772 protein-coding genes, 11 pseudogenes and 4 riboswitches (2 of these 787 only partly in view) are annotated in these 922,746 nt (G+C 64.5%); of the genes and pseudogenes, 377 read left to right on the top strand and 406 right to left on the bottom strand.

What is annotated here, in order from left to right:
• Positions 1-472, bottom strand: the 5' portion of a protein-coding gene (gene lhpI, locus E1956_RS39885; protein ID WP_134758806.1) for a bifunctional Delta(1)-pyrroline-2-carboxylate/Delta(1)-piperideine-2-carboxylate reductase. Its footprint begins 443 nt before the window's first position; 472 of the gene's 915 nt are visible here — the first part of the coding sequence; it begins with the start codon at positions 470-472; the stop codon falls past the left edge of the window.
• Between the two features lie 208 nt (positions 473-680).
• Here lhpI and E1956_RS39880 point away from each other — a divergent pair, with 208 nt between their 5' ends.
• Positions 681-1,430, top strand: a complete 750-nt coding sequence (locus E1956_RS39880; RefSeq protein ID WP_134758805.1) for a FadR/GntR family transcriptional regulator — start codon at positions 681-683, stop codon at positions 1,428-1,430.
• A gap of 3 nt (positions 1,431-1,433) precedes the next feature.
• On the opposite strand, the gene E1956_RS39875 is transcribed toward E1956_RS39880, so the two are convergent.
• Positions 1,434-2,204, bottom strand: coding sequence for an alpha/beta hydrolase (locus tag E1956_RS39875; protein WP_134758804.1), 771 nt, complete (start codon positions 2,202-2,204; stop codon positions 1,434-1,436).
• A gap of 206 nt (positions 2,205-2,410) precedes the next feature.
• Here E1956_RS39875 and E1956_RS39870 point away from each other — a divergent pair, with 206 nt between their 5' ends.
• Positions 2,411-2,980: a TetR/AcrR family transcriptional regulator gene (locus E1956_RS39870; RefSeq protein WP_232072230.1), complete on the top strand. Its 570-nt coding sequence runs from the start codon at positions 2,411-2,413 to the stop codon at positions 2,978-2,980.
• Between the two features lie 119 nt (positions 2,981-3,099).
• On the opposite strand, the gene lhpH is transcribed toward E1956_RS39870, so the two are convergent.
• From lhpH to E1956_RS39815, 11 genes are all read right to left on the bottom strand, one after another.
• The gene (lhpH, locus tag E1956_RS39865; protein WP_134758802.1) at positions 3,100-4,107 is read right to left on the bottom strand and encodes a trans-3-hydroxy-L-proline dehydratase; all 1,008 of its coding nucleotides are present in this window, start codon (positions 4,105-4,107) and stop codon (positions 3,100-3,102) included.
• A 30-nt stretch (positions 4,108-4,137) separates the two neighbouring features.
• Positions 4,138-5,256 carry a branched-chain amino acid ABC transporter substrate-binding protein gene (locus E1956_RS39860; protein WP_134758801.1) on the bottom strand — a complete coding sequence of 373 codons (1,119 nt, stop codon included), beginning with the start codon at positions 5,254-5,256 and terminating at the stop codon, positions 4,138-4,140.
• A gap of 285 nt (positions 5,257-5,541) precedes the next feature.
• The gene (locus E1956_RS39855; RefSeq protein WP_134758800.1) at positions 5,542-7,785 is read right to left on the bottom strand and encodes an NADP-dependent isocitrate dehydrogenase; all 2,244 of its coding nucleotides are present in this window, start codon (positions 7,783-7,785) and stop codon (positions 5,542-5,544) included.
• Between the two features lie 1,249 nt (positions 7,786-9,034).
• A complete protein-coding gene (locus E1956_RS39850) occupies positions 9,035-10,483 on the bottom strand; it encodes a coniferyl aldehyde dehydrogenase (RefSeq protein ID WP_232072228.1) in 1,449 nt (482 codons plus the stop codon).
• Between the two features lie 85 nt (positions 10,484-10,568).
• On the bottom strand, positions 10,569-11,069 hold the full coding sequence (locus E1956_RS39845) for a c-type cytochrome (RefSeq protein ID WP_232072226.1): 501 nt from the start codon (positions 11,067-11,069) through the stop codon (positions 10,569-10,571).
• The gene (locus E1956_RS39840; protein WP_197733026.1) at positions 11,066-11,527 is read right to left on the bottom strand and encodes a c-type cytochrome; all 462 of its coding nucleotides are present in this window, start codon (positions 11,525-11,527) and stop codon (positions 11,066-11,068) included. The genes E1956_RS39845 and E1956_RS39840 overlap by 4 nt, the downstream gene beginning before the upstream one ends.
• Positions 11,528-11,544: 17 nt before the next feature.
• Positions 11,545-12,066, bottom strand: a complete 522-nt coding sequence (locus E1956_RS39835) for a methylamine dehydrogenase light chain (protein ID WP_134758798.1) — start codon at positions 12,064-12,066, stop codon at positions 11,545-11,547.
• A 38-nt stretch (positions 12,067-12,104) separates the two neighbouring features.
• Entirely contained in the window at positions 12,105-12,710 is a 606-nt protein-coding gene (gene mauD / locus E1956_RS39830; RefSeq protein WP_134758797.1) for a methylamine dehydrogenase accessory protein MauD, read from the bottom strand.
• Entirely contained in the window at positions 12,707-13,270 is a 564-nt protein-coding gene (locus E1956_RS39825) for a MauE/DoxX family redox-associated membrane protein (RefSeq protein ID WP_134758796.1), read from the bottom strand. The genes mauD and E1956_RS39825 overlap by 4 nt, the downstream gene beginning before the upstream one ends.
• A 7-nt stretch (positions 13,271-13,277) precedes the next feature.
• Positions 13,278-14,423, bottom strand: coding sequence for an amine dehydrogenase large subunit (locus E1956_RS39820; protein WP_134758795.1), 1,146 nt, complete (start codon positions 14,421-14,423; stop codon positions 13,278-13,280).
• 137 nt (positions 14,424-14,560) lie between these two features.
• A complete protein-coding gene (locus E1956_RS39815; RefSeq protein ID WP_134758794.1) occupies positions 14,561-15,508 on the bottom strand; it encodes a helix-turn-helix domain-containing protein in 948 nt (315 codons plus the stop codon).
• Positions 15,509-16,032: 524 nt separating this feature from the next.
• Between E1956_RS39815 and E1956_RS39810 the strand changes: the two genes are divergently transcribed.
• The 11 genes from E1956_RS39810 to E1956_RS39760 all read left to right on the top strand — a co-directional run bounded on the left by E1956_RS39810 (position 16,033) and on the right by E1956_RS39760 (position 32,368).
• Positions 16,033-17,394: a DUF1329 domain-containing protein gene (locus tag E1956_RS39810; protein WP_134758793.1), complete on the top strand. Its 1,362-nt coding sequence runs from the start codon at positions 16,033-16,035 to the stop codon at positions 17,392-17,394.
• 77 nt (positions 17,395-17,471) lie between these two features.
• Entirely contained in the window at positions 17,472-19,301 is a 1,830-nt protein-coding gene (locus tag E1956_RS39805; RefSeq protein WP_134758792.1) for a DUF1302 domain-containing protein, read from the top strand.
• A gap of 64 nt (positions 19,302-19,365) precedes the next feature.
• The gene (locus tag E1956_RS39800; RefSeq protein WP_134758791.1) at positions 19,366-21,726 is read left to right on the top strand and encodes an efflux RND transporter permease subunit; all 2,361 of its coding nucleotides are present in this window, start codon (positions 19,366-19,368) and stop codon (positions 21,724-21,726) included.
• A 17-nt stretch (positions 21,727-21,743) separates the two neighbouring features.
• A complete protein-coding gene (locus tag E1956_RS39795) occupies positions 21,744-22,709 on the top strand; it encodes a WD40/YVTN/BNR-like repeat-containing protein (RefSeq protein WP_134758790.1) in 966 nt (321 codons plus the stop codon).
• Between the two features lie 330 nt (positions 22,710-23,039).
• Positions 23,040-24,068, top strand: a complete 1,029-nt coding sequence (locus E1956_RS39790) for a helix-turn-helix domain-containing protein (protein WP_134758789.1) — start codon at positions 23,040-23,042, stop codon at positions 24,066-24,068.
• Positions 24,069-24,246: 178 nt separating this feature from the next.
• Positions 24,247-24,546 (top strand): hypothetical protein, encoded by a 300-nt coding sequence (locus E1956_RS39785; protein WP_134758788.1) that lies wholly within the window; start codon positions 24,247-24,249, stop codon positions 24,544-24,546.
• 452 nt (positions 24,547-24,998) lie between these two features.
• The gene (locus E1956_RS39780) at positions 24,999-26,324 is read left to right on the top strand and encodes an MFS transporter (protein ID WP_418789368.1); all 1,326 of its coding nucleotides are present in this window, start codon (positions 24,999-25,001) and stop codon (positions 26,322-26,324) included.
• Positions 26,325-26,753: 429 nt separating this feature from the next.
• Positions 26,754-28,307, top strand: a complete 1,554-nt coding sequence (locus tag E1956_RS39775; protein WP_197733025.1) for an ABC transporter substrate-binding protein — start codon at positions 26,754-26,756, stop codon at positions 28,305-28,307.
• A 71-nt stretch (positions 28,308-28,378) separates the two neighbouring features.
• Positions 28,379-29,578 (top strand): M24 family metallopeptidase, encoded by a 1,200-nt coding sequence (locus E1956_RS39770; protein WP_335930026.1) that lies wholly within the window; start codon positions 28,379-28,381, stop codon positions 29,576-29,578.
• Between the two features lie 499 nt (positions 29,579-30,077).
• On the top strand, positions 30,078-31,901 hold the full coding sequence (locus E1956_RS39765) for a S10 family serine carboxypeptidase-like protein (protein WP_134758784.1): 1,824 nt from the start codon (positions 30,078-30,080) through the stop codon (positions 31,899-31,901).
• A gap of 74 nt (positions 31,902-31,975) precedes the next feature.
• A complete protein-coding gene (locus E1956_RS39760; RefSeq protein ID WP_134758783.1) occupies positions 31,976-32,368 on the top strand; it encodes a 2-oxoglutarate dehydrogenase in 393 nt (130 codons plus the stop codon).
• Positions 32,369-32,415: 47 nt separating this feature from the next.
• Here the strand turns inward: E1956_RS39760 and E1956_RS39755 are convergent, their stop codons facing one another.
• The 5 genes from E1956_RS39755 to E1956_RS39735 all read right to left on the bottom strand — a co-directional run bounded on the left by E1956_RS39755 (position 32,416) and on the right by E1956_RS39735 (position 37,497).
• On the bottom strand, positions 32,416-33,195 hold the full coding sequence (locus E1956_RS39755) for an ABC transporter substrate-binding protein (RefSeq protein ID WP_134758782.1): 780 nt from the start codon (positions 33,193-33,195) through the stop codon (positions 32,416-32,418).
• 66 nt (positions 33,196-33,261) lie between these two features.
• A complete protein-coding gene (locus E1956_RS39750; protein ID WP_134758781.1) occupies positions 33,262-34,416 on the bottom strand; it encodes a pyridoxal phosphate-dependent aminotransferase in 1,155 nt (384 codons plus the stop codon).
• Between the two features lie 175 nt (positions 34,417-34,591).
• Positions 34,592-35,479 (bottom strand): transcriptional regulator GcvA, encoded by an 888-nt coding sequence (gene gcvA / locus E1956_RS39745; RefSeq protein WP_134758780.1) that lies wholly within the window; start codon positions 35,477-35,479, stop codon positions 34,592-34,594.
• Entirely contained in the window at positions 35,476-36,453 is a 978-nt protein-coding gene (locus E1956_RS39740; RefSeq protein WP_134758779.1) for a substrate-binding domain-containing protein, read from the bottom strand. Before E1956_RS39740 ends, gcvA begins: the two co-directional genes overlap by 4 nt.
• A 105-nt stretch (positions 36,454-36,558) precedes the next feature.
• Entirely contained in the window at positions 36,559-37,497 is a 939-nt protein-coding gene (locus tag E1956_RS39735) for a LysR family transcriptional regulator (RefSeq protein WP_134758778.1), read from the bottom strand.
• Between the two features lie 185 nt (positions 37,498-37,682).
• Between E1956_RS39735 and E1956_RS39730 the strand changes: the two genes are divergently transcribed.
• The 4 genes from E1956_RS39730 (at position 37,683) to E1956_RS39715 (ending at position 41,595) form a co-directional block, all read left to right on the top strand.
• On the top strand, positions 37,683-38,618 hold the full coding sequence (locus tag E1956_RS39730) for a hydroxymethylglutaryl-CoA lyase (RefSeq protein WP_134758777.1): 936 nt from the start codon (positions 37,683-37,685) through the stop codon (positions 38,616-38,618).
• 29 nt (positions 38,619-38,647) lie between these two features.
• Entirely contained in the window at positions 38,648-39,805 is a 1,158-nt protein-coding gene (locus E1956_RS39725; protein ID WP_134758776.1) for a CaiB/BaiF CoA transferase family protein, read from the top strand.
• Between the two features lie 109 nt (positions 39,806-39,914).
• A complete protein-coding gene (locus E1956_RS39720; RefSeq protein ID WP_134758775.1) occupies positions 39,915-41,357 on the top strand; it encodes an MFS transporter in 1,443 nt (480 codons plus the stop codon).
• A 100-nt stretch (positions 41,358-41,457) separates the two neighbouring features.
• A complete protein-coding gene (locus E1956_RS39715; protein ID WP_134758774.1) occupies positions 41,458-41,595 on the top strand; it encodes a DUF3079 domain-containing protein in 138 nt (45 codons plus the stop codon).
• A 113-nt stretch (positions 41,596-41,708) separates the two neighbouring features.
• On the opposite strand, the gene E1956_RS39710 is transcribed toward E1956_RS39715, so the two are convergent.
• From E1956_RS39710 to E1956_RS39700, 3 genes are all read right to left on the bottom strand, one after another.
• A complete protein-coding gene (locus tag E1956_RS39710; protein WP_134758773.1) occupies positions 41,709-42,098 on the bottom strand; it encodes an SRPBCC family protein in 390 nt (129 codons plus the stop codon).
• A 141-nt stretch (positions 42,099-42,239) separates the two neighbouring features.
• The gene (locus tag E1956_RS39705; protein ID WP_134758772.1) at positions 42,240-43,301 is read right to left on the bottom strand and encodes a DMT family transporter; all 1,062 of its coding nucleotides are present in this window, start codon (positions 43,299-43,301) and stop codon (positions 42,240-42,242) included.
• A 569-nt stretch (positions 43,302-43,870) separates the two neighbouring features.
• On the bottom strand, positions 43,871-45,502 hold the full coding sequence (locus E1956_RS39700; RefSeq protein WP_134758771.1) for an AMP-binding protein: 1,632 nt from the start codon (positions 45,500-45,502) through the stop codon (positions 43,871-43,873).
• Between the two features lie 51 nt (positions 45,503-45,553).
• Between E1956_RS39700 and E1956_RS39695 the strand changes: the two genes are divergently transcribed.
• Entirely contained in the window at positions 45,554-46,144 is a 591-nt protein-coding gene (locus tag E1956_RS39695; protein WP_134758770.1) for a PadR family transcriptional regulator, read from the top strand.
• Positions 46,145-46,325: 181 nt separating this feature from the next.
• Positions 46,326-48,068, top strand: a complete 1,743-nt coding sequence (locus tag E1956_RS39690; RefSeq protein ID WP_232072222.1) for an FAD-dependent oxidoreductase — start codon at positions 46,326-46,328, stop codon at positions 48,066-48,068.
• A gap of 111 nt (positions 48,069-48,179) precedes the next feature.
• Here the strand turns inward: E1956_RS39690 and E1956_RS39685 are convergent, their stop codons facing one another.
• The 4 genes from E1956_RS39685 to E1956_RS39670 all read right to left on the bottom strand — a co-directional run bounded on the left by E1956_RS39685 (position 48,180) and on the right by E1956_RS39670 (position 53,320).
• Entirely contained in the window at positions 48,180-48,977 is a 798-nt protein-coding gene (locus tag E1956_RS39685) for a transporter substrate-binding domain-containing protein (protein ID WP_134758769.1), read from the bottom strand.
• Positions 48,978-49,030: 53 nt separating this feature from the next.
• The gene (locus tag E1956_RS39680) at positions 49,031-50,194 is read right to left on the bottom strand and encodes an NAD(P)/FAD-dependent oxidoreductase (RefSeq protein WP_134758768.1); all 1,164 of its coding nucleotides are present in this window, start codon (positions 50,192-50,194) and stop codon (positions 49,031-49,033) included.
• A gap of 4 nt (positions 50,195-50,198) precedes the next feature.
• Entirely contained in the window at positions 50,199-51,860 is a 1,662-nt protein-coding gene (locus E1956_RS39675; RefSeq protein WP_134758767.1) for an FAD-dependent oxidoreductase, read from the bottom strand.
• 113 nt (positions 51,861-51,973) lie between these two features.
• Positions 51,974-53,320, bottom strand: a complete 1,347-nt coding sequence (locus tag E1956_RS39670) for an NAD(P)/FAD-dependent oxidoreductase (protein ID WP_134758766.1) — start codon at positions 53,318-53,320, stop codon at positions 51,974-51,976.
• Positions 53,321-53,447: 127 nt separating this feature from the next.
• Between E1956_RS39670 and E1956_RS39665 the strand changes: the two genes are divergently transcribed.
• Complete coding sequence (locus E1956_RS39665) at positions 53,448-54,350, top strand: LysR family transcriptional regulator (protein WP_167760272.1); 903 nt, start codon at positions 53,448-53,450, stop codon at positions 54,348-54,350.
• A gap of 124 nt (positions 54,351-54,474) precedes the next feature.
• Here the strand turns inward: E1956_RS39665 and E1956_RS39660 are convergent, their stop codons facing one another.
• Positions 54,475-55,383 carry a helix-turn-helix domain-containing protein gene (locus tag E1956_RS39660; RefSeq protein WP_134758764.1) on the bottom strand — a complete coding sequence of 303 codons (909 nt, stop codon included), beginning with the start codon at positions 55,381-55,383 and terminating at the stop codon, positions 54,475-54,477.
• Between the two features lie 164 nt (positions 55,384-55,547).
• Between E1956_RS39660 and E1956_RS39655 the strand changes: the two genes are divergently transcribed.
• The 11 genes and pseudogenes from E1956_RS39655 to E1956_RS39605 all read left to right on the top strand — a co-directional run bounded on the left by E1956_RS39655 (position 55,548) and on the right by E1956_RS39605 (position 67,240).
• Positions 55,548-56,408, top strand: a complete 861-nt coding sequence (locus tag E1956_RS39655; RefSeq protein ID WP_134758763.1) for an SDR family NAD(P)-dependent oxidoreductase — start codon at positions 55,548-55,550, stop codon at positions 56,406-56,408.
• Positions 56,409-56,508: 100 nt separating this feature from the next.
• Positions 56,509-58,266 carry an FAD-dependent oxidoreductase gene (locus E1956_RS39650; protein WP_134758762.1) on the top strand — a complete coding sequence of 586 codons (1,758 nt, stop codon included), beginning with the start codon at positions 56,509-56,511 and terminating at the stop codon, positions 58,264-58,266.
• Positions 58,263-58,616: an NIPSNAP family protein gene (locus E1956_RS39645; RefSeq protein ID WP_256377816.1), complete on the top strand. Its 354-nt coding sequence runs from the start codon at positions 58,263-58,265 to the stop codon at positions 58,614-58,616. The genes E1956_RS39650 and E1956_RS39645 overlap by 4 nt, the downstream gene beginning before the upstream one ends.
• A 191-nt stretch (positions 58,617-58,807) precedes the next feature.
• Positions 58,808-60,166 (top strand): MFS transporter, encoded by a 1,359-nt coding sequence (locus E1956_RS39640; protein ID WP_134758761.1) that lies wholly within the window; start codon positions 58,808-58,810, stop codon positions 60,164-60,166.
• 123 nt (positions 60,167-60,289) lie between these two features.
• Entirely contained in the window at positions 60,290-61,462 is a 1,173-nt protein-coding gene (locus E1956_RS39635) for a porin (RefSeq protein ID WP_134758760.1), read from the top strand.
• A gap of 529 nt (positions 61,463-61,991) precedes the next feature.
• Positions 61,992-62,585 carry a sigma-70 family RNA polymerase sigma factor gene (locus tag E1956_RS39630; protein ID WP_232072220.1) on the top strand — a complete coding sequence of 198 codons (594 nt, stop codon included), beginning with the start codon at positions 61,992-61,994 and terminating at the stop codon, positions 62,583-62,585.
• Positions 62,582-63,304, top strand: a complete 723-nt coding sequence (locus tag E1956_RS39625) for an anti-sigma factor (RefSeq protein ID WP_134758758.1) — start codon at positions 62,582-62,584, stop codon at positions 63,302-63,304. Before E1956_RS39630 ends, E1956_RS39625 begins: the two co-directional genes overlap by 4 nt.
• Before the next feature lie 106 nt (positions 63,305-63,410).
• On the top strand, positions 63,411-63,992 hold the full coding sequence (locus E1956_RS39620) for a fasciclin domain-containing protein (RefSeq protein ID WP_134758757.1): 582 nt from the start codon (positions 63,411-63,413) through the stop codon (positions 63,990-63,992).
• A gap of 554 nt (positions 63,993-64,546) precedes the next feature.
• On the top strand, positions 64,547-65,533 hold the full coding sequence (locus E1956_RS39615) for a zinc-dependent alcohol dehydrogenase family protein (RefSeq protein WP_134758756.1): 987 nt from the start codon (positions 64,547-64,549) through the stop codon (positions 65,531-65,533).
• Positions 65,534-65,773: pseudogene (locus E1956_RS39610) on the top strand (NAD(P)(+) transhydrogenase (Re/Si-specific) subunit beta); the annotation flags it as partial.
• 342 nt (positions 65,774-66,115) lie between these two features.
• Positions 66,116-67,240, top strand: a complete 1,125-nt coding sequence (locus E1956_RS39605; RefSeq protein WP_134758755.1) for a methyl-accepting chemotaxis protein — start codon at positions 66,116-66,118, stop codon at positions 67,238-67,240.
• 173 nt (positions 67,241-67,413) lie between these two features.
• Here E1956_RS39605 and E1956_RS39600 read toward each other — a convergent pair whose 3' ends face one another.
• Positions 67,414-68,247, bottom strand: a complete 834-nt coding sequence (locus tag E1956_RS39600; protein WP_134758754.1) for an MBL fold metallo-hydrolase — start codon at positions 68,245-68,247, stop codon at positions 67,414-67,416.
• 124 nt (positions 68,248-68,371) lie between these two features.
• On the bottom strand, positions 68,372-69,373 hold the full coding sequence (locus tag E1956_RS39595) for an ABC transporter substrate-binding protein (RefSeq protein WP_134758753.1): 1,002 nt from the start codon (positions 69,371-69,373) through the stop codon (positions 68,372-68,374).
• Positions 69,374-69,779: 406 nt separating this feature from the next.
• Positions 69,780-69,904: riboswitch (guanidine-I (ykkC/yxkD leader) on the bottom strand.
• A gap of 425 nt (positions 69,905-70,329) precedes the next feature.
• Here E1956_RS39595 and E1956_RS39590 point away from each other — a divergent pair.
• The 3 genes from E1956_RS39590 (at position 70,330) to E1956_RS39580 (ending at position 72,637) form a co-directional block, all read left to right on the top strand.
• Positions 70,330-70,872: a 2,4'-dihydroxyacetophenone dioxygenase family protein gene (locus E1956_RS39590; RefSeq protein WP_134758752.1), complete on the top strand. Its 543-nt coding sequence runs from the start codon at positions 70,330-70,332 to the stop codon at positions 70,870-70,872.
• Between the two features lie 55 nt (positions 70,873-70,927).
• On the top strand, positions 70,928-71,743 hold the full coding sequence (locus E1956_RS39585) for an alpha/beta fold hydrolase (protein ID WP_134758751.1): 816 nt from the start codon (positions 70,928-70,930) through the stop codon (positions 71,741-71,743).
• Positions 71,744-71,860: 117 nt separating this feature from the next.
• Entirely contained in the window at positions 71,861-72,637 is a 777-nt protein-coding gene (locus E1956_RS39580; protein WP_134758750.1) for an enoyl-CoA hydratase/isomerase family protein, read from the top strand.
• A 96-nt stretch (positions 72,638-72,733) separates the two neighbouring features.
• Here E1956_RS39580 and E1956_RS39575 read toward each other — a convergent pair whose 3' ends face one another.
• Together E1956_RS39575 and E1956_RS39570 are read right to left on the bottom strand one after the other, a co-directional pair.
• Complete coding sequence (locus E1956_RS39575) at positions 72,734-73,795, bottom strand: serine hydrolase domain-containing protein (protein ID WP_134758749.1); 1,062 nt, start codon at positions 73,793-73,795, stop codon at positions 72,734-72,736.
• Positions 73,796-73,836: 41 nt separating this feature from the next.
• On the bottom strand, positions 73,837-75,147 hold the full coding sequence (locus E1956_RS39570) for an MFS transporter (protein ID WP_134758748.1): 1,311 nt from the start codon (positions 75,145-75,147) through the stop codon (positions 73,837-73,839).
• Positions 75,148-75,401: 254 nt separating this feature from the next.
• Here E1956_RS39570 and E1956_RS39565 point away from each other — a divergent pair, with 254 nt between their 5' ends.
• Positions 75,402-76,310, top strand: coding sequence for a LysR family transcriptional regulator (locus E1956_RS39565; protein WP_134758747.1), 909 nt, complete (start codon positions 75,402-75,404; stop codon positions 76,308-76,310).
• Positions 76,311-76,520: 210 nt separating this feature from the next.
• Here E1956_RS39565 and E1956_RS39555 read toward each other — a convergent pair whose 3' ends face one another.
• A complete protein-coding gene (locus E1956_RS39555) occupies positions 76,521-77,168 on the bottom strand; it encodes a LysE family translocator (protein WP_134758746.1) in 648 nt (215 codons plus the stop codon).
• Positions 77,169-77,645: 477 nt separating this feature from the next.
• Here E1956_RS39555 and E1956_RS39550 point away from each other — a divergent pair, with 477 nt between their 5' ends.
• On the top strand, positions 77,646-77,879 hold the full coding sequence (locus E1956_RS39550; protein WP_028220657.1) for a hypothetical protein: 234 nt from the start codon (positions 77,646-77,648) through the stop codon (positions 77,877-77,879).
• 164 nt (positions 77,880-78,043) lie between these two features.
• Here E1956_RS39550 and E1956_RS39545 read toward each other — a convergent pair whose 3' ends face one another.
• Complete coding sequence (locus E1956_RS39545; RefSeq protein ID WP_134758745.1) at positions 78,044-78,949, bottom strand: aldo/keto reductase family oxidoreductase; 906 nt, start codon at positions 78,947-78,949, stop codon at positions 78,044-78,046.
• 133 nt (positions 78,950-79,082) lie between these two features.
• On the opposite strand from E1956_RS39545, the gene E1956_RS39540 reads away from it, so the two are divergent.
• Positions 79,083-80,036, top strand: a complete 954-nt coding sequence (locus E1956_RS39540) for a LysR family transcriptional regulator (protein WP_134759686.1) — start codon at positions 79,083-79,085, stop codon at positions 80,034-80,036.
• A 58-nt stretch (positions 80,037-80,094) separates the two neighbouring features.
• Here E1956_RS39540 and E1956_RS39535 read toward each other — a convergent pair whose 3' ends face one another.
• The 8 genes from E1956_RS39535 to E1956_RS39500 form a co-directional block, all read right to left on the bottom strand.
• Positions 80,095-80,601, bottom strand: coding sequence for a GAF domain-containing protein (locus E1956_RS39535; RefSeq protein WP_134758744.1), 507 nt, complete (start codon positions 80,599-80,601; stop codon positions 80,095-80,097).
• 115 nt (positions 80,602-80,716) lie between these two features.
• Entirely contained in the window at positions 80,717-81,859 is a 1,143-nt protein-coding gene (locus tag E1956_RS39530; RefSeq protein ID WP_134758743.1) for a porin, read from the bottom strand.
• Positions 81,860-82,733: 874 nt separating this feature from the next.
• Positions 82,734-84,050 (bottom strand): flavin-dependent monooxygenase QhpG, encoded by a 1,317-nt coding sequence (qhpG, locus tag E1956_RS39525; protein ID WP_134758742.1) that lies wholly within the window; start codon positions 84,048-84,050, stop codon positions 82,734-82,736.
• Positions 84,047-84,760 carry a subtilisin-like serine protease QhpE gene (gene qhpE / locus E1956_RS39520; protein ID WP_134758741.1) on the bottom strand — a complete coding sequence of 238 codons (714 nt, stop codon included), beginning with the start codon at positions 84,758-84,760 and terminating at the stop codon, positions 84,047-84,049. The genes qhpG and qhpE overlap by 4 nt, the downstream gene beginning before the upstream one ends.
• Positions 84,750-86,489 carry an ABC transporter ATP-binding protein gene (locus tag E1956_RS39515; protein WP_134759684.1) on the bottom strand — a complete coding sequence of 580 codons (1,740 nt, stop codon included), beginning with the start codon at positions 86,487-86,489 and terminating at the stop codon, positions 84,750-84,752. The genes qhpE and E1956_RS39515 overlap by 11 nt, the downstream gene beginning before the upstream one ends.
• A gap of 34 nt (positions 86,490-86,523) precedes the next feature.
• Positions 86,524-88,470, bottom strand: coding sequence for a sigma-54-dependent Fis family transcriptional regulator (locus E1956_RS39510; protein ID WP_197732990.1), 1,947 nt, complete (start codon positions 88,468-88,470; stop codon positions 86,524-86,526).
• A gap of 314 nt (positions 88,471-88,784) precedes the next feature.
• A complete protein-coding gene (locus E1956_RS47795; RefSeq protein ID WP_418789342.1) occupies positions 88,785-88,949 on the bottom strand; it encodes a high-potential iron-sulfur protein in 165 nt (54 codons plus the stop codon).
• A gap of 214 nt (positions 88,950-89,163) precedes the next feature.
• Positions 89,164-90,657: an aldehyde dehydrogenase family protein gene (locus E1956_RS39500; protein ID WP_134758739.1), complete on the bottom strand. Its 1,494-nt coding sequence runs from the start codon at positions 90,655-90,657 to the stop codon at positions 89,164-89,166.
• Positions 90,658-91,068: 411 nt separating this feature from the next.
• On the opposite strand from E1956_RS39500, the gene peaA reads away from it, so the two are divergent.
• The 4 genes from peaA (at position 91,069) to peaD (ending at position 95,670) form a co-directional block, all read left to right on the top strand.
• A complete protein-coding gene (gene peaA, locus E1956_RS39495; protein WP_197732989.1) occupies positions 91,069-92,664 on the top strand; it encodes a quinohemoprotein amine dehydrogenase subunit alpha in 1,596 nt (531 codons plus the stop codon).
• Between the two features lie 72 nt (positions 92,665-92,736).
• On the top strand, positions 92,737-94,185 hold the full coding sequence (gene peaB / locus E1956_RS39490; protein WP_134758738.1) for a quinohemoprotein amine dehydrogenase maturation protein: 1,449 nt from the start codon (positions 92,737-92,739) through the stop codon (positions 94,183-94,185).
• A gap of 1 nt (position 94,186) precedes the next feature.
• On the top strand, positions 94,187-94,510 hold the full coding sequence (gene qhpC / locus E1956_RS39485) for a quinohemoprotein amine dehydrogenase subunit gamma (protein ID WP_028221350.1): 324 nt from the start codon (positions 94,187-94,189) through the stop codon (positions 94,508-94,510).
• Between the two features lie 29 nt (positions 94,511-94,539).
• Positions 94,540-95,670, top strand: coding sequence for a quinohemoprotein amine dehydrogenase subunit beta (peaD, locus tag E1956_RS39480; protein ID WP_134758737.1), 1,131 nt, complete (start codon positions 94,540-94,542; stop codon positions 95,668-95,670).
• A gap of 80 nt (positions 95,671-95,750) precedes the next feature.
• Here the strand turns inward: peaD and E1956_RS39475 are convergent, their stop codons facing one another.
• Positions 95,751-96,029, bottom strand: a complete 279-nt coding sequence (locus tag E1956_RS39475; RefSeq protein ID WP_134758736.1) for a hypothetical protein — start codon at positions 96,027-96,029, stop codon at positions 95,751-95,753.
• A 182-nt stretch (positions 96,030-96,211) separates the two neighbouring features.
• Between E1956_RS39475 and E1956_RS39470 the strand changes: the two genes are divergently transcribed.
• Together E1956_RS39470 and E1956_RS39465 are read left to right on the top strand one after the other, a co-directional pair.
• Positions 96,212-96,850 carry an HAD family hydrolase gene (locus tag E1956_RS39470; protein WP_134758735.1) on the top strand — a complete coding sequence of 213 codons (639 nt, stop codon included), beginning with the start codon at positions 96,212-96,214 and terminating at the stop codon, positions 96,848-96,850.
• A gap of 159 nt (positions 96,851-97,009) precedes the next feature.
• Complete coding sequence (locus tag E1956_RS39465) at positions 97,010-97,669, top strand: DUF4410 domain-containing protein (RefSeq protein ID WP_167760271.1); 660 nt, start codon at positions 97,010-97,012, stop codon at positions 97,667-97,669.
• Between the two features lie 97 nt (positions 97,670-97,766).
• Here the strand turns inward: E1956_RS39465 and E1956_RS39460 are convergent, their stop codons facing one another.
• From E1956_RS39460 to E1956_RS39445, 4 genes are all read right to left on the bottom strand, one after another.
• Positions 97,767-98,471: a glutathione S-transferase N-terminal domain-containing protein gene (locus tag E1956_RS39460; protein WP_134758733.1), complete on the bottom strand. Its 705-nt coding sequence runs from the start codon at positions 98,469-98,471 to the stop codon at positions 97,767-97,769.
• Between the two features lie 301 nt (positions 98,472-98,772).
• A complete protein-coding gene (locus tag E1956_RS39455) occupies positions 98,773-100,071 on the bottom strand; it encodes a TAXI family TRAP transporter solute-binding subunit (RefSeq protein ID WP_134759680.1) in 1,299 nt (432 codons plus the stop codon).
• A gap of 217 nt (positions 100,072-100,288) precedes the next feature.
• Entirely contained in the window at positions 100,289-101,002 is a 714-nt protein-coding gene (locus E1956_RS39450) for a dienelactone hydrolase family protein (RefSeq protein ID WP_134758732.1), read from the bottom strand.
• Positions 101,003-101,172: 170 nt separating this feature from the next.
• On the bottom strand, positions 101,173-101,592 hold the full coding sequence (locus E1956_RS39445; protein ID WP_134758731.1) for a secondary thiamine-phosphate synthase enzyme YjbQ: 420 nt from the start codon (positions 101,590-101,592) through the stop codon (positions 101,173-101,175).
• 217 nt (positions 101,593-101,809) lie between these two features.
• Between E1956_RS39445 and nfsB the strand changes: the two genes are divergently transcribed.
• Positions 101,810-102,463, top strand: coding sequence for an oxygen-insensitive NAD(P)H nitroreductase (nfsB, locus tag E1956_RS39440; protein WP_134758730.1), 654 nt, complete (start codon positions 101,810-101,812; stop codon positions 102,461-102,463).
• 79 nt (positions 102,464-102,542) lie between these two features.
• On the opposite strand, the gene E1956_RS39435 is transcribed toward nfsB, so the two are convergent.
• From E1956_RS39435 to E1956_RS39400, 8 genes are all read right to left on the bottom strand, one after another.
• Positions 102,543-104,003 (bottom strand): BamA/TamA family outer membrane protein, encoded by a 1,461-nt coding sequence (locus E1956_RS39435; RefSeq protein ID WP_335930025.1) that lies wholly within the window; start codon positions 104,001-104,003, stop codon positions 102,543-102,545.
• Positions 104,004-104,063: 60 nt separating this feature from the next.
• Positions 104,064-105,692, bottom strand: a complete 1,629-nt coding sequence (locus E1956_RS39430) for an efflux transporter outer membrane subunit (RefSeq protein ID WP_134758729.1) — start codon at positions 105,690-105,692, stop codon at positions 104,064-104,066.
• Complete coding sequence (locus tag E1956_RS39425; protein WP_134758728.1) at positions 105,689-109,003, bottom strand: efflux RND transporter permease subunit; 3,315 nt, start codon at positions 109,001-109,003, stop codon at positions 105,689-105,691. The genes E1956_RS39430 and E1956_RS39425 overlap by 4 nt, the downstream gene beginning before the upstream one ends.
• On the bottom strand, positions 109,000-112,164 hold the full coding sequence (locus E1956_RS39420; protein ID WP_134758727.1) for an efflux RND transporter permease subunit: 3,165 nt from the start codon (positions 112,162-112,164) through the stop codon (positions 109,000-109,002). The genes E1956_RS39425 and E1956_RS39420 overlap by 4 nt, the downstream gene beginning before the upstream one ends.
• Positions 112,165-112,182: 18 nt before the next feature.
• A complete protein-coding gene (locus E1956_RS39415; protein WP_134758726.1) occupies positions 112,183-113,514 on the bottom strand; it encodes an efflux RND transporter periplasmic adaptor subunit in 1,332 nt (443 codons plus the stop codon).
• Between the two features lie 630 nt (positions 113,515-114,144).
• Positions 114,145-115,788 carry a methyl-accepting chemotaxis protein gene (locus E1956_RS39410; protein ID WP_134758725.1) on the bottom strand — a complete coding sequence of 548 codons (1,644 nt, stop codon included), beginning with the start codon at positions 115,786-115,788 and terminating at the stop codon, positions 114,145-114,147.
• 268 nt (positions 115,789-116,056) lie between these two features.
• Positions 116,057-116,530 (bottom strand): VOC family protein, encoded by a 474-nt coding sequence (locus E1956_RS39405; RefSeq protein WP_134758724.1) that lies wholly within the window; start codon positions 116,528-116,530, stop codon positions 116,057-116,059.
• Positions 116,531-116,726: 196 nt separating this feature from the next.
• On the bottom strand, positions 116,727-117,644 hold the full coding sequence (locus E1956_RS39400; protein WP_134758723.1) for a LysR family transcriptional regulator: 918 nt from the start codon (positions 117,642-117,644) through the stop codon (positions 116,727-116,729).
• Positions 117,645-117,824: 180 nt separating this feature from the next.
• On the opposite strand from E1956_RS39400, the gene E1956_RS39395 reads away from it, so the two are divergent.
• Positions 117,825-118,598, top strand: coding sequence for an SDR family oxidoreductase (locus E1956_RS39395; protein WP_134758722.1), 774 nt, complete (start codon positions 117,825-117,827; stop codon positions 118,596-118,598).
• A gap of 14 nt (positions 118,599-118,612) precedes the next feature.
• Here the strand turns inward: E1956_RS39395 and E1956_RS39390 are convergent, their stop codons facing one another.
• Positions 118,613-119,497, bottom strand: a complete 885-nt coding sequence (locus E1956_RS39390; protein ID WP_134758721.1) for an AraC family transcriptional regulator — start codon at positions 119,495-119,497, stop codon at positions 118,613-118,615.
• 70 nt (positions 119,498-119,567) lie between these two features.
• Between E1956_RS39390 and E1956_RS39385 the strand changes: the two genes are divergently transcribed.
• The gene (locus tag E1956_RS39385) at positions 119,568-121,355 is read left to right on the top strand and encodes a BCCT family transporter (protein ID WP_269467647.1); all 1,788 of its coding nucleotides are present in this window, start codon (positions 119,568-119,570) and stop codon (positions 121,353-121,355) included.
• 11 nt (positions 121,356-121,366) lie between these two features.
• Entirely contained in the window at positions 121,367-122,323 is a 957-nt protein-coding gene (locus E1956_RS39380; RefSeq protein ID WP_134758720.1) for an alpha/beta hydrolase, read from the top strand.
• A gap of 53 nt (positions 122,324-122,376) precedes the next feature.
• On the opposite strand, the gene E1956_RS39375 is transcribed toward E1956_RS39380, so the two are convergent.
• From E1956_RS39375 to E1956_RS39350, 6 genes are all read right to left on the bottom strand, one after another.
• Complete coding sequence (locus E1956_RS39375; RefSeq protein ID WP_167760270.1) at positions 122,377-122,946, bottom strand: cytochrome b; 570 nt, start codon at positions 122,944-122,946, stop codon at positions 122,377-122,379.
• 230 nt (positions 122,947-123,176) lie between these two features.
• Complete coding sequence (locus E1956_RS39370; protein ID WP_167760269.1) at positions 123,177-124,460, bottom strand: MFS transporter; 1,284 nt, start codon at positions 124,458-124,460, stop codon at positions 123,177-123,179.
• A gap of 16 nt (positions 124,461-124,476) precedes the next feature.
• The gene (locus tag E1956_RS39365) at positions 124,477-125,226 is read right to left on the bottom strand and encodes an SDR family NAD(P)-dependent oxidoreductase (RefSeq protein WP_134758717.1); all 750 of its coding nucleotides are present in this window, start codon (positions 125,224-125,226) and stop codon (positions 124,477-124,479) included.
• A gap of 53 nt (positions 125,227-125,279) precedes the next feature.
• A complete protein-coding gene (locus tag E1956_RS39360) occupies positions 125,280-126,125 on the bottom strand; it encodes an alpha/beta fold hydrolase (protein WP_134758716.1) in 846 nt (281 codons plus the stop codon).
• A gap of 210 nt (positions 126,126-126,335) precedes the next feature.
• Entirely contained in the window at positions 126,336-127,082 is a 747-nt protein-coding gene (locus E1956_RS39355; RefSeq protein ID WP_134758715.1) for an SDR family NAD(P)-dependent oxidoreductase, read from the bottom strand.
• A gap of 64 nt (positions 127,083-127,146) precedes the next feature.
• Positions 127,147-127,893, bottom strand: a complete 747-nt coding sequence (locus E1956_RS39350) for an SDR family NAD(P)-dependent oxidoreductase (RefSeq protein WP_134758714.1) — start codon at positions 127,891-127,893, stop codon at positions 127,147-127,149.
• A 169-nt stretch (positions 127,894-128,062) separates the two neighbouring features.
• Between E1956_RS39350 and E1956_RS39345 the strand changes: the two genes are divergently transcribed.
• The 8 genes from E1956_RS39345 (at position 128,063) to E1956_RS39315 (ending at position 136,384) form a co-directional block, all read left to right on the top strand.
• Complete coding sequence (locus tag E1956_RS39345) at positions 128,063-128,944, top strand: LysR family transcriptional regulator (protein WP_134758713.1); 882 nt, start codon at positions 128,063-128,065, stop codon at positions 128,942-128,944.
• A 466-nt stretch (positions 128,945-129,410) separates the two neighbouring features.
• On the top strand, positions 129,411-130,478 hold the full coding sequence (locus E1956_RS39340) for a porin (protein WP_134758712.1): 1,068 nt from the start codon (positions 129,411-129,413) through the stop codon (positions 130,476-130,478).
• An 821-nt stretch (positions 130,479-131,299) separates the two neighbouring features.
• Complete coding sequence (locus E1956_RS47450) at positions 131,300-131,428, top strand: hypothetical protein (RefSeq protein WP_256377815.1); 129 nt, start codon at positions 131,300-131,302, stop codon at positions 131,426-131,428.
• A gap of 170 nt (positions 131,429-131,598) precedes the next feature.
• A complete protein-coding gene (locus E1956_RS39335; RefSeq protein WP_134758711.1) occupies positions 131,599-132,534 on the top strand; it encodes a fumarylacetoacetate hydrolase family protein in 936 nt (311 codons plus the stop codon).
• A gap of 81 nt (positions 132,535-132,615) precedes the next feature.
• The gene (locus E1956_RS39330; RefSeq protein ID WP_134758710.1) at positions 132,616-133,647 is read left to right on the top strand and encodes a Rieske (2Fe-2S) protein; all 1,032 of its coding nucleotides are present in this window, start codon (positions 132,616-132,618) and stop codon (positions 133,645-133,647) included.
• Positions 133,648-133,723: 76 nt separating this feature from the next.
• The gene (locus E1956_RS39325) at positions 133,724-134,578 is read left to right on the top strand and encodes an IclR family transcriptional regulator domain-containing protein (protein WP_167760268.1); all 855 of its coding nucleotides are present in this window, start codon (positions 133,724-133,726) and stop codon (positions 134,576-134,578) included.
• 37 nt (positions 134,579-134,615) lie between these two features.
• The gene (locus E1956_RS39320) at positions 134,616-135,941 is read left to right on the top strand and encodes an MFS transporter (protein ID WP_167760267.1); all 1,326 of its coding nucleotides are present in this window, start codon (positions 134,616-134,618) and stop codon (positions 135,939-135,941) included.
• Entirely contained in the window at positions 135,938-136,384 is a 447-nt protein-coding gene (locus E1956_RS39315) for a VOC family protein (protein WP_134758707.1), read from the top strand. Before E1956_RS39320 ends, E1956_RS39315 begins: the two co-directional genes overlap by 4 nt.
• A gap of 515 nt (positions 136,385-136,899) precedes the next feature.
• Here the strand turns inward: E1956_RS39315 and E1956_RS39310 are convergent.
• From E1956_RS39310 to E1956_RS39295, 3 genes are all read right to left on the bottom strand, one after another.
• Positions 136,900-138,792 (bottom strand): S53 family peptidase, encoded by a 1,893-nt coding sequence (locus tag E1956_RS39310; RefSeq protein WP_134758706.1) that lies wholly within the window; start codon positions 138,790-138,792, stop codon positions 136,900-136,902.
• Between the two features lie 231 nt (positions 138,793-139,023).
• Positions 139,024-139,305, bottom strand: a complete 282-nt coding sequence (locus E1956_RS39305; RefSeq protein WP_134758705.1) for a hypothetical protein — start codon at positions 139,303-139,305, stop codon at positions 139,024-139,026.
• 693 nt (positions 139,306-139,998) lie between these two features.
• Positions 139,999-140,361 (bottom strand): translation initiation factor Sui1, encoded by a 363-nt coding sequence (locus tag E1956_RS39295; protein ID WP_134758704.1) that lies wholly within the window; start codon positions 140,359-140,361, stop codon positions 139,999-140,001.
• Positions 140,362-140,942: 581 nt separating this feature from the next.
• Here E1956_RS39295 and E1956_RS39290 point away from each other — a divergent pair.
• On the top strand, positions 140,943-141,971 hold the full coding sequence (locus tag E1956_RS39290; protein WP_134758703.1) for a hypothetical protein: 1,029 nt from the start codon (positions 140,943-140,945) through the stop codon (positions 141,969-141,971).
• Positions 141,972-142,272: 301 nt separating this feature from the next.
• Here E1956_RS39290 and E1956_RS39285 read toward each other — a convergent pair whose 3' ends face one another.
• Positions 142,273-144,330, bottom strand: coding sequence for an FUSC family protein (locus E1956_RS39285; protein ID WP_134758702.1), 2,058 nt, complete (start codon positions 144,328-144,330; stop codon positions 142,273-142,275).
• A gap of 595 nt (positions 144,331-144,925) precedes the next feature.
• On the opposite strand from E1956_RS39285, the gene E1956_RS39280 reads away from it, so the two are divergent.
• Positions 144,926-145,372, top strand: a complete 447-nt coding sequence (locus E1956_RS39280) for a GNAT family N-acetyltransferase (protein ID WP_134758701.1) — start codon at positions 144,926-144,928, stop codon at positions 145,370-145,372.
• Positions 145,373-145,527: 155 nt separating this feature from the next.
• Positions 145,528-145,715: pseudogene (locus E1956_RS39275) on the top strand (LysR family transcriptional regulator); the annotation flags it as partial.
• 76 nt (positions 145,716-145,791) lie between these two features.
• Here E1956_RS39275 and E1956_RS39270 read toward each other — a convergent pair.
• The 4 genes from E1956_RS39270 to E1956_RS39255 form a co-directional block, all read right to left on the bottom strand.
• Complete coding sequence (locus E1956_RS39270) at positions 145,792-147,411, bottom strand: efflux transporter outer membrane subunit (RefSeq protein WP_134758700.1); 1,620 nt, start codon at positions 147,409-147,411, stop codon at positions 145,792-145,794.
• On the bottom strand, positions 147,408-148,484 hold the full coding sequence (locus E1956_RS39265) for an HlyD family secretion protein (RefSeq protein WP_134758699.1): 1,077 nt from the start codon (positions 148,482-148,484) through the stop codon (positions 147,408-147,410). Before E1956_RS39265 ends, E1956_RS39270 begins: the two co-directional genes overlap by 4 nt.
• 12 nt (positions 148,485-148,496) lie before the next feature.
• Complete coding sequence (locus E1956_RS39260; RefSeq protein WP_134758698.1) at positions 148,497-150,122, bottom strand: MFS transporter; 1,626 nt, start codon at positions 150,120-150,122, stop codon at positions 148,497-148,499.
• A gap of 81 nt (positions 150,123-150,203) precedes the next feature.
• Positions 150,204-150,878, bottom strand: a complete 675-nt coding sequence (locus tag E1956_RS39255; protein WP_134759675.1) for an antibiotic biosynthesis monooxygenase family protein — start codon at positions 150,876-150,878, stop codon at positions 150,204-150,206.
• A gap of 220 nt (positions 150,879-151,098) precedes the next feature.
• On the opposite strand from E1956_RS39255, the gene E1956_RS39250 reads away from it, so the two are divergent.
• Entirely contained in the window at positions 151,099-152,031 is a 933-nt protein-coding gene (locus E1956_RS39250) for a LysR family transcriptional regulator (protein WP_134758697.1), read from the top strand.
• Here the strand turns inward: E1956_RS39250 and mug are convergent.
• Both mug and E1956_RS39240 read right to left on the bottom strand, forming a co-directional pair.
• The gene (gene mug / locus E1956_RS39245) at positions 151,992-152,537 is read right to left on the bottom strand and encodes a G/U mismatch-specific DNA glycosylase (RefSeq protein ID WP_134758696.1); all 546 of its coding nucleotides are present in this window, start codon (positions 152,535-152,537) and stop codon (positions 151,992-151,994) included. The genes E1956_RS39250 and mug overlap by 40 nt on opposite strands.
• On the bottom strand, positions 152,534-153,514 hold the full coding sequence (locus E1956_RS39240) for a GlxA family transcriptional regulator (RefSeq protein WP_134758695.1): 981 nt from the start codon (positions 153,512-153,514) through the stop codon (positions 152,534-152,536). Before E1956_RS39240 ends, mug begins: the two co-directional genes overlap by 4 nt.
• Positions 153,515-154,024: 510 nt before the next feature.
• Between E1956_RS39240 and E1956_RS39235 the strand changes: the two genes are divergently transcribed.
• Both E1956_RS39235 and E1956_RS39230 read left to right on the top strand, forming a co-directional pair.
• Positions 154,025-154,618, top strand: coding sequence for an AraC family transcriptional regulator (locus tag E1956_RS39235; RefSeq protein WP_134758694.1), 594 nt, complete (start codon positions 154,025-154,027; stop codon positions 154,616-154,618).
• Positions 154,619-154,807: 189 nt separating this feature from the next.
• Entirely contained in the window at positions 154,808-155,107 is a 300-nt protein-coding gene (locus E1956_RS39230; RefSeq protein WP_134759673.1) for an ArsR/SmtB family transcription factor, read from the top strand.
• A gap of 9 nt (positions 155,108-155,116) precedes the next feature.
• Here E1956_RS39230 and E1956_RS39225 read toward each other — a convergent pair whose 3' ends face one another.
• On the bottom strand, positions 155,117-155,344 hold the full coding sequence (locus E1956_RS39225) for a hypothetical protein (RefSeq protein WP_134758693.1): 228 nt from the start codon (positions 155,342-155,344) through the stop codon (positions 155,117-155,119).
• 135 nt (positions 155,345-155,479) lie between these two features.
• On the opposite strand from E1956_RS39225, the gene E1956_RS39220 reads away from it, so the two are divergent.
• Positions 155,480-156,904, top strand: a complete 1,425-nt coding sequence (locus E1956_RS39220; protein ID WP_232072218.1) for a phospholipase D-like domain-containing protein — start codon at positions 155,480-155,482, stop codon at positions 156,902-156,904.
• 377 nt (positions 156,905-157,281) lie between these two features.
• Here the strand turns inward: E1956_RS39220 and E1956_RS39215 are convergent, their stop codons facing one another.
• A complete protein-coding gene (locus tag E1956_RS39215; protein ID WP_134758691.1) occupies positions 157,282-157,644 on the bottom strand; it encodes a BON domain-containing protein in 363 nt (120 codons plus the stop codon).
• A 438-nt stretch (positions 157,645-158,082) separates the two neighbouring features.
• On the opposite strand from E1956_RS39215, the gene E1956_RS39210 reads away from it, so the two are divergent.
• A complete protein-coding gene (locus tag E1956_RS39210; RefSeq protein WP_134758690.1) occupies positions 158,083-158,862 on the top strand; it encodes an alpha/beta hydrolase family protein in 780 nt (259 codons plus the stop codon).
• Between the two features lie 293 nt (positions 158,863-159,155).
• Here E1956_RS39210 and E1956_RS39205 read toward each other — a convergent pair whose 3' ends face one another.
• Positions 159,156-159,788 (bottom strand): malonic semialdehyde reductase, encoded by a 633-nt coding sequence (locus E1956_RS39205; RefSeq protein ID WP_134758689.1) that lies wholly within the window; start codon positions 159,786-159,788, stop codon positions 159,156-159,158.
• Between the two features lie 509 nt (positions 159,789-160,297).
• On the opposite strand from E1956_RS39205, the gene E1956_RS39200 reads away from it, so the two are divergent.
• Together E1956_RS39200 and E1956_RS39195 are read left to right on the top strand one after the other, a co-directional pair.
• Positions 160,298-163,120, top strand: coding sequence for a CHAT domain-containing protein (locus tag E1956_RS39200; protein WP_134758688.1), 2,823 nt, complete (start codon positions 160,298-160,300; stop codon positions 163,118-163,120).
• 906 nt (positions 163,121-164,026) lie between these two features.
• Entirely contained in the window at positions 164,027-164,767 is a 741-nt protein-coding gene (locus E1956_RS39195; protein WP_232072216.1) for a dienelactone hydrolase family protein, read from the top strand.
• 449 nt (positions 164,768-165,216) lie between these two features.
• On the opposite strand, the gene E1956_RS39190 is transcribed toward E1956_RS39195, so the two are convergent.
• The 5 genes from E1956_RS39190 to E1956_RS39170 form a co-directional block, all read right to left on the bottom strand.
• Positions 165,217-166,449: a type II toxin-antitoxin system HipA family toxin gene (locus E1956_RS39190; RefSeq protein WP_134758687.1), complete on the bottom strand. Its 1,233-nt coding sequence runs from the start codon at positions 166,447-166,449 to the stop codon at positions 165,217-165,219.
• On the bottom strand, positions 166,449-166,877 hold the full coding sequence (locus E1956_RS39185; RefSeq protein WP_232072213.1) for a helix-turn-helix domain-containing protein: 429 nt from the start codon (positions 166,875-166,877) through the stop codon (positions 166,449-166,451). The genes E1956_RS39190 and E1956_RS39185 overlap by 1 nt, the downstream gene beginning before the upstream one ends.
• Before the next feature lie 205 nt (positions 166,878-167,082).
• The gene (ilvD, locus tag E1956_RS39180; RefSeq protein WP_134758686.1) at positions 167,083-168,942 is read right to left on the bottom strand and encodes a dihydroxy-acid dehydratase; all 1,860 of its coding nucleotides are present in this window, start codon (positions 168,940-168,942) and stop codon (positions 167,083-167,085) included.
• Between the two features lie 122 nt (positions 168,943-169,064).
• Positions 169,065-169,256: a hypothetical protein gene (locus tag E1956_RS39175; protein WP_134758685.1), complete on the bottom strand. Its 192-nt coding sequence runs from the start codon at positions 169,254-169,256 to the stop codon at positions 169,065-169,067.
• Between the two features lie 16 nt (positions 169,257-169,272).
• A complete protein-coding gene (locus tag E1956_RS39170) occupies positions 169,273-170,373 on the bottom strand; it encodes a porin (RefSeq protein WP_134758684.1) in 1,101 nt (366 codons plus the stop codon).
• Positions 170,374-170,676: 303 nt separating this feature from the next.
• Here E1956_RS39170 and E1956_RS39165 point away from each other — a divergent pair, with 303 nt between their 5' ends.
• From E1956_RS39165 to E1956_RS39155, 3 genes are all read left to right on the top strand, one after another.
• Complete coding sequence (locus tag E1956_RS39165) at positions 170,677-171,975, top strand: AAA family ATPase (RefSeq protein WP_134758683.1); 1,299 nt, start codon at positions 170,677-170,679, stop codon at positions 171,973-171,975.
• Positions 171,976-171,991: 16 nt separating this feature from the next.
• Positions 171,992-173,860 (top strand): cobaltochelatase CobT-related protein, encoded by a 1,869-nt coding sequence (locus E1956_RS39160; protein WP_134758682.1) that lies wholly within the window; start codon positions 171,992-171,994, stop codon positions 173,858-173,860.
• Between the two features lie 116 nt (positions 173,861-173,976).
• Positions 173,977-175,179 carry a J domain-containing protein gene (locus tag E1956_RS39155; RefSeq protein WP_134758681.1) on the top strand — a complete coding sequence of 401 codons (1,203 nt, stop codon included), beginning with the start codon at positions 173,977-173,979 and terminating at the stop codon, positions 175,177-175,179.
• A 36-nt stretch (positions 175,180-175,215) separates the two neighbouring features.
• On the opposite strand, the gene E1956_RS39150 is transcribed toward E1956_RS39155, so the two are convergent.
• Both E1956_RS39150 and E1956_RS39145 read right to left on the bottom strand, forming a co-directional pair.
• Positions 175,216-175,557 carry a DHCW motif cupin fold protein gene (locus tag E1956_RS39150; protein ID WP_134758680.1) on the bottom strand — a complete coding sequence of 114 codons (342 nt, stop codon included), beginning with the start codon at positions 175,555-175,557 and terminating at the stop codon, positions 175,216-175,218.
• Positions 175,558-175,615: 58 nt separating this feature from the next.
• The gene (locus E1956_RS39145) at positions 175,616-176,032 is read right to left on the bottom strand and encodes a MarR family winged helix-turn-helix transcriptional regulator (RefSeq protein ID WP_134759669.1); all 417 of its coding nucleotides are present in this window, start codon (positions 176,030-176,032) and stop codon (positions 175,616-175,618) included.
• A gap of 240 nt (positions 176,033-176,272) precedes the next feature.
• Here E1956_RS39145 and badH point away from each other — a divergent pair, with 240 nt between their 5' ends.
• From badH to E1956_RS39120, 5 genes are all read left to right on the top strand, one after another.
• A complete protein-coding gene (gene badH, locus E1956_RS39140; RefSeq protein ID WP_134758679.1) occupies positions 176,273-177,040 on the top strand; it encodes a 2-hydroxycyclohexanecarboxyl-CoA dehydrogenase in 768 nt (255 codons plus the stop codon).
• A 30-nt stretch (positions 177,041-177,070) separates the two neighbouring features.
• Complete coding sequence (gene badI / locus E1956_RS39135) at positions 177,071-177,853, top strand: 2-ketocyclohexanecarboxyl-CoA hydrolase (RefSeq protein WP_134758678.1); 783 nt, start codon at positions 177,071-177,073, stop codon at positions 177,851-177,853.
• Between the two features lie 61 nt (positions 177,854-177,914).
• A complete protein-coding gene (gene aliB, locus E1956_RS39130; protein WP_134758677.1) occupies positions 177,915-179,066 on the top strand; it encodes a cyclohexanecarboxyl-CoA dehydrogenase in 1,152 nt (383 codons plus the stop codon).
• A 29-nt stretch (positions 179,067-179,095) separates the two neighbouring features.
• Entirely contained in the window at positions 179,096-180,751 is a 1,656-nt protein-coding gene (gene aliA / locus E1956_RS39125) for a cyclohexanecarboxylate-CoA ligase (protein WP_134758676.1), read from the top strand.
• A gap of 30 nt (positions 180,752-180,781) precedes the next feature.
• On the top strand, positions 180,782-181,558 hold the full coding sequence (locus tag E1956_RS39120; protein WP_134758675.1) for an enoyl-CoA hydratase: 777 nt from the start codon (positions 180,782-180,784) through the stop codon (positions 181,556-181,558).
• 30 nt (positions 181,559-181,588) lie between these two features.
• Here the strand turns inward: E1956_RS39120 and E1956_RS39115 are convergent, their stop codons facing one another.
• The 3 genes from E1956_RS39115 to E1956_RS39105 all read right to left on the bottom strand — a co-directional run bounded on the left by E1956_RS39115 (position 181,589) and on the right by E1956_RS39105 (position 186,754).
• Positions 181,589-183,172, bottom strand: coding sequence for an inorganic phosphate transporter (locus E1956_RS39115; RefSeq protein ID WP_134758674.1), 1,584 nt, complete (start codon positions 183,170-183,172; stop codon positions 181,589-181,591).
• Positions 183,173-183,478: 306 nt separating this feature from the next.
• Entirely contained in the window at positions 183,479-184,657 is a 1,179-nt protein-coding gene (locus E1956_RS39110; RefSeq protein WP_134758673.1) for a porin, read from the bottom strand.
• Between the two features lie 159 nt (positions 184,658-184,816).
• Positions 184,817-186,754, bottom strand: a complete 1,938-nt coding sequence (locus E1956_RS39105; RefSeq protein WP_134759667.1) for a bifunctional sugar phosphate isomerase/epimerase/4-hydroxyphenylpyruvate dioxygenase family protein — start codon at positions 186,752-186,754, stop codon at positions 184,817-184,819.
• 355 nt (positions 186,755-187,109) lie between these two features.
• Here E1956_RS39105 and aroQ point away from each other — a divergent pair, with 355 nt between their 5' ends.
• From aroQ to E1956_RS39045, 13 genes and pseudogenes are all read left to right on the top strand, one after another.
• The gene (gene aroQ, locus E1956_RS39100) at positions 187,110-187,565 is read left to right on the top strand and encodes a type II 3-dehydroquinate dehydratase (protein WP_134758672.1); all 456 of its coding nucleotides are present in this window, start codon (positions 187,110-187,112) and stop codon (positions 187,563-187,565) included.
• Positions 187,562-188,449: a shikimate dehydrogenase gene (locus tag E1956_RS39095; protein ID WP_134758671.1), complete on the top strand. Its 888-nt coding sequence runs from the start codon at positions 187,562-187,564 to the stop codon at positions 188,447-188,449. The genes aroQ and E1956_RS39095 overlap by 4 nt, the downstream gene beginning before the upstream one ends.
• A gap of 47 nt (positions 188,450-188,496) precedes the next feature.
• Complete coding sequence (locus E1956_RS39090; protein ID WP_134758670.1) at positions 188,497-189,861, top strand: MFS transporter; 1,365 nt, start codon at positions 188,497-188,499, stop codon at positions 189,859-189,861.
• A 187-nt stretch (positions 189,862-190,048) separates the two neighbouring features.
• On the top strand, positions 190,049-190,723 hold the full coding sequence (locus E1956_RS39085) for a TetR/AcrR family transcriptional regulator (protein ID WP_134758669.1): 675 nt from the start codon (positions 190,049-190,051) through the stop codon (positions 190,721-190,723).
• Between the two features lie 213 nt (positions 190,724-190,936).
• Positions 190,937-191,455 (top strand): annotated as a pseudogene (locus E1956_RS47790) (MCP four helix bundle domain-containing protein); the annotation flags it as partial.
• A gap of 6 nt (positions 191,456-191,461) precedes the next feature.
• Positions 191,462-192,610, top strand: a pseudogene (locus E1956_RS39080) (methyl-accepting chemotaxis protein); the annotation flags it as partial.
• Between the two features lie 97 nt (positions 192,611-192,707).
• Complete coding sequence (locus tag E1956_RS39075; protein ID WP_134758667.1) at positions 192,708-193,304, top strand: chemotaxis protein CheW; 597 nt, start codon at positions 192,708-192,710, stop codon at positions 193,302-193,304.
• Complete coding sequence (locus E1956_RS39070) at positions 193,301-195,046, top strand: CheR family methyltransferase (protein ID WP_232072211.1); 1,746 nt, start codon at positions 193,301-193,303, stop codon at positions 195,044-195,046. The genes E1956_RS39075 and E1956_RS39070 overlap by 4 nt, the downstream gene beginning before the upstream one ends.
• Positions 195,047-195,071: 25 nt before the next feature.
• The gene (locus E1956_RS39065; protein ID WP_134759663.1) at positions 195,072-195,842 is read left to right on the top strand and encodes a chemotaxis protein CheW; all 771 of its coding nucleotides are present in this window, start codon (positions 195,072-195,074) and stop codon (positions 195,840-195,842) included.
• On the top strand, positions 195,839-198,319 hold the full coding sequence (locus tag E1956_RS39060; RefSeq protein ID WP_134758666.1) for a hybrid sensor histidine kinase/response regulator: 2,481 nt from the start codon (positions 195,839-195,841) through the stop codon (positions 198,317-198,319). Before E1956_RS39065 ends, E1956_RS39060 begins: the two co-directional genes overlap by 4 nt.
• Positions 198,319-199,371: a chemotaxis response regulator protein-glutamate methylesterase gene (gene cheB / locus E1956_RS39055; RefSeq protein ID WP_134758665.1), complete on the top strand. Its 1,053-nt coding sequence runs from the start codon at positions 198,319-198,321 to the stop codon at positions 199,369-199,371. Before E1956_RS39060 ends, cheB begins: the two co-directional genes overlap by 1 nt.
• Positions 199,372-199,466: 95 nt before the next feature.
• Positions 199,467-200,582 carry a diguanylate cyclase gene (locus E1956_RS39050; protein WP_418789341.1) on the top strand — a complete coding sequence of 372 codons (1,116 nt, stop codon included), beginning with the start codon at positions 199,467-199,469 and terminating at the stop codon, positions 200,580-200,582.
• Positions 200,583-200,717: 135 nt separating this feature from the next.
• Positions 200,718-203,615, top strand: a complete 2,898-nt coding sequence (locus E1956_RS39045; protein WP_134758664.1) for a CHAT domain-containing protein — start codon at positions 200,718-200,720, stop codon at positions 203,613-203,615.
• Positions 203,616-203,740: 125 nt separating this feature from the next.
• On the opposite strand, the gene E1956_RS39040 is transcribed toward E1956_RS39045, so the two are convergent.
• From E1956_RS39040 to E1956_RS39030, 3 genes are read right to left on the bottom strand one after another with little or no spacing between them, the layout of a single operon-like run.
• The gene (locus E1956_RS39040; RefSeq protein WP_134758663.1) at positions 203,741-204,391 is read right to left on the bottom strand and encodes a hypothetical protein; all 651 of its coding nucleotides are present in this window, start codon (positions 204,389-204,391) and stop codon (positions 203,741-203,743) included.
• Positions 204,384-208,283, bottom strand: a complete 3,900-nt coding sequence (locus tag E1956_RS39035; protein WP_167760266.1) for a type VI secretion system Vgr family protein — start codon at positions 208,281-208,283, stop codon at positions 204,384-204,386. The genes E1956_RS39040 and E1956_RS39035 overlap by 8 nt, the downstream gene beginning before the upstream one ends.
• A 2-nt stretch (positions 208,284-208,285) precedes the next feature.
• A complete protein-coding gene (locus E1956_RS39030; RefSeq protein ID WP_134758661.1) occupies positions 208,286-208,543 on the bottom strand; it encodes a PAAR domain-containing protein in 258 nt (85 codons plus the stop codon).
• Between the two features lie 362 nt (positions 208,544-208,905).
• On the opposite strand from E1956_RS39030, the gene E1956_RS39025 reads away from it, so the two are divergent.
• From E1956_RS39025 to E1956_RS39015, 3 genes are read left to right on the top strand one after another with little or no spacing between them, the layout of a single operon-like run.
• Complete coding sequence (locus E1956_RS39025) at positions 208,906-209,742, top strand: anti-sigma factor (RefSeq protein ID WP_134758660.1); 837 nt, start codon at positions 208,906-208,908, stop codon at positions 209,740-209,742.
• A gap of 30 nt (positions 209,743-209,772) precedes the next feature.
• Complete coding sequence (locus tag E1956_RS39020) at positions 209,773-210,291, top strand: sigma-70 family RNA polymerase sigma factor (protein WP_134758659.1); 519 nt, start codon at positions 209,773-209,775, stop codon at positions 210,289-210,291.
• Positions 210,288-211,148, top strand: coding sequence for an anti-sigma factor family protein (locus E1956_RS39015; RefSeq protein WP_134758658.1), 861 nt, complete (start codon positions 210,288-210,290; stop codon positions 211,146-211,148). Before E1956_RS39020 ends, E1956_RS39015 begins: the two co-directional genes overlap by 4 nt.
• 134 nt (positions 211,149-211,282) lie before the next feature.
• On the opposite strand, the gene E1956_RS39010 is transcribed toward E1956_RS39015, so the two are convergent.
• Both E1956_RS39010 and E1956_RS39005 read right to left on the bottom strand, forming a co-directional pair.
• Complete coding sequence (locus tag E1956_RS39010; protein ID WP_134758657.1) at positions 211,283-211,603, bottom strand: DUF4148 domain-containing protein; 321 nt, start codon at positions 211,601-211,603, stop codon at positions 211,283-211,285.
• Between the two features lie 161 nt (positions 211,604-211,764).
• Positions 211,765-213,663 carry a trypsin-like peptidase domain-containing protein gene (locus E1956_RS39005; RefSeq protein WP_232072209.1) on the bottom strand — a complete coding sequence of 633 codons (1,899 nt, stop codon included), beginning with the start codon at positions 213,661-213,663 and terminating at the stop codon, positions 211,765-211,767.
• Positions 213,664-214,088: 425 nt separating this feature from the next.
• Between E1956_RS39005 and E1956_RS39000 the strand changes: the two genes are divergently transcribed.
• From E1956_RS39000 to E1956_RS38990, 3 genes are all read left to right on the top strand, one after another.
• Positions 214,089-216,122: a sensor domain-containing diguanylate cyclase gene (locus E1956_RS39000; protein ID WP_232072207.1), complete on the top strand. Its 2,034-nt coding sequence runs from the start codon at positions 214,089-214,091 to the stop codon at positions 216,120-216,122.
• A 274-nt stretch (positions 216,123-216,396) separates the two neighbouring features.
• A complete protein-coding gene (locus tag E1956_RS38995; RefSeq protein WP_167760265.1) occupies positions 216,397-217,971 on the top strand; it encodes an EAL domain-containing protein in 1,575 nt (524 codons plus the stop codon).
• Between the two features lie 151 nt (positions 217,972-218,122).
• Positions 218,123-219,097: a sulfonate ABC transporter substrate-binding protein gene (locus E1956_RS38990; protein ID WP_134758655.1), complete on the top strand. Its 975-nt coding sequence runs from the start codon at positions 218,123-218,125 to the stop codon at positions 219,095-219,097.
• Between the two features lie 66 nt (positions 219,098-219,163).
• On the opposite strand, the gene E1956_RS38985 is transcribed toward E1956_RS38990, so the two are convergent.
• The 4 genes from E1956_RS38985 to E1956_RS38970 all read right to left on the bottom strand — a co-directional run bounded on the left by E1956_RS38985 (position 219,164) and on the right by E1956_RS38970 (position 224,103).
• Positions 219,164-220,117 (bottom strand): ABC transporter substrate-binding protein, encoded by a 954-nt coding sequence (locus E1956_RS38985; protein ID WP_134758654.1) that lies wholly within the window; start codon positions 220,115-220,117, stop codon positions 219,164-219,166.
• 118 nt (positions 220,118-220,235) lie between these two features.
• Complete coding sequence (locus E1956_RS38980) at positions 220,236-221,270, bottom strand: ABC transporter permease subunit (RefSeq protein WP_134758653.1); 1,035 nt, start codon at positions 221,268-221,270, stop codon at positions 220,236-220,238.
• 42 nt (positions 221,271-221,312) lie between these two features.
• Positions 221,313-222,866, bottom strand: coding sequence for a sugar ABC transporter ATP-binding protein (locus E1956_RS38975; protein WP_134758652.1), 1,554 nt, complete (start codon positions 222,864-222,866; stop codon positions 221,313-221,315).
• Positions 222,853-224,103, bottom strand: coding sequence for an ROK family transcriptional regulator (locus E1956_RS38970; RefSeq protein WP_134758651.1), 1,251 nt, complete (start codon positions 224,101-224,103; stop codon positions 222,853-222,855). The genes E1956_RS38975 and E1956_RS38970 overlap by 14 nt, the downstream gene beginning before the upstream one ends.
• Before the next feature lie 274 nt (positions 224,104-224,377).
• On the opposite strand from E1956_RS38970, the gene E1956_RS38965 reads away from it, so the two are divergent.
• From E1956_RS38965 to E1956_RS38950, 4 genes are all read left to right on the top strand, one after another.
• Positions 224,378-224,731 (top strand): YciI family protein, encoded by a 354-nt coding sequence (locus tag E1956_RS38965; protein ID WP_134758650.1) that lies wholly within the window; start codon positions 224,378-224,380, stop codon positions 224,729-224,731.
• Between the two features lie 173 nt (positions 224,732-224,904).
• Positions 224,905-225,327 (top strand): YciI family protein, encoded by a 423-nt coding sequence (locus E1956_RS38960; RefSeq protein WP_134758649.1) that lies wholly within the window; start codon positions 224,905-224,907, stop codon positions 225,325-225,327.
• A gap of 59 nt (positions 225,328-225,386) precedes the next feature.
• The gene (locus tag E1956_RS38955; RefSeq protein ID WP_028217525.1) at positions 225,387-225,809 is read left to right on the top strand and encodes a VOC family protein; all 423 of its coding nucleotides are present in this window, start codon (positions 225,387-225,389) and stop codon (positions 225,807-225,809) included.
• Positions 225,809-227,230, top strand: a complete 1,422-nt coding sequence (locus E1956_RS38950) for an RNA polymerase sigma factor (protein ID WP_134759654.1) — start codon at positions 225,809-225,811, stop codon at positions 227,228-227,230. Before E1956_RS38955 ends, E1956_RS38950 begins: the two co-directional genes overlap by 1 nt.
• Before the next feature lie 86 nt (positions 227,231-227,316).
• Here E1956_RS38950 and E1956_RS38945 read toward each other — a convergent pair whose 3' ends face one another.
• Entirely contained in the window at positions 227,317-228,225 is a 909-nt protein-coding gene (locus E1956_RS38945) for a LysR family transcriptional regulator (RefSeq protein WP_134758648.1), read from the bottom strand.
• Positions 228,226-228,329: 104 nt separating this feature from the next.
• On the opposite strand from E1956_RS38945, the gene mdlC reads away from it, so the two are divergent.
• The 4 genes from mdlC (at position 228,330) to E1956_RS38925 (ending at position 233,972) form a co-directional block, all read left to right on the top strand.
• Positions 228,330-229,991, top strand: coding sequence for a benzoylformate decarboxylase (mdlC, locus tag E1956_RS38940; RefSeq protein ID WP_134758647.1), 1,662 nt, complete (start codon positions 228,330-228,332; stop codon positions 229,989-229,991).
• A gap of 56 nt (positions 229,992-230,047) precedes the next feature.
• Positions 230,048-231,502, top strand: coding sequence for an aldehyde dehydrogenase (locus E1956_RS38935; RefSeq protein ID WP_134758646.1), 1,455 nt, complete (start codon positions 230,048-230,050; stop codon positions 231,500-231,502).
• Positions 231,503-231,527: 25 nt separating this feature from the next.
• The gene (locus E1956_RS38930; protein WP_134759652.1) at positions 231,528-232,460 is read left to right on the top strand and encodes a ketopantoate reductase family protein; all 933 of its coding nucleotides are present in this window, start codon (positions 231,528-231,530) and stop codon (positions 232,458-232,460) included.
• Positions 232,461-232,559: 99 nt separating this feature from the next.
• Positions 232,560-233,972: an MFS transporter gene (locus E1956_RS38925; protein WP_134758645.1), complete on the top strand. Its 1,413-nt coding sequence runs from the start codon at positions 232,560-232,562 to the stop codon at positions 233,970-233,972.
• A 61-nt stretch (positions 233,973-234,033) separates the two neighbouring features.
• On the opposite strand, the gene E1956_RS38920 is transcribed toward E1956_RS38925, so the two are convergent.
• Positions 234,034-235,818 (bottom strand): cytochrome c biogenesis protein DipZ, encoded by a 1,785-nt coding sequence (locus E1956_RS38920; RefSeq protein WP_134758644.1) that lies wholly within the window; start codon positions 235,816-235,818, stop codon positions 234,034-234,036.
• Between the two features lie 376 nt (positions 235,819-236,194).
• Between E1956_RS38920 and E1956_RS38915 the strand changes: the two genes are divergently transcribed.
• Genes E1956_RS38915 through E1956_RS38900 form a run of 4 tightly spaced genes read left to right on the top strand, consistent with a single transcriptional unit; the run spans position 236,195 to position 240,368 of the window.
• The gene (locus tag E1956_RS38915) at positions 236,195-238,546 is read left to right on the top strand and encodes a TonB-dependent receptor (protein WP_134758643.1); all 2,352 of its coding nucleotides are present in this window, start codon (positions 236,195-236,197) and stop codon (positions 238,544-238,546) included.
• Positions 238,547-238,583: 37 nt separating this feature from the next.
• A complete protein-coding gene (locus E1956_RS38910; RefSeq protein ID WP_134758642.1) occupies positions 238,584-239,177 on the top strand; it encodes a MotA/TolQ/ExbB proton channel family protein in 594 nt (197 codons plus the stop codon).
• Positions 239,174-239,572, top strand: a complete 399-nt coding sequence (locus E1956_RS38905; protein ID WP_133196616.1) for an ExbD/TolR family protein — start codon at positions 239,174-239,176, stop codon at positions 239,570-239,572. Before E1956_RS38910 ends, E1956_RS38905 begins: the two co-directional genes overlap by 4 nt.
• A 7-nt stretch (positions 239,573-239,579) precedes the next feature.
• A complete protein-coding gene (locus tag E1956_RS38900) occupies positions 239,580-240,368 on the top strand; it encodes an energy transducer TonB (RefSeq protein WP_232072205.1) in 789 nt (262 codons plus the stop codon).
• A gap of 67 nt (positions 240,369-240,435) precedes the next feature.
• Here E1956_RS38900 and E1956_RS38895 read toward each other — a convergent pair whose 3' ends face one another.
• Complete coding sequence (locus tag E1956_RS38895; protein WP_134758641.1) at positions 240,436-241,776, bottom strand: MFS transporter; 1,341 nt, start codon at positions 241,774-241,776, stop codon at positions 240,436-240,438.
• A gap of 282 nt (positions 241,777-242,058) precedes the next feature.
• Here E1956_RS38895 and E1956_RS38890 point away from each other — a divergent pair, with 282 nt between their 5' ends.
• On the top strand, positions 242,059-243,117 hold the full coding sequence (locus tag E1956_RS38890) for a lactonase family protein (RefSeq protein WP_134758640.1): 1,059 nt from the start codon (positions 242,059-242,061) through the stop codon (positions 243,115-243,117).
• A 63-nt stretch (positions 243,118-243,180) separates the two neighbouring features.
• On the opposite strand, the gene E1956_RS38885 is transcribed toward E1956_RS38890, so the two are convergent.
• Positions 243,181-244,365 carry a serine hydrolase gene (locus tag E1956_RS38885; RefSeq protein WP_418789367.1) on the bottom strand — a complete coding sequence of 395 codons (1,185 nt, stop codon included), beginning with the start codon at positions 244,363-244,365 and terminating at the stop codon, positions 243,181-243,183.
• A gap of 459 nt (positions 244,366-244,824) precedes the next feature.
• Here E1956_RS38885 and denD point away from each other — a divergent pair, with 459 nt between their 5' ends.
• Complete coding sequence (denD, locus tag E1956_RS38880; RefSeq protein WP_134758639.1) at positions 244,825-245,865, top strand: D-erythronate dehydrogenase; 1,041 nt, start codon at positions 244,825-244,827, stop codon at positions 245,863-245,865.
• 58 nt (positions 245,866-245,923) lie between these two features.
• Here the strand turns inward: denD and E1956_RS38875 are convergent, their stop codons facing one another.
• From E1956_RS38875 to E1956_RS38865, 3 genes are all read right to left on the bottom strand, one after another.
• Complete coding sequence (locus tag E1956_RS38875; protein ID WP_134758638.1) at positions 245,924-246,799, bottom strand: LytR/AlgR family response regulator transcription factor; 876 nt, start codon at positions 246,797-246,799, stop codon at positions 245,924-245,926.
• Positions 246,800-246,880: 81 nt separating this feature from the next.
• Positions 246,881-247,987, bottom strand: a complete 1,107-nt coding sequence (locus E1956_RS38870; RefSeq protein ID WP_134758637.1) for a sensor histidine kinase — start codon at positions 247,985-247,987, stop codon at positions 246,881-246,883.
• A gap of 156 nt (positions 247,988-248,143) precedes the next feature.
• On the bottom strand, positions 248,144-248,659 hold the full coding sequence (locus tag E1956_RS38865; RefSeq protein ID WP_134758636.1) for a DUF6622 family protein: 516 nt from the start codon (positions 248,657-248,659) through the stop codon (positions 248,144-248,146).
• A 312-nt stretch (positions 248,660-248,971) separates the two neighbouring features.
• Here E1956_RS38865 and E1956_RS38860 point away from each other — a divergent pair, with 312 nt between their 5' ends.
• The 6 genes from E1956_RS38860 to E1956_RS38835 all read left to right on the top strand — a co-directional run bounded on the left by E1956_RS38860 (position 248,972) and on the right by E1956_RS38835 (position 257,532).
• A complete protein-coding gene (locus tag E1956_RS38860) occupies positions 248,972-249,976 on the top strand; it encodes an AraC family transcriptional regulator (protein ID WP_134758635.1) in 1,005 nt (334 codons plus the stop codon).
• Positions 249,977-250,347: 371 nt separating this feature from the next.
• A complete protein-coding gene (locus E1956_RS38855) occupies positions 250,348-252,138 on the top strand; it encodes an acyl-CoA dehydrogenase (protein WP_134758634.1) in 1,791 nt (596 codons plus the stop codon).
• 36 nt (positions 252,139-252,174) lie between these two features.
• On the top strand, positions 252,175-253,848 hold the full coding sequence (locus E1956_RS38850) for an electron transfer flavoprotein-ubiquinone oxidoreductase (RefSeq protein WP_134758633.1): 1,674 nt from the start codon (positions 252,175-252,177) through the stop codon (positions 253,846-253,848).
• A gap of 45 nt (positions 253,849-253,893) precedes the next feature.
• Positions 253,894-255,081, top strand: a complete 1,188-nt coding sequence (gene bktB / locus E1956_RS38845; RefSeq protein WP_134758632.1) for a beta-ketothiolase BktB — start codon at positions 253,894-253,896, stop codon at positions 255,079-255,081.
• Positions 255,082-255,170: 89 nt separating this feature from the next.
• The gene (locus tag E1956_RS38840; protein WP_134758631.1) at positions 255,171-256,820 is read left to right on the top strand and encodes a fatty acid--CoA ligase; all 1,650 of its coding nucleotides are present in this window, start codon (positions 255,171-255,173) and stop codon (positions 256,818-256,820) included.
• A 217-nt stretch (positions 256,821-257,037) separates the two neighbouring features.
• A complete protein-coding gene (locus E1956_RS38835; protein ID WP_134758630.1) occupies positions 257,038-257,532 on the top strand; it encodes a 2-thiouracil desulfurase family protein in 495 nt (164 codons plus the stop codon).
• A gap of 398 nt (positions 257,533-257,930) precedes the next feature.
• Here the strand turns inward: E1956_RS38835 and E1956_RS46445 are convergent, their stop codons facing one another.
• Both E1956_RS46445 and E1956_RS38825 read right to left on the bottom strand, forming a co-directional pair.
• Positions 257,931-258,164 carry a type VI secretion IcmF C-terminal domain-containing protein gene (locus tag E1956_RS46445; protein WP_167760264.1) on the bottom strand — a complete coding sequence of 78 codons (234 nt, stop codon included), beginning with the start codon at positions 258,162-258,164 and terminating at the stop codon, positions 257,931-257,933.
• Positions 258,165-258,259: 95 nt separating this feature from the next.
• Positions 258,260-259,000, bottom strand: a pseudogene (locus tag E1956_RS38825) (AAA family ATPase); the annotation flags it as partial.
• On the opposite strand from E1956_RS38825, the pseudogene tssF reads away from it, so the two are divergent.
• From tssF to E1956_RS38805, 4 genes and pseudogenes are all read left to right on the top strand, one after another.
• Positions 258,993-260,036 (top strand): annotated as a pseudogene (gene tssF / locus E1956_RS38820) (type VI secretion system baseplate subunit TssF); the annotation flags it as partial. The pseudogenes E1956_RS38825 and tssF overlap by 8 nt on opposite strands.
• Positions 260,037-260,047: 11 nt before the next feature.
• On the top strand, positions 260,048-261,139 hold the full coding sequence (tssG, locus tag E1956_RS38815; RefSeq protein ID WP_197733023.1) for a type VI secretion system baseplate subunit TssG: 1,092 nt from the start codon (positions 260,048-260,050) through the stop codon (positions 261,137-261,139).
• Positions 261,140-261,167: 28 nt separating this feature from the next.
• Positions 261,168-261,776, top strand: coding sequence for a type VI secretion system lipoprotein TssJ (gene tssJ / locus E1956_RS38810; RefSeq protein ID WP_134758627.1), 609 nt, complete (start codon positions 261,168-261,170; stop codon positions 261,774-261,776).
• Positions 261,777-261,847: 71 nt separating this feature from the next.
• Entirely contained in the window at positions 261,848-262,606 is a 759-nt protein-coding gene (locus E1956_RS38805; RefSeq protein WP_134758626.1) for an alpha/beta fold hydrolase, read from the top strand.
• A gap of 54 nt (positions 262,607-262,660) precedes the next feature.
• Here E1956_RS38805 and E1956_RS38800 read toward each other — a convergent pair whose 3' ends face one another.
• A complete protein-coding gene (locus tag E1956_RS38800; RefSeq protein ID WP_134758625.1) occupies positions 262,661-263,188 on the bottom strand; it encodes a GNAT family N-acetyltransferase in 528 nt (175 codons plus the stop codon).
• A 463-nt stretch (positions 263,189-263,651) separates the two neighbouring features.
• On the opposite strand from E1956_RS38800, the gene E1956_RS38795 reads away from it, so the two are divergent.
• Positions 263,652-263,897, top strand: coding sequence for a hypothetical protein (locus E1956_RS38795; protein ID WP_134758624.1), 246 nt, complete (start codon positions 263,652-263,654; stop codon positions 263,895-263,897).
• A 200-nt stretch (positions 263,898-264,097) separates the two neighbouring features.
• Complete coding sequence (locus E1956_RS38790; protein WP_167760263.1) at positions 264,098-264,505, top strand: Lcl C-terminal domain-containing protein; 408 nt, start codon at positions 264,098-264,100, stop codon at positions 264,503-264,505.
• 175 nt (positions 264,506-264,680) lie between these two features.
• Here the strand turns inward: E1956_RS38790 and E1956_RS38785 are convergent, their stop codons facing one another.
• The gene (locus tag E1956_RS38785) at positions 264,681-267,026 is read right to left on the bottom strand and encodes a S53 family peptidase (protein WP_134758622.1); all 2,346 of its coding nucleotides are present in this window, start codon (positions 267,024-267,026) and stop codon (positions 264,681-264,683) included.
• 688 nt (positions 267,027-267,714) lie between these two features.
• On the opposite strand from E1956_RS38785, the gene E1956_RS38780 reads away from it, so the two are divergent.
• Both E1956_RS38780 and E1956_RS38775 read left to right on the top strand, forming a co-directional pair.
• Positions 267,715-268,746, top strand: coding sequence for a DNA-binding protein (locus E1956_RS38780; protein WP_134758621.1), 1,032 nt, complete (start codon positions 267,715-267,717; stop codon positions 268,744-268,746).
• A 178-nt stretch (positions 268,747-268,924) separates the two neighbouring features.
• Positions 268,925-269,614: a pyridoxamine 5'-phosphate oxidase family protein gene (locus tag E1956_RS38775; protein WP_134758620.1), complete on the top strand. Its 690-nt coding sequence runs from the start codon at positions 268,925-268,927 to the stop codon at positions 269,612-269,614.
• Positions 269,615-270,047: 433 nt separating this feature from the next.
• On the opposite strand, the gene E1956_RS38770 is transcribed toward E1956_RS38775, so the two are convergent.
• On the bottom strand, positions 270,048-270,533 hold the full coding sequence (locus E1956_RS38770) for a winged helix DNA-binding protein (RefSeq protein ID WP_134758619.1): 486 nt from the start codon (positions 270,531-270,533) through the stop codon (positions 270,048-270,050).
• A gap of 171 nt (positions 270,534-270,704) precedes the next feature.
• Between E1956_RS38770 and E1956_RS38765 the strand changes: the two genes are divergently transcribed.
• The 4 genes from E1956_RS38765 (at position 270,705) to bfr (ending at position 274,230) form a co-directional block, all read left to right on the top strand.
• A complete protein-coding gene (locus tag E1956_RS38765; protein WP_134758618.1) occupies positions 270,705-271,820 on the top strand; it encodes an LLM class flavin-dependent oxidoreductase in 1,116 nt (371 codons plus the stop codon).
• 4 nt (positions 271,821-271,824) lie between these two features.
• Positions 271,825-272,346, top strand: a complete 522-nt coding sequence (locus E1956_RS38760) for a flavin reductase family protein (protein WP_167760262.1) — start codon at positions 271,825-271,827, stop codon at positions 272,344-272,346.
• A gap of 97 nt (positions 272,347-272,443) precedes the next feature.
• On the top strand, positions 272,444-273,559 hold the full coding sequence (locus tag E1956_RS38755; RefSeq protein ID WP_167760261.1) for a porin: 1,116 nt from the start codon (positions 272,444-272,446) through the stop codon (positions 273,557-273,559).
• 194 nt (positions 273,560-273,753) lie between these two features.
• Entirely contained in the window at positions 273,754-274,230 is a 477-nt protein-coding gene (bfr, locus tag E1956_RS38750) for a bacterioferritin (protein ID WP_134758616.1), read from the top strand.
• 57 nt (positions 274,231-274,287) lie between these two features.
• Here bfr and E1956_RS38745 read toward each other — a convergent pair whose 3' ends face one another.
• Complete coding sequence (locus E1956_RS38745) at positions 274,288-276,540, bottom strand: TonB-dependent siderophore receptor (protein WP_134758615.1); 2,253 nt, start codon at positions 276,538-276,540, stop codon at positions 274,288-274,290.
• Positions 276,541-276,757: 217 nt separating this feature from the next.
• On the opposite strand from E1956_RS38745, the gene E1956_RS38740 reads away from it, so the two are divergent.
• The 6 genes from E1956_RS38740 (at position 276,758) to E1956_RS38715 (ending at position 281,840) form a co-directional block, all read left to right on the top strand.
• Positions 276,758-277,120 carry a hypothetical protein gene (locus E1956_RS38740; RefSeq protein ID WP_134758614.1) on the top strand — a complete coding sequence of 121 codons (363 nt, stop codon included), beginning with the start codon at positions 276,758-276,760 and terminating at the stop codon, positions 277,118-277,120.
• Entirely contained in the window at positions 277,101-277,922 is an 822-nt protein-coding gene (locus E1956_RS38735; RefSeq protein ID WP_134758613.1) for an AraC family transcriptional regulator, read from the top strand. The genes E1956_RS38740 and E1956_RS38735 overlap by 20 nt, the downstream gene beginning before the upstream one ends.
• A 134-nt stretch (positions 277,923-278,056) precedes the next feature.
• Positions 278,057-279,346 (top strand): NAD(P)/FAD-dependent oxidoreductase, encoded by a 1,290-nt coding sequence (locus E1956_RS38730; RefSeq protein ID WP_134758612.1) that lies wholly within the window; start codon positions 278,057-278,059, stop codon positions 279,344-279,346.
• A gap of 14 nt (positions 279,347-279,360) precedes the next feature.
• Complete coding sequence (locus E1956_RS38725) at positions 279,361-279,918, top strand: helix-turn-helix domain-containing protein (RefSeq protein ID WP_028217479.1); 558 nt, start codon at positions 279,361-279,363, stop codon at positions 279,916-279,918.
• 122 nt (positions 279,919-280,040) lie between these two features.
• Complete coding sequence (locus E1956_RS38720; RefSeq protein WP_134758611.1) at positions 280,041-281,387, top strand: glutamine synthetase family protein; 1,347 nt, start codon at positions 280,041-280,043, stop codon at positions 281,385-281,387.
• Positions 281,388-281,561: 174 nt separating this feature from the next.
• Positions 281,562-281,840, top strand: a complete 279-nt coding sequence (locus E1956_RS38715) for an HU family DNA-binding protein (RefSeq protein WP_028217477.1) — start codon at positions 281,562-281,564, stop codon at positions 281,838-281,840.
• Positions 281,841-282,177: 337 nt separating this feature from the next.
• Here the strand turns inward: E1956_RS38715 and E1956_RS38710 are convergent, their stop codons facing one another.
• The 4 genes and pseudogenes from E1956_RS38710 to E1956_RS38695 form a co-directional block, all read right to left on the bottom strand.
• Positions 282,178-283,698, bottom strand: a complete 1,521-nt coding sequence (locus E1956_RS38710; protein ID WP_418789363.1) for a sensor domain-containing diguanylate cyclase — start codon at positions 283,696-283,698, stop codon at positions 282,178-282,180.
• Between the two features lie 59 nt (positions 283,699-283,757).
• Entirely contained in the window at positions 283,758-284,063 is a 306-nt protein-coding gene (locus E1956_RS38705; RefSeq protein WP_133196637.1) for an NIPSNAP family protein, read from the bottom strand.
• A 95-nt stretch (positions 284,064-284,158) separates the two neighbouring features.
• Positions 284,159-284,341, bottom strand: a pseudogene (locus E1956_RS38700) (rhodanese-like domain-containing protein); the annotation flags it as partial.
• A 28-nt stretch (positions 284,342-284,369) separates the two neighbouring features.
• Positions 284,370-285,377: a zinc-dependent alcohol dehydrogenase family protein gene (locus E1956_RS38695; protein WP_134758610.1), complete on the bottom strand. Its 1,008-nt coding sequence runs from the start codon at positions 285,375-285,377 to the stop codon at positions 284,370-284,372.
• A gap of 473 nt (positions 285,378-285,850) precedes the next feature.
• On the opposite strand from E1956_RS38695, the gene E1956_RS38690 reads away from it, so the two are divergent.
• Positions 285,851-287,179: an MFS transporter gene (locus tag E1956_RS38690; protein WP_134759640.1), complete on the top strand. Its 1,329-nt coding sequence runs from the start codon at positions 285,851-285,853 to the stop codon at positions 287,177-287,179.
• A 29-nt stretch (positions 287,180-287,208) separates the two neighbouring features.
• On the opposite strand, the gene E1956_RS38685 is transcribed toward E1956_RS38690, so the two are convergent.
• Together E1956_RS38685 and E1956_RS38680 are read right to left on the bottom strand one after the other, a co-directional pair.
• Complete coding sequence (locus E1956_RS38685; RefSeq protein WP_134758609.1) at positions 287,209-287,589, bottom strand: DUF427 domain-containing protein; 381 nt, start codon at positions 287,587-287,589, stop codon at positions 287,209-287,211.
• A 131-nt stretch (positions 287,590-287,720) separates the two neighbouring features.
• Complete coding sequence (locus E1956_RS38680; protein ID WP_134758608.1) at positions 287,721-288,551, bottom strand: MetQ/NlpA family ABC transporter substrate-binding protein; 831 nt, start codon at positions 288,549-288,551, stop codon at positions 287,721-287,723.
• Between the two features lie 250 nt (positions 288,552-288,801).
• On the opposite strand from E1956_RS38680, the gene E1956_RS38675 reads away from it, so the two are divergent.
• The 6 genes from E1956_RS38675 to E1956_RS38650 all read left to right on the top strand — a co-directional run bounded on the left by E1956_RS38675 (position 288,802) and on the right by E1956_RS38650 (position 296,214).
• A complete protein-coding gene (locus E1956_RS38675) occupies positions 288,802-290,355 on the top strand; it encodes an MFS transporter (RefSeq protein ID WP_134758607.1) in 1,554 nt (517 codons plus the stop codon).
• 130 nt (positions 290,356-290,485) lie between these two features.
• Positions 290,486-291,748, top strand: a complete 1,263-nt coding sequence (locus E1956_RS38670; RefSeq protein WP_134758606.1) for an SfnB family sulfur acquisition oxidoreductase — start codon at positions 290,486-290,488, stop codon at positions 291,746-291,748.
• A gap of 35 nt (positions 291,749-291,783) precedes the next feature.
• The gene (locus E1956_RS38665) at positions 291,784-293,049 is read left to right on the top strand and encodes an SfnB family sulfur acquisition oxidoreductase (RefSeq protein ID WP_134758605.1); all 1,266 of its coding nucleotides are present in this window, start codon (positions 291,784-291,786) and stop codon (positions 293,047-293,049) included.
• The gene (locus E1956_RS38660) at positions 293,049-294,425 is read left to right on the top strand and encodes an LLM class flavin-dependent oxidoreductase (protein WP_134758604.1); all 1,377 of its coding nucleotides are present in this window, start codon (positions 293,049-293,051) and stop codon (positions 294,423-294,425) included. The genes E1956_RS38665 and E1956_RS38660 overlap by 1 nt, the downstream gene beginning before the upstream one ends.
• 196 nt (positions 294,426-294,621) lie before the next feature.
• Positions 294,622-294,885, top strand: coding sequence for a helix-turn-helix domain-containing protein (locus E1956_RS38655; RefSeq protein WP_134758603.1), 264 nt, complete (start codon positions 294,622-294,624; stop codon positions 294,883-294,885).
• Positions 294,886-294,888: 3 nt separating this feature from the next.
• Entirely contained in the window at positions 294,889-296,214 is a 1,326-nt protein-coding gene (locus E1956_RS38650) for a type II toxin-antitoxin system HipA family toxin (RefSeq protein WP_134758602.1), read from the top strand.
• Between the two features lie 48 nt (positions 296,215-296,262).
• Here the strand turns inward: E1956_RS38650 and catC are convergent, their stop codons facing one another.
• The 3 genes from catC to E1956_RS38635 all read right to left on the bottom strand — a co-directional run bounded on the left by catC (position 296,263) and on the right by E1956_RS38635 (position 298,759).
• Entirely contained in the window at positions 296,263-296,541 is a 279-nt protein-coding gene (gene catC, locus E1956_RS38645) for a muconolactone Delta-isomerase (RefSeq protein WP_028217466.1), read from the bottom strand.
• Between the two features lie 27 nt (positions 296,542-296,568).
• Entirely contained in the window at positions 296,569-297,714 is a 1,146-nt protein-coding gene (locus E1956_RS38640) for a muconate/chloromuconate family cycloisomerase (RefSeq protein WP_134758601.1), read from the bottom strand.
• 127 nt (positions 297,715-297,841) lie between these two features.
• Positions 297,842-298,759 carry a LysR family transcriptional regulator gene (locus E1956_RS38635; RefSeq protein WP_134758600.1) on the bottom strand — a complete coding sequence of 306 codons (918 nt, stop codon included), beginning with the start codon at positions 298,757-298,759 and terminating at the stop codon, positions 297,842-297,844.
• 189 nt (positions 298,760-298,948) lie between these two features.
• On the opposite strand from E1956_RS38635, the gene catA reads away from it, so the two are divergent.
• The 9 genes from catA to E1956_RS38590 all read left to right on the top strand — a co-directional run bounded on the left by catA (position 298,949) and on the right by E1956_RS38590 (position 307,641).
• Positions 298,949-299,884 (top strand): catechol 1,2-dioxygenase, encoded by a 936-nt coding sequence (gene catA / locus E1956_RS38630; RefSeq protein WP_134758599.1) that lies wholly within the window; start codon positions 298,949-298,951, stop codon positions 299,882-299,884.
• 138 nt (positions 299,885-300,022) lie between these two features.
• Positions 300,023-301,381, top strand: a complete 1,359-nt coding sequence (locus tag E1956_RS38625; protein WP_134758598.1) for a Rieske 2Fe-2S domain-containing protein — start codon at positions 300,023-300,025, stop codon at positions 301,379-301,381.
• Entirely contained in the window at positions 301,378-301,866 is a 489-nt protein-coding gene (gene benB, locus E1956_RS38620; RefSeq protein ID WP_134758597.1) for a benzoate 1,2-dioxygenase small subunit, read from the top strand. Before E1956_RS38625 ends, benB begins: the two co-directional genes overlap by 4 nt.
• A 42-nt stretch (positions 301,867-301,908) precedes the next feature.
• The gene (gene benC / locus E1956_RS38615) at positions 301,909-302,931 is read left to right on the top strand and encodes a benzoate 1,2-dioxygenase electron transfer component BenC (RefSeq protein ID WP_028217460.1); all 1,023 of its coding nucleotides are present in this window, start codon (positions 301,909-301,911) and stop codon (positions 302,929-302,931) included.
• Positions 302,932-302,933: 2 nt separating this feature from the next.
• Positions 302,934-303,704, top strand: a complete 771-nt coding sequence (gene benD, locus E1956_RS38610; protein ID WP_197733016.1) for a benzoate diol dehydrogenase BenD — start codon at positions 302,934-302,936, stop codon at positions 303,702-303,704.
• A gap of 3 nt (positions 303,705-303,707) precedes the next feature.
• Positions 303,708-304,913: a benzoate/H(+) symporter BenE family transporter gene (locus E1956_RS38605; RefSeq protein ID WP_134758595.1), complete on the top strand. Its 1,206-nt coding sequence runs from the start codon at positions 303,708-303,710 to the stop codon at positions 304,911-304,913.
• A 142-nt stretch (positions 304,914-305,055) separates the two neighbouring features.
• Entirely contained in the window at positions 305,056-305,508 is a 453-nt protein-coding gene (locus tag E1956_RS38600; protein WP_134758594.1) for a MarR family winged helix-turn-helix transcriptional regulator, read from the top strand.
• 103 nt (positions 305,509-305,611) lie between these two features.
• Positions 305,612-306,931: a M20 family metallopeptidase gene (locus tag E1956_RS38595; protein ID WP_134758593.1), complete on the top strand. Its 1,320-nt coding sequence runs from the start codon at positions 305,612-305,614 to the stop codon at positions 306,929-306,931.
• Positions 306,932-306,963: 32 nt separating this feature from the next.
• Positions 306,964-307,641: a trimeric intracellular cation channel family protein gene (locus E1956_RS38590; protein WP_134759638.1), complete on the top strand. Its 678-nt coding sequence runs from the start codon at positions 306,964-306,966 to the stop codon at positions 307,639-307,641.
• A gap of 82 nt (positions 307,642-307,723) precedes the next feature.
• Here the strand turns inward: E1956_RS38590 and E1956_RS38585 are convergent, their stop codons facing one another.
• Positions 307,724-308,257: a cysteine hydrolase family protein gene (locus E1956_RS38585; protein WP_134758592.1), complete on the bottom strand. Its 534-nt coding sequence runs from the start codon at positions 308,255-308,257 to the stop codon at positions 307,724-307,726.
• 305 nt (positions 308,258-308,562) lie between these two features.
• On the opposite strand from E1956_RS38585, the gene E1956_RS38580 reads away from it, so the two are divergent.
• The 4 genes from E1956_RS38580 to E1956_RS38565 all read left to right on the top strand — a co-directional run bounded on the left by E1956_RS38580 (position 308,563) and on the right by E1956_RS38565 (position 315,426).
• On the top strand, positions 308,563-310,359 hold the full coding sequence (locus E1956_RS38580; RefSeq protein ID WP_134758591.1) for a hypothetical protein: 1,797 nt from the start codon (positions 308,563-308,565) through the stop codon (positions 310,357-310,359).
• Between the two features lie 293 nt (positions 310,360-310,652).
• Positions 310,653-311,756 carry a porin gene (locus tag E1956_RS38575; protein ID WP_134758590.1) on the top strand — a complete coding sequence of 368 codons (1,104 nt, stop codon included), beginning with the start codon at positions 310,653-310,655 and terminating at the stop codon, positions 311,754-311,756.
• Positions 311,757-311,802: 46 nt separating this feature from the next.
• Entirely contained in the window at positions 311,803-314,364 is a 2,562-nt protein-coding gene (locus E1956_RS38570; RefSeq protein ID WP_134758589.1) for a glucose/quinate/shikimate family membrane-bound PQQ-dependent dehydrogenase, read from the top strand.
• A 66-nt stretch (positions 314,365-314,430) separates the two neighbouring features.
• On the top strand, positions 314,431-315,426 hold the full coding sequence (locus tag E1956_RS38565; protein ID WP_134758588.1) for a porin: 996 nt from the start codon (positions 314,431-314,433) through the stop codon (positions 315,424-315,426).
• A gap of 55 nt (positions 315,427-315,481) precedes the next feature.
• Here E1956_RS38565 and E1956_RS38560 read toward each other — a convergent pair whose 3' ends face one another.
• A complete protein-coding gene (locus E1956_RS38560) occupies positions 315,482-315,877 on the bottom strand; it encodes a hypothetical protein (RefSeq protein WP_134758587.1) in 396 nt (131 codons plus the stop codon).
• 288 nt (positions 315,878-316,165) lie between these two features.
• Between E1956_RS38560 and E1956_RS38555 the strand changes: the two genes are divergently transcribed.
• A complete protein-coding gene (locus tag E1956_RS38555; RefSeq protein ID WP_134758586.1) occupies positions 316,166-321,010 on the top strand; it encodes an NAD-glutamate dehydrogenase in 4,845 nt (1,614 codons plus the stop codon).
• Positions 321,011-321,185: 175 nt separating this feature from the next.
• Positions 321,186-322,898 carry a Na/Pi cotransporter family protein gene (locus E1956_RS38550; RefSeq protein ID WP_134758585.1) on the top strand — a complete coding sequence of 571 codons (1,713 nt, stop codon included), beginning with the start codon at positions 321,186-321,188 and terminating at the stop codon, positions 322,896-322,898.
• A gap of 84 nt (positions 322,899-322,982) precedes the next feature.
• Here the strand turns inward: E1956_RS38550 and E1956_RS38545 are convergent, their stop codons facing one another.
• A complete protein-coding gene (locus E1956_RS38545) occupies positions 322,983-323,642 on the bottom strand; it encodes a hypothetical protein (RefSeq protein WP_134758584.1) in 660 nt (219 codons plus the stop codon).
• Between the two features lie 659 nt (positions 323,643-324,301).
• Positions 324,302-326,053, bottom strand: coding sequence for a hybrid sensor histidine kinase/response regulator (locus E1956_RS38540; protein ID WP_134758583.1), 1,752 nt, complete (start codon positions 326,051-326,053; stop codon positions 324,302-324,304).
• A gap of 149 nt (positions 326,054-326,202) precedes the next feature.
• On the opposite strand from E1956_RS38540, the gene E1956_RS38535 reads away from it, so the two are divergent.
• Together E1956_RS38535 and E1956_RS38530 are read left to right on the top strand one after the other, a co-directional pair.
• The gene (locus tag E1956_RS38535; RefSeq protein WP_134758582.1) at positions 326,203-326,586 is read left to right on the top strand and encodes a response regulator; all 384 of its coding nucleotides are present in this window, start codon (positions 326,203-326,205) and stop codon (positions 326,584-326,586) included.
• Positions 326,587-326,869: 283 nt separating this feature from the next.
• A complete protein-coding gene (locus E1956_RS38530) occupies positions 326,870-327,025 on the top strand; it encodes a DUF3309 family protein (RefSeq protein ID WP_134758581.1) in 156 nt (51 codons plus the stop codon).
• Positions 327,026-327,187: 162 nt separating this feature from the next.
• Here E1956_RS38530 and E1956_RS38525 read toward each other — a convergent pair whose 3' ends face one another.
• Positions 327,188-327,955 carry a hypothetical protein gene (locus tag E1956_RS38525; protein ID WP_232072410.1) on the bottom strand — a complete coding sequence of 256 codons (768 nt, stop codon included), beginning with the start codon at positions 327,953-327,955 and terminating at the stop codon, positions 327,188-327,190.
• A gap of 258 nt (positions 327,956-328,213) precedes the next feature.
• On the opposite strand from E1956_RS38525, the gene E1956_RS38520 reads away from it, so the two are divergent.
• A complete protein-coding gene (locus E1956_RS38520; protein WP_134758580.1) occupies positions 328,214-328,504 on the top strand; it encodes a hypothetical protein in 291 nt (96 codons plus the stop codon).
• A gap of 174 nt (positions 328,505-328,678) precedes the next feature.
• Here the strand turns inward: E1956_RS38520 and E1956_RS38515 are convergent, their stop codons facing one another.
• Positions 328,679-328,933 carry a glycine zipper domain-containing protein gene (locus E1956_RS38515; RefSeq protein WP_134758579.1) on the bottom strand — a complete coding sequence of 85 codons (255 nt, stop codon included), beginning with the start codon at positions 328,931-328,933 and terminating at the stop codon, positions 328,679-328,681.
• Positions 328,934-329,268: 335 nt separating this feature from the next.
• Positions 329,269-329,919 (bottom strand): DUF2459 domain-containing protein, encoded by a 651-nt coding sequence (locus tag E1956_RS38510; RefSeq protein WP_232072408.1) that lies wholly within the window; start codon positions 329,917-329,919, stop codon positions 329,269-329,271.
• Positions 329,920-330,202: 283 nt separating this feature from the next.
• Between E1956_RS38510 and E1956_RS38505 the strand changes: the two genes are divergently transcribed.
• Positions 330,203-330,532: a hypothetical protein gene (locus E1956_RS38505; protein WP_134758577.1), complete on the top strand. Its 330-nt coding sequence runs from the start codon at positions 330,203-330,205 to the stop codon at positions 330,530-330,532.
• A 390-nt stretch (positions 330,533-330,922) separates the two neighbouring features.
• Positions 330,923-331,054 carry a hypothetical protein gene (locus E1956_RS47590; RefSeq protein WP_335930042.1) on the top strand — a complete coding sequence of 44 codons (132 nt, stop codon included), beginning with the start codon at positions 330,923-330,925 and terminating at the stop codon, positions 331,052-331,054.
• 41 nt (positions 331,055-331,095) lie between these two features.
• Here E1956_RS47590 and E1956_RS38495 read toward each other — a convergent pair whose 3' ends face one another.
• The 7 genes from E1956_RS38495 to E1956_RS38465 all read right to left on the bottom strand — a co-directional run bounded on the left by E1956_RS38495 (position 331,096) and on the right by E1956_RS38465 (position 339,160).
• Positions 331,096-332,562, bottom strand: a complete 1,467-nt coding sequence (locus tag E1956_RS38495; RefSeq protein WP_134758576.1) for a UvrD-helicase domain-containing protein — start codon at positions 332,560-332,562, stop codon at positions 331,096-331,098.
• A 159-nt stretch (positions 332,563-332,721) separates the two neighbouring features.
• A complete protein-coding gene (locus E1956_RS38490; RefSeq protein ID WP_134758575.1) occupies positions 332,722-333,648 on the bottom strand; it encodes a LysR family transcriptional regulator in 927 nt (308 codons plus the stop codon).
• A gap of 83 nt (positions 333,649-333,731) precedes the next feature.
• A complete protein-coding gene (locus E1956_RS38485) occupies positions 333,732-335,018 on the bottom strand; it encodes an HlyD/EmrA/EmrK family protein (protein WP_134758574.1) in 1,287 nt (428 codons plus the stop codon).
• A gap of 34 nt (positions 335,019-335,052) precedes the next feature.
• The gene (locus E1956_RS38480; protein WP_134758573.1) at positions 335,053-336,555 is read right to left on the bottom strand and encodes an efflux transporter outer membrane subunit; all 1,503 of its coding nucleotides are present in this window, start codon (positions 336,553-336,555) and stop codon (positions 335,053-335,055) included.
• A 50-nt stretch (positions 336,556-336,605) separates the two neighbouring features.
• On the bottom strand, positions 336,606-337,043 hold the full coding sequence (locus tag E1956_RS38475) for a MarR family winged helix-turn-helix transcriptional regulator (RefSeq protein ID WP_134758572.1): 438 nt from the start codon (positions 337,041-337,043) through the stop codon (positions 336,606-336,608).
• A gap of 9 nt (positions 337,044-337,052) precedes the next feature.
• The gene (locus E1956_RS38470) at positions 337,053-338,615 is read right to left on the bottom strand and encodes a DHA2 family efflux MFS transporter permease subunit (protein WP_134758571.1); all 1,563 of its coding nucleotides are present in this window, start codon (positions 338,613-338,615) and stop codon (positions 337,053-337,055) included.
• A gap of 107 nt (positions 338,616-338,722) precedes the next feature.
• Positions 338,723-339,160 carry a MarR family winged helix-turn-helix transcriptional regulator gene (locus E1956_RS38465; protein WP_134758570.1) on the bottom strand — a complete coding sequence of 146 codons (438 nt, stop codon included), beginning with the start codon at positions 339,158-339,160 and terminating at the stop codon, positions 338,723-338,725.
• Between the two features lie 214 nt (positions 339,161-339,374).
• Between E1956_RS38465 and E1956_RS38460 the strand changes: the two genes are divergently transcribed.
• Entirely contained in the window at positions 339,375-340,052 is a 678-nt protein-coding gene (locus tag E1956_RS38460; RefSeq protein WP_134758569.1) for a TetR/AcrR family transcriptional regulator, read from the top strand.
• A 62-nt stretch (positions 340,053-340,114) separates the two neighbouring features.
• Here the strand turns inward: E1956_RS38460 and E1956_RS38455 are convergent, their stop codons facing one another.
• Together E1956_RS38455 and E1956_RS38450 are read right to left on the bottom strand one after the other, a co-directional pair.
• Positions 340,115-341,206 carry a porin gene (locus E1956_RS38455; RefSeq protein WP_134759634.1) on the bottom strand — a complete coding sequence of 364 codons (1,092 nt, stop codon included), beginning with the start codon at positions 341,204-341,206 and terminating at the stop codon, positions 340,115-340,117.
• Between the two features lie 194 nt (positions 341,207-341,400).
• A complete protein-coding gene (locus tag E1956_RS38450) occupies positions 341,401-342,465 on the bottom strand; it encodes a maleylacetate reductase (protein ID WP_134758568.1) in 1,065 nt (354 codons plus the stop codon).
• Positions 342,466-342,641: 176 nt separating this feature from the next.
• On the opposite strand from E1956_RS38450, the gene E1956_RS38445 reads away from it, so the two are divergent.
• Entirely contained in the window at positions 342,642-343,556 is a 915-nt protein-coding gene (locus E1956_RS38445; RefSeq protein ID WP_134759632.1) for a LysR family transcriptional regulator, read from the top strand.
• A gap of 112 nt (positions 343,557-343,668) precedes the next feature.
• Here E1956_RS38445 and E1956_RS38440 read toward each other — a convergent pair whose 3' ends face one another.
• The 6 genes from E1956_RS38440 to E1956_RS38415 form a co-directional block, all read right to left on the bottom strand.
• The gene (locus E1956_RS38440) at positions 343,669-344,367 is read right to left on the bottom strand and encodes a fumarylacetoacetate hydrolase family protein (RefSeq protein ID WP_134758567.1); all 699 of its coding nucleotides are present in this window, start codon (positions 344,365-344,367) and stop codon (positions 343,669-343,671) included.
• A gap of 83 nt (positions 344,368-344,450) precedes the next feature.
• Positions 344,451-345,497 carry a gentisate 1,2-dioxygenase gene (gene gtdA, locus E1956_RS38435; RefSeq protein WP_134758566.1) on the bottom strand — a complete coding sequence of 349 codons (1,047 nt, stop codon included), beginning with the start codon at positions 345,495-345,497 and terminating at the stop codon, positions 344,451-344,453.
• 21 nt (positions 345,498-345,518) lie between these two features.
• Complete coding sequence (locus tag E1956_RS38430; protein ID WP_133196736.1) at positions 345,519-345,830, bottom strand: non-heme iron oxygenase ferredoxin subunit; 312 nt, start codon at positions 345,828-345,830, stop codon at positions 345,519-345,521.
• 9 nt (positions 345,831-345,839) lie between these two features.
• Positions 345,840-346,313, bottom strand: coding sequence for an aromatic-ring-hydroxylating dioxygenase subunit beta (locus E1956_RS38425; protein ID WP_134758565.1), 474 nt, complete (start codon positions 346,311-346,313; stop codon positions 345,840-345,842).
• Between the two features lies 1 nt (position 346,314).
• Positions 346,315-347,571: an aromatic ring-hydroxylating dioxygenase subunit alpha gene (locus E1956_RS38420; protein ID WP_134758564.1), complete on the bottom strand. Its 1,257-nt coding sequence runs from the start codon at positions 347,569-347,571 to the stop codon at positions 346,315-346,317.
• 39 nt (positions 347,572-347,610) lie between these two features.
• The gene (locus tag E1956_RS38415; protein WP_134758563.1) at positions 347,611-348,600 is read right to left on the bottom strand and encodes a 2Fe-2S iron-sulfur cluster-binding protein; all 990 of its coding nucleotides are present in this window, start codon (positions 348,598-348,600) and stop codon (positions 347,611-347,613) included.
• 133 nt (positions 348,601-348,733) lie between these two features.
• Here E1956_RS38415 and E1956_RS38410 point away from each other — a divergent pair, with 133 nt between their 5' ends.
• Entirely contained in the window at positions 348,734-349,636 is a 903-nt protein-coding gene (locus E1956_RS38410; protein ID WP_134758562.1) for a LysR family transcriptional regulator, read from the top strand.
• Between the two features lie 20 nt (positions 349,637-349,656).
• Here the strand turns inward: E1956_RS38410 and E1956_RS38405 are convergent, their stop codons facing one another.
• Positions 349,657-350,379, bottom strand: coding sequence for a dienelactone hydrolase family protein (locus tag E1956_RS38405; RefSeq protein ID WP_134758561.1), 723 nt, complete (start codon positions 350,377-350,379; stop codon positions 349,657-349,659).
• Positions 350,376-351,473, bottom strand: a complete 1,098-nt coding sequence (locus E1956_RS38400; RefSeq protein ID WP_134758560.1) for a cupin domain-containing protein — start codon at positions 351,471-351,473, stop codon at positions 350,376-350,378. The genes E1956_RS38405 and E1956_RS38400 overlap by 4 nt, the downstream gene beginning before the upstream one ends.
• Positions 351,474-351,664: 191 nt before the next feature.
• Here E1956_RS38400 and E1956_RS38395 point away from each other — a divergent pair, with 191 nt between their 5' ends.
• Positions 351,665-352,504, top strand: coding sequence for an IclR family transcriptional regulator (locus E1956_RS38395; protein WP_167760260.1), 840 nt, complete (start codon positions 351,665-351,667; stop codon positions 352,502-352,504).
• 92 nt (positions 352,505-352,596) lie between these two features.
• Here E1956_RS38395 and E1956_RS38390 read toward each other — a convergent pair whose 3' ends face one another.
• Positions 352,597-353,508, bottom strand: a complete 912-nt coding sequence (locus E1956_RS38390) for a LysR substrate-binding domain-containing protein (protein WP_256377825.1) — start codon at positions 353,506-353,508, stop codon at positions 352,597-352,599.
• A 149-nt stretch (positions 353,509-353,657) separates the two neighbouring features.
• Between E1956_RS38390 and speB (E1956_RS38385) the strand changes: the two genes are divergently transcribed.
• The gene (speB, locus tag E1956_RS38385; RefSeq protein ID WP_134758557.1) at positions 353,658-354,644 is read left to right on the top strand and encodes an agmatinase; all 987 of its coding nucleotides are present in this window, start codon (positions 353,658-353,660) and stop codon (positions 354,642-354,644) included.
• Positions 354,645-354,689: 45 nt separating this feature from the next.
• Positions 354,690-355,790, top strand: coding sequence for a polyamine ABC transporter substrate-binding protein (locus E1956_RS38380; protein WP_134758556.1), 1,101 nt, complete (start codon positions 354,690-354,692; stop codon positions 355,788-355,790).
• 114 nt (positions 355,791-355,904) lie between these two features.
• Here the strand turns inward: E1956_RS38380 and E1956_RS38375 are convergent, their stop codons facing one another.
• Positions 355,905-356,966, bottom strand: a complete 1,062-nt coding sequence (locus tag E1956_RS38375) for a porin (RefSeq protein WP_134758555.1) — start codon at positions 356,964-356,966, stop codon at positions 355,905-355,907.
• Positions 356,967-357,398: 432 nt separating this feature from the next.
• Between E1956_RS38375 and E1956_RS38370 the strand changes: the two genes are divergently transcribed.
• Positions 357,399-359,117, top strand: coding sequence for a GMC family oxidoreductase (locus tag E1956_RS38370; protein WP_134758554.1), 1,719 nt, complete (start codon positions 357,399-357,401; stop codon positions 359,115-359,117).
• Positions 359,118-359,165: 48 nt separating this feature from the next.
• Positions 359,166-359,921 (top strand): SDR family NAD(P)-dependent oxidoreductase, encoded by a 756-nt coding sequence (locus E1956_RS38365; RefSeq protein WP_134759630.1) that lies wholly within the window; start codon positions 359,166-359,168, stop codon positions 359,919-359,921.
• An 11-nt stretch (positions 359,922-359,932) separates the two neighbouring features.
• On the opposite strand, the gene E1956_RS38360 is transcribed toward E1956_RS38365, so the two are convergent.
• Positions 359,933-360,478 carry a VOC family protein gene (locus E1956_RS38360; protein ID WP_232072404.1) on the bottom strand — a complete coding sequence of 182 codons (546 nt, stop codon included), beginning with the start codon at positions 360,476-360,478 and terminating at the stop codon, positions 359,933-359,935.
• A 190-nt stretch (positions 360,479-360,668) separates the two neighbouring features.
• Between E1956_RS38360 and acnB the strand changes: the two genes are divergently transcribed.
• A complete protein-coding gene (gene acnB, locus E1956_RS38355) occupies positions 360,669-363,254 on the top strand; it encodes a bifunctional aconitate hydratase 2/2-methylisocitrate dehydratase (RefSeq protein WP_134758553.1) in 2,586 nt (861 codons plus the stop codon).
• 150 nt (positions 363,255-363,404) lie between these two features.
• Here acnB and E1956_RS38350 read toward each other — a convergent pair whose 3' ends face one another.
• Complete coding sequence (locus tag E1956_RS38350) at positions 363,405-365,639, bottom strand: SulP family inorganic anion transporter (protein WP_134758552.1); 2,235 nt, start codon at positions 365,637-365,639, stop codon at positions 363,405-363,407.
• A 263-nt stretch (positions 365,640-365,902) separates the two neighbouring features.
• Here E1956_RS38350 and E1956_RS38345 point away from each other — a divergent pair, with 263 nt between their 5' ends.
• Complete coding sequence (locus E1956_RS38345) at positions 365,903-369,211, top strand: adenylate/guanylate cyclase domain-containing protein (protein ID WP_134758551.1); 3,309 nt, start codon at positions 365,903-365,905, stop codon at positions 369,209-369,211.
• A gap of 2 nt (positions 369,212-369,213) precedes the next feature.
• Here E1956_RS38345 and E1956_RS38340 read toward each other — a convergent pair whose 3' ends face one another.
• Positions 369,214-369,558: a hypothetical protein gene (locus tag E1956_RS38340; RefSeq protein WP_134758550.1), complete on the bottom strand. Its 345-nt coding sequence runs from the start codon at positions 369,556-369,558 to the stop codon at positions 369,214-369,216.
• A 100-nt stretch (positions 369,559-369,658) separates the two neighbouring features.
• Between E1956_RS38340 and E1956_RS38335 the strand changes: the two genes are divergently transcribed.
• Positions 369,659-370,588: a pseudouridine-5'-phosphate glycosidase gene (locus E1956_RS38335; protein ID WP_134758549.1), complete on the top strand. Its 930-nt coding sequence runs from the start codon at positions 369,659-369,661 to the stop codon at positions 370,586-370,588.
• A gap of 282 nt (positions 370,589-370,870) precedes the next feature.
• Here the strand turns inward: E1956_RS38335 and E1956_RS38330 are convergent.
• Positions 370,871-371,814, bottom strand: a pseudogene (locus E1956_RS38330) (IS110 family RNA-guided transposase).
• A gap of 1,105 nt (positions 371,815-372,919) precedes the next feature.
• Between E1956_RS38330 and E1956_RS38325 the strand changes: the two are divergent.
• Positions 372,920-373,936 carry an ABC transporter ATP-binding protein gene (locus E1956_RS38325; RefSeq protein WP_134758548.1) on the top strand — a complete coding sequence of 339 codons (1,017 nt, stop codon included), beginning with the start codon at positions 372,920-372,922 and terminating at the stop codon, positions 373,934-373,936.
• Positions 373,933-374,694, top strand: coding sequence for an ABC transporter permease (locus E1956_RS38320; protein WP_134758547.1), 762 nt, complete (start codon positions 373,933-373,935; stop codon positions 374,692-374,694). Before E1956_RS38325 ends, E1956_RS38320 begins: the two co-directional genes overlap by 4 nt.
• A gap of 6 nt (positions 374,695-374,700) precedes the next feature.
• Here the strand turns inward: E1956_RS38320 and E1956_RS38315 are convergent, their stop codons facing one another.
• Complete coding sequence (locus tag E1956_RS38315) at positions 374,701-375,438, bottom strand: BON domain-containing protein (RefSeq protein WP_134758546.1); 738 nt, start codon at positions 375,436-375,438, stop codon at positions 374,701-374,703.
• Between the two features lie 138 nt (positions 375,439-375,576).
• Positions 375,577-375,795, bottom strand: a complete 219-nt coding sequence (locus E1956_RS38310; RefSeq protein ID WP_134758545.1) for a hypothetical protein — start codon at positions 375,793-375,795, stop codon at positions 375,577-375,579.
• Positions 375,796-376,089: 294 nt separating this feature from the next.
• On the opposite strand from E1956_RS38310, the gene yfiR reads away from it, so the two are divergent.
• The 7 genes from yfiR to E1956_RS38275 all read left to right on the top strand — a co-directional run bounded on the left by yfiR (position 376,090) and on the right by E1956_RS38275 (position 384,955).
• Positions 376,090-376,803, top strand: a complete 714-nt coding sequence (yfiR, locus tag E1956_RS38305) for a regulatory sequestration protein YfiR (protein WP_134758544.1) — start codon at positions 376,090-376,092, stop codon at positions 376,801-376,803.
• Positions 376,800-378,068: a diguanylate cyclase DgcN/YfiN gene (gene dgcN, locus E1956_RS38300; RefSeq protein WP_134758543.1), complete on the top strand. Its 1,269-nt coding sequence runs from the start codon at positions 376,800-376,802 to the stop codon at positions 378,066-378,068. Before yfiR ends, dgcN begins: the two co-directional genes overlap by 4 nt.
• Positions 378,069-378,161: 93 nt before the next feature.
• Positions 378,162-378,674: an outer membrane lipoprotein YfiB gene (gene yfiB, locus E1956_RS38295; protein WP_232072400.1), complete on the top strand. Its 513-nt coding sequence runs from the start codon at positions 378,162-378,164 to the stop codon at positions 378,672-378,674.
• 273 nt (positions 378,675-378,947) lie between these two features.
• The gene (gene zwf, locus E1956_RS38290) at positions 378,948-380,429 is read left to right on the top strand and encodes a glucose-6-phosphate dehydrogenase (RefSeq protein WP_134758542.1); all 1,482 of its coding nucleotides are present in this window, start codon (positions 378,948-378,950) and stop codon (positions 380,427-380,429) included.
• Between the two features lie 59 nt (positions 380,430-380,488).
• The gene (locus tag E1956_RS38285; RefSeq protein ID WP_418789362.1) at positions 380,489-382,126 is read left to right on the top strand and encodes an NADP-dependent glyceraldehyde-3-phosphate dehydrogenase; all 1,638 of its coding nucleotides are present in this window, start codon (positions 380,489-380,491) and stop codon (positions 382,124-382,126) included.
• 143 nt (positions 382,127-382,269) lie between these two features.
• Positions 382,270-383,199, top strand: coding sequence for a LysR substrate-binding domain-containing protein (locus tag E1956_RS38280; protein WP_134758541.1), 930 nt, complete (start codon positions 382,270-382,272; stop codon positions 383,197-383,199).
• A gap of 187 nt (positions 383,200-383,386) precedes the next feature.
• The gene (locus E1956_RS38275; protein WP_134758540.1) at positions 383,387-384,955 is read left to right on the top strand and encodes an HAL/PAL/TAL family ammonia-lyase; all 1,569 of its coding nucleotides are present in this window, start codon (positions 383,387-383,389) and stop codon (positions 384,953-384,955) included.
• A gap of 206 nt (positions 384,956-385,161) precedes the next feature.
• Here E1956_RS38275 and E1956_RS38270 read toward each other — a convergent pair whose 3' ends face one another.
• The 3 genes from E1956_RS38270 to E1956_RS38260 are packed head-to-tail and all read right to left on the bottom strand — an operon-like array spanning position 385,162 to position 388,119.
• Positions 385,162-386,016, bottom strand: coding sequence for a transporter substrate-binding domain-containing protein (locus E1956_RS38270; RefSeq protein ID WP_197733022.1), 855 nt, complete (start codon positions 386,014-386,016; stop codon positions 385,162-385,164).
• Positions 386,017-386,072: 56 nt separating this feature from the next.
• Complete coding sequence (locus E1956_RS38265) at positions 386,073-387,047, bottom strand: PDR/VanB family oxidoreductase (protein WP_134758539.1); 975 nt, start codon at positions 387,045-387,047, stop codon at positions 386,073-386,075.
• Between the two features lie 19 nt (positions 387,048-387,066).
• Positions 387,067-388,119 (bottom strand): aromatic ring-hydroxylating dioxygenase subunit alpha, encoded by a 1,053-nt coding sequence (locus tag E1956_RS38260; RefSeq protein ID WP_232072398.1) that lies wholly within the window; start codon positions 388,117-388,119, stop codon positions 387,067-387,069.
• 232 nt (positions 388,120-388,351) lie between these two features.
• Here E1956_RS38260 and E1956_RS38255 point away from each other — a divergent pair, with 232 nt between their 5' ends.
• The 3 genes from E1956_RS38255 to E1956_RS38245 are packed head-to-tail and all read left to right on the top strand — an operon-like array spanning position 388,352 to position 390,674.
• Positions 388,352-389,074 carry an ABC transporter permease gene (locus E1956_RS38255; RefSeq protein ID WP_134758538.1) on the top strand — a complete coding sequence of 241 codons (723 nt, stop codon included), beginning with the start codon at positions 388,352-388,354 and terminating at the stop codon, positions 389,072-389,074.
• Positions 389,075-389,088: 14 nt separating this feature from the next.
• Entirely contained in the window at positions 389,089-389,856 is a 768-nt protein-coding gene (locus E1956_RS38250; protein WP_134758537.1) for an ABC transporter permease, read from the top strand.
• A gap of 26 nt (positions 389,857-389,882) precedes the next feature.
• Entirely contained in the window at positions 389,883-390,674 is a 792-nt protein-coding gene (locus tag E1956_RS38245) for an ABC transporter ATP-binding protein (protein ID WP_134758536.1), read from the top strand.
• Between the two features lie 816 nt (positions 390,675-391,490).
• Here E1956_RS38245 and E1956_RS38240 read toward each other — a convergent pair.
• From E1956_RS38240 to acnA, 3 genes are read right to left on the bottom strand one after another with little or no spacing between them, the layout of a single operon-like run.
• A complete protein-coding gene (locus E1956_RS38240; RefSeq protein ID WP_134758535.1) occupies positions 391,491-392,225 on the bottom strand; it encodes an ABC transporter substrate-binding protein in 735 nt (244 codons plus the stop codon).
• Positions 392,226-392,272: 47 nt separating this feature from the next.
• Entirely contained in the window at positions 392,273-393,166 is an 894-nt protein-coding gene (locus tag E1956_RS38235) for a GntR family transcriptional regulator (RefSeq protein ID WP_134758534.1), read from the bottom strand.
• A gap of 35 nt (positions 393,167-393,201) precedes the next feature.
• On the bottom strand, positions 393,202-395,826 hold the full coding sequence (gene acnA, locus E1956_RS38230) for an aconitate hydratase AcnA (RefSeq protein WP_134758533.1): 2,625 nt from the start codon (positions 395,824-395,826) through the stop codon (positions 393,202-393,204).
• A gap of 268 nt (positions 395,827-396,094) precedes the next feature.
• Here acnA and E1956_RS38225 point away from each other — a divergent pair, with 268 nt between their 5' ends.
• The 3 genes from E1956_RS38225 to E1956_RS38215 all read left to right on the top strand — a co-directional run bounded on the left by E1956_RS38225 (position 396,095) and on the right by E1956_RS38215 (position 399,871).
• Positions 396,095-397,156: a lactonase family protein gene (locus tag E1956_RS38225; protein ID WP_232072434.1), complete on the top strand. Its 1,062-nt coding sequence runs from the start codon at positions 396,095-396,097 to the stop codon at positions 397,154-397,156.
• Between the two features lie 56 nt (positions 397,157-397,212).
• Positions 397,213-398,538 (top strand): MFS transporter, encoded by a 1,326-nt coding sequence (locus tag E1956_RS38220; protein ID WP_134758532.1) that lies wholly within the window; start codon positions 397,213-397,215, stop codon positions 398,536-398,538.
• Between the two features lie 106 nt (positions 398,539-398,644).
• Positions 398,645-399,871: a porin gene (locus tag E1956_RS38215; RefSeq protein ID WP_134758531.1), complete on the top strand. Its 1,227-nt coding sequence runs from the start codon at positions 398,645-398,647 to the stop codon at positions 399,869-399,871.
• A 322-nt stretch (positions 399,872-400,193) separates the two neighbouring features.
• On the opposite strand, the gene E1956_RS38205 is transcribed toward E1956_RS38215, so the two are convergent.
• The gene (locus tag E1956_RS38205; RefSeq protein ID WP_134758530.1) at positions 400,194-400,712 is read right to left on the bottom strand and encodes an aminoacyl-tRNA deacylase; all 519 of its coding nucleotides are present in this window, start codon (positions 400,710-400,712) and stop codon (positions 400,194-400,196) included.
• A gap of 162 nt (positions 400,713-400,874) precedes the next feature.
• Positions 400,875-403,355, bottom strand: a complete 2,481-nt coding sequence (locus E1956_RS38200) for a GcvT family protein (protein ID WP_134758529.1) — start codon at positions 403,353-403,355, stop codon at positions 400,875-400,877.
• Positions 403,356-403,758: 403 nt separating this feature from the next.
• On the opposite strand from E1956_RS38200, the gene E1956_RS38195 reads away from it, so the two are divergent.
• From E1956_RS38195 to E1956_RS38155, 9 genes are all read left to right on the top strand, one after another.
• Positions 403,759-404,583, top strand: coding sequence for a DeoR/GlpR family DNA-binding transcription regulator (locus tag E1956_RS38195; protein WP_134758528.1), 825 nt, complete (start codon positions 403,759-403,761; stop codon positions 404,581-404,583).
• 283 nt (positions 404,584-404,866) lie between these two features.
• Complete coding sequence (locus E1956_RS38190) at positions 404,867-406,027, top strand: 2-aminoethylphosphonate--pyruvate transaminase (RefSeq protein ID WP_134758527.1); 1,161 nt, start codon at positions 404,867-404,869, stop codon at positions 406,025-406,027.
• 11 nt (positions 406,028-406,038) lie between these two features.
• A complete protein-coding gene (gene phnA, locus E1956_RS38185; RefSeq protein ID WP_134758526.1) occupies positions 406,039-407,301 on the top strand; it encodes a phosphonoacetate hydrolase in 1,263 nt (420 codons plus the stop codon).
• A 159-nt stretch (positions 407,302-407,460) separates the two neighbouring features.
• The gene (gene phnY / locus E1956_RS38180; protein ID WP_134758525.1) at positions 407,461-408,909 is read left to right on the top strand and encodes a phosphonoacetaldehyde dehydrogenase; all 1,449 of its coding nucleotides are present in this window, start codon (positions 407,461-407,463) and stop codon (positions 408,907-408,909) included.
• Positions 408,910-409,106: 197 nt separating this feature from the next.
• Complete coding sequence (locus E1956_RS38175) at positions 409,107-410,138, top strand: 2-aminoethylphosphonate ABC transporter substrate-binding protein (RefSeq protein WP_134758524.1); 1,032 nt, start codon at positions 409,107-409,109, stop codon at positions 410,136-410,138.
• An 11-nt stretch (positions 410,139-410,149) separates the two neighbouring features.
• Positions 410,150-411,304, top strand: a complete 1,155-nt coding sequence (locus tag E1956_RS38170) for an ABC transporter ATP-binding protein (protein WP_134758523.1) — start codon at positions 410,150-410,152, stop codon at positions 411,302-411,304.
• Positions 411,297-412,193: a 2-aminoethylphosphonate ABC transporter permease subunit gene (locus E1956_RS38165; protein WP_134758522.1), complete on the top strand. Its 897-nt coding sequence runs from the start codon at positions 411,297-411,299 to the stop codon at positions 412,191-412,193. Before E1956_RS38170 ends, E1956_RS38165 begins: the two co-directional genes overlap by 8 nt.
• Complete coding sequence (locus tag E1956_RS38160; protein ID WP_134758521.1) at positions 412,177-412,974, top strand: ABC transporter permease subunit; 798 nt, start codon at positions 412,177-412,179, stop codon at positions 412,972-412,974. Before E1956_RS38165 ends, E1956_RS38160 begins: the two co-directional genes overlap by 17 nt.
• 97 nt (positions 412,975-413,071) lie before the next feature.
• Positions 413,072-414,736, top strand: coding sequence for a Na/Pi cotransporter family protein (locus E1956_RS38155; protein ID WP_134758520.1), 1,665 nt, complete (start codon positions 413,072-413,074; stop codon positions 414,734-414,736).
• A gap of 798 nt (positions 414,737-415,534) precedes the next feature.
• On the opposite strand, the gene E1956_RS38150 is transcribed toward E1956_RS38155, so the two are convergent.
• Positions 415,535-416,566: an NAD(P)H-quinone oxidoreductase gene (locus E1956_RS38150; RefSeq protein ID WP_232072396.1), complete on the bottom strand. Its 1,032-nt coding sequence runs from the start codon at positions 416,564-416,566 to the stop codon at positions 415,535-415,537.
• A gap of 164 nt (positions 416,567-416,730) precedes the next feature.
• On the opposite strand from E1956_RS38150, the gene E1956_RS38145 reads away from it, so the two are divergent.
• From E1956_RS38145 to E1956_RS38120, 6 genes are all read left to right on the top strand, one after another.
• Positions 416,731-417,600 carry a LysR family transcriptional regulator gene (locus tag E1956_RS38145; protein WP_134758519.1) on the top strand — a complete coding sequence of 290 codons (870 nt, stop codon included), beginning with the start codon at positions 416,731-416,733 and terminating at the stop codon, positions 417,598-417,600.
• 129 nt (positions 417,601-417,729) lie between these two features.
• Positions 417,730-418,404 (top strand): histidine phosphatase family protein, encoded by a 675-nt coding sequence (locus E1956_RS38140; protein WP_134758518.1) that lies wholly within the window; start codon positions 417,730-417,732, stop codon positions 418,402-418,404.
• Positions 418,405-418,458: 54 nt separating this feature from the next.
• Entirely contained in the window at positions 418,459-419,487 is a 1,029-nt protein-coding gene (locus E1956_RS38135; protein WP_134758517.1) for a phosphotransferase, read from the top strand.
• A 62-nt stretch (positions 419,488-419,549) separates the two neighbouring features.
• A complete protein-coding gene (locus tag E1956_RS38130; RefSeq protein WP_134758516.1) occupies positions 419,550-420,314 on the top strand; it encodes an SDR family oxidoreductase in 765 nt (254 codons plus the stop codon).
• 31 nt (positions 420,315-420,345) lie between these two features.
• Positions 420,346-421,596, top strand: a complete 1,251-nt coding sequence (locus E1956_RS38125) for an acyl-CoA dehydrogenase family protein (protein ID WP_134758515.1) — start codon at positions 420,346-420,348, stop codon at positions 421,594-421,596.
• 83 nt (positions 421,597-421,679) lie between these two features.
• Positions 421,680-422,594 carry a LysR family transcriptional regulator gene (locus E1956_RS38120; protein WP_134758514.1) on the top strand — a complete coding sequence of 305 codons (915 nt, stop codon included), beginning with the start codon at positions 421,680-421,682 and terminating at the stop codon, positions 422,592-422,594.
• Between the two features lie 64 nt (positions 422,595-422,658).
• Here E1956_RS38120 and E1956_RS38115 read toward each other — a convergent pair whose 3' ends face one another.
• The 3 genes from E1956_RS38115 to E1956_RS38105 form a co-directional block, all read right to left on the bottom strand.
• Positions 422,659-424,137 (bottom strand): YncE family protein, encoded by a 1,479-nt coding sequence (locus E1956_RS38115; RefSeq protein ID WP_134759614.1) that lies wholly within the window; start codon positions 424,135-424,137, stop codon positions 422,659-422,661.
• Positions 424,137-424,631: a DUF305 domain-containing protein gene (locus tag E1956_RS38110; protein WP_134758513.1), complete on the bottom strand. Its 495-nt coding sequence runs from the start codon at positions 424,629-424,631 to the stop codon at positions 424,137-424,139. The genes E1956_RS38115 and E1956_RS38110 overlap by 1 nt, the downstream gene beginning before the upstream one ends.
• Before the next feature lie 147 nt (positions 424,632-424,778).
• Positions 424,779-425,324: a MarR family winged helix-turn-helix transcriptional regulator gene (locus E1956_RS38105; RefSeq protein WP_232072394.1), complete on the bottom strand. Its 546-nt coding sequence runs from the start codon at positions 425,322-425,324 to the stop codon at positions 424,779-424,781.
• Positions 425,325-425,573: 249 nt separating this feature from the next.
• Here E1956_RS38105 and E1956_RS38100 point away from each other — a divergent pair, with 249 nt between their 5' ends.
• A complete protein-coding gene (locus tag E1956_RS38100) occupies positions 425,574-427,145 on the top strand; it encodes a sulfatase-like hydrolase/transferase (RefSeq protein ID WP_134758512.1) in 1,572 nt (523 codons plus the stop codon).
• A gap of 104 nt (positions 427,146-427,249) precedes the next feature.
• Positions 427,250-428,584 (top strand): MFS transporter, encoded by a 1,335-nt coding sequence (locus tag E1956_RS38095; RefSeq protein WP_134758511.1) that lies wholly within the window; start codon positions 427,250-427,252, stop codon positions 428,582-428,584.
• 121 nt (positions 428,585-428,705) lie between these two features.
• Here E1956_RS38095 and E1956_RS38090 read toward each other — a convergent pair whose 3' ends face one another.
• The 5 genes from E1956_RS38090 to E1956_RS38070 all read right to left on the bottom strand — a co-directional run bounded on the left by E1956_RS38090 (position 428,706) and on the right by E1956_RS38070 (position 437,804).
• A complete protein-coding gene (locus E1956_RS38090) occupies positions 428,706-430,526 on the bottom strand; it encodes a chloride channel protein (protein WP_134758510.1) in 1,821 nt (606 codons plus the stop codon).
• A 194-nt stretch (positions 430,527-430,720) separates the two neighbouring features.
• Positions 430,721-431,476 carry a class II aldolase/adducin family protein gene (locus E1956_RS38085; RefSeq protein WP_134758509.1) on the bottom strand — a complete coding sequence of 252 codons (756 nt, stop codon included), beginning with the start codon at positions 431,474-431,476 and terminating at the stop codon, positions 430,721-430,723.
• Positions 431,473-432,549, bottom strand: coding sequence for an S-methyl-5-thioribose-1-phosphate isomerase (gene mtnA, locus E1956_RS38080; RefSeq protein ID WP_134758508.1), 1,077 nt, complete (start codon positions 432,547-432,549; stop codon positions 431,473-431,475). Before mtnA ends, E1956_RS38085 begins: the two co-directional genes overlap by 4 nt.
• A 94-nt stretch (positions 432,550-432,643) precedes the next feature.
• A complete protein-coding gene (gene mtnK, locus E1956_RS38075; RefSeq protein ID WP_134758507.1) occupies positions 432,644-433,909 on the bottom strand; it encodes an S-methyl-5-thioribose kinase in 1,266 nt (421 codons plus the stop codon).
• Between the two features lie 322 nt (positions 433,910-434,231).
• Positions 434,232-437,804: an indolepyruvate ferredoxin oxidoreductase family protein gene (locus E1956_RS38070; RefSeq protein WP_134758506.1), complete on the bottom strand. Its 3,573-nt coding sequence runs from the start codon at positions 437,802-437,804 to the stop codon at positions 434,232-434,234.
• Between the two features lie 99 nt (positions 437,805-437,903).
• Here E1956_RS38070 and E1956_RS38065 point away from each other — a divergent pair, with 99 nt between their 5' ends.
• On the top strand, positions 437,904-438,809 hold the full coding sequence (locus E1956_RS38065; protein WP_134758505.1) for a LysR family transcriptional regulator: 906 nt from the start codon (positions 437,904-437,906) through the stop codon (positions 438,807-438,809).
• A gap of 31 nt (positions 438,810-438,840) precedes the next feature.
• Here E1956_RS38065 and E1956_RS38060 read toward each other — a convergent pair whose 3' ends face one another.
• The 7 genes from E1956_RS38060 to E1956_RS38035 all read right to left on the bottom strand — a co-directional run bounded on the left by E1956_RS38060 (position 438,841) and on the right by E1956_RS38035 (position 445,261).
• Entirely contained in the window at positions 438,841-440,283 is a 1,443-nt protein-coding gene (locus E1956_RS38060; protein ID WP_134758504.1) for an MFS transporter, read from the bottom strand.
• A 50-nt stretch (positions 440,284-440,333) separates the two neighbouring features.
• Positions 440,334-442,322 (bottom strand): aconitase family protein, encoded by a 1,989-nt coding sequence (locus tag E1956_RS38055; RefSeq protein ID WP_134758503.1) that lies wholly within the window; start codon positions 442,320-442,322, stop codon positions 440,334-440,336.
• Positions 442,323-442,415: 93 nt separating this feature from the next.
• Positions 442,416-443,309 carry a LysR family transcriptional regulator gene (locus E1956_RS38050; protein WP_134758502.1) on the bottom strand — a complete coding sequence of 298 codons (894 nt, stop codon included), beginning with the start codon at positions 443,307-443,309 and terminating at the stop codon, positions 442,416-442,418.
• Between the two features lie 56 nt (positions 443,310-443,365).
• Complete coding sequence (locus E1956_RS38045; protein ID WP_134758501.1) at positions 443,366-443,614, bottom strand: hypothetical protein; 249 nt, start codon at positions 443,612-443,614, stop codon at positions 443,366-443,368.
• A gap of 117 nt (positions 443,615-443,731) precedes the next feature.
• Complete coding sequence (locus E1956_RS46435; protein WP_167338397.1) at positions 443,732-443,896, bottom strand: hypothetical protein; 165 nt, start codon at positions 443,894-443,896, stop codon at positions 443,732-443,734.
• 125 nt (positions 443,897-444,021) lie between these two features.
• On the bottom strand, positions 444,022-444,219 hold the full coding sequence (locus tag E1956_RS38040) for a hypothetical protein (RefSeq protein ID WP_028220360.1): 198 nt from the start codon (positions 444,217-444,219) through the stop codon (positions 444,022-444,024).
• Between the two features lie 805 nt (positions 444,220-445,024).
• Positions 445,025-445,261, bottom strand: coding sequence for a hypothetical protein (locus E1956_RS38035; RefSeq protein WP_134758500.1), 237 nt, complete (start codon positions 445,259-445,261; stop codon positions 445,025-445,027).
• A gap of 34 nt (positions 445,262-445,295) precedes the next feature.
• Between E1956_RS38035 and E1956_RS38030 the strand changes: the two genes are divergently transcribed.
• Entirely contained in the window at positions 445,296-446,450 is a 1,155-nt protein-coding gene (locus tag E1956_RS38030) for a branched-chain amino acid ABC transporter substrate-binding protein (protein WP_134758499.1), read from the top strand.
• 101 nt (positions 446,451-446,551) lie between these two features.
• On the opposite strand, the gene E1956_RS38025 is transcribed toward E1956_RS38030, so the two are convergent.
• The 4 genes from E1956_RS38025 to E1956_RS38005 form a co-directional block, all read right to left on the bottom strand.
• Positions 446,552-447,871, bottom strand: a complete 1,320-nt coding sequence (locus tag E1956_RS38025) for an MFS transporter (RefSeq protein WP_134758498.1) — start codon at positions 447,869-447,871, stop codon at positions 446,552-446,554.
• A gap of 31 nt (positions 447,872-447,902) precedes the next feature.
• Positions 447,903-448,910, bottom strand: coding sequence for a fumarylacetoacetate hydrolase family protein (locus E1956_RS38020; protein ID WP_134758497.1), 1,008 nt, complete (start codon positions 448,908-448,910; stop codon positions 447,903-447,905).
• Positions 448,907-449,485, bottom strand: coding sequence for a VOC family protein (locus E1956_RS38015; protein WP_134758496.1), 579 nt, complete (start codon positions 449,483-449,485; stop codon positions 448,907-448,909). The genes E1956_RS38020 and E1956_RS38015 overlap by 4 nt, the downstream gene beginning before the upstream one ends.
• A 252-nt stretch (positions 449,486-449,737) precedes the next feature.
• A complete protein-coding gene (locus E1956_RS38005; protein ID WP_134758494.1) occupies positions 449,738-451,465 on the bottom strand; it encodes an FAD-dependent monooxygenase in 1,728 nt (575 codons plus the stop codon).
• Positions 451,466-451,656: 191 nt separating this feature from the next.
• Here E1956_RS38005 and E1956_RS38000 point away from each other — a divergent pair, with 191 nt between their 5' ends.
• Positions 451,657-452,424 (top strand): response regulator transcription factor, encoded by a 768-nt coding sequence (locus tag E1956_RS38000; RefSeq protein WP_232072392.1) that lies wholly within the window; start codon positions 451,657-451,659, stop codon positions 452,422-452,424.
• Positions 452,425-452,515: 91 nt separating this feature from the next.
• On the opposite strand, the gene E1956_RS37995 is transcribed toward E1956_RS38000, so the two are convergent.
• From E1956_RS37995 to E1956_RS37955, 9 genes are all read right to left on the bottom strand, one after another.
• Complete coding sequence (locus tag E1956_RS37995) at positions 452,516-454,624, bottom strand: HlyD family efflux transporter periplasmic adaptor subunit (RefSeq protein ID WP_134758493.1); 2,109 nt, start codon at positions 454,622-454,624, stop codon at positions 452,516-452,518.
• A 40-nt stretch (positions 454,625-454,664) separates the two neighbouring features.
• On the bottom strand, positions 454,665-456,164 hold the full coding sequence (locus E1956_RS37990) for an efflux RND transporter periplasmic adaptor subunit (protein ID WP_134758492.1): 1,500 nt from the start codon (positions 456,162-456,164) through the stop codon (positions 454,665-454,667).
• A gap of 7 nt (positions 456,165-456,171) precedes the next feature.
• The gene (locus tag E1956_RS37985) at positions 456,172-457,041 is read right to left on the bottom strand and encodes an efflux RND transporter periplasmic adaptor subunit (protein WP_232072390.1); all 870 of its coding nucleotides are present in this window, start codon (positions 457,039-457,041) and stop codon (positions 456,172-456,174) included.
• Positions 457,038-458,594, bottom strand: coding sequence for a TolC family protein (locus E1956_RS37980; protein WP_134759607.1), 1,557 nt, complete (start codon positions 458,592-458,594; stop codon positions 457,038-457,040). The genes E1956_RS37985 and E1956_RS37980 overlap by 4 nt, the downstream gene beginning before the upstream one ends.
• Positions 458,595-458,647: 53 nt before the next feature.
• A complete protein-coding gene (locus E1956_RS37975; RefSeq protein WP_134758491.1) occupies positions 458,648-467,572 on the bottom strand; it encodes a DUF4347 domain-containing protein in 8,925 nt (2,974 codons plus the stop codon).
• A 45-nt stretch (positions 467,573-467,617) separates the two neighbouring features.
• Positions 467,618-468,229 carry a phage tail protein gene (locus E1956_RS37970; protein ID WP_134758490.1) on the bottom strand — a complete coding sequence of 204 codons (612 nt, stop codon included), beginning with the start codon at positions 468,227-468,229 and terminating at the stop codon, positions 467,618-467,620.
• A 35-nt stretch (positions 468,230-468,264) separates the two neighbouring features.
• Positions 468,265-468,606, bottom strand: coding sequence for a DUF6916 family protein (locus E1956_RS37965; protein ID WP_134758489.1), 342 nt, complete (start codon positions 468,604-468,606; stop codon positions 468,265-468,267).
• A gap of 129 nt (positions 468,607-468,735) precedes the next feature.
• Complete coding sequence (locus E1956_RS37960; RefSeq protein WP_167760258.1) at positions 468,736-469,308, bottom strand: GNAT family N-acetyltransferase; 573 nt, start codon at positions 469,306-469,308, stop codon at positions 468,736-468,738.
• 252 nt (positions 469,309-469,560) lie between these two features.
• Positions 469,561-471,744, bottom strand: coding sequence for a serine/threonine protein kinase (locus E1956_RS37955; RefSeq protein WP_134758487.1), 2,184 nt, complete (start codon positions 471,742-471,744; stop codon positions 469,561-469,563).
• 447 nt (positions 471,745-472,191) lie between these two features.
• Here E1956_RS37955 and E1956_RS37950 point away from each other — a divergent pair, with 447 nt between their 5' ends.
• The 3 genes from E1956_RS37950 to E1956_RS37940 all read left to right on the top strand — a co-directional run bounded on the left by E1956_RS37950 (position 472,192) and on the right by E1956_RS37940 (position 473,209).
• Positions 472,192-472,461: a hypothetical protein gene (locus E1956_RS37950; protein ID WP_134758486.1), complete on the top strand. Its 270-nt coding sequence runs from the start codon at positions 472,192-472,194 to the stop codon at positions 472,459-472,461.
• 82 nt (positions 472,462-472,543) lie between these two features.
• Positions 472,544-472,816 carry a hypothetical protein gene (locus tag E1956_RS37945; RefSeq protein ID WP_134758485.1) on the top strand — a complete coding sequence of 91 codons (273 nt, stop codon included), beginning with the start codon at positions 472,544-472,546 and terminating at the stop codon, positions 472,814-472,816.
• 177 nt (positions 472,817-472,993) lie between these two features.
• On the top strand, positions 472,994-473,209 hold the full coding sequence (locus E1956_RS37940) for a hypothetical protein (protein WP_232072386.1): 216 nt from the start codon (positions 472,994-472,996) through the stop codon (positions 473,207-473,209).
• A 65-nt stretch (positions 473,210-473,274) separates the two neighbouring features.
• On the opposite strand, the gene E1956_RS37935 is transcribed toward E1956_RS37940, so the two are convergent.
• Together E1956_RS37935 and E1956_RS37930 are read right to left on the bottom strand one after the other, a co-directional pair.
• On the bottom strand, positions 473,275-473,520 hold the full coding sequence (locus tag E1956_RS37935; RefSeq protein WP_028220350.1) for a hypothetical protein: 246 nt from the start codon (positions 473,518-473,520) through the stop codon (positions 473,275-473,277).
• Positions 473,521-473,566: 46 nt separating this feature from the next.
• Entirely contained in the window at positions 473,567-474,097 is a 531-nt protein-coding gene (locus E1956_RS37930) for a lecithin retinol acyltransferase family protein (RefSeq protein WP_134758483.1), read from the bottom strand.
• Between the two features lie 465 nt (positions 474,098-474,562).
• On the opposite strand from E1956_RS37930, the gene E1956_RS37925 reads away from it, so the two are divergent.
• Both E1956_RS37925 and E1956_RS37920 read left to right on the top strand, forming a co-directional pair.
• Positions 474,563-474,850, top strand: coding sequence for a hypothetical protein (locus E1956_RS37925; RefSeq protein WP_134758482.1), 288 nt, complete (start codon positions 474,563-474,565; stop codon positions 474,848-474,850).
• Positions 474,851-474,912: 62 nt separating this feature from the next.
• Complete coding sequence (locus tag E1956_RS37920) at positions 474,913-475,707, top strand: PP2C family protein-serine/threonine phosphatase (protein WP_134758481.1); 795 nt, start codon at positions 474,913-474,915, stop codon at positions 475,705-475,707.
• Positions 475,708-475,715: 8 nt separating this feature from the next.
• Here the strand turns inward: E1956_RS37920 and E1956_RS37915 are convergent, their stop codons facing one another.
• From E1956_RS37915 to E1956_RS37875, 9 genes are all read right to left on the bottom strand, one after another.
• Positions 475,716-477,035, bottom strand: a complete 1,320-nt coding sequence (locus E1956_RS37915; RefSeq protein ID WP_134758480.1) for a sigma-54 interaction domain-containing protein — start codon at positions 477,033-477,035, stop codon at positions 475,716-475,718.
• Positions 477,032-480,103, bottom strand: a complete 3,072-nt coding sequence (locus E1956_RS37910) for a peptidase domain-containing ABC transporter (protein ID WP_134758479.1) — start codon at positions 480,101-480,103, stop codon at positions 477,032-477,034. Before E1956_RS37910 ends, E1956_RS37915 begins: the two co-directional genes overlap by 4 nt.
• 18 nt (positions 480,104-480,121) lie before the next feature.
• Positions 480,122-480,874 carry a peptidylprolyl isomerase gene (locus E1956_RS37905; protein WP_134758478.1) on the bottom strand — a complete coding sequence of 251 codons (753 nt, stop codon included), beginning with the start codon at positions 480,872-480,874 and terminating at the stop codon, positions 480,122-480,124.
• Between the two features lie 43 nt (positions 480,875-480,917).
• Entirely contained in the window at positions 480,918-482,315 is a 1,398-nt protein-coding gene (locus E1956_RS37900; RefSeq protein ID WP_232072428.1) for a beta-barrel domain-containing protein, read from the bottom strand.
• Positions 482,316-482,319: 4 nt separating this feature from the next.
• Complete coding sequence (locus E1956_RS37895) at positions 482,320-484,251, bottom strand: FHA domain-containing protein (RefSeq protein WP_232072382.1); 1,932 nt, start codon at positions 484,249-484,251, stop codon at positions 482,320-482,322.
• 114 nt (positions 484,252-484,365) lie between these two features.
• Positions 484,366-485,802, bottom strand: a complete 1,437-nt coding sequence (locus E1956_RS37890) for an efflux transporter outer membrane subunit (protein WP_134759603.1) — start codon at positions 485,800-485,802, stop codon at positions 484,366-484,368.
• Between the two features lie 167 nt (positions 485,803-485,969).
• Positions 485,970-486,245 (bottom strand): hypothetical protein, encoded by a 276-nt coding sequence (locus tag E1956_RS37885; protein ID WP_134758476.1) that lies wholly within the window; start codon positions 486,243-486,245, stop codon positions 485,970-485,972.
• A gap of 1,040 nt (positions 486,246-487,285) precedes the next feature.
• On the bottom strand, positions 487,286-487,735 hold the full coding sequence (locus E1956_RS37880) for a DUF4399 domain-containing protein (RefSeq protein ID WP_134758475.1): 450 nt from the start codon (positions 487,733-487,735) through the stop codon (positions 487,286-487,288).
• A 49-nt stretch (positions 487,736-487,784) separates the two neighbouring features.
• Positions 487,785-488,210, bottom strand: coding sequence for a DUF4399 domain-containing protein (locus E1956_RS37875; RefSeq protein WP_134758474.1), 426 nt, complete (start codon positions 488,208-488,210; stop codon positions 487,785-487,787).
• Positions 488,211-488,524: 314 nt separating this feature from the next.
• On the opposite strand from E1956_RS37875, the gene E1956_RS37870 reads away from it, so the two are divergent.
• From E1956_RS37870 to E1956_RS37855, 4 genes are all read left to right on the top strand, one after another.
• Positions 488,525-489,874: a formylglycine-generating enzyme family protein gene (locus E1956_RS37870; RefSeq protein ID WP_134758473.1), complete on the top strand. Its 1,350-nt coding sequence runs from the start codon at positions 488,525-488,527 to the stop codon at positions 489,872-489,874.
• Positions 489,875-490,190: 316 nt separating this feature from the next.
• Positions 490,191-492,332, top strand: a complete 2,142-nt coding sequence (locus E1956_RS37865; protein WP_134758472.1) for a penicillin-binding protein 1A — start codon at positions 490,191-490,193, stop codon at positions 492,330-492,332.
• 482 nt (positions 492,333-492,814) lie between these two features.
• Positions 492,815-494,377, top strand: a complete 1,563-nt coding sequence (hutH, locus tag E1956_RS37860) for a histidine ammonia-lyase (RefSeq protein WP_232072380.1) — start codon at positions 492,815-492,817, stop codon at positions 494,375-494,377.
• A gap of 182 nt (positions 494,378-494,559) precedes the next feature.
• Positions 494,560-495,957, top strand: coding sequence for an amino acid permease (locus tag E1956_RS37855; protein ID WP_134758471.1), 1,398 nt, complete (start codon positions 494,560-494,562; stop codon positions 495,955-495,957).
• 299 nt (positions 495,958-496,256) lie between these two features.
• Here the strand turns inward: E1956_RS37855 and E1956_RS37850 are convergent, their stop codons facing one another.
• From E1956_RS37850 to E1956_RS37840, 3 genes are all read right to left on the bottom strand, one after another.
• The gene (locus E1956_RS37850; RefSeq protein ID WP_197733015.1) at positions 496,257-497,063 is read right to left on the bottom strand and encodes a hypothetical protein; all 807 of its coding nucleotides are present in this window, start codon (positions 497,061-497,063) and stop codon (positions 496,257-496,259) included.
• An 857-nt stretch (positions 497,064-497,920) separates the two neighbouring features.
• Positions 497,921-498,352, bottom strand: coding sequence for a M15 family metallopeptidase domain-containing protein (locus E1956_RS37845; protein WP_134758470.1), 432 nt, complete (start codon positions 498,350-498,352; stop codon positions 497,921-497,923).
• 429 nt (positions 498,353-498,781) lie between these two features.
• The gene (locus E1956_RS37840; RefSeq protein ID WP_232072426.1) at positions 498,782-499,237 is read right to left on the bottom strand and encodes a LysR family substrate-binding domain-containing protein; all 456 of its coding nucleotides are present in this window, start codon (positions 499,235-499,237) and stop codon (positions 498,782-498,784) included.
• A gap of 649 nt (positions 499,238-499,886) precedes the next feature.
• Here E1956_RS37840 and E1956_RS37835 point away from each other — a divergent pair.
• The gene (locus E1956_RS37835; protein WP_167760257.1) at positions 499,887-500,984 is read left to right on the top strand and encodes a zinc ribbon domain-containing protein; all 1,098 of its coding nucleotides are present in this window, start codon (positions 499,887-499,889) and stop codon (positions 500,982-500,984) included.
• A 60-nt stretch (positions 500,985-501,044) separates the two neighbouring features.
• Entirely contained in the window at positions 501,045-502,142 is a 1,098-nt protein-coding gene (locus E1956_RS37830; protein WP_134758468.1) for a TAXI family TRAP transporter solute-binding subunit, read from the top strand.
• A gap of 56 nt (positions 502,143-502,198) precedes the next feature.
• Here the strand turns inward: E1956_RS37830 and E1956_RS37825 are convergent, their stop codons facing one another.
• Positions 502,199-503,125: a sigma-54 interaction domain-containing protein gene (locus E1956_RS37825; protein WP_134758467.1), complete on the bottom strand. Its 927-nt coding sequence runs from the start codon at positions 503,123-503,125 to the stop codon at positions 502,199-502,201.
• On the opposite strand from E1956_RS37825, the gene E1956_RS37820 reads away from it, so the two are divergent.
• Together E1956_RS37820 and E1956_RS37815 are read left to right on the top strand one after the other, a co-directional pair.
• On the top strand, positions 503,093-503,935 hold the full coding sequence (locus E1956_RS37820) for a porin (RefSeq protein WP_134758466.1): 843 nt from the start codon (positions 503,093-503,095) through the stop codon (positions 503,933-503,935). The genes E1956_RS37825 and E1956_RS37820 overlap by 33 nt on opposite strands.
• A 598-nt stretch (positions 503,936-504,533) precedes the next feature.
• A complete protein-coding gene (locus E1956_RS37815) occupies positions 504,534-505,568 on the top strand; it encodes an HAF repeat-containing protein (RefSeq protein ID WP_232072378.1) in 1,035 nt (344 codons plus the stop codon).
• A 25-nt stretch (positions 505,569-505,593) separates the two neighbouring features.
• On the opposite strand, the gene E1956_RS37810 is transcribed toward E1956_RS37815, so the two are convergent.
• Both E1956_RS37810 and E1956_RS37805 read right to left on the bottom strand, forming a co-directional pair.
• Positions 505,594-507,183 (bottom strand): MFS transporter, encoded by a 1,590-nt coding sequence (locus tag E1956_RS37810; protein ID WP_134758465.1) that lies wholly within the window; start codon positions 507,181-507,183, stop codon positions 505,594-505,596.
• A 67-nt stretch (positions 507,184-507,250) separates the two neighbouring features.
• Complete coding sequence (locus E1956_RS37805) at positions 507,251-508,003, bottom strand: hypothetical protein (protein WP_134758464.1); 753 nt, start codon at positions 508,001-508,003, stop codon at positions 507,251-507,253.
• Between the two features lie 322 nt (positions 508,004-508,325).
• Here E1956_RS37805 and E1956_RS37800 point away from each other — a divergent pair, with 322 nt between their 5' ends.
• Positions 508,326-508,952: a hypothetical protein gene (locus E1956_RS37800; protein WP_134758463.1), complete on the top strand. Its 627-nt coding sequence runs from the start codon at positions 508,326-508,328 to the stop codon at positions 508,950-508,952.
• Positions 508,953-509,214: 262 nt separating this feature from the next.
• On the opposite strand, the gene E1956_RS37790 is transcribed toward E1956_RS37800, so the two are convergent.
• The 5 genes from E1956_RS37790 to E1956_RS37770 form a co-directional block, all read right to left on the bottom strand.
• A complete protein-coding gene (locus tag E1956_RS37790) occupies positions 509,215-509,832 on the bottom strand; it encodes a LysE family translocator (protein ID WP_134759597.1) in 618 nt (205 codons plus the stop codon).
• Positions 509,833-509,991: 159 nt separating this feature from the next.
• On the bottom strand, positions 509,992-510,765 hold the full coding sequence (locus E1956_RS37785) for an SDR family oxidoreductase (protein ID WP_134758461.1): 774 nt from the start codon (positions 510,763-510,765) through the stop codon (positions 509,992-509,994).
• Positions 510,766-510,841: 76 nt separating this feature from the next.
• On the bottom strand, positions 510,842-511,438 hold the full coding sequence (locus E1956_RS37780; RefSeq protein WP_134758460.1) for an NADPH-dependent F420 reductase: 597 nt from the start codon (positions 511,436-511,438) through the stop codon (positions 510,842-510,844).
• Between the two features lie 28 nt (positions 511,439-511,466).
• A complete protein-coding gene (locus tag E1956_RS37775) occupies positions 511,467-512,234 on the bottom strand; it encodes an SDR family NAD(P)-dependent oxidoreductase (RefSeq protein WP_134758459.1) in 768 nt (255 codons plus the stop codon).
• 13 nt (positions 512,235-512,247) lie between these two features.
• Positions 512,248-512,982 carry an SDR family NAD(P)-dependent oxidoreductase gene (locus E1956_RS37770; RefSeq protein WP_134758458.1) on the bottom strand — a complete coding sequence of 245 codons (735 nt, stop codon included), beginning with the start codon at positions 512,980-512,982 and terminating at the stop codon, positions 512,248-512,250.
• Between the two features lie 110 nt (positions 512,983-513,092).
• Between E1956_RS37770 and E1956_RS37765 the strand changes: the two genes are divergently transcribed.
• Entirely contained in the window at positions 513,093-514,085 is a 993-nt protein-coding gene (locus E1956_RS37765) for a LysR family transcriptional regulator (RefSeq protein WP_134758457.1), read from the top strand.
• Here E1956_RS37765 and E1956_RS37760 read toward each other — a convergent pair.
• The gene (locus tag E1956_RS37760; protein ID WP_134759595.1) at positions 514,080-514,382 is read right to left on the bottom strand and encodes a DUF4148 domain-containing protein; all 303 of its coding nucleotides are present in this window, start codon (positions 514,380-514,382) and stop codon (positions 514,080-514,082) included. The two genes, E1956_RS37765 and E1956_RS37760, sit on opposite strands and share 6 nt — an antisense overlap.
• 275 nt (positions 514,383-514,657) lie before the next feature.
• Positions 514,658-515,263, bottom strand: coding sequence for a GNAT family N-acetyltransferase (locus E1956_RS37755; RefSeq protein WP_134758456.1), 606 nt, complete (start codon positions 515,261-515,263; stop codon positions 514,658-514,660).
• Between the two features lie 187 nt (positions 515,264-515,450).
• On the opposite strand from E1956_RS37755, the gene E1956_RS37750 reads away from it, so the two are divergent.
• Entirely contained in the window at positions 515,451-516,668 is a 1,218-nt protein-coding gene (locus E1956_RS37750) for an NAD(P)/FAD-dependent oxidoreductase (protein WP_134758455.1), read from the top strand.
• Positions 516,669-516,738: 70 nt separating this feature from the next.
• Here E1956_RS37750 and E1956_RS37745 read toward each other — a convergent pair whose 3' ends face one another.
• The 3 genes from E1956_RS37745 to E1956_RS37735 form a co-directional block, all read right to left on the bottom strand.
• On the bottom strand, positions 516,739-518,241 hold the full coding sequence (locus E1956_RS37745; RefSeq protein WP_197733014.1) for an eCIS core domain-containing protein: 1,503 nt from the start codon (positions 518,239-518,241) through the stop codon (positions 516,739-516,741).
• A gap of 194 nt (positions 518,242-518,435) precedes the next feature.
• Positions 518,436-521,387: a bifunctional diguanylate cyclase/phosphodiesterase gene (locus tag E1956_RS37740; protein ID WP_134758453.1), complete on the bottom strand. Its 2,952-nt coding sequence runs from the start codon at positions 521,385-521,387 to the stop codon at positions 518,436-518,438.
• The gene (locus E1956_RS37735) at positions 521,384-522,517 is read right to left on the bottom strand and encodes an extracellular solute-binding protein (protein WP_134759593.1); all 1,134 of its coding nucleotides are present in this window, start codon (positions 522,515-522,517) and stop codon (positions 521,384-521,386) included. Before E1956_RS37735 ends, E1956_RS37740 begins: the two co-directional genes overlap by 4 nt.
• A gap of 520 nt (positions 522,518-523,037) precedes the next feature.
• Here E1956_RS37735 and E1956_RS37730 point away from each other — a divergent pair.
• A complete protein-coding gene (locus E1956_RS37730; protein WP_134758452.1) occupies positions 523,038-526,511 on the top strand; it encodes an adenylate/guanylate cyclase domain-containing protein in 3,474 nt (1,157 codons plus the stop codon).
• 57 nt (positions 526,512-526,568) lie between these two features.
• On the opposite strand, the gene E1956_RS37725 is transcribed toward E1956_RS37730, so the two are convergent.
• From E1956_RS37725 to E1956_RS37705, 5 genes are all read right to left on the bottom strand, one after another.
• Complete coding sequence (locus E1956_RS37725) at positions 526,569-527,900, bottom strand: leucine-rich repeat-containing protein kinase family protein (RefSeq protein ID WP_167760256.1); 1,332 nt, start codon at positions 527,898-527,900, stop codon at positions 526,569-526,571.
• 100 nt (positions 527,901-528,000) lie between these two features.
• Positions 528,001-529,125, bottom strand: coding sequence for a dihydrolipoamide acetyltransferase family protein (locus E1956_RS37720; protein ID WP_134758451.1), 1,125 nt, complete (start codon positions 529,123-529,125; stop codon positions 528,001-528,003).
• A 4-nt stretch (positions 529,126-529,129) separates the two neighbouring features.
• Positions 529,130-530,110 carry an alpha-ketoacid dehydrogenase subunit beta gene (locus E1956_RS37715; RefSeq protein WP_134758450.1) on the bottom strand — a complete coding sequence of 327 codons (981 nt, stop codon included), beginning with the start codon at positions 530,108-530,110 and terminating at the stop codon, positions 529,130-529,132.
• Complete coding sequence (pdhA, locus tag E1956_RS37710; RefSeq protein ID WP_134758449.1) at positions 530,103-531,200, bottom strand: pyruvate dehydrogenase (acetyl-transferring) E1 component subunit alpha; 1,098 nt, start codon at positions 531,198-531,200, stop codon at positions 530,103-530,105. The genes E1956_RS37715 and pdhA overlap by 8 nt, the downstream gene beginning before the upstream one ends.
• A gap of 68 nt (positions 531,201-531,268) precedes the next feature.
• Entirely contained in the window at positions 531,269-531,598 is a 330-nt protein-coding gene (locus tag E1956_RS37705) for a hypothetical protein (RefSeq protein WP_134758448.1), read from the bottom strand.
• A 207-nt stretch (positions 531,599-531,805) separates the two neighbouring features.
• Between E1956_RS37705 and E1956_RS37700 the strand changes: the two genes are divergently transcribed.
• Positions 531,806-532,315: a DUF1269 domain-containing protein gene (locus E1956_RS37700; RefSeq protein WP_134758447.1), complete on the top strand. Its 510-nt coding sequence runs from the start codon at positions 531,806-531,808 to the stop codon at positions 532,313-532,315.
• A gap of 101 nt (positions 532,316-532,416) precedes the next feature.
• On the opposite strand, the gene glnA is transcribed toward E1956_RS37700, so the two are convergent.
• A complete protein-coding gene (glnA, locus tag E1956_RS37695) occupies positions 532,417-533,916 on the bottom strand; it encodes a type I glutamate--ammonia ligase (RefSeq protein WP_134758446.1) in 1,500 nt (499 codons plus the stop codon).
• An 18-nt stretch (positions 533,917-533,934) separates the two neighbouring features.
• On the bottom strand, positions 533,935-534,138 hold the full coding sequence (locus E1956_RS37690) for a hypothetical protein (RefSeq protein ID WP_134758445.1): 204 nt from the start codon (positions 534,136-534,138) through the stop codon (positions 533,935-533,937).
• A 244-nt stretch (positions 534,139-534,382) separates the two neighbouring features.
• On the opposite strand from E1956_RS37690, the gene E1956_RS37685 reads away from it, so the two are divergent.
• Complete coding sequence (locus tag E1956_RS37685; RefSeq protein ID WP_134758444.1) at positions 534,383-534,787, top strand: hypothetical protein; 405 nt, start codon at positions 534,383-534,385, stop codon at positions 534,785-534,787.
• A gap of 20 nt (positions 534,788-534,807) precedes the next feature.
• On the opposite strand, the gene E1956_RS37680 is transcribed toward E1956_RS37685, so the two are convergent.
• Both E1956_RS37680 and E1956_RS37675 read right to left on the bottom strand, forming a co-directional pair.
• Positions 534,808-535,020, bottom strand: coding sequence for a DUF1059 domain-containing protein (locus E1956_RS37680; RefSeq protein ID WP_134758443.1), 213 nt, complete (start codon positions 535,018-535,020; stop codon positions 534,808-534,810).
• 65 nt (positions 535,021-535,085) lie between these two features.
• On the bottom strand, positions 535,086-535,487 hold the full coding sequence (locus E1956_RS37675; protein WP_134758442.1) for a hypothetical protein: 402 nt from the start codon (positions 535,485-535,487) through the stop codon (positions 535,086-535,088).
• Here E1956_RS37675 and E1956_RS37670 point away from each other — a divergent pair.
• Together E1956_RS37670 and E1956_RS37665 are read left to right on the top strand one after the other, a co-directional pair.
• Positions 535,462-536,856 carry an FAD-binding oxidoreductase gene (locus E1956_RS37670; RefSeq protein WP_134758441.1) on the top strand — a complete coding sequence of 465 codons (1,395 nt, stop codon included), beginning with the start codon at positions 535,462-535,464 and terminating at the stop codon, positions 536,854-536,856. The two genes, E1956_RS37675 and E1956_RS37670, sit on opposite strands and share 26 nt — an antisense overlap.
• Before the next feature lie 49 nt (positions 536,857-536,905).
• A complete protein-coding gene (locus E1956_RS37665; RefSeq protein ID WP_134758440.1) occupies positions 536,906-537,199 on the top strand; it encodes a GYD domain-containing protein in 294 nt (97 codons plus the stop codon).
• An 8-nt stretch (positions 537,200-537,207) separates the two neighbouring features.
• On the opposite strand, the gene E1956_RS37660 is transcribed toward E1956_RS37665, so the two are convergent.
• The 5 genes from E1956_RS37660 to E1956_RS37640 all read right to left on the bottom strand — a co-directional run bounded on the left by E1956_RS37660 (position 537,208) and on the right by E1956_RS37640 (position 540,488).
• The gene (locus tag E1956_RS37660) at positions 537,208-537,585 is read right to left on the bottom strand and encodes a hypothetical protein (protein ID WP_134758439.1); all 378 of its coding nucleotides are present in this window, start codon (positions 537,583-537,585) and stop codon (positions 537,208-537,210) included.
• Between the two features lie 129 nt (positions 537,586-537,714).
• Entirely contained in the window at positions 537,715-538,461 is a 747-nt protein-coding gene (locus tag E1956_RS37655) for a carbonic anhydrase family protein (protein WP_134758438.1), read from the bottom strand.
• A gap of 139 nt (positions 538,462-538,600) precedes the next feature.
• Positions 538,601-539,215 carry a J domain-containing protein gene (locus tag E1956_RS37650; RefSeq protein WP_134758437.1) on the bottom strand — a complete coding sequence of 205 codons (615 nt, stop codon included), beginning with the start codon at positions 539,213-539,215 and terminating at the stop codon, positions 538,601-538,603.
• A gap of 90 nt (positions 539,216-539,305) precedes the next feature.
• Complete coding sequence (locus E1956_RS37645) at positions 539,306-539,569, bottom strand: hypothetical protein (protein ID WP_134758436.1); 264 nt, start codon at positions 539,567-539,569, stop codon at positions 539,306-539,308.
• 256 nt (positions 539,570-539,825) lie between these two features.
• Positions 539,826-540,488, bottom strand: coding sequence for a response regulator (locus E1956_RS37640; RefSeq protein WP_134758435.1), 663 nt, complete (start codon positions 540,486-540,488; stop codon positions 539,826-539,828).
• Between the two features lie 118 nt (positions 540,489-540,606).
• Here E1956_RS37640 and E1956_RS37635 point away from each other — a divergent pair, with 118 nt between their 5' ends.
• The 6 genes from E1956_RS37635 to E1956_RS37610 all read left to right on the top strand — a co-directional run bounded on the left by E1956_RS37635 (position 540,607) and on the right by E1956_RS37610 (position 546,486).
• Positions 540,607-540,882: a hypothetical protein gene (locus E1956_RS37635; RefSeq protein ID WP_134758434.1), complete on the top strand. Its 276-nt coding sequence runs from the start codon at positions 540,607-540,609 to the stop codon at positions 540,880-540,882.
• 432 nt (positions 540,883-541,314) lie between these two features.
• On the top strand, positions 541,315-542,463 hold the full coding sequence (locus E1956_RS37630; protein WP_232072373.1) for a porin: 1,149 nt from the start codon (positions 541,315-541,317) through the stop codon (positions 542,461-542,463).
• Between the two features lie 64 nt (positions 542,464-542,527).
• Positions 542,528-543,520 carry a YncE family protein gene (locus E1956_RS37625; protein ID WP_134758432.1) on the top strand — a complete coding sequence of 331 codons (993 nt, stop codon included), beginning with the start codon at positions 542,528-542,530 and terminating at the stop codon, positions 543,518-543,520.
• A 155-nt stretch (positions 543,521-543,675) separates the two neighbouring features.
• On the top strand, positions 543,676-544,968 hold the full coding sequence (gene oxlT / locus E1956_RS37620; RefSeq protein WP_134758431.1) for an oxalate/formate MFS antiporter: 1,293 nt from the start codon (positions 543,676-543,678) through the stop codon (positions 544,966-544,968).
• A 218-nt stretch (positions 544,969-545,186) separates the two neighbouring features.
• Positions 545,187-545,468, top strand: coding sequence for a DUF4148 domain-containing protein (locus E1956_RS37615; RefSeq protein WP_134758430.1), 282 nt, complete (start codon positions 545,187-545,189; stop codon positions 545,466-545,468).
• A 97-nt stretch (positions 545,469-545,565) separates the two neighbouring features.
• Positions 545,566-546,486 (top strand): 3-hydroxyacyl-CoA dehydrogenase family protein, encoded by a 921-nt coding sequence (locus E1956_RS37610; RefSeq protein WP_134758429.1) that lies wholly within the window; start codon positions 545,566-545,568, stop codon positions 546,484-546,486.
• 31 nt (positions 546,487-546,517) lie between these two features.
• Here the strand turns inward: E1956_RS37610 and E1956_RS37605 are convergent, their stop codons facing one another.
• Together E1956_RS37605 and E1956_RS37600 are read right to left on the bottom strand one after the other, a co-directional pair.
• Entirely contained in the window at positions 546,518-547,135 is a 618-nt protein-coding gene (locus tag E1956_RS37605) for a glutathione S-transferase family protein (RefSeq protein WP_134758428.1), read from the bottom strand.
• A gap of 91 nt (positions 547,136-547,226) precedes the next feature.
• A complete protein-coding gene (locus E1956_RS37600; protein ID WP_028218155.1) occupies positions 547,227-547,592 on the bottom strand; it encodes a YciI family protein in 366 nt (121 codons plus the stop codon).
• An 83-nt stretch (positions 547,593-547,675) separates the two neighbouring features.
• On the opposite strand from E1956_RS37600, the gene E1956_RS37595 reads away from it, so the two are divergent.
• A complete protein-coding gene (locus E1956_RS37595; protein WP_134758427.1) occupies positions 547,676-548,122 on the top strand; it encodes a MarR family winged helix-turn-helix transcriptional regulator in 447 nt (148 codons plus the stop codon).
• Positions 548,123-548,314: 192 nt separating this feature from the next.
• Positions 548,315-548,929 carry a LysE family translocator gene (locus tag E1956_RS37590; RefSeq protein ID WP_134758426.1) on the top strand — a complete coding sequence of 205 codons (615 nt, stop codon included), beginning with the start codon at positions 548,315-548,317 and terminating at the stop codon, positions 548,927-548,929.
• 27 nt (positions 548,930-548,956) lie between these two features.
• Here E1956_RS37590 and E1956_RS37585 read toward each other — a convergent pair whose 3' ends face one another.
• Entirely contained in the window at positions 548,957-549,121 is a 165-nt protein-coding gene (locus E1956_RS37585) for an FmdB family zinc ribbon protein (RefSeq protein WP_028218158.1), read from the bottom strand.
• Between the two features lie 112 nt (positions 549,122-549,233).
• A riboswitch (Fluoride riboswitch) is annotated at positions 549,234-549,297 on the top strand.
• 64 nt (positions 549,298-549,361) lie between these two features.
• Here E1956_RS37585 and crcB point away from each other — a divergent pair.
• A complete protein-coding gene (gene crcB / locus E1956_RS37580) occupies positions 549,362-549,760 on the top strand; it encodes a fluoride efflux transporter CrcB (RefSeq protein ID WP_134758425.1) in 399 nt (132 codons plus the stop codon).
• Between the two features lie 44 nt (positions 549,761-549,804).
• Here crcB and E1956_RS37575 read toward each other — a convergent pair whose 3' ends face one another.
• Together E1956_RS37575 and E1956_RS37570 are read right to left on the bottom strand one after the other, a co-directional pair.
• Complete coding sequence (locus E1956_RS37575; RefSeq protein ID WP_134758424.1) at positions 549,805-550,173, bottom strand: DUF190 domain-containing protein; 369 nt, start codon at positions 550,171-550,173, stop codon at positions 549,805-549,807.
• Positions 550,170-550,529, bottom strand: a complete 360-nt coding sequence (locus E1956_RS37570) for a DUF190 domain-containing protein (RefSeq protein ID WP_134758423.1) — start codon at positions 550,527-550,529, stop codon at positions 550,170-550,172. The genes E1956_RS37575 and E1956_RS37570 overlap by 4 nt, the downstream gene beginning before the upstream one ends.
• A 306-nt stretch (positions 550,530-550,835) precedes the next feature.
• Between E1956_RS37570 and E1956_RS37565 the strand changes: the two genes are divergently transcribed.
• The 3 genes from E1956_RS37565 (at position 550,836) to E1956_RS37555 (ending at position 555,071) form a co-directional block, all read left to right on the top strand.
• On the top strand, positions 550,836-551,930 hold the full coding sequence (locus tag E1956_RS37565) for an SDR family oxidoreductase (protein WP_134758422.1): 1,095 nt from the start codon (positions 550,836-550,838) through the stop codon (positions 551,928-551,930).
• 329 nt (positions 551,931-552,259) lie between these two features.
• Positions 552,260-553,441, top strand: coding sequence for a GGDEF domain-containing protein (locus tag E1956_RS37560; protein ID WP_167760255.1), 1,182 nt, complete (start codon positions 552,260-552,262; stop codon positions 553,439-553,441).
• A 217-nt stretch (positions 553,442-553,658) separates the two neighbouring features.
• Entirely contained in the window at positions 553,659-555,071 is a 1,413-nt protein-coding gene (locus tag E1956_RS37555) for a discoidin domain-containing protein (RefSeq protein WP_134758420.1), read from the top strand.
• Positions 555,072-555,126: 55 nt separating this feature from the next.
• Here E1956_RS37555 and E1956_RS37550 read toward each other — a convergent pair whose 3' ends face one another.
• On the bottom strand, positions 555,127-556,578 hold the full coding sequence (locus E1956_RS37550; RefSeq protein ID WP_134758419.1) for an MFS transporter: 1,452 nt from the start codon (positions 556,576-556,578) through the stop codon (positions 555,127-555,129).
• A gap of 254 nt (positions 556,579-556,832) precedes the next feature.
• Between E1956_RS37550 and E1956_RS37545 the strand changes: the two genes are divergently transcribed.
• Genes E1956_RS37545 through E1956_RS37535 form a run of 3 tightly spaced genes read left to right on the top strand, consistent with a single transcriptional unit; the run spans position 556,833 to position 558,186 of the window.
• Complete coding sequence (locus tag E1956_RS37545; protein WP_134758418.1) at positions 556,833-557,333, top strand: PRC-barrel domain-containing protein; 501 nt, start codon at positions 556,833-556,835, stop codon at positions 557,331-557,333.
• Positions 557,334-557,388: 55 nt separating this feature from the next.
• On the top strand, positions 557,389-557,784 hold the full coding sequence (locus tag E1956_RS37540) for a hypothetical protein (protein WP_134758417.1): 396 nt from the start codon (positions 557,389-557,391) through the stop codon (positions 557,782-557,784).
• A gap of 33 nt (positions 557,785-557,817) precedes the next feature.
• Entirely contained in the window at positions 557,818-558,186 is a 369-nt protein-coding gene (locus E1956_RS37535; protein ID WP_134758416.1) for a DUF2784 domain-containing protein, read from the top strand.
• A gap of 54 nt (positions 558,187-558,240) precedes the next feature.
• On the opposite strand, the gene E1956_RS37530 is transcribed toward E1956_RS37535, so the two are convergent.
• On the bottom strand, positions 558,241-559,542 hold the full coding sequence (locus tag E1956_RS37530) for an aspartate aminotransferase family protein (protein ID WP_134758415.1): 1,302 nt from the start codon (positions 559,540-559,542) through the stop codon (positions 558,241-558,243).
• 416 nt (positions 559,543-559,958) lie between these two features.
• Here E1956_RS37530 and E1956_RS37525 point away from each other — a divergent pair, with 416 nt between their 5' ends.
• The 3 genes from E1956_RS37525 (at position 559,959) to E1956_RS37515 (ending at position 562,843) form a co-directional block, all read left to right on the top strand.
• Positions 559,959-560,825 carry a DMT family transporter gene (locus E1956_RS37525; protein WP_134758414.1) on the top strand — a complete coding sequence of 289 codons (867 nt, stop codon included), beginning with the start codon at positions 559,959-559,961 and terminating at the stop codon, positions 560,823-560,825.
• Between the two features lie 69 nt (positions 560,826-560,894).
• Complete coding sequence (locus E1956_RS37520; protein WP_232072371.1) at positions 560,895-561,770, top strand: hypothetical protein; 876 nt, start codon at positions 560,895-560,897, stop codon at positions 561,768-561,770.
• A 197-nt stretch (positions 561,771-561,967) separates the two neighbouring features.
• Positions 561,968-562,843, top strand: coding sequence for a LysR family transcriptional regulator (locus E1956_RS37515; protein ID WP_134758413.1), 876 nt, complete (start codon positions 561,968-561,970; stop codon positions 562,841-562,843).
• A gap of 27 nt (positions 562,844-562,870) precedes the next feature.
• Here E1956_RS37515 and pyk read toward each other — a convergent pair whose 3' ends face one another.
• Positions 562,871-564,289 (bottom strand): pyruvate kinase, encoded by a 1,419-nt coding sequence (pyk, locus tag E1956_RS37510; RefSeq protein ID WP_134758412.1) that lies wholly within the window; start codon positions 564,287-564,289, stop codon positions 562,871-562,873.
• 699 nt (positions 564,290-564,988) lie between these two features.
• Here pyk and E1956_RS37505 point away from each other — a divergent pair.
• Together E1956_RS37505 and E1956_RS37500 are read left to right on the top strand one after the other, a co-directional pair.
• The gene (locus E1956_RS37505) at positions 564,989-566,740 is read left to right on the top strand and encodes an ABC transporter permease (RefSeq protein WP_134758411.1); all 1,752 of its coding nucleotides are present in this window, start codon (positions 564,989-564,991) and stop codon (positions 566,738-566,740) included.
• 11 nt (positions 566,741-566,751) lie between these two features.
• A complete protein-coding gene (locus E1956_RS37500; protein ID WP_134758410.1) occupies positions 566,752-568,086 on the top strand; it encodes an ABC transporter ATP-binding protein in 1,335 nt (444 codons plus the stop codon).
• Between the two features lie 161 nt (positions 568,087-568,247).
• Here E1956_RS37500 and E1956_RS37495 read toward each other — a convergent pair whose 3' ends face one another.
• From E1956_RS37495 to E1956_RS37485, 3 genes are read right to left on the bottom strand one after another with little or no spacing between them, the layout of a single operon-like run.
• A complete protein-coding gene (locus tag E1956_RS37495; RefSeq protein WP_232072369.1) occupies positions 568,248-569,204 on the bottom strand; it encodes a 3-hydroxyacyl-CoA dehydrogenase in 957 nt (318 codons plus the stop codon).
• Positions 569,201-570,454, bottom strand: coding sequence for an iron-containing alcohol dehydrogenase (locus E1956_RS37490; protein ID WP_134758409.1), 1,254 nt, complete (start codon positions 570,452-570,454; stop codon positions 569,201-569,203). Before E1956_RS37490 ends, E1956_RS37495 begins: the two co-directional genes overlap by 4 nt.
• Positions 570,451-571,932: an NAD-dependent succinate-semialdehyde dehydrogenase gene (locus E1956_RS37485; protein WP_134758408.1), complete on the bottom strand. Its 1,482-nt coding sequence runs from the start codon at positions 571,930-571,932 to the stop codon at positions 570,451-570,453. The genes E1956_RS37490 and E1956_RS37485 overlap by 4 nt, the downstream gene beginning before the upstream one ends.
• A 197-nt stretch (positions 571,933-572,129) precedes the next feature.
• On the opposite strand from E1956_RS37485, the gene E1956_RS37480 reads away from it, so the two are divergent.
• Entirely contained in the window at positions 572,130-572,786 is a 657-nt protein-coding gene (locus E1956_RS37480; protein ID WP_197733013.1) for a GntR family transcriptional regulator, read from the top strand.
• Here E1956_RS37480 and E1956_RS37475 read toward each other — a convergent pair.
• The 3 genes from E1956_RS37475 to E1956_RS37465 all read right to left on the bottom strand — a co-directional run bounded on the left by E1956_RS37475 (position 572,783) and on the right by E1956_RS37465 (position 576,325).
• Positions 572,783-573,514 carry an SDR family NAD(P)-dependent oxidoreductase gene (locus E1956_RS37475; RefSeq protein ID WP_134758406.1) on the bottom strand — a complete coding sequence of 244 codons (732 nt, stop codon included), beginning with the start codon at positions 573,512-573,514 and terminating at the stop codon, positions 572,783-572,785. The genes E1956_RS37480 and E1956_RS37475 overlap by 4 nt on opposite strands.
• Before the next feature lie 162 nt (positions 573,515-573,676).
• A complete protein-coding gene (locus tag E1956_RS37470) occupies positions 573,677-575,332 on the bottom strand; it encodes a flavin-containing monooxygenase (RefSeq protein ID WP_134758405.1) in 1,656 nt (551 codons plus the stop codon).
• A gap of 72 nt (positions 575,333-575,404) precedes the next feature.
• Positions 575,405-576,325 (bottom strand): alpha/beta hydrolase, encoded by a 921-nt coding sequence (locus E1956_RS37465; protein WP_134758404.1) that lies wholly within the window; start codon positions 576,323-576,325, stop codon positions 575,405-575,407.
• A 367-nt stretch (positions 576,326-576,692) separates the two neighbouring features.
• On the opposite strand from E1956_RS37465, the gene E1956_RS37460 reads away from it, so the two are divergent.
• Both E1956_RS37460 and E1956_RS37455 read left to right on the top strand, forming a co-directional pair.
• Entirely contained in the window at positions 576,693-577,568 is an 876-nt protein-coding gene (locus E1956_RS37460) for a helix-turn-helix domain-containing protein (protein ID WP_134758403.1), read from the top strand.
• 386 nt (positions 577,569-577,954) lie between these two features.
• Positions 577,955-578,359, top strand: coding sequence for an OsmC family protein (locus E1956_RS37455; RefSeq protein ID WP_134758402.1), 405 nt, complete (start codon positions 577,955-577,957; stop codon positions 578,357-578,359).
• Positions 578,360-578,601: 242 nt separating this feature from the next.
• Here the strand turns inward: E1956_RS37455 and E1956_RS46430 are convergent, their stop codons facing one another.
• Complete coding sequence (locus E1956_RS46430) at positions 578,602-578,895, bottom strand: hypothetical protein (RefSeq protein ID WP_167760222.1); 294 nt, start codon at positions 578,893-578,895, stop codon at positions 578,602-578,604.
• On the opposite strand from E1956_RS46430, the gene E1956_RS37450 reads away from it, so the two are divergent.
• Positions 578,894-580,048: a lytic transglycosylase domain-containing protein gene (locus E1956_RS37450; protein ID WP_232072367.1), complete on the top strand. Its 1,155-nt coding sequence runs from the start codon at positions 578,894-578,896 to the stop codon at positions 580,046-580,048. The two genes, E1956_RS46430 and E1956_RS37450, sit on opposite strands and share 2 nt — an antisense overlap.
• Before the next feature lie 78 nt (positions 580,049-580,126).
• On the opposite strand, the gene E1956_RS37445 is transcribed toward E1956_RS37450, so the two are convergent.
• Positions 580,127-580,675: a DUF488 domain-containing protein gene (locus tag E1956_RS37445; protein ID WP_134758400.1), complete on the bottom strand. Its 549-nt coding sequence runs from the start codon at positions 580,673-580,675 to the stop codon at positions 580,127-580,129.
• A 219-nt stretch (positions 580,676-580,894) separates the two neighbouring features.
• On the opposite strand from E1956_RS37445, the gene E1956_RS37440 reads away from it, so the two are divergent.
• Positions 580,895-582,298 carry a uracil-xanthine permease family protein gene (locus tag E1956_RS37440; RefSeq protein WP_134758399.1) on the top strand — a complete coding sequence of 468 codons (1,404 nt, stop codon included), beginning with the start codon at positions 580,895-580,897 and terminating at the stop codon, positions 582,296-582,298.
• Positions 582,299-582,413: 115 nt separating this feature from the next.
• Positions 582,414-582,797, top strand: a complete 384-nt coding sequence (locus E1956_RS37435; RefSeq protein WP_134758398.1) for a YybH family protein — start codon at positions 582,414-582,416, stop codon at positions 582,795-582,797.
• A gap of 42 nt (positions 582,798-582,839) precedes the next feature.
• Here the strand turns inward: E1956_RS37435 and E1956_RS37430 are convergent, their stop codons facing one another.
• Complete coding sequence (locus E1956_RS37430) at positions 582,840-583,247, bottom strand: SRPBCC family protein (RefSeq protein ID WP_134758397.1); 408 nt, start codon at positions 583,245-583,247, stop codon at positions 582,840-582,842.
• Between the two features lie 258 nt (positions 583,248-583,505).
• Here E1956_RS37430 and E1956_RS37425 point away from each other — a divergent pair, with 258 nt between their 5' ends.
• The 6 genes from E1956_RS37425 (at position 583,506) to E1956_RS37400 (ending at position 591,976) form a co-directional block, all read left to right on the top strand.
• A complete protein-coding gene (locus E1956_RS37425) occupies positions 583,506-584,906 on the top strand; it encodes an NAD(P)-binding protein (protein ID WP_134758396.1) in 1,401 nt (466 codons plus the stop codon).
• 39 nt (positions 584,907-584,945) lie between these two features.
• Entirely contained in the window at positions 584,946-587,708 is a 2,763-nt protein-coding gene (locus E1956_RS37420) for a UPF0182 family membrane protein (protein WP_134758395.1), read from the top strand.
• A 336-nt stretch (positions 587,709-588,044) separates the two neighbouring features.
• Complete coding sequence (locus tag E1956_RS37415) at positions 588,045-588,281, top strand: hypothetical protein (protein WP_134758394.1); 237 nt, start codon at positions 588,045-588,047, stop codon at positions 588,279-588,281.
• An 8-nt stretch (positions 588,282-588,289) separates the two neighbouring features.
• A complete protein-coding gene (locus tag E1956_RS37410) occupies positions 588,290-588,673 on the top strand; it encodes a GNAT family N-acetyltransferase (RefSeq protein ID WP_232072365.1) in 384 nt (127 codons plus the stop codon).
• A 37-nt stretch (positions 588,674-588,710) separates the two neighbouring features.
• Positions 588,711-589,367 carry an iron-containing redox enzyme family protein gene (locus E1956_RS37405; RefSeq protein ID WP_134758393.1) on the top strand — a complete coding sequence of 219 codons (657 nt, stop codon included), beginning with the start codon at positions 588,711-588,713 and terminating at the stop codon, positions 589,365-589,367.
• A gap of 293 nt (positions 589,368-589,660) precedes the next feature.
• Positions 589,661-591,976: an ATP-binding response regulator gene (locus E1956_RS37400; protein WP_232072363.1), complete on the top strand. Its 2,316-nt coding sequence runs from the start codon at positions 589,661-589,663 to the stop codon at positions 591,974-591,976.
• A 91-nt stretch (positions 591,977-592,067) separates the two neighbouring features.
• On the opposite strand, the gene E1956_RS37395 is transcribed toward E1956_RS37400, so the two are convergent.
• The gene (locus E1956_RS37395) at positions 592,068-594,224 is read right to left on the bottom strand and encodes a xanthine dehydrogenase family protein molybdopterin-binding subunit (protein WP_232072422.1); all 2,157 of its coding nucleotides are present in this window, start codon (positions 594,222-594,224) and stop codon (positions 592,068-592,070) included.
• Positions 594,225-594,333: 109 nt separating this feature from the next.
• A complete protein-coding gene (locus tag E1956_RS37390) occupies positions 594,334-594,798 on the bottom strand; it encodes a (2Fe-2S)-binding protein (protein ID WP_133198001.1) in 465 nt (154 codons plus the stop codon).
• 451 nt (positions 594,799-595,249) lie between these two features.
• Between E1956_RS37390 and E1956_RS37385 the strand changes: the two genes are divergently transcribed.
• Positions 595,250-596,851 carry an APC family permease gene (locus E1956_RS37385; RefSeq protein WP_134758390.1) on the top strand — a complete coding sequence of 534 codons (1,602 nt, stop codon included), beginning with the start codon at positions 595,250-595,252 and terminating at the stop codon, positions 596,849-596,851.
• A gap of 145 nt (positions 596,852-596,996) precedes the next feature.
• Here E1956_RS37385 and E1956_RS37380 read toward each other — a convergent pair whose 3' ends face one another.
• Complete coding sequence (locus E1956_RS37380) at positions 596,997-598,118, bottom strand: helix-turn-helix transcriptional regulator (RefSeq protein WP_134758389.1); 1,122 nt, start codon at positions 598,116-598,118, stop codon at positions 596,997-596,999.
• A 92-nt stretch (positions 598,119-598,210) separates the two neighbouring features.
• A complete protein-coding gene (locus E1956_RS37375; RefSeq protein ID WP_134758388.1) occupies positions 598,211-599,239 on the bottom strand; it encodes a C-terminal binding protein in 1,029 nt (342 codons plus the stop codon).
• 196 nt (positions 599,240-599,435) lie between these two features.
• On the opposite strand from E1956_RS37375, the gene E1956_RS37370 reads away from it, so the two are divergent.
• The 10 genes from E1956_RS37370 (at position 599,436) to E1956_RS37325 (ending at position 611,008) form a co-directional block, all read left to right on the top strand.
• Positions 599,436-601,052, top strand: coding sequence for a thiamine pyrophosphate-binding protein (locus E1956_RS37370; RefSeq protein ID WP_167760253.1), 1,617 nt, complete (start codon positions 599,436-599,438; stop codon positions 601,050-601,052).
• A 37-nt stretch (positions 601,053-601,089) separates the two neighbouring features.
• Positions 601,090-602,316, top strand: a complete 1,227-nt coding sequence (locus E1956_RS37365; protein WP_134758386.1) for an alpha-hydroxy acid oxidase — start codon at positions 601,090-601,092, stop codon at positions 602,314-602,316.
• On the top strand, positions 602,316-603,797 hold the full coding sequence (locus E1956_RS37360; protein WP_134758385.1) for an acyl-CoA reductase: 1,482 nt from the start codon (positions 602,316-602,318) through the stop codon (positions 603,795-603,797). The genes E1956_RS37365 and E1956_RS37360 overlap by 1 nt, the downstream gene beginning before the upstream one ends.
• Positions 603,797-605,218 (top strand): long-chain-fatty-acid--protein ligase, encoded by a 1,422-nt coding sequence (locus E1956_RS37355; RefSeq protein ID WP_134758384.1) that lies wholly within the window; start codon positions 603,797-603,799, stop codon positions 605,216-605,218. The genes E1956_RS37360 and E1956_RS37355 overlap by 1 nt, the downstream gene beginning before the upstream one ends.
• 34 nt (positions 605,219-605,252) lie before the next feature.
• The gene (locus E1956_RS37350) at positions 605,253-606,746 is read left to right on the top strand and encodes a flavin-containing monooxygenase (RefSeq protein WP_134758383.1); all 1,494 of its coding nucleotides are present in this window, start codon (positions 605,253-605,255) and stop codon (positions 606,744-606,746) included.
• Positions 606,747-606,817: 71 nt separating this feature from the next.
• Complete coding sequence (locus tag E1956_RS37345; RefSeq protein ID WP_134758382.1) at positions 606,818-607,600, top strand: GntR family transcriptional regulator; 783 nt, start codon at positions 606,818-606,820, stop codon at positions 607,598-607,600.
• Positions 607,597-609,342 carry a fumarate reductase/succinate dehydrogenase flavoprotein subunit gene (locus E1956_RS37340; RefSeq protein ID WP_134758381.1) on the top strand — a complete coding sequence of 582 codons (1,746 nt, stop codon included), beginning with the start codon at positions 607,597-607,599 and terminating at the stop codon, positions 609,340-609,342. The genes E1956_RS37345 and E1956_RS37340 overlap by 4 nt, the downstream gene beginning before the upstream one ends.
• Before the next feature lie 47 nt (positions 609,343-609,389).
• Positions 609,390-609,635 carry a 4Fe-4S dicluster domain-containing protein gene (locus tag E1956_RS37335; protein ID WP_028218191.1) on the top strand — a complete coding sequence of 82 codons (246 nt, stop codon included), beginning with the start codon at positions 609,390-609,392 and terminating at the stop codon, positions 609,633-609,635.
• A gap of 69 nt (positions 609,636-609,704) precedes the next feature.
• Positions 609,705-610,700 (top strand): HEAT repeat domain-containing protein, encoded by a 996-nt coding sequence (locus tag E1956_RS37330; RefSeq protein ID WP_134758380.1) that lies wholly within the window; start codon positions 609,705-609,707, stop codon positions 610,698-610,700.
• Entirely contained in the window at positions 610,697-611,008 is a 312-nt protein-coding gene (locus E1956_RS37325; protein ID WP_134758379.1) for a DUF971 domain-containing protein, read from the top strand. The genes E1956_RS37330 and E1956_RS37325 overlap by 4 nt, the downstream gene beginning before the upstream one ends.
• A 63-nt stretch (positions 611,009-611,071) precedes the next feature.
• Here E1956_RS37325 and E1956_RS37320 read toward each other — a convergent pair whose 3' ends face one another.
• Entirely contained in the window at positions 611,072-611,413 is a 342-nt protein-coding gene (locus E1956_RS37320) for a hypothetical protein (protein WP_134758378.1), read from the bottom strand.
• 525 nt (positions 611,414-611,938) lie between these two features.
• Here E1956_RS37320 and E1956_RS37315 point away from each other — a divergent pair.
• The 5 genes from E1956_RS37315 (at position 611,939) to E1956_RS37295 (ending at position 618,132) form a co-directional block, all read left to right on the top strand.
• Positions 611,939-613,915: an NHL repeat-containing protein gene (locus E1956_RS37315; protein WP_134758377.1), complete on the top strand. Its 1,977-nt coding sequence runs from the start codon at positions 611,939-611,941 to the stop codon at positions 613,913-613,915.
• 47 nt (positions 613,916-613,962) lie between these two features.
• Positions 613,963-614,601: an acrylate utilization transcriptional regulator AcuR gene (gene acuR / locus E1956_RS37310; RefSeq protein ID WP_134758376.1), complete on the top strand. Its 639-nt coding sequence runs from the start codon at positions 613,963-613,965 to the stop codon at positions 614,599-614,601.
• Positions 614,602-614,655: 54 nt separating this feature from the next.
• Entirely contained in the window at positions 614,656-615,639 is a 984-nt protein-coding gene (gene acuI / locus E1956_RS37305) for an acrylyl-CoA reductase (NADPH) (protein WP_134758375.1), read from the top strand.
• A gap of 163 nt (positions 615,640-615,802) precedes the next feature.
• Positions 615,803-616,444: a DsbA family oxidoreductase gene (locus tag E1956_RS37300; RefSeq protein WP_134758374.1), complete on the top strand. Its 642-nt coding sequence runs from the start codon at positions 615,803-615,805 to the stop codon at positions 616,442-616,444.
• A gap of 101 nt (positions 616,445-616,545) precedes the next feature.
• The gene (locus E1956_RS37295) at positions 616,546-618,132 is read left to right on the top strand and encodes a Na+/H+ antiporter (protein WP_134758373.1); all 1,587 of its coding nucleotides are present in this window, start codon (positions 616,546-616,548) and stop codon (positions 618,130-618,132) included.
• A gap of 33 nt (positions 618,133-618,165) precedes the next feature.
• On the opposite strand, the gene E1956_RS37290 is transcribed toward E1956_RS37295, so the two are convergent.
• From E1956_RS37290 to E1956_RS47125, 3 genes are all read right to left on the bottom strand, one after another.
• Positions 618,166-619,311, bottom strand: a complete 1,146-nt coding sequence (locus tag E1956_RS37290) for a hypothetical protein (protein WP_134758372.1) — start codon at positions 619,309-619,311, stop codon at positions 618,166-618,168.
• Positions 619,312-619,373: 62 nt separating this feature from the next.
• Positions 619,374-623,138 (bottom strand): type VI secretion system Vgr family protein, encoded by a 3,765-nt coding sequence (locus E1956_RS37285; protein ID WP_167760252.1) that lies wholly within the window; start codon positions 623,136-623,138, stop codon positions 619,374-619,376.
• Between the two features lie 2 nt (positions 623,139-623,140).
• A complete protein-coding gene (locus tag E1956_RS47125; RefSeq protein WP_335930040.1) occupies positions 623,141-623,314 on the bottom strand; it encodes a PAAR domain-containing protein in 174 nt (57 codons plus the stop codon).
• Positions 623,315-623,633: 319 nt separating this feature from the next.
• Here E1956_RS47125 and dbpA point away from each other — a divergent pair, with 319 nt between their 5' ends.
• Positions 623,634-625,031: an ATP-dependent RNA helicase DbpA gene (dbpA, locus tag E1956_RS37275; RefSeq protein WP_134758370.1), complete on the top strand. Its 1,398-nt coding sequence runs from the start codon at positions 623,634-623,636 to the stop codon at positions 625,029-625,031.
• A 79-nt stretch (positions 625,032-625,110) separates the two neighbouring features.
• Here dbpA and E1956_RS37270 read toward each other — a convergent pair whose 3' ends face one another.
• Genes E1956_RS37270 through E1956_RS37260 form a run of 3 tightly spaced genes read right to left on the bottom strand, consistent with a single transcriptional unit; the run spans position 625,111 to position 627,211 of the window.
• Positions 625,111-625,500 (bottom strand): nuclear transport factor 2 family protein, encoded by a 390-nt coding sequence (locus tag E1956_RS37270; protein WP_232072361.1) that lies wholly within the window; start codon positions 625,498-625,500, stop codon positions 625,111-625,113.
• Positions 625,501-625,508: 8 nt separating this feature from the next.
• Entirely contained in the window at positions 625,509-626,315 is an 807-nt protein-coding gene (locus E1956_RS37265) for an SDR family NAD(P)-dependent oxidoreductase (protein ID WP_134758369.1), read from the bottom strand.
• On the bottom strand, positions 626,312-627,211 hold the full coding sequence (locus E1956_RS37260) for an alpha/beta fold hydrolase (RefSeq protein ID WP_043289175.1): 900 nt from the start codon (positions 627,209-627,211) through the stop codon (positions 626,312-626,314). The genes E1956_RS37265 and E1956_RS37260 overlap by 4 nt, the downstream gene beginning before the upstream one ends.
• 204 nt (positions 627,212-627,415) lie before the next feature.
• On the opposite strand from E1956_RS37260, the gene E1956_RS37255 reads away from it, so the two are divergent.
• The 7 genes from E1956_RS37255 (at position 627,416) to E1956_RS37225 (ending at position 636,160) form a co-directional block, all read left to right on the top strand.
• On the top strand, positions 627,416-628,279 hold the full coding sequence (locus tag E1956_RS37255) for an SDR family oxidoreductase (protein ID WP_134758368.1): 864 nt from the start codon (positions 627,416-627,418) through the stop codon (positions 628,277-628,279).
• Positions 628,280-628,528: 249 nt separating this feature from the next.
• Entirely contained in the window at positions 628,529-630,091 is a 1,563-nt protein-coding gene (locus E1956_RS37250) for a DUF1302 domain-containing protein (RefSeq protein ID WP_134758367.1), read from the top strand.
• 87 nt (positions 630,092-630,178) lie between these two features.
• Positions 630,179-631,558: a DUF1329 domain-containing protein gene (locus tag E1956_RS37245; protein ID WP_134758366.1), complete on the top strand. Its 1,380-nt coding sequence runs from the start codon at positions 630,179-630,181 to the stop codon at positions 631,556-631,558.
• A 701-nt stretch (positions 631,559-632,259) separates the two neighbouring features.
• Positions 632,260-633,042: a 2-oxopent-4-enoate hydratase gene (gene dmpE / locus E1956_RS37240; RefSeq protein WP_134758365.1), complete on the top strand. Its 783-nt coding sequence runs from the start codon at positions 632,260-632,262 to the stop codon at positions 633,040-633,042.
• Positions 633,043-633,114: 72 nt separating this feature from the next.
• Positions 633,115-634,005 (top strand): acetaldehyde dehydrogenase (acetylating), encoded by an 891-nt coding sequence (locus tag E1956_RS37235; protein WP_134758364.1) that lies wholly within the window; start codon positions 633,115-633,117, stop codon positions 634,003-634,005.
• 22 nt (positions 634,006-634,027) lie between these two features.
• The gene (gene dmpG / locus E1956_RS37230; protein ID WP_134758363.1) at positions 634,028-635,104 is read left to right on the top strand and encodes a 4-hydroxy-2-oxovalerate aldolase; all 1,077 of its coding nucleotides are present in this window, start codon (positions 634,028-634,030) and stop codon (positions 635,102-635,104) included.
• 129 nt (positions 635,105-635,233) lie between these two features.
• Positions 635,234-636,160: a tyrosine-protein phosphatase gene (locus E1956_RS37225; RefSeq protein WP_232072359.1), complete on the top strand. Its 927-nt coding sequence runs from the start codon at positions 635,234-635,236 to the stop codon at positions 636,158-636,160.
• A 76-nt stretch (positions 636,161-636,236) separates the two neighbouring features.
• On the opposite strand, the gene E1956_RS37220 is transcribed toward E1956_RS37225, so the two are convergent.
• Both E1956_RS37220 and speB (E1956_RS37215) read right to left on the bottom strand, forming a co-directional pair.
• Positions 636,237-637,751 (bottom strand): purine-cytosine permease family protein, encoded by a 1,515-nt coding sequence (locus E1956_RS37220; RefSeq protein ID WP_134758362.1) that lies wholly within the window; start codon positions 637,749-637,751, stop codon positions 636,237-636,239.
• Positions 637,752-637,904: 153 nt separating this feature from the next.
• The gene (gene speB, locus E1956_RS37215) at positions 637,905-638,858 is read right to left on the bottom strand and encodes an agmatinase (protein ID WP_134758361.1); all 954 of its coding nucleotides are present in this window, start codon (positions 638,856-638,858) and stop codon (positions 637,905-637,907) included.
• A gap of 150 nt (positions 638,859-639,008) precedes the next feature.
• Here speB (E1956_RS37215) and E1956_RS37210 point away from each other — a divergent pair, with 150 nt between their 5' ends.
• Positions 639,009-639,926, top strand: a complete 918-nt coding sequence (locus tag E1956_RS37210) for a LysR family transcriptional regulator (protein ID WP_134758360.1) — start codon at positions 639,009-639,011, stop codon at positions 639,924-639,926.
• Between the two features lie 113 nt (positions 639,927-640,039).
• Here the strand turns inward: E1956_RS37210 and E1956_RS37205 are convergent, their stop codons facing one another.
• From E1956_RS37205 to E1956_RS37080, 26 genes are all read right to left on the bottom strand, one after another.
• Positions 640,040-641,116: a Rieske 2Fe-2S domain-containing protein gene (locus tag E1956_RS37205; protein WP_134758359.1), complete on the bottom strand. Its 1,077-nt coding sequence runs from the start codon at positions 641,114-641,116 to the stop codon at positions 640,040-640,042.
• Between the two features lie 748 nt (positions 641,117-641,864).
• The gene (locus E1956_RS37200) at positions 641,865-644,288 is read right to left on the bottom strand and encodes an efflux RND transporter permease subunit (protein WP_134758358.1); all 2,424 of its coding nucleotides are present in this window, start codon (positions 644,286-644,288) and stop codon (positions 641,865-641,867) included.
• An 89-nt stretch (positions 644,289-644,377) separates the two neighbouring features.
• Entirely contained in the window at positions 644,378-645,460 is a 1,083-nt protein-coding gene (locus E1956_RS37195) for a WD40/YVTN/BNR-like repeat-containing protein (protein WP_134758357.1), read from the bottom strand.
• Positions 645,461-645,576: 116 nt separating this feature from the next.
• Positions 645,577-646,782 carry an acetyl-CoA C-acyltransferase gene (locus E1956_RS37190; RefSeq protein WP_134758356.1) on the bottom strand — a complete coding sequence of 402 codons (1,206 nt, stop codon included), beginning with the start codon at positions 646,780-646,782 and terminating at the stop codon, positions 645,577-645,579.
• 55 nt (positions 646,783-646,837) lie between these two features.
• Complete coding sequence (locus E1956_RS37185; RefSeq protein WP_134758355.1) at positions 646,838-647,329, bottom strand: MaoC family dehydratase; 492 nt, start codon at positions 647,327-647,329, stop codon at positions 646,838-646,840.
• Positions 647,326-648,129 (bottom strand): SDR family oxidoreductase, encoded by an 804-nt coding sequence (locus E1956_RS37180; protein ID WP_028222528.1) that lies wholly within the window; start codon positions 648,127-648,129, stop codon positions 647,326-647,328. The genes E1956_RS37185 and E1956_RS37180 overlap by 4 nt, the downstream gene beginning before the upstream one ends.
• Positions 648,126-649,355 carry an acyl-CoA dehydrogenase family protein gene (locus E1956_RS37175; protein WP_134758354.1) on the bottom strand — a complete coding sequence of 410 codons (1,230 nt, stop codon included), beginning with the start codon at positions 649,353-649,355 and terminating at the stop codon, positions 648,126-648,128. Before E1956_RS37175 ends, E1956_RS37180 begins: the two co-directional genes overlap by 4 nt.
• A complete protein-coding gene (locus E1956_RS37170; RefSeq protein WP_134758353.1) occupies positions 649,352-650,620 on the bottom strand; it encodes an acyl-CoA dehydrogenase family protein in 1,269 nt (422 codons plus the stop codon). Before E1956_RS37170 ends, E1956_RS37175 begins: the two co-directional genes overlap by 4 nt.
• Before the next feature lie 4 nt (positions 650,621-650,624).
• Positions 650,625-651,503, bottom strand: a complete 879-nt coding sequence (locus E1956_RS37165; RefSeq protein ID WP_134758352.1) for an SDR family oxidoreductase — start codon at positions 651,501-651,503, stop codon at positions 650,625-650,627.
• A 108-nt stretch (positions 651,504-651,611) separates the two neighbouring features.
• Entirely contained in the window at positions 651,612-652,763 is a 1,152-nt protein-coding gene (locus E1956_RS37160; RefSeq protein ID WP_134758351.1) for an acetyl-CoA C-acetyltransferase, read from the bottom strand.
• Positions 652,764-652,765: 2 nt separating this feature from the next.
• A complete protein-coding gene (locus tag E1956_RS37155) occupies positions 652,766-653,824 on the bottom strand; it encodes an acyl-CoA dehydrogenase family protein (protein ID WP_134758350.1) in 1,059 nt (352 codons plus the stop codon).
• A gap of 137 nt (positions 653,825-653,961) precedes the next feature.
• Positions 653,962-655,131, bottom strand: a complete 1,170-nt coding sequence (locus E1956_RS37150) for an acyl-CoA dehydrogenase family protein (protein WP_134758349.1) — start codon at positions 655,129-655,131, stop codon at positions 653,962-653,964.
• A complete protein-coding gene (locus tag E1956_RS37145; protein WP_134758348.1) occupies positions 655,128-655,985 on the bottom strand; it encodes an enoyl-CoA hydratase family protein in 858 nt (285 codons plus the stop codon). Before E1956_RS37145 ends, E1956_RS37150 begins: the two co-directional genes overlap by 4 nt.
• A gap of 85 nt (positions 655,986-656,070) precedes the next feature.
• Positions 656,071-657,195: an NAD(P)H-dependent flavin oxidoreductase gene (locus E1956_RS37140; RefSeq protein WP_134758347.1), complete on the bottom strand. Its 1,125-nt coding sequence runs from the start codon at positions 657,193-657,195 to the stop codon at positions 656,071-656,073.
• Positions 657,192-658,112, bottom strand: a complete 921-nt coding sequence (locus E1956_RS37135; RefSeq protein WP_418789359.1) for an enoyl-CoA hydratase — start codon at positions 658,110-658,112, stop codon at positions 657,192-657,194. Before E1956_RS37135 ends, E1956_RS37140 begins: the two co-directional genes overlap by 4 nt.
• Positions 658,109-658,870: a CoA-transferase subunit beta gene (locus E1956_RS37130; protein ID WP_418789366.1), complete on the bottom strand. Its 762-nt coding sequence runs from the start codon at positions 658,868-658,870 to the stop codon at positions 658,109-658,111. The genes E1956_RS37135 and E1956_RS37130 overlap by 4 nt, the downstream gene beginning before the upstream one ends.
• A gap of 47 nt (positions 658,871-658,917) precedes the next feature.
• A complete protein-coding gene (locus E1956_RS37125) occupies positions 658,918-659,805 on the bottom strand; it encodes a CoA transferase subunit A (protein WP_134758345.1) in 888 nt (295 codons plus the stop codon).
• A 9-nt stretch (positions 659,806-659,814) separates the two neighbouring features.
• The gene (locus tag E1956_RS37120) at positions 659,815-660,708 is read right to left on the bottom strand and encodes a VOC family protein (protein ID WP_134758344.1); all 894 of its coding nucleotides are present in this window, start codon (positions 660,706-660,708) and stop codon (positions 659,815-659,817) included.
• Between the two features lie 839 nt (positions 660,709-661,547).
• Positions 661,548-663,140 (bottom strand): FadD3 family acyl-CoA ligase, encoded by a 1,593-nt coding sequence (locus E1956_RS37115; protein WP_197733012.1) that lies wholly within the window; start codon positions 663,138-663,140, stop codon positions 661,548-661,550.
• A 110-nt stretch (positions 663,141-663,250) separates the two neighbouring features.
• Complete coding sequence (locus E1956_RS37110) at positions 663,251-664,351, bottom strand: ferredoxin--NADP reductase (protein ID WP_134758342.1); 1,101 nt, start codon at positions 664,349-664,351, stop codon at positions 663,251-663,253.
• Between the two features lie 8 nt (positions 664,352-664,359).
• Positions 664,360-665,124 (bottom strand): SDR family oxidoreductase, encoded by a 765-nt coding sequence (locus E1956_RS37105; protein WP_134758341.1) that lies wholly within the window; start codon positions 665,122-665,124, stop codon positions 664,360-664,362.
• A 24-nt stretch (positions 665,125-665,148) separates the two neighbouring features.
• Positions 665,149-666,957: an FAD-binding protein gene (locus tag E1956_RS37100; protein ID WP_232072357.1), complete on the bottom strand. Its 1,809-nt coding sequence runs from the start codon at positions 666,955-666,957 to the stop codon at positions 665,149-665,151.
• The gene (locus E1956_RS37095) at positions 666,954-667,499 is read right to left on the bottom strand and encodes a flavin reductase family protein (protein WP_134758340.1); all 546 of its coding nucleotides are present in this window, start codon (positions 667,497-667,499) and stop codon (positions 666,954-666,956) included. The genes E1956_RS37100 and E1956_RS37095 overlap by 4 nt, the downstream gene beginning before the upstream one ends.
• Positions 667,496-669,289: an FAD-dependent oxidoreductase gene (locus E1956_RS37090; RefSeq protein ID WP_134758339.1), complete on the bottom strand. Its 1,794-nt coding sequence runs from the start codon at positions 669,287-669,289 to the stop codon at positions 667,496-667,498. The genes E1956_RS37095 and E1956_RS37090 overlap by 4 nt, the downstream gene beginning before the upstream one ends.
• A 10-nt stretch (positions 669,290-669,299) precedes the next feature.
• Positions 669,300-670,493 carry an acyl-CoA dehydrogenase family protein gene (locus E1956_RS37085; protein ID WP_134758338.1) on the bottom strand — a complete coding sequence of 398 codons (1,194 nt, stop codon included), beginning with the start codon at positions 670,491-670,493 and terminating at the stop codon, positions 669,300-669,302.
• A gap of 141 nt (positions 670,494-670,634) precedes the next feature.
• Positions 670,635-671,774 carry an LLM class flavin-dependent oxidoreductase gene (locus E1956_RS37080; protein ID WP_028222546.1) on the bottom strand — a complete coding sequence of 380 codons (1,140 nt, stop codon included), beginning with the start codon at positions 671,772-671,774 and terminating at the stop codon, positions 670,635-670,637.
• A gap of 931 nt (positions 671,775-672,705) precedes the next feature.
• Here E1956_RS37080 and E1956_RS37075 point away from each other — a divergent pair.
• On the top strand, positions 672,706-673,119 hold the full coding sequence (locus tag E1956_RS37075; RefSeq protein ID WP_232072355.1) for a VOC family protein: 414 nt from the start codon (positions 672,706-672,708) through the stop codon (positions 673,117-673,119).
• A gap of 111 nt (positions 673,120-673,230) precedes the next feature.
• On the opposite strand, the gene E1956_RS37070 is transcribed toward E1956_RS37075, so the two are convergent.
• Positions 673,231-674,406 carry a helix-turn-helix transcriptional regulator gene (locus E1956_RS37070; protein ID WP_134758337.1) on the bottom strand — a complete coding sequence of 392 codons (1,176 nt, stop codon included), beginning with the start codon at positions 674,404-674,406 and terminating at the stop codon, positions 673,231-673,233.
• A gap of 370 nt (positions 674,407-674,776) precedes the next feature.
• Here E1956_RS37070 and E1956_RS37065 point away from each other — a divergent pair, with 370 nt between their 5' ends.
• The 4 genes from E1956_RS37065 (at position 674,777) to E1956_RS37050 (ending at position 679,418) form a co-directional block, all read left to right on the top strand.
• Positions 674,777-675,727 carry an alpha/beta hydrolase gene (locus tag E1956_RS37065; protein ID WP_134758336.1) on the top strand — a complete coding sequence of 317 codons (951 nt, stop codon included), beginning with the start codon at positions 674,777-674,779 and terminating at the stop codon, positions 675,725-675,727.
• Between the two features lie 20 nt (positions 675,728-675,747).
• A complete protein-coding gene (locus E1956_RS37060) occupies positions 675,748-676,578 on the top strand; it encodes an enoyl-CoA hydratase/isomerase family protein (protein ID WP_134758335.1) in 831 nt (276 codons plus the stop codon).
• On the top strand, positions 676,575-677,753 hold the full coding sequence (ribBA, locus tag E1956_RS37055) for a bifunctional 3,4-dihydroxy-2-butanone-4-phosphate synthase/GTP cyclohydrolase II (RefSeq protein WP_134758334.1): 1,179 nt from the start codon (positions 676,575-676,577) through the stop codon (positions 677,751-677,753). The genes E1956_RS37060 and ribBA overlap by 4 nt, the downstream gene beginning before the upstream one ends.
• A 798-nt stretch (positions 677,754-678,551) precedes the next feature.
• Positions 678,552-679,418: an SDR family NAD(P)-dependent oxidoreductase gene (locus E1956_RS37050; RefSeq protein ID WP_134758333.1), complete on the top strand. Its 867-nt coding sequence runs from the start codon at positions 678,552-678,554 to the stop codon at positions 679,416-679,418.
• A 15-nt stretch (positions 679,419-679,433) separates the two neighbouring features.
• On the opposite strand, the gene E1956_RS37045 is transcribed toward E1956_RS37050, so the two are convergent.
• The 7 genes from E1956_RS37045 to E1956_RS37015 form a co-directional block, all read right to left on the bottom strand.
• Positions 679,434-681,647, bottom strand: coding sequence for a tetratricopeptide repeat protein (locus E1956_RS37045; RefSeq protein ID WP_167760250.1), 2,214 nt, complete (start codon positions 681,645-681,647; stop codon positions 679,434-679,436).
• Positions 681,648-682,041: 394 nt separating this feature from the next.
• A complete protein-coding gene (locus tag E1956_RS37040) occupies positions 682,042-683,052 on the bottom strand; it encodes an aldo/keto reductase (RefSeq protein WP_134758331.1) in 1,011 nt (336 codons plus the stop codon).
• Between the two features lie 176 nt (positions 683,053-683,228).
• Positions 683,229-684,467 carry a CaiB/BaiF CoA transferase family protein gene (locus E1956_RS37035; RefSeq protein WP_232072353.1) on the bottom strand — a complete coding sequence of 413 codons (1,239 nt, stop codon included), beginning with the start codon at positions 684,465-684,467 and terminating at the stop codon, positions 683,229-683,231.
• 3 nt (positions 684,468-684,470) lie between these two features.
• On the bottom strand, positions 684,471-685,277 hold the full coding sequence (locus E1956_RS37030; RefSeq protein ID WP_134758330.1) for an enoyl-CoA hydratase/isomerase family protein: 807 nt from the start codon (positions 685,275-685,277) through the stop codon (positions 684,471-684,473).
• A gap of 81 nt (positions 685,278-685,358) precedes the next feature.
• Entirely contained in the window at positions 685,359-686,648 is a 1,290-nt protein-coding gene (locus tag E1956_RS37025) for an MFS transporter (protein ID WP_134758329.1), read from the bottom strand.
• A 148-nt stretch (positions 686,649-686,796) separates the two neighbouring features.
• Positions 686,797-689,880, bottom strand: a complete 3,084-nt coding sequence (locus E1956_RS37020) for an FAD-binding and (Fe-S)-binding domain-containing protein (protein ID WP_134758328.1) — start codon at positions 689,878-689,880, stop codon at positions 686,797-686,799.
• A gap of 89 nt (positions 689,881-689,969) precedes the next feature.
• Positions 689,970-691,190 carry a pyridoxal-phosphate-dependent aminotransferase family protein gene (locus E1956_RS37015; RefSeq protein ID WP_134758327.1) on the bottom strand — a complete coding sequence of 407 codons (1,221 nt, stop codon included), beginning with the start codon at positions 691,188-691,190 and terminating at the stop codon, positions 689,970-689,972.
• Positions 691,191-691,410: 220 nt separating this feature from the next.
• On the opposite strand from E1956_RS37015, the gene E1956_RS37010 reads away from it, so the two are divergent.
• Entirely contained in the window at positions 691,411-692,154 is a 744-nt protein-coding gene (locus E1956_RS37010) for a GntR family transcriptional regulator (RefSeq protein ID WP_134758326.1), read from the top strand.
• Positions 692,155-692,627: 473 nt separating this feature from the next.
• On the opposite strand, the gene E1956_RS37005 is transcribed toward E1956_RS37010, so the two are convergent.
• Positions 692,628-692,792, bottom strand: a complete 165-nt coding sequence (locus E1956_RS37005; protein ID WP_232072351.1) for a hypothetical protein — start codon at positions 692,790-692,792, stop codon at positions 692,628-692,630.
• On the opposite strand from E1956_RS37005, the gene E1956_RS37000 reads away from it, so the two are divergent.
• The 5 genes from E1956_RS37000 (at position 692,791) to E1956_RS36980 (ending at position 696,721) form a co-directional block, all read left to right on the top strand.
• On the top strand, positions 692,791-693,507 hold the full coding sequence (locus tag E1956_RS37000) for an ABC transporter permease (protein WP_134758325.1): 717 nt from the start codon (positions 692,791-692,793) through the stop codon (positions 693,505-693,507). The genes E1956_RS37005 and E1956_RS37000 overlap by 2 nt on opposite strands.
• Positions 693,504-694,439 (top strand): glycine betaine ABC transporter substrate-binding protein, encoded by a 936-nt coding sequence (locus E1956_RS36995; protein ID WP_134758324.1) that lies wholly within the window; start codon positions 693,504-693,506, stop codon positions 694,437-694,439. The genes E1956_RS37000 and E1956_RS36995 overlap by 4 nt, the downstream gene beginning before the upstream one ends.
• 10 nt (positions 694,440-694,449) lie before the next feature.
• The gene (locus E1956_RS36990) at positions 694,450-695,103 is read left to right on the top strand and encodes an ABC transporter permease (RefSeq protein ID WP_134758323.1); all 654 of its coding nucleotides are present in this window, start codon (positions 694,450-694,452) and stop codon (positions 695,101-695,103) included.
• Positions 695,100-696,275, top strand: a complete 1,176-nt coding sequence (locus E1956_RS36985; RefSeq protein ID WP_134758322.1) for an osmoprotectant ABC transporter ATP-binding protein OsmV — start codon at positions 695,100-695,102, stop codon at positions 696,273-696,275. The genes E1956_RS36990 and E1956_RS36985 overlap by 4 nt, the downstream gene beginning before the upstream one ends.
• Positions 696,276-696,430: 155 nt before the next feature.
• Positions 696,431-696,721: a hypothetical protein gene (locus E1956_RS36980; protein ID WP_134758321.1), complete on the top strand. Its 291-nt coding sequence runs from the start codon at positions 696,431-696,433 to the stop codon at positions 696,719-696,721.
• A gap of 49 nt (positions 696,722-696,770) precedes the next feature.
• Here the strand turns inward: E1956_RS36980 and E1956_RS36975 are convergent, their stop codons facing one another.
• The 3 genes from E1956_RS36975 to E1956_RS36965 form a co-directional block, all read right to left on the bottom strand.
• On the bottom strand, positions 696,771-697,010 hold the full coding sequence (locus E1956_RS36975) for a hypothetical protein (RefSeq protein ID WP_134758320.1): 240 nt from the start codon (positions 697,008-697,010) through the stop codon (positions 696,771-696,773).
• A gap of 236 nt (positions 697,011-697,246) precedes the next feature.
• Entirely contained in the window at positions 697,247-698,458 is a 1,212-nt protein-coding gene (locus E1956_RS36970) for a M20 aminoacylase family protein (RefSeq protein WP_134758319.1), read from the bottom strand.
• Between the two features lie 61 nt (positions 698,459-698,519).
• Positions 698,520-699,839 (bottom strand): MFS transporter, encoded by a 1,320-nt coding sequence (locus E1956_RS36965; protein ID WP_134758318.1) that lies wholly within the window; start codon positions 699,837-699,839, stop codon positions 698,520-698,522.
• 292 nt (positions 699,840-700,131) lie between these two features.
• Here E1956_RS36965 and E1956_RS36960 point away from each other — a divergent pair, with 292 nt between their 5' ends.
• Positions 700,132-701,103 carry a LysR family transcriptional regulator gene (locus tag E1956_RS36960; protein WP_134758317.1) on the top strand — a complete coding sequence of 324 codons (972 nt, stop codon included), beginning with the start codon at positions 700,132-700,134 and terminating at the stop codon, positions 701,101-701,103.
• Between the two features lie 78 nt (positions 701,104-701,181).
• Here the strand turns inward: E1956_RS36960 and E1956_RS36955 are convergent, their stop codons facing one another.
• From E1956_RS36955 to E1956_RS36940, 4 genes are read right to left on the bottom strand one after another with little or no spacing between them, the layout of a single operon-like run.
• Entirely contained in the window at positions 701,182-702,558 is a 1,377-nt protein-coding gene (locus E1956_RS36955; protein WP_134758316.1) for a sensor histidine kinase, read from the bottom strand.
• Positions 702,555-703,295, bottom strand: a complete 741-nt coding sequence (locus tag E1956_RS36950) for a response regulator (protein ID WP_134758315.1) — start codon at positions 703,293-703,295, stop codon at positions 702,555-702,557. The genes E1956_RS36955 and E1956_RS36950 overlap by 4 nt, the downstream gene beginning before the upstream one ends.
• A gap of 7 nt (positions 703,296-703,302) precedes the next feature.
• The gene (locus E1956_RS36945) at positions 703,303-703,506 is read right to left on the bottom strand and encodes a hypothetical protein (protein WP_134758314.1); all 204 of its coding nucleotides are present in this window, start codon (positions 703,504-703,506) and stop codon (positions 703,303-703,305) included.
• Positions 703,503-703,874, bottom strand: a complete 372-nt coding sequence (locus E1956_RS36940; RefSeq protein WP_134758313.1) for a GFA family protein — start codon at positions 703,872-703,874, stop codon at positions 703,503-703,505. Before E1956_RS36940 ends, E1956_RS36945 begins: the two co-directional genes overlap by 4 nt.
• 228 nt (positions 703,875-704,102) lie before the next feature.
• Between E1956_RS36940 and E1956_RS36935 the strand changes: the two genes are divergently transcribed.
• From E1956_RS36935 to E1956_RS36925, 3 genes and pseudogenes are all read left to right on the top strand, one after another.
• Positions 704,103-704,837 carry a metallophosphoesterase family protein gene (locus E1956_RS36935; RefSeq protein WP_134758312.1) on the top strand — a complete coding sequence of 245 codons (735 nt, stop codon included), beginning with the start codon at positions 704,103-704,105 and terminating at the stop codon, positions 704,835-704,837.
• A 9-nt stretch (positions 704,838-704,846) separates the two neighbouring features.
• The gene (locus E1956_RS36930) at positions 704,847-704,987 is read left to right on the top strand and encodes a hypothetical protein (protein WP_232072349.1); all 141 of its coding nucleotides are present in this window, start codon (positions 704,847-704,849) and stop codon (positions 704,985-704,987) included.
• Between the two features lie 2 nt (positions 704,988-704,989).
• Positions 704,990-705,187 (top strand): annotated as a pseudogene (locus E1956_RS36925) (toxin-antitoxin system HicB family antitoxin); the annotation flags it as partial.
• A 9-nt stretch (positions 705,188-705,196) separates the two neighbouring features.
• Here the strand turns inward: E1956_RS36925 and E1956_RS36920 are convergent.
• The 3 genes from E1956_RS36920 to E1956_RS36910 form a co-directional block, all read right to left on the bottom strand.
• A complete protein-coding gene (locus E1956_RS36920) occupies positions 705,197-706,417 on the bottom strand; it encodes an MFS transporter (protein WP_134758311.1) in 1,221 nt (406 codons plus the stop codon).
• Between the two features lie 258 nt (positions 706,418-706,675).
• Positions 706,676-707,170 (bottom strand): nuclear transport factor 2 family protein, encoded by a 495-nt coding sequence (locus E1956_RS36915; protein WP_134758310.1) that lies wholly within the window; start codon positions 707,168-707,170, stop codon positions 706,676-706,678.
• Between the two features lie 163 nt (positions 707,171-707,333).
• Positions 707,334-707,861, bottom strand: coding sequence for an acyltransferase (locus E1956_RS36910; RefSeq protein ID WP_134758309.1), 528 nt, complete (start codon positions 707,859-707,861; stop codon positions 707,334-707,336).
• Positions 707,862-708,155: 294 nt separating this feature from the next.
• On the opposite strand from E1956_RS36910, the gene E1956_RS36905 reads away from it, so the two are divergent.
• Both E1956_RS36905 and E1956_RS36900 read left to right on the top strand, forming a co-directional pair.
• Complete coding sequence (locus E1956_RS36905) at positions 708,156-709,118, top strand: helix-turn-helix domain-containing protein (RefSeq protein WP_232072347.1); 963 nt, start codon at positions 708,156-708,158, stop codon at positions 709,116-709,118.
• 157 nt (positions 709,119-709,275) lie between these two features.
• Positions 709,276-709,710 (top strand): MarR family winged helix-turn-helix transcriptional regulator, encoded by a 435-nt coding sequence (locus tag E1956_RS36900; protein ID WP_134758308.1) that lies wholly within the window; start codon positions 709,276-709,278, stop codon positions 709,708-709,710.
• A 53-nt stretch (positions 709,711-709,763) separates the two neighbouring features.
• Here the strand turns inward: E1956_RS36900 and E1956_RS36895 are convergent, their stop codons facing one another.
• The gene (locus E1956_RS36895; RefSeq protein ID WP_134758307.1) at positions 709,764-710,540 is read right to left on the bottom strand and encodes an enoyl-CoA hydratase-related protein; all 777 of its coding nucleotides are present in this window, start codon (positions 710,538-710,540) and stop codon (positions 709,764-709,766) included.
• A gap of 256 nt (positions 710,541-710,796) precedes the next feature.
• Here E1956_RS36895 and E1956_RS36890 point away from each other — a divergent pair, with 256 nt between their 5' ends.
• The 3 genes from E1956_RS36890 (at position 710,797) to E1956_RS36880 (ending at position 714,736) form a co-directional block, all read left to right on the top strand.
• The gene (locus E1956_RS36890; RefSeq protein WP_134758306.1) at positions 710,797-711,690 is read left to right on the top strand and encodes a class I SAM-dependent methyltransferase; all 894 of its coding nucleotides are present in this window, start codon (positions 710,797-710,799) and stop codon (positions 711,688-711,690) included.
• Positions 711,691-711,908: 218 nt separating this feature from the next.
• The gene (locus tag E1956_RS36885; protein WP_167760249.1) at positions 711,909-712,850 is read left to right on the top strand and encodes a helix-turn-helix domain-containing protein; all 942 of its coding nucleotides are present in this window, start codon (positions 711,909-711,911) and stop codon (positions 712,848-712,850) included.
• 275 nt (positions 712,851-713,125) lie between these two features.
• The gene (locus E1956_RS36880; protein WP_134758304.1) at positions 713,126-714,736 is read left to right on the top strand and encodes a GMC family oxidoreductase; all 1,611 of its coding nucleotides are present in this window, start codon (positions 713,126-713,128) and stop codon (positions 714,734-714,736) included.
• Between the two features lie 135 nt (positions 714,737-714,871).
• Here E1956_RS36880 and E1956_RS36875 read toward each other — a convergent pair whose 3' ends face one another.
• Complete coding sequence (locus E1956_RS36875) at positions 714,872-715,459, bottom strand: TMEM165/GDT1 family protein (protein ID WP_134758303.1); 588 nt, start codon at positions 715,457-715,459, stop codon at positions 714,872-714,874.
• A gap of 15 nt (positions 715,460-715,474) precedes the next feature.
• Positions 715,475-715,653, bottom strand: a riboswitch (yybP-ykoY riboswitch).
• Positions 715,654-715,750: 97 nt separating this feature from the next.
• On the opposite strand from E1956_RS36875, the gene E1956_RS36870 reads away from it, so the two are divergent.
• The 3 genes from E1956_RS36870 to E1956_RS36860 are packed head-to-tail and all read left to right on the top strand — an operon-like array spanning position 715,751 to position 717,496.
• Entirely contained in the window at positions 715,751-716,023 is a 273-nt protein-coding gene (locus E1956_RS36870) for a metal/formaldehyde-sensitive transcriptional repressor (RefSeq protein ID WP_028224360.1), read from the top strand.
• A 7-nt stretch (positions 716,024-716,030) separates the two neighbouring features.
• Positions 716,031-717,323: a CDF family Co(II)/Ni(II) efflux transporter DmeF gene (dmeF, locus tag E1956_RS36865; protein ID WP_134758302.1), complete on the top strand. Its 1,293-nt coding sequence runs from the start codon at positions 716,031-716,033 to the stop codon at positions 717,321-717,323.
• Positions 717,323-717,496, top strand: coding sequence for a DUF1289 domain-containing protein (locus E1956_RS36860; RefSeq protein ID WP_134758301.1), 174 nt, complete (start codon positions 717,323-717,325; stop codon positions 717,494-717,496). Before dmeF ends, E1956_RS36860 begins: the two co-directional genes overlap by 1 nt.
• 169 nt (positions 717,497-717,665) lie before the next feature.
• On the opposite strand, the gene E1956_RS36855 is transcribed toward E1956_RS36860, so the two are convergent.
• Positions 717,666-718,841 (bottom strand): TIGR03118 family protein, encoded by a 1,176-nt coding sequence (locus E1956_RS36855; protein WP_134758300.1) that lies wholly within the window; start codon positions 718,839-718,841, stop codon positions 717,666-717,668.
• Positions 718,842-719,275: 434 nt separating this feature from the next.
• Here E1956_RS36855 and E1956_RS36850 point away from each other — a divergent pair, with 434 nt between their 5' ends.
• From E1956_RS36850 to E1956_RS47120, 4 genes and pseudogenes are all read left to right on the top strand, one after another.
• Positions 719,276-719,692: a plastocyanin/azurin family copper-binding protein gene (locus E1956_RS36850; protein WP_134758299.1), complete on the top strand. Its 417-nt coding sequence runs from the start codon at positions 719,276-719,278 to the stop codon at positions 719,690-719,692.
• A 344-nt stretch (positions 719,693-720,036) separates the two neighbouring features.
• Complete coding sequence (locus tag E1956_RS36845) at positions 720,037-720,837, top strand: anti-sigma factor family protein (protein WP_134758298.1); 801 nt, start codon at positions 720,037-720,039, stop codon at positions 720,835-720,837.
• Positions 720,838-720,949: 112 nt separating this feature from the next.
• Positions 720,950-721,501, top strand: coding sequence for a YceI family protein (locus E1956_RS36840; protein WP_232072345.1), 552 nt, complete (start codon positions 720,950-720,952; stop codon positions 721,499-721,501).
• 59 nt (positions 721,502-721,560) lie between these two features.
• A pseudogene (locus E1956_RS47120) lies at positions 721,561-721,755 on the top strand (AtzH-like domain-containing protein); the annotation flags it as partial.
• A gap of 25 nt (positions 721,756-721,780) precedes the next feature.
• Here E1956_RS47120 and E1956_RS36830 read toward each other — a convergent pair.
• From E1956_RS36830 to E1956_RS36765, 14 genes are all read right to left on the bottom strand, one after another.
• Entirely contained in the window at positions 721,781-722,707 is a 927-nt protein-coding gene (locus E1956_RS36830) for an ABC transporter ATP-binding protein (protein ID WP_134758296.1), read from the bottom strand.
• Positions 722,708-722,758: 51 nt separating this feature from the next.
• Entirely contained in the window at positions 722,759-723,730 is a 972-nt protein-coding gene (locus E1956_RS36825) for an ABC transporter permease (protein ID WP_134758295.1), read from the bottom strand.
• Between the two features lie 20 nt (positions 723,731-723,750).
• Positions 723,751-724,797, bottom strand: coding sequence for an ABC transporter substrate-binding protein (locus E1956_RS36820; RefSeq protein WP_134758294.1), 1,047 nt, complete (start codon positions 724,795-724,797; stop codon positions 723,751-723,753).
• Between the two features lie 56 nt (positions 724,798-724,853).
• On the bottom strand, positions 724,854-726,701 hold the full coding sequence (atzF, locus tag E1956_RS36815; protein WP_134758293.1) for an allophanate hydrolase: 1,848 nt from the start codon (positions 726,699-726,701) through the stop codon (positions 724,854-724,856).
• Complete coding sequence (gene uca / locus E1956_RS36810; RefSeq protein WP_134759568.1) at positions 726,692-730,348, bottom strand: urea carboxylase; 3,657 nt, start codon at positions 730,346-730,348, stop codon at positions 726,692-726,694. The genes atzF and uca overlap by 10 nt, the downstream gene beginning before the upstream one ends.
• Positions 730,348-731,001 carry an urea amidolyase associated protein UAAP2 gene (locus tag E1956_RS36805; RefSeq protein WP_134758292.1) on the bottom strand — a complete coding sequence of 218 codons (654 nt, stop codon included), beginning with the start codon at positions 730,999-731,001 and terminating at the stop codon, positions 730,348-730,350. Before E1956_RS36805 ends, uca begins: the two co-directional genes overlap by 1 nt.
• Before the next feature lie 10 nt (positions 731,002-731,011).
• Positions 731,012-731,776: an urea amidolyase associated protein UAAP1 gene (locus E1956_RS36800; RefSeq protein ID WP_134758291.1), complete on the bottom strand. Its 765-nt coding sequence runs from the start codon at positions 731,774-731,776 to the stop codon at positions 731,012-731,014.
• Between the two features lie 56 nt (positions 731,777-731,832).
• Positions 731,833-731,967: riboswitch (guanidine-I (ykkC/yxkD leader) on the bottom strand.
• A gap of 449 nt (positions 731,968-732,416) precedes the next feature.
• Positions 732,417-733,112 (bottom strand): energy transducer TonB, encoded by a 696-nt coding sequence (locus E1956_RS36795; protein ID WP_167760248.1) that lies wholly within the window; start codon positions 733,110-733,112, stop codon positions 732,417-732,419.
• Positions 733,099-733,527 (bottom strand): ExbD/TolR family protein, encoded by a 429-nt coding sequence (locus E1956_RS36790; RefSeq protein ID WP_197733011.1) that lies wholly within the window; start codon positions 733,525-733,527, stop codon positions 733,099-733,101. Before E1956_RS36790 ends, E1956_RS36795 begins: the two co-directional genes overlap by 14 nt.
• Positions 733,528-733,532: 5 nt before the next feature.
• Complete coding sequence (gene exbB, locus E1956_RS36785; protein WP_134758289.1) at positions 733,533-734,306, bottom strand: tonB-system energizer ExbB; 774 nt, start codon at positions 734,304-734,306, stop codon at positions 733,533-733,535.
• Entirely contained in the window at positions 734,303-735,181 is an 879-nt protein-coding gene (locus E1956_RS36780; RefSeq protein WP_167760247.1) for a metallophosphoesterase, read from the bottom strand. Before E1956_RS36780 ends, exbB begins: the two co-directional genes overlap by 4 nt.
• Positions 735,182-735,209: 28 nt before the next feature.
• A complete protein-coding gene (locus tag E1956_RS36775; protein WP_134758287.1) occupies positions 735,210-736,559 on the bottom strand; it encodes an MFS transporter in 1,350 nt (449 codons plus the stop codon).
• Positions 736,560-736,562: 3 nt separating this feature from the next.
• Positions 736,563-737,357, bottom strand: coding sequence for a tyrosine-protein phosphatase (locus tag E1956_RS36770; protein WP_134758286.1), 795 nt, complete (start codon positions 737,355-737,357; stop codon positions 736,563-736,565).
• Between the two features lie 14 nt (positions 737,358-737,371).
• The gene (locus tag E1956_RS36765; protein ID WP_134758285.1) at positions 737,372-739,828 is read right to left on the bottom strand and encodes a TonB-dependent receptor; all 2,457 of its coding nucleotides are present in this window, start codon (positions 739,826-739,828) and stop codon (positions 737,372-737,374) included.
• Between the two features lie 221 nt (positions 739,829-740,049).
• On the opposite strand from E1956_RS36765, the gene E1956_RS36760 reads away from it, so the two are divergent.
• Positions 740,050-741,282 carry a TetR/AcrR family transcriptional regulator gene (locus tag E1956_RS36760; protein WP_134758284.1) on the top strand — a complete coding sequence of 411 codons (1,233 nt, stop codon included), beginning with the start codon at positions 740,050-740,052 and terminating at the stop codon, positions 741,280-741,282.
• Between the two features lie 119 nt (positions 741,283-741,401).
• Positions 741,402-742,307 carry a LysR family transcriptional regulator gene (locus E1956_RS36755; RefSeq protein ID WP_134758283.1) on the top strand — a complete coding sequence of 302 codons (906 nt, stop codon included), beginning with the start codon at positions 741,402-741,404 and terminating at the stop codon, positions 742,305-742,307.
• Between the two features lie 9 nt (positions 742,308-742,316).
• On the opposite strand, the gene E1956_RS36750 is transcribed toward E1956_RS36755, so the two are convergent.
• Together E1956_RS36750 and glaH are read right to left on the bottom strand one after the other, a co-directional pair.
• Positions 742,317-743,555, bottom strand: a complete 1,239-nt coding sequence (locus tag E1956_RS36750) for an alpha-hydroxy acid oxidase (RefSeq protein ID WP_134759566.1) — start codon at positions 743,553-743,555, stop codon at positions 742,317-742,319.
• A 92-nt stretch (positions 743,556-743,647) separates the two neighbouring features.
• Positions 743,648-744,577, bottom strand: a complete 930-nt coding sequence (gene glaH, locus E1956_RS36745; RefSeq protein WP_134758282.1) for a glutarate dioxygenase GlaH — start codon at positions 744,575-744,577, stop codon at positions 743,648-743,650.
• A 264-nt stretch (positions 744,578-744,841) separates the two neighbouring features.
• Here glaH and E1956_RS36740 point away from each other — a divergent pair, with 264 nt between their 5' ends.
• The 15 genes and pseudogenes from E1956_RS36740 to E1956_RS36665 all read left to right on the top strand — a co-directional run bounded on the left by E1956_RS36740 (position 744,842) and on the right by E1956_RS36665 (position 762,243).
• On the top strand, positions 744,842-745,822 hold the full coding sequence (locus E1956_RS36740) for a LysR family transcriptional regulator (RefSeq protein ID WP_134758281.1): 981 nt from the start codon (positions 744,842-744,844) through the stop codon (positions 745,820-745,822).
• On the top strand, positions 745,819-747,372 hold the full coding sequence (locus E1956_RS36735) for a flavin-containing monooxygenase (RefSeq protein WP_134758280.1): 1,554 nt from the start codon (positions 745,819-745,821) through the stop codon (positions 747,370-747,372). The genes E1956_RS36740 and E1956_RS36735 overlap by 4 nt, the downstream gene beginning before the upstream one ends.
• A complete protein-coding gene (locus E1956_RS36730) occupies positions 747,369-748,343 on the top strand; it encodes an ABC transporter permease (protein ID WP_134758279.1) in 975 nt (324 codons plus the stop codon). Before E1956_RS36735 ends, E1956_RS36730 begins: the two co-directional genes overlap by 4 nt.
• On the top strand, positions 748,340-749,278 hold the full coding sequence (locus tag E1956_RS36725) for an ABC transporter permease (protein WP_134758278.1): 939 nt from the start codon (positions 748,340-748,342) through the stop codon (positions 749,276-749,278). Before E1956_RS36730 ends, E1956_RS36725 begins: the two co-directional genes overlap by 4 nt.
• A complete protein-coding gene (locus tag E1956_RS36720; protein ID WP_134758277.1) occupies positions 749,275-750,303 on the top strand; it encodes an ABC transporter ATP-binding protein in 1,029 nt (342 codons plus the stop codon). Before E1956_RS36725 ends, E1956_RS36720 begins: the two co-directional genes overlap by 4 nt.
• Positions 750,300-751,388 (top strand): ABC transporter ATP-binding protein, encoded by a 1,089-nt coding sequence (locus E1956_RS36715; RefSeq protein WP_134758276.1) that lies wholly within the window; start codon positions 750,300-750,302, stop codon positions 751,386-751,388. The genes E1956_RS36720 and E1956_RS36715 overlap by 4 nt, the downstream gene beginning before the upstream one ends.
• A 50-nt stretch (positions 751,389-751,438) precedes the next feature.
• Positions 751,439-753,007, top strand: a complete 1,569-nt coding sequence (locus E1956_RS36710; protein ID WP_134758275.1) for an ABC transporter substrate-binding protein — start codon at positions 751,439-751,441, stop codon at positions 753,005-753,007.
• Positions 753,004-754,870: pseudogene (locus E1956_RS36705) on the top strand (acyl-CoA thioester hydrolase/BAAT C-terminal domain-containing protein). The gene E1956_RS36710 and the pseudogene E1956_RS36705 overlap by 4 nt, the downstream one beginning before the upstream one ends.
• Positions 754,867-755,457: a peroxidase-related enzyme gene (locus E1956_RS36695; RefSeq protein ID WP_134758272.1), complete on the top strand. Its 591-nt coding sequence runs from the start codon at positions 754,867-754,869 to the stop codon at positions 755,455-755,457. Before E1956_RS36705 ends, E1956_RS36695 begins: the two are co-directional and overlap by 4 nt.
• Before the next feature lie 597 nt (positions 755,458-756,054).
• Positions 756,055-757,146 (top strand): porin, encoded by a 1,092-nt coding sequence (locus tag E1956_RS36690; RefSeq protein ID WP_418789356.1) that lies wholly within the window; start codon positions 756,055-756,057, stop codon positions 757,144-757,146.
• Between the two features lie 477 nt (positions 757,147-757,623).
• Positions 757,624-758,493, top strand: coding sequence for a branched-chain amino acid ABC transporter permease (locus E1956_RS36685; RefSeq protein WP_134758271.1), 870 nt, complete (start codon positions 757,624-757,626; stop codon positions 758,491-758,493).
• Positions 758,490-759,503 carry a branched-chain amino acid ABC transporter permease gene (locus E1956_RS36680; RefSeq protein WP_134758270.1) on the top strand — a complete coding sequence of 338 codons (1,014 nt, stop codon included), beginning with the start codon at positions 758,490-758,492 and terminating at the stop codon, positions 759,501-759,503. Before E1956_RS36685 ends, E1956_RS36680 begins: the two co-directional genes overlap by 4 nt.
• A complete protein-coding gene (locus tag E1956_RS36675) occupies positions 759,496-760,263 on the top strand; it encodes an ABC transporter ATP-binding protein (protein ID WP_134758269.1) in 768 nt (255 codons plus the stop codon). The genes E1956_RS36680 and E1956_RS36675 overlap by 8 nt, the downstream gene beginning before the upstream one ends.
• The gene (locus E1956_RS36670) at positions 760,247-760,954 is read left to right on the top strand and encodes an ABC transporter ATP-binding protein (RefSeq protein ID WP_134758268.1); all 708 of its coding nucleotides are present in this window, start codon (positions 760,247-760,249) and stop codon (positions 760,952-760,954) included. Before E1956_RS36675 ends, E1956_RS36670 begins: the two co-directional genes overlap by 17 nt.
• 122 nt (positions 760,955-761,076) lie before the next feature.
• Positions 761,077-762,243, top strand: coding sequence for an ABC transporter substrate-binding protein (locus E1956_RS36665; RefSeq protein ID WP_134758267.1), 1,167 nt, complete (start codon positions 761,077-761,079; stop codon positions 762,241-762,243).
• Positions 762,244-762,297: 54 nt separating this feature from the next.
• Here E1956_RS36665 and E1956_RS36660 read toward each other — a convergent pair whose 3' ends face one another.
• The 4 genes from E1956_RS36660 to E1956_RS36640 form a co-directional block, all read right to left on the bottom strand.
• Complete coding sequence (locus E1956_RS36660) at positions 762,298-763,863, bottom strand: class I adenylate-forming enzyme family protein (RefSeq protein WP_134758266.1); 1,566 nt, start codon at positions 763,861-763,863, stop codon at positions 762,298-762,300.
• 18 nt (positions 763,864-763,881) lie between these two features.
• Positions 763,882-765,099 carry an acyl-CoA dehydrogenase family protein gene (locus tag E1956_RS36655; RefSeq protein WP_134758265.1) on the bottom strand — a complete coding sequence of 406 codons (1,218 nt, stop codon included), beginning with the start codon at positions 765,097-765,099 and terminating at the stop codon, positions 763,882-763,884.
• Positions 765,100-765,162: 63 nt separating this feature from the next.
• Positions 765,163-766,251 (bottom strand): phosphotransferase, encoded by a 1,089-nt coding sequence (locus E1956_RS36650; protein ID WP_134758264.1) that lies wholly within the window; start codon positions 766,249-766,251, stop codon positions 765,163-765,165.
• A 496-nt stretch (positions 766,252-766,747) separates the two neighbouring features.
• Positions 766,748-767,560, bottom strand: coding sequence for an IclR family transcriptional regulator (locus tag E1956_RS36640; RefSeq protein ID WP_134758262.1), 813 nt, complete (start codon positions 767,558-767,560; stop codon positions 766,748-766,750).
• Positions 767,561-767,896: 336 nt separating this feature from the next.
• On the opposite strand from E1956_RS36640, the gene E1956_RS36635 reads away from it, so the two are divergent.
• Entirely contained in the window at positions 767,897-769,141 is a 1,245-nt protein-coding gene (locus tag E1956_RS36635) for an MFS transporter (protein WP_134758261.1), read from the top strand.
• A gap of 100 nt (positions 769,142-769,241) precedes the next feature.
• Here E1956_RS36635 and E1956_RS36630 read toward each other — a convergent pair whose 3' ends face one another.
• The 3 genes from E1956_RS36630 to E1956_RS36620 form a co-directional block, all read right to left on the bottom strand.
• Complete coding sequence (locus tag E1956_RS36630) at positions 769,242-770,660, bottom strand: MFS transporter (protein ID WP_134758260.1); 1,419 nt, start codon at positions 770,658-770,660, stop codon at positions 769,242-769,244.
• A 199-nt stretch (positions 770,661-770,859) separates the two neighbouring features.
• A complete protein-coding gene (gene aroE, locus E1956_RS36625) occupies positions 770,860-771,807 on the bottom strand; it encodes a shikimate dehydrogenase (RefSeq protein WP_232072343.1) in 948 nt (315 codons plus the stop codon).
• Positions 771,804-772,607, bottom strand: coding sequence for a glucose 1-dehydrogenase (locus E1956_RS36620; protein ID WP_134758259.1), 804 nt, complete (start codon positions 772,605-772,607; stop codon positions 771,804-771,806). Before E1956_RS36620 ends, aroE begins: the two co-directional genes overlap by 4 nt.
• Positions 772,608-772,759: 152 nt before the next feature.
• On the opposite strand from E1956_RS36620, the gene E1956_RS36615 reads away from it, so the two are divergent.
• Positions 772,760-773,644: a LysR family transcriptional regulator gene (locus tag E1956_RS36615; RefSeq protein ID WP_134758258.1), complete on the top strand. Its 885-nt coding sequence runs from the start codon at positions 772,760-772,762 to the stop codon at positions 773,642-773,644.
• 33 nt (positions 773,645-773,677) lie between these two features.
• Positions 773,678-774,322 carry a glutathione transferase gene (yfcF, locus tag E1956_RS36610; protein ID WP_232072341.1) on the top strand — a complete coding sequence of 215 codons (645 nt, stop codon included), beginning with the start codon at positions 773,678-773,680 and terminating at the stop codon, positions 774,320-774,322.
• An 814-nt stretch (positions 774,323-775,136) separates the two neighbouring features.
• On the opposite strand, the gene E1956_RS36605 is transcribed toward yfcF, so the two are convergent.
• The 9 genes from E1956_RS36605 to E1956_RS36565 all read right to left on the bottom strand — a co-directional run bounded on the left by E1956_RS36605 (position 775,137) and on the right by E1956_RS36565 (position 784,638).
• Positions 775,137-776,159 carry an Ldh family oxidoreductase gene (locus E1956_RS36605; protein WP_134758257.1) on the bottom strand — a complete coding sequence of 341 codons (1,023 nt, stop codon included), beginning with the start codon at positions 776,157-776,159 and terminating at the stop codon, positions 775,137-775,139.
• Positions 776,152-777,744, bottom strand: a complete 1,593-nt coding sequence (locus tag E1956_RS36600) for an aldehyde dehydrogenase (NADP(+)) (RefSeq protein WP_134758256.1) — start codon at positions 777,742-777,744, stop codon at positions 776,152-776,154. Before E1956_RS36600 ends, E1956_RS36605 begins: the two co-directional genes overlap by 8 nt.
• Before the next feature lie 66 nt (positions 777,745-777,810).
• On the bottom strand, positions 777,811-778,731 hold the full coding sequence (locus E1956_RS36595; RefSeq protein WP_028219825.1) for a dihydrodipicolinate synthase family protein: 921 nt from the start codon (positions 778,729-778,731) through the stop codon (positions 777,811-777,813).
• Between the two features lie 253 nt (positions 778,732-778,984).
• Positions 778,985-779,758 carry an AraC family transcriptional regulator gene (locus E1956_RS36590; protein ID WP_134758255.1) on the bottom strand — a complete coding sequence of 258 codons (774 nt, stop codon included), beginning with the start codon at positions 779,756-779,758 and terminating at the stop codon, positions 778,985-778,987.
• A 135-nt stretch (positions 779,759-779,893) separates the two neighbouring features.
• A complete protein-coding gene (locus tag E1956_RS36585) occupies positions 779,894-781,162 on the bottom strand; it encodes an NAD(P)/FAD-dependent oxidoreductase (protein ID WP_134758254.1) in 1,269 nt (422 codons plus the stop codon).
• Positions 781,159-781,425, bottom strand: a complete 267-nt coding sequence (locus E1956_RS36580; protein ID WP_134758253.1) for a (2Fe-2S)-binding protein — start codon at positions 781,423-781,425, stop codon at positions 781,159-781,161. Before E1956_RS36580 ends, E1956_RS36585 begins: the two co-directional genes overlap by 4 nt.
• Entirely contained in the window at positions 781,418-782,608 is a 1,191-nt protein-coding gene (locus E1956_RS36575) for an NAD(P)/FAD-dependent oxidoreductase (protein WP_134758252.1), read from the bottom strand. The genes E1956_RS36580 and E1956_RS36575 overlap by 8 nt, the downstream gene beginning before the upstream one ends.
• Before the next feature lie 8 nt (positions 782,609-782,616).
• Positions 782,617-783,576 (bottom strand): 4-hydroxyproline epimerase, encoded by a 960-nt coding sequence (locus E1956_RS36570; protein WP_134759559.1) that lies wholly within the window; start codon positions 783,574-783,576, stop codon positions 782,617-782,619.
• Between the two features lie 114 nt (positions 783,577-783,690).
• On the bottom strand, positions 783,691-784,638 hold the full coding sequence (locus E1956_RS36565) for a DMT family transporter (protein ID WP_134758251.1): 948 nt from the start codon (positions 784,636-784,638) through the stop codon (positions 783,691-783,693).
• A 304-nt stretch (positions 784,639-784,942) separates the two neighbouring features.
• On the opposite strand from E1956_RS36565, the gene E1956_RS36560 reads away from it, so the two are divergent.
• Positions 784,943-785,461, top strand: coding sequence for a hypothetical protein (locus E1956_RS36560; RefSeq protein WP_134758250.1), 519 nt, complete (start codon positions 784,943-784,945; stop codon positions 785,459-785,461).
• Between the two features lie 827 nt (positions 785,462-786,288).
• Here the strand turns inward: E1956_RS36560 and E1956_RS36555 are convergent.
• Complete coding sequence (locus tag E1956_RS36555; protein WP_418789355.1) at positions 786,289-788,529, bottom strand: TonB-dependent siderophore receptor; 2,241 nt, start codon at positions 788,527-788,529, stop codon at positions 786,289-786,291.
• 549 nt (positions 788,530-789,078) lie between these two features.
• Between E1956_RS36555 and E1956_RS36550 the strand changes: the two genes are divergently transcribed.
• The 7 genes from E1956_RS36550 (at position 789,079) to E1956_RS36520 (ending at position 796,963) form a co-directional block, all read left to right on the top strand.
• Positions 789,079-790,470: a lysine N(6)-hydroxylase/L-ornithine N(5)-oxygenase family protein gene (locus E1956_RS36550; protein ID WP_134758249.1), complete on the top strand. Its 1,392-nt coding sequence runs from the start codon at positions 789,079-789,081 to the stop codon at positions 790,468-790,470.
• The gene (locus E1956_RS36545; protein ID WP_134758248.1) at positions 790,467-791,738 is read left to right on the top strand and encodes an MFS transporter; all 1,272 of its coding nucleotides are present in this window, start codon (positions 790,467-790,469) and stop codon (positions 791,736-791,738) included. Before E1956_RS36550 ends, E1956_RS36545 begins: the two co-directional genes overlap by 4 nt.
• Positions 791,728-792,372, top strand: coding sequence for a GNAT family N-acetyltransferase (locus E1956_RS36540; RefSeq protein WP_134758247.1), 645 nt, complete (start codon positions 791,728-791,730; stop codon positions 792,370-792,372). The genes E1956_RS36545 and E1956_RS36540 overlap by 11 nt, the downstream gene beginning before the upstream one ends.
• A 14-nt stretch (positions 792,373-792,386) precedes the next feature.
• Entirely contained in the window at positions 792,387-794,282 is a 1,896-nt protein-coding gene (locus E1956_RS36535) for an IucA/IucC family protein (RefSeq protein WP_134758246.1), read from the top strand.
• Positions 794,283-794,284: 2 nt separating this feature from the next.
• On the top strand, positions 794,285-795,088 hold the full coding sequence (locus tag E1956_RS36530; protein WP_134758245.1) for a siderophore ferric iron reductase: 804 nt from the start codon (positions 794,285-794,287) through the stop codon (positions 795,086-795,088).
• Between the two features lie 40 nt (positions 795,089-795,128).
• Positions 795,129-796,322, top strand: a complete 1,194-nt coding sequence (locus tag E1956_RS36525) for an aromatic ring-hydroxylating oxygenase subunit alpha (protein WP_134758244.1) — start codon at positions 795,129-795,131, stop codon at positions 796,320-796,322.
• Between the two features lie 104 nt (positions 796,323-796,426).
• On the top strand, positions 796,427-796,963 hold the full coding sequence (locus tag E1956_RS36520; protein ID WP_134758243.1) for a hypothetical protein: 537 nt from the start codon (positions 796,427-796,429) through the stop codon (positions 796,961-796,963).
• Between the two features lie 165 nt (positions 796,964-797,128).
• Here E1956_RS36520 and E1956_RS36515 read toward each other — a convergent pair whose 3' ends face one another.
• The gene (locus E1956_RS36515; RefSeq protein ID WP_134758242.1) at positions 797,129-798,256 is read right to left on the bottom strand and encodes an MBL fold metallo-hydrolase; all 1,128 of its coding nucleotides are present in this window, start codon (positions 798,254-798,256) and stop codon (positions 797,129-797,131) included.
• An 81-nt stretch (positions 798,257-798,337) separates the two neighbouring features.
• On the opposite strand from E1956_RS36515, the gene E1956_RS36510 reads away from it, so the two are divergent.
• From E1956_RS36510 to E1956_RS36495, 4 genes are all read left to right on the top strand, one after another.
• The gene (locus E1956_RS36510; protein ID WP_134758241.1) at positions 798,338-798,952 is read left to right on the top strand and encodes a TetR/AcrR family transcriptional regulator; all 615 of its coding nucleotides are present in this window, start codon (positions 798,338-798,340) and stop codon (positions 798,950-798,952) included.
• 429 nt (positions 798,953-799,381) lie between these two features.
• Entirely contained in the window at positions 799,382-800,785 is a 1,404-nt protein-coding gene (gene gabP / locus E1956_RS36505) for a GABA permease (RefSeq protein ID WP_134758240.1), read from the top strand.
• A gap of 192 nt (positions 800,786-800,977) precedes the next feature.
• Entirely contained in the window at positions 800,978-801,715 is a 738-nt protein-coding gene (locus E1956_RS36500) for an aldolase (protein WP_134758239.1), read from the top strand.
• Positions 801,716-801,822: 107 nt separating this feature from the next.
• Entirely contained in the window at positions 801,823-802,668 is an 846-nt protein-coding gene (locus E1956_RS36495) for an AraC family transcriptional regulator (RefSeq protein WP_134758238.1), read from the top strand.
• An 80-nt stretch (positions 802,669-802,748) separates the two neighbouring features.
• Here E1956_RS36495 and E1956_RS36490 read toward each other — a convergent pair whose 3' ends face one another.
• The 4 genes from E1956_RS36490 to eat form a co-directional block, all read right to left on the bottom strand.
• On the bottom strand, positions 802,749-803,774 hold the full coding sequence (locus E1956_RS36490; protein ID WP_134759555.1) for a helix-turn-helix domain-containing protein: 1,026 nt from the start codon (positions 803,772-803,774) through the stop codon (positions 802,749-802,751).
• A 378-nt stretch (positions 803,775-804,152) separates the two neighbouring features.
• Entirely contained in the window at positions 804,153-804,971 is an 819-nt protein-coding gene (gene eutC / locus E1956_RS36485) for an ethanolamine ammonia-lyase subunit EutC (RefSeq protein WP_134758237.1), read from the bottom strand.
• Positions 804,968-806,365, bottom strand: a complete 1,398-nt coding sequence (locus tag E1956_RS36480; RefSeq protein ID WP_134758236.1) for an ethanolamine ammonia-lyase subunit EutB — start codon at positions 806,363-806,365, stop codon at positions 804,968-804,970. Before E1956_RS36480 ends, eutC begins: the two co-directional genes overlap by 4 nt.
• 33 nt (positions 806,366-806,398) lie before the next feature.
• On the bottom strand, positions 806,399-807,832 hold the full coding sequence (gene eat / locus E1956_RS36475) for an ethanolamine permease (protein ID WP_134758235.1): 1,434 nt from the start codon (positions 807,830-807,832) through the stop codon (positions 806,399-806,401).
• 307 nt (positions 807,833-808,139) lie between these two features.
• On the opposite strand from eat, the gene E1956_RS36470 reads away from it, so the two are divergent.
• From E1956_RS36470 to E1956_RS36440, 7 genes are all read left to right on the top strand, one after another.
• On the top strand, positions 808,140-808,688 hold the full coding sequence (locus E1956_RS36470) for a PAAR domain-containing protein (protein ID WP_167760245.1): 549 nt from the start codon (positions 808,140-808,142) through the stop codon (positions 808,686-808,688).
• A complete protein-coding gene (locus E1956_RS36465) occupies positions 808,688-809,317 on the top strand; it encodes a type VI secretion system amidase effector protein Tae4 (protein WP_134758233.1) in 630 nt (209 codons plus the stop codon). The genes E1956_RS36470 and E1956_RS36465 overlap by 1 nt, the downstream gene beginning before the upstream one ends.
• Positions 809,318-809,866: 549 nt before the next feature.
• Positions 809,867-811,393: a TolC family protein gene (locus E1956_RS36460; protein ID WP_335930039.1), complete on the top strand. Its 1,527-nt coding sequence runs from the start codon at positions 809,867-809,869 to the stop codon at positions 811,391-811,393.
• Positions 811,394-811,398: 5 nt separating this feature from the next.
• On the top strand, positions 811,399-812,529 hold the full coding sequence (locus E1956_RS36455; RefSeq protein ID WP_167760244.1) for an efflux RND transporter periplasmic adaptor subunit: 1,131 nt from the start codon (positions 811,399-811,401) through the stop codon (positions 812,527-812,529).
• Complete coding sequence (locus E1956_RS36450; RefSeq protein ID WP_134758231.1) at positions 812,526-815,636, top strand: efflux RND transporter permease subunit; 3,111 nt, start codon at positions 812,526-812,528, stop codon at positions 815,634-815,636. The genes E1956_RS36455 and E1956_RS36450 overlap by 4 nt, the downstream gene beginning before the upstream one ends.
• Positions 815,637-815,718: 82 nt before the next feature.
• Entirely contained in the window at positions 815,719-816,381 is a 663-nt protein-coding gene (locus E1956_RS36445) for a response regulator (protein WP_134759550.1), read from the top strand.
• The gene (locus tag E1956_RS36440) at positions 816,378-817,736 is read left to right on the top strand and encodes an ATP-binding protein (RefSeq protein WP_134758230.1); all 1,359 of its coding nucleotides are present in this window, start codon (positions 816,378-816,380) and stop codon (positions 817,734-817,736) included. Before E1956_RS36445 ends, E1956_RS36440 begins: the two co-directional genes overlap by 4 nt.
• A 1,250-nt stretch (positions 817,737-818,986) precedes the next feature.
• Here E1956_RS36440 and E1956_RS36435 read toward each other — a convergent pair.
• The 4 genes from E1956_RS36435 to E1956_RS36420 all read right to left on the bottom strand — a co-directional run bounded on the left by E1956_RS36435 (position 818,987) and on the right by E1956_RS36420 (position 823,758).
• A complete protein-coding gene (locus tag E1956_RS36435; RefSeq protein WP_134758229.1) occupies positions 818,987-819,946 on the bottom strand; it encodes a Csu type fimbrial protein in 960 nt (319 codons plus the stop codon).
• Between the two features lie 8 nt (positions 819,947-819,954).
• Positions 819,955-822,264 (bottom strand): fimbria/pilus outer membrane usher protein, encoded by a 2,310-nt coding sequence (locus tag E1956_RS36430; RefSeq protein ID WP_418789365.1) that lies wholly within the window; start codon positions 822,262-822,264, stop codon positions 819,955-819,957.
• A 202-nt stretch (positions 822,265-822,466) separates the two neighbouring features.
• The gene (locus E1956_RS36425) at positions 822,467-823,276 is read right to left on the bottom strand and encodes a fimbrial biogenesis chaperone (RefSeq protein ID WP_418789354.1); all 810 of its coding nucleotides are present in this window, start codon (positions 823,274-823,276) and stop codon (positions 822,467-822,469) included.
• On the bottom strand, positions 823,273-823,758 hold the full coding sequence (locus tag E1956_RS36420; RefSeq protein WP_134759546.1) for a Csu type fimbrial protein: 486 nt from the start codon (positions 823,756-823,758) through the stop codon (positions 823,273-823,275). The genes E1956_RS36425 and E1956_RS36420 overlap by 4 nt, the downstream gene beginning before the upstream one ends.
• A 470-nt stretch (positions 823,759-824,228) precedes the next feature.
• On the opposite strand from E1956_RS36420, the gene hmuQ reads away from it, so the two are divergent.
• Both hmuQ and glgX read left to right on the top strand, forming a co-directional pair.
• Positions 824,229-824,549, top strand: coding sequence for a heme-degrading protein HmuQ (hmuQ, locus tag E1956_RS36415; RefSeq protein ID WP_134758227.1), 321 nt, complete (start codon positions 824,229-824,231; stop codon positions 824,547-824,549).
• 25 nt (positions 824,550-824,574) lie between these two features.
• Complete coding sequence (glgX, locus tag E1956_RS36410; RefSeq protein WP_134758226.1) at positions 824,575-826,755, top strand: glycogen debranching protein GlgX; 2,181 nt, start codon at positions 824,575-824,577, stop codon at positions 826,753-826,755.
• A gap of 22 nt (positions 826,756-826,777) precedes the next feature.
• Here glgX and E1956_RS36405 read toward each other — a convergent pair whose 3' ends face one another.
• Together E1956_RS36405 and E1956_RS36400 are read right to left on the bottom strand one after the other, a co-directional pair.
• Positions 826,778-827,527, bottom strand: coding sequence for a glycosyltransferase family A protein (locus E1956_RS36405; RefSeq protein ID WP_134758225.1), 750 nt, complete (start codon positions 827,525-827,527; stop codon positions 826,778-826,780).
• 135 nt (positions 827,528-827,662) lie between these two features.
• Positions 827,663-828,046 carry a nucleotide pyrophosphohydrolase gene (locus tag E1956_RS36400; RefSeq protein ID WP_134758224.1) on the bottom strand — a complete coding sequence of 128 codons (384 nt, stop codon included), beginning with the start codon at positions 828,044-828,046 and terminating at the stop codon, positions 827,663-827,665.
• Positions 828,047-828,912: 866 nt separating this feature from the next.
• Between E1956_RS36400 and motA the strand changes: the two genes are divergently transcribed.
• Entirely contained in the window at positions 828,913-829,779 is an 867-nt protein-coding gene (motA, locus tag E1956_RS36395; protein WP_134758223.1) for a flagellar motor stator protein MotA, read from the top strand.
• 19 nt (positions 829,780-829,798) lie between these two features.
• The gene (motB, locus tag E1956_RS36390; RefSeq protein ID WP_134758222.1) at positions 829,799-830,761 is read left to right on the top strand and encodes a flagellar motor protein MotB; all 963 of its coding nucleotides are present in this window, start codon (positions 829,799-829,801) and stop codon (positions 830,759-830,761) included.
• A 394-nt stretch (positions 830,762-831,155) separates the two neighbouring features.
• Here motB and E1956_RS36385 read toward each other — a convergent pair whose 3' ends face one another.
• The 5 genes from E1956_RS36385 to E1956_RS36365 form a co-directional block, all read right to left on the bottom strand.
• A complete protein-coding gene (locus tag E1956_RS36385; protein WP_134758221.1) occupies positions 831,156-831,572 on the bottom strand; it encodes a VOC family protein in 417 nt (138 codons plus the stop codon).
• Between the two features lie 137 nt (positions 831,573-831,709).
• Positions 831,710-832,408 carry a fumarylacetoacetate hydrolase family protein gene (locus tag E1956_RS36380; RefSeq protein ID WP_134758220.1) on the bottom strand — a complete coding sequence of 233 codons (699 nt, stop codon included), beginning with the start codon at positions 832,406-832,408 and terminating at the stop codon, positions 831,710-831,712.
• 98 nt (positions 832,409-832,506) lie between these two features.
• Positions 832,507-833,553: a gentisate 1,2-dioxygenase gene (gene gtdA, locus E1956_RS36375; RefSeq protein WP_134758219.1), complete on the bottom strand. Its 1,047-nt coding sequence runs from the start codon at positions 833,551-833,553 to the stop codon at positions 832,507-832,509.
• Positions 833,554-833,668: 115 nt separating this feature from the next.
• Positions 833,669-834,925 carry a flavin-dependent oxidoreductase gene (locus tag E1956_RS36370; protein ID WP_134758218.1) on the bottom strand — a complete coding sequence of 419 codons (1,257 nt, stop codon included), beginning with the start codon at positions 834,923-834,925 and terminating at the stop codon, positions 833,669-833,671.
• A 141-nt stretch (positions 834,926-835,066) separates the two neighbouring features.
• Positions 835,067-836,653 (bottom strand): ABC transporter substrate-binding protein, encoded by a 1,587-nt coding sequence (locus tag E1956_RS36365; RefSeq protein WP_167760242.1) that lies wholly within the window; start codon positions 836,651-836,653, stop codon positions 835,067-835,069.
• A 333-nt stretch (positions 836,654-836,986) separates the two neighbouring features.
• Here E1956_RS36365 and E1956_RS36360 point away from each other — a divergent pair, with 333 nt between their 5' ends.
• A complete protein-coding gene (locus E1956_RS36360) occupies positions 836,987-838,063 on the top strand; it encodes a porin (protein ID WP_134758216.1) in 1,077 nt (358 codons plus the stop codon).
• Between the two features lie 108 nt (positions 838,064-838,171).
• Here E1956_RS36360 and E1956_RS36355 read toward each other — a convergent pair whose 3' ends face one another.
• The 16 genes from E1956_RS36355 to E1956_RS36275 form a co-directional block, all read right to left on the bottom strand.
• The gene (locus tag E1956_RS36355; RefSeq protein ID WP_134758215.1) at positions 838,172-838,555 is read right to left on the bottom strand and encodes a nuclear transport factor 2-like protein; all 384 of its coding nucleotides are present in this window, start codon (positions 838,553-838,555) and stop codon (positions 838,172-838,174) included.
• A 273-nt stretch (positions 838,556-838,828) separates the two neighbouring features.
• Entirely contained in the window at positions 838,829-839,395 is a 567-nt protein-coding gene (locus E1956_RS36350) for a hypothetical protein (RefSeq protein WP_134758214.1), read from the bottom strand.
• 431 nt (positions 839,396-839,826) lie between these two features.
• A complete protein-coding gene (locus E1956_RS36345; RefSeq protein ID WP_134758213.1) occupies positions 839,827-840,816 on the bottom strand; it encodes an ABC transporter ATP-binding protein in 990 nt (329 codons plus the stop codon).
• On the bottom strand, positions 840,813-841,799 hold the full coding sequence (locus E1956_RS36340; RefSeq protein ID WP_134758212.1) for an ABC transporter ATP-binding protein: 987 nt from the start codon (positions 841,797-841,799) through the stop codon (positions 840,813-840,815). The genes E1956_RS36345 and E1956_RS36340 overlap by 4 nt, the downstream gene beginning before the upstream one ends.
• Positions 841,796-842,728, bottom strand: coding sequence for an ABC transporter permease (locus E1956_RS36335; RefSeq protein WP_134759544.1), 933 nt, complete (start codon positions 842,726-842,728; stop codon positions 841,796-841,798). The genes E1956_RS36340 and E1956_RS36335 overlap by 4 nt, the downstream gene beginning before the upstream one ends.
• 25 nt (positions 842,729-842,753) lie before the next feature.
• A complete protein-coding gene (locus E1956_RS36330; protein WP_134758211.1) occupies positions 842,754-843,731 on the bottom strand; it encodes an ABC transporter permease in 978 nt (325 codons plus the stop codon).
• Positions 843,732-843,954: 223 nt separating this feature from the next.
• A complete protein-coding gene (gene hisC, locus E1956_RS36325; RefSeq protein ID WP_134758210.1) occupies positions 843,955-845,082 on the bottom strand; it encodes a histidinol-phosphate transaminase in 1,128 nt (375 codons plus the stop codon).
• A 91-nt stretch (positions 845,083-845,173) separates the two neighbouring features.
• Positions 845,174-845,938 carry an HD domain-containing protein gene (locus E1956_RS36320; protein WP_134758209.1) on the bottom strand — a complete coding sequence of 255 codons (765 nt, stop codon included), beginning with the start codon at positions 845,936-845,938 and terminating at the stop codon, positions 845,174-845,176.
• Positions 845,939-846,180: 242 nt separating this feature from the next.
• Entirely contained in the window at positions 846,181-846,849 is a 669-nt protein-coding gene (locus E1956_RS36310; protein WP_134758207.1) for a 4-carboxy-4-hydroxy-2-oxoadipate aldolase/oxaloacetate decarboxylase, read from the bottom strand.
• Positions 846,850-846,953: 104 nt separating this feature from the next.
• Positions 846,954-847,637, bottom strand: coding sequence for an RraA family protein (locus tag E1956_RS36305; protein WP_134758206.1), 684 nt, complete (start codon positions 847,635-847,637; stop codon positions 846,954-846,956).
• Positions 847,638-847,645: 8 nt separating this feature from the next.
• Positions 847,646-848,329 (bottom strand): RraA family protein, encoded by a 684-nt coding sequence (locus E1956_RS36300; protein WP_134758205.1) that lies wholly within the window; start codon positions 848,327-848,329, stop codon positions 847,646-847,648.
• A gap of 30 nt (positions 848,330-848,359) precedes the next feature.
• Complete coding sequence (locus tag E1956_RS36295) at positions 848,360-849,376, bottom strand: DODA-type extradiol aromatic ring-opening family dioxygenase (RefSeq protein WP_134758204.1); 1,017 nt, start codon at positions 849,374-849,376, stop codon at positions 848,360-848,362.
• A 44-nt stretch (positions 849,377-849,420) separates the two neighbouring features.
• Positions 849,421-850,449 (bottom strand): amidohydrolase family protein, encoded by a 1,029-nt coding sequence (locus tag E1956_RS36290; protein WP_134758203.1) that lies wholly within the window; start codon positions 850,447-850,449, stop codon positions 849,421-849,423.
• Entirely contained in the window at positions 850,446-851,297 is an 852-nt protein-coding gene (locus E1956_RS36285) for a FadR/GntR family transcriptional regulator (RefSeq protein ID WP_134758202.1), read from the bottom strand. The genes E1956_RS36290 and E1956_RS36285 overlap by 4 nt, the downstream gene beginning before the upstream one ends.
• 93 nt (positions 851,298-851,390) lie before the next feature.
• On the bottom strand, positions 851,391-852,839 hold the full coding sequence (locus E1956_RS36280) for an NAD-dependent succinate-semialdehyde dehydrogenase (protein WP_134758201.1): 1,449 nt from the start codon (positions 852,837-852,839) through the stop codon (positions 851,391-851,393).
• Positions 852,840-852,901: 62 nt separating this feature from the next.
• Positions 852,902-854,161: an aromatic ring-hydroxylating dioxygenase subunit alpha gene (locus E1956_RS36275; protein WP_134758200.1), complete on the bottom strand. Its 1,260-nt coding sequence runs from the start codon at positions 854,159-854,161 to the stop codon at positions 852,902-852,904.
• 258 nt (positions 854,162-854,419) lie between these two features.
• Here E1956_RS36275 and E1956_RS36270 point away from each other — a divergent pair, with 258 nt between their 5' ends.
• Both E1956_RS36270 and E1956_RS36265 read left to right on the top strand, forming a co-directional pair.
• Positions 854,420-855,379, top strand: coding sequence for a PDR/VanB family oxidoreductase (locus E1956_RS36270; RefSeq protein WP_134758199.1), 960 nt, complete (start codon positions 854,420-854,422; stop codon positions 855,377-855,379).
• Between the two features lie 165 nt (positions 855,380-855,544).
• Positions 855,545-856,291 (top strand): FadR/GntR family transcriptional regulator, encoded by a 747-nt coding sequence (locus tag E1956_RS36265; RefSeq protein WP_167760241.1) that lies wholly within the window; start codon positions 855,545-855,547, stop codon positions 856,289-856,291.
• A 55-nt stretch (positions 856,292-856,346) separates the two neighbouring features.
• On the opposite strand, the gene E1956_RS36260 is transcribed toward E1956_RS36265, so the two are convergent.
• From E1956_RS36260 to E1956_RS36245, 4 genes are all read right to left on the bottom strand, one after another.
• Complete coding sequence (locus E1956_RS36260) at positions 856,347-857,039, bottom strand: DUF2848 domain-containing protein (protein WP_134758197.1); 693 nt, start codon at positions 857,037-857,039, stop codon at positions 856,347-856,349.
• Positions 857,040-857,921: 882 nt separating this feature from the next.
• Entirely contained in the window at positions 857,922-858,308 is a 387-nt protein-coding gene (locus E1956_RS36255; protein WP_134758196.1) for a cupin domain-containing protein, read from the bottom strand.
• 41 nt (positions 858,309-858,349) lie between these two features.
• Positions 858,350-859,831, bottom strand: a complete 1,482-nt coding sequence (locus E1956_RS36250; RefSeq protein ID WP_134758195.1) for a 4-hydroxyphenylacetate 3-hydroxylase family protein — start codon at positions 859,829-859,831, stop codon at positions 858,350-858,352.
• Positions 859,832-859,862: 31 nt separating this feature from the next.
• Positions 859,863-860,393 carry a flavin reductase family protein gene (locus E1956_RS36245; RefSeq protein WP_134758194.1) on the bottom strand — a complete coding sequence of 177 codons (531 nt, stop codon included), beginning with the start codon at positions 860,391-860,393 and terminating at the stop codon, positions 859,863-859,865.
• 260 nt (positions 860,394-860,653) lie between these two features.
• Here E1956_RS36245 and E1956_RS36240 point away from each other — a divergent pair, with 260 nt between their 5' ends.
• Complete coding sequence (locus E1956_RS36240; RefSeq protein WP_134758193.1) at positions 860,654-861,877, top strand: IscS subfamily cysteine desulfurase; 1,224 nt, start codon at positions 860,654-860,656, stop codon at positions 861,875-861,877.
• 79 nt (positions 861,878-861,956) lie between these two features.
• Here E1956_RS36240 and E1956_RS36235 read toward each other — a convergent pair whose 3' ends face one another.
• The gene (locus tag E1956_RS36235) at positions 861,957-862,499 is read right to left on the bottom strand and encodes a MarR family winged helix-turn-helix transcriptional regulator (protein ID WP_134758192.1); all 543 of its coding nucleotides are present in this window, start codon (positions 862,497-862,499) and stop codon (positions 861,957-861,959) included.
• A gap of 122 nt (positions 862,500-862,621) precedes the next feature.
• Here E1956_RS36235 and E1956_RS36230 point away from each other — a divergent pair, with 122 nt between their 5' ends.
• Positions 862,622-863,221 carry a nuclear transport factor 2 family protein gene (locus E1956_RS36230; protein ID WP_134758191.1) on the top strand — a complete coding sequence of 200 codons (600 nt, stop codon included), beginning with the start codon at positions 862,622-862,624 and terminating at the stop codon, positions 863,219-863,221.
• 293 nt (positions 863,222-863,514) lie between these two features.
• Complete coding sequence (locus E1956_RS46420) at positions 863,515-863,661, top strand: hypothetical protein (protein ID WP_167760240.1); 147 nt, start codon at positions 863,515-863,517, stop codon at positions 863,659-863,661.
• A 365-nt stretch (positions 863,662-864,026) separates the two neighbouring features.
• Here E1956_RS46420 and E1956_RS36225 read toward each other — a convergent pair whose 3' ends face one another.
• Positions 864,027-865,199, bottom strand: coding sequence for an MFS transporter (locus E1956_RS36225; RefSeq protein ID WP_134758190.1), 1,173 nt, complete (start codon positions 865,197-865,199; stop codon positions 864,027-864,029).
• A gap of 132 nt (positions 865,200-865,331) precedes the next feature.
• The gene (locus E1956_RS36220) at positions 865,332-867,047 is read right to left on the bottom strand and encodes an amidohydrolase (protein ID WP_134758189.1); all 1,716 of its coding nucleotides are present in this window, start codon (positions 867,045-867,047) and stop codon (positions 865,332-865,334) included.
• A gap of 296 nt (positions 867,048-867,343) precedes the next feature.
• Between E1956_RS36220 and E1956_RS36215 the strand changes: the two genes are divergently transcribed.
• Positions 867,344-868,195, top strand: a complete 852-nt coding sequence (locus tag E1956_RS36215; RefSeq protein ID WP_134758188.1) for a helix-turn-helix transcriptional regulator — start codon at positions 867,344-867,346, stop codon at positions 868,193-868,195.
• 15 nt (positions 868,196-868,210) lie between these two features.
• Here the strand turns inward: E1956_RS36215 and E1956_RS36210 are convergent, their stop codons facing one another.
• Positions 868,211-868,966 carry a DeoR/GlpR family DNA-binding transcription regulator gene (locus E1956_RS36210; protein ID WP_134758187.1) on the bottom strand — a complete coding sequence of 252 codons (756 nt, stop codon included), beginning with the start codon at positions 868,964-868,966 and terminating at the stop codon, positions 868,211-868,213.
• 85 nt (positions 868,967-869,051) lie between these two features.
• Between E1956_RS36210 and E1956_RS36205 the strand changes: the two genes are divergently transcribed.
• From E1956_RS36205 to E1956_RS36180, 6 genes are all read left to right on the top strand, one after another.
• On the top strand, positions 869,052-869,651 hold the full coding sequence (locus tag E1956_RS36205; protein WP_134758186.1) for an NUDIX domain-containing protein: 600 nt from the start codon (positions 869,052-869,054) through the stop codon (positions 869,649-869,651).
• A 49-nt stretch (positions 869,652-869,700) separates the two neighbouring features.
• Positions 869,701-869,997 (top strand): YciI family protein, encoded by a 297-nt coding sequence (locus E1956_RS36200; RefSeq protein ID WP_134758185.1) that lies wholly within the window; start codon positions 869,701-869,703, stop codon positions 869,995-869,997.
• Positions 869,994-870,890 carry a LysR family transcriptional regulator gene (locus E1956_RS36195; protein WP_134758184.1) on the top strand — a complete coding sequence of 299 codons (897 nt, stop codon included), beginning with the start codon at positions 869,994-869,996 and terminating at the stop codon, positions 870,888-870,890. Before E1956_RS36200 ends, E1956_RS36195 begins: the two co-directional genes overlap by 4 nt.
• A gap of 218 nt (positions 870,891-871,108) precedes the next feature.
• Positions 871,109-872,638 carry an N-acyl-D-amino-acid deacylase family protein gene (locus E1956_RS36190; RefSeq protein WP_134758183.1) on the top strand — a complete coding sequence of 510 codons (1,530 nt, stop codon included), beginning with the start codon at positions 871,109-871,111 and terminating at the stop codon, positions 872,636-872,638.
• A 26-nt stretch (positions 872,639-872,664) separates the two neighbouring features.
• Positions 872,665-874,005, top strand: coding sequence for an MFS transporter (locus tag E1956_RS36185; protein ID WP_134758182.1), 1,341 nt, complete (start codon positions 872,665-872,667; stop codon positions 874,003-874,005).
• Positions 874,002-875,378 carry an amidase family protein gene (locus tag E1956_RS36180; protein WP_134758181.1) on the top strand — a complete coding sequence of 459 codons (1,377 nt, stop codon included), beginning with the start codon at positions 874,002-874,004 and terminating at the stop codon, positions 875,376-875,378. Before E1956_RS36185 ends, E1956_RS36180 begins: the two co-directional genes overlap by 4 nt.
• A gap of 42 nt (positions 875,379-875,420) precedes the next feature.
• On the opposite strand, the gene E1956_RS36175 is transcribed toward E1956_RS36180, so the two are convergent.
• Together E1956_RS36175 and E1956_RS36170 are read right to left on the bottom strand one after the other, a co-directional pair.
• Positions 875,421-876,209 (bottom strand): FRG domain-containing protein, encoded by a 789-nt coding sequence (locus tag E1956_RS36175; protein ID WP_134758180.1) that lies wholly within the window; start codon positions 876,207-876,209, stop codon positions 875,421-875,423.
• A 965-nt stretch (positions 876,210-877,174) separates the two neighbouring features.
• Entirely contained in the window at positions 877,175-878,146 is a 972-nt protein-coding gene (locus E1956_RS36170) for a response regulator (protein ID WP_134758179.1), read from the bottom strand.
• A 392-nt stretch (positions 878,147-878,538) separates the two neighbouring features.
• On the opposite strand from E1956_RS36170, the gene E1956_RS36165 reads away from it, so the two are divergent.
• Positions 878,539-879,036, top strand: a complete 498-nt coding sequence (locus E1956_RS36165) for an acyl-CoA thioesterase (RefSeq protein ID WP_134758178.1) — start codon at positions 878,539-878,541, stop codon at positions 879,034-879,036.
• 68 nt (positions 879,037-879,104) lie between these two features.
• On the opposite strand, the gene E1956_RS36160 is transcribed toward E1956_RS36165, so the two are convergent.
• A complete protein-coding gene (locus E1956_RS36160) occupies positions 879,105-880,562 on the bottom strand; it encodes a sensor histidine kinase (protein ID WP_134758177.1) in 1,458 nt (485 codons plus the stop codon).
• 429 nt (positions 880,563-880,991) lie between these two features.
• Positions 880,992-881,984 (bottom strand): GlxA family transcriptional regulator, encoded by a 993-nt coding sequence (locus E1956_RS36155; RefSeq protein ID WP_134758176.1) that lies wholly within the window; start codon positions 881,982-881,984, stop codon positions 880,992-880,994.
• A gap of 188 nt (positions 881,985-882,172) precedes the next feature.
• Between E1956_RS36155 and E1956_RS36150 the strand changes: the two genes are divergently transcribed.
• Positions 882,173-882,814, top strand: coding sequence for an HD domain-containing protein (locus E1956_RS36150; RefSeq protein ID WP_134758175.1), 642 nt, complete (start codon positions 882,173-882,175; stop codon positions 882,812-882,814).
• 157 nt (positions 882,815-882,971) lie between these two features.
• Positions 882,972-884,747, top strand: a complete 1,776-nt coding sequence (locus tag E1956_RS36145; RefSeq protein WP_167760239.1) for a diguanylate cyclase — start codon at positions 882,972-882,974, stop codon at positions 884,745-884,747.
• A gap of 50 nt (positions 884,748-884,797) precedes the next feature.
• On the opposite strand, the gene E1956_RS36140 is transcribed toward E1956_RS36145, so the two are convergent.
• Positions 884,798-885,433, bottom strand: a complete 636-nt coding sequence (locus E1956_RS36140; RefSeq protein ID WP_134758173.1) for a GNAT family N-acetyltransferase — start codon at positions 885,431-885,433, stop codon at positions 884,798-884,800.
• 197 nt (positions 885,434-885,630) lie between these two features.
• Between E1956_RS36140 and E1956_RS36135 the strand changes: the two genes are divergently transcribed.
• Entirely contained in the window at positions 885,631-886,110 is a 480-nt protein-coding gene (locus E1956_RS36135) for an OsmC family protein (RefSeq protein WP_134758172.1), read from the top strand.
• A 1-nt stretch (position 886,111) separates the two neighbouring features.
• Here the strand turns inward: E1956_RS36135 and E1956_RS36130 are convergent, their stop codons facing one another.
• From E1956_RS36130 to E1956_RS36120, 3 genes are all read right to left on the bottom strand, one after another.
• Positions 886,112-886,672 carry a VOC family protein gene (locus E1956_RS36130; RefSeq protein WP_134758171.1) on the bottom strand — a complete coding sequence of 187 codons (561 nt, stop codon included), beginning with the start codon at positions 886,670-886,672 and terminating at the stop codon, positions 886,112-886,114.
• 43 nt (positions 886,673-886,715) lie between these two features.
• On the bottom strand, positions 886,716-887,699 hold the full coding sequence (locus tag E1956_RS36125) for a fumarylacetoacetate hydrolase family protein (RefSeq protein WP_134758170.1): 984 nt from the start codon (positions 887,697-887,699) through the stop codon (positions 886,716-886,718).
• A 187-nt stretch (positions 887,700-887,886) separates the two neighbouring features.
• Positions 887,887-888,792 carry a LysR substrate-binding domain-containing protein gene (locus E1956_RS36120; RefSeq protein ID WP_134758169.1) on the bottom strand — a complete coding sequence of 302 codons (906 nt, stop codon included), beginning with the start codon at positions 888,790-888,792 and terminating at the stop codon, positions 887,887-887,889.
• 349 nt (positions 888,793-889,141) lie between these two features.
• Between E1956_RS36120 and E1956_RS36115 the strand changes: the two genes are divergently transcribed.
• The gene (locus tag E1956_RS36115) at positions 889,142-889,906 is read left to right on the top strand and encodes a pirin family protein (RefSeq protein ID WP_134758168.1); all 765 of its coding nucleotides are present in this window, start codon (positions 889,142-889,144) and stop codon (positions 889,904-889,906) included.
• Between the two features lie 10 nt (positions 889,907-889,916).
• Here E1956_RS36115 and E1956_RS36110 read toward each other — a convergent pair whose 3' ends face one another.
• The 4 genes from E1956_RS36110 to E1956_RS36095 all read right to left on the bottom strand — a co-directional run bounded on the left by E1956_RS36110 (position 889,917) and on the right by E1956_RS36095 (position 894,184).
• Positions 889,917-891,995 (bottom strand): xanthine dehydrogenase family protein molybdopterin-binding subunit, encoded by a 2,079-nt coding sequence (locus E1956_RS36110; protein WP_167760238.1) that lies wholly within the window; start codon positions 891,993-891,995, stop codon positions 889,917-889,919.
• 166 nt (positions 891,996-892,161) lie between these two features.
• The gene (locus E1956_RS36105) at positions 892,162-892,617 is read right to left on the bottom strand and encodes a (2Fe-2S)-binding protein (protein ID WP_134758166.1); all 456 of its coding nucleotides are present in this window, start codon (positions 892,615-892,617) and stop codon (positions 892,162-892,164) included.
• Between the two features lie 30 nt (positions 892,618-892,647).
• Positions 892,648-893,475 carry an alpha/beta fold hydrolase gene (locus E1956_RS36100; RefSeq protein ID WP_134758165.1) on the bottom strand — a complete coding sequence of 276 codons (828 nt, stop codon included), beginning with the start codon at positions 893,473-893,475 and terminating at the stop codon, positions 892,648-892,650.
• Positions 893,476-893,536: 61 nt separating this feature from the next.
• On the bottom strand, positions 893,537-894,184 hold the full coding sequence (locus E1956_RS36095; protein WP_134758164.1) for a c-type cytochrome: 648 nt from the start codon (positions 894,182-894,184) through the stop codon (positions 893,537-893,539).
• 149 nt (positions 894,185-894,333) lie between these two features.
• Here E1956_RS36095 and E1956_RS36090 point away from each other — a divergent pair, with 149 nt between their 5' ends.
• The gene (locus E1956_RS36090; protein WP_167760236.1) at positions 894,334-895,227 is read left to right on the top strand and encodes a helix-turn-helix domain-containing protein; all 894 of its coding nucleotides are present in this window, start codon (positions 894,334-894,336) and stop codon (positions 895,225-895,227) included.
• An 87-nt stretch (positions 895,228-895,314) separates the two neighbouring features.
• On the opposite strand, the gene E1956_RS36085 is transcribed toward E1956_RS36090, so the two are convergent.
• The 10 genes from E1956_RS36085 to E1956_RS36040 form a co-directional block, all read right to left on the bottom strand.
• On the bottom strand, positions 895,315-895,785 hold the full coding sequence (locus E1956_RS36085) for a RidA family protein (protein WP_134758162.1): 471 nt from the start codon (positions 895,783-895,785) through the stop codon (positions 895,315-895,317).
• A gap of 44 nt (positions 895,786-895,829) precedes the next feature.
• A complete protein-coding gene (locus E1956_RS36080; RefSeq protein ID WP_134758161.1) occupies positions 895,830-896,921 on the bottom strand; it encodes an amidohydrolase family protein in 1,092 nt (363 codons plus the stop codon).
• Positions 896,918-897,325: a RidA family protein gene (locus E1956_RS36075; protein WP_232072338.1), complete on the bottom strand. Its 408-nt coding sequence runs from the start codon at positions 897,323-897,325 to the stop codon at positions 896,918-896,920. Before E1956_RS36075 ends, E1956_RS36080 begins: the two co-directional genes overlap by 4 nt.
• A gap of 123 nt (positions 897,326-897,448) precedes the next feature.
• Positions 897,449-898,612 carry an acetamidase/formamidase family protein gene (locus E1956_RS36070; protein ID WP_134758160.1) on the bottom strand — a complete coding sequence of 388 codons (1,164 nt, stop codon included), beginning with the start codon at positions 898,610-898,612 and terminating at the stop codon, positions 897,449-897,451.
• On the bottom strand, positions 898,609-899,082 hold the full coding sequence (locus E1956_RS36065; RefSeq protein WP_134758159.1) for a GlcG/HbpS family heme-binding protein: 474 nt from the start codon (positions 899,080-899,082) through the stop codon (positions 898,609-898,611). The genes E1956_RS36070 and E1956_RS36065 overlap by 4 nt, the downstream gene beginning before the upstream one ends.
• 173 nt (positions 899,083-899,255) lie before the next feature.
• Positions 899,256-901,367, bottom strand: coding sequence for a xanthine dehydrogenase family protein molybdopterin-binding subunit (locus E1956_RS36060; protein ID WP_232072416.1), 2,112 nt, complete (start codon positions 901,365-901,367; stop codon positions 899,256-899,258).
• Between the two features lie 56 nt (positions 901,368-901,423).
• Positions 901,424-901,924, bottom strand: a complete 501-nt coding sequence (locus E1956_RS36055) for a (2Fe-2S)-binding protein (RefSeq protein ID WP_134758157.1) — start codon at positions 901,922-901,924, stop codon at positions 901,424-901,426.
• A 31-nt stretch (positions 901,925-901,955) separates the two neighbouring features.
• Positions 901,956-903,020 (bottom strand): porin, encoded by a 1,065-nt coding sequence (locus E1956_RS36050; RefSeq protein WP_134758156.1) that lies wholly within the window; start codon positions 903,018-903,020, stop codon positions 901,956-901,958.
• A 207-nt stretch (positions 903,021-903,227) separates the two neighbouring features.
• Positions 903,228-904,610, bottom strand: coding sequence for an MFS transporter (locus E1956_RS36045; RefSeq protein WP_167760234.1), 1,383 nt, complete (start codon positions 904,608-904,610; stop codon positions 903,228-903,230).
• A 99-nt stretch (positions 904,611-904,709) separates the two neighbouring features.
• On the bottom strand, positions 904,710-905,870 hold the full coding sequence (locus E1956_RS36040; RefSeq protein WP_134758154.1) for an alpha/beta hydrolase family protein: 1,161 nt from the start codon (positions 905,868-905,870) through the stop codon (positions 904,710-904,712).
• Positions 905,871-906,097: 227 nt separating this feature from the next.
• On the opposite strand from E1956_RS36040, the gene E1956_RS36035 reads away from it, so the two are divergent.
• Together E1956_RS36035 and E1956_RS36030 are read left to right on the top strand one after the other, a co-directional pair.
• The gene (locus E1956_RS36035; protein WP_232072414.1) at positions 906,098-906,871 is read left to right on the top strand and encodes an IclR family transcriptional regulator; all 774 of its coding nucleotides are present in this window, start codon (positions 906,098-906,100) and stop codon (positions 906,869-906,871) included.
• A gap of 79 nt (positions 906,872-906,950) precedes the next feature.
• Entirely contained in the window at positions 906,951-907,280 is a 330-nt protein-coding gene (locus tag E1956_RS36030) for a high-potential iron-sulfur protein (protein WP_134758152.1), read from the top strand.
• A gap of 54 nt (positions 907,281-907,334) precedes the next feature.
• Here the strand turns inward: E1956_RS36030 and E1956_RS36025 are convergent, their stop codons facing one another.
• Genes E1956_RS36025 through E1956_RS36000 form a run of 6 tightly spaced genes read right to left on the bottom strand, consistent with a single transcriptional unit; the run spans position 907,335 to position 911,776 of the window.
• Positions 907,335-907,670 (bottom strand): cupin domain-containing protein, encoded by a 336-nt coding sequence (locus E1956_RS36025; RefSeq protein WP_134758151.1) that lies wholly within the window; start codon positions 907,668-907,670, stop codon positions 907,335-907,337.
• Complete coding sequence (locus E1956_RS36020) at positions 907,667-908,644, bottom strand: quinone oxidoreductase family protein (RefSeq protein WP_134758150.1); 978 nt, start codon at positions 908,642-908,644, stop codon at positions 907,667-907,669. Before E1956_RS36020 ends, E1956_RS36025 begins: the two co-directional genes overlap by 4 nt.
• Positions 908,641-909,171, bottom strand: a complete 531-nt coding sequence (locus E1956_RS36015) for a gamma carbonic anhydrase family protein (RefSeq protein WP_232072336.1) — start codon at positions 909,169-909,171, stop codon at positions 908,641-908,643. Before E1956_RS36015 ends, E1956_RS36020 begins: the two co-directional genes overlap by 4 nt.
• 17 nt (positions 909,172-909,188) lie before the next feature.
• Entirely contained in the window at positions 909,189-910,070 is an 882-nt protein-coding gene (locus E1956_RS36010; RefSeq protein WP_134758148.1) for a beta-keto acid cleavage family enzyme, read from the bottom strand.
• 24 nt (positions 910,071-910,094) lie between these two features.
• On the bottom strand, positions 910,095-910,835 hold the full coding sequence (locus E1956_RS36005) for an SDR family NAD(P)-dependent oxidoreductase (RefSeq protein ID WP_232072334.1): 741 nt from the start codon (positions 910,833-910,835) through the stop codon (positions 910,095-910,097).
• A 26-nt stretch (positions 910,836-910,861) separates the two neighbouring features.
• Positions 910,862-911,776: a dioxygenase family protein gene (locus E1956_RS36000; RefSeq protein WP_134758147.1), complete on the bottom strand. Its 915-nt coding sequence runs from the start codon at positions 911,774-911,776 to the stop codon at positions 910,862-910,864.
• A gap of 209 nt (positions 911,777-911,985) precedes the next feature.
• Between E1956_RS36000 and E1956_RS35995 the strand changes: the two genes are divergently transcribed.
• Positions 911,986-912,936: an ABC transporter substrate-binding protein gene (locus E1956_RS35995; protein ID WP_167760233.1), complete on the top strand. Its 951-nt coding sequence runs from the start codon at positions 911,986-911,988 to the stop codon at positions 912,934-912,936.
• Between the two features lie 74 nt (positions 912,937-913,010).
• On the opposite strand, the gene E1956_RS35990 is transcribed toward E1956_RS35995, so the two are convergent.
• A complete protein-coding gene (locus E1956_RS35990) occupies positions 913,011-913,637 on the bottom strand; it encodes a RidA family protein (RefSeq protein WP_232072332.1) in 627 nt (208 codons plus the stop codon).
• Between the two features lie 305 nt (positions 913,638-913,942).
• Between E1956_RS35990 and E1956_RS35985 the strand changes: the two genes are divergently transcribed.
• Both E1956_RS35985 and E1956_RS35980 read left to right on the top strand, forming a co-directional pair.
• Positions 913,943-915,241: an MFS transporter gene (locus tag E1956_RS35985; RefSeq protein ID WP_232072330.1), complete on the top strand. Its 1,299-nt coding sequence runs from the start codon at positions 913,943-913,945 to the stop codon at positions 915,239-915,241.
• A 108-nt stretch (positions 915,242-915,349) separates the two neighbouring features.
• Complete coding sequence (locus E1956_RS35980; RefSeq protein WP_134758144.1) at positions 915,350-916,441, top strand: porin; 1,092 nt, start codon at positions 915,350-915,352, stop codon at positions 916,439-916,441.
• A gap of 695 nt (positions 916,442-917,136) precedes the next feature.
• Here E1956_RS35980 and E1956_RS35975 read toward each other — a convergent pair.
• Positions 917,137-918,255, bottom strand: coding sequence for a LacI family DNA-binding transcriptional regulator (locus E1956_RS35975; protein ID WP_232072328.1), 1,119 nt, complete (start codon positions 918,253-918,255; stop codon positions 917,137-917,139).
• A gap of 602 nt (positions 918,256-918,857) precedes the next feature.
• Here E1956_RS35975 and E1956_RS35970 point away from each other — a divergent pair.
• Together E1956_RS35970 and E1956_RS35965 are read left to right on the top strand one after the other, a co-directional pair.
• Positions 918,858-920,366, top strand: a complete 1,509-nt coding sequence (locus tag E1956_RS35970; protein WP_134758143.1) for an aldehyde dehydrogenase family protein — start codon at positions 918,858-918,860, stop codon at positions 920,364-920,366.
• Between the two features lie 118 nt (positions 920,367-920,484).
• The gene (locus E1956_RS35965) at positions 920,485-921,903 is read left to right on the top strand and encodes an amidohydrolase family protein (RefSeq protein ID WP_167760232.1); all 1,419 of its coding nucleotides are present in this window, start codon (positions 920,485-920,487) and stop codon (positions 921,901-921,903) included.
• A gap of 42 nt (positions 921,904-921,945) precedes the next feature.
• On the opposite strand, the gene E1956_RS35960 is transcribed toward E1956_RS35965, so the two are convergent.
• Positions 921,946-922,746, bottom strand: the 3' portion of a protein-coding gene (locus E1956_RS35960; RefSeq protein ID WP_335930038.1) for a LysR substrate-binding domain-containing protein. 114 nt of this gene lie beyond the right edge of the window; only the last 801 of its 915 coding nucleotides appear in the window; its start codon lies off the right edge, out of view — the gene reads right to left on this strand; the stop codon is at positions 921,946-921,948.

Here is a 922,746-nt window from a genome sequence, read left to right as displayed (position 1 = left end):
ACATCCTTGCCTGCGGAAAGAGCGCTGCAAAGGCTTCCACATGATTGACGGCCTGCTTCCCGGTGCCGATGATCAGGATCTCCTTCGGCGCGTCCGCATGCAGGCACATGATGCCGAGCGCGGTGACGGCGGCGGTCCGGCGTCCGGTGACCGTGGGGCCGTCGAGCACGAACAGCATCTCGCCCGTGAACGCGTCGCACCCAATGACCTGCCCGTGAATCGTGGGGAGCTGCCGCTTGCCGTTGCCGGGGCACACGTTGACGAGCTTGTGGATCGCAATGTCGCTTGCGCTCGACGGCATCGAGAGCATGACGCCGCCTTCCTGCAGCGGAATGACCAGGCGCTCAGGGCTGACGATCTTCCCGGCTGCGTATTCCACGATGGTTTCGCGCAGCGTCTGCACGAGCGTCGGATAGTCCAGCAGCGCGGCCGTGGCTTGCGCGTCGAAAGTTTTGACTGGCGGAGTGGTCATGGTCTGGGTGACTCGCGTTGGAGAAGGTGCTTAAGTGGATTCAATTTAAACCACATTTGGCTGGTTATCAATCCATGAATCCAACATATTGACCCCATCTGGCATTCGTGTAACCCACATTGGTACGGCACCGGTCGGCGGCGGCTCCGGTGGTTTTGACAGCGCGAGTAAGTGGTATATTGGAGACCAACGTTTCGACCGATCCTCTATGGCCTCCGCACGCATCGATTTCCCCGCGAACTTCCGCCCCCTCCAGATCTACGAGCAGGTTTCCGAAAAGATCCGCGCGGAAATCCGGGCCGGCAGATACCTTCCGGAGTCGCGCCTGCCTTCCGAGCGCGAGCTGGCCGCCTTGTTCGGCGTCGGGCGCCCGGCAGTGCGCGAGGCAATCGGGGCGCTCCAGAACGAAGGCCTCGTGCTCACGCGCCGAAATTCCGGCACCTATGTCTCGGCGAACGCCCCCGAGGTGCTGGCGCGGGTCAGCGCGCCGGCCGGCACGGCCGAAGCGAGTCTGATCGAGCCGGATTACAGCCCCTCGGCCACGCTGGACGTGCGCCTGATTCTGGAGCCCGCCATCGCGCGCCGGGCGGCGGCCCACAAGAAGCGCGATGCGCTCGCGGAGCACTATCTCGCGCAGATGGAAACGCTCACCGATGTTTCGGACCCCGAACAGCGTGCGCTATGGAACAACAGTGACCGCCTGTTTCATCGGCAACTGGCTGTGATGACCGGCGATGCGCTGCTGGTGAAGCTCGCCCAGGAGATTGCCGACACGATGGACCAGTCCTTGTGGAAGCGTCTAAAGGACGACGGCATTTACGATCCCGCCCGCATCCGCCTCTACGTCGCGGAGCACCGGCTCATTTACGAAGCCATCGTGACCGGCGACGCAGATGCGGCCGCGTTCTACGTGGAGCAGCACATCCATCGTGTCCAGCGCGATATCGCGCCCACCTGATCGTCATTCTTTGCTGGACTGCGTAGCGGCTTGCTCGATCAGCTTGGCGATGGCAGCCGGATGCGACATGTAGGCCACGTGGCTCGAATCGATCTCGACCGTCTTGCTGCCCGCGCGCTGGGTCATGAAGCGCTCCAGGTCGGGATTGATCGCGCGGTCGGCCGTTGCGACGACCGCCCAGCTCGGCTTGGTTCTCCACGCGGCGTGCGTGATCGGCACTCCGAACGATTGTGCGGCGGGCGTCACCTGCGAAATGGCCATGAAGCTGGCTTCGGAGGCGGGCAAGTCGGCGGCGAAATCCGCGTGGAAATCGGCCGGGTCGATGTACAGATGGCCGTCGGCGGTCGCCTTGATGGCCTTGGTGGCGGGCGGCATCTTCTTGGTCAGCTCGAGCGGCGTTTCGCCCGTGTCCGGCTGGAATGCCGCCACGTAGACGAGGCCCGCGACCTTGTCGTCGTTGCCGGCCTCGGTCACCACCGCGCCGCCGTAGCTGTGGCCGACGAGGATGCTCGGGCCGTCCTGCGCATCGATCACGCGGGTGGTGGCCTTCACGTCGTCGCCGAACGAGGTTTCCGGCTCCTGCACGACGGAAACCTTGTAGCCGTCACGCGTGAGGATCTTCGAAACCGCCTGCCAGCCCGAGCCATCGGCGAAATAACCGTGGACGAGGACGATGTTCTTGACCGGCGCGGCCGTGGCGGCCTGCGAGCCGAGCGCGGCGGCGGAAAGGGCGAGGGCGGCGGCGATGCGGGTGAGGTATGAGGAAGTCTTCATTTTCGTGCTCCAGTGAGTGAGGTAACTGAGGAACCGACAGGGGATGACCTGTTCGATGTAGCCATCCTACTAGTAGGATGGCTGAGATGCAAGAAGATTTTTGCGACTCTCCATGAGGTCTCGTTCCACGGTAGACTAGCGATGAATCAACCGACTAGATGGTAGGCAAAATGACGGCAACTGGGGACATAACAGCAAACAGGATCGTGGCAGCGGGACGGCAGCTCATCATGCGTCGCGGCTATAGCGGGTTTAGCTATGCGGACATCGCGGAAGCGATCGAGATTCGCAAGGCGAGCATTCACCATCACTTCCCCGCCAAAACCGATCTCGTGATCGCCGTGCTGGACGAGTGGCGGGAAGCACTCGATGCCGACGTCGAGGCCCTTCAGGCGAGCGGCGCCGACGCGCTTGCGCAGTTGCACGCCTACATCGGCCATTGGGAGCGCTGCATTGCGGACGACACGGCGCCGTTCTGCGTAGCGGGCATGCTGGGCGCCGAGCTTCCTTCGCTGCCCGAGGAGGTGGCGCAGGCGGTGAAAATGTTCTTCGATACCCTGACTTCGTGGATTGAGAAGGTGCTCGAGTCGGGCGTGAAGGACGGCCTCATCAAGCTGGGTTCGTCGGCGCGAACCGAGGCTGCAACGCTGGTGTCGGTGGTCTATGGCGCCATGCTGGCCGCGCGGGTGCAGGGCAACGTCGCGCTATTCAAGGACGTGACCGAGAGCGCCGTGGAGCGGCTGGTGAAGCCGCACAAGCGCACGCGGTCCGCCTGATGTTTGGAGAGGCGCATCGCCGTTCCGCATGCGTCTTTCCGGAAATCCTCGATGAATAAAAAAGCGCACGCCGGATAACCCGGCGTGCGCTGCAAGTCCCAGGTACGGGGAGAATGGCTTTAACGCACGAGGAAGCCGTAGGTGAGCGGATCGCGCTCGTCGATGATCCACTGCGCGAACCCGCAGATAAAGGCCTCGCCCTCGACTTCGGGAATCACGGCGGGAATGCCGTTGACTGACGTCTCGCGCAGAACCCTGCCCTTGAATATCGTGCCGACGATGGACTCGTTCACAAGCGTTTCGCCCGCCTTGAGCTGGCCGCGCTGATAGAGCTGCGCCACGCGTCCGCCGGTTCCCGAGCCCGTGGGCGAGCGGTCGACTTCGCGATCGGCGAACACGCAGCAATTGGCCTGGGTCGAACCTTCATGGCGCGGCTGGTTGGCAATGATCGTCCCGTAGATGTGATTGATCTCGGGAATCTCCGGATGCTGCACCGGAAAGGCCTTGTTGGCCGCTTCCTTGACCTCGGCGCCGAAACGGATGAGCTGCTCGACCGCCGATTCGCGCACCGGCAGATCGAAAGGCGCGCCGTCGACGTAGAAGTAGAACGCGCCGCCGTAGGCGATATCGCCCGTGACCTTGCCGAAGCTCGGCGTTTCCACTGTCACGTCACGCTTCCAGAGGAACGACGGCACGTTCACGAAGCGCACGCTGCCGGCGTGCTCGCCATCCCACTTGACGAAGGCCTCGATAAAGCCGCACGGCGCGTCGATGCCCACGCGCGTTTCGGGCACGGTCCGTTGCACCCAGCCCAGCTCGACAGCGGCCGTGGACAAGGCGATGACGCCATGGCCGCAGTGGTCGCTATAGCCTTCGTTGTGCAGAAAGATCACGCCGAAGTCGGCGCCCGGCGAGACGGGCTCGGTGAGATAGCCGCCATACATGTCCGCATGGCCGCGCGGCTCGAACATCAACGCGCGGCGGATCTCGTCGGCGTTTTCTTTGAGCCACGCGCGGCGCTGGACGATGGTGTCGCCGGGCATGCGCGGCAGGCCGCTCGTGACGATGCGGAAGGCCTCGCCGCCGGTGTGAACTTCGACGGTCGAAATGGTGCGTGTCGGCTTCATGAGAATCGAATGACCAGGCTGATGGATGAGTTACTGGGCATACGGCACGGGCAGGCCGTTGCGAATGACATAAACCGTCGTTGGCGCGCCTGTGAGATCGCCCTTCGCGTCAAACGAATAGGTGCCCGCGACGCCCTTGTAATGTTCTTTGGACAACTGATCGATGAGCTTTTCCTTGTCCGTGGTCGTGCCGGCCTTGACCATCGCGTCGGCCAGCATCTTCACGCCGTCGTAGTAGTTCACCGCATACACCTGGGTGTCCATATGGTAGGCGTCGTGGTATTTCTTCAGGAATTCACGGCCTTCGGGCGTCTTGTCCAGCGCCACGCCCCCTTGCGCGCAGTACACGATGGAGGCCGCATCGCCCGCGACTTTGCCCATGTCGGCCGAGCAAATGCCGTCGCCGCCGAGCAGCTTGGCGCGCAGGCCGCGCTGGCGCATCTGCTTGGCCATGGGCGCGCCCTGCGCGGCATAGCCGCCGAAGAAGATCACATCGGGATTTTCGGCCTTGATGGTGGTGAGGATGCCAAGGAAGTCGGTCGCCTGCGAATTCGTGAACTGATGGTCCACGATCTTCAGGTTATTGGCTTTCGCGACATCTTCGAATTGCTGCGCCACGCCCTGGCCATAGGCCGTTCTGTCGTCGATGATGGCGGCCGTTTTCGCGTGCAGCGTCTTGGCCGCGAATTCGGCCATCGTGCCGCCCAACTGCTCGTCGCTCGCGCCGATACGGAAGATGTTCTTGAAGCCCTGCTGGGTCAGCGCGGGATTGGACGCAACCGGGAGGATCGGGATATTGGCATTGTGATAGACGCGCGATGCCGGGATCGCTACGCCGGAGTTGTAGGGGCCGATGACGGCGACCACGCCCTTGTCGACGAGATTCTGGGCAACCTGCACGCCCACCTTGGGATCGGCCTGGTCGTCCTGCGAATCCAGTTTGAACGTGACCGCCTTGCCCGCGACGGTAACGTGCTGCGCGTTCAGCTCGTTGATCGCGAGGCGCGCGCCATTCTCATTGTCCTTGCCGTTGGCTGCCTGCGGACCCGTCAGCGGCGCGGAATGCCCGATGACGACGACTTCCTGCGCGTGCGCCGCGATAGCGCCCAATGCCGAGGCGGCGACCACAGCGGTAATGAATTGACGCATGACCGGTCTCCCAAAATTGGTTTTGGAGAAACCAATGTATTTCAGTGGTGGTGCGATAGCAAGCACTTTTAAAAAAGAGCGCTGCCAGTGGTCCTGGGAAAACCAGATGGAGGCCGGTGAGTTGGGCGGGCACACGGTGCTCCCCGATATTTTCCGGCGCCCCAAAACAAAACCGCCCTTGCAGCGGCTTACGCTGCAAGGGCGGTTTTCAGGAGGCGAGGCGCCTCGTGCCGAACGAGGCCGGGCAGGGCAGACCCCGCTCGGCCTCTCGACTTTGCGCGAGGCTTACTTCGCCACGGCTTCGAGTGCGGCGTTGAACGTCTTGCTCGGGCGCATGACTTCGGCGAGCTTCGCGAAGTCCGGCTTGTAGTAGCCGCCGATATCGACCGGCTTGCCCTGCACCGCGGCGAGCTCGCCGACGATGGTCTTCTCGTTCTCGGCCAGCGTCTTCGCGAGCGGGGCGAACTGAGCTGCGAGTTCCGCGTCGTCCTTCTGTGCGGCCAGCTCTTGCGCCCAGTACATCGCGAGGTAGAACTGGCTGCCGCGGTTGTCCAGCTCGCCGGTCTTCGGCGACGGGCCCTTGTTGTTGTCGAGCAGCTTGCCGGTGGCGGCGTCGAGCGTCTTCGCGAGCAGCTTGGCGCGCGCGTTGTTCGTCTTGATGCCGAGGTCTTCGAGCGAGACGGCCAGCGCGAGGAATTCGCCGAGCGAGTCCCAGCGCAGGTGGTCTTCCTGCACGAGCTGCTGCACGTGCTTTGGCGCCGAGCCGCCCGCGCCCGTTTCGTACATGCCGCCGCCGGCCATCAGCGGAACGATCGAGAGCATCTTCGCGCTCGTGCCCAGCTCCATGATCGGGAACAGGTCGGTCAGGTAGTCGCGCAGGATGTTGCCCGTGACCGAGATCGTGTCCAGACCGCGGATCACGCGCTCGAGCGAGTAACGCATCGCGCGGACTTGCGACATGATGTGCAGTTCGAGGCCGCTCGTGTCGTAGTCCTTCAGGTACGCCTCGACCTTCTTGATCAGCTCGTTTTCGTGCGGACGATACGGGTCGAGCCAGAACACGGCCGGCATGCCCGAGTTGCGCGCGCGCGTGACGGCGAGCTTGACCCAGTCGCGGATCGGCGCGTCCTTCACGAGGCACATGCGCCAGATGTCGCCTTGCTCGACTTCCTGCGTGAGCGCTTCGATGACTTCGCCGCTGGCGTTGTCGACGATGCGCGCCGTGCCGTCTTGCGGGATCTCGTAGGTCTTGTCGTGCGAGCCGTACTCTTCGGCCTTCTGCGCCATCAGGCCGACGTTGGGCACAGTGCCCATCGTGCGCGGATCGAATGCGCCGTTGGTCTTGCAGAAGTTGATGATTTCCTGGTAGATGCGCGCGAACGTGCTTTCCGGAATCAGACACTTCGTGTCGGCCGGGCGGCCGTCGGCGCCCCACATCTTGCCGCCGGCGCGGATCATCGCGGGCATCGAGGCGTCGACGATCACGTCGTTCGGCGCGTGCAGGTTCGAGATGCCCTTGGCCGAGTCGACCATCGCGAGCGACGGACGGTGCTCATGGCACGCGTGCAGGTCGCGGATCACTTCTTCGCGCTTCGATTCCGGCAGCGCTTCGATCTTCGTGTACAGATCGACCATGCCGTTGTTGACGTTCACGCCGAGCTCTTCGAAGAGCTTCGCGTGCTTCTCGAACGCGTCCTTGTAGAACACCTTGACGGCGTGGCCGAACACGATGGGGTGCGAAACCTTCATCATGGTGGCCTTCACGTGCAGAGAGAGCATGACGCCGGTCTTGCGCGCGTCTTCCATCTGCTCTTCGTAGAACGCGAGCAGCGCCTTCTTGCTCATGAACATGCTGTCGACGATCTCGCCGGCTTGCAGCTTGACCTTCGGCTTCAGCACGATGGTTTCGCCGCCCTTCGTGACGAGCTCCATGCGGACTTCACGATCCTTGTCGTTCGTGATCGACTTTTCGCCGTGATAGAAGTCGCCGTGCTTCATGTGAGCCACGTGCGTGCGCGAAGCCATGCTCCACTCGCCCATGCTGTGCGGGTGCTTCTTCGCGTAGTTCTTGACCGCGAGCGGCGCGCGGCGGTCCGAATTGCCTTCGCGCAGCACCGGGTTCACGGCGGAGCCGAGGCACTTCGAGTAGCGCTTTTGAATCGCTTTCTCTTCGTCGGTCTTCGGGTCTTCGGGGAAGTCGGGAACCTTGTAGCCCTTGCCCTGCAGTTCCTTGATCGCGGCAACGAGTTGCGGAACCGACGCGCTGATGTTCGGCAGCTTGATGATGTTCGTTTCCGGGAGCTGCGTGAGGCGACCCAGCTCGGCCAGATTGTCCGGCACGCGTTGATCTTCGCTCAGGAACTCGGGGAATTCGCCCAGGATGCGGCCCGCAACGGAGATATCGCTGGTCTCGACGTTCACGCCGGCCGGCGCAGCGAAGGTGCGGATGATCGGCAGAAACGAGCTGGTGGCGAGCAGCGGCGCTTCATCGGTCAGGGTATAGATGATGGTGGGTTGCTGGGTACTCATCGGCTTCTTGGCGGGGTTCAAAAACGGGGTGAAAACACCACCGGCTGCGCGCAGTCGGCGAAACACCTGGATTTTGCCTCAATTTGAGGAGGCCTGGGTGCTTACTGTCCATCAATTTCATAATGTGGGATGCTGTTGCGGGAACTTGTTTGGGGAAGACGCCGGGCGGTTTGGCCCGGATCGGGCGGCCGTGCGATGAAAACGTTGCCATGCCGGAAGCCCGCCGTGTAAGGGCTTGCGGGGTGATGCGGGGGATCTTTCCGCTCTGGCGCGGTTTTCTTGACTAGGGTCTTGATTGCTTGTCAATCTGGTAAAGACCCTTATAAGTCGCGGCGTGAATCGTGCAGTCTTATAGAAGAATTTTTTGCCGGCAGGGGCCGTTGTCGGGCTGTTTTTGTTTGTGCCGCGGCTAGCGCGGTTGGGGTTCAATTCGTCGTGAACTCGCGTGCGACCTCTTACGGCGTCATTCCGGTCTGGGCGCCGTTGCCGTTAAGATTCGGGTTTGTTTGGGGCCTGGCGGCGCTGGCCTTAACTTGTATTCGCGGCGGGCCGCAGGCGTTGCCCCTGTGCGGGGCGGCACCTACTTTTCTTTGCCGCGGCAAAGAAAAGTAGGCAAAAGAAAGCCGCTCAAACCGCCAGTGTGACGCCGTCCACCACTGCCCTGTATTTCGGAGCGGCTCCGGGGCATCCGTCACCTCGCACACTCCGCCTTAGTGACAAGGCGCTCATCCTTCCCACCACGCGCTTCGCGCGGGCGGAAGGGTCTGCAAGGAAAACCGGGTGGGCGGGCCGGCGATTGCGCTAGGGGTGTCACCCGGTAAATGCGCGGCGTTGCTGACCGGTAAATGCGCTGGGATGCTAACCGGTAAATGCGCTGGGGTGCTAACCGGTGAGTGCACGGGCGTGCTAGCTGGCGAATGCGTGGCAACCCGCCGAGCGAATATATTTGAGCGCAGCAAATGCGTGTCCATCCCACTGGTTTTGGATATGCCCCACGGCGCGCGCAGCGCCGCCGGATGAATGAGTCCTTAGTCACTCCGGGTGACGGCGAGTGATGACAGACGCTCCGGAGCCGCTCCGATATACAGGGCAGTGGTGGACGGCGTCACACTAGCGGTGTGAGCCGCTTTCTTTTGCCTACTTTTCTTTGCGGCTGCAAAGAAAAGTAGGTGCCGCCCCGCACAGGGGCAACGCTTGCGGCCCGCCGCGAAAACAAGTTAAGGCCAATAAAAGGCCGAGGAAATCACCCTCACATCACCTTCCGCAACAAGGCACCAACCCACTCAGTAACCCGCCCATAGGGCGGATAAAGCAAAGAAGTAGCATTAACCCGGCTCTGATAAAAAACCGGCTTCAGATGCGAAAACGCATCAAACCCACATTTACCGTGATAAGCGCCCATGCCGCTCGCACCAATCCCACCGAACGGCAGCGAATCGCACGCCACGTGCCAGAGCGTGTCATTGACGGTCACGCCGCCGGAGCTCGTCTGCTCCAGCACCCTGTCGCGCTCACACGTATCGTTCGTAAATAAATAAAGCGCCAATGGACGGTCACGCTGGTTGATCCGCTCGATAGCCTCGTCAATCGTGTCGTAAGTCAAAACCGGCAGAATCGGCCCAAAAATCTCTTCCTGCATGACGCGCGCATCGTCATCGGGCGAAACAACGAGCGTAAAGGGGATCCTCCTCGCCGTCGCCGCCGTCTCGGCCGCTCGCGCACCGATCTGAACGACGCGGCTACCTGACCCGCGAGCCTCCTCGATCATATGAATCAGGCGACCATAGTGGTGAGGACTGACAATGGACGTGTAGTCCGCATTCTCGAGGACATCCGGATAGAGGCGCAATGCCGCGTCCTGTGCCGCTTGAATGAAGTGATCGAGTTGCTCGCGCGGAACCAGTGCATAGTCGGGCGAGACGCAAATCTGCCCAGCATTGAGCAGCTTGCCGAACACAATACGCTGAGCGGCGGTTTCCACGTTCGCGTGCTTGCCGAGCAGGGCCGGCGATTTCCCGCCCAATTCAAGCGTTACCGGCGTCAGGTTTCGCGCCGCAGCTTGCGCGACATGGCGGCCAACCGACGTCGAGCCCGTGAACAGCAAATGATCGAATGGCAGCGCCGAGAATGCAGCAGCCTCGTCGCGGCCGCCTTCAATCGTGCAGACCTGCGCGGGATCGAATGCCTCGGCCAGTGTCTCGCCGATCAGCGCAGACGTCCTGGGCGTGAGTTCACTGGGCTTGAGCATGACGCGATTGCCCGCCGCGAGCGCGGCCGCGAGCCCAGTAAAGGTCAAGTAGACGGGGAAGTTCCACGGGCTGATCACGCCGACCACGCCGCGAGGCTGCGGCAGCAGCCGTGCCCGGGCGGGCAGCAGATGGCGCCGCACGCCAACCGGCCGCGGCTTCATCCATCGCCCCACATGCCGGCGAATGTCCTTGATGTCGCCAATCGTCATGCCGACGTCGAGCATCATCGATTCATGCCGCGAACGATGACCAAAGTCCTCATTGATCGCCGACGCAAAGGCGTCGTCGTATTGCTCCAGGATTCGCAGCAGCTTCGCAAGACTCTCCTGGCGTTGGGCGAGCGTGGGCGCAGGATTGGCCCGAAAGGCCCGAAGTTGCCGCGTGAACGCTTCATGAATGGCCGTGCCCGCAGTCGTGGGACATTCGGCTTGCATGGCTCCGGAATTCATAAGTTATCCTATTATTTAATAGAGGAGGAGAATTCCAGGTCTTGTTGGGCTGCGAGGCGCGTCGGCAGTCCCGGAATTCAACGTGTCAATAGTGTTCAGCGATGCCGGTGATGCCTTGCTCGTGCAACTGCTTAATGAGCGCGGCCCGCTTGACGGCCACATTGGCCAGCGCGGGACGGCGATGTGCCGCGATTTCCGCCGCCGTATACGGCTTGAAGTCCGCAGGCAACTCGGCGGCGTTCCTGGTCGTCAGCAGCCAGTTCAACACGTCGGCCAGCTCCTGGTCGGACAGTGCCGAATTTGATGAGCCAGGCACCCGCATCACATACTCGCGGCCGTCGGGCACATGCTCGAAGTAGCCGAGCGAGTTTGCGAGTGGCGGGACCTTGCCGGGCACGCCCTTCGCGTTTGTGGTGTGGCAGCCCATGCAATTCTGGATCCAATGCTGTTCAACCAGCGAAAACTGCCCGGCCGCGGCCGGCACGGTGCATAGCGCCAGCGAGGTCGCGACACCGACACCATAGGCGATCTGCACGATGCGCATGCGCTGGATGTACCGCGCGTGCTGGGCGGCCGGCCGGCTCATAAGCCGAGACTCTTCGTCAACACGGCGCGGCTCGCGTGAACGGCGCTGGCGTCGAGTTTTCTGTCCCGTGCAGCCTTCAACTCGGCTGCGGTGAACGGCTTCGCGTTGCCGTGCTTCGAATTGAGGTCGAACACGACATAGTTCAGGACTTCCGCAAGCTCCTCGTCGGACAGGCTCGCAAAACTCGGCATCTTGAAGTTGTAGGTCTTGTCTTGCACGGCGATCTCGCCGTACATGCCGTTCAGCACGGTTGCGGTCAATTGCTGGCGGCCGTCCGGGGTGGCAGCGTAGCGGCCGGGGTAGCGGGTCAACGGCGGCGCGAGCCCGTCCTGGCCCTTGCCGCCTGCCTGGTGGCAGACCGCGCAACGCGCGCCGAACGTGCTTTGCCCGGCGGTGTAGTGCACGGTTTGTCCGAACGATGCACTCGCTGTGATCGCGAGCGCCATCGCGCTCATCATCCTGATCGTCTTCGCTTTCATTGTTTCGCCGCTCCCAGCAGGACCGATACGGAGCAGTGGTAATTCGAGTTGCTGCTTGCCATGCACCAGTTGATGTCGTTGTTGAGGGAAAGTTTGTATAGCGGTCTTTCGCGTTCGTTGCGGTTGCAGAAGCAGTTGCTGCATGAAGTCTTGCCGCAGCAGTCGTTGTACGAAACGATATAGTCCGACCCATCATGCGGATTGCGGCAGGTGCCGATCCAGGTGATCGGCGAAGCGGTCGTGCCGGGCGGGCAGCTGCTAGAAGTGCCGCCGCAGCAACTGCAGAGGAAGCCGTCGATTGCGCAGTACTTCCAGTAGTCGCAGCTCATCGGGTCGTCGCTGACGCCCGCTTTCGCGTTCGTGACGGGCGCGGCGTTCGCGGTGCGGTCTACCGGCAGGAGCGGCGCGAGTGCCGAGCCCACCAGCGCCTTGCCGAGCGTAGCCATTGCGCTACGGCGCGAGGTGCGGCTGGCGACGCTTCGCGCTGAGCGCTCGAACCACAAGTCAAACAGAGCCATGCGTTCATTCTCCGGTTTTAAGGCATTAAGTCGTGGCGTTACGCGTGCTGTTCGCCGTGCACGTACTGCTGCAACGAGGCGACGCCGCGCTCCTTCGCTTCGAACAGACTCTCGAGATGCTCGCGGGAGTTGACGAGGCCCTTTGCACGAACCTTGCCGGTTTCGTCGAGCAGGACCGCATAAGGCAGCTTGCCGATCTGGTAAGCCATGCCCAGCTCCTGCGACAGCACGTATGGGAACTCACCAAGACGATGCTTCTCTGCAAAGCGCGTGTGCTCGGCCACGTCGCCATCGCTCGCCAGCACGACGTTGAGCGGCGTGCGCTCGCTTGCCTGAATCGAGGAAAGGAGCGGCAGCAGCTTCTTGCAGACCGGGCAGGTTGGCGACAGAAAGAACAGCAGCGTGGATTTGCCCGTGGCATCGACGCCGCCGACTTTGACCGGGCGGCTGTGAATGTCGCCGAGCTCGAACGCGGGTGCGAGGGCGCCCACTGCAGGCCCTTTGTCGATCATCAGCGCGCCCACCGGCAGGATGCGCTCGTAGAGAATGCCCACTTGTCGAACGAGGGCTACGCAGATTGCGCCGAGCGCCAGCACGGCGGCCCACAGCAGGACGAGGGAAACGGTCAGTGCGGTTTGCATCATGAATTCCTCAAATGATTGAGTCGCGGTGTATTGGCAAGCAGACCGTCGAAAACGGTCAGGCCACAAACGGTGAGCAGTACGGAGAAAGTCAGCGTGAGGTAGTCCACCCAGACGATTGCTCGCGCGGCGGGCGCGATGAATGCGGTGGCGGCGAGCGCCGCGATGGCCAAAACGCGTGCGACGTGCAGCCAGCCAATTCGATTCGTTACAGCTTGTGGCGCAGCATCCGGCGCGGCAAAGCCGTGGCAGCCGCAATCGATATCGGTATGCCCGCGCACGATGTTGATGGCGAGCGCCGTGGCAAATGTCGACAGCAGCAAAACCAGCGTGGCGGCGCCAACCGTGCGCCAGTCAGGTAACAGCAGCGCGATGGCGCCTAGCGTTTCGACGACCACGATGGCGAACGCCACCGGCGTGACGAGCACCTCGGGCAGCAATTGATACTGCGCCACGGCTTGACGAAACATGGCCGGCCGCCGCCATTTGGGCAGGGCGCCAAGCAGCACCGTAACGGCTGCGCCCGATTGCGTGGCGCTCGCGAGAACAGGATCGATCAGCATGACGGCCTCACGGGTTGACGAGCATGAGCGGCGTGCTGCCCAGACGGGGTTCGACGTGCCGGAGCTTGCCGGATTGCGCGTCGATCACCGCGAGAGCCGCAGTCGCGGTCAGCCCGTAAAAGAGCGGCTTTTCGTCTTGACTGACCTGAATCGATAGAACGGGGTCGATCTTCATCTGCGCAAGATTCCAGCGGGCGATGCGTTTGTGCGTGTTCAAATCGAACACCCAAATCTCACTTGCCGGGTCCTTATGCGAGCCATCGGCTCCCTGGTGCATGGCAACGTAAAACCGATGCGTTTTTTCCTGTACCGCCGTCTGCTGCACACCACCCGGGCGCCAGCCCTGGGCGCGTTCGGCGTCGGTGACCAGTGACCATGGCGTGCCGAAGACCGCCTTGTCGCCGCGGAAATCGGCGCTGCGCACCATGCCGTGAAAACTGGTGAAGAGATAAGTGCCTTGATAACGCGCGGCATTGGCAAAAACGGGATCGTGCTCGACATCGATAAACGGCTCGGACATCGAGCGTTTGATTTCCTTGCCGTGAGCGTCGAGCGTGAACGTGAGCGCCTTGCCGCTTTCGCAGAGCGACGTGAATTTATTGTTGCCGCTCGGCAAAGCGAGCACGCAGGCGGCAGTGTCGATTTCGCTCAGCACCTTCTTCGCCTGGACATCGACGACGCTAACCGATGTCGATGGCGTGATGTTGGTCACGTAGAGCAGCTTGCCGTCGCTGCTGAACACCGTATTCCACGGCGATGGCATCATCTGCGCGTGCTTGGGCGGGATCACGATTTCGCCGGCCAGCGAGAGGGTGGCGTTATCGGTGAGCTCCACGACGTCCGTGCGGGCGCCATGCGAGCCGCGCGAGAAGTACGTCGTCGCGGTGTAGCTCGTTCGGTGGTCGGGAGAGATGGCGAAGCCGGCTGCGTAGCCCGTGTCGATCTGTCCGAGCAACTTGCTGGCGTCCGCATCGTATACGTGCACGCGGCCGTCGGTCATCGACGTCAAGGCGCCGTCAACGACGAATATTTCGTGAGGATGCCATACAGGCATCTTCTGTACCGTCAACTCCTCGGGCTGTTCAGCGGCGTGCGCATGGCAAGCCAGCGCGAGTACGGCTGACGCGACCGCGGTCCTTCGGCTCAGTGTCATGTCCTCTCCAGTGTCGATTCACGATATGGAGGGACTGTATTACGACGCTATGGGCGGGCATTAGCCCAAATCGGCACGCCGCGAAGGGCGCACGCGAAGTGCGTTCGAGCAGCGCGTTGGAGCAGGCGGCCGGCAGTTCAGGTGCTGCCGAAGCGAGGGGTGCGAGAGGGGAGTTCCCCGAACAGATTCCGGTAGTCGCGGGAAAAATGGCTCAAATGAAAGAATCCCCAACGAGCGGCGGCATCGCCTATCGTCAACGCTTCGGGGGTGGTCGAGCGCAGCAGGCGCCGCACGCCGGCAAGGCGCACGGAGCGCAGATAGGTCAAGGGCGACTGTCCGGTGACCTGCAGGAAGCTCTTTTGCAGTGTGCGCCGGCACACGCGCAATTCACTGCACAGATCGAGCACGGAAATCGGCTGCTGCGTGTTGTTCAGTGCAATGTCCTGGCTGCGCTTGACGATCTCGCTATAGGTGAGCCGCGTCACGTCGCAGCGCTTTGACCAGCTCGACTCGCCAAGGATGTCGAAGATACTGTCCAGAATGTCGTTACGCAGAGCACGGCGTGCCTCGGGATCGGCGAGGGACTGGGCGCAAGACTTCATCTCGTCGACGCGCGATTTCAGGGCAAATCGCGCGAGCGACGTGTTCGCGCCGTCGGTTTCGAATAACGGCTGCCGGCCACCGCCGCTCTCGAGTCTCAAGGGTTCCGCCAGGCGCTCGAATTCTTCTGTAGAAAGCGTGATGCCAACCAGCTCGGTATGGGCGGGCATGTGCAAGACCCAATCGCTGCCGCCGCGAACGAAGCCGATTGACGAAGCGGTGACCTCGCGACCTTGAAAGATCGGTGCCGTGACCGACTGCACCGGCCACGCGAGCGTCACCGAACCGGCCTGAACCTGCCCGCATTCCACGATTCGGCGATTGGCACTTTCAGAGAAAACGTTGAGTCCGTCGAGATCGAACTGGGCAAGCGTACTTTCGAATGCGCCTTTTTCGATCTGGAAATACGTCTGGTCGAAATTGCGCAGATTTTGTGCATGTTCGTCGGCGTCGGAGAAGCGCTGAGCAGAATAATGGCCGTTCATTTCTACACCTCGGGTGCGCCTGGTCACGCGCTACCTGCTACAGGTACTGTGGGGCGGTTCAAATGGGTCGTCTGGCGGCCTGAATCGTATCCAGAAAAAAAACCCTGCGATATCGGGTCAAGCCCGTGCACATTCGCCTGAGCGCGGTGATGAACCGGCAATCGTTGTTAGCAAATAGAAAGAAAACCGTGCCGATTGTGGCTAAAGACTCGTGCACTGCCGCCGCTATAGTCCCTCACACGCTATGAGCCCGCATGAGACCGGCCATAGCGCTGCGCTCGATTGCCGGTCGACTAGAGGAGCCGCACACGCGAGGTTTTCCTGCGGGAAACACCGCGATACGCGTTGCTATAAACATCGTACTACGAATAATTTGGCTTCGGGATGCATGAGCCGACGCTGGCCGCCTGGCGCTCCATGAAGCGGCGAGGCTTCCAGTGCGGACGGACAAAAAAAGGAACGCCCATCGCGCCAGTTCCGCGCGGCGGGCGCATGAAGCCGGGAATGGAAGGAGAGTGATGACGATGAAAAGGCAAACTATTGGAGCAGTGACGGCTATCGCGGCTGCCTTGTTGGTCGCAGCCGGAACGGCCGTTGCCGACGACCTCACGCCCGCAGGGGCCGAGCGCGCGGCCAGCCAGGATGGCCTCGTGCCCGCGTTCTCCGGCAGACAAGCGACGCCGTCCGGATGGGAGTGGGGCAAGTTTCGCGGCGACTTCTGGAAGCACAAGAACGAGAAGCCGCTTTATTCGATCGATGCGGCGAACGTCGACAAGTACGCGGACAAGCTGACGCCCGGACAGATCCAGTTGATCAAGCAGATGAAGGGCTACCGCATGGACGTCTATCCGTCACATCGCGAATGCGAGTTGCCGGAATTCGCCGAACAGAACTCGAAGGCGAATCTCACGACGGCGAAGCTCGCCTCCGACGGCCAGACGGTGCAGGCCGCGCTGCTCCCCGGCGTGGCCTTCCCGCAGCCGAAGAGCGGTGCCGAGGCGATCCTGAACTACGAGACGCGGTATCGCGGCGAGGGCATCGAGTGGTCGCCGGTGGTCACTGCCATTTCTCCGCATCCCGGCAGTGGCGACTGGATCGACGTCGTCGGGCCGCAAGCCTTTTATTTCCCGGCCGGCAAGGAAGGCAAGACTACGCCGCAGGACGTCGACCAGTTCAATCTGGGGGCCTATTTCTCGGTCGATTCGCCGGCGGCGCTGGCGGGTCAGGCTATCGTGCAGCGCCAGTACTTCGATAAGGACTCGGAAACCTACTACTACTTTCCAGGGCAGCGCCGCGTGAGGCGCATGCCGGCCTATACGCACGATGCGCCGCTGATCGGCTTCGAGAATCAGTATCTGATCGATGAAGTCAATATGTTCAACGGCTCCATCGACCGGTACAACTGGAAGCTGGTGGGCAAGAAGGAAATGATCGTTCCGTACGACGACTTCGGTATGTACGACTTCAAGGGCAAGCTGCATGACGTCGCGACACCCAATGGCGTTTCCGCTGAGCATCGTCGCTATGAGGTGCACCGCGTCTGGGTGGTGGAGGCGACGCTCAAGCCCACGGCGCGCCATGTGGCTTCGAAGAAGGTCTTCTATCTGGACGAGGACAGCTGGCTCGCGCTCGTGGGCGAGGACTATGACGCGCAGGGCAAGCTCTGGAAAGTGCGCGAGAGCTACCCCATTCCGGTCTGGGAGCTGGGCGGCACCTGCGATAACGAACCGTTCGCGCAGTACGACCTCAACAGCGGGCGTTACCTCGTCGACGGATCGTCGATTGGCCAGGGCAAGGACATTCGCTGGTATCAGCAGGTGAGCGATCCGCGCTTCAAGGCCGACTTCTTCACGGCGGAGTCGTTGAGATCGGCCAGCGAGCGCTAAGCGTTGCGACATAAATAAAAAAGGGCCGACGTGCGCAAAAGACGCGCGTCGGCATCTGAGGCGACAGAGGAGACGTGATGAAGAGGAAGGCGATTGCGCTGCAGGCTCCGGTGCTATTGGCTACGTTGGGGGCGGTGACGTCGAGTGCATACGGTTACGAGTTCACGACAGGCTTTAACGATCTCTCGGGTTCGTGGGTGAGCAACCTCACGGCGGGCGCGGGTATCCGCACCCAGAACCCGAGCTGCTCGCTCACGGGTGACCCGAACGCGTTTGGCTGTGGGGCCGCTGCCAACACCAATCAATGGGGATTCGGTGACGACGGGAATCTGAACTATCGCAAGGGCCAGCCCTTCAGCACCTATATCAGCGCGACCAGCGAGCTGCTGCTGAAGATGCCCAGCGAAGGACTCAAGTTCATGATCCGTGGCACGGGCATGTACGACTTCCTAGCGGGCGATACGAACCGCACGCCGCTCTCCAGCACCGCCGCCGCGCAGGTCGTCTACGATGCACAGCTGCTCGATCTATGGGGCGAGAAGGACTTCACGATCAACGGGCAGAACGCGCACGTGCGCCTCGGCAACCAGGTGATCAACTGGGGCGAGAGCATGTTCGCGATGGGCGGCATCAACGCCACCAACTCGCTCGACGTGCAGAAACTGCTGATTCCCGGCTCGCAACTGAAGCAGGCGCTGCTGCCCGCGCCCATGATCAGCTTCGCCGCCGATCTTTCTCATGGCTTCAGTACTGAGGATTACTATCAGTTTCAGTGGAACGGCAATCGCTATCCGCCTGTCGGTTCGTTCTGGTCCGTGTCGAACAGCCTGGGCCGTGGCACGGACCCCTATACGTTGAACAGCACGAATCTCAACGTGGCCGGCCCCAGCGCCGGCACCATCGCGGGGGCGAGCAGCGGCAACCAGAACGTGCTCAACGGCATCAACACTGGCCTCGTCAACGGTGCGTTTGCCGGGCCGCCCTTTAACGATATCGGCTTGCCTGTGAACTGGCAGGCGCCGTCGAAGTACCATCCGCAGTTCGGCATGAAGTTCAACTATTCGCCGCGCTCGTTCGATGCGAATTTCGCGGTCTATTACGAGAACTATACCGACAAGTCGCCGGTGCTCTCGTCGCTGGTCAACGGCACGCTGGACTGGTCGTATCTGCAGAACCGGCAGCTCTTTGGCGCCAGCGCGAATTTCGGCATCGGCAACTGGGCGATCGGCACCGAGCTTTCGTACCGGCCGCGCGATGCGGCAGCACTGTCGAGCTGCTATGGCGCGGGCGGCCCGCTCGACCTGAACACCAATGGTGTGCAGGGCGTCAACTGCCAGCAATGGGCCGACGAGAAGAAGTTCCAGTACGACCTCAACGGCCTGCTCGCGCTTACGCGCAGCGAGTATCCGTTCCTCAAGCTGCTGGGCGCGGACGCCGCGGCGCTGACCTGGGAACTCACCTGGATCTACTACCCCGGCCTGAGCTCGCATGGCATCACGCGCACGGTCGACGGGCAGACCGTCACGCAGGTGCCGCAGGCGGGCTATTACCCGTGGCTGAACAACAACTCGGGGCTGGGCTACCCGATTGGCATGGCGCAGGGCACCTCGAGCTCCGTGGGCGCGACCATCGACTTCAACTGGACCTATGACGGCACGCTGATCCACGGCTGGCAGGTGACGCCCGGCGTGACGTTCGCCGACGCGCTCTACGGCTACACGCCGACGCTCAGCGCGAACTACCTGCAGGGCGCGAAGTCGCTGAACCTCTATGTGCTGTTCAACCAGAACCCGGCCACCTGGCAGGCGGGCATCAACTACACGCTGTTCTGGGGCGGGCACAACACGGTCGGTCAGCCGTACGCAGAGCGAAATTTCGTCGGGATGTTTGTCACCCGGAACTTCTGATGGCGGGTTCGTTACGTCATTGAATCACCCGAAGTCACATGCAGTCACCTGAAGGGAAAATGCCGTGTTAAATCGCCTGGTCAAAAGTCTGGAGCGGTGCTTCTTCGGCCACCGCGCGGCGGTGCTCGTGAGCATCGGCCTGTTCACCGCCGTGATGGTCTTCTTCGCCGTGCAGCTGCGCATGGATGCGGGCTTCGAAAAGCAGATGCCCATTGGCCATGAATACATCCAGACCTTCCAGAAGTACCGCGCCGACCTGCTCGGCGCGAACCGCATCACCGTGGTCGTGCGCGCGCGCAAGGGCTCGATCTGGACGAAGGATGGGCTCACGCGCCTGTACAAGGTGACCCAGGCGGTCACGTATCTGCCCAACGTGGACCGTGTTGGCGTGCAGTCGCTCTGGACGTCGAACGCCTACGTCAACGAGATCACCGACGAAGGCTTTCGCGCCGAGCCGATCATCTCCGGCACGATTACCCCCGACCAGCTGACGCCCGAGGTGGTCGCGAAGATCCGCCATGCGACCACGCTGGGCGGTTATGTCGGCACGCTCGTTTCGCATGACGAAGACAGCGCGATGATCACGGCCGAGCTCAACGAGCGCGACCGCAACGGCAAGGTGCTCGACTACGTGGCATTCAACCGTCTGCTCGAAGCGCAGATCCGCAAGCCATTCGAAGACGCGGGCTATGAAATCCAGATCATCGGCTTCGCCAAGCAGATCGGCGACATCGCCGATGGCGCAACAGCCGTGCTCGGCTTCTGCGGCATCGCATTGCTGCTCACGGCGCTCGCGGTCTACTGGTACTGCCATTCGATGCGCTTCACGGTGCTGCTGATTGCGTGCTCGCTGACTTCGCTGGTCTGGCAGTTCGGCACGCTGAAGCTGCTGGGCTTCGGGCTGGATCCGCTCGCGGTGCTGGTGCCCTTCCTCGTGTTCGCGATTGGGGTTTCGCACGGCGTGCAGCAGGTGAACTACATCGTGCGCGAAATTGCGCATGGCCACAGCGCGTTCGATGCGGCGCGCCACAGCTTCAGCGGTCTGCTGATTCCGGGTGTGCTGGCGCTCGTGACGGCATTCGTCTCGTTCATCACGCTGCTGCTGATTCCGATTCCGATGGTGCGCGAGCTGGCCATCACGGCGTCGCTCGGCGTGGCCTACAAGATCGTGACGAATCTCGTGCTGCTGCCGGTCGCGGCGTCGTGCTTCAACTTCACGAAGCGCTATGCGGATAGCGCCCTGAAGCGCAGCGAACAGCGCTCGACGTGGCTGCGCGGGCTCGCGCGCATCGCCGAGCCGAAGTATGCGGGCCTCACCGTGGCATTGACGCTGGTGGTGTTCGCACTCGCGGCCTGGCAAAGCCGTGACCGCGTGATCGGCACGCTCCAGCCCGGCGCGCCCGAACTGCGAGCGGATGCGCGTTTCAACCGTGATGCCACGTCGATTGCCTCGAGCTACGACATCGGCCTCGACTGGCTCACGGTGGCGATCGAATCGACGGGCAAGGCGTGCGATAACCCCGCGGTCGGGCTGTACGAAGACGACTTCACGAGCGCGATGCGCACCGAGCCGGGCGTGGTGTCGGTGCAGTCGTACTCCGGGATGCTGCGCCGCTACAACCAGGGCTACAACGAGGACTATCCGAAGATGAATGTCGTGCCGATCGACCCGGAAAACTATGGTGCGGTATCGGTGGACACGGGCCGGGTGAAGGGCTTCATGAAAGTGGATTGCAGCATGACGGCCGTGCACCTGTTCCTGACCGATCACAAGGCCACGACGATCAACCGGATTCTCGACGACGTGAAGACGTACCGCGCAACGCATCCGTTCCCGGGCATCACGGTGCGGCTCGCCGCGGGCAATGCGGGCGTGCTGGCGGCGACCAACGAGGAGGTGGCGGCGAGCGAACTGCCGATGATGCTCTATGTCTACGCGGCGATCCTGATCCTCGTGTTCCTGGCCTACCGCGACTGGCGCGCGATGCTGGCGTGCTGCCTGCCGCTGACGGTGGCGACCTTCATCGGCTACTGGTTCATGAAGGAACTGCAGATCGGGCTCACGGTGGCCACGCTGCCGGTGATGGTGCTGGCGGTGGGCATCGGCGTGGACTACGCGTTCTATATCTACAACCGCTTGCAGGTACATCTGGCGGGTGGGCAGAGCATCGTGAAGGCGGTTCAGCACGCGATGCTCGAGGTGGGCGTGGCGACGATCTTCACCGCCATCACGCTGGCGATCGGGGTGGCGACATGGAGCTTCTCGGCGCTGAAGTTCCAGGCCGATATGGGCAAGCTGCTGGCGTTCATGTTCCTCGTGAACCTGCTGATGGCGATGACCGCGCTGCCGGCACTGGCCTCGGTGCTGGAGCGGTGGTTCCCGCGCCGCAAGCCGGCACGTGCGCCGGGCCTGTTCAGCCACTAAACATGGGAGACGCAGTCATGATCAAGACGCTTGTTGCCTGCGCCGCGTTGTGCGCGAGTGCAATTGCCCTGGCACAGCCCGAAGGAACGGTGGCGGACTGGGCGGCCAAACCCGCCCACGCATGGACGGCCCCGTCCCACATGATGCTGCTGGATGCAACGCGTGCGGGCAAGCGCATCGTCGCGGTGGGCGAGCACGGTGTGATCGTCATTTCGGATGACGAAGGAAAGACATGGCATCAGGCGCGCGAGGTGCCGGTGTCGGCCACGCTCTCGGCGGTGACGTTCACCGACGCGCAGCACGGCTGGGCAGTGGGTCAGTGGGGCGTGATACTCGCGACCCGCGACGGCGGCGAGACATGGCAGAAGCAGCGGATGGACCTCTCGGTGGACCAGCCGCTGTTCTCGGTGCTATTCACGAGCGCACAGGACGGCATTGCCGTGGGGCTGTGGTCGCTGATGCTCGCCACGCACGACGGCGGCAAAACGTGGGCCAGAGTGACGGTGCCGAAGCCGCCGGGCGCCGGCAGGGCGGATCGCAACCTGTACCACGTCTTCGCGGACAAGCAGGGCGCGCTCTATATCGACTCCGAACAGGGCATGGTGCTGAAGTCGACCGATGGCGGCGCGACCTGGAGCTATCTGGCGACGGGCGGCAAAGGCACGCTGTGGGCGGGCGTGGCGCTGCCCGATGGACGCATCGTCGTGGGCGGGCTGCTCGGCAGCCTGTACCAGAGCCAGGACGGCGGCGCGACCTGGACAGCGCTGAATGCCAACACGAAGAGCTCGATCACCGATCTAGTCGCGACCGGGAGCGGGCTACTGGGCGTTGGGCTCGATGGACTGCTGTTGAAGCAGGGTGCGGGCGCCAGGTGGTTCGAAGTCGCGCAGCGTCCGGATCGCGCGACACTCACTGCGGTCGTGATTGCAAGCGATGGAAAACCGGTTTGGTTTTCGCAGGACGGCGTGCTTGCCCCGCGTTGAACCAACTCCGGCTTGAAGCGGACTCGCACCGGCCGCCCGCGCGCTGCCGGCACGCCGTCCCGCCGCCCGCCGCCCGCCGCCCGCCGCCCGCCGCCCGCCGCCCGCCGCCCGCCGCCCGCCGCCCGACGCCCGACGCCCGACGCCCGACGCCCGACGCCCGACGCCCGACGCCCGACGCATCGCCCCCGAATAGCCTCTAAAGTTCCGGGCTCATGCGACCGATATCCCGGTTATCGAGTGGAAGGATTCGTCCCAGCTCCGCCTGCGGCGCTTTCATCGAGCACTGGCCTCGACTCAATCCAGAAGTCGCGGCCCGAACCGAGGTGGCCCATGAGCCAAGCGCAGAACACCTTGCCTCATTCGCAATTCGATACCCACGGCTTGCCGCGGTCTCAGCAGTTCGCGGCGTGGCGCGAGGCGGTCAACGTCGTGTTCGATACCCAAACCATGGAGGCGCGGGACACCGGCTTCCAGACCAGCGTAAGCGCGTATCTGGTCGCGGACGTGGTGCTGGGATCGATACGCACGGGTGCGCAACGCTACGACCGCTCGAACGCGAAGATCGGGCGCGACGGCCACGACCAATACGTCTTGCAGTTCTATATGGGCGGCAGTTGCCGCGTGCGTGACGGCGCTCAGCAGTCGTGTACCCAGCCCGGCGACCTGTTCATCGTCGATGCGGCCCAGCCGCTTGCGACCGAGACCACGCGCAGCGAATTCCTGAATCTCGCGGTGCCGCGACGCCTGCTGGCTCCGCTGCTGAACACGCCGGACCAGCACAGCATGCGTGTGCTACGCGGCACCGAGCCCACGGTCGCGCTGCTTCGCGAGCACCTGGGCGCGCTCTACCGTCACGCGCCCCAGATGACGCAGGCGAGCGCCCTGGCCGTTCTGCCCGCGACCTTGCAGCTCGCCGCTTCGGCCATCAACGCCAGCGTGAATCCGGAGCACCAGCCGGCCGTTCAGCAGTGCGTCTTCGTTTCGATTTGCCGCTATCTGGAGGAGCACCTGAGCGCGCCGCAACTGAGCGTCGAGCAAGTGGGGTTCGCATTCGGCATCTCGCGGGCCACGCTGTACCGGCTGTTCGAGAAGGAAGGCGGGTTCGCGACGTACGTCCGGGAGCGACGCTTGCGCCGCTGCCGCGAGATGCTCGCCGACCCCGCGCGCAGCGCCATGTCGATTGCCGATATTGCCGCCGCGCACGGCTTCACGGACGCCGCGAACTTTGCCCGTGCATTCCGCCGCTCGATGGGCCTGTCTCCTCGCGCCGTACGCATGCTGGCGCTGAACGGCAATGCCGTGCCCGCGCAAAACGCCTCTGTGGATGACTGGCGCTACTGGATGTCCCTGATGCGTTGAGTCCGGTCCGCGCAGTTCGTGCTGGCGTTCGCGCCACGGTTCATGCGTGAGACATCGCAACAAGTATTTGAGACGTACGGACAGGTTTGGCTGTCACCCCCCTTACAATCGTTGCTCCCGCGTGCCGCCTCCTGCAAAGATGCCGGCATCTGCGAGATCGGCGCAGAACGGGGGCAAAATGAAAAAGAATCAGCGAAAGCCGCGGCAAGGCGGCTTGTATCATTACGAGTCGGCCTGGTCGCTCGAACTCGCGCGCGGCGCATCGCATATCGCCAGCACGCTTTCGGCGACGACGCTGCAAGCGGCCGTGCATGAAGTCGTGCAAGAGTTCGTCGCGGCGCAAGGCAGCGCGGAACTGGACGCCTTTTGCTGGCTACTGGCTGAGCGGCTCGACAGGCGAGGCTGTGCCGCGGGCGCGATGCAGGCGAGAGACCTCGATATGTCCCGCCTGATGCGGGAGCGGGTTGGCCAGGCGTGAGACAGAAAGAATCATAAAAGCGCCTGTGCCGCACATAGCATTGACACCCTGACCGGCCGCATTAAAGTCGAACCCGGATTCGGCAAATCGAAAATGCATGGCGTCGGCCCTATTGGCCAATATCCGTCACGCCTGTGCCATAAATCGAGCGAATTTGGGTTTCAACCAGGTGCCTTGATGCTCCGGTACAAATAAGCTGCAAGCTGTGCCGCATATCGACGCCTCCGGCGGCGGTTTGCTGCGTCTCGCGTGTTCCCGCGCCGCCAGAATGATGACGACGCAAGGATCTACGCCGGGGAGGCAGCATGCGCTTCGCATCGAGCGCGAGACATCGGCCATTTGCTTCCAATATGCTTACAAAAAGGGTGTGAGGTATTTCGATGTCAATAGAAAAATCCGCGGAAATCGCCGCCCGATTCGACCGGCTGCCGCCGTCGTTCACGGTCTGGTCGATGGTGATCCTGCTTTCGCTCGGCGGGGTATTCGAGTTTTATGACCTGTTCTTCACCGGCTATGTCGCGCCGGGCATGGTGCATTCGGGCCTCTTCACGCCCGAATCGCTCGGCTTCTTTTCCGCGCTCGGGCCGCTCAAGGTCGCCGGCTTCGGCACCTTCGTGTTCTCCACGTTCGCGGGGCTGTGGGTCGGCGCACTCGTATTCGGCCAGGTGGCCGACCGGTTCGGGCGCCGCATCATCTTCACGTGGTCGCTGATCTGGTACATCGCCTGCACGGCCATCATGGCGTTCCAGACGACCGGCATGGGGCTCAACATCTGGCGCTTCATCGCCGGCATCGGCATTGGCATCGAGCTGGTCACGATCGACACGTACATCTCCGAGCTGATCCCGAGCGCCGAGCGCGGCCGCGCTTATGCGGTCAACCAGTTCATCACGTTCAGCGTGGTGCCGGTGGTGGCGTTCCTCGCGTACATCCTGAAGGACACGCAGCCGCTCGGCCTCGACTACTGGCGCGTCGTGATTCTGATCGGCTCGGTGGGCGCGGTGGTGGTGTGGTTCCTGCGGCGCAACATTCCGGAAAGCCCGCGCTGGCTCGCGCGCCACGGCCGCGTGGATGAAGCGGAGCAGATCGTTGCCGAGATCGAGCGCCGCGTGTCCGCCGAAAAGGGCATTGCGTTGCCGCCGCCCGGAGCCATTCAGCTCGAAAAGGGTGGCCGCGGCTCGCTTGGCGAAGTGCTGCGCCCGCCTTACTTGCGCCGCACGGTGATTCTCTCGATCTTCAACATGGCGCAGGTGATCGGCTTTTACGGCTTCGCGGCTTGGGTGCCGACGCTCTTGATCGCGCGCGGCGTTCACGTGACGCAGAGCCTCGCCTACGCCTTCGTGATCGCGATCGCGAATCCGTTCGGCCCGCTCATTGGCGTCTGGTTCGCTGACAAGCTCGAGCGCAAGACGCAGATCGTCGGTGGCCTGCTGGTCATGGCGATCGTCATCGCGCTCTTCGCGCAGGCCTCGCAGCCGGGCGTGCTGATCGTGCTGGGCGTGCTCTTCACGCTGGCGTCGAACGTGATGTCCTATGCCTACCACGGCTATCAGGCCGAGCTTTATCCCACGCGCGTGCGCGCCCGCGCGGTGGGCTTCGTGTACTCGTGGAGCCGGATCGCCGCGGCTTTCGCGGGGCTCGCGATCGGCATTCTGCTGCATCACTACGGCGTGCCGGGCGTGGCGATCTTTATCGGCGTGGCCATGTTCGTGGGCATCGTGATGATTCTGCTCGGGCCGAATACGCGCGGCCTCTCGCTCGAAGATATCAGCCACTGAACGCATCAATGCCGCCGCGTGCCGCACTGTGATGCGGCGCGGCGGCGCGGCGCCACCCTCAGCGCCGCGCTTCTCGCGCAGACGCCGCAATTCGCTTCGGCGCCAACTTAAAAAGCTCGCCTCCAGACGGACTATCGCAGGACGCTGCCAGGCGTCCGACCGGCCCTTGATTGTGCAGATTTCGTCATTTACGGCGTAGAACGGCATCAAGACGCTGATTTTGTTCTTGTCGAAAATATCCAGTGAAGGATGCTGGAGATAAGGCATGGATTAAATCGGTGTCGTTCTTCTCTGGGCTGTCCATGGAAGATCCGGCAAAGCCAATAACGAATAATAAAGGAGGCAGCGTCGATGAAGCAGAACCCTGGCCGTCGGCCATCATTCAAGTACGCAAATGCGGTGGTCGCTGCAATCGTGACCTTCTCGGCAATGGCCGGCCATCACGTACGGGCTGCCGAGAGCACCCTGGTGTACTGCTCGGAGGGCAGCCCGGGAGGATTTGATCCGGCGCAGTACACGACTGGCACCGACTTTACCGCGAACACGTTCACTGTCTACAACCGCCTGGTCGAGTTCGAGCGCGGCGGCACCAAGGTCGAGCCCGGCCTTGCGCAATCATGGGACGTTTCCCCGGACGGCAAGACCTATACGTTTCATCTGCGCCACGGCGTGAAGTTTCAGACCACTGCGTTCTTCAAGCCCACGCGCGAGTTCAACGCCGACGATGTCGTGTTCACGTTCGACCGCATGCTCGATCCGAACAATGCGTTCCGCAAGGCCTACCCGGTGTCGTTCCCGTACTTCACCGACATGGGCCTCGACAAGCTGATCGCGAAAGTCGAGAAGGTCGATCCGTATACCGTGAAGTTCACGCTGAATGAGCCCAACGCGCCGTTCATCCAGAACGTGGCAATGGAGTTCGCCTCGATTTTGTCGGCGCAATATGCGGACCAGTTGTTGAAGGCCGGCAAGGCCGCCGACATCAACCAGTATCCAGTGGGCACAGGTCCTTTTATCTTCAAGAGCTATACGAAGGACGCGACCATCCGTTTCGATGGCAATCCTGATTACTGGAAGCCGGGCGCGGTGAAACTCTCGAAGCTGATCTTTTCGATCACGCCCGATGCCAGCGTGCGCGTACAGAAGCTCAAGCGCGACGAATGCCAGGTCATGAGCTATCCGCGCCCGGCCGATATCGGGCCGCTGAAGAGCAGCGCCGATATCGACGTTCCGTCGCAGCCGGGCTTCAACCTTGGCTATCTCGCGTACAACTTCGAGCGCAAGCCGTTCGACAAGGTCGAAGTGCGCAAGGCGCTCGACATGGCGATCAACAAGAAGGCCATTCTGGAGTCGGTGTATCAAGGCGCAGGGCAGGCCGCCACCGCGCCCATGCCACCGACGCAGTGGTCGTACGATCCGGGTCTCGAGGCCTCGTCCTATGATCCTGCCAACGCGAAGGCGTTGCTCACCAGGGCGGGCTTGCCAAACGGCTTTGAGATGACGCTCTGGGCGATGCCTGTCCAGCGTCCCTACAATCCGAACGCGCGTCTCATGGCCGAGATGATCCAGGCCGACTGGGCGAAGATCGGCGTGAAAGCGAAGATCGTCACCTATGAGTGGGGCGAGTACATCAAACGCGCACATGCAGGGGAGCAGGACAGCATGCTGATCGGCTTCACGGGCGATAATGGTGATCCGGACAACTGGCTGGGAACGCTGCTCGGTTGTGATTCTGTGCACGGCAACAATTTTGCGCACTGGTGCTACAAACCGTTCGACGATCTGGTCCAGAGGGGCAGGGCGGCAACGGATCTCAATGCGCGGACAAAAATCTATACGCAAGCGCAACAGATTTTCGCGCAGCAATTGCCATTCTCGCCGATCGCCAACTCGACGGTCTATCAGCCGGCACGCAAGAGCGTGGTCGACATGCGCATCGAGCCGCTCGGGTATGTGCGTTTCGATGGCGTTAGCGTGAAGTAGACCGCATTGTCGCGCAGTCCTCAACGAAACTGTTTGAAACTTATGTCATGGAGCGAAGTATGACTATCGGTGTGGGTGGGTCGAGCGCGGAAATCGAACTGGACAAGCTGCACGATATGACCCAGGGTGTGGCGCCGATTGGCAACGGCGAATATCTCGACCGAATCGCGCTCGCACAAAAGCTGATGCGGGACGCGGGTATCGACGCCATGCTGGTCGATGCCAACAGCAACATGCTCTATTTCACCGGAATTTCGTGGCACCGCAGCGAGCGGTTGGTGGCGGCGATCATTCCTGCCCGGGGAGAAGTCAGATACCTCGTGCCGGCTTTCGAAAAAGGCACTTTCGACAGCATGCTGAAGATCCCGGGAAAGATCGACCTCTGGGACGAACATGATGACCCCTGGCTGCACGCCATGCGGATCGTTCGGGAGATGGGCATCCACGCGGGTACGCTGGCGCTCGACGAGACCGCTCCCTTCCTGACCTACGAGCGACTGCGCGAGCACGCGGACGGTCTTGCGATCGTGGGTGCGGCCAGGATCACCACGGTTTGCCGCAGGAAGAAGTCGAGCACGGAAATCGCTTTGCTTCAGCGCGCGAACGACATGACGCTGCGTGTCCATCAGGCCGTTGCACGCATTTTGCGTGAAGGCATCAGTACTGGCGAAGTCGCCGAATTCATCGATAAAGCCCACCGCAAGGTGGGTGCGCGACGCGGCTCCACTTTCTGCATCGTTCTTTTCGGTGGCGACACGGCGTTCCCGCACGGTGTCAATGCGCCCAAGGCGCTCGAAGGCAACGACATGGTGTTGATCGATACCGGTTGCCAGTTGCACGGTTATTGCTCGGACATTACCCGGACCTACGTGTTCGGAACACCCAGTGACCGGCAGCGCGAAGTCTGGGAGCACGAACAGCAGGCGCAGCGCCGCGCGTTCGAAGCGGCGCAAATCGGCAAGACAGCCGAATCGGTCGATGCCGCAGTGCGCGAGTATCTCAAGAGCGTTGGCTACCGCGACAACTACGGGTTGCCGGGTTTGCCACACCGCACGGGGCATGGAATTGGCCTCGAACTGCACGAACATCCCTATCTGGTGAGAGGGAACAGCGTGCCGCTGGAGGAGGGCATGTGCTTCAGCATTGAGCCGATGCTGTGCGTGCCCGGCGAATTTGGCATCCGGCATGAGGACCATGCCTACATGACGCAAAGCGGTCCGCAATGGTTCACGCAGCCGGCAGCCTCAATCGACAATCCGTTCGACGAGTGATGCCGCGCCGGACTTTCCGGCACAGAGACGGATTTGACGAGCAGCACTTTCAGGGAGCGGCCCGGCGTAAGCCTGGCCGCTCTTTCACAATCGGCTTTTTCAAAATAAAAGTGTGCCGTTATACATGGCCGGGCGCATGCACGTATGCCTGATATGCGTATTGCGTAGTTAATGGCTGATATTAACGGCTCTAAAACTCTGTCTTGACAAAGCACTGCAACACCTTCTATTTTCTCTCTGCCACGATTCATTACTAAATATTTCACATGGGTATTCGGGGGAAACGGTACAAGTTTCCGGAATTACCTTATCCATATAGTTAGTTATCCGGAATAATTGCCGATTCGGTAAATTGAATTAAAACGGTCAGAAAATAGAAAGCTTATTGTCAGTCGCAGTGCGTCGGCGATTCCTGCATGTGCAGTCTGTTTTCCCTTATGCGTCTCCCCGGCGAAGGCGGCCTTTGTGTAGCGGTATTTCACCATTCACAGGGACAGAAATGAATCCAGACAGTAGCTCCAACAAGAGCCGTGTGCGCAGCATGGGCCGGCTAGCCATGCCCGGCGCGGTAATCGCCGGCGTGCTGATGCTCGCGGGATGCGGCGGCGGCGATGGCAGCACCGGGGCCGGTGCGAGCGCAATGAACCAGGTGGCCGCGAGCCAGCAGGCGCAAAACGGCAACCAGCAAGGGCAAAACGGCAACCAGCCTTATGTCGATCCCGTCGCCTATTCGCCCAATGCCACCGACGCCCTACCGCTGAACAAGGTCGCGGAGAAAGCGGCCGTCATGCATTATCAGTGGACCTCGGGCAAAACGACGATCAACTACACGACCACAACGGGCCATTTGACGGCCTCGAATCCGAACGGCACGCCTGAAGCGACGATGTCGTATGTCGCCTACACCGCACCGAGCACGAACGGCGCGCCGCGGCCCGTCACCTTCATCTATAACGGCGGGCCGGGCTCGTCGTCGATCTGGCTGCGGCTCGGTTCGTTCGCGCCCACGCGTGTCGCCACGCCCGACCCGCTGATGACGAACTGGCCGAATTTCCCGCTCGTCAACAATGCGGAGAGCCTGATCGATACCACCGACATGGTGTTCATCGATCCCCCGGGCACGGGCCTCTCGGAGGCGATTGCACCGTACACGAACCAGAGCTTCTGGGGCTGCGATCCGGACGTCAACGTGATGCGCGATTTCATCATGCGCTATCTGGCGGCCAACAACCGCAGCGCCTCGCCCATCTATCTCTACGGTGAATCGTATGGCACGCCGCGCACGGATATGCTCGCGCTCGCGCTCGAGACTGCTGGCGTGAAGCTCACGGGCATCGTGCTGCAGTCGTCGATTCTCAATTACTTCGCCGATGCGATCGAGGCCACGGCCATCACGGCTTCGACCGAGGGTCTCGCGCTCGATACCGATACGCTCGCGGGCTACTACCCGGGCTATGCCGAGGTGGCCGCGTACTTCAACCAGGTGTCGCCGCCGCTGATCGATCAGGGGCTCTTTGCTTATCAATCGGAGGTCTTCGCGACGGGCCAGTACAACCACTTCGGAAAGTACGCGCAATCGTGGGTGCTGAGCCAGCTCGGCATTCCGGATGCGCTCGGCACGCCCGTGTTCCCGGCGCAGCGCACGCTCGACTCCTGGCGTTGGCCATCGAGCCTGACACTGCAGGCGCTGCAGGGCTACTTCAACGCGAATCCGTTCAATCTCGAGCTGCTCCCGGGCACCACCATCGGCCGTTACGACGGACGCGTGTCCTTGCCCAATTCGGATCCGCGCTTGCAGAACGATGGCGACCCGTCGGACATTCTGATTTCGCAGCCGTTCACGACCGCGCTGGCGACGCAGATGCCGGACTATCTGGGCTACCGTGCGCCCAATGCGACGTATATGCCGCTGAACGACAACATCATCAACGTCTGGGACTTCTCGCACGACGGTCAGCCGCTGCCCGACACGCTGCCTGATCTGCTGGGCGCGATCCAGCTGAACCCGCAGTTGCAGGTGCTCTCCGAAAACGGCTATCACGATCTCGCCACGCCGTTCTTCAATACGGAGAAGCAGCTCGCGCGCCTGCAAACGGTTCAGGGGCTGGCGCCTAACCTGCAGGTCAACTTCTTCCAGGGCGGACACATGATTTATCTGGACGATGTGGCGCGCCCGAAGATGAAGGCCGATCTCGCGAAGTATTACGCCGGACAGCCCATTCCGCTGGCGCTTTCGCTCTGGACGCTGCCCGCTCCGTGGTCCGACGAGAGCCCGGCAGGTACGCCTACGACGGCCACTGCGCAGGCCACGGCAACGCAGTAAGCTTGAGCAACGGGTCGCCGCGGAGCCGGGGACCCGATGCTCACCTTCACGCACACCTTTGAATGCGAGTGATCATGTCCGAATTCGATAAACTGTGGCGCCTCGTGCCGCTCCTCGTGCTCGCTGCCCTGTTTGGCAACGCGCAGGCGGCCACTCAGGCCGTGGCACCCGTCACGCTCCCGCAAGGCGGGCACGGCGTGGACGGTCCGTTTTTCCCTACCAACCGTCCGATGCCCGTGACGCCATCCACCGGAACGCAATTGCAACAAGAGGCGCAAAAGCGCATTGAAGCGCGACTAGGCGCGAATTCGGTGCTGAGCAACGGTGCCTCGATTACGAAGGCACAGGCGCAAAGCAGCGGCCTCGGCTATATCGCGCAGCACTTCGACCAGATCGACACGGCGCATACGGGCCGCGTCTCGATGAGCGACGTGCGGCAGTATCTGCAGCAGCAAAAGCAGCAGTAAAGTCCAGTGCGGATCGGCGCTGTATGGCTTAGCCGATCCGCCATCCCTTACTTCGGCGAGACGTCGATATCGCCGAAATACTTGCGCGCGAGCGACGCAACCGTGCCATCGGCTTCGAGCTTCGCGATGGCCGCATTCAGGCGCTGGCGCAGTGCATCGTCGCCTTTGCGCAGACCGAACGCGATGCCGCTGCCGAGGATCGCGTCGTCGCGCACCGGCGCGCCAACAAACGCGAAGCCCTTGCCGTCGGGGCGGGAGAGAAAGCCCGTCTGGCCGGCGGGCGCGAGCAGCAGCGTCGCGTCGAGGCGGCCCGCCGCGAGATCGGCGTAGATCTGGTTCTGGTCCTGGTACGCCACGACGCTCACGCCTTCCGGCTCCCAGTGCGCCTTTGCATAGGTTTCCTGAATAGACGATTGCAGCACGCCCACGCGCTTGCCCTTGAGCGACGCCGGGGTGGGCGTGAGGCCGCTGTCGCTGCGGGCGATCAGGCGGGTAGGGACGCGATAGATCACCGTAGTGAAGTCGATGGCCTCGCGGCGCTTGGCCGTGGCGTTCATCGCCGAGTTGATGGCGTCGAACTTGCGGCCGTTGAGCGCGGGAATCAGCCCGTCGAACGAGGTCTCGACCCACTTGCAGGTGAGGTGCGTGGCCGCGCACACGGCATTGCCGATGTCGATGTCGAAGCCCTGCAGGCTGCCGTCGGCGGCCTTGGATTCGAAGGGCGGATATTGCGCCTCCAGGCCGAAACGCAGTGCCGTCGTATCCGCGAACGCCGGAACGGCGGCACAGGCGCAGGCGAGTGCGAGCAACATCTTGGATAGCTTCATGGTGATCTCCTTGCGATGGTTGTCGTTTGATGTCCGCATAACCGGCTCAGAATGGCCCGGGGCCGCTCAGATTGCGCACAGCCGGCGCGCGCCTTCGAGCAGGGTGGCGTCGTCCTTCGAAAAGCTCAGGCGGATGAGGCCGTCGTCGGTGCCGTCCGTGTAAAACGCGGAGAGCGGAATGGTCGCCACGCGCGCGTCGCGTATCAGGCGCAGCACGAAGTCGCTGTCACGTTCGCTGGAAAAGGCGCGAAAGCGCGCGAGCAGAAAGAAGCTGCCGGCGCTCGGCAGCAGCTCGAAACGCGAGCCGGCCAGCGCGTCCACCAGCAAGTCGCGCTTGTGCTGGTAGAACTCGCCCAGGCCGAGATAAGTCGCCGGCTCGGCGAGCGCTTCGGCAAACGCGTATTGCATTGGCGTATCGGCGGAGAACATCATGAACTGATGGACTTTGCGGATCTCTTCCATCAGCTCGGCGGGCGCGAGGCAATAGCCGACGCGCCAGCCCGTCACGTGATACGACTTGCCGAACGACGAGACGATCACGCTGCGCTCGGCTAGTTCGCGGTGCCGTGCCATGCTCTGGTGCTGCGCGCCGTCGAACACGACATGCTCGTAGACTTCGTCGGAGAGGATCACGATATCGGTGTTGCGCGTGAGCGCTTGCAGGCGCGCGATGTCGTGCTCGTCGAAGATCGTGGCCGTGGGATTGTGCGGCGTGTTCACGATGATCATGCGCGTTCTCGGATTGATCGCGGCGGCGACCTCGTCCCAGTTCACGCGGAAATCCGGCTGCGCGAGCTTGATCGCCACGGGCGTCGCGCCCTGCAGGCGGACGATCGGCGCATAGCTGTCGAACGATGGCTCGAAATAGATGACCTCGTCGCCCGCGTGCACGAGCGCGCTGATCGCGGAGTAGAGGCCCTCGCTCGCGCTCGCCGTCACCGTGACTTCGTCGGCGGGGTCGTAATGCGCGCCGTGCAGCGATGCGAACTTGGCGGCCAGGGCTTCGCGCAGCGTGTGAATGCCCGCCATCGGCGCGTACTGGTTGTGGCCCGCGCGCATCGCGGCGGCGACATTCTCGACGAGCCGCGCATCGGGCTCGAAATTGGGCGCGCCTTGCGAGAGATTCAGTGCGTCATGCTCGGCGGCGAGTTGACCGATGACGGTGAAGATCGTCGTGCCTACGTCGGGCAGTTTCGAGCGTATGCGAGCGGCGCTCTGCATGAGTGGGTTCTCCCTTGGGGGCGGCGTCATGGCCGACGGCGTAATCGAAAGCGTCCATTTAGCCCAAAGCGCACCGCCGCGGCAATCGAATAATTCTCATGGCGGCCATGCATTTGCCTCATGGCGCGCTTTTCACGCGCCCAGCCAGCGCCCGCAAGCATCCCTGGAATGCCCGTCAGCCGGCGCCGGAGCGCTCGCGATCCTGCTCGATCCACTCGCTGAAGCGCTGGACCTTCTGCTGCTGCGCGACGCACTCGGGGTAGACGAAATAGTAGCGCCAGCCCGTCGCCACGGCCAGATCGAAGGGCATCACGAGCCGGTTCGCGGCGAGATCCTCGCCCGCGAGCGTGCGGTCGCCAATGGCCACGCCGAAGCCTTGCATCGCGGCGCTGGTGGCGAGGTCGAGCGACTCGAACGTGGGGCCCGCGTGGGCGTTGACCTGCTGCGCGCCCGCTTGCGTGAGCCACAGCTTCCAGTCGCGGTGGTCGCGCGTCGGGTGCAGCAGGGTTTGATGCGCGAGGTCGTCGGCCTGCGCAATGGGGCGCTTTTCCAGCAACTCCGGCGCGCACACGGGCGTGAGGTATTCGTCGAACAGCAGCACCGCGTGAACACCCGCGCCCGGTGCGGGCGCATAGACGATGGCGGCGTCGAACGGCTCGGCCTGAAAATCTGCTTCGTGCTGCCAGGTAGTCGTGATCTGAACCTGAAGATCGGGATGCTCGGCCTGGAAGCGCATGATGCGCGGCAGCATCCAGCGCATGACGCAGGTGGGCACCTTGAGCGCCAGTTCGGTGCGCTGGCGCGTGAGGCGCATCGAGGCCTCTTCGATGCGCGCGAAGCCGTCGCGCACGGCGGGCAGCAACTGCTCGCCCTCGGGCGTGAGCGTGAGCCCCTTGGGCGTGCGCCGGAACAGCGGCAGCCGGTAGTACTCTTCGAGCGCGAGGATCTGCCGGCTCACGGCGCCTTGCGTGAGGCACAGGTGCTCGGCCGCGCGCGTGAAGCTGCCGTAGCGGGCAACGGTCTCGAAGATCTGCAGGGCGTTCAGGGGCGGAAGGTGTCTCATGCTGCGTGGCCGGCCTGAAGGTTGTCCTTCGTGACGAGCACGACGGGTGTTTCGATGAAGTCCGAAAGATCGTCCTGGGTCTGTTGCTCGACATGGGCCTGCATGGCCACGTCGAGGCCGTAGACGGCCTGCTTGGCAGCGAACTGGTCGAGCGTGGCGAGCACCTGGCCTTTCTTGATGAGGGGTTTGATGGCGTCGTCGTCGTTGAAGCCTGTGACAAGGACGTGGCCGCTCAACTGCGCCGCGCGCACGGCATCCACGGCGCCGCGCGCCATATTGTCGTTTGCGCAGAGCAAGGCGCGCATGCCGGGGTGCGCCGCGAGCATCGCGGCGGCTGCGAGGCGGCCTTTGCCGTATTCCCAGTCGCCGGGCGCGACGGCCACGATCTCGACATGCGCGGCCTGCATCGCATCGCGGTAGCCGGCGTTGCGCTGCTGCGCGTTGCGCGCGCCGTGCACGCCTTCGATGATGCCAACCCGGTCGCCCGGCCGCAAACGATGCGCGAGATACTCGCCCACGAGCCGCGCGGCGCGCCGGTCGTCGGGGCCCACATAGGGCACGCGGATGCCCGCCGCGGAGAGCGCGTCGGCGTCGAGCGGATTGTCGATCGCCAGCGTGAGGATGCGTTGCTGCACGCTGCGGCGCGCGGCCGGCACGAGCGCGCGCGAATCGGCGGGCGCGATCACGATGGCGTTCACGCGCTGGGCGATCAACGCGTCGATGAGGCGGATCTGGCCATCCGAGTCGGTCTCCGCCGTGACGCCTTGCACCAGCAGCGTGAACGGGTAGGGGGCGTGCGCCTGAAAGACCTTCGCGGCGGCGACCATGGTCTGCGTGTAGGCATCCGGGAGGCCCTTGAGCACCAGCGCGATGGTGAAGTTGCGCGTCGCGCCGCTGCTGGAGCGCGTGAGCGCGGCACCGATTGCGCCCAGCAGGCTCGCAATGACGACGCGGCGGCGTTTTTCATCAGGCATGGCAAAGGCGGCGGCTTGGGGCGCGAGAGTCGAGGAGTCGATCGGGGAATGCTGGAAGTGTAAACGACGCACGGGGCTTCGGCGTGCCATTCGTGAGGCGGCGCCTCAGTCTCGCGTCTCGTTGGCGTCGCGAGCCTCCGGCGCCGCCTGGGCCCGCGCGACGAGATGCTCGACCATGCGCTGGGCGGCGGGCTGCAATGCGTCGAACTCGCGAAAGCAGACGATGAAGCGCCGCCGCGCCCACGCATCGTCAAGCGCGATCATGCGTACGTTCATGATGCGCGCGTAGGTCTGGCCGACCTCCTGCGGCACGACGCTGATGCCCAGATTGGCCGCGACCACGCGGAACGCCGCATCGAAGTTCGACACGGTCGCGCGATAGTCGATGCTGCGCCCGCTGCGCGCCGCCGAGCGCTGCAACAGCGTATGCACGGCCGTGGACGGCGGCAGGCCCACGTGCTCATAGTCGAGCGTATCGGCGAACGCGACGCGCTTGCGGCGCGCGAGCGGGTGGTCGGGATGCACCGCGAGCGCGAGCCGGTCCTCGCGCCAGGGGCGCGACTCCAGGCCGGCAAGCTCCACGTTGTCCCAGCACACGCCCACCGACGCCACGCCATCGCGCACGCGCTGCACCAGCTCGCTGGAGGTGCGCTCGTCCACGTTCACGCGGATGTTCTGGTGCGCCGGCATGCGCATGAACGAGGCGAGATCGTCGAGCAATGCTTCGGCGATGGCCGATGCGGAGGCGCACACGCTCACGCTGCCGCGCAATCCGCTGCCGAATGCGGCGATGTCGCCGAGCGCGCGCTCGAGCGTGAAGATCACGCTGCGTGCGTGCTCGAGGAGCGCGACGCCGGCCGGCGTGGGCTGCACGCCGCGCCGCGAGCGCGTGAGGAGCGGCACGCCGAGGCTGGCCTCCAGTTGCGCGATGCGCTTGCTGATTGCCGAAGGCTCGATGTGCTCGTCGCGCGCGGCGCGGCCCATGTTGCCGTGCTCGCACACGGCGACCAGCAATCGCAGGGTCTTGATGTCGATGTCATGCATGGGTGCTGCTCCGTCTCGCTCCACGAGGCTTCCGGTCCGCCTGGCTGCCGAACCGTTATGTTTCCGGTTCGGAATGTCATCGGTTCCGAAATACCGCTTTATGTATCCTGGGGAATGGCTAAAGTTAGCACATCGCCGGCCCGCCATGAACCGGCGTATTGACCTGCAGCTTATGGAGACCCTTCATGCCCTCATTCCCCGAGCGCGCCGTCATCCGTGAAGTCGGCCTGCGCGACGGCCTGCAAAGCATCCAGACCGTGCTGCCGACCGCGCGCAAATGCGAGTGGCTGCGCGCGGCGCACGCCGCCGGCCTGCGCGAGATCGAGGTGGGCTCGTTCGTGCCCGCCCGCTTGCTGCCGCAGCTGGCCGATACGGCCGAGCTCGTCGATTTCGCGCGGCGCCTGCCGGGCCTGTTCGTCTCGGTGCTGGTGCCCAATCTCAAGGGCGCCGAGCGCGCGCTCGAAGCCGGCGCCGACCTCATGCTCGTGCCGCTTTCGGCGAGCGAGGCGCACAGCCTCGCGAACCTGCGCAAGACGCCCGACGAAGTGGTTGCCGAAGTCGCACGCATGCGCGCCGCGCGCGACGCGTCGGGTGCGAAGACGCTGATCGAAGGCGGCATCGGCACGGCGTTCGGCTGCACCTTGCAGGGGCGCGTGCGCGCGCAGGACGTGCTGCGCTACATGCAGGCGCTCCTCGACGCGGGCGCCGACCGCGTGAGCCTCGCCGATACGGTCGGCTATGCGAACCCGGCCGTCGTGCGCGAGCTGTTCAGCGAGGCGCGCGCGATCGCGGGCGAGCGGCTCTGGTGCGGCCACTTTCACGACACGCGCGGCCTTGCGCTCGCCAACGTCTATGCCGCGCTGGAAACGGGCGTCACGCGCTTCGATGCCTCGCTCGCGGGCATCGGCGGCTGCCCGCACGCGCCGGGCGCGAGCGGCAACGCCGCGAGCGAGGATCTCGCGTTCATGCTGGCCGACATGGGCATCGAGACCGGCATCGACATCGAGGCGCTGCTCGCCCTGCGCGCGCAAGTGGCGCAATGGCTCGAGCACGAAACGCTGCACGGCACGCTCTGGCGCGCGGGGCTGCCGAAGACGTTTCGTGCCGCTCACCCAAACTGATCATACTGGTTCGTCATCCTGAGGTTCATATGGACACAGCAAAGCGGCTTCCGCTAGACGGCGTGCGCGTCGTCGAATTCACGCACATGGTCATGGGCCCGACGTGCGGCATGATCCTCGCCGATCTCGGCGCGGAAGTCATCAAGATCGAGCCGCCCGGCGGCGACAAGACGCGCAATCTGCCCGGACTCGGCATCGGCTTTTTCCGCTCGTTCAACCGCAACAAGAAGAGCGTCGTGCTCGACATCAACACGGAAGCGGGGCGCGCGGCGGCCATCGAACTGATCGGTCAGAGCGACGTGATGCTGGAGAACTTCCGCCCGGGTCTGATGAACAAGCTCGGACTCGACTACGCTACGCTTGCGCAGCGCTATCCGCACCTCATCTACGTTTCGCACAAGGGCTTTCTTCCGGGGCCCTATGAGAACAGACTCGCGCTCGATGAAGTCGTGCAGATGATGGGCGGCCTCGCGTACATGACAGGGCCGGCGGGCAGGCCGCTACGTGCCGGCACCTCGGTCAACGACATCATGGGCGGGATGTTTGGCGCGATTGGTGTGCTGGCAGCGCTGCGCGAGCGCGATGCGACCGGGCGTGGCCAGGAAGTGCAGAGCGCGCTCTTCGAGAATTGCGTGTTCCTGAGCGCGCAGCATATGCAGCAATACGCGATGACGAAAGAAGCGCCGCCGCCCATGCCGTCCCGCGTTTCGGCGTGGAGTGTATACGACGTGTTCACGCTCGCCGAAGGCGAGCAGCTGTTTATCGGCGCCGTGAGCGACAAGCAGTTCGTGACGCTCTGCGATGTGATTGGTTGTCCGAAACTTGCCGAGGAGAAGCAGTACGCCACCAATGCTTCACGCGTGGCCGTGCGGCCCGAATTGCTCGCGCGCCTTGGCGAAATCCTGAAGGCGCTGCACGTGAGCGAATTGACGCCGCGGCTCGAAGAGGCCGGCATTCCCTATGCGCCAATCGTGCGCCCGGACCAACTGTTCGACGACCCGCACCTGCGGGAAAGCGGCGGACTCGCGCCGATGCAAACCGATGACGGCGAGAGCACCGAAGTCGTGCTGCTCCCGCTCCTGATGGATGGCCGCCGCCCTGGCGTGCGCCAGCCGCTCGCGAAGGTAGGCGAGCACACGGAGGAAGTGCTCGCGCGGCTCGGCGGTGCGCAAGCGCGGCAGCCGTAACGGCGCCCGGCCGCCGCCATTCAACGCGGGCCGAAGAACCTCGCGCAAGCACGCATAACGAAGCCCTTGCGACAGCGATGCCGCAAGCAGGGCGGACACGGAGACAGACATGCAACGAACCCTCACCACGGACGAGGTGGCTGGCGCTCGCCCGCAAGCGGCCGCCGCCGGGCACGCGGCGGCGCAGGCCTTGTCCGCGCGCCTCGACCGGCTGCCCGTCACGCGGCAGCTATGGAAGCTCATTCTGCTGATCTCGCTGGGCGGCTTCTTCGAGGTCTACGATCTCATCTTCACGGGCTACATCGCGCCGGGGTTGGCGAAGAGCGGGCTGCTGCACACCACCACGTCGAGCTTCTTCGGCTTCAACGGCATCGGCGCGTTCGTGGCCGCGACCTTCGGCGGCCTCTTTGTGGGGACGTTGTGCTTCGGCTGGCTGCCCGATAAATTCGGACGTCGAAGTGTTTTCACGTTCTCGTTGCTCTGGTATTCGTTCGGCTCGGTGCTGATGGCGATGCAGCATTCGCCAGAAGGCCTGATCCTGTGGCGCTTCATTACGGGGATTGGCGTGGGCATCGAGATCGTCACGATCGACAGCTACGTCACGGAGATGGTGCCGCAGCAGATGCGCGGCCGCGCCATGGCGTTCAATCAGGCCGTCATGTTCGCCGCCGCGCCGGCTTCGGCGCTGCTCTCGTGGTGGCTCGTGCCCATCGCGCCACTCGGCTTCGACGGTTGGCGCTGGGTCGTGCTTGCCGGCGCGCTTGGCGCCGTGCTGGTGTGGTTCGTGCGCCGTGCGGTGCCGGAGAGCCCGCGCTGGCTCGCCACCCACGCGCGCGTTGAAGCGGCCGAGCGCATCATCGCGGGGCTGGAGCAGGCCGCGCGGCGCGAGAGCGGCCGCGACTTGCCGCCGCCTGCGCCCGTGCCCACGCCGCCCACGCACCGGCGCGCGTCGCTCGCCGAGCTGTGGCGGCCGCCTTATCGTGCGCGGCTCATCATGCTGATCGCGTTCAATCTGTGCCAGGCCGTTGGCTACTACGGCTTCGCGAACTGGGTGCCGACGCTCCTGATCGGGCAGGGCGTGACCGTCACGAAGAGCCTGCTGTACGCCTTCGTGATCGCCATCGCCTTGCCGTGCGGCCCGCTGCTCGCCATGCCGGTGGCCGACCGGATCGAGCGCAAATGGCTCATCGTCGGCTCGGCGTTTGCCGTCGTGGTGTTCGGACTGTTGTTCGCGCAGGCCCGCGGCACCGCGGCGCTGATTGGGCTCGGCATCCTGATCAGCCTCGCCGGGCAGACGATCTCGGTCTGCTATCACGCCTACCAGGCGGAGCTCTTTCCCACCTGGGTGCGCTGCCGCGCGAACGGCGTCGTCTATTCGGCGAGCCGCGTGGGCGCGACGATGTCGGGCTTCATCATCGCCGCGCTGCTACGTGACTTTGGCGTGCATGGCGTGTTTGCCGGCATCACGCTTTGCATGCTCGTGGTGATGGTTTCCATTGGCGCATTCGGTCCGCGAACCAATGGCGTTTCGCTCGACGAATTGTCGAGCTGAAGGCGATGTGCGCGGCTAAAAGTGCAACTAACTGCCAGCCCAGCGCTGCGCCAACCAATCCGCACGTGTGGTGGCAAACGACCAGGCACGTCGATACACCATGTCGGGCAGGGCGGGTCTAGTCCAGAAAGGAATGCGGCAATGCGCCTCTGGACCGCTCAGTTTCGGAAACGGCTCGTCGCGCACGCAACATCCGATCGAATTGCTTAGCGAAGACTGGCTGGAATACGGCGACTGAGGTTTCGATACGTCCGAAGACGACGCATCAGCGAGCACTAGCGGCCAACACTGAAGTCACGCACACCGAAAACGCGAGCGCATTTGCGCTCGCGATTGCATTTACATCCGCCCTCATCGCGCTAAATTGCGCTGAGCTGCCGCGCAGCCGGCGTCCATCAGCGGTTCGACCATGGCGCGCCGTTCATCCGGCAGAAAATCACTGATCCACACCATGCGGCAGCGTCCACCGGCTTCCGCCACGATTTGCATCGAAGCGGCGTGCTGTTCGAAGTTCGGCCCGCAGACCGTGTAGGCCACGCGCATATGCGCGTCGTCCACGGCGACGATCCGCTCCTGCACCACGCTGCCGTTAGCAAACGTCACGGTGCGCAGGTCGCCGTCAACGTGAGCGTCGGTTAGCACGCCTGCGAACACGCGCGCGATGTTGCGCGAATCGCGCAGCGTCTCCCAGGCCCGGGCCGCATCGGTTTCGAGGGGAATCTCACGGTAGAGGGAAGCCATCGCGTTGTCTCCATATCAGCCATGCCTGCATGCAGGCGTCGTGAGGATTGTGCGCGCGGGCCCGTTAATGCACCTGGGGAAAATTGCTGTCCGTGTGCCGCGTGGTGTCAACAGGCGCTTCGTGGGCCGCCATTGACGCCCTCAATGCGAATGCCGATGATGCACATCCGGGTAATGCGCGTGCGTGTGCGTGAGCGGCACGTGGCGATGCGCATGGGTGTGGGGCTCGGTGCCGTCCCAGGCGAAGTCGTGCTCGTGCTGATGGTGCGCATCATGCCGGTGCCGATGCGTATGGTCCAGCGCCTCATGCGTGTGCGCGTGCTCGTGGCGTTCGCGCACGTGCAGCCAGACACCCAGTGCCATGAGCGCGAGGGCGATCCAGAACGTAGTCTCCGGACGCTGCGGCCAGAGCAGCAGCGAGAGCGCGACGCCGAACAGCGGCGCCACCGAGAAATACGCGCCCGTGCGCGCCGTGCCCAAATTGCGCAGCGCGACCACGAACAGCACGAGGCTCACGCCGTAACCGGCGAAACCCACGACCAGCGCGCCCGCGAGGCGCCCGCCGTCGGGCCAGTGCGCGCCCAGCCAGAACGCGACGGCCAGATTCACGGGGCCCGCGACCACGCCCTTGAGGCAGGCGATCGTCATGGCGTCGTTGGCGGAGACCTTGCGCGTCAGGTTGTTGTCGATGGCCCAGCACAGGCTGGCGAGCGCCACGAACAGCGCGCCCGGCGCGATGCCCGTGTGCGGCCCGCTCCACGAGAGCAGCACGCCGCCCGCGACGATGGCCACCATGCCCAGCGCGATCTGCGCGTCGAAGTTCTCGCGGAAGCAGACCCACGCGATGAGCGCAGTGAGCACGCCTTCGAGATTGAGCAGCAGCGAGCTGGTGGCGGCGGGCGTCGTGACGAGCCCGAGCATGAGCAGCGCCGGGCCGGCCACGCCGCCCGCGAGGATCGCGCCCACGAGCCATGGCAGTTCGGCCAGACGCAGCGGCGCGTGCGCGGGCGGCTCGTCCGCGCGGCGGCGCAGGCGCCGCACGAGGATGACGAGGGCGAGCCCTGCGCCGCTGCCCAGATAGAAGAGGCCCGCCACCATGAAGGGCGGGAGCGTGCCGAGCAGCGCCTTGGCGAGTGGCGTGGCCACGCCGAACAGCGCGGCGGCCAGCAGCGCCGTGGCAATGGCGTGAAGATGCGATTTCATGGCGGTCCTGCGTTTTGTACGAGCGTTGGTTGAGGCCCCAGCGTCCTGCGTCCCTGGTTACGGTCGCGGCTGACCTTCGATGTGTCGACGCGGGCATCGTCTTGCCGCGGCGTGAACAGGGAGCCGGGCCGGGCTATCGCGGTGTGCTTCGTTGAAGAGGAACATTCAATTATCGCCGATGCGTGCGGCACGATGCACGCCCGATCGTGTGTTTGTGCCGTGGATTTCTCGCACCCTGGCGTGATGTATGGATTTCGTAGGGAACTAGAAGTGCATATGCAATATTGGACATTCCAGTTTTGCCCATCCGGAGGAATTCGTCCCATGCGCCTGTTGATCCCGCCGTCACCCTGACGGCACGGGTTGGCGCTTCCTCGTCGGCGGGCGTTATGACCAGCCCCTGCATAGCCGACCGAAGTTCGCTTGCTGCAACCGCGTGAGCGTTAATTGGCGAAATCATCACTTCCCCCAATTTTTGCAGAACGAATCAATATCTCTTGATTGGGCGCGACCCGGTTCAAAGCACACGCTCGTCAGCGAAGCGCCGGGTATCCTGCTCGCGCTGCCCGTCAAGATTGCTTGTGTCCGGTCGCCGCCATGAATTCGTCCCGCAGCACGAATTTCTGGATTTTTCCGGAAGCCGTCTGCGGGAAGCGATCGACAAAGCGCCAGATCCGTGGTGTTTTATAGGAAGCGAGGCGTGCACGACAGAACTCGGAGAGTTCGTCGCTGCTCAAATTGCAACCCGGTCGTGGCTGGACGAAAGCGACAACGACTTCACCCCATTGCGCATCAGGAACCCCCACGATAGACGCAAGGGTGACGCCCGGGTGTGTACACAGCACGTCTTCGACCTCTCGCGGATAGATGTTCTCTCCACCGCGAATAATCATGTCCTTGATGCGGCCATGGATGCGCAAATAACCCTGTGCGTCGAGGCTGCCGAGGTCGCCGGTATGCAGCCATCCTTGCGCGTCGATGGTTTCCGCTGTTGCCTTGCGGTCGCCCAAATACCCCTTCATGACGCAGATGCTTTTCGCGCAAACTTCTCCGATCACCCCAATGGGAACCGTCTCGCCGGTATCGGGGTCGCTGATCTTGACTTCGGTCTGTGGCAGCGGCAGCCCCACTGTCTCGATCCATTGCGGATTGGGGTCGCGCGGCAGCGTGTGAGTGATATAGGGCGACGACTCCGTCTGGCCGAAGCCAATTGCGACATCAATATTGAATTCGGTGAACGCGCGGCGCACGAGTTCCGGCGGCACGGGCGCGCCGCCCAATGTGGCAAGCCGCCATGAAGCAAGGTCACGATCTTTGGCGTCGGGCTGATCCAGCATCCGGATCAACATCGTGGGCACACATAGCACCAGCGTGCCGCGATGAGCCTCAATCAGATCGAGCATGAGCCTGGGGTCGAATCCAGCTGGCAGTACGTGCATTCCGCCCGTCTGCAATGCGCCCAGGGTAGCGAGCCCACAGCCCGCCGTGTGGAACAGGGGCATCGGATTGACCCAGACGTCCTGGGCATTCGCGCCAATGACGTTGGCATAGAACCGGCCATTGTTGACGAGCCCACGGTGCGTCAGTTCCGCCCCCTTGGGAAATCCCGTCGTGCCGGACGTGTATTGGATCTGCGCGACATCGTCTGGAGACACGTGGGGTAGTGAGCGAGTGCTCTTGCCCGACTCGAGAAAGGCGGACCAGTTCGCGAGCGAGATCACTTCGCGCACGTCAGGAATATCCGCCTTGATTTCATTCAGTATTGCCATGCAATCACGCCCGCGGTACTCGGGGCACAAGACGATGCCGGTGGCGTTGGACCGCCTGAGGACGTCGACGAGTTCTTTGGGCAAGTACGCGGGATTGACGGTGACGAGCGTGAGCCCGGCCAATGCTGCGCCGAACTCGAGCAGAACCCATTCGGGGCAGTTGGCGCTCCAGACGGCAACGTGCTCGCCAGGAGAAAAATGCGCTAGCAGAGCACGGGCGACGAGGGATGCGTCCTCATACAGTTGTGCGAAGGACCACTGCCGGTGAGCGTCGGCCATCTCCGTGCCCTCTACAAGTGCAATTCGATCGCCCCAATTGTCTGCGGCAAGGCGCAGGGCATCTCCAATCGAAAGCTCGGTGACAGGTTCAACGGTGTCGCCTTGACAATGCGATAACCCAGCCTGCGAACAGCTTGCAATCTTTGTTGTCATGGTCGACTCCATCCCATACAATAGTTTTAAATGTATCGTCCGAAACAGACCATGTCAACGATCCAAAACACCTCACACGTAGAAGCACCCGTTCGGTTAAGCCCGATTTCGTATGTCGTTCTAGGGGTCATTGGTTTGCGGGGGCCGTCGACGCCGTATCAACTGAAGCAGGCGGTCGAGCGCTCCGTCCGGTACTTCTGGCCGTTTCCACACTCGCAGCTTTACGGTGAGCCGGAGCGGCTGGCGGGCGCGGGCTTGCTGGATCAGGAAGTGGAGGAAGGCGGGCGCCGTCGCCGCGTTTATTCATTGACGTCGAGCGGCCAGCAGGCCCTGGAGAACTGGTTGAAAACGCCGCCGGGCGAAGTGTTCGAGATGCGGGATATGGCGGTGTTGCAGCTCGTTTTCAGCGAGTTCGCCAGTACCGCCGAGCTCGTAAAACTGGCGGAAGACCAGGTGCGCCTTTACCAGGAGCGTCTGGCTGTGTACCAGACCATTATCGAGTACAACGAAGGACGAGAATGGGCCGCTCGCCGGATGGCGCCATTGGACCTGGGTGTGCGTATGGCAACTGCGTGTCTGGAATTCTGGTCCGACATCGCCGCGAATCCGCCGCCCGGGCGAGAGCCGTCACTTTCCAGGTGAAGCACGAGTAGACCGATCGAGCTGCCCGTTCACTCCCGGTGTGGACTACGATGCGGAACAGGGACCGAGGCGCGCCCGGGCGGCCGGTAGCCTTTGGCTCCTGAACTGGCGTTGTGGAACAGGCTTGCGCAGTGGCGGCGGACCGGCCGACCGCCGCGCGGGCGATACCGCGGAGGAAGCCATGCAGAGCGACGACGGATACACGTCTTCCGATGAATCGGAAGCTGACGCAGCCTCATTGCCTGCGGGCGAGCGAATGCGGCATCAATACGATTCCGACGAAGAGGCCCCATTTTCGCCGCTCGAATTGCACACGGATCAGGCGCATCCGCTTCTGACCGAAGGCGAGATCGCACGCATGCTCCGCTTTGGCAACCAGGTCTGCTGGCGAGCGGGGGAGTCGATCTATCAGGCGGGGCAGTTCGCGTCCGGTGTGCTGGTGCTGCTGAGCGGTATGGCGCAAGTGACGCGGCACCAAGGGCTCGGGCAGAACAACGTGAAGATCCGGCAGGGGCCAGGGCATTTTCTTGGCGAAGCGGCTCAGCTCTCGGGCCGGCCGTCGCTGGTGGATGCGCACGCGCTGACTGATGTCACGGCGCTGCAACTGACGCCCGATCAGTTGCGCGCGCTTCTGGTGGCGGAGGCAGAGCTGGGAGAGCGCATCCTGCGTGCCCTGGTCCGTCGACGCGTGGGGCTCATCGAGAAAGGTTGCGGTCCCGTGCTGATAGGCCGGCCCGGCGAGACACGCCTCGTGTCGCTCGAGGGATTCTTGCGCCGCAACGATCATCCGCACACGGTGATCGACGCGCAATCGGACCCGGACGCCCTCGCGCTGCTCGAGCGGATTGCGCCGTCCGCCAAAGACTTCCCCCTTGTCGTTTGTCCGGACGGCGCAATCTTGCGCGCGCCGACCGAGGACCAGCTCGCGTCGACGCTTGGCTGGCTTCCCGCGTTCGATCGTGGCCGCGTGTATGACGTCGTCATCGTCGGGGCGGGGCCTGCCGGGCTTGCCACGGCGGTCTACGCCGCTTCGGAGGGGCTCTCGGTGGCCGTATTCGACGCACGCGCACCGGGTGGTCAGGCGGGCTCGAGCGCCCGCATCGAAAATTTCCTCGGCTTTCCGATGGGAATCTCGGGCCAGGCACTGGCGGGCCGCGCGTTTGTGCAGGCGCAGAAATTCGGTGCCCACATCTTCATTCCGTCGCGCGTTAGCGCCGTACGGTGCAGTGGCAATGCGCTCACGCTGAACGTCGAGAACAACAACTCCGTGACGGCGCGCTCGGTGGTCGTGGCGAGTGGCGCATCGTATCGTCGCCCGGCCATCGATGGACTCGAGCGTTTCGAAGGGCGCGGTGTCTATTATTGGGCCTCGCCCGTCGAGGCGAGACTCTGCAAGGGGCAAACGGTTGTTCTCGTTGGCGGCGGAAATTCCGCGGGGCAGGCGGCTGCGTTTCTTGCCTCGCATGCGAGCGCTGTGCACATCCTGATTCGTGGCCCGGGACTGGAAGCGACGATGTCGCGGTATCTGATCGAGCGCCTCGCGCAACTGCCCAACGTCGAGCTTTCCGTGCGCACACAGGTTGAGCGTCTCGACGGCGACGAGTACGGGCTCAACACGGTGTGTTGTCGTTCGCCCGAAGGACAGCGCAACCTCAGCGTTCGTCACGTGTTTCTTTTCACCGGGGCTGAAGCGAATACGCACTGGTTAAGCGATTCTGGAATGGAGCTGGACGACAAGGGCTTCGTGCGGACGGGGCCGCTTGTGACCGGCCGGCCGCAGTCATTGGTGTTGCCGCTGGAGACGAGTATGTCGCGCGTGTTTGCAATCGGCGACGTGCGCTCGTCGTCGGTCAAGCGCGTTGCCGCGGCGGTCGGTGAAGGGGCGGCTGTCGTGGCGCAGATTCACGCGGTGCTCTCGGTATGATCGCGTTGACCTTGAGCTTTGAGGAATGGGTCGTTTCGCCTCCAGGAGGCGCTGAAATCACCCGATGCCCGGCAATGGCGCTCACGAGCGGCCATCGCCGGCTACGCATGCTCAATGCGGCCAAAGATCGATCGCAAAGTACTTCTTCGATATTTGCGCGTACTGGCCCGAGGTATGCAACTGATCAAGCGCCTGGTCAATGCGCGCCTTGAGCGCCGTGTCCCCCTTGCGCAGGCCTGCCGCTACACCGAGACCATATTTCAGCGGATCCATCTTGACGCTGCCCGCGCCTTTCTCTTCGAGCGTTGCGCCCTCCCTGGACTTCAACAAGTCGATGTCGCCGACTTTATCCAGGAACGCCGCATCAATATGTCCCGCAAGCAGATCGGCATCGCATTCATCCTGCGTGTTGTAAATGCGGATCGTCGCGGTCTTGCCATACGCCGTCTGGACGAACTCGGCATCGGTGGTGGAACCCTCCACGCCGATCGACTTGCCCTTGAGCCCCTCCGGTGTCAACGTCAACTTGACGTCCTTCGGCGCGACGAACACGCCGGTCGTTTCATAGTACGGACGCGAGAACGCGATCACCTTCTGGCGCTCCGGGCTGACGCCCATCGAGTTGAAGATGACGTCGAACTTGTTGTCGAGGAGCGCGGGAATGATGCCGTCCCACGCCACTTCCTTGATTTCGCACTTCGCGTTCATCTCCGTGCAGATTGCCCGGATCAGATCCGGCTCGAAGCCGGTGAACTGGCCCGTGGGCGTCTTCACGAGAAACGGCGGATACGGCTCGGCGGCGACGCCGAAGCGCAGCGTGTCTTGCCCCGCGCTTGCGCTCGCCGCAAACGAGCACAAGGTCACGCCGATGGATGCCAGCAAGGCCAGATTGCGAAACGTTCGTTTCATGACAGATCCTCTTTGATCGTAACAGCGTGGCACAACGGGAAGGTCCTTTCCACTCAAGCGGGCAGCGGCAGCCAGCCCTGAATGCGCTGCCAGTCCGGTTCGAGCTTCGCGAAGCGAGAGAGGGCGAATGTCGAAAGATCGGCGAAACTGCAGGCGCCATCGACAACGAGATCGCGTATCGCATGACCGCTCGCCGGCGACAACCCAAAGCCGACGCCAGACATCGTCGCGACGGTGACATTGTCGAGTGAAGCGGGGCGATCGATCACCGGTCGTCCGTCCGGCGTATTTTCGACGAACCCGGCCCAGCTACGGATCACGCGCTTGTGCGCGACCTTCGGGAAGAGCTCGGCGAGTCGCTTCGCGATATTGCATTGAAGCGGTGTCGAGAGCGGACGCGTGTTGCGCAAGTCGGCGAGCTCGACCCATTCGTGCGGGCCGCCGCCGTAGGCGAGGTTGCCGCGCAGCGTTTGCCGGCCATAGAGCCCGTTGCCATCGACGCCGCCCACTTCGATCAGCGGCAGCGGCTCGGTCACGATCATCTCGGCGCGCGCGGTCACGAGCGGAATCTCTACGCCGAGCTGCGCGGCAAGCTCGCCGGTGTACGGCCCCGCCGCAATCACCAGATGATCGCAGTCGATGCGCGCTTGCGCGGTGCGTACGCCCGTCACGCGGCCGCCTTGCCGTTCGATCTGCACGACGGGCGTGTGTTCGAGAATGCGTCCGCCGTGGCTTTGCAGCGCCCACGCATACGCCTGCAGCGTGCGATGTGGATTCGCGTGGCCGCCGAAATGGTAGTAGTAGCCGGCCAGCACGTTCTCGCCCGCGAACGGCACGAGATCGCGGACTTGCTGCGGATCCAGCAATTCCGCTCGCAGTCCGAAATATTTCGCTTCGTCCACGATTTTCCGGTCGAGCGCGAGCTGCTGTTCGTCGAGATCGATGCTGATGCGGTCGCGCCGGAACTCGGTTGGATAGCCGAGCAGTTCGTCCATCATCGGCCAGAGCCGCTGCTCTTCGAGGAAGAGCGGGCTGTGATGATGCGTGCATCCGCCGCCATTGCGTCCCGACGCGCCCCAGCCGATCAGTCCGGCTTCGAGGACGAGCACGTCGACGCCTTCGCGGGCGAGCCACCAGGCCGCGCTCAATCCGGTCACGCCGCCGCCCACGATGACGACGGACGCCCGGTCGGACGATTTCGTAACGGTTGCCTGCATGGTGTCAGCCCTCATGGTGGAGCGGTTGGACGGGAGGGGCGGCATCGTGCGGACGCCGCGCTACGGTCGGCTCGCTGGTGCACAGCCAGAACGGGGTCCACTGGGACGGCATGCCGAACCAGGCGTCCCATCGATCGCGCATTTCCGCGATCTCTTCGAGCTGTCCGATCTGTTTCAGCGGCAGCGGCCGAACCGGCGGACGGAACGACGCGAGCGGGATCTCACCGACGCTCGATCCCGCGCCGATGCCGAGCAAGGTCGCCACCTGCTCGCGGCATCGGCGTCCCTGGCACGCGCCCATGCACGCGCGCGTGAGCCGCTTCGTCACGTCGGGGTTGGGGCCGGCGCTGCCGCGCGGCTGCGCCGTCATCACACTTTGCAGCGACGCGTTAGCCGGGGTCCAGCCGAGATAACGCGGCGGCTGCTTCGAGAGGATCTCGGTCGCGGTCACTTCTTCGCACAGGCAAACATAGGGTTCGTGCTGTGCATAGACGACCGACGCACGCACCCAGGCTGCGAGATGGCGCGCGAGGTCGGGCGCGGGCTCGTCGGGAACCGGCGCGGCGTCGGACGCGTCGATCTGGACACCGAGTGCCGCGAGCGCCGTGCGCGCCGCGATACGGCCTTCGCAACGCGCGATGTTTTCGTCGAGGCTTTTGGACGGCCAGACCCCGGCGCAATCGCCGGCCACGAGCACACACGGCAGCGGCGTGCGCTGTGCCGCGTCGATGACGGGCACGTGGCCGCCGCGGCTCGCCTGAAACGACGTGCGGGACCCGGCGGACTCGACGAGCTCGATCGCGGGTACGGCGGCCACACCGAGCAGCACCGTGTCGCATTCGATTTCGTGCACCGCGCCATCGACGGGGCGGCCCGCGCCATCGACAGGCGCGATCTTCACGCGCTTGACGCCGAGCGCATCGCCGGCCGCCTCGCGCACGACATGGCCGGTCAGCACCTGCACGCCCTGCGCGACGAGACGTTCGAGCAGCGTGCGATCGCCGCGCACCTGGCCGGCCTGCTCGACGATCGCTTCGATCCGCACGCCGTGATCGATCAGCGCGAGCACAGCCGCAAGCGCATGCGTATCGCTGCCGACCAGCACGGCTTGCCTCGCGTCGAGTGCTTCGTAGACGGTGGCGAGCCGATGCGCGGCGCTCACACCCATGACGCCCGGCCGGTCCCAGCCTTCGAACGCGAGGCCCATGTCGCGCTGGCCGGCAGCGACGATCACCTGCTTGAAGCGCACCAGGTACGCGTTGTCTTCGTCGGCGAGGCCCGCGACGGCGCCATCGATCCATGCCGTCGTGCGTTGTTGCGCAAAGACGCCCCAGACGGCGGTGCCAAGCCGGACGTCGACGCCCGCTTCAAGCGCTTCGGCAATTTGGGGGCGCGCCTCGAGCAGCTTCTGCAGCACGCTGTTGCGGTTCGCGACGGCGGCGCCCATGCGTGAGCCGAAATGGAGCGGCACTTCTTCGCCCATCGTTTCTAGCGGCACCGGATTCTCGTCGACGAGCATGACGCGCACGCCGTGTCCTGCGGCGCTTAGCGCGGCCGCAAGTCCGGCCGGTCCCGCGCCAACGATCAGCAGGTCAGTCTCGTCGTTGATCGGCGGCGCCTTGCCGGCCACCGACGCTGGGTCGTAGTAGAAGGTTTGCTGGGTCACCGTGTCTCCTCACTGGGTGTGTGCGCGTGATGGTTGTGGCAAAAGGTGCGGGCAGGGCCGTGCTGCACGGCGGGTAAGGCCGTGACGCAATGCGCCGGCATGGAACTGAGCGATCAGAACAGCGAAGAGGGCGGCTTGACGTCGCCTTCGGCGAAGCGCGACAGACGCAGCTGGCGCACGTCGAGGCCCGGATTGCCGGTGGTGATCCACTGCGCGAGCGTCTTGCCGACGATCGGGCCCATCGCGAAGCCGTGGCCGCAGAAGCCGGTCGCGACGGCGAGGCCGCTGATCGACGTCTGCGCATCGATGACGGGAATGCCGTCGGGCAATACGTCGATGCCGCCGGCCCACTTCTCGGCGATTTCCGTGTCGGCCTGGCCGGGAAACGCGGCCTTGAGTCCGCGCAGCGCCGTGCGCAGGCTCCGTTCGTTGGGGCGCAGCAGCGGATCGCGCACATGAACGGCGGGCCCCAGGCGCGACGCTTCGGACCACGGCATGCGGTGGCCCAGATCGGTGAGGCACGCACCGTTCAGATTGAAGCGGAACGACTTGCGATGCGCCCACAGCGACGGCGCATACCAGTGGAGCGCGCGCAAATGGCCGAGCGTCATGTCGACGTCGACATGCGCGTCGTCGGCGATGTTGAAGCTGCCGTCGATCCGCTGCCGGAAGCCCACGCCGTTCGCGATCGTCGAGATGCCGCCAAGCGCGGGGCCGCGCGTGGTGCGCGCGACGGTCCCGCGCACAAGCTGCTGTGGCAGCGAGATGCCGAGCACCCGCAGCAGCCGGAATGTCGTGGCGCCGGCCGCGCAGACGACCGCTTTCGCCTTCACGTAACCGCGTTCGGTATCGACGCCTTCGATCCGGCCCGCCGCGACGTCAATGCCCCGCGCGCCGCACTGCTCGACAATGTGCGCGCCGAGTTCGAGCGCGCGCATCGCGAATGCGCGGGCGACGAGCGTGGGTTCCGCCTGTCCGTCGCTCGCGGTGAAGAGGCCACCGAGCTGCGGGATGGCGTAGCCGGGCAGCTTCGCTGCGACTTCGCGCGGCGACAGCATCGTCGTATCGATGGAGAACTGGCGTGCAACGGGCAGCCACGATTCATAGCCATCGCGCTCGGCCTCGTTGCCCGCGACGAACAGACAACCCTCGTTGCGCCACCCGAGGCCGGTTTGAAGTTCAGCCTCGAGCCCGCGCCAGATCTCGATGCTCGCCTGCATCAACGGCACTTCGGCTTCGTCGCGCGACTGCTGACGCACGAAACCCCACGCGCGCGACGATTGCTGGCCCGCGATACGGCTCTTGTCGATCAGCAACACCCGGGCGCCCGCCTTGCTGAGGTAATACGCGGCGGTGCAGCCCATCAGGCCGCCGCCGATGATCGCCACGTCGACTTCGCGCGGCAGCGGGTCGGGTTGCGTCGGCAGCGCCGTGGAGAATGAGGATTCTGGAGCGTTCAAGGGATCGACTCGCAATGTTGAAGAGGACGCGCCGCGCAACGTCGGCATGCCATTCAGAATGAGCCTCGATCAATCGAAAGAAAAGTGATATATCTACATTTATCCGATGCAAGGAGCGCATAGAAAGATGAGCCGTCAACTGCCATCGATCGAACTGTTGCAGGCCTTCCTCACCGTTGCGAAGACCGAAAACTTCGGCAAGGCAGGTGAATCGCTGAACCTGAGCCAGAGCGCCGTGAGCCGCCAGGTCGCGCAACTGGAGTCGCGCATGGCGTGCCGTCTGTTCGAGCGGCATACGCGCAAGATCGTGGTCACGCCCGAAGGCGCCGCGCTCGTGCCTGTCGCGGAACAGGTCATCGGCCTCTTGTCCGACGCCTCGTCGATGCTCGGGCGGGTCGGGCGCAGCGTGAGTCTGCGCGCGCATCCGACCATGGCGGCGCGCTGGCTGATTCCGCGGCTCACGGCGTTCTATCAGCGTTATCCCGATGTGTCGGTGAGCGTCGACACGGTCTATCATCGCTTCCCCGACTTTGCGTTTGAATCGATCGATGCGATGTTCGCGTACGGCACGGCAACGTGGCCCGACTACGAGGCGATGCCATTGTGGGAAGAAGCGCTGATTCCGGTGTGCGCGCCGCAACTGCTCACGGGCACGGACAGTCAAGCCATGCTGAAGACCGCGCGGCTTGTCGATTCGAGCATGGACCGGCTCGACTGGCGCCGCTGGGACGATCTCTATCCGGATACGACGGGCGGCGACAACGGCCATCTGACGTTCGACACGCTGGAGTCCGCAATTGTCGCGACGAAATGTGGCCAGGGCGTCGCGCTCGTGGATGCCGTGCTCACGCGCGAGGAGCTGCTCGAGCAGCAGCTGATCCGCGTGCACCCTGGTAGCATCAAAACGGGGGGACGATATACGCTCGTCTACCCGAAGCGCGTGAAGCGTTCGAGCGGTTTCGCGGAGTTTCTCGAGTGGCTCGAACGGGAAGTGGCCGAGGCCGGCTTTGCGCTCACGCGCGACGGCTGAGGCGTCGGGGGCGCAGGTTTTGGCGCGGGGAATTTACCGTTTGGCTTTCGTGATTACATTAGTTATCCATATTAATGGAGCGATGCAGGTTGAAGTCCCCCCAGTTGCGTGGCCGACATAATCATTAGAAAGTGCCCAGCGCGAGATCACGCTGCGCGGCGCCCTGAAACGCTCGCGGCGTGATACCCGTCTGCTTGCGAAAAAAGCGGCTGAAATAGGCAGCGTCCTCGAAGCCGAGGCTATGGGCGATCTGCTTGACGCTCATGCCGGAATAGACGAGGTCGCGCTGGGCCTCGCGAATCAGATGGTCGTTGACGAGGGACGTGGGGGAGACGCCCAGTTCTTCACGACAGATGCGCCCGAGTTGAGCCACCGTGATATCGAGTTCCGCCGCATAGAATTCAACAGGCCGATGCTCGCGGAAATGCTTCGCGATGAGTTCCCGAAAGCGCTTGATTTGCACGCTGCGCCGTGCGGCCAGTGCGGCGACCGGAGTGGCGGCGGCGTAATCGGCCAGCCTGGCCGCCTGCACGAATAGTGCGATCAATAGCGACATGCCTGCCGCCGTATGCCCGGCCGCACCGCTGCGAAATTCGTGTTCGATCAGCTGGAAAAGCGGCATGAGTGTTTCGTCAGTCGCGGCAGGGCCACGCACCGGGATCAACGCCGGCCGTTGCAAGATCGGCAGCAGCGCCGGCGAGACGGACTTTGCGATGGACTCGAGCGCACCTTGCGCTGCGGTAATGACCAGCCCGTCGATTTCCGGCGAAAACACGAAGCCATGCACGACCTGGGCCGGCAGGATGACGAGACAGGGCGGATCGAACGGCTCCTTTGCGCTTTCGATGATCACGTGGCCGTAGCCGTTGCGGATGTAAAGAATCTGCAAGAGCGCATCGTGGCGATGAGCGGGGATGTTCCAGTCGTTGGCCCGGCTGCGTTCCGGAATCCACTCGAAATTGAAGGCATCGTGCCATGGCGGACGCGCCGCCGCCGATTCGCCGTACAGCTCGTAGTTAGGGATTCTCCTCATGCCGTTTTCCCTCCCGGGTGCAAATTGTCCTGTTTTTCGACAGCTTTGTCCATGCTGTGACGGCTGGTGCTGCCTATACTTCAGCCAACTGGAATCGCATGAGATTCTTCGTTGAAGAGCGCTGAAGCACGTCGGTGCGTGAGTTTGCCATGAAGGAGATTCGGATGACTAATCAAATAAGCAAGATCGGTGAACATGCTGACCATTGGTTGAGCCTTGGCGGCAAGGTGTGCGTGGTGAGCGGCGCTGCAGGCGGCATTGGCGGGGCCATTGCGGCGACGCTCGCGCAGGCCGGCGCGCGTCTCGCGCTGCTTGACCGCGACGCGAAGGGCTGCGAAGAGGTCGCGCGCTCGCTGTGCGACAGGAAGGCGGAGGCGATAGCCGTAGTCTGCGACATTGGGAACGAACACAGTGTGCGCCAGGCCGCGGCACAAGTGGAGCGCGAGTTGGGCGGAGCGGACGTGCTCATCAACAACGCGGGCTTTCTACGCGCAGGCGGCATCGAAGACATCGACCTGCAAACATGGAATGCCGTGCTGCAAGTGAACCTGACCGGCTACCTGTTGTGCTCACAGGCATTCGGACGCGCGATGCTCACGCGGGGCGCCGGCAGCATCGTGCATGTTGCTTCCGTCGCCGCGCTTCATCCGCAGACCTGGAGTGGCGCGTATAGCGCAAGCAAAGCGGGCGTCGCAATGCTCTCGCGGCAGATCGCGGCCGAGTGGGGCGCGCGCGGCGTGCGCAGCAATGTGATTTGTCCAGGCCTCATCCGTACACCGCTGTCCGAGTCGTTTTATGCCCAGGGCGACGTCGAAGCGCGCCGCGCCGCGATGACGGCGAGCCGCCGCATTGGACGTCCCGTCGATATCGCCGAAGTCGCGGCTTTCCTCGCGAGCGAGCGAGCGGGCTACGTGAACGGCGCCGAAATCGTCGTCGACGGTGGTCTCGATTCCATGCTCATGGACCTCGTGCCGCGTCCCGGCTATGAAGCTCCAGCAGCCTCGCGCGCGGTATCGGCGGCGTAAGGCAGCCCGCGCGCAGTTTCACTACAACCCGATAAAAGGACGGCGCACTGCACACACAGTGTGCGGGAAGCGCTCGTCCCTGCAACAAAGGAGACAGTTCATGACTAAGCAGACGACCCAGCCCGCACTGGCGTGCGACGTGCTGGTGATCGGTTCGGGCGCGGGCGGTCTCTCGACAGCCATCACTGCGCGCAAGCACGGCCTTAGCGTGGTGGTGGTCGAAAAGGCCGATTGCTTCGGCGGCACCACGGCATTTTCTGGCGGCGTGCTCTGGATTCCGGGCAACCGGCATGCCAGCGCGAATGGCGTTGCCGATACGCGCGAGGCGGCGCGCACTTACCTCCAGTACGAAACGGGCGCGTTCTTCGACGCCGCTGCCGTGGACGCGTTTCTGGATATGGGGCCGAAGATGCTCGACTTCTTCGAACGCGAGACGCAAGTCCGCTTCGTGCCGACGCTCTACCCGGACTATCACCCGGATGCGCCAGGCGGCGTGGACATCGGGCGATCGGTGGTGGCGGCGCCCTACGATGCAAGCGAGCTGCGTGAGCACCTCGCGAGGCTGCGCCCGCCGCTCGCGACCATCACGTTCGTCGGCATGATGTTCAATTCGTCCAACGCCGACCTCAAGCATTTCTTCAACGCGACACGTTCGCTGAAATCCGCGTGCTACGTCACGCGGCGTCTCGCGAGCCATCTTCTGGATCTCGTGCGATTCCGGCGCGGCGTGCAGGTGACAAGCGGCAACGCGCTTGCGGCGCGCCTCGCGAAGTCCGCGCTCGATCTCGGTATCCCGATTCACACCAGTACGGGCGCACGCGAACTGATCACGTCGGAAAACCGGGTGAGCGGCGCACATGTCAGGGGCCCGGATGGCGATTACACGATCACGGCGCGGCGCGGTGTCGTGCTTGCGTGCGGCGGCTTTTCGCACGACCTTGCGCGCATCGCGAAGGCCTATGCGCATGTGCGCCGAGGCGGGCAGCATGTGTCGCCGGTGCCGGACGGCAACACGGGCGACGGCGCGCGCATGGCGGAGGCAGTGGGCGCGCAGGTGCCGCTGCGCTACCGCGAACCGGCTGCATGGATGCCGGTATCGCTCGTGCCGCGCAAGAACGGCAAGCCCGGCGTGTTTCCCCATCTGCTCGACCGTTACAAGCCTGGCATCATCGGCGTCACGCGTCATGGGCGCCGCTTCACCAATGAAGCCAATTCGTATCACGACGTCGGCGCGGCCATGATCGAGGCTTGCAAAGGCGATCGGGAAACAGCGATCTGGCTCGTTTGCGACCACGCCACCATTCGCAAATATGGGCTTGGCTATGCCAAGCCCTCACCGGTGCCGCTCGGCCCACATCTGCGCAGCGGTTATCTGAAGAAAGGCCGCACGCTCGAAGAACTGGCACGCAATGCGGGCATCGATGCAGTCACGCTCGAAACGACGATACGCCGGTACAACGAGAGCGCGGCGCGTGGCGAGGATCCGGCGTTTGGCCGTGGCTCGACTTCCTTCAACCGCTATCTCGCCGATCACGACCAGAAGCCGAACCCGTGCGTCGCGCCGATCGGTCAAGGGCCGTATTACGCGCTGAAGGTCGTGATGGGCGATCTCGGCACGTTCGACGGCATCGTGACCAGCGTCGAAGGCAAAGTGCTCGACGCGCAACGGCAGCCGGTCCCCGGGCTCTACGCAGTCGGCAACGACCGGGCGAGCATCATGGGTGGCAACTATCCCGGCGCGGGCATCACGCTCGGCCCGATCATGACCTTCGGCTATATCACCGGCCGGCACCTTGCCGGGCACGACGATATTGCGGTATCCGCAGCAACAGAGCACACAGAGAGGACTGGCACGTGAGTCACGTCAAAGCGGGAAAACCCTTCATCGATCATCGCATCTATACGATTCGTCCGCGCGGCATGCCCGAGTTTCTCGACGTATTCGACCGCCTTGCGATGCCGATACAGCTCAAATACCTCGGCGCTCCGGTCGGCTTCTTTGTCAGCGACATTGGCGCGCTGAACCAGGTCGTGCACCTCTGGGCCTACGAGAGCATTGCAGACTATGACCAGCGTCGCACCGCACGTGATGCCGATCCGGATTGGCCCGCGTATCTTCAGGCGTCGGCGCACCTGATCGTCGCACAGGAAAACCGCATTGTGCGCGCCGTCCAGTTCCGCTCGCTCGGGCATCTCGACGGGCGCTGACGCGCCACCCATAGCCGAAGCAGCGGCGCGGCACGCTGCTTCAGTTAACGCTCTCCGTTCCGCGTTGCGCGAAGACGGTGCCGCATATAACGACATCAAATCTTTGGAGACATCGCAATGAAAACGCTCTCTCGCACCCGCTCTCGAGGTGCGCAACCCCCGCTCGCGTATCGTTTCGCATGGGGGCGCGCATGAACACGCCCGAACGCACCATCGACACACAGGCATTTATCGACGGCCAGCGCTTCTCGCCGTTTCAGTATGTCATTCTCGTGCTGTGCTTTCTCGTCGTCGCGGCCGATGGCTACGATACCGCGGCGATAGGCTTCATTGCACCGTCGCTCGTGCAGCAATGGGGCGTTGCGCGCGCTGCGCTCGGGCCGGTGATGAGCGCGGCGCTCGTCGGGCTCGGTATCGGCGCGATGCTCGCTGGGCCGTTGGCCGACCGCCTTGGACGCAAGACTGTGCTCGTGTTGTCGGTCGGATTGTTCGGGGTGTGGAGTTTCGCTGCGGCATTTGCCCATTCCATCGAATCGTTGACCGCATTGCGCTTCTTCACCGGCCTCGGACTGGGTGCCGCGATGCCCAATGCCGTCACGCTGATGTCGGAATATGCGCCCACGCGGGTGCGGGCCGTCGTCGTCAATGCGATGTTCTGTGGCTTCTCAACCGGACTGGCGCTGGGCGGATTCGCGTCGGCCTGGCTGATTCCGCATTTCGGCTGGCAAAGCGTGCTCGTGGCAGGTGGTGTGGGGCCGGCGCTGCTCACGGTGCTGCTTGTTCTGTGGCTGCCGGAATCGGTCCAGTTCATGGCGATGCGCAAGCACGCAGACGCGAAAATTGCCCGCATCCTGGGGCGCATTGCGCACGGCGTGTCGCTGGACGGTGTCCGCTTCGTGCCGCCCGAAGGGGCGGCGTCCACGAAGCGTGAAGGGGCGATCCGCGTCGTGCTCTCGACTCGCTATCGCTTCGGCACAGTCATGCTATGGGTCGCGTATTTCATGGGACTCCTCATCTACTATCTGCTGACCAACTGGCTTCCTACGCTCTTTCGCGATACCGGATTTTCCGGCGAGAACGCCGCGTTGATGACATCGCTTTTCCCGCTCGGTGGTGTCCTTGGCAATCTCTGCGTCGGCTGGGCGATGGACCGCTTCAACGCCAATCGCGTCATTGCAGCGACATTCGTCCTTGCCGCTTTGCTCGTCGTGCTCGTGGGACGCGGCGTCGGTCACCAGCTATGGCTCGGCACGCTGATCTTTCTGACCGGAACCATGGTCACGAGCGCCGTGACGTCGATGTCAGCGCTCGCAGCGGCGTTCTATCCGACGCATGGACGCGCCACGGGCGTGGCGTGGATGTTGGGCGTAGGGCGCATCGGCGGCGTGGCTGGCGCAATGGTGGGCGCGGAGTTGATGGCGCTGGGCTGGCAGTTCAGTGCCGTGTTCAGCCTGCTGGCGTTGCCTGCGATCGTTTCCGCATGCGCGCTTTATATGATGACGGGCCGCAGCGAAAGCGCCGTGCAACCCGTGAAGCGACAGGGCGCATGAGGTCAATAGCGCAAGTGACAGTGGCGCCGTCGCTCGCGCACTGAGCGGTGGCGTCAATTTTTCAAAATGCGGTTCGCAACGCTCTATTCGTAGTGCGAATAAAAGAATATTTGGAGACTCTCGATGAAAAAGCAAATTCTTGTGGCGGCGCCCATTCTCTTATACGGTTCGCTGGCCTGCGCGCAAAGCAGCATGACGCTTTACGGCGTGCTCGACGAAGGCTTGATGTTCAACAGCAATGTTGCGACGGGAGCCTCACAGGGCGGCCACAAGGTGTACCTCGATTCGCTCAATGGACTGTTTGGCAGCCGTTGGGGCATGCGTGGCGTCGAGGACCTCGGCGGCGGCACGCATGCGATCTTCGATCTGGAATCGGGTGTGAACCTCAATAGCGGGGCGGCCGCGCAAGGGGGCCTTGAGTTCGGCCGTCAGGCCTGGGTGGGACTGAGCAACCGGCGCTACGGCGATGTCACGCTCGGCCGGCAATACGACGCGCTGGTCTATTACGCACAACCGGTGACCATCCAGGGCTATCTCGCCGGCGAAGCGTTTCAGCATCCCGGCGATTTCGACAATACCGCCAACTCGCTGCGGACCAACAACGCTATCCGCTATGCGAGTCCAAATTTCAACGGCCTGACGTTCGGCGCCGAGTGGAGTGTGGGCGGCATGCCGGGCAATGTGAGCGGCAACGGCGGCTATTCGGCGGGAGCCGCGTATTCGAACGGGTCGGTGACGCTCGGCGCAGCATTCCTGTACTTCAAGAACCCAACAGGCAGTACGGCGAGTTCGGGTTTCTTCACGAGCAACGGCAGCGGCACCCAGTTGACCGGCATATTGAACAAGGGCTACGAGACTGCGGCTTCATATCAGGTGGCCATTGTGGGCGGCACCTATACGCTTGGGTCGGTGCAGTTCGGCACGTCGTGGTCGAATGTCGAGTACGGCAACATCGCTGCCCTGGGCGGTGCGAGCGCGAAGTTCAATAACGTGGACGCGGGTGTGAAATGGACTGTGACGCCGGCGTTCAGTCTTGGCGCGGCGTACGACTATGCGAAGGGGGATAGCGTCTGGACGCCCGGCGGCAGTGTCGGCAACCAGCACTTCAATCAGGTCTGCGTGCTTGCCGACTATTTCCTCTCGAAGCGCACCGATCTTTACGTTGAAGGGGCCTATCAGATCGCGTCGGGTACATCGTCGACGGGCGCGTCAGCAGTGGCGAACATCGGCAACGCGGGCGATTCGTCGAATGGCCGCCAGGCGTTGGTGCGTGTCGCGATTCGTCAGAAGTTCTGAAGACGATCGCGACGTCGTTTGGTCGGGGAACCATTAATCTTTAACTTGGGAAGAGGCGCCAGAGCGGCAATACTAGCCGTCATGCCGTCGTCGTCATATCGGCATTGAGTATTTTTATCACATGCCTGGAGGCAAAAGAACGCCATCGGCGGCGCGGCAGCGCGAATCGCGGGTACGAAGACAGGCCGTCCTGCAGGGAAAAGCAGGAGAAATCACGGGGAAGCGGCAAGCCCTCAGAAATCCTTACGGACGGCGTTGATCAACGGATGCAGGTGCGCGAACAAATGTTCCTGGTCGTTGCGCCGTTGCAAATTTTTCTGCAGCACATGCATCCAGACACTCATTTGTTCCGTAGCTGGTAGATTGGCAGATAGCGGCGTAGTCGGAACACGACTGCGGTCCACCCCGGGAGGGCCGGCGAATGCGATGGCAACTGGCGCAGAAGACGCTCGTTTCGTGCAGCCACCGCATGGCGGCAACGCCTGCGTTCGAGATCCGGCGCAGCCGATCCAGACGGAGCACGACGTCCATGAGTGATAACCCGGCAATCGATGGCGCTCACCTGACGGGCGATCCCGAATCTCGTCGCCGCGACGAACTGAACTTGCTCCTGCTCGACGTTGGCACAGGCAATCGGGTCGCTTTCGCCGCGCTCTACCGGCGCACCTCCGCAAAGCTGTTCGGCGTGTGCATGAAGATGCTGCGCGACCGCGGCGAAGCCGAAGAGGTACTGCAGGAGGTCTATGTCGCCGTGTGGCGCCAAGCCGTGACGTTCGATCCGAAGCTGGCGAGTGCGATTACCTGGCTTGTCGCCATCGCGCGCAACCGGACGATCGACCGCCTGCGGCGGCACCGCGAGGAACCATTGGACGAATTGGCGGAGGAAGAGATTGTCGATGAGAGCCCGTCACCGGCCGCGATTGCCGAGCACAGCGAGGAGCGACGCCGCCTGGAGCATTGCCTGGAGGAATTACCGGCCCGGCAGGGTAGCATCGTACGGGAAGCATTCTTCACGGGCGCGACCTATGCGGAACTGGCGGAGCATTTGAGCGTACCGTTGGGTACGATGAAAAGCTGGATCCGGCGAAGTCTGCTCCAGCTAAAAGCGTGTCTCGAACAATGAATACGCCCTTATCCAGCCCAGATGATCTGCGGTGCGCCGAATATGTCCTTGGGGTACTCGACTCAGCCGGGCGCAGGCAGATTGAACAGGCACTGTTGCGCGATCCCAAGCTGGCCGCAAGCGCCGCACGCTGGCAGAGTCGCTTGATGCCACTCAACGAAGATATTGACGAGATCGCGCCCGCGCCCTATGTGTGGGCGCGCATCCAGTCCGAACTGGGCTTCGCTCCCGTTGAGGCGCCGCGGCCTCGCGTCAGGCTATGGGACAACATCCGTTTGTGGCGCTGGATTGGTGTTGGATCGAGCATCGCTGCCATGGCGCTCCTCATTCTTTCGATACTTCCCGTCCGCGATGCGCGCGTCGCTGTGCCCGGCCAGGAGGGCTATAAGGTGGCAAGTCTTGTGCGGGACGGAGGCCGCGCAGGATGGACTGCGATCGTCAATGTCGAGCAGGCCCGCATGGTGGTTGTCCCGCCAAACGACATCCCGGTTGCGGCAGACCGCTCTACCGAACTGTGGCTGATTGCGCAGGGCGGGCGACCCGTGTCGCTCGGCGTAATCGCGGCAGATCGACCAACCATCGTGACGCTGCCGCAAGCCCGGCTCGCACAGTTGAACGCGCGAGCGATTCTGGCTGTGTCGCTGGAACCGCGCGGCGGATCGCCGACCGGACAACCGACCGGGCCGGTGCTGGCGAAAGGCATCGTGGGCGGCGCATGAGTATGTCTTGCCGGGGTGCGCGATAACGCATGCATCCGCTGCTTCGTTCGACCCGTATCTTCATTGGCTTCCAGTCCGGAAGCATTGATTCTTCGGGAGAACCCAGATGGAATCCTGCAACAAGATGAAGACTGTCGGCGCGATGCTGGCGCTTGCTCTGATACTGGGAACGACGTCCGCAGCGAGGGCTGGATCGCTGCCCACGGACAACACCGTGGAGGTAGGCGGCGCCGCCATGTATCCGTCGAAAAATATCATTCAGAATGCGGTGAATTCAAACGACCACACCACCCTGGTGGCCGCCGTGAAGGCCGGCGGACTCGTCGACACGTTGTCGGGCAAGGGACCCTTCACGGTCTTTGCACCGACCAACGAAGCATTCGCCGCGCTGCCCCCCGGCACGGTTCAGACGCTGCTCAAACCTGAAAACAAGGCTATGCTCGTGAAGGTGCTGACGTACCACGTAGTGCCGGGTCGCCTCACCGCGCAAGACCTTGCCATGGCGGTGAACCAGGGCGGCGGCAAGGCGAGCCTGAAGACGGTCGAGGGCGATTCGCTCATCGTCGGCAGAGACGCTAAAGGCTGGACCATCACAGACGACAAGGGCGATGTCGCGCACGTGACGATCGGCGATGTCATGCAGTCCAACGGTGTCATTCACGTCGTCGACACCGTACTGTTGCCTTGAGTTCGAATGGAACACTGGGGACGGGGGCGTCACTCCGAAGGTGTGAAATCTTGTCGCCAAGCGCCATGCCTCGTTCCCCCCGTGTCACTTGCATTCGCTTCGGCTGTGGCGGGATCTCCGCCACAGCCGACTGGCTCAACGCACAAATTGTCGACAGTTCGGTCGTGGAAATCGAACCACCGCCGCTGGCCGCACTGTGTCCCGCGACCATGTGATGCGATCGTCCCAGGTGTCTGCCTCATGCGGTCGGCATAAGACGACCCACACCGGCACCTCGAGTTGCCATGTACGAATTGGTCACTTCCTGGCAATAATGGTCATTCGCGCGGCCGGGGGCTTGGGCAAACCTGTATCGCCACTTGAGGACAATTACTGCGATAGCCTGGTCGCTTTGTCTGGAAGGCGGTCCAGCGAGGCGGCCGTAGACCGCGCGGAGGCACGGATCGCCCCGCCTCACTCATGCGTTCGCCAGCGAATCGATCGTTTCATCCGGAAGTGCGCGCAGTCGCGCGACGCGTCGTAAATCAGGGAAATCAACCCGACAGGAACCCACCATGACCATGCAGGCGCTCGTCCTCAACCGATACAACGGCCCGCTCGAATTGACCGAAATCCCGATGCCCGAACCCGCACACGGTCAGGTGCGCGTGCGCATTGCCGCAAGCGGTCTCAACCCCCTCGACACCAAGATCCGCAGTGGCAGCGCAGCCCATGCGAAGCATCCGCTCCCGCTGGTGCTCGGCATCGATATGGCTGGCGTGGTCGATGCCGTCGGGCCGGGCGTGACCGCTTTCAATGTCGGCGACGAGGTCTACGGTATGACGGGCGGCGTCGGTGGCATTCAGGGCTCGCTGGCCCAGTATGCGGCGGTCGATGCCGACCTGCTTGCGATCAAGCCGGCCAACCTGTCGATGCGTGAATCCGCGGCGCTGCCCCTCGCGTTCATCACCGCCTGGTCCGGCATTGTCGACCGGGCCCATCTGCAAGCGGGCCAAACTGTGCTGGTGCAAGGCGGAGCAGGCGGTGTCGGGCATGTCTCGGTGCAACTGGCGTGCGCACTCGGCGCCCAGGTTTTTGCAACTGCGAGTTCACGCGACCACGAACTCATTGCGCGTCTGGGCGCTACGCCCATCGACTACCGGTCGCAATCGGTCGAGCAGTATGTTGCATCGTTGACGCAGGACACAGGCTTCGACGTCGTGGTCGACACCGTCGGCGGCCCCTCGCTCGATGCGTCGTTTGCGGCAGTCAAGCATTTTGGCCATGTCGTCAGCGCGTTGGGCTGGGGTACGCATGCGCTGGCGCCCCTGTCGTTTCGAGAAGCGACGTACTCAGGAGTCTTCACCCTCTATCCGCTCCTGACGGGCATGCATCGCGCGCATCACGGCGCGATGCTGCGCGAGGCCACGCGGTTGGCCGATGCCGGTAAGCTCACGCCGAATCTCGATCCCCGCCGGTTCGACCTGCGGTCCGCGGAACTCGCCTACGACGCCATCACGAACGCCACCGCACGCGGGAAAATCGTGGTGGACATCGCGTAAGTGCTGCTCGCGGAGGCCAAGGTGCCTTATGACATCGTGCTCGAGAGGGATGAGATCAACGAAGACCTCCCTTCTACCGATGTTGCGATCGTTACTGGCTCAAACGACATCGTCAATCCGGCGGCACAGGACGATCCGCACTCGCCCATCGCCGGCATGCCGCTCTTCTACAAGGAGAACGCGCTGTTCCACGGCGACACCAGAAAGTCGCTCGACGAACTGTTGACCCGGGTTCACTGAGGGACTCGGCGCGCGCTCCTGTCCACCTGTCTTGCGGCCATGGGGGTTCTGCCGCAGTACGGTACTTGTTCGCCCGAAGGGCTTTAATCGTTTTGCAAGCGTTCGCGGGTCTGCGTGAACACGGATTGGGGGTAAACACCACTGTCGACGCCAGATCTCGGGCCGTAAACGAGGGGTCAGCGCGTAGTCGCAAAGCTGCGGCCACGGCGACATTGCGCGCAAAAAGCGCCCGTCAATGCCACACAGCTCGCCGCGCTTTCGTCTTCATGACGCCGCCGCGTCTTGCTCATTCACCAGGGAAACGAAGTGCCAAAATCTGCGCTCACGATCAGACTCAAGTTCATGTTCGCGTTCGGCGTCATTGCCACTTTGATGCTGGCCGTCGGACTCATCGGAATAGTCGGCCTGTTGCACCTTGATGCCCATGCCGCTCCGTTTTACCGCTGGGCGATGACAAGTCTGGTCGCACTCGCGTCAGTGGGCTTTGCTGTCGCGCTCTACGCCGGCCTCCATCTGCAGGCCGTGGTATGCGGCGGCTTGTATCGCATCGCCAGTAAGTTCGAGGACATCGCGGTGACGCTCGATTTGTCGGCGCGGTCTTCACCGCGGCGCATGGACGAGTTTGGCCGCTCCGCCGTTGCGTTCGACAAGTGGATGAGACGCATGGAAGAGACGATGTTGTCCGTCCGCTCCTCGACCGAGCTGGTGACCTCGGCGACGCGCGACATCGCCGCCGGCAACCTCGATCTGTCCGCCCGCACGGAGGAGCAAGCCGCGTCGCTGACCGAGACCGCCTCGAGCATGACGCAACTGACCGGGACCGTGAAGCAGAACGCCGACAGTGCACGTGAAGCGAGCGGCCTTGCCGCCGACGCGACGAACATCGCCGATATGGGCAGCGACGTCGTGCAGGCGATGGTGGCTACGATCGACAAGCTATCCGGCAGCTCGAACAAGATTTCCGAGATCACAGGTGTGATCGAGAGTATTGCGTTTCAAACGAACATTCTCGCGCTCAATGCTGCAGTCGAAGCCGCTCGCGCCGGTGAACAGGGGCGAGGCTTCGCTGTGGTCGCGAGCGAAGTTCGAAGCCTCGCTCAACGATCGGCCACTGCGGCCAAGGAGATCAAGGACCTGATTGCCTCTTCCGTCGCGACCGTCGAGGCCGGCTCGCAGCAGGCGAGCGAAGTCAGCACCGCGATGAGCGAGATCAAGGGCGCCATCAAGCGCGTTTCGGCAATCGTCCGCGAGATCGCCAGTGCGTCGGAACAACAAAGCCGCGGCATCGAGCAGGTCAATCAGGCCGTCATCCAGATGGACCAGGTGACGCAGCAGAATGCGGCGCTCGTCGAGCAGGCGGCAGCGGCCGCGGGCTCGCTCGAGGAGCAGGCCGGGAAACTGAAATCGACGGTGTCGTCATTCAAGCTTTCCGATACGACGCGACTCGCGGTCTCGATCGATGCATAGTGCAAGCAGGCCAATCGGCTGGTGGACTATCCAAGCTGCCAGTTCGACTTGCTGAGCTATACGTTCAGACCGCGAAGTGTCATGAATCGGACGGGCACGCTGTATATCGGGTTTACTCCGCGGCCCATCCGGACTTCTGAAGGCAAACGATCTGATCTTCGAACCCACCACTGTTATCTCAGGTTCCACCGGCTCAAATAGTCGTCGATGATCTGTAGCAGTCGGGCGCGGTCGAAGCTCGGATCATGGCCTGCATGAACGACGCTCACCGGAAGCTCTTTAAGCTTGCGCAGCGACTGCGCGTAGATGTCCAGATCCATGCCGGGCCCTTCGTAGACAAGGGGGCCGTCGTAGATCAGATCGCCGGTAAAAAGGACGCCGGTCGCTTCTTCCCATACGCAGATGCTGCCGGGTGAATGACCCGGCAGATGAAGAATCTCGAAGCGTTTGTCGCCCAAGTCGATGACGTCCTTGTCGGCAAGCAGGCGGGTCGGAACCGCACCGCGCAGACGATAATCGAATGGGTTGAAGTTCGCGTGGGGAAAAGCGTCGACCAGCAACTCATCAAACGGCGGATAGCCCGCCTCGACGAAAATCTGACTCAACGCAGGATGGATGTCTGAACAAATGAGCGTGACCACACCGGACGGATGTTCCATCTGGCGCGCTTCAGCAGCGTGAACCCAGCGGTGTTCGAACTCATGGATCGCGCCAATATGGTCGATATGCGTGTGGGTCGCCACCGCAATGATCTCTTTGCCGTCGAACAGGTCGGGGAAGCTCTCCCGCAATGGCACGATGCCCATGCCGCTATCAATCAGCAGGTCTCTCTCGCTACCGCGGATATGCCAGAAGTTCGCTTGCTCGAGCGGATGCACATGAGGTTCCCAGATGCGGGTTATGCCGTTGTGCGAGTCAAGGCGTTGGTACCACGCTTCGGCCACGGGATAATCGGTTTCTGACTGCCACTGCCGTCGCATCGTGTCGAGGTGAGTAGCCGGATTCATCGTTTTCCCTCAAACATGTAAATGGATCGCAACCTGAGTGCTCATGTCGTTGCGGGGTCGAGTGGGCATCGCCACAGTCGGAGGCGCGAATCGGTATTCGCTCCTCCGAGTTCGGATGGCCGGCTTATCTCGCGTTGATATACGACGCGTCAAAATAACGGTCGACGTCCTGTGATTTCGGATATATCGCGTTGCTCACGTTGAAATCGTCGGCGACCTTCGACGAACCATATAACGATCCGAAGCCTTCTCCCTTGACGAAGATCTTGCGGTTGTCGCTCAGGTTCAGCAAGTGGGTCCCCTTCAATAGCGGTAGAAAGGCCTCGGGCGTCAGGTTCACGCGAGCCGCCATGATCTTGACGGCGTCTGGCTGTGTCGCGGGGTCGTTGATATAGCTGACCACGTGATTCCATACCTTGACCACTTTCACCCAGTCAGCCTTGTGGGCGGCGAGGCTAGTCGGGCTGACTGCGACGCCGTCGTAAATCAACCCCGGTTCGTTGGCCGACGTGAAGATCGGACGCGAACCCGGCACACGCTGCATGGCCTGCCCCGATACGGGTGCCCATACGCCGATCGCAGAAATATCGGACGAGGCGAGGATTTGCGGCAGCTCGTTGGTCTTCGCATTGACCAGCGTGACGTCCGACTCTGTCATGCCGGCCTTCTTCAGGCCGTCAAGCAGCAACAGATGATCGACCAGTCCTTTCTCGACGGCAATTTTCTTGCCTTTCAGGTCTTTCAGACCTTTGATGCCGGGCTTCGCTACGACCATATCGTTGCCACTCGAATAATCGGTGAGCATGATCATCACCGACTTTGTTCCGCTGGCACCGGTGGCTAGCAGGTCGCCGTTGGTTACGCCGACGGCGTCGAGCTTGCCTGCTGCAAAAGCGTCGAGTGCTGCGGAGTAATCGAACCACTCAAAGTCAACATCGACGCCCGCTTCCTTGAACCATCCTTTATCGATTGCGACCTGCCATGCCACGGCGCCCGGCCAGTCGTTATAGGCGATCTTCAGTGGCTCAGCGGCATGCGTGGCCATTGAGGCCGCGAACAACGCCATGAGCGCGATGACCCGATTCGCAGCGTGTTTGACGGTCGTGCCAAGTTTTTGATCGTGCATGATCTATCCGTTTGTGATTCGAATCTGATGGATCTCATAGTTTGCGAACACAGGGCGAAGGGCTGCCCGGTTAAAGACGAACATGCCAATGAGTTGCCGCCTCTGACTCTTTCCGAGATCGGTTCGCATGACGAAAAGACGGAAGGTTCTTATTCCGACATGACTAGATGACTTTTCTATGCGGTCGACACGCTACGTGGTGGCGCGAGAAAAGCCAATTTGGGCAGCGCGCTGGCTGCTGGCATGCGATTGCAGCACTGGTTCCGGGGGCTTGCCTGATCGTTAAAAATCAGAGGGACATATTGTCCGCACGTGAGAGGCAGAAGATTGACGCCGGGAGAAGAGGGCATGAAGGCTCCTTGCTCGGTTGAAATAAAGGCGTGAGAGGGCGAAGAACAGCATCGCGACCTCCCGGGCTTTTATCCCTCCGTGGAGCCTCGTCGCAACCTCGCAGATAGAGGAAGCGGTAAGGCCGGATCGCTCTCGGACCAGACATCGCGCAACGCGACCGGAACCCTAGCAATCCTTAAGAAGATGTAAATGGCTTCACACCTCTCGGGGTCGAATTAAGCAATGTGTGTGCCAGTGAAGCCGAAGATGGCGAGCGGTAGGCGTCATGCGGGCCGCAACACCTGGACATCGCCTTTTATGTGCGCACGACGCTAGCGTGTGAGACCTCTACTTGCCCTGCCAAGGTTCGACGATGCACAAGATGAAGGCGTTCGCACCAGTATCGATCACGCCCATTTTTCACCGGAGCGCTGGCGCGGAGCCAACCTTGCTCAACCTGCTGCCGCGTTCCGGCATCAGCCGTGGTACAGGCGTCAAACGCGTTATGCCTGCCTGGAATGGATGTTATGTGCCTGAAGGGACTTCTGCCAGGGTGACGCCGCGCGCACCATCTGGATACCACGAATCTCCCGCCGGGATTCGAAATCCTTTGGAGGTCTCGCAACATGACCAGCACAACCGCCGGAAAGCCTGATGAGCGTGCGATTGCTTATCAACTGCCTCAACCCCCTGACATGTCACCCGACATCGTGCATCCGGGCATACTCGGCAAATGGCTGGAAGACGACAAGCTTTGGGTACCCATGACGCCCACTGTTTCATTCAAGCCGCTGCTCCTCAGCGCCAGCCAGGGCTACTACGTCAATCTTCTCAGAGTGCGCCAGTCCGGCGTGCTCTCGCGCCACCGCCATACCGGACCCGTCCACGCGATCGTTCTGCGAGGCAGATGGTATTACCTCGAGCACGACTGGGTTGCGGAGGAGGGCGGTTACGCACACGAGCCGGCAGGCGAGACCCACACCTTGTACGTGCCCGAGGACGTCAAGGAGATGATCACGTGGTTCCACGTCACGGGCGGGTACACCTACGTCGATCCTCAAGGCGTGGCAGTGGGATACGAAGACGTGTTCACGAAGATCGAAGCCGCTCGCAAACATTACGAAGAGATCGGCCTCGGTGCTGACTACGTAAAGCAATTCATTCGCTAAGACAATTCATGACATGCGAGTTGCGCACCACGGGTCGCAACGGAGGATTTTCACAATGGAACGACGAACGGTTGACGTGGCTGGCGTGCCGGTCAGCTACCTGAGCGCCGGTGACCCGGCAGCCCCCGTCTTGTTGATGCTGCACGGCACCTATTGGAGTCGTGTATGGCAGCCGGTGCTCGACGATCTGGCCGCCGCCGGATTGCGCGCCATTGCGGTGGATTTTCCCGGCTCCGGCCGCTCGGGTGGCGAGTTGACTATCGCGGATGCCTCGATCCCCGCGTTGGCGAATTGGCTGCCGCACTTCCTGGACGCGCTCGGTATCACGGGACCGGTGGGTGTAGCGGGGCACGACATTGGCGGAGGTATTGCGCAGCAGGTGCTGGTCGACGGGAAGATCGAGGTCAGCAAGCTTGCGCTCGTCAATGCAGTGATGTTCGATTCGTGGCCGGTGCCCGGCGTTGCCCGGTTCCGCGATCCGGCGGTGGCCGCGGCGACGACGACGGAGGATATCCTTGCTGCCCGTCGCAAGTCGGTTCTCACCGCACTGGCCAGGCCAACGACGGAAAGCGAAGTGGCCGAGTATCTCGAACCCTGGACGGAACCGCGCGTTGCACGGTCGTGGCTCGCCTTTGCCGGTGCGGCGGACAATCGTTACACGATGGAACTGCTGCCGCGTCTTCGCGCGTCGCAAACGCCAAAGCTGCTCGTTTGGGGGGAAGACGACAGCTTTCAGCTCGTCGAGCACGCGGAGCGTTTCGCCAAAGAGATCCCGTACACGCAGCTTGTCCGGATTCCCAAGGCGGGCCACATTCCTATGGAAAATGATGCTGCCGCAGTGGCTCGTGCGTTGGCCGGATTCTTTGCGTGACGCCGGGCATCGGGGTGCTCCATGGGCTTAATTTGGGGGCCTTTCTGTTACTTGATGAAATTAACCCGCCACAGGCCGGCGGTGCCAATTCAGTACGTTCTGACTTAGGAGAGCATCGTGCAATCGAATCCGGACAACTATTTCACCGCCTACAGCAACCTGAAGTTGACACGGGATGAGGACGGCGTGCTGGTCGTGCAGTTCCATACCAATGGAGGCCCGCTGACTTTCACGGCGGAGGCCCACACCGAGGTTGTCGACGCGTTCTACCGGATTTCTCAGGATCGGGCGAACAAGATCGTCATCCTCACGGGTGCAGGCGGGGACTTCATGACCGGAGTCGATTGGGCATCGTTCAAGGACGTCTCCGACCCCGATATTTGGAGCCAGATCCATGACGAAGGCGTTCAGGTCCTGGAAAACATCGCCAATATACGCGTACCCGTCATCGCGGCCATCGAGGGGCGTGCCCATATCCACTCGGAATATGTTCTGCTGGCCAACGTCATTGTGGCTGCGGAAGGTGCCACCTTCCACGACATGGGCCACTATGCTGCGGGTGTTGTGCCTGGCGACGGCATCTTCACCACCTGGAGCTATCGCGCGGGAGCGGGGAGGGCGGAGGCTTTCCTGTTCAATGCACAGCCCATTACGGCGGCGGTTGCACGCGAGTGGGGCGTGGTTGCCGAGGTCGTGCCAGACGGCGGGGCGCTTGGCCGCGCACAGGAACTGGCGAGGCAGTACTTGAAAGCACCTGAAGTGGCACGCCGCAATACGCGCATTCACTTTATTTGGCCGCTGAAACAACGCATCGTGCAGGAAGTTGGCTATGGGTTGTCGCTCGAAGGCGCCTCCGCAGCGGCGCTTGTGAAAGCCATGCACGCGAAGGGCTGACCACCACGAGCGGCACCGCTCGATTTGCGAAAAAGCCGGGCAGGCGCGCGGCGACGCCGAGGGTCGTGTGAATCCTGATCGCAGAACCTGCGCCGCTCACCCGTGGGTTGCCCGGTGCAGCACCTTGCCGAAGAACGCATCCGCGAACTGCGAATCTAGCCAGCGCACAATCAGCGCGATCTTGCGCTCGGGCTCGATCCACATGAACGAACTGCCTGCGCCGACGCCGAAGTAGCTTGACTCGGGCACACTCGGAAACATGCGCTGCCCTGTGTTGAGCCACACCAGCGAACCATAGAACGGCGCGATCGGGCAGGGCGTGCGCATGCGTGCGATCCATTCGCTCGAGAGCACGCGAAGGCCTTGCGCCACGCCATCATCGAGCAGCATTTGCGCAACCTTTAGCTGATCGTTCGCGCTCACCGACATGCCGCCGCCCCAATGCGAGCCGCCGGGCACCGACTGCACGCGCTTGCCGCCCATATCGAGCCACGCGTTGTCGTAACCGACCCATTGCCAGTTCTCGCTCGCGCCAACAGGCCGCATGATCGTCTCGCGAAACACTTCCGGCAGCGACCGCCCGAACAGATGCAGCAGCGCAAGCGAAAGCTGGTTGATGCGCACGTCGTTGTATTCCCAGTAGGTGCCGGGTGTCTGCAAGGGTCGCAAATCGCCCTTTTGGCCGTTGGGCGGCTCACCGAACGTGACGGCGCGATAGTGATCGGCCTGATCCGGGAGGCCGAAGCACGTGCCTTGCCATTCGCTCGTCTGTTGCAGCAGATGCGTCCACGTGACCGATGCATTGTGACCCTCGTCGAAACCGATGCCCGGCACACGTACGCGCACTGGCTCATCGGGATCGGGCAGCAGGCCGCGGTCGTGCGCGACGCCCGCAAGCAGCGCCAGATACGTCTTCGCGATGCTGAAGGTGAGGTCGGGACGATCGGGCTCGCCCCATTGCGCAAAAAGGCGTCCCTCCACGGAAACGGCGCCCGATACGGGACCGCGGTCATGGATCGGACCGAGCAGGCGGTTCCAGGGCGGCGGATCGTTCATGTGCACGCCAAACTTGCCATCGGCGTTGCGATCCCATGCCGATTCGTGATCGATGGAAAACTGAATGGCGTCCTGAAACTCCTGCGGCAAATCGTGTTGCATACGTGCGTGGTTCCTTTGTGTGTCCGTCCGTTTCGGTCGGTTCAGCGTGCCGCGAGGCGTGCGCGCGCCCAGATCAGCGTAACGAGGCTCACGACCGCCGCGAACATCAGCCAGAGCCCCGGCGCGAGATTGTTGCCCGTCGCCGCAATGAGCGCGGCGACGGCAAGCGGCGTGAAGCCGCCGAACACCGTCGTGCCGATGTTGTAGGCGAGCGCCATGCCCGTGGTGCGCGTGCGCGTTGGGAAGAAACCGGCCATGAGCGCCGGAATCGACGCGAAATAGGTGACTTTCAGCACCGCGACCCAGATTACGGCGGCCAGCAACGTGAGCAGTGATGGATGCGCGTTCACGAACATGAACGCGGGATAGACGCTGAGGAAAAACAGCACGCCCGCGACGAGCATGATACGCGTGCGGCCCACCTTGTCCGACCAGTGGCCCACGACAGGCGTGAGCACGATGGCGATGAGGCCGGCAACGAGTGTGGCGATGAAGCCCGACGTAGGCGCGAGGCCGAGCTGGCGCGCGGCATAGGTCGGCATGTAGAGGAGCACATATTGGGCCGACGTGGTCAGCACCAGCACGCCAATCGATGCAAGCACGCGTGACTTTTGCGTGGCGAGCAGCTCGCGCACGGGCGAAGCGGCCTTTTCGATGCGCTCGAATTCGGGCGTTTCGTCGATGCGTCTGCGGATATAGAGACCCACGGGACCGATCAGGATGCCGAACAAAAACGGTATGCGCCAGCCCCAGCCTTCGAGCTGCGGCCGTGTGAGCACACTCATCAGCACCGCGCCGAACAAGGAGACGAGCACCGTGCTCGCGCCCTGGCTTGAAAACTGCCAGCTCGACATGAAGCCGCTGCGCTGCGGCGCGTGCTCGATCAGGAAAGCCGTGGAGCTGCCGAATTCGCCCCCCGCAGAGAAGCCTTGCAGAAGACGCGACGCGAAAATGCCGATGGGCGCGAGTATGCCGATTGCCGCGTAAGTGGGCATCAGCGCGACCATGCCGGTGCCGATCGTCATCAACGCGATGGAGAGCGTGAGCGATGCCTTGCGGCCTTTGCGGTCGCTGTACGAGCCGAGCACGAGCGCGCCGACCGGCCGCGCGAGATACGAAAGCGCAAACGTGCCTAGCGTGAGCAGCAGCGAGATCGTTGCGTTGTGGACGGGGAAGAAGAGCTTCGACAGCGTCGACGCGAAGTAGCCGTACGCGAGCAGGTCGTAGAACTCGAGTGCGTTGCCGATCGAGGTGGCGAGGATGAGCCGCGAGACGCTCTTCCCCGAGGTGTTTTGCGCGGGCGCTGACCAGGGCTCGCTGCCGTGATGCGCTGGAACGGAATCGATGCTCATTGCGGATTCCTCATGCAAGCGTTGTCGGAACAATCTCGAGGTGCTCGCGTTCCGCACGGGCAACCCCGCACCGCATGTCCTGTCGATCGGAGCAAGCGCTTGAGCGCTTACACCGATCCTGCGCCAGTAAGGGCGATGTCCTGTTGAAAGTCACTTTCGACGATCCTGCAACCGCCGTTATTTCTGCGCAATTACAATATTTGCGACCCACCGTTGCCGAAACGGCAAAGCAGAACGAGACCACGCCCATAGACATGGACAACACCGCCCTGCGTTATTTTCTGGAGGTGGCCCGCTGCGGCTCGCTGAGCAAGGCGTCGGAGCGGCTCTACGTGGCGGGTTCGGCGCTGAGCCGGCAGATCGCGAGACTCGAAGCGGAGTTGGGCACGCCGCTATTCGAGCGGCGCCCGCGCGGCATGGTGCTGAGCGAAGCGGGGCGCGTGCTCGCCGAGCACGCACGACGCAGCCTGCTCGAGACGGAGCGCGTGACAGGCGAGATTCGCGGCTTGACCGAGGGCGGCCGCGCGACGATACGCGTCGCGAGTTCCGAAGGCCTGGCGCCGCATTTTCTGCCGCAGGTGTTCGCGCACTTTCTCAAGGCCTGGCCGAAAACGCATTTTCAGCTGGACGTGTCGGCGCCTTCCGTGGCAACGCAGCGCGTGAGAGAGGGGACCGCCGATATTGCCCTTTGCTTCAGCCTCGCGCCGGAGAAAGAGATCGCCGTGCACTATTCGCAGCGCGCGCCCATTTTCGCGCTGATGCGGCGCGATCATCCGCTGGCCGCCCGCGAATCGGTGTCGTTGCACGATTTGCTGCCATGGCCCGTTGCGTTGCACAACCAGGGCGTCACGATCCGGCAGCTCTTCGACATCGCGTGCAGCCTCGAAGGGGTGATCTTCGAGCCGGTGTTCGTGAGCAACTATCACGTGGCGCTGCAAAGGTTCGTGCGCCTCACTGACGCCGTGACGTTCACCGGCTTTCTCACTGTGCGTGGTCATCTCGAAGTGGAGGGGCTGACCGCCGTGCCGCTCATGAACCCGGAATTGCATCAGCGCACGCTGCAGATCCAGACGATGGCGGGCCGCACGCTGCCGCAAACCATGCAGGCGTTTCTCGACTTGCTCACGCGAGCGATCGACGACGAAACGGTTGTCGTCGATTGAATGGATGCATAAGACCCCAATCAGCGCACAGGCTTGTTCTGCGGAATGCGCGCCATGATGCCGAAGCGGTCCGGGTGCTTTTCGCAGGCTTCGAGCGCGTAGTCGATGCGGTCGCCTTCCCACCGATGAGCGTCGTCAAAACGCCAAGAGGGGCTTCCGAGTTAAAGATTAATGGCTCCCCGACCACTGTTCTTCGCAAGCGACAGTCGCTTACTGGCGAATGAGTGCCATCATCGCGCCAAAACCAACGAACACACTGCCCGTCACGCGGTTGAACGCCTTCGCCACGCGCTGGCTCTTGAGCGTTGCGCCGATGCGCGTGCCGAAGCCCGCATAGACCAGATACCAGCTCACTTCGCACACGGCGAAGGTGGCCACCAGCACGCCGAACTGGGGCAGCGTGGGACGGCTCGCGTCGATGAACTGCGGCAGCAGCGCCGCCGCGAACAAGATCGCCTTGGGGTTACTGCTCGCCACCAGAAAGCCGTTGCGGAACAGCGCGCCCGGTGAGCGCCCGGCGCGGGGGGCGAGCGCCTCGGCCATGGCTTCGCTGGCCCCGGCGCCGCTCTCGCTCACGGGCGAGCGCCAGGCCTTGACGCCCAGATACACGAGATACGCCGCGCCAATGAAGCGCAACACGTTGAACATGGTCGGCCACGCTTGCAGGAACACGCCCAGGCCGGCGGCGGAGACGGCCAGCATCAGCACAAGCGCCGAAAGGCAGCCGCCCATCGTCGCGCTGGTGCGGCGCATGCCGTATTGCGCGCCGTGCGACATGATGAGCAGCATATTGGGGCCGGGAATGGCGCAGACGACGAAGACTGTGGCGAGGAACAGCCACCAGGTGTGGAGACTCATGACGACAGCGTGTTGAAAGACGAAACGTGAATTATGCCAGCCCGCGCGGGTGGGGAGTGGAGCGGATTTTGAGTGCCAGGCGCCCGGTTTTCCGGGCGTTCATCGCGCGTTGGCCACGCGCTTGATGGCCGCTTGACCGACGCGGCGCGAAAGAAAAGAAAAAGCCCGCCGAAAGGTTCGCTGAATGGAACGCCGGGGCGGGCTTGAACCACGTCAAAGGAGACATGGAGGAGACGGATTCAGTATAAGCACGCCCTTGACGCGCCGCAAGAATCGTAAGTCGATTGAACCGTTAACCATTGTCAATTTTTGAGGGATATGATTGCCCTGCGTATCACGTGCGCCCAAAATGCATCAACGCCCGCCGCATTGGGCGAGCATCAAGGGCGGCGGAGAGCCTGGGCGCGATGACAGCGCCGCGCAGGCGCAACGCAGGAATCTGGCTGCAATCGAGCGGCAATCTACCGGAGGGATCAAATGGGCATTCTGGACGAAGTAGGCAAGGTCGCTGGTGCGATCGCCGCCGTGGAAGCAACGGAAAAGGTCGACACGGACGCCGGTTTCCTGACGAAGGCGGCCGCCGCGGTTGCGGGCTTCGAGGGCGCGGGGGCGCTCGAGAAGATGGCCGAGAAGAAGGAAGACGAGAAGCAAGCCGACGACGGCACCCAGCAAGCCGACGCAGGCGATGCGGCGCCGGATTCGCAGACCTGATCTGCGAAATCCATTGCGCTCCACGTAGTTGCGCACGAGCCGCTTGAGGGAGCGGCGCGTGCGGTCGATGAGAGTGGCAGAACTCTGTCAACCGCGGTCTGATGGCCGCGGTTTTTTTTCGCCTCGGTTTTCGACTGGCGGTTCTGCCGGACGTGCTCACAACTTCATGCGCCAGGCTTGCCGATCGCATCGAGTTGCGCCAGCACCTCGACTGAGAGTTCGAGCGTTTCTGCGCTCATATTCTCATGCAGATGCGCGAGCGATGACGTCCCCGGAATCAGCAGGATATTGGGCGCGCGGTGCAGGAGCCACGCGAGCGCGACGGTCATCGGCGCGGCGCCGAGCGACTGCGCGATCTCCGAAAGCGCCGTCGACTGGATCGGCGAGAAGCCGCCAAGCGGGAAGAACGGCACATAGGCGATGCCACGTGCGGCGAGCGTGTCGATCAGCGCGTCGTCGGTGCGATTGACGAGGTTGTAGTGGTTCTGCACGCAGACGATGGGGGCGATCTGCCCGGCATCGTCGATCTGCTTCGCCGTCGCATTGGAGATGCCGATGTGGCGCACGAGCCCGCGCTCGCGCAGCGCAGCGAGCGCTTCCATTTGCCTTTCAATGGGGCCTTCGGAGGGCTGGTGGACGTCGCCCATGATGCGCAGATTGACCACGTCGAGCGCATCGAGACCCAGATTACGCAGATTGTCGTGCACGGCGCGCTCGATATCGGCGGGCTCCTGCGCGGGCAGCCAGGCGCCCGTGCCGTCGCGCACCGCGCCCACCTTGGTGACGATCGTGAGATCGGCGGGATAGGGATGGAGCGCCTCGCGGATGATCTGGTTCGTCACGTGCGGGCCGTAGAAATCGCTCGTGTCGAGATGGTTCACGCCGAGCGCGAGCGCTTCGCGCAGCACGGCGACAGCCGTCGCGCGGTCCTTCGGCGGCCCGAACACGCCGGGGCCGGCGAGCTGCATGGCGCCGTAGCCCATGCGGTTGACAGTGCGGCCCGCGAGCGCGAACGTGCGGCTCGGTTGGGCGGCCGAATGAGTGGACGGTTGGCTGGACGTTTGCGGCATGTCGTGCTCCTCGTGAGTGGATGGCGCCAGTATGGGCGCTGCCGCGTTGTTGGATAATCCCACCTGATCCGCACGGGTTGTTCGAAATTCCGCACAATGCAGTGCATACGCACGCATGCAACTCCCGACCGCCATGAGTCACGAAACCCCAACGCCAGCGAACCCCTCGCTGGCCGCGTTCGAAATGAACGATCTGGCCGCCTTTGCCGCCGTCGCGCGCGCGGGCGGCTTTCGCGACGCGGCCCGTTCGAGCAGTGTTTCCGCTTCGAGCCTGAGCACGGCCGTGCGTCGGCTCGAGGCGAAGCTCGGGCTGCGCCTGCTCAACCGCACCACGCGCAGCGTCGCGCCCACGGAGGCGGGGCAGCGCCTGCTCGAAACCATCACGCCGCTGTTCGCCGAAATGAAGGCCGCGCTCGACGTTCTGAACGGCTATCGCGACCGGCCCGCGGGCGTGCTGCGCCTGAACGTGCCGGCCAATGTGGCGCGCAGCATCCTGCCGCCGATTCTCGCGCGGTTCGTGGCCGCGTATCCCGAGATCCGCGTGGAAGTGGTGGTGGAGGACGGTTTCGTCGACGTGCTTCAGGTGGGCTGCGACGCGGGCATCCGCTACGACGAGCGGCTCGAGCAGGACATGATCGCGATTCCGATTGGCCCGCTCGTGCAGCGTTTCGCAACGGCCGCGTCGCCCGCGTATCTCGCCGCGCGCGGCCGGCCCGCGCACCCGCGCGATCTGCTCGGGCACGTTTGTCTGCGCGTGCGTTTTTCGGGCGGCGCGATGGCGATCTGGGAATACGAGCGCGATGGCGAGACCCTGCGTGTCGATCCGCCCGGCGCGCTCGTGGTGAAGCCGGCGGCGGCGCTGGATCTCGCGCTCGAGATGGCGCTGGGCGGCGCGGGCGTGATCGCGCTGTTCGAGGACATGCTGAAGCCGCATTTCGCAAGCGGCGCGCTCGAGCCGCTGCTGCAGGACTGGTGGCCGCAGTTTTCCGGGCCGTTTCTCTACTATCCGGGCCGGCGGCACTTGCCCGCGCCGCTCAGGGCGTTCGTCGATTTCCTGAAGGCGGGTGGTCCGGGCGAGGGCGCGTAGCGGCGAGGTTCCGCAGGCGTTGCCGCCGTTAGCGTCTGCGGGCGTTCATCGGCGAGGGTCAGCGCGAGGCCGCTTTTTTCCAGCCGAATTCCACGAACACTCGGCACAGCTCGGCCATGCCTTGCGCGTCTGCTTCGTCGAAGCGCGCGAGGTGCGGGCTGTCCACGTCCCACACGCCGATGAGCGAGCCGTCCGGCGCGACGAGCGGCACGACGATTTCCGATTGCGAAGCCGAATCGCAGGCGATATGGCCCGGGAACGCGTGCACATCGGCGACGACCTGGGTCTCGCGCGTTTGCGCAGCGGTCCCGCACACGCCCTTGCCGAGCGGAATGCGCACGCACGCGGGCTTGCCCTGGAACGGGCCGACCACGAGCTCGGTGCCGTCGAAGAAGTAGAAGCCGGCCCAGTTCAGCCCTTCGAGCGAGTTGAACACGAGCGACGAGAAGTTCGCCGCGTTGGCGATGCCATCGGCTTCGCCTTCGATCAGCGCACGCGCCTGGGCGGCGAGCGTGGCATAGAGGGCGGGTTTGTCGGCGGGCAGAGTGTCGGAAAGCGAAAACATGGGAAGTACCGGGTTGGGCGAAAAGCGCGAGCGCCATCGCGTCGAACGAGGGCGCCAGTTTAGGCCACTTCGCGCATTTTTGCCGGGCCGGGATCGCCCCCGGAGACCGGCTCGATCAGAACGTGTGATTGATCGCGAGCCGCGCGACGATCTGATGCGAGTTCGACGAGGCGCCTGCCGTGCCCGGAATCAGCGCATCGTCGAGGGGCGTGCCGGTGTTGCCGCCCGAGACCGACTGCCAGACTAGCTGGCCATACACGGACGTGCGCTTGGACAACAGGTATTGCGCCATCGCGCCCACCTGGTTCCAGTGCAGCGACGAGCGTCCGCTGTCCTCGTCGAGCGAGGCGCGCGTGTAGGTGTACATGCCGCCCAGGATCACGGCGGGCGTCAGGTTGTAGCGCGCGTTAATTTCGAAGTTGTCGAATTTCAGGCTGGCGTGATCGCCGAGGCCCAGGTCGCCCACGTAGATCGACGCGCTCGGCTGCATGACGTTCGCGCGCGTGTACACGGCCCCGAGCGTGACGGGGCCGATGCCGTAGTTCGCGCCGAAGCCCCACGTTTTCTGGTTCTGCGCGGCGAAGCCGATGTCGTCATTGGCAATCGAGCCGCTCGCGTTCGCGCCTGGTGCGTCCAGATCCTCGTAGACCGCCGCGAGTGTGAGCGTCTGCCACGTGTAGTTCACGCCCGCGCTGAAGACGCGGTTGTTCGCGAAGCCGCCCGCCTGATTGCTGAAGCCGTAGAGCGCGGTGGCTGTGAGGCCTGCCCATGCGGGGCTCGTGTACTTGACCGAGTTGCTGGCGTGGTACGTGGCGTCGGTGTTGTCGTTGTCGAGCGGATGCGAGAACAGGAAGCCTGCCCAATTGCCGTTGGCCGTCAGGAGGCCCACGGTGTCGGCGATCGAGTCGAACTGACGACCGAACGTGAGCGAGCCGTAGCGGTCCGACTGCAGCCCGACGTAGGATTGATAGCCGAACAGGCGTCCGCCATAGGCTGTCTGGCCGTTGTCGAGCGCGAAGCCGCTTTCGAGGTCGAAGACGGCGTTCAGGCCGCCGCCGAGATCTTCTGTGCCGCGCAGGCCCCAGCGGCTGACCGAAAGCTCGCCGCTTGCGGTTTGCCAGGACGCGTGGCCGCCCACGTTGCTCGTGTAGTTGATGCCTTCGTCGAGAACGCCGAAGAGTGTCACGCTGCTTTGCGCGGCGGCGTGCGAGCAATAAATCAGGAATCCTGCTGATGCGGCGACGAGGGTTTTATTCATGAAATGGCCGTGGCGATTCAGGTTGAGTGCGGGTTGGATGCGAGGCATCGAAGCAGGACTTGTGCCATGTGGATGCGGGCCGCCTGGTGGGAGTGGGCGGTGGTGGACCGTAGGTGCTGTGTCGCACTATTCGACAAGTGTTTCGAGTTGCGTCTCAAGTTGAGACAGTGCTCGCGCTACTCGGGATGGTTTGCGCGGTTCATGCGCGTTTCCTTGTTTTGCATTCGGGATGCAAGCGTTGCCCCTGTGCGGGGCGGCACCTACTTTTCTTTGCAGCCGCAAAGAAAAGTAGGCAAAAGAAAGCGGCTCAAACCGCCAGTGTGACGCAGTCCCCCACTGCCCTGTATATCGGAGCGGCTCCGGAGCGTCTGCCATCACGGAGCGTATAGCGGAGTGACTAAGGGCTCATCCATCCGGCGGCGCTGCGCGCGCCGTGGGGCATAACTAAAACCATTGGGATATACGCGTATTCATTGGAATCCAATGTATTCACATGGAAGAACACTCGCGTATCAGTAGGAGTACAACATATTAGGCTGCAGAACTTCCGCGTATTCGCATGGCAGCGCGCCCGGTTTTCCATGCATACCCTTCCGCCCGCGCGTAGCGCGTGGCGGGAATCATGAGCCCTTTGTCACTAATGTGGAGTGTGCGAGATGACGGATGCCCCGGAGCCGCTCCGATAATAAGGGCAGTGGGGGACTGCGTCACACTGGCGGTTTAAGCCGCTTTCTTTTGCCTACTTTTCTTTGCGGCTGCAAAGAAAAGTAGGTGCCGCCCCGCACAGGGGCAACGCCTGCGGCCCGCCGCGAAAACAAGTTAAGTCACAACCCAAAAACAACCGAAAACAAAAACCAGCAGTCGCAAGACGCACTCAAACAAACGCATGCGGATATCCTTGCGCCACGAGCCACTGCCGAATCATACGAGCAGTATCAGCATCAAGCGACTTGAGCGTCTCTACCGCACTCTCATGCTTGAGCTTCTCGACGATGGGCGCAAGCGGCACCCCTTGCAGATGCCAGACGCCCAGCGGCTGATCCGGACTAACAACAACATCGGCCTCGCCGATCACATCACCATCGATCACCGGCGCACGAGCAATCGTAAGCTGCCCGAAATCGGGCACCTGATGAGTGGGCACATCATCGGGCCAATTGCTGCGAGCCTGCCAAAACGGCGCCTCCCCAAAGCGCCGCTCAAGCGCATAGAAATCGCGCCCCGTGCGCGCAAAGCGCAGAAACAGATGCTCGATACGCTGCTGATGAAACCGCAGCGCCAACTCGGCGCGCTCGGGCCGGCTGATGAGCGTATGAATCACGGCGGGCGCCTGCAACGCCGACGAGAGCGACTGAAAGATGCCATTACCCGAGAGCGGATCGACGGCCATCGCCGCGTCGCCCACGCGCAGCCAGTTGCGCCCACCGGTGCGCCCGCACAGCGTGGCCGTGCTGCTGCGCGCATAGAGCCGTGCCTGCGCGCCGGTCTCGCCGGCAAAGAACGCGCTCGCGAGCGGCGAATGCCGCATGCGCGCGCAGAACGCGAGCAGCTCGTCGCGCTGCGGCAGCTCCGCGCTCGCGACGTCGAGCGTCATCTGCCAGTAGCAGCGGCCGTCGGGCAGGCGCGCCATCCAGGCCCAGCCGTCCTGCAGGCTTTCCACCGCCGAGGCGGCAGCGGCCGGCGCACCTTGCCAGACGTTCAGGAGGCTCAGCGTTTGCGGGCCGCGCGTGGCGTCGCGCATGAGCGGCGCGAGCCGCCCACGCGCTTCCACGAGAAAGTCGGCATTCAGCGAGAGCGGTCCATCAGTGGTCTCGATCATCAGGTCATGCGTCTGCGGCGTCGATTGCACCGAACGCACCATCGCCTCGACCACTTCGACGCCCGCTTCCCGCAAGTCTTCGCGCAGCGCAGCGTCGAAGGCGTGCCGGTCGACCAGAAACTCGGCATTGACCGTTTGCGTGACGCCGTTCCAGAGCGTGGTGCGCGCGCACGGTCCTTCGGCGCACACGGCGGCACGCATGAGGCCCGCGCGGCGCAGGCCCTCGAGCACGCGTAGCGACAGGCCCTCCACGGCGTCGAAGCGGCGCCGGTCGCTCACCACGGTCACCGCGTAGCCGAGCTTGGCCAGCGCGCGCGCCACGGCCGCGCCCGCGGGCCCCGCTCCGAGCACGACGATATGCGGGGCCTTCATGATGCGAGCGAGCGCCGTTCGGCGCCGATGAAAGCCGCATGCGCACGCAGATGCGCGAGCAGCGCGTCGCGGTCCGCTGCGGGATCGAGCATGAGCCGGGCCGCGAGGTGGCCGCTGAGCGCGGCCGTGGCGATGCTCGCGCCAGCGGGTGCACCGCGTTCGTTAGCCATGCCAGGCATGTGTTGAGTCTGCCCCTTCACCACCGCGCCGAAATCGGCCTGTGCCGTGTCGAGCCAGGACCACTGGTGCGCGGCGCAACGCGCGTCGCCGGTCACGCGCACGACGCCCGGGTAGCTGGCGGGAAACACGCCCGCGCCCTGTGCGGGGCTCGATGCGCAGACCACGATGCCGGCTTCCACGGCCTCTTCACACGCTTCGCGCAACGCGTTGCGATCGGCGCGCACGCCGAGGCTCAGATTGATGATGCGCACGCGCTGCGCGATCAGCCAGCGCACCGCCGAGGCGATTTGCGCGGCGCTCGTGACCGGGCGCTCGTGAAAGACTTGCGCCACGCAAAAGCGCGCGCCGGGCGCGGCGTGCAGGATGTGCGCGAGCACGGCGCTGCCGTGGCCGAGTTTGTCGGGCGTGGCGACATGCTCATGCACGCATAGATCTTCGCCAAGTGCAAAGCCTAGCGCGGCGTCCACCGACGCCGCCTGAGCGCCGCCGTATCCGCTATCCACAACGCCGACGCGCAATTCATGAGACATGGGCGGCACACTCCTCGTACGCATTGGGGCGGCGCTGCAGGCGTCCTTCGGCAAGATCGAAATGCAGATCGGCGTGCGCGAGCGTGGATGCGCGATGGCTGATGAGCACGCGCGTGCGCGCCTGAAAGAGCGCGTCGATCTGCGCGATCACCTGGCGCTCGGTGGCCTCGTCCACGGCCGAGGTTGCTTCGTCGAGCACGAGGATCGATGCGTCTTGCAGCAGTGCGCGCGCGATCGCGATGCGCTGCTTCTGACCGCCCGATAGCTGCTGCCCGCGCTCGCCGACGAGACTGTCGATGCCTTCGGGCAGCGTCGCCACGAGCTCGTCGAGCTGCGCGGCGCGTATCGCTTCCACGATCTGCGCACGGCTCGCGTGCGGTGCGCTGTAGCGCACGTTGTCGGCGAGGCTGCCGCGAAACAGCACGATGTCCTGGCTCACGACCGCAATGCGGCGGCGCAGCTCGGCGAGATCGAGCTCGCGCAGATCCACGCCGCCCAGGCGCAGTGTCCCTTGCTGCGGATCGTAGAAGCGCTGCATGAGGTCGATGAGCGTGGACTTGCCCACACCCGAGGCGCCGCTCAGCGCGACCTTGCTGCCCGCGGGGAGCACGGCCGAGACGCCGCGCAGGATGCCCTGCGTGCGCGCGTCGTGGGCGAACCAGACGTCTTCGAACGCGAGATCGCTGCCGGCCGGCGAGGGCGCGGGCTGTGCGGGCGGGGTCACCATGACGGGCTCGCGTTGCAGCTCGACCACGCGCGCGAGGCTCACGGTCATGCGTTGCAGCGCGACGTAAAGGCCGAGCAGGCTCTTCACGGGGCCGACCGCCATGCCCAGGTAGGTCGTGAACGCAATCAGCGAACCGAGCTGCCACGTGCCCTTGACGACCCAGTAGCCGCCGAGCAGGAACGCGCCCGTACGTGAAAACGAAGTGAAGAGGCCGGGCACCGACTGCGTGAAAAATTCGGTGAGCTGCAGCTTGAGCAGCCGCTCCATGTAGCGGTCGCCAAGGCCGTCGAGGCGGCGGCGCTCGGCGTCCTGCTGGCCCGATGCCTGGATGAATTTCATCGCCGGCAGCGTCTCGACGAGAAACGACGAGAGATCGGCGGCGCTCTCGCGCAGGCTGCGCGCGTCGCGCTCGACCTTGCGGCGCATATGGCGCAGCCACAAGGCCTCGAACGGAATCAGCACCGCGACCAGCAGGGACAGCTTGGCGGATAGCGTGAGCAGCAGCGCCACGGCGCCGATCAACCCGACCACGCTAGAGACGGCGGAGAAGAGCGCATCGAGCGCGAAGCGCTGGATCTCGGCGACATCGCCATCGAGCCGCGAAAGCAGGTCGCCGATGCGCCGCCTGCCGTAGAACGAGGGCGGCAGCTTTTGCAGATGCGTGTATACGGCGCCGCGCAGCGCGAACAGCACGCGCCCGGAAAGCCGCGTGTGCAGATAGCGGTTGACGCCGCCGAGCAGCGTGCCCGCGATGCCGGCGAGCACCATCGCGCCCGCGAGCGCGAGCAGCACCGGGTAATTACGGCCGATGAGGCCGCGGTCGATCATCTCCTTCGTGATCCACGGCTGCACGAGCGCGACAAAGGACGCGCCTACCGAAAGCGCTAGCAAGCCCGCAATCGCAAGCCGGTGCGGGCGCACGAAGCCGTACAGCCACGCCATCGATTCGCGCAGCCGTGCGCGGTCGTCGGTCCTGATAAAACGTAGCAGCAGGCTCAGCATGGTCAATTAGCAGGTCGAACGAATTTCAGATGCGTCATGGACGCAACCGCTTGAGCTTGCGATAGAGCGTCGCCCGGCTGATGCCGAGCGTCTGCGCGGCGGCCGCGACGTTGCCCTCGTGGCGCGCGAGGCTTTCGCGTATCAGCTCGTCCTCGTGCTTGCGGATCAGTCCGTGAGGGCCCGCGCCGGGCGTCGTGGGGCACGCGCCGTCGATGAAGCCGTCGCAGAGGTGGTCGAGGCCGAGTTCGTATTCGTCGTCGGCGCGCACGGCTAGCGCGGTGCGCAACACCATTTCGAGCTGGCGGATATTGCCGGGCCACGCGTGCGTGCGGAACACGTCGGCCAGCTCGGCGCTGATGCCCACTTGCGAAGCGCCCAGCCGCGCCAGCAGCGACTCGACGATCAGGTCCACGTCGTCGCGCTCGCGCAGCGCGGGCAGATGCACGCTCACGCCGTGGATGCGGTAATAGAGGTCTTCGCGGAAGCTCTTTTCGCGCACCATCGTTTGCAGATTACGGTGCGTCGCGCAGATCACGGCAATGTCGATGGACTGCTCCTCGCCCGCGCCGAGCGGCGCCACCTTGCGCTCCTGGAGCACGCGCAGCAGGCGCGCCTGCAAGTGCAGCGGCATGTCGCCGATTTCGTCGAGAAAGAGCGTGCCGCCATTGGCCTGCATCAGGCGCCCGGTCATGCCGCCCTTGCGCGCGCCAGTAAACGCGCCGTCGCGATAGCCGAACAGCTCCGATTCGATGAGGCCCTCGGGTATCGAGGCGCAGTTCACGGCCACGAACGGCTTGCCCGCGCGTGCGCTGGCCTCGTGCAGGCCGCGCGCGATCACTTCCTTGCCGGTGCCGGTCTCGCCCTGCACGAGCACGGGCAAGCCATTGTTGAGGCCTTGACGCGCCATTTGCAGCGCGCGCAGCAGGCGGCTCTGGCGGCCCGCGAGCTTCACGAGGCCTTCCGTGTTTGCGGTCTGCGCGTGCGAGCGGACAGCCGCGCCTGGCACGAATGCTTGCGCGGAGCGGGCGCTGTCGACGCGCGTTGCGGCGCGGCGCGGCGCGCGCAATACGCGAAACGCGAATTCGCCCGGCAGCGCGGCCACGCGCAGCGCGCCAGCCGTATCGAGCAGCGCGGCGAACGGCAGGTCGCGCGGGCCTTCACAGCGCCGGCGCACGAGCTCGCTGCGCGACAGACGCAGCAGGTCGCAAGCCTGCGCATTGGCCGCGACGATCTCGCCGTCGTCGCGCACGGCGAGCACGCCGCTCCACGTCGAGTCGAGATACGGGCGGCGCGGATGAAACGCCAGCACGAACAGCTCGGGAAAGAACGCTTCGAACAGGCGCGTTTCGATGTGATTGGCGGCCGCGCCGATCAGCATCGAATGCGTGTCGTGCAGGATCGGCAACTGGCCGTCGCGCGTGAGGTCGAGCACGCCGATCACGTTGCCGTGCGGATCGGTAAGCGGCAGCGAGCAGCATGAAAAGCGGCTCAGGCGGCCGATGAAATGCTCGCCGCTGTCGATCGCCACGGGCCGGCCTTCGACGAGCGCCGTGCCGAGCGCATTCGTGCCGCGCAGCGACTCGGTCCAGGTCGCGCCCGGCGAGACGTCGAAGATGCCGAGGTCGGCGAGCGCGGCCGCGTCGCCTTCCACGCGCAGGATCGTTGCGTCGGCATCGGCGAGTATCACGAGGCCCTCGCGTCCGCAACGCTCTTCGAGGAAATCGAGCTCGGGCGCGGCCGCGTCGAGCAGCATGCGGTTGGCCGCGTGCAGGTCGTCGAGGTTGCCGAATTCGCGCAGGCTCACGAGCGCGTCGTCATGGCCGCGCACGCCGTGCGCGAGCGAGCGGCGCCACGAGGCGTCGATCTCGCTGCGCAGATAGCCTTCGGGCAGATGACCTTCGGCGCGCAGGCGCTCGCGGATCAGCCAGGTGGTTTGCAACCGGTCCGGAATCGCCGCGCCGGGAGGAAAGAAGTCTTGCAAGCTGTCCCCCTTTAGAGTGATCGCGGTTCGCCACTTGCATCGGTGCCGCGTGTGAAAAAAAGCCCGCCTAATCTCGCACAGATGCCGGGGCGAATCCATCCGGTGAACAACGCATATCGCGCGGCTGCATCGGGTGTTCCGTCGGGGTTTGCCCGTGTTTTGCCGCGTGATTTGCCAGCGAGCATGCGCGCTGGTTAGGGTGCGAAGGGGAGCGCCAGTGCGCTGCGATGGGTGCGCCACGCAAGATCGTTTGCTTACGTTCGGCGCGGCGCACGGGTGTCTCGCTGATGCCTCGCGCAAGGCTTCTCGCGCGGCTAGCCCGCGCGCTTGTTGTACGCGTTGCACCAGCCGGCGGCCGAAACGCGCTTGCCGCCGAAGAGCGGGCACGCGCCCGCGGCGTCGCCCGGCTTGCCCTGATAGAACGAGCAGTTGCCGCAGTCCTGGCCCGCTGCGTAGCGCGCGAACTGGGCCTTGTCCACGTGCGCGGCGTCGGCGCGTCGCTATCGGTGAGCAGGGGGGCTTCGGCGTGCGCGTTGCGCTGAAGCACGAGGGAGGCGGCCGCGCCAATCGTGGTAATCACGAATGCGCGGCGGGTGAGTGTCGTCTGATTCATGGTGCTTCGTTGTGTGGGGAGAAAACGGGGTGCGTGCCATCGCTCGCGGCGCGACGCGCGCGAGCGATGGTGCGCATTCGTCAGATGCTCATGAGCACGGACTTGATTTCGGTGTAGTGCTCGATGGCGGCGGCGCCCATTTCGCGGCCGAGGCCCGACATGCGGTAGCCGCCGAACGGCAGCGACGGATCGAGCGCGCTATGGCAGTTGACCCACACCGAGCCGGACTTGATCTTCGGGATCATGCGGTGCGCGGCCGCGAGGTTGTTGGTCCAGATGCTCGCGCCCAGACCGTAGCGCGAATCGTTGGCGAGGCGCAGCGCGTCGTCGATCGTGTCGAACGGAATCGCCACGAGCACCGGCCCGAAAATCTCCTCCTGCACGAGCGGGCCCTTCTGATCGGCATCCACGATCACGGTGGGCTTCACGAAGTAGCCCGGGCCGTACTGCTCTCCGCCGCAGGCGAGCTGGGCGCCCGCCGCGCGTCCGCGCTCGATGTAGCCCATCACGCGCTGCTGCTGCTTCTGCGAGATCAGCGGCCCCATCTCGACGCTCGGATCGAGCCCGTTGCCGAGCTTCATGCGGCTCGCGATCGAGGCAATGTCGCCGACGATGTTGTCGAAGCGCTTGCGCTGCACATACAGGCGCGAGCCCGCGCAGCACACCTGGCCCTGATTGAAGAAGATGGCCGTGGCGGCGCCCGCTGCTGCGGCGGCCGGGTCCGCATCGTCCAGCACGATGGTAGGCGACTTGCCACCCAGCTCGAGCGTGATGCGCGTCATCGACTCCATGGCCGCCTTGCCGATGAGCTTGCCCACTTCGGTCGAGCCCGTGAACGTGAGCTTGTCCACGTCCGGATGATGCGAGAGCGCGGCGCCCGCTTCGGCGCCGGTGCCCGTCACCACGTTGAAGACGCCCGGCGGGTAGCCCGCTTCGAGCGCGAGCTCCGCGAGCCGCAACGCGGAGAGCGGCGTTTCGTCGGCGGGCTTGAGTACGACCGTGCAGCCCGTGGCGAGCGCGGGGCCGAGCTTCCAGCACGCGAGCAGCAGCGGGAAATTCCACGCGACGATCGCGCCCACCACGCCTACGGCTTCGCGGCGCGTGTAGCCATGGAACTGGCCCTCGGGCATGAGCGGCATGGAGACATCGACGGTCGAGCCTTCGATCTTCGTCGCAAAGCCGGCCATGTAGCGCAGAAAGTCGATGGAGAGCTGCACGTCCATCACGCGCGCCACCTGGGCGCTCTTGCCGTTGTTCACGCACTCGAGCTCGGCCAGCATCTGTGCGTCGCGCTCGACGAGATCGGCGAGACGCCACAGCAGATTCTGGCGCTCGCGTGGGCGCATGCGGCTCCACGCGGAATCGTCGAAGGCCTGGCGTGCCGCGCGCACGGCGCGGTCCACGTCTTCCGCGCCGGACTTCGGCACGTCGGCGAGATGCGCGCCCGTGGCCGGGTTGTGCACGGGCATGTTCGCGCCGCTGGCGGCATGGACCCATGCGTCGCCGATCAGCATGGTCGGTGCGCGCTCGATGAACGCCTGGGTTTGCGGGAGTAGAGACAGCGGAGCCTGCATGAGATGATCCTCGCTCTTTGGGTTGGCTGAGAAAGAGCGCTAAGCAGCTTCCATACCAGTCGCTGCAAACCCTGTGGCGCATATCGAAGCGAAGGCCACGTTGCGCGCTACGTGTCTCATTTTGAGAATTCGCATGAGACGCGAGACGAGAATGGCACACGGCCGAATACGCAATCGATGCGCTGGCGAGCCAACCTGCGCAAACGAATTATTTTTTGCATTGGGATTTACCCGATTCCCGGGGTGCAGAAAAACCCTTGTTTCAGGGGCTCAAATCGTTCTCGCACGGCGTTTTGCGTGATTGGCACGACCCATGCTTTATCGCCACCCGAATAATCGAGCCGCCTGATGCACGAGAGATAAACAAACGGCGACGAACGGCGAAATGGAACCCGGTAAAGGAGCGAGGCCTTGTTCAAGACTTTCATTCGACGCAGTACCTTGTTGAGCATCGCGGGCTTGGCCGCACCGCTCGCGTTCGCGACAGCGGCGCATGCGCAAGCCCAGCAGCAGCACGATGCGCTCACGATCATCAGCCACACCTGCGCGGCGTGCCATACCGCCGAGTCGAAGGATTCGTGGAGCCGCATCAGCCATCAGCGCAAGACGCCCGAGGGCTGGCTCATGACGATCGCGCGCATGCAGACCATGCATGGCCTCGTGATCAGCGACGCGGACCGGCAGATCCTCGTGAAGTATCTGTCCGACCGCCAGGGCCTCGCGCCCTCGGAAACGGCCGACGCGCGCTATGCGCTCGAGCAGCGCCTGAACACGCAGGAGACCATCGGCAGCGAGGAATTCAAGCAGATGTGCGCGCGTTGCCACTCGGCGGCGCGTCCCGTATTGCAGCGGCGCCCGGTCGAGGAGTGGGACAAGCTCGTGAATTTCCACCTCGGGCAATGGCCGTCGATCGAATACTCGGCGATGGGCCGCGACCGCGAGTGGCTGCAAGTGGCGCTCAAGGACATCGCGCCGATGCTCGCGAAGCAATACCCGTATGACAGCAAGGACTGGGCGGACTGGCAAAAGAGCCGTCCGGCTGCATCGACGTTCGTGGGCAACTGGACCTTCAGCGGCCACATGCCCGGACACGGTGACGCTTACGGCGTGATGAGCGTGACCGGCGGCGCCAACGACACGTTCAAGGTCTCGCTCAAGGGCCGTTATGCCGATGGCAGCGCGCTCGACGGCAATGGCTCGGCGATGCTCTACGACGGCTACGAATGGCGCGCGAGCATCAAGGTCCAGGGCGTTGAAATGCGCCAGGTGCTGGCGGCCACGGATGGCGAGATGAAGGGCCGCATGTTCGACGATGCGCACACCGAGCGCGGTCTCGACTTCACGGCGGCGAAGGCCGGCACGGCGCGCATTCTCGCCGTGCAGCCCGAGTACATCAAGGCCGGCACGCAGGCCGAGGTGACCGTGGTGGGCACCAACCTCCAGGGCACGCCCGACTTCGGGCCTGGCGTGGCGGTGACTTCGGTGGTCTCGCGCTCGCCTCAGGCGATCCGCGTGCGCGTGAAGGCAAGCGCCGATAGCGCGGTGGGCCCGCGTGCGGTGAGCGTCGGCGGCGTGCAGCTCGCGGATTTCTCCGTCTATCGGCAGATCAAGGAAGTGAAGGTCGTGCCCGAATACGCGGTGGCGCGTATCGGCGGCAACGGCGGGTCGGTGCCGAAGGTCGAGGGCCGCTTCGACGCGCAGGCGTGGGGTGTGGACGCGGCGGGCAAGCCGTTCCGCATCGGCGTGGTGCCGGCGCAATGGTCGGTCGAGCCGTTCAACGACCAGGCGAAGGAAGACCACGACGTGAAGTTCGCGGGCGCGATGCAGGCCTCGACCGGCATCTTCACGCCCGGCGACGCAGGCCCGAATCCGGCACGCAGGATGTCCACCAACAACACCGGCAATCTCAACGTGATTGCGACCGTGACCGATGGCAGCCAGAGCGTATCGGGCAAGGCGCACATGATCGTTGGCGTGCAGCGCTGGAACAATCCGCCGATTCCCTGATGCATGACGCTCGCGAGAATCAAGGCTATTTAAAGGCCGAAGCCGGTCTGGATCGAATGCAAGGAGAGTGAGATGAGCGCCATGTTGAACCTGGTGGAACGCAACGTGCACGAGGTGCAGGTGGACCACGAGCGCCTGATGTTCCATATCCCGAGCAGCTCGCTGTTCGCCGCCGACAAGGTGACGGCGGAGATCATCGACGCGCTGCGCGAGAGCAGTTGCACGGCGGAAGAATTGTTCGCGCGGCTTGCGGGCAAGTCCGCGGCGCACGATGTGAACAAGGCGAACGAGGTGAGCGAGACGCTGCGCGAGTTGCTCGCGCTCGAAGTGGTGAGCGACGGCTCGCCGCTCTCGCCCGATATCGCGGTGAAGCGCGTGGAGCGCACGGCGATCAATACCGTCGTGCTCAATGTGAACACGGGCTGCAACCTGAGTTGTACGTACTGCTACAAGGAAGATCTCGATACGCCTTCCGCGGGGCGCCGCATGGACATGGAGACGGCCAAGGCGTCCGTGGAGATGCTGCTCAAGGAATCGCCCGACGAATCGCGCTATACCGTGGTGTTCTTCGGCGGCGAGCCGCTCAGCAACCGCAAGCTGATTGAGTGCATGGTCGAGTATTGCGAGCTGCGCTTCGGTGCGCTCGGCAAGCAGGTCGATTTCGTGATGACCACCAATGCGACGCTGCTGACCGAGGAGATCGTCGACTGGCTCGACGCGCATCGCTTCGGCCTTTCGGTGAGCATGGACGGGCCACGCTCGATTCACGATCTCAACCGGCGCACCGTGGGCGGCGCGGGCACCTATGACGTGGTCCGCCGCAAGGTGGAGATGCTGCTCAAGCGCTATCGCAGCCGGCCCGTGGGCGCGCGCGTGACGCTCACGAGCGGCGTGACCGATATCGCGGGTATCTGGGATCACCTCATCAATGAGCTGGGCTTTGCGGAGGTGGGCTTCGCGCCGGTGACGTCGGGCCAGCTAGACACCTTCAACATGCAGCCCGAAGAGCTCACGCGCGTGTTCGAGAACATGAAGGCGCTGGGCCGCCGCTATCTACAGGCGGCGCTCGAGAATCGCAACATTGGATTTTCGAACCTGCACCAGCTCATCACCGATATCCACGAAGGGCACAAGAAGTCGCTGCCTTGCGGCGCGGGCTTGAAGATGCTCGCCGTCGATCACAAGGGCGACCTGAACCTGTGCCACCGCTTCACGGGATCGACACTGCCCACCTTCGGCAACGTGCATGAGGGCGTGGACACGGAGCGGCTCACGGACTTTCTCTCCGTGCGGCTCGACCGCAGCGGCACGGGCTGCGAGAGCTGCCGTATCCGCAATCTCTGCTCGGGCGGCTGCTATCACGAGAGCTACGCGCGCTACGGCGACCCGCAGCACCCCACTTACCACTACTGCGAGCTGATGCGCGACTGGGTCGATTTCGGCATCGAAATCTATGCCCGCATCATGGCGGCGAACCCGGCGTTCATCGACAACCACATCACTCCGCGCAAGGCACACTGACATGAAACATTTGAAGCCGCTCAACAACAAGGCGAAGCAGCTCGAGCAGGCTGCGGCGGAAGACCGCCTGGAGGAAGTCGTCGCGATGACGTCGGTGGCGGGCTGCACGGCCACCACCGACCCCGGCTGGGAAGTGGACGTGTTCGGCGGCGTGGCCTCGCTGTGCCAGCCGATGGAAGCTGACCTCTACGGCTGCTCCGATCCGTGCTGGTGGCCCGCGCAGGTGCCGGACATGATGAGCACGTACCAGGACTGGAACAAGACGGCCGCCGATTCGGGCAAGGACTGGCGCCATCTCGGCAGCGTCTTCCCGAAGGATAACTAAATTATACGGTTCGATTAAAAGGACATGTCATGGCATTGAGGAAGCACACGTACCGGGCCGCGCTCGCCGCCGCGCTGGGCGCCTTCACGACGCTCTCCACGCTCGCGGTGGCGGCGCCGGACACGCCGCTCGAAAGCGGTCACGAGTATCTCGCGGTCACGAACTATCCGAACAACCTGAGCGTGATCGACACGGCAACCGAAACGGTCTACAAGACCTGCTCGCTGCCCGACGCGTACGGGCCGGGCACGATGCAGATCAGCCCGGACAAGAAGCGCGCCTATGTGCTCAACAATCACTACGGCGACCTCTACGGCATCGATCTGGACTCCTGCAAGACGGTGTTCCATGCGGCGCTCTCGCAGTCGTGGGACGAGCGCGCGCGGGCGATGTTCTCGATCGCGCTGAGCCCGGACGGCAAGGAGATCTACAGCGTCGTCAATCCGACGAAGATGAACCGTGACAGCTACGAAGTGCAGGCGCCGCGCCTCGAGGTGTGGTCGACCGACGGCGGGCTCGAAGCGAAACCGGTGCGCACGTTCCCGGCGCCGCGGCAGACCACCATGATGCAGGCCGCGGACGACGGCTCGCTTTTCATCATCGGCCCGGCGGTCTATCGCATGAACGTTCACACAGGCAAGGTCGACGTGGCCGCGCCGCTGCGCGACTGGAAACGCCCGCTGCATGGCGAGCCCGACGTGCTCTACGTGTGGCCCCAGCAGCGCCCGCAGCACACGTTCAATCTGCTCTATACGGCTGACCGCTTCCCGGATGAGAAGAAGGATCCGGAGAAGGCGCAGACGATGTACGGGTACATCGACATCGACCTCGCCACGGGCAAGACGACGCTCAAGGACTTTGCGCCGTTCACGGAGATCTATTTTTCGGGAGGCATCTCGCCGAAGGACCCCAATATCATGTACGGGGTGCTCAACCGGCTCGCGAAGTACGATGTCAAGGATGAAAAGCTGCTCAAGAGCGTGCCGCTCGATCATTCGTACTACTGTCTGACGCTCGATAAAGCGGGCAAGAAGATCTATCTGGCGGGCACGTTCAACACCGTTGCCGTGTACGACGCCGATACGCTCGAAAAGCTCAAGGACATTCCCGTGCCCGGCGGCGACATGGCGATCACGACGGCGCAGATTTTCACGCGCTGATTCGCAGACAGAGAGCAGGGAAATGGCGCGGGCGCGAAGCCCGTGCCGCAAGAACGACAAGGGGCGTCGCGGCGGCCGGCCTAGCGGTGGGTCGTGCCGCCCGTTTCATCGGCGCTTTCAAGTGCCTTGCGCTCGCGGCGCTCCTCGTTGCCGCGGCGCGCGCGCATGCGCTGGCGCGAGAGGACATGGATGACCTCGCCAGTGCTGGCATTCTCGGGAATTTCGTTGCGGATCACGTTGGCCACCATCGGCAGCCCCTGGCGCTGGCGCTGCAGCGCTCGCGCAATCGCGCCACGGCAGGCCGGTCCGTGGCAATCCCACTCGTCGCGTGTTTTTCCGCAGTAACGGCATTGTTCCATAGGCCGCAGTGTAACCGGAATCGCCAGGCGCTTTCGGGGCACGATCCCGTGCACATGCACAGTGTCGGCGCAAGCAAACCGCAAGCAACGTGCGCGCGCGGACATTGGCGCGCGAACGGCGTGTTCGCGCCAGCCGCATGGCAGTATCATCGGCTGCGGAGTTCGCGAGGCGGGAGCGGCACATGACAGCGGCGGCAGCGACGGCAGCGGCAATCGACGTGGTCCTCTTCGACATGGAGGGGGTGCTCTCCCATTACGACCGCGAGGCGCGAGCCGCGCGGCTCGCGGCCCTGACCGGCACGACGCCCGAGGCCGTGCGCGAGGCGATCTGGGGCTCGGGGCTCGAAGCGCGCGCCGACGCGGGCGAGCTCGCCCCCGAGGTCTATCTGCGCGCGCTCGGCGAGCTGCTCGGCTGCGCCATGGACCGCGAGACCTGGCTGGCGGCGCGGCACGCCTCCATCACGCCCAACGACGCGGCCATCGCACTGGCCGGGCGCACGGCGCGGCGCTGCCGGATTGCCGTGCTGACCAACAACTGCCGCCTCGTCACCGACCACCTCGACTATCTGAATCCGCCGGTCGCGGAGCTGTTCGGCGAGCGCGTCTATGCGTCCGCATCGTTTGGTGCGGTGAAGCCCGCGGCGCAGGCCTATCTCGGCTGTCTCGCGCAACTGGGCGCCGCGCCGCGCGCAACGCTCTTCATCGACGATGGCGAGGCGAACGTGCAAGGCGCGCTCGACGCCGGCCTGCACGCGTGCCGCTACGTCGATGTCGAAACGCTCGCGCAAGACCTGCAGCGTTTTGGCGTGATCGACGGCTGAAGTCATGAAGGCGCACAAAGCGGCTCGGCGGTCACCCAGCAAGAGCGCGCGGCACGCGGCGATTATGATGGGGGCGATTCGTTCAAGAGTGAGTCTGCGATGAAAGTGTGCCGGGGAATGTGTGTGTTTGCCGCGATATGCGTGGGGATGGGGCTTGGTTTGGGAGCGCCAGCGGCGTTCGCGCAGTCGGGCGCGAATGCGGTGCCGAATTCAGTTCCGAGCGCGTCCGCGACGGTGCCCGTGCAGGCGCCCGTGGTCTATGTGAGCGACTTCGAACTCGACGCGGCCAACGTCACGACCGACCAGAATCCGGTGGACAGTGCGCGGCGCTTCGCGGGTGGACTGTTGCCCAGACCGTTCGCGCACCGCGACGACCCGCAGGCGCGCGCCCGCAAGATCGTCGACCAGATGGCGGAGGCGCTGGTCGCGGACCTGCGCAAGGCGGGCTTCGATGCGCGGCGTCTGCCGGCCGGCGCTGCGCCGCCCACCCAGGGCTGGCTCGTGCGTGGTGTGTTCCTCGACGTCGACGAAGGCAATCGTCTGCGGCGCTCGATCGTGGGCTTCGGCGCGGGCGCGAGCGAGATCGACCTGGCGGTTGCCGTCGACGATCTCTCGAAGCAGGCGCCCGCGCCGATGTATCAGGAGATCGAGACGCACTCGAGCCAGAGCAAGCCGGGGGCCGCCGCTGCGATCGCGCTCAATCCCTATGTGGCCGCCGCCAAGTTCGTGGTCGCGCGCGGCGAGCAACGCATGAGCGTCCCGCGCGCGGCCGGCGAGGTCTCGAACGCCGTGGTGGCGCGTGTGAAGGCCGCCCATTGAGATGGGCTTCGAGGTGGCTGCGGCAATACCCGTCGAATATTGATCGGCCGTGGCGTGCGAGAGGCGCTGAGCGCCCTCGATACGCCGTGCGCGGGTATCAGCCGCGCGCGGGAATCTCCAGTCCGCGCTTGACGGCCGGACGCGCGAGGAAGGCGTCGAGCGCGCGCGCGACGTGACGGAAGTCGTTGAAGCCGACCAGATCGGCCGCCTCGTAGAAGCCGATCAGGTTGCGCACCCACGGGAACGTGGCGATGTCGGCAATCGTGTAGTGCTCGCCCATGATCCACTTGCGGCTCGCGAGCTGCTGGTCGAGCACGTTGAGCAGGCGCCGCGACTCGGCCACGTAGCGCTCGCGCGGGCGCTTGTCCTCGTAGTCCTTGCCGGCGAACTTGTTGAAGAAGCCCACCTGGCCGAACATCGGCCCGATGCCGCCCATCTGGAACATCAGCCACTGGATCGTCTCATAGCGCTCGCGGCCTTCGCGCGCGAGGAGCTGGCCGCTCTTGTCGCCGAGGTAGATCAGGATCGCGCCCGATTCGAAGAGCGGGAGCGGCGCGCCATCGGGTCCGTTGGGATCGATGATCGCGGGAATCTTGTTGTTGGGATTGAGCGAGAGGAATTCCGGCGACATCTGGTCGTTGGCGTCGAAGCGGACCAGATGCGGCTCATAGGGTAGCCCCGTTTCTTCGAGCATGATCGACACCTTGACGCCATTGGGCGTGGGCAGCGAATAGAGCTGGATGCGCTCGGGATGCTGCGCGGGCCATTTGCCGGAAATGGGGAAGGCGGAGAGATCGTTCATGCGAAGTCCTGTAACGGGGTACGGATAGTGCCCGGCGTGCAGGCACGGCAGGGCATGGCAAACGGCATGCCCGCCGTGCGGGCTACGCCGCGTGGGCGGCGCTCAGGCGGAACAGTGTAGTGGAAATGCGGCCGGCGCGCTGCGAGTGCCTCGGCTGCGCCAGGCGTCGTTATCGACGACCAGCGAGTGACCAGTGGGTGCTCAGCGGGTGCTCAGCGTGAATTTGCCAGGGATAGCGAAATAAAAGTCCGCGATGCGGTCAAAGTATGGATGAAAAGATCGCGCGTGCGCGGAGGTCGCTCTATTCCTGCGCCCGGTTCGCGACATGCGCGATCCGGTCCCGCACGACACCAATTGCCTGCTTGAGGGCATAGACGTCCTGAAAGTACCGATAGGGAATCCGAATCCGGCTCGCGTTGGCGTCGATGTTTTCGATCTCTTCACTCCATTGCGCAATCTGTGAGCGGGTCGGCTCGCGGTTGTTCCACACTTCGTCTTCCAGCGCCTTGATCTCGCGATACCAGACCACGAGGCGCTTTTTCATCCGCGCTTCGAGCATGCGCGGCAAGGCCTGAAGCAAGCCGAACAGGAGCGCCGCGAATGGCACGAGGATCAGCAGCCGTCGTTCAATCAGGCTCGCTAGCCAGAACGGCAAATTGCGGTACAGGAACGGCTGGCCGGATTTGAAGTAGCGCACGCTCTCGTCGGAGATCGGGAATTCTTCCGTGTTCAGGTTCGGAAACGTGCCGTGCGGTGTGAAGTAATCTTCGCCGCTGTGGACGGCGTGGGCCGCGTCGAGCAGCAAATAGATGAGCGCCGGATGCAAGGTGTCTTTCGCTACGAGCATAGCCGTTGCCGCGAGCAGCGTGACATCGGCGCGTGGCAGGTCCTCGGCGACATTCGTGGACGCGCGCGGCAAAATAATCTTTGAAAGCGCCGGGTACTTCTGCACCAGCGCATCGGCCTGCGAGAAACTCATCAGCTTCAGATTGCTGTTCAGCAGGGTCTTCTGCATCTCGGCGTCGGGCCGGCCAATGAAAAAGGCCGCGTCGATCCGGCCGCTCTCGAGCGCCTGATACGCCGCGGGGGCATCCATTTGCAGCAGTGTGGAGTTCTGGCTCGTGACGTCGCTATAGCCGAGCAAGACCTGGGCGACGTTGAGCAGGCCGCTGCCGGGCACGCCTGTGGAAATCTTCTTGCCGCGCAGTTGCGAGAGCCGGTCGACCGTGGTGTCGCCGCGATAGAACACCCAGATCGGTTCGTACGACACGGCAGCAATCGTGCGCAGATTGTCGGTGTCTTTCGGATTGGTGGTGCCGGACTGGATGAACCCGACCTGGTAGGCGCTGTTCGGGTCCCTCAGCCGCTCGTAATTCTCTATCGAACCGGAAGAACTGCGGATCACGAGTTTGATGCCCGCGCGCTTCAGGATGGGCGCGTAGCGATCCGCAAAGCCGCGATAGATCCCGTTGTCCGCGCCGCTGGTCATGACGATGGTGCGCTGGAACGCGGGTGCGACCACGATCGCTACCAACCAGGCAAACGAAGCTAACAGAATGATTGCGGCGACGATCAGGAAGCGCCGCCTCGCCCGGGTCATGGGCGCTTTCTGGCTGCGCTGCAGTGCGGGTTTGTGTTTGGGCATCGTGAGCCACTTGTCCAGATTTTGCCAAACGAAGGATCGCCGCGCGCCATGATCCGCATCTCGTGGACAGGCTTGCGATACCCGCGGATAGAGCGGCTTGGCGGCGCACGCCATGAAGGCGTGCGCCGTGTGTCATCTCAGCACGAAGGCCGGGTGTACGAGGCGGCTGCGCTCAGCGCTGCGCCCACAGCGTGCGGCCCCAGAACGTGAGCGTGCGGTCCCACGCGCGCTCCGACCAGACCGGATCGAACTGCGTGTGCGAGATGCGGCCCGGGCCCACGGCAGTCTCGTTTGCGAAAGCGTGGTAGGCGAGGTAGCGGTGAAATTCGACGTTCACGCCGCCGTCACGCAGTTTCTTTTCGAGCTCGTCGACGATCTCGCTCTTGAAGAAGGCGTCCTGCGTGCCCCAATGGCCGAGCACCGGCGCGGTGATCTTGCTCGCGTCGAGGTATTCGAGCGGCGGGAAGCCATACCACACCACGACGCCCGCGAGGCCGGGAGTCATGTTCGCGGCGAGCAGCGTGAGTGCGCCGCCCATGCAATAGCCCGTCAAGCCGACGCGGTCGGTCAGCGTCTTCAGGTAGTCGACGGCGCCGCGGATGTCCTGCGAGGCGGCGTCGCCGAAATCGAGGCCCGTCATCAGGTGATTCGCCTCTTCTTCCTCGACGGTGCTCTTGCCGCGATAGAGATCGGGCACGAGCGCGTAGTAGCCCGCTTGCGCGAGGCGCTCGGCCACGCCGCGGATCTGGTCGTTCAAGCCCCACCATTCCTGGATCACGACGATGGCGGGTGCGCCTTCGGTCTTGGCAGGTTTGGCGAGATAGCCCTCGAGCGTTTTGCCGTCGGGGCGGTTGAAGCTGATCATGGAGCCGGTGGAGTCTTTCATGGGTGTGCCTCGATGTTGCGGTTGATCGGTTGCAGCGCGCTGGTGCGGATGGGTGCGGGCTGCCGCGAAACATGCAGCCCGTAGCATAGCGCCTGCGCGGGCGCTTTGCTCGCCGGCCCGTGGCGCAATGCTTGCGTTGCGCCGGGTGGGCAACGAGCTGCGGTCCCGGTTCATTCGCCAATCAGATGCAGGACGATCTCGCGCGCCTGCGCGTGCCGGCGGTGTTCGAACAGATAGATGCCCTGCCAGGTGCCCAGCACGGGCTCGCCGCGCTCGACGGGAATCGAAAGCTGCGTGTGGGTGAGCGCGGTGCGCAGATGCGCGGGCATATCGTCGGGGCCTTCGGTGTCGTGCTCGTAGCGTTGCGGGTCTTCGGGTGCGAGTGCGTCGAAATAGCGCTCGAGGTCGCGGCGCACCGAGGGATCGGCATTCTCCTGAATCAACAGCGATGCCGAAGTGTGGCGGCAGAACAGCGTCAAGAGCCCGGTGTCGATGCCGGTTTCGCGCACGAATGCGCGCACTTGCAGCGTGAACTCGACCAGTCCGCGCGAGCGCGCATGAACGTGCAGATGATGAATGGCCTGGCGCATGGTGGGTCCTCCGGTGTCGATGTGGCTTGCCGGCCTGAACGCAGCAAACCGGGTAAGGCGCGAAGCAGGTCGGACGGCCGCGGCGCAGCCCGCTTCAACTGTGCAAGTGCACAGCCAGAGCGGATTTCGGGATAGTTCGCGTCCGCACGGCCCGCTGCACATGCTGGTAGGATACCGGCCTTGCCGCCGCCGCGGCGGCCGACACTGGAGAATGCCGTTGAACCTTACCCGCTTCGCAAAAGCCCGCCACGCCACCAAAGCTTTCGATCCCGCACGCAAGATTCCCGCCGCTGTCATCGACGAACTGAAGGAACTGATCCGCTTCAGCCCTTCTTCGGTGAACTCGCAGCCGTGGCACTTCGTGGTGGCCGAGAGCGATGCCGCCCGTGCGCGCGTTGCGAAGTCCATGCAGCCTGGCTACGCCTACAACGAGCCGAAGGTGATGCGCGCCTCGCACGTCCTCGTTCTGTGCGTACGCACCGATATGGATGAAGCCCATCTGAACGCCGTGCTCGCGCAGGAAGAGGCCGACGGCCGCTTCGCGAACGCCGAGGCCAAGGTGGGGCAGCAGAACACGCGCGCCTTCTACGTGAACCTGCATCGCGAGCGCGCCGATCTGCCCGCATGGATGGAGAAGCAGGCCTACCTCGCGCTCGGCACGCTGTTGATTGGCGCATCGACGCTCGAGATCGATGCCTGCCCGATGGAAGGCTTTGACACGAAGGCGCTCGACGAAGAACTCGGGCTCGCCGCGAAGGGCCTTACTTCGCTGGTCGTGATCGGCCTCGGCTACCGCAGCGGCGACGATTTCAACGCGAAGCTGCCGAAGTCGCGCCTGTCCACGGCGGCCGTCTTTACCGAGCTGGCGTAAGCGCCGGCGCCGCGCGCGGGGCCGCAGAGTTCGGCGCGCGTGGCATTCCGTAGCGTGGCTGCGTCGCACAGGGGCGCACTCACCGCCACGCGCTACCCACCTGAATATAGAACGCGTTCTGCCCCGGCCCGTGTGCGACGTCGACACCCATCGAAATGCCGAGCTTGCGTGCGATCAGATAGCGAAAGCCGGTGCCGAAGCCGAAGGCCGTGGGCGCGTCGCTGAACGAATGCAGGTTGCCATAGGCTTTGCCGGCGCCGCCGAAGCCCAGCAGCGCCCAGCGTGGCGTGACGTTCCAGCGTAGCTCGACTTCGCCCGTGAGCTGGTTGCGGTCCTGGTATTTTGCGTCGGAGACACCGCGCAGGCTCACATAGGGCTGCGCAAAAAACGGAATATCGCCCTGCGAAAAGCCGGAGTCCATGCGCAGGCCGAGCACCCAGCGCGGCGAGAGCGGAATCCAGTGATAGGCCTTGAGGGTCTGCATGTCGAACGCGTTCGAGCTGCCGAAGCCGCCGCGCGCGAAGTCGGCCTCGAACTCCGCGTAGGTGCCGCGGCTTGCGTAGAACATGTTGTCGCGCGTGTCGTAGTCCACCACGATGCCGCCCTTGCCCACGCGTACGTCGCGCTCGAAGTTCTGGATGCCGTTGGGTAGCACGGGGCCGAAGCGGGTCGCGGAATCGAAGAACGTATAGCGTGGGCCAACGTACCACGGGCTATTGGCAATCCTGAACAACACCTGCTGGACCACGGCCACACCGCTTAGCTGATAGGCGTTCGCATTGCCGAGCGGGCCGTAGTAGTTCAGGTGCAGATTGACCTTGCCGACGGCGCCCAGGTAGCGGATGCGGTCGTCGTCCCATGTGTGGAAGTGCAGCAAGCCCACGCCCCAGCTATGCGTGCCGGTCATGAAGCCGCCCAGGCCCGTGATGTTGGGCGGTGCCATCCTCGGGGCGGTGTCGCTGGCGGTGTCCGGCGCGGCGGCATCGCTGGCGCCCTCGGCTGGATCGGCCTGTGCGCGCTTGGGCGCCTTGAAATACAGCAGGGCGAGCCCGAGTCCGTAGCCCACGGCCGGTTCGGTGATGATGTCCGGCACCGGGAGCACGCCCTTGTGATTGAGCAACGCGTCGCTCATGTCGAAGCTGCCGTCCTGCGGGTCGCGATACTTGGCGAACCATGAAGCATCGTCTGCACCGTGCGCGGCGTGTGCCACGAGCGCGAGTGCGAGAGCTGGCGCAAGCAGGGCGGGCTTCGCGGGCCGTTTGCGTGTCATCGTTGCGACGATCTCCAGTGGCTTGCCGGTGGGTTGGCGACGCCCGCTGCGAAGGGCTGCACTACGCGACTGGATGAGCGCCGCGCGCCTCGCGGCGCACGGGCCGTTTGCTTGCTGGACAGTGTAGCTTTTGCCTTGCATGCATGCGCCGAACGCGCGCCGGTACGTGGAGAGCTTGGCGCCTTGCGCCTGTCGCTGGGCCTGCGCCTCGGCGGCGTGCTCGCGGCGTGCACGCACGCCGCACGCAACCACGCCGGCGGTTGCGCCCACCGTCGCACCGTTGCGCGGACACCGGTCTTGCGCGAGAGTCTTGCGCCCGGACGCTTGCCGTCAGGGACTCGGCGCGGAGGTTTGCGGATGACTTGTCGTGTCGTTGGTGGCGTTCGGCGCGGCGGCTGCGTTCGCGCCTGGGCTTTGACTCGCCACCGTGTTGGCATCGGCACGATCGGGATGATGCGGGTCGTGCAGCACGCCCGTCCAGCCGCCGCCCAGATCGCCGATCAGCGCCGCCGAGTCGAGCAGCCGCTGTTGCTGCACGCTGAGCGCGCTTTGCTGCGTGCTCAGTTGCGTGGCTTGCGCCGTGACCACGGTCGTGTAGTCGACCGTGCCCGCCTCATACTCGTTCAGCGTGATCTGCGTGCCGCGGATGGAGTCGCGCACCGCGGCGTCCAGCCGCTCGTTTTGCTGCGCGAGTATGCGCAGGCCCGAGAGATCGTTCTCGACGTTCTGGAACGCCGTGAGCACGGTGCCGCGATAGTTCGCCACCGCTGCGTCGTAGCTCGCGCGCGCGGCCGCGACGTCGCCACTCCGCGCGCCGCCGTCGAAGATCGTCTCCGTCGCGCTCGCCCCGAGCGACCATACGTAGTTGCTGATGTGCAGCAGTCCCGAAAGCGGCGCCTGCGTGAAGCCGTCGAGCGCGGAGAGCGAGATGTCTGGGTAGTACGCGGCCACGGCCACGCCGATGGCCGCATTCGCCGAGGCCATCTGGCGCTCCGCGGTGGAGATGTCGGGGCGCCGCTGCAGCAGCGTGGAGGGCACGCCCGCGGGAATCACCGGCAGGACCGGGAGCCTGGCGTTGTGCGGGATCGTCATGTCCTCGGGATTGCGGCCCACCAGCACCGCGATCGCATGCTCGTATTGCGCCCGCGCGACCCCCAGCGCGATCAGGCTGGCCTGCGCGTTCTCCAGTTGCGTGCGCGCCGTGATGAGGTCGGAGGGCGGCACCGTGCCCGCGCTGTCCTGGTTGCCCACCACGCGCAGCGAAGCCGTGTAGGCATCCACCGTTTGCGTGAGCAGGTCGATATCGGCATCGGTCACGCGCAAGTCGATCACGGCGTTCGCGAGCGCAATCTGTTCGGATAGCTGAGCATTGGCAAGCGTTGCCTCGCTCGCCTGTGCGGTGGCCGACTGCTCCTCGACCTGGCGGCGCACCTTGCCCCAGAAGTCCGGTTCCCAGCTCACGTTGGCTTCGAGCGAGCCCGAGTTGACGATGCTCGCGTGGCCGCCATTGAAGCTGCTCAAGCTCGAACTGGTCGAGCGCTCGCGCGTGGCGGAGCCGGTCACGCCCAGTGTGGGAAAGAGGCTCGCGCGCGCGACGCGCACTTCGGCCAGCGCCTCCTGGTAATTCGCGTAGCTCTGCCGCACGGTCTGGTTCGAGACGGCCACGAGCGGCTCGAGTTCGTCGAGCAGCGGGTCCTGGAAGGCTGTCCACCAGTCGCCCTTCGGGCTTTCGGCGGCGGCGGGCTCGGCCTGGGTCCAGCCGGGCAGCTCCTTCCATTGCGTGGGCACCGCCACCTGCGGGCGATGGTAGTCGGGGCCCACCATGCAGCCGCTCGCGAGCAGCACGAAGGCTAGCGGAAACAATCGGCCAGCCGCTCGCAGGTAGGGCGCGGTTGGCGCGGATTTGCGCGGATGGTCAAGCGAGGCATTGCGCCGCCCCGGGCGTTGAATCGTCTTCATGGTGCGCTCTCATCGGCCTGGCTGTTCCAGGGCAGGCGTGTGGCCCAGCGTGCGAGTCGTGCGCGCAGGCGGTCGAGGAACAGATAAATCACGGGCGTGGTGTAGAGGGTGAATAGCTGCGAGAGCAGCAGGCCGCCCATCACGGTCACGCCGAGCGGCTGGCGCAGCGAGGCGCCCTGGCCGATGCCCACGGCGAGCGGCACGGCGCCGAGCACGGCGGCGAAGGTCGTCATCATGATCGGCCGCAGCCGCACGACGGCGGCCTCGTGAATCGCGTCGCGCGCGTTCTTGCCTTCGTTGCGCTGCAACTGGATGGCGACGTCCACCATCATGATGCCGTTCTTCTTCACGATACCGATCAGCAGGATGATGCCGATCATCGCGATCACCGAGAACGGCGTGCCGAAGATCAGCATGGCCAGAATCGCGCCGATGCCGGCCGAAGGCAGCGTCGAGAGAATCGTGAGCGGGTGGATGGTGTTTTCGTAGAGCACGCCCAGCACGATATAGACGACGGCGAGCGCAGCGAGGATCAGCAGCGGCACCGTGCCCATCGACTGCGCATAGGCCTGCGCCGCGCCCGCGAACTCGCCGTGGATCGAGGCCGGCATGCCGATGTCGCGCTGCGCCTGCTCGATGATCTTGCCGGCCTCGGAGAGCGAGCCGCCCTGGGGCAGATTGAACGAGATCGTGCCGGCCACCTGGCCGCTCTGGTGATTGACCTGGGTGGCCGTGTGGCTCGTGGTCCAGTTCATCAGCGCGGTCACGGGCACCATGGTCTCGGCGGCGGTGCTGTCCGCGCTGCCGCTCGAGCTGCCGCCCTTGCTGTTGGCGATCGAGTTGTTCTGCTGGTTGGCCACGGCGTTCGCGTTGCGCGCGTTGGTGTTGCTGGCCGTGGCGCTGGTGGCGGTGATCGCGCTAAAGGGCGTGACGCCCGAAATCGTGCTGCCCGACATCTGCGTGGAAGCGGCGCCGCTCGCGTTGCCCGCCGCCGTGCTCAGATAGATGCGGTTGAACGACTGCGGATACTGCCAGTATTGCGGGGCCACCTCCATCACCACGAAATACTGGTTGATGGGGTTGTAGATGGTCGAGACGGTGCGCTGGCCGAAGGCGTCATAGAGCACGCTGTCGATCTGGTTCGGGTCGAAGCCGTAGCGCTTGGCCGTCGCGCGGTTCACGGTGACATAGGCCTGCAGGCCGTTTTGCTGCAGATCCGAGTTCACGTCGGTGAGCGTGGTGTGGTACTTGTTCAGCTCGGTGATGAGCTTGGGCACCCACTGGAAGAGCGCATCGGCGTCGTCGCTCGTGAGCGTGTACTGGTATTCCGCCGCCGCCTGCCGCCCGCCGATCTGCAAGTCCTGCTGAGCCTGCAGGAACAGGCGTGCGCCCGAGACCGCATTGAGCTTGGGCCGCAGGCGGTTCACGACTTCGGTGGCCGAGAGCTTGCGTTGCGCGAGCGGCTTGAGCTGGATAAAGACGGTGGCCGAGTTCAGTGCGCGCCCGCCCGTGAAGCCCGCGACCGAGGCCACGGCGGGATCTTTCTGCACGATGTCCTGCAACTGCGCGAGCTTCTGCTCCATCGCCGTGAACGAGATGCTCTGGTCGGCGATGATCTGCCCGATCAGAATGCCCGTGTCCTGCTCGGGAAAGAAGGTGCCGGAGAGCAGGCGCGCAAGAAACACATTGCCGATCAGCAGAGCGACCAAAATGAAGATCGTGAGCCGCGCATGATTGAGCGCGACGTCGAGCGTGCGCGAATAGAACTGCTTGAAGTGGTCGAACTGCGCATTGATCCACTGGCCCACGCGCGAAGGCTCGCGCTCCTTGCGCTCGCGCGCGAGCACATAGGCGCACATGGTGGGCGTGACCGTGAGCGAGACCACGAGCGAGATGACGATCGCGATCGAGAGCGTCATCGCGAACTCGTGAAAGAGCAGGCCGACGATGCCCGGCATCAGCAGGATCGGCAGGAACACGGCAATCAGCGAGAGGCTCATCGAAAGCACCGTGAAGCCCACTTCGCCCGCGCCGCGCAACGCGGCCTCCTTCGGGTCGAGCCCGGCCTCGATATGTCGCACGATGTTTTCGAGCACCACCACGGCGTCGTCCACCACGAAGCCGGTGCCGATGGTGAGCGCCATCAGCGAGAGCGAGTCGATGCTGTAGCCGAGCAGGTACATCGGCCCGAACGAGCCCACGATGGACAGCGGCAGCGCCACGGCGGGAATGAGCGTGGCGCGCGGCGAGAGCAGGAACACGAACACCACGCCGATCACGAGCAGCACGGCGATGAAGAGCGTGCGCTCGGTGTCGGCCACCGAGGCGCGCACCGACTCCGAGCGGTCGATCGCCACGTGCACCTTGATTGTGCCGGGCAGCGCCGCCTCGATCGAGGGCAGGCGCGCCTGGATCTGCTGCACGGTCTTCACGACGTTGCTGCCCGGCATCGGATAGACGATCACGAGCACCGCCGACTTGCCGTTGAAGAGGCCGGCGTTGCGGATGTTTTCGTTCGAGTCGTTCACTGTGCCCACGTCGCGCAGGTACACGGGCGCACCGTTGCGGTAGGCGATGATCACGTCGCGGTAGGGCGCGGCGTTGCTGATCTGGTCGTTCGAGGTCACCACGAAGCGCTGGGCGCCCTGGTCGATGTGGCCTTTCGCGCTGTCCGCGTTGGCCGCGCCGATGGCGGCGCGCACGTCTTCGAGCCCGATGCCGTAGCTATTGAGCTTGCTGGGCTCCAGCTCCACACGCACCGAGGGCAACGCGCCGCCGCCCAGCGTGATCTGCCCCACGCCGTCCACCTGCGAGAGCTGCTGCATGATCACGGAATCGGCGGAGTCGTAGAGCTGCGCCTTGGTGAGCGTCTCGGAGGTGAGCGCGAGCACCATGATCGGCGCGCTCGCGGGGTTGTACTGCCGGTAAGTGGGGTTGCTGCGCAGCGTGGTGGGCAGGTCAGCGCGGGCGGCCTGGATGGCCGCTTCCACGTCGCGCGCCGCGCCGTTGATGTCGCGATTCAGGCCGAACACCACCACGATCAGTGAGGACCCCACATTGTTGATCGAGGTGAGCTGGCTCACGTCGGCGATGGTGCCCAGGCGCCGCTCGAGCGGCTCGGCCACCGTGGAGGCCATCGTCTCGGGGCTCGCGCCCGCCATGTTCGCCTGCACCACGATCACCGGATAGGCGATGTTGGGCAGCGGCGCCACCGGCAGCCGGAAAAAAGCCAGCGTGCCGGCGAGCAGGATCGCGATCGCGAGCAGCGAAGTCGCGACCGGCCGCCGGATGAAGAGCGCCGAGAGGTTCACGGCGTGCCCTCGGGCGCGGGCGGTGCGCTGGTGCCGGGACCGGGGCCCGCATCGCCATCCGTGCCGCTGGCCTGATCACGATTGCGCTTGCGGCCGAAGCGTTCGGCGAGGCGGTCGAAGAACAGATAGATCACCGGCGTCGTGAAGAGCGTGAGCATTTGCGACACCGTGAGGCCGCCGATGATCGCGAGGCCGAGCGGGCGGCGCAGCTCCGAGCCCGTGCCGCTGCCGAGCAGCATGGGCAGCGCGCCGAGCATGGCGGCGAGCGTGGTCATGAGGATCGGCCTGAAGCGCAGCAGCGAGGCCTCGAAGATCGCCTCGCGTGCCGGCTTGCCGTGCACGCGCTCGGCTTCGAGCGCGAAGTCCACCATCATGATGGCGTTCTTTTTCACAATGCCGATCAGCAGCACGATGCCGATGATGCCGATCACGTCGAGGTCCTTGCCCGCGATCATCAGTGCGAGCAGGGCGCCGATGCCGGCGGAAGGCAGCGTCGAGAGAATCGTCACCGGATGGATATAGCTCTCGTAGAGCACGCCCAGCACGATATACACGGCCACGATGGCTGCAATCAGCAGATAGACCTCGCTCGAAAGCGAGTCCTCGAACGCCTGTGCCGCGCCCTGGAACGACGAGGTGATCGAAGGCGGCAGCTTCACGGCGGCCTCGGCCTTGCGGATGTCGGTCACGGCCGCGGAGAGCGAGGCGCCATCGGCGAGATTGAACGAGATCGTCACCGAAGGGAACTGCGCGAGGTGGCTGATCATCAGCGGCGAGCGCGTGATGGTGATGGTCGCGATGCCCTTGAGCGGCACCTGGCCCGACTCCGCGGTCTGGCTCGGCAGATAGATGTCGCCGATCGAATCGACCGTGGGCAGCGACTCGGGCTTGGCCACGAGAATCACGCGGTACTGGTCCGACTGCTGGAAGATGGTCGAGACGATGCGCTGGCCGAGCGCGTCATAGAGCGCGTTGTCGATGGTCGCCGCCGTGATGCCGTAGCGCGCCGCGAGCTGGCGGTTCACCTGCACGTTCACGGAGAGGCCGTCGGTGTTCAGGTCGCTCGTGACGTCGGCAATCGAGGGTATCTGCTTCATGCGCGCGACGAGCGCGGGCACGTATTGCTCGAACGCGTCCTGGCTCGGGCCGCGCAGCACGAAGTTGTACTGGTTGCGCGAGACCGTGGTGTCGAGCGTGAGATCCTGCTCGGGCTGCAGATAGAGGCGGATGCCCGGCACCTTCGCCACCGACTGCTGGATGCGCCGCGCGATCTCCGCGGCGGTTTCGGAGCGGTCGTCGTGCGGCTTCAGGTTGATGAGGAAGCGCCCGTTGTTGAGCGTGTTGTTGATGCCGTCGATGCCCACGTACGAGGTGAGCGAAACCACATCGGGGTCCTTGAGGATTTCCTCGGCGAGCGCCGACTGGCGCCGCACCATCGCCTGATACGAGACCGAGTTGTCGGCCACGCTGATGGCCTGGATCACGCCCACGTCCTGCACGGGGAAGAGGCCTTTGGGTATCACCACGTAGAGGAATCCCGTGAGCGCCACCGTCACCACGGCCACGACGAGCGTGAGCGTCTGGTGGTCGAGCACCCAGCGCAGGCCGCGCTCATAGGCGTTGAGCGTCTTGTTGAAGAGGCCCTCGCTGATGCGCTCGAAGCGGCTCGGATGCCGTTCGGCCTGGGCGCGCAGGATGCGCGCGCACATCATCGGCACGACCGTGAGCGAGACCACCGCGGAGAGCACGATGGTCACCGCGAGCGTGACCGCGAATTCGCTGAAGAGCCGCCCGATCACACCGCCCATGAAGAGCAGCGGAATCAGCACGGCAATCAGCGAGATCGTCAGGGAGAGGATGGTGAAGCCGATCTGCCCCGCGCCCTTGAGCGCCGCCTGCAAGGGTTTGTCGCCTTCTTCCAGATAGCGCACGATGTTCTCGATCATCACGATCGAGTCGTCCACCACGAAGCCCGTGGCGATGATGAGCGCCATCAGCGAGAGATTGTCGATCGAGTAGCCGAGCTCGTACATGAGCGCGAGCGTGCCGATCAACGAGACCGGCACCGAGATGCTCGGAATGATCGTGGCGGGCAGATTGCGCAGGAACACGAAGATCACGGCCACCACCAGCGCCACGGCGAGCACGAGCTCGAAAGCCGCGTCGTCGACCGAGGACTGGATCACGCCCACGCTGTTGGAGACCACCGTGACCTTCATGCCGGCGGGCAGCGTGGCTTCGAGCTGCGGTAGCTGGCGCATGATCTGGTTGACCGTGGCGATCACGTTCGCGCCGGGCTGGCGCTGCACGTTCAGCACGATGGCGGGCGTCTTGTTGTACCACGCGCCGCGCTCGACATCCTGGGCCGCCGTGGACACGCGCGCGACGTCGCGCATGAACACGGGCGAGCCGTTCTGGTAGGCGATGACCGTGTCTTCGTAGTCCTTCGGGTCCGAGATCTGGTCGTTCGAGTTGATCGTGTAGTCGAGCTCGGGGCCGTCGAAGTTGCCCTTCGGCGCGCTGATGTTCACATTGGCGAGCAGCGTGCGCAGGTCGTCGAGATTCAGGCCGTAGGCGGCGAGCTTCTGCGGGTCGGCTTCCACGCGCACGGCGGGCACGTTGCCGCCCGCGGTGCTCACGAGACCCACGCCCGGCACTTCGGAGATCTTGGTGGCGAGCCGGTTGTTGGCGGCGTCCTGCAGCTGCGTGAGCGACATCGACTGCGAGGTCACCGCGAGCGTGAGTATGGGCTGGTCGGCGGGATTGACCTTCGCGTAGGTCGGCGGCGCGGGCAGGCCGCTCGGCAGGAAGCTGTTGGCCGCGTTGATGGCCTGCTGCACGTTCTGCTCGGCCACGTCGAGGTTCAGCGAGAGGTCGAACTGCAGCGTGATGACCGAGGCGCCCTCGGAGCTGTACGAGACCATCTGCTGCAGGCCCGGTATCTCGCCCAGCTGCACTTCGAGCGGCGCCGTGACCGTGGTGGCCATGACGTTCGGGCTCGCCCCGGGGTAGAAGGTCTGCACCTGAATGGTCGGGTAGTCGACCGAGGGCAGCGACGACACCGGCAGGAACTTCATCGCCACGAGGCCGACCAGCACCATCGCGATCATCAGCAACGAAGTCGCGACGGGCCGCAGAATGAAGAGACGCGAGATATTCATCGGCGCAAGGGCTGCGGATCAGGACGCCTGCGCGCCGGTGGATTGAGAGGCGGCGCTCGCCCCGGAGGCCGGCGGCAGCGGTTTTGCGTGGGCGTGCGAGGCGTTGCCCATGCGTGCCGCGCTCGCGCCATGGGCGCCACTGGCCGCGCCGGCTGCGCGAGGGTTGCCCGAGGAGGGCTGGATCTTCGCGCCGTCGTTGAGGCGGTCGAGCCCGTCGGTCACCACGCGCTGACCCGCCGCGAGGCCCTCGACGATCACCGTGTGCTGGCCGTCGCTCGGGCCCAGCGTGACCTTGTGGACGGACACCGTGTTGTTGGCGTTGACGAGATACACATAGTCGCCGGGCGCGCCGGTCTGCACGGCGGGCGTGGGCACGAGCACGGCGTTGTCCATCGTGTCCACGAGCAGCTTCACGTTCACGAACTCGTTGGGGAACAGCGCCTCGTCGTCGTTGGGCACGCTCGCGCGCAGCGTGACCGTGCCGGTGGCCGTGGCCATCTGGTTGCTGATCGCGTAGAGCATGCCGGTGGCGAGCTGCCTGGTGTTGTCGCTGCTGTAGACCGTGATCGGCAGCTGCGCGCCCGCGTTGACACGCTGCAGCACGTCCGAGAGCGAATTCTGCGGCACCGTGAACTGCACCGTGGTGGGCTTCATCTGAGTGATGACGGCGATGCCGGTGGAGCTCGACGCTGTCACGTAGTTGCCCGGATCGACGAGGCGCAGGCCCACGCGCCCGGACACGGGCGCGGTGATACGGCAGTAGATGAGATCGAGCTCGAATTGCTTGATGTTGGCAATGTCGGACTTCACGGCCGCCTCGTCCTGGGCGACGAGGAACTTCTGATCGGTATAAGTTTGCTCGGCGATCGACTGCTTTTCGTGCAGCTGCGTGTAGCGTTCGAGGTCGGCGCGCGCCTGCGCGAGCGAGGCGCGGTCCTTGGCCAGTTGCGCTTCGGCCTGCTCCTTGCTGATCTCGTACTGGCGCGGATCGATCTGCGCGAGGAACTGGCCTTTCACGACGTCCTGGCCTTCGCGGTAGCCGACTTCGGTGAGATAGCCGCTCAGTTGCGGCAGCACCGTGACGGTGGCGACCGGCGTGACCGTGCCGAGCGCGTCGAGCGTCACTGGCATCGCGCCGAGCGTGGCGGGCGCAACGGTCACGACCTGCGGGGCGGCGGCGCGCACGGGCTTCTTGCCGCGCAGCACATGCATGACCACGAGTGCGATCAGCGCCAGCACGATCAGCGCGAGGATCCAGCGCCCGCGCCGCTTGCGCTGCGGCGGGGCGTCGGGTGCCCTGGGCGGTGTGGGGGCTTGCGGGGCAGCAGGGTGGTTTGGCGTGTCGCTCATGACAGTCTCCGGCGGGCCGCCCCAAGGAGACTGGCCGCACCCTTGGGGGGCAGCGAACGCAGTGAACGTGGGGGTTGTTTCATGCCAGTCTCCCAGAGGTGCCGACGATCCATGCAGCGCGCGTGCTCGCGCGGGTGCGGGGGCCAGGTGCGGAACACTTCGGCTGGGCCGCCAGGGCGCCGTGCCGGTTGTCGTCGGTTCGCATACGCATACGCATACTCGTGGTTGTTGTTTGCAGCCGTTGCTGAACGCGTTCGGGCTTCGAGGGCCGGACCGCGAATGCCGGAAACTTGCAGTCTAACCAACTCGCGCGCTAATTTCGAAACGTCAGGTAATTGAAAGATTTTGCCGCGTTACATGGGCCGGCTTTCGTCATTCGACGTTACATATGGCTGGGTCGTGCGGGATAGCGGTAAGCGATGGAAAGCGCCGGCAACATGCAGTGCGCACGCTACCTGGCAATCCTTGCAAATTGCTTTCGATCGACGCCAATCCCTGCGTTGCCGCAATGTCGGGCGTCCATCGAGCGGGGGAGTGAGGGGATCGTCGAACCGGGCGCGCGGTGTCGTGCTGCCAGATCGAATCGACGGACCGTCATTGCGACGGCCCGTGGGTTGGCGTTTTGTGGGTTCAGGCGCTCATCGATTCGAGCGCGCGCCAGGCGGGGGCAGCGGTGGAAGCGCTCGAGCGAGTCTGGACAGGACGCGCGGCAAGCGTGCCTGTTGCCAGGCGGAAAACGGCCACAATGCGCCCAAGCTCCGCGCCCTGATGGTCGAGCGACTGTGCCGCGGCGGCCGCCTCTTCGACCAGCGCCGAGTTTTGCTGGGTGACCTGATCCATCTGCATGACCGCCTGACTGACCTGCTCGATGCCGCGCGTCTGCTCATGGGACGCCGCCGCGATCTCGGCAATGATCTCCGTGACACGGTTGATCGCTTGCGCAACGTCGGACATGGTCTTGCCCGCCTCGCCGGCTTCGGCCGTGCCGCCCCGGATCTCCTCGACCGAAGCATGAATGAGATCGCGGATTTCCTTGGCGGCGGTCGAGGCCCGCTGCGCGAGGCTGCGCACTTCGCCCGCAACGACGGCGAAACCGCGTCCCTGCTCGCCCGCGCGAGCGGCTTCCACCGAGGCATTCAACGCCAGGATGTTGGTCTGGAAAGCAATGCCTTCGATGATGCCCGTGATCTCGCCGATCTTGTCCGAGCTCCGGCTGATGTTGCCCATGGTCGCCACGACGCGGTTCACGACCTCGTTGCCCTTGACCGTCACCGCCGACGCGCTCGAGGCCAACTGGCTGGCCTGGCGCGCATTGTCGGCGTTTTGCCGGACGGTCGAGGTCAGCTCCTCCATGCTCGATGCCGTCTCTTCGAGCGATGCCGCTTGCTCCTCCGTGCGCGAAGACAGGTCCGCGTTGCCGGTCGCGACCTCGTTGGCCGCCGTCATGATGGAGTCTGCCGACGATTTGATGCCCGATACCACCTCGACAAGGCGGGCCTGCATGAAGGACAGCGCCTGTAACAAGGCGCCCGATTCGTCCTTGCTCGTGGCCGTGATGGTGGAGGTCAGGTCGCCCTTGGCGATGTTCTGGGCGAGGTGCACGGCCTCGCGTATCGGCCGTGCGATAAGGCGTGCAATCCAGCCGGCCAGCAGGGCGCTGATCACCGCCGCCATGAGCGTGCCGATCACGAGCGCGGCCTGGGTCCGCGTTTGCAGCGACTCGACCTCCGCCGCGCGAACCGTGAGGAGCGACGCCTCATTGCCCGCAATCTCCTGGATCGTCGCGCGCATGGCGTCCATTTGGGCTTTGCCCGAGTCCTGCTTGAAGCCGCCGATCAAGGCGTCGAGCGTGAGCTGGTTTGCATTGACGGCTTTTCTCCTCGAAAGCAGGTCCGCGGCGAAGCTCGATGCCCAACTGGCCTCCTGTGCCTCCAGTCGGTTCAGCCGCTCCTGCTGCTTTGCGTTGTCGCTGGTGAGCGAGCGCGCCTGGGCGAGGTGCTGCCTGAAGGCATCGGTGCCCTTTTCATAGGGCTCCAGCATGGTTGTGTCGCCGACTATCGCGTATCCGCGCAGACCGGTTTCCATATTGACGAGGCTTTCAGTTAATCCGCGTGTTTCATCGATGACCTGCCAGGTGTGAATATTCCACTTGTTCGCTTCGGTCACGGATGTAAAGAACGAATAGAAAACCACACCCAGTATCACCAGGACGCTGACGACCAGGCCAAACGCGCTGTATAGCTTGACTGCAATAGGCAAATTCGAGAATTTCATGGGTCCCTCGGAGGAAATCACCGCTTGCAGCTCTCGGATAGTTTTTATGGGTAGCTTTAAGCGGACTGCCGGCTTAAATATCGGCGCATTCCTTCGGGGATTCCGCCGACAAACGATGCCTTACTCCGGGGTAAACGGCGGCCGTGGAGGACGCTTTATAGCGTCCCTTAATAGTTATTATTGGAGTCGGGAGTCAAGCCGATTGGCTGTGACCCGATCGACGAGCCACCCGGGGAAACGGGTGTGCTCGCATCGATCGGCGGCGTATTTAGCCCGCCGTGCCCGCATAAGCCGCTCTCAATGCGGCCACATCGAACTTCACCATCGACATCATGGCGTTGGCCACGCGAGCGGCCTTGACCGGGTCGGAGTCGGCCATCATGCGCATCAGATCGTCGGGAACGATCTGCCATGCGATACCGAAGCGGTCTTTGAGCCAGCCGCATTCGAGCGGCGCGCCGCCGCCTTCGAGCAGCGCATTCCAGTAACGGTCGAGCTCGGCCTGATCGGCGCAATTGACCATGAGGGAGATCGAGAGGTTGAACGCTTCGGGCTGCCCGGAGCTCATGGCAAAGAACGGCTGCCCAAACAGCACGAAGTCGACGACTTTGGTGGCTCCGGCGCTGGGCACCGGGGTGACCCGGATGATGCGCGAATCCGGAAAGATTTTCGTGTAGAAAGCCGCGGCCTCTTCGGCTTGCGTGGAATACCAGAGAAAAGGCGTGATCTTTTGAATCGTCATGAGGGATCTCCTGTCGAAATTCGCGGGCGAGCCGCGTGGCGCCATTCGAACGACGGACGAAGACTAACAAAATAGACACTGCAGGACGAAAAATCCCGCTCTTTTACGAAATTAGCTGCCGCGGGTATGACCCCGATTGACTTATTGCGTAGCGGGCGCACGACAGCCGCGATATCGGCATGTGCATATGCGTGGCTCAATCGCCCTTGCCGTGCGTGCAGCACTCGCGTTTCACGAGATTCACGAGCCAGTCCGCGAATACCTGGAAGCGGCGGGACAGATGCTGGCGGTGCGGGTAGAGCAGCGTAACCGGCATCGGCGCGGCGCGATATTGCGGCAGCACTTCGACGAGCTCGCCCGCCCGAATATGCTCCTCGACGTCATAGGCCGGGATCTGGATGAGCCCGAGTCCCGCGAGGCAACAGGCGATGTAGGTCTCGGCGTTGTTGACCGTGACGCGGCCGTTGGTGTCGAGCGTCCTGATCGTCTCGCCATCGACCCATTCCCACGGCGCGAGCCGCCCGCTCGAGGGTGACGCATAGCCTATAGGCGCGTGGCTCGCGAGGTCGTCGGGACGGTGCGGGACGCCGTGCCGTGCGAGCCACGCTGGGCTCGCGACGTTGATGAGCGTGAGCTCGCCAATCGGGCGCGCAATCAGGCCGGAGTCGCTGAGCTTGCCGACGCGCAGCGCGCAATCGATGCGTGCCTCGACCAGATCGACCGCGCGATCGGTGGTGCCGAGCTCGACGTCGATTTGCGGCCAGGCATCGAGGAAGTCGGGTAGCGCGGGCGCAACGATCAGGCGTCCTATGCGGTCGGGCATGTCGACCCGCAATGTGCCGCCGGGTGTGAAGCTTGCTTCGCGGAACAGGTTTTCGGTTTCCTCCATGTCGGCAATCAGCCGCAGACACCGGTCATAGAGGGCCGCGCCGTCCTGGGTCGTCGTGACTTTGCGCGTCGTTCGGTTCAACAAGCGCGTGCCTACCCGGTTCTCCAGCTCCTGAATAGCCGCCGAGACGGAAGAGCGGGGCATGCCGAGCGTCTGTGCGGCACGCGTGAAGTTCGCGCATTCGACGACGCGGGTGAACACACGAAAAAGGTCGATGCGGTCCATGGTTGCCAGCCGGCCGGCGCGCGTTCGATGGGGCGGAAGCGGCGCCGCGATGGGGTGGAAATTGGTCGAGTTTTCTGACCGATCTGGTCAGAAATAGGGCCTTTATAGACGATAAGTCGAACTTTATCATGTGCCGCAGAGGTGGCTGCACCGGGCAGCCGACCCGTTCGGAGAGTAGAGATGGCGAACCATGACATCAAGGGCAAGACCGTGCTGATTGCCGGCGGCGCCAAGAATCTCGGCGGCCTCGTCGCGAGGGACCTGGCCGCACAGGGTGCGAAGGCGGTCGTGATTCATTACAACAGCGCCAGCACGAAAGCCGCTGCCGAGGAAACGGCCGCCGCGGTCAAGCAGGCCGGCGCCGAGGCGCTCACGCTCCAGGCGGACCTCACGAGCGCGGCCGCGGTCGAGAAGCTGTTCACGGATGCCGTTGCGGCGGTCGGGCGTCCGGACATCGCGATCAACACGGTGGGCAAGGTGTTGAAGAAGCCGTTCACGGAGATCACCGAAGCCGAGTATGACGAAATGGCCGCCGTGAATTCCAAAACCGCGTTCTTCTTTCTGCGCGAAGCGGGCCGGCACGTCAACGACAACGGCAAGATCGTCACGCTCGTGACTTCGCTGCTCGGCGCGTTTACGCCGTTCTACGCGGCCTATGCGGGCACCAAGGCGCCCGTCGAGCACTTCACGCGTGCGGCCGCAAAGGAATTCGGCGAACGCGGAATTTCGGTGACGGCGGTCGGGCCCGGCCCGATGGATACGCCGTTCTTCTATCCCGCCGAAGGCGAGGACGCGGTGGCGTATCACAAGACGGCCGCGGCGCTCTCGAAGTGCTCGAAGACGGGGCTGACCGACATCGAGGATGTCGTGCCGTTCATCCGCCATCTCGTGAGCGACGGCTGGTGGATCACGGGGCAGACCATCCTGATCAACGGCGGGTACACCACGAAATAAGGACGTTGGCGTGGCTAGTGCGCCGGGGCGGTGTCGGCGCCGCCATGGCCATCTGCGTGCCCGAGCGTTTCCTCGGGGCCGTATTCGCTGGGCGGCACGCCCAGCTCGCGCCGGAACATGTCGCTGAAGCTGCTGGGCAGATAGCCGAGCTCGCGCGCCACGGCGCTCACGGACTGGCCTTCGGCGAGCCGCGACACCGCAATCGCGAGCTGCACCTGGCGCCGCCATTGCGCAAAGCCCACGCCCAGCTCGCGTGTGAAGAGGCGCGCGAGCGTGCGCACGCTCGCGCCCACCTGCGCGGCGTGCTGCTCGAAGGCGATCTCGTTCGACGGATTGTCGATCACCGCACGGCACAGCATGGCGAGGCGCCGGTCGGCGGCACCAGCAGTGCCGCTTGTGCCCGATACGCCCGCTGCGGCTGATACACCCGCTGTGCCGGTGGCATCCGGCAGCGGAATCCGCAGCGACGAGCGCCTCGCGTGAGCGAGCTCCATCGCCGCGAGCTGCGAGGCGGCGGCGAGCCAGGCCTCATCGCGTTCGTGCTCGCTTTCGGCGATGGTCTTGATCAGCTCGCGCAGCAGGCCATCGATCTGGAACACCTCGCACTGCTTGCTCAGGTGGCCGATGTCGCGCTCGTGGAGGTAGAGATTGCGCATCTCGACGGCGCTCATCATATGGATCGCGTGCGGCGTGCCCGGCGGCAGCCAGACCGCGCGCTGCGGCGGCACGACGAGCGCTTCGCGGCCCGTTTCGACCCACATCACGCCCGAAACGGCATAGAGGACCTGGGCCCAGGCATGCGAGTGCGGCTCGATGTGCAGGCCGCGCGGGTAGTGGCGGGCGAGCGCGCGGGAGAGACCCGGGGCGTCGGTCAGGGGCGGCGGGGCGGCTTCAGGCATGGGGGGCGTGCGGGCAGCTCGGGTGGGCGTGAACAGGCCCTACGCTAGCACGACTTCAGGTGCGGTTCGAGTGAGCGTCAAGCCCATGGGCTCGGGCGGAGATGCCCGCTGGCGCTCGGCCGCCATGCGTTGCGCATTCTTCACGATTCGTGTTGCAAGGATTTACGGATCGCCTGTCTATAGCCGAAATGTCTTGCGGGATACTAGCCTCCGAATTTCTGCGGACACCTACAAGGCGGCGCGACACGCGGAAGCCTCGAATAAAGGAGACACCTTGGGCAATACCCGATCCAGCCGGCGCGATATGCCGCTCACCCTGATCAGCCTGTCGATCATCTTCTTGTCGGTGGGAGGGCTGGCGGCCTTTCCCAAGCAATCGATCGCCGGCGCGGAGCAGGTCCTGTACTGGTGCACCACGATCTTTGCATCGCCGGTTCTGCTATTTGCATTTTGTTCGTCGATCTTCGTGATCGGGCTGGCCCTCAGCAAGTACGGCAAGATCCGGCTGGGCGAGGGTGCGCCGGAATACTCGACGCTCTCGTGGATTTTCATGTTCATCCTCTCCGGTCTGGGGTCCTCGTCGCTGTACTGGGGCTTTCTCGACTGGGCGTACTACTATCAGACGCCGGGATTGAACCTGCCGCCCGAGTCGCAGCAGGCGCTCAAATTCAGCGTCGCCTATTCGTTCTTCCATTCCGGACTGAGCGCCTGGGCGATCTACGCGGTTGGCGCCGTGGCCATGTGCTATCACTTCCACGTTCGCAAGAACAAGGGGCTGGGCCTCGCCTCCGTGATCGAGGCAATTACGGGCTGCCGCGCGAGCGGTCCGGTCGGCCGCTTGATCGACTTGCTGTTCATGCTGTGCATGTTCGGAGCCCTGACTATTTCACTGGTGCTCACCGCCACGACTTTCTCGAGGCTGCTGGCCACGCTGACCGGCCTTCCGGACACGTTTACGACGCAGGTGATCATCATCCTCGCGGTGTCGGTGCTGTTCACGATCAGTTCGTGGGTGGGCATGGACGGCGGCATGAAGCGGCTCAGCCATATGGTGTGCTGGGGCGTGGTGGCGTTGACGATCTACATCTATCTTGCCGGCCCGACCCAGTTCATCACCAGCAATACGCTCTCGAGCCTCGGGCTGATGTTGACCAACTTCGTCGACATGAGCCTGTTCACCGATCCCATGGGCGACGGCAAATTCACCCGCGAGTGGACGGTGTTTTACTGGCTCTGGTGGATCTCCTATGCGCCGGGCGTGGCGCTGTTCGTGACCCGCGTCTCGCGCGGGCGCACCATTCGGGAAGTCATCCTCGCGATGCTGCTGGGCGGCTGCGTGGGCGTGTGGTTCGTATTCGGCGTGCTCGAGAACTACAGCCTGCACAATTTCATGAACAGCGTTGTCAACGTGCCGGGCGTGTTGAGCCACCAGGGCGGCGAACTGGCGATCAGCATGCTGCTCGACCAGCTGCCGGCCGGCCGCATTGTGATGACGTTCTTCCTGTTCGTGATGGCGATCTTCCTCGCGGCGCACATGGACGCCGTGGGCTATGCGGTGTCGGCCACCTGCACCCGCGATCTGGCCGAAGGCGAAGACCCTGCGCCCGCCGACCGCCTGTTCTGGTGCATCATGCTCACGCTGGTGCCGCTGGCGATGATCTTCTCCAAAGCGCCGCTCAATACCATGAAGACGGCGGTGATCGTGACGGCCATTCCGTTCCTTGTCGTGCTGCTGCTCAAGGCGTACGGCCTGCTCAAGTGGCTGCGCGAGGACTACGGCCATGTGCCGGGGCATCTGATCGAAGAGCGCAACGCGTCGCCGGACATGGTGGCGACCGACAGGCAACGGGTCGGCTGAGCGAGGACATCATGCAAAAGCACTACCCACTCAGCGACGCGATGCGCGAGTTCGTGGAGACGAGCGGCCGCTTCGTTGCCGCTGACGACAGCGTGAAGGCCATGCGGGATGCTTACGACGCGCTGTGCCGACACTTCACGCCTGAGCGCGACGCACGCCTCGTGATTGAAGATCAGGCCATCGTCGGGTCGGAGCGGCATATTCCGGTGCGCATCTATCGTCCGTCGGGCGAAGCGCCCGCGCAGGGCTGGCCGTGCGTGTTGTATCTGCACGGCGGCGGCTGGGTCGTGGGCGGTCTGGATTCGCACGAGTTCATCACGGCGCCGCTGGCGCGCGATTTGTCCGCAGTGGTCGTCGTGGTGGACTACCGCATGGCGCCCGAGCATGTGTTTCCGGCTGCATTCGACGACTGCCTGGCAGCGTGGCGGCATCTGCAGATGCAGCGTGAAGCCTGGGGAATCGATACGTCCCGCGTGGTGGTCGCAGGCGACAGCGCGGGCGGCAATCTGGCAGCGGCGTTGTGCCTGGAGATCGCGCGGATGGGCGGTGTGGCGCCGCTTGGGCAAGCGCTGATTTACCCGGGGCTGGGCACGGATCATAGTCTTCCGTCCTTCCGTGACAATGCCGACGCACCGTTGCTAAGCACTGCCGATGTGGAGTATTTCCTGCGCGTCTACGCGCCCGATTCGGCCAGCCACAAGGACCCGCGTCTCGCACCGCTGGCGGCGCCGTCGTTGGGCGGCTTACCGCCGGCGTTCGTGGCGGTAGCCGAGTTCGATCCTTTGTGTGACGACGGACAACAGTATGTCGAGCGCTTGCGCGCGGCGGGCGTGCCTGCGCAGTTTCATCTCGGCCGTGGATTGCTGCACGGCTGCATGCGGGCGATGGCGCGCTGCCCCGAGACGGCCCGGTTGTATGAGGCGTTTGTCAAGGCGATAGCGGCGATGCTCGCAAGCCCGAGAGCCTAGGGCAAGTAGCGGCACGTTGACGTGAGCGCCTTCGTGGGGAAGGCGCTCACTCCTTAAAGCATCCTGCGCAACACATCATTACGCGCAATCCACTGGTGCTTGACGACCGCGAGCACATGCAGCACGACCAGTCCTGCCAGCAGCGCGCAACTTGCGCGGTGCACCGCGAATAATGCGTCGGTTAGCGGGCCTTTCTGGAACGGCGTGTGAATCTCAAAGAGGCCAAGGAACGTATAGCCGTTCGGGACCATCAAGAAGCCGCTTGCGAGCACGGCAAACATCGTGAGGTAGAGCACGCCGTGTACACCATGCGCGAGCAATTGCTGCCGCGCCGATACGCCGTGCATCGCACGAGGTTCGGCCCGAACCAGCTTCCAGCCCGCTCGAAACGGAAACAGGACGATGAGCACCGTTCCGATAGACATGTTCAGTTGGGACAGAAAATGATGCACGGGGCCATTGGCAAGGCGCGTGAGCGTATAACCCGCCACGCTCGCATAGACGATGCAGGCGGCAAAGGTCCAATGAAAGAATCGCGCAAGGCCGTCGTAGCGGTCGCGGGCGGGGCGGCGCTGTAGCCGGTTGAAGCCGAGCCTGCCCGAGCGAGCATCGGACGCGGCCATGGAGAGCGCCTCGCCCGTGTGAGGACGGCATTGCATTGCCGCTGGCGGCATCCGGTTCGCGCGCATCTTTTAGTCCAGGTTCGTCAGGCCATGTCGAGACTTCGGCGTGCGTTCCGTGCATGGCTCACTCATCACCCGAACCGCGTGTGATTAGCATGGGATCGCCCCGTCGATCTGCGGCGCATCGTACCGGCTCGATCTTCGTCCGTCAATAAAGATGCGAATGACTGCTATTTGCATTTACGTTTTGCTTTAGGGCCTATTTCATCGAGCTTGCGTTGAGGTCTTTTGGCATGCGCGAGAGCTAGCGTGGCGGCGCTCATCGCGACGATGACGCCTGCGCCCAGATCCACGGCCATGCCCAGTCCGTGCACCGTGGCAACGCGGCCCAGGATCGGTGCGAGCAGGCCGACGGCCAGATAACCGAGGAGATACAGCGCCGACAGGGTGCCGCCTCGTCGTTCAGCGGAAGTTGCGCCGTTGATGACTTCCAGGGCGCTCAGAAACAGCAGGCTGTAGCCGGCACCCGTCATGGCGGTCGCAGACAGGAAGAGCGTCATAGCGTGAAAGGCGGAAGCGGCCGCGAGCAACGCCGTGCCCGCGCCGGACGCCGCGGCGCCCGCCATCATTGCCGTCCGCGTCGACAGAGACTGGGTGAACAAGCTCACGACGCCGGACGTGATGGCGAAGACCGCGAGAATCGAGCCGTTGACGAGCGTGTTCGGGGATTGGACGAGGTCGTGCGCGATTTGCCCGCCGAGCGACAGGATCATGACGCCGTGGGTATAGGCGGTCGTCATGGCAAGCGCGGCAACCATGAAGGCTTTGCGCTCGCTCCGGGGCAGAGATGGCAGGCGGGGCGTCCAGCCGCCTGCTGCGCGGCTCCCGGCAGGCTGGGGAAGGAACCACGTGACGATGAACAAGGCTGCGATCAGAAGGGCCAGCAGCCAGAAAACCAGATGCAAGGGCCAAGGGGCGTATTGCGTCAGCGCGCCGCCAATGATGAGCGCCGCTGCGAAGCCGGCGGCCTGGGCGGCCGTGGCAATCACGGAGGCTCGCCGGGGCGCATTGTCTTCATTGAATTCGACCATCGCCGCTGTGGACGGCCCGGCGCTCAGCCCCACGCCTACGCCCATGAATGCCCTCGCCACGAAAAGCCATGGGACAGCGTGCGCCAGCGCAAGGGTCAGCGCGCCGAGGAAAGAGGCGCCCAGACCCAGCAGCATTGTCGCCCGCCGGCCAATCTGGTCGGACAGGCCGCCGAACAGGATCAGCACGCTGACGACCACGACCGGGTAGATAGCGAAGATTTCGGCCGTGGTCGTCGGCGTGAGGTGCCATTCGCTGGCGTAGAGCCGGTAGGTCATCGCCGGCGCCGCGCTGGTCCAGAGGGTATGCGCGACCACGCCGGCCGAGACCCAGAAGCTGGCCCGGCGCCCGAGCGCGACACGCGTGTGTCGACCGGTGCTCCCGCCGCGCAGCGCGGGAACGTTCGGACAGGCTGCATGGTTCATGGCCGTCTCCCGGGTATCAGAGCTTCGAGCCGCCATCGACACGCAGCGTGTCGCCCGTCACCCAGCGCGCCGCATCGGATGCGAGGAACAGGGCCGCGCCTGCGATGTCGTCGGGCTGCGCCACGCGCTTGAGGGCCTGCATGCCGAGCGTGTAGTCCCGGCCGGCATCCGTCTTGGCGAAGTTCGACATGTCGGTCTCCACCACGCCCGGCGCGACGGCGTTCACGCGGATGCCGCGCTCGCCCAGCGATGCGGCGAAGTGCTTGACCAGGGTGTCGACCGCGCCCTTGCTCGCGGCGTAGGCCGACAGATTGCCAACCGGGCTGCGGGCGGCAAGCGAGGACAGCAGAACCACGCTGCTGCCTTCGCCCAGCACAGGCAGCAGTTGCTGGACCAGGAAGTACGGGGCGCGCACGTTGACGGCGAACAGGCGGTCGAAGTCGTCGACGGTCGTTTCCGCAATGGGCGAGGCCTTCGAGATGCCTGCATTCGCAACGAGTATGTCCAGGCGTTCGCCGACCAGCGCGCGTACCTGGCGCGCCAGTTCGTGCGGGCCGCTCGCCGTGCTCAGGTCTGCCGCGACCTTCTCGGCCGAACCGCCCGACGCTCGGATCGCCTCGACTACGGCGTCCGCAGCCGGTTCGGCGCTGCTGAAATGCACGAGCACGCGCGCGCCTGCTGCGGCCAGGGCGAGGGCGGTGGCGCGGCCGATGCCGCGCGAAGCGCCGGTGACGAGTGCGGTCTTGCCATTAAGATTAGTACTCACGATTAATGCTCCTTGAGTTGCACGTCAAAAGTGTGGGTGTAGCGGCTTACGGCTCAGGAAAGGAAACGGGAAACGTCTGCCACGAAGCGCTCGGGGTATTGATAGAGCGAGCCGTGATTCGCATCCGGATAGATGACGAGCTGCGCATTCGGAATGTGCTGGCGCAGGATCAGCGAGTTGACCGTGTAGATGATCACGTCGTTGTCGCCGTTCACCACCAGGGTCGGCTGGCCGAGCGCCTGCAGGTAAGCGTACGGGTTGTCTTGCGGCTTGCCCCATTTGGCGAGTGCGGCGAGCTGGGCCGGCGCCACGGTTTCGTTGGCGGCCGGGTCGCGGCCTTCCGTGCGACGGCGAAAGCGTTCGAGAAACGCATGCCCGGCCGCCTGGCTGGCTTCGGAGGGCGAGAAATGCACGCGCAGCCAGAGATGGTCCGGTTCGGCATAGGTTGCGCCGAAAATTTCCTCGGCTTCGGGCGTCAGCGAGTCCATGGCTTCTCCGCTGCGCGGGCCGGTGCCGACGAGGATCAAGCGGCGAACCAGCGCGGGCTGTGCAATGGCGAGCGTCTGGGCAATCAGGCCTCCCATCGAGAAGCCCAGCACATCGACCTGCTCGAGGCCGAGTGCACGGATGAATGCAGCCGCATTGGCGGCCATTTCCTCGATCGACTCGGGCACGCTGCCCGAACTGCTCGAAATACCGGCGTTATTGAACAGGATGACCTCACGTCCTGCGGCGAGGCCATCGGTCACGGCGGGATCCCAGTGATCCATCGTGCCCGTGAAGTGGATGTTCATGACGAGCGGAACGCCCGTGGGATTGCCGAAGCGGCGAAAGGCGAAGCGGATGCCGTTTGCCTCGACGTACTGCGTCGGCGCGGTGTGGTGGCTATGGCGGGTCATGATCGTCGTCCTTGCAGATGGGAGTTGAGGATTCGCTTTCCGGTATGTCTGAGATGCATGGGGCGCTGTTCTTTCACTTCATTTACGCGCCTGAAGATTTCGCGCGGCGCTGCCTGTTGATGGGTAATGTAGGCGCTCGCCGGCAACAGGAAAAAGACTTTGTAGGCAAGCGGCCATGCCTCGCGGATATGGGAGATGCATCCCGCGTGTTCAGGCGGTCCTGCCGCCGTTGACGCGCAGGATTTCACCGGTCATGTAGCTGGCCTTGCCCGATCCGACGAAGACGATGGCCTCGGCGATTTCCTCGGGGGTTCCGGCGCGTTTGAGCGGGACGCCCGAGAGCATGGCGGCCTTGCGCTCGCTGCTGCCGGTCAGCCGCGTGAGCATCTCCGTGTCGATGGGGCCGGGCGCGACGGCATTGACTCGCACCCCGGACGCGGCCGCTTCCAGCGCCGCGGACTTTGTAAGGCCCTCGACAGCATGCTTGCTGGCCGAATACAGGGACATGCCGGCCGCACCGCGCAGACCCATCGTCGACGACACGTTGACGATGCTGCCGCGTTGCTGCGCCGTCATCACGCGCAGTTCGTGCTTCATCGCGAGCAGGGTGCCGAGCACGTTGGCATCGAAGACGGCGGCATAGCGCTCGGGCGTTTGCTCCGTGAGCGGGCCTGATTCGCCCTCTACGCCGGCCGCGTTGACGGCGATGTCGAGTTGACCGAAGCGCGCGAGGGTGCGCTCGATGAGCGCTTCGACCTGCTCTTCGTAACGAACGTCCGCCTGGATGAATTCGGCTTCGATACCGGTTGCGCGCAGTTCCTCCGCGAGCTTCTCGCCGACTTCCACCTTGCGGCCGGCAAGCACGACGCGCGCCTTGTCGCGTGCGAAGGCCAGGGCCGTGGCGCGGCCAATACCGGACAGTGCGCCGGTGACGAGGACGACGGGTGCGTGATTCATGTTGCTTCTCCTGGTTGGTGAGGAATTTGGGGTTGCCGATACGGCAAGGTCGCGGTCGGCGCGTCTACAGCTGCGAGCCGCCATCCACACGGAGCGTCGTACCCGTCGTCCATCTGGCCTGGTCGGACGCCAGGAAGACGATCGCCGCGGCAATGTCCTCGGGTTCCGCAAGCCGTTTGATGGCTTGCAGCCCGAGCGTCATGGCGCGGCCTGCCTCGGTGCGCGTGAATCTCGACATGTCGGTTTGCACGACGCCGGGGGCGACCGCGTTCACGCGGATGCCGCGCGGCCCCAGGTCGGCTGCGAAGTGGCGCACGAGCGTATCCACGGCGCCCTTAGTGGCCGCGTAGGCCGACAGCTCGCCAACGGCCGCGCGGGCCGCGAGCGACGAAAGCAGCGTGACGCTGCTGCCCTTGCACATGATCGGCAGCAGTTGCTGAACGAGAAAATACGGCGCGCGAACGTTGACGGCGAACAGTTCGTCGAAGTCCGCGACGCCGGTTTCCTCGAGCGTGGCGGCCTTCGCGATGCCCGCGTTGGCAACGAGGATGTCGAGCCGTTCGCCGACGATGGCCCGGACCAGCCGCGCGAGCCTGTGCGGCCCGTCCGGTTCCGCGAGGTCTGCCTGAATGGCATGGGCACGGCTGCCCGACGCAGCGATTTCGGCGACGACGCCCTCGGCTTCACGTGCGCCGCGGCCATAGTGAACGATGACCTGAGCCCCGGCCTGCGCGAGCGCCAGCGCAGCGGCTCGTCCGATGCCACGGGAAGCGCCCGTCACGAGCGCGGTCTTTCCGGTGAGGGTCTTCATGATCGGGTCCTTCCAGCAGATGGCTGACGTTGAGGTGAGCGATGAGGTGAAAGACGGTTTCGTTCGCCTGATGGAACCGAACGATAGTTGCCGCTTGCCCGGGAGAAAAAGACTTTGTAAGCTGGTAGCCATACCTGAGAGGCATGGCTACTGGTGAGGGACTGCGCGCATGGAACTGCGTCACCTGCGTTATTTCGTGGCTGTGGCGGAAGAGGGCAGCTTGACCGTCGCGGCGGAGCGCCGGCTGTACACGTCCCAGCCGTCCCTGAGCCGGCAGATCCGCGACCTCGAGTACGAAGTGGGTGCGCAACTGTTCGTGCGCAGCGCGCGTGGCATCGAGCTGACCGATGCCGGCAAGGCATTTCTCGACCACGCGCGCCTGGCGCTGGCGCAGGTGGACGCGGCGTGCGAGGCCGCGCGGCGGGCAGCGCGGCCGTTGAAGCCGACGTTTGCGGTCGGCTTCCTGAGCGGCCAGGAAGTGACCTGGCTTGCTGAAGCGACGCGCGTGCTCGCGAGCGATCTGCAGACGCTCGAGATGACGGTTTCGAGCGAGCATTCCCCCGATCTCGCGGAGGGCCTGTCCACCGGCCGGCTGGATGTCGCGTTCATGCGTGCCGAAGCCAACCGTCCCGACCTCGAGTACGTGACGGTCGCGCGCGAGCGTTTCGTCGTGCTGATGCCGAGCGACCATCGCCTGGCGGCCTTCGACGAGATCGACGTGCACGAACTGGCGAACGAGCGGTTCATCGGCGGCTCGGACGTGGCCGGGCCCATGCGCCGCGCGATCGAAAACTATCTGACGGCTAACGATGTTGCGATCGAGCCTGCGCACCGCGTCCACAACCTGACGATGGCGATGTCGCTGATCGCTTCGACGAGGGGCGTTGCATTGCTGCCCGCCTATGCGGAGAAACTCCTGCCCTGGTCGGTGACGAGCCGGCCGCTCAAGGGCGAAGCGCCGACGATCGAACTGGTGGTCGGTTATAACCGGAACAACCGCTCGCCGATCCTCGCGACCTTTCTGTCGCGTATCGATCAGATTCGGCAATAGGCATGCGATGCGTCGGGCAGGATCATTTCCGTGAAAATTACCGTGTGAATTAATAAGCTTAACGAATCAATCGATTCATCTATAGATAGCGCCTTTCTGGACCTGAAAACGTCGCTGGCAGGGCGCAGCAACGGTGCTTCGATACCGGTTGCGGCTCAACCGAGCCGCCTGGATTTGCGCAGGGTGCCTCGGATCGACGTCGCAATGACGTGCCTGTCTTGTCCGGCTACCGGACGAATCTGGAATTCGCCTTGAGGAGGTTTTCGCCTGCTCGTAGAGTGGATTCACGCCCACAGACAACGCCAAGCGGTCCTCAAGGTCGCTGAAGACCACGCGTTCGAGTTCGTTCCGATCTTTGTGCCAGGGCCTCGACGCCACTGGCCGCAATATCGGCGGCATCGGGGCGATCACACACCGGGCGCATGTGACATGACGCCGGACATAAAAAAATTCACGGAGACTTTCAATGAAAAAGCAGCTCGCAATTGCGGTTGCGCTGGCGATGCCGTGCCTTGCGCACGCACAAAGTACGGTTACCTTGTACGGATTGATAGACACAGGGATTAGCTATGTGTCGAATGCTGGCGGCAAGAGCGAGGTAATTGCCAACGACGGCATCATCCAGCCAAGCCGTTTCGGATTTCAGGGCAAGGAAGATCTGGGCGGCGGCACCAAGGCGATTTTCACGCTCGAGAATGGTTTTTCGCTGAATACGGGCGCCGATTCGCAAAGCGGGCTGATGTTCGGACGGCAGGCGTTCGCGGGATTGAGCAACGCGAAGTGGGGTTCGCTCACGTTTGGCCGGCAGTACGACTTCGTCTGGGATTACGTGACGCAGTACTCGCTCGGCTCGAGAATCGGCGCCTATGCGTTCCATCCGGGCGACTACGATCACCTTGGTGGCTCGCTGCGGATCAACAACTCGGTGAAGTATTCGGTGTCGCCGTTCGGCGGCGTCAGCGTGGGGGCGCTCTATGCATTCGGCGCCGATTCGTCGGGTGGCGGCAACGGACGCGTGGTCGCGGCTGGCGCGCAATATTCCGGCGCGATAGTGGGGCTTGCGTTTGCGTATAACAATGTCCACGACATGACGCTTGCGCCGGCCGCACAGATTGGCACTACGCTGGGGCCTTCGTTTCCGTCCGGTACGTTCGTGGCAAGCAACATGCGCAACATCGACGTGGCCGGCAGCGTGACGCTGGGATCGTTTTTGACGCGTGCGCTCTTTACCGATACCAGGATCTCGACGCCGGGTGCTTCGGCGACGATGCGCAGCTATGAGATTAATGAGGTGTTTCAGATTACGCCGACTTTGGTAGCTAGTGCGGGTTATTCGCTGACGAGGATGTCGCCGTCGACCTGGCATGATGTTGCTTTCATTCTCGATTATTTCTTGTCTAAGAGAACGGATGTTTATGTTAGCGCGTCGTTTCAGAACGTTAACGGCGGTGCTCGTGCGGCGTTCCTGACGCTTCCGGCATCGTCGAATGGGCATGAGGCCGCGGCTCGTGCAGGTATCAGAACGCTGTTCTAGATGAGAGTTTTGGAATTGTGATTCCCCGGGGGTGGTGTGGAGCCTTGCGGCGTTGGCCTTAACTTGTATTCGCGGCGGGCCGCGGGCGTTGCCCCTGTGCGGGGCGGCACCTACTTTTCTTTGCAGCCGCAAAGAAAAGTAGGCAAAAGAAAGCGGCTTAAACCGCCAATGTGACGCGGTCCACCACTGCCCTTATTATCGGAGCGGCTCCGGGGCATCCGTCATCTCGCACACTCCGCGTTAGTGACAAAGGGCTCATTCTTCCCGCCACGCGCTACGCGCGGGCGGAAGGGGCTGCAAGGAAAACCGGGCGTGCTCCAGGCGAATGCGCGAAGTTTTGCCGGGCAACTTGGCGATTGCGCAGGAATGGTTCCGGTCGAATATACGGGAGTCCTACTGATATGCGAGATTGCTTCCAATTGAATACGTTGGATTTCTGCGAATACCTGTATATCCCAATGGTTTTTGTTATGCCCCACGGCGCGCGGAGCGCCGCCGGATGGATGAGCCCTTAGTCACTCCGGCGTGAAGCAAGTGGCGACAGACGCCCCGGAGCCGCTCCGATAAACAGGGCAGTGGGGGACTGCGTCACACTGGCGGTTTGAGCCGCTTTCTTTTGCCTACTTTTCTTTGCGGCTGCAAAGAAAAGTAGGTGCCGCCCCGCACAGGGGCAACGCCTGCGGCCCGCCGCGAAAACAAGTTAAGGCCAAGGCCAGCGCCAAGGCCCTACAAACCAATTCTAAATCACGCTCCAAGCGATTCGAGCGGCCCGCATAGCACGGCCTGCGCCGCATTGCATTCCCGCACAGCCGGAAAGATCCATGAAGATCAACGTCACCCACGACATCGTCGGCGGCATACTCGCCGTCCCGTGCTGCGGCAGCTCACACGCACAGCCCGCCGACTCCGGCGAGCCAGACGCCGCAAAGCCGGTCTCAAGCGCCAAGTAGATACGAGCGGCAACTGTCCGCTCACCGGACAAAGCTGAAATGGGCGTTGATGGGCGCCATGCCGCCTCGTAAAGTGAAATCACCCGGATGCGCTGTGGGCCGATAGACCGCTCCGGTTTTCCGGCGGTCGCAAGCACTACGCAGCAGTCAATTCAAGGAAAACGGTCGCTATGGAATTTGCACTTGCCAATCTTTGTACCGTCGACGGCGAACGCGCCGCCGTCGCACTGCCGCACGGCTACTTCCGGCTGGACAGACTAGCCAGCGGTTTCGCCATGAGTCTGCGCGCAGTCGTGAACCGGTGGGACGCGGCCCACCCGCGGATCATCGAGGCTGCGCGGCAATGCGAGACGTTGAGCGCGTCGTCCGCCGCCTATGTATCGAAAGCCGATGCCGAGCTCGCCACGCCGATCCGGTTCCCGAACAAGCTCGTCTGTGTCGGCGCGGTCTACAAAGACCATCTTCGCGAGTTCAATCTGCCCGCGCAGCGCTGGCCGAAGATGCCGATGTTCCTGCGTCCGCCGACCACCTCGATCGTCGGGCCCGGCGCGAAGATTGCGATTCCCCCAGGCACCGCGCAATTCGATTGGGAGATTGAGCTGGCGGTCGTGATGGGGGCGAGGCTCACCGACGCAAATCTCGACTCGGCAAAGGCCGCTATCGCGGGCTATTGTGTCGGCGTCGACTTGACGTGCCGTGATCTGCTCGACCGCGACTCGGCGGCCGGCGTCGATCTCGTTCGCGCCAAGGCGCAGGACGATATGGCACCTGTCGGGCCCGTGCTGATGCCAGCGGCATTCGTTGGTGATCCTCAGCAGTTGGGCCTGCGCCTCTACGTCAATGGCGAAATCAAGCAGAACGGCACCACGGCCGACATGCTCTATTCCGTGTACGAGCAGGTCGCCACCATCAGCCGCTTCATCACGCTCGAGCCAGGCGACATCGTGTTTACCGGCTCCTGCGCGGGCTCCGGCGCGTCGATCGGTCAGTTCCTGAAGCCGGGCGACCGCATTCGCGCGGAGATCGACAAGGTCGGTTGTCTGGAAGTGGAAATTGCCGAGGCGCGCCGGCGTCCGAAAGATTACCAGGAGGTGCTGCCCGCCTGATTCATCAAGCGGCGAGCGGCACTGACGAACAAAGCCCGGTTTCATGCGGGCGGATTGACAAAGACTGTGGTGGAGACAGAGATGGCAGAGCAAACCGTTTTGAACGAAGCCGAAAAGACAGCCGCGCTGGCCGGCGCATGGCGCCGCGGCACGAAGATCGAATTTCGCGGCGAGGACGAGTTTCATCAATGCTGGTATCCGGTCGCGCTATCTTCGGCGGTGCCGAAGGGCGCTCTGATCGGCGCCCCGTTTCTCGATGGCCGCGTGATTGTCTATCGCACGTCCGACGGTGTGGTCCACGTCAAGAGCGCCTATTGCCGGCACCTCGGCGCGGACCTTTCGGTCGGGCGCCTTGTCGACGACAGGATTCAATGCCCGTTCCACTTCTGGCGCTACGACTCGACCGGTGCCTGCACCGAGGTCCCGGCCGGTGACCCGCCGCCGCCCTACGCCAGGCTGTTCAGCTATCCGACGGCGGAGTCGCTCGGCATCGTCTGGGCATTCAATGGCGAAACACCGCTTCATCCGGCGCCGCACTTCGAGCAGGGCGCAAGCGAATCGGCGCTCATGATCGACGCGTTTCGCAATCCGCTGCCGATGCACGTCGACAGTTCGATCGTGTTCCTGAACAGTTTCGACCTTCAGCACTTCCGCGTCGTGCACGGCATGCCGATCGAGGTCGACCTCTCGCAAGTCCGCGAGCACGAAAACACGTTGTCGTACGAGGCACGCGTTAGCACGCCGGAGTTCGGCGACGTGATCCAGATGCGCAAGCTGTGGGGCGTCAACACGGTCACCATCGCAAGCGAGACGAAAGGGCGAAAGCTCTATCTGATGCATAGCCTGTGCCCGGTCGGACCGAACGCCACGCAGGGGTTCCTGGTCAACGCCACGCCTGCCGATTGCGCTTCGGACGGTGAGGGTGAACTGAGGGCGCTGCTCGCGCAGTCGCGCGACTACTCGCTGCGCCTCGTGAACGAAGATGCGCCGATCTTCGATACGCTCAGCTTCCGCCGCGATAATCTGACCGCGTCCGATCGTTTCCTCGCTCACGGCATCCGGTACGTTCGCCAATATCCGCGCGCGCATCCGGGCCGCGAGATGATCCGTTAGCCGCGCCATGTACGTGCTTAACCGCGGGCAAGCCGCATGCGAAAATGGTCCGGCGCCGTCAACCGGATCGACAGCCATGAACTCAGACGCGAAGTCGAAGCGCTCCAGCCACGCCAACGACGAGGCGAGCCTGATGCGCGGGCCGCTCAGAACCATCGCCGTGTTGAGAGCGCTGAACGTGCGTAACGGCGCGACCGTTGCCGAGCTCTCGGCGGCGACCGGCATCTCGCGGCCGGCCCTCTACCGGATTCTGGAAACGCTGCGCTCGGCGGGCTACGTCTCCGTGAATCTGCGCCAGCAGCGCTACTGCCTGACCATGCTCGTGCGTACGCTCGCACAGGGCTTCTCCGATGAAGACTGGGTGACGCAGGTCGCGAGGCCGGTGCTGAGCGCGCTGCAGCGCAAGGTGCTCTGGCCCGTCGATCTCGGGACGTTCATGAACAACGCGATGTGGATTCGCGAGACGACACGTCAATCGAGCCCGCTGACGATCGATCGCGGTGTGGTCGGCCTGCGCTTTCCGATGCTGCAGGGGGCGACGGGCCGGGCGTATCTGGCTTTCTGCGCGGACAACGAACGTGAGCAGATTCTCGCCAATCTCTCGCGCCTGCCCGAGCCTGGCAACGAGATGATCGAGCGGCCCGCCGAGGTCGAGGCATTGCTGCAGCGCACGCGAGAGCAGGGCTACGGCCTGCGATACGGCGAAGAGCCCACGGAAACCGGCGCGATTGCGGTGCCCATCGTCCTTGATGAGCGAATCATCGGCTGCATCAACATGACTTTCATCGCCAGCGCTTTGAGGCCCGAAGAAGCCGCGCGCCAGCATCTGGCCGCGATGCTCAAGAGTGCAAAGAAAATCGCCGCGGGCGTTCTGCAACTGGAGGCAGACGTGAACGATGCATCGCCACTTTCAGGCAAGGACGAGACATGAACGCCACCCACGACCCCTATCGCTGGCGGGAGGCATCATGAGTGCGTTCCTCGACGAACTGCGTGGCGGCTGGCGCGACTTGATCGGCGCCGTCATCGGCTTGGGGCTCGGCATTGGCGCTTATAACCCGGTTTCGAGCTTTTTCTTTCGGGCGCTAGAGCACGAGTTCGGCTGGTCGAAGGCGGCCGCAGCCGTGTCGCTGATCGCGCTACCTGTCACTGCCGCGGTGCTGCCTTTTGCGGGCTTGTTGCTCGATCGCTTCGGCGTGCGCCGCGTGGCGGCGCTTTCGACGATCTGCATGTCGGCGTGCTTCGTGTGGCTCTCGGCCATGAACGGCCAGTTGTGGACGTTCTATGCGGCGTTCATCGTGCTCAATGTGCTCGGCTGCGCAACCGGACCCGTCAGCTATACGCGAACCATCTCGACGCGTTTCAGGAAGTCGCGCGGCACGGCACTTGCGTTTTCGCTGCTCGGCATCGGTATGACCGCGATGATCCTGCCTCCCTTGATCGCCGCCATATTGGCGCACTGGGGATGGCGGGGCGGCTACCGGTTCTTTGCGGCGGCGGTGCTCGTTGGCGGGCTGCTGGCGCTTGCGCTGAGCCGCGGGCCGGTGCAAGGCGCAAGCGCACCCGATACGCTCGCGGGCGACCGGCTCGCGACGGCTGTCACAAAGCGCGCGTTCTGGCTGCTCGGCACGGCGATCTTCGGCTTGAGCGTGGCGTCGCTCGGATTCGTGTCGCAATTCCAGTCCCTCGCCATCGAGAAAGGGCTCGCGCCGGCAACGGCACCCTTCCTGTTGTCGGCGCTTGCCGCATCGGTGCTGGTGAGCCGGCTGGTCATCGGGGGCGCGCTCGATGCTTTGCGTCCGGAGCGAGTCGCCGCGACCGCGCTCTGCCTCGCCGCGCTCGGCATGCTGCTCTGGATGTTCAGCGGCCCGCATGTCGCCACGGCGTTGATCGCGGTCCTACTGATTGGACTGAGCATCGGGGCCGAGCTCGACTTCCTGTCGTTCTTCTGTGCGCGCCTCTTTGGGCTCAGGCATTACGGCGCGGTGTATGGCGGGCTCGCGGCGTTCTTCTATACGGGCATTGCGGCTGGGGGCATCGCATACGGCGTGCTCCATGACCGCACCGGTGGCTATGTCACGGCGCTGGGGATGTCGGCGGCACTGTTCGTCGTCGCCGCGCTGATTTTCCTCACGCTCGGGCCGGCCATGCGCGATGCCGAGCGCGCGCAAGGCGCGCTCGTGGCCGAAGCGCCTGGGCTTTATGCGCGGCTCCGGCAAGCGCTGCGGATGCGTTCGACAGAAGGGCGCTCCCTCGAAACCAACTGTTCTTGTGTAAAAGGCAAAAACCTATGAATCGTCCGTCTATCGCTGGAATTCATCATCTCAAGTTCAATGTGTCGGACCTGGACCGGAGCCTCGCTTTCTATTCGGTGGCGCTGGGCGCGAAGCGCATTCCCGAACTCGATCACAGGCTTCCGGACGGCGAGCTCTTCGCCTATATCCTCGAGATCGATCGCCTCGGCACTTACCTCGAACTGCGCGCGTCGCCGGCTAAAGCGGCGCGTGAGGCAGGGCTCGACCCGGTGACGTTTTCGGTCGAGACGCACGACGATCTGGTTGCGTGGCACGACTATCTGGAAGCGAATGGCATCCCGCATTCTCCGGTCTTTACTGGCGTGACCGGCTGGCTGCTGGCAGCGGAAGACCCAGACGGCCGGCATCTGCGCTTCTATACGCTGGAAACCCATCCCGTGACCACGGCGTTTTCGTCAGACGAGTATTGGCTGGGCGTGTAAAGGTCGTTTTCAGTCGTCAAGACCAGAAGTGTCCTGGTCGAGATCGGCCAGGGAGCGTGGCGCGGATGTGCGGCAGGGCACTGTCCGGTACCCGGAAAACGATGATCCTTGAATGGACGTGCGCTTTACGAGATGCGCCGAAGTCGCAGAATTCGGTGCAGGAGCGGTCGTCTTTCTCTCAAGGAGCGCGGCTACCATGAGCACAATCGTCATTGCCAAATTTTGGCCAGTCATTATCGGCGTAGGCGGAATTTCTGGCGTCTTGCTGCTAGGCTGGGTCAGAACGAAGTACCCAGGCACAAAAGGCCATAGGCACATAAGCCACCGGTAGGCGCGCTGAAGGTTTGGACTACGTAGTGTCGATGGCGATTGTCGGCCAGATTCCGGTCGTTCGAAACGGCACGTTGGATGGCTCTTGAAATGAGAAAGCCCGGCCGGTGAGATTCACACCGGCCGGGCTTTTTAAGGTTCTCCGCCGCGCGGCGAGCGCGCTTGACCGCTATCGCCCGTTCAGCTTACGGATTGGTCGCCGTCTGCGGCACGCCGGCCGCCGGGTACTGCGTCATGTGGAACAGCTTGCGCACGTCAGGGCTGCCGTTGCCGTAGACATAGTTGTAGTTGTAGCTCGGGAAGCTGTCGGGCGCGACGCCGTCGTAGCCCGGGTTGTTGCGGTGGTACAGCTGCAGTGCGGCGGGCGCCTGGATTCCGCCGGCCTGCGTCTGCAGCGCGCCGGACAGGTACAGGTAGTAATTGGCATTGCCCAGGCGGTGGTTTCCACTGCCGAGCTGCTGCTCGAACAGCGCCAACGCGCCAACGAACTCGGGCGAGGCCACCGAGGTACCGATGATGCCGAGAAAGCCACCGCCAATGCCCACGCCGTAGGCCGTCATGACGGAGCTGTCGTCGGTGCCGCAACTGAGGGTAGCGGGGGAGACGGGGCAGCCGCCCACTTGCATGCCGACGTCGGGGACCGTGCGCCAGTTGCTCGAGCCCGTGTTGGCCAGGATCTGGTACAGCGGCCTCGAGAATACGGCGCTCACGCCGCCGCCCGCGCCCCAGGCGCCGCCGGAGACGTTGACGCCGCGGCCCCACGGGTCGTATGGGGCCTCCGGATCGTTGTAGGCGCTCTCGCGCACATATTTGGAGTTCAGCGACGGCGGCGCGCTCGCCGTGACGAGGTTGCCGCCGCCGACCGCGGTGACGGCCGGGTCGGCCGCCGGTGTGCTGACGCTGGGCACGAAGACGGGCGCCGCGCCGCCGTCGACGTAGGCGGTGCTGGGGCATTCGAGGCCCGACGAGTCGCCCGAACTGGCGACGAAGGTGATGCCCTGGGCGTTGCCCTGCAGGAATAGATCGTGTTTCGCCCGCAGCAAGTAGGTGTAGTCGGTACCGGAGTTGTACGCCGCCGTATACGACAACTCGCAGCCGCCGAACGACGAGTTGACGATGTCGTACTTGTTCGAGTCGACGATGTACTGGTATCCGTCGATGATGCTCAGGTTGCTCAGGTTCGGGATGCTGACCAGCGTCACGTTGGCGCCCGGCGCGCCGCCCAGCACCTGCTGCACATCGAGGCTGGCCTCGACCGAGCCGTAGCCGTTCTGCACGCCACCGCCATCGACCAGGACGGTGGTGACGCCGGGTGCCGCCTTGCCGGTGATCGCGGTGAAATTCTCGTGGTCGAACATGGCCTTCACGTCGCCCGGGAAGATCAGGTCGGCCATCAGCACGGCCACACTGACGCCGGTGCCATCAGTCGCGGCGCTCCAGGCCGGGTAGTCGTAGGCCTGCTTCAGGTCGGTGAACCAGTACGAGCCGGTGGCGCTATAGCGGTTGTCGGTGGAGGGCAGCTGCGCATTGTCCCGCATATGCGCGTTGACGTGGTGGTCGGGGACGGGTGACAGTCCGACGACGTACAACTCGATGCCGGCGAGTTCGCCAGGGATCTGCAACGCCTGGTGCGCCTGGAAACGCGTGTGCGACTGCTGGGTGACCTTCTCCAACGGCGCGCCGAATGTCTGTGTGACCGTGGCCGCACTGCCTCGCACGCGCACGCCGTGAGCGTTGCTGGATACGATGGTCAAGCCGCGGGCGGCTAGTGCGGACTTGACGGCCTCGATGTCGGCCGGGTTCGGGCCGAACTGCGCCAGGAAATCGGCTGGCCGCAGCCATTGGTGATATTGCGGCGAATTCGGGTCGTGCAGCCTGGCGAGCAGGGCCTCGAGCTTGTCCGTATGCCGCAGTGGCAGGTAGACACCGAAGTCGACGACGTCCTGAGGGGACGCGGCGGCCACGATGGCCTTGGTGTCGGTTTGGGTAGTGGCCAGCGCGGGCGCCGATAGCGCGGACTGGCTGACGACGAAACTGCCGGCGCACAGGCACGCCGCCGATAACATGCTGAGTCGCATGATCAACTCCGTTTAGTGAGAGCAGGTTTTCGAACATTCGTGGCCAGCGGCCTTTACCCGAAATGCGGAAAGCCCTCCGGCCTTCGAGTAAACAAGAATCGGCGTGGTTTTCTTTTAGAGTAATGTCTTCCGAAGCCGTACCGCTATTGCAAAATCAACGCCAATGCGAACAACCGTCTGAATCAAACGGATAAATTAATGCACCCGGATCAATCAGAAAAATCTGTTTGGTCAGGCTTGTTTTGGACTTGAAACGAGGGGAGCTTTCAGCCCGTCGAGAATATACCGACGCGTGAAAATTTCCGTTGGAGCTGGATTTTGCGCGAAGGCACCGCGCCGCGCGAAGATGCCTGTATAGACCGCCACGAGCTTCACACTGCCTCCTGACGTCATTTTGCATGACACGTCGGCATCAACAAACTTATCGAGCCAGTTATCACTAGCGTCAGCAAACATTATTGATGCAAGGGGCGCGAGAAAGAGTGTATTTAGGATGACCACGTATCGTTTCATGGCACATGCTCATGAAGGATGCAAGCTTTCTAAAAATTTCGTTCTTAACGCTCTGCAAGGCAGCAGACTATCCCGAGTATTCGTGGCGATATGTGCGCTCTCGCACGAACCGCGCGGGAGAAATTGAAAGTGGGGCGTAGATCGACTGCTCGAGTGGCGGCCAGCTTGGGCACGATCTGGGGCATGTCGCCGATAATGTCCTGCATGCCTGGCATTGCCAGACCTGTGTCTCGCTCACCGACAAGGTACAGGCGGGAACCTCGACGAGCAGGCCCTCAAAGGCCGATTGCACTTCCCATTTGCGGTCGAGGTTGCGGTAGTCATTCAATCCACCGCGAAAGCCGGAAACGTTGAATGCTTGCACAAACTTGTCAAGGTCGGTGGGTGCGAGCCAGGCCGGCAACAAAGGCGGATCAATCAGAGCGTCAAGGAGGCAAGCATCGCGCGCCTGGGCGGTAGCGATTTGCGGCGTGAATGTGTGTCAGCTTCCAGCCCGCAAGCGGCCGTCGGTGCGGCCGTAAGATCTCAACTCTTCACAATCGTCAGCCAAGACCGATAAAAAGGCGGACGTTTTCTGTATCCGCCTGCACGGTCGCGCGGCATTCTGCCATTCATTGATTGCAGATGGTCGACTGATGGTTCGTGGCCGCACGCGGTCCATCAAACTCATCGCGTCGCCGCTCATTAAGGCAATTAGCCCCCGGCCCGCTTCGCGCTGTGGCCGTCCTTTCTGAGCGCTTCGATGATCCGCTCGCAATGGTCACCCTGTACTTCAATCACGCCATCCTTGACCGTTCCGCCAGAACCGCAGGCCGTGCGCAACTGCTTGCCTAACAAGACAAGGGCAAGAGGATCGAGCGCCAGCCCTTTAACGATCGTCACGCTTTTCCCGCCCCGGCCCTTGGTCACGAGAGTCACTCGTACCACGCCATCACCTACCGGTAGTGTCTTGGCGACCGTCTTGCAGACACATTGCGTGAGCACCTGCCTGCATTCGGGACACATCCGCCCGCCATCGGTGGAATAGACAAGGCCACTTTTTGAACTACTCTTCATAATTAGCTTGCTCGAAGACTCTGAGGTCGGGAATCGGGGCGAGTTTAGCAGGTGTACATCCGCAAGCGCTTCTGGCCAGGTTCGGTATCGTGCCGAACTTCCGGCGTCGACCGCGAACTGTCGTTCGCCGTGTCATTATGCTCGCGAGCGACGCATACCAGGTACGCCGACGGCCGATCCGCGCAACTGTCACGGATGCTACTGACGACGGAGCAGGTGCACACGAGCACCGTTTCTGTTTTGTCGGACCGACGACGGTAGATGTTTCCCAACGGTGGCCGCCGGAAGCAAGCGGCAGCTGCCCTTCTGTGCCGTCGCCCGCGCGGCGACACGGTTCGCTGCGACCGTGCCCGCAAAAGGGCTTTGGACAGCGCAACCGCATCCCTGCGCAGCCGTTTCTTGACAGGTCAAGTCTCCCGTTCTACGTTTCTTGTCGACTGGCCACGAACCGCGGTGGCGCCTGAGCGCGATCGACGGGAGCGCCGGTGTACTCCGGGCTCGCCCCATGGTTCGCATGAGTTTCCTCTAACGCTTGTCCAGGTGTTCGTCGTCGCGCGCGTGATAGCGCATGAGGTGCTGAAATGGAAACAGTCCATGAACTTGTCATGCTGATTCCGGGCATGGCCAGAAGCGTTCGCGAACACTACGCAACCCGTCTTTCCGATGGCATCGAAGGTTTCCTTGAAACGCACCACGAGTCCGTCGAATCGTTTCATCGAGTCGGAGGCGAGGGTAGCGACCGCACACGATTCGATATCCGGCTTAGAAACGGTCAGCACAAGATCATCGATATCCTCGAAATCTTTTGGAACGATCTCAGGCCACCCCTCGACTCGTCTTCGGTTCCCTTTCTCGGGAGCCTTCTCCTCCGGTATTGGCTTAGCCTTCGCCACTGGCGAGCGATACCGCCGACGTCCAGATCACTGCAGCGGGCTTTCTGCTTTGGGGCCCTGTTCCTGGTCGTTTGGTACCTGTTGACGTTGCTTGCCCTTATTCAAATCGCCCAGCTTTTCTCGTTGATCTTGCCGTCGCACGTTGAAAACGTCGCGGGATGGCTATGGGTGGGCGTCACGAGTCTGCTCGCATCGGGCTTCGTCACGTCCAACATCGACGGCTCCTATGCGGCTTATTGCTATCTGAACAACCGCGGGGGGTTTTGCGATCGAGTACGGCGGCGCGTCGTCAACGCCTTCTGGGAGATAAGCCCGCAGTTGGCCGGCTACGAACGTATTACGTTGCTCGCGCATAGTTTCGGCAGCGCAGTTGCAGTCGATGCAGTCGCCCGGATCGCGGTCGACACAGACGTTGCGCCGCCGCTGCTGCCTTTCGATTTCGTCACCGCCGGCAGTCCTTTGGAATTTCTGATGTCTCGCGAACCCGTATATGAACAGAGAATACAGCGCTGCATAACCTCGGCACTCGTCAGGCGTTGGATCGACTTTTACGCGTTGACCGACTCGCTATGCAGCAAGGTGCCACTCGCAGACGAACCGAAGTGCTCGCACGAGGGCATCGAATTGGGATATTCGGAATTTGAAGCCTTCCTGGGCCTTGCGCACGACGCCTATTTCGAGCATCCGCGAGTGCTCGAGGCCGTGCTTGCTTTGTGATCGACCGCGACCATGCGGCGCTCCGTTGCCCCCTCAGCGCGGCTCAACGAACGTCCGCGCAAGACACTAAACTTCGATACACCGGCTGAACGATTCCATCTAGCTGTTGCATCGACCGGTTGAATCCGCCGCCCTCTCCAGTCATACGTGATTCCGCGAGGCAGGACGCCGGCTCCAGCGCAACAACAGTCGCCCACGCTGTCATCTCGGTCCGAAGCTAGCGATGGACGGAGTCGTTGCCTGTACCGTTTCAGAAGCAGATTCACATGGCGTGAGCTGCGGGACGATAACTGCTCCCCGGTCAGGAACCGTCGTCGGGTTTCGCCCCTGGCAACAGCGACAGCCGGAGTCCGATGAGCGCATGCAGTGCACCTTTGCGCAGTTTGTAGCCTGGCGCAACTGGAGCGGCGACGAAGTCGGCCATGATCCACGCCATGGCGGCATCGATGTCGACTGCAAGCGTGGGCGGCACGGGTTGCCGCTTGCCCGATTCGAAGCATCGTTCATAGTGCGACCGCACGTCGTCGAGCACCCGATTCAACACGACCGGCAATTCTCCAGAAAACTTGCCTGAGAGCCTGCGCAGGTCGAGTGTATTGAGCGCAATACGCATGTCGCGCAGGCTTTCGGTTGACGGGTGCTTGTAGTCCTCGCTCGGTGCCACGCGCGGAATGAGCTGCACGAGCCGGTCGAGCATGCGCGCGTTCAGATCGCGCTGCTGATCGCGCGACAATGCGGACCCGCTCAACACGACATCCCTCCAGCTGGACCGGGTCAGTCGCGCCGTCGCGGCATCCGTTCCGAACGGACGGATGACCCCTGTCATCGCCGAAGCGAAAATGACGCCGGCCAGTCCCGCGAGATTGCCGTTCAGGAAGCTCAGAATGTTGGCGTCATAGACGCTGTCGATTCCAAGAAAGGTTGCGCTCGTCAACGCGACGAGCGTTGATATCAACGCCCATTTCGGACGAGACATCAACAGTCCTAGAGGAATGAACAGGAACGAGAAGAAAATGACCAGCAAAGGGAATTCCTGGCCACTCGGCAACACGACAAATAGATAGAACGCTGAAATGACGACGCCCATCGTCGCGCACTTCAGGAAAGTGAGCATCATCGGCACAGGCTCGTCGAGCGCAGCGAAAAAGCAGACGCCGATGGCGCCCAACGACACCGCCGCCGCGCCGTCCTGCCAACCCGAAGCGATCCACAGGCACGACGAGACGAAGATGACCAGCGCCGCCGAGCCAGCGGAGAACAGGGCAAGGCCATGGTCGAGAAAAGCGTGGCGCGTGCCGATGCGCCAGTGACGAAATCGCGGCCTCCAGTGCCCTCGTTCGTGAACGATGATACGGCGCAGCGTCCGGCAATCGACCCATAAATCGACCAGTTGCCGCAAGCGCCAGAGCGCGCTGGATAACAGTGCAGTCTGCCATGTCGTCAGTTCGTGGCGGGCCGGATCCAGTTGCGCAATACGCGTCCGGAATGACGGTGCCTCGCGCTCGGGGTCCTCGCCGAGCGGCTCGTCCATCCAGCGCCCAATATCGCGCAGCAGTTCGACGAATCCCGCAGGAGTGGCAAGGCCCGATTTCTGCGTGGCAGCGTGTATGGCCGCGAGTACGTCCGCGAGCGCCGAGGTGATGGGCAGGATCAGTTGCATCCGGCCTTGCAGTTGCTCGCTGCGAGCGAGAATCGCGGGGCTGACATGATCGTAAGCCAATTGGCTCAACAGGAATTCGAAGCCGCGGACACTCGAGGCCATCCTCTGGCGGCTTCCCGAAGCAAGCGCTCCCGCAACCCGCCCAGCCAGCGATTCTTTCGCGTAAATAACGGCCTCGCCGAACCACGAGTCGGTTCGCTCGATCAGCGTTGGCGCGAGCCGGTTCGGGAAAACAACGCTGCCGACGATGCTCGCGCAGACGATGCCAAGCGTGATTTCTTCGGTTCGCGCCACTGCCACATCGAAGATACTCAACGGGTTCGACAATGCCGGTAGCGCAATGACGGACAGCGAATAGCTGGCGAGCAGAAAAACGTAATTGCGTGCGGCTCGCGTCGAGATTGAAATGTACACAAAGACGCCGGTCCATAACGCTATCAGCGCACTCAACAGATAAGGCGTCTGTGCGAAAGGCGGCACGAGGGCAACCGAGGCGACCGCGCCAAGGGCAGTGCCGATCGCGCGATAAAGCGCCTTCGACCGTGTCGCGCCGACGAACGGGTTCGACACGATATAGACCGACGCCAGCGCCCAGTACGGTCTCGAAAGGTCGAAGTAGAACGCGATGTAAAGCGCGAGCATCCCTGCGAAGAAGGTCTTTAGAGAAAAAATCCAGTCGCGTAGCGAGGGGAAATTCATCGGAATAATCGCGTGGGAGAACAGTCTCTCGGCCGGCAAACCGGTCGGGCCCGCAATGGGGCGACCGACATTGTGCTACGTTCCGCCAAAATCCGCCTGGTGCCGGCACATGGGCCCGGGTGAGTCTTCTTTCAGCTGCCGAGCCCCGTACGGATCGGTAGAGAACGCTCGGGTAACCGGCAGCGTTTCATAAGAGGGCGAGAGACGTTTGAGTGTCCATAGCAGCACGTCGGCGAACGGCTGGAGTCGGCCGAGAACTGTCCCATGGGCCCAGTTCGCCTGCTCGCCAGCGGCGAACGCATGCAATCGGCATGTTTCGACCCTGAACTGTCCTTCGGCCCCCGCATGAGGAACGACCGTTTCCAAATGCGAAAAGACCGTATAAGGAGCGAGAGGGACGAGCGTATGAAAGGCGGTAAAGCTTACGGGCCGCCGACGCATGAGTTAGCGGGTGCGGGCAGAGTGCACCATTGCATCGCGCTTTAGATATGGCTCCAGAATTGCGGTGAGCGGTGGCTCTTCCGGAGGAGTAGAGCGCTTTGTATATTCTGCTGGTTCCGAATTTATCGGTCACCCAATCTTCGACGGGTTACACATGGAAATCAGAAGATACGAGCAACGCGACCTTGTACCGGTGGCACAGCTTTTTAACGACTATCGGGAATTTTATGACCAGCGACCCGATCAGGCGCTTGCGATTCGTTTCATTGCCGAGCGCCAGCAAGCGGACGACTCGGTGATTCTAGTCGCCGATTCTGGCGGCGGACAACTAGTTGGATTCTGCCAGTTATACCCGTCCTTCTGCTCCGTGGCTGCAGCGCCGATCTATGTTTTATACGACCTCTTCGTCGCACCAGATGCCCGGCGCTCAGGAGTCGCGAGAAGTTTATTGAAAACCGCGGCAGCCCGCGCGAAGACTGATGGAAGAGTCCGTATGGATTTAACCACAGCGAAGACGAATGTGAAGGCGCAGGCATTATATGAATCGCTTGGATGGTCGCGAGACGAGATTTTTTATACCTACAACCTGAATCTCGACTGATCGCTTGGGGAAGGGGGGCTATGCCTGGGCGGAATAGGCACAGCAGACTTCGGTCGCCGAAATCGATCCGCCCGAAAACCGTCATCGCCGCCCGGCTCGCAGGTTGACGCAATGTCCATCGACATGGAAGGCCCGACGACCGCCAGGTGCGCTCGATTCTTCGGCATCCGCGCCATTTCATTGCTGTAGCGGAGGAAGACAGCCTGTTGACGGCGGGCGACTGCACACTTCACAGCCGTCGTTGAGCCGGCAGATTCGCGATCTGGAATCCGAAGTCGGTGTGAAGTTGCTGGAGCGCCAGGCACGGGGCGTGGTGCTCACCGCTGCCGGGAAAATTTCCTTGCCTGCGAAATTTACGTCAGTTCGGCGAGGACGTCCCCGGTATTGAAATCCGTGATTGAGGAATACGCATCGAAAACTCAGTCTGCCTTTGCTGTGGTCGACGTGTCGTGTTCTGGCTGAACTCGCTGAGACGCGGCAGTGCCCCCATCGACTTGAGGCGTCTGGTCTGCGTAAGTCGATTCCCAGCCGCCGCCGAGCGCCTTGCAGAGCGTGATCAGATTCGCGGCAGCGCTCGCCTGGCTTTGCTCGAGGTTGCTTTCGCCTTCGAGCAGTTGCTTCTGCACGTTCAGCACGTCGAGATAGTCCAGGGCCCCACTCTTGTAGCGCTGCTGCGCCACGGCGAGCGCGCGCTGATTCAGCCCCACCACCTCCTTCAGCTTGATGCTGCGCAGTTGCTCGGCATCGTAGGCGACCAGCGCATCGTCAACCTCGCGCCAAGCCTCGAGCACGGTCCGCTTGTAGACGATCGCGGCCTCCTGTTGTTGTGCTTCGCGTAACTGCAGTGTGCCCTTGAGACGCCCGCCTTCGAAGATCGGCATCGTGATGGAGGGACCGAAAACAAACTGCCCCGACGCCCAGCTAGCGAGGCTGGAGAGCTGGAGGCTCTGGAAACCCGCACTGCCATTGAGCGAGATGCGCGGATAAAAGTCGGCTTTTGCCACACCGATCGACGCCGTGGCCGCATGCAATTGCGCTTCCGCTCGCCGGATATCGGGTCGGCGTTGCACAAGCTCCGACGGAAAGCCGATGGGCACCTGTCGAGGCAGATCGGGCACGTCATGCGGCTCGGAGAGCATTGGCTTAAGGGCGCCCGGCTCTTCGCCGAGCAAGACACCCATCGCGTTGATCGTGGTTTCGCATTGCGATTCGAGCGTCGGAATCAGACTTTCGATCGACGCCGCCTGTGCGGAAGCGTTGGCCACGTCCAGATCTGTCGTCACGCCGTCACGCTCGCGGATTTGCGTGAGCTTCGTGGTATCACGGGCAATCTCAAGGTTTTGTTTCGCGATGTTCAGCAGCGATTGTGTGTCGCGCAACTCGATATAGTCTCGCGCGAGTTCGGCGCGCGCAGACAACAACACGGCGTTTCGGTCTTCGTAAGAAGCATCCGATAAGGCGGACGCCGCTTCGACACCGCGTCGAGCGCCGCCCCAGATATCGAGTTCCCAGGAGGAATCGAAGCCCATTTGATAGAGGTTGTAAGCCGGCGACCCCTTGGAGCCCGGTATCGGCGCCACGCCAAGCGGCGTTGTCCCCGAAGCGGATTGCGATTGGGGCCCGAGCGAGGGGACCCCGAGCAGCGACAGAATGCCGTTCGGGCTGCCGCGCTCGCGGTCGTAGGACGCAGCAGCGTCCAGCGTGGGCAATTCCGCCGCCCCCGCAATGCGCTGTCCAGCACGGCTTTGCCGCAGGCGCGCCGACGCTGCGGCCACATCGAGGTTCGCATCGGCCAGTTGCTTTTCAAGCGCGTTCAACGTGGGATCGTCGAACAGTGTCCACCATTCGGGATTGAAGCCGGCTTCGACGGCCTTGCTGGGTGCTTGCGCCGCTTCGGTTCGTTCAAAGACTTGCGGTGGCGTGGACGTCGTGGGAGGGACGAAATTCGGTCCGACGGTACAGCCGGCGATCACAAGGCATGCCAGGATCTCCAGGGCCAACGCCCCGATGGCGCGCAATGATAAGTCGTGCATCCTCATTTTTGCTCTCCCGCTTCGGCCCGCGCATCGCCATGTCGACCGGTGGCCACTTCGGTTTCGACAGAAAGCCCCACGCTCAACCCAGACACGGCCTCTTGACCTTTGTCGATGTCGATCTTGATCGGTACGCGCTGGACGATCTTTGTGAAGTTGCCCGTGGCGTTGTCGGGTGCGATAGGCGCAAAGCTCACCCCGGTTGCAGGCGCGAGACTGTCGATCCGGCCGTGAATCACCACGCCAGGAAGGCTGTCCACCTTGATGCGCACGCTTTCGCCAGGCCGCATCCTGGTGATCTGGTTTTCCTGGAAGTTGGCGACGACATAGGCCTCAGAAAGCGGCACGACCGCAAGCACCGGCGCGCCGGGCGTCACGTATGCGCCAACGCGTGCGGAACGCCGCCCAACCTTGCCGTCGATGGGCGCGCGAATCTCCGTATAGGACAGGTTGAGCTGCGCCTGCTCGAGCGCCGCTTGTGCGCGTGCGAGCGCGCCGACCGCCCTGTCGCGCTGGGTATTCAATACGGCGAGGTTCTGCTCGGTCGACGCCAGCGCGGCCTGGTCGTGGGCCTGCTGCGCGAGCTGCTCGTCGAGCGCGCTCGAGGCGTGCTGTTGCTCCTGAGCCGTTCCTGCGCCGGCTTGCGAGAGATCCTGGTAGCGCGCGGCGTTGTCGCGCGCAAACGCGATCGCCGCGGCATCGGATTTGAGCGTCGCGCGCGCCTGATCGACGAGCGAGGGCTGCCGCGCGATTTCGGCGTCGTAGTTCGCGACGGACGCCCTGGCTGCAGCAACATCCGCCTGAGCACTCATCAATGAGGCCTTGTAGTCGCGGTCGTCGATGCGCACCAGCAATTGCCCGGCCTTGACCGCCTGGTTGTCGTCGACCAAAACCTCGGAGACCTGGCCGGGGATGCGCGGCGCCACGAGGGTGAAATCCGCTTCGACATAGGCATCGTTGGTGGATTCGGTATTCGAGCCGCTTGACAGGCTTGAATAAGCCCATGCACCGATACCGACTGCGACGGCTATCGCGGCCGCTGGAATGATTTTGAGGGGAGATCGAGCTGCGGTTGACATGATTGCGTTCCCTTAATGCGAAGAGGGGGGCGTCGTGCTCCACGGCGGGTAAATGCGCACGGGTAACACTGGCACGAGGAGGAGGAGGGCGATCGCGACTCCCGCCATCACGAGGTAGAGATCCGCCGATGTCAGTACCACTGCTTGCTCGTGGATCCGGTGGGCGAGTTCGCCGGGGCCATGAGCCGCGTCGATGCTTTGGCTCGTTACGAGCGCGTGATTGCCTAGCTGGTCCACGAGCATGTTCGAATGGAGACGTTCGCGACCGGTACCCAACCCTTCTATGAGACCCGTCGCTACGGCCGCGGAGAACGTCTTGAGCGAGTTGAACATCGCTGAAGCAAAGGGACCTTCTGTCGGCGGCAAGCCCGTCGTCACCCCCATCAGGATCGCGAGGATCAGCATCGGTTGCGCGACGACCTGTATCGATTGAAGCCAGTAGAAGTTGTCGCGGATCCACTCGGACGTGATGAAGCTCCCCATCACGCACGTGGTGATCATGAGGCTCAATCCAATGGCCATGACCCACCGGTGGTCAACGCGCCGCAGATTCAGGAGTGCCGCCGTCAAGGGAAGGGCGATCAAGAGTGGCATCGCAACCAGCAGCGACAAGGGCGCAGTTTGCAGCGGCCGGTAGGTGTGAACGCTGGCGAGAAATTGGCCGGGTATCGCGGCCACGCCAACCAGCAAGATCACCGCGCCCGCGAGTGTCGTGAGTCCATGCGTAAAGTTTCTGCGCGCAAGCAACTGCAGCTTGAAGAAGGGATGCGGGTGAAACCACTCGTTGACGAGGAACGTCACCAACATCAGCCCGCCACCGATAAACATCAGGCGAATGAACGGGGAATCGAGCCAGTCGAGACGATCGCCTTGCAGTACGCCGATCACGAGCATGGCGACGGCCGGAAAGCCCGTCAAAAATCCGCTCCAGTTGAATGCCGCGAGCCGCTCGAGTTTGAGGGGATCTGCCGGCAGCCCCCACTGAATCGCCACGCAGCTCACGATGCCAAGCGGCACGATTTGCCAAAAGGCCATTTGCCAACCAACGTACTCAGTCCATAACGCGGCGAGCGGTGTGCCGAGCGCCGGCCCGAAGGTCGCCGTGAGCGCGTAGCCGGCGAGCCCGTAGAGCTTCACTTTGGGCGGGAGATAGCGCAGCGCCACGATGATCAACATCGGGGGAAGGCATCCGCCGGCCATTCCCTGCAGCACGCGCAGCCCATCGAGCGCGAAAAGGTTCGGCGCGAAGGGGCAAAGGAACCCGAAGATCATCGTCGCGATCACTGCGCCGATCGTGAATCGCTTGAGCGTGAAGGTGATACCAAACCACGGGGCAAACACCATCGTTGCCACATTGGCCGCTTCGAACAGAGCAGTCAGCCAGGTCCCATCGTCATGACCAATCGAGAACGCGCCCTGAATGTCCGCCATCGCTTGCGCCGTGACTTGCTCGTTGAGGATGGCGAGGAGAGACGCAAGCAGCATCCCGACGAGGCCGACGGCGAGACGCAGCGAAAGGGTGGACTGTGGAGGCGTCGGCTGTGCGGGAGCCTCTGTCCCCGGCACCGGAGCGGGCGCCGGCGCCTGCGCGCCGGTCAACGGTTCCGCTCCAGTGGTAAAAGGGTCGACTGTGGCCATGGAAACCTCGTTGCCATTCTGGTTCGACAGGAAAGCTAACTATTTCATGTCGAACCGCATCAATAATGGAGCGCAGCCAGACTACTGCGTGCGTTGTGCCTCTGCAAAGTATTGCGGTGCTTCCCTGCGATCGAACATTCCGTACTCCCGGATGATGCGGACGTTCCGCCGGCGCAAGCCATCGGCCGTCGCGGCATCGCGTTCGAATGCTTCGGCTGCTGCCTCGTCGCGCCACGTCATAACCGCGATCACGTCCCCCGGAGTCATCAGTGCGTCGAACACATCCCAGGCAACGAGGCCAGGCGCGCCCGTATCGACGCCAAGCGATTTTGCCACCGCCTCCGCGCCAGCTTGCTTGACCCAGTCCGGCGAGAATGTCCCTTCACGCAGGGTCACTGCCGTACCACGACCCGTCTCGGTGACATCCAGGCGCTGTTCAATCAGGACCTGCCCCGCAGGCAGTTGGTTGTCGCTGACGACCTGGCCAATGCGCAGGCGATAGTCGGAAAACACCCGGTCGCGCGCGGCTTGCATGATCTTGTGGTGGGCTGCCTGACTACGCCAGCGCACGAGTGCCTTCTCGTCGCGCCAGCTCGACAGCGACAGCAGCCACCCCTCACGCGTGAGACTTGCATAACGATTGTTGTCGATAAACCCATCGATCTTCTCGAGTTCGGGGCGCAGCACCTTGGCCATGCCGAGATACGCGTTGAACTGTTCGGGCTTCGGATTGACTTCAAGCATTGCGGCAAACATATCCACCTCTTTCAGTGAGTTAGTGAGACGACGTGCAGTGATTGTCGGGGAAAGCCCCCATTCGTTGGGGCCCAAGCTAGCTGCTATTGGGCCAATGAACTTGCGATTTTTGCCAACCGGGCAAATGACCTTCCGATAACCATCACGGCCTGAAAGAGTCCTTTGCGAACTGATCGAATAGAATCACGCGAGTGGTCGCGGTGATCAGAGGGGAGGCGGAATGGACAAATTGCGTGAGATGGAGATTTTCGTCGCCATCGTTGACCGAGGCAGCTTTACTGCCGCGTCCGAGAAGCTCGGCATGTCGGCCGGCGGGGTCTCGCGAGCGGTCAATTCGCTGGAATCCCGTCTCGGCACACAACTGCTCGCCCGGACGACTCGAACGGTTCGTCCGACGGATGCAGGCATGGCTTACCTCGAAGCCTGCAGGAAGGTGTTGGACACCATCACGGACGCGGAAGCCAGCATTGCGGCCGATCCACTCAATCCCGTGGGTACGCTGACTGTTTCCGCACCGGTCCTGTTTGGCCAGCGCTATGTGGCGCCTCTGGTCAACGCCTTCGCGTTGCGTTATCCAGATGTCACCATTAACGCGATGTACGCGGATCGAGCCACCCGGCTTCTAGAGGACGGGGTGGATGTGGCGCTCCGTATCGGCCACCTCGGGGACTCCTCGACATACGCCATTCCGTTGGGTTTTGTGCGGCGCGGGACGTACGCGGCGCCCTCCTGCCTGGCCGAGCGTGGGGAACCCGTACACCCCAGGGATCTGATCCATCACCACTGTGTGTCCTTCACCGGCGTCTCGCAACCGCTCGAGTGGGTGTTCAATGAAAACGGTTCGAGGCTGCCTGTCAGAGTGCGGCCGCGCATGGTTGTCGACCTTGCTCCCGCTGCGATTCTCGCCGCTGTCGAAGGTGTGGGCATCACTCAGTTGCTGTCGTACCAGGCGGCGCCCGCGCTGGCCGATGGCACACTGCAACCGGTCTTGACGTCATTCGAGCCCGAGTCGGTGCCGGTGAGCCTGCTGCATGTCGAGCGGCGCAGCACCAGCGGCAAGATTCGCGCTTTCGTGGAATACGTGACCGAGACGCTACGCAAGAACCCGCACCTTCAGGCTGCGGACGCTACCGCAACGCGAACTTCCCGATAGGCAGTCACCAGCGCATCAAGGTCGAACGCCCTGTTCAGTCCGCTGGGATTGGGGACGACCCACGCGCGTGCACCACAAAATGGCTCGGTTTGCAGCCCCCAATCGATATCGCGCGTGCCGGAGATCGCCGCAAGCGCCATCTTTCCGAGGAAGGCGATGTGCCGCGGCGCGTACTGCTCGATCTTTTGCCGAAAAGCATCCCCGGCCAGTTCAATCTCCGATTGCGTGAGCTCGGCGGCCTGTGCTGTCGCTCGCGGGACTACCGTCGTGAGACCGCAGCCATATCGAAGCAGCGTGTGATCGTCTTCGGGCCGAATTTGTTCGGGGGTAAAGCCGGCGAGATGCACGACGCGCCAGAATCGGTTGCCCCGGCCCGCGAAGTGGTGACCTGTCAATGCCGCACGGAGACCAGGATTAATTCCGCAAAATATCAACGACAAGCTTGGTTCAAGCAGATCGGGAAGCGATTGAAGCGAGCCGGCGTCAGTCACGGATGAGCGAGTCATTGGAAAGAGACCTGCATGCCTGCATCGCCGCGGAATCGTTGTCGATATTGTTTCGGCGTGACTTCTAGCCGCCGGGAGAACGTCGTGCGCATATGCGTGGCACTGCTGAAGCCGCATTGCCAGGCAACGGTCTTCAGCGGCGCATCCGAATCTTCGAGCAACTTCCTCGCGCTGTCGACGCGAACCTGCTCGACAAACGCGGACGGTGTCAATTTTGCATACTTCGCAAAGACTCTCGAGAAGGTCCGCCGGCTCACGCCGACTGCATCCGCGAGCTGCTCGATCGAAAGCGCATCGGTGATGTGTTCGGTCACATATCGGTGCACTTTGCCGATAATCGGATCTTCGTCCCTGCCTGTTCCCATATACGGGCTGTACTGAGATTGGCCGCCTTCGCGCTGGATATACACGACAAGACGTTTTGCGACACGCACCGCCAGTTCGTGCCCCCAATCTTCGGCAACCAGCGACAGGCACAGATCGATGCCGGCCGTCACGCCTGCCGACGTAACGAGGCGTCCGTCGCGAACGAAGATCTTGTCGGGCTGCAAACGCGCCTGCGGGAATTCGTGGGCCAGGCGGCCCGCGTCCGCCCAGTGAGTCGTCACTTCCTTGCCGTCGAGCAGTCCGGCATGGGCAAGCACGAATGCCCCATTGCAAACGGAGCCGAACCGTGCCGCGTCTCGTGCCTGATTTTGCAGCCACGTCAGAAAATCGTTTGACGGTTCAACGTCGGGCAATTGCGGCCCGCCTGCGACCAGCAGCAGGTCCCATTGCGTGTCGAGATCCGCATAGCCATACGGCACGGAAAGCCCCATGCCGTTGGAGCAGGTCACGGTGCCGGCCCGGGGACCCACCAGAGTGACTTCATATCTCTGCTGCTCAGTAAGGATTGTGTTGGCTTCCGCAAACACGTCGAGGGGGCCCGCAACATCGAGCGCTTGAACACCATCGAATATAACAACAGCGACTTTCATGCCGTGGCCTTCATGGAGTTAATCGTCCCGTTTCCAATACCGGCGAACCAATTGGCTTTACCCGAGCGAGCGGACCAAGCCTGCAAACGTATAACGACGGTCGGTAACAGAGCTTACCGCGATGGCCCGAAAACAGGGACGCACTAAGCTGAAACTGTCTCTTGAGTGCGAGTAATAAATGAATCGGTCTGGAGAGATGTCGAACGCACATTGGCCCTCCAGATGCAACGCAACGCACGACTTCGCCGCTGCGGCACCGTTGGCCCAAATCTCACGTTGATTGGCCCAGCATGGCGACAACTGCGTGTTGTTCTCCCGTGCAGGCTGAATAGACTGGGTCTCGTGGATGTGGCCGGCAGCAAGCGCGCCGGAGGGCCGGCCCTCAGGGCAATACCTAACCAAGGACAGATTCATCATGTCGAAAGACGTCATACCTCGCACGGCCTCGCCAGACCTGACGCGGCGAGATGCGCAGCGCTCGTGTGCAGTGCATTCGCGGAGTGACGGCGTATGCAAGTAGCGATGATGCTGTACGAAGGATTCCGGTTGCTCGAAGTGACGGGTCCGATGGATGTTTTCCACGAAGCGAATCGTCTGAGCGGCGCAAGGTTGTACGAGCCGCATCTTGTGGGCCCGTCCCCGGGGCCCGTCGTGTGCTCGAATGGCGTCGCGGTGGGCACGACGGAGTCTCTGTTGGATGTGCATACTCCATTCGACATCGTCGTCGTGCCGGGCTCCGCGGCCGTTGGCTCGGGGCCTGAGCAATGCGCACTGGTGGACTGGCTTCGTGATGCCGGAAGCAGGGTGCAAAGGCTTGCGTCGGTCTCCAACGGGGCTTTCTTGATCGCGCGCGCCGGTCTTGCCGACCATCGCGCGTTGACTACGCATTGGTGCGACGCACAACGCCTCGCCACCGAATTCCCGCTCGTACACGTCATCGGCCATCAAAGCTATTTGAAGGACGGCAACTTGTACTCGTCGCGCGGGGTTAGCGACGGTATCCGGGTGGCTTTGGCTCTTGTCCGGGAGGACCTTGGCGAAGCGTTCGCCAGAAGCGTCACAAAGTCATTGTCGAGGCAGCGCTCATGGCCCAAATCCAGCTAATTTTGGCCCATGTGTCGCAGCAACTAGGGGGCGTGCGGTTCCGATCGTTGGCAGAATCGTTGTGTCCTTTCTTGCCATTCCCGCGGCTACGCCGATCGTCTCCAAATGGCGGCGCAGGGCGCGCGTCTTGAACGAGAAAAGGCCGCCGCCTTCTTCCATCGTCTGCTATTGAGGCGTTTATCGAAATCTATGATTGACGAGAATTTGATTCATAAGGCACTCGCAAACCCGTTCCGTCGCGACGTTTTGAGGTGGTTAAAGGCCCCCAAAGAGCACTTTGTGCAAGGTCACATCGATCTTGCTCGGGGGGTGCCGTCGAATGCCATCCTCGCGCGCAGCGGGCTAGCGCAATCGACCGTATCGGCGCACCTCGCGGCATTGGTCGAGGCGCGACTGCTCGATTCGACCCGCGTGGGTCAGTGGATGTTTCTATCGCGAAACGAAGGTGTCATTCGCGCCTTTGCGAGACAGATCAGGTCGCATTTGTAGCCGCGGGTTTTATCGACTGAGAAGTCGGCGCTCCTTCGCATGCATCGCAACCAGCGTGGCGACGCCCGTTTCCGGGTGGCTACTGTGAATGAGTAAAATCGGCCATGAGCGGTCGTTGGAACAGTGCTCATAGATCGGCGACGATCGGACCTTCTGGAAAGCCATTTTTCCAACTGCGCTGATGTCCTGTCCACTGAGTGCTTCAAGTGCGGCCAGATTCGCGTCGCTCTTGTCCACGGTAACTATCTCAGGCTCGCCGTTCTGCTCACCTTCTCGAAGAAGCAGCGAGTTAGATGACCGCGCGAACGCGATAAAGCGTTCGGACCTTCAAGAACGCAGGGCCCGAGACACATCGAACCAGATCGCCACATCATGACCACAAGAAGAAGCCTGGCGCTCATTCCGGCATGCGTGCTTGCCTTTTCTCTGCACGGCCACGCGCAATGCGTCGACCTGGTCGCCAGTCTCGACGACGGTCAGTTGATGCAGTCGCGAATCGCGCTGGTCGACCGTGCCACGCCTGCCGAGCAGATCCGCATTCTCGCCTACATCTTCGAAATCGATCAGACCGGCGGCCTGCTGCTGCGTCATCTGGTCGAGGCCGCGCACCGCGGCGTGCCGGTCAAGCTGCTGATCGACGGCATCGGCCCCGAGCCGCACTTCGCGTTCGAGGACGAGCTCATCGTCGCGCTGCACGAGGTGGCGCCCGGCATCGAACTGCGAATCTTCCATCCACGATCGGATCTCATCGAGATTTCGCATCGCATGCACGACAAGCTGTTCCTGGTTGGCGACACGGCCGTGATCGGCAGTACCTCGATCTGGGATGCGAGCTTCCGCAACTGGCTCAGCGAGCGGGATCTGATGGTGTCGGGTAACGCCGGGCAGGACGCTTCCTCCCTGCACGCCATGTACCAGCACTTCGACTTGTTCTGGAATAGCCCGGAAGTGGTTCGCCCCGAGCCGGAAAAATTCCTCGAAATCGCAAGTCCTTATCGCGTCTCGCGGGGTTACGCGACGTTGGACCCGGCACGCATCCACTATTGGCGCGAATGGCTGCTGGCTCCGCTCGACGGTGCAGCCCAGGCGACGGACCTGGCCGCACCCGATACATCCACTGCCTCCGATACGCCCGATGATCCCGCCGCTGCGCACGCTTCCGGGGCGGATTTTGATCCTGCCTGGATGCCGATCGCCTGCGAGCGCCTGCGCTATGTCCACGACTGGCCCGACAAGCGCTCGCCGGGCACGCTGCAGGACATGCTGCAAGCGTTCGATATGGCGCAGCATGAGATCCTGATCATCAACCCCTACCTGATCCTGGTGCCGGAACTGCGCGAGGCGCTTGAGCGCAAGCAGCGCGAAGGCGTCCACGTGATCCTGGTGAGCGCCTCGCTGGCGAGCATCACGCAGGAATTCCCCGCAGTCGGTCGCGCCTATGCCGACGATCTGCCCGGCCTGGTGAATGCCGGGATCGAGGTGCGCGAGTATTCCGACCGGGACAACCGCATGATGCACGCCAAGCTGGTCCTCATCGACGGCCATCGATATTATCTCGGCAGCTTCAATTTCGATTCGCTGTCGGCCCGCTTGAATACCGAAAACGGCCTGTGGATAGATATTCCTGAGGACGGGCTCGATCCCTTGCAGGACAGCGTGGCGTACTACCTGCGCAACTCAAGTTCGGTGAGCGACGCCAATAGCCGCCTTCTGGCGGATCCCGATGCGCGCTGCCGGGCCGCCGGCTGCGGGGGTGCCTGGCGGTGGGTGACGACGCTGATCAGGAACTTCCTCTGAGCGCGGCGTGCCCAGGCGCTAAACTGCGTGGCGAGTTCGGGTCGCCTTCCGCAAGCTGGCGGCCATTCGAGTCGTTCCGCGAGCAGGGCATTGGCTGCAACAGGAGGCGCCGGATTTCGTCAACGCGGCATTGATTGAGTTTCTCCGCGATCTTTGATGTACACCGGCGCGATCTGACGGTTCAACTACTGTTAGCGGCCATTTCGCCCGCAGAACGGTATGTCGGAGAAGGGTCGGGAGGACTCGTTCATTGACAGCGCGAAGGGCCATTCGCCAACGCCGGTTTGTGAACGGCAGCAAACCAATCTGCAGCCGACGCACCGCCACCTATCGCCGAACGTCGGCTATGGCCGGTCTGTTTTGCTGTCACCAGGCGTTCAGCCGTTGCCGCCGTGAAAGTACGTCAGCTTGTTCGATACGGAATTCACGCCCTGCACAGAGCGCGCAACGTCTTCCGCCTGCCGGAGCTGGTCGCTATTGCGAACCGAGCCGCTCAGCGTCACGGCACCGTCTCGCGCGCGCACGAAAATCCCGGAAACATCCAGGCCTGGCGCTTTAGCCAATGCGCGCCGGACAGCATGGGAGAGCGCGCGGTCCGCCTTCTTCGCGCTGGGAGCGGCCGGCATCGCACCCGCGGAGTTTGACGCGTCCGATGGCGCGTTGGCCGACTGGGCATGGGACGTGCCCGCAAGGATCAATAGAAAAGAGGCACACAAGACACATCGCAGGTTCGATTTCATTACCAGCTCCTATAAGTGCCGCGCCGGTGCAACGTCGCGGTACGGCAAACAAAGCACTGACGCAATGCCTGAGGACTATCCTGACTGCGCGCAGATTGCCAACGCGTACAGTGCAATACGGCCGGCAAGCCGAATTGGTTACACCGGCCGCAATAAATATTGCATCACGATCCGAAAACGTGTTTCGATGCCGTCCAAGCCAGTGGAATATCAATCGCCCTTGTGACGCTGCGCGGCGTGACGCGTCAGAAAGCGATCGAGCTGCCTCGCAAACGAAAGTATCGTCGAGCGCCTGAGAACGCGAAGCCTGGCCCGCGCCCCTGAGCGCAGGCGTGTGCCTGGTGCCTGTCGACACGAATAGCAGGTTTGGGCTGGCCGCCGGAAAAAATTGTAGAGTAGGGGAACAGACCCTAAACATTCGACCCGTGGAGGTCCGCAATGCCTACCGAACGATTCACGTTTCCAGGATCGGATGGACAACAGCTCTCCGGCCGGCTTGAACTGCCTGACGCGGAGCCTCGCGCGTTCGCCCTGTTCGCGCATTGCTTCACCTGTGGGAAGGACATCTTCGCGGCGAGCCGGATCGCCCAGGCGCTGACCGAGCACGGGATCGCCGTGCTGCGGTTCGATTTCACGGGGCTTGGTGCGAGCGAAGGTGAATTCGCAAACACCAACTTTTCCTCGAACTGCCGCGACCTGATCGCAGCGGCCGATCATCTGCGCGCGACGCACCGCGCGCCCGCGCTGCTGATCGGCCACAGCCTGGGCGGTGCTGCCGTGCTCGCCGCGGTGTCGGACATCACCGGCGCCGAGGCAGTCGTCACGATCGGGGCGCCGAGCGATCCCGGGCACGTGACGGGACTCTTCAGGGACTACCTGCCGCAAATCGAGGCCGAAGGCGAGGCGCAAGTCCAGTTGTCGGGACGGCCGTTCCGGATCAAGCGGCAGTTCCTCGAGGACGTCGCCGAACAGCGGCTGACGGAGAAGATCGCCCGCATGAATCTCCCTCTGCTGGTGATGCATGCGCCCGACGACTCGACGGTCGGCATCGTCAACGCGAACCACATCTTCCGGGCCGCACTGCACCCCAAGAGCTTCATCTCGCTGGCCGGAGCGGACCACCTTCTGTCGCGCAAGCTCGACGCCGTCTACGCGGCGAACGTGATTGCGGTGTGGAGCGAGCGCTACCTTGGCGCAAACGGTGTCGAGGGGGCTTAGCGCAGTCATTCGCGTGAGCGCATCCTGGGGCCTGTCATAAGCGTGAACAGGCTCCAGGGCTCCACTTGCACAAGGCGAGGCCGGTATGTGCGGCCGTCTCGAACGGCCGCCCTTAATTTCGACGACGGTCGTTGTTGGCCGGCTTATGCTCCGAGAGTGGCCGTGCCGAGCGACTGCTCATCCCTGCGGCAGACAATATAGATCCGCCGCCGTACATGATCACCGCACGCCAGTGTCTCCGTATCACCGTTTTATCCCCAACCTGGGGAAATGCGGCCCACGAAGCGGGGTGGTTAGAGCAGTTTGCAGGCCTCGTCAAAATCCAGGCGCGGGCTGCGCGGGAACAACCCTGCTGGATCACCATAGCCCAGGTTGCAGAGGAAATTCGACTTGATATGGCTGTCCGGAAAGTACTCCTGCTGGAAGACACCCTCTTGTGCGCCCGCAGGAAAAAATTCGTGGTCAACTTTTGCATGATCGAATCCGGACATCGGCCCACAATCCAGTCCGAGCGAGCGGGCAGCCAGGATGAAATAAGCCCCTTGTAGCGAGCTATTGCGCCGTGCCGTGACCTCGGCCAGTTCCGGTGTGTCGGCGAACCAGGCTCGCGCATCGGCGTGCGGGAAGAGTTTCGGCAGCTTTTCATAGAATTTGCCGTCGTAAGCGATGATGGCAGTCGCCGGTGCGCTCATCGTCTTGTCGATATTGCCTGGTGCCAATGCCGGTAGAAGTCGTTGCTTCGCTTCCTGGCTGCGCAGGAACAGGATACGTGCCGGGCTGCAGTTGGCGCTCGTTGGACACCACTTCATCAACTCGTAGAGTGCGCGCAACGTGTCATCACTGACCGGCTGAGGCAGCCAGCTGTTGTGGGTTCGAGCCTGACGGAACAGGAGATCCATCCCTTCGTCATTCAATCGCTTGTCCATATTTGCCTCCCAACGGAAACGGACGCTGCAAGTCGGCTTCCCGCATCGGCAACCCTGCAATCCTGAGCGTGGTTGCCGTCCGGGCGTTTCGTAAACATCACGCAGCGGGGTAGCGATGATCTGAACGCTGCTCCGTTTGTGCGTTATAGACTGACAACGCGTCGTTCACGGAAAAATTTGCGCGGTCGGGTACGGCCAATCGCATCAGACGGTAGCCGGCCAGTTGCAGCCGCTCGCTCCCCTCACAAGTCCGTCATTCGAATGGCTGCTCCACTTCCCAAACTTGTCGGATGGCCGGTATTGCCACTGTTTCCGATCGGTTTGGTGGTGTGTAGGCGGGACTAGGTAGAACCGAATTAACAGGTTGAGCTGCGTGCGTTACCGCATACGGGCCGCGCATGGCGCCTTGAACTGCAACAACGCCTCTGCTTCAATAACTGGAATCGAAGAAAAAGGGCGACGATCGTCTCTTGTCGCGAAAGCTGATCCAATGCAGGGAACCAGGCATCATGCAGATGCGCGGCCGTTGTCTGCTCAATTTGGTTATGCTCATCCTGGTGGGCCTCTTCGGCATGTCATGCGGGACATCCCCGACGTCTCAATACATCGAGTCCCCCACTTCAGCGAAGCTCGCCGGATCTCTCGCACCGCCTGCTGTGCGGGATCGCGAGCAGGCGGTGCGTCGTCAACTGGGTAATACGACGGACGGCGAAGCGCGCTACGCGTTGCTCGATTCGCTCGCGTCTGACTATTTCAAGGCGGGCATGGTCGCCGATTCGATGCGCGTAGATGAGGAAATCGTCGATGACCGACGCATTCCGTCAGGCCGGCGCTCACTCAAGGCTTCCTCGCTCGCAAACTCGTACGCAAGCGACAACTACAACCGAAGCCAGCACCTGCTCGAACGCGCCCGGGCGCTCGCGCGCGAGACGACGCCGGCCGAACTCGAGACGTTGCCATACGACCCGTCATACGAGTATTTCCCAGCCGAAGCGGTACTCGAAGGCAGTCAGCATGCGCTGTCGAAGCGCCGTGAACAGGCGGACCTTGGTTGGCACGACCTCATCGATCCGACGCTCAGCGAGCGGCGCCACCGGGCAGCGGCGAACATGCTCCTCGAAGAGTCTCCCTGGCTAATCTCCTCGATGGTGCAGGACAATCATCGCACTGAGGCGCTGAGCTACGGCAACGAGATGCGCTGGGACGCCGACAATCGGCCGGATCTGAAGCCGAGTCCCACGCAGAGTGCGTACGTCGATGTGGGGCGGGCGTTCGCGCTGTCGGCGAACGACGATTACGACGGCGCGCTCACGGCAGTCGACGCCGCCATCGACGGCTTTCGGCAAGCGAACGTCGAGCCGTACTCGAGGACGTACGCGGCGGCGCTGCGCCTTCGTCTGACGATCGCGCTCGCGCTGGGGCGCATCGGCGACTACCAGGCGGACGCGGCTGCGCTCGAATCCGCAGCGAGCATCAATCCGGTCGTCGCACATTCCACCAACGCGGACGAACGTGAATCGCTGATTCTCGCTGCCCGCGGGCAATGGGGGGACGCCGAAAGACGCATCGCGGCGTCCTTGGGCGACGGACCACCTCCTCCGCACCCTGGGGCTGATTGGCCGGCTCATTTCCTGCGGCCGTCGCCAAACCCAGAAAGCCCATACTACAAATACCGGGCCGCGCTGCAGATGCTGTACCGTCTGGAAGATCCCACCGGCCAGGTCGGCTCCGCGGAGATCGCCAGCTATGTGACGCCGCTGGTCGGCACGCAGGACCAATGGAACGACTCCAGCACTTACGGCGCGTACGACGAGGACGGCGCGCTTGAGTTGTCGATGAGCCGTGCGATGAGCGAAGGAGATCAGGGAAAGGTCCTCGCGTTCCAGATCGCAGAGCTGTTCCACATGAACGCCACGCAGGGCGCGATGGCCGACGGCGCTGCGCGCCTCGCGGCCTCGACGCCAGAGCTGCGCGCGCTTGTCGAACAGGAACAGGACCTGCGCTTCGAGCGGAACACAGCGCACGCCGCGCCGTGGACGAGTTCGCTAGCCGACAAAAAGCTGGCCAGCCTCCGCAAGCAGATCGCTTCGGAATTTCCGCTGTACCGGCAACTCGTGTCTCCGGACGTGGCGACGTCCGCCGACCTTGGCAAGGCGCTGCGGGAAGGCGAAGTTTACCTGGACTTCTATGCGGGGCGTGACGCGATCTATGCGTTTGTGGTGCATCCAGGCGGCGCGTTTCACGCAATTGGTCTGGCGACGACGCGTGCCGCGATCACGAAGCAGGTGATGGCGTTGCGTTCGAGCCTTGATGCGGGAATACCGCCGCGGCGACCTGGCGATCTCGCCGGCTTCGATCTGGCCGCAGCAGCAGGCCTGTATCAGGCATTGATCGCCCCGGTGCAGGACGACATCAAGGGGGCGAGGACGGTGTACATCGGTACAAGCGGCATCCTCGCGAGCCTCCCCTTCAACGTGCTGCTGGTCCGTCCGGCGTCAAGCCTCGCGGACGCGGACTGGTGGATCAGCATGGCGACGCCGGTGCGCGTACCGAGTGCGTCTGCCCTCGTGATCGCCCGCAGTCATCCGGCAACGCACGCTGGCGAGCCGCTCATCGCGTTCGCTGATCCGAGCTTCGACGGCCGCGAACCGCCCACGACCACCGACGCTCAAGTGGACGGAGTTCCCGCGCGAGCGTTTCCGGTCGATGATCGTGCCGCTTCGTTCGACTACCATCGCGTCGCGCCGCTCCCGGAAACGCTCGATGAGGCGAATTCGATTGCGAAGACGCTCAATGCCTCCGGTCAAAGCGTGCTGTGGGGGACGAGCGCCTCGCGTAGCGAAGTGATGAAAAGGGACCTGTCGAACGATCGCGTGGTCCTGTTCGCGACGCACGGCATCGTGGCGGGCGAAGTGCCGGGCTGGCGCAAGGCGGGACTCGCGTTGGCCTACGAGGGCAGCGGGCTGGCGGATTCGATTCTCACTGCTGACGACATCGTGACGTTGAGGCTGAACGCGGACTGGGTGGTGCTGTCTGCCTGCAACACTGGACTCGTCACGGGTGACGCGGGAGACGCGATGTCGGAACTGTCCCGCGCATTTTTCGCGGCGGGAGCACGTTCAATGCTCCTCACCCAGTGGGCGGTTGAATCGCGCTCGGCGACCCAGGTCACGACCGGGGTATTTCGCACCTATTCCGGAGATTCGTCGCTGTCAAAGGCCGACGCCGTCGGGCGCACCGAGCGTGATATGGCCAGTGGCAAGTACGGCGAACTCTATCGTCACCCGTACTTCTGGGGCGCATATGTCCTTACAGGTGATGCTGCTCGCTGATTGGTTCGAGAGGGGGCGAGGATACGGCATATGGAAGCCATGCGATGGGACGCGCGGAGGTGTAGCTGATGGACAGGTGCGAATCTATGGACTGCCTTGTGGCTGCCCGGCCATAGCCGACCCGAAAGACGGTGCTATACCGGTGTGCGACAAGTTCCGCGATGCCCTGAGTGTCCGCTTCGGCACGAACTTTGGCCGATTGCGAAGCAAAGTGCGACCGGCCGGAGAGGGGCGGGTTATGCCATTTGCATCGTGCACCCGTGCAAGCAGATCGTCGCGGTCGGTCATCGGGCGCTAGCCGGCCAGTTGTTGCCGTTCGCAAAAGATATAAAGCCGCCATTCCAACGGCCGATTCACTCAGTGAACGGACAATTTTCCGGTGGACATGCTCGTCACCTCCCAGGTCCGGGAAGTCGCGCTGCGCGGTCCGCATACACAGCAGATGACGGTCCGCTTTGGCCAGCCTGTCGCGGGCTTCTGCTGTCGAATCCCGTTGGCGGCAACTGGATCGACAGTTGACCGGACACTCAGGCCGGCCACTCGGCAAGAGCAGTTTGGCAGTCAGGAATCCTCTTTCTAGAATACTTGGGCCCGACGCTGCGAACTTTCGCGCGATGTGAGTTGAAGGAGGGCGTGCCATGAAGGCAGCCATTACTGGCTTCGTTGCCCAACTTGCTTTGCTATTTGCGCTCGAAGACCTGTCAAGCGCCGGAATGGCACAAGTGGTCCGGACTGAGGTCATTGCGGTCCCGTCTGTCACGATGACGGATCAGGAATTCCTGACCGGTCGTGAGGACGGGCAACCGGTCACGATCGCAGGCGAACTTCGACTTCCCAAGGCGGCGGGGGGGGGGGCGAGTTCCGCTCGTTGTCCTGCTGCATGGTTCCGGCGGAATTGGCAGTTCGGTGACCGCCTGGGAGCAGGATCTGCTTTCCATGGGCGTTGCCACCTTTGTCCTGGATAGCTTCTCGGGACGCGGCATCATCAACACAATCAACGATCAGGCTCAACTGCCTCGTCTGGCACAAGCCGAGGACGCCTTCCGCGCGCTCGCGATTCTTTCGAAACATCCCAGGATCGACCCGGCAAGGATCATGGTCATGGGATTTTCGCGGGGCGGGCAAAATGCACTGTATGCAAGCCTGAAGCGGTTCCACCGATTGCATGCCTCACCCGGGACTGAGTTCGCGGCCTATGTGGCGTTCTATCCAGACTGCACTTACACGTACCGTGAAGATGACGATCTTGTTGCAAAGCCTGTAAGAATTTTCCAGGGCGGCGCAGACAACTACGACCGGGTTGCCGCATGCCGTGCCTACGTAGAACGGCTAAAGGCAAAAGGTAACGATGCTCAGCTGACCGAGTATCCAGGGGCCAGTCATGCCTTCGACTCGGCGGCGCTCACGCAGCCGGTTCAGTTTCCGAAGGCGCAAACGACCAGAAATTGCAGGACCATCGAGCAGGAAAACGGACTGCTGGTCAACGCGCGGACAGGGGAGCCCTTTACCTACAACGACCCCTGTGTCGAGCACGGGGTGACGACGGCGTACGACGAACAGGCGGCAAGGGCGGCAAAGCAGGCTGTTCACGAGATAGTGGTGACAGTGTTAAAGCCCAGCGTTGCCGCCTCAGCGGCACACCCGTGATGATGGGGAGGGCGCCCCGGCGTTGGATGTGGCGATGGCTGCAGATAAAGGGATGACTGTTGTACGGCTCAAAGCGGTCGCACAGATAGCGCCGGGTTCTACGTCCGTAGTGGGTCGAAAGCGTCAATTCGCTGAGGCAGGAAGCTTCCGTTCGACAGCCACGAACAGCCCGGTGTCCCCAGAGCACGTGTGCTGCTACCGCGCGAGAGCAGATCAGCGCCGCTGACCTTTAACCGGAAAGTCGGCGCATGTGCGAGCGGATGGCCCACGAGCGGGTCATCGCTCTTCACGATGTTGTCAATGATCCCTGCGAATTCGATGTGCGCCGCAGCGAGATTGCTCACTGCGAGTTCGATGCTGTCCGCGTCTCCGTAAGCCAGTCAGACTCGATCAACCGGCTGCAACCGCAGCAAGCGGGCAGGGCCCAGTCAGCATCACCCCAAGCCGTGCTATTTGACCTTGGGCTTCACGACCGGCTGCACGCCGACACGCTCGATAACCCGCCGGATGTTCGCGAGAAGCCCATCCTCCACGAAGCGCGGGTCGTTTTCAAACCGCGCGGCGACGGACTCATAGGCATTGCGCAGCCGGCTCATGATGGACTTGCACTCGTCCGCGCGCAAACCCAGGCGGCTGCCGTACTCCACGAGGACCTGGGGGATGGGAAACACCTTGGACTTGTTGAGCTTGAGCGCCAGCTTGCCGTCGAGTTCCGGATAGATGTCCGTGCACACGACATCGAACACCGGAGCGAGGCGGCGTGGCCCGGTCGGATCCTCGTAGACGATGCCGATGTTCTTCATATGCGCGTCGCCATCGCGTAGCAGACACGACAAGGCCACCCGCTCAAAGAGGCAGACATTCTGTTGATAGTCGGAGCCCGTAAAGATGTCGACGGCCTTCGCGATCATCTCGTAGCTGCCCTCGTACTTGGGCTTGCCGGTAAGCACACCCATGTCCTCAAAGCCCAGCGGAGAGCCGTCCGGGTGCCGGTCAAAACGCGCCATCACAAAGAGCTTGCCGTCGTCGGAAAGCCAGAACTGGGGAACCTCCAGCCCGGCCTCCTTCGCAACGGACATGCAGAAGAATTCGTTGCGCGCGATCCCCGGAAAGTCGCCGCCCTCAGCCTTGACGATGACCGAATTGAGCGGCAGGGCGATATGCTCGTCGGGCGCGCGCTGGCTTGCTTGCGCGATGGGCACCACGGTTTTGGGCTGGACCCCCGAAATACCTGAACCAAGCGCATATTCGTCGACGAGGCGCGCAAAGAGCTTGCCGGATGGGGAGGACAGAAGCTCCTCGAGGTGTTCGCCGTGGTGCTCCGGCACGCTTTCCCCTGGCACGGAATACGTCAGCCGCCCGATCTGGTTACGACCGGCGAGGAAGAGCAGGAACATGTCGCTTGGCGTTCCGAGGCGCGCAAGGCGTTCCTCGATGATGTGACGCAGATAGCCTTCGGGACGGTTCATCGCGAAGACGCCCATCAGGTCGCCTCGAGCGTAGCTTTCCTGGCGCACCGGCATCGTCAGCGATACGGCCGCGGAGTCGGACGCCTCGCCGTAGTTGAAGACGTAGCGGCTCTCCTTGGCCAGCAGGCCGCTCGTACCTTGGGGCGTGTGTACCTCGAGGGTGCGGATTTTGCCAAAGAGCCGCTCGATGTCCAATGTGTTGCCCCCGCTCATCAGTCATCGTCCTTGAAGATGGTGTCGAGCTCGTCGAGCACCACGGTGTCGCGCGGGCGCAAAACCAGCTCGTAGCCGAGCGCGCTAACGAGGCGGCACCACTCGCGGATGCCCACATTCTCGGCGCTTTCGGCATTGGTGATCGTACGGCGCGCGACGCCCGCGCGCTCGGCGAGTGCCTGCTGGGTCAGCTTGCGCTCACGCCGGGTCGCCCGCAGGGTGGCTGCGAGGCGCTCAACGCTGGAGATCGGAGTGCTGGGGGTCTTTTTGCGCATCATATTGCGCATTATAGTAAAAATATTAGATTTTGCGCGTGATGGTGCGCATTGACATGATGGCGTCAAGCTGAGTTGCCCAATCCAGTCGAGATGCGCAATATCATGCGCAAAATACAAATCATTACCGGTTTTGCGCGCAATAGTGCGCATTTATACCGCTCGCACGGCGCAAGACAGGCGGATCAATGGAGTCGCGCCTCAAGGTTTGCGCTGCCTGGATCTATCCGAGCCGACGCAGCCTCGACCGTTGCTTCAGGATCGGAAGCCGTCTCTTTCCCCGCCAACGCCGCAAGAACCAAAAAAAAGCCGCTCCGGAGAGCGGCTTCCTGCTACCCATGCGCAAAGCGCGCCGGTTTTAATCGTCGAGCAGCGAAAGATCGCGCACCGCGCCCTTATCCGCCGACATCACCAGCTTCGCATAAGCCTTGAGCGCAGCCGACACCTTGCGCGGACGCGCCTTCACCGGCTTCCAGCCCTTGGCGTTCTGCTCTTCGCGACGGCGCGCGAGTTCCTCATCGGACACGAGCACGTTGATCGTGCGATTCGGAATGTCGATGCGAATCTTGTCGCCATTGCGCACGAGACCAATCGCGCCGCCCGCCGCCGCCTCGGGCGAGCAGTGGCCGATCGAAAGCCCCGAGGTGCCGCCCGAGAAGCGCCCGTCGGTGAGTAGCGCACAAGCCTTGCCCAGGCCCTTCGACTTGATATAGCTCGTCGGGTAAAGCATTTCCTGCATGCCCGGCCCGCCCTTGGGTCCTTCGTAACGCACGATCACGACGTCGCCGGCCTTGACCTTGTCGGCGAGGATGTTCTCAACCGCCTCGTCCTGCGACTCGGTCACGTGAGCCGTGCCTTCGAACACGAGAATGCTGTCGTCCACGCCCGCGGTCTTCACCACGCAGCCGTCCAGCGCGATATTGCCCGTGAGCACCGCGAGCCCGCCTTCCTGCGAGAACGCATGCTCGTTCGAGCGAATGCAGCCTTCGGCGCGATCGGTGTCGAGGCTCGGCCAGCGCGTGTTCTGGCTGAACGCCACCTGCGTGGGGACGCCCGCCGGACCGGCCATGTAGAACGTCTTCACGGCATCGTCCTGGGTGAGGGTGACATCCCACTGCGCGAGCGCGTCCTTGAGCGTGGGCGCATGCACGGTCGGCACGTCGGTGTGCAGCTTGCCGGCGCGATCGAGCTCGCCGAGGATCGCCATGATGCCGCCCGCGCGATGCACGTCTTCGATGTGGTACTTGTTGGTGTTGGGCGCCACCTTGCACAGCTGCGGCACGACGCGCGAGAGGCGGTCGATGTCGGCCATGGTGAACTCGATGCCCGCTTCCTGCGCAATGGCCAGCAAATGCAGGATGGTGTTGGTCGAGCCGCCCATGGCGATGTCCAGCGTCATGGCGTTCTCGAACGCCTTGAAGCCCACCGAGCGCGGCAGCACGCGCTCGTCTTCGTGCTCGTAGTACTGGCGCGCGAGCTCGACGATACGGTGTCCAGCGCGCTTGAAAAGCTGTTCGCGGTCCGCGTGCGTGGCCACTACCGTGCCGTTGCCGGGCAGCGAGAGGCCCAGCGCCTCGGTCAGGCAGTTCATCGAGTTGGCCGTGAACATGCCCGAGCACGAGCCGCAGGTCGGGCAGGCGGAGCGCTCCACTTCGGCCACTTCGGCGTCGGAGTACTTGCTGTCCGCCGCGATCACCATGGCGTCGATCAGGTCGAGCTTCTTGACCTCGATGGCCTTCGTGACGGGGTTGGCGAGGCGCGTCTTGCCGGCTTCCATCGGGCCGCCGGAGACGAAGATCACGGGGATGTTCAGGCGCATCGCGGCCATCAGCATGCCCGGGGTGATCTTGTCGCAGTTCGAGATGCAGACCATGGCGTCGGCGCAGTGCGCGTTGACCATGTATTCCACCGAATCCGCGATGATGTCGCGGCTCGGCAGCGAATAGAGCATGCCGTCGTGGCCCATGGCGATGCCGTCGTCCACGGCGATGGTGTTGAATTCCTTGGCCACGCCGCCCGCGGCTTCGATTTCGCGCGCAACGAGTTGGCCGAGGTCCTTCAGGTGGACGTGGCCGGGCACGAACTGGGTGAACGAGTTGACCACCGCGATGATCGGCTTGGAAAAGTCTTCGTCTTTCATGCCGGTGGCGCGCCACAGGGAGCGCGCACCTGCCATGTTGCGGCCGGCGGTGGTGGTCTTGGAACGGTATACGGGCATCGTGGTTGCCTGAGAGTGATTGCTGAATGCTGAACTAGTGCCGATTGGGTAGTGGGCCACGGGATTGACGGCCCCCTGCGCGCCCGTGCGAACAACCTCTTGAGCTGCACTCTGGGCAAACGTCAATTATCCCACACCGCCCGCCAGGGCGTGCCGCCTGCGGGTTTCGGGGCGTTCGTGGCCACGTTGTTGGCCATTTTCACGCGGCGCCGCCGCGTGCTTTTGGCATCGTCGACGAATAAAAAAACCGCACGCTGAAAACGCGTGCGGTTCGTGTCGAGCTTGCTGATCTCGCCGATGCGCGGCCCGAACAACGGGCCGCGTGCGCCATCAGAAGATGTTGCGCAGGCCGACGGCAACGCCGGTCTGGTTGTTGCGGCCCGGGAAGTCGGCGGTTGCCGCCGCGCCCGTGCCGCGCGTGAAGTCGACCGTGCCATACACTTCGGTGCGCTTGGACAGCGCGTATTCGGCCAGCAGGACCGCCGTGTAGCGCACGCTGGTGCTCAGCGTCACGTCGTCGCCGTTCAAGGCGTTGCGGGCGTGGTCGTAGTAGTAGGCGGCCGTCAGCGTCAGCGGCGCGGTGACCTGCCACACGGCGCCGGCGTAGAAGCCGTTGTCGATGCGGTTGGTGTTCGTCACGGGCGTCGAGAAGTTGGCAGCGGGCGAGCCCGTTGCGGCCATGTACATGTCGACGATGCCGGTGTTGTCCTGGCCCCAGAGCCAGCCTGCCATCGCCTTGACGGGGCCGATCTGGTAGACGCCGCTCACGTTCACGACACGGTACTTGTTGTTGTGCAGGTCGCTGTTCTGCTGGTAGCCCGCGTCGAGCGAGGCCGGGCCGTAGGTGTACGACGCCGTGAAGCCGTACATGTTGTTCGCGCCGGTGCTGCCCGCCACGCCGCCGAAGCTGTACATGCCTTCGACTTCGAGGCCGCCGAAGTGGCCGTCGTACTTGACCGAGTTATTCTCGCGCAGGCCGTAGCCGAGCGCGCCCGGCAGCCAACTGTCCTGGTCGAAGTTGCCAACGGTCAGCGGGTCATAGACGTTGCCGAGCTGGTCGAACAGCGGGGTGTTCTGGCGGCCGAACGTGAGCGCGCCGTACTGGCTGCTCTGCAGGCCGACATAGGCCATCCGGTTGAACAGCGTGTTCTGGCTGGCCATCTGGCCGTTCCAGAGGTTGAAGCCGCTTTCGAGGCGGAACACCGCCGAGAGGCCGCCGCCCAGGTCTTCCGAGCCCTTCAGGCCCCAGCGGCTGCCGGTGACCGGGCCGACGCCCATTTGCACTTCGTTGTCGTTGTTGGCGTTGGCGTTCGTCAGGTAGCGGATGCTGGTGTCGACGATGCCGTACAGCGTGACCGAGCTTTGCGCGAATGCCGATTGCGCGGAAATGGCCAGCAGGGCAGCGCCAAGGGCCGCGGTGGTCTTCTTCATGTAATCCCCAATTTTTATACGTTGGCCGGCGCCGCATGGGTGCGTGCGCAGGCGTCATTTCGTGAAACTTTCGCGTACGCAGATCGAGTCCTGCGCGCGAAGATGGCGATAATATTTCGAATCATTAAAACTTCTGCAACAAATTTGTCATGGTGTCGCACCGCTACAACATGCGTTGGCGCTGGCTGCAGGCCTGCTTGCGTGCCGCCCAGGTGCCAGGCACCAGGAGCCAGTCAGCGGCTGGACAGCGGGTAACATGAGCGGTTAATCCCTTTATTTGCGCACGCGCGTGTCCTTTTGCCGATGAACGCCACACCTCTCGCAGTTCACGACGACGGCCCCGAGGGGGTCTACACGCGCGGCTCGGGCGAGGCGCGCGAATGGTGGCGCGTCTCGCTCTCCGAGCGCGCGAACATGTTCCGCATCGAGCACGGGCGCGGTGGCGATGGCGACGCTATTGGCGACGTGGACATCGACACCGTCGTCGACCTCGACAACCTCGAAGCGAAGCTGCTGAAGTGGCGCCGCGAGGGCTTCGTGTCCGATGCGGGCCGCGAGGACGAGGCGCGTGCCGCCGAGGCGGGCAGCCGTTTCTCCGCCGAGCTGCGGCGCGCGGCGGCCGCTGCGCGGGCGGCGCGCGAAGGCGGCGGAGCGCGCGGTGACGCGGGCAGTAAGGCGGGCGGTGAAGCGCGGCTCCCGGGCGCGACCGTGCGCATCGGCAATGTGGACATGCCGGTCGCGCAGGCGGGCTCGCTGGCCTCGCAAGCGCTGGTGCCGCGCATCAATGACGCATATCTGTTCACGGCCCGCACCGACGATGTCGCGCTCGACATCATCGAGAACCGCCGCGTGATGCTGATCGGCCACACGGGCTCGGGCAAGACCAGCTTCATCGAGCAGGTGGCCGCGCGCACGGGGCACGGCGTGCTGCGCGCGAACATGAACGGCCAGACCACCATCGGCGACTTCGTCGGGTTCTGGACCGTGAAGGGCGGCGAGACGGTCTGGGTGGACGGCGTGCTGCCCGTGGCGATGCGCGAGGGCTATTGGCTCATCATCGACGAGCTCGATTTCGCCGAGCCTTCGATCCTCGCCGTGCTGACCGCCGTGCTCGAGCCGAACGGCAAGCTGCTGCTCAAGGAGCGCGGCAACGAGATCGTGACGCCGCATCCGGCGTTTCGCCTCTTCGCCACGGCGAACGCGGCGGGTGCGATGAGTGCATACCGTCACCTGTATCAGGGCGCGAATCTGCTCAACGAAGCCTTTCTCGACCGCTGGCGTGTGTACCTTTTCGACTATCTGCCAAAAAATGAGGAAGCCGAAGTATTGCGGCGGACCTTGCCGCAACTCACGCCCGCGCTCGCGCAAACGCTGGCCGCCATTGCCGCCGACTGCCGCGCCGCGTTCGCACACGAGGATCTGGCGAGCGCGTTTTCCACGCGGCGTCTGATCGACTGGGCCGAGCTGATGTTGCGCACGGGTGACGCCGAGCGCGCCGCCGGCCCGTCGATCTACGCGAAAGTCAGCGCGGAGGACGCGGCGCTCATCCGCAGCATCATCCGCCATCACGCGATCTTCGACGCCGATCCGGGCGCGAGCTAGAGGCGAGCCTGTCGTCATGGATGCCGCCCGCCTGGACGATCTCGAAGCGCGCCTTGGCAAGCTCGCGCGCGTGCTGACCGGCGAGCCGCGCCTTGCGGTGTCGATTGGTGCCGGCGGGCCGCGCGTGGAGCATCAGCGCTTCGTTTTGCCTTCGCATGCGGACGAATCAACGCAAGCCGCTCAGGACGTGCAGGCCGCTCAACCCGGCGAATCGACAGAAGCCACCGAAGCCGATGAAGATTTGCTGATCGGCTACCTCGATTTGCTGGCGGCGCGCTGGCGGCATAGCGCACCGCCTCGGCTCGACCTTGCCCAGGCGGGCGTGACGGGGCGCATTGCGCAAGCCGTCGAGGACCGGCGCGTGCTGGCCAGGCTCGTGGTGTCGTATCCGGGCGCGCGCCGCTATGTCGAGCGGCTGCGCGCGCAGCTCGCCCGCGATGCCTCGCGGCGCTGGGGCGCGCTCTCGTGGTCCGAGCGGCTCATCTGGACTATCGAGCGCACGTTGTGGGGCGAGCCCGCTCGCGCGGGCGAGCGCGACGCGGCATCGCTCGCGGCTGCGCTACACGTGCTGGAAGGCCCGGACGGGCCGCTCGCGGCGGCGCGCGCGAGCCGCTCGACCGGCGAGAGTGTGCGGGCCGCGCAGGCCATCGTGGCGGGCGTGCGCTCGCTCGCTTCGCGCGGCGCGAACAATATGATGCAGTCGGCGCGCCCGCCCGATTCGCTCGACGACGAAACGCTCGCGCGCGAGCTCGACGACTTCGGCGCGCACGACGACACGGATTTCGCGCTGACGCTGGATGCCGCCGCTGCCGACGCGGCAGCCGAGGCGCTGCGCCAGCCCGGCGCGCAGGCGCTGGAAGTGGCCGGCGAGGCGCTCGGCGACGCCACGTCCGCGCCCGGCGCCACGCTCTCCGAGGCCGATGCCGCGCCGCCGCGCGCATCTGCCGGCGAGGCGCCGTTCGCAAAGCCGGTCCGGTCGATCCCGCTCACCACGGCCTTCGATGTCGTGACCGACCTCACCGGCAGTGGCGACGCCACGGCGTGGCGCAAGCTGCGCGCGCTGGCGCGCGCGGAGACGGGCGCGCTCAAGGCGCACCTCGAACGGGTCCTGAAAGCCGACGAACTCACGCACTGGAAGCGCGAGCAGGAGCGCGGCGAGATCGACCGTGCGGCGCTCGCGCGGCTGGCCGCCTCGCGCGGCTACCGCACGCCGTTTCGCGTGGCCACGCACGCGAGCGGCCGCGACGCCGCCGTGACGCTGCTGCTCGACCTGAGCGGCTCGATGGCGGGGCGCAAGATCGAGCTCGCGCGGCTGTGCGCGGCCGCGCTCACCGATGCCCTCATGCAGCTCGGCTTCGACTGCGAAGTGCTTGGCTACAGTTCGGTCGAGTCGCCCGACATGCGCGCGCAGTTCGAGCGCACCCGCGCGGCCGGCGCGGACCTGCACGGCTTCAACCGCTTCGTGGAGCGGCTCGACCTGCGGGTCTTCAAGCGCTTCGATGCGCGCGATTCGAACGCCGCGAGCGGCCTCGCGGCTATCGAGTGCGGCCACGAGAATCCCGACGGCGAAGCGCTCGCGTGGGCCGCCGCGCGGCTCATGGCGCGCAAGGCGCGGCGGCGCCTGCTGTTCGTGCTCTCGGACGGCTATCCGTCCACGAGCGATGGCGACCCCGCGGTCTTGCGCAGCGACTTGCATGCGCGCGTGGCAGAGGTGGCCAAGCAGGGCATCGAGCTGGTCGGCATCGGCATTCAGGACGATGCCGTCGAGGCGTTCTATCCGCAGGCCGTGGTCGTGCGCAAGCTTCACGAGCTGCCCGCCGTGGCCTTCGCGATGCTGAGCCGGATGCTTGCACTGGGGGTGAGACAACCGTTGCGCCGGGGTTGAAGCGGCCGGCGCGTTTCTTGCCGCCGGCGCCGACCTGTTATACCTTGTCTGGCAAAGCCGCCATGAATGCGGCGTATCGACTGAACCTCGACTGAACCCCTATCTACACTTCGGTCATGAGCGCCCCCGACCCGAGGACCCACGAAGACTACGACCGCCTCTACTACCGGCTCGATCTCGAGCCTGGCGCCAGCGCGGCCGAGATCAAGCACAACTACCGGCAGCTTGCCCAGATCTTTCATCCCGACAAATGGCGGCATCCGAGCCCGGCGTCGCTGCACTGGGCCTCCGAGCAGTTCAAGAAGATCAAGGAAGCGCGCGAGGTGCTGGAGGATTACTGGTCCGCGCATCACGAGGCGCCCGCGAGCCGCGTGACCCTGGGCGATGCGCACCTCGTCCGCATGCGCGAGCAGTTGCGCGACCTGCAACTGCGTCGCGAGCGTCTGCAGGGCGAGCTCGACTCGCTGCAGAGCGCCAAGCTGCGCGGCCTTGCCGAGTTTGCACGCATGCAGACCGAGCGAGAGCGCCTGATCGGCGAACTCGTGCACTTGCGCGAGGAAGCCGTGCGCGAGCGCGCAAGCGCCGCGGCGCGGCGCGATGAGGAGCAGGCGACCCGGCAGGCTGAGGCAGACACCGCCGCAAGCCCGGCCGCCGGCAATGGCGGCAACGGCAACAACCACGGCACAAGCTTCGCGCCGCTCGAACGACACCCCGTGCGCGACTTCTTCTTCTCACGTTTCGACGACCCCGCGCGCGGCTGGCTGATGACGCTGAGTGGCATCGCCGTGATGTTCATCGTCCTTTTCGTGGTGGCGCACAAGATCGTCTTCAGCGTATTCGATGTGTCCGGCTCGTGGCGCTGGCTCGGCGAGATTTTGCAAGGACTGCTGATTGCTGCGGGCGTGGTGCTGGTGGGCGGCTACGCGTGGGCACAGCGGACCTTCTATCGGGCCGATCGCGCCGGGCGCGAGCATGGCATGCCGCTACCCGCCCACGAAACGTGGCAGCGCGTGGGCGCCGCGCTGCGCGGCACGGGCCGCCATGGCGCCGAATGGCGTATCGAAACCGGCAAGCAGCTGCCCGGCAATGCGGGCTTCGAACTGCGCGCGGTCCTGCGTTACGCGATGGCGCGCGAGGGTGAGGACGATGCGCATCAGGCCGTAACCTTCCGCTGCCGCGCGCGTGCCGCGAGCGCGGGCGAGACGCGCATCGCCTGGGACTTCGGCGTGCAGGCGCCCACGTGGTGGCTCCTGCCGGCGGCAAAGGTCGTGCGCGATTTGCGCAGGCGGATCGAGGCGGATCTCGCCGCGCGCCTCTGAGCGTGCTCTCCGCGTGCCAGCGTTACCGCGGGCGTTTCAATCGACGATGAAAAGCCGCGCGCCCGTGCGCGTGTACGACTGGTGCGCCTCGGCGTTATCGCCCACCTGATAGCTCATGCCGGGCTTGAGCACGAACTTGCGGCCGTCTTCCAGCGTCGTCTCCAGTTCGCCTTCGAGGCAGAAGAGGATGTGCCCCTTGCTGCACCAATGATCGGCGAGGTAGTTGGGCGAGTACTCGACCATGCGCACGCGGATCGGGTTCTGCGCGTCGCCGAAATGCTGCGTGCGCCACGTAGCCATGCCGGTCTCGCCTTTGTGCCCGGTGGGTTCGATCTCGGTCCAGTCGGTCGTGCCGAAGCTGAATGGGTGCATTTTCATCGAATCGTGTGTCCTTTTGTGCGTGTGGTCCGTCTGGAATGGCGTATGGCACGCGCGCTCATTCTTCTTCCGCCGTGCCGCGTTCGTCGATGCGCTTCATGTTGTCGAGCAGCTTGAGCAGATAGTGCAGCGTGTGCGTCATGTCGTCGACGGAAAAATTCCCCAGCACTTCTTCGTAATACGCCTGGATCTTGGGCGTGGCCTGATGCAGCCATAGCGTGCGACCCGCCTCGCTCATGCGCACGCGGCGCGAGCGGCGGTCGAGCGCGTCCGGGGCGGCGCTCAAATGGCCGTCGCGCTCCATCCGGCTGATCAGGCCCGAGAGGTTCTGCCGGCTCACCATCAGATAGCGCGCCAGCTCGCCCACGCTCATGCCTTCCTGAACCTCCTCGCGCGAAAGTGCGCCGAGCACGGCCCATTGCTGCGTGGTCAGCCCTTCCTCTTCCACGGCCCTTGTTCCCGTTTTATGCAACATATTGGCAGATTGGTAGAGGCGGAAGAACAGCCGGTTGGCCAGCTCGAAGCGCGCAAGCTCTTCTATATCTGGGTTTTTTGAAGGCTTTGACAAAGGGTTTCTCCTGGTATGGCTGCGCTTGTCTTCGATCGATGTGCTGCCTAGTATACGTCAACATATTGACGCAATTCAGGCGGCCGAAAAAGGAGCGCGACCGCCAGCAGGCTCAATGGTAACCCTGGTAACGCATGGAGGAGCACGATGAAGAAATTCGAAGGCCGCACGGTGGTCGTGACGGGAGGCGGGGGCGGCATTGGTGGCGCGACTTGCCGGCGCTTTGCGGCGGAGGGCGCGCGCGTGGCGGTGCTCGATCTCTCGCTCGAAGCAGCGCAGAAGGTGAGCGCATCGATCGAGGCGCAAGATGGCAAGGCGCTCGCGCTGCGCTGCGACATCACGAATCGCGCTGAGGTGGACGCGGCGCTCGCGCAAGCCGAGGCGCAACTCGGCCCCGTGGACGTGCTCGTGAACAACGCGGGCTGGGACGTCTTCAAGCCCTTCACGAAAACGGAGCCCGCGCAGTGGGAGCGGCTCATCGCGATCAATCTCATGGGCGCGCTGCACCTGCACCATGCCGTGCTGCCCGGCATGGTCGAGCGCAAGCGCGGGCGCATCGTCAACATCGCTTCCGATGCGGCGCGCGTGGGCTCGTCGGGTGAGGCCGTCTACGCGGCATGCAAGGGCGGCCTCGTGTCGTTCTCCAAGACCATCGCGCGTGAGCACGCGCGCCACGGCATCACGGTGAACGTGGTCTGCCCGGGCCCGACCGACACGGCCCTTTTCGCCGATTACAAGGAAGGCGCGGGCAATCCCGAGAAGTTGCTCGAAGCGTTCCAGCGCTCGATTCCGCTGGGCCGCATCGGCCAGCCTGAGGACTTGCCGGGCGCAATCGTCTTCTTCGCCAGCGACGACGCGGGCTACATCACCGGGCAGGTGCTGAGCGTGTCCGGCGGATTGACCATGGCCGGTTGATTGATTGGCAGCACTACACAGGATTCGATCATGAACTACGAAGACATTCTTTACGAAGTGCGCAACGGCGCGGCATGGATCACCATCAATCGCCCCGAGAAGATGAACGCGTTTCGCGCTCGCACCTGCGACGAGCTGATTCACGCCATCAACAAGGCGGGCTATTCACGCGAGATTGGCGTGATCGTGCTGGCGGGTGCGGGCGACAAGGCGTTCTGCACCGGTGGCGACCAGTCCGCGCACGAAGGCCAATACGACGGGCGCGGCACCATCGGGCTGCCGATGGAGGAGTTGCACACCGCCATCCGCGACGTGCCCAAGCCCGTGATCGCACGCGTGCAGGGCTATGCGGTGGGCGGCGGCAACGTGCTGTGCACGATCTGCGATTTCACGATCGCCTCGGAGAAGGCCGTATTCGCGCAGGCCGGCCCAAAGGTCGGCTCGGTGGACCCCGGCTACGGCACGGCCTTTCTTGCGCGCGTGGTGGGTGAGAAGAAGGCGCGCGAGATCTGGTATCTGTGCCGCCGCTATCCTGCCGCCGAGGCGCTGGCGATGGGGCTCGTGAACGCGGTCGTGCCGCACGAGCAACTGGACGCCGAAGTGCAGAAGTGGTGCGACGAGATCATGGAAAAGAGCCCGACGGCCATCGCCATCGCCAAGCGCTCGTTCAACATGGATACAGCGCACCAGGCCGGCATCGCGGGCATGGGCATGTATGCGCTCAAGCTCTATTACGACACGGAGGAGTCGCGCGAGGGCGTGCGTGCGTTCAATGAGAAGCGCAAGCCCGAGTTCCGTAAGTACGCGAAGTAAAGGCGTATTTTCAACGTTTAGTATGACGAATTACTAGAGCGACCCCGTACCAGGAGTGGACATGAATCCCTATATCGACGAAGACCTCGTCGCCCTTGGCGAGCACGCGCGGCGTTTCGCGCAGGGACGCGTCGCGCCCGGCTTTCAGGAGCGCGATCAAACGCGCGTGCTCGACCGCGGCTTGATGCGCGAAATGGGCGAGATGGGATTCATCGCGCCGGAGTTGCCCGAAGCCTATGGCGGCCAGGGGCTCGGCTGCCTGGCGGCGGGCGTGATCCACGAGGAGATTGCCCGCGCCGACCTGAGCCTTTCCTATATCAACCTGCTCGCTTCGCTCAATGGGCAGATTCTGGCCCAGCACGCGGCACCCGAGATCGCGCGTCCGTGGCTCGAGCGCCTCACGCAGGGTCGCGCGCTGCTCGCAATCGCGCTGACCGAGCCGCGCGGCGGCTCGGACGCGGCGAACCTGCGGCTGAAGATGGAGCGCGTGGGTGATCACTACGTGCTCAACGGCGAGAAGACGTCGATCTCGGCCGCCGATCAGGCCGACGCCGCCGTGGTGTTCGCCCGCACGGGCCGCGTGGAGGAAGGCGCGCGCGGCGTTTCGGCCCTGCTCGTGCCGATGGATCTGCCCGGCATCACGCGCAACCGTTTCGATTGTCACGGCCAGCGCGCGATCGGGCGCGGCTCGATCTTCTTCGAGAACGTGCGCGTGCCCGTCGATCATCGGCTAGGCGACGAGGGCAAGGGCTTCGTGCAGGTGATGCAGGGCTTCGACTTCTCGCGCGCGCTGATCGGCTTGCAGGTGCTCGCGGTCGCGAGCGTGAGCCTCGAGGAGACCTGGGAGTACGTCGCGCAGCGCGAGGCGTTCGGCAAGCCGCTTTCGGCGTTTCAGGGCGTCTCGCATCCGCTCGCCGAATACGCGACCCAGGTCGAAGCCGCGCGCCTGCTGTGCCTGCAAACGCTCTGGCTCAAGGATCGCGGCCTGCCGCACACGGCGCAGGCGGCCATGTGCAAATGGTGGGGGCCGAAGCTCGCTTACGACGTCGTGCATCAATGCCTGCTCTCGTTCGGCCACGGCGGCTACGATCGCGGGCCGCTGGAGCAGCGCCTGCGCGACGTCCTCGGCTTCCAGATCGGCGACGGCACGGCGCAGATCATGAAGACCATCGTGGCGCGCGCGAACGCCGGGCGCGACGCCGTTCCCACATGAGCGGCGCTTCTCTTGCACGGGGGCATGCGATGGCGTTCGACGCAGTATTGATCGAGCAGATGCGCGCGCGCGAAGCCACGCGCCGCTGGTGGCCGGGGCGCACCATCAACGACGAACTGGACGCCTGCGTGGCCGAGTGCCCGGACAAGATCGCGCTCACCGCGCGGCGCGTGGAGGACGGTACGACCACGCGCTTCACGTACCGCGAGCTGGCGGCGCTGGCCGACCGCGTCGCCGTGGGGCTCGTGCGCCTGGGCGTGACGCGCGGTGACGTCGTGTCGATCCAGTTGCCGAATTCGTGGCAGTTCACGGTGCTTTATCTCGCGTGCTCGCGCATTGGCGCGGTGCTCAATCCGCTCATGCCGATCTTTCGCGAGCGCGAGCTGTCGTTCATGCTCGCGCACGGCGAAAGCAAGGTCGTGGTGGTGCCCAGGCGCTTTCGGGGCACCGATTACGAGCCGATGCTGAGCGCGCTGCAACCCGGCTTGCCTGCGCTACGGCACGTGATCGTGATTGATGACGGCACGGCGGCCAACAGCTTCGAGACGCTGCTTTCGGGTCCGCAATGGGAGTTGCAGCCGGACGCCAGCGAGATCCTCACGCGCCATCGTCCCGGCCCCGACGACGTCACGCAACTGCTCTACACCTCGGGCACCACGGGCGAGCCGAAGGGCGTGATGCACACCGCCAACACGCTCTTCTCGAACATCGTGCCGTATGCGCAGGCCATGCGCCTCAGCCGCGACGACGTCGTGCTGATGGCCTCGCCGATGGCGCACCAGACCGGTTTCATGTATGGCCTGATGATGCCGATCCTGCTGCGCGCGCACGCGGTGCTGCAAGACGTTTGGCAGCCGCAGGCGGCGCTTGGGCTCATCGCGGGGGAGGGTGTCACGTTCACGATGGCGTCCACGGCGTTTCTGTCCGATCTGGCCAATGCGGTGACGGAGAGCGGGACGGCCGTGCCGACGCTGCGCACGTTCCTGTGCGCGGGTGCACCGATTCCGGGTGCGCTCGTCGAGCGCGCGAGAGCGGCGCTGAGCGCGAAGATCGTTTCCGCCTGGGGGATGACGGAGATGGGCGCGGTCACGCTCACGCGTCTCGACGACGCGGACGAGCGCTCAGTCGCCACCGACGGCGCGCCGCTGCCGGGCGTGGAGGCGAGGGTGGTCGACGAGAACGGCGAGACACTGCCGCCCGGTGTTGCAGGCCGTCTGTTCGTGCGCGCGTGCTCGGCGTTCGGCGGCTATCTGAAGCGCGCGCATCTGAACGCGACCGATGCGCAGGGCTGGTTCGACACGGGCGATCTCGCGAGCATCGATGCGCAAGGCTATATCCGTATCAGCGGGCGCAGCAAGGACGTGATCATCCGCGGCGGCGAGAACATTCCGGTGGTGGAGATCGAGGCGCTGCTGTACCGGCATCCCGGTGTCTCGCAGGTAGCCATCGTGGCGTGGCCCGACGCGCGGCTTGGCGAGCGCGCCTGCGCTGTGATCGTGCCCAAGCCTGGCGAGGCAGTCGATCTGCCTTCGCTCACGGCGTTCTTGAAGACCCAAGGCGTGGCGACCCAGTACTGGCCAGAGCGGCTCTTGCTGCTCGACGCTATGCCGGTCACACCGGCGGGCAAGATCCAGAAGTTCAAGCTGCGCGATCTGTTGAATGAAATGCTTGATCAGCAAACCTGATCAATCGAAGCGATAAAAGGAGCAACGAACATGGAGGAGCAACCGGTTCTGACCGGCGTGGAAGGACGGGTGGGCACGATCACGCTCAACCGGCCGAAGCAACTGAACGCGCTCGACGATGCGCTAATGGACGCGCTGGGCGAAGCGCTGCTGCGTTTCGACGCCGACGAGAGCATTGGCGCGATCATCATCGGCGGCAGCGAGAAGGCGTTTGCGGCGGGCGCGGACATCGCCGCGATGGCGCGCTGGTCGTACATGGACGTCTACCGGCGCGACTTCATCACGCGCAACTGGGACACCGTCCGGCGCGTGCGCAAGCCCGTGATCGCGGCAGTGGCGGGCTACGCGATGGGCGGGGGCTGCGAGCTGGCACTCGCCTGCGATATCGTGATTGCGGCCGACACCGCGCGCTTCGCGTTGCCCGAGGTCCGCCTCGCGATGCTGCCCGGCGCGGGCGGCACGCAGCGCCTGCCGCGCGCGATCGGCAAGGCCAAGGCGATGGACATGTGCCTGAGCGCGCGCGTGCTCGATGCCACCGAGGCCGACCGCTATGGGCTCGTTTCGCGCGTCGTGCCGCTGTGCGCGCTGCGCGCCGAGAGCATGGCGCTCGCGGCCAGCATCGCGCGCTATTCGCTGCCCGCGCTCATGGCGATCAAGGAGTCGGTGAATCGCGCCTGGGAGAGCGCATTGGGCGAGGGCATGCTGTTCGAGCGGCGCGAGTTGCATGCGCGGTTTGCGAGCGAGGACGCGAAGGAAGGCATGGCGGCCTTCCTCGAAAAGCGCGACCCGGTGTTCACGCATCGCTGATGCATGCGCTGCGCGTAGCCGGGAATTTGCTCAGAATGACTGACGAAACACCCAGAACAGGCCGGCGGCAAGCGCGATCGAGGCGGGCAGCGTGAGCAGCCATGCGAGCGCGAGATTACGCACGGTCGACCACTGCAGGCCCGAGCCATTGGCGGCCATGGTGCCCGCCACGCCCGAGGCCAGCACGTGGGTGGTCGAAACGGGCAGGCCGTAGACGTCGGCCATGCCGATGGTCAGCATGGCCACGGCCTCGGCGGACGCGCCTTGCCCGTAGGTCAGATGCTGCTTGCCGATCTTCTCGCCCACAGTCACGACAACGCGCTTCCAGCCCACCATCGTTCCCAGTCCGAGCGCGATGGCCACCGCCACCTTGACCCACGTTGGGATGAACTTGGTGGCGTGGTCCATCTGCTTGCGAAAGTCTTCCAGCGTGGCGGTGTCGGCGGCGGAGAAGGCGGGCGTATGCGCTTTCTCCATCAGCCGGATGGCCTCGGAAGCGACGTACATGTTGTTGCGCACGTTGTCGACCATCGTTTGCGGCACCTGCGCCATCGAGCCCGAGCGGCTCACCTGGTCGCCGATGGTGTCGGTGAGCGCGCGCAGCGCGGGCAGCGTCGCGGGCTGCAGGCGCTGCGTGCTTACGTAGGCTTCGACTTCGGCGCGCGGATTGTCGGGCGGCGTGGCGCTCGCGTAGTGCGCGAGCGTGGTCGAAGCCGCGCGGGCGGATGCCACGAACGTCACGGTCTGCTCGGGCGTGACGGCCTTGTTGAGCGCATAGGCGGTGGGCACCACGCCAATCAGGATCAGCATGATGAGGCCCATGCCCTTTTGCCCGTCGTTGGAGCCGTGCGCGAACGAGACGCCCGTGCAGGTGAGAATGAGCAGCGCGCGAATCCAGAACGGCGGCGGCTCGTTCGGCTTGGGCTCGCGGTAGAGGCGCGGCGCGGGCACGAAGCGCTTCAGCGCGAGCAGCAAGAGCGCGGAGAGCACGAACCCCACCACGGGTGAAAACAGCAGGGCCTTGCCCACGCCCAGCGCCTGGGTCCAGTCGACGCCCGAAGTACCGGAAGGGCCGCTGAGCCACTGGTTCATGATGCCCACGCCGATGATCGAGCCAACCAGCGCATGCGAGCTCGACGAGGGCAGCCCGAGATACCACGTGCCGAGATTCCAGAGGATGGCCGCGATCAGCAGCGCGAACACCATGGCGAACCCGGCGTGGCTGCCCACCTGGAGGATCAGCTCGACGGGCAGCAGTTGCAGGATGCCGAACGCGACCGCGCCGCTCGAGACGAGCACGCCGAGAAAATTCCATGCGCCCGACCAGACCACAGCGGTGTGAGGTTCGAGCGAGTTCGTGTAGATGACCGTGGCGACGGCGTTGGCGGTGTCGTGAAAGCCGTTCACGAACTCGAAGCCGAGCGCGATGACAAGCGCGATGCCGAGCAGGACGAACGGCAGCGCAGAGCTGCCCTGCACCGTGCGCAGGTCGACGACGAGATGATTGATAACATAGACCGCGCCCGCTGCGATGACGAGGAAGAAGAGCGCGGCGGCGAGGCCTCGGCGGCGCGGTTGCGCCGCGCGCGGCTGGGATAAGGGGACGTCCGGCATGGATGTGCGCTGAGGGTTGGGCTCATGAGCCTCGCGCGCTGCGCCTTGAAGGCGCCATGTGCCATGACGCCGCCAGTCGATGGCGCCGATGGCGGCGGGCGCGTCGGGCGCGCCAGAACCGGGGCGGCTCGATCGAGACGCGCCAGTGTCGCACACTGGCCGAATCGCCGGAGCCAGGATGACAGCCTGCCGGGCTGCTGCGCCGCCGCGGCGCCCGCGTGACGCGAGTGGGCGGCGAATTGCGTCGGATTGACGCGTCATGCGCGGCCGGATCTCGCCGGCCGCGTGACGTCTCGCCTGCCCTGATTAGAACAGCAACGCAATGCCCGCCATGCCGACGAACTGCGAGTGCGTGCTCGACGGCGTGCTGTTCTGCGAGTCACCCACCGAGGGGCTGGCTTCGACGACATCTCCCGCGCCGTTCGCGCCGAGCGTCTGGCCGCTCGCGTGCTGATAGCCTTGCAGCGCGTAAAGCGAAGTCCGCTTGGAGAGGTGATAGGTCTCCTTGAGCGAGACCTGCTCATACCGCGCGGCGCTCGTGACGCCGTTGGCCTTCGAGGCCAGCGTGTAGGCGAAGCCGCCGCCCACGTCGAACGCAGGCGTGAAGCGGTAGGTGGCGAGCGCCGCCCAGGTGTTGAAGACGGCCGTGGTGCCGAACAGCGACTTGCCGCCCGCGAGGTATTCGACGTTGGAATACGATGCGCCCAGCATCACATTGCCGATCGTGTAGTTGCCCGCCACGGCCACGTGCTGCACGGCGCGCGCCGAAACATAGCCCGTGTTCAGCGACGACTTGCCGAAGCTCGCGGTCGACGAGGTGTCGAAGCCGCTCGTGAGCGCGGCGTTGTCCATGCGCAGGTAGCCTGCGGCGAGCGAGACCGGGCCGTTTGCATATCGCAGCGCGGTGCTCCATGTCTGACCCTTGCCGGTGCTGCCCGCAATGCCGCCGAACGCGTACATGGCGCTCGCCTGCACGCCGTACCAGGTGGGCGAGGTGTAGATCGCCGAGTTGTTGATGCGAACGGTGGTGTCGAGTCCGTCGATATCGCCGGGGTGCGCGCCGGTCGCGCCGGTGAGCCAGTTGCTGCCCGTGAGCGGCCCCACGAACTGATAGTAGGGCGTGTATTGGCGGCCGAGCGTGAGCTGGCCCACGCTGCGGTTCTGCAAACCCACGTAGGCCTGGCGGTTGAAAATCAGGCCGTTGGTCTGGAGCGCTCCGCTATTCGGATCGAAGCCGTTTTGCAGGTCGAAGATCGCGAGCGTGCCGCCGCCCAGGTCTTCCTTGCCTTGCAGGCCGAACTTCGAGGCATAGACGTTGCCCTGACGCAGGTACACGTTCGAGTGACCGTTCTGGTTGTTGACGTAAGTAATTGCGTCGTCGACAGCGCCGTAGAGCGTGACGCTGGATTGTGCGAACGCCGGGCCCGCGATCAACGCGGCGCCTGCGGCTACGAAAATACCCGGACCGAAGCCAGTCTTCTTCATCGTCGTAAATCTCCAAGAATTATAGGATTACTTATTGATTGTTGGCGTATCGCCGATCGGCGTAGCGTTTTGCGTAAGCGCGCGCTGCGAGCGGCACGGATTGCTCCGTGTCGCTGCGTGTTGCTCGGTCGATATCGCCGGGGATGCTTCTGGGGGGCCTTATAGGCTCTTGTCGTGTTCGTCGTCCTGACGCGCGTCGCGCGAGCGCTGGCGTGCCTGCGCGGCAAGACGCACCGCCGCGTTCGGCGCGCCATAGCCGTCGTAGCCGCCGCGGCGCTCCACCAGTTCCAGGAAGAAGCGCTGGTCGAGCGTTTCGGTGTAGGCGTGCAGGAACTCGCCGCCTTGCTCGTCGCGGTCGTAGAGGAGGTTGTGCTCGCGCAGTGCGTCGAGGAACTCGGCGGGCAGTGTGTGGCGCGCTTCGAGATCGTCGTAGTAGTTGGCCGGCACGCGCAGCAGCGGCACGCCCGCCGCTTCGAATTCCGTGACGGCGCGGAAGATGTCGCCGGTGCCGAACGCCACGTGGTTCAGGCCGGTGCCGTGATAGGCACGCACGCTTTCGGCGGTCGCGGTGTGCGGATCGACCGAGGCATTGAGCACCATGCGCAGGCCGCGGTCGGCGCTGAAGAGCGCGCGGCTGCGCACGAGGCCGTAGGGATCGGGCAGCAGGACGGCGGCGCTCGCCTGCAGGCCGAACACCGCTTTCAGGAACAGCACCCATGCGTCGAACGAACCGGCCGGGAGCGCGAGGCTCACGTGATCGATGCCCGTGATCGGGCCGACCTCCGTGGGACCGTCCACATCGGTGAGCACGAAGTCGGCTTCGAAGAGCGTCGGTTCGCCTGGCTGTTCGTTAACGAAATAGTTAAGACTGCCGTCCGGCGCCTGGACGGCCGGCACCACGCGCTCGTTGGGGCCGAGGCGGCCCGAGAACGGCTGATAGCCGAAACCCGCCGCACGTTCGAGCGCGAGACGCGCATCGTCCACGCGCAAGGCCGAGGCGCACAGCGAAAGCCCGTGGCGCTGAAAGAACGCATCGGCGAACGAATCGGGCTCGGCGTTCAGCACGATGGCCGCCGAGCCGTGCTGGTAGAGCGTCACGTCTTTCGAGCGGTGCCGCCCCGCGCGGCGGAAATGGAGCTTTTCGAGCCAGCTGGCCACACGCTGGCGCGCGGCGTCGTCCACTGCGAACTCGAGGAATTGCCAGCCCGCGTGCGCCGGCGCGGCGGGCGGGTTGTAGAGCGGCGCGGATTGCTCAAGGGCATCGCCTCGTGCTTCGCGCGTCAACGCTTCGCGTGTCAGCTCTTCCAGCAACAGCAGCGAGCGATTGCCGTCCGCCGCAGTGGCCGCAGGCGGCGCGCCGCGAAAGCCGTCGTTGAAGATTTCCAGTGAGAGCGGGCCCGTGTAGCCACTCTTCACGACCTGCGCCGTGAAATCCGCGAGCGCGAAGTCGCCCTGGCCCGGAAAGCAGCGGTAATGGCGGCTCCATTCGAGCACGTCCATGTTCATCTTCGGCGCATCGGCGATTTGCACGAAGCCGATGCGCTCGCCCGGAATCGTGGCGATCGCATCGGGCGTGTCGTCGAGCGAGAGCGTGTGGAAGCTGTCGAGCGCGAGCGTGAGGTTCGGATGATTCACGGCGTTTACGAGCTTCCATGCGTGGCGGTACGTGCGCACATGGCGGCCCCATGCGAGCGCCTCGTAGCACGTCACCACGCCCGCCTGCGCGGCGGCCTGCGCGAGTTGGCCGAGTTGATCGATGGCGAGCGCGTCGTCGTCGATCGTGTCGGGCGAGACGTTGCTGCAGACCAGCAGGCGATCCGCGCCCAGCTCGTGCATCACATCGAATTTGCGCTTCACGCGCTCGAGGTTGCGCGCCAGCCGCCCGGTGCTCACGCCCTCGAAGTCGCGAAACGGCTGGTACAGCACGACGGCGAGCCCGAAGTCGGCGGCCATGCGGCGCACGTCGGCGGGCGAGCCTTCGAAATAGAGCAAATCGTTTTCGAAAATCTCCACGCCCGCGAAGCCCGCGGCGCTGATCGCGGCGAGCTTTTCCGCAAGCGTGCCGCTGATCGAGACGGTTGCGATCGAGCGGCACAACGGGGCAAGGGCTGAAGCGAGAGGCGGCTTGGACATGGCGTGGCAACGGGATAAACGATAACCAGGGGCCGGCGGCGCGCGCTGCGCGGGCCGATGGGGCATGCGCTGCGCGCTCTGCGGGCAAGCAAGCTGCACACGCAAGCGCCGCCGGAGTGTTGCAAGGATAATAAAACTAACTAGTTAGTACAAATTCTCGGAAACCCCAGGGTGACCTGAGCGCGCGTGCGCGGCACACTGGCGGCCATGCGTGGGGTGAGCGCGTTGGCCGCGGGGCAGGGCAAATGCGCCGCAAATACCGCGCCTGAAACGTAGTTGTCGCGTGGTTATCGAGTTGTTACGTATTGTGGAGCGCCTGATGCTATTGCCGTCGGTACTGGTCCTGAACGGGCCGAATCTCAATCTGCTGGGAACGCGGGAACCCGCGGTATATGGGTCCGAAACGCTGGACGACGTGGCGCGCCTGTGCCGCGAAGCTGCTGAGCGGCTGCAGCTCGAAGTCGACTTCCGCCAGTCGAACGCCGAGCATCAGTTGATCGACTGGCTGCACGAGGCGCGCACGCGCGTCGACGGCATCGTCATCAATCCGGCCGCCTACACGCATACGTCGGTGGCCATTGCCGATGCGCTTTCGGCCATCGCCAAGCCCGTGATCGAGGTCCATATTTCCAATGTCCACAAGCGCGAGGCGTTCCGGCACCATTCGTTCGTTTCGCCTATAGCCGAAGGCATCATCGTTGGCTGCGGCACCCAGGGCTATGTGCTCGCGCTCGAACGCATGGCCACGCTGCTGGCAGGGAAGGTGTCGAAATGAGCGAGCACAACACCGCAACGAAGCCGCGCTCGTTCCTTTGCGGGCTGATCGGCAAGGGTATCGGCGGCTCGCTCACGCCCGCGATGCACGAGAAGGAAGGGCGCGAGCTCGGCTTCAACTATGTGTACCGGCGTATCGACCTCGATGCGCTCGGCCTCGCCGTCGACGCGCTGCCCGAGCTGCTGCTCGCGGCGCAGCGCATGGGCTTCGACGGCCTGAACATCACCTATCCGTGCAAGCAGGCCGTGATCCCCTTGCTCGACGAGCTCTCGGACGACGCACGGGCACTCGGCGCCGTGAACACGGTGCTGTTCCGCGATGGCAAGCGCATCGGCCACAACACCGACTGGTCGGGATTCGCCAGCGCGTTCAAGCGCGGGCTGCCCGACGTGTCGCTCGAATCGGTCGTTCAACTGGGCGCGGGCGGCGCGGGCGCGGCGGTTGCGCATGCCGCGCTGCAGATGGGTGCACACGCACTCACGCTGTTCGACGTGGACGCCACGCGCGCCCAGGCGCTCGCCGACGAGTTGCAGGCGCGCTTTCCCGCCGCGCGCGTGAGCGCAGGCGGCGACTTGCAGGCGACGCTGGCCGCCGCCACGGGCCTCATTCACGCCACGCCCACCGGCATGGCGAAGCTGCCCGGCTTGCCGCTGCCCGCCGAATATCTGCATGAGCGCCTGTGGGTGGCCGACATCGTCTACTTCCCGATCCGCACCGCGCTGCTCGAAGCGGCTGAAGGGCGCGGCTGCCGCGTCTTGAGCGGCGGTGGGATGGCGGTCTATCAGGCCGTGGATGCGTTCCGGCTCTTCACCGGCCTCGAGCCGGATGCCGAGCGCATGTATGCGCATTTGCAATCGATGCTGGCGCAGGACGCCGGCCAATAACTCGCCGCTCGCGAATCCGCTCGGCCATAAATAGTCAGGAGAGAGACATGGCACCACCCGTATCGACGGGGCGCGACGCGCCTACCCTTGCCGCGACGCCCGCCGAGGGCGCGCTGCGGCGCTCGAAGGCGCGCTATCGGATCCTCGGCCTGCTGGCCGTCGGCACGATGATCAACTATCTGGACCGCACGGTGCTTGGCATCGCGGCGCCGCAGCTCACCAGGGAGCTGGGCATCAACGCGGCGCTCATGGGGCTGATCTTCTCGGCGTTCTCGTGGAGCTACGTGGTGGCGCAGATTCCGGGCGGCGTGTTTCTCGACCGCTTCGGCAGCAAGGTTACGTACTACCTCGCGATGACGCTGTGGTCGATGTGCACGCTCGTACAGGGCTTCGTCGGCAGCGTGGGCGCGCTGCTCGCGTGCCGGCTGGGTCTCGGCGTGGCTGAATCGCCGTGCTTCCCCACCAATAGCCGCGTGGTGGCGACATGGTTCCCGCAACAGGAACGCGCGTTCGCGACCGGCACGTATACGGTGGGCGAGTACGTCGGCCTCGCGTTCTTCAGCCCCTTCCTGTTCGCGCTGATGGGCGCCTATGGCTGGCGCTCGCTGTTCTACGTGGTGGGCGCCGTGGGCATCGCGTTCGGCCTTGTGTGGTGGTGCTTCTACCGCGAGCCGCACGATCATCCGGGCGCCAACCGCGCGGAGCTCGACTATATCGAGGCGGGCGGCGGCCTCGCGAAGCACGACACGAAGGCCGACGCGGACAAGGCGCAGGCGGCCGAGGGCAAGAAGGGCTTCGACTGGCGCATGGCCGGCAAGCTGCTGCGCAAGCGTCAGCTCGCGGGCATCTGCCTCGGCCAGTTCGCGGGCAACTCCACGCTCGTGTTCTTCCTCACGTGGTTCCCGACCTACCTCGCCACCGAGCGCCACATGGGCTGGCTCAAGATTGGCTTCTTCGCGATCATGCCGTTCATCGCCGCTTCGATCGGCGTGATGTTCGGCGGCACCTTCTCGGACTGGATGCTGCGCCGGGGCCTCTCGGCCAACGTGGCGCGCAAGCTGCCGATCATCGCCGGGCTGCTGCTCGCGTCGACCATCATTCTCGCGAACTTCGTCCAGAGCAACGTGGCCGTGATCGCGATCCTCTCGGTGGCGTTCTTCGCGCAGGGCATGGCCGCGCTCGGCTGGACGCTCGTTTCCGATATCGCACCGGCCGGCATGCTGGGCCTCACGGGCGGCATCTTCAACCTGGCGGCCAACCTCGCCGGCATCATCACGCCGCTCGTGGTCGGGGTGATCGTGAGCGCGACGGGCTCGTTCGTCTGGGCGCTCGCGTTCATCGGCACGATCGCGCTGGTCGGCGCCGCGTCGTATATCTTCGTGGTGGGCGACATCAAGCGCATCGAGCTGTAAGGCGGCTGGAGGATCGGCTTGCCGATTCGAGTCGGCGGGCCGCTAGTTTCGCCGGGCGATCTCCTCGGCCCTGGGGGCGCTCCCGGGGCGGCCCGAAGCCCCGCCGGCCCGGGCGTCAGGCCCGGCGGGGCTTCAGGCGCCCATGCTAGAATCGCCGGCATTCCATCCCACTCGCGCTCCACTCAAAATGGCAAGACCGGCGGCTTCGGCCGAACGCAACGACGCTCAATCCGAAAGCCGGCGCAAGTACGATCCGGAGCAGACCAAGCGCAATATTCTCGAAGTCGCGACGGCCGAGTTTTCGGCCATGGGTCTCGCGGGCGCGCGCGTGGACCAGATCGCCGAGCGCACGCACACCACCAAGCGCATGCTCTATTACTACTTCGGCAGCAAGGAAGGGCTGTACGAAGCGGTGCTCGACAAGGTGTACGGCGACATCCGGGCGCTGGAGCAGGACCTGCATATCGACGAGCTCGATCCCGAGGAGGGCTTGAAGCGTCTCGTCGAATTCACCTTCGACTATCACGACCGCCATCGCGATTTCGTGCGCCTCGTGACGATCGAGAACATTCATGGCGCGAAGTACCTCGAGCGGCTCAAGACGTTCCGCAGCCGCAACGCCAGCGTGATCCGCACCATCGAGGACCTGCTCGCGCGCGGCGTGAGCGCGGGCGTCTTCCGCGACGACATCGATCCCATCGACCTGCACTTGCTGATCAGCTCGATGTGCTTTCATCGTGTGAGCAACCGCCACACCTTCGGCGCGGCGTTCGGGCGCGACCCCTCGCATCCGCGGCTGCGCGCGCGTCATCGCGAGATGGTGGTGGACGCCGTGGTGCGCTTCGCACGCAAGACCGCCTGAGCTTCCCGAGCCCGCAAAGCAATCCCGATATTCGCGTTGGCGCGTGTGGCGGCGGCACATCCTGTTCTTCCCTCATCCCATAAAAGTGCCCGGACGCATTACACTACGCCCCGGAAGCCCGGCTGACGGGCTTTTGCTGCGTCGTCTGTACGCTCGCGCGCATTGCGCGGGCGCAGGGCGCCTTCCCTCGCCAACCGGTTAAGGCCACGCGTAATGAGCACAGCCATGCCCCGTTCCGGCTCAGCCGGACTCCCGCGCCAGACCCATGGCCGCTACACCCTCGGAACGCGCATCGTCTTGAGCTTCGGCTTGCTGTTCGTGCTGATGCTCGTGATGGCCGCGATCTCCTACAGCCGCCTGCGCGCCATCGACGACGAGGCCTTGAGTCTCACGCGCGATTCCGTGCCGGGCCTGTTCTATTCGACCTCGCTGCGCGCCTCCACGAGAAAGACCTACAACGTCGTCGAGCGCGCCGCCTTCGTCGAGCCCGATGCAGCGGGCATTGCGAGCATGCTCGGGACACTGCCCGCCGCCCTGAACCAGGTCGATCAGGACGAGAAGCAATATGAGAGCACGGTGTATCGCAGCGACGACCGCGCGCGCTACCAGCGCTTCCACGATGCTTATGCACGCTACCTGCCGCAGCTGATGGCCGTCGTGCGGCAGGTGCCCGGCCAGCGCGCCGCCGCGCAGGCCGCGTTCTTGCAACTCGGCGCGGCGTGGCACGATGTGGAAGACGCGGCCAACACGCTCGTCGACGAAAACCGCGCCCAGGCCGACGACTCGGCGCAGACCATCCGCGGCTCGGTCACGGGCACGGAGATCACGCTGGCCACGGCGCTCGGCGTCGTGCTGCTGGCCGCGCTCGTGACCGGCTATACGCTGCACCGCGCGATCACGCGCCCGATGACGCGCCTCGTCGAGGTGCACGATTCGATGCGCATGGGCAACCTCTCGCAACGTCTGCACCTGAACCGCCGCGACGAGTTCGGCGTGCTCGAGGACGGCTTCAACCGCATGAGCGACGAGCTCGCGAGCCTCGTTGCCCAGGCACAGAAGTCGTCGCTGCAGGTGACGACCTCGGTGGCCGAGGTGGCGGCCACCTCGAAGGAGCAGCAGGCCACGGCGAGCGAGACCGCGGCCACCACGACCGAGATCGGCGCGACCTCGCGCGAGATCTTCGCGACCGCGCGCGACCTCGTGCGCACGATGGGCGAAGTGGCGACCGTGGCCGAGCAGTCGGCTGGGCTCGCCACCACGAGCCAGAGCGGCCTCACGCATATGGAGAACACCATGCGCGGCGTGATGGAGGCCGCGGGCTCGGTCAACGCCAAGCTCGCGATCCTCAACGAGAAGGCCGTGAGCATCAACCAGGTCGTGGCGACCATCACCAAGGTCGCCGACCAGACCAACCTGCTTTCGCTGAACGCCGCCATCGAGGCGGAAAAGGCCGGCGAGTACGGGCGCGGCTTCGCCGTGGTGGCCACCGAGATCCGGCGTCTCGCCGACCAGACGGCGGTGGCGACCTACGACATCGAGCAGACCGTCAAGGAGATCCAGTCGGCGGTCTCGGCGGGCGTGATGGGCATGGACAAGTTCGCCGAGGAAGTGCGCCGCGGCATGCACGACGTGCAGGAAGTGGGCGCGCAGCTTTCGCAGATCATCGGCGCGGTGCAGACGCTCGCGCCGCGCTTCCAGGTCGTCAACGACGGCATGCAGGCCCAGGCCACCAGCGCCGAGCAGATCACCCAGGCGCTCACGCAGCTCTCGGAAGCCGCGCAACAGACCGCGGAGTCGCTGCGGCAGTCCTCGCAGGCCATCGACAATCTCACGCTCGTGGCCAACGAGCTGCGCACCGGCGTTTCGCGTTTCAGGATCGAGGCGTGAGGGTCGTGGTGCGCGCAGTTGCGCGCGGCGGCGGCGTCCGCTTTCCGGGCCGCCGCTTGCCGGTTTCCCGCTTTTCGGTCCATTGAACGGAGCCGCGATGCTGTTTCTCGTGTTCGAGCTGGACGGCGAACGGTACGCGCTCGATGCGCGTGAGATCGTGCGCGTGCTGCCGCTGCAGCCGGTGCGAGCGTTCGCGGGCACGCCGCCATATATCTCGGGCGTGATCGATCACGAGGGCGCGCCGGTGCCGGTCGTCGACATGGCGATGCTCGCGCTCGGCCGGCCGGCGCGCGCGCTCATGTCGACCCGGCTCGTGCTCGTGAACGATCAAGCGCCGGGCGCTTTGGACATGACTCGGGGCACCCCAGAGGGCACGACTGCGGCCATGGCTGCGGCATCAGGCGGACATGGCGCGCGGCCGCGCTGCATCGCGCTGCTGCTCGAATGCGCGACGCGCACCCAGACGCTCGCGCCCGAAGCGTTCGCCGATGGCGGCATTGCGACGCCCGAGGCGCGCTGGCTCGGCCCCGTGGCGAGCGACGCGCACGGCTTCGTGCAATGGGTGAAGGTCGGGCAACTGCTCGACGAACGGGTGCGCGCGCTGCTCTTTCCCGATCCGCCCACCTGGCGCGACTCGGCCGTGCCCGGCAACGCCATGCCGGGCGATTCGATACCGGCAGGGCGTACGCCATGATGGCCGCCCAACAGTACGTGGATCCGCGTTTCGCGGCCTGGCTCGTGCAGGAGACCGGCATCGACGCCGAATCGCTGGGCTCCCACGCGCTCGCTCGCGCCGTGGCCGCGCGCGCGGCGCTCGTCGTGGCGCCGGACGCGCAGGACGGCGCGCCCGAGCCGCACGGCGCGCGCGCAACGCATGCAGCGGCGATGCCGGCACAGTGGGCCGGCGGCGCGGCCCTGCCCGAAGCGGTGCGCGACGCCTACTGGACACGCCTCACGACCGACGCCGCCGAGCGCCAGGCGCTCATCGACGCGCTCGTCGTGCCCGAAACCTGGTTCTTTCGCGAGCGCGAGGCGTTCGCGGCGCTCGCTCGCGGCGGGGCGCAGCGCCTTGCGGTGCAGCCCGGCGAACTCGTGCGGGTGCTCAGCGTGCCGTGCTCGACCGGCGAGGAGCCTTATTCGGCGGCGATGGCGCTGATCGACGCGGGCTTCGTGCACGAGCAGTTCGGCATCGACGCCATCGACATCAGCGCGGCTTCGATCGAGGCCGCGGCGCGCGGCGTCTATGGCCGCAACGCGTTTCGCGGCGACGCGCTGGCGTTTCGCGAGCGCTACTTCCACGCGACGCCGGACGGCTGGCAACTCGCCGACGCCGTGCGGCGCGCCGTGTCGTTCGAGCGCGCGAACCTGTTCGACTGGCTCGCGGCGCATCCCGTGCGCTACGACTTCATCTTCTGCCGCAACGTGCTGATCTATTTCGATCGCGAGGCACAGGACCGCGCGATCGGCCTGTTGCGCGCGCGTCTTGCCGATGGCGGGATGATCTTTGTCGGGCCGGCGGAGACGGGGCTCATGATGCGCCATGAGTGGATGTCGGCGCAGATCCCGCTTGCGTTCGGGTTCACTGCGCCGGGCGAGGGCGCCGCACGCGGCGCGCATGTTTCGGATACCTTGCGGTCGGCCTGGGCGCCTGGCTTGCCGGGTGTGACGCTGCCTGCATTAGGCGTGGCTCAGCCGGTGGCCGATGCGCGGCGTCCGTTGCCGGCCGTGCCGCTCGTGCCGTCCGCGCGCGCGGGCGGCAGCGTTGGCGTGACGATTCCCGGTATGGCGATGCCTGGCGTAGCGGCGCGCGGCGTGGCGACGCCCGGCGTGGCGACGCCCGGCGTGGCGACGCCCGGCGCTCCTTCACCTGGGCAGTGGGCGCCTTCGGCCACCGTGCGCGCGTCGGCCAACGGCGCAGCCGCATCCACGCAGTTGCAAGGCACGTTGACGAAGGGGACCGCTATCCACGCAGCCGTAACGCCAGGTTCAGCGGGGCGCGCCGCCCTTACGCCGGGCGTCACCCCGTGGGGCGCAGCTACGCGAGGCACGGGTTCGTCGGGCGCCAACCCGCCGGTCGAAGCTGCGCGAGGTGCGGCTTCGCCGGGCATCGCAACGCTGGCATCCGCGCGCCGCCTCGCCGACGCCGGCGCGCTCGACGAAGCCGCCCGCGCCGCCGCGCAAGTCGCGCAGGCGTCGCCGCATGACGCCGAGGCGTGGTATCTGCTCGGCCTGATCGCCGATGCCCAGGGCCGCGCCGCGCTAGCGCTCGAGCACTATCGCAAGGCGCTGTATCTGGAGCCCGGCCATTACGAGGCGCTCACGCATCTGGCCGCGTTGCTCGAAGTGCAGGGCGACGTGGATGGCGCGCGCCGCCTGATGCGTCGCGCCGAACGCGCGGCGCAGCGCAGCCCGGGCCACGGAGGCGTAGATGCGTGACTCGACTTCCCCGCACCTGAACGCCATGCACGCAATCGAGCAAGAGCACGACGCGATTCACGAATCGGGCGCACGCGCCGCGCCGCTCGACGATTGCTGGAACCGCATCGGCACGCGCGGCGACGGCTCGTGCGAGCGCCTCGCGCAATATGTGCGCTGCCTGAACTGCCCCGTCTTCGAGGCGGCCGCCGCGCGCATGCTCGACCGTCCCGCGCAGCGCACGGTGCGCGCGCCCGAAGCCGAGGGCGGCCACGCCGCGCAAGCGGGCGTGGCACGCCAGGAAGGTTCGCTGGTGTTCTGCGTGGGGGCCGAATGGCTCGCGCTCAGCGCGCAGGCGCTGCGCTACGTGGGCGAGGCGCGCGCGATTCATTCGTTGCCGCACCGGCGCAGCCCCGCGGTGCTCGGCGTCGTGAACGTGCGCGGCGTGCTCACGCTCGCGGCTTCGCTCGCCGAGCTGCTGCATATCGACGTGACAGCCGACGCTACGACGGCCGCAGCGGTGAAATTCGCGGCACCTGGCACAGGCGCTGGCGCTGGCCCAGCGAGCGCGGCAGGCGCGCGCGCCGCCACACCGCGCCTGCTCGTCGCCGAGTGGGACGGCGAGACGACGGCGTTTCCCGTCGACGATGTCGAAGGCGTGGCCTACTTCGGCAAGGACGATTTGCTGAGCGCGCCCGCCACGCTCGCGCACGCGGCGGGCCGCCATGTGCGCGGCGTGTTCGCCTGGCGCGGGCGCTCGGTGGGCGTGCTCGATCCCGATGCGCTATTCGGCGCGCTGACCCGGAGCCTGCGATGAGCGACGACGAACTGAGCCGCCGGTCGCTGCTCGACCTCTTTCGCGAGGAGGCGCAGACACAGACGCGCACGCTCTCGGCGGGCCTGCTCGCGCTAGAGTCCACGCCCGCCGACGCGGCCACGCTCGAGGCCTGCATGCGCGCGACGCATTCGCTCAAGGGCGCGGCGCGCATTGTCGGGTTGCCCGAGGCCGTGGACGTGGCGAGCGCGATGGAGGATTGCTTCGTCGCCGCGCAGCACGGCGCGGTGACAATCGATGCGGCGCGCATCGACGCGCTGCTGGTGGGCATCGATCTGCTGCTGGCGGCAGGGGACGCGTCAGCGCCGCCGCTCGCGCGCGAGGCCGTCGACGATTTTGTCGCGCGGCTGGCGGGCGCCGCTGCGGATACCGTTGCGCCCGCACACGCGCAGCCGGGGCGGGATGCGGCGGCTGGGCTTACGCGCGGCACGGACGACGGCGCGCGCGATCCGGCGCCACCGGGGTTGTCGGACGCAGAGGCGCTGCTAGCTGCAAGTCTTGCGGGCACACCAGGTTTGGGTTCGCCGGCGTGGAGCGAAGGCGGGGCGTATGGCGAATCCGCCTCCGCGGAAGCTGGCGGCGAACTCGCTCGCGAGATCGGCGGGGACATCGGCCGCGACGCCGGCACAGAAGCCGCCACAGAAGCCGCCACTTCCACGCCTGCCGTCACGCAACGCTCCGCGACCCACGCCACCCAGGACCGCGACCGCATGTTGCGCGTGCGCGCCGGGACGCTCGACCGCGTGCTGGGCCTGGCGGGCGAATCGCTGGTGGAGTCGCGCCGCATGCGTCCGTTCGCAAACACTTTGCTGCGCGTGCGCCGCGCGCAGGGCGAAGTGCTCGCCGCGCTCGGCCAGTTCCACGAGCGCCACGCGCAAACGCTCGGCGCCGAGGCGCGCGCCTCGCTCGCGGGCATCCGCGAGCAGCTTGCGGCGCTCGAGCGCCAGCTAGGCGAGCGCTTCGACGACCTCGACCGCATCGACCGGCGCGGCACCCAGCTCGCGCAGCGCCTCTACGACGAAGCCCTGCAATGCCGCATGCGCCCGTTCGGCGACGCGGCGCATGCGTACCCGCGCATCGTGCGCGATCTCGCGCGCTCGCTCGGCAAGCGCGTGCGCCTGGTCATCGAGGGCGAGACGACGCAAGTCGATCGCGACATCCTCGAAATGCTCGACGCGCCACTCGGCCACCTGCTGCGCAACGCGCTCGATCATGGCGTCGAAGCTCCCGAGACGCGGCGCCTTGCCGGCAAGCCCGAAGAAGCGCGCCTCACGCTCGAAGCGCGCCACAGCGCGGGCAAGCTGCTGATCACCGTGGCCGACGACGGCGCGGGCGTCGACCTGCCGGCGCTCAGGCGCGCGATCGTCGCGCGCGGGCTTGCGCAGCCCGAGGCTGTGGCGGCCATGTCCGAGCCCGAGCTGCTCGAGTTCCTGCTGCTGCCCGGCTTCACGATGCGCGAGCGCGTGACCGATGTCTCTGGACGCGGCGTGGGCCTGGACGCCGTGCAGAATTTCGCCAAGGCCGTGCGCGGCACCGTGCGCATCGAAAGCGCGCCGGGGCGCGGCACGCGCTTCGTGCTGCAATTGCCGCTGACGCTTTCGGTGTTGCGCAGCCTGATCGTCGAGGTGGCGGGCGAGGCTTATGCGTTCCCGCTCGCGCACGTGCGGCGCGCGCTGCGCGTGCCGCGCGAAGCCATCGAGATGCTCGAAGGCCAGCAGCACATCATCTACGAAGGGCGGCCCGTTGGGCTCGTGACCGCGCGCCAGCTGCTCGGCGCGAGCGGGGCGCAGGCGGGCTCGGACGACGTGTGCGTCGTGCTTATCGGCGCGGGCCATGGCGCCGACCACGAAGCGGCGCTCTACGGCATCGCGGTGGACCGCTTCGCGGGCGAGCGCACGCTTGCCGTGCAGCCGCTCGACGCACGCCTCGGCAAGGTGCGCAACGTGGCTGCCGCGGCGCTGCTCGAAGACGGCGCCGTGGCGCTGATCGTCGACGTCGAGGATCTCGTGGCCTCGGTCGCGCGGCTCGTGCGCGAAGGGCAGCTCGCGGGCGTGGCGCGCGGCACCCAGGTTGCCGCGCGCGAACGCAAGCGCATCCTCGTGGTCGAGGATTCCTTGACCGTGCGGGAGCTGGAGCGCAAGCTGCTCGAAAAGCGCGGCTACCAGGTGAGCGTGGCGGTGGACGGCATGGACGGCTGGAACACCTTGCGCACGGGCCATTACGATCTCGTCATCACCGACGTGGACATGCCGCGCATGGACGGCATCGAGCTCGTCACGATGATCCGCAACGATCCGCAGCAGCGCGGCGTGCCGGTCATGATCGTCTCGTACAAGGACCGCGAGGACGACCGGCGCCGCGGCCTCGACGCCGGCGCCGACTACTACCTCACCAAGGGCAGCTTCCACGACGAAGCGCTGCTCGATGCAGTGAACGACCTGATCGGAGAGGCGACCTGATGAACATCGGTATCGCGAACGACATGCCCCTCGCGGTGGAGGCGCTGCGCCACGCCATCGCGGCGCGGCCCGGGCATCGCGTGCTGTGGGTGGCCGCCGATGGCGAGCAGGCGGTGGACTTCTGCGCCGCCCAGCCGCCCGACGTGATCCTGATGGATCTCGTGATGCCGAGGATCGACGGCGTGGAGGCCACGCGGCGCATCATGGCGCGCTCGCCATGCCCGATCCTGATCGTCACGAGCAGCGTGGGCGCGAACGCCTGGCGCGTGTACGAGGCGATGGGCGCGGGCGCGCTCGACGCGGTCGACACGCCCACGCTCGCGGGCCCCGCAGCGCGCAGCACGATGGACCTGCTGCTCGCGAAGATCGACCAGATCGGACGCGTGAACGGCACGATCGAGGCGGCGCGCGCGCCCGAGGCGTTCGCGGCGGCCCCCGACGCGCGCACGCCACTGGTGGCGATCGGCGCCTCGGCGGGCGGGCCCACGGCGCTCGCGGCGGTGCTGGGCGAGCTGCCGGCCAGCTTGAGCGCGGGCATCGTGATCGTGCAGCACGTGGACCAGTCGTTCGCGCTGGGCATGGCCGACTGGCTCGACGGACAAACCGCGCTCAAGGTGCGCGTCGCGCGCGAAGGCGACCGGGCCACGGCGGGCGAGGCGCTGCTCGCGGCGACCAACGACCATCTGCGCATGACGGCTTCCGGCCGCCTCGCCTATACGCGCGAGCCGGCCGAGACGCCGTATCGGCCCTCCGTGGACACGTTTTTTCATAGCGTCGTAGAGCACTGGCCGGGCGAGGCGATCGGCGTGCTGCTCACGGGCATGGGACGCGATGGCGCCATCGGCCTGAAGGCGATGCGCGCGAAGGGCTACTACACGATTGCCCAGGACGAGGCGACGAGCGCGGTCTACGGCATGCCGAAGGCGGCCGCCGCGCTGGGCGCCGCGCGCGCGATCTTGCCGCTCTCGGCGATTGCCGGCGAACTCGTGAGCCGCCTGGGCGCGCACGGCGCAGCCGGCACGCTCGGCATGACGAGACCGCCTGCACCTTAAAGACCGCCTGCGAAAAGACCGTAATAGCGCCTGATAGACGTCAAGCACCTGGACGTCAAGCAATTGAAACAGCGACCGTAAAAGCGACAGAAACCATGACTGAGAAGCCGAACCCATCAACCGCAGCCGAATCCGCGCTGACCGAAGGCGGGCCCGACGAGGCATCGCTCGAAGCCGCGCTTGCCGCCGTGCGCACCGCGCTCGCGCAGCCGCTGCCCGGTGCCGAGGCGCCGATGATGGTGCTGCTGGTGGACGATCAGGCCATCGTCGCCGAGGCCGTGCGGCGGGCGCTGGCGAGCGAGCGCGACATCGACTTCCATTACTGCGCGCACCCCGACCAGGCCGTGCGCATGGCGGAGCAGGTGCGCCCGACCGTGATCCTGCAGGACCTCGTGATGCCGGGCACCGACGGCCTCACGCTGGTGCGCGCCTACCGCGCCAACGACGCCACGCGCGACGTGCCCATCATCGTGCTCTCCACCAAGGAGGAGCCGTCGATCAAGAGCGCGGCCTTCGCCTCGGGCGCGAACGACTATCTCGTCAAGCTGCCGGACAGCATGGAGCTCATCGCACGCGTCCGATATCATTCGCGCTCCTATGTGAACATGATCCAGCGCGACGAGGCCTATCGCGCGCTGCGCCGCTCGCAGCAGGAACTGCTCAAGGTGAACCTGGAGCTGCGCCGGCTCACGCAGTCGGACGGCCTCACGGGTCTCTCGAACCGCCGCTATTTCGACGAATTCCTCGGCGCGGAATGGCGGCGCGCGCAGCGCGAGAACACCGAAGTCTCACTGCTGATGATCGACGTGGACTACTTCAAGCCCTATAACGACACCTACGGCCACGTGGCCGGCGACAACGTGCTGCGCTCGGTGGCCACCACGATCCGACGCGAGGTGAACCAGCCGCGCGACCTCGTGGCGCGCTTCGGCGGCGAGGAGTTCGCCGTCGTGCTGCCGGGCGCGGGCAGCGCGCTCGCGCGCCTGCTGGCCGAGAAGATGCGCCGCGACGTGGCGGGGCTCGAGCTGCCGCATATGGGCTCGGCGGTGAGCGAGCATCTGACGATCAGCGTGGGCGTGGCGACGCTCACGCCCACCGAAACGCTGGCGGAAACCGCGCTGATCGAGGCGGCAGACGCGGCGCTCTACCGGGCCAAGCGCGAAGGGCGCAATCGCGTGTCGTACTCGACGGCGGTGACCGGGCGGGACTGAGCCGCGCGCAACCCTCTGTGCGCAAGCGCACAGAGGCGGCTTGATGCGCCGCTGCGGCGGTGCTTGAATCGTCGGGATCGCGCACCGCACGCGACGTCCCGGTTCGAGGCGTGCGCGCTCGGGAGGGCCGGCGCGATGGCGCACCGCACGCTGAATCTCGTCCATGCTGTCTTGCTTGCCGGCGCGCTTGGCCTTGCTGGCCTGGCATGCGTTGCTTGCTCGCCTGCACGTACGCAAACGTCGCCTGGGACCCAGGGTGCGAGGTCTTCCACGGCAACGCCATGGAAGACGGCAGGCGCGCATGAACGCTCGATCCACGCGAGGCTGGCGGGCATCGAGGACGGCGAAAAGCGCTATGCCTTGCTCGACTCGCTTTCGACGGAGTACTTTCGGGCCGGCATGATTGCCGATTCGGTGCGCGTGCGCGAGCAGATCGTGGACGACTCGAAGATCGGCGCCGGGCGGCGCTCGCTCGAGGCCTCCAATCTTGCTTTCCTTTACGCGCTATCGCACAACTACAGGAAGTGCGACCACTATCTTGTGCTCGCTCGCACGTTTGCGCGGCAGACCCCACCTACGGAGCTCGAAACCCTGCCGCGCGAACCCGCCTACGCTTTTTTCGCGGCGGAAGCAGAGAAGGAGCGGCTTGCCGCGAACCGCAATGACCTCGCGCTGCTCAAGTACCAGCAAATTACCGACCTCGCGTGGCACAACCTCAACGATCCCACGCTCAGCGAAAAACGCCACCAGGCGGCGGTGAACGAGCTTTACGACAATGCCGTCGAGTTGATCCGTATTCTCGCGCAGAACAACCGGCCCGCCGAAGCGCTCAGTTATGCGAACGAACTGAGCTGGGATGCCGATCATCGCCCGGATATGCAGGTCAGCGTGATCCAGCGCGCGCGGCTCGAACGCGGTCTTGCGATCGCGCGTGAGTCGAACAACGATTACGACGGCGCGCTCAGCGCCATCGACGCCGCGCTCGCCGGTGAGGAGCGCGTGGACCCCGCGAAGATTACGGCCGAATACGGCGATTGCCTGCGCCAGCGCATGCTGATCGCGCTTGCCATGGGCCGTATTGGCGACTATCGCGGCGACGCCGCAGCCTATGAGCGGATCATGTCGCTCAATCCTTTTGCCGAGCAGGGGAGCAGCGCTAACGATCGCGAGTCGCTGAGCCTCGCCGCACGCGGACAATGGCAGGCGGCCAGCAAACGCATCGAGCCTTTGATTGCCTACGAACTGCGCGTCCAGGGCGCGCAGGGCCCGTTCTACAAGTATCCGGCTGCAATGCAGATGCTCTACCGCCTGCAGGATCCCGTCACGCCCGCGAAGGAGGCGGACGTCATCGCCTATGTCTCCCCGATCGTCGGCATGCAGGGAAGCTGGAACGACGCCACTTCGCGCGGCGCCTACGTCGAGGATGGCGCGCTGGAAATGTCGATGCGCTATCTGGTCGAGCGCGGCGGCGACGATACGGCGCTGGCGTTTCGCATTGCCGAGCACTTTCAGATGGACGCGACGCAAGACGCCATGAACGACGGCGCAGCGCGTCTTGCCGCCGGCACGCCGGCATTGCGCGAGTTCGTGGAGCGCGAGCAGGCGTTGCGCTACGGGCAGAACACGGCGCAGCTCGCGCTCGCGCGCGCCGACGCCGGGCTTTCCGGGCAAGACAACGGCGACGTTTCCGCCACGCCTGACACACCCACCGAGCTCGCGCGCGAAGATCGCGCGCAACGCGAGGCCAACGCGCAACTCGCGGCGCTGCGCAAGCAGATCGCCGAGCAGTTCCCGCTTTATCGGCAACTGGCGTCGCCGGCCATCCCTTCGCCGCGCGAGGTGGGCGCGGTGCTCCATCCGGGTGAGGTCTACGTCGATCTCTATGCGGGCCGGGACGCGAGCTACGCGTTCGTCGTGCATCCGGGCGGCGCGTTCCGCGCCATCCGGCTCGCGGTGACGCATGAGACGCTCAAGACGCAAATCGCGGCCTTGCGCGCGAGCTTCGACGCGGGCGTGCCGCCCACGCAGCCAGGCGAACTGGCGGGCTTCGATCTGAACGCGGCAGCCGCGTTGTACCGCGCGCTGATCGCACCGATCGAAGCCGAATTCGCCGGCGCGGACACGGTCTATCTGGCCACCAGCGGCTTGCTCGCGAGTGTGCCGTTCGACGTGCTGGTGACGCAGCCGGCGTCGAGCCTGAGCGGCGCGTCGTGGTGGATCGAGAAGACCCTGCCGGTGCGCATCCCGAGCGCGGCGGCGCTCGTGCTCGCGCGCACGTATCCGGCGCCTCATGCGCAAAGGCCGCTGCTGGCGTTCGCGGATCCGAGCTTCGATGGCCTCGACGCCGAGCCTCCGGAGCAGGGTGCGCCGGCCGCTACGCTGGCGGCGTCGCGCGCGTTCCCGCTCGACGCCGGCACGCGCGCGTTCGATTACCACCGTGTGGCGCCGCTGCCCGAAACGCTGGCCGAAGCGCGTTCGATTGCTGCGGCGCTGGGCGCACCGCAAGACAGCGTGCTATGGGGCACGCGCGCCTCGCGCAGCGCGGTCATGAAAGCGGACTTGTCGAGCGACCGCGTGGTGCTGTTCGCCACGCACGGCATCTCGCCGGGCGAAGTGCCGGGCTGGCGCAAGTCCGGGCTGGCGCTTGCCTACGAAGGGCACGGACTTGCCGATTCGGTCCTCACCGCGGACGACATCGTGACGCTGCGCCTGAACGCCGACTGGGTCGTGCTTTCGGCCTGCAATACGGGGCTTGCGACGGGGAACGCGGGCGATGCCATCTCCGCGTTGTCGCGCGCTTTTTTTGCTGCGGGCGCGCGATCGCTGCTTGTTACGCAGTGGGCCGTGGAGTCGCAGTCGGCGGCGCGGATCACCGCGGGCGTGTTCGAGGCTTATGCGGCCAATCCCGCGCTTTCGAAAGCCGGCGCGCTTGCGCAGGCCGAACGTGAGATGCTCGCGGGGAAGGATGGGCAGGTGTATCGGCATCCTTATTATTGGGGTGCCTATGAGCTGGCGGGGGATGCTGCGCGCTGAGGGTGGGCTGTTAGACGCGGATGTTGGGAATTATGGGGCTATTGCGGTTTCTGCGCGAGGCGCATTGGTGCGGGCCGCGGATGCAGCGCGATCGAACTGCGAAATTGTATGTTCGAAGCGCTGGGTCACTTGGTGGCCTCTGGTTTCCCGTACAACTCGCGAATGCGCTGTTCCTTTTCTTCGTGCAGTCTCTTGCGGTCCTCGGGCGTGACGAGCGGATAGGCACGCTCGATGATGACATGCAGTAACTTTGGTGGTTCCGCCGGATTGTCGCTGTCAGTGTCCACGTAGTCCAGATCAACATTCACCGACGCGCGGGTTCCTATGTGGTCGTTCGCCCGGTAACGGTATCGATGGATACGCTCCTGAGGTGGAAAGCCGGGACCCATATCATTACCTTGCTGTTTTTGCCCCTCTCGGTCGACCCAGTAATTTGCCAAGTCGAGTCGTTCTTCGAGGAGATAGCGATTCACTTCCACGAGCGGCCCGGTAAACAGGATTTCGAACGCGACAGGGACAACTGGAACTTTCATCCTGTCTTCCGATAGATCAGATGGGTCGGCGGCAGTTGAAAATATTATCCTCGATTGAGGTAACGATTTATTAGTGAATAAATATACGCCTCCAGGATATCCAGGATATTTTTCTGTTCGTATTTTTTGCCCAAACACAGAATCATCTGGGTTAAATGGTTTGTCGTCGCGAATAATCGCCATCGCTCCGGTAAGAACATTTGCTATCGCTTCTACCTGAGGGTCTCGCGCCTTACTATGCATTGTCACTCCCCTTAATTCGCGTAATGGTTTCGCGATACTGTTTTGTGCATGTGCCGGGATTGCGGAGCTGAGTCCTGTCAGGATCATTCCAGTACAGATCGACCAATTCACCACATATAAATGCGTCCTCTTCATGTAAATGACTCCTGTATCCGGACTTGCGATCTGCCATTTGTCGTGCCTGTTCGGGTGTAACGGCTAGTAGCTTGCACAGTTCAGTTTCTGCGATTGCCGCATCGGCCTGCAGAAAATTGAAACCAGACTTTCCCGTGGTGCCTATAATCGACCAGTAATAATCGAATATCAGCATCCGATGAACGCCAATGCGAACACGATCGTCGGCCGGAAAAGGCGTACTCAATGCGAGATTACGCACGGATTCTCTCACCGTTGCCGCGACATAGTTATCCATGTTTTTAAAATGCTTATAGTCATCCCGGTGATTTGAAAATAGTGAAATCATCCAGAATTTCTGCTGGCAGTGCCTGGCCTCGTGATAGAACGTTCCGGCCAGTTCCGACACGTCGATGGCGCGAAAGCCTCCTTTGTTTTCTATAATTCTATTAATTTTTGAGATGTTTATCGCAATTATCCAGAAGATGCCCACGAAGCCGCCTAGATAGTCCTTCTCAAAGCCGTAATTGGCTGCATTTTCTGGTGTGACGAATACAATTTCCGGCATTGCGCCGGGTTTGTCTTTTAATGAAGACGATCCCTTGGGTAAGCCGAATGCCCCACTTGAAAGCGCTTCCCATAGTGTTGGCTTGATTGCAGCGACAACAGTCTCACCAATCTCATCTGCAGACTTTCCTGCCAAGCCATCCCAGTCGAGCGCGGTGAGTTCCTTCTTGACCGCAGCGGTGTACTTTTTCGCGACTGGATAATCGACATTGTGTCGATAGTCGTACTGTTGTTCCTCATCGTTTGGTTTTGCCTTGTTGAGATAGAGGCATGTGCGCAGGCCAAAGTTCAGTGGATCACAGCCGATAAAATCTGGCGCCTGAGCTTGTGTTGTTGGTCCTTCTCCAGGTGTGCTTGCCGTCTTGCCGCCAATCTGTGCCGTTCGCCGTGCAGGTATGGGGGGAATGGGCGGCGGCGGTAGACTTGCGTCCCGGTAGACCGATATCCTGGTCATACCGATCACATCCTCCGGGCTGCTCTGCGACCTGAATTCGACCATGCCGAACGACACGGCGTTACTCGTCGCCATCTGCAATTCGCCCAGTTCGTTGGTGACGCCCTGGATAACCTGGCCGTCGTCCAGTGTGAGGCGGTATGGCTGGTTCGGGACCGTAAAGCCGCCACCGCTCTCGACGAGCACATGATGGGCCACGAGTTTGCCGGCGTTCTCAGGCGTGACCGGGAACAGCACAGGTGGCGCCTGCGGGTCATCCGTCGCGTGCTTCGCCGCATGGACGAGGTACTGCCCATTGGTAAACACGAAAAAGCCCTGAGGCGTGAGACGAACTGTCGTGTTCTCTACCTTGAACTCGATGTAGTTCGGCGCCGCCAGCTTGATCGCGCCACCAGTGCTGGTTTGCGTCAGATCGCCCCGTGCAGTCATATCGATTCCGTTCGTGCGTGATTCAATGCGTACAAGCTCACGGGCAATGAGGCTCATGGATTTATAGGCAAAGAAAGACACCACGCGCCCAACCGAAACGAACAGAGACTTCGCTGCCGCAATCGCCACATTGCCGCCCGTCGTAAGCGCCGTATTCTCGCGGCTAAAAAAGTGCGTGTTGTGTTCCGCCGTGGCATGCAGGTTAGCCGCGCTGGCTAGGACAATGTCGGGGTTGCCGAACTCGGGAAACTCATCATCGACATTGCCGCGCAACGCGGCGTTGGCGTCCTTGATGGCCCGTGTTACGTCCGTCTGGTTGTCGGTCGTCTCCTGCGCGCCGTGCCGCTGTGCGCTCTGCGCCAACGCCTCGTGAATACCGCGCGCCTCGGTCAGGTGCGTGTGCGTCTCGCCCATGTCCTTGACCTTGCCAGCCGCTTTTTCACGGATAGACGTGGTTATCAGCATGCCGAACGCCCGCAGAACGCCCCGCAGGTCGGTGCGAAGCTCGAAGCCTTCACCTCTGGCTTCCTGACGCCCCGCATTGCCGTCGATGCGCGTGATATAGCCCAGGCTCAGGCTCGATTTCGCATGGTCGCTCGCGAGCTGTACTTGCTGGCGACCCGGTGTGTCGTCGAACGCGAGATGGTTGGTCGTGGCGCCGCGCCCGAAGCTGCGCGTGACGATGCCAGTGAGCGCCTGATTCTTGGGCAGCTTCCATGCCGGCATGTTGTTCACGTCCGGTACGAACGCCGTCACGATGGGGCGGTCCGGGTCGCCGTTGATGTAGTCCACTATGACCTGCTGCCCGTGGCGGCCATGCATGACCGTACCCATCTGGTTGCCTTGCCACGGCTGCGCGACGCGGACCCAGATTGAGTTGCGACCGGTGAAATCACCTTGACGATCCCAGGCGTACTGAATCCGCACCCGGTTGTATTCATCGATCGTCATTTCGAAATCGGCGGACCCCACGATGACCGCGTATTCCTTGTCGCGAAGACGCGGGCGCTCCGTGACCTGCGGCATGCGGTAAGGCTCATCTTTCGGGAGCAGTTCGAACGAGGCGTCAAATGAATAATGGAGGAACAGTTCCGAAGGACCCGGCGCGCCCCGGATATCCAGCTTGCACGCCAGCACGAGATAGTCGCCGTTCGCATTGTCGTACGGATGATCGGTTAGCGTGAAGGTCTTCGCGACCTCCAGCCCGCTCAACTCTCCACGGCCCCGTACACGTTTTCGCTGGCCGCGCTGGGCCTCCAGTTTCACGCGCGCCAGATGTTGCGCATCCGCCTCCCAATCTTCCGCGTCCCGACCGTCGCGGTAATGCGTGTCGGGCTGGGCGTACTCGGCGGGCTCGTAGGACTGGAGGCGCCCATGGAAATTCGTTTGACTTTCATCTTCGCCTTTCACGCTGTACTGCGCGCGATAGGACAGACTGTTGCGGCTCAGCCGGGGCGATATATAGCTATGATCGGTGACGGTTATCTTTTCGACCGCGACCGACGTGCGCCACGACAGATCCGCAATGTGCACCCGCTGGTGGTGGCCGCCCTCGGGGCGATACTCCAGCGTGTCATAGGGTAGGCTTTGTTCCTGGCAACCGCGCGTGTTGTCGGCTATGACGAGCACGTGCTTTTCGTCGTGGTGCTCGAACCAGACCACATAGCCGAATTCCTCGCACAGCCGCATGCAGAAGTCCCAGTCCGTTTCCCATGCCTGCCGGATAAAGTCACGCCGGAATGCGTTGTGCCTGGCCTCAAGACCCTGGTTGAAACGGAACTCGATATCGTTGCTGTACTTCGACAGAACGTTTCGGAGGATGTTGGGGATCGCCGCATCCATGCCAACAAAGACACGCGAGTTCTTGCACAGCGTTGCACGCCACCACCACGGGCGTATCACGAATTGATAGACGAGCGCATCGCCCTCGGCGCTGGCGATCTCGGCGGATTCGACCATGCCGCTGATCTCGCGCTCTCCGGTGCGGTCACGCTTCGTCAGAGGCCAATAGCGACGATGTTCTTTTTCGTAAGCATCGCTGAAGACGAGCGTGATCTGGGTTCCCTTGATGGCGTCGAGATCAATCTCATAGTCGTCATTCCCGAAATATTTTGGATCGTGGACTGAGCAGTAAGCCTCGATGTGATACTCGAAAAGCTGTCCGATTGCCTCGGTGCCCCAAACGCGCTGGGGCAATAGCACGTCCTGCCGGAATTCTTTTTGCCGCTTGCGCCACTCCAGGACGACGACACGTTCGGGCAACTCGGGCCCACGCATGCGAACGGGGCTGAAGTAATTCCTCAGGGTGCAAACGTAATCGGGCCACATGATCAGGACGCCTTTTGCAGCGTTGCGCCGCATGTGGTCATGTCGCCGATGAACGCAACCCGCACACCGCCATGCGTGCGCTTGCCGGTCGCGATGATGGGAAAATCACCACCACACTTCGGACACCTGACGAGATGGCCGTCGAGCGCAACCGGAATGCCGCGATGGGTGAGATTGGGCGCGGCCTGAATGATCTCGCCGCCGTGGTCGGTGGTGTCGCCAAGCCGGGCAACTTCACGCCCTGTCACTGCGTCCTTCATATGCCGCTTCCTTCTGAAGAGAGACACCGCGATGCAAGGGCGGCAGACTCCACCGCCCGCAGATGCCTATCCTGAAGGAGCACATATTAGCCTGAACAGGAGAAAATTCCGAAATACAGCCTCACCATCGATTCAAGGTGCATAAAATTGTGCAAAAGACGTCTCTACTTGATTCCCAGCAAAGGCCAGCCGTTGCTGGGCGATCCGTCGCGAGGAGGGCGTCGCCTCAATGGCGCGCCCACATACCCAGCACCGCAAGCGCAAGTCGCCCCCGCCGCGCCCCATAAAATTGCGCCCCGTGCGGAATAAGCGCCCAGGCGCGTGTGTTAGTCCATCGTCTCCACCCAACGCGGCGGCATATCATGGCTTTACAGAGGCTGCACGACGAGCGGCCGGTATCCGAAGGCGATATCCACGCCTACACAGACGGTTCGCTGGCGCATGCCCGGATCGCGCGTGTGCGCCACTATCTGGCGACGCGCCCCGGTGAATGGCATCGGATCCTGTTTTATCGGCGGCTCAATGCCCAGCTTCGTCACTCATTCGGCGAGGCTGAGCACGAGCACGATCCCGAAGCACTGTCCGAAATGCGGCGGCCCGCGCCGACACGTCGGCGCAGGGCTGCGGCTGGTGGCGTTGCCCGCCACCGGGCTGCCGCGCTTGCGCTCGCGTGCCTCATGGCTGGCGCGGCGCTGGCATGGCTTGCCATTTCCGAGCCCAGTGCCCAGGTTCTGAACGACGCGGCGGTGATGGCGCTCATGGAGACCGGCAACGGTCCTGACACAGCAGCGGCGTCGGCGCAGGATTCGCCCGGCGCGCCGCTCGCCGATTCGCTCGTGCCGGTGCCGTCGGCCAGCGTCCCGGCGCCGTTCGACCTCGCGCCGGCGGGTTTGCGGCTCGTGGCGTCCGGCACGATCGAGCTCGGGCTTTTCGCGCGGGCCGGCCGCTGGGTCTACGAAAACGGCGAAGGCCGGCCGGTTGTGCTGCTCGCCTCGCGCGCGTGGTTTGCGCATGCCGAGCCACAATGGAGCGCCCGGCGCGTCGGCAATCTGCGCTTGCTCGGCTGGACCGGGCATGGCGAGCGCTGGGTGCTGGCGGGCGATGCGCAGACGCGCGGCCTGATGCGCGCGGCGGACCTCGCCACGCAGGAGCAGCCGGCGCGCGACGCCGCGGTCGCGAATGAGGAGCCCCCACGATGAGCGCTCAGATGAGGACGGCGAGGATGGAACATGGACATCCGTGACGAGTTGATAGAACACGTGCCGCGCCTGAGGCGTTACGCCCGCGCGCTGATCAACAACCGCGAGCTCGCCGACGATCTCGTGCAGGACACGCTCGAGCGCGCGCTCGGGCGCACGGCGCTGTTTCGCGCGGGTACGGACCTGCGCGCGTGGCTCTTCACGATCATGCACAACCTGTTCGTGAATCAGGTGCGCAAGTCGGCGTCGCGCGGCACGCACGTGAGCGTGGATGACGAGAGCGTGCCAGAGACCGACTACGCGGTGCCCGCGTCCCAGACCGGCACGCTCGAGGTGCGCGATCTCGACTTTGCGTTGCAGCGGCTGCCGGTCGAGCAGCGCGAGGTGGTGCTATTGGTTGGGTTGGAGGAAATGAGTTACGCCGACGTGGCGCTGGCGCTCGACATCCCCATCGGTACGGTGATGTCGCGGCTTTCGAGAGGACGTGAGCGCCTGCGCGCGCTCATGGCCGGTTCCGTCCCGCGTGCGAATTTGAAGGTGGTGCGATGAGCGACCAACATAATCCCGTGACCGAAGAGGACATCCACGCCTACGTGGACGGCACGCTGGCGCAAGCACGCCGCGCCGACGTCGAGCGCGAGCTCGAACGCAATCCGGAGCTTGCGGCGCGCGCGAGCGACTTCTTCGCGCTAAACAATCTGCTGCACGAGCGTTACGACCGTGTGCTGAGCGAACCGGTGCCCGCGCGTCTGCGCGTCGAGTCCGCCGGCGCGGCGCATGGCGGATCCGCCAGGCCGGCCAGGCGCCACGTGCGCGAAGCGGCAAACTGGCCGAAGTTCGCGGGCCTCGCGGCTACGCTGGTCTTGGGCGTGGGCATCGGCTGGGGCACGCACTATGGCGCAAACATGCTGGGCGGCGCAGCGGGCCGCGGCGACTCGCATGCGGAACTGCATACGGTGAGCGCGGACTCGACCATGAACTTCGTGCACGAGGCTGCGCTCGCGCACGTGGTCTACATGCCCGAGGTGGAGCGGCCGGACTCGATGGGCGCGCGTCAGGAGCAGGATTTCGTGCAGTGGCTCGCGAACCGGCTCGGCACCAACGTGCATGCGCCGATGCTGGAGAAGAGCGGCTTCGAGCTCTCGGGCGGGCGTTTGCTGCCGGGCGCCGACGGCGAGGTCGCGCAGTTCATGTATCACAACGCGCAGGGCGAACGCGTGACGCTGTGCATCTCGCACCGCAAGGCAAGCAGTAACACGACTGCGTTCAAGCTCTATCAGGACGGTCCCGTGAACGTGTTCTACTGGATCGATGGCGACTTTGGCTATGCGCTTTCGGGCGGTATCGACCGCAAGGTGCTGTTGCAGCTCGCCCATGATGTGTATGCGCAATTGACGCCGCGCTGAGCGTGCTTGCGCGCGCGCAAGCACGCAGCGCTTCTGCGCAAGACCCTGGCCGTTCGCGATCTTCGCATGCCAACGCCGATACCCCGCTCTCCATGAGCGGGGTATCGGCGTTACACGCGCTGGACGTTCGCGCATCAACTTCCCGCGTAGATGTTGCAGAAGCTCACCGGCCCCACGCAGGCCATATGCGGCGCGCCCGAGTCGCTCGTTCCGGTCGTCGGCATGCCTCTGCCGCTGTCGGCGTGCGGCGCGGCGCTGTGTGCAACCTGATTGGCGAAGACCGGGCTGACGTCGGGGTACGACGCATCGGCGACGAAGCGCGAGCCGTTGGCTTCGGCATCGATCAACTGCTGGCGAACCTCGTCGCGGGTCAGGCCTTGGGCCGAAGCGCTGGCGATGGCGCCCATGGAGGTGGCGGCGACGAACGTGGCAAGCAATACGCGGCGGATAGACATTTCGAACTCCTGATCGTGTGAATGGGTCTCGCGGCAGCAATCGAATCGTTCGATTCAACGCTGCCGACATAGACACGAACACGCGGCGGACAGGAGTTATTCCGCGCGGCTTTGTATCCTCATGTAGCGATCTGGTACTCGGGGCATCGCGCGCCGCATCCTCACCTGAGCTTGACCGCAACGAAGCTGCGCGCGCGGTTTCGCTGGATCAGGACTTCCATGCTCTTCGTCGCCTTTGCCTCGAGGGCGGCGGCCTGGTCCTGCGTTTCGACGAGCGTCTCGTCGAGCGTCAGCACGACGTCGCCGGGCCGCACGCCCGCTTTCGCGGCGGGGCCGATCGAGTCGTCCACCATCAGCCCCAGCGGAAGGCCGGTCGAGCGCTTTTCGTCCTCGGTCAGCGCGTGCATGACGAGGCCGAGCCGATCGGCGGCGTGGCTCGACGCCGGGGCCGTGGAGGGTTGGGTGCTCGCGTCCGTCATCACGGCTTTCACGGCCCTGACGTCGTTGACGGTCGCCGCGTCGGCTGTCGCCGGCGTGGCGGCGACGGCTGTCACTGCAGGCGCGGCTGCCACGGGTGTCACGGCAGGTGCGTCGGTGGCTTCGGCAAGCTGCGCCGCCTGAACCGGCTGCGCCGCTTGCGCTGCTTGTGTCGCTTGTGCGGCTTGCGCCGGCTGCGCTGCCTGCGCCGCTTGTGTTGCCGGTGCCGGCGGCACCGTCTTCCTCACCCGCTTCGGTTGCGCCGCCTTCGGATCGACCGCGGCGTTCTTGAAACCCGCCTGCGCCGGCTGCCGGTTGCGGATCACCCCGAGCGAGGCTTTCGTGGCGGGCGGCACGGCCGCGAGCTGTTCGGCGAGCGCCGCGGCGCCATCGACCGGTTTGTCGCCCACCCGAATGATGACGTCGCCGGCATTCACGCCCGCAGCGGCGGCTGGCGAGCCCGGATCGACGGTGTCGACGAGCGCGCCGCTCGCGCGCGACAAGCCGAGCGCCGCCGCGATCCCCGGGCTCACATCCTCGACCTGCATGCCGAAGGTGTGGGTCGTGCGCGCCGTGCCGGCGCTGCCTGCGTCGGCGGGGGCGGCGGGGGCGGCGGCGGCGGGGTCGGCAGCGGCGGCGGCGGCGGCAGGGGGCGCCGCCTTGAGCGCTGCCTGCAACTGCGCGCGGAACTGGTTCGCCGCTTCGATCGGAATCGCAAACGTCAGGCCCTCGTAGTGGCCGCTGTCGGCGTAGAGCTGCACGTCGATGCCGATCACTTCGCCCGCGCGATTGAACACGGGCCCGCCGGAGTTGTCGGGGTTGACCGCCACATCGGTCTGCAGGAACGGAAACGCGCTGCCGTTGGGCAGCGTGCGCGAGGTGGCGCTGACGATGCCCGTCGTCACGGTGTTCTGGAAGCTGTCGGGCGAGCCGATCGACAGCACCGGTTCGCCGGCGCGCACCTTCGACGAATCGCCGAGCTTCACGAACGGCAGATTGTGCGCATTGGCGATCTGCAGCACGGCCACGTCGCTTTGCGGATCGACGGCGACCACCTGCGCCTTGAACTCGCGCTTGTCGGTCAGCAGCACGGTTACTTCGTCGGCGTTGTCCACGACGTGCGCCGTGGTGAGCACGAGGCCATTGCGGCTGACGATGAAGCCGGAGCCCGCCCCCGTCATCGCGCGCGGGGCGCCTGGCTGGCCGTCGGTGGGCGGCTGCGGCACGCGCTTGAAGAACGCGAAGAACGGGTCCTCGGTGTCGATGGCTTCCTGCTCGGGCGGCGCGGTCTGATCGTCGGCGCTGCGCGCGATCACGTGCACGACGGCGGGACCGTAGCGCTCGGCGAGCGAGAAGAAGTCCGGTGTCGCCATGGCTGCGGGCGTGACGCTCGCGCGCAGGGAGGCGTCGGGCGCGGCGGCACTCGCGGTGGCGGGCTTGTCTGCGGCAGCAGTGCTGGCCTTCGCTCCGCTGGGCGGCGGGACGGGTGTTGCCGCGTTAGCCGGAGGGCAAAACGTGCTGGCGAGCGCCAGCGTGAGCGCGGCCGCGGGGCGCGAGGTGCGGGCGAAAATCAGGCGGAGCACAGCACACCTCCCAGTGGCAATCGTGCTGACGGGCGCAGACCGGAATGCATTTGTGACGCAAGCGGACGCCGTCAAAAATAGTGTAGTCACACGGCGCGCAGAGTGGGGGGGAGGGTTTGTCCGGTAGCGAACGGAAAGGTTGGCGTCGGGTTCAGGACTGCTTTTTGACGGCGTTTTTTACCGTTCATCGCGTGCTTCTCCAGCGCTTCGCGGCATGACTATTTGATGAACGATCCGGCCGATTTGAAGGGGGAAAACGCGTGCTGCGCGAGCGTGGACGGCAATCGCCCGGAAGACTCATTACACGCATCGCGCGGCTTCGGAAGCCGCCACGCTCCGCTGTCGACGCAGCGCGTTCTGATGCGTCTGCAACGAATGCTGGCGCTCGGTGCGGTTCGATCCGCCGCGCGCCGGCCGGGTGAAAAATGCGCACTGTATACTGGGCGCTCGACTACCTTGTCACCGCGCGCGCCATGCCCGTTCCCCAGCCTGCCGACGAACCCGCGATCGTCCCGCCCACGGCGCCAGCCTGTGACGCGCCCGGCAACGACCACGCGCTCGCCGGGCCAGGCGCCGGGGCGTGTGCCGCGAACGGTCTCGACTCCCTGCTGGATGCGTTGATGCGCCTTGTCGCCGGGCATTTCGGCGTGGCGGCTGCATGCGTGCTGCCCGGCGATGCGGCGGCGGGCGCGCCGGCATGGCCCGGCGCCGGCGCGGAGGGGACCGGCGTCGCCACGTCGGGCGTTGCCGCGCCGCTGCGGGAGGCGCTGTTCGAAATCCGGCGCGCGCAGCAGACGATCGGCACGAACGGCGCGCTGGCGCCATACGACTTCACCAACGCGGGTGAGCCGTTGATCATCAGCGATCTCGGGACGGACCCCGCATGGCAGGCGTGCCTGTCCCGGGCAAGCGCGCTGCCGTTGCGCTTCGTCGCCGCCTGGCCGCTGGGCGGGGCGAATGGCGATCAACTGGGCAGCCTGTGCCTGCTCGACCATGCGCCGCGCGAGCTTTCACTTGCAGAACGCGCGAGCCTCGACGACTTCGCGCGCGTGATCGCAGCGCTGGCGGCGCAGGAAACGATCATCGAAGCACAGGACGCGCACGCAGCGGTGCATGGCGCGAGCGCCGCAGCGCCTGCCGCCGAAGCCGCGCTGCATGAAGAGCTCGAAGCGCTGCGCGCGCGCGAGCATCTCCTCGCGCTCGCCATCGCGGGCAGCGGCACGGGCATCTGGGACCGCGATGTGGCCAGCGGGGAGATCCGCTACTCCACGGGCTGGAAAGCGATGCTCGGCTATGCCGACGATGAGGTGACCAACCGCATCGAAGACAGCTACGGGCGCCTGCATCCCGACGACGTCGACTACGTGAAGGCGACGATGCAAGCCCACTTCGAAGGCCGCACCGACCAGTACGAAGTGGAGCACCGCATCCGCTGCAAGGACGGCAGCTACAAATGGATCTGCAGCCGCGGCAAGGTCACCGCGCGCGACGGCGAGGGCCGGGCGCTGCGCATGATCGGCACCACGACCGATGTGACGTCGATGCACGAGATGGCCGAGCGCCTGCGCGAGTCGGCCAGCCTCGTCACCAATCTCACGAACGAGGTGCCGGGCCTCGTGTTTCAGTGCCGCCGCACGCCGGACGGCCACATGTGCATACCCTACGCGAGTGCGGGCATTGCGGAGATCTACGAGCTCGCGCCGGTGCAGGTCGCGGCCCACACGCGCGCGATCGAGGCGCTCATCCACGCCGACGATCTCGACCCCTGGCGCGCCTCGTTCGCGGTATCGGCGGCCACGCTCTCGCCGTGGCACCTCGAATACCGCGTGTGCCTGCCGCGCCAGGGGCTGCGCTGGCGGCAGGGCGATGCGAAGCCGCAGCGTCACGCCGACGGCACCATCGTCTGGCACGGCTTCATCACCGATGTCACGGAGCGCAAGCGCATCGAGGCCGAGCTGCACGAATTCGCCACGACCGACGGCCTCACGGGCCTCGCGAACCGGCGCCACTTCATGGCGCGGCTCGACGCGCGGCACGCGCTGTTGCGCCGCGCGGGCAGGGCGAACGTCGCAGTGCTCATGTGCGACCTCGATCATTTCAAGTCGATCAACGACCGCTTCGGCCACGCCGTAGGTGACGACGCCTTGCGCCATTTCGCTGGGGTTCTGCGCACGCAACTACGTGCGGGCGACGTGGCCGGCCGCATCGGCGGCGAGGAGTTCGCGGTCTTGCTGGACGGCGCCGATCTCGACGGCGCGTGCGCGATCGCGCGCCGCATCCAGGACCGTATCGCCCGCGAGCCGCTCGAGTGCGGGGCCGGCACGGTGGCGCTCACGGTCAGCATCGGCGTCACGCAGATGCACGCCGGCGACCCGAGCGCCGAAGCCGCGCTCTCGCGCAGCGACGTCGCGCTTTATCGCGCGAAGAAAGACGGGCGTAACCGCATCGAGTGCGCCTGAGCCGCGCCGCTTCCGGCGAGCGGGCGGCGTCCGTGCGCGGCACGGTCAGCTCTTCATTCTGGCCCTTGGTGTAAGGTTCCCGCAGGCCGATACTTTTCGTGCACCGGTTGCCCCAGTGCCGATTGCCGTGTTCGCCGCGTTCGCGGCGCATGCAGTCCAAGGGTGTCGCCGGACGCCGCCGCATGGTGGCAGGGAGGCGCATTTGCCGGAGTTCGATTCCAGGGCGTCGCCGAAATTGCCGCCCAGCGCGCAGTCCCGCGCGAGGCGCATGTGGGTGCGCGCCACGCAGGTGGGGGTGATGGTGCTTGCGGCGGCGCTGCCGGTGCTGCTGTGCGTGGCGTTCACGCGTTACGAAGCGATGCGCGTCGTGCGCAGCGAGGCCGAGCTGGCCTCGAACTTCGTCGTCAATCAGGTGATGGCCATCGCGGCGCGCGCACGCAATACGGCACAGGGCGTCGTGCCGCGCGCGGCCGAGCCGTGCTCGACGCTGGCAGCCGTGCTCACCATCGCTACGGCCACGGAACCCTATATCCGCACGCTCAATATCGTCGACGGCGACCGCCTCTCCTGCTCTTCGGCGCTCGGCCAGCAGTCGATCGCGGCGCACGTCATCTTGACTGGCGATGGGCGCATGCCGCGCGGCGACTGGCTCGCGATCGTGCCCCGCACCCCGATGGTGGCCGATCGCCCGGCGCTGCTGGTAGGCGTGCGGGCGCCCGGTGCGCGCGCCGTCGTCGCCGTGGTCGACTCGCAATATCTGCTCGACCTGCTGCACGCGGCCGCGCCGCTTTCCGCGTATCGCCAGGCCGAGCTGCGCGTGGGCACCGGCACCTCGCTGCACGAGGCGAGCGCCGATACGCCGGTGGCCTCCAGCCCGGTCGTCGCCGATACACGCAAGCTGTTCGCCAGCAGCGTGATCGACCTGCACCTCTACGGCGAGCCCGCGCACCTGAACAAGGAGTGGGGCGCGCTGCTGCTGCGCTACATGCCGTGGGTCGTGGCGTTATCGGGGCTGCTCGTGTGGCTCGTGCACCGCGCGCAGCGCAACCGCCAGTCGCGCCGCGAGCAGTTGCTGCGCGCGATCCGCGCGGGCGAATTCCACGTCGAGTATCAACCGCTCTATGGCGTCGAGTCGGGGCGCTGCGAAGGGGCCGAAGCGCTGCTGCGCTGGGTCCGGCCGGGCATTGGCGCGGTGCGTCCCGACGAGTTCATACCCGGCGCCGAGGAGGACGGGGTGATCGTGCCGCTCACGCAGCATCTGCTGAAGCTGATCGCGCGCGACGTCATGCTGTGGGGCACGCGGCCGGGCTTTCATCTGGGCATCAACTTCGCGCCGGAGCATCTCTCGGGCGCGGATCTGCTGCCCGACGTGCGGCGCTTCCTGGGCACGATCGCGGGACGCCGGATCCAGACGGTGCTCGAGATCACCGAGCGCTCGATCATGCGCAACACCGAGCAGGCGCGACGCAATCTGGAGGCATTGCGCGCCGAGGGCGTGCAGGTGGCGATCGACGACTTCGGCACGGGTTTCTGCGCGCTCTCGTACCTCGAGAAATTTCCCTTCGATATCCTGAAGATCGACCGGGGCTTCGTGCTGACGATCGATGCCGAGGGGCGCAGCGCCGTCGTGCTCGATGCGATCATTGGCCTCGCGCACAGCCTGGGCGCGCACCTCGTGGCCGAGGGCGTGGCCTCGCAGGCGCAGTTCGATTATCTGCGCGCACGCGGCACGCACTACATTCAGGGCTTCCTTTACGCGAAGCCGATGCCGGCCGACGTCTTCAGCCGCTGGTATGGCGGCGCCGGCAGCGAGGTGTCCGCCGATCCGGCGGTGATGCCGGGGCACTGACGCACGAGCGCCGGAACCGCTATCCCGGCGGCGTGATTTGCTTAGCGTGATTCGTTACTTCTGCTCGCACGGCGTGACAGGTAGCATTTTTTGCACGCCCGCAGCGCACTTTTTTCCATCGCGCGCGAGAACTTCACGCTACGCATTCATCATGACCCGCGAAAAGACGACCCCATCGAACCACCGCGAGCGCCGCCGCGCCGTGCTAGCCGCGCTAGGCGCCGCGCTGGCCGGTGCCGCGCTGCCCGCCTGGGCGAAATTTCAGCCCGACCAGTTCCGCATTGGCTACCAGAAGGCCGCGAGCACGCTCGTGCTGCTCAAGGCCAACGGTGCGCTCGAGAAACGCCTCGCGCCACAAGGCATCAAGGTGACGTGGAACGAGTTTCCCGCCGGGCCGCAGCTGCTCGAAGGCCTGAATGTGGGTGCGATCGACTTCGGCTATGTGGGCGAAGCGCCGCCCGTGTTCGCGCAGGCTGCGGGTGCGGATTTCGTCTATAGCGCCTATGAGCTGCCCACGCCGCATGCGGAAGGCGTGGTCGTCGCGAAGCAGTCGCCGATCCGGTCGGTGGCTGACTTGAAGGGCAAGAAAATCGGCCTGAACCGCGGCTCGGACGTGCACTGGTTCCTCGTCGCGCTGCTGCAGCAGCACGGCCTTGGCGTGCGCGACGTGCAGACCGTCTGGCTCGCGCCCGCCGATGCGCGCGCGGCGCTGCAAAGCGGTGCCATCGACGCATGGGCGATCTGGGATCCGTTTCTGGCCGCCGTTCAGGCGCAGGACGGCGCGCGCCTCGTCGCGGACGCCAGCGGCGTCGCGAGCCATCACCAGTTCTTCCTGAGCCAGCGCGAGTTTGCGCAAAAGCGCCGCGAGGTGATCGCGATTGCACTCGAAGAGCTTGGCAAGACGGGGCAATGGGTGCGCCAGAACACGGCGGCCGCGGCCGCGCGGCTCGCGCCCATTCAAGGTCTGGACGCCGCGACCATCGAGACCGGGCTCAAGCACTACGCGCACGAATACCGGCCTATCGACGCGGCCGTGCTCGCGGACCAGCAGAAGATCGCCGATACGTTCTACGACCTCAAGATCATTCCGCGCAAGGTCGTGACGAAGGATGCGGTGCTGGCTTAAAAAAACGGGCGGCTGTCGCAGCCGCCCGCTTCAAACATGAGTCGCAGGTAGGGGAGTTAAAGCCGATCAGTGCGGCGACGACCAACCCTTATAGCCGCCGACGTTGTCGCGCGTGATGAGCTGGGGCGTCATCTCGATCATCGGATTGGCGGGATTCTTGCCATTCATGATGTCGTAGCCCACTTGCACGGCCGTTTGCGCCATCTTCCACGGATCCTGGCTCGCCGAGGCCTGCACGAGCGTATCGGACTTCAGCGCCGTTTCGATATCGGGCGCGCCGTCCACGGAGGTGATCACAATGTTGCTGCGGTGCAGTTGCTTCGCGGCCAGGTCGCTGCCCACGGCCTGCGGATCGTTGATGGTGAACACGCCGGCAAGCTGCGGGAAGCGCGTGAGATAGCCCTGCATGGTATTCATGCCGCCTTCGCGCGAGCCCTTGCCGTCCTGGTCGTCGGAGAGAATCTTGATGCCGGGCGACTTCGCGAGCACCTGCTTGCAGCCGTTCACGCGGTCGATCACGGCCGAGACCTGCGGGCCGTTCTCGATGATCACATTACCCTTGCCGTTGATCTTCTTCGAGAGGTACTCGCACGAGATCTGGCCGGCCTTCACGTTGTCGGTCTGCACGGTGGCGTTGGCGCCCGCGGCCGCCACATCCACGGCCACCACCACGATGCCCGCGGCGCGCGCCTTGCGCACGGCCGGCTCGATCGCCTTGGGATCGGAGGCGTTCAGCAGGATCATGTCGACGTGGGCCGAGATGAAGTTGTCGATCTGCGTAAACTGCTTGTTCAGGTCGTAGTCGGCGGACACGGCCGTGACTTTCGCGTTCGGGTTGAGCTGCTTGGCTTTTGCCTCAGCGCCCTGAACGATGGTCACGAAGTAAGGATTGCCAAGCGAGCCCACGGTGATGCCGATCGACTTCAGTTGCTTGTCGGCGGCGTGCGCGCCTTGCAGGGCGAAGCCGAGTGCGAGTGCGGCAGCGGCGCGAACCGCGAATGCAGCCTTTTTCTTGAACATGAGTATGTCTCCAGAGGGGTCCAGTTGTGTGTGTCGTGCAGTGCGGGTGCAGGAGGACCGTCTGCGCCCGCTTTCAGGCAGGAAGTTTCGGGTGCCGGGCGCGGGCCCGTGAGCGGTATCAGGTACGGGCCGAGCCACGCTGGCGATAGCGGTCGAGCGCCACGGCGCCGACGATCACGAGGCCCTTGATGATGTATTGCCAGATGTCCGAGACGCCGAGCAGCACGAGGCCGTTCGAGAGCACCGCGATGATGAGCGCACCGATCAGCGTGCCGACGATCGAGCCCACGCCGCCGACGAAGCTCGTGCCGCCCAGGATCACCGCGGCGATGGCGTCGAGTTCATACGACTGGCCGAGCTGCAGGCCGTTGGCGGCGTAGAGGCGGGCGGCCGACATCACCGCGCCAAGGCCGGCGAGCAGGCCCGAGACCGCGTAGACGAACAGCTCGATGCCGCGGACCTTGATGCCCGAGAGGCGTGCCGCTTCGGGGTTGCCGCCCACCGAGTAGATATGCAGGCCGAGCACCGTGCGGCGCAGCACGAACCACGAGACGGCCACCACCACGAGCGCGATGATGACGAGCCAGGGCACGCCGAACACCGCGCCGTTGCCGATGAAGGCGAACGACAGTTGCGGGTTGAAGAGGGTGGTGTCGTGGCCCATCAGGCGCGCGATGCCGCGCACGGCAGTGAGCGAGCCCAGCGTGACGATGAAGGGCGGCAGGCGCAGGACCGAGATCAGCGCGCCGTTGATGAGGCCGAAGCCGAGGCCCACGCCCAGCGCGGCGGGAATGCCGAGCCAGCCCCAGCCCGCGATGGTCGAGCAGAGCATGGCCGCGACCGCCGAGGCGGCGAGTATCGAGCCCACCGAGAGGTCGATGCCGCCCGTGAGAATCACGAAGGTCATGCCGGCGGCGAGCACGATGTTGATCGAGGCCTGCTGCGTGACGATCGAGAGATTCTGCAGCGTGGCGAAGCCGTCGGTCAGAAAACCGAAGCCGATGCACAGCAGCACGAGCACGGGCAGCATGCCTGCCGTGCGCATGAGGGATTTCATGCGGGCGCGATGGCCGTCGACAGCGGTGCTGCGAGTGGCCTGGGCCGCTTGCGCGGGCGACGCTGTAACGCCATGGCGGGGGAGAATGTGCTTCATGATGTCGTGCTCCTCAATATCTCTTCGTCGGGTGCGTCAGAATCAGGCGGCCTCGTCCAGCGCGCCTTGCGAGCCGGTGGCGAGTTCAATGATGGCTTCCTGGGTGATGGGCTTGCCGGTGTAGCCGCCCAGTTCTCCGGCGAACACGCCTTCGCGCATGACGAGCACGCGGTCGGCCACGCCGATGATCTCGGGCAGCTCGCTCGAAATCACGATGATGCCCACGCCGGTTTTGGCGAGATCGTTGATGATGCGGTAGATCTCCGACTTCGCGCCGATGTCGACGCCACGCGTCGGCTCGTCGAGGATCAGCACGCGCGGCTTCGTTTCGAGGAGGCGCGAGAGCAGCACCTTTTGCTGATTGCCGCCCGAGAGCGCGCCCACGTTCACGCGGGGGCTGGGCACGCGAATCGAGAGCGCGCGGATGGAATCCTTCGCGCGCGACGAGCCGCGCGCGAGGTCGAGCACGCCGAAGCGCGCGTCGTGTCCGGCCACGGACACGTTGATGTTGTCGCGCACGCTCATGTCGAGAAAGAGGCCCTGGTGCTTGCGGTCCTCGGTCAGATAGACGAGACCCGCCTCGATGGCGTCGCGCGGCCCGTGCACGGTGAGCGTGCGGCCATCGATGGCGATATCGCCGCGCGCACGCGGCTCCGCGCCGAAAATGAGGCGTGCAAGCTCGGTGCGGCCCGCGCCCACGAGGCCCGCGATACCCAGCACTTCGCCCGCATGCAGGTCGAGGCTGCAGCCGCGCACGCGGTTGTGGTCGGCCACGTCGCGCACGGTGAGCACCACCTTGCCCGGGTCGTAGGGCGCGTGTTCCTTCTTGTAGAAGCCCGAAATATCGCGGCCCACCATCATGCTCACGAGGCTTTCCGCGCTGAGCTCGTCGCGCATCAGCGTGCCCACGTAGCTGCCGTCGCGCAGCACGGAGACGCGGTCGGAGAGCTCATAGATCTCGGCCATGCGGTGGCTGATGTAGATGATCGCGAGTCCGTCCTCGCGCAGCTGGCGCACGAGCTTGAAGAGGCGCTCGGTCTCGCGCGAGGAGAGCGGCGTGGTGGGCTCGTCCATCACGATGATTCGCGCATCGCTATGCACGGCGCGTGCGATCTCCACGAGCTGGCGCTCGGCGATCGAGAGCGAGCCCACCAGCGTCGTGGGGCCGAAGCTGGCGCCGAGGCGCGTGAGCACGTCTTCGCAGCCGCGCTCCATGGCGGCGCGGTCGACCATGCCGAAGCGGCCGCCGCCACGGCGCAGCTCACGGCCGGCGTAAATGTTTTCGGCAACCGAGAGATTCGGCGCGAGGCTCAGCTCCTGGTAGATGACCGCCACACCCAGCTCGCGCGCGGCGAGCGGGCCGTCGATCACGACGGTCTTGCCGTCGAGCAGGATCTCGCCGCCGGGATCGGCCTGATAGGCGCCCGAGAGAATCTTCATGAGCGTGGATTTGCCCGCGCCGTTCTCGCCCATCAGCGAGTGGACCTCGCCGGGCCAGACCGAGAGGCGCACTTTGTCGAGCGCGCGCACGCCGGGAAACGTCTTGCTGATGCCCCGCATTTCCAGCAGCGGGGGCGTCGATTCAGAGCGCGACATGGCTCATCTCCTGCGTTTGTGCGCCGGCGCCCATCAGGATGCCCGCACGTGGCGAAAAGTTGTAGAACATGGGCAGCGTGGCGGCGCCGAGCGCACCCGCGTCGGGGCCGAAGGTGCCGCGCACCAGCGTGGGCGTGCCGCGCGCCTCGGGCGCGGTGGCCGCCACGGCCACGCGCAGGCGCTGCATGAGCGTGTCGATGAGGCCCGCGTCCACGTCGGCGTCGAGCACCACGGCCGGCACGTCGAGCACGCAGAGCGCGGAGCGCAATGCGGGCGCGAGCGCATCGATGCAGTCTTCGAGCCATTCCTCGACGGCCGGATGGCCGCGCGCGATGCACGCTTCGATATCGGCGCGGTTTTCCACTTTCTCGCCGTGGTACTGCAGATGGCGGCGCAACGCGATGAGCGAGGCGCGCGACAGCAGGATGTCCCACTTGGCCGCCGGCTTGTGCGCCGAAGGCAGCGCGCTCGGTGGCACGGGCATCACGGCGAAGTCGCCCGCGTTGCCGGTGAGGCCGCGCACGCAGTCGCCGTCGATGGCGATGCCGCCGCCAATCGCCGGGCCGAGAAAGAGATAGAGGAAGTCGTCGCGCTGGCGCCCGCAGCCATAGAAGATCTCGGCGATGGCGGCGGCGTTGCCGTCGTTTTCGCTGAACACGGGCAGCCCGATCGCACGGCTCAGATCGCCCGCGAAATCGACGTCGCTCCACGCGCGGAACGCGTCGGCGGGCAGGCCCAGCTCGCGCATCCAGCTGTCGAGGTTGTACGGCTGCGCCACGCCAATGCCGGCGAGACGGCTGCGCTCGGCCTTGCTCAGCAATCCTGAGAGTTCGCGGATATCCTGCTGGACGATCTCCTGCACCACGGCGGGCGGCGGCAGCAGCATGTCCTGCGAGCGGCGCTCGATCATCTGGCCCGCGAAGTCCACGAGCACGGTTTCGATGTTGGTCCGGTCGAGGCGCACGCCAATCGCGAACGCGCCGCGCGGCGAAAGGCGCAGAAGCGAGGCGGGCTGGCCGCGTCCGCCGTCCAGACGCCGCCCGCTCATCTCGATCAGACCGTTTTCCGTGAGCGAAGTAATGATGCTGCCCACGGCCGTGCTGGTGAGATTCGCAAGGCGGGCGAGATCGGCCTTCGAGGCCTCGCCGGCGCGCCGCAGCGCCTGCAGCAACAGGCGCTCGTTGAAGCGGCGGACATTGGCCGAGTTGCTGCCCTGACCGACATGCGGACTTCTCACGTGTCTCCTCCAGTCCCAGTTATCCCAGCAGCCCGGTGCAACGGCGCTGCTGACTAAATAAATCAAGTTGATTTATTTAATGCCGGAAAACGGCCCGTGTCAGCCTGGGGAAATCCCGGCACGCGTCGGGCATGCCACTGGCACGCCGTGGCCGGCGCGGGGGCGAGTTCCACGGGCGCGTCGTTTTCCTGCGCTATGCTTTCGGCTGCTTACACTGGCGCGCCGATGGACTTCGAGCGCCCGCAATGGTCTCACTCAATGGAGTCGGTACTTCATGGCATACATGCTGCTCATATCCGAGCCGCGCGGTCAGCGCGAGGCGCGCACACAGGCGGAAGGCGAGGCGCTCTATGCGCGCATGCTGCGCTTTGCCGAGGATCTCGCCGCGCGTGGCGTGCTGCTCGACGCACAATCGCTGCTCTCCGACAAGGAGGCCGCCCGCGTGCAGGTGCGCGAAGGGCGGGCGAGCGTGCTCGACGGCCCGTTCGCGGAGGTCAAGGAAATGATAGGCGGCTTTTTTCTGATCAATAGCGCCACGCGCGAAGAGGCGCTCGACATCGCGCGCGAATGCCCTGCGGCGCAGTGGGCGAGCGTTGAGGTGCGCGAGACCGGCCCGTGCTTTCGCTAGCCGCCTGCGGCTGAGGGCTGACGGCCGACAATCGGGGCACGTTACCAGGTAGTTTCCCTGGGTTAGAAAAAAATCTGTCGAGCGATGTCGATTTCCGCGGGGCTTGCGCGTCGTGTTCATGAGCGCATCGAAACGATGCTGCTTCCTTCACCTCACATAGCCAGGAGCAAGCAATGCGATTCATGATCATGGTGCGCGCCAACGCGATGAGCGAATCCGGCGAGACGCCCGACGACCCGGAGATATTCTCCGAGATGGCCACCTACCACGAGGAACTGGCCAAGGCGGGCGTGCTGCTCGACGCCTCGGGCCTGCAGCCGAGCGCGCGCGGCTTTCGCGTGCGCTACACCGACGGCAAGCCCACCATCGTCGACGGACCGTTCACCGAGACGAAGGAGCTGATCGCCGGCTACACGCTGATCCAGGTACGATCGCGCGACGAAGCGCTCGAGTGGGCGCGGCGCTTTCCGGCGCCGTTCGGCAAGCACGCCTATGGCGAGATCGAAGTGCGCCAGCTTTTCGATCTCGACGATTTCGCGCCGTCCGAGGGCATCGAACGCTTTCGCAAGCTCGAAATCGAGCGCAATGCCAAGTAAGCAATCCAGTCACCCAACAACAACCAGGTAATCCGAAATAATTTCTAAAGGACACGATCATGCACAAGCACATCTTCGTCAATCTGGGCGTGCGCGACTTGAAGCGCTCGATGGACTTCTTCGGCAAGGTCGGCTTTACGTTCGAGCCCAAATTCACCAATGACCAGGCCGCCTGCATGGTGATCGGCGAGAACATCTTCGCGATGCTGCTCACCACCGACTTCATGCGCACGTTCACCGACAAGGCGCTAGTCGATGCGCGCGAGCAGACCGAAGTGCTCGTCTGCCTCTCGTGCGAGTCGCGCGACGAAGTCAATGCGCTCGTCGAAAAGGCGCTGGCGGCGGGCGGCAGCTCGAAGCGCCCGCCGATGGACTGCGGTGACGCGATGTACGGCCGCAGCTTCGAAGACCCCGACGGCCACATCTGGGAGCTGATGTGGATGTCGCCGGAGGCGGTGGAGAAAGGGGCGCACGGCGCGTGATGCACGAGGAGGGCCCCGAGGGTCACGAGCATGACGGCGCAGCGGGGCAGACCGCGACGCATCGCGTGATCGCCGCGGTCTGGCGCATCGAATCCGCCAAGGTGATCGCCCACGCCGCGCGCCTGCTCGGCGATGTGGGCCTCGCCGAGGATGCCGCGCAGGACGCGCTCGTCGCGGCGCTCGAAAGCTGGCCCGCGAGCGGCATCCCCGCCAACCCGGGAGCATGGCTCATGACCGCCGCGAAGCACCGCGCGCTCGACCGTCTGCGGCGGGCCGCCTCGCATGCGCGCGCGCACGAAGCGCTGGGCGCCGACCTCGAGGCGCTCGAGGCGCATTTCGCGCCCGACTTCGTGGCGGCGCTGGACGCTGCCCGCGAAGACGAGATTGGCGACGACCTGCTGCGGCTCCTGTTCGTGGCCAGTCATCCGGTGCTGCCGCGCGAGGGCCGCCTGGCGCTCACGTTGCGCCTGCTGGGCGGCCTGACCACGGCCGAGATCGCGCGCGCGTTTCTTGTCTCCGAAGCCACGGTCGCGCAGCGCATCGTGCGGGCGAAGCGCACGCTTGCGCAAGCGAAGGTGCCGTTCGAGGTGCCCGACAAGACGGCGCGCGCGGCGCGGCTCGCTTCGGTGCTCGAAGTCATCTACCTGATTTTCAACGAGGGCTACGCGGCCACGGCTGGCGCGGACTGGATGCGGCCGGCGCTCTGCGAAGAAGCGCTACGCCTCGCCCGCATGCTGGGCGAACTGGTGCCTGAGGAGTCCGAAGTGCATGGGCTCGCGGCGCTGCTGGAACTGCAGGCGTCCCGCTTGCCTGCACGCGTGGACAGGCAAGGCCGCGCCGTGCTGCTAGCCGATCAGAACCGTGCGCGCTGGGACGCGCTGCTGATCCGGCGCGGTTTCGCCGCACTCGCGCGGGCGGAGCACTGTGCGGCGCAAGCTGTGGCGCAACCCGGTCTTCAAACGATGGAGCAACCGGACGCCCATACTGTGGCTGAAGTGGCGGCGCGCTCGGGTGCTCAACCACTGGAGCGGGACGCCACCGCCGCGCTCGGCCCCTACGCGTTGCAGGCGGCGCTCGCCGCCTGCCATGCGCGCGCGCCGAGCACGCAGGAAACCGACTGGGCGCGCATCGTCGCGCTCTACGACGCGCTGCTGCGCATCGATCCCTCTCCTGTCGTGCAGCTCAACCGCGCGGTAGCGGTCGGCATGGCGTACGGGCCGCAAGCGGCACTCGCCATCGTCGACGTGCTGTGCGAGGAACCCGCACTGCGCCACTATCCCTGGCTGCCCGCCACGCGCGGCGATCTGCTGGCGAAACTGGGCCGGGCGAGCGAGGCGCGCGCCGAGTTCGAGCGGGCCGCCGCGCTCACGCAGAACGCGCGCGACCGCGAGGTGCTGCTCGCGCGGGCAGCAACGGCATAAGCGCGAAGCTGGCGACGCACTACGGTCGATCGGTCACGCCACGCCACGCCACGACGCGATAGCAGGCCCCTCGGGTGCGCGCGGCGCTACATCTCCTGGGCCGTCAGCAAACGCAATTGTTCGAGCAGCTTGACCGCCGGGCTCGGCAAGATCCCCTGGCGGCGCCGGAACGCGGTCAGCGTGCGCCGTCCCACCACGCCGGGCATGTCGAGCGTATCGAATACGCCTGCCTTGCTTTCGGTGACGTACATCGTCGAGGCCATCCAGCTCAGAAAGCCCGAGCGCGCGACGAGACTCTTCAGCACCGTGATCGAGCGCGTCTCGACGACGACATTGGGCAAGCCGAGCCCCTGCGCGGCGAACGCCTGTTGCATGTGCTCGAACGGCCCCGTGCCGCGTGGCGGGATCGCCCATTGCTCGTGGAGCGTGTCCGCGAGCGTGAGGCCCGGCTTGCTGCGCAGCGGATGGTCGAGCGCGGCCACCACATAGCTCGCGTCTTCCCAGCGGCAATCGGTAATGGCCGTAATCTCGTCGGTGTCCGGCAGCGCCATGCTCAGCGCGAGATCGATCTCGCGTTTGACGAGCGCGTCGGCGAGCCGGTCCCACACGCCTTCGATGATCTCCACGCGCAGGTTCGGCCATTTCGCGAGCACGCCGCTCACCGCGAGCGGCAGCACGAGGCTCGCGATACTGCCTACCGCGCCCACTCGGATCGTGCCGCGCGCGAGGCCGCGCATGGCGTCCACCTCCTCGCGCGCCTGCTCGGCTTCGCGTTGCAGGAGGATTGCGTGCGGCAGCAGCGCTTCGCCCACGGCGGTCAGATGCATGCCGCGCGAATGGCGCTCGAAGAGCGGCGCACCCACCTGTTCTTCGAGCCGACGGATCGCGCGGCTCAGGGCCGGCTGCGTGATGTGCAGGGTGTCAGCGGCCCGGCCGAGACTGCCGCAGGCGACGATGGTGGCGAAGGCGTGGAGTTGCTGAAGGTTGAAAGTCATGCCTAAACGTAATGCCTTTTCGCAAATTCGGCAATTTGTGGTTGCCCGGAGCGCGTCGATAATGGCTCGTCAATCCAACGCGCACATATCACAGGAGACTCCGCATGGCAGGCAGCGCGCCGCAACAGCATTCAGCGCAGCAAGGGGGGCAATGCCCCGGCGAGACCCGCAACGCGGCCACGGCGGCATGGACCGTGCGCGACGCAGTGATCGACTTCGCGCGCCGGGTGGGCATGACGTCGATCTTCGCGAACCCCGGCTCGACCGAGTTGCCGATGTTCCGGGACTTTCCCGCCGATTTCCGTTACGTACTCGGGTTGCAGGAGGCCGTGGTCGTCGGGATGGCGGATGGCTACGCCCAGGCCACCGGCAATGCCGCGCTCGTGAACCTGCACTCGGCCGCGGGCGTCGGCAACGCGATGGGCAATATTTTCACGGCGTTTCGCAACCGCACGCCGCTCGTTGTCACGGCGGGCCAGCAGGCCCGCTCGATCCTGCCCTTCGATCCGTTCCTCGCCGCCACCCAGGCGACCGAGCTGCCCAAGCCCTATGTGAAATGGAGCATCGAGCCCGCACGCGCGCAGGACGTGCCGCTCGCGATTGCGCGGGCCTATGCCATCGCGATGCAGGAGCCGCGCGGTCCTGTGTTCGTGTCGATTCCCGTCGACGACTGGGATCAGCCGGCCGCCCCGGTGCCGCCGCGCGCGCTTGCGCACACCACACGCCCTGAGCCCGCGATGATGGCGCGCATCGGCGCGCTGCTCGACGCATGCAAGCGGCCCGCGTTCGTGGTGGGCGGCGCGGTGGACCGCGCGGACGCGGCCGAGGATGTCGTGCAGCTCGCCGAACGCCATCGCGCGCGCGTGTTCGTCGCGCCCATGACGGGCCGCTGCAGCTTTCCCGAGACACACCGGCTGTTCGCGGGCTTCCTGCCGGCCATGCGCGAGCGCATCGTCGAATTGCTCGACGGTCACGACGCGATCTTCGTGTTTGGCGCGCCCGCATTCACGTATCACGTCGAGGGGCATGGCCCGCATGTCCCGCCCGGCGCCGAACTGTGCCAGCTCATCGACGACCCTGGCGTGGCCGCATGGACACCCGAAGGCCTGATCGCGGTCGGCAATGTGCGGCTTGGCGTGCAGGACCTGCTCGCGCGCCCCGCGCCATGCGAGCGTGAACTGCCCGCGCCGCGCGCGCTGCCGCCGCGCGCCTTGCCGCCCGCGGCGGCGGGCGAGCGCATGTCGGTTGCATTCGCGCTGCAGACGCTTGCCGAGGTGCGCGATCCGCACGGCATCGTCGTGGAGGAAGCGCCCAGTGCACGCCCGGTCATGCAGGCTTATCTGCCGATGGCCCGCGCAGGCACGTTCCTCACGATGGACAGCGGCGGCCTCGGTTACGGCATGCCCGCTGCGGTGGGCGTGGCGCTCGCGCGGCCGGGCGAGCGCGTGACCGCGCTGATCGGCGACGGTTCGAGCATGTATTCGATCCAGGCCATCTGGAGCGCCGTGCAGATGAAGCTGCCAATTACGTTCGTCATCCTGAATAACACGCGCTATGCCGCGTTGCAGGACTTTGCGCCTGTGTTCGGCTTCGGGAAGGAGGATCCCGTGCAGGGCACCGATTTGCCGGGCCTCGATTTCGTGACGCTCGCGGCGGGCATGGGCTGCGCCGGCGTGCGCGTGAGCGAGGCGGCGCAACTCGCCGGCGCGCTACGCGCGGCGCTTGGCGCGAGCGGTCCCGCGCTCGTCGAGATCGTCGTCGCCTGAGGCCGGCAGGCATACCTCACGATTGTCATCAAGCCGTTCAAGAAAGGAGACAGACCATGAAGACCGTGTCGATGCTGATCGACGGCGAACCGATGTCCTCACGCAACGGCGCCACTTTCGAGCGCCGCAATCCGCTCGATGGCCAGGTGGCGTCGCGCGCGCCCGCCGCAACCGTCGCCGATGCCCTCGCGGCCGTCGATGCCGCCGACGCCGCGTTTGCCGCGTGGTCGGCGCTCGGGCCCGGCGCGCGCCGCGCGCTGCTCACGAAGGCCGCGCATGCGCTCGAGGCCAAAGCCGATGCCTTCGCGGCCGCGATGGCCGCCGAGACCGGCGCATCGGCGCTATGGGCCGGCTTCAACGTGCACCTCGCCGCGGCGGGGCTGATCGAAGCGGCCGCGCTCACCACGCAGATCGCGGGCGAGCTGATTCCCTCCGACGTGCCGGGCAGCCTCGCGATGGGCATGCGCCAGCCCGCGGGCGTCGTGCTGGGCATGGCACCGTGGAATGCGCCGGTGATTCTCGCCGTGCGCGCCATCGCGCTGCCGCTCGCGTGCGGCAACACGGTCGTGCTCAAGGGTTCGGAGATTTGCCCGGCCACGCATGGGCTCATCATCGAGGCGATGCAGGAGGCGGGCTTGCCGCGCGGCACCGTGAATTTCGTGACGAATGCGCCCGAGGATGCCGCGCAGATCGTCGACGCGATGATCGCGCATCCGCGCGTGCGCCGCGTGAACTTCACGGGCTCGACGCGCGTGGGGCGCATCATCGCCGAGACCTGCGCGCGGTATCTGAAGCCGGCCGTGCTCGAACTCGGCGGCAAGGCGCCGCTCGTGGTGCTCGACGACGCCGATCTCGACGCCGCCGTGGACGCGGCGGTCTTCGGCGCGTTCGCGAACTCCGGGCAGATCTGCATGTCCACGGAGCGCATCATCGTCGACGAAAGCATCGCCGACGCTTTTGTCGACAAGCTGGGCGCGCGTGCCCGCGCCTTGCCGCTCGGCGACCCGCGCGAGGGCGGGGCGGTCGTGCTCGGGTCGGTGGTCGACATGCGCACCGTCGAGCGCTGCAACGCGCTGATCGACGATGCGCTCGCACGCGGCGCGACGCTCGTGTGCGGCGGCAAGGCCACGAGCACGCTCATGGCGGCCACGCTGCTCGACCACGTGACGCCCGAGATGCGCATCTATCACGAGGAATCGTTCGGGCCTGTGAAAGGCATCGTGCGCGTGCGGGGCGAAGAGGCCGCCATCGCCTGCGCGAACGACAACGAGTATGGGCTCTCCTCGGCGGTGTTCAGCCGCGATACGGCGCGAGCGCTGAACGTGGCGAAACGCATCGAGTCGGGCATCTGCCATATCAATGGGCCAACCGTGCACGATGAAGCGCAAATGCCGTTCGGCGGCGTGAAGGCCAGTGGATTTGGCCATTTCGGCGGCAGGGCGGGGATCTCGGAATTCACTGACTTGCGCTGGGTCACGCTGCAGACCGAGCCGCGCGATTATCCTTTCTGATCAGGATGACGAAATGAGTGAGGCGATGGAAATCTCGATTCTGGGCGCGGGGGCAATGGGCTCGCTGTTCGGCGGACTGCTGGCCGAGGCGGGGCACGACGTGACGCTCGTCGATATCGACGACGCGCACCTCGACGCGATCCACCGCGACGGCCTGCGTCTAGTCACCGACGCGGGCGAGCGTGTCGTCAAGAATCTGCGCGCATGCCGCCCCGAGCAGGCGGCGCACGCGCCGGAACTGCTGATCGTCTTCACCAAGACGATGCATACGGAAGCCGCGCTCGCCGTGGCGCGCGCGCTGCTCGGCGCGCAAACGGCGGTGCTCTCGCTGCAGAACGGCCTTGGCAATGTCGAGCGCCTCGAACGCAGCGTGCCGCGTGCACGCATCATGGTCGGCATGACGACCTGGCCTGCCGACAAGCCGGGACCGGGGCGCGTCGATTCGCACGGCGCGGGAGCGATCCGTTTGATGAGTGCTGATGGCGACGTAGGCGCGGCGAGCGCGAGCCTCGCGCGCACCGTGAACGCCCTGAACGCAGCGGGCCTGCACTGCACCGCCGACCCCGATGTGTGGAGCGCGATCTGGGAGAAGGTGGCGTTCAATGCGGCGCTCAACAGCCTCTGCGCGGTGACGCAGTGCACGGTGGGCGAGCTTTCGAACCTGCCGGACGGAGAAACGCTTGCGCTGAAGATCGTGGCGGAGGTGGCCGCCGTGGCGCGCGCTCACGGCGTGGCCGTGAACGAAGCGCATATCAGGGAGACGGTATTGCACGCGCTCGCGCACCATCGCACGCATCGGCCCTCGATGTTGCAGGACGTGCTGGCGGGCCGCAAGACCGAGATCGAGGCGATCAACGGCGCGGTCGTCGCGGCGGCGCGCACGGTTCCGATGGCGGTGCCGTGCACCGAAACCTTGCTGCATCTCGTGCGGCTCGTGGAGGTGCGCAGTCCACAGTGAACCGCGTATCGATCCGCGCAACGGGGGACGTATGGTACGCGCGTGGGTAAGACATCAGAAAGCGCTCACAGGCGCATAACAAATAATGGAGACACTTAGATGAACTATGTATCCCCGGAACCCGCGGCCGGCGCGCTTGCGCGCGAGCAGGCGGCGCTCGCTGGCATCGCGCGCGACGGCGGCACCGTCGACATTGGCCAGGCGCTCGACGACGGCCCCTTTACCCTGCTGCAGAGATTTGCCGTCTTGCTCACGGCGCTGGCGATCGTCGTCGACGGCTTCGACGGCCAGCTCATCGGCTTTGCGATCCCGACGCTCATGAAGGAATGGGGCGTCACGCGCAATGCGTTTGCACCGGTGGTGGCGGCGGGCCTCGTCGGCATGGGCATCGGCAGTGCGTTTGCCGGACTGTTTGCCGATCGCTTCGGACGGCGCTGGGCGGTGATCGGCAGCGTGCTCGTGTTCGGCGTGGCCACCTGTGCGATCAGCCTCGCGCCGCATGTCGAGGCGCTTGCCGCATTGCGCTTCCTGGCGGGGCTCGGCATCGGTGGTGCGCTGCCCAGCGCGACGACGATGACCGCGGAGTTCACGCCCGCGCGCTACCGTACGTTCGCGGTCACGGCGACAATCGTCTGCGTGCCGCTCGGCGGCATGCTCGCGGGACTGTTCGCGGGGGAGGTGTTGCCGGCCTATGGCTGGCGCGGCCTGTTCGTCGCGGGCGGCGTGCTTCCGCTCGTGCTCGTGGTCGCGCTGCTCGCCGCGTTGCCCGAATCGCCGCGCTTTCTTGCGCGCCGCGCCCGTCGCTGGCCCGAACTGGCCCGCCTGCTCGGCCGTATGGCGCGTGAAGTCCCGCCTGACGCTACGTTCACCGATGTGCGCGAACAGAAAGCGGAAAAGCATGCTGGCTTTACGGCGCTCTTTCGCGACGGCCGTGCGCGCGATAGCGCCGCAATCTGGGCCGCATTCTTCATGTGCCTGCTCGCGGTGTACAGCGCGTTCAGCTGGCTGCCCTCGATGCTCACTGGCGAAGGGCTTTCCGTTTCGCTCGCGGGCTATGCACTCAGCGCCTATAACCTGGGCGGCGTGATTGGCGCGCTTGCCTGTGCGATCGCCATCACGCGCTACGGCTCGCGCTGGCCGTTGCTGCTTTGCTGCGCGGGCGGCGCGGCAAGCGCCTGGCTGCTGCTCGGCGTGGACGCCCAGCAGCACACGGGGCTGCTGATCTTGGGGCTCGGCTTGCACGGGCTGTTCGTGAACGCGGTGCAATCGACGATGTACGCATTGTGCGCCTACGTGTATCCCACCAGCATGCGCGCGACAGGTACGGCGTCGGCGGTCGCGTTCGGACGCTTCGGGGCGATTCTTAGCGCGTTCGCGGGCGCGGCGGTTATTACCACGGGCGGCGCATCGGCCTATCTGCTGATGCTCGGCGCCGCCATGGCGGCCGTGCTGTGCATGCTTGCTGTGGTGCGCCGTCATATTCCGAAGACGCAAACCGCCAAGGTCGGCTGATTGCGCCCCACCGCAGCAGACGAGGGCAACCGGGCAGCGTGGCGGGCCGCCGCCACGGCCTCTAGCCGAAGGTGAACGAATAGGCTCGCACGCCGCGATCGAGAAAGCGGATTTCGAAGGTGCGGTCCGCAATCTCGCCATGCTGGCGCACGAGTTGATAGAGGCGCTGCTCTGTCACGACGCCATCGCCGTTCGCATCGACATCGGCGCCATGGTTTGCGCCCGGCGCGGCGCCATCGACCGTCACGCGGAAGCGCACGGGGTGGCCGTCGGCGGCGGGGCCGAGCACGAGATGCAGGTCGCGCGCATGAAAGCGATAGACGATGCCGCCGTCTGCATGGTCGAGGTCCGTATGCTCGGCGCCGAGCGTCCACGTGCCCGTGAGCGCCCATTGATTCAAATCCAGCGGGCCGGCGGTATAGAGGTGCGGGGCATCGGCGACAGGCTCGCCAGGCGAGGCGAAGCCATGCGCCTTCTCATAGCCCAGATACGTCTCGGGCGACTCCATCGCGTCCATGTCGGGCGCGGCCTGGGCGCCCGTGGCCGTGTCGGTGACGAAGCCGCCCGGCAGGTTGCGCGCGCCTGCCTGCGTGAGCAGCTCGCGGATCACCTGTTCGGATTCCTGATAGTTGCCTTCGCCGAAGTGGTGGTGGCGGATATTGCCCTGCGCGTCGATGAAATAGTGCGCGGGCCAGTATTCGTTGTTGAAGGCGCGCCAGATCGCATAGTCGTTGTCGATGGCGACGGGATAGTCGATCTTGAGATCGGTCACCGCGCGGCGCACGTTGCCGATGTCCTTTTCGAAGGCGAACTCGGGCGCGTGCACGCCGATCACGACGAGCCCGGCGGCGCGGTATTTATCGGCCCAAGCCTTCACGTAGGGCAGCGAGCGCAGGCAGTTGATGCACGAGTAGGTCCAGAAGTCGACGAGCACGACCTTGCCCTTGAGCGAGGCGGCCGTGAGCGGCGGCGAGTTGAGCCATTGAACCGCGCCGTCGAGCGGGGGAAGCGTGCCTTCGACTGGCAAGGCCTCAGCCGGCGCAGGTGCCGTGGAGGCCTTGATGGCGAGCGGCGCTGTGGGCGGTTGCGCGCCAGCCTGCGCGAGCGCCTGTGAGCGTGAGGGCGCGAGGCGGTCGAGCACGCGCTGTTCGAGTTGATTGGTGCCGGCGAGCGAGACGCGCGTCAGCAAGCCGGTATCCAGATGCAGTGCAATTGCGGCCACGCCTGCGAGCACCGCCACGCCTAGCGCGCGCCGGATCCACTCGCCCACGCCGAGGCTGCGCTTCATTGTGGCGAACACCTTGCCGCCCACGGCGAGCGCCAGTGCGAGCGAGCACGCCGCGCCAAGCGCATAGGCGAAAAGCAGCAGCGAAGTGCGGGCGCTCGCGCCCTGCAGCGCGGCGCCGGTGAGAATCACGCCGAGAATGGGGCCTGCGCATGGCGCCCACAGCAAGCCAGTCGCCACGCCGAGCAGCAGCGAGGGCGCGACGCTCGCGTGTCCGTGCTGGGCTGCATCCGCGGAGGCCGAGAGCCGCTCGCCCAGCGTGACGAGCGGGCGCGTGAGCCGTTCGGCGAGCGTGGGGAGCAGCAGGGCGAGGCCGAATACCGCGAGCAGCGCAAGGGCGGCGTAGCGCGCGTACTGATTGGCTGCAACGGCCCAGCCGCCGCCCACGGCGGCGAGCGCACCGACTGCGCTGAACGCGGCGGCCATGCCGACGAGCATCGGCAGGCCGTTGCGCAGAAACGGCTGGCCCGCGCGCGCGAACACAAAAGGCAGGACGGGCAGGATGCAGGGGCTGGCGATCGTCAGGATGCCGCCTAGCCAGGCAATCAAAAACAAGATCATGAACGTTCTCCTGTCGGCCGGAGTTAGTGCTTCAGCGCTTACTCCGGCCCCATGCTTCGCGGTCGACCGCACTTGGAGCAAAGCGCTTAACGCGGTCCCATGCTTCGCAAACCATCGCTTGGGCCGCGTCGGCGCGCCGTTGTCGTCACGCGCGCAGCCGTACTCGATCGGGCTAACGCGCGTGCGGGCCGCTTATTCCAGGAGGTTGAACGGATTACGGCCGCCTTGCCGAGAGCTTCATTGTGAATCCCACCAATAGATAGGGATTGCCTGTTCTGAATGTTATGTTATAACATCGCAAAAAATGCGCCGCGCCTGAATCCGGCGCGTCCTCGCATCACAAGAGGCACTTCCACCCCTGAACCACAACAAGACAATGAACCGCTCGCTGATCACGCAGGCCGGTAGGCTTTTGTTCGCCTGTACACTTTGCAGCCCCGCATTCGCCGCCAGCGGCGAAGCCGCGCTTTCCGGCACGGTGGCCGACGCGCAGGGCCACGCGCCGGCCCACGCCCAGATTTCGCTTCAGGACGCCAGCGGCCACGCCGTTGCCCAAACCACGGCCGATGCAAGCGGGCGCTTTCGTCTCGACCACCTCGCGCCCGGCGCCTATGCGGTCACGGTGGAGGCAAAGGGATACGGCGCCGTCACGCGTGTCGCGACCATCGCGCCGGGGACCTCGCCCGAAACGCTCGCCGTCGTGCTCCAGAAAGACGGCACGCTCGACGTGACCGTCAACGCGCAGCGCCTCGACCGCGCCCGCAACGGCCTCTCGCCCGAAGTGGGCGCGAGCGTCTACCGGATCACGCAGACCGACATCGACAACTCGCCACAAGGCGCGAACACGCCGCTCAATCAGGTGCTGCTGCAGGCGCCCGGCGTCGCCAACGATTCGTACGGCCAACTGCACGTGCGAAGCGATCACGCGGATCTGCAATACCGCCTGAACGGCATCATCATCCCGGAGCCGATCAGCGGTTTCGGGCAGTCGCTCGACGCGCGCATCATCGACCAGGTGAACCTCGTGACAGGCGCGTTGCCAGCGCAGTACGGCTATCGCACGGCGGGCATCGTCGATATCCGCACGAAATCGGGGGACACCGGCAACGGCGGCACCATCGACGTGTACGGCGGCAGCCACCAGACCATTCAGACGAGCGCCGATGTGTTCGGCTCGAGCGGCCCGTTCAGCTATTACTTCTCAGGCTCGCTCGGGGAGAACAATCTGGGCATCGAGGCGCCGACCGCGGACGGCAGCCCGCTGCACGACCACACGCGCCAGGGCAACGGCTTCGGCTACATGTCGTATCTGCTCAACCCGCTCACGCGCGTGAGCGTGATGTTCGGCACCGCGAGCAACCAGTTCGAGATTCCGAATACGCCGGGGCTCGCCCCCGTCTACACGCTCAATGGCCAGTCGACCTTTGACTCGGCGAACCTGAACGAGACGCAGTCGGAGTTGAATAATTTCGCGGTTGTGGCGCTGCAGGGCACCAACGGCGAGGCGCTCGATTACCAGGTCGCGCTTTTCACGCGCTATACGCGCACGCAGTTCAATCCGGACCCGGTGGGCGACCTGATCTTCAACGGCGTGGCGTCCAATGACTTCCACAGCAACCAGGCGAACGGCGTGCAGGCCGACTTCACGTATCGATTGAACGATCGCCACACGCTGCGCGCCGGGCTCATGTTCGAGCAGGAGCACGCCGTGTTCGACGACAGCGTGACCGTATTCCCCGTCGACGCAAACGGCAACCAGACCTCCGACCAGCCGTTCACCGTGCAGGACTCGAACACCAAAACGGGCTATCTCTACAGTCTCTACCTGCAGGACGAATGGAAGCTCGCGCCCAAGCTCACGCTCAACTACGGCGTGCGCTACGACCGCATGGACGAGTACGTGCAGGCCGGACAAGTGAGCCCGCGCATCGGCATCGTGTATCAGCCGACCAATGCCACCACGCTGCACGCGGGCTATGCACGCTATTTCACGCCGCCGGCGTTCGAGCTCGTTTCGGATTCGACGATCAGCAAGTTCAATGGCACGACTAATCAAAGCCTGACTTCGCAGAACGATCCGGTGAAGCCCGAGCGCGACGATTACTTCGACATCGGCATCACGCAGCGCCTGACGCCCGCGTTGACCGTCGGGCTCGACGCGTACTACAAGCGCGCGAGCGACCTGCTCGACGAGGGGCAGTTCGGCACCGCGCTCATCTTCACGCCGTTCAACTATCAGTACGGGCGCGTCTATGGCCTGGAGTTCACGACGAGCTACCACCAGGACAACGTGAGCGCGTACCTGAACGTCGCGTACAGCCGGGCGCAGGGGAAGAACATCGAATCGGCGCAGTTCAATTTCGATGCCGAGGAACTGGCCTATATCGCGAACCACTGGGTCTACCTCGATCACGACCAGCGCATCACCGCATCGTTCGGCGGCGCCTGGACGCTTGGCGCGACCACGCTCACGGCCGACGCGATCGTTGGCAGCGGGCTGCGCAGCGGCTTCGCGAATACCGACCGCCTGCCGTGGTATGCGCAGGTCAATCTGGGCGTGATCCAGCGTTTCAACGAGCCGATGATCGGCAAGTTCGACGCCCGGCTCGTGCTCGTCAATGCGTTCGGCCGCGTCTATGAGTTGCGCGATGGTTCCGGCATCGGTGTGGGCGCGCCCCAGTATGGTCCGCAGCGCGCGATCTACGCGGGCCTCACCAAGCACTTTTGATCGATTGTTTCCCGCGTAAAGGTAAAGGAGTCCCATCATGAGCGACTGGAACAGTGTTGCCGAAGCGTTGAAGCTCGGCGGCTGGGTCGTCTACCCGCTGAGCCTGCTGGCGATCGTCGCGCTGGCCGTCACGTTCGATCGTGCCTGGGTGTGGTGGCGCTACGCCAGCGCGCCGTGCGGCGAGGCGGCGCGAGCGCTGCCCGATGGCCATGTGCTGCGGCGCATCGATGCGCTGTTCGAGGAGGACGGTGCACCCATCTGGTTCATCGAGAACCAGGTCGACACTGCCGCCTCGCAGATCCAGCGCGACATGAGCCGCGGCCTCTGGATGCTCGAAACGATCGTGACGGCCGCACCGCTGCTCGGGCTGCTCGGCACGATCGTCGGCATGATGCATTCGTTCCGGCTCATCGGCGGCGATGGCCTCGTCAATCCCGCGGGCGTGTCCGGAGGCGTCGCGCAGGCGCTCGTGGCCACCGCAATCGGGCTCGTGATCGCACTGGTCTCGCTCTTTGCGTTCAACTACTTTTCGCGCCGCATGGACCGGCTCATGGACGAGCTGGAGACTTTCGCCAACACGCGGCTCGGGGCCGTGCGGCTCGCGCGCGAAGGTTCGGGAGCGCCGGCATGAAGCTGCGTCGCGCGCGCACGTCGAGGCGTGGCCGCATCGAGATCATTCCGATGATCGACGTGATGTTCTTTCTGCTCGCCACGTTCATGCTCACGACTCTGGCGATGCAAAGACTCGATGCGGTGCATATCGACTTGCCCAGCGGCCAGGCCCAGCCGATGCAGGCCGACAAGCCGCTCACACTGGCCGTGAATCGCGCCAACCAGGTCTTCGTGAATCAGCAGCCTGTGCGGCTCGATGAGGTGGACCGCGCTGTGGCGAAGCTGCTTCGCAAGGATGGCGACGTGATCGTGGCCGCGGACGACGGCGCTTCGCATGGCGTGGTCGTGAAGGCCATTCTCGAGGCGCGCAAGGCGGGGGCCGAGCATTTTCTGGTGGCCGTGCATCGTGAGTAGCGTGCAGATGTCACGAAGCGGTACATCCGGCAACGCAACCGGCAACGACAGCGGTCATCGCAATGTGCCGAGGTTCATCGTTGCCGCGATGTTCGGCGCTGCCGTGTGGTGGCTCTTTCTTGCGCATGCCCGTTGGCTCATTGCCGGCGAACAGCCCGCCGCCGCCGCGCCGCGCCCGCCGATCGAGCTTCAGGTGATCGAATTGCCCGGCGCGCCGCGCGCGAGCGAGACGGCACAGCCGAGCGTTGCGCGCGACGAAGCCCCTGCTGTGTCTCATCACAAGTTTGTGCCTGCGCGTCCATCGCAGACGCTGCGCAACAGCACGGTGCACGACGTGCAGCGTGCGATACGGCCGCCACGCCCCGCGCTTGAGTCCGCGCGGGACACGACGCCCACGCAGCATGACGCGAGCGCACCGTCAACGCCTGTGGCCAACGCAGCGCCTGGCGCTCAGGACGCGCCGCCCACCAGCGGCGGCACGGCGGCGTCGGGTGAGCCCCAGCATGCGCCCGGTTCGTCCGCGGGCATCAGCCAGCAGGCGCGGTTGCTGGCACAACCGCTGCCCGAATTGCCCGACGACCTGCGCGAGCAGGGCTATCAGGCGGTGGCTGTCGCGCGCTTCGTCGTCCATGCGGACGGCACCGTCGACGTTGAACTCGTGAAGCCCACGCAAATCCCGCGGCTCAATCAGATCCTGCTCGCCACGCTTCGGCAGTGGCGCTTCTTCCCGGCCATGGAGAACGGCCACCCCGTCGAAAGCCATCAGGATGTCCGCGTTCATTTCAATGTGAATTGATTCGCGCAAGGAGCCCGGCAACGCGCGCTCGTGCAGCGGCGCTGCACCGGCGTCACGGATGCGCCGCTCAAACCAGCTCGACCCGCTTGATCTCCTTGACGATCACGAGATAGCTGAGCACGGTCACCACCGCATTGACGCCCACGAACGCAAGCGCGCCGTCGAACGAGCCCGTCTTCGCTACGAGGTAGCCGATCACGATAGGCGTGACGATGCCCGCCGCGTTGCCGAACATGTTGAAGATCGAGCCTGAGAGGCCGATGGCTTCTTTCGGCGCGGTGTCGGCGACCACGGCCCAGCCGAGCGCGCCCACGCCCTTGCCGAAGAATGCGAGCGACATCAGCGCCACTACGATCCAGTCGCTGTGCACGTAGTTGCAGCCGACGATGCAGGCCGAAAGCGCCATGCCGGCCACGATCGGCACCTTGCGCGCCATGGTCAGCGAAAGGCCGCCGCGAATCAGCGCGTCGGAGATCACGCCGCCCAGCACGCCGCCGAGAAAGCCGCAGACCGCGGGCAGCGAGGCCACCATGCCCGCTTGCAGGATCGTCATGCCGCGCGCCTGCACGAGGTAGATCGGGAACCACGTGAGAAAGAAATAGGTGAGCACGTTGATGCAGAACTGCGCGAGATACACGCCCATCAGCATGCGGTTCGTGAGCAACTGGCGCACGCGCTGCCAGCCGTCGCCGGCCGAGCGTTCGCGTGCTTTTGGCTGATGGCCGTACACGAGGCCGCCGCCTTGCTCGATGTATTCCAGCTCCTGACGGTTCACATGCGGATGGGTTGCCGGATGCTTCATGACTCTGAGCCAAACCAGCGCGAGCACGAGGCCGCCGACGCCCATCATCAGATATACGTGATGCCAGCCGTATGCGTGCGTGACCCAGGCCATCAGCGGCGTGAAGACCACGGCCGCGAAGTATTGCGCCGAATTGAAGATGGCCGACGCGGTGCCGCGCTCGTGAGTCGGGAACCAGCTCGCGACCACTTTCGCGTTGGCCGGAAAGGCGGGCGATTCCGCGACGCCCATCGCGAAGCGCAGCACGAACAGGGCGGCAATGGCGGCGGCCGCGCCGCCCAGCACGCCGATCGCGCTTTGCAGCAGCGTGAAGAGCGACCAGAAGAAGATGCTGGCCGCGTAGACGCGGCGCGCGCCGAAGCGATCGAGGATCCAGCCCGCGGGCACCTGGGAGAGCACATAGGCCCAGCTGAACGCCGAGAAGATATAGCCCATGCGGATGGCGTCGAGGCCGAACTCCGTGCGCATCGCGGAGCCGGTGACCGAGAGCGTGGCGCGGTCCGCGTAGTTGAGCGTCGTGATGATGAAGATCAGCGCGAGGATGAGGTAACGGACCTTCGTACGCGTGGCGACATCGGCCGGGGTTGCGGTACGGCTCAACGGCATGGGGATGGACCTTGGTGGGTGGGCGAAAGTGAGCGAATGGGTGTCTGAGGGCTTGTGTTGTAAGACGTGTTGTCAGCTTGTCAGGGGTCATCCTACAATGTCGCTCAGCGACGAATCAACCGAATTGCACGTGTTATTGCGTAGATTCCGGGTAAACGTGTAACTGCTACGCTCCATTGATTATGTTGTTGTTTGACAAATTATCGGGCGGCTTTGCTGTGTGGCCGGTCGCGGAGGTACCGTCCGGCGGGCGGTCTAGGCAAGTACGGCGAAAAGGACAACATGGGTAACAACGATGAGCAGCGAATGGCGGGCGCGACGTACGTGTACGTGTCGAATTCGGAGAGCGAGGACATCTCGGTGTTCCGCATGGACCGCATCGACCCGATGGACGAAGCGGCATGCGCACTCGCCGCGGTCCAGACGGTGCCGGCAGGCGGGGCGATCATGCCGATGGCGCTGTCCCCCGATCGGCGCCGGCTCTACGCGGCGTTGCGCTCGCAACCGTATTGCGTGGTGAGCTTCGCGATCGATCCGCTCAATGGCCGCCTCACCGAGCTCGGGCGGGCGCCGCTTGCCGGGAGCATGGCGTATATCGCCACCGATGCAGCAGGGCGCTATCTGCTGGGTGCCTCGTATGGCGGCAATTTGCTCGCGGTGAACCGCATCGGCGACGACGGCGTGGCCGGCGGCGTGCAGCAGATCGTCGGCACGGGGCCGAACGCGCATGCAATCCGCGCGTCGGCCGACAATCGCTTCGTGTTCGCGGCGCTGCTCGGTGCGGATCAGCTAGTGCGGCTCGATTTCGATGCGTCGACAGGGCAGCTCGCCGAAGTACCGGTACCTGCGTGGACCTTGCCCGCCGGATCGGGCCCGCGTCATTTCGTGTTCTCCGCGGATGAGCGCTTCGTCTACGTGCTCGACGAACTCGATGGCAAGCTGCAGGCGCTTGCGTTCGACCGCGCGCGCGGTGCCGTGCAACTCATCCAGTCCGTGTCGATCCTGCCGCCCGATTTTCATGGCGACAAGCCCTGGGGCGCCGATCTGCATCTCACGCCGGATGGGCGCTTCCTTTACGCGTCCGAGCGCACGTCCAGCACGCTCGCGGCGTTTCGCGTGGAGGCGGACACAGGCAAGCTCGAGCGCATCGGCACGTATGGCACGCAAAAGCAGCCGCGCGGCTTCAATATCGACCCGTCCGGGCGCTATCTGTTCGCGGTGGGGCAGTTGTCGCCGGTGATGAGCGTCTACCGTATCGACGGTCAGACCGGTGCGTTGCACGAGACCGGGCAGTACCCAGTCGGCAAGGGGGCAAACTGGGTGGAAGTGGTGCGTGGCTAATTCGTACGCAGAGGATGAATGGCGAGGGCGTGTACCAGGGTCTGTTATTGGCGTGAACAGGCCCTAGCGCAGCGAGCAGTTGAGCCAGTGTGCGATGCGCTCGCCGTCGAGGCGCGAGCCTTCGGCGCTCGCGCTGTCGAGCAGGGTGACGATCACGGGACGCCGCCCGTGCACCATCACCCGCATGACCATGTTGTGTCCGGACTCGTTGATGAAGCCCGTTTTCTGCAGGCTCGCCTGCACGCGGCCGTAACGCACGAGGCGGTTGCTGTTCACATATTGGAGCTCGCCGTGGCCCGCGAACACGAGTTGCTGGTGGTCGGTCGAGTAGCGGCGAATCAGCGGATACCCGTTGGCCGCGCGCACGAGCCGCGCAAGCTCGCGCGCGGTGGAGACGTTCTGCGGCGAGAGGCCCGTTGCGTTGACAAAGTGCGTGTGCGGCATGCCGAGGCGGCGCGCCTTGGCGTTCATCGCCGCTATGAAGGCGGTGCGTCCGCCCGGATAGTCGCGCGAGAGCGCCGCCGCCGCACGATTCTCCGAGGACATCAGCGCGATATGGAGCATGTCGGCGCGCGAGAGGCTCGATCCCACCGAGAGCCGCGAGTGCGTGAACTTGAGCGTGTCGAGGTCGGCGTCGGTCACGGCGATGCGCTGCCCGAGCGGCGTGGCGTGCTGATCGAGCCAGACCACGGCGGTCATGAGCTTCGAGACCGAAGCGATGGGCGCGACGGTGTCGGCGTTGCGCGCGTAGAGCGGCGCGTGCGTCTTTTCATCGACGATATAGACCGAGCGCGAATAGAGTTGCCTGCGCGAGGCCGGCGTGAAGCCGCAGCGCGCGAGCAGGCGCGGGCTAGTTGTGGTTGCGGTGCCTGCCGCGTAGGCGTGAACGGCATTTGTGGTGTTTGCCACGTAGGCGTGAGCGGTGCGTGTGGTGTTCGCCGCGTGCGACGGACGCGACGTATGCGGCGCGGCCCGGGTCTTCATCCGCTTCGCGCGGCGTTTGGGATCGGACAGCTTGCCGGCCGCGACGGCGGGTGCCGTGCGCTGCGCGGGGTGCGGCTTGCGCGTGATTTTCTTTTTCTTTACGGCCACCTGTACGCGTTTTTCGGCGTGCTGGCGCTGCGTCGTGGCGGCGAATGCGGCTGTCGCGGTGAGGCTGGCAAGGAGCAGGACGCAGAGAACGAGCGGGAGTCGAGAAAGGGCAATCACCGGCGGACGCAGTCGAGGCTTATGTACGGATGAGCGGATTCAGGGGAGCTCGCAGGCGAGTTTCGGACTCATTTTCGCGCTGAACATGGAGGTGCGAGCACGCGCTTTGGCGCACGCGACACCTCCATGGTACAGGCACATCGCTGCGCGGCGCAGCTTCTGTTTTGCAGCGGCGCTCGTGAATACCCCTTGCTTTGGCGCGGTTTTCATCGGCCCGTGCGGATGTTTTGGGTGCCAGCGTCAGCGCGAATATGCTCGTAAGGAAGCGTGGATGTGATCGTTTGAAGCGTGTAAGGCGTGGCGCGAGCGCGATCCGGGTTTATCATTGGGTCACTCGCGGTCCACGCTTTAGACTGGAGTTTTTCTAGGCCCCGCTTCGCCGCCCATCCGACGACGACGTACAAAGCGCACGCGCTAGTCGAACGTCTCGCAGCGGCGGTGCGCGTCGCGGGGAATGTCCTTTGTCAGTCCCATGATGCATGAACGGAGCGTTCGAACATGAAAGTGCTGATCACCGGCGGTGCGGGGTTTCTGGGCCAGCGTCTGGCGCGCGAGCTGCTCGCGCGCGGCGCATTGCGCATGGCGCCGCAAGGCGCGGGCGCGGCGCCCGAGCCGATCACCGAGCTCGTGCTGCTCGACATGACACAGGCAACCGGACCGGATGACGCGCGTGTGCGCGTCGAGGTCGGCGACATCACGCAGCGTGAGGTGCTGGAACGTGTGATCGACGCCGAAACGGCCGTGATCTTTCATCTGGCGGCCATCCTCAGCAGCGAGGCCGAGGCCGATTTCGAGCTCGGCATGCGCATCAATGTCGACGCCACGCGCACGCTGCTCGACGTGTGCCGCGCGCGCGGACACAAGCCGCGCGTGGTGTTCACGAGCTCGGTCGCCGTCTATGGCGGCGAGCTGCCCGAAGAGGTCCAGGACGATACCGCACTCAATCCCGAGTCTTCGTATGGCACGCAAAAGGCCATCGCGGAACTGCTGCTGTGCGATTACTCGCGGCGCGGTTTCGTCGATGGGCGCGCGTTGCGCCTGCCCACCGTCAGCGTGCGGCCCGGCAAGCCCAACGGCGCGGCCTCGTCGTTTGCGAGCGCCATCATGCGCGAGCCGCTGAACGGCGAGACCACGGTGTGCCCCGTGAGCGGCGCGACCCCCGTGCTGCTGATCTCGCCGCGCATGGCAATTCAGTGCCTCGTGGCGGGCGGCGAGATCGACGCGGCCGCGCTGGGCGAGCGGCGCATCGTCAATCTGCCGGGGATCTCGACGAGCGTCGACGAGATGGTGGAGACGCTGAGCCAGGTGGGCGGCCCGGCGGCCGTCGCGCGCGTCGCATGGGAGCCGGACGCGACCGTCGAGAGGATCGTGTGCAGCTGGCCGGCAAGCTGGAACACGAAGCGTGCGCGAGCGCTCCACTTCCCGGCCGACGCCTCGTATCACGCCATCGTGCAGGCGTATCTGGAAGACGAGCTGAACGCGCGGAAGGTGCCGCATCTGCGTTTGCCTCACCTGCATCTGCCGCATAAGCGCCACTGATCCGGGCAGCATCTCGGTGTCGCGGATCGATGCGTGCGCATCGATCTGCTTGCCGTGCTCACATCCCCTTGAAGCGCTCCGCATAGAGGCGGCTCACGCTGAGCAACGCCTGATGGCCGCGCAGCTCGAGCGTGAGCTTGCCGGCCTCGTCGCGTGACGCGCTGGCGATGGCGTCCACGCACACGACCGTGCCACGATGGATTTGCCAGAACCGCTGTGGGTCGAGCCGCAGCAGCAGCTCGCGCAGCGACAGGCGGATCAGGTGCTCGCGCTGCGCCGTGACCACGCGCACGTATTTGTCCGCCGCTTCGAAATACAGCACATCGTCGACGGGAACCATCGTGATGGTGTTGCCGGTGCTCGCCTGAATCATCCGCAGGGGTTCGGCGGCGGGCGCTGCATGGGAGCCCGTGATGCCCAGCAGCGTGCGCAATTGCACGACGAGCGGCGCGAGCGCATCGGGAGGTTCGTGCGGATCTTGCGGATCCTGCGGGTCGGCCGTGTGCGTGGCGCGCTGCGTTGCGTCACCCGGGTTCGGCTGCGCGCGCACACTCAGCGCCGCCTGCAGCCGCTTGCAGGTCTGCGCGAGGCGCTCGGACTGCACGGGTTTGAGCACGTAATCGAGTGCGGACCGCTCGAACGCGCGCACGGCGTACTCGTCGTATGCAGTGACGAATACCAGCAGCGGCGGCGCGCCGTTTGCGTCGGGCCAGTCCTCGGCGATGGCCTGAGCGGCATCCAGCCCGCTCATCCCCGGCATCCTGATGTCGAGAAACACGAGGTCAGGGCGCAGGGCCAGGCACTGTTGCACCGCGGACGCGCCATCGCCCACCATCGCGACGATGCTCAATTGCGGCCACAGCCGCAGCAGCTCGGCCTGGAGGCTGGCGGCCAGTAGCGGTTCGTCTTCGGCGATCAGGGCGGTGGCGTGCATGGGCTGTTTCGCAGTGTCGGTGGTGGGGTCATGCATCGGCGTGTATCTCGGCGCTCTTCGGCAAGCACGTTGGGACTTTGATCAACATGCCGGTGCGATCGGCAGGCGTACGGTTGCGAGCGCGCCGCCGCGTCCGTCGGTGGGCGACGTGAGCTCGAATTGCGCGGCGTCGCCGTACAACGCGGCGAGCCGCTCGCGTACTTGCCGTACGCCGAAGTGCGTACCCGGTCCCGGGCCATCGATGGATTCGTCCGCGAGACCCGCGCCCGTATCGCGCACGCTGAGGACGAGCGCGTCGCCTTCGCGCCGGGCGCAGACTTCAATCTGACCACCCGCCACGCTCGGCTCGAGCCCATGCTTGAGCGCATTTTCCACCAGCGGCTGCAGCAACAGCGGCGGCACCGGCAGCGCGGCGAAGGCCTCAGGCAGATCGAGCGTGGCATTGAGCCTCGGGCCCATGCGGACCTGCATCAGTTCGAGATAGTCGCGAATCCGGGCGAATTCGGCTGAAAGCGCGTGCGAGTCCGAGCGCGAGGCATCGAGCGTCGCGCGCAGGAAGGCGTTCAGGTGGTCGAGCATGGCTTGCGCGCGCGGCGGATCGCTGCCGATCAGCACGCGCAGATTGGCGAGCGTGTTGAAGAGCATGTGCGGCTCGAGCTGGGAGACGAGCAGCCTGAGCTGATTCTCGGCCGCGGTGCGCAGCGCGGTCTGCGTGCGCGCTTCCATCGCCGCGAGGCGCCCGCGCGTATAGAAGAACCAGGTGCAGCCGATGGACAGCGCGAAGGTGGGTCCGAAGGCGGGCAGCAGCACATTGGTGTTGCGAAAGAACGCGAACGCGTCGCGATGCACGCCCGTGAGCCGGTCGCCGAGCGCGTGCCCCGCGAAGTAGCCGACGAATACGGAAAACACCAGCCAGGGCGCCATCAGTGGCCAGCCCGGCCAGACGCGCTGGCCGCCTGCCTGCGCATGCTCGCCATCGCCACGCCGCCTCACGAGGGCCGCGAGGCCGTAGCGTCCCCCCTCGATCAGCGCCTGAATGCAGAGCGTGATGCTGAAGGAGTACTTCAGGTTCGACACCAGCGAGTTCTCGGCGAGCGTGCTGAACAGCAGCGTACTGAGCGCGCCGATCGGAATGGCGATCCGCAGTTCGCGCCACAGCCAGGCGAGCGCTTTGGTGTACGGGTGCATGTCGGGTTCCGGAAGCGGTGCGGTTTCGGCGCGAGGCGGTGAGGCGCTATGGCGGGGCGATCGGGCAAGCGCTTGCCGCATGCAGCGGATTGTAGCGCTTGCGCCAATGCGCGATTCCACCACGCGCGCGGCAGAGCGAAGCATTGGCAGCGAGCGTCAGAGCGGGGCGGCGCCACGCATCAATACCTCGCGCGCGACACGCAACATCGCAAAGCTGCGGGCGAGAAAAACACCGCTGAACGCGCCGTAGACGAAGCCCGTCATGCAGGCAAAATGGGCTTCATCGATGAGGGCCGGATGCAACGCGAGCGCGACGCCCACGGCGAATTTCACGCCGAAAAGGCCGAGGTAGAGCGCGAGCGGGAGCCAGCTGCCGGGCACGATGAGGCTGTCGTGGGCCGGCGACCAGCGCACGCCTCGCCACGCGCCGCGCAGTGTCGCCAGGGCGAACAGCGCAGCGGCGCCGAGCGCCCACGCGGCGAGCGCGAGCGGCTGATGTGCGAAGTCCGACGCCACGCCGTAGAACGACAGCGCGGTCACCAGCAGCGGCAGGGACGTGGCACTGCGGATCGAGCGGCGGCGCGGGACCGACTGGCGGACCCCGGCAAAAGTCAGGGCGGCGAGCGCGCCCCAAACCCAATGGGGCGCGTGTTGCAACAGGCTGGCGTACATGGCGGCGACCTCCGTATTGGCTCAGCGAGCGAATCGATGTCGCCTATAGTCGGAGCGCCGGCGCTCGCGTGCGAGCGCATTGCGACGAAAGGCAGGCCGGCGTCGCGAAACGCGTTCAGTGTGACCTGAATGACGAGAGGCGGCGGCGTGCGATTGCTGCGCACTGGGCGCCGGGCAATCCGGGGTGCCATGCTTCGGATCGCAGGCCTTGGCCCCGTTCAGACGTATCATGTCGGTTTTGCGCCGCAGCGCGCCCCGCAGTACAACCGCGAATAACGATTCTGTTTCGGCTATCCGGCCGGTTACCCTGGCATGCAACTCACCGGCTCGACGGTTCCCATCTCTCTCGTACGCGGCTTTCTCGCCGCTGCGCGTGCGCGGCCGGAAGTCGTGGCCCGCTACCTGGAGCAGGCGGGCATTCCCGCGGAGTTGCTCGACGAGCCGGGCGCGCGCGTGACCGAGGAGCAGTTCTCCACGCTCTACCGCTTGCTGGCGATCGAGCTCGACGACGAAATGCCCGGCATCTTCAGTCGCCCGTTACGCAGCGGCACGCTCAAATTCCTTTGCCTGAGCCTGCTGGACGCGCGCAATCTCGAGACGGCGCTGCATCGCTTCGGGCAGTTCTTTCATATCGTGATTGACGACTTGCGGCTCGAATCGCGCCGCAGCGAACTCGTGGCCCAGGTCGAACTGCGCCCGCATGCTGCGTTCGGGCCCATCGGTCCGCTCGGCCAGGAGCTGATGCTCAAGCTCGCGCACGGCGTTTCCTCGTGGTTGATCGGCCAGAAGATTCCGCTGCTTCAAGTCGAGCTGGCCTGCGAGCGGCAGCCGCACGCGCTTGATCACCGCTACTTTTTCTCATGCCCGGTGCGCTTCGGCTGCGATACTGCCTTGTTCCGTTTCAGCGCCGCTTACCTCGACATGCCGATCCGGCAGAGCAAGCGCAATCTGCGCCAGTTTCTCGCGCGCTCGCCCGGCGAGTGGATCTTCGAGTCGTTCAGCGAGCAACGGGTGAGCCATCAGGTGCGCCAGTATCTCGCCAGCACGTTGCCCGACTTGCCGACGATCGAGGCGGCCTCCACGCACCTGCACTGCTCGGTGCGCACGCTGTGCAGGCGGCTCGCGTCCGAAGACACCTCGTTTCAGGTGCTCAAGGACGACTTGCGGCGCGACGTGGCGATCCAGCGCCTCACCGACACGCAAGACACCATCGCCGCCATTGGCGCCGATATCGGCTTCGACGACCCCAGCGCCTTTCATCGCGCTTTCCGTCACTGGACCGGCAGCACGCCCGGCACGTACCGCGGGCGCCCCTGAGCCGGGCGCCCCTGAGCATCGCGCCCCCGATGGCCGAATTTGCGTCTGGTTTCGGGCTCGATCCTGTGTTGGGTGTGCTCGATTCTGTGCTGATTGCCGCCCGGTTGCGCTAGCGCTCACACGCCTGCGGCGCCACCCCCAGCAGCGGGGGGCTATGCCCCAAACGCACCAGGTTCAACCCTGGTAGCCCGCGTTTTCGCCGCCGATGTCAGGCACGGCGTGGCCAGATTTGTCACTAGATGGTCCGGTTTGGACAGTTCCGCGGCGGGGCTTTGCCGCTACGATCAATCGCACATCGCCCCTGCCGCGCCGGCTTCCCGGCCGCCCGGCACCGCGGCCCCCAAGATCCACGCCTGAGAGAAAGGTTCGCCATGAGCTTCACCGCCCCCGTCAAAGACATGCTGTTCGTGCTTAAAGAGCTGGCCGGCATTGATGAAATCGCCACTTTGCCCGGCTTCGAGGATGCCGGCTTCGAGACCGCACAGGCGGTGCTGGACGAAGCCGCGAAGCTGTGCGGGGAAGTGCTCGCGCCGCTGAACGTCGAAGGCGACCGCGCGCCGAGCAGCTGGCGCGACGGCGAAGTCACGGCGACGCCGGGCTTCAAGGCCGCGTTCGAGCAGTTCGCCGAAGGCGGCTGGCAAGGTTTGCAACATCCGGCGGAATTCGGCGGCCAGGGCCTGCCAAAGCTGATCGGCACGCCGTGCAACGAGATGGTCAACGCGGCGAATCTCTCGTTCGCGCTGTGCCCGCTCCTGACCGACGGCGCGATCGAGGCGCTGCTGACCGCGGGCACCGAAGAGCAGAAGACCCGCTACGTGCCGAAGCTCATCTCGGGCGAATGGACCGGCACGATGAACCTGACCGAGCCGCAGGCCGGCTCCGACCTCGCGCTCGTGCGCTCGCGCGCCGAGCCGCAAGCCGATGGTTCGTACCGCGTGTTCGGCACCAAGATCTTCATCACCTGGGGCGAGCACGACATGGCGAAGAACATCGTCCATCTCGTGCTGGCGCGCGTGCCGAACGCGCCCGAAGGCGTGAAGGGCATTTCGCTGTTCATCGTGCCGAAGTTCCTCGTCAACGAGGACGGCTCGCTCGGCGCGCGCAACGACGTGCATTGCGTGTCGATCGAGCACAAGCTCGGCATCAAGGCGAGCCCGACGGCTGTGCTGCAATACGGCGATAACGGCGGTGCGATCGGCTATCTCGTGGGCGAAGAGAACCGCGGCCTCGAGTACATGTTCGTGATGATGAACGCGGCGCGCTTCGGCGTGGGCACGCAGGGCGTGGCGATTGCCGAGCGCGCGTACCAGCAGGCGGCGGCGTTCGCGAAGGAGCGCGTGCAGAGCCGCCCGGTGGATGGCTCGGCCAAGGAGTCGGTGACGATCGTGCAGCACCCCGACGTGCGCCGCATGCTTGCCACCATGCGCTCGATGACCGAGGGCGCACGCGCGCTCGCCTATGTGGCGGCGGGCCACTGCGATCTCGCGCATTGTCATCCGGACGAAAGCGTGCGCGCGCGGCATCAGGCGATCTTCGAGTTCCTCGTGCCCATCGTGAAGGGCTGGAGCACCGAGATGGCCAACGAGGTCACGAGCCTTGGCGTGCAGGTGCACGGCGGCATGGGCTTCATCGAGGAAACGGGCGCCGCGCAGCACTATCGCGACGCACGCATTCTCGCGATCTATGAAGGCACGACGGCGATCCAGGCGAACGACCTGATCGGCCGCAAGACGGTGCGCGACGGCGGCGCGGTCGCGAAGGCGCTGCTCGACGAAGTGGCGAAGACGGTTGAGTCGCTCGCGCAAGTCGACGGTACGGCGGCCGCTTCGATGCGCACGCAGCTTGAGCAGGGCGCACAGGCACTCGCGCGCGCCGTGGACTTCATGATCGAGAACGTCAAGCGCGATCCGAACGGCACGTTCATGGGGAGCGTGCCCTATCTGAAGCTCGCGGGCATCGTGCTGTGCGGCTGGCAGCTTGCGCGTGCGTTGCTCGTCGCGCAGCGCAATCTCGCCGACGATCCGTCGTTCTACGGCGCGAAGATCGCGATGGCGCAGTTCTATGCCGAACATGTCCTCTCGCAGGCCAACGGCCTCGCCACCGCGGCGCTCGGCTCACGCGGCGGGGAAGGCGTGCTTGCGCTCGCCGAAGAGCAGTTCTGATAGCGGCTCGATGCCGTCCGAAACGGAAAACGCAGCATGAATTCGAATGATTTGATCGCGCAATACGGCCCGCGCGAGTCGATGGAATACGACGTGGTGATCGTAGGCGGCGGCCCGGCGGGCCTGTCCGCGGCGATCCGCCTGAAGCAGTTGGCCGCAGAGAAAGGCGTCGAGGTCGGCGTGTGCGTGCTGGAGAAAGGCTCGGAGATCGGAGCGCATATTCTCTCTGGCGCGGTCATGGACCCGCGCGCCATCGGCGAGCTCATTCCCGACTGGAAGGAGCAGGGCGCGCCGCTGAACGTGCCCGTGACCGAAGATCAATTCCTTTTCCTCACGGAAAGCGGTGCGAAGGCCGTGCCCAACTGGGCGCTGCCGGACAACTTCAAGAATCACGGCAACTACGTGATCAGCCTCGCGAACGTCACGCGCTGGCTGGGCCAGCAGGCCGAAGCGCTGGGCGTGGAGATCTTCCCGGGCTTTCCAGCCGCTGAGGTGCTCTACAACGACGACGGCTCGGTCAAGGGCGTGGCCACCGGCAACATGGGCGTGGGCAAGGACGGCGAGCCTACCGAGAACTTCCAGCTTGGTATGGAATTGCACGCCAAGTACACGCTGTTCTGCGAGGGCTGTCGCGGCCACCTGGGCCGGCAACTGAGCGAGCACTTCAAGCTGGGCAAGGACGCCGACCCGCAGGTCTATGGCATCGGCATCAAGGAACTGTGGGAGATCGATCCGGCGAAGCACAAGCCGGGTCTGGTGATCCACACGGCAGGCTGGCCGCTCGAAAAGGACACCTACGGCGGCTCGTTCCTCTATCACACCGAGAATAATCAGGTGATGGTGGGCTTCGTGGTGGGTCTCGCCTACACGAACCCGTATCTCTCGCCATTCGAGGAATTTCAGCGCTACAAGACGCATCCGGCGATCCGCAAGTATCTCGAAGGCGGCAAGCGGGTTTCGTATGGCGCGCGCGCGATGACGGCAGGCGGCCTGATGTCGCTGCCGAAGCTGGCGTTCCCGGGTGGCGCGCTCGTTGGCGACAATGCAGGCTTCCTGAACGCGGCGCGCATCAAGGGCAGCCACGCGGCAATCAAGACCGGCATGCTGGCCGCCGAGGCAGCCTTTGAAGCGGCGCAGGCGGGCCGCCAGAGCGACGAACTCACGGCCTACCCGGAAGCGTTCAAGAACTCGTGGCTGCACGAAGAACTGTATAAGGCGCGCAACTTCAAGCAGTGGATGAGCAAGGGCCTGTACCTGGGCACGCTGATGGTGGGCATCGAGCAGAAGCTGCTGGGCGGCAACGTGCCGTGGACGCTGCATCATCAACATCGCGATCACGAGATGCTGCGTCCGGCCTCGCAATGCAAGCCGATCGAGTATCCGAAGCCCGACGGCAAGCTCACGTTCGACCGCCTCTCTTCCGTGTTTATTTCCAATACGAATCACGAAGAGAACCAGCCCGCGCACTTGACGCTGAAGGACGCAACAGTGCCGGTCGGCATCAACCTCAAGACCTACGCGGGTCCCGAGTCGCGCTTCTGTCCGGCAGGCGTTTACGAATTCGTCAAGGGCGATTCAGACGAAGATCGCTTGCAGATCAACGCGCAAAATTGCGTACACTGCAAGACCTGCGATATCAAGGATCCGACGCAGAACATCGTGTGGGTCACGCCCGAAGGCGGCGGTGGACCCAACTATCCGAACATGTAATGCCCGCAGCGCAATCGCGCGCGAGCCAATGAAGGAGACAGGCAAATGAGCAAAGAAGTCGTGGTGGTAGGTGGTGTGCGGACCGCAATCGGCAAATTCGGCGGCAGCCTGAAAGACGTCGCACCCACTGAGCTGGGCGCAATCGTGCTGCGCGAGGTGCTCGCGCGCAGCGAGGTCAAGCCCGAGGACGTGGGCCACGTCGTGTTCGGCAATGTGATTGCCACCGAGCCGAAGGATCTCTATCTCTCGCGTGTTGCGGCCATCAACGCGGGCATTCCCGATTCGACGCCCGCATTCAACGTCAACCGTCTGTGCGGCTCGGGCCTGCAGGCCGTCGTGTCGGCGGCGCAGACGATTCTGCTCGGCGACGCCGATGTCGCGATCGGCGCGGGTGCGGAGAACATGAGCCGCGCGCCGTATCTCGCCCCCGATATGCGCTTTGGCGCGCGCATGGGCGATTCTCGCTTCGTCGACATGATGCTCGGCGCGCTCAATGATCCGTTCAATACGGTGCACATGGGCGTGACCGCCGAAAACGTCGCGCGTAAGTTCGACATTTCGCGCGAGCGTCAGGATGCGCTCGCGCTCGAATCGCATCACCGCGCGGCACGCGCCATCGCCGAGGGGCGCTTCGCGAGCCAGATCGTGCCTGTCACGCAGAAGGTGAAGGGCCGTGAAGTCGTGTTCGATACCGACGAGCATCTGCGTACCGACGCGACGATCGAAGACTTCTCGAAGCTCAAGCCTGTGTTCGCCAAAGAGAACGGCACGGTGACGGCCGGCAACGCCTCGGGTATCAACGACGCGGCCGCAGCCGTGCTGCTGATGTCGCGCGAGGCGGCAGAGCAACGTGGCCTCAAGCCGATGGCGCGGCTCGTCGCCTACGGGCACGCGGGCGTCGATCCGCTGCACATGGGCATCGGTCCCGTGCCGGCCACGCGCCTTGCCTTGCAGCGCGCGGGCCTGCGCGTCGAAGACCTCGACGTGATCGAGTCGAATGAAGCCTTCGCGGCTCAGGCCTGCGCGGTCACGCAGGAGCTCGGTCTCGATCCGGCCAAGGTGAACCCGAACGGCTCGGGCATTTCTCTCGGCCACCCGATTGGCGCCACCGGCGCGCTCATCACAGTGAAGGCACTGCACGAGCTGCAACGCACGGGCGGCCGCTATGCACTGGTGACGATGTGCATCGGCGGCGGCCAGGGCATTGCAGCGATCTTCGAGAACCTGCGCTAAGGCTCGAAAACGCATCGATAGTGCCGGCGCGCCGTGTAGTCGAACACGGCGCGCCTCGTAATTGAAAACACCGAATGTTAGAGACAGCCATGTACGATCAGGCCTCCGAAACGATGGCATCCGCCTATGCCTACCCCCTCTTGATCAAGCGCCTGCTGCACACGCCGATGACACAGGCGCTCGATCAGGAGATCGTCTACCGGGGCAAGGTGCGCATGACCTACGCCCAGTTGAACGAGCGCATTGCGCGGCTCGCCAACGGCCTGCAACGGCTCGGCGTGGAGCACGGCACCACGGTGGCGGTGATGGACTGGGACAGCCATCGCTATCTGGAATGCTATTTCGCAGTGCCGATGATGGGCGCTGTGCTGCAGACGGTGAACATTCGTCTTTCGCAGGCCGAGATCGCGTATACGATCAATCATGCGGGCGCGCAAGTGCTGCTCGTCAACGCGGATTTTCTGCCCGTGCTGGCCGCGATTCGCGACAAGCTCGAGCACGTGCGCACGGTCGTGCTCATCGACGACGAAGGCAATGCGGCGGCGGCGTCGGACACGACGTTCGCCGACGAATATGAGAACCTGCTCGCGCAGAGCGGCACGCACTTCGATTTCCCCGACTTCGACGAGAACACGCGCGCCACGACGTTCTACACGACGGGTACCACCGGGCTGCCGAAGGGCGTGTATTTTTCGCATCGACAACTGGTGCTGCACACCATCACCGGGATGGCGGCGTTAGCGAGCCCGGAGTCCGGCCAGCGTTTTCATCGCGGCGACGTTTATATGCCGCTCACGCCGATGTTCCATGTACACGCTTGGGGCATGCCGTATATCGCGACGGTGCTGGGCGTGAAGCAGGTGTATCCGGGCCGCTATTTGCCGGACCGCATCGTGGAGCTGATCCGCGACGAAGGCGTGACGTTCTCGCATTGCGTGAGCACGATTCTGCACATGATGCTGAGCTGCCCGCAGGCGAAGAGCGCCGACTTCAGCAAGTGGAAAGTGGTGATCGGCGGCGGGGCGCTGCCGCACGGGCTCGCGCGTGCCGCGCTGGAGCGGGGCATCGACATCTTTACGGGCTACGGCATGTCGGAGACGTGTCCGCTGCTCACGCTTGCGCAATTGAAGCCGACGGCAGAGCCGCTCGACATCGACGAGGAAGTTAGTCTGCGGTGCCGTACCGGCCTGCCGGTGCCGCTCGTCGACCTGCGTATCGTGGACGCCGAAATGCGCGACTTGCCGCACGACGGCAGCGCCACCGGCGAGGTGGTCGTGCGCGCGCCGTGGCTCACTCAGGGCTACCTGCACAATCCTGAGGCCTCCACGCAGTTGTGGGAGGGCGGCTATCTGCACACGCAGGACGTTGCGCGCATCGACACGGATGGCTATCTGCAGATCACGGACCGCATCAAGGACGTGATCAAGTCGGGCGGCGAATGGGTCTCGTCGCTGGAGATCGAGAGCTTGATCTCGCAACATCCCGCCGTAGCCGAAGTGGCTGTTATCGGCATCAAGAGCGAGAAGTGGGGCGAGCGGCCGGCCGCCGTGGTTGTCTTGCGCACGGAGCACGACGCGCCTGTGAGCGCCGAGGATATCCGGCAGCATGTCCTGCGTTTCAGCGAAACCGGACAGATCTCGAAGTACGCGGTGCCGGAGGTCGTCAAGTTCGTCGACGCGATCGAGAAGACCAGCGTGGGCAAGCTGAACAAGAAGTGGCTGCGCGAGAACTTTCAATGAGATGATGGGTTGGTTTCTGGCGCCGTGGAGTGCGGCGCTGGGGCACTGTTCGGCCGGCGTGCGCGCAGGGATGCGCGTACGGCGGATTTCGGGCAGACTTCAGGCATAGAGCGGGCGCACCTCGGGTGCGCTTTTTTCATTGATGTGCGCGGGACGAGAGCAGGCCGTGCCCGCCGGGTGCTTTGAGGGCGCAGCACGCAGCAAGGGAAGATCGCGAATGATTCAGAAGATATTGGTCAGCGCCTGCCTGCTTGGCAGTCCGGTTCGCTATAACGGCTTGGCGAAGACGCTTGCACATCCGATACTCGACGAGTGGCGGCGCGAGGGACGCGTCGTCTCCGTTTGTCCTGAGTTGATCGGGGGATTTGGCGTGCCCCGCCCCGCGGCCGAAATTGCACGCGCGCAATCGGGTGAGGCAGTGCTCGCGGGCGCGGCGCGTGTCGTCGATACGGCAGGTGCCGATGTGACCGCGTTTTTTCTCGCGGGCGCGCAAGCCGCGCTCGAACTTGCACGCGAGCACAATTGCCGATTCGCACTGCTGATCGATGGCAGTCCGTCGTGCGGCAGCCGCTTCATCTATGACGGGAGCTTTTCGGGCCAGCGACGCGCCGGGGCAGGAGTGACGGCTGCGCTGCTGCGCAAGCACGGCATTGAAGTCTTCGCGGATTCGGAAATTGATGCGCTCGGTGCGCGATTGGCACGCGAACCGTGAGGCTTCGCGCCGATTGGGGACGAGGTCCGCGGCTGCTGTTCATACAGAGCCGCGGCTTGCGTTAGTTTCCGTTAGCAACGGTCGTCGTCGTGATGGTGGTGATATCCGCCGCCATCGTCTGGAACCACGATGCAGCCGCTCAATGCGCTTCCGAGGCACACGGCCGCTAGCATCAGTATAAGGATTTTCTTCATACGACACCCCACTCGATGGTCTTGAACTCACCCTATCGAGAAAGCGCGTCATCGATGTGTTGGTGTGTAACGAAACGTGTTGGGGCAATCAGGCCTGTCGCGCTTCGACAGGGCGTAGCGGCGCGGCCGTCGAAACAGTCGGTTTCAGAACTCACAAATTCGTTTCGGGGCGCAAAACCAGTGCGCGAGGCACTCGAGGCCGCATCAAGGACAGCGCGGCTTAGCAGGCGGAACATGGACCATGGGGCTGCGGAACACCAGACTGCTGCTGTTGCCATTGCTGTTGACCAGGGTGACGCGGCTGTCCGTACTGTTGCCCAGGCTGTTCGGCCAGAGCAGGCCTACGCTGTTGCTGGGGCCGTGGTCGTAGTTGATCAACTGGCCTTCGATCTCCAGCACGCCGCAGCGGCGATTCGGTGTCAGGCCCAGCGGCGTCACGTTGAACTTTACGTGGATGCTATCCGTTCTGTTATCGGACCGTGCCGGCGCAACCGTTACCCAATGGATTAACCGGCGGAACGATCCAATCCCGCTCAGGTGGCCAGTGCAACTCCGCCTGCTGCACTGACCGGCTCGCGGTGATCGATGAAGTCGATCGTCAGGTTTCCATGCGCAGTGTTTGAGAGCAGGATCTTCGCGGGCACGGTGCCGGTGGCCAGGCGCGTGAGCAATTCACGGGAAACCGATGGCAGGATGCGCTGGTTCAGGAACGCGTCGACATTGCGTGCCCCGGCTTCGCGCGCGAGGCACAACTCGGCCATCGACCCGATGAGCGCGTCGTCGCAAACCAGCTCGACGTCGTGCTGCCGACGCAGGCGCTCGGCGACCTTCGCCAGCTTCAGGCGCACGATGGCGGCGAGCGCGGTCGCATCGAGCGGACGGTACACCAGCGTCTGGAAGCGCGCAAGGAGAGCGGGCTGGAAGTGCGCGACAAGCTGCGGGTGGATGGCCTCAACGAGTACCGTCTGTGCGATATCCGGGCTGTCGTTCGTAGCCTCGTCAATCTGCGCGCTGCCGAGATTGGACGTCATGAGAATCACGCAGTTGCGAAAGTCGATCTCGCGTCCCTCCCCATCGCGCATTACGCCGCGGTCAAATACCTGATAGAAGATGTCGAGCACGTCGCGGTGCGCCTTCTCCACCTCATCGAGCAGCACAACGCTATAAGGGCGCTGGCGCACCGCTTCGGTGAGAACACCGCCGCGACCGTAGCCGACATAGCCCGGCGGCGATCCCTTGAGCTGTGACACGGTGTGCGATTCCTGATACCAGCTCCTGCTCGAATACTTCACTTTCCCTGAGAAGTTCATGTTTGTCGACCTGCTCGGGCTCGACATCCAGGCGATCCCCGCGTCGGCTACCTCGCTTGACGTCGAGGTCGTGCTCGAGCGTCCGTATCCGGATGACATGCGCTTCACGGCGGAGAACGTGCGTCTGTACTGTACGCCTGTCATCAACCTCTTCACGGTGGGCGCCGACCCGGTCTTCGTCACGCAGCACGAAACCGAATACCGCGTGCGTGCACGCGCCGAACACGGTTCGCTCATCGACATTTATTCGGTGGACGGTGTGGAATATTTCGAACGCGGCAAGCGTCACGAATACGTGCCCTTCGCAGCGTTTCGCCATCGCGGCGGCATGCTGCGCCACGATATGCCGGAGCGGTATTACCACACCCGCATGCGACGCGGCCCGTCTGGCCGCTTCGACACCTGGCTCGTACTCGGCGGCCACGCCTGGGAGCAGACGGATTCGCTGCCCACCGAAACGCTTACGCTTGCGGTGACCGGCACCAACGGCATGCTGCCGCGCAAGGCACTGCGCGAAGCAGGCATCACGCGCATGCGCGGCGGCTTCACCAATATCGGCGCGGTGCGCAACCTCACGGCGCCCACACTCCCTGTCTACCCGCCTACGGGTGACAGGTACCAGTGGCGCGTGCTTTCCCATCTGGCGCCGAGCTACCTTTCATTGCTCGACGCGGAAATCCTGCGCGGCTCGCTCGCCCTCTACGACTGGACCGATGGTGAGCTCAACGCCCGGCGCATCAACGCGATCACCGACGTGCGGCACCGGCCGCTCACCAAGCTTGTCAAGGGCGGTCTGATGCGGGGTGTAGAAATCACCGTGACGCTCGACAGCAACCGCTTCGCGGGAGAGGGAGACCTGGATCTCTTTGGCAGCATGCTCAACCGCTTCCTGGGCTTGTACGCGACGGTGAACCTCTACACGAAGCTCGTGATCGTCGCCATGCCGACCGGGCGGCGTATCGAGTGGTCTGAAACGAAAGGCGAGGGGGCACCGTTTTGAGCGCACCCACGATGCCAGCGGCGGCGCAGCCACTGCTGCTGCCGGCGATCCTTTACGCCGCCACGCGGATGAACTTCATCCGCTTCTGCGAGCTGCTCGAGCTGGCCTCGCCCGACGCGCCACCTCTCGGGACGACGGATTCGCCGGCCGCGGATCCCGTCCGGTTCCGCTCGCGCGCGCAGCTGGGTTTTCCGGGGCGCGAGATCGACCTCGTCCGGTACGACGCCGACGATCCGGCGACACCACCGTCGGTCGTGACGACCTTCCTCGGGTTCTACGGGGTCGACGCGCGCATGCCTGCGTATTTCGCCGATGAGGTGGCGCAGAACCGGGATGGCGCGGAGCCCCTGTCGGCATTTCTTGACCTGTTCCACCACCGCATCATCACGCAGTACTACCGCATCGCGCGTAAATACCGGTACCCGGTGGGCTTTCGGCGCGACGGCACGGACTCGGTGTCGCGCTATCTGCTCAGCTTTGCCGGCTTCGGGTTCAGCACCTTCCGGGTCGCCCCCTGCGTTCCCAGCCTGACTGGAGCGGAGCAGGACCGGGAAACTTCGAGCGTGCGCCAAATGCTCACGAAGGTCGCCGACAAGCGGCGGCTGCTCTCGATGCTCGGGCTCGCCATGCAGCGAACGCGCACGGCAGAAGGGTTGGCCGGTGTGCTGCGGCACGCCGTGCCGGACGCCACAATCGCCGTTGAGGAGTTCCACCCAGTCTGGCGGGCGGTCAATGATTTTGAGCCGGCGGCGCTGGGCGAGCAGCGCCTGCTCGGCCGCGGCTTTTATGACCGTAGCAACACGGTGCGGGTCATCATCACCCCTGCGCTGCGCGAGACAGTCCTCGCGCTGGTACCGGGGCAATCCGCCCATCGGGAAATCATGGCGCTGCTGCGCTTCTATCTGGGATACGAAAGTGAAGCCGACCTGGAAATGCATGTGCGGCCCGAGCTCATGCCGCCGCCCACGCTGGAAACACGCCAGACGAGTCTGGGATTTACGGCACAGCTGGAAGCGCCGGCCAGGTCCGCGAGCGGCGTGCCAGCGCGCGTCACGCGTGTCCAGCTTGGCCGCTGGAACGGGGCGGCGGGGACACACGCATGAAGAACAGCACAAAAAGGGCATCCTCAAAATGAATAAAAAGAAAAAAGCCGCACATCGGGCAGGTTTCGCAATCGCGATACTGGCCACGCAGCTCATTGGCGGTTGTGGCGTTGCGCAGTCGGTCGGCGATGCAACCGTAGCTGCCGCGAAGTGGGCGTTCACGACCCAGGTCAAGACGATGAATGTGGACCTCACCGGCCGGGCGTCGGTCAACTCGGACGCAAGGGGACAATCCCTCTCGACGGTGGTTCGCTTCTACCAGCTCAAAGATGCGACGACATTCGCACAACTAAATTATGGGCAATTGCAGTCAGATGACCTGAACCTTCTCAAGGCGGATCTGCTGGCAACGAAGGATGTTGTGCTCAGGCCCGGCGGGAGCGCCAGTCTCGCCGAGCCAATGAACGCCAACGCAGAGGTCGTGGGGGTGGTGGCGTTCTTTCGCGAGCCGGCGCAGAACAGTGTATGGAAGCTTGCCGTTCCGAAGAAGCAGTGGAAGAAGACCGATCCGGTCAAGATCGAGATCAACGGCAACGATCTGGTGCTGGTGGAGGGCGATGCGCAGCAAGTCAAACGCGATGCCCCAAAACAGGCCGTGCCGGCAAGCCCGGCGTCGGCGCCCGCGCAGAAGTCGTAGTCCAGCGCCGCCCGGACTGTTTCAGTATTGGTGAGCCAAACCTGTTCTCGATCGCTTGACAAGTGAGATACATGAAGAAAAGTACGCCATTGGTGATGATTCACGGCTTGATGGGACCGCTGAGTTTCTTCTCGCCTCATGAGCGCATCAGCTCTGTTGTTGTTCACACTCCGGACCTGATCGGCTACGGTGAGCTAAAGAGTTTGCCGCAGACCGAGATTACTCTCGCGAACCAGGCTGCACACGTGGTGCGCTACGTACGTGAGAAAGTGAAGGAGCCGTGTGTGTTGCTTGGCCATAGTGTCGGCGGTGCAATCGCGATGCTAGCGGCGCAGGCGGCCCCTGAATGCGTTCGGGGGATAATTAACGTCGAAGGAAACTTCACTCTCAACGACGCTTTCTGGTGCCAGAAGATCGCCGGCCTTTCCGAGGATGTATGGCTTGCGGAGCACCAGAAACTTGTTGCTGATCTCAAGGCATGGCTGATGAACGCCGGCATCGAGCCCACAGAAGAACGCGTTAAATGGGCGTGTTGCATTCTATCGAACCAGCCGGCAGAGACACTTCATGCGATGGCACTGGCGGTCGTGGCGGAGACTGGCGATGTCGATTACATTCCGAAGATTCGCTTAGCCATCGAAGGTGGGATTCCGCTGTTCCTGCTAACTGGCGAGCGCTCCGCGCCCGAGTGGGACTTACCTGACTGGGCACGTGCAGCCGCGCGTGACTACGTGGTGCAGAAGGATGTCGGCCACATGATGATGATCGAACATCCCGATGATTTTTGCCGCATCGTCGCAGACATCGTCGCGAGGATCGACCTTATGTAACTTGAAGCGGCGAGGAATGCTATCGTGTTCAGAAAAATACGTCGCAGTGGTTGCTCAGAGATGCTTATAAAAAAATGTCGTCGCGCAGAATTCGCCATCGGGCATCAGCGCATATTTCGGCACCACTCCTACGCGCTGCCAGCCGGCCCGCTCATACAGTCGCTCGGCGTCTCCACCCGTTACGGTATCGAGCACCAGCACGGTTTTGCCTTCCTCACGTGCCACCTCGTCGACGGCAGCCATCAGGCGCTGCGCGATGCCGCAACGCCGAGCGCTACGGCGCACTAGCATCTTGGCGATGTCCGCTCGATGTGGCTGGTTATCCGGCTGCGCCACGATCATCTGCACGGTACCGAGGATTCGACCATCGCGGTCTTCGGCAACGAGCAATACGCACTCGTTGCGCGCAACGCTATCGGTGACGCCGCGCCAAAACGCCACGGCTTTTTCGCGTGGCAGCGGCAGCATGAAGCTCACCGACGCACCGCCTTCCACGCAATCAACAAGCACTTCCGCCAGTGCCTCTATACAGCCAACTGCTTCGTTCGCGCCAATACGGCGCACACTCACGTCCTTGATCATCTGTATCTCCTGTAAAGTGTGAAAGGACTGGTTGTTAGAGCCACGAGATAGTGCGCTGATTTTCTGGTGGGTGTGTGCGCAACGTTACTCCACCTGCCTAGAACGCGAAGCGACTCGATCTGCACTAGTGACTGGGATGACAGGCAGTGTACAGTCAATACGCTGTCTGTTCGTTCACTTGATTTTCCTCAAATCACGCCCGATTAAGCAGGTTCAAAATTAGAAAGCCACCTGCTGCCTTTGCAGGTGGTCCAAGCTTGGCGGTTTGGCGTTAGGCCCCGCTCATCCTCGCGGATGAGCGGCTGTCTCTGCTCGCCCACAGGTTTCTATGGGCGGGCCTTGGCAGGGAGGCGCGAAAGCGCCTGCCGGTTGGTCTAACCCGGTCCGCCAACCCTGTCTTGTGCCCGCTCACCCTCATTCTTCATACTGCGAGCGGGCCGATTCCTGAACCGGAGCGGACGTCGTGCACCAGCGATCTACTTTCCCGAGCGCTTACACCAGGGAAGAACTGGCCAGCGAAATAGCACATCTGCGTGCGCGCATGGACAGCTATCTTCTCTGCCATCAGCTCAATTACCAGTTAGTCGCGCAGATTGAAGCAGCGAGCACACGTGAGGACCGTATCCGGTATCTCGACGAGCTCTATGTTCTCATGCGGCACACCGCCCAATCTTATCCCGAGTTTCTCGAGCAGCCGATGGCTGACTGACGGTCTATCGAGCTAGCCGCATTCAGGCTTTGCTCTTGTCCAATGGACGAAGCTGCGTCTTCCATAATAGGCATCACTTTATTCTCTATCTGGTCATGATCATTTCACGCAGCTTTGCTGGCGCGTTGGTGTGTTTCTCTCTCATGTTCGCAGTATCCTCGCCATGCCATTCTGCGTGTGTCGACAAACGCTTACCGGCGATGGCAATCAAGGATGGCGTCGCGATCGACAAAGCGTCAGGGCTGGTCTGGCGCAGATGCATTGTCGGAACGAATTGGAACAGTCGCAAAAAGCAGTGTGATGGTGAGGTGAAAGGCCTGGCGCAAAAGGAGGCGCTCGCGGAAGCCCGACGCGCTGGCCCCGGATGGCGTGTTCCGAGCATCCAGGAATTGAAATCGATCCGCCTCAATACATGCAAGGGCCCCAAGATCGACACGCGTACTTTTCCCAATATTGGCGCATCGGATCTCGGCGAGGGCATGGACATCTGGTCATCGACAACCGCTATCTCCGCAGACACCTTCTATTACCTCAATTTCTCAGATGGATCCCTCGATTTTCATAGCGATGGATTCAATCTGGGCGTCCTTCTGGTACGAAAGAAGTAGGTCTGATCCGCCTTTACGGCACAACTTCCGGCGGACTCTGCATGGCGCATCCACTGGCAAAGTGGTCTGCGCGGACACCAATCGTCGAAATACCTGAGCCCGTCACGACACCTGCTGCAGAGCATGACAGGGATCCGGCGCCCTTCCGCGGGCGGCGCCGGATCCCTGGCCTACGTCAGTTTGCCCGGATGACGACAGGCAGTTGAGCCTGCGATGTCACGCCGTTGTTGGCCGTGGCCACGATCAACAAAGAGGACGTCCCTGCAACCGGTTTCTGCCACGAAATGGCGAATGTGTTAGGTCCGGATGGCGCAAACGTCATGCCGGCCGGCGACCCGTTGATAAAGACGTTGATATTTCCGCTCGTCGGAGTGGATATCTGTACATTCGATGAAACAGCACTTCCAGCCGTGCCATAGATCGGCGTTGCGGTGATCACCGGACCAGAAGGATTCGCGGAAATCTGGGCAATCACATTCTGCGTCATCGATTGCCCGGTTACCGTATCTTTCGCCGATACGAAGAAGCTGTAGTTGCCCGCAACCGGAGAAGGCCAGGTGAGCAGTCCGGCGGAGCTGATCGACATGCCGGCCGGCGCGCTCTGGAGTGAATACGCGACAGGATCCTTCGAATAGGCCATGACCTGATAGTTCAGGGCGACACCGGGCTTGCTCTGGAGCGTGCCGATGTTGATGACCGGAACAGAAGGTGACGTGGCAAAGACGGACGAACTCTTGCTGTCGGAGAGGCCAGTAACGGTATCAGTCGCCGTGATTTTCGGGAAGTAGGAGCCGGTAACAGGATTCGGCCAGGTAATTTGACCGGTCGATGCATTGATCGTCATGCCGGCCGGCGCGTTCGTCATCGAGAACGTCACAGGGTCCGGGCTGGACGCATAGACCGAGAACGACGCCGGTATGCCCGCTGGAACGGACAGGCCGACATACGAAACGTACGGTGCCTGCTTCGTGCTCTTGCTCAGCACCGAGGTCAGCAGCTGGCTGACATTGGGCGTGCCAAGGCCCGTAGGCTGGTCATAGCCTGTGTGCGCCTTGCAGGTCGCGCAGGTGCCATTGCTGCCAGAGGTGATGTCGGAAAACGAAGCGGAGTACAGTGATGCGTTCGTCGAGATCCCGGTGTAGAGCATCGGATGAGCGAGACCCAGAGCGCCAAACCCGTTTTGGGCGCGCACCGCGTTGGCGATCGCAAGAATACCGGCCCATTGTGGTGTTGAGAGGCTGGTACCGCCGATGCTGTACCAGGAAGGCGTCGAACTGCCTGGCGGGATGATCGCCGTGTACTGGCCCGTGTTCGGATCGGCGTTAAATGCCACGTCCGCGACAGAGCGATGCGCCACGGTACCCAAGCCCGGCACGGCGGAGGTCTGGTAGCTCGGCGTCGCGACGTACTGACTGATGCCGCCACCGGTGCCCGACCAGACGGTTTCCGAACGAGTGCTTCCATTCAGGGACAGCGATGTGCCGCCGACACCTAGAACGTACTGGGACACGGCCGGCCAGTTCACTTCCGCACCGGCGTCGCCGGTCGCGGCTACATAGCTCATGGTCAGGTTGGAGAACATCGAATCCCAGGACGAGGACGTGGCGTATTCCGTACTCGTGAAGCTCATGGAAACGATGCCCGGTCCCATCACGTTGGCGAGATTGATCGCGCCATATATACCGGCCGCGTTGTCCTGCCCCTGAATGAGAATGATGCGTGCGAGCGGTGCCGTCGCATGGGCCCACTGCACATCCAGCGCAATCTCGGTAGCCCACCGTGCATCGTAGGGTGGCACCGTCGACGTCATCCCGCCCGCAGCTGTCGCATTCACAACCGAAATCTCACAGCCGCTCTTGCTTGCCGCCGGCAGAGGCAGGCTTGCGGTCGGCGCGATAACCTTTGTCGTACAGGCTGGCAAGCCGAACTTCTGGTTGAAGGCGGCGAGCTCAGGAATCACGTTGGGTTCACTGTACGCGTCGACGATATAGATGGTCTGGCCCGCACCGTACTGCGCCTGTTGCGCCGCGGTGAGGTTGCTCCACGATGCCGGTAGCGCCGGAAGCTTGTACGCGGCGCGTATCTGCGCAGGTGTGTAGGTGACGACAGCGGCGGCGGCGGCCGCCGCCGCTTGCGCGGACGCGAGATTGGCCGGCTCCGGGATGGCCGGGTCTGTTGGCGTGCCCCTGATCACCCCCACTCCGGCCCGGAGGTACTGGACCGCGGGTGGAAGCTGCGCTGATTCAGCCGGAGAGACGGTGTCCACATCTGACGGTTCACTCAACGGCTGGGCGATCTGCACATAGGCAGGCGTAGCGGCCATGGCCGCCATTACTTCCGGGGACACGGCGTCAACTGTCAGGACCTGCGTGGGCGCTGCAGCCGGCGCGGCCGAATTGTTGACGGCTACCGAAGAGGCATCGTTTCCGCCGCCACAGGCCACAAGTCCTACAGAGACGAGTGCGGCCAGTATTGCTTTACTTTGGAGTTCTAATCTTGGCGTATTCTCAAAAACTCTCATTCTTATTTTCCTGAATCAGGAGGAGGGGCAACTGGAATGATGAGCAGCGGCGGTTTCATCACAGGCCCCGATGCGGGTATGTCCATTTGCCGATGCACCCAGCCACCGGGGCAGGACTGCACAGCCGGATACCATCCCTGTGGATCACTGCACCACAACCCGTACTGCTCGGGTGGTCGGGCCACAGGCGCCTGAGACTGAGAGAAACAACCCTGCACCAGACAGGACAGGCCCAATGCACAGAACACATGCATGCTTAGCTGGACTGAGCGGTTTCCAGTCCTGCGAATTCGACCGGCATGGCGTTTCATGACGGTGCCTCCAGTTGTATGTAGGGACATCATTGTTGCGCGGATCAGAATGGCAGATTGGGGAATCGAAATTATTAGATTTTTGCAAGATCCTCGCGATTCTTGACCTTCTGCGTGCCCCTAGAGGCGCTCTAGTTGACGCTCGCCTGAAATCGGGCTACCGACCCCGTATTCTTTCAGTTCCCCACGGCCTGCACTGGGCGCCCAGCGCGCTGCGGAGGGGGAGTTGGCTGCTCTGGCGGCCGCCTTCGCGATGGATCACCGGTTGTATTTTGATTTGACATTATAAAAGTAATGTCAAAATTGTATCTTTATTTGGTAGAAATTGTACGTTTTACGTTGTATTATTAATTAACCAGATCCCGCCCTCTCACGCCATGTCCGACGTCCCTCTCGACGAAATCCGTCTCACCGCCGAAATCGAGCGGCTGAAGAGCGAATTCCCCAAGACCCGAGAGCTTTACCGGGAAGTGTGCGCACTGCTGTTCTTCCGCTTCGGCGTTACGCCCACGGCCAATCGGCTCTATCAGCTCGTGCACCGGGGCAGCATGGGCACGCCCACGGCGGTGCTCTCCGAATTCTGGGCGGATCTACGGGAGAAAAGCCGCGTACGCATCGAGCACGCCGACTTGCCGGAAGAGTTGCAGGGCGCGGCGGGTGAACTCGTGGCCGCGCTCTGGAAACGCGCTACGGCTGCGGCGCAGGCTTCGCTCGAGGCGTTGCGCGTCGAGGTCGAGCAGGCGCGCCAGGATGCCGGGGCGTCCATAGCCGCCATGCAGGGCGATCTCGCGCGCACGGAGACAGCACTGGAACAGCGCACCACCGCATTGCTCGCGGCGCAGGTGCGTATTCATGAACTGGAACAGGCGCAGGCGGCCGCGGCTGCTACGCGCGGCGCGCTGGAAAGCGAGGTTGAGCGGCTGCAGCAGGATGGGCGCGAGCGAGACAGCGCGCTCGCGCAGGCACGCGCCGACTTTTCCGCCGAGCTCGACAAGCTCCGCGCCGGAACGGAGCTCGCGGAAACTCGCTTGCAGGCTGCGGAAAAGCGCGCGCTGCTGGAAATCGAGCGCGAGCGCACGAGCAATGCACGCCTGCAGCGCGATCTGGAGGCGGCCTCCAAACGCGCCGCGCGGGCTGAAGAGAGTGCGCGGGCCGAGATTCAATCGCTGCAGGGCCAGCTTGGCGATCTGCGACATCAAGCGGGCTTGCAGGAAGGGCGTCTGGAGACGCTGCGCGTGGCGCATGCAGCGCAGGCGCAGGAGCTCGACGCGCTGCGCAAGCAGGCGGCCGCGGACGGCGATGCCGGCGGTGCGGCGCCGCTTCGGCGTGTGCATCGGCGCACGGGTCGCTCTGCCGATATCCCGGCAAAGCCGCTGCGCCCCGCGCGCAAGACCGCTACGAGAAAGTGAGTCTGGCGGCACGTACCCGGTGAGCACCGTGGGGCACGCGACCTTTGCGAGTCTAGACTAGCGGCTATGCACGGTTGGCGCCGTGGCTCCAGATGAATGCGCCGTGCTGGGTCTACCCATGGAGCCACCGCTTCGCTAACGTAATCGGCATCCCTACCCAATCGAGGAGATGTCGAGGATGTCCGAAACCGATACCGTTTCCGCCAAAGGCCAGGCTCCGTCGTCGCGCACGCGTGTGCGACGCATCGCCGAGCGCGCCCATTACGAGCGCGATACGCTGTACGCGATTCTCGACGCGGCCTACGTGTGCCATGTCGCGTTCGCCGACGAGCACGGTGTCCATTGCATTCCCACGGCGTGCTGGCGCGAGGGCGATCATCTGTACATCCATGGCTCCAACGGTAGCCGCATGCTGAAGCTCGCGGCCGAGGGCGCACAGGTCTGCGTGACGATCATGCACCTCGACGGGCTTGTGCTCGCGCGCTCCGCGTTCCATCACTCGATGAACTACCGTTCCGCGATGATCTATGGCGCGTTTGAAGTAGTCGGTGCCGATGGCAAGGCCGCGGCGCTCGACGCTTTTCTCAATCACGTCGCGCCAGGCCGCGCGCACGAAGTGCGTGCCGGCAACCGCAACGAGTTGGCCGCGACGACGGTGCTGCGGCTGCCGCTCGACGAAGCGGCAGCAAAGATCCGCACCGGCGGTCCCAAAGACGATGAGGAGGATCTCGACCGCCCCGTCTGGGCGGGCGTGCTGCCGCTGGCGCTCCAGCCGCTCGCGCCTGAGCCGGACGGCGCCCAGCCGGAAGACGCCGTACCCGACTATGTGACGGTGTGGAGCCGCCGCGCCGGGAGTGCGGGCCGTTAGAGAGCCGTCGAACCCGGGCGACCTTCCCCGCGGTGGCGGCAAATGCCCATGGCACCAGACCTGGGCGCCGCCGGCTGCTTACCCGGAGTGCCATGCACGGCGCGAAGCCGTCGTTTCCAGCGCTGTTCTTCCTCCGTCCGCCGAGGCGCGCACCATTGGCGCGCCTCGCTTCTATTCTGAACCCCTTGAACTGCAAGATCCGAAACGGGTTACGTGCGGCGAGCGCGCGGGCTGGTGAGCAATCGCGCGCTGGTTGATGCACAAAAGTGCAGTGGGAAGGCCGGTGTTTTCCCTGAGATGAAATGAGTTGCAGCCAAAAAATGGCTGCACTACGATTCGATCAAATAGAAATTCAATGTGAATTTCTATTTGAAGTGGCTTGGCGGCTGGAGGGTGCAGTGCGCTTCATGCTCCTGGCGACGGTGCCGCACCATCAGCGTCGCCGATGGAAGGTGGCGACTTCACGGGTGGCAGATTCGTACACGCGCTCCATCTGCTCGAGGCAGGCGGTGGCCTGCGCGGCGGCGGACTGGATGCCAGCGGTCGCCTCGGCCATCTTGAGGAGCACCGTTTCGCGCAGCCGTGCGTATTCCTCGCACACGCTCGCGCCTTCCGCGGTGGTCGTGTAGTACACGCCGGCGCGCGCCGTTCCGGATTTGCCGACGAGCCCGGCCTTGATCAGCTTGCGTAGTTCGTACTGCATATTAGCGACGTCCTGCCGGTTGGTCATATGCAGCAGATCGCGAATGGTCTTCGGCCGTTCGTGCATGTGGATGACGTGCACCAGCGCGTTCTCCTGGCCGCTGAGTGTGGTGCCGGTCACGGCGGCCATGCACTCGGACTGCCAGCGCGAGAACGACTGGTTCAAACGCATGACGGCATATTCGAGGTCGGTGATCTCGACGCCGAAGTCGTCCATCGCAAGGTGCCAGCGATGTTCGGCTGTAGCGGTCTTTTTCGTGGTTCTGCGTGAAGGTTCGGTCATTGCGGAATCGCGCGGTTGCGGCCCATGCCGTCGACTGGGTTGGGAGAGCAGGGCTGCCGCGAGGCAGCCCGTCATGGAAACAAATTTTACTGCGCCAGGACTGACATGAGACGAATTCTGAACACGAAGGACTTCATTCTGGGGACGTTTGCGACGAACTGCTCGGGCGGGATGTCGGTGACGAAGATCGGCGAGCGCTGGGACAATTCGTGGGAGAACAACGAAAAGCTCGCGCTCATGCTGGACGAGGCCGGGATTGACTTCATGCTGCCCATCGCGCGCTGGATCGGTTACGGCGGCGAGACGGACTTCCACGGCTCGGTGCTGGAGACCATGACGTGGGCCGCGGGCTTGCTCGCCCGGACGCGCCACCTCACCGTGTTCGCGACGGTCCATACGGCGGCCAACCATCCGGTCGTGGTCGCCAAGCAGATTGCGACGCTCGACCAGATCGGCGCCGGCCGCGCCGGGCTGAACATCGTCGCGGGCTGGAATCGCCCCGAGTACGAAGCGCTCGGGCTGCCGCTCGCGACCGGCCACGACAAGCGCTATGCGTACGCGCAGGAATGGTTCGACGTCGTGCAGAAGATCTGGACGCACGACGGCCCCTTCAACTGGGACGGCGAGAATTTCCACCTGAAGAACGTCTATGGCTTGCCGCGTCCATGGAACGGCGAGCGTCCGCCGATTCTGAACGCGGCGGGATCGGGCGAAGGGCGCGAATTCGCGATCGGCAATGCCAACTTCCTCTTTACGCCTGCGATCGATCTAGAACGCTCGCGCACGGAAGTCGCCGAGCTCAAGCAGAAGGCCGCCGCGGCCGGAAAGAACGTGAACGTGCTGACGTTCGCGCATGTCGTCTGTCGCCCGACCGAGGAAGAGGCGCGCCAGTATCTGCACTATTTTGCACAGGACAACGCGGACTGGGGCGCGGTCGACAACCTGGTCGCACTGCAGTTCGCGAATGCACAATCGTTCCCGCACGATCTGCTCGCGCTGATCCGCGACCGGATGGCCGCGGGCCACGGCGGCTTCCCGCTCGTGGGGACCCCTCAGCAGGTGGCGGCGGGGCTGATTTCGCTTGCCGAAGCCGGCTTCAAGGGCACGACCTTGTCGTTCGTGGACTATGTGAAGGAATTCCCATACTTCCGCGACACGGTGCTGCCGATCCTCGAAGCACACGGGCTGCGTCGCCCACGCGAGAGCCGCCATGCAGCCTGAAGTCATGGATGACACCGCTGCGCTGAGCAGCCGTTTCGTGCAGGCGATGCGTGGGTTCGCGGGTGCGGTATGCGTCGTGACCGTCGCGGAGGGCGCGTTACGCAGCGGTTTCACCGCCACCTCGGTATCGTCGTTTTCGGCGCAGCCGCCCATGGTGGTGGCTTCGCTGAAGGCGTCCAGTTCGTCTGCCGGGCTGCTCGAACGCACGCGGCGCTTTGGCGTGAATCTGCTGCGCGCCGAGCAACGCGCGATCGCCGAGCGCTTCACGGGCTTTCGCGGCGAGCAGGGCGAGGCGCGCTATGGCGACGACGAATGGGTGTACGCGATTCCGGGCGGCGCGCCGCTGCTGGCGGACAGTGTCGTTGCCATGGACTGCGAGGTGGAAGAGCTGATCGTGCGCCACGGGCACTTGCTCGTCATTGGGCGCGTGCGCGCGGTCAATCGCGACGATTCCGCACCGCGTCCGCTTGTCTACTGGCAGGGTCAATATACGGTTCCCGCCGGCCCGATTGTGCCAGGACGCTGATTCCGGGCGTCCAGGTGAGTCCAGTCGCGCGATCTGGTGAAAATTTCAAGCCAAATAATAAGCATACCAAAATATATGCAAGAACTGGAGAGTGTCAATGAGAAGGCAATGCAGGAAATGCGCGCTTGCGGGAATGATTGGCCTTGCGGCACCGATTGCTCACGCGCAGAGCAGCGTCACGATTTTCGGCCTGCTAGACGCTGGGGTGTCGTACATCAGCAATCAGGGTGGCAAATCGAACTGGCAGATGGCGGACGGCATCGCCGTGCCGAACATTTTCGGCATGGAGGGGGCAGAGGACCTGGGCGGCGGTCTCAAAGCGAAGTTTCGCCTCGTCAATCAGTTCTCGCTCGGCAACGGCTCGATCATCGCCTCGCCCAGCAATAGTTCGATGACAAGTGGCGGCCTGTTCGCCCGCGAAGCCTGGGTGGGCCTCGCGAGCGATCGCTATGGCAGTTTGACCATGGGACGCCAGCAGGACTTCATGGTCGATACCTTGCTCGCGGACGTCGGCGCGGATTCCGCGCTGTACGTGGGCGGCCTTTACAACTTTCGTGACGGTCCGTTTGCCGGGCTCAATTTGCCGGATTCGCCACCCGGCGACGCCTACGACTTCGACCACATGGACGGCGCCGAGGCGTTGTCGAATTCGGTGAAGTACACCTCGGCAGACTTCAGCGGACTCAAGTTCGGCGGCATGTATGCGTTCGGCGGAACCGCCGGCAACTTCAGCCAGAACAGCGCATCGAGCTACGGTCTGAGCTACGCAAGGGGGCCGCTCGCGGTGGGCGCCGCCTACACGAACGTCAAGTACGCGGTGCTCGAAGGCGAGAGCATCCGGAACTGGGGTGCCGGCGCGCGCTACACGATCGGCAGTGCACTGCTGACCCTGCTCTACACCAATACGCGCAACACGCAAAATGGTGCCGCCGTGAACATGGTCGAAGCGGGCGGCACGTATCGCGTAACGCCCGCATTCGGACTGGGGGCGAACTATATGTACATGTGGGGCAACGCGGGCGTCGATAACAACCACGCTCACCAGATTGACGCCGTAGCTCAGTACAGCCTGTCGAAGCGCACCACGGTCTATGCCGAAACGGCGTTCCAGATTGCCAACTCCGGCGCGACGGCGGCCATCGATGGCACGTTCGGCCCTTCCAGCAGCAATCATCAATTTGTTGGGCGGGTCGGTATTCAGACGAGGTTCTGACGCAATCGGACACGGGGAGCACGCCAATCCCACGGTTTCAGGCAAGTCGGCGCGCCCCCTGTCCAGGCGTATGAGCGCGAGAGAATGAAAACTCTTCTCGTTGCCGTTCTCGTTTGTGCGCCGTCGGCGTCCAGGGTCTATGCTGTTTTGAACCGTTTCCTCGCCTTAACGCGCCGACGCCAGGAGGAAGAGCCATGCAAGCCGATCCGAAAGTTATCGAATATCTGAACGCCGAACTCAAGAACGAACTGACGGCCATCAATCAGTATTTCCTGCACGCGCGGCTCTACAAGCACTGGGGTCTCGAAGCACTCGGCAAGCATGAATACGACGAGTCGATTGAGGAAATGAAGCATGCCGACAAATTGATCGAGCGGATTTTCATGCTCGACGGACTGCCCAATCTGCAGGACCTGGGCAAGCTCCTGATCGGCGAGAACACGCGCGAGATCCTCGAGTGCGATCTCAAGCTCGAACAGACCGCACAGGCGCAATGCAAGGAAGCCATCGCCTACTGCGAATCCGTTCGGGACTTCGTGTCGAGAGAAATTTTCGTCGAGATTCTCGACGCTACGGAGGATCACGTCGACTGGCTGGAAACCCAGCTTGGCCTGATCGACAAGGTCGGTATCGAAAATTATCAACAATCGGGCATCGGCTCGTTAGCGTGAAGCAGGGCGAATCCACAGACGTGAGCGCTGCGGACCGCCCGAGAGCCGCTTGCCCGCTTACCAGTTGTACCGCGCCGATGCAATAACCGTGCGCGGATTGCCGTAGATGCACACCGCGGACGACTGGCACCCTGCGACGTAACGCCGATCGAAGATGTTCGTCGCGTTGATCGCGAAGCGCCAGTCGCGCACGTCGTAGTGGATGGCCGCATCGTAGAGCGTATAGCTGGGCACCGAGATTGAGTTGTCCGCCGCGCCCGCAACCGAGCTTTGATAGCGCACGCCCGCGCCAAAGCCCAGCCCGGCGAGCGCGCCCACGTGCCAGGTCCAGTCGGCCCACAACGACGCCATTTGGCGCGGACGCGGGATATCGACTGGCCACTTGTTCAGCGAGTCGTCGTTCGCCTCGATGTTCTTCACGTCTTGATACGCATACGCCGCGATGATCGAGAGATTGTGCGTCAGCTTGCCGACTGCACTGAACTCGAATCCCCGGGAGCGCACTTCGCCGGTCTGCACGTAGGTGCTGAGCGTGGGATCCGCCGGGTTAGGCGTCGCCACATTGGTCTGATTGATCTGATAGAGCGCCGCGTTGAGCATCAGATTCTTGCCTGGCGGCTGCCAGCGTTTGCCCAGCTCGAGCTGGCGTCCGCGCGTGGGTTCGGCAATCGCGCCATTGGCCATGCTCACGCCGAGCAGCGGGTTGAACGACGTCGAGTAGCTGAGGTACGGCGACAAGCCATAGTCGCCGAGGAAGGTCAGGCCGGCGCGTCCGGTAAAGGCGTGATCGGCCTGGGTCTGCTGCGTGCCGCCCATCAGATCGTTCTGCGTGGTGATGGACCAGTCCTGGCGGCCGCCGAGCGTGAACACCCAGCGGCGCCACTTGATCTGATCCTGCAGGTACACGCCGAACTCGTCCATCGAACTCTTGACGTCGGTACGCGGATAGGCGCTGGGCGAAGAGAAGATGGCCGAGGTGACCGGCGTATAGACCGGGTTGAACAGGTTCAGGTCCGGGGCGAGCGCCAGTTGTTCGCTGTCGGTCGTCGTCTGGCGGTTGTACTCGAAACCGGTCAGCACGGTATGGTCCAGTTCACCCGTGCGCAATTTCGCCACGGCCTGATTGTCGACGTCGAAGCGGTTGTAGTTGAACTGAAAAATACCGGCGTAGCGCGTGAGCGACGCCATGGTCGGGTCGGCATCGTCCAGGCCGCCGCCGTACACCGACCAGTCGTTGGTCGAGAGGTGCATGAAGCGCGCGCTCTGCCGGACCGTCCATATGTCGTTGAACTGGTGCTCGAACTTGTAGCCGATCGACGCTTGCCGTTTGTCGTAGCGGTCGAAGTCCGGATCGCCAACATAGAGATCGTTCGAGATCACGCCATACGGATTGGGCAGCACGGTGCCGCTTGCCGGCAGGAAATTGCTGGCCGTGTCGGTCCAGTCCTGCAGATAGGTTGCATAGAGCGTGAACGACGTGGCGGCGCTCGGTTGCCATTTGACGGAAGGCGCGAGCGCCACGCGTTGATCGGCGTTCGGACCGAGCTGCGCATTGCCGTCGCGGGCGACACCGACCACGCGGTATGAGAGCGTGCCGTCCTTGTCGATCGTGTCGCCGATATCGAAGGCGATCTGCTTGCGCGCGAAGTTGCCGATCTGCAGTTCCATCTCGCGCGTGCGCTCGCCATTGGCGAGCTTGCTCTGCACATCGACGATGGCGCCCGGGTCCCCTTGCCCGTAGAGCACCGAGGTCGGGCCGCGCAGCACAGTGAGGCTGTCGATCATATAGGGGTCGACGCGCCAGCTGGCCAGATTGATCGTGTTGGGCACCGAAAGGCCATCGACGAACAGCGTCGGCGTAAAGCCGCGCAGCGCCGAGTACCAGTCCGAACGATTGTCCGTGCCGTAGCTGGAAAAGCCCGGCACGTAGCGCAGCGCCTGATTGATATCGGTTGCGCGCGTCATCTCGATCTGTTCGGCGGTGACGACGTTGATCGTCTGCGGGATCTCGTTGATGGGGGTGTCCGTCTTCGTGCCCGTCGTGCTGCGGCGAGCCACGAGTCCCACGGTTGCCGCATTGCCGGCATTCCCCGAGACGTGAATCGAGGGCAAGGTCGCGTCGGTTGCGCCGGGCTGATGCGTGCCGCTCGCGGGCGCGCTTTTCGGGCCACTGTCCGATGCGTGCGGTGATTCAGTCACGTTCTGCGGCGGCTGGGCCTGTGCCCAGGCGTGGCTTGCGGCCGCCGCGTAGAACGCCGTGCAGGCGGCGGCCGAAATCGCGCGCAAGCGCGTGCTGGTTGCCCATTCCATCGGTTTTTGCTCTCCAGTAGTGTGTGCGGCCCGCCCGCTGGGCAAGCCGTGGTCAAGGAGGACGGACCTCGACGGTCGCGGCCTCTGCGTGTTGTTGGGTGTGTTGCGCTGTCCGGGCGGCTTGGGTTTGCGATCCATCTGGCCGGTACGGACCGGCCAGTGCGCGGATACGCCTTTCAGAAGGCAAACAGCGGGCGCGCTGCGACAACGGGATGTCGTGCAACGGAAGGCGGTTAATCCTCTGTATTTAGCGTGTGGCGCTGTGTTGCTGTGCGGGTTGGCTCCCGGCTCTACCCGTCAGCTGTTGTTGCCTTGTCTTTTCTGCCTGCAACGCGCCAGCACACAAGCGAAGCTGGCCCCGGCGGCGAACAGAGGCGGCACTCGTCGTCTGACGGCCAGGGAGCAGGGCAGATTACGCATCGGACTGTGTAAGAATGAGAACTATTACGATTTAGAGACGGGTCTTGCACCCGGCAGGACAGTTGAAAGCTTACCTGCGACCGACACCCGACGTAATGACAACATCTATCGCAATCGTGCCATTTTGTTGCTGAATCTCGATGAAAACGGAAAAGTTTGAAATTCTGGAAGCCGCGTGGCGGCGCCGCTTCCTGCCGATCCGGACCGATACGCAGAACCCCGTCGTCGCGCGCATGTGGGACTTCGAAGATGGTTTTCGCGATGCGTGGCATGCCCATGAGGAGGCGCAACTCATCTATGTGACGCGTGGCGTGGCCCGTGCCGTCACGCCGCACGGCATCTGGACGCTCGCGCCATTCCAGGCGATCTGGATGCCGCCGGGCATGCTCCACGAGCTGCACGCGATCGGCGATGTCACCGCGCGTACCGCTTATGTCGATGCGGATGCGGCACCGCAGTTCAAGGCCTGGACGCAGTGCAGGGTCGTGCAGGTGGGGCAGTTGCTGGATGCACTGCTGGTTGCATTGGCGGTGGACACTGACAGCAGCGAGACGCAGCGCACCGAACTCGCGCTGCCGCTTTTCATGCACGAGTTAGCGCGCGCATTGCCGGCTTTGAGCGGAAGGCTCCCGCTTCCCGACGACCGGCGCTTGCGCGCGGTTTGCGAGCAATTGCTGCTATGCCCCGAGAACAACGACACGATCGACGTTTGGGGCGCGCGCGTGGGAGCGAGCACACGGACTTTGGCGCGACTCTTTCGCGATGAGACCGGCTTGAGCTTCGGCCAATGGCGGCAGCATCTGAGGCTGGTCGAGGCTGTCGCCCGGCTTGCGCAGGGGGCGCCTGTTGCGACGGTAGCCGCCGAACTCGGCTATCAGAGTCCGAGTGCTTTCACCTCGATGTTCAGGAAGACGCTAGGCGCCAGCCCACAACGGTACCTGAGGCAGCGCGATAGTTTGTGAGCGCGAGAACAACTCGAGTTCGTCAGACTGGGCAGCGCATCAGTGAAGGCTGGAGTAGAACGCAATTTGCATTCGTGAAATTGTTGTGATAATTTTTCATGAAATTTCGAAAACAAAATTTCACGGATGCCACCATGTTCGTCGAATCGACCCAGCACGTAGAGAGCTACTACGCCCGCACCTTGCCCGGCGAGGTGCCCGCGCGCCCGGCATTGGCGGGCGAGTGCGATGCCGATGTGCTGATCGTCGGGGCCGGTTTCAGCGGGCTGCATACGGCATTGCGCCTCGCACTCGCTGGCCGGCGCGTGGTTGTCGTGGAAGCAAGCCGGGTGGCGTGGGCCGCATCGGGGCGCAACGGCGGCCAGGCGCTGCTCGGCTGGTCGTGCGATATGCCTCCGATCGAGCAGTCGCTGGGCCGCGAAGGTGCGCGCGAGCTGTGGGAGAGCATGCGCTGGGCGGCGCGCGAGGTGCGCGAACTGCCCGGGCGGCACGGTTTCGACGCCGACTACCGGCCCGGCAGCCTGTGGACCGCGGTCAAGCGCAACCGCATCGCCCTGCTGGAGGAGGCGCGCGACGATGCCGCCCGCAAGTGGGGCTACGATGCGCTGCGCGTCATTCCCGAGCAGGAGATGCCCGAATGGGTGGGTAGCCGGCGCTATCTCGCGGCGCTCTACGACCCCGAGGCCGGCCATCTCAATCCGCTCAAGCTCGCGCTCGGCCTTGCCGCCGCCATCGAACGTGCGGGTGGGCGCATCTTCGAGCAGACCCGCGTGCAGCAATGGCGCGAAACGCAGACCGGATTCGTCGCGACTACGCCCGGTGGCCTGATTCGCGCGAATACGCTCGTGCTCGCGTGCAATGCGTATATCGACCGGCTCGACCGCGAGCTTGCGCGCCGCGTCTTGCCCGTTGGCACGTATCAGGTGGCGACCGTGCCGCTCGACCCGCAACTGGCGCGTTCGCTCCTGCCGCGCAACAGTTGCGTGATCGACAACCAGTTCGTGCCCGACTATTTCCGGCTGAGCCCCGACAACAGGCTGCTGTTCGGTGGTGCGTGCACCTATCTCGGCGGCATCCCCAAAGACATTCGCGCGGCGATCCGGCCGAGCCTCGAACGCGTCTACCCGCAACTGCGCGGCATCGAGCTCGAATACGCATGGGGCGGCCATATCGACATCAGCATCCGGCGCACGCCCGACGTGGGCCACGCGCGCGGGCGCTACTGGCTGCAGGGCTTCTCGGGGCATGGCGTGCTGCCGACGCTGGCCGCGGCGCGCGCGGTGTCCGATGCTATCCTCGGCGACACGCGCTTGCTCTCGCTCTACGAAGGCATCCATAATCCGCGTTTCCCGGGCGGCGACGCGCTGGCCGCGCCGCTCGAGGCGCTCGGCAAGCTGTGGTATCGCATGCGCGATGTAGTTTGACAGAGGTATCCGGCATGGACAGGGACGAAGAGATAGAAGGACTCGCGATCCTCATTCGCGATCTGCGCAAGCACAAGAAGGTAACGCTGGCCGAGCTTGCGCAACGGATCGGCCGATCGGTGGGCTTTCTCTCGCAGGTCGAGCGCGGCATGTCGCGGCCCACCGTCGCGGATCTCACCGCCATCGGCGAGGCGCTGCAAACGCCCACCACGTACTTCTACAGTGTGAGCAAGCCGCGCGCACTGCCGTGGGTCACGCGCCCCGGCGAGCGGCGCACGCTCTATTACGGCGGCGGCATTACCGACGTGCTGGTCTCGCCGAGCATGTCCTCGGGCTTCTCGATGCTGGAGAGTTTGCTGGAGCCGGGCGCCACGAGCGGCGAACGCCCCGTGGACGACAGCGACGAGCAGGGCGGTTTCGTGCTCGAAGGCGAGCTCACCATCTGGCTCGATGGCGAGGGCGAAGAGGTCACGCTCAAGGCTGGCGACAGCTTTCAGCTGCCGGCACGCTGCCGCTTCAGTTACGCGAATCGCTCTGACAAGGACGCACGCGTGCTGTGGGTGTTCACCTGACGCCTGGCTCGATGCCCGCCTGATTCAAGAGCGTGCGCGTTGCCGGAGCGCGCGCTTGCGTCATGATTTGGAGTCCATATTAAACAGCAGGTCCACCCTCTCTCGCTAACGAGGAACCCGAAGTGAGTGCCATCGCAACTGACCTCCTGAGCGAAGTACGCGCCTTTCGTGCGGCTCATCCCGACGTGCAATACGTCGACCTGATTTCCCTCGACATTCCCGGGCATTTCTACGGCAAGCGCTATCCCATCGCCATGCTAGAGAAAGTGGCGGCCGGCTCGCTGCTCAAGGTGCCGCAAAACTGCATCCTGCTCGGTGCGCAAGGCGGCGTGTATCCGATCGGGGAATATTGCTTCCACGACGGCGACCCCGATGTGGCGCGCCGCCTCGTTCCCGGCACGCTCAAGCCGGTGCGCTGGGAGCGGCAGCCGCTCGCGCAGATGCTGATGACCTCGGACGGCACCGCAACGCCCATCGCGTTCGAGCCGCGCCAGGTGCTCGCGCGCGTGCTCGATCGCTTTGCGCGGCGCGGTCTGAAGCCGGTAGTCGCGTTCGAGCTGGAGTTCTATCTGTTCGACGCGAAGCTGCGCGAAGGGCTACCGCAGCATGCACGCGATGCGCTATCCGACGACGAAGACGATCAGCCGAACATGCATATCGAGCGGCTTTCGCGTTTTTCGCCGGTGCTGCACGAGATGGTCGAGACCGCGCGCGAACAGGGCGTGGATGCGACGGTCATCACCGCCGAGCTCGGGCCAGGGCAGTTCGAAATCAACTTCGGCCATTGCGACGACGCGCTGCGCGCGGCGGACTGGTCCGCGCTCTTTTGCCGTAGCACGCGTGGCGTGGCGTTACGGCACGGCTATCGGGCGAGCTTCATGTCGAAGCCGCTGCTCGACGTGCCGGGCAGCGGCATGCACGTGCACGTGAGTCTCTACGACGAGGCGGGCCGCAACGTGCTGGCGGCGCGCGAGCGACGCGCGCTGCGTCATGCGGTAGCAGGCTGCCTCGCGTTGCTGCCACATTGCATGCCCATCTTCGCGCCCAATCACAATGCATTCCGGCGCTATGGCGCGATGGTCAACGCGGCGAGCCGCGCGAGCTGGGGTTTCGAGGACCGCGATGCCTGCATCCGCATTCCCGAGTCCGACGAAGCGAATCTGCGTATCGAGCACCGGCTCGCTGGCGCCGACGCCAACCCGTATCTCGTGCTCGCAGCTATCCTCGCCGGCATCGAGCACGGCCTGGAAGCGGGCCGCGAACCGATCGCGCCGCTCAACGAGGACCGCTCGAGCGGCATCGATTTTCCGGGCGACATGCTTTCGGCGGTGGCCGCCATGCGCGGGCATGCCGGGGTGCGCGAGGGACTCGGCGACGACTTCACCATGGTTTATTGCGAAAATAAACGGCAGGATCACCTCGATTTTATGAATGTGATCGGCGCGCGAGAATATCGCTGGTTTTTGTAAAATGACGCTAAATGGTCACAAAATCGGCGAGAAAATCGCTTGCACGAATCATTCCAGGGGCGCTGACGGGCTGTAAGCCCCGTGTGCTTTGCGTTTCCATATGCAACGCGATTTGCCTGTTTGGCTCGCGTGAGGTAGGGTATGCAGGTTTTCTCAACTCAATACAGGTAGCAGATGAACAAACAGGAACTCATTGACGCAGTCGCCGCAAGCACGGGCGAGACCAAGGCAGCCACCGGAGCCGCAATCGACGCGATCCTCGAAGTGGTCACCAAGGCGGTCACGTCGGGCGATTCCGTGCAGCTCGTCGGCTTCGGCTCGTTCTCGACCGGCCAGCGTGCTGCTCGTGTGGGCCGCAACCCGGCTACGGGCGCGGAAATCCAGATCGCTGCGGCGAAGACGGTGAAGTTCACGGCCGGCAAGGCTTTCAAGGACGCCGTCAACGCGGCGTGATGCAGGCCGCCGCTGCGTGCGCGCACGCGTGTGAGGCAAGATAGCGGGGGCGGCGCATGGCTGTCCTCGCTATCTTGTTGCTCGTGTGCGCGGCTGCACGGTTGATTGCCGTGCAGCCGCGGCGGCAGGGCACATCGTAAGCCGGGAGCAGGGCGTATGACGCCTCGCTCCCGGTGGTCTTTTTTGCGGCGCCGAATCGCTAAGGTGTCCGCGTGATTGTCGGTTTATTTCAATTCAATACAGCTTTTCAAGCAGCTACTACGCGTTCGCGTAATCGCATGTGCCGCTCGCGACCCTCGTGACGCTCGTGATTAAGGGCGACGCGCCCGAGTCGAATTCATGCGTCGTCTTTGGCTGCCGGGCTGTGCAGGCGCTCGCCGTCCACGCCAGGGCGATGCAGTTCGTTGCGGCGTCGCTTGGCCTCATACATGGCCGAGTCGGCGGCACGCAACATCGCCTCCACGCTTTCACCTTCCTCGCAACTCTCCCAGCCCAGCGAAAAGCTCAGGCGCGGTCCGCCGTAGAACTGGTTGTTCAATTCGACAAGTTTCGCGATGCTGTCCGCCACCAGTTCGGCGTCGCGCAGGTCGGCGCCAGGCATCAGCACCACGAATTCGTCGCCGCCGATGCGCGCCGCGTGGTAAGGCTTCTGAATGGCCTTTGCCAGCACCTCGCCTGCGCGGCGTAGCAGCGCGTCGCCGGCGGCATGGCCCAACTGGTCGTTCACGGCCTTCAGGTTGTCCATGTCCACTACGATCGCGCTCACCGGGAACGGCCCCTTGCGCTGCAGGCGGTTCATTTCGTCCACGTAGAACGAACGGTTCTTCAGCTTCGTGAGCACGTCGTGCTTGCCGAGGAATTCGAGGTAGGCTTCGGCCTTCTTGCGCGCCGTGATGTCGGTGAGCGCGAGCAGGACGAGGTCCCAGTCCTGTTCGTGGCCCGGAAACACCGAGAATTGCAGATGGACGTTGAGCTCGCAGCCATCAAGCGCGTAATTGACGACCTCGCGCTGCTGGAAGAGGCGGCCCTCCCACAGGTCGAGCAGCTGCTCGCGGAAGTGCGGGCGCATGTCGTCGCGGAACACCTCGGGCAGGCGCGAGAGCAGCATGGCCTTGTCGGGCGCGCGGTACATGCCGAGCGTGTAGTGATTGACGTCGATGACCTGAATTTCGCTCATGCAACGCTCGACGAAGTCGGGGTGCACATCCGTGAACGTCCTGAAATCGACGATGCCTTGCATGCGCACTTCGTCGAGCAACTGGCGGATGGCCCTGAAATTCTCGACCCACAGCGATACCGGCGCGTGCTCGAAGATGCCGTGCGCGTATTGCTCGCTCAGGTGGGCGCGATGGCGCGCCTCTTCGAGCGCGGACACGTCTTCGATCGAGACGAGCACCCGGCTCCAGTCGTTTTCGTGCCCGGGCAAGATGACGCCGCGCAGCAGGATGTCCATGCGCCGGCCGCCGAGCGTGTAGTTCACGCTCTTGCTCTGGAACGTCGTGCCGCCCGTCCACATTTGCTCGAGTTCTCCCACGTGCGCCTGAAACATGTCGTCGCGCAGCACGTCGGAAAGACGCGCGGTGAGTTCCTCATGGTTGCGCGCGCCATAGAGTGCGAGCGTCTGCTGGTTGACCTTCAGCACGCGGATGCACGCCGAGCACTCGGCCACACGGCGCGGGTCTCCTTCCAGCCACGCGCGCAGATTCGTGACGCCCGCTTCGCGCCAGCGTCCGAACAAGGCGCGCAACTGGCTATAGTCTTCGAGCCAGAGCGATGTGGGCGTGACGTCGAAGAAGTCGAGCAGGTCGACGCCCATTGTGGCAAAGCTGGCGGCGGTTGCTTGAGTGCCTTGTTGCATGTCGGGAGCAGTGAAGTGGGGTGGCCGCCGCGCGGATGGCGCGGTGCATAACCCGCATCCTACCCGAATACAGGACGCATGAAACTGCGTTCATAGCTGACTATGCAACGTGTATCGTTTGCGTACTGAAAGGCGGCCTGGCAGGCGGGATCGCTTTGGGATTGCGTGCGGTAGCTTTCGTATGCGGCGAGGCTCGGAAACGAGAACAGCGCGAGCGCGATGTTATTGGCGCCTTCGGAGGGCAGAAAATAGCCGTGATGCTGGCCGCCGAACTTCTCGACGAGCGGGATCCACATCTTTGCGTAGGCTTCGAATTCGGCCAGGCGGTAAGGGTCGATGACGTAGCGCAGGGTGCAGGTGATCATGGTTTGAGTGATGAGTCAAAGAGTGAATGGGGTGCAGACGCGAGTGTAGTGGAGCGGTGGCTTGCCGAAGGGCACCGCTTGCGGCGCACGGCAGGTCACGCCTTGGCCTCGCTGTTGTCCAGCTCGAACCCTTCGTCCAGCCATCCCGTGACGCCGCCGATCATGATCTTGACCGGGCGGCCGAGCCGCGCGAGGCGGATTGCTCCGCGCGTCGCGCCGTTGCAATGGGGGCCCGCGCACCAGGTCACGAAGAGTGTGTCCATCGGATAGTCCGCGAGCCCGGGAGGTACGCCCGCACTTAATGCATCAGTACTCCAGAACAATCTTCCCAAAGTGCCCGCCTGCTTGCTGCAGCCGGAACGCATCGGCGATTGCCTCCAGCGGGAATGAACGGTCGATCACCGGCTTGACGCCAGTCGCGTCGAGGGCCCGCACGAGGTCGATCTGGTGCTGGCGGCTCCCGACGATCAAACCCTGCAGGCGCTGCTGGCGGCGCATCATCGTAGCGGTAGGCACCGGGCCCGCGAGACCGGTCAGCACGCCGATCAACGCGATATGGCCGCCGACTCGCGTAGCCAGAATGGACTGTTCGAGCGTGCCTGGGCCACCTACCTCGACCACGTGATCGACGCCGCGTCCGTCCGTGAATTCCAGCACCTTCTGCGCCCATTGCGGCTCGCGTCGATAGTTGATCGTGTGGTCCGCGCCAAGCTCCCGGGCGCGTTCGAGCTTCTCGTCGGATGAGGACGTGGCGATCACCGTCGCGCCCATCGCCTTGGCGAGCTGCAGCGCGAAGATCGACACGCCGCCGGTACCCAGCACCAAAACCGTTGCACCGGCCTTGAGCGCGCCGTCCACCACCAGCGCGCGCCAGGCGGTCAGCCCGGCCGTCGTGAGCGTGGCCGCTTCGGCGTGGCTGTAGCCGCGCGGGCTGTGCGTGAACGCCGTGGCGGGCGCGACCACGGCTTCACGCGCGTAGCCGTCGACACCGTCACCGGGCGTCGCGGAGAAGTCGGGGATCGTGGGCTCGCCGTCGAGCCAGGGTGGGAAGAACGTGGATACCACGTGATCGCCCACGGCGAATTCGCTCACGCCCGGCCCCACGGCTTCGACTACGCCCGCGCCGTCGGACATGGGAATGCGCCCGTCGGCGGCGCCCATATACCCGAGGACGACACCCAGGTCGTGGTAGTTCAGCGAACTGGCGTGCAGCCGCACGCGGATCTCCCCCGCCTGCGGCTCGCCTGGCGCGGCGATATCCACGAGCTTGAGATTGTCGAGCCCGGCGGGCGCGATCAGCTTGATGGCTTTCATGAAGATCTCCTGGAGACGCCGCAGCGCGGCGCCGTGGGTGTTGGCTAGCTTGCCGTCCTGGGCACCAGACGAAGCATAGACGTGCGCACGCAATCCGGTGGCGAGTGCGGCTGTCTGGAAGCCGCAGCAGCCACGATGGCTACGCGAGTTTACTTTTGACAAATTGATTTGCTATTGACAAATAAATTCTTGCACTCCTATGATGCGCACACGGTAGTTGCAAGTGGGTTGTCGTCGCAATGCAGGCATGCTGCGATGCGGCATTTGCTTGTCCCCGAGTCTGGGGCTGGATCTTCCGGAGCTTTCATCGAGTCATTCCCAAGGCGCGCTAGACGCCACTGAACGGAGATCCGCATGGCGCTGATCTCCCCTCAAAGTTTGGAGACAGGTACATGCCGCAATCGATCACCACGGACCGCGCGTCCGCCCCCACGCTCGTCGTCGCCTCCCAGACGGGAACGTCCCAGACGGGCATGTCCCAAACGGGCATGTCCCAGACGGGCATGTCCCAAACCAGCGACGACCTGCTGTACCGCAAAGTCTCGTGGCATGTCATTCCGTTTCTGTTCGTCTGCTACGTCGTGTCGTTCCTCGACCGCATCAACATCGGCTTCGCGCAGCTGCAGATGAAGCACGACCTCGGCTTCAGCGACGCGATGTACGGGCTCGGCGCCGCCATCTTCTACGTGGGCTATGTGCTCTGCGAAGTGCCCAGCAACATGCTGCTCGCGCGCTTTGGCGCGCGCCGCACGTTCATGCGCATCATGCTGCTGTGGGGTGTCGCATCGACCTGCATGATGTTCGTGCATACGCCTACGCACTTCTACGCGCTGCGTTTCCTGCTAGGTGTATTCGAGGCGGGTTTCTTCCCTGGCATCGTGCTGTATCTGACCTACTGGTTTCCGGCGCGCCGGCGTGCCGCGGTGTTCTCGATCTTTTTCGCGGGCGTCGCGGTTGCCGGCGTGCTGGGCGGGCTCGTGTCGGGCTGGATCATGCGCGACATGGGCGGCGTGATGGGGCTGGAAGGCTGGCGCTGGATGTTCGTGATCGAGGGCCTGCCCGCCGTGCTGCTTGGTCTGATGGCGGCGTTCTGGCTCGTCGATGGCCCGCAGCAGGCGCGCTGGCTCAGCGATGCGGAAAAAGCCCACTTGATCGCGCAGCGTGACGGCGTAGCCATGGGCACGGCCACGCCTGCAACATCGCATTCGTCACGCTCGTTCGGCGCGGCGCTGTGCAATCCGCGTGTCTATTTGTTTGCGTTCATCTATTTTTCGCTGACCTGCGCTTCGCTCACGCTCAACTTCTGGATGCCGCTGATGATCCGCGATTTCGGCGTGCATGACGTGCTGGCGATCAGCCTCTATACCGTGATTCCGAACGCCGTGGGCGCGGTAGGCCTCATGCTGATCGCTCGCCGCTCCGACCGGCGCGGCGAGCGCCGCTGGCATTTCGCGGCGTGCACCGTCGGCGGCGGCATCGCGCTGTCGTTGCTCACGCTGCACCTGGCGAGCTTTGCCACGATGATGGCGATTCTCTCGGTGGCCGCCGTGCTGATCTTCGCCGCGCTGCCGATCTTCTGGGCGGTGCCGTCCGCCTATCTCACGGGCAAGGCGGCCGCCGCGGGCATCGCGCTCATCAGCAGTATTGGCATTACGAGCGGGATCGTGAGTCCGTGGGCGATCGGGCTCATCAAGACGCATACGGGCAGCATGGACAGCGCGCTATACGTGCTGACCGCGCTGCTGGTGGCGAGCGGCGTGGCGTTGCTGGTCGGCGTGCCCGCCGCGCAAAAGGCGCGCTGAGGGTGCGCCGGGAAGCTGCGCCGTCTTCTTCAGGCGTCGAGTTCCTCAATGGAATCCACCCGGTCGTGATAGAAGGCCAGATGGTCCTTGATTTGCGCGACGGCGTCGTGTGGCGTCTCATAGGTCCACACCGCGTTGATCGAGCGCTCGCCGCCCGGCACGATCGAGTAGTAACTGCAGTCGCCCTTATAAGGGCACCAGGTGGCATGGTCTGTGCGCGCGAGCAGCGACATGTCGGCGTCTTCGCGCGGCACGTAGAACACGGCCGGGTAGTTCGCCTCGCGCAGCATCAGCGCCCGGCGCGTATCGGCGACGGTCTTGCCCGCGACCTTCACGACCACGCGCAACGGGCTGGGCTCGATCGTGATGGGATGGTCCGGGCCGGGAATCTTCACGGTTTTCGTGTGCATGGCGGCACTCCTTGCAGGCGTGAATCGGGGGCCGGAGCGCGCTGACGCGGCTCGCGGCCGATGCCTTGCAGTGTAGGGCGAAAACCGCTTCTGCCGCTTGGACTGGTTTCGGGCGCGGCCTGTGCGCGGTGTTATTGCTGCGGCGCGCCGTTCCAGGCGGGCAGGGTGGCGCCGTGATACACGGCGCGAATCTTGGCGGCGACGTTCGGCTGCTGATAGCTGGCGACGAGCGTGCGCACCCAGGGTGCATTCGCGTCCTTCTCGTTGACGGCGATGAAGTTGCGGTACGGGCTACCGTCTACCTTCTCCTGCGCGATGCGCTCTTGCGGAATGCGGATGCCGGCCTTGATCGCCCAGTCGGTATTGACCACGGCGGCATCGAGGTCGCCGATCGCACGCCCGACGATGCCCGCATCGAGTTCCTTGATCTTGAGTTGCTTCGGATTGCTTGCGATATCGCGAACGGTGGGAAGCAGGCCAACGTCGCTGCGCAGCGTGATGAGACCCTGCGATTGCAGCAGCAACAACGCGCGGCCCTCGTTGCTCGGATCGTTCGGCACGCCGATGGTTGCGCCCGTCGGCAGCGCTGCGACTGAAGAATGCTTGCGCGAATAAAGGCCGATCGGCTGCACGTAGGTGAAGCCCACGGGCACGATCGCGTAGTGGCGGGCGGCGACTTGCGCATCCAGATACGGCTTGTGCTGGAACGCGTTGGCGTCGAGGTCGTGCTCGGTGAGTGCCTCGTTGGGCTGCGTGTAGTCGGAGAAGGTGCTCACCTTGACCTCGATGCCGTGCTGGGCGGCATTGGCGGCCACCACGCGCCAGACGTCTTCGTCTTCGCCGGACATGATGCCCACGCGCACGGTTTGCGCCGCCTGTGCTGACGGCATGAGCGTCGCGCCGGCGATGAGCGCGAGCGAGGCAAGCCCCGTTGCCAACAGTGTTCTCTTGTTCTTGTTCATGCGTGTGTGCCCGTGAGGTGGTGAACGATGTGGCGATGCTAGAGGGCGCCCGCACGATGGCCAAACAATTTCGCGCGCAATGTTTATTGCATGTGCGCCGATAAGCACTGCACGGCAAGTGCATAGCGCCCCGTGGGCGGCTTGCATGCCGGTTTTCGCAACGGGCGCAAAGCATATGCGAAAACGTCGTTTTGCCGCGTGCCGGGCTATGTCTACGATGCTGCGAACGCCATTCATACGGGTTTCGCTCATGTCCACCTTAGCCTTTCCTTCGCGCGACGGCGGCATCGACGCGCGCGCGGCCGCCGCCACCGATGCCGTTCATCCACACCTCGTTATCCGCTCTGCCGAAGACGTCGCACGCATTGTCAACGCGGGCCCCGCGCAGGGCAACAGGACGCGCGCCGTTATCGCGATCGCACTGGGCGGCGTGTTTCTCGACGCCTACGATCTCACGTCGCTCGCGTATGGCGTAAAAGACATCGCGCGCGAATTCGCGCTCTCGCCCGCGCAGGTGGGTTTCGTTTCCGCTGCGATCGCGTTCGGCGCGATCCTGGGCGCGCTGTTCGGCGGCTATCTCACCGACCGCATCGGACGCTATCGCGTCTTCATGGCCGACATGTTGTTCTTCGTCGTTGCCGCGATAATCGCGGGCCTTGCGCCCAACGCGTGGGTGCTGGGCGGCGCACGCTTCCTGATGGGTTTCGGCGTGGGGCTCGACTTGCCGGTGGCGATGGCGTTCCTCGCGGAGTTCTCGCGCGTGGCCGGGCGCGGCAACAAGGCGGCGAGCGTCGCGGCATGGTGCCCCGCGTGGTACGCGGCCACGAGCACGTGCTATCTGCTGATACTTGCGCTCTACGCGGTGCTGCCCGCGCATCATTCGGGCTGGCTCTGGCGCCTGACGCTCGCGTTCGGCGCGGTGCCGGCGATCGTCATCATTCTCGTGCGGCACCGCTATATCAGCGAGTCGCCGGTGTGGGCCGCGAATCAAGGCGATCTGGAAGGGGCCGCTCTCATCCTGAAGCAGTCCTGGGGTGTCGACGCTGTGGTCGAGCGCAACGTGGGCGAGGCGGCGGGCGATTCAGTGCCCGCTCACGCGCCGCACGCCGCTTCGTGGCGCAACTATGGCGTACTGTTCAACGCCACTTACCGGCGCCGCACGATACTCGCGGCGACCATAGGCGCGGCGTCTTCGTTCGGCTACAACGCGATCATCTTCGGCCTGCCCGTGATCATTGCGAGTTTTCTTCAGCAGGGGCCGCTCACCACCATCGTCGCTTCGCTGCTGCTCAATCTGCTGTTCGCGTTCGTGGGCGGCCTGATTGGCGTGCGCGCCGCGCCCACGGTGGGAGCATGGAAGATGACCGTGCTCGGGCACGCGCTGCAGGTGAGCGCGCTGGTTGGCCTCGCGCTGATCGGCCATCCGTCGAATGGGACGTTCGTCGCGCTCGCCATCGTGCTGCTGGGGGCGTATCTGTTCGCTCAGGGATTCGGGCCCGGCTCGCATTCGATGACGTATGCCTCGCTCAGCTATCCCACCTCGCTGCGTGGCATAGGCGTGGGCTTCAATCAGACGCTGGTGCGCTCGGCGTCCACTGTTTCGCTGTTTCTCTTTCCGGTGCTGGCAGCGGCGCTCGGCACGAAAGTGTTCTGGGTGATCGCGATTGCGCCGCTCGCTTCATTGCTCGTGTTGCTAGCGATCCGCTGGGAGCCTTCGGGCTACGACATCGACAGCGAAGATTACCGGCCGGCCGGTGCCAAGCAGGCACGGGCCGACGATTGCCCGGCGTGCATGCGCGCATAGCCATAATCGTCATATGCAATCGTGGATTAACTAGTAGGGGATTGTGCGTTGCGCTGTTCAAATGATTAGCGGGACCCGCCCAGCGCTGTACGACGCGAGCGGGACGCTAACCCGATCAGTTCGAATTGCCATGCCGACTAGTGAATTCTCCAACGCCGCGGCGCGTCAGCCGCGGCTTCCCGATCCGCGCCGCGTGCGCCGCATTGCGAACGATGCCGAAGCGCTCGCGGCAGCCCATACGCTCGCGCAAACCATCGCCCCCGGCACCTCGCAGCGCGATCGCGAACGCGTGCTGCCATGGGACGAACTCGATAGCTGGTCCGAAAGCGGCCTGGGCGCGATTACGGTGCCGCGTGCGTTCGGCGGCGCCGATGTTTCGTACGCGACGCTCGCCGAAGTATTCGTGCTGCTCTGCGCGGCCGATCCTGCATTTGGCCAGATTCCGCAAAATCATTTCGGCGTGCTGGGTATCCTGCGCGAGATCGGTACTCCCGTGCAGCAGGCGCGCTTTTACGGCGAAGTGCTGGCGGGGCAGCGCCTTGGCAATGCTGGGCCCGAGCGCCGCTCCGCCGCTTCCGCCACGATCCTGCAAGGCGCGACGCGTTTGTCCACAACGTCCGAAGGCTTGAGACTGAACGGCGAGCGTTTTTACTCGACGGGCGCGCTGTTCGCGCACCGCGTGCCCACGCGCGCCATCGACGAGCAGGGGCGCGCCGTACAGGTCTGGGTGCCGCGTAACGCGCCCGGTCTCGCCGTGATCGACGACTGGAGTTCATTCGGACAACGCACGACGGCAAGCGGTACCGTGCGCTTCGACAACGTTGCCATCGATCCCGAAGACGTCCTGCCGATCTGGCAACTCTCGGACCGTCCAGGCCTGTACGGGCCCACTTCGCAGTTGATCCAGGCGGCGATCGATCAGGGCATCGCCGAGTCGGCGGTTGCCGACGCGCTGAACTTCGTGCGCGAGCGTGCCCGGCCGTGGGTGGATTCGGGCGTGGCCCGCGCGGCGGACGACCCCTACATCATCGCCGATATTGGACGGCTGCAAATCGATCTGCACGCGGCGCGCGAAGTATTGCTCGAAGCGGGCCGCACGCTCGATGGGCTCGCCGCCGATGCGTTCGGCGATGGCCTCAGTGCCGAAGCGAGCGCGCGCGCTTCGGTAGCCGTGGCACGCGCAAAGGTGCTGACCACGCGCATCGCGCTGGAAGCGAGCGAAAAGCTCTTCGAGCTTGCCGGCTCCTCAGCCACGCGCGCCGCACACAACCTCGACCGGCATTGGCGCAACGCGCGCACGCATACGCTGCACGACCCCGTGCGCTGGAAGCTGCATCTGCTTGGCAACTATCACCTGAACGGCGCGCTGCCCGCACGACATTCATGGAACTGATGAAGCATCGTATGAAGACTGAAGGGAACTGAAGCATGAACGTCGAAATTTCTTCCACGCTTCTGGAGCCGCCTGTCCAGACGGCTGAGCCGCGCCCCGCGCACGCACCTTCGAATCCACCGGGGCGCATCAAGGACGACGCACACGCGATTGCCACTGCACAACGTCTTGCGAATGCATTTGCAGAGGACGCAGCGCTGCGCGATCGTGAGCGCCGTTTGCCCTGGGCCGAGCTCGATGCGTTCGTCGCGAGCGGGCTGTGGACGATCACGGTGCCGCGCGAGCATGGGGGCCCGGGCGTGAAGAGCGGCACGCTCGCAGAGGTGACGGCGACCATCGCCGCGGCGGACGGCTCGCTCGGGCAGATTCCGCAGAATCATTTCTACGCGCTCGAAGTGCTGCGCGTGGGCGGGAGCGCGCAGCAGCAGCGTTTCTTCTACGGGCGCGTGCTTGCGGGCGAGCGCTTCGGCAATGCGCTGGCCGAGATCGGCCACAAGGATTTCCAGCGCCGCACGCGGCTTTCGCGCGATGCGCGCGGCTGGCGCGTCGACGGACGCAAGTTCTATTGCACAGGCGCACTCTACGCGCATTGGATTCCCACGCTGGTGGTGAGCGAAGAAGCAGGCCGCGACGTGACGTATCTCGCGTTCGTGCCGCGTGGCGCGCCGGGCGTGACGATCACCGACGACTGGGACGGCTTCGGCCAGCGCGTGACGGGCAGCGGCTCGGTGCAGTTCGACGACGTGCGCGTCGAGCAGGATTGGATCGTGCCGTTCCAGGCCTCGTTCGAGCGGCCGACGACCATCGGGCCACTTGCGCAGATCCTCCACGCGGCCATCGATCTCGGGCAGGCGCGCGGCGCCTTCGAAGCGGCGCTGCAGTTCGTGCGCGAGCACTCGCGCCCGTGGATCGACGCGAAAGTCGAGCGCGCCGCCGACGATCCGCTCACGCTCGTTCAATTCGGCGATCTTTCTGCGCGTCTGGCCGCCGCCGAGGCGCTGGTGCGCCGCGCAGGCCGCTACGTGGACGCCGCACAAACCGCGCCGGGAGAGCGCACCGTAGCGGAGGCATCGATTGCCGTGGCCGAAGCGCGCGCGCTCACCACGACGGTTTCGCTCGAGGCAGGCTCGCGCCTTTTCGAGCTCGCGGGCACGGCGGCCACGCTCGACGGTCTCGGGCTCGATCGTTTCTGGCGCAACGCGCGCACGCACACGCTGCACGACCCCGTGCGCTGGAAGTATCACGCTGTCGGCAACTTCTATCTGAACGATGCGCTGCCGCCGCGGCACGGAGCCTTGTGATGGCCAATCCGGACAAGGAGATCCTTCTCAACGCGTTCAACATGAACTGCGTGGGGCATATCAATCATGGGCTGTGGACGCATCCGCGCGACCGTTCGACCGATTACCGGCAACTGGCGTATTGGACCGATCTCGCGCGCACGCTGGAACGCGGTCTCTTCGACGGGCTTTTTCTCGCGGATATCGTGGGCGTCTACGACGTGTATCAACGCAATGTCGACGTGACGCTGCGCGAGTCGATCCAGTTGCCGGTGAACGACCCGACGCTGCTGGTGCCCGCGATGGCGGCCGTCACGCAGCATCTGGGCTTCGGCGTGACGGTGAATCTCTCATATGAGGCGCCGTATCTGCTTGCGCGGCGCTTTTCGACGCTCGATCACCTCACCCAGGGGCGCATTGGCTGGAACATCGTGACCGGCTATCTGGACAGCGCGGCGCGCGCCATGGGCGTGCCGGAGCAGTTGCCGCACGACGAGCGCTACGAGCGGGCCGACGAATACCTGGAGGTGCTCTACAAGCTCTGGGAAGGCAGTTGGGAAGCGGACGCGGTGCTGCGCGACAAGGCGGCGCGCGTGTACGCGGATCCCGCGAAGGTCCATCGCGTGCAGCACGCTGGGCGTTATTACAACGTCGATGGCTACCATCTTGCCGAGCCTTCGCCGCAGCGCACACCGGTGCTGTTTCAGGCGGGCAGCTCGGGGCGCGGGCAGCGCTTTGCCGCGCGCCACGCCGAATGCGTGTTCATCTCGCCGCCCAATCGCGCGGTGGGACGCGAGACCGTGCGCGCGCTGCGCGAGCACATGGTGCGCGCCGGAAGGCGCCCCGATGACGTGAAGGTGTTTGTCGGCGCCGCGGTGGTGCCGGGTGCGACCGAGCGGGAGGCGCGCGAGAAGTATGCCGACTATCGCCACTATGCGAGCCGCGAGGCGGGGCTCGCGCATTTCGCGGCGAGCACGGGCATCGACTACGCGCAATACGATCTCGATGCACCGGTCGATTACGCCGGGGGCAATGCGATCGAGTCGGCCTCGCGCACGGCGAAGCAGCACGGCTGGACGCGCCGCGCGCTGCTGGAGATGTTCGAGCTGGGCGGCCGATATCCGGCGATCGTCGGCAGTGCGGCGCAGGTCTCGGACGAACTGCAGGCGTGGGTCGAAGAGGCCGGCGTGGACGGCTTCAACCTGAGCCGCACCGTAGTCCCGGAGAGCTACGAGGATTTCGTCGATCTGATCGTCCCTGAGTTGCAGAGTCGCGGCCTCTACAAGACCGCGTACGAGGCGGGCACGCTGCGCCACAAGCTGTTTGGCTCGGGCGACACGCTGCCGGAACGCCACGCGGGCGCAGCGTTCCGGCACGAGGTGCCCACGCCCGCGTGAGCGTGGCGACGCCTGGCGTGGCGATGCCCGGCGTAGCGACGCCCGGCGCGGTGGTGTTCAATGCTCCTGGCGTGCGGATTGGAGGAGGTTTCCGCAATATTGGCTATGGTGATATTCCCAGTTTATGCTTGTAAATGATATTGTCAAGATATCGTCCACAGGCATATAATCGGTTTATGCTTCACAGGAATATCCCATGAAGATCATCGTCCATACGCCGACGGGGCTCGCCGAGATCCTGCATTCGGCCAGAAAGTCGTGCGGCATGACCCAGGCTCAGGCGGCCGCATCGCTCGGCATTGGGCAGCCGCGCCTGTCCGCGCTAGAAACCACCGGCACGGCGAGCATCTCGCTCAACCAGATGCTCGCGCTGCTCGCGCTCTACGACCTCGAACTGTGCGTGCAGTCGCGCGACCGGAGCGAGCTCTACGAGGCGCGCGAAGACCAGCCGGAGTGGTAGGCGATGGGGCGCAAATCGCACTCGCGCACGCTCTCGATCTGGGCCAACGGTGAGCGCGTCGGCACCTGGACGCTGCCTCCCACGGGCGAGACCGAGCTGCGCTACGACCCGGAGTGGAAGGCTTCGGCAGCGGGGCGGCCGCTTTCGCTCTCGCTGCCGTTCGGCGTGGGCGAGCGGCCGCTGCGCGGCGCGCGCGTCTATAACTACTTCGACAATCTGCTGCCCGACAGCACACACATTCGCCGGCGCATTGCGGCGCGCTTTGGCACCGACTCGCTCGGTGCGTTCGATCTGCTCAAGGCGATCGGACGCGATTGTGTCGGCGCGGTGCAATTGCTGGGCGAGGACGAGACGCCCGAGCGCATCGAACGCATCGAGGGCACGCCGCTCGACGATGCCGCCATCGAGCGGCTCCTGCTCGAAACCTCGGGCGCGCTGCCGGGCGGCACGGGCGACCCCGACGAAGAGCTGCGCATCTCGCTCGCGGGCGCGCAGGAAAAGACCGCGCTGCTCCATCACGAGGGCCGCTGGCATCTGCCGCACGGCGCCACGCCTACCACGCATATCCTCAAGCTGCCGCTTGGCCTGATCGGCCATCGCAAGGTGGACTTTCTGACCTCGGTGGAGAACGAGTGGCTCTGTCTGGCCTTGCTCAAGGCCTATGGGCTGCCCGTATCATCGGCGCGCATCGCCACATTCGGCGCGCAGAAAGTGCTGGCCGTCGAGCGCTTCGACCGCGCCGTTTCGCGCAGCGGCGCGCTGCTGCGCTTGCCACAGGAGGATTTTTGCCAGGCGCTCGGCGTGCCGCCGCACTTCAAGTACGAATCCCAGGGCGGCCCTGGCGTGCGCGAGATCGCTGACCTTTTGCGCCAATCGCAAGCCGCGCGCGAGGACATCGAAACGTTTCTCACCGCGCAGATCGTCTTCTGGATGATGGCCGCGCCCGACGGCCATGCGAAGAATTTCAGCCTGCGGCTGTTGCCGGGTGGGCGCTTTCAGCTCGCGCCGCTCTACGACGTCATGTCGATCTGGCCCGTGGAGGGCGACGGCGGCAATCAATGGTCGTGGCACAAGGCCACGCTGGCGATGGCGATGTGGGGCAAGGGGCGGCACTATCGTATGCGCGACGTCAAGCGTGCGCATTTCGACACCACCGCGCAGCTGTGCCACTACGGCGCCGATGCCGCGCCTATCGTCGAGCGTCTGGTCGCGCGTACCCCGGCAGTCATCGACGAAGTGGCCGCCACGTTGCCGGAGGGGTTTCCGGAGCGCGTGGCCGCCAAGCTGTTCGACGGCCTGCGCTTCTCCGCGCAGCGGCTTGCTTCGTAACTTCGCCGCCGCGCTCGTTAAGCTGCAGGCACGCAGCGAACGGGGAAATCAGCGGATAGAAGAAGGATGCTTCGCGAGCGGCGTGACGTGCATCTTCATGTACGGGAAGAGCGGCAGTCCGGAAAGCAGCGTGTGCAGCTCGTCGTTCGACTCCACGTCGAAGACGCTGTAGTTCGCGTATTCGCCCACCACGCGATAGAGCGCCTGCCACTTGCCTTGTCGCTGCAGATCCTGCGAGTAGGCCTTTTCGCGCGCCTTGATCTCCTCGGCTTGCGCGGCGGGCATGTCGGTGGGGATGTGCACATCCATACGTACCAGAAACAGCATCGTTCGATCCTCAGTCAATTAAAGTAATCAGGAAGCCGCGACGCTAGCACGCGGCTTGTCGCGACGATAATGCGCGAGCTTGTCTTCGTCGAGCGCGACGCCAAGCCCGGGGCCATCCGGCAGATGCAGGCAGAAGTCGCGATACGCGGGCCGCTCGACCACGATGTCGTCCTTCACGAGCAGCGGCCCGAACAGCTCCGTGCCCCACGCAAGCCTCGGCAGCGTCGCGAAGCAATGCGCTGCCGCGAGCGTGCCCACGCTGCCTTCGAGCATCGTGCCGCCGTAGAGCGCCATGCCGCCCGCGTCGCCCACGGCGGCGGTGCGCAGCGTGCCGTAGAGGCCGCCCGACTTCATGATCTTCAGCGCGAACACGTCGGCGCACGCGCCGCGCACGAGGTCGATGGCGTCCTCGGGCCCCATCAGCGTTTCGTCGGCCATGATCGGCACGACGAAACGCGCAGCAAGCCGCGCGAGCGCCGCGCGCTGCTCGCGCGGCACCGGCTGCTCGATCAGGTCGATGCCGGCCGCTTCGAGCATGGCGATGCCGGTTGCGGCCTCGGCTTCGTTCCAGGCCTGATTGACGTCCACGGTCACGCGGGCACGGTCGCCCAGTGCGCGCTTGATAGCCGACACGTGCGCCACGTCTTCGCGCACGCTGCGCCGGCCGATCTTGAGCTTGAACGTGTCGTGTCGGCGCTCGCCGAGCCAGCGCTCCGCTTCCTCGATATCACGCTGCGTGTCGCCGCTCGCGAGCGTCCACAGCGTGGGCAAGGCGGTGCGCACCGCGCCGCCCAGAAGCGTGGAGAGCGAGACGCCCAGGCGCTTGCCCTGCGCGTCGAGCAGCGCCGTTTCCAGCGCGCACTTCGCGAAGCGGTTGCCGCGCGCGACCTTGTCGAGCCGGGCCATGGCCGCGTGCACATTGGTTGCGTCCACACCTTTGAGCGCGGGTGCGAGATAGGTGTCGATGGTGAGCTTGATGCCTTCGGGGCTTTCGTCGCCATACGAGAGGCCACCGATGGTGGTGGCCTCGCCGATGCCTTCGATGCCGTCGCTGCAGCGCAACCTGACGATGACGAGCGTCTGCTGCTGCATGGTGGCCATCGCGAGCTGGTGGGCGCGAATGGTCGGCAGATCCACGAGGATCGCTTCAACGGAGCTTACGGTTGCGTTCATACCTGGCAGATTGGGTCGAGTGATTTGAGCCGAGTATGCAGGCCGTTCGATCGGCGTGTCCAACACCGAAAATGTCTAAATCGATACTCGCCGGGTATGGTGCCGCCGGGTGCTGGTCGGTGCTCGCTCAGCGCTCAGGCGGCGCGAGGTGCTCCATCTTGCCTTCCTCGTAGAGCACGTAGATGAGATCGAGCATGCGGCGCACGTCCTCGGATTCGTCGAGCATGCGCATGCTCATGATGATGGGCGAGACGAGCTTCGCGTCGTCGAGATCCTTGTATTCGACGTCGTCGCGCTTGAGGCCATAGACGCTGCTCGGCACGATCGAAATGCCTTCGCCCGCCGCCACGAGGCCGAGCGCGATCTGCAGCTCGCGTGCCTCGTAAATGCGCTGCGGTTCGAGCGCTCGATCGTGAAAGGCCGCGAGCACCTGGTCGGCGTAACTGGGGCGCGGGTGCTTCGGGTAAATGATGAGGGTCTCGTTGACGAGCTCGCGCAGCGAAAGCAGCTCCTTGGCCTCGATGAGCGGGTGCCCGAGCGGCAGCGCAACGATCAGGCGCTCCTCGCGCAGCACCACGCGGCGGATACTCGGATCCTCCAGACGAATGCGGCCGAACCCTACGTCGATGCGACCCTCCTTGAGGGCCTTGATCTGCTCCATCGTCGTCATTTCGACGAGGCTCAGTTCGACCGCGGCATTCTCCTGACGATAACGCCGGATGATTTTCGGCAGCATGCCGTAAAGGGTCGAGGCGACGAAACCCACCGAAAGACTGCGCTCGATCTTGCCCACGCGCCGCGTCATGGACTCGAGCTCGGCGGTCTGCGCGAGCAGTTGCACCGCGTGCTGATAGAAGAAGCGGCCGGTGTCGGTGAGCTTGAGCGGGCGCGAGTCGCGCTCGAAGAGTTGCACGCCCAGCATCTCCTCGAGCTGCTGGATTTGCCGCGAAAGCGGCGGCTGCGCGATGTGCAGCCGCTGGGCGGCGCGCGTGAAATTGCGCTCTTCGGCCACGGCCACGAAGTAGCGCAGGTGTCTCAGCTCCATGTTTATACCTGCTGGATATGGTCCTGATACTAAATCAGTGTTGGACGCGCCTGTCGCTGCCCAACTATGCTTCTCTCACAGCAATCGCCGCATTTCATTATACCTTCGGAGCATGAGAACTCCGGTTTGTGGCGGCGAGAGAAACCCGAGACATTTTTCCCCGCAGATAACGAAGTGGAGACAGTAGCCATGAGCGCGAAGGTATTCGACAGCAAGGAAGTCCAGGATCTGCTGAAAGCAGCCACCAATCTCGGCGGCGCGGGCGGTAACCCCCGCTTCAAACAGGTTCTCAATCGTCTGCTGGGCGACCTGTTCAAGGCCATCGACGATCTCGACATCACGCCCGATGAAGTCTGGGCCGGCATCAACTACCTGAACAAGCTCGGCAAGGACGGCGAAGCCGCGCTCCTCGCTGCGGGCCTGGGTCTCGAGAAGTACCTCGACATCCGCATGGACGCAGCAGACAAGGCGGTCGGCATCGAAGGCGGTACGCCGCGCACCATCGAAGGCCCGCTGTATGTCGCCGGCGCCCCGCTGCGCGACGGCGTGTCGAAGATCGACATCAATGCCGACGCAGACGCGGGCCCGCTCGTCATCCACGGCACGGTGACCGGTCCGGACGGCAAGCCGGTCGCGGGTGCCGTGGTGGAGTGCTGGCATGCCAATTCGAAGGGCTTCTATTCGCACTTCGACCCCACGGGCGCTCAAAGCGATTTCAACCTGCGTGGCGCGGTGAAGACCGGCGCAGACGGCAAGTACGAATTCCGCACGCTGATGCCGGTGGGCTACGGCTGTCCTCCGCAAGGCGCGACGCAGCAACTGCTGGATGAGATCGCCCGCCATGGCAACCGTCCCGCACACGTGCACTTCTTCGTCACCAGCGACAGCCACCGCAAGCTCACCACGCAATTCAATATCGAAGGCGATCCGCTGATTTGGGACGACTTCGCCTACGCCACCCGCGAGGAGCTGATTCCTGCTGTCACGGAAAAGACCGGTGGTACGGCGTTGGGCCTGAAGGCCGACACGTACAAGGACATCGAATTCAACGTTGCTCTGACCACGCTGGTGCAGGGCAAGGACAACCAGATCGTCAACCGCCCGCGCGTTTCAGCCGAGGCGTAACAGGCCACTACGCGCCCTCAACGCCCGCCAGGGCGGCGGCCAGGTAGCGCCGCCGCCAAAGCGGGATCCCCCAAGCATCAATCGATACCGGTGCGCGAATTCTGTGCAGGGCCCAGCTCGCGTCTACGGAGAGGAAATATGTCCGCCATTATCGACAAAGCCAACGAACTGGATCACCTGCTCGCCACCGCGGTGCAGGACGACAAAGAGGCCGGTATCTTCCGTTGCCGTCGCGATATCTTCACCAACGCCGATTTGTTCGAACTGGAGATGAAGCACATCTTCGAAAAGAACTGGGTGTATCTCGCGCACGAAAGCCAGATTCCGAACAACAACGACTACTACACGACGTGGATCGGTCGCCAACCCGTGGTCATCACGCGTGACAAGACGGGCGAGCTGCGCGCCGTCATCAATGCCTGTGCGCACAAGGGGGCGATGCTGTGCCGGCGCAAGCATGGCAACAAGGGCAGCTTCACCTGCCCGTTCCACGGCTGGACCTTCTCCAATACCGGCAAGCTGCTGAAGGTGAAGGACGAGAAGACCACCGAATACCCTGTGCAATTCAATACCGAGGGGTCGCACGACCTGAAGAAAGTCGCGCGCTTCCAGAACTATCGCGGTTTCCTCTTCGGCAGTCTCAATGCCGATGTCGCGCCGCTCGAGGACTACCTTGGCGAAGCCCGCGTGATCATCGACCAGATCGTCGACCAGGCGCCCGAGGGACTCGAAGTGCTGCGCGGCAATTCCTCGTATGTCTACGAAGGCAACTGGAAGATGCAGATGGAGAATGGCTGCGACGGTTACCACGTCAGCACCGTTCACTGGAACTACGCCGCCACGATGGGGCGCCGCAAGGAAGAGGGCACGCAGGCAGTGGATGCGAACAGCTGGAGCAAGTCGGTGGCCGGCGTCTATGGCTTCGAACACGGCCACATCCTGCTTTGGACCCAGACGATGAACCCCGAAGTGCGGCCGGTCTATCGCCAGCGCGATGAAATCCAGGCACGCGTGGGCGAGGTGAAGGCGGACTTCATCGTCAACCAGACTCGCAACCTCTGCCTGTATCCGAATGTGTTCCTGATGGACCAGTTCAGCACGCAGATTCGCGTGGTGCGGCCGATCAGCGTGGACAAGACCGAAGTCTCCATCTTCTGCTTCGCGCCGAAGGGCGAAAGCGCCGCCGACCGCGCGACGCGCATTCGCCAGTATGAAGACTTCTTCAACGTCTCCGGCATGGGCACGGCCGACGACCTGGAAGAGTTCCGCGCCTGCCAGAACGGCTACGCCGGCACGACCGCGCTCTGGAACGACTTGTCGCGCGGTGCGCCGCTGTGGGTCGAAGGCGCGGACGAGAACGCGAAAAAGATGGGGCTGAAGCCGCTCATTTCGGGCGAGCGCAGCGAAGACGAAGGCTTGTTCGTGTGTCAGCACGAATACTGGGTGCGCGTGATGCGTGACGCGCTGAAAAAGGAACAGGAAGGGGCGCTGGCATGAGCTTCGATTACCAGAAAATTTGCGCCGCGCTGTACCGTGAAGCGCGCCTGCTCGATGACCGCCAGTGGGACGAATGGCTGGCCTGCTATGCCGACGACGTCACCTACTGGATGCCCGCATGGGACGACGACGACCAACTGACCGACGACCACGAAAGCCAGATCTCGCTGATGTACTACCCGGACAAAGGCGGGCTCGAGGATCGTGTCTTTCGCATCAAGACCGAGCGCAGCGGCGCTTCGACGCCCGAGCCGCGCACGAGCCACAACGTCACGAATGTGGAAGTGCTGGCCGAGCGCGCGGAAGAAGTGGACGTGCGCTACAACTTTCACACGCTCAGCCACCGCTACAGGGTGAACGACCAATACTTCGGCACGATGTTCGTGACCTTGCGTAAGGCTGGCGACGACTTGTTGATTGCATACAAGAAGATCGTCCTGAAGAACGACTATATCCGGCAGGTTCTCGACGTCTACCACGTTTGACGTCGCAGCCACCAGGCATCAGAGGCAGCGGAGGAGGTTCCCATGTCCAGTTTCAAAATTGCACTGAATTTCGAAGACGGCGTTACCCGTTTCATCGACTGTAAGGCGGGTGAGAAGGTCCTCGACGCTGCCTTTCGGGCCAAGATCAATCTGCCGATGGATTGCTCCGATGGCGTTTGTGGTACCTGCAAATGCCGCGCGGAAAGCGGCAGCTACGATCTCGGCGACGACTACATCGAGGACGCGCTGACCGAGGACGAAAAAGATGGCGGTCTCGTGCTGACCTGCCAGATGGTGCCGCAAAGCGATTGCGTGATCGCTATTCCCACGTCGTCGACCGCATGCAAGACAGGTCACAGCAAGTTCGCCGCCACCGTGTCGAAAGTCGAGCAGCACAACGACGCCGCTGTCGTGCTCGAAATGGATGTGGATGCGAACGCTCCGGTGTTCCTGCCCGGCCAGTATGTGAATATCGACGTGCCCGGCAGCGGCCAGCATCGTTCGTATTCGTTCTCGTCGGCGCCGGGCGAAGCGAAGATCAGCTTCCTGATCAAGAAAATCCCCGGCGGTGTGATGAGCACCTGGCTGGAAGCCGCGCAGCCGGGCGAAAAGCTGGAATTGCACGGCCCGCTCGGCAGCTTCTACCTGCGCGACGTGCAGCGGCCGCTGCTGTTCCTCGCCGGCGGCACGGGCCTCGCGCCGTTCCTTTCGATGCTCGAAGTGCTGGCGCGCACGAATTCGCAGCAGAAGGTGCATCTGATCTATGGCGTCACGCGCGATCTCGATCTCGTGCAGGTGGAAGAGGTCGAGGCGTACACGGCGAAGCTGCCGAATTTCAGCTTTGCCACCGTAGTGGCCGAAGAGCAATCGAGCCATCCGCGCAAGGGCTGGGTGACGCAGCACATCCCGGCCAATGCGCTGAACGACGGCGACGTCGATGTCTACCTGTGCGGCCCGCCGCCGATGGTCGACGCCGTGCGCAAGTATTTCGACGACGAGGGCGTGAAGCCGAACAGCTTCCACTACGAGAAGTTCACTCCTAACGCACCGGCGAAGGCGGCTTGATCATGCAACGATTCACAGGCAAGGTCATCGTCGTCACCGGCGCGGCGCAGGGCATTGGCCGTGGCGTGGCGCTGCGTGCGGCCGCCGAAGGCGGCAAGGTGCTGTTTGTCGATCGCGCCGATTTCGTTGCAGAAGTGGCCGCAGAAGCGCAGGGCGCCGAGACCGCGGGATTCGTCGCCGATCTGGAGACGTACGAGGGCGCCCAGGCGGCGATGGCGTTCGCTACCCGGAAGTTTGGCGGCATCGACATTCTGATCAACGGCGTGGGCGGCGCAATTCGCATGCGTCCGTTCGCCGAATTCGAGCCCGCGCAGATCGACGCCGAAATTCGCCGCTCGTTGATGCCCACGCTGTACACGTGTCACGCGGTGCTGCCGCATCTGCTCGCGCGCGGCGGCGGGACCATCGTCAACGTATCGTCGAATGCCACGCGCGGTATTCGTCGCGTCCCGTACTCGGCGGCCAAGGGCGGTGTCAACGCGCTGACGCAGGCGCTGGCGATGGAATACGCGGAGCACAATATTCGTGTGGTCGCCAGTGCGCCGGGCGGCACCAGCGCGCCTCCCCGACGCGTTGCGCGCAATGCTGCCGGGGACAGCGAGCAGGAAAAGGCGTGGATGAACGAAGCGGTGAAGCAAGTCACCGAGTCGACGTTCTTCAAACGCTACGGCACGCTCGACGAGCAGATTGCGCCGATCCTCTTTCTCGCCTCGGACGAGGCCAGCTACATCACCGGCGCCGTATTGCCGGTTGCGGGTGGAGACAACGGCTGACCTATGAACGCCTTGCGCCAGTGGGTCAAAGATTGCTCGCTGCCGGCCCTGCTGGCCGGCTGTATCGCCACGCTGATCTCGTTCGCCGGGCCGCTCGTCATCGTGTTCCAGGCGGCGCAAGGCTTGCCCCATGCGCTGCTTGAATCATGGGTTTGGTCGATCGCGGTGGGCTCGGGCGTGCTCGGCATCGTGCTGTCGTTGCGCTACAAGGTGCCGGTGGTCATTGCGTGGTCGGCGCCGGGCTCGGCGCTGCTGATCACGCTGCTGCCGACGGTGGACTATGCGGCGGCAGTCGGTGCGTATCTCGCGGCAAGCCTCGTGATTTGCCTTGTGGGCATCACCGGAACCTTCGACAAGATCGTTTCCAGACTGCCGGCTGGCATTTCGGCAGCGATGCTGGCGGGCATCCTGTTCGGCTTCACGGCGAAGATGTTCGTTGTGTTGCCCGCGCAACCGGTGCTGGTGGGCGCGATGTTCATTGCCTTCTTTGTCGGCCGCCGAGCGTTCCCGCGCTATGCCGTGGTCGGCGTGCTCATTGTCGGTGCGTTGGTCTCGGTTGCGGGTGGCAAGCTCACCGGGCAGGTGCCGTCACTGCAATTCACGAGCCCGGTCTGGACCACGCCGCGCTTCGACTGGCAGGCCATCGTCAACATTTCGCTGCCCTTGGTCGTGGTGGCGCTCACGGGGCAATGGGTGCCGGGCATGGCGGTCATGCGCAACGCAGGCTACACGAAACCCACAGCGGGGCCGGTCATTGCGTGGTCATCCGCGGCGTCCGCCGTGCTCGCGCCGTTTGGCTGCCATGGCCTGAATCTGGCCGCGATCACCGCGGCGATTTGCACGGGCCATGAGGCGCATGAAGATCCGGCAAAGCGCTACATCGCCGGTGTATCGGGCGGCTTGTTGTATATCGCGCTCGGTGTAATCGCCACAACGGTGCTTTCGCTCTTCGCGATGCTGCCACGCGAACTCATTGCCGCGCTTGCCGGCCTTGCCCTGTTCCCGACTATCGCGAGTGCTTTGGCCGCGTCGATGGCCGATGCGGGCGAGCGCGACGCCGCACTGGTCACGTTTATCGTGTCGGCGTCGGGCATGTCGCTGTTCGGCTTGGGCGCGGCCTTTTGGGGACTGCTGTTCGGCCTTGGCGCGCACGCGTTGCTGAGATGGAAGTGGTCGCGCCAAGCTGGCATGAGCCTGCTTCGGAAATGACGCGAAACCACGAGCACGGAGCATCCGACCCCGCACGTTGCCGGATCAATACCTGCGGCAAAAATAGTTGAAATTTTCAACTAAGTAACTATACTCCCATGCGTCGCCGGCACCTGCCGGCGCACGCCATGGGAGTGCGCGCTTGTCCACCGTTCTCTATTCCGGATTTCTCACCTTCAGGCTCGATCTCGCGAGCGCGCTCTTGAGCGAGCGCGCCAACGCGGTCTACCGCGAGCGCTGGGGCCTCGACGTGCGCGCGCTGCGCGTGCTGCGGCTCGTTTGCGCCGAGACCGGCATCACGCCGAAAGCCGTCTCGCAGCGCGCCTTGATCGAAAAAACCCTGCTTTCGAAGACGCTGGCCGAACTGGAGGCGCGTGGGCTGATCGGCCGCGACACGCATGCGCAAGACCGCCGCAGCGTCGCGCTGAGCGGCACGCCCGAAGGCGTCAAGGTGGCGCAGGCTACGGCCAAGGTCGGGGCCGCGCTCGAAGCCGATCTCTCGGCCGCGCTCACGCTCGATGAGCGCAAGACGCTGGACCGCCTGCTGGAAAAACTTTCGGATAGCCTGCTGGAAAGCGCCACCGGCGCAACCTGACATGACGGCCTCCCAGGCGCGCAAACCTGTGCATTGCGCAAGCCGCGCGCTCAACCCACCATTGCCCGCTGTAGCGCCTCATGCCGGCAACAAGGAGTCAACCATGACCAATCTGGTCGAATCGTTCGCGCCCGACATCGACGCGCTTTTGCCTGAGCTCGAAGCGATCTACAAGGATCTGCACGCGCACCCCGAACTCTCGATGCAGGAGTTCCGCACCGCGCAAATCGTCGCCGATTACGTGGAGAAGCTCGGCTTCGAAGTCGTGCGCGAAGTCGGCGTGACCGGTGTGGTGGCGCTGCTGCGCAACGGCGAGGGGCCGGTGGTGATGCTGCGCGCCGACATGGACGCGCTGCCCGTGACCGAGGCAACGGGTCTGCCCTATGCGAGCCAGGTCAGCACGAAAGACGAGGACGGCGTGCAGGTGGGTGTCGCGCATGCCTGCGGCCATGACATGCATGTGACCTGGTTAATGGGCGCGGCGCGGCTCATGGCGACGCACCGCGACGCCTGGCGCGGGACCCTGATGGCCGTGTTCCAGCCTGGCGAGGAAGTAGGGCGCGGCGCGCGCAGCATGATCGACGATGGCATGATCGCGCGCTTTCCAAAGCCCGATGTCATTCTCGGCCAGCATGTGATGGTGGGCCCGGCTGGCACGGTGGGGTATCGCAGCGGCACGATCCTCTCGGCTGGCGACAGCCTCAAGGTCAAGCTCTTCGGCCGCGGCTCGCACGGTTCGCAGCCGCAGACCTCGATCGATCCCGTGATCATGGCCGCTTCCACCACGCTGCGGTTGCAGACCATCGTCTCGCGCGAGATCTCGCCGCGCGACAGCGCCGTGCTGACGATCGGCGCGCTGCAGGCGGGCACGAAGGAAAACATCATCCCCGACGACGCCACGCTCAAGCTCAACATGCGGACCTTCGACGAAGATGTGCGCGAATACATGCTCGGTGCGATCCGCCGCATCTGCTGCGCGGAATGCGCGGCTTCGAACGCGCCCCGCGATCCCGAGTTCACCACGCTCTCGAGCTTTCCGCTCACCGAGAACGACGACGCCACCACCGCGCGCCTGCGCACCGCATTCGAAGCGGTTTTCGGCGAGCGGGCCTACGAAACGCAACCCGCCGCGGCCAGCGAAGACTTCAGCGTGTTCGGGCGCGAATGGGGCGTGCCTTACGCGTTCTGGTTCGTCGGCGGCACCGACCCCGAGGTGTTCGCGCAAGCCCGGGCGGCGAAGAAGATCAACGAGATTCCGAGCAATCACTCGCCGCGCTTCGCGCCCGTCATCGACACGACGCTGCGTACGGGACTCGAGGCGATGCTGTGCGCGGCCGGCGCATGGCTTGACAGCGAAGGCGAACTTCAAACCAGCGAATCTGCAAACGGACACAAAACCGGGCAGAAAAGCGAGGCAGCGTGAGTGCAGCACTGGGCGCGCACGTGAGCGCGCATATGAACGTCCACACGGCGTACACGGTTCTCGATCTGATCGGCACTTTCGCGTTCGCGATCTCGGGCGCCGTGGCCGCGCGGCAGCGGCGGCTCGATCTGTTCGGCATTATCGTGGTGACCTTCATGGTGGCGTGCGGCGGCGGCATCGTGCGCGATGTCAGCATCGGCGCGATTCCGCCTGCCGGACTCTCGAACTGGGCTTATCTGGCAGTGTCGCTGCTCGCGGCGGCGCTCACCATTGCGGCCTATCCGCAGGTGCGGCGGCTGCGCCATCCGGTGCTGTTCTTCGACGCGATCGGGCTAGGACTCTTCGCGGTGGCTGGTGCGCAAAAGGCATGGGTCTGGACCGACAGTGCGGAGACGGCGATCCTGCTCGGCATGGTGAGCGCGGTGGGCGGCGGCGTGCTGCGCGACATCCTGCTCTCGCGCGTGCCCGCGATTCTCGAGCGCGAAATCTATGCGTCTGCAGCGCTGCTGGGTGCGGCGTTGCAGGTCGTGCTCACTGCGAATGACTGGTCGTCGTTCTGGACGCCGTGGGTCGCGACGCTGGCTTGCGTGGCGCTGCGGCTAGCGTCGTTGTACTTCGGCTGGCGCCTGCCCGTGTTCCATACGCGCGAAGGCGTGAAGCGCTCGCAAACGCGAGCGGATTCCACGGGCGACCAGCACAATACGCAGTAGCGTGATCAACACCGCCTGAACGCAGATAAAGCCGATAAAAAGCGGCAGAGCCGTGCGCCGCCCCTCCCGATGCGATCTGTGCCTATGCACCGAAAGCGATGGTTTCGGCAGGCACGGCGGCAATTCGCGGGCCGAAGCTGCGGATGTTCGAGAGCGTCTGGTTGTGATGCTCGCGAATCATAACCGCCGACGCGTGTTGCTTGTCGTGGGTCGTGTGCGCGTCGGCGGCAAGCGTGACGGCATAGCCGTTGGCCGCTGCGCGGCGCACGGTCGTATCGACGCAAAACTCGCTCGCATATCCACACACGACCACGTGCTTCACACCGTGCCGCTCCAGTATCGATCCCAATTCCGTGTTCAGGAAGGAATCGGGCGTGCGCTTGCCGACCCTATGGTCTTGCGGCTCCACGCGTAAATCTCCCGCTATCTCCCATGCCGGTTCGCCATGCACGAGTTCGTCGTCTTCGTGCTGGATGAATACCACGGGCGCCCCCGCTTCGCGGGCGCGCTGAATCAGCACGTTGATGTTGGCGGTCACCATGGTCGCGCTGCCTGGCAACGGATCGACGGACACGAGTCCTTGCTGGAAATCGATGACAAGCAGTGCAGTTGTCATGGCAGTGAGATGAGTGATGAAACGTCGATTCTAGCCTGGCTCTGCGTCATTGCACTCATTGCGGAATATCAAATTGATTAACTATTTCTGACCATTCTGACAGTCATGGCGCGGAATGATGAACCTAATTAAGAGTTTTCCCGTAGATCACAAAAAGCCTGCAAAACAAGATGCCGAACCGGGCAATGAATCGCAATTGCTCCACCTGTTCCTAAGCAACGGAGGTTACGGCACATGCAGGACGCAGCATCAGGAGGTGAGGCAGCGCGCCTTGGCGACGTCTTCGACCACGGCGGCGAGGCCAAATGAACCGGCGATTCGAACATACGATTTCACAAATCGACCATGCCGCATCGGCGACGGACCGTGAGAGAATGCCGCGCCGTGCGAGCAACGCCAGGGCAGGCGTATATGAACGGCGAATCACTTCGGACAGAGTCGCCAAATCCAGGGGAAAGCAGGCCCGCACGTGGACAAAGAACGAGCTCGCACTGCTCGGCACGATGCCCGATGTCGAAGTCGCGCGGCGCATTGGTTCGAACGCAGCAACCGTCAACCGAAAGCGGCTCGAGCTCGGTATTCCATCGGTGCGTACCTGTGTCCATCACGAATGGAGCGCGGAGATTCTCGCCATGCTTGGCAAGTATCGCGACCGTGAAATTGCGGAGCGCTTCGGCATACCGCAGTCGACAGTCACGGCGAAGCGCCGCAAGCTGCGTATCTCGTCCATTCGCGGTGAAAGGCGCCATGGCCACGACTGGACAACGGATGCAGTCGCACTGCTTGGCACGATGCCCGACGCCGAAGTCGCGCAACGACTTGGCGTCTGTCTCCTGACCGTTTTCAAGGCGCGCAAGCGGCGCGGGATCCCTTCGGCGCTCAAGCAGGGCTACCTGAAAGCTCATTGGACGGACGAACACATTACCCTGCTGGGCACGAAGGCGGACGCAGCCATTGCGCAGCAAATCGGCGTCACGTCCTTCGCTGTCTGGAAGAAGCGGCATGAGCTAGGAATTCCTTCGCATAGCAAACGCACCAGGCAGGGGCTGGTGGTCAATGCGCAGCCGATGAGGCGCTTCGATCAGGTTATCGGGCAACTCGCGGCGCCCTCGAAAGGCGTTCCGTGTCTGTCGCCTGGCATACGCGTGCGGCGATATGGATCAGGCGTCGAAGAGAGCCCGAAGCGCTGCGCATGGACAGACGAGGCGATCGCCATGCTTGGGACCGTGCCCGATGCGAACATGGCAAAGCGCTTGGGCGTCACCCTTACCACGGTACAGAAAAAGCGCTGGGCACTCGGCATTCCATCGACACGCGTGCAACACACATGGACCGCTGAGGAGGTCGCCCTGTTTGGCGTAGTCTCCGACGCGGAAGTGGCCAGACGCGTAGGCTTGACGACGAAGGCGGTCAACCTGAAGCGGCACGAGCTGGGTATTGCTTCGGCACGCGCACAGGGCAATGCGGGCTGTCACAAGTGGACCCCGGGCCAGCTTGCCTTGCTTGGCACATTGCCCGACGAGGACCTGGCCAGGCAGATCGGATTGAGCGCGTATACCGTCACGCAGAAACGGCGCAGCCTGCGAATCGCTCCGGCGCCGTCGCGTGACACCTGGCGCGAAAAGGATATTGCCTTGCTTGGCACCATGTCCGATGCCGCGGCAGCGCGCAAACTGGGTGTATCGGAATACGTCGTGCGCGTGAAACGGTGCGCGCTTGGCATCCCGTCCACGCGCGGGCCTCGCGAGTGGAGCGCCGCTGAAATCGCTTTGCTCGGCAAGATAACCGACGCAGAAGTCGCGGCCCGGATCGGCGTGTCGAATACGGCCGTTCACAAGAAGCGGCAGGAGCTTCGCATCTCCCGTGCGCAGCACACGTGGTCGGACGATGCCATCGCCTTGCTCGGCACCCTGTCCGATGCGCAAGTGGCCAAACAGGTGGGATGCTGCACCAAGTCGGCTAACCTGAAGCGTCGTGAACTTGGCATTCCATCATGGCGAACCAATCAGCCTGAAAGTCATACCGCGCCCAGGAAAGCAACAGTGGCATTCAGCGGGCGAACCAAGGGCACAGATCGCACCGAATTGCGCACAGTGCCATGAAGCTTCCATGGGGGAGAGCAGCGAACGCCTCAATGAGGTGCATGCGCACCGCGTCCGCGCGCCCGCTAGGTTGCGGCGCTACGGCAACGCCCCGGGAGGCATGGGAAAAGCACCATTCTCGATGACGCGCTATATTTTTCAGACGCAGTCTACCCAGGCGGGTACGCATCGGACGATGCGTTGCCGCCGGGCGGCCGCGTGGAGCATGCCCAGCGGTACTGGATGAATCGCCCCGTGGCGTAGCAAGGCTCGACGGCACGGATACCGAAACAAGAATCCACCTGGGAGCTGACGTGAAAAAACAACTGGGCGCGTGCGTCCTGCTCGCCGCCAGCACGGCTGCCTCGGCGCAATCGAGCGTCACGCTGTACGGCCGCGTCGACGGCGGCATCGAATACCTGAACCACATCGCCAACGGCACGGGCGGCAGTTCGAGCCGATGGAGCGCCGAAGGCGGCGACTGGGGCACCAGCATGCTGGGCTTCAAGGGCACCGAGGACCTGGGCGGCGGCACTAGCGCGTTGTTCGACCTCGAAACCGCGCTGCAGATCATGAACGGCACCACGGGCGGTGGGCGGCTCTTTTCACGCCGCGCCTATGTGGGTCTGAAGAATGAGACGTGGGGCCAGTTGCAGGCGGGCCGCAATCTCTTCATCGACAGTGACGGCGTGTGGGAATTCGATCCGTTCGTGCAGGAGGCCGTGTCGTCGGCTTCACTCGTGCGTGGGCGCAACTGGCAGCAGACCAGCAACAACGTCGAGTATCACAGCCCTGTCTGGCACGGCTTCGACGTGCAGGGGCAATATGCCTTCGGCAATCAGCCGGGCGCCTGGAATAGCGGTGCGCCGGGCGAGTTCGGCCGCTCGGACGGCATCATGCTCTCGTATCACTCGCCGCTCTTCGACATGCGCGGCATCTACGACGAGCTACGCGACCAGAACGGCCGCCTCTCCAACATCTTCACCGCTTCGCGCGAGTATTTCGTGGGCGGCAATTTGCGGGTGGAGAAGTTCAAGATCCAGGCGGCCTATACGCATTACGCGGCGCCCGATTCGCCTGTTGGCGTGGCGGACAGCGCCGACCACTACTGGCTGGGCGCGACTTACCAGGCCACGCAGCGATGGGCCGTGACGGCCGCGGGCTTCTATATTCACGTGGGCGAGGGCGGCGGCGACGCCGCGCACGATCCGTCGAGTCACGCCATGCTGTACGCGCTTGGCACCACTTACAACCTGAGCGCGCGCACGTTTCTCTACGGCACGGTGGCCTACGTGAACAACAGCAAGGCCGGCACCTTCTCGGTGTTCGCCACGCCGCGCGATTCGAGCTCGCCCACGAGCCCGATGGCCGGCGAGTCGCAGACCGGAGCGTACATCGGCATGATGCACGTGTTCTGATTTCCGTTGATGAAAGCAGCGTCCTCACACGAAGGTTGAGATCATCATGTCCAGACAATCGGCATCGTCGACATCGACAGGATTCATCGGCGGCATCACGGTGGTATTCACCGCGCTTACCGCGCTCTATCTGCTGGCAGGCGGCGCATGGCTGCTCTCGCTCGGCGGCTCCGCGTACTACGTCGTGACCGGCGTCGTGCTGCTCGTCGTGACGTTGCAGTTGTACCGGCGCAGCCCCAGCGCGCTCGTGCTCTATGCGCTCGTGCTGGTCGGCACGGCGATCTGGTCGCTCTGGGAGTCGGGGCCCGACTTCTGGGCGCTCGCGCCGCGCTCTGGCGTGCTGGTTGTCTTCGGCGTGTGGCTGCTGCTGCTCGTGAGCTGGCGGCTCCAGGGTGCGAAGACGCTTGGCGTGAGCGCGCTGCTGGGCGCACTCGTGATCTGGGCGGGCGTGCTGGTCTACGCGTGCTACCACGATCCGCAGACGGTGAACGGCACATTCGGCGCGTCGGCGGGCACGACGCCTGCTGCGAACCCCGACGGTGTCGATGCCGCCGACTGGCCCGCCTACGGCCGCACGCAGGAAGGCACGCGCTATTCGCCGCTGCAGCAGATCACGCCGGAAAATGTGAAGAACCTGCAGGTCGCATGGACCTTCCGCACCGGCGACACGAAAGGCCCGAACGATCCGGTCGAAATCACCAATGAAGTCACGCCGCTCAAGATCGGCAATCTGCTTTATCTGTGCTCGCCGCACCAGAAGCTGTTCGCGCTCGACGCGCAGACGGGCGAGCTCAAGTGGAAGTTCGATCCGAAGCTGCAGGCCGACCCGTCGTTTCAGCACGTGACTTGCCGCGGCGTGTCCTATGTCGATCTCTCGGCGAATGCGGCGCCGGCGGAACCTGCTGCGGCCGCAAGCGATGTTGCCGGTGCGGCTTCGGACGTGAGCGCTGCCGCATCGGATGCCGCCGCTGCGTCCTCTATGCAAGCCGCAGCGCCTCCCAGCGACACAGCCGCTTCGTCCACGCAGGCCGCAGCGCCCGCGAGCGACGCCACCTCGGCGGCATCGGCCGCGACATCGGCGAACGGCGCCTGCACGCGCCGCATCCTGCTGCCTGTGAACGACGGCCACCTCTACGCGCTCGACGCGATCACCGGCGAGCGCTGCGCGGGCTTCGGCAACAACGGCGATCTCGACCTCCAGCACGCCATGCCCGTGACCACGCCGGGCATGTACGAGCCCACCTCGCCGCCGGTCGTCACGAACACGGTGATCATCGTGGCGGGCGCGGTCGAGGACAACTTCTCGACGCGCGAGCCCTCGGGCGTGATCCGCGGCTTCGACGTGCGCACGGGCAAGCTGCTCTGGGTGTTCGATACGGGCGCTGAGGATCCGAACAAGATCCCTGGTCCGGGCGAGCACTACACGTGGAATTCGCCGAACTCGTGGGCGCCCGGCGCCTACGATGCGAAGCTCGACATCGTTTATTTGCCGATGGGCGTGAAGACGCCGGACATCTGGGGCGGCGACCGCACGCCGCTCATGGAGCGCTACGCGAGCGGCATCCTGGCGCTGCATGCGTCCACGGGCAAGCTCGCCTGGTTCTACCAGACCGCGCACCATGACCTGTGGGACATGGACATGCCCTCGCAGCCGACGCTCGCCGACATCACCGACAAGGACGGCAACACCGTGCCGGTCGTGTACGGCCCCGCGAAGACGGGCAACCTGTTCGTGCTCGACCGCCGCACCGGTGCGCTCGTCGTGCCGGCGCCCGAAATGCCGGTGCCGCAGGGCGCGGCGCCCGGCGACCGCGTCTCGCCGACGCAACCGTTCTCCGAGCTCACGTTCCGCCCGAAGAATCTGCTCACCGATGCCGATATGTGGGGCGCCACGATGTACGACCAGCTCGTGTGCCGCGTGATGTTCCACAAGCTGCGCTACGAAGGCACGTTCACGCCGCCTTCGCTGCAAGGCACGCTCGTGTTCCCTGGCAACCTCGGCATGTTCGAGTGGGGCGGCATTGCCATCGACACGGACCGGCAGATCGCCATCGCCAATCCGATCGCGCTGCCGTTCGTCTCGCGGCTGATCCCGCGCGGACCGGGCAATCCGATCGAGCCGGAACCGGGCGCCAAGGGGAGCGGCACGGAGTCGGGCATCCAGCCGCAATACGGCGTGCCCTATGGCGTGACGCTCAACCCGTTCCTCTCGCCGTTCGGGCTGCCGTGCAAGCAGCCGGCATGGGGCTATATGGCGGCAATCGACCTGAAGACCAACGAGATCGTGTGGAAGAAGCGCATCGGCACCGTGCATGACAGCTCGCCGATTCCGCTGCCGTTCAAGATGGGCATGCCGATGCTGGGCGGCCCGATCGTGACGTCCGGCGGCGTGGCGTTCATCGGCGCGACGGCCGACAACTATCTCCGCGCGTTCGACGTGAACACCGGCAAGGAAATCTGGCGAGCCCGTCTGCCCGCAGGCGGCCAGGCCACGCCGATGACCTATTCGGTCGACGGGCGGCAGTACGTCGTGATCGCCGCGGGCGGGCATGGCTCGTTCGGCACGAAGCTCGGCGACTACGTGATCGCCTACGCGTTGCCGCAGTAACGCGTGCGGTTTTGTGCCTGCTCATGTGGATGGAGTGCGCCGCGAGGCGCACTGGTCACGCTCGCCATGTTCCTCGCGCTGGCGGCGCACGCGATGGACGCGCATGCGCAAAGCGCCGTCACGCTCTACGGCGCGCTCGACACGAGCATCGAAGTCACCAACCCGGGCGCGGGCTACGTCGCGCGCATGGACTCGGGCGCATATCGCGGCTCGCGCATGGGCTTGCTCGGCGCCGAAGACATCGGCAACGGCGTGAAGATCCTTTTCGACCTTGAGAACGGTTTCGGCTCGAACGACGGCACATATGCCGTGAGTAATACGATCTTCAACCGCCAGGCGTGGGTCGGCGTGGGCACGCCTTACGGCACGCTGCGCATGGGCCGCCAATACTCGCCCATCTACATCCCGTTCAAGGGCGGGCTCGACGCGTTCGGCGCGGGCACGATCGCTTCGGGGCTCGACAATCTCTCGAAGATCACACCGTACGAGAGCAACGCAATCACTTACCTGTCGCCCGAATTTCATGGCTTTTCGACGACGCTGATGACCGCGCTGCGCGACGCGAGCGATGCGGACGGCAACGGCATCGCAGGCAACATCGAGACCTTCGCGTATGCCAGCGGCCCGTTCCGCATTTCGTACGCGCATCAGCAGACGCACGGCAATGGCGCGCTGCGCGCGAATCTCGGCGGCGTTTCGTACGTGTACGGCGCGATCACGGGCTTTCTCTCGTTCTTCAACGGTGACGGCGGCACGCCGCGTTATCACAACGACGGTGTCTCGGTCTCGGCGCGTTATGCGGTGAGCGCGCGCTTTCGCGCCTCGCTGGGCTACACGTATATGCGCGACCGTTCCGGTGGCGACAACAACGCCGACCAGTTCAGCGCGGCCTGCGAGTACGACCTCTCCGCGCGCGTGCTGCTGTATGCGAGCGCAGGCTGGCTGCGCAACCGCGGGCAAGGAGAAATGACCCTGCGCGGCGTGAACGTCACGGGTCTTCAGCCATCATGGCCGGGGGCGACGGTGCGGGGCGTGCAGCTCGGCATGATAGACCGGTTTTAGGCGCTGGACCTGGCGGACTTGCGTGGCGAGTGCCGGACCATCGTGCCCACCCAATCTATGCGTGTGACGAAACTGGCGGGCTGCTGTTTGCCTCGCCCAGATCGAACGAGAAATTGAGCCCGATCGCGGGCCGTCTGTGCCCATAGCCGCCATCGAAGAAAGGCATCACGCGCGGCGGCGGTGCTTTCCCGGCGGAATCGAGTTGGGGGACGGCGATGTTGTCGATCCTGGCGCTGTCGAGAACGTTGTGCGCGGCCTTGGCCGCGAGGCTCGCACCGTTAAAAAATGCGCCGCTCAGCGCGCCGCCCGCGGTGCCCACTTCCTGCGCTTGAGCGAGCGAGCAAACCCATAGCGCCACACACACCGTCGTTGCACGCAGCATCACTTTCATCGCATTGCTAACCGAATCCACCGTCTCTCTCCAAAGAACCGGGAGGCCTGTGCTCGGCATCCCGGCAGATTCGACTTTACGGCCGCAGTATACGAATCAATCGAGGGAAGTAAAGACAATTCGGACCGCAAATTGTCTTATCCGCGCAACCATGTTTCGACCCCGGAAATCACAAAATGCGGGGAGGCGAAAGAGCCGCAAGTGCGACGAGGAAAATGCTGCGGTGCGGGAGACCGTGCCGTTCGGCGGCCCGGAAACGTGCACATGCAGCCCCCTTTCTGTCACCTCGCCGGTGCATAATGAACCTCCCGCCGATGCAGTCCATGGCCGTCCTTCCTGGAGTCCGCCATGCAAGTGAGAAACGAGGAATTCGTCACCCATCTGCTTTCCGACGTCGTGGAATTCGCGCGTGCGCGATTACCCGAGCCCACCTTCCAGATCGTCGAACCCTTTCTGCGGCATTACTACGACTTCGTCGATGCCGAAGACCTGCGCAGCCGCAGCATCGCCGATCTCTACGGCGCCGCCATGGCGCACTGGCAGACGGCGCAGCGCTTCGTCCCGGGCGCCGAGCGCATGCGGGTCTACAACCCGATCCTCGAGCAGCACGGCTGGCATTCGGACCACACCGTGATCGAGATCGTCAACGACGACATGCCGTTTCTCGTCGATTCGGTCTCGATGGCCGTCAACAAGCTCGGCCTCGCGCTGCATTCGGTCATGCACCCGGTGTTCCGGCTCTGGCGCGGCCAGGACGGCACCATCGTGCGCACGGACGTGGGCGGGGTGGGCGCCGATGAAGGGCAGTCGCAACTCGCCTCGTTCATTCATTTCGAGGTCGACCGCTGCGGCGATGCAGCAAAACTGGAGGAGCTGCGCGACGCTATCGCCAAGGTGCTAGGCGACGTGCGCGCGGCGGTCGAAGACTGGCCGAAGATCGTCGAGGTGGCGCGCGGCACGATCAAGACCATGAAGGCGCGCGAAAGCAGCGCCGAAGACGTCGAATCGCGCGCATTCCTCGAATGGATGGCGGCCGACCATTTCACGTTCCTTGGCCAGCGCGACTACGCGCTCGTCGAGCACGGCGACGGATTTGCGCTGCGCGGCGTGGAGGGCTCGGGCCTTGGCATCCTGCGCGAGTCGCTGCGCGCGCCCGGCGCGCCCGACATCACGCCGCTGCCGAGCGCTGCAACCGAGATCATCACCGGCGCGTGGCCCATCTTCCTGACCAAGGCGAATTCGCGCGCGACCGTGCATCGCCCCGGCTACCTCGACTACGTGGGCGTGAAGCTCGTGGGGCCGGACGGCAAAGTGTGCGGCGAGCGGCGCTTCGTCGGTCTCTACACCTCCACGGCCTATATGGTCTCGAGCGCGGAGATCCCCATCGTGCGCCGCAAGTGCGCGAACATTGTGCGGCGTGCAGGCTTCCTGCCCAAGGGGCACCTCGGCAAGTCGCTCGTGACGGTGCTCGAAACCTGGCCGCGCGACGAGCTCTTCCAGGCCGACGAAGACGAGCTCTTCGATGTCGCGATGGGCGTATTGCGCTTGCAGGAGCATCAGCGCACGCGCCTGTTCGTGCGGCGCGACCGCTTCGGCCGCTTCGTGTCCTGCCTCGTATACGTTTCGCGCGACAAGTACAACACGGATCTGCGCCGCCGCATCGCCCGTCTGCTGATGGAGGCCTTCAACGGCGAGTCGGTGGAATTCACGCCGCTGCTGTCCGAGTCGGCGCTCGCGCGCATTCATTTCGTTGTCCATGCGAAATCGGGCGAGATGCCCGACGTCGACACCCGCGAGCTGGAGGCGCGGCTCGTGCAGGTCACGCGGCGCTGGCAGGACGATCTCGCCGATGCCTTGCTCGACGCGTTCGGCGAAGAGCAGGGCACGCGGCTCCTGCATCGCTACGCCGACTCGTTTCCCGCGGGCTATCGCGACGACTATCCGGCGCGCACGGCGGTGCGCGACATCGAGCTCATCGAGCGCGTGCAGGGCACGCGGCGCATCGCGATGAATCTCTATCGGCCTATTGAAGCCGGGCCGCGCGCGTTTCGCTTCAAGGTGTATTGCACGGGTGAGGCCATTGCCTTGTCGCGCAGCCTGCCAATGCTCGAGCATCTTGGCGTGCGCGTGGACGAAGAGCGGCCGTACGTTATCGAGGCGCCAGGCTGCGAGAGCGCATGGGTGCACGATTTCGGACTCGAGCTCGCCGACGACGCGGAGTTCGACATCGAACGCGTGAAGGACCTGTTCGAAGACGCATTCGAGGCCGTGTGGAGCGCGCGTATCGAGAACGACGACTTTAACCGCCTCGTGCTGCGCGCGTATCTGAGCGCGCGCGAAGTTACGATCCTGCGCGCGTATGCGAAGTACCTGCGCCAGGTGGGCTCGACGTTCAGCGACGCTTATATCGAGCGCGCCCTGACCGGCAACCCCGCCATCGCGCGCCAGTTCGTCGAGCTGTTTCTGATCCGCTTCGACCCGGCCGTGGGCGAACTGGGCGAGGGGCGCGAGGCGCGCACGGAGCGCGCGCTCAAGGCCATCGAAAGCGCACTCGACCAGGTGCCCAATCTCGACGAAGACCGCATTCTCCGGCAGTTCCTCGGCGTGATCAACGCCACGCAGCGCACGAACTATTTCCGGCGCGATGCGGATGGCGGGCTGCTCCCGTCGCTGTCGTTCAAGTTCAATCCGGCCAAAGTGCCGGGGCTGCCCGAGCCCAAGCCGATGTTCGAGATCTGGGTCTACTCGCCTCGCGTGGAAGGCGTGCACCTGCGCGGCGGACGCGTCGCGCGCGGCGGCCTGCGCTGGTCCGACCGGCGCGAGGATTTCCGCACCGAAGTGCTCGGCCTCATGAAAGCGCAGATGGTGAAGAATGTGGTGATCGTGCCGGTGGGCTCGAAGGGCGGCTTCGTGGTGAAGAATCCGCCGCCACCCACCGATCGCGAAACGTGGATGCGCGAAGGCATCGCGTGCTATCAGACCTTCCTGCGCGGTCTGCTCGATCTCACCGATAACCTCGTGAACAACGTGATCGTGCCGCCGCCCGACGTGGTGCGCCACGATCCGGACGACCCGTATCTGGTGGTGGCAGCGGACAAGGGCACGGCCACCTTCTCCGACTACGCGAACGCGATCTCGAGCGAATATGGCTTCTGGCTCGACGACGCTTTTGCCTCGGGCGGCTCGGTGGGCTACGACCACAAGAAGATGGCGATTACCGCGCGCGGCGCCTGGGAATCGGTCAAGCGGCACTTCCGCGAAATGGGCGTCGACACGCAGGCGACCGATTTCACCGTGGTCGGCGTCGGCGACATGTCGGGCGACGTGTTCGGCAACGGCATGCTGCTTTCGCCGCATATCAAGCTGGTGGCGGCGTTCGATCATCGGCATATCTTTCTCGATCCCAACCCCGACCCGGCGACGAGCTTCGCGGAACGCAGCCGGCTCTTCGCGCTCGAACGCTCGAGCTGGGCCGACTACGACCCCGCGGCCATCTCGGCGGGCGGCGGCGTGTTCCCGCGCACCGTGAAGACGATCCCGCTTTCGCCCGCCGTGCAGAGTGCGCTCGGCATCGATGCGGCCGCGCTCACGCCCAACGAGTTGATCCGCGCGATCTTGCTCGCGCCTGTCGATCTGCTTTACAACGGCGGCATCGGCACCTATGTGAAAGCCGTGCACGAGACCAATGCGCAGGTTGGCGACAAGGCCAGCGACGCCGTGCGCGTGAACGGTGCCGACTTGCGCTGCAAGGTGGTGGGCGAGGGCGGCAACCTGGGCGTCACGCAGTTCGGCCGTATCGAGTTCGCGCAGCGCGGTGGACGCATCAATACCGACGCCATCGACAATTCCGCGGGCGTCGACTGCTCGGATCACGAAGTCAACATCAAGATCCTGCTGGGCCTCGTGGTGGCCGATGGCGAGATGACGATGAAGCAGCGCAACATGCTGCTCGCCGACATGACGGACGAAGTCGGGCTGCTCGTGCTGAGCGACAACTACTACCAGACCCAGGCGCTCTCGATTGCGGGCCGCTACAGCGCGGAACTGCTCGACGCAGAGACGCGGCTCATGCGCTGGCTAGAACGCGCGGGCCGCCTGAACCGCGCGATCGAATTCCTGCCGACCGACGAGGAAATCGCCGAGCGCCAGAGCGGTAAGCTCGGCCTCACGTCGCCGGAGCGCGCCGTGCTGCTCGCCTACAGCAAGATGTGGCTCTACGATGCGCTGCTCGAATCGGATGTGCCGGAAGACCCGCTCGTCGCGCACTTGCTGATCGACTATTTCCCGAAGCCGCTGCAGCAGCGCTTCAGCGAGCCGATGCAGCGCCACCCGCTGCGCCGCGAGATCCTCGCGACGCATCTGACGAACGCGCTCGTGAATCGCGTGGGCTGCGCGTTCGTGCATCGTCTGATGGAGGAAACGGACGCGCAACCCGGCGATATCGTGCGCGCCTGCATCATGGCGCGCGACGTGTTCGACCTGAACGACGTGTGGCGCGACATCGACGCGCTCGACAACCGCGTGCCCGACGACGTGCAGGCGCGCATGTTCGTCGATGTCGCGCGGCTGCTCGAACGCGCGGCGCTCTGGTTCCTGCGGCACCTGCAGTCGGGCGCCGTCGACGACGGCGGCACGCTGCTCGCGCGTTGCCGCGACGCGGCACAGCGGCTCGCGCCGCAATTGCCGGCGTTGCTGCCCGCTGCCGATCTCGAAGCGTTGTCGGCGCGTCAGGCCGAACTCGTGAACGCCGGCGTGGAAAGCGCGTTGGCCGTGCGCGTGGCGAGTGGCGAGACTTCCATCGCACTGCTGGATATTGCCGATGTGGCGGCCGCCTGCGATCGTCCGCTCGAACATGTGGCGGCAGCGTATTTCGCGCTGGACACGCGACTGAACTACGGCTGGATCGGCGAGCGCGCGGCGGCACTGCCGACCCCCACGCATTGGGACACGATGGCGCGTGCGGCAGCGCTTGCGGAGGTCGCGCGCCTCAAGCGTGCGCTGACCACCAACGCCCTCGCGCAGGCCCCCGATACGGACGATGCGCAAACGCTCGTGGATGCCTGGTGCGAGCAGCACGAGGCTGCGCTCGAGCGCTATGGACGCCTGCTCGCGGAGTTTCGCGCGACGAGCGGCGTGAGCCTTTCGGTGCTGCTGGTGATCGTGAGGGCGATGGCGGCGCTGGAGCGGCCTTGAGGCATAGGACGGCAAGGGCGGGGAGTTGGACGGGCGGCGGCCGGCAACCCGTCCGCTACGCTTTGCGCGCCGCGAGCGCCCCGCGCCTGCTGAATGCCCCGGGCCCAACATCCGCGCCAATTTTCCGTTTTGCAAGAGAATAGGGGACTCGACAGCCAGCACAAGGCGCCAAGCGATGACCCCCGATCCCACCGCAATCGACCAGGCCAGCCTGAATCTGGTGCAGATGTTTGGCGTCTTGATCGGCGGGCTGGCGCTTTTCCTGCTCGGGCTGCAATTCATGACCGGGGGCTTCAAGGCCATTGCCGGCTCGAGGCTCCAGATGCTGCTCGGCGTGCTCACGGCAAACCGGTTCCGGGGCGTAGTGGCCGGCGCACTGGTGACGGCGCTGTTGAATTCGTCCACGATCACCACCGTCTTGATGGTCGGATTCGTCTCTGCCGGGCTGATGACCCTCGCGCAGTCGGTTCCGATGATCATGGGCGCGAACATCGGCTCGACGATCACCGCGCAAATCATCGCGTTCGACGTTTCCAGACTGATGCCGTTCATGCTGGCGATCGGCTTTGCCATGTACGCGTTCGGCAAGCGCGACCTGGTGCGCAGGATCGGCGAAGTCGTGATGGGGCTCGGCCTCCTGTTTCTGGGCATCGAGTTCATGGGCGACGCCACGCGTCCTCTGCGCACGTACCCGCCATTCATCGACGCCATGCAGAACATGGAGCACCCGTTGCTGGGCATCCTGGTGGGCGCCGCTTTTACGGCGATCGTACAAAGTTCCGCTGCAACGCTTGCCATCGTCATCGCCCTGGGCGCACAAGGCCTGATGCCGCTCGAGGCGGGCATTGCGCTGATTCTGGGCGCGAACGTGGGCACTTGCGGAACGGCTTTGCTGGCCTCGATAGGCAAGTCTGCAGAAGCCATCCAGGTGGGCGTGGTGCACCTCATATTCAACGTGCTGGGTGTGCTTTTCTGGGCCTTTTTCATTCCACAAATGGCCGAGCTGGCGCGCTTCGTCTCCCCGTCGTACCCCGAGTTGCAAGGCGTTGCCCGCCTCGCTGCCGAAACGCCGCGCCAGGTCGCCAACACCCACACGATATTCAGCGTGGCAAACACGCTGGTGCTGATCTGGTTCTCGGGATGGATCGCGCGGCTTGCGCGCATGATCGTCCGTACGCGGACGCCGGAAACGAAGCCGCTTGGCGATCCGGCTTACCTCGATGAAACGTCGCTAGGCGTACCGTCGCTCGGGCTTCAACGCGTTCGGCTGGAGGTGAGCCGGCTGGGCAACGAAGTGGTCGACATCGTCCGTGATGGAACCCATGTCGTGGTGAACGGATCGATTGAAGAGATCAACGCGTTGCTGGACCGGGACAAGGAAGCCGACCGGCTCTCGGCCGAAATCCTGCACTACGTCGGGCGGCTCTCGAAGGCTGAGCACTCGGAACAAGAGGGGCTGCAGATGGTGGGTTTTACTCAGGTCGTCGCGAATCTCGAGAACATCAGCGACATTATCGGCACCAATTTGATGGCGGTGAGCCAGCAGCGCTTGACCGAGCGTATCGAGCTCACGCGGCTGAACGAGGTCGCGAACTCACGTTTTGCCGAAGTCGTGATGCAAAATCTTGCGGCGATCGTCGAGACGATTGGCGAAGCCGGTGCGATTGTCGGGTCGCAAGGCATCGGGACGAAGGGCGAGATCAAGACACTCGCGGCGCAGGCGCGGCAAGGCATCCTTGGCGATCTGCAGCTCGCGCAGAAGTCGGAGGTGCTGGACTATCAACTGGCTGTCGACATGATCGAGGAATACAAGCAGATCGCGCGTCTCTCACGCGGGATCGCCAAGGTTGTTGGGGAGATGCGGGGGAAAACCGAGCTCAGCGAGTGAGGCATTAGCGGGGTTCGGTACGCTTGAATGTATTCGTCGAAATTCAAGCGCTTCACAGGCTATGGCTCATCTAGACGCAAAGCATTACTGATTAATCATGACGTCTGAGGCGACTGGGTCAAAGCTACCTCCCGAGTCCGCTCCGCGCCTGGCAACGGCATAGGACAGCAGCTTCTGCGCCTCGCGGCTCGATACGTCGACGCTCCGGGCGTGACTTGCGTTATTCCACACGCACGCCCACCGTCCCTCGCGTGCGCATTGCCGCGCGGAGTCGAGCAAGGCGTCACGCTCATGTTCTCGCAAAACCAGCTCGGCCCGGATCTGCAGCGCTTCCTTGTTGCCAGGCTGCGCGGCAAGCGCGACCATGACGGCTCTGCGAGCTGGCCATAGGCTGTTCCTATCGAGGCTTGCGCGCGCTCGGGCGACACTGCCGGTAACATCGGCACGCGCACCGGTGTTGTCTTCACGCAAATCGGTGCCGTCGCCGGCAAGATCATCGCTGGTAGCGGCGTATTGTCTGGCGCTATGCCTGTGTGCCGTGCGGACTGGCGCTTGCGATAGACGATGTGCCGGCGCGGACGCGATCACTGGCTGAGCGGCGCCATTCGCCGATTCGCCGCTCGCCGGAACCGCAAGCGCGCGCGACTGCTCGCGCACGGCTCCCTGAATCGCCTGAGCTTCGGGGGTCCGTTCCCGTTGGTCGTAATGCGAGATCCCGTACGCGGTAAATACGAGCGCGAACACCGCTACACTGGCGAACGCATAGTAGGGCGACAGCGAGTGATGCGCAGTCGCTCCGCTTGCTGCCGCGCCACGAGACACCGCCGCGTGCTGTTTCGCACCGCAGTGGGGACAAAATTTCATGACCCCATTGAGCCGGGTCCCACAACGGGGACACTGCCGCGAATCAGGGCCATCCCGGCGAGATGGATTGAACATTGGCACGCTACGACTTCGATAGATCCAGTTGGCCGCCGCAGTCCGCGGGCACATCGCAGAGGGGGATGAGTGGCACGCAATCGATGCCGAATATCGCGGGTTACCGCGTGATGGAAGAAAGCGTTGCCTCGAATATGGACTACTTCGCCGCGTAGATCAATGCGAGAATCCGCCAGGACCGCGACCTGAAGCATGGGGACATACTCTATGTGCGCATCTGATCTGATCAGGCGTACCTGATCTGGAGCCGAAAACCGGTTCCAGGATACCTAAAAAAATATAGGTATCCTGATTAAATATCCTGCCCGGTTGCTGCAGTGAGTGTCCAGCCGTGCCATGTGGTGAGGCGTTCCTGGATCCAGTTCGATCTCACGCCGCGCTCATCCGGTGACTGGAAGACGCCAGGTGCTGCTCGAGTTGGGCGCCGTATCGGGTGATGTCCGGCTTCGTGAACGGCGTCACGATCATCGAAGAATGTCTGCCAGGTCGTTGAACGAGACCGGTTTGATGAGCCTGTAGTCGAATGGGCTGCCGCCCGTCGTCTGTTCGCCTTCGCCCTGACTGTATCCGGTTACCGCGACAAACCTGGTCATCGAGCACCGGACGCGCTCGCGCAGCAGCCGGGCCAGCTCCGCGCCGCCCATCCCGGGCATCGCGAGATCAATCAGGGCAACATCGGGCGTAAAGGTTTCGACGATTAAAAGCGCTTCAGCGCCGCTTTGCGCACGTCTCACGTCGTGGCCATCCAGTTCGAGCAGCGTGCCGAGTGCCTCCGCCGCGTCAGCATTGTCATCGACAACAAGCAGGCGCAGCGGCGCGACGGCCGGCGCGGGCGTGGCATCCTGCTCGATCGGCCGCGCACACGCGATCGGCAGGCGCACGACCACTCGGGTTCCCTTGCCTTCGCCGTCGCTGGAGATGTCGATGTCGCCGTGGTGGGCGTCAACCAGATACTTCACGACCGCGAGACCGATCCCCAAGCCGCCCTCTGCGCGTGTGCGCGCGGAAGCCGACTGCGAGAACATATTGAATACGTACGGTTGCAGTGCCGGCGTAATCCCGAGGCCGTTGTCTCGCACCGTGATGACGACCTCCTCGCAGTCTGTTTGCTGCACGGGGCGGTCGCCGATGTCGGGCGCCTCCACTGATACGACAATTTCGCCGCCGGGCGGCGTGTACTTTACCGAATTGGTCAGAAGATTCGTGAGGATCTGTATCACTCGCGCGGCATCGGCGTAGACGTGCACCGGGTAGGGCGGCAGATTGACGGCCAACCGCTGTTGCCGTTGGTCGGCCTGGACTTTCACGGCGCTCACGGCATCGCCGACGATGTCCTGCAGCAGAGCACAGGAGCGATGCATCGAGAGTTTGCCATGGCGCATCCGCGAGAGGTCCAGCAGGTCGTCAACAAGGCGTCGCAACTGCGAGATCTGCCGGTCCGCGACGTCCAGTGCCGAGACTGCAACACTGTTGTCGTTGCAGACTTTGCGCAGCACCTTGAGCTCGACCTCGATGGGGGTGAGGGGATTGCGCAGTTCGTGGCCGAGCGTGGCGATAAAATTGTCCTTGTGTTCTTCAGCCAGGGCAAGGGCATGATTCGCCGCCTCGGCGGCCAGCGCATGGCGCCGTGCTTCCGACTCGGCTCTCGCAATCGCTAGTGCGGCACACGTGAAATTCGCGAGTCCGGTCAGGATTCTGCGATGCTCCGCGTCAAACCGGTATTGCTCATCACAGGACATGACCCAGAGGGTGCCCCACGGTTCGGGCAGACCCGGAATCGGCACCACGAGCTGCTCGACGACATCGGGTAACTGTCCATACTGCGTCGTGAAGTGGCGCTTCGGGTACGCGAAGAGCTGACTGGTGCCAAGCTCGAGCGTTAGTCCGTCCGGGCTGTCGTCGGCAGGAATGGCGGCCAGCGCACCGGGGTCGAGGCCGCCATCGAGCGTCTTGCAGTGAAAACACGGTGTGCCCCCAGCATTCTCGATCAGGTCGATGCCGGCGAGCGTCGCTCCACACAATTCGCGTGCCAGGCGCGCCAGTTCCGTCAACATGGCCCTGGCCGACGTGGTCATCGCGTGGGCGAGGCTGTGGAGTGCCTCGTTTTCCGCCGCGAAATCGGCAACACGGCGCGCTCGCTGGTCGAGCGCGGCGGTAGCGAGTACGCCGGACTGCCTTGCGCGGTCAACAGCGGCGGATGATGTCGATCGGGCCATCTTCCATTTCCTTCCGGCAAGGTGCAAAGCCGGGTGAGGGCATACGGACCTGAAAACGAACAGCCGAAACTGAATTGTAGGCCTCGCAAGACCACGGGGTACGTGTCTTGCTTCTCCAAATGGTATGACCAGAAGACATGGAGGTCACCATGGCTACTGTCCTGCTCGCAGATGATGACCGGCAACTTCTGCGCGCCTTTCAGACCGTTCTCGAGACGGAAGGGTTTCGCGTGCTCACGGCATCGGACGGGGAAACGGCGATGGCGATTGTCAACGCCGAGCACCCGGACGTTGTCGTCACGGACTACATGATGCCGAAGGTCGATGGCGTGGAGCTTTGCCGACGAATGAGGGCCAATCGTGCCACTGCCGGCATTCCCGTTGTCGTCATCACGGCCGCGTTTTCCGTGCCGCGTGACGGATGGAGTGCGCTTTTGACGAAGCCAGTCGGTATTGCCGATCTGCTTTCAGCCATCAGATCCTTGCTGACGGGCGCGCCGTCGATCGCTGCGCAGAAGTCCCGCAATGCGTAGGCCGCAAGCGTGCAGCACCGGTAGTGCCGGACAGATTGAACCTGCAGCGCACGCATAGTTGGCGCGGTAGTGAGGTTTTGTGCGCAGGCGAGGAGGGTACAGCGCGATTCCAGCGGGATCCTGGTCGTACAAAGTGAGAAGGAATCCTCATCGTCAAGTCGATATTGGATTCCTGAGGATTGGTCATCTGGAGTTCGAAATCGTCGTCAGAACTAGCCAGTTACTTCGGGAACGCACGTTGCGGCATGGAGTGCATCATCATTCGATACGTCACGGAGGCATTATGCTCAGCACCTTGCTTCTTATCGTCCTGATCCTGCTGCTGATCGGTGCAGTTCCGGCATGGCCGTACAGCCGGTCGTGGGGCTACGCGCCATCCGGCACGCTGGGGATCGTGGTTGTCATTGTTGTCGTGCTCGTGTTGATGGGAACGATCTAGGGTGTCAGAGTCATAGTCCTCCGGAACGGGGAGGCAACTGCTCAATAAGCTTCCGGGGCAATCGGCCATTAGCGTCAACACGAGAATCCTCTTCATGCCGCCTCGCTGCCGAAGCGGCTTTTTCCTGCGCCGCTTCGCACTGTTGCCTGGCGACAGGCAACGTCAGAGTGCCCTGACGCGTTCCCAACCGTGACGCACGGCCGTTTTGAATCGCGCCCAGGCGCTATCCGGATAGTGTGATTCCCAATGCTCGCGCGCACTCGGCTCAATCAACTGCCAGTCATGCCCGCGATATCGGTCGTCTTGCGCAAGCGCAGCTCCGTGCGCGCAGGCCCGCCGATACTCGTCGTACGACATGCCGGTGTGCGCATAGTGAGCCTCATAGTCTTTCCGAAATTCCTCTTCGCTGGGGGCACTCCCCAGCGGTGCTTCCGGGATGGGATCGCCCACGACGCCCGGCCTGGACGTCTGCGTGGCCACACCTGTGCGGTCATCGGGCGATGGCACTGCGCGAGACTGCGTGTAACCGGATATGCCAATTTTTGCGGAACCATTGCGCCATCCACTGCTGCGTTCATCGATGTCGGCTGCACCCGCGCGGCGCATCACGTCACGCGCCAGATCGACTTGCATGTCTGAAACGTCCGCACTGACAAGCGCTCCGCCGCGGCGAATCCATTCCCTGTAGTCCTCAGTTTCGGGTGGATACGCGCCGCGCTTGAAGAGCCGTGCGAATAGTTGCTCGAGCTGATCGAATACAGGCTTGCGATGGCGCACATCGCCCCCGCCCGGTGTATAGACACGCGGTCCTTTTTCGACGGCGGCGACCGACATTGAATAAACGGCAATATCGGCTTGTGCAACGCCAGCGTCGCCTAGCGCTCGCTGTGCCGTACAGGCGTCCACGTAGCTGTCGTACACGCCCAACACGGTTTGTCTCATGACTGTCTCCCTGCGGAATTGGTTTGCGGCGACTTCATCGCCATGTGAAAGACGGCCGCAACAGGTGTGCCCGAGGCGAACCTCCAACATTGGCTTTGTCAAGCGTCCGTCACGCTATGGCGAGGAACGTATGGGACAACGACCGTTGGCACGGCTGATGCGTGCATGGTGGCTGTGGATGGCGCGGATTGCGGCATCACGATTTTTCTCGGCGCGCGATGCTCTCCGGGAAGGAGGAAGGGAATCATGAAGCCCGAACAACGCTATCAATTGAATGTTTGCAGAGGCGATCTCCGGCACGTGCGCGAGTGTTTTCGCGAATGGAAGGGCGAGCCGCTGGTCTATCGCCAGAATCAACTGATGTTTGAAGGACGGGACGAGGTTCGGCCGCTTTCGCTCAACATCTACGAAAACGCGGAGCGCGCGCGCAAGGCGTTGCAGAACGCTTGCAGCCCGCAGGACACGTATGCGCTGGCCGCCGAGGTCAACGACGGCGAATCAGACAGATGGATCGTGATGGCGGCTTACAGTGAATAAATTTACACACGGCATGCAAAAAATTGCGCAGGCGTGGGCGCGGCATCGGAGCTTCTCGCAGTCGTGCAGGATGGCCGCGCCGCCTATGGCATTTTGTGCGAGTAGATATTCAGGAGACGAAAATGTTCTATTAGAGCGGCGCTCTTTTGCGCACTGAGCGCCACCTCGTACGCGTCATTCCCGCCTGGCGGCCCACAGCGCGCCAACCAGAAAGCCTACTCCCACCGCAACACCGAGCATCGAGAGTGGATTCTCCGCGACCGTATCGCGTGCCGTCATTGTCGCGTCGGCTGCGAGGCGCTGCGATTTTCCGCACAGCGCTTTGGCTCTGCCGTACAGGTGCATGTCCGCGTCGCCGAGCAAGTCGCCGGCCAGTTCCTGAGCTTCGCCCGCGGCTTCACGCATCATGCCTTTCGTCTTCATTTCCATGTTTGTCCTCCATATCGTGGCACCCCCGGGTCAGCAGCCCTCATGCCCGCGACGAAGGATAGATCTCGCAATCGGGCATGGAAGCTGCGTTTTCCGGATATGGCGGTACAGGTCTGAGTGACTGCGCGTGCCGTCGCATTGCTGCCGGCCTCGGTGCGCGTCGCGCAATGGAGCCTGCATACGCTCTCACACGAGAACAAGGGAGGTCTTCATGCACCGGTCAACGTTAATCGCACTTATGTTGCCGCTGGCGCTCGGCGGCTGTCTTTCCTTCAGCAGTAGCGACCCGAATCCACCGCCGCGCACGACGGTCGTGGTGCCGGCGCAGTCGACCGTCACAACGCCGGTTCCGGTGTGCAGTCCGGCGCCTTGCTAGGTCCGGGTGTTTTCGCGGTGCAGACGCAGGGCTTCAGATGAGGAACACTCGAAGCACCGGACGGCGCAAGCGGCAGGGCGGCGCTCGAATGCCGCGCCTGGCGCATCACGGCGCCGGCGAACAACACGGCATCGTCGATGGGCAAACCCGCCGAACGCAATCCGCGCGCAGTCCAGGTGTTGCAGGTGTGAAACGCATCGTACGTGCCTGTGGCAGCGTAGAACACCCTCCCCGGGTAGGGACCGGCGCCGAGGCGCACGGGATGGCCCGCCGTATCGGTGCGCAGCGATGCCCGCAAGTAGCTTTGTAGACCGTCTCTGCCGGCGGCACCGATTGCGAGGTGGACGACGTCAGGTGTACCAAAGGCCTCTTCGGGCGATGCCCGTAGCACAGTCATCAGAAGCGCGGCTTGGCTCGGAAGCAACGCCGAGAGCATCGTGAGCGGGTCATGCCGACGCTCGACGACATACTGGCGCTCACCAAAGCCGAAACAGAGGAACCGGGCGCCGTCGAACCCCTCAGTCAGTACGGCGAGCGACGCATCCATGTCTTCGCTGCTAACGCAAATATCCGTATGCCAGTCGCGCTGGACCAAGTCGATGGTGGTCATGGCGGGCCCGTTTGCGGCGGTGGGTATTGCAGGCGGCATGGGTGGCGTATCGGCGCACGCGGCGAGCAGGCCCCCGATTGCCGTGCATAGCGCGGCGGCGAGGATACGTCCAGACGCTGCGCAGCTTTGGGTGGCGCTCTCGCGCGATCCGGATGGCGCGCGTGTGCGCATGGCAGTCGTCAGAGCAGGTCCAGGATTCAGCACACTGCAGTGACCTGCGTTTCGCTTTGGGCACGAGGAATGCGTTTCGATTCGCAACGATTCACGGCTTTGCGAGGACGCTATGGGCATTCAATCAACCGGATGGTTTCCACTGAATCAGTATGCGCCTGTCCGCGACGGGTGGTACGAGGTTCGGCTTGTGAGCGGGGACACGGCATTTGCGAACTTTGATGCCGGTGAGTGGACGCAAAAGCCGCCGCTCGTTTTTACTCACTGGCGCGGCCTGCGCTCCGATCCGGCCAAGTCCGGCGAAGCCGAAACGATCGATGCGGCCGCGGCGGCCGCTGTAGGCGTGCGCGCGGCATGGAATGCATTCTTTCCTGGACTAGGCGACGAGCAGCATAAGCCGCTCGACGCGACTCACAGCACGCCGAAGGGCGGCAACAAGTGACAGGGTGGGTTCCAGCGCGCTAGTCATCGGGAACTGGGCCCGCTTAATTTCGATTCGTGATTTTACATAAGATAAATTAGCGAATTTTTTATGGGGTCGGATTCTATAATCCAGCATCGATCCGCTCGCCACCGACTTGCGGGTCACGTTTCGCCAACTGAAGTCCGCATCCCAGGATATGCGAGGTTTCTCGCCGCGCATCCAGAAATACATGCGCGTATTTGCTCTGGCATGGCCAGATCCGGAATTTGTGCAGCAGTCTGTTGCACAATTGCCGTGGTTCCACCTTTGACCTTGCTCGACGAGGTCAAAGATACCGGGCATCGCGACTAGTATGCCGCCAAGGCGCTCGAACACGGCCGGTCACATGCAGAATATGCGCTGCGTGGCGTGGCCAAGCCGATGGGCGTAGCCGAGTACCAACTGATGCGCGAGGTGCCACCGTCGCTGGAGACCGGCCTGCCAAACATCGACCAGATCGAGGCCGAACTGCGTCCCGACTTGCCGGACGGCACGGAGTAAACCTCGCCCGGCAGCGTCCTTGCCGCTTTCACCAGCCAGTGCTAGCGCCGGAGACTGAAAATCCGCAGCAGTTCGTCACGCAACTCGGCGATATCGAGCACATGTTGCGCGCGAGTGAGCGCTACATAGAGCAGGCGCAATTCATCCTCGTCGGGCATCGGGCTGCCGTCGGCGCCCCGCAGGCGGAAATCGTTCGCCACCTTGACCCGCTTCCATTCGAGGCCCTTCGCGCGGTGGACCGTCGAGATCACATAATCGGCGGCGCCCTCCGCCGTCGAGCGTTGCGCGAGGCCCCGCAGATAGTCGGTGCCCAGTTCGTCGACGATCCGGACAACCGGCAGCAAGTCCTGGCCAAACGCGCTGCGCGCAAACGCCTGTGCCTCGCCCCATGTCTCGAACAGCGAAAACGCGGCAGGTCGGAATGCGCGCTGTCCGGCCAATAATTGGTCCGCGCCGTCGGCATACGCAACGATCTCGGCCGCGCTCATGCGGATTGCCGGGCGCTGCCCCGCCTCGATGCCCGCAGCGAACTGCCATAGCGCCGTGACGTTCTTGCGGCATAGAACGGCGTCCACGGGCGGCGCAATCGCCGGGTCTTCGACCATGATCGAGCCAATCGCGTCTTGCCCGCGAATCGGCGTTCGTTCTCCCAGCAGGCCAAGCAGCCGGCTCGCCAGCGCCGCGAATGTCGCGCCGAAACGAAACGATTCCGTAAGCGCGCATTCGGGCGCGTCGATCCGCGCCATCGCGTTCACCGCGCCCCGCCATTCGTAGATCTGCTGGTACGGGTCGCCCACGTAGATGATCTGCGCGTGGCGCTGCCGTTCGAGCACCGAAAGCATGACGCCGTCGCTGTCCTGCGCCTCGTCGAACAGGATGTAATCGGCTTCGATGCGTGGCTCCGAAAGCGCCCAGAGCTTGAGCAGCACGTCCGGCGAAATGACATTGCGCGCCCGCGGATGAGCGCTCTCTTCCCACAGACGCACGACGTGCGGCAGCAGCCAGCTACGCAATTGCGCCGCCACGGCCTCGTCGATTTTCTCGTCGACTACGATGTGCTGCGCTTCCGGTTGGTGCTGGTCCGAGCGGCAGAACCTGCCGAGTCCGTCGGCAATCCAGCGCCCGATCTCGAACGGCGTGACGTCGACGGCCTTCCCCGTCAAGGTGCGAACCTGTACCGGCCCGAGTCCATAACGTGCGGCCAGCAGGTGCGGAGGCTCGGCCGCGAGGCTCACGCGACTTCTCAGCGTCTGAGGTACGCCAGCCCAGGCCAGCGAGTGCATCGTGCGCGCGTCGACCGTGGGAGGAAAGCGGCGGCCCGCACTCGCCGCAATATCGCGGTTGAAGGCGAGATAGGCGCCGCGCCGTCCGCCGAGTTGCTCCGCCACCAGCTGGAGCGTGGAGGTCTTGCCCGCGCCTGCATAGGCCTTGATCTTGAGGTTCCCGCCACGCAGCACCGCCTCGACGACCGCGCGCTGCTCTTGCGTGGGATTGAACGGGACTGGCATGGGAACGGAACGCAGAAGGGGGAACGTCCCGGAGTGTGCCAGAAATGAAGGCGGTTACAACAGCCCCCGCTCTGCCCCGCTCTGCCCCGCTCTGCCCCGCGCTGACCGCGGTTCAAAACGCTCCCGCATTCGAACAATGGCGCGCTGAATGCGAGCGCTTCAATGCAGCGCGGCGTGGTCGCTCGCCAACGCCGGAGGCACGACCTCTCGCAGGAACTCGACAAAGGTCCGGACTTTCGCATCGAGATATTGTCGCGATGGATACTGCACATAGCCGGTCAGTTTCTGCAACTGGTGGTTCGGCAATACACGCACCAATGCACCGCTCTTGAGGAGCGGCACGGCCGATGGCATGGGCAGCGCGCCGATTCCCTTGCCCTCCTGCAGCACCGTGCCCAGTACCTCCGGCACATTCACCTGAAAAGCCGTCGGCGGAAGCGCGAATGTTTCCGGGCCGTCCGGTCCGTCGAGATCCCAGCGGCCGCGCGGGAAAAACGATGAGACGAGCGGTATGCACGAATGCTGCGCCAGGCCGGCAACGTCGTCTGGCGTGCCGTGATCCTCGAGATAGGCTGGCGACGCGCACAGTACGCTGTGCAGCGTCCCAAGCCGCTGCGAGACGAATCCCGAGTCCGGCAGTTGATCCCCCGCCATCCAGACCGCGACGTCGCACCCCTCGTCCAGCATCCTGGGGAGATGCTGGGACAGGTTCAGATCGACCGACACGGACGGATAATATTCCTGATAACGCATGAGGGCGGGCACCAGGTAGGTCTGACCAAAGCCCAGCATCGCATGCACCCGCAAACGGCCGGCCGGCTTGGCCAGGGCGTCCGCGGCTTCCACCTCGGCGTCCCTGATACAGGTGAGAATCTGCTGGCAACGCTGCAAATAGCGCTGCCCGGTCTCGGTCAATGCGATGCGGCGCGTGGTGCGGTTGAGCAGCCGGGCGCGAAGATGGGTCTCCAGCCCGGCGACGGCACGGGTTGCAACGGCGCGTGAAATATCCATGCGATCTGCCGCGCGGGAAAAACTGCCCTCTTCTGCAATGCGAACAAAGATTCGCATCGATTGCAACGTATCCATTTTCAGATCCTCTAGTTCAGCTTCCGATCGGCGCGCAGCAACGCGGGTAGTCAGCGTTGCTGCGCGCCCGGCTACTCACCCGCTCAGTTCGCCTGAGCCATCTTCTGCACGCGAGGCGATGCAGCCTTCGCCTGCTGCGCCATCTCATTGCTCGCGATGATCTTCTCGATCTCGGCATCGGCCTGCGCGCCGTACTGCGCAAACACGTCGGTGCGATAAGTCGTGTTCACAGCCGCGGCGAGCTGCGTGCCGGATTCGTCGCGCGTGTCCGCGTCCACGACCATCGACAAGCCGATGCGCAGCGGGTGCGCCTGCAGCTCCTTCGGGTCGAGCTGGATACGTACGGGCAACCGCTGCACGATCTTGATCCAGTTGCCGGTCGCGTTCTGCGCCGGCAACGTTGCGAAAGCGCTGCCCGTGCCGGCCGAGAAGCCGATCACCTTGCCGTGGTATTTGACGCTCGAACCGTACACGTCCGCCGTCATCGTGACCGGTTGACCGATGCGCATGTGGTGCAGTTGCACTTCCTTGAAGTTCGCGTCCACCCACACGCCATCGAGCGGCACGATCGACATCAGCGGCGTGCCCGGCCCCACGCGCTGCCCTACCTGCACGGAGCGCTGTGCGACGTAGCCCGTCACGGGGGCCGGCAACGTGTTGCGCGCGTAATTCAGGTAGGCGTTGCGGACCTGGGTGGCCGCGGCTTGCACGTCGGGGTGCTGCTCGATCGACGTGCGGTCGGTCAGCGCAAGGTTCGATTGGGCCTGCTGGCGAGCGGCGTCGAGCGCGGCCTGCGCGGCGACCACGGTGTCGTGGGCGTGCGAGACGTCCTCGGCGGACACCGCGCCGGTGCCCTGCACCGCAACACGGCGGCGCAAATCGTCCTGTGCGCGCGCGAGGTCCGACTCGCGTTGCGCGACGTTGGCCGCGTAGTAGTTGTTGTTCACGTAGAGCGTGCTCACCTGGCGCACCGCCTGGCCAAGCGCCGCTTCGGCATTCAGGAGTGCGATGCGTGAATCGGCCGGGTCCAGCGTGACCACGGGGTCGCCCTCTTTCACGATCTGGGTATCGTCGGCGTTGACCGCGTTGACGGTGCCGGTCACCTGCGGCGTGAGCTGCACGAGGTTGCCGTCGACATATGCGTCGTCGGTGGACTCGTGATACTGGCCGTACGAGAAGTAGTACGCGCCATAGGCGGCTCCAGAGAGCGCCACGCCGATACTCAGCAGCGCAAGCCACAGCTTGCGTTTGCGCGGTGCATCGGGCCGTGTGGCGTTCGGCGCGGCGCCGCCGGGTGCGCCGTGGGCGGGGTTGGTGGTCGATTGTGCCGTGTCCGCGCTCGTGCGCTCGGTCGTGGTGGAATCGCTCATGTCAATGCTCCAGTGAATTTGCGAACGTGCCGGTTCAACGCGCGGCGACGACAGGATGGGATTGCGCGGCGGAATCCGCGCGACGAGTGGTATCGGACGACGTATCGACGTAGCCGCCGCCGAGTGCCGATGCGAGCGCGATCTGCTGGTCGCGCCGGTCCATAAGCAGATTGGCGACGGCTTGGTCGGCCTGCAGTGCGGTCATGTCCGCGTTCAGCACGGTCAGCTGATTCGTCAGGCCGCCCTTGTATTGCGTGATCGCCAGGTTGTCGGCATCGCGTGCGGCTTGTTGCGCGGTTTGCGCATCGGCAAGCTGCGTGTCGCTCGAGCGGATCTGCGCGAGTTGCGTCGCCGCTTCGCTCAAGGCCGTGATCAGCGTCTGGTTGTAGGTCGCGACGGCGTCGTCGAAGTCGGCGTAGCGTCCTTTCAATTGCGCGCGCAGTTCGCCGGCATCGAAGATCGGCAGATGGATCGCCGGACCCGCGTTGGCCGTGCGGCTCGCGGCCGTCAGGAAGCGGCCGAAGCCGAACGCGTCCAGGCCAATCGCGGCGCTCAGGTTGATGTCCGGGTAGAACTCGGCCTTCGCCTCCTTCACTTCGTGCGTGATCGCGTCGACGCGCCAGCGGGCCGCGACGATATCGGGCCGGCGGCCCACGAGGTCGGCGGGCAGGTTGTCCGGCAGGCGCACTTCGTCGCCCACACCGAGCGCGGGGCGCGCGATCGCAAGCCCGCGGTCCGGGCCTTCGCCCATGAGCGCCGCCAGTTGGTAGCGGGTCGTCAGGATGCTGCCGTCGAGCGCGGCGAGTGCCGAGCGGGCGGTCGCCAGATTCGCCTGCGCCGTCTTGCGCTCGACTTCGGTATCGAGCCCGGTCGCGATGCGCCCCGCCGTGATGCGGTCGATTTCGGCACGCCGGTCGACCTCTTGCTGGGCGATGTCGTGCAGCACGTAAAGCCGCGCGAGCTGGTTGTAAGTGCGGGCGATGGTGGTGGTGAGCGTGAGCTTGACGACCTCCGCGTCGGCCCGGCTCGCCTGCAAGTCGGAAACCGAAGCTTTCAGCGCTTCGCGATTCTTCCCCCACAGATCCAGATCGTACGATGCGCTCAGGAGTCCGGAGTTCTCGGTCTCCCACGCGCCACCGTACGGCGGCGGAATCAGCGTGTTGGCACTGTACTGCTCGCGTTTGAGCGAGTAGTCGGCGCTGACGCTCGGCATCGTGCTGGCCTTTGCGGTTTCCGTATAGGCCTGCGCCCCGGCGACACGGGCACGCGCCTGGGCGATCGTCGGGCTGCCCTTGAGCGCTTCGTCGATCAGCGCCTTCAATTGCGCGTCGCCGAACTGGTTTGCCCAGTCGGCCGCCGGCCAGTGACCGCTTTCAGCGGGCAAGCTGGTTGCCGTTTCGAACTGTTGAGGCTGCGCCATCTGCTTGTCGCTGTGGATGCCCGCGTAGTTCACGCAGGCCGACAGCAACGCCACCAGAATCGCCGACAGCCCTGCCTTCGCCGCGCGGGTGCCGGATTGCGTAATCTGCGTCTTCATTTTCTGACCTGTCAGATTAAAGATTGAAAAAAGGAGGTGCGCTGCTGCGCTCACACTCCAATGAACTTCTGCAGCAGGCGGTCCAATTCCTCGAACTCCGCCTTCGTGAACTTCTTCAACTTCGCATCCAGTACAACGGCTGCGATCGCCGGCATTTCGGCCGCGACTTGCCTGCCCTTCTGCGTCATCGCGAGGTTGACCACCCGGCGATCGTCGGCACTGCGGGCGCGTTCCAGCAGCCCTTGCCTTTCCAGCTTGTCCAGCATCCGCGTCATCAGGCCCGTGTCGACAGAAAGCCGCTTCGAGAGCTCGATCGGCGTGGACGCCACACCGCGCTGCATCGCGAGGAGAATGCCTACCTGCGCCCCGGTGACGCCGAGGTGACTGAAGGCAGCGTCCATTTCCGTCACGATCTGCTTGCGAGCCCGGATCAACATGAAGCCCACGTTTTGCGTCGGCGAGAAAGAGGCACGTGTGTAGTGCTCCATGGCCCCTCCTCAATGACCGCCCGCGCCCGCTGCGCTCGATGCGCCGTCCTTGGTGGGCTTGGTCACCCAGACGAGCGGAATGATCACGACAAAGATCACCGCGGATAACCAGAACACGTCGTTCAAGCCCAGCATCGCCGCCTGCGCACCCAACTGCGTTTCGAAGAAAGCCTGCGCTTTGAACAGACTCGCATGCAGGGTCGTTTCGATGTTGGCGAGCGCCTGCACGTAGTTCGGGTTGGTCGCACCCGTCTGCTCGGCAAGCTGCGAGTGATGCAGGATCGTCCGGTTGTTCCAGGTGTTGGAAAGGAGCGACGTGCCGACCGCGCCCGCGAACACCCGCACGAAATTCGACAGGCCCGCGGCCGCCGGGATCTTCTCGGGCGGCAGGCCCGAGAGAATGATCGCCGTGAGCGGCGTGAAGAACAGCGCCATCGGGATGCCCTGCAGCAGGGTCGGCATCACGAGCGTGTACGGGTCGACGTCCGTCACATAGAACGACCGCATGAAGAACACGCCGGCAAAGCCGAGGAATGCGAGCGTCGCCAGCACCCGCGGGTCCGACTTCGGCATGATCTTGCCCATCACCGGCGCGAGAATCACCGCGAAGATGCCGAGCGGCGCGGTCACGAGCCCCGCATCCACGGCCCGGTAGCCGAGGTATTCCTGAATCCAGGTGGGGAGGATCACGAGGTTGGCAAAGAAGATTGCGTATGCAACCGAAATGGCCACGGTGCCGCCCATGAAGTTGCGCCCGGCAAAGAGACGCAAATCGATAATCGGCTTGGACTCGGTCAGCTCCCAGATCAGGAAGAACAGGAAACCGACCAGCGCGACGATCGAGAGGATCCAGATGGTGGAGGACTCGTACCAGGCAAGATCCTTGCCTTTGTCGAGCATGACCTGCAGCGCGCCCACCCACACGACGAGAGAGAGCAGTCCCACCTTGTCGACCGGCAGCTTGCGCGACGGCGTTTCGCGCTGGCGGTAGAGCGCCCAGATCACCGCCGCGGCAAAAATGCCAACCGGCACGTTGATGTAGAAGATCCACGACCAGCTGTAGTTGTCGGTGATCCAGCCGCCGAGTGCGGGACCGGCGATCGGGCCAACCGTAGCGGTCATCGCCCAGAGCGAAAGCGCGCTCGAGCTTTTATCCCTGGGAAAGGACTTGAGCAACAGCGCCTGCGAAAGCGGCACCAGTGGCCCGGCGACCGCCCCCTGCACGATGCGGGCGGCCAGCAGCACCATCAAGTTGGGCGCGATACCGCACGCCGCGGACGAGACCACGAACAGCAGGATCGCGGCCACGAAGAGCTTCACCTCCCCAACCCGCTGCGTGAGCCACCCGGTCAGCGGAATCGACACGGCGTTCGCCGCCGAGAACACCGTGATGACCCAGGTGCCTTCGTCGACCGACACGCCCAGGTCGCCGGACAAGGTCGGGATCGCGACGTTCGCAATCGAGGAGTCCAGCACATTCATGAACGTGGCGAGCGCCACGGCGAACGTGCCCAGCGCGAACTGCCATCCCGCCAATGGCGCCGGAGCGTTCGCATTCTTCGGAGAGTTCATGTTGCGTCCTTTAAGGGGGCGACGGTCGAAGTGCCCACGCCGTCGTCATGCATCTGATCTGTCATGTCTATATCTGACATATCAGACATTACGGTAAAAAAAATGGCTCACTGATCCAGCAGCTTGCCGAGGAGACGACAAAAAGTGACGAGTTCCGGTTCGTCAAAGGCCGAGAGGCGCCGGTTCAACACCACCGGCACGATCTCGGCGACGCGCTCGGCAACCGCCCGACCGGTCCCGGTCAACGCGAGGTTGACCACGCGCCGGTCTTCGCTGTCGCGAGTCCGGCGCACGAGACGCTGGCTTTCCAGCCGCTCGATCACACGTGCGACGAATCCCGAATCGACGTCAAGCAGCCTCGACACCTCGACCGACGAATGCGCGTTGCCGTGAGACAGCAGCAACAGCGTGCCGACCTGTGAAGCCGTGACGCCCAACCCTGCAAGGGCGACATCCAGGTCCGCCTTGTACACGCTGCGCGCCTTGCCTAGCGCAAGGCCGATGCTCAGGCCCGGCAACATTCGCTCTTCGCCAAGGGGGTTCATGACAGATGCCTCTGCTCCTGACTCTGGCGTCTCTCGCCAGGATCACGATCTCGATGCGATGCATACTAAACCGCTCGGTTCGGTACGGTCAAGAAAGAATTTTAAAAATTGATAAATGCTCGCTTAATCCGTCGATCTGTCACCATACCGATCGGTGTGAATTTCCGTGATACAGTGGCGTCGCCCCGTTTTGACTTCAGGAGGAATCGAACCCATGGTTACATCGGCAGCGCGCACCAAGACGTTCGCACCTCCCCCGTCCGCTTCGCCCGATGGCGCAGCCGTGCAGTCCGAAAAAGCGCGCCTCGTCCTGGCCGGGGCGCGAGCCGTCTTCCTGGCCAATGGTTACGGCGCCGCGACGACGGACATGATCCAGCAAGCCGCGGGCGTGTCGAAGTCGACGGTCTACTCGCACTACCCGAACAAGGAAACCCTGTTCATCGCGGTGGTCGAAGCCGAATGCGAGCGGTTTCTCCAGACGATTCGCAAGTGCGAATTTTCGGAGAAGCGCCTCGAGGACAACCTGAGCGCGATCGCGCACGGCTACCTCGACCTGTTGCTCTCGCCGGATGGGATGGCGTTGTATCGTGCGGTCGTGTCCGAGGCGCCGAGGTTTCCCGAGCTCGGCAGGCGCTTCTATGTCGCCGGCCCGAGCGCCATGATCAACGCCGTGGAGGATGCACTGGAAGCCGCCGAATTTAGGGGGGATGTGGACCTTGGGGGCATCGGACGCAATTCCGCCGCCACCCTCTTCGTGAGCATGGTGCGTGGCGATGCGCAGATGCAATGCCTGACGCACCCCGAGTCCCCCGCGTCCGCCGTCCAACGGGACAGATGGGCAAAAGACGCGGTCACCGCATTTCTGCGCGCCTTCCAGAAGGCGCCGAAGTAATCCGACGAGCGGAACGCGGTGACCGTGGCGACCGTGAAAAGAAACGCTCCGCAGGGTTTCGTTCAGAACACGTGCCGCACGCCCGCCATCACGCCAAGCTGTTGCGCCCCCGTCTCGACGGTACCGCCGGCGGCCACCGGGTTACTGCCGTTTCGACCGTTGATCATGTAACCCACTGAGGCGTAAACCGTTGTGTGCGGGCTCAGATAGTAGTTGGCGCGCGCAACGAGGTTTGTCGAACTCGTCACATGCGCCTGAATGTATTTGTCGACTTGCGCATCGAACGCCAGTGACGCTATCGGTGCGTAAGTGAGGCCGAGAAAGTACAGGTTGTAGAGCGTGCTTGCGGCTCCGGCAGAGAGGCTACGGTGGATCCAGCCACCGCCGACCTTCAGTCTCGGGAGCGTGAAATAGCCGTCGACGATCGTGCGAGAGTCCGTGTAGGCGGCATTGCTCAGCGGCGCAGATGCCCCCGTATTACCGTGCATGCGGTCATACGAAGCCGCTACCCCGAACCGCGACGAATCGTAGGCAAGCAAGGCTGTGTACTGCTTGCAGGCGAGAAAATTGCCGGGCACCTGGCCGGGGCAGTTCGTTGCTGCCGGGCCGGCGGGACCGGCTGCGTCGCGCCCGAAGCTGTACGTGGCGCCAAGGGTCACGCCCGCAAACTTGCCCATGTAGCCAATGGCGTTGTCGCTGCGCGCATTCGGCAGATAGGCGTCGAAAACGTACAGGGAATGAGTCGATGGGCCGATGACATCCGCGTTCAGGAGTGCGTAGGTGGTCATGTTGACCAACCGGCCGAGCGTCAGCGTGCCCCAGGCATTCTGCAATCCCACGTACGCCTGGCGTCCGAACTCGCGGCCGCCATAATTGAAGCCGCCGGTGCCAGGTGCGAAGCCGTTCTCCAGCTTGAAAATCGCCTTATTGCCGCCCCCCAGATCCTCCGCGCCCGTCAACCCCCACTCGGAAGGTACCTCGCCGGTCAAAGTGGGCATCCCGGCGAAGCTACCGCCACCCGCGGCATGGTTATAGTATTCGACCGCTGTATCGATGATGCCATACAGGCTGACACTGCTCTGACTGTACGCGAGGCTCGATGCCAGCATGAGCGAACTGAAAACGGCACTCCTCGCAACACTACACCCTTCCATTGACGTCTCCTTTCCTGATGCGGTCATTGCCATATAATTTTTGTTGTACTAATTAAATACGTGCAAACCGGTACAGCTTTTTTGTATGTCCGCTATCGTCCAGCCGGCGCGATAAGCGAGCATCGCCAGCGGCCTCTAATCGAAGCCGCCGGAGCTGGACGGATAGCTGGAAAGCTAGATGGTCGCCGCCGCGCTTACCTTACGGCCGGCTGCTGTCCCGACCATGCGGCCTGCAGCAACCCGAGCACAGCTGCCTCGTCAACAGGCAAGGGGTTGTGGTCGATGTGGTGGAACGATTCGCTCGCGATAGCGGCAATGCGCTCGGCCGGCACGCCCAGTTCGCTCAACGCGACCGGCGCGCCCAGCTCGCGCACGAGCCGCTGCAACGCCACCGCGGGGTGCGCACCCATGACCGACTCCATCGCCGCGCAAGCTTCCGGAATCGCCGCCGCGTTATAGGCCAGCACGTGCGGCAGCACCACACAATTGGATTCGCCGTGCGGCACCTCGAAGCGTCCGCCCAGAATGTGACAGATCCGGTGATGCATGCCGATGCCGACCGAATTGACCATCAGGCCGCCAATCGTCGCGCCATACGCCGCCTGTGTTCTGGCTTCAAGGTTGGTGGGCTCGACGGCCAGTTTCGTCAATGCACGGTAGAGCATCTCAATGCCGGTCAGCGCGAGCTGGCTCGTTAACGGATTGGGCTTCGGGACATAGAGCGACTCAATACAATGCGCGAGCGCATTCATGCCTGTGGTCGCCGTCTCGCGTAACGGCAGAGACTGCGCGAGCAGCGGATCGACAATGACCGTGTTGGCAAGCGCCCTGGGTTCGCGCCTGCTGCGCTTTTCGCCGTCCACGAGCACGCCGAACAGCGGCGTCAACTCCGACCCCGAGAGCGTGGTCGGCAACGCGACATGAATCGCGCCGGCCTCGACCGAGAGATATTTGCCGAGCCCGATCGTCGAGCCGCCGCCGATCGACACGACGCAATCGCAGCCGGCGCGCTCGTAGACTTCCAGCGCGGCCCTGGCGACATCGACTGGGCAATGCGGTTGCGCCCCGGCAAAGGTTGCATGCGCGGTGTCGGCCATCGATTCGATAACGGACGCATAACGCCGCGGCCCCGACTCGGTTGTGACGACGAGCGCACGCGAGCGCCCCAGTTCGCGCAATCGCTCGGCCACCCGGTTTGCGCGGCCAGCGCCGAACAACACAGTCGGTGAATGGCAGAAGAAATCAAAAACGGTCTGCATGGAAGGTCCTTCGGTATGCGATCGTGTCAATGAGAAGTCTGGTGCGAGTGAGCGAACCACGCGCCCCGTCACACTCGGTCCGCTCGCAAACGCCAGGTGGACAAATTTTATGAACTGACCTACTTTCGGTAAAGACAATGTCGTGAATTGTGAATATTGATTGGGTGAATGAGATGGTGGAACTGAACGACGTCGATCTGAATCTGCTGCTGGTTTTCAACGAACTGCTCATCGAGCGCCGCGTGGCCAGGGTTGCCGACAAGCTCGGTTTGACACAGCCGTCCGTGAGCAACGCACTCAGCCGGTTGCGCAAGACGCTCGACGACGAGCTCTTTATTCGTACATCGAATGGAATGGAGCCGACGCCCTATGCGAGCCAGCTGGCGGAGCCCATCAGCTCCGCACTCAGCACGATTCGCAACTCCCTGAACCAGCAAGCGGTATTTGCTCCGGCCACGAGCACGCGTAAATTCACCATCAGCGCGGCAGATGTGGGGGAAGTCTATTTCTTGCCCGCGTTGATGGACAAGCTGGCGCAGGTCGCGCCCGGCGTCTCTTTGAAGACGGTGCCCAATACGACGGTCAATCTGAGGGAGACCATGGAGGCGGGGCAGATCGACCTTGCAATCGGTCTTCTGCCTCAACTCAAGGCGGGATTTTTTCAGCGCAGCCTGTTACACCAGGACTATGTCTGCATGTTCCGTGAGGGACATCCGCTTCAGGGGAAAAAGATCTCACTGAAACAGTTCTGCGAGGCCGACCATGTCGTGGTCTCGGCGCCGGGCACGGGGCATTCGAAAATGGATGAGATGATCGAGCGAAAAGGCATCCGCCGAAACATTCGGCTTACCGTGCCGCATTTCGTGGCCGTGGGGCACATCCTCTCGACTACGGATCTGCTCGCCACGGTCCCGGAGCGATATGCAATGGCCTGCCGCGTGCCGTTCAAGCTTGCCTACGTGAAGCACCCTGTCGTATTGCCGAGGATTGGCATCAACATTTTCTGGCATGCGAAGGTGCACAAGGAACCTGGCAACCAGTGGTTGAGAAATCTGATCGCCGAATTGTTTTCCGATTCCAAAGCGGCGTGATCCGGTTGCGTTCCAATGCCGATGCTAGCGCTTCGGCACGCTTGAGCGAGGCGAATGGAACGCAATGCGCTCATGGAGAGGTTCTTGCCGAGGCGTCACCTCTCCCTGTTGCTCAGACGATTGCGACCGTCAGTTCACCGAGGCGCTCCACGCCCACCTTCATCGTATCGCCTCGCTGCATTGCACCGACGCCTTCAGGCGTGCCCGTGAAGATCAGATCGCCGGGTTCCAGGCGGAAGAACTTCGAAAGATCGGCGATGGTTTCCGCTACCGACCAGATCAGTTGCGACACATCGCTCTTTTGTTTCGTGACGCCGTTGACGTCCAGCCAGATGCCGCCGGCGAGGAAGTGGCCAACGTCGGTCGCGCGATGGATCGGTCCGGTGGGCGCCGAGCGGTCGAAGCTCTTGCCGATCTCCCACGGCCGCCCCATCTCGCGCATCTTCATTTGCAGGTCGCGCCGCGTCATGTCGAGGCCCACCGCATAGCCCCACACATGCTCCAGCGCATCGTCCACGGCGATGTTCGAGCCGCCCTTTCCGATCACGGCGACGAGTTCCGCCTCGTAGTGGTAGTTCTCCGTTTGCGACGGGTACATGAGTTCGAGCGTCTGTCCGTATCCAACCGGTACGATTGCATCCGCGGGTTTGCAGAAAAAGAACGGTGGCTCGCGGTCCGGATCGAAGCCCATTTCGCGCGCGTGAGCGGCGTAGTTGCGGCCGACACAGTAGACGCGTCGCACGGCGAATTTTTCGTCGCGACCGATGACAGGAAGCGCAACGGGGGCTTCGGGGGGAAATACGAATGACATGATGATCTAACTCGCTATTAGAGAATGCTCGCGGAGGACGACACCCACACGGAACGTGATGCGGCGACGCCCTGGGTAACGTTTCAGATGCGCTCTTCGCGCAACAGATTCAGCGCGGATAAGACGGGCCGGTCGGAATAGCTGAACAGCACGGCGTCGCTCGATGCCGCGAGCGCGACCGGCTGCCATGACGGCGCCACGAAGATGTCGTGTGGCTCGAAGGAAAACGTGTTGTCGCCGACGCGTGCCGTCCCGCTCCCTTCCACGACGCAATAGACGGTGGCGTCCGTGCTGCGGTACGTTCTGCCCGAGAAGCCGGCCGGCAGGAACTGCATGAAGGTCGCCATGGTCGGCATTGGCGAGCCGCCAGTGACGGGGTTGACATAGCGGAGCTTCACGCCGTCCCAGTCATCGAGTTCGCCGTTGCGGTAGAGCGTATCGAGCGCCTCGCGGCTGCGCTCATAAGGATAGCTAAAGATGGGCGACGTCGGGTCCGTCACGCGATGCCTGACCGGCATCATGTTGTGCCCGAAGCGGGCAAAGCTGTCGCCTTCCGGACGCGTGACGGGCTGCGTCGATTCCGGATAGTTCTCGGCGAACCCCGCATCGAGGTTGGCGATGAGCGGGATGTCGAGCCCGTCGAGCCATATCACGGGCTCACCCCCTTCTTCCAACGAGGGGTTGCCGTGGTCGTGCCATGTCCACGAGGGCGTGATGATGAAATCCCCCGGCTTCATGGTCGTACGCTCGCCATTGACCGCGGTCCACGCGCCTTGCCCTTCGACGATAAAGCGCAATGCGGACTGCGTATGCCGATGGCTCGGTGCGATCTCGCCCGGCAAGATGAGCTGCAATCCCGCATAGAGCGTGGCAGTCATGCTCGATTTGCCGGTCAGTCCAGGATTTTCGAGCACCAGCACGCGCCGCACCGCTTCCTCCGCGCTGATGACGTGTCCCGACTGCATCACGAGATCGCGGATTTGCGCGTACTTCCAGATGGCGGCGATGGCCTGCGGGCGCGGCGCCTTCGGCACCAGACTATGCAAAGACTCCCACAGCGGGGCAAGATGCTGCTGCGCGATCTGCCCATAATAAGCCGAGCGTTGCTCGTGTTGTGTAGTTGCGGTCATTTGTGTCTCCTGCAACGGGTTTCAGATTTCGACGAAGACGCCGCCATCCTCGATCTTGACCGGATAGGTCTGAATATCGTTCGTGAGCGGCTCGCACATGGCCTGGCCGTTGCGGATATCGAAACGCCCCTGATGCAACGGGCACTCGATTTCGTGTCCTTCGAGAAAGCCGTCGCATAGCCTGGCGTGCCCGTGCGTGCAGATGTTGTCGGTGGCAAACACCTCGCCGTCCACACCGTACACAGCCAGCTCCTTGCCGCCTGCCTGCACCGCCACCACGTCATCGGCGGGAACCTCGACCAGTTCGATAATCCTTGTCCATTGTCGCGTCATGATCAAACCTCAGATGGGATAAATGAGCGAGTTGGGGATCATCTCGCTGTCGAACACGCACACACGCGATTCGAACTTCAAGCCCGCATCGGTGCGTCGGATCGTGTCGACGTAGCGCCCCACGTTGAACACCGTCGATATTTCGTCGGGCTTGGTGCGGAACACCGCATAGTTCGCCTCTGCGCGGATGCGCTCCGTGTCGACGCCGAGAATGCGCGGCGCGCCCACGACGTGCCTCTGGTAATACGGGTCGTGGAAGATGGTCTCGGTCGTGCCATAGACGCGATCCTGCAACATGCCCCGGCTCTCGAAGGCCAGTGTGGCGAGCGGATAGCCGCGCTCGAAATTCTCGCGGGGCTGCACCTTGTAGATGCATTCCTCAGTAAAGAATTCAGGCCACTTGTCGAGCTGATTCTCGTCTAGCGCCGCCGCATAGTCGGCATAGAGCGCGAGCAACTGCTGATAGGTTTCGAAGTCGAGCATGTCAGATCTCCATCATCTGGCGCCAGTATTTGTACATTCCGCGGATCAGCGTCTCCGTCACCATGTGATCAGCGTCGGCCACATCGCGCCCGCCCAGTTCCGCGATCGTCCGATAGAACGGCTTCTGCTCGAAGCCTTCCTGCGAGAACTCGATCACTTCGCCGTCGTCGGCCGATACGAAGCCGGCCGGACCGAAGAGATTCGCCTGGCGAAGGCGCCGGCGCGTCATTTCATCGGAGTCTTCTTCGAAACCGAAGTGCGTCCACACGAAGTCAAACGACCCGTTGCCCGTGGGCTGAATATGTCGTGTCGATACCGAATTGACCTGCTGCTGGATGATCAAGCTCGGAAAGAGCGTCAACATCACGGCCGTCGGCTCGCCCCACCAGGGCTCCTTCACCACGTCCAGGATGCGCTCGTCATTCAGGCCCATTTGCTCCTTGAAGCTGGAGACGCCCTTCGTCACATCGTTCTTGCCGCCCGCGCCACGTGTCGAAATCATCGCGGCGTGGCGGAAATGCTCGTCCATCTTCATCTCGGACTTGTTGTCGGCGCGCCAGAGACCGAATGTCACGAACCACGTGTGAAGCAGGCCCGGGTGATACGGGTCCTTGATGTTCTCCTGCATCAGCTTCCAGTTGCCGGGGATGCGCTGCCGGTTGTAGCCCAGGATCGTCAGCTTGCGGCCGTTGAATACGCGGTCGAAATAAGCGAGGATCGTCGGTCCCAGATAGTCCTCGAGCGAAGGCAAATCATGGTCGAACGATGCGAACACCACACCATTGCGCGTGGCGACCTTGAGCTTCGTGAGGCCGTGATCCTTCGGATCGAAGTCCGCGGGCATGCCGCCGTTGACCTTGCCGTCGAGTTTCACGCCGCGGCGGAAAGGGACGCCAAGAAGATTGCCCTTCAGATCGTAGTTCCACTGGTGATAGGGGCAGGTGAAATCCTTGCGGTTGCCAAACTTCTCCCGGCAAAAGCGAACGCCACGATGCGCGCAGACATTCTCGACGGCATAGATCTCGCCGTCGGCTGCACGGCTTACGATAACCGAGCGCTCGCCCACCACGGTACGCTTGAAATCGCCTGGATTCGGTATCTCCGCCTCCAGCGCGACGTAGCACCAATGCCCGGAATAGAAGAAGCGCTCGAGTTCTCGCTTGTAGATGTCTTCGTCCGTATAGGCCGAAAACGGAATCCGGCTGCTGCCTTCGTCCTTCCAGGCAGGTTTCGTGAAAACGACTGGGACTTCATTCATGCTGTGTCTCCGAAGATCGGGTGATGTGGCGACGCCGCGCTAGCGGACGCTGCTCGAATAGAATGCGTCGGCATGGATGCGCTCGGGCGCGACACCGCGTTCGCGCAGCAGCATCGCAGCCGCGTCCACCATGACGGGCGCGCCCGCGACATAGGCGGTCCAGCCGCTCATGTCGCGCCAGTCATTGGCGACGGCCTGCGTCACCACACCATTGCGGTAGCCGTCCCCCTCTTCGCCCGAGGCAACGACAGTGTGAAACTTCATGCGCGGCAGTTGCCCCTGCAGTTCCCGGAGCCACGGTTCGCCGTAGATGTCCACCCTGGAACGCACGCCGAAATAGACATGCACGTCGTTGTCCATCTCGACCTCAGCCATGCCGCGCAGGATCGAAAGGACCGGTGCAAGGCCGGTTCCCCCTGCGATGCACACGATCGGACCTTCGGTCTTGCGGCGCAGATACGCGGTTCCCAGCGGCCCGCTCACGCGCACACTGTCGCCCACCTTCAATTCGCTGGCGACGTAAGACGTCACGCGGCCATCGGGCACGAGCCGGATATGAAACTCGATTTCCTCCGGGTTCGCCGTAACGGCCATCGAATACGGCCGGATATGCTCGGGGGTGAACTGAAGATTCGCGTACTGGCCAGGCGAAAACCCGAACGGCTTCGGCAGCTTCAGGCGCAAGCGCTTGATGTCGTGCGTCAGATCGTCGATGGACAACACCGTAGTCCTGATGATCTTTGCGGGATGAACGACGATCTCGTCTACCTCGGGTATTTCAATCGCGCAATCGTCGACGAGCGTCGTCTGGCATGCCAGCACGGTTCCGCCTTCGTGCATGGGCACATTCGATTCGCCGCCACCGCTCACGAGCACGCGCCCGGCCGCGACCTGGCAGCGGCATGTTCCGCAGCGCCCCGACATGCAGCTATACGAAACAGGAACCTGGTTTGCACGCAGCACATCGAGCAGGTTGTCTCCAGCACGCACGCTCAGTGTCTGCTGAAGCGGCAGGATGGACAGTTCCATGGTACCGGTGTCTCCGCGTTGATTTTGGATGGATTCATGTTGCCAGAGGCCAGTTTATAAATGAACAGAAGATGGCTGATACATCTCATCACCACGAGTGATAACATGGCGGCGCAATGCGGAGAGACTAGCCATGGAACTGCACGACATCGACCTGAACCTGCTGGTGGTTTTCAACGAACTGCTGCGCCAGCGCCGCGTGTCGGCCGTTGCCGAGACGCTGGGCATATCGCAGCCCGGCATCAGCAACGCCCTCAACCGTCTGCGCCGCCTGCTCGGAGACGAGTTGTTCCTGCGCACGTCCAAAGGCATGGTGCCCACTCCCTTCGCCGAGACGCTCGCGGAACCCATCGCTTTCGCACTCAGCGCCATCCATGACACGCTCAATGCGAAGCCGACGTTCGACCCTGCATCGAGCACACGCACCTTCACCCTCGCGATGACGGACATCGGCGAGATCTATTTCCTTCCCGCGCTCATGAAGCGGCTCGGCCAGATTGCGCCAAACGTGTTGATCAGCACGGCGCACGACGCTTCCGAAACGTTGCAGGACGAAATGGAGGCGGGGCACGTCGATCTGGCCATCGGCTTCATTCCTGATCTGAAGACGGGGATCTTCCAGCGGCGCCTTTTTCGCCAGCGCTATGTCTGCCTATTCCGCAAGGGGCACCCGCTAGGCAAAACAGGCATGACGCTCGCCGCATTCCGTGAAGCGGAGCATGTCTCGATCGTGGCCGAGGGCACCGGCCATGGGATCGTGGACGAGGTGATCGCGCGCGCCGGCATCACGCGAAACTTGCGCTTGCGTGTGCCGCATTTCGTTGCCGTGGGACATATCCTCCAGACGACGGATCTCGTCGCCGTCGTGCCGCAAGCGTTCGCAACGGGAACGCTCGAACCCTTCGGACTTGAATCGGCGCCCTGCCCGGTCAAGATTCCGGATATCCTCATCAATGTCCTGTGGCATGCCAAGAATCATCGTGAGCCGGGCAACCAATGGCTGCGCCAGCTCATCTTCGACGAGTTTTCCGTGTAGAAACCCGGTTCCGGCAAGCGTTACCGGAGGCTTCGTGCGAGCAAGCTCAACATGCGCTCGTCTGCAGCGAGGAAGGCATCCCGGTTGAAGGCCTCTTCACGCAAGGGATTGAAGAACCCATGCTTTGCGCCCGCGTACGTGAATACGCTGGCGTTTTCCATGCCACTGACCGCCTGCGCAACGATGTCCCGGTGCTCGGGAAGGATGTGCGTGTCTTCTTCGCCAACGTGATACTGCAGCGGGCAGTCAATAGCGCGCAACTCGTCCAGATGCTCGTGAACCCGTACGCCGTAGAACGAAACCGCGGCGTCGCATTGAAACCGGGCCGCGTACCGGAGTGCGAGCAAGCCGCCAATGCAGAACCCCACTACGGCCAGCTTGCCGTTGGAGCCCGGCAAGTGACGCGCCCACTGCACAATGGCGTTGCAATGATCGAGCGCCATTTCCGGATCGTAGGCCTGCATCAGCGCAAAACCGCGTTTGCGGTCTGCCTCGGTATAGCCCAGGTCCACGCGGCGCTCAACATGACCGAATACGTCTGCGCACACGACTATGTAGCCCTTCTCGCTCAACTTCGTTGCGATGGTTCGGATGGCCGCATTGACGCCAAAAATTTCCTGAAGCAGCAACACCGTGCCGCGCGGCGCGTCGTGCTCGCCTTCGGTTGGTCCCACGCAGAACGCTTCAATGTTTCGGTCTTGATCGACCGTGTGCCAGCCCAACGGGAACTGTGCGGTATTCATGCGGCCTCCAGTTCGACGATCGCACCGTCGTTCGTGCGGCCCTGCTTGCGCATCAGCCCCAGTTTGGTGAGTGACGGCGAGTCGGTCACCGAGTAGAGCACGGCCTCACCGCCAGGCGCTTCGTGGTGATGCCACACCCATGCGGGCACGCAAAACACGTCATTCGGTTTCCAGTCGAAACGCACGCCGTCGATCTCGGTCGTCCCGCTGCCTTCGAGCACGACAAAGACCGATGAAGCGGTTTTGCGTTGCGACACCGTTTTCTCTCCGGCTCGAAGCAACGTACTCCGGTGCGACATGGTCGGCATGACCGACCCGCCGCTCACCGGGTTGGTATATTCGACTGTAATCGCGTCGTAAGGACTACCAGGTAGATTGGCCATGGCTTTGAGCGCCTCACGCGTATCCTCCCAGCGATAGACGAACATCGGGGAATGATCGACGCTGCCTCTTTGGTGGTCGACGAAGGTTGGCGTAATACCGCCGTACGAGTAAAGGCGCGTGGAGTACCCCGAGGGCCGGGTGATCGACTGGGTCGTTTTCGCTTGCCCTTCTTCGGCGTAGTCGAACTCGAACACCGTTGAGTTGAGCGCCTCGATCAGCGGGACGTCGAGCACGTCCACCCAGACGACCGACTCCGTGCCGTCGTTGCCGTGATCGTGCCAGCACCCATGAGGCGTTAGCACGAGGTCGCCGCGCGACATCGGAATCTTCTCGCCCGCCACCGTGGTGAACCCGCCGTTGCCCTCCAGCACGAAACGGCTGGCGCACGGCGTATGCCGATGGACCGGCGCGCTCTCCCCCGGGTTGTACAGCGAGTAGGCGGCGAACAATGTCGACGTGATGTAGGGCTTGCCGCCCAAGCCCGGATTGGCGAACACCAGGGCGCGCCGCTCGCATTCCTCGATTGGGACGGTCTTCGACGCCACCGCGAGCCGCGGGCTGATCTCGGACCACTGCCACAGATGCGGCACGGCGGTCTTGCGGGGCTCCTGGATTTCGATGTCCGCGCGTTCCTTCCAGAACTCCACGAGGTTGAGCGCGGATGCGTCACGCGAGAGTGTGGTGCGCACGCTGGATTGTTCATGTTGCATGGTGATGTCCCTCCTTGTCTGCTACGGGTTGATCATACACTGTATGATGCATCACACAATATAAGATGAAAAACGGGCTGTCAAGCCGGTGTTTGACGACGGCCCCCGGGCGTTTGGGGGACAGGGCAAGTTGATGGCAGGGCACGCCGCTGATACGCTTCGCCTCAGTCCATACAAGGAAGGCGATGACCGTGCAAAAGAAGACTGAAGACGTCGAGCAGGCCGAGCAGACAGATGACCAGCGTCCCGGCATTCAGTCCGTTGAAATCGGCGCCGAAATATTGAGCGCGCTGGCGACTTTCGGCAGACCCGTGCCTTTGCGCTCGCTTGCGGCGAAATGCGGGATGCCCGTGGGAAAAGTGCACCGCTATCTGGTGAGCCTGACGCGCTCGGGGCTCGTCGAGCAGGACGCGATGAGCGGGCATTACGGAGTGGGCAGGAGCGCCATCGCGATCGGGCTTTCCGGACTTTGGGCGTGCTCGCCCGTCAAGGAGGCCGCACGTGCAATAGCACAGTTGAGAGACGCCACTCGGGAAACGACCTTCGGCGCGATCTGGACCGACATGGGTCCCACTGTCTGCTTGCTGGAGGAATCCGACCGGCCGATTTACATGAACGTGCGCGTCGGTGCGCTACTGCCCGTCTACCAGAGTGCCGCGGGTCGGGTATTCGCCGCTCACCTGCCCGAGGAACTCATCAGGCGAGTCGTCAAACTTCAGGAGCACGCGCTTTCGACGCCCGTGGAGAAGCTGACTTCCGTCCAGGCGCGCGAGCTCCATCAGGAAACACGCGCAAACGGCTATGCGGGGGTAGCGGGGTCGAGCGTGCCTGGCGTGAACGCCGTCGCCGCCCCGGTCCATGATTACAAAGGCAACGTCACGGTCGTGATCGGGCTGCTCGGACGGGAACATGATTTGCCGCTCTCAGGGGAGTCGGCGCAGATCAGATCGTTGCTCGATTGCGCCGCGCTTGCGTCGGAGCGGCTCGGGTACCGTGCCGGCGCCACTGGTCAGCAGGAACGCGACGACTAAGGTTGCGCGCGCAACCAATTCGATTCGATTGCTTGCTGAGTCTGTACGGTTAGCGAAAATACGCGCCATCACGCAAGCTTCACGCAGATGAATCATTCCATCGACGTAGCGCCATCCTCGCCGCCGCCACCGCACGCCGATGTAATCCACTGAAAGGCGGGCTCAACCGCCGCCGAGCGTGCCGGCAGCGTCGATTTCATGAGCCACAGCGGCGGCATGGCAACCCCCGGCACCTGCGGCAGCCGGCACACTCGCTGTTGCGCCAGCGCCTCGCTCGCAAATAGCCGCGAGACCATCGCAATGCCCGCTTCCCGCTCCGCTGCCGCCACCAGCAGATGCGGATCGACACTCGTCATCACGCGCCGGGTTCGCAGGCCGCTGCGCCGCAGCTCGGGCAACCATGGCGCCCATTCCTGTGACTGTTCGTGCACGAGCAGCGGTGCGCGCGCCAGCACGTCGGGAAACGGCACCTCGCGCAGCCGGCTCGCAGTCTCGGGTCCGCAGATCGCCACTTTTTCCTGTTCCATCAGCAAGCGGCATTCGACATCCGGCGACTTGATCGGTTTGGCCGATACGACGAGATCGATGTCGACGCGGTCGATTTCAGTCACCTCCATGTCGGTCACGAGCCAGATTTCGACGTCCGGCATCGCGGCGGTCAGTTCGCTCATGCGCGGAATCAGCCAGCCCGAGGCGAATTCCGGCGGGCAATAGAGCAGCACCGAAGCGGGGTTGCCATAGGGCTCGATCCGCTCGCGCCCGTCGCTCAGCAGCGCGAGCGCGTCGGCCACCGTCTGCGCGAACAGCTTGCCGGCCGCGGTCAATACGACGCCACGGCCCATGCGCAGGAAGAGCGACTGCCCCGTCCACTCCTCGAGTTGAAGAATCTGGTGGCTGATCGCCGACTGGGTCAGCGACAGATCCTGAGCCGCGCGTGTGAACGAGCCCAATCGGGCAGCCGAATCGAAGGCCAGTAATGCCTGAAGAGGTGGGAGTCTGCGCATCGAGGTATGAGCAATATCGATAGTTCCAGAAAAATCCTTCGCTTTTTTATCCGTCTTTTCTGGCAAATCATAGCGCACATGGGATTCGCACTGAACGACGCGACAACTTGTATGAATCAATTTACTGGCTCCTGACTCACCGATCGACCATGACATCCACCTTTCAGAAAGACGACTTCGCTGCCGGCTTCTCGCAATCAGGCCATCACTCGCCGCAGCAACCCGAACCCGCTTCGCCGACCTACGCCGGGCCGCTGTCGTTCATGCGACGCCCCTATGGCCGCGATCTCAGCGGCGTCGACGTCGCCGTATCGGGTGTGCCGCTCGATCTCGCGACCACCTATCGTCCTGGCGCCCGCCTGGGGCCCGCCGCCGTGCGCGCGGCCTCGGTGCAACTCGCCGAGCTGGGTGTCTACCCGTGGGGGATCGCGCCGCTCGATGCACTGAACGTGATCGACTACGGCGATTGCTGGTTCGATGCACACCGGCCGTGGACGATCCGCGATGCCATCACGGCCCACGCCCGCACCATCCTGGCCTCAGGCGCAAAGATGCTGACGCTGGGCGGCGACCACTACATCACGTACCCGCTGCTGATCGCACACGTCGAACGTTTCGGCCGCCCGCTCAGCCTGATTCATTTCGATGCGCATTGCGACACGTGGCCCGACGAGCACGCGGATTCGCTCAATCACGGCACGATGTTCTACAAGGCGATCCGCGAAGGCCTGATCGATCCGGCGCGGTCGGTGCAGGTCGGCATCCGGACCTGGAACAGCGATTTCATGGGTGTGCGCGTACTCGACGCGCCCTGGGTACATCGTCACGGCACCGCGGCTACGGTCGAGGAGATTCTCGCAGTGACAGGCGACAGCCCCACCTATCTGACCTTCGATATCGACTGCCTCGACCCTGCCTTCGCCCCAGGCACCGGCACGCCAGTCTCGGGCGGACTCTCGTCGGCGCAGGCGCTCGAGATCGTGCGCGAGCTGGACGGTATCCAGCTTGTCGGCGCCGATGTCGTGGAAGTCGCGCCTTCGTACGATCACAGCGACGTCACGGCGCTCGCGGCCGCCCATCTCGCGGCCGACATTCTGTACCTCATGCGCCATCAACGGCCGATCAGCGCATCCTGAGCGCGCCAATGCCCTACAACGACCACAAACACATTCGGAGACATCATGCCAGCACCGTATTTGCGGACTGCACTTGCTTTGCTCACCGGCTGCGCATTCGCGAGCGCAGCGCTCGCCGGCGATAACGCGCTGAACGTCTATAACTGGGACGACTTTATCGCTAAGGATACCGTTCCAAACTTCGAGAAGGAGACTGGTATCCATGTCCGCTACGACGTGTTCGATAGCGACGACACCTTGCAGGCGAAACTGCTTACCGGCTCGTCGGGCTATGACATTGTCGTGCCCTCGTCGAGCTACATGGGTGCGCAGGCGGCCGCAGGGATCTACATGAAGCTGGACAAGTCCAAGCTGCCGAACCTTGCCAACCTCGATCCGCAACTGGTGAAACTCACCGACGCTGCCGACCCCGGGCATCAATACGGCGTGCCGTGGGCATGGGGCACGACCGGTCTCGCCTACAACGTCGACCAGGTTCGCAAGGTGCTCGGCCCCTCCGTGGCGCTCGACAACTGGGATATCCTGTTCAAGCCGGAATACCTGACCAAGCTGAAGAGCTGCGGTGTCTCGCTGCTCGACTCGCCCACCGACATGTTTTCGATCGCCCTGCACTATCTCGGCAAGGATCCCAACAGTCACAATCCGGCCGACTATCAGGCTGCCTATGAATTGCTCAAGAGCATCCGCCCTTATGTGACGCAATTCGCCCTTTATTCATGGATCAACGACCTCGCCGGCGGCGACGTCTGTTTCGGCGTGAGTTGGTCGGGCGACGTGAAGATGGCGGCCAGCCGCGTGCACGAGGCGCACAAGAACTTCCAGCTGGCGTACTTCATACCGAAGGGTGGCGCACCGGTATCGTTCCAGATGATGGCGATCCCGAAAGACGCGCCGCATCCCGAGGCCGCGCTCAAGTGGATCAACTACATCGAGCGGCCGGAAGTCCATGCGGCGATCACCAACGCCGTCTACTATCCCAACGCCGACAGCGCCGCTTCGAAGTTCGTCAAGCCCGAATTGCTCGACGACCCTATGGTTTATCCGAAGCCCGATGTGCTCTCGACGCTGTTCATGCAACAACCGCTGCCCGCGTCAATCAAGCGCCTGGAAACGCGTCTTTGGTCGCAATTGAAGGACGGGCGCTAAGTTCGCGTTCATCACATGGCGGCAGCACGCCGCCATATCGGCTCTCCATGCAAACGCCGAGAGCAACCCATAACCTGCTCCATGGCTTCGCGGACCCAGCCGCCTGCGTCGAGATCAGAAAGTGTGTCTGATCCCGACGTTCACCCCAACCGTGGTTCCCTGCACTTCGAAAAATACGTTGGGATAAGACACGGACAGGCCGGTATTCGCCGCACCGTGGTTGTTGACTACGCCGACCTGTGTGTAAAGCGTTGTCCGTCTGCTCAGGAAATACGCTGCGCCCACAGACGCGAGGAGCGAGTGATTATCGGAATTGTTGCGATCGCGCGTTAGCCAGACACCGCCGTTGAAGTCGACCTGTGACGCCATGATGTAGTCAAGTCCGCCACCATAGACATAGTTATTGGCAGCGCCCGCCACTTTGTAATTGATGAATACGGCCTTCGCTGTCAACGACCCGATCCGGTATGCCGCGCCGAGCGTACGACCGACGAATGCGACAGTGCTGGGAATCGGCGTGTTGACGGTCCCGCCGCTATTGCCGTCGTAAATGGCCCCGTTGAGCATGACGGTGCCATTGTCGTATTTGAAGCTCGCGGCATACTGCCGGCCCGCCTGGAAATCACCGGCTTCCCCGCCCAGCGCGAGCATGACGCTACCTTCGAGTCCGGCGATTTTTGGGCTGGTATAGGAGATCGCATTGGAGTTGTGCACGCCCGTCAGGAAGACGTTGTTGCCGTAGATGCTTTGTACATCGCCGAAGTTCGCAAAGCCCCGTGTGTCGGAATCGTAGATCGTATTCACGAACGGCGAGAACTGCAGCCCCGCCCTGACCTCCCCGTAGTTGCCCTCCAGCGCGACCCACGCTTGCCGGCCGAAGAAATTCCCGTTCGAATCGTTAATGCCACCGGTGCCGGTATTGAATCCGCTTTCGATTTTGAACTTGGCCTTTAGCCCCCCGCCCAGGTCTTCCACGCCGGAGAAGCCAAATAACGATGGCGACAAGCCCCCGTCGGCCAGCGCGAACGTTCGGCCGGCGTTCTGGCCTTGCGCGTTGGGGGTCTTGCTTGTGAACAACAGTGATGCATCAATGACGCCATACAGCGTAACGCTGCTTTGAGCGTGAATAACAGGCGCAATCCCAAGCAACGCAACCGCCAATATCGATCGTTTCATGCTTCGAGGTCTCCACTTGTCTGATGCGATGCAATCGCACTGTGTTGGTTAGTGGAGCAAGATTAGCGATAAATTTTCCGAGTGTGCAGTTTATGTGGTCGGTACTTTCCCGAGTAGTACAAAGTAAATGCAATCGAATATCGAGCCACCGTAGCAACGCATGCGCTTGCGCTGCCAGAGAAGCGGGTTTGCCCTGCTCCGGGAGCAAGAGCTGCGGACCTATCTCCATAATCGATGCGTCCAATCGGAAATTTGCTCCTGTTCAGATGGGATGGGACCGTGCATGATCGTTGCCGTATATCTCGCGTGAATGGTTTCTCTTAATCCATGCATCGACATGGATAAGAAAACCATTAGTTATCCAGATTTTTAGCGGCGTAGTTTGTGGCCGCGGAAAATTCTCACGTAAAAATAGATGGTGGAGACACGAGAGTGATTGAAGCGCGTGCCGAAGCGGCACAACAACTACTGGATCGGATGGCGCGCGGCACGCTGAGTCGCCGAGGCTTCATGAAGCTGGCCGCCGCGATGGGTATTGCCGCCGTGCTCGATCCCGCGCAGACGCAACAGGCATTGGCCGCGGGCGAGACGCAGCGCGCGAACCGGCAGGCCATCAAGGACAGCTACGACTATGTGATCGCGGGTGCGGGCGCTGCGGGCTGCATCGTGGCCGCACGCCTTGCGGAAGCGGGGGCCGAAGTGCTGCTCGTCGAGTCCGGCGGCTCGGACAACCTGCCCCAGGTGACGACGCCAGGCTTGTGGTTCACCAACATCGGCGGTCCGCTCGACTGGAAAGTCAAGGCGGCCCCGTCACCCTACGTCAACAACCGGGCCGTGCCCGTGGCCATGGGGCACGTTCTCGGAGGCGGCACGAGCATCAACGCCATGCTCTGGGTACGCGGGTTGAAGCAGGACTACGACGGCTGGGCCGAGCAAGGCTGCGATGGCTGGGGCTTTTCCGATGTGCTGCCCATCTACAAGCAACTCGAGGACTGGGAAGGCGGGGCCAACCAGTGGCGCGGCGCGGGTGGCCCCTTGCACGTCTGCACGACACATTCGCCACACCCGACCGCGACGGCCTTTGTTGGAGCCGCACGTCAGATGGGCGTGCCCATCCTCGACGATATGAACGGCCCGATGCGCGAAGGCGCCGGCTACGTGAATATGAGCATCAACCGCGACGGCAGCCGAGCAAGCGCCGCGCGTGCCTTTCTACGCCCGGCGCTCGGACGCCCGAATCTGACGCTGCTGCTCAACACGGACGGCGTCCGCTTGCGCTTCATGGGCACCCGCTGCACGGGGATTACGCTCAGCGACGCGGACGGCGTTCGCAACGTTCGCGCGAGGCGCGAGGTCATCGTGACCGCGGGCGGTATTGCGAGTGCGAAGCTGCTCCTGCTGTCCGGCATCGGCGATTCGGAGGACGCGCGCCGCCACGGCATTGCTCCCGTCGTCGACCTGAAAGGTGTTGGGCGCAATTTCCAGGACCACCCGCTGCTGTTTGGCGTCACGCTCGGCTACAAAGGCGAGTTTCCGCCGCGCTCGATGACGAGCAACGCGGTCGAGGCCGCGGCTTATGTGCGTAGCGATTCCTCGCTGCGCGACCCCGATGTCGCCATGGTCCTTCAACAGGTCTCCGTGGTCACGCCGGAGATACGCGCTGCGTTCGGCGCTCCTCCGGAGAATGGCTTCGTCATTTCACCGGCCCTCGTGCGTCCGACGAGCCGCGGCCGCTTCCAGCTCACGAGTGCCGACTGGCGGCAGCCGGGCCAGCTCGACGCCGGCTTCTTGTCGACGGACCACGACCTCGAAACGACCGTGCGCTGCATCGAACTATGCAGGGAGCTCGGGCAACAGCGGGCATTCGATCCCGTGCGCGCGGCAGAGGCGATCCCGGGCCGCTCGCTCGACAAGGCGGCGCTGCGGGACTTCGCCCGCAATGCGACGATCAGCTTCGGCCATCCGGTTGGCACCTGCAAGATGGGCGTCGATGCAATGGCGGTAGTGGATCCGCAATTGCGCGTCCATGGCGTAGAGGGATTGCGGGTCTGCGATTCGTCCATCATGCCGAGCATTGTGACGGGCCCGACCAGTGCCGCCAGCCATATGATCGGCGCCAGGGCTGCGGGCATGATCCTTGGCGCTGCGTAATCGCGTCACCGATATCGTGATGCCATAACAGGAGAGTTTTTCGTGTCGATGCGGCTTGAGGGTAAGGTTTGCGTGATCACTGGCACCGGCGGGAGCGTCGGGCGCGAGATCGCCGTCACGTTCGCACGGGAAGGTGCGCTGATCGTCGGTTGCGGTCTACGCGCTGAAGACAGCGAGGCGACCGTGGAGGCGGTTCAGGCCGCAGGTGGGCAGATGGTGTCCTTGCACCCCTGCGACCTCACGAAACCATCGGACTGCCAGGCACTTGTCGAGCTCGCCGTTAAAAAATTTGGCCGTATCGACGTACTGGTCAACAACGCGGCAATGGCCTACTTCAACTGGATCGAAGACATCTCCGACGAGGAATGGGCGCGCAATCAGCGCGAAGAGGTCGACCTCGTGTTCTACCTCACGCGAGCGGCATGGCCCTATCTGAAGGCAAGCCGCGGCGTGGTCGTGAACATGGCTTCGCTCACCGCGCTCATGAGCTTCAGGGATCTTGGCTCTCTGGCGCACACGACCGCCAAGGCCGGCATCATCGGCATGACGCGCCAGTTGGCGATGGAGGGGCGACAGCACGGGATTCGCGCCAACTCCATTTCGCCAGGCGTGATCGAAACGAACCAGACGCGCGAGCAGCTGAAGAACCCGGAATGGTCCAGCTACATGCTCAACAAGACGCTGCTGGGGCGCCTGGGCAAGCCTGAAGAAGTGGCGAAGGTCGCGCTATTTCTCGCCTCCGACGACAGTTCGTACGTTACTGGCGTCGATCTTGTCGTCGATGGCGGCATGAAAGTCTGGTGATCGCCGGTCGATCACGTCTGGCTCTCCGCCATCCCTTTCTCCGCCAGCTCCTTTTTCGCGCTCTCGTTCTTCGTCAAATGCGTGAGGCCCATGCCGCGCAGCACGTTGGGCGCCTTGGTGAACTGGATATTGTCGTAGCCCACGATCTCGATACGATTGCCCCACGGGTCGCGGAAATCCAGAAACGGGCCGCCGAGCGGCTCGACCCCCGCCGCCTTCAGGGCTGCACGGGCGGCTTCCTTGTCGTCGACAACGAGGCCGATGTGCCGGCTGTCATCGGCGGACTGTCTGCGTCCCGCCTGCAACGCGATGAACTGGTCGCCAAGATCGATGAAGGCCATCGTCCTGCTCTTGCCGCGTAGTTGAAACTCGAAGATCCGGCCATAGAACGCCAGCGCTTCCTCAATATCGCCCACTTCCAGCGCAATGTGATTGAAGCCGATGGCCCGCGGCTTTCTGGAATCCACCATTTGACCCTCCTCTCGGGTGCGACGCCTCCATTCAGTATGGTGTTTGAAGCCGCCTGACGCCAGCCGGTCAAAGCGGATTTGATTCATCCATTTCTGGATAGATGGCGTGCCCCAACCTTGATTCTGGAGATTTTTACCGCCATCAACTCTTATATAAGACATAAGACATTTGACGTTAGAGGCCGTTGCCACTAAAATCGCGTTCAAAGCAGTGCCCGGCATAGCCTCGGCGCGCCGGGAAAGCCTTCCCCTAAACGCGATATCAGCAGGTCCCCCCATGCTTGAAAACTTTCGTGCTCACGTAGCCGCACGCGCCGCGCTCGGCATCCCCCCCCTGCCCCTGACCGCCCAGCAGACCGCTGAGCTGGTGGAACTGCTGACGAATCCGCCCGCAGGTGAAGAGCAGACGCTGCTCGACCTCATCACGAACCGCGTGCCCGCTGGCGTGGACGAAGCCGCCCGCGTGAAGGCCGGCTTCCTGGCCGCCGTGGCCAAGGGCCAGACCGCCTGCGCGCTGATCTCGCGCGCCCGCGCCACCGAACTGCTCGGCACGATGCTGGGCGGCTACAACATCGAGCCGCTGATCGAACTGCTGTCCGACGCCGAAGTGGGCACCGTGGCCGCCGACGCGCTGAAGAAAACCCTGCTGATGTTCGACCAGTTCCACGACGTCAAGGAACTCGCCGACAAGGGCAACGCCAACGCCAAGGCCGTGCTGCAAAGCTGGGCCGACGCCGAATGGTTCACGAGCCGTCCGGAAGTGCCGGAAAGCCTGACCATCACCGTCTTCAAGGTGACGGGCGAAACCAACACCGACGACCTCTCGCCGGCCCCGGACGCCACCACCCGCCCGGACATCCCGCTGCACGCGCTGGCCATGCTGAAGAACGCGCGTCCCGGCATCACCCCGGAAGAAGACGGCAAGCGCGGCCCGATCAAGTTCATCGAGTCGCTGAAGGAAAAGGGCCACCTGGTCGCCTACGTGGGCGACGTGGTCGGCACCGGCTCCTCGCGCAAGTCGGCCACCAACTCGGTGCTGTGGTTCACGGGTGAAGACATCCCCTTCATCCCGAACAAGCGCTTCGGCGGCGTGTGCCTGGGCGGCAAGATCGCTCCGATCTTCTACAACACGATGGAAGACGCCGGCGCCCTGCCGATCGAGCTCGACGTGTCGCAGATGGAAATGGGCGACGTGGTCGAACTGCGCCCGTACGAAGGCAAGGCCCTGAAGAACGGCGCAGTGATCGCCGAGTTCCAGGTCAAGTCCGACGTGCTCTTCGACGAAGTTCGCGCCGGCGGCCGTATTCCGCTGATCATCGGCCGCGGCCTGACCGCCAAGGCGCGTGAAGCGCTGGGCCTCGCCCCGTCGACGCTGTTCCGCCTGCCGCAGCAGCCGGCCAACAGCGGCAAGGGCTTCTCGCTGGCGCAGAAGATGGTCGGCCGCGCGTGCGGCCTGCCGGAAGGCCAGGGCGTCCGTCCGGGCGCGTACTGCGAACCGAAGATGACCTCGGTGGGCTCGCAGGACACCACGGGCCCGATGACCCGCGACGAACTGAAAGACCTGGCGTGCCTGGGCTTCTCGTCCGACCTCGTCATGCAGTCGTTCTGCCACACCGCCGCCTATCCGAAGCCGGTGGACGTGAAGACCCACCAGACGCTGCCGAACTTCATCAGCACGCGCGGTGGCATCGCGCTGCGTCCGGGCGACGGCGTGATCCACTCGTGGCTGAACCGCATGCTGCTGCCCGACACCGTCGGCACCGGCGGCGACTCGCACACGCGCTTCCCGATCGGCATCAGCTTCCCGGCGGGTTCGGGCCTGGTCGCCTTCGCGGCCGCCACCGGCACGATGCCGCTGGACATGCCGGAATCGGTGCTCGTGCGCTTCAAGGGCAAGATGCAGCCGGGCGTCACGCTGCGTGACCTCGTCAATGCGATCCCGCTGTACGCCATCAAGCAAGGCATGCTGACGGTGGCCAAGCAAGGCAAGAAGAACATCTTCTCGGGCCGCATTCTCGAAATCGAAGGCCTGCCCGACCTGAAGGTCGAGCAAGCGTTCGAACTCTCGGATGCATCGGCCGAGCGTTCGGCCGCCGGTTGCACCGTGCACCTGAACAAGGAACCGATCATCGAATACCTCAACAGCAACATCACGTTGCTGAAGTGGATGATCGCCCAGGGCTACCAGGACCCGCGCAGCCTCCAGCGCCGTATCAAGGCGATGGAAGCGTGGCTGGCCGATCCGCAACTGCTGCAACCGGATGCGGACGCCGAGTACGCGGCCGTCATCGAGATCGACCTCGCCGACGTGCATGAGCCGATCGTGGCCTGCCCGAACGATCCGGACGACGTGAAGACGCTGTCGGACGTCGCTGGTGCGAAGATCGACGAAGTGTTCATCGGTTCGTGCATGACCAACATCGGTCACTTCCGTGCCGCGTCGAAGCTGCTCGAAGGCAAGCGCGACATTCCGGTCAAGCTGTGGGTCGCTCCGCCGACCAAGATGGACCAGAAGCAGCTGACCGAAGAAGGCCACTACGGCGTCTTTGGCACGGCCGGCGCGCGTACCGAAATGCCGGGCTGCTCGCTGTGCATGGGTAACCAGGCACAGGTGCGCGAAGGCGCAACGGTCATGTCGACCTCGACCCGTAACTTCCCGAACCGTCTGGGCAAGAACACGAACGTGTACCTCGGCTCGGCGGAACTGGCGGCGATCTGCTCGCGTCTGGGCAAGATCCCGACCAAGGACGAGTACATGGCCGACATGGGCGTGCTCAGCGCGAACGGCGACAAGATCTACCAGTACATGAACTTCGACCAGATCGAAGACTTCAAGGAAGTGGCCGACACCGTGACGATGTAAGCGAGTTGTCGGGCTACGGCGCGGTGTTCTGGTTGTAGATCCGCGTCGTAGTGCCACGAAAAGGCGCCGCAGGCTGAATGTCTGCGGCGCCTTTTTTCTTTGGTGCGGAGCGGGGGCGAGCCAACGACAAGGGCCCCTTCCGCCGGGTGCTCAGTAGGCCGCGCGCAGCGCCTCACTGGCAAGGGCAAGCCGCGACGCGATGACCTTCACCATGAATCGATGAAATTGCTGCGCGGCTGCGGGGTCGTCTTGCTCGAGAGCGGCGAGCGCGGCCAGCGACAGCCTGTGCACGCGTGTCGGCATTTCGGCGAACACGTCGGCGCTGCGCGGATGCTGCGTGTACATGGCCATTTCCCCCACCACCGTGCCCGGCAGGCAGGCGCGCAGCCTTACCGAGCGCCCTTTTCCCAGCGGCAGCAAGACCGCCACCCGCCCGTGCTCGATGAGGTAGAGCGCGTCGCCCGGCTCGCCGCGAACAAACAGCGGCTGGCCCGCAATCAGGTCACGCACTTCAAGCCGCGTGAAAAGTGTCTTCAGCGCACTGGCCGTGAAGTGTGGCGCAAGCATCGCGTGAAGATCGTCACCGCGCATTGGCGCGCTCGCGCATGACGCGAGCAGTTGGTCCTCGACCCATTCCAGGCCCGCATCGAGCGTGTCGAATTCGCGAATCCGCAGATTGAGCGTCCCGGTTTTAGTCAGCAGATCGCGCGAGCGCAGCGGCAGCGCGGTCAAGATCAAGTCCGCGTCGATGGCTGCGCAGAGCTGCCGCAGCTTGACGAAGCTGATCGACACCGACGCGTCTATGCCCTGGGTCGACGCGAAGTCGAGCACGACAAAGTGGACCGGCGCCGCATGGCGCGCGGCGAGCCGCTCGCGCAAGCGCTGGAGGATCGAATTGGCCGTGCCGAAGAAGAGAAACCCTTGCAGGGACATGCCGCACACCTGTGCGCCGAGCCCGCGCAGCGCTTCGGTTTCCTCAATGTTGCGCTCGACATTCGAGGTCCGGGTGCGCAAGTCGAACTCCATCCGGATGCAACTGACCCGGCCGTAGAGCAGCGTGAACATCACGCACGCGGCGACGACGCCGGCAACCACGCCGATGATCACGCCCCAGGCCGCAATCGTGCCGAGAATGACGGGCACGAGCAGATACTCGTACCAGTTGAGCTTCGCCCAGGCGCCCACGAGCCACTGCATGAGCAGGCGCAACCCCATGAACAGCTGAAGGCCGACGAGCACCGGCACGGGAAAGAGCGCGACGAGGCCGGGCGACGCGGCCAGCGCGACAAGGCACGCGAGCGACGCGAACACGCCCGCCAGCCGGCTCGTCGCGCCCACGCGCGCGTTGAGCATCGAGCGGTTGAACGACTGATAGCCGACCATGCCGCCCAACAGCCCGCTCGCGAGATTGGCGAGGCCCGCGGCCCGCATCTCGCGATTGAGATCGACCTCCTCGCCCGTCGCCGCGCCGATGGCCGTCGAATTCATCAGGATGGTGATCGCCGAGGCCGACGTGACCACGAGGCTTTCCGGAAGGTGCGCGGCGATCGCCGGCCAGTCGATGCCGCCGTGCGCGAGCTGCGCGCTCAGGTGCAGCTCCGGAAGTCCGCTGAGCCGCAGCGCCGCGCGCGGCAGCAGCAGCCCCATGCCGCGCGCGTCGTCGATCGACAGGCCCGCGGCGCGCAGCAGGATATAGAACAGGACGATTCCGAAGGCCAGCGTGAGCGGCAGCACGGCGACGTGCTTCCAGGTCCGCATCAGGACGGTGGCCAGCACGCCGACGACCAGCGCGGGAAGCCACGCGAGCCAATGAAGATGCGTCAACACCACGAGCGTGTGCCATTGCAGCGGCTCGCCCGTCATCACGCGGAACGCGCCGGCGAGGAGCAGATAGCCCGTGCCGGCGAGAAATCCGCCGAGCACCGGGTAAGGCAGGAACTGCAGCGAGCGGCTGCGCCTCGACGAACCGATCGCGTAGAGCACGATGCCGGTCACGAGCGAACAGAGCGCGATCGCGATCAGCACGGTCAGGAGAAGCGTCTGCGGGGAGCCGCCGTCCGCGCGCACGCTGCTCGCGACGCCCGCCGCCACACCCGCGAGGAACGCCGCCGCATTGCTGTCGGGGCCGCCGATGTTCAGGCGCATCGAGCTCGTCAACGCAATCACGAGCGCCGTGACGACACAGCTGACGAGCGCGGTGGGCACGCCGAGCATCGCGTAACGGGCGAGATCGGCGCTGAAGATCATCGTGCCGAGGCTCATCGCGTAGCACAGCATGACGAGCGCCGATACCGCCCCGGCGGCCAGATCGCCGGGCAGCCCCGCGACGCGCGAGCGTGAGCGCGGCAGGACGTCGGAGACGGAAACGGTCTTTCCCGGCTTCACGTGAATTCCCGGTGGAATGCAGCGGTGCGATGGGGAACGGCTCAGTATCCGTCCGTGCCCGAAAGGCTGTCAAACGCCATACGTCGCCCCTGGCGGGCGCCTACACTGGGTATTCATCGGCACGTTTGCCTGAGAGGCTCGGACCGTTCGCAACGGCAACCGGCGCGCTTTTCGTCTGCGCTTTGAGCCTGTGGCAAGCAACCGGAAGCGGACCCGGGCGGCACAGCGGCGCGTGCCCCCGGCATTGGATCCAGGCGGCGAACATGGATATTGAGCAGTGGCTGCACGTGCTGGGGCTCGAGCAGTACGCGCAAGCGTTCGCGGCGAACGATATCGATCTGTCGCTGCTCGCGCAGCTGACCGACGCCGACCTGAAAGAGCTCGGGGTGCAGTCGCTTGGCCACCGCAAACGCATCCTCGCTGCCGCGCAGGACTCGGCGGCCGCGACTGCCGCCGGGCCTTCGGCGCACGCGCCCAGCGTCCAGGACGCCCCCGCGGATGAGCGCAGGCAAGTCACGATCCTCTTCGCCGATCTCTGCGGCTTCACGGCGCTTTCGCGCACGCTCGATCCGGAAGAGCTGCGTGCGTTGATCGGCCGCTACACGGCACTCGTCGACGGCATCGTGCTCGCCTGGGGCGGCACGACCGACCGGCACATCGGCGATGCGGTGATGGCGCTGTTCGGCGCGCCCCGTGCGCACGAGACGGACACGCTGCGCGCGGCCCGCGCGGCGCTCGACGTCCATGAAGCGCTGACGCAACTAAGCGCGCAGACCGCGCGCACGTTGCAGGCGCATATCGGCATCGCGAGCGGCGAGGTGGTGGCGGGTGCGCTCGGTTGCGTCGACGCGCGCGACTACACCGTGACCGGCACGCCGGTGAACCTGGCCGCGCGGCTCCAGGCCACGGCGGCGCCCGGTGAAACCTGGGTTTCCGATGACGTGGCGCGCGCGCTCGGCGACGCCGCCGTCTGCGACGCGCTCGGCGAGCAGCGCTTCAAGGGCATCGACATGCCGGTGCGCGCGTGGCGGCTGCGTGCCATCGAGAGCGAATCGGCCATTGAAGCGGCGAAGGCGAGGCAGAGCCTCTTCGTCGGACGCCAGGCCGAGCTCGAGCAGTTTCACGGCATCGTCCACGCGTGCGTTGCGAGGCAGGCTGGCCATGTCGTCCATGTGCGCGGCGAAGCGGGCATCGGCAAGACGCGGCTGGTCGACGAGATGCGCCGCTACGCGCAGGCGCAGGGCTTCACGATCCACCGGGGCCTCGTGCTCGATTTCGGCGTGGGCAAGGGGCAGGATCCCGTGCACGCGATCGTCGGCAGCCTGCTCGGCCTGCCCGCCGGCGCGTCGAGCGACGCGCGCGAGGCCGCCGCCGCGCGCCTGGCCGCCGAGGGCGTCGTCAAAGCCGAGCAGCAGGCGTTCCTCCACGACCTCCTCGGCCTGCCGCTCGCCGACGAATGGCGGGCCCTCTACGACGCGATGGACCACGGCGCGCGCAAGCGCGGCAAGCAGGCGCTCGCCGCGAGACTCGTCGACGACGCGTGCAGGCAGGCGGCGACACTGATCGTCGTCGAAGACCTGCATTGGGCCGACCCCGAAGTGCTCGCGTATCTCTCGGCCTTCGCCTCGGGCATTGCGAACGGCCCGGGCCTGCTCGTGACGACCTCGCGCGTGGAAGGCGATCCGATCGATGCGGCCTGGCGCGCGCGCTGCCGGGACATCCCGTTCGCGACGATCGATCTCGGGCCGCTACGCAAGGACGAGGCGCTGAGCCTCGCGGGCAACTTCATCGACGCGACGCAGCGCGTCGCCCTCGCCTGCATCGAGCGCGCGGGCGGCAACCCGCTGTTCCTCGAGCAGCTATTGCGCAACGCCGAGGAAGGCAGCGGCGGCACGGTGCCCGCCTCGATCCGCAGCCTCGTGCTCGCGCGGATGGACCGGCTCGCGCCGCACGACCGCCTGGCCTTCCAGGCGGCCGCCGTGATCGGCCAGCGCTTCGACATCGCGTTACTGCGGCGGCTCATCGACGATCCCGGCTACGTCTGCGCCGGCTTGCTCGCCAACGCACTCGTGCTGCCGGAGGGCGAAGACTTCCTGTTCGCTCATGCGCTGATTCAGGAGAGCGCGTACTCGACGCTGCTGCGCGCGCGCCGGCGCGAACTGCACCGCCGCGCGGCCGACTGGTTCGCGCACGGGGACCCGGCACTGCACGCCCAGCATCTCGACCGTGCCGAGGACGAACGCGCGCCGCGTGCCTATCTGGCCGCTGCGGCCGCCCAATGCGAGGCCCACCTGGTCGAAGCCGCGCTGCGGCTTGCCGAGCGGGGCCTCGAGATCGCGCAAACCGACGCGGACCGCCACGCCCTGCGCTGCTGCAAGGGCGAGCTCCAGCGCGACCTCGGCGACATCGCGGGATCGATTGCGACCTGGCGCGAGGCGCTCGCGGCCGCCCCCGACGACGCCAGTCTGTGCCGCTGCCAGCTCGGGCTGGCGGAAGGCCTGCGCGTGAGCGAGGGGCTCGACGAAGCGCTAGACCTGCTCGAGGCCGCGCAGCGGATCGCGGAGCGCGACGACCTGGTGGCCGAGCTCGCGAGCCTTCACTACCTGCGCGGCAACATCTTCTTTCCGCTCGGGAAAATCGATGCCTGCGGCACCGAGCACGAACGCGGGCTCGCGTTCGCCCGGCGCCTGGGCCTGCCGGAGGCCGAGGCGCGCGCGCTCGGCGGCCTCGCCGATGCCGCATACGCGCAGGGGCGGATGCGGACCGCGTTCCGCCACTTCAGCGATTGCGTGGCGTTGAGCCGCGAGCACGGGTTCGGCCGCATCGAAGTTGCCAATCGTCCGATGCAGGGCTTCAGCCGCATCTACCTGAACGATGCGCGCGAGGCGCGCGAAGACGCAGTGGCCGCCGCGCGCGCCGCCGAGTTGATCGGGCAGCCGCGCGCACAATTGCTGTGCGAGACGCTTGGCGTGTTCGCCTGCTGCGAACTGGGCGATGCGCAGGGTGCGCAGGTCCATCTGGAGGGGGAAATGCGCGTGATCCGGCAATTAGGCGCACGGCGGTTCGAAGTGCAGAACCGCGAAATGCAGGCACGCGTATGGCTCGCCGACGGACGCCGCGGCGAAGCCGTGAAAGCGCTTCGCGAGGCGCTCGCGATCTCGCGCGAAGTGGGCACGCAGTTCTCCGCACCGAAGGCCTTGAGCGCCCTCGCCTGCGCAGTCGACGAGAACGACGAGCGCGCGCGGCTGCTGGCAGACGGCGAGGACCTTCTGCGCCTTGGCGCGGTCGGCCACAACCACCTGTGGTTCTACCGTGACGCAATCGAAGCGATGCTCTCGGCCCGCGATCCGGCCGGCGTGCTGCGCTACGCGAGCGCCCTCGAGAATTACACGCGGCACGAACCGCTGCCCTGGGCCGAACTGTTCGCAGCGCGCGGCCGCGCGCTTGCTCGCACCCTGCAGCAGCCCGCGGACGAAGCCGTGCGATGCGAGCTCGAGCGCGTGCGAACCGGGTTGCTGGAGGCGGGCTTTCGGTATTACCTGGCTGCCGTCGATGCGGCGCTTGCGGCTTGAGATCACCGCCCGGTCAGCATCCGAAGGATTTTCTGCACGATGGATTCGTGGCGCTCGAGCGCCTCGGCGAGCGTGCTTGCGCCATAGCTCTCGTTCTCCTCGGGCGCTTGCATTCCGGCGATGCGCGTCACGAAGAGCGCGGGTTCTCCCGTCTTCGCGTCGGCCACGCCACGAAAGCGGGTCGTGACCGTGACGCCGGCCTCTTCGAGCAGGGTGCGGCGAAAGACCAAATCGTTCTCGGCCATCCAGCGCGACCACTCGCTGCGGTCGAATACCTCGACAGGCCGGTTTTTCGCATCGAGGACGTAGATGCGTTCACTCTGGGGCGGGACGGAGCGGAATTTCATGATGGGGAGGCAAAAGGCGCCGGGCGCTCGACAATGAGCCGTGAAGCGGCCCCATGCGGCATACTCAAGTCAAGTTCAGGATACTCGAAGAGCCACGGACATGGTTACCGACCTCGCACGCTCCTGGTTGACCTTCAGTCCCGCAGTAGCCGCGGCAAAGGCCGCCGGCCGTCCGCTCGTGGCGCTGGAGTCGACCATCATTGCCCACGGCATGCCGTACCCGGAGAACGTTCGCACCGCGCGTGAAGTGGAGGCGCTGATCCGCGAACTGGGCGCCGAACCCGCGACGATTGCGCTGATTGGTGGGCGCATCCGCATCGGCCTTTCTGACGACGAGCTGGAGCTGCTCGGCCGCTCGGATCAGGTGCATAAAGTCAGCCGGCGCGATCTGCCGGCCGTGCTGGCCAACGGCGGCCTGGGCGCCACGACGGTGGCGGGCACGATGATATGTGCGGCGCTGGCCGGCATCGAGGTCTTCGTCACCGGAGGGATTGGCGGCGTGCATCGGGGGGCGCAGGAGACTTTCGATATCTCTGCGGATCTTCAGGAGTTGGCGAGGACCTCGGTGGCGGTGGTTTGTGCCGGGGCGAAGTCCATTCTCGATATCGGGCTCACCCTGGAGTATCTGGAAACGCACGGCGTGCCGGTGCTCAGTTGCGAGCAGGATAATTTCGCTGCGTTTTATACGCGGGACAGCGGGTATCGTGCGGATTTCAGGCTTGATGATGCGGTGGAACAGGCGCGTTTTATTCGCACTAAATGGGATTTGGGGCTTGTGGGTGGGGTGGTGGTGAGCACACCGGTTCCGGCGGTGGCGGCGATGCCGGATGAAGAAATCGATGCGTTGACGCGGCAGGCGTTGGATGATGCCGCGGTGCAGGGCGTTACCGGCAAGGCCGTCACTCCTTTTTTGCTGGCGCGGATCAAGGCGCTGACCGGTGGGCGCAGCCTCGCCACGAATATTGCAATTGTGAAACACAATGCCGAAGTGGGGGCCAGGCTGGCGATCGCTATGGGGAGCATAGAGTAGTAGCTCTCTGCGGACTTCGCCGCGGGTTTGGTTGGCGGCGCCTTCTGCGGCGTTGGCCTTAACTTGTTTTCGCGGCGGGCCGCGGGCGTTGCCCCTGTGCGGGGCGGCACCTACTTTTCTTTGCAGCCGCAAAGAAAAGCAACCGTATTGGGAGTCAAGCGGTTGCTGGCTGGCAGAGGCTGGATTGCCGACACGTCTATCAGCAATGCATAGGCGAGCGCATACCGCACGATTGATGATCGCGCCCGGACTGCCCGCCAACGGGGCAATGCGTGATGAAACTCAGTTGAGCGGCGGACTCCAGTGCGTGGCGTTACGAACCATTGCATTAAGCGTGACGACGAGCTTGCGGATGCAGGCCGTGATAGCTACCTTGAACGGTTTGCCAGCCTTGCGTAGCCGGTCATAGAACGCCCGGATGGTAGGGTTAAAACGCAGCGCGGGCACGCAGGCCATATAGAGGGCGCGCCGCACGACAGCGCGCCCGCCACGGATACGGCGCTTGCCGATGTGCTTGCCGCTGTCGCTATTGAAGGGGGCGACGCCGGTGAGCGCAGCGATCTCGCGGCGGTTCAGGGACCCGAGCTGGGGCATGAAGGCGATCAGCGTCGCGGCGGCGCCGGGACCGATGCCGGGCACAGAGCGTAGCAGGTCTTCCTTCTGGCGCCACGCGGGCGAGGAGCGCAGGAATGAATCGATGTCATTGTCGGCGATCTTGATCTGCAGCTTGAGCCATTTGATGTGCTCGTTCAGACTGTCCCGCGCAGCAGCATGGGCGCGTTCAAGACGAGCTTTCTCGGCCACAAGCATCTCGATGAGCTGGGCGCGGCGCAGCAGCAGGGCCTGTAACTGCTCCGTCTGCAGATCATTGAGCGGGCGCACGTCGGGCTTGAGGACCGCGGCGAAATGAGCGATGGCGAAGGCATCGATGCGATCGGTTTTAGCGCGCGTGCCGGTTGCGCGGGCGAAGTCGCGAACCTGCCGGGGATTGACCGCGACAGCGGGCAGGCCGGCTTCGCACAGGGCCCTGAGCAGGGCGAGTTCAAGCTTGCCGGTGGCTTCGGGACGATCAGCGTGGGGTTCAACGCGATCAGGCGTTGCACCAGCTGTTCAATGGCGCGGGGCTCATTGTCGACACGAAAATGTTCGGTGGTGTCATGAATGGCAACATCGAGCGCGGTGCCGCTGACGTCGATGCCGATATAAACGGAATGAGAGTGGTTCATCACGGTACCCATACTTGCAGAAAAATACGAGCTCGGGGCTCAGTCAACTGTTCGGGCTAGGAGGATGAAAAGGACAGTCGCTCAAGCTTTTCTGCGTGCTCGAGGCACGGTAGGCAGACGAGCTGACTGTCCCTGTGACGGCAACTGATCAGGTCGACGTCACAGAAGGGAATATACAAGTAGGCAAAAGAAAGCGGCTCACACCGCTAGTGTGACGCTGTCCCCCACTGCCCTTCTCACCGGAGCGGCTCCGGGGCATCCGTCTCCCCGCACACTCCGCGCTAGTGACAAAGGGCTCATCCTTCCCGCCGCGCGCTACGCGCGGGCGGAACGGTCTGCAAGGAAAACCGAGTGGGCTGCTGGCGATTGCGCGGGAGTACTTCCGGGCGCATTGGCAATTGCGCAGGAATGGTTCCGGTCTAATATGCCGGAGTCCTACTGATATGCGAGAGTGCTTCCATTTGAATACGTGGAGTTCTGCGAATACGTGTATATCCCAATGGTTTTTGTTATGCCCCACGGCGCGCGCAGCGCCGCCGGATGAATGAGCCCTTAGTCACTTCGCTATACGCCGCGTGGTGACAGACGCTCCGGAGCCGCTCCGCTATAAGGCGAGTGGTGAACTGCGTCACACTAGCGGTTTGAGCGGCTTTCTTTTGCCTACTTTTCTTTGCCGCGGCAAAGAAAAGTAGGTGCCGCCCCGCACAGGGGCAACGCCTGCGGCCCGCCGCGAAAACAAGTTAAGGCCAACGCGCCAATAAAGCAGACACGAAACGTTCGGGATCAGGGCCGTTAACCTGAATGAGACAGGAAGGCCTGCAAGTGCCGGAAGCAACGTTCGCGCACGCGATCTGACTGGACAACCACGAGGTAGCGCCAATTGCAACGCAGCGTTGCGGCATTGCACACAATCCCATATCGAACGAACACCTCGCGCAAGGCAAGCCCGCGTTTGTCGATCAGACCGAGGTGACCGCCGAGGCACGCGCACGCTGCCAGCCACTCGTGAACGGGCTGGCCCCCCTGCGCTCGGCGCTGTCGCAGATCATGCGCCAAAGAGAACCTGCCCCGACACCTTACCCGCGCTTCTGGTAATGTCACGCACATGCAAACGATCCTCTCCGTTGAGAATCTCTCGAAGGTCTATGCCTCGGGATTCCGCGCACTCACTGACATCAACCTGAACATCCACCGCGGCGAGATTTTCGCGCTGCTGGGGCCGAATGGCGCGGGCAAGACGACGCTGATCAGCATCATCTGCGGCATCGTCAACGCGAGCGAAGGCGCCGTGCGAGTCGCCGGCCACGATATCGTCGCCGACTTCCGCAAAGCGCGTTCGCTGATCGGCCTCGTACCTCAGGAACTCACCACGGACGCGTTCGAAACCGTCTGGGGCACCGTTTCGTTCAGCCGCGGCCTGTTCGGCAAGCCGGCCAACCCGGCGTACGTCGAGCGCGTGCTGCGCGACCTGTCGCTGTGGGAGAAGCGCAATAGCAAGATCCTGACGCTCTCGGGCGGCATGAAGCGCCGCGTGCTGATCGCGAAGGCCCTCGCGCACGAGCCGCAGGTGCTGTTTCTGGACGAGCCCACCGCAGGCGTGGACGTCGAGCTGCGCCGCGACATGTGGAACCTCGTGCGCGGGCTCAAGGCCAACGGCGTGACGATTATCCTCACGACCCATTACATCGACGAGGCGGAAGAGATGGCCGACCGGATCGGCGTGATCAATGCCGGCCGCATCATGCTCGTCGAGCACAAGGACGCGCTGATGCGCAAGCTCGGCCGCAAACAGCTGACCCTGCAGCTGGACGCCCCCTTGACCGCCATTCCGGCCGCGCTGGCCGGCTGGCGGCTCGAGCTGTCCAACGGCGGCGCCGAGCTCACCTATACCTACGACGCCGAAAACGAGCGCAACGACATTATTGCCTTGCTCAAGAGCCTGAGCGAAGCCGGCATCGGCTTCACGGACCTGAAAACGAGCCAGAGTTCGCTCGAGGACATCTTCGTGAGTCTCGTCAGCAAGGACCCGACGGCCGCTTTGCAGCCCGCTTCAAAGCCCGCTCCACAGCCCACCGCGCCGTCGGTCGAAGAAAATGGCAATAAACAGGTGACCTCCCGATGAACGTCTACGCAATTCGCGCCATCTACCGGTTCGAAATGGCGCGCACGAGGCGCACGCTGATGCAGAGCATCGTCGCGCCGGTGATCTCGACCTCGCTCTACTTCATCGTCTTCGGCTCCGCGATCGGCTCGCGCATCAAGGAAGTGAACGGTGTCAGCTACGGAGCGTTCATCGTGCCGGGACTGATCATGCTCTCGCTGCTTTCGCAAAGCATCTCGAACGCGTCCTTCGGCATCTACTTCCCCCGCTTCACGGGCACGATCTACGAATTGCTCTCAGCGCCGGTGTCCTATGTCGAAATCGTGATCAGCTATGTCGGTGCGGCGGCGACCAAGTCGGTGCTGCTAGGCCTCATCATCCTCGCCACCGCCGCGCTGTTCGTGCCGATCCAGATCCAGCATCCGCTGTGGATGGTGCTGTTCCTGCTGCTGACTGCGGTGACGTTCAGCTTGCTCGGCTTCATCATCGGCATCTGGGCGGACAACTTCGAGAAGCTGCAAATCGTGCCGCTCCTGATCATCACGCCGCTCACCTTCCTCGGCGGCAGCTTCTACTCGGTCGACATGCTGCCGCCGGCGTGGAGGGTGATTACGCTGTTCAATCCGATCGTCTATCTCATCAGCGGTTTTCGCTGGAGCTTCTATGGGCTCGCAGATGTCGACGTCGGCGTGAGTCTTGGCATGACGGCAGCCTTTCTCGCGGTGTTCCTCGCGATCACAGGCTGGATCTTCAAGACGGGCTACCGCCTGAAAACCTGAATACGGTCAGGCTCGCACCTCGATCCGGTTGACCACGCCGCCAATGGCGTCCAGGCACCACGCATCCATCTCCGCCTGGCGCCGCTCGGCTTCGGTTGCCACGCACCCCGCGAGCGTAATGCGCTTGTCCTCCACATTGATGGTGATCTGGCCGGCGTGCACGCGCGGATCGGTTTCGAGCACGAGCGCGAGGGCCTCGCAGATCTCTTCGTCGCCATCCGCTTCCGCGGGCACCAGCTCGAGCAGATTCACGACGTCACGGCACCCGCCGGCCCACCAGGCAATCGCGCTCGCCAGTCGACGGTGCGACAGGCTGATCACCTGCCCCGTCAACGTCACCACGCCACCGTCAACCGTCACTTCCACGACGCCGCTGCCCTCCTCGCCGGCCTGATCCATGGTGCCGCGCAGCATTTCGAGCTGACCTTTCACACGCGCACAAATCACGCAGTCACGAAATTCCGTGGTCTGCAACAAGCGTTCGCAAATCCGCGTGCGCAACTCGCCGTCACCGATCGGCGGCCCGGCGCTCACGCGCAACTGGTCCACGAGCGGTTCGCCGTTGCTGTGCGCCCGGGTCAACTGAATCAACCGTTTCTTCGAGGCAACGTCCGGCACCTCGCCTGCAACGGTCAGGGCACCGCCATCGAGGCTGATATGAATAGGGGAATGGTGAAGCTTCAGGTGCGATTCGCGTTCGAATGCCGCCATCACCTGCTTGAGGATCGCATCGGTGCGTTGCATGATTGGCCTCGCGCAAAGGGGGACGAAGCAGCGCCCGCCCTGCCGCGCGGCTCGAGATTTTCCGCGTGACGCAGGCGCCGCCCAGTTCATTATAGGTTTTGCGCCCGTCCTTCCCGCATGCGGATTGCCCCCTGTTCCTCACTCTTCCGATGGTGCGGAGGTCGCGCCGAAGCGTTTCACTTCAGGCTCCGGTCGTTGAGCAACGCCCCATCCTTTAGTACTACAAATATCCATTTCCCAATGTGTGAACTCGCAGGCTCGTTCAATCTCGCCTGCATTTTGGGGAGCGGTCAGTTCGGCAGCCATCAGGTGGGCACATATCATCGGGTGGCCGATATAAACGTGACGTAACGGCATTCTTGGTTCGATCAACCACAGTTGTACCCAGTGATCGGTTCATAATCTGCTTCACGCAACGCGCGACGGACAAGCATAACGAGCCGCTCATAGCGTTGCGACCGGCCAATGTGCAGATCAATTCGCCGCAAGGTGGCTATCCTGGATGGCCACAACGAAAGCAGTTGTTGCCGACTGGTTGATCGTGCGACTTTGTGCATAAGATGAATTTCAGGGTGCATCACGTGGTGCCGCTTCGCGACTGGCGGGAGTCAACAGGCAGCGCGCGGGTGGACGCCAGCGAGTGTTTTCATCATGCATGCGAGAGTGCGCGCATCGATTGCTTGTCGTGCAGTCGCCATGACGCCAGGGGGCGCGGCGGCGATCGCCGCGCAGGCTATGTCCGCCCGGCCTGGCTGGGCGGCCTTGCTTCGCCATGCCTTGCTCAGTCATGTTCTGCTCGCTCTGACTTGCGCGCTGTGCGGGGCGTCGGCCGTGCTCGCCGACACATCGGACACGACGGTCGATCCAGCCAACCCTGCGCGCACCGTCACCGCCGCGAGCCACACCGATCCCGCCATTTCGCCACGCGACGCCGCGGTGCGCCAGGTCGTGCTCGGCATCATCAGCTTCACACACTGGCCGACGCCGCCCACACGCCTGCATCTGTGCGTGACGGGCCAGCCCGACTACGCGCACGCGCTCGTCGACACGCTGCAGGCCGGCTCCACGCCGCTCGACGTGCAGCGCGTGCCCTTCGATGACTCCGCCCTCGGCAAAGCCTGCGAAATTGTCTACCTCGGCAACCTGACCGACGCCGAGCGGCAGCAAGTGAGCGCCACCGTGGCCGGCCATCCGGTGCTGACGATCGCGGAACACGACGAGTCCTGCACGGCCGGCACCATGTTCTGCCTCAATGTCGATGGCAATCGCGTCACCTTCGACATCAATCTCGACGCCGTGGCGCGCAGCGGCGTGCGGGTTCATCCGAATGTGCTCAACCTCGCCCGGCGACCGGTGACGCCATGATGCATCCCGCGCCGCCCGCATCCCCTCCTCGCACGCCGCGCCCGACGCTGCAGAACGTGTTGCGCCGCGCGCATCTGCGCCTGGCGTTCGTCGCGGTCGCCATGGCCGCGGTGTCGTTGATCGTGGTCGCCGTGATCGCCTTGCGTGCCTATGCGGGCAACAATCTGCACCTGCTGGCCCGCTCGCTCGGCTACACGGTCGAAGCGGCGCTCGTGTTCGGCGACCGCATCGCGGCGACCGAGGAGATTGGCCTGATCGCGAAAGACGAGGACGTGGCCGAGATCGTCGTCACGGATAGCAAGAGCCGCCCCTTTGCGGCATGGAAGCTGCCCGCGGCCAGCACGATCGCGAGACTCGAGCGGGAAGTCGCCGACGTTGCGCTGCCGGGGCCCGTGACCGTGCAGGTGGTGCACGACGGCAACGTCGTCGGCTACGTTACCGTGCGTGGCCAGGGGCACCAGTTCTTCGGCTTCCTGCTCGGCGGCGTCGGCGGCATCCTCGCGTGCCTCTCGGTCAGCGTGCTGGGCGCCTATGTCAGCTCGAAGCGCGTGCTGCGCAACATCGTCGCGCCGCTGCGCGCGCTGGCCGGCGTCGCGCACGCGGTGCGGCGCGAGCGCGCGTTCGAGCGGCGCGTCGAACCAGCGGCGATCGCGGAGCTCAACGAGCTCAACGACGACTTCAACGCCTTGCTCGACGAATTCGAAAACTGGCAAAACACCCTGCGCCACGAAAACGCATCGCTCGAGCACAAGGCCACCCACGATGCTCTCACCGGCCTGCCCAACCGCGGACAGTTCGAGGCCCGCCTCATGCGCGCCCTCGGCGAAGCAGCGGTGCCGGAGCAGCAAGTCGCCGTGCTCTATCTCGACTGCGACCGTTTCAAGGAGATCAACGACTGTCTCGGCCACGAAGCGGGCGACGCGGTGCTGATCGGGATCGCGGCACGGCTGCGCATGCAGTTGCGCGAGGCCGATCTGGTGGCGCGCCTCGGCGGCGACGAATTCGCCGTGATGCTGGCGCCGGTGCGCGAAACGGCTAGCGCCACCCGTATCGCTGAGGACATACTGTGCGCGATGGTGCCGTCGATCGCCTTGTCCGATGGCCGCACGGTGAGCGCGATGGTCAGCATCGGGATTGCGCTGTACCCCGATCACGCGATCGACGCGATCGGCCTGTTGCGCGCTGCGGATGCGGCGATGTACCGGGCCAAGCGTGCGCGGCCGGGATCGTGGCAGTTTGCGGAAGGCGTCGCCGGACCGGCATGACGCGCATCGCCTGGCTGCCCCGGTGCCGTGGCCGGGGCCATCATAAGGATTCGAAATAGCGCGCGCGAGGCGAGCGCGCTCGAGGGGAATGCGATGAAGAATCACTCGTTTCCTGCAAGTATCTGGCGCATGGGCATGGGGAACGCGCTGCTCCTGTGCCTGCTGCTCGGGGCCTGCAAGGCGCCGCCGCTCTACCGCGGCTTGACGCAGACGCAGGTCACGGCACTCAAGACGGCGGGATTCCAGGAGACCGAGCAAGGTTTCGAGTTCGGCTCGACGGGACCGATCCTGTTCGACTTCGACCGTTACAACCTCAGGCCCGACGCCCGCCGGATTGTCGAGCGTATTGGCCACACACTGCTGTCGGTCGGTCTCAACAGCGTGCGCGTGTATGGCTACGCCGACTCCGAGGGCTCCAACGACTACGACTATGAATTGTCCAAGCGCCGTGCCGAGGTCGTAGCGATCGAACTCGTTGACGTCGGCATTCCTGCCAAGGACATCGAGACCATCGGCAAAGGCAAGCGCGACCCGGTGGGCGACAACCACACCGAAGCCGGCCGGGCACAGAACCGCCGGGCTGCGATCGTCATCTCCCCGCGCTAGGCCGCCTGGCCTTCCCCCTCTCTGGCCTCCCGGCGATGCGCGGGATTTCCCTGGGCTGACACACGCGCTCGCCCAGGTTTAAATAAATCAACGTGATTTATTTAATAGCGGTCTAGACGGCCCGCACACCTGGCCGGCACTGCCGTCGGCGTCATCGTGGCGTCGCGCGTGGAAGTATTTCAAGGCGCCGGCATCGAATCGCACGGAGCGAGCCCTGTTGCGGCCTGCGCCGCTGACTTGCTTTTGACACAATATTCAGGATCACTGAATGCCATGACGAAATCCTCCACGCGCCAGTCGGATCACCCTCCCTTCGCGTTCGTCCTGTTCGGCGGCACCGGCGATCTGGCGATGCGCAAGATCCTGCCCGCGCTCTATGCCGCGCACCGCGACGGCCTGCTCGCGCCCGAGGGCCGTATCGTCGCCGTAGCGAATACCGCGCTGGATACCAGTGGCTATCTGCGATGGGTCGGCGAACACGTGAAGCCGCACATTTCAGGCGCCGCGTTCGACGATTCCGTGTGGCGCAGCTTTCTCGAGCGCATGGCCTACGTCGTGCTCGACGCCAGTCAGCCCGAAGCGTTCTCCGTGCTGCGCGACGCGCTCGACACGGGACGCGGCAGGCGCATTTACTATCTGGCCACCGGGCCCGCGCTGTTCGTGCCGATCTGCCGCGCGCTCGCGTCAGCCGGGCTCACGGAAGGCTCGCGCATCGTGCTGGAAAAGCCGCTCGGCTACGATCTGGAATCGTCCAATGCGATCAACGATGCAGTTGGCCAGATCTTCAACGAAGACCAGATCTACCGGATCGACCACTACCTCGGCAAGGAAGCGGTGCAAAACCTGCTCGCGCTGCGTTTCGGTAATTCGTTGTTCGAACCATTGTGGCGCCGAGAATGGGTCGAGAGCATCCAGATCACGGTGGCCGAGGAACTGGGTGTCGAAGGCCGCGGCAATTTCTACGACCAGACCGGCGCATTGCGCGACATGGTGCAGAACCACCTGCTGCAACTGCTTTCGATCATCGCGATGGAGCCGCCACGATCCATGGACGCCGATGCGGTCCGCGACGAGAAGCTGCGCGTGCTGCGCGCGCTCAAACCGCTGCTCGGCGACGAGATCCGGCATAACGTGGTGCGTGGACAGTATCATGTGGGTGCCATCAAGGGCGCGTCCGTCTGTGCCTATCACGCGGAGCAAGGTGTCGGGCAAGGCAGCACGACCGAGACGTTCGTTGCATTGAAAGCCGAGGTGGAAAGCTGGCGCTGGGCCGGGGTGCCGTTTTTTCTGCGCACCGGCAAACGCCTCGCGGGCCGGCTGGCTGAGATCGTCGTCAACTTCCGGCCGGTGCCGCACTCGGCGCTGGGACCGACAGCGTTGCGCCCAGGCTCGAACCGGCTGACGATTCGCCTGCAGCCGAACGAGTCGATTCGCCTGAGCGCCCTCGCCAAGCAGCCGGGCATGGGCATGACACTGCAAGGCGTCCACCTGGACCTGGCCTTCGATCAGTTCTTCCAGCAGGACCGGATGGAGGCTTATCAGCGCTTGTTGCTCGACGTGATCGGCGGCCGGCTTGCCCTGTTCGTGCGGCGCGACGAACAGGAGGCGGCATGGCGCTGGGTCGCGCCGATCATCGAAGACTGGGACGGCCACGCTAGCCCGCCCAAGCCTTACGCATCCGGTACGTGGGGCCCCGCGGCAGCCAGCGCGCTGCTCGCGCGCCACAGCACCTGCTGGCCGGAGGAGGAAAACTGATCACGCAATATGGTGCGATTGCCTTTCCTGTTTGAATGCCCCCCGCCTTCGGAGTCCTCATGATGACCGGCCAGAATTCCCAACTCGCCCAGTACTTCCCCACACCCGACGAGATTCCGGCGCAACAGCGCCTCGCCGCCCCCGTTAACCAGCGCGGCTACCTGATCGGCGGCCAGATGCACGTATGGGACGGCCCCTGTAAAACCGTGCTGTCACCGGTCTGCACGCGCGACCCGGTGACTGGCGCAGTGAGCCAGGTCGAGATTGGCAGCTACCCGTTGATGGGCGAGGTGCAGAGCGATGCCGCGCTCGATGCCGCGGTTGCCGCGTACGACAATGGCCGGGGCCCCTGGCCGACGATGATGGCCGCCGGCCGCATCGCCTGCATGCAAGCGTTCGTGAAAGGCATGGTCGAGCGCCGCGAGTCGATCGTCAACCTGCTCATGTGGGAAATCGGCAAGAGCCTCGCCGACTCGCGCAAGGAGTTCGATCGCACCATCGAGTACATTCGCGCCACTATCGAGTCCCTGAAGGACATGGACAACGGCCATTCGCGCTTCATGGTGGTCGAAGGCACCATTGGCCAGGTCCGCCGCACGCCGCTGGGCGTCGTGCTGTGCATGGGGCCTTATAACTATCCGCTCAACGAAACGTTCTGCACGCTGATCCCAGCTTTGCTCATGGGCAATACCGTGGTCCTGAAGCCGCCTCAATATGGCACCCTGCTGTTCGAGCCGCTGCTCGAAGTGTTTCGGGATGCGTTTCCGCCCGGCGTGGTCAACACCATTTACGCACCGGGCCAACTGGTGGTGCCACGCATGCTCGCCACGGGCAAGGTGAACGTGCTGGCCCTGATCGGATCGAGCCGCGTGGCAGACCACCTGAAAAAGCAGCATCCCAAATCGCACCGCCTGCGCGCGGTGCTGGGTCTGGACGCCAAGAACGCGGCCATCGTGCTGCCGGACGCGGACCTGGACCTTGCCGTCAAGGAATGCCTGCTCGGCGCGCTCTCGTTCAACGGGCAACGCTGCACCGCGCTCAAGATGCTGATCGTGCACAGCAGTATCGTCGATGCGTTTCTCGAGCGCTTCACGGCTGAACTTTCGCGGCTCAAGATCGGCATGCCCTGGGAGGCCGGTGTGCAGATCACACCGCTGCCCGGCCCGCATCGCAGCGCCTATATGACCGAAGCGATCGAAGATGCCGTGGCAAAAGGTGCGCGCGTCGTCAATGAGGGCGGCGGCGCCTTCTGCAGCACGCTGTTCAACCCGGCCGTGGTCTACCCCGTGCGCGAAGGGATGAAGCTGTACCGCGAGGAGCAGTTCGGCCCGGTCGTTCCGGTGATGAGCTTCGACTCGCCGCAAGAGGCGCTCGACTATGTAATCACTTCGGATCATGGGCAACAGGTGAGCATCTTCGGCAACGACGCCGCGCAGATCGGTGCGCTGGTGGACCCGCTCGTGAACCAGGTCTGCCGCGTGAACCTCAACTGCCAGTGTCAGCGCGGGCCGGACGTGTTCCCGTTCGCGGGGCGCAAGGACTCGGCCGAAGGCACGCTGTCGGTCAGCGACGCGTTGCGCGCGTTCTCGATCCGCTCGATGGTGGCCGCGAAACAGACCGAGTCGAACATGGCCTTGCTCAATGCCATCGTGCGCGAGCATCAATCGAAGTTCATCAACACGGACTTCATTTTTTGAGCGAAGCCGTGCCGTGCGCCGATGCGCACGGCCAGCACGAGCCTGTTACTAGCGTGAACAGGCCCTAGACAACCCGCACGAAAACCACGGAGAATCGCAGTCTTCACACCGGTCCGACGATCCCTACCTTTACGGAAATCGAAATGAGCCGTCTGCCCCCGTTACGCGCGTTGCAAGCATTCGACGCCGTCGTTCGCAACGGCAATGTGGTCGCCGCCGCCGAAGCACTGCACGTGACGCCAGGCGCGGTGAGCCAGCAGATCCGGCTGCTGGAAGAGACGCTGGGGGTGGCGCTCTTCGTTCGGGAAAGCACGGGCTTGCGTCCCACTGAGCTTGGCCAGATCTACCATCAGCATATCGCGCAAGGCTTCGAGTGCTTCCATAACGCGCATGCCGCGTTGAACGCCGCGCGCCACGGCCCGCATTTGACCCTCAGCACCTATCCCTCGGTGGCGACGCACTGGCTCGCCGCACGGCTGGACCAATGGCACGCGCTGTCGCCCGATGTGCGCATCCATGTCGAGGCCATTGACCGCGAGCCCAAACGCGGTGAAAACCGCGCGGATATTCGCCTGACGTATGGCGTGCCGCCCACCGACGGCACACCGCATCGGGTGCTGTTTACCGATCGCGTCGCGCCCGTCTGCGCCCCGTCGCTGCCCACGCCGGATCTGCCGCTCAGGCAGCCCGCCGATCTGCTGCACTATCCGCTCGTTCACGTCGAATGGGGCTGGGCCGAGCTCTCGCCGCCAACCTGGGCCGACTGGCTCAATGCCGCCGGTGTTCCGGTTCCCGATACGCTCGCGCCGCTCACCTACTCGCTTTCGTCGATGGCGATTGACGCGGCAACACGCGGCAGAGGGATCTCGCTCGGCCAGGGGATGTTTGCCATCGACGAACTCAATAGCGGCCGCCTGATTGCGCCATTCAAAATCTCACTGCCGATGCCGCGCCCGTACTATCTGACATGGCAACCGGGCTCGCTCGATACACCGGGCGCGCGGCCATTCATCGACTGGCTCATTGCTGAGGGCGAGCAAACGAATCGCGCAATCGATTCGATGTTCGGCTGATTACGCCATCGGCGTCTTTCATCTGCGTTTTAGATAATCTATAAACGGTCGACAAATTAAATGGTTTGTCGGCCTCGTTGCGTCCTCCTATTCTCGAACGTGGCTCAAGTGCGCCTGCAATGCACGTGGTTGCAGGCATTGACGCTTGGCGCTCACCTCCACTTCCCTACAGGATCGACGCAACGACATGAACACACCTCGCACCGAATTTCGCGTTCGCGCGCAGCAAATCACGGAAGTGCTGCTCGGCGACGACGATATTTCGATTGAACAATTCATCGCTGTCGCAAAGTACGGCGCGCGCGTCCATTTTTCGCCCGCGTATTGCGAACGCGTGCGCCGCTCGCGCGCACTGGTCGAGCGCTTTCTTGAAGAGAATCGCCTCGTCTATGGCGTGACAACCGGATTCGGCGACAACTCGACCCGCCTCGTGCGTCCCGAAGAAGCGGAGCAACTCCAGTGCAACATCGTCCGCTCGCACGCGGTTTCGGTGGGCGAGCCGCTGCCGCGCGAAGTGGTTCGCGCGAACCAGTTGATGATCCTGATTAGCCTGGGCAAAGGCTATTCCGGCGTCACCCTCGAGTTGCTCCAGACCATTGCCGATCTGTTGAACAACGACGTCACGCCGGTTGCGCCGGGCGACGGCTCGGTGGGCTATCTCGGTCCGGAAGCGCACATGGCGCTCGTGCTGATCGGCGAAGGCGAGGCCACCTGGCGCGGCGAGCGCATGAGCGGATTGCAGGCGCTGCAGGGCGCGGGCCTCAAGCCTCACACGCTGCGCTGCAAGGAGGGACTCGCGCTGGTCAACGGGACCACCTCGGTCACGGCAATCGCGATGCTCGCGCTCTACAATGCGCTCGACGCCTCCAGGGTTGCGGACATTGCGGCTGCGATGTCCCTGCAGCCGCTCAAAGGCACTACGCGCTCGCTGGATGAGCGCTACCACGCGAACAAGAAGCACCCGGACCAAATCCACGCGGCGGACAACTTGCGGCGCCTGCTTGCCGGCAGCGCGCTGGCCGAACGCTTCGTCGATTACCGGCTGCAGGACACGTACAGCCTGAGAGCGATGGCGCAGGTGCACGGCGCATCGAAACGCGCGATCGACGATGCACGCGCGTCGATTCTCAACGAGGTGCGCTCATCGGGCGATAACCCCATGATCCATCCGGGCGACGGCGACGGGATCGCGATATCGGGCGCAAACTTCGACGGCACCTTCGTGGGCATCGCGAGCGACCTGCTGTGCATTGCGATGACCAATCTCGCGAAGATATCCGAACGCCGCACCGATCGCATGGTCAACCCGCACTTCAGCGAGTTGCCGGCCTTCCTTGTCGCGCGGCCCGGCCTGAATAGCGGCTACATGATCACGCAATACACGGCAGCCGGACTGCTCGGAGAAATGCGCTCCCTCTCCCATCCGGCGACGGTCGACAGCGTCTCCACGAGCGGCAACCAGGAAGACCCCGTGAGCTTCGCGTACCTCGCCGCGCGCAAGGCCTACACGGTCTCGCAGAAGCTGCAGCACGTGCTCGCCATCGAATTGATGACCGCGGCTCAGGCGCTGGAGTTCTTCGATCCCGCCGACGCCTCGCCCGCCACCGCGGCCGTCTACGCCCGCATCAGGCAAGTCGCCGCGAAGGTCGACGACGATCGCTACTTCTATACCGACATGGTCGCCATTCATCGGCTCGTGGCCGAAGGCGATCTCACCATTGTTGCGGAGAGCATTGCGGGCACGCTCCACGCGTAAGCCGCGTGCAATGACCGCCGCACGGCGGTAACGTAACCCCGACGGTGCGGGAATAGCGTCTGTAGCGCAGTTCAGGACGCCATTTCCCGCACCGTTTGCTTTGAGTTCACGCGCTTCAGACGCAAAAAAGCCGTCGTCCAGGTGGAACGACGGCAATCCGGAGACTACTCAAACTTATTGATGCGGCAATGTCGCGATCCGCAGGCTCAAGGCGCAACGTCCGTCTTGAACCATTTTTCGCTCAAGCGCTTGACCGTTCCATCCGCGAGCGCGCCAGCGATGGCTTTGTCGAACATCGTTTTCAGATCGGTGTCGCTCTTGCGCAAGCCAAGCGCTTCGCCATCGCCCCAGATCGCTCCGCCGATCTTGGGACCGGTCAGGCATAGCGACGAATTACCGGGTTTCGACAGCGCGGATGCATAGTAGGCCGCATCGTCGAACGCGACGTCGATGCGCCCGGAGGTCAAATCGATATCATGGTCAGGCGCGTTCTTGTATTCACGAATCGTCGCAATATCCTTGAAATTCTGATTGATGAAGTTGCTGTAGACGGATCCCGTGACAATCCCGATCGTTTTGCCTTTGAGACTCTTTCTCAGCAGATCGACCGTCGGCTTATCCTGCGCCGGATTGCCCGACAATTTCAGCAAGGCCCCATTGGAGGGAGCCTTCGAAAGCAATCCAGGGCATGACGAGACGAAAACCGCGGGCGTGTTCGCGTAAGGCTGCGAGAACGCAATGGCCTTCTTGCGTTCGTCGCTGATGGACAGCGCGTCCATGATCACGTCGAACTTGCCTGCGTTGAGGCCCGGAATCAGTCCGTCCCAATCCTGGGCCACGAGTTTGCATTGCACGTGCATGCGCTGACAAAGATTCTGGGCCAATTCCGGCTCGAAACCGTCGAGCGTGCCATCGGGCCGCGTCAGGTTCCAGGGCTCGTAACTGCCTTCGAGGGCGATACTCACTGTCTTCTCCTGCGCGGCCTGCGCCGGCGCGATTGCCACGATGGCAGCGAAAGCCATCGCGCCTGTTATCGCCTTCACGAGGCTCCGTTTATTCATCATCCTATCCATATCTCCTCCGTCGCTGTTGAAATTGAATTTCGGCAGATCCGTCATCACGTGTCGCGCGCAAGCACGAGCACGGGCGACTTCGAGCGCGAGACGCACGGCAGAAAGTGCGTTCCCGCCATGCGCTCATCGTCCGTCAAATAGCTGTCCCGATGATCCGGCTCCCCTTCGATCACGCGCATCATGCACGACCCGCACACACCGACCTCGCACGAAGACGCGATCTCATGCCCGGCGTCGCGAAGGCACGCGAGCACGGACCTGGCCGGCGACACTGCGACTGCCGCACCGCCCGAGTCGAGCTTGACTACAAACTCGCGCTCACCGGTTTCTGCTGGCGCCATCGGCCCGAACGCCTCCATGTGAACGTTGCTTTCGCCGATTGCGGCGCGAGCCAGTTCGGCGGTCATCTGCATCAGCGCAGCGGGACCGCACACGTACAGGTGCGACTGCGCTTTCGCTTCGGCCAGCAGCGCCGCCACGCGCTCGCGCACCGCATCCGGGGCAAGCGCAGGATGGATTCGCGTATGCGCGGCCAGAGGCGAGTCCATGATCTCGTCCCGAAAGACCGTATCGGCTTCGCTGCGGACGAAATACTCGAACTGGAAAGACTTTCCCTCGGCCTGAAGCGCATAGGCCATTGATAGAATCGGCGTCACGCCAATGCCGCCTGCCACCAGGATGTGATGCGCCGCCGTCTCGTCCACACCGAAAGCGTGCCTCGGCAAACCAATCCGCAATTGCGTGCCGTTGCCCGCGTGACTGCAAAGCCATGCGGAGCCACCTCGCGATTCGCTCGACCGCTTGACGGCAATCCGGTAATCGGACGCCTGGGGGTTCGGCCCGCAAAGCGAATATTGGCGCACCAGCTCATTCGGAAGATAGACGTCGACATGCGCGCCTGACCGATAAGCCGGCAACGGTACGCCGTCCTGGCGCGCCAGCCGCAACACGCGCGTGTCATCGGTTCCGCCGGCGGCTTCATGGACAACGACCTCGATCGTTTCGACCCGAGCATTCATGCCTTCACACTCCCCGATGTCATGACAGGACCGGTTGCAATGCCTGCTCCGCGTCGATCATTTTTTTCAGCACTCTGCGAAAGCGCAGCGGCGCGGCGTCGGTTTCGATATCCGTGTTCGGCGTGCGCTTGTTTGCCATGCCGCGATCGACTGCGGCCAATACCACGAGATCTTCCTCGAATGCGGCGATGAAATCGCTGGTCAATGCGAGACTGGTCGCCGTGCAATCGGGACGGAAGTTGCGCACCTGGAACCAGAAATATCGACAGCTATTTTCGGTAACTGGCGTCACGAAGTTGTAAGAGTCCATCAGGAACACGCTGGGATGGAGCGTGCCTTGCGGTGCGCCCGAATTCGCCGGTGCAATGATGTCGCGAATGATCGCGTGCGACGGATATTGCACTTCGTAATGCTGGAGACGGTCGGCGCGCCCCGTGAAATTCACGTACGGCAAAAAGAACGGCGCGAGCTCGCAATCGAGCATCCAGCGCGCCGCGAGCACCCCGTTTTCCAGCACCGACATTTTGACCGGCACATCGGCCGTCGCCACGTTGCCAAGCGACGTCTTGTGCACGTAGGTGACATGTGAGGGATCGAGCAGATTGTCCGTCATGTACAGATAGCTGCAGTCGACATCCATGGCCGGGCCGCGATTGATGCCCCATGCGGGGTCGTCGTAATGCGCAACCGCAATGATCGTGTCCGGATCGGCCAGCTCGGCGGGGCCCATCCAGATCCAGATCAGACCATAGCGCTCCTCAACCGGATAAGCCTTCACGCAGGCATTCGGCGGCGTGCGCGAGAGGCCCGGCGCGCGGGTACACGCGCCATTCGCTCCGAATTCGAGCCCGTGATAGCCGCAGCGCAGATGGTTGCCCACCACCTCGCCCATCGAAAGCGGCAGCTTTCGATGGGGACACGCGTCCTCAAGCGCCACCACGACTCGATCCGCGTTGCGATAGAACACGACAGGCTCGCCGAGGATGACACGACCCACCGGCCGCTCGCCGATTTCATCGCTCCAGGCTGCCACATACCACGCGTTGCGCAAATACATTGCCACCTCTTCCATGTGTAGTTCGTTGTCGGATGGTGGACAGAATAGGAACGCAGACGAGCATCGATCAAGCGATTAAATCTAACGCAACGGCTCAATTTTTCTAAACGCGGAGCCTGGTTTTTCGTGCCACGATTATCAGCGAATAGGGATTTCCCGACGACTACGCACATTCGCGCTGAAATGGCTTGCGCAGCGATTCTGAAATGTGCAGTCTTGTATAGACAAATCCACAGGAGCACGATGCATGTCCATACTTGAATTACTCGGTTTCGGCGCCGATGGCTGGGGCGGCGTACTGTTGCTGGCCGCCGCGATGACGGTTGCGGTGACGTTGACAGCGCTGCTCATAGGCGCATTGCTGGGTGCGCTCATCGCATCGGCAAAACTCTCTGGACTCCGTATCTTGCGAGTTGCTGGCGACTGCTATACGACCGTGTTTCGTGGCGTTCCCGAACTTCTCGTCATCTATCTGTTTTACTTCGGCGGGTCGACATTCGTCACCACCGTGGGCCGATGGTTCGGTGCCCAGGGCTTTATCGGGGTTCCGCCTTTCCTGATTGGCGCACTGGCTGTCGGCCTGATTTCCGGCGCCTATCAGGCCGAGGTCTATCGCGCGGCGGTGCTTGCCGTCTCGCGGGGAGAGCTCGAAGCGGCGCGCGCGGTCGGCATGCCCACGTTGCTGATGATGCGACGCATCCTGATACCGCAGGTCCTTCGCTTCGCGCTCCCGGGCATTGGCAATGTCTGGCAATTGAGCCTGAAAGATTCCGCGCTCATTTCCGTGACGGGCCTGGCGGAGCTGCTGCGTACGAGTCAGGTAGCCGCGGGCTCGACGCATCAGTATTTCGTGTTCTTCATCGTGGGCGGCACACTCTATTTGCTGATGACGATGATCTCGAACCGGGTCTTCAATCATGCGGAGGCGCGCGTCGGGCGGACCTTTCGCACCAATTTCGCTCGCCATTGACGGAGACACCCCCCATGCATTCCGAATTCGATTTTCTGTTCGACACCTTGACTCGCCTGCTCGCCGCCGTTCCTGCGACGCTCGGTCTGTTCTTTTGCTCGATTGCACTCGGCGGCACGCTATCGCTCGTGATCGTGGCGATGCGCGTCTCGCGGCACTGGCTGCCGAATCGGCTGGCGCGCGCGTATATCCTCGTGTTTCGCGGCTCCCCGATTCTGATCCAGTTGTTTCTCGTCTACTACGGACTCGCGCAGTTCGGCGTCATCCGGCAGAGCTTTCTTTGGCCGCTGCTGCGTGAACCGTATACGTGCGCGGTGTTGTCTCTCGCACTGTGCACGGCCGGCTACACGGCCGAGATCGTGAGAGGCGGCCTGCTGGCCGTCCCGGTCGGCCAGATCGAAGCTGGCTATTCCATCGGCATGTCGGGCTTCACGCTGCTGCGCCGGATCATCGGTCCCATTGCGCTACGCCAGTGCCTGCCCGCCTATACGACCGAAGCGGTCCTGCAGGTGAAATCGACCGCGCTCGCCAGTCTCGTCACGGTATGGGAAGTCACGGGCGTCGCGCAGCAAATCATCCAGCAGACCTATCGCACCAGCGAAGTCTTTCTGTGCGCCGCGCTCATTTACCTGCTCCTGAATTTCATCATCGTGCGGTGTTTTGGCTTGCTTGAATCGCGTCTGTCGCGCCATCTTCGGCCCGTGCCAAATCGTTCGTCATCCCAGGCGATCGGCTCGAGTTCTGGACCGGCTGTGACTGACCCGCAACGCATCGCATCCTGACCCACGATTTATCATCGGAGATATCCATGAGCAAGCTGCTCCCCATTGCATTGTCGGTCAACAACATTCATAAATCGTTCGGCAAACATAGCGTCCTGAATGGCATTTCGCTCGATGCGCACGAAGGCGATGTGATCTCCATCCTGGGCGCGAGCGGGTCGGGCAAAAGCACGCTGCTGCGCTGCATGAACCTGCTCGAGACGCCTGACGACGGCTCGATTGCGCTCGCCGGCGAGCCACTGGCGCTGGTACGCCGGCGCGACGGCAAGCTGCATGCTGGCAATCGTCAGCAGGTTGACCGGATTCGCTCTCAGATCGGTATGGTGTTTCAGAACTTCAATTTGTGGTCCCATATGACCGTGCTTGAGAACCTGATTGAAGGGCCGGTGCGTGTACTGAAACGCGGCCGCGCGGAGGCTATCGAGGAAGCCGAGGCGTTGCTTGCGAAAGTTGGCCTCGCGGAAAAACGGGCGCACTACCCTGCGCATTTGTCGGGCGGGCAGCAACAGCGAGTGGCCATTGCGCGTGCGCTTGCCATGCATCCCAAAGTCATGCTGTTCGATGAGCCGACATCGGCGCTCGATCCCGAACTCGTGGGCGAGGTTTTGCGCGTGATGAGAACGCTAGCGGAGGAAGGCCGGACCATGCTGGTGGTGACGCATGAGATGGGGTTCGCGCGGCATGTGTCGAATCGTGTGATGTTTTTGCATCAGGGGCAAGTTGATGTCGATGGGGCGCCTGGCGAAGTGTTTGATGAGCTTCGCTCGGCGCGATTCAGTCAGTTCGTTTCGAGTCATAAGGAGCGGGCCGCTCATTGATGGGGCGGTGGCTGGCTTTGCGGCCGCAAGTGAACGGCTGTCGCGACAATGCCGCTGTCGCGGGCGACGGTTTATGTTGGCCTTAACTTGTATTCGCGGCGGGCCGCAGGCGTTGCCCCTGTGCGGGGCGGCACCTACTTTTCTTTGCAGCCGCAAAGAAAAGTAGGCAAAAGAAAGCGGCTCACACCGCTAGTGTGACGCCGTCCCCCACTGCCCTGTCCATCGGAGTGGCTCAGGGGCATCCGTCATCTCGCACATTCCGCCTCAGTGACAAGGGGCTCATCCTTCCCGCCGCGCGCTACGCGCAGGCGGAAGGGTCTGCAAGGAAAACCGGGCGGGCTGCGTGGCGAATGCGCGAAGTTCTGCACGGAAAACCGCGCGGGTTGCGTGGCAAATGCGCGGAGTTCTGCCGGGCAAATTGGCGATTGCGCAGGATTGGTTCAGTGCAAATATACGGGAGTCCTACTGATACGCGAGAGTGCTTCCATTTGAAAACGTGGAGTCCCGCGAATACGTGTACATCCCAATGGTTTTTGTTATACCCCACGGCGCGCGCAGCGCCGCCGGATGAATGAGCCCTTAGTCACTCCGCTATACGCCGCGTGGTGACAGACGCTCCGGAGCCGCTCCGATATACAGGGCAGTGGTGAACTGCGTCACACTGGCGGTGTGAGCGGCTTTCTTTTGCCTACTTTTCTTTGCCGCGGCAAAGAAAAGTAGGTGCCGCCCCGCACAGGGGCAACGCCCGCGGCCCGCCGCGAATACAAGTTAAGGCCAACGCAAACGCAAACGCGAGCATCGCGCTCATTACTGGAATCAGGCAACCGGCGCAACAGAAGCGCCTTCAATACCATGCCGCGCAAGCGACGCCGCAACAAATCCGGACACCTTCATCGCCTCGACGAATTCCCCAAGCACAGCGGCAGCACGCGGTCCGCGCCCCTTCGCCACGCCCATCGCCTGGCGGATCACCATGAAGCGTTCGCTGAGCAGGCGCAGCCCGGGAGTCTTGCGCGCATCCGCTTCGAGTTGCTGCTTGACGCCCGCCGCCACTTCCAGGCCCTGCTCGAGAAACGTCTGCACAACCGTGGGCGACGAGGCCGCGCGCACGATTTGCGCCGCCTTCAATTCACGCGTGAGAAAAAGATCATACGCACTACCATTGCCAACCGCGACGCGATTGTGCGGCTCGTCCACTTGCGCATTGTTACGCACCGGCGAATCGTCGCGCACCAGATAGAAGCCTTCAATCAGCACATAAGGCGCAGTGAACGCGATCGTCTCGCCGCGCTTGGGATCGACGGCGAAAAAACCGAAATCGGCGCGATCTTCGCTCACGGCTTCCACCGACCTGGCCGCCGTGTCCAGCACGACGAGTTCCAGCGGCACATCAAGATGCTGCGCGAAAGCCCGCGCGAGATCGATGGACACGCCGAAAACTTCACCCGTAGCCGGGTCGCGGTTCGCGAGAATGGGATTGCCGAGATTGATGGACGCGCGCAGCGTACCAGTGGGCGCGAAGGCTTCGACGAGGGTGGGTTCGATACTCATGGCTTTTCGGTTTTGCGCCGCACGCTTGCGCGCCGGCTCGGGCAAGGTCAGGGTTCGAAAATCTCGCGGATGCGCGCAAGTGCATCGAGCGTATGCAGCAAGTGCTGGCGCAGTTCATCGGACGCCTCCTCGTTGCGCTCTTGCTCGAGCAATTCGAGCACCCGCAGATGCTGTTTCGCGTGCTCGGCGTAGCGCTCGCGATGCTGCATCGAGCGATAGGAAAGCAGGCGGCGCACGCGGTTCACGCGGCGGATCGTGTCGATGAAGAAACTGTTTCCCGATCCCTCGACCAGCGACTCGTGAAAGCGCACGCCACGCTCGTGGAGTTGGTCGGCGGTGTCGGTCTCAATACCGCCCGCGAGCAGATGTTTCTCCACTTCACGGCAGCGCTCCAGCACCTTGCGCTCGAGCCGGTAGCCGGGCTCGAGCAGCGCGGCGGGCTCCAGCGCGAGACGCAGCCGGTACGACTTGAGCAGGCTGTCGGGCGTCGTGAGCATCGGCGAAAACTCCCAGCCGTAGCCAGGCTTGCGCTCCGCCCAGCCCTCCTGCGCGATCCGGCTGAGCACCGCGTTCAATTGCGCGCGCGTCAAGCCGTAGCGCGTGCGGATCAATTGCTCGGAAAACACATCGGGCAATTGGCCTTTGAGGCGGTCGTCGGCGATCTGGAAGTACACGCTCGTGATGAGGTCGGTCTCGCTGAGGCCTAGTTCCTCCACCACGTCCGAAAGCGCCTCGACCACGGGCCGCGCCACGAAGAAACCGCGATTTTTCTCGCGCGTGAGCACGCCCTTTTCGTGAAGCAGCGCAAGCGCCTCGTTCACCGGTGAGCGCGACACGCGCAGCCGGTCGGCGAGCATCTGCGCGGGCAGATGCTCGCCAGCCTCGAGTCCTTCGTTCCTGATCAGTTCGAGTATTTGAGTCGCAATGGATCGGTCAATCATCTTGGTCAGCCAGCCACGCGGCGCAGGGGCTTCGGTCAGGCGCCCCCGTTCGCGAGTGTTTTTTGCAGGATCAGCGGAATGACGCCGCCCGAGCGTAGCAGCGCGCATTCGAGCTGCGTCTCGACAGCCGCGCGCGCCTCTATGGCTTGAACGCGGCCATCGGCCCGTGCGATGCGCACGGGCACCTTGCAGCGCGGCGCGATCGTGGCAACATCCGCATCGACTTCGAGCATATCACCCGGGCCGAGCGCCAGCCTATCCGGATGAGTGCCGGGCGCGAAGCGCAGCGGCAGGATGCCCATGCCGATGAGGTTCGAGCGATGGATGCGCTCGAAGCTCGCCGCGAGCACCGCACGAATGCCGAGCAGCCGCTGCCCCTTCGCCGCCCAGTCGCGCGAGGAGCCCGTGCCATAGCGCTCGCCCGCTATGAGCACGACGGAATCGCCGTCTTGCGCGTAGCGTTGCGCGGCCTCGAAGATCGGCAGCACCTCGCCGCTCGGCACATGCAGCGTATGCGCGACCGGCATGCCGGGCTTCAGGCGGTTCACGAGCGTCTTGCTGTAGAACGCCGCGCGCATCATTACTTCCCAGTTGCCACGCCGCGAGGCGAACACATTCAGGTCGTCGCGGTCTTCGCCGCGCGAGACGAGGAAATCGGCAACGAAGCTGTCCTTCGGTATCGCACTGGCCGGCGAGATGTGGTCAGTGGTGACGTCGTCGCCGAGCACAAGCAGCGGATACGCGCGATAGCGGCCGAGTTGGCTGCCCTGGTCAAGCGCCGCGAACGGCGGCCGGCGCAATGCCGTCGATGCCGGGTCCCACGGAAAACGCGCGGACGTTGACGCGTCGAGCGCATGCCACGCGGGATTGCGGCTCGCCACCGCGAACGCGCGCGGATAGTCTTCTGGCTCGGCCGCTTGCGCGACGAGCGCGGCCACTTCCTCGCGCGTGGGCCACAGGTCGCGCAGCCAGACCGGCGTGCCGTCTGCCGTGCGTTGCACGGGCTCGCGGCTCAAGTCGATTTCGGCGTTGCCCGCCAGCGCGAACGCGATCACGAGCGGCGGCGACATGATAAAGCCGAGATCGAGATCGGGGTGGATGCGCCCCGCGAAATTACGGTTGCCCGAGAGCACGGCCACGGGATAGATGCTGCCTTCGGCCTGTGCCACCCGAACCGGTTCGGTGAGCGGCCCCGAGTTGCCGATGCAGGTCGTGCAGCCATAGCCCACGATGTCGAAGCCCACGGCCGAGAGATCGTCGATCAATCCCGCACGCGCGAGATAGGCTGCGGCCGCGGGCGATCCTGGTGCCAGCGAAGTCTTGATCCATGCGGGCACCGCAAGGCCTCGTTCACGCGCCTTGCGGGCGACAAGACCGGCGGCGATCAGCAACGCGGGATCGGACGTGTTCGTGCAGCTCGTGATGGCCGCGATCGCCACAGGGTGGCGAGGCATCAGGGCGTGCGGCGTTTTCGGCGCGAAATCGAGCTTCGCGAGTGTATCGGGCAGCGTAGTGTAATCGAGCAGGTCCTGCGGACGGCGCGGCCCGGCCACGCGCATGCCGATGCCCGCGAGGTCGATCTCGATCGTGCGCGTATAGCGTGGCGCGGCTTCGGGGTCGAACCACAGCCCCGTGGCGCGCGTGAAGGCCTCGACGAGTTGCACCGCGTCTTTCGCGCGATGCGTGGCGCGCAGATATTCGAGCGTGCGCGCGTCCACCGGGAAGAAGCCTGTGGATGCGCCGTATTCGGGCGCCATGTTCGCCACCACGGCGCGTTCGCCCGCGCTCAAGGTCGCGACGCCGGGTCCGAAGAACTCGACGAATTCGCCGGATACCCCAATCGCCCGCAGCCGCTGCGTGACCGTGAGCGCGAGATCCGTGGCGAGCACGCCCGGCTGCAGCGCGCCCGTGAGACGCACGCCGATTACGTCGGGAATGCGCTGCATCACTGGCATGCCGAACATCACCGTCTGAGCTTCGAGCCCCCCCACGCCCCAGCCGAGCACGCCGACGCCGTTGATCATCGGTGTGTGGCTGTCCGTGCCGATCATCGTATCGGGCACGGCCCACCGCTCACCGTCACGCGTCATGCACGTAACCACGGTCGCGAGCTGCTCGAGGTTGATCGTATGCATGATCCCCGTGCCGGGTGGATGGATTCGCACGCCAGTGAGCGAGCGGGAGGCCCAGCGCAGGAAGCGGTAGCGCTCGGCGTTGCGGCGCAGTTCCAGCGCGAGGTTCTCCGTGGCCGCTTCGGGCCGGCCGAAGACTTCGACCGCGAGCGAATGGTCCACTGACGAATCCACCGGCAGCACTGGGTTGAGAGCGGCGGGATCAGCACCGGCTTCCGCCAGCGCGTCGCGCATGGCCGCGATGTCCACCAGCGCGGGCGTGCTCGTCGTGTCGTGCATGAGCACGCGATTGGGCTGGAACGCGATTTCGTGCTCGCTGGTGGCGCGCTCGCGCCACGCGAGGATCGCGGCGATAGCGTCTGCGCGCTCATCGCCATCCGTATTGCGGATCACGTTTTCGAGCAGCAGCCGCAGCACGACAGGCAACTCGCGCAGCGCCGCTCCGAACGTCGCGGGGAGATCCACGTAGCGCAGCGGGACGCCGGAGACGTCGAGGCTGCCGATCAGGGGGGTGTCAGTGTTTTCCATGACTGTATTTTTGCATTTTTCCAGGTGAAAATGCAATCATAGTGAAAACCCGAGATACCCCAATCAGGAGACAACCGTGAAGAAAGCCGGCTTACCGGACGCCCTGCCACGAGAAATGGAGCAGCACTACGGCCCAGACGCTGCTCGCCGCAGCCTCGTGCTGGGTGCCGCAACGCTGGGCGCGCTGGCGCTCCTGGGAACGAGACCGCTGCCGGCGCTCGCGGCTGGACAGACCCAGCAACACCCCGTTTTGAAAGGACTGCAACCCATGTTTGCTTATGTCGGCTCGCGCACAACGCGCGAACGGAATGCTCGCGGCGAGGGCATCAGCGTCTTTCAGGTCGATGCTCAGACTGGCGCGCTTGCGCCCGTCCAGCTCGTCAAGGACCTCGTCAATCCGTCGTTTCTCGCCCTGAGCCGCGACGGCGAGCACCTCTATGCCGTGCACGGCGATCTGAGCGACATCAGCGCGTTCAAGGTGGACAAGGCGAGCGGCAATCTCACCTTCATCAACCGGCAGAGCACCGAGGGCAAGAACCCCGTGCACCTCGCGATCGAACCGGCCGGGCGCTACGTGATCGTCTCCAACCACATCGGTGCGAGCCTCGCGGTGCTGCCCATTGCCGCCGACGGCTCGCTCGAGCCGCTCACGCAGCTCGTCCACCTGGAAGGCCCGATCGGCCCGCACCGCATCGAGCAGAAGCAGGCCAAGCCGCACTTCAATCCTTTCGATCCCAGTGGTCGTTTCGTGCTCGTGCCGGACAAGGGCCTCGACCGCACGTTCTCGTTCCGTTTCGAAAATGGCCAGCTCACGCCGGCCGATCCGCCCTTCGTGGTCTCGCGCGAAGGCGCGGGGCCGCGTCACCTCGCCTTCCACCCGGACGGCCGCTACGCGTGGGTGGTCAACGAACTCGATTCGACGGTGACGACCTATCGTTACGATGCCTCGAACGGGGCGCTCACGCCGCTGCAAGTGCTATCGAGCCTGCCCGACACCTACACGGGCAACAGCCGCGGCTCGGAAATCGAAGTCGATCGCAGCGGGCGCTTCGTCTATGCGTCCAATCGCGGCGACGACAGTATCGCGATCTTCCGCATCGATCCCACGAACGGCCACCTGCACTTCGTGAGTGCCGAGCCGACGCTCGGCAAAACGCCGCGCTTTATTGCGAGCACGCCGGACGGCCGCTTCATGTACGCGCTCAACGAGGACAGCGACACCATCGTCGCGTTCTCGATCGACGCGCAATCGGGGCGGCTCGCGCCCACTGGCTTTGTCGCGAGCTCGGGCAGCCCGGTCTGCATGGTGTTCTCGCAACGCCAGGCCTGACGCTCAATTTCGAATCCCGCGCAAACCGGCGTATCTGAGCGCCGGTGGAGACAATCATGCAAGCTACCTCCGCCATCGACGAACGAGCCCTCGTGCGCAAGATCGCCTGGCGCATCATCCCGTTCGTCTTCATCCTTTACGTCATTTCGTACATCGACCGCGCGAACATCGGCTACGCGGCGCTGCAGATGAATCACGAACTGGCGTTGACGAGCGAAGCCTTCGGCTTTGCTTCCGGCATTTTTTTCATTGGCTATTTTCTATTCGAAGTGCCAAGCAATGTCATGCTCAACAAGTATGGCGCGCGCGTCTGGATCGCCCGCATTCTCGTCACGTGGGGCGTCGTCTCGGTGGCCTCCGCGTTCGTGCACAACGCCACACAACTCTATGTCCTGCGCTTTCTGCTGGGCGTGGCCGAGGCCGGGTTCTTTCCCGGCATCATCGTCTACCTCACCTACTGGTTCCGCGCCAAGGAGCTCGCGACGACAGTCGCGCTGTTCACGTCGGCGATCCCCGTGTCGTACATCATCGGCGCGCCGCTGAGCACCTGGGTCATGGACACCGTTCACTGGCTGCACTGGAGCGGGTGGCGCTGGATGCTGGTGCTCGAAGGCGTGCCGGCGCTGATCGGCGGCGTGCTGTGTTTCGCGTGGCTCACCGACAAGCCCGCCGACGCAAAATGGCTCAAGCCCGAAGAGCGCGAGTGGCTCCTCAACGAACTCGCCAACGACCGCAAGTCCCGTCCCGGTGCGAAGCATTTCGGCTCGCTCAAGGCAATGACCAATCCAAAGGTGCTGTATCTCTCGTTCATCTATTTCGTCTATCAATGCGGCAGCCTCGGCGTGGGCTACTGGATGCCGCAGATCATCAAGGGATTCTCGAAGACGCTGAGCCACACGCAGGTCGGACTCATTGCGATGGTGCCGTACTTCTTCGCGACGATCGTGATGGTGCTGTGGTCCCGCAGCTCCGACCGCCGCAACGAACGGCGTCTGCATTCGGCCATTCCGCTGGGCGTGGCGGCCCTGGCCTTGCTCGGCGCGGGGCTCACGACGAACCCCTACGTGTCGATTGCGATGATCAGCTTGAGCCTTGCCGGGCTCTATGCGTTCAAGTCGCCGTTCTGGGCGCTGCCCACGCTGTTCCTCACCCGCTCGAGCGCGGCGGTGTCCATTGCGGTCATCAATTCGGTCGGCAATCTAGGGGGCTTCGTGGGGCCGTTTGCGATTGGCTATATCAAGGGCTCCGGCCAGAGCGCGACGCCGGGCCTGCTGTTTCTCGCGGCATTGCTCGTTGCGTCGTTCCTGATGACGCTCTTTATTCGCATCACCGAAGAGCGCATCAGCAGCGCGCCTGGCGCCGTCGCCAATCAAAGCCACTAAACCCGGCCGCTAGTCAAAGGGGCACGCCTGGCACGTCGCGCGAATGCCCGATTCGTGCCGGGACAAGCATCAAACCAACAACATGAGTTTCAGAGGAGATCTTTTAATGAAGAAGTCGCTATTGTCATTCGTAGTGCTGAATGGCATTGCCGGTCTTGCCCACGCGCAGAGCAACGTCACGCTCTACGGCATCATCGACAGCGGGATCAATTACACGAACAACGTGCAGACGGCAAAGACCGCGTCAGGACCCCAAGGCGCACATCAAATCGCCATGATCGAAGGCGGCTCGGCCGGCCTGCAAGGCAGCCGCTGGGGCTTGCGCGGCACCGAAGACCTGGGGGGCGGCCTCAAGGCGCTCTTCGTGCTCGAAAGCGGCCTCTACAGCAACAATGGCGCGCTGAACCAGGGCGGCGCGCTGTTTGGCCGGCAAGCGTTTGTGGGTTTGAGCAGCCCGGGGGGAACCGTCACGCTGGGCCGCCAGTACGATCCCGTGGTCGACATGTACGGACCGTTTCTCGCCGCGCCGCAGTGGGGCGGCTACATGAGCTCGCACCCGGGCGATCTCGACAACGCGCTCAATACGCGGCGCATCAACAACTCGATCAAGTTCCGCAGCGCCAACTATCGCGGGCTCACCGTGGAAGCCCTGATGAATCTTGGCGGCACGGCGGGCTCGTTTTCGAGCAACTGGATCTGGGGCGGCGGCGCGTCGTACGCGCATGGCCCGTTTTCCATCGGCGCGGGCTATTTGAACATCCGCAATCCGAACACCTCGTTCTTCGGCGCCAATCCCAATGCGGGGCCGGCCACCACCAACAACCTGGGCAGCTTCGGCAGCGCAACGAGTCCGGAAAGCAACCCCGTCTTCGCGGGCTATGCATCGGCGAACCGCCTCGAAATCGCGGGCGTGGCCGCCGGCGTGGCGCTGGGCTCGCTCAATGTGAACCTTGCGTACTCGAACACGCGCTTCGAGGACATGGGCTCCGCATCGGGACCTGACACGCTGCACTACAAAGGCACCGCCGCGTTCAACAACGTCGAAATCAACGCCAAGTACCAGATCTCGCCTTCACTGCTGGCAGGCGTTGCCTATGACTACACGCGCAACGGCGGCGCGGGAGGCAAAGGCGGCGCCAATTACAACCTGTTCAGCGCCGGCCTCGACTATTTCCTGTCAGCAAGAACCGACGTGTACACCCTCGCGGTCTATGAGAAAGCCAGCGGCACGGACTCGCTCGGCCAGAGTGCTGTGGCGCAAATCACGGGGCTGACGCCGTCCGCCACCGACAAGCAGGTTTCCTTGCGCGTCGGCATCCGCCACAAGTTTTAGCAGTTCGTGTGTTCGCCGCGCTGATGGCGGGCGGCGAATGCATCCGTTCACCGGGCTATATGTCGACGCAGGCTGGCTGGCCTCGCACGAGCAACAGGCGGCTGGCTTCGCGCATGCGATCGCCCGCACCATGGCGTACATTCATACGCATTCCGCCGATGAAATTGAGCAGAAGATGCCCAAGGACCAGGAAGCCCATCGAACTGAGCCGGACGTACACGAACGCATACGCCGCCGTTGCGACGCAATAACGAACGGCCTTGAATGCACATGCTGCGGCAGCCAGTCGTCGACAACTGGCGCCGCAGGCCTGGACCTCACTTCACTGCCGTCCGCTCATGCTGCTCATGCCGCTCATGGCCGCCATGCCGCGCATGCGTCGCGAGAAATGCGTGCGTTCGGCATCGTCCATCAACGCCAGAAACTGATCCGAGTCCATGTGGATCAGCTCTTCATGATCGCCGGCCTCGAAGTAGATATCGGGCTGTTCCGCAAGGCTCGATTCGAGGTAGGTTTTCATGCCGTAGGCCATGCAGATCGGCGGCAACGCGCCCGCATCGCAGTCCTTGAACAGCTCGCGCAGCTCGACTTCGGTCGCGAGCGAGAGCCGGCGTCCCGTCTTGCTCCATAGCTCGGAAAGCTGCACGGCGTAGGTCGAGGGCAGCACGGCGGCCACATAGCCGTCTTCGTCTTCGAGCAGCACGGTTTTAGCGAGACGGTCACCCGGAACGTGCGCCGCAGCCGCCGTTTCCATGCTGGAATGGCTGTATGGGTGACGCACGACTTCGTAGCGGGAACCTTTGCTGCGCAGGCACTCCTGCAGAGTGGGCGACATCGACATGGCACACCTCCTGTCGAAAACCTGGAAGGGAATGAAACGCTGGTGTCTCTCCAGAATAGGTCAGTCGCGGCCAATAAGCACGCCGCCAGCGGCAAACCGCCTGGCTTCGGCTCGCGGGCCCGGCACATACCTGCATCGACCGTGCCCGCGGTGCGCAACCCCTCAGCCTTTCACGCGCAGCGCACGCGGGTCGTACGGTGCGCTCAGATGCACGGTGGCCGGAATCTGCTCTCCCGCCACGTCGATCGTATAGCGTCCGCCAGCGAGCCACGCGGCATCGACCGCGCCGTCCTCGCGCGAGAGAAAGCCCATCGCGACCGGGCAGCCGAGCGTATGACCAAAAGCCGCCGACGTGACCGAACCCACCGGCTCGCCGTCGCGCAGAATCGCCTCGCCGCCCCACAGCATGCATTCGCTCGCGCCTTCCGCGGTGAGCACGACGAGCCGGCGCTGCAACGGCTGATTGCGCAAACGCAGGAGCGCTTCGCGGCCACGGAAGGGAATGTCTTTGTCGAGCTTGCACGCGAACGCGAGACCGGCCTCGAAGGGATTGCAGTCGGGCGAGAGCTCGCGGCCCCATGCGCGGTAGCCCTTTTCGAGGCGAAGCGAGTCGATCGCGTAATAGCCGGCATTGACGAGCCCGAACGCCTTGCCCGCCGCGTGCAGCGTCTCGTAGACGCCAACCGCGAATTCGACCGGCACGTACAGCTCCCAGCCCAGCTCGCCCACATAGGTGAGCCGCGTCGCGCGCACCGTCGCGTAGCCGATGTCCACCTCGCGGCTTTGGCCGAACGGAAAAGCCTCGGGGCTCCAGTCCGCCTTCGACACGCTTTGCAGCAGCGCCCGCGATTGCGGCCCCATCACGGCGAGCACCGCGTACTGGCTCGTCACGTCCACGAGCACGCAGTGGCGATCGGCGGGAATCGCCTTCTCCAGATAGTCGAGATCGCGCGTCGCCTGCGCGGAGCCGGTCACCACGAGGTACTGATCGTCGGCGAGGCGCGTGAGCGTGACGTCCGACTCGTAAGTGCCGCGTTCGTTTAGCAACCCTGAATAGATGGTGGAGCCTACCGGCACGGCCACGTCGTTCGCGACGATCTCCTGCAGCACCGCTTCGGCATCGCGCCCCTTGACAAGCAGCTTCGCAAACGAGGTCATGTCGAACAGCGCGACGCCCTCGCGGCAGGCGCGGTGCTCCGCGCCGCTCCACGGCAGCCAGTTCTGCTGGCCGAACGCATAGTCGATGCGCGCCTCGTCGGGACTCGGCGCGAAGAAGTTCGCGCGCTCCCAGCCCATCTTGCTGCCGAAGCACGCGCCGTCCGCCGCGAGCTGCGCGTAGAGCGGCGAGCGGCGGAACGGGCGCGCCGTGTCGAGCTCGCGGTTCGGCCAGGGCATCGCATAGTGCAGCCCGAGCGTTTCCTTCACGCGGTCGTGCAGCCAGGTGTCGTTGCCGTTAAAGCGCGCGAAGCGGCGAATGTCGACGGGCCACAGGTCCATGGTCGGCTCGCCGGCGACGATCCACTCGGCGAGCGCCATGCCCGCCCCGCCCGCCGAGGCGATGCCCATCGAGTTGAAGCCCGCCCCCACGAAGAAGCGCCGCAACTCGGGCGCCTCGCCCACGATGAAGTTGTTGTCCGGCGTGAACGATTCCGGCCCGTTATAGAACTGGCGGATCTGCGCGGTTTCGAGCGCGGGCACGCGCTGCAGCGCGTTTTCCATCAGGATCTCGAACTGATCCCAGTCGTCGGGCAACAGCTGGAACTCGAAATTCTCCGGAATCCCGTTCATGCCCCACGGCTTCGCGTTGGGCTCGAAGCCGCCCATCACGAGCCCACCCACTTCCTCCTTGAAGTAGATGAAGCCGTCCGGATCGCGCATGACCGGCAGATCGGGATGCACGCCGGCGATGCGCTCGGTCACGATGTAGTAATGCTCAGCCGAATGCAGCGGCACGGTCACGCCGCACATGCGGCCGACCGCCTTCGCCCATTGCCCCGCGCAGTTCACGACGATCTCGGCGTGCAGCGTGCCCTCTTCGCCGTCCTTGTTGCGCCACGACACGCCGGTGGCGGCGCGCCCCGAAGGCGTCTGGGCCGTGTGGACCGCGGTGATGCGCGTGTTCTCGACAATGCGCGCGCCGCGCTGCCGGGCCCCGCGCGCGAGCGACTGCGTGAGGTCGGTGGGATTCGCCTTGCCGTCGCCGGGGAGCCAGACCGCGCCGAGCAGGTCGTCGGTGCGCATCACCGGCCACAGTTCGCCGGCCTCGCGCGGCCCGATCACGTCGCAGACCACGCCATAAGCCCGAGCGGAGGCCGCCGTGCGCTTCAGTTGCGTCATCCGCTCCTGCGTGCGCGCCACGGAGAGCGAGCCGCATTGCTTCCAGCCCGTGGCCAGCCCCGTCTCGGCTTCGAGCTCGGCGTACAGCGCCGTCGAGTAGCGGATCAGCTTGGTCATGCTCTGCTGCGAGCGCAGTTGGCCAACGAGGCCCGCGGCGTGCCAGGTGGTGCCGCACGAGAGCGTGCCTTGTTCGAGCAGGACGACGTCGCGCCAGCCGAGCTTGGTGAGGTGATACGCAACGGAACAACCGACGATACCGCCGCCGACGATGACGACTTTGGCATGCGTGGGAACTGGAGTAGACATGGAGATGGGCCTCGATGCGAAAGGAAATGACGTGACGAGGAATTCTGGCAGTGAATTTTGACAAGCCAAAGAATGCAACATAAAACAACAAAAAACAACATCAAAACTCCATATCCCGTCTATCCCGGTGGCATCATAAGCACGCCCGGTCGCCCCGCTGCGTGCTTCGTACCTTCGATACGGCGGCCCCTACGCCATCCCGCCCGTGTCATTCGGCGTACGGCGCCAGGCAAAATCGATGTTCGCGGCATTTTGTGGTATTTTGTGACTTAACACGTACTGGCACCAGGAACGGCGTACCGCGCCACACCTCGCCGGCCGCACCTGACCGACCACACCTCGCCAGCCGCACCTTGCTAGCCGTACCTGGCCGGCCCCGCGCCTTTGCCCGAGAACCGACACCATGGCCGATAACCACTTAGTCCCGCCCGCTGCGCCGGCCGCGCTGCTGAACCGGCGTCTCGCCGTCGGCCGCATCGACTACATCCTGCAAAGCCTCGACGCCACCGGCTCGGTGAGCGTCGCGGACATGTCGGCCACGCTCGGGGTCTCGCGCGAAACCATTCGCCGCGACCTGAAGAGCCTGGCCGAGCAGGGCCGTCTCTCCCTAGTGCATGGCGGCGCCGCGAAGCGACCGCAGGACGACGAGCCATCGCTTGCCACGCGCGAGGCGGCCAACGCCATGGGCAAGGCGGTGATCGGCGCGGCGGCGGCGCGCCTCGTGGCCAACGGCATGGTCGTGCTGATCGATTCGGGCTCGACCACGCTCGGTCTCGCCGCCTCGCTCGCGAACCACACCAACCTCACGGTCATCACCAACAGCCTGCCGATCGCGCTGCTGCTTTGCCGCTCGCCGGGCGTGAAAGTCATCATGCTCGGCGGCGACATCGAGCCCAACGACGAAGCGGCATTCGGCGTCGAGACGATGGCGGCGCTCGCGCATTTCCGCTGCGATCTCGTGTTCCTCGGCGTGGGCGGCATCTCGCCCGAGGGCGAATTCACCGACTATTCGCGCCTCGCTGCCGAGCAGCGGCACCTCATGATGAAAGCGGGCAAAGAGGTCTACGTGCTCGCGGACCACACCAAGTTCGAGCACGGCACGCCCGTGCGGATCGCCCCCGTGCCCCACATCGCCGGGGTGATCGTCGATGCGCCGCCGCCCGCGCACATGGCCCGTGTCTTCGCGCAGAACCAGTGGAGCGTGATCGTCGCCAGCGGCCAAAGCTGACGCGCCTTCGCACACCGCAAGCTCTCCTCGCGGCGGCCCGCGCCGCCCACCTCTCCTTTCCCCCTCGTCGATTCCCTCTACGCCACCGTGCCCAGTGCGCAAGCGTGCCGCCCAGGCACGCCGCCGCTGGCCGTTTGCGCTTGAAGCGCCAGCTTCGGCGTATCGGTGTATCTCCTGGGTATGTGGCAATTTATGGCGTATTGACTGTTTTTGTTGCAAGCCGTAAAGTGGGTTTAACAATGCAGTGACGTAGTGTCAGAACCGACCTTCCCGGAGACACCTCATGACGGCTTCTTCCACGTCTTGCCCGCCCGCCACCTCTGAAACGGGCGATCCGCTGCTGCTCACCCCCGGCCCGCTCACCACCTCGCGCACTGTCAAGACTGCGATGGTTCACGACTGGGGATCGCGCGACGCGAACTTCATCGAAATCAACCGCTCGGTGCTCGCGCGCCTCGCCAGCATCGCCAACGGCGCCGACGACTGGGTGACCGTGCCGATGCAAGGCTCGGGCACTTTCGCCGTGGAGGCGATGCTCACCACCTTCGTGCCCGCCAACGGCGAGGTGCTGGTGCTGATCAACGGCGCCTACGGCAAGCGTGCAAAGCGCATTCTCGAGATTGCCGGACGCAAGACCGTGGTCCATGAAACGCCCGAGGACACGCCGCCGGACCTCGCGCAAGTCGAAGCGCTGCTCGCGAGCCAGCCGTCGATCACACATGTGTTCACGATTCATTGCGAGACCACCTCGGGCATCCTGAATCCCATCGCGCAGATCGGTGCACTGGCGCACAAATACGGCAAGGGCTATCTCGTCGATTCGATGAGCGCGTTCGGCGCGCTGCCGCTCGACGTGCAGACCATGCGCATCGACGCGGTCGCGGCATCGTCGAACAAGTGCATCGAGGGCGTGCCGGGCCTCGGCTTCGTGATCTGCCGGCGCGAGGCGCTCTCGCGCACCCAGGGCAACGCCACCACGCTCGTGCTCGACCTGCACGAGCAGTGGACCAACCTGGAGAAAACGAGCCAATACCGCTTCACGCCGCCCACGCACGTGATCGTGGCGTTCCACCAGGCGCTCAACGAATTCGACGCCGAAGGCGGCGTAGCCGGACGCGGCGCGCGCTATCGCGCCAACTGCAAGATCCTGCTGGAAGGCATGCGCGCACTCGGCTTCAAGCCGCTGCTGCCCGACGCCTTGCAGGCACCGATCATCGTCACGTTCCACATGCCCGAGGACCCGCGCTTCGTATTCAATCAGTTCTACGAAATTCTGAAGGCGCGCGGCTATGTGATCTACCCGGGCAAGCTCACGGTGGCGGATTCGTTCCGCATCGGCTGCATCGGCCGCATCGGCGAGAAGGAGATGCGTGCGGCGCTTGCCGCGATCGGTGAAGTGCTGGAAGACATGGGCGTTGCCGGTCCGGTCGCCAAATCCGCTTGAGAGGAGTTGTAATGAGTACCCTGAACGACAACGTGCTGGCCGTGAATGGCCGCGAATACCGCTTCCCGACCGCGCCCGTCGTGGTGATCTGCCTCGACGGCTCGGAGCCCGCCTATATCGAAGAGGCCGTCAAGGCCGGGCGCGCGCCGAATCTTGGGAGGCTGCTGCGCACGGGCACGAGCCGCATCGCCCAGTGCGTGATTCCGAGCTTCACGAACCCGAACAATCTGTCCATCCTCACGGGCCGCCCGCCCAAGGTGCACGGCATCGCGGGCAACTACTTCTACGACCGCGCGACCGGCGAAGAAGTGATGATGAACGACGCGCGTTTCCTGCGCGCGCCCACGATCTTCGAAACCTTCCATGCGGCCGGCGCGAAGGTGGCGGTCGTGACCGCCAAGGACAAGTTGCGCACACTGCTCGGCAAGGGGCTCGATTTTGCGAGCGGCCGCGCGATCGCGTTCTCCGCGGAAAAAGCCGACCAGGCGACGCGCGCGGGCAATGGCATCGGCGACGTGCTCGCCTTCGTTGGCAAGCCGCTGCCCGATGTCTACTCGGCCGATCTCTCCGAGTTCGTGTTCGCGGCCGGCGTGAAGCTGCTCGACTCCTTCCGCCCCGACCTGATGTATCTCTCGACCACAGACTACGTGCAGCACAAGGCCGCACCCGGCTCGCCGAAGGCCAACGACTTCTACGCGATGTTCGACCGCTACGTGGGCCAGCTCGATGAAGCCGGCTGCGTGCTCGCGATCACCGCCGACCACGGCATGAACGACAAGCATCGCGCGAACGGCGAGCCCGACGTGCTCTATCTCCAGGACCTGTTCGACGAGTGGACCGGCAAGGGCAACTCCCGCGTGATCCTGCCGATCACCGATCCGTACGTGGCGCACCACGGCGCACTCGGCTCGTTCGCGACCATCTATCTGCCCGAAGGCGCGGATGAGGCAGCGCTGCTCGAGCGCCTGCGCAAGACCGAAGGCGTGGAGCTTGCGCTCGACAGCGCGGCGGCCTGCGAGCGCTTCGAGCTGCCGCCCGACCGCGTTGGCGACATCGTCGTGATCGGCACGCGCCACAAGGTGCTGGGCACGAGCGCCGCGCGCCACGACTTCTCGGGCCTCACCGAGCCGCTGCGCTCGCACGGCGGGCTCTCGGAACAGGACGTGCCGCTGCTCGTGAACCGCAAGATCGACTGGCCGCAGGGCCGCGCGCTGCGCAACTTCGACATCTTCGACGTCGCGCTGAACTGCGTGGTGCAAACCGCCATCGCATAACACGCCGCAAGCACTGCACGCACCGGACGCACCACAGGCACTTCAGGAACCAAACGCACCGCACATACCCCGCGCGCCGCCGCCCGCCTTCGCGGTCGGCACGCGCAGGCCACCGCACAGACACCGGAACACTCACCGGAACCCGCAACGAGGTATGCGATGAACGTCATGACCAAACCCGCATTCAAGCAGGAGTCCATGCGCATCGCCGGCCGGCATGTCACGACCGACGAAGTGATCGAAGTCTTCAACCCGTACACGAACGAGGTGGTCGGCACCGTGCCCGCCGGCCGCCCCGAGCATGTGCAGGAAGCCTTTGCAAAAGCCCACGCCGTCAAGCCGTCTCTCACGCGCTTCGAGCGTCAGCGCATCCTCCAGACCACGGCCGAGGCGCTGCGCGACCGCAAGGAAGATTTTGCGCGCCTCATCACTGCGGAGTCGGGGCTGTGCTGGAAGGACTCGCTCTACGAGGCGAGCCGCGCCTACGACGTCTGGTCGTTCGCCGCGCAGCTCACGATCAAGGACGACGGCGAAGTCTATTCGTGCGACATCAGCCCGAACGGCAAGAACCGCAAGATCTTCACGACGCGCCTGCCGCTGCTCGGCGTGATCTCGGCCATCACACCGTTCAATCATCCGCTGAACATGGTGAGCCACAAGCTCGCGCCGGCCATCGCCACCAACAACCGCGTCGTCCTCAAGCCCACCGAGCTCACGCCGCTCACCGCGCTCGCGCTCGCCGACGTGCTCTACGAAGCGGGCCTGCCGCCCGACATGCTGAGCGTCGTCACCGGCAATCCGCGCACCATGGGCGACTCCATGATCACGGACCCGCACTGCGACCTCGTCACGTTCACGGGCTCGGTGCGCGTGGGCAAGTACATCGCCCAAAACGCGGGCTACCGCCGCACGGTGCTGGAGCTCGGCGGCAACGACCCGCTCATCGTGATGGAGGACGCCGACCTCGACCGCGCCGCCCAGCTCGCGGTCACGGGCGCGACCAAGAACTCGGGCCAGCGCTGCACGGCGGTCAAGCGCATTCTCGTGGTGGAAAGCGTGGTGGACGCCTTCGTCGAACGGGTGCTTGTGCACGCAAAGAAACTCAAGTGCGGCGACCCGATGGACCCGAGCGTGGACGTGGGCACCGTGATCAACGAAGCCGCCGCGCAACTGTTCGAGCGCCGCGTGGCCGACGCCGAGGCGCACGGCGCACGGGTGCTGTATGGCGCGCCGCGACGTGGCGCCCTCTTCGCGCCCACGGTCGTCGATCACGTGCCGTACGACTGTGAGCTCGTGCACGAAGAAACGTTCGGCCCGGTGATCCCGATCATCCGCGTGCCGGACAACCTCGAAGAGGTGATCCGCATCTCCAACTCGACGGCTTATGGCCTGTCTTCGGGCATCTGCACGAACCGGCTCGATTACACGACGCGCTTCGTCAAGGAGCTGGAAGTGGGCACGGTGAACGTCTGGGAAGTGCCGGGCTATCGCACGGAGATGTCGCCGTTCGGCGGCATCAAGGATTCGGGCAATGGATACAAGGAGGGCATGGTCGAGGCAATGAAGAGCTACACCAACGTGAGAACCTGGTCGATGCCGTGGGAGTGAGGCATTGGCGGCCGTGCCTGGACGGGGTTCCATGCACGGCCACGCAGTAACCCTGGCTGGTTTCCAATAATTCGAACAGGCAGCATTGTCACGCCATTGTCACACGGCAGCACCTGCAATCAAGCGACGTAAGCCGCCAAAAGCGCGGCCACAAGAAGTTTTTCCAGCATCCGAACCCAACGCAAGGAAGGATGGATATGAAGACTCCACTGATCGCCGCGGTGACCTGTGTTTTCGCCCTCGCAGCGGCCCCCGTCTACGCGCAATCCAACGTCGTGACCCTCTATAGCGCGGACGGTCTTCACGACGGCTCGCCGAGCTGGTTCGGCAACGAGTTCGAAGCCTTCACGAAGGCAACGGGCATCAAGGTGCAATACATCGAGGCGGGTTCGAGCGGCGTGGTGGACCGCCTCGGCAAGGAGAAGTCGAACATCCAGGCGGACGTGCTCGTGACGCTGCCGCCGTTCATGCAAAAGGCCGCCGCCGATGGCCTGCTGCAAGCCTACACGCCGGCCGGCGCTGACAAGATCGATGCGCGCGACAAGGACCCGAAGGGCATGTACGTCGCGATGGTCGACAACTACCCCACCTTCATCTACAACTCCGCGGTGCTCAAGACGCCGCCCAAGGCCTACGCGGACCTGCTCGCACCGCAGTACAAGCAGAAGGTGCAGTACTCCACGCCAGGCCAGGCCGGTGACGGCACCGCGCTCATGCTGCAAACCTTCCATGCCTTCGGCGGCAAGGACGGCGGCTTCGATTATCTGCGCAAGCTCCAGGTGAACAACCTCGGGCCGTCCGCTTCCACGGGCAAGCTCACGGCGCTCGTGAACAAGGGCGAGCTCTATGTGGCCAACGGCGACCTGCAGATGAACCTCTCGCAGATGCGCGACAACCCCAATATCCAAGTGTTCTTCCCGGCCGGTCCCGATGGCAAGCGCACCACGTTCTCGCTGCCCTACTACGTCGGCCTCGTCAACGGCGCGCCGCACGCCGAGAACGGCAAGAAGCTGATCGACTTCCTGCTGAGCGCCGAGGCCCAGCAAGAGGTCAGCAAGACCGCCTACGGCATGCCGGTGCGCACCGACGTGCATCCCACCGACACCAACTTCAAGACGCTCAACGCGACGCTGCAAGGCGTCGACATCTGGGTGCCCGACTGGAATCAGGTCATGTGCGACCTGAAGTCCGACGTGGCGACGTACAACCACGCGATTTCGAGCAACTGAACGAGCAACTCATGGCCAATTCCCTCACCATCGAACGGGGGCCGCAGCAGCAGGCCTCCCCGGTGCCGACCGCTCTCGCGCAAGGCGCGAGCGGTATCGGCTTCGAGAACGTATCGGTCGCGTACGGCGGGCAGACGATCCTCGACTCGCTCACGCTCACCGTGAAGCCCGGCGAAATCGTCGCGCTGATCGGCCCTTCGGGCTCGGGCAAGACCACCGCGCTGCGGGCGGTCGCTGGCTTCGTGCAGCCGAGCGCGGGACGCATCGTGATCGGCAATAAGGACGTCACGCGGCTGCCGCCCTATGCGCGCAACATCGGCATGGTCGTGCAGAACTACGCGTTGTTCCCGCACATGCGCGTGGAGGACAACGTCGCGTTCGGGCTGCGCGCACGCGGCGAAGACGCCGACGTGATCCGCGCGCGCGTGCCCGAGTGCCTCGGCCTCGTGGGCATGTCGAAGTATGCGAAGCGCTATCCGCGCGAGCTGTCGGGCGGCCAGCAGCAACGCGTCGCGATCGCCCGCGCGCTGGCGATCCGGCCGCAGGTGCTGCTGCTCGACGAACCGCTCTCGGCACTCGATGCGCAGATCCGCCGCTCGATGCTCGACGAGCTCGCCAAGCTGCATCGCAGCCTGCCTTCGCTGACTGTGCTGTACGTCACGCATGATCAGACCGAGGCGCTCACGCTCGCGAACCACATTGGCATCATGCGCGACGGCAAGCTCGTGGCCTACGGCGACACCCAGGGGCTGTACCGGCATCCGCCGAACCGCTTCGCCGCCGAATTCCTCGGCCGCGCGAACGTGCTGCCGGCACGCCAGCTCGAACCGCTCGCGGACGGTTTCGCGCGGGTGCGCTGCGGCGACTTCACGATCGAGGGGCGCAACCATCATGGTTTGGCCGCCAGCAGTGAGTGCTATGTCTGCGTACGACCCCATGACCTGCACTTCGAGCCAAGCCCGCCTAAGACCAACTGCGTGACGGGCATCGTGCGCAGCGTGCAGTGGCTAGGCGAGTTGCACAGCATCGTGCTCGAAGTGGGCGACGAGACCCTGCGCCTCACGCGTGCGCCGCTTTCGAGCCCGCCCGAACCGGGTGCCGTGCTGCCCGTGCATTTCGATGCAGCGGACGTCACGCTCGTACCGGAGGTCGAAGGCCATGGCTGATATCGCAACTCCGGCAATGGCGCCGCCGCCGGCAAGCACCGGGCGCTCCGGTGCGCTCTCGCGCAACCTGTGGATCGCGCCGCCGCTCGTCGTGCTCGCGGCGATCTTTTTCTACCCGTTCGGCCTCATCGTGGCGCAGGCGCTCGGCGGCGATACGCACACGCTCACGCTCGAGAACTTCGCCACGGTGCTGCATTCGCGGCAGTTCCTGGGCGGCCTGTATCACACGATCGCGATTGCCGTCTGCGCGTCGGCGGGCTGCCTCGTGCTCGGCTTCATATTCTCGCTCGTGATCGCGTTCGTGCCATTTCCGGGTGCGCGTTTCGTAGGACAACTGATCGATACGTTCATCGCATTGCCGACGTTTCTGGTCGCGCTCGCGTTCACGTTCGTGTATGGATCGGCCGGACTCCTGAATCAATCGCTGATGGCGCTGTTCCACCTCAATCTGCCGCCCGTCGACTTCCTGTACACGCAGTGGGGCGTGGTGCTCTCGGAGATCACGGTCTACACGCCGTTCATCATGCGGCCGCTGCTCGCCTGCTTCTCGCAGATCGACAACGCGCAGATCGAAGTGGCGAGCAGCCTAGGCGCAAAGCCGCTGCGCATCATCCGGCAGATCATCCTGCCGGCCGCACTGCCCGCCCTGCTCGCGGGCGGGAGCCTCTGCCTGCTGCTCACCGTGAACGAGTTCGGCATTGTGCTGTTCATCGGCGCGAAGGACGTCATCACCCTGCCGCTGCTCATCTACGGCAAGGCCATCCAGGAGTTCGACTACACCACCGCTTGCGTGATTGCCGTCATCAACATCGCACTGTCGCTCGGGCTCTATGCCTGCTACCGCACAGTCGTGTCACTTTTCGGAGGTCGCCGTGCTGCTCTGGGCTAGATGGGCAAGAGTCTCGACGTGGAGCGCCACCGCGCTGCTGTTCTGCTTGATCTACGGTCTGCCGGTGGCGATGATCGCGCTCGCGAGCGTGAGCGGGCAATGGAACGGCATCCTGCCGAGCCACTTCACGCTCGCGCACTACACGCGGGCGCTGCACGGCGATTCCGCCGACCTGCTGCGCGTGAGCGTGCTCACCGGCGCGCTCGCGAGCGGCGCGGCGCTCGTGAGCGGCACGTGGGCGGCGCTCGCGCTGCGACGCATGAAGGGCATCCCCAAGCGCGTGCTCGACGTGATCTTCTTCGTGCCCAGCGCGGTGCCGTCGGTCTCGATCGGCCTCGGTCTGCTCGTGGCATTCAGCCAGCCGCCGGTGCTGCTCAACGGCACGGCCACGATCGTGTTCCTCGCGCACTTCCTGCTGATCTCGGCGTTCACGTACGGCAATGTCTCGGCGGGGCTCTCGCGGGTCGCGCCCGAGTACGGCGAAGTGGCGGAGAGTCTCGGCGCGCGGCCGTTCTACGAGCTCACGCGCGTGACGCTGCCGCTCGTCGCGCCCTACCTGCTGGCGTCGTTCAGCCTGAGCTTCGCGCTCTCGATGGGCGAGCTGGGCGCCACGCTGATGATCTATCCGCCGGGATGGGTGACGCTGCCCGTGGGCATCTTCGCGCTCTCCGACCGCGGTGCGATCTTCGACGCGTCGACGCTCACGATGGTCCTTGGCGCAGGCACGCTCTTCGTGCTGCTCGGGCTCTCGCGCATCTCGAACAAGGCGGCGGTGCGGTAATGGGCTGAAGCTACCCGAAGCCGCCATTGCAGGAGGGCAATGGCGGCTGGAACGCAGATTGCGCAGGCAAAAACAAACAACTCCAAGGAGGCGCCGAATGGTCCTGATCGTCCTTCATCTCGCGGGTGGCGTCGCGCTGCTCACATGGGGCCTGCATATGGTCGAGTCGGGGCTGATGCGAGCGTTCGGCGCCTCGCTCAAGCGCTTCATGGCGAAGAGCCTCGGCAACCGCTTCAACGCATTCTGCGCGGGACTCGCCATCACCGGCGCACTGCAGAGCAGCACGGCGACGGGCATGATCGCGTCGTCATTCGCGGCGCGCGGGCTCATGCGGCCCGTCACGGGGCTCGCCGTGATGCTCGGCGCGAACGTGGGCTCGACGCTGATCGTGCAAGCCTTCTCGCTGGACTTGAGCTGGATCTCGCCCGCCTGCCTGTTGATCGGCATGGCCCTGTTCGAAAAGGGCAAAGGCTCGCGCAACCGCGACATCGGCCGCGCTTCGATCGGTCTCGGCCTGATGCTGCTCGCGCTCACGCTGCTCGTCTCGACCGTGCAGCCCGCCGAATCCGCGCCCGCGCTGCGCACGGTGCTTGGCGCGCTGGCCGGCGAGCCCGTGCTCAACGCTGCGCTCGCGTGCCTGCTCACGTGGGCCGCGCATTCGAGCATTCCGGTCGTGCTGTTCGTGATGTCGCTCGCGAACATGCATTCGATCCCCATGGACAGCGCGATCGCCATGGTGCTGGGCGCCAACGTGGGCAGCGCGCTGAACCCGTATTTCGAAGCCGCGAAAGGCGACGACCGCAGCCGCCGCCGGCTGCCGGCCGGCAACCTGCTGCTGCGCGGTGGTGTGTGCATCCTGATGCTTGGCGCTTGCGCGCCGCTCGGCCAGTGGCTTGACGGCCTGCCCGGCGATGCAAGCCGCGCGATTGCCAACTTCCATACCGGCCTGAATGTGGCCATCGCGATTGTGTTCATCGGCCTGCTCGACCCGGTGGCGCGGCTGCTCGAACGGCTGCTGCCCGCGCCTGGCATTGCCAACGATTCCGATGCGCCCCGCTACCTCGACGAAGGCGTGCTCGAGACGCCCTCACAGGCGCTCGCCTGTGCGGCGCGCGAAGTGATCCGGATGAGCGAGGTGGTGGAGACGATGCTGCGCTCGAGCGTGCCGGTGCTGCTTGCCAACGACCGCCGCGCCGTGAGCGACCTCGCGAGCTGCGACGATACGGTGGACATGCTGCATGACGCGATCAAGCATTATGTCACGGAGATCACGCGCGAGCCGCTCAGTGAAGAAGACCGGCGCTGGGCCTCGGCGATCATGACGGCGGTGATCAACCTCGAGCATATCGGCGACATCATCGACAAGAATCTGCTGGAAATCGCGCAGAAGAAGATCAAGATGCAGTTGAGCTTTTCGCCCGAGGGCGCTGAGGAGTTGCGGATGATGCACCGGTCGGTGACGGGCAGCTTTCACCGCGCTCAGGCGCTGCTCGTTTCGGGCCGGACGCAGACCGCCGAGCTGCTCATTGCCGACAAGCAGGCGCTGCGGCGGCTTGAACGCGCGGCGCGCGACCGGCACCTTGAAAGGCTGCGCGATGGGCTGCCGGACAGTATTGCATCGAGTTCGTTGCATCTGGATGTGCTGCGCGACCTTGTGAGGATTCAGTCGCATATTTGTGCGCTTGCTTATCCGCTGCTTGAGCGGGAGATAGTTGATACGGCGCAGGCGCCGATAGCCGATGCGAATTGTCGGGGATCGTGAGCCTAACTATTGTGGAGTTCTATCGTCCACGCCTGATTTTAGGTGGCTCTTGGTGCCGTTGGCCTTAACTTGTATTCGCGGCGGGCCGCAGGCGTTGCCCCTGTGCGGGGCGGCACCTACTTTTCTTTGCAGCCGCAAAGAAAAGTAGGCAAAAGAAAGCGGCTCACACCGCCAGTGTGACGCCGTCCCCCACTGCCCTGTATTTCGGAGCGGCTCCGGAGCATCCGTCACCTCGCACACTCCGCCTTAGTGACAAAGGGCTCATCCTTCCCGCCACGCGCTACGCGCGGGCGGAAGGGTCTGCAAGGAAAACCGGGTGGGCTGGCCTGCGAATGCGCTGGGGGTGCCACCTGGTAAGTGCGCGAAGGTGCGGACCGGTAAATGCGCTGGCGTGCTGACCGGCAAATACGCTGACGTGCTGATTGGTAAATGCACGGGAGTGCTGACTGGTGAATGCACGGGCGTGCTGGCTGGCGAATGCGTGGGCGATCCGCCAATCGAATACGCTGGAGTCCTACGAAAATGCGTGTGCATCCCACTGTTTTTGGTTATGCCCCACGGCGCGCGGAGCGCCGCCGGATGGATGAGCCCTTAGTCACTCCGGTTGACGTCGCGTGGCGACAGACGCCCCGGAGCCGCTCCGATATACAGGGCAGTGGGGGACGGCGTCACACTGGCGGTGTGAGCGGCTTTCTTTTGCCTACTTTTCTTTGCCGCGGCAAAGAAAAGTAGGTGCCGCCCCGCACAGGGGCAACGCCTGCGGCCCGCCGCGAATACAAGTTAAGGCCAATGCCAGTTTCAATCCCCGGCACCCGCCTGCGTGGTCAACACAATCTTGCCAATATGCGCACCCGAATCCATCAACACATGCGCATCACGCGCACACTCAAGCGCATAGCGCCGATAAATCACCGGCTTCACAGCACCACTCCGCACATGCGGCCAGACATGCATCTCAAGCTCGCGAATGATGGCAGCCTTCTCCTCATGCGTACGTGATCGCAGCGTCGATCCCATATGCGTGAGACGCTTCGCGAGCATCGGAAACAGATCGACCTGCGTGGCCGGCCCCTTGATCACGCCAATCTGCACGATGCGCCCGTTCACAGCCGCGGCGGCGAAATTGCGCGCGACATAGTCGCCGGCAATGATATCGACGATCACATCGGCGCCTTTGCCCCCGGTGAACGCCATCGTCTCCTCAACGAAATCCTGCTGCCGGTAATCGATCGCGAGATCAGCGCCCAGCGCAAGACTGGCCGCGCGCTGCTCCTCGGAACCCACGGTCGTGATGATGCGCCCCGCACCAAGCGCTTTCGCGAACATCGTAGCGGTCGTGCCAATCCCGGACGCTCCGCCGTGAATGAGCACGGTCTCGCCCTTCGCCAACTGGCCGCGCTGGAACACGTTCAGCCACACGGTCAGGAAGGTTTCGGGCATCGCGGCCGCCTCGACAACACTCAATCCCTCGGGAATGAAGAGCGTATTCGACTCGTGCGCGGTGGCGTACCCGGCGTAGCCGCCGCCCGGAACCAGCGCGCAAACACGATCCCCGATCGCAAATCGCGTCACGCCCGCGCCGAGCGCGACGACCTCGCCCGCCACCTCGAGGCCCGGAAGATCGGACGCACCCGCCGGCGGATCGTAAAGCCCCTTGCGCTGAAAGACATCGGGGCCGTTCACGCCCGCTGCGTGAACCCGGATCAGGACCTCGCCTGCACCCGGCACCGGCACCGGGCGCACCGTGGGCACCAGAACCTCCGGGCCACCCGGGCGGGTGATTTCAACGGCCGGCATGGTGGCCGGAATCGGGGTGGTTGCAGTCGACATGGTGTCATCCTCTTAAGCGTGACCGAGGGGCGGCTGAATCTGGCTGAGTCACTGAATCGCCCGCATCGGATCTGCAACCGAGTATAGTTTTCGGGCTGCTTCGCGCCACGCAGTAAATTGCCGGTTCAGTGATGCAAAAATGCATCACTCGCACTGGAGGCACCATGAACTGGGACGACGCACGAATCTTTCTCGCGATCCATCGCGAAACCACCTTGCGCGCCGCGGCCCGCTCGCTGAAGCTCGATCAGGCGACAGTGGGCAGACGCCTTGCCGCGCTCGAGCATGCGCTCGGAGCCGCGCTTTTCGTGCGCACGTCAACGGGCTATATGCTCACTCAGGCGGGCAAGCTCGCACTGGCGCCGGCCGAGCTGATGGAGCGCTCGGCGCACGATCTCTCGCGGCGCACGCAGGGCATGGACAAGCGCCTTGCCGGAGAGATCAAGGTGACGACCACCGAGGCGCTCGCGCTCGAGTTCGTGATTCCGGCCATCGAGCGCCTGCGCGCGAAGCACCCGGACGTCACCATCCAGTTGAATACGTCGACGCAGCTCGTCAATCTGGCGAGGCGCGACGCCGATATCGCGCTGCGGACCGTGCGCCCGACCCAGCCCGGACTCGTCGCGCGGCGGCTCGCAAGCTGGGAAATGGGGCTCTTTGCGTCCAGTGGCTATCTGGAGCGCCATGGCTTGCCCGTCGAGGGCGAGGCGTTCGCGGGCCACGACCTGGCCGTGTATCAGCCGTATATGGCGGCCATGCGCGTGCCGGCACTCGCTGGCGAACCGGTTCACGGCGGGCGGATCGCGGCCAGCGTGAACTCCAACTTGAGTCTGCGCGCAGCCGTCAACGCAGGCATCGGGATCGGTGAAATACCCGTCAACATTGGCGCGGCCGATGGCTTGATCCGGATCTGGCCCGGGTGTAGCCGGGAAAAGCCGTATGAAATATGGCTCGTGACGCATCAGGATCTACGGCAGACTGCGCGCATCAGGGCATTGATCGACGAGATCTCTCAGGGATTCGAGTCGAAATGAGCACGTGTTGGGGAGCGAACGCCCTGGCAACCATCACCGCAGTGAATGCCGGCTCATTCAGCAAATAAACTTCATCAATACCGGCACTGCCTCTAAGCTAGCCTCACTACTTCAAGGGCTAGCGAAGCGATGGCAGAACTCTACCTGATCAGGCACGGCCAGGCGTCCTTTGGCACGGACAATTACGACCGGCTTTCGGAAGCAGGCGAGCAGCAAAGCCTCTGGCTCGGCGAGCATTTCGCGCGCATTGGCGTCCGCTTCGACCACGTCGTGACCGGCACGCTGCGGCGTCACGCACAAACACTCGACGCGATCCGGCGCACGCTGCCGGGCCTGCCGCCCGAGCGCGACGTTCACGCGGGACTCGACGAATACGATTTCCACGCGCTCTTCGCTGCCCTGCCCGACGAGCATCGCAGCCTTGCCGAAGCCGTGAAGCGCGATCCGCGCGAATTCTTCAAGGCCCTGCGGCAGGTTCTGCATTTGTGGACCGAAGGCGCGCTCGACGAGCGTGCGCCCGAAACGTGGAGCGCATTCCAGCGGCGCGTGGCCGATGCCCGCGCCGCCATCCAGCAAAGCGGTGCGCAACGCGTGCTCGTGGTCACGTCAGGCGGCGTGATCGGCTCGTTCGTCCAGCAGCTGCTGCAAGCGCCCGCCGCAACGGCCATCGCGCTGAACATGCAGATCCGCAATAGCAGCGTGACGCAGTGCTTTTTCAATCGCGAGGCGGTTCAACTGTCGAGCTTCAACGGCATCGCCCATCTCGACGATCCGCAACGCCACGCGTTTCAAACCTACGGCTAGTCCGTCCGCCCATCGAAGCCAAGATCCACCACGACCTGTCCAGCAGCGAACGATATGACCAGCGAATCCACCAGCCCGTCGCTCGACCTCGACCGGCTCACGCCCTACCTTGAACAGCACCTCGCGGGCTTTCGCGGCCCCGTGCGCGCGACGAAATTCCCGGGCGGCCAGTCCAACCCCACCTGGCTCATCGAAGCGCCGAGCGGCCGCTACGTGCTGCGCCGCCAGCCCCCGGGCCAACTGCTCAAGTCCGCGCATGCCGTCGACCGCGAGTTTCGCGTGCTGAGCGCGCTCGCCGAAACGCCGGTTCCTGTGGCGCGCGTCTGGCATCTCTGCGAAGACCGCGAAGTCATCGGCAGCCTGTTCTATCTGATGAGCTACGAGGAAGGCCGCATTTTCTGGAACCCCGCGCTGCCCGAAGTCGATCGCGAGGCACGGCGCGACTACTACGCGTCGATCGTCACGACGCTCGCGGCGCTACACGATGTCGATCCCGAACGCGTCGGCCTCGGCGATTATGGCCGCCCCGGCAATTACTTCCAGCGCCAGATCGAGCTCTGGACCAAGCAATACCGTGCCGCCGAAACGGAGCGCGTAGCGCCAATGGAAGCGCTGATCGAGTGGCTGCCGGCGCATTGCCCGGCCGACACGCAGCGCCCCGCGCTCGTGCATGGCGACTTCCGCATCGACAACCTGATCTTCGCCCCCGACGCCCCGCGCGTGCGCGCGATCCTCGACTGGGAGCTCTCGACGCTCGGCAATCCGCTCGCAGACCTCGCGTACTTCTGCATGTGCCTGCGCCTGCCGTCGAAGGGGCATATCACGGGATTGCGCGGGCAGGACCGTGCCGCGCTGGGCATCCCCGAGGAAGACGAGATGATTGCGCAGTACTGCGAACTGCGTGGCCTGCCCGGCATCGAGAACTGGAACTTCTATCTGGCGTTCAGCTTCTTCCGCCTCGCTTCGATTGCCCAAGGCGTGAAGGCGCGCGCCCTGCAGGGCAATGCGTCGAACGCGAACGCGCACGAAGTGGGCGGCATGGTGGAGCCGCTCGCCGCGCTCGCAGCGGAATTGATTGACTGACAAAACACGCGGAACACGCATCGCGTGCGCCCCGATATTGATCCCGAATCAAGGAGACGAGATTGACCACGAACCTGTTTGACCTCTCGGGCCGGATTGCCCTCGTGACCGGCGCAAGCCGCGGCATCGGCGAAGCCATCGCCAGGCTGCTGGCCGAGCAAGGCGCCCATGTGATCGTGTCGAGCCGCAAGCTCGACGAGTGCGAAGCCGTTGCCGCGGACATCCGCGCGAACGGCGGCAGCGCCGAAGGGTTCGCCTGCCACGTCGGCCGCATGGAAGACATCTCGGCCACGTTCGAGCATATCCGCGCCAAGCACGGACGCCTCGACATTCTCGTCAACAACGCCGCCGCCAATCCGTATTTCGGCCATATCCTCGACACCGACCTCGCCGCCTACAACAAGACCGTCGAAGTGAACGTGCGCGGCTACTTCTTCATGTCGGTCGAAGCCGGCAAGCTGATGAAGGCGCAGGGCCGCGGCGTGATCGTGAACACCGCTTCGGTCAACGCGCTGCAGCCCGGCGACCAGCAGGGCATCTATTCGATCACGAAAGCGGCCGTCGTCAACATGACGCGCGCATTCGCGAAAGAATGCGGCCCGCTCGGCATCCGCGTGAATGCCCTGCTGCCCGGCCTCACGAAGACGAAGTTCGCCGGCGCGCTGTTCGAGAACAAGGACATCTACGACCAGTGGATGAGCGATATCCCGCTGCGTCGCCACGCCGAGCCGCAGGAAATGGCGGGCACCGTGCTCTATCTGGTGTCCGACGCGGCGAGCTATACGAACGGCGAGTGCATCGTCGTCGATGGCGGCCTGACGATCTAGCCTACCGTACAGCGTACACAAGGAACACATCATGAATTTCGCTTATAGCCCCAAGGTCGAAGACCTGATCCGCCGCGTGCGCAGCTTCATGGACGAGCACATCGTGCCGCGCCAGCGCCAGTGGCTCGAAGAAGTGCACGCGGGACACTATCCCGTCTCGTTCATGGAAGATCTCAAGGCGATCGCCAAAGCCGAAGGCCTGTGGAATCTGTTCCTGCCGCACTTGAAGGACGACGAGCCCGGCACGCGCCTGACGAACCTCGAATATGCGCCGCTCGCGGAAATCATGGGCCGCGTCTCGTGGGCCTCCGAGGTGTTCAACTGCAACGCGCCCGATACCGGCAACATGGAGCTGCTGCACATGTTCGCGACGCCGGCGCAGCGCGAGCAGTGGCTCGAGCCGCTGATGGAGGGCAAGATTCGCTCGGCGTTCGCCATGACGGAGCCGGACGTGCCCTCCTCCGACGCGACGAACATCACGACGTCGATCCGCCGCGACGGCGACGACTACGTGATCAACGGCCGCAAATGGTTCATCACGAACGCAGCGCATCCGAACTGCAAGATCTATATCGTGATGGGCAAGACCGACCCCGAAGCGGAAACACACCGGCAGCAAAGCATGATCCTCGTGCCGGCGGACACCCCGGGCGTGAAGGTCGTGCGCAATATCACGGTCATGAATCACGTCTCGCCCGAAGGCCACTGCGAGATCACGTTCACCAACGTGCGCGTGCCCGCTTCGAACCTGCTCGGCGAGGAAGGCAGCGGTTTCGCGCTCGCGCAGGCACGCCTCGGGCCGGGCCGTATTCACCACTGCATGCGCTCGATCGGCGCGGCGGAGCTCGCACTCGAACTGATGATCGAGCGCGCGCAGGAGCGCAAGACCTTCGGCAAGTATCTTCATCAGCACGGCACGGTCGGCGAATGGATCGCGAAGTCGCGCATCGAAATCGATCAGGCCCGGCTGCTCGTGCTCAAGGCTGCATGGCTCATCGACGAAGTGGGCGCAAAGTCGGCGCGTAAAGAAATCTCGATGATCAAGGCGCTGGTGCCGCAGGTCTATACGACGGTTTGCGACCGCGCGATGCAGGTATTCGGCGCAATGGGCGTGAGCCCCGACACGCCGCTGGCCGATCACTGGAGCTGGGGCCGCGCGCTGCGCTACGCGGACGGCCCGGACGAAGTCCACCTCCAGGCCATCGCCAAGATGGAGCTTGCGAGCGGCAAGGAGCGGTTCGGCACCATGGCGGCCTACCTGAACGCACCGCTGCGGGACTGATCCCCGCGCACGGGACTGGACCCATCGCGAACGCATCGTCACGGCGCCGCTCGTTTATGATGACGGCAAACGGAGACCGTGAGATGCGTTCACCCAAGCTGGATCTGAATCTGTTCGTCGTATTCGAGTCGATCTACGAAAAGCGCAATCTGACGCGCGCGGCCGAGGCGCTCTTCATCACGCAGCCCGCCGTCAGCAATGCGCTGGCGCGCATGCGCAAGGCATTCGACGACCCGCTGTTCGTGAGCACGTCCACGGGCATGGTGCCCACCCCGCTCACCGAGAACATCATCGGCCGCGTGCGCGAGGCGCTGCAATTGCTCGAAGCAAGCGCAACCGAAGGCGACGTGTTCGTGCCCGCCACTTCCGAGCGTACGTTCCGGCTCAGCATGCCCGATTTGAGCGAGGCGATTCTGCTGCCCGCGCTGGGCGAGCTGCTGCAGCAGCAGGCGCCCGGCATGAGCATCGAATGCTATTTCACGCCGCGCACCGAGATGTCCACGGCGCTGGCCACCGGCAAGATCGACTTCGCGATCGACGTGCCGCTCGTCAACGACCTGCAACTGCGTCAGGCGCCGCTCGGCAACGACCACTACGCGTGCATGCTGCGTCACGACCACCCGTTTGCGGGCGAGACGCTGGCCATGGACGATTACCTCGCGCTCGGCCACATTCAGGTGTCGAGCCGCCGCCAGGGCAGCGGCTTCGTCGACGCGGAGCTGAAAAAGATCGGCAAGCAGCGCCGCATACAGATGCGCGTGCAGCACTACATGGTGGCGCCGCTCGTGGCGCTGCGCACCGACCTCGCGCTCACCGCGCCGATTCAGCTCCTGCAACGCCACGACGCGCGCATTTTCGAATTGCCGTTTCAGCTCCCGGACCTCGAGTGGCATCTGTACTGGCATCGCAGCAGCGAGCAGGACCAGGCCGGGCTGTGGCTGCGCGGCAAGATTCTCGAGCTGATGAGCGGCACGCCGCCGAGGACGGCCCGCAACTGACCCACGACGCCCCGGGCTGCCGACACGGTGCTCGCCGTCCCTCCGCCAGCCGCGGCGTGCCGCTTCAAAGCGACTGGACCTGCACCGGCGCGCCTGGCTTGCCCGACACCTGCGGCGCCACCACGAGATAGCGGCGCTTGTCGCCCGACGTGCTCATGCCCGGCGTGACCAACTGGCGAATCTGCCCAAGCGCGTTGACGATCGCGGAGCCCGCCGGATTCGTCATGAAGTTCGCGAGCACCTGCACGTCACCCGTGCCGTCGGGGTGATCGGCGAGACCGAGCACATAGGGCTGTTTCGGCTGCAAGCCCGTGACCGCAGCCTGTAGAACCTGCACCAGCCCCTGGTCGAACAGTGCAACGGTCGTAGGGGCGTGCGCGACGTCCACCGCGTTGCCCGCTCCCACCGGCACCAGGGCGATGTGAGAGGTCTGGCCCGCGAGGCCCAGCGTCTCCAGGTTCTGCGCGCCGTCGCCTTGCGGGACCGCCTCCGGCACATAGGTGACCGCTTGCGGCGCCTGTCCGATCGGCACCGTCGCGATGACTGTGTTCGTGAGCGTGTCGATGGCCGTCATCGCATCGGCGTTTTCGAGGCCAACATAGATGCGGCTGCCGTCACCCGATGGCCAGAGTCCATGCGGCAAGCTGCCAACGGGAATCGTTGCCACCAGCGAGAAGTCGTCGGTCCTGAACACCTTGACGACATTCAGTCCTCCTACGGTTACATAGGCGAACATGCCATTCGCGTTATGCACGATGTTCACGTGATTCGTGATCGGGCCCGTGTCGAGCGTCTTGAGGATCGCGAAGGGTGGCCTGGCGTCGAACACCTGAACCTTGCCCACATCCTTGAGCGTGAACCAGACCTGCTTGCCGTCCGGCGTGGCGGCAATGTCCGGGCAAAATGGACTCGCCTGTTTCACCGTGCCGACGATCGTGTGGTCCGCCACGGAGACAACTTCGGTCTGCGGGTTGAAGGACGAGCAGACATAGCCATACTTGCCGTCGGGCGAAAAGATCTGCATGCCGGGACCCGCCGGCACCGTGATGCGCGCTTTCTCTTCGAAGGTTTTCCCATCGAGCACGGCCACATAGTTTTCGCCCCGCACGGTCACCCACACTTCCTTGCCGTCGGGCGTGAAGAATGCCTCATGGGGCGAGCGGCCAACGTAGGTGACATGCTTGACGGCATTCGTCTGCGTGTCGATGAACGAAACCGAATTCGAGCCGATCGACACCACCGCGATCGTCCGATGGTCCGGCGAGTAGCCCATGCCATGCACGAGCAATTGGCCCTTATACAATGGGCTGAAATTGCCCGGCGAGGGGTCGCCGAGGCGAATCAGCCCAATCAGCCTGTTGTCGGCCGGATCGATTACGGACACCGTATTCGAGAATTGCTCGGCGGCGTAGACGCGATCGTGGTGGCTCACCGCAATGTCGGGAGCGGCCAGCGATCCGGGCGCCTGTCCGGCAAAGGCGAGCTGCGCTGCAGCCAGCGCCGCCGCCGACACCGCGACGGTGCAAATCGAAGTGCGTTTCATCATGGCTCCTTCTGCATGGGATTCGGCATAGGCATCTGCATGCCCGGTTGTGACAGCGGCTGGGAATGGACGGGCGGCACGGAGGCCGGCCTTTGCTGATCGGGCGCGGGCGCCGCGGGTGGCAGGGGCTGCCCGAGCGCACGACGCATGGCAACGATTTCCTGCTGTTGCTCGACCACGATCTCTTGCGCGATGCGGCGCAATGCTTCGTTGTGGCCAAAGCGCAGTTCGGCCTGGGCCATGTCGATGGCGCCTTGATGATGAGGCACCATCATGGCGACGAAATCGCGGTCGACATCGCCGCTCGGCCTGGCGGACATGCCGTTCATCATCTTGCTCATGGCCGCATCGTTCTCTGCCAGGAAGGGCGCTTCGTCGGCGGCTGTGGTCTGGGGACCTGCCGCAACCGCGAGTGGCCCACACAGCGCCGCGATCGAAACGAGAAGGACGGCGCATGGGACCGTTCGCGCCTTACGGGATGTTGACGCTCGCACGATGATTCTCCCCTTGTGTGTCAGGCTTGCCTTATTGGGGTGAACCCGCCGCGTGCGGGCTTATTCCGCGTGCCGTGGAGATTATTCGACACCGCATCGCCATGCAGATTCGCCGCTGTCACCCGTCACGGCGGCAAGCGTGACGCCTCAAACATCGTCTTCAGGCGCCAGGCCGCCGCTTTTCTCGATCTCGCGCTGCGTCAGTTCCTCTGCGCGCATCTCCAGACGCGTGAGCAGCGCGTCGAGCACACCGGCTTCCTCGTCGCTCAGGCAGTCAATGAATTCCACGTTGTACTTCTGTCCGCCCGCGCGGGCGCGTTCATAGGCTACCTTGCCCGCCTCGGTGAGCGTCAGGACCGTGATGCGCTTGTTCGACGGCAGCCGCGAGTTGGCGATCAACCCGCGCTTGACGAGCTGGGCGACGCAGCGGCTCGCCACCACCGTGTCGAGCGACGCGAGTTCAGCGAGGCGCGTGAGGTTCAAGTCCGGATACCGCCCGACGAAGGCCAGGATGCGCCAGTCACGCCGGCTGATGCCGATCTCGCGGCGGAACATCAAGCCCACGCCTTGCGTGGCGAGCCGGGCGAGGTTGTGAATCCGGTACAGCAGGAATTCCTCGATATGCGCGGGGTGCTTCAACGCGGGCGGGTCGGCCGCTGGGGGCGCGGGGGAAGCGGGTTTCGGGCGCGGCACGGTCGGATCGGATTGGATGAAAGCGAACGAAAGCGGATGAAAGCGGAGCGATTCGCCATTATGCCGCCGCTACGCAGTGCGGCAAGGCCTGGATGTGCGCGCCATTGTGCACCCGCACACACGTTTGACTAGGTCAATCGTCGGTCTGCTCCCTACTATCGGGCCATGGCGGTAGTCGCTGCAATCGCGGCAGATCGCACCGCTTGCATACCAACGGCAGCACAACCCGCATCAGAAACGGCATCCAGCATGACATCGACCCGAAACGTTCTCTTCATCATGTGCGACCAGTTGCGGCGCGATCATCTCGGCTGCTATGGGCATCCGTACCTGCGCACCCGCAACATCGATACGCTGGCCGCGCGCGGCGTGCGCTTCGACAACGCATTCGTGACCTCGGGCGTATGCGGCCCGTCGCGCATGTCCTATTACACGGGGCGCACGATGACGAGCCACGGCGCGAACTGGAATCGCGTGCCGATGTCGCTCGGCGAGCTCACGCTCGGCGAATACTTGATGCGCAACGGCCGCACGCTCGCGCTCGCCGGCAAGACCCACGTGCAAGTGGATGCGCAAGGCATGGAGCGCCTCGAGATCGCCCGCGCGAGTGCGCTGGGCCAGCGGCTCTCGACCGGCTCGTTCATCGAACTGGACCGCTACGACGGCCATCACGAGCCCGGCAGCGAGAGCGGCTACCCGGCGTTCCTGCGCCGCCACGGCTATGTGAGCGACAAGCCGTGGAGCGATTTCGTGATTGGCGTGGAAGACGAAAGCGGCGCCGTGCATTCGGGGTGGAAGATGCGCAACGTGCGCTGGCCGTCGCGCGTGGCCGAGCCGCATTCGGAAACCGCGTACATGACCGACCAGGCGATCCGCTACATCGAGCAGCAAGGCGACCAGCCGTGGGCGCTGCACCTCTCGTACGTGAAGCCTCACTGGCCCTACGTGGCCCCGCGCCCGTACCACGACATGTACTCGCTCGACCAGTGCCTGCCGCTCAAGCGGCAACGGAGCGAGCACAACGAGGCGCACCCGGTGGTGGCCGCCTACCGCCAGCACGAGGAAAGCCTCAATTTCTCGCGCGAAGAAGTGTCGAACACCGTGCGGCCCGTCTACCAGGGCCTGATCCAGCAGATCGACGACCACCTCGGCCGGCTGTGGGAGACGCTGGAGCGCCTCGGCCGCTGGCAGGACACGCTGATCGTCTTCACGGCCGACCATGGCGATTTTCTCGGCGATCATTGGCTCGGTGAAAAAGAAATGTTCTACGACACCGTGCAGCGCGTGCCGATGATCGTGTACGACCCGTCGCCGCGTGCCGACGCCACGCGCGGCACGGCGGAGACGCGCTTCATGTCGGGCATCGACGTCGTGCCGACCATACTCGATGCGCTGGACCTGCCCGCCTATGACGAGCGCGTGGAAGGCGCCTCGGTGCTGGCGCTCACGCGCGGCGACGCGGACAAGGCCGAAGGCTGGCGCGACTATGTCGTTTCCGAGCTCGACTACAGCTACCGTGGCGCGCGCCTCACGCTGGGCCGCAGCCCCGACGCCTGCCGCGGCTGGATGGTGCGCGACTCGCGCTGGAAATACGTCTACTGGCAAGGCTTCCGGCCGCAGCTCTTCGACCTCGCAGCGGACCCCGACGAGTACGTCGACCTTGGCGCCGATGCGAGCCATGAGCCCATCCGTGTGCGTATGCACGCGCGGCTCGCCGAGTGGCACGGCACGCTCAAGCAGCGCGTGACAGTCGACCACACGGGCGTGGAGAGCAAGACCGACAATCACAAGCAATGGGGCGTGTTCTTCGGCGAGTGGTGAGCGCCGCGGCCTCGAGCTACCTCGCGACAACAAATAAAACTGCGCGATAAAACCGCGGATAAAACCGGCCAGCCTTGAAGCCAGTCGGACGCCAAGGAGACACCATGCACAACCCATCGGCCACGCAGCACGACGATGCAACCTTCCGGAAGATCACGCGCCGTATCGTGCCCTTCCTATTCGTCTGCTACGTCGTGAACTTCATCGACCGCGTGAACATCGGCTTTGCGAAGCTGCAGTTCCTCCAGGATCTGAAGCTCAACGACGCCATCTTCGGCATCGCCGCAGGCATGTTTTTCATCGGCTATGTGGTGTTCGAAGTGCCCAGCAACTTGCTGCTCGCGCGCATAGGCGTGCGCAAGACGCTCTTGCGCATCATGGTGCTGTGGGGCAGCTTGACCGTGCTGCTGATGTTCGTGCATAACGCCACCTCGCTCTACGTGCTGCGCTTTTTGCTGGGCGCGGCCGAAGCGGGTTTCTTTCCCGGCATCGTGCTGTACCTCACTTACTGGTTTCCCGACAGCCGGCGCGGACGCATCATGAGCCTCTTCATCATGGCGGTGCCGCTCGCCGGTGTGATAGGCGGCCCCATGTCGGGCGCGATCATGAGCCATCTGCACGACGCGATGGGACTGCGTGGCTGGCAATGGCTGTTCCTGATCGAAGGCTTGCCCGCCATTGCGCTCGGCGTAATGGCCATGCTCTACCTCGACAACCGGCCCGCCGATGCGCGCTGGCTCTCGAGCACCGAGAAGCAGCACGTGGAGGCCGCGCTCGAAGCGGACCGCCAGCGCCGCCGTGCGCATGCAGCGTCGCCCGGGCACCTGCGCGAGGTGTTGCGCAATCCGCGTATCCATGTGCTCTCGGCCATTTACTTCTGCATCTTCATGGGGCTGAACGCGATCGGCTTCTGGATTCCCACGCTGCTGCGCCAGGTGGGCGTGCACGAAGTACGCGACGTCGGCTGGCTGAGCGGCGCGATCTCGGTGTGCACGGCCATCGGCATCGCCCTGATCGGCCGCAGCTCCGATCGACGCATGGAGCGCCGCTGGCATGTGGCCGCCTGCGGCTTCATCGTCTCCGCCAGCTTCCTGCTGCTGCCGTTCGCAGCGCATAGCGTGACGCTCACCGTCGTGCTGCTGATGGCCGCGTCGGTCTGCATCTATGCGACGCTCAGCATCTTCTGGACGATTCCCACGGCGTGGCTGGACGGCGGCGCCGCCGCGGGCGGCATCGCCGTGATTACCGCAATTGGGGCGCTTGGCGGTGCGGTGAGTCCTTCGCTGGTTGGCTTGCTCATGACGTATACCGGCAGCCTCTATGCGGGGCTCGTGGTGATCGCCGTGCTACTCGCGGCGGGCATGGTCATGCTGTTGTGCACCGTACCCGCGCCACGCAGCGAGGCGAGGCAGGCAGCGCCGCAAGCGGCCATCAAATGAAGCCGTCTGACGCGTAATTCATACGGTCCGGTTCAGGCGCGGGCGAGCCGGCCCAACTTGCCCCCCACAGCGCCGGGCTACGGCAACACGATGGCGCGCGTGCCCGCTCCGCGAGTGGCGTTCATCGGCCCACATCGGCATGCTCGTCGGGTCCGTCCTGGCGCTTGAGGGTGGGTGCGAAAAGCGTGTTGCGAGGAATCCAGACCTGGCGGAACTGTTCGAGCTCGCGCTCTTCCGCGAAGACCTGCATCGAAGGCTTGACCAGGTCGTGCCGCGAGACCACGCCGAGCAGGCGCATGGTCTTTGCGTCGTCCACGACAGGCACGCGCTCGAGGCCCGAGATAGCGAGCCGCGCCGCCACGTTCCTGCACGTCTCGCCAGGCAAGGCGATCTCGGGCCGGGTCTTCGCGAAAGCCGAGCCAATCGGCATCCCGGCTTTGCCCAGCGGAATCGGGTCGAGCAGCGCGCGGTCCACCATGCCCAGCAGCACGCCATCCCTCAGCACCGGATAGGCGCGAAACTTCTGCTCCTTGCCGAAATAGTCGTTCAGAACGCTAGAGATAGTTGTGCTCGCATCGATCGTCACGACCGTGCGCGTCATGACCTCCTCCACATAATGGCGTTCGAGCGGATCGATGCTGTATTCGCGGTAAATGTGATAACCGCGCCGGGCAATTTTCTCGGTCAGGATCGAGCGACGCATGAACATCACCGTGAAGCCGTACGCCACGGCGGCGGCCGCGAGCAGCGGCAGCAAGGCATTGACGTCGTCGGTCAGCTCGAAGGCGAATACCGCGGCCATCACGGGCGCGCGCATCATGCCGCCGAGCGCGGCCGCCATGAAGACGAGCGGCCACAGCGCGGGGTCGCCGCCGGGCATGTACGGCCCGACGATAGCGCCCACGCCCGCGCCCATCATCAGCAACGGCGCGAGCACGCCGCCCGACGTCCCCGAGGCGAGCGCGATGACCCAGATGATGGCCTTGACGACCACGATGCCAATCACGACGTGCAAGACGAGGTGATTCTGCAGCAGGTCGCCGATCACGTCATAGCCCACCCCGAGCGTGCGCGGCTGGAAATAGCCGCCGATGCCCACGGCAATGGCGCCCAGCGCGGGCCACCACATCCAGTGAATGGGGAGCTTGCCGAACAGGTCTTCCACCTTGTAGAGCGAAGTGGACAGCCCCCACGACAACGCGCCGGCAATCAGCCCGGCAATGGCCGCCGCCACGATGCCGATCGGGCCGATGGGCAACGTATGCAGCGGAAACAGCGGGCCGCTGCCGAGAAACAGCGGCCGCGTGAAGCCCGCCACGACGCAGGCGATGGCCACCGGCAGCAGGCTGCGGGGGCGCAGCTCGAACAGCAGCAGCTCGATGGCGAGCAGCACGGCGGCCACGGGCGTGCCGAACACGGCGGTCATGCCGGCCACGGCGCCCGCCACCAGCAGCGCCTTTCTTTCGGCGCTCGAGAGATGGAAGAACTGCGCGATGAGCGAGCCGATCGCGCCGCCCGTCATGATGATCGGGCCTTCGGCCCCGAACGGCCCGCCGCTGCCGATGGCGATGGCCGAGGCGAGCGGCTTGAGCACGGCCACCTTCGGCGACATCTTGCTCTTGCCGAACAGAATCGCCTCGATGGCTTCAGGAATGCCGTGGCCGCGAATCTGCTCCGAGCCGAAGCGGGCGATCAGGCCCACCAGCAGCCCGCCAATCACGGGCGCGGCCACCACGAACCAGCCGAGCGTGTTCTGGGCCGGAGAATGATTCGCCGTCGAGAGCGTCTGGAAGAAAAACAGGTTCGTGAAGAAGCGGATGAGGTGCAGCAGAAAGTCGGCGGCAACGGTGCTCAGTGCGCCGCCCACGGCAGCGATGGCACTGATGCGCAGAAGCCGGACATCGGTTGCGAAATCGCCCTTGTGCTCGCCGTGCTCGCTCATGATCCCCCCCTGGCGGGCACCGTGTGGTCGGCGGTGCTCACGCGATATTTATATCACAACGTGATGCAATTAGCCGGATTCATCCGCTGAATTTACCGGCTATGAATGCGCGCTCGTCAACCGCGCCGTGCTTCGAGGAATTTCGGCCACGCCTGGATCCGCTTCGCTGATCCTGCGCGCCTGCACCGCGCCCCTCACTTGCGCGGGCCGTAGCCCTTGAACTTCTCGATGACTTCGTCCATCTGCGCGTCCGACAACAGCGGCGGCTCGCCGATCTGGCACGCGAGCAGATATTGCTTCGCCAGCACCTCGACCTCGTTGGCGAGCCACAGCGCCCGCTCCAGATCTCGCCCCAGCGCGATGACACCGTGATGCGCGAGCAGGCAGGCGAGCCGCTCGTGCAGCGCTTCGAGCGCGTGATCCGAAAGCGCCTGACTGCCGAAGGTCGCGTACGGCGCGCAGCGAATGGAGTTGCCGCCGGCCGCGGCCACCATATAGTGATGCGCGGGAATGCCCCGGCCGTGGATTGCAAGCGCCGTAGCCGCATTGGAATGTGTATGGACGACCGCGTTCACGTCGGACCGCGCACGCAGGATGTCGCGATGAAAGCGCCACTCCGAAGAGGGGCGCTGCGCCTCGAAGAGCGGGTCGTCCTCGCGCACGTCGAGCGGCATCCAGACGATGCGCTCGCGCGTGAGCGCCGCGCACGGCACCCCGCTCGGTGTAATCAGGAGTCCGTCATGCCAGCGCGCGCTCACGTTGCCCGAGGTGCCCTGATTGATGCCGAGGCGCTCCATGTCGCGCGCGGTATCGACGATCTGCTGCCGCAGCTCGGTCTCGCCGCGGGCATCGCGTGCGCGCGCCGCGGTCTCGCCCGCCCGGCGCTCTCCGCGCTCTCCGCGCTCTCCGCGCTCTCCGCGCTCTCCGCCCTCTCCACTCGCGCCGCTCATACGGCCGCTCCCGTGGCGAACAGCGTCGCCAGATTGTCTTCGAACGGCGCGCGCACGATGCCCAGCTCCGTCACGATGCCCGTGACGAGCGCGTGCGGCGTCACGTCGAAGGCCGGATTGCGCACCTTGATGCCCTCGGGCGCGGTGCGCCGGCCCGCGAACTGCGCGACCTCGTCGGCGCTGCGCTCCTCGATCACGATGTCCGCGCCACGCGCGGTGCGCAGATCGAGCGTGGACGATGGGCACGCCACATAGAACGGGATGCCGAAATGCTTTGCCGCGATCGCCACGCCGAGCGTGCCGATCTTGTTCGCGACGTCGCCGTTCGCGGCCACGCGGTCGGTGCCCACGATCACGAGATCGATCAGCCCCTGCGCCATGAGCGCGGGCGCCATGCTGTCGGTGATCAGCGTGACGTCGAGCCCGGCCTGCTGCAACTCGTATGCCGTGAGTCGCGCGCCTTGCAGGAGCGGCCGCGTCTCGTCGGCATAGACGCGAAACGGCACGCCCTCGCGATGCGCGCAATACAGCGGCGCGGTAGCGGTGCCTATGCCCGTTGTCGCGAGCGCGCCGGCGTTGCAGTGCGTGAGCACACCGCTGCCCGCCTTGATCAGCGAGCGGCCATGCTCACCGATCTTCGCACATAATTCGATATCCTCATGATGGATGCGCGTTGCCTCGGCCACGAGCGCCTCGTAGACCTCCGCACCCGTGCGGGCCTCGGTGCCCCGCGTATGCGCGAGCATGCGCTCGAGCGCCCAGCGCAAGTTCACCGCCGTCGGCCGCGCGCTGTCCAGATACGCGGCGTGCTGCTCGAGCCGCGCGAGGAATGCGTCGCGCGGCGCTTGCCGCTCGGGCTGCATCGCCACGCACAGCCCATAGGCCGCGGCAACACCAATCGCCGGCGCGCCGCGCACGCGCAGCTCGTGTATCGCGCGCCAGACCGCCTCGACGCTATCGGTCGCCTCGATCACGCACTCGAGCGGCAGGCGCGTCTGGTCAAGCAGATAAAGGGTCTCGTCGCGCCACTCGAGGGTGGGCGGAAGATGCGATTTGTGCGGCTGCAACGCCATACGTTCTCCGTGAATGCTGGTACGCCGGACCATGCCGCTTACGCGGCCGATTGTTCGTGCCAGTCTCGTGGTCGTGTCGCTTGCGCCGGCGCGCTCACGCTTCCACCGGCTCCGCGAGCACCTGAGCCGCCAGCGCGGCGACAGCCCCGATCGAAGCCAGTTCGCGTCGCTGCACGAGCAGCGCCTCGGCAAGCCGCAGGCAGCGCATTTCCACGCGGGCGCGCACGACTTCGTCCTTGATGCCGGTGATCTCCGCGACCTTCGCCATGCCGACGATGCGCCGGATCATCTTGCAGCCCGCGAAGCCGAGCGTGTCCGCCAGCAGCCGCCGCATGAAGTCTTCACGAAACGCCTCGGCGGCGCGCGTGTCGGCGGGGCCGCCGATATACGCGCGGCCCGTCTCGCGCTCGTGCATGCGCCACAGCCCCGCGAACTTCTCCGCAAAGCCGTGCCATACCTGCGCGACCTGCTCTAGCAGCCAGCGCTGATACACGGCGGGATCGCGGCCCGCCACGCGGTCGTGCCAGTCTCGCGCATAGCAGGCGAGCAGCAGGTTCGCGATGAACGCGCCCGTGTCGAATCCCATCGGCCCATAGAACGCGAACTCGGGATCGATCACATAGGTCTCGCGCTCGTTCGCCATGATCGAACCCGTATGCAGATCGCCGTGCACGAGCGTTTCCGCATGGTTCATGAAGGCCCACTTCATCTCGCCCACGGCGCGGCGCAGCGGCTCGTGCGTGCGCAGCCGCTCGACCGCCGCGGCCGGCAGCGCAGGACTATACACGTTCGAAGGGTCGTCCTCGAATGGAAACGTGAAGACGAGATCCTCGGTGATCCGGCACAACTCGGTGTTGATGTCGCCGCCCACGGCCGCCTTCTTCGCGTCGGGCGCGAGATACAGATCGGAGCCATGAAACAGCGTGCGCGCGAGAAACGTGGAGACGTGATCGGCCAGATGCGGATAGACGATGCCGTCGATGAGCCCCTGGCGCAGCACGCGATGCGAGTCGAGCCGCTGCATCACGATGAGGAACTTCTCGCTGTCGGCGTGATAGACGCGCGGCACATGCTGCGGGCACAGCGCGCCGAAGCGGCGCAACGCGGCCACTTCGCGCTCCATGCGCTCGCGCGGCAAGGGCCAGCCCTCGCCCACGAGCCGCAGGAACGGCGGCGCCTGCTTGACGACCACGCTGCGCTGCGGGTCGCGCGCGCTGCTCACGTAATAGACATAGTTCAGGTTGCCGTCGCCCACTTCGACGACCTGCAATTCGCTGTCGTCGCCTAGCCGTGCATGGACGGCTGGAATACCCCTCAGGTATGCCGCCAGTTCGGAAGAGCTGAAAGCCTCGAAGCGCATGGGTTTTCCTATGCGGAAAGGGGACGCTGGGAATGGGGTCGCCTGGGCTTGAGCGCTCGCTCGCGCGAGCGTTGCCAAAAGCCCATGCTGGATGCGCCCGCTCATCGACTGATCGACGCCCAGACGCATGGGCTCCCTGGGTAGCCGCGTGGGTGTCAACCGCGTTGGGCGTCAATTTACATCAGACGTCTGATGTTAACGACCAATGGTTTTCCCTTGAAGGCGGGGCCACATCGAGGACTTTCAATCTGTCCCTCTCGCCGGCGGAACGTCTTGCGGCGAGAGGGACATCGCACGGCTTATGCGTGCTGCTTATACAACCTTAGGCGCTGGCGGCCACACGCACCGGCGTGCGGTACGCGCGCAGCAGTTGCTCGCGCTTGCTGGCAGCGGCCCGGACGTTGTTCTCCTTGACGTGGCCGAAACCGCGAATGTCGTCCGGGATGCCGGCCAGCTTGAGCGCCGTGGGGAGGCGTTCGGCATCGAGCGTCGCGCAGAATTCGTCGACGAGCGCGAGGTAGTCGGCAATCAACTGGCGCTCGCCGCGCCGCTCGGCCGTGCGGCCGAACACGTCCAGCGCCGTGCCGCGCAGACCCTTCATGCGGGCGAGCGCACGCAGAGCCGGGAGCACCCACGGACCGAACCGGCGCTTCTGCATGTGGCCCTGTTCATCGCGTTTCGCGAGCAACGGCGGCGCAAGGTAGAAGCTCAGCTTGTAATCGCGGCCCGGTTCGCCCTCGAACTGCTCGCGCAACTTCGCGAGGTAGGCGGGGTCGGCGTACAGGCGGGCGACTTCGTACTCGTCCTTGTAGGCCATGAGCTTCGCGAGATTCACGGCAACCGAGCGCGTGAGCGGCAGCTTCGCATTGCCGGTGGCCTGCATTTCCTTTTCGCGAATACGGTCGATCACGCCGCGATAGCGTTGCGCATAGGCCGCGTTCTGGTACGCCGTCAACAAGGCTTCGCGCGAGGCGATCACGGAGTCGAGCGACTCGGGCATGCGCACGACGATCGCCTGTGCCGCCGGCTTGGCGTGCGCCTTCACAGCGGCATCGCCGTGCTGCGCCACATGACGCCCCCAGTTGAACGCGAGGCGATTCTTCTCGACCGCCACGCCGTTGAGCTCGATCGCCTGCAGCAGGCTCGTGAGCTGCAGCGGCAGCCAGCCCTTCTGCCAGGCAAAGCCCAGCAGCAGCGGGTTGCTGTAAATCGTGTCGCCGAGCAGCGCCAGCGCGAGCGCGTTGGCGTCGATAAACTCGCAGCCGTCGCCGATGCTCTCACGCAGGCCCGCTTCCGTTTGCACGCCGGGGAACGACCATTTCGGATTCCGGACGAAATCCGCAGTGGGCGTCGCGCCGCTATTGACCGCGGCCACCGTCACGCCGTGCTGCGTACGCGAGAGCACGTCGTTCGACGCCGTCACCACCACGTCGCAGCCGATCACGAGCCGCGCCTCGCCCGTGGCGATGCGCGTCGCATGCAGCGCGCTGGGCGCGGACGCGATCTGCACGTGGCTGAGCACGGCGCCGCCCTTCTGCGCGAGGCCTGCCATGTCGAGCACGGTCACGCCCTTGCTTTCGATATGCGCGGCCATGCCGATCAGCCCGCCGATGGTCACCACACCCGTGCCGCCCACGCCCGTGACGAGAATGCCATAGGGGCGAGCGAGCGCAGGCAGCGTGGGAGCCGGCAGCGCGTCGAAATCGGGCGCGGCGGTGCTACGCGCGGCCTGCGGCTTGCGCAGTTGCGCGCCTTCGGCCGTCACGAAGCTCGGGCAAAAGCCCTTCACGCACGAGAAGTCCTTGTTGCACGACGACTGATTGATCTTGCGCTTGGTGCCGAGCGGCGTTTCGAGCGGCTCGACCGACAGGCAGTTCGACTGCACCGAGCAATCGCCGCAACCTTCGCAAACCGCGTCGTTGATGAAGGCGCGGCGTGCCGGATCGGGATAGGTGCCGCGCTTGCGGCGGCGGCGCTTCTCGGTGGCGCAGGTCTGGTCGTAGATCAGCACGGTCGTGCCGGGCACGTCGCGCAGCATGCGCTGCACGGCGTCCAGCTCGTCACGGTGATGAACCTTCACGTCCGTGGGCAGCACGACGCGCGAATCGTATTTCTCCGGCTCGTCCGTGACGATGACGATGCGCTTCGCACCTTCGGCGTGAACCTGATGCACGATCTGCGGCACGGTCAGCACGCCGTCGATGGGCTGACCGCCCGTCATGGCGACGGCATCGTTATAAAGAATCTTGTACGTGATCTTGGCATTCGCCGCGATAGCCGCGCGAATGGCCAGCAGTCCGGAATGGAAATAGGTGCCATCGCCGAGGTTCGCGAACACGTGCTTGTCGCCGGCGAAGTGCATCTGCCCGATCCACGTCACGCCCTCGCCGCCCATCTGGCTGAAAGTCTCGGTCTTGCGGTCCATCCAGATCGACATGTAGTGGCAGCCGATGCCCGCGAGCGCGCGCGAGCCTTCGGGCACGTTGGTCGAGGTGTTGTGCGGGCAGCCCGAGCAGAACCACGGCTTGCGCTCGACGCTCACCTGGGGCTTCGCGGCCTCGCGCTCCTTGGCCTCGATGATCGCGACGCGCGCCAGCATGCGGGCACGCACGTCTTCAGGCAGGTCCGCACGTGCGAGGCGCCGCGCGATGGCCTTCGCGATGAGCGCGGGCGATAGCTCGTAATGCGCAGGCAGCAGCCAGCTGCCGCGCGGCACCGACCATTCGCCGCCTTCGTTGTCGCGTTCGTCGAACTTGCCGTAGATCTTGGGGCGCACGTCCTCGCGCCAGTTGTACAGCTCTTCCTTCAACGCATATTCGAGGATCTGGCGCTTTTCCTCGACCACGAGAATCTCTTCCAGACCGGTGGCGAACGCGCGTGCGTCCTGCGCATCGAGCGGCCACACGCAGCCCACCTTCATGACGCGCAAGCCGATCTGCGCGCACGTTGCGTCGTCGAGACCGAGGTCGCTGAGCGCCTGGCGCACGTCGAGATAGGCCTTGCCTGCGGTCATGATGCCGAAGCGCGGCGCCGGCGAATCGATCACCACGCGGTTGAGCTTGTTGGCGCGCACGTAGGCGAGCGCCGCGTACCATTTCTCGTCCAGCAGGCGGGCTTCCTGCACGAGCGGCGTGTCGGGCCAGCGGATATTGAGGCCGCCCGCGGGCATCGAATAGTCGTCCGGCGTGACGATCTCCACGCGCTCCGGATCGAGGTCGATCGACGCCGTGGATTCGATCACGTCGGTCACGCACTTCATGGCCACCCACAGGCCCGAGTAGCGGCTCATCGCCCAGCCGTGCAGACCGTAGTCGATGTACTCCTGCACGTTGGACGGATACAGCACGGGAATGCCCGCCGCGATGAACGCGTGCTCGGACTGATGCGCGACCGTGGACGACTTCGCCGCATGATCGTCGCCCGCGAGCACGAGCACACCGCCGTGGGCGGCGCTGCCGGCCGAGTTCGCATGCTTGAACACGTCGCCGGTGCGGTCGACGCCGGGCCCCTTGCCGTACCACATGCCGAATACGCCGTCGCGCGTCGCGCCCGGCCACAGGTTGACCTGCTGCGAGCCCCATACGGCGGTGGCCGCGAGATCCTCGTTCACGCCCGGCTGGAACACGATGTCGTTCTCGTGCAGATGCTTCTTGGCTTTCCACAGCGACTGATCGAGCGCGCCCAGCGGAGAGCCGCGATAGCCGGAAATGAAGCCGGCGGTGTTCAGGCCGGCCTTGCGGTCGCGCGCCTTCTGCAGCATCGGCAAGCGCACCAGCGCCTGGGTGCCGCTGATATAAACGCGCCCGCGTTCGAGCGTGTACTTGTCGTCGAGCGAAACCGGGGTGGCCGGCGTATCGGTCGTCATATCGTATGCAACGGGGTCGCGCGCATTCATGGGGTATGTCTCCGCTGGATAATCATTTTCCGGCGAGTATAGAAAGCCATATTCGTATCGTAAAATCACAAATAGGCAACTCTGATATGCGAAAAACAGATGGCATTCGATCTCACGCTGCGGCAGCTCCGCTACTTCGTGGCGGCGGCGCAAACGGGCCAGTTCTCGATGGCGGCGGCCAACGAGCACGTCTCTCAATCGGCCATCACTAACGCCGTGCTCGCGCTCGAAAGCGGGCTTGACACGCGCCTGTTCGAGCGCCTGCCGCATGGCGTCGTGCTCACGCCGGATGGCCAGGATTTTTATAATCACGCCCGCCGCGTGCTGGACGCCGCGCGTGATGCGGTGCACAAACCGCCGTTCCGGGCGCACGACATGCGCGGGACCGTGCGCATTGCCGCGAGCTATACGGTGCTCGGCTATTTCCTGCCCGAATTGCTCGCGCGCTTTCGCGGCACCTACCCGTTCGTGGATTTCGACTTGCAGGACCGCGAGCGCCCCGACATCGAAAAAGCGGTCCTGAACGGCGAGGTGGAGATAGGCGTGGTGCTGCTATCGAATGTCGAGCGCCTGAGCCGCTTCGGCAGCCACGTGCTCAACCGCTCGCGGCGGCAGTTGTGGGTGGCGCCCACGCACCCGCTCGCGCGCATCGACGCGCCGTCGCTCAAGGACATTGCTGCGCATCCCTACATTTTGATTACAGTGGACGAGGCCGAGCAGTCGACGCTGCGCTACTGGAAGAAGAAAAGCGTGAAGCCGAATATCGCGTTCCGCACTTCGTCGATGGAAGCGTTGCGCGGGCTCGTTGCGCATGGCTTTGGCGTGACGGTGCTCTCGGACATGGTGTTCCGGCCGTGGTCGCTAGAAGGCAATCGCATCGAGGCGCGGCCCGTGCTCGATGCGATTCCTCATATGGAGGCCGGCATGATCTGGCAGAAGGATGTGCAGATGAGCGGCCCCGCCGCGGCGTTGCAGCAGTTTTTGATTCATGCGTGCGGGGCGTGAGGGCGGCGGGGAATCCGCAGAAGTTGCGAAACTAATGCGAAATGCTTTCGAGCGATTGACCGAGCGTGCGCGGGCCCATGAGACCGATCGCGACGATAACGAGCGCCATCGCGCCGGCAATGAAAACGAACACGCCCGTCACACCGAATTCCCTGAGCATGAACGCGATCACGAACGAGCTGAATACGGCCGAGAGGCGGCTCCACGAATAGACGAATCCCACTGCTCGCGCGCGGATCGCGGTTGGGAAAAGCTCCTGCTGATATGTGTGGTAGGTAAACGAAATGATGTTGCCGGCTAGCGTGAGCAGCACGCCGAGCGTCACGATCGCAACCGCCGATGCGACCTGACTGAAGAGCAGCCCGCTAACGATATTCACCGCCGCCATGAAGACGATCACATGCTTGCGTTCGAAGCGGTCCGCGATCCAGTAGCCGAGCAGCGGCCCGAGTGGCGCGGCAAGACCGATCACGGTGGTGTAAAGCAGGCTCGACGTGACCGTGATGCCCTGCTTGACGAGCAGCGTCGGCACCCAGTTCGCAAAGCCAAAGAAGCCGATGGTCTGAAAAATGTGGAAGACCACGAGCATGATGGTCCGTTTGCGATAAGGCGGCTTCCACATATCGGCGAACCCCGCCTTATGCGCCACCGGCTCGGCGCGGCCGGGCACGGGCAAGGGCTTGCCGTACTGGCGCGCGACCTCGTCTTCGAGACGGCTGAGGACGGCGTCGGCCTCCTTCAGGCGGTCCTTGCTAGCCAGCCAGCGCGGGCTCTCGGGCAGATTGCGCCGGAAATACCACACGAACAGCGCGCTCACGCCGCCCAGCAGCACGACCCATCGCCATCCGTCGACCCCATAAGGCGTGCGCGGCACCAGCAGATACGAGAGATACGCCACCACGGGCACGGCCGAAAAGCCGATCGTCTGGCAAACCGCGAAGGCCCGCCCGCGCAGGTGCCTCGGCGCGAGTTCGGAAAGGTAGGTGCCGATCGTCACCAGCTCGACGCCAATGCCCATGCCCGACACGAAGCGCCAGAAGTTCAGGCCGCCCGCCGTGTCCTGGAAGGCCATCACGGTATTGGCCGCCACATACCAGAGCAAAGACCACGTGAAGATGGCCCGGCGGCCGAAGCGGTCGGCGAGAAACCCGCAGGCGATCGTACCGAGAAAAAGGCCGCCGAAGAGCGCAGCAATGAAGCTCGCCACGCCCGAGGTGCCGAACAGGCCCGTCGTCGTGGCCGTGAGGATGCCGCCCTTCACGAGCCCCGGCGCCACGTAGCCCGTGAACAGCAGGTCATAAAGCTCGAAAAAGAATCCGAGACTCAGCAACAGGATCAACTTCCATATCGCGCGGGTCGCGGGCAGCCGGTCGAGCCGCGCGGAAATCGCGCCCTTGCTGGCGTCTGTAACGGCGTCGGCTGGCGTTACCAGGTCGGTGGCGCGCAGGTGCGCAGCGCTCTCCAGAATGGCCATGCTTGTCTCCTGAATCGTTGTTTGAATGAATCGCCGCGCTCAACCGGCCGTTAGCCCGACTGCCGGCGTAAGCGCGCAGCTTGCCGGTACTGCTCCTGCAACTCGGCGAACGACGCGATCCGGCCGGCCAGCGCGCTCGCCGCCACGGTCGGCGGACTCGCGAGCCATACCTGGCCCGGGCCCGAGCGGCCCGGAAAGTTGCGGTTGATGGCGCTGATCGTCACCTCGCTCGCCGCCGTGGATGCGCCCGGCCCGCAATTGGCGCAAGCGCCGCACGAGGGTTGCAGGAGAATGGCGCCAGCCTCATCGAACGCCTTCAGGTAGCCGCGCCGCTCGCAGTAGTCGCGCACCTCCGAGGTGCCGAACTGCAGATACAGCTTGACGCCCGCGGGCACGCGCAGGCCACGCGCGGCAGCCCATGCCAGCACTTCGTGATAGTGATCGAAGTCTTCGCGCTTGCCCGCCGTGCAAGAGCCGCCGTAGGCAATATCGACGTGCGGGCGCTCGGCAAGATCGCGCAGCGCAATGCCGTTGCCCGGGTCTCCGGGCGCAGCGAGCATCGGCGAAATTGCCTCGCAGTCGATGCTCAGGACTTCTGCGTATTGCGCCCCTTCGTCACTGCACATCCACGGCTCGATCTCGAAGTCGATGCCCCGGCGCTCCTTGAGGAACCTGACGGTTTCCGCGTCGGGCGCGACAATGCCGGTGAACCCGCCCAGCTCAGCGGTCATGTTCGTGAGCGTCGCGCGCTCGTCGGTCGTCAGCTGCGAGATCGCCGCGCCGCAGAACTCGAACACCTTGCCCAAGCCAAGGCCCGAGCGGATTCGCGGGTCGGCGAGCAGGTGCAACGCCAGGTCCTTCGCCGTCACGCCCGCTGCGATCTTGCCGTTGAACTCGACGCGCAGCGTTTGCGGCACGGTCATGCGCACGGCGCCGGTCACGAAAGCGTTGGCCATGTCCGTGGTGCCCACGCCGAACGCCACACAGCCGAGCGCGCCGCTATGTGGCGTGTGCGAATCGGTGCCCACGATCAACTGGCCCGGCAACGCATAGCGCTCGGCCATCATCGCGTGAGAGATGCCTTCCGAACCTTCGCTTGAGGCCCCTTCGGCTTCGCTCAGGTAGCCGTGGTTCCTCACGCCGTATTCGCGCGCGAACTGACGATGCGCCGCGGAAAGCTCCCGCACATCGGGCAGCAGGCCGTTTCGCACGTGCAACGCGCTCTTGTGCGCATACGAAAGATGATCCTCGAACGCGAGTATCGTTGCGCGGTCGTGCAATGCGAGCGGCCGCCCGAACGTGGCATGGAGCATATGCGCCGCCATGCCCGTGTAGTACTCGTGGATGAAGCGCCAGTCGGCCCGTACGAAGGCGCCCGCGCCCGGCACCAGCGTCTCGCCGGTGCCGCCGGTTTGCAGCGCGTGGCGTTCGAGAATCTTCTGCACGAGCGTGCGCGGTGCGCTGTCGACTGCCTCTCGCACGCAATGGATCTGCCGCATCGCTCGCGCGCCGTAGCGCAGCAATCCGCCACTGCGCAGGATCTCGGCCGCGAGACTATCGCGCGAGGCGACGAGCTCGTCGATCTCGATGGGCTCGCCGCGCCGGATGCGTGCGATCAGCCCGAAATCCGTCGACGTGAACAGGCCGAGATTGTCGGCGTTCTGTCGATAGATGCGCTCGAAGCTCTTCGCGATCACGAGGCGGATGCCGGCCCGGTATTCCGCCAGCGGACTATGCTCGCGCGACGAGCCCTTGCCATAGCGGTTGCCCGCGACTGTCACGCAAAAGCCGCCGGCGCGCACGGCATCCATGCCGACCGGATTGCGATTGCCAACCCGCAAGCCGAGATAAGGCACCCGCCCCAGCCGGTCGTCGAAGCGCGTGAGCACACTCATCGGCGTAATCTCGTCCGTCGATACGTCGTCTCTCAACGCGTGCGGCGGCACGTCCGCGAGGTCCGCGCCTTTGAGCTGCTGCTCGATCGCGTCCGCATCCGTGCAAAGAAACAGTATCCGGCCGCTCAAATCCAGGGTTGCCATCCGATCTCTCCTTGAGCGGAAATCTAGACGGCGGGCCCTTGCGTGCAAAGTGCTCGATCGGCAATGGGGGCATCGCGGATCGCGATGCCCGGGTTAGGCCTGGGTGCGTGTCAACGCGTCAATGAGCGCCTGAACGGCCCTGAGACGGGACGACTTTCTGAGCGCGTGCACGTGCAGGCTGCGGCTCATGGCCCACGCTTCGTCGAGCGGCTTGCGCACGAAGCCGCTCGACCCCGCAAAGGCGGACGCGGCGCTGGCGGGCACGATGCCGATGCCGAGCCCCGCCTCGACCATGCGGCATTGAGCGTCGAAGCTGTTCACGGTGACGGCGAGTTTGAGCGGCACGCGCATGGCGTCGGCGCGCTCCTTCACCACCTGGTCGAGCGAGCCGCCGGCCTGCAGCGCGACGAGCGGAAAGCGCAGAACGTCGTGGAACGTGGGCGCAGCCATCGAGACCAGCTCATGATCGGGCGGCAGCACGACCATCAGCGGATCGTCGGCGAAGTGCCACGATTCGAGCCCCGCGGGCGTCTTGCCGCAAGCCGATACGCCAACGTCCGCGCGATCCTCCATGCACGCGCGCACGACCTCGTCGCTGATCTGCTCCGTCAATTCGATCTGCACGAGCGGGTAATCGGCCTGAAATGCCTTGAGCCGCTCGGGCAGGAAGCCGACTATCGCGGAGGCGTTGGCGTAGAGGCGCACGATGCCTGCGATCTGGCCGCTGACCGACTGCACCTCGCGCGCGAACGACTGCAACTGGTCATGCAGAGCCGTCGCGCGCGCGTACGCCTGGCGGCCCGCTTCGGTCAGCTCGACGCCGCCATGGGAGCGAATGAGCAAGGGCAAGCCCACTGCGCTCTCCAGGTCCGCGATACGGCGGCTGAGCGCCGAAGGCGCGATGTGATTGCGGCTGGCCGCGCGCGCAATGGAGCCCTCGCGCACCACGGAGATGAAGAGTTCCAGGCTGTACGGATCGATTCTCATGACAGAAGCTGTGCCAAACCCGACAGCCGCAATATTAGCGACCGCTCAGCCGATCGTCACGAGCCCGCTGCGCATCGGCGCGAGTCTTTGAGCCGCTCCAGGCGGCCGAGCAACTCTTTGGCCTGCTTCTGCGCATGCGTGGACAGCATGGGCATGACCAGGATCGCCTGGATTCTCGCCTGCCAATAGTCGAGGCTGGCCATCGGGCCGGTTTCAAGAATGCGCACGCCCGCAGCCGACTGCTCCAGATGGCTGAGAACATGGCGAATGTGCGCCAGATCCTTTTCGGCGAAATCGTAGCTCACAAAAGATCCCCGTCGTCGGTCTCGGGATGAGACGTGATGTTGGCGTAAACGCGTTTGTGGCACGGACGCCACTCGAACAACAAAGCCACCGCATTTCATCTTGACGCTTCGTGATCCTCAATGTTTTGCTCGGACCCACCGGCACCAATCATGATGATCGAGATTGCGCAGCAGATCGGCACGCCGCCGCTCGCGGCGATGGTGATGAATGGAAATTGCCGCAACCACAAGGACGATCGGCACGATCGCCGCGACAGCCATGTTCAGCCACGCCTGGTCCATATCAGCCTCCCTGGATACCCCGCAAGCGCTGCCCTTTCTCAAGGGCCCGCATACCCTGGATATAAATTCGACTCGTGGACGGTGTCCGTTACCTGGCGCACACCCGGCGCGTGCCTGGCGCGTATCTAGCGCACGCGGGACACCGCGCGCAGCAGCGCGTCGCCGCGCGGCGTGACGCGCGCAAGCGCAACGCCTGATTCCGGCGGCTCGATGTCGATCAGTTGAAGCTCGCGTAACGCGCCTAGCTCGATGCGGTCCGGCTCGATCCAGTCGGGCGCGTTCTTCACCAGCATCAAGGTAGCAAGCTCGTGTGGACTCAACATGTCAATACCTCCCATCGGGGAAGCCAAAATCAGAATGGGGGTTCGCATGCAGCGGCGGCTGCATGTCAGCACTGTCGACAGAGCGCAGCGAGGCGCGACGGACGTTGGCTAGCGAGGCCTATCCAGGCAATACGCAACGCCCTGCATAGGGGCGTCGTCGTCTTTGCGGAGCTGGAGTCGCTGCAGACGCAGCGGAGCCGGTCACGGTGCGCAAAGTGGCCGCACTGGATTCCGGCGTGGTGGCAAATGACTTTCTTTCAGGAACATTCACGCATCGTCTCCCGTTTCGCACCCGCAGCCTGGCCGTTGCCACGGCGGCCAATAGTCGGCGTCACGGCGGCCGGAAAGCGCTGCCGCCAGCACGCCGACGCGCTGGTCAATTTAGAGACTTCATTCTAACTTTGTTAAATCTGTCGCGTTCTAGCATCCGGTCCAGGAGTTTCCCCAATTCATGCCGGCCGCCCACTCGTGGTCGATACGGCCCGACAAGGGCCGGAACGCCCCCCCGGCGAGGCCGCCATTGTGTACCTATGGCCTCACACCCTGGCCCTGGAAGAACCGTAATTTACCTGTCGGGACAGGCGCGGAAATAAGCAGCTTCGTCGTTCTAGTATCCGTGGACCCAGGCCGAAGAACGGCCCGAACACGGTGTGCTTGCCGCCACCCTCCGTCTCCATCGCAAGGACCAACGACGCATTGTCGAGTCGAATTTTGATGTGCTTATTAATTTTCTCCGTAGCGGCCAGCACTTGGAGTTCGTTCCTTGATCCGGTCGATTTGCTCCTAGACGGAGGCGCGGTCCTTCTTAATTTCTGCAAGCAAGCATTCGTTCCGGATGACCGTGAAAGCGCCGCTGCATATCGGCAATCCGCATTGCCATACCCATGCGCAGCGCCACGCGCACTATGCCGATTTCTGCATCGGCACTGTTTATTTTCGACAAGACCCGGCAAGCCCCGGATTCGTATATTGCTTGCAGCCGACCGGAAAAACGGAACGCGAGGAGACATGTGCCCGCAAAGACCACCAGGGCGGTGGGCACCCGCACGATCCATCATCGAGGAGCACCCAAAACAATGAAGTTCCATCGCACAGTCATTTCCGCAGCATGCATCCTGGGTTTTACCCTGGCAGGCGCACCCTGCTCCTTTGCATCGTCGCCGGTCGAAGTGAAGATCGGCTTTGCCGCGCCGCTCACGGGCGGCCAGGCCCACTACGGTGCCGATTTCCGCAGCGGCGTGGAGCTGGCGATCGATGACATGAATGCCACGAACCCGGTGATCGGCGGCAAGCCCGTGCGTTTCGTCCTTGACGGCCAGGACGACCAGGCCGACCCGCGCACCGGCACGACGGTCGCGCAAAAGCTCGTTGACGACGGCGTGGCTGCCGTCATCGGCCACTACAACTCGGGCACCAGCATCCCGGCCGCGCCCATCTACGCGAAGGCGGGCATCCCTGAAATTGCCATGGCCACGGCGCCCACCTATACGCGCCTCGGCCTGCCCACCACGTTCCGCCTGCTGACTTCGGACACCCAACTAGGTAGCGTGCTGGGCGAGTACGCGGTGAAGGGTCTCAAGTTCAAGCGCCTGGCGATCGTCGACGACCGCACCGCCTACGGACAGGGCGTGGCCGAAGAGTTCGCCAAGGCCGCGAAGGCGGCGGGTGCCACCATCGTGGACCAGGAATATACGACCGACAAGGCCGTGGACTTCCGCTCGATTCTCACGAAGATCAAGGCGGCAAACGTCGATGCGGTGTTCTACGGCGGCGCCGATACCCAGGCCGCGCCCATGCTGAAACAGATGCGCTCGCTGGCGATCAAGGCGGCGCTGATCGGACCGGACATGGTGCAGTCCGACAACCTGATCAAGATCGCGGGTGAGGCATCCGAAGGCACGCTGGCCGCATCCGAGGGTAGCCCGCTCGAAAAAATGCCGGGCGGCAAGGCCTTTTCCGACCACTACGCGAAGCGCTTCAGCCGCCCGGTCGAGCTGTACGAGCCCTATGCCTACGACGGCACGATGGCCGTGTTCAACGCCATGAAGACGGCGAACTCGACCGACCCGCATGTCTTCCTCTCTGCGCTGAAGGCCACGAACATGAAGGGCGTGACCACCACCGAGCTCTCGTACGATCAGTACGGCGACCTGAAGTATGGCGGCGTGACGGTGTACAAGGTCGCGGGCGGCAAGTGGGTGCCGCTGCAGACCGTGGGCACGAAGGACTAACGCACGCGAAATACACGCGAGCCGGCGAAGCATGCTTCGCTGGCCGCGTTGCGCCCGCCATTCAGACCGCGGCGTTGATATCGCGGCGGTCCAAGGAACGCTCAGGCGACGCTGCGCGCGGCGCTGCCGATACGTCTGCCCGAATAGACCAGCACCGCAACGCCACCCGCTATCAGCAACGCGGCAAGAACGTAGAGTCCCGCATCGAGTCGGCCCGTGGTCGTTTTGATCCAGCCAATCAGCGCCGGGCTGAAGAAGCTGCCGAGTTGGCCGAGACTGCTGATCAACGCGATTCCGCCCGCTGCGCCGGAACCGGAGAGATGGTCTTGAGGCATGGACCAGCAGATCGGTAGCGCAGCGAACGTCAACACCACCGCGATGCTGAGGAACAGCAACGCCGAATACAGTCCGCTTCCGTACAGGCCCACGAGACAGAGCGCAACCCCACCGCCAATGGCGCACACGGCGTAGTGACAAAATCGTTCGCGGCGTTTATCCGAGTGACGCGAGATGGCGACAATCCCGATGGCCCCGATCCCATACGGGATGGCGCTCAACAAGCCGGTGTCAAAGACACTGTGGATTCCAGCGCCGTGAATGATGGTGGGCAGCCAGAAGCTGATGGCCATCGTTCCACAAGTCAGCGTGAAATAGACCGCCGAAAACAGATACACCATTGGATTGCGCAACGCAGCCCCGATCGACCCCGATGCGAGCGCTTCCTTGGACGCCAGGTCCGCGTCCAGATCTCGCTGGACGCGTTGCTTCTCCGCTTCGGTCAGCCACCCCGCCTGCTGCGGGCTATCGACAAGGCAGAGTCGCACGACGACGCCCATGAGGATCGCGGGTGATCCTTCGAGAATGAACATCCACTGCCAGCCTGCGAGGCCATGCACGCCGGCCGCGTATTGCATGATGGCGCCCGAAACGATGCCGCCCGTGACGCCCGCGACGGCAACCGCCACGAACAACCACGCGGTGACCGATGCCCTGCGTGAAGCGGGAAACCAGTAAGTCAAATAAAGAACGATCCCGGGGAAGAATCCAGCCTCGAACACGCCGAGCAGGAAACGCATCGCGTAAAGCATCCATGGCGTCGTCACGAGCGACATGCACGACGAAACCACGCCCCAGCCAATCATGATCCGCATGAAAGTGCGCCGCGCGCCAATGCGTTCGAGCAGCAGATTGCTGGGCACTTCGCACAGGAAGTAACCCAGGAAGAACACGCCCGCGCCAAGCCCGTACACCGCGTCGCTGAAGCCAAGGTCGGCCTTCATCTGCAATTGCGCGAAGCCGATATTGATACGGTCAAGGAACGCGATCACGAATCCCACGAAGACAAACGGCACGATGCGCCGGCTGATTTTCCGGTATAGCGCGGCCAGATCGCTATCATTTCCTGCTGTAGCTGAAGTCATACTCGTCTCCAATATTCGACGCGATATCACGTCATGTATTCATTACCGTCTGGTCGATTGCGCCGAATACCGAGCGGCCGTCCTCGGTCAAGACTTCCATGCGAATCCGGTCCCCGTATTGCAGATAACGTTGCTGCTGGTCGCCTGGCCAGCCTGAGAGCGCTTGTCGTACCCGGGCTTCTGTCACGCAGGCGCTGCCTGTCGATGGGTCCGCGTTGCTGATCGTGCCCGCGCCCACGATCGTCCCCGCGCAGAGCGCGCGCGTTTTGGTTAGATGCGCAATGATCTGCGCGAAATTGAATACCGTTTCCTCACCCGCGTTTGGCGTGCCGAATAGCTCGCCATTGAGCTCGACTCGCACCGGAAGATGCAGCATCGCGTCGCGCCACGCGTGACCGAGCGCGGCGGGCGTAACGGCGACCGGAGCGAAGCTGCTTGCCGGCTTGCTTTGGTAGAAGCCAAATCCGCGAGCAAGCTCACCCGGGATGAGCCCACGCAGCGACACGTCATTCACGAGAGCGACCAAAGCGATACCGTTGCGGGCTTGTTCGAGCGTGGCGCCCAGCGGCACGTCGGTGGTGACGACCGCGATCTCCGCCTCGAAGTCGATCCCATGCGCCTCGCTGAGCCCCACGATCGGCGCCGTGCCGGCGAGCATCACGTCCGAGCCACCCTGATACACGAGCGGCTCGGTCTCGTATCGATCCGGAATGGGCTCCCGGCGCCATTGATACATGAGGCGCGCGTGATTCCTGTACACCGAGGCATCGGCCCATTGATACGCGCGCGGCAAGGGAGCGAGCGCCGCCGCCGGATCGAACGGCTCGCAAGATGCCCACCCGCAGGCGTCCAAACGCTGGCAGCAAGCCTCCAGTTGAGGCGCGGTAGTCGACCAGTTGTCGAGCGCCTCCTGCAGGGTCCTGGCGATGCGAGGCACCGGCATGCAGCGCCGATAGCTGGACGAGACGATGACCAGTTCGCCATCACGGCTGCCGTCGTGCCGCGTTGCGAGTCGAAGCGCGGGGGATAGCGTGCTCATGCGCCCTCCTTCCCGGCCGCGCGGCGCGTGGCGGATTCAACATTCCATTGCGCAAGCTGCGAATGGGCATGCCGCGCGAAATCGCTCACGACATCGGCAGGGGCGACTTCAGTCGTCAGCTCCAGGCGCAATCCGTTCGGGTCGAAGAAGTAGATCGACTCGATATAGCCGTCGTGATCCGTGATGCCGAGCACTTCAATTCCGTGCGCCAACAAGCGGGCTTTCATCGCTTCCAGCTTCGCGCGACTGTCCACTCGCAGCGCGATGTGATTGACCCATGCGGGCGTGTTTGCACTGGGCGCAGCACTTTGACCATCGCCCAGATCGAAAAAGGCGATATGGGATCCATCGGCCATGCGAAAAAAGATATGCACGTACGGGCAGAATTCCCCGGTGCTCGGCACATGGTCTTTTTTGATCACGTGAACGAGCGGAAGACCGAGGACGTCTTCGTAAAAGCAGCGGGTTTCCTCGGCGTCGCGGCAGCGCCACGCAAAGTGATGAAGGCCCAGGATCGTGCCGATCGGCACGGGCGCTGCATGGCCTGCAGCGGGGCTTGCGATTGCATTGTTCATGGTGAAAATCAACAGGTTGAAGTTTCGCAATGGCTCAAAGGGGTGCCACAGCGCTCGCTGCTCAAGCCGACAGAGACGGCGCCGGCAGGCTATGAAGCGCCGCGTCTATGGCGGCTTCGCATGCTTGCGCGTCGCCGATCTGTTCGAAGAGGAGCAGCGCCAGTCTTGCGAGGAAGAGCGACTCGCTCTCTCTGCCCGCGGCGCTTACGGCACGGGCGCAATGCGTGTAGACGCGATCTCGCGAATGGCTATTCAGTTCAGGCATGCTTCCTCCATGACATCGAGTTTCGTGGCGCAGGCGCGGGAGATGGCCACGCGCACGCTTTGCCCGGACGGCCGATGCCATCGGGCGGCCACATGACCGTCGGGGCGAATCAGGTAGACCGAGCCTTCCCCGGCGCCATATGCCCGGGTGATGCGCGCCATCGCCTCGGCCGAAACGAGGAAGTCGTGTTCGCCCCCGGTAACACCGACACTTCGAATCTGAACCGGCACGGCAAGGGTCGCCAGCGCCTGGGCCAGCGACTGCTTCCGATCCGTCGAAAGCCCGAACGCGAGCACGGTAAAACCGGGAGCCTGAAACACGTCGCTCAAAAACTGCCCGTGCGCGTCGAGCGCAACATCAATGGCGACGCCGCCCGGCGCGGGTCCCGATTCGAAGCCATCGCCATCGGGCGTGAGCGTCGAGCTCGTGTAGGTGATCGCCTCGGTTTGCCGGGGATTGACCATGCTCGCAATCGCGGGATGCTCATAAGCCAGCGATAAACAGGCTTCGCGCATCAGGTCGAAGCCGCGCGAAGGGGGCGACATGAACTCGGTGCTGCGCATCGCGCTGGCCGCATTCTCGTGAAAAGCCTCGATCCGTTCGGCGCTGTAGCCGTCGAGCAGTCCTTCGTCCGCGCCATTCGATATGACGAACGCCAGCTTCCAGGCGAGATTGTCGGCATCGTCGAATCCCGAGTTGAGACCGCGCACGCCGAAAATCGGCATCGCGTGCGCGGCGTTTCCGGCGAACAGAATCCGGCCATGCCGGTATGCATCGAGTGTCATGGCGCCTGCGCGGTAGACCGAGGTCCAGACAGGCTTCCAGGGCAGATGGCCTTCGCCGATCGCATCGAGGTGGGTCTGCACGAACGCCTGCACTCGCGCGGGCGTGAGTGCGTCTTCGGCGCAATCCCCGGGCCGCAACTGATAGTCGATGCGCCAGATATTGTCCGGCTGGCGATGCATGAGGATGGTCGACCCGCGCCACCACGGCGGATCGAACCACGCGCGCCGCTCGGCCGGCGCTTCGCTGGCCAGTTCGATATCGATGATCACGTAACGCCCTTCGTAGCCCGTGCCCGCCAGTTCGAGGCCCAGCGTCTTGCGGACAAAGCTCTGGCCGCCATCGCACGCGACCAGCCAGTTCGCGCCGGACCGATACCGGCCATGGGGCGTCTCGATCTCGATTGCGACGCCGCTGTCGGTGGTCGATACGCCACTCACGCGCGAGTCCCAGCGCACGTCGACAGTGCCTGGACGGGACGCATTGACTCCTGCGATGGCCTCGAGCAAGTAGTGCTCGATGTAGTACTGCTGCAAGTTGATCATCGGCGGAAACTTCTCCGATGGTTCATCCGGCATCTCGAAGCGGAAGACTTCATGCTCGCGATAGAAGCTGCGGCCCCGGCTCCAGCGCAGACCTTTCGCCAGAAAATCCTCTACAGCGCCCAGTCTCTCCACGATCTGCAAGCTACGGCGAGAGATGCAGGCCGCCCGGCTGCCCTCGCAGACAGAATCGTCCGCCTCGATCACGACGGATCGCACCCCGAATCGTGCCAGGCCCAGCGCGGTTGCGAGCCCGACGGGGCCGCCGCCCACGATGACGACATCGTGTCTTTGCGTCTCCACGCCGTTCTCCAGCGCCGGCAGGGAGGCTGCAAACCGCCGGTATTCAAATGGGCCGATGCGGTCGAGCCTGCCGCGCGTGTCGCTCATGGGTTGGTCTCCTTCATTGATTGCGCTTCGCACTGCGTGTAACGTGCGTGATCGAAGCGCCGACAACGTTATTGTTCAGCGAACCGGCCGCTGCCGTTGTCATAGGTTCTTATGACGTACAAACCCTGATGAGGAACGAGTGAAATACTGGAGAATCCAATCCCGGTGCGACGACATTGCGCCTCCCGTTCGTGACAAAGGTCATCGCCGGCATAGGAACCGAGGACCTCGCGCAATACATCCTGGAGGCGGTGCAGCCGCTGCTGCCCGCGAGTCACTGCACGCTGTTCGCGCTGCAAGCGACCGGGCGCGTTTCGGCGTTGTCGACGGCAAGCGCGCACGGTGCTGTCGCTTCGATTACGGCCGTCGAGTACTACCGCAATCGCTTCGATCTGCTCGATAACAACATGACGTGGCTCGCGCGCAAGCGCGTGCCGGCGCGCTCGCAACTGTGGATGAGCCATCAGTTTGCCGAGGACGTGAGCGACCCGCGCTATCGCGACTTGTGCTACACGAAGCCCGGCATCAGGGAGCGCGTATCGGTGCTGCTGCTGGACCGCGATGGCTTCCGCGCCGCGATCAGCCTATATCGAAACCTGTCGTTCGATCCGTTCTCTGAAGAGGACTTCGAAACGATTACGCGTTGCGCGCCCGTCCTGCACGAAGCCGTGCTCGCCCATGTGAGAAAGACCGCACGCCGCGCCGTGAGCGATGCGCTGCATCACCGGATACTGACAAACCTCGCGCATCGTGAGCGCCAGGTGATCTCCTGGCTGCTCGCGGGAAAAACGTCGAGAGAGACGGCCGCTTTGCTGGAGCTATCCGAAAACACGGTGCTCACGTACCGGTACCGGGCGTTCGCCAAGCTGGGCATCCGCTCGCAGCGCGATCTGCTGACGACGCTCGATCAGCTTCCCGCCAACTTGAGTCCGGCGAGGAAGAAGCAAAAGGATGCGTAGGCGCGAGGCAAGCCGGAAGCTTGCCAGCAGCACCTGGCAGCCGCTGCCCGCCCTGCCCGGCGGAGCCTCGCGATTGAATGTTGCGACTGAATCAGGCCCCGCTCTCGCGCTCGAAGACCGACACGAGGCGCTTGAGGGCACGCCAGAGGAAGCTCTCGCGCGCGCCGCCAATCGTCGCCGTGCCGGCGATCTCGCGGGGCCAGGCCTGGTTCGCCGGGCATGCGCCGATGCGCACGCGGTAGGTGGCCGAGAGCGGCACGAGCTGGTGCGTGCCGGGCTGAGCCTGCACGGGCAGCGGGCCGCCGTAGACGCTCGCGAGCGACGGCGCATCGAGCGTGGCGAGGTTCACGCGGTCGACGGCCGTGACGCGGCAATCGAGCGCCCCGAGCTCGGGCACCGCCGCGACGAAGCTGACGCGCTCGCCGGGTGCGATACGCGCCACATCGTCTTCGCCGATGTACGCATCGCCCTTCACGCCGGCCGGCCCGATGACGGCGAACAGCCGCTCGCCGCGCGGCAGCCAGGTGCCGGGCGCGAGCGCGTCGCCGGTTTGCACGGTGCCGTCGAATGGCGCACGCAGCGTCAGTTGCGCAACTTGCGCGGCAAGCCCCTGCACCGTTTCGCGCGCCGCTTCCCAGCGCCGCCGCAACGCCACGCCCTGCTCGAGCAATCGCTCGTCGAACGACTGCTGATCGAGCTGCCAGCGCAGCAGCGCCTCTTCGGTCTGGGCGGCTTGCAGCCGATGCGTGAGATCGGGCGACGCCAGCACGGCCAGCACGTCGCCCGCGCGCACACGCTGCCCGTCCCGCGCCACGGGCGCGGCCTGCGTCACGTACGCGGCTTCGGGCGCGTAGAGTCCTTGCGCATGCAACGGTCCGAACACCGCGGGCGCGCTGACGCCGCCGTGCCAGGGCAGCACGAAGAACGCAAACAGCAGCGCGCCCACGATCGCACTGCGCCTCGTCTCGCGCCCCCAATGCAGATCCGCGCGGCGGCGCCAGCAAGCGAGCACTTCGCGCACGACTGGCCGCGCGATGAACCAGCCGAACTCCACACAAAAGAGCACGAGACCGAGCGCCTTGAAGAACGCGTGATAGACGATCAACGCAATCGAGAAGAACACGACAAGCCGATACAGCCAGGTCGCGAACGAGAACGCGATCAGGAAGCGGCGGCGGCGCGGCGCGCACGGCTCGGGTTGCGGGTCGCCGAAGCCGAACAGCCGCTCGCGCATCCACCAGCGCCCGAATGCGAACGCGCGATCGTGCAGGTTCGGCATGTCGAGCCAGTCGGACAACAGGAAGTAGCCGTCGAAGCGCATGAACGGGCTCGCATTGATCGTCAGCGTGCCGATCCAGGTGGTCGTCGCGAGCAGGAAGGCGCCCGCGCGCAGCGGCCCGTCGGGCAGCACGCTCCAGGCGAGCGTGGCGAACGCGGCCAGCGCGAGCTCGGTCAGCATGCCGGCCGCGCCGATGCGCAAGCGCTCTGAGCGCCCCGGCACCTTCCAGGCTTCGGTGGTATCCGTGTAGAGCACCGGCACCATCACGAGCAGCGCCACCCCCATGGTCGGCACGCGGCAGCCGTAGCGATGCGCGGTGAACGCGTGCCCGAACTCGTGCAGCACCTTCGCGAAGCCCAGCGCGAGACCGATCGTAAGGAGTCCATGCAGATCGGCATAGCCATGAAACGTATGGACGAACTCGTCCCAACGGCGCGAGACGAGCACGAGCCCCACCAGCGCCGCGCAGCCGACGAGTGCCCAGAACGCGGGCCGATAGGCGAGCTCGGCGTAGCGCGCGAAGCGGCGCAGGAAGGGCATCGGCCGCCAGAGCGGCACGCGGATCATCAAGTAGTGCTTGAGCAGCCACATCGCATGCGAAAGCTGGCTTGCCGTGGCGGCGCCCGCGAGCCGGCCCGTATCGAGCGCGTTGGCCGACACCAGCAGATGCTGCTGGCGCAGCATCTGCACGAGCATCTCGAAGTCGTCCAGCGTCAGCTGCAAGGTCGTTTCGGCATTCACGGAGGCGATGATCGCGGCCGCGTCGCCGAGCGGCCAGCGCGAGAGCATCTCGAACGCGGGCCAGCCGATCTGGAAAAAGCGGTTCGCCGCCGGATCGTGCAGCATCCACGTGGGCGCGCCATCGGGCGTCGCGGCGGCGGGCGACAGGCTCAGTTCCTGGCGAAGGGTCGGAAGGGGCATCGAAGCGCTACATCAAGTGAAAGGACACGCCGCGCACGGCTCACCAGCCGAGCCACTGCCGCGCGGACGCGAGCGGGCGCCGCAGCAGCCAGTAGGCGAGCGGCACCCAGCGGCCATGAATGCGTGCGGTGCCCATGGCGCCGAGTGGCGGCCGCGCCGTGCCGACGAAGGTCGCCTTCACGCGGTAGGCCACCACGCCGTCCGGCGTGGGCTCCGCGCGATACGCGACAGTGTCGATGCGCGCGTCGTATGAGGCGAGCGGCGAGCTCTTCGGATAGAGCGTGAGCGTCCCGCCCGGCGCGACGTCGACGTTGTCGGCAACGGGGACGTAGGCGGTCAGCTCGACGTGGGCGGGATCGGCGAGCAGCATGACCTTTTCGCCGGTCGACACGGCCTTGCCGTTCCAGTCGTTCGGATCGGAGAACACGGCCACGCCCGCGCGCGGCGCACTCACGCGCACGCGCGCTAGCTCGCGCGCCGTGAAGTCGAGCTCGACCGCGCTGGCGTCGAGCTTGCCCTGGCGCAATGCCATGTCGAGCCGGTCCTTGTCGTCGGTGACGGCAAGCTGCGCGGTCTGCCGGTACTCCTCCTGCGCCGTGGCGTAGTTCTTGTTCGCGAGCGCATAGCGCGAGGCCAGCGCCGTCGAGTCGAGCGCGAACAGCGGCGCGCCGGCCGCCACGCGCTGGTTCGGCTGCGCGAACAGCCGGTCGATGACGCCGTCGAGCGGCGAGCGCACCACGAACGGGTCCTTCGGCGTCACTTCGGCCGGCGCGAGCACCGTGAGCGGCACCGGCACCACGAGCGCACAGGCGAGTGCCGCGAGCACGCGGCGCCGCTGCTTGCCCGCGCGCAGCGCGAGCCGTGCGCGCTCGATCCACGAGGCCCGCGGCGCGAACGCCGCGAGCGCATGGGCCCAGACGCTCCCCAGTTCGGCGAACAAGGCTTCGTCGACTGGCGTCCACGGCGCTTCGCGCGCAAACACCACGCCGCCGAACGAGCGGCCCGCCCGATCGACGAGCGGCACCCACAGCGCATGCGCCGGCCACCAGGCGCTCCAGTCGGCCGCGAGCGCTTCGGGCAGCGCGTGCGCGGTAAAAGCGAAGGGCGAAGTGCTGGAGGCCGCGTCGGCAGGCTGCGCGGGCGGGCGCGCCGGGGGCGCTGGAGCGTCGTAGGCGCCGGCCTGGGCCGGCGGGCCAGCCGTGGCCGCCGATGCGTCGTAAGCGCCGTCCTGAGCCCGCCCAGCGGCGCCCCGCGCGTGCGGATGGGCCGAGCGGCGCTCGAGCATGCGGCACACCTCGCCGAGCCACTGCACATAGGGCGCGCCCGGGTCGCTTTGCGGCAGGCCCGAAACGGCCGCGACCGCGCCCGGCACCGGGGCCGGCGCGCGCCACCAGGCCGCCTGGCGGTAAGGCGCGAGCGCGAGCGATTCGTTGACGATGACGAAGCCGAGCGTCTCCTCGCCCGGCGCTTCGCGCGCGCGGGCGGAGAGTTGCCAGAGCACAGCGAGTGCGCTTGCGTCGATGCGCAGCGGAGCGTTCATGGACGGGTTACCGGGCGCTGTCGCCAAAGCTCGCCCACCCGCTCATGCCGGGCAGCAGCTCGGGCGGATGGCCAGCCAGCGCGGCGGTCACGTCGACGGTCTGCGTCACCGGGTCCACGCGCGCGCCGATGCGCGCCACCGCGGCCGGATAGGTCTTGCCGACTTCGTCCACCTTGACCGTCAGCGGGCGGCCCGGCTTGAGCCAGGCGAGCCACTTCGACGGCACGATCATCTTGAGTTCCAGATGGCCCGTGTCGACGATCGTCAGCAGCGTCTTGCCGGGCTGCGCGAACTGCTGCGCGGCGGCGCTGCGCTTCACGACGCGGCCGTCGAACGGCGCGGCGATGCTGCACTTGCGCACGGTCTCCCGCATGTACGCGACTTCGGCCGCGCTCGCCTTCGCACGCCCGTCCGCTTGCTGGACGTCGATCTCGCCGATCGAGTGCAGCTGCGAGAGCCGGTCGTCGACCTGCTTGAGCTGCACGGCCGCATCGGCCTCCGCTTGCGCCTTGTGCAATTGCGCCGCGTACAGCGAGCAATCGAGCGAGACGAGCGTCTGTCCCGCGCGGAACGCGTCGCCGTCGCGAAACGGCATCGAGGCGATCTTCGCGCTGATTTCGCTCGAGAGCTCGACCTCATCGCGCGCGACGAGCTGGACGCGAATGCGCCCGTCATCGTCGGCACGCGGCGCCGCGATGGCAACCGGCAGCGCCGCCACGCCCGGCACTGCCGCCGCCGGCGAGCCCGCCGCCAGACAGCCTTGAGACGCCAACTCCAACACCAGCCCTGCGGCCACCACCCCCATCGCCTTCATCGCCGGCATGGCCACCTTCATGCGGGCCGCGCGGCGCAGCCCTGCCCTGCACCTTCCGTTCATTGCGTCTTCACTCCGTCCGCGTGGGCGAACGCGGCCCATCGCAATTGTTCCTTGTCGATCGACTGCTCGATCGATTTCAAATCGGCGGTGCCGGCGCCGGCCGGCACCGCGTCGAGCCCGAGCGTGGCCAGCATCTGGCCGTAGGCGCTTTCGAGCTCGCCATAGCTCTGATAGAGGCGCAGCTCCGACATCATCGCCGAGCTCGCCGCACGGATCTCCTCGAGCTTGCCCTGCGCATTGGCGACCGTCGCGTTGTGCGTATGCTGGAGGATCTGGCTGTCGACGTCGTTGATCTGCTGGTTCAGATCGAACTGGCGCTCCTTGGCGCTCAGTTCCGCGCGCGCCACGTGAACCTGCGTGAGCACCGCCATCGAGAGCGCGAGCCGCTGCGCGTGCGCGACTTCGTGCTGCGCGTCGGCGAGGCCGCGGATGTTTTTCGCGTTCAGCACGTTCAGCAGGTTCCAGCTCACGTTGATGCCGGCCGCGCGCCATGCGTGATAGACGAGAAAGCTGTTGCTGTCGTAGTGCCCGCCCAGCTCCACCTCGATGCCGGGCAGCAGCTTCGCAATCGCCTTGTGCGTCTCGTTCACGCTGATGCGCTCGTTGTAGCTCGCCTCGACCAGTTCCGGCCGGCGCTCGAGCGCCGTCTCCTCCATGCGGTCCATCGGCATGTCGAAGCTGGGCAGCGCAAAGCCCTCGGGCGGCGCGAGCGTGAAGTCGGTGCCGGGCGCGACGTTCATCAGCGAAGCAAGCCGCGGCTTGGCCTCGTCGAGCTGATCGCGCACGGCTTCGAGCTGGCGCATGATGTCGAGCAGCGAGTGCTGATAGGCGAGCGTGTCGAGCGGCGAGCGCAAGCCCTCCTGCTGCGACTGGCGCGAGTCGTCGAGCGCCTGCCTGGCCTGCACGAGCAGCGGCCCGACGCGGCTCGAGAGGCGCTGCGCGCCCGCCGCTTCCCAATACGCTTCGCGCACCTGCTGCATCATCAGCTGCATGACCTTGCGCCGGCGCTGCTCGACCACGAGCACGCGGTCGGCCTGCTCCTTGGCCTCGAAATAGCTCACGCCGAAATCGAGCAGGTTCCACGAGAACGTGAGATCGGCCGTGCGGTCGTTCTGGTCGGTCGAGAACGACGGCGGCACGACCTCCGTATTCGTGTAGAGCCCCTCGGACGACGTCGCCAGCGGATGATTGCGGTTCGTATAGCCGGCCTGCGTGGTCAGGCGCGGCAGCATGTCGAAGTTCGCGACGTCGAGCTGCTTTTGCGCGAGCGCCTCTTCCATCATCTTCAGGCGATGGTCGAGGTTGTAGCGGATCGCGCGCGCCATCGCCTCTTCGAGCGTCACGGGCGCGGCGAGCGGCGGCTGATCCGAGAACATCGCCGTGCGGTCGGCTTGCGCACTCTGCACGCGCTCGGCGTCGGTGAACGGCGTCGGCCGCACGGCGCAGCCCGACAGCCACAGCGCGGCGAGCGAGACGGCAATCAGCGACGGGCGCACCCTGCGCGACAAGCGGGGCTCGCGCGTGGCGCGAGTAGCGGGAGCAGGTGCATGCATCACTTCGGCAACGGACGGTTGTGGGTTCATGGGTGTTGGACAATGACGGAAGTTCATACGCGGCGCACGCCTGCGCCGGGGCGCGTCACGTGCAAGGCCGCACGCGCGCGCTCGAATTGCTGATCGAGCGATGGCTTGCCCGCCGGGCCCGCGGCGAGCGCGAGCCCAGGCCCGGCACCCGTGCGGGCCGCGGCGTGGCCTGGCGCCTTCGGATGATCGAGGCCATGGGACCCACCCGGCGCGCCGCCGTGGCGGTGCGGCGCCAGCACGATCTCACGCCGCGTCTCGTGGCCCGCGGCATCGCGCGTGCGCACGACGATGCGCACGTCCTCCGCACCCGGGGGCAGCTTGCCGCGCAACACGCCGTTTGCGGCGTCGTAGTGGATCCAGCCGGGCAGCGTGCGCCCGTCGGCGAGCCTCACGGTGAGATCGGTGCCGTGCAGCGCCACCGAAGGCGGCAGAAGCGTCGCGACGTCGATCGAGAACGGATCGTCCGGCCGCACCGCAAGCGAGACTTGCGGGAGGGGAACCGGCACGTCCACGGGCAGGGGCGCAGGCGCAAGCGCCGCGTCGAGCGCCGCGGCGTCGAAGCGTGGCACCGTCGTGCTATTGAGCGGGTTCTCGATGTGCGTCGCGTTCGGGTCGGAGAACGTGATGGTAGGCACCACGGGCACCGAGCCGAGCCGCACGTGCTGGTCGAACTCGTCGAGCACGTAGGGCGGCGCGGTATTGTCCGATCCGCTCGCATGCGTCGAGGACGACGAGACGGCCATCGGCCCTTCCGCGGTCTGCGACGGCAGCGACGCCGTGGGCGAGCCACCCGACGGCCCGGCCACGATGGTGATCGTGTTGGACGCGAGCGCGCTGTGCTTGACGCCGTCGCTGACCGAAAACGTCACCGTGCGGCTGCCGCTCGCGCCCTGCGCGGAATCCGCGTACGTGACCGACTGCAGCGCCGCCTGCCATTGGGCCAGCGACGCGGTTCCGCTCGCCGCGCTCAAGGTCAGCACGCCCGTGCTCGCGTTGTAGCTCGCCGTGATGTTGCCCGTGGTGGCCGCGCTGCCCGCGAATGCGAGCGTGTCGTGCGCCGGGTCGAAGCCGGTGGTGATCGTCACTTGCGCCGAAGTCAGCGACGCATCCGGATCGCGATCGCTCAGCGCCACCTCGGGGGCCACGGCCACCGGCGTCGTGCCAAACGACTTCGAGATGAACGTCACGCTGCCACCCACGCTCAAGAGCGGCGTCTGATCGGTGTCGGCCACTGTCACGCTGCGGCTTTGCTCGCTGCTCTGCGCGCCGTTGCCGTCCGTCACGGTGAAGCTGATCACGCGCGTCGTGGTGTCGGGCCGGACCGCCGTGTCGGCATACGTGACCGAGGCGAGCGCCGCGCGCCACTGGGCGAAGGTCGCGCGGCCGCTTGTCGAATGCAAGGTCAGCACGCCCGCGCTCGCGTCGTAGCTGGCCACGATGTCGCCCATCGTCGCGCCGTCGTTCGTGAACGCGAGCACGTCTTCGCCGCCGTGAAAACCGCCCGTGATCGCGACCGTTGCCGACGTGAGCGTCGTGCTGCTCGCATCGGCCAGCGTCAAGCCCGGCGAGACGACGACCGGCGCGGACGGGGCATTGTCGGCGGCGACAAACGAGGCCGAGCCTGCATCCGTGCCCACGTGGGGCCGGTCGAGCACGATGACGGTGGCGCTTGCCGCGGCGCTAGTCCTGGTGCCGTCGTTCGTCGCGAACGAGATCGTGCGGTTATCGAAATGCGAGCCGCTGCTCGCGAAGGTCACGGCGCTCAGCGCGTTGGCCCACTGCGCATCGGTGGCGGAGCTGCCCGCCGAGCGCAGCGTGAGCACGCCCGTTGCCGCGTCATACGACGCGGAGATGTTGCCGTAGGCTGCGGAACTCGTGTTCGTGAAGGCGAGCACGTCCTCGCCGCCATGGAAGTTGCCCGTGATCGCCACCGTTGCCGACGATTGCGTCCCGTTGTCGAGGTCGGTCACGCTCATGTGCGGGTTGACGACGGTTGCTGGTGCTCCGGCCACGTAATGCGCGGCGCCACCCGTTGCTGTCACGATCGGCGTCTGGTCCGTGTCGGCCACCGTTACGGTGCGCGTCGCGCTGTTGCTCGTGTTGCCCGCGCCATCGACGGCCGTGAAGCTCACGGTGCGCGTTGCGGCGTTCGGCGTCACTGCCGTGTCGGTGTACGTGACCGAGCGCAGTGCGGCCTGCCACTGCGCGAGCGTGGCATTCGCGCCGGTCGAGCTCAGCGTGAGCACGCCCGTTGTGGCGTTGTAGGCGGCCGCGATGTTGCCCATGGTTGCGCCGTCGTTGGTGAACGCCAGCACATCCTCGCCGCTATGGAAGTTGCCCGTGAGCGCGACGCTCACCGAGGCCAGCGTGGAAGCGCTGCCGTCCGTGAGCGTGAGCGCCGGGTCGATCGTGACCGGCGTAGAGGCGACGTTATCGCCCGCGACAAACGAGGCCGAGCCGGCATCGGTCGTGAGCGTCGGCGGTGCGGTGAGCGCGACCGTATCGGTCGCCGCGGCGCTGCTCTTCGTCCCGTCGCTCGTCACGAAAGAGATCGTGCGGTTGCCCGGCGTTGCGCCCGTACTCGCCGAGAACGTCACCGCGCTCAATGCTTCGGACCACTGCGCATCGGTCGCCGTCGCGCTCGCGGAGGTCAGCGTCAGCACGCCCGTCGCGGAGTCATACGACGCGACGATGTTGCCGAACGTGGCCGCGTTGGTGTTCATGAAGCTCAGCGTATCGCCGATATTGAAGCCCGAGGTGATCGACACCGTCGCCGACGCTTGCGTGGCGTTGTCGCGGTCTGTGACCGTGATCCCGCTATCGATCGCGACCGCCGCGGTGCCGCCAACGTAGTGCTTCGTTGCGCCCGTTGTTGTCGTGATCGGCGTCTGGTCGGTGTCGGCCACCGTTACGGTGCGCGTCGCGCTGTTGCTCGTGTTGCCTGCGCCATCGACGGCCGTGAAGTTCATGGTGCGCGTCGCGGCGTTCGGCGTCACTGCCGTATCGGTGTACGTGACCGAGCGCAGTGCGGCCTGCCACTGCGCGAGCGTCGCGTTCGCGCCGGTCGAGCTCAGCGTGAGCACGCCCGTTGTGGCGTTGTAGGCGGCCGAAATGTTGCCCATGGTCGCGCCGTCGTTGGTGAACCCCAGCACGTCCTCGCCGCTGTGGAAGTTGCCCGTGAGCGCGACGCTCACCGAGGCCAGCGTGGAAGCGCTGCCGTCCGTGAGCGTGAGCGCCGGGTCGATCGTGACCGGCGTCGAAGTCACGTTGTCGCCCGCAACAAACGAGGCCGAGCCGGCATCGGTCGTGAGCGTCGGCGGCGCGGTGAGCGCGACCGTATCGGTCGCCGCGGCGCTGCTCTTCGTCCCGTCGCTCGTCGTGAACGAGATCGTGCGGTTGCCCGGCGTTGCGCTCGCGCTCGCCGAGAACGTCACTGCGCTCAATGCTTCGGACCACTGCGCATCGGTCGCCGTCGCGCTCGCGGAGCTCAGCGTCAGCACGCCCGTCGCGGAGTCATACGACGCGACGATGTTGCCGAACGTGGCCGCGTTGGTGTTCGTGAAGCTCAGCGTATCGCCGATATTGAAGCCCGAGGTGATCGACACCGTTGCCGACGCTTGCGTGGCGTTGTCGCGGTCTGTGACCGCGATCCCACTATCGATCGCGACCGCCGCAGTGCCGCCAACGTAGTGCTTCGTTGTGCCCGTTGTCGTCGTGATTGGCGTCTGGTCGGTGTCGGCCACCGTTACGGTGCGCGTGGCGGTGTTGCTCGTGACGCCCGCGCCATCGACGGCCGTGAAGCTCACGGTGCGCATCGCGGCGTTCGGCGTCACTGCCGTATCGGTGTACGTGACCGAGCGCAGCGCGGCCTGCCACTGCGCGAGCGTCGCGTTTGCGCCGGTCGAGCTCAGCGTGAGCACGCCCGTTGTGGCGTTGTAGGCGGCCGAAATATTGCCCATGGTCGCGCCGTCGTTGGTGAAACCCAGCACGTCCTCGCCGCCGTGGAAGTTGCCCGTGAGCGCGACGCTCACCGAGGCCAGCGTGGAAGCGCTGCCGTCCGTGAGCGTGAGCGCCGGGTCGATCGTGACCGGCGTAGAGGCGACGTTATCGCCCGCGACAAACGAAGCCGAGCCGGCATCGGTCGTGAGCGTCGGCGGCGCGGTGACGTCGACCATGTCGGATGCGGCAGCGCTGTTTTGTATGCCGTCGTTCACCACGAACGCGATCGTGCGGTTGCCCGGCGTTGCGCTCGCGCTCGCCGAGAACGTCACCGCGCTCAATGCTTCGGACCACTGTGCATCGGTCGCCGTCGCACTTGCGGAGGTCAGCGTCAGCACGCCCGTCGCGGAGTCATACGACGCGACGATGTTGCCGTACCGCGACGAACTCGTGTTCGTGAAGCTCAGCGTATCGCCGATATTGAAGCCCGAGGTGATCGACACCGTTGCCGACGCTTGCGTGGCGTTGTCGCGGTCGGTGACCGTGATGGCGCCGTCGATGGGCATCGCCTGCGTGCCGCCGGCGTACTTTGTCGTGCCGCCCGTGGTCGTCACGATCGGCGTCTGGTCGGTGTCGGTCACGGTCACCGTGCGCGTGGCCGTGTTGCTCGTGATCGCGCTGGTGTCCACCACCGTGAAACTGATCGTGCGCGTCGCGTTGTTCGGCGTGATGGCCGTGTCGGTGAACGTGACCGCCTGGAGCGCGTTCTGCCACTGCGCGAGCGTCGCGTTCGCGCCGGACGAGGTCAGCGTCAGCACGCCCGTGCTCGCGTTGTACGACGCGGCAATGTTGCCGTACGTCGTCAAGCTCGTGTTCGTGAAGGCGAGCACATCCTCGCCGCCATGGAAGTTGCCCGTGATGGCCACGCTAGCCGAGGCCAGCGTGGCCGCGCTGCTGTCCGTGAGGTTGAGCCCCGAGTCGATCGTGACCGGTGTCGAGGCGACGTTGTCGCCCGCAACGAACGAAGCCGAGCCCGGATCGGTCGTGATGGTGGGCGGCCCGAGCACCGCAACGGTATCCGTTGCCACGGGGCCGTTCTCGGTCCCGTCGTTGATCACGAACTGAATCGTCCGGTTACCCGGCGTCGCGCTCGCGGCCGCCGAGAACTGCACCGCGCTCAGGGCGTTGGCCCATTGCGCGTCGCTGGACGTCGCCCCTTCCGACACCATCGTCAACACGCCCGTTGCCGAGTTGTACGATGCGAAGATATTGCCGAACTGGAGCGAACCCGTATTCGTGAAGCTCAGCGTGTCGCCGCTGTGGAAACCCGTTCCAATCGAGACCGTCGCCGACGACTGCGTGGTGTTGTCGAGATCGGTGACCGTAATCCCGCCGTCGATCTGCACGGCCGAGGTGCCGCCCACATAGCTCGTCGTGCCGCCCGTGGTATGCACGACCGGCGATTGATCGGTGTCCGCGACCGTCACCGTGCGCGTAGCCGTGGCGCTCGCGTTGTTTGCGCCGTCGATCACGCTGAAGCTGATCGTGCGCGTTGCAACGTTCGGCGTGATGGCCGTGTCGGTGTACGTCACCGCCCGCAGCGCGCCCTGCCACTGCGCGAGCGTCGCGCTCGCATCCGCCGATGTCAGCGTCAGCACGCCCGTCGCCGCGTTATACGAGCCCGTGATGTTGCCCATCGTCGCGCCATCGTTCGTGAACGACAGCCGGTCTTCGCTGCTATGGAAGTTGCCCGTGATCGCGACCGTCGCCGAGCCCAGCGTGGCGGCGCCGCCGTCGGTGACCGTCAGGCCCGAGTCAATGGCAACCGGCGTCGAGGCGGTGTTGTCGCCCGCCACGAACGCGGCCGAGCCCGGATCGGTCGTGACCACCGGCGGCCCCGTCATGTCGATCGTGTCGGTCGAGGCCGCGCTCGTCTTCACGCCGTCGCTCGTCGCGAACGAAATCGTGCGGTTGCCGGGGGTCGTGCTCGTGCTCGAGAACGTCACCGCCGATAGCGCGCTCGCCCACTGCGCGTTGGTGGCCACGGCGCCTGAGGAGGCCAGCGTGAGCACACCCGTTCCCGCGTCGTACACGGCGGTGATGTTGCCGAACTGCGTGGCGTTGTCGTTCGAAAAGCTCAGCGTATCGCCGGACTGGAAGCCGCTCGTGATCGCGACCGTGCCCGATGCCTGGGTCGTATTGTCGAGATCGCTGACCCTGACGCTGCCATCGATCGTCACGGCCGTCGCGCCACCCACGTAGCTCGTGGTGCCGCCCGTCGTCGTCACGATCGGCGTCTGGTCCGTGTCCGCGACCGTCACCGTGCGCGAGGCCGTGGTGCTCGTGTTGCCGAGGCTGTCCACCACCGTGAAGCTCACGGTGCGCGTTGCGTTGTTCGGCGTAACCGCCGAGTTGGCGTACTGGACCGAATCTAGCACGCTCTGCCATTGCGCGAGCGTTGCTGTCGAAGAGGCCGACGTCAACGTCAGCACACCCGTCGTGCCGTTGTACGTCCCCGTGATGTCGCCCATCGTCGCGCCGTTATTGGTGAACAGCAGCACGTCCTGGCTGCTCACGTAGTTGCCCGTGATGGCAATCGTCGCGGAACTCAGCGTGCCGGTGGCGCTATCGCTGACCGTCAGGCCGGAATCCACCACAACTGGCGTCGATGCCGTGTTGTCGCCCGCCACGAACGATGCCGAACCGGGGTCCGCGCTCACCTGCACCGGATTGACGACGTCGACCACGTCGGTTGCCGCAACGCTCGTCTTGATGCCGTCACTCGTCGCGAACGAGATCGTGCGGTTGCCGTACGAGGCGCTCGTGCTCGAGAACGTGACCGCCGAGAGCGCATGCGCCCATTGGGCGTCGGTGGCGAGCGCCCCAGTCGAAGTCAGGGTCAATACCCCGGTCGCGGCGTTATAGGACTGCACCGTGATGTTGCCGAAGCTCGTCGCGCTCGTGTTCGTGAAGCTCAGCGTGTCGCCAATATGAAAACCGGCGCCGATCGACACCGTGCCCGACGCCTGGGTGCTGTTGTCGAGGTCGCTCACCGTGACCCGGCTGTCGATCGTCGTGGCGGCGGTCCCGGTCCGGTAGATCGTCGTGCCGCCCGTGGTCGTCACGATCGGCGTCTGGTCGGTATCGGTCACGGTCACGGTTTTCGTGACCGTATTGCTGGACGAGCTGTTGGCATCGCTCGTCAACTCGAAGCTCATCGTGCGCGTCGCCGCATACGGCGTCACGGCCGTATCGGTGTAGGTCACGGCGCGAAACGCGCTCTGCCATTGTGCGATCGTGGCGGTGCCGCTCGCCGACGTGAGCGTCATCACGCCGGTCGCGGCGTTGTACGAGCCGGTGATGTCACCGTATAGCGAGGCGTTGCCGGTGAATCCCAGCATGTCCTCGCCGCTCACGAAGTTGCCGGTGATGCTGACCGTGCCCTGCTTTGCGGTGGCCGCACTGGTATCGGTGAGGGTCACGGCACTGTCGATCCTGACCGGTGTGGATATGACGTTATCGCCCGCGACGAAAGACGTGCTGCCGCCGCTAGCCACGATAAGCGGCGGCGTGTAGTTCTCCACGTAGGCGAAGTTGTTGAGCGTCGGCAACAGAGGATTGCCATCCGTCTCGACGAACTTCAGGCTCTGGATGCCGGCAAACGCAGCGTTGGACGAGAGATCGACGTGAAACGTCGTGTTTCCGCCATTCGATGCGGTGTTGAGCGTCACCGTGCCGAGCACATTGCCTGAGGCATCCAGCGCCTCGACCGAGACGATCGAAGTTTCACCAAGATCGATGTCGAAACTCTGCACGGTCATCTTGTCGCCGTTTTGCAGCGCCATCGTCATCGACGTCATCGGGGAGCTTTGGATGTTGCCGAACAGCACCCCATCGGTCGGGCCGGTGCTCAATGGCGGCGGGTAGCCCTGATTCACGGTCGTGCTGTCGACGGCGAATTCGGCAGGCTGATTCATCGTGTAGGTGATGCCATCCAGCGAAAACGACGTCACGCCGTTCGCGCCGCCGCTCGTCACATAACCGATCTGGGTGTCGTACGTTTCATCCGTCACGCCCAGCAATGCGCCATATTGCTGCTCCGCTGCCTGCGAAAACACCACCGGCGTATGCACGGTGCCCGCGTCGTACTCGAGCACCCAGTCGCCGCCCAGCGCCGCCGCGCCGGTCGCGTCGGTCGACGCCGCCACATTTAATCCGGATATCGAAGCAATTTGCTGCACGAGCGCCTTGCCGTCCGCGTATTCGGCCACGTCGCAGCCGTAAATCAGCAAGTCGCCGCCGGGCTTCATGGCCGCGCCAATCTGCGCGAGCTCCGCGCTGTACGCCGACAAGTCGCCAGCATTGAGCCACGTGCTCCCCACCTGAATTTCGCCGTCCGCACCATGCGAAACGAGGTGTATCGCGCCGACGCCGGGGTGCTGCTCGAGATACTGGGCGATCTGCGCGAGGCCGTCCCTGGTCGAATCGAGCATGACGTACTGGGTGCCGGGCGGCAAACCGGCAATCAGCGTCTGGTAATCGCTGACGTTCGAATCGATGAAAACGACCTGCTTTTCCGGCGCCGATGCCGCCGCATCGGTCAGGCCATGCACGGCTGCCGTGGACGGGGTGGATGCGCGCTCGCCTGTGCTTTGGCCCGTTGCCGCAGCCGTGGGCGCATCCGCGTGCGCTGCGTGAGCCGGGGCGGCCGCACCCGAAGCCCGCGCGGCGCCAGCCGGTGTCCCGCCCGAGGCCGCATCGCGTTGCAGCGCCGCGGGCGTGGCCGCGGCGTCGCGCGCGGCGCTCGCCCCATGCGCTTGCTCGCCCGCATGATGTTGCGCGGCAGCCGCAGCGGCCGCGCCGATGGAGGCCGCCGAGGCATCGTAGACGATGCGCGGTTCGAGCGCGACGATGAGCGGTGCGGGCTTGGCGGCGCGCGGGCTGCGTGCGGCCATTGCGGGCGTGCGCATGCCGGCGAAGAGCTTCGAAAGGCGGGCGGCGAATTTCATCGCTTGTTGTCCAGAATGGCGTGCCGCTTGCGCGGCACGCACGCATTACCCGCGCGAGGGGAAGATCCCTTGCAGCGCGATGATGAAGTTGATGCCCATGTACGGATTGCGCAGCGAGAACGGAATGCTGTTGCCGGTCACGCTGTTTTGAATCGTCGGCGCAGTGCCCTGCAGATTGACGTTGAACGGCGCGAGCGTGGTGCTGGGGGCCGCCGTGCTGTACAACTCGCCCGGTCGACCGCCGGCAGCGATCGGCCCCAGCACCGTGCTCGTCGACGGCACCGCGCCTTCGCCCGTCGTGGAAGTCGCCGCCGGGATCGCAATTTGCCCCGTTACTGCACCGCCGCCCGTCACAGCCGCGGTGTGGGTATGCGCAGGCATGTTTTGCGTCGTCAGCGTGGCGTTCTCCGTCCCGCCTTGCTCGCCGATGGAGATATTCGAAAGCCCGAGTCCCTGGCCGAAGCCCACCGGCGTGCGTCCGCGCAAATCCGGAAGCTGGAACGTCGAGCGGCCATCGCCGCCATAGGTCGTGCCAAGCAGCGAAAACAACGCTGCGTTCTGCTGAATCGAAAGCAGCTGGCCCTGGCAAAACGCCCATCCATTGGGGGCGAAATTGAAGCCCACCATGCGAATCTCACCCAGATACGGATCACTCATCGAACACCTCCTGTCGAAGAAACGAAAAACACGCACTACGTGATATTTCGCGAACCGGCGGCGTTCGCCAGTTCGTCGGCATGGCTGTGCACGACGACCGTGAGCGTCGCGCGCCCGTCGTCGGTCGGTCGTGTGGGGGTGGCGAGCAAATCCCAGGCTCGCCCCGAAGGCGAGCCGATGCGATAAACCGCCTGCGGAAGATGGACGCCCGCCGGCAACTCGAAAGTCGCCGAATAGCAGACGAAACGCTCATTCATGGGAATACCGGACGGTGCGTGCACAAGCACCGTATCGACGGTTTGCCCGTCGGCCGTACCGAATGCGAAGCGTTGCCCGATTGCCTCGAGCAATTCCGCATGGGTTGGAATAGACAGCACGCAAGCCCCCCGGGGTCATTCTGCTTATTTCCGGTCCGTATTGCCGACCGTGGTCCATTTTTTTATTGCATTATTCTGGCGGCCCACGCGAACGCAAAGCCGCAATCGGTCCTGCCGGGCTCTCACGCGTTACATCACGAGCCCTTCAACCTGCGCCACATATTCTTGCCCGAACGGGACGGCCGGCCGCCGCATTTGCAGATACACGCCGTTCTCGCCGGTCGCCTCGAAACCGAGCCGTCGATAAAACCCCTGCACCGGGTTGTTCATTTCGACATACAGCAGCACGGGCATCGCGCGTTGCGCCGCTTGCGCCACGAACGCCCGCACGAGCCGGGCGCCGATGCCCGCACCGCGGTGAGCCGGCAAAAGCGCGATGTCGATCAAGCGCGCTTCACTGCCGTGCCAATCGTGATAGAGGCGGCCGATCGCCGTCTCGCCAAGCATGACCACGTCGAAGCGGCCGTGCGGATACTGGCGGCGATAATAGGCGTCCTGCATCGAAAATTGCTCGGCGAGCAACGCGGCAACGCGCTCCGAACTCCATCCCGCTTGTGCGAACTCCGCTGCACGCGTGCTTTCGAAAACCGCGTACAGCAGAGCGCGATCGCCCTCATGCGCGTGCCGAAGACGCAGTTCTGCGTGCCGGTCACCGGCACACCCTTGCACGTTGTCGAACGCGGCATCGGCCGAATCGGTCATCGAAGCTTTCATTTCGCTGCACAAATGAACACGGTCAGTCGATATATGCCACGTGAATAGAAACAGGAATCATGTCCGGGCGATGCGGATATTAGTCTAGAGATTGGCGGCTCGCAACCGCATCGATGCGCGCGCAACCCTCGGGAATACCCTGATCGACATGGATTGGTTATATTCGCGCGACGTGCAAAAACATTGGCGTTGCGAATATGACATTCGCAATCGCCGAATTCCTCTCAACGTGCCTCTGGATTATTCGTTGCGCGCGTGCGTCGTGATCTGCACGAAGTCGGCGGCAATGTGTCCGGCGCCGTAGCGCGCTTCGATCTGCTTCAACTTCTGATCGACTGCCGCGAGATACGCCGCGCGCGGTTCCGAAGGCGGCCGGATGCCGTCGAACAACGGCGCGGGCGTGATCAGCAAAACGATCATCTCGGTGCCGAACGGCTTATCGATAATCCAGTCGCCCGTACTGCCGATCGTCGCCGAGAATCCCGCCGGCGCCTGGTTATCGCGCTCGTGGTTGCTCGGCACGAGATGCACGACGCTGCCATCGAGCGCGTAATAGTCCACGTTGACGTACGACTCGTAATGCGGCGTGGTGATATCGACGACAAGCGGGCTGCCTTGAGTCAGGTGCGCGTCGGGCGGACGCGTATGGATCGTCGCTCCGGCTGCGCCCTGATGATTCGCGCGCCAGTATGGCGCGAACGCATTGACGACCTCGCAGTTATGGCTCTCGACAGCGCTCACATCGAGCTTCGCGCCCTGTCCGCCTGGCGTTTGCGCGAGCGCGCCGTGCATGCGCGCGATGCCGTCCCCCGCGTTGGCAAAGCCGCTGACCTGCAGCGCGTGCTCCGGCAGCGACGCTGCAAGCGCCGAGCACGGGATGCGCGCGAGCGTGGCGTTCAGCGTGGCGACGGATGCCGCGCCTGGCACAGCGGCAACGACGGAAGGCGCCGACGCCGGTGCGCTTGCGGTGCTCGCTGCGCTTGCTGCAGGCACATGCACGTTCGCAACGACAGCGGCGGAGCTTGCCGCGCGCACGGGCGCTGCCGGTGCGCCTGGGGCGGACGCCGGACCGCCTGACTGCGCAACCGTATTCGTCGCGCTGGCCGGGGCCACGGCGGCCGTGGAAGCGCTTGCAGGGCGCGGCTCCTCGTTCCCGGACAGCACGCGGTAGCCCAGCCAGAGTCCCCCGGCAACGACCACGGCACCCGCGCCCATGATCCCGATCCGCGCGGCGGGAAACGCCGGTGCATGCGCAAGCACGCCCATGCCTTCGAGAAACTGCGTGACGCTCGCCGTGCGCGAGGCGCGATCAAACGAGAGCGCGGCGCTCAGGGTGCGCCATTGAGTGCGATCGAGCCCTTGCGGCCGCTCCGCGTGCATCTTCTCGCTGCGCGCCTGCGGCGCCGACTTGCGGTTGAACGGATGCTTGCCCGTCAGCAGCTCATAGGTCACGCAGGCGAGCGCATAGACGTCGTCGCGCGGGTCCGCCTCCCGATGCTCGAACATCTCGGGGCTCGCATAGGCCGGCGTGATGCCGCCGAGCGTGGCGGGATCGAACACGGTGACATCGGAATCCTCTTCGGGCCGCTGAAAGACCCGGGCAATGCCGAAGTCGATCACCTTGACGTCGCCGCCATCGGTGAGGAAGACGTTGGCGGGCTTGAAGTCGCAATGCACGAAGCCGCGCTCGTGCGCATAGGCCAGCGCCTGCCCCATGCCCGCAATGACCGTACGGGCCTGCTCGAACGGCATGCCGGCGAATCCCGGTGCGCGCAGCAGCTTGCTGAGCGGCTTGCCGGACAAGTACTCCATGGTCAGATAGACGAGCGGACCGTCGCGATCGAAGTCGTACACCGTGACGATGTTGCGGTGCGCGAGCGTCTGCGCCTTGCGCGCCTCGCGCTGCAGCGCGATCAGCGATGTCGGCTGGCCGCGAAACTGCACGTTGAGCACCTTGATCGCGATGTACGGCTTGCGGTCGGACGCTTCTAGCTTGCGCAGATCGAGCGCCTTGTAGACGGTTCCCATGCCGCCCACGCCGAGACATTCCTCCAGCACGAAGCGGCCGTTGAGCGTGTCGCCGATCCCCTTGATGTGCTCCCCTTGCTCCGTGTGCTGCGCTGCGCCGGGCGCGGCAACAGCGCGGCCGCCCGAGGGTGCATGGCCGCCCGAAGGGGTCTCCTGGATGCGGGTTTCGTCGCCGCTGGCCGTCGTGGTGCCCTGAAAGCGCTCGATGCGCCGCAGGACTTCCGTGTAGTCGGCATCGGGGAGTGGATGAACGGTCTGCGTCGCATCCACGGCTTCGCGCAGGCGGGCGCAGTTCGCTGCGTCGAACGCAAGCGCGCGATCGATCTCGGCGAAAAACGCCTCGCGTGACAACGTCCCGCTCTGGAAGGTCTGGATCAGCTGCGTAAGGCTCATCATTCGTATGCCTTCAACTCAGCTTGAATTTGCGCTCGCCGCGACGAGCGCCAACGTGCGCGCGAAGCCCTTCGCGACCTGTATGAGGTGAGAGTAGTCTGCCGCAACGCACAGTGCAATCGGTGCCTGAGCTAGATCGCGGCTCGCGTGGCGTGAATGCAGCAAGTTGCAGCAAGGTCTCACGTCAAACGCACCGCCTGTTGCCACCCACCCAACGCTCATGCAGCGCGATGTTGGGCACACACCATCAGCGCCCCCGTGCGCGAACCGTGCCGCGCAGCGGCCCGGCGCACCGCGCACGCGCGCAAACCCCCGTCACAGAAGGCGTCGCGCATCGTACAGCCTGGTTTCCGCGTGGCTGGCACACCCTGTGCATTAAGAGAAGCGAGCCCGCAACACATTGCAGCTCGATCGCCCACTACCCCTGTATTGCCATTCTGGAGAACTGTCATGAGCAAGCTGATGATCGCAGACCTGAGCGCCGCCCAAGAACTCGACCGCCGTGAAATGAGCGCCGTGCGCGGCGGCAACCTTGGCCTGTGGCCCGTCTACTACCCGACGCCGAGCGTGAAGGTCGACACGACCAACTTCACCGCCTCGCAACTGATCGGCCAGTCCAACGACATCGTGAACGAAACGGGCAACGACGTCGCTTTCGCTTCGGACATCCACTCGACGGTCAACCCGGTGCAGAAGGCCAAGAACACGATCAACTTCTGATCGCCGCTCTGGCGGGGCGAGCGCAACACGCTCAATCGTCGTGCCGCCCCTGTCACGTTTCATCCACTTCTGGAGGCTTATCATGTCTTCTATCGTTATCCGCGAGCTGGCCCCCGGGACGGAACTCGACCGCCGCGCCATGTCAGCGTTGCGCGGCGGCTCCAGCAACACGGTCTCCGGTATCGGAGCGATCGCCAACATCAACGTGTCGCCGACTGTCGAGCAAAACATCGAACAAATTCAGGTGGTCAACGTCAACGCGCTCAATAACATCGGTTACATCGGCTCGGGCTTCGGGCCGCTGAATCTCAAAGTCAGCCCCTCGCAATATGCGAACGCCGGTGTGACGTTTTAACCGCTGCCCCACCCCGACGACGCAGACGGTGCCCCACGGCGCCGTCTGCGTCGTCGCATGCGCCGGGCGTCAACTATAGTGAAGACAAGGCGCCGCAAGCTCGCCATCACGGTGCAGCGCCGCGCTTGCGCCGGCGTGCTGCCTTTCCCCTTCGAATCCGCTCGCATGGAGCAGACCATGGGTACTCTCGTCATCAAGGATCTTCCGGAAAGCGTGGATCTGGACAGGCAGGCAATGGCCGCGATCACCGGCGGCGCGCGGATCGGCTCGCATCAGACGATGCTCGCACCGCGGCCGTTCACCGGACTGCGCGTGGCAGTCGCGGACCCGCACACGCCGCGAGGGCTGGCGACCGTCATAGCGGCGCCGCCCCGCCCCACATTGCTACGCTGATTTCCCGCTCGAGTTGCCACGCATCGATGCGCCGATGCACGCCGGCGTGCCACGCGCAAAACGCGTCACGCGCCGGCGCGCGTCGTCATGGCCGGGCGACTGGCTGCCGGCGGAAACACGCACCACGATCCATCGCCATGGCGGAAGAAGAAGATTGCAATCGTGCGCGCGGGATGCACCGCCTCCACGCACACGTAGCGCAGCCGGTTTTCCTGCATGCGGCTGAAGCACACCACATGGGCCGGCACACCGGCATTGGGCGCCAGCCACTTGTCGACGAGCAGGCGCAGCGACGATCCGGTGGCATTCATGACGGTCTCCGAAACAAGGGGTGGCGGCAATGGCTGAACGTGGCGCTCACGCGGCCTGCAGCGCGAACGCGGCGCGATGCGCCTGGGCACGGCGCGCCCGCATCAGCGCGCGAATGGCGCGAAGGGCGGCAAGCGGATGACCGAGGCACGTGCGGACCTGTTCGCTGCGGGCCTTGCCGTCCACGCACCACGTGCAGAAGTGCTCGCAGTTGTTGGTCAGCAGGCGATAGCAGTCTTCGCCCAGGCGGGAGCGCGCACGCGCAACGGCTTCGCGGCCCGCGTAGGTCGCGAACGGATGCGCGACGACTTCGACTTCATGACCGGACGCGAAGCGCTCGAGCGAGACTTCTTCGATCGGGCCGCGATGCAGCGACGTGCACAGACCGGCGTAGTGAATGACCCGGCCCGCGCCGACATAGATACCGTGATGGCTGTAACCCGTGCGACGCGAAACCAGATGAGCGCCAAGCGGCAGTTCGGCGGCGGCGAGCCCGGACTTTTGCGCGATCGAACGGGCAGCGGCGCACGGTGTCGTGCCTGCGCTGCGGGTGTTCGTCGGTTGAAGGTCGGGGCTCATGGCGCGGTCCATCTGGTGGGTTGCTGGCGAAAGGTTTGCCGGTTGCCAACTACCCTGCATCAGCCATGCCAGGCGCGCCGATGACGGCTGCACAAGGCCTGGAGGGAATTCGCGCGCAACCGTGGCCCCGGCATGTTTGCCGCCGGCCAACGGAATGACTTCATGGATGTCGGCGGCAAGCCACCAGATTGGCTTCGAACCGGCGAACGACGGAAGGCAGCCCATGTGTCGGACTACTCACGACGGCGAACGCGGCTTGTGTTGGGACGCGCCCGACCATTGCGCAACGGGGCCGCGAGGCACTAGCATGCGGAGAACGCGTCCCCGTCCCGAGGCGTCTTGCGGGGCAGGCCTCGCAGCGAAAAGACGAGCGAATCCCGGCGTGCGTGTCGCACTGGCATGGCGCTTGCAAGGTAGGAGTGCCGAGCCGCGCGCTTGCGGCCACTCTCTCGATGGAGACCCGACATGAACTCGCTCACGATCACCGACCTTCACCTGCAGCGCGATATCGACCCCAGGGACATGTCGTTCATACGAGGCGCAGGGGCGCCGTGGGTGTTCGGCTGGATTCAGCCCTATGAACCTGCGCAAGCGTCGGCTGGCCCCGTCATCAATCTCTACCAGACCAACAACACGTTCTACGCGAATCAGGTGGTCAATCAGTACCAGATGCTCAACGTGACCAACTCCGCGGCCAACTCGAACGTGCTCGTGGGTGTGGGCGAAAACGGCAAGAATAATGGCCTTGTGTAGGGCCTGAGAGATTAGCGGGGATAGCGGGGGTAGCGGGGAGACAGGCCCTTGCCTTCGGAGGCATGATCGTGACAACCGCACTGCATTGGAGCTCGGCATCGCGCACCGACGTGGGCCGCGTGCGGGCGCTCAATGAGGATGCGTGTCTCGATCTGCCCCAGCAGGGCCTGTGGGCAGTGGCCGACGGCATGGGCGGCCACACAGCGGGAGACCTGGCCAGTGCGATGATCGTGCGCTCGCTCAGCGCACTGGCCACCCTTGCCGCGGCGGGTTCACTGGCGAGCACACAAGGGGCGGCGCGCGGCGCGCTGCAGACGGTGAACCAGCAGCTGCGCGAAGAAGCGGCGCGACGCGGCGTGCGCATGATCGGCAGCACCGTTGCCGTGCTGATGGCGAGCGGGCGCGAGTGCAGCTGGCTGTGGGCGGGTGACAGCCGCATCTATCTCTATCGCGACGCGCGGCTCGAGCCGCTCACGACCGACCACAGCCACGTAGCGGCGCTCCAGGCGCAGGGCCACCTCAGCGCCGAAGCGGCGCGCCACCATCCCTCACAGCATTTGATCACGCGGGCCGTGGGCGCATCGGATTGGCTCGAGCTCGACGAAGGCCGCATCGCCGTGCGCGATGGCGACCGCTTCCTGCTTTGCAGCGACGGCCTGAGCAACGAATTGCAGGCGCCCGAGATGGGACGCGCGCTCGAAGACAGCGACTGCCAGCTCGCTGCCGACACGCTGGTCGACATGGCCTTGCAGGCGGGTGGGCGCGACAACATCACCGCCGTGGTCATCCGCGTCGAAGACCCCGACGCCGGGGATCATACGCTGCTCAATCCCGCCCTGCCCACCGGGCGGCAGTGAACCCGCGCTCAGGACTCCGTCTCGCGATCGGGCTTCTCCGCGTGACGAAAATCCTTCGAGCGAATGCCGTGCTTCTTGAGCAGCATCTGCAGATGCGAGCGGTTCATGTCACAGCGGCGCGCAAGCTCCGCCACCGTGCCGCCGGTCTCCTGCAAACCGCGCTCGAGAAACGCGCGCTCGGCTTCGTCGCTCGCGGCGCGCTTGGCGTCGCTGAGCGAGAGCGGCGCACCCGACGTTTCGGACTCCACCAGACGCAGCGCCGCCGCAGCCGGGCCGGGGCGGATGTCGTCGGGCAGATGCTCGATGTCGGCGGTGTCGCCGGCAAGGCACGAAAGCCGATAGACGAGGTTGCGCAGCTCGCGGATATTGCCCGGATACGCGTAGGTGAGCAGGAAATCGCGCAGCTTGGGCGTCAGCTTCACAGGCCGGCGCTTGAGCTGGCCGGCCGCCTCGTCGCCGAAATAGGCAATCAGCAGGGGAATCTCGTCGCGGCGCTCGCGCAGCGCGGGCAGCGTGACATGAATGACGCTGAGCCGGTAGAAGAGATCCTCGCGAAACTGCCCCTGGGCCGCCAGCTCGCGCAGGTTCCGGTTGGTCGCGGCCACGATGCGCGTGTCCACCGCAATCGGCTCGTCCGAGCCCACGCGCTGGATCTCGTGCGATTCGAGCACGCGCAGCAGCTTCACCTGCCCTTGCAGCGGCAGCTCGCCGATCTCGTCGAGAAAGATCGTGCCCGTGTGCGCGCTCTCGAACTTGCCCTTGCGATCGCTCGATGCGCCCGTGAACGCCCCTCGGCGATGGCCGAACAGTTCCGATTCGAGCAGGTTGTCCGGAATCGCACCGCAGTTGACCGAGATATAGGGCCGCTCGGAGCGCGCGCCGTTGGCGTGGATGACCTTCGCCATCAGCTCCTTGCCGGTGCCGCTTTCGCCGTCGATCAGCACGGGCAGATCGGTGGGCGCCGCCTTTTCCGCAATTTCGAGCGCCGCCAGCAGCTTCGGGTTGTCGCCGAAGATGCCTTCGAAAATGAAGCTGCGCTCGATGAGCGCCTCGCGCCGCCGGTGCGCGGAGGGCGTGAGCGCCTCCGGCTTGTCCACCGCGTCGGGCGCGTCGTGGGTATCGGCTGCTGCCTCGACGAAGCGCTCCTTGCGCGAGAGCTGCATGACTTCGTCGCGCAACGCGTTCGACTGGTTCAGGAGCTTCTCGATCTCCGCGCGTTCGAGCCGCGGCGCCCAACGCAGCGTGGAGCGCAGAATCTCGATCTTTTCGAGCAGCCCGGCATAGGACACCACCGAGCTGCCGAATCCGTGCGGGTCGAAGAGCTTCATGACGCACCCAGCTGTTTCTGGACGAGCTGGTAATACATGCCCTTGCGCGCGATGAGCTCCTCGTGCCGCCCCTGCTCGACGATGGCGCCCTCGTAGAGCACGAGGATCTTGTCGGCCCGCATGATGGTGCTGAGCCGGTGCGCGATGATGAGCGCCGTGCGGCCCTGCAGGATGTCGTGCATGTTCGAGAGGATGTTGCTCTCGGACTGCGTGTCGAGCGAAGACGTGGCTTCGTCGAACACGAGCAGGCGCGGGTCGTGATAAAGCGCGCGCGCGATGCACAGGCGCTGGATCTGCCCGCCCGAGAGGCCCATGCCGCGCTCGCCCACCACCTGCTCGTAGCCGAGCGGCATTTTGGCGATGAACGCGTGCGCGTCGGCCATGCGCGCCACCTCCTCCATGCGGCGCCAGTCCGGGCTCGCGTCGCCGCAGGCGATGTTCTCCGCGATCGTGCCCGAGAACACGAGATTGGTCTGCATCACGTAACCCACCTGGGCGCGGAAGTAAGCGTGGTCGATCGCGCTCATGTCGTAGCCGTCCACGTTGATCTTGCCTTCCGTGGGCGCATAGAAGCCCACCAAGAGTTTCGCGAGCGTGGTCTTGCCGGAGCCGCTGCGCCCGACGATCGCCACCATCTGCCCCCGGCCGATCGAAAAGCTGATGTTCTCGAGCACGTAGGGGGTCTCGTTGCCGCCATAGCGGAAATACACGCTGTCGAACTCGATGTCGCCCTGCACATCGGGCAGCAGCACGCGCGACGCGAGATCCGCGGGCTTCTGCTCGGGCTCGATGTCGAGCACGTCGCCGAGGCGCTCCATGGCCACCGCCGCGTCGTTCATGAGGCTCCAGAGCCCGACGAGACCCATGAGCGGCGCTAGCACGCTGCCCATGAACGCATTGAAAGCAATCAACTGGCCGATGCTCAGTTCCTGATTGAGCACGAGCGTGGCCCCCGCCCAGAGAATCACGATCGTGGTGGTGGCGTTGAGCAACTGGCTGCCGAGGCCCACCATAATGTTGAACGCCTGCGCGCGGTACTGCACTTCGAGCGACTTCGCGTACTTGCGCTCCCACTTCAGCCGCACCGCCCTTTCGATGCCCATGCCCTTCACCGTCTCCACGCCGCCCAGCGTCTCCATCAGCATCGAGCGCGCGTCCGTCGAGGCGGCGAACACCTCGCGCGCATAGCGCTTGATTTTCGGCGTAGCAATGACGGTCAGCGCCATGATGGGGACGACGAACGCGATCAGCAGCAGCGTGAGCTTCACGTTGTAAAGAAACATGATCGTGAAGTAGATGAAAATCATCAGCAGATTGAGCGCCGTGGTGACCGTCGACTCCGTGAGGAACGCGCGGATCGTCTGGTTCTCCTGGAAGCGCGCGAAGATATCGCCGGTCTTGCGGCGCGCGAAGAACGAGAACGGCAGCGACATCGTGTGCTTGAAGAACTGCGACATCATCGAGAAGTCGAGGCTGCGCACCATGAAATTCGACAGATGCGCGCGTATCGTCGCCATCAACTGCGTGAAGACGTGCGAGATGATGAGCCCCACGATCAACAGGTGCAGCAGGCTCACGTTCTGGTGCACGATCACGCTGTCGAGGATGGTCTGGATGATGAGCGGGGGCACCACGCCCAGCATCTGTATCACGAAGGTGGCAAGGAACAGGTGCGCGAGGATCTTCCGGTACGGCAGCAGATAGCCGATGAAGCGCACCCACGGCGAGCGCGTCGCCGCCTGCGCGCCGGTGGTCTCGCCCGCGCTGAACAGCAGGCAGGTGCCGTTCCAGCCGCGCTCGAACGCTTCCACGCTCAGCTTGCGAAAACCCAGCGCCGGGTCCGCCACCCTCACCCACTGCTTCGACACGCCGTACACGACGATATAGTGGTAGCCCTCCCAGTGTGCGATGAAGGGCAGCTCGAAACCTTGCAGCGCCTCGTAGGTGCACTGCACGCCGCGCGCCGTGAAGCCGAGCGACTCGCCGGTGCGCGCGAGGCTGTCGAGCGTCGCGCCCTGCGTGGTCACGTTCGCGAGATCGCGCAGCTTGCCGAGCGTCATCGCAATGCCGTAGTGGCGGCAGATCATCGCGAGGCAGGCCGCGCCGCAATCCATCTCCTCGGCCTGCTCGACCAGCACGAAGCGCTTGATGACGCGCTCGTTGAATTTCGCATCCGCGCCGCTGTCGACGGCGAGCGGCCGGCTGCGGCGCTCGGCCAGCTTCTTCTGCCGCTGCAACTCGCGATCGGTGAAGCGGATGCGCTCCTCCAGCACCTCGCGCAATTTCGGATTGCGCTCGAGCATGAAGTGCACGGTCTTCTCGGGAATCACCAGAAGCCGGACATCGGTGAGCGCGGTCACTGTGGCGAGCTGGTCCTGGCGCAGCAGGCACGCGCGTTCCCCGAAGATCTCGCCCGCGCCCAGCTTCGCCAGCGCGCAGGTGTTGCCGTCTTCCTCGCGTGTGATGCTGACTTCGCCCTGGCGCACGACGTAGAGCCGCATATCGCCGCCCGCGCCCTGGCGCACGATCTCCTTGCCCGCGCTCACGCGCTTGACGCCGACGCTCGACACGTACTCCTCGAGCTCGGCGCGCGAGAGCTTGCCGCGCAGGTCGAACAGCCGCGTGACGAAGCCGCCGGCGGAGCTGATCGCCACGTAGCTCGTCACGAACGATTGCGCGCCCGCGTTTGCGAGCAGCAACGGTTCGAGCGCCGCGCGCGGGATGCAGATCACTTCGGTCTTCGCGGAGGCGCGCACCGAAACTTCGTGCCAGTAGTCGCGCAGCATCGCGATTTCGGCGAAGACCTCGCGCTCCTTGCGTACGCCGAGGCTCGTCTCCTTGCCGCGCTCCTCCGCGATCAGCCGCACCGAGCCCGAGCGGATCACGTAGAGTCCGGCCGCGGCTTCGCCGTGCTTGCAGACCGTGTCGCCGAACGCGTAGCTGCGCACCTGAACCTGCGCCGCGAGGCGATCGAGCTCTTCGCGCGAAAACAGCGAGAGCGGCTCGACCGATGCGAGGAAATCCGTGAGCGTCGGTGCGCTGGCCGGTGCGGGCGCCTGGGTGTCCATATGCGGGCCTGGGCGCACTCAGCGCGCGTCGATGATGTGTTCTTGAGCGCGCTCGGCCAGCCACTCTTCGCGCAGGAGCCGCCTTACCTCGGACGAAACGTCCGCATCGAGCGTTGCCGGATGCTTCGCGCTCACGCAGAAGATTTCGAAGAACGAGCCATCGGGCGCGGGGAACGGGCCGAGCAGATCGCCCACCTGTGCGTTGAACACCTTCGCCTCGATATCCGTTTTCAGTGAGCCGCGCAGCACCTTGCCGATCACACCGCCCCGCTCGCTCGTATCGGCAATCGAGTGCTCGCGCGCCATCTCGCCGAATGCCGCCGGCTCGTCCTCGAGGATCGACATCACTTCTCTCGCCTTGCCTTCGGAATCGACCACGATATGGCTCACCTCGATGCTGTCGAACTTCGGCGAATTGAGCTTGAAATAGCTCTCGACCGCCTCGTCGTTGCAGATCCGGTCGAAGGTCTTTTCCTGGTAGAGCGTGTCGGTGATAAAGCCCTCGAATTCGTCGAGGCTGATGCCGAAGACGTCGAGATAGCGGTTCATGTCCGCCGCGCGGTGCAAGCCCCGCACGCGGCGGAACTGGTCGGCGCGCTGCTGGATTTCGTCGGCGCTCACCTGCAAGCCCATCTTCTTCGCCGCGATGACCGTGAGCCGGTCGCGCACCTGCTGCTCGACCAGGCTCTCGAACTGCCCCGTGAGCTTCAGCACGCGGATGAAATCCTCGGTGCCAATGGTCTCGTCGTCGATACGCACGATTGCCGTCATGTTGTTCCCCTGATGACTGCGTTCTGGATACGGTGTTCTGGATTCAGCCTGCGATCTGCCGGAACGGGTCCAGCGCAAAATCGATCAGGCGTCGCTCGCGCACGACGATCTCGGCCGTCGCCGTCATGCCGTAGCGCAGCGGATACGTCGTGCCGGCGATCGAGAAATAATCGCGCGCGAGGCGCACGCGCCCTTCGTAGACCGGCTCGCGCGTTTGCGCCTGCGGCTTGGTGGTGGGCGAAATGTATTCGAGCGTGCCGTCCACCACGCCGTAGCGCTGGTATGGAAACGCGTTGAACTTCAGCTTGACGGGCAGGCCTTCGTGCAGGAACGCGCGGTCCTGCTCGGCAATGGCTACTTTCACGACCGGGCGCGCATTGGCCGGCGCGATGCCGCCCAGCGGCGTGTTCGCCTGGATCTTGTCGCCGGGCTGGGTGGTGGTCACGTCGGTGATCACGCCCGAGACGGGTGCGAGCACTTGCAGGAAATTGTCCTTGTCGATGTTCTCGAAGCGGATGCGCGCCGCGGCGTCGGCGGCAAGGCGCGCCGTCTGGACCTGCAGCCGCAGCTTGTCCTCCGTGTTGGCGATCTCGCGCTCGGTCGCGTCGTATTCGATGCGCAAGCTCGTGAGCTGCTCGGCGCTGCCTTCGAGCTGTGCCTTCGCCTGCGAGAATTCGTGGCTCGTCTGCGCCTGCAACTCGGCGAGCCGCGCCTGGGCGATCCGCAAGTTGTTGTCCGCCTGCAAATACGCGCTGCGCTTCTCCTCGACCTGGCTTTGCGCAATCCCGCCGCCGCCAGGCAGCGCGAACAGACGCTCGTACTTGTCCTGCTCGTCCTTCGCGAGGTCGCGCACGTGGCGCGCGTTGTCGATATTGGCGCGCGCTTCGTCGAGCTGGGCGTTCTCGGCCTGCGCGAGCTTGCTCGTGCCTTCCGTCACCCGGTTCTCGTGCTGGTGCGCCTCGACGTCGATCTGCGCCTTGAGCGCATCGGCCTTGCGCTCCATGAGTGCCTTCTTTTCGGGGAATTCCTTCCAGTCGCGCTCGGCGTCGTCCAGCTTCAGGCGCGCATCGAGTGCGTTGGTCGCCGCCTGGATCGCACCGCGCGCATTGATGCGGCCAATCACGTCGTCCTTCTCGACCGGCTGCCCTTCGGCGATATAGATATCGACGAGCTCGCCATCCACGGGCGCGTAAATGCGGCGCACCTCGGACTCGGGAGCGAGCGTGCCCTGCGCGCTCACGATCACGTCCGCGCGGCCGATCAGCGACCACGCCAGGCCGCAGACCACGAGCGCGACCATCGCGATCACTGTCGCCTCGATGAGGCGCCAGGGCCGCGCGGTCAGGATCGCGACGCCTTCCACGCTGTGCTCGTCCAGCGCCTCGCCAAGCGGCCGTGGCGGCTCGGCCGCTGGATGCGCTGCGCGAACACGCGCACGCACACGCTCAATGAGACGGGAGAGCTTCACCGTGGTCTCCTGCCGCTGCGAGCTTTTCGAGCGCGCTTGCATGGGCCGCGAATGGCGGCGTGGCGAAATGGGCCGCGCCAAGGCGGTCGTGCACGGCCTGCAGATGGCCCGCGTGCGCCTCGCTGTCGATCTGCTGGTACTGGTCGAGGTCGGCGCGCACCGCGTCGAGACCGGCAAGCCGCGGATAGCGCTGCCCATAGTCGGTCAGCGTCGCGGCGAGCGTGTCCAGACGGTCGCTATCGAGCGCCTTGTCGATCTCCGCCTTGATCCGGTCGAGCGCCGCCACGTAGACCGAATCGTCGCTTTGCAGCTTGCGCAAGTGGCTCAGCGCATCGGCGTACACGGCGGCAAACGCCGGCACATAGGCCGAAATCCGGTCGAGCGCGCGCTGATGCTCGCCTGGGTCGTCGTTCCAGCGGCTCGTCAGCGCGCGGATGGGCGCTTCGTCGCGATAGATGCGGATCGGCGCTTCAGGACCGCCGCGTCCGAGCACGAACGACTGCAGCGCCCCCATCCAGTCGATGTTGTCCACGAGCGGCGCTGCGTCCGCGTTATGGCGCGCGAGCGTGCGCATCTCCTGCACGATCGCCTGCGCGCGATCGAACGCGTGCGCATTGATGGCGTCGATCCACGCCGGCACCTTCGCCTTGACCAGCGCTTCTGTCCCCATCGCGCGCCACGCGCCGTCGTCGGGCTGGCGTGCGAGGTATTGATCGGCCTTCAGCGCCGCGCTTTCGTATTGGCCGCTCGCCAGCAAGGCTTGCATGTCGCGTTGCGGCGCGCCCTGGAACACCGTCGTCGCGACCAGCACGACGAGCGCGGCAAGCACGCCTGCGCCCCACCCTGCGAGCCGACGCATGTTGATGCGCCCGCTGCCGCCCAGCGCCTCGCTCAACTCGCTGAGAAAGGTTTCGACACGTCCGCGCTTGCGCCTCGTGTCCTGGGCGGCTTCGCTGGCGCGGCCGGGCGCATTGGCATCGGGGTTGATCTCGTCGTCCTGGGCCGGGGCCGGCGGCGTGCAGAAAATATCGAGGAACGAATGGGCCGTGCCGACGAACGTCGTGCGCTCGAGGTCCGCTGCGAGGGCGGCCGCATCGGGCCGGCGCGTCGCGGTGGCGGTGGCCTCGCTGGCGCACGCGCTTTCGAGCCCGACGCGATAGACGAAGTGGTCGCCACCGAATGCGAGCCGCTGCCCGTCTTCGAGACGCACGGCCTGTTCGTCGAGACGACGCTCATCGAGGAAGGTGCCGTTGGTGCTGCCGAGATCTTCGACATAGACAGCGTCGTCCTCGGCATAGATATGCGCATGGCGTCGCGACAGGTAGTTCACCTGATGCGGGTAGGCCTCGCGATACTGGGAGAAGGTCTCGTCCGCCTTGCTCACGAGAAACGGAAAGCTCGTGACGACGATCTGCTGCAAGCCCAGATCGCCGCGCTCGGGCGTGAGCGTCACCACCGCCTGGCGCACCGCCTCGCGCGCCGCACGCGGCGCGAAACCAACGCGAAACGAGAGCGCGCCGGCAAAGCACAGCTCATCGCCATCGTTGAGGACATGCGGCTTCTGGGCGACTTCGATGCCATTGACAGCCGTGCCGTTCTTGCTGCCGAGGTCGGCCACATAGGCGGCGCGGCCTTCGCGGAAGATGCGCGCATGACGGCGCGAAAGGTCCACGACGAACTCGGGCCGCGCCGACGCAAACGGCGGCTGGGTTCGCCCCACCGCGAACAGATCCTTGTCGATGCGGATCTCGCCCAACTCCGGATGCGATATCGGACGCAGCACGATATCGAACGTCCGGTCGAGCGAAGTCTCTTTCTCGGCAATCGAAGCGGCGTCAGGCACCATGATTGCGCCAACGATCAGCAGTTGTCCGCCAGACTGCGCGCAGCGCGAGCACTGCGCGCGCACGGACTGTCCTTGTGAAGCCGCGCGCCTTGCACATGGCGATCGGGGTGTTAGAAAAGTGTAGGCGACGGATCGCGGGAATCAAACAACCGGCGTGGCCCGCCGGGATGCGCGGGCTCACCGCGCCGGGGCTGCGGGCGCAGCGGAACTGGATGCCACGTTGGCGACTTCGACATCGGTCCACCCGCCGCCCATGGCCTTGTAGAGCGTAACGGTGTCGCTCAGGATCTGCTCGTGATTGGCGAGCAGGGACAGCTCCGCGGAAGCGAGCGAACGTTCGGACTCCAGTACTTCCAGCTGCGAGACGAGCCCTTCCTTCAACTGCGCCTCGACCTGCGCCGCGACGGTGCGCAGCTGCTCGTTCTGCTGGAGCAGCTCGACACGCTGCTTCTTGTGCGCATCGAGGTTCACGAGCGCGTTCTCGACCTCTTCGAAGGCCGTGAAGACCGCCTGACGATACTGCTCTTCGGCAACCTTGCTTTGCGCCTCGGTCGTCTTGATGTGGGCATGCACGCTGGGATCGAACATCGGCAGGTCGATGCTCGGCATGAAGCTCAGCGTGAACACCTTGAACAGATCGGAGAGCGAGAACGCGGCCGTGCCGGCGCGGCCCGTGAGACTGATGGTCGGCAGTTGCGCGAGCCGCGCGGACCCGACTTCATCATACGATTCGAGAATGCGGAATTGCGCGGCCACCACATCGGGGCGGCGGCCCAGCAGCTGGGCGGGCAGGCCCATGGGCACGTCGGGGAACTTCACGCGCTGGCGCAACTGACCCACGGGCATCTTGAACTCGCCCGCCGGCACGCCGATCAGCGTAGCCAGCGCATTTTCGGCCGTATCGCGCTCGCGATGCAGCTCGAGCAGCTCATTGGCGAGCCCGTTGATCTCGGCGCTCTGGCGCAGGACCTCGGTCTTGGGCGCAACACCGTTTGCGTACATCTGCTGATAGATCGTGAGGATCTGCTTGTTCTTGTCGAGCGTCTGTTGCTCCTCCTTGATCTGATCGTCGAACTGGAGGATCTGGAAATACGTGGTCGCCACATTGGCCACGAGCGTGAGCCAGCCTGCACGCCAATCGGCCTCGCTCGCATGGAATTCGGCCTTCTGGGCCTGCACGCTCTTCTCGACCTTGCCCCAGATATCGATGTCCCAGTTCACCTGGGTGGCCACATCGTAGGTCTTCGTGAGGGCGATGCCCGTGCTCTTTTCATAGTCGATGCCGGCGCCCGCATCGACCGTGGGCAGCTCGCCGGCCTGCGCTTCGCCGATCTGCGCGCTGGCCACGCCAATGCGCGCCGCCAGAATCTTGATGTCGACGTTGGCCGAGATGGCCTTGTCGATCAGCGTGTTCAGATACGGGTCGTTGAAGGCCTTCCACCATTGCGGGTCGACGGTGGCTGCCGCTGAAACGGCGCCGTGCGTGTGTGCCCAGCTTTCCTTGGCCGGCATATCCGGGCGCCGGTAGGCGGGCGTGCTGAGGTCGGTGCAGCCGCACAGCAACGCGGCGCACAATCCCGCAGCGCCGGCAACGCGCGCGAGCAAGCTCGGCATGCCGAAATGGGCGTTTGTGTGCGATTGCGCGATCGATGACGAAAGAGCGGTGTTCACGATCGACTCCTTGAGCGGAACGCGACGATGCGGGTGTGGGGGATGGGGAGACGGGGGGGAGCCTGGGAAGCACCGTGGAGGCGCTGGGGCCTCCACGGCTTGCGGCGTGCTCAGTAGTAGTTGATCGTGTTCTTGGCGTTTTGAACGGGGTTGACCGTCGAGTGAATGCCGTTGACGAACGCCACGTCGTTGCCCGTTTCGTTGACGATGTCGTTGGACTGGCCGATCAATTGCGAAGCGTTGAAGGTGGTCGAGTCGATCTTCACGCTCGGGGTCGGGTAGTAGAAGGGCATCAGGCCGCCCATGGTGCCGCCGCGTACGGCGCTCATTTCACGGCGGTCGAGTTCGTGGGCGACGCTCAGGTCTGCGATCATCAGCTTGGTCATGGTAGTTCTCCAGATGGGTGTTGCCGGGATGTTGGTGGTTGAGCTGCAGTTTTGCGGGCTCGATGGGGTAGAGGCACGAGGCGTGCCAGGTTTCTGGCTGGCTGACTGGAATTGGGCGCAGGGCCCGCTGCGTATGGGAGTTGATTGGCGGCGTGCGTGCCGGCGCACTTGAAATGAGTCGTGCAGGAGGCCATGGGTGATGGACGTGCGCCAACTCAGCGCGGGAATTGTGTTGGGGCTTTGCAGACAGCTGCGTGCTTTTTTCTGCAGGTTTTAAGGCCGTTGGCCTTAACTTGTTTTCGCGGCGGGCCGCAGGCGTTGCCCCTGTGCGGGGCGGCACCTACTTTTCTTTGCAGCCGCAAAGAAAAGTAGGCAAAAGAAAGCGGCTCACACCGCCAGTGTGACGCCGTCCCCCACTGCCCTTTTAATCGGAGCGGCTCCGGGGCATCCGTCTCCCCGCACACTCCGCCGGAGTGACAAGGGGCTCATCCTTCCCGCCACGCGCTACGCGCGGGCGGAAGGGGCTGCAGGGAAAACCAGGCGGGCTGGCCGGCGAATGCGCCGGGGGTGCCACCCGGTAAGTGCGCGAAGGTGATGACCGGTAAATGCGCTGGCGTGCTGGCCGGTAAATACGCTGACGTGCTGATTGGTAAATGCGCGGGAGTGCTGACTGGTGAATGCACGGGCGTGTTGGCTGGCGAATGCGTGGGCGAGCAGCCGATCGAATACGCTGGAGTCCTACGAAAACGCGTGCATCCCACTGTTTTTGGTTATACCCCACGGCGCGCGGAGCGCCGCCGGATGGATGAGCCCTTAGTCACTCCGTGTGACGTCGCGTGGCGACAGACGCTCCGGAGCCGCTCCGAAATACAGGGCAGTGGTGAACTGCGTCACACTGGCGGTGTGAGCGGCTTTCTTTTGCCTACTTTTCTTTGCCGCGGCAAAGAAAAGTAGGTGCCGCCCCGCACAGGGGCAACGCCCGCGGCCCGCCGCGAAAACAAGTTAAGGCCAAAGGCCATAAAAAAACCAATCCGTATGGATCACTTAACGTAAATAGTAATCTTCTTGGAATAGACAGGTGGATCATGCGGAATATGATGAGCATCGCCCATGAGCAACTGCAACGTATGCTTACCAGGCGGCAACTGAATCATGGTTTCAGTCTCCCCCGCCCCAAAATGCAGATGATTCCGATCGGAAGGAATAGGCTGATCCATAGGCGGCAAGTCAGTATCGATGAGCAAATGATGATGCCCAGTATTCTTGAATTCGACATCCTTGGGCGCCACGCCCATATACCTCAACCCGAACCAGACACGAAACGGCTTGCCGGCCGGCATAACCTGCCCATTATTGGGCCACCCGATATAAACGATCGCGCGTGGATCGGCCGGCGTAGTACCCGCATACGCCACACCGCCCAAGAGCACCGCGGGGCTGGCCGCAAAGGCCAAAACAGAAACGACAACAAAGGCAGCGAACCGGTTCATGGCATGCACTCCCGCTACTGACTGACAACAGCCTCGAAGCAATACCTCGCTACTTGACCGTAATCGTGATCTTCTTCGAATAAACCGGCGGATCATGCGGCACGTGGTTGTAATCGCCCATCAGCAACTGCAGCGTATGCTTGCCCGGCGGCAGCTCGATACGCGCCTCCGTTTCACCCGCACCGAAATGAAGATGATTGCGATCGGACGGAATCGGCTGGTCGAGCGGAGGTAGATCCGTGTCGATGAGCAAATGATGATGGCCCGTGTTCGCCCGATTCACGCCCTTCGGGCAAACCCCCATGTTGCGCAGTCCCATGCGCACCCAGAACTTGCCGTTGGGAATCGTCGCGCCGTCCGGCGGCCAGATGATGTATTCCTCGGCTCCAGGCGGCGACGGCGTGCGCTCGGCCCAAGCGAGTCGCGGCATCAGAATGGCCGCTGCCAGGGCCAGCAAGGTTTCTCTTCTTCGCATCTCGTTGCTCCTTCTTCGGCAGTCGGCACGCGGTGTTGCAGTTCGGTGCGTGTTGTACAGCTTAGGTCGAATTCACCACGATGCACATAAATCGAAACGGGCCCGCCTCGTTCGTCTCATGTGCGTCATTCGCCTCATGCATCGCCGGAACGCGTGCTATTTTGTAGTTGTGTGCGAACAATGCTTGCGCCCGTGGCCGGCAGCGTCTATAACGCCCGCATCGTGCCAGCACGGCCGGGCAGCTCGCCCTCTGCATTCAAAATCGATGGCTCCTGGGCGGCGCCTCCGGGCGTCGCCTGCCAGGGAGAACAAACATGTGGCGGCTATTGTTGCCTGTGTGCCTGCTGGCCTCGCTCAGCCCAACCTCGGCGATCCCCTCGCCCCTGCCCCCAACGCAAGCCGCTTCGGCGCCCGCCAGCACGCCGCCGCCCAAGGCTCTGCTTGCGCAGTTCAAGGACGCACGCGCCGCCGCCGCGCACGCGTTGCGTCTGGCCCGGCGTCATGATGGCTTTGTCATCCTGCGTGTCGGCCTGATGCCGAAAGACACCTCGGAAGAGTACGAAATCACCTTCTGGAATTCGATCAAGGACAGCCAATACCCCAGCGATTACGAGGCATACCTGAAGGCCTATCCAAACGGGCGCTTCGCCCCCCTCGCCCAGGCTCGCCTTGCACGCCTGCGCGCCGCCGCACCGAAATCGGCCAGCGCGCCCGCAGCGCCCACAGCGCCAGTGGCACACGCGGCGAGCAACGCGGCCCCCACAGCGCCGGTAGCACACGCGGCGAGCAGCGCGGCACCCGCCGCACCCGCGCCTGCACCACAAGCCAAGACGCCGCCTCCCCCAGCCGCACCACCGGCCGCGCAGACCAAGGCCGCGCCCGCTGTTGCAACGCCCGCTCAAACGGCGGTTCCCGCGAAAGTCAACATTGCCACGACCAAGCCAGGGCCGCACGATATTAAGGACTGCTCCACTTGCCCGCTCCTGATTGCGGTGACGCCCGGCAACTTCATGATGGGCAACGACACCGACGATCCATCCGAAAAGCCCGTGCATCGCGTGACGATTGGCCATAGCTACGCACTGTCGAAGTACGCGGTGACCGTGGCGCAGTGGAACGCTTGCGCCAATGCGGGTGCGTGCCCACGCTTGTCGAGCGACAGCAACTCCGCACCGAACGCACCCGTGCGCGATCTGAGCTGGGACGACGCGCAGCAATACGTGAAGTGGCTCTCGAAGGTCAGCGGAAAACCGTACCGCCTGCCCTCCGAGGCGGAATGGGAGTACGCCGCGCGCGGCGGCACCGCCACGCGCTACTGGTGGGGTAACGAGATGCGCAAGGGAACGGCGAACTGCAAGGACTGCGGCCAGCCGTGGCATGTCGAGGCACCCGACGACGTCGGCTCGTTTCCGGCCAATCCCTATGGCTTCTACGACATGGCGGGCGGCGTCTGGGAATGGGTCAGCGACTGCTGGCACAACTCCTACAAGAACGCCCCCGACGACGGGCGCACCTGGGACGAGCCCAATTGCCAGACGCGCGTCATCCGTGGCGGCTCGTGGCGTGACGGCGCGGGCTATATGCTGAGCGCCACGCGCTTCAAGTACGACAGCAGCGTGCGCTACAACGCCAATGGTTTTCGCGTAGCGCGGGATATGCAATAGCGCGGCTCGCGTTGCGGATGTCGTTCAGGCAGGTCCGATTCATGCAAGCGCACGCGGGCCTGCTCAATGCCCTCGCCGCTGCGAATTCGAATCTTCGGCTGATGATCAGGCACCCAATCCGCGCAGCAAATTCGAAACAAGTGTAATCAACTGTTAGCGGCAGACGCGCAGGCCCGTTTTAGCGCTGGGAACGCGCTGGCACTTTGGTACGATCGCGCCTTTCGTCCACTGCACCGCCAACGTGAACCGCCCGTCCGTATCGCATTTTCGTGAGCTTTGCGCTCGGTGGCTCACACGTCTGCGCACTGTTGCGGCGATGGCCGGCGCAAAGGCCCGCGGCATGAGCGGCGCTGCGTGGCGCGGGCTTCGACATCCGACGCGTCGCGGTTTCATGCTCGCTCTGGCTGCGGTGCCGGCGCTGTTTCTCGTCTATGTCCTTGCGCTCATCCCGTTCACGCCGCGCGTTAGCGACATCCGCAAGGCGCGTGTCGATCGCCCCGCGCTGGTCGTCTCCGCCGACGGCAAACTGCTCGCCGAGTTCAAGCCCGTCAATCGCGAGTGGGTGCCGCTCAACCAGATTTCCCCCTGGGTGGTGCAGGCGTTGATCGCCACCGAGGACCACCGGTTCTACGAGCATCACGGCATCGACCCCGAGCGTCTCGCGTCGGCGGCCTTCCACACGTTTTCCGGCACGCGGCAAGGCGGCTCCACCATCACGCAGCAGCTCGCGCGCAATCTGTACCCCGACGAGGTCGGCCGTGCGCCCACGCTCACGCGCAAGCTCAAGGAGGCCATCACCGCTCTCAAGATCGAGTACGTCTACAGCAAGGGCGAGATCCTCGAGACCTACCTGAATACGGTGCCGTTCCTGTACAACGCCTACGGCGTCGAGATGGCTGCACGCACGTACTTCGGCAAGCCCGCTGCGCAGCTCGACATTCTCGAAAGCGCGACGCTGGTGGGCATGCTCAAGGCCAATAGCGCCTACAACCCGGTGCTCAATCCGGAGCGGGCGCTCGAGCGCCGCAATACGGTGCTTGCCCAGATGGTGAAGTTCGGCAAGCTCAAGCCGGACGAGTTTGCCTGGCTCAAAAACCAGCCCACCCACATCGATTTCGAGCCGCAAACGGAGCAGGTGGGCGCCGCTCCGCATTTCGCGGCGCAATTGCGCCGATGGCTGATCACCTGGGCGGACCGCAACGGCTACAACATCTATTCGGACGGCCTCGTCGTGCGCACGACCATCGATTCGCGGCTACAGGCGATGGCGACCCAGGCCGTCGCCTGGCAAACCGGCCAGCTGCAATGGATAGCCAAGGACGCATGGAACGAGAGAACGGGCTGCTGGCCCGGCAACGACCTGTTCCAGTCATTCATGAGGCAGACACCCGAGTACCGCGCGGCGCGCGATGCGGGCCTCACGGATCCGGCCGCCGTGAGGAAACTGGCGATGGACGGCGCGTTCGTCGACGCCCTCTGCCGCAGCAAGACGCAAATCCAGGCGGGCTTCATCGCACTCGATCCACGCAACGGGGATATCAAGGCGTGGGTCGGCAGCCGCGATTTCCACGACGAGCCGTTCGATCATGTGCAGCAGGCACGGCGTCAGCCCGGCTCGACCTTCAAGGCCTTCGTCTACGGCGCGGCCTTCGCGGACGGCGCGCAACCGGGCGACACGATCGTCGATCGCAACGTGACCATTGCGCTCAAGGGCAACGCGGTGTGGCGGCCGACCGACGCCGAGCCGCCCACCGGCCGGCCGATGACGCTGCGCGACGCGCTCGCCTATTCGCGCAACCGCGTGACGGCCCAGCTCATGCAGCGCGAAGGTCCCGCCAAGGTCGCCGATCTGGCGCGCAAGATGGGCGTGCGCGAAAGCCCGCTCGATGCGGTGCCATCGCTCGCGCTGGGCACGAGCCCGGTCACGCTCAAGGAGATGGTCTCGGCGTATTGCACGATCGCGGATCACGGCGCCTATATCGAACCGCGCATGGTGACGCGCATCGAGGATCGCGACGGCAACGTGCTCGCCGAATTTCCGGCGGCTCAACCGGAACGGGCGCTGCCGCCGGCGGCGGCGCTCAAGCTCATCGACGCGATGCGCGACGTGGTCGACCACGGCACCGGCACCGAGATCAGGACGCGCTTCGGGATTCGCGCCGACGTGGCCGGCAAGACGGGCACGACGCAGGACAATGCCGATAGCTGGTTCATCCTGATGCATCCGCAACTGGTTGCGGGCGCATGGGTCGGCTTCGACGATGCCCGCGTCACGCTGCGCAACGACTACTGGGGTGAAGGCGCGCACAGCGCGTTGCCGATGGTGGGCGCGTTCTACGACATGGCGCTGCGTGCGAGGGTGATCGATGCGCATGCACAACTCGCGCCGAAGAGCACTCCGCCTGCTGCAAGCCATCCTCGAACCACGCACCACCGGTTCCTGTTCTGGCGATTCTGATGCGCGCGCCGCGTGGCGGCGCATTGGGATTCCGGCGCCTCGCGTGTGCGAAATGAAGCGCGATCGTTCAGTGGTCGGTGGCTGGCACGATTTTCACCCCCAGGAAACTCACGCTTCCCTCTCGGGCAAAAAATACCCGCCCTGGCTCCCCCTCCCGCCGCCGTCTTTACCCCTCAAAGACGAACCAGACGGTGGGAAATTGAAAGACCGTATGACGACTCCGTCTGATGCAGAAAGGCGGCGCGTTCGCGCCTTCACGCTCTGCTCACGCCTCCGATTCAACCGCTCCCCAATTTACATTGAATAGACAACTTTCGGCGAACTTACGCCACACGCGGACTGCCGCGGCACGCCCGTAGTTCCGTTTATACCGCCTATGCGTAAACCCTGATACCTGCAAAGTTGTCTATACAATATGCTCCAACCATCGCGGCCATCCCCGGACCGCTTTTGCTTTCAATTTCTTTCAGTGGAGGAAGTCCGTGACTTCGCATCGCCAGGATACTCAACGGGTTACGGAGCTGTGCATCACCCCCGGCACGCTCACGCTCGCGCAACTTCGCAGCGTGCATCAGAACCCCGTGCGGCTCACGCTCGACCCCAGCGCCCACGTGGCCATCGACCGCAGCGTGGCCTGCGTTGAACAGATCATCGCGGAAGACCGCACCGCCTACGGCATCAACACCGGCTTCGGTCTGCTCGCTTCGACGCGCATTGCGCGCGCCGACCTCGAAAACCTGCAGCGCTCGCTGGTGCTCTCGCACGCCGCGGGCGTGGGCGAGGCGCTCGATGACGCGCTCGTGCGCCTCATCATGGTGCTCAAGATCAACAGCCTCGCGCGCGGCCTCTCGGGCATCCGCGGCAAGGTCATCAACGCGCTCATCGCGCTCGTGAATGCCGAGGTGTATCCGCACATTCCGGTGAAGGGCTCCGTGGGCGCCTCGGGCGACCTCGCGCCGCTCGCGCACATGTCGCTCGTGCTGCTGGGCGAAGGCAAGGCACGCCACGACGGCCGCTGGATGTCGGCGCGCGACGCGCTCAAGATCGCCGGCCTCGAGCCGCTCAACCTCGCCGCGAAGGAAGGCCTCGCGCTGCTGAACGGCACGCAAGCCTCGACCGCCTACGCGCTCAAGGGCCTGTTTCTGGCCGAAGACCTCTACGGCGCAGCGAGCGTGTGCGGTGCGCTGAGCGTGGAATCCATGCTCGGCTCGCGCGCGCCGTTCGACCCGCGCATTCACGCCGCGCGCGGCCAGCGCGGCCAGATCGACGCCGCCGCCGTGTATCGCCATCTGCTCGGCGCATCGAGCCAGGTCGGCCAGTCGCACGAGAACTGCGAAAAGGTTCAGGACCCGTATTCGCTGCGCTGCCAGCCGCAGGTCATGGGCGCCTGCCTCACGCAGATCCGTAACGCCGCCGACGTGCTGGAAGTGGAATCCAACGCCGTCTCGGACAACCCGCTCGTGTTCCCCGAAGAAGGCGACGTCATCTCGGGCGGCAACTTCCACGCGGAACCCGTTGCGATGGCGGCGGACAATCTCGCGCTCGCGATTGCGGAAATCGGCTCGCTCAGCGAACGCCGCATCTCGCTGATGATGGACAAGCACATGTCGCAACTGCCCGCGTTCCTCGTGGCGAACGGCGGCGTGAACTCGGGCTTCATGATCGCGCAGGTCACGGCCGCGGCGCTCGCCTCGGACAACAAGGCGCTCGCCCACCCCCACAGCGTCGACAGCCTGCCCACCTCGGCGAACCAGGAAGACCACGTGTCGATGGCGCCCAACGCCGGCCGCCGCCTCTGGGAAATGGCCGACAACGTCAAGGGCGTGCTCGCGATCGAATGGCTTGGCGCCTGCCAGGGCCTCGACTTCCGCGAAGGCCTGAAGACCACCGACGCGCTGGAAACCGCACGCCACATCCTGCGCGAAGTCGTGCCGTTCTATGAGAAGGACCGCTTCTTCGCACCGGACATCGAGGCAGCGAGCGCGTTGATCGCCAAGCGCCATCTGAACGCGCTGCTGCCGGCCGCAGTCCTGCCGAGCCTGTAATACCCGCAACATCCGCACTACCTGCAATTTGCATCACCGGCCTTGAGCGTCATCCAGCGTCACTGAGCAACAGCGCGCGACGCTCAACGGCCGCATGAAAGAGAAGACGAAACGTGCCGGCAGAGTGCAACGGGGCCACAAGCCGCCGCTGCTCTCTGCGGGACCGTTCAAGGAAAGAGACATTGGAAGAAAATCTGCAGCGTAACCTCGGAGCCCGCCACATCCGGTTCCTCGCGATCGGCTCCGCCATCGGCACTGGCCTGTTCTACGGATCCGCATCGGCGATCCAGCTGGCCGGACCGGCAGTCGTCCTCGCGTACATCCTGGGCGGCGCGGCAGTCTACATGGTCATGCGCGCATTGGGCGAGATGTCCGTGCGCAATCCGATTTCGGGCTCCTTCAGCCGCTACGCCGGCGACTACCTCGGCCCGCTCGCCGGCTTCCTCACCGGCTGGACCTATATCCTCGAAATGATCATCGTCGGCCTCGCGGACGTGACGGCCTTCGGCATCTATATGGCCTTCTGGTTTCCGCACGTGCCGCAGTGGATCTGGGTGCTGGCCATCGTGCTGCTGATCTGCGGGCTCAATCTGTGCAACGTGAAGATCTTCGGCGAGATGGAGTTCTGGCTCGCGCTCGCGAAGATTCTCGCCATCGGCGCGATGATCATCGGCGGCGCCGCCATTCTCATGCTGGGCATCAGCATGAATGGCGAGCAGGCACACGGGCTCTCGAATCTCTGGACCCATGGCGGCTTCGCACCGCACGGCGTGGGCGGACTCGTTGCCTCGCTCGCGGTGGTGATGTTCGCGTATGGCGGGGTCGAGATCATCGGCATCACGAGCGGCGAAGCCAAGAATCCCGAAGTGGTCCTGCCGCGCGCGATCAACGCGGTGCCCGTGCGTATCCTGCTGTTCTACGTGCTCACGATGATCGTCTTGATGGCCGTGTTCCCGTGGACCAAGATCGACGGCCAGGGCAGCCCGTTCGTGCAGATCTTCTCGGGACTCGGGATCAAGTCGGCGGCAACGATCCTCAACGTGGTGGTGATTTCGGCTGCGGTTTCCGCGATCAATAGCGACATCTTCGGCGCCTGCCGCATGATGTACGGGATGGCCGCGCAAGGCCAGGCTCCGCGTGTGTTCACGATCACGTCGCGTGCCGGTGCGCCCTGGGTGACGGTGCTCGTGATGGGCGTGGCGCTGCTCGGCGGCGTGCTGCTCAACTACCTGATTCCGGACCAGATCTTCCTGGTCATCGCATCGATCGCGACGTTCGCCACGGTCTGGGTCTGGCTCATGATCCTGCTTTCGCAGGTGGCCATGCGCTGGCGTCTGTCCAGCGACGAAGTGCGCGCGCTGAAGTTCAAGGTGCCGCTGTGGCCCGTTGGTCCCGCTGTCGCTATTGCGTTCATGTTGTGCGTGATCGGCGTGCTGGGCTACGAGAAAGATACGCGTATTGCCCTGTACGTCGGCATCGGCTGGATCGCGGTGATGACGGTGGGCTGGTGGGTGAGCAGCAAGCTCAACGGCAACGCTGCCATTGCTGAGGAAAAACGCGAGATGGCGAAGCAGAGCTGACGCGTTATTGCTCACTGCAGTGTTCTGCAACGCGCCCCGTATCCGGCATGGCTGGATACGGGGCGTGTTTTTTGGCATTGCGTTCGTGCGTTAGCTCAGGCCGTGCGTGCGCCGGAAAACGTCCTGTCAATCAGGTCTCCCGGTCTGGTATTCAACGTGACGAGCAGCGTTGCACCGCCTGCTTTCTCAACGGCGTCCAGCATCGAAAGAGCGCTCCCCTTTTCCGTCGATCCGACCGCGTCCGCAGATGCGTGGGACATGAAACTTCGGAAACCGTGCACAGTGCAATGCATCGCTGATCAACGACACCATAGGACCGACTTTACGAGGTGAGGCGCGGGACAGTCATGCGGCGGCAGCGGGAGCGGCATACCAGGCTTCCACAAACCGAGCCGCGCCTGGATGTTCGGCATTTCCGCATCGATCACCGCCAGCGGATTGCCGTCGCCATAGGTAGTCGCGCTGCGATAGCGCAATACTTCTCTATAACTGCCACCCCCTGCCCGACTGTTGACGGCTACCCAATAGCCGAACGGAGCGTCCCGCGTCGGGTCGACTAAAATGATCTCTCCTTGCAGCGGGCCATCGGCGATGAAGCGAACTTCCTGGTTGTTGTTGCGTCCAGTCTGATGCGCGTAGACCAATGCAAAGCTGTCGCGGCCCCGATCGTATGCATAGACCTGGGTGCCTTTCAACTGATCTCCGTCGCCCGTCTCGAAGCTCCCGAGTTCCAGCAGGAGCAACGCGTGCTCCGCCGACGCGTGGACGATCCGGGCGTCGAGAAGAAAATGAGGTTCCGAAAGGAAGTCCGCGTCCTTTTTACGGCGCAGCGCGCTGTCCGTATCAGGCAGACATGTCTTGGCATTGTCCGGCGTAATGCATGGAAAAACGACGCCCGGCGCCGAATCCCGCGCGCCGATTGGGTCCTGCACATCCGGTCCCTGCGATGCGATGAACCGCCACGGCGAACTCGTTCCGAAGGGCTTCGACAGATCGATCGACGAAATGACGTGCGTCGCCGGCTTCGCAACTGCTTGCGCAAAACATGCGACCGGCGCGGTTAGCGTAGCGAATGAAAGGACTGCGGCAAGTCCGATTTTTCTCATGGAGCTTTTTTTGGATGACAAACGATTGAGCGGGCACGATGCTAGCATTTGTCGAACGAACGTTGTTTGATACGGTCACCGACCGATCAGCGTCGGGAAGCGAAGGCTGAATCGGATATCGCGTATGGCATGAACCCTCTTTCGCCGCGGGCCCTCGAGAAGATCAGGCGCGCTCCCGTGATCGCGTTACCCATGCGGTAGCAACACCCTCATTAGGGAGCTGCCCAGGACACTGCATTTAATGCAATTCGGGCTTCACCAAGTGGGCGCATGCAGTCAGGTGGTCCATCCGCAGATATCTGTTGCCGGGCGGCGCTTGCCGCCGAAGGCGCTTGCTGGTTTTGAGGCCGTGGATTGTTAGTTGCAATCACTCATCGCGTTTCACATGCAGACACCTGGCGCGAGCCTCGGCGCGCCCACGCACTACGCGCATGATTTTTTCGCCGAAAATACAAATTTTCCCGAAGGGAAACAGAATAAATCATGTCAGGGGCTTTGCCTGGGGCAAAGATCTGCAACGTCAAGTCGACAGGCTGGGCTCCGGAAAACGCTGGACCAGCAGCCGCAAGGGCACGCCTTCGTAGAACCTGAAGGCCTAACGCGCTCATTTCTAACCAGCCATGACCCGATGGACGACCCGTATCTCCAGACACTGTTTGCAGGGCCACATTCAATGGCGCACGAATACGAGGCGGGATTCGTGGGAATGACCGTCGACGAGATGTGGCGGGTTGCTGACGGGGGGCATCGAGCCGCCGAACGGCAGCTTGTAGCATCAGCGAATTGACACTTCCGCCCCGAAGAGGTCCGTGACGCAGCTTCGCGTCAGGGGCCGGTCTCAGGCTAAGGGCGCCGTGTCAACTGTGATTTGCATGCTTGGGAAGCTTATGTGCGTGCTTCTCCTGGAACTGGATATGGAAATGTGGACCGTGGCCGTTGACCTCGTGAAAGATCGCCGTTTGTCCGCTTCTGGTCCTGTTTGCATTGCGGGAATTATGCGCGTTCAGAAGTTCTAGCATTTCCGGGATGAATGCTTCCAATCCATGAGAACGAATGTCGACTGCGGTGTAATACGTGTGAGCAGTGACTTTTTGATGCTTTGGCTTGCTCGCTCTGTAGATTTCGTTGTTTTCTTTCTGCGATCGATAGATACAGGTAATCGTCAGGTTTTGCTGCTGCTTCGCAAGATAGGCGGAAAGCTCGTGGACAATCTTGCAGAGTGCCGGGTTGTAATGGTGCAGCTTCGTCCACTCGCCGCGAACCCGGTCGGTCTTGAATACGATCGCCATTTGGCTCTCCCTGGATTGGTCGAATACTTGCCCGTATTGAATGTAAAAAGCCTTTTTATTACAAAATATGCAAGCACCCAGATTTATCTGATAATTAGATGCGAATACCCCATTAATTCAGAAAACTTGAATTTGAATGAATTTCCGAAGATGTGAAGCATTTGCTTATGGGGGAAAGGCATTAGCGCCATCGCTCACTATCATAGAACTCCTCTGCAGGCTTTCATCCGTACGCTGGCTCACACAAAGTGCCCGGATTGGCGCTATCGCAGACAGTCCGTTCTTCATCGGTAAGGCGATGTTTAGATTCACCCCAATTCATCCCTGCTCGAACGGAAGCTTCGGACAATGAAGCATCCCTGTAGATGTAGACTGATGGTCGCTTCCTGGTTGTACCCGACGCAGGCGCGACTCACGTTCACGCAACATTCACCCATCGCCCTCCCCGAGCATCTCCAGATACCGCTGACTCGCCCCCCACGCCCCACCAATCCGGCTGATCACCACCAACTCCGATTTCGGGCCGCGCCTCTCCAGCTTGCGATAAACCACGTTCGGTATCGCGATCCGGCTCACCGGCCCGGGCGCAAGCACCAGCCCGAGGCCTGCGGCCGTCAACGCGAGCGCGGAGAGCGTGCTGCTCATCTTGTACGCGACGCGCGGCTCCTTGCCGAGCACCTGACGCAGGATCGCCCGTTGCCCTTCGTCGTCACCGTGGGCGGCGTAGACGATGAACGGCTCGTCCGCAAGCGCCGCGACGCTCACTGAGCGCCGCTTCGCCAGCGGATGCCGGTCGCTCATCGCCACTTCCCACGACCAGCTTCCGACCGTTCGCACGGCGAGCTTCGCATCGAAGGCCGTGCCGAATGCCGGACAATAGCCGATGTCGAGGCGATCCGCGAGGATCGCGTCCTGTTGCGCGTGCGGATTTTCCGTACGCGCCCGCGCCCATCAGTGCGTCGTTCACCGCGCAACAGGATGCCAGCGCGGTGTTCAGCGCCAATGAGCAGGCTTCGATCAATCGCGGCAACGCCCTTGCCCTGTTCCCCCGCCTCGCCGCGCTTGCCCGGTAACCACCCGTAGCGTGACGCCCCGCGACGGTGGCGTCACGCACAGTCCGTGGCGGGCCATCCACCCAACGATGCTCTCGTTTGCATGCATGTATGCGAGGAGCACACGTCGCGGAGTGCGATGCCTGCCCATCTGGACATTCGTTATCAAAGGCATCGATGTGAACCCGGCCATTCTTATGAATAAAAGATCAGGCGCGCCAATCAATGAGCCCTGTGCTTAAGAATTCCCATAATTCAGGCGCCCAGACGCATGTTGCGCCAACGGATATGTGCGGTAGGTAACAACGGCGATTGACGCGCCGGTGGAAAGCACCGATATTCTGCTCTTAGCGGCTGGGCTGGGTCCGGCCTCGCCGCTTTCCTGCGCATGTAGATCGTAAGTTCCGCGAGTGTTCGTCGTTCGCTTCAACGTCGATCCTGAGCATGCAGAATTGGCATCGCCACTACGGTGAGTCAACGCCATGTCCGCTCAGATTACTCGTGACCAGCATTTCCCCTCGGTGTGCAAGCGTTGCGGCACAGTACTCTATGAGCACGCCGACTTCTGCCCTCACTGCGGCGCGGCTCATCCACTCGACAAGGTCGGGCTGGATACGCGTCCGAAAGTCAGATTAAGAGTTAGAGATCCCGCGGAATCGCGGCCCCCGGTGGCCGTAAAGCCATCACTGGCCGGCGTGCCCGCATCCGGTCACTCCTCGGTAAGGCCGGACTACGTGAAGGACTCGCCGACGCCGGTCGAGCACGAGTCGCTCTTCTGGAGCCTGGGACGACGGATCTTCTCGAAGGGCCTTTTGCTTGCCTGCTTCGTTCTCGCGATCGCGTATGCCGCGTTTCTGCTGCTCGGCGAAAGATTCAAACATGATGGCGTGACTGAGGATCAGAGCACGTATTCGTCCAGCGGTACGATCTCGGGGTCTTCGCCTCAGCAACAAGCGAACACGATGTCCCCGACTGCCGAAGCGGGGCCGCGCTCGACTACGCCGCAATTCGTGGATGTCCCCGGCAGTCTGCGCGCCGCGCGTGCAAGTCTCGCGGAAAACAACTTGTCTGACGCGACATTCGCGATCAATGCCGCAATCATGCGCGACGCGGACAATGAGGATGCGCACGCAATACAGCGTGACATCGCGGCGCGCGAGCAACGGCGCGACAGCGCGCTGCAAAACGCGGACCGATGTGCCAGTCTGCATGCCTGGGTCTGCGTACAGCAACAGGCATCGGAAGCGCTCGCGATCGATTCGAGCAGCCTGCACGCGCAATCGTTAATGGAGCACGCCATCACGGAGACGGGCTGGACGCCACTGAACCCGCCGAATTCGCCGAATGCACCGAAAAACGCCGCCGAAGCGATCACCGCGGTTCCGTCGCCGCCCGGCGCGAGCACAGAGGAACTACCGCCGCCGCAAGACCGGAATGCCGCCACTGCCGCTGCTGTGAAAGGATCCGCCAGCGCCGGCGCCCCCAGTCCGGCGAGCGACCGCTCTGGCGTCGAAGCGCAGGAGCGCGCGATTCTGCAATCCGGATGGCGGCATGCGGTGCCGTCCGACTCCACGCATTGATAACGGTTTCATCGAGCATCGAGATCTTGCGTACATCACATCCCACGCGGGAGAGAGACCATGCTGAAGACCACTCTGGCGGGACTGGCGGCACTGATTGCCCTGCTCTTCGCGACGCTTGCCGTCGCAGCTGAGGCAGACGCGCACTACAAGATCGTAACGGGCCCTGAACGCGGGACGTACATTCAGATCGGTCAGGACCTGTCGAAATGGGTTGCGCAACCGGCTGGCATCGACCTCGAGGTGATGCCTTCCAAAGGCTCCGCGGAAAACGTGCAGCGCATGCGATTCGAGCCTGGCGTCAAGCTCGCGCTCGTCCAATCCGATGTCTACCAGGCCTACGTCGATATGGCCAACTCCGGCAACGAGGAAGCCAGCACGACGATTCGCCCGTTGCGGCTCATCATGCCGCTATATAACGAAGAAATTTATTTTGTTGTACGCAACGACTCACCCATGAAATCGATCAATGAGATCAAGGACAAAACGATCAGCGTTGGCCTGATCGGCAGCGGCACCGCACAATCGGCAACGACACTCTATCGCCTGATGTTCGGCCAAGCGATTCCCGAGCAGAACGCGCAGCACCTGAGCAACGAAGACGCGCTTGCCGCGCTGATCGTGAAGAAGATCGACGTCGCGATTATCGTCGCCGGACAACCCGCGAAGCTCTTTACCGACATGAAACCGGAACTGCTGCAGCAGATCCGCTTCCTGCACGTCGACCCGAATGCGCCCGAAACGGCACGCGCGAGGCAGACCTACTTTCCCGCGACGATCCACGTATCGAGCTATCCAGACTGGTTGAAAGAGGACGTACCGACCTGGACAGTCAAGGCTTTTCTGGTCACTTACGATTACAATCTGCGCGATACGGTCGTCAACCTGAAACACTTCGCCGATTCGCTTTGCGAGAATTTCGACAACCTCCAGGAGCACGGCCACCCGAAGTGGAAGCAGGTTAAGCTCGAATTACCCGATCTCGGCAAAGGGTGGCAATACTACCAGCCAGTCAAGGAGCGCCTGAAGATGTGCTTTGCACATCGCGCAGCGATGTCGGCGGCCGCGGCCACCCCAGAACACGCTGCGACTCCGCCAAAGAGCAATGACCGGCCCTGTTCGGACGAGGCGCGCCTGCTGCTGCTTTGTGGCAAATGATTTGAGGTCGCGCTGGCGGGTTTGGGCATCAAAGCGTATCTTTTGCTCGCCTGGCCTCAACTCGCCTCAGTGCCAGTCCCGCCGCGCTTGCGCCGATAAAGCAACTGGCCGCGCGAGATGCCGAGCAACGCCGCCGCGCGCGACATGTTCCCGTCTGCCTGCGCGATGGCCGCATCGACCATGGTGTTTTCCATTTCGTCGAGCGTGAGGCCGCGGTCCTTTATCCATTCGGCCACGATCTCGTCAATCGAACGCGACGGAAGGGGTTTAGCGCTGTCTGCCTGCGGCGCCGTAAAAGCCCCTTCTTGTGCGGGCTTTGCGGGTGCGCGCTTCAACTCCTTCATGAGCACGACATGCACCGCATCGAGCGAGCGCCCGTCTTCCGCGAGAATCACGGCGCGCTCGACCACGTTCGAGAGCTCGCGGATATTGCCCGGCCAGGAATAGCCTAGCAGCATGGCCATCGCCTCCGGTGTCAGGCCATACACGTCGCGGCCGTAGGCGTTCGCAAAGCGCTGCATGAAATGCTCGATCAGCACCGGCAGATCTTCCTTGCGCTGCCTTAAGGGCGGAATCTCGATCGGAAAGACATACAGACGGAAGAACAGATCCTCGCGGAAATGTCCCGCCCGCACGGCCTCCCAGAGATCCTCGTTCGTCGCCGCAACAATGCGCACGTTCGCCTGCCGCGCGACGCCGCTGCCGAGCCGCTCGAACTGCCCCGTCTCCAGCACGCGCAGCAGCTTGCTTTGCGCGACGAGCGGCAGCGTGGCCACCTCGTCGAGAAACAGCGTGCCGCCTTCCGCCAGTTCGAAGCGCCCGGCGCGCGCCGCATCGGCCCCCGTGAACGCACCGCGCTCCACGCCGAATAGTTCGGACTCCATCAATGTTTCGGGAATCGTCGCGCAGTTGATGGCGACGAAGGGACCCGTGGCACGGCGGCTCTGCTCATGCAGCAGCCGCGCGAAGGTGCTCTTGCCCACTCCGCTCTCTCCCAGCAGCAGCACCGTCGCCCCCTGTTCGGACGGCAGGCCTGGCTAGCGCTGCACGGCGGCTTCGGCGAGGTGAAAGCGGGCCTGCAATACTCGCCCTTCTTTCTTGCGCTTTACGATCTCGACCCGCGCGGCTGCTCGCAATTCGGCAGCGGCCTCGTTCCGTATCTGGACAATGTCGTGGGCACCGGGGTTTTCAATGCCAACGCACTCACCTGGACATCGCCGGCGCTCGCAGGCTTTCAGGGTCGTGCGATGATTGCGCTCGGCGGGGAAGCGGGCAATTTCCAGGCTGGCCGCCAGTACTCCCTGAGCCTGCGCTATGACAATGGCACGCTGGCCGTCGAGGGCGCCTTCTACGACGGCAACGGCGGCGGCACCGTCGCGACGCCGTTGCCGACGACGGTGCCGTTCGTGGGCCGCACGCTGGGCGCCTCGTACAAGATCGGCTCGCTCACCGCGAAAGCCTCGTTCGCCAGCTACAAGGTCGCCGGTGGTTTCAGCAACAACGTCTACGGCGGCGGCCTCGACTACTTCGTGCTGCCGCAATTCGATGTGAACGGCGGCGCGTGGCTGACGAGCGATCGCCACGATACCGGCAACCATTCGATTCTCGCGGCCGTGGGTGCAAACTACCTGCTCTCGCGCACCACCACGCTCTACGCCCAGATCGGTGTGGTCAACAATCATGGCGCGATGAACACGGGGCTCGACGTCGACGGCGCATCCGTGGATAGCGCCCTCTACGGCACACGCGGCACCACCGTGGGCGGCAATGTTGGCGTTCGCCATATGTTCTGACGTCTCGAGGCATTCCTGTGAACGCCTGAATCGCGAAAGCCGTGGTTTCAGTGCAACCGATGAAAACCGCTGCCCTCACAAGCGGCGGTCCCTGGGCCTTCAGCGCTCTTTTGGGCGGCGGCAAGCGGCGGCAGAAAGGGAGCCCGATCGCAAGCGATCATTTAACCCGCTATCGAGAAAAGGCAAGGCATCGAAGTGTCACATTGTCATTAATTTGCCTCGCTATTTAATCAGTTGAAAACGGCCACCCCATAGACTAGAGTGATCGGTAGCTTCTATCTGCATACGAATTCGAATCGCCAACGCCGGATCTGGCTGGCAGGCTCTCTCGTCATTGCTCGCGGCCATCCAGAATGGATCAGCTCTAATGCCTGGATTGTATCGACTAGCAATCCTAATCAATTGTGGGCCCTTCCCGGTACAATCCAGCGTAATTTGTGCTGATGCCGATGCACGAACGGCAAATATACCCGATTTTTATTTTCCAGCGACTCGACTTTCTTTCGATCTGCGCCCGTGTCAGGACGCAAAGTGTGCCTTGTTGTGCCGCATATGAATCTATCGTGAACCAGGTGTTATCCCGGGAAGGGGGATTACCATGCAATCCGCATGCAAGGTGATGGACAATATGCACGATTTCCGCCGCGCCCTGATGGTTTTCACCCTGGTCGCGGCCGCCGCGATCCAGCCCGCCTCAGGCCAAAGTCTCGTCATCAAAGATCTCGGCGCACTCCCCGGTGAATATAACTACAGCAACGCGCTCGGGATCAACGCGCGAGACCAGGTGGTCGGCTTCTCGATCGCCGCGAGCGGGAGCACGCACGCCTGTCTGTTTGAAAACGGAGTGGTCATCGACCTGGGCACGTTTCCCGGTGGCAGCTTCAGTTCAGCGAACGGGATCAACAATCGCGGCCAGGTGGTCGGTGCCTCGAGCACCGCACGCGGGGTCGAGCATGCCTTTCTATTCGAACATGGCGTGATGACCGACCTGGGTACGCTCCCCGGTAGCGACTTCAGCGCAGCCGCCGCGATCAACGAGCACGGCCAGGTAGTCGGTTCTGCGTCCAACCTGCGTGGATACGTTCACGCAGCCCTGTTTGAAAACGGGACGGTGACCGATCTGGGCACGCTTCCCGGCGGCAGCGACAGCGGCGCTTTGGCGATCAACGATCGCGGCCAGGTGGTCGGCTATTCGTCCACCGCAAGCGGGTACGCGCACGCCTTTCTCTATGACCATGGAGTGATGACCGATCTGGGCACGCTCCAGGGCACAGGCCTCAGCCATGCTCAGGCGATCAACGATCGCGGTCAGGTGATCGGCATATCGTCTACCGCAAACGGGGATGTGCATGGCTTTCTGTATGAAAACGGGGCGATGACTGACCTGGGAACGCTCCCTGGCCGCGCCAACAGCAACGCTTTCGGGATCGACAATCGCGGCCAGGTGGTCGGCGAGTCGGATACCGGAACCAACCCGTACCTGCCGCACGCGTTTTTGTTTGAGCACGGGGCGATGATCGACCTGGGCACGCTCCCAGGGGACAACTTCAGTGAAGGTGTCGGGATCAACGGGCGTGGCGACATCGCGGGTAACTCGACGTTGCACGCCATCCTTTGGACGCGAGAGAAGTGATTGGCGGTGGCTAGTGGCTCACAAATCATGTGTGCGATCGCGCCTCGAGATAGCCGACCCGCACGGGCGGCACGAACCACGCGAGACAGAGGCCCGCCAGCGCAGCCACGGCCGCCACGGCGAGGCCGATGTGGATCGAATCCACGAGCGCGCTGCGCGCCGAATTCATCATCGCGTCGCCGGCGTGGCCGGCGCTCACGAGGCGGGAGATCAGCGCGGCCTGGTCGGCGCGGTCCACGAGCAGTTCGGGACTCGCGAACGACTTGAACCACTGCGTCGCCTGGTAGGAGTCCAGCGAGCGATTCACGCCCATCGTGTACAGGTGCCCAAGCAGCGCGCCAGTCATGGCCGTGCCCAGCATGCCGCCGAACGTGCGCAGTGAATGCAGCAGCGCCGTGGCAGCGCCGATATGATCTCGCGAGACAATCTGCTGCGAGCAGACCGTGAGGCTCGTGCCCACGAGGCCCAGCCCCAGGCCGCTCGCGCCCATGCACGCCATCCACACGAGATAGGGCTCGTTGCCTCGCAGGACGACCACCGCGAGGCACGCGAAAGCGGACAACGCGAAGCCTGCGTAGAGGATCGCGTTGGCTCTTCGGACGCGCGTGACCACGCGGTTATTGACGACGCTTCCGACCGTCGTGCCGAGCAGGAGCGGCGTGATCAGCATGCCCGAGGCGCGCGGCGACATCGCGTAGCCGCCCTGGAACAGCAGGGGCACATAAAAGACGAGCGAGAACAGCGCGAATCCCCCGAGCACCGACATCGCAAAGAGCGGACCCAGCTTGCGGTCGAGCAGCATGTCCACGGGGATGATCGGATAGCCCATGCGCTTTTCCCAGAAGAAAAGCGTCAGCGAGCAGACCAGCACGAGCCCGCTCAGCACGATCGTCGTAGCACTCCATCCTTGCCTCGGCAAGAGCTCGATCGCGAGCTGCAGCGCGCCGAACGTGACGGCGACGACGAAAGCCCCGAGCCAGTCCAGACGCAGTCGCGCGCCATCGCGGGCATGGCGCAGATCCGGCAGGAACCAGCGCACGAAGACGAGCGCCACCACGCCCACCGGCACGTTGACGAAGAAGACGAGCCTCCAGCCCCCATGCTGAGTCAGCATGCCCCCGAGGGTTGGCCCAACCATGTTCGCAAGGCCGAACGCCGAGGTGACGAACACGAGCCAACGCAGGCGCAGCCTCGGGTCGGGGAACAGGTCGGCGACGGTCGCGAACACCGTCCCCATCATGATGCCGCCACCGATGCCCTGCAGGCCGCGCGCGAGCACGAGAAACAGCATGTTGGTCGCCATCCCGCAGAGCACCGATGCAACGGTGAAGACAAGGATGGCCGCCAGCATGAAGGGCTTGCGACCGAACAGATCGCCCAGCCGCCCGAAGATCGGAATCGTGATGACGGACGTCAGCATGTAGGCCGTCGCGACCCATGCATAGAGCTCGAAACCCTTGAGCTCCGCGACGATGCGCGGCATCGCGGTGCCGACGATGGTCTGGTCGAGCGCGATCAGCATCGAAACCGACGCGACGCCGAGCATCGCCAATACCGACTCGCGAAACGGCAGCAGTTGCCGACCTTGATCGTGAAGCCCAATGCCCGTGGCCATGAAGCGTTCCTTGCTGCCGCGAAGCGGCCGATATGCCTTTGCTGCGCCCGCAAACGCGCAGCGCACGTCACATCGTTCCGGTGCTGCTGCCGGTACTGCCCGTGCCGGAAGACGGTGCGGACGTCGCTGTGAGCGGATGAGCGAGACCCGCCGTGGACAGCAGCGAGACGGCTGCCGGATCGGGCATGCCATTGGCGTCGATAGCCCCTGCTGCCGCCAGCGCGCCCAGATCGCTGTCGACACCCGGTTGGCCAACCGTAAAGGCTGTCGTTAGAAACGCCGGTGCCGTCAGCGTGAGTGAATAGCGCTGCTGCAAATTCGTGACGACTGCCGATTGCGCGGCCTGCACGTCAGCCGCGTTGGCCAGCACTTGCTGGAACTGCCCATTGGTCGGAAAGCCCGCTATCAGAGCGCTCTCGCTCGTGCCGAGTTGCGCAGCGATGTAGACAAGCATCAGCTCGGTCTCCGGCGTCGTATTGAAGGTGCCGCCGGCAAATGCCAGCGAATGCAGGCTTGTGCCACCAGAGGTCACCGTGAGAATGCAGGGAGGCGTGGCATTGAACGTGATCGCGTAGTGTCCACCGCCATCGGACAGCGTGGAGCCCGAACCTTGCACACAACTGAAGCTGACGGTCGCGCTGGCGAGCGCACGACCGGTCGCGGCCGTGCCGGCCAGGGCGACGCTTGGCGTCACGGTTGCGCCGCCGCAACCGTCGAGGCCGATGCAGCTGTTACCGCCGCACGCGGTGAGCGTTGCGCAGGAAGCCACGCAAATTGCAGCCAGCGCTGGACGAACGAAACACGCGTAGCGAGTGTTCATGGTTGCCCGCTGTTGATCGATCTGGATAGTGCGATCGATTCCATGGAACCGACCGGCGCTACATACAATATAGCGCCCCATGCATCGAGACCGTTCTACACTTCAATCCCATTCGCAGGGATATCCCCTGACTAAAGGGTCTGTCGTCATGCGGACGGGTCAACACGTTTCAAAACATTCAATCCTCCATCGTCAATTATGGTTGCTTAGGTCCAAGGTCCTATGACAAGCTTCCCGTGTAGTGCCAGGCTGCGACAAAATACGCTCCCGGTTCCGGGCCGGCGCAGAACGCGTGACACCTGATTGCACCAAGGGGACTCCTATGCTCTTTCTGTCGAATTCATCTCTTTCGGTTGCGCGCCGCTGCGCGCTGGTCTTCGCTGTCATGGGCCTGTCCGCGGGCTGGGTGCCCACGTGCCGCGCGGACGACTCGAACGCCCCGGCGGCAGAACAGGCCGTGCCAAGCGGTGCGTCGGTGGACACGGAAAGTGGCACCATCAGCCTGATCGACCAGAAGAACGCACTCATCGTCGTGACCGTGCCGGGCCATGACGATCTGAGCTTCAGCGCAAAGGATCACCGCGACGTACTGAATGCAATCAAGGTTGGCGACAAGCTCACGGCAAGCTATCTGGAGCCCTACGTCACCGGATTGACGCCCGCTGGGGGCGCGGCGCTCACACGGCTGAACCACACTGCAAAGGTGACCCAGCATTCGTCAGGCGCCGACCAGGAAAGCTTCCATGTGCTCCGGGTCTTCAGTGGCGTAGCGGAAGTCACCGGCGTTGACCGCAAGCTCAACCTCCTGACTGTGGAGGACAAGTCAGGCACAGCCCGTTCTATTCGGGTAAGCCGCCCTGACCTCGTCGAGGTGATGCTGACGCTCAAACACCATAGCCGCGTGCGGATCACCTACGAATCCGAGATGACGGTCGTCACCTCGCGTTAGCGGCCAGGTTCCAGCCATGTCGGCTATCAAGCGCATCGATTCGGGTCATTCCGCCCATCAGGCCGCGCCGCACAGAACAACCCGCTACCCTGCGGAGCACGTTACGTTGACGGCCGGCTCGAGGAAGAGGCTGCGCCCCTGTGTGCCTCATCGCAAGGTCGGGCGCGGGAAGGTCGGCGTCGGCGGCAAGAGCCGCGGCAAGTAGCCATTGCCGACGCTCGGCGACAGGCGGCCGTTCAGCCAGGCTCCGCCGGGCGCTGTGTCAACGCAATGCCTGCCGGATTCCCAGCGCAATCATGAGCCCTCCACAGGTGAGGTCGATCCATGCCTTCGCGCGACGATACGCCGTCGCAATCGCCGCGTGCGATAGAACGAGTGCGACTGCTCCGTACCAGCACGTCGCTGTTGCACCGACAGTAGCAAGCACTGCGAAGAATGTCGGCATGGAAACGTGCGTGGGCACCGCTGAGGAAAACACCGCCGCATAAAAGGCGATGGACTTCGGGTTCGCGATATTTGTCGCGATACCTTGCAGGAACGCGGCACGAAACAGAGGCGCCTTCGTGGGGTGACGTGCTTCTGAGGGGGTTGCCCGTGCCGACACGACGAGCCGCAGCCCGAACCAGACAAGATAGGCCGCGCCAGCAAGCCTGATGCCGACAGCGAGCCACGGGAAAATAGCGAACACCATTCCGATACCGAGGATGGCGCAAGTCGCCCAGAACAGATTCACCGTCACGATTCCGGCGACAAGCGCGAGCGCATCGGAGCGTCTGCCGGCTACCGCCTTCTGAGTGATTGCGACGAAGTTCGGCCCGGGTATGACGACAGCCGCCGCATAGACAGAAAAGACTGTCGCAATAGCAGACGAATTAACCATTTGTAGCCTCAGTGAATTGGGGTTGTACAAAACGCGAAGTGCCTTCATCGCCCAGTATTCTGAAGCAACTCACGACTGACCGCTGCTGGCCGACTGCACGCGCTCGCCCACTTCGCCGTTAGCTGCCATTCGAGAACATTGCCGGACGCCTGCGGAAGCTTAGAGCCGGGCGCCCCCCGTCGCATCAATGACCTGTCCCGTGATCCATCGGGCGTCCGGCGACGCAACGAAGGCGATGATGTCTGCCACGTCAGCCGGTTGGCCGACACGAGCAAACACCGACAGGGCTTCCGCGCCGGCGCGTGCTTCGGGAATCGTGATCCAGTCCGCATTCATGTCGGTCTCCGTGACGCCTGGCATGACCGTATTGACCGTGATGCCGCGAGGACCGAACTCGGGTGCAAGCGCGAGCGTGAGTGTTTGAATGGCGCTTTTCGACGCCGCGTAGGCGGGATGTGTCGGCGCCGCGACGCGCGTAAAGCCGGTCGAAATGTTGATGATCCGTCCGTTATCGCGGATATGATCAGCAACGGTCTGGATCAGGAAGAACGGCGCCTTGAAGTTGATTGTCAGCAACTCGTCAAAGGTGGACTCACGGGTCTGCGCCAGCGAAACGGCAGGTGCCACACCGGCATTGTTGACAAGAATATCAAGCCGAGGCTCACCGGTAGCGGCGACAGCAGTCCTCGAGAACTGCTCCCAAAGGCTGTCCGTCGCTGCCTTACCCCCTCTCAGATCGGCCTTGATAGCGACGGCTTTTGCACCAAGACGCTCGATCTCCCGGATCGTTGCTGCGGCCGCATCGGTGTTGGCGCCATAGTGCACACCGATCAGAGCGGCACCTTCTCGTGCGAAGGCCAGCGCGGTTGCACGGCCGATCCCACGTGAGCCTCCGGTGATAAGGGCAACCTTGCTTGAAAGTTTTCCAGACATCGATCACTCCGTTTCCAATGAATTGGCTAGTGATACGGCCACTCGACTCAGCGAAATCTCCGGCAACTGTTGTTCATCAATCGAACTTGATCAAGTCCTTGAAGATCAGTTGTCCCCAGCTTTTTCCGCGCGCATGGACGAGCCACCCGCCTTCAGAGAGCCCGCCAAGTTTGACTGGCGCGAAACCGAGTTTTTCTGCAAGCGCGCCAACCTCCGCTGCGGCCCGGTCATCGTCGCTCGCCAGAAACACGACTCTCCTGCCACCATGTACGGCCGGGTCCTGTTCAAGGACGGCAGCGACCAGATGGTTGAAGCCTTTCACCAGCCTGGCCCCGGCGAACGCCTTCGCGACGGCTGCAGAGGAGGGAAGACCGTCCAGTTCCTCAAGCGGGGCTTGCGTGTTCATTGCGTCGATGAGGGTCTTGCCCTTCCAGTCGGGCAGCGCCTTGGCGACCTCCGGGTGCGACTCGAAACGGACCGCCAAAAAGATGACCTCCGCGTTGACCGCTTCCGCCAGGGTTGTGGGAATGATCGTGGGCCCGATCTCGGCCGCATGGGATGCAAAGCTCGCCGGGTCACGCGTGGTTGCAACGGATACTTCGATGCCGCTGCGGGCAAACGCCTTGGCCAGCGCCTGGCCGATCTTGCCGAAGCCAATGATTGCGTAGCTCATGAGATTCTCCTTCGGTTTTTCCGCGTGGTCATAGCTTGTAGCCGCCGCTCGCTTCAATCGTCTGGCCGGTCACCCAATGACCATCGTCGGAGGCCAGGAACGCCACCACGGCAGCGATTTCTGCAGGTTCGCCGAAGCGTCCCAGCGCAATTTCGGCCTCGACTGCCTTCACGAGTTCGGGGCGCTCCCGGAAGGCGGCGTTTGCGTCCGTTCGCGTGTAGCCCGGCGCTACCGCGTTCGCAGTAATTCTGCGCGGCCCCAACTCGGCCGCTAGCGCGTGGGTCAGGTTGTTGATGGCCGCTTTGGCCATCGAGTAGACGGGTGCTGCCGTCACGGGCTTCGTGGCGGCAGCGGAAGAAATGTTGATGATGCGTCCACCATCGGCGAGACGATCCAGCGCGGCCTGAACGATGAAGAAAGGTGCGCGGGCGTAGACCGCCATCAGGCTGTCCCAACTTTCCGGTGTCGCGTCCTTGAAGCCGACCCAGCCGGAATTGCCGGCGTTGTTGACCAGAATGTCGAGGGCTTTGCTGCCGTTACGCCGGGTGAATTCGTCGTCGAGTTTCTCGAACAAGGCCGGGACGCTCGCCGGGTCAACGAGATCCGCATGGATCGCGAATGCCGTGCCTCCGGCCTTCTCGATGGCCGCGACCGCCTCGTCTGCTCCGGATTGGCTGGCGTTGTAGCTCAGCGCGACCGTCGCACCGTCCTTTGCAAGACGTTCGGCGATGGCGCGGCCAATGCCACGCGATGCTCCGGTAACTAGAGCGGTTTTACCCTTTAATGAGTGTGCCATTTGTTCTTTCTCCTCAGAGTTGCGCCAGACCGCCGTCGACGGCGACCTCGCTGGCGGTCATGAAGCTGCTGTCCGCCGACGCGAGAAACGCAGCCGCTGCCCCGATCTCCGCCGGATCGGCCATGCGCTGGAGCGGAGTCATCGACGCGAAGACCTTCTGGCCCTCCTCGCCCAGCGCGTCCTTCGCGAGTTCGGTCGCCGTCGCCCCGGGCGACAGCACGTTGACCCGGATGCCGGTGCCCTTCAGGTCCTCCGCCCAGGTCCGCGCGAGATTGCGCACGGCCGCCTTGCTCGCGCTGTAGGCGCTGAATGCCGGCGCACCCGTGGTGCCCGCGCTCGATCCGGTCAGGATGATCGAACCGCCCTGGCCCATGAGCGGCAGCGCCTTCTGGACCGTGAAGATCGTTCCCTTCACGTTGGTGTCGAAGGTCTCGTCAATGTGCTCGGCGGTGATCTGGCCGAGCGGAAGCGGGCTTCCCGTCCCGGCATTGGCGAAGACGATGTCCAGGGTTCCGCGCTCGGCCTTCACCGCAGCGTAGAGTCGATCGAGGTCGGCCAGATCGGAGACCGACCCTTTCACCGCGCGGGCATTGGGTCCGAGGGCGGCCACAGCGGCGTCGAGCGCTTCCTGCCGGCGGCCGAAGATGAAGACGAACGCGCCCTCCTCGATAAAGCGCTTTGCTGCGGCGCGGCCGATGCCGGTAGCACCACCGGTGATCACGGCGGTCTTTCCTTTCAGTCTGTTCATGTCATGCATCCTTCGAAACACAAGCGACACACACGATTCTGAATCGCTTGATTCATGAAGCCAATTGACTGAATATCTATAAGTACCATCTACTTTCCAGATAGATAGATATGCTGGATAACGTCACCATCAATCAGCTTCGGGCGTTCGTCGCCGTGTGTGACCAGGGAAGCTTTTCCGGGGCTGCACGGGAGCTGAGGCGTGCGCAGTCGGCGATCAGCCACGCGATCAACGCGCTCGAGAGTGCCTTCGATGTGGTGCTGTTCGAGCGCAACACGCGCAAAGCGACGCTGACGGCCGCTGGCCGCAGTCTCCTGCCTGATGCTCGCGGTGTGATCTCGCGCACCGAGGAAATGAAGATGCGCGCGGTTGCCATTGCTGAAGCTGGGGTCCCACAGGTCTCGGTTGCTGTGGATACCTACTTTCCGCGTGCGCACCTGATCGAATGCCTGCGCACCCTGCAGGCGGACTATCCAACGCTTGCAATCAATCTGCGCATGACGACCATGCAGGACGGCGAGCGTTTGGTTCTCGAAGGCACGTGCGCGCTGGCGGTGACGATCACCGACGTGCCGGAGCTGAGACCGGGCACCATAGAAAGGCAGCACCTATGTGACACGCAGATGGTGACCGTCTGTGCGCCATCGCATCCGCTGGCCGCAATCGCGGGGCCCATCCCGCGGGAGGAATTTGGCCGGCACATCCAGCTCGTCGTAACCGACAATCAGCCCGATGCGGAAAAGACACAACAGGGGGTCGCCAGTGAACGCCAGTGGCGGGTGAACGACCTCGGCGCGAAGCACGATCTGCTCAAGGGAAGCTTGTGCTGGGGGCACATGCCGCTTCATATGGTTGCGGAAGACCTCGCGAAGGGAACGCTGGTCGAACTCCACCGGCGCGCATGGCACATGCGCCCACTCACGTTCATGATCTCGCAGCGGCGCGGGTACGCGTTTTCCGAATGTGAGGCACGGCTGGTCGAGCTCCTTGGCAATCGTCAGCGCTTGTCAAAGAGTGCCAGCACGCGCGCCGTCTCACGCAAAGGTAAAACAAGCGTGAAAGGCCGCCGCGATGAGCAACAGTCAGTACGAAAAAACTTATGACCCGCCAAAGAACACCGGCTTCATTCCGCTCGTGCTGGCGCGATAGCCCATTTGCGACGAACCGTTGGTCGCAGGGCCGTATCCGCTGTTCTGGTCTTTGGCACTTGCGCCGGCAGTCGGCATATTGGCAGGAAAGTCGACGGTATTCGCATTGGCCGGATTGAAGCCGGCTTGCTGAAGCTGAGCGATCTCGGCCTGCACTTGCTCGCGCGTCAGCGCCCCGTCCGATTGCGCCAACGATGCAATTGGCACAGCAATGACGGCGGCCGCGCAAACTGTGTGGACTAACGTCTTCATCATGGTCCACCTCCTGTGATTAATGACTCCAGTGGTTCATTCATCGAATTTGGATATCGGCGAGGTACACATGCGCGAGGATGCGCGCGCCCCGCCTGTCGAGCGTCCGCGAGTGTCGGGGTACGGACTTCCCGCGTGCGCGTAGCTGCTACGCGGCACGCCGGCAGTTATGACTGTATTCGCAGACAAAATGCGCATGAATAAGGCGAGCGTCCTAAAAGAGGCTCGGGGATTACCCTATTCCTTGCCAGATCGCGCGAGCGAGTGCCGCCGCCTCACCCGTGCCGGCCCAGCATTGTCTCCAGCCGCACGCGAACCTGCGGCCACTCGTCGTCAATGATACTGAAGCGCACCGAGTTGCGCTTGCGGCCATCCGGCATGATTCGCTCGTGGCGAACGATGCCCTCCTGCTTTGCTCCGATACGCAAGATCGCCGCTCGCGACTTTTCGTTCAGTTCGTCGGTGGTGAACTGCACGCGAACGCAATCCAGTGTTTCGAACGCGTATTCAAGCATCAGGTATTTCGCTTCGGTGTTGATGGATGAGCGCTGCGACGATGCGGCGAGCCATGTGTGTCCGATCTCGAGCTTGCGGTTCACTTGGTCGATCTTCCAGAACCGGGTACTACCCACAATGCGGTCCTTTGCCCGATCGACAATGACAAACGGCATGACGGTACCCGCACGCTCCCCTTCAAGCGCTCGGGCGATATAGGCCTCTACCGTCTCCGGCCCGGGCACGACGGTCACCTTGAGATTCCAGAGCGCCCCATCGGAGGCTGCTTCGATGAGTGCCCGGTCGTGCTCCTTGCGCATCGGGCGCAATTCGACCGTGTCGCCCGACAAGATTGGGGTGTTTGGGTGTAGGGATTCGCTATTCATGGCCAGCATGCTTTGCAATGGGGACGTCAATCCCGGGAAAGCGGAGGTTCGTTAGCAAGACGGGCTCGCCCGCTTGGGCAGATTAGTATATCAACTGCACTTTGGGCCACTTTGTACCGAGGTATATCATCGATTAAGCGCCCGTGGCCTTAAAGCCTGAACGTGGCAACAGGCAGGAGAAGCAGCGATGATCGATTCCACGGACATAGTCATCATTGGCTCTGGCGGCCTCGGAGCAGCAACAGCCTACTATCTGGCAAAGCGCGGCACCCATCGCATTGCGTTGCTCGAACGGCTCGCAATCGGCTCACAGACCTCTCCGCGCGCCGCCGGCATGGTCAATTGTCTGCGCAAGAGCGACCTGATGATCGAATTGATCAAGCGGGCGGTTGCGGGGATCAGGCAATTCTCCGCGGAAACCGGGCAGCCTCTCGATTGGGTGCAGTCGGGCAGCCTCAAGGTGGCGCGGCGGCCTGAAGATGCGGAAGTGATTCAGGAGGACATCCAGCGCGGACGGCGCCACGGTCTGGACGTGGAGGCACTCTCGCTCGGCGCGGCCCATCGCCTCAACCCGTTTCTTCAAACGACGGAAGTCGCTGCCGTGATGCGCATTGGCGACGACATGTACTTCAATCCCGCTCAACTGGCGGTTGGCTTCGCTCGGGCTGCACAGGCAAACGGTGCAGTGCTCCTTCCCAATACCGCAGTAACAGGCATCCTGATCGCGGACGGCAAGGTGAGCGGCGTCGACACGACCGCTGGCCGCATACACGCGCCTATCGTCGTGGATGCAGCCGGCGCCTGGACGCGACAGGTCGCCGAAGCCAGCGGAATTCGCATTCCTCTGGTTACGACAGCGCAGCAATTGTTCGTCACCGAGCCCGTACCCGATGCCCGAGCCGACTTGCCGATGGTCAGAATCATGGATGCAGCGGTGTATATGCGACCTTGTGACGGAGGACTTCTCTGGGGCGTCTACGAAGAAAATCCGCGTTTCTTCGATATGCATGACTTCGACGCCAACTTCGACATCAAGGATCTCTCGCTCGATGCGGAAGTCCTCTGGCACTACGCTCGTGATGTAGCGGCCCAGCTTCCGGTCCTTCTGCAGGCAGGGGTCCGCGAGCATCGCGGTGGGCTGCCTACGATGACGGCGGATGGCCAGCACATCGTCGGACCCTCGACTGCCGTCCGGGGCTTTTACTTCGCGAGCGGCTGCAACGTTGCGGGACTCTCCATTGCGCCGGCGCTGGGGGAGATGCTTGCCGCGTGGATCGTCGACGGTGCACCGCCTGTCGATCTGGCGCCGCTTGCGCCAGACCGATTTGGCACCGGCCCATGGCCTGACGATGAATTGATGAGACAGGCAGCGTGGCAATATCGTCACTTCTACGGCGCACGGTGAGCGGTGCATCTACGCACTCCCGCCACCCTGGCACGCCTTGCGCCCGGCGCGTTGCCGTCACCCTCCAGCGTCAATCCGCACTCCCTACGAGCTTGAAGAATTGACGACTGTCGATAAAGGACTTGTATGTGAACGTGTTTAGCACGACCTCATCGTAAGTCATGCCGAAGATCAAGTTCGCAATCGTGCCGCCCGGCCAATGCTGCTTGTATTGGGATTCGCTGCGATTCTGGAACTTCTTGGGATCGACATCGCTCGCCATGGCGCTCGCGGCGGCAATCAGCCCACGCTCCGCAATCAACGCACTCGGCGTGCGCGGTGGCGGTGCTCCGAATCCTCCCCCGCTCGAAATAGTGGGCTCGGCCATATTCCCCGCGAGCGTCTGCTCCGTCGGCTTGATGAGCGCGTTCGGCTGATCGGAGGCACCCGTGAAATAGGTCTGGCGCAGCGAAGCCCGAACGCCTTCTGAGATCGACGGATCGAGGGCGAGTTGCCGGATCGCGTACAGGAACTGCGCATGCGCATATTCCAGGCACGTGGCGGTTTTATAGTCGCCCGCCGAGCTGAAAAGATTGAACGGCACCGGATCGGTTGGCATGTTGAAATCGCGCTTGGCGATATTCGACAGCAGCCGCGCGAGAATAAGATCGGCGTGCGGACCCACAAAACGCACCGTGCGGTAGGTCGACGTTTTGGCGGCCTCACCCAGCTTGGGGTTGAAGAAGTTGGTCACGCGTACGTGCCGGTTGCCGAACCCGACCACGTCATGGATAAGGCCGTCGCCCACATAGATGCCGCCATGGGTCACTTCTTCACCGGTGACGATGCCCAGCGCCGTGCTGCCGAGGCGAAACACGATGTCGCCCGGCACGAAGCCGCGTGCCTGAGCCATCGCGACATCATCGGCCTGCCCCTTGACCTTTCCCTCCGCCATTTCGCGACGCTCAGCCTCGGTGTAGCACTGCAAACGCCCAGGCGCAGTTGTGCGTCCCGATGAGGCTTGCTGCACAGTGTGCGTCAACTCATGTGCGATCAGGGACCGGCCCTGATCCGTGCCGGGAGCGTATTGCCTTGAGCCGAATACGATCTGGTGGCCCGCGGTGAACGCACGTGCGCCTATGGATCGACTGGCTTGCGCCGCCCGCTCATCGGTATGGATTCGCACGCGGCTGAAGTCATGGCCAAAGCGCGGCTCCATCAATGCGCGCGTGGCGAGATCAAGCGACTGCCCAGGCGCGCGCAGCACTTCATTGACGACGGGCGGCATGCCGTCCCGCCTGGCGGAATCGCTCGTCGAGAGGTACTTCGTTTGTACAAAGGCACGCTGTCCAGGCGCAGGGGAATCGTCGTGTCCAGACGCACCGTCAATGGGCGGTGCGCTGCGTGACGCCGCCAGTGAGGCAATGCGATTAGCCTCCTGCTCATGGGCATCCGCTGGATCGCCGTGAATCAGTTTCCGTTGAATAACGGCGGGCGAGTTTCCATACATCCCGCTCTGGCTGAAGTCCCAGCGTGGTAAAGCGTTAGCCGCGTTGAAATTCGCATTGTCGAACGTCGACGCCGGTCGTTCCACGGCGCGCGAAAAGCGTGCGGCGCGGTCCGCGCTCGTGGGCGCGGGGCGGCGTACAGACTGGACGGCGTCTCGCATGGAGCGTTCCTCCCTTGCTAACACCCATTGTAGTGAATGCCAGTACTACGGCACGCCCTTTCTGGTGCAGCGGAACGCCTAACGCATCCAGATCTTTGCAATCTTCAACGACGAAAGCCTTATATACCCGTCCCCGTCTCGCTCTCCACCTCGGCAACGAGCGGCCACGCCCAGCGCTCGAATTGCTCGGGCGGAACCGGCTTCGAATAGAGAAATCCCTGCGCGAAATCGCAACCCACCGCTTTGAGAAACGCCTGTTGCTCCGCAGTCTCGACGCCCTCGGCAATGACCTGGATGCCAAGCTTGTGCGCCAGCACCACCATCGCCTCGCAAAGCGCCTGGTTATCTTCGTTCACGCTCAAATTCTGCACAAACGACCGATCGATTTTCAAATAGTCGATTTCGAAGCGCTGAAGATAAGCCAGCGACGAATAGCCGGTGCCGAAATCGTCGATCGAAATACCAATGCCGGCGCGACGGAACGTCAACAGCTTCTCATCGATATTCGACTCCGACTGCAACAGCAAGCCCTCGGTAATCTCCACGGCAACGCTCTCGCCCGCCATGCCTTCCCGGGTGAGGTACTCGGACCATCGCGCGCACTGCATGCTGTCCTGGCGCACCTGCACCGGAGACATGTTGACGCTCACCTGAAAAGCGCCGTCATAGCGTTCGCGCCAGCGCTTCGCCTGCTGCACGGCCTGCCTGAATACCCAGTCGCCTATCGGCACGATCATTCCGGTGTCTTCCGCCAGCGGAACGAATTCGAGCGGGCTGATCATGCCGCGCACGGGATGGAACCAGCGAATCAGTCCCTCGGCCTTGCAGACCTTGCCGGTCGCCAGGTCGATGATGGGCTGATAAAACACCTGAAACTGCCGGTCCGGCAACGCGGCGCGCAAGTCGCTCGTCAGGCGCAGACGCCTTTCGGCCTCCACGCGCATGTCGGGCGTGAAATAGCCGAATCGATTGCGCCCGGCGTTCTTCGAGGCATACATCGCCTGGTCGGCGTTCTTGAACAGCACGTCGAGTTCGCCGGCATCGTCGGGGTAGAACGTGATGCCGATGCTCGCGGAAATGAATTCCTCGTCCGCGCCGAGCTTGAATGGCAGCGCGAGGCTCGCATTGATCGTCCTCGCGATCCACTCGACGCGTTCGTCGTCATTCAGCTCCGGAAGGATGACCGTGAACTCGTCCCCGCCAAGACGGGCCACGGTATCCATTTCGCGCACGCACGCGCTAATGCGCTTCGCCGCCTCCACCAGCAATATGTCGCCAGTGTCGTGCCCGAGAGAGTCGTTGACTTCCTTGAAGCGGTCCAGGTCGATAAGCATCAGGGCCATGCGCCGTCCCGAGCGGCGCGAGCGCCGCGCTTCCTGATCGAGACGCTCATGGAACATCTGCCGATTCGGCAAGCCCGTGAGCGCGTCGAAGTTGGCCTGCCGCCAGATCGTCGCCTCGAACGCCATGCGATCGGAGAGATCGCGGCCGACGGCCATCACCGAATTGACTTCGCCGGAGCGGTCGATCTCCGGCGTGATGCGGATATGGGAGCACTGTTCCGCGCCCTCCTTGCCGATCCATCTGAGCTCGAACTGCGCGCTTTTTCCGCTCGCAATGACTTCGCTTATTTTCTCTTCGTAGAGCAGTGCATTGGGTCCGCCGGGGTATTCCGAAGGCCGCTTGCCGAGCGCCTGGGCCAGCGTGCTCCCCGATGTCGCGCAAAATGCAGGGTTGGCATAAATGCGGCGCAGGTCCCGGTCGTAGCGCGTAATGGTATCGGGCGAGTTTTCAATCAACGTGCGCGACTCGCGCTCGCGCGCCACGAGCTCCGCCGTGCGCTCGACGACGGTCTGCTCGAGCGAGGCGTTGATCTCGTTGATCTTCTGTATCTTCTGGCCGATCGCGCCGCGCATGCGCTCGAAGCGCAGCTCGAGCCTCGCCAGCTCGTCCTGGCCGCACCCTGCCGTTCCCGGCGGCACGCCGTCGTCCAGTGGGACGCCGGCATCGTCGCCCGTGTCGTGCATCTTGCGCACGAGCTTGATGAGCGGCTCCGAGATGCTGCGCGAAATGAAATACGCCAGAAAGAGCGAAAGCAGAAAGCCCGAGATACCCACAAGCACGATCTGGTTGCGCACCGCCCGCGCCTCGATCGTCAGGCTCTTTTCCGCAATCGTGCTGACCACGATCCAGCTCGTATTGGGAATGCGTGCGTACGCGACGAGGTAGCGCTCGCCGTGCGTGCCCGTGACGCTCACAAAGCGGCTCGCGTCGTCGGATGCGCCGTTGTGCTCGATGCGCTCGATCAGGCCGGGCACCGACAACGCGCCCGCGCTTGCCCGCGTATCGTCGGCCCGAATGATCGCCTTGTTGGTGCTGGCATCAAGAATGGAGATCTCGATGCCGCTTCGCGAAGCGACGTTGCTGAAGATCGTGGAGAAGTACTCCGGCCTCACGATCAACACGAGATTGCCGATCTTCTGGTCGTTGCTTTTGTCGTAGATCGCGGTCACCATCCCCAGGTTCTGTTCGCCGGCGCCGTTGTCGTAGCTGCCCCACCAGGTCCGCCCCTGCTGCGCCTCGGCACGCTGAACGAGGCCGGTGATGCCACGTGTCAATTGCGTGAACGCCTGGGTGTCCAGAATCCGGTTGTCCTTGTCGAGCAAATACTTCTGGTCGATGAAATCCACCGAGCCAAAATGTTCGAGGAGCAGCCGCGCCATGTCTTCGCGCGCCTCGCTGCGGTGCTGGATGCTCGCGCTCGTCGCGCCCGCGAGCGCGCCTTGCAGCTTGTTCGATAACACCAGGAGCTTGCTTTCGGTTTCGATCTGCTCCATGCGCATCCGCACGTTCTTCGAGACCTGCTCGACCACCTCCTTCGAGAAGACTTCCGCATTCTCCTTGATCGCCGCAACCGATTTCACATAGGAGAGGAAGCCCGAAATGATCACGGGCAGCAGGCACAGCAGCACGAAGGCCGCCATGAGCCGGTGACGGATCTCGACGCGACGAAGCAGATCCTGCGACAGGTAGTCGAACGCGACGCGCAGCGGTGCGGGAATCAAGTTCATTTGTAGTGCATTTTCGCTTCGTTCTTGACCGACTGGTCGAGTCGCTTCGCGGCTTCCCCTGGCGTTATTTTGTGGAGCAGCACGTCCTGCATGAGCCCATGCACATATTCGATGGTGTTCGACGGCAGCGACGAATAATACGGGCTCGCCGTGACCGGATAGCGGCGAACCGCGTTGGTGTAATCGACGATCACCGGGTCGCTGACCGCCATGCCCGCATTTCCGCTAAATGGCGAAATGTTATGCCGCTTCTTTTGCAGGATCAAAAAGCCTTTGCCCGCCATGAATTCCAGAAAACGCATTGCCGCCGCCTTTCTCGGCGTCTCGCAGACGGCAAAGCCCGTTTCGCTGCCGAGCACCGGCACGACCTGCGCGCCGCGCGCATTCCACGGCGGCACGAATACGCCGGTCTGAAAGGCATTGCCGTGCAGCATCGCGCCGGCAGACCAGCTGCCCTCGAAGGCCATCGCCACCTTGCCTTCCTTGAACAGCCTGATCCCGTCATCGTAGCCGGTCGTCATGAAAGCAGGCTGTACGTAGCCGCGTTCGGGAATCAGCGCCATTTTGGCGAAGATATCGGCGACCGCTGGGGTGTCCAGATTCAACGTGCCGTCGGCCATCTTGTTGCGCCAGTCCGGTACGTGTGCCACGACGTCATTGGCGAAGCCCGAAGCAAATGGCCCGTTGCCGAGCATATTCGGAAAACCGCCGCTCCACATGATGGGCGTGAAGCCCGCCCGTTTAAGCTGCGCGCAAACCCGCACGAACGCGTCGAAGTCGGTCGGCAATTCGGTAATGCCGGCCTTTTCGAACATTGCCCGGTTGTAATAGATCATGGTTGTCGCGACGCCGCCCGAAATACCGAACCCTTTGCCGCGACGACTGGTCCAGTCGGCCTTGAGGGGATCAAGCATGTTATTCCACGCTGATGTCTGCCGTAAATCGGCAAGGATGCCCTGGTCCGCCAGATCGGCCGCATAGGCATTTGGATTGACGCTCACGAAATCGGGCAGCGTGCCCGCCGCCACGCGCGGCTTGATATTTTCCTCGACCGAGTTGCCGATCATGAATTGAACGTCCACGCGCACGTCCGGATTCGCGCGGGTGAATTCGGCGGCAATCTGCAACATCTCCTGCGGCCAGTCGGGAGCCCAAACCAATGCGGTAATGGTTGTCCGGGCGGCTGGACGCGCGCCCGTCGAGGCGTCCTTGTGCGCGTGGCAGCCAAACAGGAAAGCCAGCCCGATCAGGCCGTATCGCAACCAGAAAAACTTGACTCGTCCCACGCAACGCTCGCTTTCAGATTAAGGATGGGCCGATAGGGCTTCATTAGCGGCTTCATTAACGGCTTCATTCGATGCTTCGAAACATGTCAGCCATCGCGCGGCCGCCCCTTCGATCCGGGCGGCAAGCACAGTTCGCTTGCACGAGCGTGGCCGGCGAACAGGACGAATGCTCGCAATGATGCCTCATCCGCATATCGGCTGGAGAATTCAATCCTTTAGGGCCGGCTCACAGGTGTTGCAGCGCGCGCCAGCCACGCCGCTGCCGTTGCGCTCTCCGGCCGCCGCTACGGGCTGGCACGGTCTTGCCGCAGGCGCACACCGCGCCTAATGTTTAATCGCGGGCACGGGGCAAGGACCAGGTCATATGCGCTGCGCAAACTGCGGATTCGATAACCTCACCGGCGCCAGATTCTGTGAGGCGTGCGGCGCCATGCTGCTGCGCGCCTGCCCGCGCTGCGGGCACGAGGCGAGCCCGTCCGCCCGGTTCTGCAACGCGTGCGGCGCGCCCCTCGCCGACGCGCCTGCCGCCTCCTCCGCGCGCCCGCCTGCGGATTGGCATGCGCCGCCCGCGCCTATCCAGTACACGCCGCACCATCTGGTCGAGCGCATTCGCGCCGAGCAGGCGGCCATGGAGGCGCGCGGTGAAACGGCCGGCGAGCGCAAGATGATCACGGCGCTCTTCGCCGACATGGCCGGCTCCACGGCCTTGATTCACAACCTCGATCCCGAAGAGGCCCACCGGCTCATCGAGCCCGTCGTGGCGCTAATGATGGAAGCTGTCCATTACTACGAGGGCTACGTCGCCAAGTCGCTGGGTGACGGCATCCTCGCGCTGTTCGGCGCCCCCATCGCCCACGAAGACCATGCACAGCGCGCGCTCTATGCGGCGCTGCGCATGCAGCAGACGATGCGGCGCCACAGCGACAGCATTCGTCTGGAGAAAGGCATTGCGCTGCAGATCCGCGTGGGCGTCCATACCGGCGAGGTCGTCGTGCACTCGATCCGCACGGACGACTTGCACACCCACTACGATCCGGTCGGGCACACGATCAACATTGCGTCGCGCATGGAGAGCATCGCCACGCCCTCTTCGATCCTCGTGAGCGAATTCACGCACAAGCTGGCCGAGGGCTATTTCGAGTTCAAGGCGCTGGGCGCCACGCAAGTCAAGGGCATTCCCGATCCGCTCGTGGTGTACGAGGTCCAGGGTCTCGGCGCGTTGCGTACGCGCTTGCAGCTCTCGGCGCATCGCGGGCTGGCGCAGTTCGTGGGCCGTCAAGCTGAGCTGGAGCAGCTGCACGAGGCGCTCGAGCAAGTCAAGGCGGGACACGGGCAGGTCGTGGCCGTGGCGGGCGAAGCCGGAGTCGGCAAGTCACGCTTGTTCCACGAATTCAAGGAGCGCTCGCGGCGCGGCTGCCTGCTGCTGGAAACGTTTTCAGTCTCGCATGGCAAAGCTTTTGCCTATCTGCCGCTGATCGACCTGTTAAAGAACTATTTCCAGATCGTGCCCGAGGACGACGAGCGGCAGTGCCGCGAAAAGGTCACGGGAAAGGTGCTCACGCTCGAACGCAGCTTCGAGGATCTCGTGCCTTACCTGCTTTATCTGCTCGGCATTGGCGAGCGCGGTTCGGCACTGCCGGACATGGATCCGCAGATCCGGCGCGATCGCACCTTCGACGCCATCATCAAGCTGCTGACGCGCGAGAGCGACGATCAACCCGTCGCGCTGCTGTTCGAGGACCTGCAATGGCTGGACCGGGAGACCGAAGCATTCCTGGCATGCCTGATCGAGCGCTCCACCCGCGCGCATCTGCTGCTGTTGCTGAACTTTCGGCCCGAGTACGAGCCCGGCTGGCCCGGTCATTACGCCCAGCTCCGGCTCGAGCCGCTACGCCCGGCGGAAGTCCAGGGGCTGCTCACCGCGCTGCTGGGCGACGATCCTTCGCTCGACGCGCTCAAGCGCCTCATTCAGGAGAAAACCGAGGGCAATCCGTTCTTCATGGAGGAAGTCGTCCAGACGCTCGCGGAAGAGCAATCGCTGCTCGGCGAGCCCGGCCGCTACCGGATCGGGCACACGCCCGCCGCCCTGCATATTCCCACCACCGTCCAGGGCGTGCTCGCCGCCCGTATCGACCGGCTGCCGGTGGCCGAGAAAGAGCTGTTGCAGACGCTCGCCGTGATCGGCAAGGAATTTCCGTTCAGCCTGCTCCAGTGCATATGCATCGGTCAGGTGGCACAGACGGACAACGATCTGCGCCAGCTGCTGGCCCACCTCGCGGCGGCGGAATTCATTTACGAGCGGGCCGCGTATCCGGAGGTCGAATATTCGTTCAAGCATGGGCTGACCCAGGAGGTCGCGGGCCACTCGCTGCTGACGGACCGGCGCAACGTTCTGCATGAGCGCACGGCGCAGGCCATCGAGACGTTGTTCCCCACGCGCATCACCGACTATTGCAGTGAACTGGCGCATCACTACAGCCTGAGCGGCAATATTCCGAAGGCCGTGGAGTACCTGCACCGGGCCGCACAGCAGGCGGTTCGGCATGCCGCGCATCTGGACGCAATGCGCCATCTGCGGGCGGCGCTGGAATTACTCAAGCGCCTGCCCGAAACGCCCGCGCGCGCACGCCGGGAGCTGACGCTGCTGCTTTCGCTGGGGCCCGCGCTGATGGACGTGCAAGGCTATGGTGCGCCCGAAGTGGCGGCGACTTACACGCGCGCGCTGCAATTGTGCGAGCAGATCGGGGAAGCGTCGGAGCTCTTTTCCGCGCTTCTGGGCTTGAGGATTCACTATATTTCGCGCGCCGAGTACGCAACGGCGCGCGAGCTGAGTGAGCGAATGCTGCGCATGGCCGGCGATGAAAAGGACTCCGGATTGCTTGTCGAGGCACATAGCGCACTGGGTGTGTGCCTGTTCTTCCTCGGCGAATTCGCCGCCAGCCGCGAGCACCATGAGCGCGCCCTTGCGCTCTACGACCCGGCGCAGCATCAGGCCCATGTCTTCGCTCATGGCGTGGATCCGGGCATCCGGGCGCTGAACTACCTCGCGATGACGCTCTGGCATCAGGGCTACCCCGATCAGGCGCGCGAGCGCAGCCTCGAGGCGCTGGCCCTCGCGCGGCAACTCGCTTATGGCCCAACCCTCGCGTTCGCTTTGGCCTACGGTGCCGAATTGCACCAGCTAAGGGGCGAGGTAGCGCTGACGCTCGAACGCGCCGAAGCCGCCATGGCGGTCACGTCCGATCAAGGGTTGCCCTACTGGCTCGCGTGGGGCATCGCGCTGCGCGGCTGGGCCCTGACGAGGCGGGATCGTCTTCAAGAAGGCATTGCGCAGATGCGCGAAGGGCTAGCCGATCAACGTGCCCACGGTGGCGAGGAGGAGCGTTCGTACTTTCTGGCACTGCTTGCCGAAAGCCACGGGATCGCGGGCGACAGGGAAGCCGCTTTGCGCGTGCTCGACGAGGCCATGTCGATCGCCGAGACGGCCGGAGAGCATTGCTACGAGGCCGAGTTGCATCGACTCAAGGGCATCCTGTTGCTCGGCGCGGAAAACGATGGCAACGGCCAATCCGCATCCGGCAACGAGGCCGAAGCCTGCTTTCGCAAAGCGCTCGAGCTGGCGCGCGAACGCAATGCGAAATCGCTGGAATTGCGCGCGGCTTCGAGCCTGGCCCGCCGGTGGCAGCGCGCGGGAATGATTGCTGAGGCCAGGGAGCTGCTTTCCGAAGTCTATGGCTGGTTTACCGAGGGCCACGATACCGCCGACTTGCGGGAAGCGAAGGCGTTGCTTGACGAGCTGGCGACAGTCCAGGACACCCTCAACGCATCGCGTGAATAAAACGCGCCAAGTGCCCGCACAAGCGGCGCACTACACGGCTGGACAGACAGACTCCGCTCAATCGCTCAACGCCTCCAGCCGCTCGACGATCTCATCGAACGATGGCCGCATCTCGACATGCTCGCCGAGACAATCCGCAATCAGCGCATCGAACTCAGCGGAGCCGTCAGCCGCTTTCCCGGCCAGGCGTTGCGCGAGCTCTTCGAGCAGGCAGCCGAACGCGCGCACCTCGATCCGCTCGAGCGCCTGCGCCCGTGCGCAATCGCCTGCATCATGAAACGACGCCGCGCCGAAGTCGCCGAGCAATACGTGCCCCGCACCGTCGTGCAGAATGTTGTGCGCATACAGATCGCCGTGCATGATCCCGCGCCGGTGCAGATGCCGCGCCGCCGACGCCATCCCTCGCGCGATCCGCAAGGCAATCGTCCGATCGAACCATACGTCGTCCGCATACACGTCGCGCGTGCACGAGTCGAGGCTTGGTGGCCCCGCGAGATTGCGGAACGCCGGATCGATCAACGCCATCACGAGGCCATGCTCGTCGAGCGGATGCCCGGTGATCTTGCCGAGCACAGGAATGAGATTCGGGTGCGCGCCGGCTTGCAGACAGGCGGCCATTTCGAGGTCGGGCAAACCATCGCTCGTCACGGCCCCCTTGAACAGCTTGACGGCAACGGCCTCGACCGGATGCCCGTCGCGCAGCAGACGCGTCGCGCGATGAATCACGCCCGATGCACCCTCGCCCAACGCTTGCCCGAGCGCGAGCGTATGCCAGTCGATGTCGGGCACCGGCGCATTCGCCAATGCGGCGCGCTCGCGCGCGGCGTTCAGCGGATTGCCGGCGTAGGCGAGCCACGCGAGCCGCGGCAGACGCAGCAGCCACTCGGGCAACGCGTCGAGATGGTTTGCGGAAATGCGCAGCAGTTCCAGACGGTTCAATGCCGCCATGGTCTCGGGCAACGCGCGCAGCCGGTTGCCCGCCAGCATCAGCTTCTGCAGATTCCGCCGCTCGCCGATCTCGTCCGGCAGCGTTTCGATGGCGTTGTCGGTGAGGATCAGCCAGCGCAATGGCAGCGGCAGCGCACGCGCCGGAACGTGCTGGATCCGGTTCGCCTTGAAGCCGACCATGCTCAGCGATTCGCAGTCGCCAAGCACGGCCGGCAACTCGGTGAACGGGTTATTCGAGGCGAACAGAATGCGCAGCTTGCGCAACTTCGGCAAATCGTCGGGCAGCGCGTTGAGCGCATTGCCGGAGAGGTCGAGCACTTCGAGCGTGTCGGCGAGGTCGAAAATCTCGCGTGGAAATTCGCTCAACCCGCAAGCGAGCTTGAGCTGTCGTGCGCCGGCGAGTTGCCCGTCGCGCAGTTGTTCGAGGGTAGAGGTCTTCACGCGTGGATCGATAGGGCTATGGCAAGAAAATTCGGCAAGCGCCGGTGCGCAACGCGGCGCCGACGATGGCCATTCTAGCGGCAGACGCCGCGCGCCATCGCTATTGCGGCAACTCGAGGTCCTTGATGACGGCGCGCAGAAAGCGTGCGGCCTCCCCGCCCGTGACCACCCGATGATCGAATGTGAGGCTCAGCGGCAAGATCCGGTGCACGGCGGGCGCGCCCTCGTGCGCCACGACCTGATCGTGGATGCGCCCCGCGCCAAGGATCGCCACCGTGGGCGGCACCACCACGGGCGCCGCATATTTACCGGCAATCATGCCGAAGTTCGACAACGTAATCGTATTGCCACGCATTTCCTCGGGCGGAATCTTGCGCGCGCGAATATCGACGCGCATGCGGTCGAGCCCGGCGCGCAGTCCGGCCGAATCGCGATGCGCGACGTCGCGCAGCACCGGCACGAACAAGCCGTCCGGCAGATCCACGGCAATGCCCAGATCGATTTTCGCGAGCACGTGGCGCCGCTCCATCTTCGCGTCGAACCATGCGTTGAGCCCCGGCTCCACATGGCACCCGGACACCAGCGCGCGGACCAGACGGATCGTCACGTCGGTATGGGGCGGCCACGCGTGAATATCGGCATCGTCGATAACGGTTGCGGCCGCCACTTCGTTCTGGGCGCGCGCCATGTTGTGCGCCATCGCACGGCGCACGCCGCGCAGCACTTCGGGCGGACCGAGCTCGGCGAGCAGCTTGGCCGCGCGCTGCACGTCGGCTGCCGTGATCACGCCCTCGGGCCCCGAAGGCGTCACCATCGCGAGATCGATGTCGAGCTTGCGCGCGAGCGCCCGCACCGCGGGCATCGCCTTGATGGCGCCGTGCCCCGCCCCCGTGCCGCCGCCGAGCGCAGCCGGCGCCTCCTGCACCAGTTGCCGGCCCACTTCCATGTGGCCGACCACGGTGCCGGCATCGGCATCCTCGGCCCCCGCAGTATCGCCTTCGAACGCGACCAGCGGCGCCCCCAGATGCACGATGTCGCCGGGCTTGCCGAACAGCTTCGCCACGCGGCCCGATTGCGGCGATGGAATCTCGACGATCGCCTTGGCCGTCTCGACCGAAACGAGCGGCTGGTCCGCGCGAATCTCGTCCCCGCTCTTGACGTGCCATTCGACGATTTCCGCTTCCTGGAGGCCCTCGCCCAGATCGGGCAGCTTGAAGATCTTCATGGTTTCACTGCGCCTCCAGCGCTTGCCTGACCGCCGCGACGATGCGCGTGGTGCCCGGCATGTAGTGACTTTCGAGTCTGTAGAGCGGAACCACCACGTCATAACCCGTCACGCGCTGCACCGGCGCAAGCAACGAGTACAGGCCGCGCTCCGCGATACCGGCAGCAATCTCCGCGCCCACGCCGCCCGTGCGCGAACCTTCGTGCACGATCACGCAGCGCCCCGTTTTGGCCACCGAGGCAAGAATCGTCTCCATGTCGAGCGGCTTGAGCGTGGCCACGTCGATCACTTCCGCGCTCACGCCCTCCTGCGCGAGCAGATCGGCGGCCGCAAGCGCTTCCTGAAGCGCGCCGCCCCAGCTCACGAGTGTCACGTCCGCGCCGTCGCGCAGCACGTAGCAACAGTCGAGCGGCAGTGCCTCGCCGTTGTCCTCCACGGACTGCCTGAAGAGGCGGTAGAGGCGCGTGGGCTCGAAGAACATCACCGGGTCCGGGTCGCGGATGGCCGCTAGCAGCAACCCATAGGCACGCGCGGGCGACGACGGCGTCACGACGCGCAAGCCCGGAATGTGCGCAAACAAGGCTTCGGGGCTTTCGGAGTGGTGCTCGGGCGCGTGGATGCCCGCACCGCATGGCGAGCGGATCACGAGCGGACAGCCGAGCCTGCCGCGCGTCCTGTGCCGCAAACGCGACGCATGGTTCAGCACATGATCGATGGCCGGATAAATGAAGCCGCTGAACTGAATCTCCGCAACCGGCTTCAGCCCCATGGCGGCCATGCCGACCGCCGTGCCGCCGATCGCCGTTTCCGCGAGCGGCGTATCGATCACGCGCTGCGCGCCAAAGCGCGCCTGCAAGCCCGCCGTCGTGCGGAACACGCCGCCGTTCACGCCGATGTCCTCGCCGAGCAGCACGACGTCGGGGTCGTGCTCGAGCGCCCACGCGAGCGCGAGATTGATCGCCTCGACCATGTTCAAGTCAGCCATGGCCGTTCTCCGCAACGGGCGCAGCCTGAGCGAAGCGCTGCGCCATCGCCAGTTGCTCGCGCATCGCGAGCGGCAGCACCTCGAAGAGATGATCGAACATCGACGCCACATCCGGTGGCGCGACCGCGAGATACGCCTCGACCGCCTGCTCGACCTCAGCATGACACGCCTTGCCGAGCTGCTCGTCCTGCGCCTTGTCCAGCACCTTCGTGCGCATCAGGTACGACCGCAAGCGGCGCAGCGGCTCCAATTCCCACTGCTGGCTGAGCACCTCGGCGTCGCGATAGCGGGTGGCGTCGTCGGCCGTCGTGTGGTCGCCCAGGCGATAGCTGAGCGCTTCGATCAGCGTGGGGCCGTCGCCGCGCCGCGCCTTCGCGAGCGCCGCCGCCACCACGTGATGCACGGCAATCACGTCGTTGCCGTCGACCTGCACGCCGTCGATGCCCGCCGCGACCGCCTTTTGTGCGAGCGTGCGCGCCGCGCTCTGCTGGCTGCGCGGCAGCGAAATCGCCCACTGGTTGTTGTTGATGACGAGCACGAGCGGCGCCTGCCACGCGCCGGCAAAGTTCATCGCCTCGTAGAAATCGCCCTTGGAGGTGGCGCCATCGCCGAAAATCGCCACCGCGACGCGCGGCTCCTTGCGCAGCTGGAACGCGTAGGCGGCGCCGGCCGCATGACAAACCTGGGTACCGATCGGCACGCAGTTCGGAAAGTCCAGACGCGGCACGCTGAAGTCGCTGCCACGCTCGTCGCCGCCCCAGTAGAGCAGGCTTTCGGTCATCGTGACGCCGCGCAGCAACTGGGCCGCGTGGTCGCGATAGGAAGGAAACAGCACGTCTTCGGGCCGCATCGCGCTGGCCACGCCCACGCCGATCGCCTCCTGGCCCACCGACGAAGCAAAGGTGCCGAGCTGGCCCGTACGTTGCAGGGCCACCGCCTTGGTGTCGAACGCCCTCGTCAGCACCATGGCGCGATAGAGCGGCAGGAGCGCCTGAGCATCGCTCGCGAAGGACGGCAGCGGATGAACGGGCTCGCCGTCGGGGCCGAGATACTGCGTGTAGCCGATTTGAAAACTGGCAGCCGTGGTCATGACGGCCTCCTTGGTGTTTTCAAATATCGTAGGTCTTCTCGCGGGGGTGTGCTTGAGCGGTGCGTTCGCTAGGCAGCGCTAAAAACCACGGCGCCCTGGTTGGCGACTTGCGTGAAGGCCCGCACGAAGCGGTAAGTTTGCCCGCCGATGGTGAGCTCGTTGAACCCGGACTGGGTGACGCCCAGCACGGCGCTCGCCATCGCGTTTCGAATCGCGCCGTGGCGAGTCCATCCCTCCTCGGGTTCGCTCGCGTCGCCGAGAAAGATGTCGCTGCTCTCCGCGTGGCTGCGAACCAGAATCAGGCTCTGCCCCCGGTCCAGCAGCAGCTCGAGATATTCAGCGAGGGTAGCCAGCGCCTCGGCATCGGCATTGTGAGGCTCACGAGAATTTGAGGTCATGGGGCACCTGTGCTGATTGGCACGACGCTTTCTATCCTACACGTCCGTGATGCAGTTGCGCGCGGAGTTGTACCGTGGCGATGCCGCCTGGCCAGGTAAATTCAACCGCTGCGCCCGGCGCGAGGCGCGACACGCCACTTCGCTGCAGCAGGCGTACCATGAAATATTGCCGCGTGGCGCACACTCGCTCGAGCGAAGGGGGCCAACATGAGACGTCTTTATTTCCTGGCACCTGACATTCCCACGGCCAGGGCCGTCGTGGACGACCTGCTGCTGGCACGCATCACCTGGCGGCATCTGCACGTGCTCGCAAACCACACGGTCCAGCTCGATGAGCTGCCCGGTGCCTCGTTGCTGCAGAGCAGCGACGTCGTGCACGCGCTTGAGCGCGGCGTGGCGCTGGGCGGCGCGGCCGGCGCCATTGTGGGCCTCGCGGCGCTGGTCTTTCCGCCGGCGGAGCTCGTGATCGGCGGCGGCGCGGTCGTGGCCTTGACGCTGGCGGGCGCGGGCTTCGGCGCGTGGACGGCTGCCATGATCGGCGTGGATGAGCCGAACGCGCGGCTCGAACGCTTTCGCGAGGCCATCCGTGACGGGCAATTCCTGATCATGGCCGACGTGCCCGCCTCGCGCGAGGAGGAAATCGCGCAGACGGTCGCGAAGCATGTTCCAAGGGCGGATCCGGAAGGCGCCGAGCCCACGACGCCGATTTTCCCGTAAGCGCGCGTGTTCGGCTGCACGTTGAGCCGCGCCGGGGTGCGGGTATTGACGCGGCGGCCGAACTCGCCGCCGCCGCTAAGCCTCCCTGGCCTGGCGCAGCATCAAACGTCGAAGTACAGATAGAACTCCCACGGATGCGGCCGGATTCTGACCGCGTCAATCTCGCGCTTGCGCTTGTACTCGAGCCAGGTATCGATCACATCCTCGGTGAAGACATCGCCTCTGCGCAGGAACTCGTTGTCGGCCTCGAGCGCCTTGAGCGCTTCGTCGAGCGAACCCGGCACCTGGCGCACGTTCTTCGCTTTCTCGGGCGGCAGATCGTAAATGTTGACGTCGAGCGGATCGCCGGGGTCCGTCTTGTTCTCGATGCCGTCGAGTCCCGCCATCAGCATTGCCGCGAATGCGAGGTACGCGTTGGCCGAGGGATCCGGACAGCGGAACTCGACACGCCGCGCGTTGGGCGAATCGGAATACGCGGGAATGCGCGCGGCCGCCGAGCGGTTGCGTTGTGACATCGCCAGATTCACGGGCGCCTCGTAGCCGGGCACGAGGCGCTTATAGGAATTCGTGGTGGGTGCGCACAAGGCCATCAGCGCCGGCGCATGCTTGAGCAGGCCGCCGATGTACCAGCGGCACAGCGCCGACGTGAGCGCCCAGCCGTGGGCGTCGTAGAACAGATTTTCGCCATCGTTCCAGAGGCTCTGGTGGCAGTGCATGCCGCTCGCGTTGTCGGCAAAGAGCGGCTTGGGCATGAAGGTCGCCACCTTGCCGTGCTGGCGCGCCACATTCTTGCAAATGTACTTGTAGATCATCACGTTGTCGGCCATGCGCGTGAGCGTGGAAAAGCGCATGTCGATCTCGTTCTGCCCCGCCGTCGCCACCTCGTGGTGATGCACTTCCACCTGCACGCCGGCCTGCAGCAGCAAGAGCACGATTTCCGAGCGAATGTCCTGCAGCGTGTCGTGCGGCGGCACCGGGAAGTAGCCCTCCTTGTAGCGCGATTTGTAGCCGAGATTGCCGCCGCCGAACGCGCCTTCGTCGCTGCCGGTATTCCAGTCCCCTTCGGCGGAGTCGACATAGTAGTAGCCGCTGTGCGCATCCTGGCCGAACCGGATCGAATCGAAGATGAAGAACTCGAGCTCGGGCCCGAAGTAGCACGTCTTCGCAATGCCGGTCTGCCGCAAGTACGCTTCGGCCTTCTTCGCGATGTAGCGCGGATCGCGCGAATACGGCTGATGCAGCACGGGATCGACCACGTCGCAGATCAGCGAGAGCGTGGGCGTGTCGCTCACGGGGTCGACGAAGGCGGTCGTGGGATCGGGCTTCAGCAACATATCGGATTCCTGAATTTCCTGGAAGCCGCGAATCGACGAGCCGTCGAAGCCTATGCCGTCGGCAAACAGACCTTCGTGCACCTCGGGCAAGGTGATGGAGAAGTGCTGCCAGAGACCGGGCAGATCGGTGAATTTGAGGTCGACGATCTCGATCTTGTGCTTGCGCAACAGATCGATGACCTGTTGAGGGTTTTCGGGCCGCGTCACGCGATAACTGCCGGCGTCGATGGCCACCTCGGGCGCCGAGGGTCCTGTGGGACTGGACATGGGGTTCTCCCGGCACGACTACTGGTCGTGCGCGAGCGCCTCGAGGCGGGCATCACCCGCGTCTTTCGCCGCGCGCTGATTGGTGTAGGTCTCGTCGGATACGAAGATGCGCCGCACGTCTCGCGCGGCGAAGTCGACCAGCGAGATGACCCAGATCCAGCCGCCCGTGCGCTCGGCCGTATGCACGAATGCGCTCACGTCGCCCTTGTTGCTTGCGTTCATGTGACCTCCGTTAAAGAATTCCATAGGGAGCATGGCGCGTGCCGGCCTGGCAGGCCATGACGGCTCCCCCGTGCGAGTCAACGTTTCCGGACATGCGTGCGGGGTAAGGCGTCGTCCCGGTCCGGCCCCGCGCGCCATTTCATTTTAGGCAATGGGATTGGACATACCACGGGTCCATTTTGGTGCGGTCGCGCACAAGGTAGAATCTCGCCAGAACCTCATGCCGCCCATCGGGGAGTGCGTTATGACAAGCGAATGGCAGAGCCGCCGCATCAAGCTGTTTGTCCAGCGTTTCTGGCAGCCGACCAGCGCATGCATGACCTGCATGCCAGGGAGCTGGGCCAATGTCCTGAGCGTCGTCCACTGGGCCATCGCATTCAGGACAGGCGTCATCACCGGCGCGCTGGCCGTGCTGCTCACCTTCACGCCGGCGGCGAAGTTGTACGAGAATCGATACGGCAATGCGCTCGTGATCGGCTGCCTGACTGCGTTAGGCGACGCCTTGTCTCACACGAGCCACTATCACAATCACGTTCTCGAGCACCTCCTAACGGGTGCCATGTCGGGATTGTTCGCGCTCGCGGCGTCCTTCCTGCTCGAAGACCGCGCGCGCCGGATTCGCGTGGTATGGGGGCGGCTTTTTGAATGATTCACTGCGTAGCCGACATCTCATGCCGTGCGCGGAGCCTCCGCGGGCGGCGTGCCCTCGTGGAATAGCGTGACGAGCTGTGCGCGCAATTCCGGCGAATCCGCGTGGTGGTGAATCGTTACCGCGTGCTGTACGGCGGCCTCAAGCAGCTCCTTGTCCGAATCGGCGGAAATAGCCACGGTGCAATGCATTTCGCTGGGAAACTCCCGGCAGTCTATGTACTTTCGAGTCATGGTGAGACTCCTCGTTAGTCAGTTACATGCATGTCCGCAAAATTACCGAAGCATGCGAACAAATTTTAGGTTCCCTGCATTCGGCTTGCTAAAATATCGAGGAGACGACGCCGCCCCAGCATCCGCAACATGCGCCGCGCCGCATCCAGCCGGACATTCTTCATAACTATGCAGGATTGCCAATCAATCAGGGTTGTCCGGCAACCTGATACAGCCCCGCCTCCTCCGAAACACGCGTCGGCCGGGTTGCGCAGCAACGCCCGCCCCGGCTGGCAGGCTGCCTTCACGAAAGCCTGATTCTTCCCGCTTTCCTGCGAGATTTGCGTCTCGTGTCCCGCATCCATTGCCCGGCGCATGACTCCGGACAGGTCTGTTGCGCTGCCCGGCGCCACTGGACCACGCCATGCGGTATTCGCGATCTTCCTGAATGAGAGGTGTGCGATGTCCAGCCTGTCGAGCGATTCCATCGAAACATTGAGAGGTGCGTTGCGCGGTCAAGTACTGCTGCCGGCGGACGCGGGCTACGACGAAGCCCGGCAGATCTGGAACGCCATGATCGACCGCCGTCCCGCGGTGATCGTGCGTTGCCAGGGCTGTGCCGACGTGCGGCACGCGGTGACGTTCGCCCGCGACGCGGGCCTGAAGATTGCTGTGCGCGGCGGCGGGCACAATATCGCCGGCAGCGCGATCTGCGACGGCGGGCTCGTGATCGACCTCTCGCCGATGAAATCGGTGCGGGTCGAGCCGTCCACGCAGCGCGCCTATGTCGAACCCGGCGCGAAGCTGGGCGACTTCGATCACGAAGCGCAGGCATTCGGTCTTGCCACACCGCTTGGCATCAATTCGACCACGGGCGTTGCCGGGCTGACGCTCGGCGGCGGATTCGGCTGGCTCAGCCGGCGCTTTGGCATGACCGTCGATAATCTGGTGGCGGCCGACGTCGTGACCGCCGACGGCACCATGTTGCGCGCCAGCGCCAATGAGCACGACGATCTCTTCTGGGCCATTCGAGGCGGCGGCGGCAACTTCGGCGTAGTGACGATGTTCGAGTTCGCGGTCCACCCGCTCGGCCCCGAAGTCTACGGCGGGCTGGTCGTGCTGCCACTCTCAGCCGCCAGGGACGCCTTGGTGAAATACCGCGAAGCCGCGGCCAGCATGCCCGAAGAACTGACCGTGTGGAGCGTGCTGCGTCTCGCGCCGCCGCTGCCCTTCATGCCTGCCAGCGTGCACGGCACGCCCGTCATCGTCTTCGCGATCTGCTACAACGGGCCGCTGGAAAACGGGCCGGCCGCGGTCGAGCCGGTGCGCGGCTTTGGCCCAACCTGCGGCGAGCATCTGGGTCCGATGCCCTACGCAGCATGGCAAAAGGCCTTCGATCCGCTGCTCACGCCGGGCGAGCGTAATTACTGGAAGTCGCACAATCTCGCCGAGATACCCGACGGCCTGATCGACGCCCTGACCGCCGCGATCGGCACCTTGCCCTCGCCGCAGTGCGAAATCTTCTTCGGCATGATCGGCGGCGCAACCATGCGCGTGGCGCCGGACGCCACGGCCTATCCGAATCGCGACGCCTTGTACGTGATGAACGTGCATGGCCGCTGGACCGAGCCCGCCGACGACGCGCGCTGCATCGGCTGGGCGCGCGACTTCTTCGAGGCATCGGCGCCTTATGCGTTGGGTAGCGTGTATGTGAACTTCCTGACCGAAGAAGAGCACGGCCGCGTGGCCGCCGCCTATGGTCCGAACATGGAACGGCTCATTGCGGTCAAGACCCGCTATGACCCGCACAACCTCTTCAACTGCAATCAGAACATCCGGCCTGCCGCCGGTGCGTAGCGGTCATGGAGCATGAGCCGCCTGGGTCACTTTGGTAAGGAGAATCGTCATGCCGACATACGTGGTGCTTGCGGAATTTACGGATCAAGGTATCCGCACGGTCAAGAACAGCGCGCAGCGCGCCACTCAAACCGCTGAAATGGCCAAGGCCTTCGGCTGCGAGATGAAGCAGATTTATTGGACGCTGGGTGAATATGACATTGTCACGATCATCGAAGCCGCCGATGAAGCGGGATTCATGGCATTCGGCCTCGCACTCGGCTCCGCGGGCAATATCCGCACGCAGACGCTGCGCGCCTTCAACAAGGACGAATTCAGCGCGATGCTCGGCAAGCTGCCTTGACGCGCGCTTCAGGTCGAGCGACGCGTGGACGGCGCGCGGCTTTCTTTTGGCCGCCGCCGACGCTTGCCCTTTCGCCAGCTCAGGAGGTTGGCCACGACAGCCGCAACGAACGTGACGAGCGTGGAAGTGGACGAGGTGATGAGTATCCTCTCCTCGGGCTCCAGCGACGGCGTTGCGGGTCGCAACCTGGCTGCGGATTCGACGGGTCTAGACGGAGCGCCGCTCGCCACGGCTTGCGTCGCGCTTTTCAACTGAACGGCGGGGATTTGCACAAGCGGACTCGCCACCTTGTAACGCACGAACAGCGCGGCTGTGACGCAAAAGAAACCCACGAAGAGCCCGAGGAATAGCCGGCAAAACAACTCCAGCCTCGTGAAGTTTTCCATGTCCGCCTCCCCGTTGTCTTGCGCGGCTACCGCACGTCTATATTGCGCCGGAAACGCGCGACACGTGCAAGGCGGACACGCCAGGCTTTGCAAGACGGGAGGCCGAACGAGGCTCCGATACCGGTATCGTCAACCGAAGAACTCCAGGGCGCCGGTTCCGAGGTTGTACATCGCGCCGACGATCTTGATCGTCCCCTGGGTCTCCAGTTCCGCGAGCACGGGACTGTTCTGACGAATATTGGCGACGGTCATCTCGACGTTCTTGCGGGCCACGGCGTTGACGAATGCGTAGTTCGACGCGGAGCGATCGCCTTCATAAGTCGTTGCCTGCACGGCAGGCTTGATCCGGTCCAGCAATCCGGTGAGATTGCCGAGTTCGACGTTGGCAATGGCGCCCTTGATGGCGCCGCAGGCCGTATGCCCCATCACGACGATGACCTTTGCGCCGGCGAGCTTGCACGCGAACTCCATGCTGCCCAGAATGTCGTTGTTCTCGACGTTGCCGGCCACGCGGCAATTGAAAATATCGCCAATGCCGAGATCCATGATGACTTCCGCAGGTGCGCGCGAGTCGATACAACTGAGCAAAACCGCGGCGGGATACTGACCACTCGCACTCGCCCTTTGCTCTCGCAAGTAATTGCGCGCCGTGCGTTCGCCGTGCTGGAAGCGCGCGTTTCCCTGCTTCATTACATCGATGATCTGCTCGGGCGTCATCTTCTCGCGTTGCGCCTTGGTCAACGCATCGGCGCGCGCGGGTGGTGTGGCGAGCGGCCCCGTAGCCAGGCCAACTACCGCGGCCGTACCCGCCACTTTGAGAAACTGCCTGCGCCCCGAACCCCGGTATTGCTTCGGATACCCCAATATATTGCACATGGCCTGGTCCCCCGCATTCGAGCGTCGACATTCACGAATACCGATTCACTATAGGCCATCGCAACGGGGGTTCAAGACTGCGCGCGCTGGCTCTGCATGGGCCTCCAGATGCCGAATTCGTACGGTCATTCGCGCGGGCTCAAGGGTGCAAGCCGAACATCCCGTGCCAGAGTGAGCTGAAGAAGTTCGCCTGAGCGCGCTCGGCGCTCGCATGAGGCTCCTCACTGCGCGCGCGCTCCTGGGCGGCTTGCGGCATTTCCTCTTGCGGCTCCCCGGCGTCGTCGGTTGTGGCGCCCGCCCCTTGCTCGTTCGATGCGGTCTTTGCCTGCCGCGACAGATGCAGCTCGAGCGCACCGTCGGCGATGCGCGCGGCGAGCTGCGCTTCGCAATCGCGCCCGAGCAATACGCCGAACACGACGTCGCGATTGTGCCCCTGCTCGGCGAAGCGCATCGCGACGGACACGTGCCGCGCATACTCGGCCTCGCGCGCCGCCTGCGCACGCGCGGCTTCCTCGCGCTCGCGGGAAAGACGCCCCATTTCCTCGGCATACACCGCGTCGTAGACGCGGCGCTGCACGGGGTCGGAAAGGATCGCGTACGCCTCCTTGATCGCCTGGAACTGCGCATGCGCCGACGCTTCGCGCCCCACATTGCGGTCAGGGTGCGCTTTCATTGCGGAGCGCCGGTAGGCGCGCTTGAGTTCCTCGTCGTTCGCGTCGTCGCCGACGCCCAGCAAGTCGTACAACGTCGCCATGGCTCGCCCGGATAGAAATGGTTTCGAGCCGATCGTAGCATGGCAGGCACGCGCCCACAGCGCGCGCCGGCGATTGTGAACCTTGCAATCTCAGTCGTCGAATTTCCCGGCCAGCAGCGCCTCGTCGAGATCGGTGATCCACGGGGCAAAGTGGTCGGTGTCGTAGACCTCGGTCTTGCCGTTGGTAAGCCGTGTCACGGAAATCTGCCGGATGGCCCCTTTTCCCCCATCGGCCGGCCCCTGGTCCTTGTCCGTGATCCTGAACTCGCCGAGCTCGAAGCCCCGGCTTGTCAGTACCGCCTTGACGTCTGCCTGTTCGTCCCAGGAAAACTCGGCAAAGTCGTGGGCCGTCATGTTCATCTCCTCGGCGCGGCGAGCGCAATTATCCTTGCACGGTGACATGTTGAAACGGATCGAACGACACGGATCCCGACCGCTCTGCCAACACATTGCCATTGTTCGGCCAAAGTTGCCATCTCGCGCGGCACCGTCCGGCTGTTTTCAAACATCTAACATTCAGCTAACGCATAGCCTGCACACGTCTGATGATTTGCCGCTCCGTTTTCGTCGACGTGCAGCCGGCCGGGGCAATCGCTCATAGGTCCCGCGCTCAGGCGAGTTTTCCGATGCGATAACCCACGCCGCGCACGTTGTCGATGGCGTCACCGCCCAGTTTGCGGCGCAGATTGTGGACATGCACCTGGATTGCGTTGCTCTCGATCTCTTCGTTCCATCCATACAGGCGCTCCTCGAGTTGCGCGCGCGTGACGACGATTGCCGGATCGCGCATGAGCTCCTGCAACAGTGCGAACTCGCGCGTGGTCACCGCCACTTCCTGATCGCGCAACCATACGCGGTGTTGTGCAGGGTCGAGCCGCAACGCGCCCACTTGCAGCGAAGGTTGCACGCGCCCGGTCTGGTGCCGGTTCACCACGCGGATGCGCGCCAGCAGTTCACCGATTGCAAACGGTTTGACGAGGTAATCGTCGGCACCGCCGTCGAGGCCCGCGACGCCGTCCGGAGCCGCATCGCGCGCGGCAATCACAATCACGGGCGTAGCATCGTTTCGCTGCCGCAACTTCGCGAGCAACATCAGGCCGTCCTTTCCCAATACGCCGATATCGAGCAGCACCAGGCCATAGGAGGTCGTTCGGAGCGCGAGCATGGCCGATTCCGCATCCTTCGGCCAGTCCACAGCGAAACCCTCCTTGCGCAAACCGTGCCGCAACTGAGCGTCTGTCGATGCGTCATCTCCCACGAGCAATATGCGCATGGCGCTCCCCGTATTTCACTCGATATCTCGTCAATGAATTGGACACGACACGTTACACCTGGCGTATTAATCGACCGCTTTCAGAAGAACGATTCACAAAACGGGCACTGCGAAACCGATGTATCGCGTCGATATCGTCACCAACGCCAACCGCGGAAAGTTTGATCGACACCCTCATGCCCAGCGCGCTTCCGGACGCAAAACGAATCAGGCTAGTGCAGCGAACCTTAAGGGACTATTAACCCACGCAAGCACTGCATCCGAATTGCAACAGCTTAAAGTTTGCATGATTTTCGAAAGCCGAAAATCGCTCAGTGAATTCCCTGAGCCAATGGCGTATTCACGCACCTCGCTCTATCCGCAAACTTTCTATTTTTTACATTCTCCTTTATAGCCACCACGCGAAATTCCGATTTGTGTGCCGGCGCAAGGGAACACTTCCCACTCACGCCAGCCCGACCACACGGCGCTTTGCAGCACACGCTGTCACCATTTCGTCACGCGAAGGACCGCGGCGCAGCACGCCGCATCATAACCTTCGATCATTTAAACGGCTTTCATGCATAAGCTCTCTTTTATCGTGCGCATAAAATTATTCGATTGTCCTTAAGCCTGGCGCGCCGTCAAAGTTCGTTCCGGAACAGTTGATACCCGCCGCGAACCTCCAGTGAAAAGGCGCTCAACGCGGCGCCAAAGCGGCCTGCCCAACATGTCAACGGCGGGCCACCTCGAGCACCTCCGCCCTGTTCCAAAGCATCGATCTTCGGCACCGAATTCCGCATTCCCCAATTCGCAAGACAAATTACTACTAGTGAAAGGAGATGTTGTGAGCTATTCCAGGTATCGAGTCATTTGCATCGGAGTACTTAGCGTATTCGCTTCGGCCGCGGCGCACGCGCAGAGCAGCGTCACGCTGTACGGCTCGCTCGACGAAGCCGTCGCCTACTTCAACAACACGGGCGGCCACTCTCTGGTGGCAATGCAAAACGGCGACAACGCATCGACGTATTGGGGCCTCAAAGGCAAGGAAGACCTTGGCGGCGGGCTGAACGCGATCTTCACCCTGGAAAGCTCGTTCGACATCACGCGTGGATCGCTGTCGAACAATCGCATTTTCGCTCACCAGTCCACCGTCGGTCTCGCCGACGATGCCTATGGAACGCTGACGCTGGGACGGCAATTCGATCCAACGGTCGACCTGATCCAGCCGATTACCGGCGACAACTTTGCGGGACCGGCTTTCACCACGCCGGGCGACGCCGACAACAACGACAACTCGGTGTGGATCAATAACTCGATCAAGTACGCGAGCCCAACCTACGCCGGCTTCCAGTACGAGCTGATGTACGGCGTGGGCGGCATTGCCGGAAACGCGACCGGCGGCCATGCGTACGGGGCGGCCGCATCGTACAACAACGGGGGTTTGACGCTGGCCACGGGCTACCTGTTCGCGAAGAACGACGTGAACGGCAACGGCGCGGCCGACCTGACCCAGGATAACTCGGTCACGCCGCTGTTCGGCGCAACGCCCATGTTCGGCTCGCGCCAGATCGTGCAGGTCGCCGCACAGTACGTGATCGGCAGCCTGACCGCCAACATCCGCTACAGCAATGCTCAGTACAAGCCGTACACGGACTACGGCGCGTTCAACCGCACGGAGACATTCAACGTTGGCGGCGCGGCGCTTCAGTATCAGTTCAACCCCGAACTGACCGGTGCGCTCAACTACGTCTACACGCACTCGAGCGGTGCGTCGTCGGCCACCTACAACAACTTCGGCGTGAACGCCACCTACTCGCTGAGCAAGCGCACGAGCTTCTACGCGGACGTCGCGTACTCCCACGCGAGCGGCACGACCTTCAGTGAAGACGGCTCCACGATCGTCGCGGCGGGCGGCACGGTGGGCGATCTGGCAGCGAGTTCGAGCACCCGTTCACAGGTCGTGGCGATTCTCGGCATCACGCACAAATTCTGACCCCGGCTATTCAAGGCAGTCGATCAAACCCATCAAAAACGCATTCAATTCCTCTGGAGGCAACATGGCTTTTTTCAGGCATACCACGTTGACAATCGGTCTCGCAGCGTTGGGGCTGTGCTCGGTCACGGCCCACGCGCAAACCTCGCAGTACCAGCTCGTCAAGACGATCGACCTGCCCGGCAGCAAGGGCGGACACGGCGACTGGGTCACCTACGACAAGGATACCCACGCGGTCTGGCTGTCTCAGTCGCCCGATCACAACGTCGTGGTGATCGACGCCAGGACCATGACGATCAAGAAGACGCTTGCGGATGTCGATTCCGGCAACGGCATCGATTTCGACGCGAACCACGCCTATGTCACGGACGCCACCACCGGTAAGTTGATCGTCTATGACAAACATTCGTTCGACCGAGTTGCCACCGTCGACAGCGGCGGCAAAACCCCCGACGGCGTGAACGTCGACACGAAGACCGGCACGATCCTGCTCGCGAACGACGACAGCAACAACGAAGCCGTTTTTGATCCGACCTCGCCGTACGCGCTCAAGGCCACGTTCAAGCTGAAACCCGAAGACGACAAGGACGGGCCGGACGTCGCGCTCTATGTCGCCTCCACCGACCGCCTGTATCAGCCGGTGGGCGGCAAGATCGACGTGATCAATCCGAACACGCACGAGATCGAAGCGGTCTGGGATTTCGGCCTGAAAGGCGACGCCAAGGGCGGGGTCTACGACAGCAAGACGAATCACCTGATCTTCGGCACCAGCGACAAGAAGATGCTCGTGGTGGACCCGGCAACCGGCAAGCTCGTCGCCACCATCAACGTGGCGGGCGCGGTGGACCAGACGGCGATCGACACCGACAAGCGCCGCGCGTTCATTGGCGACAAGACCGGCAGCCTCGAAGTGGTCGATCTGGATTCGAACCAGGTCGTCGATCACATCCACACCGAGCCCAAGGTCCACACCCTGACCGTGGATACCGCCACCCATCGCGTCTACGTCTATCTCAACGAAAGCAACAAGGTTGGGGTGTACGAGCAGAAGTCCTGATATCGCACGCCGGTTTCGGGTGGCGCAGCGGCAAGCCTACCTGCTCTGCCCGAACGGCGCCTTCGCTGCATGAAACAGGGCGCGGCGCGCGGGCTCGCACGCCATCGCACCCACGCGCGCTGTCACCCGGCCTCTAATTTGTGGGAGAAGTCGTCATGTCATCCGCTGCCTCGCCGGCAGGTCAACCCTTGCTGGGAAACCGGTGGACGCAATTGTTCATCGGCATTGCCTGCATGGCGCTCGTCGCCAACCTGCAATATGCGTGGACACTCTTCGTTGTCCCGATGAAAACGCAGAATTTCTGGACCGCCGCCGAGGTTCAAACGGCGTTCGCCATCTTCATTCTGGTCGAAACGTGGCTCGTGCCGGTCGAGGGCTGGCTGGTCGACCGCTTCGGACCGCGCCCCGTCGTCATGGCGGGGGCCGTCTTCGTCGCGCTTAGCTGGGTGATCGATTCGTTCGCCACCACGCTGCCCGTGCTCTATGCCGCTTCGGTCATCGCCGGACTCGGGGCGGGCTGCGTGTACGGCACCTGCGTCGGCAACGCGCTGAAGTGGTTCCCCGACCGGCGCGGACTTGCCGCCGGCCTGACCGCCGCGGGCTTCGGCGCGGGCGCAGCGCTAACGGTGATTCCGATCGCGAACATGATTCACGATTCGGGGTATCGGCAGACGTTCCTCGTGTTCGGCCTCATTCAGGGCATCGCGATCTTCATTCTGGGCATTGTGTTGATTCGTCCGAAGCCGGGGCCCGGCATCAAGCCGGCCGCGCGCATCGTGACGAGCAAGGTCGACTACACGCCGGGGCAGATGGTCAAAACACCGCTTTTCTGGATGATCTATTTGCTGTTCGTGCTCGTAGCCGCCGGCGGCCTGATCGCCACGGCACAGCTCGGCCCGATCGCGAAATCGTTTGGCTTCGCGAAGCTCCCTGTGCAATTCTTTGGTGCAACGCTGCCCCTGCTGACGCTGGCGCTGTCGGTCGACAATCTGCTCAACGGGCTCACGCGTCCCGTCTGCGGTCTCCTGTCCGACAAGATCGGCCGCGAGAACACCATGCTGATCGTGTTCGTTGGCGAAGGACTCTCGCTGCTCGGCATGAATGCCTATGGACACGATCCCTATGCATTCCTTATCTTCGCGCCGCTGATCTTCCTGTGCTGGGGAGAGATTTTCTCGATCTTCCCGGCGATCTGCGCGGATACGTTCGGCAGCCAATACGCGTCGTCGAACGCGGGCACACTTTATACGGCCAAGGGCACCGCGTCGTTGCTCGTCCCGATTGCTTCGCTGGTGGCCGCGGGCGGCTCCTGGGAGCATGTGCTGATCGGCTCGGCCGTCGTGTCGATCGTCGCGGGCGTGTCGGCAAAATTCATTCTCCAGCCCATGCGTAAGCAGTGGTTTGCCGGAATGGGCGATGAGGTTGCTCCAGCACTCCAGACTCAATGAGCCGCGCCGCCAGCTTCGCGCTGGCGATTGAGCGGTGGTGCGCGGGGTTTATCGAGCCCCGTTTGGGGAACCGGCCGGCATGGCGCCTTCTGGCGTCATGGCCGGGCGCCCCCTTACGTTAACCATTCCTTAAGCCTGTCCCGCCAAGCTAGCCGTGCCAGCGACTGACCCGCCGTGGGTCCGCAGCGCTGACACCCGAATAGCTGGAGGCACAGACTATGAACCGGACGCTTAAACTGGCCGCCATCGCGGCCGCATCGCTCATCCCGGCCCTTTCTTTTGCTCAGGCACCCAATGCCTCGCCCACGCGCGCTCAGGTGCGCGAGCAATTGGCCCAGATCGAGAAGGCCGGTTACAAACCCACCGGACGCGACAACAAATATCCTTCCGACCTGCAGGCGGCCGAAGCGCGCATTGCCGCCGGGGCCGTTGGCTTCGACCACGCACCGGCTCCGGGTCAGCCCGCACCCACGATGGCCCCGAATATGCAGCACGATTGAAGCGCTTCCGGCCGAATTGCCCGCCACAGACCGTAAGCACGACGCAAGGCGCTATGCTTGCGGTCTCTGCAAGAAACAGGCAAGGAGGCCAGTCGGCATGGATAGTACGGTAACCGTAGTGGGTGTGGTCGGCACGGGCCTGATGGGCGTCGGCATCGCGACGCAATGCGCACTGCATGGCCTGCGCACGATCGTGCATGACGTCGATCCCGCCAGGCTCGGGACGGTGGCCGCGAAGGCCGGCGCGGTGCTCGACGAGCTTGTCGATGCCGGCCGCATCGACACCGCCACCCGCGCGGCAGCGCTCGCGCGCATCGAAACGGAGAGCCGGCTCAATGTCATGGCCCAGGCACAGTTCGTTTTCGAAGCCGTGCCCGAGGTGCTCGATCTCAAGCACCGGCTCTATACGCAACTCGGCGCCGTGCTCGCGCCCGACGCGATTCTCGCGAGCAACACCAGCGGCTTCGAGCCCGATCTGCTCGCGGGCCCCCTGCCCGCGCCCGAGCGCTTCCTGATCGCTCACTTCTGGAACCCGCCTCACATGATCCCGCTCGTCGAGGTGGTGCCGGGCCGCGCCACCGCGCCCGAAGTCACGGCGCGCGCCGAGGCGCTCATGAGCGCGATCGGCATGGAGCCGGTCGTGCTCGCAAAAGCGATCCCGGGCTTTGTCGGCAACCGGCTGCAGTTCGCGGTGCTGCGCGAGGCGCTCAACATCGTGCGCTCGGGCGCGGCAAGCCCCGCAGTGGTCGACCGCGTGATGAAGGCCTCGCTCGGCCGTCGATGGGGGATCGTCGGACCGTTCGAGAGCGCGGACATGGGTGGCCTCGACACGTTCGTCGACATTGCTTCACACCTCATGCCCACACTCGCGAAGGACGAAGGCGTCATCGATCTGCTGCGGGAGCAGGCGGACGCCGGTCGCGTCGGCGTGCGCAGCGGCGCGGGCTTCTACGACTGGGACGAGGCGCACCTCGCCGACGTAAAGGCAGCGCGCCGCAAGCTGATCGCAGGCGGTTGAGCGGCGAAACGCATGCCGCACGCCGCCGATATCACGCCGCCTTGCGCGCGTCGGCGATACGCTGCGGCGCTTCCGGCCGTGCGTAAAGACGCTCGAGATAGGCCTGCAAACGCGGGAACGTTTCGATCAACTGCACTTCGTTGGCCCAGTCCATCAGATAGGCCGTCACGCAATCGGCCACCGTGAGCCTGTCGCCAACAATGAACTCGCGCCCTTCGAGATGCTTCTCGAGAACGGTAGCCATGGTCATGAAATCCGCGCGCGCGAGCTCGATATCGGCGGGCAGGCGCTTGTCCGGCGGGTAAAGGAAGCTGTGCCGCGTGATGCGCCAAAGCGGCTGCTCCAGTTCCGTCACTGCGAACAGGGTCCAGCGATACACCTGCGCCCGCTCTTCGAGATCGGTGGGCAGCAGCCCTTTCTCCGGATATTTGTCCGCGAGGTACAGCACGATGGCCGCCGATTCGGGAATGACCCGGTCGCCGTCCACCAGCACGGGGACCTTACCCGCCGGATTCAGGCGCAGGAATTCCGGCCTTTTGTGCTCGCCCTCGAGCAGGTTGACCGATATGAACTCGAAATCGGCGTCGACTTCCTTCAGCCCCCAGAGCGCGCGTTGCGAACGGGTTCCAGCAAATCCGTAAAGCTTCATCACGATCCTCCAAACTGTCGAAAAACTCCTCCGCTGTGGGCAGCGGCAACTTCCCGGCTCGCGGCGCCCGCTATCCGGCAGGCCGCTCCACTCAGCCGCCCGGGATCGGCAGTACGGGCATCACTTCGATCGAATCGCCGGGGAAGATCGTGAAATGCGGATGGCGTTCGAACAATTTGGCCGCCTCTTCGTGCGAAGCGGCGCGCACGACGGTAAAGCCCGTGAGCGCATTGGCCGTATCCTCGATGCCCTCCTCGCCAATGCTCTTGGTCTTGCCGAGCGGCCCGCCGAGATCGACGATATCCGCCTTGTGATCTTCCACCCACGCCTTCCACGCGGCGATGCCCTCCCGCGCGCGCTCGGCCCGCGTCTCTTCGGGAAGCGCCCACCACGCCTGCGAGCGCGGGTTGTCCTTGCTGCCGAGGAAAACGGCGAGAAACAGTTTCTGATCGCTCATGCGACCTCCGCCTGATGATGGGAGCAACGGGATGCTGCTCCGCTGGCCTTGACAATATAGGTTGATACCAACATAATTGCAACATGTCTTCCGCAAAGAAACTGCCCTTCGATACGACGCTCATGGTGCGTGACTGCTGCCTGTGTCTGCATATGCAACGGGCGGCGCGCAACCTTGCGCGGATTTTCGACGAAGCTTTGCGTCCGCTCGATCTCACGAACGGCCAGTTCTCGCTGCTGATGTCGCTCAATCGGCCGCAGCCGCCGGCGATGAAAGACGTGTCGTCGCTGCTGGCAATGGACCGCACCACCCTGACGGCCGCGCTCAAGCCGCTCGAGCGCCGGGGCCTCGTGCGCATCGAGCAGGACCCGGAGGACAAGCGCAGCCGTCTGCTGAGCCTGACGCCCGATGGCCACCGGCTGCTCGCCCAGGCATTCCCTGTGTGGCAACAGACGCATGCCGAAATCGAGGAGCCATTTGCCCCCGCCGAAGTCGACCGGCTGCGCCAGCAGTTGCGCGCGCTTTCGTAGCTTCGCGAGGTTTAGCGGTTGCACACGCGGCGCTTGCAGGCGCCGCAAACGCAATCTGTTGCGCGCACAACCTTGTCTTATCACCGGGGCATTCGATAACGCTGCGGCGAAGCACGTCCAGAACTCGCGGGTATGATAGAACCCGCAACGTCCCGTCAACTCACGTCCCGCCCAGCGCGCCACGGAAACGACATGCCCCAGTCCGCCAATATTTTGCTTGCGCTCGCAGGCGTCCTCTTCCTCAGTGTCGCGAGCCCTGGTCCCAACTTCTTGATCGTCACGTCCACCGCGGTAGCGTCGCGATACGCAGGTGTCATGACCGGCCTCGGCCTTGCGGCGGCGTCCGGCACCTGGGCGCTGATCGCCATCGCGGGGCTCAGCTTGATCGTCACGCACGTCGCATGGGTCAATGCCGCCATCCGGCTTGCAGGCGCCCTCTATCTGATCTGGCTGGGCATCAAGATGATCCGCACCGCGCGGCAACCGTTGCCCGTTGCGGACGTAACCGAGACCTCGGGCTGGGCCGCCGCGAAGAAAGGCTATCTCGTCAGCATGACGAATCCGAAAGCCATCGCGTTCTATGGGAGCATTTTCGCGGTGATGGTGCCCGCTCACGCGAGCGCCTGGCTCGACATCGCCGTGATCGGTCTCTCGATCGGCATCTCGGGCGCCTGGTACTGCGCGATGGCGCTGCTCGCTTCTCACCCCACCGTGCGTCAGACGCTCTATCGACGCAAAGCGGCGCTCGAAACCGCCGCCGGTTTGCTGTTGATCGCGCTCGGGGGCCGCATGCTGGCCGCCCGCTGACCGCAAATCGCCGCGAGGGCGGCGAGGTCAGCTTTTTCTCGACGTCTTGGGCACGAATGTTGTAGGCACGTGCTGAACCTGCTCGCTTCCGCAGTGCGGGCAGCGCGGATGCGCCCCTTGATGCTCGGCTAGATGCTCGACGCTCTCAAACGTTTCTCCGCACTTTTCGCAGCGGTACTGGTAGGTCGGCATGGCAGTCCTCCGGTTTTGGCTCGGCATGTGGATACCAGTATGGCTCGTGAATAGCGGAACTCAATACACGCGCGCAATAAATTCGCCGGCACGGCGGCCTCGCCTGATACACTGCGTGACTGGAGATGGCATTCTCCTTTAACCGCTCATACCGAGCTGATGATGCCTGTGACCCACCCGAGCGCATGCGCAGCGAAGCTGCCTGTGTCGCTGCGGGTCTGCACATACAGGGGCATCAACATGGCTCAGCCGGTACTTGCCGTCCTTGCCGTTGCCATTGGCGGCGCACTGGGTTCACTGTTGCGCTGGTTTCTCGGCCTGCGCCTGAACGGTGTCTTTCCCGAACTTCCCCTCGGAACGTTTGCAGCCAATGTGATCGCCGGCTACGTGATTGGCGTGGCCGTGGCCTTTTTCGCGCGGCTTCCCGAAGTCCCCGGCGAATGGCGCTTGTTCGTGATCACGGGCCTCATGGGCGGGCTGTCGACGTTCTCCACGTTCTCCGCCGAAGTCGTGGCCCACATTCAGGAAGGCCGCCCCGGCTGGGCCGCCGCGGAGATCGCGATTCACGTGTGCGCGTCGCTGCTCATGACGGTGCTCGGCATTGCCACGGTGAGCGCCGCCATGCCCGTTTCTCCATGAACCTTCAGCGAAAGTCGATGGGCCGCGCCTCGCGCCTTATCGGTTCATTGCGGCTTGTGCCTGAATAGCGAAAAATGCTTGTGCTCGCTCGGCGGGGCGTCGCCCCCCAGCACGCCGAATTCAATCGGTGAACGCGTATAGAACACGTGCACCTGCGCGGCCTTGACGGCATCGAGCATACGCTGTGCCTCGTCTTCCGTGGCGGCGAGGATGATCTGCACGGGCTGGTCGGCAAGCTTGAGCATATGGGCCGCGTGATGCGCGCCCGCATGACCCGTGCCTTGCGCACAGTTGATCACGGTGGCGCCGTGGATACCCAGTTGCTTCGCTTCGTGCAGGAGCCATTCGCACACCGTTCGATGGCCGTGGTGGCGGTTCTGCTCGGTATAGAACGTGAGCTGGTAACCGTTCATGTCGCCCTCCGCCGCTCATGCGATTGATCCGCTTCATCGTCTGTGCCAAGCGTCTCGTATTCGATCGGTGCGCGCGTATAAAAGAGCCGAATGCCGACCTCGTGAAGTTTGGCGAGCAACGCTTCGATCGCGTCGTCGCCGGCGACCACCGAGACAGCCACCGATTGTTCGGCAAGCTCGAAAAAGCGCGCCGCGTGGTATTTGCCGTTCACGTCCACGCCTTCGGCGATGTCGACCACCGTCGCGCCCTGGATGCCGGCATGCCTCGCCTCGTCGAGAATCCACTCGACGACCGGCATGTGTCGCACGCGATGACTCTGGTTCGCCACGTAGACGGTGAGTTGACTGCCTCGCATGATCGCCTCCGGCGCTGGTCGGACAGACCACGCCATCTCCTCATCCGACTCTACGCTGCGCACGGTGGGCTTACAAGCCGCCAAGGCGCGCCTCGATATTCCCGCTAGCCGCCTCAAGGCGTCATCGTCCATGCCTGCGTGGAATAAGCGTGATTCCGGGTCCGCTACTACCGGGCAAGCACCGCCAAAACTACATTGCTGGTGACCGGCAGCCAGCCGGCAAGGATCGCTCAGGCAGCTGCCGATAATTTCGAATCGCGCAGACAGGCCTGGGCCGCAATGAATTCACGGAAATGGAGAACAGCAATGAGCACGAGAAACAAGGTTCTGGTGGCAGGAGCAAGCGGACTCATCGGCGTGGCCGCAATTGAATCCTTTCTCTCTTCGGGTTGGGACGTCGTGGGTATTTCCAGGCGCAAGCCGGAACTGCCGAGCGGCCGCGACTTCGAGTTCGTCCCGGTCGATCTGCGCAACGAAAGCGCTGCCCGCGAGGCACTCGCCGCACTCGACGGCATTACGCACGTGGCGTATGCGGCCATCTACGAGAATGCGGGCGACCTGGTGAGCGGCTGGTCGAATGCCGAGCAGATCGAAATCAACAATGCGATGCTGCGCAACGTGATCGAGCCGCTCGTTGCGGACAAGACCACGCTCAAGCACGTGTCCATTTTGCAGGGGACGAAAGCATATGGCGTTCATCTCCACCCCATTGCCATCCCCGCACGCGAGAGCGACCCGCGTGACGATCACGCGAACTTCTTCTTCGATCAGCAGGACTACCTGAGTGCCGCCGCTGCGAAGCACGGCTTCGCCTATACCGTGCTGCGCCCCCAACTCGTCACCGGCAAGACGCCCGGCGCGCTCAACGTTCTCCCGGCCATTGGTGTCTATGCCGCTATCCGCCGCGAGAAAGGCGAGCCGTTCAGCTTCCCCGGCGGCCCGTCGTTCGTCTGGGAAATGGCCGATGCCGATCTCGTCGCGCAGGTCATGGTGTGGGCGGCGCGGGCACCACAAGCGGCCAACGAGATATTCAACGTCACCAACGGCGATGTCTTCGAATGGCGCAGCGTGTGGCCCGCCATGGCCAGAACGCTGGGTGTGCAAACGGGCAGCGACGAGCCGGTCAGCGTGACGCAGTACATTCGCGAGAACGCCGAGGTATGGGCAAAAATCGTCGCCAGGTACGGTCTTGCGAGCGGCGATCTGCGCGCATTCGTCGGACAAGGCGATCAACATGCCGACTTTGCGTTCGCTTACGGCGCCCCGGCGGGTCCGGTCGCATTCGTTAGTACTGTCAAGCTTCGCAAGGCCGGATTCAACGCTGCGGTCGACACCCGCGATGCGTTCTGCGAAGCACTCCAGTCGTTCATCGATCGCAAGCTCCTGCCACCTTCGGTATAATTCTTGCTGCGGCGGCATGCAAACACTATTCATCCTCCGACCCGCATATCCGTGCACGACTCGCGATGCCGTCAGGCGTCGTATGTGCCCTTAAACGCGTCGACTTTTCTGCGAATTCCCGGCCTCCATGAACCGGGAATCGCGTTCGTCTGCGCCTGCGCTACGCTCGCCACGCCGCCTCTAGCGGCAATATCTACCGCACGCGGTCAAACAGGCGAGATACCCGCACGATTTACCTCTTATCTCCAGATTGATGTTCAGACAGATCGTTAGACTTGGTTCGCAATGCTGAAGCGGAGTGTTTCCGCCGGCAACCTCGGGGGCGAACCGTGATCGAAGTGCGAAAGGCCATTACTGCGGAGCGGCGGCGCTCGCTCGCCATCTATGCATGCATCGTGGCCGCCCTCTTCGCCTCAGCCGTCGTGTCCGCCTGGCAGGCAAGCGCGGTGGTCGCCGACGCGCGCCTGCAAAATCGCGCGTCCCTGCTCGTGAACACCAGCAATGCCCTCCTCAGCGGAATGAAGGACGCCGAGAGCGGCCAGCGCGGCTACCTCCTGACCGCGGATGAGCAATACCTCGCGCCCTACGTGCGCGGCAAAGCCGAAGCGCTCGACGCGCTTGCCCGGCTCACTAATTTGCTCCATACCCCAGAACAGGCCGCCGGCCTGCGCGACGTCCGCCGCGACATGAATGAAAAGCTCGACGAGCTCGCCCAGACCGTGCAACTCGAGCGGCTCGGGCAACACGAGCGCGCGCTGAGCGTGGTCAAGACCAATGCCGGGAAGGCGGCGATGGACCGGCTTCGCGAGCGCATCGGCGCGATCGTCGCCGATTGCGACGCCAGAAGGGCGGCGGCCCTGCGCGACGAAACTGTCCGCCTCGAGCTCACGGGCTCTGCGTTCGCCGGCTTGCTGCTGGGCGTGCTGGCGCTGCTGGCATTCGCCACGGTCATGCAAAGGAAGGCATTCGAAGGCGTGGTGCGAGGCGCGGAGCGCATGACGCGTGCAGCGTTGCGCGACGCCCTCACCGGGCTGCCGAACCGGCGCGATCTGGAACTGCATCTACGCGCGCTGGAAGGCGGTGAAGCAACCGCGCGCGGACCCGTCACCGCGCTCTTCATGGACCTCGACGGCTTCAAGCTCATCAACGACACCTTGGGCCATGCGACCGGCGACGCGCTGTTGCGCCGCGTTTCGGAGCGGCTGCGCCAGGTGCGGCGTTCCGGCGATCTGCTCGCGAGAGTGGGCGGCGACGAATTCGTGCTGATCGCACCGGGCCTCACGAAGCGCGCAGATGTCGATCAGCTTTGCAACCGGTTGATTGCGGCGGTGGACCCGCTTGCACGCGAGTTCGGGTTCGTTGGACTGAGCATCGGCATCGCCACCCGTGAGGCGGCCAGCGAAACGCTGGCCGGTCTCGTCGAAAGAGCAGACAGGGCCATGTACGACGCGAAGCGCTCGGGTGGCGGTTACCGTTTTAGCCCGAAAGGCCATGAGATTGTCATGACATAAGCGCTTGCCCTACGGCCATCGGTTGCCCGGCACGCGCTCCCACCCATAGAAAGCCTGCGAATCCCCGCGGGCTTTTTCCAGGCTCCCAGCGCAAGGCCGGCGAACGCGGCAGAAAGAACCGCGCCAGGCGGCGATGCGTTGTGCGGCGCCGCCTCTCAAGAAAAGTATCCGGATACCTTGCGTATCCTCCAGTTCCATTTGATAAGGATAACTGATTGTGAAAATGAAGAATCTCGTTGCCGGCATGATGGCCGGCATTGCCCTCAATCTGTGTGCGGGTGTCGCCAGCGCGACTTGCATCAGCAATCCCGCGGCGCAGCCCGACGCCTCGTTTCCCGCCAGCCTGACGGGCAAGCTCGTTTACCACAGCTATGTGAGCTACGGCGACGGCACGAGCCAGATCTTTCTCTATGACTTTTCGGCGCACGCGCTCACGCAGTTGAGCAACGCCTCGTGGGGCATCAAGGACCCGATGAACGCGGTGTTCAGCCCCGACGGCAAGTGGATCACCTTCATGGGCGTGACCAACAACGCGTGGAATGTGTTCATGTATCAGCTCGGCACGAACAACGCGCCGATCAACCTGACGAACAGCACGGGCGCCACGCGCAACGAAGATCCGAAATTCAGCCCGGACGGCAAGACGATCGTTTTCAAGCAGAACGGCAGCGTCATGCAGGCCACGCTCTCGTACACGAGCGCGGGCCCGGTCTTCACGTCGGTCGTGGCGCTCGCTACCGCGCCGTCCGGCGGCGAGTACTCGATGCCCTATCTTTCACCTGACGAAAGCGCCGTCTACTACGCCACCGGCACGGGCGCGAACATGGGCCTGATGAAGCTCACGATCGCGACCGGCGTCACGGCCGTGTTCGATCACCCGGCCTCGCTGGAAACGTACTATCCGATCGTGCGAGCGGACGGCAACGTGTTCTACGCGCGCTGGAAAGACTCGAGCGCGCTCGACCAGATCTATGAAAAGACCGCGGACCCGTCGTCGACGCCGAACCAGTTGTCGCTCAACGACTGCATCAGCAACAACTCCGACCCGGGCCCGGTGAACGGCACGAACTACCTGTTCTTCTCGTCGACGACGGCGGGCGGCTATCAGCTCTACCTCGGCGACGTGAACTCGGGCCAGCGCTGGAGCCTGACGCAGTTTGGCGTGAACGCCGACACCACGAAGGCCAAGCTCGGGTCGAGCTACTACGGCGGCCCTGCCGCAAGCCAGGTCTCGCTGCTCTCGCAAGGCCATCCCGCCGCCGCTTCGGCGAGCTATAACGCGTCGCTCACGCCCGACAAGGCGTTCGACGGCAACCTCACCACCACGCGCTGGGACTCGCCCGAAGGCGCCGGCGTGGATCCGCAATGGATCTCCGTGGATCTCGGGGCCGTGAAGAACATCAGCAGCATCGATCTGTACTGGGATGCGGGCGCGAGCGTCTATCAGATCCAGACGTCGAACGACAACGTCAACTGGACGACGCTCTACTCGACCAGCAACGGCGTCTCGTATGGTCACGTCAACCTGCCGAACCTGAACGGCCACGGTCGCTACGTGCGGATGTACGGCACGAAGCGCGCAACGCAGTGGGGCTACTCGCTCGACGAAATGCAGGTGTGGGGATCGTAAGCAGCCGTTCCCGCCGGGCCATTCGCGCCCGGCACATTCCAGCGCAAGTCCCGCATCACGGCTCGTCCGGCACCGCCGAAAGCGGTGCGGCCACGTGTTCCAGCGGCTTGCGCTCGGCATCCACGCCCCAGATTGCGGCGATCAACGCGGCACCCAGCATCAGCGCGGAACCCACGAGGTAACCCGTAAGCACCTCGCCGCGCTGGTGCGTATCGATCAGATGTCCGAAGAAAACAGGTCCGGCGATCCCGCCGAGCGCCGTCCCGAATGCGTAGAACACGGCGATCGCGAGTGCGCGGATCTCGAGCGGAAACGACTCGCTCACAGTCAGATAGGCCGAGCTTGCCGCCGCCGACGCAAAGAAGAAAATCACCATCCACGCGAGGGTCTGCGTCGTGACGCTCAGCACTCCCTGCGCGAACAGGTAGCCGCTGGCCGTCAGCAGCACGCCCGAGAGTGCATAGGTCGCGGCAATCATCTTGCGGCGGCCGAGCACGTCGAACAGCCGCCCCAGCACGAGCGGACCGAGGAAATTGCCGAGCGCGAACGGCAGCAGATAGAGACCCACGTCGCCGCCCGGCACGTGGTAGAAGTCCGTGAGCACCAGTGCGTACGTAAAGAAAATCGCGTTGTAGAAGAACGCCTGGGCCGTCATCAATGAAAGGCCCACGACCGCGCGGCGGCGGTGCCGCACGAAGATCGTGTGCAGCACGACGGCGAGCGGCGTGTGGCCTTGCGCGCGCAGCCGCAGCGGCAACGTCTGGGGATCGGCGAGCCTATGGCCCGCCTTGCGAAAGCGCGCTTCGATCGCCTCGACGATCGAGCGGGCCTCGTCGTGCTCGCCGTGCGTGAGGAGCCAGCGCGGGCTTTCGGGAATCCACGTGCGCATGGGCAGGATGATCAGCGCAAGCACGGCGCCGATGAAGAAGCACACGCGCCAGCCCCAGTCGGGCGGCAGCAGATGCGGCTCGAGCACGACCAGCGAGCCCGCGGCGCCAATGCCTGCGCCCACCCAGAACGTGCCGTTGATGCCGAGGTCGGTCCAGCCGCGCACGCGCGCCGGCGTGAACTCCTGGATGGTCGAATTGATGGCCGCATACTCTCCGCCGATGCCCGCGCCGGTCAGCGCGCGAAACGCCACGAAGCTTGCGAAACTCCATGAGAACGCCGTGGCGGCCGTGGCGAGCAGGTAAACCGTGAGCGTGACGAAAAAGAGCTTGCGCCGCCCCAGCCGGTCCGTGAGCCAGCCAAAGCCGAGCGCGCCACAAACCGCGCCGGCAATATACGCGCTGCCCGCGAGCCCCACCTGCGTGTTGTCGAAATGGAGCACCGGGCTCGTCTTCAGCGCGCTCGCCACGGCGCCCGCGAGCGTCACTTCCAGACCGTCCAGCAGCCAGGTCACGCCGAGCGCCACGACGATCAGCACATGAAAGCGCCCCCATGGCAGCCGGTCGAGGCGCGCCGGGAGGTCGGTTTCGACGATGGATTGCGTTTCGGTCGTATGCATCGCGTGGGCACGTCTCCGGTGGTTGGCAATTCAGCCGTGCTGGCGTTGCATCGCTAGCATAGGGCATGCCCGTCGCGCTGGTTTGTGCAGACGGCGCTCGCAGCAAGACCAGCGCCGCCGTGGAACGCGCGATGTGGCCACCCACGTGTCTGCGGAGATCGACTACGCTTGAATGGAAAGCAGCCCGCCGGCGTTGCCCTGTCACGCCAGCCCGGCCGTTTCATGGCCATTCGTCGTCTAATTGGGAGCACATCATGCCTGCGAATCCTGATTCTCCGCATATCGGCGCACATATCGTCGGCAAAGGCAGCGCGACCGCCGCCGGTCCCGGCCCCTACATCATGGGCGCGAGCACGCTCGAGGGCGACAGCGTCTTCAGTTCGGATGACGAAGAAGTCGGCAAGATCAAGGAGATCATGCTGGAAGTCGAGACCGGGCGCATCGTCTACGCCGTCATGTCGTGCGGCGGCTTCCTCGGCATCGGCGACAAGCTGCTGGCGCTGCCCTGGCCCGCGCTCACGCTCGATACGACGCACAAATGCTTCGTGCTGAATGTGAAGGCCGAAAAAATCCGGCACGCGCCGGGCTTCGACAAGCACCACTGGCCCGCCATGGCCGATATCGGCTGGGCGACCACGCTGCACGAGTATTACGGCACGCGCGCGCATTGGGAAGAGGACGCACCCGAGCCTTCCGGCAAGAACGAACCGCCAAAGCCGACTGAGCCACCTGGAGCCGGCGGCGTCGAGCTATGACGCGCATAAGGCGTGCGGCGCGCCGGCAGCCACCCCGCACGCCCATGGAGCGACCATGAAGACATTCGATTTCGCGCAACGGCTCGAGGAGATCCAGATCGCACTGGCCCATCTCTTCGATTCGCCGAAGACGTCCACGGTGAGCCTCCTTGAAGAAGGCGACGCGATTATCGTGCATCTAAGCTGGGTGGTGGATTCGCATCGCGACTCCACCCTCGATGCGCGCTGCGCCGCCACGATCCACGCGACACGCGTGCAGCTCGAACGCTACGCGGGTCTTGGCACCGCGCAACGGCGCACCATCCAGCAGCGCATCCGCCAGCGCGTGCGCGCGCGCTTCGAAGCATGCCGGGATCCCGCCCAACCCGGCGGCGCCTGCACGTTCGACGTGGTGCTCGACGAAGCGATATTCGATGCAGAGAGCGATGCCTACTTCCCGAGCATCGAATGAGCGCGTGACGGCAAGCGATCGGGAATACGCGTCGTGAAGTGGCTGGCGAATACCGTTCTCGTGCTGCATGCGCTGCTGGTGCTCTTCATCGTCGGCGGCCTGCTTGCGATCTGGGTGGGCGCATGGCTCAAGCGCGGCTGGGTGCGCAATCGCGTGCTGCGCGTCGTGCATCTCGTGGCGATAGGCGTGGTCTCGCTGCTTGCCGTGCTCGACATACCGTGTCCGCTCACGGTGCTCGAAGACTGGCTGCGGTCCGGCAGCATGGGTCCGCAAGGCTTCATCCAGCGCTGGGTGAGTTACTGGCTCTATTACGACTTGCCGGGCTGGGTGTTCGCGACCGCCTATGTGATGTTTCTGCTCGTCGTGGCGATCACGTGGTTTCGCATTCCGCCGCGCGTGTGATCGGTGCATTCAAAAGCGCATTCAGCGATAACTGGCCATCCCCGTACCTCGCGCTTACAGTGAGCGCTCGATCGCCTGGCCGAGCAGCGAGAGCCCCAGGTCGATCTCCTCTTCGCTCACGGTCAACGGCGGCGCGATCCGGAACACGCCGCCCATGCCGGGCAACTGCACGATGTTCATGCTGAGCCCGAGGTTCATGCACTCGCGCGTGATCTTCGCGCCCAGCCCATCGGCGGGTTCCTTGGTGCGGCGGTCCTTGACGATCTCCATGCCGAGCAGCAGCCCGCGTCCGCGCACGTCGCCGATGCACTCGAAGCGCTCCATCAGATCCAGCAGGCCACGCCGCAGCCGCTCGCCCATCACGTTCGCGCGCGCCACCAGCCCCTCGCGCTCGACCACGTCGAGCACCCGCAGGCCGACGGCGGCCGGCAGCGGATCGGACACGTGCGTCGTGTAGAACAGGTAGCCCAGCTCGTGCGCGCGCTCCTCGATCTCCCCGGAAGTCACCACGGCCGCGAGCGGCAGCCCCGCGCCCAACGTCTTCGAGAGCGTGAGAATGTCGGGCGTCACGCCGTCGCGCTCGCAGGCGAACATCGTGCCGGTGCGCCCCACGCCGGTTTGCGCCTCGTCCAGAATCAGCAGCATGCCGCGCGCTTCGCATTTGCCCTTGAGCGCGGCCATATAGCCTTCGGGCAACTCGATGATGCCGCCCGAGCTCAGGATCGGCTCGGCGATGAAGGCCGCGAGATTGCCGCTGGACTGGCGATCGATGAGGTCGAAGGCGTAGTCCAGCTCCGCAAGGTGATCGTAATGACCGTTGCGCTCGAAGCGCGGGCGGTACGGGAAAGGCGCCGGTATCGCGAACGAGCCGACCGCGGCGGGGCCGACGCCCTTGCGGCCCGCGCTATAGGTCGCCGACGCCGCGCCGCCCGTCATGCCGTGCCACGACTGGGCGAAGCCGACGATTTCATACTTGCCCGTGACGAGTTTCGCCATGCGGATGGCGGCCTCGTTGGACTCCGCGCCGGTACTCAGTAAAAGCGCGCGGTCGAGTCCGGCGGGCGTGACTTCGGCCAGACGCGTCGCGAGATCGACCACGGGCCGCGAGAGCATGCCGCTGAAGAGGTGATCGAGCTTGCCGGCGTACTCGTTGATGACCGAGACGATTTCAGGGTGGCTGTGCCCCAGCACCGCGCTCATCTGCCCCGAGGTGAAATCGAGAATCGCGCGGCCATCCGCGTCGTAGACGAAGCTGCCCTTGGCGCGCTCGATGATCATCGGCTCGAACGTGCCGCCATAACGGATGAGGTGCTGCCTGGCGTTGCGCCAAAACGTTGCGTCGTCGTTGCGGGACACGATGTTTCTCCTCGTGGTTGGCCGGTACATGCCGGGCACATGCGGGTGCGTGGCGGGAATGACTTGCAGTGTAGGCGCGCCTCTGGTTTTATAGAATCGAATAGTTTTAATGCGAGCCAGAAAAAATGCTAATATCACCAGAAAGCATTTAGAAAGATTCTCGCCGCAACGTCCATAAGAAATTGCTGCTGCATCAACAGCAACGCGCATACCCACCGAATCTGCAATCAACAAAATATCAAGGCAATATTAATCCAAATCATAAAATAAAAATCAAACGGACATTGTCGCATTGATTATATAAAATCTGATTACTAAGCTTGTTCCGCATGAGTCGCGCCACAAGCACAAAGAATTTGCAATGTATTTTCCACGAAGATGCGCAACGACACGACCAGCAAGCGAGCGCCAAGACCATGAAATCCGAAACCCTCTGGGCTACTGCCCTCATCAGCGTCACCGTGCTGTGGGGCTGGTCATTCGTGGCAATACATGAATCACTTGAAGTACTGAGCGCCTCAGCATTCAATGCGTGTCGGTTCCTGATGGGAGCGACGGTGATGCTCATTGTTTTGCTCCGCCGGCGGCGGCAGATTGTTTGGCGAGAGGCACGGCGCGGCCTTCTGCCCGGACTTGTGCTGTTTCTTGCGTTTGCGCTTCAAACGGTGGGAATCGCGTTCACCACCGCCTCGAATGCCAGCTTCATCACCGGCCTTGCAGTCATCTTTGCTCCAATATTCGCGTTCTGGACGCTTCAAATCAGTCCAAATCGACAACAAATTGTCGGAGCAATCGTTGCCGCGACAGGGCTCGCGCTGCTGACGGTCCAAGATCTTTCGGTACACGTTGGAGACGTGCTCGTCCTCGGTTGTGCGGTCTTTACCGCCCTGCATATTGTCGTACTGTCCAAGCAAAGCAAAGGCTCGGACGTCGAGTTGCTGGCGTTCATTCAAGTTCTCATTGTCGGACTCCTCTCCCTGACGTGGTCAGTCACGTCCGGTGAGTTTTCGATTCCCCGGACGCCACAGCCAATATGGACGGTTGTCATCGTTGGCATTGGAGGCACGGCAGTCGGGTATTTTGTGCAGACCAAGGCCCAAGTGGAATCCCCTCCAAGCCGGATCGCACTAATCCTCGTGCTGGAACCGGTGTTCGGGGGACTATTCGGATACTTCATAGGCGGAGACCGACTCAACTCCGTCAACCTCGCAGGCGCAGTGTTAATTGTCATTGCGATGATTATCACCGAGTTTCACCCGCGGCTTCGAATTATTCCTGATTGATGTGCCGTCTGTTGAAGGACGACGAGTTTCCCTGTGTGTGTTTCCCTTTTTCAGTAAGTGGAGAACGCTATGCCCAACATTTTCGATAAACTTAATGCATCTAGTGGACTTGTCGTGATTGACAACAAGGTCGATAACACTGCGCCGTGGAATTTCTGGGCAACCGAAATCGTAACGCGCGGCTACACAATTATCTCGATTTCGCCCGGGATGCAAGAGGACTTCGAGGCCCTCCAACAGCTTGCCGGAAGCATTGGATTTCTGGACAAAGAAGCGTTCAGCTTCATTGAAAGAACAGACGGTTACTTCCCTATCGGTTACTCGTTTATTGGGAAGGAAAATCGGGATCGATGCGAGATATTCAATTACTGGCATCGTTTCAGGGCAGAACACGAGCAGTATCCGTTCAGCCGAAGCGAATTTTATTCCAGAATCGCAAGCTATGAGGCACAGGTAGCTACGTATGGACAGAATATCATCGATGAGATCCGCAAGCGATACGGCTATGCACCCGAAATCCAGACTCGCGACGACTCATATCTTCAATTCAATCACTATCGCGAAGAACTGCGCCTTGGCAACCACCGATATCTGCAAAGTAAGCACGAGGATGGGCATCTGATCACGGTTATCAAGCCGAACGCCCCAGGTCTTGTCGTTTTCCAGGGCGATAAGGAATGCCTCGTCGATCTGGCAAAAGATCAAGCACTCGTCATCGCAGGCTCGCTGCTGACCCAGCTTTCCGAGGGCGAAATCCAGCCTGTCTACCATGCTGTCCTCAATCTCACGTTGCCGACAGCACGAGCATCAGTCGTATATAACGTCAATATCCTCAGTGATGTCATTTCCAGCTTCAAACGAGGTCGAGAGATCAAGATGTACAACTTCGCGAACGAAAGACATCTTGAATTTGGTCACGCCCCTTACGTCGTCAATCGCATCTAGGCGACGCTATTGCATCAATCCATTCGCAATATGCCGCTTGCCGCGCAGGGCAAAGTCCTTTTTCTGCGGCGAGGAGCAATGATGTGTACCGCTTGCACGCTGGACGTCAATCTCATACGTCATACTCGATGAGCCAACGTCTTCGCTCGATCCATCGCATGACGCACGCGCTCCAAGGAACAACAAAGGCGAATAACTTGACTCAGTCGCTCGAAATCGATCTGCTACGTTCGTTTGCGGTCATTGCCGAAGTGCGCTCGCTGAGCCGCGCGGCCAGCCGTATCGGCCGCACGCAGTCCGCGCTGAGCCAGCAGATGAAGCGTCTTGAAGAAATAGTCGATCAGCCGCTATTCCAGCGCACCGGCCGCGGCGTGGTGCTGACCAATCCAGGCGAGCGCCTGTTGATCCACGCCCAGCGCATGCTGCGGCTGCACGACGAGGCGATGGCGGACCTCTGCGGCAAGGGCTTGACGGGGACGATCCGCTTCGGCTGCCCGGACGACTATGCCGCCGTGTTTCTGCCCGCGCTGCTGCGCGAGTTTTCGCGCCAGCACCCGCAGGCGCTCGTGGAGGTCGTTTGCGGGCCCACGCCGCGCCTCATCGAGCAGCTCGAAAACCGCGCCGTGGATCTCGCGATGATTTCGTTGCCGGATAGGCGTGAGGGAATGAGAGACAGCGCGGACGACGCCATCATTCGCCATGAGCAGCTCGTTTGGATCGGCTATCCGGGGCTGGACCCGGCGCACTTCGATCCGTTGCCGCTCGCGCTCTCCGACCCGGACACGCTCGACCACATCGCCGCGTGCGAAGCGCTGCAACGTGTCGGCCGCGCTTACCGCCTCGCCTATGCGAGCAGCAGCCTCGCCGGCCTGACCGCGCTGGTGCGCTCGGGACAGGCCTTCGCGGTGATGACGCAGACGGCAGTGCCGGCAGACCTCGCGATCCTGCACGGCGATCCCGGCCTGCCGCCCTTGCCCGCTGTGGGGATTACCTTGAAGTTCGAACACAAGCGCCCCTCGCATCTCACCGCCGCGTTTGCCGAGCACATCCGGCTCACGCTGCCGTTGCTATGAGGGGCGCTGCGAACTGGCGCGAGACGCTCAGCCCGTGATCTTCGCGATCTGCAGCAGGTTCGTCGTGCCCGATTCACCGAACGGCAAGCCGGCAGCAATCGCCACGAGGTCGCCTTCACGGCCGAAGCCTTCGCTCACCGCCGCGCGGCATGCGAGGCCGATCATCTCGTCGACGTTGGACGCCTCCACGCGCGGCACCGCGTGAACGCCCCAGGTCAGCGCGAGGCGGCGTGCAACCGTCTCCGAAGGCGTCAACGCGACGATGCGCGACGAGGCACGCTCGCGGGCCGCCCGCAAGCTCGTGAAGCCCGAGCTCGTGTAGGTGACGGTCACGGCCGGCTCGATCAATTGCACGGCCTTCCTGAGCGCGCAGCAGATTGAATCGGCGACCGTCGCATCGGCGCGCGTGTGCGAGGCGTCGATCTGCTCTCGGTAAGCCGGGTCGCGCTCCACGCGCTCGATGATGCGGTTCATCGTGGTGACCGCCTCGAGCGGGAACTTGCCGCTTGCCGATTCGGCCGAGAGCATCACCGCGTCGGCGCCTTCGTAAATCGCGCCGGCGACGTCCGAGGTTTCCGCACGCGTGGGCACCGGCGAATTCGTCATCGATTCGAGCATCTGCGTCGCCACCACGACCACCCGGCCGACGCGGCGGCATTCGCGAATGATGCGGCGCTGCAGCTCCGGAATCTGCTCGGCCGGCAGCTCCACGCCGAGGTCGCCGCGCGCCACCATCACGCCGTCGCAACGCTGGACGATGCCTTCGAGGTGATCGATCGCCAGCGGCTTCTCGAGCTTCGCCATGATCCATGCGCGGTCGCCGATCAGCGCGCGCGCTTCCTCGACATCCTCCACGCATTGCACGAACGAGAGCGCCACCCAGTCGACGCCAAGCTCGAGGCCGAACGCGAGATCCGCGCGGTCCTTCTTCGTGAGCGGGGAGATCGGCAGATGGGAGCCCGGCACGTTCACGCCCTTGCGGTCGGAAATGCGCCCGCCCGCCAGCACGACGGTCTCGGCGAAGCTATCGCCCGACTCTTCCACGCGCAGACGGATCTTGCCGTCGTCGAGCAGCAGTTCCGAACCCGGCTTGATGGCCTGAAAGATCTCGGGATGCGGGAGCGGCGCGCGCACCTGGCTGCCCGGCGTCGTATCGAGGTCCAGACGGAAGCGAGCGCCGACGGCGAGTTCCGCGGCGCCGTTCTCGAACGTGCCCAGGCGCAGCTTCGGCCCCTGGAGATCGAGCAGAATGCCGACCGGGCGGCCGTACTCCTGCTCCAGCCGGCGAATTTCCGCATGACGCTGGCTATGATCTTCGTGCGTGCCGTGGCTGAAATTCAGCCGGAAGACGTCGACACCGGCCTCAAAAAGCGCGCGGATGACCTTCGGGTCCGAACTGGCCGGCCCGAGCGTGGCTATGATCTTGGCATTACGATTTCGCTTCATTTCCTCTCCGCGGACTACGTTGCGCCGCGCCCCTCCAATGGGGGCACGCGAAACTCATGAACGTTCGTCAGTGTGGGGCTGCACACATGAGACTCTGGGATCTGCTCCGGCGCGCTGGCGCGCCGGGCTGCGGGGCGTGAGGTTCGAATGCGGGGAGGGTAAAAAATGCCGCTCGGCCCGGATAGCGCTGGAAAACCCCTGGCGCGGGGCGAAAATCGCGCAATGGCTTGTCGGTCAATGCTCGCAGGCGGTTATCCCTCGCGCGCAATACTGATTTCCCGCGAGGGGCATTCCAGGCGTCTCGACGTTCTTCTATGATGACGCCCCAAGCCAATCGCCGATCAAAACATCTGCATAACTAACTGGATATATCGCTGCGATGGCGGCCGCTTCGGCCAGGTCGAATGACGAGCCTGGCACCTCATTGGTATTCTCAGCCTTCGAAGCCCGGTCAGAACAACACGAAAAACAACCCGGACCGGCAACAGAGCGCGAAGCCGCTCGCCCTCCCCGGATGGCTGACCTCCGGCGCCTCCCCGAAGCGCGGCTTTCACAGGCTCTGCAAAGTTCCCGTCACGAATGTGCGCCATGATCGGACGCTGCGGCACTGCATCGCCGCAGTCGCGAGCTGAATCATTCTCATAAGCATTACAGCAGGATTTCACTGTCCACGAACACTCGTCGTCCAGGAGACCAGCGATGGAGTTCAGTTTCAATCTGAACCGCACGGCGAACGTTTCCGCTCAGCGGTTGCTCCCGAATGCATGGGACTTTGTCGCCTTTCCTCTGATTATCGGGCTGATCGCGATGGCGTCGATCGGCTTTCATCAGACGCTTGCCCCCATGTCGACGCTGAAGACCCAGGTGATCTCGCTCGACCCCGCGATGTTGCCGGAGTATGCGATGCGCACCACGCTGCGCATGCTCGCGGCGATGATCGCCTCGCTCGTCTTCACCTTGACTTACGGCACGCTTGCAGCGAAGAGCCGCCGCGCCGAAAAAGTGCTGGTGCCAATCCTCGACATCCTGCAGTCGGTGCCCGTGCTCGGCTATATCTCGTTTACGGTCACGTTCTTTCTGTCGCTCTTCCCTGGACGTGTGCTCGGCGCCGAGCTGGCTGCGATCTTTGCGATCTGGACAAGCCAGGCGTGGAACATGACCTTCAGCTTCTACCAGTCGCTGCGCACGGTGCCCAACGATCTCGACGAAGTTTCGCGCGGTTTTCACCTGACGGGCTGGCAGCGTTTCTGGAAGCTGGACGTGCCGTTCTCGATGCCGGGTCTCATCTGGAACATGATGATGTCGATGTCGGGCGGATGGTTCTTCGTTGTTGCCTCCGAAGCCATTACAGTAGGCAACAATACGATTACGCTGCCGGGCATTGGCGCCTATCTGGCCCAGGCGATCAACGACAAGAATCTGCACGCCATCGGCTGGGTGATCCTCGCCATGACGGTCGTGATTCTTGCGTACGACCAGTTGCTGTTCCGGCCGCTCGTCGCGTGGGCCGACAAATTCCGCATGGAGACCACGAGCTCGGGTAACGCGCCGGAGTCCTGGCTGCTCGACACGATGCGGCGCACCCGTTTGATCCACCGTCTGCTCATGCCCGCGGGCGTGCTGCTCGCGACGGCAGCACGAATTCCGGTTCACCTGCCCTTGGCGGATACCAAACGTGCCAGCCGTTCCGAGCGGCAGTCGTCGACACTCGTCGGCGACATCATCTGGGGCATCCTCGTGCTGGTGCTGACCGTCTACGTCGTCTGGCGGGTGGTCGCTTACGTACGCACCGGTGTCACGCTCGACGAGGTCGGCCATGTCTTCGTGCTCGGGCTCATCACGCTGTTGCGCGTAGTGCTGCTGATCGCGATTTCCTCCGTGATCTGGGTGCCGCTCGGCGTGCTGATCGGCCTGCGTCCCGCGCTCGCCGAGAAAATTCAGCCGCTCGCGCAATTCCTCGCGGCGTTCCCGGCGAACCTGCTGTTCCCGGTGTTCGTAATCGTGATCGTGCGCTTCCACCTGAACCCGGACATCTGGCTCTCGCCGCTGATCGTGCTCGGCACGCAGTGGTACATCCTTTTCAACGTGATCGCCGGCGCCACCGCCTATCCGAACGATTACAAGGAGGCGGCGAAGAACTTCCACATTCGCGGCTGGCAATGGTGGCGCAAGGTGATGCTGCCCGGCATCTTCCCCTACTACGTGACGGGCGCGATCACGGCTTCCGGTGGCGCGTGGAACGCGAGCATCGTCTCCGAATTCGTGCAGTGGGGCGACACCAAGGTCGTCGCCCACGGCCTGGGCGCCTATATCGCGCAGACCACGGCCGCCGGCGATTTCCCGAAGATCATTCTGGGCATCGCGGTCATGTCCCTGTTCGTCACGCTGTTCAACCGCACGTTGTGGCGTCCCCTTTATGCCTATGCCGAATCCAGACTTCGACTTGATTGAGAGGACATCCCATGCAATACGCTAGAACCATCACCGCCGACGTGCTCGAGGCTTCGCCGCGCCTCGGCGAGCAGGTCCTCGACGTGCAGCACGTCAGCCGGGGCTTCGACAAGAACCAGAGCGAACTGCTGGTCCTCGACGATGTGAACCTCTCGCTGCGCGAGGGCGAAATCGTCGGTCTGCTCGGCCGATCGGGCTCGGGCAAGTCCACGCTCTTGCGCATCATCGCCGGCCTCATCCAGCCGACCAGCGGCGACGTGACCTACATGGGCAAAGCGCTGCAAGGACCGGCCGAAGGCGTGGCGATGGTGTTCCAGACCTTCGCGCTGTTCCCGTGGCTCACCGTGCTGGAAAACGTCGAAGCCGGCCTCGAGGCGATCGGCGTGGGCCCCCAGCCGCGGCGCGAACGTGCGCTGGCGGCCATCGACCTGATCGGTCTCGATGGCTTCGAGAACGCGTATCCGCGCGAGCTCTCGGGCGGCATGCGTCAGCGCGTGGGCTTTGCACGCGCGCTCGTGGTCGACCCCACGCTCATGCTGATGGACGAGCCGTTCTCCGCGCTCGATGTGCTCACCGCGGAGACGCTGCGCACCGACCTGCTCGACCTGTGGACGCAGCGCCGCCTGCCGATCAAGTCGGTGCTGATCGTCACGCACAACATCGAGGAAGCGGTGTTCATGTGCGACCGCATTCTCGTGCTTTCGTCGAATCCGGGCCGCGTCGTCGCGGAGATCAAGGTGCCGTTCGCGCATCCGCGCAACCGGCTCGATCAGGCGTTCCGCAAGCTCGTGGACGACATCTACGCAAAGATGACCGCGCGCGAGACCGGCGAGATCACGAAGAAAGCGCTCGATCTCGGCTCCCGGCTGCCACAGGTGTCCACCAATCTGATTGCCGGTCTGATCGAGACGCTGGCCGCCGAACCGTACAACGGCCACGCGGACATGCCCGAGATCGCACGGACGTTGCAGCTCGAGATCGACGACCTGTTCCCGATCGCGGAAACGCTCCAGCACCTGGGTTTTGCCGACGTCAGCGAAGGCGACGTGTCCCTCACGCAGGCCGGCCGCAAGTTTGCGGAGTTCGGCACTCAGGAACGCAAGATGATGTTCGCCGAGTATCTGCTGCGCAACGTGCCGCTCGCGGCGCGCATCAAGAAGGTGCTGGACGAGCGCCCAGGCCACCGTGCACCGCGTGTGCGCTTCGAGCAGGAGCTCGAAGACTTCCTGACCGACGGTGCAGCAGAGGAAACGCTGGACGCCGTGATCGACTGGGGCCGATACGGCGAGATCTTTTCGTACAGCGACAAGACAGAGAATTTCAGTCTGGCCGACGTAGAGACCTGATCGATCGCCAGGGGCGCACAGGCATGGCAGGCGCCCCCGCTCACAAGTTGGCCGGACACTCGCGCGGACCGTAGCCGACAAATCCGAAAAACCCGCAACCCGTTTTCCGATAGCCCTGACCGGTTCGCCGATCTCATTTGCGCCAGGGCCCGCTGGAGCGCCTACGAACGGCCCGCCTGCTTCAACAATTGCTCGTCGCGCCACTGCACGCGCGCCTCCCAATCCCCGATTTCCAGGATCTCCCGACGTTGACGCGACACTTCCTCGACCAGCTCATCGGTCCAGGGGTCGTGTTGCCCACGCTCGGCACCCATACGGGCGTACGCCGCCCCCATCTTTTTGGCGTGCGAAGCAATGCCGCCGCGCGTATTCAGATCTGCCGTTTCAAATGGGCCAACCACACCCCAACGACGACCGAGCCCCAACGTCACGATAGCGTCGAGGTCCGCCACCGAAATAACACCATCTCGAACGAGGCAATACGCTTCACGCAGCACCGCCCCCTGCAGACGATTGAACACGAAGCCCTCTACTTCCTGCCGAACCATCACAGGCGTCAGACCACCCTGCCTGTAGATGGCACACGCCCGCTGAGTGCAGGCGGGGTTGGTGTGAACCGACGGAACAACTTCAATAACCGGCAGCAGCCACGGCGGGTTCGCTGGATGACCTACGAGAATGCGCCCGGCAACGGCGCTTCCCTCAGCGAGCGCCGAAGGCGTAATTGCCGAAGTGGAACTCGCGAGCACCGCATCCGCCGGCGCGAGAACGGCAAGGTCCGCAAGCAAGCGCTGCTTCAGCTCGAGTTGCTCCGGGATGCACTCTTGCACGAGTGCGGCACCCTTCACCGCGTCCTCGAGCGACTCGTGCCAGGTCACCCGTGCGAGCAGCGTCCCGGGCAACTCGCTCAGGGTGTTGGCGCGGGCAAGCTGGGCGAGCTTGGCATCGAGCTCGCGCTGCGCCCGGGATAGCGCCGCGCCGTCCACGTCCCACATCCGAACCTGGCAACCTGCGCGCGCGAATACGATGCAGAGCGATACGCCAATCGATCCAGCCCCGAGTATGGCGATCGTCGGCGTGACCGAGCCCATCTCATGCGGGTCGTTGATCGTATTCATGCAATCTCCCACCAGCTTCGGTCGCCTTCATAGCCCTTCTGCAGGATAGCGACGATTGCCTGCTTCGTGAGTGTGCGGGGATTGTTGGCGAGCAATCGCGTCGCCTGCATGGCCTGGTCCGCAATGGCGTCAAATTGCTCGGGCTTCAGACCAATCGACTTGAGATCCAGTGGTGCACGAGCCGTCTCCAGCAGCGCCTCGACACGCAGGATTGCCGCCTGGGCCTGCTCGAGGGTGGATTGCGATGCCTGCGCCACGCCGAAGATGCGCCCCATCTCGGCAAAGGCTTCCACGCGCGACGGCAGGTTGAACCGCATGATATAGGGCAGCAGCGCACCCACGCCGAAGCCGTGCGGCGCATCGCAGTACGTCGCCATCGGCGACTGGATGGCGTGCGCACCGGCGGTGCCGGTCGTGTTGATTGCCATCCCTGCACAGTAAGCGGCGAACATGACGTCGGCACGCGCGGCAATATCGCCTGGCGAATCGATCACGCGCGCGAGGCTCGTGTTCAGAAGCGCCAGTCCCTGGCCCGCGAAGAGGTCAGTCAGGCGGTTCTTGCCTGCGTACAGTTTCGTGTCGATTTCCTCCGGCGTGGGGTTCTTTGCCCGGGCCGTGAACGCTTCGACAAGGTGTGACAGCGCATCCGCCGCCGTGGCCGCCGTCAATCCCGGCGGACACGTCAACGTCAGCTCGGGATCGATCACCGCCGCGTAAGGCTCGAGATGGGGGCTCGCGATGCCGAGCTTCATGCCCTTGTCGCGGTCGTACACGACGGAGATACAGGTCACTTCGGCACCCGTGCCACCGGTCGTCGGCACGGTGATCACCGGCAGACCCGGCGCCGGGACGCGGAACTCCCCGTAATAGTCGCGGACGTCGTGCTGGTTCACGAGCGCGACAGCGCAGACCTTGGCGAGATCGAGGCAACTGCCGCCGCCAATCCCGATGACCGCGTCGATCGCACACGAGGCCGTGCCATGCGCATACCGGTTCACCACCGCGAGGATGTTCTCGCGCGGCAGATCCGGCTCGGTCTCGGCGTAGACCGAGACGGCAATGCCGTGGTCCTCGAGACTGTGCCTGATTTCATGAAAGGTCTCGCTCGCGGCCATCCGTGCGTCGGTGACGATGAGCACCGACGACGCAATGCTCTTCGCAATGTACGGCAGTTGCCGGCGCTGGCCCGGTCCAAAGAGCACACTCTTCGGTTGGCGCAGGAGCCCAAGGCCGAGGATGTTGTCGTTCATGCCAGGATCTCCTGCGCGGGCTTCACGGTGATGGCCAGATACTTGGGCTCGAGAAACTCATAGATGCCGTCATGACCGCCTTCGCGGCCCAGACCGGAGGCCTTGATGCCACCGAACGGCGCGGCCGGGTCCGCCATGATGCCGCGATTGATGCCGACCATGCCGAAATCCAGGTGCTCGCCAAGGGCGATGGCACGCGAGATATCGCGCGTGAACAGGTACGCCGCCAGCCCGTAGCAGGTGTCGTTGGCAAACGCGAGCGCTTGCGCCGTCGACTTCACCGGGAAGATGGCAGCCACCGGCGCGAACAGCTCCTCGTCGCGCAGCGCCTCGCAAGCACCGGTGAAGCGCATCACCGTGGGTTCGTAGAAGTAGCCGTCGCCCGCGAGCGCCTTGCCGCCCGTGAGCACCTCGGCGCCCGCCTCGGTCAACTGATTCACCATGCGTTCGACACGGTCGCGCTGGCGAGCCGACACGATCGGGCCGACGTCCACTGTGTCCAGGCCATTGCCCACGCGCAGCGCCCTGGTCTTCTCGACAAACTTGCGCGTGAATTCCTCCTCGACGTCCTCGTGAACAATGATGCGGTTCGCTGCGACACAGGCCTGACCCGCATTGCGGAATTTGCAGACGATGGCGCTTTCGACCGCGGCATCGATATCCGCATCGTCAAGGACGATAAACGGCCCATCTCCGCCCAGTTCCATCGACGCATTGATAATGTGCTGAGCGGCCTGCGAAAGCAGCGTGCTGCCCACCCCCGTCGAGCCGGTGAAGCTCACCTTGCGCAGACGGCGATCGGACATCAACTGCGAAGAAACGCCAGCGGCATCGGTCGTATGGATGAGGTTGATCACGCCAGCAGGGAATCCCGCGTCCTCGAGCACCTTCACGAAAAGCGCCGAGGTAAAGGGCGTTTCGCGCGCCGATTTCGTCACGACCGTGCAACCCGCCGCAAGCGCCGCCCCCGCCTTGCGGGCGATCATCAGCAGCGGGAAGTTCCAGGGCGTCACGAGGAGGCACGGTCCGACGGGTTGATGCGTCGCGACAATCCGATAGCCGCCATGCGAGCCGTCCGCAAACGTTCCATGCAGATGCGCAATCTGCTCCGCGTACCACAGGAAGAACTCGGCCGAGAGCTTGAATTCTCCGCGCGACTCGGTCAGCGGCTTGCCGCTCTCGAGTGTCATCGTCTGAGCAAAGAGCTCGGCGCGCTCGATCAGGAGCGCATGGGCACGATGGAAAAGATTGGCGCGCTCACGCGGCGCGACTGCGTGCCATACCGCCTGCGCGGCGACGGCAGCGTCCAGTGCATCCCTCGCGTCGGTGAGCGAAGCATCGGCCACCGTCGCCAGTGCGCGCCCAGTCGCGGGATTGACTACTTCGAACGACGCCTGCGCTTCGCGCCAGACGCCGTCGATGAACAATGTGCGGGGCACGGCCTCGCTCAGACTCACATCGGTGACCTTCATTTGCATGTCCTTCTCCTCCGTTTTCTGCTTGCCGTCCCGGCTGCATATACGTCTGTTCGTAATACGCTCTTATGGGATGACGAGATGATTGAAGAAATCGCTTCGGTGCTAAACTTTGCTCAAGTTAAAGCGTCAAGTTCGAGGTTTGCGTCATGGCACGGTCGGTTTTGGTGGAACGGCAAGCGGCACCCTTGCGTCAACAGGTGGTGAAACTCATCCGCGAGCAGATCCTCAATGGAGAGATCGCGCCCGGAGAACGACTCGTGGAAAGCACGCTGTGCCTCGCCTTCACGGTCTCTCGCACCGTCGTGCGCGAAGCGTTGCGGCAACTCGAGTCGGAACGTCTCGTCACCGTGCTTCCCACCTTCGGGCCCATCGTCACCATCCTGACCAAAAAGGACATCGAGTCGATTTACCGCGTGCGCGAGAACCTCGAAGGGCTTGCCGGTATGCTCTTCGCCACGAACGCGACCCAGAAGCAGGCCGACGCGATGGTCAGGCTCCTCAACCGCATGGAGACCGACTTCGTGAACGGGACCGTTGCCGCACGCGAGAAAATCAAGGGCGAGTTCTATGACCTGCTCCTCAAGGGCGGCGGCAATGACGTCCTCGCCGAAACGCTCGCCATCATTCACGGCCGCGTTGCACTCTTTCGTCGTTACGCATTCATTGACGAAGCGCGCGTCGCCATCTCGATGAACGAATTGCGCCGTATCGTCGATGCCGTTGCGGTCAAGCGCAATGCGGAGCTTGCTCGCAAGACCTGTGAAGCGCATGTGCGGCTCGCAGGCAAGCTCGCCATCGCGGCGTATGCGGGGCATCTCGCGCTCCAGGAGCATGACGTTCACACCGCGTCCTAGATTGCCCAACCGCCATCAATCGCGACTTCCGCACCGGTGATAAACGCGCTGTCTTCGCTGGCGAGGAACGCCACGAGATTCGCGACCTCCTCAGGCGTGCCATGACGCTTGAGGGGCGCGGCCTCCGCACCGATCCGGTTGACCTCGGCGGTGTTCTCCTTGAGCATGTCCGTGGCGATAAAGCCAGGATGCACGGAGTTCACGCGGATGCCGAACTGGGCGAGCTCCGCCGCCGCGACCTTGGTCATGCCGCGCACAGCCCATTTCGTCCCGCTATAGGCGATCGCATTGGCAAAGCCACGCAGGCCCGCAATGGACGAGATGTTGACGATCACGCCACCCCCCGTTTTCTTCATCGACTCGGCCGCGTACTTCATGCCAAGCAGCGTGCCGAGCTGATTGACCTGGAACATGGCCTCCGCCGACTTCGAGGTCGTTTCCGCAATCGGAGCCGGCCGATAAATGCCGGCGTTATTCACCAGCACGTCGCAACGCCCATGGATGCGCTCGATCTGCGCGAACGCCGCCTCCCACGATTCGTCGCTCGTCACATCGAGATGCAGATAGATTGCGCGTCCCTCGAGGCGCCTTGAAAGTTGCTCGCCCTCCGCGTCCAGCACATCCGCCAGCACGACCTTCGCGCCCTCTGCCGCGAAGCGCTTCGCCTCTGCGGCGCCCTGGCCGCGCGCGGCGCCCGTGATGAGTACAACCTTGTTCTGTAACTTCATGCCTTCGTCTCCCGTTCGAATCGCCCCCCGCACGGTGCCGCGGGCCCATGCCGACAGTCTGCGCAGCGCGCGAGTAGCGTGTTTGAAGCGATGCGGCCGGCACCACGGCCTCAAAACGACTGAAGGTGCCGCCGCCTCGCGGTGTGCTGCCTTTGATACGCCTCAGGCCGTGGCCAGCGCGCCCTCGTGGAAGCCACGGAAGCCATTGCTGGCGATCTCTTCGCAACGCCGGAAATAAACGTCGGCACCGCCCATGTAAACGTTGAACTCGCGCGGTTTGCCGGGGATGTTCGCGCCGAGGAACCACGCGTGCGCGCTCCCGCCCTGCGCCATGATGGTGGCCGAGCCCGCGCGGTGGACTTCGTGCGCCCAGGCCTCTTCCGCCTCGGCGCTGGACTCCATGCAGGCAATCCGGTTCTCCTCTGCATAGCGGATGGCCCGTGAGACCCAACCCACCGCTTCCTGAATCGCCACCGGCAGATTGGCATAAGGCGTCTGCGGACCCAGAATCATGAAGAAGTTCGGGAAGCCATTGACGGCCAGACCCATGTTGGTCCTGAGCCCATCCTTCCATTTGTCGCGCAGCACAAGCCCGTCGCGACCGACGATGTCGATGCGCGTGAGCGTCCCGGTCATGGCGTCGAATCCGGTAGCAAAGATCAGCACGTCGATCTCGACGTGACGCTCACCCACGCGCACGCCCGTTTCGGTTACCTCATCAATGCCATTCGCGCGGATATCGACGAGATGAACGTTTTCGCGATTGAACGCCTCGTAGTAGCCGTGACCACCCGGCGGGCGCTTGCCGTTGAACGGGTAATCTTTCGGGCACAGCAGCTCGGCCTTGAGCGGATCTTTCACGGTTTCGCGAATCTTGCGGCGGATGAAATCCGAGGCGTAAGCGTTCGATTCTTCGTTGGTCGCAAGGTCGTTGAACGTCTCGAGCATGAAGTGGAAGCCCCCTTCCTTCCAGCCCTCCTCGAACACGCGCTCACGCTCTTCCGGCGACACATCCTTCGCGCCGACTGTCGGCTTCTTGAACGGCACTGCGAAGCCGTGTGACACAGCCTGCTTGTGAATGTCGTCGTAGTTCGTGCGGATCTTCGACATCCAGTCGTCTTCGACTTTGTAATTGCTGCTCGCCACAACATAGTTCGGCGTGCGCTGGAATACGAACAGATCCTTCACGACCGGTGCGATCACAGGCACGATCTGCACGCCCGACGCACCGACGCCAATCAGGCCGACACGCTTGCCGCTCAGGTCGACGCCTTGCTTCGGCCATGTCGCCGTCTGATAGACCTGCCCCCTGAAGGACTCGATACCCTTGATTTTCGGCGTCGACGGCGCTGATAGCACGCCCATGCCGCTCACGAACCAGCGCGCCGTGAACACCTCACCCTGCGCGGTCGTCACGCGCCAGAGGTTGCGGTCTTCATCGTATTCGGCACGGGTAATCTTCGTGTTGAAGCTGATGTCCTGCTTGAGCTCGAGTTTTTCGGCGACGAACTCCAGGTAGCGGAGCACCTCTGGCTGTGCCGGATAACGCTCGCTCCACTTCCACGCATCGCGCACTTCGCGCGAGAAGGAGAACGAGTAGTAATAGAACTCGCTGTCCGTGCGGGCACCCGGATAGCGGTTCCAGTACCACGTCCCGCCCACGCCGGTCCCCGCCTCGAACACATGCGAACGCAGGCCGAGTTGGTTGAGATGGTGGAGCATGCCAAGACCGGAAAAGCCGGCTCCAACGATGATGGCGTCATAGTCAACGCCTGCTGCTGCGTGTTTCGGGCTCGCCGTGATGACCTCATTGCTCATGGCTGCAAGTCTCCTGTTGAGATTGGGATAGAACTTCTGCCGGCCAGCTCTGGCCGTATTCTTTGGGGACGATCAGCTACGGTCCGCGGAGGTCCGCTGCCAGTACCAGTCGGCAATTGCCGCGATTGCTGCGTCCGCAACGTCATGCCGGCCAGCAAGAAACGGATAGACGTGCTGCATGCCCTCGCCAATTGCCAGCGTGACGTCGACGCCTGCACGCGTGGCGCGGTCCTTGAGCTGCACACTGTCGTCAAGCAGGGACTCGACGGAGCCCGCATTGATGTAGAGGCGCGGAAAACCCTTGAAATCCGCATGAAGCGGGTTCACGCGAGGGTCGTTGGGAGCGACCTTGCCGCCGAGATAACGGTCGATGTTGGCCTGCAGGCCGGCACGCGTGATCAGGAAGTCGGTAGGATCGTTCGAGTCGAGCGTCGCGCCGGTGTTTTCCATGTTCAGCCACGGCGACATCACAATGACGTTGTGCGGCAGCGGCCGGCGCTCGCGCATGCGCCTGAGCACGAGGCTGACGGCCAGGTTGCCGCCCGCGCTGTCGCCGACCGGCGTGATGCCCAACACCGGGTATCCCGCTTCGACGAGCCCTTCGAACACGGCCGACGCGTCGTCGACCTGCGCGGGGAACGGAAATTCGGGCGCAAGACGGAAGTCGACGATGAAAGCCCTCACACCCATCGCGCTCGCGAGGTGCCCGACCATTTTGCGGTGACTTGCCGGCGAGCCCAGCGCGAAGCCGCCGCCATGCAGGAACAGCACGACCTGCGAAGGGTGCGCGTTGGCCGGGTTGATCCACATGCCCGGCACGCCGCCCACGTGTGACATCTGGTACGTCACGCCCTCCGGTTCGAGCGTCGCGCGCTGCCAGTCATCGAAGATGATCCGGAGCAGGTCAATCGACATGTCCGGGTACCGGCCCATGGCGTCTGCCCATGTCGCATAGATTTCGCCTAGCAGGTCTGTGGGACGTACTTCGCTCATTTCGCCTCCTGATGGGATGTCTCGTTCAGGCAGCCACGCAACACGGGAACATGCCCATGTCACGGCCACCTTTTCTGTATTACCCTATTGCCGTATTACGGTAATCGATGTGTGAACACCGATAGCCTTTTGGGGATCCAGTAGCGCCGCAGCCCGCGATGCCGTCTGTGTAGCCAGATTAGTGGGCGCCGGAATGAGCGTCTTTCAGATTTTTTCGCCGTTATAGATTTTTGCTTAATGGGGCACGATCACTCCCTTCAGCGCCGAAAGCGGGTGCGTTTTATACTTTTGGCAGCAGGCGCCAGGGCCATGGAAGCGTGGCGCTCTATATGTCCAGGCTGCGTGGCCGGGCAACAAGGAGACACGAATGAGCACAGAGGCGCGATTGCCGGCAGCTCGAGGATTCGAACAGTTCAGTCTGGCCGATGGCACACCTGGGCTCGAGTACTGTCTTTCAGGTGCCGATCCCTACCTGCTCGACTCCGCCAATCCGAGCGACGTCTTCTGCGTGCTGCTCGGCGACATCGCCTCGGAAACCCGCTACGACGACGGGCAGCTCACGGCGCATACGTTCAAAAGCGAGACGCTCGCGTTCCATCCGAAAGGCAGTCGCATGTGGATCAACGCGCTCGAAGTGCGCCAGCGTTTCATCGCCTTCCGCTGCTCGGATACGTTCATGGACCAGATCTGTGAAGAGGACGTGCAGGCCTTGCGCCGCAACGGCAACGTCGACAACATCGCGGCTTCGACCATTCAGCATCTTGTCCGCTACGCACGGCAGAAGGTGGGTGGCCTGGATCATCTCGATCCGTGGGAAGCCCAGTGCCTCGGCACACTCGCCTGTGTCGAGGCGGTGCGCGCGCTCGAGCGTCGGGTAAAGCCGCGCAAATCGGCCCTCTCCGAAATACAGTTTGCCCGCATGGAAGAGTTCATCGCAGCGAACATCGCGGAGAATCTGACCTGCGCACAAATCGCCGCTGCGCTGAGCCTGCCTGTCAGGGTGGTAGTCGACGGCGTCAAGGGTCGAACAGGCTATTCCTTATACCGCCTTGTCGTCGACAAGCGCATCGAGGCGGCCACGGCCTTGTTGCGCGACACCGACCTTCAAATCAGCGAGATCGCCTTCGCTTGCGGTTTTTCCTCCCAGCAGCATATGACGGGCGTCTTCTCCGATCGACTCGGTCTAACGCCGATGCGCCTGCGCAAAGGAAGCGGAAAGACCACCGAACCGCGCAGCAGATGACGACCGCCGGGAAGCGGTGACCCTGAAAGCGCTGCTGCGCGTTGCTGCTTGTCCCGATCGCTGTCGACAGGTGCAGTGGACGCGGATTGGGACGGTCCCGATGCGAAAGCGGTAAGCACGTGCGCCGAAGCCATCTCCCGACGCCTCGGTTATCGGCCCGCTTAGCAGGCATACGGCATACGGCCATGGCTGGATCACCGAGCAGAACAATCGCGCTGCCGGGAGTGGGACTGCAGCGCGTTAAGCGCCGTGTGGGCGCGTCCCGTGCTATTTTCCGCAACACGCCGCGCACCCTGTGCCGCCCGAAGTGGTTCAGGCATTGCGCGGCGAGGCCGCGCGCCCGGACGGCGCGCTACCACGCTCTCTCACTGACCAAGGAATCATCCATGCCGCTCGCCACCGCCACCGCTCGCCTTGCCGCCGATGCGCCCAACTACGTCGTCGCCCTCGAGGCCGGCCGCCACGCGCTGACCGGCGACGAAGGCCCGCACGCAGGCGGCGAGAATCGCGGCCCGGCGCCGTTCGACTTCGTGCTCTCCGGGCTTGCCGCCTGCACGGCCGCCACGCTGCGCATGTACATGCAGCGCAAGACCTGGCCGAACGCGACGATCGGCGTGGAAGTCAGCCTGCACGCCGAGCAGGACGGCACGCAGTTCATCCGCCGCGGCGTAACCGTCGAAGGCGTGGACGAGGCGCAACGCGCACGGCTTGCCGAGATCTGCGAGAAGACGCCGGTCACGCTCTTCATCAAGCGCGGCACGCGCATCGACACGACGCTGAGCGCGGCGTGAGACAAGCCCAACCATTCGGCATCCTGATTAAATAGACGCGCAAGCGACAGGTATCCGAGTACTGAATGCCGGAGCATACGATTCACAATGCATATAAATCGCTCCGGCATTAACGCCATTCGCGGTCATTAAACCTCGTATTTTTTGCCGAAATAGAACCTTCACAATCATTTCAGCAACAAGTACCGATACGCGCTTGCTGCGCGCGTTGCCATTTAACAATCTCTATTAACCGGAACGGTTCAGCGCTGCATTTCTCCGATAAAATCCGTACCCGAGAATCGGATGAAAAAGTCATCCGCACAAGAATTTGAATGAAAAGGGGTGTGATGGACGCGCAAGACCGGGTAGCGGGCCTCTCGGGGGAACGGATGCCTGCCGGCAAGAGAAAGCGGCTTTTCGACCAGCCGCACGCGCCGGTTATTGCGAGCCTCGCGACACGCGCCGGCCATTAAAATCATGCAGTACCGAAAATCAGCCTCATTGCGCCATTCTCTGCCCATATGGCTGCCCGCCTCGCTGGTGCAGGCCGCCATGCTGTGCGCAGTACCCGCCACCGCCCGTGCCGATTGCATCGACGATGCGGCATCGTTTCAGCACGTCAATGTGAGCCTGATGCGTGCCATTGCCCAGGTGGAATCGGGCACGCAAACCCACGCCATCAACACCAATAGCGACGGCACGGTCGATATCGGCCTCATGCAGATCAACAGCTCCTGGCTGCCGCGCCTCGCCCGCGAAGGCATCTCGGAGCAGAGCCTGTTCGATCCGTGCACGAACGCGTACGTCGGCGCATGGATACTCGCGGAGAACATCCGCCAGTACGGCCCCACGTGGAGCGCGATTGGCGCCTACAACGCCTCCTCGCCCGACAAGCGTCTCGCGTACGCCCGCAAGGTCTACGCCACCGCGCAATCCATCACCAGCTCGCCGGACTCGCCCATGCCTATCCTTCCGCCATCCTATGTGCCGCCCGAGGGCTATAACCCGTTCGCGACGCTGCAGGTCAATCAGGTCAAGATGAACGCGCCGCGCGGTGCGCAAGCCACACCGGCAACGGCATCGGCATCGGGCACACCGGCCATCTCGTCGGCCGCGCCGGGCGCCTACAACTTCGGCTGGATCATGAGCGGCGCGGACGCGGCCAAACCCGTGCAGGTATTCGATGACGGCACCAAGGTTTATGTGCAGTTCAGCGACATGAAGCACGTGCCGGCCATCTTCGCGGAAACACCGCGCGGGCGCGTCGTGCTGCGCTGGGAGGCGCAGCCGCCCTATGCCGTCATTGCATCGCCGGAGCGCAAGCTGGTCTTCCAGATCGGCTCGGCTGAGGCCATCGCGCAGAAGACGAGCACGGGCGCAGCCACGGGAACCACGACCGCGCAAACCCCGGCTGCGGACGCGAGTGCCGCGCCGAAGACCGCCGCCACGCGCGGGGCGTCCAGCGTATCGACGGACGCGCTTTGGTATGTAACGGCGTCGTCGCCGGGCAAAGCGCCTGCGGCGAGCTTGCCGGCGCCACCGGCCAACGTGGGCACCGCACAGACCGCGCCAGCAAACGTGCGGCAGACCGCACAAACGACACAACCCGCCCAAGCGGCCCAGGCGGGCAGCACCAGCCCGACTCCGGCGCCCAAGCCGCAAGCGAGCGCCCCGGGAACCAGCGCCCTCTGGTACGTCACGAAGTGACCTTCCCGCACGGCACGCCGTGCTGAGTCGGGCGAGCTGGCGGCGCCCCCGCCCCACCCCGCCGCGACGCCTTGCCGATCAAGCGTCCGGTTCCGGCTCGCCGGGGTAGACGATCGTTGCGTCGGGCTGAACCACCGCGCCCGCGGTCAGCCGGGCGGGCTCCAGGCGGCCCGCGCCCATGATGTGGAAAACCGTCTCGCCGCGCGCGATCAGATAGTCGGCGATGATGCGCCGGTGGCACCGCCACCACACCGCCTCGGAGCACATGACTGCGCAGCGCCTGGCCCGCCCCAGATCGATCAGCCGGTCGAGGCCCGCGTGGAATTCCGCGCTCAGCGCGTAATCGGCGTAGTGATGAAAGCTCTTGTTCGTCCAGAAGCCGTTGAGGTCCTCGGAGACGGTCCGCGTTCTTCCGCGCAGGCCGCCAAGCGCCGCTTCATGCTCATATCCGATGTCGAAGGGTTCGAGCGACCCCGGAAACGTTGCTTCGTTGAACTGAGGGTTGGCTCTCGACCTCGGCATTTTTCTCACGTCGGCGACCACGCCGATCCCGGCGCCGGTCAGCAGGCCGATGAAGTCGTCGAGGGTGTGGTCGGAGTGGCCGATCGTGAAAAACGGAAGCGTCATGTGTCGCCTTCGGCTCAAAGCCGTTGAAGAACCCGGCCCCGCTATTCCTTGCCGCCGCAATCATATGAATCGGCTTATTCAATGCATCGCGCTGCACGAATAGTGTGCTCCGTTCATTATGCCCCTCGTTGCTTTTCGAGGCGCAAGCACGGTCTTGCCGTTAAAATCTCGCACTTTCGTGCCTTTTCCCTCTTCACCTTCCCTGACCGCCGTTCCCCGATGCAGCCTGCCGCCCCCAGCCAACCCGCCGCCCAACCCGCTTCCCGCGGCGCCGCCGACGACACCGAACTCGCCCACGACCTCGTCTACGGCCCCGACGACCGGCCCGCCCCCACCCTCGCATTCGTCGCCGCCCTGCAGCACTTGCTGGCCATCATCGTGCCCATCGTCACGCCGGGCCTCCTGATCTGCCAGGCACTGGGCGTCTCGAGCCGCGATACGACGCTGATCGTCTCGATGTCGCTCGTGATCTCCGGCATCGCCACCTTCCTCCAGTGCAAGCGCTTCGGGCCGCTGGGCGCGGGCCTCCTGATCGTGCAGGGCACGAGCTTCAACTTCGTCGGCCCGCTCATCGCGGGCGGCAGCCTGATGGTCAAGCAGGGCACGCCCGTCACCACGGTGATGTCGGCGATCTTCGGCGTCGTGATCGCCGGGTCGTTCGTCGAAATGGGCGTCTCGCGCATCCTGCCCTTCATCAAGCGGCTCATCACGCCGCTCGTCACCGGCATCGTGGTCCTGCTGATCGGCCTCACCCTCATCAAGGTCGGTCTCATCAGCATGGGCGGCGGCTACGGCGCGATCGCCAAGGGCACCTTCGCGAACCCCGAGAACCTCACGCTCTCCTGCGTCGTGCTCGCCACCATCATCGTGCTCAACCGCGTGCCCATCGTCTGGGTGCGCAGCACGGCGCTCGTGATCGCGCTCGCGATCGGCTATGTCGTGGCCGGCGCCATGGGCCGCCTCGACTTCACCGGCGCGCGCGAAGCCGCCCTCTTTCAGATTCCGACCCCGCTGCACTTCGGCCTGAGCTTCTCGTGGTCGCTGTTCGTGCCGATGCTGATCATCTACCTCGTCACCTCGCTCGAAGCCATCGGCGACGTCACGGCCACCAGCAAGATCTCGAAAGAGCCCGTCGAAGGCCCCGTGTGGATGCGGCGCATCAAGGGCGGCGTGCTCGTGAACGGCGCCAACTCGCTGCTGGCCGGCGTGTTCAACACCTTCCCGAGCTCGGTCTTCGCCCAGAACAACGGCGTGATCCAGATCACCGGCATCGCGAGCCGCCATGTGGGCATCTGGATCGCCGGCATGCTCGTGGTGCTCGGCCTGTTTCCGCCGGTTGCCGGCGCGCTGCAAGCCGTGCCCGAGCCCGTGCTCGGCGGCGCCGCCATGGTGATGTTCGGCGCCGTGGCCGCTTCGGGCATCAACATCCTCGCCGGCATCCGACTGGACCGCCGCGCGCTGCTGATCATCTCGGTCTCGCTGGCGCTGGGCCTCGGCGTCTCGCAGGTGCCCGAGATCCTGGCGAGCCTGCCGCACGCGCTCAAGAACGTGCTGGAATCGGGCGTGGCTACGGGCGGCATCTGCGCGCTCGTGATGAACTGGTTCCTGCCGGAAAAATCGTAACGGCTTCACACCTGGCGGCCATCGCTGCAGCGGCGGCCAGGCAGCACCGGCACTCGGGCCGCGCCGCAACGATGTGCGTTAGAGTCGAGCCAGACCCACTGCGAAGGAGCACAGCGTGAGCGACGACGAACAAGCCATCCGCCAGGTCGTGGAAACGTGGATGGCCGCCAGCAAGCGCGGCGACACGGCCGCCGTCCTCGGCCTGATGACGGACGACGCAATCTTCATGGTCCCGGGGCAGGAGCCGTTCGGCAAGGACGCGTTTGCGGCCGCCTCGAAGGGCATGGTGGGGATGAAGCTGGACGGCACGAGCGAGATCGTGGAATTGAAGGTTCTCGGCGACTGGGCGTTCATCCGCAATCACATCGACATCGCCGTGACGCCGCCGGGCGGCAGCACGGTGCGCCGCGCGGGCTACACCCTCACGCTGCTGCACAAGGGCGCCGACGGCCAGTGGCGCCTCGCGCGCGATGCCAACCTGCTGAGCGTGCGCAGCTAAAGCACGGCTGAACGGCCTGAGCAGGCATGGCGCGGCGACGCCTCAGGCGGACGCCAGCACACCCTGAAGCCGCTCGATGACACCCGGCCAGCCACGGCCCATGCCCTCGTACGCGCTCTTGCCCATCGGCGCATCCAGATCGAATCCCTTGTGCTCCAGTGTCAGGCGCGTGCCTTCGCCCTCCGGCACGAGGCGCCACGTGATCGTGGTGTTCAGCACGCCCGCTGCGAACGTGCAAGCGAACAAGCGTTCGGGTTCGACGGCAACGACCTCGCAGGGCTGCTGTCCCCACGGCCCCATATCCAGCGTGAACCGGTGCCCCACGCTCGCGCGCACGTCGCCGGCGGCCCACCACTTCGCGTGGATGACCGGATCGGTCAGCGCGGCCCAGACACGCGCGCTCGCGTGAGGCAGGTAGCGGGACAACTCGATGTTGCCGGGTTCCGTCATGTCTTCTCCTGTTGTGTGCGGATCGGTCGATCCGTGTCGGGAAATAGCTCCGAAACACTAACACTCATTGCTGCCCTGAGTTGCCGCAGCGGATCGACCGATCTCACTTCATGCCCCTGTCATTTGACGGCGACACTCGCTCGTTTTGCTCCTATCCTCAAAGCAGGCCTTAACGAATCACACGCCGTTACAGCCTTGTGCTGTTCCCCCGCACAACCACGCGACCATGTCCGTGTGCAATGACAGCGGCAGCGAATAATGTCAGACGAAACGCTCGAAACGGACTATCTTGTGGTCGGGGCTGGAGCCGCCGGGATGGCATTTGCCGACGCGTTGCTCACCCATTCCGATGCAACCCTGACCCTTGTCGATCGCCGCCACGCGCCCGGCGGACACTGGATCGACGCTTATCCCTATGTCCGTCTCCACCAGCCGTCCGCATTCTATGGCGTGAGCTCCATGCCGCTTGGGCAGGACGTCCTCGATACGGCGGGCACGAATGCGGGCTACTACGAACTTGCCGGCGCCGACGAGATTCGCGCTTACTTCGCTCAAGTCATGCAGCACTGCTTTCTGCCGAGCGGACGTGTCCACTACTTCCCCTGCAGCGAGTACCTCGGCAATGACCGTTTCGTCTCGCAGGTCGGGCAAAGGTCATGGCAAGTGCGCGTACGGCGCAAGGTTGTGGACACCACCTATCTCGAAGGCACGGTGCCCGCCACGAGCGCCGCTCCTTTCGAAGTCGCAGACGGCGTTCGTTGCGTGCCTGCCGGCGCTATCGCGCGCATCAGGGAGCGGCCGGAGCGTTTCGTCGTCATCGGTGCGGGCAAGACCGCCCTCGACACCTGCGTATGGCTGCTCGAACAGAACGTGCCCGCGTCCTCGATCCGCTGGGTCAAGCCCCGCGAGGCCTGGTGGGTGAACCGCCGGTTCCAGCAGCCGCTCGCACAGCTTCCGGTCTCTTATCGCGGCATGGCGATTCAGCTCGAGGCAATGGCACAGGCTGCTTCCATCGACGATCTCTTCGCCCGGCTCGAAGCGGAAAATTTCTTCCTTCGCGTCGATCCCGGCGTCGCGCCCAGCATGTTTCGAGGAGCGGTGATCAGCGAGGCCGAATTGGCGCTGTTGCGCGAGATCCGCGATGTCGTGCGTCTCGGTCACGTACGCAGAATCGAGCGCGACGAGATCGTGCTCGACGAGGGCCGCGTGCCCACGAGCGAAACGACGGTGCATATCCATTGCGCGTCGAGAGGGCTGATGCACCGCCCACTGCGCCCGATCTTCGAAGCGGGCCGCGTGACCATCCAGCCTTTCCTGTGGGGGTTCGTTTGCTTTCAGTTCGCCATGCTTGGCGTGATCGAGGCCCTGCTGGAGAACGACGAAGAGAAGAACCGGCTCTGTCCGCCCATCGCCTATTGGGATGCCAACGTGGACTATCTGAGCGCTTTCCTCTCGACGCTCGCGAACGAGCGCGCACGCATGGCCTGGCCGGCGATTGCGGGCTGGGCAAAGGAGACGCGGCTCAACCCGTTCGGCACCATCGCACAGTATCGCGATGTGCCGGATGTCATTGACGCGCGGGAGCGCATCAAGCAACACGCCGCGGCGGCGGTCGGCAATCTGGCGCAGCTCCTCAAGGCGAACGCGGCTCCGACGTAAATCGCTTCTTCGATGCCGGAGGCCAGCACAGGAGGAACTATGCGCTCGGGAGCGAAGCCCGGCAGGCGCCTGAGACGGTATGCAATCACGGCGATAGCCATCGTCGCCGCTGTGATCGTCGTCGGACGCATCACCGGCGTCCTCGTCGACTGGCTGTGGTTCGCTTCGATCGGCTATAGCGGCGTTTTCTGGACGCTCTTTTCCGCGAAAGCGCTGCTGTTTGCCGCCGTGTTCGCCGTCTCGGCATGCGCGTTAGGGCTCTCGGGGCTTCTGGCGCATCGTTACGCGAGGGGCGTCACCATCTTGCCGGCGGAGGCAGCGCGACCGTCCGGCGCGACGGAATTCACCGGCGATCTGGTGGAACTGGCCGAACTGGTCGCGCCGCGTATACGCTGGCGCTTCAGCATCGCCTGCGCCGCGGTTGTCCTCGGGCTCATGATTGCCGCCAGTGAAATCTCGAACTGGGACGTCGCGCTTCGCTTCATTTATCAAGTGCCGGTCGGCGAGCGCGATCCCATTTTCGAGCGGGACATCGGCTTCTATCTCTTCTCGCTCCCCGCGTATCTCGCACTCAAAAGCTGGCTGCTGTGGCTGATCTTCTGGAGTGCGATCGTTGCGGGTGCTGTCTACGGGCTGCGCGGCGACATCGCGCTGGAGCGGCCGCCCCTGACGCTCTCGCGCGCCGCCATCACGCATGGCTCGGCACTGCTCGGCTTGTGCTTCGCGGTGAAGGCCTGGTCGTGGTGGCTCGAGCGCTTTCTGCTGCTCTATGGCGACAACGGCGTAGTGGTCGGCGCGAGCTATACCGATGTGCACGTGGAGTTGCCGGTCTTGTGGATGCTGGTGGGCCTTGCCGCAGCCTCAGCCGTCGCCCTCTGGATCAACATGCGCCGACGCAGCTATCTCCAGCCTGCCGTGCTCGTGCTGCTCGTATTCGGCAGCTCATTTGTGTTCGCGGTGCTCTATCCCTCGCTGTTTCAGCGCTTCTATGTCAAGCCGAGCGAGCTGAGACTGGAAACACCCTATATCGCCCACACGATCGCGCTCACGCGAGAGGCTTACGGCCTCGCGAAGATCGAAGTTAAACCGTTCGAAGCCGAACAGGGATTGACGCTCGACTCGCTGCAGGCCAATCGGGCGACCATCGACAACATCCGGCTATGGGACGTGCAACCGCTGCTCGACACCTACGCGCAATTGCAGGAGATCAGGACTTACTACAAATTCCTTTCGGTGGACATCGACCGCTATCAGCTCGACTCCGGCTACCGGCAGGTGATGCTGTCGGCACGCGAACTGGATCCCGCGATGCTGCCGTCCAACGCCCAAACCTGGGTGAACTTGCACCTGATCTTCACGCACGGCATTGGCGTCGTGATGTCGCCCGTTACCGAGAAATCAACCGAGGGCCTACCCTCCTTTTATCTGCGCGATATTCCGCCCGTCTCCAACGGCGGCCCGGTCATTCGCGAGCCGCGTCTCTATTTCGGTGAAAGCGGGCAGGATTACGTCATCGTGAACGGCAATGTCGCTGAATTCGACTTTCCCAAAGGCGCCGACAATGCCTACACGACGTATAGCGGGCGCGACGGCGTCGCGATCGGCAGTGCGGCGCGACGCACGCTCTTCGCCTGGCAACTCGACGATCCCAACATCCTCCTGAGCGGCTATATCACGGACCAGAGCCGGATCCTGCTTCACCGCAATATTCAGGACCGCATACGGACCCTCGCGCCGTTCCTGAGCCTGGACCATGACCCCTATGTGGTCGCAAGCAACGGGCGGCTGTTCTGGATACAAGACGCCTACACGGTCAGCCGCTGGTTTCCTTACTCGCGGCCGGGTTTCGGCAACGGCGCCAATTACATTCGCAACGCGGTCAAGGTCGTGGTCGACGCATACAACGGCACGGTCGACTTCTACGTCAGCGATCCCGCCGATCCGCTCCTGCGCACCTACGAGCGCGCGTTCCCGGGCGTGTTCAAGCCGTTGGATGCGATGCCGCCTGCGCTGCGGCAGCATATCCGCTACCCCGAGGATCTGTTCCTGATTCAGGCGCAGCTCTACCGCGCCTACCACATGGATGTGCCGGAGGTCTTCTATAACCGCGAGGATCTGTGGCAGTTTCCCCGCGAGCTGGTCGGCATGGATGGCGAGGGCGCCGCCACCACGATGCCGCCGTACTACACGATCATGCGGCTACCCGGCGATGCACGCGCCGAGTTCATCCTCATGCTGCCGATGGTGCCGAGCCAGCGCGAGAACATGATTGCGTGGCTGGCGGCGCGTTGCGATTCCCCAGGCTACGGCAAGCTCGTCGTCTATACGTTCCCGAAGGACAAGCTGGTCTATGGGCCGTTTCAGATCGAAGCGCGCATTCAGCAGAACACCGAGATCTCGCAGCAGATCTCGCTGTGGAATCAGATGGGCTCACGCGTCATTCGCGGCCATCTCGTGGTCGTGCCGATCGAGAACTCGATCCTTTATGTGTCTCCGCTCTATTTGCGCGCGGCGTCCGGTCAGTTGCCGGAGTTAAAGCGCGTGATTGCCGCCTACGGCGACCGCGTGGTGATGGAGGACACCCTGGCTGAAGCGCTGGCGGCCCTCTTCAAGGAGACCGCGCAGGCGGCATCGCCACCGCAAGGCACCGTGGACGCGCGCGCGCGCGAGGCGCTAGCCCACTATGACCGCGCCATCGAGCGCTTGAAGGCGGGAGACTGGAGCGGCTTCGGCGCGGAACTGGATGCCCTGCGGCCGCTGCTCGAAGCACTCGGTGCCGGCCAATCCGCCGCGCAGAAGTGACCTTGCGGACGTGTTACTCTCTGGTGCAACTATCCGGTTTGAAAGCTTTTGTCGATGCATAAACTATGCAAACAGCATCAATGTCCTCAAAAATTGATGCTATTTGCAGATATGCGCGCTATTGTTCTAAATGTGGTAATGCCGGCTGCATTGGCGAATGCGGTCCATGCCCTGGCCATTTTGGATCGGGCATCCTCGAGCCGGGACTGATGGCTTGTCAGCTCAGGCGGGCGGCGCGACCACGTTACGATTCGTCAACAATGGCGCGACCATGCGGTGCCTCGAACTCCGGACAACCGGGGCGTTATTGGCGCTCGCTTAATAAAAGGGGAAACCATGCTACTGGAAACGTTTCAGGTACGAAATCCTTTACCGGCCATGCCGCCGCCACTCGAGCCACAAGAGCTCGTTGTGCGGCACCTCAGCAGCTCATCCGAAATCGGCGCAGTGCAACGTTTGCGGCAAGAAATTGATCTTGCGGTCCATGCGAGACTGAATCCGCATTTCTACACGGACGAAAAAAAAGAGACGACATCGGAATTTCCGTCGCGTTCGAACTGGACAGCCAGCTGATCGGTACAATGCGCTTCGTGCCGATGACGCATGAACTCACGCTAACAGAAAAGCTGCAGAAAGGCGTAGACATCGATCCTTCGCTGCTGGAAGACAGCTGGGAAATTGGCCGCCTCGTGCTAGATCCCGCGTACCGGCACGGCCAGGATCTGTTAAAAAAATGCTCGGTGCTGGCGCTGCGCTTTATCTGCGAGAACTCCAACGCCAAGAATTTCCATGCATCCTGTTCGCATGTGCTGAGCCGGCTTTATCGCAGATTCGGGTTTTCGGCACTCGCGAGAGACGTGCCGCTGGCTGGAACCGAGAAGACCTATACGCTCATCCACAGCGGGCTTGCGGATGTGACGAGAGCCTTGGTGGGCGGCGATACTGCCAGACCTTCGATTGTTTGATTACACCGCTGAAAAGATATAAACAAGGAAGAAAGCGATGCAAAACGAATTTATTCACGCCCTGCGGGAAACGGTCAATCAGCACTGGGCGCAAATCAGGCGCGGCCGGTTCTGGGATCACGTGATGTCGAAGCCGGTATCCCGGGAGTTTTATCGCGACCTGATGGTCGAGATTCATCACTACACGAAGCACAATTCGATGAATCAGGCCGCCACGGCATTCGTCAACGCGCCGGAGGGTCTGCTGAAATTTGCGTACCACCACGCCGCAGACGAACTCGGGCACGAGCGCATGGTCACCCACGACCTCGAAAGTATTGGCCTGCTCGACAGGGAATTACTGGCACGCCCGCCGCTGCCGGCAACAGAAGCGTTGATCGGCTATCTGTACTTCGTGGCACTCCGCTACGGTGCCGTTGCGCGACTGGGCTACAGCTTCTGGGCGGAAAGCGTGTACGAGCACATTGGCGAGGTGCTCGGAAAGGTTCGCAGCGATCTTTCGCTCACGGACAAGAACATGTCGTTTTTCGTTGCTCACTCAACGATCGACAAGAAGCACATTGTTCAGGTGGAAGAGTGCATCGATCGCTATGCGAAGACGCCAGCGGAGCAGGCGCTGGTCCGATCGGTTGCTGAGACAACGCTGTTCCTCACCGGCCAGATGCTGGAACAGGTCGCGCAGCGACACGCTTAAACCCATCGCGGGAGGCGCCGGTTGCAGCACACGGCGCCTCTCCCGCTTCACATGGATCTCCGGCCCCTGAATCTGCTTCCCGGACATCGACCCGGATGCACGCGCCAATGAAATATCTACGCAAGCTCTTTGCCTGCTACGAAGACTATTACAGCTACAGGAAGGGCGTGCTGCGATATGCCGGCCTCGTGGGTGCCGTTGGATATCCGCTTTTCTATCTAATCTATACACGTATTCTTCCGCAGCCGAGCGAGAGCCTGACCATCAGGCTCATTGCATCGGTTGCGTGTGCGGTGACGGCGCTGCCCGAGTATTGGCCCGCCAGGCTGAGGAAATATTACTTCGCGTGGTCATACGCGGCGGTGCTTTACTGCTTGCCGTTCTTCCACGTGTACATGTCACTGAAGAATCACGGCGATCTCGTCTTCATCGCCGATAGCTTCATGGCGGTGTTCTTTCTCGTACTGCTAACGGACTGGCGCAATACGGTCGCCATGCTGTGCCTCGGGACGGCCCTGGGCGTGGCGCTTTACGTCGCGACCACGCCCGACCCTCATTTGCCGGTGGATTATGTCGCACGCTTGCCCACGTTCATTCTCGTGGTCGTCGGCGGAAGTCTGTTCAAGTTTTCGGAACGACAACTGCAGGATGCCAAGCTGCGTGTCGCGACCGCCCTGGCAGGGTCGATCGCCCATGAAATGCGTACGCCGCTGAGCCGTATCCAGTACAGCCTCGATATGGCAAGCCGGGCGCTACCCGAGCCCACGACGGCCCCCAGCATGCAGCCCATGGCGCGCAAGCAGATCAACGACCTGTACGCTTATCTGTCACAGGGCCAACTCGCCGTTGAGCGTGGCCTGCAGGTCATTGCGATGACGCTCGACGAGGTGAACGCCAAGGCCATCGATACCAACCGGTTTGCGCTCATTCGCGCATCGGATGCGGTTCAAAAAGCGCTGGCCGAGTACGCGTACGAAACGGAAGAAGAGCGAGAGATCGTGTCGCTCTCGGTCATCGACGATTTCACCTTCCGCGGCGAAGAAACGCTTTTTATCTTCGTCCTGTTCAACCTCTTCAAGAACGCCCTCTATTACCACCGGCTTTATCCCGACATGAAGCTCGTCGTGACCGTGGATCAGCACCAGGTCTTCGTGACCGATACCGGCCCGGGCATACCGGAAACCGTGTTGCCGCGCCTGTTCGAATCGTTCCAGACCTCGGGCAAGGTCGGTGGCACGGGCCTGGGTCTCGCTTATTGCAAACGGGTCATGTCCGCGTTCAATGGCGATATTGTCTGCGACTCGGTCGAAGGGAAAGGCACCCGGTTTACGCTGCGGTTTCCGCGCGCGGCACAAGCCGTCAAGGACGAGCCGGGCCGAGCCCTTGTGCGAGGCTCGCTCGCGGTGCTTGCGCGCAAGCGGATTCTGATTGTCGACGACGACGCCATGCAGCGCGATACGATGCGCATGCAGCTGACCGGCCTGGGTATGGAGATCGACGAGGCGAACAACGGCCAAAGTGCGATTGACCGTATGCGGCAGGCGCACTACGACCTCGTGGTGATGGATTTGCGCATGCCCGTGCTCGACGGCTATGCCGCCACGGCGCTGCTGCGCAGCGGGGCGGTTCCCGGGCACCAGTCTGTGCCGGTCCTCGCCTGCACCAGCGAGCCACCGCACCTCGTGCGCATGAAGATCGAGAGAGCGGGCATGTCGGGCATGATCTCCAAGCCGTGCAAACACGCCGAGCTTGTGCGGGCGTTGCAATCCTGCCTCGAGCGGCCGGCTGCCGATGGCGCCGTGCTGGCAGGCAAGACGGCCATCCTCGCCGACGACGACGAATATGGCCGGCGCATCGCACGCGGCTGGCTGGAAAAATACGGCATGCGGGTCATCGAGGCGAACCATGGGCAGGCCGTGCTCGACATGATTGCCGACGGGCAGCGATGCGATGTCATTTTGCTCGATCTGAACATGCCCGGGCTCAGCGGCTTCGAAACGACCCAGGCGATCCGTGCCTGGTCAGGGGAGGTTGGCACGATACCGGTCATTGCGTTGACCGGTTACTCGGATGCCGTCACCGTGGAATCGGCGTTGAACGCAGGCATGAACGATGTGATGACCAAGCCGGTGCGCGGCTCGATTCTGTTCGAGAAGCTGAGCCAGCACCTGGGTTCTGGCGTGACGGACCCGCAGTCGCCGGCATCGACCTCGGCCACCGTGGACAAGCCAGGGGCCGGAGACCACGGCTCCTCTGTTCGCGTCGAAGCCTTCCTCGATCCAGAACGTCTTCAGGAATTGAAAAGCGACGGTTTGCTCATGGAGTTGCTGGGCGATTACCTGCTGACGCTCGACGCCCTGCTCGACCGGATCGACGCAAGCGTTGTCTCGAACGACCTGGGCGACGCGCACGAGGCGTTGCATTCGCTGCTCGGCGTTAGCGCCAATATCGGGGGCGCAGCGCTGCACCGGCTGGTCAGGCGCTTCTACGTGCCGGTGGCCGACGAACGCCGCTGGCCAGCGGAAGAAAACTGGCTCGGCGAGCTCAGGAACGTCATGGCGCAGACCGTTCAGATGCTGGAGCGGGAATGCCCGGCTCTAAGGTCTTGATCGAATCCCCGAATCCCAATTCGCGCCCGCGCAATCTCCCGTGAAAAACCGCTGACCGCGCGCGAGCCCGGCGCGGCAGCTTCGGCGCGCATCAGGCCGGGCGCAGCGTATCGCCGAGCGGCAGCGCGCGAATGGTCGCGCCAGTGGCGGCAGCAAGCGCATTCGCGACCGCGGGCGCGGCCGGCGGCACGCCGGGTTCGCCGATGCCGGTGGGCGGCTCTTTCGACGGCACAATATGCACTTCGACCACCGGCATGCCATTCATGCGCAGCACGGGGTAGTCGTTGAAATTGCCCTGCATGACGTGCCCCTTGTCGAACGTGATGCCGGCTCGCAGGAACGTGAGCCCGAAGCCAATCCCGCCTTCCACCTGCGCGGCGACGATATCCGGATTGACCACCGTCCCGCAATCGACCGCGCAGACGATGCGGTCGACCGTAAACGAACCGTCCTGCTGCACCGTCACTTCGGCCACCTGCGCGACATAGGTCCCAAACGCGAGTTGCAGCGCAATACCCCGGCCGCGCCGCGTCCCTTGCGGCCCGGCCGAGAGCGGCGTGGACCAGCCCGCCTTTTGCGCCGCGAGGTCGAGCACGCCGCGATGGCGCGGCTTGGCCGCGAGCAGCGCATGACGAAATGCATAGGGATCCTTGCCGGCTGCGCGCGCCGCTTCGTCCATCATGGTCTCGCCGACGAAGGCGGCATGGGTGTGGCCGACCGAGCGCAGCCACTGGGTCTGGACCGGCAGCTTCGGCGCATGTTGTGTGACCTTGAAGTTCGGGATGTCATAGGGAATGTCGGCCGCGCCCTCGACGAGCACGGGATCGACCGAATCCGGCTTCGGCAACTGCATGAAGCTCTGCCCGACCACATCGTGATTCCACGACACGAGGTTGCCGGCCTTGTCGACAGCGACCCGGACCTTGTGGACCGTGAGCGGCCGGTAGTAGCCCGCGCGCATGTCGTCTTCGCGCATCCACACGAGCTTGATCGGCGCGTCGATGCCTTGCGCGTGCGCCGCGCGTACGATGCGGCACGTCTCGCGCACATAGTCCGAGTGCGGGTTCGCGCGGCGTCCGAAGCTGCCGCCCGCATAGAGCTGATGGATGGTGACCTGCTCGGGCTTCAACCCGAGCTCCTGCGCGGCCATCGCCTGGTCGCCCGTGTGCCACTGCTCGCCGTTCCAGATCTCGCAGCGGCCGCCCTGCAGACGCACGAGGCAATTGAGCGGCTCCATGGTCGCGTGCGAAAGATAGGGCTGCTCATAAACCGCTTCAAGATACTTGCCGCCGTCGGGCGCTGCGGCCAGCACCGTGCCGCGGCTTTCCGCGACTACGCCAGGCTGGTCGGCGAGCGCGCGAAACTGCTTGTAGATGTCCTCGGAGCTCAGCGCGAAGGCATGGCTGTCGTCCCACACGATCTTCAGCGCGTCGCGGCCCTGGCGGGCCACCCAGGTGTTGTGCGCGAGCACGGCCACACCGCCCTGCACTTCGCCATCGCCGGGCACCTCGACCACCGCGACCACGCCCTTGATCGCCTTCGCCTGGCTCGCATCCACGTGCTGGACCTTGCCGCCCAGGCGCGGGGGATGCGCAATGACGGCCACCAGCATGCCCGGTACTTTGATGTCCTGCGTATAGATCGCCGAGCCGTTCACCTTCGCCGGGACATCGACGCGGCGGGTCGTGGGACTGCCGATCAGCTTGAATTCGCCGGGCTGCTTGAGCACCACGTTTGCCGGCACGCTCTCGCGCGCGGCGGCGGCAACGAACTGCCCGTAGCCCGCGCGGCGTCCCGATGCGGCGTGCACGATCGTGCCGTCCTCGACATGCAGTGTGGCGGCGTCCACTTTCCACGCCTTCGCGGCGGCGGCCACCAGCATCATGCGTGCGGCCGCCGCGGCCTCGCGCATCTGCTTCCAGGCGCCCGCCATCGCCGTGCTGCCGCCGGTGGCCTGCAGCGTCCAGCCAAACGAAGCGAACATGGGGTTCGCGTACTTCTTGACGTCGGCCGGCGCGGCCACGACTGTCACCTTGCCGAGCGGCACGTCGAGCTCGTCGCCGGCCAGCGTGGCCAGGCCCGTGAAGGTGCCCTGGCCCATCTCCAGATACTCGGAGACCACCGTGACCATCCCGTTCGCATCCACGCGGATGAACGCATTGGGCTCGAACGGCAGTTTCGCGGAATCGAGCGACGCCGCCACCGCGAGCCCACCGCGGAACCCGACGGCAAGCGTCAGCGCCGACATGCCGGCAAGGAACTGGCGCCGCGTGAGCGTCGCGCGCGCGCCATCGCCGAGGGTTTGCACCGTTGATTGAGCGGCCCCGCCTTGTGCCGCGCCTTCGCCACGGATCGTGTCACGCATGCTTGAGCGCCTCCGATGCATGATGGATCGCCGCGCGAATCCGCTGATAGGTCGCACAGCGGCAGATGTTGCCGCTCATCGCGTCGTTGATGTCGGCGTCGGTGGGACTGGGCTTCGTCGCGAGCAGCGCCACCGCCGACATCACCTGCCCCGACTGGCAGTAGCCACATTGCGGCGCCTGCGCCTCGATCCACGCGGCCTGCACGGCGGCCCCCACCTTCTGCTCGTGGATGGCCTCGATCGTCGTCACGCTGCGGCCTTGCAGCGAGCCGACCGGAGTCACGCACGCGCGCGTAGGCTCGCCATCGAGATGCACCGTGCATGCGCCGCACAGCGCCATGCCGCAACCGAACTTCGTGCCCGTGAGCCCGAGCTCATCGCGCAGATACCAGAGCAAGGGCATCTCGGGATCGCCATCGAATTGATGGCGCTGACCATTCACCACAATCTGTACCATGTCGTTCGGCCTTTTCTGTGCTGTGAGGGTGGCGACGTCCGGCTCGAGCGGACGAACATGAATTCAACGAGTTTATGCAAGGCGAGTACAACGGGCCATGCCGAAAAATCCGCTTCTTTTGCCTGATCGTCCTGAACACGCGAGCGAATTAAATGAATATGCATACGTTCGACACGACTCCATGCGCGTGAAGCGCATGCGAATCTCCCTTTATATTCCCCCTGTTATGTTCATCATGCAATTTTCGCATGGCGCTATGTGTATTCAGCATTGGACGCACCAGGGCAAGTCGCACGAGTATCCGCCTTCGGCATTGGTAGCCACCTGGCCGCACTCGGCCTTTCAATGCGCATACATGCATTGAAAGGCGTGGCGAAAATGCGTGTGACGAGAACAAGGATCGGACGCAAGTCGCAGCGATACCTTGCGAGTCTGGAGATAAGGAGACGATGTGAGTAGTTCTGTTAAACGACATATCGGCCCGTTCGCGCTGATGTTCACCGGCCTCGGGTCGATCATCGGTTCGGGCTGGCTGTTCGGCGCGTGGAAGGCTGCCAAGATCGCCGGTCCCGCCGCCATCTGCGCCTGGATCATCGGCGCCGTGGTCATTCTCGCGATTGCGCTCACTTACGCCGAACTCGGCGCGATGTTCCCCGAATCGGGCGGCATGGTCCGCTACGCGCGCTACTCGCACGGCGCGCTCGTAGGCTTCATCAGCGCCTGGGCCAACTGGATCGCCATCGTCTCGGTGATCCCCATCGAAGCCGAAGCCTCGATCCAGTACATGAGCACCTGGCCCTACCCCTGGGCGCACGCGCTGTTCGTGAACGGCGAGCTCACTTCATCGGGATTGTTCCTCTCCGCGCTGCTCGTGATCATCTACTTCATGCTCAACTACTGGGGTGTGAAACTGTTCGCGCGCGCCAATAGCGTCATCACGATCTTCAAGTTCATCATTCCCGGTCTCACGATTGCCGGTCTGATGGCTGCCGGCTTCCATCACGAGAATTTCGGTCAATCGACCGACTTCGCGCCCTATGGCTGGTCGGCGGTCTTCACGGCCGTGGCTACGAGCGGCATCGTGTTCGCGTTCAACGGCTTCCAGAGCCCGATCAATCTCGCAGGCGAAGCACGCAATCCGTCGAAGAGCGTGCCGTTCGCGGTGATCGGCTCGATCCTCTGCGCGCTCGTGATCTACGTGCTGCTGCAAGTCGCGTACATTGGCGCGGTCAGCCCCACGGATGTCATGAAAGGCTGGAACAGCTTCAACTTCAAGTCGCCGTTCGCTGAACTCGCGATCGCGCTGAACCTGAACTGGCTGGCGATCCTGCTCTACGTGGACGCGTTCGTGAGCCCGAGCGGCACCGGTACGACCTACATGGCCACGACCTCGCGCATGATCTACGCGATGGAGCGCAACAACACGATGCCGAAGATGTTCGGCAACGTGCACCCGTTCTACGGTGTCCCGCGCAACGCGATGTGGTTCAACCTGCTCGTCTCGTTCATCTTCATGTTCTTCTTCCGCGGCTGGAGCTCGCTCGCGGCCGTGATCTCGGTGGCGACGGTCATCTCGTACCTCACCGGCCCGATCGCCCTGATGGCGCTCAAGCGCGCCGCAACGGACCTCGAACGCCCGCTCTCCGTGCCGTTCATGAACGTGATCGCCCCGTTCGCGTTCGTGTGCGCGTCGATGATCCTGTACTGGGCGAAGTGGCCGCTGACCGGCGAAATCATTCTGCTGATGGTCGTGGCGCTGCCGGTGTACTTCTACTTCCAGGGCAAGGCGGGCTGGGCCGGCTGGGGCCGCGACCTGAAGGCCGCTTGGTGGCTGTGCGCCTACCTGCCGGTGATGGCGGTTCTCTCGCTGATCGGCAGCAAGCAGTTCGGCGGCTATGACGTCATTCCCTACGGCTGGGACATGCTGGTGGTCGCAATCATCTCGCTCGGCGTCTACTACTGGGGCGTGAACTCGGGCTATCGTTCGCAGTACCTGGACGAACGCGAAAAGCTCGCCGAGCTCGAAGCACTGCCCTCCGTCTCCGAGGCCTGATACGCCTCATCGGGCGGCCCATGCGCGGCGCGCGAAGCGCTCGCGCACCGGCCGCCTACTGTTGCCAGTCATCGGCGCCGCTGACGTTGCGCGCGGTGCCGATTTCGGCCGAGGCAGCCAGTGAGCCGCCTCCCCGCGCATCGCCTCACGGCCAGAGATTGTGCACCGTGTGCAGAATGTGGCTGACCAGTTGCGGCTGCCGATGCGTATCGGTCTTGCCGAAGATGGCCGCAAGCTGCGCGCGGGCGGTGTAGTGGGAAATCCCCAGTGACGCCGCCGCCTCCTTGACGCTTTCCCCCTGCACCAGACGCGTGGCGAGCACGGCTTCCGCCCGTGTGAGGCGAAACAATTCGATCAGCACGCCTACGGAAATTTCAGGGCGCTGGTTGGCATCACGTATCAGCACCAGCACGGCTGCCGTGGTCTTGTCGCCGAGGCCCGCGCGCACGCAATGCGGCCGGCACAGCACGCTCCATGACTGCGCGCCGCCGCCGCGAGCCGCACGGAACACCTGAGAAGCGCCCTGCGCCGCATCGCCGGCGGCAAGCACCGTGGCGAGCGCGTGGCGCATCGCCCGTTCGCTTTGGCTATCCGTGCAATGCAGCGTCCCTTCCCGGAGCGCAAATCCATCCTGTTGCTCGAGCCACCGGTCGGCCACCGCGTTTTTCAGCAGCACCCGGCCGTCCTCGTTCAACACGAGACAGCCCACCGTCAACTGCTCGGCCGTGTCGTCGAGCACGCGCAACCGATACTGCTGATGCGCGAGGCGCGCATAGATCGCGAAGGCCGTTTGCAGGCGCGGCGCCAGCGCTTCCAGCAACCCGCGCTCCGCCTTGCCAAAACGCGCCTCGCCTTGCCGGCGCGCGCCGCGCAAGCGGAAGATCATCCCGGTAGCAGGGTCCGCGAGATCGAGCCCGATCAGGTCGATCACGTCGCCGTGCTCGTGCAGATACGCGTGGTAGACCGGAAAGCGCCGTGCCAGCTCGGCCGGGCTCATCATCTGGCTGAGGATGCAGACCTCGCCCTGCGCCAGCTCCAGAAACGGCGAATCGCGGAACACGCGCTCTTGCAGCGCGACGATCGCATCGGTATGCGCGTCGGCCGACACGACCACGCCCGGGTCGCCCGGACGCGGCTTGCGCAACACCAGCGTGGGATGCTGGCACGGCATGTCGCGCCCCAGCGCCTCGAGGAACGCGGTCCACGGCGGGGTGTCCAGTGTGCTTGCGAACAAGGCGTCCATCAGGCGGACGAGGTGTTGGGCCATGGGCGCAGACAATCAACGATGGCCGGTGAAACCGCCAGCGGCACGATCCAGCCGATCCGCGCGAAGCAGGAACACGCCCATGCTCGACACGCTCAGCGCCACCTGGCCTGATACGCCGCTTGGGCCTCCGGATTGATCCATCCGGCCGGCCACTCGCCGTCGAGCAAGCGCAGGGTCTCCTGCCACGGCCGCTGCACGAGCGCGCTCATCGCTTCCGGCGATATCCCCGCCGAATGCGGTGTGATGACCACCTGATCCAGGCTCCACAGATCGTGCTCCGGCGGCAGCGGCTCCGGCTCGGTCACGTCGAGTCCCGCGGCCGCGACGATGCCGTCGCGCAACGCGATGCTCAGCGCCGCGTGGTCGATCAGTCCGCCCCGCCCCGTATTGATGACGATGGCCCCAGGCTTCATCCGCGCAAAGGCCACGGCGCCCAGCAGATGCCGGTTGCCGTCGTTGAGCGGCACGTGCAGCGAGACGATGTCGGCATGGGCCAGCAGTTCGTCCTGAGAAACGGCACCGACACCGGCCAGCGCCATCGCGCCCGCATCGACATACGGGTCGCAAGCGATGACGTTCAGGCCAAAGCCCGCCGCGCGCGGAACCACGGCCCTCGCAATCGCGCCGAAGCCCACGAGGCCAAGCGTGCGTCCGCGCAGCCGGCGCATGCGCGGCCAATGATGCTGACGCAAGCGCTGAATGGCGTCGCCACCGCCCCCTTCCCGCGCCGAGCCATGCAGGGCCACGACCCGCCGCGTGCAGGCGAGGATCAGCGCGAGCGCGTGATCGGCCACTTCCTCCAGGCAGAAGTCGGGCACGTTGGCCACGACGATGCCGGCCTCGCTGGCCGCTTCGCGGTCGAGATTCTCGAAGCCGATGCCCATGCTCACGATCATCCGGCACGCCCGCAGCGAGGCGAGCACGCGCCGGCTGAACCGCTGGACACTGCATTGCCCGAACACGATGTCCGCGTCGGCGCAGGCGGCAATCAGCTCATCCTCGCTCGTGCAGTGCACGACCCGGAAATCGGCTTCCACCTGCCTCGCCGCGAACGCGGGGAGGTATTGCGCTGGCGTCACGCGGGCGCCATCCATCGCAAGCGTCTGGACGATCTTCAGCATGTGCGGCGCGCTCCTGTCCCCGTTGTCTGGTTGTCTGATTGACCGGTCGGGGCATCATCGCCGCCCGCCGCGGGCTCGTCCATCGTCCAAATGCACTAGACGCTTGACGCCGCCGGGCCGCGTCTAGTCCATTTGTCCGATGCCCGCCTCGCCGCGCGCTGGCATCGTGGAAGCTCCTTCCACCCAGGACGTTTCCATGGCGACGATGACCGGCGGCGATGCCGTCTACCACGCGCTGAAGGCCGCGGACGTATCGTGCGTCTTCGGCATCCCGAGCCAGCACAACCTCGGCCTCTACGATGCCTTGTGCCGCCACGGCGACATTCGCGTCGTCGGCACGCGCCACGAGCAAGGGGCCGTGCACGCGGCCGATGGCTACGCACGCGCCACCGGCAAGCTCGGCGTCGCGATCGTCAGCACGGGGCCCGGCACGGTCAACGCCGTCAACGGCCTGTACGAGGCCGGCTTCGCGTCCTCGCCGGTGCTGCTGCTCACGACTCAAATCGATACGCGCTATCTGGGCAAGGGCAAGGGCTTTATCCACGACGCCGACCAGCAACTCGCGATGCTGCGCACGGTCACGCGGCGCAGCGAACGGGTGCTGCATGCGCGCGACATCGCCGCGACGATCCATCGCGTGATCGCCGACATCGGCACGGGACGCCCGCAACCGGGTGCGGTGGAGATTCCCACCGATCTCTTGCTGGCGCCGCTGCCGCACGAGACCTATGCGTACACGGCCCCGCCACCGCTGCCCGCCGACGAGGCGCAGTTCGACGCCGTGGCCCGGCGCCTCGCCGAGAGCCGCAAGCCCTTGCTCTGGGTCGGCGGCGGCTGCGTCAGCGCGAACGCCGCCGATGCCGTGCGCGAGCTGGCCGAGCGCCTTGGCGCGCCGGTCGTGAGCAGCGTCAATGGGCGCGGCGTGCTGCCGGCCGGCCATCCGCTCTACGTCGGGTGCCAGACCCATCTACCGGCCTTCAACGACCTGCTCTCGCAAGCGGACCTCGTGCTCGCGATCGGCACGCGCTTTCAGGCGCTCGCCAGCCAGTACTGGCAGCAGCCGATGCCGAAGAACCTCGTCCACATCGACGCCGATGCGGGCGTGATCGGCCGCAACTATCCGGCCGCGCTGGCCGTGGTGGCCGATGCCCGGCTCGCCGTCGAGGGCTTGCTGAAACGCGTTGCCCCTATCGACGTGGATGGCCCGTTCGCCGCGCTCGCGAACGAGGTGCGCCATACGCTGCAGCAGACCGTGAGCCGGATGATCGGGCCCGATCACCAGCGCATCGTCGAGACGATCGAGACCCGGCTCCCCGCGGACAGCCCGGTGGTCGGCGACGCCACCATCACCGCCAACACGTGGGGCAACTACCTGCTGGCGATCCGCGGCCCGCGCCTCGCTCACTACAGCACCTCGCTCGCGATCGGCCCTGCGCTGCCGCTCGGGATCGGCGCGGCCCTCGGCACCGGCAAGAAGACGCTGGTTATCCACGGCGACGGCGGCGTGATGCTCAATCTCGCGGAAATCGCCACCGCGGTGCAAACGCACGCGCCGCTCGTGCTGTGCGTCTTCAACGACAGCGGCTACGGCGTGCTCAAGGGCTTGCAGCGCGTCACCACCGGACGGCCGTACGCGGTCGAGCTGCATACGCCGGACTTCGTCGCGCTGGCTGCCGCCATGGGGATGCCCGGCACGCGGGTCCGCTCGGCCGATGCCTTTGCCCACGCACTCGAAACGGCGCTGGCCGTGGACGGGCCGTATCTGATCGAGATCGACCTCGACAGCCTCGAACCCATCCGCATGTTCGGCTGACGCGGGCGGACCGACCATGGCGAATCCCGGAGACACAATGAACGGCAGACGTCATTACGCGGGCGGCGATCTTGCGCGCGCGCTCACCATCGAGGATTTGCGTCACATGGCGCGACGGCGTCTGCCGCGCTTCCTCTTCGAATACGTCGACGGCGGTGCCGAGGACGAAGTCACGCTGCATCGCAACCGGCATGCTTTCGCGAATCTGGCGCTGGTCCCGTCGACGCTGGTCGACGTATCGAACCGATCCCTGGCGGTCGACTTGTTCGGGCGCTCCGTGGCCGCCCCGCTCGTGGTCGCCCCGACAGGCTTCAACGGCTTGCTGAGCGAGCGCGCCGATGTCGCGCTCGCGCGGGCCGCCGCGAGAGCCGGCGTGCCGTTCACCCTGAGCATGGCCTCCAACGTGCCGCTCGAGGAAGTGGCGAGCGAGGCCGGCGGCAGACTGTGGATGCAGTTGTACTGGGTGCGGGACCGCGACTTCATCCGCCGCCTGGTCGCGCGTGCGCAAGCGGCATCGTTCGAGGCGCTCGTGCTCACCACCGACGTGCAAGTTTCCGGCGGCCGCGAATGGGACCGGCGCAACTATCGCGCCGGCATGGCGCTCACGCTGCGCAACCGCCTCGATGTCCTCGCGCACCCGCGCTGGCTCTGGCGCATCGCGCGGCACGGCGGCCTGCCGCGCTTTGCCAACCTGCGCGAACTGGCGCCCCCCGATGCCGCGACCGTCGTCGACGACATGGTCGCGCTCGGACGCAACATGGACCCCTCGGTCAACTGGGAACACCTGAAGTGGTTGCGCTCGCTTTGGCCCGGCAGGCTGCTGGTCAAGGGCGTCCTCTCGGCGGCGGATGCGCGCAGTGCCATCGGCCATGGCGCCGATGGCGTGATCCTCAGCAACCACGGCGGCCGCCAGCTCGACGGCGCGGTCAGCCCGCTCGAGGTCCTGCCGGCGATACGAGACGCGCTCGGCCCCGAGGCCGTCATCCTGCTCGATGGCGGCGTACGCCGCGGCGTGGATGTCGTGAAAGCCAGAGCATTGGGCGCCACGGCCGTGATGACGGGACGCAATGGCCTGTACGGCGTGGCAGCAGGCGGCGAGTCGGGCGCGGCACGGGCACTGGAGATCCTGCGCCAGGAGATCGACCGCGCGCTGGCGCTGCTCGGCACGCCGGACATCGAGACCGTGGATGCGCGTGTCCTCCACCGCCGGGCCAACTCGCAGTCACCCGCAACGACCTCCCCTCTGCTTGAAGGAGTCATTTGATGCCCACGACCTTTCGCGTGCCGATTGTCATTCGCGGCCAGGTGCTGGACGACTGCGCTCTGGAGTTCGGCGGGCGCCACGATGGCGTGCGCTTCACCGTGCCCGACGTGATCCCGCACCTGCCCCGCCTGCTGCTGCGCAATCCCTCGCAGATGGCCGATCTGCATGCGCTGCGCTTCGAGGATATCGTCGCGTACCTCGCGCGCCTCGGCGAGCGCCTGGACATCCACCGCAACGCGCACCTGCAAGCGGCATTTGAATTGTCGCGACGCACTTCCGGCCTCTCCGAGCCGATCCTGCGCGCATTCTATGAGGCGATTCCCGCATCGTTTCTGCCCGCCGTGGTGCGCGAAACGGCAGACCGGCTCGTGGGCATCGACTATCTGGAAGGATGGGTGCCGCAACCGTCCACCGTGCATGCGGGCGAGCCCACGCGCATCCGCGCGTTCGGCGCGCGCTGCGTGCACGTGATCGCCGGCAACGTGCCGATGGTGGGCGTAGGCACGGTGATCCGCAATGCGTTCACGCGCTCGGACGCCATCGTCAAGACGCCGTCGAACGATCCGCTCACGGCCACCGCGATTGCGCAGACGATGGTCGACATGGCGCCTGATCATCCGCTCACGCGGCATCTGAGCGTCGTGTACTGGAAAGGCGGCGATGAGCGCGTGGAGCGCGAAATCTACGATCCGCGCGCCGTGGAGAAGATCGTCGCGTGGGGCGGCTTCGCGAGCATCAAGCACATCTCCCGCTACCTGCAACCGGGGCTCGACCTGATCACGCTCGATCCCAAGCACAGCGCGACGCTCATTGGCGCGGAAGCGTTCGCGAGCGATGAAACGCTTCGGCACGTCGCGCTGCGCCTCGCCCTCGACATCGGCGCAATGAACCAGGAAGGCTGCGTGAACGCGCGCGTGGCCTACGTGGTCTCGGGCACGGACGAAGCCGGCCTTGCGCGCATCGAGCAGCTCGGCCGCCTCACGTTCGAAGCGCTGCAGCAGTTGCCTCCGCACCTGAGCACGCCGCACAAGGCGTTCGACACGGCGCTCAAGGACGAGATCGACGGCCTGCGCTTTGCCGGCGATGAATACGTGGTGTTCGGCGGCCGCCGCAACGAAGGCGCGATCATCGTCTCGCGCACGGACGCTCCGGTCGACTTCGCGCGCGCCCTCGCCTGCCGGGTCGCGAACCTCGTGCCGGTCGACGACGTGGACGTGGCCGTGCGCTCGGTCAACGCCTACACGCAGACGATCGGCATCTACCCCGAAGCGCTGAAAGTCCGCTTGCGCGACCGTCTCGCCTTCCAGGGCGCCCAGCGGCTCGTGTCGCTCGGCGCCGCCGCGATCTTCGAGGATGCCGCCACGCCGCAGGACGGCATCGAGCCGGTGCGGCGCATGTGCAAGTGGATCGTCGAGCAGACCAGCGACGCCACGATGCTCGAGCAACTCGCCGTTGGCGCTCAATCCACACAGGAGTCCTGATGTCCACGCTTGCGGAAAACCTGACACACGACCCGAAGGCCTGTCTCGACGCGCGCTATGACGACGGCTTTCGCCTCACGCGCGAGCAACTCGACGCGGTTCACCTCCAGGGCGCGCAACGGCGCTTCGACGCGCTGCGCGAGCGCATTCCCGTGCTGCGCAAGCTCGCCGAGGAACAGGGCATCGAGCGCATCGCGTCGCTCGACGACGTGGTGCCGTTGCTGTTTCCCCATACGGTCTACAAGTCGTATCCGTTCTCGATCATCGAGCGCGGCCAGTTCGAGCGGCTGACGCGCTGGCTGGGCGGCCTCACCGCATGCGACCTGAGCCGCGTCGATCATGCCGGCATCGACAGCATCGACGCCTGGATCAAGCGGCTCGACGACAGCACGGACCTGCGCGTGCTGCACACGTTCGGCACGAGCGGCAAGCTCTCGTTCGTGCCGCGCACGGCAGCGCAATGGATCGAGACGAACCGGCTGACCACGCATTGCGTGCGCGACTGGCACGGCGCGGATTCCGGCCCCGACCTGTCCCGCGCGCGCATGCCGATGGTGCAGCCCGGCTATCGGCACGGCGCGGGCGCAACCTATCGCGGCGTCGCGCAGATGGTCGAGCGCTGGGCCGGCGGCGACGACAACGCGCTGTTCCTCTATCCGGACGAATACTTCAGCGCCGATATCGCCTCGCTGGCAGGCCGCCTGCGCGCCGCGGAAGCGCGCGGCGAGCAGGGCCGGCTGGAGCTCTCGCCGGCGCTGCTCGCGCGGCGCGAGGAATTCGCCGCGCGCGAACAGGCGCGCCCGCAGCGCATGAAGCAGTTCCTCGACACGGCGATCCAGCGCTTCGGCGGCCAGGACATCTGCCTGTTCGCCGTCTGGCCGATCCTCTCCGAGTGGGCCGAGGAAGCGCTGGCCTCGGGCGTGCGCGCGGCCTTCGGCCCGGGCAGCGTGCTGATGAGCGGCGGCGGCAACAAGGGACGCGCGCTCCCCGACGACTACCGCGAACGGATCTTCTCGTTCCTCGGCTTCGAGCGCGTGTTCGAGTTCTACAGCATGAGCGAGCTGATGGTCAGTTGCCCGCGCTGCGAACACGGCCGCTATCACGTACCGCCCGTGCTCGTGCCGTTCGTGCTGGACCCCGAAACCGGCAAGGCCCTGCCGCGCGAAGGCCGCCAGACCGGCCGCTTCGCCTACCTCGACCTGCTCCCCGACAGCTACTGGGGCGGCCTCGTCAGCGGCGACGAAGTCACGCTCGGCGGCTGGGACGCGCCCTGCGAATGCGGACGCCACGGTCCCTGGATCGAGGGCACCGTACGCCGCTACAGCGAACAGCAAGGCGGCACCGACAAGATCAATTGCGCCGGCGCACCCGAAGCGCACGACCGCGCCGTCGAGTTCCTGCTCTCGTCGACGCAATCCTGATGCGAATTACCCTGAACAAGGACACACAACAATCATGACGAACAACACCTCCAACTCCGATCTGCGCATCGTCGTGCTCGGCGCGGGCATGTCGGGCATCCTGAGCGGCATCAAGCTGCTCGAAGCCGGATACCGCAACGTGACGATCTACGAAAAGGCCGAGCGCGTAGGCGGCACGTGGCGCGAAAACACCTATCCGGGCCTGACCTGCGATGTCCCCTCGCACGCGTACACCTACTCGTTCGAGCCGAACGCCGAGTGGACCCGCCAACTGCCGCCGGGCGCCGAAGTGCAGGGCTACTTCGAAAGCACGACCCGCAAATATAAGTTGGAAGAACTGATTCGCTTCGGTCAGGAAGTGACCCGCTGCGCGTTCGTCGACGGGCGCTGGCATCTGGAAACGGCCAGCGGCCTGCGCGACGAAGCCGACGTGGTCATCGCTGCCACCGGCGTGCTGCATCACCCGCGCATGCCGGACATTCCCGGCCTGAAGAACTTCGGCGGGCGCGTGCTGCACAGCGCGCGCTGGGATCACTCGGTGCCGCTGGACGGCAAGCGCATCGGCATCGTCGGCAACGGCTCGACCGGCGTGCAGCTGGTGTCGGCGCTGGCGAGCCGCGCCGGCAAGCTCAAGCACTTCCAGCGCACCGCGCAATGGATCATGCCGGTGGAAAACCCCGCGTTCACCGAAGAGCAGAAGCAGGCATTTCGCGACGATCCGGCGCTGCTCAAGCGCATGCAGAACGACGAGACCTATCTCGCCAACGTGGAGCGCTTCACCACGGCCGTGGCCGATGCGTCTTCGCCTGAAATCGCCTTCATCGAATCGATCGTGCTGGAGAACCTCGAGCGCAGCGTGCCGGACCCCGTGCTGCGCGAGAAGCTGCGCCCCAACTATCGGGCCGCCTGCAAGCGCCTGATCTTCTCGCCGGACTACTATCAGGCGATCCAGCATGCGAACGCCGAACTGGTGACCGAAGGCATCGAGACCGTCACCCACGAAGGCGTACTCACGCGCGACGGCACCGTGCACGAGCTCGACGTGCTCGTGCTGGCCTCGGGCTTCCATGCAGACCGCTTCATGCGGCCGATGCAGATCACCGGACGCGACGGCCGGCATCTCGACGACGTGTGGGCCAAGCGGCCCCACGCGTACCTCGCGATCGCGATCCCCGAGTTTCCGAATCTCTTCATGCTCAACGGCCCGACGAGCCCCGTCGGCAACTTCTCGCTGATCGACGTGGCGGAGAAGCAATGGGGCTACATCGCGCAGTTGCTCGACCTGCTGCGCAGCGGCGAGTGCGCGGAAATCTCCGTGAAGCAGGACGCGCTCGATGCCTATGAGGCCACCCGCCTCGCGGCCGCCAAGAACACGATCTTCGCCTCGGGCTGCAACAGCTGGTATCTCGACGCGGAAGGCGTGCCCGCGAGCTGGCCCTGGAACTACGCCCGCTTTCGCGATGTCATGGCGGCCCCGGATCTTTCCGCCTTCGAACAGAAGCAACGCACGCTCGTGGAAAATAGTTAGCAGAAATGCTTCGTTGGCCCCCGCGAGGGGGCTGATTACACTGCGATCCATCTTGTCATAACAAGTGGATCATGCCCGCAACGAATCCCATCGCGCTCGCGCCTCAGCCGCTCTACGCCCAGATCAAGGAGACACTGCGCGCGCGCATTCTCGACGGCACCTACGCGCCGCACAGCCAGATGCCCTCCGAGCACGCGCTGTGCGCGATGTTCGACGTGAGCCGCATCACCGTGCGCCAGGCGCTCGGCGACCTGCAGAAGGAAGGGCTCGTCTTCCGGCTGCACGGCAAAGGCACCTTCGTTTCGAAGCCCAAGGCATTTCAGAACGTGACCTCGCTGCAGGGCTTCGCGGAAGCCATGTCGTCGATGGGCCATGAGATCGTCAACCAGCTTCGTTACTTTCGCATCGTCAAGGCCGATCGGCACGTCGCACAGAAGCTGAATCTTCCCGAAGGCGCGAGCGTGGCCGAAATCCATCGCGTGCGCCTGCTCAATCGCGAGCCCGTCTCGCTCGAGCTCACGTGGGTGCCGGAGGCGCTCGGCAAGCGTCTGGCCAGCGCCGATCTGGCCACACGCGACATCTTCCTGATTCTGGAGAACGACTGCGGCGTCGCGCTCGGCCACGCCGACGTGTCGATCGACGCCATGCTCGCCGACGACGAAATCGCCGATGCGCTGCGCGTGCCGCAAGACAGCCCGGTGCTGCGCATCGAGCGCACCACGCACGACGCGCACGGCACGCCCATCGACTACGAATACCTCTACTTTCGCGGCGACGCGTTCCAGTACCGCCTGCGCATCGATCGCGAGAAAGCCGCGCACATAGACGAAGATTCCGTGAGGACAACACCATGAACACCGAAATACTCGAATACGACATCGTCGTGATAGGAGGCGGCACGGCCGGCCCCATGGCGGCCATCAAGGCGAAGGAGCGCAATCCCGCGCTCAAGGTGCTGGTGCTCGAAAAGGCCAACGTCAAGCGCAGCGGCGCGATTTCGATGGGCATGGACGGCCTGAACAACGCCGTGATTCCGGGCCACGCCACGCCCGAGCAATACACGCGCGAGATCACCATCGCCAACGACGGCATCGTCGATCAGGAGGCCGTGTACGCCTATGCGAAGCACAGCTTCGCGACCATCGAGCAGCTCGACCGCTGGGGCGTGAAGTTCGAAAAAGACGGCAACGGCGACTACGCGGTGAAGAAGGTCCATCACATGGGTGCCTACGTGCTGCCCATGCCCGAAGGCCACGACATCAAGAAAGTGCTTTACCGCCAGCTCAAACGCGCGCGCGTGGCCATCACCAACCGCATCGTGACCACGCGCGTGCTCACCGACGCACAGGGCGCCGCGTGCGGCGTGATGGGCTTCGACTGCCGCACGGCGCAATGCGTGGTCGTGCGCGCCAAGGCCGTGATCCTCTGCTGCGGCGCGGCCGGGCGCCTGGGGCTGCCAGCCTCCGGCTATCTGATGGGCACGTACGAGAACCCCACCAACGCGGGCGACGGCTATGCGATGGCGTATCACGCCGGCGCCGCGCTCACGAATCTAGAGTGCTTCCAGATCAACCCGCTCATCAAGGACTATAACGGCCCGGCCTGCGCCTACGTGACGGGCCCGCTCGGCGGCTTCACCGCCAACGGCAAGGGCGAGCGCTTCATCGAATGCGATTACTGGAGCGGCCAGATGATGTGGGAGTTCTATCGGGAACTGCAAAGCGGCAACGGCCCCGTGTTCCTGAAGCTCGACCATCTCGCCGAGGAAACCATCCAGACCATCGAGCAGATTCTGCACACCAACGAGCGCCCGAGCCGCGGACGCTTCCACGCGGGACGCGGCACCGATTACCGCACGCAGATGGTCGAGATGCACATCTCCGAAATTGGCTTTTGCAGCGGGCACAGCGCATCGGGCGTGTACGTCGACTCGCGGGCGCGCACCACGGTGCGTGGCCTCTATGCCGCGGGCGACATGGCCGCCGTGCCGCACAACTATATGCTCGGCGCGTTCACCTATGGCTGGTTCGCGGGCGACGACGCCGCCAGCTATGTAGCGGAGCGCGAGCACGCGCCGCTGGACCACGCGCAAATCGACGCCGAGCGCACGCGCATTCACGCGCCGCTCGAGCGCACGCACGGCCTCGCGCCCGCTCAGGTCGAATACAAGCTGCGGCGCATGGTGAACGACTATCTGCAGCCGCCCAAGGTCACACGCAAGATGGAGATCGGCCTGCAACGCTTCGACGAGATCGCCGAGGACATCGGCGCGATCAAGGCCAACAACCCGCACGAGCTCATGCGCGCAGCCGAAGTGCGCGCGATTCGCGATTGCGCGGAAATGGCCGCGCGCGCGTCGCTGTTTCGCACCGAGAGCCGCTGGGGGCTCTATCACCACCGCGTCGACTATCCGCAGCGCGACGACGCCAACTGGTTCTGCCACACCGATCTGCGCAAGGACGCAAGCGGCGGCATGCGCTGCGAGCAGCGCGCCATTGCACCTTACGTCGTGCCGGTGAGCGAGGCGGAGCTGGGCGCCTACGACCGCATGCGGATCCAGCGCGAGCACGCGCCCGAAACCGTAGAAGCGCTTTGAGCCCACACTCGCGCGCATCACTCGAAGAACGCCACGAGGAGAACATCATGTCTTACACGCCCCACGAAATCTTCCAGCGCAGCAGCGCACCGGTCACCATCGACGAAGCGCGCTGCATTGCCGACAAGGGCTGCACGGTATGCGTCGACGTCTGCCCGCTGGACCTGCTCGCGATCGACGTGACGAAGGGCAAGGCGTATATGCAATTCGACGAATGCTGGTATTGCATGCCCTGCGAGCGCGACTGCCCGACCGGCGCCGTGAAGGTCGAAATTCCGTATCTGCTGCGCTAGCGGCGGGACACCGCAATCCGTGTGCGATATCGCACCCCATCATTTCGGATTCCATATCGATATTCAGCCATGACAGCCTCCGCATACCTGAACGCGGCGCCGCCCGAAGCCGCCGGCGCGCTCGCCCGCCTCTCCGCCGCCGACGCCGCCGTACGCCGCATCGCCGTGCTCGATCTCGCCGATCTTGAAGACGGCGCACTCGTTGCCCCACTCGTCGCGGCGCTGCGCGACGACCCTTCGCCCGACGTGCGCCGCGAGGCGGCGCTCGTGCTGGCGTCGTGGGAACAGGAAGACGTGGTGGAAGCGCTGTGCGCCACGCTGCTCGACGCCGACCTGGCCGTACGCGAAGCGGCCCAGCAATCACTCGCGGAACTCAAGGAGCCGGGCTCGGCGCGTGTGCTGCGGCGCTGGGCGGCGCGGCCCGAACCGTTCGTGCGGCGCGCGGCGTTGCGCAGCCTGCGCGAATTGCGCGACGCGGCGGCCTTCGAGCCCGCGCTGGCCGCGCTCGCCGACGCCGATGCCGAGGTGCGCCTCGAAGCCGTGGCCGTGCTCGGCTGGCTCAAGGACGCGCGCGCCGTGGCGCCGCTGTCGGCCCTCGCCACCGCGGATGCGCACGACGCGGTCCGGCGCGCCGCGGCGGGCGCGCTCGGCTTCGCCGCGGCGGACGATACGCATGCCGGCGCGGCGCTGCTGCACGCGCTCGCCGACGCCGACTGGCAGGTGCGCGAAGAAGCCGCCACCACGCTCGGCAAGCTGCGCACGCCCGCCGCGCGCGACGCGCTGATCCACGCACTCGCCGACGATTACTGGCAGGTGCGCCTGCGCGCGGCGCGCGCGCTCGGCCGCCTCGGCGACGCACGCGCCGCAGCAGCCGTGAGCACGCTGCTCGCGCATCCGATCAGCAACTTGCGCAAGGAAGCGGCGCTCGCGCTGGGCGAGCTGCCAACGGCAACGAGCCTCGCGCCATTGCGCACGGCGCTCGACGACCGCGACCCGGAAGTGCGCAAGGCCGTGCGCATCGCCCTGCAACAACTCGAGGCGCGGCTCGAAGGCGGCGCGTCATGAACGTGCCCATCGAAATTCTGAGCGAATCTGGCGCCCTCACCCTCGTATGGCCAGGCGGCGAGCGCCAGCGCCTGCCGCTCGCGAGCCTGCGGCGCGCGTGCCCCTGCGCGGGCTGCCGCCGCGCGCGCCTGGGTGGGCACATGAATGGGGACGTGGGCGATTTACCTGGCGACTCCGCGCATGACGATCTCACGCTGAACGCCATGGTGCCGATGGGCTATGGCGTGCAACTCGTCTTCAGCGACGGCCACGACCGGGGCATCTTTCCGTGGGCGTGGCTCGAACGGTTCGCACCGCCGGCGGCGTGATACGCACCGCATCGTGCCGGCGCTCCGAGCATGCAATGCGCAAACGAGGCGATTACGGCGCCTTTACAGCGCGTCGTGGCACAACGACATCATGCGCTGCACCATGGTCGACGCCTCGTTGAGTTCCATGTCGTTTGTAAATAGCACCGAGACGCTGGACAGGCGCACGGCAATGCCCGCGCCCAGCAGATCGTGGCTTGCGATCTTGAGCGCAAGCTGGCCGAGGCGCACCCGGTCGAGCCAATGCATCGTCAAGCCGCCCTTTTGCAGCCACTCGCGGCAGCACGAGACGACATGATCGACGCGCCATTCGTGCGTCAACGCGTAAGACGACGCGGCAATGGCCACAAGGTAGCAAAGCAGGTCCGGGCGGGCACTGCTCGCTTCGACGAATTCCGTTTTCACTGGCTTGCGTCCCTGTTTCCTGACATAGATGCCATAGCTATGGCCGGACCTGCCAAAAGCAAGCATTCTGCATCGAAACGGCCGGCTCCGCTGCATCATTCTGATGTCGTTTCATCACACGAAAAATCCCATCGGCCTCGGGCCACGGACGAACCGGCCGACACGTAAAAGCCGGCACCCGCCCAATTGTGCGCGCAAGTGAAACACAATAAAAAGAATTCACCGCATGCGCAATGAATTAAATCCCGTGAATAAGCGCTGAGCATTAAAAAAGACTCGACGGAAACGCTTGCCTGGCGGCGTCGACGCGCCGGGCACGGCAATTGCTGCTGCCCCGCCGCCAGCTCAATCGAATTGAAAACGGGAATCCAGACGACGATTAAAACAAACGACACATATATTCATAAACATTAACCGTAATCGCTTATTTCGACACGCACCATGCATCACGCATTACCCGACGTCCCGCGCCGCAAGCCTCGCCCCTCGACGCTATTCAGCCACGCCGCATCAGGAGTTTTTCCCATGAACAAGAACAAGAACAACAAGCGCCTGTGCGCCCTGCTGTTGAGCGCGCTTTTCGCCACGCCCATCGCGACGCTCTCGCCTGCCGCACAGGCACAGCAATACACCACCGACTGGCTCGCCAACACCTACGGAACGCTTGCGGCCCACGTGGGCAATGGCGCGCGCTCGATGTGGGTCGCGCCCGAAGGCGTCATCTATACGGCCTCGTTCTGGGACGAGAACGAGGGCGGCATGGCCATCTACCAGAACGGCAAGAGCCTGGGCTCGATCGGCCTGCACAACGAATTCCAGGGCGGCGCCATTACCGGCAACCTCACCTCGGTCTTTGCGGCCATGCAGGCAGGCACCGCCTATGGCAGCGGCACCGTCGGCCGCTACAACCGCGCGAGCGGCCAGCGCGATCTCACCATCAACGTGAGCACCTGGAAAGCGGTCAGCCGCGCCGACGCCATCACCGGCCTCGCCACGCAAAACGCGCTGCTCTACGCGAGCGACTTCTACGGCAACCGCGTGCGCGTCTTCACGACCGACGGCGCATGGCAGCGCGACATCGCCATCGCGAGCCCGGGCGCGCTCGCGCTCGACAGCTCTGGCAACGTCTGGGTCGCGCAAAAGAGCGCAGGCACTATTAGCGGATTCAGCCCCACGGGCGCACCGTTGCTGACGATCCAGATGCCCGCGGGTTCGCAGCCCTCCGCGCTCTACTTCGACGCATCCACAGGACTGCTCATGGTCGGCGACGAAGGCCCCGACATGAACATCAAGCTCTACAGCCTCGCGGGCACGCCCACGCTCTCGGGCACCTTTGGCGTACAGGGCGGCTACCTCGACACCACGACCGGCACCAAAGGCCAGGTGGGCGCGAAGCGTTTCACGCGCATCACGGGCATCGGCAAGGACACGTCCGGCAACCTCTACGTCCTCAACAACCCATGGGGCGGCGCATGGGACCTGGGCCGCAACGGCGGCACCGACATTCACGCCTACGATCCCAACGGCAATCTGCTCTGGAAGCTTCAGGCGCTGAACTTCGAGGGCGTGGCCGCGCCCGACCCGGCCACTGACGCCACGCTGTTCTACAGCGGCACCGACATCTTCACGGGCACGGCGGGCGGCACCTTCGTCGCCAACACGGTCGATCCGTTCACCTACCCGAACGACCCGCGCCTGAACATGAACGACACGCAGCGCGACGAGCACTTCGGCCAGCTCGCCTCCGTGGGTGGCAACCGCATCCTCGTGGCGTCGGGCCAGAACCCCGCGATCTTCTACTTCTTCCACTTCAATCCCGCGAGCGGCTACATCGCCATTCCCGACGGCTCGCTGCCCGGCGCCCTCTTCAATACCTCGACCGCGGTCACGGGCGGCTTCTGCATCGACAGCAAGGGCGACGTGTGGGCCGGCCTCGACCGCACGAACCATATCTATCACTACCCGCTCACCGGCTTCGACGGCAACGGCAAACCGTCATGGGGACCCGCCATCACCATTTCGACGCCGCAAAGCGCGCGGCCGATCACGCGCATCGTCTATCTGCCGGAAAGCGACACGATGATCCTCGCTCAAGGGCTGGCGGGGAATTGGGACTGGACCGCCATGAACGGCCACATCGAGGTGTATCACGGCTGGACGTCGGGCAACCCCGGCAACAGCGGCAACCACGGCAACGTCGGCAACCGCACGCCGAATCCGGTCATCAACCTCACCAGCGCCAATCCGAAATCGATCACGGCGGCGGGCAACTATCTGTTCGTCGGCTACGTGCACACGGTGCCGAATATCGATGTGTTCGATCTCACGACGGGCCAGCAGGTCACCACGCTGATCAACGCGAACCCCGGCACGGTGGACGTGGGCAACGACGTGGACTCGATGTACGGCCTGCGCGCGTATCTGACCTCGAGCGGGCAGTACGTGATCACGAAGGACAATTACAACGGCACCAGCGTGGTCGTGCAGCGCTGGACGCCTTGAATGCGGGAGTATTGAATTTTAGAGACGATCGGTCTAATATCGCGCTCATGGACGCTCCGACCGTAAAGCCGCGCCGCGGCAGACCCCCGAAAGACCCGCGCGTGCACAGCGACACGCGTGCGTTGCTGCTTCGCGCGGGCCTGGAAATGCTCACCGGGCAGAGCTTCGCGGCCACCGGTCTCGACGCCGTGCTCAAGCGCGTGGGCATTCCAAAGGGCTCGTTCTATCACTACTTCGAGAGCAAGGAGGCGTTCGGCCGCGAACTGATGGACGCGTACGACGCCTATTTCTGCGCGAAGCTCGACCGCTGGCTCCTCGACGAGACGCGTCCCGCGCTGGAGCGGCTGGGCGCGTTCGTCGAAAACGCCAAGGCCGGCATGGCGCGCCATGGCTACACGCGCGGCTGCCTCGTCGGCAACCTCGGCGTGGAGGTCGATGTGCTCCCCGAAGACTTCCGCGAGCGGCTCGAAAGCGCCCTGCAAGGCTGGCAGGCGCGCGTGGTCGCGTGCCTGCGCGACGCGCGGCGCGAAGGCGCCGTCTCGAAGCAGGCCGATCTCGACGCGCTGGCGGCGTTCTTCTGGATCGGCTGGGAAGGCGCCGTATTGCGCGCGCGGCTGGTGCGAGACAGCGCGCCGCTCGACACGTTCTTCCGAGGTTTCATCGCCGGGCTCGGTTCCACGCCATAGTCAAGGGGTGCTGCCCGGCGCCCGTTTCCCTTTCGTTTCATCAACGAGGCACTCATGTTCAAAGCCATTCTTGTTGATAAGGAATCCAGATCATATTCGGCGCGCATCGCCGAGCTCGACGAAGCGCGCCTGCCCGACGCGGAAGTACTCGTCGACGTGCAATACAGCACGCTCAACTACAAGGACGGTCTCGCGATCACCGGCAAGAGCCCGGTCGTGCGCAGCTTTCCGATGGTGCCCGGCGTCGATTTCGCGGGCACGGTCGTCCAGAGCGCGGACCCGCGCTATGCCGCGGGCGACGCGGTCGTGCTCAATGGCTGGGGCGTGGGCGAGCAGCATTGGGGCGGCCTCGCGCAAAAGGCGCGCGTAAAAGCCGACTGGCTGATTCCGCTGCCACAGGGCTTGAGCGCACGGCAGACCATGGCTATTGGCACTGCGGGCTATACCGCGATGCTCTGCATACTCGCACTCGAGCGCTACGGCATCCGGCCGGGCCACGGCGACGTGCTCGTGACGGGCGCGAGCGGCGGCGTCGGCAGTTTCGCGATCGCGCTGCTGGCCCGGCGCGGCTATCGCGTCGTGGCATCGACCGGCAGGCGCGAGGAAGCGGCGTATCTGGAGCAGCTCGGCGCCGCCGAGGTCATCGACCGCGCAACGCTCTCCGAACCGGGCAAGCCGCTGCAAAAGGAGCGCTGGGCGGCGGCCATCGACTCGGTCGGCGGCCACACGCTCGCGAACGTCTGCGCCAGCCTGCGCGCCGATGGCGCCGTGGCGGCCTGCGGCCTCGCGCAAGGCATGGACTTGCCCGCCACGGTCGCGCCGTTCATCCTGCGCGGCGTGAGCCTTATCGGCGTCAACAGCGTCACGCGCCCCTTCGCCGAGCGCCAGCAAGCCTGGCAGGCGCTGGCCGAGACGCTCGATCTGGGCGCGCTCGACACGATCACGCGCGAGATCGGGCTCGCTGAGACCATTCCGGCCGCGAGCGAGCTGCTCGAAGGACGCGTGCGTGGCAGGCTCGTCGTGGATGTGAATGGCTAAGGGGCTAACGTAGCTCGCCTTGCGGGCGCGTGAGCGAAGCGCGTGAGCGCGTGAGCGCCGCCACGCTCCCGCCTGGCGAGCCGTGCGAGAATTCCGTGTGCCCGCCGGTGGCGCGTCGCCATTGCCGATGCGCCACCGGCCCCTTCATTTCACCGGAAATGCCATGAAACCAGCGCTTCAAATCGATTTTGTCTCCGATATCGCGTGCCCCTGGTGCGCGATCGGTCTTTCCTCGCTGCAGCAGGCGCTGAAGAATCTCGGCGACAGCGTCGATGCGACGATCGCCGTCCACCCGTTCGAGCTGAACCCGGACATGGTGCCCGGCGGCGAAACCATCGTCGATTATCTCGGCAAGAAATATCACCGCACGCCGGAGCAGATTGCAGAGACGCAAGAAGCGATCCGCGAGCGCGGTGCAAGCGTGGGCTTCACGTTCGGGCCGCGCACGCGCATCTATAACACCTTTGACGCCCATCGCCTGCTGCATTGGGCGGGCCTCGAGGGCAAGCAGCTGCCGCTCAAGCTCGCGCTGCTGCGCGCCTATCACGGCGAAGGCAAGGACACGAGCGACCACGACATGCTGGTTCAGGCCGCGCAATCGGTGGGACTGGATGCGGATCAGGCGCGCACCGTGCTGGAAAGCGGCGCCTATGCCGACGAAGTGCGCGCGGAAGAACAGCACGCGCAGGCCATGGGCATCCAGTCGGTGCCGGCCATCATCTTCAATCAGAAGTATCTGGTGAGCGGCGGCCAACCGGTCGAAACCTTCGAGAACGCCATCAAGCAGATTCTTGCCGAGGGCTGAAGCCGCGCGCTCGCGCGGCTGAGCGGGACGGCTGGGGCGGCGATTGCAGTGGGCGCCCCAGCCGACGCATTGCATCGATCCGGCATCTCACTGGAGCCACCATGTCGGCAGTGTCGGCGTTCAAGCTCGTTCTGCTTTCGCTCATCGCCATCGTCGCGCTGGAACTGCTCGCGAAGCGCCTGCGCCTGCCGCCCGCCGCCGCGCTGCTGGTGGGCGGCGCGGCCATGGCGTTCGCGCCGGGCCTGCCGCCCGTCGTGATCGACCCCGATCTCGTCCTGATCGTGTTCCTGCCGCCGCTCTTGATGGACGGCGCCTATTTCTTCGTCTGGGCCGACTTCAAGCGCCATATCACGCCGATCCTGCTATACGCGATTGGCGCCGTGGCGTTCACGACCTGGGCCGTTGGCCTCGTCGCGCACTGGGTGGCGCCCTCGCTGCCGTGGGCCGTGTGCTTCGCACTGGGCGCGGTGGTCTCGCCGCCCGACGCCGTGGCCGCGCGCGCCGTGCTCGAGCGGCTCGCGCTGCCGCGCCGCCTCATGGTCCTGCTCGAAGGCGAAAGCCTGCTCAACGACGCAGCGGGCCTCGTGCTGTTCCGCCTCGCCGTGGCCGCCGCGCTCACGGGCGCGTTCAGCAAGTCGGGCGCATTGCTGAGCTTCTCGGGACTCGCGCTCGGCGGCATCGCCGTGGGCTGGTGCGTGGGCTACCTCACGATCACCCTGCTGCGCCTGCTCGACGACGACTATCTGATCATCACCACCGCCGTGAGCGCCGCGTGGTTCAGCTACATCGCGGGCGAGATGGCCGGCGTGTCGAGCGTGATCGCCACTGTCACCTGCGGCATGTATCTGGGCTGGCATCAGCACGAGGTCTTCTCCGCGCGCGTGCGCATGCGCGGCACGGCGTTCTGGCAGGTGCTCGTTTTCGTGCTCGAAGCGCTGGTGTTCGTGCTGATCGGGCTCTCGCTGCGCGGCGTGATCGCCCGGCTCGGCGGCGCGGGCGAGGCCATCGCGCAGCTCGGCCCGGCCGCGCTCGCCGTCGTTGCGGCGGTCGTGCTTTCGCGCTGCGTGTGGGCCTTCGGGCTCGAGACGATCCGCCTGTTCGCGCATCGCCTCGCGCCGCGCCGCGTGCAGTGCGCCGATTTCCGCTCGGCTGCCGTGGTGAGTTGGGCGGGCATGCGCGGCGTGGTCACGCTCGCGATCGCGCTCACGCTGCCCGCCGCCCTGCCCGGGCGTGACCTCATTCTGTTCGCGGCGTTCGCCGTGATCCTTTTCACGGTGCTGCTGCAAGGCCTCACCATCGGGCCGCTGATTCGCCTCGTGAGGCCGCTGCAGGACGCCGAGGCAGCGGCCGGCTATCTCACCGAGCCGCAAGTGTGGGCACGGCTGTTCGAGGTGCAGTTCGAAGCCATTCAGCCGCTCGTGCACGCGCCGGACGGCAGTGTGATCCACCCGCGCCTGCTGGAGCAGTACACCTATCGGCTCAGGCTCTCACGCTCGTTCGAAAGCGCTACGAGCTTGCCGAGCGACATTCGCACCGCTCATTACGATGTCGTGCTCGCCGCTGTGCACGCGGGTCGTGCGGAAGTCCTGCGGCTGCACCGGGCCGGTAGCATCAACGATGAGATGCTGCATCGGGTCGAGCGCGATCTCGATCTCGAGGAGGTGGGGGCGCAGCATTCGCGGGGGTGAGGCCAGGCGTCGGTCTGAGGTGCTTCCCCGGCTCTAGGCGCCTGGCTTGGCGTTGCTGGCGTTCACCTTGCTATCGGGGTACGCATCCCATCGCCAGAGCTTCACGGGTCCGCGTTCAAGACTGTATCCGCCAACACTGCGCAATAGCGCGCTCTCGGGAAACTTCTCGCCCTTGCGGAGTAGCTGCGGGAGATCGCCGCGCGGAGCGTTCGTGTCATAGTCACCATAGGCTCGGTAATAGCCAGTTTCCTTAACCGGTACATCAGGTGGACTACCCTGATCCCATAGCAGTTCACGGCGGTACGCTTCGAGTTGCTTGAGTTGCTCATCGTTAGAAGGATAGGCTTCCGTAAATTCAGCCTTGAAATTCGCGATTCTAAATTCCACCGCACCCTTCAACAGTTCTGGCTCAAGCACCTTGCCGATCGAGACTGTTCCCCCTATTTCATTCCTCCCATTCGAAATCCGGTTATTTGGATAGTCTGAAAATTTCAAGTAACGGACTTGTCCGGGTGGAATTTTTACAACATCATCCGGGTAATCGCTTGCGTTGAGAAACTGCTTTGCCCCGAGCATCAGAGAAAAATCATACCTGTCGTCATTCACCAAACCTCCGCCGATTCTAATATTTGACGACTTCGATATTGGATTGAATTCACCCTCCCATGTTGCCGGGCTGCTAAAAGCAATCTCGCCACTTCCATTGTTTTTAAACTTGAATGTCACTATCAGCTTGCCATCCTTCTGTGTAAATTCGGCTGACACGTCAAGTTTTGCAACTGGCGTTCCTGTCTTGTAGAACTTCGTGATGAGCTCGCGTGCGGGCGTCAGTACCGCATAGCCAACATCGCGCGGTATTGACGGAATATCCATTATTAAGTTTACCTCGCGTCCATCCTGACACGTCACACTCGCCGAGAAGAAGGCGGGGTTACCCGGACGCAAGTTCGGCACGTCCTTTATCGCACAGACCGCGTTACGCATGTTGCGCATGGTGCTGCGATCTGTGGCGGAAATGTCTCCTTCGAATACACCGACACCCGGTAGAAACGGGCGCTCTCCCATCGTCTGCCCCCGGAACACCGCAAGAAATCGCCCCCCCTTCAGGCCAACTGAATCCATCGAGTTAAACAACGTGTCGCCCGTAATTCCAAATCCCATGACTTCATCTTGTGCCATAACTGCCTCGCAAGTGAATAGTGCTGAGATTACAGAGAATCCCAATATCGCCTTTCGCATGTTCATGCCTCGATATGGGGGATGATCTTCCAGTCCCAGCCTGTTTGTCTGCCAAACCAGTCCCTCACCCGATTCAAATAATAGGATGGCACCTTTACTCCGGGTGTATAAACGCCCGGACCCATCAGGGTTGTACGGCCGATACCCTGCCACATGCCCTTGTCGGGACTCGCGACCGCGAGCACGAGATCGATCTGTTGCTGCTTGTCGATGTATTCCTTGTAGACCGCGCCGCCCTGGTCGTAGTATTCGTCGGGGAAAGAAAAGAGGTGACCCGTCTCATGCTGTTGGACGTGCTCGTTAGGTATCGGTATCCATTTCGTATCCTTGTCGTCGCGTTGGACATTCAGTTCACCCCAATTCGCTGCATCTGCCCGCTCAGATAGCGGATAAAGGTTGACCTGCGCATGATGCGCTTCTTTGGCGTCGGTCACGAAATCGATGACAAATTTGACGGTCACCTGTGTTGCACAACTCGATTCTCCGTCATTCTCCGAAGATTTCGGGCATTTCTTGATTGTTAGTTTGTATTTATTTTTGTTCAGAAATTTTTCAATTTCTGATTTCATCTCCGGTAGATTTGTAATTGCCTTTGCCGGACGTGGCTCCTTCATAAATGAATCTGCGTGTCGAGGGTCGTTGTCCCGTCCTGATTCGTAGGGAACTATGTCAATTATCTTGGGATTGCGTGGATCAACCTTTCTAACTCGCATCGGGACGACAAGGACAATCACCTGCATCGTTATTGTCTTGCTCGCGGCATCGAATACAATATTGAATGTCCCCTTGGAACCTGCATACCGCACGAATTTTTGTTTCTTGGTCGTTGGATCAAGCCAGGGTGATCCATCCGCATAGACGCCCCAATAGTTTCCGCTTTCCATATCCCATGTGACGGTCGATTTGGGAATGTCGCGCAACGTGCGCTGGCATGGCTCGATAGTCGTGTCAACAACCGGAATAGTCTGCGCGGAAGTTGAGCCGGATTGTTCAGGCGTACCCACAAGCGTCGGCTCAAACCGTGTCGGTGTGCCAGCATCAAACGGTGTTGCGGTGCCTGCTGCGGGCAGAAGATTCGCCGCAGTAGCAGGCGCAGGAGCGGGCGCTGGCGCCGGAACATTTGCTGGCGGTGCGGGTAGCACGTGATCAGCGGGGCCTACTGCCGATGACATGGCGCCCGTGAGAGCCGCACATGAAATCTGCATTGGATACGGCGCAATCTGTGCAAGGTGCGAAGGAACCGACACCGGGCCGTCCGTCGCATGACTCGCTGCGTGTACAAGGAAGTCTGCCGACGTGAAACCTTGTAGACCTTCGGAGCCAACTGCCAAGCGCGATCCACCCGCCGTTATCACAACCCTCTTGGCGTTTATGTAGATCGTGCCGTTCTCGCTGGTAATGTTGACGTCCTTGTTCGCGGTAGCATCGATTCCATCATTCTGCGCCTTGATCTCGACGTTGCCATAGGCCGCGACCAGCTTCAGGCCCAACTGATAGGCAAACATCGAGATCGCTTCGCGCGCCGCAACGAAGAACGAGCGGCCCGACGACACGCTCGCGTCGCGACCTGCCGTGATGGCGTGATCGCGGCGGCTCGCCATGTGCGTGCTGTCGTCCGCCGACGTGGCGATGCCCGCAGCGCTCGCGAGAACAATGTCCGGACGAGAGAGTTCGGGAAACATGTTCTCGCTAGTCTGCGCATCTCCCCTGATCGCCTCGTTCTGCGCCTTGATGGTGCTGGTCACGTCATTCTGGCCAGACTCGGGCGTTTGCGCCTGGTGCCTGGCGGCAAGCTGCGACAGGTCCTCGTGCTGCTGACGAGCCTGCGTGAGACGCGCCACGGTCTCACGCATCTCCTTGACCATACCGCCGGCGGTGCCGTGAACGAAGGTCGAGATATACATGCCGAGCGAGCGCAGCACGCCTGCCTTGACGCTGTTGAGCTCGAACCCCTCACCCCTTGCTTCCTGACGCCCCGCATTGCCCTCAATGCGCGTGATATAGCCCAAGCTCAGGCTCGATTTCGCATGGTCGCTAGCGAGCTGTACCTGCTGGCGCCCCAGTGTGTCGTCGAACGCGAGATGGTTGGTCGTGGCGCCGCGCCCGAGGCTGCGCGTGACGATGCCTGTGAGCGCCTGATTCTTGGGCAGCTTCCACGCCGGCATATTGTTCACGTCGGGCACGAACGCCGTCACGATGGGCCGATCCGGATCGCCGTTGATGTAGTCCACTATGACCTGCTGCCCGTGGCGGCCATGCATGACCGTACCCATCTGGTTGCCTTGCCACGGTTGCGCAACGCGGACCCAGATCGAATTGCGACCGTTGAAATCACCTTGACGATCCCAGGCGTACTGAATCCGCACCCGGTTGTATTCATCGATCGTCATTTCGAAATCGGCGGACCCCACGATGACCGCGTATTCCTTGTCGCGAAGACGCGGGCGCTCCGTGACCTGCGGCATGCGGTAAGGCTCATCTTTCGGGTGCAGTTCGAACGAGGCGTCAAACGAGTAATGGAGGAACAATTCCGAAGGACCCGGCGCGCCCCGGATATCCAGCTTGCACGCCAGCACGAGATAGTCGCCGTTCGCGTTGTCGTACGGATGATCGGTTAGCGCGAAGGTCTTCCCGATCTCCAGGCCGCTCAACTCTCCACGGCCCCGTACACGTTTGCGCTGGCCGCGCTGGGCCTCCAGTTTCACGCGTGCCAGATGTTGCGCATCTGCCTCCCAATCTTCCGCGTCCCGACCGTCGTGGTTGTACGTATCGGGCTGGGCGTACTCGGCGGGCTCGTAGGACTGGAGACGCCCATGGAAATTCGTTTGACTTTCGTCTTCGCCTTTCACGCTGTACTGCGCGCGATAGGACAGACTGTTGCGGCTCAGCCGGGGCGATATATAGCTATGATCGGTGACGGTTATCTTTTCGACCGCGACCGACGTGCGCCACGACAGATCCGCAATGTGCACCCGCTGGTGGTGGCCGCCCTCGGGGCGATACTCCAGCGTGTCATAGGGTAGGCTTTGTTCCTGGCAGCCGCGCGTGTTGTCGGCTATGACGAGCACGTGCTTTTCGTCGTGGTGCTCGAACCAGACCAGATAGCCGAATTCCTCGCACAGCCGCATGCAGAAGTCCCAGTCCGTTTCCCATGCCTGCCGGATAAAGGCACGCCGGAATGCGTTGTGCCTGGGGTCAAGACCCTGGTTGAAACGGAACTCGATATCGTTGCTGTACTTCGACAGAACGTTTCGGAGGATGTTGGGGATCGCCGCATCCATGCCGACAAAGACACGCGAATTCATGCACAGCGTTGCGCGCCACCACCACGGGCGGATCACGAATTGATAGACGAGTGCATCGCCCTCGGCGCTGGCGATCTCGGCGGACTCGACCATGCCGCTGATCTCGCGCTCTCCAGTGCGGTCGCGCTTCGTCAGAGGCCAATAGCGACGATGTTCTTTTTCATAAGCATCGCTGAAGATGAGCGTGATCTGGGTTCCCTTGATGGCGTCGAGATCGATCTCATAGTCGTCATTCCCGAAATATTTTGGATCGTGGACTGAGCAGTACGCCTCGATGTGATATTCGAAAAGCTGTCCGATTGCCTCGGTGCCCCAAACACGCCGGGGCAATAGCACGTCCTGCCGGAATTCTTTTTGCCGCTTGCGCCACTCCAGGACGACGACACGTTCGGGCAACTCGGGCCCACGCATGCGAACGGGGCTGAAGTAATTCCTCAGGGTGCAAACGTAATCGGGCCACATGATCACGACGCCCCTTGCAGCGTCGCGCCGCATCTGGAGTACCGGACGAGATGACCGTCGAGCGCGACGGCGATGCCCCGGTGAGTGAGATTCCGCGCAGCCTCAATAACCTCGCCGCCATGATCGGTGGTGTCGCCTGGCCGTGCCACCTCACGCCCTGTCGCTGCGTCCTTCATATGCCGCTTCCTTCCGAAGAGAGAGTCTGCGATGCGAGGGCGGCAGACCACACCACCCGCAGACATTTATCTTGGAAGAGTGATTTTTATCTTTGAACACGAAAATTCTTAAATTTGGCCAACCCGGCGCTGCGGGGCGCAACAAGCCGCCAGGAACCCGCCACCCCGTTGACATTGGACAAACCAGACGCCCTCGCGCGCGCTTCGGCTAGAATTGCGCCACGCGCGATGCCCCCATCGCCGCCCGATCCATCCTTGCCGCGCCGCGCGCCCCGTGCGACTGCCGCGCGGCATCCGCCCCCGGGGCGCGAGACCACGTATGACAAACACACCCACCGCCACGCCCTTCAGCGCACTTGCGCTCGCGCCCGCCACGCTCGAGAACCTCGCCCGCCTCGGCTATGCCGAGATGACGCCCATCCAGGCCGCCAGCCTGCCGATCGCGCTCGCGGGGCACGACCTCATCGCCCAGGCGAAGACGGGCAGCGGCAAGACCGCCGCCTTCTCGCTCGCGCTGCTCGCGAAGCTCGATGCGCGCCGCCTCGACGTGCAGGCGATGATCCTCTGCCCCACGCGCGAGCTGGCCGATCAGGTCGCGCAGGAGATCCGCCGTCTCGCGCGCGCCGAAGAGAACGTCAAGGTGCTCACGCTGTGCGGCGGCACGCCGATGAAGCCGCAGACCGCCAGTCTCGAGCACGGCGCGCATATCATCGTCGGCACGCCGGGCCGCATCATGGATCACCTCGAGCGCGGCAGCCTCTCGCTCGACGCGCTCAATACGCTCGTGCTCGACGAAGCCGACCGCATGCTCGACATGGGCTTCTTCGACGACATCGCCAAGGTGGCGCGGCAATGCCCGAAGGAGCGCCAGACGCTGCTGTTCTCGGCCACCTACCCCGAAGGTATCGCGAAGCTGAGCCAGCAATTCCTTCGCAATCCCAAGGAAGTGAAGCTCGAAGAGCATCACGACGACAGCAAGATCCGCCAGCGCTTCTACGAGGTGACGGACGAGGAGCGCCTGCACGCGGTGGGCATGCTGCTCAATCACTACCGCCCCGTGAGCACGATCGCGTTCTGCAACACCAAGCAGCAATGCCGCGACTTGCTCGACGTGCTGCGCGCCCAGGGCTTTCATGCGCTCGCGCTGCACGGCGAGCTCGACCAGCGCGAGCGCGACCAGGTGCTGATCCAGTTCGCGAACCGCAGCTGCTCGGTGCTCGTGGCAACCGACGTGGCCGCGCGCGGTCTCGACATCGCCCAGCTCGAAGCCGTGATCAATGTCGACGTCACGCCCGACCCCGAGGTCTACGTGCACCGCATCGGCCGCACGGGACGCGCGGATCAGGACGGCTGGGCGCTGAGCCTCGCGAGCATGGACGAGATGGGCCGCGTGGGCGGCATCGAGCAGGCGCTCAAGCGCGAAGTCGAATGGCAGCCGCTCGCGCAGCTCACGCCCGCCAGCGACGCGCCGCTGCTGCCGCCCATGGAAACCGTGCAGATTCTCGGCGGACGCAAGGAAAAGATCCGTCCCGGCGATGTGCTGGGTGCGCTCACCGGCGAGGCCGGCTTCAGCGGCGCGCAGATCGGAAAGATCAACGTCACGGATTTTTCGACTTATGTGGCCGTGGAGCGCAGCATCGCGCGCAAGGCGGTGAACCGGCTCAACGCCGGCAAGGTGAAGGGCAAGAAGGTGCGCGCGCGCCTGATGGAGGAGTAAGCGGGCAACTGGCGCGCGGCGGGACGGCGTGCAACGCGCGTCCCGCCATGAATGGGCTCAGCACGCGCCCAGAACGCACTCAGGCTGCGTTCGCCGGGTGATAGTCGTCCGCGCCCCAGTACGCGCGCATGCTCACGATCTTGCCGTGCGCGTCGAACTCCATCACGTCGGTCACGTCGATGTGCGCCGGTCCGTTCGGACCCGCAACGTGGACCTTGAACGTGATGGTGGCCGCGTTCGCGTGCGAGCCGCGCGGCGGCGCGATCAGCTCGAGCCGCGCGCCCACTTTGGTGGCGTGCCCATAGAACGCCTCGATCTCTTCGCGCCCGCGCTTGATGGGCGTGCCCACCGGGTCTTCGACCGTGGCATTGTCGGCGAAGAGTCCGGTCACGCGCGCGGCGTCGCTTGCGTTGAATGCCTCGACGTATGCGCGCAAGCACGCCTTCATATGTGCCGTGTCGTGTGTCATTCGGACTCCTAGCGTGCGGTATAGCCGCCGTCAATGATGAGCTCGGTGCCGGTCACGTACCGGCCCGCGGGCGAGACGAGATAGAGAATGCCCGACGCGATATCCTGCGGATCGCCGATCTTCGCGAGCGGCACCATCAGCTTCATCTGCCCGAAGATCTGCTCGGGGTCGCCGATCTTCTCGAACGCCTCTTCGAGCATCGGCGTGCGGATGAAGCCCGGGTGCACCGAGTTCGCACGAATCCCCTGCGCGGCGTACAGCATCGCATCGGTCTTCGCCATCAGGCGCACGGCGCCCTTCGAGGCGTGATACGCGGGCACGTCCGGCCCGCCCACGATCCCGTACATCGACGAGACGTTCACGATCGCGCCTCCGCCCGCCTGCTGCAGGGCCGGAATCGCGTACTTGGTGCAGAGGAACACGCCCGTCACGTTCACGTCCATCACCTGGCGCCACTGCGCGAGCGTGATCTCGTGCGTGGGCACGTTCGCGCCTTCGATGCCCGCATTGTTCACGAGCGCGTCGAGCCGCCCGAAGCGCGCCACGATCTCGCCGAACACGCGCTGCACCTCGGCTTCCTGCGTGACATCGAGGCGCCAGAAATGCGCCTTGCCACCCGCCGCAACGATCTCGGCCGCGAGCGCCTCGCCCTGCGGCAGGACATCGAGCACCGCGATGGCGGCGCCGGCTGCCGCGAGCGTACGCGCCGTTTGCGCGCCAATGCCGCGCGCGGCGCCCGTGATCGCGGCCACCTTGCCGCTCATGTCGAAGAGTTGCTGTGTGAGCGCTTGCGTCGGGGGTTGCGTACCGGTCATGCCGTCTCCTTATCCTGTGTCTTGCTTGTGCGTTCCGCGTGGTCCGCTCCCTTGTCGAGGTCGGCGAGAAAATCCACGCATTCGCGGTTGAAATATTCGCGGTGCTCCACCATCACCCAATGCCCGCAGCGATTCATCAACACGAAGCGCGCGTCCTCGCACTGCTCGAGGAAGTGCATCGCGCCGCTCACCGGGTTGAAGCGGTCCTGCGTGCCCCAGAAACCGAGCACCGGGCAGCGCAGTTCCGTGAGCCGCGCCGTGAGGTTGGGCACGCGCATCGTCGAGAGCACTTCGGGCGGCTGCGTTTCGCACACCTTCAGGCGCTCTTCCACGAGCGCGTCCGTCACGAGGCTGCGATCGTGCACCAGCAGCTCCAGCAGATACCGCATGGTCTGCCGGTTCATCTGACGATTGGTGAAGAGCGAGACCATCTTCTGGATGCCTTCCATGCGGAAGTAGGTCTCGCGCTCCTCCACGCCACCGGGCGCCATCATGATGAGCGCCTTGACGTCGTCCGGATAGTCCAGCGCGTACTTCAGCGCGATTGCGCCGCCCAGCGAATTGCCGAGCAGCGTGGCGCGGCCCACGCCCAGCGCGACGAGTTGCTCGCGCAGGGCCTGAACGAAGAAGTCGAGCGTGTATTCGGCGTCGGCGGGCTTGGACGACGCGCCATAGCCCGGCAGGTCGACCACGATAACGCGGTAGCCGGCCGCCGCGATGGGCGCGTAGTTATGGCGGAAATTGCTGATGCCGCTGGCGCCGGGACCGCTGCCGTGGATGAACACCACGGGCTCGCCGCTGCCGGCTTCGAAATGATGCAGCCTCAGGCCGCTGGGCACATCGGTGAAAGATCCGATAGTGCCGGCGGGCAAAGCCGTGTTCGGTGTTGCTGTCATGTGTCTTTGTCTCCTGTCCGGGGCAACGCTGTGGCGCGCCGCGCATCCATTCTCCAAACCGATGATCCGGGGCGCGAACGTGCGCCGCATCGTCTTTTCAGACTAAGAAAGCCCCCGGCATTTCCCCTACCATCGGCCTCGCCAGCGCGCCGGCATGCACCGGCGCATCGAGACGCGCATCGGCGCATTCAGGAGACGAGGCTCATGACACCCTTTAATTACAGCGGCAAGACCGTGCTCGTCACGGGCGGCACGCGCGGCATCGGCGCGGCGATCGCCGAGGCATTCCGGCTCGCGGGCGCGACTGTCTACGTCTGCGGACGCAACGTGGCGCCGGACGCGGACGCCGCATCCGCCGACACCCACGCAAACGTAAAAGCACCCGCAAAAGCGGGCACAAACGCCGACACAAGCGCAGACACAAACACAGCGCCAGCGCTGCGCGCGGTGGCCGCCGACGTGCGCGACATCGACGCCATCGACGCCCTCATCGCGCGCATCGAGGCCGAGACCGGCCGGCTCGACGTGGTCGTGAGCAACGCGGGCGGCGCGCCGTTCGCGCTTGCCGCGCAGGCGTCGCCGCGCTTCACGGAGTCGGTGATCCGGCTGAACCTGATCGCGCCGCTCTGGCTCGCCCAGCGCGCCAACGCGCTGATGCAGCGCCAGGCCGAAGGCGGCGTGCTGCTCTTCGTGGGCAGCGTGAGCGGCCTGCGGCCCTCGCCCGGCACGGCGGCCTATGGCGCGGCGAAAGCGGGCGTGATCAACGCCGTGCGCTCGCTCGCCGTCGAATGGGCGCCGAAGGTGCGCGCGGCCGCGGTGAGCCCGAGCCTCGTGCACACCGACGCGCTCGCGGCCGACCACCTGGGCGCAGCGGGCTTGAGCGCGGCGGCGGCCACTGTGCCCGCGGGGCGTCTCGCCACGCCGGCGGACGTGGCCAGCGCCTGCCTCTTTCTCGCGTCTTCTCACGCGTCGTACACGTCGGGCGCGAATCTCGTGCTCGAAGGCGGCGGCGAAGTGCCCGCCTTTCTCGCGGCCACCGATGCGGGCAAGGCGTTCGGCAGTGCATAGGCACAGATCGTCCCCACGAGCGCAACGAATCGGGGCCGGTTAGCGACATTGCGCACGACGTCGATCCGGACACTGAGGGGAACCAACTAGTCCGTATTGACGATTCTCGCTGCGCACAAGCGCCCTAACCTCTGTCCACAACAAAGCCCCGGTGCGCTAGACGACCCCGGGCGAGCCAGCGAAGCGCCACGGCCAGGACCCAAGCAGAGCCATCGAAAGAGCCACCATAAAGCCATCTGAGGAGACACAATGAGAATCGAAACATCGCGTGCGTTAAAACCGATCACCGCCGCCTGCCGGCTTGCGCTTGCAGCAGCGTGCGTGAGCGCCGCGACGAACGCGTGGGCCGGCGACCAAATCGACTTCGGCAACAACACCACGCTCGACTACAACTTCACGATCGGCTACGGGCTCGGCATGCGCACTCGCTCGCCGAGCGGCAATCTGCTCACACCGGCCAACATCAACGGCGACGACGGGGACCGCAACTTCAAGGCCGACAAGCTGATGGAGAACCAGGGCAACATTCTTGGCGAGGTCAACCTCAAGCACGACGACTGGGGCGTCTTCGTGCGCGCGGACGCGTTCTACGATCAGGTCTATCACCGTCCGAACTACAACGACGCGCCAGACACGGTGAACCATTCGGGCACCTACAACCAGTTCACGGGCGACACGAGCTACTGGGCCGGCGCGCGGCCGCAACTGCTCGCAGCCTACGCATACAACACCTTCCACATCGGCCAGACCAACCTCAACGTGAAGGTGGGCGACCAGGTGGTGGCATGGGGCGAGAGCGTGTTCTTCCCGAACATCGCGGGCGCGCAGGGCCCCGCGGACGCGACCAAGTCGTACGTCGCGGGCGCCGAAGTGAAGGACATCCTGCTGCCGGTGCCGCAGATCTCCATGCAGTGGCAGCTCACCCCTCGCTTCAGCCTGATGGGCTACTACCAGTTCGCCTTCGAGGCCAACCAGCTGGTGCCGCCCGGCAGCTACTGGAGCTATTCGGACGTCGTCGGCCCGGGCTCGCAATACCTTATCGGCCCAGGCGGTATCCAGATTCCGCGCGGCAACGACATCCGTCCCGGCAACGACCAGCAATGGGGTGTTGGCGCGCGCTGGCGCGTGTTCGGCGACACCGAGATCGGCGCCTATTACCTGCACTACAACGACATGAACCCGAGTGTCGTGTTGTCCTACTACCCGACGCTCCAGTACCAGGAAAAGTATTTCGATCACATCAAGCTCACTGGCCTGAGCTTTTCGACAGAAGCGGGCGGTGTGAACATCGCGGGCGAAACCTCGTACCGTCAGGGCGCCGCAGTGCTCGTGAACGCGCCCTCGGGCGCGACCGCCACGCGCGGCGACGTCTGGCAGTCGAACCTCTCGGCGATCTATACGATCGGGCCGACGTTCCTCGCGGCGTCGCAAACCCTCGTTGCCGAAGTCTCGTACGTGCACACCGGCAACATCACGCCCGTGAACGGCACGACCACGCTGACGAACACGCGCAACGCGGCGGCCTACGAAGTGGCCTGGACGCTCAGCTACAAGAATGTCTTCAACGGCTGGGACCTCGACGTGCCGCTCACCTATTCCGACGACTTCACCGGCACGTCGGCGCTCTCCGGCGCACTCGGCTCGCTCACGGGCGTGAGCGACCACCGTGTAACCGTGGGGGTGGACTTCACGAGGCTTTCGAACCTGAAGCTCTCGCTCGTCTACGCGAAGTTCCTGGGCTCGCCCAACGCTGCGTTGCGACCGCTCGCCGACCGCGACTACGTGCTCGCCACCGCTACGTACTCCTTCTGAAGCCACGGCGCCAACCCGCTTCCATCAGTTGGCGCCCGCTTTCGAAGGCTTTGATCTGGCCGTATCTTTACCGCAAGAGGAATGGACATGAGTCGAACCTTTCACCACGCCATGCAAGTCTGCGCACTCGCGGCGGGCGTCGCGCTTGCCGCGGGCACGTTCGCGAAGACGAGCGCCGCCGACATTGCGAAGCTCGACAGCACGCTCACGCCGATGGGCGCCGAGCGCGCCGGCAACGCCGACGGCACCATCCCGGCCTGGACCGGCAAGTGGGTGGGTGCGCCTTCCAACGTCAACTACAAGCCTGGCGAGCGTTACCCCGATCCGTACGCGAGCGACAAGCCGCTCTTCACGATCACCGCGCAAAACATGGATCAATACGCGGCGCGGCTGACCGACGGCGAGAAAGCGCTGTTCAAGAAGTACCCGGACACCTTCAAGATCACGGTTTACCCGAGCCATCGCGACTTCGCGTATCCCGAGTCCGTGTACAAGGCGATCAAGGAGTACGCGCCCAACACCACGATGACGAAGGACCAGAACGGGCTGAAGGACTTCCCGCCCGTGACGCCCTTCCCGGTGCCCAAGACGGGCGTGGAGGCGATGTGGAACCTGCGCTTCGCATCGGCGGTCGAGTCGGAGAACGCGACTTACGACCAGGGCGTGGTGTACCCGGACGGCAACATTGCGTGGGGCAAGGTGCAGTATTCGATCTATGGGCCGCGCTCGGCGCTGCCTTTCGATCCGGCCAACAAGCTCAACGCGAAGAGCTTCTTCCGCCAGACCGTGGTGCTGCCGCTTTCCGATCGCGGCACGATCATTACGGGCTACGAAATGTGGGATCAGGATGGTTCGGATACGCGCCGGACGTGGACGTATAACCCGGGTACGCGACGCGTACGTCAGTCGCCGGAGTTTGGCTTCGATCAGCCCGAAGGGCCGGGTGGCTTCCGGACGGTGGATGATGACCGGCTGTTCAACGGATCTGGCGAACGCTATGACTGGAAGGTCATTGGCAAGCGCGAAATCTATGTGCCGTATGACAACTACAAGCTGATGGACCCGTCCATCAAGTACACGACGCTGCTGACGAAGGGGCATGAGGATATGCAGTACATGCGCTTCGAGCTGCATCGCGTTTGGGTGGTGCAGGCTACTCTTAAGGCTGGCTATCGCCATCAGTATGCCAAGCGGGTGCTCTACCTCGATGAGGATAGCTGGAATGCTGTCGCGGCTGATAACTATGATGCACGTGGCACGCTGTGGCGTACGAATCTTGCGCCTACGCTTTATGCGTATGATGCCAAGACGTTCTATTCGACTTCGGTTTTTTATCATGACCTGATTTCGGGGGCTTATTACGCCGACCGGTTGTCGAATCAGGAGCCGATGCCTGTGCTTACGCCTACTACTCAGACTAATGAGGCCTATTACTCACCCGATGCGATTCGCGGTGATGGCGTCTAAATAGTTCCTTTCGCGAGCTTGCCCGTAGGCCTCATGCGTATGCCTGAGTGGCTACGGGCTTTTTTTTCCTCCCCCTGGAGGGCGAAATTGTGATTTCTTTATTCTGGGTGTTGGCCTTAACTTGTTTTCGCGGCGGGCCGCAGGCGTTGCCCCTGTGCGGGGCGGCACCTACTTTTCTTTGCAGCCGCAAAGAAAAGTAGGCAAAAGAAAGCGGCTTAAACCGCCAGTGTGACGCCGTCCCCCACTGCCCTGCTTATCGGAGCGGCTCCGGAGCATCCGTCTCCTCGCACACTCCGCCTTAGTGACAAGGGGCTCATTCTTCCCGCCACGCGCTACGCACGGGCGGAAGGGTTTGCAAGGAAAACCGGGGGTGCCGCCTGCGAATGCGCGCGAGCACTATCAAGCAAATGTGCTGGAGTCCTACGAATGTGCGTACATCCCACTGGTTTGGGTAATGCCCCACGGCGCGCGGAGCGCCGCCGGATGGATGAGCCCTTAGTCACTCCGGGTGACGGCGCGTGGTGGCAGACGCTCCGGAGCCGCTCCGATATACAGGGCAGTGGGGGACGGCGTCACACTGGCGGTTTGAGCGGCTTTGCCTACTTTTGCGGCTGCAAAGTAGGTGCCACACGCCTGCAATACAAGTTAAGGCCAACGCAGCCAGCAACCAACAACGTTCAAAAATGATGAACGCCACCGACATGACATCAGCCCAACATGCGGCGCTCGGCGACGCCCTCTTCGCTGCCTGGCTCGAACGGATGCCCATCGCCCCGCTCACCACGCGCCTGCCCGAGCTGCCGCTTTCCGACGCCTACCGCATCCAGCAGCACTTCATCGCACGCCGGGTAGCAGCCGGCGAAGCCGTAGTGGGCAAAAAAATCGGCGTAACCAGCAAAGCGGTCCAGGACATGCTCGACGTCCGCCAGCCCGACTTCGGCATGCTGCTCTCCGGCATGCACTACGAAAGCGGCGCCGCCATCCCGGCCCACACGCTGATCCAGCCGCGCGCCGAAGGCGAAATCGCCTTCTACCTCCGCAGCGACCTGCGCGGCCCCGGCGTAGACCGCGCCGCCGTGCTCGAAGCCACGGAAGCCGTAGGCGCATGCTTCGAAATCGTCGATTCGCGCATTCGCGACTGGGCAATCCGCATTGGCGACACCGTGGCCGACAACGCCTCCAGCGGCGTCTACGTGCTCGGCCCCGAACGCGTCTCACCCCACGACGTCGATCTCGCGGCCTGCCACATGCGCATCGAAAAGAACGGCAACAACGCCGGCGAAGGCGTGGGCGCCGCCGCCCTCGGCCACCCCGCCGACGCCGTGGCATGGCTCGCCAATACGCTCGGCGAACTCGGCATGCCGCTGCTCGCAGGCGAAGTCGTGCTCTCGGGCGCGCTCGCCGCGCTAATTCCGGTTAGCGCCGGCGACCGCCTCTCGATGCGCATCGAAGGCATCGGCGGCTGCGAAGTCAGCTTCGTCTAAACGGTCTGCCTATCGTCTGCAATCCAAAAGGATGGCAGTAAAAGCAAAGGTCACATCAACAAGGAAAGATCCATGAGCAAGATTCAATGCGCGCTGATCGGCCCCGGCAACATCGGCACCGATCTGCTCTACAAGCTGCGCCGCAGCACCGTGCTCGAACCCGTCTGGATGGTCGGCGTCGATCCGACCTCCGAAGGGCTCGCGCGCGCCCAGGCGCTGGGCCTGAAAACCACCGCCGACGGCATCGACGGCCTCCTGCCGCATCTGGAAGCCGATCAGATCCGCATCGCCTTCGACGCAACCTCGGCCTATGTGCACCGCGAGCACTCCGACAAGCTGACCGCGCGCGGCGTGCGCGTGATCGACCTCACGCCCGCCGCAATCGGCCCGTTCTGCGTGCCGCCCGTGAACCTGGACGAGCATGTCACCGACGCGATGAACGTCAACATGGTCACCTGCGGCGGCCAGGCGACCATCCCCATCGTGCACGCGGTCGCGCGTGTGCAACCCGTGGCCTATGGCGAGATCGTCGCAACCGTGTCCTCGCGCTCGGTCGGCCCCGGCACGCGCAAGAACATCGACGAATTCACGCGCACCACGTCGCGCGCCATCGAAAGCGTGGGCGGTGCCAAGCGCGGCAAGGCCATCATCGTGATCAATCCGGCCGAGCCGCCGCTCATCATGCGCGACACGATCCACTGCCTCACCGAGGATGAGCCCAATGTCGAGGCCATCACCGCCTCGGTGCACAAGATGGTGGAGGAAGTGCGCCGCTACGTGCCGGGCTACACGCTCAAGAACGGGCCGGTGTTCGACGGCAAGCGCGTCTCCGTGTTCATGGAAGTGGCCGGCCTGGGCGATTACCTGCCGCGCTACGCGGGCAATCTCGACATCATGACGGCCGCCGCCGCCCGCACCGGCGAAGTGTTCGCCGAGCAGATGCTGGCCGCCGCAGCCGCCTGATACCGATACGACAGGAGTCACGATGCAAACCGAAAAACCGGAAACCCCCGCAATCCCGCAGCACCCGCTCGCGGGCACCCGCATCACCGTGCATGACATGACGCTGCGCGACGGCATGCACCCCAAGCGCCACCAGATCTCGCTCGACCAGATGCGCAGCATCGCTCGCGGGCTCGACGCCGCCGGCGTGCCGCTCATCGAAGTCACGCACGGCGACGGCCTCGGTGGCGCGTCGGTCAACTACGGCTTCCCCGCGCATAGCGACGAGGCCTATCTCGAAGCCGTGATCGGCGAGCTGAAGCAGGCCAAGGTCTCGGCGCTGCTGCTGCCCGGGATCGGCACTGTCGACCATCTGCGCATGGCGCACGGGCTCGGCGTGAACACGATCCGCGTGGCCACGCATTGCACCGAAGCCGACGTCTCGGGCCAGCACATCGGCCTCGCGCGCGAGCTCGGCATGGATACCGTAGGATTCCTGATGATGGCGCACATGGCGCCGCCCGAGCTGCTGGTCGAACAGGCGAAGCTCATGGAGTCGTACGGCGCGAACTGTATCTATATCACCGACTCCGCGGGCTATATGCTCCCGCATGACGTGACTGCGCGCCTCAAGCCCGTGCGCGAGGCCCTGCGCCCCGAGACCGAGCTGGGCTTTCACGGCCACCACAATCTCGCCATGGGCATTGCGAACTCGCTCGCGGCTATCGAGGCGGGCGCACGCCGCATCGACGCCGCCGCGGCCGGGCTTGGCGCGGGCGCGGGCAACACGCCCATGGAAGTGTTCGTGGCCGTGTGCGAACGCATGGGCATCGAGACGGGCGTGGACGTGTTCGCGATCTCCGACGTGGCCGAAGACCTCGTGCTGCCGATCATGGACGCGCCCATCCGCATCGACCGCGACGCGCTCACGCTCGGCTACGCGGGCGTCTATTCGTCGTTCCTGCTGTTCGCGAAGCGCGCCGAGGCGAAGTACGGCGTGCCCGCACGCGACATCCTCGTGGAGCTGGGCCGCCAGCGCCTCGTGGGCGGCCAGGAAGACATGATCGAAGACACAGCGATCAATTTCGCGCGTGCGCGCGGGCTCAGTGTGGCGGCGTGAGCGCCGTGCACTAAAGCGTTGAACCGTAGTCGCATTCGCGTGGTAGTCCGAGAGCGCGCGCCGTTGCAAGACGGCGCGCGCTTTGCGCTTGCTTTACTCCTCCCGATCTTCTCCCACTGGCCCCAGCCCATGCAACAGCCTCCCCGCTCTCCTCGCCGCCGCAACGCGCTGTGCCGTGCGGCACGCATCGCCGGTGTATCGCTCACCACGAGCGTGATCGCTCATGCCGCGACGGCCCAGACCTCCACGCCCGCGCCTGCCGAACCCGCACCTGCCATCCGCGCCATTGCCACGGCCCAGCCCGACACCGACCGCCTGATACCCATGGATCACGTGCAGAACCTGCGCGACCTGGGCGGCCTCGTTGGTGCCGGTGGCCTGCGCGTCGCGCCGCATCGCCTCTATCGCAGCGGGAACCCCGCGCTGGGCACGCCCGCCGACTTCGCGCGTCTCGCGGCCTTGCATCTGGACGATGTGGTGGACTTTCGCGCCGCCAGCGAGAAGACGCCTGCCGAAGCCGCATTCGGCGCGCTCTTTCCCTGGATGGCTGACCCGGTGCTCGCGGGCGACCTCTCGCCCGCCGCCATCGTGCCGATGCTCAAGCGCTCGACGCCCGAGCAGATGCATCGCTTCATGGTCGAACTCTACCGCCAGTTCCCCCAGGATTACCAGGCGCAGTTCGCCCGCTTCCTGAAGCTCGCCGAGGCGGACAAGACGCTGCTTTATCACTGCACGGCAGGCAAGGACCGAACCGGCTTCGCGACGGTGCTGCTGCTTTCGGCGTTGGGCGTGGACCGCGCGACGGTCATCGCGAACTATCTGGAGTCGAACCGCTATAACGCAGCGGGCAACGCGCGCGCGTTGGTGCAGTTGCAGAAGATTGGCGTGGCACCCGCCGTCGCTCAACCGTTGCTCGATGTCGATCCCGATTACATCAGCGCCGCAATGGCCGTGATCGATGAACGCTATGGCGGCATGCAGCACTATCTTGCCGATGTGCTGCACGTGGATATAGAAAAAATCCGCCGCAACTATCTCGTAGCTGGGGCGGATTAGAAAGACTGATACCGGGCCGGTCGCGCGAAACGCAACCGGCCCCGCCGGCCTCATCACACGAGCCGGTGCTAAACGATCACTGCCCCGAAGTCTGACGCGCCATCGCCACGATGTCACGCTCGCTGATCTTGCGAATGACCTTTTCTTCAGCGGCGAGATCGAGCGAGCGGCTCAACACATAATAGGTTGCGCCAGCAACGATCAACCCGACGAGCCAGGCGAGATCGATGCCGCTCATCTGATGCGCGAAGTAGCCGACGAAGATCTCCTTGCCCGACTCGTTGTCCACGATCGAGAAGAACGGAATCATCGCGGCAAAGCCGATCAGATAGGCCACGATCCCGCGCGCCTGCCACGCACCATAGATGCCGTCCGGCGTGAAGAAGTGCGTGATCGCATAGCGGCCCTTGCGCACGAAGAAGTAATCGACCAGATTCACCGCGGTCCAGGGCACGAGGAAGTACAGCATCAGCACGAGGAACGTGTTGAGCAGCGCCACGCCGTTACCCGGGATCGACAGCGTGCACACGAGCACGATCGCGCTGATCGCGAGCACCGCGCCAACCCGCGCGCGGCGCGTCGGCTGGATCTTGCGGAACGAGTCCACGCCGGTCAGCAGCGTCAGCATCGCGCTATAGGTGTTCAGCGCGATGATCGGCAGGAAGCCCGCCACCGACACCACCACGAGAATGCTGCCGCAGCCCGGGAACAGCTTCGCGCCCACCTGGTTCAGCGCGACGAGCGCGTCGGTGGCCTGCAGTTGCTGCGCGAGCCATGCGCCTAGGCCGATCATCCACGCGCCCGAGAGCGACGCGCCCAGGAAGATCGCCGAGATCAGCTTCGCGCGGCTCGTATGCTTGGGCAGATAGCGCGAGTAGTCGGACACATAGGGTGCATAGGAGATGTTGTAGCTCGCGCCAATGGCGAACTGCGTGATGAACGCGACCCAGTTGAAGCCGAGGTGCGTGCTCGCCGCATTGGCCGCCAACGCGGCGCCGGCGCCGCCCTTGCCCGCGCCGAAGATCAGCGCGAGCGTGACGAGCGCATAGAGCGGCAGCGTCACGATCAGCGCCCACTTGAACGCCTTGTGCATGAGGTCGTGACCGAAGATCGCCAGCAGCCCGCCCGCGACCGCCGCAACGACCGCCACCAGCGCCGGGCTCAGGCCGAACACGTTTTTCAGCCCGCTCATGATGAGCGTGACGTTCACGACGTTAAAGCCGACGAATACGAACAGCGTCGCGAGCAGCGCGAGCGCCACGCCGCGATAGCCGAACTGCGCGCGCGACTGGATCATCTGCGGCAGGCCCATCTCCGGGCCCTGGGAGCCGTGGAACGCCATGAAGATGGTGCCGAACATGATGCCGAGCGCGCCGCCCAGCGTCGTCCACCCAGCCGAGAGCCCCATGCTCGGGCCAACGAAGCCGATCGAGATGGTGAAGAAATGGAAATTGCCGAGGAACCAGAACGGCCCCTGGCTGCTGAGCTTCGCGTGGCGCTCGCTTTCGGGAATGTAGTCGATCGAATGGTTTTCGATTTCGAGGCCCGCGTCGCCGGCCGCCGCCCGTGCGGCATGCTCTTGTGCTGTCATACAACAAGTCTCCTGAATGTCCTGCTCTTCTACTGCTCTTTTTACTGCGTTTTCCCTACCGCATTGGCCGCGTGGCGGCGGCGCACGGGCCATGCTGCCCGCACGCGCCGCTCACGGCGACTGCGCTACGTGTGGCGGCGCTTCATGTTGCGCTTAGCTGCGACGCTTCACGCCCGGCAGCACGCAGAGCATCTCGAACGCGAGGTTCGCGCCCAGCAGCGCCGTGGTGCCGAACGGGTCGTACGGCGGCGCGACTTCCACGAGATCCGCGCCGACGATGTCGACGCCCCAGGTGCCGCGGATGATCTCGAGCGCCTGCGGCACGGTCAGGCCCGCAATTTCGGGCGTGCCGGTGCCGGGGGCGTAGGCCGGGTCGATGCCATCGATATCGAAGCTCAGGTAGACCGGGCCGCCCTGCACACGCGCGCGCACTTCTTCCATCAGCGGCTCGAGCGAACGGTTCCAGCATTCCTCGGCCTGCACGACCTTGAAGCCCTGCTGGCGGCACCAGTCGAAGTCCTCGGCCTCGTAGCCCGTGCCGCGCAGACCGATCTGCACGACGCGGTTGCAATCGAGCAGCCCTTCTTCAACGGCGCGGCGAAACGGCGTGCCATGGGCGATTTTCTCGCCAAACATCGTGTCGTTGACGTCGGCGTGCGCGTCCACGTGGATCAGGCCCACGGGGCCGTACTTGCGGTGGATCGCACGCAGGATCGGCAGCGTGATCGTGTGGTCGCCGCCCATCGAAATGGGGCGGCAACCGTGCTCGAGGATCGCGTCGTAGGCGTGTTCGATGCGCGTGATCGAGTCGGCGAGATTGTAGGGGTTCGTCGCCACGTCGCCGATATCGGCCACTTGCAGCGAGTCGAACGGCGCCGCGCGCGTCGCCATGTTATAGGGACGCAGCAGCACGGATTCTGAGCGGATCTGGCGCGGGCCGAAGCGCGCGCCGGTGCGGTTCGAGGTGCCCAGATCGAACGGCACGCCCACGAAGCAGGCGTCGAGGCCCTTGGCGCTTTCGACCTGCGGCAGGCGCATCATCGTTGCGATGCCGCCGCAGCGGGGCATGACGTTGCCGCCGAGGGGTTGGTAGAAATTGTCAGACATATCCGTGCTCCACGTTCTCATTCATTCCGCCGTATCATGCGAATCGGCTACAGGCGCAGTTTTAAGCATCCGTCAAGCAAAGATAAATAACGAATCCACATTGTTTACATTGGTATATTGCTATGTATCGATGAAATTCCTGGAGAACCCATGCTCGGCAGCCTGACCGACCTCGACCTGCGCCTGTTGCGCGTCTTCGTGGCCGTGGTGGAGGCCGGCGGCGTGAGCGTCGCGCAAACGACGCTTAACGTGAGCCAGCCCACCATCAGCGCGCAGCTCTCGACGCTCGAGACGCGCCTCGGCTACCGGCTGTGCGAGCGCGGGCGCAGCGGCTTTCGTCTGACCGAAAAGGGCGAGCGCATGTACGAGCTCGCCACCACGCTGCTCGCGGCCGCCGAGGAGTTCGCGCTCAAGGCGCGGCACCTGGACCGCAAGCTCGTGGGGACGTTGGGGATTGGCCTGATCGGCCACACGCCGATCAGCCAGAATGCGCGCATCAGCGAGGCGATCGCCTCATTCAAGAAGCGCGACGAAGCGGTGCGCTTCTCGATTTCGGTGAAGTCGCCGGGCGAGCTCGAAGAGCAGCTGCTCAATGGCGAGATCCAGATTGCCGTGGGCTATTTCTGGCATCGCGTGCCGACGCTCGAATACACGCCGCTCTTCGTCGAGCGGCAGATCGCCTATTGCGGGCGCGGGCATCCGCTGTTCGAGCGCGCGGGCAAGCTCGCGCCCGCCGAAGTGGCCGATCACGAATGGGTGTGGCGCACCTACCCGACGCCGGAGGCCCAGCATTCGACCACGGCGAACAAGGTGAGCGCGCAGGCCGACAACATGGAGGCCGTGTCGCTGCTGATCCTGTCCGGCCATCATCTGGGCTACCTGCCGCAGCAGTTCGCGGCGCCGCACGTGCGGCGCGGGCTGCTGGCGGCGCTCAATCCCAAGGAACTCACCTACGAGGTGACGTTTCACATGGTCACGCAAAAACGCAGCAGCCACGATCCGATCGTGCAGGCGTTTCTGGAGGATTTGCGCAACGCGCACCCGCAAGAGGCGGGCGACGAAGCGTGACGGCTCGTTGCGCTGCCAACCATATGGTCAGGCGAGCGTGATCGCCCAACCGAGCTCGCGCGGCAAGCACGGCGCGCGCCACGCCGCGCCGCCTGCCGCGCTGTTCACATTGCTCAGCCTTCGAACACGTGGTGCAGCGGCGGCACCGAGCCGCCTTCGCGCACCGTGATCTCGAACACCTTGCGCGCGCGGGTCGAGGGCCGCACGTCGGCGGCGTCGAGGTAGAACTGGTTGTACCAGTCGCGCATCTGATAGAGCGGGCCGTCGCCTTCGCAGAGGAGCGGATTGTCGATGCGGGTCTTGCTGTCCCAGATCGCCACGTCTTCATAGAACGCCGCCTGCGCCTGGGCCACATAGGCGCGCGCGATCTCGAGGTTCTGCTCTTCGGAGATGCCGGGAATCTTCTTGACCATCACGCCATAGCGCAGCTCGAAGCTGTTCATGTCGATGGGCACGTGGCAGTTCAGCAGGATCGAGTGAATCGGATGGCCGCCGCTTTCGCCCGTCATTTCCGTGATGTGATACGCGGGGCCGAAATAGGTGGAGAGCGCGATCAGTTCGTCGCCGCCCAGGCGTTCGCTGCGGCCCACGAGCAACTGCGTGGCCTTGTGGTCTTCGAAGAGATTGGCGAAGTAATCGACCGGTGCGCCGTGCACGGTCGCGAAGTGGGCCATGTCGGAGATGTTGTCCACCAGCTCGCGGCAGTTGGTGCCGATCACCATTTTGTCGACGACCCAGTCGGACCACTCGTCCGACTCGCAGGCGGGGATCGGCGGAATCGCCACGCTTTCGGGCGGCTCGGCGCCTTCGGGGTCGTGCCAGATGAAGAGCAGCTTGTTTTGGACGCTGGTGCGCCATGCGCCGATCTTTGCTTTGGGCGGAATGCGTTTGCAGTAGGGGATGGATTGGCACTGGCCATCGCCGTTCCATTGCCAGCCGTGGAAGGGGCATACCAGTGTGTCGCCTTCCACGCGGCCGGTCGAGAGGTCGGCGCCCATGTGCGGGCAGTAGCCGTCTACTACGTGGATCTCGCCCGCCGAATCGGCGAAGGCGGCCAGGCGCTGGCCGAATACGTTCAGCGTGTGCGGCTTGCCGTCCTGATAGTCGCTCGCGAGGCCGAGGCAATGCCAGCCGCGGGCATAGCGCTGGGTGAGCGGATGCGCTTCTATTTTGTAAGGGCGTGCGGACATTGATGTTCTCCTTCTATGTTTTGTGCCGCACTGGGGTGGTGTGCGGCGCTTGCTGTGCGTAGTGAGGGTTGCTTATGGGGGGTGCCCCCCTTCGCTCTCTTTTAGCGTTTTTAGCTTTCCGTTCCTGAGTTTTTTCTCGCGGGTTGTTGCGAATTGGCCTTAACTTGTTTTCGCGGCGGGCCGCAGGCGTTGCCCCTGTGCGGGGCGGCACCTACTTTTCTTTGCAGCCGCAAAGAAAAGTAGGCAAAAGAAAGCGGCTCACACCGCCAGTGTGACGCTGTCCACCACTGCCCTCCAATCGGAGCGGCTCCGGGGCGTCTGTCACCACTCGCCCCAAATCGGAGTGACCAAGGGCTCATACCTCCGGCGGCGCTGCGCGCGCCGTGGGGCACAACCCAAACCAGTGGGTTGCACGTGTATTCGTAGAACTCCTGCATATACGCCTGCACTACGTCCGGTTTTCCTTGCAGACCCTTCCGCACGCGCGTAGCGCGCAGCGGGAAGGATGAGCCCCTTGTCACTAACGCGGAGTGTGCGAGATGACGGATGCTCCGGAGCCGCTCCGATATAAGGTTAGTGATCCACTGCGTCACACTAGCGGTTTGAGCGGCTTTCTTTTGCCTACTTTTCTTTGCCGCGGCAAAGAAAAGTAGGTGCCGCCCCGCACAGGGGCAACGCTTGCGGCCCGCCGCGAATACAAGTTAAGGCCAAGGCTGCCAACAAGCCCAATCAAATCTGAATCGCGCTCTCAGGGCCGCGCATGAGCGGCCTCTTCCACACTAGCGCGACGCGCCGCACTCGTCACACTCCCCACGCGACGCTCGGCGCGCTCCACCCCCAGCCACGCGGCCAGAGCCGGCAACAAAAACACCGCACCAAACAGGTTCACAAGGAACATGAACGCCAGCAACACCCCCATATCCACCTGGAACTTGAGCGCGGAACCCGCCCACGTACCCACACCAATAAACATCGTGGCCGCAGTAAAGAGCGCTGCCGTCCCACGCTGCCGCATGGCCTCCCCAAACGCCTCGGGCAAGCTCGCCCCCGCACGCACCTCATGCTGCAAGCGCTCGTAGAGATAGATGCCGTAATCGACCCCCACCCCCACGCCAAGCGTGATAACCGGCAACGTAGCCACCTTCAACCCAATCCCAAGCTTCGCCATCACGGCATTACAAAGAATCGAGACAATCGTGAGCGGCACGATCACACACAGCACCGCACGCCACGACCGGAACGTCACGAGACACAGCAACGCGATAGCCCCAAAGATCGACAGCAACATGGCGATTTCAGCATCGGCAACGGCCTCGTTAGTCGCCGCCATCACCCCCACATTGCCGCCCGCGAGCCGGAACTCCACACCCTTGGTCTCGTCCTCCGCCGCGAAGCGCTTGATCTCATCAACAATGTGCGCAATCGTGCGACCTTCATGGTTATCCGTGTAGATCAACACCTGGATCGCCTGGCAGTTCTCCGTATTCATCCCGTTATCGGGATCGAACGCGCTCGCCCCCTGCGTAAGGCCATCCGTCGATCGCGGCAGCGCCGCCCACCTCGGATTGCCCTCGTTGAACGCGGCAATCGACACCTTCGCCAGCGATGGCACGCTCACCACCGACTGCACGCCCGATACGCCGCGCATCTGCATCTCGAAGCGCTCGATGGCGCTCATCACCGGGTAGTGCAGGCACGCGTCGTCGTAGCCCTGCGTCTCCACGATCACGGCCAGCGCGTCCACGCCAATGTTGTACTGGCTCGTGATGCGCGCGTTATCCACGTTGTAGCGCGAGTTCGTGCGCAACTCCGGTGCACCCGAGCCGATGTCGCCAATCTGCAGGCCACGCGAAGCCTCGGCACCGTAAGCGAGCAGCGCGAGCGCCACCGCGAATACGCCAAGCGCCGGCAGCGGCCGCGCGAACACGCCAAAGCGCGCCCAGCCGCCTTCCTTGCTGCGCACCGCGCTGTGCTGCGCACGCGCGAGCGCGCCGCGCTCCAGCTTCGTGTACGAGAGCAGGATCGGCAGGAACACCTTGTTCGTGATGATCATCAGCAGCACGCCCAGGCACGCGGTCACGCCAAGCTCGCGCACGATGTCGATGCGGATGCGCATGATCACCATGAAGCCCAGCGCGTTCGTGAGCAATGCCACGGTGCCCGGCACGAACAGCTTGCGGAACGCGTCACGCGCGGCGTCGACCGAGGAAAGGCCGGTGGCCAGCGCCTGCTTCCAGGCGTTGGTCATCTGCACTGCGTGCGAGACGCCAATCGAGAAGATCAGGAACGGCACGAGAATCGACATCGGGTCGATGCCGAGGCCGAGGATCGGCAGCGCGCCCAGCAGCCACACCACCGGCAGCAGCGCGACGCACAGCGCAAGCGCCGTGGTCTTCAGCGAGCGCGTATAGGCGAGCAGCAGCGCGGCCGTCACGGCAAACGCAATGCCGAAGAACACCATCACGCCCGCGATGCCCGCCTCCACGTCGCCCACCAGCTTCGCGAAGCCGATGATGTCCACTTCGACGTTCTGGTTGGCGTAGCGCGCGCGGATCTGTTCGAGCTGCTTGGCCACCGCGCCATAGTCGAGCCGCTTGCCCGTGGTGGGATCGGTCTCGCGCAGTTCCGCGCGGATCAGCCCGGCCTTGAGGTCGTTGCTCACGAGACGGCCGATCTGGCCCGAGCGCGCCACGTTGCGGCGCACCTTCGCGAGGTCGGCGGGATTGGCGCTGCTGAACTGGCCCGGCACGACCACGTCGCCGCGAAAGCCCGCTTCGGTCACTTCCGTGTAACGCACGTTCGGCGTGAACAGCGAAAACACGCGCGAGCGGTTGACGCCGGGGATGAAGAAGACGTCGTCAGTCGCGCGGCGCAGTTCGTCCATGAACTGCTCGTTGTAGATGTCGCCCTGGCCTTTCCAGCGCAGGCTCACGAGCACCGTGTTGGCGCCGGGAAACGCGCTGGCATAGCGGTTGAACACCTGCATATACGGGTGTTCCATCGGGATCATCTTGTTGAAGCCCGGGTCGAGCCGCAGCCGCGTGGCCGAGAGGCCAAAGGCGGCGGTCAGCGCCACGCACACGGCGAGCAGCACGAGGCGGTGGCGCATGATGGCGCCGGCGCAGCGGTCGACGAAGCGCGCGAGCGCGGAGGAACGGGTAGAGGCGGTCATGGTGCGTCTCACAACGAATGGCACAACGGTTCGCAGTGCCAATTGCACTGCGATCTAAGGCAGCGGGAAGAACTCAACGCGCCGCGGTCTCAGGAAGGTGCGTGCGGTGGCGTGTTCGAAGGCGCGTTGGACGGTGCGTCAGGCGCAGTGCCCGACGGTGCGTTCGAGCCCGCAAGCTTCGCGGCATTCGCGAGGTCGCGCGGCGCCGGCACGGTCTGCGCGGGCACGGTCCAGCGCGTCACGCCCGCCTCGCCGGCCACCAGTACGCGGCTCTGGCCTTCGTCCAGCACGGCGGCCAGGCTCTGCACACCGCCCGCCTTGCGTACGGCGTAGTGCTCGCCCTCGTCGTCGGAGGTGACGATGGCGCCACCCTGCCCGACCAGCACGAGGCGCCCGCCCGGCAACTGCGTCGCGCCGAAGTACGAGACACCCACGCCGCTGTCGATATGAGCCCATGTCTGTCCGCCGTCCGTCGAGCGCACCACGTTGCCGCGCATGCCGTAGGCGAGCCACGTGCCGTCCGCGAGCGGCAGCACGCCGAAGAGCGAGCCCGCATACGGCGAGGGACGCTTGTCCCAGGTCGTGCCGTCGTCGTTGGAGACGAGCAGCGTGCCCGTCTCGCCCGCGATCACGATGCGCCCCTTGCCGTCGCCCGCAATCGCGTTGAGATGGCGGTCGCCGGTCGGAGTTTTCCCGGCAGTCCAAGTCGCGCCTTCGTCGTGCGAGACGAACAGTTGTCCGAAGCTGCCGATCACGAAGAGCGGCCCGTTCGCCTGCCCCCAGATCGCCAGCAGCGGGTCGGAATGGCGGTGGTCGAAGTGGGTTTCCTGCCAGTGCTCGCCGCCGTCCACGGTGCGCAGGATCCAGCCGTCGTGCCCGACGGCAACGCCGATGCTCGGCGATACGAAGAACACCTGGGTGAGCGTGGACGCCTCGTCGGGCGTGACCGCGGCGCGTCGCCAGCTCTTGCCGGCGTCGTCGCTGAGCAGGATCACGCCGCGCTCGCCCACGGCGACCGTGCGCGAGCCGGCCTGGGCCAGGCCATTGATCTGCAGATGATTGGCCGCGATGGTGCTGGCGGGGAAGGCGGGCAATGGACGCGGCGAGAACGCGAAGAGCGCCGCGCCCAGCACCGCCGCCGACATCAGCAGGCCCGGAAGCGTATTTTTCACGGAGTGTCTCCTCCTGGTGTGACTACTTTCTGTGACTGCTTTCTATGACTGTTTTCTGCTACGTTTTTCTGCTGCTATTGCGCGTGCTGCATGGACTGCGCTGCGTGCTTCGCGGTCTACGCCGCGATTTCGAACAACGCCGCCGCGCCCATGCCGCCGCCAATGCACATCGTCACGACCGCGAGCCGCGCGCCGCGCCGCTTCGCTTCGATGAGCGCATGCATCGTCATGCGCGCGCCCGACATGCCGAACGGGTGGCCGAGCGAAACCGCGCCGCCGTTCACGTTCAGGCGCTCCATCGGGATGCCGAGCTTGTCGCGGCAATAGATCGCCTGGCAGGCGAAGGCCTCGTTGAGCTCCCACAGGCCGATGTCGCCCACCGTGAGCTTGTGGCGCTCGAGCAGCTTCGGCACGGCGAAGACGGGGCCGATGCCCATTTCGTCGGCTTCGCAGCCAGCCACCGCGATGCCGCGGAACGTGCCCAGCGGCGTGAGCCCGCGCGCACGGGCGCTTTGCGCGCTCATCACCACCACGGCGGCGGCGCCGTCCGAAAGCTGTGAGGCATTGCCCGCCGTGATGTATTCGCCCTGCGCGACGGCTTCGCCGCCGCTCCATACGGGCTTGAGCGCGGCGAGGCTCGCGGCGCTCGTGTCGGCGCGGTTGCATTCGTCGCGTTCGGCGCGCACGTTTTCGTGGCCCGTGACGTTGCCTTCTTTATCGAAGAGCGCGCGGCGCACGTCGAGAGGCACGATCTCGGCGTCGAAGCGCCCCGCCGCCTGCGCCGCCGCCGTGCGCTGCTGGCTCACGAGTGCGTAGGCGTCCTGATCGGCGCGGCTGATGCCGTAGCGGCGCGAGACCACCTCGGCCGTTTCGATCATCGCCATATAGGCGGCGGGCTGCTGCGCGAGCACGCTTTCGGCGCGGGCGCGATAGCTGTTCTTGTGGCGGTTCTGCGTGAGCGTGATCGACTCCACGCCGCCGGCCACGACAATGTCCGCGTCGCCGCAAGCGATGCTGCGCGAGGCCACCGCGATCGACATGAGCCCCGACGAGCACATGCGGTCCAGCGCCATGCCCGGCACGCTCGCGGGCAGCCCGGCGGCGATCGCCGAAAGCCGCCCGATGTTGTAGCCCTGGGTGCCCTGCTGCGCGGCGCAGCCCATGATCACGTCGTCGACCTCGCGGCCTTCGAGGCCTGCGCGCTCTACAGCCGCGCGCACCACGTGGCCGCCGAGCGCGGGCGCCTCCGTATCGTTGAAAACACCCCGGTAGGCTTTGCCGATGGGCGTACGCGCCACCGAGACAATCACGGCTTCGTTCATCGAATGCGTTCCTGTTTTTCCCGTGTCTGGGACTGAATCAATCTGAAACCTGAAATCAGAAGTAGTAGCGGCTGATGGTGTCGGCCACGCAGCCCGGCTTGGGCTCGCCCTCGATCTCCACGCTCACGCGTATCCACGCCTGCACGCCGCCTTCCAGCGCCTCGGCGCGCAACAGCTCGCCCACGCCGCGCACACGCGCCCCCACGCGCACGGGCGCCGGGAAGCGCACGCGCTCGCAGCCGTAGTTCACGCCCATGCTGGCGCCGTCGATGCGCACGATCTGTGGCAGGAAGTAGTTGACGAGCGAGAGCGTGAGATAGCCGTGCGCGATGCAGCCGCCGAACGGGCCGCCGCGCGCGCGCTCGGGGTCCACGTGGACCCACTGATGGTCGAGCGTGGCATCGGCGAACTGGTCGATGCGCGCCTGGTCGATCTCGAACCACGGGCTCGCGCCGAGGCGCTCGCCCACCGCTTCGAGCAGCTCGCCCGGTTGCGCGAACACACGCACGGGCGTGACGGGAGCCGTAACGTCGAGCGTGCTCATCATGCGTGCTGGCTGCTCACGGAGAGCACTTCGCCGGTCAGATACGACGCGTAGTCGCTTGCGAGGAACACCATCACGTTTGCCACCTCCCAGACTTCGGCGGCGCGCCCAAAGGCTTCGCGCGACGCCAGTTGTTCAAGCAGTTCGGCCGGAGCCGACTTCTTCAGAAAATCGTGTAGCGCAATGCTCGGCGCCACCGCGTTGATGCGCACGCCATGCGGCGCCGCTTCCAGCGCCGTGCAGCGCGTGAGCGCCATGACGCCGGCCTTGGCGGCCGCGTAATGCGCCTGCTCCGCCTGCGCGCGCCAACCCAGCACCGACGCGTTGTTGACGATCGTGCCGCGCCCGCGCGCCTGCATGTGGGGCAGCATCGCGCGCATCATGCGGAACGTGCCGGTAAGGCTAATGTCGATCACGCGCGACCATTGCGCATCGTCCATATCGACTAGACGGCAGGAGCCGCCGAGGCCCGCGTTGTTGATGAGCACGTCCACGCCGCCCATGCGCGCCTCGGCGTCGGCCACCAGCGCCTGCACCTGCTCCTCGTTCGAGACGTCGGCGAGGCGCCCGTAGATGGCGTCCAGACCCGTTTCCTCGCGCAGCCGCGCGACCGCTTCGGCGAGGCGCTTTTCGTGGATATCGGAGATGAAGAGCGCGCGGCAGCCTTCTTCCGCGCAGCGCTTCGCGGCGGCGAAGCCGATGCCCGCGCCCGCGGCGGCGGTGATGAGCACCGACTTGCCAGCGAGCAGTTGATGACCCGCCACATAGGGCGGCGCAATGGCAAGACCGTGTGGAGCATTCATGCTTGACCTCGGGGTTCTTTGGGCATGCCGAGCCCGCGCTCGGCCATGATGTTGAGCTGGATTTCGTTGGTGCCGGCGTAGATGGTGTCGGCGCGCGAGAACAGGAACACGCCCTGCAGGCGGCTCAGCTTCACGTCGTTCGCATCGACGAAATTGGCGCGCTCGCCGAGCACGTCCATCGCGAACTGGCCCAGCTCGCGGTGCCAGTTCGACCAGTAATACTTGTAGATGAGCGAGGACTTGTCGGGCGTAGCGGCAGCGGATGCGCCGTCGCCCGCGCCCGCCAGCATGCGCAGCGCGTTGTAGCGCATCGTGCGCAGCCCGGCCCACGCCTTCGCGATGCGCGCGCGGATGGCCGGGTCGTCGGCCACGCCCGCCTCGCGCGCCGCGTCGATCACCCAGTCGAGCTCGCGGATGAATTGCATCTGCTGGCCGAGCGTGGAAATGCCGCGCTCGAAGCCGAGCAGCGTCATCGCGATGCGCCAGCCGTCGCCGGGCTCGCCCACGAGATCGGCGGCCTCGGCGCGCGCGCCGTCGAAGAAGACTTCGTTGAATTCCGCGCCGCCGTTCATCTGGCGGATCGGGCGGATCTCCACGCCGGGCTGGTCGAGCGGCACGAGCAGGAACGAGAGCCCCTTGTTGCCGCGTGATTGCGCGTCGCTGCGCGCGAGCACGAAGATCCATTCGGAGTCGTGCGCGAGCGAGGTCCAAACCTTTTGACCGTCGATACGCCATGCGCCGTCCGGTTGGCGCTCGGCGCGCGTGCGCACGTTCGCGAGATCCGATCCCGCGCCGGGCTCCGAATAGCCCTGGCACCAGAACTGCGTGCCCGCGAGGATGCCGGGCAGAAAGCGCGCGCGCTGGTCGGCGTTGCCGCAGGCGACAAGCGTGGGGCCGAGCAGCCCTTCGCCGATGTGCCCCATGCGGCCCGGGCCGCCCGCGCGGGCGTATTCCTCGTGGAAGATCACCTGGTCGGCGATACTCCAGCCGCGCCCGCCTGCCTCCACGGGCCAGCCGAGTCCCGTCCAGCCGCCTTGTGCCAGCTCGCGCTCCCACGCCTTGCGCAGCTCGGGGAAGGCGTCTTCGTCGCCGGGGCCGCCGCGGTAGCGCAGGCAGGCGAATTCGCCGGCGAGGTGCGCAGCCATCCATGCGGCGATCTCGGCGCGCAGACGCGCTTCACGGCTGCCGCCTTGTTCGTTGAAATTCGAATCGATGCGTGCGTTCATGCGCTCGCTCCTGCAAGAACCGCAGCGGCAACGGAGTCAGCAGCATCGCAGCGCGCACTGTCGATCACGTGACGCGCGAGCCAGCCATAGAGCCAGGGCGTCGAGCCGAACAGCGCCCCGGACGCTTGGGCACGCTTGAAATAAAGCTGTGGATCGTACTCCCAGGTAAATCCCACTCCGCCGTGCAGCTGAATGGCTTCCTGCGCGCAGAAGCGGAACGCGTCGTTCGCGCTGGCCTTGGCCGCAGCGATATCGGCGTATTGCTCGGCTGAGGGCGCGCCTTGCACCGCGTCCCATGCCGCCGCCGCGCCGAGCACCGTCGAGCGCGCCGCCTCCACCGCCACGAGCATTTCCGCGCAGCGGTGCTTGACCGCCTGGAACGAGGCGATGGCGCGCCCGAACTGCACGCGCTCGGCCGTGTAGGCGAGCGTGAGATCGAGGCATTGCTGCGCGCCGCCCAATTGCTCGGCGGCCAGCGCGAGCGCCGCGAGCCATGCCGTTTGCGCGAGTGCATTGCGCACCGCCGCGCCGCGCGCGAGGCACGCAGCGGGCGCCACGTGCACGTCGTTCAGCGCGATGCCGGCGAATGCGCGCGTGGCGTCGAGCGTCGCGAGCGGCGTGCGCGTCACGCCCGCGTGCGCCGTTTCGACCGCGAAGAGCGCGATCTCGTCGCTGCCGCCATCGGCCAGGCGCGCGGGCACGAGCAGCAGATCGGCCATCACGCCGTCCAGCACGGCGCTGCACGTGCCGCTCAGGCGGAATCCGTCCGCTGTAGCGTGTGCTTCCACGGTCGATGCCTGCGCGGGCAGGCTCCCGCCCTCATCCGCTTCAAAAGGCAACGCATGTTCGATCGCCAGCGCCGCGCGCGTCTCGCCCGCCGCGATGCGCGCGAGCCAGCGCACGGCCTCCTCGCTGCCCGCATCCGCTGCGGCTTCGCTCGCGCCGATTTCGTCGCCGGTGCAGCGGGCCAGCGCCTGCGCGGCCAGCACGGCAGTGCCGAAGTACGGCACACAGGCGAGCCGCTGCCCGAGCTGCTCCATCAGCAGCACGAGCTCGGTCGCGCCCAGACCCGCGCCGCCCGCGCGCTCCGGCACGCTCAGGCCGCACCAGCCCAGCTCCGCCGCCACGGTCTGCCAGAGCGCGGCGTCGTAAGCCGCATGACGCTCGATCACGCGGCGCACGTCGGCCGATGCGCTCTGCTGCGAGAGCACTTCAGCCGCGCTCTCGCGGATCATGACCTGCTCTTCGGTCAGTACGAGGTCCATGGCGTCAGCTTCCATAAACGCGCTGGGCCGGCCGCGCCTGCGCGAGCAACTCCGTCACCGCCGCGCCCACTTCGCCCGCGGGCCAGCGGGCGCCACGGTCCACGCTCGGCCCCGTGCGCCAGCCCTCGGCCACCGCGATCATGCCGCCCGAGACCTCGAACACCTGCCCCGTGACCTCGCCCGACGCCTCGCTCGCGAGCCACACGACCAGCGGCGCGACGTTGGCCGGGTCGAAGGCGTCGAAGCCGCCGTCCTCGGGCTTCTTCATCACCTCGGCGAACACGGCCTCGGTCATCGCCGTGCGCGCCGCCGGTGCGAGCGCGTTCACGCTCACGCCGTAGCGCTGCAGCTCGGCGGCCTGCATCAGCGTGAGCGCCGCGATGCCGGCCTTGGCCGCGCCGTAGTTCGATTGCCCGATCGAGCCTTGCAGCCCCGCGCCCGAGCTCGTGTTGATGATGCGCGCCGCCACCGGCGTGCCCGCTTTCGCGGCGTCGCGCCAGCCGCGCGCAAGAATGTGCGCGAGGCAGAAGTGACCGCGCAGATGCACGCGCATCACCGCGTCCCAGTCGTCTTCGGTCATGCTCGTGAACATGCGGTCGCGGCAGATGCCGGCGTTGTTCACGAGTGCGTGCACCGTGCCGAAGGCGCTCTGCGCAGCATCCACGATGCGCTGCGCCGTGTCCATGCGCGTGATGTCGTCGGCGTTCGCGATCGCGCGGCCACCCATCAGCGCGATCTCCTCGCTTACTGCTCGCGCCGCGTCTTCGCGCACGTCGTTGACCACGACTGCCGCGCCCTGCTCCGCCAGCGCGAGCGCATATGCGCGCCCAAGCCCGCCGCCCGCGCCCGTGACGATCACGGTCCGTTCCTTGCAGATTCCCATGCCTGACCTCTCGTTGTGTTGCTCTTTCTGCGGCTTGCGTGGATCAAGCTCGCGTGATGTGCGTCCCGTCCCCGGAGCTGTTTTTTTACGCCGTTCTCGACGCCGCGCTCAAAGCCGCTCGATGATCGTCACGTTCGCCAGCCCGCCGCCTTCGCACATCGTCTGGAGTCCATATCGACCGCCCGTGCGTTCCAGCTCGTGCAGCAGCGTCGTCATGAGACGCGCGCCGGTTGCGCCCAGCGGATGGCCCAGCGCGATCGCGCCGCCGTTCGGATTCGTGCGCGCCGCGTCATAGCCCAGTTCCGCCAGCCATGCGAGCGCGACTGAGGCGAACGCCTCGTTGATCTCGACCACGTCGATGTCGTTCATCGAGAGGCCCGCCTTCTTCAGCGCGTGGCGCGTGGCGGGAATGGGCGCGGTCAGCATCCAGAGCGGATCGTCGCCGAGCACGCTCAGGTGATGGATGCGCGCGCGCGGCTTGAGGCCGTAGCGTTGCAGCGCGTCTTCCGAGACGATCAGCAGCGCCGCCGCCGCGTCGCAGGTCTGGCTCGACACGGCCGCCGTGAGCGAGCCGCCCGGCATCAGCGGCTCGAGCGAGGCCATCTTTTCGAGCGAGGTATCGGGACGCGGAGTCTCGTCGCGCGAGAGGCCGAAGCACGGCACGACCTCGCGCTCGAAGCGCTTTTCCTCGATGGCGGCCACCGCGCGCCGGTGGCTCTCCAGCGCATAGCGTTCCATCGCCTCGCGCGAGAGGCTCCAATGATCGGCAATGCGCTGGGCTGCGTCGAACTGCGAAACCGGCGCGTCGCCAAAGCGCGCGCGCCAGCCCGCGCTGCCCGAGAACGGGTCGCTGAAGCCGAGCGGCACGGCCGCCGTCATCGCGGAAGAGATGGGGATTTGCGTCATCGTCTGCACGCCGCCCGCGATCACCACGTCCTGCGTGCCGCTCATCACGGCCTGCGCCGCGAAATGCACGGCTTGCTGCGAGGAGCCGCACTGGCGGTCCACGGTCACGCCCGGCACCGTAAGCGGCAGGCCGGCGGCGAGCCAGCAGGTGCGCGCGATATTGCCCGCGAGCGGGCCGATGGTGTCCACGCAGCCGAACACGACGTCGTCGTAGTCCGCTGCGGGAATGGCGTTGCGCTTGACGATCTCCTGCAGCACGAAGCCGCCCAGGTCGGCGGCGTGCACCGGTGCGAGCGTGCCCTTGCGGCGGCCCGTGGGCGTGCGCAGCGCATCGACGATATAGGCTTCTTTCATGGTCACTCCAGTTCGAAAGTGCGCGCGGGGCCGATGGCCGTACCCGCGTCGATGAGCGTGCTGGCCACGCGCTCGCGATGGAAGGTGGCGTCGCCCCAACTGCCCGCGAGCGCCCAGATGCGCTTGACGAAGATCTGCAGGTCCAGCTCCCACGTGTAGCCCATCGCGCCGTGCACCTGGATGGCGTGGCGCGCGGCCAGTTGCGCGGCGGAGAGCGCGGCGAGCTTCGCGTGCGAGACGTAGAGCGCGCGTTGCGGGTCGTCCGTGGCCAGCGCGCAAGCCGCGCGATAGACCACCGGACGCGCGAACTCGTAGCGGATCGCGACATCGGCGAGCAGATGCTTGACGGCCTGATACGCGCCGATGGGCTTGCCGAACTGCTTGCGCTGCGAGGTGTAGTCGATGGCGGCGTCCAGCACGCGCTGCGTGAGGCCGAGCAATTGCGCGGCCACCGCGAAGACGCCGTGGTCGAGCGCGGCGTCGAGCAGCGGCGCGGCGCTGGCGGCGTCCGCGATGCGCGTGGACTCTCCCGGCGTCCATTCCAGCTCGAAGATGCGCCGCGAAGGGTCCACGCTTTGCACCGCCTTGCGCGTGCATGCCGCCGGCTCCACGCGATGCAGCTCGCCGTCACGCTCGCACAGCAGCACGTGGGCAACGTGCGCATCGGCGACATACGGATTCACCGGATGCCCGAGCGCGACGCGGGCGTTGCCCGCCGCGATCTGCGCGAGCAGCGTGTCGCGCCAGTCGCTCGCGGGCAGCCGGTTGAGCAGCGCGACCGTCACGAACGAGGTGTCCATCAGCGTATCGGCCCCGCCGAAATAGCCCCACGTCTGCGCGAGCAGGGCCCATTCGGCGGCCGACATGCCGAGGCCACCCTGTTCTTCCGGCACCGAGACGGCCGTCATGCCCTGCTCCGCCAGTTGCGCCCAGAGCCGCTCCGAGCGCCCGGTTTCGGTCTCCCACAGTTCGCGGAGCAGTTCCGGCGTGAGCTCGGTCATCAGAAAGCGGCGCGCGGTATCGGCCAGCGCTTCCTGGTCTTCGTTGAATGAAAAGTCCATATGTCTCCCTGTCGACCAGAGTTGGAGCAAAGCTCCTTACTCTGGTCCCATGCAAGGCGGTCGATTCTTCGCGCCGCATCATCAGCATTCCGAATCGAATCTCTGGCGGCAGCCAACCGCTTCGTCGATGTTGTTCGCTAGCCGCGCGGCATGCCCAGCATGCGTTCGGCGACAATGTTGCGCTGGATCTCGTTGGTGCCCGCATAGATCGGCCCGGCCTGCGCGAACAGGAAGCCGTCGAGCCAGTTGCCCAGGCGCGCGTGCGCCTCATCGCCGTGCGGCACCACTTCCGCCTGCGCGCCCAGGATATCGAGCGCCGTCTGGTGCATGTGCAAATCGAGCTCCGACCAGAACACCTTGTTGGTGCTCGATTCCGCACCGATGTGCCCGCCCTTCTGCAAGCGGCTCGCCGTCATATAGGTGGAGAGCGCATAGGCTTGCGCATCCATCCACGCGGCGGCCACGCGTTCGCGCAGCGACGGGTCGCGCCGCGCCGCCTCGGGATTGGCGAGCAGCAGCTCGCGCAGCGCCTCGGCCGTGCGCTGGAAGCGCGCCGGCGAACGCAGCATCAGGCCGCGCTCGAAGCCCGCCGTGGCCATCGCCACGTGCCAGCCCATGCCTTCGCCCGCGATGCGGTTGGCCACCGGCACGCGCACGTCGTCGAAGAAGATCTCGGCAAAGCCGGTCTGCCCGTTCAACTGGCGGATCGGCCGCACGGTCACGCCCGGCGCGTTCAGCGGCACCATCAGGAAGGTCAGGCCGTGGTGGCGCGTGGACTGCGGGTCGCTGCGAAACAGGCCAAACAGCCAGTCCGCCCATACCGCGCGCGTCGACCAGATCTTCTGCCCGTTGATCACGTACTCGTCGCCGTCACGAAACGCGCTCGAGCGGATCGCCGCCATGTCCGAGCCCGCGTTCGGCTCCGACCAGCCCTGCGCCCAGACGTGCTCGCCCGAGGCCATCGCGGGCAGGAAGCGCGCCTTCTGCTCGTCGGTGCCGAAGTCCATCAGCGTGGGGCCGAGCAGGAAGATGCCGTTCTGGTTCACGCGCATGGGTGCGTCGGCGCGCCAGTACTCTTCCTCGAAGATCAGCCACTCGATCAGGTCGCAGCCGCGGCCGCCCAGCTCGCGCGGCCAGGTGACCATGCTCCAGCGGCCCGAGTGCAGCGTGCGCTCCCACTCGCGATGCGCGGCGAAGCCCGCTTCGGTGTCAAAGCTCGGCAGCGGCTTGCTCGGCACGTGTTCGGCCAGCCACGCGCGAATTTCCTCGCGAAACGCGCGTTGTTGCGGTGTGTAGTCGAGCTTCATGCGCGGCCCTCGCCCGGTTGTGCCGTATCGAAGCGCGCCTCGCGCTTTTCGACGAACGCGCTGCGCGCTTCGGTCGAATCGTTCGACATGTAGGCCTGCAGCGTGAAGCCTTGCTCCCAGCGGTATTTGTCTTCCAGGTCGCCGTCTTCCACGCCGTTGAGCGCCTCCTTGGCGAGCGCGAGCATCGTGCCGCTCTTCTCGGCAATGCGCTGCGCGAGCTCGAGCGCCGCGTCGCGCAACTGCTCGCGCGGCACGACGCGTTCCACGGCGCCGAGGCGCCACGCCTCATCGGCGCCCACCATGTCACCCGTGAAGTACATCGCGCGAACCTTCTGCACACCGAACATTCTTTGCAGATGCGCGCCGCCGCCCATCGCGCCGCGGTCGATCTCGGGCACGCCAAAGCGTGCGCACTGCGAGGCGACCACGATATCGGCCGCGCCGCAGATACCGATGCCGCCGCCCAGCACGAAGCCGTGCACGGCCGCGATCACGGGCTTCGGGCTGCGGTGCACGGCGCGGAACGTCGCGTAGTTGCCCGCGTTCACCGCGACGATGCGCTCGGGATGCGCCGAAAGCTCCTTGATGTCGACGCCCGCGCAGAAGCCGCGCCCCTCGCCGCGCAGCACGATCACGCGCACGCTCTCGTCGCGGCCGAGCGCGTCGATGGCGGCGGCGAGCGCGTACCAGTCCTCGCTGTCGAGCGCGTTCACCGGCGGGCGATCGAGCGTGAGCTCGGCCACCGCGCCGTGGTTGCCCACGCGAGCGATCGAGAACGCGGGCTGCCGTCCGCCCTGGGCGGTGGTGGCCACGGTCGCCCCGTTCGTTGTTCCGTTATGGCTTGCTTGTGTCATGTCCCCCGTCCCTCTTCTCGTGAATGGGTCAATGCTTGAATGCTTCTAGCGCTGGCGTTGATCTCGTCAGCTCATCGTCTGTCCACTACGCGCGCACCGTGGCGGCGTCCGTATGCGTGCTGTCGGCACGCATCGCCGCGAGCGCATCGAGCCGCTCGCACGCCTCGCGCACGATGCGCAGGATCACCGCCTCGCACGGCTCGATCGCGCCGATCATCGCCGCCGCCTGCCCGCCCGGCAGCACACCTTCGTCGGGCTGCCCCTCGACGATCGCGCGCTGGATCAGGTACGGCGCGTTCGCGGCCATCAGCGTCTGGCTCGCGGTATAGCCGTGCTCGCGCAGCGCCTTGACGCCGAGCGAGGCCATCTGCGCGAGCGAGAGGCCGTTCTGGCGGCGCCACGCCTGGGCCGTGCGCAGCGCGAAGAGCGTGCGGCGCACCGGCCCGAGCGACTCCAGATGCAGCAGATACGGGTTGTCGATCATGCGTTGCGGCAGGCCGTCGAGCGCCGCCGAAACGCGGATCTGCGCCGGGTCCTTCACGGCCACGTAGCGCGAGAGCGTCTCGCGCGGCACGGGCGATTCCTCGGTCATGAGAAAGCGCGTGCCCATGGCGATGCCGGCTGCGCCGTAGCCGAGCGCGGCGGCAAGGCCGCGTCCGTCGAAGAAGCCGCCCGCCGCGATCACCGGCACCTGCAGGGCGTCCAGCACGCGCGGCAGCAGCAGCGTGGTGGGCACCGAGCCCGTGTGGCCGCCGCCTTCGGCGCCCTGCACGGTCACCGCATCGGCGCCCAGTTCCACGGCTTTCGCCGCATGTTTAGGAGCACCGACCGTCGGGATGCACAACACGCCCGCGTCCTTGAAGCGGCGGATCGTCTTCGCATCGGGGCCACGCCCGTAGCTCACCGCGCGCAGCCGGTGGCGAATCGCGAGATCGACCACCTGCGCCGCGTTGGGCTGGAACATATGGAAGTTGATGCCGAAGGGCCGGTCGGTGAGCGACTTCACGCGCAGGATCTCGGCTTCCACACGGTCCGGTTCGAGCGTCGCGCCGGCGAGGAAGCCGAAGCCGCCCGCGTTGCAGGTGGCCGCGACGAGGCGCGCGTCGGCCACCCAGCCCATGGCCGTCTGCACGACCGGATAACGACAGCCGAGCAGGTCCGTGAGCGGCGTGCGCAGTTCGCGCGGTGTTTCGGCGCCCAGCGCGTTCATGACGTGCTCTCCGGCGCGGCTTCCTTCGTTTCCGCATCAGGCGCGCGCTGCGACTGCGCCATCTTGCGCGCGTCGTAGCCGCCCAGGCGGTCGCCGCTCACGAGCTCGTTGTGCGCGTGCGCGAAGTGATGCCAGGCGAACGCGGCGTCCATCGCCGCGCGCTTGCCCTGCAACTCCTCCACGTGATTGAGCGCCTGCTTCGTGAGCGCGAGGCCCAGGCGCGGCATCGCCGCAATCTTCGTGGCCATCTCGTAGACGTTCTCGCGCAGCGCCTCGCGCGGCACGAGGCGGTTGACCATGCCCATCTGCTGGGCGCGCTGCGCGTTCATGCGCTCGCCGAGGAACAGAAACTCCTTGGCGATGCGCGGGTTCAGCTCATAGGCATGCGCGAAATATTCCACGCCGGGAATGCCCATGCGCACGACGGGATCGGCGAAGAAGGCGTCCTCCGAGGCGACGATCAGGTCGCACACCCATGCGAGCATCAGCCCGCCCGCCACGCAGGCGCCCTGCACCATCGCGATGGTGGGCTTGGGCAGGTCGCGCCAGCGGCGGCACATGCCCAGATAGACCTCCTGCTCGCGCGCATAGAGGAACTCGCCGCCCTCCTTGTTCACATGGTCGTACCAGAGCGACTGGCGCTCGAACGACGTGTCGATGTCGCGCCCCGGCGTGCCGATGTCGTGCCCCGCCGAAAAGTGCTTGCCCGCGCCCGCGAGCACGATGACCTTCACGGCGTCGTCGTGCGCCGCGCGCTGGAACGCGGCGTCGAGCGCATACGTCATCTTCGAGTTCTGCGCGTTGTGATACTCGGGGCGGTTCATCGTGATGGTGGCGATGCCGTCCGCCACCTCGTAGAGCACGACTTCCTCGTTGTGCGAAATACTGTCCTGCATGATGGCCTCGCTTCGCTTCATGCGCGCCGCGGCGCGGGATTGTCGCGCAGGATCGCTGCGCGCAGGTTGTGCGGATCGAGCGCGCGCACGATGCGCAGATCCTCGGCGCTGGGCGGCGCGGTCGTGCCGATATCGTCGGCGGCCGCGAGCGGGAAGCCGGTGGCTGCCTGCACTTCGTCGAAGCTCACGCCCGGATGCAGCGAGCGCACGCGCACGGCGTGGTCCGGGCCGCCGAAGTCCATCACGCAGAGGTCGGTGACGATCGCGCGCAGGTCCGTGAACGCGCGCATGCCTTCGATCTCGCGCGCCGGGTTGTAGCCCACGCTGCAGACCATGTCGACTTCGCCAGCCACGAAGGTGCGCGTGCTGTGGCCCGCCACGAAGAACGAGTTCGCGTGGTTGATGCTGTTGCCGGGAAAGCCGCGCGCGCCCAGCAGTTGCGTCTTCGGCTTCGCGTAGTCGCTGCCGAGGCACGAGATATTGGCCTGCCCGAAGCGGTCGATCTGCGTGGGCATGACGAGCGCGTGGCGGCGTCCGTGCCACACGCAGTCGAACACGCGCTCGTAGGTCATCCAGCCGCTCGCCGCCACGCGGTACGAGGCGTCACGCGGGCCCAGCGGCACCGGCGTTTCGACGAGGTAGGCCTCGCCGTCGGTGAGCATGAGGCCGGCGTTGTAGGCGAGGCGCGCGAGGCCGGCGGCGAGGCGCGGGCCCGTGCCGATGCCGGTGGCGAGCACTTCGCCGTCATCGCGCCAGAGTCTGGCCGAGGCGACGATCATCAGCTCGGCGAGGGAATAGTCGATTGCTTCGTTCACGCTCGCTCCTTTTACAGAATCGGCAGCGGCAGCGCCGCCACATGGGAGGGACCGCCCGCGCCCTGCAGATACGCGTGCTCGTTCGGGCCGACGACGTCGCGCAGATACGCGGCGGTTTGTTCCGGGCTCGCCGCTGCGGCGCTATACGCCTTCAGATGCGGCAGATCCCAGCCATAGGCCGGCGCGCACGAAGTCGGGTGTGCGCCGCACGGCGCGTGCACCACGCCCGTCACGAGCGAGCGCTCGAACGGATTGCGGCGCGCCGCTTCGAGATCGGGGCCTGCGAGCGACTCCGCCAGCGTCTCGCAGCTCACGAAGGTGCGCTTCGCGGCGCGCGCGAACCAGGCGTCGAAGAACGGATCGGGACCGTCGATGCGCGTGTTGCCCATGGCATCGGCGGCGTTCACGTGCAGCAGCGCAGCGTCCAGTTCGATGGCCGGCATCGCGAGCAATGTTTCGGCATCCTCATAAGGCGAACGAACCGTGCGCAGATGCGGCGCGTGGCGCAGCAGATCGGTGCCAAGACCCACACGGGTGGGCAGGAACGGCAGGCGCGCAGCAGCGGCGCGCAGGCCCAGTTGCAGGAGACCCTCGTCGAGCTCCCAGACATCGATGGCGCCAGTCTCGCGTGCGCGGCGGAAATGCGCCTCCAGCGGAATCACGTCGAGCGAGACGAAACCGAACACCACCTTCTTGACCTTGCCTGCGGCGCACAGCAGGCCCACGTCGGGGCCGCCGTAGGCGACCACGGTGAGATCGCGCAGCGAGGAGCGCGCGATCTCGCGCACGAGCGCCATGGGCTTGCGGCGCGGGCCCCAGCCGCCGATGCCGATGGTCATGCCGTCTTCGAGCTGCGCGACCACATCGCGCGCGCTCAGGCGTTTATCGAGCGTTTTCATCAGGGTTCCTCAAAATCCGATGCTGAAGTCGTGGCCCCAGAGGCTCACGCGTGTGGCTTCATAGACGCTGTGCTCGCGCCAGTCGACCTGCAGGCCGCCATAGCCGTATTCGAGGTCGAAGCCGCCCGGCGTCTTCATGTAGAACGAAGTCATCTGGTCGTTGCAATGACGGCCGAGCGTGGCGGACATCTTCACGCCGTGCGCGGCGACGCGGTCGAGCGCGCGGCCCACGTCGTCCATCGAGGGGACTTCGGCCATCACGTGGATGCAGCCCGAGGGGACGGCGAGATCCATGATCGCGAGGCTGTGGTGGCGGGCGTTGCCGCAGTGCAGGAAGTGGATGCGCTTTTCGGGCTCGGCCGGATCGGCGGAGAAGCGCACGCGGTAGATGTCCGAGAGTGCGAAGCCCAGTACGTCGCGCAGGAAGGCGTCGGTGGCGTCGAATGCCGGGGCGGGGAGCACCGCGTGGCCGAGGCCCATGGCGCCGGTCACGAAGCCGGGCACGCCGACGGGCGAGACGAAGCGGCGGAAGTCCGAGCGCACGCCCCAGAAGAACTCGTGGCGGTTGCCGGAGGGATCAAGGCACCAGACCATCGACTGGACGCGGCGCAGCGCGGTTTCTTCAGCAGTTGCGCGGCGCGGTTCGACGCCCGCTTGTTCGAGCCGCGAGACGAGTGAGGCGAGTGCGGCTTCGTCGGCCAGCTCCCAGCCCGAGGCGAAGTAGCGCTCTTCGCCGCCCGGCACGATCAGGTAGCGGTAATCGCGCTCGTCCATCTTGAGGTATAGGGCGCCGCTCGCCGCGTCGACAGCTTGCATGCCCAGCACGTTCTGCGCATAATCGCGCCACCTGCCCATGTCCGCCGACTGCACGACGACATAGCCCAGCGCCCGCACATCGCTCATCTTGTCCCTCCAGAAAGCCCGTTGTAGTGAGGTCTATTCTGGCCGCGCAGGGCATGTGTAACATCGTCTGTTGAGACTATGGGGTGGGGGCCCGGCTGGGGCGGGCTGTTTTGGTTTTGGCCGTTGTTATGGCGCTTTGGCCTTAACCCGTTTTCGCGGCGGGCCGCGGGCGTTGCCCCTGTGCGGGGCGGCACCTACTTTTCTTTGCAGCCGCAAAGAAAAGTAGGCAAAAGAAAGCGGCTCAAACCGCCAGTGTGACGCCGTCCCCCACTGCCCTGTATTTCGGAGCGGCTCCGGAGCATCCGTCACCTCGCACACTCCGCCTTAGTGACAAGGGGCTCATCCTTCCCGCCACGCGCTACGCGCGGGCAGAAGGGTCTGCAAGGGAAACCAGGTGGGCTGGTCGGCGAATGCGCTGGGGGTGCCACCCGGTAGTGCGCGAAGGTGCAAACCGGTAAATGCGCCGGAGTGCTGATCGGTGAATGCACGGGCGTTCTGGTTGGCGAATGCGTGGGCAAGCCGCCGAACGAATACGTTGGAGTTCTACAAATGCGCGTACACCCACTGGTTTTGGTTATGCCCCACGGCGCGCGCAGCGCCGCCGGATGGATGAGCCCTTAGTCACTCCGCCATACGCCGCGTGGCGACAGACGCCCCGGAGCCACTCCGATATAAGGTTAGTGGTCCACTGCGTCACACTGGCGGTTTGAGCGGCTTTCTTTTGCCTACTTTTCTTTGCCGCGGCAAAGAAAAGTAGGTGCCGCCCCGCACAGGGGCAACGCCCGCGGCCCGCCGCGAATACAAGTTAAGGCCCACACCCCGCGCACCGCGGGAAAAACCTACGCGCAAGCGCCCTCCCTCAACTGATACTTGAGCACCTTGCCGGCGGCGCTCACGGGCAGCGCCTCGACGATCTCAATACGCCGCGGCACCTTATAGTTCGCCATATTCCGGCGGGCCCAATCGGTGAGCGAGGCGGCATCGGCGTGAACACCTGCTCGCAGCACGACATAAGCGTGCCCCACTTCCCCGAGCCGGGCGTCGGGCACGCCCACCACGGCAACCTGAGCGACAGCCTCATGCGCTGCAAACAGACGCTCGATCTCCGCCGGATAGCAATTAAACCCACCCACAATAAACATATCCTTGATGCGGTCCGTCACCCGCAGATAGCCGCGCTCATCCAGCGTCCCGAGATCCCCCGTATGAAGCCAGCCCTCATCATCAACGGTCTGCGCGGTAGCCGCCTCATCATTCAGATAGCCACGCATGACGTTATAGCCCCGCACCCAGACCTCGCCGGTCTCACCCGGCACCAACGCTTCCCCATCCGCCCCCGCGATCCGCACCTCCATACCCGGCATGGCACGCCCCGAGGTCTGCGCGACCGTAACAGCATCGTCACCATGACGGCACAGCGTAGCAAAGCCGCAAGACTCCGTAAGCCCATACCCCGTAAGCACAGTCTCGAAGTTCAGCTCCGCGCGCATGCGCTCAACGAGACTCGGCGCGATGGCGGCCGCGCCCGTCACCGCCACGCGCAGCGAAGAAAGATCGAGCTCCGCAAGCCCCGGCGCTTCAAGCAGCGCGTGATAAAGCGTGGGCGGCCCAGGCAGCACAGACACGCGCTCGCGCACCACCCGCTCGAGCACCTCCCGCGGATCGAACACGAGATGCGGCAGCACCGTCGCGCCGCTCGTGAGCGCCGCGAGCCAGCCCGCCTTGTACCCGAACGCATGAAAGAACGGGCTCACAATCAAATAGCGATCGCCCTCGCGCAACTGCGCGATCTCGGCCCACCCGTGCGCCGCGCGCACGTTCTGGCCGTGCGCCGTCATCACACCCTTCGGGCGCCCCGTCGTGCCCGAGGTGAACATCACGTCCATCAGCGTGTCGGGGCCCACCTGCGCTTCGCGCGCGCGAAATGCTTCGAGTGTTGTCTGCGGAACGCGGGCGAGGAACTGCTGCCAGCTCTCGTCGCGGCCGTCGGCGCCTGACGCGCCGCCGAACACGATCACGCGCTCCAGCGTCGCGGGCCGATGCGGCGCGAGCATCGCCGGATAGTCCTCGCCAAGGAACGCGCCGCAGCTGAACAGCATGCGCGCGCCGCTGTCCGCGAGGATCGCGCCCGCTTCAAGGCCCTTCATGCGCGTGTTCACGGGCACGAGCGCTGCGCCCACGCTCTGGATCGCGAGCGCGGCAACGATCCATTCGGTGAGATTGGGCGCCCAGATCGCGACGCGCTCGCCCGCGGCGATGCCGCTGGCCATCAGCGCGCGTGCGGCTTCAATGCGCGCGGCGTCGAGCTGCGCGTAGCTCAGGCTGCCCTCGGGAGTTTCGATCGCAATGCGCGCGCCGTAGCGCGCCGCGCCGCGAGCGATCAGCGCGGGCGTCGTCAAGGTTTCGTGGGGCGTCGTTTGGTTGGGCGTCATCTGGGGACTCCGGAAATACATGCGCCGCCGCAACACGCGTGGCAGACCACGGGCGAAGCGGCGGCGCTCAAGGCCAGGAGCAGCGCATGCACGGCGTGCACGCGCGGCCCCTAATCGGGAAACACGATGCGCAGCTCGGCACTCGCCGGCGTCGCGCTGCACGCGAGCGTCCAGCCAGCGGCGCGCTCTTCGTCGTCGAGCACGCCGTTCTCGGCCAGCGTCACGCTGCCCGCCTCCACGCGGCACATGCATGCGCCGCACAAGCCGCTGCGGCACGAGCTGGGCGGCGAGAGGCCGGCGCGCTCCATCGCGTCGAGCAGCGTCTCGTCGGGCTCGCAGGTGAATTGCACGCTCGCGCCGTCGAGATGCGTTTCGACGTGTGCGGCTTGCGGTGCGGCTTCGGCCGCGGCTTTAGCGGGCTCGCTGGCTGCGCTTGCCGTCTGCGCGGATGCCTCCGGCTCGGCGGGCCGAGCCGCTGCGGACCTCTCCTTGGCGGGCTTGTCAGGCAGCGACGCAAAGCGCTCCACATGAATCTTCGCGCGCGGCAGCCCGAGGGCGAGCATCGCCGCCAGCGCGCTCTCCATGAAGAGCGCCGGGCCGCAAATGAAGCACTCCTGATGGCTCCACGGCCGCGCCAGCTCTTCGAGGTGGCGTTGCTGCGGCACGCCCTGCACGCTGTCGAGCCAGTGGATCACGCGCAGCCTGCCCGGGTGCCGCTGGGCGAGATCGCGCAGCGCCGCGCCGAAGATCACCGAGGATTCGTCGCGGTTTGCATAGATCAGCGTGAGCATGCCGCGCCCGCCCACCAGCGCGGCCTTCAGGATCGAGAGCACCGGCGTGATGCCGCTGCCGCCTGCGAACAGCAGCAAGTCGTCGTCGAGCGAGCGCGGCGTGAAGACGCCCGCGGGCGCCATCACGTCGAGCTCGTCGCCGGGACGCACGCTGTCGCACAGCCAGTTGGACGCGCGGCCGTCGCGCACGCGCTTGACCGTGATCTTCGGGGCCGCGTCCACGCCGGGCGCACTCGAGAGCGAGTAGCAGCGCTGCAGCGTCGCCTGCTCGCCCGGCAGGCGCAGCGTGAGGAACTGTCCGGGCCGGTACGCGAACGCATCGGTGAGCGCCGCGGGCAGCTCGAATACGAACGAGCGCGCATCGGCACTTTCGGCTATCACGTCGGCAACCCGCAGCCGATGAAAACGCGCTTCGGTCATGGCGGGTCTCAGGCAACGCCCATGATCATCTGCGCATTGTCGATGCGGTACTCGCTGCCGTTGATGAATCGCGATTCATCGGAGGCGAGGAACAGCACGAGCTGCGCGATGTCTTCAGGCAGGCACATGCGCGCGTGCGGATCGACCGACTCGGTAAGCTGCGCGCGGCCCGCTTCGGCCGAGCCGAAGAACGGCTCGGTCATCGGTGTGAGGATGCCGTCGGGGTGCACGGTGTTGGCGCGGATCTTGTAGCCCTGCTGCTTGCAGTGCGCCGCAATCGCGCGCGTCATGGCCGTCACGGCGCCCTTGCTCGCCGAGTACGCGCAGAACATGCCGAGCCCGCCCAGCGCCGCCACCGACGACATGTTGACGATCGCGCCGCCCTTGTCCTTCATCGCGCGCACGGCCGCCTGGCAGCCGAGGAAGTAGCCCTCGGCGTTGATGCGCATGATGCGCTGCCAGAGTTCGAGCGGCGTGTCCTCGATGCTGCCCAGTTGCAGGATGGCCGCGTTGTTGACGAGCACGTCAGGCGTGCCGAACTGCTTTTGCGCCGCGCCGAACACGTCGTTCCAGCCCGCCTCGGAGGAAATGTCGTGGCGCACGAACAGCGCCGCATCGCCGATCTGCGCAGCCACCGCGCGGCCCGCTTCCTCGTTCACGTCGGTGAGCACGACGCGCGCGCCCTCGGCGGCGAACAGCACGGCATCGGCCTTGCCCACGCCGCTCGCGGCGCCCGTGATCACGGCGATCTTGCCTTTGAGTCTGTCTCCCATCTTCGTTCTCTCTTCGTCAGTGTTTCAGTGTGTTTGTGGATAAAGCGGAATGACCTTCGCGCCGGTTCGACCCGGCGTGCCCGCTGTGCTTTGCTTCGCGGCGGGTTGCGCGGCGGCGTGCTCGCGCTCGCGCGCGGCCAGCACTTCGCGCGCGCCCGCACGGCCCGCCTGGCGGCCCGACCAGATGCAGTCCGCCAGCGAAAGGCCGCTCACGTAGTGATTCGAGGCGAGGCCGCGCGCGGCGCGCCCCACCGCATAGAGGCCGGCGACAACGCCGCCTTCGGCGCGCAGCACGGCGTTGCTCGACTCGTCCACGCGCAGGCCCCCCAGCGTGATGGCCGGGCACGGAAACGTGCGGCTCGCCGCCGAGATGTCGAGCGCGTAGAACGGCGCCTCGCCGAGCGGCGCGAGCATCGCGGCGGACTTGCCAAAGGCCTCGTCGCGCCCTGCTCGCGCGGCGGCGCGGTAGGCGCTCAGCGAGCGTTCGAGCGTGGCGGCATCGGCGCCGATTTGTGCCGCGAGCTGCGCGACAGTTGCCGCGCGCCTGCGCCCGGCAAGCATCAGCATCAGCGCGGGCACGCTCTGGAACGCCCACAGGCGGCCGCGCAAACATTCACGCAAGGCCTCGCGCACGAGCGCGGCGTCGAGGATCAGCCAGGCGCGACCGTCGCGCGTCTCGCACATCGCGTGGCCGAGCGTGGCGCCGTAGACCTCTTCGTTACAGAAGCGCTCGCCGCGCGCATCCACCACGCAGCCGCGCGCCCATGCGAACGGCGGGTTGATGAAGCGCCATGCGGAGACGCGCTCCATGCTGTCCGCGACACCGCCCGCCGAAACGCCGAGGCGGATGCCCGAGCCGTCGCAGCCGGTCGTGCCGAGGCGCCAGTTGGCGAGATAGCGCGGCGCGTGCCGCGCGAGCATCTCGCGATTGAAAATGAAGCCGCCGGTGGCCAGCACCACCGCGTCGGCGCGAATATCGAGCGGACGGCTCGCGCGCAATTCAAGCCGATGGAGCGCGGCGCGCAAGCGGTCGGCGAGCGCGGGCAGGCCGTTGTGGAGCTTGTCGGCCCAGCGCGCGAGGCGCGCGTGCTGGCGCTGCGCGCGGCCCGGCTCGACGCGCCAGACCTGTGCGCCGATCACGCGGCCCGTGGCATCGACGATCAACCGCCGAACGCCCGCATGGCGCAGGATCTCGATGTTGGGCTCGGCCTCCACTGCGTGACGCAGCGTCTCGAAGAGCACGCGCCCCGACATGCCGCGCCCCTTCGTGCGATGGCCGCGCGGCGCGGGCGGCACGGCGGGCGCGTCGCCCACGGCCTCGTTGCCCGAGTAATAGAGAAAGGCGCGCTCGGGCGGATAGGAGGTCTTGCGCTCGGGCATCGCCGCGCCGAAGCGCACACCCTGCCGCTCGAGCCACGCGAGTTGCGCGACGCTGCCGTTGCAGAAGCGTTCGAGCGCGGCCTGCGAGACCGCGTCGCCGACTTCGCCTTGCAAGTAGGCCGCCATCGCCTCGGGCGTGTCCGTATAGCCCGCCTCGCGCTGGTAAGGCGTGCCGCCGCCCGCGTAGACCACGCCGCCGCTCTTGGCGCTCGCGCCGCCGCCCTCGAAGCGCTCGACGATGCGCACGCGCGCGCCCGCCTGTGCCGCTTCGAGCGCCGCGCACGCGCCCGCCGCGCCAAAGCCCGCAACGAGCACGCCGCAGACATCGTCCCAGCGGTGCGCGCCGGCGTCGGCAACGACGAGCGGCGGCTCCACGGGCGTCGCGCTCGTGTTGGCCTCGACGAAGACGCGTGCATTCGCGGCGTTCATGGTGCGGGCAGCGCGCGTGTTCATGCAGTTGCGCAGCGCGCGAGCGCGGCCGGCGCCGCGGCGGCCGGTGCCGTGCCCGCCGTGGTATAGACGCCGTCCACGTACACGAGCGGATCGATCTCGCCGCTCATCTTCACTTCGAGCAGGCGGCCGATGAACACCGTATGCGTGCCGTAGTCGAAGCGGCCGTCCTGGCGGCACACGAGGTTGGCCTGCGCGCCGTGCAGATACGGCACGCCGTCCGCCGAGCGCTGCCAGTCGCCGGTGGAGAAGCGCTCTTCGCCCTTCAGGCGCCCGCTGCAATCGATCGCGATGCCCTGCTGCTGCGCTGCCAGCAGGTTCACGCAGAAGTCCGCGCCCGCTTCGAGCGGCGGATAGATCGACGAAGACCGGTTGATGCAGATGAGCAGCGAAGGCGGCTCGGTCGACAGCGAATCCACGGCGGTGGCCGACATCGAGTAACGTCGCTCGCCGTCACAGCAGCTGATGACCGTGACCGAGCGCGCGAGACGGCGCATCGCGAGCAGCATGTCGGCGCGCAGCGGTTCGGGGGAAAGTTCGCTCATTGTGTGACTCCACGAAGCTCGCGGCCTTGTTCGGCGCCTTGACGAGCGTTTGATGCAGATGATACGGATACCGAAGCTTCTGCTCCGGCGGGAACGGCATCGGCGAGAAAGTTGGCGGCGCGATAGCCGAACGTCATCGCGGGTCCGAGCGTCGAGCCCGCGCCGGGATAGCTCGCGCCCATCATCGAGGCGCTCGTGTTGCCGATCGCGTAGAGGCCCGCGATGGCGCTGCCGTCGTCGCGCAGGACACGCGCGTTCTCGTCGGTGACGAGGCCGCCCTTGGTGCCGATGTCGCCCGCGTCGATGCGCACCGCGTAGAACGGCCCCTCGCCGATGGGCGCGAGACACGGGTTCGGCTGCACGGACGGGTCGCCGTAGTAGGTGTCGAAGACGTTGCCGCCCTTGCCGAATTCCTCGTCCACGCCGCTTGCCGCGTAGCGGTTCATGCGTTCGACGGTCTCGCGCAGGCCGGCCGCGTCCACGCCGATCTGCGCGGCGAGCCCATCGAGCGAGTCCGCGCGATGCAGCAGCGAGCGGAAAGCAGCGGGAATGCGCGAGTCGGGCATCATCGAAGCGGGCATGATCGGGCCGCACGGATAGCGCTTGCGAAAGCGCGCGTCGAAGACCATCCAGGCGGGCACGCTCTTGCCGGTTGCCGCGTGGTCGCGATACATCGCGGGCACGAACTCCGAGTACGGCGCGGCCTCGTTGACGAAGCGCTTGCCGAGCCCGTTGACGATCACGCAGCCCGGCAGGTTGCGCTCCACGAACAGCGCGCGCTGCTTTTCCTCGCCTTCCACGCGCACCGTGGGTGCGCCCCAGACGTGCTCCATGAGCGCGAGCGCACCGCCCGCCTGCTCGCCGGCCACGATCGCGTCGCCGGTGTTGTACGGCGGCGTCGCGCTCCATTGCGCCTCGGTGGGCTGCGGCAGGTAGCGCTCGCGCAGCGCCTGATTGCGCTCGAAGCCGCCCGCCGCGAGGATCACGCCGCGCCGCGCGAGTACGCGCACCGGCTTGCCCTCGCGCTCGGCCACGACACCCGCGATGCGGCCGTGCTCTTGAATCAGCTCGCGCATCGGCGTGGAAAGCCACAGCGGCACCTTGCGTTGGAGCAGCGCGTAGCGCAGGCCGCCCACGAGCGCATTGCCGAGCGTGAGCCGCGTGTCGCGCCGCGAACGCAGGCGCGCGCCGATATTGAGCCAGTAGCGCCCGAACTCGCGCAGCGCGAGCGCGATGAAGCCGCGCTCCTTCGCGAGCAGCACATGCGCCTCTTTCGAGGTCACGGCCACGCGCCCGCCAATCAGCGTGCCCGGCGACGGATCGCGCAGCCGCGCGAACTCGGCGCCCAGACGCGCGCCGTCGAACGGCAGCGGATCGAGCGCGCGGTAGCCGGGCATTGCGCCGGGCTGGTTCTGGAAGTAGTCGGCATAGCGCGACAGCGACTGATAGCGCACCGGCGTGCGCGCCTCCAGATAGCGCAGCATTTCGGGCGCGGTATCGAGGTACGCGTCGAGGCGCGCCTCGCTTGCCGCGCCTTGCGTGCAGGCTTCGATATAGGTGCGCGCGGCCTCGCGCGTGTCCGTGCCGCCTTCTTCGGCGATATGGTGATTGCACGGCACCCAGATGCCGCCGCCCGACACCGCCGAAGTGCCGCCATACTGCGCGCTCTTCTCGATCACGAGCACCGAGAGGCCGAGATCGGCGGCGCGGCACGCGGCCAGCAGGCCGCCGGCGCCGGAGCCGACGATCAGCACATCGAACGTTTCAGTCTCCATGGCCCGATCGTTCATGAGCACCGCCTCAGATGAAGAAGTCGGTGTTCGTGCGCCCAAGCATCACGGCGCCGAGGTTCTGGCCGAAGCGGTCGAGATTGTTCGCGTAGTGCGCGCGCGCCGCATGCAGGTCGAGAAAGCGCCGCACGAGCGGGTTGCGCTTATAGATGCCGTTGCCGCCCGCATAGCGCAGCAGCGCGTTGGCCGCCTGTGCGCAGCGCTCGGCCACCTGCGCCGACTGGTAGCGGAAATGCACGCGCCGCTCGATCGACACTTCGGGGCCGCCTTGCGCTGCCGCGAGCAGCTCGTCGAAGTTACGGTGCAACAGGACCTGCATCTCGTCGATGGCGACCGCGGCGTTGGCGCAGGCGCTCTGCGCGCCGGTGTCCTCGCTGGTCTTGCCGCCGCTGTTGGCGCTCACGCGGTTCGTCGCGTAGGCGCGGAAGTCGTCCACGGCTCCTTGCAGCGCGCCGATGCACGCCGTGCAGACCGCGCGCACGAAGATCTGCGCGAATGGCAGGCGAAAGAGCGGCGCATCGTTCAGGGCAAGACCGGGGCTCGTTCCCATCATGCCGTCCACGGCCTTGTGCGTGCGGTACTCGGGCACGAACACGTCGTTCACGATGATGTCGTGGCTGCCCGTCGCGCGCAGGCCCAGCACGTCCCAGTCCTGCTCGATCGTGTAGTCGGACTTCGGCAGGAGGAAGGTGCGGTATTCGGGCGGCTCGCCCGCCTTGGCCGGCGGCACGAGTGCGCCGAGGAATACCCACTCGCACAGCTCGCTGCCGCTCGAGAATTTCCAGTGGCCCGAGAGGCGGAAGCCGCCTTCCACGGGCGTGACCTTGCCCACCGGCATATACGTGGAGGCGATGAGCGTGGACGAATCCTTGCCCCAGACGTCCTGCTGCGCGCGCTCGTCGAAGAGGGCGAGCTGCCAGTTGTGGACGCCGACCACGCCGTACACCCACGCGGTGGACATACAGCCGCTCGCGAGCGCCATCTGGATCTCGAAGAAGGTCTGCGGGTCCAGTTCGTAGCCGCCGTAGCGCTTGGGCTGGAGCACCTTGAAGAAGCCCGCTGCCTGCATGTCGGCGATGGTCTGTGCCGGGATGCGCCCGGCGGCTTCGGCCGCGTCCCCGCGCTCGGCCAGCACGGGCGCGAGCGCCTGTGCGCGCGCGATCAGTTCGGCTGCAAGGGCATTTGATTCCTGGTCTCGGTGCACCGCTGTCTCCTATGTCGTCTTCTTCGGTGGCGCCACGCGCCACGATGGTTCGTCGTCGATTCGATTTGCTGGTGCGCCCGCGCCCGGCTCAGGGTCCCTCGGGACCGCCGCCGGACGCCGGCGCGTGCGCTGCGGCGCCGCTCAGGCGACGGCGCGCGCCTTGACGCGGTTGAAGTACGGAATCACGTGCTCGCCGATATTGCGGATCGATTCGAGCGCCGCCTCGTGCGGGACCGTGCCCATCTGGACGAGGAACAGCACTTCGTCGACGCCCGCTTCCTTCAGGCGTCCTACGTAACCGATGCAGTCGTCCACCGTGCCATAGGCGTGGTTGGGGTTCATCATCGAGAGCGCCGGGTCGCTGAAGTCCACCACGACCTCTTCCGAGGCGAAGCGCGAGCGGATCACCATCTCGCCGGTATCGGCCTGCACGAGGTCGTCGCCCCACTTCGACGGATCGGGACGCTCGCCGCCCGTGTACCAGTACGCGAGCGACTCCATGAAGTAGCGCTGACCGCGAATGCCGATCTTGCGGGCCTGCTGGCCGTCGCCGAGCACGATGGCCGGGCATAGTGCGGCAAGGTGCTCGGTGGGGCGGAAGCCGACCTGGTCCTCGGCCTTGCGGGTGCGCCAGGCCTCGCGATAGAGCGCGTTTTTCTTGGCCACTTCGTCCGGGCCGCCGAAGCCGAGCACGAGCGCGCCGAGACCGCGCTGGCCCGCGCGCAGCAGGGCGTCGCTGTTGGTGCAGGCCATGTACATCGGCGGATGCGGGTCTTGATACGGCTTCGGGTGGATCGGACGCTTAGGAATCTTGATGTACTTGCCGTCGTGCTCGATCTCGTCCTGCACGAACATCTTCGGCACGAGATACATCGACTCGTCGATCATCGGCTGCAGCTCGTTGAGGTCGTAGCCGAAGGCGCCCGCCTCCTGCTGGCTGCCGCCCTTGCCGACGCCGAAATGCACGCGGCCTTCGGAGAGGATGTCGAGCAGCGCGACGCGCTCGGCCACCTTGATCGGGTGGTTCATCGCGGGCGGCAGGCAGACGACGCCGTGGCCGAGACCGATGCGCGTGGTGCGGCCGGCGAGATACGCGAGGAAGGTTTCCGGCGCGCTCATGTGCGCGTAGTTGGTGAGCGAGGTGTGCTCGACGCACCAGACGGTGTCGAAGCCGACTTGCTCGGCGAGCAGGGACTGCTCGAGGGTCTCCTTGAAGACGCGGCGGTCGCCCTCGCGGGAGGCATCGGTCGTCTGCGCTTCGTAGATCAGAGAAAACTTCATCGCGGGTGTCTCCTTGTTTGTCGGGCGGGGGCGGCGGGTGCCGCGCTGCCACTGCCGGTATGATTCGTGACTGTCCACGAGATGAAGTTTCTGTTCGGAGCGCAAGCGGTGCATCGTCTGTTTGGATTACCGATGGGGCCCGCCTTGGGGCGGGGTGTTTTGGTTTTGGCTGTTTTTTTGGCGCGTTGGCCTTAACCCGTTTTCGCGGCGGGCCGCAGGCGTTGCCCCTGTGCGGGGCGGCACCTACTTTTCTTTGCAGCCACAAAGAAAAGTAGGCAAAAGAAAGCGGCTTAAACCGCCAGTGTGACGCCGTCCCCCACTGCCCTTTTAATCGGAGCGGCTCCGGAGCATCCGCCACCTCGCACACTCCGCCTTAGTGACAAGGGGCTCATCCTTCCCGCCACGCGCTACGCGCGGGCGGAAGGGTCTGCAAGGGAAACCGGGTGGGCTGGCAGGCGAATGCGCTGGGGGTGCCACCCGGTAGTGCGCGAAGGTGCGGACCGGTAAATGCGCCGGAGTGCTGATCGGTGAATGCACGGGCGTGCTGGCTGGCGAATGCGTGGGCAAGGCGCCGAGCGAATACGTTGGAGTTCTACAAATACGCGTACACCCACGGGTTTTGGTTATGCCCCACGGCGCGCGCAGCGCCGCCGGATGGATGAGCCCTTAGTCACTCCGCTATACGTCCCATGATGGCAGACGCCCCGGAGCCACTCCGATATAAGGTTAGTGGTCCACTGCGTCACACTGGCGGTTTGAGCGGCTTTCTTTGCCTTTGCCGCGGCAAAGAAAAGTAGGTGCCGCCCCGCACAGGGGCAACGCCTGCGGCCCGCCGCGAAAACAAGTTAAGGCCAACGCCCCGCGCACCGCGGGAAAAAAAAGCGCGACAAGCGCGCCGCTCCTCTAGTCCGAACAGACATGGCGCGCAGCCATGCTCAAGCTAGTATCGAGATATGGCAACACCACGCCATACAAATTCAAGGGGAAGATTCAAATGAAGGCTTCGATGATGCTGTACCCGGTGGAGGCGATCGAGACATCGCTGCCGTTCTTCGTAGACGGCCTTGGTCTCACGATAAAAATGCGCGACGGCGAGCGCTATTGCGCGCTGGAAGGCGGCCCACTGACGATCGCGCTAGTCGCCGGCGACGAACGAATCGTCGAGCGCCCCGCGCTAACGTTTCGCATTGCCGAAGATGACGATCTCTACGCAGCCATGGAGCGCGTGGTCGCCACGGGCGCAAGCGTACGCGTGCCGGTGCAACAGGGCCCGCACGAACTGCGCGCGGTACTCGAAGACCGCAACGGTGCGCTACTCGTGCTCACACAAAAACATGCGACGTAAAGCGCAAAAAGGCGGCCACGCCAATGAACGTGACCGCCTTTTTCGATTGCAAACATCGCGCATTAGCGCGCGAAAAACCACTGCGCAATAAGCTAGAAAGCGCGCCGCGCTTCAACCCAACGGCACGACGCTACCAAGCAGTATCCGCACGAGCGTGGCCTGCCGCGTGACACCCGTCTTCGAGAAAATCGAGCGCAGATGCGCACGCGCCGTGTTCTTGCTGATGCCCAGTTCCTCCGCAGCCTCTTCGAGCGTCAGCCCGTTAGTCAGCAAGAGCGCAAGCGAGGTCTCCGCAGGCGTCAGATCGAACAGCTTCCTCACGATCTCCTGCGAGCGCTGCGATTTGCGGTCCGGATCGCGCAGGAACAGCACCGTCGCAGGCCGGCGGCGATTATCTTCCGACCAATCGGACAGCGGCACGGTCCGCACCAGCACGCCCAGCTTCGGGCGGTCGCCGCTGCGCGTCACGGGCATCGCCTCAACCAGCGGCCCGGCCGTGCCGAAGTGCCCCATCATCGCGTGGCGGATCAGCCGTTGCAGCGTGCGGTTCTCCTGGCCGTCCATCGCCTCGATGTTGCCGTGCGCCATGCGCAGGCCATCGCTTTCCGAGAGGATTTCATCGGCCACGCTATTGGTGTTCATGATCGCGCCGCTCTCGTCGAGCGTCACGATGCCCACCAGCATGCGGTCGATCGCGCTCGCGTAGAGCGTGCGCTCCGATTCCACCACGTCCAGGCGCGAATGCAGCTCCACCGCGCGGCGCAGGTGCGGCAGCAGGAGCGCGCAAAACGCCTTGTCGCGCGCGTTGAAATGCGCGGCGCCGTGCTTGCGGCACACCCGGAAGCGGCACTCCACGCCCGACTCCGTGCGCAGGTCGGCACCCATGATGTAGCGCACGTCGGCAGGCTGCAGGAACTGTTTGTACAGCTCGCTCGAGAGCCAGCCGGTCTCGCCGAACACCTCGTCCACGGTCACGACGCGGTCCGCCGGCAGGCCGACGAACGGGTCGAGCGAATAGTAATAGTCGTTATACGAAGCCTCATCGGGTATGCCGCTTCCCGAGGCATGCACCATCAGCCCGCGCCGGTCGCTAGACGGCGAGCGCAGGATCAGCGTGGCGTAGTTTGCGTCCAGGTGCTGCCGCACCAACTCGAGCGCCCCCGACCATGGCACCGCTTCCAGCGGCCCCTGATACACGCGCGCCATCAGCGCGCTGAACTGCGAAATATCGACGCCAGCCATGACTCCGGCGTCCTGGCCCTCTTCCGGGGCCCATCTTGTCTCCATCAACACGGTCTCCGTCCTCCATGCCGCCCAAAGCGACGGCCAACTTTACGGGGCTGTCTCGCCGCCGGCATCGGGACATTCCCCTAACCGGCATACGCGCCCTTGATTTTCTGCTCCTTCACGCCCTGGCTCTTTCGCGAGTTTTTTTGGGGATCGTGCGCGAGTCCGCGTGGGCCGTGGCCTTGCCGTGACCGATGCCGGCACGGCCCACAGTCCCGTTGAGGAACTGATCAAACATTACGCCGTTCGCGGCCCGCGCCCCTCGTCTGATCGGACGATGCAAGGGTTGCGCGCAAAGGCTCCAATGCGCTCAATGGCGCCGCCATGGCGCACTTTTCTCATCACGCTTTCCATCAGGGAGACACCCCGCATGGCGCTCGACCCACAGGCCGCCGCACTGCTCGCCTCGTTCGCCGGCATGCCCGCCCCCGATTACAGCCGGCTCGACGCCACCAGCTACCGCGCGGCAATCGCGGCGGGCGGCGGCGCGGCCAGCGCGATCGGCCCTGGCGACGCCATTGCCGCCGAGGAAGACCTGACGCTGCCCGGCGCGGCCGGCCCGCTCGCCGCGCGTCTCTATCGTCCGATCAAAGCAGAAGACGCGAGCGACCAGGCCCTGCCGCTGCTCGTGTTCTTCCACGGCGGCGGCTTCGTCGCCTGCGGGATCGATACACACGCCAATATCTGCCGCACGCTCGCGGCACGCGCACGAACGCTCGTGCTTTCCGTCGATTACCGGCTCGCGCCCGAGGCACGCTTTCCGGCCGCCGCGCAAGACGCGATTGCGGCGGTGCGCTGGGCCGCCGCCCACGCCGCCGAGCTGGGTGCCCGTCCGGGCGCGCTCGCCGTGGCCGGCGACAGCGCGGGCGGCAATCTGTCCGCCGTCTGCGCGCAGCAGTTGCGCGGCGAAGTGGCGATCGCACACCAGTTGCTGCTCTACCCCGTGCTCGACTGCGCGCACGAGCATCCCTCATATGAAACCTATGGCAGCGGCCATCTGCTCGACGCGGGCCTCATGCGCTGGTTCAAGGATCAGTACTTCGAGCCGCAAGCGGATCGCGCCTCGCCGCTCGCGAGCCCGCTGGGCGCCGAGCAGCTCGATCAAGTTGCGCCCGCAACCATTATAAGTGCCGAATGCGACCCGCTGCGCGACGAGGGTGAGCACTACGCGGCGCGCCTCGCGCAGGCGGGCGTGCCCGTCACGCTCGTGCGCTGGCCGGGGCAGATGCACGGCTTCGCCAGCATGCTCGGTGTGCTCGATGCCGCGAGCGCCGCGCTCGACCTGGGCGCCCGCGCGCTGCGCGCGGCGCTGCATCTCTGACTTTCACGCGCCAACACCCCATGACCGACACGATTCTCGCCACGCACGCCAACGGCGTGGTCACGCTCACCTTCAACCGGCCCGACGCGCTCAACGCGCTTGGCGAAGCGATGGCCGTCGAGCTGTGCTCGAGGCTCGAGCGCCTCACGCAGGAGCCTGGCGTGCGCGCCATCGTGCTGACCGGCGCGGGCCGCGCCTTCATGGCGGGCGGCGACGTACGCGCGATGCGCGCCGCCCTCGACCTGTCGGCCGCGCGGCGCGAGCGCGCCATCGGCAAGCTCGTGCGCCACGCGCAACGCGCGGTCGAGTTGATCGCCCACTCGTCCAAACCGGTGCTGGCGAGCGTGAACGGCGCGGCGGCGGGCTACGGCCTCGCGCTCGTGGCGGCCTGCGACGTGGCCATCGCCGCGGACGACGCCACCTTCACCTCGGCGTACAACCGCCTCGGCACCTCGCCGGACGGCGGCGCGACCTTCACGCTGCCGCGCCTGATGGGCACGCGCACGGCGGCCCAGTGGCTCTATTTCGACGAGCGCTACAGCGCCGCCGACGCGCTGCGCGTGGGCCTCGTGAACTGGGTCGTGCCCGCCGCCGAGCTGGCCGCGGCCACCTGCGAGCGCGCCGCGCGCCTCGCCGCGCTCTCGCCTGCCGCGTTCTCGCACACCAAGCACCTGATCGCCGATGCGCCGCGCCACTCGCTCGGCGCGCAGCTCGTGGCCGAGCAGCGCGCCTTCCTCGCGTGCACGGCCCACGCCGATTTCCGCGAAGGCACGAGCGCATTCACGGAGCGCCGCGCCCCGGTCTTTGGCGCCAATGCCGAGCTGGCCCCGCACGAGGAGCAAACCGCATGAAACTGGCCGACACCCCTGCCATCGTCGAAGAACTGCGCGCCGGGCGCATGGTGATCCTCGTCGATGAGGAAGACCGCGAGAACGAAGGCGATCTCGTGATTGCCGCCGACTGCGTCACGCCCGAGGCGATCAATTTCATGGCACGCCACGCGCGCGGCCTCGTCTGCCTGACGCTCACGGCGGAGCACGCTGCGCACCTGCAGCTGAGCCCGATGAGCGCGAACAACGGCACGCAATACGGCACGGCCTTCACGGTGAGCATCGAGGCGGCGGAGGGCGTGACCACGGGCATCAGCGCGGCCGACCGCGCGCACACGATCCGCACGGCGATCGCACCGGGCGTGCGCGCCGAGCATCTCGTGCAGCCGGGGCACGTGTTTCCGATCGTCGCGCGTGAGGGCGGCGTGCTGGTGCGCGCGGGCCACACCGAAGCCGGCTGCGATCTTACGGCGCTCGCGGGCATGACGCCTGCCGCTGTGATCTGCGAGGTGATGAACGACGATGGCACGATGGCGCGCCTGCCGGAGTTGATGAACTTCGCGCGCGAGCATGGTTTGAAGATCGGCACGATTGCCGATTTGATTCGGTATCGTAGCGAGCGTGAGTCGCTCGTTGAGCGCGTGGCGTCGCGCAGGCTTGCTACGGCGTGGGGGCCGTTTGAGGCGATCGAGTATCGGGATCGCGTGCGTGGTGCGAGCCATCTCGCGCTTGTGCGGGGTCAGCCTAATGCTGAGGTGCCTACGCTCGTGCGTGTGCAGGAGCGTGCATCGCTGGTTGATCTGCTCGATGAGTCACCGGGCGCGCACGGTCTCGCGCTGCATGGCGCGCTCTCGCGTATTAGCCAGGCGGGTTGCGGTGTGGCTGTGTTGCTCGATTGCGCATTGCGGACGGGTGTGCGGGAAGTGGGCCATCCGCTTGATGGCCATGGTGCGGAGCCTGGTAACCGGCATTACGGTATTGGGTCGCAGATCCTGCGGGATCTCGGGCTCTCCAAGCTCAATGTGCTCGCTACGCCGCTCAGGCTGCCCGCGCTATCCGGGCATGGGCTCGAGATCAGTGCGTTTATTCCGCTTGGGGATTTGCCGGATGCGCCGGTGCGGCGTGATGATCCTGTTGATGTGATTCGGGCCGCTGCATTCGCGAGTTGTGACTCGCGTAGGCTCGTTGAAGTGTAGATTTTCTTCTCGCTTCGCTATGCTTGATTTTGCCTTAACTTGTTTTCGCGGCGGGCCGCAAGCGTTGCCCCTGTGCGGGGCGGCACCTACTTTTCTTTGCAGCCGCAAAGAAAAGTAGGCAAAAGAAAGCGGCTCACACCGCTAGTGTGACGCAGTCCCCCACTGCCCCGTATATCGGAGTGGCTCCGGAGCGTCTGTCGTCACTCGTCGTTTATCGGAGTGACTAAGGGCTCATACTTCCGGCGGCGCTCCGCGCGCCGTGGGGCATAACCAAAACCAGTGGGATATACGCGTATTCGCAGGGAGCCAATGTACTCATATGAGAGCACTCTCGTATATCAGTAGGATTCCAGCATATTCGCCCGGAACCATTCCTGCACAATCGCCAATGCGCCCGGAACTACTCCCGCGCAATCGCCAGCACCACGCCCGGTTTTCCTTGCAGACCCTTCCGCCCGCGCGTAGCGCGCGGCGGGAAGGATGAGCCCCTTGTCACCAACGCGGAGTGTGCGAGGAGACGGATGCCCCGGAGCCGCTCCGATATACAGGGCAGTGGGGGACGGCGTCACACTAGCGGTTTGAGCCGCTTTCTTTTGCCTACTTTTCTTTGCGGCTGCAAAGAAAAGTAGGTGCCGCCCCGCACAGGGGCAACGCCTGCGGCCCGCCGCGAATACAAGTTAAGGCAAAAAGTCAATAACGCACAAAAATTAGAATTCCAAAATAAAATTTTTTAAATGTCTTCGCCAGAAATCTAATTCCGCCGCATTCCGCGGCACCATAATCATGGAGCACCCAGGCATGTCCAAACAATCCCGCCCATACATTGCCCTCGTGACCGGCGCTTCGCGCGGCGCAGGCAAAGGCATTGCCCTCGCACTAGGCGCCACCGGCGCCACCGTCTACGTGACAGGCCGCTCCCAGCATGAAGGCGACGCGCCCCTACCCGGCACCATCCACGCAACCGCTGCAGAAATCACCCGCCAGGGCGGCCGAGGCATCGCCCTCGCCTGCGACCACGCCGACGACGCCCAGGTCGAAGCCGCCTTCGCACGCATCCGCGAAGACGAGGGCCGCCTCGACGTGCTAGTCAACAACGCAACCGTCCTCCACGACGAACTCATCCGCCCCGCGCCGTTCTGGGAAAAGCCACTGGAAATGGTCAACATCCTGAACGTTGGCCTGCGCTCAGCCTACATCGCGAGCTGGCACGCAGCACGCATGATGTCCGCGCAACGCGACGGCCTGATCGCCTTCACCTCGTCGTTCGGCGCAAGCTGCTACATGCACGGCGCGGCCTACGGCGCACAAAAAGCCGGCGTGGATAAATTCGCGAAAGACATGGCAGTGGACCTGCGCCCCTTCAACGTAGCAGCAGTGTCGATCTGGATGGGCATGCTCCAGACCGAGCGCACCGCCCGCGTAATCGCTGCACATCCCGAGCAGTACGCCGGTTTCAGCGAGCTAGCCGAAAGCCCGCAATTCACGGGACGCATTGTCGATGCGCTCTATCGCGATCCGCAACGCGCGCAGAAGTCGGGCCTCGTGCTCGTGGGCGCCGAGCTCGCGCGCGAGTATGGCATTACCGATATCGACGGTCGCCAGCCCCCTTCGCATCGCGAGCAACTGGGCGGCCCAGTGCAGGCACATCCAGCCATCGTTGCGTAAGGCCGGCGTTTCGCACTATGGCAAACGGGCGGATGACGCTCCACGCGCATCCGCGCACCAGGCCTCCCACATGTGCCGATAAGCGGCCTCGACGTTGCGCGCGAAACGCGCGCCGTCCATGAGCGGCGAAGCCTCCATGCGCGCACGCAGCTCCGCGCGCAGCACGGCGAGCCGTGGCAGGTCACGCGCGAGCGCCGTCACGATGTCGACGTAGTCCGCATCGTTGTCCGCCGCCAGTTCCCGTAATCCCAGATTGGCCAGCAGGCAAAGCCCGGCGCGGCTCAGCGCCGTGCGGCCATAGCGGGTGGGAACCGGCACGCCCATCCACAAGGCGTCGAGACTCGTGGTGTGGCCATTGGCAGGAAACGTGTCGAGCGCGATGTCGATCTGGTGGTAAGTCCGAAGATAGTCGGTGCGCAGCTGAAATCCCACGAAGCTCACGCGCGCCGCATCAATGCCGTGCGCGGCCAGGCGCGCGGCAAGCTGCTCGCGGGCTCCGCCAGGCGGCGCCATCAACACAAGCCGCGCATCGGGCAGCGCCGCAAACACGCCGGACCAGAGCGACAGTGTTGCATCGGTGAGCTTGGATGGATTGTTAAGGCATCCGAATGTAATGTGCCCGGCCGAAAGTGCCGGCAACGCGTTCCCCTCCACGCCGGGCGCAAGCGCGTCGTAGCACCAGAAAGCGTCCGGCAGGCGCAGCGAACGTTCCGTGTACTGGTCGTCCACGCGCGGGTCATCAGGCGGATCGATCCATGGGTCGGTCAGCCGCCAGCCAATCGACGGGCTACCCGTCGTGCCTGGGTATGCGAGCCACGCCACTTGCACAGGCGCGGGCCGCCGCGCGAACAACAAGCGCCGCGCGCCGTCCATGTGCATCGTGAGGTCGACGAGAATGTCGATGCCGTCGTCGCGAATCTGCTGTGCAAGGCGTGCGTCGTCGAACTCCCTCACGTCGTGCCATCCGTCCGCGTAGCTCGCGAGGCGCGCAGTGACGTCGTCGCGCTGCGCGCTCAGCGCATAGCAGACGATCTCGAAGGCCGAGTGATCGTGATGGTCAAGGAGCGGCGTCGTGAACAGCGACTGGCAATGGTTGCGGAAGTCCGGCGAGACATAGCCGATGCGCAAGCGCCGCGCGGGGTCGGGCGGGTTCGCATGGCGCGCGCCTTCGCTCGCGGCCAGCAGCGCCGCCTCGTGCCGCGCCGAGAACTGTTCGGCCTCGGCGCGAATCGCATGTCCGTCGTCCACGGCGAACATCAGCGAGAACAGCAGATTGCTGTTTGCGCCGATATGACCGGGATCGCAGGCCATCGCCCGGCGATAGCAGGCAATGGCCTCGTCGATCCGGCCCGCCTTGCTGCACGCGTTGCCGAGATTGATATGCGCATCGGCAAAGTCCGGCTTCAGTTCGATGGCGCGCGTAAGCGCGGCGCGCGCCTCGTCGTGCCGGGCGAGCTTGAGCAGCACGTTGCCCAGGTTGCTCCACGCGGAGACTCGGCGCGGATCGAGTTCGACTGCGCGCTCGAGCACCGTCCTGGCTTCGTCGATGCGCGTCCCACCGCTCAGGATCGCGCCGATGTTCGTGAGGATCTCGACCGAGTCCGGTGCGAGCGTGCGAGCATCCTCGAGCACGGCCAGCGCTTCCGTGGTGCGCTTGCCCGCCAGCATCACCTTCGCCAGATTATTCCAGGCGTTCGCGTGGTTCGGCGCGAGAGCCACCGTGCGACGCAGCACGGTTTCCGCGCGCTCGAGCTCGTTGGCGCTCAGCAGCATGGTCCCGTAGTTGAAGTGGATGGCGGCATGCTGCGGCGCCAGCGCGAGCGCGCGTTCGAACAATTCCGACGCCCGTGCGGTATCGCCCGCTTCGCCGTACAGGTGGCCGAGGTTGTTCAGCGCGATGGGTGAGCCCGGCCGCAGTTCGAGTGCGCGCTTCAACGCGTAGATGGCCATGTCCCGCTCGGCGGCGCCAACGCAGGTCATGGCGAAGCCCACCAGAAACACCGGGTCCTCGCGCGACACAAGTGCGCGGCCGATCAGCGCCCTTGCTGCCAGGCGGTCGCGACCGATCTCGAGGAGGCCCGCGAGATGCAGCGCATCAGCGTCGTGTGGATCGGCGGCAACGAGACGCTCGCACATGGCGCGCGCGGTTTCGGTTTCGCCGCGTTGCCAGGCGGCTTCGGCGGCGGCGAACGTATCGCCGCTGACTTCGGGGGTTGGGGGCGTGGACATGGTCGCGGAATCTTCCATCAGGGCCAGCAAGCTCAGTCGCGCGTTCGGCCGCGACTGCGGGCGCCGATGTTAAGCAAACTGCGATCTCAAAGCATCCAGAACTCGCTTAAGCGACGAGCAGCGTTCTGAAATTTCGATGGCGTTTGCGGTGAGTCAAATTCCATGAACGTGCAGGCGCGGCGATGGGGGCCTTTCCGCGACTGCCCAGCGGCCTTTGCCGGACCCGGTAAGCGCCGCGCCAATGGTACGGTCTGCGCCAGGTCCCCGGTATTCGGCTTCCTCATGGCGCTCGACCATTTCAGCGATCTTCTGGCCTTTCTCGCCATTGCCTGCGAGCGCGACGACATAGGCGTGCGCCTCGGCGACCAGGTCGCCACGCTTGACCCGGCCCCGCTCAGCCGGCCTTGCGGCCCTCGACCGGATAGCCGGGATCGGTATAGCCCGGCGTCGACGCGTGGCCCGGCGGCACGAGGCTGTCGATGAACTGCTCGTCCTCGGGACTCAATTGAAGCGCCAGCGCTTCGATGTAGCTGTCCCAATGCGCCTCGGTGCGCGGCCCCGCGATCGTCGAGCTCACGAGCCGGTTGTTGAGCACCCACGCGAGCGCGAACGCAACCGAAGTCGTGCCGCGTTGCGCCGCGTGCGCCGCAATCCGCTGCGCGATGTGCAACGACTCGGCGCGCCACTCCGTCTGCTGGATGCGCCGGTCGCCGCGCCCCGCGCGGCTGTCCGCGGGCGGCGGCGCGTCCACCGCATATTTCCCGGTCAGCACGCCGCGCGCGAGCGGGCTGTACGGGACCACGCCCAGGCCGTAATGCGCGGCGGCGGGCAGCTGCTCGACTTCGGCACTGCGATCCACGATGTTATAGAGCGGCTCGCTCGCAACGGGCCGCTCGATGCCGAGCTGGTCCGCAATGCGCACCACTTCGGCGATGCGCCAGCCGCGGAAATTGGAAAGCCCGAAATAACGCACCTTGCCCTGGCGGATCAGATCGCCCACCGCCCGCACGCCCTCTTCGAGCGGCATATCGGCCAGGGCGCGATGGAAATAGAGCACGTCGATATAGTCGGTGTTCAGACGCTTCAGGCTCGCCTCGACCGACTGGAAGATCCATTTGCGCGACTGCCCCTGCTGGTTGGGACCCTGCGCCGGGCCCGCTGGATAGCCGAACTTCGTCGCCACGACCCAGTCGTCGCGGCGCGCCGCGATGGCGCGGCCCACGATTTCCTCGGAGCGGCCTGCGTGGTAGACGTCGGCGGTATCGATGAAATTGACGCCCTGCTCGAAGGCCTTGTCGATGATGCGCGTCGCTGTCGACTCATCGGTTTCGCCGCCGAACATCATGGCGCCGAGACACAACGGCGAAACCTTCAGGCCGCTGCGGCCCAGATAGCGATAATCCATAACCCAAAACTCCAGAGTGGCTGCACGTCGGATCGACGGCGAGAACGCTCATTAGAAACCAGCGCGCCCTTCGGATAAAGGTGGATAAACCGCATGCGTTCATGAATGGGGTTCATCAATCCCCATGCAGGCGCGCTCTGAGCGGCGAGGAGCCGCGCCTGCAATCGCCGCCGGCCTCAGCGCCCCACGCCCACCGCACCCTCTACTTCGAGGTCGCAAATCTGCGTTTCGTCGTAGCCATATTCGCGCAGCACCTCGACGGTGTGCTCGCCGTACAGCGGTGCGGGACGCGTGTGCGTTGTCGGGCCTTCCGAAAAGTGGACCGGCAAGCCTATGCCCTTGAACTGCCCGCTCACCGGATGCCCAGTCTGCACGATCATCCCGCGCGCGATGGCCTGCTCGTGCGAGGCCGCCTCGGGCACGCTGAGCACCGGCCCACACGGCAAGCCGATCTCGTCGAAGAGCGCAAGCCACTGCGCCGTGGTGCGCTCGCGCAGGCGCACACTCAGGATCTCCACGAGCGCAGCGCGATGGGCAAGGCGCCCCGCGTTGGTGGCAAAGCGCGCGTCGTCCGCGAGCCCGGGGATGGCGAGCGCCGCAACCAGCCGCTCGTAATTGCTCTGATTCGCCGCGCCCACATTGACCCAGCCGTCGCGCGTTTCGAACGCCTGATAAGGCGCGCTCGTGGGATTGGCCGAACCGGCCTTTTCGAGCACGGTGCCATCCGCGAAGTAATTGGCGAAAGCCCAGTACATCTGCTGCAAGCCTGCTTCGAACAACGAAGTATCCACCATCTGCCCGCGGCCCGTGCGCTGCCGGCTCGCCCAGGCGGCGCAGATGCCAAGCGCCGCCAGAATGCCCGCGTTGATGTCCGTGACCGGCGCGCCCGCCTTGATCGGCGCCTGCCCCGGCTCGCCGGTCATGCTCATCAAGCCGCTCATGCCCTGCGCGATGAGGTCGAAGCCGCCCTTGTCCGCGTACGGCCCGCTGCGCCCGTAGCCGGAGATCGCGCAATAGATGAGCCCCGGGTTCTCGGCCTTCAGCGTCTCGTAGCCCATGCCGAGCTTTTCCATCGTGCCGCGCCGGTAGTTCTCGGTCACGACGTCGGCGCTCGCGAGCAGACGCCGCAGCACGGCGCGGCCGCCCTCGGTCTTCAGGTCGAGCGCGATGCCGCGCTTGCCGCGATTGACCATCATGAACGAGGCCGACTCGCCGCTCGCGAGGATCGGCGCGAAACGGCGGCAGTCGTCGCCGCCCGGCATCTTCTCCACCTTGATGACCTCGGCGCCCATGTCGGCGAGCATCATGCCGCAGACCGGCCCCGACATGATGTGCGCAAGCTCGATCACCTTCATGCCCGCGAGCGGTCCCGTGCGTGCGCTTGCGTTTGATTCGCTGCGTCGCGTGTCTTCCATCTCTCAGCGTCCCTTGAATTGCGGCGTTTCCTTCGCGAGAAACGCCTGATAGCCGATGCGGAAATCCTCGCTGCCGTAGCACGCGAAGCCCTCGTCGCGCTCGGCCTGCGAGAGCGGCGCGGAATTGCGCGCGCGGCGCACGAACTGCTTGTGCCAGCGCGCGACGAGCGGCGCGCCCGCCGCAATGCGCTGTGCCGCGGCGAGCGCCTCCGCACTCACCTCGGCGTCGGGCACCACGCGCGTGACGAGGCCTTTGGCAAACGCTTCGCGCGCGTCGAGAATGCGGCCTTCGAGCAGGATCTCCAGCGCCACGGCCTCGCCTGCGAGGCGCAGCAGCGCTTCGAGTTCGGCATGCGCCATCACGAGCCCGAGATTCTTGATGGGCGCGCCGAAGCGGCTCGACTCGCCGCAGATGCGCAAATCGCACAGCGCCGCCAGCTCCAGCCCGCCGCCCACGCAAATGCCGTGAATCATCGCGACCACGGGCACCGGGCAAGCGTCGATCAGGCCAAGCGTGCGATGCATGAGCGCGCCGTACGCGCGCGCCTGCTCGACGTTCGAGCGGTCGGTGGCGAACTCGCCGATGTCGTTGCCGGGCGAGAAGGCCTTTTCGCCTGCGCCGCGCAGCACGATGCAGCGCAAGCTGTCATCGGCGGCAAGCGCCTCGAAGGTGTCGCCGAGCGCGCGCCAGAGCGTGCGCGTGAGCGCATTGAGCTTTGCGGGGCGATCGATCGTCACGATGGCGATCGCGCCGTCGCGTCCGGTGCGCTCCGTTTGAATGGCGCCGTGAGTGGCGGTATCGTCGTTCATGCGCGTTCCTCGCAGAGGGATCGTTTCCGGGAACGGCGCGCTCACCTCCGCGCGCCGCGTTTGACCTCCTCGCCCGCAGGCTCAGGCCGTCGTGTGTGCATGTGCACCGTCGACCGGGCCCTCCGCGCTGTCGAGCGCGCGGTCCGGGCGCATCGTGAACGAGAGCACGATGCCCAGCGCCATGATCGCCATCGACACGGTAAACGGCAGGTTCCAGTTGCCGGTGCGGTCGATCAGCCAGCCGCCCACCACGGGGCTCACGATGGCCGCCGCGGCCGAGCCCGTGTTCATGATCCCGCTCGCGGTGCCGGCGTGCCTGGGCGCGATGTCCATGGGCACGGCCCACATCGGCCCGATGGTCATCTCGTTGAAGAAGAAGCCCGCGCTCAGGCACAGGGCGGCCAGCGTCACCGTCACGTTCTGCGCGAGCAGGATGGGCGCGAGCGAGAGCAGCGTGAGCAGCATGCACACGCCCACCATCACGTTGCGCGCGAGGCGCAGGTTGCGGCTCTTCTTGAGGATGCGGTCGGTGACCGAGCCGCCGAGCCAGTCGCCCAGCACGCCCGCGAAGAACACGCCCGAGGCGAACAGCGCCGACTTCGCCAGGTGCATGTGATAGTTGTGCAGGAAGTACTGCGGAATCCAGCCGAGGAACAGCCACAGCACCCAGCCATAACAGAAGTACACGGCCGTGACTGGCGACATGCGCGCGACGAGCCGCCGCCACGGCACCGGCGCGCGCTCCTTCGCGCCGGAAAAGCGCTCGAGGCCTTCGCACTCGGCGGCGGTGATGCGCGGATGCGCGCGCGGATCGTCGCGGAAGTACCAGATCCACAGCACGGCCCAGATGAAGCTCGCGACACCCGTGACGATGAACGCGCCACGCCAGCCCGACATCAGCATGAGCCAGACGATGAGCGGCGGTGCGATGGCATTGCCGATGCGCGAGGCGGCGTGCGTCGTGCCCTGCGCGAAGCCGCGGCGGTTCGCCGGCATCCAGTTCGACATGGCGCGCGTGGCGGTGGGGAACGTCGCGCCTTCGCCAAGGCCAAGCAGCAAGCGCGCCACGATCATGGAGGCGAAACCGCTCGCGAGACCGGTGAGCACGGTGGCGCCGGCCCAGATCACGGCGCATATGGCGAGCGTGCGGCGCGGGCCGAAACGGTCGCCCACCCAGCCGCCGATGATCTGGAACAGCAGATACGGATACGCGAAGGCGGAAAACACGATGCCGACCTCGGTATGCGAGAGATGAAGCTCGGCCGCGAACTGGCTCGCAGCCGTGCTCACGTTGACGCGATCGACATAGGTGATGAGGTACATCGCGCACAGCAATAGCAGCACGCGTGTGGTGGCTCGGCGCAACATCATCGTCTCCTTGCTGGAAGTGTTCTGGCGCGGCGCGCGAGACGTGCGCTCGCGGCCCGCTTCGCCTCGCGGCGGGTACTTCAGGACTCCGGATGTTTCGACTTCTGTTTCGGGCGCACGGGCTGCCGCCCCTGTGCCGCTCGCAGGCGCTTCAGCGCGGTGGACTGAGTGCGCGCTCCAGCACCTGGGCAACGTGCAGTGCACGCGCACTGGCACCATCGGCGATCTGATGGCGGCAGCTCGTGCCATCGGCGACCACCAATGCGTCGCCGGCTGCCTGCGCGGCGCGCACCGCGGGCAGGAGCGCCAGCTCCGCCATCGCGAGCGAGGTTGCGTAATGCTCGCGCTCGTAGCCGAAGCTGCCCGCCATGCCGCAACACGACGATTCGACCTGCGCGAGCGCGAGTCCCGGGATCCAGCCGAGCACCGTCTGCACCGGCGTGAACGCGTCGAACGCCTTCTGGTGGCAATGGCCGTGGACGACGGCACGTGCTTCAGGCAACGCATGGAGCTTCAGGTCGAGGCGCCCCGCCGCGCGCTCGCGCACGAGGAATTCCTCGAAGAGCAGCGCGTGGCGCGCGAGCTTCGTGGCGGCCTCGCCGAAACCGTAGGCGGTCCATTCGTCGCGCAGCGTGAGCAGGCACGAGGGTTCCAGCCCCACGATGGGCACGCCGCGCTCGACCCAAGGGATGAGCGCATCGAGCGAGCGGCGCGCCTCGGCCTTCGCCTGATCGACGAGACCCGCCGCGAGAAAAGTGCGCCCACAGCAGAGCGGGCGCTCGCCGGCCACGGTGTTCAGGCGCACCGTGTAGCCCGCCGCCTCCAGCACGCGTTTGGCGGCGCGCGCGATGCCGGGCTCGATATAGTTGTTGAACGTGTCGACGAAAAGCAGCACTTCGCGCGCTGTCGAAGCCTTCGCCACATCATTCGCCATCGCCTCGGCCGTCCCGGTGAACGGGCGCACGATGCGCGGGAACGCGCGCTCCGGCGCGAAGCCGATGCGCCGCTTGAGCCAAGCCGCCACGCGCGGCAAGCGCTCGATTGCAGGCAGTGCGCCAGGCACGCGGCTCGCTAGCGGCGCATAGCGCGGCAGGTACGCAACGAGCCGCTCGCGCAAGTCCAGGCCGTGCGCGCGCTGCCATGCCGCGCGCGCCTCGATCTTCAGGCGCGCCATATCCACGCCGGTCGGGCAATCGCGCTTGCAGCCCTTGCACGAGACGCACAGGTCGAGCACATCCTTGACGGCGCGGCTCGCCAGACCGCCTTCGGCCTCTCCACTATTGACGCCGCCAGCGCGCTCCATGGATTCCAGCTGCCCCGACAAGGCAAGCCGCAACGTATTCGCACGCCCGCGCGTGACATGCTGCTCGTCGCGCGTGACGCGATAGCTCGGGCACATCGTGCCCGCGTCGAATTTGCGGCAGTGGCCGTTGTTGTTGCACATCTCAACGGCCTTCGCGAGCCCCTCGCTCGCGTCGCCGCCCGAACCCGGCGCGCCCTCGGCGCCCGTCAGCGGATCGCGCGTGACGTTCCATGTCGACCAGTCCAGCGCGGGCCGCCACGCGCGCTCGCGGTAGCCGGGCGCGAAGCGGAAGTTCGCGGCCTCGTCCATCTTCGGCGGATGGACGATGCGGTCCGGGCTCATGCGGTTCGCGGGATCGAAGAGCGTCTTGATTTCGGCAAAGGCCGCATTGATGCGTGGTCCGTACTGCCAGGCAACCCATTCGCCGCGGCACAGGCCGTCGCCGTGCTCGCCCGAGAACGCGCCCTTGTACTCGCGCACGATCTCAGCGGCCTCTTCGGCAATCGCGCGCATCTTCTGCGCGCCGTCGCGACGCATGTCGAGTATCGGGCGCACGTGCAGCGTCCCCACGCTCGCATGCGCGTACCACGTGCCCTCCGTGCCGTGGCGATGGAACACCTCGGTCAGGCGGCTCGTGTAGTCGGCGAGATGCTCGAGCGGCATCGCGCAGTCCTCGATGAAGGAGACCGGCTTGCCGTCGCCCTTCATGCTCATCATGATGTTCAGGCCCGCCTTGCGCACGTCCCAGAGCGCCTTCTGCGCGGCCGCATCGGGCATCTCGACCACGCTGCCGGGCAGGCCCAGATCGCCCATCAGCTCCACGAGCTGCGCGAGGCGCGCAAGCTGGACCTCGCGATCGTCGCCGGCGAATTCCACCAGCAGCACCGCCTGCGGCGTGCCCACCAGTGCGCGCTCAATCACGGGCCGGAATGCGGGATTGTCGAGCGCAAGGTCGATCATCGTGCGATCGACGAGCTCGACCGCGCTCGGCCCGAGCTTGACGATGTGCTGCGTGAGCTCCATCGCCCCGTAGAAGGTGGGAAAATTCACCACGCCCAGCACCTTGTGGCGCGGCAGCGGCGCGAGGCGCAGCGTCAACTGGCGGCTGAACGCCAGCGTGCCCTCGGAACCCACCAGCAGGTTCGCGAGATTCGGCTCGCCGTCGCGCTCGAACGCGAGCGGGTTCTGGCAATCGAACAAGTCGAGGTTGTAGCCGGCCACGCGGCGCAGCACCTTCGGCACACGCTCGCGCAGTTCGTCACGCTCGCGTTCGGCAATCGCGCGCACGCCCTCGACGAGCGCTCGCGTACGTGCGTCGCTGGACATTTCGTATAACTTACCGAAACCGGTCTCGTGGCCATCGGCGAGGATCGCGTCGATGGCCGCCACGTTGTGCACCATGATGCCGTACTCGATCGAGCGCGAGCCGCACGAGTTATTGCCGGCCATGCCGCCTATCGTGCATTGCGCGCCCGTGGAGACGTCCACCGGAAACCACAGGCCGTGCGGCTTGAGCCACGCGTTGAGATGGTCGAGCACCACGCCCGGCTCGACCGTCACGGTGCGCGCTTCGGCGTCGAAGGCCACGATGCGGTTCAGCCACTTGCTCGTGTCGATCACGAGCGCCTCGCCCACGGTCTGCCCGCACTGGCTCGTGCCGGCACCGCGCGCCAGCACCGGCGCACCCGTATCGCGCGCGATGTCGAGCGCGACGCGCAGATCGTCCTGGTCGCGCGGCACCGCCACGCCAATGGGCATGATCTGGTAGATCGACGCGTCGGTGGCGTAGCGGCCCCGCGAGGCGCGGTCGAACAGCACGTCGCCGCGCAATTCGCGCGTGAGCCGCGCGGCGAGCGGGGTGAGCGCCGCACGCGCGGAAGCAGGCATGAGCCGGATAGGCTGAACGAGCGGTTTGGGTGTGGACGTGAGCATCGGATAGTCGGTCGAAACGTCGGGCGTTCAAACGTCGTGCATCGGTTCGTCGCGGGTTGCGTGCATCAGCACACTGGCGAGGCGTGAGCTCACGCCACCGCCTTCAGCCGCGGCGCGCTCTCATGCTGCGCGAGGTAGTCCATCGCCGCGCCCACGCCGCTTTCGCGCAGCGTGACGCCCGCGAGCCGCAGCCCCATCTCGCAGCCCGCGAGCGCCGCCATCAGCGCGAGATCGTTGCAGTCGCCGAGGTGGCCGATGCGGAACATGCGCCCCCTCACCTTGCCGAGCCCCGTGCCCAGCGAAAGATCGAAGCGTTCGTAAATGAGCTTGCGCACCGCGTCGGCATCCACGCCGTCCGGCATGATCACGCCCGTAAGGACCGGCGAATACACGGCCGGGTCCACGCATTGAATCTCGAGCCCCCATGCCGTTACCGCCGCGCGGCACGCGGCCGCCAGCCGACGGTGACGCGCGAACACATTGTCGAGCCCCTCGCCCAGAATCATCTCGAGCGCTTCCGAGAGGCCATATAGCAGGTTCGTATTGGGCGTATAGGGCCAGTAGCCGTCCTTGTTCATTTCGACAATCTCGGCCCAGCTCCAGAACGCGCGCGGCAGCAACGCTCCGCGGCTCGCCTCCAGCGCCTTCTGCGAGATCGCGTTGAAGCTGATGCCGGGCGGCAGCATCAAGCCCTTCTGCGAGCCCGACACGGTCACGTCCACACCCCATTCGTCGTGCCGGTAGTCGGCGCATGCGAGGCCCGAGATCGTGTCCACCATGAACAGCGCCGGGTGCCCCGCCGCGTCGATGGCGCGGCGCACGGCGGCGATATCGGAGGTCACGCCCGTCGAAGTCTCGTTGTGCACGACGCAGACCGCCTTGATCGCATGGCCCGTGTCCGCGCGCAGACGCGCCTCGATCATGTCAGCCTGCACGCCGCGCCGCCAACCTTCCACGCCGGGCAGGCCGAGAAACTCGGGCTTCAGGCCCAGGCTCTCCGCCATCTTCTTCCACAGCGTCGCGAAGTGGCCGGTTTCGTACATCAGCACCGCGTCACCGGGCGAGAGCGTGTTGGTGAGCGCCGCCTCCCACGCGCCGGTGCCCGAAGCGGGATAGATCACCACGGGCTGCGTGGTCTTGAAGATTTTCTTGATGCCGTCCAGCACCGAAAGCCCCAGCGCGCCGAACTCGGGCCCGCGGTGGTCGATGGTCGGATAGCTCATCGCGCGCAGGATGCGGTCGGGCACGGGGCTCGGGCCGGGAATCTGCAGGAAATGGCGGCCGGCGGGATGGAAGTCGAGTTTCAGCATGAAGAGGTCCCACGTTCAAGGAAGGTCGGAAGTACTTCAGTCGATGCCACCCGATTCAGCCGAAATGGCATTTTGCATGCAAAATACTTTAGTCCACCGCTGAGCAGATGCAAGGTGAAATTGGCCGGAATCGGCCCAGGGGAAACCCGGCGGTGCGCCGCAACCGAGCGCCGGCGGCAGCCAGGCTAGAATGAGGGCAAGTTGGACGATGGGGTCTCGTATGCAAAATGCAGACATTCCGGACGCGCAACTCGCGTCCGCACAACCTGACGCGCCGGAGCTCGCGCTGCCGAAGCTCGCTCGCCAGCGCCTGCACGACACGGTGGTCGACCACCTGCGCGAATTCATCGTCGAGGGGCAGCTCGCGCCCGGCGTGAAGCTCAACGAGCGCAAGCTGTGCGAAGTGCTGGGCATTTCGCGCACGCCGCTGCGCGAGGCCCTCAAGGTGCTCGCCGCCGAGGGGCTCATCGAGATCTCGCCGAACCGTGGCGCAACCGTTGCGCAGCTGAGCGAAGCCGAGATACGCGACATGTTCGAGCTCATGAGCGGGCTCGAGGCGTTCGCGGGCGAGCTCGCGTGCGAGCGCATCAGCGAAACGGAGCTCGCGCAAATCAAGGCGCTGCACGCGGCCATGTTGCTGTGCCGCGCGCAGAACGACCTGTCCGGCTACTACTCGCGCAATCACGCGATTCACGACCTCATCAACATCGCGGCGCGCAACGCGGCGCTGCGCCAGACCTACGTGACGCTGAACCGGCGCCTGCAGGCGCTGCGCTTTCGCTCCAACTTCCAGACCGCCAAGTGGGACAGCGCGATACGCGACCACGAGGGCATGATCGCCGCGCTCGAAGCGCGCAACGGGCCTGCGCTCTCGAAGATCCTGCGCGGCCACCTGCTCGCCAAGCGCGATGCCGTGCTGGCCGAGCGCACGCTCAGCGTCGCAGGGATGAGCCGCGAGAAGTAGCGCGCACGCGCGAGGCGACGTTCATCGGCTCGCGCACCCATCGTCAATTTGCCTCGAAAAGCAGGGTTCGATTCGATCGGGAATTGATACCCATCCGATTTATATCGTCATCCCGATTATTTACCCGATATGACACGTTCAGGCACATTTGCTGCGATCGTTGACCACGATGTCAATCATATCGATCGCCCCCCATGGTAGACGCGCTCAATCGATTGGCCTATACTCAGCCTTCATTCACAAAAAGCATGATCTCGTGCGAGACGTGATGTAACTGCGGTGATGCAGCTTCGTACTTCGTTGCGTACGCATCCGTTTCGCCACATCAAAGGGGCCACCGGCCCCAGCGGCCTGGGCCTCTGCCCTCCGCATCCATGCCGTCCTCGCAGGACGGTGCCCTGCTTCAGCGCGCACGTGCCGTTTCATTGCGTCGCTGGGCTGAACATGACAATCAGACGAACGCACTAGCGCGTTCACTCGACTGCCCGTCGCACACCGTTGCGGCCGGCAAGGACTGTTTCCGTCAGTTCAATCGCGGCCATGCCGGGATTACGAACTTCCATCGCGGCGCCATCTGGCGTCTTCGCGGCGTGTGCGCTCGTGCGCGCCGCACCGAGATCGAGGGGGCGTATCTTCATGACTCGACGCACTGTCCAACTGCTGGGCAGCCTGATAGCCATAGCCGTCATCGCATGGGCGCTCGCCCGTGGAATCGGCGCCGAAACGTTTCGCAGCCATGCGGGCGATCTCGCTTATTACGCGTGCCGTCACATGCTACTGGTTGCCTGGTCCATGGCGCTCGCCATCGTCGTGGGCGTGCCTGCCGGCGTGATGCTGAGCCGGCCGCGGCTTCAGCGCCAGGCCGAGCGCTTCATGCAGATCTTCAACATCGGCAACACGATTCCGTCGCTCGCCGTGCTCGCCATCGCGCTCGGTATTTTCGGCATCGGCGATATGCCGGCCATCGTCGCGCTGTTCCTTGCCTCGCTGCTGCCCATCACGCGTAACACCTACGAAGGCGTGAAAAACGTGCCCGCGGCGCTGCGCGAAGCCGCCAAAGGCATCGGCATGACCGGCTGGCAGTCGCTCACCCGCGTGGAGTTGCCCAACGCGCTGCCGATCATCGTAGGCGGCGTGCGTACGGCGCTCGCCATCAACGTGGGCACGGCGCCGCTCGCCTACCTGATTGGCGCGGACAGCCTTGGCTCGCTCATCTTCCCCGGCATCTATCTCGACAACCAGCCCTTGCTGCTGCTGGGCGCCTCGCTCACCGCGATACTCGCGCTCGTGCTCGACGGCCTCGTCGCGGCCGGCAGCCGCCAGTGGATCGTGCGTCGCGGAGGTGTTGCATGATCGCCTTTCCCACCGCTCCGTTCATATTTCGCAGTGCGATTCGATCGATCATGCGCCTGTGTGCCGTGGGTACGCTGTGCGTGGCCGCAAGCTCTTCGGCGTTCGCCGCCAAGCTCGTGCTGGGCGCGAAGAACTTCACCGAGCAATACGTGCTCGCGGAAGTGACGGCGCAGTACCTCCGCTCGCGCGGCTACGACGTGGAAGTGCGCTCCGGGCTCGGCAGCACGCTCATGCGCAGCGCGCTGGAGAACGGCCAGTTCGATCTCGTGTGGGATTACACGGGCACGGCGGCGCTCGTCTACGACAAGCTCAAGGACAAGCTCTCCCCCGAGGACATGTACCAGCGCGTGAAGGCACTCGATGAGCCGCGCGAGCTCGTCTGGCTCGATGCCTCGCCGCTCAACGACACCTACGCAATCGGGCTGCCCAGCCAGTTCGCCCAGACTTCCGGCATCAAGACGGTTTCGCAGCTCGCCGACTATCTGAAGACCCAACCCGATGCGAAGCACATCGTGTTCGGCATGGACGCGGAATTCGCGAACCGCCCCGATGGCCTCAAGCCGCTGCTGGACACCTACGGCATGCAGTTCAGCCGCTCGCAGATGAAGCAGATGGACCCCGGACTCGTCTACACGGCGCTGCACAACAACCAGTTGAAGATCGGCCTCGTCTACACGACCGATGGCCGCGTGAAGGGCTTCGGCATCGTGCCGCTCGATGACGACCGACACTTCTTCCCGCCGTACAACGCCACGCCCGTGGTGCGCAAGGAGGCGCTCGAGCACAACCCGAAGCTCGCGGCGCAACTCAACGCGCTTTCGGCGGCGCTCAACAATGACGTGATGCAGGACATGAACAAGGCCGTGGACCTCGACGGCAAGTCGCCGCGCGACGTGGCCGACGCCTTCCTGCGCACGCATCAGCTGCCTTGAAGGAGATCTCATGAACGTATTCGACTATCTCGCTTCGAGCTGGCCCGATCTGTTGCAACTCACCTTGCAGCACATCTGGCTGGTAGGCATTGCCGTGGGCTGCGCGATCGTGGCGGGCGTGCCGCTCGGCATCGTCATCAACCGTCACGAGTGGCTCGCGGGCCCGCTGCTCGGGCTCGCCACCATCGTGCTCACGCTGCCGTCCATCGCGCTGTTCGGCCTCATGATCCCGTTCTTCTCGCGCTTCGGCCAGGGCATCGGCGCGGTGCCGGCCATCACGGCGGTATTCCTCTATTCGCTGCTGCCGATCATGCGCAACACCTACCTGGCACTGCGCAACGTGGACGCCGGCATCAAGGAAGCCGGCACGGGCATTGGCATGACCTCGTGGCAGCGCCTGCGCCTCGTAGACTTGCCGCTCGCCGTGCCCGTAATTCTCGCTGGCGTGCGCACCGCGGTCGTGATGAACATCGGCGTGATGACGATTGCCGCCGTGATTGGCGCGGGCGGCCTCGGCACGCTGATCCTGCGCGCCATCGGCCAGAGCAGCATGATGAAGCTGCTGGTGGGCGCGGTGCTCGTGAGCGTGCTCGCGATCGTCGCCGACCTGCTCCTGCAGTGGCTGCAGCGCGCATTGACACCGAAAGGAGTGCAAAAGACATGATCGAACTCGACAAACTGACCAAGACCTTCACCCAGAAGGACGGCCAGCCCGTGCGCGCCGTCGACTCCGTGAGCCTTGCGGTGGCCGAAGGCGAAATCTGCGTGTTCCTCGGCCCCTCGGGCTGCGGCAAGACCACCACGCTCAAGATGATCAACCGGCTCATCGCGCCGACCTCGGGCCGCGTGCTCATCAACGGCGAGGACACGTCCGGGCTCGACGAAGTCGACCTGCGCCGCCATATCGGCTACGTGATCCAGCAGATCGGCCTGTTCCCGAACATGACCATCGAGGAGAACATCACGGTGGTGCCGCGCCTGCTCGGCTGGGACAAGAAACGCTGCGCCCAGCGCGCGCAAGAGCTCATGTCGATGGTCGCACTCGATCCGAAGCAGTATCTGAAGCGCTATCCGCGCGAGCTCTCGGGCGGCCAGCAGCAGCGCGTGGGCGTAATTCGCGCGCTCGCCGCCGACCCGCCCGTGCTGCTGATGGACGAGCCGTTCGGCGCCGTGGACCCGATCAATCGCGAGTCCATCCAGAACGAGTTCTTCCAGATGCAGCGGCAACTGAAGAAGACCGTGATCATGGTGAGCCACGATATCGACGAGGCCATCAAGCTCGGCGACCGCATCGCCGTGTTCCGGCGCGGCCAGCTCGTGCAATACGATCACCCCGACACGCTGCTCGCGCGCCCGCGCGACGAATTCGTCGCGCAGTTCGTGGGCCAGGACAGCACGCTCAAGCGTCTGCTGCTCGTGAAGGCCGGCGACGCCGCCACGCAGCCCGAAACGGCGCGCGTAGACACGCCGCTCGCGCACGCCTTCGCGGTCATGGACGAAGCGGACTGCCGCTATCTGACCGTGCTCGACGAAGCGGGCCATGCGCTCGGCTATGTCACGCGCCGTGCGGCGCGCGGCGGCGACGGCGCGTGTGGCGAGCGCGTGACGCCCTTCGCGGCCAGCGTCTCGGTGGACGACAACCTGCGCATCGTGCTTTCGAAGATGTATCAGTTCAGCGCTTCGTGGATGCCGGTGCTCGATGCCGATGGCGCGTGGATGGGCGAGATCACGCAGGACTCGATCGCGGCTTATCTGAGCTCGGGCCGTTCGCGCCAGCAAACGGGCCAGCCACCCGGCGGCGCGGTCGGCGTGATCCCAGCCGGCGCGGTTGCATGAGCGCCGCCTGAGTGCTGCGACTCGACTGAGGCAGCACACGCCAGCTTTGTGCGGGCGGGCGCCGCGTGCGCTTTCTTAAGTGTTTCCTAAGTTTCGCGTAAGCATAATGTCTGGCTGCGAAACACGCCGTGTACGCGGCGCTCCGGGCTTCACTCATGAAACGCACGTATCAGCATCGCGGCCATACCCTCGACGTCAGCGTCGAAACCGTCTGCCGCACCCAGGAAGGCGCCGCCGCCGCGCTCGACCATATCGCCCTGCTCCTGATTTCCTCAGACGAAAAGATGCCGTTCGCCTCGCTGCGCATCGACCGCGCGGCGGGACGCGCATTCGCTTCGGAAGCGGAAGCGCTGATGGGCGGCTATAGCGTGGGCAGCAGCATCGTCGACAGGCTCATCGACGACGGCAAATGGATCACTGAGGAAATCGCCAGCGCCGCGCCTTGATGCGCGCGCGAACGGGCGGATTGCTTCGGATACCCGAGCAAATGGCGACTCACGAGGGCAAATGCGTCTCGATGCCGTCGAGCGCCGCGCGCCGTTCGATCCAGCGCACCGCGAGCACCGCTGCCGACACGAGTGCGATCACGCCGAGGCGAAAGTCCAGCGTCGCAAACGAGATCGCCGGCACGCGCAACACCACGATCGCAACGAAAACGACAGCTTGAATGAACATCGTCGTAAGGGCGATGACGAGCAGATCTGCACGCAACCGTGCAAAGGACGGCGGCTTCATGGCGGGACTCACTCCAGAGCGGGCAGGCGTTCGGCGCGCATTCGCCGCCACGGCGTGGAGCCGATGCTGCGGCGATGCGGGCAATGATCCGGTGGCTAGCAATGAATGGATCGCCACCGGGCCGCAACGATCTTAACGAAGCCTGGCTGAAGAGAACCTTAAGCGCCTTTCGAGGCCCGTGCGCACGAACGGCTTACGCCATAGCACCATGAAAGCCGTTCGTTAGCACGCCGTTTTCATCCCGCAAGAAAGCGCTGCGCGAGCCGCACCCATGCCGCCGCGCCGAGCGGCAGCACCTGGTCATTGAAGTCATAGCCGGGGTTGTGCACCATGCAGCCGCCGAACTCGCCTTCACCATTGCCGAGCAACATATAGCAGCCCGGCACGGCCTTGAGCATCCACGCAAAATCTTCGCTGCCGTTCAGTCCCTTCGGCGCCTGCACGACCACGTTCTCCACCCCCACCAGCTCCGTGCAAACCTGTTGCGCCAGCAACGTTTCATCGGGCGTGTTGACCATCGGCGGCGTGAGCTGCCGGTAATCGATATGGGCCTCCACCCCGTGAGCCTGCGCTGTGGCCGCCACGATCTCGCGCACGCGTTGCTCCACGAGTTCGCGCGTCTCAGGCCGTGCCGCGCGAATGTTGACGCCTAGCGTCACTGTCTCCGGAATCACGTTGTGCGTGGCGCCGCCCTTGATGAAGCCCACCGAGACCACGGCGGTGTCGTCGGGCGCGACGTTGCGCGCGACGATCGTCTGCAGCGCCGTGATGAGCGCGGCCGCCGCCACGATGGGGTCCTTCACGCGATGCGGCATGGCGCCGTGGCCGCCCACGCCCTTGAGCGTGACGTCGGCCACGTCGGACGACAGGCTCACCGGCCCCTCGAGCACGCGGAACGTGCCGGCGGGCACGCCCGGCATGTTGTGCAACGCGTAGACGGCGTCGCACGGGAAGCGCTCGAACAGGCCGTCATCGATCATCGCCTTCGCGCCGCACAGGTTCTCTTCGTCGGGCTGGAAGATGAGGTTGAGCGTGCCGTCGAAGTCGCGCCGCTCCGCCAGCGTCTTGGCCGCCGCAAGGAGAATGGCCGTGTGGCCGTCGTGGCCGCACGCGTGCATCTTGCCCGCGTGCTGGCTCGCATACGGCAGGCCGGTGTTCTCGACGATGGGCAGCGCATCCATGTCGGCGCGGATGCCCAGCCGCCGCTTGCCCGTGCCCGCCTTCAACTGCCCCACCACGCCGCTACGCCCGATCCCCGTGTGCACTTCATAGCCCCACTTCTCGAGCAGCATCGCCACGAGCTTCGCCGTGGCGCCCACTTCGAAACCCAGTTCGGGCTGCGAATGAATCTGGCGACGAATGCCGATGAACGTTTCGGCGTCGATTTCGATCTCGGGCAGTAGCGTGGGCAACAGTTGAAACGGCGTAAGCGTGGATTCGCGCTTCATGTCGGTGGCGTCCTTGTGATGTTGGTTAAGTTCAGAAGGCGCAATGGCGCCTGCCGCGTGTTCAGTCGACGCGGCGCTCCTCTATGCGCCAGACCGCGAGCAGCGTCACGAGCCCGCACGCGACCATGTAGAGCGCCGGAGAAAGCGGGTTGCCGGTCTTCGCAATGAGCCAGGTGACGATGAACTGCGAGCTGCCGCCGAACACCGTCACGCCCACGCTGTAGATCACCGAAAGGCCGCTCGCGCGCACCGAGGCGGGCAGCATTTCCATGAGCACGAGCAGCATCGGCGTCGAGCCGAGATTCGAAGCCGCCGTCAGCAGCACCGAAAGCGCGAGCACGAGCGGCACGCTGGGAAAGCGCGTCATGAGCCAGAACGCCGGCACCACCGCGATAAGGTTGAAAGCGAGCGAGGCCATGACGAGCGGCTTGCGCCGCGTGAGGCGATCGGCGAGACGCCCTGAGACCAGCGAGGCGACCAGCATCGTGATGCCAGTGGCGCAACCCGAGAGCAGCGAAAGCGAAGGCGGCATCTTCAGCACGCGAATCATGTAGGTAGGCATGAAGAAGACCACGAGATACATGCTGACGGTGCCGGCCGTCACCGCGAGGATGCCCTTGAGCACCTTGCTGCCGTGCTCGCGCATGAGCGTGCCAAGGGGGCTGGGCGCATCGGGCGCGGCCTCGTGCGTCTCGTCGAGCTTCGCGCGGATATAGAGGCCCACCGGCGCGATCGCGAGGCCGCCGAGGAACGGCAGACGCCAGCCCCAGCTTTCGAGCGCATGCGGCGAGAGCGTGGCGTAGAGCATGGCGCCCGTGAGCGCGCCGATGAGCGCGGAGATGCCCTGGCTGCCCAGTTGCCAGCTCACGCGAAAGCCGCGCTGCCCCACCGAGCCCGACTCCATCAGCATGGACGTGGCCGCGCCGATCTCGCCACCGAGCGAAAAGCCCTGCAGCAGGCGCCCCGCGAGCAGCACGAGCGAGCCGTAGACGCCGGCCTGCGCATAGGTGGGCGCCAGCGAGATGCACAGCGTGCCCGCCACCATCAGCGCGATGGTGAGCGTCATCGCGGCCTTGCGCCCGCGCCGGTCGGCGTAGCTGCCGATCACGAGGCCGCCGAGCGGACGCATCACGAAGCCGATGCCGAAGGTGGCCACCGCGAGCAGCAGCGAGCCAAAAGGACTGTCCGAGGGAAAGAAGAGCCGGCCTATCAGGAGCGCGAAGAAACTGTAGACCGTGAAGTCGTACATTTCCAGCGCGTTGCCGATCGAGCATGCGGCGATGAGGCGGAACTGGCTCTGGCGTGCCGGTGCGTGGCTGGGAGCGGCGGCGTGCGCGATGGCGCCCGTATCGTCGGCGGCGCTGAGCGTAGCGTCATTCATGGCGGATCTCCGCAAGCAGGGTTGAACGTCGCGTTCGTGGCAAGCGCCGTGCGCCTTCGGCGTGCCCCTTCATGCGCTCATGGCGCGCATGCGGCCGTGTTGACTTCCATGCAAACGGCAGGCGCTGGTCGATATTCAGGCAAGGTTCACTTTTGAAAGAAGTGAGAAATTTTTATCGTGATAACCAGATAGAATCACCGTCATAACCATCGTGCAGCGGCCATCGGGATAAGTACCGACGCTCATCGGCCCGCGAAGCGCCCGTCGGGCGACGCTCTGGAGGAATCATCGGATGAAACTGCACCAGTTGCGCGTGCTGCTCGCGCTCGCGCAGCACGGCAGCATGCATGAGGCGTCGCGCAGCCTGCACGTCTCGCAGCCCGCGCTTTCCAAGGCGATCGCCGAGCTCGAGCGCGAGCTGGGCGTGACGCTCATCTCGCGCTCCGTGCGCGGCGTGAGCCTCACGAATTATGGGCGCGCGCTCGTCAAGCGTGCGAGCGTCGTCGAGCACGAGTTGCGGCATGCGCTGGAAGACATCGAATCGATGCGCGGCCACGCCGAGGCGCAGCTCAATATCGGCTTCTCGGCGGTGGCCTCTAGCGGCCCCTTGCCGGAAGCCATCGCCGCGTTTCGCGAGCGCTTTCCGGCCGTGGCGATCCGCGCCTACGAACTGCGCCCGCAGCAGATCCTCGAAGGCCTGCGCGAAGGCCATCTCGATCTCGCGCTCATCTCCACGAATAGCGGCCCCGGCACCGGCGCGTTTCAGTGGGAGCCGCTCTTTTCGGTAGGCATGCTGGTGGCCGCGCGCCCCGGCCACCCGCTCGCGCGCACGACGAGCATCCGCTCGCTCGTCGATGCGGAATGGCTCACGCTCGATCCGCTCGACGACCCCGGCAGCCCGCTCGCGAGCCTGATGCGTCTGCACCGGCTGGAGATGCCGCGCAATGTCGTGCAGAGCAGCTCGAACCTGCTGGGCTTGCAGCTCGCCACCTGCACGGATCTCATCAGCGTGTGGTCCGATTTCGTGTTCTATGGCCGCACCGGCCCGCTCGCGCTGAATCCCGATGCGCTCAAGCCCCTGCCGATCCGCGATGAATTACCGGACTATCACGTCTTCATGGTGTATCGCTCGCCCGATCTGATGACGCAGACCTGCCTCGAATTCAGCAAGGAGATTCGCCATCGCGGACGCAAGATGGTGTCGCCGCGTCTCGCGGCGCAAGCGGCGGCGCGCGGGCGCAAAGGAAGTGGCGCGCAGACGTAACGAAGCAACGCGGGGCTGAAAATCAGGCACTCGGCCGGGCTATCGGCACAAGCGCCCGCGCACGCAAAACCCCTCGATTCAGGCCTTGCGCGGGCCATTCAACACGAGCCGCGCTTCCAGGCCGCCGCCCGGGCGGTTGTGCAGCGAAAGCTGCGCCCCCATTGCGACGGCCAGTTGACGTGCGATCGCCAGGCCGAGGCCCGTGCCGCCCGTGCCGCGGTTGCGCGAGGTTTCGAGCCGGTAGAACGGCTCGAACACCGCTTCTAGCGAGGCCTCGGGAATGCCGGGCCCGCGGTCGAGCACCGAGATCGTGACCTGAGCGTCGCCCGGCCCCTTGATCAGCGCAATCTCCGCCGCGCCCGCGAACTTCAGCGCGTTGTCGACGAAGTTGCCCACGATGCGCTTGAGCGCCTGGGCGCGCGTGACCATCGCGAGCGGCGCGCGCGTCTCGTAGCGCACGTCGCTGCCGGCATCGGTGTAATCGCACACGAGGCTGTCGAGCAGCGCGTCGAGGTCCACGCGCATCGGCACTTCGGCCGCGCCGTGCAGCGTGCGCGCGTAGGCCACGCCCTCCTTCACGAGCTGCTCCATTTCCTGCAAGTCCTGCCTGAGCTTCGTACCCTGGGTATCGTCGTCCATGACGTCCACGCGCAGGCGCATGCGCGTGATGGGCGTTTGCAAGTCATGCGAAATAGCCGCGAGAATCTGCATGCGCTCGGCCATATAGCCCGCGATGCGCGCCTGCATCGCGTTGAAGGCGCGCGCGGCGCGTGCCACCTCGGAGGGGCCGTCCTCTTCCAGATGCTCGGCCTTGAGGTCGGGACCGAGCGCGTCGGCGGCGCGCGCGAGCGCATCGAGTGGACGCGTCGCGATGCGCACCGCAAGCCAGCAGCACACGGCCAGCACGACGAGCTGCACGAACAGCACGAGCGGCAGCCAGCGCGAGAGCGGCAGCGACGGTTGCGGACGCACGTCGATGGTGAGCGGCGAGCCGTCGGTCAGACGCAGATGCACCTGCAGGTGCTCGCGCTCGCCGGGAATCGCATTGGCCGTGAGCGCATAGTGCTTGCCGATGCCCTTCTCGATGGCCGACTCGTAGCGCCGCGAGAGCTGCGCGTCGGGCGCGACGCCGGGCACGCCCGGGCCGAGCACGAAGGTGTAGCTGCGCCGCGCGAGGCGCGGCAGCCAGGCGGCACGCTCGGCCGGCGGCAGATTGTCGAGCAGCGCCACCGAGCTGGCTACCTCGCGCTCGACGTAATCCATCATCATGTTGGCCGTGGTCTCGTCGCGCTCAGTGAGCGTGAGCCAGACCGACAACGTCTGAGCGAGCGCGAGGCCCACGCAGAGAATCAGCGCGAGCCGTGCGAACAGCGTGCGCGGCCAGCGCAGGAGATGGCGTCGCGCGCCAGCGGCGGCGGTGTCGCCGCGCTGCGCATCATGGCTTGCCGTGCTCATTGCGGCCCTTCGATCACGTTCACGGCCGCCGAGAACACATAGCCCTCGTTGCGCAGCGTCTTGATGTAGCGCGGCTCGCGCGCGCCATCGCGCAGGCGCTGCCGCAAACGGCTCACGAGCAGGTCGATCGAGCGGTCGAACGCGTCCGCCTGGCGCCCTTGCGTGAGGTTCAGCAACTGGTCGCGCGTGAGCACGCGCTGCGGGTTATCGAGGAACACGCGCAGCAGCCGGTATTCGGCGCCCGAGAGCGCGACGAGCGTGCCCTCCTCGTCGAGCAGGTGGCGCGCCGTGGTGTCGAGCCGCCATTCGCCGAAGCCGAGCATCGACGCCGTTTCGCTCACCTGCATGCCCGGCGGCAGCATGCGCGCGCGGCGCAGCACCGAGCGGATGCGCGCGAGCAGCTCGCGCACGGCGAAGGGCTTGGCGAGGTAGTCATCGGCGCCCATTTCGAGGCCGACGATGCGGTCGGTCTCCTCGCTGCGCGCCGTGAGCATGAGCACCGGCACCGTGCGAAAACGCCCCGCACGCAGGTCACGGCAGAGCACGAGGCCGTCCTCGCCCGGCAGCATGAGATCGAGCACGATGAGGTCGGGCGCGCCGTTTTCGAGCGCGGCGCGCATCTCGCGCCCGTTCGCGGCCAGCGTCACGCGCATCTCGTTCTTTTCGAGGTAGTCGGCAATCAGCTCGCGAATGCCGCGATCGTCGTCGACGATCAGAATGTGGTCGCTCTTTTCCATGCGCCGATCATACTCCGCGCGTGGCGGCGCCTGTGCCGCTTCTTGAGCCGCCGCTCGAGCCGCCCGTGCCGCGCCCCAGCGACTTGCGGCCGCCATTGGGCGCGATCTTCTCGCGCCGCGTGAGCGTGGCGAGCGTGCACGAGAGCGGATGCACCGCCTCGGTCGCTAGACCGCCCGCCAGCAGCGCGAGCACTGCAAAGAGCCGCCTCATGCGTCCTCCACCACCGAAAGGCTCGCGCCGTCGTTCAGGCCGGCCTCCAGCGAGTAAACGTCCACGCCTTCGAGGCAGCCGAGATTCACGCGCCAGAGCGCGGGGTCCTTGCGCGTCTGATGAAAGGGATAGATGCCGCAATGCCGGCAGAAGTAGTGCTTCGCCACGCGCGTGTTGAACTGATAGAGCGTGAGGGCATCTTTGCCGCTCACGATGGTCAGCTCGCCCGCGGCAAACGGCGGCGACATGAGCGCGCCTTTGCGGCGGCACAGGCTGCAGTTGCAGCGCGAGGCGGGCGTGAGCGCGGTGCGGACCTCGAAGCGCACGGCCCCGCAGTGACACGAACCATGCTGGATCTCTGCATTCATGCTGCGTTCTCCTCGATGCGTCGATTGCGATGGATGCTTTATAGCGCAGCGCGCGCGGCGCCATGTATCTCAATGTATCTGTGCGTACGGCCGATACAAAACATTGCACGTTGGCGCCGATTCGCGAGTTTCCGCGTCGCGCAGGACGCACGGTATCAGATTCATCCGGCTTGCATGCCCAAGCTGCCATCGTCGAGAATGTGCGCTTCTCCCACTCATTGCCATGCCATGAAAATCGCCGCACTCTCGGACATTCACGGCAACCTCCCCGCGCTGGACGCCGTACTGCGCCATATCCGCTCGCAGGGTGCCGACCTGATCGTCAATCTCGGCGACATCGTCTCCGGATCGATCTCGCCGGCCGAGACCGCGGACCGCCTGATGGCGCTCGATCTGCCCACCATCCGCGGCAATCACGAGCGCCAACTGCTTGCCAACGATCTCGCGGGGATGAGAACGTCCGATCGCTTCGCACGCGCGGCGCTGCGCGCCGATCAGCTCGACTGGATCGCCCAGTTGCCGGCCACGCTGCGCATCGCGGACGAGGTGCTCTTGGTTCACGGCACGCCCGAAAGCGATCTCGATTATTTTCTCGAGACCGTGACCGAAGCAGGATGCCGCGCCGCCACTCAGGCGGAAGTCGAGCGCCGCGCGGGCGACGGCCCCGAGCGGCTGATTCTCTGCGGCCATACGCATGTGCCGCGCAGCGCGATGCTCGGCGACGGGCGTCTCGTCGTCAATCCGGGCAGCGTGGGACTGCAGGCCTATGAGGACGACCTGCCGTGGCCGCATCGGATCGAAACGGGTTCGCCGCACGCGCGCTATGCAACCGTCACGCGCACGAAGTCAGGCTGGGATGCCGAATTCCATGCGGTCGAGTACGACTGGGACGCGACGGCGGATCTGGCGCGCGCCAATGGGCGGCCCGACTGGGTGATGGCGTTGCGTGAGGGACGTTGTTGAAACAGCGTGTTGTCCGGCTCCAGCCACGCGATCTTCAAAACCCCTTGGCCGGGCGATCCACGCGTGAACATCCAGAACGAGCGCGGCAAGGCCAAGGTGTATCAGGTGCGACAGGTTCTTGAAGCGCTCGACAAACTGAAGGAAGGGTAACCATGGCCCACGATCACTACACCTACCGCATCACGTGGTCCCCGGAGGATAGGGAGCATGTCGGGCTCTGTGCAGAGTTTCCGTCTCTTTCATGGCTCGACAAAACGCCGGAAGCGGCGCTAACGGGCATCCGCCGGGTCGTCGCCGACGTCGTGCGCGATATGAACGCAAGCGGCGAGAAGGTCCCCGAACCCATCGCGTAACGCGCGTCAGCGCCCCCGCCTCGCCACCGCCAGCGCCCGCACCGCCACCGCCGCCGCCGCAACACCGGACGCCGCGCCCACCACGAGCGCCCAGCGCGGCCCCCAGTGGTCGGCCACCCAGCCCACCATCGGCGCGCCGATGGGCGTGCCGCCCAGCGCCACGGCCAGCCGGATCGCCATCACGCGCCCGCGCATCGAAGGCTCGGTAGAGAGCTGCATCAGGCTATTGGTCTCGGTCATCAAGGTCAGCGCCGCAATGCCGATCAGCACCAGCGCCGCACCGAACCAGCCATAGCTCGGCGCAACCGCAGCCAGTGCGCAGCCCACGCCGAACACCGCCGACGCGATCAGCAGCGAGCCAAAGCGCGGGTTGCTGCGATGCGCGCCGAAAAGCGCGCCCGTCACCGTCCCCACCGCCATCATCGAGGACAGCAGGCCATAGCCGCCCGCATCGGCATGAAAGACGCGCACGGCCATGGTGGAGATGAAGATCGGAAAATTGAGGCCGAACGTGCCGATTAGAAACAGCATCACCACGATCGCCTTGAGGTCCGGGCGCGCCCACACGTAGCGCAGGCCCGCCGCGAGGCTGCCCTTGGCGGGCTTCGCCCGCGCGCGCACGCGCAGCTCCTGCGTGCGCAGGCGCGTGAGCGACACGAGCACCGCCACGAACGACAGCCCGTTGAGCACGAACGCCCAGCCCACGCCCACCGATGCGATCACCGCGCCCGCCACCGCCGGCCCGATCATGCGCGCGGCGTTGAACGACGTCGAGTTGAGCGCGACCGCGTTGGCCAGATCGGCGTCGCCGACCAGTTCGGAGACGAAGGTCTGCCGCACCGGCGAATCGAATGCCGTCGTGCTGCCGAACAGGAACGCGAAGACGTAGACATGCCAGAGCTGCACCACGCCGGTAATCGTCAGCACACCCAGCGCGAGGGCGAGCACCCCGAGCGTGGCCTGCGTGATCATCAGGAGGCGCCGCTGGTCCATGTGATCGGCGGCATAGCCCGACCAGGGCAGAAAGAGCAGCTGCGGCCCGAACTGCAGGCCCATGACCACGCCCACCGCCGCCGCGCTGTGGTGCGTGAGGCCGGTCAGCACGAGCCAGTCCTGCGCGGTGCGCTGCATCCAGGTGCCGATATTGGACACCAGTGCGCCCGCCGCCCACACCCGGTAGTTGAAGCTGCGCAGCGAGCGGAACATGCCGGAGGCGGGGTCGCTCATGAGCCGCGCCTTCGGTTGTGGACGCGCCGATCGAGCCGGCCGGCCAGCGCGCGCAACTCGTCCGCGCGCGCGGGGTTCAATTCGGGGAAGGCATCGGCGTGTCGCTGGATCATGCACGCATTCTACGGAATATGAAGTCGACCTGAAATGGCGAGCTTCATACTTCGTTGCCGCGTGTCTGCGCGGCACGTCCATGCACAATAGCGCCGGGTTCTGCACGATGCGTGAAAAGCCGATGCCCCAAGCACCGCCGAGCGGCTAGCCCGCCTGGCGCCCGGCAAAGCGCACGCCCGGCGACGCCGGGTCGTAACTCCCGACGAGCGTGGAAGTCACGACACAACGCGTCGCGGCGATCTTCCACTTGCCGTCGATCTTGCGGTACTCATCTTCGTAATACGCCCCAAGCTGCGTGAAAGCGCGCTCGCGCGTGTCGAGCATCTGATAGTGCAGCCCCCACTTGCCGCGTGCATGCCGCTCGTCGATCACCTCGATCTGCGGATTGACGCCGTGGTGCATCTCCACGATATGCGGATGGCAGCCCAGCCGCTCGAACACGGCAACCAGCGCGTCACGGTCGTCGAATACGCCGATCGCCCCATAGTCGATGCGCACCGGGCCAGGCGCAAAGCACTCGCGCATGCCGTGCGGATCCTTCAGGTCGCAACAGGAGAAATAGCGCGCCTTGAGGCTGCGAATCGCGTCGGCGTCTTCGAGCGCGCGCAAGCGTGCTTCCAGCGTATCCATCGGGTTCATACGGTCTCCTGAGTTCCGGAAGAATCCGGATTCCGGAACCCCACGGTAAAGGCGCCCACGCAAGCGCGCATCGTCCAGCCGGACGATGCGCCGCGAAATCCGTCGACGGCTAATGTGGGAAACGGCACAGCGGTGGGAAACGGCACGGCGGCCCCTCTCTCGCCTAGCCGTCGATCCGTTTCATCGAGTGCAAACAGTCCTTGGCGAGTTGCTGATAGAGCCGCGTGCCCGCTGCCTTGCCCGCGATCTCCGCTTCGTCCAGAGGCCGCACGACGCGCCCCGGCACGCCCGCCACGAGCACGGCGGCAGGCACGTCCCAGCCCGCCTTGACGAAAGCGCAGGCCGCAACGATGGTTTGCCGGCCAATGATGGCGCCGTCCATGATGACGGCATTCATGCCGATCATCACATCGGGCTCGAGATGGGCGCCGTGCACGACCGCGCCATGTCCGATATGGCTGTTGACGCCCAGCCGGCAGGTCTCGCGAATGCCGACGTGCAGCGTGCAGCTATCCTGCACATTGCTGCCTTCTTCAATGACGATCGCCCCAAAGTCGCCGCGCAAGCTGGCGTGCGGGCCGATATAGCAATGCGCGCCTATGCTCACGTCTCCAATCACGACCGCGGAAGGATGCACATACGCGGATGCATCGACGCGAGGACGCATGCCGTTGAATTCGAAAAGCGCCATAGAGGACTCCGTTGCAGTTGAGGGCACCACCTTAACGGAGCCATCGATCAAATTCCAGCGTTCAATCGCTTCGCAGAGTGGTCGTCGCGTTCGTTCAGGTCCGCGAACACCGCGCCCTATCCTGTTCATTAGACGAAACGACGCCAGCCGGCCCGTGTGTATACTGAGTTCCGCGCCGGGCACTCGCACTGGCGCCCCGATCACTCAACGGCGCAGCGTCGGTCTATACGGATCAAAATGAAAGCCCCTTCCCAGCACAAGTCCAGGCGCGCGCTTCCAGGGCTGGATGTCCGCTTGCGCGACGAGTTGAGTCGGAGCGACGCCCACACGCGTGCAGCGCCGGTCGCTAGTGCCATTACCGATCTCCCCTCGGACAGTGCTACCGCGCTGTATCGCCATGTGATCGAGCGGCTCGAGGCGCAAGTGGCCCACAACGACGGCCACCCGCCGATGCGCAAGGAAGAAGTCGACATGATGTGCAGGTGCCTCGTGACCTGCCGGACGCTAGACGAAGCGATCCGCTGCGCCGCCTCGTTTTGCCAGATGCTCTATCCCCGGGCCGGAGCGTTGCGGCTGTCCGTGCAGGAGCACGAGTCGGTCTTCGAAATGGACTCGTTGCGCCGGACACGCAGCACCGGGGCAAGTCTTGTCGACGTAACGGGCCTGCTTTGCTATCTGCAGTTGTTCAGCTGGCTGATCGCACAACCGCTGCGCTTGACCCGGGTGTGGCTGGCTCACCCGAAACGCAGCGACGTCATGCCTTTGCTCGGTTTGTTCAATGCGCCGGTCACGGTGGATGCCAAAACGTACGGGTTCGCTTTCGAGACTGCATTGCTCTCGCGCCCAGTCGTGCGTCAGCCGGTGGAGCTGGAAGGCTTCCTGGCCCAATTCCCCTTTCAGATCGTCGATGCAGCACCCACAGTCGTTACGTGGGCACAAAAAGCACGTGGGATTCTGGATGGCGCGCTCGAGCGCGGACACGCGCTACCCTCGTTGCAGGACCTCGCGGAATGGTTTGGGCTCAGCGAACCCACATTGCGCCGGCGGCTCGCTGCCGAGGGCGTCAGCTATCTGACCTTGCGCGAACGCTCGCTGCGCGAGGCCGCTGAGCGCTGCTTGCGCGATACGGACTGGCCGGTCTCGCGCATCGCCAGTCATCTTGGCTTCGGCGGAGAAGAAGCGTTCAGACGCGCATTCGTGCGCTGGACAGGACGCGCACCCAGCCACTACCGGTCTCAAGTGCGCGCGCAGGCGTGAGTCCACGGATACGGACAACGCTGTCACAGGCAAACATTCAACGCTGTGGACATGACCACCTCCAACGCCAGTGGCGATGGCAGGCCGATGTATCATTCGCATGCGTACAATCATCCGACCGGCTTTACGATGCCGGATCGCAACATGAGGGAGAGGAATGGATCATCGGCTCGTCTATCTGCTGAACGTGGGGCAGCGACGCCTCCATCGCTGGTCGCAGGCGCGCACGTGGGCGGGCGGCGTGACGGCGGCACAAGCGGGCTTGCTTTTTTTTCTGGCGAAGAACGACGGCGCGCTGACCAATGAAGCCGCGGCCGCGCTCGATTTGAAGGCGCCAGGCATGAGCGGCCTCGTCGATCGCGCGGAACGGGCCGGACTCATCGAGCGTCATGCCGACGAGTCCGACCGCCGCGTTTCGCGCCTCTGGTTGACCAAAGAGGGACGAGCGGCGGTCAAGCGCTCTAAAGCCAGTCTCGCCGATTTGAACGCCAGGCTAACGGATGGGTTCACGGACGCCGAAATCGACATCGTGGCACGCTGGCTGACCAGCCTGCAGGACAAGTTCCCCGCTATCGACGAAGACGCCGCTTAAACAATCGCAGGGCGCGAGACGCGCCCTGCTTCACGCATTGACCGCGTAGCCTTTTATTGTCGAGCCAATTTCGTGAAGTCGGGCTTGCGCTTCTCGGCGAAAGCCGCGAAGGCTTCTTTCGCCTCTGCGCTCGCCAGCCGATCGGCAAAGACGGTCCTTTCGCTATCGATTTGCGCGACCAGCTGTGCCGCATCGCGCATCAATCGCTTCATTGCCGTGAGCGACCCCGCCGGGCGCGCGGCGATCTTCTCCGCAACTTTCCTCGCTTCCGCGCGCAGTTCCGCCGCCGAGGTCTTCCTGTTCGCAAGACCCCATGCGACAGCCGCATCGGCGGAAACCGGATCGCCTAGCGCGAACATGTCGAACGCCCGCACATGTCCGATCCGCAATGGCAACAGCAGGCTCGACGCCGCTTCAGGCACCAGCGCGAGATTCACAAAGGGCGTGATCAATTGCGCGTCCTCGGAGAGCAGCACGTAGTCGCAATGAAGCAGCATCGTCGTGCCCACGCCAACGGCCTTGCCCTGGACTGCCGCGACGATGGGCACCGTCGCCGTCGCGAGTTCCCGCAGGAAGCGCTCGACATGCCGCTCTTGCGGGCCGTTGCCTGCCGACTGAGCCGCGAATTCTCCAATGTCGTTGCCCGCGGTGAACATGTCCCCATCGGCCTGAAACAATAGCGCCCGGATCTCGTCATCCGCGTTCGCCCGCGCAACGGCGTCCGCGAGTGCGCCGTACATCTCGTTCGTGAGCGCATTCTTCTTGTCCGGCCGCGACATCGTTACGGTCAGCACACCCTCTAAAAGCTCTGCCTTGATCGCCTGCATCATTACCTTTCTCCTGAAAGCCAAGCGGCGTTCTTTCGGAACATCATCTTCGCAGATGATTCGCATACGAAGTATATTTAAATTCGCATGCGAAGTAAACATGCCTGAAATCGAAGCCGCCTGGATGGGTGCGCAGCAGCCGCAAGCTCGCGCCGAGCGATTCCGGGCGAGCTTGCGGCTGCGCGGGCGACCCTTCCGGCCAGCACGAGTGCGCATAAGCGGGTATCGTGTCGACTATCCAAAACCCGCACTCGCGCCCATGAATCCGGTCCAACGCCATCTTGTCTCCACACGTCTCGCACTGAAACGCACTGCTGCCATCGCCACGGCGTCTCTCGCCCTCTTCGCGGCTGGATGCGCGACGCCCACGAAGCAGGCCGGGCCCAGCACGCAGGCGCTACCGGCGGCGGCCGCTTCACTCGATGCCGCAATCGCCGGTCCCCAGCGTAGCGAGCGGGCCAAAGCGCGCGACGTCTATCGACATCCGAAGGAGACGCTGCAGTTCTTTGGCGTCGAGCCCACCCAAACGGTGCTCGAAATCGCGCCGGGCGGCGGCTGGTACACGGATATCCTGGCGCCGTGGCTGCACAACGGCGGCCATCTTTACGAGGCCCAATACGTCAGCACGTCAGCGGATCTGGCCGCCGAGGACCGCGAGACCGACACCGCCTTTCTGCACAAGCTCGCGGCGAACCCCGCGCTCTATGGCAACGTCAAGGTGGGCACCCTGCACGCCGGCGAATTCAAGGGCTTCGACGCGCAAAGCCAGTTCGACGAGGTGCTCACGTTCCGTAACATCCATAACTGGATCAAGGATGGCCAGATCGACGACAACCTGCGCGCGTTCTATGTCGCGCTGAAGCCCGGCGGCGTGCTCGGCGTCGAAGAGCATCGCGCGCGGCGCGGCACGACCGTGCAGCAGATGATCGATACCGGCTATGTGACCGAAGAGTATGTGATCGAGCATGCGCAGAGCGCGGGCTTCGTGCTGGCCGCGCGCAGCGAGATCAACGCGAATTCGAAGGACACCAAGGACTATCCGCACGGCGTCTGGTCACTGCCGCCCAGCTACAAGGGCGGCGACGTGGACCGCGCGCGTTATGCCGCGATCGGCGAATCGGATCGCATGACGCTCAGGTTCATCAAGCCATGACGCAACGCGTCAAGTATTCGATATCGAAACGACGCCTTGAAACGAAGCGTATTCTGAACGCCGCACGACAACGCGGATTGGGTTCTCGCGGCCGCGCCATGTCAGAATAAAGCCCTCGCCTCGACTCGGAAGGCTGTAGCCCACGCGCGCTCGTCATCATGCGGCCCCCCATCTCTCCCTCATTTCCGCAATCGGGTCACGTTCGCCAGAAGACCCGCTTGAGCGGATTCGACCCGCACACCCTGCGCGAGGCGCTCCAGGAGGGTGTGCTGGAGCACGTCCAGCTGGAGGTCGGACAATTCCGCGGCACGATCGCCCACAGTGCGAGCCGCGAGCTCCAGGTCGACTGGGGCAACTACAGCCTGTCTGTCATGGCGCGAGGCGCGCTCAACCGCAACCGGGTCACGCTGGGCATGTTGCTCAGTGGCAAGGGCGATTGGCGGCTGTTCGGCACCCCCGTCGAAAACGGGCTGCTGGTGGTCGCGCCGGAAGGCAGCGAACTGGTGCTCTGCCTGCCCACGCAACCGCAGTGGGTGTCCATCCAGGTGGAGCGCGAACGGCTCGACGCCATCGGCGTCGATCTGGGGCTCGCGTCGCGCAGCGGTGGTTCGCGCCTGACCGGATACAGCGACGCGATGATGCGTACGCTGCAGCATTGGTCATCTGTGCTGCTGGCCAACGGCGCAGGGACCGATGAGGCGAATGCGGAACTGGCGCTCGCGCACGAAGACATCCTTTCGGTCTTGCTCGGCGAGCTGAATGGCCGGCAAGCGGGCCGCGGCGCATTTCTCGATGCCGGGGAACGATGGCGGATCGTGCGGCGCGCCCAGGACTTCCTCGACGCCCAGCGTGGCCCGCTAGTCCGTATCGACGACCTGTGCCAGGCCGCGCACACGAGCCTGTCGACGCTCGAACGCGCCTTTCAGGAGGCGTTCGGCTGCAGCCCGCGCCGGTTCCTGATCCTGAGGCGCATGTCGGCCGTCCGGCAGGAACTGTTGCGCGGCGAACTCACGACCTCGGTGACCGAAGTCGCCACGCGTTGGGGCTTCTTCCATTTGGGCCGCTTTGCTGTGGAATACGCGAAGCTCTTTCACGAACGTCCTTCGGACACCTTGCGCCAGCCCATCCATGGCGCCGGCCATACCTGGGATTTCCCCTGACACCCACGGCTGCGTGCGCAACTTGCCGAAAAGTGGATAGTCGATCCGGCGCGCCTGCTCCAGACTTCCTCATCGGTTAAGGCCGGCCCGCCCACAGCAGCCTCTCGTTCAGCCGCATGCACGTATGACGATGCGCCGCTGGCGTGCTGGCGCCCCGGGCCCGGTTCCATAACGACAACCCGACAAGCGCATATCGCTAGCGGCCCCGGTCCAGGAAATCACGGGCAGGCCGGACTGCATTGCGCCGGCGTCCTCCGTTATCTACCTGCCTGGATATGCATACTTCTTTCGACTACATCGTGATCGGCGGCGGGTCTGCCGGGAGCACGCTCGCCAGCCGTCTGAGCGAAGACCCCCACACCACCGTCTGCCTGCTTGAAGCCGGGGATTCGGACAAAAGCGCGCTGATCCAGATGCCCGCGGCCGTGGTCGCCATGTTGCCGACGCGCCTGCATAACTGGGCGTTCAAGACCGTGCCGCAAGCGGGCCTCAACGGACGGCGCGGATATCAGCCGCGTGGCAAGACTCTTGGCGGATCCAGTTCCATCAACGCCATGCTGTATGTGCGCGGCGATCGTTGGGACTACGACAATTGGGCGGCGCAGGGCAACCCGGGCTGGTCGTTCGGGGACGTGCTCCCCTACTTCAGGAAATCCGAGCATAACGAAACGATCGACAACGCGTTCCACGGCAGGGGCGGCCCGCTCAATGTGGCGGATCTCCACGCTCCCAGCCCCATCCATCAACGATTCCTGCAGGCCGCAGTGCACTGCGGCGTGCCGATCGTTGCGGATTACAACGGAGTGGATCGCGACGGCGCCTTCATGTACCAGGTCACGCAGAAAAATGGCGAACGTTGCAGCGCGGCCAAAGCCTATCTCACGCCCAACCTGGCGCGAACCAACCTCATGGTCATGACGGGCGCGCGAACCGAGCGCTTGCTGCTGGAAGGCAGCCGTGCCATTGGCGTGCGCGTCAAGATTGGCGGCGAGACGCGAGACCTCAAGGCCAATCGCGAAGTGATCCTGAGCGCCGGCGCCTTCGGCTCGCCGCAAATCCTCATGCTTTCCGGCATCGGTGCCGGCGCTCAACTGCAAACCATGGGCATACCCGTGGTGCACGATCTGCCCGGTGTGGGCGAAAACCTCCAGGACCATATCGACTACGTCTACAGCTACTCGATGGCGGGCAGCCCCGAGACATTCGGCATGTCGCTCGGCGGCAGTGCGCGTGTGGTCAAGGGGATTGCGCAATGGCGCCGCGAGCGCAAGGGTTTGATGACCACGCCCTACGCCGGCGCGGGCGCGTTCGTGCGCAGCAGCCCCGATGTGCCGGCGCCCGACCTCCAGATGATCTTCGTGGAGGCCATCGTGGACGACCACGCTCGCAAATTGCATCTGTCACATGGCTTCAGTTGCCACGTCGACGTTCTGCGCCCGAAGAGCCGGGGCAAGGTGACATTGGCCACGACCGATCCCTTCGACGCGCCGCGGATCGACCCGCGCTTCTTTTCTGATCCCGCGGATATGGCCGTCATGCTCAAGGGCGCGAATCTGCAGCGCCGCATTCTCGAGGCGCCGCCGCTGAAGGCGTTGGGCGCGAAGCCGCTCTATCCCGTCGACCAATCCGACCAGCGCGCCGTCGAGCAGGATATCCGCAACCGCGCCGACACCCAGTACCACCCGGTCGGCACCTGCAAGATGGGCAACGATCCGCTCGCCGTCGTGGATGCCCGGTTGCGCGTCCACGGCATCGAGGGGCTGCGCGTCGTGGACGCCTCGATCATGCCGACTGTCGTCAGCGGCAACACCAATGCTCCCACGATCATGATCGCTGAAAAGGCTGCCGATATGATCCGCGCGGCTTCGAAGCAAGCTGCGGCGTAGCACTGCTATCCCGCTCCGGCCCTTCTACGGAAGTCGTCTCGCGGGGCTTGCGCTCGTCCCGCCCAATCCGTTCGAGCTCACGGGCGATACGCTCGCCCAGCACTGTCGCTGCAGAAACACGTGCCCCGAGAGGCGTTAGAACATCGGATGCGCATCCGGATACAGCGCCGTCCTGAGCGCGAACCCTCCCAGCACCACGAAGATGATCGCGGCAAGCACATGCACAGCCTTGGTCGGCAGCCGGTCGGCAAACTTGTGACCAAGGTAGATGACCGGGACGTTGGCGAGCATCATGCCCAGCGTCGTGCCTGCCACGACGCCAAAAAACTCGTGAAATCGCGCAGCCAGCGCGACTGTCACCACCTGCGTCTTGTCGCCCATCTCCGCGAGAAAGAACGTCACGACCGTCGTGCCAAACACGCCCATATGCCCCTTTGTGACGGCATCGGCATCGTCCAGCTTGTCCGGAATGAGAATCCAGACGGCCATCAGCGCAAACGAGGCGACTACGGCCCAGTTCATGACATGGGGATTGATGACATTTGCGAGCCACGCTCCCAGCGCGCCCGAGAAGCCGTGATTGACCAACGTTGCCACGAAGACGCCAAGCACGATCGGAATGGGCTTGCGATAGCGGGCCGCCAGGACGAGCGAGAGCAGTTGAGTCTTGTCGCCAATTTCGGCGAGGGCGACCACGCTGGTCGATACGAGAAAGGATTCCATGGGGATTGTCGTTACCGGGCCGCGCAGTCAACACGCGATGACACACATTCCCGCGACCCGGCCAGGTGGGAATGTACGTCATCGGTCTTGCCAGGCTTGCGCTGCACACGCCATGTCGCCAGTCGGCCGACAAGTATGTTGACGTGCGCCTCCAGACATCGCGTCCAGAGCGGCTACTCCCCGAAGAGTGCCGCGATTATAAGAGCGGGACGCCTGAGGGCGCAAGTTCGTTTTTAGTATACCCCCCTACCCTATCTGTGCTACAGTGCGCCCGCTAACGGGAGAACAGGCATGAGCCATACGATTCGCGAAAAGCAGAAGCTGCTTAACCGCATTCGCCGGATAAAGGGGCAGGTTGAAGCCATAGAGCGCGCGCTCGAGGAAGAGCGCGGCTGCATGGATGTGCTGCAGCAGGTCACCAGCTGTCGGGGGGCGATGAACGGGTTACTCGCCGTTGTGCTCGAGGACCACATCCGCACCCATCTGGTCGACGCCGAGCCCGCCGACGAACACGGCAGCGGCACCGAACAGTTGATCGAGGTAGTCCACAGCTACTTCAAGTGAGCGCAACATGAGCAACTTTACGAACGACGCCTTCGGGGCGGGACACGACCACATTTTCCTGGGCGCCGCCCACGCGGACAACGAGCGCAGGACCTGGATGGTGATTGCGCTGTGCAGCGCGATGATGGTGGCCGAGATCGTCGGCGGCAGCCTCTTTGGCTCCCTCGCGCTCGTCGCCGACGGCCTGCATATGTCGACGCACGCAGGCGCGATGCTGATTGCCGCTCTGGCCTACACGTACGCACGCAGGCACGCGACCGATTCCCGCTTCGTCTTCGGCACCGGCAAGCTGGGCGACCTCGCGGGTTTTACGAGTGCCATCGTGCTGGCCATGATTGCCCTGCTGATTGGGTATGAGGCCGTTTCGCGCTTCTTCTCACCGGTACCGATCCACTTTGGCCAGGCCATTCCCATTGCCGTGGTTGGCCTGCTGGTCAACCTTGCAAGCGTGTGGCTGCTTAGCGGCGACCATCACGGGCACAGCCATGGACATAGCCACGGGCACAGCCACGGGCATGGGCATGAAGGCGAGCATGGCCACGACGACGAGGTCCAGCGTGTCTTCGGCACCGCCGGCGTGTTTGCGGTGTCGATTTTCGAAGATGGCGTCCCGCCGGTGTTTCGTATCACGCCGGAGACAGCGAATTCGAAGCTCACGTCCGATAGTGTCTCTGTCGTAACGATTCGCCCGGACGGCACGCGTCAGACGTTTGCATTTGCCGAGCGCAACGGCTATCTGGAATCGAAAGAGGACATTCCTGAGCCGCACGCATTCAGGGCAGTTGTCCGCCTGCCCGATGGCGAGCACGAAATCGAGTTCGAAGAGCACGACCACGGTCACGACGACGCGCACGATGCCGCGAGCCGCGACCACAACATCCGGGCTGCCTACGTTCATGTGATCGCCGACGCGGCCGTGTCGGTGCTGGCAATCATCGGCCTCGTGCTTGCGCGCGCGTTTGGCTGGCTCTGGATGGACCCGCTCGCGGGCGTGGTCGGGGCGCTGGTGATTGCGAACTGGTCATGGGGCTTGATGCGCGATACGGGAGGCATCCTGCTGGACATGAATCCGGACCGGCGCATGGCCGAGAACGTCCGTCATGTCATCGAGGACAATGGCGACACCGTACTCGACCTCCATCTGTGGCGTGTCGGCCCCGGGCACATGAGTGCGATCGTATCGGTCGTCACCCATGAAGCCCAACGCAACCCGGACTTCTATCACGCGGCGCTCAAGCGCTTCAGGGGACTGTCGCATGTGACGGTCGAAATCAATCCGACCCGCGCCGCGGCCTATTGATGGCAGCCAAATCGCCTTGCATCGATGTATGCGCGTTCGACGGTAAAACCGGGCTCTGTGTCGGCTGCCTTCGCACTCGCGAAGAAGTCCGGGACTGGAAAAAGATGACCGACCATCGGCGCCATCAGATCCTCAACGACCGGTCCCGGCGACAGGCCAAGGTCGCGCGCTAGACGCCGGCAGCCGCACCCGGTCAGGCCGGATGCGGTCAAGCCGGATGCGGGCGAACCGGTCACGGCGCGGCCGGTTCGCCCGTGACGCAGCGGATGCGGATCACGCCCTGTGTCCGCTCAGTGACAACAAACCGTCGAAGCGGAGCGAAAGCCTGGTGCGCGGTCTCCACTACATGCCCATGCCCGTCCCTCCGCTCGTGCCAGTGCCGGTACCCGAACCTGTGTTCATGCCTGGGTTCGACGTCGGAATCACATCGATCCTTCCATAGACGCCATCAGCCTCGTCATTCGGCCCCGCCGCGAAGAACAGCGTATTGGAAGGCTGACTGCTGAGGTCGTTGCCGAACGCGATGCCCCACAGGCCGCGCTCGACGATCGGACTGCCGTTCGACCCATTGAGCGGCCCCATCGACAGGCCGCTCGATCCATTGAACGCGTTGATCGTGCCGTCGCCAAAATTGCCGATCAGTATCGCGCCGCTCATCGAGCCAAAGTTGCCCGGCGCTTGCGCGATACCCCAGGGCGCGTTGAGCACGCCGCCCGTCGCGAAGCGCTGCTTCAGGTTACCCGCCGTGTCGTACACATCGACCATGCCGAGACCCGCGCCCGCGACATCGTCGTGTTTGGCCGCATCCTGCATCGCGTAAGTGACGAACAGACTCGAGCCGATCGCCCGTATGCCGAACGGCGCAAAGCCGGCTGGGATCGCCGGGTCCGTGAAGGCGTCCGGCATCGCGACCTTGGTGAACGTCGTATTGAAGACGTCGATCTTGTTGTTATGGAAGTCGGTCGCGTAAAGGAAGTTGCTGCCATTCATCGCTGCCAGCGCGAGACCCTTGTACACGGCGCCGCCCGTGCCGTCGTCGTACATGACGAACACGCTGGTCGGCCCGACGGCGGGTGCCCACGCCGTGATGGTGCCGCCCTCGCCCGCAAAGATGAATGCGGCGACATCGGACTTGCCGTTCTCCGTGACAGTAAAGCTTTGCGTGCTGTTGAAGACAATGCCGGTGGGTGATGCTGGGCCGTTCTTCCCGTCGGGTATCGCGACGACCAGCGATTGCGGCACGCCGTTGCCGTCATAGAGCGTCGCGACATTGGTGCCGTTGTCCGCGACCCAGGCGAATCCGTTCGGATTGAAGGCGACGCCCCAAGGATTCTTCAGATTCGCATCCGTGTGCGCGGCGGCCACCGCGCCATCCGATACGAGCGCCGTCACAGCGAACGACGACTGGACCGGCGGATTTGAAGGGCTCGAACTGGAACCGCCGCCGCCGCATGACACGAGCGTCGCGATGGCCGCTGCGCATGCTACGACGCCGAACACGTCGACTGGAGACTTCATGACCGTACTCCCTGTTCTGTCCAAAGGACGTAACGTTTCTGGAACGAGGAGAATGCGAGGTTTATTCCGGCAACGGAGGGTTTATTTCCCGGGCGATCTCGTGTAATTGCAATGGCTGAACCGGCTAGCTAAAAGCGAGTGGCATACAACGCACAACCCACGTGGCTATTCCTTTCGCACAACCAAAAAATGGGAGCACGCATGAGCGTGCCGGACGCAATCAGCGTCACCCGGTGTTCTGCACGATGGTCCATTGCCTGCGCGTTCATCCTGGAATACGCCACTTGCGGTTCACGTTTACTGCGCATACAGCCCCCCTGCAGGAAGCGCATATGCCGTTGCTCAGGCAGGGCCGTCCGCGTGCTCGACAAAATGGCGTACGGCAATCGATCGACGACCGACGGGCACACTGTTTTGATTCGAAGGAGATTGCCATGCGTCTCGCTTACGGAATCGCTGTTCTCATCGGTGCAGCCGCGCTCGGCATGACATCGCATGCCAGCTATGCACAGCAAACCGTCAAGGCCATCCTGCTATCGACCTCCATACAGCTCGACACCCATAACGTGAAGCCCGGTCGCGTCACAATCGACGTCAAAAATGCCGCGGACAACAATATGGAGCACGAACTCGTGGTACTCAAAACGGACCTCGCCGATGACGCACTGCCGCTCAGCAAGGGCCAGGTGCCCGAGCAAAAGCTCAGGAAAGTGGGGGAAGTCGAGGATATCGCACCAGGCAAGAGCAAGCACATGTCATTCAGGCTCACGCCCGGACACTACGTCCTGATCTGTAACAAGCCCGGACACTATGCTGCAGGCATGCATACCGCACTCGCCGTGACGCCTTGACGTCATGGCGCCGTGAATCGGCAAACGGCTTCGGCGCCCACCTGCTCTTATGGACAGAATGGCTCCGAGCGCCGCCCGATACTTCGGGCGGCCGGGATCGGTCTTGTGCCGTGCCTTACGGGATGATTGAACGACCCTGGCAGGTCAATTTCGCCTTCAGGAACAGCGGAATAAAAGGCGCACACGGAACGTTTTTTCTGCACACAGTCCGTCAGGTTCCATGCGCGTGCAGCGCGCCCGAATTTTTCGATGCCATGCCGCGTTGATATCGATCCGTTCCGCGTTTTTCACGAGTTCTCTAAAAACGATGAACCGCGCGTTGTTGATAGCAGTGAGTTGTCCCTATGAGCGACGATCTCAAGCCCATGGCCGCGTCCGGCTCCAGCGAGCCGGTGCTGCATGCGCTATCGGCCTTCGTCGACAACGAGTTGCCGGCAGCGGAACGCTGGGCGCTGGCAGATCGCCTCGCCGTCGACCGGTGGGCTGCATGCTCCGTCGCCCACTATCGCGCACAGCGGGCTGCCTTGCGGGTGCTGTTTGCTGCTGATCCAGCCGCGCAGGCGAGCGTGCCGTGCGTGGTGCTGCGCGCGCGCACAATCTGGTGGCGCCGCGCGGCGTTCGCCGCCTGCTCGCTCGCAGCCGGCACTGCCCTTGCGGGACTTGCCGGTGCAATTTTTTGGCAGATTGCGCCGCCGAACGCGCAGATGTCATTCGCCGAGCAGGCTGACCTCGCTTATGTGGTCTACGCGCCCGAGCAGCGTCATCCGGTGGAGGCGGGGGCCGCGCGCGAGGGGGCGCTCGTCGACTGGCTCTCTAAACGCCTGAATCATCCGCTCTCCGCGCCGTCGCTCCGGGAGTACGGCTTTGTACTGCTGGGTGGGCGCCTGTTGCCTGGCACGGCCGGGCCAGCCGCGCAACTGATGTATGAGGACGGGAACGGTGCGCGGCTTTCGCTTTACGTGAGTCCGGTCTCCCAGCGCGAGATGGACATCCGCCTCTTGCGCGGAGGCGATCGCCGTACGTTCAGCTGGGCAAACGACCACATCGGCTATGCGCTCTCCGGCCAGATGGCGGAGGGTCCATTGCGCAGGATAGCGGTTGACGTCTGCCGCGAGCTTGGCGGACATCCCGAAAAGTGGGGGTAGCAGTTTGCGAGATCGCCATCCCATTCGTCGGCGAGGCACGACCATGCGTCGTGTCAGCCCATGCGCAACCGCGATCGTAGCGTTCGCCTGCGCTGCGTGGGCAACTGTCGGGGTGAGTGCCGATCCGTTCGACGCGTCCGTGCCGTCGGTACAGTATCGGCTCGATCCGCACCGTTCAGGTGTCACCTTCGACGTCACGAACGCCTGGCATGCGAAGCTCACCATGCGCTTCAGCCGCATGCGCGGCCAGCTCGACAGGTTCAAGGGGGATGGCGCGGGCCGCGTCACGGTGACAATCGACGCAACCAGCCTTGAAGCGAGCGAGCCGTTCGTCGCCGGAACCGTCGAAGGCGGCGACATGCTGGACGTGGCGCACTATCCGGCCATTCGCTTCGTGAGCACGCGGTGCGAGCGCACCGGTACCGCCACGGCACGTTTGGTCGGCGATCTGACTATCCGGGAAACGACGCGTCCCGTTGCGTTCGCGGTGACGTTCGACGCAGACCCGCGTGATCCGCCGGGCGTCCCCAGAACACTGACTATTTCCGCCGACGGCCATTTCAGCCGGACCGCGTTCGGGCTGTCGCGATGGTCCTCCGCGATCGGGGACGACGTCCACATGAGGATCCAGGCCGAATTCGTCAGGGAACGGCCGGGTCCGTGAGTCATTCACGGCCTCGTCGAAACGTGCGGATGGTCATGTGAAGAAAGGATGCGTGCGCGCACGCCGTCGCCAATATCGAGTTCCGGCGCGAAGGCGATCCGCGCATCGGCAGGCAGAGTCAGACATGGGTGAAGATGCCGGAAGGTTGGCGTGTGGTGAGCGCCCATGTCAGCTGGATGGAGGGTCAGGGCTTGTTCACGCTAATAACAGGCCCTGGCATCCAGAATGGCTCGCATACCCGCTCATTCGCATGAGTGGCGGGTATGCCGGTGGCGGCCGCTACTCGACCGAATCATTCACGTCGGTGAGCCGGATCATGTGCGGACGGACTTGCGTTTCGTCGTTTGCTTCGTCGTCCGCTTCGTCCTCGACAGGAGGATGGATAAGCGCGTCGAGACGCGCGCGCGTCGCGAGGAACTCCGGCGAATTGAACTGCGCATAGCTGCGTGGGCGTGGGACCGGCACCTCGATCAGCTCCTGCACCTCGCCAGGATGCGCCTTCAGCACGAGAATCCGGTCGGCGAGAAAAATCGCCTCGTCGAGATCATGCGTGATGAACAGGATCGTGACGTCCACATTGCGCCAGATATCGAGCAGATGCGCCTGCATTTTCGAGCGCGTCTGCGCGTCGAGCGCGCCGAACGGCTCGTCCATCAGCAAGATCCCGGGCCGATTCGCGAGCGCGCGCGCAATCGCCACGCGTTGCTTCATGCCGCCGGAAAGCTGGTGCGGATACGCGTCGGCGAACTTCTCCAGCCCGACCAGATCGAGCCATTGCAGCGCCTCGCGCTCGGCCTGCGCTGCGCCCTGCCCATTCATACGCAGTCCGAACATCACGTTCTTCTTGACCGTGAGCCACGGAAACAAGGTATAGCCCTGGAACACCATGCCACGGTCCGCGCCCGGACCGCGCACGGCCTGCCCCTTGACGCACACCTCACCGCTCGTGGGCGTCTCCAGACCGGCGAGAATGCGGATCAGCGTGGATTTCCCGCAGCCCGATGGCCCGATCACGCAGACAAACTCGCGCCGGTGCGTCGTGAAACTGATGTCGGCAAGCGCGGTGTGCTCGCCCTGGGGCGTGGCGAAGCGCTTGGTGAGATTGCGCACTTCGAGAATCGGTTCGCGCGCTTTCAGGCGCTCGAAGCGCGCGCGCACCGCATCGGACTGGAGGAGATAGTCGGGAACGGTCTTCGGATTCAACATGATGCAAGTCCTTGAGAGTCGATGCGACAGACGGCGCTGCCGGGTACGCGCTTACGCCTTCAGCGTGCGGTCCCACGGAAAGAGCCTGCGCCCGATGAATGCGAGCACGAGATCGGTGCCGAGTCCGATGATCCCGATCATCATGATCGCCGCGTACACGTTGTCGAAATGCTGGTAGCGCGCCTGCTGCGTGATGTACCAGGTGATGCCCGAGCTCGTGCCCACGAGTTCCGCGACAATCAGGTACGTCCAGGCCCAGCCGAGCAGGATGCGCTGGTCGCGGTACAGGTCGGGCAGGACGCCCGGCACCACCACGTGCGTGAGCAGCTTCAGGCGCGTCGTGCCGAGCGTCATCGCCCCTTCGAGCAGGCCGTATTCGAGCTTGCGCGTGGTGTTCGCGATGATGAGCACCTGCTGGAACAGCGTGCCGATCACGATGATGGCGATCTTCGGCGCATCGTAGATGCCGAGCACCGCCACCATCAGCGCACCGAAAGCGGGCGCGGGCAGATAGCGGAAGAACTCGAAGAACGGCTCCTGCAGGCGCGCGAGCGCGCTGTAGGTCCCGCAGACGATGCCAAGCGGCACGCCGATCGCCGACGACAGCACGAAGCCCCAGAAGATGATCTGGATACTGTGCCAGAGGCTCTGGTGCAGCCACACGCCGTCATGTGAAGCGGGCGGCGTGGTGAACGCCGTGTAGAACGCCTCGAGCACTTCGTGCGGTGCCGGCAGATAGACCGGATTGGCCGGCACGCCCGCGGGCAGCGCGGCGTGCGACGCGCGCGCATGCGCGAGCTCGTCGGCGAACACGTCCTTGTCCACGCGCATGCCGGACTGGAAGTAGTCCACACTGCCCGGCTGCGTGACGAGCACCTGCGGATGCCAGACGAACGGCACATAGCTCACCACGCACCACACGAACAGCGGCAGCAGGAACGCGCCGATCCCCAATATCCACTTGCCGCGCGGCGACAGCTCGCGGCGCACGGCTAACCATCCGGTCTGGCTGAATTCGGCCATGGCGTTCTCCTCTTGCTCCGTTACTTCAACGCGCCCGTGAGCGACGGCTCGATATAGGCGTTCACGTCCTGCGAGGTCTTGTAGACCTGGTACTTCACGTTGAACGCGTCGGCGGCATGGCTCGAGCCATAGAGCGAGCGGAAGCCATCGCCCTTCGCATAGGCCTGCTGCGCCTCCGGCAACGTCAGCAGCTTCGTGCCCTTGAGCAGCGGCAGATACTGCTGCGGCGTGAGGCCCACGCGCGCCGCCATGATCTTCACGGCATCGCCCTGGGTGGCCGGGTCGTCGATATAGCGCACGACGCGATACCAGACCTTGGTGAGCTTCTCGTAGTCGTCGCGATGCGCCGCGAGGCTCACGGGATTCACCGCGAGCACGTCGTAGATGAGGCCCGGCTCGTCGGCGGACGTGAATACCGGCCGCGCGCCCGGCACCTGGCGCAAGGCTTCACCGGCATTCGGCTGCCACGCCGCGATGGCCGAGACGTCCGACGAGCCGAGCACCTGCGGGGTCTCGTTGGTCTTCGCATTGACGAGCGTGACGTCGCTCTCCTTCATGCCGGCGCGCTGGAGCGCATCGAGCAGCAGCAGGTGATCGACCACGCCGAACTCCACGCCGATCTTCTTGCCCTTCAGGTCCTGGATGCGGCGCGCGGGCGGCTTGGCCACGATCATGTCGTTGCCGTTCGAGTAGTCGGTGATCAGCGCCATGACGTTCTTCGCGCCGTTCGCGCCCATCGTCAGCGCGTCGCCGTTGGTGACGAGCACGGCATCCAGCTTGTTCGCCGCATACGCATCCATCGAGGCCGCGTAGTCGAACCATTCGAACTTCACGTCGAGGCCGGCCTCCTTGAACCAGCCCTTGTCGATCGCTACCTGCCAGGCCACCCAGCCGGGCCAGTCGCTATAGCCGATGCGCAGCGGCGCGGCGCTTGCGCTCTGGGCGTGCGCCGCGAAGAAGCCGGTGGCGAGCGCGAGGGCGCCCGCCGCGCGCTTCAAGCGCCGGCGCAGGGTGAAAAGTCGGCTTGCGGACGTGACGGGTGCACAAACGCTGCGGGTCGTCTTCATGGCAAATCTCCTGGATGAGTGCAACATTACATTTCTTTGGATAACTGATGATTTCGTTACGCCCCGGCCTCGGCGAGGCCAGCGGCCTCATGCGCGCGCCAGGCGCGCCAGCCGCCGTAGCCGGTGATATCGGCTGTGCCTTCCAGCGCCGCGTGTTCGCACAGGAAGCCGAGCACGGGTTCGCCGTTCGCGAGCTCGAGCGTGCCGATGCCAAGCGGCGCGGGAATCAGCGCGACGAACGAACCGAATGCGGCGGCCGGCATCGACCAGACCTCGACCTCGATCGCCGCGCCGCCCTCATTCACACGGAGGAGGCCGGGCTTCGCGGGTGTCTTGACGTCGCGCTGCGGTAGCACGTGGAGGCGATATGCCGGTGCGGTCGTGGTCGTTCCAAGCAGCGTCGCGCCACGTTCGGTCAACTGTCCGTTCAACGGCTCGCCGCTCAGGTGCGCGCCAACCACGGCGACGCGGATCGTCTCCGGTCCGGCTAACGCTCGGCTCGCACCCGGCGCAGGTTCGGCGGGTTCCTCGAGCCACGCCCGCGCGAGATCGAGCAGTTGCGCGTCTTCATGCGCGCGGCCCACGAACGTCACGCCGAAGGGCTTGCCCTCGTGTGCGCCCTCGCCGCCCGCACCCGCCGGCACAGCCAGCGCCGAAAGATCAAGGAGATTCACGAAATTCGTGTAATAGCCGAATCGGGCATTCACGCCGATGGGATCGGCCTCGAGCGCTTCCACCGTCGCCGTGGTGGGCGACGTGGGCGTCACGAGCGCGTCGATCTGCGTCCAGACATGGCTCGCGGCCTCGCGCAGCGTCGCGAGCCGGTCGAACGCCGCGAACGCATCGGCGGCGCTCCAGCGCGTGGCGCCGTCGATAATGGCGCGCGTGACCGGATGCAGCGCGTCGGGATGCGCCTCGAAGAACGGCCGGATCGCGGCCAGGCGCTCGGCCACCCACGGCCCCTCATAGAGCAGCCGGGCGGTGGCGAGAAAGGGCTCGAAGTCGATCTCGACCAGCTCCGCGCCGGCCGCGCGCAGCCTCGCCAGCGCGCCATCGAACGCCTGCGCGTACGACGTATCGCCGTAAAACTCGAGCTGCGTTGTACGCGGTACGCCAAAGCGCACGCCGCGCAGTGAAGCGCGCGAGCGCGCATCCGCCGGTGGCGTCCATTCGCGCGCATGCGGATCGCCCTCAGCCGTGCCCCGCGCGCAGTCGAACACACGTTGAGCGTCGTTCGCCGTGTGGGCGAAGATCGACACGCAGTCGAGCGAGCGGCACGCCGGCACGACGCCCAGCGTGCTCAGCACGCCTTTCGTCGGCTTCAGGCCGAAGAGGCCATGAAACGCAGCAGGCACGCGTCCCGATCCGGCCGTGTCCGTCCCGAGCGAGAATGCGGCGAGCCCGAGCGCCACCGCCACGGCGGAGCCCGAACTGGATCCGCCGGACGCATAGCGAGGATCGAGCGCATTGCGGCAGGCGCCGTACGGCGAGCGCTGCCCCGAAAGGCCCGTGGCGAACTGGTCGAGGTTGGTCTTGCCCACGGGAATCGCGCCCGCCGCAATCAGCCGCTCGACCACGGGCGCGCTCTGCGCCGGCGTGTAGGCGAATTCGGGGCAGCCCGCCGTGGTCGGCACGCCCGCGAGATCGATGTTGTCCTTGATCGCGAACGGAATGCCATAGAGCGGCAGCGAGGCCGGATCCTTGTCCGCCAGCGCATCGGCATAGCGCATCATCTCGTCGCGCGTCAGGGCCCGGATCCAGACCCGATGGGGGTCGTCGCCCGCCGTGCGGGCCGCGATCTGCGCGACGAGTTGCGCCGGCGTCAGCGTGCCATCCCGATAGCGCGCGCGCAGCGCGGTAATCGACATCGTTTCAACGGGCAGGGTCTGCGGTTTCATTGACATGCGGCCTCCTCGCCGCTCACGGCATTTGCGTTCATGGCATCCGCGCGGATCACCATCAGGCGCTGACCCGCCACGACGGCATCCCCCGCCGCGCAGTCGAGCCGCTCGATCACGCCATCGGCGCTCGCGGCCACCGTCACTTCCATCTTCATCGACTCCAGAATCGCCACTTCCTGACCCTCCACGACACGCTCACCTTCGGCCACGAGCAGCTTCCACACGCTACCCGACACGTCTGCGCCAATTGCACGGCAGTCCTCATCGAGTGCGGACGCATCGCTCGACGCCCCCGCTTCCGCGGCTTCCTGCGCGCCGGAGTCGCCCGCATAGCCGGCCTGCCCCGCCACTCGCCAACGCTCGCGCTCCGCTTCGAACGCCGCCTGCTGCGTGGCCTTGAACGTTGCGATCGAGGCGGCCTCGTCGCGCAGGAAGCGCTCGTATTCGCCGAGATCAAACACCGACTCCTCGATGCGCAGGCGGCGGCGTCCCGCCACGAAGTCGCTGCGCCACGCCTCGAGCTCGGCTTCGCTCACCTCGTAAAAGCGGATCTCGTCGAAAAAGCGCAGCAGCCACGGCTTGCCCGCCTCGAATTCCGCGGTGGTCTTGTAGCGGTTCCACATCTGCACGGTGCGGCCCACGAACTGGTAGCCGCCGGGACCCTCCATGCCATAGACGCACAGATAGGCGCCGCCGATGCCCACCGCGTTCTCGGGCGTCCACGTCCGTGCGGGGTTGTACTTCGTCGTCACGAGCCGGTGGCGCGGATCGACGGGTGTCGCGACGGGGGCGCCCAGGTAGACGTCGCCGAGCCCGAGCACGAGATAGCGGGCGTCGAACACCGTGCGCTTCACGTCTTCGATACTGTCGAGCCCGTTGATGCGCCGAATGAATTCGATATTGCTCGGGCACCATGGTGCGTCGGGGCGCACGGACTGCATGTAGCGCTCGATCGCCACGCGCGTGGACGGGTCGTCCCACGAAAGCGGCAGATGGACGATACGGTTGGGCACGCGCATCGCATCGACGGCTGGAAGCTGTCGTTCGGCATCCTTAAGATGCTCGATCAGCCGCTCGCGCGACAGCAGCTTGTGGTCGAAATGAACCTGCAGCGAGCGGATGCCTGGCGTGAGGTCGATGATGCCCGGCAGTCGATGATCGGCCAGCCAGTTCATGAGCGCGTGAACACGAAAGCGCAGCTTCAGGTCGAGCACGGGCGGCCCATACTCGATCAGCAGATTGCGGTCGCCCGAGCGGCGATAGACCACGCCCACGCCATCGCCCGCGCGGCTGTCGCTGTACAGCACGCACTCGCGCACGCCGTTGTGCGGGGCGGGCTCGGCGGGCGCCGGTGCGGGCGTGGGTACGGACGCTTGTACCGGCGCGGGCATCGGGGTGGGCACCGCGGTGGGCACGAATCGCACCGTATCGCCGGGACGCAGTTGCCCGAGCTTCCAGAGGTCGTCGGCGACAACCGTGACAGGACACACGAAGCCGCCGAGGCTCGGGCCGTCCGGACCGAGAATCACGGGCATGTCGCCCGTGAAGTCCACGGCGCCGATCGCATAGGCGTTGTCGTGGATATTCGACGGATGCAGCCCCGCCTCGCCGCCGTCCGGGCGCGCCCACTGCGGCTTGGGCCCGATCAGGCGCACCCCCGTGCGGCTGGAGTTGTAGTGAACGGTCCAGCTTGCCTCGTAGAGCATCGCCATGTCGGCGGGCGTGAGGAAGTCGGGCGCACCATGCGGGCCGTCCAGCACCGCGAGTTCCCACGCGTGCGTGAGGCGCGGAGCGCGCGCCGCGTCGAGCTTCGCACCAGCCTCGCCGTGTCCGGCCTCGGGCCCGAGGTGCAGCACGTCCCCCTTGCGCAGCGCACGGCCCGCGTGGCCGCCGAACTGGCCGAGCGTGAACGTGGCCTTGCTGCCGAGATAGTCCGGCACCTGCAGCCCGCCCTTCACGGCCAGACACGCGCGCACGCCCGCGCCGGTCACGCCGCCGAGCTTGAGCACGCTGCCCGCGCCCGCGCGCACCACCTGCCACTGCGCCACCGGCTCACGGTCGAGCGTGGCGGCAAGCGGCGCGCCGCCCAGCACGAAGAGCGTCTCCGTGTTGAAACGCAGCGTCGCGCCCACCATCGTGAATTCGAGTCCGGCGGCCTCGGGCGCGTTGCCGATCAGTTCGTTCGCGAGCCGGAACGACAGGTCATCCATCGGGCCCGAAGGCGGCACGCCCACATCCCAATAACCGAGTCTGCCCGGCGCCTGCTGCACGGTGGTCTGCACGCCGCCGTCGAGCACATCGATCGTGTGCGGCGCGAACACGAAGCGGCCCAGAAAGCCCGTGGTCTGCTCGCCGGCCGCGAACGTCGCCGATCCGGCAATCGCGCGCAGGTAGTCGAGATTCGTTTCGATGCCGTAAAGCTCCGTGCCGCCCAGCGCCTCGCGGAGGTGGACCAGCGCGGCCTCGCGCGTCGCGCCCGTCGCGATGATCTTCGCGAGCAGCGGATCGTAGAACGCGCTGACTTCGGTGCCGGCCTCGACCCACGTATCCACGCGCACGCGCGGCGCGAAGGCCACATGGGTGAGCTGGCCGGAGCTCGGCTGGAACTGCTTGTTCGGGTCTTCAGCATAGACACGCACCTGGATGCTGGCCCCACGCGGTTCGCGCACCAGCGTATCGAGCGGCGCGAGCGTGCCCTCGGCCTCGCGAATCATCCATTCGACGAGATCGACGCCCGTGACTTCCTCGGTCACGCCATGCTCGACCTGCAGGCGCGTGTTGACCTCGAGGAAATAGAACGCGCGCGTATCGGCATCGAACACGAACTCCACCGTACCCGCCGACGCATAGTTCACGGCCTTCGCGAGACGCACGGCCGTTGCGTGCAGCGCGCTGCGCTCCGCGTCGGTGAGGCCCGGCGCGGGCGTTTCCTCGATCACCTTCTGGTTGCGCCGCTGGACCGAGCAGTCGCGCTCGCCCAACGCGATCACGTTGCCCGCGCCGTCGCCGAACACCTGCACCTCGATATGGCGTGCATTGCCGACGAACTTTTCGAGGTACACGCCCGCATTCGCGAAGTTGGTCTCGCCAAGCCGAGCGACCGAAGCGAAGGCCGCTTCGAGCTGCGCGGCGTCGCGGCACAGCGACATGCCGATTCCGCCGCCGCCCGCCGTGCTCTTGAGCATGACCGGATAGCCGAGCGAGCGCGCCGCTTCGAGCGCCGCATCCACGTCGGGCAAAAGCCCTGTGCCCGGCAGCAGCGCCACGCCATTCGCCTGGGCAATTTCGCGCGCCGTGTGCTTGAGACCGAACACCTTCATCTGCTCCGGACGCGGGCCGATGAAGCGGATGCCCGCCGCTTCGCAGGCCTGCGCGAACGCGGCATTCTCGGACAGGAAACCGTAGCCCGGGTGCACCGCCTGCGCCCCCGTGCGCCGCGCGGCTTCGAGTATGGCCTCTGCGTTCAGATAGCTCGCGGCCACGGGCGCCGGGCCGATGCAGACGGCCTCGTCGGCGAGCATCACGTGCATCGCATGGCGGTCCGCTTCGGAATAAACCGCCACCGATGCGATGCCGAGCCGCTTGAGCGTGCGAATCACGCGGCACGCAATCTCGCCGCGATTGGCAATGAGGATCTTGTCGAACGCCATCATGCCTCCCAGACGAGGAGGCGCACCGGCGTGGGGTTGTAGCCGTTGCAGGGATTATTCAACTGAGGGCAGTTCGAGATCAGCACGGTTACGTCCTGTTCCGCGCGCACCTCCACGTACTTGCCCGGTGCGGAAATGCCGTCTTCGAACGTGAGGCCGCCCTGCGGCGTGACCGGCACATTCATGAAGAAGTTGATGTTGCTGACGATGTCGCGCTTCGTGAGCCGCGCGCCCGCGCCGCAGGTGCAATGCGTGATCGCGTTGAGGAAGCTGTCACGGCAGCTATGCATGTGGCGCTTGTCGAGCGCGTAGCGCACCGTGTTGCTCTCCGCCGCGCACGCGCCGCCCAGGGTGTCGTGGCGCCCGCACGTATCGGCGACGATGGTCAGGAGTGCGTTGTTCTGGTTCGACATCAGCACGCTGCCTGCCGTGAGATACAGGTTGCCTTGCGTGCGAATCGTGTCCTGCGCGCTGTAGCGCTCGGTAGGATCGGCGCTGCTGTAGAAGAGCGTGTCGACGGCCTGATTGCCTTCGAGGTCGACGATGCGCAGCGTCTCGCCGCGCTTGAGATCGTAGAGCCACGGCTCGCCGGCGCGCAGCGTGAAGTCGTAACGTGCATCGCGCGCGTCGCGCGTGCTTTCGATGATGGTCATGGCGGTTCCCTCAGGCGAACAGGCGGTCGGTGTTTTCGAAGCCACGGCCGTTTTCTGGGCACGCGGTGCGGCACGGATCGTCGGTTGGGGCCGTCGAGTCGGCGGGATAGGCGCGCCATGCGATCAGCTTCACGGGCTTCGGCGCGTAGTCGCTGCGTGGATCGAGCGGATGCGGCGCGGTCGAAAACGCAGCGAGCGTGTTCATCTCGAAGCGCAGATCGAACGCGGCGCCCGCCGGCGAGTGCCCTGACACATACGCGAGTGCGCCGTCGTCGGCCACGGCCACCTTGCTGAAGAAGTTCACGTTCGCGGCGAGGTCGCGCCCCGAGAGGCCGTATTTCGCGAGTTCGAGCACGAGGCTGTCGCGGCCGTTGCGGATCATGTCGTTGCGATGCGTCTGGTAGTGCGTCTCGCCATATTTGCGTGAGAACAGCACGGCGTCGCCCACGCCACCCAACGGATCGTGCCAGCCCAGCGTGTCGCCGGTGATCGAGGCGATCACGCGGCCCATGTCGCTATAGAGCGCGTGGCCCTGGGTGAAATGCGCCGTGTGCTGCGCCTTGAGCGTGTCCGCCATGTTGTAGCGCTCGAGCGGATCTTCCTGGCGATGGAAGACGGCCGAAAGATTCGCGCCGCCTTCGATATCGACGATGCGCAGCGCAAGTCCACGGCGCAATACGCCGGACCAGTGCGCGCCCGCGGGAATCACGGTGGTCCACAGCGGCGTGACGATGGGCGGCAACGCCGCAAGATCGGAGGAGTAACGGGACGGCATGGAGGCTCCTGGTGTCGAAAGGAAAAAGCGTGAGAGGGCGACCGAACGACATCGCGACCTCCCGGGCTTTTATCCCTCCGTGGAGCCCCGCCGCCGCCTTGCCATCAAGGTGGGAGACGAGACCGGATTGCTCTCGGACCAGGCATCGCACGCGAGACTGCACGGCGACCGGAACCCTAGCGATCCTAAGATGATGCAAATTGCTTCGCACCTCTCGCGGCACAGATAAGCCAGATCCATGCCAGCACAACGAGAGGCCGATCCGAAAACGCGCACAGGCCGGCGGGCTGTACGCGTCTCGGCGTGCCGCGCGGAAAGTTCGAGCGGCACTTACAAAGCTTGCAGTTGATTGGCGCGCGCTCGCGGGGCGTGCAGTGCACCGCCATGAAGACACTGCACCACGTCGAAGCATCGAGGCTCAGCCGCCGGGGCCGCAGGCAGGGCTTGCGCGATGGCATGGCGATTGCATTCCTGCCCGATAGACCGTCATCTGGAGTGCTCTCATGCCATTGCTTGCCCGCCTTCGCCGCCTGCTCTACGAGATCATGGCCTCGCGCTTCATCGAGTTGAAGCGACCTGAATGCGCGTGCGAGATACCGCGGACGGAACGGCGAGTCCGGGACTGAGACCGCCATTCGCGTCAATCCAGTCGAAACTCGACATGGATTTTGTGATGCGCCTGACGCACCGACACGCCGTTGTGAGTCGCCGGCCGGTATCGCGCGGCTTGCAGATAGTTGCGCGCCGACTCGACGAAGTCGTCGCCGCCTTCGACGGACACCAGGTGGCAATCAGACGTTGATCCATCCGCTTCGATCGCACAGTCGAAGTCCACGCTGCCCTCGTGCTCCTGATCCCGCATCCGGGGCGGATAGACGAGCGGCTTGCCGGCGATCGGCCTCGCGCTAACCTCCGTGTCCGGAACGGACGGCGCCGTCGCAGCCGGCACTGCCGCTGCCACCGGCACGGCCGTCGAAGGCGGCCCGGCCGTCTGCGTCGGTTGCGCGGGGGCAAACGGCGCTGGCTGCACCGGTGTCGGCTGCGGGGCCGCCCGGCGCGGCTGGATGGCGGGCCGTGGCGGCGCTGCCGCCGGCAGCTTCGGCGCCGGCTTGGCCACCGCCCTCGGCACCGGCTTCGGCGGGGGCACCGGGACCGGCGGCGGGGGCGGCGGAGCGATCATCTGGATCTCGATCGTCCTCGGCGGCGCCTCGACCGCGGGGCGGCCCGCATGCATCAATGCGAGCAGAAGCAGCGCATGACACAGCATCGAGCCGGCAAGCACGCTGGCGCGCATGGATCGGATCTCCCGCAACGAAGCGAAGTCAATGCTCAACATCCTCGGCCACCAGTCCAACCTTGTCATAGCCTGCATCCTGAAGACGGTTCATCACATCCATCAGCTTTCCGTACATCAAGCGTTGATCGCAGCGCACGAAGATCCGCTGCGAGCGATCGCCCTTCGCGGCCCGCGTCACTTCGGCCACCAGATTCGCGGCATCCACGTGACGCTCGCCGATGAACAGCGAGCCGTCTTTCTGCAGCGAAACGTAGACGGGTTCGACGGGCGGCGGAGGCGGCGCCTTGTCGGTGGCCGGCGGCAGATCCACCGGCACGCTGACCGTGGCGAGCGGCGCCGCGACCATGAAGATGATGAGCAGCACGAGCATCACGTCCACGAACGGCGTGACGTTCATTTCCGCGTTCTGCTGATACGCGTGGCGCTTGATGGGGCCGTTGCCCCCGACGGTCATGCCCATTATCCGATCACCTCCATCTCACGCGACACGATGGTGGACAGTTCGCCCTGGAAGCTGTCGAGCGTGCCGGTGATCTGGCTGATCTGGCGCGCGAACTTGTTGTAGATCATCACGGCCGGAATCGCCGCGAACAGCCCGATTGCGGTGGCGAGCAGCGCTTCGGCAATCCCGGGCGCGACGACCGAGAGGCTCGTCGCGTGGCTCGCCGCAATGCCGATGAAGCTGTTCAGGATGCCCCACACCGTGCCGAACAGGCCGATGAACGGCGCAGTCGAGCCTATGGTCGCGAGGATGCCCATCGAGCGCGACAGTTCCTGCATTTCGCGCTCCTGAGCGAGCGTCGCGGCCACGACCATGCGCGACATCAGATTGTCGGCCTGATGCGGCGTGATCGCCGCGCCGCGGCGATTGGCCTGGAACATGTCCCATTCCTCCTTCGCGACATGCCACATCTTGCCGACGGGCGAAGGGGCAACGTCCGCGGTCCGCTTCGCAATGTCCTCGACGGCCCGCACGCCGCGAATGCTCGCGATGAACTGGCGCGAGCGCCGTTGCGCGCGCCCGAGCACGACCGACTTCTCCGCCATGACCGCCCAGGTGACGACCGAGCACAGGATGAGAAACAGCATCACGCTCTGCACGAGCATGTCGGCGTGGCGGAACATCTCGATGACGTTCAGGTGCGGCACCGGCGCCAGCTCCGTCTGCGCATGCGCACACGTGGATGCCACACCCGCCAGCACGGCGGCGAATACTGGATCACTACGCTTCATTTCAGTACTCCTTGCGAAAGATTGACATCGGGGGCCTGCATCGAATCGACCAGCTTCTCCAGATGCTCTGCGTACGGCGGGCGCAGCGTGGAGAACTCGGCGCTGGCAGGAATCAGGTGGCTCGTGATCCGCGCATCGGCATAGCGGTGCAGGTACATCGTCGGGGCCTCGAAGGCCAGCGTGACGTCGAGGCGGGTCCAGTCGAGGCTCATATGCGCCTGATACCCGCAGGCGGCCGGCCCGACGAGCAGCGGGATGCCCTGCGTCGTGGTCGACGCGCTGCGGTGCGTATGTCCGGCCATGATGCCGATGATGTTGTCGTGCGTGCCGAGCGTATCGAGCAGCGCGTGATACCAGTCACCGCCCTTCTCGAAGAATTCGAGCTGGGAAAGGCCATCGATCGGCGGGTGATGCAGCGCGACGAGGGTCGGGCGATCGCGGTGCGCGGCGAGGTCGTCTGCGAGCCACGCGAGCCGCTCGTCGCAGAAATGTCCCGCGATCTTGCCTTCCTGCAGCGTGTCGAGCACGAGCAGATCGAGATCGCCGAGATTCACGCGGTATTGCACGAATGCGCCGCGCTGCGCCATATAGGGTTCGTTGCCGAACACTTCGAGGAAATTGGCGCGATTGTCGTGATTGCCGAGCGCCAGATACGCCGGAACGTCGATTTCGTCCAGCATGGCGCGCAGCGCGGCGTATTCGGCCACGCTGCCGTGATCCGCCAGATCGCCGGTCAGCACGACGGCGCGCGGTTTCGGTTCGAGCGCGCCGACCCGGCTCAGTGCGTGCGCCACATACTTCGTATTGTCGGTGCCGTTGTGGCCCAGCGTGCCGGGTTCGACGACGTGAAGATCGGTCAACTGAACGATGAACATGGTGGTTGTGCGGGAATCAGGTGAGTGGTTATTGAAGGACTTCGCCGGCATGGGCGCATCCTTGCGCAATGCTGGCTTCCGGTTGGGCGGGCTCGATGCCGCGCGACAGCAGCAGCGACACGCCGGTGAAGATGGCAGGCAGCACCGCGAACGCGACACGCACGATCTCGTTGCCGGCCAGGCGGCCGTGCGCCGGATCGAAACCGAGGCGCGACAGCGTCCAGTAGATGATGCCGATCGCGACCGCGCCGGCGATCTTCTGCCCAAGCTGAAACACGGCGAATGAAGTGGCCGCGCTGTCGTCGCCGGTCTGCTCGGCATGACGGTGGATCTGATCGGCCACCACGGAGCGCAGAATCATGTACTCCGCACCCCACGTCAGGCCGCGCATGACCATGAACACGACGAGCGGCGCCAAATGCCCAGCCGGAATCAGCAGCGCGGAAAGCGGCACGAGCGTATCGATAACGAGCACGACCCGCAGCGCTTTCGACTTGCCGAGCCGGCGCGTCACGCGCAGCCACAGCGGAATCGACACGAGGCCCACCACCGTCTGCACGAACAGCAGGCTGGTCGCCCAGCGGTCGAGGCGCAGCGCATACATGACGAAGAACACGTAGAGGCCCGTATTCGCGGCTTCCGAGCAGCCGATCAGCGCGTTGAGCACGCCCACGCGCAGGAAGTCCGGCTGCCTGAGCCAATGCGCGTAATGCCTGAGCGCGGCGGCGACGCTTCGTGTGCGACGCGTGGCCGTGGCCTGCACCTCGGGCACGTACGCGAGCAGACCCACGACGGCCGCGGGCGTGAGCACGACATAGAGCAGCGCCAGCGCATGCAGCTGGCCCGCCATGTCGCGGTGCAGGACGCGTTCGAGCATGCTGGGCAGCAACGCCGTCAACGGTACCGCGGCGGCGGTCATCCACATCATCATCGCGACGATGCGCGAACGCTCGTGGTAGTCGTTCGAGATTTCCGCGCCCCATGCGTGATAGGGGATCAGGAACACTGTCACGCCAACGTAGAACACCGTCAGCGCACCGAGCAAATAAAGCGGCGTCACGGGGCGGGCCGGCGAAAACAGCAGCCAGATGCCGGCGACGAGCAGCGGCACGCTCGCGAACAGCCACGGACGCCGGCGGCCCCAGCGCGTGTGCGTGTGATCGCTCATCCAGCCCACCACGGGATCGATCAGCACGTCGAGGAATCGGCCGAACATCAGGATCTGCCCGACGACCGCGAGGCCGAGCCCCAGCGTATCGGCGTAAAACGGCTGGATCAGGAAGGACAGCGGCACGAACAGCGAAGCCGAGACGAACGACGGCAGCCCCATCGACACCAGTTGCCGGTTCGTGAGCCGCGATAACGGTACGGTTCGCATGATTTACTCGCCTTCGCCGAGCCAGGACGCGCGCAGCGCGTCGATGCCGCGCCGGGCTTCGCTGTCGGACGAGAGATACGCCAGCGCGCCGTCGAATTCCGCGTCCACCGTTTCCAGCGCCGCACGGATGTAGCGTTCGTCCGCAAGCAGCAGCGGCATCGCCCGCTGCGCGTCGGCGGCCGTGTGCGATGCGTCGGCGTCCGGGCGTGCCGCGCGTCGCGCAGCCACGATGGCCTGCATCGCCGCATTCGATTGCAGATAGTCGGCAACGACCTGGTCCCGGCCCACGCCGATCGCCTCCAGCAGCAGCGCGACGGCGATACCGGTCCGGTCCTTGCCCGCCGTGCAATGAAGCAGGACGGGACCGCTGGCCGCACGCGCGACATGCACGACCACTTGCTGGAACTGCGCCTGACGATGGCGCACCAGATCGCGATACATGTCGATCATGAAATCCGCGTCGAGCGCGTACGGAGCCTCGGCGGGCGACTTGCCCTGCGCGCACGGCAACTGGCTCGGGTGGAACTCGATCGCGATGCGCTCGATGCCGGGAGACAGCTCGCCCCCGCTTTCGTGAACCTCGTTCGCATCGCGAAGGTCGATCACGGTTTGCAGGCCGAGCTCGCGCAGTGCATCCCACTGCGGCGCGCCGCACCGCGACAGATCGCTCGAGCGGTAGATACAGCCGGAGCGCGTCACGAGATCGACACCTGCCGCATAGCCGCCGAGATCGCGGAAATTCGGCGCGGCAGCGCGCACCATTTCTATCTGTTCGGAATCCGAATTCATATCGTTCATGGTAGTCAGCGTGATTACATTTCGTAGCGGAGTTGACCGATGATCATCCGCGGTTCGTTGGGTACGACCATGTAGGTCGAAGGATCGGCCACGAGCGACGGCCGTTGTCCCATCAGCGCGCCCTGGCGATTGAACAGGTTGTGCACGAGCAGTGCCGCCGTCCAGTGCTGCGTCGGCCGGCCGAGTGCGATGCGGATGTCGAAGAGCGGCATCGCGTCGGCCATCAGCTCGCTCGAATCGGACACCTCCGTGTAGTAGGAGGACTTGTAGGTGCCCGTGAAGGCCGCGCTGAATTCGAAGCCGGGCTGGAACGTCGTGTGGTATTCGACGGTGCCGGAAAAGCTGCTCGGGGGCGCATTCAGGAGCGGGCGGCCGGACAGGTTCTGGCTGCACACCGACGTTTTCGACGCGAGCAGCTGGTCGATCGAACAGGGCGCGTTGTCGAAATTGGTGTAGTGCGCGTCGAGGTACGCGTAATCGGCGCTCAAGCTCCAGTGGGACGTCACATGCCAGTGCGTGCCCAACTCGATCCCCTGCGACACCGCGCCGGCCGCGTTCATCGTGTCCGTGGTGCCTTCGGCGTTGATCGCCGACACCTGCAAATCGCGAAACTGCGTGCGGAACAGCGCCACCGACACGTCGGCCGGACCGAGCTGGGTTTTCGTGCCGAGCTCGAAGGCCAGCGCCTTTTCGGGGCCGAAATTGTTGAGCGTGGAAACCGACGTTCCGGGCGCATAGCCGCCCTGCTTGAAGCCGGTCTGCACGACACCGTAGAGAAGCGTGGCCGGACGCGGGCGATACTCGAGCCGCACGGACGGCGTGACGGAATCCTCCGTCTCCGACTGATTGATGGCGGGCGTGCCGGCCGGGCTGAAGATCGTGTTGTAGACGCCGGTGTAGGTCTTCGAAAGCAGCTGTGCGATGGTGAGGCCCGGCGCCACGAGCGCATTCGGCTTCGGCAGCACGCTGCTGAGGCTGGCCACGGAACCGAGCGCAAAGCCGTTCGCATCGGTCGGGTTGAAATACTGATTCATCGAGACCGAGTCCTGCGAGAAGCGCAAGCCGCCAACGATCGTCCATGCCGGCTGGAAGCGATAGCTCGCCTCGCCGAACAGCGCCCATGAGTGCGAGTTCTCACTGAAGCCGTTGCCCGGCGTCACGACCGTATTGGCGGCCGCGAGTCCGGCAGCGTTCGGCAGCAGGGCCGCCGGTATGCCGCGCGCGAGCAGCGCGCTCTGGATGGCGTTGCCGACGCTCGCGAAATTCAGCGCGCTGTAGCCCGTGTAGTTCAGCGTGGTCTGATCCGCGTAGAAACCGGTGATGAAGCGGAACGGCTTGTCGTCGGGCGAGGCGAGGCGAATTTCGATGTTCTTCGTCGCGAGGGTCATCGGATCGTTCTGGACGATCGTGTTGATCGGCAGCGCGTCCGCATAGCTGATGCGGTTGTCGAAGTGCGAATAGCCCGCGGTCGCCGAAAGCGTGTAGCCGGAATCGAAGCGATAGCTGGCGTTCAGCGCGCTGAGCCATGCTTGCGGCCCTTGCGTGTTGTCCACGTCGAAGAGGCCCGTCTGGTTCGAAATCTGGCGATAGAGCTGGCCGGACGGAATGCCCTGAAACGCGGGGTTGGCGAGATCCTTCGGGCCGATATATTGCAGCTCGCGGCCGACACCCAGCTCCTTGTCGTCAAGGAATTCGAGCTTGCCGGTCAGCTTGAACTGCGAGTTCGGATGCAGATCGAGCGTCAGGCGGCCGGCGTTCGTGTTGTAGCCGCCACCGTCGTAGTGATCCGGCGTTTCGTTCTCGATATAGCCGTCGCTCTGCCGGTGGTAGGCGGCAACGCGCATGCTCAGCACGGGTGAAAGCGGCCCCGAGAGGACAGCCGTCTCCTCCGTCGAGGCATACGAGCCATAGCTGGCCTGAACGTAGCCGGTCCAGTAGTCGGTCGGGCGGGCGGTCTCGATGTTGATGACGCCGGCGATCGTGTTCTTGCCGAACAGCGCGCCCTGGGGCCCGCGCAGCACTTCGACGTGGTCGAGGTCGTACAGCGGGAACATCGCGTCGCGCGCCTTCGGCAGATAAACGCCATCGACATAGACACCGACCGAGCTTTCGAGCGTATCGCCGCCCGCGGTCCCCAGACCGCGGATCGTGATGATGTCGACGTCGCTCTCCTTCGTGTACGTGAAGTTCGGTACGTAGTTCGACAGCGTGGACAGGCTCTGGACCTGCTGCTGCTGGATGAACTTGCCAGACACGGCCGAGACGGACGCCGACACGTCGCTGAGCTTTTGCTCGCGCTTTTGCGCGGTGACGACGATGTTCTCCGAATCGTCGGTTTTGGTTTCGTCGGCGTTCGCAGCTGCCGAACCGGCCATGGCGACGGCCCAGGCAATGGCGGTAACGGACAGCGTGACGGGGGCACAGCCGCGGCGAGTGTGCCGCTTTCCGGATTGGGGTGCTGCCTTCAACACGATCACTCCTTGGGCATACGGACAGTTGCGAAGTGCCACGCACTTTAGCGGGTGATCGTGACGGCAATGTTACGGTTGTACCAAGTTAGAATTTCCTGTTAAACATATAAAAACCACTTAAATTCATGGCGATAGTTGATTTTTCGATACACTGAAGATACAGTTGCACCTAGTTATTTTGCGCATCACGCGCGCCGATCTTTTCACAAGGAGAACGGACGTTGGGGCTTCCACAGCAGGCAGAAACCGTCAGCAAACTGATCGCAGCCGGCATGACGATCCTCGGTACGTCGGGCGAGACGGCCGTCACCATTAGAAACGTGGCGGCCGCGGCAGGCCTGTCCGCGCCCACGGTGCAGCGCCACTTCCCCGCCAAGGAGGATTTGCTGCTCGCCCTGCACGACGCCGCGCTCGAACGCGACGCAGCGCGTCTCGCCCAGCTTGGCACCGTGTTGCCGGCACTGGGACCGCGGGGCATGGAGGGGGCGCAGGCCATTGCCTGCGCGCTGATCGCCGACTCGTGCGGCGCGAATGCATCCGACACCCTGGCGCGCGTGGCCGCGCTCGCCAGCATCGCCCGGCGCGACGGCGCGCGATCGATGGCGCGTCGCTGGGCAAGCCGGCGCCAGGCGGTGCTGGCCCAGGCGCTGGCCGGCACGGTTGCGGCGCCGCGACGCGACGCGCGGTTCCTGCTCGAATACCTCACCGGCGTGGAGCTGCTTTCGCTCGGCTGCCGCCGGCATCCGATGATCCCGATCCTCAACGCCGAACTCGTGGAGCACGGATTTCGCGTCGCCATCGGGCAGTCTCGCGCCCAATGCCCTGCCTGGTTCCGATACTGCGCATCACAGGTGCTGCGCGAACGTCATCAGGAGAACCAGGCATCGCAAGGCGGCCGCACCGCGCACGCGCGCGACGTGATCCTCGCGGCCAGCGCTCGCATCCTCGCGGAGCACGGGCCGGCGGAATTGACCCATCGAGCCGTTGCGAAAGAAGCGCAGATTGCCCCCTCGCTGGTGAGCTACCACTTTCGTTCGAAGAACGATCTGCTATACGGCGCCTACCGCTATATTCACGACCGGTTCGCCACCGCCCCCGTCCCGGCGACGACCTCGCCCACCCGCGCCACGCTGAACGTGGTGATCGATACGGGTGCGGGCGCGAAACCCGCCTATGTGGCTTCGCTGGAAACCATCATCGCCGCGGCGTACGACAGCGAGCTCGCGGACTTCGCGTGGCGCACGCGCATGACGCGAGGCGTCTACTATTTGCACCCGGAATGGAGCGATCAGGACGAACTCAACGCCACCGACTTCAGCGTCCATGCGTTTTCCGTGTGGACGGTCGGTGCGACGTTGCTGGCGCAGGCGTGCTGGACAGGGAAACGACGGGAGCAGTGCCTGCACAGCCGCTTCGCGGAAGCCGAGCAACGGTTTTCGACGGGTCGGCTATAGAAAGGTCAGGCTTCCTTGTACCCCCTTATGCGACCGCGCCGGCAACAAGGAATCCATGTCAGTTTTTTTGATAATATTTTGACCACGACTCAAATTCTTTAAGCACGATCTCCGATTAAATGATCGACGCTCGCCAGCTCAGATACTTCACTGCCGTGGTCGAGGAGTTGCACTTCGCGCGGGCGGCCGATCGCCTGAATGTCGCCCAGTCCGCCTTGAGCGCCCAGATTCAGCGCCTCGAACAAGACCTCGGCGTGCGCCTGCTCAACCGCAACAAGCGCCAGCCCGTCACCCTCACCGACGCCGGGCGCCTCTTCCATGCCGAAGCCATAGCGGCATTGCGCCATATCGAACGCGCGGACCAGATAGGCCGGCTGGCGGCCCGAGGCCTCGCGGGCATTGTGCGGATCGGCTACGTGGCGTCGGGCGTGTCTAGCGGCGCCCTGTCCGGCATGCTGCGCGATTTCCGTATTTCCCATCCGAATGTGCGCGTCGAGGTCGTGCCGATGGAAACGCCACGCCAGTTTCAGGCGTTCGACGGCGGCGAAATCGATATCGGCATCGTGCGGCCGAGGCGCCAATATCCGCCGGGCATTGTGGCCACGATCGTCCATACCGAGCACCTCATGGTGGCGATGGCCGACACGCATCCGCTGGCGACGCGCCGCAAGCTGGTTGCGCGCGACCTGAAGGACCAGAGCTTCATTTCGCCTCAATTCGACGAGGACGAGGGATTCGGCGAGGTGCTCTCCGCGCTCGGCACGGCTGGCGGTTTCGCGGCCTTCCTCGACTATCGCGTGCGGGACTTCATCTCCGGGCTCGGTCTGGCGTCCGCCGGCTATGGCGTCGCCGTGGTGCCCGCATCGATGTCCTGCATCACGCAGCCCGGCCTGTGCTACAAGCCCATCGCGGACTTCGCGTTTCCCGTCCACCTCGCATTGGCAAGCCGCCGGCGGGAACTCTCCCCCGCCGTACGCGCTTTCGTTAAAGCGGCGCTCGCGCGCTCCAGCCAGGCAGAGGCTTGATCCGGGCCCTCAGGCGAGCGCGTCGCGGGTGATCTCGTCGACCGAGCGCGTGCCGAGCATCGCCATGTTCCTGTCGACCTCGTCGCGCAGCAGGCCGATCGCGTGCCGCACACCCGCTGCGCCGCCAATGGCCGCGGCATACATGAACGGGCGCCCGACGAACACGAAGCGGGCGCCGAGCGCGAGCGCCTTGAGCACATCGGCGCCACGCCGCACGCCACTGTCCATCATCACGACCAGATCGTTGCCAACGGCATCGCAGATTTCCGGCAGCACCTGCAAGGGCTCGACCGCGCCATCGAGCTGGCGTCCGCCGTGGTTCGAAACGATGATGCCGTCCGCGCCGATGGACACCGCGCGCCGTGCGTCGTCGACGTGCAGGATGCCCTTGATCACCAGGTTGCCGCTCCAGCGCGCGCGAATCCGGGCGATGTCCGCCCAGGACAGGTGATCGCGGCCCGTGGTGTCGCGGATCGCCGACGCGGACAGCATCGGCGATCCGCGCGTCGCGAACGAGTTTTCGAAGTGAGGCATGCCGTGCTTGATCAACGTCCTCAGAAACGTGCCGCACAGCCACCGAGGCCGCACGAGGCCGTCCATCGCCAGGCGCAGCGTCGGCCGCAACGGCAGCGAGAAGCCGGTGCGGACGTTGTTCTCGCGGTTCGCCCATACGGGGATGTCGACCGTGACGACGAGGGTCGCGAAGCCCGCGGCCTGGACCCGGTCGATCAGCGCATCGCGGCGTGCGGCATCGCCTGGCAGATACGCCTGAAACCATGTGCCCGGCGCGGCCGCATGGACCGTTTCCATCGGAATCAGCGAGGTGCCGCTCATGATCGCGGGGATGTTCTCGCCCTGCGCGGCCTGCGCCAGCGCGATGTCGCCGCGATACGCGGAGAGCGCGCTGATCCCGATCGGGGCGATCCCGAACGGCGACGCATAGCGGCAGCCGAAAATCGTGGTTTCCTGCGAGCGGCGCGCGACGTCGACCAGCACCTTCGGCCGGAATTTCAGGCGCTCGAAGGCGGTCCGGTTCGCAGCGAGAGACAGCTCGTCCTCGGCGGCGCCGGAAATGTAGCCGAACAGCGGGCGCGGCAGGAAACCCCGCGCCGCCACCTCGAAATCGGCCAGCGAAAGGATCTTGCGAAGCCGCGCCGGCGCATCCTGCTTCACGCCGTACGCGGCCTCGCTTTTCTGAGCGGCACGCGGGAGCGGCGGGAGGTCCGCGGCGCCGAGGTGATCTTCCATCTGTCTCTCCACAATCGGATGCTTCAAAGGGCTGAACGCGCGCGCCCGCATCGCGGCACGCAGGCCGCCTGCCGGATCGGGCGCCGCCTGCGTCATTGAGCGAACGTGCCTCGCTGCCGCATCAATTCGCGAAAGAGCGCTTCGTTGCGTTCGAACGGCGCGCGGCCGTGGAGATAAAAATAGTTGTTCAGGACAACCAGGTCCCCGGCCGGCAAGACGACTTCCTTCGTGCCCGCCGAAGCCTCCATCGATGCCGAAAGATCATGCAAATAAGCGGCCTCTTCCCGGTTGGCGGGCTGCACGAACTGGTCGATGAACGACAGCGACAAGCCGAATTCGCTCTGAAAGAACACCGGGCGCTCGACCCTGTCGCTGACGTTCTTGGAGCCCGGCGCCTTGTACAGGAACGGCCGGGTCGCGAACTTGTGGTTCACGAAGCGCTCGCGTTCCTCCCAGTCATCGAGATGCAGGAAGCGCGACTCGCCGCCGATCGCGTTCTGCTCGGCGAACTTCATCATCAGCAGCCAGTCGGTTGCCTCGGTGACGAACGTGCCGTCGGTGTGCATCGTGAACAGGCGGTAGGCCTGGCGCAGATAGGAGTCGCTGTCGTCGGTATGCCTGACGACGAAGCGCGCGTAGTAGGTGCCGGACATCGAGTCGTGATTGCTCGGCCCGAGGATGTGGCCGACCGCCGTGCCGAACCTGACGTAGTCGGCAGGGTCCTGCGAGAGCCCCTGAAGGCCGATGGTGAAACCGCCGTGGTCGCGGTTCTTGACCAGGTCGACCAGGGTTCGCGCGAACGCGTTGCCGACGCGCTTGATCAGCAGGTCCGCGAGATGGAAGCGCATGTACGGCACGTACTCGAGATTCTGGACATCGACAGGCCGGGCGTCTTCCAGGAATTGAGCAAGCGCGTCGCGCTCGGCGCTCACGTGGACGATTCGATGATGATGCGGATGCGGCGACAGACGAAACGACGGTTGGCGCGTAGCGGAAAGCGGGTCGGCGAGCGTGAGTTCCATGGTGTTCTCCGTTGAGTCGAATGACGCCATTTGAGCGCGCTTTTTTAATAACATCCATCTGGTCATGGCGAATCTTTATTCGCTTATTCAGATTAAATGCCGGTAGCTCTCCGCGCGAACGCTGCGTTTGCAAGTCACGGTCACCTATCTGATTTCACGTTGCGATATATCAACATGCAGATTTAGTATTTGTGTTTTGCATTCTGGAAGGTTAAGAATGCATAAATCGCATTCAAGAGCGGGCCCGCCCCCGCCGACTGACTCATGGAACTTCGCCAGCTCGAAGCCTTCGCTGCCGTGATGACAACGGGCAGCATCACTGCGGCCGGCCGCCTGCTCGGGCGCTCGCAGCCCGCGATCACGCGGCTGATCCAGGATCTGGAGGCCGAGATCGGCTATTCGCTGCTGACGCGTAACGGCCCGCGTGTTTCCCCCACCGAGCAGGGTTTCCTGCTCTACGAGGACGTCGAGCGCATGCTGGCCGGCATGAAGCAGGTTCGTGACCGCGTGAGCGAGATCGGGCGCGGCGACACGCGCCCGCTTCATATCGCAGCGACGTCGGCGCTCGCGGCCGGTCTCCTGCCCGCAGCGCTCGCCCTGCCCGGTCCCGCGCATGACGCGCCGAAGATCCAGCTGCGCAGCATGTCGCCCGAACAGGTCGTTCACGAGGTGCTGACGGGCGCCGCCGATATCGGCGTGACCAGCCTGCCGCTCGAGCATCGCGGGCTCGTGGTGCACTGGATCGGCGAATCCGCCTGTGTCGCCGCGCTGCGCCATGACGATCCGCTCGCCGCCCATGCGCGCGTGCCGCTCGCCGCATTCGCCGGCCGCCGCATCGTCACGATGCAGAACCCGTACCGGCTGCGCCGCCGGCTCGATCACGCGTTCGCGAGCGCGGGCATCGCGCCGGCGGCGCTGATCGAAACCAACTCGTCGCTGAATGCGCTCGCCGCCGTGCGCGCCGGGCTCGGCCTCTCGGTGCTCGAGCCCGTGACCGCTTACGGCCTGCCGCTCCCCGATGTCGCCGTGCGCCCGATCGACGCCGCAATCCCGTTCTTCTTCGGGGTCGTCACGCGCGACGCGAAAGTGCTGTCGGCTGTCGCGGTGGCGCTCGTCGACGCGCTCGCCGATGCCGCGCGCGCGCTGCTCCCCGATTTCGTCCGGCATGCGCCCAGCGAACATGCCCAAGTCCTGCAGTCGCTCTACGGCGACCTGCCCGATCCGAAGGAAACCCCGTCACCATGAACCCGCCGATCGACCGTCCGACCGACTGCCCGACCGACCGACCCGCGGGCCTCGCGGCGCTCGAAGCGCGCCTGCGCGAGGACCTCGCCTGGCTCGAATTGCCCGCCAGATCGTGGGTGCCGCCGTGCACGCACGAAGGCCGGCCCGTCGTCAGCGTCGCGATCGTCGGCGGCGGCATGGCGGGGCTGGCGGCCGCCGCGTCGCTCACGCATCTCGGCGTCGACGCGGTGATCTTCGACCAGTCGCCGCAAGGCTTCGAAGGCCCGTGGGCGACGACCGCGCGCATGGAGACGCTGCGCTCGCCCAAGCAACTGACCGGCCCGGCGCTCGGCCTGCCCGCGCTCACGTTCCGTGCGTGGTTCGAGGCGCAGTTCGGCAGCGAGGCCTGGCGCGCGCTCGACAAGATCCCGCGCCTGCAGTGGATGGACTACTTGCGCTGGTATCGCGACGTCCTCGGCCTCGACGTGCGCAACGATCACCGCATCACGTCGATCGTGCCGCATGACGATGGCAACGGCGACGGCGTCGTCGCGCTGTCGGTATCGCACGCGGGCCGCGACGACGTCGTGTACGCGCGCCACGTGGTGCTCGCGACGGGACGCGACGGTCTTGGCGGCCCGAGCGCGCCGGCCTTCGCGCAGGCGTTGCCGCGGCGCTTCTGGGCGCATTCGTCGGACGACATGGACTACGCCGCGCTGCGCGGCAAGCGCGTTGGCGTGGTTGGCGCCGGGGCATCGGCCATGGACAGCGCCGCGACCGCGCTCGAGGCCGGCGCCGCGTCGGTCGACCTGCTGATTCGCCGCGCCGACATCCCGCGCGTGAACAAGGGCAAGGGCGCGGGCAACCCCGGGCTCACGCACGGCCATGCCACGCTGCCCGACACGTGGAAATGGCGCATCCGCCATTACGTCAACGTGCAGCAGGTGCCGCCGCCACGCGGCAGCACGCTGCGCGTGTCGCGCCACGCGAACGCGCGCTTCAACCTCGGCTCGCCGATCCTCGACGCGACCGTCGCCGGCGACGCGCTGCACGTGCGTACGCCGAACGGCCTGTTCGAGCTGGATTTCCTCGTGTTCGCGACCGGCTTCAGCATCGATCCGGCCAGCCGCCCCGAATTCGCGTCGTTCGCGCGGCACATCCGCACCTGGAGCGATCGCTATACGCCGCCCGCCGGCGACGAGGACCGCGAGCTCGCCGATTCGCCCGACCTCGGCCCGGCGTTCGAATTCCGCGAAAAAACCCCGGGTGCGTGCCCCGGGCTCGAGCGCATCCACTGCTTCTGCGCGCCGGCGACGCTCTCGCACGGCGCGCTCTCCGGTGACATTCCGGCCGTCAGTGACGGCGCCAAGCGCCTCGCGCTCGGGCTCGCGGCCGCGCTCTATCGCGACGACATCGAGCTGCACTACGCGAATCTCGAAGCGTTCGACGAGCCCGAAGTGTTCGGCGACGAATGGACGCCGGCTGGACCGCCCGCCGCACTCGCCACACCCGCCGCGCCCGCTGCGCCCGCCGAACCCTCCGCACTCCCCGAGCCGGAGCGCCTGCCATGAGCGCGTGGATCCTGCGCCGCCTGCTGCAGGCGGTCGTCGTCCTGTGGCTGATGACCGTCGTCGTGTTCGTGGGCCTGCACGCGATCGGCAACCCGGTCGACATCCTGATCGGCGACGACGTCGACCAGATCGACCGCGCCCGCATCATCGCGCGGCTCGGCCTCGACCAGCCGCTGTGGCGGCAGTACCTCGCCTTCGTGAACGGCGCGCTGCACGGCGATCTCGGCAACAGCTTCGTGTACAACGTGCCAGCGATCCGGCTGATTCTCGAACGCCTGCCCGCGACGCTCGAACTGGCGTGCGCGGCGCTCCTGATCGCGATCGCGATCGGCATTCCGCTCGGGCTCTTCGCGGGGCTGCGCCCGCAGCATCCGCTCGCGCGGCTGCTGACGGCGGGCAGCATCGTCGGCTTCTCGCTGCCGACCTTCTGGGTCGGGCTGATGCTGATCATGACCTTCTCGGTCCATCTGGGCTGGTTGCCGGCGAGCGGGCGCGGCGCGACGGTGCCCGTCTTCGGCGTCGCGTGGTCGTTCCTGACGCTCGACGGGCTGCGCCATCTGATCCTGCCCGCGCTCAACCTCGCCCTCTTCAATATCTCGCTCGTGCTGCGCCTGACGCGCGCGGGCGTGACCGAGGTGCTGCCGCAGGATTTCGTCCGCTTCGCGCGCGCCAAGGGGCTCTCGCCGCTGCGCCTCGTGCTCGTCCACGTGCTGCGCAACACGCTGATTCCGCTCGTCACGGTGCTCGGCATCGAGTTCGGCTCGACGATCGCGTTCTCGGTCGTCACCGAGAGCGTGTTTTCGTGGCCGGGCGCCGGCAAGCTGATTCTCGACAGCATCAACGCGCTCGACCGGCCCGTCATCGTCGCGTATCTGATCGTCGTGGTGTCCATGTTCGTGACGCTGAACCTGATCGTGGATCTGCTGTACCGCTGGCTCGATCCGCGCGTGCGCCTGGAGGCTTCCGCATGACTACGTCCGCTCCACAAGCTCCCGTGCCCGCCGCGCGCGCGGCCGCCGCGCCGACGCGGCGCGAATCGCCGTGGCGCCGGGCCATGCGCGACTTCGCGCGCTCGAAAAGCGCGTTGTTCGGACTCGCGTTGCTCGTCGTACTGGTCGCCGCCGCGCTCGCCGCGCCGTGGATCACCCCGCAAAACCCCTATGACCTGATGCAGCTCGACGTCATGGACGCGCGGCTGCCGCCGGGCTCCGCGAACGGCGCAGCGACGTTCACCTACTGGCTCGGCACCGACGGCCAGGGCCGCGACCTGCTCTCGGCCATCGTCTACGGACTGCGCATCAGCCTGGGCGTGGGCGTCGGCTCGGCGCTCGTGGCCGGCATCATCGGCACGCTGCTCGGGCTCGTGGCCGCGTATGCGGGCGGCAAGGTCGACGCGCTCATCATGCGCATGGTCGATCTGCTGCTGTCGTTCCCGTCGATTTTTGTCGCGATGATGATCCTCGCGTACATCGGCAAGGGCATCGGCAACGTCGTGCTCACGCTGATCGTGCTCGAGTGGGCCTATTTCGCGCGCACGGCGCGCGCGCAGGCGCTCGTCGAGACGCGCCGCGAATACGTCGAGGCGGCGCGCTGCCAGGCGATTCCGGGCTGGCGCATCGTGGTGGGCCACATCCTGCCGAACTGCCTGCCGCCGCTCATCGTGGTCGGCTCGCTGCAGGTCGCGCGGGCGATCACCCTGGAGGCGACGCTGTCGTTTCTCGGGCTCGGCGTGCCCGTCACCGAGCCGTCGCTCGGCCTGCTGATCGCCAATGGCTACCAGACGATGCTCTCCGGCGAGTACTGGATCAGCCTCTACCCGGGCCTCGCGCTGCTGGTGACGATCGTCGCGATCAATCTTGTCGGCGACCGCCTGCGCGACCTGTTCAACCCGAGGAGCCAGAAATGAGCGCACCGCCGTTCTCGTTACCGTCCTCGTCCCAGCCCTCGCCCCCGACGCTCGAGGTCCGCCATCTGCGTACGCAGTTCGACACGCGCGCCGGCACGCTCACGGCCGTCGACGACGTGTCGTTCACGCTCGCGCCCGGCCGCATCATGGGGCTCGTCGGCGAATCGGGCTCCGGCAAGTCGGTCACGGGCTTCTCGATCATGGGTCTCGTCGACGCGCCGGGCCGCATCGCCGGCGGCGAGATCCTGTTCCAGGGGCGCGATATCGTCGGGCTGCCGGCACGCGAGCGGCGGCATCTGCAGGGCAACCGCATCGCGATGATCTTCCAGGATCCGATGATGACGCTGAACCCGGTGCTGCGCATCGACGCGCAGATGACCGAGGCCGTGCGCGCGCATCGGCGCGTGTCGGGCGCACAGGCGCGCGAGCTCGCACGCGACGCGCTGGCCGCCATGGGCATTCCGAGCCCGGACGAGCGGCTGCGCGCGTATCCGCATCAACTGTCGGGCGGGATGCGGCAGCGCGTGGCGATCGCGATTGCCATGCTGCACCGGCCCGATCTCATCATCGCCGATGAGCCGACCACCGCGCTCGACGTGACGATCCAGGCGCAAATCCTCTGCGAGGTGCAGAAGCTCGTGCGCGAGCATCGGACCGCGCTGATCTGGATCACGCACGACCTGTCCGTCGTCGCCGGGCTCGCCGATGAGCTCGCGGTGATGTACGCGGGCCGGATCGTCGAGCACGGGTCTGTCGACGCGGTCCTCGACGCGCCACAGCACCCCTATACGGTCGGCTTGATCGCGAGCCTGCCGAGTCTGAACCAGCGTGGCGAACGGCTGCGCCAGATTCCCGGGATGACGCCGAACCTGCTCGCGATGCCGGCCGGCTGCGCGTTCGCGCCGCGCTGCGCGCAGGCGAGAGCGGCCTGCGGCGTGCGCCCCGAATTGACCGAGACGCGGCCTGGCCGCTTCGTTCGCTGCTTCCATCCGGGCGCCGCGCAACTCGCCAGGGAGACCGCATGAGCACGCCCCGCAGCCATTCCGGCGCGCCCCTCGCCTCCCCCGCGCCTGCTGTGCCGGCGACGCCTCGCGGCCATGCCGCCGACGCGGCACCGCCGCTCGTCGCGCTGAACCGCGTAAGCAAGCGCTTCGGCGGGCGCCGCACGGGCCCCGCGACGCGGCTGCTCGAACGCGTGGGGCTGGCCCACCCGCCCGCCGTCGTGCACGCGATCGACCACGTCGATCTCGCCGTGCAGCGCGGCGAAGTGATCGGCCTCGTCGGCGAATCGGGGTGCGGAAAATCGACGCTCGGCCGGCTGCTCGCGGGCCTGCTTGCGCCCTCGGAAGGCGAGGTCCGGCTGGCGGGCCGCCGCGCCGAGACGCTGTCCGCCGCCGAGCGGCGCGCCGCGCGCCTGAAGACCCAGATGATCTTTCAGGACCCCTATGCGAGCCTCAATCCGCGCCTGCGCATCGATCGCATCGTCGGCGAAGGCGCGCGCGTGCACGGCCTTACGGACCGCGCAGGCTTCGACGACTACGTGAGCGCGCAACTCGAGCGCGCCGGGCTCGATCCCGCGCTGCGCGACCGCTATCCGCACCAGTTCAGCGGCGGGCAGCGGCAGCGGATCGGCATCGCACGCGCGCTCGCGGTGCAGCCCGAGCTGCTCGTGTGCGACGAAGCCGTCGCCGCGCTCGACGTGTCGATCCAGGCGCAGATCCTGAATCTCTTCATGGATCTGCGCGAGCAGCTCAGTCTCACTTACGTCTTCATCAGCCACGACCTTGGCGTGGTCGAGCATCTGTCCGATCGCGTCGTCATCATGTATCTCGGGCGCATTGTCGAGAGCGCACTCGCCGACGAAATATTTCGGCACCCGAACCATCCGTATACGCGGGCGCTGCTCGCCGAGATTCCCCGCATCGACGTGCGCCACAAGACCTTCGCCGCCCTGAGCGGCGAGCTGCCGAGCCCGCTCGCGCCGCCTTCCGGCTGCCATTTTCATCCACGCTGCCCGCACGCGATGCCGCGCTGCAAGACCGAGGCGCCGACGCTCCGCAGCATCGCGGTCCGCCACCTGAGCGCGTGCCATCTGAACGACGCAGCTTGATCTCCCCCTTTTCGACAAACCGGCACTCCCCTTTCACAGGATCCTCCGACATGAAACGTCTCCTGCTGTCATCCGTCGCCGCGGTGCTGCTGTCGGCCGGCATGGCCGCCGATGCGCAGACGCTGCGCATCGCATTCGCCGACCCGCTGTCGTCGCTCGACCCGCAGCTCAACAACCATGCAGGCGACCGCTCGGACGATCTGCACTTCTGGGACCTGCTCGTCGAGAACAAGTGGAACAAGCTGCAGCCCGGCCTCGCGGTGAGCTGGAAGCCGCTCGACGCGAAGACCTGGGAGTTCAAGCTGCGCCCGAACGTGAAATGGCAGGACGGCACGCCGTTCACCGCCGCCGACGTGATCTTCTCCTACCAGCGCGCGCGCAACGTGCCGGGCAGCGTCGCCACGTTCGCCGGCTATCTGCGCACGATCGACTCGATCAGCGCGCCCGATCCGCTCACGCTCGTCATCAAGACAACGATCCCTAACCCCGACCTGCCGCTGAATCTCGCATCGGTCCATATCGTCAGCAAGCACATCGGCGAGAAGTCGACGACCGACGACTACAATTCGGGCCGCGCGATGGTCGGCACCGGGCCGTACAAGTTCGTGTCGTACACGCCGGGCGACCGCGTCGAGATGGTCCGCAACGACCAGTACTGGGACGGCAAGCCGCTCTGGGACAAGGTCGACTACCGCTACGTGAACAACGCAGCCGCGCGCACGGCCGCGCTGCTCGCGGGCGACGTGGACGTGATCGATAAAGTCTCGGCGCTCGATATCGCGCGCCTGAAGCAGGCGCCGAACGTGACCGTCTATCCGTATCCAGGCCTGCGCGTGATGCTGCTGCAGCCGAGCTTCCGCGACGGCCCGAATCCCGACATCACCGACAACGACGGCAAGCCGTTGCCGAAAAACCCGCTGCTCGACGTGCGCGTGCGCCGCGCGCTGTCGCTTGCGATCAACCGCGACGCAATCGTCACGCGCATCATGCAGGGCACGGCGAGCGTCGCGAATCAGTGGATGCCGAAGAACACGTTCGGCTATGACCCGGCCGTGAAGGACATTCCGTTCGACGCGGCGCAGGCCAAGAAGCTGCTTGCCGATGCGGGCTACCCGAACGGCTTCAAGCTCGTGATGCACGTGCCGAACGACCGTTATCCGCAGGGGCCGGAAACCGCTCAGGCGGTCGCGCAGTTCTGGATGCGCATCGGCGTGAAGACGCAGGTGGATGTGGTGCCGTGGTCGATCTACGCGAGCCGCGCCGGCAAGAACGAGTATGCGATGTCGATGCTCGCATGGGGCAACGGCACCGGCGAGGCCAGCTATGCGCTCGTGAACGTGCTCGCCACCGTCGACGCGAAGAAGGGGCTCGGTGCTTCGAACTGGGGCCATTACAGCAATCCGGCCGTCGATCAGGCGCTCGATGCGGCGACCGAAGAGTTCGATCCGGGCAAGCGCGAGGCAATCCTGCGTCACTCGGTCGAGCTCGTGACGAACGACGTCGGCGTGATTCCGCTCTTTCACTATCAGAACGTGTGGGCTGCGCGCAAAGGCCTGAAGGTCTCGCCGTACACGAGCGACCGCACCGTCGCGATGCAGGTCACGCAGGTCGGCAAATGAGCGGCGCACACGCACTCTCGCTCACCGTCATGCCCGCCGACGCGCTGATCGACGTGCCGCGCCGTATTGTGCTGCGCGGTGCGCCCGCCGGCGCGCGCGTGACGATTGCGAGCCGCACCGAGCGCGCGCATGGCGCGCTCTGGCATGCCGACGCGACCTTTGTCGCCGACGCGGACGGCGTGGTCGACCTGTCGCGCGACGCGCCCGTGTCGGGCAGCTACGCGTCAGTCTCGGCGCTCGGACTCGTGTGGTCGCAGACGCCTGTCGACGGCAGGAGCCGCGACGTATTCCCGGCTCCCGTCACCGCCCCGCTCGTGACGGCGCTCACCGCGAGCGTCGGAGACGCTTCGGTGTCCGCACGATTCACGCAGCGGCTCGCGGCCGAAGGCGTGACGCGCCGCGAGATCCGCGAGCAAGGTCTCGTCGGCACGCTCTATCTGCCGCCCGGCGCGGGACCGCATCCTGCCGTCATGGTGCTCAACGGCTCGGGCGGCGGCCTCAACGAGCCGCGCGCGGCGCTCTATGCCTCGCGCGGCTATGCGGCCTTCGCGCTCGGCTACTTCAAGGCGCCGGGCCTGCCGGACTATATCTCGAACACACCGCTCGACTATTTCGAGCGCGGCCTGCACTGGCTGCGCGACACGGTGCGTCCCGCACACGATTTCGTCGCGCTGTCCGGACAGTCGCGCGGCGGCGAACTCGTGCTGCTGCTCGGCGCGACTTTCCCCGAGCTGGTGTCGGCCGTGATCGGCTACGTGCCGAGCGCGCTCGTGCACAGCGCGCAGAACGCAGCCGATCCGGCCACCGGCCGCGAAGGCCCGACCTGGCTGCTGAACGGCAAGCCGCTGCCACACATCTGGGAGAACAACCGCACCGCCAGCTGGGCGCCGTACGACGAAGGCCCCCCGCCGCACCGGCACGCCCGCGCGATGCTCACCGCGCTCGACGATCCGGACGCGGTCGAGCGCGCACGCATTCGCGTCGAGCGCATTCGCGGGCCGGTGATGCTGCTCTCGGCCGGGGACGACGGATCATGGCCGTCGAGCCGCTACTCGCGCATGGTCGCCGAGCGGCTCGCCGCGCACGGTCATCCGCATCCGGTCGAGCATCTCGATTTCGAGCACGCGGGGCATGCAATCGTGTTCCCCTATGTGCCGACCACCCAGCTCGTCTACGCGCATCCCGTGTCAGGCCGGGTCAGCACCGGTGGTGGCGAGCCCGCTGCGAACGCGCGCGCCGACGAACAATCATGGGCCGCGGTGCAGGCCTTTCTTGCGCGCGCTGTCGCCGCGCAAGCGGCCTGCACGCCCTCTTCCGATTCACGTTCCGGGGATTCTGATGACACACACCTTTGAAGGCGAGACGACCGATCTGATCGATCGCCTTGCCGGGCTCACGCCCGGCTCGGCCACGCACGCGCTGCGGCAGCGGCGCGACAAAGTCGCGGTGGCGACCCAGCAAAGCCATGACGCGCTATTCGACCCCGCGCTCGAAGGGCTGACACTCGCGGAGCGGCTGCTCGTTGCGTGCTACGCGAGCCGGCTGACGCCATCGGCCACGCTCTTCGCGCACTACCGCGAAGCGCTCGAGCAGCATAGCGTCGACGCGGCTGCGCGCGCGGCGGTCGAAACCGGCGCGCCCGACGATATTTCCGATGCGCGGCTGCGCGCGATCCTCACGTTCACGCGCACGCTGATCGAGAACCCGGTGGCCGGCGACCAGGCCGCGCTGCAAACGCTGCCCGCCGCCGGGCTGACGACGCCCGCCGTGGTCGTGCTCGCGCAACTGATTGCGTTTCTCTCCTACCAGACGCGCGTCGTCGCGGGCCTGCAGGCGTTACATCAACTGGAGACGACGACATGACCGACCTCATCCGCTCGCACGGCTTCACCAACGAATCGCTCGATTGGGATGCCTGGCTCGACGTGGTCGACCTCGAACACGCGACACCGGAGCAGGTCGCGGTGCTCGAAGAAAGCCACCCCAAAGCCAAAGTATCGGACTACTACCTGTTCCTCGTGCATCAGCCCGAGATTCTCAGGCAGCGCTCGGCGGCCTTCAACGCGATCATGTATGCGCCCGGCGGGCTGCCGCGCGCGGAGCGCGAGCTATCGACCACGGTCGTCTCGCGTATCAATGGCTGTGTGTACTGCGCTTCCGTGCACGCTCAGCGCTTCGAGCAACTCGCGAAGCGCAACGACGTGATCCGGCAAGTGTTCGACGAGCCGCGCGACGCCGGCACGACTGAGCGCGAACGCGCGATCGTGGCATTCTCGATCGCGCTTACCGAGCAGCCGGGGACGATTGACGCCACGCAGCTTCGCGCGCTGCGCGATGCCGGCCTCGACGATGCGGAGATCCTCGACCTGATCCACTCGGTGTCGATCTTCGCATGGGCGAACCGGCTGATGCTCAACCTCGGCGAGCCGGTTTTCCCCGAGGCGCGGTGAGGTCCAGCGGAGCGCTGGCGCCGATGGGCTTGCGCCTGGCGCGACGTGCCTTTCCTTTGTTCGCCAGGACAACTCAAGGCCAATTGGCGCCATGAACTGGTGTAAACAGCATGGCGCACCAAAAACAACAAGCCATTGATTCGTAATGGCTTTATGCATTCGATGCCAGGCCGCGGATGCCTGTGTACAGCTAGCATTTCCCCCAGGGTGACACTTTCCGCACGCCCGTACAAAAATATCCTTCATCTGACAGACACCCCGGACGCCCTGGCAATCCCATGGTTCGTGGAGAGAGAATCGGTGAACGAGCATCGGCCTGAACTTGCAATCCGAAACCGTCTCGCGGCGCGCCGTCGTACCCGCGCGCCCAGCTCTCCTCACCGGCATGGCGTCCCTTCCTGATTTACTGCTGCAATCCCCGTAACGACGTTCATGTGACGCGTCGACACCGGCCTCGCGCTGCAAAGCCAGGCCGGCAACTCGCACGGATGGCGCCCCTGCGCCACGTCCGCGCGAACTGACGCGCCACGCCAGCAGGGGGCGAATTCCGTTGAATCCCGTTGTTTCCAGGCCACGTCACTTAATCAGGATGCCATAATGTTAAATCGCAAGACGCTACGCAAGACACTGCTCGCCGCCGGACTCGCCGCCATGGGGATGACGGGCAGCGCCGCCTATGCGCAAAGCAGCGTAACGCTCTATGGCATCGTCGACGGCTCGCTGCTCTACACCAGCCACACGATGAACATGCAGACCGGCCAGAACGCGGGGCATCAGTTCTCGTTCACCGACAGCGGCATGACCGGTTCGAGTTTCGGCATGCGCGGCGCGGAAGACCTGGGCGGCGGCATGCGTGCGGTCTTCATGCTCGAAAGCGGCATCAGCGTCGCGAACGGCCAGTTCGGCAATTCGAACGGCAACCTGTTCGGCCGCCAGGCATGGGTGGGCCTCGACAGTTCCTATGGCTCGCTCAAGGCCGGCCTCCAATACTCGCCGTTCTTCCTCTCGCTCTACGACACCGACCCGCGCGGCATGTCGTATTTCGGCAGCGCCCTCGTGAGCTACGTGAACAACGTCTATGTCACGGGCCTCTTCAACAGCAATTCGATCACCTATACGTCGCCGGAAATCTGGGGCGTGCAGGCGTCGGGCATGTTCGCATTCGGCGGCGCGGCGGGCGACTTCCAGGCGGGCCGCCAGTACTCCGCGAGCCTGCGCTATCACCTGGGCGGCCTCACGCTCAGCGGCGCGCTCTACGACGGCAACGCGGGCGGGACCGCCGCCACCACGCCCGTGCCGAGCACCGTCGAGTTCGTGGGCCGCACCCTCGGCGCGAGCTATCGCTTCGAAAACAGCCTCACGATTTCGGCCTCGTACGCGCTCTACAAGGTCGCCCACTCATTCGACAACAGCGTCTACTCGGGCGGCCTCAGCTACTTCGTCACGCCCTACCTCGATGTGAACGCGGGTGTCTACTACACGCGCGACGGCAACGAAGGCGCGAATCACTCGATCCTCGCCTCGAGCGGCGTGCAGTTCTTCCTCTCGAAGCGCACGACCCTCTATGGCCAGGTCGGCTATGTGAACAACCACGGACGCATGGACACGGGCCTGTCGATCAACAACGCACTCTTCGAAGTGTCCGGCTCGACAGTGGGCGCGAGCATCGGCATCCGCCACATGTTCTGATCGGGGCACGGGCGGCCCGCGTGGTTCAGACGGGCCGCCCCGCATGATCGCGTGCGCGAGTCAGACCTTCATGCCGGGCTGGTCACAACGGGCGCCTGGCTCTTCAAGCGCATTGCCGCGCACCTCTATTCCTGTTCAAGATTGATTCATTCAGTCCAGACATCAGAAATAAATTCTGCATAGTGGAATTTATCGAGACAAAAATAGAGCGTCAAGGCCTGGACTCCCCCCCTCATACAAGGCGTATTTTTGCCTCATTCATGTTATCCGGATAAGAAACTACCGCCGCGATGGCCCGCGCGCATCAGTCTGGTACTTTCCCCAGGCTGACTGCACTGCAGAATTCATTGCCAAATTGAGCCTTGCCAATATGCCAGGCAAGCCTGTCGCAAAGCAGGGCGCGGCAGTCCAATCTCCGTCCTTCACCCCGGCGCCCGATCGCGCCGTGCGCCGAAGGCACGTGTTCGGGAGGTCACGGTGGATCTGTTTTTGCAGCAGGTACTCAACGGCTTGACTCTCGGAGGCATCTACAGCCTCGTCGCGCTCGGCCTCACGCTCGTCTACGGCATCATGGCCGTGCCCAACTTCGCGCACGGCGCGTTCTACATGGTGGGCGCCTTCGCGGCCTTCTACCTGAGCACGCGCTTCGGGTTGGGCTACTGGAGCGCGATGGCCGCGGCCGCAGTGTGCGTGGGCGTGCTGGCCGTGCTCGCGGAACGCCTCGTCTTCTATCCGCTGCGCAACGCACCCGAGCTCGCGCCGATGATCGCCGCCATCGGCCTCATGCTGTTTCTCGAGGCCGCCGCGCAGGCGCTCTGGGGCACCGACTTCCATCGCATGTCGCCGCCGTGGCCCGGCGTGCTCGACTGGAGCGGCGTGATCGCGCCCATCCAGCGCCTGTTGATCATCGGCGGCGCGTTCGGCCTCGTGCTCGTGCTGCAACTGTTCCTGCACCACACCGTGGCCGGCTCGACGATCCTCGCGGTCGCGCAAAACCGCGAGGGCGCCGCGCTCATGGGCATCGATCCGCGCAAAGTGGGCATGGCCACCTTCGCGCTCTCCGGCGTGCTGGCCGCCGTGGCCGCCGCGCTCTACGCGCCGATCAACCTCATCTACCCCGCCATGGGGCAGTTAGTGATCCTCAAGGCCTTCGTCATCATCATCCTCGGCGGCATGGGCAGCGTGCCGGGCGCCGTGGTGGGCGGCCTCATCATCGGACTCGCCGAAAGCTTCGGCGCCTTCTACGTCTCGCCCGACTACCAGGACCTGATTGCCTTCGTCCTGCTCGTGGCGATCCTGTCGCTGCGCCCGCAAGGGCTCTTTTCGAGGGAGATGCGCGCATCATGACGAACCCGCCCAACTCGCCCAACACGCGCTATCTGGGCTGGATCGCGCTTTTCGTGCTCGGCGTGGCGCTGCCGTTTCTCGTGCGCAACGACTACTCGCTCACGGTCATGTCCACGGCCTATATCTTCGCGCTCGCGACGGTCGGCCTGAACCTGCTCACCGGCTACACCGGCCAGTTCAATCTCGCGCATGGCGGCTTCATGGCGATTGGCGCCTATACGGTGGGCATTCTCACCGTCGACTATCAGGTGCCGTTCTGGGTTGCATTCGCGCTCGCGGGGGGCGTGAGCGTGGTGCTGGGCTTCTTCGTGGGCCTCATTTCGCTGCGACTGAAAGGCAACTACTTCGCGATCTTCACGCTCTGCGTGGGCTACATCATCTTTCTCGTGATCGAGAAGTGGGACAGCCTCACGCATGGCGTGGTGGGCATCATCGGCATTGCCGCGCCGCCCGATATCGGCCCGGTCTCGTTCGAAAGCCCACGCGCGCTCTACTACCTGACGTTCGCGTTTCTCGCCGCCGGCATGTGGCTCATGCACCGCATCGTGAACTCACTCGTGGGCCACACGTTCGTTGCGATCCGCAACAGCGAGCATCTGGCCCAGGCGCTGGGCATCGACCTCATGCGCACCAAGATGCTGGCGTTCCTCATCTCCACGTTCTATGCCGGCATTGCAGGCGGACTCTACGCGGGCTTCGTGCGCTTTCTCGGCCCCGATCTCGCCAGCATCGGCCACACCTTCGACATGACGATGTATATCGTGGTGGGCGGCATCGGCACGCTCGCGGGGCCGCTGCTGGGCGCGATCGCCCTGCCGTGGCTCACGCAGTCGCTGCAGTTCATGCAGGACTATCGCTTTCTCGTGTTCGGCCCGCTCCTCATCGTGCTGCTGATCTTCCTGCCGCGCGGCTTCGTGGGCCTCTATCAGAGCGCGCGCAGTCGCAGCGCGGTGCGCCGCCTTCCCAGCGCCACCGCGCGCCGCGCCACGAGCGGAGACGGCCATGCTTGAGATCTCCACCCTTTCAAAACGCTTCGGAGGCCTCACCGCCGTGAGCGACGTGAGCACGCGCATCGAGGAGGGCCGCATCAACGCCATAATCGGCCCCAATGGCGCGGGCAAGACCACGTTCTTCAATCTGATCAGCGGCATGTACCGGCCCAGCACCGGCACGATCCGCCTGCGCGGCCAGGACGTGACCGGCCTGCGCGCCGACCAGATGGCGCGGCTCGGCGTGGCGCGCACGTTTCAGGCCACCGCGCTGTTCGAAACCGCTTCGGTGCTGGAGAACCTGATCGTGGGCCACCGCCTGCGCACGCGCTCGGGGCTCTGGGACGCGCTGCTGCGCACGCGGCGCTGCAAGGCCGAGGAACGCATCTGCCGCGACAAGGCGCGAGACGCGCTCGATTTTGTCGGGCTCGCCCACCTCGAGGCACGGCCCGCGGGCGGCATCACCCAGGAAGAGCGCAAGCGCGTGGCCGTCGCCCTGGCGCTGGCGACCGATCCGGCGCTCCTGCTGCTCGACGAGCCCGCGGGCGGCGTGAACCCCGAAGAGACCGACGGCCTCGCGGCGCTGATCCGCAAGATCGCGCGGCGCGGCATGACCGTGTGCCTCGTCGAGCACAAGATGAGCATGATCATGAATCTCGCGGACAAGATCATGGTGCTCGACCACGGCGAGAAGATCGCCGAGGGCACCCCCGCTGAGATCCGCAAAGACCAGGCAGTGATCGACGCCTATCTCGGGAGCGACCATGCTGACGTTCAATGATGTGAGCCTCGACTATGGCGGCTTTCGCGCGCTGCACGGCATCACGCTGCATGCGGGCGAAGGCGAGCTCGTGGTGCTGCTCGGTGCGAACGGCGCAGGCAAGAGCTCGATCTTTCGCGCCGCCAGCGCGCTCACGCGTGCGAGTGCGGGCCATATCCGCCTGAAAAATGTCGATCTGGTCGGCAAGCGTCCCGCCGATGTGGTGCGCGCGGGCGTGATCCACTGCCCCGAGGGCCGCAAGCTCTTTCCGGCCATGTCGGTGCTGAAGAATCTGATGCTCGGTGCGTATCTGCACCGGCGCGACCGCGCGGGCAATCGCAAGCGGCTGGACGAAGTGCTCGAGCTCTTTCCCGATCTCGTCGGCCGCAAGGACGATCCGGCGGGCTCGCTCTCCGGCGGCCAGCAGCAGATGGTCGCGATCGGCCGCGCGCTCATGAGCCGCCCGCGCGTGCTGCTGCTCGACGAGCCTTCGCTTGGCCTCGCGCCGCTCGTGGTCAAGCAGACCTTCGAGGTGATCCAGCGCATCAACCGCGCCGGCACCACGGTGCTGCTCGCGGAGCAGAACGCGCATGCGGCGCTCAAGATCGCGCATCGTGCCTATGTGGTGGAGTCGGGGCGCGTGGTGCTCGAAGGCACCTACGAGAGCCTCGCCGGCAACGAAGCGGTGCGCCGCGCCTACGTAGGCGGCTGAATTCCCCGCGGCCCGTGCTGCGTTCGGCGCAGCGCGGCGTCTTTCAGGCTGATCCAGCAAATAGCCACAGTGCTTCGCAGTTCTCATCAGTTGTTCATTGTCACCCCTTCGAGGATATGTTCATGACCATCAGGAAGCTGCCCCTCGCGCTCGCCGTCTCGCTCGTCTTTGCCGCCCCCGCCATGGCGCAGGAAACCGCCGTGCATATCGGCTATTCCGGACCGCTCTCCGGCGGCGCCGCGAAGTATGGCCAGGAGGTGCTCGAAGGCATGCAGATGGCCGTGGCCGAAATCAATCAGGCCGGGCTGGTGGTGGGCGGCAAGAAGGTGAAGCTCGACGTTGTAGCGCTCGACGACCAGTACAACCCGAGCGAAACCGCCATCAACGTGCGCCGCCTCGTGCAGGAGGACAACGCGCCCGTGGTGCTGGTTCCGCACTCCGGCGGATGCTACGCAGTCCAGACCATCAATCAGCAGCTCAAGGTGCTTCTGCTCGGCTACACCAGCGTGCCGCAGCTCGCCGCGCGCGGCAATCCGCTGACCATCCGCATTCCGCCCGAGTTCACCTCGTACACCCCGGCGTTCGTGAAGTACGAAATGAGCAAGTACGGCAAGGAGGTGGCCATCGCGAGCACCGACACCGACTACGGCAAGGCCTGGACCGCCGCATTCAAGCCCGCATGGCAGGCCGCGGGCGGCACGATCGTCGCCGACAGCCCGCTCTCATATAACCGCGCGACGGACTTCTACAGCGGCGTGAGCCGCGTGCTGGCCGCCAAGCCCAAGGTGATCTTCGTGGGCGGCCCCTCCGAGCCCACGGGCCTCATCATTCGCCAGGCGCGCGAACTGGGCTTCAAGGGCGGCTTCGCGGTCATGGACCAGGCGAAGCTCGACGAAGTCGCGAAGATCGCGGGTGGCTATGGCGCGCTCGAAGGCTCGATTGGCGTGATGCCGGTGGGCGACGATCCTTCGCCCGACGCCAAGGCCTTCGTCGCGCGCTTTGCCAAGACCCATGGCGGCCGCATGCCGACCCAGGAAGCCTCGCTCAACTACACGGCAGTCTGGGCGACCGCGCAGGCGATGAAGCTCGCGGGCACGACCACCGACGCCGCCGCGATCCGCAAGGTCTTCGATCAAGCCGTCAAATCGCAGCCGCCGCAGAACAATCCCAATACGCTCTCGGGCGTGGATGCACGCGGCGGCATGACCATGGGCCGGCCGGTGGTGGCGGTGGTGGAAGGCGGCAGCATCAAGTCCCTGCCCGACACAGCGCTCGCCGCAGCGAAGTAATGGCGGCAAGCCCGCGCGCAGGCATCATGCCCTCGCGCGGACTTGTCTTGACGATCAAGCGTTCGATGACTTGAAGCTTTCGCGCAATTCGCGCTTGAGCACCTTGCCGATCGCGCTGCGCGGCAGCGTGTCGACCACCACCACCTCGGCAAGCCGCTGCATCTTCCCGAGCCGCTCGTTGGCCCACGCCGCGATCGCCTGCGCGTCCGACGCGGCCGTCTCGCGCAACGTGACGAAAGCCACGGGCGTTTCGCCCCAGCGCTCCGAGCTCACCCCCACCACGGCAGCCTCCGCCACCTCGGGATGCGTGAGCAGCACCTGCTCGAGATCGCTCGGATAAATATTGAAGCCACCCGAGATGATCATGTCCTTCCTGCGGTCCATGAGCACGAGAAAACCGTCCTCATCGAAACGGCCGACGTCGCCGGTGCGAATGAAGCGCTGGCCGTCACGGTCGTACCATTCGGCCTCGCTGGTTTTCTCGGGCTGCCGGTAATAGCCCGTCATCATGGTGGGCGAGCGCCCCACGATCTCGCCGATACTGCCAGGCTCCAGTTCCTTGCCATCAGGATCGATCAGGCGCATCTCATGGCCAGGCATCGGGCGGCCCACGGTATGGAGCTTGTGCGGAAACTCGTCCGCGCACAGCTCGCACGAAGCGCCGCCTTCGGTCATGCCGTAGAACTCCGTGAGGCTGCCCGGCCAGCGGCGCAGCACGTCCTCCTTGAGGCGCGCGCTGAACGGCGCACTCGTGCAGGACTTCGAAACGAAGCTCGACAGGTCGTAGCGATCGAAATCGGGATCGGCCAGCAGGCGCTGATACTGCACGGGCACCAGCATCGTATGCGTCGCGCGATGGCGCTGCGCCAGCTCGAGATAGCGCTTCGTCTCGAACTTCGGCATCAGCACGACGGTGCCGCCCAGCGCGAGTGTGGGGAAAAAGCTCACGAGCGTGGTGTTCGAATAGAGCGGCGTGGAGATCAGCGTGACCGCCTCGGGACCGTAGCCGCGCGCAACGGTGCGCAGCGCGTAGGCAAAGCGCATCGCATGCGACTGGACGATGCCCTTGGGCAGGCCCGTCGTGCCCGACGAATAGATGATGTTGAAGGCCCATGCGGGCTGGATCTCGATGTAGCGCGGAGCCGTCCCGCGCGGCGCGAGCCAGCCATCGAGGCCGGCGGACTCCCCGGTGTCGCCCTGCGCGTCCAGCAACACCGTGCGCACCGTGGGCGGCGTGGCCGCGCTTTTCAGCGCTTCACGCACCGACTCATCGAGAAATAGCACGCGCGCGCCGGAGTTCTCGATCATGCCAGCGAGGCTGTCGGGATGAGAGGACGGCGCCAGCGGCGCGACGGCCGCGCCCGCGCGCAGCGCTCCGAGAAACACCGCGGCATACCACGGCGACGCGCCCGCGCAGATGGCCACCACGTCCTCGGGCGCGATACCGTCGCGTTGCAGCGCGCTCGCGCACTGGTCGATCATCGCGTCGAATTCCGCGTAGCTATAGCGCTTGTCGTCGCAGATCAGCGCGGCGCGCTCGCCCTGCTCTGCCGCCCATTGGCGGATTTGCTCGCCTATGCTCACGAAGGGCGCGTCGTAGGGGCTTGAAGAAACGTTCATGTCGTCGTGCTCCGCTGCTCAAAGATAGGCCGCGAGTTCCATCTTGGCGATCGCATTGCGATGGACTTCGTCGGGGCCGTCCGCGAGCCGGATCGTGCGCGCATTCGCATAGGCGCGCGCGAGGCCGAAGTCGTCGCTGACGCCGGCGCCGCCATGCGCCTGGATGGCCCAGTCGATCACCTGGCACGCCATGTTGGGCGCGGCGACCTTGATCATCGCAATCTCCTTGCGCGCCGCCTTGTTGCCGACCGTGTCCATCTTCCACGCCGCATGCAGCACGAGGAAGCGCGCCTGATCGATGAGGATACGCGCATTCGCAATACGCTCGCGCGTCACGCCCTGGTCGGCAATCGCGCGGCCGAACGCGGTGCGCTTCGTCGTGCGGCGGCACATGGCTTCGAGCGCCCGCTCGGCGCGGCCGATCAGCCGCATGCAGTGATGGATGCGGCCCGGCCCGAGCCGCCCCTGCGCAATCTCGAAGCCGCGCCCTTCGCCGAGCAGCACATTGTCCACCGGCACGCGCACGTTCTCGAACAGCACCTCGGCGTGGCCGTGCGGCGCGTCGTCATAACCGAACACGGGCAAATGACGCAGCACCGTCACGCCCGGCGTATCGAGCGGGACCAGCACCATCGACTGGCGCCGATGACGGTCCGCGCCCTCGGGATCGGTCTTGCCCATGAAGATCAGAATCTTGCAGCGCGGATCGTTTGCGCCCGAGGTCCACCATTTGCGCGCATTGATCACGTAATGGCTGCCATCGCGCTCGATGCGCGCCTCGATATTGGTCGCGTCCGACGACGCCACGGCCGGCTCCGTCATCGCAAAGCCCGAGCGGATCTTGCCCTCGAGCAGCGGCGTGAGCCATGCTTGCTGTTGCGCCTCGCTGCCGTAGCGCAGCAGCGTCTCCATGTTGCCGGTGTCGGGCGCCGAGCAGTTGAACGGCTCAGCGCCAATCGCCGAGCGCCCCATGATCTCGCACAGCGGCGCGTATTCCAGATTCGTGAGGCCGTCCTTCGACTCGTGCGCGGGCAGGAACAGATTCCACAGGCCGGCGGCGCGTGCCTTCTCCTTGAGCATTTCCATGACCGGCGCGGGCTGCCACGGATTGCCCGCGCTGCGCGCCGCATCCATTTGCTCGGCGAACAGCTTTTCCGCCGGATACACGTGCTCGCCCATGAATGCCGTGAGACGGGCCTGCAATTCCTTTACCTTGCTCGAATATTCGAAGTTCATAAGCCTCTTTCCGCGAGAATAGTCAGACTGTGTATCGGGTGCGCAGCGATGCGCCTTGCCGTGCTAGCGCAAGGCATCCACCGCGCGTGCCAGCGCCCAGGCCTGCTCCGCAAGCGGCCGCGTGCGCTTGCCGGTCTCGAGCGCGAGCGCGCTCGACGCGTTGCCCTGCAGTGCGCGCGCCATCACCCCTTGCAGAATGCCGACGAGTCTGAACATGTTGAAGACGAGGTAATAGCCCCAGTCCGTTTCCGAAACTTCCGCATTGGATGCGTGCGCAACTTTCTTCAGATAACGCTGCAGATAGGTTTTTTCGTCGGGAATCCCCAGCGCGGCCAGATCGAGCCCCACGAGACCACGCCGCGCGCCCGCCTGCATATGCCAGATCATGCAGTGGTAGGCAAAATCGACGAGCGGATGGCCCAGCGTGGAAAGCTCCCAGTCGAGCACGGCGAGAATGCGTGGCTCGTGTGGATGAAAGATGACGTTGTCGAGCCGGTAGTCACCATGCACGATGCGGCGCTCGTCGCCGGCGGGCATGTGCTTCGGAAGCCAGTCGATCAAATGGTCGGCCGCCTCGATGCGCTCGGTTTCCGAGGCGCGATATTGCCTCGTCCAGCGCGCCACCTGGCGCTCGATGTAGTTGCCCTCGCGGCCGTAGTCGCCAAGGCCGATCGCGACGGGATCGACCGAATGCAGCGCGGCGATCACGCGATTCATCTCGTCGTAGATCGCGCTTCGCGCCTCTGGGGCCATGCCCGGCAGCGCCGCGTCCCAGAAGATGCGGCCTTCCACATACTCCATGAGGTAGAACGGCGTGCCGATCACGGCGGCGTCCTCGCACAACGCGTAGGCTCTCGCGACCGGCACCGGTGTTTGTGCGAGCGCACGGATCACGCGATATTCGCGCTCCACGGCGTGCGCGGAAGGCAGCAGCGCGCCCGGCGGCTTGCGGCGCAGGACATAGCGCGCGCCGCCCGCCTCGATCAGGAAGGTGGGATTCGACTGGCCGCCCTTGAACTGCTCGACCTGGACTCTGCCCGCGAAGTCGTGGACATGCTCGCGCATCCACGCGGCCAGCCGCGCGGCGTCGAACGCGTGCGCGGGCGCGACCGGGCGAGTCCCGCTGAAACTCGTCTGGAGATCGATGCTCATGGAATCGAAGGGCCTCCCTTTGCGACACGCGCTGCGCTTGGGGCGCAAGTTTGCCGCCGTAAGATCATTCCGCGAAGCAAACGCAAATTCTGCACTGCAGAAATGCTAACGCGAGCGGTTTGGGTGTGTAAAGCGCGGAAATGCGTCGACGGATCGGGAAAAACCCCAGTGGTGGGGCAGCGCAACGCGAGCGAGGCTTGCGGCCGATCAGTCCAGTTGCAACGCTCGAAGATTCATCGGGCATCGGGCATCGGGCATCGGGCATCGGGCATCGGGCATCGGGCGATTGGGCGATTGGGCGATTGGGCGAGCCGGTTCAAGCCGTGTTTCGAGTGGGGAATATGAGCGGGCACGAACGTGCCCATTGATGCATTCAAGCGATCCGCAGCAATGTAGTTGGACGCCGCGCTATGTCGAAGCTGCACCAATTAATCTGTATAACGAATTAATTTAGCCGAAATGAAAGGCGCAAGCAGACCACTTGCGCCCGCGCGCTTCAGCGCCCCGCGATAGCGGCCTCCAGCTGCGCGATCATATGCAGCAGCCGCGGCTTCACCTCTTCCAGCAAGAACTCACGCGTGAGCGAAAACGACGGGCCGCCCACGTTGATGGCCATCACCGGCAAGCCGCCACCGGGCTCGAACGCTCGGGCGATGCCGTTCACGTCCTTCTGCCACTCGCCGAACGAACAGGTCACGCCGAGTTCCTCGTGATCGTGCACGCCCTGCTCGATGCCGCGCTTGATGCTCGGCCATGTCACGTGGTCGAGCTCGCGGATCTGCTCCATCACGTCCTCGCGTTCGCGCGGCGCCACGGCGGCCAGCCACGCGCGCCCGATGGCCGACGTCGCGAGCGGAATGCGCGAGCCCACGTCGAGCGTGAGTGCCAGCGCGGCGGTGCTGCGGCAGCTTTCGATATAGAGCATCGAGAGGCGGTCGCGCACGCCCAGCGAAACGGTGCCGCCGGAGAACTCGCACAGCTCCTGCATCATGGGCCGCGCGAGCTTGCGCACGTCGAGGCGCGCCAGCATCGAGCTGCCGAGCGCGAGGCACGCCGTGCCAAGGCGGTAGCGCCCGGTGTCTTCCAGATGGATGAGGTAGCCGAGCTTCGTGAGCGTCATCGTCAGACGCGAAACCGTCGAGCGCGGCAGCTTGCAGCGCTGGGCAATCTCCTGATTAGTGAGCGAGGTGTCGCCGCCGCGGAAGCACGCGAGGACTTCGAGCCCGCGAGCCAGCGCGGTCACGAAATGGCGGTCTTCCTTGTGAGCGCTTGCTCGGGCCGGTTTCTGCTTTTGCGCGGTTTCGGACATTGCGATAGTGGGTAAGGGGCGCGGAGGCCCGCGGCCTCGGCTCGGACGCGGAATTATATTCTGTATCGCAAAATTGGCAGGGGGCGTCAATGGGTGGGAAGCCTTAAGTACGTCTGCGCGCGCCGCCCGGTGCGGCTCCACCCGCCCCCCTCACTGCCGGAATGTGCGAGCGCGAAATTGAACCACAAGAACCGGATAGCCCCGCGCGCCACCCGTCCCTAGACTCGATTCCAGCATTCAGGCCGTCTCCTGCGCGCCGTCAAGCCGCCTGCTTCGAGCGCGACATTCCCAAGCACTACCAGGTAAATTCGCCATGCAGGCATCGGGAACCGAATCATGGACCATCCGCACACGCAAACCGTTGTCAGCCGTCTCTCGCACGCGAGTCTCGCCGCGCAATTCAGCGAGCAGATGACCATCGCCGTCATTCCGATCGCCGCGGTCGTGGCATTCGGCGCCACCGCGCAGCAGACCGCGGCGCTGCAGGCCGTCAATACGCTGCCGTTCCTGCTGCTCTCGTTGCCCGCCGGCCTGATCGCCGACCGCGTGCGCCGCAAGAACCTCATGATCGTGACGGAGCTCCTGCGCGCCGCCGCCCTCTTCGTGCTGTTCGCGCTCTTCTGGCGCCACGCGCTCACGCTCGTCACGCTGGGCGCACTGGGATTCGCCATCGCCACCGGCACGGTCGTGTTCAGCGTGGCCGCGCCTTCGCTCGTGGCCGCGCTCGTCGATGCCGGCGGCCTGCTCGCCGCCAACCGGCGCCTCGAGATCGCACGCAGCATCGCCTATACGGCGGGACCGTCGGTGGGCGGCATCCTCGCCGGCTGGGGTTCCGGCCGCATCGCCTTCCTCGCCGCCTTCGCGCTCTCGCTCGTCAGCGCGGGCTTCATGACACGCCTGCCCCGCGAGGCGCGCCGCACGCCCTCGGGCAGGCACGTCGCGCAAGAACTCGCGGATGGCCTGCGCTTCATCGGCCGCAACCCGTGGCTGCGGCCCATCGTGGCGACCGCCTTCGTGTTCAATACGTCGTGGTTCCTGCTGCTATCCGTGTTCGCGTGGTATGCGATCCATCGACTCGGATTCGGCGCGTCGGAAGTGGGTTTCGCGCTCGGCGTCTACGGGTTCGGCATGGTCGCGGGCGCGTTTCTCTATAAAAGCCTCGCCAAACGGCTCGCGTTCGGCCGGCAAATCCTGCTCGGCCCGTCGAGCGCCGCCATCGCCGCCGTGCTCATGGCGAGCAGCGCCCTCGCGCACGCGAAGGCGCCGGTATTCGCGGCGTTCTTTCTGTTCGGGTTTGGCCCCATCGTGTGGACCATCTCCACCACGTCGTTACGCCAGATCGTCACGCCCGGCGACCTCATCGCGCGCGTCTCCTCGGTCATCATGATGGCGACGTTCGGTGCGCGGCCGCTCGGCGCCATGCTGGGCGCATGGCTGAGCACACGCTTTGGCATCGGCAGCTGTCTTATCGGCGTGCTGATCGGCTTTGGCGCGCAGCTTGCGATCATCTCGCTCTCGCCGCCGGTGCGCCTGCGCTCGATCGCTACGCTGAGCGAGGCGGCGGCAGCCGCCACGGCTTGAGTCGGTCTGCGCGCCGCGGCGCCTCGCATCGGCCAATATCGCTGGAAACTCAGTTAGAGAAAATCGCCAAATTTGCAATAAATCTCCACGTGGAGATTTTTTATAGGGCGCGATCGACGCGCGAGGCGGCGTCGGCGTCATCGAGGTCGTCCAGATTTCGGCCGCGCGTCTCGGGAATGCAGTACGTCGTCACCACGCCGATGAGGCTCAGGACCGCCACATAGGACGCCAACGGAATCCAGGCGAGCGCGGTGCCGTGCCCCGCGCCCCAGTGCGCGGAAGTCCACGCGATGATCGACGCGCCCACGAGCGGCGCGACGCCGCCCGCAATCACCGCCGACACTTCGCGCCCCACCGCCACCCCGGCGTAGCGGTGCTGAGCGCCGAACAGTTCGGGCAGCATCGCCCCTTGCGTGGCGAACATGCCCCACACGCCCGCGAGCGTCACGCACAGCATGACGATGCTGGCCGTGGCGTTGCCGAGGCTCAGCACCCACCACGTGGGAAAGGCCAGCGCGAGTTGATAGAGCGCGAACGCCCGATAGGTGGGCACGCGCCCGAAGCGGTCGCTGAGCATGCCTGCCAGCGGAATCACGAACGCGCCGGAGGCGCCGGCAAGCAGCAGCGCAAGCGGGCCGATTTGCCCTTTCAGGCCCGTTGCGGTGGCGATGTAGCTGATCGCGAGCGACTGGTAGATCGACGATCCGCCGTTCTCGGCCATGCGCAGCCCGATCACCTTGAGGACCGTGGGCTTCGAGTGGCGCATCAGGTGGCGCAGCGGGCTTTCCTTCACTTGCTGGCGCGCTTCGAGGCGCGCAAACGAAGGCGATTCGCGCAGGCGCAGCCGGATCCACACCGCCACCGCGATGATGACCGCGCTCAGCAGGAACGGCACGCGCCAGAGCGGCGTCTGCGAAAGGTCTTCTACCCGCACCAGCGCGAAATAGATGGCCGCGGCCATCACCGTGCCCAGCAGCACGCCCATGAACGGCAGCGCAGCGAAGTAGCCGCGCCGCCGCGGCGGGGCGAATTCGGCCATCAGCACTGCGGCGCCGGCCTGCTCGGCGCCCGCGCCCAGGCCTTGCAGCAGCCGGCAGCCGACCAGCAGGACCGGCGCCCAGATGCCGACGCTCGCGTACGTGGGCAGCACGCCGATGAGCGTGCTGGCGACGCCCATCAGCAAGATGGTGGCCATCAGCACGAACTTGCGCCCGTAGCGGTCGCCCAGCGCGCCGAACAGCACGCCGCCCACGGGCCGGATTGCAAAGCCGATGAAATACGCGCCGAAGCTCGCGATGAGGCCCATGGCCGGGTCGCTGGACGGAAAGAACAGCGGCCCGAAGATCAGCGCGGAAGCCAGGTTGTATAGCGCGAAGTCGTAGTATTCGAGCGCGCTGCCTATCGAGGCCGCCCAGGCTGCGCGGTAGAGGTCCGCGGAGGAAACCTGGGACTGCGCATCGCTTGCGCGTGTGCCTGGGCACGGCTGCGCGCCGGCAACGGAAATGGACTGCTGTTTCATGTCGTCTCCTTGTCGATCAGCGTTGGCACTTGAATGCCGACTCTGATCCCGTGCAAAGCTCCATATGGAGTCCTTGCGATATGCGTCGCGGCGCCTGCGAGGCGAGCACGATGCACCTGGTCCGGCTCCCGTCTAACGCGGAATCAAACATCCGGGGTCATGCATGGCCTGCAGACCGTTGGGCCCACAGGAACGTGCGCTACGCGGTGTTGCGGCTGACCCGCTCGATCTCATCGAGCAACGCGGCGCGCATGACTTCGAGAGGAGCGGCCCGGTCCGTGTACAACTCGATCTGACCGCAGAATTGATGCAGCATCATGTGCGTGCCATCGATGGTCTTGCAGCCTTGCTCGGCCGCGTCGCGTATCAGGCGCGTGCGCACCGGCAGAAACGCGGCGTCCATCACGAGCAAATGCGGCGCGAGCTGGTGCGGTGCGAGCGGGCTCGCATCGGGGGCGCGAAAGCCAGCCGCCGTGGCGTTCACCACGCCGTCGAAAGCCTGTGCGTCGAAGTCTTCCAGCGCGCCGCCGAAGCGCAGGCCAAACGCGTCGGCCAGCGCCTTGCCGCGCTCCGTGGTGCGGTTGAACACGGTCACGCTCGCGCCCGCGCGCTGCACGCCCCATGCGATCGCGCGTGCTGCCCCACCCGCGCCGAGCAGCGCGATGCGCTTCCCCGGCAGCGTGGCGACCTCTTCTAGCGCACGCACTGCGCCCATGCAGTCGGTGTTGTATCCCGTCAGGTGTCCAGAGCGATTGTCGATAGTGTTCACCGCGCCAATTTCGCGCGCGGTCTCATCGAGGGCATCGAGGTGCGGGATGACGGCCTGCTTGTGCGGCATCGTCACGTTCATGCCGCGAATGCCTAGCGTGCGCACGGCCTGCACGCCCAGCGCCGCGTCTTCGACGCCGAAGCTGACAAACGTATAGTCGAGGCCAAGCGCGCGGTAGGCAGCGTTGTGCACCTTGACGTTGAAGGTGAATGGCTGGCCCGCCAGCGAGCCGCAAAGTACGGGAATCGAGTGAGGCATGATCGATGTGAGGCGTGAGGAATAGCTGGTTATGTGGTGGTCTTTGTCGACATGAAGACTCTCGCGGATGCTGGCCGATACGCCGGCATCCGCGGACTGCGTGACTAGCGTGGCGCTCACACCACGCTCGTAAGGCCGCCGTCGACGAAGAGGGTTTGCCCGTTCACGAAGCTCGACGCCTCCGATGCGAGGAACACAGCAGCGCCACAGAGTTCGTCCACGCGCCCCCACCGGCCCGCGGGCGTGCGCTTGCACAGCCACGCGCTGAACTCGGAGTCATCCGCGAGCGCGCGGTTGAGGTCGGTCGCGAAATAGCCTGGCGCCAGCGCGTTGACCTGAATGCCGTGGCGAGCCCAGTCCGCGCACATGCCCTGCGTGAGCATGCGCAACGCGCCTTTCGACGCGGCGTAGGGCGCGATCGTGGGCCGCGCGAGCGCGCTTTGCACCGAGCTGACGTTGATGATCTTGCCGCGCCCGCGCGGCAGCATGTGCCGCGCGACGGCCTGGGTCACGTGGAAGACGCCGTCCAGATTCACGCGCATGAGCGCATTCCAGTCGCTCGCGGCAAATTCCTCTAGCGGCGCGCGGCGCTGGATGCCCGCATTGTTCACGAGAATGTCGATGGGGCCGATGCGCGCCTCGACGTCGTCGACGGCGCGCGCGACACCCTCGGCGTCGGCGACGTCGAAGACCGCGATCTCGGCTTCGAAGCCTTCGTCGCGCAGCCGGGCGGCCACGGTGGCGGCCTGCTCCTCATTGCGACCGTTGATGACCAGCGCCGCACCGGCCTGCGCCAGGCCGGCCGCGAGCGCAAGGCCGATGCCGCGGCCCGAGCCCGTGACCAGTGCTCGGCGCCCATGCAGGCCGAACAGCTGCAAAGCGTTGCTGCCGGATGTCTCCTTGCTGTATGTCTCTTTCATGATTATGTCGCGTCATATGGCTTACACGTGAGTTCACCGCAATCGGCCCGCCCGCGCCAATAGTCTTTCGTGACCTTGTTATCATGTATTTTGATAACCAACACCCAGACCACGGGCAGCCACGCCCGCACGCGCGGCCACAAAGGATCGACATGGAACTGAAGCACTTGCGCGCCTTCGTGGCGCTCGCGGAGGAGCTGCATTTCGGACGCGCGGCCGATCGCCTGTGCATCGTGCAGCCCGCGTTGAGCATGCAGATCAAGGCGCTGGAGGAGGAATTGGGTGTGCGCCTGTTCGAGCGCGACCGCCACCGCGTGGCCCTGAGCGAGACCGGCACGATCTTTCTGCCCGAAGCGCGCGCCACGCTGCACCAGGCGGCGCGCGCGGAGCAGACTGCGCGGCGCTCGGCGCGCGGGGAAGTCGGCACGCTGCGGGTGGCCTTTGTTTCCTCGGTGTTGCCGCGCCTGCTGCCTGCGCTGATGCGCGCCATGCACGCGCGCTATCCGATGATCGCGCTCGAATTGAAGGACATGTCCACGCCCGAGCAAATTGCGGCGCTGCAGGACGGCAAGCTCGATTTCGGGCTGATCAGGCTGCCGGTGAGCGGCAAGGACCTGGAAATTCGCGAAGTCATGGAAGAGCCGTTCGTGGTGGCTGTGCCCGAGGACCACGCGCTCGCGCACAAGGCGCAGATCCGCCCCGCCGATCTGCGCGGCCGCCCCGCTTTCGTGCTCGCGCGACGCTACGCGCCGGGCCTCTATGACGAGATGCTGCTGGCGTTTCGCCAGCAGCGCGTGTCGCTTGAAATCGCGGCGGAGTTGGGCGAATACACGACCATGCTCGCGCTGATCTCGGCGGGACTCGGGATTGGCGTGATTCCCGCGCATGCCGCCATGGCGTTGCCGCCCAAGGTGGTCGCAAAGCCGCTGGACCTGCGCGACCACCGTACCGGGATCGGGCTCGCATGGCGCGATCTGGATAGCCCTGCGAAGCGGCTGTTTGTTGATGTGGTGGAGACCTGTGCCCGCGAGGCGTAACATGCATAGTCGTGACGACATGCATCACGTTCGATGGAGATTGCCTTGCCAAATTCAACGCTTGAACTCTATGTCGATACGCAATACGCGAGCCCTTACGCGATGTCGGTTTTCGTGGCGCTACACGAGAAGGGGCTGGCCTTCGAGTTGCTCGGCGTCGACCTTGAGAAGCAGGCTCAGCACGCGCCGGGCTTCGCCGCAACCTCGCTCACGCAGCGTGTGCCCACGCTGATCCACAACGGTTTCGCGCTTTCGGAATCGACCGCGATTACCGAGTATCTGGATGAGGCGTTTCCCGAGCCGCCGATTTATCCCGAGGATCGGCAGGAGCGTGCCCGGGCACGTCAGGTGCAGGCCTGGTTGCGCAGTGATCTTCTGCAGCTGCGTACGGAGAGGCCGACTGAGGTCGTGTTTCGTTATCCGATTGATATGCCGCTTTCTGCGGTGGCTAAGGAGAGCGCGCGGAAGCTCTTCGCGGCGTGTGAGACGCTGCTCGGGCATGGGCAGCCTAACCTGTTCGGTGAGTGGTGTATTGCTGATACTGATCTCGCGTTGATGCTCAATCGACTCGTGGTGAATGGCGATGCGGTGCCGCCGTTACTTGCGGATTATGCGAAATATCAATGGCAGCGGCCTTCCGTGCAGCGATGGATGGCGTTGGGGCGGCCGCCGATTTGATCGTGTGGCGGCTGCCGCCAGCGGCGCCATGCGGGGCCTCGGGCTGGCGCACCTGGGCTTTGAATGAGCGTTTTGGAATTGTTATTCCTCGTGTGGTTCTTTTTGGCTTTGGCCTTAACTTGTATTCGCGGCGGGCCGCAGGCGTTGCCCCTGTGCGGGGCGGCACCTACTTTTCTTTGCAGCCGCAAAGAAAAGTAGGCAAAAGAAAGCGGCTCACACCGCCAGTGTGACGCGGTCCACCACTGCTCTTCTTATCGGAGCGGCTCCGGGGCATCCGTCACCTCGCACACCCCGCGTTAGTGACAAGGGGCTCATCCTTCCCGCCTCGCGCTACGCGCGGGCGGAAGGGTCTGCAAGGAAAACCGGGCGGGATACCAAGCGAATGCGCGGGGGCGCTTCCGACAAATATGTTGGACTCCTACTAATTCGCAAGAGTGCTTACATTTAAATGCACTGGGTACTCCTGATTTGCAAGAGTGATTGCATGAAAATACGCTGGAGCTCTACGAATACGCGCGCATCCCGCTGGTTTTGGTTATACCCCACGGCGCGCGAAGCGCCGCCGGATGGATGAGCCCTTAGTCACTGCGCTATACGCCGCGTGGTGACAGACGCCCCGGAGCCACTCCGATGGACAGGGCAGTGGTGAACAGCGTCACACTGGCGGTGTGAGCGGCTTTCTTTTGCCTACTTTTCTTTGCCGCGGCAAAGAAAAGTAGGTGCCACAGGGGCCTGCGGCCCGCCGCGAATACAAGTTAAGGCCAACGCCAAAAAGAACCACACCAAAACCAACTTTCAAACACGCCCGAAGAACTCACTCAAACAACTTCATAACATCATCATAAAGCGCCAGCGGAACCCGAACCCCATCACGCTCGCTACGCTCACGCGCCTCAAACCTTCTCTGCGACGGCAAGCGCGCCCCTTGCCCCACCACCGCATCAAATAGCCGCTCGGCCCTTTCCTGCCCCGCCTCATAATCCGCGCCAAGAAACCGCCGCGGATCAATCGCGATCACCAACTCGCCATGGCAAGGACTCGCCCCCGCCCCCTCATCGAATGCCTGCGACTCCATACTCGTGAGATCGCCAATCAACGCGCCCGCCAGCAACTCCACCATGGCCGCCAGCGCCGATCCCTTGTGACCGCCAAACGTCTGCATCGCGCCTTCGAGCGCGGCGCGCGCATCCGTGGTCGGCTTACCCTCAGGATCGATCGCCCAGTGCGAAGGAATGGGCTTGCCCTCGCGCGCATGCAATTCGATATCGCCACGCGCAATCGCGCTGGTCGCAAAATCAAAAACGAACGGATGCCCATGCTCGCGCGGCCACGCGAAAGCGATCGGGTTGGTGCCGAACACACCACGCGTGCCGCCTGCCGGCGCGACCCAGCTATGACTCGGGTTCATCGCAAGGCCAACAAGACCGTGCGCCGCAATCGCCTCCACCTCAGGCCATAGCGCCGAAAAATGAAAGCAACGATTGATCGCCATCGCCGCGATTCCCTGCGTGCGGGCCTTTTCCGCCAGCACCGGCAACCCCGTCTCGAACGCCAGCAACGAAAATCCGTAATGCGCATCCACGGCGAGCACGCCCGGCGACACATCGCGTAAGGTGGGCTCCGCAACCGGATCGACCTTGCCGCTGCGCACCGAGCGCACGCATCCAAGCAAACGGTAGATGCCATGCGAATGGCATTCGTCGCGCTGCCCCTGGGTAATGACGCGCGCGATCGCATCCGCGTGCGCGCTCGACAGGCCGTGATGCATGAGCGCCTTGCGCGACAACGCAAAGAGTTCGTCGAGTGAAAGCGTGACACTCGCTTTTTGATTAGTCATCCAGACTTTCCTCCCGATGAATCACTCCCTCCACGCGCCGCGTAAGGCCGAGCGGATTCCCCTCGCGCAACGCCACGGGCAACAATCCGTCCGGCAAATCCTGATACGAGACCGGCCGCAGGAAACGCTCGATGGCGCGGCTGCCCACCGAGGTCGTGCGCGCATCGGTGGTCGCCGGAAACGGGCCGCCGTGCACCATCGCATGCGCGACTTCCACGCCGGTGCCGAAGCCGTTCGCCAGGATGCGGCCCGCCTTGCGCTCGAGCGTGGGCAGGAGCATGCGGCAGGCTTCGTGATCGGCGGACGCGAGATGCAAGGCCACCGTCAATTGGCCTTCAAGCGCCTTCAGCACGCCATGCAATTCTGCCAGATCCTTGCAGCGCACGATGAGCGATGCCGGGCCGAAAACTTCGTCGCGCAACGCCGGGTCTGCGAGGAACGCCTCGGCCGTGGTCGCAAAAAGCGCCGCCTGAGCGTCGAAGCGGCCGCCCTCCGTACCGCGTGCGAGCCGTTCCACGTTGGGATTCGCGGCGAGACGTTCGACGCCCCTGCGATAGTTCGCGTGAATGCCGGGCGTGAGCATCGTCGCTGCGCCGATGTTGCCGAGCGCAGCGCCTGCGGCCTGTTCGAATGCGCGCAAGGGCTCGCCTTGCACGGCCAGCACGAGCCCCGGATTCGTGCAGAACTGTCCGGCCCCCAGTGTGAGCGAGGCGGCGAACTGCTGCGCGATCGCCGCGCCGCGCGCCGCCAGCGCGCCCGGCAGCAGCACCACCGGGTTGATCGAACTCATCTCCGCATAGACCGGCACCGGTTCGGGGCGCGCGTTCGCAATCTTCATGAGCGCCACGCCCGCCGCACGCGAGCCCGTGAAGCCCACCGCCTTGACGCGGTGATCGGCCACCAGCGCCTGGCCGATAGCAACCCCGCTGTCGAACAGCATCGAGAACACGCCTTCGGGCAGGCCGCACGCCAGAACGGCGCGCTGGATCGCGCGCCCCACGAGTTCCGAGGTGCCCGGATGCGCGCTATGCGCCTTTACGATCACGGGGCAGCCCGCCGCCAGCGCCGATGCCGTATCGCCGCCCGCCACCGAGAATGCCAGCGGGAAATTCGACGCGCCGAACACCGCCACCGGCCCAAGCGCGATGTTGCGCAATCTCAGGTCCACACGCGGCAGCGGCTTGCGTTCGGGCTGCGCGGGATCGATGCGCGCATCGATGAAATCGCCGTTGCGCAGCACCGATGCAAAGAGCTTCAGTTGGCCGATCGTGCGCCCGCGCTCGCCTTCGATACGCGCGCGCGGCAAGCCGGTTTCGGCCATGCAGCGTTCGATCAGCGCGTCGCCGATCGCGTTGATCTGCTCTCCTATGGTTTCGAGAAATGCCGCGCGTGTTTCCAGACGGGTTTCGCGGTACGCATCAAAAGCGCTCTCCGCAAGCGCACAGGCGCGCTCGAGATCGTCTTGCGTCGCACCGCCGAATGCCGGCTCGAGCGCCTCGCCCGTGCGAGCGTCGACGCCATGAAATGCGCCGTTCGTGCCTCGCACGCTTGCCGCGCCGATCAGCGACTGGCCGGTCAAGGTCATGTTGCCCCCTGCAAAAGACAACCGGGCCCGCAAGGCCCGGTTTCAAAACGAATGGGAAGTCAGGCTTTACAGACCCACGTCGGGCAATTGCGGGCGCGTCGCGAGCGCCTTCTCCACGACAGCCTTCACATGCGCGAGCGCTTCGCCTTCCAGCGCGAGGCGCGGTGGACGCGTGAGCGCGCTGCCGCGGCCCACGAGCTCTTCGCACAGCTTGATGCATTGCACGAGGTCGGGGCGCGCGTCGAGGTGCAGCAGCGGCATAAACCAGTGATAGAGCGCGAGCGCCTCATCGAAACGCTTTTGCTTGGCGAGGCGGAACAGCGTCTCGCCTTCCTTCGGGAACACGTTCGACATGCCCGAGACCCAGCCCTCCGCGCCGACCGCGATGCTCTCGACCACCACGTCGTCGAGGCCCGCGAACAGCACGAAGCGGTCGCCCACGGCGTTGCGCAAGTCGATGAAGCGGCGCGTGTCGCCCGAGGAGTCCTTGAAGCAGACGATGTTTTCGCAATCCTGAATGGCGATCAGCACGTCGGGCGTGACGTCGTTCTTGTAGATCGGCGGGTTGTTGTAGACCATCACCGGCAGGTCGGTGCTCGACGCCACCGCGCGAAAGTGCGCGGCCGTCTCGTGCGGCTTGGCGGAGTACACGAGCGCCGGCATCACCATCACGCCGTCCACGCCCACGCGCTGCGCTTCGCGCACGGTCTGCCGCGCGAACTCGGTGGTGAACTCGGCCACGCCCGCGATCACCGGCACCTTGCCGCCCGCCGCGTCGCGCGCGGCCTCGATCACGGCCAGCTTCTCGCTGGTGTTCAGCGAGGTGTTCTCGCCCACCGTGCCGCACACCACGAGGCCCGAGACGCCGTCCTTGACGAGGTTGCTCACCACCCGGTGAGTCGCATCGATATCGACCGAGAAGTCCGGCTTGAACTGGGTGCTGACGGCGGGAAACACCCCGCTCCATTGGATCGCGTTGCGGCTCACAGTGACAATCTCCTTCGTTGAATGAATCGCGCCAACACGGTGTGGCGATGTGAAGAAGTATCGCTATCCAGCAGGCGTAAAGCTTGGGGGCTTTCGCGACTCAAAAAGACGAAATCGGCACAATGGGGCACGCCAGCGCGAACGCGTGAGACGTGCATGTGAACCGTATCCGGGACAACCCTAGGATATTCGCGCGCGAATCTTGCTTGCGCAGAGCATTGCGGCCTGTCGGCCAGCGCGCCAGCCCGCCCGGTTAATCCGCGTCGCCCGGTTGCGGGTGCAGCACCGCCCGATATTGACTCGGCGTCAGACCCACGGTCGCCTTGAACTGACGCGTGAATGCGCTGTGATCGTTATAGCCGCAGCGCGTGGCGATGTCGGTGATGCTAAGGTCGCCGGCCAGCAGCTCGGAGGCGGCGTCGAGCCGCGTCTTCAGCAGCATCTGGCGCGGCGTGAGGTGGAAGATCTTGTGGAAGTAGCGCTCGATCTGCGCCACCGACATGTCGATGAGCGTGGCCAGGTGCGAAAGCTTGAGCGGCTGCGCATAGTTGTCCTGGATGTATTTCGCGGCGATGGCGAGGCGCTGATACGCGGGGTGCGTGCCCTCGGCCGCCTGCAGGTCGCGCGAGATCCCGGCCACGCCCAGCACGCGCCCTTGCGCGTCGTGCAGCGGCACCTTCGAGGTGAGGCACCAGCCCGGCTGGCGCCCCGGGTAGAGATGCAGTTCGAGCTGGTCGATGAGCCGGCTGTTGAGGCGCACAACGGCTTCGTCCTGCTCCGTGTAGATGCGGCCGAAGCGCCTCGGGAAGACTTCTTCCGCGGTCTTGCCCAGCAGCGCGCGCTTGTCCTTGAAGCCGCAGCGCGCGGCGAGCGTGGCGTTGGCAATCACATAGCGCGCCTTGTCGTCCTTCACGAAGAAGACCACGTCGGGCATCGCGTCGAAGAGCGGCTCCAGCAGCGAGAAGTGCGCCACCATCTGCGGCAGCGTCGTGTGTTCGTTGGCGGTGGGCAGAACCAGTTCAGGCATCGCAAGGCGTGACGAGTCGGAATCGGCTCGATTATGCCTTTGCAGTGCATGCTTGCGTATCCCCGAAAGAAAATCGGGCGGCGGCGGCATTCGCGCGCTGCCGCCCAATGTCTGTGCAGATGCACAGGCCTTCCGTTATGCCGCGCTCTCGGCTTCGAGCAAAGTGCCGATACGCGCGGGCGAGAACGGCGGGCGCTGGCCGTTGCGCGGCCACCCAAAGCAGAATGCCGCCGCTTCGCCGCAGATCTTGCCCTGGCACGGCCCCATCCCGCAGCGCGTCTGCAGCTTCGCGTCGCGCCATGAGCGATATTGTGCGGCGTCGCCAAAGCGCACGTCTTCACAGCGACACAGCACCGTGTCCGGCGCGGCGAGCGTGCGCAATTGCGGATCGAGCGCGAAGGCTTCGTGCATGCGCGCGGCAAAGCGCCGATAGCGCGCGCGTTGCGCGAACAGCGTGCGTGCCTGCGCGTCCTCGCCGAGCGCCGCGTGCGCCGCAATGCGGCCTTCCACGGCCGCCAGCTCCATGCCGCCCACGCCCGTGCATTCGCCCGCCGCATGGACATCGGCCAGCGACGTGGCCTGCAAGTCGTCCACGGCGATGGCGGCCACGCCCTGCAATTCGTCGATCCTGCATCCGAGCGCGGCGCCCACGAGCGTATTCGGCACGAGTCCATAAGCGCAGGCAAGGCGGTCGCAGTCGATGCGCATTTCCCCGCTTCCGGTGCGAATCCGCACGTGCGTCACCTGCGTCTCGCCGCCCGCCGCCACCACGTGCGCGCCGCACAGGTACGGCGTGGCGCGCAGATCGAGGCGCATGCGCAGCGCCTGCACGAGCTTCGCGGGCGTCGCCACGAGCCCGGCCGCGAACTGACGCACCGCATGCGGCGGCGCTTGCTCGACGATCGCCGCCACGCGCGCGCCATGCACGCGCGCCGTGACGGCGGCGGCCCAGAGAAGCGGCCCCGTGCCCGCGATCACGATGCGCTCGCCCCGCACCGGCATGCCGCCCTTCACGAGCGCCTGCAGGCCGCCCGCGCCGGTGACGCCCGGCAGCGTCCAGCCCGGATACGGCAGGAAACGCTCACGCGCGCCCGTTGCCACGATGAGCTTGCCGTAATCGACCGTATAGCCGCGCGCCGCATCTTCAACCAGCAACTGCCGCGCGCCGGTGGCCTGCACGACGCGCGTGCTGCTCATGCGCGAGACATTGGGCAATTTCGCGAGCGCCTCGATGGCCTCGCGCGCGCGGCCGGCCGGCCGATGCTGCGGGCCCTGGCGCCAGATCTGGCCGCCCGGCAAGGCGTTGTCATCGACGATGCCGACGCGCGCGCCCGCGTGCGCCGCCACACGCGCCGCGTGGAGCCCCGCCGGGCCCGCGCCAATGATCAGGATATCGAAATTCATTCGGCGGCTCTCCCCGTGACCACCTGCATGCCCTCCGCACACAGGGTCTGGCAGGCCAGCCGATGCCGCACGCCATCGATCGTCACGCGGCATTCCTGGCACACGCCCATGCCGCACAAGGGTCCGCGCAAGGCACCGCTCACGGAGCGGCGCGTGACGAGACCTGCATGACTCGTTGCAAGCGCAACGGCTGCCACGACCGAGCTGCCGCGCGCCACGCTGACGCTGCGGCCATCCACGTTGAGTGTAATCGTCTCAGACATGCGTGGCTCCCGTCGACGCGCCACGCGTGGTGGCCGGTGCCGCTGCGTATGTCGAAAAACGCGCCGGCAAATACGGGCTCGCGTCGATCCGCAATATGTCCGGCACGCCAAGCATCTGCGCGGCGATCAGCTTGCCCGTGGCCAGCGCGGTGGTCACACCCAGCCCCTCGTGCCCCGTTGCGAGCCACGTCGATGGGTGGGAGGCGTCGTCGGCAAACTGCGCGGCGGGGCCGATGAGCGGCAGGCCGTCCGTGGTGGCGGGCCGAAAGCCCGTCCAGGCGCGAATCGCATTGAGTGACGGCAGCTCCGGCAGATACTCGGCGGCGCGGCGCAGCATGCGCGCGAGGATGGCCGGCTCCACGGCGGGATCGAGGCTGTCGAACTGGCGCGACGAACCAATCAGCAATTGCCCCGTGGGGCGCGGCTGCACGTTGAACGCCACCGAAGTGCCGGTCGCATTGTGCGCGCTCTTGATATAGCCGAGCTCGAGCACCTGGTGGCGCACCGTGCCCGGATAGCGATCCGTGATGAGCAGATGCCCTTTCTTTGCCTGCATCGGCAGGCCGGACAGCAGCTCGGCGGCCTGCAGGCCGTTGGCGATCAGCACGGCGCCGGCGGCAAGCGTCTCGCCATCGGCCAGCACCACGCCCGCGCGGTCCACGCGCGCGACTTGCGTCTGGGGCCTGCACGTCAGGCGCCCTTTCACCGGCTGCGCGAGCAGCCATGCGGCGACAGCGGGCGCGTAGACCACGCCGTCGTCGGGAATCAGCATGCCTCCTTGCAAGTCTCTGCGCAGTGCTGGCTCCGCCTCGCGCACCTGTTGCGCGTCCAGCATCGAGCACGCCACGCCCTGGCTCACGAGCGCCTGCTGGCGCGTCTGCGCGAGCGCCAATTCTTCGTCGTCGGCGGCCACCCACAGCGTGCCGCAACGCACGAAGGCCTCACGCTCACCGAGACGCGGCGCGAGATCGAGCCACAACTCGCGCGACCACGCCGAAAGCGCGAACTCCGCGGGCGAATCGTCCATCACCACGAGGTGCCCCATGCCCGCCGCGCTCACGCCGCCGCCCACACCCGCGCGTTCGAGCACGAGCACGTCGGCGCCCTGCTGCGCGAGCTCGTACGCGCACGCCGCGCCCACGATGCCCGCACCCACCACGATCACATCGGGACAGGAAGCCATCGCCTTCGTCACGCGCGAATGCCCCAGGCGAAGGGATCGTCGTCGCTGAAGATCAGTTTGGACTCCGCGCTCACGTGCGCCGTGCCGCGGATGCTCGGGCGCACGCAGCCGGGCGCGAGGTCCGCGCCGGTCTCGTATCGCGCCTCGAACACGCTGCCGACGATGCTCTCCTGGCGCCACTTCGCGCCCGGCGCGAGCAGGCCGTCGGCCGCGAGGCACGCGACTTTCGCGCTCGTGCCCGTGCCGCACGGCGAGCGGTCGTACGCTTTGCCGGGGCACAGCACGAAGTTGCGGCTGTCGATGCCGGCCTGGTCCGAATGGGCGAACAGCTCGATATGGTCGATCAGCGCGCCGCCTTCGCCCGTGATGCCGTTGGCCTCGAGCGCCTGGCGAATGGCCCACGACGTTTCCGTGAGCGACTCCACATTGGCGAATTCGAGCTGCTGGCCGTGATCGGAGACGAGGAAGAACCAGTTGCCGCCCCAGGCGATATCGCCATGGATGCGCCCGAGGCCGGGCACGTCGAGCGGCACGCCCTGGCGGTAGCGGTACGCGGGCACATTGCGCACCGTCACGCTGCGGTCAGCGTGCAACTCGGCCTCGACTTCGCCCACGGGCGTTTCGATGCGGTGCACGCCCGGCGCGATGCGGCCCAGATGCGCGAGCGACACGATCAGGCCGATCGTGCCGTGCCCGCACATGCCGAGAAAGCCCACGTTGTTGAAGAAGATCACGCCTGCCGAGCAGCCTGGGTCGTGCGGCTCGCACAGCAGCGCACCGACCATCACGTCAGAGCCACGCGGCTCGTTGACGATGCCGGCGCGCACGCGGTCGAAGTCGCGGCGGAAGATCTCGAGCCGCTCGCTGAGCGGGCCGCGGCCGAGCTCGGGGCCGCCTTCGGTCACGAGCCGCGTGGGCTCGCCGCCGGTATGGGAGTCGATTACGGTGAGTGTTTTCATGCCGACAATCGTAGGTCTCGCCCGTCTGGCCGTCTTGTTCGAACGGCTCAACGGCGGTGACGATTTCGGCATAGCGCGCGCCGGACCTGCCCGAACTCCTCCGGGTATTCCCGGCCGCAAGGCTCAGACGCCCGCGCCGCCCTCCGCGCGGGCGCCGCGCACGAACAACTGGCGCAGCCACGCCTGGCCGTTCACGATCAAGAGACCCACTAGCACGAGTGCCGAGCCGGCGAGAAAGGCCGCGTCGACCTGTTCGCGCAGCAGCATCACGCCCATCGCCACGCCGAAGAGCGGCGTCATGAACGAGAGCACGCCAAGGCGCGCAGCAAAATAGCGGCGCAGCAGCCAGAACCAGACGAGGTAGCTCACGAAAGCCACCACGGTGGTCTGGAAGACGAGGCTCACGAGCGCGAGCGGCGCGCCGTGAAACCGGGTCTGGCCGGTGGCGAACGCAAACGGCATCAGCAGGAGAAAGGCGCACGCGAGCTGATAGAAGAGCGTCTGCGTGGCGGGCGCCTCGCTCAAGCGGGTGGTGCGCACGACGACCGTGGTCATGCCCCACGCCACGCCGCCGCACAGGGCCATGAAGTCGCCGAGCAGCCAGTTGGCGCCCGCCACGCGGCCCCCGCCCACGAGCGCCGGCCCGAGAAAGGCGACGGCGATGCCTGCGAACGCGAGGCCGATACCCACCCACTGAAGGCGGGCTAGACGCTCGTCGGGCAGCTTCAGATGCAGGCCTATGGCCGCGAACATGGGCGCGGTGTAGAGCAGCACGGCCACGTGAGAGGCGTTGGTCCAGCGCAGCGCTTCGGCCACGAACAGGAATTCGAGCGCGAACAGCACGCCCACCACGAGCCCGGAGCGCAGCGCGAGGCCGGGCAGCCAGCGCTCGCGCGCGATCAAGCGGTTGAACAGCCAGACGAGCACCGCCGCGCCGCCCGAGCGCACGCCCACCTGCATCATGGGCGTGATGTCGCCGGCGACCGACTTGATCGCCACCTGCTGGAAGCCCCAGATCAGACACAGCGTCACCATAATGGCGATTGCCGCGCCATCCACATGCTTTCTCATTCCGGACCCGCCGAGTTTCATTCTTGACCGACGTAGTATTCCCGCGTCACGTTCAAGTCATATAGCGCAAAACTGACAACCGATAGCGACAGACCGCCAGAGGGGCGCGCTGGCGCCCGGTGTTTCGCGCGCCGTTTTCTGTATGTGTGGGCTGGTTCTGTATATGCACGCACGCATAGATTTACATAGCAAGTCGCGATTGACTGTCTAGAATGTGTGAGTGCAAGTGCAGCGACAAAAGCGGTCTGTTCAGACAAAACATCCCGTAGCGTGACGTTTCCATTCCTTCAATGGAGGCATGTCCATGGCGTGCCTGAACGAAAGGATTGTCGGTGCAATCTGTCTCCTGCTGAGCGGGTATGCGCTCGCGGACGGTCCGATCGCGGACGCGCCCGAGGAGATGACGGTCGCGAGCATTGCCCCCATGCCCGTGGAGATCGTCGCGCCCATTCCCGGGCCTCAAAACTATCTGCAACGCTATGAATTCCAGTATCAGGCGCAAGAGCATGCGCCTTTCGATACGCAGTTGACGAACTTCTATAGCGCTCAGGTTACGCATGACTTTCGGTTCGGTGGCGGGAAAGCGGATCCAACGCCGGGCCCGGTGCCGCAGCAGACCTCCAGCGAACTCCATCTGGGTGGGCCGCCTGTGCCGGCACTCACGATCAGCCAGTTGCCGGACACCACTTTGACGATTGGTGCGCAACCGCAGCGGCGGTTGTCGCTGAATGTCGATGATTGGGTGTTTTCTGCTACCGCGCGTGTTGCGATTCTGCATTCGCATAGTACGGGGGCGACGCTTTCTGTTCGGCGGGGATTTTGAGGGCGGTTTTTTGGGCCTGCCTGGCCCGGTTTCGGGGGCTCTGGTTCGGGCGCTCTGTTTCGTGCTCATTGCCCGTTTTCGTGTGTTGGCCTTAACTTGTTTTCGCGGCGGGCCGCAGGCGTTGCCCCTGTGCGGGGCGGCACCTACTTTTCTTTGCCGCGGCAAAGAAAAGTAGGCAAAAGAAAGCGGCTCACACCGCCAGTGTGACGCCGTCCCCCACTGCCCTGTAAATCGGAGCGGCTCCGGGGCGTCTGTCATCACTGGGCGTATAGCAGAGTGACTAAGGGCTCATCCATCCGGCGGCGCTGCGCGCGCCGTGGGGCATATCCAAAACCAGTGGGATGTACACGCATTTGTTGCGCTCAAATATATTTACTCGGCAACTCGCCCACATATTCGCCACCTAGTACACCTGTGCATTCACCAGTTAGCACCCCAACGCATTCACCGGCTAGCATCCCGGCGCGTTTACCGGTTAGCACCGCCGCGCATTTACCGGGTGGCGCCCCTAGCGCAATCGCCGGCCCGCCCGCCCGGTTTTCCTTGCAGACCCTTCCGCCCGCGCGTAGCGCGTGGCGGGAAGGATGAGCCCCTTGTCACTAACGCGGAGTGTGCGAGGTGACGGATGCCCCGGAGCCGCTCCGATAAGAAGAGCAGTGGTGGACCGCGTCACACTGGCGGTGTGAGCCGCTTTCTTTTGCCTACTTTTCTTTGCGGCTGCAAAGAAAAGTAGGTGCCGCCCCGCACAGGGGCAACGCCCGCGGCCCGCCGCGAATCCAAGTTAAGGCCAACGCGCCAAGCGTCCCACCCACCCATCAATACTTCACTTAAAAATCAATCTTGGCATTCAAACTCACGGTCCGCGGATCACCCGGCGCAATATAGTTATCGTACTGGAACATCCAGTACCTACGATTCGTAATATTATCGATAGCGGCCCGCAGCGTCACATCATGCCCACCAATGCGCGTCATATAATTCGCGCCCACATTCACGAGCATATAACCCCCCGTCTCCAGGTTACCAGCCGGACGCACCTCAGTGTTACCCGTATACTTCGCATCAGCACCCAACCGCAGCCCCGGCACAAACGGCACGTCATAAGTAACACGCCCCGCCGCAACAAACTGCGGCGCACCTGCCACACGCTGGCCGTTATACTGCTGCCCCTTCGCATACCACGTATCGAGCAGCATGACATCGCCCGACACCTGCCAACTGCGCCCGAGGCGCACGCTGCCACCCGCCTCGATACCTTCGTAAATCGAATCGCCATCCTGCGTAAGCACGTTCTGGCTGTTCGCGTAACTCGCACCGCGCTCGATGCGGAACAGCGCCGCGTTCGCGCTCCAGCGCGCATGCTCGCTCTTGATGCCCACTTCATACTGGCGCGAGCGCAGCGGCCGCAGCACCGACCCGCCGTTCGCATAAATATCCGAAACGATCTGCCCCGGCTCCAGCGACTCCACATAGCTCGCATAGAGCGTGGTCTGCGGCTCGAGCTTGTACATGAGCGCAAAGGTGGGCGTGATAACGCCGTTCTGCCCATACGCCGCCGTGGTCGCGCCGGATTCCGCAAAGGACTCCTGATCGTAATTCGTATAGCGAAGGCCCGCGAGCACCGACCAGCGGCTCGTTATCTCCACCGTGTCGCTCACGAACAGCGACTTCTGGTTGATCTCGCTCGCGCGGTACTTCTGCAGGCCGCTGCCCGAGTAATAGCGAAACGGGTTAGGCTCGTAGAGATTGCCCTCGCCGAGCGTCGTGATGACCGTGCCCTCCGCCGTGCCGTAGTCGTTGGTCTGATGCTGGACCGCCGCGCCGAACACCAGTTGATGCGTGAGCGGCCCGGTCTTCACCTTGCCTTCGAAGGTGCCCTGCCAGTAGATGTCCTGATGGCCTTCGTCGCCGTTCCAGCGGTTATCGGTGTAGTTCCCCGCCTGATCGAGCAGCGTCAGCGTGCTCTCGTTGCGGTCGCGCGTCGACTTGCTGTAGCTCGCCGAGGTATTGAAGGTCCAGTCGGGCGCAATCTGGTATTTGACGCCGGCCGTGTAGAGCTGCAAGTTGGTGTTCAGATGCTGGTCGGTGCCGGCGAGCCAGTTGGTGCCGCCGCTGATCGTCGCGGGCAGGCTCGTGGCCGTGTAGCTGCCGGTGTAGATGGCCGGCGTCTGTCCGCTCGAACGGCTTTGCTGATAGATCGCGTTGAAGTAGACCTGCAAGTCGCGCGTGAGCTGCCCGTCGAGCGCGAGCGCCAGCGAGTTGCGGTTGATGTCGCCCGCGTTATAGGTCTTGCCCGCCTCGTGCGTGTAGTTGATGCGCGCGCCGAACATGCCATCGGGGCCGAAGCGGCGGCTCAGGTCGACGTGCTGGGAGAGCACGCCATCCATCCGGTAGCCGAGGTCCAGGCTCGTGACCGGGTCCTGGCCCGGCTTCTTCGTGACGTAATTGACCATGCCGCCCGGCTGCGCGAAGCCGTACATGAAACCGCCGAGGCCCTTGAGCAGCTCGACGCGCTCGAGGTTCTCGTAGGGCATCGTAATGCCGTATGAAATGAACGGATTGCCGTCGATGCGAAAGCCGTTCTGCCAGTCGATGGGCAGGCCGCGAATCGTGATGTAGGTGGCCCACGCGCTATAGGCGTTGCTGTTGTCGGACACCGAGGCGTCGCCGGCGAACACGTCGCCGAGCTTGTTCGCCTGGCGGTCGGCCAGATCCTCGCCTGTGACCACCGTCGTCGAGAATGGCGTGTCCAGTTGCGAGCGTGTGCCGAGCGCGCCGTTGGACACCGGCGTCTCCAGATGCAGCGGTGAGTCGGTCTCGGCGGCGGCGTTCACCTTCACGGCAGGCAGCGACTGCTCGCCAGCGGACAATGCCGTGCCTGATGCTGCCCCACCGGGCGTCGCGGCGGCGGCTCCACTCGTGGGCTTCGCCTGCGCGGCGGCGCCCTCACCAGCTGCGGATTGGGCAAAGGCGGACTGGGCCGCGGCGGCAAACGCAAGCCAGGCGGCAATCCGCACTGGACGGTGGAGCCTGCGCCCCGTATGGCGTGTGGTTGATTGGTTCTTCATATCGGCCAGAGTTGGGGGGCGCCTCTCGCCCCGTAATATAAATACGACTCATTCGCATTACATATCGGGCGGCATCTTAGCAAAGGCTTTCGCCTTTTGAAAGCGTCTCGCATAAATTCGTCAGGTTGGCTTGCCCGGCGTCGTGTCAATCTCCCCAACGGCCGCAGGGTCTTTCGTATGAAGATTTTTCATAAAAAAGCGACCGAAGACGCTTCGCTGGCATGCCCCGGGCGCAGTGCGGTCGATCCCGCTCGCGTGCCGGTGCGCTCGGGCTTTCAGGACCCTGCGCGGTGACGGTGCTTCATGCCTGATGGATCAACGCATTCGTTTGACATCCTAAAGAACTCGCTTTTCGCCCTTGCCATGACCGATTGAGTTTCCTATGATTCGCAAACACGAATCGTTCTCATTTACATCGTTCAGACGCCGGCTCGGGCAAACGTTTCCTGCGCCCGGCACCGGTGTCGGCTTTGTGACTGTCCTTCCCGTCTTCGTCCATCGATGAGGTATCGCAACATGGTCCTGTCCGGCCCGAGTGAAAACTCAATCATGAGTACACCTAATGTCAAACCGAAAGCCCATTCACGGCCCGCGCCCGGCTCCGGCGTGCTCGATTTCATCGCCATCGGTCTCGGGCCGTTCAACCTGAGTCTCGCGTGTCTTGCCGAGCCAATCCGCGACCTGCGCGGTCTGTTCCTCGAACGCAACGAGGACTTCGACTGGCATCCCGGCATGCTGATCGACGACACCACGCTGCAAAACCCCTTTCTCGCAGACCTCGTGAGTCTCGCCGACCCGAAGAGCCCGTTCAGCTTCCTCAACTACTGCAAGCAGGAAGGCAAGCTCTATGCGTACTACATTCGCGAGCGCTTCTATCTGAGCCGCGCCGAATACAACCGCTACTGCAAATGGGCGATCCGCCAGCTTTCGAGCATCGCGTTCGGCTCGCTCGTGGAGAGCGTGGAATACGTGGAATGCGACGGCGGCGAAGGCCATTACGCAGTGCGTGGACGCCACGTGCGGACCGGCGCGCCGTTCGTGCACCGCGCGGCGCGTCTCGTGATCGGCGTGGGCTCGGTGCCGCAGTTGCCGTCGTGCTGCGACGAGGCGCGCGAGCACTGCATTCATAGCGCGCACTATGTGGCCCGCAAGCGCGAACTGCAAAAGAAGCGTTCGATTGCCGTGATCGGCAGCGGCCAGAGCGCCGCCGAGATTTTCTACGACCTGCTCAAGGAGAGCGACGAGCACGACTATGCGCTCACGTGGATCACGCGCTCGCCGCGCTTCTTCCAGATGGAGAACACCAAGCTCACGCTGGAGATGATCTCGCCCGACTACATCGACTACTTCTACAACCTGCCGGACAGCGTGCGCGAGGGCATCATCGCGAGGCAGGACAGCCTCTACAAGGGCGTAAACGCCTCGCTCATCAACCAGATCTATGACCTGCTCGACGACCGGCGCAGCCGCGCGGGCTGCAGCGGCAATCCCGCGCGCCTCATCACCAATTCCGAACTCACAGGCTGCCACTACGACCGCAACGAAGCGCGCTTCCAGTTGCGCTTCGAGCAGCGCGACGAAGGCGTGCAGTACACGCATGCGACCGACGGCGCGATCTTCGCGACCGGCTATGGCCAGAACGTGCCGGGATTCATCGATGGCATACGCGAGCGCATCCGCTGGGATGACAAAGGCCGCTACCGGCTCTCGCGCAATTACGCGATCGACGTGAACGAACGCGACATCTTCGTGCAGAACGCCGGCCTGTACAGCCACGGTCTCACCAATCCCGACCTGGGCATGAGCTGCTATCGCAACTCCTGCATCCTGCGCGAGCTCACCGGCGTGGAGCACTACAAGATCGAGCGGCGCATCGCGCTGCAGGACTTCTCGGTGCCCGATACGGAAGCGTTCGTGAAAGCGCCGCTGGAGACGCAATGAATCTGCGCAATACCATCATCCTGATGACGACCTTCGCCGTCGTCAGCGACGCGATCCTGATTCCTTTCTATCCGCAGTTCTTCGCCGCACGCTACGGCGTCACGAGCCCCGTGCACGCGGGCGCGTACGTGGCGTGCATCTCCATCGTCGTGATGCTCACGCTGCCCGTCTGGGCACGCATTGCGAAGCGCCTCGACGCCATGCATCTGCTCGTCTACACGCAGTGCGCGGCAGGCGTGCTCTCGGTCGCGAGCTATTTCGCGGCCACGGTGCCGCTCTTCTGGGTGCTCTCGCTCGCGATGTTCATGTGCAAGAGCAGCTATCTGCTGATGTACCCGTACATGATGCGGCTCGAAGCGAAGGCATCGCATGCGCATACCATCGGCGTGCTTTCCGTGGTCGTGCACTTCGGCGCGATTGCGGGCGCCGTGGCGGGCGGCCTCGTCATGCAGGTGTGGGACGCGCATTACTGCATCTTCGCGATGGCCGCCGGCGATTTCGTACAGATGGCGATCTGCATGCACCTGATCCGGACGCATGGCATCGCGCGGCGCTGCCGCTTTTGGGTCGATGCTGCCAATGGTGCCGCGGCGCATGCGGTCCGCCCCAGCCTGCGCGAGCGCATGCCGATTTTGCGGCTCGCGCTGCTCATGCTCGCGTTCGACTTCTGCGTCTATCTGATCCGGCCGTTCATGTCGTCGTACTGGCAAGACGTGACCGGCTCGTCGAGCGAGCTTGCCTCGGGCCTCGTGTTTGCGATTCCCGGCATGGTCGCGCTGGCCGCGCTGCGCATCAACAAGCGCCTTGCCGCGCGTGGCAAGCGGCTGCCCAATCACATGACCGCGAACCTGCTGCTGTGCACCGCGGGCATGCTGCTGCAAGGCGTGGAAGCGCCGCTCGCGATCGTCGCGGGCCGGGTGATATTCGGCTGGGCGCTCTTCCAGATCGTCGTGAAGCTCGACGTGACGATGTTCGCGCTGAGCACGCCCGCCTCCTATGCCGCCGACTACAGCGTCATCAACTTCTTCCAGAACCTGGGCGTGCTGCTCGCTTCGTTCGCGGCGGGCGCGATCGTCGATACGACCGGACTGCGCGCGCCGTTCTTCATAGCTTCGGCGGGTCTGCTGTTCACCGCGTTGCTGGGCGCCTGGCTGCTCGATCGCCCGCGTGCCGATGTATCCGATGTGTCCGATCCGGCGCGCCTGCCCGCCGAGCGAGCCCATTCCCGCGACCTCACCGACTCAGGAGTCACCGCCCGTGCGAACTGACATTGTTGCCGAAGAAATCGCGCTGAATTCAGCGCCGCCACGCGCCGCCAGCCGCGTCTCCGCCGCCACCCGCGCGCGCCATGCAACGCATTGCGCCAGCCTTGACGGCTTCCAGATTCGCCCGCTCGATCCGGAGCGCGACGCGCCCACGCTCCAGCGCTGGTTCGTCGAAGAGCGCGCCGCGTTCTGGAACATGCGCGAGAAGAGCGTGAGCGAAGTGGCCGCGTTCTATCGGGCCATCGAAGACTCAGGCCATGCGCGGGCCTGGCTCGGCCTGCGGCACGGCGCACCCGCTTTCCTCTTCGAGAGCTATGACCCGGCCCACGACGAAGCCGGCGAGCACTACGAGGTACTCGCGGGCGACCTAGGCATGCACCTCTTCGTCGGGCCGGCCGGCACGCCCGAGCCCGGCTACACGCGCCACGTCTTCCGCACGCTCATGACGTTCCTGTTCGAGCAATTGACCGCCGAGCGCATCGTCGTGGAACCCGATGCACGCAACACCCGCATTCATACGCTCAATCGCGCAATGGGCTTCGTCTACACGAGAGACGTGCCGTTCCGCGAAAAGACTGCTTCGCTCGCGTTCTGCACGCGGGCCGATTTTTACGCCGCCATTCAACAGGACTTCTAAAAGGACGCCGTACCATGACCCAACTCCTCGCCCGACCGTCGATGCAACACATCCAGCTCGCGCCGCCTGAAGCCGCCGCGCATCTCACGCCCGAAATTTGGCGCGCAGCGAACCGCATGCTGGTGCGCAAGGCCATCGCGGAGTACGCGCATGAACTCATCATCGAGCCACAGCGCACCGGAGATGCCCCAGGTGTTGGCTACGCGCGCTACGCACTGAAATCCGACGACGGCACGCGCATCTACACGTTCGAAGCGCGCCTGCTCGCGCTGCGCCACTGGAGCATCCGCCCGGAGACGATCGTCTGCACCGAGGGCGGCGCCGAACAGCCGCTCGATGCGCTCGCGTTCATTCTCGACGTGAAAGCGCGTCTTGGTATCAAGGAAGAGATGCTGCCGATCTATCTCGACGAAATCAGCAGCACGCTTTACGGCGCGGCCTACAAAGCCCTAAAGGCCGGCCCCGATACGCTCGAGCTGCTGAGCGCCGACTTCCAGGCCATCGAGACCGCCATGAGCGAAGGGCATCCGGGCTTCGTCGCCAACAACGGACGGCTCGGCTTCGACGCCGGCGACTATCGCGCGTTCGCGCCGGAAGCCGCTTCGGCCATCCAGGTGATCTGGCTCGCCGTGCACAAGGACAACGCCGCGTTTCATTGCGCCGAAGACCTCGACTACGAACGGCTCATGAACGAAGAACTCGGCGCGCAAACCATTGCGCGCTACCGGGCCATCGTCGAGTCGCGCGGCTGCGATTTCGACGACTATCGCCTGATGCCCGCGCACCCGTGGCAGTGGTTCAACAAGCTCTCCATCGCGTTCGCGCCCTACGTGGCGACAAATCGCATCATCTGCCTCGGCTACGGCGACGACCGTTATCTTGCCCAGCAATCGATCCGCACGTTCTTCAACGTCTCGGACCGCTCGAAGCGCTATGTGAAGACGTCGCTGTCGATCCTCAACATGGGCTTCATGCGCGGCCTCTCGCCCTACTACATGTCGGGCACGCCCGCCATCAACGACTTCATCAAGGGCATGGTTCAGAACGACCCGTATCTGCGCAGCAAGGGCTTTACGATCCTGCGTGAAGTGGCGTCGATGGGTTTTCGCAACCGCTACTACGAGGCCGCCGTGCAGGCGGACAGCCCCTACAAGAAGATGTTCTCCGCGTTGTGGCGCGAGAACCCGCTCGCGCTCGCCGGCGATGGCCAGCGCCTCACTACCATGGCCGCGCTGTTGCACACGGACCGCCACGGCCGCGCGCTGCTGCCCGCGCTCATCGAAGCATCGGGGCTCGGCGTCGAAGCCTGGCTCGACCGCTACATGGAGGCCTACCTCGCGCCGCTCGTGCATTGTTTCTACATGCACGACCTCGTGTTCATGCCGCACGGCGAAAACCTCATCCTCGTGCTCGAAAACCACGTGCCGGTGCGCGCAATCATGAAGGACATCGCGGAAGAATCTGCAATCCTCAATAAAGACGCGAAACTGCCCGATAGCGTGAAGCGGCTTGCGGTGGACGTGCCTGAAAACGTCAAGCTGCTGGCGATCTTCATCGACGTATTCGACGGTTTCTTCCGCTACGTGAACCAGATTCTCGTCGAGCACGGCTGCTGCAGCGAGGACGTGTTCTGGAACGCCGTGGCGCGCTGCATCGCGCGCTACCAGAGCGAGCATCCGGAGCTTGCGCAGAAATTCGCCGACTACGACCTGTTCGCGCCCGAGTTCCTCCACTCCTGCCTGAACCGCCTGCAACTGGGCAACAACCTGCAGATGGTCAATCTCGCCGACCCCGCCGGCAACCTGAAGATGGCGGGCAATCTGCGCAACCCGCTCGCTGGGCGGCGTGACGTCCAACAGGCGTTGCTCGCGGCAGGCAAGCGCGCTGCCGTCGAAGCGGTAGCAGCATAAGCATGACGGCGAACCGCGCACTGGAGGACATGCTGCGGCTCGCTGCACGCCTCGTGCCTGGCTTGCACGGCGTGGTGCGGGCACAACCCGAAGCGCCACCCGCTCATTCCGTGCAAGACCCGGTGTACGTATGCCCCGCACCGCGCGCGGAGGAGGGCAACCGCGCCGCGCTCGATGCCCTTTTCGCGTACTGGTCCCGGGCCTGGCCCGAGGCTGGGCGCGCCTACTGGGCGTCGCGCTGCTGGGGCATCCTGATCTGGCAGCCCGTGTATCTCAGCGTGATCGGCGTGCATGCCGCGCAGCGCGTGCTCTCGCTCGCCGCGCTCGCGCAACCTGTTTCCGAAGGCTGGACGCGCGAGGTACAGCTGCCCGATCATGCGCCCACCACAGGCGATACCGAAGGGCTGATCGCGCACGCCGCGCGCGAGATTGCCGCGTGCTGCGCCCAGATCTACGCCGACCTCACGCCCGTGATCCGCGTGAATCCCGCTGCGGCGCGCGGGACACAAGCCGACGTGGTGCTCGCCGCCCTGCTCGCGGCACGCAAGATGCGGCCCGAGTGGAGCGACGCGCAGGTGGACGCGCTCGGCCGCCAGTGGCTTGCCGCGCTCGATATCGAAGGCTGCGGCGGCTACTTCGCCTTTGCACGCAGCGACGGCTCGCACTCGCTCGCGCTCGAGCGCAAGACCTGCTGCTACCACTACCGCCGCCGCGACGGCGAAATGTGCAGCACGTGTCCGCGGCTCGCGAAGCACGAACGCATCGTGCGACTGAATGCCGAACGGGACGCCGCGCTCGAAGCATGAACAGGCCGGCGCCTGGCGTCCAACAGAAAGGAATCAATCGATGAACGACATCAGCAACCTGACGCATCTCGCCCCGCCGCCCGATGCGACAGCGGGCCCATTGCAACTGCCCGCCAGCGCCTATTTCGACGAGGCGCTATTCGAGCGCGAAATGGCGCGCATCTTTGCACAATCGTCGCTTTATGTGGGGCACGCGCAGTCAGTGCCGGAACCCGGCGACTGGCGCCACCTGCCGCAAGACGAAGGCGGCCGCATCCTGGTGCGCGATGCGTGTGGCGCCGAAGGCGTGCAGCTGCTCTCCAACGTATGCCGCCACCGGCAGGCATTGATGCTGGGAGGCCTGCCAGGCACGGGCAACGGCGGCGAAACCGTGAACGCCATACACGCGCGCGGCAATCTCACGGCGACGGGCGGCAACATTGTCTGCCCGCTGCACCGCTGGACCTACGACGCGCGCGGCGAGCTGATCGGTGCGCCCGAGTTCGAGCGCAAACCCTGCCGCAATCTCGAACGCTTCGCGCTACGCCATTGTCACGGACTCCTCTACGAAGGACCACGCGATCCGGCGCACGACATGGCCAGCGTATTCGCGCGGCCCGAGTTCGATTTTTCCGGCTATGTGCTCGACCACGTGGAAACGCACACCTGCAGCTACAACTGGAAGACCTTCATCGAGGTCTATCTGGAGGACTATCATGTCGCGCCGTTCCATCCCGGGCTCGGGCGCTTCGTGACCTGCGAAGACCTCGACTGGGAATTCGCCGATACGTACAGCATGCAGCGCGTAGGCGTGCACGCAGCGCTTGCGCAACCGGGCTCGGAGGTGTATCGCGCGTGGCACGACCGCTTGCTCGACTATCGCGGCGGCGAGGCGCCCGAGTTCGGCGCGATCTGGCTCGCGTATTTCCCGACCCAGATGATCGAGCTGTATCCGCACGTGCTCGTGGTCTCCACGCTCTATCCGAAGGGGCCGCAAGAAACGCTCAATGTGATCGAGTTCCACTACCCCGAGGAGATCGCGGCCTTCGAGCGCGAGTTCATCGAGGCCCAGCGCGCCGCGTATCTGGAGACGATGATCGAAGACGACGAGATTGCCGAGCGCATGGACGCGGGGCGCCTTCGCCTCGCCCGGCGCGGCGTGAGCGACGCCGGGCCGTATCAGTCGCCGCTCGAGGACGGCATGCGCCATTTCCATGCGTGGTACCGGCGCGCGCTCGCGGGGTCGGCGCTTTAATTCTGGCTTAAGCCTGCGCTCGCATAGTCCAAAATGACTCCCTCCGGGAGTTGCATGAGTCTTTCGTTTTGATTCGAGCGGTATCGATCGAAGGAGCCACGAAAATGCGATTACGTTCGTACCTGGCACTGGGCGCACTGGCGCTCGTCCCCGTGCTGGCGCTTGCCGGTAAGGCGAGCGCCCAAATGGATGCGCAGCACGCCGCGCAGCCGATGTTCGTCAACGTCAACGGCCAGGCGGTGCCGGTGAAGGCCGAAACCCATGTCGTCAACACGGTGGCAGGCCCGATGAAGGTCAGCACGTGGAGTTGGCACAGCCCGCATGGCGGCGCCAGCTTCGAGATGCAGACGAGCATGGGTGGCGCGCCGCCTGCGATCGCGCTGCGGCAGATGCAGGCCGCTCAGGCGCAAATGGTGGCAATGCAGCAGCAAATGATGGCCGTGCAACAGCAGATGATGGCGCTCCAGCACGCCGCGTTCGCAGGCGGGTTTGCCGTGCCGGCGCCGCAGCACGTGGTCTTCGCGGTGCCGTTGTGGGCGATGCCGGACCCTGTTGTGATCGTGGAACCGGCGCAGCGTGCCCCGGTTCCGGCCGTCGCGCCGGCGAATACGCCGGCACGATCGCCTGGGATCAAGGCGTAACAGGTTGAGGTTGCTCAACGGCTCGCCTGATGCGTGTTGTCTGTGAAGCCGCCGGCGCTTGCCGGCGGCTTTGTTTTTGGGCTGAGAAAACCTGACTCGGCTACGCCATACAGTGCAGAGCGCGTCGACCAACTCCGACCACGCATCACGAAGGCAAGCGCCCCCTCACGAATTCGCCTCGCCCTCCTCACGGCACAGCCATCCACGCGTGCGCCCCCCGGTTCCCACAGCCTCTTCCGCCACTTCGCGCCACCAGCGCTCGCCGCGATGTGGCGCCGCCAGGTCGAGCCGCTCGCCCATGCGCGGCGTCGCCAGCGACACACCACGCGTAAGCGCCAGTCCCGTCACGCGCTCGAACGGTTCTTGCCAGCGGTGCATCGCCAGATCGAAGGTGCCGTTGTGGATCGGCACGAGCCAGCGGCCGCGCAAGTCGAGGTGCGCCTGCACCGTCTCTTCGGGCTGCATATGCACATACGGCCACTGCGAGTCATAGGCGCCAGTCTCGATCAGCGTCACGTCGAACGGCCCAAGACGCTCGCCGATCTCGCGGAAGCCCTCGAAGTAGCCCGTATCGCCGCTGAAGAACACGCGTAGATCGCCATCGGCGATAACCCACGAGGCCCACAGCGTGCTGTTGCCGTCGAACAGACTGCGCCCCGAGAAGTGCTGCGCGGGCGTGGCCGTGAACGTCAGCCCCTCCACCTCAACGCTCTGCCACCAGTCGAGTTGGCGTATTTTCGCTGCGTCGACACCCCATTCGATCAGCCGGTCGCCCACGCCCAGCGGCGTGAGAAACACGCCCGTGGTGGCGGCGAGCGCGAGCACGGTCTCGCGGTCGAGGTGGTCGTAGTGATCGTGCGAGAGGATCACGCCGCGCAACGGCGGCAGGTTCTCGAGCGCGATGGGCGGTGCATGAAAGCGCTTCGGCCCCATGCGCTTGAACGGCGAAGCGCGCTCGCCGAACACTGGATCGGTGAGCCAGTACTCACCGCGCAGTTTCATAAGCAGCGTCGAATGGCCGAGCCGGTAGAGGCTGCGATCGGGCGCGGCTTCGAGGTCGGCACGGCTCAGCGCGTCGACGGGCAGCGCGCCCGCCGGCATCGTGCCCTGCGGCTTCCTGAACAGCACGTTCCAGGCGATGCTGAGGCCCTTCGCGAGCCCTTCCACCGGGCGCGGACGCACATTGCGAAAACGCGTGCCGTCGTGCTGCGGCGAGCCGCCCGACATGACGCGCGAGCGGCGCGCGGCGGCGAATCCGAGCATGCGGTCGAGAAAATCGGGGATCAATGCCATGGCGTCTTCCGGCAAGAAAAGTAGACTCTACAGTGTAGTTTATTTTGGATAAAAGTAAACTGTTCGGTGTAAAATTCTTGTATGGATCAGAACGCCTCCCCCCAACGCCTGACCGACCGCAAGCGCGCCGCCATTCTCGAGGCGGCCATCGAGGAATTTCTCGCCGCCGGCTACGACGCCACCAGCATGGACCGCATCGCCGCCCGCGCGAACGTCTCGAAGCGCACGGTCTATAACCACTTCCCGAGCAAGGAGGCGCTGTTTGCGGCCATCCTGCATCGGCTCTGGGACGCGAGCGCGGGCAGCGCGCCGCCCGCCTACCAGGCCGGGCAGCCGTTGCGCGAGCAATTGCTGGCGATCTTGCTGCGCAAGCTGCGCCTCATGACCGACGAGTCGTTTCTCGCGCTTGCGCGTGTGGCAATCGGGGCGGGCATTCACTCGCCCGAGCGCGCGCGGGACATGGTGGCGCGCCTCGGGCAGCGCGAAGAAGACGTGACCGTGTGGATCCGCGCCGCGGCCGCCGACGGCCGGCTGCACGTCGACGACCCGCTGTTCGCCGCGCAGCAGTTGCATGGGCTCGTCAAGGCGTTTGCGTTCTGGCCGCAAATCACGATGGGCCAGCCGCCGCTGGGCGAAGACGAGCAGCAGCAAGTCGCGCAAGCGGCCGCCGACATGTTTCTCGCGCGCTACGCGTAACGCGTGCTCAGCGCTGCGCTTCGCCGAGTTCCCGCGTTTGGCGACACAGCAGGCAGGCAGCGAGTAACGCATCGGTCCGACGAGCGATGCCGCAGCGAACCCAGGTCCGATGCAAGACTAAAACATAGGATCCGCACGATCCATGTTTCTCACAAAACATCTGCACTCCGAAATAACTGATTGGCGCTCTGACCCAATGAGCACGCGGCGTCGCTTTCGTGCATAACGATGGCGCGATCGTGCTATGCGAAGCCATCCCGAATCGGATCTCATCACTCGGGGCGATCTTGAAATGGCCGATCCCGCCATTTTCTTTATGCGGAACCGCGCCATTATCAAATGCGCATGGATTGACCCTTGACGCCCTTTCATGCGCAAACGAGACTTTGAGCGTTGTACTGCAATCAAGTGCTTGACAATGGAGACGACATGCAGGTATCGAAGGACGCAAAATTAAGCAGTGGACTCAAGCAGCGCCACGTGACAATGATGTCGATTGGCGGCGTGATCGGTGCGGGCTTGTTCGTGGGCTCGGGCCACGCCATCGCCGAAGCCGGCCCGGCGGCGCTGCTCGCCTATGTGTTCGCAGGCACGCTCGTCGTGCTCGTCATGCGCATGCTGGGCGAAATGGCGACGGCGCAGCCCGACAGCGGCTCGTTCTCCACCTATGCCGACCACGCCATCGGCCATTGGGCCGGATTCACGATCGGCTGGCTGTACTGGTGGTTCTGGGTGCTGGTGATTCCGATCGAGGCCACCGCCGCCGCCACGATCCTCAACACCTGGTTTCCCTCCATCGCGACCTGGGTCTATGCCCTCGGGATCACCTTCATCCTGACCGTCACGAACCTCCTCTCGGTCAAGAACTATGGCGAATTCGAGTTCTGGTTCGCGCTGATCAAGGTCGTCGCGATCGTCGTCTTTCTCTGCATCGGCGGCGCGGCCATCCTCGGCATCCTGCCGCATTCGGGCGTGTCGGGCGCGTCGCGCCTCGTGGGGTATGGCGGCTTCATGCCGAACGGGCTAGGCGCCGTCTTTGCCGCCATGCTCACCACGATGTTCTCTTTCATGGGCACGGAGATCGTCACCATTGCCGCTGCGGAGTCGCATAACCCGCGGCAGCAGATCGTGCGCGCCACCAACTCGGTCATCTGGCGCATTTCGCTGTTCTATTTCGGCTCGATCTTCATCGTCACGGCGATCGTGCCGTGGACCGATCCCGGCTTGACGTCGCAGGGCTCGTATCAGCGCGCCATGGAATTGATCGGCGTGCCGAACGCGAAGGCGATCATCGACGTCGTCGTGCTCCTGTCGGTCGCAAGCTGCCTGAACTCGGCCCTCTATACGGCCTCGCGCATGGTCTATTCGCTGTCCGTGCGGCACGATGCGCCCGCGCTGCTGCGCAAGACCGACAAGGCGGGCACGCCGCGCGCGGCCGTGCTCGCCTCTACTGCGTTCGGCTTCCTCACGGTGATCGCGAACTACCTGGTGCCTGAGCAAGTGTTCAGCTTCTTGCTGGCAACCTCGGGCGCCATCGCGCTGCTCGTCTATCTCGTCATCGCGGTCTCGCAGCTTCGGATGCGTGCAAAACTCGACATCGCCAAAGACGGCCTGCAGTTGAAGATGTGGTGCTTTCCGTGGCTGACGTGGGCGGTCATCGCGTTCATCTGCGTCGTGCTGACCGTGATGCTCGTGGGTCAGGACCACAGGATGGAGGTCGGCGCAACGGCCGCCCTCGCGCTCTGCGTGGTCGCGGCGTCGTGGTTGAACCGCCGCTATCGCCAGCGCCAGATGCACATGCAGCCTGCGCAAACGTCGGCGCGCATTCAATAAGGCTTATCCGGCTGCGAAAGCCAACCCTGCCAGCCCCGCCAGCAACCCGGCGGGGCTGGACAGCAGCGCCACAAGCCAGGACACTGGATACAGTCGGGCAAGCCCCCACGCGCACGTCCAGCGACACATCGAGGCCGCAACGATTCTGCGCGAAACCTGAGAATAGCGCTGCCTGGAACAGGAGATGAGAGGATGAACGAGCTTCCCGCCATTTTTCACGATCCGGGCGTCGAAGTCCTGCGCGCCGATCTCGCGCTCGCGCTGCGCGCGGCGGCGCATTATGGTCTGGGCGAGGGCGTCTGCAATCACTTCAGCGTGGCGCTTCCCGACGCGGATGGCCTGTTCCTGCTGAACCCGCGCGGCCTGATGTGGAGCGAGGCGGAGGGCGACGATATCGTGATCGTCGATGCGGCCGGCTCCGTGGTGGCCGGCCGGCACGAAGTGGAGCCAACGGCCATGTTCATCCACGCCGCGATTCATCGCATCGCGAAGAAAACCTGCGTGCTGCACACCCACATGCCGTATGCCACGGCGCTCACGCTCACCGAAGATTGCGGGCTCGACACCACGCTCTCGCAGAATGCCATGCGCTACCACGGCCGCGTCGCGCTGGACCGCGACTATAACGGCCTCGCGCTCGGCCCCGAGGAAGGCGAGCGCATCGCGCACGCGCTGGCTGGCAAGGACATCGGCTTCCTCGGCAATCACGGCGTCGTGGTGTGCGGCGAGCGCATCGACTATGCCTTCGACGATCTCTACTACCTCGAGCGCGCCTGTGCCTCGCAGGTGCTCGCACGCTCGACCGGGCGCGCGCTGCGGCCCGTGGCGACCGACCTCGCGCAAAAGGTCGCGAATCAGATGCAGAGCGAGCGATTGCAATCGGAGTTGTTCTTCGCTGCCTTGAGGAGAACCCTCCCCGCCGGCGCATAATCGAAGCTGCGGCCGGGCGCTCGATCTTTGCGCCCTGCTACGCGGCCGCCGCACCCTCGCCGTACGCCATTCGCACCAACTCGCGCCTGTTCGCCCCCGTTCACGCCATGCAGAAATCGCGCCCGCCCGCCGCCCATACGCGCAACGTGCTGCAGCACGTGAGCCCGCCGCCGTTCGTCGGCACGCTGCCCGTGCCGGTCTATTTCCGCACCGAGCACATGCCGTCACACGCGCGCTATCCGACGATGCGGCATCCGTGGGGCGAGTTCGTCTATTCGTTCAGCGGCATCACGGAAGTCACGACCGGCGATGAGTACTTTCTCGCGCCGCCGCATATGGGCCTGTGGATCGCGCCCGGCACCGAGCACATCGGCTTCAATCATGCGGAGACCGTGCACTGCTCGGTCTATATCAGCCGCGAACTGTGCACCGCGATGCCCGCGCAAACCTGCGCGATGATGGTCTCGCCGCTCGTGCGCGCGATGCTCGATCATCTGCGCGCGCTACCGCCCGCCGGACACGACGGCAGCGAGTCGCCTTCGCGCGCGCGCCTGCTGCGCGTGCTGGTGGACCTGCTCTCCACCTGCGCGACCACGGGCAGCTATCTGCCCCACGCGGACAACCCCGAGTTGAACGCCGTGCTCCAGGTCTTCCACGACAATCCCGCCGACAACCGCCCGCTCGCCGAACTGGCCGCCGCCTTCCATATGAGCGAGCGCACGCTGATCCGTCACGCGCAGCGCGAGCTGGGCATGTCGCTGACCGAGTGGCGCGCGCGCCTGCGTCTCGTGAGCGCGTTGCCGCTCCTGCAGGCCGGGCGCAGCGTGGAGTCGGTGGCGCTCGATCTCGGCTATGCGACTTCGTCGGCGTTCATCGCGATGTTCCGGCGCCTCACGGGCACGAGCCCGGGGAAGTTCGTGGCCCGCCCTGCAAATATTCAGGTATCCGGATGAAATTGCGCGCAAGGCGCGATTGAGGAATGAGTATTGAGGCAAGGCGCACGCCGCTCCTTGCACGGCGGCGCCCGATACGCTCAAGCGGCGCGCAATGCCTCCGAGGGCCGCATGCCGAACATGCGCCGATAATCCGTCGCGAACTGGCTCAAATGCCAGAAGCCCCACGCGGCGGCCACATCCTGCACCGAGCCGGCTGCGCGCCCGCACAGGTCGCGGCGCGCGCCGTTCAAGCGCAGCGCGCGCAGATAAGTCGCGGGCGCCATGCCGAGCACGTCCTGAAAGCAGTACTGCAACGTGCGGCGGCTCACGAGCAATTGCTCGCAAAGCTCGGGCACGCCCACGGGCCGGGAGCGATGCGCGAGCACGTAGTCGCGCGCCTGCGCGACGATCCAGCGCCGCCGCGAGGCTTGATCGACGCTCGCGTCCGCCTGGGCATCGTCGGCCGTGCATGCGTCGAACAGCGCCGCCAGCAGTTCGGCCTGCAGGTCGTTGCGCGCGAAGTCCGAAAGCGGCGCCAGCGCGTGAGTGGTGCCATCCGCATCGCTCAGGCGCTGCGCGAGCAGCGCGCACAGATGCGCGAGACGCCCCGCGCCCGCCTGCACGATGGGGGTATCGGGCAGCCGCGCGTCGAGCGGCATGCGTTCGACGGTCTGCGCATAGTGGCGCAGCACCTCGCCGCGCACCACCACGCCGTAGATCGAGAACTGCGCGGGGGTGACCAGTTCGAATTCCACGTTGCCGGGCCGCACGGCGAACGCCTGGGCGCCGAACGGCTGCGCGTCGATGCGCGCCTGCCGGTCGCGCGCGGCGGGAATGCCGAACCAGTACGCGTCGCCGCGCACCTCGCACGCCTGGCGCAGCGTGTGGCTCGTGGTCTCGCAGAAGACCTTCATGGTGTCGAGCGGAATCTCGGTGAGCGTGCCGACGAAGCGGCCCGCCGCGAGCTGGTCGTAGGTCTGCCGCCAGCCGACGAGATTGCGTGCCTGTTCATCGGCGTCGTGCGCGACGCTCACCACGGCGTGCCCCGCCGGCGCGTGCGCACCCTGCGCGCTCAGGCGCGTGTCTTCGGCCGTCTGCTCCAACGGCGTGGCCGTGTGATCCATGGGGTTCTGAACCATGGGGTGCCTCCTTGCGCAACCTGTCTGTCGAAACGATTCGCGCAGGAGATGCAATATCCGCGCCAGATCGTGCGGCCATGCGGGGATGGCTCGCGGCGCGCGCGGCGGCGCATTACGCGCTCCGCTTCAAGCGGCGGGTGCGCAACCGCGGCGCACTGCGCTCGCTTCGATGTTCAACAAATGCGCATTATCGGCGCAGCACCACATGCACACCAATGCGGTGCAACCATAGGTTGACGCACGATTGTGGCGCGAATGCGGGGCGCGAACAGGCACGCGCGGCGCAAGGATCGGGGTGCGTTACGCCATGGGGCGGGATTGCACCGCTCGCGACAGGCTTGCAACAGGCTCACGCAGGCGGGCCTAAACGGATTCGATCCGTTCCGCCTCATGCGCCCCGGGCAGGAGCGCGTCGCTGTCGTCCTTGAGGCCCACGCCGGTCAGCCCGAGCCGCCGCGCGTGCGTGAGCAGATAGTGCAGCTTGTGCGCGGCCCCCTCGTACGGCAGGCCCTCGGGCCGCACGTTCGAGATGCAGTTGCGCATTGCATCGTGGCAGCCCACCTTCGGCGCCCAGGTGAGGTACACGCCCAGGCTGTCGGGCGAGCTCAGGCCCGGCCGCTCGCCAATCAGCATCGCCACGAGCTTCGCGCCCAGCAATTCGCCGATCTCGTCGCCGAGCGCGACGCGTGCCTGGCGCGCCACCACCACGGGCCCGACACGCCAGCCGCGGCCCGCCGCGGCATCGGCGTCCAGACGCTCGCGCACGGCCTGCAACAGCGGCAAGGCCTGCTTCGCGGCGGCAAACGCCGAGAGTCCGTCGCCGACTACGAACACGATGTCGGGGCCCTCTTTGCCTTCATGGCCCGCTCGGCCCGCATCGGCCAACGCCGCGCGGCTCTCGTCCGAGAGCCGCCGCCCGAGATCGGGGCGCCGCAGGTAATGATCGCGGTCGGGCGCGGCGCTCGCCGCCCCGAGCGTCGCAAAGCCCGCGCCCTCCAGCTCGCGCCGCAGCGCCTCGGCGTCGAGCGGCTGATGCACGGCATCGCGCGCCTGCGCGTGCGAGAGATTGAACGCGAGCAGCGGCGCGGTCGGCAGGCCGTTGCCCGCGCGGCCCAGCGCGATGCGCGCATTCGTGAACGCCTTGAGGCCAGCCCATGGATTCTTTTCGACGGCGTCGCTCATGCGCTCACTCCCATCCATTCATGGGCGCCCGCGAGCAGCGGCACACGCGGCGAGGTGGGCAGCAGCGCGCCTTTCGCGTCGGCGATCTCCATCGTCTCCAGCCATTCCTCGAACTCGGGCGCGCGCCGCAGCCCGAGCAGATCGCGCACATAGAGCGCGTCGTGAAACGACGTGCTCTGGTAGTTGAGCATCACGTCGTCGGCGCCCGGAATGCCCATGATGAAGTTGATGCCCGCCGCGCCCAGCAGCGTGAGCAGCGTGTCCATGTCGTCCTGATCGGCTTCGGCATGGTTCGTGTAGCAGATATCGCAACCCATCGGCACGCCTAACAACTTGCCGCAGAAATGGTCTTCGAGCCCCGCCCGAATGATCTGCTTGCCGTCGTAGAGGTATTCCGGGCCGATGAAGCCCACCACCGTGTTCACGAGGAACGGCTCGAAGCGGCGCGCGACCGCATAGGCACGCACTTCACAGGTTTGCTGATCGACGCCGTAATGCGCGTTGGCCGAGAGCGCGCTGCCCTGCCCCGTCTCGAAGTACATGAGGTTGTTGCCCACGGTGCCGCGCTTGAGCGAAAGCGCCGCCTCGCGCGCCTCGCCGAGCAGCGCGAGCGAGATGCCGAAGCTCGCGTTGGCCTTTTCCGTGCCCGCGATCGACTGGAACACGAGGTCGACGGGCGCGCCCTTCTCCACGGCCGCGATCGTGTTGGTGACGTGCGTGAGCACGCACGATTGCGTCGGGACGCGGTAGCGCTCGCGAAAGCCGTCGATCATCGTCAGCAGCTTGACGATGGCGGAGAGGCTGTCGGTGGCCGGATTGATGCCGATCATCGCATCGCCGCAGCCGTACATGAGGCCGTCGAGCATCGAGGCGGCAATGCCCTTCACGTCGTCGGTGGGATGGTTCGGCTGCAGGCGCACCGACATGCGCCCGGGCAACCCCACCGTGTTGCGAAAACGCGTGACCACGGGGCGCTTCTTCGCTACCGCGATGAGGTCCTGGTTGCGCATGAGCTTCGAGACCGCCGCCGCCATCTCCGGCGTGATGCCCGGCCCCACGCGCTCGAGCGTTGCGCTGTCCGCCTCGGGCGAGAGCAGCCAGTTGCGGAAATCGCCCACCGTGAGATGCGAGATCGGCGCGAACGCCGCCGTGTCGTGCGTATCGACGATCAGGCGCGTAACTTCGTCCTCCTCATAAGGCACCAGGGCCTCGCTCAGGAAGGTCTTGAGCGGCACGTCGGCGAGCGCCATCTTCGCGGCGACGCGCTCCTCCTCGCTCGCCGCCGCCACGCCCGCGAGCTGGTCGCCGCTGCGCAGCGGGCTCGCCTTGGCGAGCAAGGTCTTGAGGTCCGCGAACCGGTACGTGCGCGGACCGATCGTCTCCGTATAGGACATGACTTCAGCTCCAGTCTTGCAATTTCCACCCGCTCATTCTTCGAGCAGCGCGCCTTGGGGTTCGATCGGCGCATCCGTCTCGAGGTCCGGCTGGGCGCTCGAAGCCGCGTCGCGCTGGGTGCGGGTGGCCAGGAAATAAGCATAGCCCACTGCGAGAAACAACACGAAGATCAGGGCCACGAGCGCGTTGTAATAGACCATGGTGGCGAGGCACACGACCGCGGCGGCGAGCGCGAAGGCCGGAAACAGCGGATAGAGCGGCGCGCGGAACGGCCGTTCCATATTGGGCCTCGTGCGGCGCAGCTTGAAGAGCGCCGCCATGCTGATGATGTACATGACGATGGCGCCGAACACCGACATCGTGACGATGTTCGCGGTGAGCGTCTGGCCGGCGAACTGGATCAGCTCGTCGCTGTAGATGGCCGCGATGCCGACCACACCGCCCGCGAGGATCGCGCGATAAGGCGTCTTGAAGCGCGGATGCACCTTGGCGAGCCAGGCGGGCAGATAGCCTTCGCGGGCCAGCGCGAAGATCTGGCGCGAGTAGCCGAGGATGATGCCGTGGAACGACGCGACGAGCCCGAACAGACCAAGCCACACGAGCATATGCATCCAGCCGCTGTGCTCGCCCACGATGTACTTCATGGCCTGCGGCAGCGGGTCGTTGATGTTGGCGAGCTTGGTCCAGTCACCCGCGCCGCCCGCGAACACCATCACGCCCACGGCAAGGACCACCAGCGTGAGAATGCCGGTCACGTAGGCAATCGGAATCGAGCGCTTGGGGTTCTTCGCTTCCTCGGCGGCCATGGCCACGCCTTCGATGGCGAGGAAGAACCAGATCGCGAACGGAATGGCCGCGAACATGCCGTGGAAGGCGCCCATCGAGAAGTGATCGTTGCCCGACCAGCCGCCCTTCAGAAAGTGCGCCCACGCAAAGCCCGGCGACACCACGCCCATGAACACGAGCAACTCGAAGATCGCGAACAGCGTGACCACGAGTTCGAAGGTCGCGGCAATCTGCACGCCCACGATATTGAGCGCCATGAACACGAGATACGCGCCCATGGCGGCGTGCTTGGGCTCGAGGCCGGGAAACTGCACGTGCAGATACGCGCCGATGGCCAGCGCGATGGCCGGCGGTGCGAACACGAATTCCACGAGCGTGGCCGCGCCGGCTAGATAGCCGCTGGCCGGGCCGAATGCGCGGCGCGCGTAGGCGAAGGGGCCGCCCGCGTGGGGAATCGAGGTGGTGAGCTCGGTGAAGCTGAAAATGAAGGTGGTGTACATCGCCGCCACGAACAGCGCCGTGACGACGAAGCCCAGCGTGCCGGCCGTCGCCCAGCCGTAGCTCCAGCCGAAGTACTCGCCGGAAATCACGAGCCCGACAGCAATGCCCCACAGCTGCCACGTGCCGAGCGTCTGCTTGAGCGCTGGCGCGGCGCCGTGGCCTTTCGAGTCTGCCTGCATGGTGTTTTCTCCTCCTGGATGGCCCGCGCGGACAGGGCCGCAGGGGATGTTGGAGACCATGCTAGAGAGTCATTAAACGACGTGTTATCGAAAATCGGCAATTGGGCGAGGCTTTCGTTTTGCCTACGCAGCATCGCCATTCAAACTCTCGGAATTATCTTATTTACGATAAATATCGCTTTCACCGAAGATTGGTCCGTCATCCCACATGCATCCGCAGGGCAATGGGAATAGCAGGCACCGTATTGGTGTGACGAAACGTTGGCAAAACCGCATCGAGCACAGGCTAACCACGACTGGAGGCGTTATGTTGCGGCGTTATCTATGCATCGGCGACGCGCCCGAAACTGGCGGAATGATCACGCCTCACCCAGGTCGGCCATACACAATTCGTGGATACCAGGCAGCGATCATAGGCGGCGAAGCATTTTGTGCAGCTTGCAAGACTACCGGCAAGATTACGAAGGCTGGTGGCCCGCGTCGCCACATTCATTGCGGCAATGAACTCGCGCTGGACGGCGACATCCTGTTATGCGGATGTCCCACACCACCGCGTATCCTTGCCACCAGGCAGAGCATTGCGTGGCATGAAGACATGGGGTACGGACGGGGGCAACGCGGTAGCGCGCAGGATATAGAGCCGATTCCGCTACTGTTGGTCTTCGATGAACAGGTCCAACCCGTCGGACACGGCGCAAGCACCGGATATCCGTACTTCATCGAAGCGTCCGACGGACAACAGTTTGCCGGACGCCTTGACGAAAGCGGAGCGCTGCCGCGCGTCAATACGGCATTGGAGGATAGCTACAAGGTCTATTGGGGCGAGGAAGCCCTGACTCATCAGGGATGGAAGTAATGCCGAACCAAACGACGATCGTCAAAACGAATCCGACGCGCGGTTCGATAAAGACAGTAGAGCTAAATGCTGTGACGTTTCAGCAGTTGTGGGACAACTATCCTTACGGAGATCCGTACGACAACTCGGCATATGCAAATCAATGCGCGATTCGCTTGAGTGTCACGCTTCACCGCGTCGGAATCGAGATGAAGTCATTTTCGGAAAAGTTGATAAAGCCGCAATCGGGTCAAAAGCAGATTGGACGGATCTTGCTAGAAGGAAAACCCACGGCGACGCGAGCCGATGAAATGGGAGAATGGTTGAAGTTGCAGCCGTTCGCTGGATTGCCAATGGCAGAAGATATCACTGGGCACGACTGGGAATCCAAAGTCAAAAGCCGAACGGGTATCATCCAGTTCTCCCGCTATTGGGCACGAGATGGCGAATCCCGTGAAAACGCCAGTGGCGGACATATTGATCTATGGAATGGCTCGCGCATGACGATTAGTGGATTTTGGGATGGCTTGGCGACTGTTGGCCGCTACATGGGTTTTCAGTCATTTCGACCAAGGGCTGCTGTGCTATCTCTCCTGAGCTATTCGGACCTTCGCGATGCAAAGTCCATCCTGTTTTGGGTAATCAAGTGAGGCGATCGGGCGTCGCGATGATTGGCCTATTTTATGGGCTGCTTCTTACGTGGGCATGCTTATACGTGTTCAGCCACATTAGTTGGCCGCATTATCCCCACAGACCGGTCGCCGGATGCCACGAGCTAGGCAAGTGCGCGATGCCATGGTGGGATGCGGTGCTCATACTCGCGTACCTATTGGGTCCTGCAGCCGCTATGGGCCTGATTAGCGCAATCGCGTGGCAACGATGGCCCGCTTTGAAATCGGTCAGGTGGCTTCTAGGCGCATCCTTCCTGACGGCTGGACTCTATGCCGCCGATTTCATCTCACAGGCATAGGGTAGATTGATCTGGGCAAGGACTTCGGTGCGCAGCCTGCCTTTGATTTTCCCTGCCTCACGAGACTGCATCCGTTCGATCCCTTAAGCTTTCCCTAAGTGTTTTCCCTGCACAATGCGCCGCAAGTCTGCCGCGCGTGCATTGCTGCGCGGTGTTTTTGCCGCCTTGAGCCGGCGCCGCGAACCTTGCCCACCTCGCGCGCCGCCGGCCCCGTATCGAGGAACGCACGTTGTCCCGCACGCTTTCCTGCTTGCCGCCCTTTGCGCGGCGTGTTGGCGCGTTGCCGCGCGCCGCGCTTTGCTCCGCCGTAGCGGCGGTCTTCCTGCTCTCGGCTTGCGCCGTCTATCATGCGCAGCCCTTGCCGTCGGGCGACACCTTGCTCACGCAAGACGACGTTTCGCGCGTGCAGATCGATCCCGCAAAGATGCCGCTGCCCGAGCTCGCCGCGCACCGCTTCGACCCCTCCGCCGGCTTCGACATGGAAGACGTCGCACTGCTCGCCGTCGCGAACAATCCCGATCTGAAGCTCGCGCGCGACGATCTCGGCATCGCTCAGGCGCAAGCGTTTTCGGCAGGACTGCTGCCCGATCCGCAAGTGAGCATCTCGAGCGACTACCCCGGCGCCGCCGGTTTTTCACGCGCGTTCAGCTACGGCCTGAGCATGGACGTGATGGCCATCATCACGCGCAGCGCGAACAAGCAATCCGCCGACGCCACGGTGCGCAAGACCGACCTCGGCCTGCTCTGGCAAGAGTGGCAGGTGGTGGCACAGGCGCGGCAGCTCTATGTGAAGGCGCGCTTCCAGGACGAGACGCTGCCGCTGCTCGCCCAACAGGCCGAACTCGCGCACACACGCTACGCACGCACCGCGCATGCGGCCAGCGAGCACAACGTGAGCGCCGACACCGCGACCGCCGCGCTCACGTCCTGGGAGGACGCGCGCAAGCAATACGCCGACATGCAGCACGCGCGCGAGCAGACGCGCCACGACCTGAACGCGTTGCTCGGCCTCGCGCCCGACGTGGATCTGCCGCTCAGCGGCGCGGCTATGGTCGAGCCGCCCGACGCGTCCACGCTCGACGCGGCCGTGGCGGCGCTACCGAAACGCCGCCCGGACCTGATCGCGCTGCAGGCCGGCTACGAGGCGCAGGAGCAGAAGTATCGCGCGGCCATCCTCAATCAGTTTCCGAGTCTCTCGGTGGGCTTCACGCGCCAGCGCGATACTTCGGAGATCTACACGAGCGGCTTCGCCATCAATCTCACGCTGCCCGTCTTCAACCGCAACCGCGGCAACATCGCCATCGAGCAGGCCACGCGTCAGCATCTCGCCGACGAATACCAGAACCGCCTGAACGCCGCCTACGCCGATATCGCCCACCTGCGCGCCGATAGCGCGATCGCCGCGCAGCAACTCGCGCAGGACGAGGCCGCACTACCCGAGCTCGACCGTGCGGCGGCGCACGCGCACGACGCCTACGCGACGCACGACATCACGCTTGGCCAATACGTCGATGCGCAAAGCGCAGCGCTCGCGCGCCGCGTCGATGCCGCCACCGGGCGCGAGGCGCTCGCCGAGCAACGCATCGCGCTGCAAGCGCTGCTCGGCAGCGCGATCCCCGATCCCTATGGCGATGCGCGTGCTGCGGCCAGCACCGCCGCGCCTGTCGCCTCCGGCGCCTCCACCGCTTTCGATAACGCACAAGACACCGCGCTTGCCCCGGCAAACGCCGCCACAAACGCCACCGTTACCCGCTGATGCCCATGCAAGAACGCACTTTCTCCCTGCGCGCCACCGCATCCATCCTGTGCGCCGTCGGCGCGCTCGCAGCGGGCGGCACACTTTTCCACGCGCGCATCGCTCACGCCGAGGCCGACGCCGCTGCCGAACCCGCGGCCTCGGTGGCCGTGCAGGTCGTGCCGGTCTCGCGCAAGCCCGTCTCCCAGCAGGTTGTGGCCTATGGCGTGGTGGGGGCAGCCGGTGCGAACGCCGTCACCGTGAGCCTGCCCTATGTCGCGCGCGTCACACGCGTGCTCGTGCAGCCGGGCCAGACGGTCGCGCGCGGCGCCCCGCTGTTCGTCGTGCAGGCCGATCCCGGCGCGGTGGTCGCGTTCACCCAGGCGCAAAGCGCAGCCACGCTCGCGCGCGGCGAGCTGGCCCGCACCCAGGCGCTCTATCGTGATGGACTCGCCACCCAATCACAGCTCGCTGCCGCGCAGAAAGCGCTCGACGATGCCCAGCAGGCGCTCGCAGCGCAGAACGCGTCGGGCATCGCGGCGGGGGCGAAGACCGTTGCCGCGCCCGTGGCCGGCGTGGTCTCGCAGATGAGCGCCGCGCCCGGCGACCAGGTGCAAGCGGGCACCGCGCTCGCACAACTTGTCGGCGCGAATGCCGCTGGCGCACACGCCGCGAATGTGGCACTGGGCGTCGAGCCCGCCGACGCGGCGACGATCCGCGCGGGCGACCGCGTCGTGCTCCATCCGCTCTCGGCCGCGCAGCAGTCGGTGCAGGCACAGGGCCAGGTGGCCATGGTGGGCGCCGCCGTCGACGCGCAGAGCCAGCTCGTGAATGTGGGCGCCAGCGTGCCGCTCGCAGGCACGGCGTTCCTGCCGGGCACCCGCGTGCGCGCCGAGATCGACACGCAAACGGGCACCTGGTGGGAAGTGCCGCGCGCCGCCGTCCTGCAGGACGCGCAGGGCCAATACGTGTACCAGGTGATGCCGGGCAACAAGGCGCACCGCGTGGCCGTGACCGTGAAGGTCGAGCACGGCGGCAGCTACGGCGTGGACGGCGCGCTCGACGCCGCGCGCGGGCTCGTCGTGAGCGGCAACTACGAACTGGAAGACGGCATGGCCGTGCGCCCAGCCAAAGCTGAGCAAGGCGGCGCACGATGACTTTTGGCCAATGGATGCAGCGCCACCGGCGCTCGCTGCTGTTCGTGATCGCGCTGGGCGCCATCGCGGGCGCGCTCACCGCCCTGCGCCTGCCGATCTCGCTCTTTCCGAACGTCTCGTTCCCGCGCGCCGTGGTGTCGCTCGACGCGGGCGACCGCCCCGCCGAGCAGATGGCGACGCTCGTCACCATGCCCGTGGAGGAAGCGCTGCGCCGCGTGCCCGGCGTGCGCGACGTGGAGTCGACCACCAGCCGGGGCTCCGCGCAAATCTCGCTGAACTTCGACTGGGGCACCGACATGGCGCAGGCGACGTTGCAGGCGCAGTCGGCCATCGGCGAGATCCTCGCGACGCTGCCGCCGGGCACCACCATGCAGGTGCGCCGCATGGACCCGACGGTCTTCCCGGTGCTTGCCTATAGCCTCACCTCGTCGCGGCTCTCGCTCGCGCAGCTCTACGATCTCGCGCAATTCCAGCTGCGCCCGATGCTCTCCTCCGTCGAGGGCGTAGCGCGCGTGGACATCACGGGCGGCGCGCGCGACGAACTCGAAGTGGCCGTCGACCCCGCGCGTCTCGCCGCTTACAAGCTCTCAGTGGCCGACGTTTCGCGTGCCATCGGCGCGGGCAACGTGCTGATGGCGACGGGCCGCATCGAGGACCACGACAAGCTCTATCTCGTGGTGGCCAACGCGCCCGTGAACGGCATCGACGCGTTGAAGAACGTGGTGGTATCCACGCCAGGGCCGAACCAGGTGAATCAGGTCCGGCTCGGCGATATCGCCACGGTCTCGCAGGGCACGGTGCCGCAGTGGATACGCGTCACGGCCGATGGCAAGGATGCCGTATTAATCAACGTCTACCAGCAGCCCGGCGCGAACAGCGTGGCGATGGCGAAGGCCATCCGCGCGCGGCTCGCGAGCTTCGGCAAGCAGATGCCCGCGGGCGTGCATCTCGCGAACTGGTACGACCAGAGCGAGCTGGTGGTCGCCTCGGCCACCAGCGTGCGCGACGCCATCATGATCGGCGTGGTGCTCGCCGCGCTCACGCTTTTCGTCTTCCTGCGCAACGTGAAGATCACGGTGATCGCCGTGGCGCTCGTGCCCGTCGTGATGGCCGCGACCATCCTCCTGCTCGACGTGTTCGGCATGGGCTTCAACATCATGACGCTCGGCGGCATGGCCGCCGCCGTGGGCCTCGTGATCGACGACGCCATCGTGATGATCGAGCACATCGCGCGGCGCATGCGTGAAGCCGGCGCAAACGCGTTCCATGGCCGCGTGATGAGCGCGGCGCTCGAATTCACGCGGCCGCTCGCGGGCTCCTCGGCGGCCACGCTCATCATCTTCGTGCCGCTCGCGTTTCTCTCGGGCGTGACGGGCGCGTTCTTCAAGGCGCTCTCCATCACCATGGCCAGTGCCCTGTTCATCTCGTTCCTCGTGACGTGGCTCGCCATTCCGATCCTGTGCGACCACTGGCTCACCGCGAAAGACGCTGAAGAGCACAGCGAAACGCGCTTCGCCGCGTGGCTCAACCGCCGCTATGCGCAGCTCGTCGCCACCGTGAGCGCGCGTCCCGTGTGGGTGCTCGCGCTCATCGTGCCGCTCGTCCTCCTCGCCGCGCTCGCCTTCACGCGCGTGGGCAGCGGCTTCATGCCATCGATGGACGAAGGCGGTTTCGTGCTCGACTACCACACGAAACCGGGCACCTCGATCACCGAAACCGACCGCCTCATGCAGCAGATCGAGGCGATCATCCGCGCCAATCCGAACGTGGCCACCTACTCGCGGCGCACCGGCGCGGGTCTCGGCGGCGACCTGAACGAGCCGAACAAGGGCGACTTCTTCGTGCGCCTGAAGTCGGGCAAGCGCGAGCCCATCGAGACGGTCATGGAGGAAATCCGTTCGCAGATCGAAACACAGGTGCCGGGCGTGAGCATCGAGCTCGCGCAGTTGATGGAGGACCTGATCGGCGACCTCACGGCCGTGCCGCAACCCGTGCAGATCAAGATCTATTCCGACGACCAGAACGTGCTCGACGGCACCGCCGAGCGCGTGGCCGCGCGCATCGGCAAGATCCCGGGCATCGTCGACATCGACGACGGCAGCAACCCGGCCGGCGACGCCATTGACCTGCACATCCGGCCCGACGCCGTGGCGGCCGAGGGCATGGATGCGCAGGCCGTCGCGCAGCAGGTGAACGACCTGCTCGACGGCAACGTGGCCACGCAGTACCAGGACGGGCCGAAGAGCATCGGCGTGCGCGTGCGCGCGCGAGGTGCGCTGCACATGACCGACACGGCGCTCGGCCAGTTGCCGATCCGCGCGCCCGACGGCCACGTGTTCGCCCTCTCGCGCGTGGCCGCGCGCGTGACGGTGAGCGGCCAGCCCGAAATCAGCCGCGACAACCTCAAGCGCATGGTGGCGGTCACGGCGCGCATCGACGGGCGCGACCTCGGCTCCACCATCGCCGATGTCCAGCGCGCGCTGGCCGACCCGAACCTGCTGCCGGCGGGCGTCTACTACGAACTGGGCGGCCTCTACCAGCAGCAGCAGATCGCCTTCAAGGGGCTCATTGCCGTGTTCGGCGCGGCGGTCGCGCTCGTGTTCGGCCTGCTGCTGTTTCTCTACGAGCGCTTTCGCGTGGCGCTCGCCGTGATGGCGATGCCCCTGCTCGCGACGGGCGCGGTCTTCATCGGCCTGTGGGTGACCGGCATCGAGCTGAACATCTCCGCGATGATGGGCATGACGATGATCGTCGGCATCGTGACCGAGGTGGCGATCTTCTACGTCTCCGAATTCCAGGGCCTCGTGCGCGACGAAGGCGTGCCGGTACCCGAGGCGCTGCTGGCCGCGGGCCGCAACCGGCTGCGCCCGATCGCGATGACGACCATCGCCGCGATACTCGCGCTCTTGCCGCTCGCGTTCGCGCTGGGCCAGGGGTCCGCGATGCAGCAGCCGCTCGCGGTGGCGATCATCTCGGGCCTGATCGTGCAGATGCCGCTCGTGCTGCTGGTGCTGCCGGTGCTGCTGCGCCTGTTGCTGGGCGCGGGCCAACCCGGGAAGCCCGACAAGCCTGGCGCGGCGTCGCGCGAACCGCATACGAAAGGCTGAAGCGCGAGGAGACGAGGAGGACTGTGCCATGAGCGCGAATGAGCGACAATTGCAGACAGAAGAAGCGACCTGGAGCACCACGATGCGTCTCTTGCTCGTCGAAGACGACGAAATGATTGCCGAGCCCGTGCTCGACGCGCTGCGCCGCGAAGGCTACGCCGTCGACTGGGCGAAGGACGGACGCGAGGCCGAGCTCTCGCTCGCCAACGATGTCTACGACCTCGTGCTGCTCGACCTCGGGCTGCCGAAGAAAGACGGCGTGAGCGTGCTGGCTGCCTACCGGCGGCGCGGCGGCGACGCGCCGATCCTGATCCTCACCGCGCGCGACAGCGTGACCGACCGCGTGAGCGGACTCGACGCGGGCGCCGACGACTACCTCGTCAAGCCCTTCGACCTCTACGAGCTTGCCGCGCGCGCCCGCGCGCTGCTGCGGCGGCGCACCGGCCGCAAGCAGCCCGTCTACACGCATGGCGACCTCGCACTCGACCCGGCCGCGCACGAAGTGACCAAGGGCGGCGAGCCAGTCTCGCTCGTGCCGCGCGAGTTCGCGTTGCTGCACGTGCTGATCGAGGAGCCCGCGCGCGTGTTCACCAAGGCCGAGCTTGAAGAGCGGCTCTACGGCTGGGGTGAAGAGGTGGGAAGCAACACGATCGAAGTGCATGTGCACAGCTTGCGCCGCAAGATCGGCGCGGAGCAGATCGTCACGGTGCGTGGCGTGGGATACCGGCTGAAGAGGGGCGAATGAGATCGATCCGCCGCCGGCTGCTGGGCTGGCTGATCTGCGGGTTTGCCGCCGGGTCCGTCGTAGCGGGCTTCGGCATCTTTCAGACCGCGCACGACGAGGCGAACGAGCTGTTCGACTACGAACTGCGCGCTGTTGCGCTGTCTCTGCCGTCCAATCTCAAGGAAGGCCACACGGACCACGCCGCCCCGGACCTGCAAGGCATTGCCGACGACCGCATTCTCATCGAGATCTGGGACGCCAACGGCAAGCCGATCTACCATACCTCGCACGACGCGCCGCTCTCGCGAGAGTCGGAAGGATTCCATACGATCGAGCGCGCCGAAACGCACTGGCGCACCTTCGGCGTGCAGCAGCCGGAGCGTTTCGTGCAGGTCGCGCAGCCGATCTCCGTGCGCGAAGCGCTCGCGCTGCGGCTTGCGCTGCATACGCTGTGGCCGCTCGCGCTATTTGTGCCGGTAGCCATCGTGCTCGTGCTGCTCGTGGTGGGGCGCGGGCTTGCGCCCGTCGGCGCGCTTTCCGCGCTGCTCACCGCGCGCTCGCACACCGTGCTGGAACCGATCAAGCTGGACGGCTCCGTGCCGATCGAGCTGCGCCCGCTGGTGGAGGCGCTCAACGGCTTGCTGCAGCGGCTGAACACCGCGTCGCAGGCGCAGCGCACCTTTATCGCCGACGCCGCGCACGAATTGCGCTCGCCGCTCGCGGCGCTCAAGCTGCAATTGCAGGCCGCGCTGCGCGACGGCACGCTGTCGGGGGAGCCGCAGACGACCGGGCGCATCGAAACCCGACTGAACCGCCTCATCCGGCTCGTGCAGCAATTGCTGACGCTCGCGCGCGAGGACGCGCAGCCGACGCTGCCCGTGGCCGTGGTGAGCCTCCGGCGTCTGGGCGAGCAGGCCATTGGCGACTTTTCACTGCTTGCGGAGGAAAAGGGTATCGACCTCGGTCTCGAAGTGCGCGCGCCTGTGACTGAAGACGACGCCTGTAATGTGGCGGCGGATCCGCATGGGCTCAACACGTTATTGAACAATCTGCTCGATAACGCGATCCGCTATACGCCGCGTGGCGGCAAGATCGATCTCGTGCTTACGCGCGCGGGCGAGCAACTGGGGTTCGAAGTCGTGGACAACGGACCCGGTATTCCTGAGGAGGATCTCGGGCGGGTGCTCGATCGCTTTTATCGCGCGAATCATGTGCCGGGGACGGGTAGTGGCCTGGGCCTCTCGATTGCGATGCGCATCGCGCAGCGTCATGACTTGCAGCTCGTGCTGCGCAATAATCCGGGCGGGCGCGGGCTTACCGCGGCGGTCAGTGGATTGCGGCCACGTGTGCAGGTGGAGGCTGGCTCGGTAGCCTGAGGTTGGGCGCTGGCGCGATGCCTTGGCGCCGAGCTGTAGCGCCGTTGCCGCAAGGCTCAAGTTTCGGCGTACGCTGCCGATATATAGCTGGATGCCGTCTCAGTCCCCGCGGCGGCGCGCGATATCGAAGCGTTTCCGAACATGTCCTGGTTCAATTCTTCGCGGTTCGTGAAGGCCCTTGGCCTGGCGATACTGCTGGCTTTGTTCGCGTCGAACAGGAGTGCCGAGCCTGCACCGGCTTCTATGGTCGTGAGTCTTGTTGTTCAGCAGAGCTGTCTTGTGGTGGAGGCTGATGGGGCTGATGCGCCCGCCGTTAGTTGCCTCCATGGTGAGCCTTTTCTCGTATCGCGGGGGGATGCGCCGGTGGCGCATATCGGGTCGGGGGTGCAGTATGCCGGGCGGCGCGGCGGCGCGGCGCTTTGGACTGTTACGTTCTAAGTGGCTTTTTTTGAAGGGCCTTCTGGATTCGCTTTTTTGCGGGTTTTAAGGCCGTTGGCCTTAACTTGTATTCGCGGCGGGCCGCAGGCGTTGCCCCTGTGCGGGGCGGCACCTACTTTTCTTTGCAGCCGCAAAGAAAAGTAGGCAAAAGAAAGCGGCTCACACCGCCAGTGTGACGCCGTCCCCCACTGCCATTCATATCGGAGCGGCTCCGGGGCATCCGTCACCTCGCACATTCCACGTTAGTGACAAGGGGCTCATCCTTCCCGCCACGCGCTACACGCGGGCGGAAGGGTATGCAAGGAAAAACGGGCGGGCTAGCCGGTAAATGTGCGGAAGCGCTGACCCGCAAACGCGCACTGGGGTTCTAACCGGTAAATGCGTTGGGGTTCTGACTGGTAAATGCATTGGGCTGCTTATTAGTTAATGCGCGGGCGTGCTGGCTGGCGAATGCATGGGCGAGCCGCCGATCGAATACGCTGGAGTCCTCCGAAAACACGTGCGCCCCACCGGTTTTACTTATACCCCACGGCACGCGCAGCGCCGCCGGATGGATGAGCCCTTAGTCACTCCGCTATACGCCGCGTGATGGCAGACGCTCCGGAGCCGCTCCGACTTACAGGGCAGTGGTGAACTGCGTCACACTGGCGGTTTAAGCCGCTTTCTTTTGCCTACTTTTCTTTGCGGCTGCAAAGAAAAGTAGGTGCCGCCCCGCACAGGGGCAACGCCTGCGGCCCGCCGCGAATACAAGTTAAGGCCAACGGCCTTATACCGCGCAACAAAAATGGCGACTTGCTCGCCAACAAACCCCATCAAAAATAGATCGTCGCAGTGATCGTATCACTGTAATTACCCGGTAAGGGAGTACTCTGAGCAGGCACCTGCCCATATACAGTGAAACTCTGCTGCGCCCCCGTGCCGGTACCGGCAGCCGTAACCGTCCCCCCCGTACCATCCCCCCAGGCACTGCTATACCCCGAATCCAGGTACAACTGATAATTCACGGCGCCTCCGCCACCCGACCGCTGCATGGCGCGCGCCGCCACACTACCGCTAGCGCCCCCATTAAGCGCGATCTTATACGCATCGCCATTCGTACACTGCGCCGTAATCGCCCCGGTCGCCCTCAACTGCGAACTAAGTACACCCGCCGATCCAAACGCCACGTTCGTCGCGCTGATGTTGCAATTATTGATCACATTGGCATTAACCGAAAACGCAAAAGTGCCCCCGGTCGAAGTAAGCGACGCACACGTAGGCGCCACCAGCAAATAGAACTGATAGTTGATCGACGTAGTATTCCCACCAAACGTCTGCGAGTACGTCGTGCTCGCATTGTTGACAGTAGGCACCGCAGGCTGCGCCGCACTGATCTGCCCGTACACGGTCACGGTCGTGGTCAGCGTAGTGCCACTCGGCTTGGCCATGATGAGCGAGATAGGCGTCGTGCCCGAATAGATCGATCCCCACGGCTGCGTGTGCGCAGCGTCGCGATAGAGGTCGTAAGTGAGCGCGTTCGTCCCGTTCGTGAGCGAACGCGGGCTCGTGCCCCCCAGGTTCAAACAAACGAGCACATCGGGCGTAAACGTAATCGCGGGCCACGTGCAGGTCACGTTGATGCTGCTCGTAGCGGACACCGCAGCCCCCGCGATAGGACTCACCGAGCCGAACGAGACCGGCGTTGCCGAAGCCGAGCAAGTCTGCGCGCGCACGCCACCCGCCGCAAAGAGCAGCGCGAGACACACGCCGAACATGAGCAGCGCGCGCTGCATGGCACGGTTCAAGGCGCTCCCCCCTGCGATTCGGGCTGCGGCTCGCGCTGCAATATCGGTTGCGAATTGGGCTGCAATTCAGACTGCGATACCGGCACACCCGACCTCTGCAACCGGCAAACAAGCGGCCCGATGGTTTGCAGCGTCTCGCCCTTACCCGGCGCCCACGCGAACGATACTTCGCAGCGCTGCGAACCATCGTCGATCAACAGATGATTCTCGTTCGAGAGACCGTCGACAAACGTGATGCCGTCGTAGCCAACAATCGTGTCGTGCCCGCTCTCCACGTGATGCACGCGCGCGCCCACGGGCAGCGGCTTGCCCGCCGCGTCGTGCACGACGATCGACGCCGCGCGGTAGCGCGTCACCGCGAAATGCGCGAGCACGCCCGACTGCGATTGCGGCACCGCATCCATCGACGTGTCGGCAATATGCGCATCGGCAGGCAGTTTCATGGTGTCGATGGCAATCTGGTTGTGCTGATACGCGTTGAGGTCCGGGATCAGCAGATGGCCGCCGCCATCGGTTGCGCCAATCACGCGGTTCTCATGCAGCACCGGTATGCCGCCAACGCCGTCCGTCGATACGAGCGCAAAGCCGTCGTCGATGCGCCGCGCGGGCTCCACCGTGCCATCCATCATCACCAGCGCACCGGTCAGGTCGAATGCGCCGATCGTCTGGCTGCCGACCTGCTGCACGGAAGCCGTGGCCTCGCCGTAACGGCCCAGGTATTGCAGTTGGCCCTGGCGGTATGGCGTCGCGCCCGTGCCGCCCGCCTGCACGCCCCAGCCCCAGCCGCCCGCGTAATCGGGCGGCCGCAGCGCGTTGACGTTCCAGGTGGACGCGCCGTCCTGGCGGCCCACCGTCGCGTTGACCGAGGTATTGCCGCCAAGGCCGATGCTCGCGGAAAGCAGCACGCCGCGCGAGTCGCGTTGATGAAAGTCCTGGTACGCACTCAGGTTCAGCGAAACCAGATTGCCGAAGTTGAAGGTCCACGAAACCGAGCCGATCTTCGATACCGGCGCCGTGGGTATCTTGTAGCCGATATAGCTGACCGAGAAGGTCTGATTGCGCAGGAAGGGAATCGCCAGCGTGACGCGATCCGTCGCGCTCGGCACCGGCGTGCCGTCGCGCGCCGCCAGATCGCCATAGTTGCCGTATGCGCGGATCGTCTGCGCGTCGATCGAGACGCGCGGCGAGACGTATTGATAACCGAGGCTCAACTGTGTGCCGGAGAGCTTGCCCGCGCTGCCGGACAGCGAGCCGTTGAGCACGCCCGCCGAGCCAAGGCCGAGCAGCGCGCCGCCGCCCGCGTTGAAGAGCCCGCCAGTCGCTTCGCCATGCGCTTCGAGCGTCAAGTGATCGTTCACGCCGTGCCGCCACGATGCGCTCACGGCGGGCCGCGTGTCGTAGTCGAACGAATCGAGGCCGTAATTGCGCCGCAGGAAGCCCGCCTCGAACGAATAGCTCGACAGGCCCGGCGCCATCAGGCGCGTATCCACGTAGAGCGGCACCGAGGTCGCGATCGTGCGGCCCAGTGCGTCGTGCGTGATGACCGTGGCCTGCCCCGCGCCCGTGATGCCCGGCACGTCGTTGATGATGAACGGCCCGCTCGGCACGTTGCTCGTGTACTGGCGCACGCTGTTGATATAGAGGTCGACCGAGGTGGGCACGACCGCGCTGCCCGGCAGCGCCGGCACGGGAAAGGTCACGAGGTCGGGCCGCAACGCGAAGTTGCTGCGCCACTGCACGCCCGCCATGCGGATCGAGCGCGTCCACGCGAGCGACGAGGAAATCGTGTCGCCGAGCTGTGTGGTGCTCAGGTCGGCGGGATTCGACATACTCCACGAGGTGTCGTAGCGCACGTAATCGCGGCGGTCGTGATAGAGGTACGCGATGCCCGTATTGCTTAGCACTCCATGTGGATCGAAATAGCGCTCCTCGCTCCACAGCGCGAATTCGGAGGCGGTGCCGCCCTGCGCGTACGCGTCGTAGTTGAACACGAAGCCGCGCCCGGAGGTGGCCTGCGGTGTAGCCGCCACCCCGCGCGTGTCGAACTCGAAAGGCTTGCGGATGGCGTCGGGAATCTGCAGCTCGAGTGTCTGTCGTGCCGCGTCGTAGCGGTAGCGCAGGCCGGGCAGCGTATCGAGATCGATACTCGCAGTGTCGGCGATGCCGAGCTTCGAAGTCGCCACGCCCACCTGCGCGAGGTCCTCGCCGGTAGCGAAGAAGTGCCCGCCAAGCTGCCTGAAATGCACGATCTGCGCGGTGTGCTCGCCGTTCACTTCGACTTCGAGATACAGGTCACGCGTATCCATCGCGCCGGCGTTGATCAACTGTCCCTGCGCGTGCGCCCCCGCGCTCAGGAACGCCAGCAGCGCCGCCACCGACACCACGCGCCTCGCCAGGCCAGCGCGGAAGGCGTCTCGAGTTCGCTTCATGCTTCGTCGTTCGCTTCATGCTGTTTTCCGGCGTGTGCCTTATGGGCCATTGCGTTGCGGGCCATCACCTGATCGGTCATTAGCCGCCCTGCTCGACCTTCACCGTCTCCTCGACCGGCCGCGTGTTGACCGTCGCCCGCACCTTGAGCTCGCCGCCGAACTTCGCATCGGGCGGCACCGGCACGCTCCACTGCCGCCCCTGTCCGGCGAGCGCGTAGCCGAGCAGCCCGCGCGTCACGTCCCAGCGGTGGCCGCTCGCGTCGAGAAGCTCAACCGCGGCGATCTGCGCGCGCGTCGTGCCGGCGTTGTCAGCGCGCAGCGCGTAGCCTTGCGCGCCATGCACGAGATGCCACGCGAGCAGCGGCTGCGCGGCGCGGCCCGCCGGCGCCTCGACGAACACGGGCACCGAATAGCGCAAGCGGATCGTCACGCCTTCCGCGCCTGCCGTGCCCGGCGAGGGCAATTCGTCGATCAGCAGGCGATAGCTGCGCTCGCCATCGGCAATCCCGACGGCGCCTGACGCCGCTTGCGCCGGCTGAGCGGCCCCAGTGGCCGCAGCGGAAGAGGACGTGTTCGCGCGCACGAGGCGCACGAGTTGATCGCCATGCGGCGCGATCTCGATGAGCGGGGGACTCGCGATGACATCGGCGGTGGGCGTGAGAACGTCTTCGCCGTGCGCCTGGCCCCACTGGAATACGCGCACCTGACCATAGAGCGGCGTATCGCCGGGATTGCGCAACGTGAGGCCGGTGGCGTTCTCGCTCGCGGAGAACTCGATCGTGACGGGCGAGATCTGCAGCGTGGCAGCCTGCGCGGCAGCGCCGAAAAGCAGCGCCAGCGAGGCCGCCGCCGCGCCGCGCGCGACGTGACGAGCAAGCCGCAGCTTCAAAAGTAAACCGTCGCGGTGACTGTGGTCTGATAGGTATCCGGCTTCGGCGTGGATTGCGCCGGCACCTGGCCGTATACCGTGATCGATTGCGCCGATCCGGTGCCCGTGCCCGCCACCGTGTTGGTGCCCTGGGTGTTGCCCCAGATCGTCGTATGCCCGGCATCCTGATAGAGCTGGAAGCCAACGGTGGTGCCGGTGTTGCCCGTGGCCGTGCCCGCCATGAGCCGGCTCGTCACGGTGGACCCGGCAACGGTGCCGGCGTCGAGACCCACGTTATAGGGCGTCGTGTTCGTGCAAGTCACGCTGAGCGTGCTCTGCTGATTGACTGCCGTGGAAAGCACCCCGTTGGTGCCGAAGCTCAGCGGATTCGCGGAGATCGCGCAATTCGCCTGGAGTGTGAGCGTGACATTGAAGGTGGCCGTTGCCGTGCCGTTCGTATAGGTCGCGGCCTGCGCGAGCGGAACGACAGGCAAGACGGGCATCAAGGCAAACTGCGAGCCGACTAGCGCGGCCACAATGTGTTTTCGTTTCATCGAATTTGCTCCTGCACACGAATGCGATTGCGCATACGACACCGGGATAGCGAAACAGCGGATTAAGGACCTAAATGAATCGACACTTTATTTATACGAACAATGCCACACCCCGTTGAGGACAATTACATCCTGTTACAGAGAGACCATGCACATCGAATAGCGCAGGTAATCCGTGCTGAATTCGATGCAAGCTCAACCAAGCGGGAATTTTTTACTGACATAAGCGCATGCTTTATCCACGGCCCGCATGCAGGAGTCCCCCGCGCTTTCGAGCGGGAACGCAGCTTGCTCCGTGCCGGCAAACCATTCGATAATTGGGCGGCTCATTGCGTAATAGCCGCGAAAGAAACTACGCGAATCATCCAAATGAAACCGCTCCATTCATCGAAGACCGCCACACACTAAAGGAATGCCGCATGTACATCGCCATGAATCGCTTCAAGGTCGCGCTGGGTTCGGAAGCCGCGTTCGAAGACGTCTGGAAGAACCGCGACACGCATCTGAAAGAAGTGCCGGGCTTCGTCGAGTTTCATCTGCTCAAAGGCCCGCAGCGCGAAGACCACGTGCTCTACGCTAGCCACACGATCTGGGCCAGCCACGCCGCGTTCGAAGCGTGGACGCGCTCCGACGCCTTTCGCGCCGCCCACCGCAACGCGGGCAATGCCGGCCAGAGCCGCCCGACCTATCTGAGCCATCCCGAGTTCGAAGGCTTCGAAGTGGTGCAGACCGTCAAATGACGCCCAGCCGGGCGCGCGAGGGCCCATGAGGAAGAAGACCGCCAGCCGCATTGCCGAAGGCCAGCCGTTCCCGTTCGGCGCTACCTGGACCGGGAGCGGCGTGAATTTCGCGCTGTTCTCCGCGAACGCCACCCGGGTCGAATTGTGTCTCTTCGACAAGACCGGCCTGCGCGAAATGGAGCGCATCGTGCTGCCCGAATACACCGACGAGGTCTGGCACGTCTTCCTGCCCAACCTCGCACCGGGCGCGATTTACGGCTACCGCGTGCACGGGCCGTACGAGCCGCAGGCGGGGCATCGCTTCAATCCGCACAAGCTGCTGCTCGATCCGTATGCGAAGGCGCATGTGGGCGCGCTCAAGTGGCATCCCGCCGTGTTCGGCTACACGCTCGGCAGCCCCGACGCCGACCTTTCCTTCGATACGCGCGACAGCGTGCGTTACGTGCCGCGCTGCCGCGTGGTCGACCAGACCTTCAGCTGGCACCACCCGTTGCGCGAGCGCGTGCCGCGCGAACGCGCGATCCTCTACGAAGCGCACGTGCGCGGCTACACGCTGCGCCATCCCGAGGTGCCCGAAGACGAGCGCGGCACCTTCGCGGGCATGGCGCATTCGAAGGTGCTCGAGTACATTCGCGGCCTCGGCGTGACCTCGGTCGAACTGATGCCCGTGCATACCTTCCTGAACGACGCGCATCTGCTCGAGCGCGGCCTGACCAACTACTGGGGCTACAACACCATCGGCTTCTTCGCGCCCGATCCGCGCTATTCGGTGGGCGCGCAAGGCTCGATCGACGAGTTCAAGAACATGGTGGACCACTTCCACTATGCGGGCCTCGAAGTGATCCTCGACGTGGTCTACAACCACACCGCCGAAGGCAGCGAGCTCGGCCCCACACTCTCGTTTCGCGGTATCGACAACGCCTCGTACTACCGGCTCGTGGCCGACAATCCGCGCTATTACATCAACGACACGGGCACGGGCAACACGCTCAATCTCTCGCATCCGCGCGTGCTGCAGATGGTCACCGACAGCCTGCGCTACTGGGTGCTCGAAATGGGCGTAGACGGCTTTCGCTTCGACCTCGCGACGATCCTCGGGCGCGAGCCCTATGGCTTCGACGAAGGCGGCGGCTTTCTCGACAGTTGCCGCCAGGACCCGATACTCGCGGGCGTCAAGCTGATTGCCGAGCCGTGGGACTGTGGACCGGGCGGCTATCAGGTGGGCGGCTTTCCGCCGGGCTGGGCCGAATGGAACGACCGCTTTCGCGACACCGTGCGCGGCTGGTGGAAGGGCGACGAAGCACAGGCCGCCGACCTCGCGACGCGCCTCGCCGCGTCGGGCGACCGCTTCAACCGGCGCGGGCGCAAGCCGTGGTCGAGCGTGAACTTCGTCACCGCGCACGACGGCTTCACGCTGCACGACCTGGTCTCGTACAACGAGCGCCATAACGAGGCCAACGGCGAAGAGAACCGCGACGGCCACGCCGACAATCTCTCATGGAACTGCGGCGCCGAAGGTCCGACCGACGACGCGCAGATCCGCGCGCTGCGCGAGCGCCAGAAGCGCAACTTCCTCGCGACGCTGCTGCTCTCGCAGGGCACGCCGATGCTGCTCGCGGGCGACGAATTCGGCCGCACGCAGCACGGCAACAACAACGCGTATTGCCAGGACAACGCGACCAGCTGGGTGGACTGGGATGGTATCGACGAAGACGGACGCGCGCTCGCCGAGTTCGTGCGCAAGCTCACGACGCTGCGCCACGCGCTGCCGGTGCTACGGCGCAACCGCTTTCTGACCGGCGAGCATAACGCCGCGCTCGACGTCACCGACGTCGAATGGCTCACGCCTGCGGGCGTGCCGCTTACCGTCGAGCAATGGGACGACGCGCAGATGCGATGCTTCGGCATGCTGATCGATGGCCGCTCGCAAACGAGCGGCATCATGCGGCTCGCGTCGGACGCGACCCTGCTCATCGTCCTCAATGCATATCACGACGTGGTGGACTTCACGCTGCCCTCGGTGCCGGGCAACGATCAGTGGAGCTGCCTGATCGACACGAACCAGCCGGTGCGCGACGAGCTGGAAGACTTCGAGGCCGGCGACGTCTATCAGGTAACGGGCCGCTCGCTGCTGCTCTTTGCGCTCCATGCGCGGGGCGCGACGCAGCGCGTGTTCCAGCGGCTCGAGCAGGATCTCACGAGCTGAGCGTCACGCGCCCGGCGCACGCTCACTCGACGGCCCAGGGCATGGGCACCGTTGCGCCGTGCAGCGCCCGCATGCGCGCGTTGCCCTGCACGAAAAACGCCTCGGGCGCCGAGCCCTCGTTGCCGCCCAGCCGGTAGTGCACCGTATAGCGGCCCGTGCCCGTGAAGCAATCCATGCCGTGCGCCTGCACGAGGCGCACCAGAAAGCGGCTGTCGCCGCCCCAGCCCCACAGCCAGAAATGCGAGGCCTTCATCAGGAAGTCGGTGCGGAAAAAATAGCAGCTCGTATCGATGAGGCAGCCGCTCACGCCGTCACGTGGGCCAAGGCTTTCGCAGTCGTCACGGCAGACGAAGCTGCCGTCCTTGCGATGGACCGCGCGCAGCGCATACACCATTTCGTAGGGCGCGGCCGGCCGCGACTCCAGCGCGGCGATGCACGAGGCCACGTGGTCGGGACGCAGCCAGTTGTCCTGATCGAGCATGATCGCGTAGTCGTTGTTCACGAGATAGCCTGCCGCGCACATCACGCGCGCGCCGTACCAGTGCCCGCGCTGCGAGGCCGGGATGCGGCTCGTGCGCGCGCCGCCCGTGTTGAACGGCAGCACCAGCGTGTGCACGCGCGCATCGTCCGGCAGCACGAGGGGCCGCGCGAAGGCCGGCCCGTCGAAGATCACGAGCACGTCGGTGGGCACGGTCTGGTCGAGGACCGATTGAATCGCGCATTCGAGTTCTGGTGCGCCGGTCGTGGGAATGACGACGATTGCCGGGTTCATGATGGCGTGAATGGAATGGCCTGGAAGTCAGCCATATTCCTCGCATGCCAGGTCCTGCGGAACCAGAGAATTCCGAAAGCTGGGCGACCACTGAACCGTGCACGCAGCGCGCTTGCGCGTGCCCTCGCGCTTGCGTCAAAGCTCGCTGTGCTTGGTCGCGTTGCCCTTCGCCTTCTCGACCGGATAGCGCGTCTCGTTCAGACGGACCTTGTCGGCCGCCGCCTTCACGAGATCGAATCCGGCCGTATGCGCCACGAGCAGGAGGTAGATGAACACATCGGCGCATTCCTGCTCGAGGTGCGCGCGGCCAGGCGGATCGGCAAGGAGTGCCGCAATTTGCGCGTCGCCCTTCCACTGGATCGTTTCGAGCAACTCGCCGGCCTCGATGCTCGTCGAGACGATCAGGTTGCGCAGCGTGTGAAACTGCTGCCAGTCTCGCGCATCGCGGAACGCGAGGACTTGCTCCATGAGACTGTCGAGCGGCGTGGGAGCAGGCGTGGTCTGGGAGGATGGAGTCATTGCGGTGTGGTGAGGCGCGAGAAGGGCGGGACCCGCGCCCGGCAGGGCGCGCAGCCAGGATTGTACCGCCATGCCGCCAGCCGTCGTGGCGCCGCACGCACGCCCACCTGCTGATCGCGCCGCATGACTCGCGGCTCATTGCTCGGCCAGCACCTCGCGTGCTGCACGGCATGCAAGGCCCGCAAATTGGTCTAGATGGTTAATCGGGTTAACGGCAGCGGCGCGGCAAACCTTACCCCGATGTAAATTGGCGCGCGCTCGTACGCCTGCAAGCTGGCGTGCGCGAATGCCTGCAGGGCGGCCGCGCCGCAAAAGCGCACGGACGTGCACAGGTCACGGCGCCGGGCCCACGGTACGCGATCACTTGTCTGCCGGGCTTCGGCCAGGCTTGGGCCTGCGGGTAAATCCGGGTTCAGCCCGCCTTGCGCGGCCATTGCGGCGCTTTCGCAACACTTCCGCAACGCACTTCGGCAATTCCATTCCACTGCTTCGGATAACGAATTTATTTTAAACAGCACGCTGATCGAACCCCTCAAAAAAAGGTGTTTCGACGGCTTCAGCAACGCGTGCCGCCGCCGTAAAGATAGCCACGATTCGTGTGAGCGCAACCATCATGAGATCACTCTCACAAGCAGCAAAATTTACGCCGCGCCACGCCGTCGCCCTCGCCGCCCGCCTCGCGGGCAGCCGGTCCCGGGCCGCGAGCGCGGCGCCGCGTGCGCGCCGCAGCGGCGCACGGTGCACCCGCCACGTGGGCGCGGCCACCAATTTCGCGACGCGGCGCCTGCTCGCGCGCCATCGCACGCGCCGCGCCTGAAGCGCACGGCACAGAGCCCATTGATTTTCAGGAAGCGAAGGAAAACATCATGTTTGTCGCAATCGGCTGGATCCTCGTACTCGGATCGGTGATCGGGAGCTTCGTGGGCGTGGGCGGCCACCTGCCCGCGCTCGTGCAACCGTTCGAACTGCTATGCATTTTTGGCGCGGCGATTGGCGCCTTCGTGGTGAGCAACCCGCGCGCGACGCTCGGCAAGACGCTCAAGGCCCTGCCGACCTGCTTCAAGGGCGGCGGCTATACCAAGGCGCAGTATCTCGAGCTCATCGCGCTGCTCTACGAGCTGCTGCAAAAGGCCCGCAAGGAAGGCATGATGGCGCTCGAAGCCGACATCGAAGCACCGGAGAACAGCCCGATCTTCCAGAAATACGCACGCGTGCTGGCCGACCATCATCTGCTCGACTTCATCGTCGACTATCTGCGCATGATGTCGAGCGGCAACGTGAACCCCATCGAGATGCAGGACCTCATGGACGAGGAGCTCGACACGCACCACGCCGAGGTCTCGGTCGCGCCCAACGCGATCCAGAAGATGGCCGACGGCCTGCCCGCCTTCGGCATCGTGGCCGCCGTGATGGGCGTGGTGCACACGATGGGCTCGGTCGGCAAGCCGCCCGCCGTGCTCGGCGAGATGATCGCGGGGGCGCTGGTGGGCACCTTCCTCGGCATCCTGCTCGCCTATGGCTTCGTCGGCCCGCTCGCCGACCTGCTCAATGCCAAGGGCCGCACCGCGTCCAAGCCGTATCAATGCGTGAAGGCCGTGCTGCTGGCCTCGCTCGCGGGCTATGCGCCGCCGGTGGCTGTGGAGTTCGGCCGCAAAGTGCTCTTCACCGCCGACCGTCCGAGCTTCAAGGAGCTCGACGATACCGTGCGCGCGACCAAGACTGCGAAGGCCTGACCCTCAAGGGAGACAACAGATGGCCGAAAGACAAGCGGGCGCACGCGGTGCCGGGGACAGCGAGAGCAGCAAGCCCAGGCTCGTCGTGCGGCGCGTGAAGAAAGGCGGCCACGACGGCCACCACGGCGGCGCATGGAAGATTGCCTATGCCGACTTCGTGACGGCCATGATGGCGTTCTTCCTGTTGATGTGGCTGCTCGGCTCGACCTCGCAGTACGACCGCGACGGCATCGAGAAGTACTTCAACACGCCGCTTTCGACGATGCTGGGCGGCAAGCCCAATTCGGCGAATCCGAACCCGAGCGTGATCGAAGGCGGCGGCCACGATCTCTCGAACCAGGTGCCGGCCATTGGCGGCGCGAACGCGCAGCCCTCGGCCGCGCGCGCGGTGCCGGTCGCGGTGAAGCCCAGCATGAATGCCGAAGCCTCGGCCAACGACAAGGCGCGCCTCGCGCAACTGAAGGCGCGGCTTGCGACGCTGATCGAGCAGAAGCCCGCGCTCAGCGCATTCAAGGACCAGATCCGCGTGACGATCACCGACGAAGGCCTGCGCATCGAACTCGTCGATTCGCTCAAGCGCCCGATGTTCGCCACGGGCAGCGCGAAGCTGCAGGACTACGCGTACGCGATCCTCGTGGAGATCGGCAGCGCGCTGAACGACGTGGACAGCGGGGTCTCCATAGCCGGCCATACCGATTCGGTGCCGTACTCGGGCGGCCTCGCCGGCTATTCGAACTGGGAGCTCTCGAGCGAGCGCGCCAACGCGGCGCGACGCGCGCTGGTGGCGGGCCACCTGCGCGAAGACCGGCTCTTGCAGGTGCGCGGCCTCGCCGACGTGCTGCCGCTCGACACGGGCGCCGCCGACAGCCCGTTGAACCGGCGCATCAGCATTCTGGTGATGAACAAGGCCGCCGAGCGCGCCTTCTTCGAGGACGCGAGCCGCTATGCGGTCGGGGGCCCGAAGGTGGAACCGGCTTTGTAGAAGGGGCAGAACGGTGAAGGGCGCCTGGTGGGGCGGCGCCTGGAGAGGCAAGCGATGCGGGACGGCCGGGCACTGTAGTTGCGGCGCAACAGGTCAAGTGAAGCGTTGGATGACCTGCAAAGCCCGCTGGGCGCCGCTTGCCGCCCGGCGCGATTACAAGAACTGAGCGGTTTACCTCGCTTTGCTCGCGAATTTGTCCCACGAATGGCCACCGTAGACTAGTCTTGCATTCAAACGAACGATGGGGAACGCAATGAACATAACGAACTGGATTGTCGTGCTCGACTGCGCCTACATGGAGTATTCGAGCTGGCGCGGCAAGAATGTGTATCGGCGCACGGTCGCGTACGACCGCGTCGTGTGGTGCTGAATGGTACGTGTCACCTTCGAGCGCTTACTCTAACCATTGCGGGTTCCAGACGACTTCCCAAAGATGTCCATCGGGGTCCTGAAAATAGCCTGAATAGCCGCCCCAGAACGTGTCGTGTGCGGGCTTGACGATGGCAGCTCCAGCCGACGCCGCTTTTGCCATCACCGCATCCACCTCGGCTTTCGAAGAGACGTTGTGGCCCAGGGTCAGCTCGGTTGCGCTGGCCGGCCCCAGCGCCAGCCCGGTGTCATGGGCGATGCTCTTGCGAGGCCAAAGCGCCAGACGAAGGCCGGGTTGCAGCTCGATGAACACCACGGCCCCATGCTCGAATTCCTTGCCGATAATGCCTTCGGTGGCGAATCCCAGCCCCTCGCGGTAAAAGCGCAATGAAGCGTCGAGATCGTCGACGCCAAGCGTGATGACGGTGATGCGGGGTTTCATGCGTTCGATGCTCCTTGTGCGTAACGTAGCGTGACTGCAGCAGGCAGGCTGCAAAGCGTACGCTCAGGGCGCAACGAAGTCCATTGGCGCGTTAACGATCTGCGCCATGAGTCAGAGCCGCAGCGCTGCACCTCCCCTCAAACGACGCGAACATCGAGCTCGCCAAGCCCTTCCACGCCGACGGTGAGCGCATCGCCCGCCTTTACCGCGCCCACGCCTTCCGGTGTGCCCGTGTAAATCACGTCGCCGGGCTCGAGGCGGAAGAACTTCGAGAGATCGGCGACCGTCTCCGCCACCGACCAGATCAGATGCGAGACGTCGCTCCGCTGCTTCGTTTCGCCGTTCACGGTGAGCCAGAGGCCGCCGCGCTCGAAATGCCCGACTTCGCTGGCCCGATGAATGGGCCCGAGTGGTGCCGAACGGTCGAACGCCTTGCCGATCTCCCACGGCCGGCCCATTTCGCGCATCTTCATCTGCAAGTCGCGGCGCGTCATGTCGAGCCCGACCGCATAGCCCCACACGTGCTCGAGCGCATCGGCCACGGCGATGTCCGAGCCGCCTTTGCCGATCACGGCCACCAGTTCGGCCTCGTAGTGATAGTTCTGCGTTTGCCCCGGGTAGGCGAGCTCGAGCGTTTCGCCGTAGTTGACCGGCACGACCGCATCCGCGGGCTTGCAGAAGAAGAACGGCGGCTCGCGGTCGGGATCGAAGCCCATCTCGCGCGCATGGGCCGCGTAATTGCGGCCGACACAATAGACGCGGCGCACCGCATAGCGCGCCTGGCTGCCCGCCACGGGTACGGCGATGGGGGCTTGCGGCTGAAAGACGAATTCCATCAAAAACGGCTCCTGAATGTGAACGGAGACAATCGGCAACACGCGGGCGCGCGTGGCGCCCAGTGTTCATGAGGTTGGTGCTTATCGCACCACGTGCACTAGTCGCGCTGTTCGCGCAGCAGATTCAGCGCGGAAAGAATGGGCCGGTCCGAATAGCTGAACAACACGCAATCGCTCTGCGCCTTCAGGCTCACGGGTTGCCACGACGGCACGACGAAAACATCGTGCGGCGCGAACTCGAACGTTGCGTCGCCGATCTGTGCGCAGCCCTCGCCCTCCACCACGCAAAAGATCGTCGCGTCCGTCGTGCGATACGTCTTGCCTGAGAACCCCGCCGGCAGGTACTGCATGAACGTCGCCATCGTGGGCATCGGCCAGCCGCCGGTGACGGGATTGACATAGCGGAGCTTGACGCCATCCCACTCGTCGATCTCGCCATTGCGGTAAAGCGTGTCGAGCGCCTCGCGGCTGCGCTCATAGGGATAACTGAATATCGGCGATGTCGGGTTATCCACCACGTGCCGGACCGGCGCCATATTGTGGCCGAAGCGCGCGAAGCTGTGGCCTTCGGGGCGCGTCACCGGCTGCGTCGGCTCGGAATAGCTTTGCGCGAATCCCGCATCGAGCGCGCCGACGATGGGAATGTCAAGCCCGTCGAGCCATACCACCGGCTCGCCGCCCTCCGCGCTCAGCGGGTTGCCGTGGTCGTGCCAGGTCCACGAAGGCGTGATGATGAAATCGCCGGGGCGCATCGTGGTGCGCTCGCCGTCGACGGCCGTCCATGCGCCCTGCCCCTCCACGATGAAACGCAACGCCGATTGCGTGTGCCGGTGGCTGGGTGCCACTTCGCCGGGCAGGATCAATTGCAGTCCCGCATAGAGCGCGGGCGTGATGCTCGATTTGCCCGGCAAGCCTGGGTTCTCGAGCACGAGCACGCGCCGTACGGCCTCTTCCGCGCTGATCAGCGCGCCTGCCTCCATGACGAGGTCGCGGATCTGCGCGTACTTCCAGATGGCCGCGCGCGCCTGCGGCCGTGGCGCGGTGGGCACGAGGTTGTGCAAGGACTCCCACAGCGGGGCGAGCTGCTGCGTCGAAAGCTGCCGGTAGTAGGCCGCGCGCTGCTCGTTGCGCGAATTTGCCGTCATGCGTGTCTCCTCATGTGTGTATCGTTCCGCAGCGCGGGTTGGAAGCGGTGCATTCGCGTCGCACGCTCGCTCTATGTCATGCGAGCGCCGACGCAACTACCCCTGCGAACGCAGCTCACCCCACCTGCTGCTTCGCGCGCATATCGTCCAGATGGAAACCCGCGACGCTGCGATACTGGTTCGCGATCTGACTCAATTCGTCCACGCTCACCACGTCTTCGATACGCTCGAAGCGCTGCCCCTGCGTGCGCTCGTAGACCACCTGCAGGATCTTGTCCGGCGGCGCCTTGCGGTTCATCAGCACGACGTCGCCGGTCGCCTTCACGCGTTCCCGGTCGTACGCCTGCAGCGCCTCCGGGCAAACGCCCAGCTCGCCGCAACGGTCGGCCAGCACGCGCGCATCGACGATCGCCTGCCCCGCGCCGTTCGAGCCACGCGGCACCATCGGGTGCGCCGCGTCGCCGAGCAGCGTGATCCGGCCGAAGGTCCAGCGCGGCAAAGGATCCTGATCGACCATCGGATATTCGAGTATCGTCTCGGTCTGCTCGATCATCGCAGCCACGTCGAGCCAGTCGAACTTCCAGTCCGCAAACGCCGGGAAGAAGTCCTCCAGCCGGCCCACGCCGTTCCAGTCGCGCCGCGCCGGCTTCGGCGCCTCGATCTCGGCAACCCAGTTGACGAGCTGATTGCCCGCCGCATCCACGTTCTCGCGGATCGGGTAGATCACCATCTTGCCGTGCTTGAGCCAGCCGGCGCGCACCATGCTCGCGCCGCTCAGGAACGGTGGCGCCTTGATGGTCCCGCGCCACATGTTCACGCCCGAATAGCGCGGCGCGCCCTCGTCGGGATAGAACTGCTTGCGAATGACCGAGTGAATGCCGTCGCACGCGACGATCGCGCTGCCGCGCACACGATGCCGCCCACCCGCGGCGTCTACGAACTCGGCCGTCGCGCCGGTCTCGTCCTGGCTCGCGCCCACGCATCGCCGGTCTGTGAGCACGCCGTCGGGGCCGAGGCGCTCGCGCACGGCCGCCAGGAGGATGGTTTGCAAGTCGCCGCGATGAATCGAGAACTGCGGATACGGGTAGCCCGCGTGGCGGCCCGCCGGCTCGCGATAGATCAGTTGACCATGGCGATTGAAGAACGCGGACTCGCGCGTCGTCACCGCCACGGACGCCAACGGCTCCAGCAAGCCCAGCTCCGCAAGCTCACGTGTTGCATGCGGCAGCAGATTGATGCCGACCCCGAGCGGCTTGATCTCGGGCACGGCCTCGAATACGCGGCACGCAATGCCCGCCCGATGCAACGTCAACGCAAGCGTCAGCCCGCCAATGCCCGCGCCTACGATGAGTACCTCGCTGTCCTTCGTCATCACTTTCCTCTCTTCCGGTCTGCACAATCAATATGACAAGCAATCCTTATCGATTCACCTGCTTCGAACCTGTACGGCTCGCTCCCTGTTCCGGCAACCGGACGGCGCGCTGGCCCCTGACGCGCGCCGCCCTTGCGCGACTTACTTCGCCGGCGCGGCGTCGAAGCCGTACAGTTGCGAGTCGATGCGCGGCACCACGTGGATGCCCGAGCGCGCGGCAAAGGTCGAGACCTGCAGGTGCGTCGGGATGATGCCGACCTCGTCATGCAAGACTTGCGCGGTCTGCCGGTACAGCGCTTCGCGCTTCGCATCGTCGACCGTCGCAAGCCCTTCGTTCAGCGGCTTCCAGAAGTTCGGCGAATCGTAGGTCTGGATGTTGATCTTGCGGAACGGATTGTTGGTCGGGTTCGAGAACAGAGATTCGAGCTGCACGCCCATGTCGCCGGCGTCGGCGCCCCAGCCGATCATGAAGAAGCCCAGCTGGAGCTGGTTGACGCGCGAGATGAAAGTCCCCATCGGCTGCGTTTCGACGCTCGTATGGCAGCCGATGCGCGTGAGCATCTGCGCCACCGCCTGCGCGAGCTGCGAGTCGTTGACGTAGCGGTCGTTCGGCGCGAACAGCGTCAGCGAGAAGCACGCCGGGTAACCCGCCTCGGCCAGCAGCTTCTTCGCTTCATCGGGCTGGTACGGATCGGGCGGCAAGGCCGGGTTGTAGCCGAACATCGTGCTCGGCACACTGTTCTGCGTGGCCACACCGAGGCCCTTGAGCACGCGGTCCACCAGCAGCTGGCGATTGATCGCGAGCGAGAACGCGCGGCGCACGCGCACGTCCTTGAACGGATTCTTGCCGAGCGGCTTGCCGTTGTTGTCGGTGACATACGGCGCGTTGTCGGCGAGCTGGTTCATGACCCAGAAGACCATCAGCGTGCTCGGCTTCGTGTAGACCTGCAGATTCTTGTCGGCCTTCACGCGTTGCACGTCGGCGCTCGGCACGTCGATGACCGCATCCACGTCGCCCGAGAGCACCGCCGCCACGCGCGCCGCCGCATTCGGCAGGATACGCACCGTCACCTTGTCGTAAGCAGGCTTCGGCCCCCAGTAGCTGTCGTTGCGAACGAGCTCGACGCGGTCGCCGCGCACGAAGCGCGCGAACTTGTACGGCCCCGTGCCAACCAGCCCCTTGCCCGTTTCGAAGGCTTCGCTCTTCACGCCCTGCGTGTCCTTCTTCGAGACCATGAAGATCATCGAAAGATAGTTGGGCAGCACGGCGAGCGGCCGCGACGTCGTGAGCTTCAGCGTGTATGGATCGACCGCCTCCGCCTTGACGATGTCCTTCGTGAACACGCCGAACGTGGCCGGCGAATTCGTGAGCGTTTCAGGGCGTTGCAGCGAGTACACCGCGTCCGCGGCCGTGAACGGCGTGCCGTCCTGGAACTTCACGTCGTGGCGCAGGCGGATCTCCCACGTCTTGTCGTCGAGCGGCTTCCACGACAGCGCCAGCCCCGGCTGCAAGCGGCCGTCGGGCGACAGGTCGATCAGCGGCTCGAACACATTGCGCGCGACATTGCGATTGCCGGGCAAATTGGCGAACTGCGGGTCGAGCGACGTGACGTCCGCGCTCACGCCGTATTTGAACTCCGCCGCCCCCGCTGGCTGCTGCGCGAATGCGCCCAGCGCGATCACACCGGCTGCCATTGCCAGCCGCCACTCCCGCCACCTTCTTGCCATCTTTCGTCTCCTGTGTGTGCGAAACCCGCAAGGGTAACGCTTTATTGAGGGAGCCACGACCTGCTCCCGCCAGCACCCGCATCGCGACGCTTCCGGAACCGGGTGCAAAAAATATTTCTGTATAACTATATTATCGTTATACACTTTGACCGAAGTCAAGCAGCGTGTGCGGTCCTCATCGGCACGCAACGCGCGCTCGATGGGCACTGCCTGCAAAAGCGCAATGCCCGCAATGGTTGTGTGGCGCAGGACCATCAACACACAAGCGCGCCACAGAAAGCGCAGCAACTCGAGGCCGAACTGGCCCACACTATCCACATAAGGAGACAATCGATGAAGAAGACCCTCGCGGCCCCTCTCGCAGCCGCGGCGCTTTGCGCCTTTGCTTCGGCCGCACATGCGCAGAGCAGCGTGACGATCTACGGGATTCTCGACGCGGGCATCAGCTACGTGAACAACACCGGCGGGGGCGCGGCGTGGCGCATGGATACCGGCGTGCAGCAGGGCAACCGGCTCGGCTTCATGGGCACCGAGGATCTGGGCGGCGGCTTGAAGGCGCTCTTCAAGCTCGAAAACGGCTACGACCTGAACACAGGCGCACTCGGCCAGGGTGGCATCTTCGGGCGCCAGGCCTACGTGGGGCTGTCGAATCGCATTGGCACGCTGACGATGGGCCATCAATACGACTTCATGGGCGACGTGATCGGCAACTACTCGATCGCCTATGTGGCGGGCGTCTACGCGTTCCATCCGGGCGATTACGACCGCGTCTCGGGCGACCGGCTCGACAACACCGTCAAGTTCGTGAGCAACAATTTCGGCGGCTTCACGGCCGGTGCGATGTACGGCTTCGGCAACCAGGCCGGCGACTTCCATCAGAAGAGCTCAATGAGCTTCGGCCTGACCTACGATAATGGGCCGCTCAGCCTCGGCGCCGCCTATACGGACGTCAACAACTTCCAGATCAACCCGGCCAGCGACCTGGGCGTCACGTCGATCTTCGGGCAGCCCGTGACCGGCTCGTTCGTTGCCGACAGCCTGAAATCATGGGGTGTGGGCGGCAGCTACTCGTTCGGCAAGTTCGGCGTGATGGCGAACTACACGGGCACGCGCATCTCTTACCAGGGCAACGGCGCAACGCTGAGCACCGTGGAAGGCAGCCTGCTCTACCACTTCACGCCGGCGCTGGTGGCAGGCGCGGGCTATACGTGGACGAAGCTCGAAGATTCGCACTGGGGGCAAGTGTCGGCGGGCGTCGATTATTTCCTGTCCAAGCGCACCGATGTTTATGTCGAGGCGAATTACGAGCAGGCGAGCGGCGACGACACGCATGCGGCCATCCTCACGCTCGCGCCGTCGAGCACGAACAAGCAGGTGGTCGCGCGCATCGGTATGCGGCACAAGTTCTAGGCGAGGCGAAAGCGCGGTTCTGCGCGCTTTGCTTTGATAAGGCAACGCCGGCGAGAGCCGGCGTTGTTGTTTGTGCGTGGCCTGCGCCCTGGCCCGCCGTTTAAGACCTCAGGTGATGGGTTGAACCCATTGACTCCGCCATTCCGGCGCTTCAAAGGGCTCCGCGAAATACTGGGTCTCGTGGACAACTTTGGCGTCGCGAAACTCCATGATGCTGACCGTGTAGAACGGACGCCCCTGGTAGGAAATGATGTACTCCGTAACCCAAAGCGCGCCGCTCCCCTGGATTCGCCGAACAGTAAAGCCCGATGGCTTGCCTGGATGATGGCCGCGCAGCGCCTGCAAATTCAGCCGCCCGACAATTCGCTCGCCCGATTGGGGATAGTCGCAGATCGCGTCGTCATCATAGATGTCGTGCTCTGCCACAAGATCGCCAGCCGCCGACGCGCGCCAATGTGCATCCAGGGCGTCACGGATTTTTGCTTCGTCCATGGAATACCTCCGGCTCAAGGATTGAAAACACGTATTTTCATCCTCTCATAAGGACTCGCACCGCACCTTCCGAAACCGATACAGTGGCTTATGCTAACGCGTTTCCTGCATGCGTAGCCTCGCGTTTCGAGCGTTTCGTCTGACATTTACCGCTGCACCTTCACTCCACCAGGCATACGCACTCGCTGCGCTTTACGACCGGCGAGATCGTCGAGAACGTAATGGGCCGCCAGCACCTCCAGCGCTGGCGACCAGGGCAGCGCGATAACTCGACTAGCGCAAGCCGAAGATCAGGACTTTCTTCCCCTCGAAGTATTCCTGCACACCTTGATCGCAATTCGGTGGGCACGCGGTACCGTCAGTGGTCGACGCGGCCGACGGGGAGCTCGCCTTGTAGACAACGCCTTTGATGAGCGTCCCATCGTCTGCAATGACGATATTCAGGTCGGTTTCGACACCGGCTGGCACGGGTCCGCCAGCGGTATAGACGGTTTGCATCGTGCCGGTGCAATCGGAGTTCACCGTGTAGGTGCCGGTCTGATACGGATTAAACGTAATCTGCCCGCCTTTGGGCACCCCGTTGATACTCCCGAAGTCGGTGCGTGCGTAATGGCCCACGCCGTCGAATGTGACCAGGGCGACGTCATCGAAGATCAACGGGGATGCGTACGTATGCAAAACATTACCCACCAGCAATCCGAGAATCTCTCCGTGACCGTTAAACGCAAACGGTCCCTTTAGCGTTGCGTTCGAGCACAGGCCGCCGGCCTGCGCGGTACCAGCGAGCGAGAAAAACACCAAAGCCGTTGCGGACAAAACGCTTAAATGCTTGATCTTCATGTTCATCTCCTTGTTACCGAGAATCAAGCGCTAAACATCACAGCGCACTGAGGTCTATTGCATGGCTAAATTAGGCGCCTAATTCAAACAAATGAATTAAATATGGCCGTATCGATACCTGGCTGCTGCTGTACGCCGTGCCAGCGATGAGAGAACGAGACGCTCCCGGTGTGGCCGTGCGTTTCGGTGTGTGAGGAGAGATAGCGCAGCGGTGGGCCAACGCAATGAATGGTGCAACGCTTCACCAAGCCGTCATATTTCGCTCGGTTTCGGCAGACACGTGCAGAAGGGGCGGCACGAAAGTCCGCACAAGGGTGACTTCGTGAGTCAGCTACGCTTCAAGGTCGCGTAGCAAATTGAGTTTAATCCATGAAATCCGCCGGTGCCAATGAATAGATCGGCATCGCACCGGCGGTTGAACCGTCATTCGATCACTCGGCCAAATGACAAGCCACGAGCTGCCCATCGCCCGTGCTGCGCAGCTCGGGCGCGCGCTGCGAGCAAAGCGCAATGGCCTTGGGACAGCGCGGGTGAAACCGGCAGCCCGACGGCGGATTCAGCGGCGAAGGAATCTCGCCCTCGATCGCGCAGAACGTCTTCTTGCGCTTGTCGAGTGCGGGCACCTCGGCGAGCAGCGCCTGCGTATAGGGATGCCGCGGCTCGCGATAGACCGCTTCCGTGGGCCCCGATTCCACAATGGTGCCCAGGTACATCACGACGATGCGATCGGCGATATGGCGCACCACGCCAAGATCGTGGCTGATGAAGAGATAGGTCAGCCCGAGCTCCTCGCGCAGCCGGATGAACAGGTTGAGCACCTGCGCCTGAATCGATACGTCGAGCGCGGCCACCGACTCGTCGCAGACGAGGAACTTCGGATTCACCGCGAGCGCGCGCGCGATGCCGATGCGCGCGCGCTGGCCGCCCGAGAACTGGTGCGCGAAGCGGTCCATCGCGTCCGGCGAGAGCCCCACGCGCTCAAACAGCCCCGCCACGAAATCGCGCGCCTCGCTCTTGCGGATCAAGCCATGCACGTGCGCCCCTTCGGCAACGATGTCCACGGCACGCATGCGCGGATTCAGCGATGCATAGGGGTCCTGAAAGACCATCTGGATGGCGAGTTCCGTGCGATTTCGTTCGCGCCGGCCGAGCGTGGCGAGATCGACGTCCTGCCAGAGCCGCTGCCCGCTCGTGGGCCAATAGGCGCCCGCCACGAGCCGACCGACCGTCGACTTCCCGCAGCCGGATTCGCCCACGAGCCCCACGACTTCGCCCTTGTCGATACGCAGGCTCAGGTCCGTCACAGCCTGCACGCCCCTGGGCGGTTGTCTGCGGGTCAGCGTGTTGACGAAGCGCCCGATCGCGTCCTGCCTCGGTGCAAATGTCTTCGTGACGTTGCGCAATTCGAGCAATGCGCTCATGCCATCTCCTCGTGTGCGTCGACAATCGGGCGGATGCAGCGGAACGTATGTCCGGCCTCGCCAGCGGTTTCGGGTATCTCGTGCGCGCATTCAGGCGCGGCGTGGCCACAGCGGGTGCGAAACGCGCAGCCCTCGCCCGCGTTGATCAGCGAAAGCGGCGCGCCCGGAATCTGGCGCAGCATGGCGCCTTTCGGATTGCGGCTCGGGATCGAGTCCATCAGTCCGCGCGTATATGGGTGGCGCGGTGCGTCGAGCACCTGGTCCACGCTGCCCTGCTCGACGATGCGGCCGCCATACATCACACAGACGCGATCGACGAGCCCCGCCACCACCGAGAGATCGTGCGTGATCCAGATCAGCGCGGTGCCGCGGTTGCGGCACAGTTGCTGGATCTCGCCCAGGATCTGCGCCTGGATCGTGACGTCGAGCGCCGTGGTGGGCTCGTCGGCGATCACGACGTCGGGCCGGTTGATGAGCGCGATCGCGATGGCCACGCGCTGGCGCATGCCGCCCGAGAACTGATGCGGATACGCGCGCAGACGCTCGTCGGGTGCCGGAATGCCCACCTGCACGAGCGCTGCGCGCGCCTCGTCCAGCGCCGCGCGCCGGCTCATCTTGCGGTGCGCGAGCACGGCCTCGACCATTTGCGTGTCGATGCGCAGCACCGGGTTCAGCGTCATCATCGGGTCCTGGAAGATCATCGCGATGCGGTTGCCGCGAATGCGCCGCCACTGCGCCTCGCTCAAACCGCGCAGCTCCTCGCCCGCGAGCCGGATGCTGCCGCCCACGATCTTGCCCGGCGCGTCGATGAGCCCCATGATCGAGTAGCCCGTCTGAGACTTGCCCGATCCCGATTCCCCCACCACGCCGAGTATCTCGCCGCGCCCGACGCTGAAGCTCACGCCGTTCACGGCCCGCACGACACCGCGCGGCGTCGTGAAGTGCGTGCAAAGATTGTCCACCTGCAATGCGGGCGCGTTCATTTCTTCAACCTCGGATTGAGCACGTCGCGCAGCCGGTCGGCCATGAGGTTCAGGCACAGCATCAGGACGAGCAGCGCGACGCCGGGAAACACGCTGATCCAGTACGAGCCGGACAGCAGATAGTTGTAGCCGTTGGAAATCAGGAGTCCGAGCGAAGGCTCGGTGATCGGCAGGCCGAGGCCGAGAAACGACAGCGTGGCTTCGAGCGAGATCGTGGTCGCCATCTGCACCGTCGCAACGACGAGCAGGGGCGGCACGCAGTTCGGCAGCACGTGGCGAAAGAGAATGCGCGTGTCGCTGAGCTTCAGGCACCGCGCCGCCTCCACGTACTCCTTGCGCAATTCCACGAGCGCCGAGCCGCGCGCCGTGCGCGCATACACGGCCCACTGCACGAGCACGAGCGCGTAGACGATCTTGTCGACGCCCTTGCCGAACGCCGCGATGAACACGAGCGCGATCAGGATCGAGGGAAACGAAAGCTGGATGTCGGCAAGCCGCATGATGAACGCATCCACGGCGCCGCTGTAGAACGCGCCGAAGAGGCCGAGCGCCACGCCCACGATCATGGCGAGCACCGTGCAGGCCACGCTCACGTAAAGGCTCGTGCGCATGCCGTAGAGGATCGCGGAGAGCATGTCGCGGCCCTGGTCGTCGGTGCCGAGCCAGTAGATGTGGTGGCTCATGCCGGCGTGCGCGAGCGGCGGCAACTGCGAATCGCCGATGTCGAGTTGCGCGAGATCGTACGGATTCTGCGGCGCCACCCACGGCGCGAGCACCGCCAGAACGGCGATCGCGAGAAACAGCACGAGCCCAGCGACCGCGAGCTTGCTCTGGCTGAATTCGGCCCAGAACGCGGCGATCTGGCCGCCCATGCGTGCGGGACGCTCTGGCCTGGCCAGCGTGACCGCTTCAGTGGACGGCTCGGTCATGGCCGTGCCTGTCGTGTGTGCCATGTCATTCCCCTTGTGCCGCGACTGAAATGCGCGGATCGAGCAGCGAATACAGAATGTCGACGACGAGATTGATCAGCATGTAGATGGCCGCAACCGTCAACAGATAGGCGATCACTACGGGCCGGTCGAGCCCGTTGATCGAATCGATCAGCAGCTTGCCCATGCCGGGCCAGGCGAACACGGTTTCCGTCACGATCGAGAACGCGATCAGGCCGCCCAGGTTGATGCCGATGACCGTCACGAGCGGAATCATGATGTTCTTGAGGATGTGCACGCCGACAATGCGCGACGCGCTCAGCCCCTTCGCACGCGCGAACTTCACGTAATCCGTGAGCGCCGCTTCGCGCGTGGACGAATACGCGAGCCGGATGATGAGCGCGATATTGAAGAGCGCGAGGTTGAAGGCGGGCAGGATCAGATGCTTCCAGCCATCGAGCGTGAGAAAGCTCACCTGCATGCCGAGCAGCGAGCGCGTGGCGCCGCGCCCGCCCGACGGCAGCCAGCCGAGCAGCACCGAGCACACGAGGATCATGATCAGCCCGACCCAGAAGGTCGGCAGGCTGAAGCCGATCGTCGAGGACGCGGTGATGAGGCGCGAGGACAGCTTCTCGGGGCGCAGGCCCGCATACATGCCGAGCGGAATGCCGATCACGATGGCCATCAGCATCGCGATCACGCTCAACTCGAGCGTGGCCGGCATGCGCGCCAGGATCATCTGCGCCACGGGCGCGCCGGTCAGGAACGACGTGCCGAAGTCGCCATGCAGCGAATGCGTGAGGAAGTGCCAGTATTGCAGCCAAGCGGGCTGATCGAGGCCCAGCGCAGCGATGATCTGTGTGCGCATTTCCGGCGTCGCGCTATCGGGGACCATCAGCGCAATGGGGTCGCCCACCACGTAGACACCGGCAAAGACCAGCAGCGACATGGCCCAGAGCGCGAGTACGCTCTGCAACAGCCGCCGCAAAATGAATTCAAGCATGGAATGTCTCGCTCCATCGGGGAAATGCGCCTGGCGCGCGGGTCGCATCGCGCCCGCCGCTGCCGTCCGGCACCGCGCAAGCTACGAAGCAGTGGCAAAGCGCGGCCGGTATTTTGATATAACTATAATACAGTTTAAGTTATGCGACTTGTATTTTCTGTTCCGAATGTGCGGCGCGGGTGCCGTGCCTGATGTGAGTGAGGCATCGGCGCCCGCGGGCACATCACGCATTAACAGCCGTCAGCTCGCGCAGCGCGGCGAAGAAGCGCTCGTTTTCCTCGGGCAGCCCTACCGTGATGCGCAGCCATTCGCCCAGACCGTAGTCGGTGATCTTGCGCACGATGATCCCGCGCCGCAGCAGCGCGTCGAACAGCTCCGCCGAGTTGCCCACCTTGATCATCACGAAGTTGCCCTGGCTCTCGACGTAATCGAGGCGCAGCTCGCGGCACACTTCGTAGAAGCGCGCCATGCCTTCGCGGTTGAGGCGCCAGGACTCGTCGAGGTAAGCGCTGTCGTCGAGCGCCGCAATCGCAGCGGCCTGGGCGAGCGAGTTCACGTTGAAGGTCTGGCGCACGCGGTTCAGCAGGTCGGTGACGTGCGGCGTCGCAATCGCGAAGCCCACGCGCAGGCCCGCCAGGCCGAACGCCTTGGAGAAAGTGCGCGAGACAACGAGGTTCGGATAGCGCCGCACGAGCGCCGCGCTGTCGTAGCGCAACGCGGGCTCTAGGTACTCGTTGTACGCCTCGTCGAGCAGCACGATGACATTGGCCGGAATACGGTCGAGGAAGGCGCAGAGCGCCGCCTCCGTAAAGAACGTGCCAGTGGGGTTGTTCGGATTGGCCACGTACACGACACGCGTCGATGCGCTCACGGCTTGCGCCATCGCATCGAGGTCATGACCATAGTCCTTCGCGGGCACGGAGACGAGGCGCGCGCCCGTTGCCTTCACGGCGTTCTGCCAGGCCATGAACGCGTATTGCGAGGAGACCGCGTTGCAGTCGTCGTCGGCGCGCGCGGGCTGCAGGAAAGCACGTGCAACGAGTTCGAGGATGTCACTGGACCCATTGCCGAGCGTGAGCCAGTTCTTTTCGACGCCGTACTTGCGTGCGAGCGCAACTTTCAAGGCGTGGCCATTCGGATCGGGGTAGCGCGCGCCGCCGTGGATGATGGAGTCGATCGCGGCGCGCGCTTTGGGCGGCATGCCGAGCGGATTTTCGTTCGAGGCGAGCTTGATGATGCTCGCTTCGGGCAAGCCGAATTCGCGTGCGGTTTCTTCGATGGGCTTGCCTGCCTGATACGGTTTGAGCGAGCCAATCCAGGCAGGCGCCATGGGGCGCAGTTCGGTAGTCATATGAGGCACCTTTGCGGTGCTGCGTCGGGCGCAGCGGTCAATGAGCGGTGCGCGGCACGCGCCGCGCGCAAATAATCAGGAAAGCGAGTGGTTAGAGAAACTTCGTCGGCCAGATGATCGTGCGCCAGATGTGCGCGGAAGGACTGTTGTCGAAGCCGAGGCCTTCCTTCGGCTGGCGGAAATTTCGGCCGATAATGTCGACGAAGTCGTCGAGGCTCACCTTCGCGTTCGGGTCGAACGAGTACACGTCGTGGAGGGTGATCGAGCGGCTCGACATGTACCACTTGTGATTGCGCGCGTATTCGTAATCGCGCTTGATGTATGGCTCGGGTTCGTAGGCGTCGCCGAAGTAGCGGATATAAGCCTCGGGGTAGGCGTAGCCTACCGACTCGTCTGCGAAGAAGCGCAGCGCCTGATGGTACTTGATGGCCCAGCTCACTTCTTCGTCGACGTAGGCCGCGATCATTTGTGCGCCCCAATAGCCGTGGTCGCCGCGGATGAAGCCGGCCACGCTGATGTCGTGGAGCAGGCATGCCAGCACGATTTTTTCGCTTTGGCCGGCTTTTAGGGCGTGGGTCGCGCTTTGTAGCACGTGGTTTGCTGGGCCGAAGCGGTGCTTGAAGAAGTCGAAGAGCGTGGGGTTCTCCGGCATCTTTGCGAGGCGCGGGTCGTCGCCCATCATGAAGTGGCCTGCGCCGGGTGGCGGCGGGACGGCTTGTGTCGGGTCGCGGTCGCCCGCTGTGTAGATTACCGACTTCACCACTCGGCGGTCGAGATCGGCGATCATCTGGTGCTCTAGCGCGTCCGCTCGGTCGGAGAGCGTGGCTCCATGTCCCGGTTCAATTGGGCTCGTCATTGCGTTGACTCCTCTATTTGAATGTTTTGATGCTGTGATTTCTAGATTCTTTTGGGGTGCTTTTCTGTTTTGGCCTTAACTTGATTTCGCGGCGGGCCGCAGGCGTTGCCCCTGTGCGGGGCGGCACCTACTTTCTTTGCCGCGGCAAAGAAAGTAGGTGCCGCCGCGACCCAACGCCTTGTAACGCCCGCACCCCAACCGAATCTCAATCCGCTCCATACCATCCAGCGCGCTGCGCGCGCTCATCTATTCCACCCATAGATATCAAGCGTAGCTTCACCGTTCGATATACGCTCGATAATGTTCGCCTCCTGCGCCTCGCGCTCACGCGCCGCATCAAGCGTGGCACCTAGCGCCTCCTGCGCGACTACCACAACACCATCGGCATCACCCACCACCAAATCACCAGGCCGCACAGGCACCTCCCCAATCCGCAACGGATGATTAATCCAGCCCCGCGCCGCAAAGTCCTTGCTCGTACCACGAATACACAGCCCCCGCGCAAACACCGGAAACCCGATCTCGGTGAGCAAATCGGCATCGCGCACACAACCATCGATCACGAGCCCCGCAATATTGCGCCGACGCGCCGCCGTCGACATAACCTCGCCCCAGTACCCGGCCTCATGAAAATCGCTCGTATAAACAACAAGCACATCGCCCGGCTGGGCAAGCACCAGCGCCCGATGCAACCACAGGTTATCGCCAGGCGGCGAATGCACGGTAACGGCCGGCCCGCACACTCGGAACTTCGGGTTCACCGGCTTGATCTGCGAAGGCAGCGCACCGCGCTTGCCATTCGCCTCGAGCAGCGTGGCGGCGGGAAACGCACGGGCCGCACGGACGCGCTCGGCGTCGGGCCGCTCAATCGACGTGCTCACATAGGCCGAATCGATGAAAGGGTAAGTCATGCTCTCTCCTGCTGGATAGTCGGGCAATTGCCTGGCGAATGAACCTGCAAGCGGGCACCGGCAGCGCGCACGTCAACGCGCGCACTTGCGGTGCGTGCTCCGCATCAGGCCCCCACTTTGGTTTGCAGCGCGTGATAGCGGTGCTCGCGGCGCGCCTCGTCGAGCCGCATGCCCGCGCGCGCGGCCGCGCGAATCGCGCTCTCCGCCGCTTCGATTTCTTCGGCGGCCGCCAGCACACGCTCCTCGTGCACGCGCGGAATGACGATCACGCCATCGGCGTCGCCCACCAGCAGATCGCCCGGCATGACGCGCGCCTGGCCAATGTTGACCGGCACCTGCATGCTCTCGACCTGCACGCGGTCCTTGCCCGTGCGCATCCAGTGCCCCTTGCTGAAGACCGGATAACCGAGCGAGAGACACAGGCTCACGTCACGGCAGATGCCGTCGATGACCGTGCCCGCGATCTTGCGCCGATGCGCGATCTCCGTGAGGATGTCGCCCCAGACCGTGCAGTCCTCGCGCCCCGCGTTGTCGAGCACCAGCACGCTGCCTTCCGGCACGTCGTCGATATAGTCGCCCACGGTGCCTGGCGGCGTGGTCGGCGGCCCGTACAGAATGGTCCAGGCGCGGCCGCACAGCCGGAAGCCGGCGTCGCGCGGCTTGATGCCCGTGCACTGCCCGACAATGCCGAACCGGTCCAGCGCGTCGCTCAAGGTGGCCGTGTCCAGGCGGCTCGCGCGCGCCCTGTTGTTGTCGCTCGTGTCGCTCTTTTCGTTGATGTCGTTCATCTCGGTCCTCATCGCTGCAGCATGTTTTCGTAGTCGGCGCCCATCACTTCGGTGATCGGCATGCCGCCCAGCAGGCGCTTGGCCATCGCGGCCTCGCGCGCGGCGATCTGTTCGGCGGCCGCCAGCACGCGCTCGATGTCGCGTGCCGCGATAAACACCACCGCGCTGTTATCGGCGATCACGTAGTCGCCCGGTTGCACGCTCACGTCGCCCACCGTGACCGGCACGTTGGTGCCCGCCTCGGCCACGCGCTGGCGCGCCGTGAACGCCGTGAGCGCACGCGCGAACACCGGAAAATCGAACTGGCGCGCTTCGTCGATATCACGCACCGGCCCTTCGGCGATCACGCCCTCGATGCCGCGTACCGCGGCGCCCAGCGAGAGAATGCCGCCCCAGCTGCCCGCGTCGATGCCGCTGCGCTGCTCGACCACGATCACGTCTCCGGGGCCCGCCAGTTCCACCGCGGTCGTGCCCAGGTGGCGCGGCGCGCCGTGCTGCGCCGCGTGCGTCTTGTCCACCTCATGCGCGGCCACCAGCTTCACGGTCACCGCGCGGCCCGCGATGCGCCGGCTCGTGGCGCGTTGCGCGAGACCCGTGACCGTGCCCGCGAGGCCCAGCTTGTCGAGCGCGTCCGACACCGCGCAGCAATCGAGGCGCGCAAGACGTGCTACGTAATCCTTACTTTCCTGCATTATCATGTTCTCCATTGCATGCGGTTGCGGCTAGCGTGGCACTTCCCAGCTCGCGAATGCCATGCCCGATCCGGTCCCCGCCTCCGAGCGGTAGCAGGCCACGTAGTCGACCAGCGTCATCGCCAGACCGGCCTCCCGCGCGATGCCAGCGAGCGGCAGCCAGCTCTTGATCTCCGCCGTATTGCCGTTGAACCAGGACTCGGGGATCTCGCGCAGCGTGGCTTCGTTTCCGCTCGCCAGCGCCTCGAGCACCTGGCGGTCGAACGGCTCGTCCACCACGAAGTGGCTCATGCCGCCCGACGCGACCACGGCCACGCGCAAGTCCTCGGGCAAGGCGCGAATCGCCTTTGCGAGCGCGCGCCCGAACGCGAGGCAGCGCGCGACGCGCGGCTGATTCGGCGCCACGCCCACGTTGAGGAACACGGGAATCGACGGCGGCGGCGCGTCGCGCATCACGCGACGGTAGACGAAGCCGAACGCGTGCGGAATGCCATGCTGACGATCCTCGCCGCCGGGCAGCCTCGAGGAGACGGCCACGTCGAAGTGCTCGCCAACGAGCGTCTGCACAAGTTGCAGCGCCGCCTCGGGCGCACCGGGATAGGTCGCGCCGCCCGGCGGGCAATGCCCGTCCTCGGCCTCGGCCACACCGGGTGGCAGGCGTAGCCGCTGCGCTTCGCCAAGCGGCTTGTTCTCGATCTGCGCGCCCGTGAAAACGGTGATGGCGGGCGTGAGATCCTCCTTGAAAACCTCGCGCTGGTCGTTGCCGAGCACCACGACCAGATCCGGACGCAGCGCCGCGAAGCGCTCCGCCAGCGTATCCAGCGCCCGCTGGCAGGCTTCGTATTGCGCCTGTTGCGCATCGGGCGCAACGGGCGCCGCGAAACCGGGCGCGCGCGCATCGAGCAATTGGCCGTAGTCGTAAGCACGGCCGCGATACCAGTGCGCCGGATTCTTGCGGTCGGCCCCGGCCCGCAGATGCCAGAGCTCAGGCGGCATCGAAAGCAGCGGTCCGTGGGATGTCGCGATTGCGCCGATCAGCGTTGCCATGCGAGAGCCTCGTCGACAGTTGCGTAGTGAACGTTCATGGCGCTTCAGCGGCTGGCCGCCGGTTCGTCGAGCCGGAACACCTTGCGCGCGTTGCCCTCGAAGATCTGCCGCTTCTCGGCCTCGGTCAGCCACTCGAAGCTTTCGATCACGGGACGGGTGTCGTCGAGCCAGCGGCCCGTCTGCGGATCCTTCACCGTGCCCACGCCAGGACGCTCCGCACCGAAGATGCAGCGGTCGGCGCCCACGGTCTTGATGAGCAGGCGCAGCGCCTCCTCCGAGTACAGCACCGTGTCGTAATAGAGGCGGCGCAGGCTGTCGAGGAACGGCTCGCTCGCGCGCCCCGGGCGCAGCGAAGGCGCCTGGAAGCGGCCGAACTGATAAGGCACCGCGCCGCCGCCGTGCGAGACCACGATCTTCAGCTTCGGAAAGTCCTGGAACACACGCGAGCGCGCGAGCGCCATCACCGCAATGGTCTCCTCGTTGATGAAGTGCAGCGAGTAGTTGTGACGCTCCGAGCGGCAGCCCGCCGAATGCAGGTAGGCCGCCACGTCGAGCTCGACGAGTTTTTCATAGAGCGGATACCAGTACTCGCTGCCGAGATCGGGCACCTCGTTGGTCGCGAGCCCTTCGCTCGGGTCGCTGTTGAGCAGCATGCCGACCATGCCCAGCTCCTTCACGCAGCGCTCGAGCTCCGGAAGGCAGCGCGTGAGCGGCTCGCCCCACGCCTGCGGCAGGCCACCGATGCCACGAAACGTCTGCGGCATCAGGCGTGCCTGCTGCGCGATCATGTCGTTGGTTTCCTCGGTGAACCAGTGCACGATCTTCGCGGGCCGCTCGCTGTGCATCATCTGGTACGGGCGCGGCGAAATGAGCTGAAGATCGGTGCCGATCTCGCGCAATTGCTCGATATGCGAGCGCGTGCCGAAGGTGGGCGCGTTGAGCACGGCGAGCATTTCGTCGTCGCTGACCTTCGCGCTGCCGCGGCCATGCGCGCCGCGATGGGAAACGAGTCCGGCTTTCCAGACGTAGAGGGAATCCGGCGCGGTAACGTGCGCGTGGGCGTCGATGATCATCGTGTCTCCGTAGTGTTGTGAGTGAATTCGGGCCGCCGCCGCCCCTCGAGGGGACGGCCTTCGGGGCGTGCCGTGTCGGCGCTGGCCCGGTGCAAGGCCGGCTCGGCGAGCCATGCCGGAATGAAGCTCGCGCGCACGATGCGGATGCGCTCCTGCATCAGGCGGCGTGCGAGAGCCGCGTCGCCGCGGCAAATGGCGTCGAACAGCCGTGTGTGCGAAGCTACTACGCGCACCGCCGTATCGGCGCTCGTGTAGATCGCGAGCAGCGGCGTGAGCACGAAGCGCAGCGCCTTGAATTGCGCCAGCAGCACGCGATTGCCCGACGCCTCGACCAGCGCCTCGTGAAAGTGCAGCGAGGCATCCGTGAACCCCGTGAGCGGGCCGCGCGCGTCCTTCACGGCCTGCAGCGCGGCGGCCAGCGCCGCGCGATGCTCCGGCAGCAGGCGCTGAGCCGCCTTTTCCGCCGCGAGCACTTCAATCGCCATCTGCGCGTCGAACACCTCCAGCGCGCTGGCGCCAATCAGGCTCAACTGGATCGAGAGCGCGTCGGCGAAGCGCTCGGGGTTCGCGCTGGCAATCCACGCGCCGCCCTTCGCCCCCATGCGGATCTCGACGATGCCGACCGCCTCGAGCGTGCGCAACGCGTCGCGCGCCGCCGTGCGGCTCACCTGGAACTGCTGGGCGAGCGACGCCTCGCTGCCGAGAAAGTCGCCGGCCCGCACCTGATTCGAGAACAGCGCCGCACGCACCTGCGCCGCGATGCGCCACGAGAGCTTCTCCGTCTGCACGGACTCCCAGAGCGCCGGCGCGAGCCGGGCGTGTTCGCCAGATGCCTTGTCGTGGTTCATCAGGTATCCGAAATAGTTTGCGTGGTTCTCGTCGCACTCGGCGCAGCGAGACGGCGCGCTCAGGTGCCGTCCCGCCGCCGTCTCATCGTCCTATCAGGACACGGCCTGCTGCACGAACTTCGTGACGAGATAGGCCTGCAGCCCTTCCACGCCGTTCTCCGAGCCGATGCCGCTTTCCTTGACGCCGCCGAACGGCACTTCCGGCCCCGACACCAGCATGCTGTTAATGCCGATCATGCCGGCCTCCAGCCCGTTCGAAAGCTCCAGCGCGCGCCGGTCGGAGCCCGTGAACGCGTAGGCCGCGAGGCCGTAGTTCAGGCGGTTGGCGCGCGCGAGCACTTCCTCGACGGTCTTGAACGAGCTGAACGGCACGACCGGCCCGAACGGCTCCTCGTTCATGATGCGGGCCGTTTCCGGCACGTCCACGAGCACCGTGGGCGCGTAGAAGTACCCGGGCCGCTCGAGCCGGTGGCCGCCGAGCGCGAGCCGCGCGCCGTGCTCGAGCGCGTCCTTGACGAACGCATCGGCGGCGGCGAGCCTGCGTGCATTGGCCATCGGGCTCGCATCCACATCGACTTCGAACGCAGAGCCCAGGCGCAGCCCCGATGCCACCTGCACGAAACGCTCGACGAACGCCTCGTACACGGCCTCCTGGATATAGAAGCGCGTGGGCGAGATGCAGGCCTGGCCGGCCTGGCGGAACTTCGCCTTCGCGAGCATAGTGGCGACGCGCTCGACGTCGGCGTCGTCGCAGACGATCACGGGCGCGTGGCCGCCCAGCTCCATCACGAGCTTCTTGAGCCCGTTGGCCGCCGCGAGACCCGCGAGATGCTTGCCCACGGGAATCGACCCCGTGAAGGCCACGGCCTTGATGACGTCCGAGGTAATCAGATGCTCCGACACCTGCGCCGGCACGCCAAAGACGAGATTGAGCACGCCCGGCGGCAAGCCCGCGTCCTGAAAGCAGCGCACCATGGCGGCCGTGCAGGCGGGCGTTTCCTCCGCCGCCTTCAGCACCACCGAGCAGCCTGCCGCGAGCGCCGCCGCCACCGTGCGCGCCGGAATGCGCACCGGGAAGTTCCAGGGCGTGAACGCGGCAACGGGGCCGACCGGCACTTTCATGACGAGCTGGCGCGAATTCGCGAGCGGTCCCGGCACGATGCGGCCATAGGCGCGGCGCCCTTCCTCGGCGAACCACTTCACGATGTCCGCGGAGCTGTGCGCTTCCTGCAACCCGTCGGCCAGCAGCTTGCCGTGCTCGAAGCTCATGAGCGTGCCGATCAGCTCGGCGCGCTCGTGCATCAGCGCGGCGGCTTTTTCGATGATGGCGGCGCGCGCGGCTGCGCTCATGCGCGACCATGTGGCGAAGCCGGCCGCGGCGGCGGCAAGGGCGTCGTCGAGATCGGCCTGGGTGGCGAGCGGCACATGGCCGATCACCTGCTCGTTCGCCGGGTTGACGACAGGCTGGGTATCGCGCCCTTCGCAGCGCCATTCGCCGTTGATGAACAGGCCCGTCGGGAAATCGTAGCTTCTCGGTTGCATCTGCGTCTCCAATCGTTCTGATGTCGCTCGCCGGCGCGGTCCTTCATGCCGCGCTGCAGCCCTCATTCTCCAATGCCCATCGCTTCGAGAAAAGCGTTGCGCACGCTCTCTGGCTGCCCGGCCTGGAAGCGGAAGTCCTGGAGATGGTGGCGCCACAGCGGGTGACGCGCGAATTCGGCGCGCGTCATGCCTTCGACGAAGGTCGCACGGGCGGCGATCGGCAGCTCGACGCACTCGTTGAGGCGCGGATCGCGGATCGTGCCCTTGGGCTCGCCGCCGCTCGCGATCACATCGAGCTCCTCGAGGAAGCGGCGCCGCAGCATGACGATGCCACGGTCGCTCGCACCCAGGTTCTCCTTTGTGCGGTCGGCGATCACGCCCTGCCCCGCCCACGCGACGAAGTCCTGATTCATCACATGGCTCGTGATCCAGCGGCCCGTCTGGGGATCGGTGACGGGACCGTGCCAGGTCGGGATGTGCTTCTGCACATAAGGCTCGCTTTCCTTCGGCACGCGCGTGAAGGCCCACGTCACGCTCAGCGTGCGGAAGTCGTCGACCGGCACGCGCCATTCGAAATGCTCACCCAGAAAGAACGCGTTCGGCCACAGGCACACGCGGCCGACCGACCACAACGGATCGTTCTCGTCGGCGTCGCCGCGCAGGCGCTTGTAGACGAAGCCGTAGTCGAACTCCTCGAAATCGAGCTGCCGGTGCGCAGCCGAATACGGTCCCGTCTCGCCATTCAGGCGCGTGGTCCAGTTGTTGTGCATCCATTCGAAGTGGATGGGATCGATCGAATTCTCCTGGCATTGCAGCCAGTTGCACGGCACTTCGGAAATCACGATCTGGACGAAACCGTTCTTCCACGAGAACGGCTCCCAGTTCGGCACGAGCGGCGCGGGCTGCGGCCCGAGATACGCCCACAGGATGCCGGCCTTCTCCGCCACCGGATAGGCCTTGATCTTCACGCGCTCCTTGAGCTTCACCTGGGGATTCGCGACGTCTTCGTACGGCTGCTCGGTGCATTTGCCCGATTCGTTGTAGAGCCAGCCGTGATAGTTGCAGCGCAGGCCGCATTTCTCGACGAAGCCGTACGCGAGATCGGCGCGCCGATGCGGGCACTGGCGGTCGACGAGACCGTAGTTGCCGCTCAGGTCCTTGTACAGCACGAGGTCCTCGCCTAGCAGGCGCACCGGCTTCACGGCGACCTCGTCGAACTCGCTCACCCCGGCAACCGGCATCCAGTAGCGGCGCAGCAGTTCGCCCATGGGCTCGCCCGGACCGACCTTCGTCAACAGCTCGTTCTTCTCTTGGGACAGCATGATTTCAAGTCTCCATTGTTTCCGGCTCGGCCGAAGCTGTACATCGAAGGCCATCCGGTTGTTCTGCACCGCCCGATCGGTCCTGCCCTTCCGATCGACCTAATGATAATACATATTGAACATTAGAGAAGTATCTTTCTTGATGGACCGATACCTGGCGCGCTTGCCGATGTCGTTTTACTTAATATATATTATAGTTATACCGAAACGCAACAAGAACTCGCGCCGGCGACGGCGGACGATCGAGGAAACAGCACGATGAAGCAGGTCAGGCAAACGCTAGCGGTCCGGCTTCGGACCATCCGCCACGAGGCGGCGGCCATCAATACATACGAATTCGAGGCAGGGGACGGCGCGGCGCTGCCGCCCTTCACGGCGGGCTCGCATATCGATCTGCACCTGCCCAACGGCCTCGTGCGCAGCTACTCGCTGTGCAACGACGCGCGCGAGACGCACCGCTATGTCGTGGGGGTGAATCGCGACCCCGCCAGCCGCGGCGGATCGAGTTGCGTGCACGACGCATTGCGGGTGGGCATGACGCTGACGATCGGCGCACCGCAGAACAACTTCCCGCTCTTCGAAGCGGCGCCGCATACCGTCTTCATTGCGGGCGGGATTGGCATCACGCCGATCATGAGCATGATCCGGCGGCTCGACGCACTCGGGCGCTCCTGGGAGCTGCACTACTGCACGCGCACGCCCGAAGCCACGGCGTTTGCCGACACCCTGCGCGAATATGGCTCGCGCGTGCAGTTCCATCACGACGGCGTGCCCGGCGGCGCGCGCCTGGACCTTGCGGCGCTGCTGCTCCGGCACGACCGCGCCACGCACTTCTATTGTTGCGGGCCGGCCGCGATGCTGAACGCCTTCGAAGCGGCCGCCGCGCCGCTCGAAGATGCCACGCGCTTTCACGTCGAATACTTCGCCGCGCAGGAAGCGCCGGCCGCCAATGGCGGCTTTACCGTGCGCCTTGCGCGCACCGACCGCACGATTGCCGTAGAGGCGGGCAAGACCATTCTGGATGCGCTGCTCGCGGCGGGCGTGGACGTGAACTACTCGTGCTCGCAGGGCGTGTGCGGCGCGTGCGAGACGCGCATCGTGGAGGGCGTGCCCGAGCATCGCGACATGGTGCTCACGAAGGCCGAACGCGAGGCCAACCGGTCGATGATGATCTGCTGCTCGGGCAGCAAGAGCGCGTCCCTCGTGCTCGATCTATGACCCGCCATGCGTTGGCGGTTATGGCATCCACGATGCAAACTGTATAACTTTATGATGGTTCGAAGCTTGTGCTAACATCGCGCAAGCTATTCCGGCCCCGTTCATGCTTGCATGCATTGGCGGTGGCCGGTCACCGTCATAACGTCAAGGCCGTGGAGATCCGAATTGAAAAAAGGCAACGTCGAGGGGGCGCCGCTGTGGGAGCCGGTGCAGACGGAAACCTTGTCATGGCGCATCGTCTCGCAGGTGCGGGCGGCCGTGTTTTCCGGGCAGCTGAAGACCGGTGATTTTCTCGGCAGCGAAACCTCGCTGTCGACGCAATTCAATGTGAGCCGCATGGCCGCGCGCGACGCATTGCGCACGCTCGAAGCGGTGGGCATCGTGCAGATCCGCATGGGCGCCAAGGGCGGCGCGTGGATCGCGCAAGGCAACCCGGAGCGATTTGCCGATGCGCTTGCGATCCAGCTGCATCTGATTGGCGTGAGCGGAGAAGAAATCTTCGATGCGCAGATGGCCATTGAGGTGACGTCCGCCGAGCTGGCGGCGCAAAACGCCACCGACGACGATTTCGCCAAGCTGCGCGGCATCCTGGCCGAGCTGGACAAGCTGCGCGACGACCCGCAGGGCTTCACGAATGCCTCGCTGCGCTTTCACGAGGCCATCGTCGAGGCGTCGCACAACCGGGTGCTGCTCGCGCAGTTCCGTGCGCTGCGATTCGTGCTGCAGCCGCTGCTCGCGCCGAACACGACGAACACCATCGCCACGCGCGTGATTCGCTCGCATAAGCAGGTGTTGAACGCCATCGAGGCGCGTGATGGTGAAAAGGCGCGCGAGATCATGCAGCAACGCGTCAAGGTGATTCGCGCCCGCGTGCTCTCGGGCACCGCGCAGCAGTCCGAAGACGAGGAGTAATGCGCGCGCGGCGGTGCTGTCGAGGCGGCGCCGCGCTTTGGCGTTTCATCTGATCTCAGCCTGCGACCGGCAGCGTCTCGATTGAATAGGCGTGGCGCAGCGTGCGTCTGAGCACCGGGTCCTCGAGCACGATTTCGAACGCCTGCGCCGCGCGGATTCCGCCGATTGCTGCAAGCGTGCCGCAGAGCATTGCGGTGCCGTCGTCGAATTGCCCGCCTCGGCTTGCGAACTGTGCAAGGAGATCTTCAGGACTGCGCATCGCTGTGACCTTGCCTTCCTGATAGAGCACGCGCTCGCCGTTGATTATCGCGTAGGAGCGTAGCAGTAGTGCGTCCCAGTGGTCGGTTATGTCGTCGAGGCGCCATAGTGTATCCGCGCAGGGCTTTTCGCACATTTGCTTGGATACGGTGATTCCGTAGGTCTCCACCTGGCGGTCGGTGTGGTCAGAGGCTATGCCGATGTAGGTCTCGCCGCCTTCTCTCACTAGCATGAATTCTGCTTCGCCGCTGCTTTCTTCCCCGGTTACCTGGATGCATGGGGTCGTGGTGATGCGGTCTGCCGAGACGCGGTAGAAGACCGGTGTGTAGGGCGGTCGTTTTACGCCTAGCGCTTCGAGCTCGCGGATGTGGTTTTCCATCGCAATGGTGTCGCGGCCTGTCCAGCCCGCTATGATCAGGTTCTTTATCGCTATCGCGCGGTTGGTGTACTTTGGTGTGTTTTCTTCAATTTTGAAATTGATGGTTTTCATGGAGGGTTCCCTTTCTCTGGGTGAGGGTTTTTAAATTGTGATTTCTTTTTTGCTTTCAGCGATTTGCCTGTTTTTTTGGCCTTAACTTGTTTTCGCGGCGGGCCGCAGGCGTTGCCCCTGTGCGGGGCGGCACCTACTTTTCTTTGCAGCCGCAAAGAAAAGTAGGCAAAAGAAAGCGGCTTAAACCGCCAGTGTGACGCCGTCCACCACTGCCCTGTCCATCGGAGCGGCTCCGGGGCATCCGTCGCCTCGCACACTCCGCCTTAGTGACAAAGGACTCATCCTTCCCGCCACGCGCTACGCGCGGGCGGAAGGGTATGCAAGGAAAACCGGGCGGGACTCCCGGCGAATGCGTGGGCAACCTATCTAGTGAATGCGCGGCCTACCTGGTGAACGCAAGGCGTGCTGCCTGGCGAACGTGCAGGCGTGCTGTCGAACGAATACGTTGGAGTCCTATAAAAATGTGTGCATCCCACCGGTTTTGGATATACCCCATGGCGCGCGCAGCGCCGCCGGATGGATGAGCCCTTAGTCACTCCGCTATACGCCGCGTGGCGACAGACGCTCCGGAGCCGCTCCGACATACAGGGCAGTGGGGGACTGCGTCACACTAGCGGTGTGAGCGGCTTTCTTTTGCCTACTTTTCTTTGCCGCGGCAAAGAAAAGTAGGTGCCGCCCCGCACAGGGGCAACGCCTGCGGCCCGCCGCGAAAACAAGTTAAGGCCAACAAAACCAGCAAGGCGCCGAGCGCAAAAAAAGCGCTTTAAGGAGCTTGCCTTACGACGTTCTCGATCCGAGCCAGGCACGATGCCACAAGCTCAACGGCACCGATGCAGCGCTCCACGAGCCGCGCTCGCAATACGCCGAGCGCGTGCACCATGATCAAGCCGGATCGTAATAGTGAATTTCCAGCAGCACACAACCATCGTTCGACCTGAACGGACCATGCCACGCGCCAGGCGGACGCACCGCATAGGTATAGCCTTCAAAGGGCTTGCCGCCCTGCCCGTGCTCGTCATTTCCAACGGTCAAGTCGCCCTCGACGAGAAAAACCTCTTCCCAGTAGTCGTGCACGAACGGCTTCTTCGTAAACAGCCCGGCGGGCAGGCGCAGCAGGCGCGTGCGGCTCCCGCGCTTGTTATCCGTATCAAGTTCGCCGGAAAGAATCAGCTCCTGCGCGCCCGAATCCGGGTCGTAGCCCTCGGGAAGCCGCCAGCCCTTTGCCATGTCCAGGCCATGAAACTCGTCATGAAGTTTGTTGATTGCCATGTGTCTCTCCTTGGTGGAATCAGAATTGCATAGATGGGCGCTCAGGCCGCACGCGGCGCCTTCGCCAGCTCCTGATCGAGCGAATAGCTCGACAGCATGTTGTCGACGAGGCCCGTGGCCCGGTGCCAGTCGTAGGTTCGATAGGCGTGACCCTTGGTCACGAACGACGCACCGGCGTAGAACAGCTCGTACTGGTTGTGGCGCGAGGCAAACTCCGAGCCAACGGCGTCCCAGGCGAGCTTGAAAAACTTGACGCGCTCTTCCGAGCTGCACACCGGCGACTTCTGGGTCTTTTCGATGATTCGCAGCAGATCGGGATTTTCGAAGTCCTGAATGCTCGACGGCAGCATGATCATCCCGCCGCCCGCAAGCTCGCGCAGTGTGTTGAGGATCTTCGAGTAAAGCTGCTGCGTCAGGACCTGCGAGCTGTACAGCATGTTGCGATCAGGCACGTAGTAGCCGTTGACCACGGTCCCCTTCGCCTCCATCCCATAGACGTACGCCTCGACCATGGAGGCTTCCGCCGAGAGCTGGCCCAACGCCTCGCGAACCTGCGGGAAAGTGTTCGTGCCGTTCACTTCCGAGATCTTCAGGCCGAGCCCGACCAGGAAGCGCAGCTTCGTCATCAGACGCACCTGGCATTGGTAGTTTTGATAGACGTGCGCCGGCGTGGCGTGAAACTGCTTCGCGCACATCGCAACGTCGCCGGCGATGAAAATGCGCTCCCAGGGCACCTTGACATCGTCGAAGTACAGCACCGCGTCGTTTTCGTCGTAACGGCTCGACAGCGGGTTGTCGAATACCGACGGCGCGTGCTCCTCGTACGACTTGCGCGACATCACCTTCATGCCCTTCGCGTTCATGGGCACGGCGAACGAGAGTGCATACATCTCGTCGCCCTGGCGCAAGGGCTGGATGCAACTGCAGAACACTTCGTTGGCCATGATGCCGCTCGTCGCCAGCATCTTCGCGCCGCGCACCGTGATCCCCTCGGCATCCTGGTCCACAATGCCCACGGCCAGATACTTGTCTTCCTGCTCGTGCGCCGACTTGGCCTGGTTCGCCTGCGGATTGACGATCACGTAGGTCAGGAACAGATCGTTGTCGCGCGCATATTTGTAGTAGTCGCGTAGCGCGCCGGCACGCGCCGTGTCGTATTGCTCGAACACGTCGATGCCCATGACCATGCCGGCAAGGCAGGACGCAACGTGGTCCGGCGAGCGGCCCATGAAACCGAAATGGAGTTCCGTCCAGGCTTCGAGGGCTTCGCGCCGCTCGACCAGTTGCTCGTATGACGCCGGCAGTTCCCAGATCCGGCTCACGCGCCTGCCGGTGTCGGGAGACGCGAAGGTCATCTTCTCGACGTTTTCCGGGCGTGCCTGGAAATCGTAGAGATTCGCGTAGCTGCGGATGGAATTGCGGAACGCGGGATGCGAGGTCACGTCGCCTACCGGCTTGCCATTGAGGTACACCTCGCGCCCGTCGCGCAGCGATGCAATATGTTGAGTTCCATTCTTGATCACGATCTTCTCCAGGGTGAGTTCGTCTGCGGTTTCAGGCCGATGCGCTCTGCACGGCGTCGAGGGAGCGGTAGCGTCCGCCAAAGAAAATCAGGGGGCGGCCGTGAGGGCGCGCCCGATGACGCGTGACGCGGCCAACGAAAATCACGTGGTCGCCACCGTCGTGTTGTGCATACGGCTCGCATTCGAAGGTCGCGAGCGCATCGGGCAGCAGCACGGCGGCATCGCGCTCGCTCGCCCCGCCATTGCGCCAGCTCCATTTGTCGCCGTTTGCCTTTGCGAAGCGGTTCGACATCTCCTGCTGCGTCTCTTCGAGCACGTTGACCGCATAGCTGGGCGCGCTGCACAGGTCGGCGAGGCTCATACTGCGCCGGTCGACCGAGAACAAAATCAGCGGTGGATCGAGCGAAACCGAGTTGAACGAGGCCACCGTGATCCCGATCGGATGCCCTTCTTGCCGCGGTGCGGTAATGACCGCCACGCCCGTGGCGAACATCGACAAAGCCGTCCGGAATTGCCGCTGGACGTCGACGCTCCCTTCAGGCTGTGCTGCTGTGCTGCCCATTTCGCTCTCCTTGTTCCGCCGCCTTGCGCCCCGGTTCCTCACGGCTACAAAGCGAATTAATTTAGCTTTGTTGAATAGCTATTATTAAAGTCAAAACCAGACCAGCGTGCAAGTTGGCGTTTACCACTACAAGAAAGCTTTGTTTAAAAGACAACCCTACTCGCCGAGTGGGTGTTCGCGGAAGCGGACGAAAGTGCGCCTACACTTCGTTGCGCGAGCTGACGCTCGCCGAGCACGATACCGCCGAGGGAGCACGATTCATGCAAGCCAAGACAGACTCACGCCCTATCTACATGGACTACAGCGCGACCACGCCGGTCGACCGGCGCGTGGTCGAGAAGATGGTGCCCTTCCTTCACGAAGATTTCGGCAATCCTGCCTCGCGCAGCCACAGCTATGGCTGGACCGCGGAGGAAGCCGTGGAAACGGCGCGCAGGCACGTGGCCGAGTTGCTGCACGCCGATTCGCGCGAGATCGTCTGGACCTCCGGCGCAACGGAGGGCAACAACCTCGCGATCAAAGGTGCGGCGAACTTCTACAAGGGCAAGGGCCGCCATATCGTCACGGTGAAAGCCGAGCACAAGGCGGTTCTGGACACGTGCCGCGAGTTGGAGCGGCAGGGCTTTGACGTAACGTACCTCGACGTGGGCGCGGATGGGCTGCTCGACTTCGAGACCCTGCGCGCGGCACTGCGCGAGGACACCGTTCTCGTATCGGTCATGATGGTGAACAACGAGACGGGCGTCGTGCAGCCGATTGCCGAGATTGGCGCGCTGTGCCGTGCCCGAGGCATCGTCTTTCATTGCGATGCGGTGCAAGCCGCCGGCAAGATTGCCATCGATGTCAACGCGCTCGGCGTCGATCTGCTGACCGTGACGGCACACAAGCTGTACGGCCCCAAGGGCATTGGCGCGCTCTACGTGCGCCGCAAGCCGCGCGTGCGCATCGAGGCCCAGATGCATGGCGGCGGCCACGAACGCGGCATGCGCTCGGGCACGCTGCCCACGCACCAGATCGTCGGCATGGGCGAAGCGTTCAGGCTCGCGAAGGAAGAGATGGAAGAGGAAAGCCGGCGAGTCGGCGCACTACGCGACCGGCTTCTCGCCGGCCTGACGAAACTGGACGAGGTCTACGTGAACGGGCACCTCACCCGGCGCATTCCTCACAACCTGAATGTGAGCTTCAACTTCGTGGAAGGCGAATCCTTGATCATGGGGATCAAGGGCGTAGCGGTATCGTCGGGGTCGGCGTGCACTTCTGCTTCGCTTGAACCGTCGTACGTGCTGCGCGCGCTCGGGCGCAGCGACGAGCTGGCGCACAGCTCGATACGCTTTACGCTGGGCCGGTTCACGACCGAAGCGGAAGTCGACGAAGTGATCAGGCAAGTCAGCGAGACCGTGGTGAAACTGCGCGCGCTGAGCCCGTTGTGGGACATGCACCTGGAAGGCGTCGACCTTGCGACGATTCAGTGGGCCGCGCATTGAGCCCGCATTGAGGCAGACATGGCGGCGAGACGCGATGGTGCGCCGCCATGGCCGGCTTGCTGCGGGCGGGGAAGCTCGCTCAGGGCTTTTGCTGGCGAGCGATCATATGCGTCAGGTCGAGCGTTGCGCGGTCGCCGTTGCCCACCAGCCGGTCGACAACCGAGCACAGCGCCTTGAATTCGGTCTTCGTCACGCCTTCGAAGAGGACGTTGTTGATGGTCTGCTGATTCTCCGCCAGCTCGCGCAGCGATTTCCAGCCGGCCGTCGTGACCGTCAAACGCATCTTGCGCTTGTCGTCGGGATCCGAGCGCTTGTCGATCAGGCCGAGCTTCTTGAGCTTGCCGGTTTCGAGCGTGACGAACGCGCCGCTCAGGTGTAGATGGTCGGCGAGCCGGTTGACGGTCACGACCTCGTCGTCCGACAAATGAGAGATGGAGACGAGCAAGGAATACTGAATGCCGGTCAGGCCGACCAGCGCGCCGAATCCGTCGCGGATCGACAGCAGGCGCGCCGCGAACGGCAGCAGCCCGTTGATCAGATGGCGAAATTCCCGGTCGCTGCCGTCGACGAGGCAGGCGGGGTTGGTAATCGTCAATACGGACTGATCGTGCTGCTTTGCCATGTCGCTCTTACTCCCCGACTGCTTACGTGGTTACCTTTGCGACCTAATTATAGCGCAAAGGCAGGCCCCTCCCGCACCAGCGTGGTGCATACTTGTGGGCGCCCAAGCCCTGGATTCATGACATGACCTCACTGCCCACCTCAACCGTGCAGACTTTGCTGGAAGGCTATTTGCATGCGAAGGACCAGAACCGGCCCGAGTTGATTGCCGATTGTTTCGCCGATGACGCGGCGTTGACGTTTTCGATTGCAACCGATGAGATCGATTTTCCGCGTAGCGTGAGTGGCGCGACTGCGATTGCGAAGACGCTGGTGGCTGATTTCGGTGAGCGGTTCGATCGGTGTCGCACTTATTATGTGTGCGACGAACCTGTGGTGGATGCAGACGGCGTCTGTGTTATGCCTTGGCTCGTCGTGATGAGAGAGAAGGAGACTGAAGCGCTTCGGCTTGGTAAGGGCGCGTATCGGTGGAGAATTGGCCGCTCGGCCGGAGGTGTGGACAGGATCGTCGCGCTGCATATTCATATCGAACGTATGGATTCGATCGGGGATGCGGGGTCGGTCAAGCTGAGCGCTTTGCAGGAATTGCTGGGTTATCCGTGGCTGCCGCCTGAGATGTTGATGCGCGGTGTGCAGGCGTTTGCTGGGGCCTTTCCCCATGCGGAATTCGCCGCGCTGTTTGAGCGGCCTTCGGAGAGCGATTTCTTGCTCAACGATATGTGAGTATTTTGAAATTTTGATTCGTTGGTTATTGCGTTGCGCTCCGCGCGTTGGCCTTAACTTGTATTCGCGGCGGGCCGCAGGCGTTGCCCCTGTGCGGGGCGGCACCTACTTTTCTTTGCAGCCGCAAAGAAAAGTAGGCAAAAGAAAGCGGCTTAAACCGCCAGTGTGACGCAGTCCCCCACTGCCCTTCTTATCGGAGCGGCTCCGGGGCATCCGTCGCCTCGCACACTCCGCCTTAGTGACAAAGGGCTCATTCTTCCCGCCACGCGCTACGCGCGGGCGGAAGGGTCTGCATGGAAAACCAAGTGGGTTGCCTGGCGAATGAGCGAAGGTCTGCATGGAAAACCGGGCGGGCTGCGTGGCGAATGCGCGAAGTTCTGCCGGGCAAATTGGCGATTGCGCAGAAATGGTTCCTGGCGAATATGCTGGAGTCCTACTGATACGCGAGAGTGCTTCCCTATGAATACGCTGGAGTTCCACGAATACGCGTATATCCCAATGGTTTTGGTTATACCCCACGGCGCGCGGAGCGCCGCCGGATGAATGAGCCCTTAGTCACTCCGCTATATGCCGCGTGGCGACAGACGCCCCGGAGCCGCTCCGATATACAGGGCAGTGGTGGACTGCGTCACACTGGCGGTTTGAGCGGCTTTCTTTTGCCTACTTTTCTTTGCCGCGGCAAAGAAAAGTAGGTGCCGCCCCGCACAGGGGCAACGCCCGCGGCCCGCCGCGAATACAAGTTAAGTCGCAACGCCATAAAGCACCGCAACAAATCAATTCCCAAGCGTGCGCGGCACGCTCAACTTCACTCCCAGTGAGCCACGAGCGCACGCTCGTCATCCAAAGGCCGCAACCTCGCATAGAACACGAGCGAAAGCATGCAAAGCACAATAGCGACTTCCAAAGCGGCACGCGTACCCGAAGCCTCCATCAACTCGCCCCCGGCGATCGACCCCACCCCAAATCCAAGCGCAAGAAATCCCGGCGAAAGCGCAGCAAAACGCCCCACAAGATCATACTGAGGGATCGTAGCAAAGATCAGCAGCGCACCACCGGTCCAGCAAACGATGAACACGACCGAGCCAAGCGCGAACGACAGCGGCGAAGGCGGCAACGCGAGGGAAGCCGCAGCAACCACACACCCCGTGAGATTGAACAGCGTCCAGCGCCGCAAGCCGCCCCCTACGCCAACCTTCGGCATAAACCAGCAAGCAACAAGACTCACGAGATTGGCGGCCGCCAGCACGATGGAAATATACGAACCGCGCAATCCCGCATCGGCGCCAATTTTCTCCAGGAAAGTCCACACGACCCCCACGCCGCCATACAACGCAAACAGCGCTACGAGCGAGAGCAGCGCGCCACCCTTGTCAACGCGCCCTGCCGCTCTCTGTTGCGGCGTCGACAGCGTCTCGCCACGCTCGAACCGCCCTGCGACGCAAGTGAACGGCACGGAAAGCGCAGCCACAAACGTGAAGACGCCAGCCGCGCCCCATGCGGCGCCCAACGACGGAATCACGAACGCAAGCAACGCCATGCCCCAAAGCACTTGCCCCATCACCAGCATGCCGAGATGCCGCTCGGGCGTGCTCGTGTACGAGAGATATCGCATCGCAATGCCATTGAGCGCCCCCGATCCCACGCCCGCCACGCAGCGCAAGAGCGCAAACGCAACAAACCCGTGCACGCCGAGCGTCGCGAGATTCGCGGCTGCCGCCAGCATCGCGGCGGCAACAAGCACGCGCCGAACCGGCTGGCGTCCCAGCACGAACGCCACGAGCAGCGCGCCGCACGACATGCCGAACACTTCGGCGAAGACCGCGATGCCCAGTGTCGCCTCGCCGAAGGCCCAATGCTGAGCGACCTGTCCAACCACCGCGGGCAGCCCCATGAACACCGTCGGCGAGAACACGCCGAGGGCCACCATTGCCGCGACGAACGCAGACTGCGATCGTCGTGTGCCGTTTTCCTTATTCATTGCACCATCCTGTCTCGAGCCAGAGCACTGTGGCCCCGACCGTCTCCTCTACACGCGCGCAGCGCTGCGCCGCGCGCGTTACTTCGAAAGCACCTTCGTCTTGACCCGGTCCCCCGGATCACGCGCGGCGCGTCACGCGTGCAGCGCCTCCCGCACGAAATCGCCCTGTGCGTGCGTGACCTCGCCGTTCATCATCGTGAGGCCGACCTCGACCTTGCCGATCTCGTACTTGCCCACCTCGAACAGGTCGCGTTCGAGCACGATGAGGTCCGCGCGCTTGCCCACGGTCAGCGAGCCGATTTCGTGCTCCATGCCAAGCTGATACGCACCGTGGATCGTGTACGCGGCAATCAGCTGCGGGATGCTCAGGCGCTCGTTGATGTCCGGGAACACGGGCGCATCGGGCTCGCCGGCAAGCTGGCGCGTGTGGCCCGACTCGATGTGCTCGACGGGGTGGTGCTGGCATCGGCACTGGCAGGCCAACCCATCCATGCCGATGGACACTGTCACGCCCTCCTCGATGAAGGTGCGGAACTTGTACATGCTGCTCCAGCGCTTCTCGCCGTAGAACTCGCGAATCGCCTTCGTATAGGTGTCCACCACGCCCCATTGAAGCTGCGTGTTCGCGAGCACGCCCAGGCGACGGAAACGCGGAATGTCGGCCGGATGCGTGAGGAACGCATGCGTGATCACGTGGCGACGATCGCGCGGCGGATTGAGCGTGTTGGCGCGCTCGATCGCGTCGAGCGCGCCGCGCACGGCTGCGTCGCCCACGCAGTGCGCCATGATGTCGACGCCGTTGCGGTCGGCCTCCAGCACGAAGCGGTTGAAGTCCTCGATCGGCGTGTTCGGCTCGCCGCAATAGTGCGGCCGGTCCGCATACGGTTCCAGCAGATAAGCCGTATGGTTCATCTCGGTGCCGTCGAGAAACAGCTTGAGCGTGCGCGCCTTCACGAGCGGCGACTGATAGCGCGCGCGATACTCGAGGATCGTTTCCACAGGGTCGCGCGTCGCCTCGATCGCCGCATAGCTGCCCACCACGCGCAGCTTGAGCGCGCGGTCGCGCTCCATGCGCATCAAGGTCTCGTACAGCCACGTTTGATCGCCGCTCGGGTCGATGAAGCCGGCATCGAAGACGGTCGTGATGCCCGCCGCCACCAGCTTCTTTTGCCACTTCACGAACGAGTCGTAATAGAGCTCGCCCCACGGCGGCAGAAAGCCGGCAGCGGAGAGGCGGCGCATGAGCAGCGAATAAGCGGCGCCGTCGACGATCACGCCCGTGGGCTCGCCCGACACCGGATCCTTTTCGAACCAGCTCGCGCCTTCTTCGACAGGCGGCGTGGATGCGTCGATCCCGCCAACCTCGAGCGCCTTCGAGTTCACCCACATCGTATGAAAGTCGGTCGAAAGCAGGCATACCGGGCGATCGGCGCAAATCGCATCGAGCGTCTCGCGATTGAGCAGTTCGGCTGGCATGGCCGCCTGCACCCAGCCCATGCCGATGATGCTTTTCTCGTGCGGATGCGCCTCGACGTAGGCACGCAGCGCGTCCAGCACCTGCTGCGGATCTTCGAAGTTGATGAACGCCTGCGCGGCAAATGCCGTGGTGGAGAAATGCCAGTGCGATTCGACGAAGCCCGGCAGCATCAACCGGCCGCCGGCGTCGATCGTGCGCGTATGCACACCGGCAAAGCGCTGCGCGCCGAGCGTATCGCCGACGAAGACGATCCTGCCCTCGCGCACCGCAACCGCGTTCGCCCAGGGACAATGCGGATCGACGGTATAGGCCCGTGCATTCGTGAAAATGACGTCGGCCGGCGTCTCCTTGTGTTCGTTCTGTAGATTCATGGCGGGATTCGATGTGGAAATTCAACGTGCCTTTAATCGAAGGCAGGCGACAAAGGTATCGGCTCGCTCCGCCCAGGTATGCCCTACTCGAAGGAGGGCAACCCGCAATTTCCCGCGCGGCGCGCGCGGCTGGGCCGGCCCGGAAGAGCCCCTGCGCATCGCGCCAATACGGCGGATGGGGCCGGTTGTCACCCGCACGGCCGCGGATACTGGACGAATTCACGGATTTTGGTGGCGCGGGCTTTCTGATAATGTTCCGCGCAAGACTGACAAGACGACAGACCGGGGGTGACACCATGCAACTGAACGTCGACCCATTCAATCAAAGCGCCCGCTACCTCAATGTGCCGATCAGGTCGATGGGCGAGGTCGTCGAAGCCGTCGGCCTGCCGCACTTCGTGCGCCGCCTCACGCTGTTTCTGAACGATCTCGTGCCGCTCGACTATGTGCACGTCGAGCGTTCGCGCCTCGACAGCCGCTCGCCGCTCGGTTATCGCAGCGAGTGGCTCGGCAGCGGTGCCGTAGACGAAGCGCAGTCCGTCGTCGACGATGTGATGTCGCTCTACTACGAGCGCTTCCAGGCCCTCGATCCGCTATTCGCAGACATCCGGACCACCGTGGGGACGCACCTCGTGGTGCGCGACATGAGCCAGGTGCCCGCCGGCGAGTTTCGCGAACGGATCTTCGACAGCCGCGAGGTCGCCCACGAGTGCGTGCTGACGAAGAGCGACCGGCGCACGCAATGCTCGCTCGCGCTCGTGCGCCGCGATCATCTTCCACCGTTTTCGCTCGCAGACCTGAATTATCTGAGGCACCTCGGCGACCTGCTTTTTCCGCTGCTGGAGCTGCACGCGTCCACGGCTGCGATCAAGCGGACCACCAACGCCGTGGTCGATACCGATCCGCTCGCGCTATTCGACACGCGCATTGCGAGCGACGGCATCCGGCTATCGAAGCGCGAATACGACACCTGCAGGCATTTGATCAGGGGGCACACGGTGCCGGAGATCGCGACGATTCTGGGCGTGCTGCAAACGACCGCGAAATCGTATGTGCAGCGCGCGTTCGCGAAGCTCGGGGTGAGGACGCGGCGCGAGCTGGCGCAATGGGCGTTGGGGCAGCCTGCACAAAAGGAGCGTGCCGGCTGAATGCACGCGTATGCGTTATGCCTTCACCACCGCCAATCCAGCCTCCTCGATCGGGCGAATCAATCGGGCGGGCGCGGCCGCGTCCACGATGAGCGTCTGCGCGAGATCCAAATCGCCGATGCGGTATTGCGAGGCCGCATTGAGCTTTGACGCGCAGGCCAGTACAACCGTCTCCGCCGCACGCGCCGCGAGCGCCCGCTTGACGTACGCTTCCTCGTAATCGCCGGTGCTCAGCCCGGCCTTCGCGTGCACGCCGGTCACGCCCATGAAGTACAGGTCGGCATGCACGTGTGACATGGCCTCCACGGCGGCCGCGCCCACGCTCACCACCGAGTGCTTGTAGAGCTTCCCGCCGATCAGCACGACTTCCACGGCCGGATGCGCAGCCAGCGCGACGGCGATGCTCGGGCTGTGCGTGACCACCGTTGCCACGAGATCGGGCGCGAGGCATTGCACGAGCAGCGCGGAGGTCGTCCCGCCGTCGACGATCACCACCTGGCCGGGCTCGATCATGCTCGCCGCCTTGCGCGCGACGCGGCGCTTGGCGTCCACGTCCATGTCCTCGCGCTCGGCAAGCGGCGCGATCGCAGCCGAAGCAGGCAAAGCCCCACCATGCACGCGCTGCACCCGCCCCTGAGCCGCCAGCTCGCGCAAGTCCCTGCGCACCGTGTCTTCCGACACGCCGAACCTCGCACTCAGCTCGCCCGCCAGCACCTGGCCGTCGCGCGCCAGCGCTTCCAGGATGGCCTTCTTTCTTTGATCTGTCAGCATCAATTGCACGAATTTTCTTGAAACTACACGAGTCTGCACGTTACCATGGGCCGCATTGAATGTCGACCATCGCCTGGAGCCGCCCGTGACCGCCACCCAAGACCGAGTCCGTATCGTCGAAACTGCCGTGCTTTCGGACAATTGGTACGTGCTCAAGAAGATCACCTTCGATTTCCTGCGCCGTAACGGCACGTGGCAGCGCCAGAGCCGCGAAGCCTACGACCGCGGCAACGGCGCAACGATCCTGCTGCACAACCCCGCGACCGGCAACGTCGTGCTCACGCGGCAATTCCGCATGCCCGTATTCATCAACGGCCATGACGGCATGCTGATCGAGGCGGCAGCCGGTCTGCTCGACGATGCCACGCCCGAGGCACGCATATGCGCCGAGGCCGAAGAAGAGACCGGCTTTCGCGTGCGCAACCTGCGCAAGGTATTCGAAGCCTATATGAGCCCCGGCTCCGTCACGGAAAAGCTCTACTTCTATCTGGGCGAGTACGACGACGCCGGACGCACCGGCCACGGCGGCGGCATCGAGGACGAAGGTGAGGATATCGAAGTGATTGAAATGCCGTTGCACGATGCACTGGCCGCAATCGAGCGCGGTGAAATTGTGGACGGCAAGACCATCATGCTGCTCCAGTACGCGGCGCTGCACGAATGCGCGAACGGCCACCAGCGCTAATCCCCAGCCGCTACAATGCCCGGCAGGATTTCAATCTGGATAGAGCCCCATGTACATCGTCTCGCTGACCTACACCGCCTCGCTCGAGCGCATCGACGACGCCCTTCCTGCCCATCGCGACTGGCTCGACGCACAGTTCGCCGCCGGCAATTTCGTGGCAGCGGGGCCGAAGGTGCCGCGCGACGGCGGCGTGATCCTCGCATCGAACATGGAGCGCGCACGGCTCGACGCCCTGCTCGCGACCGATCCATTTGCCGAGCAGGATCTCGTCGTCTACGCCGTCACGGAGTTCAAGGCCACACGTCTCGCGCCGGGCCTGAACCTGCCGCGGCCCGAGGCCCCATGAAAGTCGAAAACTCGGAACTCGAAGCCTTCGTCGCCGTGGCGGAGCTCGGCACGTTTCATCGCGCCGCCGAAAAGCTGCACCTCACGCAACCTGGGCTCTCGCGGCGCATCCAGAAGCTCGAGCAGGCGCTGGGCGTCGAGCTCTTTCACCGCACCACGCGCAGTGTCACGCTCACGGGCGTGGGCCGCCAGTTCCTGCCGATGGCGCGCGAGCAGATCGCGCAGCTCGGCATGATGCTCACCTCCATTCAGGAGATCGCCGAAAAGCGCTACGGCAAGGTGCGTGTCTCGAGCATCCCCACCGTGGTGGCACGCCTGCTGCCCGACGTGCTGCGCCAGTACGCGCGCAAGTATCCGCAAATCGGCGTGCAGATCCTCGACGGCAATCACGATTTCGTGCTCTCGCAAGTGCGCGCGGGACTCGCCGAATTCGGCGTGAGCCTGCATCCCGGCGACGACGAAGACCTCGTGTTCGAGCCGCTGTTCGAGGACCGCTACGTGCTCGCCGTGCACCGCGACGACCCGCTCGCGCAGGCCGAATCGCTCACGCTCGGCGACCTGCGCCACGCAAAGCTCGTGATCGGCGGGCGCGACAGCGGCAATCGTCTGCTGCTCGAAATGCTGATGAGCCAGGAGTCCGTACGGCTGCGCTGGTTCTACGAAGTCGAGCACATCTCCTGCGTGGCCGCGCTCGTTGCCTCGGGCGTGGGCTGCGCGATCCTGCCCGAAAGCGCGGTGGGCGAAACGGGCGCGCTCGCCTCGCCCGCCGTACGCGCCGTGCCGCTCGCGAGTCCCGCGATCGCCCGCACGGTGGGCATCGTGCGCCATCGCACCGTCTCCATGTCGAGCATGGCGGCCGACCTGTGCGCGCTCGTGAAGGCCGCTGTGGCCTAAAGTGGCGGCCTGGCACCGTAGCCTGGCACGGTGGCCTCACGCAGCAACCTCACGCAGCTGCCTGAAATCCGCCGGCTCGCGTTTGCAGGCGCTCCCCCTGCGCACGGTGGACCGTTTGATAGCGTTTGCGCATGAATCGCGAGCAGACTCGCATTGGACGCCCGCAAATTGGCCACCGACGATACGGTCAAGCACAGTGCCAATAGCAAGGAGCCTCCATGCATTTCGACGTCATATTGCGCCACGGCGAGCTGATCGACGGCACCGGCGCGCCCCGCTTCAGCGCCGACGTTGGCGTGAGCGGCGAGCGCATCGCTGCCATCGGCGATTTGAGCGGCGCAACGGCCACGCACGAGATCGACGTTGCGGGCCATATCGTCGCCCCCGGTTTCATCGACAGCCATACGCACGACGACGCCTTCGTCCTGACCGACCCCGGCGTCGAGCCCAAGATCTGCCAGGGCGTGACCACCGTGGTCGCCGGCAATTGCGGCATCAGCCTCGCGCCGCTGCGCGCGGAACGTGAAGTCCCGCAGCCGCTCGATCTGCTCGGCGCGTGGCAGGCATTCCGCTTTCCCTCTTTCGCCGAGTATCTCGCCGCGCTCGACGCCACGCCCGCCGCCGTGAACACGGTAGCGCTGGTGGGCCATTCGACGCTGCGCGTGCGTCACATGAGCGATCTGCAACGCGAGGCCAACGCCCATGAGATCGCCGCCATGGCCGTCGACGTGCGCGAGGCGATGAGCGCGGGCGCCTTCGGCGTGTCGTCGGGCACCTTCTACCCGCCCGCCGCCGCTGCAACGCAGCAAGAGCTGATCGACGTCTGCGCGCCGCTGCGCGAGACGGGGGGCGTATTCGCCACGCACCTGCGCGACGAAACCGCTGAAATCATGGCGTCCCTCGAAGAGGCCTTCGCGATCGGCCGCGCGCTCGATGTGCGCGTCGTGCTCTCGCATCACAAGGTTGCCGGCAAGGAGAATCATGGCCGCTCGGTGCAAACGCTCGCGCGCATCGACGCCCAGCGCACGCTGCAGCCGCTGTGTCTCGACTGCCACCCCTATCCCGCCACCTCGACGATGCTGCGCGCGGACCGCATCCGCCAGTCTTCACACGTGATGCTCGCCTGGTCGAAGCCGCATCCCGAGCTCGCGGGGCGCGACTTTCACGAGCTGCTGCCGCGCTTTGGCGGCTCCATCGAAGCCGCCATCGAAGCGCTGCGCCCGGCTGGCGCCATCTACTTCGTGATGGATGAGCGCGACGTCGAGCGCATCTTCCAGAACGAGATGACGATGGTGGGCTCGGACGGCCTGCCCAACGACACGCGGCCGCACCCGCGCCTGTGGGGCACGTTCCCGCGCGTGCTGGGCGAGTTCTCGCGCACGCGCGGCCTGTTCCCGCTCGAGGCGGCTGTGCGCAAGATGACCGGACTCACGGCCGAGCAGTTCGGCATCGAAGCGCGCGGGCACCTGAAAGTGGGCCACTACGCCGACCTCGTGGTGTTCGATCCCGCGCGCGTGATCGACCGCGCGACCTTCGCGCAGCCCACGCTGCGCCCCGAGGGCATCGAGCACGTCTTCGTCAACGGCCAGGCCGTGCTCTCGCACGCCAAGCCAACCGGCAATCGACCCGGGCGCGCGCTGCGCCGCCAGCAAGCGGGCGCGGCTTCGGCAAGCGCACCCGCCACGCCGCCGAACGCATCATCGAACACATCGTCGAACGCAACCCCAAACGCAACCGAGCACGCCTGACGCGTGCAACCTGGCAGGGAGTGATCATGGCAAGTACCGACGGGGCGGCTCGCCCGCCCGGCATGCAGTCCGGCGCGCATCCGTATGCGAGCCTCGACGCGCCCGACATCGACACGCTCTATGCCAAGCTCACGCGCCGCATCATTCCGCTGATCCTCGTGTGCTACTTCTTCGGCTACCTGGACCGCGTGAACGTGGGCTTCGCGAAGCTGCAGATGGTGAACGATCTTCAGTTATCCGAAGCGTCATACGGCGTGGGCGCGGGGCTGTTCTTCATCGGCTACCTGCTGCTGCAGATCCCCGCGGGCGGGCTCGTCAAGCGCATCGGCGTGAAGAAGTGCATTGCGGGCTCGATGCTCGCGTGGGGCCTCGTCTCCATCGCGACGCTCGCCACGCGCGACCAGACCAGCTTCTACGCGCTGCGCTTCCTGCTGGGCGTGACCGAGGCGAGTTTCTTCCCGGCCGTGATCGCTTACTTCAGCGTGTGGTTTCCGTCGCGCCGGCTCTCGAAGGTGATGGCGCTGCTGTTTCTGGCGATGCCGCTGGGCGTGGTGATCGGCGGACCGCTCTCGGGCTGGATCATGGACGCCGCGCACGGCGGACTTGGCCTGCGCGGCTGGCAGTGGATGTTTCTGATCGAGGGGCTGCCTGCCGTGCTGCTCGGCTTCTATCTGCTCGCCACGGTCACCGAGCGCATCGACGACGCCCACTGGCTCAGCGACGCTGAGAAGCGCATGGTCCACGCCGAGATGGCCACGGAGGCCGAAGGCAAGCGCGCGCATCTGGGCGCCGCGCTGCGCGAGCCCACGCTGTGGCTGCTCTTTTTCACCTCGTTTCTCTACAACGTGGGCAACTACGGGCTGATCTTCTGGATGCCCACCATGATCAAGGCGCTCGGCACGCTCAGCAACTTCGCGATCGGCCTGATCAGCGCGGTGCCGTATCTCGTGGCATCCATCGCGATGGTCGCGAACGCGCAACATTCGGTGCGCACCGGCGAGCGCCGCTGGCACACGGCTGCGCCCGTGATCGTGGGCGGCGTGGCGCTGCTCGCGAGCGTGGGCATGCGCGCGCATCCGGTGTTGGCCGTGGCCTGCCTGACCGTGGGCGTGGCCGGCATCATGAGCACGCTCGCGATGTTCTGGAGCCTGCCTTCGCGCATCCTCGCCGGCGACGCGGCTGCTAGCGGCGCGGGCCTCGTGAACATCGGCGCGGCCGTCGCGGGCTTCGTGGGACCGTCCATCATGGGCTACCTCAAGGGCCTCACCGGCAGCACCGAGGTGGGCGTCGCGCTGCTCGCGCTAGCGCTCTTCAGCGCGGCGGCGCTGATCCTCGCGATTCCTCGCCGCTTCATGGGACGCGCATGAACGCGGTGCCGCTGCCGCGCGATGCGCGCTCGCTGGCCCACGAGGTCCGCGCGGGCCGCGCGAGCGCCGAAGCACTCGTACGCGCCGCGCTCGCCGATATCGCCGCGCGCGACGCACAGCACAACGCCGTCTCGATGATCTTCGAAGCACGCGCGCTGGACGACGCGCGCCGCGTGGACGCCGCCGTGCGTGCGGGCCGCGATCCTGGGCCGCTCGCGGGCGTGCCATTTCTGGTGAAGAGCAACTTCGACGTGGCCGGCTACACGACCGTGGCCGGCTCGCCCGCACGGCTCGCGCTGCCGCCTGCGCAAGCGGACGCCACGCTGGTCGCGCGCTTGTGCGCGGCGGGCGCGGTGCCGCTGGGCGCCACGCACATGGACGAACTCGCGTGCGGCGCCACCGGCGAGAATCCGCACTTTGGCGCGGTGCGCCTGCCCACAGATCCCACGCGCATGACGGGCGGCTCGTCGAGCGGCTCGGCCGCGGCCGTCGCGGCAGGCTACGTGGCGCTCGCGCTCGGCAGCGACACCAACGGATCGATCCGCGCGCCGGCCGCGCTATGCGGCGTGTGGGGCGTGAAGCCCGATAACGGCCGGCTCGCGATGCAAGGATGTCTGCCCTATGCCACGTCGCTCGACGTGGCGGGCGGCTTTGCGCGTAGCTTCGGCGATCTCGTCGCGCTTTATGAAGCGCTGCTTGGCGCGCAAGGCCATGCAGAGGCCGCACGTGTACGCGCCGCAATATCCAGCCAGCAGCCGTTGCGCGTGGCCGTACTCACCGGAGGCTTCGAGCAGTTCGCCGATGCGCACGCACGCCGTGCCGTGCAGCGCGCTGCTGCGTGCTTCGAGCATGCCGAGCCGGAGCCCGTCGAAGAAGCCTTGCTCGAAGACGCACGCGCCGCCGCGCTCACGGTCTCCAACTACGAACTGGCACGCGCGCATCGCACGCTGCTGAACGCCGATCCCTCGCACGTCTCCGAACGCCTGCGCGCGCGCATCGTCACGGGTCTTTCGACGAACGAAGCGGCCTACGCACGGGCGCTCGTGCAGCGCGCAACATGGTGTGAGCACATGAGCCCCCTCTTCGCGCGCTACGACGTGCTCATCGCACCCGCCACGCCTTGCGCGGCCCCGCGTTTCGCCGATGCCACTGTCGACGTGAACGGCACGGCGCTCGAACCCGCAAAGATGCTTGGCCGGCTCACGCAGCCCATTTCGTTCGCGGCGCTGCCTGTCGTGAGCGTGCCTTGCCACGCGCCGGGCGAGCTGCCTTCGGGCATGCAATTGATCGGCGCGCCCGGTACGCTTGCCGCGTGCTTTGCCGCTGCGCGGCGCATCGCCGTGCAGCGCGGCGAAGACGTGGATGCCATCTGACGCCACGCGGTTCGCAGGAACGGTAGCACCGATTCAACGCCCTTATTGCGCCTGCATCATCCCCGACCAGACGATCTCCAGCTCCACGCCAATCGAGCGCGCGAGGCCGTCGAGGCCCGGAAACAGCGAGGCGTTCGTGATGTTCATGCGGTAGAGCCACTTCATGGCGTCCATGCGGATGCGTGCGGGCAGCACGATCTGATGCAGCAGTTCCTCGTTGCTTTCGTAGCCGTCGAGAATGGCCTGCAACGGCCTGTCGATCACGCCGGGCACGACGAAGGTGCCGGACTGCGCGACGAGCCGGTCGTCCATTTCGGTGGGCTCGCCTGACCAGAGAATTTCGTTGGTATTGCAGAAGAAATAACGTTCGAAGTGATCGGGCACGCGGGGGTCGATCACGTCGCGCGTGAGCACCGGATCGGCTTTCGGGCGGGCGCGGTTGTTCCAGAGCGCGGGGGTATTGAGCGCGTAGACGGCGGCGTCGCCGGTCGCGCGTTCGAGCGCGAAGAAGGCCGCCACGAACGGGCTCTTCGTGAAGTCCAGCAGGCGGGTGGGCGCGCCGTGGTGCTGCATGAGCGCGAGACAGCGCAGATCGTCGGCGAGGATGGCGGGATGCGCGAGGAAGTTGTGTGCCTTGCGGCGAAACACGCGGATTGCGCGCTCCTCGCGTGCGCGCCATTGGTTGCGGTCGTCTACGAAGTCGCGCATGTAGCGCGAGAGCGAGCTCTCCAGCCGCCACTGGGCGTTTTGCTGCCCGCGGAATGCCCAGCCGTCGAGCTGGGTTGTCAGCTCCATGAACTGGTTCCAGTTGGTGAGTTCGGTGGTTTGCATGAGTGGTGGCCTTGGGCGGCGCGGGGCCTTGGGGGCGATTGTCTGGCGGATCGCGCGTGTGCGTGTGTGTGTGCGTCTGACACGCTATCACAGTGACGATTACATCGTGAAGTCATATGGTGCATCGGTGGCCCGTTGATGATGGCCCTTGCAGAGGGTCGCCCTGACGGCAATTGCGCGATTTGCTGGGCGCTAGTTGCCCTGGACTTTTTTTTGTTGGGATTCTTTGTGGCTTTGGCCTTAACTTGTTTTCGCGGCGGGCCCCGGGCGTTGCCCCTGTGCGGGGCGGCACCTACTTTTCTTTGCAGCCGCAAAGAAAAGTAGGCAAAAGAAAGCGGCTCACACCGCCAGTGTGACGCCGTCCCCCACTGCCCCGTCCATCGGAGCGGCTCCGGGGCATCCGTCGCCTCGCACACTCCGCGTTAGTGACAAAGGGCTCATTCTTCCCGCCACGCGCTACGCGCGGGCGGAAGGGTTTGCAACGAAAACCAAGTGGGCTGGCCGGCGAATGCGCGGGGGGTGCCACCTGGTAAGTGTGCGAAGGTGCGAACCGGTAAATGCGCGGGAGTGCTGATCGGTAAATGCGCTGGGGTTCTGACCGGTAAATGCGTTGGGGTGCTGACTAGTGAATACACGGGCGCGCTGGCTGGCGAATGCGTGGGCGAGCGCCGATCGAATACGCTGGAGTCCTACGAAAACGCGTGCATCCCACTGGTTTTGGATATACCCCACGGCGCGCGCAGCGCCGCCGGATGAATGAGCCCTTAGTCACTCCGGGTGACGGCGAGTGGCGACAGACGCCCCGGAGCCGCTCCGACATACAGGGCAGTGGTGAACTGCGTCACACTGGCGGTTTGAGCGGCTTTCTTTTGCCTACTTTTCTTTGCCGCGGCAAAGAAAAGTAGGTGCCGCCCCGCACAGGGGCAACGCTTGCGGCCCGCCGCGAAAACAAGTTAAGGCCAATCTCACAAGACCGAAGAATCACGTTGCGCCAGCAACCACTTCTGATAGATAACAAATTCGGGCGCAAGCCCAAGACCATCGACTCGAGTCCAACTCACATGAGTATCATCCGTACCAGCCACCAACTGCGGTACAGCAAACTCCACTCTCTCCATCCCCGGCCGATAGGCCTCATTCGGCCAAAACACGGGCATGATCCGGCGCCCTTCCATCTCATCACGCAAGGCGGCGGGCCCGCCCTCATCCGTCACCACATCACATTGCGCCGCCCAATCGTGCGCATCCCACGCGAGAAACACGCCGGCATTGCCGGCAGCATCAAACGTAAGCACCGCATTCTGCTCAGGCCGCCAATAATATTCAACAATGCGCTCACGCTGCGCGAGCGCCTCCAGCACCTCGGCCGTGCGCTGGTCCGCATAAGCCGCCCCCACGCCGTGCACACCAATATGCCCGCGCCCCGCACAAAACTTCCGCTGCGCATTCCCAAGCGCCTGAGCGAGCTTGCGCGTCATACCCGGGTCCGACTTCTTCAGGTAAAAATGAATGAGCCCCGCATTGAACGCGTCCACGGCATGCGATTCGTCAGCAGTGCCCGTAAGCAGAATGCGCGTGCAATTCGCGTCCTTCACCGAGTCGAGAAACTCAAGTCCGTCCTGACCCGGCATGTCATAGTCCACCACAATGGCCGCAACGTCCGCGAAGCGGCTCGCGTCAGCCATCACATCCTGGCCCAGCGCATTGCCGCCGCGCTTCTCGAACTCCGACCACGCCTCGCCCGACATCGGGCTATGGCCCGCGCCGCTTGCGCCGTGCGCTTCGATGAACGCGCGCGCCTCGGGCTGCGAGGTGAAGAAATGATGCGTGTGCGCATTCGGAAAGAAGCCGCGAAGGGCGTGTAGAAAATCCGCGCTGTCGTCCAGGAAGACCACAGATACGGGGTAGAAAACCGGCTGTCTGACGATGGAACTCATGTAATGGCCTCTGTTCGCGCGACAGGCCTGCGGCAGGACTCGATGTGCCCCTCGATCTGTACCCCATCGCGCTGATTCGACTCGCGATTCATCGCGCATCGCTCCGCAACCCGTAGCTGCCAGATTATGCGGCCTCGCGGGCGCGCCCCGCAACCGCCGCACACGCTCCGGACGATGCGTAGCCCGTTTTCGGACGCGCGTAATCGTTTGCGCGGGCATCCAGCTGCGCGTTTGCATACAAGCCTGTGCGCACGGGCCCTCGAGGATCTCCCCGACTATGTGATGAAGGCGGTATTGGCAAGCCGGGAAGCCGACGAGAATTGGCCCATGTCCTCAAACATCGAAGGCATGCGTGACCGCCGCCAGCGGCCAGTTCCATCTGGAGTACTTCAATGAATGCCCGTGAATCGATCCCTGCCGTGCTTTCCCGTGGCACCCACGGCTTTACCGACGAAATCATGGAAGCCACGCCGAGCAAGACCTTCCATCATGTCATCGACATTTATCTCAAGGACTCGAATGCGTTCATGAACACTTACTTCGCCCGCTACTTCGAATGGCAGGGCATTTGCCGCGAGCGCTGGTTCCACGAATGCATCGACAATAATCTGCTCGCGGCGGGCGGCGTCTTCGTGACCAAGCGCGCGCACCAGGAATATGTGCAAGAGACGTTTCCGTTTCAGCGCGTCGATTGCTATCTGAACACCTTCCAGGTACGCCAATGCTCCGCCTATCTCGTGTTTCGCTTTTGCGTGGACGGGCGTCCCGTTTCGCTCGGTTACCAGCAAATTCTCTTTGCCGGCACCGACAAGCGGATTCGCCGTTTTCCGCCGGGGATCATCGAGCGCGTCAAGGAATATGAGCTCATTCTGCCCGCAGGGGCAAACTAAGGCCCTATTCAGCCTTGGCCAGGCTGGATTCACGTCGTATTCAGGCCGTTAGTGACTCAACCAGTCACTCAACCCATGTAGTCCTGCCCCGCCGGCCACCGGCGGGGCCTGGCCGCCGGATCGCGCAGCGCGCGGTCGGCGGCCGATCCCGGTTCGGGCAGATGGAGCGTGAAGGTGGTCGCCACGTTGGGCTCGGACTCGCAGGCGATCGTGCCGCCCAGCGCCTCCGCTACGCGCCGGCAAAATGCGAGCCCCATCCCCGCGCCCTTGCCGTGCGATTTGGTGGAATAGAACGGCTCGAAAATGTGCGGGAGCACGTCGGTGCCAATGCCGGGGCCGTTATCGGAGAAGCGCAGCACGCAATAGCCGCCCTCGCTCGTCGCCGCAATCTCCACACTGCCGCTGCCGCCCGAGTGAATCGCAAACAGCGCGTTCTTCAGCAGATTGAAGAGCACGAACACGACCAGCGAATCGGAGCCCGAAAACTGCAGCTGCGCGTCGATCGGCCAGACGTTGACCAGTTCGCGCTCGCCGGGGCGGAACGGAAAGCGTTCGAGCGCGGCGTTCACGCAGGAGCGGATCGAGTAGGCCTCGAAGCTGCGCCGGTCGAGCCGGTCGAGCGTGAACGAGGCGAGCGACATCTCCACGACGGTGCTCGTGCTGTCCACCTGGCGCTGTATCGAAGAAGCCAGCGAAGAAAGGCGCTCCGACTGCCCCGGGTAGAGGCCATCCACGCAGAGCTGGTGCTGCACCGCCAACTGGTAGCCGCGCATGAGCTCTGGCAGCACGTTGCCGATTTCCTCGGCGTGCATGCCGATGGCCGCCAGCGGCGTGGCCACCTCATGCGCCACGGTCGCCGCGAGCAGGTATGGCCGCATGAGGCCGTAACGCACGATGGTCACGGCCAGTATGCCAAGGCTCACGGCGATGAAGACAGCGCCCACCGGATAGAACCCAATGCCGTAATTGACCGCGTAGTCGGTAGCGGCGAGCCCATAGAGACACAGGCTCAGCAAGCAGAGATCGAGCAGCTTGCGGCGGTCGTGCGCCTCGGTCTGGCGCCGCGCCGCCAGCAGCAGCCACGCGCTGCGCAGCGCGAGCAGCACGGTCTGCGCGACGTGCACGGGATGCAGCAGCCCCGCCCGCGGATACTTGCCGAAGTAGAAAGTGCCATAGCCCGCGACCACTTCGTCGCTCACCGCCAGCCCCATGGCAAGCACGATGCACAGGCCGTACGACGCGAACAGCAGCGGGCGCTCGCTGCGCCGCGCGGCCACTTCGATCACGAAGTGATAGAAGGTCGTGGGCAGAAACAGGATGAAGAGATAGCCGAACTTGACGAGCGCGCCGGCGAGCTCGGGGTCCGATGTCTGAAACAGGAACGCCCAGGTGCCCTGCCAGACGAAGGTGGTCCCGCACATCGACGCAAAAGGCAGCGAAAGGCGCGTCACGCCTTCCGTGAGCAGTACGTACACACCGAACCCGAGAAACAAGGCGGATACGAACGCGGGCAAAATCGAATACATAAATTTGTCGCGTGAATTCTTGTTATCGTCGAACGGCGCGTGGCGTGGTCGCGCCGGGCAAGGCTCCTGTTCCGGCACTCGCACGCCGCATGTCAAACGGCTTCGATGCCGCGGCCGCACGCCCCTTTTGTCCGCTCATGCGGCTTTGGGAGCGTCCCCGTGCGACCCTTCCAGTCTTCCTGCCTGCCGCCGCCCGCGGCGCTTCACGGCCTGCGTATCGCACACTGAAACACGGCGGCAAGCATGCAACGCGCATCACGCAAGGGGGCCCGAAAGCCGCCTCTGTGCAACGGCCATGGGCGGCGCGTTGATCCCGGCAATTATCGCCGGGATCGACGACTCCTGGCTGAAATTCCGCTTAACCCCAAGCAAAGATGCGCAACGAATCGCCTGTGCGGCGCAAGCGGCGCTCCGCCCTGGCCCCCGCCGTCAGTCCCGGGCGTGCGCCTGGCCGCCTGGCTCGGCGCCGCCGCCGAAGCGCCGCCGGTATTGCGCGGGCGTCACGCCCATATGCTTGATGAAGGCGCGTCGCAAAGTGTCGGCGTTGGCGAAGCCGCAGCGGACCGCCACGCGCTTGGGCGCCTCGCCGTGCGTTTCGAGCAGCTCGCGCGCCGCGTCCACGCGCACGGCCTCCACCCACGCGGCGGGCGTGATCCCCACCTCGGCCTGGAACAGGCGCGCGAAATGGCGCGGGCTCAGCCCCACGCGCGCCGCGAGTTCGGGCACGCGGTGCGCGAGCGCCGGATTGGCAGCTACCCAGCGCTGCACCTCCTGTAGCGCGGAGCGTCCCGCTGGGCGCGTCTCCCCCTTGCGGCTGAACTGTAACTGGCCGCCTGGCCGCTTGAAGAACATCACGAGCTGGCTTGCCACGCGCATGGCGATCTCGCGCCCCAGATCCTCCTCGACGAGCGCGAGCGCCAGATCGAGCCCCGCCGTGACGCCCGCCGCCGTGCGCAGCTTGCCGTCGCGCACGTAGAGCGAATCGGCTTCGATGGAGACCGTCGGGCACGCCTGCGCGAGCGCCTCCACCGCCGCCCAGTGCGTCGTCAGCCGGCGCTTGTCCAGCAGCCCGCTGGCCGCCAGCGCGAACGCGCCCGTGCACACCGAACCGTAACGCCGCGCGCGCGCCGCCGTGGCGCGCAGCCACTCGAGCACGCGCGGCGCGAGCTGGAGCGTGGCGGCGTCGGGCGCGCCGGCCACGAGCAGCGTGTCGATGCGCTCTCGCGTCTGTCCCGCCACCTCGTCCGGCAAGAGGCGCACGCCCGAGGAGCTGCGAATGGGTCCCGCGCGGCACGCGATCACGCGCAAGTCGTACACCGTGCGTCCCGCTTCCGTATTGGCCTGGGCGAACACGTCGAGCGGGCCACTCACGTCGAGCAGCTGCACGCCGGGCAGCGCAAGAATGGCGACGATTTTGGGCATAAGGGGTCAGGCTCCGGCAGGGGCGCGGCGCACGCGTGACAGCGCGTGGATGGCGCCTGGACCGCCACGCAGCGCTTGCGTCCGGTTCTCGCACGAAATGGCAGAAAACGACGTTTTACGTCGATTAAGGACAATGCTATCACGGACCACAATGGATTCCATCTTCCCCCCCTCGATGGAGTCCAGCCATGAGCCTCGACCTTGCCGGCGTCGCCGTCCCCGACAGCCAACTCGCACGTGAAATCACCGAATTTGTGCGCGACACCGAATCGCCGCTGCTGTTTCACCACTCCAGCCGCGTCTACTACTTCGGCGCGCTGGCCGGCCTGAAACGCGAGCTGAAGTTCGACCGCGAGCTGCTGTACGCGGGCGCCATGTTTCACGACGTCGGCCTCATGCACTCGCACAGCAGCGAGCACGAGCGCTTCGAAGTGGACGGTGCGAACGCCGCGCGCGACTTCCTGCGTGCACGCGGCATCGCACAGCACGATCTCGATCTCGTGTGGACCGCCATCGCCCTTCACACCACGCCTGGCATTCCTCAGCATATGCATCCCGTGATCGCACTCGTCACGGCGGGCGTGGAGATGGACGTGCTCGGCCTCACCTACCACGAGTACAGCGACGCGCAACGCGAAGCAGTCGTGCATGCGCATCCGCGCACGGAGCACTTCAAGGAAGACATCATCCAGGCGTTCTACGACGGCATTCGCCACAAGCCCGACACGACCTTCGGCAACGTGAAGGCCAACGTGCTCGCAGACAAGGACCCGCATTTCCACGCGGGCAACTTCTGCAGCGTGATTCGCGGCTCCGCGTGGCGCGCCTAGCGGCGCTCGCCGCGCTGGAGTGGCTTGTTGCACGCCTGTAACCCGCAGTGACGGCAGCCGTTCCCGGCCACCTGACGCAATGCTATCCTTGACGGTCGCCCCTAGCCGGCAGCTCGGCCGGGGCGCAACCACACAACCTGGAATGGTCGGGGATACCATGCAGCGCAGCGCGAAGGGCACGGCAGGCCGCACGCGGCCCGACCGTTTCTCCAGCATCGTCATGAAGCGGCCGCGTCTCGTGGTGACGCTGTGCTTTGTCGGCGCCATGACGCTCGTGACCATCGTGGGATTGCGCCAGCTCTACAACACCGCGCGCAACGACCTGCAAAACCGCCAGCGCGACCTCGAAGTGCGCGCCGTGGGCGTGGATGCGCTCATCGACTCCGAGCGCCGCCGCCTCCTGTTTCTGCGCAATTACGCCGAGCACGTGCTCGCCTCCGAGAGGCAGCAACGCATCGGCATTCAGAACCCGGCCGTGCAAACGGTGCTCGGCGAAATCTCGCAGCCGGTCTGGCAAACTCCCGGCTCGCTGGGCGGACCGATCGTGTATGGCACGAACGCGGCCGGCCTCGCGGGCCTCGACGGCTTTCATCGCGACGCAGCCTTGCTGCCCGGCGACATTGCGCTCGCCCGCACGCTCAGCCCGCTCGTGGAAATCAGCCAGCACGCGGATGCCGTGCAGAGCACGGTGGCTTTCATCTCGTCGAATGGCGTGTTCGTGATCGCGCCCGAGCACCAGGCCCTGAGCGTGCCCGAACTGCTGCGCCGCTTCAACACCATGAATTACTACCGCGGCCAGTTGCCCGAGCGCAATCCGAACCGCGACGTACTCTGGACGCCCGTCTACAGCGGGCTGCAAAAGGGCGAGGCCATCTCCACCTTGAGCGCCCCCGTTTATTTCGGCAACCAGTTTCGCGGCGCCGTGGTGATGGACATCACGCAGTCTCGCCTGCTCTCGCTGCAGCTCTCCACCGGCGCGCCAGTCGACGAAGAGGGCGATCCCGTTGAGTTCGGGCTCCTGAACACCAACGGCAGCATCGTGTACTTTCGCAACGGCGTGTTGATCGACGAGCGCCCGGCGCGCTTTAGCGCGAGCCTCCTGCAAACGGCCAAGGCTTCAGTCGACAAGTGGATGCAGCGCGGCTCGGGCTATATCGAGCGCAATGGCCAATACCTGCTCTATCGGCGCATCGGGCAGTCGCACTGGATGCTGATGGCGGCCACCAGCAACGCCGAGCTCACGCTTGCCACGGCGCGCCGGGTGCTGAGCAGTCCGCTGATTGCCGCGTGGGTCGTGCTGGGCGTGTTGCTGGTAGGAACGCTGCGCATCGTGACCAACATTTTCGGCCACTACGTGGAGGCGAGCGAGCGGCTCGAGACGCTCGCCCGCAGCGACCCGCTCACGGGTCTCGCGAACCGGCGCCGCTTTCAGGAGGCCTTCGCTGAAATGCTCGAACGCGCGAACCGCGCGTCGCAACAGCCCGTTGCGCTGGCTGTGCTCATGCTCGACATCGACTTTTTCAAGCGCGTGAACGACCGCTTCGGCCATGCAGCGGGCGACCGCGTGCTCACCGTCCTCGCCGGGATCCTGCGCGCGAACCTGCGCAGCGTCGACTTGCCTGCGCGCACGGGCGGCGAGGAATTTGCCGCGCTGCTGCCCGATGCCGATCTCGCGACGGCCACCGCCGTGGCCGAACGCGTGCGTCTGGCGGTCGAGGCCCATGCGCGCGACGCAGCGGCGCCGGCGAGCGCCGCGCATCCCGAGGCCATCGCGTTCACGGTTTCCATCGGCGTGGCCACCAGTCCCGCGGACTGCCGCGCCGACTACGAAGCGCTCATGCAAGTGGCCGACCGGCGGCTCTACGTGGCGAAGGAAAGCGGGCGCAACCGTGTAGTGGACGTGGACGCGCAAGTGCCGGACGCCCGCGCATAACGCAAGTCACGCGCGCAGCGTGCACGGCATGCCTGGCATGTCCTGCATGCTCAACGTGCGAAGCCGATGCCGGCTTCGCGCGGCATCGCCGGCACGTGCCTTACACCGGCTAACGGTTGACTCGCGGCGGCCTTGCTGAAGACGGCGCTGTCGTAGCCGCGCCCCGCGAAGCGCACGACATCGACGAGACTGAATCCCGCTGCGCGATAGAACGCAAGCAAGTGCGCGGCGGGGAACGGCGTGTCGAGCGCAAGTTGCGTGCATCCGCGCGCGGCGGCCCAGCGCAACGCGAAGGCGAGCAGCGAGCGGCCGATGCCGCGGCCCTGCCAGGCCGGCTCGATGCCGAACTGATGCAGCGAAGCCACGCCGTGCTGGCGATACTGCTCGCAAAGTGAGTCGCTATCGCGCCCTTCGATCGTCATCGTGCCGACGACGCGGCCATTGCATATGGCCACGAAGCAGTCGCCCGCCAACGCCCTCGAACGTGTGGCGCTGGCCGCCTGGTCCGCGCTCGCGCAATGCAGGCCGAGCGACGCGAGGCGCGCGTACGCGCGATGCAGCAGTTGCGTGAGACGCTCCCACGAGTCGCGCTGCGGATCGAAGCGGCGCAGCACCAGCCGGCCGATGCCGGGTTGATTGCAGATGATCCGGTCGTCGTGGCGCTGCGTGGCGTGGCGTGTCGACATGGCCTCTCCAGTCGTTTCTGTGCTGCCAAGTCTAGGTTTGCACGCCAGGGGCCACAAGAAAAAATGTCGTAAAAAAACGGTTGAAATGGGCAAATGCGGCGGTACGCGCGCATACCGCTTTCGCAGCGGACCGCCCTGCGTGCCAAACAAACAATCGATGGGATAATGCGCGCAGACCGACACCATGGAGAAATGGAATGGCGCACACGGAACATCACTACACCGTAACGGTTCAATGGACCGGCAATCGCGGCAGCGGCACCTCGGGCTATCGCGACTATGACCGCGACCATACGATCGAAGCAGCGGGCAAGGCCGCCATCGCCGGTTCGTCGGACCCCGCGTTTCGTGGCGACCGCGATCGCTGGAACCCCGAGGAGCTGCTCGTAGCCTCCGCCAGCGCCTGCCACCAGCTCTGGTATCTGCATCTGTGCGCCGATGCGGGCATCGCGGTGCTCGCCTATGTCGACGAGGCGCAGGGCACCATGATCGACAGTGCGGAGGAAGGCCGCTTCAGGGAGATCGTGTTGCGCCCGCGCGTGACCATCCGCGCGGGCGACAACCGCAGCCTCGCCGAGCAACTTCATCATGCGGCGCATGAGAAGTGCTATATCGCGAACTCGGTCAATTTCCCGATTCGCTGCGAACCCATCATCGAAACCGCAGACGCGGCGTGAACTACACGGCGTCCTCGCGCCGGTAGCCTGTGGCGCCACCAAACAGGGCCGCGCGCTGGGACCAGTCATGCGTCTTTTCCCACAAGCGCAGGACGTCCATGGCTTCCTTGCGGAATTGGGCGTCCTGCTCCGGCGTCGCCGTAACGGCAGTCAGTTCAAGCCGATGCCCGGACGGATCGAAGAAGTAAATCGAGTACAGGAAGTCGTCGTGAACCGTCGGTCCAACGACCGGGATGCCCCGGTTAGCGAGCGACTCCCTGGCGCGATCGACGGTCGCCTTGTCCGCCACCCGAAAGGCAAAGTGCTGAACCCAGTCCGGCGTCACTGCGTCTCTTCCCGACGGTTCACCCTCGTCTGCCGGCAATTCGAAAAAAGCAATGCAGGCGCCATCCTCCATTTCGAAGAATATATGGATGTGTGGGCTATAGATGCCCGTTGAAGGCACATGATCCTCGCCCATCGCGTGGATGAACTTCAGACCGAGCGCCTCGGTGTAAAAGTCGACCGTCTCCCGCGCATCCCGGCAGCGATACGCGGCGTGATGCAGGCCCTTGCAAAGCATGACGCCTCCTCCTTTCAGTTCAGATACGTAGCTTGGGCACCGCTCATCGTGCCGCCGGCACGAAACGCTGATCGATTGCACCGAAGATGGACCGGCCTTCATGATCGACGTGTTCGATACGCACGCGATCTCCGAAGCTAAAGAACGGCGTGGATGCCTTGCCGTCACGCAAAATCTCGAGCGCCCTGATTTCCCCAATACACGCGCAGCCGGCAGCTTCATCCTCGTTCGACACGGTGCCGAGCCCGACAATCGTGCCCGGCTCGAACGCGCGCGTCTGGGCCACGTGGGCGATCAAATCGCCATAGTGAAACGGCGTGTCGATCCCGGTATCGATATTGCCAACCCACTCACCCCGCACCGAGCATCGCATTCTCCCGCCCACCAGCCCATCGTGCCAAAGTGCGCCGAGTTCGTCGGGCGTCACTGCGATGGGGCCCAGGCTCGAAGCCGGCTTGCCCGTGAGAAAGCCGAAGGTCCGCTTCAGTTCGCCGGGAATGAGTGCGCGCAACGACACGTCATTGAGCAGAACGAAGAGCCGAATATACGAGCATGCGTCCTGCGCGCCGACGCCCATGGGGACCGCCCCGGTGACCGCAGCGATCTCCGCCTCGAAGTCGACGCCAAGCGCCTCCGATGCCACCGGGATGTCGTCGTTCCAGCCAAGAAAGCCATGCGAAATGCCCTGGTAGACGAGCGGCCTTTCCATCAGATCGTCCGGAAGCGCCTCGCCACGCGCGGCACGGTTGCGCTTGATGTGGCTCACGTAGGCGGCGCCGTCGAGATACTGGTAGCTGCGCGGCAAAGGCGGTCCCAGTTCGTGCCACGCAACGGGAAACGCGTCTTCGACATCACCGGCATTCAGCGCCGCATAGATTGCTTCGAGCTTCGGTGCGGTACGCTCCCAATCGTCGAGCGCGGCTTGCAATGTGCGCGCGATGGAACTCACACGTACCGCGTGTTCCAGGTCCCGACTGACCACCACCAGTTCACCGTCCCGACCGGAACGCAATGACGCCATTTTCATATTCGTTCAAGCTCCTGATCAAATACATCGTAGATGCGACTTCATGTTTCGATCATAGGCGCGGCGCGAAGCAAGACGCTGTCGATTTCCATCTGATGAACATGACCTGCAACCGGGCATTTGCTGGAACGCGAAATTTCGTAGAGAAGCCGAGGTCCTGCCGAAAATCACGGCGCTGAACGACAACTCAAAAAACGACGGCCTTGGGCATCTCGTCCAGCAAGAAGTCCATGAAAGCGCGCACTGAAGGCAGAATCCCGTGCCGAAACGGGAGCAACGCCGTAAGCGTTGAATCGCCTGCGGACCAGTCCGGCAGGACCGGCGCCAGCGTGCCCCGGGCCACCTCCTCGCGGCATATATAAGCGGGCAACGCGACAATACCCAGGCCTTGTTCCGCCGCCGATTTGAGTACGAGCATGTCCTCGCTCACCAAGCGCGGCCGAAGCGGCATGACCTGCTCCGCGCCATGCACATCACGAAGACGCCATTCGACTCGTACACCCTTTCGTGCCATGAATAGCGCGTGGTGTTCACTCAGCTGTGAGGGGCTGGATGGCATACCATGCGTCGCGAGATACGGGTTTCCGGCGAACAAGCGCCAGGGCGCGGAGGCTAGCTCCCTGCCAATCAGGCTGGAGTCCGGCAGCATGTTCGAATGCGCCCGTATCGCCAGATCGAAATTCTCCGCCACGAGGTCGACCGGTGCATCGGTGACATGCTGGACCAGGCTGACCTTCGGGTACCGCGCGAGAAATATCGGCAACAGCTTGTCCGTCGCGAACTGTGCAGTCGCCGCCGCAATGGTGAAGCGAATCGTCCCGCTGGGTTCGAGCTGCCCGTCGCGCACGGCCGCTTCCGCCGCCTGCGCCTGCTTGAGCATCAATACCGCGTGCCCGTAGAATTTTCGGCCAGCCTCCGTCACATTGAATTGTCTCGTTGTCCTGTTGATCAAGCGTGTGCCCAGCGCGGCTTCGAGTTGCTGGATGCGAAAGCTGACCGTCGATTTCGGCACGGAAAGGGCCCGCGCCGCGGCGCTGATGCCCTCGCGGTCGACGACATGAACGAAATAGTAGAAGTCGTTTAGATCCAGCATGATGCGGACTCCCTGAAGATCGAGCGCCGTTGCGCAATACCCATCGCGCAGCGTCCTGAGCACCATCTTAGCGGCCCGAGCTAACCGGTTCGCCCCTCGTTTCCGGGATCCATCGTCCACCGGATGGGAAGACGCGTGCGCGGTCCAGGCGAGTCCCAATCGAGAGACCCGATCCGGGCCCGGTACGCTGCCAGGCGCGGTCGTCCCATCTGTGGGACGCAATGTCCAACCGGGTGCGTTTGTCGTGGCCGCGCCTCCCACTACTATTGACGGCAAGAACACACGGGGCCGCCCGCGGCTCACCCGCACGGCCCCGTCTCCCGCTCATCTCTCATGAAAGTGGACTGTCATGCTCACTCATTCGATTCGTATTACCAAACCCGTCAAAGGTTCGCCACACAACATTGGCCGGCACTTCTCCGCTTCCAGTTTCCGCCACACCCAGTTTGGTGGCGCCATGGATCCCTTGCTCATGGTGGATCACTTCAGGATGACCGAGCCCACGTTCGGCCCCCATCCGCACGCCGGCTTTTCGGCCGTGACTTATCTGTTCGAAGATTCACGCAGCCCCCACCTTAACGCCGATTCGATCGGTAACGAACTGCCCATCATGCCGGGCTCGCTGCACTGGATGGTGGCCGGGCGAGGCGTGACTCACGACGAATGGCCCGGCGGCGACGATCCCGAGGTCCACGGGCTGCAATTCTTCGTCGACCTGCCGCCCGCCATGAAGTCCGTTGCGCCTTATGCCGTGCACCTCGAATCCGCGGACATTCCAACTTTCACGGCGGATGGCGCTCGCGTGCGTGTCATCGCCGGCGAACTAGGCGAAGTCCGTTCGCCTGTCGTCCTGCCACAGCCGTTTTCGCTCTTCGATGGTTTCCTCGACTCAGGCGCGGATCTGGATTTGCAGATCGAACGCGGATGGGGTGCGTGGATCTACGCGATAAACGGCACACTGAACGTGAGCGTTGAACACGCGAGCGAAGTGCTCACCGAAGGCGCCGCCATCGCCCTTGCCGGTTTCAGCGGAGCCGAACAGTTGAGCATTACCGCCCGCACCGGCAGCCATTTCGTGATGCTGTGCGGCGAATCGGTGCGCACGCAGCCTTGACGTGGTGAAACTACCCCTTTTGTGACGCCTTGAACTGCGAAGCGGTGAACGGCGTCTTTCTGATCCGTACTCCGGTGGCATGAAAGATGGCGTTGCCAACCGCCGGTGCGATCGTCAGTGCGGTGGGTTCGCCGGCCCCTACCGGCGGTTGGTCCTCGCGGTTGATCAACGATATCTGGACCTCCTGCGGGCATTCGCTGAAACGGACGATCGGATAGCTCGCCCAATCCAGCGTGAGCATCGCCGTCGCGCTAAAGCGAAACTCCTCTTTCATCGTGCGGCTGATCGTTTGTATGACACAGCCCTGAATCTGATTGCGAAGGCCATCCGGATTCACGATCAATCCGCAGTCGTGGGCAACGAATACGCGCGACACTCGCGTTTCGCCAGTCTGCGCGTGTACGGTGACACAGCATACTGTCGCGACGTAGGCGCCACCGGGCTCCAGTCGTGCGAGCGCCATCCCAACGCCCTCCTTCTCTGCGGCATTGGCTTGCGCCGCGGCCGCTCTGCGCGCGTTCCAGTTCGAGATGCGCCTCGCTTCCTCGAGTACGGCTTTCGCCCTCTCGTCAGTCAGATGCGCGAGGCGAAAATCTATCGGGTCGCGTTCGGCCAGCCTGGCGAGTTCGTCCATGGATGACTCGTTCGCAAATGTATTCGCTACGGCGCCCAAGCCTCGCAAGGCGGAAGGACGCAAGGGTCCATCGGGCAGCCAACGCACCGTGACCCTTTCGTTGGCGAAACGATAGAGCGTGCGCGCGCAATGGTCACCGCCAATGCGTACGGGCTTCGGTGCGCGCCCCATCAACCTGCCGGGCAAAAGATTGCCCGCGCTGCCCATCGGCCGGGAGATGTGGGTCGGTGTCGATATCGTATATATCCACTTGTCGATGTTCCCCTCAGCGTCGAGGCTCGCTTGTATCCGCGCTTCGGTGGCCGGGCCTTTGGGATCCCAGCCATGCTCGTCGTTACGCATCCATTGAACCCGCACTGGCCGCTTCAGCGCTTGCGAAAGGAAAGCGGCCTCCGCGGAAGCGTCGTCCGCGCCATTGTGCCCATAGCAGCCCGCGCCTTCGGTCCACACGACGCGAACCTTCTCGCGCGGCAGGCCGATGAGCTCCGCGATGGCGTCGCGCAACGGAAACGAGCCTTGCGTGGCGGACCACACTGTCGCGGAGTCCGCCTTGACGTCGGCAACGCCACACGATGGGCCGATCGAGCCATGCGTCTGGTAGGGCGTCCTGTAGGTCGCGGCCAGCCGTTTCACGGCCTGGCTGTTGCTGCCCTCGGGGTTTCCGTTCGTGCGCAATACCTCGTCGACACTGGGCTCCGAACGCATCGCGTCGTACACGAGCGCACTATCGACGCCAGCTTTCCGGGGCGACCATTCGAGCGCGAGCGCACGCGACGCCAGCACCGCCTGAAACTCCTCCTCGCACACAACGGCCACGAAATTGCCTTTGACGATCATGTCGATGAAGCCGGGCATCTTCTCGACGCTTTTTCGGTCCACCCGGGAAAGCGTCGCGCCGTCTATCGGCGGATGAATCACCCGCGCGTGCACCATGTCCGGCAAGCGGATGTTCTGCAGATAGATGTGCGAGCCATTCACCTTCGCCGGCAACTCCACACGCGGCACCGCCGTGCCGATGACCGAAAACCTGGAGGATGGCTTCAGCACTACCGTTTCGTCTACCGTCAACGAGGTCCAGTCGTCAGGAAGCACATCGACATACGCCAGCGACCGCGCGGGATTGGAACGGTCGTATACGTGCCCCGCCCGTGTCGCGAGCTGCGCGGGTGCCACGCCCCATACCGCAGAGGCCCGTGCGACGATGTGGGACCGCGCGGTGGCCGCGGCCCTACGCACGGGCAACGTACTGGTCTTCATCGTCATGCTGCCGACCGTCGGCCCCTGATCGACTGCGGTCGCTGTGTCCCCCATCAGCACGATCACGCGATCGACCGGCACGTCCAGCTCCTCTGCAACGAGTTGCGCAAGCGCAGTCTGCACCCCCGTGCCCAACTCGACCTTGCCGGCATACAACATGACGTTGCCCTGCTTGTCGATGACAAGCCACGCCGACACGCGCGCGGCGTCCTGCGACTTCCCGCCGGCCGGCGCATCCCTAGCCGCTGGTCCCTCTGAAACGACGGCATTCGTGCTCGCCGCCCAGATCAACGCCGATAGCGGAAGCATGAATGAAATAGCGAGTCCCCCACCTGTCTTCAAGAACTGCCGGCGCGTAGTCATGTCAGTGGGCCCCGGCAGCGTCCGCGACGGCATCGAGTATGCGCAGATGCGTCCCGCAGCGACAAAGATTACCGTCGAGCGCAGCAATGATTTCCGCTCTCGTGGGATCTGGCCTGGCGTTCAGCAGGGACGCTGCCACCATCACCATGCCGTTGATGCAGTAGCCGCACTGCGCCGCCTGATGCTTGACGAACGACGCAAGAATGCGATTGGGCGGCGTCTCGGCGGCCAGCGCCTCGATCGTCGTAACGGGCTGCGTGACGGCCGACACGGGCAGCACGCACGAGCGAACCGCATCCTTTCCCAGGTGCACGGTGCAGGCGCCGCACTGCGCGAGGCCACACCCGAACTTCGGGCCGTTCAGCCGCAGTTCGTTGCGCAGCACATAAAGGAGCGGGGTCTCGGGACTCGAAGTCACCTCATGCGATACGCCGTTCACCACGATCGTTTGCGCCATGTTCCCTCCATCGGGCAAATATCCCTGCCTTCAGCCGGTATAGCGCAGCAAGAAGTCGCGCAACGGTCCGTTGACGAACTGCGGATGCGTGAGATTGGGCGCATGTCCGGCCCTGTCTATGGTGACGAATCCCTTCGCATTCGGCAATCCTTGCGCGAGCTCGCGGCCATGCGCCATGTCGATGGCACGGTCCTGACTGCCGTGGAAGACAATCGCAGGACATGTGATGCTTCCCAGTTGTGGCGTGAGGTCGTCGCGGCCGGTCAATGCATCGACGGGATAATCGATGCCCGATCTCGACATGCCCCGCCAGGCGCCGACCCAACTGGACGCATCGAAACGCTCGCCGATAAGCAGCCCGCTCAGATCCGCTGCCAGCGGTTCGGGGCCGCTATGCCTCCATGCCGCCTTTAACTGCGAGAACGACTCGATGACAGGCGGCGCATCCACGCCCGAGCGTGTCGAGATGAGCGCCAGCGCGCGTACCCGGTCGGGCTCCAGCAGCGCCGCACGCATCGAAACAAAGCCCCCCTGTGACATGCCCACCAGTGCCGCCGCGCCAATTTCCAGATGGTCGAGCAGCGCGAGCAAGTCGCGCGCCGAATCCCAGAATGAAAATGGTTTGCCAACCTCACCGGTTTTCCCGAACCCGCGCTGGTCCCAGACGATGCAACGAAAGTCATCGACAATCGACTCGATATTCGTATCGAACATCGACCTGTCCATCAGAAAACCATGTGAAAAGACGACGGCAGGATTGCTCGCATTGCCTCGCTCCTCGTACCACAGCCTTACCCCATCACGATCGAAAAACGGCATGAGCAGCCCCCTCCATGCAACTTGCGCAAAATTCAGCAATTGGTCTTGAGGCGATTCTATGTTTTGCGCTTCGCTTCAACTTACCGGATCATCCCAGTTTTCACTGCGGTTTCAGGGAACCGATATACGCTGCGACGGCCTTGATCTCGTCGTCTGATAGCAGCGGTCCTATCGTGGTCATCGCCCTGCCTTTTCCGCCACGGCGGCCGTTCTTGTAGTTCTCCAGTTGCGCGCCGACGTACTCAGGGTGCTGGCCCGCGAGACGCGGAAACAAACCGGCCACGCCGGCGCCGTCCACGCCATGACAGACCGCGCATGCCGGCGCACCGCCGCTCGCCCCCCCCGTATAGACCCTCTCACCCAGCGCCGACGATGAGGTCACAACCTCACGCTGGTTATTCGGCGCTTGTGCCGCGTAATAGGCCGCCAGCGCCCGAATATCCGCATCCGAAAGATCGGCAACCATGGACTCCATTACGGGACTATGGCGCATGGGCGGACGACCGTCCAAACGCTTGAACATTTCGAGCTGCTGTTGAAGATATCCTGGAAACTGACCGGCAAGACGCGGGTACGCACTCGCGGTGCTATTGCCGTCTACGCCATGGCACGCGGCACAGCGCGCCGTCACCAGTTCGTGGACACGGGTCGTGTCCTCTTGCGCACGAACGGCCACCGCCGGTAACAGAAGCACACCGGCCACGAAGACATTCGATACTATGCGGGAAAGCACTGAATACCTTTTCATTGACGTTCAAATTCACGCTGTTTACCGTGCTTCAGATTAGCTCGGTGCGGTACGTCGATCTGGCCGGAATATCCGCTTACTTATCGAATAGTCCTGCTAATCGATCAGGACTGCACCGCGATATGTGTCACTGTTTTTTGGAGTGCAACATGCAACACCGTGACGACCTGTCGGGTGAGACTGGCAAGTCTGCCTGCATCGTTCAAGGCCCGTTTGGACGAGCCTCAGTCAACTTCACCCGCCGGGCACTCGTCGCCCATGCCCATGCGCAGTATCAGCTCCTCTTCAAGCTTGGCGGCGGTGACAGTTACTTTCGCATTGGCGACGCGCCGCACGTGCTAGGCGACGGCGGGGCCATCCTGATCAACCCATGGGAGTCGCATTCGAAAGCGGATTCCATGCATCATCCTTCCGTGGTCCTGTCGCTGGTGATCGAAGTCGACTGGCTCGGGTCCGTGCTCGAGCTTCCGTTGAGCCGCGAAACGCGCATTTTTCCGTGCTCGAACGTCATCTGCACGCCGGACGTACGACACCATGTCGACCGATTGTCCGCCGCTATTACGAATCCGTCCGTTGCGAGCCAGGATGCTTCTCAAGCGATCTTGCGAGATCTAATGCGGGCGGTGGTCCGGGACTTTGCCAATCCCGCGCTCACGATGGGCTTGCGCGCCTCCGGCAAGCCAGCCGACTTCCGCATCCGCAAGGCGCTCGACTATATCAACGCCAATGTCGACGAGAATCCAACCGTCGCGACGGTCGCCGCCTATGTTGGCATGTCGCGTTCGCGATTCTTCGAACAGTTCAAGAACTGCGTAGGCATTCCCCCCCAGCACTACATCGACTGGACGCGCATGACGCTAGCGATCAAGCTCCTCAGCTCCACGACGAGGCCGTTGATCGACATCGCACTCGAACTCGGCTTCGAAGAGCACAGTCACTTCACCCGTTTCTTCACCCAGCATATGGCCGTTCCACCCAGCGAGTTTCGACGCAATTCCGTCGTGGTCGACACGCCGCCCAGTGCTGGCGCCGCTTCGGCATGACGCGATTCTCCGGGTACTGGCGCTGCTGGCCCCATACGCGCCCAGCAGCGCCCGTTCAAGCGCACGAACGAATCGCTATGGCAAACTTCACTTGCCGTCGACAACCGCCACGCCCTGAATCTCGATCATCGATTGCCCCATCAATCCATCCACGGCAATCAACGCGCTACCCGGAAATTTCCCGTCCGGGAAGAATTCCTTGCGGATATCGGCGAAATGCTTGCCGTTACGCACGTCGGTGATGAACACCGTCATGGAAACCACGTCGCTCAGCTTGGCGCCCGACTTGCGCAGTGTTTGATCGAGCAGCGTAAAAGCGCGTCGCGCCTGAGCGTCGAAGTTGGTGATCGGCTTGCCGTCGGCATCGAGATGCCCCGTTTGACCCGCGAAGTAAATGGTCTTCTTGGGGCTGTCGCTCGACACAGAAAGCGAATAGGCGCGCGCCTGAGTATCGGGCGTGGTGACGTAGTCCTTCGCCTGACTCGATGTTGCGGCCAGGCACGCAGCCGCCGACACAATGAGGGTCGCCATCTTGCCGGTGAATTTAAACTGTTTCATATCTCTCTCCTAAAATGGATCGTTAAATTGCTTGGGAAATAAAATCAGGCGCGCAATCGGGGTAGCAGAGCAAGCGCGTTGTCCCGCCCGATCAGGCGCAGGCGATGTTCGTCGAAGACACCGCACTCGGTCAGATTTTTCACGTGGTCGACCACCGTCCTGAACGGATAGTCCGTGCCGAAAAGGATTTGCGAATCCGGAACGACCTTCGTCAACGCGCCCATCGCCGTGGCGTTCGAGGTTTGTGCCGTGTCGTAGTAGAAGCGGTCCAGTTCGTACTTCAACCCGTTGGGCAGCTTTTTGGCGATCTGCGGGCTCTTCGCCCAGCCAATGAACCGCTCGATGAGGAAGGGCATCGTGCCGCCCGCATGCGAGAAAATGATGCGCACATCGGGGTAGCGTGAAGCCGTGCCGCTCGCGAGTATCTCCGCGATGGCGCGCGTCGTATCGGTCTGGTACTCGACAACATTGGGCGACACCGCCGGCTGCAAATTGCGACAACAATCCGCCGTGGTCGGATGCGTATAGACGAGCGCCTTGCGCCGGTTCAATTCCGCAAAGATCGGATCGAATGCGGGATCGCCGAGCCACTTGGTCCCGTAACTCGTATACAGGCCGATCCCGTCCGCCTTGAGCACATCGAGTGCGTAAGCGATTTCGGCCAGGCTGCCTTCGACGTCCGGCAGCGGCAGCGCCGCGAACAGCCCGAACCGCCCAGGATATTGCGACACCAGCTTCGCCCCGTATTCGTTGCATTCACGCGCGAGCCTGCGCGCGTTGGCCACGTTGCCGAACCAGATGCCGGGATTGCTGATCGACAGCATCGACGTCGCCACGCCCGCCTCGTCCATCTGCTCGATCGAATGCTCGACCGTCCAGTTCGCCAACGCCCGGCGCGGCGTGGCCGACGCACCGGGTACGGCATCGTCGTCCGGAACCTGTACCAGGTAGCCCGGCGGGACGAGATGGTGGTGGACATCGATCCAGTTGCGCTTTTGCGCAACGCCGCTCGCACTGCCCTGCGCCTTCACCTTCACCGCTGGCACGCCGAGCGCGCTGCTGGCCGCCAATGCGGCGAGTCCGGTGAAGAAGCGTCTGCGCTCCGGGGCGCAAAGCTCACATCCGCCGTTCGTCATTTCCCGCCCACCACGGCAGTCGCCTGAATCTCGATCAGCGCATTGGGGATACCGAGGTTGCGAATCGCGATCAGCGCGCTAGCCGGGTACTTCCCGGGCGCAAAGAACTCCCGGCGTATATCGGAGAAGCGCTCTCCGTTGCGCACGTCGGTAATGAACACGGTCATGGATACGATGTCGCTGAGTTTCCCGCCGGAAGCCTCGAGCGTCTTCTGGATTCGCTGGAACGCCGCGCGCGCCTGACCGTCGAAATCGCCGGGTAGCGGCTTGTCTTTGAGGTCCGCGACATTCAACTGGCCCGCCAGATAGATCGTCTTCCCGCCTTGTGTGTCGACCGACAGCGAGTAGGCCCGCTTGTCGGTGTCGGGGCTGGTGATGTATTCATTGGCTTTCGCCGATGCCATCAATGTCATGGTCGAGACAGCGGCGACTGCGATCGCCGCGGCGAATGACTTCGTTTTCGAGCAATACATGTTGCGTTCCTCTGTGGAAGTAAAAGCACAGCTTTTCTGATGGGGAGCGCCGCGCTATGCGTGACCCTCGCCGTCGCCAGACCGTGTACGGCTGGCGATTTGATCGCGCAGTTGCGGCATCAGGAGCGACTTCGGCAACATCCCGTGTACCGCCTTGGCGGGAATCACGCTGTAGGCACTCGCAACCTGATCGGCATACTGCGTAATGCGAAAACTGCCGGCCATGCTGTAGATCGCGTAGGCTTCGACCTCGTCTATGCCGGCCGTAGATGCCAGCCATCGGATCATGTCGCGCAGGCAGGACCGGAGCGCATCGGCTATCGTTTCGCCAAAGCCGAGGCCAATCCAGTGCGTTGGCGTTTCCGCCATCGGTCCGGGCAGGGAGGCGCGCTTGTGCAGGATGTACTGAATCTGCAGGTCTTCCATGGCCGTCTCGATCGTGGTCTGGTCCACCTGGCCGTCGCCTTGAACAGCATGCGAGTTGCCGGTCCAGATCATCGCGCCCTCGCGCGATACCGGCAGGAACAGCGATGTCCCGGCCACGAGCTCGCTCAAGGCAAGATTGCCGCCATTGTTGCCTGCAAGGATCGCACTCCTGATTTCATCGGTAGCGGGCGCAGTCGCCATGAAACCCTGAATGGGCCGCAAGGGAATCCTGATCCCCGGTGCAAAGTCCGCGTACTGCCGAGCCTGATCGAAGCGAAAATACTTGAGGTAGGGCTTCGAGAAGTCCTTCGGCAGCGCACCGACGCCCATCGGCGCGGCATTCCAACCCCAGTCGATCGGGCGCAGCTTGAGCATCCGGCATTCGATCAGGTCGCCTGGCTCGGCGTCCTTTACCGCGACTGGACCAACCAGCGAGTAGGGTCCTTGCGGATACTTGCGGCGGATCGGCTCGCGCTCGGCAAAGCTCATCCCATACTTCGCTTCATTGCCCCAGTTGATCCACGTGTTGACGTATCGAACCACGTCACCCGACTCGATAGTCACAATCGCTGCGGCCTTGGGGTCGACTACGCCCACCCGCACCGTCTGCGCATTGGACTCGACCACATGCTGGCGTCCGTGTGGGGTATCGCTGGCCGTTGGCGCCGCCAGCGCCCGGCCGGCCAATGGCAGCGCAACCCCGAGCAGCCCGAGCGAGCCGCCCAGTTTGATGGCGTTCCGGCGGCTCAGTGACGGTGTCCCTTCGGCGTGGCCTTGATCGATCGCGCTCATTGCAGCGTATCCGTCGCATCGATCGCCGCAATGCCGGCACGAATCGCGAGCTCGTCCTGTTCGGAAGGCGCCCCACTCGCCGCGATGGCGCCGATGAGTGCGCCATCCTTGTAAATCGGCAAGCTGCCACGCGCCGGCAGCAGCGGCGCGCCGTAGCCAAGAGATGCCACATTGCCCCAAACCATCGGGTTCTCCGCGTACCGTCGGGCGAGCGCATCCCCGGGCGTGCCGCCCGTTGCGGCGACCGCGAACGCCTTGCCACGCGCCACCTCGATCGTCACGAACCCCGCGCCGTCCATCCGCGCGGAGGCGACGACGTGTCCGCCGGTATCGAGCACCACGATGCTCAATTGAAGGCCTCGCTCCTGCGCGAAGGCCATTGCCGCGTTGATCGCCTTGCTTGCCTGTGCATAAGATATGACCGGGCGTGTAAGCGCTGCGCTCGAATCGCCGTGACTGGTGTTGTTCATTGCCTTGCCTCCTGATCGTTCATAACAACGCATTCGATACCTGTATCGTGAAACTCGGGCGCGTTCCGTCCTTGCCGTAAAGTCCGCTTTTTTAAGCCGATTCAGGCAGGCGGTTCGGCAACACGCATGGGATAAAGGCATTTAAAAATCTGCATTCCTGATCGTATACACTGTCAAACCAACGTATACCCGTGGTGCACGAGGGGCAGCTCGCGGATTCGCTCGCCCGTGGCGGCAGCAATTGCATTCACGAGCGCCGGAATCACTACGGAGATCGGAGGCTCACCCACTCCACCCCAAAATCCGCCCGACGGCAGCAACAGCGACTCGACCTTCGGCATCTGCTTCATCAACATGACCGGGCAGTCCGAAAAATTGCTCTGCACCACCCGCCCCTCCTTGATGTTGATCTCGCCAAAGAACGCCCCGCTGATCCCGAATACCGCGCAAGATTCGATCTGCGCGGCCACGGTGTCGGGATTGACGATGTACCCGCAGTCGATTGCCACGATGACGCGCTCTACCTTCACGGCCTTGTTCGCGGATACCGAGACCTCGACTGCGCCCGCGACAGCGGTGTCATCCATCTCGTTGACCGCGACGCCAAAGGCCGCCGTAGTCGCTTCGCCTTGCCGCCGCGCTGCCACCACCGCTTCCAGCAACGTGGCGGTCCGCGGACGCGCGGCGAGCATCTTGAGTCGAAAGGCAACGGGGTCTTGCTTGATCAGCGCACAGACTTCATCGATAAAGCACTCGCGTGCGAATGGATTCTGCGAGTGGTAAACACTGCGCCAGAATCCTGCTGGCACCGCGGTATTGCGCATGGCGTAACGAATATCGAGGTTGGGTATCGCGTACGGCATGTCGCGGAATCCATCGGTTGGCATCACATCGATGCCGTTCTTTAGCGCCGCCGGACGCAACACCCCAAGTACCGAAGGGGACGCAACGTCCACGCGCCAGGCGGAGATCTGCCCGGCGTCGTCAAGCGCCATACGCTGACGAACAACTGATGCCGGTCGGTAGAAGTCGTGTTGCACGTCTTCCTCGCGCGTCCAGACCATCTTGATCGCGGGGCCTTGCATCGCCTTTGCAATCAACATGGCCATTCGAACGTAGTCCTGACTGATGCCGCGTCGGCCAAATCCACCACCCAGATAGAGCCGATGAACCGTGACGCTCTCGGGGGGCACGCCCGCGATGCCCGCTGCAATATCGAGCGATATGTCGGGCCCCTGCGAAGGGGCCCAAAGGTCCACCTTGCCATCGGCAACACGCGCGGTGCAGTTCTGCGGTTCCATCGTCGTATGGGCGACGAACGGTGTGAAGTACGTGCTCTCGTACATCGGCTTCTCGCCGTCGAGCACGGCAGTTGCATTACCCTCCAGCCGAACCGTTTTCAAATCGCCTTGAAACCCTGCTTCGAGATATGCGCGAATACTCGCGTCATCCGTCTTCTCGTGCCCGCCGAAGTCCCAGGTAATCTTCAGCAGCTTGAGCGCTTCCTTCGCACGCCACCAGCTATCGCCAATGACCGTCACGAAGTTCTCTATCACGAGCACCTTTACGATTCCACGCCGGCGATCGACCACACTGGAGTCGACCGATACCGGCTTGCCCCCGAACACCGGGCACTGCGCCACGGCCGCGTAGAGCATGCCTGGCACACGGACATCCATGCCGTATTGCGCGGCGCCGTTGACCTTTTCGTGAAGATCGAGTCGCTCGTGCGCTTTGCCCAGGAGCTTCCATGCCGAAGGATCCTTGAGTGTGACGTCTTTCGGGACCGGCAGTCTGGCTGCGGCCGTCGCCAGTTCGCCATAGCCCAGATACCGTCCGCTCTTCAGGTGCGTGACCCGGCTTGCGGCCGCCGCGCACTCCGCTACGTCGACGCCCCAGCGCCGCGCCGCCGCCTGCTTCAGCATGAGGCACGCACTGGCGCCCGCGAGGCGAAGGTATTGCTGGGAATCGCGAACGCTCCGGCTATCCCCCGTGATCATGGTCACGAAGACACGTTTGCGCGCAAGATTCTCGGACGGCGAGGCAAAGACCATCCTCACGTCCTTCCAGTCGCATTCGAGCTCTTCGGCAATCAGCATCGGCAGGGCAGTCGCGATGCCCTGCCCCATCTCAACCCGCGCGACTTCTAGCGTGATATCGCCTTGCGTGGAGATGCGTATCCACGCGTTGATCTCGGTCTCGTCGTTGCTGAGCGCACTGCCGTTCGCACGCGCCGCGATAGCCGCCGGAAGATGAAAAACCAGTACGAGCCCCGTGGCGCCCACTGCCGAAGCTTTGAGGAAACGCCGCCGCGACGGACTCGTTGAATTGGAGTGAGCCGTCACACGCCGCTCCTTTCCCCGTTTCCAGACGCATGCGCTTGCGCATGGGCTTTCGTCCCGTTCCCGCCGGCGACCCTGCGGATGGCCTCCTTCACGCGCGCATAGGTGCCACAGCGGCAAATATTGGTCATCGCGGCATCGATCGCCGCATCGTCCGGGTGCGGGTTGCGCGCCAGCAGATCGGCTGCGGCCATCAACATGCCGCTTTGACAGTACCCGCACTGCGGTACCTGACTCGCTATCCACTGCGCCTGCAATTGCGGCCCTTTGCCCTTGAGCCCCTCGATCGTCGTGATCTTCCGGTTCTCTGCCGCCGACGCCGGCAGAACGCACGAGCGGACCACCTCGCCATCGAGATGAATGGAACAGGCACCGCAGATGCCCATGCCGCAGCCGAACTTCGTCCCGGTCAGCCCAATCTCGTCTCTAATGACCCAGAGCAGCGGCATTTCCGGTTCGACGTCCACGTCGTACGGCTTGTCGTTGATGGTCACTTTCATCGGCTTTTCCGCTCGTGCATAAACATCGGGGTTAGAAGTAGTGCCGCACGCCAGTCATGACGCCAATCTGGTTGATGCCCGGGCTGGCCGGAAAGACACTCGCAACGCCCACGGTGCCGTCGGAATGATTGCGGGCCATGCCCCCCTCGATGTACAGATCGGTGGCTTTCGAGAGGTAGTAGTGCGCGCCGAGCTTGAAATAGCTCCCGTCACGATCGGCAACCTTGTCGGCGAGGAACGTATAGTCCGCGACGAAATCGAGGTAAGGCGCCGCGTGATAGGTCCCCTCGACGGAGTAGAAGGTCTGATTCGTGCCGATCGCCGGGTTCTTGAAGTTCGCCACGTCGAGGCCGACCCGGAAAATGCTGTTGCTATACATTGCGGCCACCGTGAAAGAACGCGCGACCGTATCGTTGCCCGCCGCGCCGCCCGGATTATTTGCGTCGAGATAGGCGGCATTGACCGCAATCGGCCCATACGTATAGAACAGCGCTACGGAGCGCACGCGGCCAGCCCCAAAGTCGCCTGCCACCCCGCCGAAGCTCTGCATATACTCGGCGCTCAGCCCGTGGAAGGTGGGAGACAGATACTTGACGGCGTTGTTGCTCCACGTGTACTGCGCGCCGGTGATGCCCGTCAGGTTCTGATAGATCGTGTTGGATAGCGAAGCGAAATTCGCATAGCCGCTCGCGTCGGATCGATAGAGCACGTCCGCGAACGGAGTGAAGCTGCGTCCCAGCTGAACGGAGCCAAAGTCCCCTTTCAAGCCCACCCATGCGCCCCGGTCGAACATATACGTGCCCGAGGTGGCGGGCAGGCGTGCGTTCGTGAGCGCACCGTTGCCCGCGAGAAAGCCGGACGCCAGATAGAAGTACGTCGAATAGCCGCCGCCCAGATCTTCGGTTCCCGTGAAGACAATCTGGCTAGTTTGTATGGCGCCCGACTGGAAAGCCCACTGTGTACTGTTGTTCGCGCTCGCGCCCGTCCTGAATCCAATCCCTCCGTCGATGATTCCCGCAAGCGTGACGCTCGACTGCGCATTCGCGGTTCCGAACATCGGACACAAGACAACGGATGCCAGCAAGTACTTCTTCATCTCCTTCTCCCGTCGTGATCTTCGAATTGCTTTCGTGATTGGTGTAGGGGCACCTAGTTGTGGCAGCTAGCCCCGCTTCTGCCGCCACCTGCCCAAGGTATGCTGGCGAAATCATCGGCGTTGACCGGATAGTCCTGGAAGTTTCTGTTTAGTCAACCGTATTAATGGATTTGCAGCCTGTGATTGCATCCTTCTGTAGCAGGATCGTCAGATCGCGATCGACTCGTCCGCCTGAGACGTGCCCGTTCTCGATGTATGACGCCGCAGCAGCACGATCAGGCCAACCGCGCACAGGCAAGGTATGCCCAGCATCAGGTAGATGTTGCGAACGCTCCACTGAAGCATCAGCAGTTGCCCGGCGAACATGGGTCCGACAATCGAACCGATCCGGCCAACGCCAATTGCCCAGCCGATTCCAGTCGACCTGACCGAAGTCGGATACGACTCGGCCGCAACCGCTATCAGCCCCGCACAACTCGCGGAAAGGAAGAACCCGGAAAGCGCCGAACTCATCAACACGTGGCTTAGCGAGGAAGTGAACATCCCCAATCCGCCAACCGACAATGTCGCCCCGAGGAAACTCCATGCCAGGACTCTGAAGTCTCCATACCGCTGCATCGCCGAGCCAACGAGAACGGTTCCTGCGACCGCGCCGATGTTATTGACCAGTAGAGTCGCCGCGGCTGCAGACATCGAGAAACCGACACGCTGAATCAGCGTTGGTGTCCAGAACGACACGACGATCAACGCCATCCACGCCATGAAGCACAACGCCCACAGATAAACCGTGCAGAGTGCCCGGCCCGACTGGAACAGCTTTCGCAACGGCACGCCATGGGTCTTCTGCTCGTTGATCACGAAGCGAATGTTGTGCGCCACGTTGCTCCCCGTTATCTTTGCCACGAGCCGGCCGATCTTTCGTCCGGGTGCCCCGCGCTTGACGAGGAATCCCGCGGACTCCGGCAGGGCGAAGCCCAGCAGCACGGCCACGCCGAGGGAAATGCATCCGCCTGCGAGAAACAAAGCCTGCCAGCCGGCCGTATGGATCAAAGCCGTGCTAACAGCCGCACCCAACATGCCCCCCAGCGGAACCGCTGCCCATAACATCGTCACGAGACGCGTGCGCAGCCTCAAAGGCAAATACTCGGCTGCCAGCCCGATGAAACAGGGCGACGCGCCGCCCAGCGCGAATCCAACAACGAAGCGATAAAGCAAAAGCTCCGTGGTCGAGTGCGCCAGCGCCGTAAGCAGGGTAAAGACTGCGAAGACAGATGTGGCGCCAACGAGCACCCAGCGTCTGCCCAGCCAATCGGCGGCAGGACCGAGCACCAGCGCCCCGGCAAAGAAACCCGCCTGTGATGCGCTAAATACGGGTCCGAATCCGGCGACACTGACACGCAACGCATGTGCGATCGAGGCGGCAGCCGGCCCGAGCAGCTGACTATCGAATCCGTCAACCAGCGCGACCAGCGCGCAAAGTCCATAGACCCTGATCTGGAAGCGGCCCAGAGCACCTTCTTCGATCAAACTCGTTACATTCAGGACTTCAAATTGTCTTGCAGCGGAAACTGATTCCAAATGATGGCTCAAAGATGATCCCCTCAATCTATGCACTACACCAGGGTTACGCACGTTTCCGGCAGATCCGCAAAGCGGCGTAACCCTGGCCGAGTCTTCCTGCGCAGGTGATTAGAGGTGGTCGACCATCCAGTCGGCGATCAGGCTCACCGCCGGCTCTTGCCGGTCCAGCTGCACGTGCGCCGCGCCACCTTCCGCACGCGTGAATACACGCAGTTGCTTGTGCGACGAGCCAATTTCGCGGTAGAGCTTTTCCGCATCCGACAAAGGCGTCTGCTTGTCGTCCTCGCCGTGAACCAGAAGGATGTCGCACGAGATCTGGTGTGCAATGCCCTCGAGCGTGAACGGCTCGAATTTGCGCAAGACCTCATCGAAGTCCGTTGCCCCCACGATGTTGAGCAGATGCTTGCCCGTCGTCCCGAGCGCTGCCCGATAGTCGACCGTGGCGCTTGCGCCCGGCTTGAGATTGAGACGCCGCACCCAGACCGCGTGGTAGTCGTAGATTGCGCCCCAGGCCACACAGGCCTTGATGCGCTTCTCGAATGCGACTGCGCGCGGCGCATAGTAGCCCCCCATGCTCGCTGCGATCAGGCCAACCCGATCCGGATCGACAATGTCCGCACGGCTCTTCAGGTAGTCGTACGCCGCGCCCGCAGCCACTTCAGAATCGTGACGGGCCTTCAGGCCGTTCAGGCGCAGGCTTGCGCCCTGGCCGGGGTTATCGACTGCGAGGCACGAGATGCCACGCGCAGCGAGCGCCTGCGCCATGAGCACCATCTCCTCTTTGGTGCCATCGAGGCCATCCGAGAGGATGACGGCAGGCGCCGGGCCGGACGTGCCTTCTGCTTTGACGAAGTAGGCAAAAAGGCTCGTGTTACCGAACGGCACTTGAACGACCTCGATCTTGTTCGGCTGCAAGCGGCCCGCATCCCGGAAGCAGGCGAGATGGTGCTCGTATGAGCTTGCCGCGCGATCGTCGTCCGGATCGACAAAAGCCTCCGCCCATTGCCAATAATGCGCGGCACGCATCAGCGCCGCAGCGGCCGTCTCGTTCTTGCCCTTCTGAAGCGCTTCCCTGCCAATACCCTCCACCTGAACGGCGAGCCGCTTCCAGGCGGTGTGCCACGCCTCGTTGTCTCCCTGCGGTTCAACCCTGGCAGCGGCCTGGAGATCTTGAAGGGCCCAGTGAATTTCGCCGAAGTGACCACCGCTCGCAAGGCAGCGCATTACCGCGAGCGACCACATGTAGTTGCCTGGAAAGTACTGAAACATTCTGATGTCCTTATCTCTAACTTCGAAGTCGATTGAAGACCGGCGTTACGACAGTGTCCGCAACGGCAAGTCGGCGTTCATCGTAGGAAGAGACGGCACGGTGTGCTTACCGAAATGTTCCACGAATATGCAGATAGTCCTGTTGCCTCAGTAGCATGTCTTCAACTCTTCTCAATCTCGCGAGCCGGTACTAAACTGCCTCCGAATCGAAACTCACCCGCTTGAATATGGTCGCCTCCTCCAGATCCGTTGAGCGTGCGCTTCATCTCGTCCGTCTGCTTGCCTCCGCTGGGCGGCGCGGTGCCGCATTGACCGAACTGGCGTCCTCAGCGGCGCTATCGCATACGACCGTCCACCGACTTCTCCAGCGCCTCATTGCGGAGCGGCTGGCACTGCAACTGGAAAGCAAGCGCTATGCGCTCGGACCGCTTGCATTCGAGCTGGGGATCGCGGCCGCCGCGCAGTTCGACGTCTGGCAATTCGCGCGCTCACTGATCCGATCCTTCGCCAACGAGGTTGGCGATACCGTCTATCTCGTTGTGCGCAGCGCAGGCGAAGCGGTATGCATCGAGCGCGCAGATGGGCCATCGCCGCTGCGCGTGCTGACACTCGAGGCAGGAAGCCGGCGTCCGCTCGGACTCGGCGCGGGCGGACTCGCCATTTTGGCCGCGCTGCCCCGCGGCGAGCGTGAAGAAGCCATCAGGAGCGTCACGCCTGCGATCCTTTCGCAAAGCACGTTGACCCGTGCCGGCCTTTACGACGCCATCGATCGCTATCATCGCGACGGCTACGCACTTGTGCGCAATCGGGTCACGCTCGGAACATCGGCGGTCGGCGTTCACATCAACGACGCGTTCGGTTCTCCTGTCGCGGCCATTAGTGTCGCCGCGGTCGACTCCCGCATGGCTGCCAAACGTGTTCTCGCTTTGGCACGGCGATTACAAACGGCTTCGAAGCAGATTCAGCACACGCTGAAGGACTATCCGGTAAGCGTTCGGTAGCTTGCACGTTCACAATAGCCGTAAGCCCGTCTTTGAGTTCCAGTTGCGACTCTCTCCCAATGTTGAACAGGAGTACAAAATGAATACTGCAAACGTGTGTCGGCGCAATTTTCTGCTGGTCAACGTCACGGCAATCGCTTCGGCCGCCTTGCTCGCAAAGACTCCTGCTGCGCTCGCCGCGGACAATCAGGTTCGGGAAACCGACCCAACCGCACAATCCCTCGGCTATCGTGCCGACGCTACACACGTCGACAAGACGAAATATCCGGCGTACATCGCCGGCCAAAACTGCGCCAACTGCGCCCTCTATCAAGGTCAGGCCAACTCGAGCTCCGGTGCGTGCCCGATCTTCGGCGGCAAGATTGTCTCCGCGGCGGGCTGGTGTAGCGCATACGCCAAAAAGGGGTAATGGCTTCTCGATCTGCGAGCCCGCGTGAACACTCACGCGGGCTCCACGCAGTGCCTACGCAAAGGGCATCGCGAGCAATACCGAAACGGGAGCGGAGGAACGATTCTTCAGCGCCCGCCCCTCATTCGGAGCCAGTCTGCACGAGTCGTTGGCGCGCAACACCACCTCCCCTTCTTCCGTCTGCACCGTAAGCTCGCCCGCAAGCACGACGTAGTGCTTCTCGAGCGCCGAAGCGGACATCGTCGTATGCCCGCCGGGCTCGATGGTCGAAACACCTATCCACAGCGACTGCGCAGGACCGGCTTCATGGCCCTGCAGCCTCACGCAGCGTATGTCGAAATGGTTCTCCGGAAAATACTGTGGAGCCTGGTCGTAGCGGGTGACGTTCATGGCTTGAGCAGCACCCGGTTCGTGGAGCCCCGCAGCACGGCCTGATACGCGAGCGCCGCGTGTTCAATCGAAAAGACAAAATCCTTGTTGATTGGAAACGGCTTCAATGCGCCGCTCTCGAACGAGGGCAACAACCGGTCCAGAATCAGCGCGCCTTCGATGCTGTCGAGCGCCAGCGTGTCGATGCCGACATACGTATGCTGACCGCGATAGAACGCAAAGATATCGAACGGCACAGCCCGATCGACTGTCGAGATGAAGATCTGGGTCCCGCGCTTCGCAAGCGCCTTGTTGGCCTGCTCGAAATACGGGCTGCCGACCGTGTTGTAAACGATGTCGGCGCCATGTCCGCCTGTTGCCTCGCGCACGACCTCGTCGATGGACTGAGACGACGCGTCGATCATGATCACCTCGCCGCTCGCGTGGCCCACATAGGGCTCGGCGGTCCGCTCGACCCCGAACACCTTTGCGCCTGCCATGGTGGCGAGCTGGATGGCGGCCTGACCCACTTTACCGTTGGCGCCCAGCACGAGAACAACGTCGCCTTTCTTGACGCCACCTGCGCGGCGCAAGCCCTCGGTGGCGGTGACGAACGGCACGCCAATCGCGCCGGCCTCGTCCATGCTCAGGCTCGACGGTTTTTCGCGCACGCCTTCCGCCGGAACGACCAGAAAGCGCCCATGCGAACCGTTGCGGCGGATTCCGAGCTCACCGCCGCTGCCCCACACCTCTTTGCCGAGCAGCGCCGCCGGTCCCTCGATCACCACACCGGCATAATCGCGTCCCGGCGTGCGCGGCCAGATCGCATGCGGCATCGCACCCAGCACAGCCTTGACGTCGCTCGGATTGACACCGGCGCTATGCACCTCGATCAGACATTCTCCTGCGGCAACGTCGAGTGCGCCCTGATCGACGAATTCAAGTTCAAGCGCGTCCACACTGGCGCTCGGGGCGGTAACATAAACTGCGTTCATCGTTGATTTTCCTGGTAGCTGAAGATAACTAGATTCGTACTTTTGTATCGGCTGGCGAGCGTGACGTAACGCGCCGTCGTGGCGACCATGTCGTCGCGCTCCTTATCGGTCAGCGGGCGCACTAGACGCGCGGGATGCCCGGCCCAAAGCTCGCCGGAGCCGACCACCTTGCCTGGAGACAACAGCGCGCCGGCGGCAAGCATCCCGCCCGATCTCACAACGGCCCCGTCCAACACCCGGGCGCCGAAACCGACAAAGCCCCCATCCTCGATCGTGCAAGCGTGCAGAATGGCGCCGTGCCCCACCGTCACGTCATTGCCGACGAGGACGGGCAACCCGCCTGTCGTACCGTGGATAACCGTGCCGTCCTGAATATTGGTGCGCTCACCTATCACGATCTTCTGCACGTCCGCGCGCAACACGCAGTTGAACCAGATGGAGCTTTGCGCGCCCACCGTCACCTCGCCTATCAGCCGGGTGCCGCTCGCAACAAAGGCGTGCGGGTCGACGGAGGGTTCAATTGGCATCGAAATATTCGCATTCCTCATCGATTAAGCCCCAAAAATTCCCGCGCTTCTTTGGCCGTAGCCAGTTCGCCGCCGAGCGACAACACGATGTCCCGGGCACGCTCGACCAGCGCGGCATTGCTCGGCGCGAGCACGCCTCTCGAGATGTAGATGTTGTCTTCGAGCCCGACGCGAACGTGTCCGCCCGCCAGCCACGACTGGGCGACCATCGGAAACTCAAAGCGGCCGACACCGAACGCCGCCCAGGTGGCCCCGGCGGGCAGCAGATTGCGCGCATAGAGCAAGGTTTCGGGCGAGGCCGAGAATCCGTATTTGACGCCCATGACAAAGGTCCAAAGCCCCGGGCCATCCAGCACCCCGTCATCGATCAAATCGCGCGCGAGGTGCATATCGCCGGAATCGAAGATCTCGAGTTCCGGCTTGACGCCCGCTTCCCGAATCACCGCGGCCATGCGCTTGACGTTTTTCGGCGTATTGATGACGACGTCGCCGCCGGAGTTCATCGTGTTGAGGTCGAGGCTGCAGATGTCGGGGCGCAGCTGGAGAATGTGCTCGACGCGCTCCTCCGGCCGCATCAGCGTCGTGCCGGGCGCCGCTTCACGAGGATTGTCGTCGCTGGGAATGAAGCGACCGCCGGGCCCCGTCGTCAGATTGATGATGAGGTCTGTGTTCTCGGCGCGGATGCGGTTGATCACCTCTTCGTAGAGGGCGATATCCATCGAGGGACGGCCGGTCTTGGGGTCCCTGACGTGAATATGGACGACGGCGGCGCCCGCGCGCGCGGCGTCGAGCGACGCTGTCGCGATCTGTTCCGGCGTGACGGGCAGCCCTGGATGCTGCTCCGGCTTCGTCAGGTTCCCGGTCACCGCGCAGGTGATGATGGTCTTACGTGCATGCATAGGATTACCTCGGTACCGGTCCGGCTAGTTCAGCCTTCTGCCGCCGTCGACCACGAGGGTCGTGCCGGTGGTGAAGGTCAGGTGCGTGGCACAAGCCTCGATTGCGGCCGCGATATCGTCGGGCGTGCCGATCCGGCCGAGCGGCGTGGTGCCGGCCACTTTCTCGTTGAAATCGGCGCCGCGGCCGGGCACGAAGGTCGTGTCGACCACGCCCGGAGCGACGTTCACCACGCGAATGTGCGGCGCCAGCGTACGGCCGAGCGATACCGCCATGATGTCGAGGCCGGCCTTCACCGCGCAGTACGCGACATTGCTGCCAACGCCCGTAGTTGCCGAAATGGACGACACGTTGACAACGAGGCCATCGCCGGATGCGACCAGAAGCGCCCGGAACGCGCGGATCGCCGCGAATTGCCCGCGCCAGTTGACCTTGAACATTTCATCGATCAACTCGTCGGAAAGCGCGTCGAGGTCCGCGTGGCTGACCGGCTTGGTAAAGCCTGCCGCATTGACCAGGATATCGGCCTTTCCATAGCGGCCCTGGACATCTTGCGCGAGCGCGGTCAGCGTCGCGCTATCGGTAATCGACGCGAGCGCCGCCATGTGCCCCGCGCCCGGCAAGCCCGCTGCGATCTCCTCGACGGCCTTGAGATCGTTCATTCCCACCACGACGACGCGTGCGCCCGACGCGGCGAGCCGGTGCGCGGCCGCCTTTCCAATACCGCCTGCGCCGCCGATTACCACGGCAACCTTACCTTCAAGCATGTTGTTCACCATCTCATCTACCTCGGTCATTTGATGGGGGGCGTCGGATACGTCGAGACGCCTTCCCCAAGAACAAAAGAGCATTCCAGCGTGTAATACGGCTCCTGCGCCGCGGGATGCGGCCCGCTGCCCGCCTCACGGCGTTCGAACTTGCCGACCAGATCGCGCGTCACGCCAAATACGACGTCCGACTCCAGATACTCCGCGTCGTCGGCAAAAATCTGCGAAATGAGCGTGGAATAGCCCTCGGCAACGACAACGAAGTGAAGATGGGCCGGGCGATAGGGATGCCGCTGCTGGAGGCGCAGGAGATCGCCAACGGGGCCATGCGTGGGGACCGGATAGCCGGCTGGACGCACGCTCCTGAAATCGAAAGCCCCTCGCGCATCGGTGAAGAAGTGCCCGCGCAAATTCATTTCCGACTGTTGCGGATCCTGGTTCTCGTAGAGGCCGACCGGCGACGCTTGCCACACATCGACGCGCGCGTTGCGGATGGGCTCCCGGTTCGTGTCGAGCACCTGGCCGCTGACGAACAGCGGCGAGCCCGACGTCGTGCTCTGCACAATGCAATCGCCATTCTCGTAATGTGGCGAGCCCGCCCGGTAGAACGGGCCAAGCAGCGCCCCCCCGGTGCGCTCCTCGTGCGCGGAGTTGTTCAGCACCTTCACCAGCGTCGAAAGCCCGAGCACGTCCGCGAGCAGCACCACCTCGTTATGGCTGTCCGTGCAGGTCAGCCCGACCTGCCTGATGAAATCCAGCCCTTGCTCGAACTCGTCGTCGGTCAGCTTCACTTCATGCAGAAACGCGTGGGCGTGCTTGACCAACGCATTCAGAATTTCCTTCAACCGCGGATTCTCTGTGTTCTCCATCGCCGCGTGGACGATCCCTGTTATCGACGCAGCATCTGTCACGATGCTGCTGCGCTGCTCTAGCCTGGCCATACCCTATCTCCTCTGCAATCGATTGCATCATAAGACCCAAAATCCCACATGTCAAAGCGATTTTGAAGATTCACATCGATGCCACGCACCGCATATTGCCCCTCTTTTGCATTGAAATTCGGGGGCAAATAGCCTATTCGTGGAAATCTTGACGTGGGAGCTAGCCGCATCGTAACATGCAATCGATTGCAATGCACAAGGAGATACACTTGCACTCCCGTCTGACTACGCTAAAGATTCTCGGCTTTGAGGGGGCGTTCAACCTGCCGCTTTGGGTGGGCGAGCACCAGCATCTGTTCGAGAAATATGGCCTGAGCACGCGCTTCGAATACGTGAAAGGCTCGGTCGACATGATCAACCGGATGAACGCTGGCGAGGCTCATATCGCCTTGACCAGCGTGGACAACGTGATTGCCTACACGGATGGCCAGGGCGAAACCGCGGATGGCAGCGCCCCCGATCTCGTCGCGTTCATGGGCGGGGATCACGGCTTTCTTTCGCTCGTCGCACGGCCGGACGTGGCGTCGGTTCGCGAGTTGAGGGGCAAGACGCTCGCTGTCGACGCGCTGACGACCGGCTTCGCGTTCGTCTTGCGCGAGATTCTCCAGCTCAACGACATTGGCTCCGATGAAGTGAAGTTCGATGCCGCGGGCGGCACGGGCAACCGATATCGCGCGCTGGTGGCCGGCAAACACGACGCAACCCTGGTTCGCACACCGTTCGAAAAGCTCGCCGAGCGGCAGGGATTCAAAACGCTGGCCTCGGCCGCGGCACTCTTTCCAGGCTATCTGGGCACCGTTGGCGCTGTGCTCGAGTCATGGGCGAGCGCAAACCGGGAACCGTTGATCAACTTCATTCTTGCGTACCGCGAGGCATTGACGTGGATCTTCGACCCGCGCAACGCCCCGGCGTGTTGCGAACTCCTGCGCGCCCAGTTTCCCGACCTCTCCGATGCCGACGCGCGCGCCGTGCTCGACGAACTCGTGCACCCCGCACACGGCTTGATCGTGGATATGGAAATCGAAGACGCCGGGCTCGCGCTGGTATCGCGCATACGGGATGCTCACGCGAGAACACCGCTCACTCGACCACGGGCGCCCTGCGTCGACCGGCAGTATCTCGGCGAAGCGCGCGCGTCCACGGCATGGGTACCCTGCTAACAGCATGAAGCGCCGGCAGGTGGAGTTGAACGTCAATCCACCTGCTCTTCCCCGCGCAACGCAGGTTCTGCCGATCAGTCGACGACCGCGATTGCCTGCACTTCGACGAGCATTTCCGGCTTGGCCAGACCCGCCACAGTAATCAGCGCGCTCGCGGGAAAGTTGTCGCCGAAAATCTCCTTGCGGACCTTCGTGAACTGGTCGCCGAATCTCGCATCCGTGATCGAAACCGTCATCGTCACGATGTCGGCCAGCGTCCCGCCGGCTTGTTCGAGCGTCTTGCCGATCCGCGCGAAGACCTCGTTCGCCTGCCCAATAAAGTCGCCCGCGAGCGATTTGCCGTTGGCATCTTCGACCACGGTCTGTCCGGCCAGCCACACGATCCTGCCGCCCTGCGTAATCACTGCGGGAGAAAACGCCCGCGCTTGTGCCGCATCCCGCTTGATGTACTGGCGGACCTGCTTTGAGGGTTGCTGCTTTTCCATGTTTGCCTCATTGATCAGTTCAATAAAAAACGCTTCACATGCTAGCCATGTGCTTCCAGGACACGGATCAGACGCGCCCCCTCTGCCCACAGCGGCTTCGGACGATGCATTGGGGCAGGTTGCCGATTTCAGTCCCCGGCCCCCTTGCCGCGCTGCCTGAAGCAACGCCTGGCTGGACACCGGTTGGCCATCCAAAACCAATACAATCGATTGCATTATTGATCGATGACAGCCGTGTTGTCAAAGGTTTGACAGCCCGATGGCCTCCCGTTGCATCTCTCCTATCCCCGTAATTCCGGGCTGATCTCCGGCGGGATTGAAACATCGGCCTCCCCGTAAACCCTAGTTTTCACATGCAATCGATTGCAATAAATTTCCCTCCGTAGGGCGAAACCTCGGCGGAGCGGTGTGGATCCCGCGGCGCCCGATCCAATCGAATGCGTTACACGTTACGCAACAGGAGCATCAGCATGGTGGTACGGCAATCAGTAACGGTCCGGTCGTTTATCAACGAGCGAGGCATGTCCGGGTTTCAGATCCGGACCTTTCTGCTCTGCTTTCTGATCCTGGTGACTGACGGTTACGACACCGTCGTCCTCGGCTTTATCGCACCGGCGCTCAAGTCTCACTTCGCTGCCAGCGCGGCACAACTGGCGCCGGTGTTTGGCGCCGGATTCTTCGGCCTGGCCGTTGGCTCGTTCGTCTTTGGCCCGCTGGCAGATCGCTTCGGCAGAAAGCTCACGCTAATCGGCGCCGTTTTAATTTTTGGTGTCCTGAGCATTGGTTCCGCGTGGTCGACGTCAATTGAAATGCTGGTTGCCCTGCGCTTCCTGACCGGGCTCGGCCTGGGCGGCGCGATGCCGAATGCCTATACGCTCGCGGTCGAATATAGCCCCGACCGCCTCCGCTCGACGCTCGTCGCCCCGCTTGGCTGCGGCATCTCCGCGGGCGGAGTTTTTGGCGGCCTCGTAGCTTCGCATCTGATCGGCCTGTTCGGCTGGCAATCCATGTTGATTCTGGGCGGGGCATTGCCGCTGTTGCTGGTGATCGTCCTGGCTGTCTGGCTGCCGGAGTCGATGAGCTACCTCGTCACGCACAATCGCCGGCACGAGGCGCTGGCGATCATGTCCCGCATTGCGCCGGACATCTCGCCCACCGAAACGCACCTCACGCTGGACGAAGCGCCGGCGCAGGGTTCACCGGTGGCCCATCTGTTGCAGTCGGGGCTGCGCGGCGGCACGCTGTTCCTGTGGGCCACGGGCTTCATGGCCTTGCTCGTGGTCTACTTTTTGGGGAACTGGCTGACGCTCCTCATTCAGGAAACCGGCGTCCCCTTCGGCCACGCATCGTTGATGACGGCGCTCTACCTGACGGGCAACGCCCTCGGCGCCGTCCTGCTCGGCTTTCTGATGGATCGCGCGAATCCGCACTATGTGGTGGCGGGCGCATTTCTGTGTGCGGCCGTCAGCCTGGCCTCGTTTGGCCATATCACGGGAATGCCGGTGCTGGCGCTCGCTGCGCTGTTTGTGACCGGAGTTGGAACGGGGGGCGCGATGACGGGCACCAGCATATTGTCCGCGGGGTTCTATCCCACGGTGGCGCGCGCCACCGGCGTGGCGTGGACGCTAGGCATGGGCCGCGTAGGCTCGATTGTCGGCTCGATGATCGGTGGCCTGATGTTGTCCGCCCATTGGCCGACCGCCGTCATGTTTGGGGTGGCTTCCGTTCCGGTTGCGATTGCCGCGATCTGTGTCTTCGGACTGAGCATCTATCGCCGACGCAATCCCGAGCCGGCGAGCGTTGTACTTTCGACGTCCTAGCCTGCTCGCAGCGCTTCAGTACGCCTCGTGCCACTCAATCCCGGATTGGCCATACGCAGCTTTTAATTAGCAAAACGAATTAATGTGATTATTGGAGACAGGACCGTCATGAAAATGAAATGGGGCGCGCTGTTGCTCGGCGCGGCGTCTGGGCTCGCCAGCGCACAAAGCAGCGTCACGCTGTACGGCATTATCGACAGCGGCATATCGTATTACGACCACGCGACAGCCAGTGGCGGCTCGGTGGTCGGCATGCCCACGCTGACTGGCGAAACGCCTTCTCGCTGGGGCTTGAAGGGCACCGAGGATCTTGGCGGCGGGTACAAGGCGTTCTTCGTGCTGGAGAACGGCTTTCAGCCGGGCACCGGTGCGCTCAATTACGGCGGCCGACTGTTCGGTCGTCAGGCGAATGTGGGTGTCAGCAGCGACTATGGCTCGCTCACTCTCGGCCGGCAGATGAACATGACGATGTATGCGATATCGAACGCCGATGTAATCGGGCCGTCGATTCATTCGCTGAACAACTTCGACTCGTACCTGCCGAACGCTCGCAGCGACAATGCCGTGGGGTACATGGGCAAATTCCATGGTGTTACGCTTGGCGCGACTTACAGCTTCGGCCGTGATGCGGCGGGCCCGGCGGGGCCGGCGGCAACCAACTGCGGGGGGCAGGTGCCGGGCAACTTCATCGCTTGCCGGCAATATACTGCGCTGCTTGCCTACGATTCCGCGAGCTTCGGTGTGGCCGCGTCATATGATGTGATGCGCGGTGGGGCCGGTGCTTCGGCGCCGCTTAACAACAGTGCCTATACGGATACGCATAATGTCGTTGACGGATATGTGGTGTTGGGGCCGACCAAGATTGGCGTTGGGTGGATCAGGAACAATGTTGCGGCCGCGACCCATCTGCAGACTGATATTTTCTTTGCGGGTGCTACGTACTTCGTGACGCCCAACCTTTCGTTCGATGCGCAGGGGGTGCGTTATCTGCAACGCGGGTCGGCAGGGAAGAATGATGCGAGTTCTACGTTGCTCGTTGCGCGTGCGAATTATCTGCTGTCCAAGCGGGTGACTGTGTATACGTCAGTAGGCTATATGTTTAATAGCGCGTTGGCCGCTAATCCGGTTGCTGCCGGAGGCACTGTTGGGGCTGGTTTGGACCAGCTTGGTGTGATGGTTGGGTTGCAGCATCGGTTTTGATCTGGATTGGCATTGCGTTGGCCTTAACTTGTTTTCGCGGCGGGCCGCAGGCGTTGCCCCTGTGCGGGGCGGCACCTACTTTTCTTTGCAGCCGCAAAGAAAAGTAGGCAAAAGAAAGCGGCTCACACCGCCAGTGTGACGCCGCCCCCCACTGCCCTGTCCTTCGGAGCGGCTCCGGAGCATCCGTCTCCTCGCACACGCCGCCTTAGTGACAAGGGGCTCATCCTTCCCGCCACGCGCTACGCACGGGCGGAAGGGTCTGCAAGAAAACCGGGCGGGCAGGCCGGCGAATGCGTTGGGGGCACCCGGTAAATGCGTAGGGATACTGACCGGTGAATGCCAGGGCGTGCTGGCTGGCGAATGCGTGGGCGAGCCGCCGATCGAATACACTGGAGTCCTACGAAAACGAGTGCATCCCACTGGTTTTGATTATGCCCCACGGCGCGCGGAGCGCCGCCGGATGGATGAGCCCTTAGTCACTCCGCTATACGCCGCGTGGTGACAGACGCTCCGGAGCCGCTCCGATATACAGGGCAGTGGTGGACTACGTCACACTAGCGGTTTGAGCGGCTTTCTTTTGCCTACTTTTCTTTGCCGCGGCAAAGAAAAGTAGGTGCCGCCCCGCACAGGGGCAACGCTTGCGGCCCGCCGCGAATACAAGTTAAGGCCAAAGCGCGAATTCATCGCGCCGCCCATCAAACTTCATTAGAAACAGAAGCGGCCCTATTCGTGCCGCCAGCCTTCGCAGACTTCCTGCCAGCGCCCTTCCGCGGCGCCCCCGTAGACCCCCGCACAATAAGCTTCGGCGGCAAAACCACATTCCGCGCCGGCCGATCAAGCGTTTCAATAGCCTGCTCAAGCAGATCGGCAGCCTGCCGCCCCATCTCCTTGTGACTAATACGAATAGTCGTCAACGGCGGCTCAACCATATCGACAAGCGGCATATCGTTATGCCCCACAATCGATATGTCTCGCGGACAATTCAACCCCGCTTCGCGAATGACATCGTACGCACCCAGTGCCAGCAAATCATTCGCGGCCACGATCGCGGTAATCCCGGGATGCGCGCTCAACAGCCGCCGCGCCGCCGCTGCACCTTGTTCACGCGTATAAGTCTCCGCGAACTCGGTGGGAGCCGAAGCCGCATCGAGACCATTGGCAGCAAGCGCATGGATAAAACCGCGATGGCGCAAATAACCCGTCGAATGTTCACGCGGTCCGCCCAGATGAGCGATCCGGCTGTGACCCAGTTCAACCAGATGATCCACAGCGAGTTGCGCGCCTAACAAGTCGTCCGATACCACGCCGGACAGTCGCGTTTCCTTCTCGGCACGATTGACCAGCACGCTCGGAACGCCCCGCTCGATGCAGAAGGTCACCAGCGGGTCGTCGCGGCTTGCCGTCGCGACAATGAGTCCGTCCACGCGCCGCGCGATCAACCCCTGAGCCAGATCGAGCTGCTTGTTGCTGTCGCCGCCCACATAGGCAACGATCACGGAGTAGCCGTGCTCGGAAAGACGCTCCGTCGCACCGGTCAGAATCGGCGTGAAAACATTGGTAGCGATATCCGGGACCAGGATGCCGACCAGCTTGGAGCGGCCGGTTCGAAGACTGGCCGCGACCGGGTCGAGTCGGTAACCCAGTTCTTCAGCCGCTTTCATGACACGGGCCACCGACTCGGGCACCACCATCGAGCGCGTCTCCGGGTTCAGTGCGCGCGAGACCGTCGAAACGTGCACCCCAGCCCGCTCCGCGACCTGCTTCATCGTCACGGTGCGCCGGTTATTGCCTGCTTGAGACGTGTTTGCTTTCACGACAGATCTACCTCCCCGCTTTTCCCATAGAAGGTCCCGAGCAATCACGACCTCTCCGTGGCCGGCTACTGCTGGATCGCACGCCCCCCCTTCCGAGTGAGTTCCTCGTGCCACGGCCAAGGCACATTATAAATAAGCCGCTACAAATTTTGCACAATCGATTGCAGAAAGAAGCGCAATCAGAGCAATCATCTGATTATTTTGCTGAGCGGCCACGGATGCGGGCTGGAGTCCAAAAATATCCGAATATTCCCGTTTTCCAAGGGTTTACCACGAAAAAACGCACTTCCTGACCGGCAACTCGCCGCCTCAAGTCACACCAAAAGCCCTTCGATTCAAAGGGCTTGAATTCTGCAATCGATTGCAATATAGTGGCTTCCAACGGGTCAATGATCCGCGCTTAGCGATCGAATCCGTCCCTGACGTGCGCGCCCTCACTGCGTAGAGCGCCTGTGACAAAGCCGGCCCGAAACCGGGCCGCGCGTGATCACGACAACGGCTTGCCGTGCACCTCAACACCGCTGCGTCAAAGGAAACGCCAACCCGGCGCTCACCAGGAACGACGCATCTTTATGCATTCGAATCTAAAGGAGTTGTTTGATATGGCCCTGACATCTATCGATAGATCCACCCTGAGCCGTCCGTACTGGAGCGCCATCGTCGATGGCAAGGCCGTGGAAGTCGACGCAAACCAGCCCGTCTTCACGGTTGAAGAAGCGGCAACCGGCAAGCCGCTTGGCAACGTCGTCTCTGCGGATGAACATCTCGTAGACCGCGTCGTGCGCAATTCCCGGCACGCTTACGAGTCGGACTGGAAGAACCGCTCGCCGCGCGAACGCGCGCAGCTGCTGCGCCAGGTTGCCGCCAAGATTCGCGAGCACGCAGACGAGCTTGCGGAACTCGAGGCCCGCGAAGTCGGCAAGCCCAAGCGCGACGCGCTGCGCTTCGATGTCTCGTACTGCCATGCCTGTTTCGACTATTTCGCGGGTCTCGCAGATACGCTTCACGGCGAGATCCTCGATCAAGGTCCGATTGAAGCGCGTGTCCTGTTCGAGCCGTACGGCGTCGTAGCGGCAATTCTGCCGTTCAACTGGCCGCCCATTCACTTTGCCAAGAAGTCCGCGCCCGCCCTTGCGGCCGGCAATACGGTGGTCGTCAAACCCGGCGAGCAAGCGCCGCTTACGGTGCTGCGTCTGGTCGAACTGGCCAATCAGGTGCTGCCCCCGGGTGTGCTGAACGTCGTTCCCGGTATCCACGCCGGTCCGGCACTCGCTTCGCACCCGAAGGTCGAGCGCATCAGCTTCACCGGTGCGACGGCCACGGGCCGCCGCGTGTTGCAGAGTGCGGCGGAAAACATCACCTACGCAACCATGGAGCTTGGCGGCAAGAACGCGCTGATCGTCCTCGAAGACGCCGACATGGACGTTGCGCTCAACGTCGCCATCGAAGGGATGTTCTACAACCAGGGCGAGGCGTGCACTTCCACCGCCCGTATTCTCGTGCACGAATCGCGCTACGCCGAGTTTGAAGAGAAGTTCGCGCGGGCAACCGAAAAGCTCGTGGTCGGCAACGGTCTCGACGCCAAAACCGACATCGGGCCGATGGTCGACGCCAGGCAACGCGATCGTGTGATGGGATATATCGATATCGCGCTTCGCGAAGGCGCAAGACTGGTCACGCAAGGCAAGCTGCCGGAAGACGAGCAATACAAGGACGGCTACTGGGTGCCGCCAACGGTTCTCGCCGACGTGACGCCAACCATGACGGTCGCACAGGAGGAGATTTTCGGCCCGGTAGCCTGTCTGATGCGCTTCAAGACCGAAGAGGAAGCCGTCGAGATCGCGAATGGCACCGCTTACGGTCTCACCGCCGCGATCTGCACGACCGATGAGAACCGTGCATGGAAGCTGGCGCCGAAGCTCGATGCAGGCATGATCTTCGTGAACAACTATATGCGGCGTGCGTTCCTTGGTTCGCCTTTCGGCGGTGTGAAAGGCAGCGGCTTCGGCCGCGAGAATGCGACGGAGACCCTGAAGGAATTCGTGCGCTCGAAGAATGTCCGCTTCCCGTCCGGTAAGGAGCCCGTACCGACCTGGCCGCCGAAGGACTGACCTGTCGATGCCATGAACAATGGCATCGACAGTGGCAACAACCAGGGGGCGCTGCCACGCGTGGCTCCGCTCGCGCGGTGGGGCCCCCAGACGATCAAGTGACGATGGAAGAGAGACAATGAAGAAAGTTCTTATCAAGAACGGTTACGTGGTAACGGTCAATCGGGAGCGCGAAATTTTCGAGCGTGGCGCGGTGGCTGTTACGGGCAAGCATATCTCGGGGGTCTATGCCCATGAAGATACCCCGACCGACGGATTCGACGAGATCATCGACGCAAGCGGTTGCCTCGTGATTCCCGGGCTCATCAATCTTCATCAGCATACGTGGTACTCGATGTTCAAAGGCATCGCCGACGGCTTGCTGCTGGAAGACTGGATTACCGACATTGTCTTTCCGATCGTCGCCAATCTTTCCGACGAAGCAATGCGGCTGGGCAGCTATCAATGCGGACTCGAAATGCTGGCCACCGGCACGACGACCTCGTTCAATCATTCGGTCACCGTAACGGACTCGAATACGGTGCGGGCCATCGTCGAACCCCAGGCGGAAATCGGCATCCGCCAGTTCTTCGGCAAGGAGCTGCGCTGCAGAAACGACCGCTTTGTCGAGCACCCGCTTTCCCTGGACGAATCGCTCGCAGCCGCCGAGGAAGAAATTCTCTACTGGGATGGCAAGCACGACGGCCTGGTGCGCATGGGCCTCGTTATCGAGGCGAATGCCCATTGGACGTCGTCCGGCATGAGCACCGAAGAGCTGATCGTGCGCGGCACGGAGCTGGCGCGCAAGCTTGGCGTGAAGATCAGCAGCCACATCGCGGCAGGCACGTTCTCGACGGAACAGGGCTTTCTCAAGCACCTGCGCGAAACCGGCCGAACCGACGTGCGCTACCTGATGCAGCTCGGCGTGCTCGATCAACAATGGATGCTGATCCACGGCATCCATTGCACAGAGCTCGATCTCGAACAGATGGCCCATGTTGGCGCCGGGCTGGTCTATACGCCAACCAGTGAAGCGATTCGCGGCGGCGGCATCGCCCCGGCCGCGAACGCGCTGCGCGCGGGCGTGCCGACCGCCCTCGGAACCGACGGCGCCATGGTCGACTACACGAACGACATGCTCGAGCAGGTGAAGGCCTGTGTGCTCTTCCAGCACCAGCGTCATCTGGATCCAACCCGGATGTCTTTCGAGCGCAGCCTGGAAATGGCCACGATCAACGGTGCGCAAGTGCTGGGCGTGGCCGATCAACTGGGATCGCTCGAGGCAGGCAAGCTCGCCGACATCGCCGTCTTCGATATGCGCAAACCGCACGTCGGCTCCTTGCAGCGTCCCCTTTCCGCGTTTATCGGCGCCGGCAAAGGCACCGATGCGAAGTACGTCATGGTCAATGGCGAGATCGCCTGGCGCGAAGGGGCGTTCACGCGTTGCACCGATAGTCGCGGCATTCTGGACAGCGTGGAGCGCCTCGCCCCCGAGATCGTTCGCAAAGCGGGGCTTTCATCGAGACTCGATCCGCAATGGAAACGTCTCGCGTATTGAAGGCTCCGACATGATCTGAACCCGCCTGCCAGCGCGTCTTCCTCAGCACTGCACAGCAATGGGAACGCGCTCCACCAGAAAGTCGACGAACGCCCGCACGGAGGGAAGCAGGCCCCTCCTCGAGGGCATGAGCAGGCTGATAGTCGCCACGCCCGCTGTCCATCGAGGCAGTACACGCACGAGCTGCCCCGTCTTCACCTCGGCCTGCCCCACGTATCCCGGCAACGCCACAATGCCGACGCTCTGGCACGCCGCGACTTTCAGCGTGGCCATGTCGTCGCTCAGCAGCTTCGGCTCGAAGGGAATCACTTCGGCCCGCCCGGCATCCGGCGATTCGAGCAGTCGCCACGCGTGCGTGTCGTGGCCACCGCCGAGCGCGACGCCGTCGTGCTCCGCGAGATCGGCGGGCGACCTGGGCACGCCCTTGCGCTTCAAATACGCCGGTCCGGCAAAGAGGTGCCAGGGCGTCGTCGCCAAATAGCGCTGGACCAGCGTGGAATCGGGCAGCGGCGTGGAATGCGCGCGAAGACACAAGTCGAAACCCTCCTGAAGCGGATCGACGTGCCGGTTGGTGGCGTGCTGAACGATACGCACACGCGGATACCCGGCCATGAACTTCGGGATCAACTCCGCCAGCGCCAATTGCGCGAACGCGACCGAGCACGTCATGCGTATGGTTCCGCTCGGTTCCGCCGTGCGTTGACGCACGACGCTCTCGGCGGCTTCGGCTTCCACCAGCATGGCGACCGCGTGCTTGTAAAACGCCTCGCCGACGTCCGTCACGACGAAGCGCCGCGAAGTCCGCTGGATCAGCCTCGCATCGAGCGTGGCCTCGAGTGCGAG

The sequence above is a fragment of the Paraburkholderia pallida genome, assembly GCF_004524855.1.
Classification (GTDB): domain Bacteria; phylum Pseudomonadota; class Gammaproteobacteria; order Burkholderiales; family Burkholderiaceae; genus Paraburkholderia; species Paraburkholderia oxyphila.
This window is presented reverse-complemented; position numbering and strand designations above follow the sequence as displayed.

Bases quoted from the DNA above. Each gene is read 5' to 3' on its own strand.
- E1956_RS36055 (WP_134758157.1), bottom strand. From the start codon at position 901,924: ATGAAAGTGACCATCAACGACAAGCCGTACGACGTGGACGTCGAACCG.
- E1956_RS36735 (WP_134758280.1), top strand. From the start codon at position 745,819: ATGAACCCGCCGATCGACCGTCCGACCGACTGCCCGACCGACCGACCC.
- E1956_RS36725 (WP_134758278.1), top strand. From the start codon at position 748,340: ATGACTACGTCCGCTCCACAAGCTCCCGTGCCCGCCGCGCGCGCGGCC.
- E1956_RS36080 (WP_134758161.1), bottom strand. From the start codon at position 896,921: ATGACGAACGGCGGATGTGAGCTTTGCGCCCCGGAGCGCAGACGCTTC.
- oxlT (WP_134758431.1), top strand. From the start codon at position 543,676: ATGTCATCCGCTGCCTCGCCGGCAGGTCAACCCTTGCTGGGAAACCGG.
- E1956_RS37975 (WP_134758491.1), bottom strand. From the start codon at position 467,572: ATGAAATTCGCCGCCCGCCTTTCGAAGCTCTTCGCCGGCATGCGCACG.
- E1956_RS37450 (WP_232072367.1), top strand. From the start codon at position 578,894: ATGCTGTGCGCAGTACCCGCCACCGCCCGTGCCGATTGCATCGACGAT.
- E1956_RS38730 (WP_134758612.1), top strand. From the start codon at position 278,057: ATGTTCGTCGAATCGACCCAGCACGTAGAGAGCTACTACGCCCGCACC.
- E1956_RS38570 (WP_134758589.1), top strand. From the start codon at position 311,803: ATGTCCAGACAATCGGCATCGTCGACATCGACAGGATTCATCGGCGGC.
- E1956_RS37455 (WP_134758402.1), top strand. From the start codon at position 577,955: ATGCCGCTCGCCACCGCCACCGCTCGCCTTGCCGCCGATGCGCCCAAC.
- E1956_RS37495 (WP_232072369.1), bottom strand. From the start codon at position 569,204: ATGAATACGATCAACGACCCGCATGAGATGGGCTCGGTCACGCCGACG.
- phnY (WP_134758525.1), top strand. From the start codon at position 407,461: ATGAACGTCATGACCAAACCCGCATTCAAGCAGGAGTCCATGCGCATC.
- E1956_RS39390 (WP_134758721.1), bottom strand. From the start codon at position 119,497: ATGCCTGAAGCCGCCCCGCCGCCCCTGACCGACGCCCCGGGTCTCTCC.
- E1956_RS36940 (WP_134758313.1), bottom strand. From the start codon at position 703,874: ATGAATGCAGAGATCCAGCATGGTTCGTGTCACTGCGGGGCCGTGCGC.
- E1956_RS38140 (WP_134758518.1), top strand. From the start codon at position 417,730: ATGGCAGAACTCTACCTGATCAGGCACGGCCAGGCGTCCTTTGGCACG.
- E1956_RS37110 (WP_134758342.1), bottom strand. From the start codon at position 664,351: ATGACCGAAGCGCGTTTTCATCGGCTGCGGGTTGCCGACGTGATAGCC.
- mtnA (WP_134758508.1), bottom strand. From the start codon at position 432,549: ATGGCGTTGCAGCCGCACAAATCGCATCTTCCGCCCACCCTCGAGTGG.
- E1956_RS38890 (WP_134758640.1), top strand. From the start codon at position 242,059: ATGGGTAACAACGATGAGCAGCGAATGGCGGGCGCGACGTACGTGTAC.
- E1956_RS37285 (WP_167760252.1), bottom strand. From the start codon at position 623,138: ATGTGGCCCGATTACGTTTGCACCCTGAGGAATTACTTCAGCCCCGTT.
- E1956_RS38415 (WP_134758563.1), bottom strand. From the start codon at position 348,600: ATGGAACTGTCCATCCTGCCGCTTCAGCAGACACTGAGCGTGCGTGCT.
- E1956_RS36950 (WP_134758315.1), bottom strand. From the start codon at position 703,295: ATGGAAAAGAGCGACCACATTCTGATCGTCGACGACGATCGCGGCATT.
- E1956_RS37765 (WP_134758457.1), top strand. From the start codon at position 513,093: ATGCTGGATAACGTCACCATCAATCAGCTTCGGGCGTTCGTCGCCGTG.
- lhpH (WP_134758802.1), bottom strand. From the start codon at position 4,107: ATGAAGCCGACACGCACCATTTCGACCGTCGAAGTTCACACCGGCGGC.
- E1956_RS38195 (WP_134758528.1), top strand. From the start codon at position 403,759: ATGGCCGATAACCACTTAGTCCCGCCCGCTGCGCCGGCCGCGCTGCTG.
- E1956_RS36565 (WP_134758251.1), bottom strand. From the start codon at position 784,638: ATGAGAAAGCATGTGGATGGCGCGGCAATCGCCATTATGGTGACGCTG.
- mauD (WP_134758797.1), bottom strand. From the start codon at position 12,710: ATGATGCAAACCGCACTGACCGTTTCCCTCGTCCTGCTGTGGGCCGCC.
- E1956_RS37185 (WP_134758355.1), bottom strand. From the start codon at position 647,329: ATGATGAGCACGCTCGACGTTACGGCTCCCGTCACGCCCGTGCGTGTG.
- E1956_RS39295 (WP_134758704.1), bottom strand. From the start codon at position 140,361: ATGAAGAGTAGTTCAAAAAGTGGCCTTGTCTATTCCACCGATGGCGGG.
- E1956_RS38685 (WP_134758609.1), bottom strand. From the start codon at position 287,589: ATGCACACGAAAACCGTGAAGATTCCCGGCCCGGACCATCCCATCACG.
- E1956_RS37925 (WP_134758482.1), top strand. From the start codon at position 474,563: ATGAACTCGCTCACGATCACCGACCTTCACCTGCAGCGCGATATCGAC.
- E1956_RS37350 (WP_134758383.1), top strand. From the start codon at position 605,253: ATGACGAACAACACCTCCAACTCCGATCTGCGCATCGTCGTGCTCGGC.
- E1956_RS38205 (WP_134758530.1), bottom strand. From the start codon at position 400,712: ATGTCGATGTCGCCCACTCTGCAGGAGTGCCTGCGCAGCAAAGGTTCC.
- E1956_RS37930 (WP_134758483.1), bottom strand. From the start codon at position 474,097: ATGAGCCCCGACCTTCAACCGACGAACACCCGCAGCGCAGGCACGACA.
- E1956_RS36845 (WP_134758298.1), top strand. From the start codon at position 720,037: ATGAGCGACGATCTCAAGCCCATGGCCGCGTCCGGCTCCAGCGAGCCG.
- E1956_RS38530 (WP_134758581.1), top strand. From the start codon at position 326,870: ATGCTCAGCACCTTGCTTCTTATCGTCCTGATCCTGCTGCTGATCGGT.
- E1956_RS39215 (WP_134758691.1), bottom strand. From the start codon at position 157,644: ATGAAATCGAACCTGCGATGTGTCTTGTGTGCCTCTTTTCTATTGATC.
- E1956_RS37155 (WP_134758350.1), bottom strand. From the start codon at position 653,824: ATGGACTTTTCATTCAACGAAGACCAGGAAGCGCTGGCCGATACCGCG.
- yfiR (WP_134758544.1), top strand. From the start codon at position 376,090: ATGCATGCGAGAGTGCGCGCATCGATTGCTTGTCGTGCAGTCGCCATG.
- E1956_RS38060 (WP_134758504.1), bottom strand. From the start codon at position 440,283: ATGGCCATTCTGGAGAGCGCTGCGCACCTGCGCGCCACCGACCTGGTA.
- E1956_RS37045 (WP_167760250.1), bottom strand. From the start codon at position 681,647: ATGTCCACGCCCCCAACCCCCGAAGTCAGCGGCGATACGTTCGCCGCC.
- E1956_RS36050 (WP_134758156.1), bottom strand. From the start codon at position 903,020: ATGAAGAAGTACTTGCTGGCATCCGTTGTCTTGTGTCCGATGTTCGGA.
- E1956_RS36585 (WP_134758254.1), bottom strand. From the start codon at position 781,162: ATGAATTTCGATATCCTGATCATTGGCGCGGGCCCGGCGGGGCTCCAC.
- E1956_RS36755 (WP_134758283.1), top strand. From the start codon at position 741,402: ATGATCGACGCTCGCCAGCTCAGATACTTCACTGCCGTGGTCGAGGAG.
- E1956_RS36400 (WP_134758224.1), bottom strand. From the start codon at position 828,046: ATGACTCCATCCTCCCAGACCACGCCTGCTCCCACGCCGCTCGACAGT.
- E1956_RS39455 (WP_134759680.1), bottom strand. From the start codon at position 100,071: ATGACCCGGGCGAGGCGGCGCTTCCTGATCGTCGCCGCAATCATTCTG.
- E1956_RS36530 (WP_134758245.1), top strand. From the start codon at position 794,285: ATGACGGCGAACCGCGCACTGGAGGACATGCTGCGGCTCGCTGCACGC.
- E1956_RS39630 (WP_232072220.1), top strand. From the start codon at position 61,992: ATGAGTGATAACCCGGCAATCGATGGCGCTCACCTGACGGGCGATCCC.
- E1956_RS39880 (WP_134758805.1), top strand. From the start codon at position 681: ATGGCCTCCGCACGCATCGATTTCCCCGCGAACTTCCGCCCCCTCCAG.
- E1956_RS36675 (WP_134758269.1), top strand. From the start codon at position 759,496: ATGCTTGAGATCTCCACCCTTTCAAAACGCTTCGGAGGCCTCACCGCC.
- E1956_RS39825 (WP_134758796.1), bottom strand. From the start codon at position 13,270: ATGCTGATCGATCCTGTTCTCGCGAGCGCCACGCAATCGGGCGCAGCC.
- E1956_RS37015 (WP_134758327.1), bottom strand. From the start codon at position 691,190: ATGCTGAAACTCGACTTCCATCCCGCCGGCCGCCATTTCCTGCAGATT.
- E1956_RS36875 (WP_134758303.1), bottom strand. From the start codon at position 715,459: ATGGAATCCTTTCTCGTATCGACCAGCGTGGTCGCCCTCGCCGAAATT.
- E1956_RS39695 (WP_134758770.1), top strand. From the start codon at position 45,554: ATGTCAACGATCCAAAACACCTCACACGTAGAAGCACCCGTTCGGTTA.
- E1956_RS38270 (WP_197733022.1), bottom strand. From the start codon at position 386,016: ATGAATAAACGGAGCCTCGTGAAGGCGATAACAGGCGCGATGGCTTTC.
- E1956_RS36775 (WP_134758287.1), bottom strand. From the start codon at position 736,559: ATGCGAACCGTACCGTTATCGCGGCTCACGAACCGGCAACTGGTGTCG.
- E1956_RS36710 (WP_134758275.1), top strand. From the start codon at position 751,439: ATGAAACGTCTCCTGCTGTCATCCGTCGCCGCGGTGCTGCTGTCGGCC.
- E1956_RS36955 (WP_134758316.1), bottom strand. From the start codon at position 702,558: ATGAGCACGGCAAGCCATGATGCGCAGCGCGGCGACACCGCCGCCGCT.
- E1956_RS38860 (WP_134758635.1), top strand. From the start codon at position 248,972: ATGCAACTCACCGGCTCGACGGTTCCCATCTCTCTCGTACGCGGCTTT.
- E1956_RS36380 (WP_134758220.1), bottom strand. From the start codon at position 832,408: ATGGAATTCGTCTTTCAGCCGCAAGCCCCCATCGCCGTACCCGTGGCG.
- speB (WP_134758557.1), top strand. From the start codon at position 353,658: ATGACATCCACCTTTCAGAAAGACGACTTCGCTGCCGGCTTCTCGCAA.
- E1956_RS37000 (WP_134758325.1), top strand. From the start codon at position 692,791: ATGACTCGACGCACTGTCCAACTGCTGGGCAGCCTGATAGCCATAGCC.
- E1956_RS36435 (WP_134758229.1), bottom strand. From the start codon at position 819,946: ATGCAGCGCGCGCTGCTCATGTTCGGCGTGTGTCTCGCGCTGCTCTTT.
- E1956_RS36120 (WP_134758169.1), bottom strand. From the start codon at position 888,792: ATGCTGGATCTAAACGACTTCTACTATTTCGTTCATGTCGTCGACCGC.
- E1956_RS37470 (WP_134758405.1), bottom strand. From the start codon at position 575,332: ATGAGCAATGAGGTCATCACGGCGAGCCCGAAACACGCAGCAGCAGGC.
- E1956_RS39015 (WP_134758658.1), top strand. From the start codon at position 210,288: ATGAGCGACCAACATAATCCCGTGACCGAAGAGGACATCCACGCCTAC.
- E1956_RS37960 (WP_167760258.1), bottom strand. From the start codon at position 469,308: ATGACCGATTCGGCCGATGCCGCGTTCGACAACGTGCAAGGGTGTGCC.
- aliA (WP_134758676.1), top strand. From the start codon at position 179,096: ATGGCGTTCGACGCAGTATTGATCGAGCAGATGCGCGCGCGCGAAGCC.
- E1956_RS38955 (WP_028217525.1), top strand. From the start codon at position 225,387: ATGCACAAGCACATCTTCGTCAATCTGGGCGTGCGCGACTTGAAGCGC.
- E1956_RS38590 (WP_134759638.1), top strand. From the start codon at position 306,964: ATGAACGTCCACACGGCGTACACGGTTCTCGATCTGATCGGCACTTTC.
- E1956_RS39805 (WP_134758792.1), top strand. From the start codon at position 17,472: ATGAAGAGGAAGGCGATTGCGCTGCAGGCTCCGGTGCTATTGGCTACG.
- E1956_RS38780 (WP_134758621.1), top strand. From the start codon at position 267,715: ATGTCCGACGTCCCTCTCGACGAAATCCGTCTCACCGCCGAAATCGAG.
- E1956_RS38875 (WP_134758638.1), bottom strand. From the start codon at position 246,799: ATGCACGCCACCGCCCTGATCGCCGAAGACGAACCGCTACTGGCCGCC.
- E1956_RS38285 (WP_418789362.1), top strand. From the start codon at position 380,489: ATGATGACCGGCCAGAATTCCCAACTCGCCCAGTACTTCCCCACACCC.
- E1956_RS36340 (WP_134758212.1), bottom strand. From the start codon at position 841,799: ATGAACGCGCCCGCATTGCAGGTGGACAATCTTTGCACGCACTTCACG.
- E1956_RS39640 (WP_134758761.1), top strand. From the start codon at position 58,808: ATGAACACGCCCGAACGCACCATCGACACACAGGCATTTATCGACGGC.
- E1956_RS39375 (WP_167760270.1), bottom strand. From the start codon at position 122,946: ATGGCCGCGTCCGATGCTCGCTCGGGCAGGCTCGGCTTCAACCGGCTA.
- E1956_RS37265 (WP_134758369.1), bottom strand. From the start codon at position 626,315: ATGACCGGTACGCAACCCCCGACGCAAGCGCTCACACAGCAACTCTTC.
- E1956_RS38050 (WP_134758502.1), bottom strand. From the start codon at position 443,309: ATGAGAATCGATCCGTACAGCCTGGAACTCTTCATCTCCGTGGTGCGC.
- E1956_RS36525 (WP_134758244.1), top strand. From the start codon at position 795,129: ATGAACGACATCAGCAACCTGACGCATCTCGCCCCGCCGCCCGATGCG.
- E1956_RS38910 (WP_134758642.1), top strand. From the start codon at position 238,584: ATGAGCGACTGGAACAGTGTTGCCGAAGCGTTGAAGCTCGGCGGCTGG.
- E1956_RS39715 (WP_134758774.1), top strand. From the start codon at position 41,458: ATGTCGGGCAGGGCGGGTCTAGTCCAGAAAGGAATGCGGCAATGCGCC.
- E1956_RS37295 (WP_134758373.1), top strand. From the start codon at position 616,546: ATGTCGGCAGTGTCGGCGTTCAAGCTCGTTCTGCTTTCGCTCATCGCC.
- E1956_RS39355 (WP_134758715.1), bottom strand. From the start codon at position 127,082: ATGAATCACGCACCCGTCGTCCTCGTCACCGGCGCACTGTCCGGTATT.
- E1956_RS37545 (WP_134758418.1), top strand. From the start codon at position 556,833: ATGCCTGCGAATCCTGATTCTCCGCATATCGGCGCACATATCGTCGGC.
- E1956_RS39320 (WP_167760267.1), top strand. From the start codon at position 134,616: ATGAGTGCGTTCCTCGACGAACTGCGTGGCGGCTGGCGCGACTTGATC.
- E1956_RS36690 (WP_418789356.1), top strand. From the start codon at position 756,055: ATGTTAAATCGCAAGACGCTACGCAAGACACTGCTCGCCGCCGGACTC.
- E1956_RS39230 (WP_134759673.1), top strand. From the start codon at position 154,808: ATGATTGACGAGAATTTGATTCATAAGGCACTCGCAAACCCGTTCCGT.
- mtnK (WP_134758507.1), bottom strand. From the start codon at position 433,909: ATGCGCTTCGAGGCTTTCAGCTCTTCCGAACTGGCGGCATACCTGAGG.
- E1956_RS37600 (WP_028218155.1), bottom strand. From the start codon at position 547,592: ATGAGCGATCAGAAACTGTTTCTCGCCGTTTTCCTCGGCAGCAAGGAC.
- E1956_RS36480 (WP_134758236.1), bottom strand. From the start codon at position 806,365: ATGTCCTATACGGAGACGATCGGTCCGCGCACGTACCGGTTCGCGGAC.
- E1956_RS37475 (WP_134758406.1), bottom strand. From the start codon at position 573,514: ATGAAGTTACAGAACAAGGTTGTACTCATCACGGGCGCCGCGCGCGGC.
- E1956_RS38065 (WP_134758505.1), top strand. From the start codon at position 437,904: ATGGCATTCGATCTCACGCTGCGGCAGCTCCGCTACTTCGTGGCGGCG.
- E1956_RS38660 (WP_134758604.1), top strand. From the start codon at position 293,049: ATGGCCAATCCGGACAAGGAGATCCTTCTCAACGCGTTCAACATGAAC.
- E1956_RS38255 (WP_134758538.1), top strand. From the start codon at position 388,352: ATGTCCATACTTGAATTACTCGGTTTCGGCGCCGATGGCTGGGGCGGC.
- E1956_RS35990 (WP_232072332.1), bottom strand. From the start codon at position 913,637: ATGCAATCGATTGTATTGGTTTTGGATGGCCAACCGGTGTCCAGCCAG.
- E1956_RS36335 (WP_134759544.1), bottom strand. From the start codon at position 842,728: ATGACCGAGCCGTCCACTGAAGCGGTCACGCTGGCCAGGCCAGAGCGT.
- E1956_RS39200 (WP_134758688.1), top strand. From the start codon at position 160,298: ATGCAGATGCGCGGCCGTTGTCTGCTCAATTTGGTTATGCTCATCCTG.
- E1956_RS39280 (WP_134758701.1), top strand. From the start codon at position 144,926: ATGGAAATCAGAAGATACGAGCAACGCGACCTTGTACCGGTGGCACAG.
- E1956_RS37220 (WP_134758362.1), bottom strand. From the start codon at position 637,751: ATGACAGCACAAGAGCATGCCGCACGGGCGGCGGCCGGCGACGCGGGC.
- E1956_RS39665 (WP_167760272.1), top strand. From the start codon at position 53,448: ATGAGCCGTCAACTGCCATCGATCGAACTGTTGCAGGCCTTCCTCACC.
- E1956_RS38800 (WP_134758625.1), bottom strand. From the start codon at position 263,188: ATGATCAAGGACGTGAGTGTGCGCCGTATTGGCGCGAACGAAGCAGTT.
- E1956_RS37170 (WP_134758353.1), bottom strand. From the start codon at position 650,620: ATGGACCTCGTACTGACCGAAGAGCAGGTCATGATCCGCGAGAGCGCG.
- E1956_RS37675 (WP_134758442.1), bottom strand. From the start codon at position 535,487: ATGGAATCGCTCGACAGGCTGGACATCGCACACCTCTCATTCAGGAAG.
- E1956_RS38405 (WP_134758561.1), bottom strand. From the start codon at position 350,379: ATGAATACCGCACAGTTCCCGTTGGGCTGGCACACGGTCGATCAAGAC.
- E1956_RS36580 (WP_134758253.1), bottom strand. From the start codon at position 781,425: ATGTCTGAGACGATTACACTCAACGTGGATGGCCGCAGCGTCAGCGTG.
- E1956_RS37730 (WP_134758452.1), top strand. From the start codon at position 523,038: ATGCGCTGCGCAAACTGCGGATTCGATAACCTCACCGGCGCCAGATTC.
- E1956_RS36015 (WP_232072336.1), bottom strand. From the start codon at position 909,171: ATGCCAATTGAACCCTCCGTCGACCCGCACGCCTTTGTTGCGAGCGGC.
- E1956_RS38215 (WP_134758531.1), top strand. From the start codon at position 398,645: ATGAAGAAGTCGCTATTGTCATTCGTAGTGCTGAATGGCATTGCCGGT.
- exbB (WP_134758289.1), bottom strand. From the start codon at position 734,306: ATGAAGCGTAGTGATCCAGTATTCGCCGCCGTGCTGGCGGGTGTGGCA.
- E1956_RS38805 (WP_134758626.1), top strand. From the start codon at position 261,848: ATGAAGAAAAGTACGCCATTGGTGATGATTCACGGCTTGATGGGACCG.
- E1956_RS38040 (WP_028220360.1), bottom strand. From the start codon at position 444,219: ATGTTGAGTCCACACGAGCTTGCTACCTTGATGCTGGTGAAGAACGCG.
- E1956_RS37255 (WP_134758368.1), top strand. From the start codon at position 627,416: ATGACACCCTTTAATTACAGCGGCAAGACCGTGCTCGTCACGGGCGGC.
- E1956_RS39400 (WP_134758723.1), bottom strand. From the start codon at position 117,644: ATGGACCGCATCGACCTTTTTCGTGTGTTCACCCGCGTCGTCGAATGC.
- E1956_RS36870 (WP_028224360.1), top strand. From the start codon at position 715,751: ATGAGCCATACGATTCGCGAAAAGCAGAAGCTGCTTAACCGCATTCGC.
- E1956_RS38775 (WP_134758620.1), top strand. From the start codon at position 268,925: ATGTCCGAAACCGATACCGTTTCCGCCAAAGGCCAGGCTCCGTCGTCG.
- E1956_RS39065 (WP_134759663.1), top strand. From the start codon at position 195,072: ATGCACGCAATCGAGCAAGAGCACGACGCGATTCACGAATCGGGCGCA.
- E1956_RS39050 (WP_418789341.1), top strand. From the start codon at position 199,467: ATGACTGAGAAGCCGAACCCATCAACCGCAGCCGAATCCGCGCTGACC.
- E1956_RS37830 (WP_134758468.1), top strand. From the start codon at position 501,045: ATGCTGAAGACCACTCTGGCGGGACTGGCGGCACTGATTGCCCTGCTC.
- E1956_RS36070 (WP_134758160.1), bottom strand. From the start codon at position 898,612: ATGAGCGCGATCGATCAAGGCCACGCCGAAGGGACACCGTCACTGAGC.
- E1956_RS39085 (WP_134758669.1), top strand. From the start codon at position 190,049: ATGGCAAGACCGGCGGCTTCGGCCGAACGCAACGACGCTCAATCCGAA.
- E1956_RS36365 (WP_167760242.1), bottom strand. From the start codon at position 836,653: ATGGCAAGAAGGTGGCGGGAGTGGCGGCTGGCAATGGCAGCCGGTGTG.
- glnA (WP_134758446.1), bottom strand. From the start codon at position 533,916: ATGTCCAGTCCCACAGGACCCTCGGCGCCCGAGGTGGCCATCGACGCC.
- dmpG (WP_134758363.1), top strand. From the start codon at position 634,028: ATGCAAACCGAAAAACCGGAAACCCCCGCAATCCCGCAGCACCCGCTC.
- E1956_RS37670 (WP_134758441.1), top strand. From the start codon at position 535,462: ATGTCCAGCCTGTCGAGCGATTCCATCGAAACATTGAGAGGTGCGTTG.
- E1956_RS39145 (WP_134759669.1), bottom strand. From the start codon at position 176,032: ATGTTGCATAAAACGGGAACAAGGGCCGTGGAAGAGGAAGGGCTGACC.
- E1956_RS38635 (WP_134758600.1), bottom strand. From the start codon at position 298,759: ATGGAGCTGAGACACCTGCGCTACTTCGTGGCCGTGGCCGAAGAGCGC.
- E1956_RS37575 (WP_134758424.1), bottom strand. From the start codon at position 550,173: ATGAACGGTTACCAGCTCACGTTCTATACCGAGCAGAACCGCCACCAC.
- E1956_RS36830 (WP_134758296.1), bottom strand. From the start codon at position 722,707: ATGTTGAATCCGAAGACCGTTCCCGACTATCTCCTCCAGTCCGATGCG.
- E1956_RS39755 (WP_134758782.1), bottom strand. From the start codon at position 33,195: ATGAAGCTATCCAAGATGTTGCTCGCACTCGCCTGCGCCTGTGCCGCC.
- E1956_RS36985 (WP_134758322.1), top strand. From the start codon at position 695,100: ATGATCGAACTCGACAAACTGACCAAGACCTTCACCCAGAAGGACGGC.
- E1956_RS37235 (WP_134758364.1), top strand. From the start codon at position 633,115: ATGAGCAAGATTCAATGCGCGCTGATCGGCCCCGGCAACATCGGCACC.
- E1956_RS39415 (WP_134758726.1), bottom strand. From the start codon at position 113,514: ATGAGCGACACGCCAAACCACCCTGCTGCCCCGCAAGCCCCCACACCG.
- E1956_RS36770 (WP_134758286.1), bottom strand. From the start codon at position 737,357: ATGAACGATATGAATTCGGATTCCGAACAGATAGAAATGGTGCGCGCT.
- E1956_RS38595 (WP_134758593.1), top strand. From the start codon at position 305,612: ATGACCAATCTGGTCGAATCGTTCGCGCCCGACATCGACGCGCTTTTG.
- E1956_RS38680 (WP_134758608.1), bottom strand. From the start codon at position 288,551: ATGAACAAGAACAAGAGAACACTGTTGGCAACGGGGCTTGCCTCGCTC.
- E1956_RS39290 (WP_134758703.1), top strand. From the start codon at position 140,943: ATGGAAACAGTCCATGAACTTGTCATGCTGATTCCGGGCATGGCCAGA.
- E1956_RS38410 (WP_134758562.1), top strand. From the start codon at position 348,734: ATGGAACTGCACGACATCGACCTGAACCTGCTGGTGGTTTTCAACGAA.
- E1956_RS36790 (WP_197733011.1), bottom strand. From the start codon at position 733,527: ATGACCGTCGGGGGCAACGGCCCCATCAAGCGCCACGCGTATCAGCAG.
- badI (WP_134758678.1), top strand. From the start codon at position 177,071: ATGAACTACGAAGACATTCTTTACGAAGTGCGCAACGGCGCGGCATGG.
- E1956_RS39660 (WP_134758764.1), bottom strand. From the start codon at position 55,383: ATGAGGAGAATCCCTAACTACGAGCTGTACGGCGAATCGGCGGCGGCG.
- E1956_RS36630 (WP_134758260.1), bottom strand. From the start codon at position 770,660: ATGAAACAGCAGTCCATTTCCGTTGCCGGCGCGCAGCCGTGCCCAGGC.
- E1956_RS38465 (WP_134758570.1), bottom strand. From the start codon at position 339,160: ATGAACCCCCTTGGCGAAGAGCGAATGTTGCCGGGCCTGAGCATCGGC.
- E1956_RS39235 (WP_134758694.1), top strand. From the start codon at position 154,025: ATGCAAGTAGCGATGATGCTGTACGAAGGATTCCGGTTGCTCGAAGTG.
- E1956_RS37425 (WP_134758396.1), top strand. From the start codon at position 583,506: ATGTCAGACGAAACGCTCGAAACGGACTATCTTGTGGTCGGGGCTGGA.
- E1956_RS39370 (WP_167760269.1), bottom strand. From the start codon at position 124,460: ATGAACCATGCAGCCTGTCCGAACGTTCCCGCGCTGCGCGGCGGGAGC.
- speB (WP_134758361.1), bottom strand. From the start codon at position 638,858: ATGTCTGACAATTTCTACCAACCCCTCGGCGGCAACGTCATGCCCCGC.
- E1956_RS37180 (WP_028222528.1), bottom strand. From the start codon at position 648,129: ATGAATGCTCCACACGGTCTTGCCATTGCGCCGCCCTATGTGGCGGGT.
- atzF (WP_134758293.1), bottom strand. From the start codon at position 726,701: ATGTCAATGAAACCGCAGACCCTGCCCGTTGAAACGATGTCGATTACC.
- E1956_RS38985 (WP_134758654.1), bottom strand. From the start codon at position 220,117: ATGTTCAAGAAAAAGGCTGCATTCGCGGTTCGCGCCGCTGCCGCACTC.
- E1956_RS37375 (WP_134758388.1), bottom strand. From the start codon at position 599,239: ATGCTGAAGATCGTCCAGACGCTTGCGATGGATGGCGCCCGCGTGACG.
- E1956_RS38670 (WP_134758606.1), top strand. From the start codon at position 290,486: ATGCCGACTAGTGAATTCTCCAACGCCGCGGCGCGTCAGCCGCGGCTT.
- E1956_RS38220 (WP_134758532.1), top strand. From the start codon at position 397,213: ATGCAAGCTACCTCCGCCATCGACGAACGAGCCCTCGTGCGCAAGATC.
- E1956_RS37610 (WP_134758429.1), top strand. From the start codon at position 545,566: ATGGATAGTACGGTAACCGTAGTGGGTGTGGTCGGCACGGGCCTGATG.
- E1956_RS36295 (WP_134758204.1), bottom strand. From the start codon at position 849,376: ATGGCAACGCTGATCGGCGCAATCGCGACATCCCACGGACCGCTGCTT.
- E1956_RS36290 (WP_134758203.1), bottom strand. From the start codon at position 850,449: ATGATCATCGACGCCCACGCGCACGTTACCGCGCCGGATTCCCTCTAC.
- E1956_RS38585 (WP_134758592.1), bottom strand. From the start codon at position 308,257: ATGACAACTGCACTGCTTGTCATCGATTTCCAGCAAGGACTCGTGTCC.
- E1956_RS36470 (WP_167760245.1), top strand. From the start codon at position 808,140: ATGTTGCGGCGTTATCTATGCATCGGCGACGCGCCCGAAACTGGCGGA.
- E1956_RS35965 (WP_167760232.1), top strand. From the start codon at position 920,485: ATGAAGAAAGTTCTTATCAAGAACGGTTACGTGGTAACGGTCAATCGG.
- E1956_RS37520 (WP_232072371.1), top strand. From the start codon at position 560,895: ATGCCCAACATTTTCGATAAACTTAATGCATCTAGTGGACTTGTCGTG.
- E1956_RS38640 (WP_134758601.1), bottom strand. From the start codon at position 297,714: ATGAACGCAACCGTAAGCTCCGTTGAAGCGATCCTCGTGGATCTGCCG.
- E1956_RS38420 (WP_134758564.1), bottom strand. From the start codon at position 347,571: ATGAATGAAGTCCCAGTCGTTTTCACGAAACCTGCCTGGAAGGACGAA.
- E1956_RS37705 (WP_134758448.1), bottom strand. From the start codon at position 531,598: ATGACCTCAAATTCTCGTGAGCCTCACAATGCCGATGCCGAGGCGCTG.
- E1956_RS38540 (WP_134758583.1), bottom strand. From the start codon at position 326,053: ATGGCCCGATCGACATCATCCGCCGCTGTTGACCGCGCAAGGCAGTCC.
- E1956_RS39535 (WP_134758744.1), bottom strand. From the start codon at position 80,601: ATGTTTTCGCTTTCCGACACTCTGCCCGCCGACAAACCCGCCCTCTAT.
- E1956_RS37665 (WP_134758440.1), top strand. From the start codon at position 536,906: ATGCCGACATACGTGGTGCTTGCGGAATTTACGGATCAAGGTATCCGC.
- E1956_RS37440 (WP_134758399.1), top strand. From the start codon at position 580,895: ATGCAGCCTGCCGCCCCCAGCCAACCCGCCGCCCAACCCGCTTCCCGC.
- E1956_RS39545 (WP_134758745.1), bottom strand. From the start codon at position 78,949: ATGCCGCAAACGTCCAGCCAACCGTCCACTCATTCGGCCGCCCAACCG.
- E1956_RS38765 (WP_134758618.1), top strand. From the start codon at position 270,705: ATGAGACGAATTCTGAACACGAAGGACTTCATTCTGGGGACGTTTGCG.
- tssG (WP_197733023.1), top strand. From the start codon at position 260,048: ATGCCAGCGGCGGCGCAGCCACTGCTGCTGCCGGCGATCCTTTACGCC.
- E1956_RS38560 (WP_134758587.1), bottom strand. From the start codon at position 315,877: ATGCCGAGCACAGGCCTCCCGGTTCTTTGGAGAGAGACGGTGGATTCG.
- E1956_RS36490 (WP_134759555.1), bottom strand. From the start codon at position 803,774: ATGGATCACACGGCCACGCCGTTGGAGCAGACGGCCGAAGACACGCGC.
- E1956_RS37150 (WP_134758349.1), bottom strand. From the start codon at position 655,131: ATGAAGCTCGACTACACACCGCAACAACGCGCGTTTCGCGAGGAAATT.
- E1956_RS36965 (WP_134758318.1), bottom strand. From the start codon at position 699,839: ATGAATGACGCTACGCTCAGCGCCGCCGACGATACGGGCGCCATCGCG.
- E1956_RS39810 (WP_134758793.1), top strand. From the start codon at position 16,033: ATGAAAAGGCAAACTATTGGAGCAGTGACGGCTATCGCGGCTGCCTTG.
- E1956_RS37010 (WP_134758326.1), top strand. From the start codon at position 691,411: ATGCAAAATGCAGACATTCCGGACGCGCAACTCGCGTCCGCACAACCT.
- E1956_RS36695 (WP_134758272.1), top strand. From the start codon at position 754,867: ATGACCGACCTCATCCGCTCGCACGGCTTCACCAACGAATCGCTCGAT.
- E1956_RS36200 (WP_134758185.1), top strand. From the start codon at position 869,701: ATGTACATCGTCTCGCTGACCTACACCGCCTCGCTCGAGCGCATCGAC.
- E1956_RS38490 (WP_134758575.1), bottom strand. From the start codon at position 333,648: ATGGATACGTTGCAATCGATGCGAATCTTTGTTCGCATTGCAGAAGAG.
- E1956_RS38725 (WP_028217479.1), top strand. From the start codon at position 279,361: ATGGACAGGGACGAAGAGATAGAAGGACTCGCGATCCTCATTCGCGAT.
- E1956_RS37805 (WP_134758464.1), bottom strand. From the start codon at position 508,003: ATGAACACTCGCTACGCGTGTTTCGTTCGTCCAGCGCTGGCTGCAATT.
- E1956_RS36665 (WP_134758267.1), top strand. From the start codon at position 761,077: ATGACCATCAGGAAGCTGCCCCTCGCGCTCGCCGTCTCGCTCGTCTTT.
- E1956_RS38930 (WP_134759652.1), top strand. From the start codon at position 231,528: ATGGAAATCTCGATTCTGGGCGCGGGGGCAATGGGCTCGCTGTTCGGC.
- E1956_RS37500 (WP_134758410.1), top strand. From the start codon at position 566,752: ATGCAATACGCTAGAACCATCACCGCCGACGTGCTCGAGGCTTCGCCG.
- E1956_RS39255 (WP_134759675.1), bottom strand. From the start codon at position 150,878: ATGTTTGCCGCAATGCTTGAAGTCAATCCGAAGCCCGAACAGTTCAAC.
- benC (WP_028217460.1), top strand. From the start codon at position 301,909: ATGTCCAGTTTCAAAATTGCACTGAATTTCGAAGACGGCGTTACCCGT.
- E1956_RS37505 (WP_134758411.1), top strand. From the start codon at position 564,989: ATGGAGTTCAGTTTCAATCTGAACCGCACGGCGAACGTTTCCGCTCAG.
- E1956_RS37995 (WP_134758493.1), bottom strand. From the start codon at position 454,624: ATGCCCCTTCCGACCCTTCGCCAGGAACTGAGCCTGTCGCCCGCCGCC.
- E1956_RS37835 (WP_167760257.1), top strand. From the start codon at position 499,887: ATGTCCGCTCAGATTACTCGTGACCAGCATTTCCCCTCGGTGTGCAAG.
- E1956_RS38280 (WP_134758541.1), top strand. From the start codon at position 382,270: ATGAGCCGTCTGCCCCCGTTACGCGCGTTGCAAGCATTCGACGCCGTC.
- E1956_RS39345 (WP_134758713.1), top strand. From the start codon at position 128,063: ATGGAACTGCGTCACCTGCGTTATTTCGTGGCTGTGGCGGAAGAGGGC.
- E1956_RS36915 (WP_134758310.1), bottom strand. From the start codon at position 707,170: ATGAACCCGATGGATACGCTGGAAGCACGCTTGCGCGCGCTCGAAGAC.
- E1956_RS37810 (WP_134758465.1), bottom strand. From the start codon at position 507,183: ATGGCCACGGGCATTGGGCTTCACGATCAAGGTCGGCAACTGCTGCCG.
- E1956_RS36855 (WP_134758300.1), bottom strand. From the start codon at position 718,841: ATGAAGTCTCCAGTCGACGTGTTCGGCGTCGTAGCATGCGCAGCGGCC.
- E1956_RS38735 (WP_134758613.1), top strand. From the start codon at position 277,101: ATGAAAACGGAAAAGTTTGAAATTCTGGAAGCCGCGTGGCGGCGCCGC.
- E1956_RS37165 (WP_134758352.1), bottom strand. From the start codon at position 651,503: ATGGGAATCTGCAAGGAACGGACCGTGATCGTCACGGGCGCGGGCGGC.
- E1956_RS38785 (WP_134758622.1), bottom strand. From the start codon at position 267,026: ATGAGAGTTTTTGAGAATACGCCAAGATTAGAACTCCAAAGTAAAGCA.
- E1956_RS36440 (WP_134758230.1), top strand. From the start codon at position 816,378: ATGAGATCGATCCGCCGCCGGCTGCTGGGCTGGCTGATCTGCGGGTTT.
- E1956_RS37875 (WP_134758474.1), bottom strand. From the start codon at position 488,210: ATGCGAAGAAGAGAAACCTTGCTGGCCCTGGCAGCGGCCATTCTGATG.
- E1956_RS36795 (WP_167760248.1), bottom strand. From the start codon at position 733,112: ATGTTGAGCATTGACTTCGCTTCGTTGCGGGAGATCCGATCCATGCGC.
- E1956_RS36085 (WP_134758162.1), bottom strand. From the start codon at position 895,785: ATGAAACAGTTTAAATTCACCGGCAAGATGGCGACCCTCATTGTGTCG.
- E1956_RS35980 (WP_134758144.1), top strand. From the start codon at position 915,350: ATGAAAATGAAATGGGGCGCGCTGTTGCTCGGCGCGGCGTCTGGGCTC.
- E1956_RS39590 (WP_134758752.1), top strand. From the start codon at position 70,330: ATGACCAGCACAACCGCCGGAAAGCCTGATGAGCGTGCGATTGCTTAT.
- E1956_RS37175 (WP_134758354.1), bottom strand. From the start codon at position 649,355: ATGAACGCACGCATCGATTCGAATTTCAACGAACAAGGCGGCAGCCGT.
- E1956_RS39795 (WP_134758790.1), top strand. From the start codon at position 21,744: ATGATCAAGACGCTTGTTGCCTGCGCCGCGTTGTGCGCGAGTGCAATT.
- E1956_RS39575 (WP_134758749.1), bottom strand. From the start codon at position 73,795: ATGCAACACGATTTGCCGCAGGAGTTTCAGGACGCCATTCAGTTTTCC.
- E1956_RS37355 (WP_134758384.1), top strand. From the start codon at position 603,797: ATGTCCACGCTTGCGGAAAACCTGACACACGACCCGAAGGCCTGTCTC.
- E1956_RS36020 (WP_134758150.1), bottom strand. From the start codon at position 908,644: ATGAACGCAGTTTATGTTACCGCCCCGAGCGCCAGTGTGGACGCGCTT.
- E1956_RS37905 (WP_134758478.1), bottom strand. From the start codon at position 480,874: ATGACGGCAATCGTGCGTATCGACGACGAGACCATTGGCACCGAGGAT.
- E1956_RS39565 (WP_134758747.1), top strand. From the start codon at position 75,402: ATGGACAACACCGCCCTGCGTTATTTTCTGGAGGTGGCCCGCTGCGGC.
- E1956_RS39475 (WP_134758736.1), bottom strand. From the start codon at position 96,029: ATGGAACAATGCCGTTACTGCGGAAAAACACGCGACGAGTGGGATTGC.
- E1956_RS39115 (WP_134758674.1), bottom strand. From the start codon at position 183,172: ATGCCGGACGTCCCCTTATCCCAGCCGCGCGCGGCGCAACCGCGCCGC.
- E1956_RS37300 (WP_134758374.1), top strand. From the start codon at position 615,803: ATGAAACCAGCGCTTCAAATCGATTTTGTCTCCGATATCGCGTGCCCC.
- E1956_RS36240 (WP_134758193.1), top strand. From the start codon at position 860,654: ATGCAAGCCAAGACAGACTCACGCCCTATCTACATGGACTACAGCGCG.
- E1956_RS38755 (WP_167760261.1), top strand. From the start codon at position 272,444: ATGAGAAGGCAATGCAGGAAATGCGCGCTTGCGGGAATGATTGGCCTT.
- E1956_RS37360 (WP_134758385.1), top strand. From the start codon at position 602,316: ATGCCCACGACCTTTCGCGTGCCGATTGTCATTCGCGGCCAGGTGCTG.
- E1956_RS38070 (WP_134758506.1), bottom strand. From the start codon at position 437,804: ATGAATGCGCGCGACCCCGTTGCATACGATATGACGACCGATACGCCG.
- E1956_RS36090 (WP_167760236.1), top strand. From the start codon at position 894,334: ATGCAACACCGTGACGACCTGTCGGGTGAGACTGGCAAGTCTGCCTGC.
- E1956_RS37950 (WP_134758486.1), top strand. From the start codon at position 472,192: ATGAGCAAGCTGATGATCGCAGACCTGAGCGCCGCCCAAGAACTCGAC.
- E1956_RS39120 (WP_134758675.1), top strand. From the start codon at position 180,782: ATGGAGGAGCAACCGGTTCTGACCGGCGTGGAAGGACGGGTGGGCACG.
- E1956_RS36220 (WP_134758189.1), bottom strand. From the start codon at position 867,047: ATGAATCTACAGAACGAACACAAGGAGACGCCGGCCGACGTCATTTTC.
- E1956_RS37335 (WP_028218191.1), top strand. From the start codon at position 609,390: ATGTCTTACACGCCCCACGAAATCTTCCAGCGCAGCAGCGCACCGGTC.
- E1956_RS39190 (WP_134758687.1), bottom strand. From the start codon at position 166,449: ATGAGCGGGGGCAACACATTGGACATCGAGCGGCTCTTTGGCAAAATC.
- E1956_RS37985 (WP_232072390.1), bottom strand. From the start codon at position 457,041: ATGAACGGAAGGTGCAGGGCAGGGCTGCGCCGCGCGGCCCGCATGAAG.
- E1956_RS39680 (WP_134758768.1), bottom strand. From the start codon at position 50,194: ATGCAGGCAACCGTTACGAAATCGTCCGACCGGGCGTCCGTCGTCATC.
- E1956_RS38190 (WP_134758527.1), top strand. From the start codon at position 404,867: ATGACGGCTTCTTCCACGTCTTGCCCGCCCGCCACCTCTGAAACGGGC.
- E1956_RS38015 (WP_134758496.1), bottom strand. From the start codon at position 449,485: ATGAACAATGCAATCGCAAGCCCCGCTGCAGGCCATGCAGCGCCCGTG.
- peaD (WP_134758737.1), top strand. From the start codon at position 94,540: ATGGCATTGAGGAAGCACACGTACCGGGCCGCGCTCGCCGCCGCGCTG.
- E1956_RS37915 (WP_134758480.1), bottom strand. From the start codon at position 477,035: ATGAAGCTCTTCGACCCGCACGGATTCGGCAGCTCGGTGGTGTCCTAT.
- E1956_RS37690 (WP_134758445.1), bottom strand. From the start codon at position 534,138: ATGAACGCAAGCAACAAGGGCGACGTGAGCGCATTCGTGCATACGGCC.
- E1956_RS37290 (WP_134758372.1), bottom strand. From the start codon at position 619,311: ATGGCACAAGATGAAGTCATGGGATTTGGAATTACGGGCGACACGTTG.
- E1956_RS37780 (WP_134758460.1), bottom strand. From the start codon at position 511,438: ATGAGCTACGCAATCATTGGCTTCGGCAAGATCGGCCAGGCGCTGGCC.
- E1956_RS38425 (WP_134758565.1), bottom strand. From the start codon at position 346,313: ATGCTCGACTTCGAAACCTATCAGCAGTTGCTCGCGCTCTATGCCGAC.
- E1956_RS37160 (WP_134758351.1), bottom strand. From the start codon at position 652,763: ATGAAAGAAGCCTATATCGTCGATGCGCTGCGCACGCCCACGGGCCGC.
- E1956_RS39035 (WP_167760266.1), bottom strand. From the start codon at position 208,283: ATGTGGCCCGATTACGTTTGCACCCTGAGGAATTACTTCAGCCCCGTT.
- E1956_RS39625 (WP_134758758.1), top strand. From the start codon at position 62,582: ATGAATACGCCCTTATCCAGCCCAGATGATCTGCGGTGCGCCGAATAT.
- E1956_RS46420 (WP_167760240.1), top strand. From the start codon at position 863,515: ATGGAAAACCAAGTGGGTTGCCTGGCGAATGAGCGAAGGTCTGCATGG.
- E1956_RS39220 (WP_232072218.1), top strand. From the start codon at position 155,480: ATGACCACAAGAAGAAGCCTGGCGCTCATTCCGGCATGCGTGCTTGCC.
- E1956_RS37740 (WP_134758453.1), bottom strand. From the start codon at position 521,387: ATGAACTTGATTCCCGCACCGCTGCGCGTCGCGTTCGACTACCTGTCG.
- E1956_RS36660 (WP_134758266.1), bottom strand. From the start codon at position 763,863: ATGAACGTTTCTTCAAGCCCCTACGACGCGCCCTTCGTGAGCATAGGC.
- E1956_RS36825 (WP_134758295.1), bottom strand. From the start codon at position 723,730: ATGGCCGAATTCAGCCAGACCGGATGGTTAGCCGTGCGCCGCGAGCTG.
- yfcF (WP_232072341.1), top strand. From the start codon at position 773,678: ATGGAGATTGCCTTGCCAAATTCAACGCTTGAACTCTATGTCGATACG.
- E1956_RS38835 (WP_134758630.1), top strand. From the start codon at position 257,038: ATGATTCAGAAGATATTGGTCAGCGCCTGCCTGCTTGGCAGTCCGGTT.
- hmuQ (WP_134758227.1), top strand. From the start codon at position 824,229: ATGTACATCGCCATGAATCGCTTCAAGGTCGCGCTGGGTTCGGAAGCC.
- E1956_RS37095 (WP_134758340.1), bottom strand. From the start codon at position 667,499: ATGAGCGAACTTTCCCCCGAACCGCTGCGCGCCGACATGCTGCTCGCG.
- aroQ (WP_134758672.1), top strand. From the start codon at position 187,110: ATGCTATTGCCGTCGGTACTGGTCCTGAACGGGCCGAATCTCAATCTG.
- E1956_RS37685 (WP_134758444.1), top strand. From the start codon at position 534,383: ATGACAAGCGAATGGCAGAGCCGCCGCATCAAGCTGTTTGTCCAGCGT.
- E1956_RS36190 (WP_134758183.1), top strand. From the start codon at position 871,109: ATGCATTTCGACGTCATATTGCGCCACGGCGAGCTGATCGACGGCACC.
- badH (WP_134758679.1), top strand. From the start codon at position 176,273: ATGAAGAAATTCGAAGGCCGCACGGTGGTCGTGACGGGAGGCGGGGGC.
- pdhA (WP_134758449.1), bottom strand. From the start codon at position 531,200: ATGACCACGGCTGCCAGTTTTCAAATCGGCTACACGCAGTATCTCGGC.
- gtdA (WP_134758219.1), bottom strand. From the start codon at position 833,553: ATGACGGCAAATTCGCGCAACGAGCAGCGCGCGGCCTACTACCGGCAG.
- E1956_RS37750 (WP_134758455.1), top strand. From the start codon at position 515,451: ATGATCGATTCCACGGACATAGTCATCATTGGCTCTGGCGGCCTCGGA.
- E1956_RS38430 (WP_133196736.1), bottom strand. From the start codon at position 345,830: ATGACGCGACAATGGACAAGGATTATCGAACTGGTCGAGGTTCCCGCC.
- E1956_RS36040 (WP_134758154.1), bottom strand. From the start codon at position 905,870: ATGTTTCAGTACTTTCCAGGCAACTACATGTGGTCGCTCGCGGTAATG.
- E1956_RS37370 (WP_167760253.1), top strand. From the start codon at position 599,436: ATGGCGACGATGACCGGCGGCGATGCCGTCTACCACGCGCTGAAGGCC.
- E1956_RS37445 (WP_134758400.1), bottom strand. From the start codon at position 580,675: ATGACGCTTCCGTTTTTCACGATCGGCCACTCCGACCACACCCTCGAC.
- E1956_RS36370 (WP_134758218.1), bottom strand. From the start codon at position 834,925: ATGACGAAGGACAGCGAGGTACTCATCGTAGGCGCGGGCATTGGCGGG.
- E1956_RS39700 (WP_134758771.1), bottom strand. From the start codon at position 45,502: ATGACAACAAAGATTGCAAGCTGTTCGCAGGCTGGGTTATCGCATTGT.
- E1956_RS36730 (WP_134758279.1), top strand. From the start codon at position 747,369: ATGAGCGCGTGGATCCTGCGCCGCCTGCTGCAGGCGGTCGTCGTCCTG.
- E1956_RS39150 (WP_134758680.1), bottom strand. From the start codon at position 175,557: ATGAAAATGCACCCATTCAGCTTCGGCACGACCGACTGGACCGAGATC.
- E1956_RS35970 (WP_134758143.1), top strand. From the start codon at position 918,858: ATGGCCCTGACATCTATCGATAGATCCACCCTGAGCCGTCCGTACTGG.
- E1956_RS37970 (WP_134758490.1), bottom strand. From the start codon at position 468,229: ATGAGTGATCCGTATCTGGGTGAGATTCGCATGGTGGGCTTCAATTTC.
- E1956_RS36910 (WP_134758309.1), bottom strand. From the start codon at position 707,861: ATGGCGCTTTTCGAATTCAACGGCATGCGTCCTCGCGTCGATGCATCC.
- E1956_RS39445 (WP_134758731.1), bottom strand. From the start codon at position 101,592: ATGCGCCAGGCCATTCATCATCTGCACGTTCATGCGCGCTCGCGCGGA.
- E1956_RS39410 (WP_134758725.1), bottom strand. From the start codon at position 115,788: ATGAAATTCTCGAATTTGCCTATTGCAGTCAAGCTATACAGCGCGTTT.
- E1956_RS37570 (WP_134758423.1), bottom strand. From the start codon at position 550,529: ATGCGAGGCAGTCAACTCACCGTCTACGTGGCGAACCAGAGTCATCGC.
- E1956_RS37775 (WP_134758459.1), bottom strand. From the start codon at position 512,234: ATGGCACACTCATTAAAGGGTAAAACCGCTCTAGTTACCGGAGCATCG.
- pyk (WP_134758412.1), bottom strand. From the start codon at position 564,289: ATGAAGCGAAATCGTAATGCCAAGATCATAGCCACGCTCGGGCCGGCC.
- gabP (WP_134758240.1), top strand. From the start codon at position 799,382: ATGCAGGTATCGAAGGACGCAAAATTAAGCAGTGGACTCAAGCAGCGC.
- E1956_RS37790 (WP_134759597.1), bottom strand. From the start codon at position 509,832: ATGGTTAATTCGTCTGCTATTGCGACAGTCTTTTCTGTCTATGCGGCG.
- E1956_RS38655 (WP_134758603.1), top strand. From the start codon at position 294,622: ATGAAGATCATCGTCCATACGCCGACGGGGCTCGCCGAGATCCTGCAT.
- E1956_RS39160 (WP_134758682.1), top strand. From the start codon at position 171,992: ATGGATGCCGCCCGCCTGGACGATCTCGAAGCGCGCCTTGGCAAGCTC.
- E1956_RS39550 (WP_028220657.1), top strand. From the start codon at position 77,646: ATGGGCATTCTGGACGAAGTAGGCAAGGTCGCTGGTGCGATCGCCGCC.
- E1956_RS36270 (WP_134758199.1), top strand. From the start codon at position 854,420: ATGAAGCAGGTCAGGCAAACGCTAGCGGTCCGGCTTCGGACCATCCGC.
- E1956_RS36225 (WP_134758190.1), bottom strand. From the start codon at position 865,199: ATGAATAAGGAAAACGGCACACGACGATCGCAGTCTGCGTTCGTCGCG.
- E1956_RS36155 (WP_134758176.1), bottom strand. From the start codon at position 881,984: ATGCCCAAAATCGTCGCCATTCTTGCGCTGCCCGGCGTGCAGCTGCTC.
- E1956_RS38965 (WP_134758650.1), top strand. From the start codon at position 224,378: ATGGCATACATGCTGCTCATATCCGAGCCGCGCGGTCAGCGCGAGGCG.
- E1956_RS36445 (WP_134759550.1), top strand. From the start codon at position 815,719: ATGCGTCTCTTGCTCGTCGAAGACGACGAAATGATTGCCGAGCCCGTG.
- E1956_RS36170 (WP_134758179.1), bottom strand. From the start codon at position 878,146: ATGAGTTCCATCGTCAGACAGCCGGTTTTCTACCCCGTATCTGTGGTC.
- phnA (WP_134758526.1), top strand. From the start codon at position 406,039: ATGAGTACCCTGAACGACAACGTGCTGGCCGTGAATGGCCGCGAATAC.
- E1956_RS38005 (WP_134758494.1), bottom strand. From the start codon at position 451,465: ATGAGCGACACGCGCGGCAGGCTCGACCGCATCGGCCCATTTGAATAC.
- E1956_RS36715 (WP_134758276.1), top strand. From the start codon at position 750,300: ATGAGCACGCCCCGCAGCCATTCCGGCGCGCCCCTCGCCTCCCCCGCG.
- acuI (WP_134758375.1), top strand. From the start codon at position 614,656: ATGTTCAAAGCCATTCTTGTTGATAAGGAATCCAGATCATATTCGGCG.
- E1956_RS37260 (WP_043289175.1), bottom strand. From the start codon at position 627,211: ATGACAGCAACACCGAACACGGCTTTGCCCGCCGGCACTATCGGATCT.
- E1956_RS36550 (WP_134758249.1), top strand. From the start codon at position 789,079: ATGAGTACACCTAATGTCAAACCGAAAGCCCATTCACGGCCCGCGCCC.
- E1956_RS37060 (WP_134758335.1), top strand. From the start codon at position 675,748: ATGACCGACACGATTCTCGCCACGCACGCCAACGGCGTGGTCACGCTC.
- dmpE (WP_134758365.1), top strand. From the start codon at position 632,260: ATGACATCAGCCCAACATGCGGCGCTCGGCGACGCCCTCTTCGCTGCC.
- E1956_RS39270 (WP_134758700.1), bottom strand. From the start codon at position 147,411: ATGAGGATGCACGACTTATCATTGCGCGCCATCGGGGCGTTGGCCCTG.
- E1956_RS37955 (WP_134758487.1), bottom strand. From the start codon at position 471,744: ATGATGAGCCTTACGCAGCTGATCCAGACCTTCCAGAGCGGGACGTTG.
- E1956_RS36800 (WP_134758291.1), bottom strand. From the start codon at position 731,776: ATGCCGTCCCGTTACTCCTCCGATCTTGCGGCGTTGCCGCCCATCGTC.
- E1956_RS37205 (WP_134758359.1), bottom strand. From the start codon at position 641,116: ATGTCCGCACGCCCTTACAAAATAGAAGCGCATCCGCTCACCCAGCGC.
- E1956_RS38920 (WP_134758644.1), bottom strand. From the start codon at position 235,818: ATGATCTTGTTTTTGATTGCCTGGCTAGGCGGCATCCTGACGATCGCC.
- E1956_RS39750 (WP_134758781.1), bottom strand. From the start codon at position 34,416: ATGCAGAGCGCCGCTCGCATACGCTCGAAACTGCCCGACGTAGGCACG.
- E1956_RS37635 (WP_134758434.1), top strand. From the start codon at position 540,607: ATGTATCGCGTCGATATCGTCACCAACGCCAACCGCGGAAAGTTTGAT.
- E1956_RS37880 (WP_134758475.1), bottom strand. From the start codon at position 487,735: ATGAACCGGTTCGCTGCCTTTGTTGTCGTTTCTGTTTTGGCCTTTGCG.
- E1956_RS39820 (WP_134758795.1), bottom strand. From the start codon at position 14,423: ATGACACTGAGCCGAAGGACCGCGGTCGCGTCAGCCGTACTCGCGCTG.
- benD (WP_197733016.1), top strand. From the start codon at position 302,934: ATGCAACGATTCACAGGCAAGGTCATCGTCGTCACCGGCGCGGCGCAG.
- E1956_RS38455 (WP_134759634.1), bottom strand. From the start codon at position 341,206: ATGGAAGGGTGTAGTGTTGCGAGGAGTGCCGTTTTCAGTTCGCTCATG.
- E1956_RS38850 (WP_134758633.1), top strand. From the start codon at position 252,175: ATGAATTCGAATGATTTGATCGCGCAATACGGCCCGCGCGAGTCGATG.
- E1956_RS37540 (WP_134758417.1), top strand. From the start codon at position 557,389: ATGAAGACATTCGATTTCGCGCAACGGCTCGAGGAGATCCAGATCGCA.
- E1956_RS37245 (WP_134758366.1), top strand. From the start codon at position 630,179: ATGAGTCGAACCTTTCACCACGCCATGCAAGTCTGCGCACTCGCGGCG.
- qhpC (WP_028221350.1), top strand. From the start codon at position 94,187: ATGAAACATTTGAAGCCGCTCAACAACAAGGCGAAGCAGCTCGAGCAG.
- E1956_RS38240 (WP_134758535.1), bottom strand. From the start codon at position 392,225: ATGAGTATCGAACCCACCCTCGTCGAAGCCTTCGCGCCCACTGGTACG.
- E1956_RS38335 (WP_134758549.1), top strand. From the start codon at position 369,659: ATGGTTACCGACCTCGCACGCTCCTGGTTGACCTTCAGTCCCGCAGTA.
- E1956_RS36535 (WP_134758246.1), top strand. From the start codon at position 792,387: ATGACCCAACTCCTCGCCCGACCGTCGATGCAACACATCCAGCTCGCG.
- E1956_RS39240 (WP_134758695.1), bottom strand. From the start codon at position 153,514: ATGAAAGTCGCTGTTGTTATATTCGATGGTGTTCAAGCGCTCGATGTT.
- E1956_RS37625 (WP_134758432.1), top strand. From the start codon at position 542,528: ATGGCTTTTTTCAGGCATACCACGTTGACAATCGGTCTCGCAGCGTTG.
- E1956_RS38250 (WP_134758537.1), top strand. From the start codon at position 389,089: ATGCATTCCGAATTCGATTTTCTGTTCGACACCTTGACTCGCCTGCTC.
- E1956_RS37865 (WP_134758472.1), top strand. From the start codon at position 490,191: ATGGCCGGCGCAAAGGCCCGCGGCATGAGCGGCGCTGCGTGGCGCGGG.
- E1956_RS38155 (WP_134758520.1), top strand. From the start codon at position 413,072: ATGGTCCTGATCGTCCTTCATCTCGCGGGTGGCGTCGCGCTGCTCACA.
- gtdA (WP_134758566.1), bottom strand. From the start codon at position 345,497: ATGACCGCAACTACACAACACGAGCAACGCTCGGCTTATTATGGGCAG.
- E1956_RS38175 (WP_134758524.1), top strand. From the start codon at position 409,107: ATGAAGACTCCACTGATCGCCGCGGTGACCTGTGTTTTCGCCCTCGCA.
- E1956_RS37395 (WP_232072422.1), bottom strand. From the start codon at position 594,224: ATGTCGGCGCTGACGCTTGCCGTCGGGTTCCGCGGTGGGCTCGCGGTG.
- E1956_RS37590 (WP_134758426.1), top strand. From the start codon at position 548,315: ATGCCCCAGTCCGCCAATATTTTGCTTGCGCTCGCAGGCGTCCTCTTC.
- E1956_RS38135 (WP_134758517.1), top strand. From the start codon at position 418,459: ATGACCAGCGAATCCACCAGCCCGTCGCTCGACCTCGACCGGCTCACG.
- tssJ (WP_134758627.1), top strand. From the start codon at position 261,168: ATGAATAAAAAGAAAAAAGCCGCACATCGGGCAGGTTTCGCAATCGCG.
- E1956_RS36990 (WP_134758323.1), top strand. From the start codon at position 694,450: ATGAACGTATTCGACTATCTCGCTTCGAGCTGGCCCGATCTGTTGCAA.
- E1956_RS38710 (WP_418789363.1), bottom strand. From the start codon at position 283,698: ATGCAACAAGGCACTCAAGCAACCGCCGCCAGCTTTGCCACAATGGGC.
- E1956_RS38470 (WP_134758571.1), bottom strand. From the start codon at position 338,615: ATGAACTCTCCGAAGAATGCGAACGCTCCGGCGCCATTGGCGGGATGG.
- gcvA (WP_134758780.1), bottom strand. From the start codon at position 35,479: ATGAGACACCTTCCGCCCCTGAACGCCCTGCAGATCTTCGAGACCGTT.
- E1956_RS37390 (WP_133198001.1), bottom strand. From the start codon at position 594,798: ATGGTACAGATTGTGGTGAATGGTCAGCGCCATCAATTCGATGGCGAT.
- E1956_RS37595 (WP_134758427.1), top strand. From the start codon at position 547,676: ATGTCTTCCGCAAAGAAACTGCCCTTCGATACGACGCTCATGGTGCGT.
- E1956_RS38030 (WP_134758499.1), top strand. From the start codon at position 445,296: ATGAAGTTCCATCGCACAGTCATTTCCGCAGCATGCATCCTGGGTTTT.
- E1956_RS36195 (WP_134758184.1), top strand. From the start codon at position 869,994: ATGAAAGTCGAAAACTCGGAACTCGAAGCCTTCGTCGCCGTGGCGGAG.
- eat (WP_134758235.1), bottom strand. From the start codon at position 807,832: ATGCAGGCAGACTCGAAAGGCCACGGCGCCGCGCCAGCGCTCAAGCAG.
- E1956_RS36255 (WP_134758196.1), bottom strand. From the start codon at position 858,308: ATGGCAATCAACAAACTTCATGACGAGTTTCATGGCCTGGACATGGCA.
- E1956_RS39330 (WP_134758710.1), top strand. From the start codon at position 132,616: ATGGCAGAGCAAACCGTTTTGAACGAAGCCGAAAAGACAGCCGCGCTG.
- motA (WP_134758223.1), top strand. From the start codon at position 828,913: ATGTTTGTCGCAATCGGCTGGATCCTCGTACTCGGATCGGTGATCGGG.
- E1956_RS38935 (WP_134758646.1), top strand. From the start codon at position 230,048: ATGAAGACCGTGTCGATGCTGATCGACGGCGAACCGATGTCCTCACGC.
- E1956_RS38625 (WP_134758598.1), top strand. From the start codon at position 300,023: ATGTCCGCCATTATCGACAAAGCCAACGAACTGGATCACCTGCTCGCC.
- E1956_RS39650 (WP_134758762.1), top strand. From the start codon at position 56,509: ATGACTAAGCAGACGACCCAGCCCGCACTGGCGTGCGACGTGCTGGTG.
- E1956_RS39840 (WP_197733026.1), bottom strand. From the start codon at position 11,527: ATGATGAGCGCGATGGCGCTCGCGATCACAGCGAGTGCATCGTTCGGA.
- yfiB (WP_232072400.1), top strand. From the start codon at position 378,162: ATGAAGAATCACTCGTTTCCTGCAAGTATCTGGCGCATGGGCATGGGG.
- E1956_RS38375 (WP_134758555.1), bottom strand. From the start codon at position 356,966: ATGAAACGATCGATATTGGCGGTTGCGTTGCTTGGGATTGCGCCTGTT.
- E1956_RS38695 (WP_134758610.1), bottom strand. From the start codon at position 285,377: ATGAAAGCCATCAAGCTGATCGCGCCCGCCGGGCTCGACAATCTCAAG.
- eutC (WP_134758237.1), bottom strand. From the start codon at position 804,971: ATGAGCGACGCCGTCGAAAAGAATCCATGGGCTGGCCTCAAGGCGTTC.
- E1956_RS38200 (WP_134758529.1), bottom strand. From the start codon at position 403,355: ATGTCTACTCCAGTTCCCACGCATGCCAAAGTCGTCATCGTCGGCGGC.
- E1956_RS38320 (WP_134758547.1), top strand. From the start codon at position 373,933: ATGAACGTCTACGCAATTCGCGCCATCTACCGGTTCGAAATGGCGCGC.
- E1956_RS39000 (WP_232072207.1), top strand. From the start codon at position 214,089: ATGCGCACTGTATACTGGGCGCTCGACTACCTTGTCACCGCGCGCGCC.
- hisC (WP_134758210.1), bottom strand. From the start codon at position 845,082: ATGACTACCGAACTGCGCCCCATGGCGCCTGCCTGGATTGGCTCGCTC.
- E1956_RS37890 (WP_134759603.1), bottom strand. From the start codon at position 485,802: ATGCCGAGCTTGCTCGCGCGCGTTGCCGGCGCTGCGGGATTGTGCGCC.
- E1956_RS37980 (WP_134759607.1), bottom strand. From the start codon at position 458,594: ATGCATGCACCTGCTCCCGCTACTCGCGCCACGCGCGAGCCCCGCTTG.
- E1956_RS38535 (WP_134758582.1), top strand. From the start codon at position 326,203: ATGGCTACTGTCCTGCTCGCAGATGATGACCGGCAACTTCTGCGCGCC.
- E1956_RS36680 (WP_134758270.1), top strand. From the start codon at position 758,490: ATGACGAACCCGCCCAACTCGCCCAACACGCGCTATCTGGGCTGGATC.
- E1956_RS36615 (WP_134758258.1), top strand. From the start codon at position 772,760: ATGGAACTGAAGCACTTGCGCGCCTTCGTGGCGCTCGCGGAGGAGCTG.
- acuR (WP_134758376.1), top strand. From the start codon at position 613,963: ATGGACGCTCCGACCGTAAAGCCGCGCCGCGGCAGACCCCCGAAAGAC.
- uca (WP_134759568.1), bottom strand. From the start codon at position 730,348: ATGGCGTTCGACAAGATCCTCATTGCCAATCGCGGCGAGATTGCGTGC.
- E1956_RS36850 (WP_134758299.1), top strand. From the start codon at position 719,276: ATGCGTCTCGCTTACGGAATCGCTGTTCTCATCGGTGCAGCCGCGCTC.
- E1956_RS36360 (WP_134758216.1), top strand. From the start codon at position 836,987: ATGAAGAAGACCCTCGCGGCCCCTCTCGCAGCCGCGGCGCTTTGCGCC.
- E1956_RS37700 (WP_134758447.1), top strand. From the start codon at position 531,806: ATGAGACGTCTTTATTTCCTGGCACCTGACATTCCCACGGCCAGGGCC.
- E1956_RS37330 (WP_134758380.1), top strand. From the start codon at position 609,705: ATGACAGCCTCCGCATACCTGAACGCGGCGCCGCCCGAAGCCGCCGGC.
- E1956_RS37720 (WP_134758451.1), bottom strand. From the start codon at position 529,125: ATGAAGATCTTCAAGCTGCCCGATCTGGGCGAGGGCCTCCAGGAAGCG.
- E1956_RS39760 (WP_134758783.1), top strand. From the start codon at position 31,976: ATGTCCGAATTCGATAAACTGTGGCGCCTCGTGCCGCTCCTCGTGCTC.
- E1956_RS36890 (WP_134758306.1), top strand. From the start codon at position 710,797: ATGAATCCGGTCCAACGCCATCTTGTCTCCACACGTCTCGCACTGAAA.
- E1956_RS39040 (WP_134758663.1), bottom strand. From the start codon at position 204,391: ATGCATAGTAAGGCGCGAGACCCTCAGGTAGAAGCGATAGCAAATGTT.
- E1956_RS39780 (WP_418789368.1), top strand. From the start codon at position 24,999: ATGGTGATCCTGCTTTCGCTCGGCGGGGTATTCGAGTTTTATGACCTG.
- E1956_RS38345 (WP_134758551.1), top strand. From the start codon at position 365,903: ATGGATATTGAGCAGTGGCTGCACGTGCTGGGGCTCGAGCAGTACGCG.
- aliB (WP_134758677.1), top strand. From the start codon at position 177,915: ATGAATCCCTATATCGACGAAGACCTCGTCGCCCTTGGCGAGCACGCG.
- E1956_RS37005 (WP_232072351.1), bottom strand. From the start codon at position 692,792: ATGAAGATACGCCCCCTCGATCTCGGTGCGGCGCGCACGAGCGCACAC.
- E1956_RS47125 (WP_335930040.1), bottom strand. From the start codon at position 623,314: ATGAAGGACGCAGCGACAGGGCGTGAGGTGGCACGGCCAGGCGACACC.
- E1956_RS36010 (WP_134758148.1), bottom strand. From the start codon at position 910,070: ATGCATGCACGTAAGACCATCATCACCTGCGCGGTGACCGGGAACCTG.
- E1956_RS37070 (WP_134758337.1), bottom strand. From the start codon at position 674,406: ATGGAGACAAGATGGGCCCCGGAAGAGGGCCAGGACGCCGGAGTCATG.
- E1956_RS37145 (WP_134758348.1), bottom strand. From the start codon at position 655,985: ATGACACAAGCAAGCCATAACGGAACAACGAACGGGGCGACCGTGGCC.
- E1956_RS38715 (WP_028217477.1), top strand. From the start codon at position 281,562: ATGAACAAACAGGAACTCATTGACGCAGTCGCCGCAAGCACGGGCGAG.
- E1956_RS39210 (WP_134758690.1), top strand. From the start codon at position 158,083: ATGCCTACCGAACGATTCACGTTTCCAGGATCGGATGGACAACAGCTC.
- E1956_RS39555 (WP_134758746.1), bottom strand. From the start codon at position 77,168: ATGAGTCTCCACACCTGGTGGCTGTTCCTCGCCACAGTCTTCGTCGTC.
- E1956_RS39090 (WP_134758670.1), top strand. From the start codon at position 188,497: ATGGCACCACCCGTATCGACGGGGCGCGACGCGCCTACCCTTGCCGCG.
- E1956_RS38495 (WP_134758576.1), bottom strand. From the start codon at position 332,562: ATGCCAGTCCCGTTCAATCCCACGCAAGAGCAGCGCGCGGTCGTCGAG.
- E1956_RS39060 (WP_134758666.1), top strand. From the start codon at position 195,839: ATGAGCGACGACGAACTGAGCCGCCGGTCGCTGCTCGACCTCTTTCGC.
- E1956_RS38905 (WP_133196616.1), top strand. From the start codon at position 239,174: ATGAAGCTGCGTCGCGCGCGCACGTCGAGGCGTGGCCGCATCGAGATC.
- E1956_RS39110 (WP_134758673.1), bottom strand. From the start codon at position 184,657: ATGAAGAAGACTGGCTTCGGTCCGGGTATTTTCGTAGCCGCAGGCGCC.
- glgX (WP_134758226.1), top strand. From the start codon at position 824,575: ATGAGGAAGAAGACCGCCAGCCGCATTGCCGAAGGCCAGCCGTTCCCG.
- E1956_RS38840 (WP_134758631.1), top strand. From the start codon at position 255,171: ATGTACGATCAGGCCTCCGAAACGATGGCATCCGCCTATGCCTACCCC.
- E1956_RS39310 (WP_134758706.1), bottom strand. From the start codon at position 138,792: ATGCGACTCAGCATGTTATCGGCGGCGTGCCTGTGCGCCGGCAGTTTC.
- E1956_RS36960 (WP_134758317.1), top strand. From the start codon at position 700,132: ATGAAACTGCACCAGTTGCGCGTGCTGCTCGCGCTCGCGCAGCACGGC.
- E1956_RS39875 (WP_134758804.1), bottom strand. From the start codon at position 2,204: ATGAAGACTTCCTCATACCTCACCCGCATCGCCGCCGCCCTCGCCCTT.
- E1956_RS36300 (WP_134758205.1), bottom strand. From the start codon at position 848,329: ATGCAGGAAAGTAAGGATTACGTAGCACGTCTTGCGCGCCTCGATTGC.
- E1956_RS39405 (WP_134758724.1), bottom strand. From the start codon at position 116,530: ATGACGATTCAAAAGATCACGCCTTTTCTCTGGTATTCCACGCAAGCC.
- E1956_RS38400 (WP_134758560.1), bottom strand. From the start codon at position 351,473: ATGCAACATGAACAATCCAGCGTGCGCACCACACTCTCGCGTGACGCA.
- E1956_RS36895 (WP_134758307.1), bottom strand. From the start codon at position 710,540: ATGATGCAGGCGATCAAGGCAGAGCTTTTAGAGGGTGTGCTGACCGTA.
- E1956_RS39600 (WP_134758754.1), bottom strand. From the start codon at position 68,247: ATGAATCCGGCTACTCACCTCGACACGATGCGACGGCAGTGGCAGTCA.
- E1956_RS39705 (WP_134758772.1), bottom strand. From the start codon at position 43,301: ATGAAATCGCATCTTCACGCCATTGCCACGGCGCTGCTGGCCGCCGCG.
- E1956_RS39045 (WP_134758664.1), top strand. From the start codon at position 200,718: ATGGCGCACCGCACGCTGAATCTCGTCCATGCTGTCTTGCTTGCCGGC.
- E1956_RS37605 (WP_134758428.1), bottom strand. From the start codon at position 547,135: ATGAAGCTTTACGGATTTGCTGGAACCCGTTCGCAACGCGCGCTCTGG.
- E1956_RS36640 (WP_134758262.1), bottom strand. From the start codon at position 767,560: ATGTCCGAAACCGCGCAAAAGCAGAAACCGGCCCGAGCAAGCGCTCAC.
- E1956_RS36655 (WP_134758265.1), bottom strand. From the start codon at position 765,099: ATGAACTTCGAATATTCGAGCAAGGTAAAGGAATTGCAGGCCCGTCTC.
- E1956_RS38025 (WP_134758498.1), bottom strand. From the start codon at position 447,871: ATGACTTCAGCTACAGCAGGAAATGATAGCGATCTGGCCGCGCTATAC.
- E1956_RS36465 (WP_134758233.1), top strand. From the start codon at position 808,688: ATGCCGAACCAAACGACGATCGTCAAAACGAATCCGACGCGCGGTTCG.
- E1956_RS36805 (WP_134758292.1), bottom strand. From the start codon at position 731,001: ATGACCATCATCGAAAGCACGCGCGACGCGCGCGATGCACGTTACGAC.
- E1956_RS39205 (WP_134758689.1), bottom strand. From the start codon at position 159,788: ATGGACAAGCGATTGAATGACGAAGGGATGGATCTCCTGTTCCGTCAG.
- E1956_RS36310 (WP_134758207.1), bottom strand. From the start codon at position 846,849: ATGACTTACCCTTTCATCGATTCGGCCTATGTGAGCACGTCGATTGAG.
- E1956_RS38115 (WP_134759614.1), bottom strand. From the start codon at position 424,137: ATGAAACGCACTTCGATTTGCACCGTCGCGGTGTCGGCGGCGGCGCTG.
- E1956_RS38520 (WP_134758580.1), top strand. From the start codon at position 328,214: ATGAAGCCCGAACAACGCTATCAATTGAATGTTTGCAGAGGCGATCTC.
- E1956_RS37025 (WP_134758329.1), bottom strand. From the start codon at position 686,648: ATGATGTTGCGCCGAGCCACCACACGCGTGCTGCTATTGCTGTGCGCG.
- E1956_RS38165 (WP_134758522.1), top strand. From the start codon at position 411,297: ATGGCTGATATCGCAACTCCGGCAATGGCGCCGCCGCCGGCAAGCACC.
- E1956_RS39785 (WP_134758788.1), top strand. From the start codon at position 24,247: ATGAAAAAGAATCAGCGAAAGCCGCGGCAAGGCGGCTTGTATCATTAC.
- E1956_RS38325 (WP_134758548.1), top strand. From the start codon at position 372,920: ATGCAAACGATCCTCTCCGTTGAGAATCTCTCGAAGGTCTATGCCTCG.
- E1956_RS38265 (WP_134758539.1), bottom strand. From the start codon at position 387,047: ATGAATGCTCGGGTCGAAACGATCGAGGTCGTTGTCCATGAAGCCGCC.
- E1956_RS37845 (WP_134758470.1), bottom strand. From the start codon at position 498,352: ATGGCGATCGTATTCAAGACCGACCGGGTTCGCGGCGAGTGGACGAAG.
- E1956_RS38100 (WP_134758512.1), top strand. From the start codon at position 425,574: ATGACATCGACCCGAAACGTTCTCTTCATCATGTGCGACCAGTTGCGG.
- E1956_RS38475 (WP_134758572.1), bottom strand. From the start codon at position 337,043: ATGGAGCACTACACACGTGCCTCTTTCTCGCCGACGCAAAACGTGGGC.
- E1956_RS37550 (WP_134758419.1), bottom strand. From the start codon at position 556,578: ATGCATACGACCGAAACGCAATCCATCGTCGAAACCGACCTCCCGGCG.
- E1956_RS39285 (WP_134758702.1), bottom strand. From the start codon at position 144,330: ATGAATTTCCCCTCGCTACGCGACTGGATTTTTTCTCTAAAGACCTTC.
- E1956_RS37345 (WP_134758382.1), top strand. From the start codon at position 606,818: ATGCCCGCAACGAATCCCATCGCGCTCGCGCCTCAGCCGCTCTACGCC.
- E1956_RS39655 (WP_134758763.1), top strand. From the start codon at position 55,548: ATGACTAATCAAATAAGCAAGATCGGTGAACATGCTGACCATTGGTTG.
- E1956_RS38480 (WP_134758573.1), bottom strand. From the start codon at position 336,555: ATGAAGACGCAGATTACGCAATCCGGCACCCGCGCGGCGAAGGCAGGG.
- E1956_RS38925 (WP_134758645.1), top strand. From the start codon at position 232,560: ATGAACTATGTATCCCCGGAACCCGCGGCCGGCGCGCTTGCGCGCGAG.
- E1956_RS36000 (WP_134758147.1), bottom strand. From the start codon at position 911,776: ATGGCCAGGCTAGAGCAGCGCAGCAGCATCGTGACAGATGCTGCGTCG.
- acnB (WP_134758553.1), top strand. From the start codon at position 360,669: ATGCTTGAAAACTTTCGTGCTCACGTAGCCGCACGCGCCGCGCTCGGC.
- bktB (WP_134758632.1), top strand. From the start codon at position 253,894: ATGAGCAAAGAAGTCGTGGTGGTAGGTGGTGTGCGGACCGCAATCGGC.
- E1956_RS37770 (WP_134758458.1), bottom strand. From the start codon at position 512,982: ATGAACAGACTGAAAGGAAAGACCGCCGTGATCACCGGTGGTGCTACC.
- bfr (WP_134758616.1), top strand. From the start codon at position 273,754: ATGCAAGCCGATCCGAAAGTTATCGAATATCTGAACGCCGAACTCAAG.
- E1956_RS37340 (WP_134758381.1), top strand. From the start codon at position 607,597: ATGAACACCGAAATACTCGAATACGACATCGTCGTGATAGGAGGCGGC.
- peaB (WP_134758738.1), top strand. From the start codon at position 92,737: ATGAGCGCCATGTTGAACCTGGTGGAACGCAACGTGCACGAGGTGCAG.
- E1956_RS37120 (WP_134758344.1), bottom strand. From the start codon at position 660,708: ATGAGCGATGTGCGGGCGCTGGGCTATGTCGTCGTGCAGTCGGCGGAC.
- E1956_RS37030 (WP_134758330.1), bottom strand. From the start codon at position 685,277: ATGAACGACGATACCGCCACTCACGGCGCCATTCAAACGGAGCGCACC.
- E1956_RS38365 (WP_134759630.1), top strand. From the start codon at position 359,166: ATGCGGCTTGAGGGTAAGGTTTGCGTGATCACTGGCACCGGCGGGAGC.
- crcB (WP_134758425.1), top strand. From the start codon at position 549,362: ATGGCTCAGCCGGTACTTGCCGTCCTTGCCGTTGCCATTGGCGGCGCA.
- E1956_RS35985 (WP_232072330.1), top strand. From the start codon at position 913,943: ATGTCCGGGTTTCAGATCCGGACCTTTCTGCTCTGCTTTCTGATCCTG.
- E1956_RS36420 (WP_134759546.1), bottom strand. From the start codon at position 823,758: ATGCCCGTCTTGCCTGTCGTTCCGCTCGCGCAGGCCGCGACCTATACG.
- E1956_RS37760 (WP_134759595.1), bottom strand. From the start codon at position 514,382: ATGAAGACGTTAGTCCACACAGTTTGCGCGGCCGCCGTCATTGCTGTG.
- E1956_RS38690 (WP_134759640.1), top strand. From the start codon at position 285,851: ATGTCCCAAACGGGCATGTCCCAGACGGGCATGTCCCAAACCAGCGAC.
- E1956_RS36280 (WP_134758201.1), bottom strand. From the start codon at position 852,839: ATGCAACCGAGAAGCTACGATTTCCCGACGGGCCTGTTCATCAACGGC.
- E1956_RS38870 (WP_134758637.1), bottom strand. From the start codon at position 247,987: ATGCACCCGTACACCAAAGCGCTCGCCTGGCTGTGGCGCGAACTGCGG.
- E1956_RS39305 (WP_134758705.1), bottom strand. From the start codon at position 139,305: ATGAAACGATACGTGGTCATCCTAAATACACTCTTTCTCGCGCCCCTT.
- E1956_RS37945 (WP_134758485.1), top strand. From the start codon at position 472,544: ATGTCTTCTATCGTTATCCGCGAGCTGGCCCCCGGGACGGAACTCGAC.
- E1956_RS38555 (WP_134758586.1), top strand. From the start codon at position 316,166: ATGCAAGTGAGAAACGAGGAATTCGTCACCCATCTGCTTTCCGACGTC.
- E1956_RS37715 (WP_134758450.1), bottom strand. From the start codon at position 530,110: ATGGCTGACTTGAACATGGTCGAGGCGATCAATCTCGCGCTCGCGTGG.
- E1956_RS36820 (WP_134758294.1), bottom strand. From the start codon at position 724,797: ATGAAGACGACCCGCAGCGTTTGTGCACCCGTCACGTCCGCAAGCCGA.
- E1956_RS37615 (WP_134758430.1), top strand. From the start codon at position 545,187: ATGAACCGGACGCTTAAACTGGCCGCCATCGCGGCCGCATCGCTCATC.
- E1956_RS39350 (WP_134758714.1), bottom strand. From the start codon at position 127,893: ATGAAGACCCTCACCGGAAAGACCGCGCTCGTGACGGGCGCTTCCCGT.
- E1956_RS39720 (WP_134758775.1), top strand. From the start codon at position 39,915: ATGCAACGAACCCTCACCACGGACGAGGTGGCTGGCGCTCGCCCGCAA.
- E1956_RS39325 (WP_167760268.1), top strand. From the start codon at position 133,724: ATGAACTCAGACGCGAAGTCGAAGCGCTCCAGCCACGCCAACGACGAG.
- E1956_RS36495 (WP_134758238.1), top strand. From the start codon at position 801,823: ATGCAGAAATCGCGCCCGCCCGCCGCCCATACGCGCAACGTGCTGCAG.
- E1956_RS39540 (WP_134759686.1), top strand. From the start codon at position 79,083: ATGAGTCACGAAACCCCAACGCCAGCGAACCCCTCGCTGGCCGCGTTC.
- E1956_RS37365 (WP_134758386.1), top strand. From the start codon at position 601,090: ATGAACGGCAGACGTCATTACGCGGGCGGCGATCTTGCGCGCGCGCTC.
- E1956_RS36235 (WP_134758192.1), bottom strand. From the start codon at position 862,499: ATGGCAAAGCAGCACGATCAGTCCGTATTGACGATTACCAACCCCGCC.
- E1956_RS37420 (WP_134758395.1), top strand. From the start codon at position 584,946: ATGCGCTCGGGAGCGAAGCCCGGCAGGCGCCTGAGACGGTATGCAATC.
- E1956_RS39515 (WP_134759684.1), bottom strand. From the start codon at position 86,489: ATGCTGAGCCTGCTGCTACGTTTTATCAGGACCGACGACCGCGCACGG.
- E1956_RS36215 (WP_134758188.1), top strand. From the start codon at position 867,344: ATGCAACTGAACGTCGACCCATTCAATCAAAGCGCCCGCTACCTCAAT.
- E1956_RS39020 (WP_134758659.1), top strand. From the start codon at position 209,773: ATGGACATCCGTGACGAGTTGATAGAACACGTGCCGCGCCTGAGGCGT.
- E1956_RS36945 (WP_134758314.1), bottom strand. From the start codon at position 703,506: ATGAGGCGGCTCTTTGCAGTGCTCGCGCTGCTGGCGGGCGGTCTAGCG.
- E1956_RS37250 (WP_134758367.1), top strand. From the start codon at position 628,529: ATGAGAATCGAAACATCGCGTGCGTTAAAACCGATCACCGCCGCCTGC.
- E1956_RS39185 (WP_232072213.1), bottom strand. From the start codon at position 166,877: ATGCGCACTATTGCGCGCAAAACCGGTAATGATTTGTATTTTGCGCAT.
- E1956_RS38310 (WP_134758545.1), bottom strand. From the start codon at position 375,795: ATGCCGTTACGTCACGTTTATATCGGCCACCCGATGATATGTGCCCAC.
- E1956_RS39315 (WP_134758707.1), top strand. From the start codon at position 135,938: ATGAATCGTCCGTCTATCGCTGGAATTCATCATCTCAAGTTCAATGTG.
- E1956_RS39010 (WP_134758657.1), bottom strand. From the start codon at position 211,603: ATGTCTATCCGCCGCGTATTGCTTGCCACGTTCGTCGCCGCCACCTCC.
- E1956_RS39710 (WP_134758773.1), bottom strand. From the start codon at position 42,098: ATGGCTTCCCTCTACCGTGAGATTCCCCTCGAAACCGATGCGGCCCGG.
- E1956_RS38865 (WP_134758636.1), bottom strand. From the start codon at position 248,659: ATGTACGCCAGCCTGTTGCAACACGCGCCCCATTGGGTTTGGGGCGCG.
- E1956_RS36880 (WP_134758304.1), top strand. From the start codon at position 713,126: ATGCATACTTCTTTCGACTACATCGTGATCGGCGGCGGGTCTGCCGGG.
- E1956_RS36980 (WP_134758321.1), top strand. From the start codon at position 696,431: ATGAAACGCACGTATCAGCATCGCGGCCATACCCTCGACGTCAGCGTC.
- E1956_RS37380 (WP_134758389.1), bottom strand. From the start codon at position 598,118: ATGGCCCAACACCTCGTCCGCCTGATGGACGCCTTGTTCGCAAGCACA.
- E1956_RS36455 (WP_167760244.1), top strand. From the start codon at position 811,399: ATGCAAGAACGCACTTTCTCCCTGCGCGCCACCGCATCCATCCTGTGC.
- E1956_RS36305 (WP_134758206.1), bottom strand. From the start codon at position 847,637: ATGAACGACATCAACGAAAAGAGCGACACGAGCGACAACAACAGGGCG.
- E1956_RS39790 (WP_134758789.1), top strand. From the start codon at position 23,040: ATGAGCCAAGCGCAGAACACCTTGCCTCATTCGCAATTCGATACCCAC.
- E1956_RS38120 (WP_134758514.1), top strand. From the start codon at position 421,680: ATGCGTTCACCCAAGCTGGATCTGAATCTGTTCGTCGTATTCGAGTCG.
- E1956_RS37225 (WP_232072359.1), top strand. From the start codon at position 635,234: ATGCAACAGCCTCCCCGCTCTCCTCGCCGCCGCAACGCGCTGTGCCGT.
- E1956_RS39155 (WP_134758681.1), top strand. From the start codon at position 173,977: ATGAGCGCCCCCGACCCGAGGACCCACGAAGACTACGACCGCCTCTAC.
- E1956_RS36970 (WP_134758319.1), bottom strand. From the start codon at position 698,458: ATGAAGCGCGAATCCACGCTTACGCCGTTTCAACTGTTGCCCACGCTA.
- E1956_RS39725 (WP_134758776.1), top strand. From the start codon at position 38,648: ATGGACACAGCAAAGCGGCTTCCGCTAGACGGCGTGCGCGTCGTCGAA.
- E1956_RS39070 (WP_232072211.1), top strand. From the start codon at position 193,301: ATGATGGCCGCCCAACAGTACGTGGATCCGCGTTTCGCGGCCTGGCTC.
- E1956_RS39380 (WP_134758720.1), top strand. From the start codon at position 121,367: ATGCAAAAGCACTACCCACTCAGCGACGCGATGCGCGAGTTCGTGGAG.
- E1956_RS38790 (WP_167760263.1), top strand. From the start codon at position 264,098: ATGGCAATCAAGGATGGCGTCGCGATCGACAAAGCGTCAGGGCTGGTC.
- E1956_RS39615 (WP_134758756.1), top strand. From the start codon at position 64,547: ATGACCATGCAGGCGCTCGTCCTCAACCGATACAACGGCCCGCTCGAA.
- E1956_RS36350 (WP_134758214.1), bottom strand. From the start codon at position 839,395: ATGAAGATCAAGCATTTAAGCGTTTTGTCCGCAACGGCTTTGGTGTTT.
- E1956_RS36935 (WP_134758312.1), top strand. From the start codon at position 704,103: ATGAAAATCGCCGCACTCTCGGACATTCACGGCAACCTCCCCGCGCTG.
- E1956_RS38665 (WP_134758605.1), top strand. From the start codon at position 291,784: ATGAACGTCGAAATTTCTTCCACGCTTCTGGAGCCGCCTGTCCAGACG.
- E1956_RS38170 (WP_134758523.1), top strand. From the start codon at position 410,150: ATGGCCAATTCCCTCACCATCGAACGGGGGCCGCAGCAGCAGGCCTCC.
- E1956_RS38225 (WP_232072434.1), top strand. From the start codon at position 396,095: ATGTTTGCTTATGTCGGCTCGCGCACAACGCGCGAACGGAATGCTCGC.
- E1956_RS37785 (WP_134758461.1), bottom strand. From the start codon at position 510,765: ATGTCTGGAAAACTTTCAAGCAAGGTTGCCCTTATCACCGGAGGCTCA.
- E1956_RS37105 (WP_134758341.1), bottom strand. From the start codon at position 665,124: ATGGGAGACAGACTCAAAGGCAAGATCGCCGTGATCACGGGCGCCGCG.
- E1956_RS46430 (WP_167760222.1), bottom strand. From the start codon at position 578,895: ATGGCGGCCTGCACCAGCGAGGCGGGCAGCCATATGGGCAGAGAATGG.
- E1956_RS36555 (WP_418789355.1), bottom strand. From the start codon at position 788,529: ATGAAGAACCAATCAACCACACGCCATACGGGGCGCAGGCTCCACCGT.
- E1956_RS36285 (WP_134758202.1), bottom strand. From the start codon at position 851,297: ATGAACCACGACAAGGCATCTGGCGAACACGCCCGGCTCGCGCCGGCG.
- E1956_RS37850 (WP_197733015.1), bottom strand. From the start codon at position 497,063: ATGAGAAAAATCGGACTTGCCGCAGTCCTTTCATTCGCTACGCTAACC.
- E1956_RS37920 (WP_134758481.1), top strand. From the start codon at position 474,913: ATGATCGTGACAACCGCACTGCATTGGAGCTCGGCATCGCGCACCGAC.
- E1956_RS36075 (WP_232072338.1), bottom strand. From the start codon at position 897,325: ATGGCATCGGCGAAAGCCAATGAATACATCACCAGCCCCGACACCGAC.
- E1956_RS37410 (WP_232072365.1), top strand. From the start codon at position 588,290: ATGCGCTTCGTGCCGATGACGCATGAACTCACGCTAACAGAAAAGCTG.
- E1956_RS38770 (WP_134758619.1), bottom strand. From the start codon at position 270,533: ATGGACGACTTCGGCGTCGAGATCACCGACCTCGAATATGCCGTCATG.
- E1956_RS36160 (WP_134758177.1), bottom strand. From the start codon at position 880,562: ATGTATTCGATTTTGCCCGCGTTCGTATCCGCCTTGTTTCTCGGGTTC.
- qhpE (WP_134758741.1), bottom strand. From the start codon at position 84,760: ATGTCTCATGAATTGCGCGTCGGCGTTGTGGATAGCGGATACGGCGGC.
- motB (WP_134758222.1), top strand. From the start codon at position 829,799: ATGGCCGAAAGACAAGCGGGCGCACGCGGTGCCGGGGACAGCGAGAGC.
- E1956_RS39260 (WP_134758698.1), bottom strand. From the start codon at position 150,122: ATGGCCACAGTCGACCCTTTTACCACTGGAGCGGAACCGTTGACCGGC.
- E1956_RS38390 (WP_256377825.1), bottom strand. From the start codon at position 353,508: ATGCGCAGACTCCCACCTCTTCAGGCATTACTGGCCTTCGATTCGGCT.
- E1956_RS37910 (WP_134758479.1), bottom strand. From the start codon at position 480,103: ATGGACACCCAGGCGCCCGCACCGGCCAGCGCACCGACGCTCACGGAT.
- E1956_RS39095 (WP_134758671.1), top strand. From the start codon at position 187,562: ATGAGCGAGCACAACACCGCAACGAAGCCGCGCTCGTTCCTTTGCGGG.
- E1956_RS37680 (WP_134758443.1), bottom strand. From the start codon at position 535,020: ATGACTCGAAAGTACATAGACTGCCGGGAGTTTCCCAGCGAAATGCAT.
- E1956_RS37800 (WP_134758463.1), top strand. From the start codon at position 508,326: ATGCTCTTTCTGTCGAATTCATCTCTTTCGGTTGCGCGCCGCTGCGCG.
- E1956_RS38055 (WP_134758503.1), bottom strand. From the start codon at position 442,322: ATGGCAACCCTGGATTTGAGCGGCCGGATACTGTTTCTTTGCACGGAT.
- E1956_RS39740 (WP_134758779.1), bottom strand. From the start codon at position 36,453: ATGCCTGATGAAAAACGCCGCCGCGTCGTCATTGCGAGCCTGCTGGGC.
- E1956_RS39860 (WP_134758801.1), bottom strand. From the start codon at position 5,256: ATGCGTCAATTCATTACCGCTGTGGTCGCCGCCTCGGCATTGGGCGCT.
- E1956_RS37525 (WP_134758414.1), top strand. From the start codon at position 559,959: ATGAAATCCGAAACCCTCTGGGCTACTGCCCTCATCAGCGTCACCGTG.
- E1956_RS36065 (WP_134758159.1), bottom strand. From the start codon at position 899,082: ATGAACAACACCAGTCACGGCGATTCGAGCGCAGCGCTTACACGCCCG.
- E1956_RS38485 (WP_134758574.1), bottom strand. From the start codon at position 335,018: ATGAGCGATTCCACCACGACCGAGCGCACGAGCGCGGACACGGCACAA.
- E1956_RS39420 (WP_134758727.1), bottom strand. From the start codon at position 112,164: ATGAATATCTCGCGTCTCTTCATTCTGCGGCCCGTCGCGACTTCGTTG.
- E1956_RS39025 (WP_134758660.1), top strand. From the start codon at position 208,906: ATGGCTTTACAGAGGCTGCACGACGAGCGGCCGGTATCCGAAGGCGAT.
- mug (WP_134758696.1), bottom strand. From the start codon at position 152,537: ATGACTCGCTCATCCGTGACTGACGCCGGCTCGCTTCAATCGCTTCCC.
- E1956_RS37415 (WP_134758394.1), top strand. From the start codon at position 588,045: ATGCTACTGGAAACGTTTCAGGTACGAAATCCTTTACCGGCCATGCCG.
- E1956_RS39775 (WP_197733025.1), top strand. From the start codon at position 26,754: ATGGCCGGCCATCACGTACGGGCTGCCGAGAGCACCCTGGTGTACTGC.
- E1956_RS38440 (WP_134758567.1), bottom strand. From the start codon at position 344,367: ATGTCATTCGTATTTCCCCCCGAAGCCCCCGTTGCGCTTCCTGTCATC.
- E1956_RS36005 (WP_232072334.1), bottom strand. From the start codon at position 910,835: ATGCTTGAAGGTAAGGTTGCCGTGGTAATCGGCGGCGCAGGCGGTATT.
- E1956_RS39470 (WP_134758735.1), top strand. From the start codon at position 96,212: ATGACAGCGGCGGCAGCGACGGCAGCGGCAATCGACGTGGTCCTCTTC.
- E1956_RS36620 (WP_134758259.1), bottom strand. From the start codon at position 772,607: ATGAAAGAGACATACAGCAAGGAGACATCCGGCAGCAACGCTTTGCAG.
- E1956_RS39585 (WP_134758751.1), top strand. From the start codon at position 70,928: ATGGAACGACGAACGGTTGACGTGGCTGGCGTGCCGGTCAGCTACCTG.
- E1956_RS39730 (WP_134758777.1), top strand. From the start codon at position 37,683: ATGCCCTCATTCCCCGAGCGCGCCGTCATCCGTGAAGTCGGCCTGCGC.
- E1956_RS39360 (WP_134758716.1), bottom strand. From the start codon at position 126,125: ATGACCCGCCATAGCCACCACACCGCGCCGACGCAGTACGTCGAGGCA.
- E1956_RS36025 (WP_134758151.1), bottom strand. From the start codon at position 907,670: ATGAACGTCACCCGCTACGACCAGGCTCCACAGTATTTTCCGGAGAAC.
- E1956_RS39685 (WP_134758769.1), bottom strand. From the start codon at position 48,977: ATGAAACGAACGTTTCGCAATCTGGCCTTGCTGGCATCCATCGGCGTG.
- E1956_RS36105 (WP_134758166.1), bottom strand. From the start codon at position 892,617: ATGGCGCAAACGATCGTGGTGAACGGCGTATCGCATGAGGTGACTTCG.
- E1956_RS37660 (WP_134758439.1), bottom strand. From the start codon at position 537,585: ATGGAAAACTTCACGAGGCTGGAGTTGTTTTGCCGGCTATTCCTCGGG.
- E1956_RS37935 (WP_028220350.1), bottom strand. From the start codon at position 473,520: ATGAATGCCACCGGATCGTCGCTGCGCCTGCTCGTCGACAAGTGGCTG.
- E1956_RS37210 (WP_134758360.1), top strand. From the start codon at position 639,009: ATGCTCGGCAGCCTGACCGACCTCGACCTGCGCCTGTTGCGCGTCTTC.
- glaH (WP_134758282.1), bottom strand. From the start codon at position 744,577: ATGGAACTCACGCTCGCCGACCCGCTTTCCGCTACGCGCCAACCGTCG.
- E1956_RS37315 (WP_134758377.1), top strand. From the start codon at position 611,939: ATGAACAAGAACAAGAACAACAAGCGCCTGTGCGCCCTGCTGTTGAGC.
- E1956_RS39335 (WP_134758711.1), top strand. From the start codon at position 131,599: ATGGAATTTGCACTTGCCAATCTTTGTACCGTCGACGGCGAACGCGCC.
- E1956_RS36405 (WP_134758225.1), bottom strand. From the start codon at position 827,527: ATGAACCCGGCAATCGTCGTCATTCCCACGACCGGCGCACCAGAACTC.
- E1956_RS37990 (WP_134758492.1), bottom strand. From the start codon at position 456,164: ATGAACGCTCCGCTGCGCATCGACGCAAGCGCACTCGCTGTGCTCTGG.
- E1956_RS38085 (WP_134758509.1), bottom strand. From the start codon at position 431,476: ATGAGCGGCGCGAGTGGAGAGGGCGGAGAGCGCGGAGAGCGCGGAGAG.
- E1956_RS38235 (WP_134758534.1), bottom strand. From the start codon at position 393,166: ATGATTGACCGATCCATTGCGACTCAAATACTCGAACTGATCAGGAAC.
- E1956_RS38945 (WP_134758648.1), bottom strand. From the start codon at position 228,225: ATGACTTTCAACCTTCAGCAACTCCACGCCTTCGCCACCATCGTCGCC.
- E1956_RS37140 (WP_134758347.1), bottom strand. From the start codon at position 657,195: ATGAACGCGCTGGGCGCCGAAACACCGCGCGAACTGCGCACGCCGCTC.
- mdlC (WP_134758647.1), top strand. From the start codon at position 228,330: ATGGCAGGCAGCGCGCCGCAACAGCATTCAGCGCAGCAAGGGGGGCAA.
- E1956_RS39030 (WP_134758661.1), bottom strand. From the start codon at position 208,543: ATGAAGGACGCAGTGACAGGGCGTGAAGTTGCCCGGCTTGGCGACACC.
- E1956_RS39500 (WP_134758739.1), bottom strand. From the start codon at position 90,657: ATGCAGGCTCCGCTGTCTCTACTCCCGCAAACCCAGGCGTTCATCGAG.
- E1956_RS36230 (WP_134758191.1), top strand. From the start codon at position 862,622: ATGACCTCACTGCCCACCTCAACCGTGCAGACTTTGCTGGAAGGCTAT.
- E1956_RS36330 (WP_134758211.1), bottom strand. From the start codon at position 843,731: ATGCTTGAATTCATTTTGCGGCGGCTGTTGCAGAGCGTACTCGCGCTC.
- ilvD (WP_134758686.1), bottom strand. From the start codon at position 168,942: ATGCCCGTATACCGTTCCAAGACCACCACCGCCGGCCGCAACATGGCA.
- E1956_RS38245 (WP_134758536.1), top strand. From the start codon at position 389,883: ATGAGCAAGCTGCTCCCCATTGCATTGTCGGTCAACAACATTCATAAA.
- E1956_RS37735 (WP_134759593.1), bottom strand. From the start codon at position 522,517: ATGTTGCAGATTGCCGCCGAATTCACCCGCGCGAATCCGGACGTGCGC.
- E1956_RS39690 (WP_232072222.1), top strand. From the start codon at position 46,326: ATGCAGAGCGACGACGGATACACGTCTTCCGATGAATCGGAAGCTGAC.
- catA (WP_134758599.1), top strand. From the start codon at position 298,949: ATGAGCGCGAAGGTATTCGACAGCAAGGAAGTCCAGGATCTGCTGAAA.
- E1956_RS39635 (WP_134758760.1), top strand. From the start codon at position 60,290: ATGAAAAAGCAAATTCTTGTGGCGGCGCCCATTCTCTTATACGGTTCG.
- E1956_RS39170 (WP_134758684.1), bottom strand. From the start codon at position 170,373: ATGAAGAAGACCACCGCGGCCCTTGGCGCTGCCCTGCTGGCCATTTCC.
- E1956_RS37430 (WP_134758397.1), bottom strand. From the start codon at position 583,247: ATGACGGAACCCGGCAACATCGAGTTGTCCCGCTACCTGCCTCACGCG.
- E1956_RS38650 (WP_134758602.1), top strand. From the start codon at position 294,889: ATGGGGCGCAAATCGCACTCGCGCACGCTCTCGATCTGGGCCAACGGT.
- E1956_RS36780 (WP_167760247.1), bottom strand. From the start codon at position 735,181: ATGTTCATCGTTCAGTTGACCGATCTTCACGTCGTCGAACCCGGCACG.
- E1956_RS37035 (WP_232072353.1), bottom strand. From the start codon at position 684,467: ATGGAAGACACGCGACGCAGCGAATCAAACGCAAGCGCACGCACGGGA.
- E1956_RS39340 (WP_134758712.1), top strand. From the start codon at position 129,411: ATGAAAAAGCAGCTCGCAATTGCGGTTGCGCTGGCGATGCCGTGCCTT.
- E1956_RS38125 (WP_134758515.1), top strand. From the start codon at position 420,346: ATGAATTTCGCTTATAGCCCCAAGGTCGAAGACCTGATCCGCCGCGTG.
- E1956_RS36180 (WP_134758181.1), top strand. From the start codon at position 874,002: ATGAACGCGGTGCCGCTGCCGCGCGATGCGCGCTCGCTGGCCCACGAG.
- E1956_RS38975 (WP_134758652.1), bottom strand. From the start codon at position 222,866: ATGTCGCGCTCTGAATCGACGCCCCCGCTGCTGGAAATGCGGGGCATC.
- E1956_RS37940 (WP_232072386.1), top strand. From the start codon at position 472,994: ATGGGTACTCTCGTCATCAAGGATCTTCCGGAAAGCGTGGATCTGGAC.
- E1956_RS39460 (WP_134758733.1), bottom strand. From the start codon at position 98,471: ATGAACGATCTCTCCGCCTTCCCCATTTCCGGCAAATGGCCCGCGCAG.
- E1956_RS36115 (WP_134758168.1), top strand. From the start codon at position 889,142: ATGCTCACTCATTCGATTCGTATTACCAAACCCGTCAAAGGTTCGCCA.
- E1956_RS36515 (WP_134758242.1), bottom strand. From the start codon at position 798,256: ATGGCATTGATCCCCGATTTTCTCGACCGCATGCTCGGATTCGCCGCC.
- dmeF (WP_134758302.1), top strand. From the start codon at position 716,031: ATGAGCAACTTTACGAACGACGCCTTCGGGGCGGGACACGACCACATT.
- E1956_RS37640 (WP_134758435.1), bottom strand. From the start codon at position 540,488: ATGCGCATATTGCTCGTGGGAGATGACGCATCGACAGACGCTCAGTTG.
- dgcN (WP_134758543.1), top strand. From the start codon at position 376,800: ATGATGCATCCCGCGCCGCCCGCATCCCCTCCTCGCACGCCGCGCCCG.
- E1956_RS36900 (WP_134758308.1), top strand. From the start codon at position 709,276: ATGGATCATCGGCTCGTCTATCTGCTGAACGTGGGGCAGCGACGCCTC.
- E1956_RS36320 (WP_134758209.1), bottom strand. From the start codon at position 845,938: ATGACGAGCCCAATTGAACCGGGACATGGAGCCACGCTCTCCGACCGA.
- E1956_RS38960 (WP_134758649.1), top strand. From the start codon at position 224,905: ATGCGATTCATGATCATGGTGCGCGCCAACGCGATGAGCGAATCCGGC.
- E1956_RS36135 (WP_134758172.1), top strand. From the start codon at position 885,631: ATGGCGCACACGGAACATCACTACACCGTAACGGTTCAATGGACCGGC.
- E1956_RS38675 (WP_134758607.1), top strand. From the start codon at position 288,802: ATGTCCACCTTAGCCTTTCCTTCGCGCGACGGCGGCATCGACGCGCGC.
- E1956_RS36995 (WP_134758324.1), top strand. From the start codon at position 693,504: ATGATCGCCTTTCCCACCGCTCCGTTCATATTTCGCAGTGCGATTCGA.
- E1956_RS36275 (WP_134758200.1), bottom strand. From the start codon at position 854,161: ATGCTGTCCCAAGAGAAGAACGAGCTGTTGACGAAGGTCGGTCCGGGC.
- E1956_RS38315 (WP_134758546.1), bottom strand. From the start codon at position 375,438: ATGCAACGCACCGATGCGATCCTCAAGCAGGTGATGGCGGCATTCGAA.
- E1956_RS37465 (WP_134758404.1), bottom strand. From the start codon at position 576,325: ATGAGCGAAGTACGTCCCACAGACCTGCTAGGCGAAATCTATGCGACA.
- E1956_RS37135 (WP_418789359.1), bottom strand. From the start codon at position 658,112: ATGAAGCGAAGCGAGGCCATCATGCAGGACAGTATTTCGCACAACGAG.
- E1956_RS36175 (WP_134758180.1), bottom strand. From the start codon at position 876,209: ATGCAAACCACCGAACTCACCAACTGGAACCAGTTCATGGAGCTGACA.
- qhpG (WP_134758742.1), bottom strand. From the start codon at position 84,050: ATGAAGGCCCCGCATATCGTCGTGCTCGGAGCGGGGCCCGCGGGCGCG.
- E1956_RS39835 (WP_134758798.1), bottom strand. From the start codon at position 12,066: ATGGCTCTGTTTGACTTGTGGTTCGAGCGCTCAGCGCGAAGCGTCGCC.
- E1956_RS37325 (WP_134758379.1), top strand. From the start codon at position 610,697: ATGAACGTGCCCATCGAAATTCTGAGCGAATCTGGCGCCCTCACCCTC.
- E1956_RS36210 (WP_134758187.1), bottom strand. From the start codon at position 868,966: ATGCTGACAGATCAAAGAAAGAAGGCCATCCTGGAAGCGCTGGCGCGC.
- E1956_RS37080 (WP_028222546.1), bottom strand. From the start codon at position 671,774: ATGAAGTTTTCTCTGATCTACGAAGCGCAGACGACCGATGCCTCCCGC.
- catC (WP_028217466.1), bottom strand. From the start codon at position 296,541: ATGCTGTTTCTGGTACGTATGGATGTGCACATCCCCACCGACATGCCC.
- E1956_RS39265 (WP_134758699.1), bottom strand. From the start codon at position 148,484: ATGTCAACCGCAGCTCGATCTCCCCTCAAAATCATTCCAGCGGCCGCG.
- E1956_RS38510 (WP_232072408.1), bottom strand. From the start codon at position 329,919: ATGACCACCATCGACTTGGTCCAGCGCGACTGGCATACGGATATTTGC.
- E1956_RS37820 (WP_134758466.1), top strand. From the start codon at position 503,093: ATGCAGCAGCCGCGCGAAGGTGCTCTTGCCCACTCCGCTCTCTCCCAG.
- E1956_RS39430 (WP_134758729.1), bottom strand. From the start codon at position 105,692: ATGAAGACGATTCAACGCCCGGGGCGGCGCAATGCCTCGCTTGACCAT.
- E1956_RS36545 (WP_134758248.1), top strand. From the start codon at position 790,467: ATGAATCTGCGCAATACCATCATCCTGATGACGACCTTCGCCGTCGTC.
- E1956_RS36740 (WP_134758281.1), top strand. From the start codon at position 744,842: ATGGAACTTCGCCAGCTCGAAGCCTTCGCTGCCGTGATGACAACGGGC.
- E1956_RS39845 (WP_232072226.1), bottom strand. From the start codon at position 11,069: ATGAGCCGGCCGGCCGCCCAGCACGCGCGGTACATCCAGCGCATGCGC.
- E1956_RS38950 (WP_134759654.1), top strand. From the start codon at position 225,809: ATGCACGAGGAGGGCCCCGAGGGTCACGAGCATGACGGCGCAGCGGGG.
- E1956_RS37130 (WP_418789366.1), bottom strand. From the start codon at position 658,870: ATGATCGTCGCCTCGGCCAGACTCTGGCGCGATGACGGCGAAGTGCTC.
- E1956_RS37755 (WP_134758456.1), bottom strand. From the start codon at position 515,263: ATGAATAGCGAATCCCTACACCCAAACACCCCAATCTTGTCGGGCGAC.
- E1956_RS37490 (WP_134758409.1), bottom strand. From the start codon at position 570,454: ATGAACGACAACATCCTCGGCCTTGGGCTCCTGCGCCAACCGAAGAGT.
- E1956_RS37585 (WP_028218158.1), bottom strand. From the start codon at position 549,121: ATGCCGACCTACCAGTACCGCTGCGAAAAGTGCGGAGAAACGTTTGAG.
- E1956_RS36165 (WP_134758178.1), top strand. From the start codon at position 878,539: ATGAATGCCCGTGAATCGATCCCTGCCGTGCTTTCCCGTGGCACCCAC.
- E1956_RS38275 (WP_134758540.1), top strand. From the start codon at position 383,387: ATGAACACACCTCGCACCGAATTTCGCGTTCGCGCGCAGCAAATCACG.
- E1956_RS37815 (WP_232072378.1), top strand. From the start codon at position 504,534: ATGCAATCCGCATGCAAGGTGATGGACAATATGCACGATTTCCGCCGC.
- cheB (WP_134758665.1), top strand. From the start codon at position 198,319: ATGAACATCGGTATCGCGAACGACATGCCCCTCGCGGTGGAGGCGCTG.
- E1956_RS38150 (WP_232072396.1), bottom strand. From the start codon at position 416,566: ATGTCGACTGCAACCACCCCGATTCCGGCCACCATGCCGGCCGTTGAA.
- E1956_RS37100 (WP_232072357.1), bottom strand. From the start codon at position 666,957: ATGAACACGCGCGCTGCCCGCACCATGAACGCCGCGAATGCACGCGTC.
- E1956_RS37485 (WP_134758408.1), bottom strand. From the start codon at position 571,932: ATGCAAATGAAGGTCACCGATGTGAGTCTGAGCGAGGCCGTGCCCCGC.
- E1956_RS38020 (WP_134758497.1), bottom strand. From the start codon at position 448,910: ATGAGCACGCTATCCCCCGCGCTTCGACTCGCAACGCGGCACGACGGC.
- E1956_RS39815 (WP_134758794.1), bottom strand. From the start codon at position 15,508: ATGAACGGCCATTATTCTGCTCAGCGCTTCTCCGACGCCGACGAACAT.
- E1956_RS47450 (WP_256377815.1), top strand. From the start codon at position 131,300: ATGAAGATCAACGTCACCCACGACATCGTCGGCGGCATACTCGCCGTC.
- E1956_RS38145 (WP_134758519.1), top strand. From the start codon at position 416,731: ATGAACTGGGACGACGCACGAATCTTTCTCGCGATCCATCGCGAAACC.
- E1956_RS36590 (WP_134758255.1), bottom strand. From the start codon at position 779,758: ATGCCTGAACTGGTTCTGCCCACCGCCAACGAACACACGACGCTGCCG.
- E1956_RS38360 (WP_232072404.1), bottom strand. From the start codon at position 360,478: ATGAATCAAATCCGCTTTGACCGGCTGGCGTCAGGCGGCTTCAAACAC.
- E1956_RS37190 (WP_134758356.1), bottom strand. From the start codon at position 646,782: ATGAACGAAGCCGTGATTGTCTCGGTGGCGCGTACGCCCATCGGCAAA.
- E1956_RS37885 (WP_134758476.1), bottom strand. From the start codon at position 486,245: ATGACCAAGCTGATGATCGCAGACCTGAGCGTCGCCCACGAACTCGAC.
- E1956_RS38705 (WP_133196637.1), bottom strand. From the start codon at position 284,063: ATGATCACCTGCACCCTGCGCTACGTCATCGACCCTTACCGCCTGGCC.
- E1956_RS36140 (WP_134758173.1), bottom strand. From the start codon at position 885,433: ATGTCGACACGCCACGCCACGCAGCGCCACGACGACCGGATCATCTGC.
- E1956_RS37020 (WP_134758328.1), bottom strand. From the start codon at position 689,880: ATGCTCACGTCCACACCCAAACCGCTCGTTCAGCCTATCCGGCTCATG.
- E1956_RS36510 (WP_134758241.1), top strand. From the start codon at position 798,338: ATGGATCAGAACGCCTCCCCCCAACGCCTGACCGACCGCAAGCGCGCC.
- E1956_RS36150 (WP_134758175.1), top strand. From the start codon at position 882,173: ATGAGCCTCGACCTTGCCGGCGTCGCCGTCCCCGACAGCCAACTCGCA.
- E1956_RS39620 (WP_134758757.1), top strand. From the start codon at position 63,411: ATGGAATCCTGCAACAAGATGAAGACTGTCGGCGCGATGCTGGCGCTT.
- E1956_RS38895 (WP_134758641.1), bottom strand. From the start codon at position 241,776: ATGCCGTTGAGCCGTACCGCAACCCCGGCCGATGTCGCCACGCGTACG.
- benB (WP_134758597.1), top strand. From the start codon at position 301,378: ATGAGCTTCGATTACCAGAAAATTTGCGCCGCGCTGTACCGTGAAGCG.
- E1956_RS37050 (WP_134758333.1), top strand. From the start codon at position 678,552: ATGTCCAAACAATCCCGCCCATACATTGCCCTCGTGACCGGCGCTTCG.
- E1956_RS36145 (WP_167760239.1), top strand. From the start codon at position 882,972: ATGCAGCGCAGCGCGAAGGGCACGGCAGGCCGCACGCGGCCCGACCGT.
- E1956_RS39765 (WP_134758784.1), top strand. From the start codon at position 30,078: ATGAATCCAGACAGTAGCTCCAACAAGAGCCGTGTGCGCAGCATGGGC.
- E1956_RS36860 (WP_134758301.1), top strand. From the start codon at position 717,323: ATGGCAGCCAAATCGCCTTGCATCGATGTATGCGCGTTCGACGGTAAA.
- E1956_RS46435 (WP_167338397.1), bottom strand. From the start codon at position 443,896: ATGGACCAGGCGTGGCTGAACATGGCTGTCGCGGCGATCGTGCCGATC.
- E1956_RS36125 (WP_134758170.1), bottom strand. From the start codon at position 887,699: ATGAAAATGGCGTCATTGCGTTCCGGTCGGGACGGTGAACTGGTGGTG.
- E1956_RS36575 (WP_134758252.1), bottom strand. From the start codon at position 782,608: ATGGCTTCCTGTCCCGATGTGATCGTGGTGGGTGCGGGCATCGTGGGC.
- E1956_RS37090 (WP_134758339.1), bottom strand. From the start codon at position 669,289: ATGAACGATCGGGCCATGGAGACTGAAACGTTCGATGTGCTGATCGTC.
- E1956_RS37125 (WP_134758345.1), bottom strand. From the start codon at position 659,805: ATGAAAACGCTCGATAAACGCCTGAGCGCGCGCGATGTGGTCGCGCAG.
- E1956_RS36245 (WP_134758194.1), bottom strand. From the start codon at position 860,393: ATGGGCAGCACAGCAGCACAGCCTGAAGGGAGCGTCGACGTCCAGCGG.
- E1956_RS38900 (WP_232072205.1), top strand. From the start codon at position 239,580: ATGTCACGAAGCGGTACATCCGGCAACGCAACCGGCAACGACAGCGGT.
- E1956_RS38990 (WP_134758655.1), top strand. From the start codon at position 218,123: ATGACCCGCGAAAAGACGACCCCATCGAACCACCGCGAGCGCCGCCGC.
- E1956_RS36920 (WP_134758311.1), bottom strand. From the start codon at position 706,417: ATGAGCGACCCCGCCTCCGGCATGTTCCGCTCGCTGCGCAGCTTCAAC.
- E1956_RS38090 (WP_134758510.1), bottom strand. From the start codon at position 430,526: ATGAGCGAGCACGGCGAGCACAAGGGCGATTTCGCAACCGATGTCCGG.
- E1956_RS38980 (WP_134758653.1), bottom strand. From the start codon at position 221,270: ATGAAGCACATTCTCCCCCGCCATGGCGTTACAGCGTCGCCCGCGCAA.
- E1956_RS38565 (WP_134758588.1), top strand. From the start codon at position 314,431: ATGTTCCTCGCGCTGGCGGCGCACGCGATGGACGCGCATGCGCAAAGC.
- ribBA (WP_134758334.1), top strand. From the start codon at position 676,575: ATGAAACTGGCCGACACCCCTGCCATCGTCGAAGAACTGCGCGCCGGG.
- E1956_RS38515 (WP_134758579.1), bottom strand. From the start codon at position 328,933: ATGGAAATGAAGACGAAAGGCATGATGCGTGAAGCCGCGGGCGAAGCT.
- E1956_RS38760 (WP_167760262.1), top strand. From the start codon at position 271,825: ATGGATGACACCGCTGCGCTGAGCAGCCGTTTCGTGCAGGCGATGCGT.
- E1956_RS38915 (WP_134758643.1), top strand. From the start codon at position 236,195: ATGAACCGCTCGCTGATCACGCAGGCCGGTAGGCTTTTGTTCGCCTGT.
- E1956_RS39595 (WP_134758753.1), bottom strand. From the start codon at position 69,373: ATGCACGATCAAAAACTTGGCACGACCGTCAAACACGCTGCGAATCGG.
- E1956_RS37270 (WP_232072361.1), bottom strand. From the start codon at position 625,500: ATGACACACGACACGGCACATATGAAGGCGTGCTTGCGCGCATACGTC.
- E1956_RS37870 (WP_134758473.1), top strand. From the start codon at position 488,525: ATGTGGCGGCTATTGTTGCCTGTGTGCCTGCTGGCCTCGCTCAGCCCA.
- E1956_RS36130 (WP_134758171.1), bottom strand. From the start codon at position 886,672: ATGCTTTGCAAGGGCCTGCATCACGCCGCGTATCGCTGCCGGGATGCG.
- E1956_RS38095 (WP_134758511.1), top strand. From the start codon at position 427,250: ATGCACAACCCATCGGCCACGCAGCACGACGATGCAACCTTCCGGAAG.
- acnA (WP_134758533.1), bottom strand. From the start codon at position 395,826: ATGGAAAACACTGACACCCCCCTGATCGGCAGCCTCGACGTCTCCGGC.
- E1956_RS37075 (WP_232072355.1), top strand. From the start codon at position 672,706: ATGCTCAAGCTAGTATCGAGATATGGCAACACCACGCCATACAAATTC.
- E1956_RS38855 (WP_134758634.1), top strand. From the start codon at position 250,348: ATGAGCTTCACCGCCCCCGTCAAAGACATGCTGTTCGTGCTTAAAGAG.
- E1956_RS36030 (WP_134758152.1), top strand. From the start codon at position 906,951: ATGAATACTGCAAACGTGTGTCGGCGCAATTTTCTGCTGGTCAACGTC.
- E1956_RS36750 (WP_134759566.1), bottom strand. From the start codon at position 743,555: ATGGAAGATCACCTCGGCGCCGCGGACCTCCCGCCGCTCCCGCGTGCC.
- E1956_RS36520 (WP_134758243.1), top strand. From the start codon at position 796,427: ATGCGATTACGTTCGTACCTGGCACTGGGCGCACTGGCGCTCGTCCCC.
- E1956_RS37645 (WP_134758436.1), bottom strand. From the start codon at position 539,569: ATGACGGCCCACGACTTTGCCGAGTTTTCCTGGGACGAACAGGCAGAC.
- denD (WP_134758639.1), top strand. From the start codon at position 244,825: ATGAAAGTGCTGATCACCGGCGGTGCGGGGTTTCTGGGCCAGCGTCTG.
- E1956_RS39605 (WP_134758755.1), top strand. From the start codon at position 66,116: ATGTTCGCGTTCGGCGTCATTGCCACTTTGATGCTGGCCGTCGGACTC.
- E1956_RS38260 (WP_232072398.1), bottom strand. From the start codon at position 388,119: ATGGAAGAGGTGGCAATGTATTTGCGCAACGCGTGGTATGTGGCAGCC.
- E1956_RS36560 (WP_134758250.1), top strand. From the start codon at position 784,943: ATGGCGTGCCTGAACGAAAGGATTGTCGGTGCAATCTGTCTCCTGCTG.
- E1956_RS36345 (WP_134758213.1), bottom strand. From the start codon at position 840,816: ATGAGCGCATTGCTCGAATTGCGCAACGTCACGAAGACATTTGCACCG.
- E1956_RS39450 (WP_134758732.1), bottom strand. From the start codon at position 101,002: ATGAAAGACTCCACCGGCTCCATGATCAGCTTCAACCGCCCCGACGGC.
- E1956_RS38460 (WP_134758569.1), top strand. From the start codon at position 339,375: ATGGTTACATCGGCAGCGCGCACCAAGACGTTCGCACCTCCCCCGTCC.
- E1956_RS37040 (WP_134758331.1), bottom strand. From the start codon at position 683,052: ATGGATTATCGCTATCTGGGCCGCAGCGGCCTGAAGGTTTCGCCGTTG.
- E1956_RS38605 (WP_134758595.1), top strand. From the start codon at position 303,708: ATGAACGCCTTGCGCCAGTGGGTCAAAGATTGCTCGCTGCCGGCCCTG.
- E1956_RS36260 (WP_134758197.1), bottom strand. From the start codon at position 857,039: ATGAAAACCATCAATTTCAAAATTGAAGAAAACACACCAAAGTACACC.
- E1956_RS36430 (WP_418789365.1), bottom strand. From the start codon at position 822,264: ATGGATACGCGTGACCTGTATCTCGAAGTCGAAGTGAACGGCGAGCAC.
- zwf (WP_134758542.1), top strand. From the start codon at position 378,948: ATGACGAAATCCTCCACGCGCCAGTCGGATCACCCTCCCTTCGCGTTC.
- E1956_RS39530 (WP_134758743.1), bottom strand. From the start codon at position 81,859: ATGAATAAAACCCTCGTCGCCGCATCAGCAGGATTCCTGATTTATTGC.
- E1956_RS37200 (WP_134758358.1), bottom strand. From the start codon at position 644,288: ATGACCGCCTCTACCCGTTCCTCCGCGCTCGCGCGCTTCGTCGACCGC.
- E1956_RS38450 (WP_134758568.1), bottom strand. From the start codon at position 342,465: ATGCAGACCGTTTTTGATTTCTTCTGCCATTCACCGACTGTGTTGTTC.
- E1956_RS38745 (WP_134758615.1), bottom strand. From the start codon at position 276,540: ATGGAATGGGCAACCAGCACGCGCTTGCGCGCGATTTCGGCCGCCGCC.
- E1956_RS39855 (WP_134758800.1), bottom strand. From the start codon at position 7,785: ATGAGTACCCAGCAACCCACCATCATCTATACCCTGACCGATGAAGCG.
- E1956_RS38580 (WP_134758591.1), top strand. From the start codon at position 308,563: ATGAACCGGCGATTCGAACATACGATTTCACAAATCGACCATGCCGCA.
- E1956_RS36500 (WP_134758239.1), top strand. From the start codon at position 800,978: ATGAACGAGCTTCCCGCCATTTTTCACGATCCGGGCGTCGAAGTCCTG.
- E1956_RS37460 (WP_134758403.1), top strand. From the start codon at position 576,693: ATGAGCACAGAGGCGCGATTGCCGGCAGCTCGAGGATTCGAACAGTTC.
- E1956_RS37115 (WP_197733012.1), bottom strand. From the start codon at position 663,140: ATGACGCCCAACCAAACGACGCCCCACGAAACCTTGACGACGCCCGCG.
- E1956_RS37405 (WP_134758393.1), top strand. From the start codon at position 588,711: ATGCAAAACGAATTTATTCACGCCCTGCGGGAAACGGTCAATCAGCAC.
- E1956_RS36635 (WP_134758261.1), top strand. From the start codon at position 767,897: ATGGACCATCCGCACACGCAAACCGTTGTCAGCCGTCTCTCGCACGCG.
- E1956_RS39735 (WP_134758778.1), bottom strand. From the start codon at position 37,497: ATGCATGACATCGACATCAAGACCCTGCGATTGCTGGTCGCCGTGTGC.
- E1956_RS36605 (WP_134758257.1), bottom strand. From the start codon at position 776,159: ATGACTAATCAAAAAGCGAGTGTCACGCTTTCACTCGACGAACTCTTT.
- E1956_RS36355 (WP_134758215.1), bottom strand. From the start codon at position 838,555: ATGGACGAAGCAAAAATCCGTGACGCCCTGGATGCACATTGGCGCGCG.
- E1956_RS37565 (WP_134758422.1), top strand. From the start codon at position 550,836: ATGAGCACGAGAAACAAGGTTCTGGTGGCAGGAGCAAGCGGACTCATC.
- E1956_RS39165 (WP_134758683.1), top strand. From the start codon at position 170,677: ATGAACGCCACACCTCTCGCAGTTCACGACGACGGCCCCGAGGGGGTC.
- dbpA (WP_134758370.1), top strand. From the start codon at position 623,634: ATGACAAACACACCCACCGCCACGCCCTTCAGCGCACTTGCGCTCGCG.
- E1956_RS38505 (WP_134758577.1), top strand. From the start codon at position 330,203: ATGGGCATTCAATCAACCGGATGGTTTCCACTGAATCAGTATGCGCCT.
- E1956_RS36650 (WP_134758264.1), bottom strand. From the start codon at position 766,251: ATGAGCATCGATCTCCAGACGAGTTTCAGCGGGACTCGCCCGGTCGCG.
- E1956_RS36385 (WP_134758221.1), bottom strand. From the start codon at position 831,572: ATGAAACCCCGCATCACCGTCATCACGCTTGGCGTCGACGATCTCGAC.
- E1956_RS36975 (WP_134758320.1), bottom strand. From the start codon at position 697,010: ATGAAGCCGCCGTCCTTTGCACGGTTGCGTGCAGATCTGCTCGTCATC.
- E1956_RS39250 (WP_134758697.1), top strand. From the start codon at position 151,099: ATGGACAAATTGCGTGAGATGGAGATTTTCGTCGCCATCGTTGACCGA.
- E1956_RS36450 (WP_134758231.1), top strand. From the start codon at position 812,526: ATGACTTTTGGCCAATGGATGCAGCGCCACCGGCGCTCGCTGCTGTTC.
- E1956_RS36720 (WP_134758277.1), top strand. From the start codon at position 749,275: ATGAGCGCACCGCCGTTCTCGTTACCGTCCTCGTCCCAGCCCTCGCCC.
- E1956_RS36035 (WP_232072414.1), top strand. From the start codon at position 906,098: ATGGTCGCCTCCTCCAGATCCGTTGAGCGTGCGCTTCATCTCGTCCGT.
- E1956_RS39075 (WP_134758667.1), top strand. From the start codon at position 192,708: ATGCTGTTTCTCGTGTTCGAGCTGGACGGCGAACGGTACGCGCTCGAT.
- E1956_RS37655 (WP_134758438.1), bottom strand. From the start codon at position 538,461: ATGTGCAATATATTGGGGTATCCGAAGCAATACCGGGGTTCGGGGCGC.
- E1956_RS37065 (WP_134758336.1), top strand. From the start codon at position 674,777: ATGGCGCTCGACCCACAGGCCGCCGCACTGCTCGCCTCGTTCGCCGGC.
- E1956_RS38340 (WP_134758550.1), bottom strand. From the start codon at position 369,558: ATGAAATTCCGCTCCGTCCCGCCCCAGAGTGAACGCATCTACGTCCTC.
- E1956_RS36670 (WP_134758268.1), top strand. From the start codon at position 760,247: ATGCTGACGTTCAATGATGTGAGCCTCGACTATGGCGGCTTTCGCGCG.
- E1956_RS37650 (WP_134758437.1), bottom strand. From the start codon at position 539,215: ATGGCGACGTTGTACGACTTGCTGGGCGTCGGCGACGACGCGAACGAC.
- E1956_RS36600 (WP_134758256.1), bottom strand. From the start codon at position 777,744: ATGACCTTGACCGGCCAGTCGCTGATCGGCGCGGCAAGCGTGCGAGGC.
- E1956_RS39570 (WP_134758748.1), bottom strand. From the start codon at position 75,147: ATGAGCATCGATTCCGTTCCAGCGCATCACGGCAGCGAGCCCTGGTCA.
- E1956_RS38550 (WP_134758585.1), top strand. From the start codon at position 321,186: ATGACCCCCGATCCCACCGCAATCGACCAGGCCAGCCTGAATCTGGTG.
- E1956_RS36185 (WP_134758182.1), top strand. From the start codon at position 872,665: ATGGCAAGTACCGACGGGGCGGCTCGCCCGCCCGGCATGCAGTCCGGC.
- E1956_RS39395 (WP_134758722.1), top strand. From the start codon at position 117,825: ATGGCGAACCATGACATCAAGGGCAAGACCGTGCTGATTGCCGGCGGC.
- E1956_RS38380 (WP_134758556.1), top strand. From the start codon at position 354,690: ATGCCAGCACCGTATTTGCGGACTGCACTTGCTTTGCTCACCGGCTGC.
- E1956_RS39850 (WP_232072228.1), bottom strand. From the start codon at position 10,483: ATGAATTCCGGAGCCATGCAAGCCGAATGTCCCACGACTGCGGGCACG.
- E1956_RS36095 (WP_134758164.1), bottom strand. From the start codon at position 894,184: ATGAAAAGGTATTCAGTGCTTTCCCGCATAGTATCGAATGTCTTCGTG.